Origin of the sequence: Pseudomonas fluorescens HK44, from assembly GCF_000217955.3 — a bacterium.
Taxonomy (GTDB): Bacteria; Pseudomonadota; Gammaproteobacteria; order Pseudomonadales; family Pseudomonadaceae; genus Aquipseudomonas; species Aquipseudomonas fluorescens_AQ.
This window is the reverse complement of record NZ_AFOY02000015.1, coordinates 287,979-1,210,724: the sequence shown is the minus strand read 5'-3', so window position 1 is coordinate 1,210,724 and position 922,746 is coordinate 287,979. Positions and strand designations below refer to the sequence as shown.

799 protein-coding genes, 2 tRNA genes and 54 pseudogenes (2 of these 855 running past the window's edge) are annotated in these 922,746 nt (G+C 58.9%); 450 read left to right on the top strand and 405 right to left on the bottom strand.

What is annotated here, in order from left to right; genetic code table 11:
- On the bottom strand, positions 1-254 hold the start of the coding sequence (locus HK44_RS18245; RefSeq protein ID WP_019690043.1) for a LysR family transcriptional regulator. The gene continues 619 nt to the left of window position 1, outside the view; the window shows 254 of its 873 coding nt (coding positions 1-254); the start codon lies at positions 252-254; its stop codon lies beyond the left edge, outside the window.
- Positions 255-332: 78 nt separating this feature from the next.
- On the opposite strand from HK44_RS18245, the gene HK44_RS18240 reads away from it, so the two are divergent.
- Together HK44_RS18240 and hppD are read left to right on the top strand one after the other, a co-directional pair.
- Positions 333-1,283: a DMT family transporter gene (locus HK44_RS18240; protein WP_019690044.1), complete on the top strand. Its 951-nt coding sequence runs from the start codon at positions 333-335 to the stop codon at positions 1,281-1,283.
- Positions 1,284-1,533: 250 nt separating this feature from the next.
- Positions 1,534-2,610 (top strand): 4-hydroxyphenylpyruvate dioxygenase, encoded by a 1,077-nt coding sequence (gene hppD / locus HK44_RS18235; RefSeq protein WP_019690045.1) that lies wholly within the window; start codon positions 1,534-1,536, stop codon positions 2,608-2,610.
- A gap of 124 nt (positions 2,611-2,734) precedes the next feature.
- On the opposite strand, the gene rarD is transcribed toward hppD, so the two are convergent.
- The 4 genes from rarD to HK44_RS18215 form a co-directional block, all read right to left on the bottom strand.
- Positions 2,735-3,616, bottom strand: a complete 882-nt coding sequence (rarD, locus tag HK44_RS18230; protein WP_024265050.1) for an EamA family transporter RarD — start codon at positions 3,614-3,616, stop codon at positions 2,735-2,737.
- A 200-nt stretch (positions 3,617-3,816) separates the two neighbouring features.
- A complete protein-coding gene (locus tag HK44_RS18225; RefSeq protein ID WP_019690047.1) occupies positions 3,817-4,830 on the bottom strand; it encodes an aldo/keto reductase in 1,014 nt (337 codons plus the stop codon).
- A 430-nt stretch (positions 4,831-5,260) separates the two neighbouring features.
- Positions 5,261-6,286, bottom strand: coding sequence for an IS110 family transposase (locus tag HK44_RS18220; protein WP_024264761.1), 1,026 nt, complete (start codon positions 6,284-6,286; stop codon positions 5,261-5,263).
- 95 nt (positions 6,287-6,381) lie between these two features.
- A complete protein-coding gene (locus HK44_RS18215) occupies positions 6,382-7,692 on the bottom strand; it encodes an MFS transporter (RefSeq protein ID WP_019690048.1) in 1,311 nt (436 codons plus the stop codon).
- 168 nt (positions 7,693-7,860) lie between these two features.
- On the opposite strand from HK44_RS18215, the gene HK44_RS18210 reads away from it, so the two are divergent.
- The 5 genes and pseudogenes from HK44_RS18210 (at position 7,861) to HK44_RS18195 (ending at position 13,533) form a co-directional block, all read left to right on the top strand.
- The gene (locus HK44_RS18210) at positions 7,861-8,982 is read left to right on the top strand and encodes a sugar diacid recognition domain-containing protein (protein ID WP_019690049.1); all 1,122 of its coding nucleotides are present in this window, start codon (positions 7,861-7,863) and stop codon (positions 8,980-8,982) included.
- Between the two features lie 210 nt (positions 8,983-9,192).
- Entirely contained in the window at positions 9,193-10,335 is a 1,143-nt protein-coding gene (locus HK44_RS18205; protein ID WP_019690050.1) for a glycerate kinase, read from the top strand.
- 308 nt (positions 10,336-10,643) lie between these two features.
- Positions 10,644-11,450: pseudogene (locus HK44_RS30605) on the top strand (MCP four helix bundle domain-containing protein); the annotation flags it as partial.
- Complete coding sequence (locus HK44_RS30600; RefSeq protein ID WP_431357337.1) at positions 11,445-12,308, top strand: methyl-accepting chemotaxis protein; 864 nt, start codon at positions 11,445-11,447, stop codon at positions 12,306-12,308. The pseudogene HK44_RS30605 and the gene HK44_RS30600, both read left to right, overlap by 6 nt.
- 40 nt (positions 12,309-12,348) lie before the next feature.
- Complete coding sequence (locus HK44_RS18195) at positions 12,349-13,533, top strand: pyridoxal phosphate-dependent aminotransferase (protein WP_019690052.1); 1,185 nt, start codon at positions 12,349-12,351, stop codon at positions 13,531-13,533.
- A gap of 86 nt (positions 13,534-13,619) precedes the next feature.
- Here the strand turns inward: HK44_RS18195 and HK44_RS18190 are convergent, their stop codons facing one another.
- Entirely contained in the window at positions 13,620-13,979 is a 360-nt protein-coding gene (locus tag HK44_RS18190) for a DUF6124 family protein (protein WP_024265049.1), read from the bottom strand.
- A 1,152-nt stretch (positions 13,980-15,131) separates the two neighbouring features.
- Between HK44_RS18190 and HK44_RS18185 the strand changes: the two genes are divergently transcribed.
- Entirely contained in the window at positions 15,132-16,448 is a 1,317-nt protein-coding gene (locus HK44_RS18185) for a hypothetical protein (protein WP_141651731.1), read from the top strand.
- On the opposite strand, the gene HK44_RS30185 is transcribed toward HK44_RS18185, so the two are convergent.
- From HK44_RS30185 to HK44_RS18155, 6 genes are all read right to left on the bottom strand, one after another.
- Entirely contained in the window at positions 16,436-16,720 is a 285-nt protein-coding gene (locus tag HK44_RS30185; protein WP_024265048.1) for a helix-turn-helix transcriptional regulator, read from the bottom strand. The two genes, HK44_RS18185 and HK44_RS30185, sit on opposite strands and share 13 nt — an antisense overlap.
- Positions 16,721-17,007: 287 nt before the next feature.
- Positions 17,008-17,994 (bottom strand): 2-hydroxyacid dehydrogenase, encoded by a 987-nt coding sequence (locus HK44_RS18175; protein WP_019690056.1) that lies wholly within the window; start codon positions 17,992-17,994, stop codon positions 17,008-17,010.
- Between the two features lie 21 nt (positions 17,995-18,015).
- On the bottom strand, positions 18,016-19,314 hold the full coding sequence (locus HK44_RS18170; protein ID WP_019690057.1) for an MFS transporter: 1,299 nt from the start codon (positions 19,312-19,314) through the stop codon (positions 18,016-18,018).
- A 104-nt stretch (positions 19,315-19,418) separates the two neighbouring features.
- Positions 19,419-20,393 (bottom strand): sugar kinase, encoded by a 975-nt coding sequence (locus HK44_RS18165; protein WP_019690058.1) that lies wholly within the window; start codon positions 20,391-20,393, stop codon positions 19,419-19,421.
- Positions 20,386-21,168 (bottom strand): sugar phosphate isomerase/epimerase family protein, encoded by a 783-nt coding sequence (locus HK44_RS18160; RefSeq protein ID WP_024265047.1) that lies wholly within the window; start codon positions 21,166-21,168, stop codon positions 20,386-20,388. Before HK44_RS18160 ends, HK44_RS18165 begins: the two co-directional genes overlap by 8 nt.
- A gap of 110 nt (positions 21,169-21,278) precedes the next feature.
- A complete protein-coding gene (locus HK44_RS18155; RefSeq protein WP_019690060.1) occupies positions 21,279-22,304 on the bottom strand; it encodes a LacI family DNA-binding transcriptional regulator in 1,026 nt (341 codons plus the stop codon).
- A gap of 352 nt (positions 22,305-22,656) precedes the next feature.
- Here HK44_RS18155 and HK44_RS18150 point away from each other — a divergent pair, with 352 nt between their 5' ends.
- Positions 22,657-23,766: a fibronectin type III domain-containing protein gene (locus HK44_RS18150; RefSeq protein WP_141651730.1), complete on the top strand. Its 1,110-nt coding sequence runs from the start codon at positions 22,657-22,659 to the stop codon at positions 23,764-23,766.
- A 19-nt stretch (positions 23,767-23,785) separates the two neighbouring features.
- On the opposite strand, the gene HK44_RS18145 is transcribed toward HK44_RS18150, so the two are convergent.
- From HK44_RS18145 to HK44_RS18135, 3 genes are all read right to left on the bottom strand, one after another.
- Entirely contained in the window at positions 23,786-24,427 is a 642-nt protein-coding gene (locus HK44_RS18145; RefSeq protein WP_019690062.1) for a DUF1345 domain-containing protein, read from the bottom strand.
- Between the two features lie 192 nt (positions 24,428-24,619).
- The gene (locus HK44_RS18140) at positions 24,620-27,718 is read right to left on the bottom strand and encodes an efflux RND transporter permease subunit (RefSeq protein ID WP_019690063.1); all 3,099 of its coding nucleotides are present in this window, start codon (positions 27,716-27,718) and stop codon (positions 24,620-24,622) included.
- Between the two features lie 16 nt (positions 27,719-27,734).
- Positions 27,735-28,892, bottom strand: coding sequence for an efflux RND transporter periplasmic adaptor subunit (locus tag HK44_RS18135; protein WP_019690064.1), 1,158 nt, complete (start codon positions 28,890-28,892; stop codon positions 27,735-27,737).
- Between the two features lie 295 nt (positions 28,893-29,187).
- On the opposite strand from HK44_RS18135, the gene HK44_RS18130 reads away from it, so the two are divergent.
- Positions 29,188-29,889, top strand: a complete 702-nt coding sequence (locus HK44_RS18130) for a response regulator transcription factor (RefSeq protein ID WP_019690065.1) — start codon at positions 29,188-29,190, stop codon at positions 29,887-29,889.
- Positions 29,890-29,891: 2 nt separating this feature from the next.
- Positions 29,892-31,193 (top strand): ATP-binding protein, encoded by a 1,302-nt coding sequence (locus HK44_RS18125; protein ID WP_024265046.1) that lies wholly within the window; start codon positions 29,892-29,894, stop codon positions 31,191-31,193.
- A gap of 26 nt (positions 31,194-31,219) precedes the next feature.
- Here HK44_RS18125 and HK44_RS30595 read toward each other — a convergent pair whose 3' ends face one another.
- From HK44_RS30595 to HK44_RS18115, 3 genes are read right to left on the bottom strand one after another with little or no spacing between them, the layout of a single operon-like run.
- The gene (locus HK44_RS30595) at positions 31,220-31,471 is read right to left on the bottom strand and encodes a hypothetical protein (protein ID WP_141651729.1); all 252 of its coding nucleotides are present in this window, start codon (positions 31,469-31,471) and stop codon (positions 31,220-31,222) included.
- Positions 31,472-31,487: 16 nt separating this feature from the next.
- Entirely contained in the window at positions 31,488-32,882 is a 1,395-nt protein-coding gene (locus HK44_RS18120) for a sensor histidine kinase (RefSeq protein ID WP_019690067.1), read from the bottom strand.
- Positions 32,860-33,543 carry a response regulator transcription factor gene (locus tag HK44_RS18115; protein WP_019690068.1) on the bottom strand — a complete coding sequence of 228 codons (684 nt, stop codon included), beginning with the start codon at positions 33,541-33,543 and terminating at the stop codon, positions 32,860-32,862. Before HK44_RS18115 ends, HK44_RS18120 begins: the two co-directional genes overlap by 23 nt.
- Before the next feature lie 327 nt (positions 33,544-33,870).
- Between HK44_RS18115 and glsB the strand changes: the two genes are divergently transcribed.
- Complete coding sequence (glsB, locus tag HK44_RS18110) at positions 33,871-34,779, top strand: glutaminase B (protein ID WP_019690069.1); 909 nt, start codon at positions 33,871-33,873, stop codon at positions 34,777-34,779.
- A 122-nt stretch (positions 34,780-34,901) separates the two neighbouring features.
- Here glsB and HK44_RS18105 read toward each other — a convergent pair whose 3' ends face one another.
- From HK44_RS18105 to HK44_RS18075, 7 genes are all read right to left on the bottom strand, one after another.
- Positions 34,902-36,845: a DNA topoisomerase III gene (locus HK44_RS18105; protein ID WP_019690070.1), complete on the bottom strand. Its 1,944-nt coding sequence runs from the start codon at positions 36,843-36,845 to the stop codon at positions 34,902-34,904.
- A gap of 216 nt (positions 36,846-37,061) precedes the next feature.
- Entirely contained in the window at positions 37,062-38,756 is a 1,695-nt protein-coding gene (locus HK44_RS18100) for a Na/Pi cotransporter family protein (RefSeq protein ID WP_019690071.1), read from the bottom strand.
- A gap of 143 nt (positions 38,757-38,899) precedes the next feature.
- Positions 38,900-41,614 (bottom strand): magnesium-translocating P-type ATPase, encoded by a 2,715-nt coding sequence (gene mgtA / locus HK44_RS18095; protein WP_019690072.1) that lies wholly within the window; start codon positions 41,612-41,614, stop codon positions 38,900-38,902.
- Positions 41,615-41,899: 285 nt separating this feature from the next.
- Complete coding sequence (locus HK44_RS18090) at positions 41,900-42,190, bottom strand: hypothetical protein (RefSeq protein WP_019690073.1); 291 nt, start codon at positions 42,188-42,190, stop codon at positions 41,900-41,902.
- Positions 42,191-42,584: 394 nt separating this feature from the next.
- Positions 42,585-42,938, bottom strand: coding sequence for a hypothetical protein (locus HK44_RS18085; RefSeq protein WP_024265045.1), 354 nt, complete (start codon positions 42,936-42,938; stop codon positions 42,585-42,587).
- Positions 42,939-43,380: 442 nt separating this feature from the next.
- Complete coding sequence (locus HK44_RS18080) at positions 43,381-45,003, bottom strand: MFS transporter (RefSeq protein WP_019690075.1); 1,623 nt, start codon at positions 45,001-45,003, stop codon at positions 43,381-43,383.
- Between the two features lie 178 nt (positions 45,004-45,181).
- Positions 45,182-46,834 carry a GMC family oxidoreductase gene (locus HK44_RS18075; protein ID WP_019690076.1) on the bottom strand — a complete coding sequence of 551 codons (1,653 nt, stop codon included), beginning with the start codon at positions 46,832-46,834 and terminating at the stop codon, positions 45,182-45,184.
- 134 nt (positions 46,835-46,968) lie between these two features.
- Here HK44_RS18075 and HK44_RS18070 point away from each other — a divergent pair, with 134 nt between their 5' ends.
- Entirely contained in the window at positions 46,969-47,868 is a 900-nt protein-coding gene (locus tag HK44_RS18070) for a LysR family transcriptional regulator (protein ID WP_019690077.1), read from the top strand.
- Positions 47,869-48,376: 508 nt separating this feature from the next.
- On the opposite strand, the gene HK44_RS18065 is transcribed toward HK44_RS18070, so the two are convergent.
- Both HK44_RS18065 and HK44_RS18060 read right to left on the bottom strand, forming a co-directional pair.
- Positions 48,377-49,480, bottom strand: coding sequence for a DNA alkylation repair protein (locus tag HK44_RS18065; RefSeq protein WP_019690078.1), 1,104 nt, complete (start codon positions 49,478-49,480; stop codon positions 48,377-48,379).
- Between the two features lie 139 nt (positions 49,481-49,619).
- Positions 49,620-51,428: a monovalent cation:proton antiporter-2 (CPA2) family protein gene (locus HK44_RS18060; RefSeq protein ID WP_019690079.1), complete on the bottom strand. Its 1,809-nt coding sequence runs from the start codon at positions 51,426-51,428 to the stop codon at positions 49,620-49,622.
- A 195-nt stretch (positions 51,429-51,623) separates the two neighbouring features.
- Between HK44_RS18060 and HK44_RS18055 the strand changes: the two genes are divergently transcribed.
- The gene (locus HK44_RS18055; protein ID WP_019690081.1) at positions 51,624-52,541 is read left to right on the top strand and encodes a LysR family transcriptional regulator; all 918 of its coding nucleotides are present in this window, start codon (positions 51,624-51,626) and stop codon (positions 52,539-52,541) included.
- A gap of 14 nt (positions 52,542-52,555) precedes the next feature.
- Here HK44_RS18055 and HK44_RS18050 read toward each other — a convergent pair whose 3' ends face one another.
- Both HK44_RS18050 and HK44_RS18045 read right to left on the bottom strand, forming a co-directional pair.
- Positions 52,556-53,332, bottom strand: a complete 777-nt coding sequence (locus HK44_RS18050) for a substrate-binding domain-containing protein (protein WP_019690082.1) — start codon at positions 53,330-53,332, stop codon at positions 52,556-52,558.
- Between the two features lie 22 nt (positions 53,333-53,354).
- Entirely contained in the window at positions 53,355-54,659 is a 1,305-nt protein-coding gene (locus tag HK44_RS18045) for an MFS transporter (protein ID WP_019690083.1), read from the bottom strand.
- A gap of 241 nt (positions 54,660-54,900) precedes the next feature.
- Here HK44_RS18045 and HK44_RS18040 point away from each other — a divergent pair, with 241 nt between their 5' ends.
- Positions 54,901-55,209 carry an RcnB family protein gene (locus tag HK44_RS18040; protein ID WP_019690084.1) on the top strand — a complete coding sequence of 103 codons (309 nt, stop codon included), beginning with the start codon at positions 54,901-54,903 and terminating at the stop codon, positions 55,207-55,209.
- Here the strand turns inward: HK44_RS18040 and HK44_RS18035 are convergent.
- Positions 55,206-56,210 carry a diguanylate cyclase domain-containing protein gene (locus HK44_RS18035; RefSeq protein ID WP_431357336.1) on the bottom strand — a complete coding sequence of 335 codons (1,005 nt, stop codon included), beginning with the start codon at positions 56,208-56,210 and terminating at the stop codon, positions 55,206-55,208. The two genes, HK44_RS18040 and HK44_RS18035, sit on opposite strands and share 4 nt — an antisense overlap.
- Before the next feature lie 262 nt (positions 56,211-56,472).
- Between HK44_RS18035 and HK44_RS18030 the strand changes: the two genes are divergently transcribed.
- Positions 56,473-56,811 (top strand): FKBP-type peptidyl-prolyl cis-trans isomerase, encoded by a 339-nt coding sequence (locus HK44_RS18030; protein ID WP_019690086.1) that lies wholly within the window; start codon positions 56,473-56,475, stop codon positions 56,809-56,811.
- A 6-nt stretch (positions 56,812-56,817) separates the two neighbouring features.
- Here HK44_RS18030 and HK44_RS30590 read toward each other — a convergent pair.
- Positions 56,818-57,052, bottom strand: a pseudogene (locus HK44_RS30590) (LysR substrate-binding domain-containing protein); the annotation flags it as partial.
- Positions 57,053-57,308: 256 nt separating this feature from the next.
- Between HK44_RS30590 and HK44_RS18025 the strand changes: the two are divergent.
- A complete protein-coding gene (locus tag HK44_RS18025) occupies positions 57,309-57,584 on the top strand; it encodes a metal/formaldehyde-sensitive transcriptional repressor (protein WP_024265044.1) in 276 nt (91 codons plus the stop codon).
- 13 nt (positions 57,585-57,597) lie between these two features.
- Positions 57,598-58,536 (top strand): CDF family Co(II)/Ni(II) efflux transporter DmeF, encoded by a 939-nt coding sequence (gene dmeF / locus HK44_RS18020; RefSeq protein ID WP_019690089.1) that lies wholly within the window; start codon positions 57,598-57,600, stop codon positions 58,534-58,536.
- 33 nt (positions 58,537-58,569) lie between these two features.
- On the opposite strand, the gene HK44_RS18015 is transcribed toward dmeF, so the two are convergent.
- The 3 genes from HK44_RS18015 to HK44_RS18005 all read right to left on the bottom strand — a co-directional run bounded on the left by HK44_RS18015 (position 58,570) and on the right by HK44_RS18005 (position 60,929).
- Positions 58,570-58,905, bottom strand: coding sequence for a hypothetical protein (locus tag HK44_RS18015; RefSeq protein ID WP_024265043.1), 336 nt, complete (start codon positions 58,903-58,905; stop codon positions 58,570-58,572).
- Positions 58,902-60,152 (bottom strand): S-type pyocin domain-containing protein, encoded by a 1,251-nt coding sequence (locus HK44_RS18010; RefSeq protein ID WP_019690091.1) that lies wholly within the window; start codon positions 60,150-60,152, stop codon positions 58,902-58,904. Before HK44_RS18010 ends, HK44_RS18015 begins: the two co-directional genes overlap by 4 nt.
- A gap of 168 nt (positions 60,153-60,320) precedes the next feature.
- Entirely contained in the window at positions 60,321-60,929 is a 609-nt protein-coding gene (locus tag HK44_RS18005) for a LysE family translocator (RefSeq protein ID WP_019690092.1), read from the bottom strand.
- Positions 60,930-61,034: 105 nt separating this feature from the next.
- Between HK44_RS18005 and HK44_RS18000 the strand changes: the two genes are divergently transcribed.
- A complete protein-coding gene (locus HK44_RS18000) occupies positions 61,035-61,928 on the top strand; it encodes a LysR substrate-binding domain-containing protein (RefSeq protein ID WP_019690093.1) in 894 nt (297 codons plus the stop codon).
- A gap of 56 nt (positions 61,929-61,984) precedes the next feature.
- Here HK44_RS18000 and HK44_RS17995 read toward each other — a convergent pair whose 3' ends face one another.
- From HK44_RS17995 to HK44_RS17975, 5 genes are all read right to left on the bottom strand, one after another.
- Positions 61,985-63,004 (bottom strand): branched-chain amino acid aminotransferase, encoded by a 1,020-nt coding sequence (locus HK44_RS17995; protein WP_019690094.1) that lies wholly within the window; start codon positions 63,002-63,004, stop codon positions 61,985-61,987.
- 316 nt (positions 63,005-63,320) lie between these two features.
- Positions 63,321-64,706, bottom strand: a complete 1,386-nt coding sequence (gene lpdA / locus HK44_RS17990) for a dihydrolipoyl dehydrogenase (protein WP_019690095.1) — start codon at positions 64,704-64,706, stop codon at positions 63,321-63,323.
- A gap of 18 nt (positions 64,707-64,724) precedes the next feature.
- Positions 64,725-65,996, bottom strand: coding sequence for a dihydrolipoamide acetyltransferase family protein (locus HK44_RS17985; RefSeq protein WP_019690096.1), 1,272 nt, complete (start codon positions 65,994-65,996; stop codon positions 64,725-64,727).
- On the bottom strand, positions 65,997-67,055 hold the full coding sequence (locus HK44_RS17980) for an alpha-ketoacid dehydrogenase subunit beta (protein ID WP_019690097.1): 1,059 nt from the start codon (positions 67,053-67,055) through the stop codon (positions 65,997-65,999). It abuts the gene before it with no gap.
- 1 nt (position 67,056) lies between these two features.
- Complete coding sequence (locus HK44_RS17975) at positions 67,057-68,292, bottom strand: 3-methyl-2-oxobutanoate dehydrogenase (2-methylpropanoyl-transferring) subunit alpha (RefSeq protein ID WP_019690098.1); 1,236 nt, start codon at positions 68,290-68,292, stop codon at positions 67,057-67,059.
- 187 nt (positions 68,293-68,479) lie between these two features.
- On the opposite strand from HK44_RS17975, the gene bkdR reads away from it, so the two are divergent.
- Positions 68,480-68,968 carry a Bkd operon transcriptional regulator BkdR gene (gene bkdR, locus HK44_RS17970; RefSeq protein ID WP_019690099.1) on the top strand — a complete coding sequence of 163 codons (489 nt, stop codon included), beginning with the start codon at positions 68,480-68,482 and terminating at the stop codon, positions 68,966-68,968.
- 69 nt (positions 68,969-69,037) lie between these two features.
- Here the strand turns inward: bkdR and HK44_RS17965 are convergent, their stop codons facing one another.
- On the bottom strand, positions 69,038-69,901 hold the full coding sequence (locus HK44_RS17965; protein ID WP_019690100.1) for an MBL fold metallo-hydrolase: 864 nt from the start codon (positions 69,899-69,901) through the stop codon (positions 69,038-69,040).
- Between the two features lie 103 nt (positions 69,902-70,004).
- On the opposite strand from HK44_RS17965, the gene HK44_RS17960 reads away from it, so the two are divergent.
- From HK44_RS17960 to HK44_RS17945, 4 genes are all read left to right on the top strand, one after another.
- Positions 70,005-70,340 (top strand): ArsR/SmtB family transcription factor, encoded by a 336-nt coding sequence (locus HK44_RS17960; RefSeq protein ID WP_024265042.1) that lies wholly within the window; start codon positions 70,005-70,007, stop codon positions 70,338-70,340.
- A 31-nt stretch (positions 70,341-70,371) separates the two neighbouring features.
- Positions 70,372-71,172, top strand: a complete 801-nt coding sequence (locus tag HK44_RS17955; protein ID WP_019690102.1) for a sulfite exporter TauE/SafE family protein — start codon at positions 70,372-70,374, stop codon at positions 71,170-71,172.
- Positions 71,173-71,255: 83 nt separating this feature from the next.
- A complete protein-coding gene (locus HK44_RS17950) occupies positions 71,256-72,923 on the top strand; it encodes an MFS transporter (protein WP_019690103.1) in 1,668 nt (555 codons plus the stop codon).
- The gene (locus tag HK44_RS17945) at positions 72,920-74,071 is read left to right on the top strand and encodes an HlyD family secretion protein (RefSeq protein ID WP_019690104.1); all 1,152 of its coding nucleotides are present in this window, start codon (positions 72,920-72,922) and stop codon (positions 74,069-74,071) included. Before HK44_RS17950 ends, HK44_RS17945 begins: the two co-directional genes overlap by 4 nt.
- 30 nt (positions 74,072-74,101) lie before the next feature.
- Here HK44_RS17945 and copD read toward each other — a convergent pair whose 3' ends face one another.
- Together copD and copC are read right to left on the bottom strand one after the other, a co-directional pair.
- A complete protein-coding gene (copD, locus tag HK44_RS17940; protein ID WP_019690105.1) occupies positions 74,102-74,980 on the bottom strand; it encodes a copper homeostasis membrane protein CopD in 879 nt (292 codons plus the stop codon).
- A gap of 3 nt (positions 74,981-74,983) precedes the next feature.
- Positions 74,984-75,349 (bottom strand): copper homeostasis periplasmic binding protein CopC, encoded by a 366-nt coding sequence (gene copC, locus HK44_RS17935; RefSeq protein ID WP_019690106.1) that lies wholly within the window; start codon positions 75,347-75,349, stop codon positions 74,984-74,986.
- A 125-nt stretch (positions 75,350-75,474) separates the two neighbouring features.
- Between copC and HK44_RS17930 the strand changes: the two genes are divergently transcribed.
- A complete protein-coding gene (locus tag HK44_RS17930; RefSeq protein WP_019690107.1) occupies positions 75,475-76,095 on the top strand; it encodes a TetR/AcrR family transcriptional regulator in 621 nt (206 codons plus the stop codon).
- A 120-nt stretch (positions 76,096-76,215) separates the two neighbouring features.
- Here the strand turns inward: HK44_RS17930 and preA are convergent, their stop codons facing one another.
- The 3 genes from preA to hydA all read right to left on the bottom strand — a co-directional run bounded on the left by preA (position 76,216) and on the right by hydA (position 80,530).
- Entirely contained in the window at positions 76,216-77,490 is a 1,275-nt protein-coding gene (gene preA / locus HK44_RS17925) for an NAD-dependent dihydropyrimidine dehydrogenase subunit PreA (protein ID WP_019690108.1), read from the bottom strand.
- Complete coding sequence (locus tag HK44_RS17920) at positions 77,491-78,858, bottom strand: NAD(P)-dependent oxidoreductase (RefSeq protein WP_024265041.1); 1,368 nt, start codon at positions 78,856-78,858, stop codon at positions 77,491-77,493.
- 232 nt (positions 78,859-79,090) lie between these two features.
- Entirely contained in the window at positions 79,091-80,530 is a 1,440-nt protein-coding gene (gene hydA / locus HK44_RS17915; protein WP_019690110.1) for a dihydropyrimidinase, read from the bottom strand.
- A 622-nt stretch (positions 80,531-81,152) separates the two neighbouring features.
- Here hydA and HK44_RS17910 point away from each other — a divergent pair.
- Together HK44_RS17910 and HK44_RS17905 are read left to right on the top strand one after the other, a co-directional pair.
- Positions 81,153-82,637 carry an NCS1 family nucleobase:cation symporter-1 gene (locus HK44_RS17910; protein ID WP_019690111.1) on the top strand — a complete coding sequence of 495 codons (1,485 nt, stop codon included), beginning with the start codon at positions 81,153-81,155 and terminating at the stop codon, positions 82,635-82,637.
- Positions 82,638-82,802: 165 nt separating this feature from the next.
- Entirely contained in the window at positions 82,803-84,086 is a 1,284-nt protein-coding gene (locus HK44_RS17905) for a Zn-dependent hydrolase (protein WP_019690112.1), read from the top strand.
- A 71-nt stretch (positions 84,087-84,157) separates the two neighbouring features.
- On the opposite strand, the gene HK44_RS17900 is transcribed toward HK44_RS17905, so the two are convergent.
- Both HK44_RS17900 and HK44_RS17895 read right to left on the bottom strand, forming a co-directional pair.
- On the bottom strand, positions 84,158-84,571 hold the full coding sequence (locus HK44_RS17900) for a DUF6691 family protein (RefSeq protein WP_019690113.1): 414 nt from the start codon (positions 84,569-84,571) through the stop codon (positions 84,158-84,160).
- Between the two features lie 2 nt (positions 84,572-84,573).
- Positions 84,574-85,008: a YeeE/YedE family protein gene (locus HK44_RS17895; RefSeq protein WP_019690114.1), complete on the bottom strand. Its 435-nt coding sequence runs from the start codon at positions 85,006-85,008 to the stop codon at positions 84,574-84,576.
- Between the two features lie 219 nt (positions 85,009-85,227).
- Between HK44_RS17895 and HK44_RS17890 the strand changes: the two genes are divergently transcribed.
- Together HK44_RS17890 and nudC are read left to right on the top strand one after the other, a co-directional pair.
- Complete coding sequence (locus HK44_RS17890) at positions 85,228-86,040, top strand: crotonase/enoyl-CoA hydratase family protein (protein ID WP_019690115.1); 813 nt, start codon at positions 85,228-85,230, stop codon at positions 86,038-86,040.
- A 6-nt stretch (positions 86,041-86,046) separates the two neighbouring features.
- Positions 86,047-86,877, top strand: a complete 831-nt coding sequence (gene nudC / locus HK44_RS17885; protein ID WP_019690116.1) for an NAD(+) diphosphatase — start codon at positions 86,047-86,049, stop codon at positions 86,875-86,877.
- On the opposite strand, the gene HK44_RS17880 is transcribed toward nudC, so the two are convergent.
- The 3 genes from HK44_RS17880 to HK44_RS17870 all read right to left on the bottom strand — a co-directional run bounded on the left by HK44_RS17880 (position 86,845) and on the right by HK44_RS17870 (position 88,855).
- Positions 86,845-87,624 carry a TSUP family transporter gene (locus HK44_RS17880; protein ID WP_019690117.1) on the bottom strand — a complete coding sequence of 260 codons (780 nt, stop codon included), beginning with the start codon at positions 87,622-87,624 and terminating at the stop codon, positions 86,845-86,847. The two genes, nudC and HK44_RS17880, sit on opposite strands and share 33 nt — an antisense overlap.
- A gap of 131 nt (positions 87,625-87,755) precedes the next feature.
- Positions 87,756-88,235: a DUF1348 family protein gene (locus HK44_RS17875; RefSeq protein WP_019690118.1), complete on the bottom strand. Its 480-nt coding sequence runs from the start codon at positions 88,233-88,235 to the stop codon at positions 87,756-87,758.
- A 56-nt stretch (positions 88,236-88,291) separates the two neighbouring features.
- Positions 88,292-88,855, bottom strand: coding sequence for a TetR/AcrR family transcriptional regulator (locus tag HK44_RS17870; RefSeq protein ID WP_019690119.1), 564 nt, complete (start codon positions 88,853-88,855; stop codon positions 88,292-88,294).
- A gap of 237 nt (positions 88,856-89,092) precedes the next feature.
- Between HK44_RS17870 and pssA the strand changes: the two genes are divergently transcribed.
- Positions 89,093-90,436: a CDP-diacylglycerol--serine O-phosphatidyltransferase gene (gene pssA / locus HK44_RS17865; RefSeq protein ID WP_019690120.1), complete on the top strand. Its 1,344-nt coding sequence runs from the start codon at positions 89,093-89,095 to the stop codon at positions 90,434-90,436.
- A gap of 65 nt (positions 90,437-90,501) precedes the next feature.
- On the opposite strand, the gene HK44_RS17860 is transcribed toward pssA, so the two are convergent.
- The 6 genes from HK44_RS17860 to HK44_RS17835 form a co-directional block, all read right to left on the bottom strand.
- Positions 90,502-92,091 carry an ABC-F family ATPase gene (locus HK44_RS17860; protein WP_024265040.1) on the bottom strand — a complete coding sequence of 530 codons (1,590 nt, stop codon included), beginning with the start codon at positions 92,089-92,091 and terminating at the stop codon, positions 90,502-90,504.
- A 20-nt stretch (positions 92,092-92,111) separates the two neighbouring features.
- Positions 92,112-93,305, bottom strand: a complete 1,194-nt coding sequence (locus HK44_RS17855) for a tyrosine-type recombinase/integrase (RefSeq protein WP_019690122.1) — start codon at positions 93,303-93,305, stop codon at positions 92,112-92,114.
- Complete coding sequence (locus HK44_RS17850) at positions 93,223-93,486, bottom strand: hypothetical protein (RefSeq protein ID WP_162174769.1); 264 nt, start codon at positions 93,484-93,486, stop codon at positions 93,223-93,225. The genes HK44_RS17855 and HK44_RS17850 overlap by 83 nt, the downstream gene beginning before the upstream one ends.
- Positions 93,487-93,558: 72 nt before the next feature.
- Entirely contained in the window at positions 93,559-94,050 is a 492-nt protein-coding gene (locus tag HK44_RS17845; RefSeq protein WP_019690123.1) for a methyltransferase, read from the bottom strand.
- A gap of 49 nt (positions 94,051-94,099) precedes the next feature.
- Positions 94,100-94,543, bottom strand: coding sequence for a hypothetical protein (locus HK44_RS17840; RefSeq protein ID WP_019690124.1), 444 nt, complete (start codon positions 94,541-94,543; stop codon positions 94,100-94,102).
- Between the two features lie 20 nt (positions 94,544-94,563).
- On the bottom strand, positions 94,564-95,064 hold the full coding sequence (locus HK44_RS17835; protein ID WP_019690125.1) for a hypothetical protein: 501 nt from the start codon (positions 95,062-95,064) through the stop codon (positions 94,564-94,566).
- A 116-nt stretch (positions 95,065-95,180) separates the two neighbouring features.
- On the opposite strand from HK44_RS17835, the pseudogene HK44_RS17830 reads away from it, so the two are divergent.
- Together HK44_RS17830 and HK44_RS17825 are read left to right on the top strand one after the other, a co-directional pair.
- A pseudogene (locus HK44_RS17830) lies at positions 95,181-96,734 on the top strand (IS3 family transposase).
- Positions 96,735-97,025: 291 nt separating this feature from the next.
- Positions 97,026-97,379, top strand: coding sequence for a hypothetical protein (locus tag HK44_RS17825; RefSeq protein ID WP_019690126.1), 354 nt, complete (start codon positions 97,026-97,028; stop codon positions 97,377-97,379).
- A 35-nt stretch (positions 97,380-97,414) separates the two neighbouring features.
- On the opposite strand, the pseudogene HK44_RS17820 reads toward HK44_RS17825, so the two are convergent.
- Positions 97,415-99,329: pseudogene (locus HK44_RS17820) on the bottom strand (DNA cytosine methyltransferase).
- 90 nt (positions 99,330-99,419) lie between these two features.
- Between HK44_RS17820 and HK44_RS17815 the strand changes: the two are divergent.
- A complete protein-coding gene (locus tag HK44_RS17815; protein ID WP_019690127.1) occupies positions 99,420-99,710 on the top strand; it encodes a hypothetical protein in 291 nt (96 codons plus the stop codon).
- 41 nt (positions 99,711-99,751) lie between these two features.
- Here HK44_RS17815 and HK44_RS30180 read toward each other — a convergent pair whose 3' ends face one another.
- Positions 99,752-99,880, bottom strand: coding sequence for a hypothetical protein (locus tag HK44_RS30180; protein WP_019690128.1), 129 nt, complete (start codon positions 99,878-99,880; stop codon positions 99,752-99,754).
- 121 nt (positions 99,881-100,001) lie between these two features.
- Here HK44_RS30180 and HK44_RS17810 point away from each other — a divergent pair, with 121 nt between their 5' ends.
- Positions 100,002-100,205: a hypothetical protein gene (locus HK44_RS17810; RefSeq protein ID WP_019690129.1), complete on the top strand. Its 204-nt coding sequence runs from the start codon at positions 100,002-100,004 to the stop codon at positions 100,203-100,205.
- A 15-nt stretch (positions 100,206-100,220) separates the two neighbouring features.
- Here HK44_RS17810 and HK44_RS30585 read toward each other — a convergent pair whose 3' ends face one another.
- From HK44_RS30585 to HK44_RS17780, 7 genes and pseudogenes are all read right to left on the bottom strand, one after another.
- Complete coding sequence (locus tag HK44_RS30585) at positions 100,221-100,421, bottom strand: hypothetical protein (RefSeq protein ID WP_019690130.1); 201 nt, start codon at positions 100,419-100,421, stop codon at positions 100,221-100,223.
- Positions 100,422-100,769: 348 nt separating this feature from the next.
- Positions 100,770-101,021, bottom strand: a complete 252-nt coding sequence (locus tag HK44_RS17800) for a DUF1654 domain-containing protein (protein ID WP_019690132.1) — start codon at positions 101,019-101,021, stop codon at positions 100,770-100,772.
- 168 nt (positions 101,022-101,189) lie between these two features.
- Positions 101,190-101,403: pseudogene (locus HK44_RS29855) on the bottom strand (hypothetical protein).
- A gap of 542 nt (positions 101,404-101,945) precedes the next feature.
- A complete protein-coding gene (locus HK44_RS17795; protein ID WP_019690135.1) occupies positions 101,946-102,149 on the bottom strand; it encodes a hypothetical protein in 204 nt (67 codons plus the stop codon).
- An 88-nt stretch (positions 102,150-102,237) separates the two neighbouring features.
- The gene (locus HK44_RS17790; RefSeq protein ID WP_019690136.1) at positions 102,238-102,465 is read right to left on the bottom strand and encodes a hypothetical protein; all 228 of its coding nucleotides are present in this window, start codon (positions 102,463-102,465) and stop codon (positions 102,238-102,240) included.
- 33 nt (positions 102,466-102,498) lie between these two features.
- Positions 102,499-102,756: a hypothetical protein gene (locus HK44_RS17785; protein ID WP_019690137.1), complete on the bottom strand. Its 258-nt coding sequence runs from the start codon at positions 102,754-102,756 to the stop codon at positions 102,499-102,501.
- Between the two features lie 40 nt (positions 102,757-102,796).
- Complete coding sequence (locus HK44_RS17780; RefSeq protein ID WP_019690138.1) at positions 102,797-103,468, bottom strand: helix-turn-helix domain-containing protein; 672 nt, start codon at positions 103,466-103,468, stop codon at positions 102,797-102,799.
- 87 nt (positions 103,469-103,555) lie between these two features.
- On the opposite strand from HK44_RS17780, the gene HK44_RS30175 reads away from it, so the two are divergent.
- Positions 103,556-103,690: a hypothetical protein gene (locus HK44_RS30175; protein ID WP_019690139.1), complete on the top strand. Its 135-nt coding sequence runs from the start codon at positions 103,556-103,558 to the stop codon at positions 103,688-103,690.
- Here the strand turns inward: HK44_RS30175 and HK44_RS17775 are convergent.
- On the bottom strand, positions 103,687-104,055 hold the full coding sequence (locus HK44_RS17775) for a hypothetical protein (protein ID WP_019690140.1): 369 nt from the start codon (positions 104,053-104,055) through the stop codon (positions 103,687-103,689). The genes HK44_RS30175 and HK44_RS17775 overlap by 4 nt on opposite strands.
- A gap of 732 nt (positions 104,056-104,787) precedes the next feature.
- On the opposite strand from HK44_RS17775, the pseudogene HK44_RS17770 reads away from it, so the two are divergent.
- Positions 104,788-105,556, top strand: a pseudogene (locus HK44_RS17770) (phage tail tape measure C-terminal domain-containing protein); the annotation flags it as partial.
- A gap of 17 nt (positions 105,557-105,573) precedes the next feature.
- Here HK44_RS17770 and HK44_RS17765 read toward each other — a convergent pair.
- Positions 105,574-105,774, bottom strand: a complete 201-nt coding sequence (locus HK44_RS17765) for a hypothetical protein (protein ID WP_019690144.1) — start codon at positions 105,772-105,774, stop codon at positions 105,574-105,576.
- A gap of 65 nt (positions 105,775-105,839) precedes the next feature.
- Between HK44_RS17765 and HK44_RS17760 the strand changes: the two genes are divergently transcribed.
- Together HK44_RS17760 and HK44_RS17755 are read left to right on the top strand one after the other, a co-directional pair.
- Positions 105,840-106,178, top strand: coding sequence for a phage tail protein (locus HK44_RS17760; protein WP_019690145.1), 339 nt, complete (start codon positions 105,840-105,842; stop codon positions 106,176-106,178).
- Positions 106,179-106,189: 11 nt separating this feature from the next.
- A pseudogene (locus tag HK44_RS17755) lies at positions 106,190-106,495 on the top strand (phage minor tail protein L); the annotation flags it as partial.
- Positions 106,496-106,742: 247 nt separating this feature from the next.
- Here the strand turns inward: HK44_RS17755 and HK44_RS17750 are convergent.
- A complete protein-coding gene (locus HK44_RS17750; RefSeq protein ID WP_019690147.1) occupies positions 106,743-107,417 on the bottom strand; it encodes a DUF3313 domain-containing protein in 675 nt (224 codons plus the stop codon).
- 773 nt (positions 107,418-108,190) lie between these two features.
- On the opposite strand from HK44_RS17750, the gene HK44_RS17745 reads away from it, so the two are divergent.
- From HK44_RS17745 to HK44_RS17735, 4 genes and pseudogenes are all read left to right on the top strand, one after another.
- Positions 108,191-109,171 (top strand): IS5 family transposase, encoded by a 981-nt coding sequence (locus tag HK44_RS17745; RefSeq protein WP_024265003.1) that lies wholly within the window; start codon positions 108,191-108,193, stop codon positions 109,169-109,171.
- A gap of 190 nt (positions 109,172-109,361) precedes the next feature.
- Positions 109,362-109,901, top strand: a complete 540-nt coding sequence (locus HK44_RS17740; protein ID WP_024265038.1) for a protein-tyrosine-phosphatase — start codon at positions 109,362-109,364, stop codon at positions 109,899-109,901.
- Positions 109,902-110,096: 195 nt separating this feature from the next.
- A pseudogene (locus HK44_RS29850) lies at positions 110,097-110,397 on the top strand (lysis protein); the annotation flags it as partial.
- A 980-nt stretch (positions 110,398-111,377) separates the two neighbouring features.
- On the top strand, positions 111,378-111,593 hold the full coding sequence (locus HK44_RS17735; RefSeq protein WP_019690150.1) for a hypothetical protein: 216 nt from the start codon (positions 111,378-111,380) through the stop codon (positions 111,591-111,593).
- A gap of 248 nt (positions 111,594-111,841) precedes the next feature.
- On the opposite strand, the gene HK44_RS17730 is transcribed toward HK44_RS17735, so the two are convergent.
- Positions 111,842-112,477 carry a LysE family translocator gene (locus HK44_RS17730; protein ID WP_019690151.1) on the bottom strand — a complete coding sequence of 212 codons (636 nt, stop codon included), beginning with the start codon at positions 112,475-112,477 and terminating at the stop codon, positions 111,842-111,844.
- 426 nt (positions 112,478-112,903) lie between these two features.
- Positions 112,904-114,334, bottom strand: coding sequence for a GGDEF domain-containing protein (locus HK44_RS17725; protein ID WP_019690152.1), 1,431 nt, complete (start codon positions 114,332-114,334; stop codon positions 112,904-112,906).
- Between the two features lie 664 nt (positions 114,335-114,998).
- Between HK44_RS17725 and lpxO the strand changes: the two genes are divergently transcribed.
- From lpxO to ilvA, 5 genes and pseudogenes are all read left to right on the top strand, one after another.
- On the top strand, positions 114,999-115,898 hold the full coding sequence (gene lpxO, locus HK44_RS17720; RefSeq protein WP_019690154.1) for a lipid A hydroxylase LpxO: 900 nt from the start codon (positions 114,999-115,001) through the stop codon (positions 115,896-115,898).
- A gap of 173 nt (positions 115,899-116,071) precedes the next feature.
- The gene (locus HK44_RS17715; protein ID WP_019690155.1) at positions 116,072-116,449 is read left to right on the top strand and encodes a hypothetical protein; all 378 of its coding nucleotides are present in this window, start codon (positions 116,072-116,074) and stop codon (positions 116,447-116,449) included.
- A gap of 60 nt (positions 116,450-116,509) precedes the next feature.
- Positions 116,510-116,728 (top strand): annotated as a pseudogene (locus HK44_RS17710) (RimK family alpha-L-glutamate ligase); the annotation flags it as partial.
- A 46-nt stretch (positions 116,729-116,774) separates the two neighbouring features.
- Positions 116,775-117,815 (top strand): asparaginase, encoded by a 1,041-nt coding sequence (locus HK44_RS17705; protein ID WP_019690157.1) that lies wholly within the window; start codon positions 116,775-116,777, stop codon positions 117,813-117,815.
- 216 nt (positions 117,816-118,031) lie between these two features.
- Positions 118,032-119,033, top strand: a pseudogene (gene ilvA, locus HK44_RS17700) (threonine ammonia-lyase, biosynthetic); the annotation flags it as partial.
- A gap of 33 nt (positions 119,034-119,066) precedes the next feature.
- Here the strand turns inward: ilvA and HK44_RS17695 are convergent.
- Together HK44_RS17695 and eco are read right to left on the bottom strand one after the other, a co-directional pair.
- Positions 119,067-119,372, bottom strand: coding sequence for an NIPSNAP family protein (locus HK44_RS17695; RefSeq protein ID WP_019690159.1), 306 nt, complete (start codon positions 119,370-119,372; stop codon positions 119,067-119,069).
- A 14-nt stretch (positions 119,373-119,386) separates the two neighbouring features.
- Positions 119,387-119,866: a serine protease inhibitor ecotin gene (eco, locus tag HK44_RS17690; RefSeq protein ID WP_019690160.1), complete on the bottom strand. Its 480-nt coding sequence runs from the start codon at positions 119,864-119,866 to the stop codon at positions 119,387-119,389.
- 317 nt (positions 119,867-120,183) lie between these two features.
- Between eco and HK44_RS17685 the strand changes: the two genes are divergently transcribed.
- Positions 120,184-120,456: a DUF1652 domain-containing protein gene (locus HK44_RS17685; protein WP_019690161.1), complete on the top strand. Its 273-nt coding sequence runs from the start codon at positions 120,184-120,186 to the stop codon at positions 120,454-120,456.
- On the opposite strand, the gene HK44_RS17680 is transcribed toward HK44_RS17685, so the two are convergent.
- From HK44_RS17680 to HK44_RS17665, 4 genes and pseudogenes are all read right to left on the bottom strand, one after another.
- Positions 120,453-120,851 (bottom strand): hypothetical protein, encoded by a 399-nt coding sequence (locus HK44_RS17680; protein WP_019690162.1) that lies wholly within the window; start codon positions 120,849-120,851, stop codon positions 120,453-120,455. The two genes, HK44_RS17685 and HK44_RS17680, sit on opposite strands and share 4 nt — an antisense overlap.
- Before the next feature lie 91 nt (positions 120,852-120,942).
- Positions 120,943-121,206 carry a DUF2790 domain-containing protein gene (locus HK44_RS17675; protein WP_019690163.1) on the bottom strand — a complete coding sequence of 88 codons (264 nt, stop codon included), beginning with the start codon at positions 121,204-121,206 and terminating at the stop codon, positions 120,943-120,945.
- 432 nt (positions 121,207-121,638) lie between these two features.
- Positions 121,639-122,112: pseudogene (locus HK44_RS17670) on the bottom strand (FGGY family carbohydrate kinase); the annotation flags it as partial.
- Between the two features lie 29 nt (positions 122,113-122,141).
- Positions 122,142-123,005 carry a hypothetical protein gene (locus HK44_RS17665; protein ID WP_019690164.1) on the bottom strand — a complete coding sequence of 288 codons (864 nt, stop codon included), beginning with the start codon at positions 123,003-123,005 and terminating at the stop codon, positions 122,142-122,144.
- A gap of 306 nt (positions 123,006-123,311) precedes the next feature.
- Here HK44_RS17665 and HK44_RS17660 point away from each other — a divergent pair, with 306 nt between their 5' ends.
- On the top strand, positions 123,312-124,187 hold the full coding sequence (locus HK44_RS17660; protein ID WP_019690165.1) for a hypothetical protein: 876 nt from the start codon (positions 123,312-123,314) through the stop codon (positions 124,185-124,187).
- 23 nt (positions 124,188-124,210) lie between these two features.
- Here HK44_RS17660 and HK44_RS17655 read toward each other — a convergent pair whose 3' ends face one another.
- A complete protein-coding gene (locus HK44_RS17655) occupies positions 124,211-125,506 on the bottom strand; it encodes a glycosyltransferase (protein ID WP_019690166.1) in 1,296 nt (431 codons plus the stop codon).
- A gap of 16 nt (positions 125,507-125,522) precedes the next feature.
- On the opposite strand from HK44_RS17655, the gene HK44_RS17650 reads away from it, so the two are divergent.
- On the top strand, positions 125,523-125,669 hold the full coding sequence (locus tag HK44_RS17650; RefSeq protein ID WP_020723513.1) for a hypothetical protein: 147 nt from the start codon (positions 125,523-125,525) through the stop codon (positions 125,667-125,669).
- 17 nt (positions 125,670-125,686) lie between these two features.
- Complete coding sequence (locus tag HK44_RS17645; RefSeq protein ID WP_019690167.1) at positions 125,687-126,565, top strand: GntR family transcriptional regulator; 879 nt, start codon at positions 125,687-125,689, stop codon at positions 126,563-126,565.
- A 2-nt stretch (positions 126,566-126,567) separates the two neighbouring features.
- Here HK44_RS17645 and HK44_RS17640 read toward each other — a convergent pair whose 3' ends face one another.
- Positions 126,568-126,930 carry a response regulator gene (locus HK44_RS17640; protein WP_019690168.1) on the bottom strand — a complete coding sequence of 121 codons (363 nt, stop codon included), beginning with the start codon at positions 126,928-126,930 and terminating at the stop codon, positions 126,568-126,570.
- Positions 126,931-127,124: 194 nt separating this feature from the next.
- Between HK44_RS17640 and HK44_RS17635 the strand changes: the two genes are divergently transcribed.
- The 4 genes from HK44_RS17635 to HK44_RS17620 all read left to right on the top strand — a co-directional run bounded on the left by HK44_RS17635 (position 127,125) and on the right by HK44_RS17620 (position 133,040).
- Entirely contained in the window at positions 127,125-130,592 is a 3,468-nt protein-coding gene (locus tag HK44_RS17635) for a response regulator (RefSeq protein WP_019690169.1), read from the top strand.
- The gene (locus tag HK44_RS17630) at positions 130,593-131,414 is read left to right on the top strand and encodes a CheR family methyltransferase (protein WP_019690170.1); all 822 of its coding nucleotides are present in this window, start codon (positions 130,593-130,595) and stop codon (positions 131,412-131,414) included. It abuts the gene before it with no gap.
- Positions 131,404-132,594 carry a hybrid sensor histidine kinase/response regulator gene (locus tag HK44_RS17625; protein ID WP_019690171.1) on the top strand — a complete coding sequence of 397 codons (1,191 nt, stop codon included), beginning with the start codon at positions 131,404-131,406 and terminating at the stop codon, positions 132,592-132,594. The genes HK44_RS17630 and HK44_RS17625 overlap by 11 nt, the downstream gene beginning before the upstream one ends.
- Before the next feature lie 68 nt (positions 132,595-132,662).
- Positions 132,663-133,040 (top strand): response regulator, encoded by a 378-nt coding sequence (locus tag HK44_RS17620; RefSeq protein ID WP_019690172.1) that lies wholly within the window; start codon positions 132,663-132,665, stop codon positions 133,038-133,040.
- 34 nt (positions 133,041-133,074) lie between these two features.
- Here HK44_RS17620 and HK44_RS17615 read toward each other — a convergent pair whose 3' ends face one another.
- Complete coding sequence (locus HK44_RS17615; protein ID WP_019690173.1) at positions 133,075-134,130, bottom strand: tetratricopeptide repeat protein; 1,056 nt, start codon at positions 134,128-134,130, stop codon at positions 133,075-133,077.
- Between the two features lie 174 nt (positions 134,131-134,304).
- Here HK44_RS17615 and HK44_RS17610 point away from each other — a divergent pair, with 174 nt between their 5' ends.
- From HK44_RS17610 to HK44_RS17600, 3 genes are read left to right on the top strand one after another with little or no spacing between them, the layout of a single operon-like run.
- On the top strand, positions 134,305-136,440 hold the full coding sequence (locus tag HK44_RS17610) for an FUSC family protein (protein ID WP_019690174.1): 2,136 nt from the start codon (positions 134,305-134,307) through the stop codon (positions 136,438-136,440).
- Positions 136,430-136,630 (top strand): DUF1656 domain-containing protein, encoded by a 201-nt coding sequence (locus HK44_RS17605; protein ID WP_019690175.1) that lies wholly within the window; start codon positions 136,430-136,432, stop codon positions 136,628-136,630. The genes HK44_RS17610 and HK44_RS17605 overlap by 11 nt, the downstream gene beginning before the upstream one ends.
- A gap of 4 nt (positions 136,631-136,634) precedes the next feature.
- On the top strand, positions 136,635-137,600 hold the full coding sequence (locus tag HK44_RS17600; RefSeq protein ID WP_019690176.1) for a biotin/lipoyl-binding protein: 966 nt from the start codon (positions 136,635-136,637) through the stop codon (positions 137,598-137,600).
- A 120-nt stretch (positions 137,601-137,720) separates the two neighbouring features.
- On the opposite strand, the gene HK44_RS17595 is transcribed toward HK44_RS17600, so the two are convergent.
- From HK44_RS17595 to HK44_RS17580, 4 genes are all read right to left on the bottom strand, one after another.
- Positions 137,721-139,142, bottom strand: coding sequence for an efflux transporter outer membrane subunit (locus tag HK44_RS17595; protein ID WP_019690177.1), 1,422 nt, complete (start codon positions 139,140-139,142; stop codon positions 137,721-137,723).
- Positions 139,139-142,318, bottom strand: coding sequence for an efflux RND transporter permease subunit (locus HK44_RS17590; RefSeq protein ID WP_019690178.1), 3,180 nt, complete (start codon positions 142,316-142,318; stop codon positions 139,139-139,141). The genes HK44_RS17595 and HK44_RS17590 overlap by 4 nt, the downstream gene beginning before the upstream one ends.
- A 15-nt stretch (positions 142,319-142,333) precedes the next feature.
- Complete coding sequence (gene mexE, locus HK44_RS17585) at positions 142,334-143,587, bottom strand: multidrug efflux RND transporter periplasmic adaptor subunit MexE (protein ID WP_019690179.1); 1,254 nt, start codon at positions 143,585-143,587, stop codon at positions 142,334-142,336.
- Positions 143,588-143,909: 322 nt separating this feature from the next.
- Positions 143,910-144,527, bottom strand: coding sequence for a DJ-1/PfpI family protein (locus HK44_RS17580; RefSeq protein ID WP_019690180.1), 618 nt, complete (start codon positions 144,525-144,527; stop codon positions 143,910-143,912).
- Between the two features lie 189 nt (positions 144,528-144,716).
- On the opposite strand from HK44_RS17580, the gene HK44_RS17575 reads away from it, so the two are divergent.
- The 5 genes from HK44_RS17575 to HK44_RS17555 all read left to right on the top strand — a co-directional run bounded on the left by HK44_RS17575 (position 144,717) and on the right by HK44_RS17555 (position 150,304).
- The gene (locus HK44_RS17575) at positions 144,717-146,051 is read left to right on the top strand and encodes a PLP-dependent aminotransferase family protein (protein ID WP_019690181.1); all 1,335 of its coding nucleotides are present in this window, start codon (positions 144,717-144,719) and stop codon (positions 146,049-146,051) included.
- A 263-nt stretch (positions 146,052-146,314) separates the two neighbouring features.
- Complete coding sequence (locus tag HK44_RS17570) at positions 146,315-147,166, top strand: aspartate/glutamate racemase family protein (RefSeq protein ID WP_242031580.1); 852 nt, start codon at positions 146,315-146,317, stop codon at positions 147,164-147,166.
- A 3-nt stretch (positions 147,167-147,169) separates the two neighbouring features.
- Positions 147,170-148,540 carry an FAD-dependent oxidoreductase gene (locus tag HK44_RS17565; RefSeq protein WP_019690183.1) on the top strand — a complete coding sequence of 457 codons (1,371 nt, stop codon included), beginning with the start codon at positions 147,170-147,172 and terminating at the stop codon, positions 148,538-148,540.
- A 13-nt stretch (positions 148,541-148,553) separates the two neighbouring features.
- Positions 148,554-149,342 carry an electron transfer flavoprotein subunit beta/FixA family protein gene (locus tag HK44_RS17560; RefSeq protein ID WP_019690184.1) on the top strand — a complete coding sequence of 263 codons (789 nt, stop codon included), beginning with the start codon at positions 148,554-148,556 and terminating at the stop codon, positions 149,340-149,342.
- Positions 149,339-150,304, top strand: a complete 966-nt coding sequence (locus tag HK44_RS17555) for an electron transfer flavoprotein subunit alpha/FixB family protein (RefSeq protein ID WP_019690185.1) — start codon at positions 149,339-149,341, stop codon at positions 150,302-150,304. Before HK44_RS17560 ends, HK44_RS17555 begins: the two co-directional genes overlap by 4 nt.
- 70 nt (positions 150,305-150,374) lie before the next feature.
- Here HK44_RS17555 and HK44_RS17550 read toward each other — a convergent pair whose 3' ends face one another.
- Positions 150,375-151,325 carry a LysR family transcriptional regulator gene (locus tag HK44_RS17550; protein WP_019690186.1) on the bottom strand — a complete coding sequence of 317 codons (951 nt, stop codon included), beginning with the start codon at positions 151,323-151,325 and terminating at the stop codon, positions 150,375-150,377.
- Between the two features lie 98 nt (positions 151,326-151,423).
- On the opposite strand from HK44_RS17550, the gene HK44_RS17545 reads away from it, so the two are divergent.
- Genes HK44_RS17545 through HK44_RS17535 form a run of 3 tightly spaced genes read left to right on the top strand, consistent with a single transcriptional unit; the run spans position 151,424 to position 154,223 of the window.
- A complete protein-coding gene (locus tag HK44_RS17545; RefSeq protein WP_019690187.1) occupies positions 151,424-152,878 on the top strand; it encodes an FAD-dependent oxidoreductase in 1,455 nt (484 codons plus the stop codon).
- Positions 152,875-153,606, top strand: a complete 732-nt coding sequence (locus tag HK44_RS17540; RefSeq protein ID WP_024265035.1) for an SDR family NAD(P)-dependent oxidoreductase — start codon at positions 152,875-152,877, stop codon at positions 153,604-153,606. Before HK44_RS17545 ends, HK44_RS17540 begins: the two co-directional genes overlap by 4 nt.
- A gap of 23 nt (positions 153,607-153,629) precedes the next feature.
- Positions 153,630-154,223, top strand: a complete 594-nt coding sequence (locus tag HK44_RS17535) for an isochorismatase family cysteine hydrolase (RefSeq protein ID WP_019690189.1) — start codon at positions 153,630-153,632, stop codon at positions 154,221-154,223.
- Between the two features lie 126 nt (positions 154,224-154,349).
- Here HK44_RS17535 and HK44_RS17530 read toward each other — a convergent pair whose 3' ends face one another.
- Positions 154,350-156,200, bottom strand: coding sequence for a sigma-54-dependent Fis family transcriptional regulator (locus HK44_RS17530; protein ID WP_019690190.1), 1,851 nt, complete (start codon positions 156,198-156,200; stop codon positions 154,350-154,352).
- Between the two features lie 422 nt (positions 156,201-156,622).
- On the opposite strand from HK44_RS17530, the gene HK44_RS17525 reads away from it, so the two are divergent.
- From HK44_RS17525 to tcuA, 13 genes are all read left to right on the top strand, one after another.
- Positions 156,623-157,513 (top strand): VOC family protein, encoded by an 891-nt coding sequence (locus HK44_RS17525; protein ID WP_019690191.1) that lies wholly within the window; start codon positions 156,623-156,625, stop codon positions 157,511-157,513.
- 84 nt (positions 157,514-157,597) lie between these two features.
- Positions 157,598-158,134, top strand: coding sequence for a flavin reductase family protein (locus HK44_RS17520; protein ID WP_031319533.1), 537 nt, complete (start codon positions 157,598-157,600; stop codon positions 158,132-158,134).
- A gap of 56 nt (positions 158,135-158,190) precedes the next feature.
- Positions 158,191-159,411, top strand: a complete 1,221-nt coding sequence (locus tag HK44_RS17515) for an acyl-CoA dehydrogenase family protein (protein ID WP_019690193.1) — start codon at positions 158,191-158,193, stop codon at positions 159,409-159,411.
- 106 nt (positions 159,412-159,517) lie between these two features.
- Positions 159,518-161,200 carry a DUF1302 domain-containing protein gene (locus HK44_RS17510; protein WP_031319532.1) on the top strand — a complete coding sequence of 561 codons (1,683 nt, stop codon included), beginning with the start codon at positions 159,518-159,520 and terminating at the stop codon, positions 161,198-161,200.
- A gap of 9 nt (positions 161,201-161,209) precedes the next feature.
- The gene (locus tag HK44_RS17505; protein WP_019690195.1) at positions 161,210-162,580 is read left to right on the top strand and encodes a DUF1329 domain-containing protein; all 1,371 of its coding nucleotides are present in this window, start codon (positions 161,210-161,212) and stop codon (positions 162,578-162,580) included.
- Positions 162,581-162,641: 61 nt separating this feature from the next.
- Positions 162,642-163,712 carry a WD40/YVTN/BNR-like repeat-containing protein gene (locus HK44_RS17500; protein ID WP_024265031.1) on the top strand — a complete coding sequence of 357 codons (1,071 nt, stop codon included), beginning with the start codon at positions 162,642-162,644 and terminating at the stop codon, positions 163,710-163,712.
- Between the two features lie 27 nt (positions 163,713-163,739).
- Positions 163,740-166,160 carry an efflux RND transporter permease subunit gene (locus tag HK44_RS17495; protein WP_019690197.1) on the top strand — a complete coding sequence of 807 codons (2,421 nt, stop codon included), beginning with the start codon at positions 163,740-163,742 and terminating at the stop codon, positions 166,158-166,160.
- On the top strand, positions 166,157-166,624 hold the full coding sequence (locus HK44_RS17490; protein ID WP_019690198.1) for a GlcG/HbpS family heme-binding protein: 468 nt from the start codon (positions 166,157-166,159) through the stop codon (positions 166,622-166,624). Before HK44_RS17495 ends, HK44_RS17490 begins: the two co-directional genes overlap by 4 nt.
- Before the next feature lie 60 nt (positions 166,625-166,684).
- The gene (gene dmpE / locus HK44_RS17485) at positions 166,685-167,443 is read left to right on the top strand and encodes a 2-oxopent-4-enoate hydratase (RefSeq protein WP_031319530.1); all 759 of its coding nucleotides are present in this window, start codon (positions 166,685-166,687) and stop codon (positions 167,441-167,443) included.
- A gap of 18 nt (positions 167,444-167,461) precedes the next feature.
- The gene (locus HK44_RS17480; RefSeq protein WP_019690200.1) at positions 167,462-168,400 is read left to right on the top strand and encodes an acetaldehyde dehydrogenase (acetylating); all 939 of its coding nucleotides are present in this window, start codon (positions 167,462-167,464) and stop codon (positions 168,398-168,400) included.
- 10 nt (positions 168,401-168,410) lie between these two features.
- On the top strand, positions 168,411-169,439 hold the full coding sequence (dmpG, locus tag HK44_RS17475) for a 4-hydroxy-2-oxovalerate aldolase (RefSeq protein ID WP_024265030.1): 1,029 nt from the start codon (positions 168,411-168,413) through the stop codon (positions 169,437-169,439).
- A gap of 28 nt (positions 169,440-169,467) precedes the next feature.
- Complete coding sequence (locus tag HK44_RS17470) at positions 169,468-170,313, top strand: alpha/beta fold hydrolase (RefSeq protein WP_019690202.1); 846 nt, start codon at positions 169,468-169,470, stop codon at positions 170,311-170,313.
- Positions 170,314-170,424: 111 nt separating this feature from the next.
- A complete protein-coding gene (gene tcuA / locus HK44_RS17465; RefSeq protein WP_019690203.1) occupies positions 170,425-171,891 on the top strand; it encodes an FAD-dependent tricarballylate dehydrogenase TcuA in 1,467 nt (488 codons plus the stop codon).
- Between the two features lie 558 nt (positions 171,892-172,449).
- Here the strand turns inward: tcuA and HK44_RS17460 are convergent.
- Both HK44_RS17460 and HK44_RS17455 read right to left on the bottom strand, forming a co-directional pair.
- Positions 172,450-173,994 carry a Fic family protein gene (locus HK44_RS17460; RefSeq protein ID WP_019690205.1) on the bottom strand — a complete coding sequence of 515 codons (1,545 nt, stop codon included), beginning with the start codon at positions 173,992-173,994 and terminating at the stop codon, positions 172,450-172,452.
- 399 nt (positions 173,995-174,393) lie between these two features.
- Entirely contained in the window at positions 174,394-175,308 is a 915-nt protein-coding gene (locus HK44_RS17455) for a LysR family transcriptional regulator (RefSeq protein ID WP_019690206.1), read from the bottom strand.
- A 267-nt stretch (positions 175,309-175,575) separates the two neighbouring features.
- Between HK44_RS17455 and HK44_RS17450 the strand changes: the two genes are divergently transcribed.
- The 4 genes from HK44_RS17450 to pgm all read left to right on the top strand — a co-directional run bounded on the left by HK44_RS17450 (position 175,576) and on the right by pgm (position 181,900).
- Positions 175,576-176,598 carry a zinc-dependent alcohol dehydrogenase family protein gene (locus HK44_RS17450; RefSeq protein ID WP_019690207.1) on the top strand — a complete coding sequence of 341 codons (1,023 nt, stop codon included), beginning with the start codon at positions 175,576-175,578 and terminating at the stop codon, positions 176,596-176,598.
- Positions 176,599-177,196: 598 nt separating this feature from the next.
- The gene (locus HK44_RS17445; protein WP_019690208.1) at positions 177,197-178,672 is read left to right on the top strand and encodes a hypothetical protein; all 1,476 of its coding nucleotides are present in this window, start codon (positions 177,197-177,199) and stop codon (positions 178,670-178,672) included.
- Positions 178,673-178,727: 55 nt separating this feature from the next.
- Positions 178,728-180,128 (top strand): PLP-dependent aminotransferase family protein, encoded by a 1,401-nt coding sequence (locus HK44_RS17440; RefSeq protein ID WP_024265029.1) that lies wholly within the window; start codon positions 178,728-178,730, stop codon positions 180,126-180,128.
- 125 nt (positions 180,129-180,253) lie between these two features.
- Entirely contained in the window at positions 180,254-181,900 is a 1,647-nt protein-coding gene (pgm, locus tag HK44_RS17435; protein ID WP_019690210.1) for a phosphoglucomutase (alpha-D-glucose-1,6-bisphosphate-dependent), read from the top strand.
- Positions 181,901-182,123: 223 nt separating this feature from the next.
- On the opposite strand, the gene HK44_RS17430 is transcribed toward pgm, so the two are convergent.
- Entirely contained in the window at positions 182,124-182,819 is a 696-nt protein-coding gene (locus HK44_RS17430) for a pirin family protein (protein ID WP_019690211.1), read from the bottom strand.
- A gap of 276 nt (positions 182,820-183,095) precedes the next feature.
- Here HK44_RS17430 and HK44_RS17425 point away from each other — a divergent pair, with 276 nt between their 5' ends.
- Positions 183,096-185,570, top strand: coding sequence for a UvrD-helicase domain-containing protein (locus tag HK44_RS17425; protein ID WP_019690212.1), 2,475 nt, complete (start codon positions 183,096-183,098; stop codon positions 185,568-185,570).
- An 83-nt stretch (positions 185,571-185,653) separates the two neighbouring features.
- Here HK44_RS17425 and HK44_RS17420 read toward each other — a convergent pair whose 3' ends face one another.
- Entirely contained in the window at positions 185,654-185,929 is a 276-nt protein-coding gene (locus tag HK44_RS17420; RefSeq protein ID WP_019690213.1) for a DUF1652 domain-containing protein, read from the bottom strand.
- Positions 185,930-186,105: 176 nt separating this feature from the next.
- On the opposite strand from HK44_RS17420, the pseudogene HK44_RS17415 reads away from it, so the two are divergent.
- Positions 186,106-186,531 (top strand): annotated as a pseudogene (locus HK44_RS17415) (calcium-binding protein); the annotation flags it as partial.
- 49 nt (positions 186,532-186,580) lie between these two features.
- Here the strand turns inward: HK44_RS17415 and HK44_RS17410 are convergent.
- Complete coding sequence (locus HK44_RS17410) at positions 186,581-187,003, bottom strand: hypothetical protein (protein ID WP_019690215.1); 423 nt, start codon at positions 187,001-187,003, stop codon at positions 186,581-186,583.
- Positions 187,004-187,309: 306 nt separating this feature from the next.
- Between HK44_RS17410 and HK44_RS17405 the strand changes: the two genes are divergently transcribed.
- Positions 187,310-187,696 carry a hypothetical protein gene (locus HK44_RS17405; RefSeq protein WP_019690216.1) on the top strand — a complete coding sequence of 129 codons (387 nt, stop codon included), beginning with the start codon at positions 187,310-187,312 and terminating at the stop codon, positions 187,694-187,696.
- Between the two features lie 9 nt (positions 187,697-187,705).
- Here the strand turns inward: HK44_RS17405 and HK44_RS17400 are convergent, their stop codons facing one another.
- The 4 genes and pseudogenes from HK44_RS17400 to HK44_RS17385 all read right to left on the bottom strand — a co-directional run.
- Positions 187,706-187,930: a YgdI/YgdR family lipoprotein gene (locus HK44_RS17400; RefSeq protein ID WP_019690217.1), complete on the bottom strand. Its 225-nt coding sequence runs from the start codon at positions 187,928-187,930 to the stop codon at positions 187,706-187,708.
- A gap of 426 nt (positions 187,931-188,356) precedes the next feature.
- Complete coding sequence (locus HK44_RS17395) at positions 188,357-189,334, bottom strand: IS5 family transposase (RefSeq protein WP_024264756.1); 978 nt, start codon at positions 189,332-189,334, stop codon at positions 188,357-188,359.
- A gap of 94 nt (positions 189,335-189,428) precedes the next feature.
- Positions 189,429-189,968 carry an adenylate kinase gene (locus tag HK44_RS17390; protein ID WP_024265028.1) on the bottom strand — a complete coding sequence of 180 codons (540 nt, stop codon included), beginning with the start codon at positions 189,966-189,968 and terminating at the stop codon, positions 189,429-189,431.
- A 20-nt stretch (positions 189,969-189,988) separates the two neighbouring features.
- Positions 189,989-190,179: pseudogene (locus tag HK44_RS17385) on the bottom strand (transposase domain-containing protein); the annotation flags it as partial.
- A 392-nt stretch (positions 190,180-190,571) separates the two neighbouring features.
- On the opposite strand from HK44_RS17385, the gene HK44_RS17380 reads away from it, so the two are divergent.
- Together HK44_RS17380 and HK44_RS17375 are read left to right on the top strand one after the other, a co-directional pair.
- Positions 190,572-192,224: a VRR-NUC domain-containing protein gene (locus HK44_RS17380; protein ID WP_019690219.1), complete on the top strand. Its 1,653-nt coding sequence runs from the start codon at positions 190,572-190,574 to the stop codon at positions 192,222-192,224.
- Positions 192,221-194,485, top strand: coding sequence for an ATP-dependent DNA helicase (locus HK44_RS17375; protein ID WP_024265027.1), 2,265 nt, complete (start codon positions 192,221-192,223; stop codon positions 194,483-194,485). The genes HK44_RS17380 and HK44_RS17375 overlap by 4 nt, the downstream gene beginning before the upstream one ends.
- A 15-nt stretch (positions 194,486-194,500) precedes the next feature.
- Here HK44_RS17375 and HK44_RS17370 read toward each other — a convergent pair whose 3' ends face one another.
- From HK44_RS17370 to HK44_RS17350, 5 genes are all read right to left on the bottom strand, one after another.
- A complete protein-coding gene (locus tag HK44_RS17370) occupies positions 194,501-195,298 on the bottom strand; it encodes a DJ-1/PfpI family protein (protein ID WP_019690221.1) in 798 nt (265 codons plus the stop codon).
- Positions 195,299-195,406: 108 nt separating this feature from the next.
- Positions 195,407-195,904: a GNAT family N-acetyltransferase gene (locus tag HK44_RS17365; RefSeq protein WP_019690222.1), complete on the bottom strand. Its 498-nt coding sequence runs from the start codon at positions 195,902-195,904 to the stop codon at positions 195,407-195,409.
- Between the two features lie 36 nt (positions 195,905-195,940).
- Positions 195,941-197,254, bottom strand: coding sequence for an NAD(P)/FAD-dependent oxidoreductase (locus HK44_RS17360; protein WP_019690223.1), 1,314 nt, complete (start codon positions 197,252-197,254; stop codon positions 195,941-195,943).
- Positions 197,251-198,339: a polyamine ABC transporter substrate-binding protein gene (locus tag HK44_RS17355; protein WP_019690224.1), complete on the bottom strand. Its 1,089-nt coding sequence runs from the start codon at positions 198,337-198,339 to the stop codon at positions 197,251-197,253. Before HK44_RS17355 ends, HK44_RS17360 begins: the two co-directional genes overlap by 4 nt.
- 217 nt (positions 198,340-198,556) lie before the next feature.
- A complete protein-coding gene (locus HK44_RS17350; protein ID WP_019690225.1) occupies positions 198,557-199,915 on the bottom strand; it encodes a glutamine synthetase family protein in 1,359 nt (452 codons plus the stop codon).
- 173 nt (positions 199,916-200,088) lie between these two features.
- Here HK44_RS17350 and HK44_RS17345 point away from each other — a divergent pair, with 173 nt between their 5' ends.
- Complete coding sequence (locus HK44_RS17345) at positions 200,089-201,021, top strand: helix-turn-helix domain-containing protein (protein ID WP_019690226.1); 933 nt, start codon at positions 200,089-200,091, stop codon at positions 201,019-201,021.
- Here the strand turns inward: HK44_RS17345 and HK44_RS17340 are convergent.
- Complete coding sequence (locus HK44_RS17340; protein ID WP_031319526.1) at positions 201,018-201,617, bottom strand: cupin domain-containing protein; 600 nt, start codon at positions 201,615-201,617, stop codon at positions 201,018-201,020. The two genes, HK44_RS17345 and HK44_RS17340, sit on opposite strands and share 4 nt — an antisense overlap.
- 157 nt (positions 201,618-201,774) lie before the next feature.
- Complete coding sequence (locus HK44_RS17335) at positions 201,775-203,736, bottom strand: FAD-dependent oxidoreductase (protein ID WP_019690228.1); 1,962 nt, start codon at positions 203,734-203,736, stop codon at positions 201,775-201,777.
- A gap of 327 nt (positions 203,737-204,063) precedes the next feature.
- Here HK44_RS17335 and HK44_RS17330 point away from each other — a divergent pair, with 327 nt between their 5' ends.
- The 13 genes from HK44_RS17330 to HK44_RS17270 all read left to right on the top strand — a co-directional run bounded on the left by HK44_RS17330 (position 204,064) and on the right by HK44_RS17270 (position 220,527).
- Entirely contained in the window at positions 204,064-204,711 is a 648-nt protein-coding gene (locus HK44_RS17330; protein ID WP_019690229.1) for a TetR family transcriptional regulator C-terminal domain-containing protein, read from the top strand.
- A gap of 92 nt (positions 204,712-204,803) precedes the next feature.
- A complete protein-coding gene (locus HK44_RS17325; protein WP_019690230.1) occupies positions 204,804-205,520 on the top strand; it encodes a response regulator in 717 nt (238 codons plus the stop codon).
- A gap of 5 nt (positions 205,521-205,525) precedes the next feature.
- Positions 205,526-206,299, top strand: coding sequence for a substrate-binding periplasmic protein (locus HK44_RS17320; protein ID WP_019690231.1), 774 nt, complete (start codon positions 205,526-205,528; stop codon positions 206,297-206,299).
- Positions 206,296-208,557, top strand: a complete 2,262-nt coding sequence (locus HK44_RS17315) for a hybrid sensor histidine kinase/response regulator (protein WP_019690232.1) — start codon at positions 206,296-206,298, stop codon at positions 208,555-208,557. Before HK44_RS17320 ends, HK44_RS17315 begins: the two co-directional genes overlap by 4 nt.
- Positions 208,558-208,766: 209 nt before the next feature.
- Complete coding sequence (locus HK44_RS17310; RefSeq protein ID WP_019690233.1) at positions 208,767-210,179, top strand: amino acid permease; 1,413 nt, start codon at positions 208,767-208,769, stop codon at positions 210,177-210,179.
- Positions 210,180-210,509: 330 nt separating this feature from the next.
- A complete protein-coding gene (locus tag HK44_RS17305) occupies positions 210,510-211,301 on the top strand; it encodes an enoyl-CoA hydratase/isomerase family protein (protein WP_019690234.1) in 792 nt (263 codons plus the stop codon).
- Positions 211,302-211,346: 45 nt separating this feature from the next.
- Positions 211,347-212,507 (top strand): acyl-CoA dehydrogenase family protein, encoded by a 1,161-nt coding sequence (locus HK44_RS17300; RefSeq protein WP_019690235.1) that lies wholly within the window; start codon positions 211,347-211,349, stop codon positions 212,505-212,507.
- Positions 212,508-212,525: 18 nt separating this feature from the next.
- Positions 212,526-214,625 (top strand): acetate--CoA ligase family protein, encoded by a 2,100-nt coding sequence (locus tag HK44_RS17295; protein WP_019690236.1) that lies wholly within the window; start codon positions 212,526-212,528, stop codon positions 214,623-214,625.
- Positions 214,626-214,635: 10 nt separating this feature from the next.
- Positions 214,636-216,243, top strand: coding sequence for a 5-guanidino-2-oxopentanoate decarboxylase (locus HK44_RS17290; RefSeq protein WP_019690237.1), 1,608 nt, complete (start codon positions 214,636-214,638; stop codon positions 216,241-216,243).
- A 44-nt stretch (positions 216,244-216,287) separates the two neighbouring features.
- Entirely contained in the window at positions 216,288-217,478 is a 1,191-nt protein-coding gene (locus HK44_RS17285; protein WP_019690238.1) for a pyridoxal phosphate-dependent aminotransferase, read from the top strand.
- Complete coding sequence (locus HK44_RS17280; protein WP_019690239.1) at positions 217,471-218,886, top strand: aldehyde dehydrogenase family protein; 1,416 nt, start codon at positions 217,471-217,473, stop codon at positions 218,884-218,886. Before HK44_RS17285 ends, HK44_RS17280 begins: the two co-directional genes overlap by 8 nt.
- A gap of 68 nt (positions 218,887-218,954) precedes the next feature.
- Positions 218,955-219,677 carry an NAD(P)H-dependent oxidoreductase gene (locus HK44_RS17275; protein WP_019690240.1) on the top strand — a complete coding sequence of 241 codons (723 nt, stop codon included), beginning with the start codon at positions 218,955-218,957 and terminating at the stop codon, positions 219,675-219,677.
- Between the two features lie 289 nt (positions 219,678-219,966).
- Positions 219,967-220,527, top strand: a complete 561-nt coding sequence (locus HK44_RS17270; protein WP_019690241.1) for a YSC84-related protein — start codon at positions 219,967-219,969, stop codon at positions 220,525-220,527.
- A 34-nt stretch (positions 220,528-220,561) separates the two neighbouring features.
- On the opposite strand, the gene HK44_RS17265 is transcribed toward HK44_RS17270, so the two are convergent.
- A complete protein-coding gene (locus HK44_RS17265; RefSeq protein ID WP_031319523.1) occupies positions 220,562-220,771 on the bottom strand; it encodes a hypothetical protein in 210 nt (69 codons plus the stop codon).
- A gap of 288 nt (positions 220,772-221,059) precedes the next feature.
- Here HK44_RS17265 and HK44_RS17260 point away from each other — a divergent pair, with 288 nt between their 5' ends.
- From HK44_RS17260 to HK44_RS17245, 4 genes are all read left to right on the top strand, one after another.
- Positions 221,060-221,218, top strand: a complete 159-nt coding sequence (locus HK44_RS17260) for a DUF3309 family protein (RefSeq protein ID WP_019690243.1) — start codon at positions 221,060-221,062, stop codon at positions 221,216-221,218.
- A 222-nt stretch (positions 221,219-221,440) separates the two neighbouring features.
- Positions 221,441-221,656: a glycine zipper 2TM domain-containing protein gene (locus HK44_RS17255; protein ID WP_019690244.1), complete on the top strand. Its 216-nt coding sequence runs from the start codon at positions 221,441-221,443 to the stop codon at positions 221,654-221,656.
- Between the two features lie 51 nt (positions 221,657-221,707).
- The gene (locus HK44_RS17250; RefSeq protein ID WP_019690245.1) at positions 221,708-222,157 is read left to right on the top strand and encodes a hypothetical protein; all 450 of its coding nucleotides are present in this window, start codon (positions 221,708-221,710) and stop codon (positions 222,155-222,157) included.
- 1 nt (position 222,158) lies between these two features.
- Positions 222,159-223,010, top strand: coding sequence for a sensor histidine kinase (locus HK44_RS17245; protein ID WP_019690246.1), 852 nt, complete (start codon positions 222,159-222,161; stop codon positions 223,008-223,010).
- Between the two features lie 5 nt (positions 223,011-223,015).
- Here the strand turns inward: HK44_RS17245 and HK44_RS17240 are convergent, their stop codons facing one another.
- Both HK44_RS17240 and HK44_RS17235 read right to left on the bottom strand, forming a co-directional pair.
- Positions 223,016-223,711, bottom strand: a complete 696-nt coding sequence (locus HK44_RS17240) for a Crp/Fnr family transcriptional regulator (RefSeq protein ID WP_019690247.1) — start codon at positions 223,709-223,711, stop codon at positions 223,016-223,018.
- A 123-nt stretch (positions 223,712-223,834) separates the two neighbouring features.
- On the bottom strand, positions 223,835-224,572 hold the full coding sequence (locus HK44_RS17235) for a helix-turn-helix domain-containing protein (RefSeq protein ID WP_019690248.1): 738 nt from the start codon (positions 224,570-224,572) through the stop codon (positions 223,835-223,837).
- 219 nt (positions 224,573-224,791) lie between these two features.
- On the opposite strand from HK44_RS17235, the gene cls reads away from it, so the two are divergent.
- Positions 224,792-226,186 (top strand): cardiolipin synthase, encoded by a 1,395-nt coding sequence (gene cls, locus HK44_RS17230; RefSeq protein ID WP_019690249.1) that lies wholly within the window; start codon positions 224,792-224,794, stop codon positions 226,184-226,186.
- A gap of 182 nt (positions 226,187-226,368) precedes the next feature.
- Here cls and HK44_RS17225 read toward each other — a convergent pair whose 3' ends face one another.
- From HK44_RS17225 to HK44_RS17215, 3 genes are read right to left on the bottom strand one after another with little or no spacing between them, the layout of a single operon-like run.
- The gene (locus HK44_RS17225; protein WP_019690250.1) at positions 226,369-227,529 is read right to left on the bottom strand and encodes an iron-containing alcohol dehydrogenase; all 1,161 of its coding nucleotides are present in this window, start codon (positions 227,527-227,529) and stop codon (positions 226,369-226,371) included.
- A gap of 3 nt (positions 227,530-227,532) precedes the next feature.
- Positions 227,533-228,924, bottom strand: coding sequence for an aldehyde dehydrogenase family protein (locus tag HK44_RS17220; RefSeq protein WP_019690251.1), 1,392 nt, complete (start codon positions 228,922-228,924; stop codon positions 227,533-227,535).
- Positions 228,925-228,931: 7 nt separating this feature from the next.
- Positions 228,932-230,305, bottom strand: coding sequence for a glutamine synthetase family protein (locus tag HK44_RS17215; RefSeq protein WP_019690252.1), 1,374 nt, complete (start codon positions 230,303-230,305; stop codon positions 228,932-228,934).
- 213 nt (positions 230,306-230,518) lie between these two features.
- On the opposite strand from HK44_RS17215, the gene HK44_RS17210 reads away from it, so the two are divergent.
- The 22 genes and pseudogenes from HK44_RS17210 to HK44_RS17110 form a co-directional block, all read left to right on the top strand.
- Positions 230,519-230,836 (top strand): Rieske (2Fe-2S) protein, encoded by a 318-nt coding sequence (locus HK44_RS17210; RefSeq protein ID WP_019690253.1) that lies wholly within the window; start codon positions 230,519-230,521, stop codon positions 230,834-230,836.
- An 89-nt stretch (positions 230,837-230,925) separates the two neighbouring features.
- Entirely contained in the window at positions 230,926-232,374 is a 1,449-nt protein-coding gene (gene sufB, locus HK44_RS17205) for a Fe-S cluster assembly protein SufB (protein ID WP_019690254.1), read from the top strand.
- A 16-nt stretch (positions 232,375-232,390) separates the two neighbouring features.
- Positions 232,391-233,155 carry a Fe-S cluster assembly ATPase SufC gene (sufC, locus tag HK44_RS17200; RefSeq protein ID WP_019690255.1) on the top strand — a complete coding sequence of 255 codons (765 nt, stop codon included), beginning with the start codon at positions 232,391-232,393 and terminating at the stop codon, positions 233,153-233,155.
- Complete coding sequence (gene sufD, locus HK44_RS17195; protein ID WP_019690256.1) at positions 233,152-234,462, top strand: Fe-S cluster assembly protein SufD; 1,311 nt, start codon at positions 233,152-233,154, stop codon at positions 234,460-234,462. The genes sufC and sufD overlap by 4 nt, the downstream gene beginning before the upstream one ends.
- Positions 234,459-235,733, top strand: a complete 1,275-nt coding sequence (locus HK44_RS17190) for a cysteine desulfurase (protein ID WP_019690257.1) — start codon at positions 234,459-234,461, stop codon at positions 235,731-235,733. Before sufD ends, HK44_RS17190 begins: the two co-directional genes overlap by 4 nt.
- The gene (sufU, locus tag HK44_RS17185) at positions 235,730-236,188 is read left to right on the top strand and encodes a Fe-S cluster assembly sulfur transfer protein SufU (protein WP_019690258.1); all 459 of its coding nucleotides are present in this window, start codon (positions 235,730-235,732) and stop codon (positions 236,186-236,188) included. Before HK44_RS17190 ends, sufU begins: the two co-directional genes overlap by 4 nt.
- 6 nt (positions 236,189-236,194) lie before the next feature.
- A complete protein-coding gene (gene sufT / locus HK44_RS17180) occupies positions 236,195-237,043 on the top strand; it encodes a putative Fe-S cluster assembly protein SufT (RefSeq protein WP_019690259.1) in 849 nt (282 codons plus the stop codon).
- A 24-nt stretch (positions 237,044-237,067) separates the two neighbouring features.
- Positions 237,068-237,541 carry a thioredoxin domain-containing protein gene (locus HK44_RS29435; RefSeq protein WP_019690260.1) on the top strand — a complete coding sequence of 158 codons (474 nt, stop codon included), beginning with the start codon at positions 237,068-237,070 and terminating at the stop codon, positions 237,539-237,541.
- 87 nt (positions 237,542-237,628) lie between these two features.
- Positions 237,629-239,056 carry a thioredoxin domain-containing protein gene (locus tag HK44_RS17175; protein WP_019690261.1) on the top strand — a complete coding sequence of 476 codons (1,428 nt, stop codon included), beginning with the start codon at positions 237,629-237,631 and terminating at the stop codon, positions 239,054-239,056.
- 42 nt (positions 239,057-239,098) lie between these two features.
- Positions 239,099-239,446, top strand: a complete 348-nt coding sequence (locus tag HK44_RS17170) for a carboxymuconolactone decarboxylase family protein (protein WP_019690262.1) — start codon at positions 239,099-239,101, stop codon at positions 239,444-239,446.
- Positions 239,447-239,590: 144 nt separating this feature from the next.
- Positions 239,591-242,656 (top strand): formate dehydrogenase-N subunit alpha, encoded by a 3,066-nt coding sequence (gene fdnG / locus HK44_RS17165; RefSeq protein WP_141651725.1) that lies wholly within the window; start codon positions 239,591-239,593, stop codon positions 242,654-242,656.
- Positions 242,656-243,606, top strand: a complete 951-nt coding sequence (gene fdxH, locus HK44_RS17160) for a formate dehydrogenase subunit beta (protein WP_019690265.1) — start codon at positions 242,656-242,658, stop codon at positions 243,604-243,606. Before fdnG ends, fdxH begins: the two co-directional genes overlap by 1 nt.
- Positions 243,603-244,256, top strand: coding sequence for a formate dehydrogenase subunit gamma (locus HK44_RS17155; protein WP_019690266.1), 654 nt, complete (start codon positions 243,603-243,605; stop codon positions 244,254-244,256). The genes fdxH and HK44_RS17155 overlap by 4 nt, the downstream gene beginning before the upstream one ends.
- 4 nt (positions 244,257-244,260) lie before the next feature.
- Positions 244,261-245,187 (top strand): formate dehydrogenase accessory protein FdhE, encoded by a 927-nt coding sequence (gene fdhE / locus HK44_RS17150; RefSeq protein WP_019690267.1) that lies wholly within the window; start codon positions 244,261-244,263, stop codon positions 245,185-245,187.
- Positions 245,188-245,273: 86 nt separating this feature from the next.
- The gene (selA, locus tag HK44_RS17145; protein ID WP_019690268.1) at positions 245,274-246,704 is read left to right on the top strand and encodes an L-seryl-tRNA(Sec) selenium transferase; all 1,431 of its coding nucleotides are present in this window, start codon (positions 245,274-245,276) and stop codon (positions 246,702-246,704) included.
- A complete protein-coding gene (selB, locus tag HK44_RS17140) occupies positions 246,701-248,620 on the top strand; it encodes a selenocysteine-specific translation elongation factor (protein ID WP_019690269.1) in 1,920 nt (639 codons plus the stop codon). Before selA ends, selB begins: the two co-directional genes overlap by 4 nt.
- A 6-nt stretch (positions 248,621-248,626) precedes the next feature.
- Positions 248,627-248,722, top strand: a tRNA-Sec gene (locus HK44_RS17135).
- 725 nt (positions 248,723-249,447) lie between these two features.
- Positions 249,448-249,624: a hypothetical protein gene (locus HK44_RS29845; protein ID WP_019690270.1), complete on the top strand. Its 177-nt coding sequence runs from the start codon at positions 249,448-249,450 to the stop codon at positions 249,622-249,624.
- A gap of 45 nt (positions 249,625-249,669) precedes the next feature.
- Positions 249,670-249,862, top strand: a pseudogene (locus HK44_RS17125) (L-serine ammonia-lyase, iron-sulfur-dependent, subunit beta); the annotation flags it as partial.
- Between the two features lie 9 nt (positions 249,863-249,871).
- A complete protein-coding gene (gene gcvT / locus HK44_RS17120) occupies positions 249,872-250,993 on the top strand; it encodes a glycine cleavage system aminomethyltransferase GcvT (RefSeq protein ID WP_019690272.1) in 1,122 nt (373 codons plus the stop codon).
- An 81-nt stretch (positions 250,994-251,074) separates the two neighbouring features.
- Positions 251,075-251,332 (top strand): annotated as a pseudogene (locus HK44_RS17115) (lipoyl synthase); the annotation flags it as partial.
- Positions 251,333-251,473: 141 nt separating this feature from the next.
- Positions 251,474-252,307 (top strand): annotated as a pseudogene (locus tag HK44_RS17110) (amino acid permease); the annotation flags it as partial.
- A 7-nt stretch (positions 252,308-252,314) separates the two neighbouring features.
- Here HK44_RS17110 and HK44_RS17105 read toward each other — a convergent pair.
- Positions 252,315-253,469, bottom strand: coding sequence for an ISL3 family transposase (locus HK44_RS17105; RefSeq protein WP_141651724.1), 1,155 nt, complete (start codon positions 253,467-253,469; stop codon positions 252,315-252,317).
- A 160-nt stretch (positions 253,470-253,629) separates the two neighbouring features.
- Here HK44_RS17105 and HK44_RS17100 point away from each other — a divergent pair.
- Together HK44_RS17100 and HK44_RS17095 are read left to right on the top strand one after the other, a co-directional pair.
- Positions 253,630-254,241, top strand: a pseudogene (locus HK44_RS17100) (amino acid permease); the annotation flags it as partial.
- A 489-nt stretch (positions 254,242-254,730) separates the two neighbouring features.
- Entirely contained in the window at positions 254,731-255,123 is a 393-nt protein-coding gene (locus HK44_RS17095; RefSeq protein WP_019690276.1) for a GYD domain-containing protein, read from the top strand.
- On the opposite strand, the gene HK44_RS17090 is transcribed toward HK44_RS17095, so the two are convergent.
- The 5 genes from HK44_RS17090 to HK44_RS17070 all read right to left on the bottom strand — a co-directional run bounded on the left by HK44_RS17090 (position 255,051) and on the right by HK44_RS17070 (position 261,776).
- Positions 255,051-256,325 carry a M20 family metallopeptidase gene (locus HK44_RS17090; protein WP_052014761.1) on the bottom strand — a complete coding sequence of 425 codons (1,275 nt, stop codon included), beginning with the start codon at positions 256,323-256,325 and terminating at the stop codon, positions 255,051-255,053. The genes HK44_RS17095 and HK44_RS17090 overlap by 73 nt on opposite strands.
- 98 nt (positions 256,326-256,423) lie before the next feature.
- Positions 256,424-257,041, bottom strand: coding sequence for a trimeric intracellular cation channel family protein (locus HK44_RS17085; RefSeq protein ID WP_019690278.1), 618 nt, complete (start codon positions 257,039-257,041; stop codon positions 256,424-256,426).
- A 504-nt stretch (positions 257,042-257,545) separates the two neighbouring features.
- The gene (locus HK44_RS17080; RefSeq protein ID WP_019690280.1) at positions 257,546-259,216 is read right to left on the bottom strand and encodes an FMN-binding glutamate synthase family protein; all 1,671 of its coding nucleotides are present in this window, start codon (positions 259,214-259,216) and stop codon (positions 257,546-257,548) included.
- 73 nt (positions 259,217-259,289) lie between these two features.
- Positions 259,290-259,775, bottom strand: coding sequence for an acyl-CoA thioesterase (locus HK44_RS17075; protein WP_019690281.1), 486 nt, complete (start codon positions 259,773-259,775; stop codon positions 259,290-259,292).
- 309 nt (positions 259,776-260,084) lie between these two features.
- Positions 260,085-261,776, bottom strand: coding sequence for an NAD-dependent malic enzyme (locus tag HK44_RS17070; RefSeq protein ID WP_019690282.1), 1,692 nt, complete (start codon positions 261,774-261,776; stop codon positions 260,085-260,087).
- A gap of 352 nt (positions 261,777-262,128) precedes the next feature.
- On the opposite strand from HK44_RS17070, the pseudogene HK44_RS17065 reads away from it, so the two are divergent.
- Both HK44_RS17065 and HK44_RS29840 read left to right on the top strand, forming a co-directional pair.
- A pseudogene (locus HK44_RS17065) lies at positions 262,129-262,362 on the top strand (IS3 family transposase); the annotation flags it as partial.
- Positions 262,313-262,543 carry a hypothetical protein gene (locus HK44_RS29840; protein WP_019690284.1) on the top strand — a complete coding sequence of 77 codons (231 nt, stop codon included), beginning with the start codon at positions 262,313-262,315 and terminating at the stop codon, positions 262,541-262,543. The pseudogene HK44_RS17065 and the gene HK44_RS29840, both read left to right, overlap by 50 nt.
- A 178-nt stretch (positions 262,544-262,721) precedes the next feature.
- Here the strand turns inward: HK44_RS29840 and HK44_RS17060 are convergent, their stop codons facing one another.
- Positions 262,722-263,060 carry a hypothetical protein gene (locus tag HK44_RS17060; protein WP_019690285.1) on the bottom strand — a complete coding sequence of 113 codons (339 nt, stop codon included), beginning with the start codon at positions 263,058-263,060 and terminating at the stop codon, positions 262,722-262,724.
- 348 nt (positions 263,061-263,408) lie between these two features.
- Between HK44_RS17060 and HK44_RS17055 the strand changes: the two genes are divergently transcribed.
- Positions 263,409-263,969, top strand: coding sequence for a hypothetical protein (locus tag HK44_RS17055; protein ID WP_019690286.1), 561 nt, complete (start codon positions 263,409-263,411; stop codon positions 263,967-263,969).
- Between the two features lie 45 nt (positions 263,970-264,014).
- Here the strand turns inward: HK44_RS17055 and HK44_RS17050 are convergent, their stop codons facing one another.
- From HK44_RS17050 to HK44_RS17020, 7 genes and pseudogenes are all read right to left on the bottom strand, one after another.
- Complete coding sequence (locus HK44_RS17050; RefSeq protein WP_024265020.1) at positions 264,015-264,332, bottom strand: cytochrome C oxidase subunit IV family protein; 318 nt, start codon at positions 264,330-264,332, stop codon at positions 264,015-264,017.
- A gap of 33 nt (positions 264,333-264,365) precedes the next feature.
- A complete protein-coding gene (locus tag HK44_RS17045) occupies positions 264,366-265,079 on the bottom strand; it encodes a heme-copper oxidase subunit III family protein (protein WP_024265019.1) in 714 nt (237 codons plus the stop codon).
- A gap of 6 nt (positions 265,080-265,085) precedes the next feature.
- Positions 265,086-265,778 (bottom strand): cytochrome c oxidase subunit 3, encoded by a 693-nt coding sequence (locus HK44_RS17040; protein WP_024265018.1) that lies wholly within the window; start codon positions 265,776-265,778, stop codon positions 265,086-265,088.
- Complete coding sequence (gene ctaD / locus HK44_RS17035) at positions 265,775-267,550, bottom strand: cytochrome c oxidase subunit I (RefSeq protein ID WP_019690290.1); 1,776 nt, start codon at positions 267,548-267,550, stop codon at positions 265,775-265,777. Before ctaD ends, HK44_RS17040 begins: the two co-directional genes overlap by 4 nt.
- 48 nt (positions 267,551-267,598) lie before the next feature.
- Positions 267,599-269,056 carry a cytochrome c oxidase subunit II gene (locus tag HK44_RS17030; protein WP_019690291.1) on the bottom strand — a complete coding sequence of 486 codons (1,458 nt, stop codon included), beginning with the start codon at positions 269,054-269,056 and terminating at the stop codon, positions 267,599-267,601.
- 474 nt (positions 269,057-269,530) lie between these two features.
- A pseudogene (locus HK44_RS29835) lies at positions 269,531-269,692 on the bottom strand (aldehyde dehydrogenase family protein); the annotation flags it as partial.
- 74 nt (positions 269,693-269,766) lie between these two features.
- Positions 269,767-270,669 carry a LysR family transcriptional regulator gene (locus tag HK44_RS17020; RefSeq protein ID WP_019690292.1) on the bottom strand — a complete coding sequence of 301 codons (903 nt, stop codon included), beginning with the start codon at positions 270,667-270,669 and terminating at the stop codon, positions 269,767-269,769.
- Positions 270,670-271,006: 337 nt separating this feature from the next.
- On the opposite strand from HK44_RS17020, the gene HK44_RS17015 reads away from it, so the two are divergent.
- Together HK44_RS17015 and salA are read left to right on the top strand one after the other, a co-directional pair.
- A complete protein-coding gene (locus HK44_RS17015; protein WP_019690293.1) occupies positions 271,007-271,279 on the top strand; it encodes a hypothetical protein in 273 nt (90 codons plus the stop codon).
- A 135-nt stretch (positions 271,280-271,414) separates the two neighbouring features.
- On the top strand, positions 271,415-272,698 hold the full coding sequence (gene salA / locus HK44_RS17010; protein WP_019690294.1) for a salicylate 1-monooxygenase: 1,284 nt from the start codon (positions 271,415-271,417) through the stop codon (positions 272,696-272,698).
- A gap of 161 nt (positions 272,699-272,859) precedes the next feature.
- Here salA and HK44_RS17005 read toward each other — a convergent pair whose 3' ends face one another.
- The 4 genes from HK44_RS17005 to HK44_RS16990 are packed head-to-tail and all read right to left on the bottom strand — an operon-like array spanning position 272,860 to position 275,434.
- Positions 272,860-273,261 (bottom strand): DoxX family protein, encoded by a 402-nt coding sequence (locus tag HK44_RS17005; RefSeq protein ID WP_019690295.1) that lies wholly within the window; start codon positions 273,259-273,261, stop codon positions 272,860-272,862.
- A 17-nt stretch (positions 273,262-273,278) separates the two neighbouring features.
- On the bottom strand, positions 273,279-273,950 hold the full coding sequence (locus HK44_RS17000) for an alpha/beta hydrolase (protein WP_019690296.1): 672 nt from the start codon (positions 273,948-273,950) through the stop codon (positions 273,279-273,281).
- Positions 273,943-274,785 carry a DODA-type extradiol aromatic ring-opening family dioxygenase gene (locus tag HK44_RS16995; RefSeq protein ID WP_019690297.1) on the bottom strand — a complete coding sequence of 281 codons (843 nt, stop codon included), beginning with the start codon at positions 274,783-274,785 and terminating at the stop codon, positions 273,943-273,945. The genes HK44_RS17000 and HK44_RS16995 overlap by 8 nt, the downstream gene beginning before the upstream one ends.
- Positions 274,786-274,804: 19 nt before the next feature.
- Positions 274,805-275,434 carry an NADPH-dependent F420 reductase gene (locus tag HK44_RS16990; RefSeq protein WP_019690298.1) on the bottom strand — a complete coding sequence of 210 codons (630 nt, stop codon included), beginning with the start codon at positions 275,432-275,434 and terminating at the stop codon, positions 274,805-274,807.
- A 109-nt stretch (positions 275,435-275,543) separates the two neighbouring features.
- Between HK44_RS16990 and HK44_RS16985 the strand changes: the two genes are divergently transcribed.
- Together HK44_RS16985 and HK44_RS30305 are read left to right on the top strand one after the other, a co-directional pair.
- Entirely contained in the window at positions 275,544-276,443 is a 900-nt protein-coding gene (locus tag HK44_RS16985; protein WP_019690299.1) for a LysR family transcriptional regulator, read from the top strand.
- Positions 276,444-276,478: 35 nt separating this feature from the next.
- Positions 276,479-276,577, top strand: a pseudogene (locus HK44_RS30305) (LysR family transcriptional regulator); the annotation flags it as partial.
- Positions 276,578-276,628: 51 nt separating this feature from the next.
- Here HK44_RS30305 and HK44_RS16980 read toward each other — a convergent pair.
- The 8 genes and pseudogenes from HK44_RS16980 to HK44_RS29830 form a co-directional block, all read right to left on the bottom strand.
- On the bottom strand, positions 276,629-278,149 hold the full coding sequence (locus HK44_RS16980; RefSeq protein ID WP_024265017.1) for an MFS transporter: 1,521 nt from the start codon (positions 278,147-278,149) through the stop codon (positions 276,629-276,631).
- A gap of 11 nt (positions 278,150-278,160) precedes the next feature.
- The gene (locus HK44_RS16975) at positions 278,161-279,351 is read right to left on the bottom strand and encodes an efflux RND transporter periplasmic adaptor subunit (protein WP_019690301.1); all 1,191 of its coding nucleotides are present in this window, start codon (positions 279,349-279,351) and stop codon (positions 278,161-278,163) included.
- Positions 279,348-280,856, bottom strand: a complete 1,509-nt coding sequence (locus HK44_RS16970) for an efflux transporter outer membrane subunit (RefSeq protein ID WP_024265016.1) — start codon at positions 280,854-280,856, stop codon at positions 279,348-279,350. Before HK44_RS16970 ends, HK44_RS16975 begins: the two co-directional genes overlap by 4 nt.
- A gap of 126 nt (positions 280,857-280,982) precedes the next feature.
- The gene (locus HK44_RS16965) at positions 280,983-281,603 is read right to left on the bottom strand and encodes a TetR/AcrR family transcriptional regulator (protein WP_019690303.1); all 621 of its coding nucleotides are present in this window, start codon (positions 281,601-281,603) and stop codon (positions 280,983-280,985) included.
- Positions 281,604-281,836: 233 nt separating this feature from the next.
- Positions 281,837-282,439: a protocatechuate 3,4-dioxygenase subunit alpha gene (pcaG, locus tag HK44_RS16960; RefSeq protein WP_019690304.1), complete on the bottom strand. Its 603-nt coding sequence runs from the start codon at positions 282,437-282,439 to the stop codon at positions 281,837-281,839.
- Between the two features lie 12 nt (positions 282,440-282,451).
- Complete coding sequence (gene pcaH / locus HK44_RS16955; protein ID WP_019690305.1) at positions 282,452-283,171, bottom strand: protocatechuate 3,4-dioxygenase subunit beta; 720 nt, start codon at positions 283,169-283,171, stop codon at positions 282,452-282,454.
- Between the two features lie 126 nt (positions 283,172-283,297).
- The gene (pcaQ, locus tag HK44_RS16950) at positions 283,298-284,227 is read right to left on the bottom strand and encodes a pca operon transcription factor PcaQ (protein ID WP_019690306.1); all 930 of its coding nucleotides are present in this window, start codon (positions 284,225-284,227) and stop codon (positions 283,298-283,300) included.
- A 124-nt stretch (positions 284,228-284,351) separates the two neighbouring features.
- A pseudogene (locus HK44_RS29830) lies at positions 284,352-284,771 on the bottom strand (LysR substrate-binding domain-containing protein); the annotation flags it as partial.
- Here HK44_RS29830 and HK44_RS16940 point away from each other — a divergent pair.
- Positions 284,772-284,945, top strand: a pseudogene (locus HK44_RS16940) (IS3 family transposase); the annotation flags it as partial.
- Positions 284,946-285,014: 69 nt separating this feature from the next.
- Here the strand turns inward: HK44_RS16940 and HK44_RS16935 are convergent.
- From HK44_RS16935 to HK44_RS16910, 6 genes are all read right to left on the bottom strand, one after another.
- Positions 285,015-286,355, bottom strand: a complete 1,341-nt coding sequence (locus HK44_RS16935) for a spinster family MFS transporter (RefSeq protein ID WP_019690308.1) — start codon at positions 286,353-286,355, stop codon at positions 285,015-285,017.
- Positions 286,356-286,437: 82 nt separating this feature from the next.
- Complete coding sequence (gene dmpG, locus HK44_RS16930; RefSeq protein ID WP_019690309.1) at positions 286,438-287,466, bottom strand: 4-hydroxy-2-oxovalerate aldolase; 1,029 nt, start codon at positions 287,464-287,466, stop codon at positions 286,438-286,440.
- Between the two features lie 10 nt (positions 287,467-287,476).
- Positions 287,477-288,406, bottom strand: a complete 930-nt coding sequence (locus HK44_RS16925) for an acetaldehyde dehydrogenase (acetylating) (RefSeq protein ID WP_019690310.1) — start codon at positions 288,404-288,406, stop codon at positions 287,477-287,479.
- Positions 288,407-288,443: 37 nt separating this feature from the next.
- Complete coding sequence (locus HK44_RS16920) at positions 288,444-289,235, bottom strand: fumarylacetoacetate hydrolase family protein (protein WP_019690311.1); 792 nt, start codon at positions 289,233-289,235, stop codon at positions 288,444-288,446.
- 58 nt (positions 289,236-289,293) lie between these two features.
- Positions 289,294-290,067, bottom strand: coding sequence for a glucose 1-dehydrogenase (locus HK44_RS16915; RefSeq protein ID WP_019690312.1), 774 nt, complete (start codon positions 290,065-290,067; stop codon positions 289,294-289,296).
- Between the two features lie 80 nt (positions 290,068-290,147).
- The gene (locus HK44_RS16910; protein WP_019690313.1) at positions 290,148-291,128 is read right to left on the bottom strand and encodes a flavin reductase; all 981 of its coding nucleotides are present in this window, start codon (positions 291,126-291,128) and stop codon (positions 290,148-290,150) included.
- A gap of 322 nt (positions 291,129-291,450) precedes the next feature.
- Between HK44_RS16910 and HK44_RS16905 the strand changes: the two genes are divergently transcribed.
- The 6 genes from HK44_RS16905 to HK44_RS16880 all read left to right on the top strand — a co-directional run bounded on the left by HK44_RS16905 (position 291,451) and on the right by HK44_RS16880 (position 300,518).
- A complete protein-coding gene (locus tag HK44_RS16905) occupies positions 291,451-292,887 on the top strand; it encodes a coniferyl aldehyde dehydrogenase (protein WP_019690314.1) in 1,437 nt (478 codons plus the stop codon).
- A 55-nt stretch (positions 292,888-292,942) separates the two neighbouring features.
- Complete coding sequence (locus HK44_RS16900; protein ID WP_019690315.1) at positions 292,943-294,526, top strand: amidase; 1,584 nt, start codon at positions 292,943-292,945, stop codon at positions 294,524-294,526.
- Between the two features lie 248 nt (positions 294,527-294,774).
- Positions 294,775-295,962: an acyl-CoA dehydrogenase family protein gene (locus HK44_RS16895; protein WP_019690316.1), complete on the top strand. Its 1,188-nt coding sequence runs from the start codon at positions 294,775-294,777 to the stop codon at positions 295,960-295,962.
- Positions 295,963-296,052: 90 nt separating this feature from the next.
- The gene (locus HK44_RS16890) at positions 296,053-297,762 is read left to right on the top strand and encodes an FAD-binding protein (RefSeq protein ID WP_019690317.1); all 1,710 of its coding nucleotides are present in this window, start codon (positions 296,053-296,055) and stop codon (positions 297,760-297,762) included.
- Between the two features lie 86 nt (positions 297,763-297,848).
- Positions 297,849-298,880 (top strand): ferredoxin--NADP reductase, encoded by a 1,032-nt coding sequence (locus HK44_RS16885; protein WP_019690318.1) that lies wholly within the window; start codon positions 297,849-297,851, stop codon positions 298,878-298,880.
- Positions 298,881-298,898: 18 nt separating this feature from the next.
- Complete coding sequence (locus HK44_RS16880; protein WP_033865472.1) at positions 298,899-300,518, top strand: FadD3 family acyl-CoA ligase; 1,620 nt, start codon at positions 298,899-298,901, stop codon at positions 300,516-300,518.
- A 155-nt stretch (positions 300,519-300,673) separates the two neighbouring features.
- On the opposite strand, the gene HK44_RS16875 is transcribed toward HK44_RS16880, so the two are convergent.
- Positions 300,674-301,459 carry an enoyl-CoA hydratase gene (locus HK44_RS16875; RefSeq protein ID WP_019690320.1) on the bottom strand — a complete coding sequence of 262 codons (786 nt, stop codon included), beginning with the start codon at positions 301,457-301,459 and terminating at the stop codon, positions 300,674-300,676.
- 147 nt (positions 301,460-301,606) lie between these two features.
- Here HK44_RS16875 and HK44_RS16870 point away from each other — a divergent pair, with 147 nt between their 5' ends.
- The 10 genes from HK44_RS16870 (at position 301,607) to HK44_RS16825 (ending at position 312,998) form a co-directional block, all read left to right on the top strand.
- Entirely contained in the window at positions 301,607-302,392 is a 786-nt protein-coding gene (locus HK44_RS16870) for an SDR family oxidoreductase (RefSeq protein WP_019690321.1), read from the top strand.
- Between the two features lie 55 nt (positions 302,393-302,447).
- Positions 302,448-303,440 (top strand): bifunctional MaoC family dehydratase N-terminal/OB-fold nucleic acid binding domain-containing protein, encoded by a 993-nt coding sequence (locus HK44_RS16865; RefSeq protein WP_019690322.1) that lies wholly within the window; start codon positions 302,448-302,450, stop codon positions 303,438-303,440.
- A gap of 9 nt (positions 303,441-303,449) precedes the next feature.
- Complete coding sequence (locus HK44_RS16860) at positions 303,450-304,583, top strand: acyl-CoA dehydrogenase family protein (RefSeq protein WP_019690323.1); 1,134 nt, start codon at positions 303,450-303,452, stop codon at positions 304,581-304,583.
- Positions 304,555-304,974 (top strand): MaoC family dehydratase, encoded by a 420-nt coding sequence (locus HK44_RS16855; protein WP_019690324.1) that lies wholly within the window; start codon positions 304,555-304,557, stop codon positions 304,972-304,974. The genes HK44_RS16860 and HK44_RS16855 overlap by 29 nt, the downstream gene beginning before the upstream one ends.
- A gap of 20 nt (positions 304,975-304,994) precedes the next feature.
- Entirely contained in the window at positions 304,995-306,173 is a 1,179-nt protein-coding gene (locus tag HK44_RS16850; protein ID WP_019690325.1) for a lipid-transfer protein, read from the top strand.
- A gap of 10 nt (positions 306,174-306,183) precedes the next feature.
- Complete coding sequence (locus HK44_RS16845) at positions 306,184-307,353, top strand: acyl-CoA dehydrogenase family protein (RefSeq protein WP_019690326.1); 1,170 nt, start codon at positions 306,184-306,186, stop codon at positions 307,351-307,353.
- Between the two features lie 84 nt (positions 307,354-307,437).
- Complete coding sequence (locus tag HK44_RS16840) at positions 307,438-308,628, top strand: acyl-CoA dehydrogenase family protein (protein ID WP_019690327.1); 1,191 nt, start codon at positions 307,438-307,440, stop codon at positions 308,626-308,628.
- Between the two features lie 11 nt (positions 308,629-308,639).
- On the top strand, positions 308,640-309,794 hold the full coding sequence (locus tag HK44_RS16835) for an acyl-CoA dehydrogenase family protein (RefSeq protein ID WP_019690328.1): 1,155 nt from the start codon (positions 308,640-308,642) through the stop codon (positions 309,792-309,794).
- A 50-nt stretch (positions 309,795-309,844) separates the two neighbouring features.
- Positions 309,845-311,533, top strand: coding sequence for a class I adenylate-forming enzyme family protein (locus HK44_RS16830; protein WP_019690329.1), 1,689 nt, complete (start codon positions 309,845-309,847; stop codon positions 311,531-311,533).
- A gap of 82 nt (positions 311,534-311,615) precedes the next feature.
- Complete coding sequence (locus tag HK44_RS16825; protein WP_024265013.1) at positions 311,616-312,998, top strand: DUF1329 domain-containing protein; 1,383 nt, start codon at positions 311,616-311,618, stop codon at positions 312,996-312,998.
- Positions 312,999-313,156: 158 nt separating this feature from the next.
- Here HK44_RS16825 and HK44_RS16820 read toward each other — a convergent pair whose 3' ends face one another.
- The 3 genes from HK44_RS16820 to HK44_RS16810 form a co-directional block, all read right to left on the bottom strand.
- A complete protein-coding gene (locus HK44_RS16820) occupies positions 313,157-315,286 on the bottom strand; it encodes an FAD-dependent oxidoreductase (RefSeq protein ID WP_019690331.1) in 2,130 nt (709 codons plus the stop codon).
- A gap of 66 nt (positions 315,287-315,352) precedes the next feature.
- The gene (locus HK44_RS16815; RefSeq protein WP_024265012.1) at positions 315,353-316,183 is read right to left on the bottom strand and encodes an alpha/beta fold hydrolase; all 831 of its coding nucleotides are present in this window, start codon (positions 316,181-316,183) and stop codon (positions 315,353-315,355) included.
- 17 nt (positions 316,184-316,200) lie between these two features.
- Positions 316,201-317,532 carry a spinster family MFS transporter gene (locus HK44_RS16810; RefSeq protein ID WP_019690333.1) on the bottom strand — a complete coding sequence of 444 codons (1,332 nt, stop codon included), beginning with the start codon at positions 317,530-317,532 and terminating at the stop codon, positions 316,201-316,203.
- A gap of 209 nt (positions 317,533-317,741) precedes the next feature.
- On the opposite strand from HK44_RS16810, the gene HK44_RS16805 reads away from it, so the two are divergent.
- The 31 genes and pseudogenes from HK44_RS16805 to HK44_RS30580 all read left to right on the top strand — a co-directional run bounded on the left by HK44_RS16805 (position 317,742) and on the right by HK44_RS30580 (position 350,854).
- Positions 317,742-318,476 (top strand): SDR family NAD(P)-dependent oxidoreductase, encoded by a 735-nt coding sequence (locus tag HK44_RS16805; RefSeq protein WP_019690334.1) that lies wholly within the window; start codon positions 317,742-317,744, stop codon positions 318,474-318,476.
- 29 nt (positions 318,477-318,505) lie between these two features.
- Positions 318,506-319,279, top strand: a complete 774-nt coding sequence (locus HK44_RS16800; protein ID WP_019690335.1) for an SDR family NAD(P)-dependent oxidoreductase — start codon at positions 318,506-318,508, stop codon at positions 319,277-319,279.
- 49 nt (positions 319,280-319,328) lie between these two features.
- On the top strand, positions 319,329-319,958 hold the full coding sequence (locus HK44_RS16795; protein ID WP_019690336.1) for a nuclear transport factor 2 family protein: 630 nt from the start codon (positions 319,329-319,331) through the stop codon (positions 319,956-319,958).
- 9 nt (positions 319,959-319,967) lie between these two features.
- Positions 319,968-321,041 carry an alkene reductase gene (locus HK44_RS16790; RefSeq protein ID WP_019690337.1) on the top strand — a complete coding sequence of 358 codons (1,074 nt, stop codon included), beginning with the start codon at positions 319,968-319,970 and terminating at the stop codon, positions 321,039-321,041.
- Positions 321,038-322,921, top strand: coding sequence for a long-chain-acyl-CoA synthetase (locus tag HK44_RS16785; protein WP_019690338.1), 1,884 nt, complete (start codon positions 321,038-321,040; stop codon positions 322,919-322,921). The genes HK44_RS16790 and HK44_RS16785 overlap by 4 nt, the downstream gene beginning before the upstream one ends.
- A complete protein-coding gene (locus tag HK44_RS16780; RefSeq protein ID WP_019690339.1) occupies positions 322,914-323,978 on the top strand; it encodes an MBL fold metallo-hydrolase in 1,065 nt (354 codons plus the stop codon). The genes HK44_RS16785 and HK44_RS16780 overlap by 8 nt, the downstream gene beginning before the upstream one ends.
- A gap of 102 nt (positions 323,979-324,080) precedes the next feature.
- Entirely contained in the window at positions 324,081-325,748 is a 1,668-nt protein-coding gene (locus HK44_RS16775) for a DUF1302 domain-containing protein (protein ID WP_019690340.1), read from the top strand.
- A gap of 91 nt (positions 325,749-325,839) precedes the next feature.
- The gene (locus HK44_RS16770) at positions 325,840-327,051 is read left to right on the top strand and encodes a thiolase family protein (RefSeq protein WP_019690341.1); all 1,212 of its coding nucleotides are present in this window, start codon (positions 325,840-325,842) and stop codon (positions 327,049-327,051) included.
- A gap of 5 nt (positions 327,052-327,056) precedes the next feature.
- Positions 327,057-328,004, top strand: coding sequence for an OB-fold domain-containing protein (locus HK44_RS16765; RefSeq protein WP_024265010.1), 948 nt, complete (start codon positions 327,057-327,059; stop codon positions 328,002-328,004).
- Positions 328,005-328,199: 195 nt separating this feature from the next.
- Positions 328,200-329,090: a VOC family protein gene (locus HK44_RS16760; protein ID WP_019690343.1), complete on the top strand. Its 891-nt coding sequence runs from the start codon at positions 328,200-328,202 to the stop codon at positions 329,088-329,090.
- An 11-nt stretch (positions 329,091-329,101) separates the two neighbouring features.
- Positions 329,102-329,977, top strand: a complete 876-nt coding sequence (locus HK44_RS16755) for a CoA transferase subunit A (RefSeq protein WP_019690344.1) — start codon at positions 329,102-329,104, stop codon at positions 329,975-329,977.
- Between the two features lie 12 nt (positions 329,978-329,989).
- Positions 329,990-330,787, top strand: a complete 798-nt coding sequence (locus HK44_RS16750; protein ID WP_019690345.1) for an acyl CoA--acetate/3-ketoacid CoA transferase subunit beta — start codon at positions 329,990-329,992, stop codon at positions 330,785-330,787.
- 15 nt (positions 330,788-330,802) lie between these two features.
- Positions 330,803-331,714 carry an enoyl-CoA hydratase gene (locus HK44_RS16745; RefSeq protein ID WP_019690346.1) on the top strand — a complete coding sequence of 304 codons (912 nt, stop codon included), beginning with the start codon at positions 330,803-330,805 and terminating at the stop codon, positions 331,712-331,714.
- Positions 331,711-332,835 carry an NAD(P)H-dependent flavin oxidoreductase gene (locus tag HK44_RS16740; protein ID WP_019690347.1) on the top strand — a complete coding sequence of 375 codons (1,125 nt, stop codon included), beginning with the start codon at positions 331,711-331,713 and terminating at the stop codon, positions 332,833-332,835. The genes HK44_RS16745 and HK44_RS16740 overlap by 4 nt, the downstream gene beginning before the upstream one ends.
- A 687-nt stretch (positions 332,836-333,522) precedes the next feature.
- The gene (locus tag HK44_RS16735; protein ID WP_019690349.1) at positions 333,523-334,275 is read left to right on the top strand and encodes an enoyl-CoA hydratase family protein; all 753 of its coding nucleotides are present in this window, start codon (positions 333,523-333,525) and stop codon (positions 334,273-334,275) included.
- Between the two features lie 9 nt (positions 334,276-334,284).
- Entirely contained in the window at positions 334,285-335,445 is a 1,161-nt protein-coding gene (locus tag HK44_RS16730; RefSeq protein ID WP_019690350.1) for an acyl-CoA dehydrogenase family protein, read from the top strand.
- A 9-nt stretch (positions 335,446-335,454) separates the two neighbouring features.
- Complete coding sequence (locus HK44_RS16725; protein WP_019690351.1) at positions 335,455-336,513, top strand: acyl-CoA dehydrogenase family protein; 1,059 nt, start codon at positions 335,455-335,457, stop codon at positions 336,511-336,513.
- A 3-nt stretch (positions 336,514-336,516) separates the two neighbouring features.
- Entirely contained in the window at positions 336,517-337,668 is a 1,152-nt protein-coding gene (locus HK44_RS16720; protein ID WP_019690352.1) for an acetyl-CoA C-acetyltransferase, read from the top strand.
- A 61-nt stretch (positions 337,669-337,729) separates the two neighbouring features.
- Entirely contained in the window at positions 337,730-338,608 is an 879-nt protein-coding gene (locus HK44_RS16715) for an SDR family oxidoreductase (protein WP_019690353.1), read from the top strand.
- Between the two features lie 82 nt (positions 338,609-338,690).
- Positions 338,691-339,476, top strand: a complete 786-nt coding sequence (locus tag HK44_RS16710; protein ID WP_024265009.1) for an SDR family oxidoreductase — start codon at positions 338,691-338,693, stop codon at positions 339,474-339,476.
- A gap of 10 nt (positions 339,477-339,486) precedes the next feature.
- Positions 339,487-339,957, top strand: coding sequence for a MaoC family dehydratase (locus tag HK44_RS16705; protein ID WP_019690355.1), 471 nt, complete (start codon positions 339,487-339,489; stop codon positions 339,955-339,957).
- 28 nt (positions 339,958-339,985) lie between these two features.
- Positions 339,986-341,188 carry an acetyl-CoA C-acyltransferase gene (locus HK44_RS16700; RefSeq protein WP_024265008.1) on the top strand — a complete coding sequence of 401 codons (1,203 nt, stop codon included), beginning with the start codon at positions 339,986-339,988 and terminating at the stop codon, positions 341,186-341,188.
- Between the two features lie 208 nt (positions 341,189-341,396).
- Positions 341,397-342,371, top strand: a complete 975-nt coding sequence (locus HK44_RS16695; protein ID WP_019690357.1) for a WD40/YVTN/BNR-like repeat-containing protein — start codon at positions 341,397-341,399, stop codon at positions 342,369-342,371.
- A 10-nt stretch (positions 342,372-342,381) separates the two neighbouring features.
- Entirely contained in the window at positions 342,382-344,811 is a 2,430-nt protein-coding gene (locus HK44_RS16690; protein ID WP_024265007.1) for an efflux RND transporter permease subunit, read from the top strand.
- A gap of 77 nt (positions 344,812-344,888) precedes the next feature.
- A complete protein-coding gene (locus HK44_RS16685; RefSeq protein WP_020723514.1) occupies positions 344,889-346,133 on the top strand; it encodes a helix-turn-helix transcriptional regulator in 1,245 nt (414 codons plus the stop codon).
- A gap of 269 nt (positions 346,134-346,402) precedes the next feature.
- Positions 346,403-347,170, top strand: coding sequence for an SDR family oxidoreductase (locus tag HK44_RS16680; protein WP_019690360.1), 768 nt, complete (start codon positions 346,403-346,405; stop codon positions 347,168-347,170).
- Positions 347,171-347,182: 12 nt separating this feature from the next.
- Positions 347,183-348,016 (top strand): SDR family NAD(P)-dependent oxidoreductase, encoded by an 834-nt coding sequence (locus HK44_RS16675; protein ID WP_019690361.1) that lies wholly within the window; start codon positions 347,183-347,185, stop codon positions 348,014-348,016.
- Between the two features lie 93 nt (positions 348,017-348,109).
- Positions 348,110-349,147: a Rieske 2Fe-2S domain-containing protein gene (locus HK44_RS16670; protein ID WP_019690362.1), complete on the top strand. Its 1,038-nt coding sequence runs from the start codon at positions 348,110-348,112 to the stop codon at positions 349,145-349,147.
- A 24-nt stretch (positions 349,148-349,171) separates the two neighbouring features.
- Complete coding sequence (locus HK44_RS16665) at positions 349,172-350,344, top strand: MFS transporter (protein ID WP_019690363.1); 1,173 nt, start codon at positions 349,172-349,174, stop codon at positions 350,342-350,344.
- Positions 350,345-350,379: 35 nt separating this feature from the next.
- A pseudogene (locus tag HK44_RS16660) lies at positions 350,380-350,535 on the top strand (IS5/IS1182 family transposase); the annotation flags it as partial.
- A gap of 130 nt (positions 350,536-350,665) precedes the next feature.
- Positions 350,666-350,854, top strand: a complete 189-nt coding sequence (locus tag HK44_RS30580; RefSeq protein WP_141651750.1) for a hypothetical protein — start codon at positions 350,666-350,668, stop codon at positions 350,852-350,854.
- Here the strand turns inward: HK44_RS30580 and HK44_RS16650 are convergent.
- The 5 genes and pseudogenes from HK44_RS16650 to HK44_RS29825 form a co-directional block, all read right to left on the bottom strand.
- Positions 350,817-352,181: a purine-cytosine permease family protein gene (locus HK44_RS16650; RefSeq protein ID WP_019690365.1), complete on the bottom strand. Its 1,365-nt coding sequence runs from the start codon at positions 352,179-352,181 to the stop codon at positions 350,817-350,819. The genes HK44_RS30580 and HK44_RS16650 overlap by 38 nt on opposite strands.
- A 5-nt stretch (positions 352,182-352,186) precedes the next feature.
- Positions 352,187-352,864 carry an isochorismatase family cysteine hydrolase gene (locus tag HK44_RS16645; protein ID WP_019690366.1) on the bottom strand — a complete coding sequence of 226 codons (678 nt, stop codon included), beginning with the start codon at positions 352,862-352,864 and terminating at the stop codon, positions 352,187-352,189.
- Between the two features lie 92 nt (positions 352,865-352,956).
- Positions 352,957-353,109, bottom strand: coding sequence for a hypothetical protein (locus HK44_RS16640; protein ID WP_019690367.1), 153 nt, complete (start codon positions 353,107-353,109; stop codon positions 352,957-352,959).
- A 63-nt stretch (positions 353,110-353,172) separates the two neighbouring features.
- Positions 353,173-353,397: pseudogene (locus tag HK44_RS16635) on the bottom strand (LLM class flavin-dependent oxidoreductase); the annotation flags it as partial.
- 312 nt (positions 353,398-353,709) lie between these two features.
- Positions 353,710-353,910, bottom strand: a pseudogene (locus tag HK44_RS29825) (aldehyde dehydrogenase family protein); the annotation flags it as partial.
- On the opposite strand from HK44_RS29825, the pseudogene HK44_RS29820 reads away from it, so the two are divergent.
- The 3 genes and pseudogenes from HK44_RS29820 to ltrA all read left to right on the top strand — a co-directional run.
- Positions 353,893-354,036 (top strand): annotated as a pseudogene (locus HK44_RS29820) (YkvA family protein); the annotation flags it as partial. The pseudogenes HK44_RS29825 and HK44_RS29820 sit on opposite strands and share 18 nt — an antisense overlap.
- Before the next feature lie 278 nt (positions 354,037-354,314).
- Positions 354,315-356,279, top strand: a complete 1,965-nt coding sequence (locus tag HK44_RS16625; protein ID WP_019690370.1) for a HAMP domain-containing methyl-accepting chemotaxis protein — start codon at positions 354,315-354,317, stop codon at positions 356,277-356,279.
- A 729-nt stretch (positions 356,280-357,008) separates the two neighbouring features.
- The gene (ltrA, locus tag HK44_RS16620; RefSeq protein ID WP_019690371.1) at positions 357,009-358,148 is read left to right on the top strand and encodes a group II intron reverse transcriptase/maturase; all 1,140 of its coding nucleotides are present in this window, start codon (positions 357,009-357,011) and stop codon (positions 358,146-358,148) included.
- On the opposite strand, the pseudogene HK44_RS16615 reads toward ltrA, so the two are convergent.
- The 9 genes and pseudogenes from HK44_RS16615 to HK44_RS16575 all read right to left on the bottom strand — a co-directional run.
- Positions 358,090-358,824: pseudogene (locus HK44_RS16615) on the bottom strand (MFS transporter); the annotation flags it as partial. The gene ltrA and the pseudogene HK44_RS16615 overlap by 59 nt on opposite strands.
- A 109-nt stretch (positions 358,825-358,933) precedes the next feature.
- Positions 358,934-359,821: an alpha/beta fold hydrolase gene (locus HK44_RS16610; protein WP_019690373.1), complete on the bottom strand. Its 888-nt coding sequence runs from the start codon at positions 359,819-359,821 to the stop codon at positions 358,934-358,936.
- A 27-nt stretch (positions 359,822-359,848) separates the two neighbouring features.
- Positions 359,849-360,613 (bottom strand): substrate-binding domain-containing protein, encoded by a 765-nt coding sequence (locus tag HK44_RS16605; protein ID WP_019690374.1) that lies wholly within the window; start codon positions 360,611-360,613, stop codon positions 359,849-359,851.
- A 74-nt stretch (positions 360,614-360,687) separates the two neighbouring features.
- Positions 360,688-361,629 carry an SMP-30/gluconolactonase/LRE family protein gene (locus tag HK44_RS16600; protein WP_019690375.1) on the bottom strand — a complete coding sequence of 314 codons (942 nt, stop codon included), beginning with the start codon at positions 361,627-361,629 and terminating at the stop codon, positions 360,688-360,690.
- A gap of 25 nt (positions 361,630-361,654) precedes the next feature.
- A complete protein-coding gene (locus HK44_RS16595) occupies positions 361,655-362,479 on the bottom strand; it encodes an amidohydrolase family protein (RefSeq protein WP_031319513.1) in 825 nt (274 codons plus the stop codon).
- Positions 362,480-362,532: 53 nt separating this feature from the next.
- The gene (locus HK44_RS16590) at positions 362,533-363,351 is read right to left on the bottom strand and encodes an SDR family NAD(P)-dependent oxidoreductase (RefSeq protein ID WP_019690377.1); all 819 of its coding nucleotides are present in this window, start codon (positions 363,349-363,351) and stop codon (positions 362,533-362,535) included.
- Positions 363,352-363,361: 10 nt separating this feature from the next.
- A complete protein-coding gene (locus tag HK44_RS16585) occupies positions 363,362-363,922 on the bottom strand; it encodes a carboxymuconolactone decarboxylase family protein (RefSeq protein WP_019690378.1) in 561 nt (186 codons plus the stop codon).
- Positions 363,923-363,936: 14 nt separating this feature from the next.
- Positions 363,937-365,262 (bottom strand): C4-dicarboxylate transporter DctA, encoded by a 1,326-nt coding sequence (locus HK44_RS16580; protein ID WP_019690379.1) that lies wholly within the window; start codon positions 365,260-365,262, stop codon positions 363,937-363,939.
- A gap of 74 nt (positions 365,263-365,336) precedes the next feature.
- Positions 365,337-365,981 (bottom strand): DUF4286 family protein, encoded by a 645-nt coding sequence (locus HK44_RS16575; RefSeq protein WP_019690380.1) that lies wholly within the window; start codon positions 365,979-365,981, stop codon positions 365,337-365,339.
- Between the two features lie 116 nt (positions 365,982-366,097).
- Between HK44_RS16575 and HK44_RS16570 the strand changes: the two genes are divergently transcribed.
- On the top strand, positions 366,098-367,030 hold the full coding sequence (locus HK44_RS16570; protein WP_033865468.1) for a LysR family transcriptional regulator: 933 nt from the start codon (positions 366,098-366,100) through the stop codon (positions 367,028-367,030).
- 54 nt (positions 367,031-367,084) lie between these two features.
- Here HK44_RS16570 and HK44_RS16565 read toward each other — a convergent pair whose 3' ends face one another.
- Both HK44_RS16565 and HK44_RS16560 read right to left on the bottom strand, forming a co-directional pair.
- The gene (locus tag HK44_RS16565; RefSeq protein ID WP_019690382.1) at positions 367,085-367,990 is read right to left on the bottom strand and encodes an alpha/beta fold hydrolase; all 906 of its coding nucleotides are present in this window, start codon (positions 367,988-367,990) and stop codon (positions 367,085-367,087) included.
- Positions 367,991-368,716: 726 nt separating this feature from the next.
- Entirely contained in the window at positions 368,717-369,697 is a 981-nt protein-coding gene (locus tag HK44_RS16560; protein WP_024265003.1) for an IS5 family transposase, read from the bottom strand.
- 552 nt (positions 369,698-370,249) lie between these two features.
- On the opposite strand from HK44_RS16560, the gene HK44_RS16555 reads away from it, so the two are divergent.
- On the top strand, positions 370,250-370,432 hold the full coding sequence (locus HK44_RS16555; protein WP_141651722.1) for a hypothetical protein: 183 nt from the start codon (positions 370,250-370,252) through the stop codon (positions 370,430-370,432).
- An 813-nt stretch (positions 370,433-371,245) separates the two neighbouring features.
- On the opposite strand, the gene HK44_RS29815 is transcribed toward HK44_RS16555, so the two are convergent.
- The 3 genes and pseudogenes from HK44_RS29815 to HK44_RS16545 all read right to left on the bottom strand — a co-directional run bounded on the left by HK44_RS29815 (position 371,246) and on the right by HK44_RS16545 (position 372,601).
- Complete coding sequence (locus HK44_RS29815) at positions 371,246-371,758, bottom strand: isopenicillin N synthase family dioxygenase (protein WP_242031576.1); 513 nt, start codon at positions 371,756-371,758, stop codon at positions 371,246-371,248.
- A gap of 123 nt (positions 371,759-371,881) precedes the next feature.
- A pseudogene (locus tag HK44_RS29810) lies at positions 371,882-372,120 on the bottom strand (2-oxoglutarate and iron-dependent oxygenase domain-containing protein); the annotation flags it as partial.
- A 244-nt stretch (positions 372,121-372,364) separates the two neighbouring features.
- Positions 372,365-372,601 carry a hypothetical protein gene (locus HK44_RS16545; RefSeq protein WP_019690385.1) on the bottom strand — a complete coding sequence of 79 codons (237 nt, stop codon included), beginning with the start codon at positions 372,599-372,601 and terminating at the stop codon, positions 372,365-372,367.
- Positions 372,602-373,081: 480 nt separating this feature from the next.
- Here HK44_RS16545 and HK44_RS16540 point away from each other — a divergent pair, with 480 nt between their 5' ends.
- Entirely contained in the window at positions 373,082-374,059 is a 978-nt protein-coding gene (locus tag HK44_RS16540) for an IS5 family transposase (RefSeq protein ID WP_024264756.1), read from the top strand.
- A gap of 98 nt (positions 374,060-374,157) precedes the next feature.
- Here HK44_RS16540 and HK44_RS16535 read toward each other — a convergent pair whose 3' ends face one another.
- From HK44_RS16535 to HK44_RS16525, 3 genes are all read right to left on the bottom strand, one after another.
- Positions 374,158-374,964, bottom strand: coding sequence for a glycine betaine ABC transporter substrate-binding protein (locus tag HK44_RS16535; protein ID WP_024265002.1), 807 nt, complete (start codon positions 374,962-374,964; stop codon positions 374,158-374,160).
- Between the two features lie 223 nt (positions 374,965-375,187).
- Positions 375,188-376,123, bottom strand: a complete 936-nt coding sequence (locus tag HK44_RS16530; protein ID WP_019690387.1) for an electron transfer flavoprotein subunit alpha/FixB family protein — start codon at positions 376,121-376,123, stop codon at positions 375,188-375,190.
- Positions 376,123-376,872, bottom strand: coding sequence for an electron transfer flavoprotein subunit beta/FixA family protein (locus tag HK44_RS16525; protein WP_019690388.1), 750 nt, complete (start codon positions 376,870-376,872; stop codon positions 376,123-376,125). Before HK44_RS16525 ends, HK44_RS16530 begins: the two co-directional genes overlap by 1 nt.
- A 204-nt stretch (positions 376,873-377,076) precedes the next feature.
- Between HK44_RS16525 and HK44_RS16520 the strand changes: the two genes are divergently transcribed.
- The 3 genes from HK44_RS16520 to HK44_RS16510 all read left to right on the top strand — a co-directional run bounded on the left by HK44_RS16520 (position 377,077) and on the right by HK44_RS16510 (position 380,740).
- The gene (locus HK44_RS16520) at positions 377,077-379,113 is read left to right on the top strand and encodes an NADH:flavin oxidoreductase (protein WP_019690389.1); all 2,037 of its coding nucleotides are present in this window, start codon (positions 377,077-377,079) and stop codon (positions 379,111-379,113) included.
- 55 nt (positions 379,114-379,168) lie between these two features.
- Positions 379,169-380,293 (top strand): S-(hydroxymethyl)glutathione dehydrogenase/class III alcohol dehydrogenase, encoded by a 1,125-nt coding sequence (locus HK44_RS16515; protein ID WP_031319510.1) that lies wholly within the window; start codon positions 379,169-379,171, stop codon positions 380,291-380,293.
- A gap of 63 nt (positions 380,294-380,356) precedes the next feature.
- A complete protein-coding gene (locus HK44_RS16510) occupies positions 380,357-380,740 on the top strand; it encodes a VOC family protein (protein ID WP_019690391.1) in 384 nt (127 codons plus the stop codon).
- A 70-nt stretch (positions 380,741-380,810) separates the two neighbouring features.
- On the opposite strand, the gene HK44_RS16505 is transcribed toward HK44_RS16510, so the two are convergent.
- Positions 380,811-381,587, bottom strand: a complete 777-nt coding sequence (locus HK44_RS16505) for a pyrroline-5-carboxylate reductase family protein (RefSeq protein WP_019690392.1) — start codon at positions 381,585-381,587, stop codon at positions 380,811-380,813.
- Positions 381,577-382,284 (bottom strand): TetR/AcrR family transcriptional regulator, encoded by a 708-nt coding sequence (locus HK44_RS16500; RefSeq protein WP_019690393.1) that lies wholly within the window; start codon positions 382,282-382,284, stop codon positions 381,577-381,579. Before HK44_RS16500 ends, HK44_RS16505 begins: the two co-directional genes overlap by 11 nt.
- 246 nt (positions 382,285-382,530) lie before the next feature.
- On the opposite strand from HK44_RS16500, the gene HK44_RS16495 reads away from it, so the two are divergent.
- Both HK44_RS16495 and HK44_RS16490 read left to right on the top strand, forming a co-directional pair.
- Positions 382,531-383,298 carry an SDR family NAD(P)-dependent oxidoreductase gene (locus HK44_RS16495; RefSeq protein WP_019690394.1) on the top strand — a complete coding sequence of 256 codons (768 nt, stop codon included), beginning with the start codon at positions 382,531-382,533 and terminating at the stop codon, positions 383,296-383,298.
- A 12-nt stretch (positions 383,299-383,310) separates the two neighbouring features.
- Positions 383,311-384,066 (top strand): SDR family NAD(P)-dependent oxidoreductase, encoded by a 756-nt coding sequence (locus HK44_RS16490; RefSeq protein WP_019690395.1) that lies wholly within the window; start codon positions 383,311-383,313, stop codon positions 384,064-384,066.
- On the opposite strand, the pseudogene HK44_RS30575 reads toward HK44_RS16490, so the two are convergent.
- Positions 383,992-384,189: pseudogene (locus tag HK44_RS30575) on the bottom strand (hypothetical protein); the annotation flags it as partial. The gene HK44_RS16490 and the pseudogene HK44_RS30575 overlap by 75 nt on opposite strands.
- A gap of 209 nt (positions 384,190-384,398) precedes the next feature.
- Between HK44_RS30575 and fdhA the strand changes: the two are divergent.
- Positions 384,399-385,598: a formaldehyde dehydrogenase, glutathione-independent gene (gene fdhA / locus HK44_RS16485; protein WP_019690396.1), complete on the top strand. Its 1,200-nt coding sequence runs from the start codon at positions 384,399-384,401 to the stop codon at positions 385,596-385,598.
- Between the two features lie 47 nt (positions 385,599-385,645).
- Here fdhA and HK44_RS29800 read toward each other — a convergent pair.
- The 5 genes and pseudogenes from HK44_RS29800 to HK44_RS16465 form a co-directional block, all read right to left on the bottom strand.
- Positions 385,646-385,797, bottom strand: a pseudogene (locus HK44_RS29800) (glycine betaine ABC transporter substrate-binding protein); the annotation flags it as partial.
- Positions 385,798-385,865: 68 nt separating this feature from the next.
- On the bottom strand, positions 385,866-387,212 hold the full coding sequence (locus HK44_RS16480; protein WP_019690397.1) for an NAD(P)/FAD-dependent oxidoreductase: 1,347 nt from the start codon (positions 387,210-387,212) through the stop codon (positions 385,866-385,868).
- Entirely contained in the window at positions 387,209-388,726 is a 1,518-nt protein-coding gene (locus HK44_RS16475) for an aldehyde dehydrogenase (protein ID WP_019690398.1), read from the bottom strand. The genes HK44_RS16480 and HK44_RS16475 overlap by 4 nt, the downstream gene beginning before the upstream one ends.
- Positions 388,719-389,630: a dihydrodipicolinate synthase family protein gene (locus HK44_RS16470; protein ID WP_019690399.1), complete on the bottom strand. Its 912-nt coding sequence runs from the start codon at positions 389,628-389,630 to the stop codon at positions 388,719-388,721. The genes HK44_RS16475 and HK44_RS16470 overlap by 8 nt, the downstream gene beginning before the upstream one ends.
- Entirely contained in the window at positions 389,627-390,340 is a 714-nt protein-coding gene (locus HK44_RS16465) for a GntR family transcriptional regulator (protein ID WP_019690400.1), read from the bottom strand. The genes HK44_RS16470 and HK44_RS16465 overlap by 4 nt, the downstream gene beginning before the upstream one ends.
- Before the next feature lie 647 nt (positions 390,341-390,987).
- Between HK44_RS16465 and HK44_RS16460 the strand changes: the two genes are divergently transcribed.
- On the top strand, positions 390,988-392,223 hold the full coding sequence (locus HK44_RS16460) for an aromatic ring-hydroxylating oxygenase subunit alpha (protein ID WP_019690401.1): 1,236 nt from the start codon (positions 390,988-390,990) through the stop codon (positions 392,221-392,223).
- A 176-nt stretch (positions 392,224-392,399) separates the two neighbouring features.
- Here the strand turns inward: HK44_RS16460 and HK44_RS16455 are convergent, their stop codons facing one another.
- The gene (locus tag HK44_RS16455; RefSeq protein ID WP_019690402.1) at positions 392,400-393,362 is read right to left on the bottom strand and encodes a LysR family transcriptional regulator; all 963 of its coding nucleotides are present in this window, start codon (positions 393,360-393,362) and stop codon (positions 392,400-392,402) included.
- A gap of 448 nt (positions 393,363-393,810) precedes the next feature.
- Here HK44_RS16455 and HK44_RS16450 point away from each other — a divergent pair, with 448 nt between their 5' ends.
- The 8 genes from HK44_RS16450 (at position 393,811) to HK44_RS16415 (ending at position 406,054) form a co-directional block, all read left to right on the top strand.
- A complete protein-coding gene (locus HK44_RS16450) occupies positions 393,811-394,848 on the top strand; it encodes a quaternary amine ABC transporter ATP-binding protein (protein ID WP_019690403.1) in 1,038 nt (345 codons plus the stop codon).
- An 8-nt stretch (positions 394,849-394,856) separates the two neighbouring features.
- Positions 394,857-395,861, top strand: a complete 1,005-nt coding sequence (gene proW, locus HK44_RS16445; RefSeq protein WP_277884168.1) for a glycine betaine/L-proline ABC transporter permease ProW — start codon at positions 394,857-394,859, stop codon at positions 395,859-395,861.
- 69 nt (positions 395,862-395,930) lie between these two features.
- Positions 395,931-396,974, top strand: coding sequence for a glycine betaine/L-proline ABC transporter substrate-binding protein ProX (gene proX, locus HK44_RS16440; protein WP_162174770.1), 1,044 nt, complete (start codon positions 395,931-395,933; stop codon positions 396,972-396,974).
- A gap of 87 nt (positions 396,975-397,061) precedes the next feature.
- Complete coding sequence (locus HK44_RS16435) at positions 397,062-398,411, top strand: MmgE/PrpD family protein (RefSeq protein ID WP_019690406.1); 1,350 nt, start codon at positions 397,062-397,064, stop codon at positions 398,409-398,411.
- A gap of 48 nt (positions 398,412-398,459) precedes the next feature.
- Entirely contained in the window at positions 398,460-399,494 is a 1,035-nt protein-coding gene (locus HK44_RS16430; protein ID WP_019690407.1) for a GlxA family transcriptional regulator, read from the top strand.
- 91 nt (positions 399,495-399,585) lie between these two features.
- Positions 399,586-400,737, top strand: coding sequence for an MFS transporter (locus HK44_RS16425; RefSeq protein ID WP_019690408.1), 1,152 nt, complete (start codon positions 399,586-399,588; stop codon positions 400,735-400,737).
- A gap of 701 nt (positions 400,738-401,438) precedes the next feature.
- Positions 401,439-404,888: an adenylate/guanylate cyclase domain-containing protein gene (locus tag HK44_RS16420; protein ID WP_024265000.1), complete on the top strand. Its 3,450-nt coding sequence runs from the start codon at positions 401,439-401,441 to the stop codon at positions 404,886-404,888.
- A 116-nt stretch (positions 404,889-405,004) separates the two neighbouring features.
- Complete coding sequence (locus HK44_RS16415; protein ID WP_019690410.1) at positions 405,005-406,054, top strand: patatin-like phospholipase family protein; 1,050 nt, start codon at positions 405,005-405,007, stop codon at positions 406,052-406,054.
- Between the two features lie 53 nt (positions 406,055-406,107).
- Here the strand turns inward: HK44_RS16415 and HK44_RS16410 are convergent.
- A pseudogene (locus tag HK44_RS16410) lies at positions 406,108-406,439 on the bottom strand (DUF4113 domain-containing protein); the annotation flags it as partial.
- Between the two features lie 208 nt (positions 406,440-406,647).
- Here HK44_RS16410 and HK44_RS16405 point away from each other — a divergent pair.
- On the top strand, positions 406,648-406,890 hold the full coding sequence (locus HK44_RS16405; protein WP_019690412.1) for a hypothetical protein: 243 nt from the start codon (positions 406,648-406,650) through the stop codon (positions 406,888-406,890).
- Positions 406,891-407,011: 121 nt separating this feature from the next.
- Here HK44_RS16405 and HK44_RS16400 read toward each other — a convergent pair whose 3' ends face one another.
- From HK44_RS16400 to HK44_RS16390, 3 genes are all read right to left on the bottom strand, one after another.
- Positions 407,012-407,245 carry a hypothetical protein gene (locus HK44_RS16400; RefSeq protein ID WP_052014759.1) on the bottom strand — a complete coding sequence of 78 codons (234 nt, stop codon included), beginning with the start codon at positions 407,243-407,245 and terminating at the stop codon, positions 407,012-407,014.
- 103 nt (positions 407,246-407,348) lie between these two features.
- On the bottom strand, positions 407,349-408,452 hold the full coding sequence (locus HK44_RS16395; protein WP_024264999.1) for a GlxA family transcriptional regulator: 1,104 nt from the start codon (positions 408,450-408,452) through the stop codon (positions 407,349-407,351).
- Positions 408,453-408,937: 485 nt separating this feature from the next.
- Positions 408,938-410,041, bottom strand: a complete 1,104-nt coding sequence (locus HK44_RS16390; RefSeq protein ID WP_019690415.1) for a GlxA family transcriptional regulator — start codon at positions 410,039-410,041, stop codon at positions 408,938-408,940.
- A gap of 665 nt (positions 410,042-410,706) precedes the next feature.
- On the opposite strand from HK44_RS16390, the pseudogene HK44_RS16385 reads away from it, so the two are divergent.
- From HK44_RS16385 to HK44_RS16375, 3 genes and pseudogenes are all read left to right on the top strand, one after another.
- Positions 410,707-411,829 (top strand): annotated as a pseudogene (locus HK44_RS16385) (Re/Si-specific NAD(P)(+) transhydrogenase subunit alpha).
- Positions 411,830-411,844: 15 nt separating this feature from the next.
- Positions 411,845-412,198, top strand: coding sequence for an NAD(P) transhydrogenase subunit alpha (locus tag HK44_RS16380; RefSeq protein WP_024264997.1), 354 nt, complete (start codon positions 411,845-411,847; stop codon positions 412,196-412,198).
- Positions 412,195-413,646: an NAD(P)(+) transhydrogenase (Re/Si-specific) subunit beta gene (locus HK44_RS16375; protein WP_024264996.1), complete on the top strand. Its 1,452-nt coding sequence runs from the start codon at positions 412,195-412,197 to the stop codon at positions 413,644-413,646. The genes HK44_RS16380 and HK44_RS16375 overlap by 4 nt, the downstream gene beginning before the upstream one ends.
- Positions 413,647-413,905: 259 nt before the next feature.
- On the opposite strand, the gene HK44_RS16370 is transcribed toward HK44_RS16375, so the two are convergent.
- Positions 413,906-414,874, bottom strand: a complete 969-nt coding sequence (locus tag HK44_RS16370) for a DNA-binding protein (protein ID WP_019690417.1) — start codon at positions 414,872-414,874, stop codon at positions 413,906-413,908.
- A 181-nt stretch (positions 414,875-415,055) separates the two neighbouring features.
- Here HK44_RS16370 and HK44_RS16365 point away from each other — a divergent pair, with 181 nt between their 5' ends.
- Together HK44_RS16365 and HK44_RS16360 are read left to right on the top strand one after the other, a co-directional pair.
- A complete protein-coding gene (locus HK44_RS16365; protein ID WP_019690418.1) occupies positions 415,056-416,003 on the top strand; it encodes a site-specific integrase in 948 nt (315 codons plus the stop codon).
- A 231-nt stretch (positions 416,004-416,234) separates the two neighbouring features.
- Entirely contained in the window at positions 416,235-417,662 is a 1,428-nt protein-coding gene (locus tag HK44_RS16360; RefSeq protein ID WP_019690419.1) for a sodium:solute symporter family protein, read from the top strand.
- Between the two features lie 151 nt (positions 417,663-417,813).
- On the opposite strand, the gene HK44_RS16355 is transcribed toward HK44_RS16360, so the two are convergent.
- From HK44_RS16355 to HK44_RS16340, 4 genes are read right to left on the bottom strand one after another with little or no spacing between them, the layout of a single operon-like run.
- Entirely contained in the window at positions 417,814-418,902 is a 1,089-nt protein-coding gene (locus tag HK44_RS16355; protein WP_019690420.1) for an ABC transporter ATP-binding protein, read from the bottom strand.
- A 40-nt stretch (positions 418,903-418,942) separates the two neighbouring features.
- A complete protein-coding gene (locus HK44_RS16350) occupies positions 418,943-419,740 on the bottom strand; it encodes an ABC transporter permease (RefSeq protein WP_019690421.1) in 798 nt (265 codons plus the stop codon).
- On the bottom strand, positions 419,737-420,666 hold the full coding sequence (locus tag HK44_RS16345; protein WP_019690422.1) for an ABC transporter permease: 930 nt from the start codon (positions 420,664-420,666) through the stop codon (positions 419,737-419,739). The genes HK44_RS16350 and HK44_RS16345 overlap by 4 nt, the downstream gene beginning before the upstream one ends.
- Before the next feature lie 23 nt (positions 420,667-420,689).
- The gene (locus tag HK44_RS16340; protein WP_019690423.1) at positions 420,690-421,817 is read right to left on the bottom strand and encodes an extracellular solute-binding protein; all 1,128 of its coding nucleotides are present in this window, start codon (positions 421,815-421,817) and stop codon (positions 420,690-420,692) included.
- A 397-nt stretch (positions 421,818-422,214) separates the two neighbouring features.
- Here HK44_RS16340 and HK44_RS16335 point away from each other — a divergent pair, with 397 nt between their 5' ends.
- The 3 genes from HK44_RS16335 (at position 422,215) to HK44_RS16325 (ending at position 425,816) form a co-directional block, all read left to right on the top strand.
- On the top strand, positions 422,215-422,997 hold the full coding sequence (locus HK44_RS16335; RefSeq protein ID WP_019690424.1) for a creatininase: 783 nt from the start codon (positions 422,215-422,217) through the stop codon (positions 422,995-422,997).
- Positions 422,998-423,076: 79 nt separating this feature from the next.
- On the top strand, positions 423,077-424,471 hold the full coding sequence (gabP, locus tag HK44_RS16330) for a GABA permease (protein ID WP_019690425.1): 1,395 nt from the start codon (positions 423,077-423,079) through the stop codon (positions 424,469-424,471).
- A gap of 328 nt (positions 424,472-424,799) precedes the next feature.
- Positions 424,800-425,816, top strand: coding sequence for a GlxA family transcriptional regulator (locus HK44_RS16325; RefSeq protein ID WP_019690426.1), 1,017 nt, complete (start codon positions 424,800-424,802; stop codon positions 425,814-425,816).
- Positions 425,817-425,903: 87 nt separating this feature from the next.
- On the opposite strand, the gene HK44_RS16320 is transcribed toward HK44_RS16325, so the two are convergent.
- The 4 genes from HK44_RS16320 to HK44_RS16305 form a co-directional block, all read right to left on the bottom strand.
- Complete coding sequence (locus HK44_RS16320; protein WP_019690427.1) at positions 425,904-427,244, bottom strand: MFS transporter; 1,341 nt, start codon at positions 427,242-427,244, stop codon at positions 425,904-425,906.
- A gap of 301 nt (positions 427,245-427,545) precedes the next feature.
- Positions 427,546-428,757, bottom strand: coding sequence for a M24 family metallopeptidase (locus HK44_RS16315; protein ID WP_019690428.1), 1,212 nt, complete (start codon positions 428,755-428,757; stop codon positions 427,546-427,548).
- Between the two features lie 235 nt (positions 428,758-428,992).
- Complete coding sequence (locus tag HK44_RS16310) at positions 428,993-429,940, bottom strand: GlxA family transcriptional regulator (RefSeq protein WP_019690429.1); 948 nt, start codon at positions 429,938-429,940, stop codon at positions 428,993-428,995.
- Between the two features lie 28 nt (positions 429,941-429,968).
- Positions 429,969-431,345: an L-serine ammonia-lyase gene (locus HK44_RS16305; protein WP_019690430.1), complete on the bottom strand. Its 1,377-nt coding sequence runs from the start codon at positions 431,343-431,345 to the stop codon at positions 429,969-429,971.
- A 718-nt stretch (positions 431,346-432,063) separates the two neighbouring features.
- Here HK44_RS16305 and HK44_RS16300 point away from each other — a divergent pair.
- From HK44_RS16300 to HK44_RS16275, 6 genes are all read left to right on the top strand, one after another.
- Positions 432,064-432,318 carry a hypothetical protein gene (locus tag HK44_RS16300; RefSeq protein WP_141651721.1) on the top strand — a complete coding sequence of 85 codons (255 nt, stop codon included), beginning with the start codon at positions 432,064-432,066 and terminating at the stop codon, positions 432,316-432,318.
- Between the two features lie 3 nt (positions 432,319-432,321).
- The gene (locus tag HK44_RS16295; protein ID WP_019690431.1) at positions 432,322-432,555 is read left to right on the top strand and encodes a hypothetical protein; all 234 of its coding nucleotides are present in this window, start codon (positions 432,322-432,324) and stop codon (positions 432,553-432,555) included.
- 518 nt (positions 432,556-433,073) lie between these two features.
- Positions 433,074-434,315, top strand: a complete 1,242-nt coding sequence (locus HK44_RS16290) for a carbohydrate porin (RefSeq protein WP_052014758.1) — start codon at positions 433,074-433,076, stop codon at positions 434,313-434,315.
- Positions 434,316-434,385: 70 nt separating this feature from the next.
- Positions 434,386-434,919 (top strand): sugar dehydrogenase complex small subunit, encoded by a 534-nt coding sequence (locus tag HK44_RS16285; protein ID WP_024264994.1) that lies wholly within the window; start codon positions 434,386-434,388, stop codon positions 434,917-434,919.
- A complete protein-coding gene (locus HK44_RS16280) occupies positions 434,912-436,558 on the top strand; it encodes a GMC family oxidoreductase (RefSeq protein ID WP_019690434.1) in 1,647 nt (548 codons plus the stop codon). The genes HK44_RS16285 and HK44_RS16280 overlap by 8 nt, the downstream gene beginning before the upstream one ends.
- A 3-nt stretch (positions 436,559-436,561) precedes the next feature.
- Positions 436,562-437,923, top strand: a complete 1,362-nt coding sequence (locus HK44_RS16275) for a c-type cytochrome (RefSeq protein WP_019690435.1) — start codon at positions 436,562-436,564, stop codon at positions 437,921-437,923.
- Positions 437,924-438,489: 566 nt separating this feature from the next.
- Here HK44_RS16275 and HK44_RS16265 read toward each other — a convergent pair.
- Complete coding sequence (locus HK44_RS16265; protein ID WP_019690437.1) at positions 438,490-439,158, bottom strand: hypothetical protein; 669 nt, start codon at positions 439,156-439,158, stop codon at positions 438,490-438,492.
- Positions 439,159-439,524: 366 nt separating this feature from the next.
- Between HK44_RS16265 and HK44_RS16260 the strand changes: the two genes are divergently transcribed.
- Complete coding sequence (locus HK44_RS16260; RefSeq protein WP_019690438.1) at positions 439,525-440,766, top strand: molybdopterin-dependent oxidoreductase; 1,242 nt, start codon at positions 439,525-439,527, stop codon at positions 440,764-440,766.
- Positions 440,767-440,777: 11 nt separating this feature from the next.
- On the top strand, positions 440,778-441,416 hold the full coding sequence (locus HK44_RS16255) for a c-type cytochrome (RefSeq protein WP_019690439.1): 639 nt from the start codon (positions 440,778-440,780) through the stop codon (positions 441,414-441,416).
- 68 nt (positions 441,417-441,484) lie between these two features.
- Here the strand turns inward: HK44_RS16255 and HK44_RS16250 are convergent, their stop codons facing one another.
- Positions 441,485-442,117 carry a response regulator gene (locus HK44_RS16250; RefSeq protein WP_019690440.1) on the bottom strand — a complete coding sequence of 211 codons (633 nt, stop codon included), beginning with the start codon at positions 442,115-442,117 and terminating at the stop codon, positions 441,485-441,487.
- Positions 442,118-442,150: 33 nt separating this feature from the next.
- A complete protein-coding gene (locus HK44_RS16245) occupies positions 442,151-443,512 on the bottom strand; it encodes a cache domain-containing protein (protein ID WP_019690441.1) in 1,362 nt (453 codons plus the stop codon).
- 389 nt (positions 443,513-443,901) lie between these two features.
- Between HK44_RS16245 and HK44_RS16240 the strand changes: the two genes are divergently transcribed.
- The 3 genes from HK44_RS16240 (at position 443,902) to HK44_RS16230 (ending at position 447,241) form a co-directional block, all read left to right on the top strand.
- Entirely contained in the window at positions 443,902-445,959 is a 2,058-nt protein-coding gene (locus HK44_RS16240; RefSeq protein WP_019690442.1) for a carbon starvation CstA family protein, read from the top strand.
- 15 nt (positions 445,960-445,974) lie between these two features.
- Positions 445,975-446,172 carry a YbdD/YjiX family protein gene (locus HK44_RS16235; protein WP_019690443.1) on the top strand — a complete coding sequence of 66 codons (198 nt, stop codon included), beginning with the start codon at positions 445,975-445,977 and terminating at the stop codon, positions 446,170-446,172.
- 250 nt (positions 446,173-446,422) lie between these two features.
- Entirely contained in the window at positions 446,423-447,241 is an 819-nt protein-coding gene (locus tag HK44_RS16230) for a DeoR/GlpR family DNA-binding transcription regulator (protein WP_019690444.1), read from the top strand.
- 146 nt (positions 447,242-447,387) lie between these two features.
- Here HK44_RS16230 and otnI read toward each other — a convergent pair whose 3' ends face one another.
- From otnI to HK44_RS16190, 9 genes and pseudogenes are all read right to left on the bottom strand, one after another.
- Complete coding sequence (gene otnI, locus HK44_RS16225) at positions 447,388-448,170, bottom strand: 2-oxo-tetronate isomerase (protein ID WP_019690445.1); 783 nt, start codon at positions 448,168-448,170, stop codon at positions 447,388-447,390.
- Positions 448,171-448,191: 21 nt separating this feature from the next.
- On the bottom strand, positions 448,192-449,652 hold the full coding sequence (locus HK44_RS16220) for a GntP family transporter (protein ID WP_019690446.1): 1,461 nt from the start codon (positions 449,650-449,652) through the stop codon (positions 448,192-448,194).
- 191 nt (positions 449,653-449,843) lie between these two features.
- Positions 449,844-450,482, bottom strand: coding sequence for an aldolase (locus HK44_RS16215; RefSeq protein ID WP_019690447.1), 639 nt, complete (start codon positions 450,480-450,482; stop codon positions 449,844-449,846).
- On the bottom strand, positions 450,479-451,768 hold the full coding sequence (gene otnK / locus HK44_RS16210) for a 3-oxo-tetronate kinase (RefSeq protein WP_019690448.1): 1,290 nt from the start codon (positions 451,766-451,768) through the stop codon (positions 450,479-450,481). Before otnK ends, HK44_RS16215 begins: the two co-directional genes overlap by 4 nt.
- Positions 451,769-451,778: 10 nt before the next feature.
- On the bottom strand, positions 451,779-452,684 hold the full coding sequence (ltnD, locus tag HK44_RS16205) for an L-threonate dehydrogenase (protein WP_019690449.1): 906 nt from the start codon (positions 452,682-452,684) through the stop codon (positions 451,779-451,781).
- A 41-nt stretch (positions 452,685-452,725) separates the two neighbouring features.
- Complete coding sequence (locus HK44_RS16200) at positions 452,726-453,430, bottom strand: FadR/GntR family transcriptional regulator (protein WP_019690450.1); 705 nt, start codon at positions 453,428-453,430, stop codon at positions 452,726-452,728.
- Positions 453,431-453,595: 165 nt separating this feature from the next.
- Positions 453,596-454,240: a methyl-accepting chemotaxis protein gene (locus HK44_RS30570; RefSeq protein ID WP_431357335.1), complete on the bottom strand. Its 645-nt coding sequence runs from the start codon at positions 454,238-454,240 to the stop codon at positions 453,596-453,598.
- A 486-nt stretch (positions 454,241-454,726) separates the two neighbouring features.
- Positions 454,727-455,236, bottom strand: a pseudogene (locus HK44_RS30565) (MCP four helix bundle domain-containing protein); the annotation flags it as partial.
- A gap of 74 nt (positions 455,237-455,310) precedes the next feature.
- A complete protein-coding gene (locus HK44_RS16190) occupies positions 455,311-455,751 on the bottom strand; it encodes a CBS domain-containing protein (RefSeq protein ID WP_019690452.1) in 441 nt (146 codons plus the stop codon).
- A 552-nt stretch (positions 455,752-456,303) separates the two neighbouring features.
- On the opposite strand from HK44_RS16190, the gene HK44_RS16185 reads away from it, so the two are divergent.
- Positions 456,304-456,963 (top strand): MliC family protein, encoded by a 660-nt coding sequence (locus tag HK44_RS16185; RefSeq protein WP_019690453.1) that lies wholly within the window; start codon positions 456,304-456,306, stop codon positions 456,961-456,963.
- 81 nt (positions 456,964-457,044) lie between these two features.
- Here HK44_RS16185 and HK44_RS16180 read toward each other — a convergent pair whose 3' ends face one another.
- From HK44_RS16180 to HK44_RS16170, 3 genes are read right to left on the bottom strand one after another with little or no spacing between them, the layout of a single operon-like run.
- The gene (locus HK44_RS16180; RefSeq protein WP_019690454.1) at positions 457,045-457,842 is read right to left on the bottom strand and encodes a transglutaminase family protein; all 798 of its coding nucleotides are present in this window, start codon (positions 457,840-457,842) and stop codon (positions 457,045-457,047) included.
- A complete protein-coding gene (locus HK44_RS16175) occupies positions 457,839-458,789 on the bottom strand; it encodes an alpha-E domain-containing protein (RefSeq protein WP_019690455.1) in 951 nt (316 codons plus the stop codon). The genes HK44_RS16180 and HK44_RS16175 overlap by 4 nt, the downstream gene beginning before the upstream one ends.
- 3 nt (positions 458,790-458,792) lie before the next feature.
- The gene (locus HK44_RS16170) at positions 458,793-460,202 is read right to left on the bottom strand and encodes a circularly permuted type 2 ATP-grasp protein (protein WP_019690456.1); all 1,410 of its coding nucleotides are present in this window, start codon (positions 460,200-460,202) and stop codon (positions 458,793-458,795) included.
- A gap of 922 nt (positions 460,203-461,124) precedes the next feature.
- Between HK44_RS16170 and HK44_RS16165 the strand changes: the two genes are divergently transcribed.
- From HK44_RS16165 to HK44_RS16130, 8 genes are all read left to right on the top strand, one after another.
- On the top strand, positions 461,125-461,715 hold the full coding sequence (locus HK44_RS16165) for an amino acid synthesis family protein (RefSeq protein WP_019690457.1): 591 nt from the start codon (positions 461,125-461,127) through the stop codon (positions 461,713-461,715).
- Positions 461,716-461,760: 45 nt separating this feature from the next.
- Positions 461,761-462,594: an alpha/beta fold hydrolase gene (locus HK44_RS16160; protein ID WP_019690458.1), complete on the top strand. Its 834-nt coding sequence runs from the start codon at positions 461,761-461,763 to the stop codon at positions 462,592-462,594.
- On the top strand, positions 462,591-464,072 hold the full coding sequence (locus HK44_RS16155) for an aldehyde dehydrogenase (protein WP_019690459.1): 1,482 nt from the start codon (positions 462,591-462,593) through the stop codon (positions 464,070-464,072). The genes HK44_RS16160 and HK44_RS16155 overlap by 4 nt, the downstream gene beginning before the upstream one ends.
- A gap of 12 nt (positions 464,073-464,084) precedes the next feature.
- Positions 464,085-464,570 carry a flavin reductase family protein gene (locus HK44_RS16150; RefSeq protein ID WP_019690460.1) on the top strand — a complete coding sequence of 162 codons (486 nt, stop codon included), beginning with the start codon at positions 464,085-464,087 and terminating at the stop codon, positions 464,568-464,570.
- Positions 464,571-464,631: 61 nt separating this feature from the next.
- Positions 464,632-466,107 carry an NAD-dependent succinate-semialdehyde dehydrogenase gene (locus tag HK44_RS16145; protein ID WP_019690461.1) on the top strand — a complete coding sequence of 492 codons (1,476 nt, stop codon included), beginning with the start codon at positions 464,632-464,634 and terminating at the stop codon, positions 466,105-466,107.
- Positions 466,104-466,493, top strand: a complete 390-nt coding sequence (locus HK44_RS16140) for a carboxymuconolactone decarboxylase family protein (protein WP_019690462.1) — start codon at positions 466,104-466,106, stop codon at positions 466,491-466,493. Before HK44_RS16145 ends, HK44_RS16140 begins: the two co-directional genes overlap by 4 nt.
- Before the next feature lie 88 nt (positions 466,494-466,581).
- Positions 466,582-467,334: a GntR family transcriptional regulator gene (locus tag HK44_RS16135; RefSeq protein WP_019690463.1), complete on the top strand. Its 753-nt coding sequence runs from the start codon at positions 466,582-466,584 to the stop codon at positions 467,332-467,334.
- Between the two features lie 2 nt (positions 467,335-467,336).
- Positions 467,337-467,900: an NUDIX hydrolase gene (locus tag HK44_RS16130; protein WP_019690464.1), complete on the top strand. Its 564-nt coding sequence runs from the start codon at positions 467,337-467,339 to the stop codon at positions 467,898-467,900.
- Positions 467,901-467,995: 95 nt separating this feature from the next.
- Here the strand turns inward: HK44_RS16130 and HK44_RS16125 are convergent, their stop codons facing one another.
- On the bottom strand, positions 467,996-468,289 hold the full coding sequence (locus tag HK44_RS16125) for a DUF1330 domain-containing protein (protein ID WP_019690465.1): 294 nt from the start codon (positions 468,287-468,289) through the stop codon (positions 467,996-467,998).
- A 71-nt stretch (positions 468,290-468,360) separates the two neighbouring features.
- On the opposite strand from HK44_RS16125, the gene ribBA reads away from it, so the two are divergent.
- The 8 genes from ribBA to HK44_RS16085 all read left to right on the top strand — a co-directional run bounded on the left by ribBA (position 468,361) and on the right by HK44_RS16085 (position 476,409).
- Entirely contained in the window at positions 468,361-469,470 is a 1,110-nt protein-coding gene (gene ribBA, locus HK44_RS16120; RefSeq protein ID WP_019690466.1) for a bifunctional 3,4-dihydroxy-2-butanone-4-phosphate synthase/GTP cyclohydrolase II, read from the top strand.
- 228 nt (positions 469,471-469,698) lie between these two features.
- The gene (locus HK44_RS16115; protein WP_019690467.1) at positions 469,699-470,724 is read left to right on the top strand and encodes an ABC transporter substrate-binding protein; all 1,026 of its coding nucleotides are present in this window, start codon (positions 469,699-469,701) and stop codon (positions 470,722-470,724) included.
- Positions 470,721-471,665 carry an ABC transporter permease gene (locus HK44_RS16110; protein ID WP_019690468.1) on the top strand — a complete coding sequence of 315 codons (945 nt, stop codon included), beginning with the start codon at positions 470,721-470,723 and terminating at the stop codon, positions 471,663-471,665. Before HK44_RS16115 ends, HK44_RS16110 begins: the two co-directional genes overlap by 4 nt.
- Before the next feature lie 6 nt (positions 471,666-471,671).
- Entirely contained in the window at positions 471,672-472,481 is an 810-nt protein-coding gene (locus HK44_RS16105) for an ABC transporter permease (RefSeq protein ID WP_024264991.1), read from the top strand.
- Positions 472,482-472,498: 17 nt separating this feature from the next.
- The gene (locus HK44_RS16100) at positions 472,499-473,653 is read left to right on the top strand and encodes an ABC transporter ATP-binding protein (RefSeq protein ID WP_019690470.1); all 1,155 of its coding nucleotides are present in this window, start codon (positions 472,499-472,501) and stop codon (positions 473,651-473,653) included.
- Positions 473,654-473,751: 98 nt separating this feature from the next.
- Positions 473,752-474,237, top strand: coding sequence for a flavin reductase family protein (locus HK44_RS16095; protein ID WP_019690471.1), 486 nt, complete (start codon positions 473,752-473,754; stop codon positions 474,235-474,237).
- A gap of 36 nt (positions 474,238-474,273) precedes the next feature.
- Entirely contained in the window at positions 474,274-475,317 is a 1,044-nt protein-coding gene (locus HK44_RS16090; protein ID WP_019690472.1) for an LLM class flavin-dependent oxidoreductase, read from the top strand.
- Positions 475,318-475,494: 177 nt separating this feature from the next.
- Positions 475,495-476,409: a LysR family transcriptional regulator gene (locus HK44_RS16085; RefSeq protein ID WP_019690473.1), complete on the top strand. Its 915-nt coding sequence runs from the start codon at positions 475,495-475,497 to the stop codon at positions 476,407-476,409.
- Positions 476,410-476,695: 286 nt separating this feature from the next.
- Here HK44_RS16085 and HK44_RS16080 read toward each other — a convergent pair whose 3' ends face one another.
- The 10 genes from HK44_RS16080 to mdcA all read right to left on the bottom strand — a co-directional run bounded on the left by HK44_RS16080 (position 476,696) and on the right by mdcA (position 485,135).
- A complete protein-coding gene (locus tag HK44_RS16080; RefSeq protein WP_024264761.1) occupies positions 476,696-477,721 on the bottom strand; it encodes an IS110 family transposase in 1,026 nt (341 codons plus the stop codon).
- A gap of 147 nt (positions 477,722-477,868) precedes the next feature.
- Positions 477,869-478,633 (bottom strand): malonate transporter subunit MadM, encoded by a 765-nt coding sequence (gene madM / locus HK44_RS16075; protein ID WP_019690474.1) that lies wholly within the window; start codon positions 478,631-478,633, stop codon positions 477,869-477,871.
- Between the two features lies 1 nt (position 478,634).
- Positions 478,635-479,051 (bottom strand): malonate transporter subunit MadL, encoded by a 417-nt coding sequence (gene madL, locus HK44_RS16070; protein ID WP_019690475.1) that lies wholly within the window; start codon positions 479,049-479,051, stop codon positions 478,635-478,637.
- A 64-nt stretch (positions 479,052-479,115) separates the two neighbouring features.
- Positions 479,116-480,036, bottom strand: coding sequence for a malonate decarboxylase subunit epsilon (gene mdcH, locus HK44_RS16065; RefSeq protein WP_019690476.1), 921 nt, complete (start codon positions 480,034-480,036; stop codon positions 479,116-479,118).
- A complete protein-coding gene (locus tag HK44_RS16060) occupies positions 480,033-480,653 on the bottom strand; it encodes a malonate decarboxylase holo-ACP synthase (RefSeq protein WP_019690477.1) in 621 nt (206 codons plus the stop codon). The genes mdcH and HK44_RS16060 overlap by 4 nt, the downstream gene beginning before the upstream one ends.
- Complete coding sequence (gene mdcE / locus HK44_RS16055; protein WP_019690478.1) at positions 480,647-481,450, bottom strand: biotin-independent malonate decarboxylase subunit gamma; 804 nt, start codon at positions 481,448-481,450, stop codon at positions 480,647-480,649. Before mdcE ends, HK44_RS16060 begins: the two co-directional genes overlap by 7 nt.
- The gene (locus tag HK44_RS16050; protein WP_019690479.1) at positions 481,447-482,298 is read right to left on the bottom strand and encodes a biotin-independent malonate decarboxylase subunit beta; all 852 of its coding nucleotides are present in this window, start codon (positions 482,296-482,298) and stop codon (positions 481,447-481,449) included. The genes mdcE and HK44_RS16050 overlap by 4 nt, the downstream gene beginning before the upstream one ends.
- Positions 482,291-482,590: a malonate decarboxylase subunit delta gene (locus tag HK44_RS16045; RefSeq protein ID WP_019690480.1), complete on the bottom strand. Its 300-nt coding sequence runs from the start codon at positions 482,588-482,590 to the stop codon at positions 482,291-482,293. The genes HK44_RS16050 and HK44_RS16045 overlap by 8 nt, the downstream gene beginning before the upstream one ends.
- Positions 482,590-483,465: a triphosphoribosyl-dephospho-CoA synthase gene (locus HK44_RS16040; protein ID WP_019690481.1), complete on the bottom strand. Its 876-nt coding sequence runs from the start codon at positions 483,463-483,465 to the stop codon at positions 482,590-482,592. Before HK44_RS16040 ends, HK44_RS16045 begins: the two co-directional genes overlap by 1 nt.
- The gene (gene mdcA / locus HK44_RS16035; protein ID WP_019690482.1) at positions 483,465-485,135 is read right to left on the bottom strand and encodes a malonate decarboxylase subunit alpha; all 1,671 of its coding nucleotides are present in this window, start codon (positions 485,133-485,135) and stop codon (positions 483,465-483,467) included. The genes HK44_RS16040 and mdcA overlap by 1 nt, the downstream gene beginning before the upstream one ends.
- Before the next feature lie 405 nt (positions 485,136-485,540).
- Here mdcA and HK44_RS16030 point away from each other — a divergent pair, with 405 nt between their 5' ends.
- The 3 genes from HK44_RS16030 (at position 485,541) to HK44_RS16020 (ending at position 487,009) form a co-directional block, all read left to right on the top strand.
- A complete protein-coding gene (locus tag HK44_RS16030; RefSeq protein WP_019690483.1) occupies positions 485,541-486,203 on the top strand; it encodes a carbonic anhydrase in 663 nt (220 codons plus the stop codon).
- A gap of 34 nt (positions 486,204-486,237) precedes the next feature.
- The gene (gene cynS / locus HK44_RS16025; protein ID WP_019690484.1) at positions 486,238-486,708 is read left to right on the top strand and encodes a cyanase; all 471 of its coding nucleotides are present in this window, start codon (positions 486,238-486,240) and stop codon (positions 486,706-486,708) included.
- A 109-nt stretch (positions 486,709-486,817) separates the two neighbouring features.
- Positions 486,818-487,009, top strand: coding sequence for a hypothetical protein (locus tag HK44_RS16020; protein ID WP_019690485.1), 192 nt, complete (start codon positions 486,818-486,820; stop codon positions 487,007-487,009).
- Positions 487,010-487,079: 70 nt separating this feature from the next.
- Here HK44_RS16020 and HK44_RS16015 read toward each other — a convergent pair whose 3' ends face one another.
- The 6 genes from HK44_RS16015 to HK44_RS15990 form a co-directional block, all read right to left on the bottom strand.
- Positions 487,080-487,433 (bottom strand): DUF1428 domain-containing protein, encoded by a 354-nt coding sequence (locus HK44_RS16015; RefSeq protein ID WP_019690486.1) that lies wholly within the window; start codon positions 487,431-487,433, stop codon positions 487,080-487,082.
- 328 nt (positions 487,434-487,761) lie between these two features.
- On the bottom strand, positions 487,762-489,054 hold the full coding sequence (locus tag HK44_RS16010; RefSeq protein ID WP_019690487.1) for a sensor histidine kinase: 1,293 nt from the start codon (positions 489,052-489,054) through the stop codon (positions 487,762-487,764).
- A gap of 27 nt (positions 489,055-489,081) precedes the next feature.
- Positions 489,082-492,159, bottom strand: coding sequence for an efflux RND transporter permease subunit (locus tag HK44_RS16005; RefSeq protein WP_019690488.1), 3,078 nt, complete (start codon positions 492,157-492,159; stop codon positions 489,082-489,084).
- Entirely contained in the window at positions 492,156-493,349 is a 1,194-nt protein-coding gene (locus HK44_RS16000; protein WP_019690489.1) for an efflux RND transporter periplasmic adaptor subunit, read from the bottom strand. Before HK44_RS16000 ends, HK44_RS16005 begins: the two co-directional genes overlap by 4 nt.
- Complete coding sequence (locus tag HK44_RS15995; protein ID WP_024264990.1) at positions 493,346-494,746, bottom strand: efflux transporter outer membrane subunit; 1,401 nt, start codon at positions 494,744-494,746, stop codon at positions 493,346-493,348. The genes HK44_RS16000 and HK44_RS15995 overlap by 4 nt, the downstream gene beginning before the upstream one ends.
- A 104-nt stretch (positions 494,747-494,850) precedes the next feature.
- Positions 494,851-495,540 carry a response regulator transcription factor gene (locus tag HK44_RS15990; RefSeq protein WP_019690491.1) on the bottom strand — a complete coding sequence of 230 codons (690 nt, stop codon included), beginning with the start codon at positions 495,538-495,540 and terminating at the stop codon, positions 494,851-494,853.
- A gap of 120 nt (positions 495,541-495,660) precedes the next feature.
- Between HK44_RS15990 and HK44_RS15985 the strand changes: the two genes are divergently transcribed.
- The 20 genes and pseudogenes from HK44_RS15985 to HK44_RS15890 all read left to right on the top strand — a co-directional run bounded on the left by HK44_RS15985 (position 495,661) and on the right by HK44_RS15890 (position 518,774).
- Positions 495,661-496,353 carry a response regulator transcription factor gene (locus tag HK44_RS15985; RefSeq protein ID WP_019690492.1) on the top strand — a complete coding sequence of 231 codons (693 nt, stop codon included), beginning with the start codon at positions 495,661-495,663 and terminating at the stop codon, positions 496,351-496,353.
- Positions 496,331-497,704: a sensor histidine kinase gene (locus HK44_RS15980; RefSeq protein WP_019690493.1), complete on the top strand. Its 1,374-nt coding sequence runs from the start codon at positions 496,331-496,333 to the stop codon at positions 497,702-497,704. Before HK44_RS15985 ends, HK44_RS15980 begins: the two co-directional genes overlap by 23 nt.
- 433 nt (positions 497,705-498,137) lie before the next feature.
- Entirely contained in the window at positions 498,138-498,680 is a 543-nt protein-coding gene (locus HK44_RS15975) for a histidine phosphatase family protein (RefSeq protein ID WP_019690494.1), read from the top strand.
- Between the two features lie 526 nt (positions 498,681-499,206).
- Positions 499,207-500,856, top strand: coding sequence for a lipid IV(A) 4-amino-4-deoxy-L-arabinosyltransferase (arnT, locus tag HK44_RS15970; protein WP_019690495.1), 1,650 nt, complete (start codon positions 499,207-499,209; stop codon positions 500,854-500,856).
- Between the two features lie 154 nt (positions 500,857-501,010).
- Complete coding sequence (locus HK44_RS15965; protein ID WP_019690496.1) at positions 501,011-502,546, top strand: ArnT family glycosyltransferase; 1,536 nt, start codon at positions 501,011-501,013, stop codon at positions 502,544-502,546.
- 316 nt (positions 502,547-502,862) lie between these two features.
- The gene (locus tag HK44_RS15960; protein WP_019690497.1) at positions 502,863-503,879 is read left to right on the top strand and encodes an iron ABC transporter substrate-binding protein; all 1,017 of its coding nucleotides are present in this window, start codon (positions 502,863-502,865) and stop codon (positions 503,877-503,879) included.
- A gap of 118 nt (positions 503,880-503,997) precedes the next feature.
- Complete coding sequence (locus HK44_RS15955) at positions 503,998-505,506, top strand: ABC transporter permease (protein WP_019690498.1); 1,509 nt, start codon at positions 503,998-504,000, stop codon at positions 505,504-505,506.
- Positions 505,503-506,609, top strand: a complete 1,107-nt coding sequence (locus tag HK44_RS15950; protein WP_019690499.1) for an ABC transporter ATP-binding protein — start codon at positions 505,503-505,505, stop codon at positions 506,607-506,609. The genes HK44_RS15955 and HK44_RS15950 overlap by 4 nt, the downstream gene beginning before the upstream one ends.
- 460 nt (positions 506,610-507,069) lie before the next feature.
- A complete protein-coding gene (arnB, locus tag HK44_RS15945; RefSeq protein WP_019690500.1) occupies positions 507,070-508,209 on the top strand; it encodes a UDP-4-amino-4-deoxy-L-arabinose aminotransferase in 1,140 nt (379 codons plus the stop codon).
- Positions 508,210-508,214: 5 nt separating this feature from the next.
- Positions 508,215-509,234: an undecaprenyl-phosphate 4-deoxy-4-formamido-L-arabinose transferase gene (gene arnC / locus HK44_RS15940; protein ID WP_019690501.1), complete on the top strand. Its 1,020-nt coding sequence runs from the start codon at positions 508,215-508,217 to the stop codon at positions 509,232-509,234.
- Positions 509,231-511,222, top strand: coding sequence for a bifunctional UDP-4-amino-4-deoxy-L-arabinose formyltransferase/UDP-glucuronic acid oxidase ArnA (arnA, locus tag HK44_RS15935; protein ID WP_019690502.1), 1,992 nt, complete (start codon positions 509,231-509,233; stop codon positions 511,220-511,222). The genes arnC and arnA overlap by 4 nt, the downstream gene beginning before the upstream one ends.
- Positions 511,222-512,106, top strand: coding sequence for a 4-deoxy-4-formamido-L-arabinose-phosphoundecaprenol deformylase (gene arnD / locus HK44_RS15930; RefSeq protein WP_019690503.1), 885 nt, complete (start codon positions 511,222-511,224; stop codon positions 512,104-512,106). Before arnA ends, arnD begins: the two co-directional genes overlap by 1 nt.
- Positions 512,103-513,752: a lipid IV(A) 4-amino-4-deoxy-L-arabinosyltransferase gene (gene arnT / locus HK44_RS15925; protein ID WP_019690504.1), complete on the top strand. Its 1,650-nt coding sequence runs from the start codon at positions 512,103-512,105 to the stop codon at positions 513,750-513,752. Before arnD ends, arnT (HK44_RS15925) begins: the two co-directional genes overlap by 4 nt.
- The gene (gene arnE / locus HK44_RS15920; protein ID WP_019690505.1) at positions 513,749-514,093 is read left to right on the top strand and encodes a 4-amino-4-deoxy-L-arabinose-phosphoundecaprenol flippase subunit ArnE; all 345 of its coding nucleotides are present in this window, start codon (positions 513,749-513,751) and stop codon (positions 514,091-514,093) included. Before arnT (HK44_RS15925) ends, arnE begins: the two co-directional genes overlap by 4 nt.
- The gene (arnF, locus tag HK44_RS15915; protein ID WP_019690506.1) at positions 514,090-514,503 is read left to right on the top strand and encodes a 4-amino-4-deoxy-L-arabinose-phosphoundecaprenol flippase subunit ArnF; all 414 of its coding nucleotides are present in this window, start codon (positions 514,090-514,092) and stop codon (positions 514,501-514,503) included. Before arnE ends, arnF begins: the two co-directional genes overlap by 4 nt.
- Positions 514,500-515,873: a UDP-glucose dehydrogenase family protein gene (locus HK44_RS15910; RefSeq protein ID WP_019690507.1), complete on the top strand. Its 1,374-nt coding sequence runs from the start codon at positions 514,500-514,502 to the stop codon at positions 515,871-515,873. The genes arnF and HK44_RS15910 overlap by 4 nt, the downstream gene beginning before the upstream one ends.
- 14 nt (positions 515,874-515,887) lie before the next feature.
- On the top strand, positions 515,888-517,495 hold the full coding sequence (locus HK44_RS15905; RefSeq protein ID WP_019690508.1) for an ArnT family glycosyltransferase: 1,608 nt from the start codon (positions 515,888-515,890) through the stop codon (positions 517,493-517,495).
- A gap of 123 nt (positions 517,496-517,618) precedes the next feature.
- Positions 517,619-517,768, top strand: a pseudogene (locus tag HK44_RS15900) (argininosuccinate lyase); the annotation flags it as partial.
- Positions 517,745-517,933 (top strand): annotated as a pseudogene (locus HK44_RS15895) (hypothetical protein); the annotation flags it as partial. The pseudogenes HK44_RS15900 and HK44_RS15895, both read left to right, overlap by 24 nt.
- Positions 517,934-518,066: 133 nt before the next feature.
- Positions 518,067-518,774 carry an HPP family protein gene (locus HK44_RS15890; protein ID WP_019690510.1) on the top strand — a complete coding sequence of 236 codons (708 nt, stop codon included), beginning with the start codon at positions 518,067-518,069 and terminating at the stop codon, positions 518,772-518,774.
- An 11-nt stretch (positions 518,775-518,785) separates the two neighbouring features.
- On the opposite strand, the gene astA is transcribed toward HK44_RS15890, so the two are convergent.
- The 7 genes from astA to HK44_RS15855 form a co-directional block, all read right to left on the bottom strand.
- Positions 518,786-519,820, bottom strand: coding sequence for an arginine N-succinyltransferase (gene astA / locus HK44_RS15885; protein WP_019690511.1), 1,035 nt, complete (start codon positions 519,818-519,820; stop codon positions 518,786-518,788).
- Positions 519,820-520,755, bottom strand: coding sequence for a citrulline utilization hydrolase CtlX (gene ctlX, locus HK44_RS15880; protein WP_019690512.1), 936 nt, complete (start codon positions 520,753-520,755; stop codon positions 519,820-519,822). Before ctlX ends, astA begins: the two co-directional genes overlap by 1 nt.
- A 240-nt stretch (positions 520,756-520,995) precedes the next feature.
- The gene (locus HK44_RS15875) at positions 520,996-521,472 is read right to left on the bottom strand and encodes an Lrp/AsnC family transcriptional regulator (RefSeq protein ID WP_019690513.1); all 477 of its coding nucleotides are present in this window, start codon (positions 521,470-521,472) and stop codon (positions 520,996-520,998) included.
- 12 nt (positions 521,473-521,484) lie between these two features.
- Positions 521,485-522,246: an ABC transporter ATP-binding protein gene (locus HK44_RS15870; RefSeq protein ID WP_019690514.1), complete on the bottom strand. Its 762-nt coding sequence runs from the start codon at positions 522,244-522,246 to the stop codon at positions 521,485-521,487.
- 76 nt (positions 522,247-522,322) lie between these two features.
- Positions 522,323-523,033, bottom strand: coding sequence for an ABC transporter permease (locus HK44_RS15865; RefSeq protein ID WP_019690515.1), 711 nt, complete (start codon positions 523,031-523,033; stop codon positions 522,323-522,325).
- Entirely contained in the window at positions 523,030-523,791 is a 762-nt protein-coding gene (locus HK44_RS15860; RefSeq protein WP_052014756.1) for an ABC transporter permease subunit, read from the bottom strand. Before HK44_RS15860 ends, HK44_RS15865 begins: the two co-directional genes overlap by 4 nt.
- A 39-nt stretch (positions 523,792-523,830) precedes the next feature.
- Positions 523,831-524,610, bottom strand: a complete 780-nt coding sequence (locus tag HK44_RS15855; RefSeq protein WP_019690517.1) for a transporter substrate-binding domain-containing protein — start codon at positions 524,608-524,610, stop codon at positions 523,831-523,833.
- A 458-nt stretch (positions 524,611-525,068) separates the two neighbouring features.
- Between HK44_RS15855 and HK44_RS15850 the strand changes: the two genes are divergently transcribed.
- Together HK44_RS15850 and HK44_RS15845 are read left to right on the top strand one after the other, a co-directional pair.
- Positions 525,069-526,175, top strand: coding sequence for an enoyl-CoA hydratase/isomerase family protein (locus HK44_RS15850; protein WP_019690518.1), 1,107 nt, complete (start codon positions 525,069-525,071; stop codon positions 526,173-526,175).
- A gap of 3 nt (positions 526,176-526,178) precedes the next feature.
- A complete protein-coding gene (locus HK44_RS15845) occupies positions 526,179-527,330 on the top strand; it encodes an acyl-CoA dehydrogenase family protein (protein WP_019690519.1) in 1,152 nt (383 codons plus the stop codon).
- Positions 527,331-527,426: 96 nt separating this feature from the next.
- Here the strand turns inward: HK44_RS15845 and HK44_RS15840 are convergent, their stop codons facing one another.
- The 6 genes from HK44_RS15840 to HK44_RS15815 all read right to left on the bottom strand — a co-directional run bounded on the left by HK44_RS15840 (position 527,427) and on the right by HK44_RS15815 (position 534,381).
- On the bottom strand, positions 527,427-528,200 hold the full coding sequence (locus tag HK44_RS15840) for an enoyl-CoA hydratase (RefSeq protein WP_019690520.1): 774 nt from the start codon (positions 528,198-528,200) through the stop codon (positions 527,427-527,429).
- A gap of 13 nt (positions 528,201-528,213) precedes the next feature.
- A complete protein-coding gene (locus HK44_RS15835; RefSeq protein ID WP_019690521.1) occupies positions 528,214-529,341 on the bottom strand; it encodes an acyl-CoA dehydrogenase in 1,128 nt (375 codons plus the stop codon).
- An 89-nt stretch (positions 529,342-529,430) separates the two neighbouring features.
- The gene (locus HK44_RS15830; RefSeq protein ID WP_019690522.1) at positions 529,431-530,624 is read right to left on the bottom strand and encodes an acetyl-CoA C-acyltransferase; all 1,194 of its coding nucleotides are present in this window, start codon (positions 530,622-530,624) and stop codon (positions 529,431-529,433) included.
- A gap of 12 nt (positions 530,625-530,636) precedes the next feature.
- The gene (locus HK44_RS15825) at positions 530,637-531,398 is read right to left on the bottom strand and encodes an SDR family NAD(P)-dependent oxidoreductase (protein WP_019690523.1); all 762 of its coding nucleotides are present in this window, start codon (positions 531,396-531,398) and stop codon (positions 530,637-530,639) included.
- A gap of 16 nt (positions 531,399-531,414) precedes the next feature.
- Positions 531,415-533,079: an AMP-binding protein gene (locus HK44_RS15820; protein WP_019690524.1), complete on the bottom strand. Its 1,665-nt coding sequence runs from the start codon at positions 533,077-533,079 to the stop codon at positions 531,415-531,417.
- Between the two features lie 282 nt (positions 533,080-533,361).
- On the bottom strand, positions 533,362-534,381 hold the full coding sequence (locus HK44_RS15815) for an AraC family transcriptional regulator (RefSeq protein ID WP_019690526.1): 1,020 nt from the start codon (positions 534,379-534,381) through the stop codon (positions 533,362-533,364).
- A 250-nt stretch (positions 534,382-534,631) separates the two neighbouring features.
- On the opposite strand from HK44_RS15815, the gene efeU reads away from it, so the two are divergent.
- From efeU to HK44_RS15790, 5 genes are all read left to right on the top strand, one after another.
- Positions 534,632-535,483, top strand: a complete 852-nt coding sequence (gene efeU, locus HK44_RS15810) for an iron uptake transporter permease EfeU (protein WP_019690527.1) — start codon at positions 534,632-534,634, stop codon at positions 535,481-535,483.
- A gap of 8 nt (positions 535,484-535,491) precedes the next feature.
- Complete coding sequence (gene efeO, locus HK44_RS15805) at positions 535,492-536,691, top strand: iron uptake system protein EfeO (protein WP_019690528.1); 1,200 nt, start codon at positions 535,492-535,494, stop codon at positions 536,689-536,691.
- A 17-nt stretch (positions 536,692-536,708) separates the two neighbouring features.
- A complete protein-coding gene (gene efeB, locus HK44_RS15800; protein ID WP_019690529.1) occupies positions 536,709-538,007 on the top strand; it encodes an iron uptake transporter deferrochelatase/peroxidase subunit in 1,299 nt (432 codons plus the stop codon).
- A 34-nt stretch (positions 538,008-538,041) separates the two neighbouring features.
- Positions 538,042-538,866: an iron uptake system protein EfeO gene (efeO, locus tag HK44_RS15795; RefSeq protein WP_019690530.1), complete on the top strand. Its 825-nt coding sequence runs from the start codon at positions 538,042-538,044 to the stop codon at positions 538,864-538,866.
- 279 nt (positions 538,867-539,145) lie between these two features.
- Positions 539,146-540,342, top strand: a complete 1,197-nt coding sequence (locus HK44_RS15790) for an MFS transporter (protein WP_019690531.1) — start codon at positions 539,146-539,148, stop codon at positions 540,340-540,342.
- An 11-nt stretch (positions 540,343-540,353) separates the two neighbouring features.
- Here HK44_RS15790 and HK44_RS15785 read toward each other — a convergent pair whose 3' ends face one another.
- Together HK44_RS15785 and HK44_RS15780 are read right to left on the bottom strand one after the other, a co-directional pair.
- Complete coding sequence (locus HK44_RS15785; protein ID WP_024264986.1) at positions 540,354-541,400, bottom strand: alpha/beta hydrolase family protein; 1,047 nt, start codon at positions 541,398-541,400, stop codon at positions 540,354-540,356.
- Positions 541,401-541,662: 262 nt separating this feature from the next.
- Positions 541,663-542,274, bottom strand: coding sequence for an FMN-dependent NADH-azoreductase (locus HK44_RS15780; RefSeq protein WP_019690533.1), 612 nt, complete (start codon positions 542,272-542,274; stop codon positions 541,663-541,665).
- A gap of 128 nt (positions 542,275-542,402) precedes the next feature.
- Between HK44_RS15780 and HK44_RS15775 the strand changes: the two genes are divergently transcribed.
- Entirely contained in the window at positions 542,403-543,311 is a 909-nt protein-coding gene (locus HK44_RS15775; RefSeq protein WP_019690534.1) for a LysR substrate-binding domain-containing protein, read from the top strand.
- Positions 543,308-543,667, top strand: a complete 360-nt coding sequence (locus HK44_RS15770) for an MmcQ/YjbR family DNA-binding protein (protein ID WP_019690535.1) — start codon at positions 543,308-543,310, stop codon at positions 543,665-543,667. Before HK44_RS15775 ends, HK44_RS15770 begins: the two co-directional genes overlap by 4 nt.
- On the opposite strand, the gene HK44_RS15765 is transcribed toward HK44_RS15770, so the two are convergent.
- Both HK44_RS15765 and HK44_RS15760 read right to left on the bottom strand, forming a co-directional pair.
- A complete protein-coding gene (locus tag HK44_RS15765; RefSeq protein WP_141651746.1) occupies positions 543,664-544,014 on the bottom strand; it encodes a DUF1294 domain-containing protein in 351 nt (116 codons plus the stop codon). The two genes, HK44_RS15770 and HK44_RS15765, sit on opposite strands and share 4 nt — an antisense overlap.
- A 50-nt stretch (positions 544,015-544,064) precedes the next feature.
- On the bottom strand, positions 544,065-544,895 hold the full coding sequence (locus HK44_RS15760) for an undecaprenyl-diphosphate phosphatase (RefSeq protein WP_019690537.1): 831 nt from the start codon (positions 544,893-544,895) through the stop codon (positions 544,065-544,067).
- A 296-nt stretch (positions 544,896-545,191) separates the two neighbouring features.
- Between HK44_RS15760 and pnuC the strand changes: the two genes are divergently transcribed.
- The 8 genes from pnuC (at position 545,192) to HK44_RS15720 (ending at position 551,811) form a co-directional block, all read left to right on the top strand.
- Positions 545,192-545,755, top strand: coding sequence for a nicotinamide riboside transporter PnuC (gene pnuC / locus HK44_RS15755; RefSeq protein ID WP_019690538.1), 564 nt, complete (start codon positions 545,192-545,194; stop codon positions 545,753-545,755).
- Positions 545,752-546,276, top strand: a complete 525-nt coding sequence (locus HK44_RS15750; RefSeq protein ID WP_024264984.1) for an AAA family ATPase — start codon at positions 545,752-545,754, stop codon at positions 546,274-546,276. Before pnuC ends, HK44_RS15750 begins: the two co-directional genes overlap by 4 nt.
- Positions 546,277-546,605: 329 nt before the next feature.
- Entirely contained in the window at positions 546,606-547,046 is a 441-nt protein-coding gene (locus HK44_RS15745; RefSeq protein WP_019690540.1) for a hypothetical protein, read from the top strand.
- Positions 547,043-547,615 carry a hypothetical protein gene (locus HK44_RS15740; RefSeq protein WP_019690541.1) on the top strand — a complete coding sequence of 191 codons (573 nt, stop codon included), beginning with the start codon at positions 547,043-547,045 and terminating at the stop codon, positions 547,613-547,615. Before HK44_RS15745 ends, HK44_RS15740 begins: the two co-directional genes overlap by 4 nt.
- 53 nt (positions 547,616-547,668) lie before the next feature.
- On the top strand, positions 547,669-548,964 hold the full coding sequence (locus HK44_RS15735) for a hypothetical protein (RefSeq protein WP_019690542.1): 1,296 nt from the start codon (positions 547,669-547,671) through the stop codon (positions 548,962-548,964).
- Between the two features lie 71 nt (positions 548,965-549,035).
- A complete protein-coding gene (locus HK44_RS15730) occupies positions 549,036-549,716 on the top strand; it encodes a C39 family peptidase (protein ID WP_019690543.1) in 681 nt (226 codons plus the stop codon).
- A gap of 33 nt (positions 549,717-549,749) precedes the next feature.
- A complete protein-coding gene (locus HK44_RS15725; RefSeq protein ID WP_019690544.1) occupies positions 549,750-550,490 on the top strand; it encodes a hypothetical protein in 741 nt (246 codons plus the stop codon).
- 46 nt (positions 550,491-550,536) lie between these two features.
- Positions 550,537-551,811, top strand: coding sequence for a hypothetical protein (locus HK44_RS15720; protein ID WP_019690545.1), 1,275 nt, complete (start codon positions 550,537-550,539; stop codon positions 551,809-551,811).
- Positions 551,812-551,876: 65 nt separating this feature from the next.
- Here HK44_RS15720 and HK44_RS15715 read toward each other — a convergent pair whose 3' ends face one another.
- Positions 551,877-553,202 (bottom strand): sigma-54 dependent transcriptional regulator, encoded by a 1,326-nt coding sequence (locus HK44_RS15715; RefSeq protein WP_019690546.1) that lies wholly within the window; start codon positions 553,200-553,202, stop codon positions 551,877-551,879.
- A 344-nt stretch (positions 553,203-553,546) separates the two neighbouring features.
- On the opposite strand from HK44_RS15715, the gene HK44_RS15710 reads away from it, so the two are divergent.
- From HK44_RS15710 to nhaB, 3 genes are all read left to right on the top strand, one after another.
- Positions 553,547-553,813 carry a hypothetical protein gene (locus HK44_RS15710; RefSeq protein WP_019690547.1) on the top strand — a complete coding sequence of 89 codons (267 nt, stop codon included), beginning with the start codon at positions 553,547-553,549 and terminating at the stop codon, positions 553,811-553,813.
- Positions 553,814-554,094: 281 nt separating this feature from the next.
- On the top strand, positions 554,095-555,384 hold the full coding sequence (locus tag HK44_RS15705; RefSeq protein WP_019690548.1) for a hypothetical protein: 1,290 nt from the start codon (positions 554,095-554,097) through the stop codon (positions 555,382-555,384).
- A gap of 117 nt (positions 555,385-555,501) precedes the next feature.
- Positions 555,502-557,004 carry a sodium/proton antiporter NhaB gene (gene nhaB, locus HK44_RS15700; RefSeq protein WP_019690549.1) on the top strand — a complete coding sequence of 501 codons (1,503 nt, stop codon included), beginning with the start codon at positions 555,502-555,504 and terminating at the stop codon, positions 557,002-557,004.
- Positions 557,005-557,019: 15 nt separating this feature from the next.
- Here nhaB and zwf read toward each other — a convergent pair whose 3' ends face one another.
- Positions 557,020-558,534, bottom strand: coding sequence for a glucose-6-phosphate dehydrogenase (gene zwf, locus HK44_RS15695; protein ID WP_019690550.1), 1,515 nt, complete (start codon positions 558,532-558,534; stop codon positions 557,020-557,022).
- The gene (gene gnd / locus HK44_RS15690; RefSeq protein ID WP_277884167.1) at positions 558,531-559,535 is read right to left on the bottom strand and encodes a phosphogluconate dehydrogenase (NAD(+)-dependent, decarboxylating); all 1,005 of its coding nucleotides are present in this window, start codon (positions 559,533-559,535) and stop codon (positions 558,531-558,533) included. The genes zwf and gnd overlap by 4 nt, the downstream gene beginning before the upstream one ends.
- 250 nt (positions 559,536-559,785) lie before the next feature.
- Between gnd and HK44_RS15685 the strand changes: the two genes are divergently transcribed.
- Positions 559,786-559,953, top strand: coding sequence for a DUF6026 family protein (locus HK44_RS15685; RefSeq protein WP_019690552.1), 168 nt, complete (start codon positions 559,786-559,788; stop codon positions 559,951-559,953).
- Between the two features lie 161 nt (positions 559,954-560,114).
- Here the strand turns inward: HK44_RS15685 and HK44_RS15680 are convergent, their stop codons facing one another.
- Positions 560,115-560,606, bottom strand: a complete 492-nt coding sequence (locus HK44_RS15680) for a GNAT family N-acetyltransferase (protein WP_019690553.1) — start codon at positions 560,604-560,606, stop codon at positions 560,115-560,117.
- A 417-nt stretch (positions 560,607-561,023) separates the two neighbouring features.
- Here HK44_RS15680 and HK44_RS15675 point away from each other — a divergent pair, with 417 nt between their 5' ends.
- The 6 genes and pseudogenes from HK44_RS15675 to HK44_RS15650 all read left to right on the top strand — a co-directional run bounded on the left by HK44_RS15675 (position 561,024) and on the right by HK44_RS15650 (position 568,669).
- Positions 561,024-562,148 carry a C45 family autoproteolytic acyltransferase/hydolase gene (locus HK44_RS15675; RefSeq protein ID WP_019690554.1) on the top strand — a complete coding sequence of 375 codons (1,125 nt, stop codon included), beginning with the start codon at positions 561,024-561,026 and terminating at the stop codon, positions 562,146-562,148.
- A gap of 118 nt (positions 562,149-562,266) precedes the next feature.
- The gene (locus HK44_RS15670) at positions 562,267-563,829 is read left to right on the top strand and encodes an ABC transporter substrate-binding protein (RefSeq protein WP_019690555.1); all 1,563 of its coding nucleotides are present in this window, start codon (positions 562,267-562,269) and stop codon (positions 563,827-563,829) included.
- Between the two features lie 10 nt (positions 563,830-563,839).
- Positions 563,840-564,781: pseudogene (locus HK44_RS15665) on the top strand (ABC transporter permease).
- Positions 564,778-565,638, top strand: coding sequence for an ABC transporter permease (locus tag HK44_RS15660; RefSeq protein WP_019690558.1), 861 nt, complete (start codon positions 564,778-564,780; stop codon positions 565,636-565,638). Before HK44_RS15665 ends, HK44_RS15660 begins: the two are co-directional and overlap by 4 nt.
- A 2-nt stretch (positions 565,639-565,640) precedes the next feature.
- A complete protein-coding gene (locus HK44_RS15655; RefSeq protein WP_019690559.1) occupies positions 565,641-567,290 on the top strand; it encodes an ABC transporter ATP-binding protein in 1,650 nt (549 codons plus the stop codon).
- A gap of 104 nt (positions 567,291-567,394) precedes the next feature.
- Positions 567,395-568,669, top strand: a complete 1,275-nt coding sequence (locus tag HK44_RS15650) for an OprD family porin (protein ID WP_019690560.1) — start codon at positions 567,395-567,397, stop codon at positions 568,667-568,669.
- Between the two features lie 44 nt (positions 568,670-568,713).
- Here the strand turns inward: HK44_RS15650 and zapE are convergent, their stop codons facing one another.
- From zapE to HK44_RS15635, 3 genes are all read right to left on the bottom strand, one after another.
- On the bottom strand, positions 568,714-569,832 hold the full coding sequence (gene zapE, locus HK44_RS15645; RefSeq protein ID WP_020723518.1) for a cell division protein ZapE: 1,119 nt from the start codon (positions 569,830-569,832) through the stop codon (positions 568,714-568,716).
- Between the two features lie 123 nt (positions 569,833-569,955).
- A complete protein-coding gene (locus tag HK44_RS15640) occupies positions 569,956-570,297 on the bottom strand; it encodes a nuclear transport factor 2 family protein (protein WP_019690562.1) in 342 nt (113 codons plus the stop codon).
- Between the two features lie 51 nt (positions 570,298-570,348).
- Entirely contained in the window at positions 570,349-571,065 is a 717-nt protein-coding gene (locus tag HK44_RS15635) for a helix-turn-helix transcriptional regulator (RefSeq protein WP_024264981.1), read from the bottom strand.
- 530 nt (positions 571,066-571,595) lie between these two features.
- On the opposite strand from HK44_RS15635, the gene HK44_RS15630 reads away from it, so the two are divergent.
- The 4 genes and pseudogenes from HK44_RS15630 to HK44_RS30560 all read left to right on the top strand — a co-directional run.
- The gene (locus HK44_RS15630) at positions 571,596-571,970 is read left to right on the top strand and encodes a DUF6124 family protein (RefSeq protein ID WP_019690564.1); all 375 of its coding nucleotides are present in this window, start codon (positions 571,596-571,598) and stop codon (positions 571,968-571,970) included.
- A gap of 300 nt (positions 571,971-572,270) precedes the next feature.
- Positions 572,271-572,444 (top strand): annotated as a pseudogene (locus tag HK44_RS15625) (xanthine permease XanP); the annotation flags it as partial.
- A gap of 35 nt (positions 572,445-572,479) precedes the next feature.
- A complete protein-coding gene (locus HK44_RS15620) occupies positions 572,480-572,953 on the top strand; it encodes an LEA type 2 family protein (protein WP_024264980.1) in 474 nt (157 codons plus the stop codon).
- Positions 572,932-573,121: pseudogene (locus tag HK44_RS30560) on the top strand (hypothetical protein); the annotation flags it as partial. The gene HK44_RS15620 and the pseudogene HK44_RS30560, both read left to right, overlap by 22 nt.
- On the opposite strand, the gene HK44_RS15615 reads toward HK44_RS30560, so the two are convergent.
- Entirely contained in the window at positions 573,096-573,347 is a 252-nt protein-coding gene (locus HK44_RS15615; RefSeq protein ID WP_019690567.1) for a hypothetical protein, read from the bottom strand. The pseudogene HK44_RS30560 and the gene HK44_RS15615 sit on opposite strands and share 26 nt — an antisense overlap.
- Before the next feature lie 165 nt (positions 573,348-573,512).
- Between HK44_RS15615 and HK44_RS15610 the strand changes: the two genes are divergently transcribed.
- Positions 573,513-573,830 (top strand): DUF883 family protein, encoded by a 318-nt coding sequence (locus HK44_RS15610; RefSeq protein WP_019690568.1) that lies wholly within the window; start codon positions 573,513-573,515, stop codon positions 573,828-573,830.
- Positions 573,831-573,975: 145 nt separating this feature from the next.
- Here the strand turns inward: HK44_RS15610 and HK44_RS15605 are convergent, their stop codons facing one another.
- Positions 573,976-575,016: an Ldh family oxidoreductase gene (locus tag HK44_RS15605; RefSeq protein WP_019690569.1), complete on the bottom strand. Its 1,041-nt coding sequence runs from the start codon at positions 575,014-575,016 to the stop codon at positions 573,976-573,978.
- Between the two features lie 252 nt (positions 575,017-575,268).
- Between HK44_RS15605 and HK44_RS15600 the strand changes: the two genes are divergently transcribed.
- The 4 genes and pseudogenes from HK44_RS15600 (at position 575,269) to HK44_RS15590 (ending at position 580,930) form a co-directional block, all read left to right on the top strand.
- Positions 575,269-577,266, top strand: a complete 1,998-nt coding sequence (locus tag HK44_RS15600; protein WP_141651720.1) for a hypothetical protein — start codon at positions 575,269-575,271, stop codon at positions 577,264-577,266.
- A 66-nt stretch (positions 577,267-577,332) separates the two neighbouring features.
- Positions 577,333-580,098, top strand: coding sequence for a dermonecrotic toxin domain-containing protein (locus HK44_RS15595; protein ID WP_242031565.1), 2,766 nt, complete (start codon positions 577,333-577,335; stop codon positions 580,096-580,098).
- A gap of 23 nt (positions 580,099-580,121) precedes the next feature.
- Positions 580,122-580,294 (top strand): annotated as a pseudogene (locus HK44_RS29785) (peptide ABC transporter substrate-binding protein); the annotation flags it as partial.
- Positions 580,295-580,552: 258 nt separating this feature from the next.
- Positions 580,553-580,930, top strand: a complete 378-nt coding sequence (locus tag HK44_RS15590; RefSeq protein WP_019690572.1) for a fe2+ zn2+ uptake regulation protein — start codon at positions 580,553-580,555, stop codon at positions 580,928-580,930.
- 15 nt (positions 580,931-580,945) lie between these two features.
- Here the strand turns inward: HK44_RS15590 and HK44_RS15585 are convergent, their stop codons facing one another.
- A complete protein-coding gene (locus HK44_RS15585; protein WP_019690573.1) occupies positions 580,946-581,134 on the bottom strand; it encodes a hypothetical protein in 189 nt (62 codons plus the stop codon).
- A 420-nt stretch (positions 581,135-581,554) separates the two neighbouring features.
- Positions 581,555-582,154: pseudogene (locus HK44_RS15580) on the bottom strand (LysR substrate-binding domain-containing protein); the annotation flags it as partial.
- On the opposite strand from HK44_RS15580, the pseudogene HK44_RS15575 reads away from it, so the two are divergent.
- The 24 genes and pseudogenes from HK44_RS15575 to HK44_RS15460 all read left to right on the top strand — a co-directional run.
- Positions 582,140-582,547: pseudogene (locus HK44_RS15575) on the top strand (aldo/keto reductase); the annotation flags it as partial. The pseudogenes HK44_RS15580 and HK44_RS15575 overlap by 15 nt on opposite strands.
- A gap of 243 nt (positions 582,548-582,790) precedes the next feature.
- On the top strand, positions 582,791-583,234 hold the full coding sequence (locus HK44_RS15570; RefSeq protein ID WP_019690577.1) for a DUF411 domain-containing protein: 444 nt from the start codon (positions 582,791-582,793) through the stop codon (positions 583,232-583,234).
- Positions 583,234-583,668 carry a YqaA family protein gene (locus tag HK44_RS15565; RefSeq protein WP_019690578.1) on the top strand — a complete coding sequence of 145 codons (435 nt, stop codon included), beginning with the start codon at positions 583,234-583,236 and terminating at the stop codon, positions 583,666-583,668. Before HK44_RS15570 ends, HK44_RS15565 begins: the two co-directional genes overlap by 1 nt.
- Positions 583,669-583,685: 17 nt before the next feature.
- A pseudogene (locus tag HK44_RS15560) lies at positions 583,686-584,054 on the top strand (NAD(P)-dependent oxidoreductase); the annotation flags it as partial.
- Between the two features lie 537 nt (positions 584,055-584,591).
- Positions 584,592-586,160, top strand: coding sequence for a glycogen synthase GlgA (glgA, locus tag HK44_RS15555; RefSeq protein WP_019690580.1), 1,569 nt, complete (start codon positions 584,592-584,594; stop codon positions 586,158-586,160).
- A 13-nt stretch (positions 586,161-586,173) separates the two neighbouring features.
- Positions 586,174-587,979: a malto-oligosyltrehalose trehalohydrolase gene (gene treZ, locus HK44_RS15550; RefSeq protein ID WP_019690581.1), complete on the top strand. Its 1,806-nt coding sequence runs from the start codon at positions 586,174-586,176 to the stop codon at positions 587,977-587,979.
- Entirely contained in the window at positions 587,976-590,057 is a 2,082-nt protein-coding gene (malQ, locus tag HK44_RS15545) for a 4-alpha-glucanotransferase (RefSeq protein ID WP_019690582.1), read from the top strand. Before treZ ends, malQ begins: the two co-directional genes overlap by 4 nt.
- Complete coding sequence (locus HK44_RS15540) at positions 590,054-592,840, top strand: malto-oligosyltrehalose synthase (RefSeq protein ID WP_019690583.1); 2,787 nt, start codon at positions 590,054-590,056, stop codon at positions 592,838-592,840. The genes malQ and HK44_RS15540 overlap by 4 nt, the downstream gene beginning before the upstream one ends.
- Positions 592,841-592,861: 21 nt before the next feature.
- A complete protein-coding gene (locus HK44_RS15535) occupies positions 592,862-593,188 on the top strand; it encodes a DUF2934 domain-containing protein (RefSeq protein ID WP_019690584.1) in 327 nt (108 codons plus the stop codon).
- Between the two features lie 116 nt (positions 593,189-593,304).
- Positions 593,305-595,464, top strand: a complete 2,160-nt coding sequence (gene glgX, locus HK44_RS15530) for a glycogen debranching protein GlgX (protein WP_019690585.1) — start codon at positions 593,305-593,307, stop codon at positions 595,462-595,464.
- Positions 595,465-595,695: 231 nt separating this feature from the next.
- Positions 595,696-596,454 (top strand): PIG-L deacetylase family protein, encoded by a 759-nt coding sequence (locus HK44_RS15525; RefSeq protein WP_019690586.1) that lies wholly within the window; start codon positions 595,696-595,698, stop codon positions 596,452-596,454.
- Positions 596,455-596,461: 7 nt separating this feature from the next.
- A pseudogene (locus HK44_RS15520) lies at positions 596,462-596,615 on the top strand (endonuclease/exonuclease/phosphatase family protein); the annotation flags it as partial.
- A gap of 140 nt (positions 596,616-596,755) precedes the next feature.
- Positions 596,756-598,309 (top strand): annotated as a pseudogene (locus HK44_RS15515) (IS3 family transposase).
- A 242-nt stretch (positions 598,310-598,551) separates the two neighbouring features.
- Positions 598,552-600,042 carry a proline--tRNA ligase gene (proS, locus tag HK44_RS15510; RefSeq protein WP_024264977.1) on the top strand — a complete coding sequence of 497 codons (1,491 nt, stop codon included), beginning with the start codon at positions 598,552-598,554 and terminating at the stop codon, positions 600,040-600,042.
- 664 nt (positions 600,043-600,706) lie between these two features.
- Positions 600,707-601,771, top strand: a complete 1,065-nt coding sequence (locus HK44_RS15505) for an autotransporter domain-containing protein (protein ID WP_019690590.1) — start codon at positions 600,707-600,709, stop codon at positions 601,769-601,771.
- Positions 601,772-602,051: 280 nt separating this feature from the next.
- Positions 602,052-603,011, top strand: coding sequence for an AAA family ATPase (locus HK44_RS15500; protein ID WP_019690591.1), 960 nt, complete (start codon positions 602,052-602,054; stop codon positions 603,009-603,011).
- A gap of 5 nt (positions 603,012-603,016) precedes the next feature.
- Positions 603,017-603,961 carry a DUF58 domain-containing protein gene (locus HK44_RS15495; RefSeq protein ID WP_019690592.1) on the top strand — a complete coding sequence of 315 codons (945 nt, stop codon included), beginning with the start codon at positions 603,017-603,019 and terminating at the stop codon, positions 603,959-603,961.
- Positions 603,958-604,452, top strand: coding sequence for a DUF4381 domain-containing protein (locus HK44_RS15490; RefSeq protein WP_019690593.1), 495 nt, complete (start codon positions 603,958-603,960; stop codon positions 604,450-604,452). Before HK44_RS15495 ends, HK44_RS15490 begins: the two co-directional genes overlap by 4 nt.
- A complete protein-coding gene (locus HK44_RS15485; RefSeq protein WP_019690594.1) occupies positions 604,445-605,521 on the top strand; it encodes a vWA domain-containing protein in 1,077 nt (358 codons plus the stop codon). Before HK44_RS15490 ends, HK44_RS15485 begins: the two co-directional genes overlap by 8 nt.
- The gene (locus HK44_RS15480) at positions 605,518-607,269 is read left to right on the top strand and encodes a tetratricopeptide repeat protein (RefSeq protein WP_019690595.1); all 1,752 of its coding nucleotides are present in this window, start codon (positions 605,518-605,520) and stop codon (positions 607,267-607,269) included. The genes HK44_RS15485 and HK44_RS15480 overlap by 4 nt, the downstream gene beginning before the upstream one ends.
- Complete coding sequence (locus tag HK44_RS15475; RefSeq protein WP_019690596.1) at positions 607,266-608,906, top strand: BatD family protein; 1,641 nt, start codon at positions 607,266-607,268, stop codon at positions 608,904-608,906. The genes HK44_RS15480 and HK44_RS15475 overlap by 4 nt, the downstream gene beginning before the upstream one ends.
- A gap of 181 nt (positions 608,907-609,087) precedes the next feature.
- Positions 609,088-610,332, top strand: a complete 1,245-nt coding sequence (locus tag HK44_RS15470; RefSeq protein ID WP_019690597.1) for an exonuclease SbcCD subunit D C-terminal domain-containing protein — start codon at positions 609,088-609,090, stop codon at positions 610,330-610,332.
- The gene (locus tag HK44_RS15465; protein ID WP_019690598.1) at positions 610,329-613,970 is read left to right on the top strand and encodes an AAA family ATPase; all 3,642 of its coding nucleotides are present in this window, start codon (positions 610,329-610,331) and stop codon (positions 613,968-613,970) included. Before HK44_RS15470 ends, HK44_RS15465 begins: the two co-directional genes overlap by 4 nt.
- Positions 613,967-614,572 carry a glutathione S-transferase gene (locus HK44_RS15460; RefSeq protein ID WP_019690599.1) on the top strand — a complete coding sequence of 202 codons (606 nt, stop codon included), beginning with the start codon at positions 613,967-613,969 and terminating at the stop codon, positions 614,570-614,572. Before HK44_RS15465 ends, HK44_RS15460 begins: the two co-directional genes overlap by 4 nt.
- A gap of 35 nt (positions 614,573-614,607) precedes the next feature.
- Here the strand turns inward: HK44_RS15460 and HK44_RS15455 are convergent, their stop codons facing one another.
- From HK44_RS15455 to HK44_RS15395, 14 genes are all read right to left on the bottom strand, one after another.
- Entirely contained in the window at positions 614,608-614,865 is a 258-nt protein-coding gene (locus tag HK44_RS15455; protein WP_019690600.1) for a hypothetical protein, read from the bottom strand.
- Positions 614,862-615,071, bottom strand: coding sequence for a hypothetical protein (locus tag HK44_RS15450; RefSeq protein WP_019690601.1), 210 nt, complete (start codon positions 615,069-615,071; stop codon positions 614,862-614,864). Before HK44_RS15450 ends, HK44_RS15455 begins: the two co-directional genes overlap by 4 nt.
- Before the next feature lie 115 nt (positions 615,072-615,186).
- Positions 615,187-615,312, bottom strand: coding sequence for a hypothetical protein (locus tag HK44_RS30170; protein ID WP_019690602.1), 126 nt, complete (start codon positions 615,310-615,312; stop codon positions 615,187-615,189).
- Between the two features lie 211 nt (positions 615,313-615,523).
- Entirely contained in the window at positions 615,524-615,703 is a 180-nt protein-coding gene (locus tag HK44_RS15445; RefSeq protein ID WP_019690603.1) for a hypothetical protein, read from the bottom strand.
- Positions 615,704-615,861: 158 nt separating this feature from the next.
- A complete protein-coding gene (locus tag HK44_RS15440) occupies positions 615,862-617,037 on the bottom strand; it encodes a lactonase family protein (protein ID WP_024264976.1) in 1,176 nt (391 codons plus the stop codon).
- Positions 617,024-617,314: a DUF5629 family protein gene (locus tag HK44_RS15435; RefSeq protein WP_024264975.1), complete on the bottom strand. Its 291-nt coding sequence runs from the start codon at positions 617,312-617,314 to the stop codon at positions 617,024-617,026. Before HK44_RS15435 ends, HK44_RS15440 begins: the two co-directional genes overlap by 14 nt.
- 217 nt (positions 617,315-617,531) lie before the next feature.
- Positions 617,532-619,907: an efflux RND transporter permease subunit gene (locus tag HK44_RS15430; protein WP_019690606.1), complete on the bottom strand. Its 2,376-nt coding sequence runs from the start codon at positions 619,905-619,907 to the stop codon at positions 617,532-617,534.
- A gap of 23 nt (positions 619,908-619,930) precedes the next feature.
- Complete coding sequence (locus tag HK44_RS15425; RefSeq protein ID WP_024264974.1) at positions 619,931-620,983, bottom strand: WD40/YVTN/BNR-like repeat-containing protein; 1,053 nt, start codon at positions 620,981-620,983, stop codon at positions 619,931-619,933.
- 397 nt (positions 620,984-621,380) lie between these two features.
- The gene (pepN, locus tag HK44_RS15420; protein ID WP_019690608.1) at positions 621,381-624,038 is read right to left on the bottom strand and encodes an aminopeptidase N; all 2,658 of its coding nucleotides are present in this window, start codon (positions 624,036-624,038) and stop codon (positions 621,381-621,383) included.
- Positions 624,039-624,050: 12 nt separating this feature from the next.
- Positions 624,051-624,881 carry a DUF2797 domain-containing protein gene (locus HK44_RS15415; RefSeq protein WP_019690609.1) on the bottom strand — a complete coding sequence of 277 codons (831 nt, stop codon included), beginning with the start codon at positions 624,879-624,881 and terminating at the stop codon, positions 624,051-624,053.
- Complete coding sequence (locus HK44_RS15410; RefSeq protein WP_019690610.1) at positions 624,878-625,138, bottom strand: YeaC family protein; 261 nt, start codon at positions 625,136-625,138, stop codon at positions 624,878-624,880. Before HK44_RS15410 ends, HK44_RS15415 begins: the two co-directional genes overlap by 4 nt.
- Before the next feature lie 44 nt (positions 625,139-625,182).
- Positions 625,183-626,058: a rhomboid family intramembrane serine protease gene (locus HK44_RS15405; RefSeq protein WP_019690611.1), complete on the bottom strand. Its 876-nt coding sequence runs from the start codon at positions 626,056-626,058 to the stop codon at positions 625,183-625,185.
- A complete protein-coding gene (locus HK44_RS15400) occupies positions 626,055-627,029 on the bottom strand; it encodes a metallophosphoesterase (RefSeq protein ID WP_187682499.1) in 975 nt (324 codons plus the stop codon). The genes HK44_RS15405 and HK44_RS15400 overlap by 4 nt, the downstream gene beginning before the upstream one ends.
- On the bottom strand, positions 627,026-627,916 hold the full coding sequence (locus HK44_RS15395) for an NAD(+) kinase (protein WP_019690613.1): 891 nt from the start codon (positions 627,914-627,916) through the stop codon (positions 627,026-627,028). The genes HK44_RS15400 and HK44_RS15395 overlap by 4 nt, the downstream gene beginning before the upstream one ends.
- 120 nt (positions 627,917-628,036) lie before the next feature.
- Here HK44_RS15395 and HK44_RS15390 point away from each other — a divergent pair, with 120 nt between their 5' ends.
- Positions 628,037-628,987 (top strand): DUF1853 family protein, encoded by a 951-nt coding sequence (locus HK44_RS15390; protein ID WP_024264973.1) that lies wholly within the window; start codon positions 628,037-628,039, stop codon positions 628,985-628,987.
- Between the two features lie 151 nt (positions 628,988-629,138).
- Here the strand turns inward: HK44_RS15390 and HK44_RS15385 are convergent, their stop codons facing one another.
- From HK44_RS15385 to HK44_RS15370, 4 genes are all read right to left on the bottom strand, one after another.
- Positions 629,139-630,422 (bottom strand): arsenic transporter, encoded by a 1,284-nt coding sequence (locus HK44_RS15385; protein ID WP_019690615.1) that lies wholly within the window; start codon positions 630,420-630,422, stop codon positions 629,139-629,141.
- 41 nt (positions 630,423-630,463) lie between these two features.
- Positions 630,464-630,811: a metalloregulator ArsR/SmtB family transcription factor gene (locus HK44_RS15380; protein ID WP_019690616.1), complete on the bottom strand. Its 348-nt coding sequence runs from the start codon at positions 630,809-630,811 to the stop codon at positions 630,464-630,466.
- Between the two features lie 96 nt (positions 630,812-630,907).
- Positions 630,908-632,008 (bottom strand): DUF2855 family protein, encoded by a 1,101-nt coding sequence (locus HK44_RS15375; protein ID WP_019690617.1) that lies wholly within the window; start codon positions 632,006-632,008, stop codon positions 630,908-630,910.
- A 99-nt stretch (positions 632,009-632,107) separates the two neighbouring features.
- Positions 632,108-632,665, bottom strand: coding sequence for an NADPH-dependent FMN reductase (locus HK44_RS15370; RefSeq protein ID WP_019690618.1), 558 nt, complete (start codon positions 632,663-632,665; stop codon positions 632,108-632,110).
- A gap of 184 nt (positions 632,666-632,849) precedes the next feature.
- Between HK44_RS15370 and HK44_RS15365 the strand changes: the two genes are divergently transcribed.
- Together HK44_RS15365 and HK44_RS15360 are read left to right on the top strand one after the other, a co-directional pair.
- Positions 632,850-633,086: a hypothetical protein gene (locus tag HK44_RS15365; RefSeq protein WP_019690619.1), complete on the top strand. Its 237-nt coding sequence runs from the start codon at positions 632,850-632,852 to the stop codon at positions 633,084-633,086.
- 87 nt (positions 633,087-633,173) lie between these two features.
- Positions 633,174-634,067, top strand: a complete 894-nt coding sequence (locus HK44_RS15360) for a LysR substrate-binding domain-containing protein (protein ID WP_019690620.1) — start codon at positions 633,174-633,176, stop codon at positions 634,065-634,067.
- Here the strand turns inward: HK44_RS15360 and HK44_RS15355 are convergent.
- The 11 genes from HK44_RS15355 to HK44_RS15305 form a co-directional block, all read right to left on the bottom strand.
- On the bottom strand, positions 634,033-634,647 hold the full coding sequence (locus HK44_RS15355) for a GNAT family N-acetyltransferase (RefSeq protein WP_019690621.1): 615 nt from the start codon (positions 634,645-634,647) through the stop codon (positions 634,033-634,035). The genes HK44_RS15360 and HK44_RS15355 overlap by 35 nt on opposite strands.
- A gap of 14 nt (positions 634,648-634,661) precedes the next feature.
- A complete protein-coding gene (locus HK44_RS15350; RefSeq protein ID WP_019690622.1) occupies positions 634,662-636,917 on the bottom strand; it encodes an Orn/Lys/Arg decarboxylase N-terminal domain-containing protein in 2,256 nt (751 codons plus the stop codon).
- 271 nt (positions 636,918-637,188) lie between these two features.
- On the bottom strand, positions 637,189-637,947 hold the full coding sequence (dnaQ, locus tag HK44_RS15345) for a DNA polymerase III subunit epsilon (RefSeq protein ID WP_019690623.1): 759 nt from the start codon (positions 637,945-637,947) through the stop codon (positions 637,189-637,191).
- 192 nt (positions 637,948-638,139) lie between these two features.
- Entirely contained in the window at positions 638,140-638,913 is a 774-nt protein-coding gene (locus HK44_RS15340; RefSeq protein ID WP_019690624.1) for a 1,6-dihydroxycyclohexa-2,4-diene-1-carboxylate dehydrogenase, read from the bottom strand.
- Between the two features lie 156 nt (positions 638,914-639,069).
- Positions 639,070-640,083, bottom strand: a complete 1,014-nt coding sequence (benC, locus tag HK44_RS15335) for a benzoate 1,2-dioxygenase electron transfer component BenC (RefSeq protein WP_019690625.1) — start codon at positions 640,081-640,083, stop codon at positions 639,070-639,072.
- 10 nt (positions 640,084-640,093) lie between these two features.
- Complete coding sequence (benB, locus tag HK44_RS15330; RefSeq protein WP_019690626.1) at positions 640,094-640,582, bottom strand: benzoate 1,2-dioxygenase small subunit; 489 nt, start codon at positions 640,580-640,582, stop codon at positions 640,094-640,096.
- On the bottom strand, positions 640,582-641,943 hold the full coding sequence (gene benA, locus HK44_RS15325) for a benzoate 1,2-dioxygenase large subunit (protein ID WP_019690627.1): 1,362 nt from the start codon (positions 641,941-641,943) through the stop codon (positions 640,582-640,584). Before benA ends, benB begins: the two co-directional genes overlap by 1 nt.
- A 151-nt stretch (positions 641,944-642,094) precedes the next feature.
- Positions 642,095-643,051: an AraC family transcriptional regulator gene (locus HK44_RS15320; RefSeq protein WP_019690628.1), complete on the bottom strand. Its 957-nt coding sequence runs from the start codon at positions 643,049-643,051 to the stop codon at positions 642,095-642,097.
- 155 nt (positions 643,052-643,206) lie between these two features.
- Positions 643,207-644,136 (bottom strand): catechol 1,2-dioxygenase, encoded by a 930-nt coding sequence (gene catA / locus HK44_RS15315; RefSeq protein ID WP_019690629.1) that lies wholly within the window; start codon positions 644,134-644,136, stop codon positions 643,207-643,209.
- 51 nt (positions 644,137-644,187) lie between these two features.
- Positions 644,188-644,478: a muconolactone Delta-isomerase gene (catC, locus tag HK44_RS15310; RefSeq protein ID WP_019690630.1), complete on the bottom strand. Its 291-nt coding sequence runs from the start codon at positions 644,476-644,478 to the stop codon at positions 644,188-644,190.
- A gap of 10 nt (positions 644,479-644,488) precedes the next feature.
- Positions 644,489-645,637 carry a muconate cycloisomerase family protein gene (locus HK44_RS15305; RefSeq protein WP_019690631.1) on the bottom strand — a complete coding sequence of 383 codons (1,149 nt, stop codon included), beginning with the start codon at positions 645,635-645,637 and terminating at the stop codon, positions 644,489-644,491.
- 127 nt (positions 645,638-645,764) lie between these two features.
- On the opposite strand from HK44_RS15305, the gene HK44_RS15300 reads away from it, so the two are divergent.
- Positions 645,765-646,655 carry a LysR family transcriptional regulator gene (locus HK44_RS15300; protein ID WP_019690632.1) on the top strand — a complete coding sequence of 297 codons (891 nt, stop codon included), beginning with the start codon at positions 645,765-645,767 and terminating at the stop codon, positions 646,653-646,655.
- A gap of 31 nt (positions 646,656-646,686) precedes the next feature.
- Here the strand turns inward: HK44_RS15300 and rnhA are convergent, their stop codons facing one another.
- On the bottom strand, positions 646,687-647,139 hold the full coding sequence (rnhA, locus tag HK44_RS15295) for a ribonuclease HI (protein WP_019690633.1): 453 nt from the start codon (positions 647,137-647,139) through the stop codon (positions 646,687-646,689).
- Positions 647,140-647,244: 105 nt separating this feature from the next.
- Positions 647,245-648,003 carry a class I SAM-dependent methyltransferase gene (locus HK44_RS15290; protein WP_019690634.1) on the bottom strand — a complete coding sequence of 253 codons (759 nt, stop codon included), beginning with the start codon at positions 648,001-648,003 and terminating at the stop codon, positions 647,245-647,247.
- Positions 648,004-648,068: 65 nt separating this feature from the next.
- On the opposite strand from HK44_RS15290, the gene gloB reads away from it, so the two are divergent.
- From gloB to fabI, 8 genes are all read left to right on the top strand, one after another.
- The gene (gene gloB / locus HK44_RS15285; RefSeq protein WP_019690635.1) at positions 648,069-648,836 is read left to right on the top strand and encodes a hydroxyacylglutathione hydrolase; all 768 of its coding nucleotides are present in this window, start codon (positions 648,069-648,071) and stop codon (positions 648,834-648,836) included.
- A gap of 99 nt (positions 648,837-648,935) precedes the next feature.
- Positions 648,936-650,363, top strand: a complete 1,428-nt coding sequence (locus tag HK44_RS15280; RefSeq protein WP_019690636.1) for a transglycosylase SLT domain-containing protein — start codon at positions 648,936-648,938, stop codon at positions 650,361-650,363.
- A 255-nt stretch (positions 650,364-650,618) separates the two neighbouring features.
- On the top strand, positions 650,619-652,445 hold the full coding sequence (locus HK44_RS15275; RefSeq protein ID WP_033865518.1) for an extracellular solute-binding protein: 1,827 nt from the start codon (positions 650,619-650,621) through the stop codon (positions 652,443-652,445).
- Positions 652,442-654,283 (top strand): extracellular solute-binding protein, encoded by a 1,842-nt coding sequence (locus HK44_RS15270; RefSeq protein ID WP_019690638.1) that lies wholly within the window; start codon positions 652,442-652,444, stop codon positions 654,281-654,283. Before HK44_RS15275 ends, HK44_RS15270 begins: the two co-directional genes overlap by 4 nt.
- Position 654,284: 1 nt before the next feature.
- On the top strand, positions 654,285-655,358 hold the full coding sequence (locus tag HK44_RS15265; protein ID WP_019690639.1) for a microcin C ABC transporter permease YejB: 1,074 nt from the start codon (positions 654,285-654,287) through the stop codon (positions 655,356-655,358).
- A 1-nt stretch (position 655,359) separates the two neighbouring features.
- A complete protein-coding gene (locus tag HK44_RS15260; RefSeq protein WP_019690640.1) occupies positions 655,360-656,379 on the top strand; it encodes an ABC transporter permease in 1,020 nt (339 codons plus the stop codon).
- A 1-nt stretch (position 656,380) separates the two neighbouring features.
- On the top strand, positions 656,381-657,991 hold the full coding sequence (locus tag HK44_RS15255) for an ABC transporter ATP-binding protein (RefSeq protein WP_019690641.1): 1,611 nt from the start codon (positions 656,381-656,383) through the stop codon (positions 657,989-657,991).
- Between the two features lie 19 nt (positions 657,992-658,010).
- A complete protein-coding gene (fabI, locus tag HK44_RS15250; protein WP_019690642.1) occupies positions 658,011-658,805 on the top strand; it encodes an enoyl-ACP reductase FabI in 795 nt (264 codons plus the stop codon).
- 232 nt (positions 658,806-659,037) lie between these two features.
- On the opposite strand, the gene HK44_RS15245 is transcribed toward fabI, so the two are convergent.
- On the bottom strand, positions 659,038-659,892 hold the full coding sequence (locus HK44_RS15245; protein WP_019690643.1) for a LysR family transcriptional regulator: 855 nt from the start codon (positions 659,890-659,892) through the stop codon (positions 659,038-659,040).
- Positions 659,893-660,006: 114 nt separating this feature from the next.
- On the opposite strand from HK44_RS15245, the gene HK44_RS15240 reads away from it, so the two are divergent.
- The gene (locus tag HK44_RS15240; protein WP_019690644.1) at positions 660,007-660,432 is read left to right on the top strand and encodes a VOC family protein; all 426 of its coding nucleotides are present in this window, start codon (positions 660,007-660,009) and stop codon (positions 660,430-660,432) included.
- Between the two features lie 19 nt (positions 660,433-660,451).
- On the opposite strand, the gene HK44_RS15235 is transcribed toward HK44_RS15240, so the two are convergent.
- Together HK44_RS15235 and HK44_RS15230 are read right to left on the bottom strand one after the other, a co-directional pair.
- On the bottom strand, positions 660,452-662,620 hold the full coding sequence (locus HK44_RS15235; RefSeq protein WP_019690645.1) for a xanthine dehydrogenase family protein molybdopterin-binding subunit: 2,169 nt from the start codon (positions 662,618-662,620) through the stop codon (positions 660,452-660,454).
- 2 nt (positions 662,621-662,622) lie between these two features.
- Positions 662,623-663,084, bottom strand: a complete 462-nt coding sequence (locus tag HK44_RS15230; RefSeq protein ID WP_024264972.1) for a (2Fe-2S)-binding protein — start codon at positions 663,082-663,084, stop codon at positions 662,623-662,625.
- Between the two features lie 282 nt (positions 663,085-663,366).
- Here HK44_RS15230 and HK44_RS15225 point away from each other — a divergent pair, with 282 nt between their 5' ends.
- Both HK44_RS15225 and HK44_RS15220 read left to right on the top strand, forming a co-directional pair.
- Complete coding sequence (locus HK44_RS15225) at positions 663,367-663,870, top strand: VOC family protein (RefSeq protein WP_019690647.1); 504 nt, start codon at positions 663,367-663,369, stop codon at positions 663,868-663,870.
- Positions 663,871-663,907: 37 nt separating this feature from the next.
- Positions 663,908-664,741 carry an AraC family transcriptional regulator gene (locus HK44_RS15220; RefSeq protein ID WP_019690648.1) on the top strand — a complete coding sequence of 278 codons (834 nt, stop codon included), beginning with the start codon at positions 663,908-663,910 and terminating at the stop codon, positions 664,739-664,741.
- A 10-nt stretch (positions 664,742-664,751) separates the two neighbouring features.
- Here the strand turns inward: HK44_RS15220 and HK44_RS15215 are convergent, their stop codons facing one another.
- The gene (locus tag HK44_RS15215) at positions 664,752-665,339 is read right to left on the bottom strand and encodes a LysE family translocator (RefSeq protein WP_019690649.1); all 588 of its coding nucleotides are present in this window, start codon (positions 665,337-665,339) and stop codon (positions 664,752-664,754) included.
- Positions 665,340-665,615: 276 nt separating this feature from the next.
- Between HK44_RS15215 and HK44_RS15210 the strand changes: the two genes are divergently transcribed.
- The gene (locus tag HK44_RS15210; RefSeq protein WP_031319492.1) at positions 665,616-665,900 is read left to right on the top strand and encodes a hypothetical protein; all 285 of its coding nucleotides are present in this window, start codon (positions 665,616-665,618) and stop codon (positions 665,898-665,900) included.
- 69 nt (positions 665,901-665,969) lie between these two features.
- Here the strand turns inward: HK44_RS15210 and HK44_RS15205 are convergent, their stop codons facing one another.
- Positions 665,970-666,170: a hypothetical protein gene (locus HK44_RS15205; protein WP_019690650.1), complete on the bottom strand. Its 201-nt coding sequence runs from the start codon at positions 666,168-666,170 to the stop codon at positions 665,970-665,972.
- A 194-nt stretch (positions 666,171-666,364) separates the two neighbouring features.
- Between HK44_RS15205 and HK44_RS15200 the strand changes: the two genes are divergently transcribed.
- The 3 genes from HK44_RS15200 to HK44_RS15190 all read left to right on the top strand — a co-directional run bounded on the left by HK44_RS15200 (position 666,365) and on the right by HK44_RS15190 (position 668,152).
- A complete protein-coding gene (locus tag HK44_RS15200; RefSeq protein ID WP_019690651.1) occupies positions 666,365-666,694 on the top strand; it encodes a DHCW motif cupin fold protein in 330 nt (109 codons plus the stop codon).
- A gap of 143 nt (positions 666,695-666,837) precedes the next feature.
- Positions 666,838-667,467: a hypothetical protein gene (locus HK44_RS15195; RefSeq protein WP_019690652.1), complete on the top strand. Its 630-nt coding sequence runs from the start codon at positions 666,838-666,840 to the stop codon at positions 667,465-667,467.
- 19 nt (positions 667,468-667,486) lie between these two features.
- Complete coding sequence (locus HK44_RS15190; protein ID WP_019690653.1) at positions 667,487-668,152, top strand: helix-turn-helix transcriptional regulator; 666 nt, start codon at positions 667,487-667,489, stop codon at positions 668,150-668,152.
- A 59-nt stretch (positions 668,153-668,211) separates the two neighbouring features.
- On the opposite strand, the gene fabV is transcribed toward HK44_RS15190, so the two are convergent.
- The 4 genes from fabV to HK44_RS15170 all read right to left on the bottom strand — a co-directional run bounded on the left by fabV (position 668,212) and on the right by HK44_RS15170 (position 671,596).
- Positions 668,212-669,408 carry an enoyl-ACP reductase FabV gene (gene fabV / locus HK44_RS15185; protein ID WP_019690654.1) on the bottom strand — a complete coding sequence of 399 codons (1,197 nt, stop codon included), beginning with the start codon at positions 669,406-669,408 and terminating at the stop codon, positions 668,212-668,214.
- 368 nt (positions 669,409-669,776) lie between these two features.
- Positions 669,777-670,112, bottom strand: coding sequence for a hypothetical protein (locus HK44_RS15180; RefSeq protein ID WP_019690655.1), 336 nt, complete (start codon positions 670,110-670,112; stop codon positions 669,777-669,779).
- Between the two features lie 111 nt (positions 670,113-670,223).
- Complete coding sequence (locus HK44_RS15175) at positions 670,224-670,613, bottom strand: c-type cytochrome (protein ID WP_019690656.1); 390 nt, start codon at positions 670,611-670,613, stop codon at positions 670,224-670,226.
- Positions 670,614-670,690: 77 nt separating this feature from the next.
- Positions 670,691-671,596, bottom strand: a complete 906-nt coding sequence (locus HK44_RS15170; protein ID WP_019690657.1) for a LysR family transcriptional regulator — start codon at positions 671,594-671,596, stop codon at positions 670,691-670,693.
- 217 nt (positions 671,597-671,813) lie between these two features.
- On the opposite strand from HK44_RS15170, the gene HK44_RS15165 reads away from it, so the two are divergent.
- Positions 671,814-672,611, top strand: a complete 798-nt coding sequence (locus HK44_RS15165; RefSeq protein ID WP_019690658.1) for a pirin family protein — start codon at positions 671,814-671,816, stop codon at positions 672,609-672,611.
- A gap of 49 nt (positions 672,612-672,660) precedes the next feature.
- Here the strand turns inward: HK44_RS15165 and HK44_RS15160 are convergent, their stop codons facing one another.
- Both HK44_RS15160 and HK44_RS15155 read right to left on the bottom strand, forming a co-directional pair.
- On the bottom strand, positions 672,661-673,431 hold the full coding sequence (locus HK44_RS15160) for a phytanoyl-CoA dioxygenase family protein (RefSeq protein ID WP_019690659.1): 771 nt from the start codon (positions 673,429-673,431) through the stop codon (positions 672,661-672,663).
- 98 nt (positions 673,432-673,529) lie between these two features.
- On the bottom strand, positions 673,530-674,150 hold the full coding sequence (locus HK44_RS15155) for a cell wall hydrolase (protein WP_019690660.1): 621 nt from the start codon (positions 674,148-674,150) through the stop codon (positions 673,530-673,532).
- 239 nt (positions 674,151-674,389) lie between these two features.
- Between HK44_RS15155 and HK44_RS15150 the strand changes: the two genes are divergently transcribed.
- From HK44_RS15150 to HK44_RS15140, 3 genes are all read left to right on the top strand, one after another.
- Positions 674,390-674,707 carry a DUF2388 domain-containing protein gene (locus HK44_RS15150; RefSeq protein ID WP_019690661.1) on the top strand — a complete coding sequence of 106 codons (318 nt, stop codon included), beginning with the start codon at positions 674,390-674,392 and terminating at the stop codon, positions 674,705-674,707.
- 179 nt (positions 674,708-674,886) lie between these two features.
- Positions 674,887-675,225 carry a DUF2388 domain-containing protein gene (locus HK44_RS15145; RefSeq protein WP_019690662.1) on the top strand — a complete coding sequence of 113 codons (339 nt, stop codon included), beginning with the start codon at positions 674,887-674,889 and terminating at the stop codon, positions 675,223-675,225.
- Positions 675,226-675,341: 116 nt separating this feature from the next.
- Positions 675,342-677,105 carry an L-lactate permease gene (locus HK44_RS15140; protein WP_019690663.1) on the top strand — a complete coding sequence of 588 codons (1,764 nt, stop codon included), beginning with the start codon at positions 675,342-675,344 and terminating at the stop codon, positions 677,103-677,105.
- A gap of 87 nt (positions 677,106-677,192) precedes the next feature.
- On the opposite strand, the gene HK44_RS15135 is transcribed toward HK44_RS15140, so the two are convergent.
- Positions 677,193-678,551 (bottom strand): MATE family efflux transporter, encoded by a 1,359-nt coding sequence (locus HK44_RS15135; protein ID WP_019690664.1) that lies wholly within the window; start codon positions 678,549-678,551, stop codon positions 677,193-677,195.
- 356 nt (positions 678,552-678,907) lie between these two features.
- Here HK44_RS15135 and HK44_RS15130 point away from each other — a divergent pair, with 356 nt between their 5' ends.
- Positions 678,908-679,807, top strand: coding sequence for a beta family protein (locus HK44_RS15130; RefSeq protein ID WP_024264967.1), 900 nt, complete (start codon positions 678,908-678,910; stop codon positions 679,805-679,807).
- On the opposite strand, the gene HK44_RS15125 is transcribed toward HK44_RS15130, so the two are convergent.
- On the bottom strand, positions 679,759-680,355 hold the full coding sequence (locus tag HK44_RS15125) for a sce7726 family protein (RefSeq protein ID WP_024264966.1): 597 nt from the start codon (positions 680,353-680,355) through the stop codon (positions 679,759-679,761). The genes HK44_RS15130 and HK44_RS15125 overlap by 49 nt on opposite strands.
- A 232-nt stretch (positions 680,356-680,587) precedes the next feature.
- Here HK44_RS15125 and HK44_RS15120 point away from each other — a divergent pair, with 232 nt between their 5' ends.
- Positions 680,588-680,860, top strand: coding sequence for a hypothetical protein (locus tag HK44_RS15120; protein ID WP_024264965.1), 273 nt, complete (start codon positions 680,588-680,590; stop codon positions 680,858-680,860).
- A 76-nt stretch (positions 680,861-680,936) separates the two neighbouring features.
- On the opposite strand, the gene HK44_RS15115 is transcribed toward HK44_RS15120, so the two are convergent.
- Positions 680,937-681,227, bottom strand: a complete 291-nt coding sequence (locus tag HK44_RS15115) for a hypothetical protein (RefSeq protein WP_019690667.1) — start codon at positions 681,225-681,227, stop codon at positions 680,937-680,939.
- 174 nt (positions 681,228-681,401) lie between these two features.
- Positions 681,402-681,785: a sulfite exporter TauE/SafE family protein gene (locus HK44_RS15110; protein WP_019690668.1), complete on the bottom strand. Its 384-nt coding sequence runs from the start codon at positions 681,783-681,785 to the stop codon at positions 681,402-681,404.
- A 337-nt stretch (positions 681,786-682,122) separates the two neighbouring features.
- Here HK44_RS15110 and pstS point away from each other — a divergent pair, with 337 nt between their 5' ends.
- The 4 genes from pstS (at position 682,123) to pstB (ending at position 685,861) form a co-directional block, all read left to right on the top strand.
- Positions 682,123-683,139 (top strand): phosphate ABC transporter substrate-binding protein PstS, encoded by a 1,017-nt coding sequence (gene pstS, locus HK44_RS15105; protein WP_019690669.1) that lies wholly within the window; start codon positions 682,123-682,125, stop codon positions 683,137-683,139.
- A 105-nt stretch (positions 683,140-683,244) separates the two neighbouring features.
- Positions 683,245-684,213 (top strand): phosphate ABC transporter permease subunit PstC, encoded by a 969-nt coding sequence (pstC, locus tag HK44_RS15100; RefSeq protein ID WP_031319488.1) that lies wholly within the window; start codon positions 683,245-683,247, stop codon positions 684,211-684,213.
- Positions 684,210-685,082: a phosphate ABC transporter permease PstA gene (pstA, locus tag HK44_RS15095; RefSeq protein ID WP_019690671.1), complete on the top strand. Its 873-nt coding sequence runs from the start codon at positions 684,210-684,212 to the stop codon at positions 685,080-685,082. Before pstC ends, pstA begins: the two co-directional genes overlap by 4 nt.
- Entirely contained in the window at positions 685,082-685,861 is a 780-nt protein-coding gene (pstB, locus tag HK44_RS15090) for a phosphate ABC transporter ATP-binding protein PstB (protein ID WP_019690672.1), read from the top strand. The genes pstA and pstB overlap by 1 nt, the downstream gene beginning before the upstream one ends.
- A gap of 87 nt (positions 685,862-685,948) precedes the next feature.
- Here pstB and HK44_RS15085 read toward each other — a convergent pair whose 3' ends face one another.
- Both HK44_RS15085 and HK44_RS15080 read right to left on the bottom strand, forming a co-directional pair.
- A complete protein-coding gene (locus HK44_RS15085; protein ID WP_019690673.1) occupies positions 685,949-687,127 on the bottom strand; it encodes a cystathionine gamma-synthase in 1,179 nt (392 codons plus the stop codon).
- The gene (locus HK44_RS15080; RefSeq protein ID WP_019690674.1) at positions 687,124-688,500 is read right to left on the bottom strand and encodes a pyridoxal-phosphate dependent enzyme; all 1,377 of its coding nucleotides are present in this window, start codon (positions 688,498-688,500) and stop codon (positions 687,124-687,126) included. The genes HK44_RS15085 and HK44_RS15080 overlap by 4 nt, the downstream gene beginning before the upstream one ends.
- Before the next feature lie 344 nt (positions 688,501-688,844).
- Between HK44_RS15080 and HK44_RS15075 the strand changes: the two genes are divergently transcribed.
- From HK44_RS15075 to HK44_RS15045, 7 genes are all read left to right on the top strand, one after another.
- Entirely contained in the window at positions 688,845-689,465 is a 621-nt protein-coding gene (locus HK44_RS15075; RefSeq protein ID WP_019690675.1) for a LysE family translocator, read from the top strand.
- A gap of 31 nt (positions 689,466-689,496) precedes the next feature.
- Positions 689,497-690,537: a DMT family transporter gene (locus tag HK44_RS15070; protein ID WP_019690676.1), complete on the top strand. Its 1,041-nt coding sequence runs from the start codon at positions 689,497-689,499 to the stop codon at positions 690,535-690,537.
- A gap of 106 nt (positions 690,538-690,643) precedes the next feature.
- On the top strand, positions 690,644-691,588 hold the full coding sequence (locus HK44_RS15065; RefSeq protein WP_024264962.1) for a chromate resistance protein ChrB domain-containing protein: 945 nt from the start codon (positions 690,644-690,646) through the stop codon (positions 691,586-691,588).
- A complete protein-coding gene (chrA, locus tag HK44_RS15060) occupies positions 691,581-692,939 on the top strand; it encodes a chromate efflux transporter (RefSeq protein WP_019690678.1) in 1,359 nt (452 codons plus the stop codon). The genes HK44_RS15065 and chrA overlap by 8 nt, the downstream gene beginning before the upstream one ends.
- An 84-nt stretch (positions 692,940-693,023) precedes the next feature.
- On the top strand, positions 693,024-693,476 hold the full coding sequence (locus HK44_RS15055; RefSeq protein ID WP_019690679.1) for a chromate resistance protein ChrB domain-containing protein: 453 nt from the start codon (positions 693,024-693,026) through the stop codon (positions 693,474-693,476).
- A gap of 181 nt (positions 693,477-693,657) precedes the next feature.
- Complete coding sequence (locus HK44_RS15050) at positions 693,658-694,269, top strand: DNA-3-methyladenine glycosylase family protein (RefSeq protein WP_019690680.1); 612 nt, start codon at positions 693,658-693,660, stop codon at positions 694,267-694,269.
- The gene (locus HK44_RS15045) at positions 694,266-694,520 is read left to right on the top strand and encodes an Ada metal-binding domain-containing protein (RefSeq protein ID WP_019690681.1); all 255 of its coding nucleotides are present in this window, start codon (positions 694,266-694,268) and stop codon (positions 694,518-694,520) included. Before HK44_RS15050 ends, HK44_RS15045 begins: the two co-directional genes overlap by 4 nt.
- A gap of 342 nt (positions 694,521-694,862) precedes the next feature.
- Here the strand turns inward: HK44_RS15045 and HK44_RS15040 are convergent, their stop codons facing one another.
- The 7 genes from HK44_RS15040 to HK44_RS15010 all read right to left on the bottom strand — a co-directional run bounded on the left by HK44_RS15040 (position 694,863) and on the right by HK44_RS15010 (position 703,647).
- Positions 694,863-696,182, bottom strand: a complete 1,320-nt coding sequence (locus HK44_RS15040; RefSeq protein WP_019690682.1) for an outer membrane protein transport protein — start codon at positions 696,180-696,182, stop codon at positions 694,863-694,865.
- 161 nt (positions 696,183-696,343) lie between these two features.
- The gene (locus HK44_RS15035) at positions 696,344-698,245 is read right to left on the bottom strand and encodes an acyl-CoA synthetase (RefSeq protein ID WP_019690683.1); all 1,902 of its coding nucleotides are present in this window, start codon (positions 698,243-698,245) and stop codon (positions 696,344-696,346) included.
- Positions 698,245-699,201 carry a fumarylacetoacetate hydrolase family protein gene (locus HK44_RS15030; RefSeq protein WP_019690684.1) on the bottom strand — a complete coding sequence of 319 codons (957 nt, stop codon included), beginning with the start codon at positions 699,199-699,201 and terminating at the stop codon, positions 698,245-698,247. Before HK44_RS15030 ends, HK44_RS15035 begins: the two co-directional genes overlap by 1 nt.
- Before the next feature lie 81 nt (positions 699,202-699,282).
- On the bottom strand, positions 699,283-700,374 hold the full coding sequence (locus HK44_RS15025) for a VOC family protein (protein WP_019690685.1): 1,092 nt from the start codon (positions 700,372-700,374) through the stop codon (positions 699,283-699,285).
- Positions 700,375-700,462: 88 nt separating this feature from the next.
- Entirely contained in the window at positions 700,463-701,077 is a 615-nt protein-coding gene (locus HK44_RS15020; protein ID WP_019690686.1) for a TetR/AcrR family transcriptional regulator, read from the bottom strand.
- Positions 701,078-701,341: 264 nt separating this feature from the next.
- On the bottom strand, positions 701,342-701,986 hold the full coding sequence (locus tag HK44_RS15015; RefSeq protein ID WP_019690687.1) for a TetR/AcrR family transcriptional regulator: 645 nt from the start codon (positions 701,984-701,986) through the stop codon (positions 701,342-701,344).
- A 2-nt stretch (positions 701,987-701,988) separates the two neighbouring features.
- Entirely contained in the window at positions 701,989-703,647 is a 1,659-nt protein-coding gene (locus tag HK44_RS15010; protein WP_019690688.1) for a bifunctional 3-(3-hydroxy-phenyl)propionate/3-hydroxycinnamic acid hydroxylase, read from the bottom strand.
- Positions 703,648-703,989: 342 nt separating this feature from the next.
- Here HK44_RS15010 and HK44_RS15005 point away from each other — a divergent pair, with 342 nt between their 5' ends.
- The 7 genes from HK44_RS15005 to HK44_RS14975 all read left to right on the top strand — a co-directional run bounded on the left by HK44_RS15005 (position 703,990) and on the right by HK44_RS14975 (position 715,478).
- Positions 703,990-706,887: an AAA family ATPase gene (locus tag HK44_RS15005; protein ID WP_019690689.1), complete on the top strand. Its 2,898-nt coding sequence runs from the start codon at positions 703,990-703,992 to the stop codon at positions 706,885-706,887.
- Positions 706,888-707,010: 123 nt separating this feature from the next.
- Positions 707,011-707,226 (top strand): hypothetical protein, encoded by a 216-nt coding sequence (locus tag HK44_RS15000; protein WP_019690690.1) that lies wholly within the window; start codon positions 707,011-707,013, stop codon positions 707,224-707,226.
- Positions 707,227-707,343: 117 nt separating this feature from the next.
- Positions 707,344-708,849, top strand: a complete 1,506-nt coding sequence (locus HK44_RS14995) for an efflux transporter outer membrane subunit (RefSeq protein WP_019690691.1) — start codon at positions 707,344-707,346, stop codon at positions 708,847-708,849.
- Between the two features lie 30 nt (positions 708,850-708,879).
- Entirely contained in the window at positions 708,880-709,992 is a 1,113-nt protein-coding gene (locus HK44_RS14990; protein WP_019690692.1) for an efflux RND transporter periplasmic adaptor subunit, read from the top strand.
- Positions 709,989-713,087 (top strand): efflux RND transporter permease subunit, encoded by a 3,099-nt coding sequence (locus HK44_RS14985; protein WP_019690693.1) that lies wholly within the window; start codon positions 709,989-709,991, stop codon positions 713,085-713,087. The genes HK44_RS14990 and HK44_RS14985 overlap by 4 nt, the downstream gene beginning before the upstream one ends.
- Positions 713,088-713,367: 280 nt before the next feature.
- Complete coding sequence (locus HK44_RS14980; protein WP_019690694.1) at positions 713,368-714,360, top strand: aldo/keto reductase; 993 nt, start codon at positions 713,368-713,370, stop codon at positions 714,358-714,360.
- 224 nt (positions 714,361-714,584) lie between these two features.
- Positions 714,585-715,478 (top strand): LysR family transcriptional regulator, encoded by an 894-nt coding sequence (locus tag HK44_RS14975; protein WP_019690695.1) that lies wholly within the window; start codon positions 714,585-714,587, stop codon positions 715,476-715,478.
- Between the two features lie 64 nt (positions 715,479-715,542).
- Here the strand turns inward: HK44_RS14975 and HK44_RS14970 are convergent, their stop codons facing one another.
- The 3 genes from HK44_RS14970 to HK44_RS14960 all read right to left on the bottom strand — a co-directional run bounded on the left by HK44_RS14970 (position 715,543) and on the right by HK44_RS14960 (position 718,090).
- Positions 715,543-716,238 (bottom strand): tRNA (adenine(22)-N(1))-methyltransferase, encoded by a 696-nt coding sequence (locus tag HK44_RS14970; protein WP_024264961.1) that lies wholly within the window; start codon positions 716,236-716,238, stop codon positions 715,543-715,545.
- Between the two features lie 252 nt (positions 716,239-716,490).
- Positions 716,491-716,874 (bottom strand): VOC family protein, encoded by a 384-nt coding sequence (locus HK44_RS14965; RefSeq protein ID WP_019690697.1) that lies wholly within the window; start codon positions 716,872-716,874, stop codon positions 716,491-716,493.
- A 97-nt stretch (positions 716,875-716,971) separates the two neighbouring features.
- A complete protein-coding gene (locus tag HK44_RS14960; protein WP_019690698.1) occupies positions 716,972-718,090 on the bottom strand; it encodes an S-(hydroxymethyl)glutathione dehydrogenase/class III alcohol dehydrogenase in 1,119 nt (372 codons plus the stop codon).
- Positions 718,091-718,159: 69 nt separating this feature from the next.
- On the opposite strand from HK44_RS14960, the gene HK44_RS14955 reads away from it, so the two are divergent.
- Positions 718,160-719,290 (top strand): LysR family transcriptional regulator, encoded by a 1,131-nt coding sequence (locus HK44_RS14955; RefSeq protein WP_242031563.1) that lies wholly within the window; start codon positions 718,160-718,162, stop codon positions 719,288-719,290.
- A gap of 107 nt (positions 719,291-719,397) precedes the next feature.
- On the opposite strand, the gene HK44_RS14950 is transcribed toward HK44_RS14955, so the two are convergent.
- Positions 719,398-720,294 carry a LysR substrate-binding domain-containing protein gene (locus HK44_RS14950; RefSeq protein WP_019690700.1) on the bottom strand — a complete coding sequence of 299 codons (897 nt, stop codon included), beginning with the start codon at positions 720,292-720,294 and terminating at the stop codon, positions 719,398-719,400.
- Between the two features lie 105 nt (positions 720,295-720,399).
- Here HK44_RS14950 and HK44_RS14945 point away from each other — a divergent pair, with 105 nt between their 5' ends.
- The 8 genes from HK44_RS14945 to HK44_RS14910 all read left to right on the top strand — a co-directional run bounded on the left by HK44_RS14945 (position 720,400) and on the right by HK44_RS14910 (position 727,265).
- A complete protein-coding gene (locus tag HK44_RS14945) occupies positions 720,400-721,188 on the top strand; it encodes a HalD/BesD family halogenase (protein WP_019690701.1) in 789 nt (262 codons plus the stop codon).
- A gap of 196 nt (positions 721,189-721,384) precedes the next feature.
- The gene (locus HK44_RS14940; protein WP_019690703.1) at positions 721,385-722,143 is read left to right on the top strand and encodes a transporter substrate-binding domain-containing protein; all 759 of its coding nucleotides are present in this window, start codon (positions 721,385-721,387) and stop codon (positions 722,141-722,143) included.
- Positions 722,144-722,297: 154 nt separating this feature from the next.
- Positions 722,298-723,020, top strand: a complete 723-nt coding sequence (locus tag HK44_RS14935) for an ABC transporter permease (RefSeq protein ID WP_019690704.1) — start codon at positions 722,298-722,300, stop codon at positions 723,018-723,020.
- Positions 723,021-723,036: 16 nt separating this feature from the next.
- Positions 723,037-723,795: an ABC transporter permease gene (locus tag HK44_RS14930; protein WP_019690705.1), complete on the top strand. Its 759-nt coding sequence runs from the start codon at positions 723,037-723,039 to the stop codon at positions 723,793-723,795.
- Positions 723,792-724,583 (top strand): ABC transporter ATP-binding protein, encoded by a 792-nt coding sequence (locus tag HK44_RS14925; protein WP_019690706.1) that lies wholly within the window; start codon positions 723,792-723,794, stop codon positions 724,581-724,583. The genes HK44_RS14930 and HK44_RS14925 overlap by 4 nt, the downstream gene beginning before the upstream one ends.
- Complete coding sequence (gene hutH / locus HK44_RS14920; RefSeq protein WP_019690707.1) at positions 724,580-726,187, top strand: histidine ammonia-lyase; 1,608 nt, start codon at positions 724,580-724,582, stop codon at positions 726,185-726,187. The genes HK44_RS14925 and hutH overlap by 4 nt, the downstream gene beginning before the upstream one ends.
- Before the next feature lie 312 nt (positions 726,188-726,499).
- Positions 726,500-726,799, top strand: coding sequence for a DUF4189 domain-containing protein (locus tag HK44_RS14915; RefSeq protein ID WP_080690659.1), 300 nt, complete (start codon positions 726,500-726,502; stop codon positions 726,797-726,799).
- A 40-nt stretch (positions 726,800-726,839) separates the two neighbouring features.
- Positions 726,840-727,265, top strand: coding sequence for a DUF1810 domain-containing protein (locus HK44_RS14910; protein ID WP_019690708.1), 426 nt, complete (start codon positions 726,840-726,842; stop codon positions 727,263-727,265).
- Between the two features lie 192 nt (positions 727,266-727,457).
- Here HK44_RS14910 and katG read toward each other — a convergent pair whose 3' ends face one another.
- A complete protein-coding gene (gene katG / locus HK44_RS14905; RefSeq protein ID WP_019690709.1) occupies positions 727,458-729,692 on the bottom strand; it encodes a catalase/peroxidase HPI in 2,235 nt (744 codons plus the stop codon).
- A gap of 358 nt (positions 729,693-730,050) precedes the next feature.
- Here katG and HK44_RS14900 point away from each other — a divergent pair, with 358 nt between their 5' ends.
- Entirely contained in the window at positions 730,051-730,710 is a 660-nt protein-coding gene (locus HK44_RS14900; RefSeq protein ID WP_019690710.1) for a hypothetical protein, read from the top strand.
- A gap of 9 nt (positions 730,711-730,719) precedes the next feature.
- On the opposite strand, the gene HK44_RS14895 is transcribed toward HK44_RS14900, so the two are convergent.
- Together HK44_RS14895 and HK44_RS14890 are read right to left on the bottom strand one after the other, a co-directional pair.
- Positions 730,720-731,298, bottom strand: coding sequence for an antibiotic biosynthesis monooxygenase (locus HK44_RS14895; protein ID WP_019690711.1), 579 nt, complete (start codon positions 731,296-731,298; stop codon positions 730,720-730,722).
- 76 nt (positions 731,299-731,374) lie between these two features.
- A complete protein-coding gene (locus HK44_RS14890) occupies positions 731,375-732,019 on the bottom strand; it encodes a hydrolase (protein WP_019690712.1) in 645 nt (214 codons plus the stop codon).
- A 176-nt stretch (positions 732,020-732,195) separates the two neighbouring features.
- Between HK44_RS14890 and HK44_RS14885 the strand changes: the two genes are divergently transcribed.
- Positions 732,196-733,089 (top strand): LysR family transcriptional regulator, encoded by an 894-nt coding sequence (locus HK44_RS14885; protein ID WP_020723520.1) that lies wholly within the window; start codon positions 732,196-732,198, stop codon positions 733,087-733,089.
- 373 nt (positions 733,090-733,462) lie between these two features.
- A complete protein-coding gene (locus HK44_RS14880; RefSeq protein ID WP_019690714.1) occupies positions 733,463-734,926 on the top strand; it encodes a M15 family metallopeptidase in 1,464 nt (487 codons plus the stop codon).
- A 40-nt stretch (positions 734,927-734,966) separates the two neighbouring features.
- On the opposite strand, the gene HK44_RS14875 is transcribed toward HK44_RS14880, so the two are convergent.
- The 7 genes from HK44_RS14875 to HK44_RS14845 form a co-directional block, all read right to left on the bottom strand.
- Positions 734,967-736,412, bottom strand: a complete 1,446-nt coding sequence (locus HK44_RS14875) for a SulP family inorganic anion transporter (protein WP_019690715.1) — start codon at positions 736,410-736,412, stop codon at positions 734,967-734,969.
- Positions 736,413-736,532: 120 nt separating this feature from the next.
- Positions 736,533-736,706, bottom strand: coding sequence for a DUF1289 domain-containing protein (locus tag HK44_RS14870; protein ID WP_019690716.1), 174 nt, complete (start codon positions 736,704-736,706; stop codon positions 736,533-736,535).
- A gap of 3 nt (positions 736,707-736,709) precedes the next feature.
- Entirely contained in the window at positions 736,710-737,081 is a 372-nt protein-coding gene (locus tag HK44_RS14865; RefSeq protein WP_019690717.1) for a hypothetical protein, read from the bottom strand.
- Positions 737,082-737,164: 83 nt separating this feature from the next.
- Complete coding sequence (locus HK44_RS14860; RefSeq protein ID WP_019690718.1) at positions 737,165-738,550, bottom strand: ATP-binding protein; 1,386 nt, start codon at positions 738,548-738,550, stop codon at positions 737,165-737,167.
- Positions 738,526-739,191 carry a response regulator transcription factor gene (locus tag HK44_RS14855; RefSeq protein WP_019690719.1) on the bottom strand — a complete coding sequence of 222 codons (666 nt, stop codon included), beginning with the start codon at positions 739,189-739,191 and terminating at the stop codon, positions 738,526-738,528. Before HK44_RS14855 ends, HK44_RS14860 begins: the two co-directional genes overlap by 25 nt.
- Before the next feature lie 123 nt (positions 739,192-739,314).
- Positions 739,315-739,752 (bottom strand): hypothetical protein, encoded by a 438-nt coding sequence (locus tag HK44_RS14850; protein ID WP_019690720.1) that lies wholly within the window; start codon positions 739,750-739,752, stop codon positions 739,315-739,317.
- A 29-nt stretch (positions 739,753-739,781) separates the two neighbouring features.
- Positions 739,782-740,549, bottom strand: coding sequence for a COG4705 family protein (locus HK44_RS14845; RefSeq protein WP_019690721.1), 768 nt, complete (start codon positions 740,547-740,549; stop codon positions 739,782-739,784).
- Positions 740,550-740,897: 348 nt separating this feature from the next.
- On the opposite strand from HK44_RS14845, the gene HK44_RS14840 reads away from it, so the two are divergent.
- Positions 740,898-741,770: an undecaprenyl-diphosphate phosphatase gene (locus tag HK44_RS14840; RefSeq protein WP_019690722.1), complete on the top strand. Its 873-nt coding sequence runs from the start codon at positions 740,898-740,900 to the stop codon at positions 741,768-741,770.
- A 128-nt stretch (positions 741,771-741,898) separates the two neighbouring features.
- Here the strand turns inward: HK44_RS14840 and bcsC are convergent, their stop codons facing one another.
- From bcsC to bcsE, 9 genes are read right to left on the bottom strand one after another with little or no spacing between them, the layout of a single operon-like run.
- Positions 741,899-745,372 (bottom strand): cellulose synthase complex outer membrane protein BcsC, encoded by a 3,474-nt coding sequence (gene bcsC / locus HK44_RS14835; protein WP_019690723.1) that lies wholly within the window; start codon positions 745,370-745,372, stop codon positions 741,899-741,901.
- Positions 745,360-746,475 carry a cellulose synthase complex periplasmic endoglucanase BcsZ gene (gene bcsZ / locus HK44_RS14830; protein ID WP_019690724.1) on the bottom strand — a complete coding sequence of 372 codons (1,116 nt, stop codon included), beginning with the start codon at positions 746,473-746,475 and terminating at the stop codon, positions 745,360-745,362. The genes bcsC and bcsZ overlap by 13 nt, the downstream gene beginning before the upstream one ends.
- Before the next feature lie 4 nt (positions 746,476-746,479).
- Entirely contained in the window at positions 746,480-748,762 is a 2,283-nt protein-coding gene (gene bcsB, locus HK44_RS14825) for a cellulose biosynthesis cyclic di-GMP-binding regulatory protein BcsB (RefSeq protein WP_019690725.1), read from the bottom strand.
- The gene (gene bcsA / locus HK44_RS14820; RefSeq protein WP_019690726.1) at positions 748,759-751,353 is read right to left on the bottom strand and encodes a UDP-forming cellulose synthase catalytic subunit; all 2,595 of its coding nucleotides are present in this window, start codon (positions 751,351-751,353) and stop codon (positions 748,759-748,761) included. Before bcsA ends, bcsB begins: the two co-directional genes overlap by 4 nt.
- Complete coding sequence (gene bcsQ, locus HK44_RS14815) at positions 751,350-752,072, bottom strand: cellulose biosynthesis protein BcsQ (RefSeq protein ID WP_019690727.1); 723 nt, start codon at positions 752,070-752,072, stop codon at positions 751,350-751,352. Before bcsQ ends, bcsA begins: the two co-directional genes overlap by 4 nt.
- The gene (bcsR, locus tag HK44_RS14810; RefSeq protein ID WP_019690728.1) at positions 752,069-752,311 is read right to left on the bottom strand and encodes a cellulose biosynthesis protein BcsR; all 243 of its coding nucleotides are present in this window, start codon (positions 752,309-752,311) and stop codon (positions 752,069-752,071) included. Before bcsR ends, bcsQ begins: the two co-directional genes overlap by 4 nt.
- Positions 752,281-753,909 carry a cellulose biosynthesis protein BcsG gene (gene bcsG, locus HK44_RS14805; protein ID WP_024264955.1) on the bottom strand — a complete coding sequence of 543 codons (1,629 nt, stop codon included), beginning with the start codon at positions 753,907-753,909 and terminating at the stop codon, positions 752,281-752,283. The genes bcsR and bcsG overlap by 31 nt, the downstream gene beginning before the upstream one ends.
- Positions 753,896-754,087, bottom strand: a complete 192-nt coding sequence (bcsF, locus tag HK44_RS14800) for a cellulose biosynthesis protein BcsF (protein WP_019690730.1) — start codon at positions 754,085-754,087, stop codon at positions 753,896-753,898. Before bcsF ends, bcsG begins: the two co-directional genes overlap by 14 nt.
- Positions 754,084-755,625: a cellulose biosynthesis protein BcsE gene (bcsE, locus tag HK44_RS14795; protein WP_031319483.1), complete on the bottom strand. Its 1,542-nt coding sequence runs from the start codon at positions 755,623-755,625 to the stop codon at positions 754,084-754,086. Before bcsE ends, bcsF begins: the two co-directional genes overlap by 4 nt.
- A 186-nt stretch (positions 755,626-755,811) precedes the next feature.
- Here bcsE and HK44_RS14790 point away from each other — a divergent pair, with 186 nt between their 5' ends.
- Both HK44_RS14790 and HK44_RS14785 read left to right on the top strand, forming a co-directional pair.
- Positions 755,812-756,021: a hypothetical protein gene (locus HK44_RS14790; protein ID WP_141651718.1), complete on the top strand. Its 210-nt coding sequence runs from the start codon at positions 755,812-755,814 to the stop codon at positions 756,019-756,021.
- A gap of 5 nt (positions 756,022-756,026) precedes the next feature.
- Positions 756,027-756,347 carry a peroxiredoxin family protein gene (locus tag HK44_RS14785; RefSeq protein WP_019690732.1) on the top strand — a complete coding sequence of 107 codons (321 nt, stop codon included), beginning with the start codon at positions 756,027-756,029 and terminating at the stop codon, positions 756,345-756,347.
- Positions 756,348-756,456: 109 nt separating this feature from the next.
- On the opposite strand, the gene HK44_RS14780 is transcribed toward HK44_RS14785, so the two are convergent.
- Positions 756,457-756,810, bottom strand: a complete 354-nt coding sequence (locus HK44_RS14780) for a BON domain-containing protein (protein WP_020723521.1) — start codon at positions 756,808-756,810, stop codon at positions 756,457-756,459.
- A gap of 757 nt (positions 756,811-757,567) precedes the next feature.
- On the opposite strand from HK44_RS14780, the gene HK44_RS14775 reads away from it, so the two are divergent.
- The gene (locus HK44_RS14775) at positions 757,568-758,062 is read left to right on the top strand and encodes a Spy/CpxP family protein refolding chaperone (RefSeq protein ID WP_019690735.1); all 495 of its coding nucleotides are present in this window, start codon (positions 757,568-757,570) and stop codon (positions 758,060-758,062) included.
- 151 nt (positions 758,063-758,213) lie between these two features.
- Positions 758,214-758,702 (top strand): GFA family protein, encoded by a 489-nt coding sequence (locus HK44_RS14770; protein WP_019690736.1) that lies wholly within the window; start codon positions 758,214-758,216, stop codon positions 758,700-758,702.
- Between the two features lie 10 nt (positions 758,703-758,712).
- Here the strand turns inward: HK44_RS14770 and HK44_RS14765 are convergent.
- Positions 758,713-759,216, bottom strand: a pseudogene (locus HK44_RS14765) (tRNA-(ms[2]io[6]A)-hydroxylase); the annotation flags it as partial.
- A gap of 211 nt (positions 759,217-759,427) precedes the next feature.
- Here HK44_RS14765 and HK44_RS14760 point away from each other — a divergent pair.
- The 4 genes and pseudogenes from HK44_RS14760 to HK44_RS14745 all read left to right on the top strand — a co-directional run bounded on the left by HK44_RS14760 (position 759,428) and on the right by HK44_RS14745 (position 764,372).
- The gene (locus HK44_RS14760; RefSeq protein ID WP_080690631.1) at positions 759,428-761,032 is read left to right on the top strand and encodes a recombinase family protein; all 1,605 of its coding nucleotides are present in this window, start codon (positions 759,428-759,430) and stop codon (positions 761,030-761,032) included.
- A gap of 207 nt (positions 761,033-761,239) precedes the next feature.
- Positions 761,240-761,890 carry a hypothetical protein gene (locus HK44_RS14755; protein ID WP_019690739.1) on the top strand — a complete coding sequence of 217 codons (651 nt, stop codon included), beginning with the start codon at positions 761,240-761,242 and terminating at the stop codon, positions 761,888-761,890.
- Between the two features lie 1,288 nt (positions 761,891-763,178).
- A pseudogene (locus tag HK44_RS29780) lies at positions 763,179-763,499 on the top strand (energy transducer TonB family protein); the annotation flags it as partial.
- Between the two features lie 255 nt (positions 763,500-763,754).
- Positions 763,755-764,372, top strand: coding sequence for a recombinase family protein (locus HK44_RS14745; RefSeq protein WP_019690741.1), 618 nt, complete (start codon positions 763,755-763,757; stop codon positions 764,370-764,372).
- Between the two features lie 63 nt (positions 764,373-764,435).
- Here HK44_RS14745 and HK44_RS14740 read toward each other — a convergent pair whose 3' ends face one another.
- From HK44_RS14740 to miaE, 4 genes are all read right to left on the bottom strand, one after another.
- Positions 764,436-765,845 carry a hypothetical protein gene (locus tag HK44_RS14740; protein WP_019690742.1) on the bottom strand — a complete coding sequence of 470 codons (1,410 nt, stop codon included), beginning with the start codon at positions 765,843-765,845 and terminating at the stop codon, positions 764,436-764,438.
- Entirely contained in the window at positions 765,842-767,098 is a 1,257-nt protein-coding gene (locus HK44_RS14735) for a reverse transcriptase domain-containing protein (RefSeq protein ID WP_019690743.1), read from the bottom strand. The genes HK44_RS14740 and HK44_RS14735 overlap by 4 nt, the downstream gene beginning before the upstream one ends.
- Before the next feature lie 1,031 nt (positions 767,099-768,129).
- Positions 768,130-768,735: a tRNA-(ms[2]io[6]A)-hydroxylase gene (locus HK44_RS14730; protein ID WP_019690745.1), complete on the bottom strand. Its 606-nt coding sequence runs from the start codon at positions 768,733-768,735 to the stop codon at positions 768,130-768,132.
- On the bottom strand, positions 768,725-768,886 hold the full coding sequence (miaE, locus tag HK44_RS14725; RefSeq protein WP_019690746.1) for a tRNA isopentenyl-2-thiomethyl-A-37 hydroxylase MiaE: 162 nt from the start codon (positions 768,884-768,886) through the stop codon (positions 768,725-768,727). The genes HK44_RS14730 and miaE overlap by 11 nt, the downstream gene beginning before the upstream one ends.
- Positions 768,887-769,113: 227 nt before the next feature.
- Here miaE and HK44_RS14720 point away from each other — a divergent pair, with 227 nt between their 5' ends.
- Positions 769,114-769,980 (top strand): universal stress protein, encoded by an 867-nt coding sequence (locus HK44_RS14720; protein WP_019690747.1) that lies wholly within the window; start codon positions 769,114-769,116, stop codon positions 769,978-769,980.
- A gap of 82 nt (positions 769,981-770,062) precedes the next feature.
- Here the strand turns inward: HK44_RS14720 and glgB are convergent, their stop codons facing one another.
- From glgB to HK44_RS14705, 3 genes are all read right to left on the bottom strand, one after another.
- Positions 770,063-772,294: a 1,4-alpha-glucan branching protein GlgB gene (gene glgB, locus HK44_RS14715; RefSeq protein ID WP_024264953.1), complete on the bottom strand. Its 2,232-nt coding sequence runs from the start codon at positions 772,292-772,294 to the stop codon at positions 770,063-770,065.
- Positions 772,294-775,635, bottom strand: coding sequence for a maltose alpha-D-glucosyltransferase (gene treS, locus HK44_RS14710; protein WP_019690749.1), 3,342 nt, complete (start codon positions 775,633-775,635; stop codon positions 772,294-772,296). The genes glgB and treS overlap by 1 nt, the downstream gene beginning before the upstream one ends.
- Before the next feature lie 177 nt (positions 775,636-775,812).
- Complete coding sequence (locus tag HK44_RS14705; RefSeq protein WP_019690750.1) at positions 775,813-777,810, bottom strand: alpha-1,4-glucan--maltose-1-phosphate maltosyltransferase; 1,998 nt, start codon at positions 777,808-777,810, stop codon at positions 775,813-775,815.
- A gap of 208 nt (positions 777,811-778,018) precedes the next feature.
- On the opposite strand from HK44_RS14705, the gene HK44_RS14700 reads away from it, so the two are divergent.
- From HK44_RS14700 to mapR, 3 genes are all read left to right on the top strand, one after another.
- Positions 778,019-778,252 (top strand): DUF3203 family protein, encoded by a 234-nt coding sequence (locus HK44_RS14700; RefSeq protein ID WP_019690751.1) that lies wholly within the window; start codon positions 778,019-778,021, stop codon positions 778,250-778,252.
- Between the two features lie 195 nt (positions 778,253-778,447).
- Positions 778,448-779,860, top strand: coding sequence for a cytochrome c oxidase accessory protein CcoG (gene ccoG, locus HK44_RS14695; protein WP_019690752.1), 1,413 nt, complete (start codon positions 778,448-778,450; stop codon positions 779,858-779,860).
- Between the two features lie 238 nt (positions 779,861-780,098).
- Entirely contained in the window at positions 780,099-781,508 is a 1,410-nt protein-coding gene (mapR, locus tag HK44_RS14690; RefSeq protein ID WP_019690753.1) for a GntR family transcriptional regulator MpaR, read from the top strand.
- Between the two features lie 122 nt (positions 781,509-781,630).
- Here the strand turns inward: mapR and HK44_RS14685 are convergent, their stop codons facing one another.
- From HK44_RS14685 to HK44_RS14650, 8 genes are all read right to left on the bottom strand, one after another.
- Positions 781,631-782,377, bottom strand: coding sequence for an SDR family oxidoreductase (locus HK44_RS14685; protein ID WP_019690754.1), 747 nt, complete (start codon positions 782,375-782,377; stop codon positions 781,631-781,633).
- A 121-nt stretch (positions 782,378-782,498) separates the two neighbouring features.
- Complete coding sequence (locus HK44_RS14680; protein ID WP_019690755.1) at positions 782,499-784,580, bottom strand: putative bifunctional diguanylate cyclase/phosphodiesterase; 2,082 nt, start codon at positions 784,578-784,580, stop codon at positions 782,499-782,501.
- 220 nt (positions 784,581-784,800) lie between these two features.
- Positions 784,801-786,294: an efflux transporter outer membrane subunit gene (locus tag HK44_RS14675; protein WP_019690756.1), complete on the bottom strand. Its 1,494-nt coding sequence runs from the start codon at positions 786,292-786,294 to the stop codon at positions 784,801-784,803.
- On the bottom strand, positions 786,291-789,398 hold the full coding sequence (locus HK44_RS14670; protein WP_019690757.1) for an efflux RND transporter permease subunit: 3,108 nt from the start codon (positions 789,396-789,398) through the stop codon (positions 786,291-786,293). The genes HK44_RS14675 and HK44_RS14670 overlap by 4 nt, the downstream gene beginning before the upstream one ends.
- Positions 789,395-792,499, bottom strand: coding sequence for an MdtB/MuxB family multidrug efflux RND transporter permease subunit (locus HK44_RS14665; protein WP_019690758.1), 3,105 nt, complete (start codon positions 792,497-792,499; stop codon positions 789,395-789,397). The genes HK44_RS14670 and HK44_RS14665 overlap by 4 nt, the downstream gene beginning before the upstream one ends.
- Positions 792,496-793,812, bottom strand: a complete 1,317-nt coding sequence (locus tag HK44_RS14660; protein WP_019690759.1) for an MdtA/MuxA family multidrug efflux RND transporter periplasmic adaptor subunit — start codon at positions 793,810-793,812, stop codon at positions 792,496-792,498. The genes HK44_RS14665 and HK44_RS14660 overlap by 4 nt, the downstream gene beginning before the upstream one ends.
- Before the next feature lie 179 nt (positions 793,813-793,991).
- Positions 793,992-794,492, bottom strand: a complete 501-nt coding sequence (gene tpx, locus HK44_RS14655) for a thiol peroxidase (RefSeq protein ID WP_019690760.1) — start codon at positions 794,490-794,492, stop codon at positions 793,992-793,994.
- A 231-nt stretch (positions 794,493-794,723) separates the two neighbouring features.
- Entirely contained in the window at positions 794,724-795,167 is a 444-nt protein-coding gene (locus tag HK44_RS14650) for an SRPBCC family protein (RefSeq protein WP_019690761.1), read from the bottom strand.
- A gap of 272 nt (positions 795,168-795,439) precedes the next feature.
- Here HK44_RS14650 and HK44_RS14645 point away from each other — a divergent pair, with 272 nt between their 5' ends.
- On the top strand, positions 795,440-796,846 hold the full coding sequence (locus HK44_RS14645) for a DUF1254 domain-containing protein (RefSeq protein WP_019690762.1): 1,407 nt from the start codon (positions 795,440-795,442) through the stop codon (positions 796,844-796,846).
- A 73-nt stretch (positions 796,847-796,919) separates the two neighbouring features.
- Here the strand turns inward: HK44_RS14645 and HK44_RS14640 are convergent, their stop codons facing one another.
- Both HK44_RS14640 and HK44_RS14635 read right to left on the bottom strand, forming a co-directional pair.
- Entirely contained in the window at positions 796,920-797,414 is a 495-nt protein-coding gene (locus HK44_RS14640; protein ID WP_019690763.1) for a DUF934 domain-containing protein, read from the bottom strand.
- Positions 797,411-799,084, bottom strand: a complete 1,674-nt coding sequence (locus HK44_RS14635; protein ID WP_019690764.1) for a nitrite/sulfite reductase — start codon at positions 799,082-799,084, stop codon at positions 797,411-797,413. The genes HK44_RS14640 and HK44_RS14635 overlap by 4 nt, the downstream gene beginning before the upstream one ends.
- A 265-nt stretch (positions 799,085-799,349) precedes the next feature.
- Between HK44_RS14635 and ccoN the strand changes: the two are divergent.
- Positions 799,350-800,774, top strand: a pseudogene (ccoN, locus tag HK44_RS14630) (cytochrome-c oxidase, cbb3-type subunit I).
- A 58-nt stretch (positions 800,775-800,832) separates the two neighbouring features.
- Complete coding sequence (locus HK44_RS14625) at positions 800,833-801,054, top strand: hypothetical protein (RefSeq protein WP_020723522.1); 222 nt, start codon at positions 800,833-800,835, stop codon at positions 801,052-801,054.
- A gap of 43 nt (positions 801,055-801,097) precedes the next feature.
- On the opposite strand, the gene HK44_RS14620 is transcribed toward HK44_RS14625, so the two are convergent.
- Positions 801,098-801,592: a hypothetical protein gene (locus tag HK44_RS14620; protein WP_019690766.1), complete on the bottom strand. Its 495-nt coding sequence runs from the start codon at positions 801,590-801,592 to the stop codon at positions 801,098-801,100.
- 243 nt (positions 801,593-801,835) lie between these two features.
- Positions 801,836-801,961: pseudogene (locus HK44_RS14615) on the bottom strand (GNAT family N-acetyltransferase); the annotation flags it as partial.
- A 101-nt stretch (positions 801,962-802,062) separates the two neighbouring features.
- On the opposite strand from HK44_RS14615, the gene HK44_RS14610 reads away from it, so the two are divergent.
- The 3 genes from HK44_RS14610 to HK44_RS14600 all read left to right on the top strand — a co-directional run bounded on the left by HK44_RS14610 (position 802,063) and on the right by HK44_RS14600 (position 804,894).
- Positions 802,063-803,496 carry a PLP-dependent aminotransferase family protein gene (locus HK44_RS14610; protein ID WP_019690767.1) on the top strand — a complete coding sequence of 478 codons (1,434 nt, stop codon included), beginning with the start codon at positions 802,063-802,065 and terminating at the stop codon, positions 803,494-803,496.
- 125 nt (positions 803,497-803,621) lie between these two features.
- Entirely contained in the window at positions 803,622-803,915 is a 294-nt protein-coding gene (locus tag HK44_RS14605) for a putative quinol monooxygenase (protein ID WP_019690768.1), read from the top strand.
- A 271-nt stretch (positions 803,916-804,186) separates the two neighbouring features.
- Positions 804,187-804,894 carry a hypothetical protein gene (locus HK44_RS14600; RefSeq protein ID WP_019690769.1) on the top strand — a complete coding sequence of 236 codons (708 nt, stop codon included), beginning with the start codon at positions 804,187-804,189 and terminating at the stop codon, positions 804,892-804,894.
- Between the two features lie 181 nt (positions 804,895-805,075).
- Here the strand turns inward: HK44_RS14600 and HK44_RS14595 are convergent, their stop codons facing one another.
- The gene (locus HK44_RS14595) at positions 805,076-809,977 is read right to left on the bottom strand and encodes an NAD-glutamate dehydrogenase (RefSeq protein WP_019690770.1); all 4,902 of its coding nucleotides are present in this window, start codon (positions 809,975-809,977) and stop codon (positions 805,076-805,078) included.
- Positions 809,978-810,482: 505 nt separating this feature from the next.
- Here HK44_RS14595 and HK44_RS14590 point away from each other — a divergent pair.
- On the top strand, positions 810,483-810,839 hold the full coding sequence (locus HK44_RS14590) for a hypothetical protein (RefSeq protein ID WP_019690771.1): 357 nt from the start codon (positions 810,483-810,485) through the stop codon (positions 810,837-810,839).
- Positions 810,840-810,921: 82 nt separating this feature from the next.
- On the top strand, positions 810,922-811,140 hold the full coding sequence (locus HK44_RS14585; protein WP_019690772.1) for a DUF2970 domain-containing protein: 219 nt from the start codon (positions 810,922-810,924) through the stop codon (positions 811,138-811,140).
- An 18-nt stretch (positions 811,141-811,158) separates the two neighbouring features.
- On the opposite strand, the gene HK44_RS14580 is transcribed toward HK44_RS14585, so the two are convergent.
- The gene (locus HK44_RS14580) at positions 811,159-812,244 is read right to left on the bottom strand and encodes an ABC transporter substrate-binding protein (protein WP_019690773.1); all 1,086 of its coding nucleotides are present in this window, start codon (positions 812,242-812,244) and stop codon (positions 811,159-811,161) included.
- A gap of 532 nt (positions 812,245-812,776) precedes the next feature.
- Here HK44_RS14580 and HK44_RS14575 point away from each other — a divergent pair.
- Together HK44_RS14575 and HK44_RS14570 are read left to right on the top strand one after the other, a co-directional pair.
- Positions 812,777-814,435, top strand: coding sequence for a nitrite/sulfite reductase (locus HK44_RS14575; protein WP_019690774.1), 1,659 nt, complete (start codon positions 812,777-812,779; stop codon positions 814,433-814,435).
- Entirely contained in the window at positions 814,419-814,913 is a 495-nt protein-coding gene (locus tag HK44_RS14570) for a DUF934 domain-containing protein (protein ID WP_019690775.1), read from the top strand. Before HK44_RS14575 ends, HK44_RS14570 begins: the two co-directional genes overlap by 17 nt.
- A 79-nt stretch (positions 814,914-814,992) precedes the next feature.
- On the opposite strand, the gene HK44_RS14565 is transcribed toward HK44_RS14570, so the two are convergent.
- Both HK44_RS14565 and sohB read right to left on the bottom strand, forming a co-directional pair.
- Positions 814,993-818,826, bottom strand: coding sequence for a dermonecrotic toxin domain-containing protein (locus tag HK44_RS14565; protein WP_019690776.1), 3,834 nt, complete (start codon positions 818,824-818,826; stop codon positions 814,993-814,995).
- A 211-nt stretch (positions 818,827-819,037) separates the two neighbouring features.
- On the bottom strand, positions 819,038-820,060 hold the full coding sequence (gene sohB, locus HK44_RS14560; protein WP_019690777.1) for a protease SohB: 1,023 nt from the start codon (positions 820,058-820,060) through the stop codon (positions 819,038-819,040).
- A gap of 205 nt (positions 820,061-820,265) precedes the next feature.
- Here sohB and HK44_RS14555 point away from each other — a divergent pair, with 205 nt between their 5' ends.
- From HK44_RS14555 to HK44_RS14545, 3 genes are all read left to right on the top strand, one after another.
- Positions 820,266-820,976 carry a histidine phosphatase family protein gene (locus tag HK44_RS14555; RefSeq protein ID WP_019690778.1) on the top strand — a complete coding sequence of 237 codons (711 nt, stop codon included), beginning with the start codon at positions 820,266-820,268 and terminating at the stop codon, positions 820,974-820,976.
- Between the two features lie 50 nt (positions 820,977-821,026).
- Positions 821,027-821,341, top strand: a complete 315-nt coding sequence (locus HK44_RS14550) for an SCP2 sterol-binding domain-containing protein (protein ID WP_019690779.1) — start codon at positions 821,027-821,029, stop codon at positions 821,339-821,341.
- A 306-nt stretch (positions 821,342-821,647) separates the two neighbouring features.
- Positions 821,648-823,495, top strand: a complete 1,848-nt coding sequence (locus tag HK44_RS14545; protein WP_031319478.1) for an amidohydrolase — start codon at positions 821,648-821,650, stop codon at positions 823,493-823,495.
- A 51-nt stretch (positions 823,496-823,546) separates the two neighbouring features.
- Here HK44_RS14545 and HK44_RS14540 read toward each other — a convergent pair whose 3' ends face one another.
- Positions 823,547-824,521, bottom strand: coding sequence for a zeta toxin family protein (locus HK44_RS14540; RefSeq protein WP_019690781.1), 975 nt, complete (start codon positions 824,519-824,521; stop codon positions 823,547-823,549).
- 350 nt (positions 824,522-824,871) lie between these two features.
- On the opposite strand from HK44_RS14540, the gene HK44_RS14535 reads away from it, so the two are divergent.
- Entirely contained in the window at positions 824,872-825,246 is a 375-nt protein-coding gene (locus HK44_RS14535) for a DUF6124 family protein (RefSeq protein WP_024264949.1), read from the top strand.
- 137 nt (positions 825,247-825,383) lie between these two features.
- A pseudogene (locus HK44_RS14530) lies at positions 825,384-825,641 on the top strand (hypothetical protein); the annotation flags it as partial.
- A gap of 123 nt (positions 825,642-825,764) precedes the next feature.
- Here HK44_RS14530 and HK44_RS14525 read toward each other — a convergent pair.
- Complete coding sequence (locus tag HK44_RS14525) at positions 825,765-828,389, bottom strand: MGH1-like glycoside hydrolase domain-containing protein (protein ID WP_019690784.1); 2,625 nt, start codon at positions 828,387-828,389, stop codon at positions 825,765-825,767.
- 141 nt (positions 828,390-828,530) lie between these two features.
- Between HK44_RS14525 and HK44_RS14520 the strand changes: the two genes are divergently transcribed.
- Both HK44_RS14520 and HK44_RS14515 read left to right on the top strand, forming a co-directional pair.
- Entirely contained in the window at positions 828,531-829,394 is an 864-nt protein-coding gene (locus tag HK44_RS14520; protein ID WP_019690785.1) for a LysR family transcriptional regulator, read from the top strand.
- Between the two features lie 112 nt (positions 829,395-829,506).
- Complete coding sequence (locus HK44_RS14515) at positions 829,507-830,661, top strand: sterol desaturase/SRPBCC family protein (protein WP_024264948.1); 1,155 nt, start codon at positions 829,507-829,509, stop codon at positions 830,659-830,661.
- Positions 830,662-830,738: 77 nt separating this feature from the next.
- On the opposite strand, the gene HK44_RS14510 is transcribed toward HK44_RS14515, so the two are convergent.
- The 6 genes from HK44_RS14510 to HK44_RS14485 form a co-directional block, all read right to left on the bottom strand.
- Positions 830,739-830,978, bottom strand: a complete 240-nt coding sequence (locus HK44_RS14510) for a YdcH family protein (protein WP_019690787.1) — start codon at positions 830,976-830,978, stop codon at positions 830,739-830,741.
- Positions 830,979-831,231: 253 nt separating this feature from the next.
- Positions 831,232-834,330, bottom strand: coding sequence for an error-prone DNA polymerase (locus HK44_RS14505; protein ID WP_198424419.1), 3,099 nt, complete (start codon positions 834,328-834,330; stop codon positions 831,232-831,234).
- Positions 834,306-835,721: a Y-family DNA polymerase gene (locus HK44_RS14500; protein ID WP_019690789.1), complete on the bottom strand. Its 1,416-nt coding sequence runs from the start codon at positions 835,719-835,721 to the stop codon at positions 834,306-834,308. Before HK44_RS14500 ends, HK44_RS14505 begins: the two co-directional genes overlap by 25 nt.
- Before the next feature lie 7 nt (positions 835,722-835,728).
- Positions 835,729-836,346 (bottom strand): translesion DNA synthesis-associated protein ImuA, encoded by a 618-nt coding sequence (gene imuA / locus HK44_RS14495; RefSeq protein WP_019690790.1) that lies wholly within the window; start codon positions 836,344-836,346, stop codon positions 835,729-835,731.
- Positions 836,346-836,963 carry a transcriptional repressor LexA gene (gene lexA / locus HK44_RS14490; protein ID WP_019690791.1) on the bottom strand — a complete coding sequence of 206 codons (618 nt, stop codon included), beginning with the start codon at positions 836,961-836,963 and terminating at the stop codon, positions 836,346-836,348. The genes imuA and lexA overlap by 1 nt, the downstream gene beginning before the upstream one ends.
- A 94-nt stretch (positions 836,964-837,057) precedes the next feature.
- On the bottom strand, positions 837,058-837,945 hold the full coding sequence (locus HK44_RS14485; RefSeq protein ID WP_019690792.1) for a Dyp-type peroxidase: 888 nt from the start codon (positions 837,943-837,945) through the stop codon (positions 837,058-837,060).
- A 319-nt stretch (positions 837,946-838,264) separates the two neighbouring features.
- Between HK44_RS14485 and HK44_RS14480 the strand changes: the two genes are divergently transcribed.
- Together HK44_RS14480 and HK44_RS14475 are read left to right on the top strand one after the other, a co-directional pair.
- On the top strand, positions 838,265-839,890 hold the full coding sequence (locus HK44_RS14480; RefSeq protein WP_019690793.1) for an NADP-dependent glyceraldehyde-3-phosphate dehydrogenase: 1,626 nt from the start codon (positions 838,265-838,267) through the stop codon (positions 839,888-839,890).
- A 355-nt stretch (positions 839,891-840,245) separates the two neighbouring features.
- A complete protein-coding gene (locus HK44_RS14475) occupies positions 840,246-840,824 on the top strand; it encodes a hypothetical protein (RefSeq protein ID WP_019690794.1) in 579 nt (192 codons plus the stop codon).
- Positions 840,825-840,838: 14 nt separating this feature from the next.
- Here the strand turns inward: HK44_RS14475 and HK44_RS14470 are convergent, their stop codons facing one another.
- Positions 840,839-841,732, bottom strand: a complete 894-nt coding sequence (locus tag HK44_RS14470) for a DMT family transporter (protein WP_019690795.1) — start codon at positions 841,730-841,732, stop codon at positions 840,839-840,841.
- 134 nt (positions 841,733-841,866) lie between these two features.
- Here HK44_RS14470 and HK44_RS14465 point away from each other — a divergent pair, with 134 nt between their 5' ends.
- Positions 841,867-842,304 (top strand): Lrp/AsnC family transcriptional regulator, encoded by a 438-nt coding sequence (locus HK44_RS14465; RefSeq protein WP_019690796.1) that lies wholly within the window; start codon positions 841,867-841,869, stop codon positions 842,302-842,304.
- A 57-nt stretch (positions 842,305-842,361) separates the two neighbouring features.
- Positions 842,362-842,691, top strand: a complete 330-nt coding sequence (locus HK44_RS14460) for a YceK/YidQ family lipoprotein (RefSeq protein ID WP_019690797.1) — start codon at positions 842,362-842,364, stop codon at positions 842,689-842,691.
- A gap of 64 nt (positions 842,692-842,755) precedes the next feature.
- Here the strand turns inward: HK44_RS14460 and HK44_RS14455 are convergent, their stop codons facing one another.
- On the bottom strand, positions 842,756-843,427 hold the full coding sequence (locus HK44_RS14455; protein ID WP_019690798.1) for a Bax inhibitor-1/YccA family protein: 672 nt from the start codon (positions 843,425-843,427) through the stop codon (positions 842,756-842,758).
- A gap of 124 nt (positions 843,428-843,551) precedes the next feature.
- Here HK44_RS14455 and HK44_RS14450 point away from each other — a divergent pair.
- The 3 genes from HK44_RS14450 to HK44_RS14440 all read left to right on the top strand — a co-directional run bounded on the left by HK44_RS14450 (position 843,552) and on the right by HK44_RS14440 (position 848,354).
- Positions 843,552-843,639: transfer RNA gene (locus HK44_RS14450), tRNA-Ser, on the top strand.
- A 687-nt stretch (positions 843,640-844,326) separates the two neighbouring features.
- Positions 844,327-845,346 (top strand): substrate-binding domain-containing protein, encoded by a 1,020-nt coding sequence (locus tag HK44_RS14445; RefSeq protein WP_031319476.1) that lies wholly within the window; start codon positions 844,327-844,329, stop codon positions 845,344-845,346.
- Positions 845,334-848,354, top strand: coding sequence for an EAL domain-containing protein (locus HK44_RS14440; RefSeq protein WP_019690800.1), 3,021 nt, complete (start codon positions 845,334-845,336; stop codon positions 848,352-848,354). Before HK44_RS14445 ends, HK44_RS14440 begins: the two co-directional genes overlap by 13 nt.
- Positions 848,355-848,624: 270 nt before the next feature.
- Here the strand turns inward: HK44_RS14440 and HK44_RS14435 are convergent, their stop codons facing one another.
- Together HK44_RS14435 and metC are read right to left on the bottom strand one after the other, a co-directional pair.
- Complete coding sequence (locus HK44_RS14435) at positions 848,625-848,969, bottom strand: DUF3088 domain-containing protein (protein ID WP_019690801.1); 345 nt, start codon at positions 848,967-848,969, stop codon at positions 848,625-848,627.
- A 63-nt stretch (positions 848,970-849,032) separates the two neighbouring features.
- Entirely contained in the window at positions 849,033-850,220 is a 1,188-nt protein-coding gene (metC, locus tag HK44_RS14430) for a cystathionine beta-lyase (RefSeq protein ID WP_019690802.1), read from the bottom strand.
- Positions 850,221-850,388: 168 nt separating this feature from the next.
- Between metC and HK44_RS14425 the strand changes: the two genes are divergently transcribed.
- From HK44_RS14425 to HK44_RS14365, 14 genes and pseudogenes are all read left to right on the top strand, one after another.
- Positions 850,389-850,856, top strand: coding sequence for an Lrp/AsnC family transcriptional regulator (locus HK44_RS14425; protein WP_019690803.1), 468 nt, complete (start codon positions 850,389-850,391; stop codon positions 850,854-850,856).
- Positions 850,857-851,515: 659 nt separating this feature from the next.
- On the top strand, positions 851,516-851,899 hold the full coding sequence (locus HK44_RS14420; protein ID WP_019690805.1) for a RidA family protein: 384 nt from the start codon (positions 851,516-851,518) through the stop codon (positions 851,897-851,899).
- Between the two features lie 14 nt (positions 851,900-851,913).
- Positions 851,914-852,957, top strand: a complete 1,044-nt coding sequence (locus tag HK44_RS14415; RefSeq protein WP_019690806.1) for a PLP-dependent cysteine synthase family protein — start codon at positions 851,914-851,916, stop codon at positions 852,955-852,957.
- 21 nt (positions 852,958-852,978) lie between these two features.
- Positions 852,979-854,157, top strand: a complete 1,179-nt coding sequence (locus HK44_RS14410) for a trans-sulfuration enzyme family protein (RefSeq protein ID WP_019690807.1) — start codon at positions 852,979-852,981, stop codon at positions 854,155-854,157.
- A gap of 94 nt (positions 854,158-854,251) precedes the next feature.
- On the top strand, positions 854,252-855,097 hold the full coding sequence (locus HK44_RS14405; protein ID WP_024264946.1) for an ABC transporter substrate-binding protein: 846 nt from the start codon (positions 854,252-854,254) through the stop codon (positions 855,095-855,097).
- Positions 855,098-855,139: 42 nt separating this feature from the next.
- Entirely contained in the window at positions 855,140-855,835 is a 696-nt protein-coding gene (locus HK44_RS14400) for an amino acid ABC transporter permease (RefSeq protein WP_019690809.1), read from the top strand.
- 1 nt (position 855,836) lies between these two features.
- Entirely contained in the window at positions 855,837-856,526 is a 690-nt protein-coding gene (locus HK44_RS14395) for an amino acid ABC transporter permease (RefSeq protein WP_019690810.1), read from the top strand.
- 4 nt (positions 856,527-856,530) lie between these two features.
- Positions 856,531-857,289 (top strand): amino acid ABC transporter ATP-binding protein, encoded by a 759-nt coding sequence (locus HK44_RS14390; protein WP_019690811.1) that lies wholly within the window; start codon positions 856,531-856,533, stop codon positions 857,287-857,289.
- A gap of 88 nt (positions 857,290-857,377) precedes the next feature.
- A complete protein-coding gene (locus HK44_RS14385; protein WP_019690812.1) occupies positions 857,378-858,241 on the top strand; it encodes an MBL fold metallo-hydrolase in 864 nt (287 codons plus the stop codon).
- A 60-nt stretch (positions 858,242-858,301) separates the two neighbouring features.
- Positions 858,302-858,583 (top strand): annotated as a pseudogene (locus HK44_RS30300) (beta-lactamase hydrolase domain-containing protein); the annotation flags it as partial.
- 72 nt (positions 858,584-858,655) lie between these two features.
- Positions 858,656-859,895: pseudogene (locus HK44_RS14380) on the top strand (FAD-dependent oxidoreductase).
- Between the two features lie 9 nt (positions 859,896-859,904).
- Entirely contained in the window at positions 859,905-860,711 is an 807-nt protein-coding gene (locus HK44_RS14375; protein WP_019690815.1) for a sulfite exporter TauE/SafE family protein, read from the top strand.
- A gap of 393 nt (positions 860,712-861,104) precedes the next feature.
- Positions 861,105-861,311: a hypothetical protein gene (locus tag HK44_RS14370; RefSeq protein WP_019690816.1), complete on the top strand. Its 207-nt coding sequence runs from the start codon at positions 861,105-861,107 to the stop codon at positions 861,309-861,311.
- A gap of 176 nt (positions 861,312-861,487) precedes the next feature.
- Positions 861,488-862,600: a CapA family protein gene (locus HK44_RS14365; protein ID WP_019690817.1), complete on the top strand. Its 1,113-nt coding sequence runs from the start codon at positions 861,488-861,490 to the stop codon at positions 862,598-862,600.
- A gap of 81 nt (positions 862,601-862,681) precedes the next feature.
- Here HK44_RS14365 and HK44_RS14360 read toward each other — a convergent pair whose 3' ends face one another.
- Positions 862,682-862,921: a hypothetical protein gene (locus HK44_RS14360; RefSeq protein WP_033865453.1), complete on the bottom strand. Its 240-nt coding sequence runs from the start codon at positions 862,919-862,921 to the stop codon at positions 862,682-862,684.
- Between the two features lie 355 nt (positions 862,922-863,276).
- On the opposite strand from HK44_RS14360, the gene HK44_RS14355 reads away from it, so the two are divergent.
- Entirely contained in the window at positions 863,277-863,633 is a 357-nt protein-coding gene (locus tag HK44_RS14355; protein WP_019690819.1) for a hypothetical protein, read from the top strand.
- 138 nt (positions 863,634-863,771) lie between these two features.
- Here HK44_RS14355 and HK44_RS14350 read toward each other — a convergent pair whose 3' ends face one another.
- Both HK44_RS14350 and HK44_RS30555 read right to left on the bottom strand, forming a co-directional pair.
- Positions 863,772-863,966, bottom strand: a complete 195-nt coding sequence (locus tag HK44_RS14350; protein ID WP_019690820.1) for a hypothetical protein — start codon at positions 863,964-863,966, stop codon at positions 863,772-863,774.
- Positions 863,967-864,151: 185 nt separating this feature from the next.
- A pseudogene (locus HK44_RS30555) lies at positions 864,152-864,349 on the bottom strand (carboxymuconolactone decarboxylase family protein); the annotation flags it as partial.
- A 265-nt stretch (positions 864,350-864,614) separates the two neighbouring features.
- Between HK44_RS30555 and HK44_RS14340 the strand changes: the two are divergent.
- A complete protein-coding gene (locus tag HK44_RS14340; protein WP_019690822.1) occupies positions 864,615-866,165 on the top strand; it encodes a sensor domain-containing diguanylate cyclase in 1,551 nt (516 codons plus the stop codon).
- A 582-nt stretch (positions 866,166-866,747) separates the two neighbouring features.
- On the opposite strand, the gene HK44_RS29770 is transcribed toward HK44_RS14340, so the two are convergent.
- Both HK44_RS29770 and HK44_RS14330 read right to left on the bottom strand, forming a co-directional pair.
- On the bottom strand, positions 866,748-867,308 hold the full coding sequence (locus HK44_RS29770) for a hypothetical protein (protein WP_033865452.1): 561 nt from the start codon (positions 867,306-867,308) through the stop codon (positions 866,748-866,750).
- A gap of 221 nt (positions 867,309-867,529) precedes the next feature.
- Positions 867,530-868,810, bottom strand: coding sequence for a haloacid dehalogenase-like hydrolase (locus HK44_RS14330; RefSeq protein WP_019690825.1), 1,281 nt, complete (start codon positions 868,808-868,810; stop codon positions 867,530-867,532).
- Positions 868,811-869,075: 265 nt separating this feature from the next.
- On the opposite strand from HK44_RS14330, the gene HK44_RS14325 reads away from it, so the two are divergent.
- Complete coding sequence (locus HK44_RS14325) at positions 869,076-869,846, top strand: DeoR/GlpR family DNA-binding transcription regulator (protein WP_019690826.1); 771 nt, start codon at positions 869,076-869,078, stop codon at positions 869,844-869,846.
- Between the two features lies 1 nt (position 869,847).
- Here the strand turns inward: HK44_RS14325 and HK44_RS14320 are convergent, their stop codons facing one another.
- Positions 869,848-870,732, bottom strand: coding sequence for an alpha/beta fold hydrolase (locus HK44_RS14320; protein ID WP_019690827.1), 885 nt, complete (start codon positions 870,730-870,732; stop codon positions 869,848-869,850).
- Between the two features lie 263 nt (positions 870,733-870,995).
- Here HK44_RS14320 and HK44_RS14315 point away from each other — a divergent pair.
- A pseudogene (locus tag HK44_RS14315) lies at positions 870,996-871,145 on the top strand (glycosyltransferase); the annotation flags it as partial.
- Between the two features lie 3 nt (positions 871,146-871,148).
- Positions 871,149-871,859 (top strand): class I SAM-dependent methyltransferase, encoded by a 711-nt coding sequence (locus HK44_RS14310; protein ID WP_019690829.1) that lies wholly within the window; start codon positions 871,149-871,151, stop codon positions 871,857-871,859.
- Between the two features lie 62 nt (positions 871,860-871,921).
- On the opposite strand, the gene HK44_RS14305 is transcribed toward HK44_RS14310, so the two are convergent.
- The 13 genes from HK44_RS14305 to HK44_RS30165 all read right to left on the bottom strand — a co-directional run bounded on the left by HK44_RS14305 (position 871,922) and on the right by HK44_RS30165 (position 885,000).
- A complete protein-coding gene (locus tag HK44_RS14305; protein ID WP_019690830.1) occupies positions 871,922-872,797 on the bottom strand; it encodes a DNA/RNA non-specific endonuclease in 876 nt (291 codons plus the stop codon).
- Between the two features lie 494 nt (positions 872,798-873,291).
- Positions 873,292-875,019, bottom strand: a complete 1,728-nt coding sequence (locus tag HK44_RS14300) for a PAS domain-containing hybrid sensor histidine kinase/response regulator (protein ID WP_019690831.1) — start codon at positions 875,017-875,019, stop codon at positions 873,292-873,294.
- The gene (gene ercA, locus HK44_RS14295; RefSeq protein ID WP_019690832.1) at positions 875,003-876,166 is read right to left on the bottom strand and encodes an alcohol dehydrogenase-like regulatory protein ErcA; all 1,164 of its coding nucleotides are present in this window, start codon (positions 876,164-876,166) and stop codon (positions 875,003-875,005) included. The genes HK44_RS14300 and ercA overlap by 17 nt, the downstream gene beginning before the upstream one ends.
- Positions 876,167-876,256: 90 nt before the next feature.
- Positions 876,257-877,399 carry a pyrroloquinoline quinone biosynthesis protein PqqE gene (gene pqqE, locus HK44_RS14290; RefSeq protein WP_019690833.1) on the bottom strand — a complete coding sequence of 381 codons (1,143 nt, stop codon included), beginning with the start codon at positions 877,397-877,399 and terminating at the stop codon, positions 876,257-876,259.
- A complete protein-coding gene (pqqD, locus tag HK44_RS14285) occupies positions 877,377-877,649 on the bottom strand; it encodes a pyrroloquinoline quinone biosynthesis peptide chaperone PqqD (protein ID WP_019690834.1) in 273 nt (90 codons plus the stop codon). The genes pqqE and pqqD overlap by 23 nt, the downstream gene beginning before the upstream one ends.
- Positions 877,646-878,398, bottom strand: coding sequence for a pyrroloquinoline-quinone synthase PqqC (gene pqqC, locus HK44_RS14280; RefSeq protein ID WP_019690835.1), 753 nt, complete (start codon positions 878,396-878,398; stop codon positions 877,646-877,648). Before pqqC ends, pqqD begins: the two co-directional genes overlap by 4 nt.
- 35 nt (positions 878,399-878,433) lie before the next feature.
- The gene (gene pqqB, locus HK44_RS14275; protein ID WP_019690836.1) at positions 878,434-879,348 is read right to left on the bottom strand and encodes a pyrroloquinoline quinone biosynthesis protein PqqB; all 915 of its coding nucleotides are present in this window, start codon (positions 879,346-879,348) and stop codon (positions 878,434-878,436) included.
- A 54-nt stretch (positions 879,349-879,402) separates the two neighbouring features.
- Positions 879,403-879,474, bottom strand: a complete 72-nt coding sequence (gene pqqA / locus HK44_RS14270; protein ID WP_003253598.1) for a pyrroloquinoline quinone precursor peptide PqqA — start codon at positions 879,472-879,474, stop codon at positions 879,403-879,405.
- Between the two features lie 256 nt (positions 879,475-879,730).
- Positions 879,731-881,251: an acetaldehyde dehydrogenase ExaC gene (exaC, locus tag HK44_RS14265; RefSeq protein ID WP_019690837.1), complete on the bottom strand. Its 1,521-nt coding sequence runs from the start codon at positions 881,249-881,251 to the stop codon at positions 879,731-879,733.
- A gap of 156 nt (positions 881,252-881,407) precedes the next feature.
- Positions 881,408-883,183 carry a PQQ-dependent methanol/ethanol family dehydrogenase gene (locus HK44_RS14260; RefSeq protein ID WP_019690838.1) on the bottom strand — a complete coding sequence of 592 codons (1,776 nt, stop codon included), beginning with the start codon at positions 883,181-883,183 and terminating at the stop codon, positions 881,408-881,410.
- A gap of 193 nt (positions 883,184-883,376) precedes the next feature.
- Positions 883,377-884,252 (bottom strand): substrate-binding periplasmic protein, encoded by an 876-nt coding sequence (locus tag HK44_RS14255; protein ID WP_019690839.1) that lies wholly within the window; start codon positions 884,250-884,252, stop codon positions 883,377-883,379.
- Positions 884,253-884,255: 3 nt separating this feature from the next.
- Complete coding sequence (gene pedF / locus HK44_RS14250; protein WP_019690840.1) at positions 884,256-884,717, bottom strand: cytochrome c-550 PedF; 462 nt, start codon at positions 884,715-884,717, stop codon at positions 884,256-884,258.
- Positions 884,718-884,877: 160 nt separating this feature from the next.
- Positions 884,878-885,000 (bottom strand): hypothetical protein, encoded by a 123-nt coding sequence (locus HK44_RS30165; RefSeq protein WP_019690841.1) that lies wholly within the window; start codon positions 884,998-885,000, stop codon positions 884,878-884,880.
- A gap of 154 nt (positions 885,001-885,154) precedes the next feature.
- On the opposite strand from HK44_RS30165, the gene HK44_RS14245 reads away from it, so the two are divergent.
- The 5 genes from HK44_RS14245 to HK44_RS14225 all read left to right on the top strand — a co-directional run bounded on the left by HK44_RS14245 (position 885,155) and on the right by HK44_RS14225 (position 889,731).
- Positions 885,155-886,339, top strand: a complete 1,185-nt coding sequence (locus tag HK44_RS14245; protein WP_019690842.1) for an ABC transporter substrate-binding protein — start codon at positions 885,155-885,157, stop codon at positions 886,337-886,339.
- Positions 886,340-886,369: 30 nt separating this feature from the next.
- Positions 886,370-887,329, top strand: coding sequence for a YVTN family beta-propeller repeat protein (locus HK44_RS14240; RefSeq protein WP_019690843.1), 960 nt, complete (start codon positions 886,370-886,372; stop codon positions 887,327-887,329).
- Positions 887,326-888,081: an ABC transporter ATP-binding protein gene (locus tag HK44_RS14235; protein WP_019690844.1), complete on the top strand. Its 756-nt coding sequence runs from the start codon at positions 887,326-887,328 to the stop codon at positions 888,079-888,081. Before HK44_RS14240 ends, HK44_RS14235 begins: the two co-directional genes overlap by 4 nt.
- On the top strand, positions 888,078-888,869 hold the full coding sequence (locus tag HK44_RS14230; protein ID WP_019690845.1) for an ABC transporter permease: 792 nt from the start codon (positions 888,078-888,080) through the stop codon (positions 888,867-888,869). Before HK44_RS14235 ends, HK44_RS14230 begins: the two co-directional genes overlap by 4 nt.
- Before the next feature lie 196 nt (positions 888,870-889,065).
- Positions 889,066-889,731, top strand: a complete 666-nt coding sequence (locus HK44_RS14225; RefSeq protein WP_019690846.1) for a response regulator transcription factor — start codon at positions 889,066-889,068, stop codon at positions 889,729-889,731.
- Positions 889,732-889,791: 60 nt separating this feature from the next.
- Here the strand turns inward: HK44_RS14225 and nahK are convergent, their stop codons facing one another.
- The 3 genes from nahK to HK44_RS14210 all read right to left on the bottom strand — a co-directional run bounded on the left by nahK (position 889,792) and on the right by HK44_RS14210 (position 894,961).
- The gene (nahK, locus tag HK44_RS14220) at positions 889,792-892,425 is read right to left on the bottom strand and encodes a hybrid sensor histidine kinase/response regulator NahK/ErcS' (protein ID WP_431357332.1); all 2,634 of its coding nucleotides are present in this window, start codon (positions 892,423-892,425) and stop codon (positions 889,792-889,794) included.
- Positions 892,355-893,518: a nitric oxide-sensing protein NosP gene (nosP, locus tag HK44_RS14215; RefSeq protein ID WP_019690848.1), complete on the bottom strand. Its 1,164-nt coding sequence runs from the start codon at positions 893,516-893,518 to the stop codon at positions 892,355-892,357. Before nosP ends, nahK begins: the two co-directional genes overlap by 71 nt.
- Before the next feature lie 258 nt (positions 893,519-893,776).
- Positions 893,777-894,961, bottom strand: coding sequence for a porin (locus tag HK44_RS14210; protein WP_019690849.1), 1,185 nt, complete (start codon positions 894,959-894,961; stop codon positions 893,777-893,779).
- A gap of 268 nt (positions 894,962-895,229) precedes the next feature.
- On the opposite strand from HK44_RS14210, the pseudogene HK44_RS30550 reads away from it, so the two are divergent.
- Positions 895,230-895,312: pseudogene (locus HK44_RS30550) on the top strand (helix-turn-helix transcriptional regulator); the annotation flags it as partial.
- A 159-nt stretch (positions 895,313-895,471) separates the two neighbouring features.
- Here the strand turns inward: HK44_RS30550 and HK44_RS14200 are convergent.
- From HK44_RS14200 to HK44_RS14185, 4 genes are all read right to left on the bottom strand, one after another.
- Positions 895,472-897,058: an MFS transporter gene (locus tag HK44_RS14200; protein ID WP_024264945.1), complete on the bottom strand. Its 1,587-nt coding sequence runs from the start codon at positions 897,056-897,058 to the stop codon at positions 895,472-895,474.
- A 19-nt stretch (positions 897,059-897,077) separates the two neighbouring features.
- Entirely contained in the window at positions 897,078-897,506 is a 429-nt protein-coding gene (locus HK44_RS14195; RefSeq protein ID WP_031319474.1) for a DoxX family protein, read from the bottom strand.
- 68 nt (positions 897,507-897,574) lie between these two features.
- The gene (locus HK44_RS14190; protein WP_019690853.1) at positions 897,575-898,228 is read right to left on the bottom strand and encodes a hydrolase; all 654 of its coding nucleotides are present in this window, start codon (positions 898,226-898,228) and stop codon (positions 897,575-897,577) included.
- A gap of 177 nt (positions 898,229-898,405) precedes the next feature.
- The gene (locus HK44_RS14185; RefSeq protein WP_019690854.1) at positions 898,406-899,302 is read right to left on the bottom strand and encodes a LysR family transcriptional regulator; all 897 of its coding nucleotides are present in this window, start codon (positions 899,300-899,302) and stop codon (positions 898,406-898,408) included.
- A 120-nt stretch (positions 899,303-899,422) separates the two neighbouring features.
- On the opposite strand from HK44_RS14185, the gene HK44_RS14180 reads away from it, so the two are divergent.
- On the top strand, positions 899,423-899,767 hold the full coding sequence (locus tag HK44_RS14180; protein ID WP_019690855.1) for an alpha/beta hydrolase fold domain-containing protein: 345 nt from the start codon (positions 899,423-899,425) through the stop codon (positions 899,765-899,767).
- 147 nt (positions 899,768-899,914) lie between these two features.
- Positions 899,915-900,211, top strand: a complete 297-nt coding sequence (locus tag HK44_RS30545) for a hypothetical protein (protein ID WP_019690856.1) — start codon at positions 899,915-899,917, stop codon at positions 900,209-900,211.
- Between the two features lie 43 nt (positions 900,212-900,254).
- On the opposite strand, the gene ycaC is transcribed toward HK44_RS30545, so the two are convergent.
- The 4 genes from ycaC to HK44_RS14155 all read right to left on the bottom strand — a co-directional run bounded on the left by ycaC (position 900,255) and on the right by HK44_RS14155 (position 904,712).
- Positions 900,255-900,881, bottom strand: coding sequence for an isochorismate family cysteine hydrolase YcaC (gene ycaC / locus HK44_RS14170; RefSeq protein WP_019690857.1), 627 nt, complete (start codon positions 900,879-900,881; stop codon positions 900,255-900,257).
- Between the two features lie 69 nt (positions 900,882-900,950).
- On the bottom strand, positions 900,951-902,789 hold the full coding sequence (locus HK44_RS14165) for an amidohydrolase (RefSeq protein WP_019690858.1): 1,839 nt from the start codon (positions 902,787-902,789) through the stop codon (positions 900,951-900,953).
- Positions 902,786-903,421, bottom strand: a complete 636-nt coding sequence (locus HK44_RS14160; protein WP_019690859.1) for an antibiotic biosynthesis monooxygenase — start codon at positions 903,419-903,421, stop codon at positions 902,786-902,788. Before HK44_RS14160 ends, HK44_RS14165 begins: the two co-directional genes overlap by 4 nt.
- Before the next feature lie 367 nt (positions 903,422-903,788).
- Positions 903,789-904,712: a LysR family transcriptional regulator gene (locus tag HK44_RS14155; protein ID WP_019690860.1), complete on the bottom strand. Its 924-nt coding sequence runs from the start codon at positions 904,710-904,712 to the stop codon at positions 903,789-903,791.
- 226 nt (positions 904,713-904,938) lie between these two features.
- On the opposite strand from HK44_RS14155, the gene HK44_RS14150 reads away from it, so the two are divergent.
- On the top strand, positions 904,939-905,403 hold the full coding sequence (locus HK44_RS14150; RefSeq protein ID WP_024264943.1) for a helix-turn-helix domain-containing protein: 465 nt from the start codon (positions 904,939-904,941) through the stop codon (positions 905,401-905,403).
- Positions 905,404-905,436: 33 nt separating this feature from the next.
- On the opposite strand, the gene HK44_RS14145 is transcribed toward HK44_RS14150, so the two are convergent.
- Together HK44_RS14145 and HK44_RS14140 are read right to left on the bottom strand one after the other, a co-directional pair.
- Positions 905,437-906,261, bottom strand: a complete 825-nt coding sequence (locus tag HK44_RS14145; RefSeq protein WP_019690862.1) for an alpha/beta fold hydrolase — start codon at positions 906,259-906,261, stop codon at positions 905,437-905,439.
- Between the two features lie 30 nt (positions 906,262-906,291).
- Positions 906,292-906,867, bottom strand: a complete 576-nt coding sequence (locus HK44_RS14140; RefSeq protein WP_019690863.1) for a flavodoxin family protein — start codon at positions 906,865-906,867, stop codon at positions 906,292-906,294.
- Positions 906,868-907,250: 383 nt separating this feature from the next.
- Here HK44_RS14140 and HK44_RS14135 point away from each other — a divergent pair, with 383 nt between their 5' ends.
- Positions 907,251-910,046, top strand: a complete 2,796-nt coding sequence (locus HK44_RS14135) for an ATP-binding protein (RefSeq protein ID WP_019690864.1) — start codon at positions 907,251-907,253, stop codon at positions 910,044-910,046.
- On the opposite strand, the gene HK44_RS14130 is transcribed toward HK44_RS14135, so the two are convergent.
- Together HK44_RS14130 and HK44_RS14125 are read right to left on the bottom strand one after the other, a co-directional pair.
- The gene (locus HK44_RS14130; protein ID WP_019690865.1) at positions 909,993-911,489 is read right to left on the bottom strand and encodes an ATP-binding protein; all 1,497 of its coding nucleotides are present in this window, start codon (positions 911,487-911,489) and stop codon (positions 909,993-909,995) included. The two genes, HK44_RS14135 and HK44_RS14130, sit on opposite strands and share 54 nt — an antisense overlap.
- 186 nt (positions 911,490-911,675) lie before the next feature.
- Positions 911,676-912,626 carry a GlxA family transcriptional regulator gene (locus HK44_RS14125; protein WP_019690866.1) on the bottom strand — a complete coding sequence of 317 codons (951 nt, stop codon included), beginning with the start codon at positions 912,624-912,626 and terminating at the stop codon, positions 911,676-911,678.
- 215 nt (positions 912,627-912,841) lie between these two features.
- Between HK44_RS14125 and HK44_RS14120 the strand changes: the two genes are divergently transcribed.
- A complete protein-coding gene (locus HK44_RS14120; RefSeq protein ID WP_019690867.1) occupies positions 912,842-913,564 on the top strand; it encodes a pirin family protein in 723 nt (240 codons plus the stop codon).
- 248 nt (positions 913,565-913,812) lie between these two features.
- Here the strand turns inward: HK44_RS14120 and HK44_RS14115 are convergent, their stop codons facing one another.
- Positions 913,813-914,025, bottom strand: coding sequence for a DUF3079 domain-containing protein (locus HK44_RS14115; RefSeq protein WP_019690868.1), 213 nt, complete (start codon positions 914,023-914,025; stop codon positions 913,813-913,815).
- 156 nt (positions 914,026-914,181) lie between these two features.
- On the opposite strand from HK44_RS14115, the gene HK44_RS14110 reads away from it, so the two are divergent.
- Entirely contained in the window at positions 914,182-914,541 is a 360-nt protein-coding gene (locus tag HK44_RS14110; RefSeq protein WP_019690869.1) for a hypothetical protein, read from the top strand.
- 181 nt (positions 914,542-914,722) lie between these two features.
- Here the strand turns inward: HK44_RS14110 and HK44_RS14105 are convergent, their stop codons facing one another.
- The 8 genes from HK44_RS14105 to narH form a co-directional block, all read right to left on the bottom strand.
- Complete coding sequence (locus HK44_RS14105) at positions 914,723-915,418, bottom strand: anaerobic ribonucleoside-triphosphate reductase activating protein (RefSeq protein WP_024264942.1); 696 nt, start codon at positions 915,416-915,418, stop codon at positions 914,723-914,725.
- The gene (gene nrdD / locus HK44_RS30160) at positions 915,415-915,582 is read right to left on the bottom strand and encodes an anaerobic ribonucleoside-triphosphate reductase (RefSeq protein ID WP_019690871.1); all 168 of its coding nucleotides are present in this window, start codon (positions 915,580-915,582) and stop codon (positions 915,415-915,417) included. Before nrdD ends, HK44_RS14105 begins: the two co-directional genes overlap by 4 nt.
- 32 nt (positions 915,583-915,614) lie before the next feature.
- Positions 915,615-917,630, bottom strand: coding sequence for a ribonucleoside triphosphate reductase (locus tag HK44_RS14095; protein WP_019690872.1), 2,016 nt, complete (start codon positions 917,628-917,630; stop codon positions 915,615-915,617).
- A gap of 328 nt (positions 917,631-917,958) precedes the next feature.
- Positions 917,959-918,951 carry a GTP 3',8-cyclase MoaA gene (gene moaA / locus HK44_RS14090; protein WP_019690873.1) on the bottom strand — a complete coding sequence of 331 codons (993 nt, stop codon included), beginning with the start codon at positions 918,949-918,951 and terminating at the stop codon, positions 917,959-917,961.
- 25 nt (positions 918,952-918,976) lie between these two features.
- A complete protein-coding gene (locus HK44_RS14085) occupies positions 918,977-919,936 on the bottom strand; it encodes a peptidylprolyl isomerase (RefSeq protein WP_024264941.1) in 960 nt (319 codons plus the stop codon).
- Positions 919,937-919,946: 10 nt separating this feature from the next.
- The gene (narI, locus tag HK44_RS14080; protein WP_019690875.1) at positions 919,947-920,627 is read right to left on the bottom strand and encodes a respiratory nitrate reductase subunit gamma; all 681 of its coding nucleotides are present in this window, start codon (positions 920,625-920,627) and stop codon (positions 919,947-919,949) included.
- A complete protein-coding gene (gene narJ, locus HK44_RS14075) occupies positions 920,620-921,375 on the bottom strand; it encodes a nitrate reductase molybdenum cofactor assembly chaperone (protein ID WP_019690876.1) in 756 nt (251 codons plus the stop codon). Before narJ ends, narI begins: the two co-directional genes overlap by 8 nt.
- A 2-nt stretch (positions 921,376-921,377) precedes the next feature.
- Positions 921,378-922,746 carry the 3' portion of a nitrate reductase subunit beta gene (gene narH / locus HK44_RS14070; protein ID WP_010460230.1) on the bottom strand. Its footprint extends 170 nt past the window's final position, so 1,369 of the gene's 1,539 nt are visible here — the last part of the coding sequence; the start codon falls outside the window, past its right edge; the stop codon is at positions 921,378-921,380.

Below are 922,746 nucleotides of genomic sequence, written 5' to 3'. Positions count from 1 at the left end.
GCATCCGCGGCTTCCTGGCGCAGGGTGCTGGCCAGTCCGAGCATGGCGCGGGCGCGCAACAGCAGTTGTTGACCGATATCGCTGAGCTCGATGTGGGACTGATGCCGTCTGAGCAACTCGACACCGAGTTCCTGCTCCAGCGATTTAATGGCATGGGACACCGCCGACTGGGTGATGCCCAGGCGGGTGGCCGCACTGGTGAAACCGTGCAGCTCGGCCACCAGCGAAAAGATCTCGAGTTGGGTCAAGGTCATGAGTATTTACTCATTTTACGATGATCAGGTATTACGCAAAGAATACGTCATCCGACTTGCTTCTTCGCGTGGAAAATTATGAAAAGCCTTGTCCAGAGCGGCTCCCGTGATTCAGATGTTCCGGTTTACCTGAAGCTCGCCACTGTCACGATGATCTGGGGTGGGACCTTCGTGGCTGGCCGGTTTCTCGCCGACTCGCTCAGCCCGTTATTTGCAGCGAGCCTGCGCTTTCTGTTGGCGAGCCTGGCCTTGCTGCTGTTTATGGCGCTGGCGCGCATCCCTTTGATGCGCCCGACCTTCAAGCAGTGGTTGCAGCTGGGGGGATTGGGTTTTTTCGGGATCTTCTTTTACAACCTGTGCTTCTTTTACGGCTTGCACTACATCAACGCCTCTCGTGCCTCACTGATCGTGGCATTGAATCCGGCGGTCATCGGGCTGGCGTCTTGGCTGCTGTTCAAGGAGCGCTTGAGTCGGGCCAAAATTGGCGGCATCGCAATCTGCATTGCCGGGGCAGGGGTGGTTATTGTCAGTCGCAGCCAGCCTGTGTTTGATGGCAGCGCCGCGAACAGCTGGATCGGTGATCTGCTGATATTCGGTTGCGTGTTGGGTTGGGGCATCTATTCGTTGTTTTCCAAAGGCCTGAACCAGGCGTTGGGCCCGCTGCATACCGTGACCTACTCGATTGTGCTGGGCACATTGATGTTGTGGGCGACCAGCGCCGCGCGCGGTGAGGTGAGCCTTCAGGTCCTGGGCGGATTGCAGGTGACGCAGTTGTCGAGTTTGTTGTACCTGGGTGTACTCGGCTCGGCGCTGGCCTACATTTGGTACTACGACGGTATTCGTAAAATCGGCGCCACCCGCTCGGGGGTGTTCATTGCGCTGAATCCGCTGACGGCAGTGATACTTGGCGCGCTGTTGCTGGGCGAGCAACCGAGCCTGGCGATGTGCCTGGGAGGCGGGGCGATTCTGCTGGGCATTTACCTGTGCAATAAACCCCTTGCACCGGCGTCAAAAAGGGGGATTTTATAGAGAAGGCGGACAAACATGGTTACGCTGTGTAGAATCCGGTTACGCATATAAGAATAACGTCTTCTGGCAGCAGAAGCCTCGCCCGCAAGAGCCTTGGGTCGACAATGAAGATATTCGGGTTCCAATTGATCTACGGTGATTTTCTCGCCCGCAGCGTGCGGGGTATCTCCTGTGCGCCACCCGCCGGCCTCGGCAGTGCTTGTAACTAACGTTCCGTTAATTCCAAAAGCATCATGATGAGGCGCCAACCATGGCAGATTTATACGAAAACCCAATGGGCCTGATGGGCTTTGAGTTCATCGAATTCGCATCGCCGACCCCGAACACCCTTGAGCCGATCTTCCAGATCATGGGTTTCACCAAGGTCGCGACCCACCGCTCCAAAGACGTGCACCTGTATCGTCAGGGCCAGATCAACCTGATCCTCAACAACGAACCCCACAGCGTCGCCTCGTACTTTGCGGCCGAACACGGTCCGTCGGTATGCGGCATGGCGTTCCGGGTCAAGGATTCGCAAAAGGCCTACAAGCGTGCACTGGAACTTGGCGCCCAGCCGATCCACATCGAAACCGGCCCGATGGAACTGCACCTGCCGGCGATCAAAGGCATCGGCGGCGCGCCGTTGTACCTGATCGACCGTTTCGGCGAAGGCAGCTCGATCTACGACATCGATTTCGTGTTCATCGAAGGCGTTGACCGTCACCCGGTCGGGGCCGGCCTGAAGATCATCGACCACCTGACTCATAACGTGTACCGCGGTCGTATGGCCTATTGGGCGAACTTCTACGAGAAGCTGTTCAACTTCCGCGAGATCCGTTACTTCGACATCAAGGGCGAATACACCGGCCTGACCTCCAAGGCCATGACCGCCCCGGATGGCATGATCCGCATCCCGCTGAATGAAGAATCGTCCAAGGGCGCCGGGCAGATCGAAGAGTTCCTGATGCAGTTCAACGGCGAGGGCATCCAGCACGTTGCCTTCCTATCCGATGACTTGATCAAGACCTGGGATCACCTGAAAAAGATCGGCATGCGCTTCATGACCGCGCCGCCGGACACCTACTACGAAATGCTCGAAGGCCGTTTGCCGAACCACGGCGAACCGGTCAACGAACTGCAAGCGCGGGGGATTCTGCTGGACGGTTCGTCCGAGGCGGGCGACAAGCGTCTGCTGCTGCAAATCTTCTCGGAAACCCTGATGGGCCCGGTGTTCTTCGAATTCATCCAGCGTAAAGGCGACGATGGTTTCGGCGAAGGCAACTTCAAGGCACTGTTCGAATCCATCGAGCGCGATCAGGTTCGCCGTGGTGTGCTCTCGACTGAATAATCTGCTTCAACTGTAATCCGGTGGGAGCGAGCCTGCTCGCGATGGCGTCTTCAGACTCAACATTGATGTTGGCTGACAGATCGCTATTGCGAGCAGGCTCGCTCCCACATTGTTTTGCGCAGCGTTAAGGGCGGCGATGCCGCATCAAATGCTTGAACCCCTCAAACATCAATACCAGCACCGCCAGCCAGATCGGAATGTAGGTCAGCCATTCTCCCGCCTTGATGCTTTCCCCCAGCAGCAACGCAACGCCCAGTAACAGCACCGGTTCGACATAGCTCAGCAGCCCGAACAGGCTGAATGGCAGCAAGCGGCTGGCAATGATGTACACCACCAGCGCCGAAGCACTGATCACTCCGAGCAGCGGGATCAGCAGCGACAGCCACGGGTGTTGATCGAACACTGCAAAGCCTTGTTCGCCGCTATGCACGAACCCGTACGCCACCGGCAACATCAGCGTCATGTCCAGCCACAAGCCACCGAGGTTGTCCGATGCCAAACGTCGGCGCAGCACGAAGTAGGTCGGGTAACCGATGGCCACCAACAAGGTCGCCCAGGAAAAACTGCCCACCTGATACAACTCGTTGAGCACGCCGAGGGTGGCGAAAAACGCGGCGACCTTTTGCAGGTACGAGAGCTGTTCGCCATAGGCGATGCGCCCGGTCAGCACCATGGTCAGTGGCAACAGGAAGTAACCCAGCGAAACGTCAAGGCTGTGGCCGTTCAGCGGCGCCCACATGAACAGCCAGAGTTGCACGCCGAGCAATGCCGAGGAAACCAGCAGACCACCGAACAATGCCGGTTTGCTGCCTACCCGATGGAGGATTTCGACCACGCGCCGCCATTCGCCGGAAACCACCATGAACACGGTCATGCACGGCACGGTCAGCAGCATTCGCCAGCCGAAGATTTCCACACCGCTCAGGGGTGACAGCAACGAGGTGTAGAAATACATGACGGCGAACAGCACCGAGGCTGACACCGATAGAGCAATACCTTTAGACAAACTGTCCTCGCGAGACATCGAGTGAGCGTGAAGCGGGTGCAAAGGATACGTGGTTTCAGAGCCGAATATTGTCCGAATGATCAACATAAACCAACTGTGGGAGCGAGCCTGCTCGCGATGGCGGTTTCACATTCAACATTGATGTTGGCTGGTAGACCGCTATCGCGAGCAGGCTCGCTCCCACAGGGGTATGTGTTTATTTAGTTGGAACGTGGTTTACGACCCGACACGAAATGGCCCATATCATTGAACCCCGGCGTCGAGGAGTGCCCCGGCGTCACCAGCGAGTCGATGAAGGCTTCGTCTTCGGCCGTGATCTTCACCGCCAGGGCCTTGGTGTAGGCATCCCATTGGGCTTCGGTGCGCGGGCCGACGATGGCCGAGCTGACGGCAGAGTTGTTCAGCACCCAGGCGATGGCGAACTCGACGATACCGACGCCGCGCTCTTGGGTGTATGCCTGAATCTGCTGGGCAATGCGCAGCGACTCGACCCGCCATTCGGTTTCCAGAATGCGCTTGTCCTGGCGACCGGCGCGGCTGTTCGCGTCCGGGGTGACGTCTGGCGCGTACTTGCCGCTCAACACGCCACGGGCCAACGGGCTATAAGGCACTACACCGAGGCCGTAGGCATTGGCGGCGGTGATTTGTTCGGTTTCAGCCTGGCGGTTGACGATGTTGTACAGCGGCTGGCTGATCACCGGTTTGTCGACGCCGAGTTTCTCGGCGACGCGGATCACTTCGCTGATACGCCAGCCGCGGTAGTTGGACAAGCCCCAGTAACGGATCTTGCCTTGGCGAATCAGGTCGCCGATGGCCGACACCGTGACCTCCAGCGGCGTGGTGTGGTCTTCGCGGTGCAGGTAATAGATGTCCAGGTAATCGGTGCCCAAACGGGTCAGGCTGGCCTCGATGCCATTGAACAGGTGCTTGCGGCTCAGCCCGCTGCGATTCGGCACACCGTCCACCGGGCCGAAACCGACCTTGGAAGCCACCACCCATTCGTGACGGTGACCGGCAATCGCTTCGCCGACGATCTCCTCGGAGCGGCCGCCGGTGTATACGTCTGCCGTGTCGATGAAGTTGACGCCCCGATCCCAGGCCTTCTCGATGATTCGCAGCGAATCTTCAGTGCTGGTCTGCTCGCCGAACATCATGGTGCCCAGGGTCAGGGTGGACACTTGCAGTCCGGAGTGGCCCAGTGTGCGGTAGCTCATGTGCGAAATCCTTTTACCGGTGGGAAAGGCTCAATCAAATACCAGAACAACCGCACGGGGCAAACGGAATTATCCGGCCAATGCTGAAATCAGTGTGGGAGTGAGCCTGCTCGCGATAGCTGCTTTACATTCACCATCAATGTTGACTGTCATGCCGCCATCGCGAGCAGGCTCGCTCCCACATCTATGGTTACCCCCTTTTCTGCAATACTGTTTTTGATGCGTGTTTGGCTTGCTTTCATCTATCCGGCGTCTGTGTGGGGTGGCAACCCCGCGCCTCGATGAGAATCGATGCCTAACGATCCTAATTATTCGAACGGCCTTTCAGCCGTGTGGGAGCTCAGGGTTGTCGTCAGGCCGGTTAGCCGTTCACGTCATCTGTTATCCAGCATCGCAAAACCAGGTGGGTGGTGCTCGGGTGACAGCAGGGTCAGGCGTTCATCGCGGTTGGCCCTGCATCAAATTCAGTGTGGTGGGCAGCAATCGCCCAGGCGATCCTTGCCAGCTTGTTGGCCAGCGCGCAGACCACATGGTTGGAGTGATGGTGGGCCAATAGCTGCCGGACCCAGTCCGCCAGCCAGCCTTTCTGTCGGTCCAGTTGCATCAGGTAAACACGGGCACATTGGACAAGCAGGCGCCGCTGGTTGCGATCACCTCGCTTGCTGATGCCCAGCAGGACGGTCTTGCCGCCCGTAGAATGCTGTTTGGGTATCAGCCCGATTGAGGCCGAATAGCCTCGGCCGCATTTGAACTGCTTGCCATCGCCCAATTCGGCAGCCAGGACGCTGGAGGTGATCGGGCCTACGCAGGGCATGGTCATCAAACGAGCCGCCAGATCATCTTCGGCGGCCTGGCATTCCACTTCCTTGTCCAGCGTCTTGATCTGCCCATCCAGATAGGTGAAGTGCTCCTGCAACCTCGTCAGAAGTTTTTTGATGGGCACAGGAATTGAACTCGCTTCAAGCCGAGCGGGCAGTTCTTTGATGGGCTTGAAGCCTGTGGCCAGACTGACGCCGACCTCCAAAAGCGCTGCGTGAATCCGATTGACGGTCGCGGTGCGCTCTTTGATGAACGAATCGCGTGTCGAGTTGAGCATGGCCAGCAGCTGCTGAGCCTGGGTTTTGGGGTGTACAAAGCGCATTGTTGGACGAGTCGCCGCCTCGCAGATCGCCTCGGCATCAGCGAAGTCGTTTTTGTTGCTTTTCACGTAAGGGCGTACGAGATGCGGGGCAATGAGCTTGGGCGTATGTCCCAGCTTCGCGACCTCCTGCGCCATGAAGTGGGCTCCGCCGCAGGCTTCCATCACAACGGTGCAGGGTTCGAGATTCATCAGGTGCTGCATGAGCGCCGCACGAGTAAACTTTTTGCGGTAAAGCTCATGACCACGATCATCTTGCGCGTGTAGATGGAAAGAGTGTTTTCCCAGATCGATGGCGGCAATAGCTACTTTGTTCATGGCAACGGTCTCCGATGAGCCCCCTGCGAAAGCTTAGTGGGCGATCACAGGGGGCGGCGGGGGTAGCCATTTCATTATTGGAAGATTGGCGGTGATCAAGCGCGCAAGGTGCGGGTCATGCGCAGAGCCAACAGGCTGCCGCTGACAATCACCCCGGCCAGCAGGTACAGCGCCGCATCGGTCGAGCCGGTGCTGTCCTTGACCCAGCCGACGAGGTACGGGCTGAGGAAACCGGCCATCTGGCCCATGGAGTTGATCAACGCCAGGCCACCGGCAGCAGCGCCGGCGCTGAGCATGGCGGTCGGCACCGGCCAGAACATCGGCAGGCCGGTGAGGGCGCCCATGGTGGCGATGGTCAGGCCAAGAATTGCAATGGCCGGGCTGGCCGCAAAGTTCACGGCGATCAGCAGACCCGCTGCGCCCATCAGCATCGGCACCACCAAATGCCAGCGGCGTTCTTTATGCAGGTCGGCCGAGCGACCTGCCATCAACATGAACACGGCCGCTAGCAGGTACGGAATCGCACTGAGCCAGCCGATCACCAGGTTATCGGCGAAACCGAGGTTCTTGATGATCGACGGCAACCAGAAGTTGATCGCGTAGACACCGCTTTGAATGCAGAAGTAGATCAGGCCGAACGCCCAGATCGCCGGGTTCTTGAACACCGCCAGCAGCGAGTCGGTGGCGGCTTTCGGTTTGTTGGCCCAATCGATGGCTTGGTCCGCCTCGAGCACGGCACGCTCTTGTGGCTTGAGCCATTTGGCACTGGCGAAGTTGTCGCTGAGCAGGAAGAACGCCAGCGCGCCGAGGGTGATGGTCGGAATGCCTTGCAGCAGGAACATCCACTGCCAGCCGGCGAGGCCACCCTGGCCGGCGGCGAAGTGGTTGAGAATCCAGCCAGAGAACGGGCTGCCGAGCAGGCCGGACACCGGGATCGCCGACATGAACAGCGCCATGATGCGGCCACGGCGGAACGTCGGGAACCACTGCGAGAGGTACAGCACCACGCCCGGGAAGAACCCGGCTTCGGCGGCACCGGTGAACAGGCGCAGGGTGTAGAACCCGGTTGGCGTAGTGACGAACAGCAGGCAGGTCGACAGCATGCCCCAGGTGACCATCATCAGCGCGATCCAGCGCCGTGGGCCAAATCGGGTCAGCGCAAGGTTGCTCGGTACGCCACACAACACGTAGCCGATGAAGAAAATCCCGGCCCCGAGGCCGTACACGGTTTCGCTGAATTTCAGCGCATCGAGCATCTGTAGCTTGGCAAATCCAACGTTGACCCGGTCGAGGTAGTTGAACAGGTAGCAGATGAAGATGAAGGGGATCAGGCGCAGGGTAACGCGCTTGTAGACGGCGTTTTTATCGTCATCGGTGGCCAGGGTGGCAGCGGCGCTCTGTGACATGGCGGGACTCTCTTTATTATGATTTTTGGCGAGGCAAGGGTAACGTTGGTCGCCTGGAGAGTCTCGGTCACCCCTGCGCGGATGTCTTTGTGCCTGAGCACAGGGTTTGCGCCAACAGCCTGTGCGGGTGAACAATCAATCGCCGCACGTTTTCAAGGATTACGCCGCATGTTCGAACTCGATCACGACCTGGCGCAGGATATCGTCGACCGGGCGATGGCCATTCTGCCGTACAACGTCAATGTCATGGACAGCCAAGGGCTGATCCTCGGCAGTGGCGAGCCGGAGCGGATCAATACCCGCCACGAAGGTGCGCAACTGGTGCTGGCGAATGGGCGCGTGGTGGAAATCGACGCGCAGACTGCCGTGCATCTCAAAGGCGTGCAGCCGGGGATCAATCTACCGTTGCTGCTCGATCAGCGTTTGATTGGCGTGTTGGGCATTACCGGCGAACCCGAGCAACTGCGTACCTACGCCGAACTGGTGCGCATGACGGCCGAGATGCTGGTCGGCCAGCGCAACCAGCAGGCCGAGCAGCAATGGCGTCGCCAGCGTTGCGATGACCTGTTGGCGTTGCTGCTCAGCGAGGCCGGGGATTCGCCACGGCTGATCGACGAAGCTCAGCAAATGGGCCTCAAGCCGCAGCTGTCGCGTACCCCTTATTTGTTCGAGTTGGGCCGGGAACATGGGGCGGGGCAAACCGCCGAGGCCTTGAGTGCCTGGTTGATCTCGCGCTATCCCGACAGTTGGTGCGTGAGTTCCGCCAAGTCATCGCTGCTGTGGTGCCGGCCGACCACGCAAGCAGTGGACAACGAGCGCTTGCTGGAAAAACTCGAAGGCCTGGGCTGGAACATTCTGCGCATCGCCGTGGGTGGCCAGGCCGACGGTTTACAAGGCTTGCGCCGTTGCTATCGACGGGTTGGCGACTTGCTGGCCTATGGGCGCGACGTGCTGCCGAAAACCCGTTTGCTGACACTGAACCGCTATCGATTGCCGGTCATGCTCTGGCGTCATCGCAACGACGATGCGCTGGACGAGTTGCTCACGCCTCTGCGCAAAGTCATCGCCAAGGACAGCAATGGCCAACTGTTGGCGACATTGCGCAGTTGGTGCGAACACGATGGCCAAAGCCAGGCCTGTGCCGATGCGTTGGGCATTCACCGCAACAGCTTGCGCTACCGCATGGAGCGCATTGCCGAACTCAGCGGCGTTGACCCGCTGCGCCTCGACGGCATGCTTGCGCTGTACCTGGGGGTGCAGCTGCTGCCCGAGACAGACGCCAAACCGTGAACGACATAAATCCCTGTGTGCGAGCCTGCTCGCGAAGAGGCCATCACATCCACTATCCAGGGTGACTGACGCATCGCCATCGCGAGCAGGCTCGCTCCCACAGGGTTTTGTGGAAATGAACAATAATCCTCATGGCCGCTTGTGCAGTTGACCGGCGTTATTGTTCATATCAACTGGCAGCATGGGCTCCATTGGAACTGGAGAATTCATATGAAAATCGTCATCGCCCCCGATTCGTTCAAGGACAGTCTGAGTGCCGAAGCCGTGGCCAATGCCATTGCGCTGGGCCTGGCCGAGGTCTGGCCGGACGCGACGCTGGTCAAGTGCCCGATGGCTGACGGCGGGGAAGGGACGGTCGAGTCGATTCTCGCTGCCTGCGAAGGTGAACTGCGCCGCGCCACAGTACAGGGGCCACTCGGCACCCAGGTCGACGCGCACTGGGGCTGGCTGCCCCACAATCACACCGCGATCATCGAAATGGCCGAAGCCAGCGGTTTGCAGTTGGTGCCGGTGGGCCAGCGCGATGCGTGCATCAGCAGCACTTTTGGTACGGGCGAACTGATCCGCGCGGCACTCGATGCAGGGGCGCAGCGGATCATCCTGGCCATCGGCGGTAGCGCCACCAACGACGCGGGTGCCGGGGCATTGCAGGCGCTGGGTGTACGACTGCTCGATGCCCAGGGCCAGACATTGAAACTGGGTGGCCTGGCGTTGGCGCAACTGGCGCAGATCGATCTGAGTGAAATGGACTCGCGTCTGGCCAGCGTGCGCTTCGAGATCGCCGCCGACGTCAACAACCCGTTGTGCGGTCCCCACGGTGCCTCAGCGATATTCGGCCCGCAGAAAGGCGCCTCGGTCGAGCAGGTTCAACAGCTGGATCAGGCCCTTGGGCATTTCGCCGGACTCTGCGCCCACGCTCTGGGAAAAGACCTGCGTGACGAACCGGGCAGTGGCGCCGCGGGCGGTCTGGGGTTTGCGGCCAAGGCGTTCCTGGGCGCGCAATTTCGTGCCGGGGTGGAAGTGGTTGCCGATCTGGTCGGCCTGGCAGAGGCGGTACGTGATGCGGACCTGGTGATCACCGGCGAGGGCCGCTTCGACGCCCAGACCTTGCGCGGCAAAACCCCGTTTGGGGTGGCGCGCATTGCCCGGCAGCATAGTGTGCCGGTGATCGTGATTGCCGGCACGCTCGGCGAGGGCTACCAGCAGATGTACGAACATGGCGTGGACGCGGCATTCGCTCTCGCGTCCGGGCCGATGCCCCTGGAGCAAGCCTGCGCCGACGCGCCGCGCCTGCTGCATGATCGCGCCCGGGACATCGCCCGCGTCTGGCGCATCGCAGTACATAAGAACTGAACACGGTCCATTGTGGCGAGGGAGCTTGCTCCCGCTCGGCGGCGAAGCCGCCGTAAGCTTTTGCTATATTTTTTTTCGCCATTTCGGGGCCGCTTCGCGCCCCAGCGGGAGCAAGCTCCCTCGCCACAGGACAGGTAAAGGCAGTGTTTCACTCTTGAAACACTTGTCCTGTCCAGAAATATATTTCGCTCAACCCTGCATAAAACCTAAAGCCCTGCCGATACAGGGTATAGGCGCACACACCCCCTTAAATCAAAGTCGCCTACCTGCACGCGCAGAGCGATCTTGCGCCTGCCAGCGTTCACTGCATGGATGCTCGAAGACATCACTACTCCGAGACTCATCCTATGTCCTTGCGAAACATGAATATCGCGCCTCGAGCTTTCCTGGGTTTTGCTTTCATTGCGTTGCTGGTGATCGTGCTCGGCGTTTTTGCCGTGAACCGCATGTCGATCATCCGCCAGGCCTCCATCGACATGGAAAGCAATCAGCTACCCAGCGTTGCCTTCCTTGGGAATATCACAGAAGACGTCCTGCGCTTGCGCATTCTGTCGTTCCGTGTGCTGGTCAACCGCGACGCCGCGGGACTGCAAGACGCTGAAACCCGAGTCAGCGTACTCACTGACAAGGCCAGACAAGCTCAAAAGGGCTACGCAGCTCTGCCAGCTGGTCCGGAAGAAGCGGCGCTGTACAAAACCTTTGCTGCCACCCTGGACAGTTATCTGCAAGCCCAAAGCCAGATGATGGAGCTGTCGCGACAGAACAAAGTCGAAGACATGCGCACTCTGATCAATACGCGTATCAAGGACGGTACCGATTTGATGGGTGAGCAGTTGAACAAGCTGATCGCCATTAACCAGGCAGGCGCAACCGAGGCCGACGCTGTCGCGGGCGACCAATACTCTTACGCCACCAACGGCATCATCGCGGTGTCGGTGTTCGCTGCACTGGTGACGGTGTTTCTGGCCTGGCTGCTGACCCGCAGTATCGTCACACCACTGAACCGCTCGATCGCCGCCGCTGAATCGATTGCCGGCGGTAACCTCACCAAGCCTATAGAAGTCGACGGCAAGGACGAACCGGCGCGTCTGCTCGGGGCCTTGTCGACCATGCAAGCCAACTTGCGCAAAACCATCGAGCAAATCGCCGGTTCCGCGAATCAGCTGGGGGCTGCCGCGGAAGAATTCAGCGCCGTGACCGAGGAAGCGTCACGCGGCCTGCAACAGCAAAACAACGAAATCGAACAGGCCGCGACCGCCGTCAATGAAATGACCGCCGCCGTGGAAGAGGTTGCACGCAACGCGGTGTCCACCTCCGAAGCGTCGAATCAATCGACCCAGGCCGCCCGTGAAGGTCGCGACCGCGTGGTGGAAACCGTCAACGCCATCCAGACCATGACCCATGACGTGCAAAACACCTCGCTGATGATCGAAGGGCTGGCCACTCAGGGCCGCGATATCGGCAAGGTGCTGGACGTGATTCGGGCGATTGCCGAGCAAACCAACCTGCTGGCGCTGAACGCCGCCATCGAAGCGGCACGTGCCGGTGAAGCCGGACGCGGTTTTGCGGTGGTGGCAGACGAGGTCCGCGCCTTGGCGCATCGCACCGCGCAATCGACCCAGGAAATCGAAAAAATGGTCGCCGGGATTCAAAACGGCACCGGCGAAGCGGTCGACTCCATGCAGCAAAGCAACCAGCGCACTCACACCACGTTGGAGCTGGCCCGTGCGGCTGGCGTGGCGCTGGAACAAATCACCCAGTCGATCCACCAGATCAACGAGCGCAACCTGGTGATCGCCAGTGCCTCGGAAGAACAGGCGCAGGTATCACGCGAAGTGGACCGTAACCTGGTGAACATCCGCGACCTGGCCACGCAATCGGCCGCCGGTGCCAACCAGACCAGCGCCGCCAGCCATGAGCTGTCGCGCCTGGCGGTTGATTTGAATGCCATGGTGGCGCGTTTCGTGATTTGAGATAGGGTTGACTATGGAGTTCGCGCGACAGGAGAAGTACATGCGCTATTCAGCCTTGACCCAACGAATCGCTGGCGACGGAGCCGATGCCTGGCAGATTCACTACCGAGCGCTGGAGTTGCGCGAGCAGGGCGTCGATGTACTGCTGCTGTCGGTCGGCGACCCGGATTTCGATACGCCGAAGCCGATCGTCCAGGCGGCCATCGACAGCTTGCTGGCCGGTGATACGCATTATTCCGAGGTGCGCGGCACGCGGTCGCTGCGCACCAGCATCGCCCGTCGCCACACCCGTCGCAGCGGTCAGGTGGTCGATGCCGATCATGTGCTGGTGCTGCCGGGCGCGCAGTGTGCGGTGTATTCGGTGGTGCAATGCCTGCTTGATCCGGGTGACGAAGTGTTGGTCGCAGAACCGATGTACGTGACCTATGAAGGCGTGTTCGGTGCCTGCGGGGCGAAGGTGGTGCCGATAGCGGTACGGTCGGAGAACGGCTTTCGCGTTGACCCGGCGGACGTCGCCGCACAAATCACCCCGAAAACCCGCGCCATTTTGCTCAACAGTCCGAACAATCCTTCCGGCGCCAGCCTGTCGCTGGCGATCTGGCAGGCGTTGGCGCGTTTGTGCGTCAAACATGATCTGTGGCTGATCAGCGATGAGGTCTACAGCGAACTGTTGTACGACGGCGAGCACATCAGTCCGGCCAGCCTGCCGGGGATGGCCGAGCGTACGGCGACCGTGAACAGTCTGTCGAAATCCCACGCCATGAGTGGCTGGCGAGTTGGTTGGGTGATCGGTCCGAAACGCTTGGCTGAACACCTGGAGAACCTTTCGCTGTGCATGCTCTTCGGCATTCCCGACTTCGTGCAGAACGCAGCGCGTGTGGCACTGGAGGCTGATTTGCCGGAGCTTGCGCTGATGCGCGACGAGTACCGTGCGCGGCGTGACCTGGTGTGCGCGCGATTGAGCGATTGCCCGGGCATTAATCCGGTCATTCCGGATGGCGGGATGTTCGTGATGGTCGATGTGCGCCAGACCGGGGTCGGTGCGCAAGCGTTCGCCGAGAAGCTGCTGGAAGGCTATGCCGTGTCGGTGCTCGCCGGTGAAGCGTTCGGGCCGAGTGCAGCGGGGCATATCCGCATTGGCCTGGTGCTCGACCAACAGCGGCTGGCCGAAGCCTGCCGCCGAATCGTACGCTGTGCGACGCAGTTGTTGGCAGCTCGTCGCTAGGAGCTGTTGACGTTGGATGACGACCGCCGAGGTTAGAGGAGCAGAGGGCGCCAATCATCGCGCGCCCTCACCCCGGCACATCACACCTACTCGGGCGGATCAATCTGATCCAGCATGCGGTTCGCAGTGATCTCCGCCAGCATCACTCTGTTTGAAATACCCAGCAGCGCATTGCGCGACTCGCCGTCCAGATGATTCACCAACTGGTGCACCATCACATCGACCGAGGCCAGCGTCTCGACCCAATACACCATCAGGGTTTCGGTATCAGCCTCGGGGTCCACGGTAAACAGCGTGCTGGGTGTGCGTGGCGTGGCTTTGATGTCGGCAATCGAGGGGAAGTGGAAGTCGAGGGCCCGTTCGGCGGCCTCGTTGAGTTTGTTCGAATCGGGTTCGTACGGGGAAACCGGATCGGTGTCCGGTGGGTTTGGCGTTACTTTGAACATAGATGCTTCCCTTTTGTAGTAGGGCCGCAACCATCTCGCGACTAAACGAAAGGGTGGCACCTGTGCGCAAGTTAGTCGACCGGTAAGGTAAGCAAAAACCGGCGCGCCCGAGGACGCCATGCGCACAGCTACCATCAAGCGCAGGCGAATAACGGTTCCACGTTGAAGGGCGGTAACGGCGTGCTGCTGGAACTGATCAATGATTCGTCGGCCAACTTCAAGGCCGATAACAGTCACCTGGTTGGCGATATCGTGGTGGCAGACGGCAGCCGTGCCGATGTCGTGCTCGACCATTCCGCGACACTGACCGGGCGCCTGGAAAATGTCGAAAACCTGGCAGTGAACAACGATGCCCGCTGGGTGATGGTCGGTGATCTGCAGCAACGCTTTGCCCTGGGCATCGCTGATGCTTTCCAGGCGCCGCCCCCCCCTGAAACCGACGTAATTGAGGTTGACGCTATGACCGGTGGGGGACTGGATCTTGCGCGGCAGGGCCACAGGGTCTTTGCTGCTGCTCCCCAGCTCGAGGGTTTCGACCAGTCCGGACTTGTGCAGTACGCGGTAAGTGCCGTCCTGGTTGTCTTCAAAATGAAAGCTGTCGAGTTTTTGTTCCTTGATGTCCGGTTTCTGGCCGCTGCCGGTCACTTTAAAGGTTTCCCCGGTGCTCAGGGCCAGGATGCGGGTGTCCGAATTGAACTCGGACAGATTGAAGTTAAAGCCCAGGCCGTAACCGGAATCCTCGTTGTTCAATGGATTGAAGTTCAGGCCCACGGGCACGGCAGGGCCGCTGAGTTCGTTGCACTGGAGTTCGGGCAAGTTAATGGACAAGGTATATTGCCCGGTACGCGGATCAACACCGCCTTGCAAGAAACTCATGAAACTGCATGCTTGGGAGTTGGTGGCGGAAGTGGTCATTTTACAGGCCTCATAAGCAAAAAGAGAGCGGCGGACGTTCAAGGCGCGGGGGAGGACGGCGGCACGGGTGGCTTGGTGGGGGTTTTAATGATCATGCATTTGATGCTGTCAGTAATGGGCCACCCAGGCTTAACCTGTCTGCTTTTAAGTTGAAGGCCTGGATCGACAATGCCATTAATGGCGTATGACCCGTCACTGGGAATGCCGGTATACATCCTTAACACAACGTTTAAAGACATGGATCAAGGCTGGGCCTTTTATTCCTACGCATTGGGCGATGATTCGGATCCAAATAAACGAGGAGACGAATCCCAACGGAAATTCCTCTACCTGGGCAAACGCCCACCGGCGCTTCTTCCTGTTGCACAGATCAAGGAATCCCATGATCTGGCTCTGGATCCCGAAGCTGTAGATACCGGGGGTGTGACGGCAGTTGTGCCGCCCTATCGGGCGATGAGTGTTGGCGACAAAGTGACATTTGAGTGGCAGGGCTACGACAAATTCGGGGTCCCGGAAGACGACGCGCACACTGTCAAGATAGACCTCATCGACAAGCACTTGGGGCAGCCATTGGAGTTCAACGTGCCGCGTAGCGAGTTCAACTTTATTCGCGGTGGGCATGCGCAATTCAGTTACAAAGTCGAGTATGCCAATGGGCAGGGCCCCAGCGATTCCGAGTTTCAATTGGTGAAAATCGTAGCGCCGACGTCCCCATTGTTGCCTGAGATAAAGATCAAGGGTCACAGCGGTGGTCCGATTGATCCAGGCCGTTTCCCCAAGGGGTTGACCCTGCAGATTCAGCCCGTGCCCCCAGGCATCCAGCACGGTGATGGGGTGCTTATGTACTGGATGGGGACAAAGAGTGTCATCCGGTCAATGCAGGTCGACCGTTCGACCCTCGACAGTGATGTGCTGGAGTTCCACCTGGAGCCTGAGTGGTTGCTGGGGAATGTCGGGGGGAAGGTGAAGGTGAGTTATCAGTACGCGAGCGTCGGTGCCAGTGAGTCCGGCACCCCATTGACGCTTGATGTGCGCGCCTCTCAGAAATTGCCGGCTCCGCTGGTAGAGGGGGTTACATCCGAAGGCCCAAATATGGGCTGGATTGCAGCAAGTACTAATGGTGCGTACGTCATCATTCCCGACGCAGTCACGATCGGTCCCGACGTCAGGGTCGAGGTGCACTGGATGGGACACCCTCACAACGGTCAAGTCGTTGTCAAAGAACCCGTCGCCGGTTCACCAAGGCGATTCAAGATTCCCAGTACTGCTATCCCCTCAAATATGGCGACACCGCTTCAGCCAGAAAAGCGGTTTGACGTGTTTTACAAATTGATTCCCTTGGGTGAAAGCGACGGGCAACCCTCGGATGAGGCCTTCAACTTGCGAATCGACCCTACACCTTCGTCCTTGTACCCCCTCGTAGAGTGCGAGGAGGCGACGGGCACTGGACAGGTTTCTCTATCGGCTTTGGGGCCCGCAGGAGCAGCCGTGCGTATCGGAGGAGGTGTATTTGATTTGTGTACGCCACGGCCAGCCCCGGTTCAAGGCAAATGAATCAAGCCTTGTTCCAGCGCCTTGACCACTGCGGTCCAGCGCGAACTCACGCCGAATTTTCGGCGGATGTTGCAGAAGTGGTAGTTCACACCGGCTTCGGTGCAGCGCACGATCTGGCCGATCTCCCAGGAGGACTTGCCAGCGGCGCTCCACTGCAAAACCTCTTGTTCCCTGGTTGTGAGTGTGATTGCTTTAGGTTTTTCGGGTTTCTGTGGCTGAAAATTGACCTGGGCTGGCGCTGACCGGACTGGGGCTGAGTTGGTTCGGTACATAACGGGCTCTCCCATTTATCATCAATGATGGCGTGGGCACGGCAGAATCTTCCTACTTCATAAAGGCGAGGTTCATGCGGCCAGCCTTCAGACACCTGAGTCAGGGCTGTAGGCTTGGTCCACTTATATCGCGAATCAACGGCCTTGGAACCTGTCACAAATTACAGGTGGGCGACTTTAGCGAGGAATGGTCGAAAAGGCTGTCAGTCACCGCAACTGTAGATATAGGAATTTTCTACGCGAAGCTGTAGGCGCTGCTGCAGGCTGGGACCTTTTGATCTCTGTATTTAGAGAGTGCGCTGATCCCACACCCCGCCATTCACCAGGTTCGGCGGCCGCTCACCGGCCAATGCCGCCAGCAGATTATCCACCGCACAGCGTGCCATGGCCTCGCGTGTTTCATGGGTGGCGGAACCGATATGCGGCGTCGCTACCACGTTGTCCAACTGCAGTAGCGGTGAATCTTGCCCCAGCGGTTCGCGCTCGAACACATCCAGTCCCGCCGCGCGAATTTGTCCTTTTTGCAGGGCCTCGATCAGCGCCGCCTCGTCGACCACCTTGCCCCGTGAAATGTTGATGAAGATGCTTTCCGGGCGCATCAGCGCAAATTCCCGGGCGCCGATCAGGCCTTCGGTTTCGGCGGTCAACGGCAAGGTAAGGCAGATGAAATCCGCTTGCTCCAGCAACTGCGGCAGGCTGCGGTACTGCGCATTGAAGCGCGTCTGCACCGCAGGTTTCTCCAAGTGACTGTGATAGATGACCGGCATGCCGAAGCCGAAATGCCCACGTTGTGCCAGCGCTTCGCCGATCCGTCCCATGCCTATGATGCCGAGGGTTTTGCCATGCACGTCGCTGCCGAAATGCATCGGCCCGATGTTTTGTTTCCATTGCCCGGAGCGCACCAGGTTGGCCAGTTCCACCACCCGCCGGGCCGTGGCCAGAATCAACGCAAAACCGGTGTCTGCGGTGGTTTCGGTCAGTACGTCAGGGGTGTTGCTCAGCAGGATGTTACGCTGGCTCAGGTAGTCGACATCATAGTTGTCGATGCCCACCGAAACGCTTGCGACGGCCTCAAGGTTTGGTGCCAGCTCGAGGAGCTCGGCATCCAGCCGCAGGCTTGCACCCAGCAGCCCCTGGGCGCCGGGCAAGGCATCGCGCAGGCGCCTCAGACCGTCGCTGTCGAGTTTGTCGATTAGCGTCACTTCGGCTTGTGCCTGTAATCGAGCCATCAACCCGGGCGAAAGTTTTTTGTAGAGGACGATGTGTTTTTTCATCGTGTTCACCTTTTGTTCAATTTAGGAGTGGGCTGCCACGGGACGTCCAGCTTCGACCTTGGACGGCTCTCGATCACTGGCCCCTGGCTTCAGGATCATTGTCAGCACCACCGACAGCAGCAACGCGCCACTCATCAACAGGTAGGACGCACCAGGTGAGCCGGTGGAGCTGTTGAGGTAACCCACCAGATAAGAACCGCCAAACGATCCCAGCGCCCCCATGCTGTTGATGAGCGCCATGGCGCCGCCGGCGACGTTGGCCGGGAGGATTTCCGGGATGATGGCGAAGAACGGTCCGTAAGGTGCGTACATGCAGGCACCCGCGATGACCAGCAAGGTGTACGACCACCAGAAGTGTTCGGCGCCCAGGGCGTACGAACCATAAAAGGCAATTGAAGCGATCAACAGCGGAGGCCAGACGAAGCGTTTGCGTTTTTGCAGTTTGTCCGAGCCCCAGGACACCAGCAGCATGCCGATGACTGCCGCCAGATAAGGCAGCGCCGATAACCAGCCGGCCTGCACCATGTCCATCTGCGCACCCGCCTTGAGGATCGATGGCAGCCACAGCACGAAACCGTAGACGCCGATGCTCCAGCAGAAGAATTGCAAGGCCAGGATGATCACTTTTGGCGAGCGGAAGGCTTCGGCGTAGTTCTTCACCGCCTTGATGCCGACCTGTTCGGCGGCCAAGGCGCTCTCCAGATCGCCTTTTTCCTCATCGCTGAGCCACGTCGCCTGGGCCGGACGATCATCGGCCAGTTTCCACCAGATAAAGGCCCAAAGCACCGCCGGCAAGCCTTCGACGATGAACATCCAGCGCCAGTTGTAGTGCTGCACCAGATAGCCCGAGACCACCGACATCCACAACATGGTCACCGGGTTGCCGAGGATCAGGAAGGTGTTGGCCCGCGAGCGTTCGGCGCGGGTGAACCAGTGGCACAGGTAAATCAGCATTGCCGGCATCACCGCGGCCTCGACCACGCCGAGCATGAAGCGGATGACGATCAGCCAGTAGGCGTTGGAGACGATCCCAGTGAGGGTCGCCAGGCTGCCCCAGAGGATCAGGCTGACGAAAATCAGCTTCTTCACGCTGTGCTTCTGCGCATAGATTGCCCCCGGCACCTGGAAGAAAAAGTAGCCGAGGAAAAACAGCGCGCCGAGCATCGACGACAGGCCCGGAGTGATCATCAGGTCTGCGGCCATGCCCGAGGCGGCGGCGAAGCCGTAGTTGGCGCGATCCAGATACGCCAGGCTGTAGGTGATGAAGACGATGGGCATGATGTACCACCAGCGGCGGGCGGCGAGGGTTGCGGTTTTCATGGGTGGTGCTCCTGAGCTTGTTGTTTTTGTCGCAGCAGGTGTTTAGATCTTCAGTGACTGTGCCGGACCCTTCGCGGGCAAGCCACGCTTCTACAGGTCCTGCGCTAGACCTGTAGGAGCGAAGCTTGCTCGCGAACGGCGGCCTCAAATTCAGCGATCAGTTCGACTCGGGTCGGCAACCCCTCCATATCCCCGCGACTTTGCACCGCCCGGCTGCCAATCCAATTGGCCCGCCGCACGGCGTCGGCAAAGCTGTGGTTTACGAGCAGGGCACTGATCAAGCCGACGGCAAATCCATCACCGGCACCGACGGTATCGACCACCGTTTGCACCCGCACGCCGTCGACAAAACCGGCATCCAGGTGCGTGCGGTAGTAAGCACCATGCGGGCCGAGTTTGATCGCAACGGCCTCGGCGCCCTGGTCGAGGTAAAACTGCGCGATGTCGGCCGGATCGTCGAAACCGGTGAGCAAGCGCCCCTCGCTGAGCCCCGGCAATACCCAATGGGCGAGAGCGGCGAGGCGATTGATCTCGGTGATCATCTGTTGTTCGCTGGCCCACAGGCTCGGGCGCAGGTTCGGATCGAACGACACGCTGCGCCCGGCCTCGCGCATGCGGGTCATCAATTCGTACGACATCTGCCGGGCAGTCTGCGAGAGCGCCGGGGGGATGCCGGTGGCGTGCAGGTGTCGGGCCTTGAGCAATTGGGGCACGATCGAGTGGGGCGACAGGTGACTGGCTGCCGAACCGCGGCGGAAATACTCGACGGCTGGGTCGCTGCCATCCTCGGTGCGGGACTTGAGCTGGAAACCGGTGGGGTGCGCGGTGTCGATGTCGACATGGCGGCAGTCCAGGCCTTCCTTCTCCAGGGTATCGATCACGAAGCGGCCCAGTGAATCGGCACCGACCCGGCTCAGCCATGCGACCTTGAAGCCCAAGCGCGACAGGCCGATGGCGACGTTGCTGTCCGCGCCGGCGATGCGTTTGTGGAACTGGCCGACGCTGGACAGATCACCGGCCTGCTCGGCGACGAACATCGCCATGGTTTCGCCGAACGACAGGATATCGATCTCAGACATGCGCATTCTCCCGCTGCGATTGGCCCAGGTGGGCGAGGGCGGCGACGTGTTCGCGGGTCAACTGCACCAGGTCATCGCCTTGCAGCGGGTATTCCGCCGCGCGCATGACGCCTTGGGTCATGTACCGCAGCAGCTCTTCCCACTGTTGCAAGTCGCTGGCGGCGGGCGGGATGGCGACCAGTTTGCCGTCGGCGCGACGGGTCACCGCCTTGCAGTGCACATAACCCACATGGCGACCGAACAATCGCGCGGCAATGGCAGGCGACTGGTCTTGCCAGTGCCAGTTGCCGATATCGAACGTCATCATGATCGGCAGATTGCGCTGCTCGACTTCATCGAAAAAGCGCTGGAAGGGTTCGATGCGACCGCCGTGCAGGGTCTGGTCGTTTTCCACCAGCAACTGCACGGCACTTTCGCTCAGCAGCCGGGCAAGGGTTTGCAGATCGCTGTTGTCGGTGAAATAGCCCAGGGACACTTTCAACCATTTGGCGCCGAAAGCCTGGGCTCGTTGCAGGGCGTGGATCAGCTCGGGATTGGGTTTGGATTGCCCGGCCAGCCAAAGCTCAATCGGCGAGGAATACACGCTCTCCAGGCCTTTAGCCTTTGTCGTTTCGGCCAGTTGCGCAGGATTTTCACAGGTCAGCAATTCTTCGCGCCATTCGATACGCGTGGCACCGGCGAGGGCCAGAATTTCGATAAAACTGCCTTGGCCACGTTGGCGCACAAGATCGGCACCGTAGCTGGAGAGGCTGATGGAAACGGCGGGAGTATTCATTGTTTTTCTACCTCTGAAACCGGTTTCATTTTTGTTCAAAAAAATAGTGATCTTCAGGGCGCCATCGCGAGCCTGCTCCGGGCGGCGTTCCGACGATGAGGCCGGAACAATCACCGAAGATCTCCAAGAGTCGATCCCCGCACAATCAACCGCGCCGAAAAATCCAGTTTCCGCATCGCCCCGTCATCCCCTCGCAAACGCCTGAGCAAACACTCAAACGCGCTGGCGCCAATTTCGGTGGTCGGTTGGGCGAGGGCGGTGATGCCGCTGCCCACCAGCGGGTACCAATCCAGGTCATCGAGGGCGATCAGGCCGACATCCGCGAACAGGTGGCAATTAAGTTCGCGCAAAGAATGGGTGCTGGCCAACGCCGCAATCCCGTTCGCGCAAAACAGCGCTTTGGGACCGGGGCCGGGTGTGTCGAGGAAGGTTTTCAGATTCGCCGTCAGCTCGCCGCCGGTTTCCGTGATTGCTCCGCGAAGCGCGGGCCGCTGCTCGATCTTCGCCTTGAAGCTGCTGACCCGTTCGATCCGCGAACTGGTGCCGTCAAAGGGCTCGGTCACCAGCATGACATCCCGGTAACCGCGTTCTTCAAAATGGGCGAGGGCCATTTCGACGGCTGCCGGGTTGTCCAGCCCGACCATGTCGCTTTCCAGGCGCTCGACCTTGCGATCCACCAGCACCAAGGGCATTTCCCGATGCAGTTCGTGCAATTCGTCGCGGTGATGGCCGAGGGTGTTAACGATCAGGCCTTCGATGTTGTACGAGCGCAGTAGCGCCAGGTGCTGACGTTCCTGCTCGTCGTCGCGGTCGGTGTTGCACACCACCAGGCTGTAGCCGTGCTGCCGGCAGGCAGTTTCCACCCCGTGCATCACGGCAATCGAATAAGGGTTGCGGATGTCGGCCACCAGCATGCCGATCAGGCGAGTACGCCCGCGTTTCAAGCCGCGGGCCATCTGGTTTGGGCGGTAGCCCAGTTCGGCAATGGCCTGCTCGATGCGCTGGGCAATGGCATCGGAGAGCAGGGCGCGATCCTCGCCGATGAACCGAGAAACGCTGGCCTTGGAGACCTTGGCGTGTTCGGCCACGTCGAGCATGGTCACGCGGCTGCGCTGGGCGGCGGAGAAATCGCTCACGGTCTGAAAACCTTGTTATTGGATTTATAAGGTTTGGCGCATGGCGCTGAAACCGGTTTCAGGAAACACCAGAAACCAATCTCTCGTCAAGAGTCGGGATGATCATCAAGTGAAAAATGTCGGCGGATGGAGGTCAGGCCAATGCACTCAACCAGGCCGACCCCGGCAAACAAAAGGCCCATGCAGCGATTGAAGCGTTGCAACGTCGTTATCGCCCCGGGAAAGGTCATTCTCTAGACGAAATGTGCCGGGATTAACATAGGGTAGAAGCAGATACAACTATCAGTTCTGTGAGGTGTCACCCTCACTGGTAGTGCGTAAAAATCCCGATACAAAATTTGGAGGGCCAGGCATGAGCAAATCTTCGGATAGTTCGTCGGGATCTACAGTTTCTGCCACGCAAATGTGCAGACCCGGAAATTTACAAGGTACTCGAATCAACTCGACGACTGCCGTCCTGACTTGGGATGAACCCTATTCAACCTGTCATTTGTGCCCAGACGCGGCGGGCTATGAGATTTCAGGTGGGGGCATTGCCACGATAGACGTTCTTCGACCACCTCATGAGCTGCGTCAGCTAAACCCGAACGTTCAGTACCGGATTTTCGTACGGGCGAAAGCCGCTGGCAACATCGTATCCGCCCCCAGTTATGTGAATATACGCAGCAGCCCCGGCATGCCGGGCAATTTACGCGCTACTGAATATACGCAAAACGGCTTCACATTGAGCTGGATCGCTCCCGTCGGTGGAGAGCCAGTGTTCGACTATCTGGTTGCATGCAATGGCCAGACTATCGCTTCGGTTCGTGGCCTCAATTACCCGATGAGAAGTCCGACCTCGTTAACGCCCAATGTCATTGAGGTCCGTGCCAGAAGTGCCCGCAGTAATCTTTCCGATCCTGCGGTTTTGGACATCACCCCACCTGAAAAACCAACCGGACTGGTTGCCTTGAATTTATCCAGCAGGGCTGCTGCTCTGGTATGGAATCGTGCAGTCGATAATGTCGGGGTTGTCGAATATGAAATACTCAAAGGCGATGTGGTTATCGATAAAACCAAAGATGATACACCCGCGTACCTCGCCATCGGGCTCACCCCCGAAACCCAATATAGATTTTCAGTACAAGCACTGGATGCAGCCGGCAATCGTTCTGAAGCAAGCGATGCAATCGCGGTGAAGACACCCTTTTTGGACCCGCCGAAAAATGTTCGAGTGGTGAGCGTTAGCCGCTCCAGCATTACACTTGTATGGGACAGGCCGAATGGGGCGATCGGGCTTATGGGTTATAAGTCTGAAGCGGATAACCATAAAGGCTCAACCAGAGAAATCCAGAGCCCAGTACAAGGGGTCATGTTTACTTTTTTGCGACCATCGAGCACCTACACCGTGAAAATCAGCGGTCACGATGTCTCGCAACGCTATTCCGAGCCCTTCACACTTGAGGTAACGACGAATTCATAGGCGGCTCACGCAGTGAACGTTACCCAAACAACCCGGCGGCGATATTGATCGAAAACCCCAATATCGCCGTGTTGAACAAAAATCCAATCAACGACTGCGCCAGCACGATCTTGCGCAATGTTCGCGTGGCCACGCCGACATCCGCAGTTTGCACTGCGACGCCGATGGTGAACGAGAAATACAGGAAGTCCCAATAGTTGGGGTTTTTCAAGCCTTCGGCAAAACGCAGCGCCGGCTCCTTGCCGTCCCAAGTGTAGAACAGCCGGGCGTAATGCACGCTGAAGATCACCCCGACCAACAACCACGAACCGATCACCGTCATCCCGGTGAAGCCGTAATGCAATAGCCGTCGGCTGGTCTCCAGGTCCTTGCTGCCGGCCAGTTCCAGGGTGATGGTGGCGAGGCTGGCAATCGCCGCGATACAGACGATGAGCAGTACCATGCCGGCGTTTTCATCCTCGACTTCGGCGATGCGTTTTACATCATCGGCCCGGGCGCGGATGGTCAGCCAGAGCATCAGTATCAGGTAGGTCCAGACACCGGCATTCCAGCCAATCAGGATTTTGCTGATGATCGAACTGGCCGGGGCCAGGAGGCCGACCGCTACCCCCAGCAGGGCGGCGGCAGTCAGGCGAGGGTGGGTGCGCAGGAGGTGTGGCATGCAGGCTCGATACGTCAGGGCTTTGCAACACCTTAGCCCAGGGCAGTCTGTTGTGACCACCGTCAACAGGTAGACGATAGCCCTTGTGGGAGCGAGCCTGCTCGCGATGAGGCCGTAACCTCCAACATCTATGTTGGCTTTTACTCCGCTATCGCGAGCAGGCTCGCTCCCACAGGTGAAAGGTGTTGATTGTTAGATGTCCTTATGTCGCTTGCGCACCAACTTCATCACCACCACAAAAAACACTGGCACAAACACTACCGCCATGGTCGCGGTGATCATTCCGCCGATCACCCCGGTGCCGATCGCTTGCTGACTCGCCGAGCTGGCGCCGGTGGCAATCGCCAGCGGCACCACGCCAAGGATGAACGCCAGCGAGGTCATGATGATCGGCCGCAGGCGCAAACGCGCGGCTTGCACCGTGGCGTCGATCAGGTCATGGCCTTCGTCGTACAGGCTCTTGGCGAATTCGATGATCAGGATCGCGTTTTTCGCCGACAGCCCGATGATGGTGATCAGCCCGACCTTGAAGAACACGTCGTTGGGCATCCCGCGCAAGGTCACCGCCAGCACTGCGCCGAGCACACCCAGCGGCACCACCAGCAGCACCGAGGTCGGAATCGACCAGCTCTCGTACAGCGCCGCCAGACACAGGAACACGATCAGCAACGACAAGCCGAGCAGTATCGGTGCCTGGCTGCCGGACAAGCGCTCCTGCAATGACAGACCGGTCCATTCCTGACCCAATCCCGCCGGACCTTGGGCGACCAGGCGCTCGATTTCCGCCATGGCTTCGCCGGTGCTGTGACCGGGTGCCGGCTCACCGGAAATGCTGATCGCCGGGTAACCGTTGTAGCGCGTCAGCTGCGCCGGGCCCTGGGTCCATGTGGCCTGGACGAACGATGACAGCGGGACCATTTTTTCGGCATTGTTGCGCACGTGGATCTTCAGCAAGTCGTTAACCTGACTGCGTTGATCGCCTTCAGCCTGAACCACCACCCGCTGCATCCGCCCCTGGTTTGGGAAGTCGTTGATGTACGCCGAACCGACAGCGGTGGACAGCACGTTGCCGATATCGGCGAAGGAAACGCCCAAGGCATTGGCCTGTTTGCGGTCCACGATCAGCTGCACTTGCGGCGCTTCCGCCAGGGCGCTTTCGCGCACGTTCATCAGGATCGGGCTTTTCTCGGCAGCCGCCAGCAAGGCACTGCGCGCTTGCATCAGCGCCGCATGGCCCAGGCCACCGCGGTCTTGCAGGCGGAACTCGAAACCGCTCGACGTACCGAGGCCGTCAACCGGAGGCGGCAGCACCGAGAAGGCCACGGCGTCCTTGATCTGGCTCAGGGCAATGTTGGCGCGGTCGGCAATCGAGGCTGCCGAGTCATCGCTGCCGCGCTCAGACCAATCCTTGAGCGTGGTAAACGCCAGGGCTGCGTTCTGGCCGCTACCGGAGAAGCTGAAACCGAGAATCACCGTGCTGTCGCCGACACCGGGCTCTGTGGCGTTGTGCGCTTCGATCTGCTCGACCACCTGCACCGTACGGTTCTTGCTGGCGCCCGGTGGCAGTTGAATGTCGGTGATGGTGTAACCCTGGTCTTCGACCGGGAGGAAGGACGAGGGCAGGCGGCTGAAGCAAAACACCAGGCCAATCAACAACACGCCATAGACCAGCAAATAACGACCACTGCGTTTCAGGGCGTAGACCACCCAGCGCTGATAACCCTCGGTCATCCGTTCGAAGCGCTGGTTGAACCAGCCGAAGAAGCCGCCCTTGGCATGATGTTCACCTTTGGCGATCGGTTTCAGCAACGTGGCGCAGAGTGCCGGGGTGAGTGTCAGGGCGAGGAACGCCGAAAAGAGAATCGAGGTGGCCATCGACAGCGAGAACTGCTGGTAGATCACCCCGACCGAGCCTGGCATGAACGCCATCGGGATAAACACCGCCACCAGCACCAGGGTGATGCCGATGATTGCCCCGGTGATCTGGCTCATGGCTTTGCGCGTTGCTTCTTTGGGCGACAGGCCTTCGTTGACCATGATCCGCTCGACGTTCTCGACCACGACGATAGCGTCATCGACCAGAATGCCGATCGCCAGCACCATGCCGAACATGGTCAACACGTTGATCGAGAAGCCCAGCGCCAACATGGTCGCAAAGGTGCCCATCAACGCCACGGGCACCACCAACGTCGGGATCAGCGTGTAGCGGATGTTCTGCAGGAACAGGAACATCACTGCGAACACCAGCAGCATCGCCTCGCCGAGGGTGTAAACCACTTTGGTGATCGAGACTTTGACGAACGGCGAGGTGTCGTACGGAATCTTGTATTCCACACCAGCCGGGAAGTAGCGCGCCAGTTCGTCCATCTTCTCGCGCACCAGCGTTGCGGTGCTCAAGGCGTTGGCGCCGGGTGACAGTTGCACGCCGACCGCCGTCGACGGCTTGCCGTTGAGGCGGGTGGAGAATTGGTATTCCTGGCTGCCGATTTCGACCCGCGCCACGTCACCCACGCGCACCGTGGAGCCGTCGGGATTGGCCCGCAGCACAATGTCGGCGAACTCTTCGGGGGTCGACAGTTGACCTTTCACCAGCACCGTCGCGGTGATTTCCTGGGTGGTGCGAGCCGGCAAGTCGCCGATGCTGCCGGCCGAGACCTGGGCGTTCTGCGCGACAATCGCCGCGTTGATGTCAGCTGGGGTCAGGTTGAATCCGACCAGTTTCTGCGGATCGATCCAGATCCGCATGGCCCGCTCGGCGCCATACAGCTGAGCCTTGCCGACGCCATCCAGGCGCTTGATCTCGTTCATCACGTTACGCGCCAGATAATCGCTGAGCGCCACGTCATTGAGCTTGCCGTCGCTGGAGGTGAGGGTGATCAGCAGCAGGAAGCCGGCCGAGACTTTCTCGACCTGCAAACCTTGTTGGGTCACCGCTTGCGGCAGGCGTGACTCGATCACCTTGAGGCGGTTTTGCACATCGACCTGAGCCATTTCCGGATCGGTGCCGGGCTGGAAGGTGGCGGTGATGGTCGCGGTGCCTAGGCTGCTCTGGGATTTGAAATACAGCAGGTGGTCGGCGCCGTTGAGCTCGCCCTCGATCAGGCTGACCACGCTTTCGTCGATGGTTTGCGCCGAGGCGCCCGGGTACACCGCGTAGATCTCGACCTTCGGCGGGGCAACGTTGGGGTACTGCGCGACGGGCAGCTGCGGGATGGCCAGGCTGCCTGCCAACAGGATGAACAGCGCGACCACCCAGGCGAACACCGGGCGGTCGATAAAGAATTGCGGCATAAAGTCTGCGTCCTGCCTATTGCCCGGTGACCTGGGCAAGTGGAAGAGGGGTGTTGTCGATCTGCACTTTTTCACCGGGGCGGGCGTGCTGCAGGCCTTCGATGACAATGCGGTCGCCGGGTTTGAGGCCGCCGGTGACGATCCAGCGATCCTTCTGCACCTGGCCGAGCTGCACCGGTTGCTGGCTGACACGGGCGTCGGCGTCGAGCAACAGCACCTGAGCGATGCCGGCGCTGTCACGCAGGATCGCTCGTTGCGGCACGCTGATGCCTTGCTGATTCACCGCTTGCTCCAGGCGCACGCGGATGAAACTGCCCGGCAGCAGGTCGAGGTCCGGGTTGGGGAACTCGCTGCGCAGAATGATCTGGCCGGTACTCGGGTCGACGCTGATGTCAGCGAACAGCAGCTTGCCCGGCAACGGATAGAGGCTGCCGTCGTCCTGAATCAGCGTGGCTTTGGCCTGGTCCTGGCCGACCTGCTGCAGTTGCCCGGTACGGAAGGCCCGGCGCAATGCGTTGAGTTCGCGGGTCGACTGGGTCAGGTCGGCGTGGATCGGGTCCAGCTGCTGGATCAGCGCCAAGGGCGTGCTTTCGTTCTGCCCGACCAGCGCGCCTTCGGTGACCAGCGCACGGCCAACCCGCCCGGAAATCGGTGCGGTAACGGTGGCGTAACCGAGGTTCAGTTTCGCCCGTTGCACAGCCGCCTGATTGGCCACGACATCGGCGGCAGTCTGCCGGACGGCGGCGCGGGCGTTGTCGTAATCCTGACCGCTGATGGCGTTGCCTTCGATCAACTGCGCGTAACGCTGTTCCTGCAAGCGTGCCTGAAAGGCATTGGCCTCGGCTTTGCGCAACGCCGCCTGGGCGCTGTCCAGATCAGCCTTGAACGGCGCCGGATCGATGCGAAACAGCACGTCGCCCTGTTTGACGTCGCTGCCTTCGCGGAAGGTCCGTTGCAGGACCACGCCGGCCACCCTGGCACGGACTTCGGCGATCCGCGGTGCGGCGATCCGCCCACTCAGCTCGCTGCTGATCGACAGTGGTCGGGCTTCGAGGGTTTCGATCCGCACCGTGGCCAGCGGCGGCGCCTCGATGGCAGTGGAGGACTTGTCGCACGCACTCAGCGTCATTGCCAAGGCAATCAGGCCGAGCTTCGCAAACAGGTTCTTTGACATGTAAATACCCCAATAATGACCCCCAGCATCCTACGGGGAGGGGACGAGCGTAGCGGTGAAGCTTTGTAGGTGCTGTGTGAAATTGTGTAAGGGTTTTACTCAGGTACGCGTGAGGGCGTATATCCTTGGATGCTTGATTTCTATTGCGACGGGTAGATTGCTATCGCGAGCAGGCTCGCTCCCACAGTAGGTCGGCGGTGTTCACAGAATCTGTGTCCACATCAGATCCCTTGTGGGAGCGAGCCTGCTCGCGATAGCGGTGTATCGGACGCCACTGCACTTTCTGGAAACACCCATGCCCAACATCCTCCTGGTCGAAGACGACTGCGCGCTCTCTGAATTGATTGCCAGCTACCTTGAACGCAATGGCTATCAGGTCAGTGTGATCAGCCGTGGCGATCATGTGCGCGAACGGGCGCGGGTCGATCCACCGGATCTGGTGATCCTCGACCTGATGCTGCCGGGCCTCGATGGCTTGCAGGTCTGTCGCTTGCTGCGCGCCGATTCGGCGACGCTGCCGATCTTGATGCTGACCGCCCGCGACGACAGTCACGACCAGGTGCTGGGCCTGGAAATGGGTGCCGACGATTACGTCACCAAGCCGTGCGAGCCTCGGGTATTGCTGGCGCGGGTGCGTACCTTGCTGCGGCGCAGCAGCCTGAACGAGCCGCAGACCGCCAGCGACCGAATCCTCATGGGCAACCTCTGCATCGATCTGTCGGAGCGCACCGTGACCTGGCGCGAGCAGTTGGTCGAACTGTCCAGCGGCGAATACAACCTGTTGGTGGTGCTGGCGCGCCATGCCGGTGAAGTGCTCAGCCGCGACCAGATTCTGCAACGCCTGCGCGGCATCGAATTCAACGGCACCGACCGCTCGGTGGACGTGGCGATTTCCAAGCTGCGACGCAAATTCGACGACCACGCCGGCGAAGCGCGCAAGATCAAAACCGTGTGGGGCAAGGGCTATCTGTTCAGCCGCTCCGAGTGGGAATGCTGAACATGCTGCGCATTCTGATCCGCCTCTACCTGATCACCATCGTCACTTTCAGCGCGGCGATTTATTTCATCCCGGATCTGGTGATCAAGGTGTTTCACGAGCGATTCGTGAACTACAACCTTGATCAGTCGCGAGGCTTGCAGAAGCTGATCACCCAACAGTTTCACGCAGTGCCGAGCGAGCAATGGACCCATCTGGCGGCGCAGCTGGACAAAGACTTCAGCCCGCTGCACGTGGCACTGGTGCGCAATGACGACGCGGATTTCACGCCCTATGAACGTGAGCGTCTGGAACGCGGTGAAAAGGTCATCCGCATGGGCGACTGGGGCTGGCGTACGCTGGCGGTGTCGCCGCTGGATCAGCAGATGTCGGTGAAACTGGTGGTGCCGCCGGATCCACTGGATGTCAATTTGTTGTACTGGAGCATCAACGTACTGATCGGTGGCGCGCTGCTGGCGTGTCTGTTGATCTGGCTGCGGCCACACTGGCGCGATCTGGAACGTCTGAAAAATACCGCCGAGCGCTTTGGCAAGGGCCACCTGAGCGAGCGCACACAGATCCCGCCGAGTTCGAACATCGGCAGCCTGGCCAATGTTTTCGACACCATGGCCGGTGACATCGAAAACCTCCTGAACCAGCAACGTGATTTGCTCAATGCAGTGTCTCACGAACTGCGCACGCCGCTGACCCGACTGGATTTCGGTCTGGCACTGGTATTGTCCGACGACTTGCCGGCCGCCAGCCGCGAACGTTTGCAGGGCCTGGTTGCACACATTCGTGAACTGGACGAGCTGGTGCTGGAGTTGCTCTCCTACAGTCGCCTGCAAAACCCGGCACGGGTGCCGGAGCAGGTGGACGTGTCGCTGGATGAGTTTATCGACAGCATTCTGGGCAGTGTCGATGAAGAACTGGAGTCACCGGACATCGTCATCGACGTCTTGCTGCACGGCCAGCTCGAACGCTTCAGCCTCGACCCGCGCCTGACCGCCCGAGCGATCCAGAACCTGCTGCGCAACGCCATGCGCTACTGCGAAAAACGCATTCAGATCGGCGTGCAGGTCTGCCCGAAAGGCTGTGAAATCTGCGTTGACGATGACGGCATCGGCATTCCGGAAGACGAGCGCGAGCGGATCTTCGAACCTTTCTATCGCCTGGACCGCAGCCGCGACCGCGCCACGGGCGGGTTTGGCCTGGGACTGGCAATCAGCCGCCGGGCCCTGGAAGCCCAGGCCGGCACACTGACGGCCGAAACCTCGCCGCTGGGCGGGGCACGGTTCCGGTTGTGGTTACCCACCCCGGCCTGAACCTGACGCTCAACTGAACCTTGAACTTACACCGACCTTGTGGTGAGGGGGCTTGCCCCCGCTGGGTTGCGAAGCGGCCCCAAAATCTGCAATCGGGTTTCGTTCGACACGCCGCGATTGCTGGATTTACGACTGCTTCGCAGCCGAACGGGGCGGTGCGGCGTTCCGACAAGCCCCCTCGCCACAATGCGGTGCCGCGGGGCCTCTGGTTGAGCGTAATTATCCAGCGCCCGATTCACCAGCAACTCCCTCAACGAAATCATCTGCTGAATCGCCAACGCTCGCTCGGTGGCATCAATCGGCGGGCAGCAACCGCTGGCGACAATCGAGTGTCAGGCGGGCGCCGCCGAGTTCGCTGCTGCCGACGTCCAGGGTGAACCCATGCAGGTTCACGATGGCCGCGACAATCGATAAGCCAAGACCGAAGCCACCGTTTTTAGCGTTGTCGTCGACGCGATAGAAACGTTGAAACACCGCCGTGCGTTTGTCCGTCGGGATGCCGGGGCCGGAGTCGAGTACTTCAATGCGTGTGCTGCCGGCGTTGTCGATTGCCCGCACGATGACCTGACCGCCCGCCGGGGTGAACTTGATCGAGTTGCTCAGCAAGTTCGACAGGGCTTCAAACAACAACGCCCGGTCGCCGGTCAGCGCCGGCAAGGTCTGCGGTGTTTGCAGGCTCAATGTCAGCTGACCTTCTTCGGCCAGCGGCAGGTAGAAATCGTGCAGTTCCTGCAGCAACGGCAACGGATCGAACAGCACAAAGCCCGAGCGCCGTTGTTGATCTTCCAGCTCGGAAATCCGCAGCAACCCGCGAAAGCGTGCCATCAGGGTGTCGGTTTCGGCGATTACCTGATCCAGCTGAAACGCCTCGGCAGAGCCTTCGACGGCCTGCTGTTGAATGCGGTAAAGCTGCGCGCGTAGTCGGGTGAGCGGGGTGCGCAGGTCGTGGGCGATGTTGTCGCAAACCCCCTTGACTTCGTTCACCAGGCGCTCGATGCGTTCGAGCATGGCATTGACGATGGCCGCGAGCATGTCCAGTTCATCGCGGCGGCTGGACAGCGGCAATCGGTGGTTCAGGTTGCCGGCGACGATGGCTTCGGCGCTCGCCTGCAAGGCGCGGATCCGTCGTAGCGGCCGACGGCGCAACAAGTGCCAACCGGCGATGCCGGGGATGATGGTCAGCGAGACTCCCCAGAACAGGGCATACAGGATGATCCGTGTGACCGCGAACAACGAGCCGTTGTCACGCACCAGAACCAGCCAGCGGCCATCCAGCGTGTGGGTCGCCACCGCGTCGCAACTGTCAGACGGCAGGCTGGCGTCATCCGGGTCGGCGCAGTCGCCCAGTTCATGGATCTTGCCGTCCAGCGGCAGGCCAGCGGGGATCTTGCGGATCAGCCCGTGCAGCGGCCGATGCTGTTCGTCGAACAGCCCGTAGGCGTCTATTCCACGCTGGTCGAAGGTAATGCTGGCGATCAGCGCCTCATCCAGCTGATCGCCGTGGAAGCGTGAAAACAGATGCTGGCGTTGCATCAGCGAATGTTTGGCGAGGTTCTCCAGGTAGCTGGAAACCTCGTAATACATCACTCCCATGAGCAGGCCGCTCCAGACCACGAACAGCGCACTGTAGAGCGCCAGCAAGCGGCTGCTGGAGGAGCGCCAGCCTTTAGACGGGTTCAGCAATGACATAACCCGAGCCTCGCACAGTCCGTATCAGCGGCAGTTGGCCCGGTGGGTCGATCTTTTTGCGCAGACGTCCGATGTGCACATCGATCAGGTTGGTGCCGGGGTCGAAGTGATAGCCCCAGACCTCTTCGAAAATCATCATCCGCGAGAGGATCTGCCCGGTATTGCGCAACAGAAACTCCAGCAGTTTGTATTCCGTCGGCAGCAGGCTCAGCAACTGTCCGCCGCGGCTGGCTTCGCGGCTGATCAGGTTGAGCTCCAGGTCAGCCACGCGCAGCGTCGTTGGGTAGTCCTTGACGGTGTTCTGGCGGCGCAGCAGGACTTCGACGCGGGCGGCCATTTCGTCGGTGGCGAAGGGTTTGGTCAGGTAATCGTCGCCGCCGGCGCGCAGGCCGCGAACACGTTCATCGACATCGGACAGGGCGCTGATCATCAGAATCGGCGTCGACACGCCCATGGTTCGCAAGGTGGTGACAATCGCCAGGCCGTCGAGCTCCGGCAGCATGCGGTCAAGGGTGATCAGGTCGTAGTCACCGCTGACCGCCCGCGCCAGGCCTTCTCGACCATTGGCGACCCAGTCCACCTGCAAGCCATGGCTGCTCAGCTCGGCAACGATCTCCCGTGCGGTGACGGCGTCGTCTTCAATGGTCAGGATTCGGGTCATGGGGCTTGCCTGAAAGTAAGTGAAATACACCGGCGCCAGTGTGCCAAGAAATGTCGACGAGGGTTCTAAAAAAACTTTCATACAGGGTAGATCACCTTCTGACAGGCACGGCTTTTCACCGGTGTGACAGAGGACATCACACCGTTCCGGGCGGATCGGTTTGACGTGCAGCAAGCGGTCGCAGTCAAACAGGCAGAATTGGCCGCAGACGGCTGTGGCTTGAGGGGGGCTCGGCAGCTGGGCGCAAAACTGTGATCTGGGGCGCGTCTGGGGCGTCTAGCGTTTGTGTCCCCGCAAGTGGTACGGGGCGTGAATTCGGAACCCGGCATGCAAGCGTTGTTGAACGAGATTCTTGACACGGTTCGCCCCCTGATCGGACAGGGCAAGGTGGCTGATTACATTCCTGCACTGGGCAGTGTGCCGGCCGATCAGTTGGGTATTGCGGTGTATGGCAATGACGGCGAGCTGTATTGTGCTGGCGACGCCCACACGCCGTTTTCGGTGCAGAGCATTTCCAAGGTGTTCAGCCTGGTGCAGGCCATTGAGCATTCCGGTGAAGCGATCTGGGAACGACTCGGTCACGAACCTTCCGGTCAGCCGTTCAACTCGCTGGTGCAGCTGGAATTCGAACGCGGTCGACCGCGCAATCCGTTCATCAATGCCGGGGCGCTGGTGATCTGCGATATCAACCAGTCACGCTTTGCCGCGCCAGCGCTGTCGATGCGCGATTTTGTGCGGCGGTTGTCCGGCAACCCGCAAGTGATGGTCGACAGCAAAGTCGCCGAGTCTGAGTACCAGCACCGTGCGCGCAACGCGGCCATGGCGTACCTGATGCAATCGTTCGGCAACTTTCATAACGATGTGGAAGCCGTTCTGCGCAGCTACTTCAGCCATTGTGCGCTGCGCATGAGTTGTGTCGATCTGGCTCGGGCCTTCTGTTTCCTGGCCAATGACGGGTTCTGCAAACACAGCGGCGAACAGATCCTCACTGCGCGCCAGACCAAACAAGTCAACTCGATCATGGCCACCAGCGGTCTGTATGACGAAGCCGGCAACTTTGCCTATCGCGTCGGTTTGCCGGGCAAGAGTGGCGTGGGCGGTGGCATCGTGGCCGTGGTGCCGGGGCGCTTTACCGTGTGCGTCTGGTCACCGGAGTTGAACCCGGCAGGTAACTCGCTGGCCGGCATGGCGGCGCTGGAGCTGCTGAGTCAGCGCATTGGCTGGTCGGTGTTCTAACCCCCAAAACCAATAAACCGCCCACCCACCACCTCCCCCGTAGGAGCAAAGCTTGCTCGCGATGGCCTCACCGCGGTGTATCTGAATGACCGCAGCGTGTCCATCGCGAGCAAGCTTTGCTCCTACAAGGTGGGTTTTGCTTTACGTTTGGTGGCAGGTGCGGTTTTGCGCTGGGTGGTTTTACGTTTGTTCTTCCAGGGCGCCGCCCCTTTTCCGGCCGGGCTTGCCGGTCCGCTGATGGTCAGGCGCAGGCCGGTGCAGCGGCCGACCTGTTTGCTCATCCAGGCGGCTTGTTTGGCGACGAATTCCTCAAGGCTCATTTCGCTGCTTTGCACCATGTCCAGGGCTTGTTCCCAGATCGCTGTGGTGCCGGGGTCGGCGATGGCCCGGGGCACGGCGTCGATCAGGCTGAAGGCCGGCGGTGTGGCGGCCAGGGCCTTGCCGTTCTTGATCAGATAGCCTCGATCCAGCAACCCCTGAATGATCCCGGCGCGGGTCGCCTCGGTGCCGATGCCGGTGGTGTCCTTGAGTTTTTGCTTGAGCAGCGGATCTTCCACCAGTTTGGCAACGTTTTTCATCGCCTTGATCAGGTCGCCTTCGGTAAACGGCTTGGGGGGCTGGGTCCAGAGGTCCTTCAGCGTCACGTTGGCGACGGCGTAATCCCGTCCTTCAGCCAGTGCCGGCAGCATTTGCGGCGCCGGTGCTTCCCGTCCTTTGGCCGGGGCCAAGGCTTCGGGCAGTGCGCGTTTCCAGCCTGGCTCGACGATCAGTTTGCCCACCGCACGCAAGGCTTGCCCGGCGCAGTCGAAATCCGCCTGGGTGCGGTCGTATTCGTGATTGGGCAGGAACTGCGCCAGATACCGCGCCCGGATCAAGGTGTAGACCGCACGGTGTTTGCCGGTCAGGCGTTCGAGGTTTTTCGCCGCCGCCGTGGGGATGATCCCGTGGTGGGCGCTGACCTTGGCGTCGTTCCAGGCCCGCGACCGGCGTTGTGGCTCAAGGTGCTTGAGCAACTCGCCAAGGCTGGGGTCGGCACGCCCAAGGGCGGCGAGAATGCCCGGCGCTTCGCTGTGCTGGCTCAGCGGCAAGTAGCCGCAGTCACTGCGCGGGTAGGTGATGACCTTGTGGGTTTCGTATAGCGCCTGGGCCACGTCCAGGGTTTCCTGGGCACCGAGGCCGAGTTTTTTCGAGCAGATTTCTTGCAGCGTGCCAAGGTCGAACGGCAGCGGGGCGGCTTCGCGGACCCGCTCGGTGCGCAGCTTGACCAGCCGCGCACTGGGGGCGTTGCGCATGGCCGTGGCCGCTTTCTGGGCCAGCGCCTGATTCAGGCAGCGGTCCTGCTCGTCGCAGACATCCGGTGCGGCGCGCCATTGGGCGGTGAACGGGATGTTGTCATGCAGCAGTTGTACGTCGATGGCCCAATACGGCACGGGCACGAAGTCGGCAATGCTGCGGTCGCGGTCGACCACCAGACGCAAGGTCGGGGTTTGCACCCGGCCTACCGGCAGCACGCCTTGATAACCGGACTGACGTCCGAGCAGGGTGAACAGGCGGCTCATGTTCATGCCGATCAGCCAGTCGGCACGCGAGCGCCCGAGTGCCGAGTGATAGAGGCTGAAGGTTTCGGCACCGGGTTTGAGCGCCGCCAGGGCCTTGCGAATCGAGGCATCGTCCAGCGCCGACAGCCACAAGCGCTTGATCGGCCCGCGATAGCGGCAATGCTCCACCAGCTCACGGGCAATCATCTCGCCCTCGCGGTCGGCGTCGGTGGCGATCACCAGTTCATCCGCTTCGCCGAGTAGCCGTTTGACCGCTTTGAACTGGCTGGCGGTCTTGGGTTTGACCAGCATTTTCCATTTTTCGGGAATGATCGGCAGGTCTTCCAGGACCCAGCGTTTATAGCGGGCGTCGTAGGCATCCGGCGGCGCGGTTTCCAGCAGGTGACCGATGCACCAGGTCACTGTGACGTCCGTTCCCAGCCAGCAGCCGTCGCCGCGCCGGCTGGCACCGAGCACGGCCGCAATGTCTTTGGCCTGGGAAGGTTTTTCACAGAGAAACAGCCGCATAACCACCATCAGTCATCAGGGTTTGAAGGTGCACAGCATGCGCGGTGAAGACGATCGGATCAATCTTTATCTGTATGGATGTACAGTTGAGGTGTTGCGATTCATTGTCTGGTTTTGAGGTTGGAAAACCTGGTGCTTGAGCCTGATGCCAGTCAGTTAAGCGTTGGGGCCCGAAAAGATCGCAGCCTGCGGCAGCTATGGGTTTGTGAACAAGGGCTACGTCCGTTCGTTCATTTGGAGGGCTTGAATGCCGGCCGCCCTGGCTTGGGCGAGCAGGTCATTGTTCTCGATATCGCGTTCCCCGGCGCGTTCGAGTACCGGGTAGGCCAGTGCCGCGATGTGGTGATGCACGCGTCGGTAGTCGCGCAGCAGCCGTTGAAAAATGTCACCGGACTCGGCCCAGGCGCTTTTGTCTTCGCGCAGGGCACGAAAGTGTGCCCGGCTGGCCGCAGCTTCCAGCCTTCTGACCGACTCCTTGCGGTTGACCAGATAGTGGGCGGTTGCAAGGTCTTCCCGTAGAAACACGGTAATCGCCAGGCTCAGGCTTTCCAGCAGTTCGTTGTGCAGCGGATAGAGCGTGCCCAGTTCGAAGGCCGAGAAATTTTCACCGCGCCGCAGTCGACGCGCCGCCAACTGCGCAAGGCTGCTGGAAAGGATGTCGGCGGCGTGCTCCAGGTTGATCACGAACATCAGGATTTCCTGCGAGCGGTCCGCATCGCTGTCACTGATGCCTTCCTGGCCGATGTCCGCCAGATAGGCACGGATCGCCGCGCTCAGCAGATCGAGGGACTGGTCGATCTGCCGCACCTCATCGGCGTTGCGCTGGTCCGAGGTCTGGAACAGTTGCAGCACGCGGTTGAGCATGATCGAGAGCATGTCGGCCAGCCGCAGGGCTTCGCGCGCCGCGTTGGACAAACCGATGTTCGCCACCGCGAGGCCAGCCTCATCCAGATAGAGCGGCATGCCGGGATCGACATCCCGCGCAGGTGACGGCAGCAGGCGGGTCAAGAGTTTCGCCAGCGGTTCTGTCACGCCGATGAACACCAGCGCCAGCAGCAGATTGAAGCTGGTGTGCAGGCAAACCACCCGCAGCGCAGGTGTCAGCTGCGCAATCGGGCTGCTCTGAGCCAGCATCGGCACGAACGGCAAGCACACCAGCGCACCGATGAACCGCACCAGCAGGTTGCCGACCGGCAAGCGCCGGGCCACGCTGGAGCTGGCGTTGAGCACCGAGGGCAGGGCGCCACCGATGTTCACTCCGAGCACCAGCGCCATGCTGGTCACGGGCGAGAGCAGACCGGTGGCCGCGAGCGAGGCGATCAGCAACACCACCGCGACGCTGGAATGGCAGATCCAGGTCAGCAGCATCGCCACCAGCACGGCAATGATCATGTCGCCATCCAGGCTGTGCATGAGCGCATGGAAGATCGGTGTGCCTTCGACCTCTCCCAGTGTCGAACCGAGCATGCGCAGCGCCAGCAGCATCAAGCCCAGGCCGATCATCGCGCAACCGACGCTCTCGTAGCGTGAGTCATCGCGCACGCGGAAGACGATGAACCCGGCCAGCAGGACGATGGGCGTAACGATCGAAATATCAACGCTGAGCAACTGCACCACCAGCGTCGAGCCGATATTGGCCCCGAGCATCACCGCCAATGCTGGCGCAAGGCCCAGGGCTCCGGCGGCGGTAAAGGAGGTGGCCATCAGGCTGACGGCGGTGCTGCTTTGCAAAATGCCGGTGATCCCAACGCCTGACAGCAAGGCCATCCAGCGGTTGTTCAGGTTCTGTCCCAGCCAGTGACGCAGTGGCGTGCCGAAGCCGCGCAACAGCGCCGAAGAAATCATATGGGTGCCCCAGAGCATCAGTGCGATGGAGCCGGCGAGGTTGATCAATAGAGTCGTTCCCGACATGAGGACTCTCCTTTTGCTGTTTCATTTATTGCCGGCCCGAAAGCCGAATCGCGGCGTAAAGAGGTGGCGAACACAAAAAAACTGTGGGAGCGAGCCGCCCGGAGCAGGCTCGCTCCCACAGGGGTTACGGTGTGTTCAGATGATCAGAACCATTGCTTGAAGCGGCGGATGTAGACGGTCTTCATCAACTGGGCGAACACGCAGTAGCTGAGCAAGGTGCCCACCAGCCAAGGGAAGTACTGCCATGGCAGTGGTTGCAGACCGACCAGGGTGCCGAGTGGCGAGAACGGGATGTAGATGCCCAGCACCATCACCAGCCCGGTCATCAGGATCACCGGCAATGCCGCGGTGCTCTGGAAGAACGGGATCTTCTGGGTGCGCAGCATGTGCACCACCAGCGTCTGCGACAGCAAGCCTTCGATGAACCAGCCGGACTGGAACAGCGTCTGCATTTCCACGCTGTTGGCCGAGAACACGTACCACATCAGGGCGAAGGTGGTGATGTCGAAGATCGACGAGGTCGGCCCGATCCACAGCATGAAGCGCCCGATGTTCTTGGCGTCCCACTTGCGCGGTTTACGCAGGTATTCCTTGTCCATCTTGTCCCACGGCAGTGCCAGCTGAGAGATGTCGTACATCAGGTTTTGCAGCAGCAGATGGATCGCCAGCATCGGCAGGAACGGGATGAAGGCACTGGCCACCAACACCGAGAAGACGTTGCCGAAGTTCGAGCTGGCGGTCATGTTCAGGTACTTCATGATGTTGCCGAAGGTCTCGCGGCCTTTGATCACACCTTCTTCGAGCACCATCAGGCTCTTTTCCAGCAGAATGATATCGGCCGATTCCTTGGCAATATCGGTGCCGCTGTCGACTGAAATACCGACGTCGGCGTCGCGCAGGGCAGGGGCGTCGTTGATGCCGTCGCCGAGGAAACCCACAGTGTGACCGTTCGACTGCAAGGCCTTGAGCACCCGGGATTTCTGTAGCGGCGTGAGCTTGGCAAACACCGTGCGTTCTTCAACCCGCAACTTGAGGGTCGACTCGTCCATCTTCTCGATGTCTTGGCCGAGCAGCGGCGTGCCAGGCTCCAGGCCAACTTCGCGGCAGATCTTGCAGGTGACCACGGCGTTGTCGCCGGTCAGCACCTTGACGGTCACGCCCATGTCCCGCAGCGCGGCAATCGCCGGGCCGGCGGTTTCCTTCGGTGGATCGAGGAAGGTCAGGAAGCCGCGAATCACCAGCTCGCGTTCGTCGCGGGTTGTGTACTGGTTTTTGCTCTGGGCTTTCGGGATCTCACGAGTCGCTACCAACAGCACCCGGAAACCGTCTTCGTTGTACTCAAAGGCCATCGCCAGCAGCGCTTTGCGACGCGGCTCATCGAGTGCAACCACCACGCCGTTCTCGTGGATGTGGCTGGAAATGTTCAGCATCTCCTCGACCGCGCCCTTGCAGACCAGCAGATGATCGTCGCGGCTGTCCTTGACGATGATCGACAGGCGCCGACGAATGAAGTCGAACGGCAGCTCATCGAGCTTGCTGTAGGCGAACGGGATCTTGAACGTCGGGTTGCGCTCGGCGAATTGCACCACCGCCTGGTCCATCAGGTTGCGCAGACCGCTCTGGTGATGACTGTTGAGCCACGCCAGTTGAAGGATCGACTCGTCGCGCTGGCCATTGATGTCGACGTGGTGCTCGAGGATGATTTTGTCCTGGGTCAGGGTGCCGGTCTTGTCGGTGCAGAGCACGTCCATCGAACCGAAGTTCTGGATTGCGTTGAGGCGCTTGACCACGACTTTGCGTTTGGCCATCGCCATCGCGCCCTTGGCGAGGTTGGCGCTGACGATCATCGGCAGCATTTCCGGGGTCAGGCCGACGGCCACTGCCAGGGCGAACATCAGTGCGTCAGCCCAATCGCCTTTGGAAAAACCGTTGAGCAGGAAGACGATCGGCACCATGACCAGCATGAAGCGGATCAGCAGCCAGCTGACGCTGTTCACCCCACGGTCGAAAGCGGTCTGCACACGCGAGCCGACAATGGCTTTGGCCAGCGATCCAAAGTAGGTGCGCGGGCCAGTCGCGACCACCACCGCCCGGGCGGTGCCGCTGACCACGTTGGTGCCCATGAAACAGATGTTCGACAGGTCCAGCAGATTGGCCTGATCGGCCGCCGTCGCTGAAGCGGACTTCTGCGCGACGTTGCCAAGAGTGTCGTATTTCTCGACCGGCAAGGCTTCGCCGGTCAGCACCGCCTGGCTGATGAACAGGTCGCGGGATTCGATCAGGCGGATGTCGGCGGGGATCATGTCGCCAGCGGACAACTGAACGATGTCGCCGGCCACCAGTTCACGCATCGGCACTTCGCGCAGTTTGGGCTTCATCCCCATTTGCTCGCGACGCAGCACGGTGGCGGTGGTGCGGACCATGGCCTTGAGCGCTTCAGCCGATTTGGCCGAGCGGTGCTCCTGCCAGAACCGCAGCAGGCTGCTGAGCGACACCATGGTCATGATAATGATGACTTTGGTGAGGTCGACTTCTTCGCCTGCCTGGAGCGGGAGCCAGTAATCGGTCACGAAGCTGATGCCGGCCAGTGCCAGCAGCACATAGATGAACGGATTGTTGAGGGCCTGGAGGAACTGGACGATGGCGTGAGGCGGCTTGTCATGGGCCACTTCGTTGAAGCCTTCGCGTTGCAGGCGGCCTTCGGCATCGAGCTCGGTCAGGCCATCGGCGCAAGTCTTGACGTTGGCGAGGGTGACAGCGAGGCCGTTTTGCGCCTCACGCGCTGCGCGCATCGACAGCTTGGTGTCGTCGTTCGTGGCGCCCCGGGCGTGTTTTTTCGGATCTTTTACAAGGGTCATTGCGTGTGCTCCTGCCGCAGTCTTGCGGCACGACACACTGCAAACTCAGCTAATTAAAGGCGAGCGAATGTAGGTCGAGTCGCAAGTAAGCGATCGATTCAAGTTGTTGTGTTTTTTTGTGTTTAACGTTCGCTGCACACCTGATAACAAACGGTATGCAGCGAACCTACTACTGGCCTCGTCCATAACGAACTCCACAAAGTCTGTGTTAAATGGGCAATAGAAAGTTGCCGAATTCCTTATTAAGGAAAACGCTGGTTATAAACCCTTGGAAGTACTTTCAGATCAACTGAAAGTGCGCGCACCGAGGTGCAGGCCGAGCCATACGCCGGCCTGCTGCAGGAGGTGCGCAAAGCACCGACTCGGTGGTTCCTGGCATTCGTCGACGCTCCAGCGTTGCTGCAGTTGACCGGTCGACGGGCAGACGCGCCACGTGGCACGCAGGTGAGCCTGAGTGCGCAAAGAAGGGGAGGAGAACGGCGAGTGAGTCGCCACAGGGCGCTCACGGCAAGGCTTTACGCGCATCGTCGAGGCGAAGGCGCGTACACCTGGCATTACAGTAGATTTGAAGTTCATAACATGCCTCGCAACCGGACTGACGCCGCAGAGGCAAGTTACGATGGAGCGTCAAGCCCTGGCGCAGCTCACCCGACCGAGGAGTCGAGTCCCGTCATTTTCTGGGTTAAGTGCCCAGCTCTGCGAAAACGCATCAGCCAGACAGCGTCTAGATACTGTGTCCATTGAATTCTTTTGTGAGTTGAAGAAAGCCGAAGTTACCGGCCCGGGCAATGTACTCAGGCAGGCCGCTGACGTCAACCTTAAATCCATGTTGTTAAGGGATTAGACAGATAAGGACAGTGCAGAGGGGACTATCAGAATAATCGCAGTCGATAGTGATCGATGTTAAAGCGCGAAGTGCTCATGACATTCAGTCGTCATGTCATGAGCACAAGGGATTAATGAATAAAGCTTAATGACTCATGTGCCGGGAAATATCCTGGTAAGTATCACTGTCCGTTGCCGCCAACAGCTTGCGACCATCCTTGAGCGTGGCGATGAACGTAATCTCGGTCTCCTTGCCCGCCATCAGGTAGCCGGCGATTGCCCCGATGGGGCCGAGCAGCATGGCGCCGGCGATGCTGTAGCCAATCGCATCCTTGTTGGTCACGCTGTCCTCGGTTGCCACTTCCAGGGTTTTGAATACCGAGGGTAGCACTTTGATTTCCTGGTTAGGGTTGAAAAGGGTTTTCAGTTGCAACGCCCCTTCACGGTACTCGCTATCGCCTTGTAGAAAATCTCCCGCCAAAACGGTGACATTGACCATGTTGAACGCCCCTTGTTCGAACATTACTGAACCTGTTATCTCGCGCTTGCAGGGGGGAGACGTCAATAAGCTCACGATGAAGGGGCGTACCATCAGTCCGGTCAAAAAAGGAGCCATGACGCTTAATGCCAGTCAGTTAAGGCGCACACCTGTGGGAGCGAGCCTTAACTGACAGGCATTAAGCATGACGCTTGGTCCTTGAGCGGACCGCTCTCTAAAAATTCAATAGCCCCGCCGCTTCAAACGGTGTCAGTTTCGTTACGCCTTCAACAGGGCGAATGATAGGACGATCCCGCGGGTGCGGTGGATATTGCCGTGGGAACGGTCGGTCAGGCCGCAACCACGGATATTGTCGCCTAAACTCTGCTGACAGGAACCGCAGACGCAGTTCTGTGCAGTGAAAGTCCGCCCAGGGCCAACATGGGCGGACTTTTTTATGCCGTCAGTTTTTCTCCAGGTCCACGTCCTTGGTTTCGCGTAAGCAGAGCATGCCCACCACCAGGCTTACCCCGGTGATCAGTATCGGGTACCACAGCCCGTAGAAAATATCCCCGGTGTAGACCACCAACGCGAACGACACGGTCGGCAGGAAACCGCCAAACCAGCCGTTGCCGATGTGGTACGGCAGGGACATCGAGGTGTAGCGGATGCGCGTCGGGAACAGTTCGACCATCAGCGCCGCCAGCGGCCCGTAGCACATCGCCGAAATAACGATCAGCGCCACGATCAGCACGATGATCATCGGTTTGTTGATCTGCTGGGTGTCTGCCTGTTGCGGGTAGCCGGCCAGGGTCACGGCACCGCGCAGGGCGGCTTCGTCGTAACCGTCGAGGGTGACATCGCCAACGCTGACCTGCACGGTGCTGCCGGCGGGGGCGGCTTTGCTGCTGTAAGGCAGGCCTTGTTTGACCAGGAAGGTTTTGACCTTGTCGCAGGGGCTGTCAAAACGCGCCTTGCCGACCGGGTCGAACTGGAAGGTGCAGGTGGCCGGATCGGCCAGTACGCTGATCGGCGCTTGTTGACTGGCGCGGTCGATGGCCGGGTTGGCGTAATGGGCCAGGGTTTTGAAGATCGGGAAGTACAACACGGTGGCCAGCAACAGGCCAATCATCAGGATCGGTTTGCGCCCGACCCGGTCAGACAGCCAGCCGAAGAAAATGAAGAACGGCGCGCCGATCACCACGCTGACAATCAGCAAGGTGTTGGCCAGGGCCGGGTCCATTTTCAGGAACTGGGTGAGGAAGAACAGCACATAGAACTGTGCGGCATAGAAAGTCACCGCTTGCCCGGCATTGATGCTGAACAGCGCAATCAGCACGACTTTGAGGTTTCCCCAGTTACCGAAGGATTCGCGGATCGGCGCTTTGCAGGACTTGCCTTCTTCTTTCATTTTCAAGAAGGCCGGCGACTCGTGCAGGCTCAGGCGAATCCAGGTCGAAATGCCCAGCAGCACGATCGACAGCAGGAACGGAATGCGCCAGCCCCAGACTTCGAACTGATCACCGGTGAAGTAGCGGCAGCCGAGGACCACCAGCAGTGACAGCAGCAATCCAAGGGTCGCAGTGGACTGAATCCAGCTGGTGTGGAAACCGCGTTTGCCGACCGGCGCGTGTTCTGCCACGTAGGTCGCGGCACCACCGTACTCGCCGCCGAGTGCCAGGCCCTGGAGCATGCGCAGCACCACCAGGATGATCGGCGCGGCAATGCCGATGCTGGCGTAGGTCGGCAGCAGGCCGACGGAGAAGGTTGCCAGACCCATCAGGATGATCGTGGCGAGGAAGGTGTATTTGCGCCCGATCATGTCCCCCAGTCGACCGAACACCAGCGCGCCGAACGGCCGCACGATGAAACCGGCGGCGAAGGCCATCAACGCGAAGATGAAGGCGGTGGTGTCGTTGACTCCGGCGAAAAACTGTTTGCTGATCACCGCCGCGAGGGCGCCGTAGAGGAAGAAGTCATACCACTCGAACACCGTCCCGAGGGACGAGGCGAAGATGACTGTCCGGGTTTCCTTGCTGGTGCCGGCGCTGAGCGCTGTGGCTATGGCTTGAGCCTGTTCTGACATGTCGGTATCCCTCACAGTGTTTATTTATTGTTGTTCCACTGTCAGCGCCGACCTTGTGGGCGGGCGCCGCTCCTGCTGGTATTGCGCGGCCCTTGTAGGAGCAAAGCTTGCTCGCGATGCAGGCGATGCGGTGTATCCGGTAATCCGCGTTATCGTTCATCGCGAGCAAGCTTTGCTCCTACGAGTGCAGCTCGGTGACCCGTTCTATTTCCGAGGTAGCGTTCCAAGCCGATGCGGCGAGAATCAGCTGCGCCGCTTTTTCGGCGATCATCAGTGTCGGTGAGCAGGTATTGCCCGAGGTGATGTGCGGCATGATCGACGCATCGGCGATGCGCAGGCCGGGAATGCCGTGGACCCGCAACTGGGCATCGACCACGGCATCGGCATCGTTGCCCATGCGGCAGGTGCCGACCGGGTGGAAAATTGTCGTGCCGATGCGCGCGGCGGCTTCGTGCAGCTGTTCTTCGCTTTGCAAGGCCGCACCCGGCAGGTATTCGACCGGGTTGAACGGTTGCAAGGCCGGTGCGGCAACGATGCGCCGGGTCAGGCGAATGGCCTCGGCGGCCACGCGCAGGTCTTCGGGATGGCTCAGGTAATTGGGCTGAATCAGCGGCGCTTGCTGCGGGTCGGCCGAGCGAATCTCGACGCGGCCACGGCTTTGCGGGCGCAGGTCGCACACCGAGGCGGTGAACGCCGGGAACGCATGCAAGGGTTCGCCAAAGCGCTCAAGCGAGAGTGGCTGGACGTGGTATTCGAGGTTCGCCGAGGTTTGTTCAGGTCCGGAGCGGGCAAAAGCGCCGAGTTGGCTGGGGGCCATCGACAACGGACCACTGCGGTCGTACAGATAACGCAGGCCCATGCCGATTTTGCCCCAGAGGCTGCCGGCGATCTGGTTCAAGGTCCGGGCATTTTCCAGCTTATAGATCAGCCGCAACTGCAAGTGATCCTGCAGGTTGCCGCCCACGCCATTGAGCTCATGGGCGATGCCGATACCCAGGCGTTTGAGCAGACTGCTCGGGCCAATGCCGGAACGTTGCAGGATGCTCGGCGAACCGACTGAACCGGCGCTGAGGATGATCTCCTGGCGGGCGAGGAAGGTTCTTGTCTGGCTTTGCCAACGCGCACTGACCTTTGATGCCCGGCCGTTTTCCAGCAACACGCGGTCGACGTCGACGTCGGTCAGCACGGTGAGGTTCGGTCGATGGCGAACCGGTTTGAGAAAGGCCTTGGCAGCATTCCAGCGCACCCCGGCTTTCTGATTCACCTGGAAGTAGCCGCAACCTTCGTTGTCGCCTTGGTTGAAGTCATCGACGCTGGCAATGCCGCTTTGTTCGGCGGCGCTGCGGAAGGCGTCGAGAATCGGCCACGACAGCCGCTGGCGCTCGACGCGCCATTCCCCGGCGGCGCCGTGAAACGCCGAGTCACCGGCAAAATGGTTTTCGCTCTGCTTGAACAGCGGCAGTACATCATTCCAGTTCCAGCCGGGGTTGCCTTCGGCAGCCCAGCGGTCGTAATCGCCGGCCTGGCCGCGCAGGTAGATCATGCCGTTGATCGATGAGCTGCCGCCCAGCACCTTGCCGCGCGGGTAGCTCAGGCTGCGGCCTTGCAGGCCGGTTTGCGCTTCGGTCTTGAAGCACCAGTCGGTACGCGGGTTGCCGATGCAGTACAGGTAACCGACGGGTATGTGAATCCACGGGTAGTTATCGCGCCCGCCGGCTTCAAGCAGCAACACCCGATGCTGCGGGTTGGCGGAGAGTCGATTGGCCAGCAGGCAGCCGGCCGGACCGGCGCCGACCACGATGTAATCGTATGCATCAACGGCAGGTTGCATCCATGACCTCGCAGCGTGTTGTTCTTATCAGGATCCATCCTAGTTGTTAGTTTTCGGCAAAAGAATGTTAGTTTTTGCTCAGCTGCTGTGCGTTTTTAAACAGCGATTGATTCCCACGCATGCAAGGAAGGCTGATGTTCGACTGGAATGACCTGCGGTTTTTTCTCGAGTTGCAACGCGGCGGCCGCTTGCTGACCGCCGCCCGGCGTTTGAAAACCACCCACGCTACGGTGGCGCGGCACATCGAGGCGATTGAAGCGAGCCTCGGTACCGCGCTGTTTGTCCAGCAAGCCCAGGGCTACCAGCTGACCCCGGCTGGGGAGGCGCTGCTCAAACATGCTGAAGCCATGGAGAACGTCGCCTTGCTGGCACAGGAGGAGATCACCCAGTCCAGTGCGCCGCTGGGCAAGATTCGGGTCGGCGTGACCGAAGGTTTGGGGATCATGTTTCTCGCCAGTCGCATGCAGGGTTTGTTTGATCGTTATCCGGGGTTGGAAGTGGAGTTGGTGGCGGTGCCGCGTTTCGTCAGTATCCTCAACCGCGAAGCCGAGATCAGTATTCATCTGGAGCGCCCGGCGGCTGACATGCTGGTCACTCGCAAGCTCACTGATTACCGTTTGGCGCTTTATGCCAGTCAGTCCTACCTCGACCGTTCGCCGCCGTTGCGCAGCCGGGAAGATCTGGCTCGGCATGCGTGGATCGGTTATGTCGACGATCTGTTGTTCAGTCAGGAATTGATGTTTCTCAACAGTTTTTGCCGCAGCCCTCAGGTGGTGTTTCACAGCACCAGTGTGATTGCCCAGCAGCAGGCGGCGCGCTCGGGGTTGGGGATTGCGGTGTTGCCGTGTTACATGGCCAGCCATGATCCGGAGCTGGTGCCGTTGCTGCCGGCTGAAAGTATTCAGCGTAGTTACTGGATCAGTACTCGTCGTGAGTTGCACAAGTCGGTGCGCTTGCGGGTGTTGTGGGATTATGTGGTGGGGTTGTGTGATCGCGAGCAGGCGCTGCTGCTGGGCCTGAATCCCGACGCGTAGGAGCTGCCGCAGGCTGCGATCTTTTGATCCTGGCGGCCTGACAGCCGACCAATCTCTTGCAGGTGTACATATCCATTCCTGCGGTAACGGCCACTTAGGATTTCGCCTGACGGCGACTTACTTTTTTTACAAGCGCCTAAAAAAAGTAAGCAAAAAAACGCTCGCCCCAAGCGTCCGGCACCTCGCCTAGGCTCGGCGTCCCCTCGCTGCGGTGTCCATCAGGGGGCATCGCCTACGGTCTGCTGCGCGACGACCTCCTCTCGATGTGTCCGGCTGCGCCGTACGGCGCTGCGCGCCCACCCCCTGATGAACACCTCCACTCGGCCTCCCGACGGGGCGGGTGGATCAAGATCAACGGCGGCAGGCGAGCTAACGCTCGGCCTGTTGAGTGGTTGGGGGGGTATGCGCTGCTTTGCCTTTTGCCTTTTTTGTGGGAGCCGAGCTTGCTCGCGATGGCGATTTTACCGACGACATCGCTGGCAAGGGCTAGGCGCGCGCCTGCTCGGAGTTACGGGGCGATTTCGAACGCGGTGCTTCCCAGTCGCTCGCCATTGACCATGATGTGTACCGCATGCGTGCCCGCGTAATGTTTGCGGGTGGTCAGCTCGCGAATCTGCTGGGTGCGGCTGAGGGTTTGTCGGGCGTGGGCGGGCAGGGTGAGGCCCTTGAGTTTGAAGACTTTCGCCGAGGTTGCACCTGAAGCTTTGACGTAGTCGATGGCGTAATCGACCACCAGTTGTTGGTGGTCACTAGCGGTTGAATGAAGATCAAACGAGAGCTTTATGGTCTCGCCGAGACGGATCACCGCCGGTTCAACCTTGAGGTGATGGATCTGGACCTCGGGTTGACCGCCAGCGCCGATGATCGCCAGTGCCCGTTGGTTGCCCTGTTTGATCAGGCTGCGCAGTGCGTGTTTGGCGATCCACGCGGTATGCGGGTCTTCCAGCGACCAGCCTTCGATCAGGCTGAGCACCCACTCGGGGTGGTCTTTGGTGATGTCGTTGAGGTGATTGGCCACCGACTTGCGCACGTAAAGGCTGCTGTCAGCCTTGAGGTTATCGAGGATTGCTGCTGCCAGTGTCGGATCGGCTTGTACCGGTTCGAGGCGAAACGACCACGGCAGGCGCGGGCGACTGCCTTCGCTGGCCAGGCGGCGGACGTGTTCGTTGTCATCCAGCGACCAGTCGTGCATCAGTGCCAGTGAGCGTTCGAAGTCGCTGCGCAGGAAATGCCGGATCGCGAACTCCGAGGAACCGAACGTGGTGAAGTACTTGAGCGCGTCCATCGACAGCTCGAACGCGTGAGCACCATAAGTGGCGACATAGTGGGGCAGGAACATGCTGACGAATCCGCTGTTCAGGCGTGGTGCAAGCGGGCGCAGGATCTCCAGTGTCTGCTCATAGCTCAGCGGCAACACCGCGTGCAGGCATTCACCGACCCGTGCCATGCGCTGCATCACCGACAACTCGGCCAGGCCGTCATTGGCCAGTTTCAGGAACGCCTTGGCGTTGAACGCCGGGTACACCGCGCGCATTTCGGTGGCGATGTGTTGCAAGCGCTCGGCGTTGAAGATTTCCTTCAGGGCGGGGGAGGACTGCTCGGCGTTGCTCATTGTGGGAACCTTATGATCGTTCCCGCGCTCTGCGTGGGAATGCCGCCATGGACGCTCTGCGTCCGCCGTTTGATGTGATGCAGAGCGTCACGGGATGCATTCCCACGCGCAAGCATGGGGGCAATCAACACTGACATCCTTAATTTTTTACCGTCTCTTCCTCAATCCGATCCGCCTCGAACAACCGCGCCAGTTCGGCTCGGGCTTCCTGGGCGCTTTGCATGACTTTCGCGGCATCGTCATAGATCGCGTGCTGGGCTTCGAGCACTTGTTCGTCGTGATGCTTGAAACGCTCAATGCGGGCGTCGGCCTGGGTCTGGCTCAGGCCCAGGCCGAGCAGGGTCCGGCGACTCATTTCCAGGCTTGAATAATAGGTTTCGCGGATCGCCTCGGCGCCCAGGTCGACCAAGCGGTGCACGTGTTGACGGTTGCGCGCACGAGCGATGATTTTCATGTGCGGGTAGAGCTTGCGCACCAGTTCGGCGGTCTTGATGTTGGTGTCCGGGTCATCGGTGGCAATCACAAAGAATTCCGCCTGCCCGACCTTGGCCGCGTGGAGTATTTCCGGGCGCATCGGGTCGCCATAGAACACCGGCGCGCCGCCAAAACTGCGCGACAGCTCGATGGTTTCCACTGAGGTGTCGAGGGCGACGAACTGGATTTTTTGTGCCCGCAGAATCCGCGCCACGATCTGTCCCATACGGCCCATGCCAGCGATCACTACGCGGGGGGCGTCGGTGTCGATTTCACGCAGGTGCGGCGGCACGGCGACGGGCTGGACTTTCGATTTCACCAGTCGGCCGCACATCAGCAGCAACAGCGGGGTCACGGCCATCGACAGGGTGATGGTCAGCACCTGAAGGTCGTACATCCGTGGGTCGAACAGGCCTTGATCGCGGCCGATCTTGAACACCACGAATGCGAACTCACCACCCGCCGCCAGTACGATACCCAGGCGCAACGCACTCAGCCGGTTCAAACCTCCGGCCAGCCGTCCGACGACAAACAGCATCGGCAGCTTGAGCATGATCAGCAGCAGGGTCAGGCCCAGCACCGTTGCCGGGGCGCTGAACAGCAGGCTGATGTTGGCGCCCATGCCGACACTGATGAAAAACAGCCCGAGCAGCAGGCCCTTGAACGGTTCGATTTGCGCTTCCAGTTCATGGCGGTATTCCGAGTCGGCCAGCAGCAAACCGGCGAGGAATGCGCCCAGCGCCATCGACACGCCGACCAGGTCCATCAGCCACGCAGTGCCGATCACCACCAGCAGCGCGGTGGCGGTCGAGACTTCCGGCAGGCCGGTTTTGGCGACCACACGAAACACCGGCCGCAACAGGTAACGTCCACCGATCACCACCACCGCGATGCTGCCCAGCACGCGCAGCACATGGTTCAAGTCTTCAGCGGCGGACGTGGTGTGATCACCACCCGCGAGCAGCGGCACCATGGCGATCAACGGGATCGCGGCGATGTCCTGAAACAGCAGAATCGCAAACGCCAGCCGCCCGTGCGGGCTGGTCAGTTCCTTGCGCTCAGCCAGGCTTTGCAGGCCGAATGCGGTGGACGACAACGCCAATCCCAGGCCGAGCACGATCGCGCTGTTGAGTGCCTGGCCGAACACGTAGAACGCCAGCACGCCGATCACCGAACCGGTCAGCAGCACCTGCGCCAGACCGACGCCGAACACCGCTTTGCGCATCACCCACAGCCGTCGTGGCGACAACTCAAGGCCGATGATGAACAGCAGCAACACCACGCCGAGCTCGGAAATATGGCTGACGCTTTGCGGGTTGCCAATCAACCCCAGCACCGACGGCCCGATGATGACGCCGGCCAGCAGATAGCCCAACACCGCGCCCAGTTGCAGGCGTTTGGCCAAAGGCACGGTGAGCACCGCCGCGAACAGAAAGACTACAGCGGCTTGCAACAGGTTGCCTTCATGGGGCATGGCTGACTCCTGGGAAAACGTCGAACGACAAAAATTGCAGACAATCGTGGGTTGCAAAGGCGACAAGGATAAAGGCTGGGCCGGCGTCAGTCAGGCATGAGTGCCGTCTATTGCGGATTTTTGCGTTACATTTTGCATCAATTTGTTACATTCATAGGATAAGCTGATCAAATCGTTTGCCGCTGAGTGCGCTTCATGGCCATCAACTTCGACCTGAATGACTTGCAGGCTTTTCGCGCCGTGGTCGAGCAGGGCAGCTTTCGCAAGGCCGCCGACGCGGTGCGCATCTCCCAGCCGGCGCTGAGTCGACGGATTGAAAAGCTCGAAGACGCACTAGGCGTCAAACTCTTCGAGCGCACCACTCGCCGCGTTAGCCTGACCCAGGCAGGGCGCGCGTTTGCGCCCAGTGTCGACCGGTTGCTGGATGACCTGGATGTGGCGTTGCTGGGGATCAGCGACGTGGCGTCGACCCGTTTGGGTTATGTCACCGTGGCCTGCGTACCGTCGGCGGCCTATTACTTCATGCCGCGGGTAGTCGCCCAATACCATCAGCGTTTTCCACGAATCAAGGTCAAGGTGCTCGACTCCAGCGCCCATGACGTGTTGAGTGCGGTGGTCAATGGCGAAGCGGATTTCGGCTTGAGTTTCATGGGCACGCTGGAGGCTGATGTCGAGTTCGAACCGCTGGTGCAGGAGCGCTATGTGGTCGCTTGCCGACGTGATCACGCCTTGGCCAACCGCGCCGGCGTGAGCTGGAGCGAGCTGTACCAGCAGGATTACATCTCCCTCGACAAGACGTCGGGCAATCGCTTCCTGCTGGATCAGGCGTTGAGCGGGATTGTGCCGGCGCGTCAGAGTATCTGCGAAACCCGACACGTCACCACCATGATCGGTCTGGTTGAAGCCGGGCTGGGTATCGCTGCGGTGCCGTTGATGGCGATGCCCGGCAGTGACCACCCGATTCTGACTCACGTACCGCTGACTGATCCGCAAGTGATGCGCAGCGTCGGCCTGCTCAAGCGTCGGGGGCGGACGCTGACGCCGGCGGCGCTGGAGCTGGAACGGCTGATTATTGAAATGAAGGTCAAGCCGGCCTCAGCCTGGATCGGCTGAGGCCGGCGCCAGGCTTATCGGCTGACCGAGTCCAGGCCGGTCGCCACGACCTCTGGCTGGGCGGCCGGGGAGGCGAGGTAGTCGAGCAAGGCTTTGGCCTGCATCGGATGTTGCGCACCCACCGGAATGCCAGCGGCGAAGCGTGTCACTGACTGCACCGATTCCGGAAGCTTGCCGACGAAGGTCACGCCGGGCACCGGGAGCAATTCACTGACTTGTTGGAAACCCAGTTGGTAGTCGCCCGTGGCAACCACCGAAGCCACCGGAATTTTCGGAACCATGGTCGATTTGGCTTTGAGCTGCGGCTCGATGCCCAGGCGCTTGAACAGCTGATCCTCGATGTACACGCCGCTGGCGCTGTCGGAATAGGCCACGGATTTGGCATTGAGCAATGTCGCTTTCAACCCCTCGACCGAGCTGATATCCGGCTTCACCGCACCCTCGTGCACCACCAGGCCAATCCTCGAATCGGCCAGTTCAACCCGTGACCCGGGCAAGATCTTGCCTTGCTTGATCAGCTCATCCAGGGCGTAGCCGACCATGATCACCACGTCGGCGTGCTCGCCACGGGCCAGCCGGTTGGGGATCGCTTCAGGCGCCTTGCCCATCGACGGACCGAGCGCTGTGTCGAGGGTGTTGCCGGTGGCGGCGGCGAACGTTGGACCGAGCACTTTATAGGCGGCGGTGAAGCCACCGGAGGTCATCACGCGTAGCTCTTCAGCCTGGGCAATGCTGCTCAGACCCAGGGCGCCGATCAGGGTCAGCGCCGCGAGGTTCAGTAAATTCTTCATCGATACCTCTCTGTCGGGGGGCTTATTGCACGGCGGCTTGTAGACGGCCGGTCGAGCGCCGGTACAGGTACAGCGTTGCGCACAACGCACACAGCGCGGCGAAACTCATCCAGTAACCGGGGGCGGCCTTGTCGCCGGAGTACTGAATCAGGAAGGTCGAAATCGCTGGGGTGAAGCCGCCGAATACTGCAGTCGCCAGGCTGTAGGCCAGGGAGAAACCGGCCACGCGGACTTCCACCGGCATGATTTCAGTCAGCGCTGCAACCATGGCGCCGTTGTACAAACCGTAGATAAACGACAGCCACAGCAACACCAGCAGCATGTTGATGAAGCTCGGCGCCTGGACCAGATACGACAATGCCGGGTAGGCCGTGGCCAAGGTCAGCAGGGTCATCGCCACCAGCACCGGACGCCGACCGATGCGGTCCGACAGTGCGCCGCCCAATGGCAGCCAGCAGAAGTTCGACACGCCGACCAGCAAGGTCACCAGCAACGCATCGGCGGTGCTCAGGTGCAACACGGTTTTACCGAAGGTCGGCGCGTACACGGTAATCAGGTAAAACGCGGTGGTGGTCAGCGCCACCATCAGCATCCCGGCGATTACGATCTGCCAGTTTTGCAGCAAGGTGCCGAACACCTGACGCATGCTTGGGCGGTGGCGGCGGGCGGTGAACTCTGCGGTTTCTTCAAGGTTGCGCCGCAGCAGGAAGATGAACGGCACGATCATGCAACCGACAAAAAACGGAATGCGCCAGCCCCAGTCGGCAATCACTGTCGCCGGCATCCATTGGTTCAGCGCATAGCCCAGCGCGGCAGCAATGACGATCGCCACTTGCTGGCTGGCCGACTGCCAACTGGTGAAAAAGCCCTTGCGGCCCGGCGTGGCGATTTCCGCCAGGTACACCGACACGCCGCCCAGTTCCGCGCCTGCGGAGAAGCCTTGAAGCAGGCGCCCGATCAACACCAGCGCCGGAGCGAACAGACCGATGGTCTCGTAGCCGGGCACCAGCACAATCAGAATCGTGCCGCTGGCCATGATCGACAGGGTGACGATCAAGCCTTTGCGGCGGCCGACATCATCGATGTACGCACCGAGAATCACCGCGCCCAACGGGCGCATCAAGAACCCCGCGCCAAACACTGCGAAGGTCATCATCAGCGAGGCGAATTCGCTGCTGGCAGGGAAGAACGCCGCCGCAATATAGGTGGCGTAGAAACCGAAGAGGAAGAAGTCGAACTGTTCCAGGAAGTTGCCCGAGGTGACCCGGAAAATTGCACTGGCCTTGCTGCGAGCGGATGTCGCTGGCGGATGGGTTGTAGCCTGCATGTTGTGTCTCCCGCGCTTTTATGACATGCGCAACGTGGCGCATGGATCTTATTGAGGCGGGATACTGGGGCAGGTCGATCGATATGATAAGTGCATATTTAGCATCTATTGATGCGTGTGGATTATCACTGCGGTGAGGTCAATCGCAGAATCATCGCTACAGTGAGGTGTGAGCGTTTCGAATGAGCGGACGCAATCGCGGTCCCAGAGCAGGTGCCACACATTCACAGGAGCAATACCGATGCTGCATCAAAGGAAACTGACGGCCATGGCGTTGTTTGTGAGTCTTGTCGTTGTCTGCCCGATGGTCCTGGCCGCCGATACCCTGCAAACCATCGTCCGGTCGGCGCCAATCAACGCCCGCAACCTGCACGTCGGCGACCAGGCGCCGGACGTCTACACACGCAGCGAAAAAACCCTGGTCGACTGGAAAAGACGCGGTTTGAACACCCCGCAAAGCCAGAGCCAGTGGGTGCAAATCAACGACAAATACATGCTGGTGCATACCGGCAACGGGAAGATTCTGGCGGTCATGCCGATCGAGCGCTAAAGCGATGTCGTTTGCTTGCCCATCCGGTACTGGTTGTTGCCGCTGCGCTTGGCTTCATACATCGCGAGGTCGGCAATGTGAATCAAGGTGTCCATGCTCGGCGCGTGGTCCGGGAAAACCGCGACGCCAAGACTGGTGCCGATGTGCCATTGGTGTTTGCCGAAGTTGATCGGGGGCGAGAGTTCGATAAAGATTTTCTGGCAAATGCCGCGTGCTTCTTCTGAGAGGCTTTTGCCTTGGGGCAGACCTTCGAGGATGACCACAAACTCGTCGCCACCGATCCGTGCAACCGTGTCGCAGGCGCGGAGGACATTTTTCAGGCGGCTGGCAATGGTGATCAGGACCCGGTCGCCAGCGGCGTGGCCGTAGTCGTCGTTGATGACCTTGAACCCGTTCAGGTCGATAAACACCAGCATCACCCGCGTGGTACTGAGTCGTGCTTGCTCCAGTGCGCTGGCCAGGCGTTTCTCCAGGACCAGACGGTTGGGTAAACCCGTCAGCGAGTCATAGTGAGCCAGTTGTTGCAACTGACTGGCCGACGCTCTTTCCTCGGTGATGTCACGGACCACACCCATCATTTTGATCGTTGACCGGTCGTGATTTTTCACCACGTTGCCGGTTTCGCGCAGCCAGTGAATGCTGCCGTCTGGCCAGATCACTCGGTACTCTTCGTCGTGATTTTCACCGGTTTCCAGGCAACGCAATTCACCGGCACGTACCTGCTCCCGGTCGTCGGGGTGTACACAGGAACAAAACAGCGCATAAGTGGGCGTCACTTCGCCAACCTTAAACCCGAACATGCCATAGATGGCGTCCGACCAGTAAAGCGTCTCGGTATCGACATCCCAATCCCAGGTGCCGATGCGGGCGAAGTACTGGCTGCGTTTGAAACGTTCGACATCCTCTGGTGCAGCGCCCTGGATGAGGCCTGCCGGCAGACCGTCGATCAAGGCACGACATTCGGCCAATTGTTTTCGCAATGCTCGCTCACGACGCAACATCACGCAAATCAGGGTAACAATGAGCAGTGCGGCGCCGAGGCCGAGCCAGATCAGGGTCATTGAAAGGATGCCGTCATGGCTTGTTGAATCCGTGCAGATAGTGGCGGATAGCTATTTTAATTCAGACCTTTGATGAGACTACAGGTTTTTACAGAAAGCGCGGGTGTGTTTTCAGTGAATGAGAAGGTTGCCAAGTGGCCGGCTTTCTGGGAAAACCCTGCCCTTGAAGCCCGGCAGGGCCAGCGAACAGACGAGAGCAGTAATGAACGAAGAATTGCAGGTCATCGACCTTGAAGTGGGCGACGGCAAAGCCGCTGTTAAGGGTGCCTTGATTACCACCCAGTACCGCGGTTTTCTGGAGGACGGTACGTCGTTCGATTCTTCCTGGGAGCGCGGCAAACCCTTCCAATGCGTGATCGGCACCGGCCGAGTGATCAAGGGCTGGGATCAGGGCCTGATGGGCATGAAGGTCGGCGGCAAGCGCAAGTTGCTGGTGCCGGCGCACCTGGCGTATGGCGAGCGCTCGATGGGCGCCATCCCGCCTAATTCCAATCTGGTTTTCGAGATTGAATTGCTCGAAGTGCTCACGCGCGACGACTGATCGCTGTTACGCCTCGAACCCTGGCAACTGGCCGATTCGCTCGCAGAGAAACTCTGTGAGCAACCGCGCGCGCAACGGTCGGTAGCGGCGTTCCGGGTAGAGCAGGAACGCTTCATTGTCCGGCCCGTTCCACTGCGGCAGCACGCGTTACCAGATCGCCGTTTTCCAGCAAGTCGCTGACCAGCCAGGCCGGCGTGATGCAGAGTCCTGTGCCGAGCAGCAGGCCGTCGCGGATCGCAGCAGCGAGGCCTTCGATGCTTCGACCACATCATGCGCGACCCACAGCACCCGACACGTTTTCTGCCGGCGTACGACTCCGGCGATCACCTGCACCGGGGGATCTTGGGAATCGGGCGATGGCCGAGGCAGTTGATCCGAGCGCATTGTTCTAGTGCCGTTTTGCGGCGTGTCCGATGACCATTGGGTGAATGCAGAGTTGCCAATATTGACGTGATCGACGACTATCCTTTTCATGGATAGGTATAGGGGGTATGGGTATGTCGCACATTCACGAACACAAAGACGATTTGCTGAAGCGGGTTCGTCGGATTGCCGGCCAGGTTCAAGCCGTCGAGCGGGCATTGGAGTCGGAGGCTGACTGCGCCAAGACCCTGCATTTGGTTGCGGCGATCCGTGGCGCGGTCAACGGTCTTCTGGATCAGTTCATCGAAGCTCATGCGCGTGAACACGTGGCCAGCCCGGAGCTCAGCGACCAAGAACGCGCCGAAGGCCTTGAAGACTTGCTGCAAGCCATTCGTCGTTACTCAAATTGAAGGTCATGCAACCATGAGCAGTTCACCTCAGGTTTCACGTTATTCCCACGATCACATGTTCCTGGGGGCCACCCACGATGAGAACGCCAGACGCACGCTGTGGGTCGTTGCGCTGACGTTCGTCATGATGGTTGGCGAGATCGCTGCCGGTTATATCACCGGGTCCATGGCACTGTTGGCGGACGGTTTCCATATGGCCACCCATGTCGGTGCGCTGGGTATTACCGCAATCGCCTACGGGTTTGCCAGACGAAACGCCGGTAATGCGCGCTACAGTTTTGGTACGGGCAAAGTAGGGGATCTGGCGGGTTTCGCCTCGGCCATGGTGCTGGGGCTGGTCTCGATCGTCATTGCTGCAGAGTCCATCATGCGGCTGTTTCAACCGACTACGGTGGCCTTCACCGAAGCGACGCTGATCGCCGTGGTGGGCCTGGCCGTGAACATCGCCAGCGCGCTTTTACTGGCCGGCAACTCTGGGCATCATGACCACGGTCACGGTCACGGTCACGGTCACGGTCATGATCATGGTCATCATCACGACAACAATCTGCGTTCGGCCTATGTCCATGTGCTGGCCGATGCGATGACTTCCGTGCTGGCAATCGCTGCGTTGTTGGCCGGTCGCTATCTGGGCTGGGTCTGGCTGGACCCGGTGATGGGTATCGTCGGTGCAATCGTGATCGCCAATTGGGCCTATGGCTTGATGCGAGACAGCGCCGCAGTGCTGCTGGACACGACCGATGAACACGTTGCCGCCGAGGTTCGTGAACTGCTTGAGTCGACAGGCGATGTCAGCATCACCGACCTGCATGTCTGGCGCGTAGGCCCACAGGCCCGGGCAGCGATTGTCAGCGTCGTGACTTCGGCAGCCGTCACGGCCGATGCCATCCGCGAACGGTTGGCCCCGGTCCATGAACTGTCACACCTGACGGTTGAATATCGCAACGCTTGAGGACACCGCTACGGGCATTTGCCTGGCAGTACGTCAGGTAAATAGCTCGATGTCTTCAAGGGTGTCCGAAATGACAGGTTCAAGAGAGGGGAATCGCGCCTTTGCACGCTCAAAGGCTGCGAGTACCTTCTCTATCTCCAGTTGACCGTGCCGGCGTGCCACATGACCAAGGGCTGTGATGGCCGCAGATGCAACATTTTCATTCTCACTGTTCAGATAGTGCAGGCAAGTGTTCTGAGCCCACGCTCCATCTGTCTCGTTAAGACCGATGGAGATCAGGGCGGCGATGACATCCGTTTCCTTTCCTTCAGCAAGAAGAGTGCTCGCTTTGTCATGGTTCATCGATGGATCTTGATAGAGCAGGCTCACTTTTTAACTCCCTGAATGTTGCCTTTGTTGTCGACCGTTCCGGCTTTGATCAGAGCATTTTTCATGTCCTGGTGGAGTTTATCCCACGACCTTACGTGACCGTGATAGACGTCTCCTCCTGTTCGGTCGAAGACCACAAACTCCTTGGTGCCCGGATCAACGCCAATTCGGCGTGGTGATGTCGGTTTTACCTGCACAGAATTGTCTAGCGCTTCCTGCCCATTGACCGGCCCTTTGCTCTTTACCGGGTTGTCCGTTTTCCCGTGGTAATTAGCCGCGTCGAACTCCATGTTCATGACGATATAAAGCGATTGAATACCGGAATCCGCCGGGAAAACAAGAATGAAGTCTTTGTATTCAGGCGGATAAACAGGGTTCACGATGATGTTGTCGGCCGCCTGCGTAGCCGGGTAAATCCAGATTTGTGGAGCTTGCGGTGCTCCCTCCAGTGCAGGGATTGTCAAGGTATTGTCCGGAGTGACCGCCGGTGTCCAGGTCAAGGTAATGCCATCACCCAAATCGGCCACTTGCCGGGAGCCTTGGGCCCTAAACGTGACAACAGGGATGAGCTCCCATTCACGGCGACTCTGGGTGTTGTAGCCGTAACCTTTTAGGGTTCCGTCGGCGTTTTCTTCGACACGCAATCGAACACGCGTACGGGCTTGTTTGAGTGTTCTGAGTTGCTCTTCCGTGTATAGAGCGCTGTCACCCAGGCTTGATGGAACCAGCATCGCGATCAGACCGAGAAGCGCCCCTGTAACAACGCCAGCACTCGTCACGCTGCCCACGCTAATTGCCGAAGTTGCCGGGCCGGTTGCGCCTGCTGAGGCGATAGCTGCTGCGCCTAACGTCAAAGAGCCAATGTTGGCGGGCACAGTTCCACTGATTTTCTTGAGTGGTACTTGGCCATGTTCGTCCACGTCCCGGCCGCCAAGCAGAACGTAATGACCATAATCTTTCAGGCTGGTAACAGGCACGAATCCGGTCGGGTTGTCGTGATTTATGATTCCATCCGGCAAGTTGCAGGATTTTGCGAACACACAGCCAACGCGTGGTTGTACCTGCTTCTTGTTTTGTTCCCTAAAACTCCTTTCGATGTTTTGTTGTCTGGCGAGCATGTCTTCATATGCCTGCTGTCGAGACTCACGCTCTGCAAGCTCGGTTGGTGTCATGTATCTAGAGGTGCGGTGATGACCGTCACCCGACGGAGGGTTCCAGACTTTTGGTATGTCCTTATTACGAGCCATGCGCGTCCTTGTTTCGCACTGTTAAGTGCGACGAGACGCTATCTCAAGCAGAGGGTCATGGCTGTAGGACGGGTCTGAAAACGCTGCTCATTTAGGCACAGTGCCAATGCTGGATGGCTTTTTCGCCGTGCCAGAGTGGACTTGGCACGCCGTTGTGCGCCAGGTTCGCTATCGACTGGCCGAGGCCATCAGCACGCCGAAGCCGGCGAACGTAACGCCTGACACCTTCGCCGCCAGCCAGGAACCTTTTTGGCTCGACAGCCAGCCTTTGGCCGCGTTGGCGAGCAGGGCATAGCTGCCGTGGATCAGGATCACCAGCACGCTGTAAGAGCTGACCAGGGTAAAAAACTGGCTGTAGTAGTGCGTCGAGGTGTCGATGAATTGCGGGAACACCGCGAGAAAGAAGAACACCGCTTTTGGGTTCAACAGCTGGAGCGATGCCGCTTCGACGAAGCGATAGCCAGGACCCGACGAGTTCACTTCACGTTCAGGGATGAAACGATCAGTGCGCCAGCTTTTGTAACCCAGGTACAAGAGGTACGCGGCACCGGCATACTTCAGCACGGTGAACGCGCTCGCGGAGGTCGCGAGTATCAGGCCCACGCTGGTCGCGCTGATCCCGGCGACGACAAACGCCCCCAGGGCGATGCCCAGGATACCCGGCAGCGCGCCGGTCCAGCCATGGCGCAGGGCATTGGTAAGCGTGAGCACCACGCCGGGCCCAGGACTCAGAATGGTCAGGGCGGCGAACAGTAAAAACAATCCGTAGCTATTCATCTCTCACTCCATCAGGTGGCATCGGCTGTGTGCCCGCAGATTGGCGTGACGAGGAAGGCGTGACAAACGCTTTAATTGCACGGCATATGTGACTAAATTAGACGCATGATTAATCAACTCCCTCCCTTGAACGCGGTTCGCGCCTTTGCCGCTGCCGCTCGTCATCAGAGCTTCAGCCTCGCGGCCGAGGAACTGCATGTCAGCCACAGTGCGGTCAGCCGTCACATCAAACGGCTTGAGGAGCACCTGGGCGTGCTGCTGTTCGAGCGGCGCATCCGGCAATCGGTGCTGACCCCGGCGGGACAGAGCTTCTATGAACAGGTCAGCGCGGGCCTGTCACAGATTGCCAACGCTGCCGCGGCGCTCAAGCAACACGCCTCGCTGCGCACCGTGAAGATCAACGTTCGTCCGACCTTTGCCCAGCGCTGGCTGACGCCCAGGCTGGCGGATTTCGTGGCGCTGCACCCGGAGATCAAACCCGAGGTGGTCACGTCCACGCTGGCGCCCGATCATGCACGAGACGGGTTCGACGTTGTTATTCGACGGGGTCGCGACGGCTGGGCGCCGGATATTCACGCTCAGGTACTGTTTGAAGACGAATTGCTGCTGGTCGCGGCGCCTGCGCTGATCAAGCGTCTGCCGCTCGACGACTTGAGCGCCCTCAGCCAACATACCTTGCTGACCGCCAAGACCCGCCGTGAGGACTGGCACAACTGGGCCCTGCTGTTCGGCGAAACGCAGTCAGCGACTCAGATGACGCTGCAGTTCGATCACATGCAACCAGTACTTGAGGCCGCTGTGGAAGGACAGGGCATTGCTTTGTGTCCGGCCTCCTTGCTGGGCAGCGACTTGGCGAACGGCCGCCTGATTTGCCCATTGCCCGACCTGCGCATGCCGTTACCGCGTTATTACTACGGTGTTGCGCCGGACGTGACAGAGCAGACCCAGGTGTTTCTGGAATGGTTGTTTGCCAGGCTCGATGTAGATGCCAACCAATAAAAAGCCCACCCACCGCGTGAGCGATGGGTGGGCTTTTCAGTGCCACAAGCGCTGGATCAGACCTTGACGATCCAGCCCTCTGGCGCTTCGATGTCGCCGGTCTGCACACCGGTCAGCTCTTTGTAGAGCTTCTGGGTGACCGGGCCGACTTCGGTTTCGCTGTGGAACACGTGCAGTTTGCCGTTGTACTCGATGCCGCCGATTGGCGTGATCACCGCAGCAGTACCGCAGGCGCCGGCTTCCTTGAAGTCGCTGATCTTGTCGATGAACACGTCACCTTCAATGACTTCCATACCCAGACGCGATTTTGCCAGCTCGATCAACGACAGGCGGGTGATGCCTGGCAACACCGAAGGGGACTTCGGCGTGACGAAGGTGTTGTCCTGGGTGATACCAAAGAAGTTGGCCGAGCCGACTTCTTCGATTTTCGTGTGGGTCATCGGGTCCAGGTAGATGCAGTCGGCGAAGTGCGCTTTCTTGGCCTGGGAGCCAGGCATCAGGCTGGCGGCGTAGTTGCCGCCGACCTTGGCAGCGCCGGTGCCTTGTGGGGCCGCGCGGTCGTAGCTGGAGATCAGGAAGTTGTGCGGGGTCAGGCCACCCTTGAAATAGGCGCCAACCGGGATGCAGAAGATCGAGAAGATGAACTCCGGAGCGGTACGCACGCCGATGTTATCACCCACGCCGATCACGAACGGACGCAGGTACAGCGCGCCGCCAGTGCCGTACGGTGGGATGAAACGCTCGTTGGCACGAACCACGGCCTTGCAGGCCTCGACGAATTGTTCGGTGTCTACCTGTGGCATCAGCAGGCGAGCGCAGCTGCGCTGCATGCGCAGGGCGTTCTGGTCCGGGCGGAACAGGTTGATCGAACCATCCTTGCAGCGGTAGGCCTTCAGGCCCTCGAAGCATTGCTGGCCATAGTGAAGGGCAGTGGAACCTTCGCTGATGTGCAGCACGTTATCGGAGGTTAAGGTGCCTTTGTCCCAGGCGCCATCGCGCCAGTGCGACAAATAGCGCTTGTCTGTCTTGATGTAGTCAAAACCCAGCTTGTCCCAATTGATGCTTTCGTTACCCATGACACCCTCTATCACTTAACAATCGCCTGAATGGTTCAAGGCTTCTGACGTTTTTCTGGATGGGGACAACAATACTTCATTCCGGACCGAAATCGCAGCCCGGACTATCGGGTGATTGGCAGATTTCTTAGCCTGCTCATGAAACTTGCCGCCGATCCTTCATTATTCGAAACCCTGTGGCGAGGGAGCTTGCTCCCGTTCCAGTGCGCAGCACTGGTAAAACCGGACACTGCGGTGTATCAGGCAGATCGCAGTGACGCGATTGGGGCCGCTTCGCAGCCCAGCGGGAGCAAGCTCCCTCGCCACAGTTGAGCGGTTACAAATGCAACGCGTGCCCCAATGCTCGTAACGCCGCTTCCTGCACCGCTTCACCCAACGTCGGGTGGGCGTGGATGGTGCCGGCGATGTCTTCCAGGCGTGCGCCCATTTCCAGCGACTGGCCGAATGCCGTCGACAATTCGGACACGCCAACACCGACAGCTTGCCAGCCGACAATCAGATGATTATCACGTCGCGCGACCACCCGTACGAAACCGTTTTTCGATTCCAGGGTCATCGCCCGGCCGTTGGCGGCGAACGGGAAGTTCGACACGATGCAATCCAGGCCAGCGGCCCTGGCTTCGTCCGGGGTCTTGCCGACTACCACCAGTTCCGGGTCGGTAAAGCACACGGCGGCGATGGCGGTGGGGTTGAACTCGCGGTGTTTGCCCGAGATCAGCTCCGCGACCATTTCACCCTGCGCCATGGCGCGGTGGGCGAGCATCGGCTCGCCGCTCAGGTCGCCGATGGCCCAGACGTTACGCATGCTGGTCGCACAGCGGTTGTCGATCTTGATCGCCGAGCCGTTCATGTCCAGGTTCAACGCTTCAAGGTTCCAGCCCTGGGTGTTGGGTTTACGCCCGACCGCCACCAGCACCTGATCGGTGGCCAGGTTCAGGGTTTCACCGTTCGGGTCGCGCACTTGCAAGGTATAGGCTTGTGAATCAAAGCCTTCGACGCTGTGCTTCAAGTAAAGCTTCACGCCAAGTTGTTTGAGTGCTTCGTTGACCGGTTGGGTCAGTTCGGCGTCGTAGGCCGGCAGAATGCGATCCTGCGCCTCGACCACGCTGACCTCGGCCCCGAGCTTGCGGTAGGCAATGCCCAGCTCAAGCCCGATGTAGCCGCCACCCACCACGATCAACCGTTTCGGTACGCTTTTCGGCGCCAGGGCTTCGGTGGAAGAAATGATCGGCCCGCCAATCGGCAGCATCGGCAAGTTGACGCTTGTCGAACCGGTGGCCAGCAGCAGGTGCTCGCACTGGATGCGGGTGTCGCCAACTTCGACGGTTTTACCGTCGATAACCTTGGCCCAGCCTTGAATGACCTGGACTTTGTGCTTTTTCAGCAGCGCCGCGACGCCGGTGGTCAGGCGATCAACGATACCGTCCTTCCACTCGACGCTTTTGCCGATGTCCAGCGTCGGCGCCGAGACGTTGATCCCGAGGGCCGAATGCTGGCTGTGGTGCTGAGTCTGATGGAACTGCTCGGCCACATGGATCAGCGCTTTCGACGGAATGCAGCCGATGTTCAGGCAGGTGCCGCCGAGCGCCTGGCCTTCGACCAGAATGGTGCTGATGCCCAACTGGCCCGCGCGGATCGCCGCCACGTAACCGCCGGGGCCGCCGCCGATGATCAGCAGCGTGGTGTTCAGAGTCTGTTGCATGCCTTACTCCACAAATGCCTATTCAACGAACAGCGTCGCGGGTTGTTCGAGCAAGCCGCGAATGGCCTGGATGAATTGCGCTGCGTCCATGCCATCGACCACCCGGTGATCGAAGGAGCTGGAGAGGTTCATCATCTTGCGGATCACGATCTGGCCTTTGATCACCATTGGCCGCTCGACGATCTTGTTGACGCCGACGATCGCCACTTCCGGCAGGTTCAGCACCGGGGTGCTGACGATGCCGCCCAAGGCGCCGAGGCTGGTCAGGGTGATGGTCGAGCCGGACAGTTCATCGCGGCTGGCTTTGCCATTGCGTGCAGCGGTGGCCAGGCGGGAGATCTCTGCGGCGCTGTCCCACAGGCTGCGAGCCTCGGCGTGACGCACCACCGGCACCATCAAGCCAATGTCGCTTTGGGTCGCGACGCCGACATGCACTGCGCCGAGGCGGGTGATGACCTGAGCTTCGTCGTCGTAACGGGCGTTGATCTGCGGGAAGTCGCGCAGGGCGACGACCATGGCGCGGACCAGGAACGGCAGCAGCGTCAGCTTGCCGCGAGTCGCGCCGTGCTTTTCATTCAGATGGGCACGCAGTTCTTCTACTGCAGTGACGTCGATTTCTTCGACGTAGCTGAAGTGAGCTGCACGCTGGGTGGCATCCTGCATGCGCTGGGCGATTTTGCGACGCATGCCGATCACCGGGATCTGCTGTTCGTCGTTGCGTTCGGCGTAAGCGGCCACCGTGCTCGATGCGTTCGACTGACCTTGCGCCAGATAGGCGTCGAGGTCTTCGTGCAGAATCCGTCCGGCAGGGCCGGTGCCACGGACCAGGCGCAGCTGGATACCGAGGTCCAGCGCATGTTTACGTACAGCAGGGGAGGCCAGCGGACGTTCATCCGCTTCACGCGCGACCATCGGGCCTTGGCAAACGGCAGCCGGACGCTGAGTTGCAGCCGGTTTGCTTGCAACAACGGTTTCAACTTTTGCTGGCGCTACCGGCGCTTCTTTCACGGCAGCAACGGGTTCAGCCGACTCTTTAACGTTGCCCGCGCCTTCGACTTCAATGCTGATCAACACACTGCCGACTGCCATGACTTCGCCCGGCTGACCGCCGAGGGCGATCACCTTGCCATGCACCGGAGACGGAATGTCGACCATCGCCTTGTCGGTCATTACATCAGCCAGCACCTGATCTTCGACGACCATGTCGCCGACTTTAACGTGCCACACCGACAGCTCAACTTCTGCAATGCCTTCGCCAATGTCCGGCATTTTAATAACGTGCGTGCCCATTCAGACCTCCATGACCCGTTTCAACGCCGCGCCCACACGGGACGGGCCAGGGAAATACGCCCACTCTTGTGCATGCGGGTAGGGGGTGTCCCAACCGGTCACACGCTCGATCGGCGCTTCCAGGTGGTGGAAGCAATGTTCCTGAACCAGCGCGACCAGTTCTGCGCCAAAGCCGCAGGTGCGGGTAGCTTCGTGGACGACCACGCAACGGCCGGTTTTCTTCACCGACTTGACGATGGTTTCCAGGTCCAGCGGCCACAGGCTGCGCAGGTCGATGACTTCGGCGTCGATGCCGGTCTCGATAGCGGCCACTTGCGAGACATACACGGTGGTGCCGTAAGTCAGGATGGTCACGTCCTTGCCCGGACGGGTGATGGCCGCGAGGTCCAGTGGAACGGTGTAGTAGCCGTCCGGCACTTGCGCGGCCGGGTGTTTCGACCACGGGGTTACCGGGCGGTCGTGATGGCCGTCGAACGGGCCGTTGTACAGGCGCTTTGGCTCAAGGAAGATCACCGGGTCATCGTTCTCGATGGAGGCGATCAACAGGCCTTTGGCGTCATAAGGGTTGGACGGCATAACCGTGCGCAAACCGCAGACCTGGGTGAACATCGCTTCGATGCTCTGGCTGTGGGTCTGGCCGCCATAGATGCCGCCGCCGCAAGGCATGCGCAGGGTCATCGGGGCGGTGAACTCGCCGGCCGAGCGATAGCGCAGGCGTGCCGCTTCGGAAATGATCTGGTCCGACGCCGGGTAGACGTAATCGGCGAACTGGATCTCGGCCACTGGCCGCAAACCGTAAGCGCCCATGCCGACCGCGACGCCGACGATGCCACTTTCGGAGATCGGCGCATCGAACACCCGCGAGGTGCCGTATTTGCTTTGCAGGCCTTCGGTGCAACGGAATACGCCGCCGAAGTACCCCACGTCCTGGCCGAACACCACGACGTTGTCATCACGCTCGAGCATCACGTCCATGGCCGAGCGCAGGGCCTGGATCATGGTCATGGTGGTTGTGGTCATGGCGGTTTCCAGCTCGATATTATTGTTGTGATCGTTCATGTCAGATCCCCAACTCTTGACGCTGGCGCTTCAAGTGCTCCGGCATCTCTTTATAGACGTCTTCGAACATGGTCGCAGCGCTCGGAATCTGGCCACCGGCCAGGGTGCCGTACTGTTCGGCTTCTTTTTGCGCGGCGATGATTTCGGCTTCCAGTTCAGCACTGACACTGACGTGCTCCTCTTCGGACCACTGGCCGATGCGGATCAGATGCTGCTTGAGGCGCGCAATCGGATCGCCCAACGGGAAGTGGCTCCAGTCGTCGGCAGGGCGGTATTTGGAAGGATCATCGGACGTCGAGTGCGGGCCGGCGCGGTAGGTGACCCATTCGATCATGGTCGGGCCAAGGTTGCGGCGGGCGCGTTCGGCGGCCCAGGCAGAGGCGGCGTACACCGCGACAAAATCGTTGCCATCGACCCGCAGGGAGGCGATGCCGCAGCCGACGCCGCGACCGGCGAATGTGGTGGCTTCACCGCCAGCAATCGCCTGGAACGTCGAGATCGCCCACTGGTTGTTGACCACGTTGAGGATCACTGGCGCACGGTAAACGTGAGCGAAGGTGAGGGCGGTGTGGAAGTCGGATTCGGCGGTGGCGCCGTCGCCGATCCAGGCCGAGGCGATCTTGGTATCGCCCTTGATCGCCGACGCCATGCCCCAGCCCACGCCTTGCACGAACTGAGTCGCAAGGTTGCCGGAGATGGTGAAGAAGCCGGCGTCTTTAACGGAGTACATGATCGGCAACTGACGGCCCTTGAGCGGATCGCGCTCGTTGGACAGCAGTTGGCAGATCAGGTCCACCAGCGGCACTTCGCGAGCCATCAGAATGCTTTGCTGACGGTAGGTGGGGAAGCACATGTCGTCGATGTTCAGGGCCAGGGCCTGGGCGCTGCCGATGGCTTCTTCGCCAAGGCTCTGCATGTAGAACGACATCTTTTTCTGACGTTGGGCGACCACCATGCGGTTGTCGAAAATCCGCGTCTTGAGCATGGCGCGCATGCCTTTACGCAGAATCTCCACGGGCACGCCTTCCGCCCACGGACCGAGGGCATTGCCCTGATCGTCGAGCACGCGAATCAGGCCCTTGGCCAGATCGGCAGTGTCGGCAGGTTCTACGTCGATTGGGGGTTTACGCACCGTACCGGCATCGGTCAGGCGCAGGTAGGAGAAGTCGGTTTTGCAGCCGGGGCGGCCCGAGGGTTCGGGAACGTGCAGGCGCAGGGGTTCGTACGCTTGATTCATGGCTTTCTACGCTCGATCTTGTGAATTTCTTGTAGTGAGCTGACCGTCATCCTTCGGGTAGAAGAAATCTTGTCCTACAACAATCATAGGCCGGGGCAAGAAGAATATTTATCTCTGTTTCGTTGCAGTTGAAGCCATTTGAGGATAAAAAATCTGCATAAACATAAAAAACAGGTTGTTTTGTCTCATGCGCAAACTGGACCGTACCGACATCGGCATTCTCAACAGTCTTCAGGAGAACGCCCGTATCACCAACGCCGACCTCGCACGCTCGGTGAATCTGTCACCGACACCGTGCTTCAATCGGGTCAAGGCCATGGAAGAATTGGGGCTGATTCGCGAGCAAGTCACGCTGCTGGATGCCGATCTGCTGGGGCTGCACGTCAACGTGTTCATTCACGTCAGCCTGGAGAAACAGGTGGAGGAGGCGCTGGCGCAATTCGAGGCAGCCATCGCCAACCGTCCGGAGGTGATGGAGTGTTACCTGATGGCCGGTGACCCGGACTATCTGATCCGCGTACTGGTGCCGACCATTCAGTCGCTGGAGCGCTTCATGATGGATTTTCTGACCAAAGTCCCGGGCGTCGCCAACATCCGCTCAAGTTTTGCGCTCAAGCAAGTACGCTACAAAACCGCACTGCCGCTACCGGCCAATGGCCTGACCCTGGCCAACTGAGTCCTTCCCCCCCACACACCCGTAGCAGCTGCTACGGGAGTAATGTGCGGAGTCAGTAATGTGTTGGGGTCAGAACTGGTTTATGGGGATTTTCAGGTAAACCACGCCATTGTCTTCCGCCGGCGGCAGGTTGCCGGCCCGCACATTCACCTGAATCGCCGGCAGCATCAGCGTCGGCATGCACAAGCCCTCATCGCGCCGGGTGCGCATTTCGACGAACGCCGTTTCGTCGATGCCGTCATGCACATGAATATTATTTTTGCGTTGCTCGCCGACGGTGGTCATGCACTGGGAAGTGCGGCCGGCTGGCGGGTAGTCGTGGCAGACGTAGAGACGGGTGTCAGCGGGGAGCGCCAGCAACCTGTGTATCGAGGCGAATAGTTGATTGGCGTTGCCACCGGGGAAGTCACAGCGGGCGGTGCCGACGTCGGGCATGAACAGCGTGTCGCCTACAAGAATCAATTCATCGTCGATCAGGTAGGCCATGTCTGCCGGAGTGTGTCCTGGGACATGCAGCGCCTTGGCCTTGAGGTTGCCGATGGCAAATTCCTCGTCCGGCGCAAACAAGTGGTCGAACTGCGAACCGTCGCTGCGGAATGCCGGCTCAAGGTTGAACAGGCTCTTGAAGACGTCCTGCACCTGGCTGATGGCCTGGCCGATGGCGATCTTGCCGCCCAACTCTCGGCGCAGGTAAGGCGCGGCGGACAGGTGGTCGGCGTGGGCGTGGGTTTCCAGCAGCCATTGGGTTTGCAACTGGTGCTCGCGCACGAAAGCAATCACCCGGTCAGCCTGGGTGGTGGCGGTTCGTCCGGACGCCGGGTGGTAATCGAGCACCGAATCGACAATGGCGCACGGGCCGCCGTCGTGTTCATAGATCACATAGGTGTAGGTCTTTGATGCGTCGTCAAGGAAGGCTTGGATCAACGCTGGCATGGCGGCGGGTCCTGGCTGGATGACAGAAAGACACAATGGCTTGCAACACTTTATGTTTAAACATAATGTCCGCAGCTTAAGTGACGACCAAGGTTATCTGCAAATGCAATCCAGTCTAAGCGAAGGTGAAGTGGCGCAATTACGCGCCTCGGCCTCCAAGGCCTGCGCGCTGCTCAAGACATTGGCCAATGAGGACCGCCTGCTGATCCTCTGCCAGTTGACCCAGGGCGAGCGCAACGTCGGCGAATTGGAAACCATGACCGGCGTGCGTCAGCCGACGTTGTCCCAGCAGTTGGGTATTTTACGCGACGAAGGGCTGGTGAGTACCCGGCGTGAAGGCAAATACATTTTTTACGGCCTGGCCAGCCACGAAGTGATTCAGGTGATGAAAACACTCTCGGGCCTCTATTGCGGCGCGGTGATAAAAAGCTGGGCGTGATGCCTTGTCCAAGGTCGATTGAGAAAACCCTATGCTGCTGGCGACATTGTTTGGTGTGGTGATGGGCCTGATCCTGGGGTTGACCGGGGCCGGCGGGGGCATTCTTGCAGTGCCGGCCCTGGTGCTCGGGCTGGGCTGGAGCATGACCCAGGCGGCCCCGGTGGCGCTGTTTGCGGTGGGCAGTGCGGCGGCCGTCGGCGCCATCGACGGCTTGCGCCATGGGTTGGTGCGTTACCGTGCGGCGTTGTTGATTGCGTTGCTGGGGGCGGTGTTTTCGCCGGTGGGCATCTACTTCGCCCATCAACTGCCGGAAAAAGTCCTGATGATCCTGTTCAGTCTGCTGATGATCATGATCGCCTGGCGGATGCTGCGGCGAGAAAAGCCGCAAGCGGGGCCGAGCGATCACGGCCACGCCAACTGGGGCCAGAAAAACTGCATGCTCGATCAACAAACCGGGCGCTTTTCCTGGACCGCCAAATGCACCGCAACCCTGGCTGCATTGGGGGCGGTGACCGGCGTGGTTTCAGGCTTGCTCGGGGTCGGTGGCGGTTTCCTGATCGTGCCGGCATTCAAGCAACTGACCGACGTACAGATGCGCGGCATCATCGCCACCTCTTTGATGGTGATCAGTTTGATCTCGGCAACCGGAGTGATCGGCGCCTTTCATGCCGGGGTGACCATCGATGCCCAGGGCGCGGCTTTTATCGCCGCCAGCATCGCCGGGATGGTTGTGGGGCGGCGATTGTGCGCCCGGGTTCCGGCCCGGACACTTCAAGTGGGGTTTGCCAGTGTGTGCCTGATGGTGGCCGGCTACATGCTGCTCAAGGCTTGAAAACGTTGGTTGCTGTGCAGCGAACTGGCAAGAAATCTCTGGCTCAGGTTTACTGCCTTCTATACCGATGACAAGGCCACGCAATGGATCACTACGCCCCGCGCAATTGGCAGCCCCACGAACGGCCAAGCTTGCCCGGTTCCCCCTCGACCCCTTTGCACCCGACGCCAAAGCGGTTGGCTTATGCGTTGGTCGGGTTGCTGGTGGCGTTGACCGGTGGTTTGGGCAATGCGTTGGTGGTCGCCAATCTGCCTTACCTGCAAGGGGCGCTGGGGGCGACAACAGCCGAGATGGCCTGGCTGCCGGCGGCTTACGTGATGACCAACGTCTCGATGAACCTGCTGCTGGTGAAGTTTCGTCAGCAGTACGGCCTGCGGGCGTTCACCGAAGTGTTCCTGGTGCTGTATGCGTTGGTGACCTTCGGCCATTTGTTCGTCAACGACCTGAGTTCGGCGATTGCGGTGCGCGCCGCCCACGGTATGGTCGGTGCGGCGCTGAGCTCGCTGGGTTTGTATTACATGGTTCAGGCTTTCCCGGCGAAGTGGCGCATGAAGGCGCTGGTGCTGGGCCTGGGCTCTTCGCAACTGGCGTTGCCACTGGCCCGGCTGTTTTCCGAAGACCTGCTGCAGATCGCCGAATGGCGCGGGCTCTATCTGTTTGAACTGGGCATGGCGTTGGCTTCATTGGGCTGTGTGTTCATGCTCAAGTTGCCGCCGGGCGACCGCTTCAAAACTTTCGAAAAACTCGACTTTTTGACCTTCGCCTTGCTGGCGGGTGGGGTGGCGCTGCTCTGCGCGGTGTTATCGTTGGGCCGTATCGATTGGTGGCTCGAAGCACCGTGGATCGGCGTCGCCTCGGCCGGCTCGATCGTGCTGATCATGGCCGGTCTGGCCATCGAACATAACCGCAGTAACCCGATGCTGATGACCCGCTGGCTCGGCAGCGGGGTGATGATTCGCCTGGCATTGGCGGTGATTCTCATCCGTATGGTGCTCACCGAGCAATCCACCGGGGCCGTGGGTTTGCTGCAAACCCTGAACCTGGGCAGCCAGCAGATGCACAGCCTTTACGTGGTGATGCTGTTGGGCAGCGTCGCTGGCCTTGCCACCAGCGCGCTGACGATCAATCCCTCGCACCTGTTGATGCCGTTGATCATTTCTCTGGCGCTGATGGCCACCGGTTCCGTGATGGACAGTTTCTCGACCAATCTGACACGCCCGGAGAACATGTACCTTAGCCAGTTTCTGCTGGCCTTTGGCGGGACGTTTTTCCTCGGGCCGACCATGGTGCTCGGCACGCGCAACGTGTTGACCAATCCGCGCAATCTGGTGAGTTTTTCAGTGCTGTTCGGGATCTGCCAGAGCCTCGGTGGCTTGATTGGCGCGGCGCTGTTGGGGACGTTCCAGATCGCCCGGGAAAAATTCCATTCCAGCCATATCGTCGAGCGCCTGACCCTGATCGACCCGCAAGTGGTCAGCCGTGTGCAAGGCAGCAGCGCGAGTTATGTGTCGAGTATCGCCGACCCGTCGGCCCGCACCACCCAGGGCATACGTAGCCTGGCAGCGGCTGCGACCCGGGAGGCGAATGTCATGGCCTATAACGACGTGTTCATGCTGATCGCGGTGATCGCGATGCTGACCATGCTCTGGATCTTCATTCGCAGCCTGTGGCTGCTGAGCACGACCAAGGCTGTCGCTCCCGCGCCGGCCAGCCCGACTTCCGTTCCTTCCAGCGGTGCCTCTTCTTCATGACCGATCCGATCACCACAACCACCAACGCCATCGCCTCGACGCCCGAGGGCGAGGCACCGCCTAAAACTTCCGGCACCGAGCCGCGTTCGCTGCCGGTGCGAATCATTTCGTCGCTGGGCTTTGCTGCCATTGCCATCGTCGGGGTGCTGATCGTGCTGTATGCCTGGCAGTTGCCACCGTTCGGCAGCGCCATTGAAAGCACTGAGAATGCGCTGGTTCGTGGCCAGGTGACGATCATCGGCCCGCAACTCAGCGGCTACGTGTTTGAAGTGCCGGTGCAGGACTTCCAGTTCGTCAAGACCGGCGACCTGCTGGTGCGGCTGGATGACCGGATCTACAAGCAACGTCTGGATCAATCGCTGGCACAACTGGCGGTGCAGAAAGCCGCGCTGGCCAATGCGGTGCAGCAACGCAACAGCGCCGAGGCGACGATCAAGCTGCGTCAGGCGGCGCTGACCGACAGCCAGGCCCAGGCGCAAAAAAGTGCGGCGGACTTGCGGCGAAACGAAGCGTTGATCAGCGACGGCTCGGTGTCAAAGCGCGAGCTGGACGTGACCCGTGCCGCTAATGCGCAAACGATCGCCGCGGTGGCGCAGGCCCAGGCGAGTCTGGAAATCGCCCGGCAGGACCTGCAAACGGTGATCGTCAATCGAGGTTCGCTGGAGGCCGCTGTGGCCAGTGCCGAGGCGGCGGTTGAGCTGGCGCGGATCGATCTGTCCAACACCCGCGTGGTTGCCCCGCAAGACGGTCAACTCGGGCAGATCGGCGTGCGCCTTGGTGCCTACGTCAACTCCGGTGCGCAGTTGATGGCACTGGTGCCGAGTCAGCTGTGGGTGATCGCCAACATGAAAGAAACCCAGATGAACAACATCCACATCGGCCAGCCGGTTACCTTCACTGTCGACGCGCTGAACCACCAGAAATTTCACGGTCGAGTGCAGCGTATTTCACCGGCCACCGGTTCTGAGTTCAGCCTGCTGCAGGCCGACAACGCCACCGGCAACTTCGTCAAAATTGCCCAACGCGTGCCGGTGCGCATCACCGTCGACGCGAACCAGGCGCAAAGCGAACGCCTGCGGCCTGGCATGTCGGTGGTGGTGAGTATCGATACGTCCGGGCAAGGCGATGCTGTCGCTGGCAATCCGTAGGTGCCGCTGATCGTTCCCATGCGGGAACGATCAGTTACCGGCCACCATCGGCGGTAATGTACCCAACAGGGAAACCGCCGCCACGGCCGCTATCCCCAGCAACCACTCCAGCATCACGCTGGTGCGCAGCGCCGAGAGGCGTTGCTCGCAGTGCTTGATTTTCAAGCGATTGAACAGCGCCAGGCCAAGCATAGCGCTGACCAACAGCACCTTGATCAACAGAATCAGCGCGAACCCGGACAGCAGCGGTGTCGGCCAGAAGGCCCCGGTCAACACCCGGACGTTGATCAGGCCGGTCACCAGCAAACCCGCCACCAACCCATAACCGATCCCGCTAAAGCGTTGCAGTATCGGCCCGACAGCGTGGGTCGTCGGTCTCCGCAGAATCATCAGCAGCAGCATGAGTCCGCCCAGCCAGGCACCGACGCAGATCAGGTGAATCACTTGATTGAGGATCAGCAACTGGCCACTCAGGCCATCGAGCATAGCGCCGTGGCCGACCGGGGCGAGGGTCATCAGCAGCAGGCTGCTCAGGAGCATACGCAGCGCAAACGAGTTGTTCAGCGGGCTCAGCAGGCAGACCACCAGCAGCCCGTTGAACAGCAGATGCCAACGCCAGACCTGTCCGAAGAAGGTGTTGTTCAACACCCGTTGCACGGTTGGCCAATCAAACGCCGCCGACAGCGAGCCGGCCATGCTGGCGGTGATCAACAGCAGCCAGCAAACCCCGGTGAACAAGGCGAACCCGGCGAGCAGCCGACTCAGCCCGGCGAGACTTTGATCGAGTGTCGCGAGCGCTTGGCTCAGTGGTTCATGGCGCAACAGCAGGGGCCTGAACAGACAGGCCCCGAACAGCATCAGCACGGCGGCGAAATGCAGGAAGCGGCACAGGACCAGCGTGCTCGACATCGATTACTGACTCACCTTGAAGCTGTAGTTGCCATCGCTTTTATGGGTGTCGACCGACACTGCATGCCATTCGACCTCGTAGTGACCGGCGCTCAGAGGCGCGGCAGGGGTGACGACCAGGGTCTTTTTATCGGCGCTTTCGGTGGCGATGCTTTTCACGGCAACGGCGACGCCATCCTTGCTGATATCGACTTTGCTGAAACTGGCTTCAACCCCTTCGGAGAACACCAGACGCAATTCGGCAGGTGCGGCAACGCTGCTGTCGGCGGCCGGCGTCGAGCTTTTCAGGTGGGCGTGAGCAAACACCGAAGAGGCGGCGAGCAGCGAGCCGAGCAGGGCAGTCACAGTCAGGGCTTTTTTGAAGAACATCGGTCAGCACCTTTCGGGCAGATTGGAAGATGCGACAGTTTACCTATGCCTCTCACCCTGTACGACGTTTCGTTTCGCAAGTGGCGAATGCTAGTCTTGACCCATGCCGCTGTCAGGGGGCCCTTATGGGCAATCACAAGATCGAGATCCGTCGCAGTAACGTCGAGAAAATCCTCCTGGCCGCCGAGAAGGTCTTCGCCGAGAAAGGTTTTGGCAGTACCGCGATGGCCGACATCGCTAAAGAAGTGCAACTGCCGCGCTCCAATCTGCATTACTACTTCAGCACCAAGGCTGAGCTGTACAGCGCTGTGCTGTTCGATTTGCTCGAAGTCTGGAAGCAGGACGCGCTGTGCTTCGAGATGTTCGATGACCCACGGGTGGTGCTCAGCAGTTACATCCGCGCCAAGATGAACCATTCCCGCAGCCGGCCTTACGGCTCGAAAGTCTGGGCCAATGAAATCATCCACGGTGCGCCGACATTGGGTGAGGCGCTGGATGTCAGCCTGTACGACTGGGCCAAGATGAAGGAAGCGAAAATTCGCCAATGGGTGGAGGACAAACGCATCCTGCCGGTGGAGCCTTCAAGCCTGCTGTACATGATCTGGGCCTCGACCCAGCATTACGCCGACTTCGATCATCAGATCAACATCCTCAACGACCATCAAGCGCTGTCGGACATGCAGTTCGAACGCGCAGTGCAGACAGTGACCAGCGTGATTTTGCGGGGGATCGGGTTGGAGCCGTGAGATTTGTTGCGCGGCTGATAGCCTCATCGCGAGCAGGCTCGCACATTGGATCTCAGCGTTCACCAGATCCCTGTGGGAGCGAGCCTGCTCGCGATGGCGTCTGATCAGGCGACGCGGACCTCAACCCGCGACATGATAGGGATTCCTCGGATCATGGTCCCAGTCCAGAAACGCTTTCCCGTTATCGACTGGTACCATCTCGATGCAGTCCTGCACCGGGCAGGTGATCTGGCACAGGTTGCAACCCACGCACTCGTCGTCGATCACTGCATATTTGTGGGTGCCGTCCGGCTGTTTCAGGCTGGCGATAGCCTGGTGCGAGGTGTCTTCGCAGGCGATGTGACAGCGGCCGCAACCAATGCAGGCTTGCTGGTCGATCTTGGCGATCACTTGATAGTTGATGTCCAGGTATTTCCAGTCCGTGGTATTGCCCACCGCACGCCCGGAAAAGTCCTGCACGCTTGAGTAGCCTTGGCTGTCCATCCAGCGGGACAATCCGTCCTTCATCTCCTCGACGATCCGAAAGCCATGCAGCATCGCCGCCGTGCACACCTGCACCGCGCCACTGCCCAGGGCCATGAATTCAGCTGCGTCACGCCAACTGCCAATGCCGCCGATGCCACAAATGGGCAGGCCCTGGGTCTGCGGGTCGCGGGCGATTTCGGCGACCATGTTCAACGCAATCGGTTTGACCGCCGAACCGCAGTAACCACCGTGGGTGCTTTGGCTGCCAACCATCGGATGCGCAACCATGCGATCCAGGTCGATGCTGGTGATCGAGTTGATGGTGTTGATCAGCGACACCGCATCGGCGCCGCCACGATGGGCTGCTCGGGCGGCGACGCGGATGTCGGTGATGTTCGGCGTGAGCTTGACGATCACCGGCAGCGAACAATAGGTCTTGCACCAGCGGGTGACTTGCTCGACGTATTCCGGCACCTGGCCCACTGCCGCGCCCATGCCACGTTCCGGCATGCCGTGGGGGCAACCGAAGTTCAGTTCGATGCCATCGGCGCCCGTAGCTTCTGCCAGCGGCAGGATGTTTTTCCAGGACTCTTCAACGCAAGGCACCATCAGCGACACGATCAGTGCGCGATCCGGCCAGTCTTTTTTGACCTGGGTGATTTCCCGCAGATTGATTTCCAGTGAGCGGTCAGTGATCAGCTCAATGTTGTTGATGCCGATGACTTCACGGTTGGCGCCAAAATGCGCGGAGTAACGCGACGAGACGTTGACCGCCGCCGGGTCTTCACCCAGGGTTTTCCAGACCACGCCACCCCAGCCGGCCTCGAACGCACGGACCACGTTGTAAGCCTTGTCGGTGGGTGGCGCGGAGGCCAGCCAGAACGGGTTAGGAGCTTTGATGCCGGCAAAGACAATCGAGAGATCGGCCATTTACGCAGCCTCCACGTTGAGCATGAGTTGGGCATGGATCGCTTCAGCGGCGAGTTTGCCGTGTTGCACGGCCTGCACGGTGAGGTCCTGATCGAGGCTGGTGCAATCGCCACCGGCATAGACGCCGGGAATGCTGGTACGCATCTGTTCATCCACCTGAATTCGTTCGCCCTGGCGTTTCAGCTCGCGGGCCAGCGGATCACTCAGCGCGCTGTCGTCGAATCGTTGGCCGATGGCTTTGAAGATCGCATCGGCGGCCAGCTCGAAGGTGTCCCCGGTGCTGATCAGCCGGCCATTGTCCATACGTGTACGGGCGAACCGCATGCCGCGCACCTGGCCTTTGTCGTCGAGCAAGACGTCCTGCGGTTGCGCCCAGGTCATCAGCCGTACCTGATTGGCCTTGGCGATGTCCTGCTCATGACCGGTCGCGCCCATGTCCTCAAGGCCACGGCGGTACACCAGATTCACGTCATGCGCACCGAGGCGGGCCATTTGCACGGCCATGTCGATTGCCGTGTTGCCGGCGCCGAGGACGATGCAATGATCGGCCAGCGGCAATTGGCTCAGGTCATCGGCCTGGCGCAGTTCGCGAATGTAATCGGTAGCGGCCAGCAGCCCTGGGGCGTCTTCGTCAGCCAGCCCCAGCTGTTTGCTGGCGGCCAGGCCAAGACCGAGGAAAACCGCGTCAAACTGCTGATGCAGTTCGCTGAGGCTCAGGTTCTCGCCGAGTTTTTGCCCGTGGCGGATTTCGATGCCGCCGATTTCCAGCAGGAAATCCAGCTCATGCTGGGCAAAGTCATCCACCAGTTTGTATTTGGCGATCCCGTATTCGTTGAGGCCACCGGCCTTTTCCCGCGCCTCGAAAATCACCACCTCGTGGCCATGCATGGCGCTGCGATGCGCACAGGACAAACCGGCAGGCCCGGCACCGACCACGGCAATCCGTTTGCCGCTGGCCGCTGCGCGTTGGAACGGGTGCTCGCGAAAGTGCGCGTTGTCGATGGCGTAGCGCTGCAACAGGCCGATCAGTACCGGCGCGCATTCCGGGGCGTTGTTGCGCACGCAGGCGTGCTGGCAAAGGATTTCTGTCGGACAGACCCGGGCGCAACTGCCGCCCAGGATGTTCTCCGAGAGAATTGTTTGCGCGGCGCCCTGGACGTTCTCTTGATGGATGTTGCGAATGAACGACGGGATATCGATGTCGCTCGGGCATGCGTTGACGCATGGCGCGTCATAGCAATACAGGCAGCGCGAGGCTTCCAGATGTGCTTGACGGTCGTTGAACGGTGGCGCCAGATCGGTGAAATGGCCGGCGAGGGTGGCCGCATCCTCGGCGGGATGGGGCAAGTGGCTCAGAGTCTTGATCACGGTGTTGGCCTCACGGTTATTTGAGGTACTGCCTCTGATGGGCATTGTTTTTTGTACATGACGCAAATAGGTGGTTGGCAACGCCGCATCCTGTGGCGAGGGAGCTTGCTCCCGCTGGAGTGCAAAGCGCTCCCAAACCGGTCGATTGCGTTCTATCTGCGTGACCGGGTTGTCTGGTTTACGGGCGCTACGCACCCGAGCGGGAGCAAGCTCCCTTGCCACAGGGGTAGCGTCAGCGTTTCACAGCCGTCGGCCTGCGCAACTCAGCCCGCTTGCTCAACAGGTCAAACACTGCCGGGTACGCCGGGCGTTCGATGTAGCGCCCGGCACCGCGTTCGGCACGCAGGTCGCCGTCGGCCCAGACCAGTCGCCCCTGGCTGATGGTGTGGCTGGGCACGCCGCGCACGGTCTTGCCTTCAAAGATGTTGAAGTCGACGTTTTGGTGATGCGTCTTGGCAGAAATGGTCCGCGTACCTTGCGGGTCCCACAGCACCAGGTCGGCATCGGCACCGACGCGGATCGAGCCTTTGCGCGGGTAGAGGTTGAAGATTTTTGCGGTGTTGGCAGAGGTCAGCGCAACGAAATCCTGCATCGACAGGCGCCCGGTGTTGACCCCTTCATCCCACAGCACCGCCATGCGATCTTCGATGCCGGCCGTACCGTTGGGGATTTTGCTGAAGTCGTCACGGCCCGCGGCTTTCTGTTCGGCACAGAAGCAGCAATGGTCAGTGGCGGTGGTGTGCAGGTTGCCCGATTGCAGGCCGTGCCAAAGCGCTTCCTGATGGCCGCGCGGACGGAAGGGCGGGCTCATCACGTAACCGGCGGCGGTTTGCCAGTCCGGGTGCCGATAGACGCTGTCATCCAGCAACAGATGCCCGGCCAGTACTTCGCCATAGACCGGTTGGCCCTTGCTGCGGGCGTAGGTGATTTCATCCAGCGCTTCCTTGGTCGAGACGTGGACCAGGTACAGCGGCGTGCCGAGGGTTTCAGCGATACGGATCGCCCGGCTCGCGGCTTCACCTTCAACCTGGGATGGCCGCGACAGCGGATGCGCTTCAGGCCCGGTGATGCCCTGGGCCATCAACTTGCGTTGCAGGTGGTAGACCAGTTCGCCGTTTTCCGCGTGCACGGTCGGTACGGCACCGAGCTCCAGGCAGCGCTCGAAACTCGCGACCAGTGTGTCGTCGGCCGCCATGATCGCGTTCTTGTACGCCATGAAATGCTTGAAGCTGTTGACCCCATGATGGCTGACCAGCTCGGCCATTTCTTCGCGAACCTGTTCGCTCCACCAGGTGATGGCGACGTGAAAGCCATAGTCGGAGGCTGATTTCTCGGCCCAGCCGCGCCATTGATGGAAGGCTTCCAGCAGCGATTGCTGCGGATTGGGAATGACGAAGTCGATGATCGAGGTGGTGCCGCCGGCCAGACCAGCCGCCGTGCCGCTGAAAAAATCTTCGCTGGCCACGGTGCCCATGAAGGGCAGTTGCATGTGCGTGTGCGGGTCGATGCCGCCGGGCATCAGGTATTGACCGCTGCCGTCGAGCACTTCGCAGCCGGTGGGAGTGTCGAGGTTATGACCGATGGCTTTGATCACGCCGTCGGCGCACAAGACATCGGCGCGATAACTTTCATCATGGGTAATAACAGTGGCGCCACGGATCAACAGAGACATTCCGAGTTCCTCGCAGGCTTGACTGGCTTATGCCGGTTCTAAGTGTTTTATATGTAGCAGGCTAAGGAAGTTGTATTCCTGTCAGCGCTGTCAGGAATAAACGCTAGCTGGAGATATCGGATTGGGCAAGAATATTTTTTATAAGCTTATAACTATATTAACTTATTGATATTAAACAATTAAATGCACAAATCACCAAAATGGTGAGGCGTCTCACCATTTTGACGCACTTGACAGGATCGAAATATGGTCAAGATTTCCTATGTGAAATCAGCTATTTGAGGAGTGCCTGTGGCTGACAGAAAAAATACAAAATAAATGTAACGCACCAGATTGAGTCCTGATGGTTCGGACAACTTGCCTGGCATTTTGCCTGAGTGCCCGGGCATGTATTCGCGGGCTCGCTTGTTGTTTGAATAAAACTGATGAACATCAGTTGTTTACATGGATTTTACCGACGTGCCCAGGTCGTCGGCAGAGTGTCCGGCATGCTTATTGATTGCTGCCGCTGACACCTTGGCCGGCCGGTAAAAGTCGTCAGTTCTCCGGCCATCGTCCGGCTCGTGGTTTAACCGCAGGCCAGCCCGATGAGCAAAATAATCAGAAAAACAGTGGAGCGGCCATGCAACAGAACAGATCGCACGTCACCGAGCGCCAAGGGTTGTACGAACTGGACGCCGGCAGCGACGTCCTCGACAGTCCCCGGTACAACCACGACATTGCGCCGACCAAGGTGCACGAACGAACCTGGAACAAATGGCACATCACCGCGTTGTGGATCGGCATGTCGGTGTGCGTGCCGACCTACACCCTCGGCGGGGTGCTTACTGCGTACTTTGGCCTGACGGTTGGCGAGGCGCTGCTGGCGATTCTGCTGGCCAACGTCATCGTGCTGATTCCACTGACCCTCAACGCCTTTGCGGGCACCAAGTACGGGATTCCGTTTCCGGTGTTGTTGCGTTCCTCGTTCGGGGTGATCGGCTCCAACATACCGTGTCTGATCCGTGCGCTGGTGGCCTGCGGCTGGTTCGGTATCCAGACGATGTTTGGCGGGCTGGCGATTCACCTGTTTCTCGGCTCGGTTTTCGAGGGCTGGAAATCCCTCGGGGGCACCGGCGAAGTGATCGGCTTCATGATGTTCTGGACGCTGAACCTGTGGGTGGTGCTGCGCGGTGCCGAGTCGATCAAATGGCTGGAAACGCTCTCGGCACCGCTGTTGGTGGCGGTGGGGCTGGGCCTGCTGGTCTGGGCCATGCCGAATGTGTCGCTGACCGAGTTGCTGGCCCAGCCACCGAAGCGTCCTGAAGGCGCCAGCGTGACCGGTTACTTCCTGGCCGGGCTGACCGCGATGGTCGGGTTCTGGGCGACCTTGTCGCTTAATATCCCGGACTTCAGCCGTTACGCCAAAAGCCAGAAAGACCAGATACTCGGGCAGATTTTCGGTTTGCCGCTGACCATGTTCCTGTTCGCCTCGCTCGGGGTGGTGATGACTGCCGCATCGGCGAAACTGGTGGGTGTGACCGTCTCTGATCCGGTCAGCCTGATCGGGCATATCCAGAGCCCGGTGTGGGTGGCGTTCGCCATGGCGCTGATCATTATCGCGACGCTGTCGACCAACACGGCCGCCAACATCGTTTCGCCGACCAACGACTTCCAGAACCTCGCGCCTAAACTCATCAACCGCACCAAAGCGGTGATGTTGACCGGTCTGGTAGGGCTGGCGCTGATGGGCCACGAACTGCTGAAGAAGCTTGGGCTGATCGTCTCTAATGTCAGTCTGGAAACGGTCTATTCCAACTGGTTGCTCGGGTATTCGAGTTTGCTCGGGCCGATTGCCGGGATCATGGTGGTGGACTATTTCCTGATCAAGAAGCAGCAACTGGACCTGGCTGGCCTGTACCGCGATGACGTGTACCCGGCGTGGAACTGGAACGGCTTCATCGCCTTCGGCGTGCCGGTGGTGTTGACCTTGCTGTCGTTGGGCAGCGATGCCTTCAGCTGGTTCTACAGCTACGGCTGGTTCACCGGCTCGGCCCTTGGCGGGCTGATGTATTACGGGTTGTGCGCAATGCGTACTAGCCCGTCTGTTGTGAAGTCTCCGGTGTGAGGGATGGCCTCATCGCGAGCAGACGGAACGCCGCCCGGCTGCTCCCACAGTGGATCTCCAGTGTTCACAAAACCCTTGTGGGAGCGAGCCCGCTCGCGATGACGACCTAAAATTCACCAACGATTTGCCTGATAGAACCTATAACAACTGTCTGAGGAGATCACCATGAACGCTGCCGTAGACGTTCTGCAGTCCAGCCATCAGCACATCAATCGCGACCGCCTCTGGCAGTCGCTCATGGAGCTGGCCAAACTCGGTGCCACGGTCAAGGGCGGCGTCTGTCGCCTGGCCCTGACCGACCTTGACCGCCAGGCCCGCGACATTTTTGTCAGCTGGTGCGAGGAGGCGGGCTGCACGGTGAGCATCGACGCCGTTGGCAACATCTTTGCCCGCCGCGCCGGGCGCAATCCGCAACTGCCACCGGTGATGACTGGCAGCCACATCGACACCCAACCTACCGGCGGCAAATTTGACGGCTGTTTCGGCGTGTTGGCCGGGGTCGAAGTGCTGCGCACTCTCAACGACTTGGGCGTGGAAACCGAGGCGCCGCTGGAAGTGGTGGTCTGGACCAACGAAGAAGGCTCGCGCTTCGCCCCGTGCATGATGGGCTCCGGGGTGTTTGCCGAAAAATTCACCCTCGAAGAAACCCTGGCCAAGACCGACGCCAGCGGCGTGACCGTGGGTGAGGCGCTGAATGCCATCGGCTATGCCGGTCCGCGCAAGGTCAGTGGCCACGCAGTCGGTGCCTACTTTGAAGCACACATTGAGCAAGGCCCGATTCTGGAAGACGAGCACAAGACCATTGGTGTGGTGATGGGCGCGTTGGGGCAGAAGTGGTTCGACCTCAAACTGCACGGCGTCGAGGCTCACGCCGGGCCGACGCCGATGCATTTGCGCAAGGATGCGTTGGTCGGTGCCGCCGCAATCGTCGCCGCCGTGAACCGTACCGCGCTTGGTCATCAACCCCACGCCTGTGGCACCGTCGGATGTCTGCAAGCTTATCCGGGTTCACGTAACGTCATCCCCGGCGAAGTGCGCATGACCCTGGATTTCCGTCATCTTGAACCGGCGCGGCTGGACTCGATGATCGCGCAAGTGCAGCAGGTGATCGACAGCACCTGCGATGAGCACGGTCTGACTTACGAACTGACCCCAACTGCCGACTTCCCGCCGCTGTATTTCGACAAGGGCTGCGTCGAGGCGGTGCGCAGTGCGGCGCAAGGTCTTGGGCTGTCACACATGGACATCGTCAGCGGGGCGGGGCATGACGCGATCTTCCTTGCGGAGCTGGGGCCGGCCGGGATGATCTTCGTGCCGTGCGAGGGAGGCATCAGCCACAACGAAATCGAAAACGCCGCACCGGACGACCTGGCGGCCGGTTGTGCGGTGTTACTGCGGGCGATGCTGGCGGCTTCGGCGGCGATTGCCAGTGGTGAGTTGGCAGCCTGAATGACCGACGTGCACTGTTGGGCTAAAGCAGTGCACGTCATACGCAAGCCCGACCTAAGCGTTTGATGTGTTCAACGACGGGTCTGCAGGACGTTGAACGTGAGCATGCCCGCCAGCATGGCAATCACAAACACCCAGGCCTGCCAGTGCCCAGTGGGCAGCAGCACCAGTGCCGGGCCCGGGCACATGCCGGCAATGCCCCAGCCGACGCCGAACAGCAGACTGCCACCGATCAGGCGTCGATCCAGTTCACGGCTTACCGGCAGTTGCATGGGTAAGCCCAGCAGGGATTTTTTCTGTTTCATGGCCCAGTGAAACGGTACCCACGCTACGGCAATGGCGCCGATCATGACCAGGGCCAGGGACGGGTCCCAAAGCCCGGCAATGTCCAGAAAGCCCAGCACTTTGGCCGGGTTGGCCATGCCTGCCAGTAGCAGGCCGATGCCGAACAGCAAACCGGCAACAAACGCAGTCAGTTTTTTCATGTTCAATTTCCCAGCAGATGACGCAAGACGAACACCGTCGTAAAGCCGGTGAACATGAAGCACAGTGTGGCGATGATCGAACGCGGAGAAAGCCGTGAAACACCGCACACGCCATGACCACTGGTGCAGCCTGCGCCATAGCGGGTGCCGATGCCCACCAGCAGCCCGGCCACGATCAGGCCCAGGGTGCCGGTCTTGAACTCGATACCCGGCTGTCCCACGAACAGCATCCACAGCACAGGTGCCGCCAGTAATCCCAGGAGGAACAGGGCTTTTTCTCCCGAGGCCGAATCTCTGGAGCCCAACAGGCTGCCCAACAACCCGCTGATGCCCGCCACGCGACCGCTGGCAACCACCCACAAACCGGCGGCGAGACCGATCAGCGCGCCGCCAGCCAATGCGGACCATGGGGTGAAGTGAAGCGAATCGAACGTCATGACAACTCTCCGGGTGGATAACGGGCGGCACTAAACCACTCTTTTTATCTTGAGCATAGGGTCGTTTGTGAGGATCAAGGGGAGGTAATCAACGGATGTAGGCGCCTGCATGGTCTGTGGGCGTTCAGTCCCGCTTTTGGCCGATGCACTGCCTACAGCCACGCGCGATGGCTTGTTATAGTTCTGAGCTTATTTCCAGCGCCAGCAAGGATCACTGCCATGTCCGAATACCAAGCCTTTCGCGTCGAACTGATCGACAACATCGCCCATGTGCAGATCAACCGCCCGGAAAAGATCAACGCGATGAATGCGGTGTTCTGGACTGAAATCATCGAGATTTTCCAGTGGATCGACGACACCGATGAAGTGCGTGCTGTGGTGATCAGCGGTGCCGGCAAGCATTTTTCTTCGGGCATCGATTTGATGATGCTGGCTTCGGTGGCCAACGAAATGGGCAAGGACGCGGGTCGCAATGCGCGCCTGTTGCGGCGCAAGATCCTCGCGTTGCAAGCTTCGTTCAACGCGGTCGATAACTGCCGTAAACCGGTGCTGGCGGCGATTCAGGGTTATTGCCTGGGCGGCGCCATCGATCTGATTTCTGCCTGTGACATGCGCTATGCGGCCGAAGACGCGCAATTTTCGATCAAGGAAATCGACATGGGCATGGCCGCCGATGTTGGCACTTTACAACGCTTGCCGCGGATCATCGGTGACGGCATGCTGCGCGAACTGGCATACACTGGTCGCACCTTCGGCGCGCAAGAGGCGCGCAGCATCGGTTTGGTCAACCGGGTTTACCCGGACACGACCAGCCTGCTGGACGGGGTGATGGGCATTGCCCGTGAAATTGCTGCCAAATCGCCGATTGCGATTGCCGGGACCAAAGAGATGATCAGCTACATGCGCGATCACAGCATCAACGATGGCCTGGAATACATCGCTACCTGGAACGCCGCGATGCTGCAATCCACAGACCTGCGGGTCGCCATGGCGGCGTCGATGAGCAAGCAGAAACCCGAATTTCTGGACTGAGCAGACATGACTTCACGCTGGACCACTGCAGTACTCGACACCGACTTGCCAGGCGGCTGGGCCGTGGCCCGCAGCCCTGAAGGTTTTTTGTTCGACGAAAATGGCGCACTGTTTCCGCGGGAATGGCTGAAACGACAGGACCTGTCGATTCTCGCCGAGCACGGTATCGGTCATCTCGACGGTGAGCCGGTGTATTTGCTGGAGCTCAAGGCTCACAGCGAGGTGCCGGGCTGCAACTGGAAAGGCCTTCGGGCGTTCATGCTGGATGGCGATCACACTGTCTACAAAATGCTGGGTTATGCCGCGCAAGTCGGCACCTGGGCGCGGGAGCACAGGTTTTGCGGCAACTGTGGCCAGCGCATGACGCAGATACCACGTGAGCGGGCGATGTACTGCGAACCCTGTGATTTGCGCTTTTATCCGCGGATTTCACCGAGCATGATCGTGTTGATCACCCGCGGCGACGAAATCCTGCTGGCGCGCTCGCCGCGCTTTGTCCCAGGTGTCTACAGCACCTTGGCGGGTTTTGCCGAGCCGGGTGAGTCGGCCGAGGATTGCCTGATTCGCGAAGTACGCGAAGAGGTGCAGATCGAGGTCAGGAACATCCAGTACCTGGGCAGCCAGTGCTGGCCGTTCCCGCATTCGATGATGCTCGGTTTTCATGCCGAATACGCCAGTGGCGAGATCGTGCCGCAAGCCGACGAGATTGAAGACGCCCAGTGGTTCAACATTCATGCGCTGCCGCCGTTGCCGGCGGGGCGCTCGATTGCCCGTTACCTGATCGACATCTATGTGGCGCGACGCTTAGGCCATGCTGAACCAGTGCTGCCAGGCTAGACGCACAGTCAAGCCCAGCACCACGGTGATGAATACCGGGCGAATGAACTTCGCCCCTCCGCTGATGGCGGTGCGTGCACCAAAGAACGCGCCGACCATCACTGACAGGCCCATGCTCAGGCCGATGATCCAGTCCACTTGCCCGGAAAAGATGAACACCGACAGCGCCGCGATGTTGCTGACGAAATTCATGCTGCGTGCCACGCCGCTGGCCTTGACCAGATCGATGGGGTAAAGCAGCAGACTGCTGACAGTCCAGAACGCACCAGTGCCGGGACCGGCCACGCCGTCGTAGAAACCGAGGCTGAAACCCTGGCTCGACTGCCACTTTTTCTTGATGGGCGCGTCGCTGTCCAGCGGTGCTTTCGGCGTGCCGCCAAACAGCAGATACACACCACAGGCGAAGACGATCACCGGGAGCATCTTGTTCAACCATTCAGCCGGCAGGTAGTGCGCAACGACAGCGCCGGTCAGTGCGCCGACCAGGGTTCCAATAATCGCGTGTACCCACTGTCGTGGGTGGAATAGCTTGCGTCGGTAGAAGGTGAAACTGGCGGTGGCCGAGCCGAAGGTCGAGCTGAGTTTGTTGGTGCCCAGCACCAGGTGCGGCGGCAAACCGGCAGTGAGCAGCGCCGGGGTGGTCAGCAGACCGCCACCGCCGGCAATGGCATCAATGAAACCGGCAATGAACGCGACGATGGCCAAAATGGCCAGAGTGGTGAGGTCTACGCTGAGTTCGAAAGGCATGAGGTCGACTTATTCGGCGGGGCAGAGGGCAAGGCGGGGCGCCATCTTACCCATAACCGCCGCCCCCTGCGACCGCTCTAATAACCGGCATTATCATTCCCACGCTCCCGTGGGAATGATCAACAGCCGGGTTACAAGCCCAGGTCCGACAGGCCCGGATGATCATCCGGGCGACGGCCCAGCGGCCAGTGGAACTTGCGCTCGTTTTCCTTGATCGGCAGGTCATTGATGCTGGCGTGACGGTTGGACATCAACCCATGCTCATCGAACTCCCAGTTTTCATTGCCGTACGAGCGATACCAGTTGCCTGAATCGTCGTGCCATTCATAGGCATATCGCACGGCGATACGGTTACCGGTGAAAGCCCAGAGTTCCTTGATCAGCCGGTAATCCAGTTCCTTGGCCCATTTGCGGGTCAGAAAAGCCTTGGCTTCCTCGCGGTTGTTGGCGAACTCGGCGCGGTTACGCCATTGGGTGTCCAGGGTGTAGGCCAGGGATACCCGTTGTGGATCGCGGGAGTTCCAGCCGTCTTCGGCCAGGCGAATCTTTTCAATGGCCGACTCACGCGTGAATGGCGGAAGTGGCGGACGAACTTCGGCATTAGATGACATTTAAAGTCTCCAGGGAAAGTGAGTGTTCAAACAGCCAGTTGATCTTGCTTGAACCGTTACAGGTCCAATAACTTTCGCGCCATGCATTGCGCATTATCGGCAGCACTGTGATCGCCCATGACAAGTGCAACGGTAATGGCGCCATCGATCAGGATCAGCAGCTGTTTGGCCAGCGCTTGCGGGTCGTGTACGCCCTGTTCGGTACAGAGCTCGCGCACGTAGTCGAGCAGTTTCTGTTTGTGTTCCTTCGCCACCAGGCGCACCGGGTCTTGCGGGTCGCCGGTTTCGCCGCTGGTGTTGATAAAGGCACAGCCGCGAAAGCCTTCGCTGGCGAACCAGTCCTTGAGCACGGTGAACAGGTTGAGCAGCCGCTCGGCGGGGGTCGGGGCCTTGTTCACTTCGGTTTTGAACCAGTTCATCCAGCGTACGTCGCGCCGCTGCAAGGCCGCGACGGTCAACTCCTCCTTGTTGGCAAAGTAGCGGTAAATACTTTTTCTGGAGACGCCAGCGGTTTTCACCAGCAGATCCATGCCCGTGGCAGCAATGCCACTTTTGTAGATCAACTTTTCGGTGACATCCAGAATGATGTCGCGTGTGTCGTTGCGAGTGATTTCGTTCATGTGGCAAAGAGTAGAACGATCATTCTTCTTGGTCAACTCGCTATTCAATAATTTTATTGTGGCGAGGGGGCTTGCCCCCGTTGGACCGCGAAGCGGGCCTGAAAAATAGTGGAAGCGGCAAATGGAAAACCACATTTTCGGCACTTTCGGCGGCTATGCAGTCCACGGGGGCAAGCCCCCTCGCCACACATGGTGTAAGCTCGTGAGTTCTTCGGATTCGACCTTTTTGCGAGCCCTATGCCGTCGCTTTTCAAACGCTCTCTACTGCCCAAGCTGCGCAGTTTTCCGCTGACCGCCGATGCGGTCTCCATCCTTTCTGGTGCTGCCGAGTTCCGTCGTTGCCTGCTGGAGAAAATTGCCCAGGCGACCCAGCGCATCTACATCGTCGCGCTTTACCTGCAACACGACGAAGCGGGACAGGAAATCCTCGATGCCTTGCACGCCGCCAAAGCTGCACGCCCGGAACTGGACGTGGTGGTGGTGGTTGACTGGCTACGGGCGCAGCGCGGTTTGATCGGTGCCGGCAAGCAACCGGGCAACTCGGCGTGGTATCAGCAGCAGACTCGCGAACACGCCAGCGAAGTGCCGGTGTATGGCGTGCCGGTGCAAACCCGCGAACTGTTCGGTGTGTTGCACCTTAAAGGCTTTGTGGTCGATGACTGCGTGATCTACAGCGGCGCCAGTCTGAATAACGTTTATCTGCACAAATTCGACAAATACCGTTACGACCGTTATCACGTGCTGCGCAACCGGGCGCTGGCCGACTCCATGCAGCATCTGGTGCAGCACGGGTTACTCGCCTCTAAAGCCGTGCACCGTCTTGACGTGCCAAATCTGCCGACCACCCGCAGTCTGCGCAGCGACATCGGCGACCTGCGTAGCCGCCTCAAGCACGCGGTGTATGACACCACGGCGGGTACGCTGGACAAGGGGGAGTTGTCAGTCAGCCCGCTGCTCGGGGTCGGTAAAAACAACCCGTTGAGCCGGGTGATCTGTGAGCTGATTGCCTGTACCCAGCATCAGTTGACCATCTGCACACCGTATTTCAACCTGCCGTTGCCGGTGACCCGTGAAATCAACCGGGCGCTGGCACGCGGGGTGAAGATCGACATCATCGTCGGCGACAAGACTGCCAACGACTTCTACATTCCGCCGAGCGAGCCGTTCAAGGTCATTGCCGCGTTACCGTATCTCTATGAAATCAGCCTGCGACGCTTCGCCAAGCGCCATCAGCGGGTGATCGACAGCGGTCAGTTGAACCTGCACCTGTGGCGCGACGGTGACAATACCTATCACCTCAAAGGCATGTGGGTCGACGAACGCTACACCTTGTTGACCGGCAACAACCTCAACCCGCGAGCCTTCCGCCTGGACCTGGAAAACGCTTTGCTGATCGACGACCCGAAAGGTGAGTTGCAGGAACCCCGTCGCAGTGAGCTGGCGGAGATTTTCCGCAACACCCGCCGCATTGAGCGCTATCAGCAGCTGGAGACCTTGCTCGAATACCCACCGGCAGTGAGCAAGTTTCTGCGTCGGGTCAGCCGGGTACGGATCGAACGCTTGCTCTACCGCATTCTGTAGCCAAAAACACAAAAGCCCCGTCACATGGACGGGGCTTTTACGTGAAACACGCAGCTGAAAACTGCTTAGAACACTACGCCCTGGCTACGCAGGTAGTCATCGTAAGTGCCGCTGAAGTCGATCACGCCGCTTGGGCTCAGCTCGATGATTCGAGTAGCCAGCGACGATACGAACTCACGGTCGTGGCTGACGAAGATCAGCGTGCCCGGGTAGTTTTCCAGCGCCAGGTTCAGCGCTTCGATGGACTCCATGTCCAAGTGGTTGGTTGGTTCGTCCATCACCAGCACGTTCGGCTTTTGCAGGATCAGCTTGCCGAACAGCATGCGACCTTGCTCGCCACCGGAGATGACCTTGACCGACTTGAGGATCTCGTCGTTGGAGAACAGCATCCGACCCAGGGTGCCACGGACCAGTTGCTCGCCACCTTGAGTCCAGCGACCCATCCAGTCGAACAGGTTGGATTCATCTTCGAAATCCGAAGCGTGGTCCTGTGCGTAGTAGCCGATTTCTGCGGCGTCGGTCCATTTCACGCTACCGGCATCCGGGCTCAATTCATTGACCAGGGTACGCAGCAGGGTGGTTTTACCGATGCCGTTCGGGCCGATGATCGCCACGCGCTCGCCTGCTTCAACGTTGAAGCTGAAGTCCTTGAACAGGGTCTTGCCATCGAAGCCCTTGGCCATGCGCTCGACGATGACCGCCTGGCGATGGAGCTTCTTGTTTTGCTCGAAACGGATGAACGGGCTCACGCGGCTCGAAGGTTTGACTTCGGCCAACTGGATCTTGTCGATCTGCTTGGCGCGGGAAGTGGCCTGCTTGGCTTTCGAGGCGTTGGCCGAGAAGCGGCTGACGAACGATTGCAGTTCCGAGATCTGCGCTTTCTTCTTGGCGTTGTCCGAGAGCAGTTGCTCGCGGGACTGGGTCGCCACGGTCATGTATTCGTCATAGTTGCCCGGGAACAGGCGCAGCTCGCCGTAGTCCAGGTCAGCCATGTGAGTGCAGACGCTGTTCAGGAAGTGCCTATCGTGGGAGATGATGATCATCAGGCTGCTGCGCTGGGTCAGAATGTTTTCCAGCCAGCGGATGGTGTTGATGTCCAGGTGGTTGGTTGGTTCGTCGAGCAGCAGCACTTCCGGATCGGAGAACAGTGCCTGAGCCAGCAGAACGCGTAGTTTCCAGCCTGGCGAAACTTCGCTCATCGGGCCGAAGTGTTGCTCGATGCCGATACCCAGGCCCAGCAGCAGTTCACCGGCGCGCGACTCTGCGGTGTAACCGTCCATCTCGGCGAATTCGGTTTCCAGCTCGGCGACGGCCATGCCGTCCTCTTCGGTCATTTCCGGCAGCGAGTAGATGCGGTCGCGCTCGGCCTTGACCTTCCACAGCTCTTCGTGACCCATGATCACGGTGTCGATCACGGTGAATTCTTCGTAGGCGAACTGGTCCTGGCGCAATTTACCCAGACGCACATTCGGCTCGAGCATGACCTGACCGCCGGACGGATCGAGGTCGCCACCGAGGATTTTCATGAAGGTCGACTTGCCGCAACCGTTGGCGCCGATCAGGCCATAGCGGTTGCCCGCACCAAATTTGACCGAAACGTTCTCGAACAACGGCTTGGCGCCGAACTGCATCGTGATATTTGCTGTGGAGATCAAAGAGCTTACCTATCAATAACTTAGCTGAGGCTGGGTTCTGCTGATACCGATTTGATACCAATTTTCAGTTTTTCCAGCTCGCTCCAATCGGAGCTTGAGTTTATCCAGCGGGCATAGGTCGACAGCAACATCTGCACGCTATGGCCGAGCTGCTGTGATATGAATGCGGGGTTCATGCCAGACATTATGCATATTGTCGCATACGTATGACGACAGTTATATGGCGGGCGGTAGCGGATACCCAGCTTTTCCAGGGCAGGGCGCCACTGGTGATGCAGGTCTGAGGTTTGTTTGATGTGCTCGCTCATCTTGGACGGCGCAAAGACATAAGGCAGCTCTGTCAGTGCACCAGCACCTTTTAGCCGGCGATCTGCGTATTTTTGAGCGAAGTCGAGCGCATGTAACGCTCGCTCATTGAGCAGAACGAAACGATCCTTCTTCGTTTTTGTGCGCTCTTTGATCTCCCGCTCAGCGCTGGCCCTGCAGATATGGACCTGGCGGTTCGGGATGTCGACAGCATCCCAGCGAAGAGCAATCGCCTCTTGTAACCGCAAGCCGGTGAAGAACGCGAACTCGAAAAACGCCGCAAAAATGCTGCTTGGCCAATGTTCGACCTGGTAAAGGTGATCAACGATCAGATTGGCTTCGGCAAGAGTGAAGGGGTCAGGCTCTTTTTTCTTACGTTTTGGTACGTCCAGCAGCTCAGCCGGTTTTTTGGCGATCAACCCCTCTTTTACTGCTGCTTCCAGAATCCTCCGCAGTCGCACCAGTGCATTGCGCTTCACGTCCGGCGAAAACCATTCGATATCACCGATGATCCGGCGCAGGCTCATGGTTGTAATCATATCGAGCCGAGTCAGTGCCAGGTAAGGCATCCAGTAGAGGTTAAGCGCACCCTTGTAGTTGATGCGCGTGCCTGCCTCGATCTCCCTCCCGTCCAGCCACAGCTGGGCGTATTCCCCGAAAGACACTACCCCTCCAGTGGACGCTGCCGAGCCAGGAAAAAGCTCGGCGTACTTCGCGTCATCCATCAGTCCTAGCTTGATCAAGCCAATTACTTGATCTCTAAGTTGGGATGCAGCTTTAACCTCTTTCTGCGTCGTGGGATAGGCGAGCGTTTCGCTCCGTCGCTCACCGTTCCAGGTGAAGCGAATTCGGAGTGATTTGCGGAAAATTTCCACTCCGGTGGGTAAATCCATTGGTTCTCGAGCCATTCGTCATACTTCCGTCTGCTGTAAATAATCCGGCGTTGATCTTGTTCCAGACCCCAAGAGGGATCTGTCCGCGACCGCGTTTCGCTCCAAGGGCGCGCTTTGTAATCCCGAGTAGTTCGGCCATCTTTTCCTCGGGGACTTTGTCCTCGTATTCCTGGGCATGGTTTTCTGCTGCACCCATGATGTTTTCCTCTACCCCGTTTCGGGGTGGTGATGGTTCTCCATGCCGCGCATGGCGGCAGAAGGTGGGGGGTTAGGGTTTAGAACTGGCAGGGCGTTTCATTAACGTGATCCAGTGCGTCTTTTCACGCTTGCCAGATTTGTGGCCAAACAGTGGCTTTTCGTCGGTGAGGGCGAGTAGTTCGCTGACCAGCACCTGGGTTTCGTTCCACTTGAAGATCAGGATGCCTTCAGGCTCCAGCACCCTGAAGCACTCGGCGAAACCCTGGCGGATATCCTCGCGCCAGTCGGCGGTGAGCATCCCGTACTTGGCACGCATCCAGCTGTCGACGCCGGCGCGGGTCAGGTGAGGCGGATCGAACACCACCAAGCGGAAGGTTTCGGCATCAAAGGGCAACTGCCGAAAGTCCATCAGCACATCAGGCTCGACCTTCAATACTCGGCCATCGCAAAGCAGGTGTTCTTCGTCGCGGATGTCGCCGAACAATGCGCGCTGGTCTTGCTTGTCGAACCACATCATTCGGCTGGCGCTGCAAGGGTCGAGGACTTTTGCCGCAGCGCTCATCACCGTGGCCCCGTGTAGATGAGCCAGGCCATGTAGGGGATGGCGATCATTAGTAATCCCCCCAGCCCATGCCTTGGATGTACTCGTTGGGGATGATCAGCTTTTCGGCGACGGGCGCCTCATTCACCACCGACAAGTCACCGAAGTAACCCAGTGCCGCACGGGCGCGCTCCAGGGTTAGCTCGGCATGTCCGAGTTGGCGCGATTTGCGCAATTTGTAGGAGTGCAGGGCGTGGACCTTGTCCGGGTAGGCAAATCGCTTGCTATGCGCATTGGTTTCCTTGAGCACGCGCTTGCGGCGCTTTTTCACGGCGTCTGTCGTCCAGCTGTGCTGGTAACCGTTAATCATGTTGACGGTGTATTCATCGGCTACATACCAGCACTGCGCCGTTTCACCGATCACTGTGTAGGTGATGCAATGCACTTCGAGGCCGTCAGGGCCGATTTCATTGACAAAGCGGTAATGATCCGGTCCAGCCTTTATCTTTTCCATGGGCACACTCGTCCTTGCCGCTATAGCGGCTGACTTTGAAGGGGGAGGGAGTTATATCGGGCAGGAGTACAAATGTGCTCCTGTCGGGCTGCGGCTGATGTTCTGGCTTTCATTTGCTGGCGTGCCTGAAAGCGATCGAATGGACCGTCTGGCAGGGTAGCGATCGCGTTCGCTGCCTTGATCAGCAGATCGCCCAGCCGCTGTTGTGCCTTCGGCGTGAAAAGTTTGAAGCGGGAGCCAGCCGGGTAGTAGGTTTCGTAGGCCATGCGACTGCACAGAGTCGATGCCTCATCGAGCCCGCAACTGCGGCCGTATGCGATCAGAGTCTGCCGCTCCTCCTGTTGAGACTGAGTCAGCTCATCAATCCGCTGATCCGCGGCGTTCAGGCGCTGCCACAGGGCGTCACGCTCGGCGGTCACCCGGTCGAAGTCCGCGACATAGACGTACTCGCCTGCCGCACCTTTGAAGTGGTAACGCTTCACTATGACTTTCGGTTGGGTGATTTGGTTTTCTGTGGGCATGGGGCGTCCTATGCCGGGGCGGTGGCGTGAGTCGTTAAATAGGCCCCGGTGTCAGGATAGTTGTCGCCTCTCCGGTTTTTCCTAAAAAGCATACCGGGGGCGGAAAGAGATTGGTTGTGCCGTACTATTCACCTGAACGCAGAGCCGCATTACTCAAGATGCTGCTTCCCCCACTGAACCTGTCGATGGCCGAGGTTTCCCGGCGCGAAGGGGTCAGCGAAATGTCTTTGTCCAACTGGCGCAAGCAGCTCAGTTCTGAAGGAAGTGCAGTGTCCGAAAACAAGTCACCGGCCGAGAGTTGGTCAGCCGAAACCAAGTTTGCTGTCGTCCTTGAAGCGGCCGGCTTGTCCGAGATCGACCTGGGCGAGTATTGCCGCCGCAAAGGCCTTTACCCCGAGCAAATCACTGCCTGGCGACAAGCCTTCATCACCGGCCAGAAATCGGAAAAGGCCCAGCAAAAAGAAGATCGGGAGCAGTCTCGCAAGGATAGAAACGCATCCAGGAACTTGAGCGCGAACTGCGTCGAAAAGACAAGGCACTTGCTGAAACAGCTGCGTTGTTGGTGCTGCGAAAAAAGCTCAACGACTACTGGGGGACCGACAACGAGGACAACTGACGACTTTGCCAGAACGGCAGTTACTCGTTGGCTGGCTGAGCAACGCGGTCGTGGCGGGAGCCAGAAAAATCAGGGCCTGCCGGGAAATCGGACTATCGCTGCGGACTTTGCAACGGTGGACTGAAACAAACGTTATCCGCACCGATGCCCGAACGACTGTCACACGGCCAACGCCGCGTAATGCGCTGAGTGAGGTCGAGCGCCAGGCGATTGTGACGCTGTGCAACGGCGCTGATTATGCTCACTTGCCGCCCAGCCAGATCGTGCCGCGCCTGGCCGATCAAGGGCGTTATCTAGCGTCGGAGGCCACGTTTTATCGCGTCTTGCGTGCGGCGGGTCAACAGCAACATCGAGGCCGTTGTCAGCGCCCCAGGCGGTACGCAGCACCGACGACTCATGCGGCCAAAGCGCCCAATCAGGTCTGGTCGTGGGACATCACGTATCTGCCGTCGCCGATACGCGGCAAGTACTACTATCTCTATCTGATCGAGGATATTTACAGCCGCAAGGCCGTGGGCTGGGAGGTCTACGACGCGGAAAGCGGCGAGAAAGCCGCCGCACTGCTGCAACGCAGCGTGATCGGCGAGCAGTGTTTACGCGAACCGCTGGTGCTGCACTCGGACAACGGAGCGCCGATGAAATCGGTGACGCTGTTGAGCAAGATGTACGAGCTGGGCATCACGCCCTCGCGGGGACGACCACGGGTGAGCAACGACAATCCCTACTCGGAGTCGCTGTTTAGAACGCTGAAGTACTGCCCGCAATGGCCACAGGATGGTTTTGCCAGTTTGGACGCCGCACGAGCTTGGGTGAGGGATTTTTAATGCGTTGGTATAACCACGAGCACCGGCATAGCCGGATCCGTTTTGTCACGCCAGTCGAGCGGCATCGAGGGCTGGATCATCAAGTCTTGGCCCTGCGACATGAGCTGTACGAACGAGCCAAGGGGAAAACCCCGGAGCGCTGGTCGGGTCAGACGCGTAACTGGGAGCCGATCGGTACCGTGTTTTTGAACCCGGATCGAGAGCAACAGGTCGAGAAAAGAGCGGCATAGTTAGACGGTTGACGCGACAACTACCTTGAAAAACGCCGTAGGGAAGAAATATGTTCTTTTTTTTGTTCGATTTAGTCGCATCGAAAAGATTTGGCTTTCTAGTAAGCCGAATGACGACAGAAAGAAAAAACTTGGATTGCCTCCAAAAATAAACTTTGGTGGTTCTAAGCCTTATAGATCTGATCGTTGGCGTCGGATTTCTTTACGCCGATGCGCTGACGGATCACCTGATCTGCTAAAGATGGCGGGAACTGTGAGAGTCTTTTGGTTAACAACTCTTGAGGAGCCGCTATGACTATTCAATCCACCAATCTTTTCGAAATGGATGCACTGAAAACGCAGCGAATGACGAAAGTCTTTTCACTGCTCGCACTTCTTACCACTCCAGTAGTGCTCTTGATCTGTTGGTATCTAGGAGTGCCGGAAAGTTGGGCGTCTAAGTCGGCGCCGCTCATGACAGTGTTCTCGATACTTGCGGTTCAACACGCACAAGCTATGGGGGATGGATTGAGGTCTGATGGCCAATTTGAGCCTAATGAATTTATTGAGGCTCAGAATAAGTACAAGCGCTCAGCAGGCAGGCACATGTTGGCAGCTACTTGGCTGGCGATAGTTGGTGCGCTGATCGGAGTTTTTGCCGGATAGAGCCTTTCGCCTTCAGCGCAATAGGTGAAGGCGAGTCAGGCCGCGAGGCGTTGGTATAGCTCGATGATGTCGGCGGCGTTGGCGCTGACTAGTGCTTCCGCTTCATCGGGACAGACGCTGTTGCCGATCAGTCGGACCTGATCCGTTTTGTTGATGTCGCGCCATTCTTCGGCACCGGTCACCGGGTCGACGAACAGCCCGCGGTCGATGATGTAGTCCTTGTCGAATCCCTGGGCTGCTTTCAGCTCTGGCGGTTGGAGCATGCGCAGGGTTATGTCCACCAGCGCATAGCCGCCGACCATGACCATTTCGGCCGGGTCTTTGAAGTGCTCCGGCAGATGCTCGTGCATAAAGGCGGCGCAACGGCGGGCGCCTTCCATTTGCTCTGGCGTCAGCGTGTTCGGCACCTGTATGACCTCAACCAGTGCCACCCGATCCTTTGTTGGCAAGGTGTGCATCGGCTCGGTCAGCGAAATGCCATCCTTCTCGTTGCCGTAGTACTTCACCAGATAGGCGCTCACCAGCCGCTGATTTGCGCCTGACTGGCAGATGGTTGAGAGCGGCGAGTCGGCGGCGCGGCCATCACCGCCGTAGAACCCGCCGTTCGCCTGCTCGAAGAACGCTGCAACGACGCCATGTCGGGCGGCCCCGGCCAGCACCGTCTGGGTAGGCTCATCTGGCGAGCTTCCCGACAGCGTTCTGGCCGAAAGTCGTCATGTGCGCGCTGACAATTGCTTGCTCGCCGCGGTTGGCACCGGTGACTGTTCGGAAAGCATCATCTGGGGAATACCCGCTGTGCTCGCCGTGATGCGTGAGGTGTGTCAGGTGGCAGGCCGCTAGCGCAAAGTGCCCACCCTTGACCTGGGCGACTTGCGTGCGCAGCGGCTCGACTGCGCTGAAGTTGCGCTGCGCTGAGCCGTTGGCGCACTCAGCGAGGAAGGGCGCTGCTACGGGCTGCACCAGGGCGTGACGCGTGCCGCCGGCGCTGATGGTCGAGAGCGATTCGTCCGTGCCGTGGGTGCTGGTGTGCGCCGCTGAGGTGCCTCGCATCGGGACAATGAACGGCTTCACACGGGTCAGTACATGGCGCCAGCAACCCTTGGCGACGCGGCGCATCGTGTTCACCGCCATCGGCTTGTCGCGGAAGATGGTGCGGCCCAGGTTGCTCCAGTCGATGCACTCGGCAGCGGTGCGCCATGGTTGCTGCTTCGCCGTCGGCGTTTTGTGGCGCTTCGCCGCGGGCCAGACGATTGGCTTGCCGTCACTGCGCGCTACCAGGTACAGGCGTTTGCGAATGGTCGGCGCCCCGGCATTGGCCGCGATGCGCTCGCGCCACTCGACGTTGTAGCCAAGGCCACGTACCAACGCTTCCGCCGGCACGAACTCACCGATTGACTCAAGAATCTCCGGCATGTCCGGGTGATCTGCGGCCAGCCCCGTGCTGAGCGCGGCGATGAACGACTTGAAGGTGCGGCCGCGCTCTGCCTTGATTGGCTGGCCTTCCTCATCGATCGGCCCCCAGTCGCAGAACTCTTCGACGTTCTCCAGGAACATCAGGCGCGGCCGGGTAGCGTGGGCCCAGCGCACAACCACCCAGGCCAGGCCGCGTACACCGTGATCGCGCGGCGCGCCTCCCTTGGCTTTGCTGTGGTGGCGACAGTCTGGCGACGCCCAGAGGATGCCGACTGGCTGGCCGCCGGTGGCAAGTACGGAGTCAACTTCGAACACATCGGCAACGTAATGCGCGGTCTGTGGGTGATTGGCGCGGTGCACTGCCAGGGCGATGGGGTTGTGGTTCACCGCGACATCCGGCCTCCGGTACGCCCGGGCGATGCCGGTGCTGGCGCCCCCGCCACCGGCGAACAGGTCAACCACCAGCTCTTTTTCGAACGGCAGACCCATGCTTGGCTGGCCATGGATTAACTGGGGTAACTTCTGATGTGCGGACATAGGGGATCCTCGCCGGCTGGCGTGAAAAAAAATGATTTCAGGAAATGAGGGCTAGGCTTAGCTTTGGGAGCATTCAATGAGGTAGGCGATATGGATACTTACATCGTTTCCACAGCTCGAAAGGACCACAGCGGCAAAATTGTTGAGTTCAGATGGGTGAAGGTCGACGGGCATATGCAGGCCATCGGAGCTAGTGAGGTCGTCAGCTTTGATGACGTCTGCGATGCACTCGCTCGAGGCGATGAAGTTTTTGCTCGGGATAAGCTAGGAGGAAATGGAGGACGGGTGTTCCTTGGCGTCAATTCCTCAGGTGAGACGATTATTGAGCTTGAAGCCAATGTATCTGAGCTTGAGCAAATCGGCGATCTACCGAGATTCTGAACCCCACGATCTTTTCTTTTGGCGCAATAGGTGAGGGTGTGTCAGGCCGCCACTTGAGCCTCCTGCTTCGGCGGCCACTCCGTAAATCCAACCTTCGGCGCCTTCGTTTTCGGGTTGATGATCGGCTCACCCTGGGCGTCGACCATCACTGCCTTGGCCCTGACGTGCATATCGTTACCTCGGGTAGGTGCCGCCCTCCGTGAGTGGATGCGACAGCGGAATGGGTGGTGTCTTCCTTGTTGGTCTACGCTTTGAGCTAAATCTCAATGGCCGCTGCTCGAAAGGACTCATATGAAATTCAATATCATTGCCTTGGGCCTGCTTGCTGTTTTGGCGGGCTGCACAACTGCTGGCCCATATGTCACCAACATCTCAAGTGACGGGCGTAACGGTCTGAATATCGAGAGGTGCGCTGTGAAGATGAATGCCTTCATGGGCACAGTGAGCACCACTGAATGTACGACTCAGAATCTGCAGCTCAGCCGAGGCAACTGATTGCAGGTATGGCGTTTAGGGCGCGAAGTGTTCGTCGCCCGGGTCTTTGCGCAGCTCCAGCAAACTCTCATTCCGAAACATTCGCGCCACGTTTTCGCTTATCTGCACTTTGTGGCGCGGACTCTCGATTGCCTTGTATGACAGGGTAGGCCCAAGCGCATGAGCATTCAGGTTCTGCACCGCCTCGCTCATTTCCTCGATGCCGTTCCAGGCCATCAGCTCATCAAGCTTCTGCCGGGTGCCGAGTCTGCATCGGTGCCGCAATTCCTTCTCGTCGTACTCGATCCGTTTCTGCGCTCGCCATGGCCTAGCTCTTTGATTCCGCTGGCCGGCAGGCCCAGCCAGGGCTGCCGGCGTCGTTGATTTACTACTCGCTTCATTTTGCTCATGCCGCGGCGTTCACCAGGGTTACGCCGGCCATGCTGAACAGCGAACCTTGCTGCGCAACCAGAGCGTCGAGCGCGTCCCAATTCACGGTCAGCACGCTCAGCGGCGCGAGACCTCCGGCAACGGCATGCACCAGGTTATCGAGCGATAAAAAGCCCGCTCGAAGGCGGGCTCATTTCACACCTCGTAGTACTCTCGCCACCCAATCCTGACGGCGCCGCTCTCCAGACGGTCTATACGAACACCACTGGTCTCTTCGATTTCCTGAAGGACCTGCTGCCCCGCTTCAACACTTTCGTCTTTCCGTCTGGAAACGGTAACTGCCTGAACCTTCTGGACATTGGGTGTAGCGATCAGGCGTTGAATGCGCCGACCAACAAGCTCATAACAATTTCTGGCTTGTGGCGTGGCTACTGCTATTTGTGGCATTTGGTGCTTCTTGCTTTACTGTATGCATGTACAGTATTTATTTTGTCATATTTCTACGGATTGGAGTGCGAATTTGGCTGGTGTACGGGGGAGAGTTACACGGCGACTGTTGAGCAAGCGCAAAAAAGCCCGCACTTGGCGGGCTTCGGACTGACCTGCTGGACCTGTTTATTTCTGCTGGGTGACTTTCAATCTGGCCAGCCCCTGCTTGATATGCCCGGCATTCTCGCCAATGGCATGCAGTGCCCCGCGAACGGTCTCCCCGACTTCTGCTGATCCGCGCTGCTAACCCACAGAGTGAACTCCATGAGGGCTGCCTCCAGGGCGAGCTGGTTGTCGTACATTCTTCGAGGATGTCGGGGAGGGTGTATTGATCAGGCATGAGGTCGATTCCGTTCGAGGAGTCAGCAGTTTAGCAGGCGAAAAAGCCATCGGCAGATGCTAGGAAAAGGTTAGTAGGTATTTCTAAAAAATCCTGAAATAACAATGAGTTGTATTAACTTGTCAGGATACAAGTCGGATCTAAATTTTTACTCTTGTAAATCTTTGAATACATTAGATAAACAGTCTTTCGAGGGCGGGGAGGCTTTACCTTGGGTAGCTTGGGAGCCCGTACGGAACAGTGCACTTTGGTTTCTTGCGGGGCGACGCAAGTCGAGGTGTACGATGACATTAGAAACGAAAAAGCCCGGCGCTGGCCGGGCTATCTGTAGATGGAGCCAAATCCCTTTGGCTGAACGCATTGTGCCTGGTAGATGTGACGATGGCGTGACAGGCACACCACAACGTCGAGCAGCCTTACGATCTCGACCTCAATGGCGCGAACGGATTCGCCTATATGGTATTGAAGTGAGTGCGCCATCTCAGTCAATCCTTAAGTCCGATCGCTTACAAATCCCCGCCGCAACGACTGACTGTCACGCTTTAATGAAGAACCCTGCGACTCTCTCCAATCCTGATCCGGTCCAGCGCGCGGTTTAGCGAATCCAATGCATCAAGGAGGGCTTTCGCCTCGGCCTCTCGACCATCTCCCCAAAGGCGTTCAGCCATTTTATTCAGGGCTTGGATAGAGCGCTCAATTTCAGTAGCGGTCGCTGCTGCTTTACTTTCCGGCTTTTTCTTCGGCATTCAGTAACCCTTCTGCAGGGCATTGCTCTGTCTTTCAATTGTTAGCGTGCAAACATTTCCCACCAAACACATGACTCAGGATCGTGAGCTATTCAGCTTTAGCCCGCGTAATCCTTGCCGCCTTTACCTCATCAGCATACGCAGTCAGTCGATCAGCTTGCTCATGCAGCTTCTCGATCGTCCTCATGGCCTCCAGAAGCTCTGTATCCCCGCGTTGTTTTGCCACTCTGAACATTTCCAGAGCGGCTTCTTCGAGGTCGAACGCGGCGGCGATCAAGTCACGGCGCAACTCTTGGTTGGGTTTGTTGAGTGCCATGGTGACCTCCTGAAAATCTCGTCGCGCCAGATTTCAACCGCCGGCGAACCATTTCTTGAGTGTTGAAAAAAGGGTGGTGCGGACAGGCTTGCGATCGCTCGTCAGGACATCAAGCGCACATGTGGCTTTCAGGGTTCGCTCTCTTAGAACGCTGAGCCGAGTATGCAGCTCTTTCTTCAGTCGCTTTTGCTCGCTGGCTGGAGATAGCTCTATAAGCTTACCGGCCATGAAGAAATTCAGTTCCATTTGCTGATCTAGTGCTTCAGTGATTTCTCTGATCGCGTCGTTCATGCCTGATTCCAAATCAATTCATGTGAGTCACGCCAGATGGCTACAGCTTCTGCAGCGCTCTAACCACAACACCGACGATCCGGCAATTTTCCGCACACATCTCAATAGGGTATGCAGGGTTCAGCGGTTTCAAGAAGCGCCGACCACCGTCATCAACTAGTTTTTTGAACGTGGCCTGGTCGCTGTCGGCCAGTTTGGCGACCACCAGCTTCCCGGACTGTGCATCAGCTTCGGTGTCGAGCAGGATCAAAGTCCCCTCAGTGATACTCATCCCGACTGGCGATGTCATCGAGTCGCCTTTGACTTCAAGCCAGAAGGCGGGACCTTTTGAGTTGTAGTCCGAGAGCTCGTAACGATCTGAGAATCCAGGAGGGAAGGGCTCAACTGCTTCGGCCCAGGCGCCGACGGCAACCCAACTGATTACCGGGTAGCGGAAGGACTCAATTGGTTGGCGAGTTGAACCGACGTTCGATTCAGACTGTTGGGACGACTCCGAGCGCACTGGTCCCGTCATCGGGCCGATCTCATCTGAAAGCCATTTGGCGTTCACACCACAGGCGTCCGCAATCTTTACGACGTGCGTAGATGCTTTTGATTTGCCGCGCTCAAGATCAGAAATTGATGTCTGAGTAATGCCTGCTCTGAGAGCAAGTTCTACTTGGTTGAGCTTAGCGTGCTGCCTTGCGGCTTTTAAACGGTCTTTAAATTCCATTCGATGAGTATTACGGGGGCTCCCATATCCTGGCAAACAGGTATTCCCATAATTTAGTATATGGGTATTCCCGTATGGAGGGTGTGCGTGACCACTATTTATAAGGACCTCGTTGCCTTCTTCGGCACTCAAGAGATCACAGCTGAAAAGCTCAAGGTTGATCAAAGCACCGTTTCTGGTTGGGTTCGGGAAAAGCACGGCATGTCTCCAGTGATTGCCTAACGGGCAGAGGCATTGACTGGAGGTGCTTTCAAAAAAGAGTTCCTTTGCCTGACCAATGGCATTGCGGGAAACCAAAGCCATTCACCATCCTGGAATGGAGCGCTAAAGTTTTTATTCACCTCGAGCAAGTGGTCACTGTCTCCCGCATTCGGATAGGACAACTCAATGCTATGGGTTGATTGCCAGCCTTCGAACTCTCCAGTTTGCAGGCCAAGCCATCCCGCTCGCTGCATAGTCTCGCCGGTGATATCGACCCCAGTGCAAAGCGATCGTCCGCCCACGCTGAAATGAAATGGAACGTCGAAAAGTCGAACCGGGCCGCCATTCCCTGTGTAAGCCGTGATTGCTGCTTTCTTATATTCCATTGGGCTTATCCATGCTCCAGCTGGCCCACCAATACCGACAGTAAGCCGCTATATCAATCCCTGCTTTAGGATCACCTGAGACAGTTTATGACAACCAAGCAATCCGACTGGGAGGAAATCGAACTCGCTTACCGGGGCGGGTTGCTTTGTTCTATTGCCTTCGCACCCAAAGCATCCGCACAGCGTTCAAGGTCACCGGAATCATCTATTACGATATCTCCTTTGGAGGAAGGTATTGGATGTATCCGAGCCTGGGGCTGGGTCGGCTCAGCGCTAGTCTGAATAACGAACTCCCCGGATTCTTTGCCGTTCTCATGTTGAGCTAGGTCTATCGGTGTCATGTGGGTCTCCCTGCCGAGTGTTCGATTCTCACTGATACCGGCAGCCAGTGGTTATTTCAAGCTCGGAGTTGTAATCATGAGGAGGCCAGTGCCACCGGCGCCACTCATCGACCTGTCCGAGTCTGCGGAGCTGGGTATCCGCCTGGAACCTGCACCAGAGGTGCGGGGTCTCTGGGAAAGAGGTTACAACCTCGTCGCCAAGGCCGCAGATGGTCTTAAAAACGCTGGGCGCGCTCAAACCAATGCGGAGCGCATTCAAACAGCTAAAGAAGCGCTTGATCGGCTTGAAACGCGTGGTGGCAGTGAAAGGATACCCGGCGAGGACCCTGTCTATATCGGTGAGAAGGGGAAGCAAAGCCTTAAGGATTACATCAAGGGGCTTGAGGTAAAGGACGCCGCCGAGGGCGCGACATCGGCCTGGGCCAATTATCTGGATTCGGCGCAGTACGTCGCTGGCCAGACCAAGAGCCTGTTCGGCAATGCCTTCAGTTCGATGGAAGACGCAGTCGTCAACTTCGCCATGACCGGGAAACTGTCGTTTGCTGATTTCACGAAGTCGATTTTGGTGGACATGGCGCGGATTGCTGCGCGGCAGGCCAGCTCTGTATTGCTGAGTAGCCTGGTCGGCGCTGGCATCAGTTACTTCACTGGCAGCGGTACCGGACCAACAGGTGCTGCAACGGCCGGCGGCGCAGAGGCTGGTGCTCAGAGCTTCGGCAGTCAGTTTGATGCGAGTTCGGGCAATGTCATGTTCCCTTAGGCCAATGGTGGTGCTTGGGGTTCCGGCGTACAGCTCTTCGCCAACGGCGGCGCCTTCACCAACAGTGTGGTCAGCAAGCCAACAGCCTTCGGGATGTCTGGCGGGCAGACCGGGGTAATGGGTGAAGCAGGTCCTGAGGCGATCATGCCGCTGACCAGAACCTCGGGCGGCCAACTGGGGGGGGCGTGCACTGGGTGGCGGTGACGGTTCATCGCAAATCAATGTGGTAGTCAATATCGCTAGCGACGGCTCGGTGGATGCTTCAACCGATTCACAGCGTGCGGCGGCAAACGATTTCGCCAAAACCATCGGGCCAATGATCGAGCAGGTCTACGAGCAGAAGATGCGCAAGGACCTTGGCCAGGGCGGGCGAATCCGGACAGCGATAAAAAATGGATAACGCCCGCGACCAGGTTCTTAGAGAACTCGCTTAGCCTCTGCTATGGCTTGCTGCTCAATTTGAGAGAAGGTCAGGTTCGAATCAAAAGGAATAGCGACGGTGACCTCGCCCATGAAAACACCATCATGTCCCTCATCTGCGTCTAGAAGAAGGCGAACCGCAAATACTTCTGCCTCAATTTCTGGGTTATGGCTGACTGATCGGATCTGTATTTTCATCTGATGCTCCTGCAAGTGAATGAGTGAGGCTACTCCTGAATCCGCTCACTCCGAAAGGATAAATAATGGCACTTGAAACATTCACCTGGCCGATCGAGAAGGGCGCTGCTGGCGAGATCAAGCAGCGCACACGCACCAAGCAATTTGGCGATGGCTATGACCAGACTATTTCAGATGGCATCAACAACAAAATGCAGTCCTGGCCCTATAGCCACACCGGCGGCGCAGCGCGGATCAAGGAAATCATGGCTTTGCTCGATCGCCACCGGGGCGCGAAAGCGTTTCTCTGGACGCCGCCACTCGGCGAGCTCGGGTTGTACAAGTGCAACGGCTACAAGCCAACCCATAAGGGCGGTTCGGTGAACACGCTGACCGCCACCTTCGAACAAACCTTTCACCCCTGAGGGACACCCTGATGGCATTAATCACGGACATCCAGAAGCTGGAGCCCGGCGGGGAAGTGCGCCTGTTTGAAATCGACGGTACCGAGTACGGCGCCGATGTGCTGCGCTTCCACGCTCATGCAATCCCGCATTCGCCGGAAGAGCTTTTAGCCTATGCCGGTTCGCCGGATGAGCTGCCGGCGAAGTCGATCTGGTGGCAAGGCAACGAGTACGCAGCCTGGCCGGTGCAGATCGAAGGCATTGGCGCGGACAGCAACGGCACCGCCACTCGCCCAACCTTCAGTGTTGGCAATGTCAACGGACGTATCACGGCGCTGACCAAGCATGAGCCTGGTCAATCTGAGCGGATAGTGCGGTCTTCTATTCTTCCGTCGCCCGGACTTCTATAGCGTCCAGCCGTTTGTTGATCAGGTCAGCCGCTCGCTGCTCCTGTGTGGCGCAGCTTCATCGGCGTAGGCGCGCGCCCGAGCTGCTGACGCCATTAGATTGGACGGCCCTCATCTTTGCCTATGGGGCTGAAATGAGAAATACGGTCATCCGCGGAAGCCGGCTGACACTTCATTGCTATTTGATGAATGCCTGCATATCGCTGTTCAGCTTTTTGATCGCCGCTTTGAAATCGTTGGCGGTTACCGGTTGGCTTGCATTTTTCACTTGCTCACCCATGACCTTGCGCACGACTGTGGCCACGGTTTGGCCGTTGCTCGCGTCGATCAGTTCGGCTTCGATGTACAACTCTGTGTTTTGGTCGCGGTGACCGGTGGCCGCCTGAGTCGCGCCTATCGCGGCCGTGACTGGCAGTACTTCATACCATTTCATGCCTTCGTTGGATGCGGTGACGCCAGTGATTGCGGCGCGCACAACCAGAACTCGCGAACCAGTAGGGGCCGACTGAACGTTCGGTACCACACGGTACTTCTGGCTCAGTACGCTCTTGGCATTGTCGGTCACGTAGGTTTGCAACTGATCCAGAGTCTGACGGTTGACCCGCTCATTGGGCTTGGGTGCCGGGTATAGGTCCAGCTGCTTGAAGGCCACCGTGTTGTAAGCGTTCGGGTTCCAGGACGGGGTCACCCAACGCATGGCTTTCTCGCCACTGAGTGTGGTGACTTCTTGCAGGTTGTTGTAGCTGGGAAGAAACCCTGAGTACTGTTCCTTCTCTGTGACTCTTGAGGTGCAACCGCCGAGCAGCAGGCTGGTCAAGGCAACGCCGACAAACAATTTCCTGGTCAGGCTCATATTTTTACTCCATGGGTAAAGTCATTTTATTCGGTTACAGGGCGTCAGAAGCGCCACGTCATGTTGCCGGTCACGGCTTGAATCCAGGCGCTATCGAACTGCCCGGATGTGGCCGTTTTCTGTCTATCGCTACTGACCGGTTTGGGTCGCCTGCCGTCCTTCTTGATTGAGCAGGGGGCGGTCAGAGATGGTCACTAGAGCTGTCGATTAAATACAGGCTGAGCACGGCGCAACCGCATCGAGTCGACGGCAGTGATAGGGTGTAGGGCTAATGCCTGCACGCTAGTTTCCTTAAGAGGGGGCCTGCATAGAGTGCCCTGCGTCCTTTGCTGGAAGATGTCCAGCTTATTTCTATACAGTAGAAATGTTATTCAATTGAAATATGTAGCCTGAAGAATTTCTGGCTTGGTGGGTACGTCAATGCCTGCGCCCCCCATAAGATTTGGCTGAGAGTTGTGGTGGTTTGAGATTCCGAACATTGTGACGTGAAAAAGCCCAGTCTAACGCTAGGTTTTATCGTTTCTGAGGCTCGGTCAGGTCTTATCCGCGCCGAATAAGTTGACGACTTTTTAGGACGCCTTGGCAGCGAATACATGGGGCGGAGCGCAATGCGTCATCAAATTCCTTTCGCGCGACATTGCTGTTGTTCAGGTATGTACGCGGTGCTACGTTGCCTCCGCAAACGAGATTTGCATCGACAACTTGCTTAGGGAATCTCCGAACAAGTCTTCAAATGTGCTGAAATGCGCCTGACAACCTGATCCGAGCCGTCCATGAGCCAGATGAGTTTTTCCGACTTTGAGTACGCCGGTAAGCGCAAGCAAACTCGCCGCGAACGCTTTCTCGCCGAGATGGATCAGGTCGTGCCCTGGACAGGCCTGCTGGGGCTGATCGAGCCGTTCTACCCCAAGGCTGGTGGCGGTAGAAAACCCTACCCTCTGGAAACCATGCTGCGCATCCATCTGTTGCAGAACTGGTTCTCCCTGAGCGATCCAGCCATGGAAGAAGCGCTGTATGAAATCACGCCCATGCGCCAGTTCGCACACCTGACGCTCAGCGCACCGATCCCCGAAGACACCACGATCATGAACTTCCGGCACTTGCTGGAGAAGCATCAGCTCGCACCTGCGATCCTCGCGGTCATCAACGGTTATTTGCAAGAAAAAGGCCTGTCGCTACGCCAGGGCACCATCGTTGATGCAACCATTATTCATGCCCCCAGTTCCACGAAGAACGAAGAAGGCAAGCGCGATCCCGAGATGCATCAGACGAAGAAAGGTAACCAGTATTTCTTTGGGATGAAGGCCCATATTGGCGCCGATGCCGAGTCGGGGCTGGTTCATCACGTCCATGGCACCGCCGCTAATGTGGCTGATGTCACGCAGGTCGCCGAACTGCTGCATGGCGAAGAAAACGCCGTGTATGCAGACGCCGGATACACCGGTGTCGATAAGCGCGAAGAGCATGAAAATCGTGAGGTGATCTGGCAAATCGCAGCGCGCCGCAGCACCTATGCCAAGTTGAATAAACGCAGCTTGCTCTACAAGGCCAAGCGCAAGATCGAGTACTGCAAAGCTCAGACACGAGCCAAGGTCGAGCATCCGTTTCGGGTGATCAAGCGGCAGTTTGGTTACGTGAAAGTGCGCTTTCGTGGACTGATGAAAAACACAGCTCAGCTGACCACGCTGTTCGCCCTGTCAAACCTATGGATGGCTCGAAAACAGCTGATGGGTATGGGCGAGTTGGGCGCTTAACACGGAAGACCGGGCGAAAAAGCCTTCAATACACGACGCATCGGCCGCGTTTTGGCAAATAGCGGTGCGGGTCGGGGGAGTTTTCGACTTGCCGCCGCCGTGCGGCAAGTTGATCGGAGCATCCTTAGGTGGCTAAGTTGCATTTCGCGGTTGTCGACTCCATAAGTCCAATAATAAAAAGGGGCAACAAATGTTCAAGAAACTTCGCCTTGCAGCCATGACTGGCGTACTGTGTGTAATTGGTCTATCTGGCCACGCCCTAGCCGAGGAGCCTAAAAAGCTTGCCTTCGTAGACACCGGAAACACTGGCCGAAGTGTGATGGCGGAAGCAATCGCCAACGCAGCTATCAGCAAAGACAATGCAAATATTGCGGTAATCTCGCGCGCAGTCGACGGGGACCCTTATGACGCCAAACCGGAAGTCCACGCAGCCAGCTTGATGTTGGAACGCGGCATTGATGTCACTGCACATCGATCGGCGCAGCTGACCGCGAACGACATCAAACACTCCGACGCATTGCTGACGATGACCGAAAAACACAAGAACAAATTGATCGAGCAGTTCCCCGAAGCAAAAGACAAGACTTTCACTTTGGCCGAATATGCGACGGGTAAGAATGTCGATGTGCCGGATGCCTGGGGCAAGCCGATGGAGGCTTATGTCGAGGTGGTGAAGCAGCTGGACACCTTCGTTCCGGCCGCGCTGAAAAAGATCGTCGTCTCCAAATAAGTCACAGGATTGTTCGGCGTATTTACACGGGGGCCTTCCTGACGATCCTCACAAGCGCTTAGCTGTACCTAAAAATCAGCGCTCAAGTTCTGTGCAGCGTTCATACAAAATCTGGAGTCCTTATCAGACTCCGGATTTTCCGGTTGCTCATGGATTAGTTAACAATCCTTGTCACGTCTTCTTCAAGGATGTTCCGTGATTGCCGTGCCGGGGCGCCTGATTGGCGTTGCAGTGTTGCTGGCTGTTGTGGCTGGCGGCGCGGCGGCGTTGACCTGGCAGCTTCAGGACTGGCGCTACGGCGGGCAACTGGCAGAGCAGGCGAGGGTTCACAACGAGACGCTGAATCAGCTGACCCTCGCCGCTGCAACCCAACAGCGCGGAACAAGACAAACGCCTCGCGCTCGAGCAGCGACTGGCAACCAGCGAGCAAACCCATTACGAGGCTTTGAGCAGTGCTCAAAAAGACCAGTCTCGCCTGCGCGATCGCCTTGCTACTTGAAGCTCGGCACCCGCCAGACGCAAGAAAACGCCATGCAACTGACGAATGCTTTGCAGTCTGGTGACTGGGGGAGCGGGGCAGGCGCAATTGCCCAATTGGGGGCTGGGGCCGGCTCGTCTGTGGCAAGACGACTGCTGCGCAGCCGAACGCAGCCTTCGGCAGCTGCTACAGATCGCATTACGGCTTAAAGGAACAGCATTACGCTCATTGACGAGGCTTAAATAATGGGTGGCCGATCATTCAGACCGGAGGTCAGAGCAATTTACCCGTACTAAAACTATGGTTAATGGCTGGTAGCCAATAGCCATGAGATCCGCCATGAAGCTCGCATACTTCATTGTCAGCTATAGCCTCAACGGGTATCGAGTCGCGTTCGCTTACCCCGCGAAGTCCATGACAGAGGCGGATGCTTGCTACCTTTCCTTTCTGCACTCCCAGTGCGAGCTGGCGGCTAACCCACCCTGTGGAGGGACAGTCCGAGCAATGCGAGAGTTTGTCAGATTGAGCGGCATCACCGAAGTCGAATGGTACCGGTCTGTATAGCTCCTGCCACAAACGAAAAAAACCCAGCAAATGCTTAGGCCCGAAATAGGTGCGAGGAGCTTTCCCCTCCTGTCTGCGAAAGACCTTCTCTGCGCCGTCTCTCAATGAATGTGGACGCTACTCGAGGATGGGCGAAGAGTTTGGTACCTGGACTGCATTTGACGACGCACGAAAGTGCGATATTGATCTTGCTGCCAAGTTGTTTGGGCGTTAATCCGACCCGGTCCTTTCAACGTCGAGGCGAAGCGCGTTGATGGGGTGGCGATTCCGGTTGTTGCGGGTGACCAGACTTACCCTGATCGTGGGCTGGCGCAGGTTGCTGGTCGGGAGTTGGGGGCGATATTGGTGACGGCGCTATCCGAATCTAAACGACTGAAATTAAAAAGAAACATTGCTGTTGTAGAGTGCAGGCCTGATTCATGAGGGCTACTGAAGTGAACCGATCAGCACGAAACCTGCGTAAAACACTGGACTTTGCAGCAGCCAATAACGAGGCCGCAGCAGTTGATGTCATGCGGGCGATTGATCAGCTGGGTGACGAATTGCTGCGCCAGCGGCTGCTGGGTGTCGTCCATCGCCTGAATCAGGATGCAAGCGAGTTGCGGCAAGCCAGAGATAATGTCTCTGGAGCACTGATGAAGCTGGCCTGATGCCGACCTCCGTAAGGCTCAGGGCGCTTTAAGCTGACCACCCACTTTTCCCTTAGTGTCCCAGCGCAGCCCATGCGCAAGGTCTGCATGTAGGTGATTGGCTGTTGCAACGAGGCGGCAGTCTGCAGACAGAGCACGGATGGCAAAAGATCATCTCGGCACGGCATCGTCCGCTGATGCTCATTGGTATCACCAGCGTATCGAATTCGATGAGCTACACGCGACTGGCTATTGCTAGTCGATTGGGTTTAGCGCTGCCCTTCGATGGCCATGCGAACGGCCAAGCCTGTGAGGACCGTCCCCATCAGCCAGCGTTGCACAATCTGCCACAGGGGCCTGCTTGCGAGAAATGTCGCGATGGAGCCAGCCATGACGGCAATCAGCGCGTTGACGCTAATGCTAATGACGATCTGCGTAAAGCCAAGCACGATGGATTGCGACAGCACGCTGCTGTGGTCGGTGGGGTCGATGAACTGGGGCAGCAGCGACAAATACATGACCGCGACTTTGGGATTCAGCAGGTTGGTGACAAAGCCCATCATGAACAACTTGCGCGGGCCGTCCCTGGGCAGGTCTCGCACCTGGAACGGGGAACGGCCACCGGGCTTGACCGCCTGCCAGGCCAGGTACAGCAGATAGAGCGCGCCGCCGAGGCGCAGGGCGTCATACGCATAGGGAACCGCCAGGACCAGGGCTGTGATGCCCAATGCGGCGCAAAACATATAAACGACGAAACCCAATGCCACGCCGCCCAGGGAAATCAGCCCGGCCATTCGTCCCTGGCAGATCGACCGCGAGATGAGGTAGATCATGTTCGGGCCGGGAGTCAGCACCATGCCGAGTGAGATCAGGCCGTAGGCGAGCAGGTTGGACAGTTCGGGCATCGTGTAACTCCTGATGGAAGAGATAACGAATCGGACGCTCCGCTAAATCAATACAAGCGGTTTTTCGCCATCTCTGAGGTATGTACCTGGATGGAGCAGACGATAGTAGGGCGGTCAACGGGAGAGTGTTAGATACAGATTGACTCACAACACGTCATACAGCGATCGCAGCACCTGGTATCCGCTCCCTGGGAGACATTGCAACGTCAACGTGAGTAATGGATTGCTCCGTTATTACAGCCAAGGTGCCTTATAGGCACCTTGGCTGTTGGTTACGAGAGAGGGTGAATAGGCTCGCCAGATCCGTCACTGCGTTATTGTCAACTGTCGGCCGCGCGGCGCTGCACGATCCAAATCGCGCGCTCCATGATGGCGGCCTCCGGGGGCGTTTCGGTTCCGACGCTTTCAGCGACTTCGAAATGATGGTCAGGGCATAGGTTGGAGACTGGTTTTGATGGCAGTGACCACACGGTTACGGCCTTGGTGTTTAGCGTGATACAGGCGTTGATCGGCTACGTTCAGAATCGCCTCGATGGCGTCGCCGTCGCGGCCGGATTGCGATATGCCGATGCTCACTGTGACCACCATTAACCGATGAAAGCCGCTACTAAAAGAAGTATTTGCAACGGTGGTTCGCAGACGCTCAGCGATTTCACGTGCGCCTTCGAGTGAAGTCTGAGGTAGCAGTATCATGAATTCTTCACCGCCTACTCGGGCTACGCCGTCATACGGCCGGATCGAATCGAGGCATTTCTGCACAAACCCTTTCAGGATGTCATCGCCAACCTGATGCCCAAAGCGATCATTGATGGACTTGAAATTGTCCAGATCAAGTGCCAGCACGGAGAACGGCGCACCACCGCGTTTGGTCCGGCCAATTTCGGCCTCGACCCGCTCCATGAATCGACGCCGATTATCAGCGCCTGTCAGTGGATCGGTCGCCGCAAGATGTCCGAGTTCCTGATTGGTGCGCTGGAGTTCCTGTAGAGCGTTCTCGGTGTACTCCATTGCCTCGGCAAGACGCACCATAAGCTCCTCTTGGGAATAAATAGTCGAGAAAGACCGCGTGGTGAGGAACGCTTGCACTACCCCGTAGCTCAACAGGAAGAATCCGGCGGCGAAGATCGCATGAGCGAGCCACCACATGTGGTTCCAGGGACGTGCAAGGATGAAGGCAAGAGATGACAACGCGAACGCCGTGACCGATATGACAAAAATCACCATCAGTTGCGAACGGATACGGCGCAGCAGGAGCATCGCCACGTTCAATGTGGAAAAAACGAGGGCGCCACCTTCCAGCGAGAGGCGCACCGCAAGTTCGCTGGCAATCGACGAATTCGCGACGTATGCCACCATCAGGTCAACCAGCAGGAACAGTCCTATCCAGGTTAACCACGGGCGGGGTTTCATTCGTTGGTCCGCAGCATCAGGCGGGCGGTGGTACGACAGCATTCCGACTAACAGCAGTATTGACATGACCAGCCGAGAGGCCGGTCCATAAAGCAGGAAGAGCCAGATATTGTGGTGCGCGAGCCCGGTGAAGGCACCATGCAACGCGTAGATCAGTACAAAACCGAGAAAACCTAGCGTCATCCACCGCAGCAGCGGCTCTCCCGATGACTGATAGCAGCGCCACGTCACGTAAGTAACAAACAAGCCTTCCAGGGTGGCTGCCGTGATCGCGATGATATGGAACGCGTGGTTCTCGAATAGAAGGGTGGGGTCCTGAAAGAAGTACAAGTAGCTGATCAGGTAGGCTGGAATAAACGCAAATCCTGCGAGCAGCAGGCAGGCATAGACCCTAATGATGAAGCGGATTGTTTCAGGTGGCTCGCCGGTGGCGATGATATTGCTCATGGTTCCCTCCAATGTTGGATCTATTTTGCCAACACCGGACCAGTATTGGATCCGAAGTCGTATACATGCTGCGTTGGATTTAGATAATCAGCGCGAAATAAACCGGATTTTTGTCTTCCATGACTTTGGCTCCTGTGGAGAGCTATAGCCTAGTCGAGCAATGGCTGAGCTGCAGAAGGAACTTTCTGAATTCGGCATCGCAATTCCTTTTGGAGGTTGCAGCGCAGCAGTGGGACATCTTGAGGCAGCAGGAAGGGTTTTCGTTCGGTCGGCAGCACGCCGGGGGAGGGATTACGCGTGTCCAGTGCGGTTCGGTTCGCGCCTGATTTGAGCCGGCTGGCATAAGCGCAGCATCAGTTGGATGGCAGAGGCCAAGGTAATTTCAGCAAGGGCTGAGACGATCGTCGGCAGCTCTCCATGATGTCTTGCGTTCAGTTGAGCCACACAGGCGCGCTTCTGGCACATCGCCTGCACCGTTTTTCACAAATGTAAGTTAACCTTTGATTACAAAGTATGACTAAAATGCGCACCACTGGCCATGAGCTAGCTTTCTGCTCAGGATCCCGTGCTTAACCGATTCACTTGATAGTTGGATCTCGGACGCTGCGTTCAAATCAGGCTTGTGGCGCGCGGCATGTACTCTTCTGAACTGTGACGAACTCCCGTGAAACTCATCATTGTCTCCCTCTACGTTTTATCCATTGCCTATGTGCATCTACGTGGTCGCATCCGGCACAAACTGAGTCGTCAGTTGAGTGACCATTCGACCTTCCTGGCACCGATTAACTGCTTCCTTTACCTGTTTTCGAAAATCCCCAACAAGCCTTACCTCGATCCGGCCGACTTCCCGGATCTGAGCCCTTTGCAGGCCAATTGGCAGGAAATCCGCGCCGAGGGCCAAAATCTGCTGAAGGCAGGGGAAATCAAGCGTTCGGATCAATACGACGATGTGGGCTTCAATTCGTTCTTCAAGACCGGCTGGAAGCGCTTCTACCTGAAGTGGTACGGCGACAGCCATCCATCGGCCACCAAGCTCTGCCCGCGTACCACGGAACTGGTGCAAAGCATCGGCTCGATCAAGGCGGCGATGTTCGCTGAATTGCCACCGGGCTCGAAACTGGTCCGTCACCGCGACCCGTATGCCGGCTCGTACCGTTACCACCTGGGTCTGGAAACGCCTAACGATGAAGGTTGCTACATCGACGTCGACGGTGAGCGCTATCACTGGCGTGATGGTGAGGCGGTGATGTTCGATGAGACTTACATTCACTACGCCGAGAACACCACCCAACAAAACCGCATCATCCTGTTCTGCGATATAGAGCGCCCGCTGAAGTACCGCTGGGCCACAGCGTTCAATCGCTGGTTCAGCCGCAACGTGATGTCCGCTGCTGGCGCGCCAAACGATGCAGGCGATAAAACCGGCGGCTTGAACCGGTTTTTCGGCAAGATCTACAAAGTGCGTTTGCGCGGTAAAGAACTGAAAAAGCGCAACCGTACGCGGTACTACCTGGAAAAGTGGGCGATTTTCGGCGGCTTACTGGCCATTATTGTATTGATCTGAGCACGATCCACGCGTCAGCAGCCTTTGCTGGCGCGCGGCGAGGTTTTCCGGCCGGTCTGCGGTGCGGTTCAATCGGTGTTAAATCTGCGCTGGAGTATTGTCTTCACAGGGGCGAATCCTGCGCGTAGCGTGTTATCGAAGACCCTATCTGCATGTACTGGAGGAACTCCACCATGAACAGGTTTGTGCTCGGTACCAGCGCGTTGGCGTTGAGTGGCTTGCTTGGCACTCTGACCCAGGCCGGCGCAGACATTGGCATGCTGGCTGCCACGGTGGAGCATCCGGTGCTTCTTGCCCAGAATCTCCCTGACAACTCCGATAACCCCTACAACAACCCGATTCGCCGGGTAAATCCCAACAGCATGCAGGGCACCCAGCCCAGCGCGCCGATCATTCGCGGGCCGAACACCGTGCCGGTTCCCCGTCCGCCGACCCTTGAGAACGGCGGGATCGGCAATGGCTATCCACGCAGCGGCACTGCGCCGGGCACGGTCAAACCGTATAGTGCGCCCAACGCGCCAGCCCGAGATTCGGACACCCGCAGTTATTGAGTGGCATTGACCGTAACGCAGGAGCGATCCTTCGGTGCGAACCATCTGCGCTGTACCCACATTGGCGTGCTCAATCGCAAACCGATTTTCGCCTGCCAGTACTTCATGTCCAAAGGACATTGGCAAATTTACAACCACAAAGCCAAGGGCCAGGCCATCAACGGCAAGTGCCGTACCCTGGCGGTTCATGAGGCGCCCAAGGCCGCGGTGGACCTTGCAGTGAAAACCGCCAACCTCATCGGCGACGGTCTGTACGGCGTCGACCTCAAGCAATCCGGGCGATGTCATCCGCACATGGCTTTCAAGCAATCAGCAGGAATACCGAATGAACAGGGAACAGGCGATTGCCGCGGTCGTCTACCGTGGCGATAGCGTTGAAAACACTCATATCGCCCATGTCGCGGTCGTCGATGCCGATGGTCGCATGCTCAGCGGCTTTGGTGACTCATCACGCATGACGCTGGCCCGGTCCGCCGCCAAACCTGCGCAAGCGTTGGCGGTCATGGAAACCGGTGCACTCGAACAATTCGGCCTGGACGATGCTGACCTGGCCTTGATGTGTGGCTCCCATAGCAGTGAAACACGACATATCCAGCGAGCGCTGAGCATGCTGGCCAAGGCCGGCGCCAGTGAAGCAGACATGCGCTGCGGCGGTCATCCGCCCATCTCGGATGAGGTCTATCGGGCCTGGCTCAAAAGCGATTTTGTACCCGGCCCGGTGTGCAGCAATTGTTCAGGCAAACACGCCGGAATGTTGGCGGCCGCCAAAGCGCTGGGTGCAACGCTGGAGGGCTATCACCTTCCAGCTCATCCGCTTCAGCAGCGGGTGATGCAGACGGTGGCTGAGGTTTGCGAGGTTTCTGGTGACGCCATTCAGTGGGCTACCGATGGCTGCAACCTGCCGACACCGGCCTTCGCGCTGGATCGGCTGGCGTTGCTCTTCGCCAAAATAGCCAGTGCTGCCGATACCGACGAAAATGCCCGGTCACCACGTGAAGCTGAATTGGCGCGGATTTATCGAGCCATGACGAGCTACCCTGAGCTGGTCGCCGGGGAGGGCCGTTTCTGTACGACGCTGATGAAGGCCTTCGACGGCCAACTGGTGGGCAAGGTCGGCGCCGATGCGAGCTATGCAATGGGTGTGCGTGGTGTGGCGGGCCAGCAGGCGCGGGGTATTGCGGTAAAAGTCGAGGACGGAAATCAGGCCGTCCTCTATGCGGTGGTCTGTGAAGTGCTGACACAGCTGAACATCGGTACGGCCGCGCAACGTGCACACCTCAGTGCCTGGCATCACCCGCCAATGCTCAACACGGTGAAGGTGCAGACAGGGCGTATCGAGCTGACGTTTTCACTGGAGCCCGTTTAGCGCTCAACTATCGCATTCGACAGAAAACTGGCCATTGACTTGCCTTTCGCGCACAGCTAATTTCGAGCCATGACTTCCACCGTATCGCGCCGCCAGCCGAGCATTATTACCGCCATTCCTTATTTGGCGGGCTAGCTGACGACTGCACCCAACCCGCCCTAGAGGCGGGTTTTCATTTTCTGTCTCCGGGGCCGTGAACAAAGCCAGGAGACGTTGATGGACACCAACACCGACACCGCCAAGCAGGCCCTGCTTGAGCACTACGTGAAAAAAATCCTCGCCGCGCCGGTTTATGAGCTGGCAGTACGCACGCCCTTGCAGGTGGCCCCGGCGTTATCCGAGGTGTTGGGCAACCAGATCCTGCTCAAGCGTGAAGACCTGCAACCGACCTTTTCCTTCAAGATTCGTGGTGCCTACAACAAACTGGCCCAACTGAGTGCCGCGCAAAAGGCCCGCGGGGTGATTACCGCCTCGGCCGGCAATCACGCCCAAGGCGTGGCACTGGCGGCGCGGGAGCTGGGGATCGAGGCGAGTATCGTCATGCCCACGTCAACACCGGAGCTGAAAGTGATTGGCGTGCGCAGTCGAGGCGCGAATGCGGTGTTGCATGGCGAGAGCTTTCCGTTCGCCCTGGAGTACGCATTGAGCCTGGCCCGTCAAACCGGCCGGACCTTTGTTTCGCCCTTCGACGATCCGGACGTGATCGCCGGGCAGGGCACGGTAGCCATGGAAATCCTGCGTCAGCATCAAGGCCCGTTGGACGCAATTTTCGTCCCGGTGGGTGGCGGCGGTTTGATCGCCGGCATCGCCGCCTACGTCAAATACCTGCGGCCTGACATCCGCATCGTCGGCGTCGAGTCGGAACACTCCGCGTGCCTGCAAGCGGCAATGTTGGCGGGCGAGCGAGTGGTGCTGCCGAACGTGGGTACCTTCGCCGATGGCGTAGCGGTCGCACAGATCGGTGCGTATGGCTTTGAGATCTGCCGCCATCATGTCGATGAAGTGCTGACCGTTAGCAACGACGAACTGTGCGCAGCGATCAAGAATATCTACGACGATACCCGCTCGATCACCGAGCCATCCGGCGCGTTGGCCGTAGCCGGAATCAAGAAGTACGTGGCGCAAACCGGTGTTCAAGGGCAGACCCTGGTGGCGATCGACTCGGGGGCCAATATCAATTTTGATAGCTTGCGGCATGTGGCCGAGCGCGCCGCATTGTGCGGCGTCCCGGTGTAAGTCGCTGAAAGGGATTCAGGCGAGCAGCGGACGCAGAAACGTCCGCTCGTAGCTGAGGATGAATTTCTTCTCCACCACCTGCGCCACCAACGCGGTGCTTTCGGAGTCGGTCAGGGCAACATGCCGATAGCTTTCGTAGTCTGCCAGCGAAGGAAAGCTGAACAGGCAATAAGCGATATTGTTCGCGCCTTCGGACGGTAGGAAGTACCCGTGGTGCGTACCGCCCAAGCGTTCGACAACACCAAGCCAGGCCTTGGCGTAGGCTTCGAACTCGGTGAGTTGGTAAGGGTCGATCACATATTTGACGTGGCAGGTAATCATCGAGTGCGCTCCGTTTATTCTTGACGGGCTTTATCGACCTCGACCGACGCCGACCAGATCCGGTAGCGCACTTCGACGTCTTTCGGCACGTAGACCACAATTGGCAGTTTGCTGTTGTAACGCAGCCGGAAACCCTCACCGACGACCGCCACGAAGTCCTGTTTGCTCTTGCCGTCCGGGCACGCCATCAGGGTGCTCATCGGGCCGATGACTTTCTCCAGTCGATAGAACGGATAACCCCAGCCTTCAAGGTTTTTTTCCTCCAGCGTGCCACCCAGACGCTGGTGATTGCAATCGACGGTCAGGGTTTTCCCGGCGAGGATTTCGACCAGGTAGTTGTCTTCCCGGGTTTGCGGAGCGAGGTGAATCACCTGGCGGGTAAAGCCGCTTTCAGCCTTGGGATAGGGGGCAACGTCTTCGAGTTTCGCAGCGCTGGCCAGAGTCGACAGACCGGACAGCAGCACCGCCGCGGCGGTGAGAATAGATGAGCGCATGATGCCTCCTTGCTCTTGGTTGAGTCAGTGAACGCGAGCATTCTCATTGTGCTGGCCGCTCAATGCAAACCACGACGGCGAAGCTGGCAACGTGCGGGATGATTAGTGGCAATCATGCGTTTTGCATAAGGCCATTCGGCAGTTCGTCGCAAATCGCTGATTTACCGACAGCCCGTCGTGCGAATTCCCGGGCATGCCTTATGCTTCATCCCAGTGCATGAAAAACACCCCAGGAAAGCCGCGAGATAAGGATGGGCAAGACTGACGGCGGTTAACCCGGCGACTGATCGATAGTCCTATAAAAAGGGAGGGTTGTAATGTTTCTTTCTGCCTTGGAACTTCGCAATATCATTGAACACAGCTTTTTGCCTAAACGGTGCCAGTGCACTTTGTCACCAGACCTGTCGATGACCGTCAAGGTCTACGACAACCACCAGACGGACCAACTGGATCTGGTAGTGACCGGCATCGACGCGACCGCCCTTAACGGTTGTCGTGAAATCAACGATCTGATCGCTGAATTGCGCCACGACCTGGAGGATCACACTCCCGGCAGCCATGTGCTCGCGTCAAAGGTCCGCGCGCATTAATCCACGGTTTCTGCACGTTCGACGGGCACACGCGGGGTCTGGAGAAATGCCAGGCCCAGCGCAATCTCCACTGTCACTGCCAGCAAGATGCCTGGGCCGGCGTGCCCATTGAGCCATTCGCCGACACCCAGCGTGGCCAGTCCGAAAACCCCCACCACGAAGCCGCTGCTCAGCGCGCTACGCGAAACGGACGGCGGCGCGTTGCGAGCCTGATAAAACATCACGCCCAGCGCCACAAACAACACCGCGCCGCGTCTGGCCACCAACCCTGTCGCGTCCGAGTACCCGATACTCCAGATCGACAGCATCACCTCAGGAATGAAGCCCCAGACCAGCGCCAGCGTAAAACTCAGACCAGCGGTAAACGTAGACAGCGTGCGAAACGACAACTGCATGGCGAATCCTTGCGGCAGTGAGGGGAGGCCAAAGCATAACCTTTGGCCTCGCTCACGCCCATCGCCAAATAACGCTGCGCAGCGTCATGACTCAGTTTTGATAGCTGCAGGCATCCGACAGCTTGAGGTAGCTGATGTCCTCCTGTTTACCCACGTTGTCGATGAACTTCATCTCTGCCGTCACCACCTTGCAGTCTTGCGTTGTGGGCTCGGTCATCGAAACCACTTTCTTGACGTGCAGCGACATTCCGTAGTGATACGGAACAGGCTGGGAAGGTGCGGAGTCGGCCAGCGCCAGCCCGGTAAACCCGGTGCAGGCGAGGGCAGAGGCCACCAGCAAAATACGCATGTTCATGAGAAATCTCCGGTGCAGACGTGAAGTCAGCGCGACACCTGACGATGTCGGCCCTGCCGCGCAGGGCGTCAGTAGATTCTGCGCGAACGCGGTCCATTTAATTTTAGACCGCAGGATTAACCGGGGGTTAAGTTCGGCGGGTGTTCAGGTGATGGGATGGGGGAGGATTTTTTGGACCTGACCCACTGCCCGAGGCACGGGCAGTGGTAGATTTTTGGTTGGAGACGAGGCAAACCTGACATCAGGTTATCGCGCGATAGCACAAGTTTCGGGTGATTCTTACGCCTCAGCCAACCTTATGGTTTGGCATGGCAGCTTGGGGGGCTTTCCCGGCTCCAGCATGCCTTTGATTCCGTCCTTTGAATAACCAGGTGGCGATGGTGCAGGACTAAACCTGGTGGTTCAAGGCGCAAATGCCCTGTGAGTGACAAACTCCCATTGGCGGCTTCGCACATTGAAGTAGCCGGTACCCGAAGCGTCGTCGAACTCGCTGCAGCTGCGTCCGGTCAGCCAATAATTGAGGTAGTCGTGGGGCAATAGAATGTGAGCGATGCGGGCGAAAATCTGCGGATGCGGATCCTGGGTCCACAACAGCTTGGACACGGTATAACCCGGTGCGATGGCCACGCCGAGACGTTCCAGCGAACCGCTTTCTCCGCCCGGATGGGCCAGCAACCGATTATTTTCCGCAGTGGTTTCGGTGTCGCACCAGAGTTTGGCCGGGCGCAGGACCTGGCCTTGTTCATCGAGCAGGACCAGGCCGTGTTGCTGGCCCGAGACGCCTATGCCGAGAATCTCCTGGCCGTTGACGAAGTTGTCTTCCAGCACCCATTGCACGAAGGGTTCGCAGACCACGGGCCATAAATCGTCGATGCCGTGCTCGTCGTGCAGGTGCAAGCGGTGAGCCGAGAGATACGCGCCTGGCGCGAGCGCTATCAGCGCATGCTGACGGCCTTCATGCTGTTGGCTATCCAGCAATAACGAACAATTTCGGATTCTTCGACAAAGTCAGTGTTGATAATGCAGCAGCGGCTCACCCAGTCCCGTGATTGATGAAACCAATCGTTGATAGCGTTCTTGATGTCCACGGGACCTCCAAAAAACGAATAGCTGGTGGCTGACAGGGACCATAGAAAATCGCCGGAGTGCTCAGCACTTAACGTATTGGCAATGTGGCTGCGCAAATCGTCGGTATCAGTGAATGCCTTGTCGCTCCACTTGTGAACGACTCTTGGCCAGAACGTAGTTTCATCAAGATCATCCGGCCCATGGGCGGCCAGCACTAGCCTGCGATGGGCGCTGGCTTGCTTCAGTTGCCCGATGGAGCGCCGCGAGTGTGAGAATGGAATGGCCTTGTGTCCTAGCCGCCTCAAGAGCAAGGCGTTGAACTTTTTATAGTCGAAGGCGTACTTGCCACCCGCCAGAACGTGAAAATCAAGCACCATGAACTCATTGGGATTGTGTTCAAGAAAAGCCAGAACAGCATCGATAAGTTCATCCAGTACACGATGAGATTCCAGGCCATTGTGGTGGAAATAAAAAATATCCTGATCGTGTCCCGGCTTATACCCCAGGCGTATATCGAACGCTCTGACACCCTGGGCCAGTTGCCAGGAAAACGTATCGTTCTGACAGCTTGTCCAATGGCCGATAACCACCTCGTAGTTAGGGGGCTTTTTATCCATTCCGCAATTGTGGGCGCCTGGCCAGATAATATCGGTTAGCGTCATCGTGTCAATATCCGGGACTTCGTTCATCCAAGCCTGCTTGTTTAAATATCTTACAATATTTCGTGGCATGTATGCTCCTGCGTTCTGTTGCACGCGTCGATCCATCGGCGCGCGGTATGTTTTTTTGCGGGTGGGAGTTCTGAGCCTTTGCAGGCACAGTCTGCGGGTAACAAGTTAAGTGCAATGTGCGCCGGAGGACAGCTTCTACGGTCCTGTTGTTACGTAGGAATACGCTGACGGCACAGTAATATATTGTCAATCTTGATGTTGTTGGGTGAGTGGTTGGCTGGCGTATCTGCGGATATAAAGGTGACGAAGTTTGCGACGTGCCAACTGTCATGCTGTGCGCAAAAAAACATACGTAATGGATGAAATATGACTAACGATTTTTATAAATGGATGACCCGCCTGCCGGCCATCGACACGTTGACACTGGGAGAGTTGGTATTGCCTGGTGCTCACAATTCGGGCGTCGATAAAAAAGCTTCTTATGCCGTTCCCGGCCTCAGCCACTGGGCCGCCTGCCAGAATAATAGTTTTTACTATCAACTGGTCAACGGTGCCCGCGCACTTGATCTCAGGCTTGAGTATGACGGCAAGGGCGGTTTCTGGTTTCAGCACAACGGATATCGATCTTCTCGGGCCTTGGAGGATCTGATCATGGCCGTGGACAGATTCCTTGAGCAACATCCCGATGAGTTCATTGTCCTGAACTTCCAGCAACTGAGATCCAATAGCAGCCCCTTCGACGTAAAAGAGTTTTCCCGACTGCTGACGCAACACTTGGGAGGCCGGGTGATACTCCCCGAACATCGTTATTTGACGTTGGGGGAATTAAAAGAATTCAGCCCGTTTCAACGGGTCATGCTGGCGTCTTATGGGGGCGTTGATCGCAGTTACTTCAATTGGGAACTCAGATGTGAATGGACGGGGATAGACTTCGCCAGTGTCGCTGACGTGAAGATGTTTATTGCCAGCGCAATAGAGTATCCAGACGGTTTGGGGATGCCCTGGTCAATGTCCGCCACGAGTTACGGTTTGGCACAAGGGCCTGTGAATATAACAACTCATTTGAACGAATGGTTTGACCCGGCGCGCGATGAGAGGGTGTTGAATTGCAGCGTGATCAGTGTTGATTTTTTTGAAGAGTCGGCGCTGGTTCTTCATTGCATGAAAGCCAATCTTATGAAGGCGAAAGCAAAACAGGAAAGACGTTCTTTTGTATCGGGCTCGACCGAAAGGCCGACCTGAACGACCCTCGGGGCAACAAAAATTTATCCGTTAGTACGATTTTTTTCTTCAATCCACTGCGACATATATTGAGTGCTCTTGTGCAGGTGGTGCCGCAACATACTGCCGATAAAGTTATCATTGCGCTGTTTCAACAGGTTCTCGCGGCAACTCATAAGCCGATCAATCAGTGCCGGACCATGGACGCGCTGTTGGTAACGATCGGCCAATAGTTTCATGCCGGCGTTTTGAGCAAGGGTCCACTGGGTCTTGTCTTGATATAGGCTCACGGCTGCATCGGCAAGGCTCTGGGCGCTTTCGGCGATTGCACCCGGCCAAGGCATGTCCCCGGACATGCCTTCGGCACCGACCGGCGTGGTGACATTCGGTGTGCCGCAAAGCATGGCGTCGACAATTTTGCCCTTGATGCCAGCGCCGAAACGCAGCGGAGCCAGGCAGATGCGTGCCGCGGACATGACCTGCAAGGCGTCTTCGGCCCAGTTCATCACGTGAAACCCCTGGCTCGGGTTGTGCAGTGCGGTGGCTTTGGGCGGTGTGTAAGCGCCATAAATGTGCAGTTGCGCGCCGGGCAGTTGTTGTCGGATCAGTGGCCAGAGAGTGGTTTTCATCCAGAGCACGGCGTCCCAGTTCGGCGCGTGGCGGAAATTGCCGATGCTGAGGAAGTGCGCACGGTCCTCAAAGGGGGGGAATGGCTGAGTGATCGGGTCGATCATCAGCGGGCACCAGTGCAGCAATTGGCGCGGCAGCTTGAACTGCTCGACCAACAGCTCGATTTCCACTTGCGAAATCATCAGGTTCAGGTCACAGCGCAACAGCGCGGCAATTTCACGCTTGGCCAGATCGGTATCGGCCATGAGTTCGAACTCTTCACGCAAGGCCGGGGCGAACAACTCGCTGAAGTCATTGGCGTCGTCACTGGCCTTCAGGCGGTCCTTGAGCCGCTGGTGGCGGGCATGTCGCAAGCTCTGCAGGTCTGAGGTCTCAAGCACACGCAAGGCGTCAGGGCAATGTTTCTCGACGCGCCAGCCGAACTGTTCTTCCATCATGAACTGATCGAACAGCACGATATCCGGAGCCAGATCGCTGACGAAGGCATCGAAACTGCTGTTGTTCAGCTCGATGGGGACTTCACGAATACCCAACCCCGCCAGATCGGCCTTGTGTTCGCCCGCACCGGCCGGGCTGCTGAACGTGATGTCCCAGCCTTGCTCTAAAAACGTTTCAAGGATTTGCATCACGTGTCCGCTGGCTGCGGATGAGCGCGGCTCGGGCCAGACGTAACCAATAACCAGGACTTTGGTTGCGCGGGGCTGACTCATGAACAGGATTTCCTTGATGCAGGCTGAAGACTGGGGAGAAACGAGGGGCGCAATTAAACCACAGCTGATGATGTTTATTGTGCCCGGCAATCGCCCAATGGTGCCTTATGCGCTTGTATTGACTGGAAGTTTGCCGATTCATGAGTTAGCGTCTGACAGCTGATTCATGGACGTTTTTCGATGACCCAACCCACCGCACTTCAGACCAAAGTCGCCTCGCAGATTCTCATGGCGATCCGGTCTGGCGAGTTAACCCCCGGCAGTCACCTCAAAGAGGTCGAACTGGCCGAGCGTTTTGGCGTGTCTCGCTCGCCGATACGCGGGGCGCTGGTCTATCTGGCGCAAGAGCAGGTGATCGGACGCTTGCCCCATCAGGGTTACTGCGTGCTGGATACGCCGCTCAGCGATGAGTTGGCCAAGGTCAGTCTGCCGGTCGCTGAGGATGAGGAGCTGTATCAGCGGCTGATCGATGATCGACTGGCTCAGGCGATTCCCGATCAGGTGATGGAGAGCGATCTGTTGCGTCGTTACGGTGCCAGTAAAGCGGTATTGCGCCGTTGCTTGCTGAGGTTGTCCGACGAAGGCGTCATGCAGCGCAAACACGGGCACGGCTGGATGTTTTTGCCCACCTTGGGTTCGGCCGAAAAGCGCTTCGAAAGCTATCGCTTCCGCATGCTCCTGGAACCTGCGGGTTTGCTCGAACCGACCTTCAATCTGCCGCGTGAACGTCTACAGCGTTGCCGTGAAAAGCAGCAGGCACTGCTTGAAGGCGCTCCCGACAGCCTGAGCTTTTTCGAAGCCAACGCCGAATTTCACGAGTTACTGGCTGCAGCGTCCGGCAATAGCTTCATCCTGCAAACCGTGCAGCAGCAAAACCGCCTGCGTCGGCTTACCGAGTTTCATACCGTGTCGAACCTGGAGCGGGTTCGCACCTCGTGCCGCGAACACCTGGAAATTATCGACGCGCTGGAGCAGGGCGATCGGGAATGGGCGTCGACCTTGCTGTACCGGCATTTGAAGGTGGTCAGCACATTGAATGAAGTGCGCAAGAAAAGCTGAACTCAAGGTGCGAGCATGCTCAGGACCTTATCGCGCAACTGCTCAATAGAGAACGGTTTGCCGATCACCGCCATGCCTTCAGGCGCGTCGATACTTTCCGCATAACCACTGGCAAACAGTATCGGTAACGCCGGGCGCAGCACACGTGTTTGAGCGGCCAGCTCGCGGCCATCCATCTCCGGCAATCCCACATCGGTCATCAGCAGATCGATGATTTGCGCGCTATCGTTGAGCAGGGCAAGCGCTGCTTTGCCACTGTCGGCCTCCAGCACCGTGAACTTAAGTTCTTCCAGCACGTCGACGATCAGCATGCGCACGATGGTATCGTCTTCGACTACAAGGATAGTGGGCACTGTGGCGGACATGGTGGTGGCTCTCGGAAGAAGGCGTTCGGTCACGGGTTTATTGTAGTTACCGGCGTACGTCGACAGGGTAACCGTTCTCTCTGAATCATGCTGAGCGATGCTGGTTATTGTCGGCAAGGCTGTCAGAAAAATGGATCCAGAATGTGTTTATGGGGCAAACTCCTTCACTTGCAACGGTTCACCAAGGCCATCCAATGACTTCTTCGTCTTCAGTTGATGAGCAAAGTTTTCGCAAACTGCTGAGCCGCAACATCAGTTTGCCGCTGGGTATGGGCGTGCTGAGTGCGGTGTTTTTTGTCTCTTTGATCACCTATCTGTTGTCGGTAATCCAATGGGTCGAGCACACGGATCGGGTGATCAATAACGCCAACGAAGCGTTAACGCTGACAGTCGACCTGGAAACCGGGATGCGTGGTTTTCTGTTGTCCGGTGACGAGCATTTTCTCGATCCCTACGAAACGGCCAAACCGAGGATCATTGCTGCGCTCAAGACCTTGCAGGAATTGACGGCCGATAACCCGCCGCAGGTTGATCGCCTGCGCAGGCTCGAGGCGTTGCAGATCGAGTGGAACGATTACGCGCAGACCATGATCGATTTGCAGCACAGCAGCGGTGATTACCGGGCTGCGGTGAAATCCGGCCGCGGTAAGCGACTGACTGATGAAATCCGCAGGCAATACGAAGATGTCATCGACATGGAGCAGCAGTTGCGTATCACGCGCAACGAAGAGGTTCGACGCACGACGATCTGGAGCATTTCCCTGTATTTGCTGTTGGTTGCCGGTATCAGTGGTTTGCTGGCCTACGTCGGCCGTCGCGATTTGTTCAGTCTGTCGAAAAATTACAGCGCCAATCTGGCGGCGCAACAGGGCAGCGCGCAACGTCTGGAACAACAAGCCTGGCTGCGTAATGGCCAGACCGAATTGGCGGAGCAGGTGCTTGGGCAACTGACGTTAAATCGGCTGGGCCGCAATATTCTGCAGTTTTGTGCGCAGTACCTCGGCACTGCGGTCGGCGCAATGTACGTCAAAGAAGAGCACGAAGGCCTCACGCGCATTGCCTCTTATGGTTTCTCCCGCGAGCAGGAAGAGCGCGATCAAGTGATCGACCGTGGCGAGGGCATTACCGGGCAGGTGGCACAGCAAGGTCGACTGATCCGTCTGGATGAAGTGCCCGCCGGCTATTTCAAAGTCAGCTCAGGGTTGGGTGAGGGTGTGCCGTGCAGTGTGCTGGTGGTGCCAACCCGTGATGACGATCGGGTCAACGGTGTCATCGAACTGGGTTTTCTGCGCGCCCTGACCGAGCGCGATGTCGAGTTGCTGGAGCTGATAGCCGGGAATATCGGCACCTCCATCGAAGCGGCGCGTTATCGCCAACGATTGCAGGAAGTACTTGCCCAAACCCAGCAACTCAATGAAGAGTTGCAGGTGCAGCAAGAAGAACTGAAGACTGCCAACGAAGAGCTGGAAGAACAGTCGCGGGTGCTCAAAGAGTCGCAGTGGCACCTGGAGACTCAGCAGGCCGAGCTTGAGCAGACCAACGAGCAGCTGGCCGAACAGCGCGATGCAATGGATCGCAAGAACGGTGAGTTGAACCAGGTCCAGGTACAACTTGAAGAGCGTGCGCAAGAGTTGCAACGCTCCAGCCAGTACAAATCAGAATTCCTCGCCAATATGTCCCACGAACTGCGCACGCCGCTGAACAGTTCGTTGATTCTCGCCAGGTTGCTGGCGGAGAACCCACAACAAAACCTCAGCGCCGAACAGGTGACGTTTGCCGAGTCGATCTACTCGGCCGGCAACGATCTGCTCAACCTGATCAACGACATTCTCGATATTTCCAAGGTCGAGGCCGGCAAGCTTGAAATACGCCCGGAGAACACCAGCGTCGCGCGGCTGGTCGATGGCTTGCGCGGCATGTTTGAACCGTTGGCAGCGCACAAGCATCTGGCGTTCAACGTCGAACTGCAAGCGGATGCGCCGTTGATGGTGTTCACTGATCGTCAGCGTCTGGAACAAGTGCTCAAGAACCTGTTGTCGAACGCTATCAAGTTTACCGAGAAGGGCAGCGTCAGCCTGACCGTCGCCAGGCAGCCGGGCGAGGGCATTGCTTTTATCATTCGTGACTCGGGCATCGGTATTGCCAGCGATCAGCAGGAAGGCATTTTCGAGGCCTTCCGTCAGGCCGATGGCAGCACCAACCGTCGTTACGGTGGCACGGGGCTGGGCTTGTCGATTTCGCGTGACCTGGCAGCGTTGCTCGGCGGCTCGATCAGCGTCATCAGCGAGCCGGGGCAGGGCAGTTCATTCACGCTGGTGTTGCCTGTGCAGTATGTCGAACCTGGCGATGAGCCGCGTGAGCTGCTGAAGATCGTACCGATCGTCGCAGCTCCCAAGGTGATTGCCGCGCCTGCGCCGCTGATCGTCGAAGCGAAGATTCCGCGCTTTGCGGATGACCGTGACAAAGCGCCGTTCACTCGCCGTTGCATGCTGGTGGTGGAAGATGAAGTGAACTTTGCACACATCCTCTTCGATCTGGCTCATGAACTGGGCTATCAATGCCTGGTGGCTCACGGCGCCGATGAAGGTTACGACCTGGCGACACGCTTCATGCCGGATGCGATCCTGCTGGACATGCGCCTGCCGGACCATTCCGGGCTGACGGTGTTGCAGCGCCTGAAAGAACATGCAGAAACCCGTCACATCCCGGTTCATGTGATTTCTGTCGAGGACCGCGTCGAGGCCGCCATGCACATGGGCGCCATCGGTTATGCGCTCAAGCCGACCACCCGCGAAGAGCTCAAGGACGTGTTCGCGCGACTTGAAGCCAAACTGACGCAAAAGGTCAAACGCGTGTTGCTGGTGGAAGACGATGACCTGCAACGCGACAGCATTGCCCGGCTGATCGGTGACGATGACATCGAAATCACCGCTGTCGGCCTGGCCCAGGAAGCACTGGACCTGCTGCGCGAGACGATCTATGACTGCATGATCATCGACCTGAAACTGCCGGACATGCTCGGCAATGACTTGCTCAAGCGCATGTCCACCGAAGATATCTGCTCGTTCCCGCCGGTGATCGTCTATACCGGGCGTAACCTGACCCGTGATGAAGAGGCGGATCTGCGCAAGTATTCACGTTCGATCATCATCAAGGGCGCACGCTCGCCAGAGCGTCTGCTCGACGAGGTGACACTCTTTCTGCACAAAGTCGAATCGCGGTTGTCCCATGAGCGGCAAACGATGCTCAAGACAGCCCGCAGCCGCGACAGGGTTTTTGAAGGCCGCAAGGTGCTGTTGGTGGATGATGATGTGCGCAATATTTTTGCCCTCACCAGCGCACTGGAGCACAAGGGCGCTATTGTGGTGATTGGCCGTAACGGTCGTGAAGCGATCGAAAAGCTCAATGAGGTGGATGACATCGATCTGGTGCTGATGGACGTGATGATGCCGGAGATGGACGGTTTTGAAGCCACCCTCGAGATCCGCAAGGACCCGCGCTGGCGCAAGCTGCCGATCATCGCGGTGACGGCCAAGGCCATGAAGGACGATCAGGAGCGCTGCCTGCAAGCGGGCTCCAACGATTACCTGGCCAAGCCCATCGATCTGGATCGGTTGTTTTCGCTGATACGCGTGTGGTTGCCGAAGATGGAACGTATTTAAGTGGAGAGAAATACTGACATCGAGCTGCGGTTGCTGGTCGAAGCGATCTACCTCAAATACAGCTACGACTTTCGTGATTACTCCGATGCTTCGATCAAGCGCCGGGTCAATCACGCCTTGCATCAGTTCGGGTGCAAGACCATTTCTGCGCTGCAGGAGCGGGTGCTGCACGACCCGACGGCGTTCATGCAGTTGCTGCAATTGCTGACGATTCCGGTCAGCGAGATGTTTCGCGACCCGGCGCACTTCCAGGCCATTCGTCAGGAAGTGGTGCCGCTGCTCAAGACCTATCCTTCGATCAAGATCTGGATTGCCGGGTGCAGCACGGGCGAAGAGGTTTATTCGATGGCCATTCTGCTGCGCGAAGAAGGCTTGCTGGAGCGCACCATCATTTACGCCACCGATATCAACCCACGCTCGCTGGAAAAGGCCAAACAAGGGATCTTCTCGCTGGCGAACATCCGTGCCTACACCCATAACTACCAGCAGGCCGGTGGTCAGTGCTCATTCGCCGACTACTATACGGCAGCGTATGACCACGCGATTTTCGACAAGACCCTGTGTGAGAACGTGACCTTCGCCGATCACAGCCTGGCGACTGACAGTGTCTTTTCAGAAACTCAATTAATTTCATGTCGTAATGTTTTGATTTATTTCAATAAAAAATTACAGGATCGCGCCTTCGGGCTGTTTCATGAATCGCTGTGTCATCGTGGTTTCCTGGTGCTGGGCAGTAAGGAAACCCTGGACTTCTCGACCTATGGCAAGCAGTTCGATCCATTGGTCAAACAAGAACGGATCTACCGTAAGCATGCTGAGTAATATCCAGGCCAAATTGCTGATCGTCGACGATCTGCCAGAGAACCTGCTGGCGCTCGAAGCGCTGATCACACGTGAAGACCGCACGGTGTACAAGGCGCTATCGGCGGACGAAGCCTTGTCATTACTGCTGCAACACGAGTTCGCCATCGCTATCCTCGATGTGCAGATGCCCGGCATGAACGGCTTCGAACTGGCCGAACTGATGCGCGGTACCGAGAAAACCCGGAGCATTCCGATTATTTTCGTCAGTGCGGCAGGGCGCGAGAGCAATTACGCGTTCAAGGGTTACGAAAGTGGCGCGGTGGACTTTTTGCATAAACCGCTGGATATCCACGCGGTGAAAAGCAAGGTCAACGTGTTTGTCGACCTGTACCGACAGCGCAAGGCGATGAAGCTGCAGGTCGAAGCCCTGGAGCAAAGCCGTCGTGAGCAGGAGGCGTTACTCAAGCAATTGCAGGCCACACAGAACGAACTGCAGCAGGCCGTGCGCATGCGCGATGACTTCATGTCGATCGTCGCTCACGAGGTTCGTACGCCGTTGAACGGGCTGATCCTCGAAACCCAGCTGCGCAAGATGCACCTGGCCCGGGACAATGCTGCGGCGTTTACCCTGGACAAGATGCACGCGATGGTCGACCGCGATGAGCGGCAGATCAAGAGCCTGATTCGCTTGATCGAGGACATGCTCGATGTGTCGCGGATTCGTACCGGCAAACTGTCTATTCGCCCCAGTCGTTTTGACCTGGCGCAGTTGACGGGTAACCTGTTGCAGAATTTTGCACCACAGGTGGAGTCTGCCGAGTCGTCGGTGACGTTTGTCGCTCCGCAACCGGTGGAAGGCAATTGGGATGAGTTTCGCATCGAGCAGGTGGTGTCCAACCTGCTGATCAACGCCCTGCGTTACGGTGCCAAACGTCCGATTGAGGTGCGCGTGTACAGGCAGGACGGCGAAGCGCGGATGGAGATCAGGGACCAGGGAATTGGCATCAGTGAGGAAAACCAGAAACGTATTTTTCAGCAGTTCGAGCGTGTGTCAGCAAAAACCGTGGTGGCCGGACTGGGCTTGGGGCTATTTATTTCCGAGCAAATCGTCGCCGCCCATGGCGGATCCATCACCGTTGAGAGCAAGATTAATCAAGGCTCGTTATTTCGTGTTTGCCTGCCGTTGCAGGAAAACTGACAAAGCAACGCAACCTCTGTGTGAGCGCAGGGTCGTATCAGCAGCTATTGACCGAACAAAGGCTTCCCATGAGTGAAGATGCACAAGACGTCGTATTGATCGTTGAAGATGACCCCTCGATCCGGATGGTGCTGGTCGCCTATCTGTCGGGTGAAGGTTATCGGGTTTTGCAGGCTGAAGATGGCGAGCAGGCCTTCGAAATTCTCGCGAGCAAACCGCACCTGGATATGATGATCACCGATTACCGTCTGCCCGGTGGCATCTCTGGTGTGCAGATTGCCGAACCCGCGGTGAAGCTACGACCTGAACTGAAGGTGATTTTCATCAGCGGTTACCCGCAGGAAATTCGTGAGTCCGGTAGCCCGATCGCGCAAAAAGCACCGATCCTGGCCAAGCCGTTCGATCTCGACGAATTGCAGGTCTTGATGCACGAAATGCTTTCGTAAGCCCCACGGTGCATCTATCGAACCTGGTGGTCTTTTAGAGTCCCTGCTGCAACGCCGGATCATCCGGATTCATCTGCTCAAGTTGTGCCAGCAGCACCTGAACGTTCTGCAGCTGGCCAGTTTCCTTCCAGTAGTTGATCAGTAGCACCCGGGCCTTGCGGTCGGCCGGGTGGCGCTGAACGATTTCCTGCAGCTGCTTTTGTGCGGCTTCGAGTTCTTCCTGGCTGTGCAACGTGGTGGCCAGATCGTAGCGGTATTCCTTATTGTCGGGCGCAAGTTCCACTGCTTTTGAAAGGCCGAGCAAGGCAAACTCGCTTTGCCCGTGATGCAGCAACCAAAGCCCCAAGGCATGTTGCAGATAGGCGGAGTCAGGTTGAGCCTTCAACTGTCTGGCGAGCATTTGTTGGGCCGCATCGGCCTGGCCCTGTTTATCCAGGACCTCGATCTGCATCACCAGCGCCGGCAAGTTGCCCGGGTCCAGGCGCAAGGTCTGATCGAGCGCTTGTTGTGCTTCTTTCAATTGGGCGTTGTGCAGGTGCAGGCGAGCCAGTTGGTATTGGGTTTCGGCGCTTTCGGGCTGGCTGTTAAGTGAGTGCTCATACTCATCGATGACCTGCTGCAATGGGCCGAAGTACAACCCCAGATCATCCGGCGAAAGCCCCAGCAATGCATTCGCGGCGGCAAAACGCACAACTTGCTCGTGGTCGTCGAGCAATGGCCCGAGCAACAGGCTGCGTTGGCCATTGGGCACCAGCCCGACGATGCTTATGATCGCCGCCTCGCGAACCTCGACCACAGGGTTTTGCAGGTCTGCGTCTGCCAGTTTAAGTGCCTGCGGGCTTGGGTAATTCGGCAGTTCGACATGCAACAGGACTCGGCGCGTATCCGACAGGTCAGGACGTGCCAGTTGCTGATAGAGCACTCGCGCCGCACCGGGTTGGCCGTTACGGGCCTTTTCCATGGCGTCGTGATAGCCCTGTTTGATCGCGGTGGGCACCTCGGGCGTCTTACTGCGCAGAGAAAACCAGGCAATGCCGACGGCAAACAGGACAAGCAGGCTGATGAACAGGAAGCGGCGAGGCATGGGCATGCAGGAATCCGGAATCTGACACGTTTGCAAAGCTGCCAGCATCGGTCAGCTGGGGCTGCGAGTCAAACCCGGGACGTGGTTAAACGCATACTTGATGGGCTCAAGCCGAGCTGAAACCTCTCACGTGGCGTCGCAGTGACTACGCTTGCTGGAGATGTCTCGACGAGCGTTTCCATGCAAGCGTTGCTGCAGTACTTCAAGGCGATCCTCCACCCCGGCCCCGGGGTGTTGCTGTTTGCCTTGAGAACGATAACCGCCGGGTTGTTGACACTGTACCTGGCCTTTGTGTTTGACCTCGACCAGCCCAAATGGTCGATCATGGCCGTGGTCATCGTCAGCCAGCCGCTGGCCGGCATGACGCTTGCCCGCAGTTTTGGCCAAGTCATCGGCACCACGCTGGGCGCGGTCGTGGCCGTGGTGATCATGGCGATCTTCCCTCAGGCGCCGGTGCCTTTCGTGATGACGTTGTCCCTGTGGCTGGCACTGTGCACCGCCGGTGGCACCTTGTTGCGCTACACCAGTTCTCAGGCGTTTGTGCTCAGCGGCTATACGGCGGTGGTGGTGGGGCTGTTGGCGGTCCCTGATCAGGACGGCACCTTCCTGCTGGCCGTGACCCGCGTGACCGAGACGTTGCTGGCGGTTGCCTGTGTCTGTGTGGTCAGCCTGCTGACCGCGCGTCCGGAGGCCGTGGCCAAGGATTACTTTGCCAGGATCGATCAGGTGATCAAGCTGCTGGCAACCCATGCCAGCGCCGTCATTCGGACCGAGGAAAGCGAGGCCGACTTCCACCGTCGGCAAATGCAACTGCTTGGACAGATCAGTGCGCTGGAGGGGGTACGCCGGCATTTGTATTACGACGCGCCGCGTTTGCGCAGCGCCGACGACCTGGTGCAATTGCTCGGCAATCAACTGCTGTTGCTGACCGCGCGGCTCACCGCATTGCGCCATCAGCGCGAGCTGTTGCTCGAGCGCTGGGAAGGCGAGATACCTGGCGAAATACAGCATTTGCTGACCGAAGAGCTGACCTTTCTCGATCAACTGGCCCGGCAGGGGCGCGCGCTGTCCAGCGAGCAGCGGCACCAGTTTGCGGCGTTGCAACAGCGTTTCGATGCACTGGCCTACCGTTCGGAGCAACTGACCGAGCCCTTGAAGGCAACCTTGCGCTCGCTGTCATGGTCACTGCGTTGGGAACAGGCGCGAATGCTGCAACAGCTAGAAACGATTCTGGAGTTGAGCGATGCGATACAGAGCGGACGCAAGGCCAGTAGCGTTTTTCGCGGTCAGGCCAATCCGCTGCACCTGGATTTCACTCTGGCGACGATGAACGCCATCCGCGCGTTCTGCGCACTGATGGTGGCTGGCCTGATATGGATCGAAACCGGCTGGGATGGCGCCCGTGGCGGGATGATTGTGGCGGGGATCCTCTGCTCGTTGATGGCGACGTTTCCCCGCCCCTTGTTGGCTGCCCAGAGCTATGCCCGGGGCCTGGGGCTGGCGCTGGTGGTGTCGGCGGTGCTTGAGTTTGCGCTGGTGCCGATGATCAGCAGCTTCGAACTGTTGGCCCTGTTGCTGGCGCCATTGCTCTATGCCGTCGCGGTGGGGTTGTCCAGCCCGCCGACCACGGGTACGGGGATCGGGCTGGGATTGTCGACGTTTCTGTTATTGGGCCCGCAGAACACCGGGTTGGGGCAGAACACCGCGATCCAGTGGTTTGAATTTGCTGGCGCTTACTCCTGCGCCGCCGTGCTGGCGTTGAGTGTGTATGCCTTGATCTTCCCCTTCAGGCCCGTTCTGCGTATTCGCCGGCTGCACCAGGAGAATTGCGAGCAGGTCTATGCCTTGCTGAAAAAACCGGCCACCGATGAAAACCAGTTTGCCTTCGAGAGTCGTCTGGTCGACCGTCTGACCATGATGCTGGGACTGTTGCCAGCCATTCAGGACAAGCCAGCGCGCGACCTGTTCGAGGTCAGCCTTGGCTGTCTGGCCCTGGGCATTGCCTTGAACCAGCTCAGGCAGCAGGGGCAGAACAACGTGCTACTGAGCCCGCAGACGCAAACCCGGTTGTTCGACGCCGTTCGGGAAACCGGGCGGCTGGTTGCCGGTCGGCCGAACATCGAAGTGGATCGTGTGATCGACAGCCTGCACGGCTTGGGTGATGAACTGGACGCGCTGCACTCCAGCGTCCATGAACACCTGTGGTCAGTGTTTCGCATGCGCGTGGCGTTGTTGATCGTGGTGTCGTTCCTGGAGCGCCACCGTGGCCACTTTGAGTCTGTCACCTTGCAAGGAGTACCCGCGCTTGACCATTGATCTGGAAATAGGCGGTGTCTATCTGCCGCCGATTGCCCAGGCGCTGCTGCTGGGCTTGCCGATTTTCCTGGTGCTGGACTGGATCCTGCGGCGCCTCGGCGTATTGCAATTCGTCTGGCATGAGGCCTTGTTCGAAGGCGCGTTGTACGCCTGCGTGTGCGCGATGTTGATTCTGGTGATGGGAGCCTGAAGCCTTGAAGAAGATCCTTGCCCAACTCTCGACACTGGCGGTGGTCGTGCTGGCTCTTGTGCTCGGTTGGTTTGCCTGGGAACACTACACCCGCGCACCCTGGACCCGGGACGCACGTGTGCGTGCCGATGTGGTGACCTTGTCCGCCGATGTTGCGGGACGCATCGTCCGCCTGGGTGTGCACGATAATCAGCATGTGGAGAAGGGGCAGTTGCTGCTGGAAATCGATCCCTCGCGTTACGCCCTGGCGGTGGAACATGCCAAGCGTTCGGTGGAAGTGGCGAAGGCCTCACTCGGGCAATCGCAAGCCACCATCGTCGCCAGCCAGGCGCTGCTCAAGCAGCGTCAAAGCGAGGAGCTGCGTCGACGGACCCTCAAGGAGCGCATGGCGGTCTCTGGCGAAGAGTGGGAAAAATCCAGTACCGAGGTGTCGGTGGCCCAGGCTGATTTGCTGCGCAACCAGGCCAACCTGGGTTTTGCCCAGGCCAATGTGCAACTGGCCATCGCCGCATTGGCCGAGGCTGAACACGATCTGGAGCGCACCCGGGTCGAATCGCCGGTCAGTGGCTACGTCACCAATCTGCTGACCCGGCAGGGCGATTACGCGATCGCGGGCGGTCCGCTGGTGGCGCTGGTGGACAGCGACTCGTTTTATGTCAGCGGCTACTTCGAAGAAACCAAACTGCCGCGAATCGCGGAGGGTGACCGGGTCGACATCGAGTTGATGAGTGGCGAACGTTTTGGCGGCGCCGTGCAAAGCATCGCCTTCGCCATCGCTGACCGGGAAAACCTGCCCGGCGGGCGTTTGCTGGCCAACATCAACCCTAGTTACACCTGGGTCAAACTGGCGCAGCGGGTGCCGGTACGGATTCAGATCGACGCCGACTACGCCGGAAAAAACACGCTGCGCGCCGGAACCACCGCTACGGTGACTGTCCAGGAAACCCGCAAATCCGACGATCACCGTTAACACCGGGGAATGCGGGGAGTCACGCAATGTTTTCGGGCAAAAAAAGCCCCGCGACCGAATGAGGTGCGGGGCAAAGAAATTGGTTGGTTGCGGCCAACCAAAGGAACTCTTGAAAAGGGGTTACCTGCTGGCGACCGTCTCGGGTTGCCAGCCTCCGCCGAGGGCCTTGTAGATGGCAACGATGCCACGGTAAAGATCAACTTCGGCCTGGGCCTGGGAGTCCTCGGCCGCCAGGCGTTCACGTTGCGCGTCGAGCAGCACCAGGAAGTCCACGGTGCCTTCGCGGTAGCGAATTTGCGCGAGATCGGCGGCAGCGCGGCTCGATTCGCTTTGGCGAATCAGTGAGATCAGGCGTTGCTGACGTTTACCGTAATCGGAGAAGGCGTTCTCCGACTCTTCCAGCGCTAACAACACTTGCTGCTCGTAGGTCGCCAGGGCGCCTTCGGCGTTAGCATCGGCTGCGCGCAAACGAGCGCGGACACTGCCCAGGTCGAAGGCTGCCCAGGTAATGCTTGGGCCGAGCGCCCAGGCGCTGGCTGCCGACGAGCCGATCTGCGAACCACGCCCGGCGGTGAAACCGAGGAAGCCGCTGAGGCTGACCCGTGGGAACAGATCGGCCTTGGCCACGCCGATTCGCGCGGTGGCGGCGGCCAGTTTGCGTTCGGCACTGCGGATATCCGGACGGCGTTGCAGCAGTTCACCCGGATCACCAATCGGCAGGGCCTTGGCAATCGCCGGCAAGTTGGCTGGGCTGAGGTCGACAGTCAGTTTGTCTGGCCGTTCACCCAGCAGGGTGGCGATGCGGTTGCGTTGGCGCACCTGCACTTCTTGCAGTTGCGGCACGCTGGCTTCGACGGAAGCGAGGCGGGCATCGGCGCGAACCACGTCGAGCTGATCACCGACGCCGGCATCACGCAGGCTCACGGTGATCTTGCTCGACTCTTGCTGGTTCTGCAGGTTGGCCAGCGCGATTTTCTCCCGCAGTTGCGCACCGCGCAGTTGACCGTAGGCGTCCACCAGTTCGGCAATCATGCTGACTTGCAGTTGGTGCAGATCGGCTTCGGCGACTTGCTGATCGGCATCGGCGGCTTCCAGGTTGCGCTGGATGCGCCCGAACAGATCCACTTCCCAGGCCATGTCCAGGCCCAGGTCATAGCGCTCGCTGTTGACGCGCTTAGTGGTCTGGCCGGGAATCTGGCCCTTGGCCAAATCGCTGCTGGCACGGCTGGTGACGTTGGGTGTGGTCTGGGTGGCCGCGTCATCACGAAACGCCCGAGACGCCTTCAAGCGGGCATACGCCACCCGCAGATCACGGTTGCCCTGCAACGACTGGGTCACCAACTGATTGAGGACCGGGTCGTCGAACTGCTGCCACCAGATACCTTCGAAGCGTGCGCGGTCGAAGTTCTTCTGACCGTTTGCGCCGTCGGTGGCGGCCGTGATGTTGGCCGCCTCCGTAGCTGGCGTCTTGTAGTCCGGGCCTACGGCACAAGCACTCAAGGCCAGTACCAGCAAGCTCGGCAGGAAGGCTTTCAGACTCATTGTTGCGCCTCCAGTTTCAGGGCCTTGGCCGCTTTGCGGGCGTCACTGCGCTCCACAAAACGACGGATCAATACGTAGAACACCGGTGTCAGCAACAGACCGAAGAAGGTCACCCCGAGCATCCCGGAGAACACCGCTACACCCATGGCGTGACGCATCTCTGCACCGGCACCGCTGGAGAACACCAAAGGCACCACGCCCATGATGAACGCGAAGGAGGTCATCAGGATCGGCCGCAGACGCAGACGGCAGGCTTCCAGTACCGCGCTGAGCGGGTCCAGGCCTTCCTCTTGCTTGTCCTTGGCGAACTCGACGATCAGGATCGCGTTCTTGCAGGCCAGTCCCACCAGAACGATCAAGCCGATCTGGGTGAAGATGTTGTTGTCGCCACCGGAGAGAATCACCCCGGTAATTGCCGACAGCAGGGTCATCGGTACGATCAGGATCACTGCCAGTGGCAGGCTCCAGCTCTCGTATTGCGCCGCCAGTACCAGGAACGCCAGCAGTACGCAGAGCGGGAACACGAACAACGCGGTGTTGCCGGACAGAATCTGCTGGTAGGTCAGGTCGGTCCACTCGTAGGTCATGCCGTTAGGCAGTTCGTCCTTGAGCAGTTTTTCGATGGCCTGTTGCGCCTGGCCGGAGCTGTAGCCTGGGGCCGCGGCACCGTTGATTTCAGCGGTGATAAAGCCGTTGTAGTGCATCACGCGGTCCGGACCCGAGGTGTCGCTGACCTTGATGAAGGTTGCCAGCGGGATCATCTCGCCTTTGTTGTTGCGCACTTTCAGCTGGCCGATCTGATCCGGCTCGAGACGGAACTGCTGCTCGGCCTGAACGTTGACCTGATAGGTGCGACCGAAGCGGTTGAAGTCGTTGGCATACAACGAACCCAGGTAGATCTGCAGGGTGTCGAAGATGTCGCTGACGGCCACGCCGTGGGTCTTGGCTTTTTCACGGTCGATGGCAGCATCGACCTGTGGCACGTTCACGGTGTAGCTGGTGAACAGCCCGGCCAGTTCCGGCACGCTGCGGCTCTTGGTGATGATGTTCATGGTTTCTTTGTACAGCTCGTCATATCCCAGGTTGCCCCGGTCTTCGATCTGCAGGCGGAAACCACCGATGGTGCCCAGGCCCTGTACAGGCGGCGGCGGGAAGATCGCCATGTAGGCTTCCTGAATCCCGGCGTACTGGCCATTCAAGGCACCGGCAATGGCACCGGCCGACTGGCTTGGGTCCTTGCGTTGGTCGAACGGTTTCAGGGTAACGAACACGATGCCGGCGTTAGGGCTGTTGGTGAAGCCGTTGATCGACAGGCCAGGGAAGGCCACCGCGCTTTCCACGCCGGGCTGTTTCAGGGCCAGGTCGGACATGCGCTTGATCACATCTTCAGTGCGGTCCAGGCTCGCCGCGTCCGGCAGTTGGGCGAAGGCCACCAGGTATTGCTTGTCCTGACCGGGTACAAAACCGGTTGGCGTGCTGGAGAAACCGAGGAACGTCAGCGCCATCAGGCCGGCGTACAACAGCAGGGCGATGCCGCTGCTGCGGATCACACGAGCCACAGTGCCGACATAACCATGGCTGGCACGATCAAAGAAACGGTTGAACGGACGGAACAGCCAGCCACCGAAGATCCCGTCGAGGACTTTCGAGAAGCGGTCCTTCGGCGCGTCATGGCCTTTGAGCAATACCGCCGCCAACGCTGGCGACAGGGTCAGCGAGTTGAAGGCCGAGATCACCGTGGAGATCGCAATGGTCAACGCGAACTGTTTGTAGAACTGCCCGGTCAACCCGGAGATAAAGGCCGCCGGGATAAACACTGCACACAGCACCAGCGCGGTGGCGATGATCGGTCCGGTTACTTCACGCATGGCGCGCTTGGTCGCTTCGACCGGTGTCAGCCCGAGGCCGATGTTCCGTTCGACGTTTTCCACCACCACAATCGCGTCGTCGACCACAATACCGATGGCCAATACCAATCCGAACAATGACAGCGCGTTCAGCGAGAAACCGAACAGGTGCATCACGGCGAACGTACCGATCAGCGATACTGGCACTGCCACCAACGGAATGATCGAGGCACGCCAGGTTTGCAGGAACAGGATCACCACCAGCACTACCAGAATCAGTGCTTCGAACAGCGTGTGCACCACAGCTTCGATGGAACCGCGAACGAAAATCGTCGGGTCATACACGATGCTGAAGTCCATGCCTTCGGGGAAGCTCTTCTTCAGCTCGGCCATTTTGGCGCGCACTTCGTTGGAGATCTCGATAGCGTTGGAGCCCGGACGCTGGAAGATCGGGATCGCCACGGCCGGTTGGTTGTTCAGCAGGGAGCGCAAGGCGTACTGACTCGAGCCCAGCTCGACGCGAGCAATGTCCTTGAGGCGAGTGATTTCACCATTTTCGCCCGAGCGAATAATGATGTTCTCGAACTCTTCTTCGGAGACCAGGCGACCTTGGGTGTTGACCGAGAGCTGGAACGCGGTGGCGTTCGGCGCAGGCGGCGCACCCAGGGCACCGGCAGCAACCTGGCGGTTCTGTTCACGAATCGCGTTGACCACATCGGTCGCGGTCAGGTTGCGCGAAGCGGTTTTGTTCGGATCGAGCCAGACCCGCAGCGAGTAGTCGCCCATACCGAACAGTTGCACGTCACCCACGCCACCCAACCGCGCCAGCTCATCCTTGATGTTGAGCAGGGCGTAGTTGGACAGGTAGAGCATGTCGTAGCGTTTGTCCGGCGAGGTCAAGTGCACAACCATGGTCAGGTCGGGCGAGGCCTTGTCCACCGTGATACCGATCCGGGTCACTTCTGCGGGCAGCTTGGGCTCGGAGCGGGTGACACGGTTCTGCACCTGTACCTGAGCATTGTCCAGGTCGGTGCCCAGCGCAAAAGTGATGGTCAGGGTGATCTTGCCGTCAGCGGTGGACTGCGAGGACATGTACAGCATGTTCTCGACGCCGGTGATGGCTTGCTCCAGCGGAGCAGCCACGGTTTCACCGATGACTTTAGGGTTGGCACCCGGGAAGTTGGCGCGGACCACCACGGTCGGTGGCACGACTTCCGGGTATTCGCTGATCGGTAGCTGGAACAGCGAGATGCTGCCGGCGATCAGGATCAGCAGCGAGAGCACCGCGGCGAAGATCGGCCGTGAAATGAAGAATTGGGAAAAATTCATCGGAGTTGTCGTCCCTTAACCGCGTGGAGTCGCAGCGGCGAGTTTCACAGCCGTACCCGGCGCAACCTTGGCAGGTGCGACTTGGGGCAGGTTGCTGGCTTCAAGCGCTTGGCGTTGTTGAGCGAGGGCCGCGAGGGTTTCCTGGCTGGCCATCGGAATCACCTCAGGCGTCACCGGGGAACCCGGGCGCACCCGTTGCAAACCCTTGACGATGATCGTGTCGTCCTTGTTCAGGCCGCTGCGCACAATGCGCAAACCTTCGATCTTCGGTCCCAGTTCGACGGCGCGATAAGCCGACTTGTTGTCGGCGTCCATCACCAGCACGAACTTTTTACCCAGGTCGGTACCGACGGCTTCGTCGTTGATCAGCACGGCGGAATAGGTCCCGCTGCCCACCAGTTTCAGGCGGGCGTAGAGGCCGGGGGTGTATTCGCCCTTGCTGTTGTCAAACACCGCGCGACCACGGATGGTGCCGGTTTTCGGGTTGACCTGGTTGTCGACGAAGTTCATCTGGCCCAGGTGTGGGTTGCCTTCTTCATTGGACAGGCCAAGGTAAACCGGAGTGGTTTGACCGCGTTGGCCCTGGCGGGCGAGCTGGGTGTACTTGAGGTACACACGCTCATCGGCGTCGAAGTAGGCGTAAATCCTGTCGGTGGAAACCACGCTGGTCAGCGCGGTGACATCCGCGGTGACCAGGTTGCCGGCCGTGATTTCCGCACGGCTGACGCGGCCGCTGATCGGTGCGGTGACGCGGGTGAAACTGAGGTTCAGTTTGGCCAGGTCCAATTGCGCCTGGAGGGCGCCGACAGCAGCTCGGGCTTCTTGGGCGGCGCTGCTGCGCGAGTCGGCAAGTTCTGCAGAAATCGCATTGCTGGTGCGCAGGCGTTCACCGCGTTGGGCTTCATTTTCGCTGCGCGTAGCATTGGCTCGGCCTTGGGCAACCAGGGCTTCAAGGCGGCGGACCTCGGCCTGGAACGGGCGGGGGTCGATCTGGAACAGCAAATCGCCCTTTTTCACAAGGGCGCCTTCGGTGAATGTGACTTCGTCGATCTGGCCTGACACCCGAGGACGAATCTCGACGGTTTCCGGTGCTTCGAGGCGGCCGGTGAAATCGTCCCACTCGTTGACCGGTTGTTCCAGCACCTTGGCCACGCTGACTTTGGCCGCAGGCATGGCGGCAGCGGTGCCCGGGGTCTTGCCGCAGGCGCTCATCACCAGCAAGGCCAACACGGCCAAGGGGAAGCGCAAATGTTTGAATGACTGTTCCATGGATGCATCCGCCACTGTATTGAGATGGGCGGATGATGCTCGGCGGGGCTGTATCAAACGAATCGAATGAGGCAAAGGTAACTATCATTCGGAATGATATAAGCGCGAAGTAAGCCCTCTAGCATGGGGCTTTTATTAGGTGGCTATCAATATGTCTGATGACAATTCACTGTTGCGGGAGCTGCAATGGACAGCCTTGAAACCGTCTCAGGTCATTCGAAGCTTCGCCCCGGGAAGACGAAATTTTATCCTCCAAACAGGAAAGCACATCCTGCGATGTGCTTTCGACAGGGCGCAAGCTTCTCAACTCGACAAGTCTGGATTAAACAGCGATTTTTTCGCGAGGCAAATACGCGGTGATATTGCGCATGGCGCGGGTCACGTAGTCTTCCTTCTCGCCGACAGGCGCGACGTAGTGCAGGGCGCTCTCCGCGGCTTCAATACCTTCCAGGCGAGCGATAATCCAGGCGGCCAGGTATTGGGAAGCCAGGCAGCCCCCCGCGGTGGCCACATTGCCGTTGGCAAAAAAAGCCTGGTTGAGAACGTCGACCCCGGTTTCCTGAACCCAGGGCTTCGTCGTCAGATCGGTGCAGGCTGGCACGTCTTTGAGCACCCCGAGTTTTGCCAGAATCAAGGTTCCGGAGCACTGAGCACCCAGTAGCTGCCTGGAAGGATCAAGCTGCAGCTGTGCCATGAGCGCGGGGTCAGCGACCACTTCTCGGGTCTGCATGCCACTGCCAATGATGACGGCGTCTGCCTCGCTCGCTTCTCGGAGCGAAACGTGGGATTCGATGACGACCCCGTTCATGGAGCGAACCCTGGCAGTTGGGCTGGCAATCGATACACGCCAGTCGGGCTTCTTGATTCGATTCAAAATGCCCAGTGCGATCAGGGAGTCGAGTTCGTTGTAGCCTTCAAAGGTCAGGATTGCGATGTGCATGCTGTCTTCATCCTATGCAAGTGGGGCGAATCAATAGGGCTTTCAGGGCAGGAACTTACCGCCAAGGGTGATGCGTAGCTGATAGATGGATGACTGAAACTGCGAGCTACCAGCCGTCCAGGTCGGTTGTGTGAACCCATGCTATGGGCGAAGATCAGCACAATCAAATTATTGTAATGGATACATTCCATGGCACGCGCCAGGTACAAACAGGTCGTCGATGCGTTCGCTGCCAATATCCGTGGAGGGCACTTGCCCCCGGGTACGCGGCTACCAACACACCGGGAACTTGCGGCCCGGGAGGGGATTGCGCTAGTCACTGCAACACGTGTGTATGCAGAGCTTGAAGTCATGGGGTTAGTCAGCGGGGAGGCCGGAAGAGGGACGTTTGTTCGAGAGACTTCGCTCCCCCCGGGGCTGGGTATTGATCAACATGCCGTCGCCTCAGGGTTCCTGGACCTCAACTTCAACTATCCCTCATTGCCGGGGCAGGCAGACTTGCTGCGAACCGCTTTACGCCAACTGGCGTCTGCTGGCGATCTGGAGGCGCTGCTCAGGTATCAGCCCCATGGCGGGCGCCAGCATGAGCGAGCTTCGGTGGCTCGACATCTGCAAAGTCGGGGGCTTGAAGTGAGTGATGAGCACGTGCTGATCGTGAGCGGAGCCCAGCACGGGCTGGCAGTTACGGTCATGGGGCTGCTTCAACCCGGTGATGTCGTCGCGACGGACGCATTAACCTATCCGGGATTCAAAGTCCTTGCGCAAACCCACCGAATCGAACTTGCCCCGATTCCTGCCGCGGGGCATGAACCTGACCTGGATGCTCTGGAGAGACTGTGTAAAAGCAGGCGTGTGCGAGCCGTCTACACCATGCCGACGCTGCACAATCCGATGGGGTGGGTAGCCAGCCTGGATTGGAGGCAACGCCTGGTCAGGATCGCCCGTGAGCACAATCTCCTGATCATTGAGGACGCCGCCTATGCCTTTCTGGCAGAGAATTCACCAGCGCCGCTGGTAACGCTTGCACCGGAGATCACCGTGTACGTGTCAGGCCTGTCCAAAAGCGTGGCCACGGGACTACGTGTAGGGTTTGTCTGCGCTCCAACCCACTGGGTCCCGGCAATCGAGAGAACCATCCGCGCCACGACCTGGAACACCCCAGGGGTGATGACATCGATTGCCTGTGGTTGGCTTGATGATGGAACGGTTGGCAGACTGGAGGTGGAAAAGCGGCAGGATGCAACACGTCGTCAGTTGATCGCCAGGAATGTGCTGTGCGGACTCCCGACCATCGGGCATCCGTCCTCGTATTTTATTTGGCTTGCGCTAGGCGAGGAGGTGCGAGCAGACCAGGTCGCGATGGCGCTGATGCGTCAGCAGGTTTCAGTCTCGACTGCCGAACCTTTTGCGACGTCTGCCAATGTTCCGCATGCAATCCGCCTGGCTCTTGGTTCTGTACCGCTGGAGGCACTTGAAGAAGCGCTGGAAACGGTCAGGCGAGTAGTCGAGTTGCACTCCTTTTGAAGAGCAGGAGAGGTTTCTTTTAGTGACTCGTTAAACAGAAACCTGGCCGCTCTGGCGGACGGCGGCCGACTTTAAACGGCCAGGTTGGAGACAATGCTCCGGGCAGGGGCCAGCCCATCTTGCGGCTTTGTTGAAAAGCCCCTTCAGGCCCATGACCTACTCATTGCGACGATGTCCTGCAAATAATCCCTCTCGAACCAGACACGCCAGCGGCCGAAGTCCCGTCACGCAGCCCACTTTTTTTGCGTGCTGCCCCAACAGTGATGACGTCGGCCTGGCTCTTCTTGAGGATGGATATGACTATTCGCATCTGGCATCAAAGCTTCACTGTGCTGAGCGATCTGGGCCCCTATGACGAGGCTCTACGCGCGCATTTTCGCAAGGTTGCACGCGCCGACACCGAAATCCATCTGCATGGCATGCGGCCGGGAACCTATCGCAGCAATTATCCCGGCGACGACATCAAGCACGCTGCGTTGCAGTATCTGCATAGCCTTCAATTTGTGGCCGCCGGGCTGAATGCCGAGGCGCAGGGTTTTGATGCCTATGCCCTCAGCACGCTTCCCGAGCCGGCGCTGCGCGACATTCGCAGTTTGTTGCAGATCCCGGTGGTGGGTTATGGCGAGTCGGCAATGCTCACTGCCTGCATGCTGGGTCGCCGTTTTGGCGTGTTGGTATTCATTGATGAGCTGGCCGAATTGGTCACTGAGAACGCAGCCCGTCACGGCCTGGCTCAGCGCTTGGCTGGCGTTCGGCATGTCGGCTTTCGCTTCGCGGATGTGCTGGCTGCTTTCAGCGATCCGGCGGCACTGATTGAACGCTTCCGTATAGCGGCCCGACGCCTGATCGAAGACGGCGCTGAGGTGATCATCCCTGGCGAGGCACCGCTCAATGTCCTGCTTGCCACCCATGGGGTGAGCGAGGTGGATGGCGTTCCGGTACTTGATTCTCTTGGCGCCTGGGTCAAACAGGCGGAGGCAATGGTCGATCTGCGCCGCGCCAACGGCATACAAGCCTGTAATCGTGGCTACTTCTCGGCACGTCCTGAGCGGAAAAGGGTTGAAGAGATTTTCGCTTTTTACGGCCTCGATCGCTTTCTGGAACAAGGAATTTAAGCCATGAACACGATTGAATGTGATCTCCTGGTGGTCGGTGGCGGCCTGGCGGGTTTCTGCGCCGCGCTCAGCGCTGCAGAGACGGGCCAACACGTTGTGCTGCTGGAGAAGACTGCACAGACCGGCGGTTCCTCGGCGATGAGTGGTGGCTGCCTGGCCTTTGCCGGTACCGATCTGCAACGCAAGTATGGCATCGCTGATTCATCCGAACTGTTGTTCACTGACCTGATCGAGGTTGGCAAAAGCGAGTGCGACGCGGACCTGGTCCGGCTCTATACGGATAATCAACTGGCTACCTACGAGTGGTTGCGCACCCATGGCGTAGTGTTCTCGGAGGTGATCGAAGCCGCCTCCGGGCAGTCGGTGCCACGCGTGCACAATGTCGATCCGGCAGACATGGTGCGTCTGCTGGAGCAGGCCGCCAGAGCCACCGGCAAGGTTGATGTTTTTATGGGGACCCGAGCCCGTCGTCTGCTCCGATCAGAGGCGGGCCGGGTAACAGGGGTACTTGCCGAGCAAGCTGGCGAGGTCATCACCTTCAGTGCGCGTAAGGCCGTGCTGCTGACCAGCGGTGGCTTCGTCCAGGACCGGGCGTTGATCCATCGTTTCGCACCCCAGTACGACAACGCGGTGTTCATCGGTGGCGAGGGCAACGAAGGGGATGGCTTGCGCATGGCCTGGGCGTTGGGTGCTGACGTGCGCGATCTGGCCTATATCAAAGGCACATTCGGCAAGCATCCGACCGACGATAACAATCACCATGCCTGCCTTGTCGTCTATAAGGGCGCTATTGCGGTCAACCAGGACGGCCATCGTTTCGTCGATGAATCGCAGTCCTACAAGCTACTTGGCGATGCGGTAATGCAGCAGGCCTATGGCGTGGCTTACCAGATTCTCGACCAGAGCATCATGGACAGCGGTGATAACCAGGTGCGCATACTTGATTTCACTCGCCGTCTGGAGGAAGGCCTGTTCGTCCAAGCGCAGAGCCTGGAGCAACTGGCGCGTTTGATCGAAGTCCCTGAGGACGTATTGCTGGCAGAGGTCTCGGCTTATAACCAGGCGGTACGCAATGGTGAGGCGCCCGCTTTCGGTCGCCGTCATCTGGTACACCAGCACGGCGAGCTGTGCCCGATTGAGCGTGCGCCGTTTTACGCCTATCCCTCCACGGCTGCGGTATTTGGTACCTACTGCGGTGTGGTGGTGGATACGCAGATGCGCGTCCAGGACGTATTTGGCGAGCCCATTGAGGGGTTGCTGGCGGCTGGCGAGATAATCGGTGGTTTTCATGGCGCTGCCTATATGACCGGTTCGGCGCTGGGCAAGGCGGCGGTCTTCGGTCGTATTGCAGCCGCAACCGCCCGTACCGAATGACAGGGGGACAGTCATGAACATTCTGGTTTTGCTGGCCGGGGTGGCGGATATCCGTTTCCCCCTGCATACCTTGAGCCTCGCTGGCGATGGTCAGATCGAAGAGCCTGCCAGCGCTCGTCGAGTGCTCAGCCCGTTCGATGAGGCAGCGCTGGAAGTGGCCCTGAAGTTACGCGACGCACGCCCCGAGACACAGATTGATGTCTTGCTGCTTGCCGGTGCGAACAGCGAAAACCTATTGCGCACGGTGGCGGCATTTCGTCCTCATTCGTTGCGCCAACTTGAGCTGGTGCCGACTTGTCTCTGGGATGCACGGCTGACGGCGCAGCAAATCGCTGCGCTGATCGATCGCGAGCGACTGGCGCCTGATTTGCTACTCATCGGTCGTGAGTTTGGTGATCTCGACGAGGGCAGCATCCCGGTGCTGCTGGCCTGTCGTCTTGACCGGGAGCAGTTCTCTTTGGCCCAGTACGCGCAATGGAGCGGTGACACCATACGACTGATTCGTGAGCGCGCTACCTGTGAGGAGTGGCTGGACGTCGATCGACCGCTGCTTGCCAGCGTCACCAACGACAAACGCAATAAGTTGCGCCATCCACTGCTGAAAAACGTGATGGAAGCCAGGCGCATGAACTTTGCCAAAGCGAGTGCCCCGTCCGCTAGGCCCGGTGCACTGTCGCTGGTCGGTCTGGTCGCTGCCCAGGCCGCCGAGCGCAGGGGGGCTTGTCGAATGCTGGAAGGCGATGCCATGCAGCAGGCCAAGGCATTGCTGATCTGGATGAAAGAACAGGGAGTGAATCTATGAGCCGGCTGTTGGCGTTGATTCCCCTGGCCTGGGGTGATGAAGCACTCGACGCCGCGCTGGCCGCGGTTCAGAGCGTGGCCATCAACGAAGAATTCGCCGTTGTTCTGCTGGGCGCTGAACCTGCTTCGCACGCAACAGAACGGGCCGCCAGGGCTGGCGCCAAGCAGGTTTACCACGCCTTACATGCAGAACTGGCTAATTGCGAGGAGCCTGCGGCATTGGCCGTGGCGGCGAGCGAAGCCCTGCGTACGATCCCGGTTTTTGCCAGCGGCGTATCACTCGTGTTGCTGCCGCCCGGTCCTGTTGGCGAAGAATTCTGTGCGCTGCTGGCCGATAAATTGAATGGCCGAGCCTTGGGACGCTGCATCGCGTTAAGCCGCGATGGTGAGAGGCTTCTGGCCGAGCGATCGTGCTGGGGAGGCCGCATGCGTGTGACATTGCAGGTGGCTGAGGGGCCGGCATTCGCGTGCTTGCGCGTAGGCCGCCCCCATTTGTCCGGTCCGGTTGCGACCGAAGTCCATACATTGACTCTGCATGCGGTATTGCCTCAAGTGCTGACGCTGGAGCGTCGAAAGAGTGGCCAACATCTACCACCGCTCGAAGGTGCCAAATTGATTGTGTCCGGGGGGCGAGGTGTCAACGAGACGGGGTTTAATCTGCTGGAAACGCTGGCCGTTGCGTGGGGCGGCACTCTCGGCGGCAGTTTGCCGGCGGTCGACGCAGGCATGGTGCCGGTGCTCCGTCAGGTCGGCATTTCTGGAAAGTACGTCAGCCCGGACATCTACGTGGCGGTGGGCATCTCTGGCACAGCACAGCATTTGGCCGGGGTCAGCCTGGAGAGTCGTATCGTGGCCATCAACAAGGATGCTCATGCGGATATTTTCAAGGTCGCTACGCTGGGGATGATCGGCGATTGGGAAACACTCTTGCCTGCGTTGCTGGCCGAGACGCGTAACGCTTGAGATCGGGGTAAACACTCATACCAGTCAGTCCTGCTGACTGGCATTTTTCGTTGTGCTGCAAGCCGCCTCGCTATACCAGACCACGTCGTCCCTGGCGCAGGACGATGCTGGCATCGGCTGGCGGTCGGCGCTGAGCGTCGAGAGTGGCGAGTATAAAGTCGATAAACGCCCGGGTGCGCGGCGCGACGAATCGTGCTTTGGGTGTAACGGTGTAAAAACTGCGGCTACTGGTGCCCCAGCCAGGGAATAATTCCACCAAGGCGCCGCGTGATATAAGGCCGTTGACGAACACATCGAGCACATAGATGTAGCCCTGATCGGCCAGGGCGGCCTCGATCAGTGCATCAGTGCTGTTGAAGTGCAGGCTGCCACGGGGAGTCAGCGTGTGGTTTTCGACTCCGCGCTGGAATGACCAATTGGATACGGCGTAGCGTCCGGGACCGAAAATACCCAGGCAGCATTGCGGGTCGAGTTCCTGCGGATGACTCGGGGTCTCTAGGCGGGCCAGAAAACCGGGAGAGGCGCAGGCCACATAGTGAGCCTGATAAAGCGGGCGGGCGACCAGGTCGGCATCGTTCACTGAGTCGATACGGATCGCGATATCGGTGCCGCTGGCGATCAAGTCTTCGGCATGATCGGTCAAGCGCAAGGCCACTGACAAACCAGGATGCTGAGCGGTGAACGCGGGTAGGGCGGGGCAGAGCAACGCTCGAGCGAAAGCGGCGGGTGATTCGATGCACAGCTGACCGCTGATTTCGCCTTTTTTCTGGCGCACCGAGGCTTCGGTTTCCTCTATTTGCCGCAACAGTCGGGTGCATTGTTCGAAATAACCCTCGCCTTCGTCGGTCAGGCGCAACGAACGCGTGTTGCGCGACAGCAGGGTCACCCCCAGGTAAGTTTCCAGGTTACGCACGCTAGAGGTCACCGTAGCATTGGCAATGTCCAGGGACTCGGCCGCGCGGCTGAAACTGCCGCACTCCACCACCCTTACGAACACCTGCATGGCCCAGAGTCTGTCCATCGGTTCTTCACCTTTTCCTAATAGCCCATTAGCCGTGCCTCGCTCGAACGCACTCACAGCGAATCCTATAGTACCAGCCACTAAGGGAGGTACTGGAAATGGCTGAGTTGAATTTCGATCTGATTGTAGTGGGGTGCGGCGTGGCCGGATTGTCGGCGGCGGTGGCGGGCGCCGAACGTGGACTGAAAGTGGCGGTGCTGGAGCGTGCGACGCGTGAGGAGCGCGGCGGGCAGAGTCGTTTCACTGAAGCCTATCTGCGCATGAAAGGACATGACGAAGTGACCGACGACTTCGACGCCTTTCTTGCTGAGCATTCGGGCTATTACCAGGATCCGGATTTTGTTGTCGAGAGCCTGCGTGATCGAGAGGGTTGGTCGGCACAGACCCGCTCACTGGCCTCTGTGGATGCGAGCGTTATCAGCACCTTTTCTTCCGAGGTCCCGGCCACCATCGATTGGCTGAAACGCAACGGCGTGAAGTTCGACTTTTTGCCGACCCAATTCCTGACCAGCACTCAGCCGCGCTTACTGCCAGTGGGTGGTGGCGAGGCGATTGTGGAAGCGCTCGCGACCCAGGCTGAAGCGCTGGGTGCACACTTTTTCTATGAAACCACTGGGCGTGATCTGGTAACCGAAGGTTATGACCGGGTGATAGGGCTGCGAGCTTTGTCCCGTGAGCGTGGTGAGTTGGTTTTTCGTGGCGCGGTGGTGCTCGCCAGTGGTGGCTTCGAAGGTAATACGGAGATGCTCACCCGCTATCTCGGGCCGCGTTCAGTTTACTTGCGCCCAGTGTGCAAGGGCGGTTACTACAATCGTGGCGAAGGCATCCAGATGGCGCTGGATGTCGGCGCGGCGCCCTGCGGAGAATATGGCAGCTATCACGCCGAGCCGGTGGATCCTCGCTCCGGGGTTTCCGAACCCTCAATCTTTATTTTTCCCTACGGCGTGCTGATCAACCAACAGGGCGAACGTTTCACCGACGAAGCGCCCGGTACGGTTGATGCCTGGTATGAGCGAGTGACTCGACAGATTTATCAGCAGAGCGAAGGCATCGCATGGGTGATCCTCGATCAGAAAGTCAAAAACATTCCCAACTATCGTTTGGGTATTCGTACTGACCAACCCGCCGTCGAAGCGCCGAGTCTGGCCGAACTGGCGGGTAAGATCGGCGTTCCAACGGTTGCCCTGCAAAACAGTATTGCGCGTTACAACACCGCTTGCCGACCGGGTAACTACAAGCCTTTGCAACTGGATGGTGTCGCCACTGAAGGTCTGGTACCGCCCAAAAGCAACTGGGCATTGCCGCTTGACGAGGGACCCTACATGGCTTATCCGATCATCTCCGCCAACGTCTTCACGTTTGGAGGTTTGAAAATCGACGAGCGTGCTCGTGTGGTCAATGCCGACGGTGCACCGATTGGTAACCTGTATGCCGCCGGCGAGACCGTCGGCCTGTATTTCGGTAATTACGCGGGCGGTACCTCAGTGCTCAAGGGGCTGGTGTTCGGACGTCTGGCCGGTTATTGCGCGGCGGATCAGCGGGGTGAACAATGAGTGTTGCAGTGGTGACTGGAGCCAGTGGGGCAATTGGCAGTGCGGTGTGTCGATACCTGGCCGCCGAAGGCTACAAAGTAGCAGCGCTGGATCTGGTAGAGCCTCTTGAACTGGGTGTCCGTATGCGCTTCTTCGCTTGCGATGTGGCGGCGCGCAATGCAGTGCGAAACGTGGTCGAAGAGGTTGAAGAGCAGTTGGGACCGATCACTGCGTTGGTTAACGTCGCCGGTATCGTCTCCAAGGGCAGCGCTCTGGATCTTGGCGTGACCGAGTTCGAACGGGTCATGCGGATCAATGTCCTGGGCACCTTGATTCCTTGTCAGGTGGTCGGACAGCTGATGGCCGAGCGTCAGCGGGGAGCCATCGTCAACATAGGCTCGGTGGTTGGGAAAAATGGTGGCAACGCCCGACCCTGGCTGGACCCGAGCGAGCAGAACAATGCGGGCAATGTGGCTTACGGCATGTCGAAGTCGGCGGTGCACACCCTGACTCTATTTCTGGCCAAAGAATTGGCGGGCCGTGGCGTGCGAGTCAACGCCGTGGCACCAGGACCGATAGCCACCGATATGACCACGACATTTCCAGACAACTTGCGTGCGCTGATTCCGCTGGGCCGGATGGGGCGCGCTCACGAAGTGGCGGCAGCAGTGGGCTTTCTGCTTTCAGACAAAGCGGGGTTTATCTGCGGGGAAATTCTCGACATCAACGGCGCACTCTGGTGCGACTGATTCAATCCAAGGAAAAAATGACAATGAAAAGTATCTACCTTGTCCTGGACATGCAGAACGATCTGGTGCACCCGGACGGCGCCAGCGGCAAATCCCCGTTGGGTGAACAAGTCCGTAGCCGTGAGGTGATCGCCCGCACGGCTGCCGCAATCGCCAAAGCGCGTGCCAAGGGCATTCCAGTGGCTTACGTACGTGTCGCCTTTTCTGACGATCATCGTGAGGCTAATCCGAACTCTCAGGTATTCGGCCCGATTGCCAAAAATGGCATTTTGAAAGCGTCCGCCTGGGGAGGCGCGGTGCACGAAGCATTGGCCCCGCAGCCGCAGGATTGGGACATTGTCAAACACCGCGTCTCGCCGTTCTACGCCACGCGCCTGGAACTGTTGTTGCGCCGCGAAGGTATCGAGCGCATCTATTGCAGCGGCGTGAGTACTCAGGCGGTTGTCCAAGCCACCGTCCGCGATGCCCACGACCGTGACTTCGACGTCGTGGTTCTGGAAGATTGCTGTGCCTCGCCTTCGGCGCAAGAGCACACCAATTCCATGGGCAGCATCGCGCGTTTTTGCACCAGCGTTAGCACCGAAGCAGCGTTCGAGGATTGTGCGGCGCTTTTATAGGTTGCAGCGCTGAGCTGTTGTGAGCTGGCTTGCCGGCGATAGCGATGGGAAACGTGCATCGCCATCGCTGCGGGACGCCGAGTTGCAAGCCCGCTCCAGTGTCCACAATGTCCTCATCCGGGCAGATCAGATTTTTTCTTCCTGAGCCGTTTTCTTCAGCCGGTAGTCCAACTGCGCCCGGCTCAGGCCCAGCAGCGTAGCGGCGCGCGCAACATTACGTTCGCTGAGCCGCATCGCCACTTCGATATACACGTCTTCGATCTCGTTCAGGCGCACCGAGCCACGTTGCAGTGTGCGTTGCGCTACAGCGAGCAACTGATCGTGGGTGGCTTTTTCCTGTTGGGCGATGCCGACGCTGGGGGACGTGGCGTCCGGCAGACGGATGCCGATGGTGGGGCCTGCGTCCCATCCGACAGTACCGATACGTTCGAGCTGGCCGCCCAACGCATCAAGTCCGGAAAGATGACGAATGTCGATGGCATCGCCATCATCGGAAAGGATGACCGCCCGCTCGATCACGTTTTCGAATTCACGAATGTTGCCCGGCCAATGGTAATCAAGAAGCATCTGCAAGGCTCGCGGGCTAATGCCGGTGAGGTGTCGGCCGTGCAACGTACAGAGCTTGCGCATGAAAGTATCGAGCAGCAAAGGCAGGTCATCCTTGCGTTCGCGCAGAGGGGCGATGGTGACGGGGAACACGTTCAACCGATAGAACAAATCACTGCGAAAACGCCCGGCCTTGACCGCACCAGCCAAGTCTTCGTTGGTGGCAGCGATGACCCGGACATCGACTTTTATGGTCTTGTTGCTGCCCAGGCGTTCCAGGTCCCCACTCTGCAATACGCGCAACAACTTGCCTTGCGCAGTCATGCTCAGGGTTGCGACTTCGTCGAGGAAGATGGTTCCGCCATGCGCAATTTCGAAGCGGCCGGGACGCGGTTCGGTGGCGCCGGAATAGGCGCCGCGCTGAACGCCGAACAGTTCGGACTCTATAAGCTGTTCAGGAATCGCAGCGCAGTTGATTTCGATAAAGGGCGTTGTGGCGCGTTGGCTGTTGGCATGCACTTCATGGGCAAACATGGTCTTGCCTACACCACTTTCTCCGAGCAACAGCACAGTAGCGTTGGTACCGGCGACGCGCAGGATCTTGTGTAGCGCGGAGTGATAAGCGGCTGAACCGCCAACGGGACGATCAAGCCCGGCGGCAAAGCTGGCGAGGTCCTCCAGACCAAATGGCGCAGGCTGGGGAGCGGTTGCTCGGAGTTTCGACGGCGAGACAGGTACCGTCCGACGGTGGTCGGTTGCTCGAGGCTGGAAATATTTAAGATCTTGCTCGGCATCGTCCCAGGCCTCCGCCGGCTTTGCGATGACACGACAGTGTTCGTGGCCGCACGCCTGGCATTCCACTTCCCGTACCAGAAAGCGTCGACCCATCAAACGTGTCATGAAGCCGGAGCTATAGCCCACTTCCATCCAGCAGATAGGGTCGGTACTGATCTTGTTGGCTGCGATATGCACTTCGCTTTCAACTGAGTGCTTCCAGGTGAACTCGCCGTAGAAATGGCCTTTGGCTTGATCGAACTCGATGCAGATCGGTGAGACCTCGACGATCCCGGAAAGCGCATGCAGTTGTCCGCCGGCTGCCAGGATTTCCAGCTCACTGCCAGTACCGCGTGCCTGGATCGCTAAATCGGCGTCGCGCAACCCGGTCAGATAACCGATTCGGGTAAACAAGCCTCGGGTGAACTCGACGCCATTGCTTTCCAGCAACTCTTGGCGCATCGCCCCAAAGGCTTCGACGTGCATCAGCATCATGCGTTTTTCGCCGAGCCAGATGCGTCCTTCTTTCGGATTGAAATAGAGGCGGTCAGTCAGGTCCTGCATGTCTGGAAAACGCAGGTCAGTAATGATGTTGATGCCGTGCTGATTCCGATAGTGATGATCGCCCTGGCCTGCGCCTTTCTCTTCAGGAGTCATGTAATTGGCCCGCCTTTATTATTGTCATTATTCCAACCTGAAACAGATGCCAAGTTTGTGCCAAAGGTCTCGCAGAACGGTAAATCTGCCTCGATCGTGCCTCCTCAGCCTGTTCGATACGACGCCGGGATTGTTTGCCAGTGAGAATGAGGGGGGCACGGATTGGGAATGTACGAATATTCCTTATCGAAATTCAAAGTTTTTCGAAAATTCGCAATAGCTGTTCCTCGCCGAGCGGTTAACAAATGTCAGGTTTTTCTCACAGTGACTTTTATTAACTCATTGAATTAAATAGCTAAATATTTTAATTACAACCTGTTCGCCAAGTTGGCATTGCGCTTGCTCTTGTCCTCTCGATTCTGTTTTTCCTTGAGCTCTCCGGGAATTTCAGTCGTCCAAAAACAAGAAGGGGTGCAGACAAAGTGTCAGAAATTCACTCGTTAGCCTACGTCGGTTTTGGCGTCAGCGACCTTGATCAGTGGCAATGGCTGGCGACCGACATCATCGGTATGCAGGTCAGTCGCCGTGATGAGCAGAGCATGAGCCTGCGCATGGACGAATACTGCCAGCGTGTCTTCCTCGAAAAGAATGCCATCGACGACATTCTGGTAGCGGGTTGGCAGTTTCGCACCGAGCAGCAGTTGGACAGTTACGTTGCCGAATTACGGGAAAAGGGCATTCAGGTCGAGGCGCTGTCCGACGAGCTCCTGTGCCGGCGGATGGTTGAAAAAGCCTACAGTTGCCAGGACCCGAATGGCTTCGCCCATGAGTTTTTCTTCGGTCACGCCGAGGCCGGGTTGAACGATGTGTTTCGTTCGAAGGTGCTCAAAGGCGGTTTCGTCACGGGTGATCTGGGTATCGGGCACATCCTGCCATTCGCCAAGAATGGCCCTGAGACGGTGACGTTCTACAAGGACGTGCTGAACCTGCGGGTCAGCGATTACATCCGCGAAGAGATCAAACCCGGCATCGTGGTGGACGCTACGTTCTTTCACACTGCCACGGGGCGCCACCACTCGATCGCCACCGCTCAGGCGCCGATGCCTAAGGTGCTCAACCACTTCATGGTCCAGGTCGAGCGGATGGACGATGTTGGTCTGGCCTACGATCGCTGCGTGAAAGCCGGTATCCCGATCATCCTCGAACTGGGCCACCACCCGAACGACCAGACCTTTTCTTTCTATGCCCAGAGCCCGTCGGGATTCAACTTCGAGATGGGTTGGGGCGGTCTGGTCATCGATGAAGACCATTGGGAGGTCAAGGCCTTCACCAAGATGAGCGACTGGGGTCACAAGCGAAACATTGTCCTCTGATCGCAACAGCGCTACCGCCAGTGGTCGCGCCATTGAACACCAACGAAGGGCCGTGTGCGCCCGCAGCAACGTGAGGGTCACCTGATGCTTAACGCCATCCAATCCAGCAGCACGCCCGTCAATATGCCCGTGGCGGTCGCAACCGCCGATTTTTGCAGTGCCATGCGCCAACTGGCCGGTACCTGCGTGGTGATCGCCACCGGTGATGACAAGGAACGGGCAGGGTTGACGGCCACTGCGGTCTGTTCGATCACCGCCGACCCGCCGCGCCTGTTGATTTGCGTCAACCGCAATGTCTGGGCCAACCCGGTCATCAAGCGTGCGGCCGCTTTCAGCATCAACGTACTGGCCCATGGGCAAGAGTCCATCGCCAAGCGCTTCGCCGGGATGGTGGAAGGCGTGTCCGGTGAGGCGCGCTTTGCCGAAGGTCACTGGGAGTCGGGTGTGACCGGTGTACCAGTACTCGAAGATGCCCTGGTCAGTTTTGAGTGTCGTTTGGCGGAAGTGATTCCGGCCAGCACCCACGACATGTTTATCGGGGAAGTGATTGGCGTCTGTGGCCTGCCGGAGCAGGACGGCCCGCTGATGTACTTCAACAGCAAGTTCGCCGCGCTCAAGTAAGGCCCGCAGGGGCATTCACTACGCCGGTATAACAAGAAACCAGAGAAGACAGGCCCATGAATAATTTCGTCAAGCAGACCGAAACCTTGAGCACTCACGAGGTGCCGAGCGAAGAAGACTTGTTGCAGCGCGCGCGCGCCCTTATTCCCATGCTGTGGGAGAAGGCGGACTCGGTGGAAAAGAACCGAATGGTTTCCGCGCAAACCATCGATGCTTTCGTTGAAGCCGGATTTTTCAAGATTCTACAGCCCATACAATATGGTGGCTGGGGGATGAACCCGGCGGTGTTCTACAAAGTACTGATGGAGCTTGGCCGTGGCTGCGGCAGCAGCGCCTGGAACATGATGATCCTTGGTATTCACCAATGGGAATACGGCTCGTTGAATGACCAGGCCTGTCAGGATGTCTGGGGCGAAGATAATACGGTCATTACCGCCTCGTCTTACCCGCCTTTCGGCAAGGTCGAAGAAGTCGATGGCGGCTACAACATCAGCGGGACGTGGAAAACCTCCAGCGGTTGCGACCATGGCAAGTGGGCCTTCCTGGGTGGTCTGCGGCGTGATGCCAGTGGTCGGGTCATTGACCGTCTTTCGATGCTGGTACCCAGTTCTGCATGGGAAATCGAAGATGACTGGTTCACGTTCGGCCTGGCCGGAACCGGTAGCAAAAGCTTGGTGATCAAGGAAGCCTTTGTTCCCCATCACCGGGCTCACAGTTTGATCCAGTACGAGTACAGCGATCGTCCGGCCCACTATCTCTATCCGTTCAGCCAAATCTTTTTCGGCGCTGTTTCGGCAATGATCGTCGGTATGGGGCAAGGGGCTATCGACGAGTACGTCCGGCAGATGCAGGTGCGTACTAACACCACCGACGGTGGCGAGGCCGCACTTAGTCCCTACGTCAAGGATCGTCTTGGCAATGCTGTCGTCCGCGTGCGATCGGCCCGGGCTCGGCTGTTGCAAATGATGGCTGAAAGCACTGCGGTAGTTGAACGGCGTCAGCTCGTACCGACGTTCGACCGCGTTCACTACATGCTGGATATCGCTCGCGTTGGCCGAGATTGCGAAGAGGCGGTGATGCTGCTGTTCAAGGCCACATCGGCACGTGGCATTTATTTGAACAACCCGCTGCAGCGAATCTTGCGTGACGTCATCGCAGCGTCCAACCACATCACTCAAAACGCCGATGACACGGCTGGAATGCTCGGTGCCTACCTACTGGGCCAACAACTGCCGCCGATGGTGTTCGGTCTGGAGCCGGTCTCGATCAACGATTGATCGCCCCTGGGGATATTTGCTCCCGCTTGACCTCCGCTGCCGATACCTCTGCTCGGCAGCGGCCATATAAAAATAAAAGACGGTTTACCGTTCCTTGAGGTTATTTATGTCCAGACATAAAGATCGGGCTGCTCTCTCAACTCGTGCGTTTGATAAAAGTTTTCGACTTGCCACTATTGCCACTGCAATAGTGGGTTGTTCGGTACTGCCTGCTCAGGCGTTTGAGTTTGATTCGGGTAATCCGGATGTTAAAGCGCGGCTTGATACTAACGTTAAATATTCAGCGGGTTGGAGGGTCAAGGGTCAGGATTCGAAGTTGTTGTCCAATCCTAATCTGGACGATGGGGACCGTAACTTTGATCGTGGTTTGATTTCCAATCGCCTCGATCTGTTTTCCGAGTTTGATATGTCGTACAAAAAAGTCGGCTTTCGTGTCAGCGGTGCGGCTTGGTATGACGATGTCTACAACAAGAGGAATGACAACAACTCGCCTGATACCGCCAACTCCTTCAGCGTCGCCAGTAACCAATTCACCAAGGACACCCGTGATCTGCACGGTCGTCAGGCAGAGTTCCGTGACGCCTTCGTCTACGGCAACTTCGATCTTGGCGAGGACATGTGGGGCGTGGCGCGTCTGGGTCAACATTCCTTGGTGTATGGCGAAAGTCTGTTCTATGGCAACAACGGTATTGCGGTCGGACAGCAACCCATTGATGCCGTCCGGGCGCTGACCGTGCCCAACTCGCAGTACAAAGAGTTGGGACTTCCCGTTAAACAATTCTCCACCCAACTGCAACTGACGCCGACGGTCTCGGTCGGTGGTTATTATCAGTTCGAATGGGAAGCCACACGTATTCCAGGCGCAGGCAGTTACTTCAGCCCGGCTGACTTGGTGGACGAGGGCGGTGAGCGGATTATCACCGCCTTGGCACCTGGTATCGGTCCAGTGGCGTCTTTCTATCGCGCCAAGGATATTGAGGCTCGCAACTCGGGGCAGTGGGGCCTTCAACTGCGCTATCGCTCGGAAGACCTGGACACCGACTTTGGCCTCTATGCGATCAACTACCACGCCAAGGACTTTCAGACTCAGGTGCGTCCTGGTGCCGGTATTACGCCAACGTCCCCGGCGGACAAGATCGGTGATTACATGCTGGTGTTCCCGGAGGACATCAGAGCGTATGGCTTCAGTGCAAACCGTGGCATTGGCGATGCCAACGTGGCATTCGAGGCGTCAATCCGGGAGAACGCGCCACTGGTCAGCCTTACGGTCACTGATCTGATCGGCAATGCGGACAACAATCACAATCCACTATATGCGGTGGGCAGAACGGCACACGCGCAGATCAACACCGTCTACGTCATGCCTGGCAATAGCTTGTGGGACAGTTCCAGTTTGCTTGCCGAGCTGGCCTGGAACCGCACTCTCAGCATCCAGAAAAACCGTGACAACCTCGACCCCAATACCACCCGTGATGCGACGGCTCTGCGCGTTGCGTTCATCCCCACTTACTACCAGGTCATGAATGGCATCGACCTGTCCGTGCCAATGGGCTTCAGCTATGGCATCGACGGGCGCTCTTCGGCCGTCGGTGGCTTCAGCCCGCAGAAGGCTGGCGACTACAACATCGGGCTGTCCGCCGAGTACCTCAAACAGGTCACGTTCACCCTGGCTTACACCGGTTACTACGGGTCATCGGGTCCGTTCGTCGACACCTCGGGAATCAAGACTTTCAAGCAGACATACGCTGACCGGGATTTCGTTTCCTTCAGCGCTTCCTACACCTTTTGAGGATTAGCCATGCATAACAATAAGATGACCCGGTTGCTGGCTTGCGTGTCCCTTTCGCTGTCGGTTTGCACCGCACACGCGCAGGTCAGTTCGGCTGATGCACAGGCCCTGAAGAGCACCCTGACGCCGATGGGCGCGGAACGTGCCGGCAATGCCGACGGCAGTATCCCGGCCTGGAAAGGTGGCTATACCCAGATACCTGCCGGCTATCAGCAGGGCCACCGTGCCTTCGATCCGTTCAAGGATGACAAGCCGCTGTACAGCATTACGGCCGCCAACATGGATAAGTACGCCGATAAGCTGGCCGATGGCGTCAAGCAGATGCTCAAGGACAATCCCAAGACTTTCCGCATTGACGTGTACCCGACACGCCGCACGGCGGCGGCGCCGCAGTGGGTCTATGACAACACCCTCAAGAACGCCACGCATGCGACGCTGGAAGGCGACGGCCTGATCGTAAAAGGGGCGTATGGCGGTGTGCCGTTTCCGATACCCAAGACTGGCATGGAAGTGCAGTGGAACCACCAAACCCTGTGGCGGGGCGAATCTACCCACGCCAAATACAAGGTCTGGACGACGACTGCCGATGGGCAGCGAGTGCTGGCTACCGCAGCGGAAGATGAGGCGCAGTACCCCTATTACTACAAAGAAGGGTCGGCCGAGACGGCGACGGATCCGAACTACATGCTCGCTATCCAATTGACCTATGCCCCGGCATTTCGCGCGGGTGAGGCGCTGATGGTGCACAACGTCACCGACTACGTGAAGGGTCGTACGCTCTGGCAATACCTGGCTGGACAGCGCCGTGTACGTCGCGCGCCGAGCATCAACTTCGATACGCCCAATATGGTCGCTTCGGGCGTTAACTTCGTTGATGAGAACTACGGCGGAACAGGTTCTCCGGAACGCTACGACTGGAAGCTGCTTGGCAAGAAGGAAATGATCATTCCTTACAACAGCAACGAGTTGTTGGTGCACGGTGATGAGGAGGTCATGGGTCAGCGGCACGTCAAACCGGAATTCATGCGCTGGGAGCTACACCGTGTCTGGGAAGTCGAAGCAACGCTCAAACCTGGCAAGCGTCATGCGGTGCCCAAGCGAATGTACTACTACGACGAAGACAACTGGGGTAACGCGATCATTGATGGTTGGGATGCCGAAGGCACTTTGTGGCGCACCTCGTTGAGCACCCCGTTTGCTGCCCCGGATATTCCGGCCACTGTGAACTTCTGTACCGGTTTCTTCCACGATCATCGTACCAAGGCCTGGATGTACAACTGCGCCATGGGCGACTCCGGTAACGATCAATTCTCAATCGTCGAGCGTCGTCGCGAAACGTACTTTTCCCCAGAGTCGCTGACGAAAATGAGCGCACGTTGATCTGATTGGACAGGCTCTCTTTTTCAGGAAAAGAGCCTGTCTGCTTTACCGGAGGTTTGCCTTGAATAATAAAAATCATGCGGCTGCGTGCGTGCTCTCCCTGTGTCTGGTCGGCTGGATCGGGCAGATGAGTTTTGCCCACACTGCGACGTCCAGGGATGTAGTGGACACGCTGGAACAGAAAGCACTGATCTCTGTACAAACGTCACGTGTGGCACTGAACACCGCCGCCTCGGCTGGCGAGCGACTGGTGGTGGCTGGTGTGCGTGGAACCATTCTGTATTCCGACGACCAGGGTCAACACTGGAATCAGGCCAACGTACCCGTATCGGTCAGCCTGACCAGCCTGTGCTTCAACGACAAGGCTGTCGGTTGGGCGGTCGGGCATCGCGGAGTGATTCTGAAGACCGTGGACGGTGGTCAGAACTGGGTGCGACAGCTGGATGGTTTTCGCGCCGCCCAAGCGATATTGCAGCAATACCACGACGATCCCGAACACGGGGATGACGCTCGCCGCCTGGTCGAAGAGGGGGCCGACAAACCATTCCTCGCTGTGCAATGCATGGGGGCAGGTCGCGCTCTGGCGGTTGGCGCCTATGGATTGGCGTTCGCTACCGGCGATGGCGAGCATTGGACGCCGGCGCTTTCGGTACTTGCTGGTAGCGATTCGCACCATATCAATGCCGTTCAACTGCTTGGCGGCCAGGTTTATCTGGCGGGCGAGCTGGGCGCACTGATGCGTATCGACACCGACTTACAACATTTCACCCGGCTTGATGAGCCTTACGACGGCAGCTTCTTTGGCCTGCTTGCCACCCCATCCAATGCCTTGCTGGCGTTGGGTCTGCGGGGGCACCTGTTCCGGTCGGATGACCGTGGATCGAGTTGGCACGCGGTGACGCTGGCGACCAGCAAAAGCCTCACCGGCGCGACCCTGTTGTCCGATGGCAGCGTATTGCTGGCGGATGAGTCTGGCGCCGGCTGGCTGAGTCGCGACGATGGTCGATCGTTCAGACAGGTCAGCCCTGAGCAACGCTTCCCCCTGGTCGCCCTGCTGGCCACCCGTGATGGTGGAAGCCTTGCGGTCGGCACTCAGGGCATCACTCGATTTTCGCCAGGCGCTTTGCGCTGAGCCCGCATATAGAGAAGGTTACTGACTATGGCTATCAGCTCTTCCGATGGCTTCACCACCATCGCCTCCCTGGCGGACTTCGACAAGTACTCTGGCAATCGCCTGGAGCGGTTGTTGTTCAATCATCGATTTTGGGTGATTGGATGTTGTCTGCTGCTGACCCTGCTGTTGAGCATTGCCGCCAGCCAGGTACGGCTCAACGCCAGTTTCCTCAAGACCATTCCCGAGCATCACCCGTTTACGCTCAATTACCTCAAGCACGCGAATGATCTAAAGGGCGCAGGCAATGCTGTGCGCGTATCCGTGGCGCTACGCGGTGAAGGCGATATCTTCAGTGCCGGGTACATGGAAACGTTGCGTCAGATCAACGATGACCTGTACCTGGTGGCAGGCGTGGACCGCGCGTTCATGCGTTCGCTCTGGACACCGGCGACCCGTTGGCAGGGCGTGACCGAAGAGGGTTTCGATGGTGGCCCGGTGGTACCTGACGGCTTCGACGGCAGCGCCAAGGGACTGGACTCTCTGCGCGTCAACGTTGAGCGCTCCGGCGAAATCGGCCAACTGGTGGCGCAGGACTTGCGCTCGACCATTGTTTATCTGCCGTTGCTTGAGGTCGATCCGAAGACCCATCAAACGCTGGACTACAAAGTGCTTTCCGACAGTCTTGAGCAACTGCGTCAGCGTTATCAGGCCAAGGGTGTAGACATCCACATCATCGGTTTCGCGAAAGTCATGGGTGACCTGATCGAAGGGCTCTATGCGGTTCTGGCGTTCTTTGCCGTGGCGGTGCTGATTACCTCGCTCATCCTGTATTTATTCACCCGTTGTGTACGCAGTACAGTGGTGGTTCAAGTCTGCACGTTAATCGGGGTCATCTGGCTACTCGGCTTGTTGCCGTTGCTCGGTTACGAACTCAATCCCTATTCAATTCTGGTGCCTTTTCTGGTCTACGCCATCGGCGTCAGTCATGGGGCGCAGAAGATGAACGGCATCATGCAGGACGTCGGGCGTGGCACCCACACACTGATCGCTGCGCGCTACACGTTCCGTCGCTTGTTCGCCGCAGGTATCACTGCACTACTGGCGGATGTGGTCGGCTTTGCTGTGCTGACAATCGTCGACGTACCCGTCATCAAAGAGCTGGCACTGATCGCAAGTCTGGGCGTGGGCATTCTGGTTTTCACCAACCTGGCCTTGCTGCCGATCATGCTGTCCTTCACCGGTGTTTCGCCTCGGGCCGCGGCACGCAGTCTGCAGCAGGAGTCGGTTGAGCAGGGTGCCCGGCCACGTCTGCTGGTGCGCCTGCTGGAACGCTTTACGCGACCGCGTCCTGCTGCTGTGGCCATTGCGCTGGCGCTGGCTGTTGCCGCGGGCGCTTTGTGGGTGGGCAAGGACCTCAAGGTCGGCGATCTTGACCCAGGGGCTCCGGAGTTACGCGCTGACTCGCGTTACAACCGCGACAACCAATTCATTATCGAGCATTACCAGGCGAGCAGCGATGTGTTCGTCATCATGGTTGAAACCCCACCGGGTCAGTGCGTCGACTACTCCACCTTGCGCAAAGTCGAGGAACTGGAGTGGCGTCTGCGGCAGTTACCGGGTGTTGAAACCACTAACTCAATTGCGGGTCTGGCACGCAAAATCAACGTGGGGATGAACGAGGGCAACTTTAAGTGGGACGAGTTGCCACCTAACCAGTCGATGATCAATGCGGCCGCCATGCGCTCGCCCCGTGAGCTGTTTAACGGCAATTGCGACCTGCTGTCGATCTACGCCTTTCTCAAAGACCACAAGGCCGACAATCTGGCGTCCGTGGTGCAGACCGCCGATCGCTTCGCCGGTGAGTACAGCGATGAACACGCACGCTTCGTGATGGCAGCGGGGAATGCGGGCGTCGAAAGCGCGACCAATATCGTGGTGAAAACGGCCAACGGACACATGCTCCTTGGCGTTTATCTGGTCGTGACGCTGCTGTGTTTCATCGCGTTTCGCTCCTGGCGGGCAGTCCTCTGCGCCGTGCTGCCGCTGATCCTTACCTCATTGTTGGCCGAAGCGCTGATGGTCAAGTTAGACATGGGCCTGAAGGTCGCGACCTTGCCGGTGGTGGCATTGGGTGTCGGCATTGGCGTGGACTACGCGTTGTACATCCTCAGCGTCACGCTGTTTTGGCTACGGCGCGGTGCCAGCCTGACTCAGGCCTACAGCCAGGCACTTCTATTCACCGGGCGAGTGGTGGTGTTTACCGGTTTGACCCTCTCTCTGGGCGTGGTCACCTGGGTGTTCTCCCCGATCAAATTTCAGGCCGACATGGGTGTTCTGCTGACCTTCATGTTCCTTTGCAACATGTTGGTCGCGCTGATTCTGGTGCCTGCACTGGCCTGCTACCTGTTGTCACCCGCCAAGCCCGCCGTTGAATCCGTCACGCTCATCAAGGAAGTCACTGTATGAACCAGGAACGTATTAATCAGGAAAGTCGGAATATCGAACTGCAAGCAGCCGACCCGTTGAGTCTCTGCGTCGCCCAACGGGCGCTGGATACGGCTCTGCAACACGCTGAAAAAAATGGCTGGCTGGTCAGCGTCGCGGTACTCGACGGCGGGGGGCACTTGCTGGCCTTCGGTCGGGGTGCCGGGGCGCCGTTGCACACCATCGACATTGCTCAGGACAAGGCGCTGACGGCGGTCTCGTTCGGCATGTCCACCGCAGACGTTGGCGAGCGCCTGCGTAATGCCCCGGATCACGTGCGCAGTTGTTTGATGTTGCGTCCGCGCCTGGTGCCGATGGGCGGAGCGCTGCCATTCAAGGTTGGAGAACGTCTGGTGGGGGCCATTGGTGTTTCCGGCGCCAGTGAAGAGCAAGACGACGAATGCGCCGCCGCTGGCTACCGGGCTGTCGTCCTGAATAAGCAATGAATTTTCGCCAGACATGGCAGGAGTAATCGAGTGAACGAATTAGACATAGAAATCGAGCGCATGGGCCGTCAACTGTTCACCGCGCTGAATCAGTCCGCGCCCATCTCGCCGCTGACTGAAGACTGTCCAGGCTTGACGATCGAACAGGCGTATCGCATCCAGCAGCATTTGATTGACCTTCGCCTTGCACGGGGTGAGCGGATCATCGGAAAGAAAATCGGGGTCACCAGCCAGCCCGTGATGGACATGCTGGGTGTCAACCAGCCGGATTTTGGTCAACTGACCGACGCCATGGTGGTCGAGCAGGGTACGTCGGTAGCAATGGGCACCTTGATTCAGCCCAAGGCCGAAGGGGAAATCGCCTTCATCCTCAAGCACGATCTGGCCGGCCCTGGCGTAACGGTTGCCGATGTACTGCGAGCGACCGAGGGGGTCATGGCGTGTTTCGAAATCGTCGATTCGCGGATTCGCGACTGGAAAATAAAAATACAAGACACCGTGGCCGACAACGCCTCCTGTGGCGTGATCGTGCTGGGTGATCGCCTGGTCGATCCACGCAAGCTTGACCTCTACACCACCGGCATGGTCCTGGAAAAAAACGGTCGGGTAGTCGGTTGTGGTGCCGGCGCTGCAAGCATGGGTTCGCCGGTGATTGCCGTGGCCTGGCTGGCCAACACACTCGGCCGCCTGGGCATGAGTCTGAAGGCCGGTGAAGTGATCCTGTCGGGAGCACTCTCGGCCATGGTGCCGGTTATCGCCGGTGACAACTTGCGCGTGAGCATCGCCGGAATCGGCGGCTGTTCTGTGCGTTTTGACTGATTTTTTCGGAGATTATCGATGAGTAAGAAACTCAAGGTCGCGATCATTGGTCCGGGCAATATCGGCACTGACCTGATGATCAAAGTGATGCGTAATGCCAAGTACCTGGAAATGGGCGCAATGGTCGGTATCGACCCCGCCTCGGATGGGCTGGCCCGCGCTGCCCGCATGGGCGTGGCGATTACCCATGACGGGGTTCAAGGGCTGGTCAACTTACCGATATTCGACGAAATCGACTTTGTCTTTGACGCCACCTCCGCCAGTGCCCACGTCAAGAACGACGCCTTCCTGCGGTCGATCAAGCCGAACATCCGCCTGATCGACCTGACCCCGGCGGCCATCGGCCCTTACTGCGTGCCGGTGGTTAACCTGGAAGAACACTTGGGTCAACTCAACGTCAACATGGTCACCTGCGGCGGCCAGGCCACCATTCCAATGGTGGCGGCAGTATCTCGGGTGGTCAAGGTTCACTACGCCGAAATCGTCGCCTCGATTGCGAGTAAATCGGCAGGCCCCGGCACCCGCGCCAACATCGATGAGTTCACCGAAACCACTTCCAAAGCTATCGAAGTGATCGGCGGTGCGGCCAAGGGTAAAGCGATCATCATCATGAACCCGGCCGAGCCGCCGCTGATCATGCGCGACACCGTGTATGTGCTGTCGGACGCAGCAGATCAGGCACAGATCGAAGCCTCAATCGAGGAATTGGTGTTAGCGGTTAACGCCTATGTACCGGGTTATCGCCTGAAGCAAAAGGTGCAGTTCGATGTGATTCCCGAGTCTGCGCCGCTGACGGTTCCGGGTCTGGGCACCTTCTCCGGGCTCAAGACTTCGGTGTTCCTCGAAGTCGAAGGCGCCGCCCATTACCTGCCGGCCTACGCCGGTAACCTCGACATCATGACCTCGGCAGCCCTGGCGACGGCCGAGCGCATGGCGCAGTCGATGATTCAAGCGTGAGGACTGCATGATGACTTTCAACCCTGGCAAGAAACTCTATATCTCCGACGTCACCCTGCGCGACGGCATGCATGCGATCCGTCACCAGTATTCGTTGCAGAACGTGCAGGATATCGCCCGTGCACTGGACAAGGCGAAAGTGGACAGCATCGAAATCGCCCACGGCGATGGGCTGCAAGGTTCCAGCTTCAACTACGGTTTCGGTGCCCACACCGATCTGCAGTGGATTGAAGCGGCGGCCGACGTGTTGACCCACGCCAAAATCGCCACGCTGCTGTTACCCGGCATCGGCACGGTGCATGACCTTAAGGCAGCCTACAACGCCGGTGCGCGGATCGTTCGTGTGGCCACTCATTGCACCGAGGCGGATGTCTCCCGGCAGCATATCGAGTGCGCCTGCGAACTGGGCATGGATACCGTCGGCTTCTTGATGATGAGTCACATGATCGCCCCCGAGCATTTGGCCAGGCAGGCCACGCTTATGGAGAGCTACGGCGCAACGTGCATTTATGTCGTCGACTCTGGCGGCGCGATGAGCATGCAGGATATCCGCGAACGCTTCCGTGCCTTGAAGGCAGTGCTTAAGCCTGAAACCCAAACCGGCATGCACGCCCATCACAACCTGAGCCTCGGCGTGGCGAACTCCATTGCCGCCGTTGAGGAGGGCTGTGACCGCATCGACGCCAGCCTTGCAGGCATGGGCGCCGGTGCCGGCAATGCCCCACTGGAGGTGTTTATTGCCGCTGCCGAGCGCCTGGGCTGGAACCACGGCACGGACCTTTACACCCTAATGGATGCGGCCGACGACATCGTCCGTCCGCTGCAGGACAGGCCGGTGCGCGTCGACCGCGAAACACTGGCGCTGGGCTACGCCGGCGTTTACTCAAGCTTTCTGCGCCACGCCGAAGTCGCCGCAGAAAAGTACGGCCTCAAGGCCGTGGACATTCTTGTCGAGCTGGGCCGGCGGCGCATGGTCGGCGGTCAGGAAGACATGATCGTTGACGTTGCTCTCGATCTACGCAACAGCGTTTCCCTCTGAATACCGCATCAATAACAGGAAAATAAAAATGAGCACATTTACTGAAGCCTCCACCAGCAAGTTCGTACAAACCCCCGAGTGGAACATCCACTACAACGAAGCCGGCGAGGGCGAAACCGTCATCATGATCCACGGCTCTGGCGCCGGGGCAACGGGGTGGGCCAACTTCCATCGCAACGTGGATGATTTTGTCGACGCCGGTTACCGGGTCATTCTCATGGACTGCCCCGGGTTTGGTAAATCCGACCCATTGGTCACTGCCGAGCCACGTTTCGTGATAAATGCCCGCGCGGTAAAAGCGCTGATGGATGGGTTGGATATCGATAAGGCACACCTGGTTGGCAACTCCATGGGCGGCGGCACCGCACTGGGCTTTGCCGTGGCCTCACCTGAGCGCCTGGACAAAATGATCCTTATGGGATCAGGAGGTGTGGGCCGCACCAGTATCTTCACGCCGCTACCCATGGAAGGCATCAAGCTGCTGTTCGGTGTTTACCGGGAACCGACCCTGGAAAACCTGAAAAAAATGCTCAATGTTTTTGTCTACGATTCGAGCGCTCTCACCGAAGAACTGATCGGTCTGCGCCTCAAGAGCATTCTGGACAAACCGCATCACCTGGAAAATTTCCTGAAGAGTGTCGACCTGAGCAAGTTCCAGATGGGTGACTTCACCGACAACTTGCCCGATATCAAGGCCAAAACCCTGATCACCTGGGGCCGCGACGACCGTTTTGTACCTATCGACTGGAGTCTGAAGCTGCTCAACGGGATTCCTGACTCGCGTCTGCACGTCTTCAGTAAATGCGGGCACTGGGCGCAGTGGGAACATGCCCCTGCGTTCAACCGTCTGGTCATCGATTTCCTCAAGCACTAAGCCCTCGCCTGAACAGTGCTGTTCAAGCCTCCCTGTGCGCTTGCGTGCAGGGGGGCATCGAACACGGATGACTTACCTCCTTCATCACAAGCAGATAGATCAGGAACGGATATGCACCACTACGACGTAATAGTGTTGGGCAGTGGCAACGCCGGACTTTGCGCGGCACTTTCCGCGCGCGAGCAAGGGGCTCGAGTGGCCCTGCTCGAACGAGCACCCCATGAGCATCGGGGGGGTAATTCAGCACACACGGGTGGCGCCTTTCGCGTCGCCTATCAAGGCGTGGATGACCTGCGCCAGTTGATGCCGGACCTGCTCGACAGCGAGATCGAAAACAGCGATTTCGGCAGTTACACCCAGGACGATTTTTTCGGTGAACTGGCGACGTTGAGTCAGTACCGCTCCGATCCGGAAGTCCTCGACACGGTCGTCTCCCAGAGCCTGCCAACCTTGCACTGGATGACCGGAAAGGGAGTGCGGTTCATGCCGATCTACGGTCGCCAGGCATTCAAAGTGGAGGGTAAGTACCGCTTCTGGGGAGGCCTGACTATCGAGGTCTCCGGCGGCGGACTGGGCTTGGTCGAGGCGCTGCTGCGACGCACCGAACAAGATGGCGTTGAGCTGCACTACGGCTGTCGAGCCCAGGGGCTGGCTCGCGACGAGTCGGGGAAGTGGATGATCCGTTGCGCCGATGGTCGACGCTTCCTGACCAAAGCCGTGGTGATCGCCACGGGTGGCTTCCATGCCAATTTGGCGTGGCGCGCAAAATACCTGGGACCAGGCTGGGATCTGGCCAAGGTGCGCGGGACGCGTTACAACACCGGCGACGGAATTCGCATGGCTCTGGAGAGCGGGGCTGTGGCACATGGCAACTGGTCCGGTTGCCATGCGGTGTTCTACGACGTCAATGCGCCGGAACATGGCGATATCAACCGGCTCAACCAGCAGAAAAACTATTTCCACCTTGGCGTGGTGGTCAACAGCGATGGCAAGCGTTTTATCGACGAAGGTCTGGATTTTCGCAACTACACGTATTCGGGGATGGGCGCCAAAGTGATGCAGCAGCCGGGTGGTGTCGCCTGGCAGATATTCGACCAACACAGCCACGACCTGTTGCCGGACGAATATCGCGTACGTCAGGCCACGCGTATTCAGGCCGACACCCTCGAAGAGTTGGCTGCGAAACTCGAAGGCGTCAATGCCAATGCACTGCTCGAAACCCTCCGTGAATACAACACGGCGGTGAACCAGGGTGTTCTTTTCAACCCGGCAGTGCGTGATGGTCGCTCGACTCAAGGGTTGGCGATGCCAAAATCCAACTGGGCAAACCCACTGGATCGACCGCCCTACGTCGCCTATGCGGTGACGTGTGGCATTACCTTCACATTCGGTGGGTTGAAGGTGAACAACCACGCGCAGGTCATTGATGAGGAAGACCAGCCGATTCCTGGCCTGTACGCCGCCGGTGAATTGGTCGGCAATCTCTACTACGTCAAATATGCTGGCGGCGCTGGCCTGACTTCTGGCTCGGTACTGGGACGTATCGCTGGTGCCGAAGCTGCCCGTTTGCAGATTTGACGGTTTCCTTAAGCTGACCAGAGGGATGTCTTGCCCAGGCCCTTAGTTAGCCGAATAAGACCTGACTTCCGGGCACTACAGGCTGGATATAAGGGATGAACATAAAAAAAATAATTCTGACGTTACTTGCCTTGGCATTGTTGGCGTTGCCATTCTGGCTGGGAAGTCTCGAACCTAAGCAAAACCTCGCAGGGCAGGTATATATATGCCAGGTTCTTAACGTCCCCTGCAGCCTGCCTGTTACGTTTAAGGGATGGCCGCAATAGAAAGAACGGCTCATGGCCTACGACAAATATCCAAGTGTTTAGTGGTGTTGAGCCCGCACGTTTTCGTTGAGGTCTGAGCCCTTCGAGCCTATCCATGCAATTGATACCGTCGACCTGATGACTGCTCCCCCGATTGGCTATAGATAGAACTCGATAGCGGCGTTTTTCAAGGTGGTTGACGCGTCAATCGTTCCACTATGCCGCTCTTTTCTCGGCCTGCTACTTTCACCTTCGATCTGTTTTCGGTCCAGGGAACCAGGTGTTGTGAAAGACAGAGACGTGAGGTTGAAGATCACTCTTCGCCACTCCCCACTTCTCGTTCTTCGAATGCGGAGCGCACGGCTTCCACAACACGTTCCGCCCGGTGAGCGTCGTCCAGCTGCGGATACGCTTTCTTCAATTTGCCGGATACCTGCCAGCCATTTTCCTTGAGAGAGCGAATGATGCGGTTCGCGTCCTGATCCGGCATTTCTACCACCTCTTTGAGCCGCTCCTGGGCGCGCTGGAATATGACCAGCACACGGGCCTCATCGGCCATCTCGGTACGGACCGTATGCGCCACGACCTGCGCCGTGTACAGGACGTGTTCAGTCAGATCGGGATAGCGCCATGCGAACTGCGCGTCATCGTAGTCATCGAAGACCAGGTTGCTCGGGGTGCCGTCCTCGTAGACGACAAGTTCGCCAAACCGATAGGACGCTGCGTAACGTTGCATGAATGGCCGCGAAAACACCTCCAGCGTACGATCGTAGCGCGCCCGAAAATCGATCGAGCTCGTGATGGTGGCCGACACCGGCAGGATCACGCCATCAGGCACCGCCTTATCGCGGATCAGGGTGTCGTTGATCAGGAAGCGATGGATCCGACCATTGCCGTCTCGCATGGGGTGGATATACACAAAGGCGAAGGCGATGGCCGCAGCTCGAGCCAGCGGCTCGGCGCCCCGTGTTGCCAGCTCGAATGCTTTCAGGCCATCGAGCAGTTGCGCTAGCACCTCAAACTGCGGCGCAATGTAGTGCACGATGTCCTCGCGCATGGTCGCCTGTCCTACGAAGACCGGCGAGTGCCGCAGGCCCAGTCCGAAGGCCTCATGACCCAAAATACCGGCTTGCAACGTGTGCAGACTATCGTTGCTCAACGGATCCTTGATATGACCACAGTACTTGGCGATTACGTGGGCAAATCGCTGGATCCTGTCGGCTTGGTCTGCCTCTTTCTCGATCAGAAAGCTCGCACGCGACTCTTTGAACGTCAGCCAACTGGCCGTGCGCATCAGGATGTCGGCGCCAAAGGTTTGGTTCAGCTCGCGCAGTGCCGCATCCAGGTCAAATTGCAGCGCTTGCTGTAGGGTGTCGGTACGGCGGACCAGGGGGCAGAACTCCGGCACGCCGGGCAGATTATCGTTGATGCGCCAGCGCCGTATCCGCAGTGGCTCAACGCGGGTCAGGTACTGCTGCGATGAAACGGCATCGACATAGCCGCCATTGGTCACATCTGGCACATCCAGATGCTGTCCGGTTAGCCACTCGTACAGGAATCCGGTGCGACGGGCATATTGGCCAAAGGGCGCTTGCCGGCACCAGGCTTCGATGGACTCTGGACCAACAGCCGCAAACAGACGGGCGAAAAACTCGAGGTGAATTTCTTCGTACTTGAGCCCAAACTCGAAATGCCCCGCGAAATTGTCCACCGGCTGGTAGCTGGCGGGATACTTGCTCTCGACATGTCCGTTGCTCTCGCGGCTCATCCGTGTCGTACCGATCACCGATTCGACACGCAGGGGTTGTGCAAGCGCGATAGCGTAGCGATCGGCGAGAGCCTTGAAGCCTACTTGCATTGTCGAATTCCCTAACCAGAGCTAAAAAATGATAAGCAGAAGGGGATGGTACGCGAAAACGATAATTTAGTAGGCGCAAAAACGCTAACGTTCACTTGAATTTATTAACGAATGAGCATTTGTCGCCGAAAACGATAAAATCCGGAGGCGCCTCGTTGGACACTCGCCCTTGAGTCAGTGTCAGGGAAGCCCACGCCCTGGTCGCCATTGGAGTGCTCGGCCTGCAACCGCCCAGCAGGGTGTTCAAGGGTTGACCGATGCCTGTAGATCCGCTTTTGGCGACAGATTCAGGCCCCCCAATATTCCCCCGGAATACAATGGCGCTGGGCGCAGACGGTGGAATGCAATAGGGCTTGAATCACGGTATTTACAGGGTTTTTAGCCTGTTTTATGCCCTGCTCAAAGGCTGTCCGGATCCCCGAAGAACATCTGAATCCGCGAGCGCAGCCAACGTTCACCGGGATCGTTGTCCTGCGAGCCGCGCCAGGCCATGTGCAGCTCGAAGGTTCGTGTCGGCAGCGGCGGGTCTTCGGCGCGTACGCCACCGGCGGCGGTCAGTGCATCGGCGGTGTAGTCCGGCACGGTGGCGAGAATATCGGTGCCGGCCAACAGCGTACCCAATCCATTGAACTGCGGAACCGCGAGTACTACGTGACGCTTGCGTCCGAGTTTTTCCAGTTCTTCATCGATGAAGCCGCTGAGGTCGCCGGCAAAGGACACCAGAGCATGGGGGCGAGCGCAGAAGTCGTCCAGGCTCAAGGCGCCAGGTACCGAGTCGGCGCGCAGCAGTTTCGGCATGCTGCGTCGCAGGACTTTGCGTTTGGCGTTGGCCGGCAAGTCTGTGGTGTAGCTGACGCCAATCGAGATTTCGCCTGACGCCAAAAGGCTCGGCATCAATAGATAGTTGACGCGTCGCACCACCAGCACGATGCCGGGGGCCTCGGCACGCAGGCGCTTCAACAGCATCGGCAGCAGGGCGAACTCGACGTCATCCGAGAGGCCGATGCGAAACACCGCGGTGCTGGTGGCTGGGTCGAATTCAGCGGCGCGACTGACTGCGGTAGAAATCGAATCCAGCGCCGGAGAGAGCAGGGCGAAGATTTCCACCGCACGGGCCGAAGGCTCCATGCTGCGGCCGGTACGTACAAACAGCGGGTCGTCGAACAGACTGCGCAGGCGCGATAACGCCGCACTGATGGCCGGCTGGCCGAGAAACAGCTTCTCCGCCGCGCGGGTCACGCTGCGTTCATGCATGAGGGTTTCGAACACGATCAACAGGTTCAGGTCGACACGACGCAGGTCATTACGATTCATCTGGAGTCCTGGCAGAGTCAGCAAACTTGACGAGAGCGGCCATATGAGAACAATGGCCCGCATGAATCTTACGGGGAAAGGCTGTTACTCTGCACCGAGTAATTCATTTTTCCCAAAATGCGGGTTCGGATTTCTACGTTGATGGACGTATTGCCGGGGCTGCGGAATCAATGACAGGCATGTCGACTATTAATAACCACTGATGGTCTTGGTCAGAAAGCCCAGATAGAGTTCAGGGCATTAGAGGTTACTTTGACGAGGTTTGCGATGTCCCGCACGATCCGTTTTCACAAGTTTGGTCCTGCCGAGGTGCTCAAATGCGAAGAGCATGCGGCAGCCCTGCCAGCGCCGGGCGAAGTGCAGGTGCGTGTCGAAGCGATCGGCATCAGTTGGTACGACATCCTCTGGCGCCAGAATCTGGCGTCTTCCCATGCCCGGTTGCCATCGGGTCTTGGTCATGAAATGGCCGGCGTGGTCACCGCCGTCGGCGAAGGTGTGGATGATCTGGCCGTGGGTGACAAGGTCGCCAGCTTCCCGGCAGAAAGTCCCAATGACTATCCCGTTTACGGCGAGCAGATCGTGCTGCCACGTTCGGCGCTGACGCGTTATCCGGATGTGCTCAGCCCGATTGAAGCGGCAGTGCATTACACGCCGCTGTTGGTTGCCTACTTTGCTTACGCCGATCTGGCACGGGTCAAGCCCGGCCAGTTTGCACTGGTGACCGATGCGAGCCATTGTGCCGGCCCTTCCTTCGTGCAACTGGGCAAGGCCTTGGGTGTGCGGGTCATTGCCGCGACCAAAACGGCCAGCGAGCGCGAGTACCTGTTATCCCTGGGTGCCGAGAAAGTGATTGTCACTGAAGAGCAGGATCTGCTCATGCAGATCAACAAGTTCACCGACAATCGCGGTGTCGATGTGGTATTCGATGGCCTCGGTGGTCCCCAGATGTCGATACTCGGTGACGTGCTGGCGCCTCGTGGCAGCCTGGTGCTGTATGGCTTGCAAGGTGGTAACCAGACTCCGTTCCCGGCTTGTGCAGCGTTTCAGAAAAACATTCAGTTCTTCGTGCACTGCATCGGCAACTTCACGGGCAAACCGGAACTCGGGATCATTCAGGACCAGGTCGCACTGCAACGGGCCTTGCGCGATATCAACCAGTTGACGGCTGACCGTGTACTGCTGCCACTCAAGACCCGGGTCTTCCCGTTTAGCGAGTTTGTCCAGGCACACCGTTACATGGATGAGTGTCCGTGTCGCGAACGCGTAGCGCTTCAAGTCGAACCTGCATGACGCTTGCGCAAGAGTCCGTGTTAACGGACTCTTGCGTGTTTGTTGGCCGGGCACACCTCTCCTGCCTCTTTGTTCTCTGCCGGTTCAGCAACTGAACTGGTTTTTGCTCCTGATCTGTATCTTCTAATCATCATATAAGCCCTGATAATTGAATGATTAATTTCATCTCAAGGAATGAGTCATGGCTGGGCCTATTTTTTTAACGGGCACGGGTTTGGGTGCTATGCATACGGACCACTGCTCACCTGCACCTCATGTTAAAACACGGCAAGTAAGCGGTTCGCTTGTTAGTTGCGGAAGTGTTGCCCTGTTCTGGTTTCTTTATTTCTTGTGCTCATTGTCTGTGGGACGTTGTCGGAATAGTCCTAGGCTGTCCTCTCGGTCCGTCGGGGCTCTTAATCTCGGGGGGTGTGGGCGATCGGCCCGGTCGTGAATGTTATTTCTTTAACAATCGTTTCAAATGGTTACCACAATCAAAGTGTTAGCATTTGACAGCGGATACTCACGATAAGCCGTAACCAGCCAGCACCGATTGCAGGTCGTACAAGCAAATGATTGTTTGTTCGAAGCCGACTTTTTGAATATCAGGTAAATGACAATGAGCACAACTCATGATCAAGCGATGAGCTATGTCTATCAGCAAGTTTTGCAGCGGTTGCTGAGTTTCTTTTCTCGCGCGGAACGTACTGCATTGCAGCTGTTGATCCAGCGTCTGGTGGTGGCTGCCGGGGGAATGGAGAGAATCGGTACTTACAAGGTGCTGATGATGCACTCGGGAACGCGCGACAGTTGCTACACATTGGCATTCCTGCGTGCCGCGCAGTTGAGTATCGCGGGCAGAGCGCCAGCGACCTTCCAGCTGCGAGTCGCCACGCTACGTCTGGGCGGGACGACACCGACGGTCATGGAGAATATTCATAGCAGCTACGGTGCTCTGTTCGTCTACGACGATCCTCGGGTCGAGGTGGTGATGGTCGATAACCGCGAAGTGTTGCCCTTCAGCCATTTGACACCGATGTCTGAGTCTGGCCGCGATTTGAATCGCACCAACATGCTGATGCTCGGCCATTTGCGAGGGGCTGACGGGGTGTTTGAAGCGTGTAGCGACGGCTATCTGGCGACAGGCGAGTTCTACTCGCAGATGGGGCGATGGGAGGGTGGTGTCGATGCGTTGATCAGCGGTGAAACCGTACGTCAGCAGAAGCGGTTTTTGGCCGGCCTTTTGCGCGAGGCGCAAAAGGCCGGTCTGCCGGCAATCACTTATCCGGCCTTCAGTTTTGAAGGATTATTTTCAACGCTCGATCAGTTGGGCGGCGATTGTTATCGCGAGCTTTATGCGGGCCATGAAACGGTCGAGTGGCGGCCACGCGAGAGTTTTGAGACGCGACGCGGCGCAGACTACATCGATATCCAGGACCTGGTGACCGGTAACATGGAAGAGCGCTGGCCATTGCTGAGCGACTTTATCGGGCTGCAACCGGATGAAATTGACGCTCACCTACGCGAAAACGAATTCGCCAGTCCTTTGCTCTCGGCCCATTTACGGGGCTTGCAGGCCTGCTTCGTGAACGGCCTGGCTTACGAAAGCGGATTCAGCGAGTACATACAACGGGCGTTGTTGAAGATGCGTAAACGACATCTGCCCGAGCGGCTTTGCGAGCAGGTGCTGGAGGTCTACGGCAATCCGCAGGCAATGGCTGAACTTCGGACCCTGGCGTCGGCCGAGGCTCAGCAAGCACTGGGACTCAATGAAACACAGCAGCTGTGCCTGCTGTTCGCCCCCTTTGTCGATGCCGGTGCCGGGCTCGAGCACTTTTTGCGCCGCTGCCATCCCGGCATGTTGGTGGCGATGCCTGAACTGCACAAAGCGATGCAGGGCAGTACCGCCCCTGAGCAAGTCATGCAATGGATGATCGACGTCAGTGGTTTGTCGGTCAGCCTGATCTGCAAGCTCTACGGCATGCGTTCGGTGTCCGGGATCGGACTCCAAGCGGGTGAATCGGGCTTGAGTGCTGAAGGCGCGGGAGAGTTCGAGGTGGGTGACGCGCTGAGTGAACGGTCAGCGAGACGTTGAAGGAGTCTGGTTTGACCGATTCAAAAAATACCTGCACAGCGATTGGCCAGTGTTCATGAAGGGGCAAAGGGAAACCGATTTTGCCTACCAGGCCGTGTACCGATACCTGACCAGCCTGATCAATGAAATGGCGACAGAAACACCGATCAAGCTGCCTTCGTTAAGGCAGCTGGCAGACCGCTTGAGCGTGTCGATTTCAACTATTCAGTACGCCTATTCGCTGCTGGAGAAAGAAGGGCGGGTGTATTCGGTAGCAAAGTCCGGCTACTACGCGTTGCCGGTTTCCTTGAACCCGTCGTTCAGCAGCGGCAACGACCTGCTTGAAACGGTCTATGTCAGTGCGAGGCGCCCGGGGATGCTGGTCCTGAGTATCGACGAGCCCGCGCTTGTGCAGTCGCTGGACAGTCCTCTGTTACTGCTGGAGCGGGAATTGGTGCGCCAGTATCCACGCCAACCGCAGCTTCACTCGCAGCCATGTGGCGAGCTGGAATTACGCACCGCGCTGGCAGCACGCTACACCACTTCACCGGCACGCTGCTGGCACGCCGATGATGTTTACATCGGTGCCGACTGGCGGGGAGTGCTGGAAATACTGATCGCAGTACTGGCACTCAAGGACGCGACCGTGCTCGTGGAGTCGCCCTGCGACTGGGGCATTTTGCGTTTGTTTCAGACTGCTGGCGTGCAGGTGATCGAGTTGCCGATAGACAGCAACGGCTGCCTTGACCTTGAGTTGCTTGAGCATTTGCTCCAGACCGAAGCGGTTCGCCTGGTGGTGCTGTCGTCAGGCGTAAGCATGCCGCGCGGCAGCCTGATGCCGTCGGACAACCGGCAGTCCACCGCCGAGCTGTTGGCACAACACGGCAGTTGGGTGCTGGAAAACGACGTGTACGGCGAACTCGCTCATGAGCCGAACGAACGTCGTTTTCGCGATGTGCTCGATCCTGATCGCCTGATCGTGTTTTCCACCTTCGAAAAGCTCATGGGACCTGAGGCGCCTTACGGGTATCTGCTTTCACGGCATTTGAGCGTGGAGTTGCAGCGGCATTTTTTGCTGCGCTCGTTTCGCCTGTCGCCGATTCGTCAGAAAGCCATCGCCCGCTTGTACAGCAGTGGCCGTATCGACCAGCACTTGCTGGTGATGCGCAGGCTGTTGAAAGAGCGTAAAAGCCGAATGACCCAGATGCTGCAGGACCGTCTGAGCGACTCGCTGGAGTTTGTCGAGCCGGCGGGCGGGGCGACCATCTGGGCGCGCTCGTTACGGCCGGTCGATGTGCGGCGGGTCTTCCAGCGCATGCTCAAGCAACAGGTAGTGATTGCCCCCGGCGAACTGTTCAGCCTGCATGGGCTGCATTCGCAGAACGTCAGGCTCAGCCACACGTTCAGCGGGCAGCACGACCTGGAGGCTGCGTTGACGATGCTGGCGGATGCGTTGAGGCTTGAACTCATCGATTGACCGGGCGTCAATATAGCCTGTGGATGTCTGGATAGATTTTGTCCGGATAGATATCGTCGCTCTCTGGTCAAACTGCCAGTAAACTGCCTCCCCATTCCTGAACCACTCTTTTTCAGAGGTTTTGCATGACACTCAGTCCTTTTGCGGGCAAACCGGCACCCGTAGAGTTGTTGGTCGACATCCCGCGACTGGTAACGGCTTATTACACCGGCCAGCCCGATGCCTCTGTTTCGACCCAGCGCGTTGCGTTTGGTACTTCAGGCCATCGTGGCAGTTCGTTCGAGCTGAGTTTCAACGAATGGCACGTTCTGGCCATCAGCCAGGCCATCTGCCTGTATCGCGAAGCGCAGGGCATCGACGGCCCGTTGTTTGTCGGCATCGACACCCACGCGCTATCGACGCCGGCCGGCGCCAGTGCGCTGGAAGTCCTCGCCGCCAATGGCGTGACCGTGATGATTGCCGAAGGCGACGAGTACACGCCGACGCCGGCTATTTCCCACGCGATTCTTTGCTACAACCGCGGCCGCACGTCGGGTCTGGCGGACGGCATCGTTATCACGCCGTCCCATAACCCACCGCAAAGCGGCGGTTACAAATACAACCCCACCAACGGTGGCCCGGCCGATACCCACATCACCAAGTGGATCGAGGCCAAGGCCAACGAGTTGCTGGCCAACAAGCTCGCCGGTGTCAAACGCATCAGTTACGAGCAGGCACTCAAGGCCAGCACCACCCATCGTCACGACTACCTCAATACCTACGTCGCCGATCTGGTCAACGTGATCGACTTCGACGCCATCCGTGGCGCCAACCTGCGCCTGGGTGTGGACCCGCTGGGCGGAGCAGGGGTGCGCTACTGGTCGGCCATTGCCGAGCATTACCGCCTGAACCTTGAGGTGGTGAACACCCAGGTCGATCCAACGTTCCGCTTCATGTCCGTCGACTGGGACGGCCAGATTCGCATGGACCCATCGTCGAGTTATGCCATGCAAGGCCTGATCGGTCTGAAAGAGCGTTTCGACGTGGCGTTCGCCTGCGACCCGGACCACGACCGTCATGGCATCGTCACCCCGTCCGGTGGCTTGCTGGCGCCGAACAACTATCTGGCCGTGTCCATCGACTATCTGTTCCAGAATCGCCCGCAATGGCGGGCCGATGCGGCGGTGGGTAAAACCGTGGTCAGCAGTGGCTTGATCGACCGCGTTGCCAAGCGTCTGAATCGTCGTCTGTACGAAGTGCCGGTCGGTTTCAAATGGTTTGCCGACGGGCTGTTCGACGGCTCGCTGGGTTTTGGCGGCGAAGAAAGTGCCGGTGCCTCGTTCCTGCGTAAGGATGGCGGCGTCTGGAGCACTGACAAGGATGGCCTGATTCCAGCCTTGCTGGCGGCTGAAATGACTGCTCGCACAGGGCGTGATCCAAGCCAGGCGTATCGCGCACTGACCGATGAACTGGGTGAGCCGTTCTCGGTACGCGTCGACGCCAAGGCCAACCCTGAGCAAAAAGCCTTGCTTGGCAAACTGTCGCCGGAGCAGGTCAAGTCGACACAACTGGCTGGCGAAGCGATCCAGAGCATTCTCAGCAAGGCGCCGGGTAACGACCAGGCGATCGGCGGGCTGAAAGTCATGACCGAAAACGGCTGGTTCGCAGCCCGTCCTTCGGGCACCGAGGACATCTACAAGATCTACGCCGAAAGCTTCATTGGCGACGATCACCTCAAGCAATTGGTCAGCGAAGCCCAGACACTGGTGGACAGCGCAATCAGCGTGAAGTAATTGAGGGCCTGTGGCGAGGGAGCTTGCTCCCGCTCGGCCGCGAAGCGGTCGTAATCCGGCAATCGTATTCCATCTGAATACTCGCGGTGGCTGATTTTAGGGTCGCTTCGCAACCCAACGGGGCGGTGCGCCGTTCCGACAAGCTCCCTCGCCACATTTACAGCCGAAAAAAAAAGGGGTGACCAAAACGGTCACCCCTTTTTTGCATCTGGCTTTCAGCGCATCAAGCCAGATCCACCAACACGATTTCACTGTCCTCGATGGCGGTCACCCGCAGCACCTGCTCCTGCGCAACCGCTACACCGTCTCGAGCTTGTGCTCGCAAGCCATTGACTTCAATGACTCCGGTGGCGGGCACCAGGTACGCCCGGCGACCGTTGTCCAGTCGATACTCGGCGGTTTCGCCAGCCTTCAGGTTTGCCGCCACCAACCGTGCATCGGCGCGGATCCGCAGGCTTTGGTCGTCGCCGGCCTTGCCGCTGGCCAAGGTCACGAAACCTTCGCGCTGACCTTTTGGAAACGGTTTGGCGCCCCAGGACGGTGCCAAACCGGTTTCATTCGGGATGATCCAGATCTGGAAAATCTTCGTCGCCGTCGACTCCAGGTTGTACTCGCTGTGAGCAATCCCGGTACCGGCGCTCATGACCTGTACATCACCCGCTTCGGTGCGGCCCTTGTTACCCAGGTTGTCTTCATGGCTGATCGCACCTTCGCGAACGTAGGTGATGATTTCCATGTCCCGATGCGGGTGTTTCGGGAATCCGGTACCCGGTGCAATCACATCGTCGTTCCACACCCGCAGGTTGCCCCAGTTCATGCGCTTGGGGTCGTGGTACTCGGCGAACGAAAAGTGGTGATGGGCATCCAACCAGCCATGATGGGCGCCGCCCAGGGAGTTGAAGGGTCTGAGTTCAAGCATGATCGTCTCCTGAAAAGGTTCGTCATGGGGCGGAACGCTTGAGCCGCAAAACGAGAACCGGTGGTTGATGGCAAGCATCATCTATCAGTCAACAATCGATAAAAAGCGTAAAAACTACCTTAATCTGATCAGTTTATTAGATGTTAATCGAAGGCCAAACTCTACGTCTCAGCATTCACTTCATCGCTTAAACCAATGATGGATAAGCATTTGACTAGAACTCGCCGGCAAATGAAGACACCATAGCCTGCAACAGCCTCACACCCTGGAGTCAGCGTGCCGCGTCACAATCCCGATCTTCCTTCCGAGCTTTTGCCCCTGGCCGAGATGCCGTTGCTCAAACGCCTGGCCGCGCGTTTTTTTGGCCACGGCCTCAATCGCCTGCGCGCGCAGCACCGGGCGTCCTGGCTGCATGGCCAGGCTGACGGTTTTCGCAGCGGTCATAGCGCAGGCGTCGACTACGGCTACAAGGAAGGCAAGCTTGAGGGAATAGAAGAAGGCCGCCAGGTGCTACTGATTCGCGACAGCCGATCCACCGAGCATCCGGCGCCGCGTATTGATGAAAACCTGTTCGACGACTGGCGGTTGCCGCTGAGTGCCGAGATCAAGAAGCGCATGAAGGCCGATGTCGCCCGCTTGTTGCCGGAGTCGGCGCAGCCGAGCGCCGCACAGTGGAAGATGATCTTCAGCGACACCCCTTCGACATCGGTGATCGCCGGGGCGGGCGCCGGGAAGTCGACGACCCTGGCGCTGCGCATTTTGCTGCTGACCCATTACCTGGGGTTTGAACTCGACTCGTTGACCGTGGTGACGTTCACCCGCGAATCGCGCAAGGACTTCATCAACAAGCTGATCGGGCTGTTTGCCGTGTGGGGCCGTGCGCTTTCTCAGAAAGACGCCCGCGACCTGGTGCGAACCTTCCACTCACGCATTCTGCCGATGGTCCGCAGCCTGCCGGGATTCGAGCGGTTGCAGGCCTTCGAAAATCTCAGCGGCCGTTCGCTGTTCGATGACGCAGAGGTCGACAGCAACCCGTTCGATCTGCGGATCAACGACACCCAGCGCCAACAACTCAATGCCTGTTTTCACCGGCTGTTTACTCAAAGTGAGCGCTTTCGTGAACTGATCACGCCGCTGTCCCGTCATGCCTTGCAGCTCAAGGAGCTGGAGCGCGATCACCCGGATGTGCAAAAACGCATGGCGGTGACCGAACTGGCGGCCAAGCGCGATGAAGAACTCTGCGATGTCGTCGAAGATCTATGGATTCGCGCCGGCGCCTGGCCGATCAAGGGCATTGAGCCGAGCCGCCAGACATTCGAGATCAACGGTTCGACCTTCCACAGTCACGGTTACATCCCGACGCTCGATGCTTGGGTGGTTCTAGGCTTCGACCCCCGTGAAAACCCGCAAATCAGCCGTCCCAATGCCAAACTGACGGTTCGCGCCGAATGGGCAGTCAAGCGCACCCTGTTTCAAGCTTTCTGTCGTAAGCCTTTGATTTGGTTAGATAATTATGAGTCTTCAAAGCGCGTATTGGCCACGCTGGCAGGGGATGCCAGCGCCGGGCCGGGGTTCGATTACAAGGTCAAGGGTGAACTGGGTTCCGCGCCGCTGCTCGATTGTTTTGTCGCGGCGGCCAGTTTTATCGAAAACCTTGGGCTGGATGTTCCGGCTGCCGTGGGCCAGATGAGTTTCGCCAAGGACGATCCGGACCGTTTGTTCTTTGAAGCGCTCAGCCTGTACTGGCGAGCCCTGGAGGATCACCTGCTGGATCAGTCGCCGCCGGTGATGACCTACAACCGGATGTTCGCTTTGTTCAGTGAGCATTCGCCAGAAAACCTCAAACTGCTGAGCGATGAGCTGCTGCGACCGATGTCGCATTTGATGATCGATGAATTTCAGGACGTTTCCCCGCAAATCGTCTCCTGGATTCGCGCAACCCTGATGGAGATCCGCAGCCGTGGTCCGGCCATGCACATCGGGCGCGGGGCGCAACGCTCGTCGCTGCTGTGCGTCGGCGATGACTGGCAGTCGATCTATGGCTGGCGCGGCAGTTCGCCGAAGTACTTCATGGAGTTCAACAAGGAATTTCCGTCGCCTTGTACCACGCGGGTAATGCTCAGCGAAAACTACCGCAGCCATCAGCACATCATCGACGCTGCCGAGCATATCGTGCGCGCAGCACCGGCGATTCCCGGCAAAAAAGCCAAGGCCAGTGGCGAGCCTGGGGAACTGCTGCCGGTCAACGTCCATGATCGGGATGATTCGGCCATGGCCAAGCGCCTGACGGAACACTATCGAAACGGTGATTCAATCTTGATGCTGTATCGAAAAAGTAGCGATAAGTTATTGATTGAAGAGCATATTTATCCTGTAGTTAATGCTGATTCCAGCTTGCCATTCGAGGCTCGACGGCTCAAGCAGCTGACCTATCACAGTGCCAAGGGGCTTCAGGCCGATGCGGTATTCCTGCTCGGCGATTGCCAGCACCTGACCAGCTCACCGTACAAGAATCAGGTCTATCGCATGGCCGGCTTGGGCAAGGATGGTGACGCGGAGCCTTATGACAGTGCGCAGAAAGACGAGATTCTGCGGTTGGCTTACGTTGGCATCACCCGGGCAGTGAAGCACTGCTATTGGTACGTCGATGGCCAGGACAATCAATCAGTCAATATGCCCAAGGCATCCGACAGGATCGCGCAGGGCAAGCCTTTCTTCGCCGATCAGCGAGTTGGCAAACAGTCGGTCTGAACAGGGCGATGCAGGAAATCAGGAATACCCTCGAACATAAAAAAGCCCACGCTGTGTGGGCTTTGATGTCAAAGGGTTGTGGTTCAAGAAGCACTTTTCAGGGCGAGCGGAGGAGCAAAGGCTTCAAGCTCATCCTCCACCGCTTCGATTATGCGCTCGACATCGGCGGCGTTCATCACGGTAGCGCAGGGAATTCCGGCAATGGCGATCATGGTCTCGCCACTGGCACGATCAAACAACCGGGCAATCATGCTGTCCGGGGCATCCATGCTCGCCTCGAATCCCATGGGATGAAAATACCAGCGCATCAGCTGGCAGGCGTTTGGAAACGTAACCTTGCTCAACGACACTCTATTCATGTGCTGCCCGCCTTGTTCATCGAGCGCGTCCGTTAGCCCGTGTTTAGGAGGGATGAGCCCTCATTGGCCCAACCGTTTGAATTTTAAAAATAGCACTCGTTCGTGAAAGAGCCGTGAAATCTTTAAGGCCGTTTGGCGATTGAAGTGCTGTCATTGATCTGGATCATGTTTTGTAGGACATCGGGCAGAGCGCCGAGACCCACAAGGGCAGCACCTTCATCATCGGCAGTAACAGCGATGACCTGATCCAGGGCGGCAACGGCAACGACACCTTCAGGGATGCCGGAAGCTACAACATCCTGCTGGGCGGCAAGGGCAATGACGTGTTTGTCGGCGGTGCCGGTAATGACCTGATGGAGTCGGGTGGCGGGAGCAATACCTTCCTGTTCAGCGGCGACTTCGGCAACGACCGGATTGTGGGCTACCAGAGCAGCGACAAACTGGTGTTCCTCGGCGTCGAAGGCGTTGGGCAAAACTACGACGTACGCGACCACGCCAAAGCCGTAGGCGCCGATACCGTGTTGAGCTTCGATAATGACTCGGTGACGCTGGTCGGGGTCGGGCTCGATCACCTGGCGAGTTCAGGCGTGGTGATCGCCTGACGTTAAAAAGCCCGGCGCGAACCTCGGTTCGCGTCGGGTTTTTCAGCGTTTATTCATAGTGAATCACGATGCCTTTGAGCTTGCGTCTCTGCTCGGTGTGGAAATCCCGATTCAGCGGAAGCGCAGCGCTGACGTAAGCCGATATGGGCAGCATCATGTCGTAGATCACCACCACCGCATCGCCGCCGATTTTTGCCGCTTCTTCACGCAGTCTCTGCTCGAACTCGTTGACGGGCGGAGCCGGTTGCGTGCTTGAGTGCAGAATCACTTCACCCAACCGCGTGTACGGTCGTGTGGGCGGGGTACGCAGTATTTGCACCGAGTTCGGGGACGTGGCGGTTGTGTGCTGGGCCCCGGCGTATTCGGTGGTGTGTGCATGGATACTGCTGCACGCACTGAGCCCGAATACTGCGAGGGCCAGTGCCAACACTTTGAAGCCGGGCAGGGGAAGCGCGAAGTCCTTATCGCTCATAGGGCGTTGTAGGGGCTGCACGCTGGTAATTCCTTCTGATCGAAAAAGGTGACCTGTCGCTACACGGCAGGCTCAAATATCAGACAAAAGCATTTCCCCCGGATCAGGAAAACGCCCGTCGATTCTGAAAAGCATAGCCACAATGTTCCGGTGAGCCAGGCGTAATACGGAGTTTTCCGCGTGTGCCCCGGTATTTTTTTTTGCCATGGCATTAAACCACCGGCCAGGCCATGCGTTTCCAGAGGGCACTACCTTCGCGCGACACAGACGTCAGGCGCGGTGAACCGAAACAGGAGATTGAACACAGTGAGTAACAGCAAGAGGCAAGCAGTCGCAGTCGCGCTGATGATTTTATCGGCGGGCGCGATCGCCGAGGAGTTGCCTCATGGCTCGATTTTGAACCGGTATGGCGTAACTGCCGATCAACTGCCAACACCCGCACAGGTCGAACAGACCGAGCCTGATCCCGAGAAAAGCCATTTCCAGATTCAGCCGGAACAACCCTGGGTGAAACTGAGCCTGGGTGATGGCAAGCAACCGCCCGTGACCGGCAATATCAGCATCGACAACGCGAATGCCCGGGAATACGAGCGCTGCCAAATGATAAGGGGGCAATTGCTGCAACGCGGCGGGCAGGTCATTTCCTGCGATAACAGCATCCGGCGGCAAGACCCTGCATTTCAGATGCCCTAAGGCTTTCGATCATTTTCCTGTGCGGATGGTGGCGACGTCGTCCGCCTTGACCTTGATCCTGGCGTCGGAAATGTCCTTGAACTCAATGAAACCGTCTGTGCCTTTGGTTTTCGGCGTGTCCTGGGTCAAATATTGGGTGCCGTTCTGCAACGTCACCACCGTTGGCGACGCGCAACCGCCTAATGCCAGCAAGCCTACGATAGCCAGGGGCATGCTCAGAATGCGGATACTCATAAATAAACCTCGCTTACAGAATTCTTTTGATCGTCTCGACGCGCAGGTGCGTCATTTCGGTACTGACCGTTGTTGGTGTCACTCACTCCAGGAAAGTTCGGTTGATGACGGAAAAAGTCGAAAGCCGAATGATGACGATCAGTTAAGCCATAACGCGGTCCGTAGATGGCGAAGCCTGCGTTCGGATCGGTCTGCGCTCGGGCGAAGTAGTCGTAAACCCTGATTGCGCGATTAATTTGATAGACCGAGCTACCTGATTTCACGGCTGGTGATTACATTTAGGGAAGTTCTGAAGTACCCACCGATTTTTGATGCCTTCTCTGCGTGAGGTTCAAAAAACGCTGATTTGGTCGAAAAGCAGACCTTTCCACTCTTTAATTCATGATTTTTCCTCTAATCGCGCTGTTTCAGGGCGATTAGCCCGCATTACAGGCGCACCTCTCCTGCATTCAACAATCGTTTTCGCACCATCCACAAGTTCGACAAGGCGAACAACGTCGTCTGTTGAGCGATGTTTTTCGTCAGACCACGAAAGCGCACTTTCGTATAGCCAAACTGGCGCTTGATCACTCGAAATGGGTGCTCAACCTTGGCTCTGACTTGCGCTTTCGCATACTCAATTCCGCGTAGCGCACTGCCGATCACCGTGTCTTTGCCATGCTCTTTGTACGAACTGGGCCGTGCAGAAATCGACCAGATCATCTTGCGATCCTGATGTTCCGGGCGCTTCTGCACCCCGGTGTAACCGGCATCGCCACAGACGTGAACCTCTTCCCCATGAAGCAGTTGATCCACTTGTGTCACGTCCGCCACGTTGGCAGGAGTACCGACCACGCTATGAACCAAGCCCGAATCCGCATCGACGCCAATGTGGGATTTCATTCCAAAATAGTACTGATTTCCTTTCTTGGTCTGATGCATCTCGGGATCGCGTTTCTTGTCTTTATTCTTGGTTGAGCTGGGGGCATGAATGATCGTCGCATCCACTATCGTTCCGTGGCGCAACATCAATCCACGCTCACCCAGATAACCGTTGATAACCTGCAAAATCCCGCCCGCCAGGTCATGCTTCTCCAGCAAGCGGCGGAAGTTGAGGATCGTGGTTTCGTCAGGAATTCGATCCAGATGCAGCCCTGCAAACTGACGCAGGATCATCGTTTCATACAGCGATTCCTCCATCGCCGGATCGCTGTAGCCGAACCAGTTCTGCATCAGATGAACCCGCAACATGGCCAGCAACGGATACGCCGGACGACCGCCTTCACCCTTTGGATAATGCGGTTCGATCAAGGCAATCAACCCCTTCCAGGGCACGACTTGATCCATCTCGATCAGGAAGCGCTCACGGCGGGTTTGCTTACGTTTGCCGGCATACTCGGCATCGGCGAAGGACATCTGTTTCATCGGGGCTCAACCGGTCGATTCGTGTGAGGGGGTATTTCACCAGAGTTGGAAGTCTTTTTCAGAGTTTCCTTAGATTGGAGGCGCGTGGAACTCCTCAATCCTGGATCGCAGCGATTACCTGTACAAGCAACTGCTCAGTTGGGAGCTCTCCATTTACCCTTAGTGAGGGCAAGTCCAACTGCTTGAGCCACCGCTCATGGCGTGGTCGGCTGCGGCCAGCCTTAGTGCCCTCTTCGTAACTTTCAGCCCACGCGACAAACTCCAAGTGATTCGCGTGCATGTCCCCTCCTAGGAGAATGCGCTCACCATAACGCTGTGATTCGCGTGCCTTTAGGCGCTCAATTCGGAGGTGTGTGGGCGTATCGATGAAGATGACCAGATCAGCGTGTTGAATCACTTCGTCTCCCCAGCCATCCAATGAACCGGAGAGTACCCACTGACCATCAGCCAAGCTATGGTTGAGTAGGTTAACTCTCTCTGCTGGAGGTCGTGATTGCTCGAATGGTGGCTCTGTCGGATACCAATAATAGTCATCGACATCAAAGTGGGGGACTCGAAGCCTTGCTGCCAGAGCGGCTCCCAGAGTGCTCACGCCGGCTCCAGATGCACCGCTTATGTAAACACGCCTGCTCACTTCATGGATCTCCTATATGTTCAGAACATGGCTATGGGGAGGCAGATAATATGAGGTGGCATCCAATTTTGTGGCAGTAGTTGCGCATACTGCCCATTTTCTTCATAGGCAAGTGTGTCAGAACGTCCTTCAGATAATCATACGGATCATGCCAATTGAGCTGCGCTGACTGGGTCAAGCTCATGATCGCCGCTGCACGTTTGCCCCGCCTAGTGCCAGCAAGCCCACGATGACCAGGGGCGGGCTCAGAATACGGATATTCGTGAATAAACCTCTCTTACAGAAATCTCTAGATCGTTTCGACACACACATGCGTCATTTCGATACTGACCGTCCTTGGTGTCACTCATTTCGGTAAAATTCGATTTATTGTGGAAAAAGCCACCCAACCGGCTGATGACGATCAGTCAAGCCGTAACGCGGTCCGTACCAGCTGGCGAAGCCTGCGTTCGGCTGCTACGGGTCATGCGTTGTGCCCGGACACTGTTGACTGACCTTCATTACGCAAAACCGGCCGCTGATCTTTTTCCATTTGCCAGCACCGGGGTTCAGCTGATATCTGTACGCATAACCAGTACCCGCTCGCCATGGCGCTTTCTATCTGTGACTGTCAATCCGCTCGAAGATCCGTTCTATTACCTGAACAACTTTCAACAAGTGCTCGCCTGGCTTGAACAGCGCTATGCCGATGTGCTCAGCCTGGAAGAGCAGCAATTCATCGTTGATTTTGGCCAGTTGCCGCGCGCCTCTCAGGCATTGCTGGTCAGAATGGTCATGCGCAAGGGCGAGCATTTTCGCCTCGGCAAGTTGCACTACGCCGAAATAGGCGAGAGTGCCCGCGCGGCAGAACCCTTGCTGAACCTTGGCTGGGTTGACGAACAGGCGCCACTGTCGATTGAGCAACTGTTCGACGTGCTGCTCAAACCGGAAATCCTTCAGTGTTTCAGTGCAACCATCGAACAACCCAAAGCGAAAAAGTCCGAGTGGCTGGCTGCACTGAGCGAGCAGTTCACCGAGACGCAGTCCTTCAAGAACTGGTGCCCGACGCTGGATGACCGGTTGTTGAGCCTGACCATCATGGGCCTGTGCGATCGGTTGCGGCTGATGTTCTTCGGCAATCTGTATCAGGACTGGTCGGAGTTCGTCCTGGCGGATCTTGGGATCTTTACCTACGAGAAAGTCGAGTTTTGCGCCGAATCCCGAGGCTTGCGCAGTCGTGACGACGTCGAGGCGTTTCTCTATCTGCACGATTGCCAGTTGCGTTTTGAAGCCGGGGAGGCGCTGGAACAGGTCGTCGAACTGATCCAGGCACTGCAAACCGCCAACCCCTGGCTTGAGCGGCGGCGCGCCAAGCTGCTGTTTCAGATCGGGCAACACTGCGAGCGCATCACCGATTTCCCGGCAGCGCTGACGATCTACCGCGAATGTGTCTACCCCGGCGCCAGGTTGCGCTTGATCCGGGTACTGGAACGTTGCGCCGAGTTTCAATTGGCGCTGGAGTTGGCGACCCACGCCGAACACGCGCCGCAGAGCGCCGCCGAGCAACAACAGCTGTTGCGGGTGCTGCCCCGGTTGCGGCGCAAACTCGGCGGGCCGCCGATGCCACGGGTCAAGGCCCGCGACGTTGAGCGGCTGGACCTGAGCCTGCCGCGAATCGACCCGACGCTGTCAGTCGAATTCCATGTTCAGGCTCATCTCGATGAACCCGCGGCGCCGGTGCATTACGTCGAAAACAGCCTGATCAACTCGTTGTTCGGGTTGCTCTGCTGGCCGGCGATCTTTGCACCGCTGCCGGAAGCGTTTTTTCACCCGTTCCAGCGCGGGCCGGTGGACCTGTTCAGCGCGGATTTTCATTCCCGGCGTGCCGAGCTGTTCCAGACGTGCCTCGCAGAACTGGACGATGGGCGTTATGCCGAGACCATCCGCCAGCGTTTTCGTGTCAAATCAGGCGTGCAGTCGCCCTTCGTGTTTTGGGGCGTGCTGACCGAGGAGCTACTTGAGCAGGCCCTGGACTGTCTGCCGGCCGAACACCTCAAGCACTGGTTCAATCGCCTGTTGCTGGACATCAAGGCCAATCGCGCCGGGATGCCGGACCTGATCCAGTTCTGGCCGCAGCACAAGACCTACCGGATGATCGAGGTCAAAGGCCCGGGCGATCGCCTGCAAGACAACCAACTGCGCTGGCTGGAGTTCTGTCACGAACACCAGATGCCGGTCGCGGTCTGCTATGTGCAATGGGCGCAGGCCGAGGCGTGAGCTATAGCGTTGCGGTGCGTGCGCTGTGTGAATTCACCGCCAAGGTTGGTGATCTCGACCTGCGTTTCACCCCGTCGCCGACAGCTCTGGAGGGCATCGTGGGCCACCGCACCGTCGCCTCGCGGCGCAGTGAGACCTATCAAAACGAAGTGGCCCTTGAAGGTGAATATCGGCAATTGACAGTCAGGGGCAGGGCGGACGGTTATGACCCTGGCCAGAATCGTCTTGAGGAAATCAAAACCTACCGTGGCGAACTGGAGCGGATGCCGGCCAATCACCGGCAGTTGCATTGGGCCCAGGCGAAAATCTACGGCTGGTTGATGTGCCAGAAATTGCAGCTGGCCGAGATCAAGCTGGCGTTGGTGTATTTCGATATCGTCAGCGAAAAGGAAACCAGCCTGGTCGAAACCTGGAGCGCGCTTGAGCTGGAGCGCTTCTTCACGCTGCAATGCGGGCTGTTTCTGCACTGGGCCGAGCAGGAAATGGCCCATCGCGAAGCGCGCAATCAGGCCGCGCAGGCGTTGGGCTTTGCGTACCCGGACTTCCGCCCGGGGCAACGTCACCTCGCCGAATCGGTGTTCAAAGCTGTCAGCACCGGTCGCTGCCTGATGGCCCAGGCCCCGACCGGCATCGGCAAAACGCTCGGCACACTGTTCCCGATGCTCAAGGCGCTGGCGCCGCAACAGCTGGACAAGGTGTTCTTCCTCACCGCCAAGACTCCCGGACGAAAATTGGCGCTGGATGCAGCACAGGTGATCGTCGACGGCAGCGACGGTTTACCGTTGCGAGTGCTTGAGATGATTGCTCGCGACAAAGCCTGCGAGCATCTGGACAAAGCCTGTCACGGCGAATCCTGCCCGTTGGCGAAAGGCTTTTACGATCGTTTGCCGGCGGCCCGTGAGGCGGCGAGTCAGGTGACCTTGCTCGATCAGGCGGCTCTGCGCGAGATTGCCCTCGAACATCAGGTGTGTCCGTATTTCCTGAGCCAGGAAATGGCCCGTTGGGCTGACGTGGTGGTTGCCGACTACAACTACTATTTCGACTTCAGTGCGTTGCTGTTCGGTTTGGCCCAGGCCAACCAGTGGAACGTCGCGGTACTGGTGGATGAGGCCCACAATCTGGTGGAGCGCGGTCGGCAGATGTACAGCGCCAGCCTCGATCAATTCACCTTGAATACCCTGCGCAAAAGCGCTCCCGAGGTGCTGAAGAAGAGCTTGCAACGGGTCAATCGTGAGTGGAATGCGCTGCACAAAACACAGGTCAGCCCTTATCAGGCCTACGCCAAGGCCCCGGAAAAACTGTTGCAGGCGCTGTCGCTCTGCACGACGGCCATCGGCGATTACCTCAACGATCACCCGCAGGGGCTGGATGCTGCGTTGCAGAGTTTCTATTTCGATGCGCTGCAATTCAGCCGGATCGCCGAGCTGTTCGATGAGCATTTCCTGTTCGACATCAGCAAGCGTGACCTCGGCAACACGCGCAGCCTTTCGCAGCTGTGCCTGCGCAACGTGGTGCCGGCCGGGTTTATCCGCCCGCGTCTGACGGCGGCGCGCAGCACGGTGCTGTTTTCTGCGACCTTGAGCCCGCAGCGCTATTACGCCGACTTGCTCGGGTTGCCGACGAGCACGGTATGGATCGACGTCGAGTCGCCGTTCAGTGCCGAGCAGCTCAAGGTGCAGATTGTCAGTCAGATCTCCACCCGATTCGCGCACCGGCAGGCCTCGCTTGCGCCGATTGTCGAGTTGATGGCTCGACAGTTCATGGAGCGTCCCGGCAATTACCTGGCGTTTTTCAGCAGCTTTGATTACCTGCAACAGGTGGCGCAGTTGTTCGCCGAGACTTGGCCGCAGATCAACCAGTGGTCACAGTCACGCGGCATGGACGAATCCCGGCGTCGGGCCTTTCTCGAACAGTTCACGGCCACCAGCCAGGGCATCGGCTTTGCGGTGTTGGGCGGGGCGTTCGGCGAGGGTATCGACTTGCCGGGCTCACGGTTGATCGGTGCGTTCATCGCGACGCTGGGGCTGGCGCAACTGAACCCGGTCAACGAGCAGCTGAAACAGCGCATGGCGGCGATCTTCGGTGCGGGTTACGACTACACCTACCTGTTTCCTGGTGTGCAGAAGGTGGTGCAAGCTGCCGGGCGGGTGATTCGTACCCAGCAGGATCAAGGTGTGGTGATGCTGATCGATGACCGCTTTGGCGAAAGCAAGGTTCAGCAGCTGCTGCCGCGTTGGTGGTCGGTCAGCGGGCGCCTGTGAAACGCGCCGACGCCGTCAATGCATGCCGACTTTCCAGTCGGCCCGGCGCGGGGCCTGAGCACCGCGTGCCTGGTGCACCATGCTGACCAGCTCCGCGGCAAAACGGTGGCAGTCACCTGGCCAGCGTGCGGTCAGCAGGTTGCCGTCGCGGACGATAAACCCGCTTTGCGGGTTTTCTGTCGAATCACGTTGCGCGAATCGTGGCCCCGGCAAGAAGTCATGGACGCTGGCCAATGCCGCGGTGACTTCGGCCTGCACTGTTTGCGAATAGGTGCGGTAGTAGCGGCCGAGCCACGGCGCAGTGATCCACCAGGCTGGCAGTTCCATGGTGTTGGCCAGCAACGCGGTCACCTTGCGCCCGTGGAGTACTGAAAGAACGTTGTCGGAATCCAGCGTGCGGGCCAGCAGCAAGACACCGTGGCAGACCGCTGCGACCGGTTTCTGTGCATCAAAGAAGTGCTGAACAATCCGCCGGGCGTCTTTGGATTCCAGCAAACTGCGCATGCCCTTGGCATGGCCGCCCGGGATCACCAGCCCCTCGAACTGCTCGGGGTCTACTTCGGCGTAGGGCATGGGTGATTTGAAACCCTCGTCGGCGGCCATGGCCGCGTAACACTGAAGATCTTCTTTTCGGGTCATCAGCAGCGAGTTCAGTGGCCCGAAACCGATGTCCACCAGTCGCGCGTCGGCATAGGCCGGCAACCCTTTTGGCGTCGCGAAGCGCACCGCGATTCCGGCGTCATGCAACGCCTGCCAGGGCACGCTGCTTTCAGTGGGGTCGTAGTCAGCCTGAGGTAGCAGGAAAAGCAGCATGCACAAAGCCTCGAGTCGTCAGTGCCGGGGAGCGTCTATTGCTCTGAGTCTGGACGCAGGGACTGGACTTCGCCAGCCTTTGCCTGCCGATTCGATGCAGTCAGCGGCTCAAGCTTCAGTGAATCGAAACTTGAACAATGTGCACGGGTAGCCGTCGATGGAGAGCTGATGACGCGTGAACTGACCCAGGGTCAACTCAGGGACAATTTTGGACCAAAACGCCTGCGCCGGTTGATTGGCGTCGATATGAAAAATTTGCCACTGACCCGCAAGCTGCTGGAGCAGGGCAGACACCACAAACTTTCCGACGCCGCGGCCTCGATAGCGGCGGCTGACGAAGAGATAACCGATGTTGTACTGCACGTCGTCGAAACGAACTGCGTCGTCAACCGTCACGAACCCGGCGATCTCCCCGTCAACCGTGATCAGGAACGGCTGCGTCGCCGGCTTTCGCCAGTAGTCGAGCATCGGCTGAAGAGGGAAGAAACCATGGGCGCCAATCTTCAGCGGCAGCCACTCGCTGAAGTCGTACAGATAGAACTGCATCAGGTTTTCGATGCAGTCCAGTTCATCCCGTTGTGCGCGGTGCAGTTCGATCGCGGCCATTGCACGAAGCTCCAGACGATTCGATGGCGATGACCATTAACCTAGCACCTCACGCAAACGATGCCACAACATGCCCAGTGCCAGGAGCGGTGTGCGCAATGCGCGCCCGCCTGGAAAGGTCATGTGTGGCACCGCACTGAAGACGTCCAGGCCCTGGCTGTGTCCGGCATGAATCGCCTCGGCCAGCAGGCGCGCGGTCCAGTGCGTGACGTTGAGGCCATGACCTGAGTAGCCTTGGGCGTAAAACACGTTCGGGCACTGCGACAACCGACCGACCTGAGGGAAACGATTGGCGGTGATGCCGATCCGGCCGCCCCATTCAAAGTCGATGCGCGCATCGGCCAGATGTGGGAACACCTTGAGCATTTTCGGGCGCATGTAGGCGGCGATGTCCGCCGGATCGCGCCCGGAATAATGGCAGGCGCCGCCGAACAGCAGGCGCCGGTCTGCCGAAAGCCGGTAGTAGTCGAGTCCGACTTTCTGGTCGCACAGCGCCAGGTTCTGCGGGATCAGTTCGGCGGCAGCCCGCGCCGATAAGGGCTCGGTCGCGATGATGTAACTGCCCGCTGGTAGCACCTTGCCGCTGAGCTTTGGTTCAAGCTCCTCCAGATGCGCGTTGCAGGCCAGCACCAGACTGCCGGCGCGCACCGTGCCGCCTGCGCAGCGAAGCTGCACGGTGCTGCCATGGATGATCTCCAGCACCGGGCTTTGCTCGAAAATCCGCACCCCCAGCGACTCGGCGACCCGAGCCTCGCCGAGTACCAGATTCAGCGGGTGCAGATGCCCGGAGCCCATGTCCACCAGTCCGCCTGCGTACACACCGGAGTTCACCACTTGGCGCATGTCTTCGGGTCTGACGAGGCGGGTTGCATGGGCATAACCCTGGGCGCTCAGGGTTTCCTGCTCCCGCTGAAACGCGGCGAATTGCGCGGGTGTGTTGGCCAGTTCGCAAAACCCCCAGCGCAGGTCGCAGTCGATGCCGTGCTCGCGGATGCGATTGCCCACCACCTCGACCGATTCGATGCCGGCGCGCTCCAGATAGCGCACGCCTTCCTGGCCAACGTAACGGGCAAAGCCCGAAACGTCGTGGCCAATACCACGGATCAACTGCCCGCCATTGCGGCCGCTGGCGCCCCAGCCGATCCTTCGGCCTTCCAGCACAATCACCGAGAGCCCGCGCTGGGCCAGCTCAATCGCGGTGTTGACGCCGGTAAAACCGCCGCCAATCACGCAGACGTCAGCTTGCAGATCCGACGTCAGCGTCGGGTGTTGCACCCTCGCATTGGCCGAGGCGTTGTAATAGGAGCGGGCGTGTTCCGCCGACCGGTTTATAGCGGTTGCCTGATTCATTTGTTGGACTTCACTTTGCTCCAGGAACGGGTCATCACGCGCATGATTTCCGCTGTCGGTGTGGTCGAGATGTACAGTTTGTCCAGCACCGCCTGGGAGGGGTAAACCTCTGGATTGTTCACCAGTTCCGCGTCCATGAACTGCTTGGCCGCGGGGTTGGGGTTGGCGTAACCGACCGTGGCGCTGACCTTGGCGATCACCTCCGGCTCCAGCAGGTAATTGATGAATTCGTGGGCTTGTTTGGTGTTGCCGGCGTCGCCGGGCACGGCCAGCAAGTCGAACCACAGGTTGCTGCCTTCCTTGGGGATCGCATAGGCGATGTTCACGCCGTTCTTGGCTTCCTTGGCACGGTTCGCCGCCTGGAACACGTCCCCCGAGTAACCGAAGGCAATGCAGATGTCGCCGTTGGCCAGGTCCGACACGTACTTGGAGGAGTGGAAATAGGTGATGTACGGGCGGATGGTCAGCAGCTTGGCTTCGGCTTTTTTGTAGTCTTCGATTTTCGAGCTGAGTGGGTCCATGCCCATATAGTTGAGGACCGCCGGGAACACTTCATCGGGCGAATCCATCATCGACACGCCACACTGGCTGAGTTTTTTCAGGTTTTCCGGTTCGAACAGCACGGCCCAGGAGTCGATGTGATCGACACCCAGCACTTGCTTGATCTTGTCGACGTTGTAGCCGATGCCGTTGGTGCCCCACAGGTACGGCACCGAGTGCTCGTTACCCGGGTCGTTCTTCTCCAGCAGTGTCAGCAATTTAGGGTCGAGGTTTTTCCAGTTCGGCAGCTGCGAGCGGTCCAGCTTGAGGAACGCGCCGGCTTTGACCTGACGGGACAGGAAATGGTTGGAAGGCACCACCACGTCATACCCGGTACGCCCGGCGAGCAGTTTGCCTTCCAGGGTTTCGTTGGAGTCGAATACGTCATAGATGACCTTGATACCGGTTTTCGCCTGGAAGTCGGCGAGGGTGGTCGTACCGATATAGTCGGTCCAGTTGTACACACTGACGCTCGGCTGCGCTTGCGCGCCGAGGCTGCAGAACAGCGCGAGCGCTGCGGGAACGACGGATTTCAATAGACGCATTTCGACACCTCTTTGAATGATTGTTTTCGATGTTTTGGATTTGCTTGTTGCCCCGGGCGCTACTACCGGTCAGTCAAGTGCAGTCCCTGTGGGAGCGAGCCGGCTCCGGGCGGCGTTCCGACGATGACGGTGCATCAGTCAATGTTGATGTGACTGTCATGTCCTCATCGCGAGCAGGCTCGCTCCCACAAGGTTTCATGCTTTATCTGACGTGCCGTCAGACGCTCAGCAACAGAAACTCGCGCTCCCAGGAACTGATCACGCGCTTGAAGTTTTCGTGTTCGGCGCGCTTGACCGCGACGTAGCCGCGGACGAACTTGGTCCCCAGATAACGCTCGATGGTCGGGCAGTCTTCCATGTGCGCCAGTGCATCCTCGATGGTGATCGGCAGGCGCAGGTTGCGTCGTTCATAGGCGCGGCCCTGTACCGGGGCGCTCGGTTCGATGCGTTCGATCATGCCCAGGTATCCGCACAACAGGCTGGCGGCGATGGCCAGGTACGGGTTGGCATCGGCGCCCGGCAAACGGTTTTCCACGCGCATGGCCTCGGGACCGGAGGTCGGTACGCGCAGCCCGACGGTGCGGTTTTCTTCGCCCCACTCGACGTTCACCGGTGCCGAGGTGTCCGGCAGGAAACGGCGGAACGAGTTGACGTTGGGCGCGAACATCGGCAGCAGTTTTGGAATGTACTTTTGCAGACCGCCGATGTGGTGCAGGAACAACTCGCTCATCTGCCCGTCGCTGTCGGCGAAGATCGGCTTGCCGGTGGCGATGTCGATCACGCTCTGATGCAGGTGCATGGCGCTGCCCGGTTCGTCGCCGATCGGCTTGGCCATGAAGGTCGCCGTAACGTTGTGCTTGAGCGCCGCTTCGCGCAGGGTGCGCTTGAACACGGTGATCTGGTCGGCCAGATCCAGCGCATCGCCGTGACGGAAGTTGATTTCCATCTGCGCCGGGCCGTCTTCGTGGATCAGCGTGTCGAGGTCCAGACCTTGCAGTTCGCACCAGTCGTAGACGTCTTCGAACAGCGGATCGAATTCGTTGGCCGCATCAATGGAAAACGACTGGCGACCGCTTTCGGCACGGCCCGAACGGCCCAGCGGTGCCTTGAGCGGCAAGTCCGGGTCTTCGCAGCGCTGGGTCAGGTAGAACTCCATTTCTGGCGCCACAATCGGCTGCCAGCCCTTGTCGGCGTAGAGCTTGAGGACTTTTTTGAGCACGTTGCGCGGCGACAGCTCGATCGGATTACCGAGCTTGTCGAAGGTGTCGTGAATCACGATGGCGGTCGGCTCGATCGCCCACGGCACCACGTAAATCGCCGAAGAATCCGGGCGGCAAACCATGTCGATGTCGGCCGGGTCGAGCAGGTCGTAATAAATGTCGTCGTCGACAAAGTCCCCGGTTACCGTTTGCAACAGCACACTTTCCGGCAGGCGCATGCCTCGCTCATGCAGGAACTTGTTGGTGGGCGCTATCTTGCCGCGAGCGATACCGGTCAGGTCACTGACCACGCATTCGACTTCGGTAATCTTGTGTTCTTTCAGCCATGAAGACAGCTGATCGAAAGGGGCATTCATAAAGACCTCGTGGTTGGTTTTATCAGCGCCAGAGTCGGTCTCTGCATTGCGTACAAGCAGCGAAAGACTTTCCCTGTAGCGCGTTGACGACTATCTTGGGCGAGGCGTTTCGTTCCATCTATCCACTTTAAGCAGAACCAAAACGCACCAGAAAAGTGCGTACAGGTCATTCCATGACAGAGTCAAACCCCTTGCACGTCCAGGCTTTCAACACCCTGGATGTCGCCGATCAGATCCGCGCGACCCCAGGCTGGGTGCAGCACTATCAGCAGATGTCGCCCGGGCATTTCGCAGGGCAAGTGCGTTATCTGGACCTGCAAGGCGTGCAGATTTACGAGGAGTGCATGAACACCCGCGTCGAGCAGAATTTCAGCGCGCCGCCGGGCTCGCTGGCGTTCTGTTTCGATCGCAGTGACAACGCGCTGTATGTGTTGAACGGCGAGAGCCGCAACATCTGGATCACCCCGCAGAACTACCAGGAAGTGGCCGTGGTGTTCGGCCCGGAATTCGTTCAGCGCCATGGATTGAACATAGAGCGGCTGGAAGGCTTGTTCATGGCGCCGCTCAATTCACAGCAGAACGCGTTGTTCAGCCGCTGGCTGAGCGGCACCCTGACCCGGCTGTCGAACACCATTGACCCGCCAAGCAAGGACGCGCTGACCCAACAGTTGCTGGACGACTGCCTGTTTATTCTCGACAACGCCTGCGTTTGCCTGGACCGAGGCGCGTTGCAGCGCCGGGCAGGGGAGCGAACGATCATGAAACGGATCGGTGAATGGGCAGTGGACACCCCGGAAGAGAACTTGAATTTGCTGGAGCTTTCCCAGGTCGCCGAAGTGTCACTGCGTCAGCTGCAACACGCGTTCAAGACCTACACCGGCATGGCACCGACGCAATGGCTGCGCTTGCGCCGGCTCAACAGCGCCCGTCGCGAATTGCTCAGCCGCACCGCGACCGACACCACGGTGGCCGAAGTGGCGATGAATTGGTCGTTCTGGCACCTGGGTCGGTTTTCCAGCAGTTACCGGGCGTTGTTCAAGGAGTTGCCGAGTGACACCTTGAAGCGCGCATGCGCCACTCAACCGAATGGGCGCCTGCGCCGTTAAAATGTTGGCGGGGTAATCACCCATATCACCACCGCATCGACGTCACCGGGGTTGCCATAACGGTGGGGCTCCTGGCTGGAAAAGCTGAAGCTGTCGCCTTCGTTGAGCTGGAAATGACGCTCTGCGACCCACAACTCGAAAGTGCCAGACAGCAGATAACCGGCTTCTTCGCCTTCGTGGCTGTAGCTGTGCTGGCTGTAGGTGCCTGGCGGGAAGCGTGAATGGAGCATTTCCAGCTGACGGTTGGGTTGCGGGGTCAGCAGTTGGTCGACGATACCGTCTTCGTAATGCACGCTCATGCGGCTGTTCTTGCGCACCACGTAACCGTGGTCTTCGGGTGCGGTATTGGCTTCGCTGGCGAAGAACCACTGGATGGTCACGCCCAGGCTTCGGGCGATGTTGAACAGCGCGGGGATCGACGGGTAGGCGAGGTTGCGTTCGAGCTGGCTGATGTAGCCTGCCGTCAGCTCACTCAGTTGCGCCAGTTCCGCCAGGGTCATGCCCCGACGCTTGCGCAGGCCGCGAATCCGCGTGCCGAGAAAGTGAGGCTCTGCCGCGCCGCTTTCTGGCGAAGGCGCGCTGCTGGCAGGCGGCATCTTGCTGCTATTGCTCATGGCGTGCTCCGAACGGTGAAGGGGGCCAGTCAGTTGCGCGCAGTCCATGTGGGAGCGAGCCGGCTCCGGGCGGCTCGCTCCCACAATGAGCTGTGCTTGACTCAGGGCCAGACGTAAAAGCCCCGGAGTATAAACAGCCTCAAAGTTCCCAGGCGACTTTCAAGCCCTCATAAATCGCTTCTTCGGCGGTGCGCGGTGCCAGGCAGTCGCCGATCCGCCGAAACTCCACCAGACCTTGCAGTTCTGAACCTAGCGTATCCACCGGTTGATGGCCTTGGCAGAGCACCAGCGTATCGACGTTTTCGAACAGCATCGGTTCGCCGCTGGCGGTGTGTTGCAAGTAGACGGTGTTGTCGTCGCAACCGTAAAGCCGCGCATAAGGCGTGATCGGGATGCCCAGCTTATGCAGTTCGCCAGCCAGATGGTCGCGCACGTACAGCGGCAGGTTTTCTCCGCAATGAGTGCCGTTGACCGCCAGTTGCACCTGATGCCCGGCGCGTACCAGGCGTTCGGCAATGCCGGGGCCGATCCAGTCACAGCGCCAGTCGACCACCACCACCGAACGGCCGATCTGCACCTCATCGCGCAGCACCTGCCAGGCGTCCACCACCTGCAACTCACCGCCGCGTTCGAACGTCGGCCAATAGGGCTCGGCGCCAGTGGCGACGATCACCAGGTCCGGCCGTTCGCGCTCCACCAACGCCCGATCGACCCGGGTATTGCGCACCACGCGCACCCCGGCCAGCTCCATCTCGCGTTGCAGGTTGGTGCTGGCACCGCCGAACTCGCTGCGCCGTGGCAACAGTTGCGCCAGCAGCACTTGCCCGCCGAGTTGTGAGCTGGCCTCGTAGAGCGTCACCTCATGCCCGCGTTGCGCAGCCACCGCCGCAGCTTTCATCCCGGCCGGACCACCGCCGGCAATCATGATGCGTTTGCGCTGGGTGGTCGCTTGCCGCTGGCCGAACAGCAGCTCGCGACCGGTTTCCGGGTGCTGGATGCAGGAAATCGGCAGACCTTTGTGGAAGTGCCCGATGCACGCCTGATTGCAAGCGATGCAGGCCCGCACATCTTCGGCGCGCCCGGCGTCGGTCTTGTTGGGCATTTGCGGGTCGCAAATCAGTGCGCGGGTCATGCCGCACACATCGGCCTGGCCACGCGCCAGAATCAGTTCGGCTTCCTGCGGCTGATTGATCCGGCCGGTGACGAACAACGGAATGCTCAGGCTGGCCTTGAAGGTTCCGGCTTCCTTGGCCAGGTAGGCGGCTTCAATCGCCATCGGCGGGACGATATGCACCGCACCACCCAATGACGCCGAGGTGCCGGCGACGATGTGCACGTAATCCAGCTGCGCTTGCAGTGACTTGACCGCTTGCAGCGACTCGTCTTCGGTGAGCCCCTCGGGGTCGCGCTCATCGGCACAAATGCGCAAGCCGATGATGAACTGCTCGTCGGTGTTGGCGCGCACGGCGGCGATCACTTCACGCAAAAAGCGCAGACGCTGTTCCATGTCACCGTTGTACTCGTCGGTGCGACGGTTGACGCGTGGATTGATGAATTGCGCCGGCAGGTAACCGTGGCTGGCGACCACTTCGACGCCGTCCAGACCGGCCTGATACAGGCGCCTTGCAGCGGCGCCATAACCGGCGACGATCTCGTCGATCATCGCCTGATCAAGCGCTCGCGGCATCACCCGAAAGCGCTCGTTGGGCACTGCCGAAGGCGAATAGGCGACCGCCAGTAATCCATCGCTGGACTCCATGATCTCGCGCCCCGGATGGAAGATCTGCGAGAGCACCACGGTGCCGTGGGCATGGCAGCTTTGCGCGAGTTTTCGATAGCCCTCGATGCAGGCGTCGTCGGTCGCCATCAGCACATGCGAGGTGTAGCGCGCACTGTCATGCACACCGGCCACTTGCAGCACGATCAGCCCGACACCGCCTTCGGCGCGAGCCTGGTGGTAGGCGATCAGTTGCTCGTTGACCAGGTTATCGGTGGGCATCGAGGTGTCGTGACCGCTGGACATGATGCGGTTTTTCAGGCGTTTGCCACGGATCTGCAAGGGTTGGAACAGATGCGCAAAAGCTGGGGTCGAGGTCGGCATGGTACGGGTACTCCAGACGGGCTGAAGCCGAAAGGCCGGGGTTTCGGCGTTGTTATTATTTCTCTATAGAAGTTTACCGGCAGTAAAAAATCAACTTGTATTTTTACTCTGCCTTGCAGTAGCTTATTTTGGCGCCCACTCTTGGGCATAGGTATCTACTCAACATTGAAATGCGATGCAGGACAGCTCCCGTGGCAGCTACCGAGCCTTGCGGGAAAACCTCGGATCTGACGCTGGAGACTTTTGCCGCTCTTGCTGTACAGTCGTTTAGCCCGCGGTCTTCCCGACCGTGGCCCCCTAACGATTGATCCACGGAGAGTGTCGCGCATGAGTCAGGAAGCCCGTTTTTCCCGCATGGAGCCGGAGTTGCGCAAGGCCAACCTGATCGAAGCGACGCTGGTGTGCCTCAAGCGCCACGGCTTCCAGGGCGCATCGATCCGCAAGATTTCCGCCGAGGCCGGGGTTTCGGTCGGGCTGATCAGCCATCACTATTCAGGCAAGGACGAACTGGTGGCCGAGGCTTACATGTCGATCACCGGGCGGGTCATGAGCCTGCTGCGCGAGGCCATGGAACAGGCTGCACCGAATGCACGCGAGCGTTTGTCGGCGTTCTTCCGCGGCTCGTTTTCCGCCGAGCTATTGGACCCGCAACTGCTGGATGCCTGGCTGGCATTCTGGGGTGCGGTCAAGACCGCAGAGGCGATCAACCAGGCGCACGATCATTCCTATGGCGAGTACCGCGGTGTACTGCGCAAGGTGCTGACCGAGTTGGCGCAGGAGGAGGGCTGGGAACACTTCGACGCCGACCTGGCCGCCATCAGCCTCAGTGCCTTGCTCGACGGCCTGTGGCTGGAGTCGGGCCTCAACCCCGGGACCTTTACCCCGGAGCAGGGCATGCAGATTTGCGAAGCCTGGGTCGACGGTTTGCAGGCCGGTGGACGCCAGCGTTTTTGCTTGCAGACGACGAGCTGTTGATCAGCCGTTCAGCAATGGATACTCTCTGGCGCCAGTGCAGGAAAAAACTCTAATAAGAAACACGCCTTCGGGCATACGCAGGATTCCAAGCGATGGCTCCTCGGGTACTGATCGTCGATGACGATCCGCTGATTCGCGAACTGCTGCACGACTACCTGTCCCAGGAAGGTTATGAGGTGCATTGCGCCGCCACCGCAGAGTTGGCCGAAACCTTTCTGGCGAGCCAGACGGTCGATCTGGTGATGCTCGACATTCGTCTGCCGGGCAAGGATGGCCTGACCCTGACCCGGGAGCTGCGGGTCCGTTCGGAGGTCGGGATCATTCTGATCACCGGCCGCAATGATGAAATCGACCGCATCGTCGGCCTTGAATGCGGCGCCGATGACTATGTGATCAAACCCCTTAATCCACGCGAGCTGGTGTCCCGGGCAAAAAACCTGGTGCGCCGGGTTCGTCATGCCCAGACGCCGCAACCGGTTGCAGCGATTTTTCGGCCGGTCAAGCAGTTCGCCGCCTGGGCGCTGGACACTGATCGCCGACGGCTGATCGATCACGCCGGCAGCGAGACCCTGCTGACCCACGGCGAGTACCAGTTGCTCAGTGTGTTCCTGCGTAACAGCGGCCACACCTTGAGTCGTGATCAGTTGATGGACCAGATCCGCAACCGCGAGTGGGTACCCAATGATCGTTCCATCGACGTATTGGTCGGACGCTTGCGACGCAAGTTGCATGATGATCCAGCCGAGCCGCAATTGATCATCACCATCCACGGCGCCGGTTACCTGTTCACCGCCAGCGTCGCGGCCTGAGCCGTATGTTGCGGCTGTTTTGGCTGATGTTGGCGCTGCTGTCCAACAGCGCGATGGCGGTCGAGAAGGTTCGTTATTGCGATTATCCGGTGTACCCGCCAATCTCCTGGAGCGACGGCAAACAGGTACGCGGCCTGGCTCCCAGCGTGGTGAAAAACCTGTTCGGGCAACTGGGCTACGAAGTCGAGATCGTCGTGCTGGGCAACTGGAAACGCTGCCTGCTGGACGCTGCCGAAGGCCGGGTCGACGTGGTGCTGGCCTACAGCACCGTGCAACGCGAGCAGAGCATGGTTTTTTCGACGGTGCCGGTGTTGCGCGAAGAGGTCGCGCTGTTCACCAATCGTCGGCATCCGGTGAAGTTCGAACGCCTGGAGGACCTGGCCAACTACCGTGGCGGGCTGTTGTTCGGTGAAAGCTATGGGGTGGATTTCGACCGATTGGTCGCCCAACACCAGAACATCGAATGGGTGTCCGACAGCCGCCAGAACTTCGGCAAGCTGATTCGCGGGCGCATCGACTTCATCACGTCTGAGCGGCGCACCGGGCAGCTTTACGTCGAAAACCTGCCTGGGGCGCAAGACATCGTGGCCTTGCCGAACGCCTTGAGCGTGGATTATCTGCGGGTTGCGGTGTCACGCCGTTCTCCGCTGGCCAGCCGCATGCCGGACATCGACGCGCAGTTGAAGCGGATGGTCGATGCCGGGGACATCGAGCGTTGGTTGAACGAAAGTGAAGTGACCTATCGCGACATGATCAACCTGCCGGCAGATGCGCAATGATTCGCGCACGGTCCGGTGGACTGTTGCGGCGCCTGTTGCTGTTCATTCTGTTGTTCAGCCTGTGCTTCACCGTGCTCGCCAGCACCGTGCAACTGTATTTCGAATACCGCCGCGAGATGCGTGACATCGACTCGCGCATGGAGCTGATTCGCGCCGGTTACCTGGCCAGCCTGGAACGCAGCCTCTGGGACCTGAACCAGGAACAGTTGAATGTGCAACTGCGCGGCCTGGTGGATTTCTCCGACGTGGCGCGGGTTCGTCTGACCAGCCCGGACTTCGATCTGCTGCAGGGCAACCAGGACCCGATCGGGCCGTTGCGCGTCGAGCGTTTTGAACTGGATTACCAACCGCCAACAGGTCCCGTGCGGCATTTGGGGCAATTGGAAGTCAGTACCGATCTGGGCGCGGTGCATCAGCGGCTGTTCGCCACCGGTTTGACCAGTCTGTTGTGGATGAGCGTATTTCTCTGCGGGTTGGCGGTGGCGCTATCAGGGTTGTTCTACCGTTTGGTCACGCGGCACCTGCAAGTCATGGCCGGGTTTGCCCGGCGCATCGCCGCCGGTGACTGGCATGAGCCTTTGCATCTGGACAAGAGCCGCCGCGCCCACGAAGACGAAATCGACACCGTGGCCCATGCGCTGGACGATATGCGCCGGGCGATCCTCAGTGACATTGATCGGCGCGAAACCGATCGCCTGGCGTTGCAGGACAACCGCGATGAACTGCTGAGGATGGTCGAGCGCCGCACGGCCAGCCTGATGCGCGCCAAGGATGAAGCCGAGGCGGCCAACCTCGCCAAGTCGCGGTTCCTGGCGACCATGAGCCACGAACTGCGCACGCCGCTGAATGGCATCCTCGGCATGGCCGAACTGCTGCGCGGAGCCAGCCTTGATGAGCGCGACGGCAAACGTCTGGATGCGCTGTACAAGGCCGGCGAAGGGTTGCTGACGATTCTCAACGAAGTGCTGTATTTCGCCCGATTGGAGGAGGGCGAAACCCACCCGGAGCCGGTCGACTTCTCGGTCCGGCACTTGCTCGACGAGGTGCTGACGTTGCTGGAGCCCCGCGCGCTGAGCAACGACACGACACTGCACTGCCGAGTCGATCCGCAGGTCGCCGACAGGTATCACGGTGCTGAGCAGTTCTTGCGTCAGGTGCTGAGCAACCTGCTGGCCAACGCGATCAAGTTCACCGAAGGCGGGCAGGTAAGCGTCGAGGTCACATTGCTGGGGCAAGATTCGGGGCAAGCCGGCCAACGACTGCGTCTGAGCGTGACCGACAACGGCATCGGTATTGCCCCGGCGATGCAGGCAAAGATTTTCGAACGCTTTACTCAGGCCAGCGAAGAGGTAGCACAACGCTTTGGCGGAACCGGGCTCGGCCTGGCCATCAGCAAACATTTGGTGGAGCAACTGGGCGGACGGATTGGCGTTGACAGTGAAATGGGGCGCGGCAGTTGTTTCTGGTTCGAGCTGACGTTGCCGCCGGCCACCGGCATGGCTGATGCGGTATTGAGCAGTGCACCCGGTCCGGCGTTGAAGATTCTGGTGGTCGAGGACGTGGCGCTGAACCGCGAAGTGGTCAGCGGCTTGCTGCAACGCGACGGACATGAGATCTGGCTTGCTGAAGAGGCCGAACAGGCACTGACGCAATGCGCGAGCCAGACTTTCGATTTGATCCTGCTCGATGTGCACCTGCCGGGTATCAGCGGTGTCGAGTTGTGCAAACTGATCCGCAGCAGCGCTGGGCTAAATTGTCACAGCCGGATTTTCGCCCTGACCGCCAGTGTGCAACCAGCCCTGGTGCGCGGCTATCTGGATGCCGGCATGGACGGCATTCTTGCCAAACCCTTGAAGCTCGAAAACCTGCGGCAGGCGCTGGCCGGGCAGTCGCCAATTCTGAAGCCACAGCATGATGACGAGGCGATGGATTGGCCGTTGTTAGAGACTCACCGGACCTTGCTCGGTGAACAGAAGGTTCAGGGCTTGCTGGCGGTATTGCGCCACTCGATCACCCAGCATCGAGACGCACTGACCGAGGCCATCGAGGCCGAGGATTGCACCGAAGTCGCTCACCTGGCGCACCGCTTGGCCGGCAGCAGCGACTCATTGGGCTTTCGCGCATTGGCCAATGTACTGCGCGCGCTGGAAGAGGCGGCGCTGATCAGCGATGCATCGGCGCTGCGGGCGTTGGCACCGCAGGTGCGTGAGCAATTGCAGCGTTCGCAACAGACGCTGGCGGACCTGTTGCACGCCTGACGTACAAGATCGTTACGACTTTTTACATCTTTGATCTTTACGTTCAACGCGAACTTACACGGGTTTCCAATAATCGACGCAACCGCCGTCAGCGCGGTCTTCGAAGCTTATTGGAGATAATAATAATGAACTGCCGTAAAGCTGATCCTTCCCAGCGCCATGACGTCCTGTCGTGCGCCGCGCACCTCGCCGACTACTGAGGTGCCGACATGAGCGAATCTATCGAACGCAAAGGCATCCAACTGACCCGCGCCCTGAAAAGCCGGCACATATTCATGCTCTCGCTGGGCGGCGTGATCGGCACCGGGCTGTTCATGGGCTCCGGCGTGACCATCAACCAGGGCGGCCCGGTGGGGGCGATTCTGGCCTATCTGGTTGCCGGTTTCCTGATGTACCTGGTGATGGTTTGCCTGGGTGAATTGTCGGTACAGATGCCGGTGTCCGGTTCGTTCCAGACCCACGCCACCCAGTTCATCGGGCCGGCCACCGGTTTCATGATCGGTTGGGTGTACTGGATGAGCTGGGCCTCCACCGTCGGCCTGGAGTTCACCGCGGCTGGCATGTTGATGGTGCGCTGGTTTCCCACGGTACCGATCTGGTATTGGTCGGCGCTGTTCGTGGTCGTGTTGTTCGGCCTGAACGCTCTGGCGACCCGCGCCTTCGGTGAAGCGGAATACTGGTTCTCCGGGATCAAGGTCGCCGCGATTCTTGGTTTCATTGTGGTCGGCGTCCTGGTGATCTTCGGCGCGATTCCGCTGACCAGCGGCGCACCCGCCCCGATGATGAGCAACCTGATCGGCGACTCGTTGTTCCCCAACGGCTTGCCTGCGGTGTTCGCGGTGATGATGACCGTGGTCTACGCCTTCCAGGGTTGCGAAATCATGGGCGTGGCTGCCGGCGAAACCGATCATCCGGAAAAAAGCATTCCACGCGCCGTACGTAACGTGGTGTTCCGCGTGCTGATCTTCTACGTGCTGGCGATCGTGGTGTTGTCGGCCATTGTGCCGTGGCAGCAGGCCGGGCTGATGGAAAGCCCGTTCGTGCAGGTGTTCGACATGGTCGGCATTCCTTATGCCGCCGACTTGATGAACTTCGTGATCCTTACGGCGATTCTGTCGGTCGGCAACTCCGGTCTGTACGCTTCGACGCGGATTCTGTGGGCGATGTCGAAGACCGGCATGGCGCCGAAAAGTCTGTCGCCATTGAGCAAACGCGGCGTGCCATTGCGGGCGCTGAGCATTACTTTGTGCTTCGCGCTGGTGTCGCTGATGACCAGTTTCATCGCTGCCGACACCTTGTTCATGGTGCTGATGGCGGTGAGTGGGATGTCGGGCACCGTGACCTGGATCGTTATCGCACTGGCGCAGTACAAGTTCCGCAAGGCTTATCTGCGCGATGGCGGCAAGCTCAGCGACCTGAAATACCGTGCGCCGTGGTTCCCGCTGCTACCAATCCTGTGCATCGCCTTGTGCTGCTCGCTGTTCGTGTTCCTGGCCATGGATGAAACCCAGCGTCCTTCGCTGTATTGGGGTTTTGGGTTCATGGCGCTGTGCTACGGCGCGTATTTCCTGATTCACCGCAAACGCCAAGGGGTGTTGGCACCGAGCCTGCCGACCGTTTGATTCCTTGATTTAGCGCATTCCCTGTGGGAGCGAGCCTGCTCGCGATAGCGGTCGATCAGTCAACAGAGATGTTGAATGTGGCGCCGCCATCGCGAGCAGGCTCGCTCCCACAGTGGTTTGCGGTGCCCTGTAGGCAGTTGTTCAAAGTTGTAACAGCTCAGCTGTCGCACGGCCGGGAATCAGATAAATACTCAATTAAAACAATCATTTAAATGATTTTTAAGGCTGTTACAGCCAATTCCCTCGCAGATTGCCGCCTTGCTGAACACTCGTTTAGTATGGCCTCAAGTCGCATCACCTCATGCCAAACACAATAATTCGAGGATTCGCATGACTACTCAATCTTCTCTGCTCAGTCAGGTCGAAGCAGGCGTTGCCTGGATCACCCTCAATCGCACCGCTCAGCGCAATGCGCTGGACATTCCAACCCTGAAAAATCTTCACGCCTTGCTCGATGGCTTCAATGCCGACCCGGCGGTTCGGGTCGTGGTGCTGACCGGCAGCGGCCGCAGTTTCTGCGCCGGTGCCGACCTTGCCGAGTGGGCCGAAGCCGAGGCCCGTGGCGCGCTGGAAAGCTACGGCTGGACCGAAACCGCCCACGCGCTGATGAGCCGGCTGTACAGCCTGGACAAGCCGACCATCGCGGCAATCAACGGCACTGCCGTCGGCGCCGGGATGGACCTGACGCTGTGCTGCGACCTGCGCATTGCCGCGCAATCGGCGCGGTTCAAGGCCGGCTACACCGGCATGGCGTATTCGCCGGACGCCGGTGCCAGCTGGCATCTGCCACGGCTGATCGGCACCGAACAAGCCAAGCGTCTGCTGTTTCTCGACGAGTTGTGGGGCGCCGATCGCGCCTTGGCAGCAGGGCTGGTCAGCGAAGTCTGCGCTGACGAACAACTGCTCGGCGCCGCCAACGAATTGGCCGCACGCCTGGCCGTAGGGCCGACCTTTGCGTTTGCCCAGACCAAGAAACTCATGCGCGAAGGCGCCCAGCGCAGCCTGCCGGAACAACTGCAAGCCGAACTGGCGGCGGGTTTGCTCTGCGGTCGCAGTGAAGACGGCGCCGAAGCGTTGCGCGCGACCATGGAAAAACGCCTGCCACAGTTTGTCGGCAAGTAGGCCCACGCCGCTCATCTATTCAGTGAACGAACAACAGGTAACACCATGAATTTCCAGCTGACCCAAGAACAAGAAATGTTGGTGGACGCGGTACGCAGCTTTGTCGCCAAGGAACTGCTACCCCATGAGGAAGCGGTCGATCGCGCCGACGAAGTCTCCCCGGAGCTGGCGGCACAGATTCGCGGCAAGGCCATCGCGGCGGGCTTCTATGCCTTCAACATGCCTGAAAAAGTCGGTGGTGGCGGCCTCGATTACCTGTCCCAGGCGCTGATCGAGCGGGAGCTGTCCAAGGTTTCCTGGGCGCTGCATGTGTTTGTCGCACGGCCGTCGAAAATCCTCATGGCCTGCACTGGCCAGCAGATCAACGATTACCTGCTGCCGTGTATCCAGGGCGAGAAGATCGACTGCTTCGCGCTGACCGAACCGGGCGCCGGTTCCGATGCCAACGCGATCAAGACCCGCGCCGTGCGTGATGGCGACGACTTTGTGCTGAACGGCAGCAAGCACTTCATCAGCCACGCCGGGCACGCCGATTTCGCCATCGTTTTCGCGGTCACCGACACCTACGAACACAACGGCCGCAAGCGCAACGCCGTGACTTCGTTTCTGGTGGATCGCAACACCCCGGGCATGACCATTCGCCGTGGGCCGAAGTGCGTGAGCAACCGCGGTTACCACACCTTCGAAATGTTCTTCGACGATTGCCGCGTACCGGCCTCCAAAGTGCTCGGCGAAGTCGGCAAGGGTTGGGAAGTGGCCAACGCCTGGCTGACGGCCGGGCGGGTGATGGTCGCCGCCAACTGTGTGGGTCAGGCTCAGCGCGCACTCGACGTGTCGCTGCAATGGGCGGCGGATCGCAAACAGTTCGGCCAGCCGATCGGCTCTTATCAGGGCGTGTCGTTCAAGTTGGCGGACATGGCCACGCAGATCCGCGCGGCTGAGCTGCTGACCTTGCACACCGCGTGGAAGATGGATCAAGGCACGATGACCGATGGAGAGGCCGGAATGGCCAAGCTGTTCGCCAGTGAAGTGCTCGGTCGGGCAGCTGATGAAGCGGTGCAGATTTTTGGTGGCATGGGCCTGATGGACGAAGGACCGGTGGAGCGTATCTGGCGTAACGCAAGGATCGAGCGGATCTGGGAAGGCACGTCGGAAATCCAGCGCCACATCATTTCCCGCGAGCTGCTGCGGCCGCTGTTGCGCTGATCGCCCCGGAGAATACCCATGTCCCAGACGATTCGTGACAACCTCAAACGCCTGCTCGCGCCTCGCCATCTGGCCTTTGTCGGTGGCCGCAGCATGGCTCGGGCGCTCAAGCGCTGTGCCGAAGGTGGCTACCTTGGGCAACTGTGGCTGGTCAACCCGCAGCATGAAAGCCTTGAAGGCGTGCCGTGTGTGCGCAGCATCGCCGAGCTGCCGTGCGGCCCGGACGCGGTGTTCGTCGCGACCAACCGTGACTTGACCCTGACCTGTGTGGCCGAACTGGCCGCCAAAGGTGCGGGCGGGGTGATTTGCTACGCCTCCGGTTTTGCCGAGACCGGTGCTGAAGGTCAGGCATTGCAACAACAGTTGCTCAAGGTCGCCGGCAACATGGCTTTGCTCGGGCCTAACTGCTACGGCTTGCTGGATTATCTGCACAGCTCGGCGTTGTGGCCGGTGGCCCACGGCGGCAAACCGGTGGAGCAGGGCGTTGCGGTGCTGACCCAGAGCGGCAACTTTGCCTACAACCTGTCGATGAGCGACCGCTCGTTGCCGGTGGCCTACATGGCCTCGGTCGGAAATCAGGCGCAACTTGGGATTGCCGAACTGATGGACGTGTTGCTCGACGAGCCTCGGGTCACCGCTATCGGCTTACATCTTGAAGGTCTGAAAAACGTTCCCGGTTTCGCTCGGGCGGCGCACAAGGCGCTGGAGAAGGGTATTCCGATCATCGCCTTGAAAGCCGGCGTGTCGCAGATCGGCGCCGAACTGGCCCTCAGTCACACCAGCTCGCTGTCGGGCTCCGATGCGCTGTACGACAGCCTGTTTGCGCGGCTTGGGGTGATTCGCGTCAGTGGTCCGGTGAGTTTCGTCGAAACCCTCAAGGCTGCGGCGTGCGGCAAGCTGCCGGCGGGCAACAGCCTGATTGCGCTGGCCTGTTCGGGCGGTGACGCCGGGCTGATTGCCGACTACGCCGAACGTAACGACCTGAGCCTGCCCAAGCTCGATGAGAGTCAAACCGATGAGCTGGCACAGGTACTGCCGAGTTACGCCAACCTGGTCAATCCGCTGGATTTCACCACCGCCATATGGGGCGACGGCGAGGCGTTGAACCGCATGCTCGACAGCGCCCTGCGCACCGAAGCCGATGCGGCGATGCTGGTGCTGGACTATCCGGCGGAGTTCACCGGCGAGCGCAATGAGTGCGACTTGCTGCTTGAGCTGTACTGCCAGGCGTTGGTCCGTCACGGCAAGACCGGTTTCGTCACGTCGGCCTTTCCCGAACTGCTGCCGGCCAGTGCCCGCGAGCGGTTGCACGCTCAAGGCGTGGCGGCGTTGCAAGGCGTGGAAGACGGGCTGGCCGCGTGGGGCCGAATCGCCGGCTATCAGCGCAACCGCCAGGCACTGCTCGCGCTCGGCGAATCGGCATTGGTGCCACTGTGTCCGCAGGCGCTGGATGGCGAAGGCCAGTTGCTCAGCGAGTGGGACTCCAAACAGGCCCTGCGTGCATTTGGTCTGCCGACTCCAAACGGCGTGTTAAGCACCCCGGACCAGGCGCTGAATGACGCCAATGCGCTGGGTTATCCCTTGGTGCTGAAGGCGCTCAGCGCACAATTGCCGCACAAAACCGAAGCCGGCGCCGTGGCGCTGAACCTGAAGGATGGCGCGGCCTTGAGTGCAGCGCTGGAAAAGATGCGCGTGAGCATTGCCGATTACGCGCCGGATGTACCGTTCGATCGGGTGCTGCTGGAGCCCATGGCCACAGCGCCATTGGCCGAACTGATCGTCGGCATCAAGCGTGAAAACGACTTTGGCTTGGCCTTGGTAATTGGGGCCGGCGGAATTCTGGTGGAGTTGCTCAAGGACAGCCGCAGTCTGCTGCTGCCGACCACCGATGGTGCGATTCGCGGGGCCTTGTTGAGCCTGCGCAGTGCCGCGTTGCTGCAAGGCTTTCGCGGTCGTGAAGCGGCAGATCTGGACGCATTGGTGGCGGCGATTCGTGCCGTGGCCGATTACGCCTGTGAGAACGCCGGGCAGTTGCTGGAACTCGATGTGAACCCATTGTTGGTCGGTGCCCACGGCACGACAGCGGTCGATGCGTTGATTCGCCTCGGCCACACGTGAGGATATGAACATGCAAACCACGACTTTGACCGGCGGCCAGGCCCTGGTACGCCTGCTGGCCAACTACGGCGTCGACACCGTATTCGGGATTCCCGGGGTGCACACCCTGGAGCTGTATCGCGGCCTGCCCGGCAGCGGCATTCGCCACGTGTTGACCCGCCACGAGCAAGGCGCCAGCTTCATGGCCGACGGCTATGCGCGGGTCAGCGGCAAGCCGGGCGTGTGCTTCATCATCACCGGCCCCGGCGTAACCAACGCTGCCACCGGTATCGGTCAGGCCTATGCCGACTCGATTCCGATGCTGGTGATTTCCAGCGTCAACCACACCGCCAGCCTCGGCAAGGGTTGGGGGTGCCTGCACGAAACCCAGGACCAGCGCGCCATGACCGCGCCGATCACCGCGTTCTCGGCGGTGGCGCTCAGCACCGAGGACCTGCCCGAACTGATCGCCCGTGCCTACGCGGTCTTCGACAGCGAACGGCCGCGCCCGGTGCACATTTCCGTGCCGCTGGATGTGCTGTCGGCGCAGGTCACTCGCGACTGGAGTCATGAAGTGGTGCGTCGCCCCGGACGCGGCGTACCGGCAGCGACTGCGCTGGATCAAGCCGCGGCCAAGCTGCAGGCGGCCAAGCGTCCGATGATCATTGCCGGTGGTGGCGCGCTGAACGCGGCGCCGGAACTTCAGAGCCTCAGCGCTCGGCTGGCGGCGCCGTTTTTCACCAGCGTCGCCGGCAAAGGCTTGTTGCCGCCAGAGGCACCGCTCAATGCCGGCTCGACCTTGTGCGTGGAACCGGGTTGGCAACTGATCGCCGAAGCCGACGTGGTGCTGGCAGTCGGCACCGAAATGGCCGACACCGATTTCTGGCGCGAGCGTCTGCCACTGAATGCCGAACTGCTGCGTGTGGACATCGACCCGCGTAAGTTCAACGACTTCTATCCGTGCGCGGTGGCGTTGCACGGCGATGCGCAACAAACCCTCGCCGCGTTGCTGGAACGCCTGTCGCCCGACACCCGCGATGCCAGTGCGCCGATTGCGGCAGTGGCTGCATTGCGAGCAGCAGTGAAGGCCGGCCACGGTCCGTTGCAGTCGATCCATCAGGCGATTCTTGAGCGTATCGCCGCCGAGCTGCCGGACAACGCGTTCATCAGCACCGACATGACCCAACTGGCCTACACCGGCAACTACGCCTTCAACAGCCTGGCGCCGCGCAGTTGGCTGCATCCGACCGGCTACGGCACCTTGGGCTATGGCTTGCCAGCGGGCATCGGTGCCAAGTTCGGTGCGCCGCAACGGCCCGGACTGGTATTGGTTGGCGATGGCGGTTTTCTCTACACCGCGCAGGAGCTGGCGACTGCCGTCGAGGAGCTGGACAGCCCGCTGGTGGTGCTGCTGTGGAACAACGACGCACTGGGGCAGATACGCGACGACATGCTCGGGCTGGATATCGAGCCGATTGGCGTGCTGCCGCGCAACCCGGATTTCGCCGCCCTTGGCCGGGCTTTCGGCTGCAGTGTGAACCAGCCACAGAGCCTGGCTGAGCTGCAAACCGATCTGCGCCATGGCTTCAAACGCAACGGCGTGACCCTGATTGAACTCAAGCATGCGTGCGCGCACTGACTTTCAACCGTTGTTGCGGGGCTATTTTTAAAGGGGATGGGGCCATGCGCTTTTCCGATCTGACTCAACGTATCGCCGGTGACGGCGCCGCCGCCTGGGACATTCATTACCGCGCACTGGCGCTGCAAGAACAGGGCGAAGACATTCTGCTGCTGTCGGTAGGCGACCCGGATTTTGATACGCCGATGCCGATCGTACAGGCGGCTATCGACAGTCTGTTGTCCGGCAACACCCACTACGCCGAAGTGCGTGGCAAACGCGCGCTGCGTGAAAGCATCGCCAAGCGCCATCAGCAACGCAGCGGCCAGCCGGTTTCGGCCGATCAGGTCACGGTGTTGGCCGGGGCGCAATGTGCGCTGTTCAGCGTCGCCCAGTGCGTGCTCAATCCAGGTGATGAAGTGATTGTCGCTGAACCGATGTACGTGACCTATGAAGCGGTGTTCGGTGCCTGCGGTGCGGTGGTGATTCCGGTGCCGGTGCGTTCGGAAAACGGCTTTCGGGTACTGCCCGAAGACGTTGCCGCCCGCATCACGCCGCGCACTCGGGCGCTGGCGCTGAACAGTCCGCACAACCCGTCAGGCGCCAGCCTGCCGCGAACCACCTGGCAGGCGCTGGCGGAACTGTGCATCGCCCATGACCTGTGGCTGATTTCCGATGAGGTCTACAGCGAGCTGCTGTTTGAGGGCGAACACATTAGCCCGGCCAGTTTGCCCGGCATGGCCGAGCGCACCGCGACGCTCAACAGCCTGTCGAAATCCCACGCCATGACTGGTTGGCGCGTCGGTTGGGTAGTGGCGCCGCCATCCCTCGCGGCGCATCTGGAAAACCTCGCGCTGTGCATGCTTTATGGCTCGCCGGACTTTGTTCAGGACGCTGCGGTAGTGGCGCTGGAAAGCAACTTGTCGGAGCTGGCAGCGATGCGCGATGCCTATCGCCAGCGCCGCGATCTGGTCTGTGAATCCCTCGCGGATTGCCCCGGCGTGCGCCCGTTGAAACCGGATGGCGGGATGTTCGTGATGGTCGATATTCGCGAAACCGGGCTCAGTGCCCAGGCGTTTGCCGATCGCCTGCTCGACCGGCATGGCGTGTCGGTGCTGGCCGGTGAAGCGTTCGGCCCGAGTGCCGCCGGGCATATTCGTTTGGGACTGGTGGTGGGGGCGGAACCGTTGCGCGATGCCTGCCAGCGGATCTCCCGGTGCGCCAGTGAACTGATGGAGGCCCAACTCCATGCGTAACCACACCGCGCTATTTATTGATGGCCGCTGGCAAATTCCGTCAGGGCGGGGCATCGCCGAGGTGATCAACCCGGCTACCGAGGAAGTGGCAGGTTCGGTGCCGCTGGGTGATGAGCGTGATGTCGAGAACGCGGTGGCCGCTGCCCGTAGGGCTTTCAATAGTTGGTCACGGACTCCGTCCAGCGTGCGCGCTGGCTACATTCGCGCACTTGCCGAGCAGTTGCGCTCGCGAGCCGACGAGATGGCGGCAGAGATCACCGCCGAACTGGGGATGCCAGTGCAATGGTGCCGTTCGGTTCAGGTGGACGGCCCTATCATCGGGCTGGAGCAATACGTCGAACTCGCAAGCTTGATGGATGAAGTGCGCGAGGTCGGCAACTCACTGGTGATTCGTGAACCGGTGGGCGTCTGCGCCTTTATCAACCCATGGAACTACCCGCTGCATCAACTGATCGGCAAGCTCGCACCGGCGCTGGCCGCCGGCTGCACGGTGGTGGTCAAGCCGAGTCAGGAAACCCCGCTGCACGCGTTTTTACTGGCGCAAATGATCGAGGCCATTGGCTTGCCTGCGGGCGTGTTCAACCTGGTCAGCGGGCCGGGTTCGAAGGTCGGTGAAGCACTGGCTAAACACCCGGACGTCGACATGGTGTCGTTCACCGGCTCCACCGGCGCCGGAGTGCGGGTAGCGCAAGCGGCGGCACCGTCGGTGAAACGCGTCTGCCTGGAACTGGGCGGCAAGTCGCCGCTGCTGATTGCCGAGGACGCGGATCTGGCCGCCGCGGTGCGCTATGGCGTGCAGGACGTGATGATCAACTCCGGGCAGACCTGCACCGCGTTGACCCGCATGTTGCTGCCGGCCAGTCGTTACGCCGAGGCGGTGGAGCTGGCGCTGGCAGAAACCTTGAGTGTGCGCATGGGCGATCCGCTCGATCCGCAGAGCTTTCTCGGGCCGATGTGCTCGGCGGCCCAACGGCGTACCGTGCGCGACTACATTCAGGTCGGTCAGCATGAAGGTGCGCGGTTGGTGTGTGGCGGCGATACGACGCAGGCGTTCGAGCGCGGTTACTACGTCAGCCCGACCCTGTTCGCCGATGTCGATAACCGGATGCGCATCGCTCAGGAAGAAATCTTCGGCCCGGTGCTGTGCCTGATTCCTTACACCGACGAGGCGCAGGCGATTCAGATCGCCAACGATTCGCCGTTTGGCCTGTCCAGTGGTGTCTGGGCCGGCAGCGCTGACCGCGCCTTGCAACTCGGTCGTCAATTGCGTGCGGGCCAGTGTTTCCTCAATGGCGCGGCGTTCAACTATCAGGCGCCGTTCGGTGGCTACAAACAGTCGGGCAACGGTCGCGAATGGGGGGAAGAAGGGCTCAACGAGTTCGTCGAAGTGAAGGCGATCCAGGTGTGATCGTTGATGACTCCACATGCCCATTACCGTCTTCAAACACACAGCGTGCAAATGTCTAAGGAATTGCCATGAAAGTACTGATCGTCCATGCCCATCCGGAGCCGAAATCCTTTACCGCTGCATTGCGTGACCAGGCTGTCACGACCCTTGAAGCCCAAGGGCATGAGGTCCAGGTCAGCGACCTGTACGCGATGAACTGGAACCCGGTGGCAAGCAGCAATGACTTTTCTTCGCGGGAAAATCCTGAGTATCTGGTCTATGCGCTGGAGCAACGTTTGGGTGTGAAGAGCCAGTCACTGGCAGCGGACATTCAGTCTGAACTCGACAAGCTGTTGTGGGCGGACTTGCTGATCCTAAACTTCCCGATTTTCTGGTTCTCCGCCCCGGCCATGCTCAAGGGTTGGATCGACCGGGTGCTGGTGTCCGGTGTCTGCTACGGCGGCAAGCGCTTTTACGATCAGGGCGGGTTGAGCGGCAAGAAGGCTCTGGTGAGCGTAACGTTGGGCGGTCGCGAGCATATGTTTGGCAAGGATGCAATTCACGGCCCGTTGCAGGACATGCTGCGGCCAATTTTGCGCGGCACGCTGGCCTACGTCGGGTTTGAGGTGCTGGAGCCGTTCGTGGCCTGGCATGTGCCATACATCAGCGATGAGGCGCGCCAGACATTCCTCGAAGATTATCGCCTGCGTCTGGAGCACCTTGGCGATGAGCAACCGCTGGAGTTCCCGCGGTTGTCGCAGTTCGATGAGCAGCTGTATCCGTTGCGCAACCCGGCAACCGCCGACGCCTGATCAACACCACACACCCTGCTCGCGATAGCGGACTGTCAGTCAGCATTGATGTTGAATGAAACACCGCATCGCGAGCAGGCTCGCTCCCACAGGTTCTGTGTCATGGGCAGCTTGAGGGTGGTTATCGAGTAGCTGCGCCACGATTGAAGCCTTTCAGCGGCTGGCAGTGTGCGCCACCGAACAGACACCGGCCGGTCGCTACTACACTTTAATGAACAGTCAGCGGCTGCCAATCCTGATGGATATCGGCTCGCCGCATTGTTTGCGTCACTCGCATCGGAGTACAGCCATGACAAGCTCACTACGCTCACTGTTGTTTATCGCTCTCACAACCCTGTCTCTGGCTTCAACAGGTTTGCTCAACACCGCAAGCGCCGCAACGGCCGCAGACCTGGAACAGGATTCGCGGCATGCCTTGCAAATGCTCTACAAAGCCAATCCGGTGGCCGAGACCATGTCGCGCACTGCCAAGGCCGTGCTCGTATTCCCTAAAGTTATCAAGGCGGGTCTGGTATTTGGTGGCAGTTATGGTGAGGGGGTCATGTTCAGCGGTTCAAAAGTAGACAATTACTACAACACAGTGACCGGTTCATGGGGCTTGCAGGCGGGTGCCCAGTCCTATGCTTATGCCGTGTTCCTGATGACTGACAAGGCGGTCAAGTATGTACGTGAGACCAAGGGCTGGGAAGTTGGTGTAGGTCCGACGGTTGTTCTGGTTGATGAAGGGCTGGCGAAAAATCTGTCGAGCTCGACATTGAAGGACGATGCTTATGCGTTTGTCTTTGGCCAGCAAGGCTTGATGGCAGGCGTCAGCATTGAAGGCACCAAGATTTCGCTGATCAAACGATAAATTCGACAACGTATATCCGGGTTAGAGAGGCTGCCTAAGGCAGTCTCTCCCAGACTTCCGTATTGGCTAATTCGCTGTCGGTCGCGTGTTTTGCGTGGCCGTTTATAGGGTTCAGTTCATAACTGCCGGCGGCGTCATAGGCGGCCAAATAGCGTACGCCACTTAATTTGTGGAGGTAGCGCAGCAATGGATGGCACTGTGCATTAATACGCTGTACCAGGGCGGATTCGGTCATTGTGTTCATGGTTTTACCTGCTGCAGCGAAGGCTGCTCTGTGGTTATTTTTATTCTGTGCCTGATCGTCGCAGCGTTCTGTACGCCATCACACACTGGGCACTCTAAATGACGCAAAAAAAATTGCATAAGCGGAATAACAACGACCGCGTCTCTGATCTATCAAACACTGACGATATGTGTGTTGCCGTACAGACCGCACCGGGTACTTGCGTCAAGTTGGTAGCCTGCAACGCGCAGATCAAGGTCTCACTGCCTGCACCCATTTCACCTACTTGAAGACCCAAGGAGAAAAGCCATGAGCTTGGGAACCATACTGTTGATCCTGTTGATTTTACTGCTGTTTGGCGCTATTCCGACATGGCCGCATAGCCGAAGCTGGGGCTATGCGCCGAGCGGTTTATTAGGCGTGGTCGTTATTGTCCTGGTTGTGTTGCTTTTATTGGGGAGAATATGACGTCGATCGACAAATAATCCGCCGCTCAATTAGTGGTTGCGGTGAATAGTAGGGAGGTATTCGCCGCGGGCGCGTGCGACAGCATTAACGTCGACTACTTTCTGTTATCAACCTGTTAATAAAACAAACAGCTATCCGTGCACTAGCGCACAGACTCAATCCGGCCACTACGCGCACTCTGAGTGTCAGGCAGATTGCTGCCAGTCATTTACCGGAGAAAACATGAAAATCTTGCAGAAGTTTACGCACGGTGCCTTAACGGTAGCCGTGCTCATCAGTTTGAGTGGTTGTCCCAGTATGTCGACACAAGGGCGTAACACGGCCATTGGTGCTGGCGTCGGTGCTGTCGGTGGGGCTGTTCTAACCGGAGGCAGCGCCTTGGGTACTGTCGGTGGTGCGGCCGTTGGCGGAATCGTTGGGCACGAAATCAAAAAGTAGTTCCCCCACGCCACCGTCATTCGTTTTAGTACGATTCAAGGAGTGTTTATCATGATGTTCAGTCATTCACTGACGCTTTCAAGACTCACCCTGGCCCTATTGCTGGGTGTGTCTCCCGTGGTGCTGCATGCAGCCACCGCAGAACCGGTTGACATGTCGGCCGTGCAGTTGGAGCCGCAGGAGCAGAATGGCATCCGCTATCTGACGGGAGGCATCGGCCTGGATGAGTCAAAGGCCTTGCTCCAGACCCAGGGCTACAACCTTCACATGACCTTTTCAACGGGGCCGGCCAATCAGTACGTCAGCAATGTCGACGTGGTCATCCAGAGCGAAAAAGGTAGCCCGCTGTTGTCGCTGAGTCAGGTGGGCCCCATCGTGTACGCGCAACTGCCGGTAAACAAATACGTGGTCATCGCCCGTTTGAATGGTCATGAAGAGCGCCACACCATTTCAGTCAATGGTAAATCCATCGAAACGCTGAACTTGCACTGGAGTGAATAGCGTGCAACCGAGTATTGCGTACCACGGCACGTTTCATGAGGTGAGGCCGTTCAAGACCGATGACCGGCCTCTCGCTGCACGCATGCTTGCCGAGCGGCATCTGGCGATGAACCTCAAGGCCCACTATGCAATGGACGTTGCACGGGACGTGTTATGGCGCAGTTACGCTGCGGCAGAAGACCGGGCGCTGTTCGCCGAACAGTTGATCGGGATTGTCAGTCACGACCTGCGCAACCCGTTGGCGGCGATAAAAATGGCTTCGCAATTGCTCGGTTGCCGTGACTTGCCTCCTAAACAAGCACAAATACTTGGCCACATCACGCACGCTGCAGAGCGCGCGCAGCGCCTGGTGGCAGACCTGCTGGACTTCACCCTGAGGCAAGTCGGGCGAAGCATTGCGGTGTCCCTCAGGCCGGTTGATTTGCACACATTGGTGGGCGAATGCCTGGACGAGCTGAGTCTGGTGTTCCCTGAGCACACGCTGGCCCATCTTTGTGTCGGCCAAGGTCATTTCATCGCCGACCGTGATCGGCTCTACCAGCTTATTGGCAATCTGGTTGCCAACGCGATTGCCTATGGCACGGCTGAGGGTGGGGTCACGGTGTCTTCGTGCTTCGAGGACCAGGTGATCATTGCCGTGCACAACCTTGGCACGCCGATACCCTCGGAGTTGCTCGACAACGTGTTCGAACCGATGATTCGCGGCAGTCACGATAACGCAAAACTGCGCAGTGTCGGGCTCGGCCTGTTCATTGTGAGAGAGATTGTCAGAGCGCATCACGGCGATGTACGGGTGACCTCCTCGATAGAAGGCGGTACCACGTTCACGGCGACCTTTCCCTTGGCACGATAGTCGTGTCATAGCGCAGGCGAGTGGGTGTCGCTATAGCACTCGCATGACGCCGCTTCCAATCCCTTGCGGTCAAGAATCGTGATTTCACCACGGGTGTAACGGATCAATCCACGCTGTTGCAGCGTGCCGGCGGCCAATGTCACGCCACTGCGCCGAACCCCGAGCATGTCCGCGAGGGACATGTGGGTCAGATGAAAGTGATTGGCGTGCGCGCGATCATGGGTCATCAGCAACCAGCGCGCCAGGCGTGGCTCGATCTCGTGAAAATGGGTACAGGCGGCGGTTTGAGCGAGCTGCATCATCTGCACATACAGGTACTGATTGAGCCTGCGCAACAATAACGGGCTCTCGCGCAGCGCGACCTGCAGCTGCAAGCCACTCATCCTCAGGCACGTACCGGCGCCTTGCACCACGGCGCGCATGGGGGCGGTATTAACCCCCAGAGCAAGCGTCGCCCCAAGTATCCCTTCATTGCCGATCAGGCTCATGTGCAGCGGAGGGTGGCGGTACAACGTCACCACTTCAGCGATGAGCGCTGTTTGAGGGAAATACACATGCAGGATCGGATGACCCGGTTCGCACAGGACAGTGCCAAAGGCCAGTTCGACGTTATCGCACTGTGCCTCCAGCCGGCCGTAGTCAGTCTTCGACAGCCCCTGGAGTAGCCGGTTTTCTATGGGTCGCCCAGACGTAATTGGCATGCGCAGATCCTGCGGCACAGTGGGCCCTGGATGGGCGGGACAGGTGCCGGGGCCGTCTCATGTTTTAAGTGTGGGTGACTCTGGCAGGCCGGTCTGTTCGCTAGAACACGCAGGCACTGGCAATCAGCGAGTCGGCTTTAGCGGAACGTAGGGCAGCAGGCGCTCGGTTTCTTTTCTGACCACCGCGTAGCACTCGCAACTCAGTTGCTCGAGTGCGGCCCTGTCCAGCACCTTGATGTGGCCACGGCTGTATTCGATAACGCCCAGGCGTTGCAGCTTGCCTGCGGCATCGGTCACGCCTTCGCGGCGTACGCCGAGCATGTTGGCGATCAACTCCTGGGTCATGATCAGTTGATTGTCTTGCAGGCGATCGAGAGACAGCAGCAACCAGCGGCACAATTGTTGATCAATCGAGTGATGGCGGTTGCACACCGCAGTCTGGGCCATCTGGGTAATCAACGCCTGGGTGTAGCGCAACATCAGCAGGAGCATCTCCCCGTGGCGGTTGAACTCATCCTTGAGTCGCTGGCCGGGTAACCGGAAGGCATGTCCGGCACTCTGGACGATTGCCCGGCTTGGCGTGCTTTCACCACCCATGAAGACGGCGATGCCGATCAAGCCTTCATTGCCGACCACTGAAATTTCCGCCGAGGCGCCGTTTTCCATCACGTACAGCAGGGACACGATGGAGTCGGTGGGGAAGTAGACGTGTCGCAGGGCATCCCCGGACTCGTAGAGCACCTTGCCGAGCGGCAGGGTGATCGGCACGAGGTAGGGCAGCAAGCGCTCCAGCGACTGTGTCGGCAGAGCCGCCAGCAGATGGTTCTGTTGTGGCTTGGGAGCATCAAGCATGTCAGCCATCGTCCGAAGTTGAGATTCCCTATCTCTACAGATTAATCCATGGCGCGCTGCGTACATGACTGTGCTTAACCGTCTGTCGGTATTGCTGCACGCATTCGAACCCGCTGTCAGCGATAAAAAATCCGCAGGGCTGCGGTGCAGAGTCTAGATTTAAGAGCGTTATCGCACCGAAACTGTGCTCATTTACTGCGCACCCCTTCAGTTTCGGGCGGAGGCTGCATGAACCTGTTTTCAATCCGGATTTTGCTGCGAACGCTGACAGTGCTGAGCCTGACACTGCTCGTGGCGTGTGGTTCGTTGCCCACTATCGTTCCCGATATGGCCTACACCAACCCGGCCTCTGTGAAGATCGACAGTACGCACGGACCGCTGTCAGCCGAACGCAGCAAGGCCGTTATTGACCGTTTGAAGGCCAATGGCGTCCAGACGAACATCTTCGACCTGCATATGGCGATCGAGGAGGCCATCGTCGGCAGCCCTTTGACGGACGGCAACAAGGTCGAACTGTTACAGAACGGTCCGACTACCTACCAATCAATGATCTCTGCGATTGGCAGCGCGCGTGATCACATCAATATCGAGAGTTACATTTTTGACGACGATGAAATCGGCGAGCGCTTTGCAGCAGCGCTGATTGCCAAACAGGCGGCTGGGGTGCAGGTCAATCTGATCCGGGACAGCGTCGGTACCCTCAGCACACCTTCGGCTTTTTTTACCCGCCTGACCAACGCTGGCATCAATGTGCTGGAATTCAATCCGGTCAATCCCGCGACCGCCAAGGCTGGGTGGCAAGTGAACCAGCGGGATCATCGTAAGCTACTGATCGTTGATGGCCGCATTGCCTTCCTCGGCGGTATCAACGTGAGCAGTGTCCATTCAGGCAACTCGTTCAGCCTGAACGCCAAAGTCAAACCTGGCGGCAAGTTACCTTGGCGCGACACTGACCTGCGGGTTGAAGGGCCGGCAGTGGCTGAATTGCAAAAGCTATTTATCGAAACGTGGCAAAAGCAGAAAGGCAAACCGCTTGCGGCACGTCATTACTTTCCGCAGACCGAACGCAAAGGTCACGAGGTCGTACGTGCCATCGGCAGCTCGCCAGACGAACCCTACAGCCTGATCTACGCCACGCTGATTTCGGCGCTGCGCAGTGCGCAAACTGAAATCTGGCTGACTAACGCCTACTTCGTACCCGATCCGCAGTTGCTGGCGGAGCTCAAGAATGCTGTGGCACGCGGCGTCGATGTGAAACTGGTGCTGCCCAGCAGCACTGATTCCTGGCTGGTATTCAACGCTGGCCGCAGGCACTACACCAAGCTGCTGGAGGCCGGCGTCAAGCTCTACGAACGCCGCGATGCCTTGCTGCACGTCAAAACTGCGGTGATCGATGGTGTCTGGTCCACGGTCGGCTCTACCAATCTTGACTGGCGGAGTTTTCTGCACAACCAGGAAGTCAACGTCGTGGTACTGGGCAGCGGATTCGGCGAGAAAATGCGTGCAGCGTTCCTCGCGGACCTGCTGAAGTCGAACGAAATTACGCTTGAAAAGTGGCAGCGGCGTTCCCTTGATGTAAGAGCCAAGGAGCAGTTTGCGCACCTCTGGGAGTACTGGCTGTGAGGCAAGCACAATCGATGCAGCTGGGGCTTTTGATCCGGGCGAAATCCATGTGGGAGCGAGCTTGCTCCGGGCGGCGTTCCGACGAAGGCGGTGTGCCAGGCTACATTAATGTCGACTGACACTCCCTCATCGCGAGCAAGCTCGCTCCCACAGATTCCTACCTTAACTGACAGGCATTGGCGCTAGAGCCGGCCGTGATACGCCGCGTCGAAAATCTCTGCCGCGCCATTGCGGGTCAAGGGCAGCGGGTTACCGCCAGCGCACGGATCGACAATCGCCATGTCGGCGATCAGGTCAGCCTGCCGATCATCCACTCCCAGCTCAATCAGCGTATGCGGCACGCCGATGTCCTTGCGCAACTTGAGGACGAAGGCCAGAAAGCTGTCAAAGCCAGGCGAGGGCAGTCGCAAGTAAGCGGCCAGGCGGGTGATGCGTTCCTCGATGGCCGGGCGATTGAATTTCAAGACATAGGGCATGAAGGTGGCGTTGGTCATGCCGTGGTGGGTGTCGTACAGCGCACCGACCGGATGTGCGAGTGCGTGCATCCCGCCCAGGCCTTTCTGGAAGGCGGTGGCTCCCATCGCGGCCGCCGCGAGCATTTCCGCACGCGCCTCAAGATCGGAGGGAGTGCGTACTGCCCGCACCAGCGCATTGGCCACCAGGCGCATGCCTTCTACTGCGATACCTTCGGCCATGGGGTGGAAACCGGGTGCGCAGTAGGATTCCAGGCAATGGGCAAAGGCATCCATACCGGTGCCGGCAGTAACTTTTGCCGGCATGCCGACGGTGAGCGCCGGGTCGCTGATGACCACCCGCGGCATCATTTTCGGGTGGAAGATGATGCGTTTGGTGTGCGTACTCTCATCAATGATCACCGCTGCACGGCCGACTTCGGACCCCGTACCTGCCGTGGTCGGCACCGCAATGACCGGGGCGATGCTGCTTTCGTCGGCGCGGGTCCAGTAATCGTCGATGTCTTCGAAATCCCACACCGGCCGGGTCTGGCCGCTCATGAAGGCGATCAGCTTGCCCATATCCAGACCGCTGCCGCCACCGAAGGCGACCACGCCGTCGTGCTTGCCGGCGCGCCAGGCGTCGAGCCCTCCCGCCAGGTTGGCCTCGACCGGATTCGGCTTGAGGTCGCAAAACAGCGCTACGCCGAGGCCGGCGGCGCGTAAGGATTCCAGCGCCGCGGTGGTGATCGGCGCGCGCGCCAGGCCACTGTCGGTGACCAGCAACGGTCGCTGGATACCTTGGCTGCGGCAGGTGTCGGCCAGTTCGGCGATGCGGCCAATACCGAAGTGGATGCTCGTGGGGTAGTTCCAGTTCGCAGTCAGGCTCATGGCTCAGATCTCATGGCGCAGATGGAAGGATTTGGCTCGGGTCAGGTGTTCGTAGCCGATGCGCGACAGCGTGACGCCGCGCCCGCTGTTTTTCACCCCGGTCCAGGCCAGCGCCGGGTCCAGGTAATCGCAGCGGTTCATGAATACGCTGCCGGTGGCGATCTCGTTGCCGATGCGTTCGGCGGCGGCGAGGTCGGTGGTCCAGATGGAAGCGCTGAGCCCGAATTCGCTGTCGTTCATCAAGGCGATGGCTTCGTCGTCGCTGGCAACCGGCATGATGCCGACCACTGGACCAAAGCTTTCCTCGCGCATCACCGACATTTGATGGCTGACGTCGACCAGCACCTGTGGCGCTAGGTAGGCGCTGCCCGGCACGTCCGCTGGAAAGGCTTTTGGATCGATCAGTGCTTTTGCGCCTTTTGCCAGCGCTTCGGCGATCTGCCCGCGCACGAACTCGGCAGCTCCCGGATTGACCAACGGGCCGAGGGTGGTGGCTTCGTCCAGTGGGTTGCCCAGCACATATTGGCGAGTCAGGGCGGCAAAGCGCTCGACAAACACCGGGTAAATTTTTTGATCGACATAAATGCGTTCGACGGCGCAGCAGCTTTGCCCGGAGTTGAAGAAGCTGCCGTCCACCAGGTTTTCCACGGCATGCTCAAGGTTGGCGTCTGCGCGGACGTAGGCCGGGTCTTTGCCGCCGAGCTCCAGCCCCAAGCCGAGGAAGAGTCCGGTGGCGGCGATTTCGATGGCTTTGCCGGCTTCGACCGAACCGGTGAAATTCACCTGCTGCACCCGTCCAGAGGCAATGATCGCAGCGGTATAGGTGTGATTGAGCAGCAGGTTCTGGAACAGACCTTCAGGCAGATTGGCCCGGCGAAAGGCTTCGGCAAACCGATCGCCGACCAGCAGCGTTTGCGAGGCGTGTTTGAGGATCACGCTGTTGCCAGCCATCAGCGCCGGAATAATCGTATTTACCGCCGTCAGGTAGGGGTAATTCCACGGAGCGATAACCAGCACCGTACCTAGCGGCTCGCGTTTTATCTGGCGTCGAAAACCTGCGACAGGCGTGGGCTCAACTGCTGCCAACGCTTCAGGCGCAATGGCAATCATGTGCCGGGCACGCTCTTCGAAACCGCGCAGCTCACCGGCGCCAAAACGCACCGGGCGGCCCATCTGCCAGGCCAGTTCCGGCACTATTTCGTCTTTCATTGCCAGCATCGCGTCCACGGCGGCACTGCATAAAGCGGCGCGTTCGCTCAGTGGCCGGCGCTTCCATGACGCCTGGACGGCTGCGGCAGCCGTCAGCGCCTGCTCGATCTGCACCGCATTGGCGCAGTGGCGTTCGGCGTAGACCCGGCCATCGACCGGGGAGATAAGTTGAATCGTCGAAGTCATGATGGTCTCAATAGCGCTCAAAGCCGCGCTGCAGTTCCCAGTCGGTTATCCGTCGGTCGTACTCTTTCTGCTCCCATTCGGCGGTGTGCACGTAGTGGTCGACCACTTCGTCACCGAAGGCCTCGCGCAACATGCTTGAGGCCTTGAGCGCGGCGCAGGCTTCGCGCAGGGTCTTCGAGACTTCCGGCAAGTGTTCGTCGAGGTAGGCATCGCCTTCAAAGGGTGGCGCCAGGTTGAGCTTTTCGTCGATACCGGCCAGGCCCGCGGCGATCAACGCGGCGAAGGCCAGATAAGGGTTGAGGTCGGCGCCGCCGATGCGACATTCGATGCGGATGGATTTGCTGCCTTCGGCGCACAAACGAAAACCTGCCGTGCGATTGTCCCGACTCCAGATCGCCCGGGTCGGCGCGAAAGTGCCAGCCTGGAAGCGCTTGTACGAATTGATATAGGGGGCGAGAAAACAGGTGATGTCGTTGGCGTACTTAAGCTGCCCGGCCACCCAGGAACGCATCAGCGCCGACATGCCGAACTCCGCCTTGGGGTCGAAAAACAACGGCTTTTTGCCATTCTTGTCCCACAATGAGTTGTGGATATGGCTGCTGGACCCGGCGGCGTCATAGCGCCACTTGGCCATGAACGTGATCGCCTTGCCCTGCAGCTGCGCGATCTCTTTGCAGGCGTGCTTGATGATCACGTGCTGGTCGGCCATGGTCAGGGCATCGGCATAACGGACGTTGATTTCTTCCTGGCCCGGGCCCCATTCACCCTTGGAGTTTTCCACGGGAATGCCGGATGCCTGCAGGTGTTTGCGAATCGCCCGCAGCACCGGCTCCTCGCGGGTGGTCTGGAGGATGTTGTAATCCTCGATGTAGTGGCCGGCGGTTTTCGGCTTGTGGTAGTTGCGCTCGTGGATGGCCTCGTAACTCTCGTCAAACAGATAGAACTCCAGTTCAGAGGCAAACATGCCGCTGTAACCGCGCTCATGCAGTCGCGCGATCTGCTTTTTCAGGATTGCCCGTGGGCTGTGGGGCAGGTCCCGCCGATGGTGGTGATCGAGCACGTCGCAGAGCACCAGCGCCGTGCATTCCAGCCACGGCACGCGACGCAAGGTGGCCATGTCGGGTTTCAGTACAAAATCGCCATAGCCTTTGCTCCAGCTGGCGGCGGCGTAACCCGGCACCGGCTCCATGTCGATGTCGTCGGCCAGCAGGTAATTGCAGCAGTGGGTTTCTTCATGGCCGCTGTCGATGAAAAACTCGACCTGGAATCGTTTGCCGACCAGTCGCCCCTGCATATCGACCATGCAGACCAGCACGGTATCGATATCACCTGCGGTAGCGGCGAGTTTCAGTTCTTCGAAGCTGAGAAGGGGCTCGGTCATCACGTCAGTCCTGCGTGAATGGTTTGGGCCTGTCTGAAATAGCTGTTGCAGACGCTCTTCAGAAAAACCCAAAACCTGCAGGCGCGAGCATCGTGAGCAATGAGCTGCTGAAAGCTTAGCCTACTGCTGCGGGGCGCAAGTCTCGGTGATCGGATCCCGACGAATCAGCAGCAGCTCCAGCAGCTAAAATGACACTCAAGAGGGAGTGGCACTATGAGTGAATTCGTCAAGGTCGCCTGCGTGGGGGATGTCGAACCGGGTAACGGCATAACCGTGAACCTTGGGGGCACGCCCGTTGCGTTGTTCAATGTCGATGGCCAGTATTTCGCCATCCACAACACCTGCCCGCACGAAGACGGTTCGCTGGGGGAGGGAATACTGTGCGACAACGTGGTGATTTGCCCGGTTCACGCCTACGAGTTCGACGTGACCAGCGGCGAGTGCCTCACAGAACCGGCTTATCAGGTCGAACAGTTCGAGGTCCGGGTGGACGGTAACGACATCCTGTTACGGCAATCGTCGGATGTTTGAACGCTACGGACGCGCTGGGGTCGCAAGGAACAGGTAAGGAGTATAGTTAAACGATCACATCATCCTGCCAACAGCAGGAGGCATCCGCGATGAGCACTGACAATGCCAGGATCCGCGAACTCAGCAACCGGGCCTACAAGTACGGCTTTGTCTCTGATTTTGAGAGCGATGCGGCCCCGCGCGGCCTCAACGAAGACCTCATCCGCCTGATCTCGACCAAGAAGAACGAGCCGCAGTGGCTGCTCGACTGGCGCCTGAAGGCCTATCGCCACTGGCTGACAATGCGCGAGCCCACCTGGCAGAACGTCCACTTCGATCCCATCGACTACCAGGACATCATCTATTACTCGGCGCCCAAGCCGAAAACGCCGGGGCCGACCAGTCTTGACGAGGTCGATCCCGAGCTGCGCGAGATGTTTGGCAAGCTTGGCATCTCGCTCGCCGAACAGGAACGGCTGACCGGCGTTGCGGTGGATGCCGTGGTCGACTCGGTCTCGGTCGCGACCACCTTCAAGCACAAACTCGCCGAAGTCGGAGTGATCTTCTGCTCGTTCTCCGAGGCCGTGCAAAACCATCCGGAACTGGTGCGCAAATACCTCGGTTCGGTCGTGCCCTACAGCGACAACTTCTTTGCCACATTGAACTCGGCGGTGTTTTCCGATGGTTCCTTCTGCTACGTGCCCAAGGGCGTGCGTTGCCCGATGGAGCTGTCGACCTACTTCCGCATCAATGCCGCGGACACCGGCCAGTTCGAACGTACGCTGATCGTCGCAGAGGAGGGCGCCTATGTGAGCTACCTCGAGGGCTGCACCGCGCCGATGCGCGACAATAACCAGTTGCACGCGGCGGTGGTCGAACTGGTTGCGCTGGATAACGCCCAGATCAAGTACGCCACAGTGCAGAATTGGTACCCCGGCGATGCCGAAGGGCGTGGGGGTATCTTCAATTTCGTCACCAAGCGCGGCAAATGTGCAGGCGCGCACTCGAAGATTTCCTGGACGCAGGTTGAAACCGGCTCCGCGATCACCTGGAAATACCCGGGAGTGATTCTCCAGGGCGATTATTCGGTCGGCGAGTTCTATTCAGTCGCCCTGACAGCCAATCACCAGCAGGCGGACACCGGCACCAAGATGATCCACATCGGCCGACACACCCGCAGCACCATTCTGTCCAAGGGGATTTCTGCCGGTCATGGACAGAACACCTACCGCGGTCTGGTGAAAATCCAGAAAGCCGCGACCGGTGCCCGCAACCACACGCAGTGTGACTCGCTGCTGCTGGGCAGCGAGTGTGGCGCGCACACGTTTCCTTATATCGACGTGAAGAACCCCAGCGCTCAGGTCGAGCATGAGGCCTCCACGTCGAAGATCAGCGACGAGCAGCTGTTTTACTGCCGACAGCGCGGCATCAGCGCGGAGGACGCGGTGTCGATGATCGTCAACGGCTTCTGCCGCGAGGTGCTCAAGGAGCTGCCGATGGAGTTCGCGGTGGAAGCCCAGAAACTGCTGGGTGTGAGCCTGGAGGGCTGCGTGGGCTAAGGCCCGGGGTGGGAGCATGCTCGAGATCAATGATCTGCACGCCAGCGTCGACGGCCGTGAAATCCTGCGGGGTATTACGCTGCGGGTGGAAGCGGGCGAGGTGCACGCGATCATGGGACCGAACGGCTCCGGCAAAAGCACGCTGGCCCAGGTCCTCGCGGGCCTTGAGACCTACGAGGTCAGCGGCGAGGTGCTATATGACGGCCAGGACCTGCTCGCCATGCCGCCGGAAGCACGGGCGGTCGCCGGGATTTTCCTCGCGTTCCAGTACCCGGTGGAAATCCCCGGCGTCGGCAACCTCTACTTTCTGCGCACGGCCCTCAATGCCGTGCGCAAGCAGCGCGGGCTTGAAGAGCTCGATGCGCTGGATTTCCTCGAGCTCGCCAAGGAGCGCATGGCGCTGGTCGAGATGGACCAGAGCTTCATGAACCGCTCGGTCAACGTCGACTTCTCGGGTGGCGAGAAGAAGCGCAACGAGATTTTCCAGATGGCGATTCTCGAACCCCGGCTGGCGATCCTCGACGAGACCGACTCGGGCCTCGATATCGACGCGCTACGGACAGTCGCAGCTGGCGTCAATGCGCTGCGCAGCAAAGACCGCGCACTGCTGGTGATCACCCACTATCAACGATTGCTCGACTACATCGTCCCGGATCGCGTGCATGTCATGGCCAACGGCCGGATTGTGCAGTCCGGCGGCAAGGAGCTGGCCGTCGAGCTGGAGAAATACGGCTATGCAAGCTATGAGCAGGACTCTGCAGCGCCCGGAGCCAGGCCATGAACAGCGCGGCGTTTCTCGCCAGGCTCGAGCCCCGGGCCGATGCCCGGCATCCTGTCTGGCTGCAGGCGTTACGCCTCGAGGCGTTCCAGCGGGTGGCCGAACTGGGCTTTCCCACGGCCAAGGACGAAGCCTGGAAGCACACGCGAGTTGCGTCCATCCTGGAGATCCCTTTCCAGCCTGCCGAACCGGGCGTGAGCCGGCACCCGTCTGCTGCCAGTGTCGAGCGGCTGGCCGGCGATTATCGTGGCCCGCGGCTGGTCTTCGTCAATGGCTATTTCGCTACTGAACTCTCGGCACTCAAGGGGCTACCTCCAGGCACCCAAGTGACCCATTTCGCGCCGCTGCTGCGCGCCGACAGTGGGACGCTCGAAACCCTGATTGCCCATACGTTCGGCGTGCAATCGCAAGCCTTTACGGCGCTGAATACGGCGCTCGCCGAGGATGGGGCGTTGGTGCAGATACCCGCCCACACGACGCTCGAAACACCGATCCATCTGGTGTTCCTCTCGGAGCCGGGCGCTACGCCACGGGTGACACATCCGCGTGTTTTGGTGCGGGTGGGGGCGGGGAGCCGGGCGATTCTGGTGGAAAGCCACGTCGGTAGCGAGGGCGAGGTCTACTTGAGTAACGCTGTCAGCGAGGTGGTGCTCGACGCGGACGCTGTACTTGAACATTACGCGCTGCAGAACCAGAGCACGGCGGCGTTCCATGTCGCGCTGCTCAGCGTGCGCCAGGCTTCGGGCAGTCACTTTGCTTCGCACTCTTTTGCATTGGGCGCCACTCTGGCACGGCAGGAGGTGCGTGTTGTGCTTGAGGGGCCCGGCGCGGAGGTCGCCCTGAATGGTTTGTACCTGCCGCGAGGCCAGCAGCACCTGGACAACCAGACAACCATCGAGCATCGGGCCCCGCGTTGCATCAGCCGCGAACGCTATAAAGGCGTGATCGATGAGCATGGGCATGGAATCTTTGACGGCCGGATCATCGTACGCCCGGGAGCGATGAAGACCGATGCCAGCCAGACCAACAAGAATCTTTTGTTGTCGACGTCGGCCCAGGTCAACTCTCAGCCACGACTGGAGATCTTCGCCGATGACGTCAAGTGTGCTCACGGTGCCGCCGTCGGCCAACTGGATGAGCAGGCTATTTTCTACCTGCGCTCACGGGGGATTCCGCTGGCGGCAGCGCGGTCGCTGCTGACCTTTGCGTTTGTCAGCGAGATGCTTGAGCTCATTGAGCTGGAGCCGTTGCGCGAGCATGTGCAGCGACTGGTCACCGCGCAATTGCGCGGGCGGGAGGTGTCGGCATGAGCGACCTCGAAAACCGCCTTCAAGGGCTATCGAAACCGCTCCACCTTACGCCAGGCTACGACGTCGAACGTGTGCGCCGGGCGTTCCCGATCCTTGCGGAGACGATCTACGGCAAGCCGCTGATTTACCTCGACAGTGCCGCGACCAGCCAGAAGCCGCAGGCGGTCATCGACGTCATGTCGCACTTCTTTTCAAAGGAGAACGCCAACGTGCACCGTGGCGTGCACTACCTCTCGGTGCGCGCCACCGAGGAGTACGAGAAGGCTCGGGCCAAGGTCCAGGGCTTCCTCAATGCCGAGTCCGTCGAAGAGATCGTTTTCGTCCGCGGCACGACCGAAGCGGTCAATCTCGTGGCGCAAACCTATGGCAAGACTCAGCTCCGTGCAGGCGACGAGGTGTTGATCACTGCCATGGAACACCATTCGAATATCGTGCCGTGGCAGATGCTCTGCGAGCAGACTGGCGCCCGGCTGCGGGTGGCGCCAATCAACGACGCTGGCGAACTGCTGCTCGATGAGCTGGAACGGTTGATCGGGCCCAGGACCCGGCTGGTGGCTGTCACTCATGTCTCAAATGTGCTCGGCACCATCAACCCGATCAGGCGCATCGTCGATCTCGCCCACGCGCGGGGCGTACGCGTGCTGGTCGACGGCGCCCAGGCAGCTCCGCACCTCAAAGTCGACGTGCGAGCACTGGGCTGCGATTTTTACGCCTTGTCCGGTCACAAGATGTACGGCCCCACCGGCATCGGCGTGCTCTACGGTCGTCACGAGCTGCTCGAAAGCATGCCGCCGTATCAGGGCGGCGGCGACATGATTCTTTCGGTCAGCTTCGAGAAAACCGTCTACAACAAGCCGCCGTACAAGTTTGAAGCGGGAACGCCGAACATGGCCGGCGCGATAGGCCTCGGCGCGGCGATCGATTTTCTCGCTGAACTGGGGCCAGAGGCGATTGCGGCTCACGAGCAAGCCGTGCAGGCCTACGCAACGAGGGCGCTGGCGACGGTGTCCGGCCTGCGGCTGATCGGTATGGCAGCAGATAAGGTCGGTGTGCTTTCGTTTGTCCTCGACGGCATCCACCCGCACGACATCGGCACCATCCTCGACCGCGAAGGGATCGCGATTCGCACCGGGCACCACTGCGCACAGCCCTTGATGAACCGTTTCGGTGTGGCCGCCACGGCTCGCGCGTCACTCGGCTGCTACAGCACCGAGCGTGATATCGATGCGCTGGTGGCGGGGCTGGCCAAGGTTCAGGAGGTGTTCCGATGAGTGGCGACGAACTGCGCGACCTCTACCAGGACGTGATCATCGACCACGGCAAGCGGCCGCGTAACTTTCACCCGCTTGAGGACGCGACCTGTACGGCGGAGGGTTTCAATCCGCTGTGCGGCGATCAACTGAAGATTTATCTCAAGCTTGCGAACGGGGTGATCGAGGACATCAGCTTTCAGGGGGTTGGCTGTGCCATCTCCCAAGCCTCGGCCTCCCTGATGACGCTGGCGGTGAAGGGGAAAAAGCCTGCGGAGGCGCAGGCACTTTTTGCCCGGGTGCATACGTTGCTCACCGAAGGGCCAAACGCCCGGGTGACACCCGCAGAGCTCGGTAAACTCGCGGTGCTTTCAGGCGTTTGGGAATTTCCGGTGCGGGTCAAGTGCGCCACTCTGGCCTGGCACACGCTGCGAAGCGCCCTCGAAGGCGGCGCCTCGCAGGTCACGACGGAGTAATCAGCCATGGCAGCCAAATTTGCAATCCCCAGTATTCACCTGCGCGAACCGGCGCGCAGGGTCTTGCTCGATGCTTTGGCGGACGGGCACGTGCGCGGTGTGCGGCTCAGGATCGACGAGCACTTCGCGCATGAGTTTTTCTTCGAGCGCGCTGCCGAAGGTGATATCACGGTTGAGGCAGACGGCATCAAGCTGTTGCTTGATCCCGCAAGCGCGGGGCGGGCCGATGGCTTGTCCGTCGATTTCGAGTATGACCTGCATGGCGCCGGCTTCCATTTCGATAACCCGAATAAACCGGGCTATCTGCAACCGATCGAACTCACGCGCGACTGCGCGGTGACTCTGATTCCAGGCGGGGAGCGACTGCAACTGGGCCGTGGCGAGCGGGTGGTGGTAACCCAGGCGCTCGGTGGCAGCTTCACGGTGCAAATCTCCAGGGGCCGGCTGGCACGGATCGCCGCCGCTGACGCCGATGCGTTGGGGCGGGATGCTCAGCAGCAAGGGCAGCCCCAGGTGAGCAGCCAACCAACGAGCAGAGGTGGCTTCGACATTCAGCAGGTGCTCGACATGCTGCGCACCGTCTACGACCCGGAGATTCCGGTCAATGTGGTCGATCTCGGGCTGATCTACCACTGTGAAACCCGCCTGCTCGCCGACGGCGGCCAGCGCGTCGAGATCAAGATGTCCATGACCGCGCCCGGTTGCGGAATGGGCGATGTGCTGCAGGAGGAGGCGCGCACTAAAGTCCAGACTATCCCTGGGGTCAGCGAGGTCGAGGTCGAGATCGTCTGGGACCCGCCTTGGGATCAAAGCCGCATGTCCGAGGCGGCGCGTTTGCAGTTGGGGCTGTTCTGAGGAACCCGGCGTGATGAGCCAGCCATGAGCAATCGACTCGCCAACGAGACTTCGCCCTATCTGCGCCAGCACGCAGAGAACCCCGTCGATTGGTATCCGTGGGGCGAGGAAGCGTTCCGCCGCGCGCGCGACGAGGACAAGCCCATCCACCTGTCGCTGGGCTATGCCGCCTGCCACTGGTGTCATGTGATGGCTCACGAGTCGTTCGAGAACCCCGAGACCGCGCGCCTGATGAACGAGCGCTTCATCAATATCAAAGTCGACCGCCAGGAACGGCCTGACCTCGACGACATCTATCAACACGTCGTACAAATGATGGGGCAGGGCGGTGGCTGGCCGTTAACGGTGTTCTTGACTGCGCAGCGCGAGCCGTTTTTCGGCGGCACTTACTTTCCGCCAGACGACGGTTATGGCCGGCCAGGCTTCTCTCAACTCCTGCTCGGTCTGAGCGACGCCTGGCAGAACAATCGCGCGGCGCTGCAACAGAACGTCAAGTAGTTCCTTCAGGGTTACCGCAAGCTGGAGGCGGCGGAGCTGGAGGGTGATACACCGCTGGAGCCAGACCAGCCGGCTGCCGCTGCCCGGTTGTTTGCCCGAAACACCGACCCGGTGAACGGCGGCCTGGGTAACGCTCCGAAATTTCCCAACCCGGCCTGCCATGATCTCGTCCTGCGCCTCTATCAGCGTCTGCACGAGCCGGATTTGCTGCATTCGGTGGAGCTGACCCTCGATCGCATGGCCGCCAGCGGGCTCTACGATCACCTGGGCGGCGGCTTTGCTCGTTATTGTGTGGATGAACGCTGGGCCGTCCCTCATTTCGAAAAGATGCTCTACGACAACGGCCAGCTCGTGAAGCTCTATGCCGACGCCTATCGCGAGACCGGCAAGCCTGCCTGGCGGCGTGTGTTCGAGGAAACCATCGACTACATCCTGCGTGACATGACCCATCCTGAAGGTGGTTTCTACGCCAGTGAAGACGCTGACAGCGAGGGCGAAGAGGGCAAGTTCTACGTGTGGACACCCGCTCAGGTGCAAGCCGCGCTCGGTGAGCCGGATGCTGCGCTGGCCTGCCGGGCTTACGGCGTCACCGCCACCGGCAACTTCGAGCATGGCAGCAGCGTGCTGCACCGTGCAGTCGAACTGGACGCGGCGCAGGAAGTACAGCTCAAGGGGCTGCGCGACAGGTTATTGCTGGCGCGTGCCCAGCGAATTCGTCCGGGGCGCGACGAGAACATCCTCACCAGCTGGAACGCGTTAATGATCCAGGGGCTCTGCGCGGCATACCAAGCGACCGGAACCACAACGTATCTGGACGCCGCGAGGCGCGCCGCCGATTTCATTCTGGACCGACTGTCGACACCAGAAGGTGGCCTGTACCGGGCCTGGCGAGAGGGCGTGGCGAAGGTCCCAGGCTTCCTCGAAGACTACGCCTTCCTCGCCAACGCCTTGATCGATCTCTACGAGTGCGACTTCGATAAACGCTATGTCGAACGCGCCACGCAACTGGTTGAGGTGATCCTCGACAAGTTCTGGGAGGACGGGCTCTACTTCACGCCCAGCGATGGCGAGCCCCTGGTGCACAGGCCTCGAGCGCCACACGACAGTGCCTGGCCGTCGGGAACCTCGGCCTGCGTGTTGGCTTTCCTGCGACTTTTTGAACTGACCGGCCGCGAGCTTTACCGCGAGCGTGCCGAGCAGGTACTGGCGATGTACCGCGCCGCAGCCGCACAGAATCCCTTCGGCTTCGCCCATCTGCTGGCGGCGCAGGACTGGGTACAGCGTGGCCCGATCAGCATCGTCATTGCCGGCGAACGTTCCGCCGCCAGCGCCTTGGTCGCGAGTTTGTTGCGCCGCTACCTGCCGGCGCGCGTCCTGGCCTTTGCCGAGGATGTGCCCATCGGCGCGGGCCGGCATACGCTCGCGGGACAAACCAGCGCCTATGTCTGCCGAAACCGCACGTGTGAACCCCCGGTAACCAGCGCCGAGGAGCTTGTAGAACGCTGTCTGAAGTAAAGGGCAAGACCTGAATCGAACCGTCAACGCGAGGAGACTACGATGGACAACAAAAGCGATCACAACCCGTACACGTACCAACGTCTCAAGCATCTATATCCTGATTACTTCAGTGCTTTGGAGGCCTTGGGTACAGCGGTGCATCATGCCGGGCCGCTGGACGCGAAAACCGTCCAGCTGATTCAGCTCGGTGCCGCGGCGGCGATCCGCTCGGAAGGCGCCGTGCACAGTCATACCCGACGAGCGCTGGCGGCGGGCGCCACGACAGAGGAGATCCATCACACACTGATCGCATTGACCAGCACGATCGGTTTCCCGACGGTCATTGCGGCCATGAGCTGGGTGGATGACGTGATCGGGAAAGGAGGCAATGACGCGCCGGAGCTCTGAGTACACCGCCGACGACCGGATTTCGTTACATCCCGGGCAATCTTGACTATAGTTTCAAGTGTCGGCGGCCGTCATTCAGTCACCGTGTTCGTCCAAGATTTCCCGGGCAAGTTCCGGGTAACTCCACCTGATCAGGAGCGCACGATGGACCTCAACCGTCGTCAGTTCTTCAAGGTCGCCGCTATCGGCCTTGGAGGCTCCAGCCTGGCCGCGCTGGGCATGGCCCCCGCGCCAGCCTTCGCCGAGCAAGTCCGCCACTTCAAGCTGGCTCATACCCGTGAAACCCGCAATACCTGCCCCTACTGTTCGGTGGGTTGCGGCTTGATCATGTACAGCCAGGGCGATGCGGCCAAGAACGTCAGCCAGAGCATCATCCATATCGAAGGGGATGCCGATCACCCGGTCAACCGCGGCACGCTGTGCCCCAAAGGCGCAGGCTTGCTGGACTTCGTCCATAGCCCCAGCCGGCTGCAATATCCGCAGGTACGTAAACCGGGCAGCAAGGAGTGGACGCGGGTGTCCTGGGATGAAGCACTGGATCGCATCGCCGACCTGATGAAGGCCGACCGTGACGCCAACTTCATCGAGAAGAACGCCCAGGGCCAGACGGTCAACCGTTGGCTGACGACGGGTTTTCTCGCTGCCTCGGCATCTTCCAACGAAGCCGGTTACATGACCCACAAGGTCGTTCGCAGTCTGGGCATGCTGGGGTTCGATAACCAGGCACGTGTCTGACATGGCCCGACGGTGGCAAGTCTTGCCCCAACGTATGGCCGAGGTGCGATGACCAACCACTGGACCGATATCGCCAACGCGAATCTGGTCCTGGTCATGGGCGGTAACGCCGCCGAAGCCCACCCCTGTGGCTTTAAATGGGTGACCGAAGCCAAAGCGCACAACCAGGCGCGACTGATTGTGGTCGACCCGCGCTTCACCCGTACCGCCTCGGTGGCCGACTATTACGCACCGATCCGCACTGGCACCGACATCGCCTTCATGGGCGGTCTGATCAACTATTTGCTCACTGAAAACAAGATCCAGCACGAGTACGTGCACGCCTATACGGACGTGGCGTTCATCGTCAAGGCTGACTTTGGTTTCGAGGACGGGCTGTTTACCGGCTACGACGCGACCAAGCGCACCTACAGCGACAAGTCCAGTTGGGGCTATGAAATCGGCGAGGACGGTTTTGCCAAAGTCGATCCGTCCCTGATGCACCCGCGTTGCGTCTACCAGTTGATGAAGCAGCATTACAGCCGCTACACCCTGGAGCTGACCAGTCAGATCTGCGGCATGCCGCAAGACGCCCTGCAGAAGATCTGGGAAGAGATCGCCACTTGCTCGCAACCGGGCAAGACCATGACGATTCTCTATGCGCTGGGCTGGACCCAGCATTCGACGGGCTCGCAGATGATTCGCAGCGCGGCCATGGTGCAGTTGCTGCTGGGCAACGTCGGCATGCCGGGCGGGGGCGTCAATGCCCTGCGCGGGCATTCCAACATCCAGGGCCTGACCGACCTCGGGTTGCTGTCGAACCTGCTGCCCGGCTACCTGACCCTGCCGGGCGACGCCGAACAGGACTACGACGCCTACATCGCCAAGCGTGCGCTCAAGCCACTTCGGCCCGGACAGCTGTCTTACTGGCAAAACTACGGCAAGTTCCACGTCAGCCTGATGAAGGCCTGGTACGGCGCCAATGCCACCGCCGACAACCACTGGGGCTACGACTGGTTGCCCAAGCTCGACATCCCCGGCTACGACATCCTGAAAGTGTTCGACATGATGTCCAAGGGGCAAATCAACGGCTACGTCTGCCAAGGCTTCAATCCTATCGCAGCCTTGCCCGACAAAAACCGGGTGATGGCCGCGCTGGCCAAACTCAAGTGGCTGGTGGTGATGGACCCCCTCGCCACCGAGACCTCGGAGTTCTGGCGCAATGTCGGGCCTTACAATGATGTCGAAACGGCCGGCATCCAGACCGAAGTCATCCGCCTGCCCACCACCTGCTTCGCCGAAGAGGACGGCTCGCTGGTCAACAGCGGCCGCTGGCTGCAATGGCACTGGAAGGGCGCCGACGGCCCGGGACAAGCACGCACCGACATCAAGATCATGAGCGAGCTGTTCATCCGTTTGCGTCAGCGCTACCAGGCCAACGGCGGTGCTTTCGCCGAGCCGATTCTCAAGCTCAGCTGGCCCTACAAGATGCCTGACGATCCGACACCGGAAGAGATTGCCAAGGAGTTCAATGGCTACGCCGTTGCCGACGTCACCGACGCCACGGGAGCGACGCTCAAGGCCGGGCAGCAGTTGTCCGGTTTCGCCCAGCTCAAGGACGACGGCAGCACGGCGTCGGGCTGCTGGATCTTCTGCGGCAGCTGGACCGAGCAGGGCAACCAGATGGCCCGCCGCGACAACAGCGACCCTTTCGGAATGAAGCAGAACCTGGGATGGGCCTGGGCCTGGCCGATGAACCGGCGCATTCTCTACAACCGCGCCTCGGCCGACCCGAAAGGACAACCCTGGGATCCGAAAAAGCGCCTGGTGTGGTGGAACGGCAAGACCTGGGGCGGCACCGACGTGCCCGACTACAAAGCCGACGTGGCGCCGGAAGCGGGCATGAACCCGTTCATCATGAACCCCGAAGGGGTGGCGCGTTTCTTCGCCCTCGACAAGATGAACGAAGGTCCCTTCCCGGAACATTACGAGCCGTTCGAAACGCCTATCGGCATCAACCCGCTGCACCCCACCAACAAGAAGGCGACCAGCAACCCGGCCGGGCGCATCTTCGATTCGGTCTGGGAGTCGCTCGGGACGGCGAAGGATTTCCCCTATGCCGCCACGAGCTACCGGCTCACCGAGCACTTCCATTTCTGGACCAAACACTGCCCGATCAATGCCATCACCCAGCCCGAGCAGTTCGTCGAGATTGGTGAAGCGCTGGCCAAGGAAAAGGGGATTGCCCCAGGCGACCGGGTAAGGGTCAGCTCCAAACGCGGGCATATCGAGGCGGTGGCGGTGGTGACCAAGCGGATTCGTCCGCTGCAGGTCAACAACCAGACCGTGCACCATATTGGCATCCCGTTGCACTGGGGTTTCACCGGGGCAACCCGGCATGGCTACCTGACAAACACCCTGGTGCCGTTCCTCGGTGACGGTAATACACAGACCCCGGAATCCAAGTCGTTCCTGGTCAATGTGGAGAAAATCTGATGGCCAACCAAGACATCATTGCCCGTTCGGCCACCACCACCTTGCCGCCTTCGGTACGCCAACAGGAGGAAGTCGCCAAACTCATCGATACCACCAAATGCATCGGTTGCAAGGCCTGTCAGGTGGCCTGTTCGGAATGGAACGAATTGCGCGACGAGGTCGGTCACAACCATGGAACTTACGACAACCCGCAGGACCTCAGCGCCGAGACCTGGACCCTGATGCGCTTCACCGAGCACGAAACCGACGCCGGCAACCTTGAATGGCTGATCCGCAAGGACGGCTGCATGCACTGCGCCGAGCCCGGCTGCCTCGCGGCCTGTCCAAGTCCGGGGGCGATCATCAAGCACGCCAATGGCATCGTCGACTTCGATCAGGACCATTGCATCGGCTGCGGCTATTGCATCACCGGCTGCCCGTTCAACATTCCGCGCATTTCGCGCAAAGACCACAAGGCCTACAAGTGCACGCTGTGTTCGGACCGGGTAGCGGTCGGGCTGGAACCGGCGTGCGTCAAGACCTGCCCGACCGGCGCCATTGTGTTTGGCAGCAAGGAGGACATGAAAGAACACGCCGCCGAACGCATCGTTGACCTCAAGTCACGGGGCTTCGACAACGCCGGTCTGTACGATCCTGCCGGCGTCGGCGGCACGCATGTGATGTACGTCCTGCACCACGCCGACCAGCCATCGTTGTACGCCGGTTTGCCAAATCAGCCAGCCATCAGTCCATTGGTCGGGCTGTGGAAAGGCGTGAGCAAACCACTGGCGTTGTTGGCCATGGGCGCCGCGGTGCTGGCGGGTTTCTTCCATTACGTGCGCATCGGCCCGCAGCGCGTCGAGGAAGACGAACACCCACCGGGCAAGGACTCCAGCGTGCATGAGGTCGACCCGACCGTGCATGTCTATGACCCGAAAACGCCAGGATCGCAGGAGGACAGGCGACCATGAAAGACAAAACGATCCTGCGCTATAACGTCAACGAGCGCACCAACCACTGGCTGGTGGCGATTCTGTTCTTCATGGCGGCCCTGTCGGGTCTGGCACTGTTCCACCCGTCGCTGTTCTGGCTCAGCGAGTTGTTTGGCGGCGGGCCCTGGACGCGCATCCTGCACCCCTTCATGGGCGTGCTGATGTTCGTGTTTTTCCTGGGGCTGGTGATCAGCTTCTGGCGGGCCAATGTCTTTATTGCCAACGACCGCCTGTGGCTGAAACGGGTCAACCGGGTGATGCGCAATGAGGAGGAAGGCGTACCGCCCATTGGCAAGTACAACCCGGGGCAGAAGCTGCTGTTCTGGACCCTGCTGGCCTGCATGCTGGTGCTTCTGTTTAGCGGGGTGGTGATCTGGCGAGTCTATTTCAGCCAATACTTCGGTATCACCTCGATTCGCCTGGCGATGCTGTTGCATGCCCTGGCGGCGTTCGTGCTGGTGCTGAGCATCATCGTGCACATCTACGCCGGCATCTGGATCAAGGGCTCGGTCAGCGCGATGCTGCATGGCGGGGTCAGCCGTGCCTGGGCGAAGAAACATCATGCACTCTGGTACCGCGAGGTAACGCGCGACGAGAACCCTGACAGCCAGATAAGCAAGAAAGGATGATGCCTTGAGCACGATACTCGAGCCCGGACAAATCGAGGCGGCGGCAAGCACGCCGCCATTCCTGCGCCTGCCGCCGCACAATCTGTTCACCTTGCGCGCGATGCGCCTGGAGCGACTGGCCAACGGGCATCCACTGGCCGACTTCCTGCGGCTGGTGGCCGACCTGTGTTACGTCCAGCAAAGCCTGTTGGACGAGCCACCGCTGGCCCCGGCGCCGGACCCTGAGCGTCTGTTGTTGTGCCAGGAACATGGCTTGCCGCCGCTCGCTGCCGACAGTCTGGTGCGCGAGGACGGCTGGCTGCCGTACCTGGAAACCTTGCTGCGGCGTTACCAGGCGCCGCCGCGTTCGGCCGTGAAAAGCGCCGTGGCAACCTTGCACACCGCCAGCGCCGGACAGCGCAAGGTCTGGGCGATTGCCTTGCTCAGCGGCCAGTATGCAGCGCTGCCAGCGGCACTGGTGCCGTTTCTCGGTGCGGCGTTGCAGGCGGCATGGAGCTATTGGCTGCTCAACATGCCGGCGGGCGAACTGAAGCCTTGCGCCAGCCTTGGCCAATGCCCGGCCTGTGGTTCGCCGGCCATGGCCGGGGTGATTCACCAGCGAGGAAAATACAACGGGTTGCGTTATCTGGTCTGTTCGCTGTGTGCCTGCGAATGGCATGTGGTGCGGGTCAAGTGCGTCTATTGCGAGCAGAGCAAGGGGCTCAAATACTTAAGTTTCGAGGATGATCGGCATACGGCCAGCCAGGCGCCACTGCGGGCTGAAATCTGTCCCGGCTGCAACAGCTACCTGAAACTGCTCTATCTGGAAAATGACGCTGACGCCGAAGCCCTCTCAGCGGACCTCGCGAGCTTGACGCTGGACATGCGCCTGGACCTGGAAGGTTACCAGCGGCTGGCACCGAACCTGATGCTGGCGCCAGGGGGAGATTGATCACAGCGGCTACACTCAGGTTTCCGGGACCGGAGCCTGTTTCATTCCACTCCCGCGACGGCCAACCGTTTCAGGGAGCCCCCTTGATGCCCGCAAAACTTGCCTGCGTCCCCGCGCGTTTACCTTCCATCGATAGTCTGTTGCGCAACGCTGCCTGCCAGCCACTGGCAGAACGTTATGGCCGTGATGCCTTGCTCGCGACCCTGCGACAGTTACTCGACGATGTACGTGAACCGGTGCAACGGGGTCAGCTTGACGCCATTGAGCTCACGGCTCAGGTATTGGCGGGGAGGGCAGGCGAACGTCTGGCGAACCAGTACCGCAGTCGGGTACGGCGAGTGTTCAACCTTACCGGCACGGTATTGCATACCAACCTCGGTCGGGCACTGTTGCCGGAGGAAGCGATCGAGGCGGTGCAACAGGCTGCCCGCTATCCGCTGAATCTGGAATTCGACCTGGCAAGTGGCAAGCGCGGTGATCGCGACGACCTGATTGAAGGCCTGCTACGCGAGCTGACCGGTGCCGAGGCGGTGACGGTGGTCAACAACAACGCCGCCGCCGTGTTGCTCGCACTCAATAGCCTGGGAGCGCGCAAAGAAGGCATCATCTCCCGCGGCGAACTGATCGAAATCGGCGGGGCGTTCCGCATCCCCGACATCATGGCGCGGGCCGGGGTCAGACTGCATGAAGTCGGCACCACCAACCGCACCCATCCCCAAGACTACGAAGCTGCCATCGGCCCGCGCAGCGGCTTGTTGATGCGCGTCCACGCGAGCAATTACAGCATTCAAGGCTTTACGGCCCAGGTACCGACCGCTGAACTGGCGCTACTGGCCCATCGGCACGGACTGCCATTGCTTGAAGATTTGGGCAGCGGCAGTCTGCTGGACCTGACCCGCTGGGGCCTGCCCGCCGAACCTACCGTGCGCCAGGCGCTGGCCGACGGGGCCGATATCGTCACCTTCAGCGGTGACAAGTTGCTCGGTGGTCCTCAGGCAGGGTTGATCGTCGGTCGCAAGGAGCTGATCGCCCGGATCAAGAAGAACCCGCTCAAACGGGCCCTGCGCGTGGATAAACTGACCCTGGCCGCCCTCGAAGCCGTGCTGGGCTTGTACCGTGATCCCGATCGATTGGCCGAGCGCTTGCCCAGCCTGCGCCTGCTCACCCGCCCGCAAGCCGATATCCTCGCTCAAGCCGAACGCCTGTGTCCGTTGCTGGCAGGTGTACTGGGCGACGGCTGGGCGGTAACCGCGCTGCCGGCGCTGGGCATGATCGGCAGCGGCAGCCAACCGATTGCGCGCTTGCCAAGCGCCGCCCTGTGCCTGCGTCCGCACGTGTCCAAACGCTTGCGTGGTCGGCAACTGCATGGCCTGGAAGCGGCTTTTCGAGCCTTGCCCATTCCGGTGCTCGGTCGTATTGACGACGATGCGCTCTGGCTGGACCTGCGCCAACTGGACGACGAAGCGGTCTGGCTCGCTCAGCTCGACTTGCTGCAAGGAGTGGGGGAGGCAAGGTGATCGTCGGCACCGCTGGACACATTGACCACGGTAAAACGGCCTTGCTCAAGGCCCTGACGGGACAGGCCGGCGATCGCCACCGGGAAGAACGCGAACGCGGCATCACCATCGACCTGGGCTTCCTTTATGCGCCGTTGGAACCTGGGGCAGAGTTGACCGGTTTTATCGACGTGCCGGGGCATGAGCGCTTCATCCACAACATGCTCGCCGGTGCTCAGGGCATTGACCTGGTGCTGCTGGTGGTGGCCGCCGATGACGGGGTCATGCCCCAGACCCGCGAGCACTTGGCGATTGTCGAACTACTGGGGATTCCACGGGCACTGGTGGTGATCAGCAAAATCGACCGGGTCGAGCCTGCACGGGTGCAGTCGGTACACGCCCAGGTCGCCGCGTTGCTGGCGCCGGGGCCCTATTGCGGCGCGCCGCAGTTCGCCGTGTCGAGCCTGACCGGGGAGGGCGTTGAAGCCCTGCGCCAGGCATTGTTGGCCGCCCAGCATGAGGTCCGGCAGCGTAGCGCCAGCGGAGGATTTCGTCTGGCAATCGACCGCGCTTTCAGCGTCGCCGGCGCCGGTATTGTGGTCACCGGCACAGCGCTGGCCGGGCAGGTGAGGGTGGGTGACACACTGCTGTTGGGCCAGACGGGCAAGCCTGTGCGAGTGCGGAATTTGCATGCGCAGAATCACGTCGTCGTCGAGGCGTGGGCCGGGCAGCGGGTGGCGTTGAACCTGAGTGCCGAACGCCTGGCCCTGGAACAGATTCACCGCGGTGACTGGTTGCTGGCCGAGTGGCTGTTCGCACCCACGCAGCGCCTCGACATCGAGATGCAGTTGCTGGCCAGCGAGCCACGCGCCTTCGAACATTTCAGCCCGGTGCACGTGCATCTGGGCACTCAGGACGTTACCGCCCGGGTCGCCTTGCTGGAGGGCACACGCCTGGCACCGGGTGCGCGGATGTTCGCGCAGTTGTTGCTGAACACGCCGTTGCAGGCGGTGCATGGCGACCGTCTGGTTCTGCGCGACCAGAGTGCGCGGCGTACCCTCGGCGGCGGGCGGGTGCTCGATCCGTTTGCACCGGCCCGCCAGCGCCGCAGTCCGGCCAGGCTGGCTCAGTTGCAAGCCCTGGCGACCCGCGAAAGTCTGGAGCAAATACTGCCAGTGCTGCTTGCCAATAGTGACGCCGGGCTTGACCCGGTGCGCCTGGAGCGCCAGTTCAATCGCCTGCGCAACACCTGGCATTTGCCGGCGGATGTCCGTGTCATTGCTACGCGCCAAGGCCCGTTATTGTTCAACACCGAACGCTGGGAGGCGCTGAAAGTTTTGTTGTTGGAACACCTGGCGCACTTTCATCAACTTGAACCGGATGAGCTAGGCCCGGACCGGGATCGCTTGCGCCGGTTTTCGGCCATGTCGCTGGACCGACCGACGTTCATCAGTCTGCTCGACGAACTGCTGTCCAGCGGTGCCATTGCAGTCAGTGGACCGTGGCTGCACTTACCCGAACACCGGGTGCGCCTGAGTGAAGAAGACGAGGCCATGTGGCAGCAGTTGCAGCCATTGTTCGAACAAGCTGGCTTCGATCCACCCTGGGTGCGCAACCTGGCCAGCGCCATTGGCCGTGACGAAGCTGTCGTGCGTTTGCTGTTGCGCAAGTTGGCGAGACTAGGACTGGTTCACCAGGTCGTCCGTGACTTGTTTTACCTCGACGCGTCGGTGCGCCAGCTGGCGGCTATGCTGATGCAACTGGTCGACGACAATCCGCTGATACAGGCGGCGGCGTTCCGCGACAAGGTAGGGATCGGCCGCAAGCGCAGCATCCAGATACTCGAGTTCTTCGACCGGATCGGCTTGACCCGGCGGCTTGGCGACCAGCGTCGCATCCGTGCGGACAATGCCCTGGCACAGCGACCCGAGAGCTGACGTCAAGGAAGGTAATCGCGTCCGGTGGCGCGGCCGGGCTTCAAACCCGGTTGGGGACGGCAGCCGTTCCCGGGCAGGTTCGACTCCTGCTGCCTTCCGCCATTTTTCACAGTCGAGGCGGCCCCGGAATCTGGCGATTCGGGGCTGCCTGGCGGGTGGCTCAAGCCGGCAGGTCGGTCATCACCCGTTTGGCGATGTTGAAATAGATCACCAGGCCGGTACCGTCGATCGCAGCCACACGATTTCGCGTGACTCGATGAGACGCAGCCTGATGCCCCCCTACAACGGCTCAACGGTCAGCACGCATTCGGCTTATGTCGGCAGTGCGTCCACTTTCTCATCGAAAAAGATCATGCACGCTGCGACCTGACCGGCGAGCCGCTGGCCAGGGAGCCCACTGTACGCCTCTGCCGGGAATGGACTGCACCGATACCTCAGCCTGTTCATGATGTTTGAGGCGCAGAGCGCCTATGACTTGAAGGCGATTTATGCGGAGCTAGTTATTTGCGCGAATAGGTACTTAATCGGGTCTTGAAAACATCTTGACCTTGTTCCGTTGTAACGATTTCCTTCCGTTGTAACGATTTCTTTCCGTTGGAGTTGTTTCGATCCAGTGCGGCACAAGCCACGCCGTTCGCTGGTTAAGCCGTCCAATGACAACTTAATCCTCCATCGGGCTGGAGCGATTTCACTACATCAGCATCGATAAAAATATCTGTTATTTACGTAACCATCTGAATATTAAGTAGTTTTAATAATTGGCATCGCCCTTGCTCTTGTTCAATCAGTCCTGCACCGGAACTTACCGAATAACAAGAGGAAGATCCATGAGCACTCTGTGTTTTACCTCCGAACATGAATGGCTGCGCCTGGAAGCGTCCGGTGAGCTGACCGGCCACGACTCGCTGGCCGCAATCAAGGCCATCGCTGCGAAGAACGAGCTGTTTCGCAACCACATTGGTCAAGGCTATTTCCCTTGCCAAACGGGTGTCGGAGCTCTGTGAGCTGTTCCCGGTTTACCGGGCCTGATCACGAAGCAGGGTTTGTTGTGCATAGAACGCAATGCCATGGGCTCGGTGAAGTTCATCGATGCCGCGCGCATGGCCTTGCGCGGCGACGGCCAGCACTTCGTTTCGCTCGACAAGGTCGATCCGCACCATGCGCTAGACCGGCGACGACATGAGAAGCAAATACACAGAGACTGCCCGTAGCGGCTTGGCCGTCAACATCATCAAATGCTAGGAATCCCCCATGTCTACCGAACAACTACAAAAAACCGCACTGCATGCCCTGCACCTGGAGCTTGGCGCACGCATGGTGCCCTTCGCCGGCTACGACATGCCGGTGCAATACCCGATGGGCGTGCTCAAGGAACACCTGCACACCCGCGAGCAGGCTGGCCTGTTTGACGTCTCGCACATGGGCCAGATCCGCCTGCACGGCGCCGGTGCGGCCAAGGCTCTGGAAGCCCTGGTGCCGGTCGATATCATCGACCTGCCGGTGGGCATGCAGCGCTACGCGCTGTTCACCAATGACGACGGTGGCATCCTCGATGATCTGATGGTGGCCAACGCTGGTGATCATCTGTTCCTGGTGGTCAACGCCGCCTGCAAGGACCAGGACCTGGCGCACCTCAAGCAGCACCTGGAAGGGCTGTGCGAGGTCGAGTCGCTGTTCGACAGCCGCGCTTTGCTTGCACTGCAAGGGCCGCTTGCAGCCCAGGTGCTGAGCCGCCTGGCGCCCGAGGTCAAGGCCATGACCTTCATGCAGTTTGCCAGTGTGAAGCTGCTAGGTGTCGAGTGTTACGTCAGCCGCTCGGGTTACACCGGTGAGGATGGCTACGAAATTTCCGTACCGGTGGCAGACGCGCAGATGCTCGCCCGTTCTCTGTTGGCCGAGCCCGAGGTCAAGGCGATCGGCTTGGGCGCCCGCGACTCGTTGCGCCTGGAAGCAGGCCTGTGTCTGTACGGGCATGACATGGAACAGCGCATCACGCCGATCGAGGCCAGTCTGGCCTGGGCGATCTCCAAGGCGCGGCGTGCCGAAGGCGTGCGCGCCGGTGGTTTCCCCGGCGCCGAGCGCATCCTCGCGCAGCAGCACGATGGTGTGCACAGCAAGCGCGTCGGGCTGTTGCCCACGGAGCGCGTGCCAGTGCGTGAAGGTGCGCTGATCGTCAACGCTCACGAGCAAGTGATCGGCCGGGTCACCAGTGGCGGCTTTGGTCCTAGCCTGGGCGGACCGCTGGCGATGGGTTATGTGGAGATCGCCTTCACCACGCTGGAGACCAAAGTCTTCGCCCAGGTACGCGGCAAGCTGGTGCCGATGCGGGTGGTCAAGACACCGTTCGTGGCACAGCGTTACTACCGTGGCTGAAGACACGATTACTGGAGCAAGGTCATGAGCGAAATCCTGCCTCAACCCACCCGTCCACTGCCATTGCAGGCCGGGGTGAAGTTGGGGGAGACGGACGATGAAGTGATCGAGGTGATGCAGCGCATGCGTGAGCATCAGGTCGACATGCTGACCCTGGGGCAATACCTGCAGCCATCGCGCAGCCACCTGCCGGTGCAGCGTTTCGTGCACCCGGACGCCTTTGTGTGGTTTGCCGAGCAAGGGTTGAAGATGGGGTTCAAGAATGTGGCTTCAGGTCCGTTGGTGCGTTCTTCGTACCATGCCGACAAACAAGTGCCTGCTGTTGTATCAACAAGGTAATAGGAGGGAACGATTACTTAAAAAAATACATACGAATAACAAGGGTTTTAACTACCTTTGGTGGTTAGCGCCATCGGTAAAAGTTATTGCGATAATGTAGCTCATAAAAATAATCATGATTCACCTAGTGGGGCTAAAAAAATGACAATTAATGCGCCAGCTTCAGAATCGACTGGGAAAAAAAGCGATCTAAAACGCAGTTTATCTAACCGTCATATACAATTGATCGCTATCGGGGGGGCCATTGGTACGGGCCTGTTCATGGGGTCAGGCAAAACCATAAGTCTGGCAGGCCCTTCAATAATATTTGTCTATATGATTATTGGTTTCATGCTGTTTTTTGTCATGCGCGCCATGGGTGAGTTGCTGCTGTCGAATCTCAATTACAAATCTTTTATCGACTTCTCTTCGGATCTGTTAGGCCCTTGGGCTGGCTATTTTACCGGATGGACCTATTGGTTCTGTTGGATCATAACCGGCATTGCGGATGTCATCGCTATCTCCGCATATTCGCAGTTCTGGTTCCCAGATATTCCTCAATGGGCTCCAGCCCTCACCTGTGTGGGGTTGTTGTTGTCACTCAACCTGATAACCGTGAAGATGTTCGGAGAAATGGAGTTCTGGTTTGCCATGATTAAAATCGTGGCTATTTGTGCTTTAGTTTGTACCGGCGCATATTTAGCATTTTCTGGTTATCAATCGCCAACTGGCAAGATACCCACTGTGGCCAATCTGTGGAATGACGGTGGCATGTTTCCGCACGGGCTCATGGGCTTTTTCGCAGGATTCCAGATCGCAGTCTTCGCGTTCGTCGGTATCGAACTGGTAGGCACAACGGCCGCTGAAGCAAAAAACCCGGAGCGCAATCTGCCACGCGCCATTAACTCCATACCGATCCGAATCATCATTTTCTACGTGTTTGCTTTGATCGCCATCATGACGGTGACCCCTTGGCGCGATGTGGTGGCTAATAAAAGGTTCATCACGGATTACCGGGAAAGACGCTCTTGATCTTCATGAAAAAGAACTCGCTATCCCGGTAACCGTACGCCATCCGCTTGATGACCTTTATTCGATTGTTTATTCCTTCCAACTGACCGGTGTGCATCGGCCAGCGAACCCGACTGACGATGCCCCGCCAGTAATCCTTTAGCCGTCTGGCGAACTGGATCAGGGCGGGTATCGCGCTTTCATGAGCATGGCGCAACCATTGCTTCCAGGCCGATCTCCAGCCCCAGGCGGTACTCGGCGTCCAGAGCGTTTTGAGTTCAGCCTTCATCAGATAGACCGTCATCAACGATTGGTTGGCCGCCAGTAAATCCTGTAAATGGACCTGTTGTTCCGGCGTTTTCAGGTTCTGCGGGTTACGCAGCAACAGCCATCGCGCCTGCTTGATGACCTTGCGAGCCGGCTTGTCATGACGCAGCCGGTTAGCCTCGTCGACGCGGACCCGATCAATCACCTCTCGGCCATATTTGGCTACCACATGAAAGAGGTCGTAGACCACTCGGGCTTTGGGGCAGTGCTGGCGAACCTCCAGATCAAAAGCGGTGTTCATGTCCATCGCTACCGCTTCGATTCGAGCACAACCCTCTGGTCCCAGTTCTTCGAAGAACGGTCTGACCGCCGCCCGGCTGCGGCCTTCGCCGATCCACAGCACTCGTCGTGTATCGGCATCCAGGACCACGCTGGCGTAGCGATGACCTTTGAACAGCGCGAACTCGTCCATTACCAGGCGTCGCGGTTGCGCCTTCGGCAGATTACTTAGCGCCGTTTGCAAGGCTCGACGCTCCAGCAACCGGACGGTGTCCCAATGCAGCCCAAACAGTTGAGCCACGTGTAGCGTGGGAAGGCGCTCACAGGCTTGAATGACCGCATCGGCCAAGCGGCGCGTCATGCGGGCATAGCGATCCAGCCAACTGACGGCTTCCATGCGTTTGCCACAGTCACGACAGCCAACCCGCCTGAGCAAAACGCTAAGGCGCACCGCGCGACCGAGAATGGGCAAATCACGAACGACTCGCTCGCAATACTCATGAGTGGTTGAACAGGGTTTTTGGCAGCCGCCACAGGAAGGGAATCGGGTAGCGTGGGGAGTCAGATCGATCTGTAGGCCGTCACCATCAGGGCCGTTGATGTTGACGACGAAAAGCCCTCCAAAAGGAAGGAAGTATTAATATCGCGGCATAAGAACGCGCCGGTTTGTGTAGATGTGTGTGTTTGCTCGCCACGAACATTCATCACATCAATCACCGACGGCGTTCTTGTTTCTGTGGTTTCCCGGATTCCGTGAAGAACCTAATAAAAGCCCCTTTGTTGAGCTTTTCCTTATTGCGGGCTTGCCTGCGGCCGCGAGCATCATCAACTTTGTGGTGCTGACGTCGGCAGCATCGTCTGCCAATAGTGGAGTGTTTTCGACCAGTCGTATGCTCTTCGGGTTGGCCCAGGAAGGCAATGCGTCACAAGGGTTCAAGAAATTATCGACGCGTTCAGTTCCGTCCAACGGGCTGCTTTTCTCTTGCATTTGTTTATTGTTAGGCGCAGTGCTGATGTACCTGATCCCGAACCTGATGACGGCCTTCACCTTGATCACTACGATCTCAGCCATTTTGTTCATGTTCGTCTGGTCGATCATTCTATTGTCTTATTTGTCTTACCGGAAAAGTCGGCCGGAACAGCATAAGGTCTCGAAGTACAAAATGCCCGGAGGCGTTTTTATGGCGTGGCTGTGCTTGGGCTTCTTTGCCTTCATTTTGGCCTTACTGACTTTGGAACCTGATACTCGCGAAGCTCTGGTCTACGCCCCGCTGTGGTTTATTATGCTGGGTGTGTCTTATCAGTTTGTACGTAAAAGTAAACTTCAAACAACACTTCTCCAATCTAGGGAGGAAGTAGGAAAGCCAGGTTAATTGAGTCGCATTAAGAGCGTCCGACTAAGTCATATGGTTGCCTTAAACTAATCCGGGCAGGGTGTGTACTTAAACTTGGTGTGCACTATTTTTTATTCTGTAAGTGAGTTTTTCATGCGGCGATAACGTTGTTATTCACTGCAAAACCTTCAGGGTGCCTCTAAGTAAACAATTGGATGGAGGCGCCCGTCCACAATCGCATCACTGTGCAAGACAACAAAAACGTAACGTAACCGTCCGGGCAACACACCTTCCTGACACCGTCGCGTGAGGCGATGGTGTCCACCTAATTTGATCTGCCTCCGAAATGTTGGACATCAACATCGGGGGGGCATGAAGAAGTACACAGAGCAGACTAAATTGTCGGTTGTTGAGGATTACTGCTCGGGCAGCGCAGGTCACAGAGAGGTCGCGCATCGTCCTCGCTGCTATAGTGAGTTGCTGCAGTAAATAGCAAGGCTTTCTGACGACCTGACTAAGGAGGATGAAGTGGCTAAGTACGTGCTGTTGGCGAATTGGACTGATCAGGGGGCGCGCAACGCGAAGGACACCGTCGAGCGGGGGAGAGCGGTACAGGAGCTGTTTGCAAGCTTGGGCGTGAATGCCCGAGAGTTCTTCTGGACGATGGGTCAGTACGATGCAGTGCTGATAATCGACGCTCCCGATGACGAGACTGTCATGAAGGCAGCTGTGGCTGTGGCGGCACAAGGAAATCTGCGCACAACGACGCTGCGCGCGCTCAGCGAGCAGGAAATGGCGCGCGTGTTGAGCGAGCTGCAAAGATGCTCAGGCCGCATAAACCATCCTGCTCAAGAAGGCGCATTCAGCCAGGCCAGTGCGCCAACCAGCATTGCTTCCAATCCGGTCTCCAGAGTTGGGTGAATTTGCGGATCAAACTTTGATGAATGGTTAGAGGGAATCTGGTTGATATTTGCGCTTGATACGGCCTGCTGCCATATCGATTTTTCGGTGCTACCCACGAACCAGAACACGTAGGGAACCTTCCACTCTCGCCCGAAAACACTAAAGTCTTCGCTGGCCGATGCCGGCGCGGTTTCATACGAACGATCGGCGAAATGATCATCAAAAGCCTGCGCCAGTCTGGCGGTGGCTACGGCGTCGTTTTCAGTGATAGGGTAACTGTCAATGGTGGTGAATTCCGGCGGATGGTCAGTATTGGAGGCTTGGCATTCCGCACAGCAGATTCTATGTACCGAGTCGAGCATCCGGCGGCGAACGTTTTCATCATACGTTCGCATGTTCAGTTTGATGACCGCGTCATCCGGAATGATATTTTCCTTCGTCCCGGCCTGCAGGGCGCCGATGGTCAGAACCCCATTCTCCAGTGGAGACAATTCGCGGGAAACGATAGTTTGCAGGCGCATGACAGTCGCCGCGGCCATAATCACCGGGTCAATTGCATTTTGCGGCATGGAACCGTGGGCGCCGCGGCCATACAGCTTGATATGCATGCTGTCACCAGCGGCCAGAATAGCGCCAGGGCGATGTCCAACCGTACCCGCCTCACCGACCATGACGTGCTGTCCCAGAATGATGTCTGGCTTTGGAAAGCGTTCGATCATCCCGTCGTCGATCATCGCCTTTGCTCCCTTCCCGATCTCTTCGCCGGGCTGAAAGACCAGCATCAAGGTGCCGCTCCATAAGTCACGATGATCCGCCATCAGTTGTGCAGTGCCCATCAACCACGTCACATGCAGATCGTGACCACACATATGAGCCACATCCACTGCCTCTCCGTCAGCGGTTTGTCCCTTCTTCTGACTGGCGTAAGGCAGGCCGGTCTTTTCGGCCATTGGCAAGGCGTCCATGTCAGCGCGCAGCATGACCGTTGGACCATCACCGTTTTTTAATAGACCGACTACACCGGTTACGCCAATCTGTTCGTGAACTTCATACCCCAGCTTCTTGATAAAGGAGGCCGCGATAGCAGCCGTGCGGGTTTCCTGCATTGAAAGTTCAGGATTGGCATGGAAATCTTTGTAAATTCTCTCTAAGGCAGGCAGCATCTTTTGGATGTCACCGGACATTTTTGACATTCTTTCATTACGAGCCAAGGTATCCATTTACCCCTCCAATTCAAGACAATAGTTATAAATCGGTCGGTATCTGTGACGCTCTGCGACGTTCCAAGCGCCGTTTACATGTGGGCATAGGACCGGGCTCACGAACTCTTTTTAATCGCGGGCAGGTTCCATTGATATTTCAATGACAGCATTCGTACCAAGGTACATAGCGCAATCGCAGCCCAAGGAGTGAAACGGTGATCAATCATCTGCAGTTCGCCGAGGAGTTGGATTGCTGCTCCCAACAGCGCTGCTGAGGCATAGATTTCCTTGGTCAATACCACGGGAACACGACCAAGCAGCACGTCCCTGATGATGCCGCCGCCCACCGCGGTAATGACACCCAACAGGAGGGCCAATTCGACATTCGGTATATGTGCATAGACCTTATGGACACCGAACGCAGCAAAAAAACCCAACCCTACCGCGTCGAAAAACAGCGTTGGCTGAGCCAGCCTCAGTAGTAAATGCTGGAAAAAAGCAGCCAAGGCCCCTGCCAGTGCAATGACTCCCAGGTACTCGATGTTGATGAGGCCGGCAGGAGGGAACGCGCCAATACACAGATCGCGAATCACACCGCCGCCGCAGGCTGTCACAAAGGCGACGACAAAAACGCCGAAAATATCCAGCTTACGATCAATGGCCGCCACAGCGCCGCTCAGGGCGAAGACAAACGTGCCCATGAGGTCAATGGCAGAAAACACCTCGAACTCCATCTTTGTTACCTGAAAGCATGGCCCACGGCGCAAGAAAAACTGTATGAGTTATAGCGCGAAAGAATAGTAATGTCGCGTAAGAAAAACCGCTTGAAGTGAAATACGTGCGCGCCTGACGGCAAAATCTTCTGACGTGTACGCTCTCCTTCCTCGGCAGTGTTTCTAGCCGGTTGAGTTATCCCGTATTGGCAAGGAAGGAGAGCCTATCATTCGCTCCATGCTTCGTTTGCATTCAATGAGAGCCGCTTCAAAACGATCGGCTCGAACATGAGTGCGAGCGTCCAGGGCGACGACTGAAATGGCATGGTCGGGTTTATAAAGTGGTCAGGTACCCTGTTGTTGTTTCAATCCTTCTGCATCATCCTGCCCGCGCCCTCGCAACCTATCTTCACCGCCTTGCATCACCGTACAGATCCGCAACACCATCTGGGCATCCGCTTCATTTTCTACCTGGCTCACGCGCTCGGTGATTCGAAGCCGACATCGGAACATTAACGGTAATACTCACGCGATAGCGGTATCTCGAGTCTCGGCTGAGATTTCCTCGACAACGGCCTTATCGCTTGAGTCACTGCGCTTGAATATATCGGCTTGGGCGCGGTTCCACATGCGCGAATAGAATTCGCTGGTGCAGCGGTTATCGAGCAATTCCCCGGGTTTGAGGAAGGTGTGTGTCTGGGAAAATAAACGGATCTGGGTGTCGCTGATCCTTCGGACCAAGTGCTCGGCGGTTAATTGCGAGGGATGTTCAAGGCCCGCAGAGGCGAGCATTTCGGCCAGTGTCAGAAGGGTGTTACGGTGGAAGTTGTAGACACGTGTGGCTTTGTCCTCGACCACCAGTGCGCGCTGGCGCAGAGGATCCTGAGTGGCAACGCCAGTCGGACATTGGTTGGTGTGGCATGACTGTGACTGGATACAACCGATGGCAAACATGAAGCCGCGCGCCGAGTTGACCCAGTCGGCACCAATAGCCAGCACACTGGCAATATCAAAGGCACTGACAATCTTGCCGCTGGCCCCCAGTCGGATGTCGTCTCGAAGGTTCAGGCCGACCAGCGTGTTGTGCACGAACAACAACCCTTCGCGCAGCGGCATGCCGATGTTGTCGCTGAACTCCCTCGGTGCGGCGCCAGTGCCACCCTCGGCACCGTCGACAACGATGAAGTCCGGCAGGATGCCGGTCTTTAGCATTGCCTTGGCGATCCCCATGAACTCCCATGGCTGACCGACGCACAGTTTGAAGCCTACCGGTTTGCCATTGGACAGCTCACGTAGCTTATGAACGAATTGCAGCAGTTCAATCGGTGTAGAAAAGGCGCTATGACGGGCGGGTGACACGCAATCTTGATCCATGCTCACGCCCCGGGTCGCGGCGATTTCCGCCGTAACCTTATGCTTGGGCAGAATACCCCCATGCCCAGGCTTGGCACCTTGGCTGAGTTTGAGCTCGATCATCCGCACCTGAGGGTTGCAGGCCTGCGCGCAAAAGCGCTCGGCGTCGAATCGGCCGTCCTCATCGCGACAGCCGAAATAGCCACTGCCCAGCTCCCAGATCAGGTCGCCTGCGTATTCACGATGATAGGGGCTGATGCTGCCTTCGCCGGTGTCATGGGCAAAGCCGCCCAGTTTTGCTCCTTTGTTCAGAGCGCGGATGGCATTGGCGCTCAAGGCGCCGAAACTCATGGCGGAGATGTTGAAGATCGAAGCGCTGTAAGGCTGACGACATTGCGGGCCGCCGACCATGATTCGGAATTCCTTGGGGTCGAGCACTTCGCTGGGCAACATTGAGTGCACAATGAATTCAAAGCCGGGTTTGTAGACGTCCTTCAGAGTGCCGAAAGCCTTTTCTGCGCTCTGATTCTTGGCGCGAGCATAGACCAGCGAGCGTTGGGTACGGGAGAAGGGCAGTTCCTCGTCATCACCTTCAAGCAGGTACTGGCGGATTTCCGGGCGGATATGCTCGATCAGATAACGAAGATTGCCGATTACAGGATAGTTGCGGCGTACCGAATGTCGGGTCTGACGCAGGTCGTTCAGACCGATCAACGTCATGAGCGCGGTGACCAGAGTGAGGGGCCAGAGCCACTCGAGGCGATCAAAGAGGCACAGTCCGACGAGGGTAAAGATCAAGCAAAAGGCGAAGCATGAATAACGACTCAATAATGACAGTTTCATGCATGTTGTTCCTTGTGGTATGGCATCGACAGCCATCGGCGGGGCGCTCGGTTTCACGTGGACACGGGTCCGTTCAAGCCTGGGCGACTTTTAGCGAGTCGTAGCGCGCTTGCAACTCCTGGCGTTGCAGGCGGCGCTGCTGAGCCTGGGCGTAGCGGCGTTGTTCGGCGCAGGTATCCGGAACCAGAGCACGCACGGCTACGGGCCGGTGATTGTGGTCGACAGCGACCATGGTGAAATAACAGCTATTGGTGTGGCGTACGCTGCGTTCATGAATGTTTTCAGTCATGACTTTTACGCCGATTTCCATCGAGGAACGACCGGTGTAGTTCACCGATGCCAGGAAGGTCACTAGCTCGCCGATGCGAATCGGCTCCTTGAAAATCACCTGGTCGACCGACAGGGTCACCACATAATTGCCGGCATAACGCTTGGCGCAAGCGAAGGCCACCTCATCAAGCATCTTCAGCAAGGCTCCACCATGCACATTGCCCGAGAAGTTGGCTTTGTCCGGGGTCATGAGCACACTCATGGTCAATTGATAGCTTCCAGGTTCCATTACTGCCTCATCAGGTCGATCAATCACGCGGGCTCAACTCATCCGCGTGATGTTGTGACCCAGGTGACTGGCACTTGATGACGTTGATACAACTGGAAAGGGTGGTTTGCAGCCGATCAGGACGTCAGGCACCAAGCGGATGAGCCAGGTTGACGGAAAGTTTAACAATCGGGAAAAATGATAGCTAGCTAACTAATAGGAGAATGTATTTTCCATATTTCGTAACAGTGTGACAGGGGGCGTGGGTGGGCTGGAATGGCCGGCGAGTATGGGAGCATGTGCAGCATGCTCCCACAGGTTGTTACAGCATCAGATCGAGGCGCGACGATAATCTCGATAACGCGCTTGCCAGAAGTTGCTTTCGATTGCCGAGCGCAGGCGTTCGTCACTGATCTGCAAGGCCTTGTCTTCTTCCTGAGCCTGTTTGGCGACGGCGAAGGCAATTTTCTTGCTCACAGTCTGTATATCGCTCAACGATGGCAATACCGCGTCGCTCTCACCGGTCAGTAGAGGCGAGCAATCGGCCAAGGCTCTGGAGGCAGCCATGATCATGCCATCGGTGATCCTGCTGGCCCTGACCGCCAGGACGCCCAAGCCAATCCCGGGGAAGATGTAGGAGTTATTGCATTGGGCGATGTGAATCTTTCGATCACCCAGGCTGACCGGAGGAAAAGGGCTGCCGGTGGCTACCAGCGCCTGGCCATTGGTCCAGGTGAGAATCTCCTGCGGTGTAGCCTCGATCTTGGAGGTCGGGTTGGACAGCGGCATGACTATCGGCTTGGAGCAACCTGCATGCAGAGCCCGGATGACCTGCTCGGTGAACAGTCCGCGCTGCGCCGAAACGCCAATCAGAACACTGGTGCTGGTGTGGCTGACGACATCCAGAAGGTTCAAGTCGCCTTCGCCCGCAGCCCATGCCGGCATGCTGCTGCGATGTTGAGCCAGTTTTTGCTGGAATGGCAGCAGGTTGGCCATGTTATCGGTTAGCAGACCCCAGCGGTCGATCATGAAGATGCGCTGGCGAGCCTCGCTATCGCTCAACCCCTCGATCAGCATCGCTGCGACGATTTGCTCGGCAATACCACAGCCGGCCGAACCTGCACCGACGAAGGTGACGACCTGATCGGACAGACGTTCACCCTTGGCCTTGCAGGCAGCGATCAAGGTGCCAACGACTACGGCAGCGGTGCCCTGGATATCATCGTTGAAGCAGCAGATCTGATCCTTGTAACGCTCCAGCAACGGGGTGGCGTTGGTCTGGGCGAAATCCTCAAACTGTAGAAGCACCTCAGGCCAGCGACGTTTGATGGCCTGGATGAAGGATTCGACAAACTCCTCGTACGCTTCGCCACTGATGCGCTCATGGCGCCAGCCCATGTACATCGGGTCGTTCAGCAGATCAGGGTTGTTAGTGCCGACATCCAGTACCACCGGTAAGGTGTAGGCCGGGCTGATGCCACCACAGGCAGTGTACAGCGACAGTTTACCGATCGGGATACCCATGCCGCCGATGCCCTGATCGCCTAGCCCGAGGATGCGCTCGCTGTCAGTGACGACGATGATTTTGACGTTGTCTTTGGTGGCGCTGTGGAGGATATCGTCAATGCGATGGAGGTCGGGGTAGGCAATGAACAGACCGCGATGGGTGCGGTAGATACTGGAAAATTCCTGGCAGGCCTGGCCGACGGTCGGGGTATAGATAATGGGTAGCATCTTCTCGAGATGATCCTCAAGCAGACGGAAAAACAGGGTCTCGTTATTGTCCTGCACGCCGCGCAGAAAGACATGTCGGTCGATATCACTGGTGCACAACTCATATTGCCGGTAAACCCGGCTTGCCTGCTCCTCGATGGTTTCAGTGGCCTGCGGGAGCAGGCCGAGCAAATTGAAGTCAATCCGTTCCTGCAAGGTGAAGGCACTGCCTTTGTTCAGCAAAGGCATTTCCAGAAGGGACGGACCGGAATAAGGAATGTAGAGCGACCGCCTTGGTTTTTCATTCATATTGTATTCACTCTTGTCTTTTGCAGAACCCTGAACCTAACAGGGCCATGAGCAGGTGGTACATTAAACGTTAGTCTGCTACCTATTTTTTACCGGTCCATCTCATGGCTGGGGGCTGAGTCCATGGGGCTACGCCTATCAGGAGCAGACTGCATCATTTGCATCATTTGCAGCAATGGGGCATATTCGGTATAGCTGACTGGAGCGATACCGGATTCGCGATGAGAGTCTGGGAGGCCGGCCAGCTTTTCCTGTTTTCGATCCGGCAACTCATGGCCGGGTCATGACATTGGTTCGGTAGGCGCGCTCGCAATTAACGGTTCGAATCAAGCAATCAGCCTAGCCCAACGTACGGCGAAGCAGGTCTATGGACGACGCTGAGCTGGTGGTTGAAATCCAGCAGCAGATCAGCGAACTGCCGAGTTATGGCTACCGTCGTGTCTGGGGATTACTGCGTCGCGCCCGTGAAACCCAGTTGCTGCCTGCGATCAACGTGAAGCGGGTTTACCGGGTCATGCGTGATCACAATTTGCTGCTTGAGCGTCGACTCAAACAGCCCTTCGTACCGGGTCGGCACGAAGGCCGTAGTCATTTTTGTTGCGAAGATTGCGCTCGGTCTTGTCGTGTTCGCCTACAAACCTTGGCTGGGTGTGCTTTTCCTGGCGGCCTATGCCGCGTATTTCTGGAAGGAAATGCGTAGTGAGCAGGATGAAGAGGAGTATGAACTTGAGCCCCTGAAACTTGCGCCAGGCAAAGCGACTCCGTAGATCGCCACTCCGGCAACAGAGTTGAGGACAATACAGTCCGTGGGTGTTAGGGATTGCGGCGGTGGAGATCTCGGTCGATATTGTCAGGCAAGCGTAAGCTCAGGCCCGACATCTAACACGCTCGGGCCTGACACTACCCCCGGAGGCGAGCAATCGACCGCCTGGAATCGCGTAGTCGCTACTCAAGCAACTGATCAATCAACACCGCATTGGTATAGATCAAGCTGCTATCGCTCGCTCGATGCCCGACCAGATGGAACTGACCGCGTTCATCGTGCAAATAGACACGCATTTGGCAGTCGGACAAGGGGCCGTATCCCTCTGGCAAGATCAAATCCATTGTTTCCATGTCGACATCGACCATGGCTTCGCGCTCATGGGTCTTCTGCAGGTGTTCTTCAGCTTGCTCCAGACGCACATGGAGGGGGCCATCGACGTTAAAATGGATGTCCCCCACTGGGGTAGACTTTTGGTTGCCGCTGATTTTGCACCAGCCTTCGATCGTCAAGGCACTCATGACGAAACCTCCGTTGTGGACTGCTGGACTCTTGTGAAAACGCATGCACTGTTATGAAGTATGCGTTGCTGCGTAAAATCTGCCAGCGCTGGATTAACGGCAGACCTGATATTTGCGCAGGCGCGCGATTTTCGTACCGATGCTGAATTCGTGGGGGGAGGGCGTCAGGCCCTAGTGCTTCCTTGGACCTTGACGTTGCCGGTCATGGGTGTTGGTGGGGTGCTATACTTTTTTGAGATTGCATGAAGTGTGCAACGTTCCCCGCGGGTACAGATACCGACTGCAAATCTCAGTTAACGGCTGCAGGACAGAGGAGGTCTACAGCAAACACGAGATGGGAGGTGTGGTATGAATCGACACTATTACATCAGTGACAATCTCGACGATCTTGAAACCGTTGAAAATGAATTGGAAGCCAACGGCATCAATACCGAACAAATTCATGTGCTCAGCGAAGAAGTTGCTGATGTTGAAGAACATCACCTCCACGAAGTTAACTCGTTAATGAAACAAGATACTGTTCACTCTGGCGAGATTGGTGCGGTGGTGGGTGTACCACTCGCGGCGCTGGTCCTGGGTGGCGCCTATTGGCTGGGTTGGACCCAATCCGCAGCAGGCTGGGTACCTTTTATCTTCCTGGCCATTGTCATAGCGGGCTTCTGTATCTGGGAAGGCGGTTTTTTTGGTATCCAGGTACCAAACACTCACTTCCGCAGTTTTAAACAGGTGGTAGACGAGGGCAAATACATCTTCTTCGTGGATGTTGAGCCGGATCAGGAATCGGTATTGGACCGGGTAATCGAACATCATCCAAGGCTGAAGATTGCCGGCACGGGAACGGCTGCCCCCCACTGGACAGTAGCCTGGCAGCACAAATGGCATCAGTTCAAGCGAGTGATATCGGGTTAGCCCCTGAAGGCTTGAGGCCATCCGGAAGTGCCATCCGGACGTCGCTTATTGGCCGAAGAAAATGACCCGGCTGAGGAAAACATAGTCCGCCTCGGTGGCCATCAGTCCGACGAGTACCAGTAAACACAAAGGCGGCACCAATATGGCGTAGACCATGGCCAACCGTTCCCAGGCCATATGCATAAAGATGGAGACGATTAAACCTGCCTTCAACAACATGAGCGTGACGATCAGGGACCACCGGAGGTAGCCCTGGAAGTGAAAATAGTCGACAAGATACGACAGCGTGCTGAGGACGAATAACAGCCCCCAGATTTTAAGGTACAAACTGATTGGATGTTGCTGACCCTGGGTATGCGCCATCATCCGTGCTCCTCTTCAGAACCTGTTCACGACCTACCATAAATAGAAGAAAGCAAAAATAAACACCCACACCAGGTCCACGAAGTGCCAGTAAAGCCCGGCTATCTCGACGATCTGATAGTTTCCGGAACGCTCATAATCGCCCCGCAATACTTTCATCGCCACAATACTGAGGTAGATGACGCCGACGGACACATGCAGCCCGTGGAAACCGGTAATCATGAAAAAGCTGGCACCAAATTGCGCCGCCCCCATGGGGTTCCCCCAAGGACGTACCCCTTCTGCGATGAGCTTGCTCCATTCAAATGCCTGCATGCTGACGAATGTCACACCGAAGGCTGCGGTCGCCAGCATCAAGGCAGCGGTTTTCGCGCGATCACGGCGATAGGCGAAATTGACTGCCATGGCCATGGTGCCGCTGCTACTGATCAGCACAAAGGTCATGATAGCGATCAGAATAAGCGGGATTTCTCTACCGCCGATCGTCAATGCGAACACTTCACTGGGGTTAGGCCAGGCGCTGGTGATCGTCATGCGTACCGACATGTAGCCGGTTAAAAAGCAGGTAAATACAAACGTATCGCTGAGCAGGAATATCCACATCATCGCCTTGCCCCAGGGGACCTGCCTGAAAGCCTCTCTGTCCGAGGCCCAGTCGTTGGCGATGCCCTGCCATCCCGTTGCAGGCGGCGAGCTGGGTGGATTGGATGAACTGGACTCGACTGGGGCTAGCGGGTGCGATGCCATGGCTTTTCACCTCAGGCCGCAAAATCTGGCAATGGCTTCATAGGTTGCCGGCGTACTGGTCAGCAGCGCGAATAGTACGAACCAAAGACCCAGTAAGTAATGCCAATAGATGGCACAGAGCTCTACGCTGGCGCTGAGTTGCGGCAACGGCACATGATGCAGGAATTTAGCGACGGTTCTGCTCCAGGCTATCAGCCCGCCCAGCAGGTGGAACCCGTGCAGGCCGGTCAACAGGTAGAAGAAACTGTTGGCCGGATTGCTGGCGACAAAGTAGCCCCAGGCGACAAACTGCTGCCAGACCCAGAGTTGTCCTGTCAGAAAGGCAACTGCAAATACGCCCCCCACTGCAAAGCCAATGACCGTTGCGTCCAGTCGAGCCTGTCGGGCGGCCATACGCGACCACTGCAGTGCGATGCAACTGAATACCAGAAAAGCCGAATTCAGCCATAGCTGCCATAGATTGGCTAACGGCGCCAAGGGCTCCGTCAGGGGTTGCCAGTCGGCCATTTGTGAGCGTTCGATAAAGGCAACCAGAAAGAGAAAGAATAACGAGCTCACTACGGCCAGAAACAAGCGCAGGCCTACTCTTGCATTTTGGATTCTATCGGCACCCTCGGCGGCCTGAATATCCTCAGGACCACCACTCCAACTACCGCCGGGGTCAGCGCTATCGGCGTTTCTCAATAGCAGCCTGTTCATGTTTTAACGTCCGCTATCCCAGTTTCGGCACTGAGTTGCCGCATCTGCTCCAGCTCCTCGTCGGAGACCGTTTGCGGAACGAAATCCTGTTCTATTCCCGGCATGCTGTAGTCATAGGCCCAGCGATGCACGACCGGCAGCTTCGCTCCCCAGTTACCGTGTACCGGCGGGGTGTCCGGCGTTTGCCATTCCAGACTGGCTGCGCCCCAGGGGTTACTGCCTGCGGGCTTGCCTTTGAAAGTACTCCAGGCCAGGTTGAACAGAAACAGTAGTTGGGAAACGCCGACGGTCAATGCGACCACCGTAATGAAGGCATTCAATTCTTGCGCCGACTGCGGGATGAACGCGTAGTTGTCATAGGCGTAGTAGCGGCGTGGCATGCCCTGGAAACCCAGGTAGTGCATGGGAAAGAAGATGGCGTAGGTGCCGAGAAAGGTAATCCAGAAATGCAGCTTGCCGAGGGTGTCGTTCGTCATGCGCCCGGTGACTTTCGGGAACCAATGATAAATGCCGCCGAACACCACCAGTACCGGTGCGACCCCCATGACCATATGGAAATGAGCTACGACGAAATAGGTGTCCGAGAGCGGGATATCCACGATCACATTACCGAGAAACAACCCGGTCAGACCGCCGACCAGAAAGGTGACGATAAAGGCCAGGGCAAACAGCATCGGTACGGTCAGATGGATGTCGCCCCGCCACAGGGTCAGAATCCAGTTGTAGACTTTCAGTGCAGTCGGCACCGCGATGATCAACGTGGTGGTGGCGAAGAAAAAGCCAAAGTAGGGGTTCATTCCGCTGACATACATATGGTGTGCCCAGACCACAAAACTGAGTACACCAATCGCAATAATGGCCCACACCATCATTCGGTAGCCGAAGATTCCTTTACGCGCATGGGTGCTGATCAAGTCGGAGACCAGACCAAACGCCGGGAGAGCAACGATGTAGACTTCCGGGTGGCCGAAGAACCAGAAGAGATGCTGGAATAATATCGGGCTGCCGCCTTGGTGATCGAGCTGCTGCCCCAGCGAGATGATCGCCGGCATAAAGAAGCTGGTGCCCAACAGCTTGTCAAACAGCGTCATGATCGCACTGACAAACAACGCCGGGAAGGCCAGCAAGGCCATAATCGAGGCCATGAAGATTCCCCATACGGAGAGCGGCATGCGAAACAATGTCATGCCGTGCGTACGCGCCTGTAACACCGTGGTGACGTAGTTCAATCCGCCCATGGTGGTGGCAACGATAAAGATCGCCAGTGAGACGAGCATCAGAATGATGCCCCACTCGGTCCCCGGTGTCCCCTTGGTAATGGACTGCGGCGGATAGAGCGTCCAGCCCGCACCGGTGGGGCCGCCAGGAACAAAGAAACTGGCGAGCAACACCAGTACCGCTAGCAGGTAGGTCCAGTAACTCAGCATGTTGACATAGGGGAAGACCATGTCGCGGGCGCCCACCATCAAGGGGATCAGATAGTTGCCGAAGCCCCCCAGAAACAAGGCTGTCAGCAAATAAATGACCATGATCATGCCGTGCATGGTCATCGCCTGATAGTAAGTACTGGCGTCCATGAACCCCAAACTACCAGGGAAGCCTATCTGCAAGCGCATCAAGTCCGACAACACCACGGCGATGAGGCCCACGAACATAGCCGTCAAGGAATACTGAATGGCGATGACCTTGTGGTCCTGACTCCAGATATATTTGGTCAGGAAACTTTTCGGTTCGTGCAGTGCTTCTGTTTCGGCTTGCTCCGCATAGGCCATCACGTCATCCTCCTACTGAAGTTTCGGTGTATTGCTGGCTGCTTACGGCTACTTTCCTGGCTCCGCCTTGCTCGCATCAGCGTCGGCATTCGCTTTGGATTTGATAAAAGCGATCAGTGCGCTCAACTCCTTATCACTCGGCGTAAAGGTAGGCATGATGGGTGCGTAGCCCTTGACGATTTTGGCGTTAGGCTTAAGAACTGATTCTTTTATATAGTCCTCATCGACCTTTATCCTCGTACCGTCCTCAAGGGTTTCTGTTTTGCCATACAGGCCCTGCCAACTGGGGCCGACACCCTTGCTGCCATCGACACTGTGGCAGGCCAGACAACCGAACGATTTGGCCAACTGCTGTCCCTGCGCCACCAAGTCGTCACCCGGGGCAGACAGCTCATCGCCTTGGCGCACAGTACCCTGTGATTTGATCAGGGTGACAAGAGCACCCAGTTCATCTTCATTGAGAGTATAGGCCACCATGACCGGCGGGTAGCCCTGCACCCGCCGGGCCTTTGGATCGAGAATCGCCGATTTAAGGTAGGCCTCATCGACCAGCACACTGGTGCCATCGGCAAGCTGTTCAGTGCGGCCGTACAGCCCTTTCCACCCTGGGCCGAGACTGGCACTGCCATCCTGGCTATGGCAGGCGTTGCAGCCGTATTTTTCGACCAACAGGCGGCCTTTTTCCAGCACGCTGTCGCGACTGGGTTTGGCAGCTGCCACTAATGTCTGCGCAAAAGTCGGTTGGCTGCTCAGCCATTGATCGAAGGCACCCTGTTCGTCGACGATCATATGGCCGCGCATGTTGTAATGCCCTACGCCACAATATTCAGCGCAAATAATTTCATATTGCCCGGTTTTAGTTGGCGTAAACCAAAAGTACGACACCATCCCCGGCACCATGTCCATCTTGCCGCGCATTTGCGGTACATCGAAATCGTGCAGCACATCTTTGGAGCGCAGTAAAACTTTTACGGGCTGATCGAGCGGAAGGTGAACTTCATTGTTTAGTATCAGTATATCGTCCTGCCCTGCAGGATCCTTGGGATCAAGACCGAAAGGGTTGATGGAATCAGCAAACTTGATATCCGACTTGCCCAACTTTCCGTCCCGACCGGGAAAACGAAAAGCCCACTGCCACTGCTGGGCGACCACTTCAAGTTCATAAGCTTTTTTCGGCACCCGGACGAAATCACTGTAAACAACCAGGCCTGGTGCCAACATCGCGGCAATACCGACCGAGGTAACGATAATTAACCATAACTCCAACTTTTTATTGCCTGGCTGGTAAGCCGCCTTGGCACCGTCCTTGTGACGATAACGCATCACGGCGACCGCCATAAATACCGTGATGGCGATGAAAAATATTCCGCTGATGATCAGGGTGATGAACTGGGTCGTGTCTATTGACCCCCAGTTGGAAGCGGCCGGTGTCGCATGCCAAGGCGCCAGGATGTTGAACAATACTGATGCAACAACGATTAGAATCAAGATAATTGCTATTGCCATTTTCTCTTCATCCTATTCCTGTCACGCCTGGATTATGCAAAAGCATCGCCACTTAACAGCATCGTCAGATTAATATTAATCTGACGTCCGATCAGACTGAATCATCAACATCCATCCTGATGGTAAAGTCAGCAAGAAGTATAGTGCATGAAGGGAGTAAGCGCTTTTTCTGAAAGGTCTGATGCCCGGATATTCCAAATCTAACATTAAGTTAATCGTTTAAATTCTATTCGCTACATGTGTTGTAAGCTTTTAGTATCACCTCTCCCTGAACTAAAACGGGCGTGGCGACTTGTTTGCGGTCAGTCAGGATGATTAGGCTCTGTACGAAATTCCTTGAAGTCTCACCGTGGGCTCTTGGGAGCTGAGATTCGGTAGAGTTCGCAGTCATCGAAGAAAAGGATTCCATGGATTTCGCGAATTCCGCACTTTAGGCCATGCTGTCGGGCCAGTGCTCTATAACGCTCTTGTTGCGCGTGTAAAAGCGCACGGTTTCCCAATTGCGCTCGCGAGATCAGGCACCCCGACAACCGACAGGACGGGCCCGAAAACCTCTTCCCGATAGATGCTCATCTCCGGCGTCACGTCGTCAAACAGCGAACCGCTGAGAAAGAAGCCCTCTTCGCGGCCGGCCACGGGTTTGGCGCTCTGCTGTGGCTGAGCACAAGAGCAATCTGCTTTGACGTCGCAGCCATACTCGCTCAGGTGACTTAATCCGAAAACAACTCAAACATCAGCTGGCGAAGCCAACAATTGGCTGGATCCTTGTTATAGCGAGCATGCCAGAACAGGTTTATTTCGATATTGGGCAGTTCCACTGGCGTCGGTAGAACCGCGAGCCCAAAGGGTTGTTCACAACTGCTGGCGAATCGTTCAGGCACTGTTGCCATTAAGTCGGTGCGTTGAAGTATGTGGCCTACTGCGACGAAATGGGGTACCTCCAGGCGTATATTTCGCTCGATGCCGGCCCGCGCCAGAAACGTATCGACTTCGCCGTGCCCCGTGTTCGCCGCTACGACGCGAACGTGGTCATAACTGCAAAAACGCTCAAGCGTTAGCGGTTCCCTGGTAGCCGGGTGGTCCTTACGGCACATGCAGACATAGCGATGGTGAAACAGGCGCTGCTGAAAAAAACCGGCTTGCAGGTGCGGCAGTAATCCCACTGCGAGGTCGATCGCACCGTTCTGTAATCCTTCGGCCAAGGTATCGGAGGTGTTGCGCAGTGTACTGATCGAGCAACCCGGAGCGCGCTCAGCCAGAGCGTCCATCAGCCGCGGCATGAAGTAGATTTCGCCAATATCGGTCATCGCCATCGTAAACCTGCGATTGCAGTTGAGCGGGTCAAATGTGTCCTGTCGGCTCAGTGCATCACGTAAGGTCTGAATGGCCAGTGCAACTGGCTCAGCCAATTGCCGGGCATAGGGCGTGGGCTCCATTCCTTGATAAGTACGAACGAAAAGCTCGTCGTTCAAAGCGACACGCAGTCGCTTTAACGCGTTGCTGACAGCGGGCTGGGTCAGATCGAGATTATCCGCCGCCGTCGATACCCGGCGGTCAATCAGCAGTTGGTTAAATACCAGAAGAAGATTGAGATCAAGTTCACGTAATTCCATAACGCCTCGTGCAGATTGCGCGCTCATAGGGGCGATAAATCTTTGCCCACCGTTGGGTCTGCACCGCTCTGAAATCGCCGCTGCAAGAGCCCAAGCCTAACAAGTGCCAGACCGTCGCGTCCATTGTGAGAACGATGGGACTTTTGCTCGTCCTCGATCTTTATTCACGTTCTAAATAATGCGTATTCACCTGGCTGTATTTATCACGGTTGATGGTTTGCCCATGATCGAAGCCATGCCCGGTTCTGAACGCTCTGCGTAACACCATTGGGCACCGCGCAATTCCCGGCGGCGTCAGATCCTCCGGCTCTATAACAATGACAAAAAGAGCGATGCCATGCGTACGATTGATGTATCAGCCCTGATTGACGGGGCACGTTTCAACGCCTTCCATGCGCGCGTGCTGTTCTGGTGCGCGCTAATCATCATTTTCGACGGTTATGATTTGGTCATCTATGGGGTCGTGCGCAGTACCAGGACTGGTAGGGGCCGTCGCTATTCTGGTCTTTCTGATTCAGAACGCTTCAAGCCGACAGGCCGTTTCATCCAAGCAATCTGTGCTGCAGTAACGATTGCAGAAAAAGGCGAGCTCAAGGAAGGGCTCGTTTGATCAATAACTGCTCGTCCTGAAAAGCAATATTCACACTCGTGATGGCATGTATGGGAGTTGCGGTATTTATCAATAGCGCTCAGATGGCGATGATTTGGTTACTCCAATAACAATCAGCCTCATGGGTAACTTGCTATGCAAACTTCTCAATCCAAATTGCACATCGGTATTGTTGGCGGCGGCATTGCCGGCGTGGCTCTGGCCCTGGACCTGTGCCGTCATTCCCATCTGAGCGTGCAGTTGTTCGAAGCGGCTCCAGCCTTTGGCGAGGTCGGAGCAGGTGTCTCCTTTGGCGCCAATGCCGTTCGTGCCATCGCGGGTCTGGGTATTGCCGAACCCTACCGCAAGATTGCCGACCAAACGCAGGACCCCTGGCAGGACATCTGGTTCGAATGGCGTCGTGGTGAAGATGCCGGCTATCTAGGCGCAAGCCTGGCCGAAGGGGTAGGGCAGTCTTCGGTACACCGTGCTGACTTCCTTGATGCTCTTGCCAGCCAGTTGCCCGAAGGGATCGCCCAATTCGGTAAGCGCGCCGTCAGCGTGGAGCAGGATGCCGAACAGGCTCGCGTAGTGTTTACCGATGGCACTGAGCATCGCTGCGATTTGTTGATCGCCGCGGACGGTATCAAGTCTTCAATTCGTGATCATGTCCTCAACGGTCTTGGCCAACCCCTTGTGGCGCCGCGTTTCAGTGGTACCTGCGCCTACCGTGGGATGATCGACAGCCAACAGTTGCGCGCGGCGTACAGAGCTCGGGGGGTCGATGAGCACTTGGTCGACGTACCGCAGATGTACCTGGGGCTTGATGCACATATCCTCACGTTCCCCGTCAAACAAGGCCGGCTTATCAACGTTGTGGCCTTCATTTCCGATCGCAGCCGCCCTGATCCAACCTGGCCGAGCGATGCTCAGTGGGTGCGCAATGCCAGCCAGGAAGAAATGCTCTCTGCCTTCAATCATTGGGGAGATGCTGCTCGGGTGCTGCTCGAATGCATTCCAGCCCCCACCCTTTGGGCGCTGCATGAACTCGATGAGTTACCAGGCTACGTGCACGGCCGCGTGGGCCTGATCGGCGATGCTGCGCATGCGATGTTGCCGCACCAGGGCGCTGGCGCAGGTCAGGGCCTGGAAGACGCCTGGCTTCTGGCGCGATTGCTGGCCGATCCGCAGGTCCTGGACAGCCAGCCACAAGCGGTGCTCGAAGCTTACGACGCCATCCGTCGTCCGCGTGCCTGTCGTGTGCAGCGCACCTCCTGGGAAGCCGGGGAGCTTTATGAGCTGCGTGATCCAGCTGTAGCCGATGACGAACAACTGCTGGGCAAAACCCTCGCCGAGCGTTTCGACTGGCTGTGGAATCACGACATGCAGTCCGACCTTCAAAAGGCTCGTGCCCTGTTGGGTTGGCGAGCACTCGCCTAATAATGTGAACCGACCTGCACGGAGGGAGCATCCAGCGGCTCTCTTCGTTCGTGAGTAGGCTGCACCCATGATTAGGAAAACCGTTACGGTTGCCTCAAACGCAAAACTGCCGATGCCCCGGAATGTCCCAGAGCGTCGGCAGGCTTTGAGTCTGCAGTGACTTACGCTTTGTTGGATGCCTTTGCCGCAAAGGCGCCGTCGCCCAGCAACGCGACGACCAATGCTGTTGCGCACAGGTAGACAGGATATTCCCAGCCGCCATTGGCGTTGGTGAAGCTCCAGCCATTGCCGAAGTGGACGGTCGCGGCAACGAACAGTTGAACCACTGCCAGAGCAGCCACCCAGCGCGCATAGACACCCAATACCAGCATCAAACCGCCGATGACTTCAAAGGCCATGACCGGGTAGGCCAGGAAGCCCGGGAAACCGATGGATTCAAAAAAGCCTGCGGTGCCTGCCGGGGTGAACACAAGCACTTTAGTCAGGCCGTGGGCAATAAACATGATGCCAAGCGCCAGGCGCATAACGAAGGCAGCGTATGGAGCGGTACGTGAGTCGATCATGGTGCAGTTCCTTTTGTTTACTTGGAGAGTGACAACGTTTTGGTCAGCCATTGCGAGAAATCCGCCAGTTCTTCAGCGACGATCTCGTGGGCCATGTCGTAGAAATGCGTTTCGTGGGCGACGCCGATTCGATCCAGCCAATCGTCCGCTTCTTTCGCCCAAGCTACTGGTAGAACGTTGTCCTGAAGACCATGGGCGATGAACGCGTTGACGGACATGAGCCGATCGGCTGAAGCGATCCGCGGATCAAGTTCGCGCAGCATCCGGCCGCTCAATATTGCGAAACCGGCAACCAACTCGGGCTCGGTGAGCCCAAGGCTCGCGCTCATGATGCCGCCCTGGCTGAAGCCGGCGATCACGGTCGGAAGTTTGGGCAGCGCTTCGATGAAGTGTTGCAACAGTTGCCGGCTGGACTCTGCCTGTTCTTGATTGAACGAAGGGCCGTTGCTGGTGAAGGTCACCTGATACCAGGCGAAGCCTTGTGGGCCAACCTGCAGCGGACCGCGGAGCAGAATCACTTCCAGTTCCTTGGGTAGCGATGCGGCTAATGAGGCGAGATTCGCTTCATTTGAACCGACGCCATGCAGCAGAAGCAGGCGGCCCTTGGGCGCCGAAGTACTGCTCCCTCTGCGGAAAAAAAGTCCTGTTTGCGGCTCGCGAACGGCTTTGGAAAAAGAGGTGTCACGCATGATCTGTAACGCCTTGGCTGGGTTGAGTGGAGTCGAATCCAACAGGGTTGTTCGAAGAAAACAGATAGCTGTCCATCGCCAGTACGCCGTAGCTCACGCCGCCTTCCAGGACACGAGTCTCATAGTGTTCGCCGGCCGCGCCGAGGGCGATGAGCAACGGTAAAAAATGCTCATCAGTCGGATGGGCACGTTCGGCTGAAGGTGCGTGCTGCTTATAGTCCAGCAGGAAATCGGTGTTGCCCGCCTGCAGGGTTTGGGCTGTCCAGGCCGCAAACTCTTTCACGTAATCGGCCCCATGGCCGGTCGCCCCCCGAAACTCATACAAGTTATGGGTCAGGCTTCCGGAAGCCACGATCAGCACATTCATATCCCGCAGTGGCTTGAGGGCTTGGCCCAATTTCCAGGCCTGGTGGGTATCGAGGCTGGCAGGCATCGATACTTGAACGACTGGAACGTCTGCCTCAGGGGCCAGATACAGCAGAGGCACCCAAGCGCCGTGGTCCAGGCCTCGGCGGGCATCAAGCCGAGACTTCCATCCTGCATTCTGCAGCAGACCCACGATATGAGCGGCCAGGGCCGGAGCGCCCGGTGCGGGGTAGCGCAACTGGTACAACGCGTCGGGAAAACCACCGAAGTCGTGAATGGTTTCAGGGGCGGTGCTCGCCGTAACGCCGACTTCGCCGCGCGTCATCCAGTGCGGGGAGAGGATGACGATGGCATCAGGTCGCGGCAGTTCGCGACCGAGTTCGGCCAGACGTTGACCCGCCAGACCAGGCTCGATGGCAAACATCGGAGCACCATGAGACACAAACAACAGGGGGAACGAAGTGTTCACGGTGAATGCTCCTCAATGATTACTTGTTAAGCCAGACAGGGGCGATGGACGTGCCCAGGCCGGCGCCATAGCCGAGGTAGATATTCAGGCCTGCCAACGGCTCCAGGTAACGAGCGTTGATCAGTCCACCAGCGTCCACTGTCTCCCAGCCCAGGCTGTGTGCCAGGGCTGTCGCGGTCTGCTTGGCGCGCTCACTGTCACTGGCGACGAACACGCTGCCGCGCTGGTCATTGGCGAATGTCGGGCCGTCGGCAAGCACTTGGGCGAACAGCGTGTTGAACGCTTTGACGACATGGGCTTGAGGCACTGCTGTGGCAATTTCCTCGCCCGCGCTCGTCACGTGACCGATGGTCAGCGACATGTAGTCGGCGCTCAGTGGGTTGGTGATGTCGATAACCACCTTGCCCGTCAGGTCGCCCAGGCTTTGCAGGGCTTTGGCGGCATCTTCGTAGGCGGTTGCAACGACAACGACGTCGCTGTCACCCAGAGCCTCGGCAGCCGGATAGGCGCTGACATTGTCAAACTGAGCGGCCAGGGCTTTGGCCTTGTCGATGTCGCGGCCCGTGATACGAACGATATGGCCGGCGCTGGACAGCTGTTTTGCGAACGCCGAACCCATGTTGCCGGTACCCACTATTGTAATTTTCATCGCGACCTCATTTGCGTTGATGTGCGTTTCGATGAGCTCAGTTTATAAGTTGTGAGTTTGAGATAAATAAGGCCAAATGCGATGAACTGTTCCACTTGGTGAGATAATTATGGACAGAGCGTTGGAGATGCAGGTCTTCTGCACCGTCGTCGATAAAGGCAGCTTCGTCGGCGCGGCCGAGCCGTTGGAGATGTCTAAGGCGGCCATCTCGCGCTACGTGAGCGGCCTTGAAGAACGACTGGGTGCGCGGCTTCTACACCGAACGACCCGACGTCTTTCTCTGACGGAGGAGGGGCGCCAGTTTTACCACCAGGCACGGGAGGTCCTGGCGCTCATGGATCAGGCCGAGGAGGCCGTATCGGCCACCGCACCGGAACCCAGTGGGGTTTTAAGGGTGAATGCACCGGTTAGTTTCGGTGTGCTGCACTTGGCGCCGATATGGGGCGACTTCATGAAGGCCTACCCCAACGTCGAGTTGGACATCAGCTTGAACGACCGGTTGGTGGATCTGGTGGAGGAGGGCTTCGATGCCGCTGTTCGTATTGCCCGCATGGAAAGCTCTTCCCTGATAGGGCGCCGTCTGGCGGGCACGCGGATGTGTCTGTGCGCTTCACCCAAGTACCTGGCGAGCCACCCTCAAGTACGCACACTGGCGGACCTGGCACAGCATGGTGTGATCGCGTATACCAACTTCGCCAGCGGCAATGAATGGCAATTCATGGGTCCTGATGGCAGCGAAAGTGTGCGCACCCGCTCGATTGTTCGCTGCAACAATGGCGATACCTGTCGCAGTATTGCTTTGGCAGGGGGCGGCATTGCCTTGCAGCCCAGTTTCATGGTGGCCGAGGATTTGCGGGCGGGTGACCTGGTCGAGATCCTGCCAGAGTACCAGTCGGTCGAACTGGGCATCTACGTGGTCTATCCCACCCGCAAGCACCTGGCGACCAAGGTCCGGGTGCTGATCAATTTTCTGGCTGAGCGATTTGCCCACCCGCAATGGGAGCGATAGTGGGTATTTCAAAGTGCAATCCCATTCAGTTGAAGATCGACGTGCATGCCGTGTGGCCAAAGGTGTCTCACCTTCGGCCGAAGGTCAGGTATGTGGTCGATGAACTGGTCAAGCTATGTGAACATTGGCAGTGATTCAGACTGACAAGTGGAGGCGCTGAGTGTCGGGCGTCGGCACTGCAGACCTCATTTGAAAGTCTTCTGCGTCATGGAAATGACCAGCGCAACACTGGCGACAACGATGACAGCCCAGAAATACTCCATGCTTGCGACCAGGGTTGACTGTTGGTGCAGGGATTGGGCGAGCGTCGATACCGAAATCTGACTGGCTGGGCCCACACCTACAGCAGGTGTTAGTGCCTGAGCCAGTATTTGAGTCTGTTCCAGATAGAGCGGATCGCCTGAGCTGAAGTGACTGTTGAGATTGTTGTATTGCAGGGTGGTGCGCCATTGCAGGAACAAGGTCGCGACGGCTGTGCCAAGTGCCATGGCTATCTGCCCCAGCATGCTTTTGATCTGATAGGCGTGGGCGAACAGCGTGTCATGGTGTGTCACATCGCGAAATGTCTGCATGGCCGCCGTGGCAAGTACCAACATCACGAAACAGCCGTTAAGCACCAGTGCAGGCAAGATGTTTGACCACATATTGGCGTCGGGGGCCAGGGAGGACAACAACACGCCAAAGCAGATCAAGGCACTGAAGCCCGCTACGAAGAACTTCTTCGGAGCCGGGTACCTTGGAATGACGATGGCCATGACGATCCATGTCAACAGCGCCCCGGCCAGCCCGAAGGCCTGAAACGTACCGATAGTGTCCCAGGAGTACCCCAGCGCGGTTTGCAGGAAATACGGCAAGATGTAGTTGTTGCTACCTAGCACAATGTAGGTAAAGCAGAACAACGCAACCCCGAGGATGTAGCGGGACTGCATCAGGTCCTTGACCTTGAGGAAGGGCACCTCTTTGCCGTGTTCGGCATGAAAGAAGATATACACGCCCAGGGCGGCCAGCAGCGCGAAGGCGAGGAAGATGAACGTCTCGTTGTAAAAGTCGTAGTAGGAACGCTGCAGCACATACAGCAGAAAGAAGGTGCTGACGGATAACAACAGGATATTCGCCGGGCTGGAGGGCGTGCGCTCATCTTCGTGAATAGGCGTATTGGGTAAGAATCGTGTGCAGAGCACAGCCGCCGACGACGCACCGGCAATCAGTAGCCAGAAGATCGCGTGCCAGGTGTCCTCGACCACTACCAGTGATGAAAGAAAGGGCGCCGCTGCCGTGCCACTGGCCAGCCCTGTGGCGAATACTTTTACCCCAACGAATCGCCCCGGCCCCGGCGGGAGCAGGTTGACCATCAGGCGCGCAGAGGTCATGAACGATGCGCCTCCCAGCGCCATGACCACACGTCCAGCGGTGAAGGTGGTCAGGTCAGTGCTGACGCCGCACACGAAGGCCCCCAGCACGTAAATGCTAATGGAGCCCAGCATGAAGTTGCGCCAACCGAGCCGCTCCACCAGCCAGCGCTGTTTTGAGATGACCACTAACGCGATACATGCATAAAGTGCTGCCACCAGAGTGAATTCTTCAGGGCTGGCGTCAATCTCTCCACGGATCGGGGCCGAGGCAAACGCGATCATGCCGGCCTGCAGATACTCCAATGCACACAGCAGCCCTACGGTGATCAACAAGGCGGCGTTTTTCCGGTACATGAAATGCCCCATCAAGGTTTCAGATACTTGGCATATTGGCCACGATCATCGTTGGCGCTGATCACTTGCTCCACAACGTCATTGGCGTCCTTAAGCTCGTTTTCAAAGATGTCGGTGCTATAGGCCGGATGCGCAGGGGGCTGCTTCTTGAGCACCTGCCCACTGGTGTCGGAGGTATCAACCGACACACGCATGGACAGGCCAAGACGCAGCGGATTGTCGGCGACTTCCTGCGGTTTCAGGGCGATTCGCACAGGCACGCGCTGGGTAACCTTGATCCAGTTACCTGTAGCGTTCTGGGCAGGCATCAACGAAAACGCGCTTCCGGTGCCAGCATCCAGGCCTACGATGGAACCGTGAAATATCACGTTGCGGCTGTAGGCATCGGCACGTAGAACGACAGGTTGACCGATGCGCAAATCCTGGATCTGCGATTCCTTGAAGTTGGCGTTCACCCATACCTGGTCGATTGGCACCACTGACATCAGGGCCACGCCCGGATTGATTCGCTGACCTACCTGCACACTGCGCTTTGTGATGACACCGGTCACCGGCGAATAGATTTGGCTGCGATGTAAAGAAATACAGGCATCGCGCAAATTGGCGGCAGCCACCAGCACATCGGGGTGGGTACGCAGAGTCGTGTTATCGACCATGGCCAGGCGAACCGCCAGTGCATGCCGGGTACCGTCCAGACCCGCCAAGGCATTTTTAAGCACCTCCTCGGCATGGCTGATCTCTTCGCGAGAAACGGCGCCGCTGGCAGCAAGCTGATCGCGTCGGCGTACATCATCCTGGGCCTTGTTTACGTCGTTTTGTCGTTGGCTGACTTCAGCCTGCAGTTGTTGCACCTGGTAATACTGGGTGCGGGCCTGGCGTACGGCGCGGGCAAGGTTGGATTTGGCGCGCTCGAACTGGATCTCGGCATCCACAGCATTGAGCGTGACCAGCAGCGTATTGGCATCGACATGATCGGTGTTGTCGCCACTGATCATCGTCACGGTGCCACTGACCTGGGAGGTCACCTGAACGATGTTACCGTCCACATAGGCATCGTCGGTAGATACGGTACCAAGTCCCAACAGGTACCAGATGCCCAGGGTTGCCATTAACAGCGCGATGCCCAGGATCAGCAACAACTGGGGACGATATGAGGCTTGGGGTTGAGCGGGATCGACGGGAGAGGACGTTTGGTTGGTCATGATTTATCAGCTACAGTTGGGAGTGCAGGGGCGTTGGCGGAGAACTCGGGGCGATAGCCACCGCCCAGCGCCCGGCTCAAATTGGCTTGCAGAGAAAGCGCACGGGACTGCAACGCGACCAATTGACTTTTTTGGGTCAGTGTCGCGTTCTCGGTGGCCAGCACTTGCAGGTACGTGGCCAGCCCCGCGCCATAGCGCAGGTTGACCAGATCGGACGCGGCCTGGGCGGTGTTGACAGCCTCGAGTTGTTGGGTCAGTCGCTCTTTCAACCAACGCAACGAAGACAATTGATCGGCGATGTCACGTAGCGCATCAATGACGGTCTGGTTGTAGTTTTCAACTGCCAGGTCGTAAGCCGCATCCTGAGCATCCAGATTGCCGCGCAATCGTCCACCCTCGAAAATCGGCAGGCTGATCGCCGGCGAAAAGCCTAAAATTCTGCTGCTGTGGTCGTTGAAGGTGTCGAACGCAAGGCTTTGCAGGCCAATAAAGGACGTGAGGTTCACGTTTGGGTAAAACCGGGCTTTGGCCACATCAATCTCATGCCCCGACGCCTCTACGCGCCAGCGTTGAGCGACCACGTCGGGACGATGCCCGACCAGCTCGGCAGGAATATGGCTGGGTAATGCGATGGTGTTACTTGCCTGCATGTGGGGGCGGGCAATCGAGCGTCCACGGTCAGGTCCCTTGCCCAGTAAAGAGGCGAGCTTGTTCTGGTTCAGCTCGATCACTTCTTTGAGGCCTGCAATGTTGGCCCGGCTGGCGGGCAGCGAGGCTTGGGATTGCTTGATATCGATTTGCGTGCCCAATTCGGCGGTAAAGCGTTGCTGCGTCAGCTTTTCGATGTGGACTTGCTGGTCGAGTAACGCTTGAGCAACGTCAAGTTGCTCATAAGTGTCCTGCAAGGCTATATAGGTTTGCACGATGGATGCCGATAGCATCAGCGCAGCCGCATGGCTGTCGACTTCAAGCGCATGTCGGCGTCCCACCGCGGCTTCAACGGCAGAACGATTTTTGCCCCAGAAATCCAGTTCGTACCCGACATTCAGCGTCGCCTGGTCGACATTTTGCCAGGTGCCTTTAGCGGGCGCAGGCGTAGTGCCGTTAGCACTGAAGCGTTCGCGGGTGGTACTTGCCGTAGCGTCAATACGTGGTAGCAGCGAGGCACTTTCGATGGCCTCCATGGCGCCTGCCTGGCGCACGCGAGCGGTGGCGGAGCGCAGTGTCGGACTATCTGCGAGCGCCTCTTCAACCAAGGAATTGAGCTGCGGATCGTTGAAGCTGGTCCACCAGGTTTCGGTTGGCCAACCGGCAGTCGATAACGTGATGCCGCTATTGGCCAGTGTTTCGCTGGCACCCCCGGGCGAGAGCATTCGGGACTGGGGCTTCAAGTCACTGAAAGAGCAACCGGCAAGCAGGACCAGCAAGACAGCGGCTGACACTCGGGCGGCAAAGGGACGCCTGGATCGCACGTCCGTAAACTCCTCATTTTTTCGACTGTTCATGAACGGTATTCTCTGGCGTAAAGACTGGCGGGCAGAAATGAAAAGGTGACAGGTTGTGAGTGCGATTCGGTTAATAAACACTGTCAGTGTCGTTATGGGCAAAAAAAGATCTGGGCCTTCTGACGACTATCGAACTCTCAGGCCCTTGACGATCACCGCGACTGAATTGTCGATGTCATCCAGATTTTCCAGGTTCGCGGTGATCAGATGCAGCCAGGACATGCCTGTGAGCATCGACACGGCGGCCTCTACGGCAGGACCGTCGACAATTTCTCCTGCGCTCACTGCTCTGGCGAATATCTTGCGCAAAGTACGTTCGCGGCGCGGTAGAAACTCCTCTCGGAATTCCGCAATGGCCTTTGAATCCATCTGAATTTCAATGAAGAAACTGCGGAGGGTTTCCCCGGCGCTAGACGACCGCCACCAAGTCCAAAGTGAGCGCAAATGCACAATCAAATCCTGTTCCAGATTGCCGGTGTCGGGGGAGGTGACAAAAGTCAACGCGGCGCGCTCGTAAACATCTCTCAACAAAGCGCCTTTGCTGCGCCACCAGCGATAGATGGTCGGCTTGCTTGACCCGGCACGCTCGACCAGTGCGTCCATGGTGAACGCCCGGTACCCTTGCTCTTCAAGAATAGCGGCGGCCGCTTCGAGGATGGCCTCGGTACTTTGTGGGCTGCGCACCGCGCCAATCGAGGATCGGCTACGCGGTTTGGCAGGCGTTGACTGGGTGGTCTTTTGGATCATGGGCTTGGCGATGCTCGGAATCGGCTGTTCAGTGCCTTGCGGATTCTATAGAAACTGTCAGTGTTTATACAATGGTATTTTTTCAGAGGCACATGGCTGGCTGATGGTCAGGGGGGCTTGCCTACCACGACATTCCATCACGCCCAGTGATTGAGGATACGTCAGAAGGGGCTTCACCTGTGCAGATAGCCTCCCGGAAAAGGGGAGGCCGTCTCGACACTGTGCCTGCGTCGTCAGAAGTCGAAAAACACGGTTTCCGCTTCACCTTGAACATGAATATCGAACCGGTAGGCCAACTTCCCGTCAACCGTGCAGCGCTTGGCAATCAAGGTTTCACGCCGATGGGGTTGTTCGATCAGATTCAATACGGGGTCCACTGCATTCGCCTGCGGTTCGTCGTCGAAGTACAGTCGGGTCTGCAAGTGGATGTTGATGCCACGAGCAAACAGAGCCACGTTGATATGCGCGGCCATGGCAACGCCTGCGGAGTTGTTCACGACGCCGGGCTTCACGGTTTTGATCGTCCATTCACCGACATCGGTCGTGGCGGTACGGCCAAAACAGTTGAACGGTTTTTCCAGGTCGTAAACGCTGTCGTAGACGCCGTCATGATTGGCCTGCCAGAACTCCAGAAACGCGTCACGAATCAAGTGGCCATTACCGTCATAAACGTGGCCCAGCAATAAAATGTGCTCTCCTGGTGCGCCAGGTTTGGCCATGTCGTTCCAGATTTCCTGCTCGCGCGGCAGGTTGCCGGCAGCCTCCAATGCCAAGCCGATATGCACATAGGGGCCGGCCGTTTGCGACGGGGTTTCAGGCAGAAGTTGAACGGGCATACGCAGGCCTCCTCAGCGGTTTTCGAAGTGGGTCTTGCGCTGGCCGCGCAAGACGATATCAAAACGATAAGCCAGGCAATCCATAGGATTGGCCATGCTCATATCAAGTCTGGCGATCAAACTCTGCACCGCTTCCTGATTCGTGATCGACTTGACGATCGGGCACATGGGGATCAGCGGATCACCTTCGAAATACAGCTGAGTAATCAACCGCGTAGCAATGGACGGGCCACTGATGGAGACATGGATATGGGCCGGTCGCCAATCGTTGGGACCGTTGCGCCAAGGGTAGGGGCCGGGTTTGACGGTACGGAAGCTGTAGTTGCCCTCGCGGTCAGTCAGGGCACGGCCAACGCCGCCGAAATTCGGGTCAAGCGGGGCCAGGTAGCTGTCCTTCTTGTGCCGGTAACGGCCACCGGCATTGGCCTGCCACATTTCCACCAGGGTATGGGGGATCGGCTTGCCGTGCTGATCACACACGCGACCCGCGACAATGATCCGTTCACCGATCGGCAGACCACCGTGATTGAAATTCAACAGCAGATCGTTATCGTGCTGACCCATCTTCAGATGGGAAAAGTCCGGGCCGCTGGTTTCGGACAGGGATTGGGGAATGCTCACCAATGCCTGGCGGGGGGAGCGCGGGATCGACGTCTTGTAGTCAGGTGTCAGGGCTTTGGGATGCCAATTACGGTCACGAATGACGAAGCGGCTGTCGTGCGCATCAGACATGTCGTTTTTCCTGTTGTTATGGTTGGACGGAGGCGGGCACTGCGTTGGCAGCGACTCGTGCCCCAGTTTCCTCCTGCGCGACCTGATGCAAAATTGAAAAAAACGACTCTATCCATATCCAAACGGTTATGGATATTTTCCTTCGCGATATTCTTGCCCGACCTCGCGCAGGGCTTCCACGCACCACTGCGCCGCCGGAGTCACCGGCAACGCAGGATTGCTGCACAGCCCCACCGAACCGCCGGGTTCGCGCATCCCCAGATCCAACTCGACCAACTCACCTTGCCTCAAGTCCTGTCTGACAGCGTCATAGGGCGCCACCCAGATTGCCTGACTGCATTGTACGTAGCGCCGACTCAGGGCGACCGACAGGGTTTCCAGGCGTTGGCGTGATGGCGTTATCCCGTGCTGCACAAACAGGCTGTCGGCAAATTTCCGGATCGTTGTCCCCGCCGACGGCAATACCAGCGGATAGTCTTTGAGGTTTGTATGCCCCTGTGGATCGGTGAGAGCCGGGTGGCCAGCACGAACCACCAGGGTCATCGACTCGCTGTAGAGATGCTCGAACGTCAATCCGGAAATCAACGGGCTATCGGTCATTCGACCCACCACCAGGTCCAGTTCGCCGACCCGCAGTTGCGATAGCAAATAGGCGCTTGGCCCAGTCATGACACTGACCACCAATGCGGGATGTCGGTCGTGCAAGCGGCAGACCACTTCAGGAACCAGCAGGCTTTCGACGGTGGACAGCACGCCGAGCTGCACGGTAATCGGTTCATGCACACCGGAGCGCAGACTGTTAACCCCTTCGCGCAGCGATTGCACGCTGGGCCCTGCATATCGCAGAAAGGCTGCTCCGGCCTCGGTCAGTGCCGAGCCCTTTTTGCCCCGTTCAAACAGGGTGGCCTCCAGCAGGGTTTCCAGTTCCTTCAGGTTTTTGGAAAGCGCCGGTTGGCTGATTGCCAACTTGTCGGCAGCACGTGTCAGGTTGCCCTGGCGCGCCACCTCAAGAAAACACACCAGATGACGAAATTTGATTCGGGTATCGATGTTCAATCCGGCGCTCTACCTTTGTGGAGTGGCATCCATTATTCCTGGTGCCCCGCTGCTGACAATGGGGCGGTTATTGGTCGACGTTGGGCAATTCGAAGCCCGGGATCACCTTTCCTGGTTTGACTGCTTAGCGACACGGCACCTGCATGAGCTGGGTGGCCGACTCGGAAAGCGGCTCGAACCGCGAGTAGACAAAGCTTATTCAAAATGAATCGCCTCGACCAACGGTACGATAATCAAACCACTGTCCTGGGCCACGAATTCATCGATGATGGTCAGGCCCTGGCGTCCGATCTCTTCGGCCAGCAATCGGCCAAAAGGCCTGTCGGGGCGAAACAGCAAAACGGCTGGTCGACCAACTCGTGCAGTGACAAGCAAGGCCGGTGGGCAAAAAGTGATCGGCCGGCATCACGCAGACCATGCGTGTGCGCATGAAGGCCCGTGAGTGCAGGTGGTCGTGGATCAGCGGCAGTGCCGAAATGGCCAGGTCGACCTTCTTTGACAGGGTCTGGTAGGGCATATCGCCTATCAATGTTGTTTGCCATTCTTGAAAACTGAATGGATACCGACCGTGGACTCCATGACGGCTTGAGAGGCGCACCGAGACATCAGCCATTACCTGATTCATCGGTACGACTGGATTGGGCCCCATCAATTCAACGGTGGGCTGGCGTCAGCTCAGGCCGAGAAAAAACTTAACGTCGTGTCCGGGATTAGTTGACCACTACAGTTGGAGCACACACGGTGATTGCAGGCCTACTCGCCGCTACGTTTGCCCGCGGGCAGGTATTCAGGAAATTTCCTGAGTTATGGGGTTGGCTTCGACTATATGGTCGTAAGACGTGGCTGCTGCGTGTCGTGATGAACGAAACAGCAGATACACCGCTGCAACCACAGGCAAGCTGATCAGCAAAAGCGCGTAGCGCAGTGACTCGACGCCGAAAGTCGGATGCAGCGCATCGCTCAACAGACCAGTGAGCAAAGGGCCTATTCCAACGCCCAACAGCGTGGTGATAATGGTTTGCAAGGCGATGGCGGTTCCACGTCGGTTGGAAGGCACCAGTTGGGTGACCAGGTTGAACGACGGTGCGACCCACCACACCGCGAAGAAGCTGTACAGCGCGCACCAGAGCATGGCGGTGGGCACTGGTACATTGCCGATAGTTGTCAGCACGGCGCTGGGCCACAACAGATAGGTGGTCAATGCACCGATGGTCGCCAGATGGCCGATGACCGGGATGCCGATCTGCCAGTGTCGATTGCGCCGGGTCAGGTGATCGCTTAGCCAGCCACTGAACAGTCCGCCTATGCCTGCGGCCGTGCCGCAAATCACGCCGGCCAGTAACCCCGCATGTTGCAGCGATAGCCCGTGTGAGCGCACCAGAAAGCTGGTGTTCCACATCCCCACCGCATAGGAGGTGAGGGTGGTCAGGCCGCTGGCGAGAATCAGGCAACGATAGGCGGGCAGGGCCCAGAGCTTGCTTGCCTCACTGACCAGGCTTTGCATCGGGTGTGCAGTATTAGATCCTGCGTGGCTCAGGTCCCAGCGGCCACGCGCAGGGTCCCGGACGACAAAGGCCAGCAGGCAGGAAAACAGCAGTCCTGGCATCCCGATGGCAATGAAAGCGGTGCGCCAGCCATAGTTGTCGACCACCCAGGCGCCGATGCTCAGACCGATGATGGCGGAAAAAGTCGGGGCCGCGGTGAAGCAACTGATGGCGAACGAGCGTCGGTGGGGCGGATAAAGGTCGGCGATGATAGACATCGACGCCGACGTGGTTGGTGATTCGCTCATGGCCACGGCCATACGGGCGATGGCCAGGACCAGAAAGCTTCCGGCCACGCCACAGACCATAGTCGCTGCGGCCCACAACAGGCAGGACATGGCCAGTAAGCGGGTTCGCGACATGCTATCGGCAAGGCGCCCGGCGTGGAGGCCGAGCATGGCGTAGACCGCCGCGAACGCCAGACCGGAGACCAGTCCCATGGCGGTGTCGCTGACCCCGAACTCGAGTTTGATCGGTTCGATCATGACCGCCAGTATCTGTCGCCCGACGAAGTTGTCGGCAAAAACGATGGCCAGTAGAAACAGCAAGCCGTGGCTGCGCCAGCCGACGTGGGCACTGGACATGGGAGATACTCCTGGACAATTGGCTCGGGAGAGCCCCGAACTGGTGGCCTGTACTAACCATCCAGGCCACTGGACACCGCTATCAGGCGCGGACGCGAAGCTTGGCGAGGGTCATGGCGGTGTCTTCGATCATGTCTTCCTGACCGCCGACCATGCCACGACGGCCCATCTCCACAAGAATTTCCCGCGCCGGGACGCCGTACTTTTTCTCGGCGCGTTTGGCAAACAACAGAAACGATCCGTAGACCCCGGCATAACCCATGGTCAGCGCATCGCGGTCGCTGCGGATCGGAAAGTCCATGATTGGCACGACCAGATCCTCGGCCACGTCTTGGATGCCGAACACGCTGACACCGGTCTCGATGCCCATGCGATCACAGACCGCCACCAGAATTTCCATCGGTGTATTGCCGGCCCCAGCGCCCAGGCCCGCTGCTGCAGCGTCGATGCGCGTAGCACCCGCCTCGATCGCGGCGATGGAGTTCGCCACGCCCATGGACAGATTGTGATGGCCGTGGAAGCCTATTTCGGTGTGCGGGTCGAGTGCTTCACGCAGTGCCGCCACACGCTGATGGACCTCGTTGGGCAGCAGGTAACCGGCGGAGTCAGTGATGTAGATGCAATTGGCGCCGTAGCTTTCCATCAACTTGCCTTGGGCGGCCAGACCTTGCGGGCTGTTCATATGGGCCATCATCAGGAAGCCGACGGTGTCCATTTCCAGGCTGCGGGCCATGGCAATGTGCTGTTCGCTGACATCCGCTTCGGTGCAATGGGTGGCGACGCGAATGGTGTTCACGCCCAGCTCGCGGGCCATGCGCAGATGGTCAACCGTGCCGATGCCAGGCAGCAGCAAGGCCGAGACCTTGGCGTGTTTCATCAGCGGAATCACCGCCGACAGGTATTGCTCATCGGTATGCGCGGGGAAGCCATAATTCACCGAGCTGCCACCGAGGCCATCGCCGTGGGTGACTTCAATCAGCGGAACACCTGCCGCGTCCAGACCACAGGCAATGTCCTTCATTTGTTGCAGGCTGATCTGGTGACGTTTGGGGTGCATGCCGTCACGCAGGCACATGTCATGGACGGTGATTTTCTTGCCGCGAAGATCCATGGTCGACTCCTTAGGCGATGGCAGGTTGTGGGGCAGTGGCGTTGAGCACGCACTCGCCGTTGAGGATTTGTTCTGCAAACATTTCAGCGGTGCGGGCCGCTGCGGCGGTCATGATGTCGAGATTGCCGGCGTACTTGGGCAGGTAATCGCCTAGGCCTTCGACTTCCATGAAGATCGACACGCGGTTGCCGTCGAATACCGGCCCGTTGACCAGCTTGTAGCCAGGTACGTACTCGCGTACCTGTTCGATCATCTCGGCGATGGCCGCGCTGATCGCCGCCTGGTCCGGCTCGGTTTCGGTCAGGCAGTGCACGGTGTCGCGCATGATCAACGGGGGCTCGGCCGGGTTGATGATGATGATCGCCTTGCCTTTTTTCGCGCCGCCTACTGTCTCGATTGCACGGGTGGTGGTGCGGGTGAACTCGTCGATGTTTTTGCGGGTGCCGGGGCCGACCGACTTGGAGGCGGCGGTGGCGATGATCTCGGCGTAGGCTACCGGTTGCACGCTGGCGACCGCAGCCACCAGGGGAATAGTCGCCTGACCACCACAGGTCACCATGTTGACGTTCATCACGCCCAGACCGAGGTTGGCCTTAAGGTTTACTGGCGGTACGCAATAAGGACCGATGGCGGCAGGGGTGAGGTCGATCATCAGCACGCCGAGTTCGTTGAGCTTGCGGCTGTTTTCGGCGTGGACATAGGCCGAGGTGGCGTCGAAGGCAATCTGGATATTGTCTGCGAGTACATGGGGCAACAGGCCGTCGACCCCGTCGCTGGTGGTCTTCAGGCCCATTTCACGGGCACGGGTCAGGCCTTCAGAGGTGGCGTCGATGCCGACCATCCATACCGGTTCCAGGACTTCGCTACGTAGCAATTTATAGAGCAGATCGGTGCCGATATTGCCCGGCCCGATCAGGGCACACTTGATTTTTTTGCTCATGACATGACTCTCGATCAGAGGAAGGTAGGCGCGTGGTTCAAGGCACAAAACGCAGGCGCGAATGGCCCAGACCGCTTAGGGTCAGGCTGATTTCATCACCGGGAAGTACCCGCACCAGAGGCGCCAGGGCGCCAGAAAGAATAATTTCGCCCTTGCGGAACGGGATGCCAAATTCACCCAGGGTGTTGGCCAGCCAGGCCACTGCGGTGCAAGGGTGGCCCTGAACGGCAGAGCCCAGGCCGGTGCCGGCCGGCTGACCGTTTTTCAGAACCTGCAATTGGACCTTGGCCAGATCCAGTTCGCGTGGGTTGACCCGTTGCTGACCGAGGGCGAAGACCCCGCAGGAGGCGTTGTCGGCCACGGTGTCCTGGATGCGGATCTTCCAGTCTTCGATCCGTGAATCGACGATCTCGAAGCAAGGCAATACCCACTCGCTGGCGGCCATGACGTCTTCTGCGGTAATGCCGGGGCCGTGCAGGTCTTCGCCGAGAATGAAGGCGATCTCGCCTTCGGCACGGGGCTGGACCAGGTTGTGGGCGGCAAAGCTGATATCGCTGTCGTCCGCTACTTGCATACGGTCAGTCAGAAAGCCGAAGTCGGGTTGATGGACATCGAGCATTTCTTGCACGGCGCGGCTGGTGACGCCGATTTTCTTGCCAATCACCCGTTCGCCCAGGGCTTCGCGGCGCTGCAGGAAGCACAGGGAAATCCGGTAGGCATCGTCCAGGCTCAGGGCCGGGTAGCGCGCGGTGAGCGGGGGCAGGCTGTAGCGGTCGTGCAGGGCGCGGAAGAGTTCGTCGCCCAGCGCTTCTATCAAATGTGCGTCCATGAAGGTTCACTCGGCAGATCAAAAAAATAGGGCTTGGTTTCGGTCGGGTTTTGCACGATCAGCCCGGCCAGACGCTGGACTCGGCGCCGCCATCGACTTCGATGATCTTGCCAGTGACCCAGCGTGAGGCCGGCGAGGCCAGGTACAGGGCTGCTGCGGCAATGTCTTCAGGCTCGCCAAGGCTGAGCAGCGGGGTGTTCTTGATCATCCCTTCGCGCATTTCCACCGGTAGAACCCGGTTCAGCGCATCGGTCAGGATCGGTCCGGGGGCGATGGCATTGACCCGTACAAGCGGCGCGAAGTCCTGGGCCAGCAGGCGTGTCAGGTGGGTCAGTGCGGCCTTGGCGCTGCCGTAGGCACTGAACTGGGTCTGGGCGTAACGGGCCGCGCCGGAGGTGATATTGATGACATTGCCGGTACGGGCGTCGCGCATGTGCGGGACACACAACTGGCACAGTGCGTAGGCGGAGGTGACGTTGAAACGCAGAATTTCTTCGAAACGTTCGGCAGAGAGTTTGAGGGGGTCGTTGGGGCCTGCCCCACCCGCATTGTTGACCAGGTGCGTGATGCGCCCCAGCTGTTCCCTTGCCTGGCTGATCATGGCTTCACGTTGAGCGGCATCGTTGACATCACAAGTGACCGCCAGAGCGCGCTGACCCCGGCTGCGCACCTGCTCGGCGACGGCCTCGACGTCAGCCAGTGTGCGCGCTGCCAGCACTACATCCGCTCCGGCTTCGGCGTAGGCGAGGGCGATGGCGCGGCCTATGCCCCGACCGCCGCCGGTGATCACAGCAACGCTGCCACTCATGTTGAAACGCTGAAGAATACTCATGATGGTCCTTGTTATTTAGCTGTTGTATGCATCAGAACGGTTGGCCCCAGAGGCTGGGCATGGCGATTGGGCAGCGAGACTCAACGCGGCGCCCATAGATCGGGCAGTCCTGGATCGCTGGCGGCGATCAGGCGCTTGAGCAGTACCTTGAGCGCTTGGGCATCGCCCGGCCCCAGCTTGGCGCAAATGTCCTCTTCCACGGCCTTGGCCAGTGCCAACTGTTGTAACGACGCCTCGCGTCCGGTGGCGGTGAGCACATAACGGAGGTCTTTGCCGTCGCCTTCCAGCGCCACCATGTTTTGCCGCTCGAGAAACCGCATGCTCGCGACAGTCACGGTATGGCCGGTGTAACTGACGAACGTATTGATTTCCTCCAGGCTCAGGTTGTCGCGGATGCACAGCACTGAAAGGATAAAGAAGGCGTGTTCGTCCAGTTGCTGGTTGCTCAGCAGCCTATGCAAGGCGTCGAGCATCTGGTAATGGCCACGGCCCAGCAAGTAGCCGAGCAAATCCTCGGTGTAGCTGCATTCAGGCGGTGGTGGGGTGGTTGCCAAGCGCAATTCGCTGCGCGGTTTGCGCGTCGCCAGTGCGTATTGACCACTCTGGAACGCCAGCGGAGCGCGGTCGGTGTGATCGAAGGCAAGGACTTCGCCGACGAAGATGACATGGTCACCCCCTTCGTACTGAAAGGCCGTCCTGCACTGAAACCGTGCCGTGCAATCCTGCAGCAGGGGGGCTTCGCTGATCCCGGTGTCGAGTTCGATTTCGGCGAACTTGTCTTCTCCCTGCATGGCGAAGCGTCCGGACAGTACTTCCTGCTCGGTCGATAGCACATGCACGTTCCAGTGCCGACCGGTACTGAACACGGGAAGACTGCGGGCGTTCTTTGCCAGGCTCCAGAGCACCAGCGGCGGATTGAGCGAAACCGAATTGAAACTGTTCGCGGTAATACCAATAGGCGAACCGTCTTCGGCCTGAGTGGTAATGATCGTCACGCCGGTGGTGAAGGTGCCGAGGGCTGCCCGGAATGCCTGGGGATTGAAGCTGTTTTGCACTGCCATGATAGGCCTCATGGATTGAATTTTCGTGTTGGCAGTATTCCCGGCGTCGGGCGGCGCTACATCGTCTTTATGGACTAACGATTTTGACCGGGCCTCGTCCGATTGGACGAGGCGTTGCGAGTATTGGTCGGACTAGTTTGGGACGCCGAGTGAAGTTCCTGCGGGTCGAACTCGGCCTCGGTTTATCGCAGCCTTCGGCAGCGCCCGCAAAAGACCACGCTCATCCTTGTGTAGGCGCTGTCGCAGGCTGCGATGGACCCTGTGCGGCACAGTGGATTTTGCGCTGGGCAGACAATCAGGCTTTACATCAGAGGAGGCACGTATGAGCGCAGTGATTTCATCCGCCGAGGGGCTGTCAGCCCTGTTGTCCGGGCAGAAGGCGGCTTTTGTCGCCGCAGGAGCGATTAGTGCGAGCGAGCGGCGGGCACGTATCCAGCGGGTGATTGACTTGCTGGTCAGTCATCACCGGCCGCTGGCTGAAGCGATGGATGCGGACTTCGGCGGTCGGCCGCTGGGCTTCTCATTGATGAATGATGTATTGGGGTCGCTGGCGTCGCTCAAGCATGCCCGTGACCATTTTGAAGACTGGATGCAGGATGACCCACGTCATGCCTTTGCGCCTTATGATCGACTTGGTGCCAAGGCCTGGGTCATGTATCAGCCCAAAGGCACGATTGGCATCATCGGCACCTGGAATGCGCCGCTGTTCACCTTATTCAGTCCCCTTGCTTATGCGCTGGCGGCGGGTAATCGGGCGATCCTGAAACCGTCCGAAGTGGTCCCGCGCACGGCCAGACTGGTGGCTGAAATATTTGCCGAGCTGTTCGACCCGCTGGAAGTTGGCGTGGTCACGGGGGACGCCGACCTGGCCCAGGCCTTCACCGCGCAACCGTTCGATCATCTGGTGTTCACCGGCAGCACCGAGGTGGCCCGGTCAGTGATGCGTAACGCTGCCGAAAACCTGGTGCCCTTGACGCTTGAACTGGGCGGCAAATCGCCGGTTGTGATATCGCGCAGTGCGAACCTTACCAAGGCTGCCTTCAGCATCGCTGCCGCCAAGGCCTGCAACGGCGGGCAAATTTGTATCAACCCCGATCTGGTCTATGTGCCCCGTGAACAACTCGAGGACTTTCTCGGCGCTTTGCGGGCTGCCTACAGTGAGTTCTTCCCATCGGTAACTGGTAATGCGGATATCGTCGCGGTGGTCAATGTGCGTCACGTGCAACGGATCGAGGGCTATCTCGACGATGCCCGAGCCCGTGGTGCGCGTATCGAAAGCCTGCCTGAGCCGATGCCTGTCGATGCCAACGACCGTCGTCGACCGCTGCAAGTGGTGATTGATCCTCCGCAGGGTAGCCAGATCCTGCAGCAGGAGATTTTTGGCCCGGCCATGGTCCTGTTGCCTTATGACGATATTGATAAGGTGTTGGCCGACATCAATGCTCGGGCACGTCCGCTGGCCCTGTATTACTTCGGCGAAGATCTGCGCGAGCAGCAGAAGGTGCTGGAACATACGGTGTCCGGCGGCGTGACCCTCAACGATGTGATGATGCATGCGGCGATGCACGATGCCCCGTTCGGCGGGGTGGGGGCTTCCGGCATGGGTCATTATCATGGGCGCGAAGGCTTTCTCGAGTTCAGCCACATGCGCACGGTGTTCAAGGCCCCGGCCCATGATCCCCGCAAAGAGTGGGGAGTATTGCCACCCTATGGGGCGCAATTTCTGGCGGCGATGGAGGCGATGGTCACTGCCGATTGATGTGAAAGAATCCTAAGCCACTTTGCGAACAATGATAAAAACTGGAGAACAACCTTTGGAAAATTCTGTATTGCCGGCCGCCGACACGCCAGCGCCTGAACAAGCGACTGGCTGGTCACGTCGCCATGTCCTCAAAGCGGGCGCTTTGACCCTCGGTGCTGGCTTGATTGGACGTTTTGCCGATGCCAAAAGTGCAGGGGTATCAGCCAGCGACTATGCCGGGATGGATGCCTGGGCCATGGCTCAGGCCGTGCGTGCCGGCGAGATCAGCGCCGAAGATTTGCTGGCCGCCGCCATGGGCCGTTGCGACGCGATCAATCCCAGGGTCAACGCTGTGATCATGCGCCATGACGCTTACGCTCAAGCTTTGCTGGTGGCCAGGCGCGCCGCTGGCGAATCGGCCAAAGGCCCATTGGCCGGGGTGCCGGTGCTGCTCAAGGACCTCAATACCTACCTGGAAGGCACCACCACGACCAATGGTAGTCGTTTGTTCAAGGACGCTCCGGCCGCGCTGCACACCAGCACCCTGATTGCCCGTTATCAGGCAGCGGGCGCGGTACCATTTGGCAAGACGGCGGCACCGGAGTTCGGCTTGACCACCACCACTGAATCCCAGCTCTGGGGCCAGACCCGCAACCCCTGGAACCTGGCCATGAGCGCAGGTGGATCTTCCGGTGGCGCGGCCTCGGCCGTGGCGGCGGGTATTCTGCCCGTCGCGCACGCCACCGATGGCGGCGGGTCGATTCGTATTCCTGCGTCTTATTGCGGTGTGGTGGGTTTGAAGCCGAGCCGTTATCGCACCCCAAGCGGTCCAGGGCGGTTCGAAGGCTGGTTTGGTGCCAGTGTTGGCAACGTGGTCTCACGCAGCGTGCGTGATACCGCCCTGTTTCTCGATGCCGGTCAGGGGCATGAACCGGGCAGTCCTTACTGGCTGGCGCCGTTAGTGCGACCGTTTGTCGACGAGGTGGGGCGTGACCCAGGCCGCCTGCGCGTTGCCCTGGTACGCGAGTCACTGACCGGTGCTGCGCTCGACCCGGCGGTTGCCAAAGTGCTGGATGACAGCGTCAAGCTGCTGCTGAGTCTGGGTCACGAAATCGAAGACCTGCGCCTGCCGATCCAGCCGCAGCAATTGTTTGGTGCCCATGGTTCGGTGACGGCCACGGCCTTGCTGAGCATGGTGCATGACCGCGAGCAGGTGTTGGGCCGGGCCCTGAACCCCGATGAGTTGGAGAACATCACTAAAGTGGTATTGAGTCGGGCGGAAAAGGTCACTGGCGAGGTGCTGTTCCGGGCTCGACAATCGTTTGAAACCATCAGCGCGAGCATGGAGCAGCAGTTTGAGCGCTTCGATGTAATTCTCTCCCCGGTCACCGCCAACCTGACCCCTGAGCTGGGCATGCTGGCCCTGAGTCAGCCGTGGGAAAGTTACGCCCAACGGGCCGCCGGCAGTGCCGGCTTCACGGTGCTGGCGAACGTCAGCGGCCAGCCGGCGATTTCACTGCCGCTGGGCATGAGCGACAACGGTTTACCGATCGGCATGATGTTCACCGCGCGCATCGGTGCTGAAGACGTGCTGCTGCGTCTTGCCGGGCAGTTGGAGCAAACCCGTCCCTGGGCGGCCCGTCGGGCTGCGGTGTAACGGATCGTTCCCACGCTCCGGCTTGGGAATGCCTCACGTCCGCTTTTGGGACGCAGAGCGTCCCTGGCTGCATTCCCACGCAGAGTGAGGGAACGATCACCAAAAGCCATCCTCCCGCCAAACCAAAAACCGTGTTCAAGGATTGTCTCTAGTCCGCTTTGACGATGATCAAGCGTGCGCCACACCGGATTATTCATCACATACCGCCCGCGCATCCGCGCAGCGCGAGTTTGACGGAGAACAGACGGATGGAGCACATGCGAGAGAAAAGTCCGCTAGAGCTTGAACTGATCGAACGCGCCCGACGTTTGATCCCGGCCTTGAAAGCCCGCTCGGCCCAGGCCGATCGTGACTGCAAGCTACCTGAAGAAACCATTCGCGATCTGCAGGAGGCGGGCCTGTTCCGTGTCTTGCAACCGCGCATGTGGGGCGGTCATGAAGTCGATTTGCGGACCTTCTTTGAAATTCAGATGACCCTGGCTGAAGGCTGCATGTCCACCGCCTGGGTCTATGGCGTGATGGGTGTGCACCCATGGCAACTGGCGCGCTACCCGGTCGAGGCACAACGCGATGTCTGGGCTCAGGACAGTTCGGCGTTGGTGGCATCGACCTATATGCCGGTGGCCAAGGTAACGCCGGTTGAAGGGGGCTATCGGATCAGCGGTCGCTGGGGCTTCTCCAGCGGCAGCCAGCACAGCCAATGGTGCTTGCTGGGCGGCATTCTGCCGGTAGACGGCGACTTGGCATCCGAGCACGGCACGTTCCTGGTGCCTTGCAGCGATTACCGCATCGAAACCAACTGGGAGGTGTTGGGCCTACGGGGCAGTGGCAGCCATGACATTGTCGTTGAAGATGCTTTTGTACCGGCCCATCGCGTGCAGCGCACCAACAATTACAGCATTGAGGCGACACCCGGGCGCCAGGTCAACACCAACCCGATGTACTCCATTCCGTTCGCCCAGGTCTTCGTTCGGGCGGTGTCGACATCTGCCATCGGTGCCTTGCAGGGCGCGATCAACGAGTTCAGTGAAGCGGCGGCAAAACACATCGGCAAGCACGGCGCCAAGACCGCCGAGGACCCGCTGGCGCAAACGGCGGTGGCCGAAGCCATCATTACCGTTGACTCGCTCAAGCTGGTCCTGGAGCGCAACTACACCCACCTGCTGAAGCTGGCAGCGGCTGGCGTATACCCGGATGTGGAAACACGTTTGCTGTATCGCTATCAATCGGCTCACGTGACCAATGTGTGCGCTGATCGGGTCAGCGATCTGCTGCGTTCGATGGCTGCTTCAGGCCTGTACAGCACCAACCCGGTGGCACGCCTGTTCCGCGACCTGCATCAGGCTCGCGGCCACATCGCCAACAATGTGGCGGCCTATGGGCGCAGCTTCGGCACGGTACAGCTGGGTTTGCCCAACCCCGACCCGTTCGTTTGACCGACTCCCTGGCACTGACGCTCGCTGCGGTGAGCGTCGGTGCAATCTGGCGCAGGGCATCTTCTGACCTCAGCTAATGGCATAACAATAATGACGGCTCAAGTTCAGTCTCAATCCAGCTACGACGTGATCGTCGTCGGCTCCGGCGCAGGTGCAATGACCTCGGCGATCTTCGCCGCCGATCAGGGTCTGTCAGTGCTGATCATCGAGAAGAGTGACAAGTACGGCGGTACTTCAGCGATTTCCGGTGGTGGTATCTGGATTCCGAACAATCACTACTTTGCCGCCAAGGGTGGCCGGGACAGCTTCGAGCTGGCGTTGCAGTACCTGAAGGCAGCCACTGGCGAGCAGGGCGATGAGCAGCGGTTGCGCGCCTACTTGAGCAACGCTGCACCGATGATTCAAAAACTGACGAAGGCCACCCGGGTGCGTTATGCGGTGGCCGAGAAATATCCGGATTATTACCCGCATCTGCCAGGTGCCTTGCCCGGTGGGCGGACCCTGGACCCGGAGTTGTTCGACACCAGCCAGCTTGGTGAGGAACTGGCGAATCTGCGCAAGCCATCGCCTTCCACCTTGCTCATGGGACGAATCGCCTGGACTGCCCGCCACGCGCACAAAGCCATGGCCCGTGGTTTCGGTTGGCAACTACTGATATTCGGCCTGATGGCGCGTTACAAACTGGACTTCAAATGGCGGCGCAAGAGTAAGTACGACCGTCGTGCGGCGCTCGGTAGTTCGTTGGTGGCATCGCTTCGCCGTTCGTTGATGGATCGCAATGTACCGCTGTGGCTGAACACTGATTTTCGCGAATTGCTGACCGAGGAGGGTCGCGTCACTGGCGTGCGTGTTCACAGCGCAGGACGCGACCTTGAGCTGAAGGCTCGCTGTGGCGTGATCTTTGGCTCCGGTGGTTTCGAGCAGAATCAGGCACTGCGCGAAAAATTCCTGCCGCAACCGACACGTACTACCTGGAGTGCTACGCCACCGGGCAACAACACCGGCGCGGCGCTGGAGGCCGGGATGAACCTGGGCGCGGCAACCGCCTTGATGGATTGGGCCTGGTGGGCGCCGACCATCGCCGTACCTGGTGAGGAAAAACCCCGAGGTGTGTTTGCCGAACGGGCGTTTCCGGGTGCCATCGTGGTCAATGGGTTGGGACGGCGTTTCGTCAATGAGGCGGCGCCGTACCTGGAGTTTGTCGATGCCATGTACCGCGACAACCAGGCCAACGGCGGCAAGACCATACCGGCCTGGGTGATTTTCGATGCCCATTTCCGCTTTCACTACGCCATGGGCCCTCTGATGCCGGCGCAAGTGATGCCCGATAGTCGTCTGCGCAAGGAATGGCGCGACGCCCTGTACTGGAAGGCTGACAGCCTTGCCGAGCTGGCCGACCGGATCGGTATTGACGCCGCGGGGCTGGAGAGCACCGTGCAGAAGGTCAACGCATACGCCCGCAGCGGGGATGACCTGGATTTCGCACGGGGCGGCAACGTTTTCGACCGTTATTACGGTGACAGCAACATCAAGCCCAATCCTTGCCTGGCTCCTTTGAGTAAAGGGCCTTATTACGCCATGCGCCTGGACGCTGGCGATATCGGCACCAAAGGCGGGTTGCTGACCAACGAGCATGCACAGGTGGTCCGCGAAGACGGGCAACCGATTCCCGGTTTGTATGCCATCGGTAATTGCTCGGCTTCGGTCATGGGCACCAGCTACCCCGGTGCCGGCGGCACGTTGGGGCCGGCGATGACCTTCGGTTACATCGCCGCCAATCACCTTGTAGACAATTCTTGAGGGGGTGCCATGCACGTATCCAGGCAAAACACCTGCACCGGTATTTTCCGGCCGCCGCGCCGGGCGCTCCGTCATGAGTATTTAATATGAGCCTTCAGCACTACGTTGCCTTGCGCGTGGCGCAAGTCGTGGAAGAAACCGACGATACCCGCTCACTGGTGTTTGACATACCTGCTGAGTGGGGCGAGCGGTTTCGCTACAAACCGGGGCAGTTCCTGACCCTGCGTGTGCCCTTCGAGGGTGGCTGGTTACCACGCTGTTATTCACTGTCCAGCACCCCGTTTGAAGACGAACCACTGCGCGTCACCATCAAGCGGGTCCGCGAGGGTCGTGCTTCGAACTGGTTGTGTCAGCAATTGCAGGTAGGCGACAGCGTGGAGGTCTTGCCGCCGGCCGGGGTCTTCGTACCTCGTCAACTGGACCGTGATTTTGTGCTGTTCGGCGGCGGCAGCGGTGTCACGCCGGTGCTGTCGATCCTGCGTTCGGCGTTGCTCGCAGGAAAGGGGCGGATCCTCCTGATCTACGCCAATCGTGATGAAGCTTCCGTGATTTTTCGCAATGAGCTCAAGGCGCTGGCCAGCGCTTATCCCCAGCGCCTGCAAGTGATCCATTGGCTGGATTCGGTGCAGGGCATTCCAGCGGTGGCGCAACTGGCCGAATTGGCGCGACCCTTTGTTCAGGCTGATGCCTTTATCTGCGGGCCTGGCCCATTTATGGACGCTGCGGTCAGTGCGCTGCACCTGCTTGGAATGGATACCGGGCGTATTCATGTAGAGCGCTTTGTCTCGCTGCCTGAAGAAGGGTCAGTCGCCGTTTCGCAAGCGCTCGACATCAGCGTGACGATCGCCCAATTGTCGGTGCGTCTGGACGGTGAGGAGCATGAAGTGCCCTGCGCCGACGGTGAAACCTTGCTCAGCGCCATGCAGCGTGCGGGTTTGCGCCCCCCTAGTTCGTGTCTGGTGGGTTCCTGTGCGACCTGTATGTGCACCCTTGAGCAGGGCTCTGTGGAATTACTGCGCAACGACGCCCTTGACCAGCAAGAACTCGACGAAGGCTGGACGCTTGCCTGCCAGGCCTTGGCCACTAGCGAACACCTGCGTGTGCGCTTCCCCGAATGATCCATTTGTGAGTCTGCCATGAGCCCGACCCGGTTATCTGCTTCGCCTTGTTCCTCCCTATCCAACGGGTCATTGCCGGCTTCCATTCCGGCATTGATATTCGCCGCGGCGATTCGTCATGCCGGGCGCACGGCCATCGAAGAAGGGGCGATCAGCACCGATTACAAAGCGCTGCCCCATCTGGCCCTGAGCGTCACCCGGAGTCTGATGACCTTGGGTATCGAAGCCGGAGATCGCGTAGCCATCTGGGCCCCGAATAGCCGGGACTGGATTATTGCCGCTCTGGGCATCCACTGTGCCGGTGCGGTGATGGTGCCGATCAATACCCGGATGAAGGGCGCCGAAGCGGCGGATATTCTCAAGCGCAGCGGCGCGCGGGTGCTGTTCGTGCAGGGCGAGTTTCTCGGGGTCGACTACCTGTCGCTGCTCCAGCCACATTGCCCGGTCGAACTTGAACACCGGGTGCTGTTTGGCAGCAGCCAGGCCCAGGCTGACGACGATTTCAGCTGGGACGAGTTTCTCGCTCAGGGTGCGTCAGTCAGTATGCTTCAGGCCCGCGAACGGGCCGCTGCGGTGGGTCCCGATGACCTCAGCGATTTGCTGTTTACCTCGGGTACCACCGGCAAGCCCAAAGGCGTGATGAGTGCCCACGGACAGAACCTGATGGCGTTCAACGAATTTGCAAAGGTCATCGGTTTGCAAGCCGGGGATCGTTACCTGGTGATCAATCCGTTCTTCCACGCTTTCGGCTACAAGGCCGGCTGGCTCACCTGTCTGTTGGCGGGGGCGACCATCCTGCCGCATCCGGTGTTCGATGCCGAAACGGTGTTCCAGCGCATAGCCGCCGAGCGCGTGACGGTACTGCCCGGGCCGCCGACGCTGTATCTGTCGATGCTCGCGCATCCGCGACTGGCTGAGACGGACCTGTCCAGCCTGCGCATTGCGGTGACGGGCGCCGCGACTATCCCGCCGGTTCTGATCGAACGCATGCGGCGTGAACTCGGATTTACCGTGGTCACCACAGCCTATGGCCTGACCGAGTGTGGTGGCCTGGCAACGATCTGTGATCCGCTGGATCCGGCAGAAACTATCGCGGGCACCAGTGGCCGCGCGATTCGCGGCTCTGAAGTGAGTATTCGCGACGCCGATAATCAACCTTTGGCCCAGGGCGAATCAGGGGAAATCTGCCTGCGCGGTTTCCATGTCATGCAGGGCTACTTTGAAGACCCGCAAGCGACTGCAGAAACCATCGACGCACAAGGCTGGCTGCACACAGGCGACGTTGGCAATCTGGATGGCCAGGGTAATCTGCGCATCACCGATCGACTCAAGGACATGTTCATCGTCGGTGGTTTTAACTGCTACCCGGCAGAGATCGAAGCCGGGTTGATCGAACACCCGGCGATTGCCCAAGTGGCGGTGATCGGCATTCCCGATGAGAGAATGGGCGAGGTGGGGTGTGCTTGCGTGGTGCTTCGCCATGACCAAAACCTTGATGAGGCGGGCTTGATCGGCTGGGCTCGCGAGCGCATGGCCAACTACAAAGTACCGCGCAAGGTGCGTTTCTATACGGCGCTGCCGGTCAATGCGTCGAACAAAGTGGCGAAGAATGAGCTGCGGGCGGCGTGGGTGGGCTGACTCAAATCTGTGAACGACGGCGAATCAATCTTTGCTCTGAATCGCGTTATGGCAATTTACGACTGCTGCGCAGCCGATCGCAGCCTGGCAGCAGCTGCTACGGGGATCTGCGTTGTGTGATCAGCAGATCCAGTGCGGGGCGGGCAAGCCGCCGATCAGTTCCCTTCAAACCTTGCCGGGCGCTTTTCGATAAAGGCTTGCATGCCTTCCTTTTGATCGCGGGAGGCGAACAGCAGGGCGTTGGCCTTGCGTTCCAGAGCCAGGCCGGTTTCGAGTGGCGCGTCCATGCCGGCGAGAATGACTTCCTTAATCTGTTCGGCCGCCAGCGGCGGCATGGCCGCAATCAGCTTGGCCATTTCCAGCGCATGGGCCTGCACGTCTTCGTCGGCCACCACTTCACTGACCAGACCCGAGATCCACGCTTCTTCGGCAGTGATTGGCTGGCCGGTCAAGGCCATGCGCATCGCCTTGGCCTTGCCCACGGCGCGTATCAGACGCTGGGTTCCCCCGATGCCGGGCATGATGCCGATGCGAATCTCCGGCTGGCAGAAGCGCGCGCTGCGCCCGGCAATGATGATGTCGGCAAGCATTGCCAGCTCGCAGCCGCCGCCATAGGCATAGCCACAGACCGCCGCGATCACCGGTTTCGGACAGTGCTGGATTGGCGCCCAGACCCGCTCGGTGTGGCGTTGATAGATGTCGATCGGGCCGACCCCGGCCATGCTGTTGATGTCGCCGCCAGCGGCAAACACCTTGTCGCCTCCGGTCAGCAGGATGCAACGCACATCGGGGGCGGCACCCAACTCGGTGAAATGATGGGACAGCAGCGCCTGCAGCTCCAGGCTCAGGGCATTGGTTGCCTGGGGTCGGTTGAGTCGTAGCAAGGCGACGCCCGGCGCCGGGAATTCGAGTAGTACCGATGAGGCAGATAGATCAGGCATAAGTGTTCTCTTTTGGCCAGCACCTGACAAAGGGTGTGCGCCTTGATTGTTGCTGTGTGCCCCTTGCGCTTCATCGTCCGTTCAGACGAAGAGCGGGTTTGGGTTTGTCCCTAGAGTGTGATCAATCAGCACACTCAGGAGCCTCTCATGGGCCAACATTCGCAGCTCGATTACAGTGGTAAGGTGGTGCTTGTCACCGGCGGTACCAAAGGTATCGGCGCCGGCATCGCCCGTAGTTTTCTGGCGGCCAATGCCCGAGTCATCGTGTGTGGCCGCAGCACGCCTGAAACCCTGCCGTCGGTAGGTGAAGCGCACGCTGCATTCATGGCTGCCGATGTGCGCGACCAGGACTCGCTCAAGGCTCTGTTCGATACGGTCCGTGCCAAGTACGGACGGCTCGATGTACTGATCAACAACGCTGGCGGCAGCCCGGCGACGGACGCTGCCAGCGCTTCGCCGCGTTTCCACGAAGGCATCATCCGGCTCAATCTGATTGCCCCCTTGAACGTCGCTCAACAGGCCAACCTGCTCATGCAGGAACAGCCGGACGGTGGCTGCATCGTGTTTATCGGCAGCATCAGTGCGTTGCGGGCTTCTCCCGGGACCGCCGCCTATGGCGCGGCCAAGGCCGGGGTGCTGGCATTGGTGCAATCGCTGGCCGTGGAATGGGCGCCGAAGGTTCGCGTGGTGGCGGTCAGCCCCGGTCTGGTTCAGACCGAACAATCCCATTTGCATTACGGCGCCGAGAGCGGCATTGCCGCTGTCAGTGCTGGCATTCCGGCCGGGCGCATGGCCCAGCCGGAAGACATCGGCAACGCCTGTCTGTTCATCGCCTCGCCGTTGGCCGGATACGCCAGCGGCTGCAATTTGCTGTTGCACGGTGGGGGTGAGCGCCCGGCTTTTCTCGGTGCGGCCCAGGCTGCGCCCAACTGATCGAACTCGGTGGCGCCTGAATTCGGTCGCCGCTCTCAACATGCAGGAGACGAACTTGGCTGATCCAGAATTGCTATCCAAAGTGCGCGCCCTAGTGGGGCGTGAATACGGTCGCGTCTATGCCTGGGACGAAGTCAATGCGCCGATGATCCGCCAGTGGTGCGAAATCATGGGCGTGGACAATCCGGCCTATACCGATGCTGCCTTCGCCACCAACAGTGTGCATGACGGGCGGGTTGCGCCGCCGGCGATGCTCCAAGTCTGGTGCATGGAAGGCTTCCATCTGAACAATTATGCACCGGGCTCGACCAGCGAAAACCCCTATGAGGTACTCAAGCTGATCGAGGCTCATGGCTACCCTTCGGTGGTCGCAGTGAATTCGGAGTTCAGCTTCAACCGCAACCTGCGCCCCGGTGAGCGCCTCTACTACACCACGCGGCTGGACTCGGTCGGGGATGAAAAAACCACCGGACTCGGTACCGGCTTCTTCGTCACGCTGGTGATGAGTTACTTCGTCGAACAAGCCAATGGCGGTCTTTCGGCTTGTGCCGATGAAGCGGTCGGCGAACTGTTGTTCCGGGTCTTCAAATTCCGCCCGGCAAACGTCCAGAAGCCTGAGGCCAAACCTAAGGTGGCAGAGGTGACCAAGGCCAAACGGCCCAAGCCCGGTACCAGCGATGACTCGCGTTTCTTCTGGGAAGGCTGCGATGCGGGCAAATTGCTCATTCAGCGTTGCACCGCCTGCGCCACCTTGCGTCATCCACCGGCGCCGGTGTGCATCGAGTGCCATTCCTTTGATTGGGACACAGTCGAGGCCAGTGGTCGCGCCAGTCTGTACTCCTTCGTCATCATGCATTACCCCGAAGTGGCGCCATTCGACCATCCGAATCCGATCGGTTTGATCGAGTTGGAGGAGGGCGTGCGTCTGGTTGCAGGTCTGGTGGGCGTCAAGCGCGAAGAGCTGAGCATCGGCCAGCGTCTGCAGGTCGAGTTCCAGACCTTCGACGACGAGCTGACCCTGCCGCTGTTCCGGCCAGTGGCCGAGTAGGGGGACACCATGGATTTCGAACTCACCGAAGATCAGCGGGCTATCGCACAGATGGCCGGCAGCGTGTTTACCGACTATTGCACCGATGAACGCCTGCGCTATGACGACATGAACGGTGAACCGTTCATGCAGTCGCTGTGGAGTCTGTGCGTGGAAACCGGCCTGCATGCGCTGGCGATTCCTGAAGCGCAGGACGGCAGCGGTCTGGGCATGACCGAGCTGATGCTGGTGCTTGAGGCTCAAGGGCGCGCCCTGGGACAGGTCCCGCTGTGGCGTCACCAACTGGCGGCCGCGACGCTGGCGCAGTTCGTCGACGAAGCCCTTATGCCTTGGGCAAGTAACGCCGCGAAAGCCCAGACACTGCTGACCCTTGCCATCGAGGCCCTGAGCAGCGCCCACGGCATTCAATTGAAAGCCCGGCGCACGGGCAACGGCTGGACTCTGAGCGGGCGGGTTGCCGCCGTGTCTCTGGCCGAGCAATCCCAGGCGGCCTTGCTGCCGGTGGTGGCGGAAGGCGAGTCACGGCTGTTGTTGGTTGAGCTGACGGCGGCGGGCATCTCTCACGTTCCTGGCGTGATGACCCACGGCGAAGCGATTGCTGACCTGCATTTCGCAGAGGTTGCTATCGAGGCCGAGCAGATGCTGCCTGCTGCGGCGCTGAGCTGGCTGGAGCCTCGGGCCACGGCAGCACTGGCATCGTTGCAACTGGGTGTCAGCGCCGAGCAGATCCGTCGCACGGTCGAATACGTCACCGAGCGCAAACAATTCGAACGCAGCATCGGCAGTTTCCAGGCCGTGCAGATGAGCATGGCCAATGCGCATGTCGCGCTGGAAGCCTTGCGCAGTGCGTTGTGGCAATTGTGCTACCGCCTGGATGCCGGATTGCCGGCACCGTCCGAAGCGCTGGCCACCGCTTGGCTGGCCTGTGAGGCCGGGCACTTGATCGGTCACAACGCACAGCATGTACACGGTGGCATTGGCGTCGATCTAACGTACCCGATGCACCGTTTTCTTTACTGGAGCCGCGCCCTGGGCAGTGCCCTCGGGGGCTCGGCGGCAAGCCTGGAACGCCTCGGCGATTGGCTGAGCGATAACGACAAGCTGGGATGGAAATATGACCTCGAAGAACACCAAGCGCTTTGAAGACGTGCGCCCCGGCGAAGTATTGCCGCAGCTGGCGATTCCAATCACGGTCGGCCTGATCACCGGCGGCGCAATCGCCACGCGTGATTACTTCCCCGGCCACCACGACCTCGAGGCTGCCCGCGAACTCGGCTCGCCGCACATCTTCATGAACATCCTCACCACCAACGGCCTGGTACAGCGATTCGTCGAAGGCTGGGTTGGACCTGAAGCGCGCTTTGCCTCGCTGAAGATCAAGCTCGGCGCGCCCAATTATCCGGGCGACACCATGACCTTCAGCGGCGCGGTCAGCCATCTGGATGCCGCCACTCGCACGGTGGAAATAACCTTCAGTGGGAAAAATTCGATGGGCAACCACGTGACCGGTACGGTCGCGTTGGTTTTGCCCTGATAGCGGGGGAGAAAAAACACATGACGAATTCGTCGATTTCCGGACGCGCCGCGATTGTCGGTTTGGGCGCGACCGAATTTTCCAAGAACTCCGGGCGCACCGAGCTGCGTCTCGCCCTTGAGGCCACCCTGGCGGCGCTCAAGGACGCTGGCATCGATCCGTCCGAGGTCGAGGGTTTCAGCTCGTACTCGGTCGACAAAGTGCCGGAGTATGAGATCGCCCGTCTGCTCGGCTGCAAGGACGTGAAGTTCTTCTCCCAAGTGCCCCACGGCGGGGGCGCGGCCTGCGCGCCGGTGATGCATGCGGCCATGGCGGTAGCCACCGGCGTGGCGAAAGTGGTAGTGGTCTACCGGGCGATGAACGAGCGTTCCTGGTATCGATTCGGCAGTGGCAGTTACGGTTTCGCCTCGACGCCAATCTTCGAGAACGTCAACTACGGCTGGTACATGCCCCACGGCCTGCACACCCCGGCAGCCTGGGTCGGGATGTTCGCTCAGCGCTACATGCATACCTATGGCGCGACCTCGGAAGACTTCGGTCGGGTGGCGGTGGCGGTGCGTGACTTTGCCGCGACCAACCCGGCGGCATTCTTCTACGGCAAACCGATCACTCTCGAAGAGCATCAGGCCTCGCGCTGGATCTGTGAGCCGCTGCACTTGCTCGACTGCTGCCAGGAGTCTGACGGCGCAGTGGCGATGATCATCACCTCGGCCGAACGGGCCAAGGACCTGCGGCAGAAGCCCGTGGTCATCAAGGCCGGTTCCCAAGGCATCACCGGTGGCCAGCAGATCATGACCTCGTTCTATCGCGATGACATCACCGGGCTGCCGGAAATGGGTGTGGTCGCCAAAGAGCTGTACCGCCAGTCCGGGCTTGGTCCCGAGGCGTTCCAGACCGCCGTGATCTACGACCACTTCACCCCGTTTGTGCTGCCGCAGTTGGAAGAGTTCGGTTTCGCCAAACGCGGCGAGGCCAAGGAGTTCATCCGCGCCGGCCACCATGCCCGTGGCGGCAAATTGCCGATTAACCCCCATGGCGGTCAACTCGGCGAGGCATACATCCATGGCATGAACGGCGTTGCTGAAGCGGTGCGTCAGGTGCGCGGCACTGCGGTGAACCAGGTGGATGACGTGGAAAACGTGCTGGTGACCGCCGGGACCGGCGTGCCGACCAGTGGCCTGATTCTCGGTTCGGCATAAGGAGCGGCTCATGTTTGTCGATCTCACCCCCGAACAGCGCGCCCTGCGCCATAAGGTACGGGATTATTTCCAGGACTTGATGACACCTGAGCTGCGCCTGCAATTGCGCGGCAAGGAAGGCGGCGAGCTGTATCGCGAAACGGTCCGCAAGATGGGCCGTGACGGCTGGCTGGCCGTCGGTTGGCCCAAGGCACATGGTGGCCAGGGTTATGCGGCCACCGAACAGCTGATTTTTTTCGAAGAAGCCAACATTGCCGGCGCGCCGCTGCCGTTCGTGACCATCAGTACGGTCGGTCCGGCCTTGATGGCCCATGGCTGCGAGCTGCAAAAGGCTCGATTCCTGCCCGGCATTGCGGCGGGTGAAATTATCTTCGCCATCGGTTACTCCGAGCCGGATGCCGGTAGCGATCTGGCCGTGCTGAAAACCACCGCACGACTGGACGGTGAGCACTTCGTGGTCAACGGCAACAAGCTCTGGACCTCCGGTGCCGAGTCTGCCGATTACATCTGGCTGGCGGCGCGCACCGACCCTGAGCGGCCACGGCATAAAGGTGTGTCGATCCTGATTCTGGACACTCAGGAACCGGGCTTCTCCAGCACGGTCATCCCGACCACCAGCAACCCGACTGCCGCCACCTACTACGACAACGTGCGGGTGCCGCGCGACATGCTGGTGGGTGAGTTGCACGGCGGCTGGAAGCTTATTACCTCCCAGCTCAATCACGAACGGTTGGGGTTGGGTGCCTGGTCGGACAAGGTCGTCGGACTGTTTCGCCGGGTTTATCTGTGGGCTCGCAGCGCCGATGAAAACGGCCGCAAGGCCACCGACAAGGCCTGGGTCCGCGCCAGCCTGGCCGAGTGCTATGCACGGCTGGAGGCCATGCGCCTGATCAACCTGCGCATCGCCGCCGACCTGGAACACGAGCGCATGGACATTGCCCTGGCCTCGACCACCAAGGTCTACGGCTCGGAATCGGCGATCGAGATTCTGCGCAAGCTTTGCAACATTGTCGGGGCCAACGGCCTGGTGCGTGGCGATTCGGCAGCGGCATTGCTGCAGGGCGAGCTGGAGTATGAGGTACGCGCCTCGGTGACCTTGACGTTCGGTGGCGGCACCAACGAAATCCAGCGCGAGCTGATCGCCCAGTTCGGCCTGGGCATGCCACGAACCCAACGCTGACAGCACTGTTCGCTGTACGGCCATAACAATAAATCAGGTTCCTGTCGCTCCGGCGCTGTCTGGGGCAGAGCAGAGGGTGAAGAAATGAGCGATATCGATCAATTCAGGCAGCAAACAAGAACCTGGCTAGAAGCCAATTGCCCAGAATCGCTACGCACGGCGACCCCGGAAGGTGAGTTGGTCTGGGGCGGCAGCACGGTCGATTTCCCGAGTGCCGATGCACAGCTGTGGTTTGAGCGCATGCGCGATAAGGGTTGGTTCTGCCCGCAATGGCCGGTCGAATACGGCGGCGGCGGGTTGAGCCCGGAATACAACGCGGTGCTGGAAAGTGAACTGCGCCGGCTCAAGTGCCGACCACCGCAGATCAACCTGGGCATCTGGATGCTCGGGCCAGTCTTGCTGGAGTTTGCCAGCGAGGAGCAGAAGCGTGCCTTGCTGCCACCCATGACCCGCGGCGCAATCCGTTGGTGCCAGGGTTTCTCCGAGCCTAACGCCGGCTCTGACCTGGCCAGCCTGAAGATGTCGGCCCGTGATGCCGGTGATCACTTCGTGGTTGATGGCACCAAAATCTGGACCTCCTATGGTGACAAGTCGGACTGGATGTACGCCTTGGTCCGTACCGATCTTTCGGCGTCAAAGCATCTGGGCATCAGCCTGATCGTGCTGGACATGCGCAGCCCCGGTGTGAGCGTTGCACCGATCGATCTGATCAGCGGCAAATCGGTGTTCTGCCAGGTATTTTTCGACGGGGTCAAGGTGCCCAAGAGCCAGCTGATCGGCCCGCTCAACGGCGGCTGGAACCTGGCCAAACGACTGTTGCAACACGAACGCAGCGCGATGTCGAAATTCGGCGAATTCAGCTTGCCGACGCACTTCCATCTGCTACCCCTGATCCGCCAATACCTGCCTGAACCGACCACGCCTGCCGAGCATGCCCTGTATGCCCGTGCCGTGGCCTGCGCTATGGATGAACACACCTACAACCTGACCGTGCAACGCATGGGTGAGGAGGCGCGGTCGGGCCAGGACATCAGTGGGTTGATGTCGATCATGAAGCTGGTGCACACCGAACAGGAGCGCGACAAGTTCGAAGTCCTGCTCGATGCCCTCGGCTATCGCGCACTGGGCTGGGATGACGAGGTCTTCAGCGCGCCGGAGCAGGCGATCACCCGCGCCTGGTTGAACAGCTTTGCCCTGACGATTTCCGGCGGTTCGTCGGAGGTCCAGCTCAATGTTATCGCCAAGCGGGTCCTCGGCCTGCCGGACGCGAAGTGAGGAATCTGACCATGAATCTGCTGTATAGCGAAGAACAGCGTCTATTGGCCGACAGCGCTCAGGACTTCCTGGCCGCGCGTAGCCCGGTAGCGCAGCAGCGTCGTCTGCGCGATGAAGCCTGTCCTGAGGGCTTCGATCAGCAATTGTGGCAGGACGCCGTGGCCTTGGGCTGGAGCGCGATTCCGTTTCCGGAGAGCCTCGGCGGTCTGGATTTCGGTTGCATGGGCCTGGGCCCGGTGTTCGAAGCCATGGGTCGCAACCTGTCGGCCTCACCCCTGCTGTCCAGTGTGGTGCTCAGCGGCTCGCTATTGCATCTGGCCGGTACGCCTGCGCATCAGGATCGCTGGTTGAGCACGCTGATCAGTGGGGAGCGGCGCATGGCCCTGGCATTGGACGAACACCCACGTCACGCGCCTTTGCAGACGGCACTCAAGGCCGAAGCGGACGGTGACGGTTTCAGGCTCACTGGTAACAAGTATTTCGTGATCGACGGCGTCGCTGCCGACACCTATGTGGTCGCCGCCCGCACCAGCGGCCAACCGGGGGAAGCGCAGGGCATCAGCCTGTTTGTGTTAGAGGCAGATGCGCCAGGATTGAGTGTCAGCGCATTGCCGTTGATTGACTCGCGCAATCATGCGCGGTTGTGCCTGGACCAGGTCCAGGTAGGTCCGCAGGACATGCTGGGAGAGGCCGGTGAAGCCTGGCCAGTGCTCGCCAAAGCACTCGATCGCGGTTGCACCTGCCTGGCAGCCGAGTTGCTCGGGGCGGCACAGATGCTCTTTGAAACCACCCTCGACTATCTGAAAACCCGCGTGCAATTCGATGCCCCAATCGGCTCGTTTCAGTCACTGCAACACCGCGCGGCCGGGCTTTACGTCGACTTGGCACTGGCCCGTAGCGCCGTCATGGCCGGCTTGGCAGCCCTCGACGATGAAGGCCTGAACGACGCCGAGCGTGGCCGTCTGGTCAGCCTGGCCAAGTGGAAGGCGGGTGAAGCCGCGGCCAGGGTCAGCAATGAGGCTGTGCAAATGCACGGCGGAATCGGCGTGACCGATGAGTTGGATGTGGGGTTGTTCCTCAAGCGGATTCGCGTGGCTCAAGCCTGTCTTGGCGACAGTGATTACCACTGCGAACGCTATTGGGCCCTCGACGAGACCCGTGGCTAGTGCCTAGTGCATGGGGCACGGGGAAGCTCGCTGTTTCGGAGAATAATAAGATGATGGTTGAACAGTGGCAGCGCGACTGGCAACAGTTGATCAGCGCAGGCTCGCCTTTTGAGGTAGTGACACCGGTCGACGGTGGCCCGAAGTATTTTCGTCATGCCGCAAAGAATCTGTTGGCGGCAATCGATGCGGGCCGGGTACATGGCGGGCGTGAGTTTCTGATCTGGGAGCAGCAACGCCTGACCTTTGATGACTTCTTCGAACAGGTCGATCGGCTCGCCGGGCAACTGGTGCACCGCTTTGATCTGCGTCCAGGCGCACGGGTGGCCATTGCCATGCGCAACCAGCCTGCCTGGCTGGTGGCGTTTGTGGCCGTCCAGCGCTGCGCGGCGGTGTGCGTCCCGCTCAATAGCTGGGGGCTGCGTGAGGAGCTGTTCCATGGGTTGGAGGACAGCGGCGCCAGTCTGCTGTTGTGTGATGAGCCGCGCCTGCAATTGCTTTCGCAGGACCTGGCTGAACAAGGGCTGGCGACCATCGTGGTCGGGCTGGCTGAAGAGTGGCCGGTCGGAGCGCATTGTCAGCGTTACGAAACCCTGCTGGCGGCGCCTGCACTGAGCGCGCCAGAGGTACAGATCGATGCCGATGATCCGGCGCTGATTCTCTACACCTCAGGCACTACCAGCCGGGCAAAGGGCGTGCTGTCGAGCCATCGCGCGGTCTGTCAGGCGCTGACGGCGCTGGAGTTTCAGGGGGCATTCTGCGCAGTGAGTTCGCCGGAACGCATCAATGTGGTGATCAACAGTGGCTATCCACCGACCAACCTGATGGCGGTGCCGTTGTTCCATGTCAGCGGTTTGCACGCGCAGTTCCTGTCGGCGTTGCGCCATGGCCGGCGGCTGCTGCTGATGTACAAATGGGATGTCAACAAGGCCTTCGAACTGATTCGCGCCGAGCGTTGCACCCAGTTCAATGGCGCGCCAGTGATGATGCAGCAATTGCTTGGATCGCCGCGTTTTGGCACCGAAGAGACCGCCAGCCTGTTTGGTCTGGGCCTGGGTGGCGCAGCACCTTCGAGCAGCCTGCTGGCCCACCTGACCCAGCGCAAACCCGAAGCCATCGGCGGCAGTGGTTATGGTTTGACCGAAAGCAATGGCATTGGCGCGGCCATCGGCGGCGACCAGTTCGTCTACAAGCCCACGGCGGTCGGCTGGCCGCTACCGATTGTCGAGGTGCGCATTGGCGACAGTCCTCATCAGCCTTTGCCGATTGGTGTCAGTGGGTTGATCTGGCTGCGTTCGCCGACCCTGATGAGCGCGTACTGGAACCAGCCGCAAGCCACCGCGCAAACGCTTCAGGATGGCTGGCTCGACACCGGTGATATCGGTCTGCTCGATGAAGAAGGCTTTCTTTACATCACCGATCGGGCCAAGGACCTGATCAACCGTGGTGGCGAGAAAATTTCAGCGGCCGAGGTCGAGTCCTGTGCCTGTGAAATGCCCGGCGTCATCGAAGCGGCGGCTTTTGCCATGGCTGACGAAGTGCTCGGTGAGGTCGTGGTCCTGGTGATTCGCAGTGACAGTGAGCCGGCGCCTTCGAGCGCTGCGGTTCAAGATTTTATCGCCACTCGTCTGGCCGCGTTCAAAGTTCCGGCGCAGGTCCACAGTCAGCGTCACCCCTTGCCCCGCAACGCTTCGGGCAAGTTGCTCAAGGCCACGCTGAAGGAATTATTGGTCACTTATTAGTCTTTCCGGACGATGTCCTCGACCACAGAAAGCGAAGAATGAACTCACACCCAGAAAGCCTTACCCGCGAAGGAGGCAATACATGAAAATAACAAAAACAAGCGTGATGCTCGTAGCCGCCGTGGCAGTCAATGCCGGGATGCTCGCCAGTGCATACGCCCAAGTGAGTCCTGACGAAGCCGCAAAGCTGGGCAAGGAATTGACCTGCGTCGGTGCCGAGAAAGCCGGTAATGCCGAAGGCACTATTCCGCCGTACACCGGCAAATACCTGGGTGAGGTGCCAGGCTGGAACCATGTGAAGTTTTCCGGGGATCAACCGGTCGACCCTTATGCCGCCGAAAAGCCAGTGGTGGTGATCACCGCACAAAACATGAGCCAGTACGAGGCCCATCTTACTGACGGCCAGAAGGCCTTGTTCAAGCGTTACCCGACTACCTATAAGATGAACATCTATCCGGGCCACCGTGATTACCGCTATCCGGACTATGTCTGTGCACGGGTGATGAAAAATGCCCTGAGCGCCAAGCTGGTGGATGACGGGATGGGTATCCAGGGGCTCGGTCAGGTTCCGTTCCCGATCCCGAAAACGGGTATGGAAGTGCTGTGGAACCATCAGTTGCCGGCCCGTGCCTACACCGAGGAAAAGATCAGCGATCTCGCCTCGATCTTGCCTAACGGCAGTATTGGTTGGGGGCGCGCCCAAGCGCGTGGCATGTCGCAGGCGAACTCGCCAACCGTGGAGCCGAAGACCGAAGACGGGCTGCAGGCCATGGGTTGGAACACCACCCTGAAGCCGGCGCGCGATAATGGTGTGATCAGTATCTCCCAGGAACCTTACAACTTCCTTACCCATCCGCGTCAGGCGTGGAGCTACAGTCCTTCGACCCGTCGCGTGCGCCAGTTACCGGGCTATGGTTACGACCAACCGATGATCGGCACCAACGGTACCATGACCGTCGACGAGGACCGTTTGTTCAACGGCTCGCCCGAGCGCTATACCTGGAAACTGCTTGGCAAGCGTGAGATCTACATCCCGGCGAATGCCTACAAGGCGAACTCGGCGAGTGTCACCTACGCGCAGATGCTGACCCCCAACCACCCCAACCCGGAGTTCATGCGCTATGAACTGCGTCGAGTCTGGGTGCTCGAGGCCGACCTGAAAGAAGGCTATCGTCATCTCTATGGCAAGCGTGTGCTGTTTCTCGACGAGGACACCTGGCATTCGGTCCTGGCTGACAACTACGATGCCCGTGGGCAGCTGTGGAAACACGCCATGATCAACTACTACTACCACCCGGACATGAGTGCCTGGCAAGCCGGTTCGCAGTTTTTCATGGACCTGAACTCCGGGCAGTACACCGGCTACGGCATGACCAACGAATCGAAGAAAGGCCCCATCCTCAACGAAGGCAAATTCACCGCAGACATGTACACCGCAGATGCGGCTCGGGCACTGGGACGCTAACCCCTAAGACTTGACCGTCGTACACAAGGCCCCGCCGGCAACGGCGGGGCCTTTTTTTGCATGTGGAGACACCGGTGGCGAGGGGTCTTGCCACAGGGTTTGCATCTGATCTGATAAGAAGAGTGGGACGGCCTGAGCCGTCCCGGGGGGGAGGGGGGTCAGGCTTCGCGGCCGGCGCGGTGGCCGGCGCTGATGGCGCCTTCGATGTAACCGATGTTCTGGCAATCGCCAATGCTGCTGGCGCTCAGGCCTGCGGTGTTCAGCGCGTCGCTGAGACGAGTATCGGGCTGGGCGCCGATGGCCAGGACGACTGAGTCAGCCAGGCTTTCCCCGATCTGGCCGTCATCGCGTTGATAGCAAACACGCTTGCCTTCGATGGCCGTGACGGTCACACCGGTCAGCAACTCGCCACCGTGCAGACGAATGCCGTGCAGCACTCGCCAGCGACGCACAATCGCCAGCTCGCGGCCCAAATGGCTGCCGCTTTCGAGCACACAGACCTGGCGTCCACGGGCGATCAGAAACTCGGCCAGTTCCAGTCCCACCAGGCCGCCACCGATGATCGTTACCCGTTTGCCCAAGGGCATCCAGACCCGCGACAGCTTTTGCATGGCCTCGGTACTGTCGGTCACACCCACCAGGCTACCGGCTTTCATCAGGGTGCGTTGGGTCAGGGACAGTTTGCGCCTGGCGATTTCATCGGCGCGGTCGCCGGTCATCAACCGGCGCAGTTCATCGCCACTCCAGACGTGGTCCTGATCGGCACCGGGAATGGCCGGCGCTTCACGTTGAGCACCGGTGGCGACTAGCACCTGGTCGGCGCCCAAATCACGCAGCAGGGTGATATTGGCTTCGGTGTTCAGGCAAATTTCGATCGGCAATGCCTGTACCTGGTACCTCAGGTTTTCCAGCAACCGGGCATTCTCGGCATAGGCTAAACCGGCAAAAAACAGCGTGCCGCCGAGCCGGTCACTGCGCTCAATCAGGGTCACCTGATGCCCGCGCAGGGAGGCGACCCGTGCGGCCTCCATACCCGCAGGCCCGGCACCGACCACCACCAGATGCTTTGGCGTGGCGGCGGGGGTCAGCACGTACTCGAACTCATGGCCGGTCATTGGGTTGACCGCACACTTGACCCGTTCATTGACGAAAATCTGGCTGACACAGACATAGCAGTAAATGCACGGACGGATCGCTTGTTGCTGATGGGTCAGCAGTTTGTTCGGCAAATCCGGGTCGGCGAGTAATTTGCGACCCATGGCGATAAAGTCGCAATCACCGCGGGCCAGGGCGGCTTCGCCCACCTCGGGCTCAATTCTGCCGACAGCAATAACCGGCACTTTCACGCTGCGTTTGATCGCTGTGGTCCATTGCAAAAAACCGCCGGGCTCGTGCACCAATGGCGCCTCGGTGAAAACGGTCCCGCTGGTGATTCGGGCGCTGGCCGACACACTGATTGCGGCTACGCCAGCGGCTTCAGCCATGCGCGCAACGGCCTGGGCGTCTTCCAGGCTGATACCGCCGGGGGTGTGCAGTTCTTCGGCATCCAGGCGCAACCAGAGCGCAAATTCGTTGCCGACCCGGGCGCGGACAGCGGCCACAATTTCCAGCAACAAGCGGGCGCGGTTTTCCAGAGTGCCGCCGTACTGGTCTTCACGCCGGTTGTAATAGGCCGACAGGAAGCCGGCGATGATGTAACCGTGGGCGGCATGCAGCTCGACGCCGTCGAAACCGGCCCGCTTGGCGCGCTCTGCGGCCGAGGCGAACCACTCGATCATTTGCGCGATGTCAGCCTGATCCATGACCCGGATCGGCGAGCCTTCAGCGCGGCGTTTCATGGAACTGACGAAGTTGGCCAGTTCTTCCGGGGTCAAGGCGGCCATCATGTCGCTTTGTAGCACCGGTGGCACCGACGGCACCCAGAGTTGACGGCCTTCAGCCATGTCGCGGACCGAGGTTTTACCCGCGTGCTGAAGCTGCATGGCGATTTTCGCGCCATGCTGGTGAACCCGTTCGGCCAGACGGCTGAGACCGGGAATGAATTCATCGGAGGACACGCCGACCTGAAACGGTTCGGCGGTGCCCGCCGGGAAGGCCACGGAGCACACGCCCATGATCAACAGTCCGGCACCGCCGCGAGCGCGGGCCTCGTAATAAGCCTGGATACGTTCGCCGCAATGGCCGTCGGCCTCGGCGAAATTGGAGCCCATGGGCGCCATGATGATCCGGTTGCGCATCTGGATTAAACCGATGCGCCCCGGTGAGAGCAAATGAGAGAAGTTGGTCATTGTTATTTCAGCCCGAGCGGGTGATCTGAGGGGGGCTGCGACCCAGGGGTCGCAGTCGGTACAGGTCTATCGAGTGCGCAAAAACTCCAGGCAGGACTGATTGAACAGTTCGCGGTGTTCCACCTGGACCCAGTGTCCGCAGCGGTTGAGCAGGATGAAGCGCGCATCGGGAGCGTGACTCAGAACTTTCAACGCGCCGCTGGGCGGATTGAAATTATCGTCGGTGCCCCAGAATCCGAGGATCGGTGCCCGCAGCTCTTCGAGGCGCTCCGTCATGTTCGGCACCATCATGGTGGTGAACAGATTACGAGGCTGATGCACGGCCACCGCCACTCGCTCAGCGAGCAATTTGTCGTCCAGCTGGGAGCTGTCGAACAGTTGCAGGCTCATGATCCGGCGCATTTGCTCGATGCCCAAGGGGCCTGCGTTATACAGCTCGACCATACGCTGGATGCCCACCATCTTGAAGTAGGTTTCGCGGTCCTCAACGCCACCGGGAGCCATCAGGATCAGCTTGTCTACGCGCTCCGGCTCGGCCAGGGCCAGGCCCAGGGCAATGGCCCCGCCCAGGGAGTTGCCGAGCAAGGTGCAACGCTTGATCCCGACAGCCTTGAGAAAACCGGACATGGCGTTGACGAAAAACTCAAGGTTGTACTGTGCATCTTCTGGTTTGTCAGAGCGGCCGAAACCCGGCAGGTCGACCACCAGGTTGCGAAAACCCGCCGCTGCGAATTGCGGGTAGTTGCCTTTGAAATTGCTGAAGCCACTGGCGCCGGGGCCGCTGCCGTGGAGCCAGAGCACCACCGGGCCGCTGCCTTCATCGAGAAAGTGCAGGCGCAGGCCGCTGTCCAGCGTGACGAAATGGCCGATGGGTAGGGGAAGGTCTTGCTCAGTCATCATTCAGTCTCCAGGAATCAGGCCGTAATGGGTTCAGCCACTGGCGCGGCGGGTTCGGCAGGGCGGGTCATTTGGGTGCGATAGCGCGGCAGGGCCAGGCTCAGGAATACCGAGGCCAGCACCAGCAGTGAAATCGACGAAGCCAATGCATAGCGCAGGGCTTCAGCGCCCAGGGTCGGGGCAAAGTAATCGCTGAGCATGCCGATCAGCAGCGGGCCGACGCCGACGCCGAGCAGGGTCATGGACATCACGAAAATCGACGTGGCCTGGGCCAGGCGGGTGGCCGGAAACAGGTGCGAGATTGCACCCAGGCACGGCGTTGCCCACCAGGTGCCAAAGAATGCGAACACGCTGTAGAAGATGAACGCCTGGGGGACCGGGATTGTGCCGATATGGAACGCGATCCCCGATGGCCAAAGGAAGTAAGCCAGGGCGAAAGGAATGCTGATCAATGTGCCTAGCAGTGGTACACCGATTTGCCAGCCGACATCACGGCGCGACAAGCGGTCAGAAAGGATGCCGCAGGTCAGGGTGCCAATGGCCGCGCCTGTGCCACCGACTACCCCGACCAGCAACCCGGCGTCCTGCAGGCTCAGGCCGTGGGAGCGAATCAGAAAGCTTGGGCTCCAGGTACCGATGGCGTAGCCGGCGATCGCCGCAGAACCGCCGGTGAGGACGATCCACAGGAAGGATGGGGTCTGGAGCAGCGAACTCATGGTGCTGCGCCAGTCCTCACGGCGCACTGAAGGCGTGGCGACCCGTTGCGCGGGTTTCGGCGCTCGGACCGTGAACATCAGCAGCAGGCCCAGCAGGATCCCCGGTGCGCCAATGACGACGAAGGCGAAGCGCCAGCCGTAGTGTTGGGCGATCCAGCCGCCCAACCCCAGACCAAAAACGGCGCCGAGGCTGGAGCCCAGCATCAGCACCGACAGCGCCGTCGAACGGCGTTCGGGCGGGTACAGGTCGGACACCATGGCCATTGAAGGGGCCGTGCCGCCAGCCTCACCAATGGCCACCCCGATCCGCGCCACCACCAGCATCAGGAAACTGCCTGCCAGCCCGCAGAACATGGTCATCAGGCTCCAGGCGATACAGCTCAGGGCGATAACCGGTTTACGCCCGATCCGGTCCGAGAGTCGCCCCAGCGGAAAGCCGAACAGGGTGTAGAACACGGCAAAGGTGACACCGGAAAGCAGGCCTATGCCTGTGTCGGAAATGCCGAACTCGGCCTTCACCGGCTCAATCAGAATCGCCATCAGCAGGCGGTCGATGTAATTGAAGATGTAGATGGCGGCCAGCACGAACAACGCGTAGTGGGTCCGCCAGGTGGGGCGTAGAGGTGAGTTCACAACGGGTACTCCCGGTCTTGTTCTAGTGGGCAGGATCATCGCCAGGTGCCGTACGACCGACATCGTCCATTCAGACCACCCCCGATGCCCGGGCCTTAGTCCCATCGGACGATGTTGTTCTTTTTTGCGCAGTCAATGATTGCTTCCGTACTCCACCGTCAGCCGTCCAGCTGCGGAGGGACTGGATTCTGGCATGCGGGAGAAGCTTCATGAAGTTGTTGAACAAAGTCGCATTCGTCACAGGTGCCGGGCAGGGCATGGGCCAGGCGATTGTCCGCTACTTTGCTGAGCAAGGCGCGCTGGTGGTGGCTGCCGATATCAACCTGGAGGCGGCTCGGCAGACGGTCGAAGGCTTTGCTGAGAAAGCCCTGGCGGTTGTCTGCAATGTGGCTGACAGCGACTCGGTGGCAACCGCCATGGCGACCGTCGAAGCACGCTTCGGGCGGCTCGACATTCTGGTCAACAACGCAGGCGTCGGTTCCATTGATGCGTTTGCCGAAACTCCGGATGAGCATTGGCACCGGGTGATCGGGGTCAACCTGACGGGGACGTTTTTCTGCAGCCGCGAAGCGGTCAAATTGATGCTTAAGGCCGGCACCCCTGGGTCGGTGATCAACATTTCCAGTACCGCCGCCCTGACCGGTGAAGGGCCGAGCCATTACTGCGCAGCCAAGGCCGGAGTGATGGGCCTGACCCGCAGCATGGCACGGGAACTGGCGGCCAGCGGCATTCGGGTTAACACCATCGTCCCGGGGCCGACCAATACCCCAATGATGGCCGGCATTGCGGACGACTGGATGCAGGCCATGCTCAAGGCCATCCCGTTGGGGCGCATGTGCGAAACCGACGAAATCGCTCGGGTTGCGGCGTTTCTGGCCAGTGAAGATGCCGGGTTCATTACCGGGCAGAACCTGGCAGTGAATGGCGGCATGGCCTTTATCTGAATGATTTGCACACCATCCGGGAGCGCGCAATGAGCACACGTCTGCAAGGAAAAATCGCCTTTATCAGTGGTGCCGGTTCGGGCATCGGCGCGGCCACGGCCCTGCGTTTTGCCGAGGAGGGCGCCACCGTGGTGCTCTGCGGTCGGCGGATTGAACCTTTGCAGGCGGTGGCTGCGCTGATTCGCGATGCCGGTGGCAACGCCGAGTGTGAAGTGGCGGACGTCAGCGATGAAGACGCCTATGTCGGCGCCATCGCTGCGGCTGCCAGGCGCCATGGCCGGTTGGACATCCTGGTGAATAACGCCATGGCCTATAGCTGGGGCGCGATCGACAACACCTCAACCCGTGACTGGCATTCGAATTTCACCACCACGGTCGACGGTACGTTCTGGGGCACCCGCACGGCAATGGGCCTGATGCGCGCTCAGGGCAGCGGCTCAATCATCAATATCGCGTCTATCTGTGGCCTGTTCGGCACGCCGTGGATGGCGGGCTACTCGGCAGCGAAAGCCGCGGTGATCAACTTCAGCCGGGCTGCTGCCTCCGAAGGTGCCAGTCACAACATCCGCTGCAACGTAGTGATCCCGGGAGTGGTGGATACCCCGGCCACCGCCGGCATGCTCGCCGACGAGAAGACCCGTCACAACACCGAAAAACTGATCCCGCTCAAGCGTGTCGGTTTGCCGCTGGAAGTGGCCAACGCGATTTTGTTTCTCGCCAGCGACGAAGCCTCTTACATCACCGGTGCCAGCCTGCCAGTCGATGGCGGCCGCAGCAGTGAGCTGTACACCGTACTCGAGTAACCCAGGCGCAGCGCATGCCCTCGGGATCATTGTTTTAAGGACACCGTTTATGGAACAGAACACCTTGCATAGCCGTCTTGATCGACTTGAGTCGATTGAAGAAATTCGCCAGTTGGCCGGTAAATATTCATTGTCGCTGGACATGCGCGACCTGGATGCCCACGTCAATCTGTTCGCTGAGGACATCCGCGTCGGTCGTGAAAAAACCGGTCGCGCCCATCTCAAGGCATGGGTCGACGACACCTTGCGCGACCAGTTCACCGGGACTTCGCACCATCTGGGCCAGCACATCATCGAATTCGTCGACGCCGACCATGCGGTGGGCGTGGTGTATTCCAAGAATGAGCATGAGACCGGCCCGGAGTGGGTGACCATGCAGATGCTGTATTGGGACGATTATCAGCGCATGAATGGCCGCTGGTATTTCCGTCGCCGCCTGCCGTGCTACTGGTACGCCAGCGACCTCAACAAACCGCCGATCGGCAGCCAGAAAATCCGCTGGCCCGGACGCGAACCCTATGCCGGGACCTTCCACGACCTGTTTCCCTCCTGGACCGAGTTCTGGGCCAGCCGACCGGACAAGGATCACTTGCCCGAGGTGGCGGCTGCCGCCCCCCTTGAACACTTTCTTTCTACCCTGCGACGCGGTGCCTGTGCACCGAAGATTCGCGTGCGCTGAGGATCACACATGAGCATTTTGTTCGAGCCTGTGCGGCTGGGTGAACTGGAACTGGCCAACCGCATCGTCATGGCGCCGATGACCCGCAGCCGTGCCGACGCCCGTGCGGTACCCACTGCCGAAATGGTCGACTATTACCGTCAGCGCGCCAGTGCCGGGCTGATCGTTGCCGAAGGCACTGCGCCGTCTGCCGATGGCCTTGGCTATTGCCGTACGCCGGCCATCTACAACGACGAGCAGATTGCCGGGTGGGCCCATGTGACCCACGCGGTGCATGAAGCCGGTGGCCGTATTGTTTTGCAATTGATGCATGTCGGGCGGGCCGCCAGCCATCACAACAAGCCAGCGAATTCGGCGACAGTAGCGCCCTCGGCCCTGCGTGCGCGGACCCAGCTATTCAGCGACGCCGTCGGACTGGTCGACACCGATGAGCCGCGCGCCCTGGAGCTGAGCGAAATTGCCAGCGTGGTCGAGGAGTACCGCCGTGCGGCAATGAATGCCCGTGAAGCGGGCTTCGACGGTGTCGAGTTGCATTGCACCAGCGGCTATCTGCCCATGCAGTTCATGGCGTCGGGCAGTAACTTGCGCGATGACCGGTATGGCGGCAGCACCGAAAATCGCGTGCGCTTCCCGGTCGAAGTGCTGGCGGCCATGGCCGCCAGCATCGGCGCTGGACGGGTCGGCTTCCGGCTGTGCCCGGGCAACTCGTACAACGACATCAGCGATGCCGACCCGGCCGCCACCGCGGCAGCGCTCTGCAGTGCTGCCGAGCCGCTGGGCCTGGCTTACCTGCACATTATGCGTTCGCCCCTGGAAGAGCTGGATGCGTTTGCCCTGGCTCAACGGCACAGTCAATGTGGCTTGATCCTCAATGACGGCTTCGATGCCGCTTCAGCCAGCGCAGCGCTGGAAGCCGGCCAGTGCGAGGCCGTTTCGTTCGCCCGGCATTTCATTGCTAACCCGGACCTGGTCGAGCGTCTGCGTCAGGGCTTGCCATTGACCCGTTTTGATCGCAAGACCCTGTATACGCCGGGTCCTCAGGGCTACTCGGATTATCCGACGGCGTCGGGGGTGGCGGTATGAGCGGGGCGCTGAGTGAAGCTGTGAACAGGCTGGTTCCAGAGGCCCTGTCCAACAGCCAAGGCAAGCCGGTACCCCGCGAGCAGACTCAGGCCGAGCTCGATCGTCGGGCCGTGGCCAGTGGGCAAATCAAGCCGGCTGACCGCTATACCCTCGCCGATCGCCTGGAAGAACAGGCCCGGCGTTTCGCCGACAAAACTTTCCTGATCTACCGTGGGCAGAACCTGAGTTATGCCGAGGTGGACGCCAGCGCCAACCAAATGGCTCATTTATTCCATGCCAAAGGGTTGCGAGCGGGTGACGTTTGCGCCATTGCCATGGAAAACCGGCCGGCGTTTTTCTTCAGCTGGTTTGGTCTGGTCAAGCTCGGTGTGGTGGTGGCGTTCATCAATACCCAAGTCAATGGGCGACCGTTGGTGCACGCCCTGGAATCCATCGGTGCCAAGGCTGTGGTGCTGGGCGAAGAGTGCCTGAACAATTTGCTGGCCACCGAAGGTTTACCGGATCTGCCCTGGTGGCTGATTCCCGATAGCGAAAACCCTCATCACGGGCCTTTGCCGGCTCATGTGGACAGCACCTTTGCCGCGCAACTGGCCGCTGCGCCACGTGGAGCTTTCCCGCGGGACCTGCGCGCGGAACTGCCGGCCGAGTCGACGACGTTGTTGATTTTCACCTCTGGCACCACCGGTCTGCCGAAAGCCGCGCGTTACAGCCATATGCGCTGGATGTCGTCGGGTGACGTGATGGAAGTGACGCTCAAGGCAACCGCCGAGGATGTTTTTTACTGCTGCCTGCCGCTCTATCACGGGGCGGCGGCAACCTCGGTGACCTCCACGGCATTGCGCGTCGGTGCCAGCATCGTGGTGCGGCGCAAATTCAGCGTCCGCGAGTTCTGGAGTGATGTTCGCAGTCACCGAATCAGCGTGTTCCAGTACATCGGCGAAATCTGTCGCTATCTGCTCAACCAGCCACCTGCTGCTGGTGAGCGCAATCACAGCCTGCGCTGCATGCTCGGTGCCGGCTTGACCGCCGAGTCCTGGCAGCGCTGGATCGAGCGGTTTGGTCCGCTGCAGGTGTTTGAGGGCTGGGGCGCTACTGAGGCCAATGCCAACCTGATCAACGTCGATAACCGTGTCGGCTCGTGCGGCCGGGTGCCGGACTGGAACAAGACCAACCTGCGACTGGTGCGCTATGACGTTGAGAGTGACAGCCATCCACGGGACGCCCAGGGCTTCTATCAACGGTGTGAGGTGGGAGAGATTGGCGAGGCCATGGGCTTTATCGTCGACCACCCGCAGATCGGCGGCGGGCGTTTCGAAGGCTATACCTCGGCGCAGGCCACCGAGAGCAAGATTCGCCGCGATGTGTTCCAGGTAGGCGATGCCTATTGGAGCTCCGGTGATCTGTTGCGCTATGACGAGGACGGCTATTTCTATTTTGTCGACCGTATCGGCGACACCTATCGCTGGAAGAGCGAAAACGTTTCCACTCAGGAAGTGGCCGATGCGCTGAGTGATCTGCCGGGGCTGGAACTGATTAACGTCTATGGCGTGCAGGTGCCTGAGCAAGAAGGGCGGGCCGGTATGGCGGCGGTGTTGATGCAACCGGGGCAGCGCTTTGATCCTGAAGCTTTCTACGCATTGACCCAGGCCCGTTTGCCACGTTATGCGGCACCGATCTTCGTTCGCGTTTCGGCTGCGGCGGACCTGACCAGTACCTTCAAGCTGCGCAAGGTCGACTTGCAGCGCCAGGGTTATGACCCACAGGCATTCGCAGACCCCTTGTACATTCGCGATGAGCAGTCGCGCAGCTACCTGCCGTATTCGGCGCAGGTGTTGGCCCGTATCGGCCTTTTGGCTTATGCAGGTGATACCCATGTCTGAGCTCGACAACCAGGGCCACGAATGGCGTACGGGCCTGCGCTACCCCTGGCCCCAGGCACCGGCCAATGGTCAGGTTCGCGAAGTGGCGCCGGGGGTGTTCTGGCTGCGAATGCCGATGCCGTTCAGCCTGGACCACATCAACCTTTACCTGTTACGCGATGGCGACGGCTGGGTGGTGGTCGACACAGGCCTGAACACCGAGCAGACCCGCGAAGTCTGGGAGCAGGTGTTCGTCCAGGTATTTGCCGGTTTGCCAGTGCACGCAGTGATCTGCACTCACTTCCACTCAGACCATACCGGTGTCGTCGGTTGGCTGAGCGAACGCTTTCGCTGCCCGGTGTACATGACGCTCGCCGAGTTCCAGTCGCTGCACCACGGTGCGCCGACTGACCCGATACCCGATTGGGGTTTTTTCGATTTCTATGAGAAGGCCGGGTTCAGCCATGACCAGGCGAGCGCCCTGCTGCCGATGATTCAGTCCGGGCACTTTCGTCCTGCCCTGGTGGCTGGCTTCAGGCGGCTGCGCGAAGGCAGTCAGCTCACTATTGGAAACCGGCGCTGGACAGTGGTGATTGGCCGTGGCCATTCCCCTGAGCATGCGTGTCTGTTATCGGAGGCCGACGGCCTGCTGATTTCCGGCGATCAGGTGCTGCCGCGAATCACCTCGGTTGTCTGTGTCCATGTCACTGAGCCTGAGGCCGATCCGTTGCGTGACTGGCTCGATTCCATTGAGCGGTTGCGCGAGGTACCGGCCGACGTACTGGTGCTTCCGGCTCACGAGCGGCCGTTCTTCAACCTGCATGAGCGCCTGGATCAGCTGCGTGATCACCATCGCGCGCACCTGGAAAAAATGCTCGATGCCTGTGAGCAACCGCGAACGGCGCTGGAGCTGATGGCAGTGTTGTTTGTGAAGTTGTCAGGTCGTTTCGACGAACTGATGGCTATCGGTGAAACGTTGGCCCATGCCAACTACCTCATCGCCGAGGGGAGGCTGGTGCGTGAGGAGCACGATGGACTTCATCGCTATCGACGGACCCCTCCGGGAATGTCGGTTTGAGACCCGCTCGGGGGAGCTGAGCGGTCCGAAGTTCAGGAACACATCATCGCTAACGCTTGAACATTCTATGGGGCCAGTCGGCCATCATTCAGGAGAGGCAGTGTGATCAATAAAAAAAACAATAAGTATCTTGAGCATGGTCCGCAGAGCTTTCAGGTCGCAAGCCTGGCAGTCGCCATCGCGCTGGTTTCTACCCCAGCCTGGTCGGGTGAAACAGTGGAATTCGACAATGGCGCGACCATCGACTGGACGGTCACCACCAGTTATGGCCTGGGGGTGCGGCTGGCAAAACCAAGTGGGCGGTTGTTGACCCCCAATGCCGATGATGGAGACCGCAACTTCGATGCTGGCAGCCTCACGACCAACCGGGTCGGTGCCCTGGGTGAAATGATCCTGCGCAAGGACAATTACGGGGCCGTGGTGCGCGCCAGTACCTTCTATGACGATGTCTATCACCACACCAACGACAACAACTCGCCGGCTACGGTGAACAAGGCCGGAGACAATGACGAATTCACCAGCGCCGCGCGCTACTACAGCGGTGGGCGCACGCGTTTGCTCGACGCCTATGTGTTCAGTGGCTGGCGCTTCGAGAACGACAGCATGCTCGACGTCAAGGCCGGTCGCCATGTCGAGTCCTGGGGTGAAAGCCTGTATTACCCAGGTGTCAACGGTGTGCAGAGCCCATCCGATGCGGTCAAGGCCTCGCAGCCAGGGGTTGAAGTCAAGGAAGTCCTGTTGCCAGTAGGACAGTTCTCGGCAGCCTACCGTATCAGCCCGAAGATCACCTTCGGTGCCTATGTGCAGTATGAGTGGAAGGGCACCGAACTGCCGCCAGTGGGTAGCTACCTGTCGACCACCGATGTGGTCGGTCCTGGCCGGGAATTCATCATCAGCTCACCCGCGAATATTCCATACCGTGGCACCGACGAGCCGCGTAATAGTGGTCAGTGGGGCGCGCAAGTGCGTTTCCGGCCAATCCCGGCCGTCGAACTGTCGCTGTTTCACGTCCACTATCACGACAAGAACCCGGCCACCGCGATGGTCGGCTATGACCCGGTCGCCGTGGGGGGCGGGCGGTATGCCTTGCGCAGCAATGGCTACAAGATCGAGTATTTCGAAGACATTAAACTCACCGGTATCAGTGCCTCGACCAAGCTCGGTGAATACCAGCTGGGTGCCGAATGGTCTTACCGCGATGGCGCACCGGTCATGGTCGACACTGGCCTGGGTCCAGTGCCTGCACGTGGTAAGGGCCAGCAGATGCAAATTTCGGCCATGCGCATTCTTGGCGACCGTCCGTGGGCCAACCAGACCGTGCTGACCGGGGAGATCGTCCGGGTCCAGGCCGACAGCGTCGACGACACCTCGGCAGCGCCCAATCTGCAGGGGCTTAATCTGATTCCTCAGGTCGCACCACTGGTGGCATCGTCCAATAATTTCTCCTACAGGACGGCCACGGCCTGGCGCACGAAAAGTGCGATGGCTTACACCGTCGGTGCGGCGTTCAGTTATCCGGGGGTGTTCGAAGGATGGGACCTTGATGTGCCCTTCACGTTCTCCGACGTATTTAGCGGTTCCGCGCCCATGTCGGGGACCATTTCCGGCGCTGCCGGGGATCGCCGTCTGAGTGCCGGCACCACGTTCAAATACCTCGGGAACCTTGAAGTGTCGCTCAAGTACATCGGCTATCTGGGGTCGCCGGACCCCGTCACGCGCCAGCTGGCCGACCGCGACTACGCGACCTTTTCGATGAAATACAGCTTCTGATGAGGCCGGGGCGAGACCTGTGGATTTCGCCCCACGCATCGTTTTTTACACACAGATAAGCCGAAGCGCTTAGCCTTGGAGTGAGGTATTCATGGGTCTCAAAGGTCATGCGGCGATTATCGGTGCCGCTCAGTACAAACCGGAAAAGTATGCCACTGCACCGAGGATGTTCCACCTGGAGCAGGTCGCCGATCTGGCGGCCAAGGCCTTGCAGGATGCCGGCCTGCGCGCCGAGGACCTGGATGGGTTGGTGATCAATGGTCCGCAATTTCATGAAGCCTCGGTATTTGTCCCGGCCATGGCGGCGGAATACCTGGGCCTGCGACTCAATTTCGCCGAAGTTGTCGACCTGGGCGGCTGCACCTCGGTAGGGATGGTCTGGCGTGCCGCGGCCGCTATCGAACTGGGGCTTTGCCAGGCGGTGCTCTGCGTGCTGCCTGCACGGCTGGCGCCGATGGGGCCGGATGAAGACCCAAGCTGGATGGCCCGTGCCATGCGGTTTGGCGGCCACAGTACGGTCTTTGGTGCGCCCGAAGCCGAGTTCGACCTGCCTTACGGGCACATGGGCCAGAACACGGGCTATGCAATGATTGCTCAGCGTTATGCGGCGCAGTATGGCTACGATCCAAGGGCCCTGGCGAAGATTGCCGTGGACCAGCGCACCAATGCCCAGGCTAACCCGCAGGCGATGTTCTACGGCCAGCCGTTGACCATCGAGCAGGTGCTGGCGAGCAAGCGAGTGGCCGACCCGCTGCACGTGCTGGAAATTGTCATGCCGGTGGCCGGTGGTGCCGCCCTGATCATCGCGTCCAAAGAAGTCGCCGCACGGGCACGCAAACGTCCGGCGTTCATCACCGGTTTTGGCGAGCACCTGGCGTTCAAATCGCCGTCCTATGCCGCAGACATGCTCCAGACCCCGATTGGCCCGGCTTCACGCCGCGCCTTCGAAATGGCCGGGCTCAAGCCCGCCGATGTCGATGCGGCGCAAATCTACGACTGTTACACCATCACCGCTTTGCTGACACTTGAAGACGCCGGCTTCTGCGCCAAGGGCGAGGGCATGAGTTTCGTCCGCGAGCACGACCTGACCTGGCGCGGCGACTTCCCGATGAACACCCACGGTGGTCAGCTCAGCTTTGGTCAGGCCGGCTCGGCCGGTGGCATGTCCCAGGTGATCGAAGCGGTGACACAGATTGCCGGTGAGGCCGGCGAGCGTCAGCTTGAGCACTGCGACACCGTCTACGTTTCCGGTACCGGTGGCGTGATGAGTGAGCAGGGCGCGTTGATACTTCAGGGAGCATGAGCAACATGTCGAACAACAAACCAATGCCGGTCCCGACCGAAATTTCTGCACCGTTCTGGGACGGCCTCAACGCCGAACGTCTGCTCATTCAGCAGTGCAATGCATGCACTCACTGGGTCTTTTACCCACGTCGGCACTGCCCCAGCTGCCTGGCCCATGACCTGGCCTGGCGTGAAGTCAGTGGGGGGGCCTCGCTGTACAGCTACACCGTGACGCGGATCGCCACGCTGCCGGACTTCGTCGATGAAATGCCACAGCTGCTGGCTGTCATCGAGCTGGACGAGGGGGTGCGGATCAACAGCAACCTGGTCGGCCTCGACGAGTCTGAAATCAGCATCGGCATGCGCCTGCAACCGGTGTTTGCCGAGGTCGATGGCAAGGGCAATCGCCTGCTGCGGTTCACCGGGCTGGACAAGGACGCCGTGAGCCTGCAAACGCTCAGGTCAGTCGAGCAAGCGCCTGTCGAAGCGGCGACACCTGCCAGTGCTGTACGCCAGATCGCCTTCGACGACGAGGTAGCGCTGCAGTCGCTGGTCAGCGACGAGTTCAGCCCATGGAGCAATTCGCTGGTGGTCGATCAGGCTTTGATCGATGCGTTTGCCGAACTCTCCGGCGATGACTACTGGATTCATATCAACCCGGAACGTGCGCGCAAGGAGAGTCCCTTCGGCGGCACCATCGCCCATGGCGCACTGGTTCAGGTGCTGCAATCGCGGATGAAGCTGGCGCTGGGTTTCGAGATCACCGGTTTCACCAACATGCTCAATTACGGTTCGGACCGCTTGCGCTTCCCGGCGCCGGTGCCTGCGGGAGCCAAGATCCACGCCCGGGCCAGAGTCAAAAGCGTCGAGCGCCTCAAGCGCGGGACCCAGTTGACCCTGGAATTGAACACCCATGTGGTCGGTAACGAGCGACCGTCGGTGATCAACGATCTGGTGATTCTCTACATGTAAGCCCGTGGTCCAGTAGGAGCGGGCTTGCTCGCGATGGCAATCTCAAGGACGCCATCGCCGGCAAGCCGTGCTTCCTGCAAAGCCCGTGCAATCCCGTGCAGCGCCAGCCTTAGTCTCAACGGACGATGAGGCTCTGACCCAAGCTTCCCATACTGCTCATCAGCCAATGAACCCGGCGATTGAGGAGCAGCAAACATGATCGACATCCGTGGCTTGAGCTACTTCGTGGCAGAGAGCGAAGACCTCACGCGCTGGCAAGATTACGCCCAGGACGTGCTCGGCATGATGGTGGCCCCCGCCCCCGGCGGTGCTGTGTACGTGAAGATGGATGAGCGGCCGTTTCGCATGCTGATCGTGCCTGGCGCGCAATCGCGCTACCTGGCTTCTGGTTGGGAACTGCCCAGCGAGGGCGCGTTCAAGGCGGCGCTGAAGGTTTTGGAGCAGGCCGACGTCTGTTGGCAAACGGGCTCGGCAGAACAGTGTGATCAGCGCGGTGTTCAGGCGCTGGTGCAGATCAAGGACCCCTCGGGTAATTGCCACGAATTGAGTTGGGGTCATCGTTCCGATTGCCAGCCATTCGTTTCACCTCAGGGCGTGCCGGGTTTTGTGACCGGGGACATGGGGCTTGGGCACACGGTGCTGCCTGCGCCGAACTTCGACGCAACGCTGACCTTCGTCAAGGATGTGCTGGGCTTCGAACTGTCGGACATCTTCAACTTCCGGCCTGACCCGGCTGTCGAGCCGATTCGTATTCACTTCCTGCATTGCCGCAACAGCCGTCATCACAGCCTGGCCTTGGCCGAGTTCCCGGTGGCGTCGGGCTGCGTCCACGTGATGGTGGAAGTGGAGTCGATGACCGAGGTGGGGCGCGCCCATGACCGCCGGATCGCCCATGCCGTGCCGTTGTCGGCCACGCTGGGGCAGCACCTGAATGACCAGATGACTTCCTTTTACATGAAAACCCCGTCCGGATTCGATCTGGAGTACGGCTTCGGCGGTCTGCAGGTCGACTGGCAGGAGCACAGTGCGTTCGAGTTCACCCGTGTGAGTTTGTGGGGGCACGACTTTTCCGTCGGTCAGCAGTGAGGAGTAGACAGATGAACAAGCAAATGACAGCGGCGGATGTCGTCGCACAATTACAAAACGGTATGACCATCGGCTTCGGCGGTTGGGGGCCACGGCGCAAACCGATGGCCATCGTGCGCGAGATCCTGCGCTCCGATGTCAAGGACCTGACGGTGGTCGCTTACGGTGGCCCGGAGGTCGGCATGTTGTGTGCCGCCGGCAAGGTCAAGAAGCTGGTGTTCGGTTTTGCCACCCTCGATGCGATTCCGCTGGAAGCTTATTTTCGCCGGGCCCGTGAGGCCGGGGAGCTGGAGTTGATGGAGCTCGATGAAGGCATGCTGCAATGGGGCCTGCGTGCCGCAGGCATGCGCCTGCCGTTTCTGCCGACCCGCTGTGGCCTGGCCACCGATGTCAGCCGGCTCAACCCGGAAATACGCCAGGTGCAGTCACCCTATGCCGACGGTGAAGTGCTGTTGGCCATGCCAGCCCTGAACCTGGACATGGCCTTCTTGCACGTGAATGTCGCCGACCGCTTGGGCAATACCCTGATCACCGGCACCGATGCCTATTTCGACCATTTGTTCGCCCGCGCCGCCAAACAGTGTTTCGTTTCTTGCGAGCACATTGAAGAGCGCCTGAGCCTCGACGCCACCCAGGCTCGCTTCAACACTTTCGAGCGTTACCTAGTCAGCGGCGTAGTGCATGCCCCCTTTGGTGCGCACCCGACGTCTTGCCCCTCCGATTACGGCTGGGACATGGCTCATCTGAAGCGCTACAGCGCCAGTGCCAGTGAAGAGGGTGGTTGGCAAGCCTACCTCGACGAATTCGTGACACCCGGTGAAACGGCCTATCAGGCCAACAATGGCGGTGCCGAACGCTTGGGTTCATTGCCGCTGCCGGTGTTTTAAGGAGAATCGAACATGACTGATACCGTTAATTTCACCCTGGCCGAGCTGTTGATTGTCGCCGCGTCCGAAGCCTGGCGCGGCAATGGCGAGATCGTCGCCTCGGGCCTGGGCGTTATCCCGCGTCTGGGTGCGAGCCTGGCCAAGCTGACCCACAGCCCGGAACTGTTGATGACCGACAGCGAGGCGTTTTTGGTGGAGGAGCCGATCCCGCTCGGCCCGCGTGGCGATTACGTCCCGCGTTACTCCGGTTACCTGTCCTTTGAGCGGGTATTCGAATGTGTCTGGGGTGGCCGTCGTCACGCGATGATCGGGCCGACCCAGGTCGACCGTTTTGGCCAGACCAACCTGTCGTGCATCGGCGACTACCACAAACCCAAGGTGGCGATGCTCGGCGTGCGCGGTCTGCCGGGCAACAGCATTAATCACATCAACTCGTTTTTCATTCCGGCACATAACACCCGGGCCTTTGTTGCAGGCGAGGTGGACATGGTCTCCGGTGTTGGTTTCAACCCCGAGCGCTGGCAAGAGGGTATGAATCGCGAGTTGATGGATATCCGCCTGATTGTCACTGATCTGTGCGTGATGGATTTCGGTGGTCCGCAGCGGGCGGTGCAAGTGCGTTCGCTGCACCCCGGCGTGAGTTTTGATGAAGTGCAGGAGAAAACCGGATTCGCGCTGCTGCGTGCGCCCGATCTCAAGGAAACCGCGCATCCCACCGCTGAGCAACTGGCGGTGATTCGTCGACTTGATCCTCACGATTACCGTGCAGCGGCGCTCAAGGGCAACCCTGCGGGCATCCGTTCGGTCTGAAGGCAAGGAGTGAGTATGAGCAGCAGCGACAGTGAATTCGTCGAGCGTATCGACACATCGGTCTATGAAACCGAGGACCCGGTGCTTTATAGCGTGGCAGACGGTATCGCCACGTTGACCCTGAACCGACCCGGCGTGAACAACGCGCAAAACTCGCAGATGACCTATGCCCTGGATGCGGCCCTGCGTGAAGCGGTGAATGATGATGCGGTCAAGGTCATCGTGCTGCGCGGCAACGGCAAACACTTCTCGGCGGGCCACGATATCGGTACGCCTGGACGCGACATCAACAAGCCATTCGAACGTGCCCACCTGTGGTGGGATCACACCAACAAGCCCGGCGGTGAGTTCCTCTACGCTCGTGAGCAGGAAGTGTATCTGGGCATGTGTCGGCGCTGGCGCGAACTGCCCAAGCCGACGATTGCCATGGTCCATGGCGCGTGTATCGCCGGTGGGCTGATGCTGGCGTGGGTGTGCGACCTGATTGTCGCCAGTGACGATGCGTTCTTCCAGGACCCGGTGGTGCGCATGGGGATTCCGGGTGTCGAATACTTCGCTCACCCGTATGAACTGAACCCGCGCATCGCCAAGGAGTTTCTGTTTACCGGCGATCGTATGAGCGCCGAGCGGGCCTATCAGATGGGCATGGTCAATCGCCTGTTTGCCCGCGATGAACTCGAAGCCGGCACCTATGCCCTGGCAGCGGCTATCGCCAAACAGCCGCGTATGGGGCTGGCACTGACCAAGCAGGCGATCAACCACGTCGAGGATCTGCAAGGCAAGCGTTCAGCCATGGACGCGGTCTTTGCCTGGCACCACTTCGCTCACAGTCACAACGAGCTGTTATCGGGTGACAAACTGGGCGGCTACGATGCCAAAGCGATGGTGCAGGCCAACAAAAAGGCTGCCGGGGGAGAGGGCGTATGAAGCATTGGCTTGAAACGCCGCTGACCGCTGCCTTGGGTTGTCGCTATCCGATCGTACAGACCGCCATGGGCTGGGTCGCCGATGCGAATCTGGTGATTGCCAGCAGCCGCGCCGGAGCGTTCGGCTTTCTTGCCGGAGCGACCATTCCAGCGCAGCAACTGGAAGCTGAACTTCAACGGGTGATCGACGCAATCGGCAACAGCAACTTCGGTCTGAACTTTCATATGTTCCAGGAAAACGCCGCCCAGTGCGTTGACCTTGCGATCAAGTACCGTCTGCGTGCCGTCAGCTATGGGCGCGGTCCGGACAAAAGGACCATCGGCCGCTTCAAAGACGCGGGCGTGCTGTGTATTCCCACCGTCGGTGCGCTCAAGCATGCGCTCAAGGCTGTCGAGCTGGGAGCCGACATGATCACCATTCAGGGCGGTGAGGGCGGCGGCCATACCGGCGGTGTGCCGAGCACCATTTTGCTGCCCCAGGTGCTGGATGCGGTGAAGGTGCCGGTGATTGCTGCCGGCGGCTATTCCACGGGGCGCGGGTTGGCGGGTGCGCTCGCCAGCGGCGCGGCAGGTATTGCCATGGGCACACGCTTTTTGATGACCCATGAATCGCCGACGCCTGCGGCCACACTCAAACACTATTTGACGGTCACCGACCCGCAGCAGATCCGCGTGACCACGGCGGTCGACGGCATGCGTCACCGAATGATCGAAAATGCCTTCATCAACCGCCTCGAACACGCCGGTTCATTGGGTCGTTTGCGGATTGCCCTGCGCAGTGCCTGGCAGTGGAAACAGCAGACCGGTATGAGCCTGGGCCATATGCTCAGCGTGTTCGTCCAGGCCGTGCGTGAAGATCCGGGCGCAGTCTCGCAGACGGTGATGGCGGCCAACCAGCCGGTCTTGTTGCAGCGCTCAATGGTCGACGGTTTCCCCGACGAGGGGATCCTGCCGAGTGGTCAAGTGGCGGCCGCGATCAGTGAACTCAAAAGCTGTGAACAGTTGATAGACGAAATTGTCAATGACGCCGAACGCAGCCTGCGCGCAGTCCTGATGCGCTCGGCAACGCTGTCTATCGATGCTGGACCGTTGCCCTTGATGACGTCCCCACTGCCCACGTGAAGAACGGAGGCACCCATAACCGGGGTGCACTTCAACAGCGACATATTGTAGCGCTCTGATGGGCAAGACCACGCCCATACGGACGCCACCTTAGTCCCAATCACATCCTTCGAGTGCATTGCGGCCCGTCACCCGACCGGGGCGGGTAAAGGAGCGTCGAGCTGTGTATTGATGGCGGCCAGTTCGTCATGAGTATCTGCCGCTGCCGACAGGTCATGGTCTACGGCTGTAGTCGATCAAGTGAAATGGGTGGCATAGCGCACGTTGCTGGAAGGGTGTTGCAGGTGTCCACCGCGACAAGTCGAGGGGCCTTGGGGAGTGATAGCAAGCCCAGGGACAGCGCACTGCTGATGAGTATAAAAGCCAGCATTGGTTTTGTTTTTATTATCATGGCGACCTCAAAGTCTGTACAGATTCAATGATCGTTATTCGCAGGAGTGGGGAAAGTTGGCCCACTCCCATTGCGTCACAATAAGTAAAGCGTTTGAAACTACATCGTCCGAACGGACTACTTCCCCCGCCCGACCTGTGAAACAAGGAACATTTTTTGTCCAGGACAGGCCCTGCTGATCAGCTCGGCACCTGTTTAGTCCCAACGGACGATGAGGCTCCAGCCTGCGCTTCTCATACTGAATTCCAGCCAATGAATTCGACCCTTGACGTGGCCATCGCCATCCGGGAGCAAACGTGAGCAGCGCATTTCACACCAACATCGAGGCGGGTATCGCGGAACTGGTAATCGACAAGCCACCGGTCAATGCCCTCGACAGCCAGCAGTGGATGGACCTGGCCACGTGTATCGACGCGCTGGGGGCCAACCCTGAAGTACGGGTCATCGTGATCCGTGCCGAAGGCCGTGGTTTCTGTGCGGGTGTCGATATCAAGGAGCTGGACACCCACCCGGAGCGCATCGTCGCGGTCAACGCCGGTAACTACGCCACGTTCAAGGCGGTGCACCGCAACCCGGTGCCCGTCATCGTCGCCGTGCACGGCTTCGTGCTGGGCGGCGGTATTGGTATCACCGGGGCAGCGGACATCGTGGTCGCTTCCGATTGCGCGACCTTTGCCTTGCCCGAAGTCGACCGGGGCGCCATGGGCGGGGGCGCGCACCTGCAGCGTTTGTTCCCGGTGCAGAAGGTTCGCTACCTGTTCTTTACCGGCGACAAGATCGGCGCGCCCGAGGCCCTGCAATACGGTTTCATCGAGCGCGTGGTGTCGCGTGAGCGGCTGCGTGAAACCGCGCTGGAAATCGCCGGGAAGATCGCCGCGAAAAGTCCGCCAATGATTCGTATCGCCAAAGAGGCGTTGAACGGCATTGAGGACGGCAACCTGGAAGACAAATACCGCTGGGAGCAGGGTTTTACCTTGCAGGCTTACACCTCGCCAGACTCGGCCGAGACCCGTCGGGCTTTCGTCGAAAAACGTGAAGCGAAGTTCTGAGGACCGATCATGGAACTTGCCTATACCCCGAAACAGAAGGCTTTCCGTCAGGAAGTCCGCACCTGGCTGGCCGCCAACCTGCCCGCCGAGCCGCTGGCCAGTTATGACACCCGTGAGGGTTTCGAACAGCACCGGCAATGGGAGGCGAAGTTGTTCGACAGCCGCCTGTCCATGGTCATGTGGCCAACCGAGTTGGGCGGGCGTGGTTGTGATCTGATCGAGTGGCTGATTTTCGAAGAAGAATATTACGGTGCCGGCGCGCCGATGCGGGTCAATCAGAACGGCCAGCTGTTGCTCGGACCGACGCTGATGGAATTTGGCACCGAGGCGCAGAAAAAACGCTTCCTGCCACGCATGGCCGCCAGCACCGACATGTGGGCACAAGGCTGGTCCGAACCAAATGCAGGGTCCGACATGGCTGCGATCAGCAGCAAGGCTATTCGCGACGGTGATTGCTATGTACTCAACGGCCAGAAAACCTGGTCGACTCGGGCCACTTTCGCCGACTGGTTGTTCGGTCTGTTTCGCAGCGATCCGAGCTCTTCACGGCATCACGGTCTGTCGTTTTTGATGGTGCCGCTGGATACACCGGGCGTGACAATTCGCCCGATCAAGGCACTCAACGGCAAGGATGCCTTTGCCGAAGTGTTTTTCGATGACGTGCGGGTGCCGGTGGAAAACCGCATTGGCGATGAAGGCCAGGGTTGGCACGTGGCAATGGCCACCGCCGGCTTCGAGCGCGGATTGCTGTTGCGTTCGCCGGCGCGCTTCCAGTACACGGCGCGCAAGCTGGTTGAGCTGTACAAGGCCAACCAGACCAGCGCTGACCGCGACCCGACCATTCGCGAGGCAGTCTCGCAGGCCTGGATGGGGGCTGAAGCCTATGCCTTGTCCGCTTATCACACCGTCGGCCGGCTGAGCCGTGGTGCGCAAATTGGTGCCGAATCGAGCACCAACAAAATCATCTGGTCGGAACTCGACCTGAGCATGCACGAAACCGCCATGCGGATTCTCGGTACGCGAGGCGAATTGCTCTGCGATGCCCCCGATGCCGACACCAACGGTTGGCTGGAAGGCTTCCTGTTTGCCCAGGCCGGTCCGATCTACGCCGGAACCAACGAGATCCAGCGCAACATCATCGCCGAGCGGATGCTCGGCCTGCCGAAGTGAGGGCGGGTTATGGACTTTACCTTTACCGATGACCATCTGACCTTCCGTGAAGCCATCAGCCGTTTCCTGATGACCGAGGCTGCGCCGGAGATGCTCCGCGAAATCTGGGAGACCGATGCCGGTCGCTCGCCGGACTTGCGCAACAAAATCGCCGAACAGGGCCTGACCGGGCTGTCGGTGCCGGAAGAGTTCGGTGGCCTGGGCATGGATGACGTGGCCTGGGCGTTGATGACTCAAGAGCTGGGTTACTACGCGATTCCCGACTCGCTGGCCGACACCGCTTATGTTGCCAGTGCCTTGATCGCCGCGTTGCCGGCACAAACAGCGGCCCGTGGGGAGTGGCTGGAACGGGTGGTGGAGGGCAGCATTCGCATCGCCATCGGGCACCCGGTCAATCCGCTGGTAGCCGATGCCAATGTTGCCGAGTTGCTGCTGCTCGCCCATGGCGACGAAGTGCATGCGGTGCCGCGGGCACAGTTCGATGTACAGGCTAATCCGAGTATCGATGCTTCGCGGCGTCTGGGCCGGGTCAGCTGGCAGCCGAGCGCCGCAACCCTGGTGTGCAGCGGCGAACAAGGCCGGGCCTTGTGGGCCGATGTGCTCAACCGTGGAGCCTTGTCGGTGGCCGGGCAGTTGCTTGGGTTGGCCCAGCGCATGCTCGACCTGACGGTCGACTACGCCGCCCAGCGCAAGCAGTTCGGCAAGCCGATTGGAAGCTTTCAGGCGGTCAAGCATCACTTGGCGGATGTCGCGACCAAGCTCGAATTTGCCAAGCCGGCGCTGTATCGCGCGGCTTATGCGCTGGCCAACAACGAAGCGAACGCCGGGGTCTGGGTGTCCCACGCGCGGCTGGCCTGCTGCGAAGCCAGCTGGCTGGCGGCGCGCCACGGCATCCAGGTACACGGGGCGATGGGTTACACCTGGGAAGTCGACCTGCAGATGTTCATGAAGCGTGCCTGGTCCCTGGACGCTACCTGGGGCGACCGCGCCTTCCACAAATCCCGTGTTGCCGAGTACGTACTTGGCGATGCCGTCCGGCTTGGGCCGGGCCATACCTTCGAGGAGTGACGCATGCCTGAAGCCTATATCGTCGACGCACTGCGCAGCCCGACCGGCAAGCGCAAGGGCGGGTTGTCCCATGTTCATGCGATCGACCTCGGCGCCCATGCACTCAAGGCGTTGGTGCAGCGCAACCTGATCCCGGACGATGAGTACGATGACGTGATCTTTGGTTGCGTCGACACCATCGGCTCCCAGGCAGGGGACATTGCCCGCACCAGTTGGCTGGCCGCGGGGCTGGCGCTGAATGTGCCGGGCACCACTATTGACCGGCAATGTGGTTCATCCCAGCAGGCGGTGCACTTTGCGGCCCAGGCAGTGATGAGCGGGACCCAGGATGTGATCGCCGTGGGCGGTGTGCAGACCATGACCCGGATTCCGATTTCCTCGGCCATGCTGGCCGGCCAGGCGCTGGGGTTCCCGGATCCGTTTTCCGGAAGTCGCGGCTGGAAAGCACGCTTCGGCGAGCAGTCGGTCAATCAGTTTTATGCCGCACAACGAATCGCTGATCACTGGAACATCAGCCGCGCACAGATGGAGATTTTCGCTCTGGAAAGCCACCGTCGCGCGCTGGAGGCTATCAGCAGCGGGCGCTTCGCTCAGGAGATCGTGCCCTGCGAAGGCGTGTGGGACGACGAAACCCCGCGGGTGACCAGCCTGGCGAAGATGGCCGAGCTGGAGCCGGTTTCCGCTGAGTTTCCGTCGGTCACTGCGGCTGTATCGAGCCAGACCTGCGACGCCTCGGCGGCCCTGTTAATCGTCTCCGAAGCCGCCCTCAAGCGTTACAACCTGACCCCGCGAGCGCGCATTCATCACCTTTCGGTGCTCGGTGACGATCCGATCTGGCACCTCACCGCGCCGATCGCCGCGACCCGGGCAGCGTTGAAAAAGACTGGCCTGAGCATGAATGACATCGACCGGGTAGAGATCAACGAAGCCTTCGCCTCGGTGGTCATGGCCTGGGCCAAGGAGCTCGATTACGACCCGGCGAAAACCAACGTCAACGGTGGTGCGATTGCGCTGGGTCATCCGCTGGGCGCCACGGGCGCCCGGTTGATGACCAGCCTGTTGCACCAGCTGGAGCAAAGCGGCGGCCGCTATGGTTTGCAAACCATGTGTGAAGGCGGCGGCCAAGCCAACGTGACCATTATCGAGCGCCTGTAACCCAGCGCGTTTATCGCCGCGCGCCATGGGGTTCGCGGTGCCACCGAACAGGAGAATTCATATGGCAATCTGCGAAGGGCGCACGGTCATCATTACCGGCGCGGGTGGCGGTCTGGGTCGCGCTTATGCGCTGGCATTCGCTGCCGAAGGCGCCAATGTGCTGGTCAACGACATCCGCCGTGACGCCGCCGAAGACGTCGCTGGTGAGATTCGCGAGCTGGGCGGCGAGGCGCTGGCCAACTCCGATGACATAACCAGCCTGGTCAGTGCCCAGCGCATTGTCGATGCTGCGCTGCAAGCCTTTGGTGAGGTGCATGTGCTGGTCAATAACGCCGGCATTCTGCGCGACCGGATGTTCATCAGCCTCACAGAAGAGGATTGGGACACGGTGATGCAGGTGCATCTCAAGGGCCACTTCTGCCTGGCGAACATTCTCGGCAAGCGCTGGCGCGATCAGGCCAAGGCCGGTCAGACGGTGGCTGCGCGGATCATCAACACCAGCTCCGGTGCCGGGCTGCAAGGCTCGGTCGGACAATCCAATTACAGCGCGGCCAAGGGCGGTATCGCCGCGTTGACGCTGGTGCAGGCGGCAGAGCTGGCGCGCTATGGCGTCACTGCGAATGCGCTGGCACCGGCGGCCCGTACGTCGATGACCGAAAGCGCCATGCCTGATGTGGTGAAAAAGCCCGAAGACGGTGCCTTCGATGCCTGGGCAGCGGAAAACGTTGCGCCATTGGTGGTGTGGCTGGGCAGCAGCTTGTCCGGCCAGGTGACCGGCCAGGTGATCGAGAGCCAGGGCGGTCGTCTGTCGCTGGGCGATGGCTGGAGAACTGGAGTGACTCGCGACAAGGGTGCGCAGTGGCGTCCCGAAGAGATTGGTGCAGTGCTCGAACAACTGTTGGCCGAGGCCCCCAAGGCGCAAAAAGTCTGGGGCAGCTGACACCCGTCGACTCACTGCAGTCTCGTTCGCCAAAGGGCAGCGAGCCGCAGCAATCACCTTCACCCGAACAGAGAATTCAACCATGAGACAAGCTCCCGCTTATGTGCCGGGTCACCAGTTGCTGGCTGGTAAATCGATTCTGATCACGGCTGCCGCCGGTGCCGGCATCGGTTATGCCGCCGCCAAACGCTGCGCCGAAGAAGGCTGCCGCGCCCTGATGATCTCCGATATTCACCCGCGTCGCCTGGAAGAAGCGGTCGAGCGTCTGAAGCAGGAAACCGGGCTACAGGCGGTCTATGGCCAGCTGTGCAACGTCACGGATGAAACCCAGGTACAGGCGCTGGTCGCCGCTGCCGAAGAGGCTCTGGGTGGCGTCGATGTGCTGATCAACAACGCCGGTCTCGGTGGCCAGGTACGGGTCACTGAAATGACCGACCAGCAGTGGCTGTCGGTGCTCGACATCACCCTGACCGGGACCTTCCGCATGACCCGGGCGATGTTGCCGCACATGGAGCGGCGCGGTGCCGGAGCCATTGTCAACAACGCCTCGGTATTGGGCTGGCGGGCGCAGAAGGAACAGGCTCATTACGCCGCGGCCAAGGCCGGGGTGATGGCGCTGACCCGCTGCAGTGCGCTGGAAGCCGCCGAGAGCGGGGTGCGGATCAATGCCGTGGCGCCGTCGATTGCCTTGCATGACTTCCTGAAGAAGGCCTCCAGCACCGAACTGCTGGAGCAACTGGCCAGTCGCGAAGCTTTTGGCCGGGCGGCGCAAGTCTGGGAAGTGGCGAACGTCATGGTCTTTCTGGCCAGCGACTACGCCTCCTACATGGTCGGTGAAGTGTTGCCGGTCAGTTCGCAACAAGCCTGAGGTCATCCCCATGATCACCGTATTTCGCAGCGCTGAAGCGTTGCTCGGCGCCCAAGGCCTCGACCTGGGTCGCAGCGACTGGTTGTTGCTGACTCAGGAACGCATCGACCTGTTTGCCGAGGCCACGGGTGACCACCAGTGGATTCATGTGGATCCCGAGCGAGCCGCCAGCGGCCCATTCGGTGGCTGCATCGCCCACGGCTACCTGACCCTGGCGCTGGCCAATCTGTTCATGCCGCAGTTGATGCGCATCGACAACCTGAGCATGGGCGTCAATTACGGCAGTGATCGCACGCGCTTCCCGGCGCCGGTCAAGGTCGGCTCGCGAGTGCGCGGGCATGGCCAGGTAGTGACCGTCGAAAACCTCGGCCAATCCTTGCAAGCGACGGTGCGCATCACCGTCGAGATCGAGGGCAGCGAGCGCCCAGGCTGTGTGGTCGACACCATCAGTCGTTACACCTTCAACCCTATTGATAAGTGAGTCTGCCGTGAACATGAACAGCCTGGACATGAATGAAGTGGTGATCGTTTCCACCGCCCGGACCGCCATGAGCAAGTCCTTTCGCGGTGCTTTCAACGACACCGAAGCACCGGTGCTCGGTGGCCATGTGGTACGTGCCGTGGTCGAGCGTGCGGGTATCGAGCCGGGCTCGGTGGAAGACGTGATTATGGGCGCGGCGGCGCAGCAGGGTACCCAGGCCTACAACATCGGCCGGTTGAGTGCCTACACCGCCGGGCTCCCGGACAGCGTGCCGGGAATGGCCCTGGATCGCATGTGTGCCTCGGGCCTGATGAGTATCGGCGTGGCGGCCAAGGGCATCATGACCGGTGAAATGGCGATTGCCGTGGCCGGTGGTGTCGAGTCGTTATCGTTGACCCAGAACAAGTACAAAAACACCTACCGGGCGCAGTCCGAAGCAGTGCTCGAATGCATGCCGACGGCCTACATACCGATGATCGAAACCGCCGAGCTGGTTTCCCGGCGCTATGGCATCTCCCGTGAGGTCCAGGACCAATACGCCCTGCAAAGTCAGCAGCGCACGGCGGCGGCACAGCTCGCAGGCTTGTTCAGCGAAGAAATCGTGCCCTTGGCGGCGCGCAAGCTGTGCTTCGACAAGGAAGGCAAACCCAGCGGCCATGAAGCCGTTATTGCCGAGCGTGACGAGTGCAACCGGCCTTCGACCCGTCTGGAGGATCTCTCGGCGCTCAAGCCGGTGTGGAAGGACGGTCAGTGGGTTGAGCAAGGCGAGTTCATTACTGCCGGCAACGCCTCGCAATTTTCCGACGGCGCTGCCGCGGTGTTGCTGATGAGCCGTGCCGAAGCCAGGCAGCGTGGCATCCAGCCGTTGGGCATCTACCGCGGCATTGCGGTCAGTGGTTGCGCGCCGGATGAAATGGGCATCGGCCCGGCCCTGGCCATTCCCAAGCTGTTGAAGCGTTTTGGCTTGACCGTTTCGGACATCGATCTGTGGGAAATCAACGAAGCCTTTGCCTGCCAGGTGGTGTATTGCCGCGACTTTCTCGAGATCCCCAATGATCGCCTGAACGTCAACGGCGGTGCCATTTCCATTGGTCATCCATTCGGCATGTCCGGTGCACGGATGGTCGGTCACAGCCTGCTGGAAGGCCGTAGGCGCGGCGCCCGCTTCGTCGTCGTGTCGATGTGTATTGGCGGCGGTATGGGCGCGGCGGGGTTATTCGAGCTCTGCTGATAGACGCTGATGCTCCGGGCTAGCCACGCAGGCTACTAGGCCATTTGGACGATGTGGCGAGTCCGGAGCAGTCCGATGATCGACGCCAGCGAAAGCCGATTCGTGCGTTGCGTGCAGGCTACGCAGTAAATAAAAAACAAGAAAAGAACAAGAGGAAAGGCCGCATGAAATTAGTCGAGCACCTGAATCTTGCGCGAGGTACTCGATCATGCGTTCAGTGATCGTGTATCTGGTTTGCCTGATCGTTGCGGCAACCATTGCGTTTACCTTCTCCCCCCATTCGCAGCCGCTGATCACACAAAGCGGGGGGCGCGCGGATCGGATGCAGATCAACGGGCTGCTGAACCTGCCCCATCGGGTCGTCGCCGTTGGCGAACGCGGCAGCATCCTGCTCAGTGACGATCAAGGAGTGTCCTGGCATCAGGCCGCTGTCAGCCCTCAACGAAACCTGTCGCTCACCGCATTGGTCGCATTGTCCGACACACAACTGCTTGCGGTCGGCCATGACGGCTGGATTCTGCGTTCAGACAATGCCGGCTCGGATTGGCAAGAGGTTCGCTACGACAGCGAACTGGCTGAACCGCTTCTGGGCATCTGGGCCGCAGGTGGTAATCAGGTGCTGGCCTTTGGCAGTTTCGGCAAGTTCTATCAATCCGATGATGCCGGTTTGAATTGGCACAAGATGCCCCTTGAGGTCGATAGTGCTCACCTCAACAGCATGGATGGCGGTGCCGATGGGCGACGCATGCTGGTGGGAGAGCGAGGCCTGGTCTTGCGTACCAGAGATGCGGGTCAGCATTGGCAAACCCTGGTGCCTTTTTATAAGGGCTCACTGTTCGGTGTCGTTCGTTTGAGCGCTGATCGTTGGGTGGCCTATGGCATGCGCGGGCATGTGTTTGTCAGCCAGGATTTCGGTCAGAACTGGGAACCGATCAAGGTCGGCAATCAGCTGCCGCTGTATGGGCATGTACTGCTGCCGGACAACGGTGGACTGTTGATTGTTGGGGCCGGTAGCTCACTGGTGCATCTGGACGGCAGTGGTCGGCTGGTTGGCGTCAGTCGTCTGGCCGGATTTGGCACGCTGACTTCGGCAGTGCTGATCAACGCCCACAAGCTGCTGGTTGGCGGTGAGCGCGGTGTATTTCAGAGTTCCGATGGCAGCGTTGCTGCACTTGGCAAGTGAGAGTCAGATCATGAATAAAGTGAAAAACCGGGTGACACGCACGGTCGAGCGATGTGCCGATTTATTGATGGTCTGGCGCAAGTCATTGCTGGTGGTGTTTGTCCTGGTAACACTGGGGTTGGGATACAGCGCCACCCACACCCAGCTGGATCCGGGCTTCAATAAGCAGATTCCGGTGCGTCATGAGTACATGGTCAATTTCCTTAAGTTCAGCCAATACTTCACCGGTGCCAACCGCTTCCTGGTCAGCGTGCGCTGGAAGGGCGAGGGGGATGTCTACAATCGGGAGTTCCTCGACACCTTGAGCAAGGTGACCGACGAAGTCTTCTTCATCTCCGGGGTCAGCCGCTCGAGCGTGACCTCGTTGTTCACCGCCAACGTGCGCTACATCGAAATCACCGAAGACGGATTTTTCGGCGATGTTGTGGTGCCGCCGCGCTTTACCGGCTCTGCCGAGGACCTGGCGCAGGTACGCAACAACGCCGCGCGCTCGGGGCAGGTCGGCCGCCTGGTGGCCAACGACCTGAAGTCGGCGATGGTGCGTGCCGATTTGCAGGACCTGGATCCGCAGACCGGTAAGTCAGTGTCTTATGCTGAAGTCGCTCAGCGTCTGGAAGATATTCGCGCCAAATACAGCAACGACAAGATTGAAATCAACATTGTCGGCTTCGCCAAGCTGGTGGGGGATGTGGTCGAAGGGCTGGGCACGGTGATCGGTTTCTTCGTCGTGGCGTTTCTGATTACCGGACTTTTGCTCTGGCTCTATTCGCGATCCCTGCGCTTGACCGTCGTCGCCCTGTTAGTTGCATTATTGCCGGTGGTCTGGCTGCTCGGGCTGTTGCCGTTGTTTGGGTTGGGCATCGATCCCATGTCGATTCTGGTGCCGTTCCTGATCTTCTCTATCGGGGTTTCCCATGCGGTGCAGATGACCAATGCCTGGAAGCAGGAGGTCATGGCTGGCAACGACTCGGTGCAGGCGGCACGGACCGCATTCTGCAGAATATTCATTCCGGGCTCCCTGGCGCTGTTGATGAATGCCCTGGGCTTTGCGGTGATTATGCTCATCGACATTCCCATCGTGCATGAGCTGGGTGTCACGGCCTGCATCGGTGTGATGCTGATGATCATCACCAACAAATTGATGCTGCCGATCATCATTTCGCACCTGCAGTTGGAGCGTAGTGCACTCAAGCGCGGCCAAAAGTCGGTGCAGGGCCGGCACCAACTGTGGTGGCGGCTGTCGGCCTTGGCCGAACCACGCCCGGCCCTGGCGGTGTTTGCCATCAGCCTTGTGTTGCTGGGGGTTGGCGCTTACAAGGCACGGGATCTGAAGGTGGGGGATATCGGCAGCGGCGCACCGGAACTGCGTGCCGACTCACGCTACAACCAGGACAACCAGAAAATCATTAGCAGCTATTCCATTGGCCTGGATGTGATGTCGGTCTTCGTTCAGGTCAAGGGCATCGAGGAGGCCTGCCTGTCGCCGAAGGTCATGCGCGCGGTCGAAGCTTTCGACTTCCAGATTCGTAGCGTGACCGGTGTGCAGTTTGTTCAGAGTGTGGCGGGGATGAGCAAGATTGTGATTGCCGGCAACAACGAAGGTAATCCGCGCTGGTCCGCCATACCCGGTTCGGCCCGTGGTTTGAGCCAGGGTGCCCGGGCCTATATGCCTGATGACGGTTTGGTGACCGAAGGCTGCCAACAGATGCAGATCCTGGTGTTCCTCACCGATCATGATGGGGCAACGGTGGCGCATGTGGTCAAGGAGGCCAAGCGGATCATCGCTCAGGTTCAGGCGCCGGATGTCCAGTTCCTGCTGGCGGGCGGCAATATCGGGGTGATGGCGGCGTCCAACGATGCGGTCAAACAGGCTGAAATTGTCATGTTGGCAGCGTTGTTCGGCTCCGTTGGTCTGTTTTGCTGGCTGACCTTTGGCTCTTTCCGGGCGGTGCTGTGCATTCTGGTGCCGTTGGCGATTGTGGCGATTCTGTGCAACGCCCTGATGGCCACGCTTGGCATCGGTCTGAAAGTCGCGACGCTGCCAGTGATGGCTCTGGGCGTGGGTGTTGGGGTCGACTACGGGATTTATCTGTACGAGCGGATCCAGCATGAAATGGCTGAAGGGGCAGACTTGCGTAACGCTTTTTACCAGGCGATGTGTCAACGCGGTACGGCGGCAGTCTTTACCGCGCTGACCATGTCCATCGGCGTGTGTACCTGGGCATTTGCCCCCTTGAAGTTTCAAGCCGACATGGGGGTATTGCTGTCGTTCATGTTCTTGGTCAATGTACTGGGGGCGATTTTCCTCTTGCCGGCACTCGCCGCCTGGTTCAACCAGGGACGTCGACTGGTCGTGGACACAACGGTGCGAGCCCAGGCGTCATCGGGTCACTACCCGCTCAAGCACAGTACCGCCGCCAAGGATCGTGGGGGACGCTGAAATACCGGTGGATGAGCCAGCTTCATAAAAATAAAAAGGGCCGGCCAACGCGCCGTGCCCCAAGCGAGGAAAAGGCTGTGGAAAAAGCTATCTTGAACCTTCAGACACTGGCGAGCATGGGCCTGGAATTGGCAGACTATGACCGAACGGTGTCTGACATCTACGATGGCGCGCTCAGCCCCAAGCTGATGGCGCAGACCTTGCGCAATCTGCGCACCCTTTATGATGCCAACTACGTGACCTTGATCCTGCGGGTGCCGGATCAACCCGATATGGGCTTGATGATCGTTGCCGGCGACATGGAAGGTGAAGGCGAAGTCAGCTACCTGGCCTACCCGCAAACCAATACTCCGTTTGCCGGTCAGGCGCTGGATCAGGTGTTCACGGTAGACGATGTGATGAGCGAATCGGAATGGGTTAGCTCGGCTTATTTCAAGGCCTTCTGCGGCCCGCAAGGGGTGTACCACGTGATGGGCGCGGACATCTCCACACCGGATGGCGGCAAGCTTCGTTTTCGTATCACCCGGCCTAAAACCTCGCCAAAATTTTCCGTTGCCGAACGTGCGCTATGCACCATGTTCTTGCCGCACATACGCCGGGCGTTACACGTCCACAATCTGCTTGATCGCAGCGAGTCGATGAGCGAACTGTTCGCTCAGGCCATCAGCCGGTTGTCAGTGGCGACCCTGGTGCTCGACGAAACCGGCCGGGTCTTGCAACTCAACCCGGTCGCCGAGGAGATGCTCGAAAGCGCCGATGGTTTGAAACTGGTGGGCGGGCGTCTGGAAGCGACCTATCCCAGTGACAACCGCGAACTGCAGCGCCTGGTCCGCAATGCCTTTGCCACTGAGGTCAAGGAAGGCGGCACGACAGCTGAAGCAATGTCAGTGACACGGCCTTCCGGACAAGTCAGCCTGGGCTTGGTGGTGGAAGCAATTTCGACCCTGCACTGGGCTGATGGCAAGGGCAAACCGGCGGCGGTGGTGTATATCCGCGACGCGGTGGGCAAATCCATTGCCAGTGAAGTGGTGACCAAGCAGCTGTTCAACCTGACCAAGGCGGAAACCGCACTGGCCATGGAGTTGGCCAATGGATTGTCTCTGGAGGAGGCCGCGGAACAGCTGAATATCCGCCGCAATACCGCTCGCGCCCATTTGCGTTCGATTTTTTCCAAGACCGGTGTACGGCGCCAGACGGAACTGGTACGGATTATTCTCAACAGCGTGGTCGCTCTGGGAAAGCCAAAACCCTCACTGCTCGTCCCTGAGAGGGTGGTTGTCCCTGCACCAAAATTAGCCCGCCCGGCGCTTCGCAGCGCCTGATACAGAACTGTAGGAGCAGAGCTTGCTTGCGATAGCGGTCTGACAGTCGACATCCATGTCGAATGTGAATCCGCGATGGCGGCTCTGCGGTCTCAGGCTCAAACCCTGATGGCATCCCACATTAGATTTTCTTTACGCCAAGCCTTTTTTCCCCACAAGCTCCGGCTGCCGCCTGGCAACCGGAGCGTGTTCGTTTGTAGTCCAAGCGGACGTAGTCGTTGGCCAGCTCGCCTGCCGATACTGGGCCTGAACCCTCAAGGAGAAACCCTATGCCAGTTACAGCCGTCAGTGGTTCCGCTTCTGGAATCGGCGCAGCAGTTTGCGCAACGTTGCGTGCCGCCGGGCACCGCATCATCGGGATCGATCGGGCCAACGCCGAGGTGATTGCCGACCTGTCCTCTTTCGCGGGGCGTCAGGCCGCTATCGCCGCGGTACTTGAACACAGTGACGGGATTCTTGACGGGCTGGTCTGCTGTGCGGGTGTGGGAGTGACCGCGCCGTCGAGTAGCGTCATTCTGGCGGTCAACTATTTTGGGGTGAGTGATTTGCTCGACGGTTTGCTCGATGCCCTCGCGAAGGGCCAGAACCCGGCGGCGCTGGTGATTGGTTCGGTCGCATCGACTCAGCCTGGCGTCGAGCAGCAGCCCATGGTCGCGGCCATGCTCGCAGGCGACGAGGACCTGGCGCTGGAGCTGGCCATTACCCTCGGCCAGCCACACATTGCCTACGCCTGCTCCAAGTACGCAGTCACCTGCAATGCCCGACAAAAGGCCGTGAGCTGGGCCAGCCTGGGAGTGCGCCTGAACGTAGTGGCTCCCGGTGCGGTGCAGACGCCGTTGCATCAGGCATCGCTGGACGATGCGCGCTTCGGCAAGGCCGTTCGCGAGTTCGTCGCACCATTGGGCCGATCGGGCTGCCCGGAAGAAATCGCCAAACTGGTGGCGTTTCTGCAGTCGCCTGACGTCGGCTTTATCCATGGCAGCGTGATGTTCATTGATGGCGGTATGGATGCAATGGTCCGCCCGCAAAAGTTTTGATAAGGAAGAATCATGAATAAGGTGGCATTCATTACTGGCGCCAGTCGTGGCATTGGCCGTGAAACGGCACTGGCGTTCGCCCGTGCCGGTTTCGATGTGGCTATCAGTGCTCGGACCCTGGATGAAGGCGAGAGCCATAACCATGCCTTGCGCAATTCCGATGGCTCGCCATTGTCCGGCAGTCTCAATGGCACTGCTGCGGCGATTCGTGCCCTTGGCCGCAAGGCATTGGTCGTGCCCATGGATTTGCTCGACAGCGCTTCCGTGCTGGGCGCAAGCGCAGCTGTTTTCGCGGAATTTGGCCGTGTCGATGTGTTGGTCAACAATGCTATCTACCAAGGCAGCGACCTCAACCTGCCGTTTATGCAACTGCAGCCTGAAACCCTGGAACGGGTATTTCAGGGCTATGTGATGACGCCTTTTCTACTGACCCGGGCGGTGGTGACAGGGATGGTCGAGCAGGGTGGCGGAGTCGTCATCAATGTAACCTCGGGTGCTGGAGAAACTGACCCGCCCGTGGCCGCGGGCAAGGGCGGCTGGGGCTATGCCTACGGTGCTGGCAAAGCAGCAGTGTCACGCCTCTCGGGAATCCTGGCGGTCGAGCTGGGGGATGCAGGTATTCGTGCCTACACGGTCAATCCGGGCGTGGTCACCACCGACGCGCTCAAGGCCACCATCGGTGATCGTGGTGTGATCGCTCTCCGTGCCGGCTCCGCGCCCCCTGAAGTGCCCGCTGCCGTGATGCTCTGGCTGGCGACGTCCGGGCAGGCCATCGACCATCAGCGTCGAACCATCGCCTGCCAGCCATTTGCGCTTGAGCACGGTATCGTTCCTGATTGGCGATAGGCGCCTAGTCCATGTAGAGGATGAGCGCGCGAGGATGCTCGGTGAAGATGAGTCGGGAAGGTAACAACGGCTCTCTTCTGAGGAATAATAAGAATGACCAAACTCGCGCAAATCAACGTCGAAAATGTACTTGCGCCGCGCTTCGGCCGTGGCTGGCATTGCCTGGGTGAAGCGCAGAACTACCGTGACGGCAAGCTGCACACATTGAATGTATTCGGCGGGCGTCTGCTGGCTTTCGCCACATCAAGCGGCCAGATCAGTGTGATCGATGCACATTGCTCGCACATGGGTGCCGACTTGTCCAAAGGCACCCTGGAAAATGATCGGGTGGTTTGCCCGTTTCACCATTGGCAATACGACGCCAGCGGCCGCTGCGTAGAGATTCCATACTGCAAGCGTATTCCGCCCAAGGCCAGGAACCGCGCATGGCAGACCTGCGAAGTCAATAATCTGCTGTTCGTCTGGAACAACCCCGAAGGCAAGGCGCCCGCCGCCAACGTGATCATCCCTCATCTGCCGGAAATGGACAGTGAGGAGTGGCTGCACTCTTGGCATATGGACCAACTGGTGATCGAGACCAACCCGCGCGAGTTGGTCGACAACCTGGCGGACGCTCAGCATTTCGGACCCGTCCATGGGACGCCGACCAAATATTTCTCCAATATTTTCGAAGGCCATATCGCCCAGCAGATCTTCCATGGCGATTCCGAGCGCCTCGGTGGGGATCTGGTGGCCGAGTCGGCCTACTACGGCCCGGCGACACACTTGACGCGGATGCGGGCGATGTTCGATGGAATGGAAATCCACTCGATCCTGCTCAATTGCCATGTGCCGATCACGGCCAACAGTTTCGAACTTCGTTTTGGCTGCATGGTGAAGAAGGTGCCGGGCTGGACGGATGAGCAAAACGAGGCACTGGCCATCGACTATGTGCTGCGTAACCGCGAGTCCTTCTATCAGGATGTCGATATCTGGACTCACAAAGTGCGGGTCAACAATCCGGTGCTGGCGGAGGGCGATGGCCCGGTTTACCAACTGCGCGAGTGGTATCAACAGTTCTTCACCGATGAAGCGAGCGTTCCGGCGAGCATGGCCGAGCGCCGTGAAATCATCACGGTCGACCAGCGCTGATAGAACCACGGACAGGAGAGGGTAATGACCATCAGTCGCCGCAAAACCTTGACCATCATGTTGGCAGCCAGCCTGGCTTCGACCATCGGCGGTTTGCCCTTCAACACATTACCCATCCTGCTCGGCGCACTGTCTGATAGTTTCGGCTTCGATGCCGGGGAAATCGGCCTGCTCGGTTCCACCTGTTTTACCGGGTACCTGTGCGGCACCCTGGTTGCGGTGGCGTTCATCGATCGTTTGAACTGGCGCTATCTGACCGTTGGCTGTGCGTTTGGCGCGGCGCTGGCCTTGCTGGCGTCCTCTCGCCTGCCCGCAGGGGCACAATTGCCGCTGTGGGCATTGATCGGTTTTTTTGCCGCGCTGATGACCTGCCTTGGGCTGCGCATCATGAGCGAAATGGCGGATAAAGAGCGCGCTTTGGGCATGCGACAGGGCATCGAGCTTGGCCTGGTTGCAGCGGTGCTGTTCGCCTTGCCGTCGTTGGTCGTTGTACGGTTTCACTATGCGGGAGCAGCGCTCTTGCTGGCTGCCATCATTCTGTTTTTGAGTCTGAGCGCACTGGCATTGCCACGGCGCACCGATTTCGCCAGTACGGTCGACGCAATTGACGAGCGTTCCCTTTGCGCCCGTTTCAGTTTTCCGTTACTGGCTTATTCCGCGCTGGCTTTTTTCTTTCTGTTCGGTGCCGGGCAGATTGGTCTTTGGGCGTTTCTGGAACGCCTGGGCCACGGCCTGGCGTTGCAGCCCACCGAGCTGGGCATCGTCTTTGCCGTATTGAAGCTGCTGGGAGGTGTTGCCGCGTTGACGCTGGCCGCCATCGGTGATCGTCTGGAGGCGCGTCTGCCGCATCTGCTGGTGTTGGCAGTGATCAGCCTGGGGCTGATCCTGCTGGGCTGCGCCGAGGGGTTCTTGATGTACGCCCTGGGTGCCTGGATCTGGGAAGTCGGCTTCACCTGGGGCTGCATCTTTCAAACAGCGGCGATTGCCCGCCTGGACCCCAGCGGACGCTCGATCATGCTGATTCCCGCCGCTTTCGCCTTGAGTTCCATGACCGGCCCCGCGCTGGCCGGCACGCTTGTCGGGCAAAGGTTCTCTCCACTGCTATGGCTAGCCTTTGCGACGGCGATACTACCGGTATTGGCCTTTGCCGGATTGCTGGCACGTCGTCTGGAGATCAAGCTACCGGGGTTGGTCTAATTTTCGACTCCTCAGTTGGCGGGAGGATACGCAGAATGATGGGACAGTTATCGAGTGGGCAGGAGCGGCTGTTTTACTCGTTTAACCTTGAAAATCACATCCCGGAAAATCACCTCCCACGTAGCATTGATCGATGTCTCGATCTGAGCGATCTGCACCATTACTTCGACGACTTTTACAGCCCGATAGGGTCCTTGTTCCCCAGGTGTCAGGCTATTTGTCGCAGTGCCTGCTGGAAAAACATGAACTGGCCGGTGGGATTTTGCAGGTCATCAATGCCTATTTGGGTGGTCGTGGTTTATCAGCTTGATCATTCTCAAAATGATCAACGCCTTGGTCGGCTTGCGCATCGATGAATGGATGGAGGACATTGAGATGGACCTGGCGGAGCACAACGAGAGTGCTACGACCATTAATGCGGTTGCTGACAGCACGACGCCGGCCTTGAGCCGGCGTCGTGCTTTTCAGTGTTTTATCGAGGTGCCGGGCTCACCTCCAGCGTGTGTTTAGTCAGTTTCATCAGCCAGTAATAGCTCAGCGCGGGCACCAATAGCCCGACGATCCAGGCCAGGTCCACGCCGTCCAGCGCCGTGGCCACTGGGCCGACGTACAATGTGGTGTTCATGAACGGAATTTCCAGGGCAATCGCCAGCAGGAAACTGCCGCAGGCGATTGTGTTGATGCGCCCGTAGATCCCGTTCAGATCGAAGATGTCGTCGATCTGGTACTGACCTTTGCGCAAGCAGTAGTAGTCCACCAGATTGATCGCCGTCCAGGGAATCAGGAAGTAGCTCATGAAGAAGATGAAGTTGAGGAAGAAGTTGATGAAATTGTCCTGACTGATGGTGCACAACGCCGTGGCCACCAGGCTGATCACCAACATGAACAGGCCGCGCACCCGAGGCGTTACCTTCAGTCGGGCAAAGGGTTCGATCACGGTTATGGTCGACATGAAGGCGCCGTACAGGTTGAAGACGTTGATCGATACCTGACCATAGAGAATGAAGGCGAACAACAGCACCGCGCCGCCGCCGAACAGTCCGGCGACATGGCCACCGACGTTGCTGGAAAAGTCGCCGATACCGACGCTGAGGATTGCGCCGAGAATCATCATCCACACGCCGCCGCTGACCGTGCCGGCGTAGCTGTACCAGAATACTTTGGCAGTTGGGGTGTTGCTTGGCAGGTAGCGCGAATAGTCGGCGACATAGGGCGCATAAGACAGCTGCCAGGTCACGGCAATGCTCACTGCCACCAGAAACTTCGACAACGAGAAGCCAGTTGGCAACCATTGTTCAGCCGGGATCGGCAGCTGCAAAGCAAGCACCGTGGCCGCGAAGAACACCAGTAACGAGAGCAGTGACAAAAGCTTCTGCAAGCGATGGATCAGCCGGTAGCCGTACAGCGCGACCACGAAGCACAACGCCCCGATCAGGTAGATATTGCCAGTCGCCGGCAGAGGGCTGACGGACTCCAGCGCCTGGGCGGCGAGCAAGGTGTTACTGACGAAAAACCCAAGGTAAATCAGCATCACAAACAGCAATGGCAACACCGCCCCCAGCACGCCAAATTGCGCCCGGCTCTGGATCATTTGCGGGATGCCCAGCTTTGGTCCCTGTGCAGAGTGTGAGGCCATGAAAATCGCCCCGAGCAACGAGCCGATCAGGATTGCCAAAGCACTCCAGAAAAGATCAAGCCCCATCACCACCGGCAATATGCCAGAAGCGATGGTGGTGATGTTCATGTTGGCGCCGAACCAGATGAAAAACAGAGAGCCTGGCTGACCATGGCGTTCAGATTCAGGGATGAAATCGATACTTCTTTTTTCGACTTGCATGGCGATTACTCCTGAGTCCCGGTGAGGTGAGTTTGCAAACGGGCGATGGTGCTTTCCAGTTCATGTGGCTGGTGGGCGAACAGGTCCGGATACTCGGGAATCAAACTCACGTAATCGCGTTTTTCCAGGGCGCGCCGGCATTGAGCGCAGGTCAGGATTTCCAGGGAATAAACCCAGTTGGCCATGATCAACAGCGCCGAATAATGGCCCGCGAGAGTGGTCGTGGTGCAGGCATCGCTGACCAGACGAATGTGATAACCCCGCGCGAAGGCATCGAACACGCTGCTGAGCACGCAGACGTCGGTCAGCACGCCGCTGACGATCAGCGTGTCGACTCCCAGCGTTTTGAGTCGGGCATCCAGATCTGTGCTGTGGAAGGCGCTGTAACGGCCCTTGTCCAGCACCTGATCATCTGACTGCGGCGCCAGATGTTCGATGATTTCAACCTGCCGGGTTCCGGCGCGGTAACTGCTCGGTCCACCGTCAGTTGCTCGCGGTTCGCCGCGCGGCATGTCACCGCCGTCGGCTTGATTGATATGGCGGGTATAGATAACAGGCACTCGCTGACGGCGAGCGGTTTCGATCAGTTCGGCAGTATTGGTCACCACCGTGTCGAAGTTTTCCAGGACGAAACCGTCCTCCTGTTGCATGTCGATGATCAACAGCGCGTTTTTATTGTTCATTGGGCAAACCTGATCATGAGCCGAAGCACAATGCACCGCACACGCCGCACGATGGCGCGACGTGGCGTGCGAGGATTTCTGTTCGGGTGGGCTCAGTGAATTATTTGCCAGAAGCCATTCTGCTTGGCTGAAACGCTGGCGCGCAGGCGCTTGAGATGGATATGCGAAGCGGTCCATTCACCGCGCAGGTAAGCCTGCTCGGCGCTGGGGGGAAGGGCGAGTGATTGGAGGTAGCCATTGATCATGGAAATCGACCCTACACATCAGTCAACCCCAAGGCTTCGCATCCGAGGGGTGGGGCAGCGGGCTCAGCGAAACGCTGGCACCACGTGTTTGATAAACAGCTCCAGGGATTTTTTCTTCTCCGCGTGGGGCAAGCTGTTATCGCACCAGAAGCTGAACTCGTCGACGCCCAGTTCCTGGTAATACTTGATGCGGGCGACGACTTCTTCCGGGGTACCAATCATGGTGTTCTTGCGGATGTTTTCCAGCTCGAATTCCGGGCGCTCGGCGAATTTTTCTTCCGGCCTCGGCCATCAGGCTCAGTTCGCTTAGGTCCTCGAACAGCTGCCGATGGCTGATGCTCTGGTCCCAACGTTCCATGTGCACGAACAAGGAAAATCTCATGACGCTACCTCGGATCTTTTGTTGTTAGCCTGTCCTGGGCGCTCCCGGATGTTCTAGCCGGTTGAAGCGCGTCACTGAGAATGGCTGGCTGGTTTGCGTGGTATACCATAATACGCAATATCTGCAAAATATTTCTCTCCGACGGTAACGTACTCTCCTCACAAGGAGGGCGAGCTAGATGAACATAAAACAAAAACTGATCCTGGCATTTACCTCTCACCGATCGGCTGCTTGAGCACCATCAGGCGCTTGTCGACTTGGTGACCGGGAATCATGTCGCCATAGAGGCGACTGGCTTCTTCGCCGAACCACTCCAGGAAGGTGGCGGCGTAAGCGATTCCGCCACGGGACTCGGTCAGCGGCTTGCCTTGCTCCAGGGTCATCAGGCGGGCCAGGTCTTCCTGGTTGGCCATCAGAAGAGCCTCATCGACTTAATCCCTTATTTCATTCCTGTCCTGGGCTATTTGGACGATGCCATCCTCCTGCCATTGGGTATTCTGCTTGTTATTCGCGTTATGCCTCTCAACGTGCTTGATGAGTGTAGAAAGCACGTTGAGATGGGAGGAAAGCAAGGCATCAAGGCCGGTTATTGAAATGGCGGAAGTATTTAATGAGCTGGTCTGGCTTGGATTTGGAGCCCTGGTGTGGTGGCTATTCGACAATGGCTGATCGGAAAATTCTCACATTGTCTATGCAGAGCGCTCTGCTGGCAGATGAAGGCAAATAGTGCGTCTAGCTAATTTTGCCGGCCGCCGTCCTGATTGCTGGTCTTCTGTATCGGCGCCTCACCAAAACTATAAATGTGTCCACAAAGGATCTGACCATGGCCTCTGCTTCCGCCACCTTTTTCCTTGATATGAGTGTGCGTAAAAAACTTCTCACAGGCTTCAGCGTGGTGCTGCTGATCAGTCTACTGGTAGCTCTGGTCAGCTTCAGTGCCCTTGAGAGCACGCTCAAGCGCATTGACACACTGCTCAAGGTCAACGACATCGACACCAAGCTCTACCAGGTGCGGCAAAACGAGAAGAACTTCATTATCAGCGGTGATGACAGTTACATCCAAAGCGCCGTAGCCACCATCCACGAGATCAAGCAGATCGCTGCTGAGAACCTGAAAATCATGCGTATCCCGGAGACCGTCACACTGATGAAACAGGTCAGTCAGGACGTCAACCGCTACCAGGATAAATTACTCGAGCTCAGCCGGGCATCAATACAAAATCGTGCAACACAAACAGCCATGGAAGATTCGGCGCAGGAGGCCGTGAAACAATTCGATGAGCTGGAGGCCAGCCTCGCGGCGACAGCGGTCAGCGAGATTCGCGAAAACGGTGATGAAAACAGTCTTCGCTCGCTGGAGTTTGCTCGCCAGGCCAGCGACCTGACCAAGGAAGTACTCAGTGCACGCCATCGTGAAAAAGACTTCATTCTGCGCGGTGAGCAGCAGTATGCCGACCTTTTACTGGCCCATTTCGAAAAACTGAACAAGTCCGGCAAGCAATTGCGCAATAGCCTGATCGACCCTGCCAGCCAAGGCAACATCGATGTCGCACTCCGCCAGCTCTTACGCTACCAGGCGGATTTCGGCGAGCTGCAGCAAAGCCTTTTCAAGCTGAAAACGACCGAAGCTGAAATGAATGAGCGGGCAACACAGGCCGCGGCTGCGTCTAATGACGCTGTGAATCTGCAACTGAAAATCCTCGAAACCGAAGCCAGCAAAGCCAAAACCATGTTGGGTGGTGCGACCTTGGCGGGCTTCATCGTTGGTCTGCTGGCAGCCATACTGATTGCCCAAATGATCGTCGTGCCGCTGCAACGAGTGGTGGGTCTGGCCCGTAAAGTGGCTGACGGCGACCTTTCTGAAGACATCCGCAGCGACCGTAAAGACGAGTTGGGTATGCTGATGCAAGCCATGCAGGCCATGACGCTGAGCCTGCGCACCTTGCTCACTGCCCTCAGAGGCAGCATTGAACAACTGGCGACCGCTGCCAAGGAAATGTCGGCAGTCACCCAACAGAGCAGTGCGGGTATTACCCAGCAGAAGCTGGAAACCGAACAGGTCGCCACGGCCATGAACGAAATGGCCGCCACCGTACAAGATGTGGCGCGCAGCGCCGAAACCGCGGTCTGCTCGGCCGATCAGGCTGACCGACAAGCGCAACAGGGCACTTTCGTGGTTCAGCAGACTATAGAACACATCGAAAGACTGGCAATGACCGTGGAGCATTCTGCTGAGTCTATTGAGCGCCTGAGCCACGACAGCGCCAACATCGGCACGGTATTGGATGTGATCAAAAGTATCGCCGACCAGACCAATCTGCTCGCCCTCAATGCTGCTATCGAAGCCGCGCGCGCTGGTGATGCCGGTCGAGGTTTTGCCGTCGTAGCTGACGAAGTTCGTGCGTTGGCCCGTCGAACCCAGGAATCAACTGCGCAAATTGAAGGCCTGATCGGTACCTTGCAAATTGGAGCGCAAGGTGCGGTAGAAATGATGGGCATGAGCCGTGTCGAAGCAGGCAATACGGTGGGGTCGGCCAAGGAAGCAGGTGCGGTACTGGAAACGATTAACACCGCTGTGTCGAGTATTCAGCAGATGAATCTGCAGATTGCTACAGCTGCCGAACAACAAAGTTCGGTGGCCGAAGAGATCAATCGTAGCGTTGCAAGTATACGTGATGTCGCTGAGCAATCTGCTGCAGCCGCCGAAGAATCTTATGCGGCCAGCAGTGATCTGGCCCGTTTGGGTGGCGAATTGCAAACCATGGTGAGCCGATTCAAGCTGGTATGACGTAGCAGCAAGCTGTCCTTGTCGCACTGATCCTAGGGGGCGTTCTCATTTGAATCGAGCAGGTTAACCCGCTTAAAAGGCTAGAACTGGTGCCCACTTAAATTTAAGTGCACTCCATGTCTTGGCATTTCAGGGCCGGGTAGATGACTTGGCCGGACGCATAGTGCGCCAGTTAAAGCTGGCGGAGGATAGTCGATGAAAGTTCGATACTGGTAAGAAATGGCGAATCAACCAGACCCTGAGTCATGCATGTTGCACCGTGAGGTGCAGGGTGAAGCGTTGACAGGGGAAACCGATGGGCCAGCCATTGAGCCGCGTAATCAGGAATCCGGGATGCCGATGCTGTTATGCGAAGCAGAAGGCAATACGGAGCATGGCGTTATACGCCAGTCATGCTCTGATCCCGCGCGGTCGGAGACCCTGTGCACGTCGGGAAGTCCTTCGCACAGAAACTGGGAGATCTCGGCAATGCCCGGTGCGCAAGCACCGGGCGGAGCAGGAAAGGCCAAAAGCCGTAACCCTGCTGTCTACGTTGTTGAGAAGTCGGATACGTCCGTAGTACCTGAGAAACCGTCGAACAAGGGGCCAAGCCCTGCGGAGAGGGTGGAGGAAAGGGACGTAGCCAAGGGAAACACCAACACTTCCCCCGCGCCCCGGACACAGAGCCGGATCAGTTGCGCGTCGATGGGACTTGACGGTGTACGTGAAGCAGCCCGAAGGAATAAGGGCATGCAGTTCACGGCTTTGCTGCACCACGTTACACCGCAATTACTGGCGCAGAGCTTTTATGCCCTGCGCCGGGATGCAGCGGTGGGCGTGGACGGCATGTCGTGGCGAGAGTACGAAGAAGGTCTTCTCCAGCGGGTAGGTGACTTGCACGCACGGCTTCATAGTGGTGCCTATCGGGCAACGCCGTCGCGACGGGTCTATATTCCCAAAGCCGACGGTAGGCTGCGCCCGCTGGGCATTGCCTCTCTGGAGGATAAGATCGTACAACAAGCAGTTGCCACTGTTCTGAATGCGATCTATGAAGAAGACTTTCTAGGATTCTCGTATGGGTTTCGGCCGGGACGTAGCCAGCACGATGCGCTGGATGCATTAACGGTCGCGCTCAAGGGCCAGAAGGTGAACTGGATATTGGATGCGGATATCACGTCGTTCTTTGATGAGATCGACCATGAATGGATGCTGATGTTTCTGGGACACCGAATTGCAGATCGGCGCCTGCTCGGACTTATCTGCAAATGGCTTCAGGCGGGAATAATGGAGGAAGGCCGTAGGGTGGCTGCGGCCAAGGGGACTCCCCAAGGCGCAGTGATATCTCCGTTACTGGCGAATATCTATCTCCACTACGTGCTGGATCTGTGGGCAAGGCAGTGGCGCGAGCGCCACGCCCGTGGCGATGTCATCGTTGTGCGCTACGCGGACGACAGTGTTGTGGGTTTCAGGTTGAAATCGCAGGCCCAGCAATTCTTGCAGCAATTACGAGAACGACTGGCCAGGTTCGGTTTATCGCTTAATGCTTCGAAGACACGGCTGATTCAGTTTGGTCGTTTCGCTGCGAGAAATCGTAGAGACCGAGGCTTGGGTAAACCGGAGACGTTTGACTTCCTAGGCTTCACACACTGTTGTAGTACCAACAGGATCGGTGGTTTTCAAATACTGCGTCTGACGGTCAAGAAGCGAATGCGTGCAACGCTGCTGGTCATCCGGGATGAGCTGAAACGTCGACGTCATGAGCCCATCCGGGTTCAAGGGCAATGGCTAAACCGAGTGGTCAGTGGGTATTTCAATTACCACGCGGTGCCGGGAAACCTAATTTGGCCAAAATGGGTAACAGGACGCTGTAGCAAGACGCTAGAAGATTGACCGTTACCACGCTGAGCAAAACCTGGCGAACACTGTGTGTGTTCCAGAGATATCCAAGACCCTCTCGGAAAATCTCCTGGGTCGATCCCAGAGCTCTTCGGGAGGAGGGGCTTTTGACTCTCAGTAAGCCGAGCAGAAGCGCAGCAAAGGCAAGGGAGTTGAGCAGGAAACAGCTGAACTCACCACTCCAATGTATCAGCCACCCAGCCAGCGGCGGGCCGACGAAGCGCGAAGCGTTGATCAGCGTTGAGTTCAAAACGAGTGCATTTGGCAGGTCGCTGCGGTCGTCGACAAAGTTGCCGATCAGGGCTTGGCGCAACGGCGTTTCAACTGCGTTCAACAGGCCCAGCAACAGAGCCATGAGCACGATGATTTCGCTGCTCATCCAGTGCAGCCAGGTCAGCGCTGCCATGCTCGCCGATTGCACAGATAAAAGGATCTGGACCAGCATCAACAGCTTTCGTTTGTCATGACGGTCCATCCAGGCACCGGCCACAGGTCCAAGGATCAATTGCGGCAGCAGGGCCAGAAAAGTGATGGTGCCCAGGAGCACTGCCGAACCGCTCAGGTGATAGGCTAGCCAGGCCAGGGCGACCTGTTGCATCCACTTGCCCAGTGTGGAGACGCCTTGACCGAGAAAATAGATTTGAAAGTTCTTGTGCGCCAGGGCTCTGATCGGCTCAGGCCATTTCTTGGGTTGCGGGCACGCGGATATTGTCACGGTAGTCCTGAAGGATGATCAGGCGCGCGCCTTGAACGGCGCCGCGCCTGGTTGTTGGTATGGGTTATTCGGTTTTCAGGTCGTAGGTCTTGCTGGCAAAGGAAGCGATTGCATCCGCCATGGCTTGAGGTTGTTCGGGAGCCATGGCGTGGCCGGCATTTTTCAGTACGACCACCGAAACCCGGTCCCCGAGCATGTTCTTCAGTACCTGCGAGAAGCGGCGAGGCGCAACAGCGTCGGCCTCGCCCTGCAGGTCAAGAATCGGCGCCTTGCCAGCGGCAAAATAGTCGTCCACCGGAGTGGTGTTGCGCGCATGGGATTCAGCTTCGTGCGTCGCTTCGTGCCAGCCGTCGAGCCAGCCAGTCGGATCATTGCCCAGCGCAAAGAACGCTTGCTTGAGGTAGATCAGGCGCTGCTCCTTGGGCAGGGACAGGTCGCCGGCACCATCGATGGCCTTGCGCATTTCCGGACCGATGGGCTTTTCTGTCGAACCTGGTGGTACCTTGCCAGCCGAAGCGGCAGCCAACACAACACCGCGTACCAGGTCTGGACGATCAGCGGCCAGCTGACGCGCCGGGAAGTTGCCCCAGGCATGACCGACTACCACCACAGGCCCAGACTTTTCATGCTCGACGACGGCGGCGACGTCCTTGGCAAAATCATGAACGGAGAGGTTTTCCATAGGACCGACGCTTTTGCCGATGCCGCGAGGTTCAGGGCGTACCACCCGGAAACCCTTAGCCTGCAGATCCGCCGCCACCTGGTCGTAGTCACGTCCCGAGCGACCGAGGGAGGGCAGCATGACAATGACGGGGCCCTTACCTTGGGACGTTACGTCGATCTGTACGTTGTCGTACTTGATCACGTCTTGTTGCAGGGCTGGGGTGGCAAATGCGCTGGCGCAGGCTGTCAGCATGGCCGCCGCGCAGAGGTTCAATGCGAATTTTTTCATTGTTATTCTCCGGTGTTGTTGAAAAAATCAAAGGGTCTTGCCGGGTTCCAGGCCGCTCTCTTCAAGCAACTGAATGGCCGGCTTACTGGTCAGGTATTCGATGAAGGATTTGGCTGCGGCCGATTGAGTCGATTGTTTGGCCACCACTGCCGTGAACAGGCTGATCTTTTGTACCTTGTCGGGTAGCGGGCCGACGAAGTCGACACCGGGGGTCACTTTCAACTCGCTGACTTGCTGCATACCCAGTTCGGCATCGCCGCGAGCCAAGGCTGTCCCTACCAGTTCCTTGCCTTCGATCACGACACTTTTCGATTTCATCTGTTCGCTGATGCCGAGCTCATTGAACAGGGTCGTCGAGATGTAGACGCCGCTGGCGCCTTGCGAATACGCGACCCGCTTGGCGTTCAGGAGCGACTGACGCAGAGCATCCACCGATGAAACATCAGGCTTTGGCTGGCCCTTGGGTACGCCAACTCCGATCCGAGAGGAGGCAATCTGGGTACGAGTGGCCATTTCGAATGAGCCAGTACCTGAGAGTTGGTCCAGTGTTTCGGCGGCCATGATCGCCAAATCCATGGGCTCTTTGTGCAACACCCGCTGAGGGATCGAATCTGGCGACTCGCCCATCGATGGGCCCCAACTGATCAGCAGCTTGTTGCCGCTGGCTTTCTCGTAGGCTGGCTGCAGGTGTTGCATGGCACCCCTGAGTGCGCCGGTGGCAATGATGTGCAACTCGGCTGCCTGCAGTTGGGAGCTGACGACAAGCAGACTGCTGAGGCCTGCGGATACCATAAGCGACGCTTTTGTTGTTTTTTTCACGACTGTACCTTTTTTTTGGGGGGTTGCAGATCAACGGTCGACACGTCTCAGGTGGCTCCGTGGGTATTCACGTAAAGCGAATAAAGTGAGGTCGTAGAAGCCATCAGCAGTCGGTTGCGCTTGGGGCCACCGAAGCACAAGTTGGCGCAGCGCTCCGGTAAGTCGATATGACCGATGGCGGTGCCGTCCGGGGCGAATATGCGCACACCGTCCAGGCCAGCCTCGCCGGTACCCCAGCCACACCAGAGGTTGCCATCTACATCGATACGAAAGCCGTCCGGCGTGCCGACGCCGGCATCGATCAGCACTTTTCCGGCATCGAGTACCTGGCCTTCGGTGACGTTGAAGGTCTTGATGGTGCGAGGCCGCGCGCGGGATTCGACGACGTACAGGATTTTTTCGTCCGGTGAAAATGCCAGTCCGTTGGGCCCTTGCACGTCTTCTGCGACACAGCTCAACTCGCCACTGAGCGGGTCGATGCGATAGATGTTGGCAGGGAGTTGCGCGCAACCCTTTTGCCCCATGTAATCGCTTGCCAACCCGAAAGGTGGGTCGGTGAACCAGATGGAGTCGTCGGACTTAACCACCACATCATTGGGGGAGTTGAGCGGCAGCCCCTTGAAATGGTTGGCTAGCACCGTCTGGCTGCCGTCGTATTCGGTACGGGTGACCCTGCGGCCTCCGTGTTCGCAGACGATCAGGCGGCCCTGGCGGTCGCGTGTCATGCCATTGGCCTGGTCCGAAGGGTAGCGGAACACACTGAGCGCGCCGCTTTGTTCGTCCCACTTGAGGATCCGGTCGTTGGGCAAGTCCGTGAACAGCACATGGCGAGCGTCACCGAACCACACCGGCCCTTCGGCCCAACGCAGGCCGCCCGCGACGCGCTCAACCTTGGCATGCGCCAGCCGATAATGGCTGAAACGCGGGTCGAGTTCGCGGACGGCGGGGTCGGGGGTTCGCAGGCTGGGTTGCCAGGGAAAGTCGGGCACGGGCAGTTTCTCCAGAAGGTGGGCTTCAGCGATACAGGGTGTTTGGATTGGTAACCAGAACCGCCTGCGCTACCGTTGGGTCGGCACAGGTCTGGAGCACGAAGTCCAGCAACAGGGCGTCGTCGGGTACATCGCCCTTGACGTTCGGATGTGGCCAGTCAGAACCCCAGATCGTCCTGTCCGGAGCGCATTCGAGGAAACGCCGAACCCAGGACAGGCCTTGTGGCCAAGGACCTGCTGCGCCTTGCATTGCGCGGTCGATGCCCGACACCTTGATCCAGCGGTCCGGTCGTTTCAGATGCTGTTCCAGTGCCTTGAGCGGAGCCTCTTCGACCGGCTTGCTCAGATCCAGGCGCGCCATATGGTCGATGATCAGTGGCGTGCGCAAGGTTTTCCAGGCGTCGAGCACGGGCAGCAGAACGTCAGTTTCACCGTGCAGGAGTACGTGCCAGCCCAAGGGGGCGACGCGTTCGGCAAGTCGGCGCAGATACTCCGGGTCACGGTTGCCGGGAAGATGTCCCATCAAGTTGAAACGGATGCCTCGCAGTCCACCCTCATGCAGCGCCTGGAGCTGATCATCGGTGGTGGTGTCGTCGATCAACCCAATGCCACGATACCGCCCTTTGCTGGCGGCAATGGCAGAGAGGATGGCGCAATGGTCGGTGCCATAAGGCGCGGCCTGTACCAGCACCCCGTGTTCGATGCCCAGGCTTCGATGCAGTTCAAGCAACGCCTCGAACGGCGCGGGCGCAGGGTGGTAGGCGGCGTTGGCCGGCAGCGGGAATTGATCCCACGGACCGTAGATGTGGGTATGGCAGTCCCACGCGCCTGCTGGAAGGAGTGTGTGCATGATCATCAGCTCGAATCAGGAAAAGCCCTGCCAATGAAGGCCGGGCGTGCAGGTCAGTCGCAGCGGGCGGTCATGCCGCCGTCGACGACGATTTCGGTACCGGTAACGAAACGGGATTCATCGCTGGCCAGAAATAGCGCCGCGTTGGCGGTATCCCGGCCATCGCCCATGAAGCCCAGGGGAATTCGTGCCAGGCGGCTATCGAGCAGCTTGTCGATGTCACCGCCGGTACGTTGTCCGGCCAGGCGTACTTCCACCATCGGGGTGTGCAATTGGCCGGGGACGACAGTGTTCACGCGGATGCCTTTCTTGGCGTATTCGACCGCTGTCACTCGCGATAGCTGAATCACACCGGCCTTGCTGGCGGCATAGGCCACCTGGGCCGAACCGGTCCAGCGGATGCCGGAAGTCGAGGCGGTGTTGATGATCGAGCCACTGCCCTGAGCTTCCATGATGGGCAGCACATGCTTGCAAGTCAGGTATACGCTCTTGAGGTTCAAGGCGATCTGCGCGTCCCACTTGTCCTCGTCCAGCGCCACGGCACCGCCGGCTGAAGAGCCACCAACGTTATTGACCAGAATATCCACCTGCCCGTAGGTCTCCTTGCAGGTAGCAACCATCGCGGCGACGGATTCACCGTTGGTGACATCGCAGGCGAACGACACGACGTCCCCTCCGATGTCCTTGATGCGGCGGATGGTTTCCTCCATGGCATCAAGGTTCTTGTCGACCGCAAAGATTTTGGCGCCGGCCTGGGCGAACAGTACCGCCACGGCGCGACCGTTGCCCCAGCCAGGCCCTACGCAGCCGGCGCCAGTGACTATGGCAACCTTACCTTGCAGGCGGGTGTTCGAAGTATTCAGTTCAGTCATGCTTGCATCCTCAGGAAAGACGGGTGGGAAGTTCAGGGGCCACACCAACCGGTGGCGGCACCTCGAACACCTTGATGGTCATGGAAATCAGCGTGTAGTAGCCGGCGATGCCTACCAGATCGACCACGGCGGTTTCGCCCAGTACGCGGCTGATGTCCTGGTACAGGTGGTCGTCGACCTGGCGTGTGTCATGCAACTGGCGGATGAAGGCGTACACCAGGGCTTCGTCTTCGTGCTCGAAAGCCGGTTGCCGGTCATCGCGAATAGCATCGATCACGGCAGGGGACAGGCCGGCCTCCAGGGCAAACGGCTTATGGGCGGCCCACTCGTACTCGGCCAGCCAGTGGCGGCCGAGCAGCAGGATGGCCAGCTCCGAAAGGCGGGGCTCCAGGCTACTGTCGTAACGGCAGTAACGACCAAGGCTTTGTGCGCACTGGGCCAGCTCCGGGCGGTGTAGCCAGATGGCGAGTGGCCCACGCACGCCTTTTCGCGGGCCGGTCGCGATGGCGTCGTAGATAACTCGCTGGGCTTGATTCAGATGGTCGGGGTCTATCGCTTTCAAACGATTCATGGTCGGATTCCTGATCAAAGATTCTGAGAATGGAGTTGGCGATCTGCGCAGGGTGGTACGGCAGTCTCGGACGGTGCACGTAGCAGGCACTTACCGGCGCTGCGTCCAGTCTCGCGTTTGAATGCGTCGACATCGAAGGCGCCTTCCCAGCGAGCGATGGCGTACACGGCAATGGTGTTGCCGACGATGTTCACCAGGGCGGTTGCCGTGGCCATCATCCGGTCAATACCAAACAACAGGCCCAAGCCACCCAAGGGCAGGCTTTGCACCGATTGCAGGGTAGCTGCCAGCTTGATGAAGGCGCCGCCGGCCACCGTGGTCCCGCCCTTTGAGGTCAGGCTGAGAATCGCCAGCAGTCCGATCTGCTGCCAGATCGAGAACGGCGTGTCGGTGGCCTGGGCAATGAAACCGATGGCGACGGCCATATAGATGGACGTGCCGTCCAGATTGAAGCTGTAGCCAGCAGGCAGTACGAAGCCCACTACCACCTCGTCGCAGCCGGTACGCTTTAGTTTTTCCAGCAGTCTCGGGAACGCGACTTCACCAGAGGCAGTGCCCAGCACCAACAGTACCTCTTCGCGGATTACTTTCAGGACAGTCCAGAACGGCAGGCCGATGGACCAACTGATGGTACCCAGCACCCCGAACACGAAAAACAGCGAGGCTGCGTAATAGACGGCAATCAACTTCAGCAGGTAGAGCAGCGTGGCGCCGCCGTAACTGCCCACCGCTGCGGCCATGGCACCGAATGCACCCAGCGGAGCCAGTTTCATGATGAAGCCCAGCATTTTGAACAACACGCTCTGGGCTTCTTCGATGCCTTTGACGATCAGCGAATCGGGCCCGGCAACTCGGTTGATCGCCAACCCAGCCAGCATCGAAATGATCAGCACCTGGATGATGTCACCCTTGGCAAAGGCGTCCACCAGAGTGTGTGGGATCAGACCTAGCAGATAATCGATCACCGAAATACTGCCGGCACTCGCTGTAGCCTTGATGGCTTCTGCCGATTCGTTGAGGTTGCCAGCATGCAACCCGGCACCGGGCTGAATCAGGTTGACCAACACCAGACCGACGACCATCCCCAAGGTACTGACCACTTCAAAGTACAGCAGGGATTTCATGCCCAGACGACCCAGCTTGCGCATGTCCTTGACGTGTGCGAGGCCGTGCACCAGTGTGAAAAACACGATGGGCGCAAGCATCATCTTCAGCAGAGCGATAAATGCCTGGCCGAGGGGTTTCATGGCGATCGCCCAAGTGGGTGCCAGTAGCCCCAGCAACACGGCCGCTACCAGCGCGACCAGTACTTGTACATGCAGCTTCTTCAAATGTTTCATAGATAATCCTCGCCCCGGTGGGCGTCATTATTTTTGTATGCAGGCACATGTTGTTCGGATGGCTCTCCAGGCGATCAACGGCAGTAGGGGAGGTAGAGATTGAAATGCGTACAACCGACATTGAGTGGTCGCCGCATGGCATCCAGAGCACTTGACTGAATGCAGTAGTCGAAGGTCGCAATCAGAAACAGGCTGCGTCCCCGGTCAACCGGGGGCGCCAGGTTTTCACCCCACTGCAGCGTTAATACGCCAGCTATCGTGTTGATCTGGGCGTCAACGGTGCTGATGAAGCTTTCCATGTCGACGTGAGCGGGCATGTTCCAACTCATCAACAGGAGGGAGGCGGCCTGGCCTGGCCGGCGCGCTTCGGCGCAGGTCCTGAGTACGATCCGCTGACGACCGACGGTTCTGGGCAAGATGCGACGGCTCCATGGTGTGGAGCGTGCGCCCGATACACTCAGGTACTGCGCAGTATTCAACACGTCTTCGTTCTCAAGCTCGTAGAGCGCCAGATAGCGTGGCCAGCCTTCGCTACACACCCAACGCTGGCCGTCGAGAAAGCCCGGCAGCACTAGGCGCTGTGGGAAGTGCTCGGTGTCGTACCAGTCGTTGAACTCCTCCTCCTGAGAGGAGGGGGGTTGCATCAGCGCAAGCAACAGCGCGCCGTTCATGATGCAATTGTCGAGAGTGGGCAGGGCGGTATGACTGAAATCAGGCATTTGGAGTTCTTCATTGTTGTTCTCCTATTTGTGCTCAGCATAGAGAACCCTAAAAAACTAGACAAAAACCTTTTATTGATAGCAATCTATGCTTTAAAAGCATGGGGTTTAGGGTCGTGGATATTCGAGAGTTGCGCACGTTCGTTCAGGTGGCACATGCGGGCAGCTTCAGCCGTGCAGCGCGCGATCTGTATATCGCCCAGCCTGCGCTTAGCCGGCAGATCGCCAAGCTTGAAGATCAACTCAATGTCACCTTGCTGACCCGTCATGGTCGAGGGGTCGAGTTGACGGCTGCCGGTGCGCGATTGTTGGAGCGTGCTGAAATGATGCTCCACTACCTGCAGGAAACCACCGATCACGTGCGCAACAGTGCACAGGAGGAACGTGGGCATCTGGCAATCGGTCTTCCCCCGGCAATCGGCGCTGTGATCGGCCCGCAACTGATCAGGAGCTTCCGCGAGCTATGGCCCAAGGCCTCGTTGCATGTCCGTGAAGGGCTCAGCAGCTCTCTGCAGGAGTGGATACTGGATGGGCGGGTGGACCTGGCAGTGGTCTACAACCAGCCGCTGCTTGAAGCCTTTGAAGTGCGACCGCTGTTCAGCGAGCCCATGGTGGTAGTCGGCCCCATCGGCGAGCCGGCCCGTGCGTTTCGCATCCATGAACTGGCGGATCTTCCGTTGATTATGCCGAGCCTGCCGCACAGTAACCGGCGGTTGGTCGAACAGACCGCAGTACAGAATGGCGTCAGGCTGAAAATCGAAGTGGAAGTGGACAGCGTGGATCTGACCAAGCGCCTGGTTCAGGCAGGGCTCGGCTACTCGATCCTGGCCAACGCGGCGGTGCAGGATGAAATCGCGCAGAAAAAGCTGGTCGCCCATTCCATCGAGCGTCCCGCCATTCGTTCCACTGTGACCTTGACGACGTTGCGTGGACGTCGCACCAGCCGGCTGGCCGCCAGCTGGGAGACGCTGCTGATCACCCACCTCAAGTTTCTGGTGACTCAGGGGGCCTGGAAGGATGCGGCTGTCTGGCTGGCGCCTGACGAGTGATCAGGGCAGGGCACGGCTCGATCTCTATAGTCGACCTTGCCAGTTGCTGATTGCTCAACCTCCTTTCACCTGACCGGTGACGGGTGTGTCGGCATACACACGCTTTGCAAACTCGGCAATGGCGTGTGCCATTTCTCGCGGCCGTTCGGGCGCCATGGCGTGTCCGGCTCCCGGTATGGTTTTGGCCTCGACCCGATCACCCAGCATCGACTTCAGAATGTTGGGTATAACCACTGCGTCATCGCCGCCCTGAAGGTCGAGGATCGGTACGGTGGAGCCCGCCGACCAATACAGGTCGATGGGCGTTGCATCACGTGCCTGTGCCTCTGCTTTGTGTGTGGCTTCATACCAGCCGGTCAACCAGGGATGAGGGTCATTGCCGGGTGCGAAAAAGGCTTGCTGCAGATACCTCAAGCGCTGTGCTTCGGGCAGGGCGTAATTACCCGAGCCGGTGATGGCCTCAACCATCCTGCCATAGGGCTTTTCCGAAAAACCTGGAGGGAGCTTCCCTACCGAGGCCGCCGCCATCACCACTCCTTTGACCAGGTCAGGGCGATCCACGGTGAGCACGCGTGCAGGTTGGCTGCCCCAGGCATGACCGACCACGATGGCCGGGCCGGTTTTTTCATGGTCCATCAACAGGGCGACATCAGCCGCAAAGTCATGGAGCGTCAGGTTGTTCAATGGGCCTTGGCTACCGTTCACTCCCCGTGGCTCTGGACGCAATACCCGGAATCCTTCCTTGGCCAGGTAGCCTGCGACTTCATCGTAATCCTGTGCTCCTCGCCCCAGGGACGGCAGGATGACGATGGCCTTGCCCGCTCCCTGTTCGTAAGCCTCTATCTTGATGGCCCCTTGGCTGATACTTATTCGATTGACAGGTGACGCTGCCGTCGCGAACAAGGGGACGCTGAGGCAGGCAGTCAGTGCCAGCAGGAGTCGAGTCTGTTTTGCTTTCATGGGCAGTCCTTATTGTTTTTGTTCAGTGCGCGATATGCAGTTGGCAGTTTCAGGACAGCCTGCGGCGAATGACAAATACTGTGTCAACATGGGCATCCATGCTTGATCGGCATCATCAGCAAGGATGATTGAGAGGACTTGTCACGCCTCAGGGTATGCTCAGTTGGCATGAGTACGTATGGCCTAAAGGTCTTGGCCGGGAGGGACGGCGCTGGCATATGCTCGGCCGCGTCGAATCTCAAAAAAACAATAGCGGACGACTCATGACAACAATGACCAGCCCACAGGACCGCCTGTGCAGCGACGTGGAGTCGAGTGCTTGCCGCAAGGCGGCAAGACGACTGATCCCACTGTTAGCCATCGCCTATTTCGTCAACTACCAAAGGTCGTTACGTTGCAATTGGTGGTGGACCACCTTCAAAAGTACATCTCTTTCGTTAAACACGCGGTGTCAGGGCGCTTTGGCGTGATCCACCCTAATCTCGCGGGATGCCAAAAACCGGAAGTCACGACTGACAGGGCAGCGCGAGCAATGATATGCGTAACCGTTCAAAGCGGCAAATCCCGGAGTTGGAACAGCATTACGGAGCGTTGAAACCCTAGGGATGCTCCGATCAACTTGCCGCACGGCGGCGGCAAGTCGAAAACTCCCCCGACCGCACCGCTATTTGCCAAAACGCGGCCGATGCGTCGTGTATTGAAGGCTTTTTCGCCCGGTCTTCCGTGTTAAGCGCCCAACTCGCCCATACCCATCAGCTGTTTTCGAGCCATCCATAGGTTTGACAGGGCGAACAGCGTGGTCAGCTGAGCTGTGTTTTTCATCAGTCCACGAAAGCGCACTTTCACGTAACCAAACTGCCGCTTGATCACCCGAAACGGATGCTCGACCTTGGCTCGTGTCTGAGCTTTGCAGTACTCGATCTTGCGCTTGGCCTTGTAGAGCAAGCTGCGTTTATTCAACTTGGCATAGGTGCTGCGGCGCGCTGCGATTTGCCAGATCACCTCACGATTTTCATGCTCTTCGCGCTTATCGACACCGGTGTATCCGGCGTCTGCATACACGGCGTTTTCTTCGCCATGCAGCAGTTCGGCGACCTGCGTGACATCAGCCACATTAGCGGCGGTGCCATGGACGTGATGAACCAGCCCCGACTCGGCATCGGCGCCAATATGGGCCTTCATCCCAAAGAAATACTGGTTACCTTTCTTCGTCTGATGCATCTCGGGATCGCGCTTGCCTTCTTCGTTCTTCGTGGAACTGGGGGCATGAATAATGGTTGCATCAACGATGGTGCCCTGGCGTAGCGACAGGCCTTTTTCTTGCAAATAACCGTTGATGACCGCGAGGATCGCAGGTGCGAGCTGATGCTTCTCCAGCAAGTGCCGGAAGTTCATGATCGTGGTGTCTTCGGGGATCGGTGCGCTGAGCGTCAGGTGTGCGAACTGGCGCATGGGCGTGATTTCATACAGCGCTTCTTCCATGGCTGGATCGCTCAGGGAGAACCAGTTCTGCAACAGATGGATGCGCAGCATGGTTTCCAGAGGGTAGGGTTTTCTACCGCCACCAGCCTTGGGGTAGAACGGCTCGATCAGCCCCAGCAGGCCTGTCCAGGGCACGACCTGATCCATCTCGGCGAGAAAGCGTTCGCGGCGAGTTTGCTTGCGCTTACCGGCGTACTCAAAGTCGGAAAAACTCATCTGGCTCATGGACGGCTCGGATCAGGTTGTCAGGCGCATTTCAGCACATTTGAAGACTTGTTCGGAGATTCCCTAGGCGCGCCAGGCAAATCATGGCGAACACGCAGGTTCAGAATTACTGTGTTAACTTGTTTTTTGACTTGTTAACCACCGTAGTTAACAAGTCAAAATTGTGGTTAACAACGGTACCGGATTGGCATTTTACTGAGCTATTAATCTGCCAGATTCAGGAGAGTTTCCAGAGTGTTGGCGGGATGAAAGCTAGAAAGCCTTCAAACGCAAGGTGTTCACCGCCAAACCGTCAGTATTTGCAAGTAAATCCGGCGGCGCTTTTGCATGTGTGGCAGCCCTTGAAATCTGCGCACCAACCCACGCTGAACGCTTCAGATTTCACACAGCGACGTGTTTTCGGATGGGCTTGCCGCGTAAGTAATGCCGTAAACGAGCGAACTGGCCCCAAAAAAGCTCCTTTAATCAAAGGAATAGTCGAATCCGCATACGGTGCGCAATCACGCTCAACAAGGACGACATTTCTGGATTCGCCGCTCAGGACGTAAAATCATGAACGATGATGGTCACAAAGGCTGCGCCAGAGCCTTCAGCGCGCTGATGATTGCCGGACAAGTGGTCTGTAAGCAAATCCGTGAACGTGAGGCGAAAGGCTCGATTTACACGATTACTTCCCATTTTTTTACACGATTACTTCTGAGAACTGTAGTGCATGGCTTGAGTCCAATGTACTGAGTGGAACAGCACTGATTACTTCATATGCTTAAACCACGAAGAATCATTTTCGTGACTTCCTAGGCCCATGAATTTTCGAGAATATTTTTTAAGATGATTTTTCTGATTTTTAAGTGACGACGACAAGTGGTCTGTAAGCAAATTCGTGCACGTGATGCGAAAGGCTCGATTTACACGATGATTTCTGAGAGCTGCGGTTGATAAATTTAGCAATTACTCGTACATGGTTGTTTTTTCACTCGATAAATCACTGTTTTTCTTACATATCCAGTGAACCGTTGAAAAGTCCAGATAACTGCTGACGACCACATGACAACGACACCCGAGCCCCCCAGTCCCGCATAGGACGGTACGCATAATGTATATTATGTTAAATTATGTGTCTGGAGGAAATTCTTGACAGCCGACTTCAAGCTGTCAGCGTCGCTAATTAAACGGGATGCCAGATACCCTTCTATACAACTGATTTTAAAGCGAAAATAAAATCTGTTGGCCAGCAGGCCTTCGAGTGGAAATTCTTGGGGGCTGCAACGCTGCTGACGAGATTTCGCTGAATTACTGACGATTTTCGGAGAAATAATAGCTCGTACTTGAATGTTAAATTCTCCTAAGTCCCAGCTTTACAAGGTCTAAGGCCACCTGGCCTAGCATTTGTGTTCCGGCCGTGCCCGCAACGAGAAATCTAATGGCCTTTAGACCGATCAACCACATTCAAGAGAGGCATTCCCTCGCACTCTCTTTGGAGATTCTCAACTATTACCGCCATACCCTCTTCAATCTGCACATCGCTTGCAATTGCACATTGAAAACTCCCTATTCGCCTTTCAGATGCGCATAGCTATCAACGAAACGCTTAAATTTGTGTTTACCACAAGTGTACGCTTCATACTTCGCGGGTAAAGCCTCACTCACGCAGGTTGGCACTGGCTTAACAACTGCATCGAAATCCAAATCAATAAAGAAAGGTATTGAATAACGCTCTAGACCGCTAGTATTTATGACGCGATGCATTGTCGATGTATAACGATCGTTGGTGAGGGTTTGAACCAAATCACCAATATTGACGATAAAAGTCCCTTCAACTGGTGGAGCGGTAACCCACTCCCCTGCACGATTCCTGACTTGCAAACCGCCAACTGCATCTTGGGATAGGACCGTCAAGAAGCCATAGTCCGTGTGTGCTCCAATACCGATTTCCTCTTGGGAAACCCTTCCGATCTGGGGCGGATAACGCAAAATTCGCTGAATAGTGATGGGCTTGCGCTGCAGATGCTCAAAGTAATCTTGTGGTAAACCCAAACTCAGCGCGATTCCGCCAATAAGCATTCGCGCAAGCGCCAATACAGCGGAATGATAATCTTCGGCAACCGTCTCGAATTGCGGAAGTCCAGACGGCATTTGATTAGGACCAAAAAATGGAGAAACCTCATCGTAATGGGCTCCGCAATCAAAACACTCTTTGAAATCACGTGTATTAGCAGGATCTACGTTTTCCGCGTACATCGGGATATAACCACGTAGCGTAAGCCCTGAATTCACGACATTAAGCTTGTTCTTCTCCTCATAAGGAAGCTTGAAAAAACGTTTGGTAAGCGCATACATGTCATCTATTAATTGCTGGTCAATGCCATGGTTTTTTATATAAAAAAACCAACTTTTTCGCATGCATCACCTATTTGGCTTGCCACCTGCAGCGGATTTTCGCCGTTTATGAGCAGCGATATATCTATGACTGGAATTTCAATGAAAGCTGTTTGTTTGCTAGCCAGACGAATATCAAATAACTCTGTCACGTATACTCTCCTTTCCAAAGATATCTATTAGGCAGAAGATTTAGAAAGCACGGCGGTGCCCTCTTTAATCTCACTGAGTCACATTATTCAACAGCGCGCCCGCATACGACTGTTCTTTTTATTCCCTTCGACCCAAAGCTCAAGAACCACTAACTACGTGAGGCCGCAACGCAATACTATGGCGCAATGAATCTTTTTCCAAAAGATCGATATCTACAACATCTTCAATTCTTGCCCCTGCTTCAACCTTTTCAACAAGCTCTAAAATCGCTTTCTTCATGAACCAGTGGGGTGTGCGATCAAACTTCGCTGACGCTGCCTTTAACCTGGCACGAGTCTCCCCATCCAGTTTTATACCTAATGTTGTAATCGACATATCTAATCCTTTAAATGACTGCCCGGTAGCGAACTAATGCTTTCAACGGCTTTATAATATTCCACTGAGCATTGTTTATAGATGCAGTGCGTGCCTCGATAGAATTTGGCGCAATGTCGGAAACGCTGCCGGATAAGATATCAAGAAATAATTTCTGAAGCATTTGACCGACTCTTATAAAATCCCGATCCAAAGATGAGTAATCAATACCCTTCACTCACCGTAAAGGGCATCGAACTGCAAAATAGCGACAGGAAATCGGCTGTCGTTACTGACCCGCGGTTGTTGCAGCGGTTGTGCCGTCAAACATTGCTGCAAAGCGGGGTTTGTTGGCTGAGTAGTATTCTGCAACTACCTTGTCTGCCGAGCTATCACGCGCAGTAGCCATCATTTTCTCAAGGTCAGCTTTAGGGAAACTCTGAAAAAGACTTCCAACTCTGGTGAAATACCCCCTCACACGAATCGACCGGTTGAGCCCCGATGAAACAGATGTCCTTCGCCGATGCCGAGTATGCCGGCAAACGTAAGCAAACCCGCCGTGAGCGCTTCCTGATCGAGATGGATCAAGTCGTGCCCTGGAAGGGGTTGATTGCCTTGATCGAACCGCATTATCCAAAGGGTGAAGGCGGTCGTCCGGCGTATCCGTTGCTGGCCATGTTGCGGGTTCATCTGATGCAGAACTGGTTCGGCTACAGCGATCCGGCGATGGAGGAATCGCTGTATGAAACGATGATCCTGCGTCAGTTTGCAGGGCTGCATCTGGATCGAATTCCTGACGAAACCACGATCCTCAACTTCCGCCGCTTGCTGGAGAAGCATGACCTGGCGGGCGGGATTTTGCAGGTTATCAACGGTTATCTGGGTGAGCGTGGATTGATGTTGCGCCACGGAACGATAGTGGATGCGACGATCATTCATGCCCCCAGCTCAACCAAGAATAAAGACAAGAAACGCGATCCCGAGATGCATCAGACCAAGAAAGGAAATCAGTACTATTTTGGAATGAAATCCCACATTGGCGTCGATGCGGATTCGGGCTTGGTTCATAGCGTGGTCGGTACTCCTGCCAACGTGGCGGACGTGACACAAGTGGATCAACTGCTTCATGGGGAAGAGGTTCACGTCTGTGGCGATGCCGGTTACACCGGGGTGCAGAAGCGCCCGGAACATCAGGATCGCAAGATGATCTGGTCGATTTCTGCACGGCCCAGTTCGTACAAAGAGCATGGCAAAGACACGGTGATCGGCAGTGCGCTACGCGGAATTGAGTATGCGAAAGCGCAAGTCAGAGCCAAGGTTGAGCACCCATTTCGAGTGATCAAGCGCCAGTTTGGCTATACGAAAGTGCGCTTTCGTGGTCTGACGAAAAACATCGCTCAACAGACGACGTTGTTCGCCTTGTCGAACTTGTGGATGGTGCGAAAACGATTGTTGAATGCAGGAGAGGTGCGCCTGTAATGCGGGCTAATCGCCCTGAAACAGCGCGATTAGAGGAAAAATCATGAATTAAAGAGTGGAAAGGTCTGCTTTTCGACCAAATCAGCGTTTTTTGAACCTCACGCAGAGAAGGCATCAAAAATCGGTGGGTACTTCAGAACTTCCTTAGGGATTTTGAAGTTGGCGAAGAATTGAGCAACATCGGGATGTTCCGCGCTAAAACCGATGCGTGCAACCGCGTGGATTTGCTCAGCGCCTCCGAAAATCTGCTTCGGATCATCCAAATATCGCAGTGACCACTTGGAGAACATCCAGTGCGGGCTCCATGCGTTAATCAAAGACCACTTGTCACGTTTCAGATTACGATCCAACTCGCTCAGCATTCCAGATTCTGAAGAAGCGACCATCTTATAGCCATCGAGACGATATTCTTTAATGGCCTTTTCCGTAAGTTTGTACTGACCATTACCCACTTCGGAAGTCAGGATCTTGCCGCCGAGCTTTTCTCTTACCTCTGGCTTGTTAAGGTCTTCGACACTGGCGATTTCACTGATAGGAATAGAAGTGGGCACCGCCATGCCAATCCGACCTTCATAAAGCACCCCCAAGTCTTCGAGCTTGTCGCGGTATTTCTCATAAAAGGACTTGTGAGTGCTCGGCAGCCAAACCATAGGAATCAGGTCGATATTACCGTTAGCCAGTGCCTGGAACTGAATACCAATATCGGCCAGAACCAATTTAACCGGTTGCTTCAGGTGATCTCGCAGCGCTGTGTCTGCCAGCTTTACAGCGATTTCCGTATCCGACCAGTTCACCCAGCCGATACGGATAGGCGCGGGTTCCTCGGCTTGAGCAATCAGGCTGCTGGAGGCCATAACCAAACCTGCAAGCCAGCCGGTACAAGTTTTACTGGATAACGTAATCATGTGCATCTCCGCGTACTGTACTAATAGTTATTGGCAGGACAGCAGAAGCATCAACTTCCATCATGAAAATAATATGTTGTATCTGGATAAGTTCTAGTTATGCAAAATCATTTATCATTATTTCTGTCGTTCGGCCCTCCTCCGCCCTCTGGCGAAGCCAATATTAAACTTTCAAATACGCAATTTCGCACATTGTTCTGCAATGGAATTGTTATTAACTCACTCACAATGCCTTTTCGAGCGCCGGTAATGCCTCAAATAAGTCCGCAACCAGCAAGTAATCTGCAACTTGTGCGATCGGCGCCTCAGCGTCTTGGTTGATCGCGACGATTACCTTTGATCCACTCATACCCGCCAGGTGTTGAATGGCGCCACTGATTCCAGCGGCGATATAGAGATCCGGTGCCACTATTTTCCCCGTCTGCCCGACTTGCAAGTCGTTGGGGGCAAAACCTGCGTCCACAGCAGCGCGTGATGCACCTACGGCGCCACCGAGCTTGTCTGCCACACGTTCGATCAATGCAAAATTCTCTTTGCTCTGCATCCCGCGGCCACCGGAAACGACGACACGAGCGCTCGATAGGTCAGGCCTTTCGCTAACCGTCAGTTGTTCGCTTACAAAGCGAACAGTGCTTGCGCTCTGCCCCCCATTAACGGCCATGACATCGCAGCGATCCTGATGGGACGAGGCTTGGGTAAAAGCCGAGGCACGGAGGGTGAGCAACTTGACTGAATCGATGGATTGAACGGTGGCGATCGCGTTGCCCGCATAAATGGGTCGCTCGAAGGTGTCTGCCGACACAATTTTGATGACATCCGAAAGCATGCCGACATCCAGGCTGGCCGCTACCCGTGGCAACACATCGCGCCCCATGCTGCTCGCATCGGCCAGTACATGGGTATAAATGTCGCCCACTAGCGAGGTGATCAGTGGTTGGACATTTTCGGCCAGAGTCTTCTCGAACATCTCATCCTGCGCGAGCAGCACCCGATGCAGGCCCTTGGTAAGCGCGGCTTGTTCCACAACGGCTGACGCCTCTGGCCCCCCCATCACAAGCAAATCCGTTTCAAGGCCCAGATCGATAGCAGCAGTAATTGCACTCAACGTACCTGCCGTGAGTTGACTCCCTTTGTGCTCGGCTATAACCAATGTGCGCATCAAACTAACCCCGCCACGTTTCTCAGTTTTTCCACCAGTTCAGATACCGAACTGACTTTGATACCTGCTTTTCGCACTGGAGGTGGCGCCACCTGGAGCAGCCGGGTGTGCTCCCTCACACTCGCGCCCAAGCCATCAGCGGCAATCACCTCGAGAGGTTTTTTCTTGGCTTTCATGATGTTCGGCAACGAGGCATAGCGCGGTTCATTAAGGCGCAGATCACAGGTAACAACTGCTGGTGCCGTAAGGGCCACAACCTGGCTGCCACCATCGACTTCACGCTCAACAACCCATCGGCCATCGGCATAGCTGATGGCCGAGGCAAAGGTGGCCTGACCGCTACCTATTAATTGCGCAACCATCTGCCCGGTCTGGTTGTTCTCCTGGTCAATAGCCTGTTTACCAAAAAGGATCAATTGCGGCTTTTCGTTATCGATCACTTTGCTTAGGTATTTGGCCACGTTGAGCGGCTCGAGCATCGCGCTCGTTTCGACCAGGAGTGCTCGATCCGCGCCAAGCGCTAATGCCGTGCGTAATTGTTCTTGCGCAGCAGAAGTACCGACGGAAACGACCACCACCTCGCAAACCACGCCTTTTTCCTTAAGGCGAATAGCTTCTTCCACTGCGATCTCGCAGAAAGGGTTCAAGGCCATTTTTACGCCATTCAGGTCGACGCCTGAACCATCACCTTTAACACGAACTTTCACGTTCGGGTCGATGGCGCGTTTTACCGCTACGAGCACTTTCATAATTCCCTCGGGCACTCAATCAATCGATGCAATGGATGACAGGCGCGGATGAGCCAGCTCAGTCCTTGTTTTGACGGATGTTAATCCTGGATTTTTTCACGCAAGCAAAATGTACACCTGTGTCATTCATCATTGACACAGGTGTACATTTATCCTAATTTCAAGTCACCAAGCCTGATGAAGCCCACTTTGGAGCGCACCACGATGTCCAGCGATCCCTTGCTGCAACCCTATAAAATCAAGAATCTGACCCTCAGAAACCGGATCATGACCACCTCCCATGAACCGGCCTACCCTGTGGATGGCATGCCCAAGGATCTCTATCGCGCCTACCACGTGGAGCGCGCAAAAGCCGGTGTCGCCCTGACCATGACTGCCGGGTCCGCGGCCGTGTCCCGGGATAGCCCGCCGGTGTTCAACAATGTGCTCGCCTACAAGGATGAAGTGGTCGGATGGTTGAAGGACCTGACCGATGAATGCCACGAACACGGTGCGGCGGTGATGATCCAGTTGACTCACCTGGGTCGCCGTACCCGCTGGGACAAGGCCGATTGGTTACCGGTGGTGTCGCCGTCACACCGCCGCGAGGCTTCCCACCGCTCCTTCCCAAAGAAAATGGAGGAATGGGACATCGAGCGGATCATCAAGGACTATGTGGACGCCGCGGAGCGCATGAAGGCGGCGGGTCTCGATGGTCTGGAGCTTCAGGCCTATGGGCATCTGATGGACCAATTCTGGTCGCCATTGACCAATGACCTCGACGGTCCTTACGGCGGCTCGCTGGAAAACCGCATGCGCTTTACCTTCGACATCCTGCGTGGCATCCGCCAGCGAGTCGGCGAAGATTTTCTGCTCGGGGTTCGCTACACCGGTGATGAAGAACTGCCCGGTGGCTTCAATGCCAGCGAGGGCATGCAGATTTCCCACATGCTCAAGGACAGCGGACTGGTCGACTTCCTGAACGTCGTGCGCGGTCACATCGATACGGACGCCGGCTTGACCGATGTCATCCCGATCCAGGGTATGCGCAACTCACCCCACCTCGACTTCGCTGGCGAGATCCGTTCGGCAACAGGCTTCCCGACCTTCCACGCCGCGAAGATTCCCGACGTGGCCACGGCGCGCTACGCGATTGCTTCAGGCAAAGTGGACATGGTGGGCATGACCCGTGCACACATGACCGATCCGCACATCGTGCGCAAGATCATCGAGAAGCGCGAAGAAGATATTCGCCCGTGTGTGGGTGCCAACTACTGTCTGGATCGTATCTACCAAGGCGGCGCGGCCTACTGTATTCACAACGCGGCGACGGGCCGGGAAACCACCATGCCCCATGACATCCCCAAAGCCGCCGTCAAGCGTAGAGTGCTGGTGGTCGGCACCGGCCCTGCGGGGCTGGAAGCGGCGAGGGTCGCCGGTGAGCGCGGCCATGACGTGACGGTGCTTGAGGCGGCTGACCAGCCCGGCGGGCAGATTCGTCTGACTGCGCTGAGCGAGCGTCGTCGCGAGATGATCAGCATCATTGATTGGCGCATGGCGCAATGCGAACGGCTGGGGGTGAAGTTTCACTTCAATACCTGGGCCGAGGCCGACACCGTACAAGCCTTCGAGCCAGACGTGGTCATCGTTGCGACCGGAGGCCTGCCGGATACCGAGGTGCTCCGCAAAGGTAACGAACTCGTGGTTTCAACCTGGGACATCATTTCCGGTGACATCAAGCCCGGACGCAACGTACTGATCTTCGACGATGCTGGGGATCATGCCGCCCTGCAGGCTGCCGAGGTCATCGCGCAAAGCGGTGCGACAGTCGAAATCGTTACCCCTGACCGCTCGTTTGCACCTGAAGTCATGGCCATGAACCTGGTGCCCTACATGCGCAGCCTGCAGGATCTGGACGTCACCTTCACCGTGACCTACCGGGTCGATACAGTGGAAAAATGTGATGGCGGGCTCGTTGCAACCTTTGGCAGCGATTACGGACAGGTTCACAAGCAGCGCGTGGTCGATCAGGTGGTCGTCAACCACGGCACCCTTCCCCTGGACGACTTGTACTTCGACCTGCGTCCTCTCTCCACCAATGGCGGCGCGGTAGAGCAGCATGACCTGATCGCCGGCACGGCACAGAACATCGTCACCAATCCCGAAGGACGCTTCCAGCTGTTCCGGATCGGCGACGCCGTGTCTGCTCGCAACACCCACGCGGCCATCTACGACGCTTTGCGCCTGGTGAAAGAAATCTGAATCCGAGCCTCCATTCTTGTTGGAACGGAGGCTCGCCATGAACAAGAGGGAAACCATGTCAGCAGTGACCATTAAATCAAAGGCGGCAGTCGCTTTCGGCCCAGGACAGCCGTTACAGCTGGTAGACATCGATGTCGCACCACCCAAGGCTGGCGAAGTACGGGTACGAATCGTGGCAACCGGTGTTTGCCACACGGATGCTTTTACCCTGTCGGGCGACGATCCCGAGGGAATCTTTCCTGCCGTCCTGGGCCATGAGGGCGGCGGGATCGTCGAGTCGATCGGCGAAGGCGTGACGTCATTGTCGGTCGGCGATCATGTGATTCCGCTGTACACGGCCGAGTGCCGGCAATGCAAATTCTGTCTGTCGGGCAAGACCAACCTGTGCCAGGCAGTCAGAGCGACACAGGGCAAGGGCCTGATGCCTGACGGAACATCGCGCTTCTCCTTTCAGGGCCAGCCGGTGTTCCACTACATGGGCTGCTCGACCTTCTCCGAGTACACGGTACTGCCGGAGATCTCCCTGGCCAAAATCCCCAAGGATGCACCGCTAGAACAGGTTTGCTTGCTGGGATGTGGCGTGACCACAGGCATTGGTGCCGTACTCAATACCGCCAAGGTTGAGGCCGGGGCGAGCGTAGCGATATTCGGGCTCGGTGGGATCGGGCTAGCGGCCATCATCGGCGCGAAAATGGCCAACGCCGGGCGGATCATCGCCATTGATATCAACCCGGCCAAGCGGGACGTCGCCCTATCGCTCGGCGCGACCGATTTCATAAATCCCAAGGACTATGACAAGCCCATCCAGGACGTGATTGTCGAGCTCACCGACGGTGGCGTGGACTATTCGTTTGAATGTGTCGGCAACGTCAAGTTGATGCGAGCTGCTCTGGAGTGCTGCCACAAGGGCTGGGGCGAATCGATCATCATTGGTGTCGCCGGTGCGGGCCAGGAAATCAGCACCCGCCCTTTCCAACTGGTGACTGGGCGAGTCTGGCGCGGCAGCGCGTTTGGTGGGGTCAAGGGCCGCACGGAGCTTCCCAGTTACGTCGAGAAAGCGAGCACTGGCGAAATTCCGCTGGAAACCTTCATCACTCATAACCTTGGCCTTGAGGACATCAACAAGGCTTTCGAATTGATGCATGCCGGGCAAAGCATTCGCACCGTCATTCATTTCTGACCAAGGCACTGCCGTGATATCGGCCAGCGCTCACACCAGCATCACAACCCAAAGGAAATCAAAATGTCTGTTTTTACTCATGTCACTGTCGGTACCAATGACCTTGCCAAAGCACGGACCTTCTATGATGGTGTTCTCAAAGAAATTGGTCTCAACCGTGTTGCCGACCTCGATGAATCCGGCTCCATCTGGGGCGTGGATAAACCGTCGTTCTTCGTGCTCAAACCCGCCAATGGCAATCCTGCCAACGTTGGCAATGGCGTGACTGTCAGCTTCGAAGCACCAAATCGCGCTGCGGTACATGCATTCCACGAAACCGCACTCGCCGCCGGTGGCATCTGTGAAGGCAAACCGGGGTCGCGTAACTGGGCTGAGAATGCCTATGCCGCTTACGCTCGGGACCTTGATGGCAACAAACTGGCTGTCTATTGCTTCAAGGCCGAATAATCGCAACCGTCTGACGCCTTCTGCAGTGAAGGCCCTTCAGCGGGCCTTCACTGTATATCCCCTGCCCTGGCTACATTCCTCGCCGCGCAACCTCAGCGCCTGCCTTTACTGCCCGCCCCACAATGGACTCGATGTTTTGATCGGCCATCGACTGCAGCGCTGCTGCCGTCACGCCACGGTAAGCCATCAACGACTCAATCATTTGCCGCGGATCGCGGCTGGCAAGCATCTGACCGCCCCCCACCACCACGCCTTGTGCAGCGCGCTGCGCGATGGCAAGGGGAATTCCCGCAGCCACCGCCTGATTAGTCAGTGCCATTTGCAACATTGCCGGGAAGGCCGGCCCAGTCCCGGACAACGCGCTGAGGTAATCAATACAGTCTTCATCAGGCACTTCGTCCGCCGAACCTACGCACTCGAACAGTCGCTGCACCCACTTGCGGTCGCGTTCAACAAGGTTTCCGACACTGTACCAGGGCGTGAACGACTGCCTGATTTCCACGGCCGCATTCGGCATGGCCCGCACCACTGTATCCGCATCGGTGGCCGCGCAGATGGCTGCCGCCGGAACTCCAGCCATTAGGGAAATCACCAGCTTGCCGCGGGCGTTGATCTGCAGTTCACGAAACTGCTCCGGCCGGATGGACAGCACGACAATATCGCTGAGCTCCACCAACTGCTGGTTGTCGGCCAGCAGCCTCACGCCTGGCTCGAAGGTACTGACGCCGGAGCGGTTCGAGATCAACAAACGGTCAGGCCCGATGAACCCGCTATCGAGCAGCGCCTCCGCGATTGCGCGCCCGAGCCAGCCCGTGCCCCCAATGATGCCCAGGGTTCTATTCTCCATCGGCAGTGGACTCCTCGAATGTTTCGACCAAGGGAACGAAGACGCCGGGCTCTTTTTCTGCGTAGCCGAACTTTCCATAAAAGCGGTCCAGCTCGCGCCGCTTCGGTACTTTGCCGGTAAACACGCTCACGTACTGAGGAATCCGTCGAAATCGAACGACAATATCCTCATTGGTTTTCATGGAGATGTAGCCGATCTGCGTGAGGTAGATCGTCCTGGCCCGAACATCGGCCCCCTCTGCGTCGTAGCCAAACCGTCGGAACATAGCGGCCAAGGCATTCATCCGTGCCTCATCGGCCAAAGCGATTTCAGCTTTGACCTCGTCCGATTGCAGCGCCCAACTGCGCACGGCAAATTCGAATTGCGAGTCGAACAGCTCAGGGTTCACCCAGCATTCGAAGACGTTGAGAATCGCTTCGGAAATACTTTCTGCGTAACTCTCGCATTGGCTGACCATACCGCCGGTGTTCTTGTCCCGCCATCGAGCCAGGAGTGCCGCGAGCAGCTGTTCCCGATCTTCATAGAACCAGTAGAAGCTGGTACGAGACAAATTCAAGCGTTTGGCCAGCGGCATCACCCGCACAGCATCCACACCCGACTCTTTAAGAGCATCGTAGGCGGCGTCCAGCCAACCATCTACGGAGCCTCGCCAGCCTGCGTCCTGCGCTTTGGTTTTCGCCCTTCCTGTCTGTGACATTTGGGTTGCACCTTTCTTTGAAAATTCCTCGTCACTGTACACCCCGGGATCTGTGGCGTACACGGCATGTACATGGGCGTACATTTTTTAGACATATGTTCGCAATGCCAAGAGGATGTTTGTTGCGCGCGCGATTTTTTGGATAACGCCACGTCATCTTTGGCCCGGTAAAAAAGTTGTTGGACGCTGCGATCCATTGAAATTAAATAATGGCTCCGCCAAAAAAACTACCAGGTAGGTTGCCCTATGAAATTCAATAATAAAGTGGTGGTCATTACCGGCGCTGCCGGCGGTGTCGGACAGGCGCTAGCACTATTGTTCGCCCGAGAAGGCGCAAAGCTTGTCTTGTCTGATCTTGATGAAGCCGGTTGCAAATCAATTTCCGCAAAAGTCCGTGACCTGGGTGCCGAAGTACACTACGTGGCAGGCGATTTACGCCGAAAAGAATATTGCGAAGCGATTGTCCAAACTGCTGTCGATATTTTTTCGGGGATCGATATTGTATTGAACAATGCGGGCATCATTCCCCGCGGCACGATTGAGGAAACCACTGACGACATGTGGTTCGACGCCATGGGCGTAAACCTGAATGCGGTGTTCTTCATCTGCCGTGCCGCGATACCGCACATGAAAAATCGCCCGGGCGCCGCAATCGTCAACACATCATCTGTCTGGGGAATTTATCCAGGCCCCGCCCACGTGGCGTATTGCACAAGCAAAGGGGCCGTTGCGGCTTTAACCAAGAATCTGGGCCGCGATTGCGCCCCTTTGGGCATCCGTGTCAACGCCGTATGCCCGCACGAAATCAATACCCCGATGATACGCAGCGGCTTTGAACGTCGCGGCCTCGATCCGGACAAAGCCGTGCAGGAACTGAACAAGAGCGTGCCATTAGGCCGTATCGCCGAGCCCGAAGACATTGCGGATGTCATCGCATTTCTGGCGTCCGACGAGGCCAGGTACATCGCCGGTGAAACGGTAGAAGTCACAGGCGCCAAGCCGGTATCCGGCTAAGAAGAAGTAGCGATGCTCAACGGTAAAAATGTAGTGGTGACCGGGGGCGGCAGAGGGATTGGCCGAGGCATCACCGAACAATTGCTGGAGGCGGGAGCTTCTGTGTTGATCGCTCAGCGCCAGGTACTGGACGCCGACTTGCAAAATCACCCTCAAGTCTATTTCGTCGAGGCTGATCTCGCCTCGATGGAGGCACCCCATTTGATTGCCCACTTCGCCCAGGAGCAGCTTGGCGGAATCGATGTATTGGTTAACAACGCCGGGTTCATGTTCGAGAAATCCATTGATGATATGACCGAACAGGACTGGGATCGCATGATGGCTGTCAATCTGCGGGCGCCAGCGTTCTTGTGCAAGGCGTTAGTACCCCAGATGCGTCAGCGAGGCGGTGGCAGCATCATCAACATCGGCTCGATCGAAGGAATAGGCGCCAACCCTGAACATGCCGCGTACTGTGCCTCCAAGGCCGGCATCCATGGGCTGACCCGAGCCTTGGCAGTCGATCTCGGCCGGGACGGCATCCGCTGCAATGCCATTGCTCCAGGGTGGATCAATTCCGAGTTGAGTGATGCGTACCTCGCCGCTCAAGCTGATCCCTGTGCAGCCCGCCAGGCACTCCTGCGCCTTCACCCGGTCGGACGTACCGGATTGCCGACGGATGTTGGCGGGACAGTCGTTTTCCTGGCCTGCGAATCATCGGCCTTCATCACCGGGCAGGTGCTGGTGGTGGATGGGGGTCGCACGGCGAAACTGCCACTGCCGTTTTGATCGAATTCGCCCAGCTAGCAACGGAGGGAGCCACTCACCCACCTCCGTTGCAGGACTCGGTGAGGCCAGAAACGTAACGGCAGCAGCCACTTCTTCCGGACGACCAGCCCTGCCAACCGGGATGATGATTGGGTGCTAAATGCTCTCGCCGGGTACTGATACCAGGCGTAGGATCGATACGTTGACTGCTAATCACGCGTCGTTGGAAGGTAACTTCCAACCAAGCTGCATTCACGCGCGAACGCAAGACATATATCGCCGCACTGTAAGGCCGCGCGACCCTTCGCAGTACAAGGGCCGTGTTCTCACAACTACAAAAGCGAGGTGAAAGCATGTCTGGTAATCGTGGTGTCGTGTATCTCGGCGCAGGCAAGGTCGAGGTGCAGACCATCCCCTATCCGAAAATGGAAGACCCGCGCGGCAAGCGCATTGACCATGGCGTGATCCTGCGCGTGGTTTCGACCAATATCTGCGGCTCCGACCAGCATATGGTGCGCGGTCGGACCACGGCCCAGGTAGGGCTGGTGCTTGGCCATGAAATTACTGGTGAGGTGATCGAAAAGGGCCGTGACGTGGAAAACGTGCAGATCGGTGATCTGGTCTCGGTGCCGTTCAACGTCGCCTGCGGCCGTTGTCGCAGTTGCAAGGAACAGCACACCGGCGTCTGCCTGACGGTCAACCCGGCGCGCCCCGGCGGTGCCTATGGCTATGTGGACATGGGCGACTGGGTTGGCGGGCAGGCCGAATACGTGCTGGTGCCGTATGCCGACTTCAACCTGTTGAAGCTGCCCGACCGCGACAAGGCGATGGAGAAAATCCGCGACCTGACCTGCCTCTCCGATATCCTGCCGACCGGCTACCACGGCGCGGTGACCGCCGGTGTCGGCCCTGGCAGCACAGTGTATATCGCAGGTGCCGGTCCGGTCGGACTGGCTGCTGCCGCTTCCGCCCGTCTGCTTGGTGCGGCGGTAGTGATCGTCGGCGACGTCAATCCGCTGCGTCTGGCGCATGCCAAGGCCCAGGGCTTCGAGATCGCCGACCTGACTCAGGACACTCCGCTGCACGAGCAAATCGCCAACCTGCTCGGTGAGCCGGAAGTCGATTGTGCGGTCGATGCGGTCGGCTTCGAAGCCCGTGGCCACGGCCATGACGGTGCGCAGCACGAGGCGCCGGCCGATGTGCTCAACGCGCTGATGGGTGTGGTGCGGGTCGCCGGCAATATCGGGATCCCCGGTCTATATGTCACCGAAGACCCGGGCGCGGTCAACAAAGCCGCCAAGCATGGCAGCCTGAACATCCGTTTCGGCCTCGGCTGGGCCAAGTCCCACAGCTTCCACACCGGCCAGACCCCGACGATGAAGTACAACCGTCAGCTGATGCAGGCGATCATGTGGGACCGGATCAACATTGCCGAGGTCGTCGGCGTGCAGGTGATCAGCCTGGACGACGCGCCGCGCGGTTACCACGAGTTCGATGCCGGAGTGCCGAAGAAATTCGTCATGGATCCGCACAAGCTGTTTAGCGCCGCCTAAGGAGTAGGTTGGGAAAAGGGCAGCTTTGAGCTGCCCCTTTTTATGGCCGTGTCCTCAAGTACTTTCTTGGTTATGCCAGTAATGGGCACCAAGTCCTCCCAGGACATGCTACCCATTACTATGTTTTTTCTTCTGCCTGTACCTGCACACTCATCATGCCCACAAGCGCGAGCGCGCAGTATGCCTTCCATATATTCATGGATTATTCCGTTCTTATGAGTGACTTATTAAATGGCCTTTATAGGAAAAGCCGACAATTTAAACTTACTAACCTTCTCGCCCGGCCCAAAACTCATGCCAACGAATGACCGAACTGACGCCCAGCTTCGTTATTATTTTGGGGGGTAGCCTGCTGGGTCCCGGCGCGTGACTGAAACTATCCAGAAACTCAGAACGTGTACCCGAAGCCAACTCCGCCGCCATTACACCTGCCAGGGTGCTCTTGACCGTTCCCAACCCATTTTCGCAGCAAGCCGAATACAGGTTTTCTTCGATCTCGCCAAATGCAGCGGCGTTGTTACGGCTCAAACACAGACGGCCGGCCCAACTGAACTCCAGCGGAGTGGATTTCAGTTCGGGAAAGCGTGCATCCAAGGAATGTCGCTGCTCTTTGGCAACCGCAGCTACACGCTCTGGAGTGACCTGGATACTCGGGTCGTAGGTGAACTTTGTCCGGATGACGATTCGCGAGAGACCGTCTGAAGAGATTTTGCGAACGGTCGCTCCCATTGGATCAGCCGGCAACAATGCCCACCTGGCTTTACCCGGCACGTCTTTCTTGAATGCATCATCACTGTACGCTGCCGTCATGGAAGCGTACGTAAAGACGTGCAGCAGACGTCCTTGATAATGACCAAAGTCTTCAATGTGGCCGTTAACCCCCAGAATGACCTTGGGTGCGTGCACCATCCCGTTATGAGATCGAGCGGTCCAGCCGCTACCCTGCTTCGACAATTCAATAATGGGAGAGCGCTCAAAGAGAGTGATTTTCCCTTCCAGCCCTGCTGCCAGGTCTCTGATGTATTGTGCGGGTTGAATCAACACTGCGCCGGGGGTATAGATCCCACCTTGGTAATAGGTGGACCCCGTGATTTCACGCATTTGCACTGCATCAAACATCTCGAACTTTTCGCCAATGCGCTCAAGGGATTCGGCGTAATTGACGTTCAGTTTTAATCCCCGCTCAGTGGCGGCCGCGTTGATCTTCCCTGATGGGTCGAACGTGTCTGCGGACATACCGTATTCGCGTGCCGCTTGCGCAGCGAAATCAATCGCAAAACGATTTTGCGTGATTTCCAGAGCCGTTGCAGACTCACTCGCCACGGAGTATTCCCCGGACGACAGACTGTGCGGCACATCGATCATGAAGCCAGAGTTTCTGCCCGCCGGCCCCTTGGCGACTTCATGAGCATCGACCACAACAATGCTGTCACCCGGGTGTAACTGTGAAAGCCTGCGTGCGGCGGAAAGGCCGGCAAAACCGGCACCGATAATCAGCCAATCCGCCGTCACATTTCCATCAAGCATGCGGACAGGCGCAGTGCGTGCGGAAATCGCCTCCCAACCTGAAACCCCGGTGTCTACCGGCAGGCGCTTGATGGTATGGGTGCTCATTTTTCGGTCTCTTCATCCGACCGATCAGAGACATCGATCCAGATGGTTTTGATTTCGGTGTATTGATCGTGAGCAAAAATCGATTTGTCTCGACCGCCGAACCCTGATTCCTTGTAGCCGCCGAAAGGTGTCGACGCATCGCCTTCGCCAAAGCAGTTCACGGTGACGATGCCGGCGCGGATTTCCCGCGACAACTTGATCGCCCGACGCAGGCTGCCGGTATAAACCGAGGCCGCCAGGCCGTATACCGTGTCATTGGCCAGAGCAATCGCTTCGGAGATTGTGTTGAAGGTGGTGACCGAAAGAATCGGGCCGAAGATCTCTTCCTGGAACAACCGACTGTCTCGATCCACACCGTCAATCACGGTCGGCTCTACGAAGGCACCGTCTTTGGTCGCGCCGCCATACACGACTGCGAGCTTCCCGGCGGTGGCGTGCTCAAGGTACGACTTCACTTTTGCGAAATGCTCTGGGCTGACCAGCGACCCTACGCGGTTTTGCGGATCCAGTGGGTCGCCCATCTTCCATTCGCGGATGTAGGCGCCCATGCGCTCCAGCAGTTCGTCTTTAACAGACGCGTGGACGATCAGGCGTGAAGTCGCGGAGCAGTTTTCGCCCATGTTCCAGAAGGCGCCGTTGACGACATGCTGAGCGACGAGATCCAGGTCTTGGGCATCGTCCATCACCACGGCCGGATTTTTCCCGCCGCATTCGAGCACGATGCGTTTGAGGTTCGAATCAGCTGCGTAATGCAGGAAACGGCGGCCAGTCGCGGTGGAGCCGGTAAAGCTCACCATGTCGACATCGTTGTGCAGGCCGATCGGCTCGCCGACGTCCTTCCCGGAGCCGGTCACGATGTTGAGTACACCGGCAGGCAAGCCCGCCTCTACCGCCAGCTCCGCCACTCGCAACGTCGTCAGCGTGGTCTGCTCGGCGGGTTTGACAATCACCGAGCAGCCAGCAGCGAGCGCCGGGCCGATTTTCCAGGCCAGCATCAGCAGTGGGAAGTTCCAGGGCAATACGCAGCCCACCACGCCGATCGGCTCCCGGACCACCATGGTCAGCGCGTCGCGGCCTACCGGGGCGGTGTTGTCATAAATCTTGTCGATCAGTTCCGCGTGCCAGCGTAGCGTGTGGATGGTGTCCGGCACATCGACCAACTGACACTCACTCACAGGCTTGCCGCTATCGAGGCTCTCGAGGACGGCCAGTTCGTGTGCATGGCTTTCAAGCAGGTTTGCAAACTTCAGCAAAACCGCTTTGCGCTCCCTGGGAGAAATCGATCTCCAGCGTCCATCCTCGAAGGCCTCTTTGGCGTTACTCACCGCAAAGTCGACATCCTCGGACGAACAGGCCGCGACATTTGTCAAAAACTCACCCGTCGCCGGATTGGTCGTGGCGAAGGTTTTTCCAGAGATCGCTGATCTGAACGCACCATTGATGAATGCGTTGGAAGGAAACGAAATGTTTTTCGCGATGACCGCGTATTCGGCCTTGCTCAGAAGATCACCCATGGCTGGCTCCCGAAGTGAGGTTGGCTACGTTGCGTTTAAGTTCGGCGATGACCGATGCAAGGCTTTGCTTTTCTTCGTCTTCAAGTGGCTGAAGCGGCAAGCGCACGTCACCCACTTTCAGTCCGGTAACCTCGCAACCGTACTTGATTGACTGCACGAACTTGCCGCCGTCCAGAGCATTCATCAGCGGCATCATCGCTGACATGATCTGACGGCCTTTGTCGAAGTTCTTTTCGATCACACAGGCTTCATAAAGCGCTACGTGCTCCTTGGGCAGGAAGTTGGAACCTGCACATACCCAGCTTCTGGCGCCCCAGGCAAAGAATTCGAGAGCTTGATCGTCCCAGCCGCATGACAGCGCGATATGTGGATATTCACGGGCAAGGAGATGCACACGGCCCATGTCACCGGAACTTTCCTTAATGGCCACGACGTTTTTCGATTCGCTCACGCGGGTGAGGTACTCCTCATCCATCGAAACGCACATGCGACCCGGATAGTTGTAGAGCATGATCGGCAGGTTGGCGGCGCGATCAATAGTCAGCGCATGAATCGCATTTTCCTGGGAAGTTGGCAGCGCATACGGCGGACTGGTGACGAGAATGGCGTCCGCCTTGATCGCTTTGGCATCCTTGGCGTACTGCACGGCATCTTCGGTGCGAATGGCCCCGGTACTGACGATCAGCTGCACCCGTGTACCGATGACATCCTTCGCATAAGCGGCGAGCTCAGTACGCTCTTCTGAAGTCTGCGCATAATATTCGCCGGTCGAGCCGCCGATAATAATGCCGTGTACCTTCGCCTCAATCAGCGACTCCAAAACTTCCGAATACACACTCCAGTCGATCTCCCCATCAGGTTTATGAGGAGTCACTGCTGGCGTATAAATACCTTCAAATTTCAAGATAATTTCTCCAAATGCGAGTTACGTGGAAGATCAACAAGCGCGTCAGCCTTGATGCCTTGAGGCGCGATAAACATTTCCATGTTTTCACGGGACAGTTCCCAGTGTTCAAACACGAGATCGACTACGGCACTTTCATCACACCGTTCAATAGCTTCAATAAAAGCGTCATGATGTCCGGCAGATTGCTCGAGACGTTTCTCCATGTCCCTGTTTTGAGGACGAAAAAACGTGTTGCCGATTCGAGCATGATCAATAAGCAGCCTTTCCAAACTGGGTTCGAGATACTGATTACCCGCCATTTCACCCATAATTGCGTGAAAGCGATTATTCTCAACGACCATCGAAAGCGCATCTTTTGAAGTAGTAGCTTTGCGAAAGCGTCGCTGGGTTTTTTTGAGATCAGTCAGTTGATGTGGCTTGAAGTTTTGTACCGCCAGGCGACCAATGGCCGCATAAATCATTGGCGCAACCAGAAAAAAATTTCGAAGAGTGGCGTAATTCATAGGAATTACCCGGGCGCCTCGATTTTCTTGAATATCGATATAACCCTCCCCCGCCAGACGTCTAAAAACTTCACGAACAGGCGTTCGGGAGAGGCCATAACGCTCACTAAGAACAACCTCATCCAGTGCTTCGCCAGGGTCCAACTCCATTGTCAAAATCTGACGTTTCAAGTCTTCGTAAAGATTGCTTTTGCCGCTTTTCACAAACGACCTCCAGAGGTTGTTTTACGGCTAAGCACCGCTAACTGTTGAATCCAGACTGGCATGGGGCAATAGAGTGGTCAATAGCGTGTATTCCTCGCGTATACATCTTTGAGGCGATATAGCACCGAAGAAGAAAAATTATTTTTTCTTTAATTTCAACGGGTTAAGTTTTTTCTCTTATGACTGAATTATCAATCGATAACATTTGTTTATGCATTGATAAGAGGAAAAGTTTCTTGTTGGTGTGTGATTGCCGACGTAGTCTTTAGAACAGCGATATTTTACCGGCGAAATGGCGTTTGAAGACTTTTGGGTGCTACGTGCACATTTGAGGCCCGGTTGTCTAAGCTCGACTTGTATGCTGTAGAAAATCGCGATTAATGCAAACAATGGTCTTTGCTAATTGTCTGCATCTGTAAGGACACCGAATCGAAACGAGTGCACGGAATGGCATCGCCATCCAAGAAGGCACATTTTTCGAGAGCCGCTTTCGGAACGTGGCAAGCCGTTTCGGTTGGCGGATACAAGCAGCACGGTTTGACGGGGTAAAACCCACAGACGGTGCGGCGAACTCAAGACCGTTTAGCCTCGCTTACCTGAACCGGCTGAACGTGTTGCCCCCCCCTGTTTTTTGGAGTGTGTTGACCGTGAGCACTAAATCGGCAGTTTCAAATCTTATTGCGCAGCGCAAACCTGACCATGCGCTGCCGGGTGCCCTTTATAGCGACCCAGACGTTTATCGGCAGGATCTGGAACAGATTTGGCATAAAAGCTGGATCTTCGCAGGGCATACATTTGAGCTGGAAAAGTCGGGGCAGTACCTGTCGCTGCAAGTCGGCGATTATCCCGTCGCAGTCGTCCGTGGCGCAGATAAACAGATTCGCGCATTCCACAACGCTTGTCGCCATCGCGGCTCCAAGGTCTGTCCGCAAGCAAGCGGCAAGGTCGCCAAGCTGGTATGCCCTTACCACAAATGGACATTCGAGCTGGATGGCAAACTGCTTTTCGCCGGAAACATGGGGGAGGATTTCGACAAGTCTCAGTATGGGTTGAAACCCGTCCATTGCGAGATCGTAGAGAGCTACATTTACGTGTGCGTAGCTGACGTCGCCCCTGACTTTTCGTCATTCAGAAAATCCGTAACCCCTTTCGTTGCACCTCATAATCTGGACGACTGCAAAGTCGCGTTTGAGTCGAACATTATCGAAAAAGGCAACTGGAAACTGGTTTTCGAGAACAACCGTGAGTGCTACCACTGTGATTGTACTCACCCGGAATTGATGCACTCATTCGTGGACAACCCATCAGTGGGCGGCGCTGGCGGCGATGAGGATCTCGAACTCAAGGAGCACTGGGATCGCTGCGAAGCGGCAGGCCTGCCTAGCCGACTGGTCATGGACGATGATGGTCGCTTCCGAATGACTCGCATACCACTGTTTTCCGGGGCCGTCAGCTACACAATGGATGGCAAGCCTGCGGTATCAGGCCGGCTGGATACAACGGGTGAAGCCAACATCGGTGCCCTGCTTTATTTCAATTACCCATCGACCTGGAACCACTTTCTGGGCGATCACGCGCTGAGCTTCCGTGTTCTGCCTATCGGTCCGAACGAGACGTTGGTCACTACGAAATGGATTGTTAAGAAGGACGCACAGGAAGGTGTCGACTACGACATCGATCGACTCACTAAAGTTTGGCTTGCAACCAATGACCAAGACCGCACCTTGGTGGAAGGCGCGCAGGTAGGGGTTAACTCTCCAGCTTACGAACCAGGCCCATTATCGGTCGCTAGCGAAATTGGTGTGTGTCAGTTTGATGATTGGTACTGCAAAACGATGCTTGAGCAACTCAATGACACGATCACGTTAAGATCTGTCGGTTAAGTGCAACTCTGCCGGTGGTGAGAACCACGAATTATCACCACCGGCCTACCTTTGTTTTTTCTTCGAAAAATTGTGGCCGGTGTCTTTCTTACATCCTCACCCTGTCGGCATTAAACTCCCGCCTCCAAACCTCCCCCTCCTCACCATTAAAGTCACTGTTTAACTGCTGCCCGTACTCAAACGACTTGTGAGAACTGTGCAAGAATCCAGTCACGTAGCCGGCAACACGCTTCATCATTCACTCGGTCTTCACGAAAAGTCAGATAGTGCTGGCTTTCATGGAGAACCACTTCCTGATCGACTGGACGAACCAGTGATCCGTTTTCGATTAGATTTGCAACCAGATGATTCCATCCAAGAGCTACACCCTGGTGGGTCAAAACCATGCTGATCACCAGGTTGTAGTCGTTTGCGTTGAAAACGTGAGGGCTATCGTGAGGCCGCTTTTCAATATCAACATCGTGATAGGCCAGCCAAACGCCCCAGTCGACATGCTCCGCTACCTGGGATCTGCCATAGGGGCTGAGATTTAGCAAAACCCCATCGCGCAACCCTTCCAGGCTGGACAGCTCAGGATGCTCCTCTTTATAGCGAGGTGTGCACACCGGGTAGATGACGTCATGAAACAACGGATAGCTACGATAACCATCCTGAACCTTGGCCATCTTGGTGATGAAGATGTCCGGCGTTACACCGGGTTCCATCGACAAAAAGTTTTGAGTGGTCACCAGGTTCAGATCAATGTCAGCGTTCTGAGTAAAAAAACCCGGCAGCTTGGCTGCTAACCAAAGGGCCGAAAAAGCGGGAGAACAGCAAAGCGTCAGAGTGCGCTTGCCTGCATTGTTGGTGCGGATGCGCTCTGCTGCCTGGGAGATGTTTACGAAGGATAGCTGCGCGGCATCGAAAAAAATGGAGCCGGCCTCAGTCAGTTCGACCGCTCGACCGACCCTCTTGAAGAGATCAACCCCAAGGTACGTCTCAAGCTCCCGAATCTGACGACTAATTGCCGCTTGAGTAACGCACAGTGCCTCTGCCGCTCGCGTGAAACTCTGGTATTTGGCAGCTGCTACGAATGACTTGACTGCTTTCAGAGACGGCATTTTCAGCAACGTCATGTCTGGATCGATGTGCTTAACCATAACCTAGAGTATTCAATGTCCGGTTCGGGGCCCCTGGGAGGGCCTTAAGGGATGAGATCGGCGGGAGGATTCCACCTAGAACGCATGCTTGAGAGTATCTGAAAGAGAGGGTCTACGACAGGGGGAACAGCGCTTTACTTAATAACAAGCACGTTCGGCGTCGAAATTGGATATCAATGCAGAATCGATAACATAGCGTTATTGATTGGTCAGAAGAAATGTTGTTAGACGTTGACTCTATTAGGTAATAACTTGGTTCTCAAGGAACTGCTCAATTCAGCGCCGATAAAACAAAAATAATAAACTTCACATAATAAAGAGGATGGTCACAATGACTAATTCCCAACCCTTCTCCCAGCTTGACTGCCCCCACAAGCACCGTCTTAACTGATCAAGACACGTACACCTAAGTTCTTGATCTTACGCCGTAATTACAGCAGGAGGGGTTATGAGTCTTGGTGACGAGATACTCTCGGTAAAAAACATTTACAAAGTCTTTGGCCCTCAGCCGAAGCTCGCGATGGAGATGCTGGCTCGCGGTGCTGATAAGAATGAAATTTTCAGCAAAACGGGTCAAGTCGTTGGCGTTTTCGATGCCAGTTTCTCCGTAAAACGCGGTGAGATTTTCGTCATCATGGGGCTTTCCGGTTCTGGAAAGTCGACGATGGTTCGGCTGTTCAACCGACTGATCGAACCGACCTCTGGCACAATCCATCTCAACGGCCAGGAAATCACCGGTCTGTCGGATGCTGATCTTCTCAGCGTTCGTCGCAAAGATATGAGCATGGTGTTTCAGTCGTTTGCCCTGATGCCCCACATGAGTGTGATCGACAACGTTGCTTTCGGCCTGGAAATTTCGGGTGTCGAGGAAAGTGAACGGCATAAACGTGCACTAGAGGCACTCAAACAGGTGGGACTCGATGGCCACGCCTACAGCTATCCGCACCAACTGTCCGGCGGTATGCAACAGCGGGTAGGCCTGGCCCGAGCGCTGGCCAACGACCCCGCCATCCTGCTGATGGACGAAGCCTTCTCGGCACTCGACCCGTTGATTCGCCACGAAATGCAGGGCGAACTGATCCGCCTGCAGGCAGAACAGCATCGCACCATCATCTTCATCTCCCATGACATTGACGAGGCGATTCGCATTGGGCATCGCATAGCGATCATGGAGGGTGGCCGGGTAGTGCAAATCGGTACCCCGCAAGAGCTGCTTTGCAACCCCGCGAACGATTACGTCAGAGCTTTCTTCAAAGGCTTTGATGCCTCGAAGATCCTCAAGGCTGGTGATGTTGCCAAAATCTGCGCAGAGCATCCGTACGCCATGGATCAATCCACTCCTACGCTGCGCGACGATGTACTCCTGCAGGACGTCTTTCACATCGTTGCTGATGCCGTTAATCCAGTTGCCGTGCTGGATCGCCAGGGTGTGTTCAAAGGCACGATCTCCAAGAGCCTACTGCTTCAGACAATGAGCCGACACTAATAGGCTCTATTTGCTGGCTTGCCAGGCTCGGACATTCAGGTGATTACATGAACGAATTCAATTTTCTAGACCCGTTTCAATCCATCAACGTCCCTTTGGGCCAATGGGTAGAAGTTGCCCTTAATTTTCTGGTTCATAATTTCCGCGAGGTATTCCGCTCGATAAGATGGCCAATCGACCAAGTACTTAATGGTATTCAGTTCGGATTGTTGGCTATTCCTCCGTCAATATTCATTATTATTGCAACGCTCTTCGGCTGGCAGGTAGGAGGGAAAAAGATAGGAATCCTTTGTTTCGTCACCCTCACCCTCTTAGGAGTGATCGGCGTATGGAATGACGCCATGATCACCCTCGCCCTGGTACTCACTTCACTGTTTTTTTGTGCAGTTATTGGCATTCCGCTGGGCGTCCTGTGTGCCCGGAGTGACCGACTGGAGATGCTTCTGCGGCCGGTACTCGATGCAATGCAAACACTGCCTGCATTTGTTTATCTGGTCCCCGTGGTGATGCTGTTTGGCATCGGCAACGTACCGGGAGTACTGGTCACGATCATCTTTTCAGTAGCACCACTGGTCAGGCTCACCAATCTGGGAATTCGCCAGGTACCGGAAGACAAGGTTGAAGCAGCCCGGGCTTTCGGATGCACCCCACGCCAAATGCTCAGGAAGGTTCAACTTCCTTTAGCTGCACCGACGATCATGGCGGGTCTGAATCAGGCATTGATGTTGTCACTTTCCATGGTAGTGATCGCATCAATGATTTCGGTTGGCGGGTTGGGGATGATGGTTCTTCGCGGGATCGGCCGCCTTGATATGGGCTTGGCAACCGTCGGTGGATTGGGGCTGGTATTGCTGGCGATTTTCCTCGACCGACTGACCCAGGCAATGGGCGAACGCAGTAACAGGGCAACCAAAGGTGAGCACTGGTACCAGACAGGCCCGGCGGGTGTCATTTATCGCCTGAAGAGAAAAAACGTTGTTACGAAAATAGAAGTCAGTCCCAAAGAGAGCTAACTCCGCTAAGCGGCGCGTCGTGAACCAAAAGAAATGCCAACTTCTTTAATCCAGCCAAGGCAAACGATAATGAACTTCACAACATTCGGAATAACACAGAAATTCATCCACTCTGTGGCGCTTTTAGTACTAGCAGTTTCCCCTGTTTTCGCATCAGCCGCCACGGCGCAGGAGCCCGGAAAAGGGGTATCGATCACCCCAATTTTCCCGTCAATTGCCGAAGAGCGATTTCGCGGAGAGATTGCAATGGCGGGCCTCAAGGAATTGGGCTACGACGTTCAGACTCCTAAGGAAACCGAGTACTCCACCATGATGATTGCAATTGCCAATGGTGACGCTGATTTCTCGGTTCATCTATGGGAGGAGCTACACAAATCTTTCTACGAGAAGGCAGGCGGCGATGAAACGATGGTGAAAACTGGCAGAATTATGCCGGGCGTATTACAGGGCTACATGATCGATAAGAAAACGGCTGACGAGTATCACATCACCTCCATTGATGATTTGAAAAAGCCAGAGATCGCCAAGCTGTTCGATAGTAATGGCGACGGTAAAGCGGACCTGACAGGTTGCAACCCCGGCTGGGGCTGCGAGCTGATCATTGCCCACCATATGAAAGCCTATGGCTTGGAAAAGACCGTTTCCAATAACCAGGGCTCCTATTTTGCCCTGATGGCCGACACCATTGCTCGTTACAAAGAAGGCAAGCCGATTCTCTATTATACTTGGGTACCTCAGTGGATCTCCGGTGTTCTGGTCGAAGGTAAAGATGTGGTTTGGTTAACCGTGCCGCGTACGGATCTCCCTGGTGGCAAGAACGATACCAACACCACCTTCAATGGTAAAAACCTTGGTTTCGCGGTAGACAGTGTCAGAGCGGTCATCAACAAAGAGTTTGCCGAGAAAAACCCGGCGGCCGTGAAGTACCTGTCTGAAATGCAGATCACTACCGACGATGAAAGCGCGCAAAATCTCAAAATGCACAATGGTGAAAAAAGTGCTGCTGACATTACTCGTCACGCTAAAGAATGGATCGCGGCCCATCGCGCGAAATACGACAGCTGGCTGACAGACGCACGAGCAGCAGCTAATACCGCCACCGCAAAAAATTAATCCCTTCATTTAAATCTGCATAAAAGGTTGCCCTTCCCCGGGCAACTTTTTCATCCGTTTCGGCGTTCATCATTCAGGAATCATGAAATGCAGTTGTATTCATTCGTCCAGAATTTCAGTTACAAGGACGCGCCCCTACATACACGCGAGCTGGTTAAAACTTGCCTGCTCGACATCATTGGTGTGGCCGCCGGTGCTCGCGACAATCAAACCAGCGTGATGCTCAAAACCTACGCTGACACCCACTACTCTGCCAACAAGCTGTCCAGCCGACTTTGGTTCGACGGCAGGGCCGTACATCCATTGGGCGCCGCGTATGCAGGCGGTTTCTGCGTTGATAGCCTGGATGCACATGAAGGTCACTTCACCTCCAAGGGGCATGCGGGTGCAACGGTTGTCCCGGCCATTGTTGCATTGGTAGACGCGTATCGCAGTCAGGGCAAAGACATCAGCGGCGAAGAATTCCTTAGCGCACTGTGCATTGGTTACGAGACCGCGTTGCGTGCGGGCCAGGCATTGATGGCCACAGCCCCGGAATATCATGCCTCAGGCGCCTTTTCCGGGATCGGGGTCGTTTGCGCCGGTGCCTGCTTGCTGAAGCTTGACGAAACGACGTTCCGTCATGCACTGGGTATCGCGGAATACTTTGGCCCGAGGTGCCCGATGATGCGCCTCGTGAGCTTTCCCACGATGTTGCGTGATGCCCACGGCGCCGGGGCGTATGCCGGACTGAACGCACTACTAATGGCACAGATGGGTGTAACTGGCGCTCCAGCTGCCACCGTTGAACCTTTGGAGATTTCCACTTTTTGGCAGGACATCGGAGCCCGCTGGGAAATTGATGAACAGTATTTCAAGCCATGGCCCGTATGTCGCTGGGCGCAACCGGCACTCACGGCCATGACCGATTTGATGCGAGCGCATCCAGTCATCACAGCTGAGTTGATCGAGACCATAGATGTCGAGACATTCCATGAGTCTGTGTGCTTGCAGGGGCATTTTCCGAAGAATGCGGACGAGGCCCAGTACGCACTGGCGTTCCCACTCGCCGCCTTGATCGTTCGTGGAAAGCTGGGCCCTAACGAGGTCACCGGCGATTCCATTCATGCACCAGACATCTTGAGCGTCAGCGAGAAGATAACCCTTCATGAAGCACCTGACCTGTCCGCCAGGTTCCCGGAGGAGATTCTCTCCCGAGTGACCGTTACCCTGAAAAACGGCACCCGTCTTGCGAGCCCTACGGCGACGGCCAAGGGCGACCCCGACAACCCTATGTCGAGTGACGAACTCACTGCTAAATACCATCTGCTGGCTGATGAAAGCTTGGGAACCACTCTCAGCAATGCGATTAAGAACAGTGTTGAAGCATTACCCGACAGTGATGACTGCCAATCATTCTTTGATTTGTTGTTGTCCGCTCCAAAAACCACCGTCTAGAGCCCGCAATGGTTTCTTAGTTATTCGTTCAGGTGTCAAAGAGGATTTATGCCATTCGTATTCGAGAGTGTGCTTAAAGACAAGAATATGGGGTACGCCTATACGGCTGAGAAACCATTGAAGCCGCAGGCGGTAACTCGTGTAGCTTTCGTGCTTTTGAACAATTTCTCGATGATGTCATTCACCGGCGCTATCGATGCGCTGGTGACCGCCAACCTGATTAGCGAGACACCGGCGTTTGAGGTGCTAACTGTCGGCATCAAGAGCCGTCTGGTAATGAGCGATCTGGGAATTGCAATTTCAGCAGACCTGGAGTTATCACAATTACCAGATCGTATCGACGTTCTCATCGTCGCCGGTGGTTTGCGAGTGAAGCTGATCAGCGACCCGCTATTACGGCGCAAGCTACGTAACGTCGCCTCTCTTGGAGCGACCATGGGTGGCTTGTGGAACGGTGCATTTTTCCTGGCGGAAGCTCAGCTAATGGACGGTGTCGAGTGTGCCTTCCATCCAGACGGGCGAGCGATGATGGAGGATGTTTTTCCCAAGGTGCTGGTCTCTTGTCGAACTCACGTAATAGACAAAAACCGTATCACGTGCGCCGGCGCCAGCAGCTCGTTACGAATGATGCTGGAACTCATTACCGCTAAACAAGGCGTGTCGCTGACCCATGCTGTCGAGGAAATACTCAGTTGCGATCAAACCTCTGAAGTGTCTGGGATATCGACTCTCATAGTTGACTCTGACCCCACCTTGCCACAAACCCTGAAGCTCGCTTTAGAACTGATGCAAAAGAACATCGAAGAACCGCTATCGATCGACGAGCTTGCTGAATGTGTAAAAATTTCCCGGCGACAATTGGAGCGTCGCTTCTGTCGTTTTGTGGGCGCCACGCCCACACGTTACTACCTTGAGCTGCGCTTGACTCGAGCGCGACAGCTTATTCTGCAAAGCAATCGGCCGATCACCGATATCGCGATTGCGACCGGCTTCTGTAGTTTCGCCAACTTCCATATGCGCTTTCGCGACTTTTTTGGCGTAGCGCCGAGTAGTTATAGAGCGACGTATGAGCGCAGGCGCTAAGTTTTCCGAAACCCGGGCACGCAAAAAAAATCCGCAATGTCTAAGCCGAGCAAATGATGGCTAGCATCATCGATAAGGATTACCGAGAATTATGAATGCTCCATCGTCAGTGTTGATACCCACGGCTAGCCATAGCGAGCGGATGTCTACACGCATTGCCTTCCTCATCGCGGGCTTACTCATGTCCGCTTGGGCGCCTCTGGTTCCATTGGTTAAAGCACGCACTGGCCTGGACGATGGTGGCTTGGGGTTACTGCTTCTCGGTCTTGGCGGTGGATCTATTGTGGCCATGCCCTTCGCTGGGTATCTCACTGCACACTATGGATGCCGACCGGTCGTAATCTGGGCGACTATAGCACTGTGTGCCGTTCTTCCGCTTTTGAGCACCGTGGTATGGCTGCCTGGCCTGGTCATAGCTGTCATTATCTTCGGTGCCAGCATGGGCATGCTTGATTGCGCCATGAACATTCAGTCCGTCATTGTTGAGAAAAACAGCGGGCAGGCGCTTCAGTCCGGCTTCCATGGCCTTTACAGCGTCGGAGGTATATTGGGCGCCGGGGCCATGACCGCTTTACTGACCTTCGGCCTGGATCCACTGATTGCTGCCCTCTGTATCGTTGCCACAGTTTTGGGAGCGCTTTACAAGGCTGCGCCTGCTTTGCTGACTTATGGCACTGAACGGGGTGGGCCATTGTTCGCGGTGCCCAGAGGTATCGTGCTGCTTTTAGGGACGCTCTGTTTCATCGTCTTCCTCACTGAAGGTGCAATGCTCGACTGGAGCGCGGTCTTCCTTGTTTCGAGCCGAGGGTTAGAGCCGAGCATCGCCGGTTTGGGCTACGCATCCTTCGCCGCTGCGATGACGGTGGGCCGCCTGACAGGGGATGCCATCGTAAGCAAACTAGGTGGCGTGCGCGTAGTTGCGCTTGGCGGACTCTGCGCAGCAGCAGGCATGATCGTGTCGCTCGGAATCGATGGCTGGCCCGCGTCCTTGGTCGGCTACGCCCTGGTTGGTGCTGGCTGCTCGAACATTGTCCCAGTGATCTTTACCGCTGTAGGCCGGCAGCAACGTATGCCACAGGCGGTAGCCATCCCCGCTATCATCTCGATGGGCTACGCGGGCATTCTGATCGGCCCCGTATTTATCGGTGCAGTCGCCCATCTAAGCACCTTGTCATTCGCTCTTGGCTGCGTGATTGTTCTGCTGTTTTTTGTCAGTGCGACAGCTCGATTACTTCGCAACTAACCCTATTTTTTCAGGCGTAATTTCAGCATTGGCCATTGCCATCGTCGAGTCTCTATTCGAAAACTGCCTCATTCAAGCTCGTTAACCAGTGATTGGCCATTTAGCTTTACCGGTAGAGCTCAAAAGGATCTGTCATTTTTTCCCAAGGTCGTTCTATGTGTAAGGCTTTCAGAGAAAAATTGTTCCTGACTACGCCAACCGCTAAGAGTTTGCGACCAACCTCTCGATTTATCAGCGCTTGCCACAAGCGGCGCTGCTTTCCCCCAATGCCCATGAGCCCCTAATATTTGCTCGGTTTATGCAGAAGGAATTCGGTTCCTTATGCTCCCCGAGACGCAGGTAGTCAGCTCGTAGGTCACCCGCGGCGTGACCAGGAAGACATATCCACTAGCAGTCGCAAGTTTTCAGAAGCCGAAGTAATGGTGTTCTGCTCGTATTTGCGGATTTCATCAGTGTTGAGCTGCGGCTCGGGTTGGTCGCCCCCATGTACCTAGCCCGCCTTCGGCCTTCCCGTCTTCCCTCCTCCAGTAAGCGAATTTTACTTCTCGATACCACGATACAAACTATCTTTGATACAGAGGGTTAAAAGGCTGTCCAAACGTACCGGCCCAATGACTTCAGCTTGTCCTTCGCCGGTTTGATGTCACGCTTCCCGTCTTTTGACAGGTCTTCTTGAACGACTGCAAAAGTGAAGAGATCACATGCGCTGCGCAATCTGCGAATTCGAGAATCCCTCCGGGGCCAGCTTCTGTGAAGCGTGCGGCGCCAGCCTGTCACGCAACTGTCCGCGCTGTGGTCACGAGGCAGGCCTGTCCGCCAAATTCTGCAGTGAATGCGGCGCGCAGCTGACCGATGCGCCTGCTGCGCCATCACCACACTCCAAGCCTGTTTCAGAGCCCTCTCTAGCGCCCATTCATTACACACCCCACCACCTTGCCGAGCGCATCCGCGCCGAACAGGCGGCCATGGAAGCCCGGGGCGAGACCGCCGGTGAGCGTAAGACCGTCACGGCACTATTTGCCGACATGGCCGGTTCCACGGCGTTGATCCACGACCTCGATCCGGAAGAGGCCCACCGCCTGATCGAGCCCGTCGTCGCGCTGATGATGGAAGCCGTCCACCACTACGAAGGCTATGTGGCCAAGACGCTGGGCGATGGCATACTCGCGCTGTTCGGAGCCCCCATCGCCCATGAGGATCATCCGCAGCGGGCGCTGTATGCGGCACTGCGCATGCAGCAGGCGATACGCCGACATGGCGACCGCATTCGACTGGAGAAAGGCATTTCGCTGCAAATCCGCGTCGGCATCCATACCGGAGAGGTCGTCGTGCGTTCGATCCGCACGGACAATTTGCACACCGATTACGATCCGGTCGGGAACACGATCCACATTGCATCCCGTATGGAGGGAATCGCCGCACCCTCGTCGATCCTGGTGAGCGAGCCCACCTACAAGCTGGCGGAAGGTTATTTCGAATTCAAAGCCCTGGGCGCCGCCCAGGTCAAAGGCATTCCCGAGCCCCTTGTTGTATACGAGGTGCAGGGGCTCGGCGCACTGCGCACACGCTTGCAACTGTCGGCACATCGCGGGCTAGCCAGGTTTGTCGGCCGCCAGGTCGAGCTCGACCACCTGCATCAGGCGCTCGAGCAGTCCAAAGCGGGCCGCAGTAAGGTCGTCGCGGTGGTAGGCGAGGCCGGAGTCGGGAAGTCACGGCTGTTTCATGAGTTCAAGGAGCGCTCGCGGTGCGGCTGTATGGTGCTGGAGACGTTCTCGGTGTCGCACGGCAAGGCCTTTGCCTATTTCCCGCTGATCGAGCTTCTGAACAACTATTTTCAGATCACCATCCAGGATGACGAGCGGCGATGCCGAGAAAAGGTCATGGGCAAGACCCTTACGCTCGAGCGAAACTTCGAGGATCTCGTGCCCTACCTGCTCTACCTGCTGGGTATCGGCGAACGCAGTTCAGCACTCGCGGAAATGGATCCTCAGATCCGGCGCGTTCGCACCTTCGACGCGATCACTCAACTACTGGCGCGTGAGAGCCGCAACCAACCGATCGAGCTGCTGTTCGAGGATTTGCAATGGCTGGACTGCGAGACCGAAGCATTCCTCGCGTACTTGATCGACCACTTGGCGAGCTCCCCAATCCTGCTCCTAGTGAACTACCGGCCCGAGTATCAGCCTGAGTGGATACGCGCAAGCCATTGCAGCCAATTGCGGCTCGAACCGTTGGGCCCGGCCGATGCACAGGCACTACTCGCGACCCTGCTTGGGGATGATCTCTCCCTCCCTCCCCTCAAACAGCTCATCCTCGATAAGACGGAGGGCAACCCTTTCTTCATGGAGGAAGTGATCCAAACACTGCTAGAGGAGAAATTGCTGCTTGGTGAACCCGGTCAATATCGGATAGAACAAACTCCGGCTTCGCTGCATATTCCCACTACAGTGCAGGGTGTACTCGCCGCCCGTATCGACCGGCTCCCGGTCGCGGAGAAGGAGTTGCTACAAACCCTCGCCGTTATCGGCAAAGAATTCCCGTTCAGTCTGATCCAGTGCATCTGTGATGGGCAGGACGCTCGGACAGACAACGACTTGTGCAATCTGCTCGCCCGCCTGGAGGCCGCAGAGTTCATTTACCAACGGCCTGCATTTCCGGAGGTGGAGTATTCGTTCAAGCATGCGCTGACGCAGGAGGTCGCGGGCCACTCGCTACTCACTGAGCGGCGTAGCGCGCTGCATGAGCGCACAGCGCAGGCCATCGAGGCGCTGTTCCCCACTCGCATTGCGGATTACTGCAGCGAACTGGCGCACCACTACAGGCTGAGCGGCAATGTCCCGAAAGCAGTGGAATACCTGCACCGTACCGGGCAACAGGCCCTCCAGCAATCAGCCCATCTCGATGCAATGCGTCACCTCGGCGCGGCGCTGGAATTGCTTAAGCATTTGCCCGACACGCCCGCGCGTGCTCATCAGGAACTGACGTTGCTACTCGCCCTGGGGCCGGCCTTGATGGCCGTGCGAGGCTATGGTGCGCCCGAGGTGGAGGCCACCTACACCCGTGCACTGGCGCTATGCGCGCAAGTAGGCGACGACTCGCTTTTCCCTGCACTGCTGGGGCTGTGGAGTTACTACACGTTGCGTGCGCAATACTCAACCGCATGCGAACTGGCTGAGCGATTGCTCAGTATTGCGCAAACCGCGCAGGATCCAGACTTGCTCGTGGAAGCCCATGCGGCACTTGGGCTGACATTGCTTTTCCAGGGTGATCTCAAAAATGCCCATGACCATCAGGAGCGGGCGCGTGTCCTCTACGACCCTGATCGCCATCACACACATTCCATTACGTACGGCATGGATCCGGGCTACGCCCTGACATTTTCGGCCTGGAGCCTTTGGTACTTGGGTTTTCCCAATCAGGCAAGCATGCGCAGCCAGGATGCCCTTGCTCTGGCCAAGAAGATTTCCCACCCATTGAGCCTGGCCTTCTCCCTGTCCGCTACGTCGATACTGGGACAGTTTCGGCACGACGTACAACTCGCCGAAGAGTGTGCAGATGCCGCCATCAAGCTTTCTCTAGAGCAAGGATTTCCGTTGTATTTGGCAAGGGGGAATATTCTTCAAGGTTGGGCTCGCGCCGAGCAGGGAAACATTGATGAGGGAATCGCTCAGATAACCAACGGTATCGCCACTTACCGCGCAGACGGAGCAGAGCTTGGATGTTCTTATTTTCTGGCTCTACTGGCCGCAGCGTACGGGCGCGCCGGTCAACCGCAGGCAGGATTGGAGGCCGTGACCGACGCTTTGGCTATGGTGAAAAAAACAGGTGAGCACTTTTACGAATCAGAGCTGTACCGCCTCAAGGGCGCTCTTACCCTGCAATGTCCAAGAGAAGACCGACAGGATTCTTCCGTGCGGCAAGAAGCGCAAGCATGCTTTCACACGGCGATCTCAATCGCTCGACAACAAGGGGCAAAGTCATTCGAGCTACGCGCCACAATGAGCCTTGCTCAGCTATGGGAAACACGAGACAAAGAGGCGGCCAGGCAAATGCTGGCCGACATTTACAGCTTTTTCACCGAAGGTTTCGACAGCGTTGATTTGCTACAAGCCAAGGCGCTGCTCGATGCATTGGCATCAAGCGGAGGGTGAACGACCGATGACGCATGGCGCTGAATGTAGCATCGGCATGCCGCCGCCAGTCACTTCACAAGGCGAAGCGCCACAGTAAGTTCCGATGCGGTTCAGCACCGATGAGGAAACCAAGAATGACCACGACGAACGCAAAACCTGGGGGCAGTGACCAGCGTAAACCGGTCGCGCTAGCTTTGCAGGGCGGCGGGATGCACGGTGCGTTCACCTGGGGCGTGCTCGATCGGTTGCTCGAGGATGGCAGGCTTGCCATTGAAGGGGTGAGCGCAACCAGTGCCGGCGCGATGAATGCCGCTGTGTTGGCCTACGGTATGCTGCAAGGTGGCGAAGCCGGCGCGCGCAAGGCGCTGCACGATTTCTGGTACGCAGTGGCGCAGTCCGCTGAACGTTATAACCCGTTGCGCTGGACGCCATGGCTGAAAGGGACGCATAGCTTCGGGCTGGACTATTCGCCCATGTATACGTTCGCGGACATGGCGCTTCGTATTTTCTCGCCTTACCAATTCAATCGACGCAACTTGAGTCCGCTGCGAGAGGTGCTGGAGAGGCAGGTAGATTTCGCCGCCTTGCGAAGCCAATGCCCCTTCCACCTCTATCTTTGCGCAACCAATGTCGAGACGGGGAAGATACGCATCTTCACGGGTGAGGATGTCTGCGCCGAAGCGGTGCTTGCTTCGGCGTGTGTGCCGACACTGTTCCAGGCGATCACGATCGACGGGCAGAACTACTGGGATGGCGGCTATATGGGCAACCCGGCCATTTTCCCGTTGATCTACCACTGCAATACACGCGATGTGGTGATCGTCCACATCAACCCCCTCGTCCGCCCGGGCGTGCCCATTACAGCTGCCGAGATCCTCAATCGCATCAGTGAAATCAGCTTCAACTCGTCGCTGATGCGTGAGCTGCGAACCATCGCCTTTGTCACCGATCTCATTCAGCAAGGCAAGGTCGATCGCAACGAGATGAAGGAGATGCTGATCCACTCCATTAAGTCCGACGATGCGATGTGCGCGCTCAGCGTGTCCAGCAAGTACAACGCGGACTGGGACTTCCTTTGCAGACTGCGCGACACCGGACGACGCGAGGCCGAGACGTGGCTCACGAAGAACTACCGGAATATTGGCGAACGGTCGAGCATCGACATTCGAAAAGAGTTTCTTTGAACGCTGAAATGAGACAGGAAAGTTGGTGTGACGGCGCCTTCGCATTACACGACTCACTTGCAGTACACCGTCCAAAGTTGATCGATCGTGGCCGTGAAGTGTTGACTCATCATCTCGCGACGCATCCCCCAGTCCGGATCGATCGGCACACTCGCAAGCCGCATTGTCCCCTGCCCCATCGACCATTGATAGCGTCTAACACACCCATGACTTTCTCTGTGGCAAGCGGCTACGAGATGGAGAAAAGGTCTTCGGTGTACTCACCCTTCTGGCATAGGTTAAGCAGGAGCACCTCGGCTTTGCTGTATTTGAATCCTGGCCGGTAGATCCGATCCACCGCTTCCAACGCAGCCTTTGTCATCAAACGAACGTCGTCAGTTGTGTAGTTGGGCACCCATCATTGGTCAGACGGTTGCCCACTACGGCGCTATGATTATGAACAAGCGATTGTGTCGTTCGATGAGGTCATGCAGGGCCGCACTAGGGGTTTGTACGTAACATTGCATAAGCATGCGGCGGCCAGAATAATCCGGGACGCGACCGTATTATCGTGACCAAGGCGGTGAGCAATACAACATATCAGGAGTCCCATCATGAGCTATGGCAAGAACAAAGCGCAGGCCCTGGATGACCTGGAGGAAGCGACAGATGACATACGCCGAACTGACAATCATGCCGAGCGCCTGGAAGCGTTGTACAAGGCTCAAGGCATGCTGTACATGCTATGGCGTATTGATTGGGTGAACAGCGAAGACTTCGAAAAACTGAAACTCAAGCTTCTCCGAGCTGATGCGGAGGCGGTGCGGCAGATAGAGGAGAAAGTGAAGCCCGCGTGAGCGCGAATGACGAATAGAAAGGTGTCCTGCCCGATAACAGTCGCCACGCCGTATACAGCCGACGACATAGCGGCGTTACGCCTGAAGATCTAAGCAGCCCGCTCTAGAGCATTGAACAGCTCTACATATTGCAACTCAATGTGTGGCGTGGCTCCAGCTGGATCAGAGGCGATGACGCCTGATCGGATTCCCGCATCGTCATGGAACGGCTCAGATAGGTCAGCAGCACCGGTAGCTCCTTAGCAACTAACTCATTGACCAGCGTCTGGTGCAAGCTCGTCCGACTCAAGAACTGATTGACCACGATTCCCTCGACCATGAGCGATTCATTGTGATCAACCTGCAGCTCGGCCACTTGGACGATCAAAAAGTGCCTATCGAGAGAAGCTGTCGCTATCAAACGGCAAGGGAAGCTCTGGGGTACTAACCGATACCCCAGAATTTTGCGTGATATAAATCTATACCCGGACGCTGGCAAAGGTTGATTCGTTGCGGGCCTGGCTGAGTGTAGACAATGCTCTAGACAACGGTGACAGCACCAAGGCTTGCGGCAACGGAATCAATGCCACTTGTTGCGCGGTGTTGGAGCCTACGCGCTCGTCGCGTGGTGGAATGCCGAAGTATTCGCGGTAGCACTTGGAGAAGTGTGGCGTGGATATGAACCCACAGATAGACGCCACTTCAATGATCGACATTGGTGTCTGTTTGAGCAGCTGCCGCGCACGCACCAAACGCAGTTTCAGGTAGTAACGCGACGGCGAGCAGTGCAGGTATTTCTGGAACAGCCGCTCCAGCTGACGACGTGACACTGCGACGTACACCGCCAGTTCATCGAGGTCGATCGGCTCTTCAAGGTTGGCCTCCATCAGCGCGACGATTTCCTGCAACTTCGGCTGATTGGTGCCCAGCATGTGCTTGAGCGGCACGCGCTGGTGATCCTGCTCGTTGCGGATGCGCTCGTAGACAAACATCTCCGAGATCGCTGCCGACAGTTCGCGGCCGTGGTCGCGGCTGATCAGGTGCAGCATCATGTCCAGTGGCGCGGTGCCGCCGGAGCTGGTGAACCGGTTACGGTCGAGGGTGAACAAGCGGGTGCTCATGGCCACCCGCGGGAAAGCTTCCTGCATCGACGCCAGACACTCCCAGTGCACGCTGCAATCGAAACCGTCCAGCAGACCGGCACACGCCAGGGCCCAACTGCCGGTGCAGACGGCGCCAAGACGGCGCGACTGACGGGCCTGGCTTTGCAGCCACGACACGTGTTCACGGGTCACGGTGCGTTGAATGCCGATGCCGCCACAGACAATCACGGTGTCCAGGGGCGGGGCTTTGTGCATCGACGCATCCGGTGTGATTTGCAGGCCGTCACTGGCCCAGACCTGACCGCCGTCAGCGGTGAGGGTGCTCCAGCGATACAACTCGCGACCGGACAATTGGTTGGCCATGCGCAGCGGCTCGACCGCCGAGGCCAGGGAAATCAGCGTGAAATTGTCCAGCAACAGAAAGCCGATGGATTGTGGGGTGCGGTTCTGGGGTTGGGCCCCGGAGTTTTGCGACATCATTGAGGTATCTCCTCACGCAGGACAGATCATGGCCCCAGACGCAGGCTCTTTTTATTACCTGTCCAGCAAATGGCGGGCTACTGGCAGTGACGTGGCAAGCATCATGCCAAGGTCAAATTGAGCTCCAATGACTTTTAGAAATTAACCCCACCATTTTTTGATTATAGAAGGTCGCAAGAGCAAATAGTTGCAAGCGGAAAGGTTGAGTTAGCACCATTGTTCATGAACAGTGAGCAATTCCGTACTATTAGGCACTACCATCCCTTGGCGTATTGCTGTGAGGGCGTCTTCAAGCACCCGGTAACGCGGGTCAGCAACTTATGCACCGCGCTCCAGGTGAGGTCCGACAAACTCATGCACCAAAACTTCCTTGAAGCGTACTGACTTGCGCGAGGCCAGTGCATGGCCGACAGGTACGACCAAAGTCAGTTCATCATTACGATTAGGCACCGTTTCCAGACCTTGGGGTGATGAAATCCTGACATCTATATCCGGACGCTGGCAAAGGTTGATTCGTTACGGGCCTGGCTGAGCGCCGACAGCGGTCTGGACAACTGCGACAGCACCAGTGCCTGCGGGATCGGCATCATCGTCACTTGTTGCGTGGTGTTGGAGCTTACACGCTCATCGCGTGGTGGAATGCCGTAGTACTCGCGGTAGCACTTGGAGAAGTGTGGCGTGGACACGAAGCCACACACCGAGGCCACTTCGATGATCGACATTGGCGTTTGCTTGAGCAACTGCCGAGCGCGGATCAGGCGCAGTTTCAGGTAGTAACGGGACGGCGAGCAGTGCAGGTATTTCTGGAACAGCCGCTCCAACTGACGCCGCGACACGGAGACGTACACCGCCAGTTCGCCGAGGTCGATCGGCTCTTCGAGGTTGGCGTCCATCAGCGCCACTATTTCCTGCAACTTCGGCTGATTGGTGCCGAGCATATGCTTGAGCGGCACGCGCTGGTGATCCTGTTCGTTGCGGATGCGCTCATAGACAAACATTTCCGAGATCGCCGCCGACAGCTCACGGCCATGATCACGGCTGATCAGGTGCAGCATCATGTCCAGTGGCGCGGTGCCACCGGAACTGGTGAAACGGTTACGGTCCAGGGTGAACAGACGCGTGCTCATGACCACTCGCGGGAAAGCTTCCTGCATGGCTGCCAGACACTCCCAGTGCACGCTGCAATCGAAGCCGTCGAGCAAACCGGCACCGGCGAGGGCCCAACTGCCGGTGCACACCGCACCCAGGCGTTTGGACTGACGCGCCTGACTCTGTAGCCATGACACGTGTGCGCGGGTCACCGTCTGCTGAATGCCTATACCACCACAGACGATCACCGTGTCCAGCGTCGGGGCTTTGTGCATGGCGGCGTCAGGGGTGATCTGCAAGCCATCGCTGGCCCAGACCTGGCCGCCGTCGCCGGTGAGGGTCGTCCAGCGATACAGCTCGCGACCGGACAATTGGTTGGCCATACGCAGGGGTTCGACGGCGGAAGCCAGAGAAATCAGCGTGAAATTGTCCAACAGTAAAAAACCGATGGATTGCGGCGCATGGTTCTGGGGTTTAGCTCCGGAGTTGAACGTCGTCATCGCGGTATCTCCTAACGCAAAGCGGGTGAATGGCCTCAGGCGGAGGCTCTTTTTATTGCCCATTCAAAGCAGGGTGGGCTATTTGTAATTACCTGCAAGAGTCACACCCAAGTTGACTGGACCTTTCCATACATTCAAAAAACGACACCACGATGCCTCTACAGGGAGGGTCGCAAGGGCTTGGGTTAAAAGCGGAAAAACCTGAGTCAGTACCTCTGCTGATAGGCGGTGGGCATTACGGTAGCAGTTGTGGGAAAGGACTCCCGGGAACGACAACGTGTTTGTCACCGACACGCAGCGGTCGGTTTTCAAGCAACACATCCGCCCATTCCTGATCCAACACGAACCGAGCAAAAAACGCTTGCTGATCCCCCAAATGCACTGACGAGCAAAAATGCTTTGAATGCGACCATCACCCCTACAGCCCGCGACTTGTAAAGGATTTATGGGCGTTAGTGCGACATTCTGTCACGGGGTTGCGTGTAGTTAATTTTCTGCTCCCTCCCATAATCGGTCCCTGAAGGGCGTTATGTTCGCTCGCAAAATGTCGCTCCCCGCCCTGAGTTGGCGGGATCGTGCTGATCGGCCGCCCCAGCCGCACCCTCCGCAGTGCGCTGGCCTTCCAAGAATGATCGAAAGCAATAAGATCAAGCAGGAGATTTGACGTGCACATTGGTGTTCCTCTCGAAACCCAGACCGGTGAAACGCGGGTTGCTGCAACCCCGGAAACCATCAAGAAGCTGATCGGCCAGGGTCATAAGGTCACTGTGCAAAGCGGCGCCGGCATTAATGCCAGCGTTGTCGACAGTGCTTATGAAGCGGCAGGCGCAATGATTGGCAGTGCCAACGATGCTTTTGGCGCAGAGCTGATTCTCAAGGTCGTCGCACCCAGCGACAGCGAACTGGCCCTGATCAAACGCGGCACCGTGCTGGTGGGCATGCTCAACCCGTTCAGCAATGAAACCATTGCCAAAGCTGGCCGAGTGCGGCATTACCGCGTTCTCCCTGGAAGCCGCCCCGCGCACCTCCCGCGCGCAGAGCCTGGATGTGCTGTCCTCGCAAGCCAACATCGCCGGCTATAAAGCCGTGTTGTTGGCCGCCCATTACTATCCGCGCTTCATGCCGATGCTGATGACCGCCGCGGGCACCGTGAAAGCCGCTCGCGTGCTGATTCTTGGCGCCGGCGTGGCAGGCCTGCAGGCGATCGCCACCGCCAAGCGTCTGGGCGCAGTGATTGAAGCATCCGATGTGCGCCCGGCTGTGAAGGAACAGATCGAATCCCTCGGCGCCAAGTTCGTCGACGTCCCTTACGAGACCGATGAAGAGCGCGAATGTGCCGTCGGTGTCGGCGGTTACGCACGCCCCATGCCGGCCAGCTGGATGCAGCGTCAGGCCCTGGCCGTGCACGAGCGCGCCAAACAAGCCGACATCGTCATCACCACGGCACTCATTCCTGGCCGCAAGGCGCCGGTATTGCTCAGCGCTGAAACAGTGGCGCAAATGAAACCCGGTTCGGTGGTCATCGACCTGGCTGCCGCACAAGGCGGCAACTGCCCGCTGACCGTGGCCGACCAGGTGGTGGTTGCGCACGGCGTGACCATTGCCGGCCCGACCAACCTGGCCGCGCAGGTGGGGGCAGACGCCTCGGCGCTGTATGCGCGCAATCTGCTGGACTTCCTGAAGCTGGTCTTCAACAAGGAAGGTCAGTTCGAAGTGAACCTAGAAGACGACATCGTCGCCGCGTGCCTGATGTGCCGCGACGGCCAAGTCATCCGCAAAAACGCCTAAGCAGGGATTCAGACGATGGAAGAGCTTATCTCCCCCGGTATCTACAACCTGATCATCTTCGTGCTGGCGATTTATGTCGGTTATCACGTGGTCTGGAACGTTACACCTGCACTGCATACCCCCTTGATGGCGGTGACCAACGCCATTTCGGCGATTGTCATCGTCGGCGCCATGCTTGCTGCTGCTTTGACCGTCACCCCGCTGGGCAAGACCATGGGCACCCTGGCCGTGGCGTTGGCCGCGGTGAACGTATTCGGTGGTTTCCTGGTGACTCGACGCATGCTGGAAATGTTCAAGAAGAAGACGGCCCCTGTGAAAGCTCCGGCAGTCAAGGCCGCAGCAGGCACTGTTGAGGTACAAAAATCATGAGCATGAACCTGGTTACCTCCCTGTATTTGTTCGCCTCGATCTGCTTCATCCAGGCCCTGAAAGGCCTGTCGCACCCGACCACATCGCGGCGCGGCAATGTGTACGGAATGCTCGGCATGGCCCTGGCAATCGTCACGACCATCGGCCTTATCTATAAACTGGGCGCGCTCTCTTTTGAGCAAGGCGGTGCCGCCGCCGGTATCGGCTACGTCATCGTCGGCTTGCTCGTCGGCGGCACCGCCGGTTCGATCATGGCCAAGCGCGTTGAAATGACCAAGATGCCGGAGCTGGTCGCGTTCATGCACAGCATGATCGGTCTGGCAGCGGTGTTCATCGCCATCGCCGCCGTGGTCGAGCCGCAGTCGCTGGGCATCGTCAAACAGCTCGGCGATTCGATTCCGGCGGGCAACCGTCTGGAGTTGTTCCTGGGCGCGGCCATCGGTGCAATTACCTTCTCCGGTTCGGTAATCGCGTTCGGCAAGCTGTCGGGCAAGTACAAGTTCCGTCTGTTCCAGGGCGCACCGGTACAGTTCAGCGGTCAACACAAACTGAACCTGCTGCTGGGCCTGGCGACGCTGGCACTGGGCGTCACCTTCGTGCTGACCGGCAACTTCAGCGCGTTTGCCCTGATGCTGGCTCTGGCCTTCGTGATGGGCGTGCTGATCATCATCCCGATCGGCGGCGCGGACATGCCGGTGGTGGTGTCGATGCTCAACAGCTACTCCGGTTGGGCCGCAGCGGGTATCGGCTTCTCGCTGAACAACTCGATGCTGATCATTGCCGGCTCCCTGGTCGGATCGTCCGGTGCGATTCTCTCGTACATCATGTGCAAGGCCATGAACCGTTCGTTCTTCAACGTACTGCTCGGTGGCTTCGGCAACAATGCAGACGCGGCCGGCCCGGCGGGCTCGAAAGAAGCCCGCCCGGTGAAATCCGGCTCGGCGGACGACGCCACGTTCCTGCTGACCAACGCCGACACCGTGATCATCGTTCCAGGCTACGGCCTGGCGGTAGCACGAGCACAGCACGCGCTTAAAGAGCTGACCGAGAAGCTGACTCACCGTGGCGTGACCGTGAAGTATGCGATCCACCCGGTTGCCGGTCGGATGCCCGGCCACATGAACGTATTGCTGGCCGAGGCCGAAGTGCCTTACGACCAGGTGTTCGAGATGGAAGACATCAACTCCGAGTTCGGCCAGGCCGACGTGGTGCTGGTACTCGGTGCCAACGACGTGGTCAACCCGGCGGCGAAGAACGACCCGAAATCGCCGATTGCCGGCATGCCGATTCTCGAAGCGTTCAAAGCCAAGACCATCATCGTCAACAAGCGCTCGATGGCCAGCGGCTATGCCGGCCTGGATAACGAATTGTTCTACCTGGACAAGACCATGATGGTCTTTGGTGATGCCAAGAAGGTCATCGAAGACATGGTCAAAGCCGTCGAGTAAATTCCAGCCCCCCTCAAACCTCGGCCTTATAGGCTGGGGTTAATGAGATGATCCTCCCCACATTCTGCGAGGGCTACGCTTTCGCAGAATGTAACGAATGTCTCTCAACCAGTGCTTTCGGGTGCCATTCGCAGTCTCGAACAGGTACCGGGTGTCTCGGTGGTGCAACGCAGCCGCCGCTTTGAAGGCTTTACTGCGGATGGCGAGCGAGTATTGGTCTGGGCACGGCGCATCCTTTCCGATTGCGGCTCGATGCGCCTTAGTCATCGACTTTTTTTGCGATGGTTTTTCGAGCAGCATCTAACGCTTCTGCCAGTCCGTTCGCCTCTAGCGATTTCTTCTCGAGAGCATCAGCAAGCTCATTCATGTTGCGCTGCAAGCTGCTGACCTGATCAAGCAACACCTGTTTGCCGCCTTCGCCCTGCGCGATCAGGGTTTTGAGCGAGTTTATTTCACCAGCTTGGCGTTCCTTAGCCGTTCCCTGATCCAAATACGCCTTCTGCTGCTGGCGAGCTTCTGTTAGCAGGCGCTCATTGTCGCGGTTTAGCGTTGTCAGCTCATCCTGCTTGATGATCAGCGTCTGCTGCTGATGACGCAGCTCCATTTGGATCTGCTGTAACTGCCCTTCATGGCGACGCTGTTCTTGCTCACGTTGTTCTTTAATTGCGCCTCGGTAGTGCTCTAGCGCATCACGAGCATGCAGGTGCTTCTCCTCCAGCGAGCGAATCTGCTGCTCCTTGTCCGTCAACCGCACTTCAAGATCCAGGTTGGACTGACTCAGCCGGGCATTACGGGTTTGTTCGGCCTGTAATGTCGTACGGCAGGTCTGCAGTTCAGCTGACTCCGTATCCAGGGCGATACGCTGGATATCGAACTGCTGCTGAAGCTGCCTTAGTGCAACCTGGCTGGCTTCTAGTTGCTCCTTCAACTCAGCCTTGTCAGCGTCAGAAGTCGCGAGCGCGCGTTGAATCTGCTCCTCGCCCTCCTCCGCCAAGCGCTGTGCCACCCGCGTGACCAACTCGGTCAATTCGTCGCTCAGCCCCTGCTGAGGCGCTTTTCGGCGCTGATCAACCTCATCAAGTTCCTTCAGATAGCGATGAATTGTAGTTTTCGAGCCGGTATTCCCGAGCTCGACCCGCACAGCATCAATGCTCGGATTCTCCCCGCGCGCCAGCAGCGCCTCACGCGCTTTCTGCACGATTGCCTTGTTGATGCCGCCACGGGCCATTTTTTGCTCCTACGATTTCGTACTGTTTTACATACTACGTATTTACGTTCTATTTTTTCGGAAAGTAAAGACTTATAAAACCGCACTCATCTGATAAAATAATTGAGCGTTATCGCATCTGATACGCAAAAATCGTCTTTTCCGCTGCCGGAAAAGGTACGTTTACGGTGGATGGGCTTAGATGAACAAGGCGGATCGCTACCTGCAGGCCGGCACCCGGGAAAACACCCGGCGCAGCTACCGCGCGGCGGTGGAGCACTTCGAAGTCACCTGGGGTGGGTTCCTGCCGGCGACCGGAGAGAGCATCGTGCGTTACCTCGCCGAGTACGCTGACAAGCACACCATCAACACGCTGAAGCAGCGCCTGGCCGCACTGGCTCAGTGGCACATCACTCAGGGATTCCCTGATCCCACCAAGACGCCCAACGTTAGGCAGATGATCAAGGGCATCCGAACATTGCATCCGGCCCAAGAGAAACAGGCTGCCCCTCTCCTTCTACTTCACTTGGAACAAGCGGTGGGCTGGCTTGAGCGCGAAGCGGCCCTTGCGGCGGAGCGTGACGATTTCCGGAGTGTGATGAAGCATCGACGCGACATCGCCTTGCTACTGATCGGATTCTGGCGGGGCTTTCGGGGTGACGAACTGGCACGTCTCCAGGTCGAACACACTCAGGCGGAGTCCGGCGTCGGCATCACTTTCTATCTGCCACACACCAAAGGCGATCGACAACACCTAGGGGCGACGTTCTACACCCCTGCCCTCAAGAAGCTTTGCCCTGTGCAGGCATATATCAACTGGATCACCGTGGCCGGCATTGCGCGCGGGCCGGTGTTCAGGAAAGTGGATCGCTGGGGCAATCTTGCCGAGGGCGGTATTAACGCCAACAGCCTGATCCCCATGCTTCGCCGCATCCTCAAACAGGCCGGTGTTTCGGCTGATCTCTATAGCAGTCACTCCATGCGTCGAGGCTTTGCGACCTGGGCCTCAGCGAACGGCTGGGATATAAAGGGACTGATGAGTTATGTGGGATGGAAGGATGTGAAGTCGGCGTTGCGATATGTCGATGCAAGCATTTCCTTTGGAGGCCTGACAATTCACTCGCAAGCAGCGAAGCTTCCCGCGCCCTGATTCTTTCTTCAAAACCCTCAGCAGGCCCCGACAACCTGATCGATACCAACACGCAAAAAAATACCTTTAAAGTATCAAGCAATACTTGTTCGATATTAGACCGCCTAAACAATAGAGAGGAAACTGAAATCAATCACAAAAATACCTAAAGAGCATAATCATGAGCCATGCCAGAGAAAACGCTCCAACAGTGTCCCCATCAACCTTCAACGCGTTGATCGGGTAACGAACATGCAGCCCTCCTCTTCCTGGATCGTCCTTTCCATCACCGGTTTCTACGTGCTCAGCCTCGCGCTGATCAGCTTCGGTGTTCGTCGGCATTCCCGTAGCGCCACTAACTACACCACCGGCGGCGGGCACTTCCCTGCGTTCTTGATCGGCTTCCTGATGCTGTCGGAATTCATTGGCACGGCTGTCAGTGTCGGTACCGCTCAAACTGGCTTCAAAACCGGAATCTCTGCCGCCTGGAACCTCTTCGCGCTGGCGTTGGGTTTTGTGTTGTTCGCGTGGCTGCTGGCGCGTAAATACAAAGAGCTGGGCGACAACACCATCTCCGGTGTACTGGCGCGCAACTACGGGCAAAAAACCCGTTTCGCCACATCGATCATCACCATCTTCGCCCTGGAGATCGTCGCGGTTTCGATCTATGCCAGCGGCGGTGCGGTTTTGGCCAGTGTGCTGCAAGTGGATCGCACTCTGGCGATCATCATTGTGGGTGTTGTGTCGGTAATGTATGTCAGCATCGGCGGTATGCGCTCGGTCATCTACACCAACTTCGTACACGCCAGCCTCAAATACCTCGGCGTCGGGTTAGCGTTGTGGTTCGGCCTGAAGCAGGTCGGCGGGATCAGCGCGCTACAGACTCAATTGCCGCAAAGCATGTTCGACTGGACCGCCATCGGCTGGGGGCAAATCATCGCCTGGATGATTGCCGGTATTGGCTCGATCTTCTCCACCCAATATGTCATTCAGGCGGTGAACACCGTCAGCGACGCAGGAAAGGCGCAGCGCGCGTGCTTCTATTGCGCAATCCTGATGATCCCATTCGGTATAGGGGCTGCATTGATCGGCATGTGCAGCGCGGCGTTATTCTCTCAGGTCGATTCGCTGCAGGCCTTCCCGCGACTGATCGCAAGCATGGACCAACTGACGGCCGGCCTGGTTGTCGCAGGTTTGGCAGGTTCGCTGTTCGGCACCATCTCGGCGGTCAGCATGGGCTCGGCCACATTGTTGCTGCGCGACTTCTACGAGCCATGGTTCAACCCGGAAAAAAGCGACGTGAAATCCCTGCGCTTTGTACGCCTGGCCACCATCGCCGTCGGCCTGCTGCCCATCGCGCTGGCCCTGACGTCTGACAAAGTGCTGATGATTGCGTTCCTCGGCAAGGCGCTGCGCGCCTCTCTGGCAGTGCTGGTACTGATGGTGTTCTACGCACCGAAATTCGGCACTGCGACAGCCGCGTTTCTGAGCATCATCGTCTCCCTGGTGGCTACCGTCGGCTGGTTCCTGGCAGGCAATCCGTGGGGCATCGACAATGCCTACATCGCCCTTTTCACGCCGCTGGTGATCATGAGCATCAGCCACGTTACACGACGCGGTGCACCGCCCGAGCCGGTTGAACCGATAGCCGTAGAACAGCTGAAACAACAGGGTGCCTGACCACTTTATTAACGCAGTCACCCCGCTCAAATCGACAATGCAGCTCAGGGACTAGTGACTCATCCTTGAACAGCGGGAAAATCCGGAACCTGATATGGGTTGCGGATTTTCCTGGCGCAGCGGTTGCCAAACAGCTTGGACGGCCCCGATATCAGTCGCCGCGTAGAATCAGCGCATACGCACCGTCCCACTCAGCGAAGATTTTTTGGCCGCAGTGCACGCCAAGCAGGTTGTAATCGGCATGCGGCTTCTGCACCTGCAGCTCGAGCCCACTGCTGGTTTCGAGGTAGATGTTTACCATCGAACCGATGAACTCTTCACCGACCACGGTGCAAACCAGCCGGTTGCGCCGGGCAGGCTGCGCGGTCAGGTCGATATGCTCGGCACTCACGCAGACAGTGACTCGCTCTGCGGGGACAACCGACTTACCCTCCGGCAGCCGCGCCTGGAACTCGCCGTGCTCCGAATCGATACGGACCAACCCTCCATCATCGAAGCCGGCGACAGTGCCGCAAAGGATGTTCTTGCCGCCAACAAACTCGGCGACAAAGCGGTTGTGCGGCTCGATGAAAACCGCCTGCGGCGATCCAATCTGTTCAACCCGCCCCCGACTCATGATCACAACGCGATCGGCCATCGCAAAGGCTTCGGATTGACTGTGGGTGACGTAGACAAAGGTGATACCAAGGTCTTTTTGCAGCCCGGTCAGCACGCCCTGCATTCGTACGCTCAGATGAGCATCGAGCGCGCTCAGCGGCTCGTCGAGTAGCAGGATCGGCGGTTCAGTGACCAACGAACGTGCCAGCGCCACACGTTGGCGCTGGCCACCAGAGAGCAGGCTGATATCGCGCGTGGCGAATTCCTCCAACCCAAGCCGCTCAAGCCAATGCAGCGCCTTCTTGCGCCGCTCGGCCTTGGCCATGCCTCGCATCCGCAGACCGAACTCAACGTTCTCGAGCACGTTGAGGAACGGAAACAGCGCCAGGTTTTGCCAGACCAGCGGCGTCTCCCGCTCCCAGGAATAGAGGTCATTAATCCGCTCGCCGTTCAGGCGAATCTCGCCTTCGCTCGGCTTGTCGAGGCCAGCGAGCATGCGTAGCGTTGTGGTCTTGCCGCAGCCGCTCGAACCCATGATCGCGACGAACTCGCCTTTGTAAATTTCCAGGTTCATACGCTCGACGGCCTGATAGCTGCCGAAATGCTTGACCACATTATCAAATACCACCAGCGGTTGAGTCATGGTTGAATTCCTTCGGGTTCAGGTGGTTGTCAGGGGAGCCTCAGGCGCTCGCCGGCTTCTTGCGCCGCATCAGCAGCAGCTGTGCGAGGATCACCAAGGTCATGGTCGTAATGAAGACGATCGTCCCGATCGCATTGATGGTCGGGCTCACCTGCCCTTGCAAGGTATTGAGGATGCGCACCGGCACCGTTTCGTTGAGCCCCGACACGAACCAGGCGACAGCGAACTCGTCGAAGGAAACGGCCATGGTCACAAACAGCGCGGCGAAAATGCTGGGCGCCGCGAACGGCAGGATCACATAGCGCATGCCCTTCCATTGACTGGCGCCGAGGTTCCACGCTGCAGCCTCAATGTTCGGATCCATCTGCGCCAGGCGCATCCGGATCACCGCCATCGCGAACGGCGCACACATCACGATATGGCTGATCATTACGGCGTATATCTCGCCGGAAAGCCCGACCCGCGACAGGAAAGCCAGCATTGCCAGCCCCATGATCACCACCGGAATGGTGGGCGGCAGCAGCGCGAGCGCCATGTATATCGACTTGCCGAAGAACTGGTAGCGCAAGTCTGTATAGGCTGCAGTGAAGCCGAGCAGGGTCGATACCAGCGACACCACCACACCCACCTCGAGACTGTTCCTGAATGCCTGCCAAACCGCCGGGTCGGCGGCGATCATCTCGTACCAGTGCAGGCTGAAGCCGCCCAGCGGCAAGGATGGAAAACGGTCGATGTTGAATGAGAAGACGAAGCTGCCGGCAATTGGCGTAAAGATGAAGATGAACACCAATACGACAAAGCTGCGCAGCAAGAAGTTAATCAGGCGATGCTCGTTCATGCGCGCCTCCGGTAAGCGAAGCGGACTGCACCGAAGGCCGCGATCAGTAGCGTCACGATCATCATCGTTGCGATCACCGCCGCGCGCGGCCATTGCTGGCCGGACTTGGTGGTATCGGTGATCAGCGTGCTCAAGGTCGGCGGCTGACCACCGCCCAGGTAGAGCGGACTGACAAAGTCGCCGAACGTCAGGATGAAGCAGAACAACGCCGCGACGACGATGCCGATCCGCGCGGACGGCACCACCACCTGGACGACCGTCTTCATCCGTCCGCAGCCGAGGTTGTGCGCCGCCTCGATAAGCGAGCGGTCGATGTACATCAGGCTGAACAGTTGCAACAACACCACCAGCGGCAGGCATAGCGTGAAGTAGCCGACATAGGTGCCGAACGCAGTGTTGAGCATGGGCAACGGCTGCAGCCCGAGCTGGCCTAACGCGGCGTTGAAAATGCCGTTATCGCTGAGGAACACCTGCCATGAATAGGTACGCACCAGGTAGCTGGTGAAGAACGGTGTGATGAGCAGCAGCACTAGCAACTGCTTAGCCGACTCGCGGAACTTGAAGGCGATCGCATAGGCGCAGGGGAAAGCCATCATGCTGACCAGCACCGTTGCCCCCGCGGCCATTGCTAGGGTGTGGACATAGGCGTCCCAGAAGAACCCGCGGCTAAGCATGTAGCTCCAGTTCACCCACTCGAACGTCGGCACCATCCGGAAGTTGCGCACGACCCAGAAACTGATCGCCATCAGGAACGCCAGCGGGAATATGAAGAAGATCAACTGCCAGATCAGGATTGGCATCGAGAAGCTGAGGCCGTACCAGGGTATGCGCAATGCCCTCTTGTTGCCGCGCTGCCGCGTCGGCGTCTCAGCGGCAGCGTTGCCGGCAAGTACCGGCGGTGAAGTCTTTAATTTGTCTGAAATCATTGCGACCACCTCCACGCGTCTCGTCAAGCGCCCTTGTATTGCGACCAGAAGTCGTTCCACTCCTCCAGGTTTTGCTGGACCGGGAGCTCGCGGTACTTGATGCGACCATCACGGATGTCATCCATGACGTTGCGCTGGCCAAGCACCATGCCTTGACGCTTCGCTTCGACAGGATCGGTCCGGTTCAGCAGTTCCCAGCCTCGCTTGCTGGGGATGAGGGCTGGATAGGCGGCCATCTTCGCCGACTTGACCTGGCCTTCTGGTGAGGTGATGTACTGGATGAACTTCTTCGCCAGCTCCGGGCTGTGAGCTTTTCTGGCGATGCAGTAAGACTCCGTCCATTGCAACCCACCCTCCTCCGGCAGAACGGTTTTTACCGGTGCGCCGGCGCGCTGCAAGACACCGGTGATCCAGTCGCCGATACCGCACATTGCATGGATCTGACCGTTCTTCAGCGAAGAAAAGGTTCCGCCGTAATCGAAGAAGCCACCGATCTGCGGGCGCAGACTCATCATCTTCTGCTGGACCGTCTGCCAGTGCGCGGTATCGATGTCATAGGGACGCGCATTGCCATTCATCAAACTGATCTGCCCAAGGTTCGGCAAGTGCCAGTCGAAGTGTCCAACTTTGCCTTTGAGGCTTTCGTCCCAGAACACGTCGTAGCTGCGCACTTTGGCTTCGGGAACAAGTTGGGTGTTGTAGGCGATGCCGAGAAAGCCAAACCGAATCAGGACCGAATAGAGCTTGCCCCCCTGCCAGTGGCCAGGGAAATGCTGGAACTCGGGGTAGAAGTCATCGAAGGGGTAGTCAGCGGGGTCGAGCTGCTCGATGTATTCGGCGGCATTGAGTTGTTGAACATATTCGGCGTCGGACAGGATCAGATCGAAGGTGCCGGGTGGCGATTGCGAGATCAGCCCCAGCATGTTGTCCCCTCCGGTGTAGTACTTGGCCCGGACCTTGACCCCGTACATGCGCTCGAAGTTGGCGACGATGTCCGGCTCTGCGTGTCCTGCCCATGCGAGGATGACCAGTTCTTTTTCCGCTGCGGCAAAACTTCTCAAGGGCAGCACACCACAAAGCGCTGCGGTACCCGCCAGGATACTGCTGGTCTTGAGGAATGTACGGCGCGAAAGGTCGATGCGATTTTTCATTATTGTCTCTCCCGGATGATGGAAGGTGCTCTTGTCTGCGGCCTGTTATCGCTGCCAACCCAACGCTTCATTGGCTGGCCCGATGCATTGCAGCAGTTCGCTACCATCCATTTTTGTGCGCGCCCGACCTGGACTTTGTCAGATACGACTTATCGCCGCTCTTGCTCAAAAGCGGCATCTGCGTAGCTCATTGCCTAGCCATAAATGCCAAGTTAGAGGGTGTTTTGTCATTTATGGGTCGGATTTAGACAAATCCGTGCCTTCCCTATCTGATCGAATTGCTCTGCGCAGCCCCTTCGATTCCTGCAATCCAACGGGTTGCTCGGACAACAGGCAAACGCCCCCAGCCACTGTTTAAAAATCACCAAGCGGTCAATCACTTTCTAAGGGTGTGTAGATGAACAACAGTGTCGTTATTGGAGAACTCACCTGGCCGGAGTATGCAGAGAAGGTTGCTACCGGCTGCCCTGTCTTTCTGCCGGTTGGTGCCCTGGAGCAGCATGGTCATCACATGTGTATGGAAGTCGATGTGCTACTGCCTACCGCCCTCTGCAAGGCGGTAGCGCAAAATGTCAGCGGCCTGGTTTTGCCTGCCCTGGCCTATGGCTACAAGTCTCAGCAGAAATCAGGCGGCGGCAACCACTTTCCTGGAACTACCAGCCTTGATGGCGCCACGCTGACCAGGACCGTGCAGGACATCATCAGAGAGCTTGCACGCCATGGGGCACGCAAACTGGTGATGATGAACGGTCACTACGAAAACTCGATGTTCATCGTCGAGGGCATTGATCTGGCCCTGCGAGAACTTCGCTACGCTGGCATCAGTGACTTCAAAGTTGTCGTGCTGTCTTATTGGGACTTCGTCAACGATCCCGCCGTCATCGAAAAGCTATACCCCGACGGATTCCTCGGTTGGGATATCGAGCATGGCGGTATTTTCGAAACGTCCTTGATGCTGGCCCTTCACCCCGACAAGGTTGATCTGAGTCGTGCGGTTGACCACCCTCCCGCCACTTTTGCGCCATACGACGTCTTCCCCATCATCCCGGAGCGCACGCCAGCCTGCGGAACGCTGTCCTCGCCTAAAGGATCCAGTCGCGAGAAAGGCGAACTGATTCTCGAAGTCTGTGTCTCGGGCATCAGCGCCGCGGTACGGGAAGCGTTTGAATTGGAGACTTGAAGAACACACGGACGTGCCGGAACACACGCCCACGGTTAACGCTTTCCCCTCCCCAAATAGAATAAAAAGGGTAAGTCTCATGTCCAGCAGCTCAAACCTGGCCCCAGGCCTCAAGCAGCGTCACGTCACCATGCTGTCCATTGCCGGTGCCATTGGCGCCGGCCTGTTCATCGGTTCAGGACACGCCATCGCCGCGGCAGGGCCTGCCGCCATCCTGGCGTACATTTTTTCCGGCACCCTGGTGGTGCTGGTCATGCGCATGCTGGGAGAGATGGCAGTTGCATCGCCGGATACAGGATCTTTTTCGACCTACGCCGAGCGGGCGATGGGACGAAGCGCCGGCTTCACCATCGGTTGGCTCTACTGGTGGTTCTGGGTGCTGGTCATTCCCATTGAGGCCATCGCCGCTGCCGCCATCCTGCACGCCTGGTTTCCCGCCATTCAAACCTGGGAGTTTGCGATAGCCGTCACCGGCCTGCTGACATTGACCAATCTGTTCAGCGTCGCCCGTTACGGGGAGTTTGAATTCTGGTTCGCCATGCTCAAAGTGATCGCCGTGTTGGGGTTTATCGCGCTTGGCGCACTGGCCCTGGCAGGTGCATTGCCGGATACGACGGTCAGCGGTGTCGTTCAATTGAGCCATGAGTTTGGTGGTTTCATGCCCCATGGCATGACAGCCGTTATCGGTGCGATGCTGACTACAGTGTTCAGCTTCATGGGCACAGAAATCGTCACCATTGCCGCTGCTGAATCTCAGAACCCCTCCAGACAGATAACCCGCGCGACAAACTCCGTCGTCTGGCGCATGGGGATTTTCTATATCGTATCGGTGTTCCTCATCATCTCCATCGTCCCTTGGAACGACCCCATGCTTATGGAAGTCGGCTCTTATCAGAGAGCGCTTGAGTTGATGAATATTCCACACGCGAAAATGATTGTAGATATCGTCGTGCTGATTGCTGTCGCCAGCTGCCTTAACTCAGCCATCTATACGGCGTCACGCATGGTCTACTCTCTGAGCAAGCGCGGGGATGGCCCTCAAGTACTTCAGAAGACTTCGTCTTCCGGGGTGCCCTATATTGCGGTGCTGGCCAGCACAGCGGTTGGTTTCCTGACCACGGCACTCAATTATTTTGCGCCCAACGAAGTGTTCTCCTTCCTGCTGGCCAGCTCTGGAGCTGTTGCGCTGCTGGTCTATCTGGCCATTGCTGTTTCTCAACTGGTACTTCGCAAAAAAATGAATGCTTCGGGACAGCCGATCGCATTCAAAATGTGGTTTTACCCTTGGCTCAGCTACCTGGTTATTTTCTGCATCCTGAGCATCCTGATTGTCATGCTGATTTTGCCAGAGCACCGCATGGAAGTTATTGCTACGGGTGCGCTCACACTGTCCATCGTTTGCATTGGCGCAATCTTCAACTCCAAGAAAACGACATTGCAAAACGTTGATATGGCTCAAACAGAAAACGCTTGACTCGATATCCACATAACGTCGTATACGAACATTCATCCTCGCTCACCTCTTTCCGGCCCGCTCTCCACCACGAGCTGGCCGGTTTTTTTCTTTATCCCTCCGGCCATTCTCCCCTGGTTTTGTACACTCCCCTTCGGCCATGTAGCCAGATCCAGTCCCAATCACATATTGCGTGCAAATTCATCTCGTTTTGGTCTATTGATCGGACACTCGGTGTAAGATCCAGAAACCCGAAACCAGGGTTAACAATCATAAAAACGAGAGGATGTCGCCAATGTCGGCAGCTTGCCGCAGCGCGCGTCCCTTATGCAGTTGAGGAGTAGTATTAATGGCGAAACTCCAGACGGCGCCCCCCGCCGCGAGACGTTCGGCCAGTGAACAACGGCCGGTGAAAACCGTGGGCTTTCTGGTCATCCCTAACTTCACCACCATCGGCTTCGCCTCCGCCGTGGAAACCCTGCGCATGGCCAATATAGCGGCTCGCCAACCGATGTTCCGCACGGTCATCATCGCAGCCAGCCTGGAGCCAGTCACTGCCAGCAACGGCATGCGTATCCTGCCCGACTACTCCATCACCGATGCACCCAAACTCGACATTCTGTTCGTTGTCGGATCAAACCCGATCGTCTCCAATCACAGCAGCCGACCGTTGCTCAATTGGCTACGTAAGCTGGCGCATGATCAGGTGTCACTCGGCGGGATTTGCACGGGGAGCCACTTGTTGGCACGCGCCGATTTGCTCAAGGGCTATCGCTGCACGATTCACTGGGAAGACATCGAGGCGCTGAAGGAACGTTTTCCAGGGATCATCATTTCCAACCAGCTGTTCGAGCTCGATCGCGATCGCTACACCTGTTCCGGTGGCGTGGCGTCCATGGACATGACGCTGCAATTGATTGCCCGCGAACCCGGTGGCCGGGACATCGCGGCTCATGCGGCCGAGCTGCTCCTGTGTGATCGGGTACGTGGCGCGCAGGAGCAACAGCGTGTGCCATTGCGGCAAAAACTGGGCACGTCCCAGCCCAAGCTCAGTCAGATGGTGGCGATCATGGAAGCCAATCTCGAGGAGCCGGTGGGCCTTGAGGAACTCGCGCGATTGAACGAGGTGTCGGTGCGGCAGCTGGAACGCCTGTTTCACAAGCATCTGCAACGCACGCCGAGTCAGTACTACCTGGAATTGCGCCTTTCACGGGCGCGGCAATTACTGTTACGTAGCGAGTCGCAAGTACGCGATATCGCCCTCGCCTGCGGCTTTGTTTCACCTGCGCATTTCTCCAAATGCTACAGCCGCTTCTTCGGGGTATCGCCCATCGGTGAGCGCAAGCAAGTGGCGTCCTTGCATTAATTCGCAGGAGCCGGCTTGCCGGCAATGGCGTCCATGAGGTCGCCATCGCCAGTAACCCGGCTTTCTACGGTATTGCGATGTTGCGGGTCAGTCCTGCAAGGCTTTATGCGCGGTTTCCCGGCTCATCAGCATGGCAATCAAAGCCACCGCCGCTGCCGCCAGCAGATACCAGGCCGGGGCCATTTTGTTGCCGGTCAGTTGAATCAGCCAGGTCGCGATAAATGGTGCGGTGCCGCCGAACACTGCATTGGCAATATTGAAGCTGAAGGCAAAACCACTGAAGCGCACACGGGTCGGGAATATCTCAGCGAGAAAGCACGGCAAGGTGCCGTCGTTCATCGCCAGGATTGCGCCGAAGGCAATCTGGATCATCAACACCACGATCAGTGGCTGGTTGTTGAGCATGCCAAACAGCGGAAACGTCATCGCCAAAAACAGTAACGAAGCAGTCACCAACATGGTCTTGCGCCCGAACCGGTCCGACAACTTGCCCATCAGAAAAATCAGCCCGATATAGGTCGCCAGCGAAACTGTCGAGGCCATGAACGAATCACTCTCGCTCATGCCCATTTCAGTGGACAGGTAGGTTGGCATGTAACTGAGCAACAGGTAGAACGCCACCGCATTCAGGCAGGTCACACCAATCCCGATCATCACGCTGCGCCGGTGTACGGTGAGCAATTCGCGAACGGGAGCATGGGTCTTGCACTCCTTGGCTTCAAGGCGCTTTTCCATCTCCAGGAACTTGGGCGTGTCTTGTAATCTCATGCGGATATAGCGCCCCACCAGTCCGAATGGTGCCGCTAACAAAAAGGGTAAGCGCCACCCCCAGCTGTGCAGATCCTCGACACTCATCCACGAATGCAAACCGGCCACAAACACCGCGCCAAACAACAAACCGGCTGCCGTACTCGCCGGGACGATACTGGTGTACAAACCGCGCTTACCCTCAGGCGCATATTCGGCGAGAAAGGCCGATGCCCCGGCATACTCGCCGGAAGCGGAAAACCCTTGAACCAGGCGGATCAGCAACAGCAAGGCAGGCGCCCAGAGGCCGATATGATTGTAAGTGGGAAGAACGCCGATAAAGAAGGTTGAGACGGACATGATCAGAATCGACCAGGACAACGCGCTACGCCGCCCATATTTGTCACCGAAGTGACCCCAGACCAATCCCCCTACCGGACGGACGATAAACGACAGCGCGAACACCGCGAAAGTCGCCAGCAAGCCTGTCGCCTTATCAGTTTGCGGAAAAAACGTCAGCGCGATGATCGTTGCCAGGTAGCCATAGGCCGCATAGTCGAACCACTCGACAAAATTACCCATGAAACTGGCACTGGCCGCACTGCGCAATGCCTTGCGCTCGGACGTCTGTTCAAGCAGCTGATCCAGGGGCGGTGTCAGACTTGCGCTTTGGGCGCTCATTGGGCACCTCCGGTGGTAGAAGTGCTGTTATCGAGATGAAGAGGCAACGCTTGATCGCTGCCTGAAGCAGGATTGAGGTGGCGATGCTTTGGGCCTGTGGCCGGAATCGAGACGTATAACATGACAAATACCCTCTATTGTTTTACTTGGCAGGGTTAAGGGTCAGTAAATGCTGCGCGTTCTCGGCACGCATGCGTTGGTTTTTTTTCGGTTGGATTCAATCGCCGGGACGGTTTTTTTCTACACCTTTGCCACTCATCAAAGAGAAACGCCGCACAGGTACTCTGTGCGGCGTCTGATATTATTTTTTGATGATGTTGTGTTCCGGGCCATACGGGAATTTGGTGATGTTTTCGCCACCCTGTTCGTTGACGATCAGGATGTCATGTTCACGATAGCCACCCGCTCCCGGAAGGCCTTCAGGCAGCATGATCATCGGTTCAATGGAAACCACCATGCCCGGTTCCAGTACGGTGTCGATGTCTTCGCGCAGTTCCAGCCCGGCTTCGCGGCCGTAGTAATGGCTCAGCGTGCCGAAGGAGTGACCGTAACCGAAGGTGCGGTATTGCAGCAGATCGTGTTCGAGGAATATCTCGTTCAACTGCAGGGCGATGTCGCAGCAGCGCATGCCCGGCTTGATCAGTTTCAGACCGGCCTCGTGCACTTTGACGTTAACTTCCCACAAACGCAGATGCTCGTCGGAACAGTGGTCCAGGAACAATGTACGTTCCAGCGCGGTGTAGTAACCGGCGATCATCGGGAAGCAATTGAGGCTGAGGATGTCGCCCTTGTTGACCTTGCGCGAGGTCACCGGGTTATGTGCGCCGTCTGTGTTGATGCCGGACTGGAACCAGGTCCAGGTGTCCATCAGTTCGGAGTCCGGGAAGGTGCGGGCAATTTCGCGGACCATCGCCTGAGTGGCGTGCAGGGCTACTTCATACTCAGGAACCTGATCACGCAAGGCCTCTATGATGGCCGCGCCGCCGATGTCCGCCACGCGGGCGCCGTGACGAATGATCGCGTGTTCTTCGGCAGACTTGATCATGCGCATACGCATGCACGGTGCGCCGATATCCACCAGTTCGGCCTGCGGGTAACGGCTGGCGAGTTTGTCGCGGTTGAGCAAATTCAGATGATCGAACTCAATGCCGATACGACCGGCCTTGGGCAAGGCTTGCTGGATCGCGACGAAATAGTTGTCGCGTTGCCAGTCGGTGTAGACGATGTTCTCAGTGCCCATGGTCCGGCGCCAAGGCTGGCCGCCATCGATGTTGGCACTGATGGTCACGGCGCTGTCCTGGGTCACAACCAGCGCGTACTGACGGCCGAACGAGCAATACAGGAAATCGCTGTAGTAGTTGATGTTGTGATAGGAAGTGAAAACGGCCGCGTCGATATCGTTCTGCGCCAGGTAAGCCCGCAATTTGGCCTGGCGATTGGCGTATTCCTGAGCCGAGAACGTCGGTGTCACTTTTTCGCCGTTCTTGATCTGGATGGTTTTCGGCATTTGCATGTCATTTATCCTTGTCAGTGATTGAGCGACAGATGGCGCCACTCTGGCTGGTCGCTGAAGATCATTCGAACAGATGCACAGTGAGGTTTTTTGCGCGAATCCGACCTGTAGTTGGTCAGATCCGCTCTTTTCAAAAGTGGCTTTCAGCACCCTCAGACAAAAACGACAATGCCCCCGGCAAGCGCGGTGAAAGCCGCTTGGCGGGGGCATTGGCAACGGGTCAGACAAGCGCGATCTAGCTCGCTCCCACATGTTCGCGCGGGTGCGCGCCGAAGTACTGGCGATAACAGCGGAAAAAATGTTGCAGCGAGACAAATCCGCACTCGCGAGCGACCTCCGCCATCGACCGTTTACCGGTCTGCAATAACTGACGTGCCTGTTGCAGGCGCAAGTCCAGATAGTGCCGTGATGGCGAACACCCCAGATTACGTTTGAACAGCCGCTCCAGGTGTCGACGAGAAATGCCCATGGCCTCAGCCAGTTCGTCGATACCCAATGTGCGGGTCAGGTGATTGTTCATCAATGCCAGTGTCGCCTGAAGTTTTGTCGGGGTGTTGTACATCGATTGCAGAGGCTTGGCCTGTCGGGCTACGTGTTGCTCCATGCGCAGTACCAGACCACGACCGTAGGTTCGGGCCAGCAGTTCATGCATCAGCCCTCGAACGGCCTGTGGGCCGACACAGGTCAGGCGTTGGCGGTCAACGCAGAACGGTGCAGCCACTGGCGTCAACTCATTGAAGGTACCGAAGGACAGCGATGGGTCGGGTTCCGGCAGGCTGCAGCGCAAACCGTCCAGCGCGCCTATCTGCGCCAGCAGCCAGCCGGCCTTGCCAAAGGCCCCCAGCCCGATCGGTTGCATGGCCCAGTGGCGCAGTTGCTGGCGAAGGTCTGGATTATCCGTTCGAGTGTGCAGGTTCTCGCCACCACAGAGGATCAACACATCCAGTGGCTGTGCCTGATCCAGTCGTGCGGTGGCGAAAGCCATGCCGTTACTGGCGCTCAGTTGCTGGCCTTCCAGGCTGAGAATCTGCCACTGGCAGACGCTACGCCCAGCCACCTGATTGGCCAGGCGCAAAGGTTCCAGCGCATTGGCCAAGGCATACAAATCGAAGGCTTCCGTCAACCAGAAACCAATACGCAATGCCGCCAGTGATTGCCGGCAAGATTCAGTCGGTTGCAGCATCTCCCACTCTCCTGTTGGTGATGGTGGCTCAACACTCGATGGAGCTGACGGCCAACCCGCCACGGGAGGTCTCTTTGTATTTGTCATGCATGTCGGCACCGGTATCACGCATGGTGCGGATGACCCGATCCAGAGAGATGAAATGCGTACCGTCACCGCGCAGGGCCATTTGCGCGGCATTGATCGCTTTCACCGCTGCGATTGCGTTTCGCTCGATACATGGCACCTGCACCAATCCCCCGACAGGGTCGCAGGTCAGCCCGAGGTTGTGCTCCAGGCCGATTTCCGCTGCGTTTTCCACTTGTTCTGGACTGGCTCCCAGGATTTCCGCAAGGCCGGCAGCAGCCATCGCGCAGGCTGAACCGACCTCGCCCTGACAACCGACCTCCGCCCCGGAGATCGACGCATTGCGTTTACACAAAATGCCTACGGCCGCCGCAGCGAGAAAATAGTCCACCACGTCGCTGTCCTTGGCCTCCGGGCAGAACTTCATGTAGTACTGCAATACCGCCGGAATAATCCCCGCAGCTCCGTTCGTGGGGGCGGTGACCATGCGCCCGCCGGCGGCATTTTCTTCGTTGACCGCCAGAGCGAACAGGTTGACCCATTCCATAGCGCTCAAGGTCGAACCGATGACATTCGGTTTGCCGATTTCCAGCAGGCTGCGGTGCAGCCTCGCCGCACGGCGCTGCACATTCAATCCACCAGGTAATACACCTTCGTGCTTGAGCCCGTTGTCGACACAGGTGCGCATGGCTTGCCAGATCTGCGCCAGCCCCTGGCGGATGTCTGCTTCGCTGCGCCATGCCCGTTCGTTCTCCAGCATCAACTGGGAAATGCGCAGCCCATGAGCACTGCACTGGCTCAACAACTGTGCCGCTGTATTGAAGTCATAGGGCAGTTCGGTCAGATCTTGATCGAGTTGGCCACTCGCCGCCTGTTGCTGATCAATGACAAAGCCACCTCCAATGGAGTAGTAGGTTTCGCACAGCAGCAGATGATCGTCGGCAAACGCGCTCAAGGTCATGGCGTTGGGATGGTAAGGCAGGTTCTCATCCAGCAGGCACATGTCCCGCGGCCAGACAAAAGGCACAGGGTATTGACCGGCCAGCAGCAGGCATTGCGTTTCACGCAAATCCATCATCCTTGGCTCGATCTGTAGCGGGTCGACCTTGTCTGGCCATTCCCCCATCAACCCCATGATCACTGCTTTATCGGTGCCGTGACCAATACCCGTGGCCGACAGCGAACCATACAAACGCACCTCGACGCGCTGCACCTGCGCGAGCATTTCCCGTACGCACAAGGCATCGACAAACAGAGCCCCGGCACGCATCGGGCCGACGGTATGAGAACTGGAGGGGCCGACTCCAATCTTGAACAAGTCAAAAACACTGATAGCCATCGTTGATCTCCGCACGCCGCTTTCAAGGTTATTAGGAACCAACCCAATTGTCGGGGTCAGGGATCATCCAGACGTGTCAGAAATCGACCCCAAAGTGTTCGCCACTACCCATTGCGGGTTGGAGGTCAACAAGTGGCCCCAGGGAGATGACACCAATGGTCCCCCGTTCGAGCGACCCAACATACCGCCACGCCGGCCGATCTTGCCTGGCAACAAATCCTTGATCCGCGCCCATTGATCATCGGGCAGAAGCGCCCGGCGACTCCTCTGTTGAAATAGGGATGAAAGGTAAAGGAAATCACCTGTTAAACCCAAACAAGAGAGCATTTCAAGCACTCGGAAGAATAACTTTTAAACGTCACAAATAGTCTTGTTTTTTAAAAGCCAGGATAAAATATTTATTGTTACGCATTGGGTAATGCAAAATTACGCATTAAGTAGACAATTGCTTTTTACTTACCTGCTAAGCTACCTATCTATTTTCGAAAAAGATAAATGTGTACAAAGTCAGCGCAGGAGTTCCGACCTTCGGGTTTTCAATTCGGATTTATCATCGGGGTGGCTTTTGCAAGTCAATTCATCTTGCAAAACCAGATTTAAAAAACAGCATGCCGCGCAAAAACTTTTATGTTTTCAGTAATGATTTACTCCGCAACACTCTAACTTTCATCCGTCCGGATGCTTGAAAAATGACCATCCTGGATACTGTGGAACCAGCATGACAACTCCAATGCGTGAAACATTCGAATCGACCCAGGCGCCGGACAGCCTTGAAAAACGTCAGGGCGGATATGCGAATCCATCCGTGAACCGTGAGTGGGAAGTATGGAAGCGCGCATGGGAGTCATGCCGTCAAAGCGAGTTGTCGGCACCGCTTGGCGTTCATCATGATCCTGCTCTAACACCTCACGAAGTAGAGTTTGTAAAGAGTTTGTTTAATACCAACCTTGGCTTGCAAGCGCACCTGAAGTAAATCATGAATAACATTCGGTTGATAGCAGCGCTACTTTCAAAAATCATAGCCAACCAAAACGCCCTTGGTGCCGCAATGGAAGAACTCACCCTATGGATTGAGAAAGGCGGATCTACCATAGTTGCTTCGAATATTCGTGGTGTTCTAGAAGCGCTGCATGATAACGACGCGATCATTAATGATGGCATTGAAAAAATGATGGCCAGTCAATTGATTAGGTCAAGAAACCCCGATTGAACACCTCCGACAATCAGTTCTGATTATCGGCAACGAACATATAAATCACTTGCCGTGAAATTTGCGTTTGCGGCGGCAGCAATGGACCTGAGAGGCAATCCGCCGCCCCGCGGCTGTGCCCTGCTCCCGCATTACGCTGGCACCCAGCGTGTGCAGGCGCTGCTCACAGTCCTTGGTTCTCAAGGGATTTACAGCACCGGATCAACAGAATCGGCGCGAAGTCGGTCAGCTACGGCTGTCGGCTAGCAGGCACTTCGATACATAGCCGGCAACCTTTCTATGCCTGAATACAGCCGGATTCCTCGGACAAGGGCTATACATAAAGAAGAGCTATCAGGTGTTCTGCGGCAAGGCCCACCACCGCTAGGCGGACGAAGCTCATCACTAGAAGAATATGTTGGAGAACACCTTGTATGAGAAAGACAACTATTACCAGTCTGACCGCAGGATTTGTCCTGAGCGGTTTGACAATGAGTGCCTGGTCGGATGAACCGATGTTTTCATCATCGTCTCGATGGATGACAGGTGACTGGGGCGGCCTTCGAACGGAATTGCTCGACAAGGGTTATGACTTCCAGTTCAGCTATCAGTCGGAAAGCGCTGCCAATATCAATGGTGGGTTTGATCACGACCATACTGCACGCTACACCGATCAGTTCAATCTGGGTGGCGCCATCGATCTTGAAAAAGTCCTGGGTTGGCATGAAGCCAGCCTGCAGCTCCTGATCACCGAGCGCAGTGGGCGAGATATCACCAATGACAGACTGACCGACCCTCGCACTGGAACCATCGGTTCTTCAGTTCAGGAGAACTTTGGGCGAGGTCAAACCTGGCGTATTAGCACGTTGGCGTATCAGCAAAAGTTCTTTGACGATGTGCTCGATATCAAAGTAGGTCGGTTGCCGATTGGCAGTGACTTCGATTCGACGGGCTGCGTGTTTCAGAACAACTCCTTGTGTGGCGGCCTGGCTGGCCATGGTGCAACGGTCTGGTTCAACTCTCCGGTCAGCCAGTGGGGCGGGCGGGTCAAAGTCAACTTCACCCCGACGGTCTATGCCCAGTTAGGCGTCTACGAGTACAACCCGACCCTGCTCGATAGCAATAACGGCTTCAAGCTCAATACCTCGGGCCAGACAGGCAACACTTATCTCGGGGAAGTTGGTTGGACGCCGCGGTTGGGGGATGCCGGGATGGCCGGTAAATACATGGTGGGCACCTATTGGAACAGCGCCACGGCCAAAGACGTGTTGGAGGACGTCAACGGTAATGACAAAGCGATCACTGGCGCCCCTGTCGATCAACATGATGGTCGCTATGGCATGTACGCCTACGCCCGCCAACAGATCACTACCGTGGGGGGGGATGCCAAGCGCGGCCTGAGCCTCTTCGCCCACTTTGCGCAGTACGACAAGAAAAGCTCCACCCTCGATTGGCAGGCGCAAATGGGCGCCATTTATGCCGGTCCATTCGATGCCCGCCCGAAGGATGCCCTCGCGTTCGGTCTCAGTGAGATGCACGTCAACCCGGCATTGACGAAAAACCAGGAACTGCAGAACCAGGCCAACAACCTGATTGACTACAACAATCCACGCTACCAACCAGTTCAGCACGCCGAGTACGTTGCCGAGATTCACTACGACTTCCAGTTGACGCCATGGCTGATGGTGCGCCCCAACATTCAATACCTCGCTCATCCGGGCGGTGTATACGAAGTCGATAACGCAACTGTTGCAGGCTTGACGATTAACACCGTGTTCTGACTTGTCAACCGGTACAAAACGATGGTGCAGGGACGCACCGCCCAGATCATCCGGCACTGCAGGAATCACCATGAATAGACTGAATGAATTAGAGAGCCCCAGCTTGCTGAAGACGACCCGGCGAATGCTGTTAAAAGGCCTGTTGACCGCCTATACCGCCTCCTTGATTCCTTTTGCACTGGCTGAGCCGATCGACAACGCAGAACAAGGCGCGTTTCTGGCACTTTCGGCGATTATTGCCGGTCGCCAGAGTCTGGACAAAGTCCTGGCAAATAACCTGTATCAGGCCCTTGTGGCCGATGACCCGGCCTTCGCCAAGGGCGTGAAGGACTTGCTTGCGCTGATCAACGAGCGTCACGTGGATCCGATGCAGTTGCAGAAAACCCTGGATGATGAAAAGTCACCCCTGGCCATCGTTCCGCGCAAGATCGCCATGGCCTGGTTCATGGGCGTGGTCGGCAGTGGTGCCAAGGCCCGTTGCCTGGCCTACGAGCATGCGCTTAATGCAGTGATGGTCGCCGATGTCCTGAAGCCACCTACCTACGCCTACGGTCCTTACGGAAGCTGGGCAAGCCATCCAATCGTCGAGGTGAAAAATGTCTGATCAATTGTCCGCGGACATCGTCATCATCGGTTCGGGGGTTTGCGGCTCCATGGCCGCGACCCATCTGCTCAAACAGGGCGCTTCGGTGCTGATTCTGGAAGCGGGCGGGCCTATCGAGCGAGGCCGTATTGTCGCGGCCTTCCGCAACTCCACGCGCAAGAGTGACTGGATGTCGCCCTATACCTGCAGTGACTGGGCACCTCATCCGGTCTACAAGCCGGTTGATAATGGCTACCTGATCCAGGGCGGCCCTTATCCGTACCCGGCAGAATACATCCGTGGCGTCGGTGGCACGACCTGGCACTGGGCGGCCCAGGCCTGGCGCGTGGTGCCGGGCGATATGCGGATCAAGACCCTGTACAACGTGGGCGTCGACTGGCCCATGACTTACGAAGAACTCGACCCTTTCTATCAGGAAGCGGAAGAGATCTGGGGCGTTTCGGGGGCCGACAACACCGGCTCGCCGCGCAGCAAGCCGTTTCCGATGGAGCCGGTGACCGAACCTTACGCCATGCGGCGCATTCGCGAGCGCCTGGCGCCGACTTACGCCGTGGTGGGCAACACCACCGGACGCAATAGTCGTCCGTACGATGGTCGTCCGGCCTGCTGTGGCAACAACAGTTGTCAGCCGATCTGCCCGATCGACGCGCAATACCATGGCGGCATTGCCATTCAGACCGCAATAGACGCGGGTGCCAAGCTGCAAATCAACGCCGTGGTCTATCGCATTGAACATGATGACAAGGGGCATATCGTCGCCGTGCATTACTATGACCCGGACAAGCAATCGCACCGGGTTACCGGCAAGACCTTCATCCTCGCGGCCAACGGCATTGAAAGCCCGAAACTGTTGCTGATGTCGGCCAGCGACAAATACCCCAATGGCCTGGCCAACAGCTCCGGCATGGTCGGTCGCAACCTGATGGACCACCCGAGCACGTCCATCACCTTCGATGCCGATGAAGAATTGTGGCTGGGCCGTGGGCCGCAAAGTCCAAGCTCGATCAATACCATGCGCGATGGCGCCTTCCGCTCGGAGCACGCACCTTATCGCCTGGACTTCACCAATATCTCCCGGGTGAATGGTGCCACGGACGCGCTTATTGCAGCCGGGGTGTATGGCACGGAATTCGAGAAGCAGCTTCGTCACCGCGCGGCATTTGAGATGAGCCTCAAGGATGTGCTGGAGGTGTTGCCCAACCCTGAGAACCGCGTCAGCCTGAGCGATCAGAAAGACAAGCTGGGGCTGCCCAAGCCCAAGGTCAACTACGCCATCGACGACTACACCCGCAAGGGCGCGGCGCAGTCGCACAAAGACTTCGCCCGCATCGCAGAGCTGATGGGCGGGACCAATCTGCGTTACAGCGCCGAAGGCAATTTTGCCAACAACCAGCACATCACCGGCACCATGAGCATGGGTAACGACCCTCGAACCTCGGTCTGCGACAGCTATGGTCGTACCCATGACCACGACAACCTGTTCATTTGCAGCACCGGCGTGATGCCAACGGCCGCCACCATGAACTCGACCCTGACCGCCGCGGCGCTGACTTTACGCACGGCGCACCACATCCTGCCGAATCGGGTCATTGCCCGAACTTCGCCGTCCGAGTCTGCCACTGAACAAGGGCGGGGCTGAACCATGAACTGGAAAATCACTTCGCTGGTTACCTTGATGCTGGCTGCGCTGAATGCCAGCGCTGCGGACGATGCGCAGATCCAACGTGGCAAGTACCTGTCGACCGTCGGTGACTGCGTCGCCTGTCACAGCGTACCCGGTGGCAAGCCGTTTGCCGGCGGCCTGGCGCTGCCCACGCCGATTGGCGAAATCATCGCCACCAACATCACCCCGTCGAAAACAGCGGGCATCGGCAACTACTCCCAGGAGCAATTCAGTGATGCCTTGCGCAAAGGCATTCGCGCAGATGGCAAACACTTGTACCCGGCCATGCCTTACACCTCGTATGCCAAAGTGAGCGATGAAGACATCAAGGCCATGTATGCCTACTTCATGAGCGCCGTGAACCCCGTGGATACCCCGGCCAAGCCGACTGCTCTGCCCTTCCCGTTCAACATTCGTTTCTCCATGGCTGCGTGGAACCTGCTCTTTCTCGACGATAAGGCCTTCATACCCAATACGTCGCGTGATGCCGAGTGGAACCGAGGCGCCTACCTGGCCCAAGGTTTGACCCACTGCAGCACGTGCCATTCACCCCGCAACTTGATGATGGCCGAAGTGTCGTCAAAAGAGCTGGCGGGCGGTGATGTCGGTACCTGGCATGCACCGAACATCACCTCGGACATCAACAGTGGCATTGGTGGCTGGGACAACGCCGAGCTGATCGCTTACCTGAAAACCGGTGAAGCGCCAGGCAAAGCCCAGGCGGCCGGGCCGATGGCCGAAGCAGTGGACCACAGTCTGCAGCACCTCAACGACAGCGACCTGAAAGCCATTGCTGTCTACCTGAAGACGGTGCCTGCGCAACAATCGGCGGCAGACAGCAAGCCGGTGTATGCCCTGGGGCAAAAGACCGACGAGCTGGCCAGCATCCGTGGCGTGGACTTACCGGCTGATGGCGACAAGATGAGCGGCGCCCAACTGTACGATGCCCATTGCGGCACGTGTCACCAAGCTCAGGGACAAGGCAGCTTCGAGGGCGGCTTGCCGTCGTTGTTGCACAACACTACGGTTGGGCGCAGCAACCCCAACAATCTGGTGATGGTGATTCTGGACGGCGTCAAGCGTGGCAGCGATGGCCAGGACGTCAGGATGCAGGGCTTCGCCAGCATTCTCAGCGATCAGCAGGTCGCGACGCTGGCTAGCTACCTGACCGGCCACTATGGCAACGCGGACGTCAAGGTCAGCGCCGCCCAGGTCAAGGAGCTGCGGGCCGGCGGGCCGGTGTCGCACCTGGCTGCGTTGGCTCAGGGAGCCATCGTGGCGGGCGTCATTGTGTTCATTCTGTTGGCGCTTTGGCTGGTACGGCGTAAACGTCAGCCATAGCGTCTGGCGTGTTTGTTGCCTCCCCAAGAGGGGAGGCAACGTTACGACTTGTCTTTCCACGCAGTGTCGTCCGTATTGTTCAATAGGGCTTCAAAAGTGTCTGGACGCGGGCCTGTCCGACTACATCGTCTCCTTCGCCTTTGGCGAGATCTATTCCCGAACTAGCCTGACCCTGCAGGAGCAGACGATGGTGACCATCTTCACGCTGGCCACCTGGATATTCCATCGTGAATTGCTTGCCTTATCACGTACCGAGGTCGTTTTGCTCAGCGAGCAGATGCTTGTTTAATCCATTTTTCAGCGAGACAACATCATGAGCGATCAGCCTTCACCGTATGGCAGCGCCCAACCGACGACACGAGTCCCTCGACCATAGAAGAGTATCGCAAGCATTTGGAGAGCTACGATCTGCCGATTTTTTTGATCCGGCACTTCCTTGCTGTGGCGATTGATTACCAGAACGGAGTTTTCTCAGGCGAGGATACGCCGTTTACTGCTGAGCCAAAAAGAACCGACGCTGGGCGTCGGTTCGTGTATTTCTCGGACGCGGCCCAGGGGCCGCACCATCAGTTATTTGCAACCTGAGCCACTGCACTGGATGAAACGAGCGCCTTCAGTGACGTATCAAACTGCTTCAGCGCGTTCACCTGCAGCTCGGTTTGCTGGTTGATCTGCGCAGCGATCGCTGGCGCTGCTTTGCCATGAACCCAGACCGAAGGCATTTGTTGTTCACGCGAGCCTTCGGCCTTGCCGATGTATTGCAGATTCGAGTCGTAGAACTTGGCCATGAATCGCGCTTCAACCTGGTTGTTGCGCTTGGACACCAGACGGCTGTAAGTGTCCAGCATCACCACCACGTCAGAATGGGCTTGCACCAGTTCGTCGAGGTTGTCGTAGACGGTCACCGAGGCGAACTCTTTCTGTAGCGAACCCATGAGCCAGTTGATCGCGAGCTTCGGATCGGAGCTGTTGACGAACGCGTTGCTAATGCGCGAATCGAGTGCAGGGTTCTTCGCGCCGTTCAGCGCTACCGTATGGTACTGCTCCAGGTATTCGAGGGTGTTGAGGGTGTTTTCACTGTAGAGCACTCCCACCGATTGGGCATGCTGCAGGCTAGTGGTGCTGTCGACCACCGGTAAAAAATGGCAGGACTGTTCGGCCGCATAGGCTGGTGCTGTGGCGGCTACACTGCCGGTCAAAACGGCGACAAGTGCCAGCAAGGTAGAAATTCTCATCGCGCAGTTCCTTCAGAAGCGCCTTTGGTATAGCGCCATCCTCCTCCTTTGCCGGCAAAACAGAACTTGCATTCCTTGATGATAACTATCAACTGAACGAATGGTGGGAAGCCTATGAGCTACAGTTGTGGTGAGCGTGGGCAGGCTATACCTCACATGTCGGCATTGCCTGTCATCAAATGCCAAGTCACTGACGCTCAATGAAAAGCAGTCGCTTTGCGCGTGACGATACTGGCTTGCTAATCGAAGTCGGTCAGTTAATTGAAAAAACACTTACGCATTACATCGGATACCTCTCCTCCCCCATCGGTGTATGTGGGGGGTGCTGTCAGATACATCTCAGTAAAAAAACAAAGAGAGAACAGCATGAAGTTCAGTCTTGTTGATAACGGCAACCCGAGTCGCCGGCGCGTTCTACGCGATGCCTTCGCCCTGGCTTTGGCAGCTTCGCCATTGGCTAACCTTGCCAAGGCAGCCGACGAAACACCGGAAGAAGTGACCTTTGCTGCCGGGCCGCGACCGCAGGTGCAATACCCGCAAAAACGTCCGTTGACCCTGGTGACCACCCGCCCGCCGCACCTTGAGACGCCATTCCCCGTCTTCAACGAGGGGCCCATCACACCGAATGACGCCTTTTTTGTGCGTTACCATCTGGCCAATATCCCTACCAGCATTGATCCGGACAGTTACCGCCTGACGATCAAGGGCTCGGTCAACACACCGCTGTCGCTTTCCCTTGCAGAACTCAAGGCTCTGGGCGAATCGGTAGAAGTGGTGGCCGTCAATCAATGTTCGGGTAACAGCCGTGGCTTCTCGATGCCACGCGTGTTCGGCGCTCAGTTGGGCAATGGTTCAATGGGTAATGCCCGCTGGGTGGGAATACCGCTCAAGGCGGTCCTGGAAAAGGCCGGGGTGAAAGCCGACGCCAGGCAAGTGACATTCCATGGGCTCGACAAGCCAGTGCTACCGAGCACGCCGGAGTACATCAAAGCCCTGGACATCAGCCATGCCATGGACGGTGAGCCCATGATCGCCTGGTCGATGAACGGTGCCGACCTGCCATTTCTCAACGGTTACCCGATACGCCTGGTGGTGCCAGGCTATTTCGGTACGTACTGGGTCAAGCACCTGAGTGAGATCGAAGTCGTCGACCATACCTACGATGGTTTCTTCATGGCTAAAGGTTACCGCGTTCCAGACAACGATTGTTTCTGTGTCGCCCCCGGCACCACTGCGGCGCAAACGGTGCCAATTTCCAGGTTGCCGGTACGCAGCTTCATCACCAGCGTTAAACACGGCGATGTGTTGCCGCTGAAAAAAAGCGTGGTGCTCAAGGGCATTGCGTTCGACGGTGGCGTTGGGGTCAACAAGGTGGAAGTGTCGATCGATGGCGGGAAAAGTTGGCGCGAAGCCAAGCTTGGGCAGGATCTTGGCCGTTTCTCCTTCCGCGAGTGGACGCTGCCGATCACCTTTACCAGCAAGGGCGCCACACAGTTGATGGTGCGGGCCAGTAACCGTGCGGGTGAGACGCAGCCATTGCGAGCCGACTGGAACCCCGGTGGCTACCGCCGCCACGTTGTAGAAACCAGCCACGTGACCGTCGCCTGAGGGGGCCCCGCATGAAACTCATGACCACCTTGCTCTGCGCAGTTCAGGTTTGTATGGTTACCATGGCTAACGCAGCGCCACTATCGATCACGTTGCCGCCCGAAACGGCTGTATTCAAACCCAATGCTCTGCCCGGCTACCCATTGGCTCAACAGAAGTGCTCCACCTGCCATTCTGCCGATTACATCAACTTCCAGCCTCCCGGCATAAGCCTGGCGCAGTGGACTGGGGAAGCGAGCAAGATGCAGCACGTGTATGGTGCTCCGATCAGCGATCAGGATGTGAGCATCATCGGCGCCTACCTTGCGGTGACCTACGGCAGTGCCCATGCGAGCGATGCCGATGTGCAGGCTGCCTCGAACCTATCGGCAGGCCAGACCCCGACGGCGCCTGCAACCAAAGTCGACGCCATGGCCTTGCTGCAGAGCAACTCCTGCCTGTCCTGTCACGCGATCGATCATAAGGTTGTAGGCCCGGCCTATCACGATGTGGCTGCAAAGTATGCCAATGACCCGCAGGCACTGGCCAAGGTAGCGTCCAGCATTCAGCATGGCGGTACCGGCAAATGGGGGAATATCCCGATGCCGCCTTTCACGCAGTTAAGCCCGGACGATCTGCAAACCCTGGCGACTTTCGTGCTGCGTCAGTGAGTTCACTTCAGGCTCGGCGAGGTATCAACGACGCATTAGCCTCACCAAACGATGGGGCCAGACGGGTCTTAATGTGAAATTATCCCGTGGTCCATCGCGTACTTTACCAAGGCCGCGGGCTTGTCGATGTTGAGTTTGCGACGGATGCTCAAACGATGGGTTTCCACCGTCCGAACGCTGATGTCCAGCTCGCGGGCCATTTCCTTGTTGTTCATTCCCAGAGCCATCTTGCACAGCACTTGACTCTCGCGTGGCGTCAGCTCGTTGTCGGTATTCTTGTCGGCGATGAGCCTCTGTGCGATCTCTGCACTGTAAAACGTTCCGCCGCTGGCAATCGCTTCAATGGCCGCAATGATTTCCCGCGAAGGTGCGTTCTTCAGCACATAGCCGCTGGCGCCAGAACGAACAGATTCACTCACGTACTCATAGTTGTCGTACATGCTGAGTACCAGAATCTTGAGCAACGGATACTGCTTGCTCAACACCCGGGTCAGCTCAAGTCCGTTCATGTCCTTCAAGCTGATGTCGACCAGTAACAGGTCCGGTTGACAGAGCCTTACCATCTCAATCGCTTCGGCACCGCTCTCGGCTTCTCCCACCACTTCCAGGGGAGGCATGACCGCCAGCAGCGCCTTGATCCCGTCACGGACCAGGGAATGATCGTCGACCAGGGCGACGCGGATTGGGTAGGACAGGTTCATCAGGGGTATTCACTCTTGTTGTTATTGGCTGACTCAGTGTTTCAGACCGGGCATTTTCATGGGCAGCAGAACGTCCAGGACACTTCTTCCCGGCGTCGATACAAGCTCGAATCGCCCGCCAAAATGCTCGACCCGTTCGCGGATGTTCCGCAGCCCTATACCGGAATGACGGCGTTCGACTTGAGCGACGTTGAAACCGACACCGTCATCGACCACCGTCAGCCGTATGGATTCTTCAGACCCGTGCAGGGTAATGGATATGTTCTGGGCCTGGGCATGTCGTTCGATGTTGGTCAGGCCTTCTTGCACAATGCGAAACAACGAGACCGCTGCCCCATCGACCAGATGGCACTCGAATTCGTTGTTGTTGTAGGTCACCACCAGTCCGCTACGTTGCTCGAACTCTGCGGCGAGTTGACCGATCGCTGCCGACAGACCCAGCGTGTCGAGCAGCGACGAGCGCAGGTTGTGTGAAAGGCTGCGAACCTCGCCAATCGCTTCTCCGAGACGCTCCGTGGCCTCTCTTAAAATGCTCAAGCCCGTGTCCTGTCCACTCTCCAGCACGTGGCTGGCCAGTTCGAACTGAAACTTGATGGACACCAGTACCTGGCTGATACCGTCGTGCAATTCACGGGAAACCCGTGATCGCTCTTCCTCTTGCAAACTGACGATACGCTGGGTCAACCGCTGAAGTTTTTTGTCGGCCAGACGATGTTCGCTGACGTTCAGCGTCATGCCGCTGGCAAAGACGAACAGCACTGCCACGAGGGCTACGATGGCAATGGCGAGCATCGTTTTGCGGATGCCCTGAGCCACCTCGTCACGCGCCTGCTGTGTTGCGCGCTCAACGTCCTCAAGGTAGATGCCGGTACCGAGCATCCAGCCCCAACGATCCAGCATCACCACATAGGCGAGCTTGTCGGTCACTTGACCGGAAGAGGGTTTGTTCCAGGCGTAGCGTTGAAAGCCTTCTCCTGACTCCGCGCTTTTCAGTAGCGCCTGGATCACCGGCAGACCGTGCGGGTCCTTCATGTCCCAGAGGTATTTGCCCACCAGCTCCGACTGCCGCGAGTGCATCAGGCTACGGCCCTGGCGGTCGTAGACGAAGAAGTAGCCATTGATACCAAAGCTGAGCTTACGCAGTTCTTCCAGCACTTGTTGCTGTGCGTGCTCGTCACCCTTGCCGTTGTCGTACAGCGGCGCGATCAGGCTTTGCGCCATTTCGACGTAGTTTTTCAGTTCTGCACGCTTGCTGGCCAGAATGCTGTCTTCGATCAGTTGCGTCTGTTGATCTCCCAATTGACGGTTCAGGGAAATCACCAGCGCGCAGATGACCGCAATCGCCAACACCAGCGGCAGAATCCCGAGCGCGACGATTTTATGTTTGAGCTGCATCTGTGCTCCTGGCCAGACCGAGGGAAAACGAAAGCCCGGCATCATATGCCAAAGATACGCGCGTTCAGTAGCGGCGCTGGACGGAATGACCTGTGGCTCAGTTGAAATGCAACATCTGTGGGAGCGAGCCTGCTCCGGGCGGGGCGGGGCGATCCGACGAATGCAATCTGTCATTCAACTTCGATATCGTCTGATAGACCGCCTTCGCGAGCAGGCTCGCTCCTACAAGGAGATCGGCGTCGTCTACGTAGAACTACGCAGACGCTGCGTACGTAGTAACGCGGATTTATTTGTAGACGGCATACGCGGATATTGGGCCAGCTCCGCATAGCGGACACAATTATAAAAATTACCGCCGCAGTCCACTGGCTGTCGGCAGGAGACACTCAATGACCCGTCTGGCTAAACACCTCGCCTGGTTTGCCGTGGCTGTCCTGGGAGCTTTTGCGCTGAGTGTCGTGGCCCTGCGCCGCGGCGAAGCCATCAACGCCCTCTGGATCGTAGTCGCAGCAGTCGCTATCTATCTTGTCGCATACCGCTATTACAGCCTGTTTATCGCCAATAAGGTGATGCAGCTCGATCCCGGTCGAGCCACCCCCGCCGTCGTCAACAACGACGGTCTGGACTACGTGCCGACCAACAAACACATTCTCTTCGGTCACCACTTCGCGGCCATCGCGGGTGCTGGTCCGTTAGTCGGTCCAGTGTTGGCGGCGCAGATGGGCTATTTGCCCGGCACGCTCTGGCTGATCGCCGGCGTGGTGCTGGCCGGTGCCGTTCAGGACTTCATGGTCCTGTTCATGTCGACCCGCCGCAACGGTCGCTCCCTGGGCGACATGGTCCGTGAAGAAATGGGCCGCATCCCCGGGACCATCGCGCTGTTCGGCTGCTTCCTGATCATGATCATCATCCTCGCGGTGCTGGCGCTGATCGTGGTCAAGGCCCTGGCCGATAGCCCGTGGGGCATGTTCACGGTGATGGCGACCATCCCGATCGCGATGTTCATGGGCGTGTACATGCGCTACATCCGCCCGGGCCGCATCGGTGAAATCTCCATCGTCGGCGTGCTGTTGTTGCTCGGTTCGATCTGGCTGGGCGGGCAGATTGCCGCTGATCCGGTCTGGGCCAAGGTCTTCTCCTTCACCGGAATCCAGATCACCTGGATGCTGATCGGCTACGGTTTCGTCGCGGCAGTGCTGCCGGTCTGGCTGATCCTGGCGCCGCGCGACTACCTGTCGACCTTCCTCAAGATCGGCACCATCATGGCCCTGGCGATCGGCATCCTGATTACCATGCCCGTGCTGAAAATGCCGGCGCTGACCCAGTTCATCGATGGCACCGGGCCGGTGTGGAAAGGCGGGCTGTTCCCGTTCCTGTTCATCACCATCGCTTGCGGTGCGGTCTCGGGTTTCCACGCGCTGATCGCTTCCGGGACCACCCCGAAACTGTTGGCCAGTGAAGGTCATGCCCGTTACATCGGTTACGGCGGCATGCTGATGGAGTCCTTCGTGGCCATCATGGCGATGGTGGCGGCGTCGGTGATCGAACCGGGCGTGTACTTCGCCATGAACAGCCCGGCGGCAATCGTCGGCGGTGATGTGGTACAGGTGGCTCAGACTGTCAGCAGCTGGGGCTTTATGATTACCCCGGAAGCCTTGCAAGCGGTAGCCAGGGACATCGGTGAAACCACCGTTCTGGCCCGTGCCGGCGGTGCGCCGACCCTGGCGGTCGGTATCGCGCAGATCCTGCACAGTGTTCTGCCGGGTGAAAACACCATGGCGTTCTGGTACCACTTCGCGATCCTGTTCGAAGCGCTGTTCATTCTGACGGCGGTCGACGCCGGTACACGTGCCGGGCGTTTCATGCTGCAGGATTTGCTCGGTTCCTTTGTTCCGGCGCTTAAACGCACCGAGTCCTGGACCGCCAACCTGATCGCGACCGCCGGTTGCGTGGCAATGTGGGGCTACCTGCTGTACCAAGGCGTGATCGACCCGTTGGGTGGCATCAACACCTTGTGGCCGCTGTTCGGTATCTCGAATCAGATGCTGGCCGGTATCGCGCTGATGCTCGGCACGGTCGTGCTGATCAAAATGAAACGCCAACGCTACATCTGGGTGACCTTGCTGCCAGCCGCCTGGCTGCTGATCTGTACCACCACCGCAGGCTTCATCAAGCTGTTCGACGCTAACCCGGCGATCGGCTTCCTGTCGCTGGCCAAGAAATACAGCGATGCCCTGGCCAACGGTCAGATCCTCGCCCCGGCCAAGGACATCACGCAGATGCAGCACGTGATCTACAACGCCTACACCAACGCAACGCTGACGGCGCTGTTCCTGTTCGTGGTCTTCAGTATCCTGTTCTATGCGATCAAGGTCGGTATTTCCGCCTGGGGCAGCAAAGAACGCACGGATAAAGAATCGCCATTCCAGGCGATTCCAGAAGCGTGATCGAGGGTTGCAAGCATGTTCAATGACCTGAGTCGCCTCGGTAAATACCTCGGTCAGGCCGCGCGCCTGATGGTCGGCATGCCCGACTACGACACCTACGTCGAGCATATGCATACCCAACACCCGGACAAACCGGTGATGAGCTACGAGGCGTTCTTTCGGGAACGCCAGGAGGCTCGTTACGGTAGTAAGGCTGGACCGAAGTGCTGTTGACCCGCTGACGGCGGGTTATCAGAGGTGATATGGGAGCAGTTTTTTGTGGGAGCGAGCCTGCTCGCGATGACGGCTTAACATTCAACATTGCAGTTGACTGTCAGATCGCTATCGCGAGCAGGCTCGCTCCCACATTGACCTGCTCCCATTTTTCGTTAGTGAGCCGCAACAACTCGTGCCTTTAACGCAGATTCGCTACTATGTTTGCCCCGCTTTCCTTGTCTGCGGATTTCTTCATTCTGGAGCCTGAATGCCTAGCCAAAAGGACATCGCCGCCGAAAGCGGCGCACCGATGATTCCTGAACAGCGTCGTGAATTGATGCTGCGACAGTTGCGCAAGCATCAGGTGCTGAGCGTTCATCAGTTGATGGAAATGTTCGAGTGCTCGCACATGACGGTGCGTCGCGACATTGCGCTGCTGGAGCAGGAAGGTCGTGCCTACTCGGTCACGGGAGGCGTTCGAATCGCCAGCCAACTCCACAGTGAGCCTAGCCATCAGCTCAAAGCCGTAGTCGAGTTGCCGCAGAAGCAGGCAATGGCGAAACTTGCCGCCCGACTGCTGCATGCCGATATGACGATTTACCTGGATGCGGGAACCAGTACCCTGGAGATCGTCCCGTACGTCAAGGCGCTTTCCGGCATGACCGTGGTGACCAACGACTTCGGTGTTGCCCAAGCCTTGATGGACGCACCGCATGTCACGGTCATTCATACCGGCGGACAGCTGGATCACTCCAACCATTCCTGCGTAGGTGGCTTGGCGGTCGCCACTTTGCGGCAAGTGGTCACCGATATCGCCTTCATCTCCACCAGCTCCTGGGATTTGCGGCGCGGTCTCACCACACCTTCGGCGCTGAAGGTGGAGGTCAAGCAGGTGGCGATGCAATCGGCCGCGCAAACGGTGCTGGTGGCCAGCAGTTCGAAGTACGGCACTTTCAGCATGTACCGGATCGCCGGGCTCGAGCAGTTCGACATCATCCTCAGCGACGACGCACTGACTGCTGCGGCGGCCGATGGCATCCGCAAGCAAGGTGTGGAACTGCTGTTACCCTCCGGGAGCGACGCGTAGAACCTTGCCGTGGGTCTTTACGAAAACTCGCCGAGCGGCGATCAGGCAAGGCAAAAACAGGCGAGCAAGCGGAGTGTAGGGACCTACATGAGCATTGCGAGCCTGTTTTTAACGCAGCATGATCGCCGCGCAGGCAGTTTTAGAGCCTAGCGGGCCTTCCAGTCGCGCAGCCATTGCAAGCCCGCCGAGGTATCGCCGCGTGGCCGGTATTCGCACCCTACCCAACCGTCATAACCCAACTGGTCGATCAACTCGAACAGATAGGGATAGTTGACTTCTCCCAAATCCGGCTCGTGCCGATCCGGCACACCAGCTATCTGGATATGGCCAATACCTTCGAAGTCCCGACGCAATTTGCTGGCCAGGTCGCCCTCGACGATCTGGCAGTGATAACAGTCGAACTGAACCTTGAGGTTGCTCGCACCCACTTCCTTGCAGATGGCCTGGGCCTGATCCTGTCGGTTGAGGAAAAAGCCCGGCATGTCTCGGGTATTGATCGGTTCCAGCAACACCGTGACGCCGACCTTGGCCGCCTGGGCGGTGGCGTAGGCAAGGTTCTCCAGATAAATGCCGTGATGCCGTGCGCGGTCGCTCTCGGAGGGCAGCAGGCCGGCCATCACATGGATGCGCGAGTTGCCCAGCACGGCGGCATATTCCAGGGCGCGATCGAAACCGCTACGAAATTCACCCTCCCGGCCGGGCAACGATACCGTGCCCCGCTCTCCCGCCGCCCAGTCACCAGGCGGCGCGTTGAACAGCGCCTGCACCAGACCGTTGTCGCTCAAGCGCTGCTTGAGTTCCTGTGCGCTGTAGTCGTAGGGAAACAGGTACTCCACCGCTTCGAAACCATCGGCGGCGGCAGCGGCGAAGCGATCCAGAAACGCATGTTCCGGGTAGAGCATGCTGAGGTTTGCAGCAAAACGAGGCATGGTAGCTCCCAGGGTAAAGGATTAGACAAACGGCCAGATCAGCAAGGTAATACCGAAACCCAACGTACCGAGCAAGGTGGTCAGTACCGTCCAGGTGCGCAAGCCGTCGGCCACATTCAGCCCGGCCAGCTTGGTGAAGATCCAGTAGCCGGCGTCATTGATATGGGACATGGCCAACCCGCCACCGCCCATGGCCAGGCACAGCAGGGCCATGTGGTTTGGGGTGAGGTTGAGGGTCGCGATCAGCGGACTGATAATCCCGGCGGTGGTCACCAGCGCCACCGTGGTCGAGCCCTGCACCGCACGCAACAGCATGGTCAGCAGAAAGCCCAGCGCGAGTACCGGCAGACCGGTGGTACGCAACATATCGGAAACCACTGCGCCGATTCCGGTATCCACCAGTACCTTGCCGAATACACCGCCGGCACCGGCAATCAGGATCACCATCGCCACACCGGGCAAGGCCGAGCCGATCACATCGGACACCTGAGTGCGACTCCAGCCCCGACGCGAACCCAGCAACCAGGCACACAGCAAGGTATCGATCAGCAGCGCTACCAGCGGCGCGCCGAGCACGGTCATGATCCCGCGCAGAAGCGATTCGGCCGGCAGCAGCGAGGTGGCCAGGGTACCCAGCAGAATCAGAATGATCGGCAACAGGATCAGGCTGACAATCAGGCCAAAACCTGGCGGCGGTGCCGGTGGCAATTTGGAGACGATGCTGCTGACGGCCTCTTCCAGGCCCATGTGCGACACGGCCTCGGCAGCTCGCTCAGTGCTCTTGCCGTTGCCATTGGACCAGGCAACCAGATCTTCATTGGTGACATGCGGGCCGTAGACCTCGGCACGAATATCGTCGGTCATCGGGTACACCCGACGAGTCATGCGCCCGGCCACGCGGTAACCGACGTAGCAAAGCAGCGCGGTCATCGGCAGACCAAACATCAGCACGCGGCCGAGGTCGGCGCCCAACTGGCTGGCAGCCGCCACTGCGCCCGGGTGTGGCGGCAGGAAGGCGTGTACGGTCAACAAGGCCGCGCACATCGGCAGCGCGAACACCAACAGCGGTTTGCGCGCACTGCGAGCGACGCTATAGGCCAGCGGCATCAGGATGATCACGCCAACTTCGAAGAACACCGGCACTCCGACCATGAAGCCGGCAATCGTCAGCGCCAGAGGCGTACGCCGGTTGCCGAAACGAGTGATCAGCGTCTTGGCCAGCGCCTCGGCACCGCCGGAGAGTTCGATGATCCGGCCGATCATCGCGCCCAGAGCAATGATGATCGCAATATGGCCCAGGGTCTTGCCCATGCCGCCTTCAATGGTGGCGACCAGTTCAGCCGGCTTCACCCCGGCCACCAGTGCCACCAGAATGCTCACCAGCATCAAGGCTACGAAGGGCTGGAATTTGTATTTGAGCACCAGGAACAGCAACAGCGCGATGCCCACCCCAGCGGTCACCATCAGGATTAACGGGCTCATTTCAGAAACCCTCCACGCCGGGTGAACGAAGCGGTTCTGCCACTGGATCTGAAAATACCGCGGTGAAGATAAGTCATGCCTGGATTTCCTGTTGTTATTGTTTTTTCAAGCAAGCCGGGACCATCGAGAGTCGCGCACGTCTCCCGGACAGGGCTTGCGTTATCAATCTGTCGTATTAGAAAGTCAGCGCTCTACCAGTGCGCACCGAAGGTCTCTCGCAGCTCGTCCAGCGCTGCCTGATCGAGCGGTTCGGGCTTGGGGTTGCTCATCAGCCAGAGCCGTGCAGTTTCCTCGAGCTCTTCCAGGGCGTAGCTGGCCTTGGACACCGAACTCTCCCAGACCACCGGGCCGAGCCGTTCGAGCATCACGCCACGAACGCTGTTGGCCAGCCGTGCGACCTGCTCGGCAACCTTCGGCGAGCCGGGGCGCTGATAGCCAATCAACGGGATATGCCCGACTTTCATCACCTGATACGGCGTCAGCGGTGGCAGGATGTCGTCTGGCTGCCAGACGCCCGCCAGGGTCAACGCCACCAAGTGGGTGGAATGGGTGTGAACCACGCCACCAACCCCAGGGTTACGGTCGTAGACCTGGCGATGCAGCGCCAGGGTCTTTGAAGGTTTGTCACCGGACACCCACTCGCCGGCCAGATTGACCTTGGCAATCGTCGCGGGGTCGAGGCGACCGAGGCAGACGTCGGTCGGTGTGATCAACCAGCCATCGTCCAGGCGCGCACTGATATTGCCGGCGCTGCCGACGGTATAACCGCGCTCGTAAAGGCTGCGGCCAACCTCGCAAATTTCTTTGCGCAGGGCGTTTTCATTGCTCATTTCGCATCTCCGACCTGGGCCAGCTGCTGCAAGGCTTTGCTGAAGAAATCACGGCCGCCGAAGTTGCCCGACTTCAGCGCCAATGCCAAAGGTTCATCCGTACTGCTGACCGTCGCCGGCACACCCGGATCGATCTGTGCGCCGATCCGCAGCAGTTGCACGCCCAACGCCTGAACCACAGCGCCTGAGGTTTCACCACCGGCAATCACGAAGCGCCGCACGCCGCTCTGGCGCAGGCCCCGGGCGATTTCGCCCAAGGCGTTTTCCACCAGGCTGCCAGCCCGTTCGACGCCCAATTGCTGTTGCACCACCTTGACCTCTTCTGGCGAACTGGTGGCATAGATCAATACGGTTTCCTTGTGATCACGGGCGAAGGCCAAGGCTTGCGCAACGACGGGCTCACCGGCGGCCAACGCCAGTGGATCGATACGCAGAGCCGGCCGACCGGCTTCGAGCCAGGCGGCCACTTGGCCGTTAGTCGCCACCGAGGCGCTACCGGCCAACACCACTTCGCCACCGGAGACCGGCGCCAGTTTCGACGCATCAAGGTCACGCAATTTTCCGGCGCGACGGAAGTTTTCCGGCAAACCCAGGGCCAGCCCCGAACCTCCGGTCAGCAACGGCAGGTCAGCGCAAGCCGTTCCCAGGGTGTACAAATCGCTGTCCGACAAGGCATCGGCGATCGCGATGCCGACACCTTGAGCCCGCAACTCAGCGATTCGTGCCCGCACCTGTTCGGCCCCTTGGGCAATAGTGTCGTAGCGTAACAAGCCGACATTCAGGTCTGTCTGCGATTGCAGAACCCGAACCAGATTGGCATCGCTCATCGGCGTCAGCGGGTGATGCTGCATGCCCGACTCGCTGAGCAGTTGATCCTGAACAAACAAGTGGCCACGAAAGATCGTCCGTCCATTCTCCGGGAACGCCGGGCATGCCAGGGTGAAGTCACTGCCCAGTGCCGCCAGCAGCGCTTCGCTGACCTGACCGATATTGCCGGCCGCCGTGGAATCGAACGTCGAACAGTACTTGAAGAAGATCTGCTCGCAGCCTTGTTCGCGCAGCCAGGCCAGCGCCGCAAGGGACTGTTCGGTCGCCTCGGCGACCGGTGTGGTACGCGATTTCAGGGCAATGACGATCGCATCGGCGTCGATCCCGGCAGCAACTTCGCTGCTCGGGATACCGATGCTTTGTACGGTGCGCATGCCACCACGCACCAGCATGTTGGCAAGGTCGGTGGCGCCGGTGAAATCGTCGGCGATGCAGCCCAGCAATGGACGTGTGCTCATTGTGCGTTCCTCAAACAGGCTCGGTCTTGGCAGTTGGCAAGGTGATGCCCGGGAAGATCTTGATCACTGCCGAGTCGTCCTCGCGGCCGAAACCTGCACTGGAAGCCTGCATGAACATCTGGTGGGCGGTGGCCGACAGTGGCAGCGGGAATTTGCTGGCGCGCGCGGTATCCAGCACCAGGCCCAGGTCCTTGACAAAAATATCCACTGCGGACAACGGCGTGTAGTCGGCCTTGAGAATGTGCGGCACGCGGTTCTCGAACATCCAGGAGTTACCGGCGCTATGCGTGATCACCTCGTAAAGCGCGTCGGCATCGACCCCTTCACGCAACCCCAACGCCATGGCTTCGGCGGAGGCTGCGATATGCACCCCGGCAAGGAGCTGGTTGATGATCTTGACCTTCGAGCCCAGGCCATGAACGTCACCGAGTCGATAGACCTTGCCAGCCATGCCCGCAAGAATCGCCTCGGCCTTGGCGTAAGCATCCGCCGGCCCCGAGGTCATCATGGTCATTTCGCCGGCAGCCGCCTTGGCCGCGCCACCGGAGATCGGTGCATCCAGATACAGCAGGCCTTTCTCGGCCAAGCGCTGGCCAAGATCGACGGCGTAGGTTGGGGCCACGGTGGCGCAGCCGATCACCAGGCTGCCAGGACGCAACGCCGCCACGGCACCGCCTTCGCCAAACAATACGGTCTCGGTTTGCTCGGCATTCACCACAACGGTAATGATCACGTCACACTCGCCGGCCATGTGCGCCGGGGATGCGCACGCCACCCCACCCTCGCTGGCAAACTGTTCCGTCACCGCCGCGCGCACATCACAGGCATGCACATTGAAACCGCTGCGCAACAGCGAGCGGGCAATGCCCAGGCCCATCGCGCCCAGACCGACAACACCGACATTCTTGTTATTCATGGGGTACTCCTTAGTGACCGGCTTGTGAAGAAAACAACGGCTTATTGCGCGCCAGCAAGGCGCAGACGGCGGGCCGCGTTGTAGATATGAGCGCGGGCGGCATGGCCGGCGGCGAGCGGATCGCCCAGCCGTATGGCCGCGACGATCGCCAGATGTTCTTCGTGGACCTGACGGGAGAAATCCGCCCTGCCCGCTTCATTGGTACGGGTGATGCGAGTCGCGGCCTCCAGGTACTGGCTGACGAATTCGAGGGTCTTGAGGAAGTAAGGGTTACCTGTCGCCTGAGCGATGGTCCGGTGAAACGCCACATCGGCGCGAACACCGTCCAGCCCTTCATCGACCTCTTCATCGATGCGCGCCAGCGCCTCGTCAATCAGCACCAGATCGGCTTCGCTGCGATTAAGCGCCGCCTCGGAGGCGATTTCCGCCTCGATGGCACGCCGCAGCGCCAACAAGTGAAAGACACTGCCGGGCAGATGGGCTTCGGCGTAATCGATACGCAGCGGACGGATATTGGCGTTGGCCGTGACGAAGATGCCGCGCCCTTGCCGGGGTTGCAGCACGCCTTCGTTTTTGAGACGGGAAATGGCTTCGCGGACCACGGTGCGACTGACACCGAAAGCGTCTGAAAGCATGGCTTCGCTGGGCAGCTTGCTACCGGCGCCGAAGACACCAGTCTCAATCTTCTCCAGCAGTTGCTGAGCGACGCTGTCGCTCAGCACGTGAGTCGGGACCTTGTCGAACATCGAGGCGATCCTGTTTTTGTCTTGTTATCAGGTTGTCATACAGGTTGAGCAGATAATCCTCCAATGAACAGAATATGTGAAGCTGTTTTTAATAAATAACATTTTTTAACATTCAACTTAAAAGGCAGCGCCGCTGCATTGACCCGCTACCTGCCTCACGCCCGTCTAGGTTTTGAAACGCGCCACCGTCTGGTGCAGTGCTCCTGCCATCTGCGCCAACTCCAGACCGGCGGTGTGAGTATGCTCGGCACCCAGCAGGACCTGCCCGGACACGTTACGAATGCTCACCAGATTGCGATCCACTTCACGCGCCACCAATGCCTGCTGCTCCGTGGCACTGGCGATCATCAGGTTGCGCTCATTGATCTGCGAGATTGACCGGGTGATCGCTTCCAGTGCCTCGCCGGAGCGTTGCGCGACTTCCAGGGTCATCTGCACCAGGTGACCGCTGTTTTGCATGGCGGTCACCGCGTGCCCGGTATCGAGCCGAATGTTGCCAATCATCTGCTCGATTTCCTGGGTCGACACCTGAGTTCGATGGGCCAGTGCCCGCACCTCGTCGGCGACCACCGCAAAACCACGTCCGGCATCACCGGCACGAGCCGCTTCAATCGCTGCGTTGAGGGCCAGCAAATTGGTTTGCTCGGCAATGCTGCGAATCACGTCCAGCACCGTACTGATGTCTTGCACACGCCCGGCCAATTGCTCGATACGCTGCGAGGTATCCGTCATGCCGTCCGCCAGCACACCGATCGAGGCCACTGTTTCCTGAACGTGTTCACGGCCGCGCTGCGCGGTTTGCTCGGACATCCGGGACGCCTCGCTGGTGCTGACAGCATTGCGTGCGACCTCGTCGACGGCCGCCGTCATTTGATTGATCGCCGCCGCAGCCTGCTCGATCTCCAGGCCCTGCAACTGCAAACTGTCACGGGTCTGGCTGCTGACCGCACTCAGCTCTTCGGACGAACTGGCCACCTGATCAACCGACGCCGCGATGTGTTTAACCATCGCGTTCAGGCTTTGTTGCATCTGGTGCATGTTCATCATCACGCTACCGTCGGCATTGGCCTTCACGGGCACTTGAATCGTCAGATCGCCCTGCGCGATTTGACTCAATACCCGCGCAGCAGCATCGGGCTCCCCACCCAAGGGCCGGGTGACACTGCGCGTCACGATGACCGCCGCGGCGATGACCGAGGCCAGGCAGAAAACCAGCAACCCCAGCATGTTCAAGCGCGCATCGCTGTACAGGGCCTGCGCCGACCTTTCACGATCGGCGAAAATACGCCCCTGCTGCGCCATCAGGGCGTCCAGGCTTTTATAAACCTGCTGTTCGGCGGGGATGACTTGCTGTTTCAACTGCGCCATTGCGGCATCAAAGGCGCTTTGCCTGATCAACGCCTGCACCTGGGTGAACGCGGCGACGTAAGCCTCGCGATTCTTTTTCAGGGTCACATAGGCAGCCTTGCCTTCCGGCAGATCGAACAATGGCTCAAGTGTTTCAAGTGCCAGGCTGATGCGCTTTTTGGTGGTATCGATGGCCTGTTGCGCTTGCTGATTGTCTTTGTCGATCAGCAAATCCCGGGTGTTCCTGGCGTTGTCCCGTACACCTGTGGCAATGACCATGATCGGATCGATTTTCGGCCAGTCCTGTTTGACGATCACCATCGCCTGCTCCTTGAGCGTTGCCAGATCGTGTAACGCATAAAACGCCAGGCCTGTCAGTACCAACGGCGCGATTGCAAAGCCGATGACAATACGTTGTGCCGTGCTTAACTTGGCCAAATCAAATGCTCCCTGATTCATACGTGCCCGACGGGCAGCACATTTGAAAACTTCATGTCCGCGTAAGCCCTGGTTCCACCTCATCCCTGGTCGCTTTAATGTCCGCGAATGTAGTGTTCCAGTTGCCGAATCAGGTCGGCCTGTTCGGCGATGGCTTCTTTAACCAGATCACCAATCGACAACAGGCCTATCAGTTGGTCGCCTTCCACCACCGGTAAATGGCGCAGATGACTGTCGGTCATGACCGCCATGCAACGCTCGATACTCTGCTGACTGTCTGCCGTCACGACGGGCGCGCTCATGATGGCCCTGACCGGCGTACCGACCGAAGAGCGCCCAAGCAGAACGACCTTGCGCGCATAGTCGCGTTCGCTGATAACGCCGACCACCTGCCCCTCCTCTATGACGGGTAGAGCACCCACATTCTTTTCAGCCATCAGCTTCAGCGCTTCAAGGACCATCTGGTCTGGCGCGATGGTATGCACCTGCTGGTTTTGCACGACCTTCAGCTTCAGCAATTGCGCGGCTGTTTTCATACGGACCTCCAAAGCCAATCACGGTTAAAAAGCAAAAAAAAACGCCTGAAACCTTTCGGTTCCAGGCGCCTTTGCCTGTTCTATTACGGTGTTGAAACCAGACATCCATGCCTGATGCACCGACGTTGCCCATGACCTGTTCGGTCAATCGATCATCGTTGACCGAGGGGGCTGTTCACAGGAATCCGTTCCAGATGAACCTGATAGAGCCTTGCAGCCTTTGTGCCAGTCGACAGCAGGAGACTTCATCCAGCGTGGGAACCCAGGCTCCCGAGCGATAGAGGATGGTCGCGGCGACTGCGATACAAGCGAGAGACGCCTGCGCGGATCGAGCCGAATGTTCATTGCGCTGTCCCCCACTGGTGCAACGTGTTGTGCATAGCGCTTTATAAAAGTGCATCCGAGTGGTCGACTCAGGTCCGCCGGGCGGTGTGGCAAGTTTTGAGCACTGACTTACACTGCGATACACCCACTGCGAACGAAGGACTGTTCATCGGATCGATAGGTCCCGGGGCAATCCGGGCATCACGTCATGATCTGGGTGAAACCAACATGAAAACGGTCACGGCCCTTTTCACCCGTCTGCTCGCTGCCAGCGTGTGCGTGGCGACAAGCCCCTGTGCGGATGCTGCCCCTCCTTCACCAACCTTCAAGACCAGTTTCGACTGTGCCCAGGCAAGGGCATCCATCGAAAAACTTATCTGTCGTGATCCGCAACTGGCACAGATGGATATCGAACTGACGCGTCTTTATCGCCTGGCGCTCACGGATGAACATTCAGTACCGCCTCCAGACACCGTCATGATCGACCAGCAGTTCTGGATCGAGGCCCGTAATCAATGTGCCTCCGCACCTGCGCCCAAGGTTTGCACGATCCGAAGTTATGCCGAACGCGCGCACCAGTTGCGCCAAGGCTCGGCAATTGTGAGAACCAAGGATCCAGACCGGCTCACCGAAGGTCCCCTGGCTTTTCGTTGTGCGGGGTTTGACGCGCTGATTACCGCCACCTTCTTCAGCACGCAACCGGGTGTCGTGTACCTGAAATGGGCGAATACTTCGATCACCCTGAGCCAGGTGCCGAGTGATTCGGGAATCCAATACACAGGCAAGGATTACCAGGGGAATTACCGCTTTTGGCAAAACGACAACGTGGTCCTTTTCCAAAAGCCGGGCTCAGAGGAAATGAGTTGTACAGCTGAGCCCGCCAGTTGATTTCCCTCTCGCAGTAACACGGGCAAGATGGAGAGCGGCCATACCGTCATGGAGACGGTATGGCCGGTTATGGTGTGAGCTTTACTGGTGCTGAACCTGCAACTGGGACGACACCTGGACCCGCGCGAGCATGTGCTCGGCCCCTCCCCCGCGACGCATACCGCGCACCGGGCAAGCGTCGAGGTACTCGAGGCCCACCGCCAGTTTCAGATGACGCTCGGGCCGCGCCAATCGGTTGGTGACGTCGAAGCTGTACCAACCATCGTCGAGCCAGGCTTCGGCCCAGGCATGGCTGGCCAGATGACTTTCATCTTCTGTGCACAGATAACCGGAGACATAACGCGCCGGAATTCCCAGGCTGCGAGCGCAGGCCAGGAAGGCATGGGTATGGTCCTGGCAGACCCCGACGCCGGCGGCAAAGGCTTGGGCTGCGGTGGTGTCCACCGCTGTAGCGCCGGGGCTGTAGAGCATGTGCTCGGCGAGGCCATTCATCAGGTCAATCAACGCCCCGCGATCACGCCGAGTGCCGCAACGCTGCAAGGCAAAGGCAGTGAGGGCGTCGTCAGCCTTGGTCAGATGGCTGGTACGCAAGAACGGCAACGGCGACTGACTGTCGTGCTCCACGTCCAGGGCCTGGTCGATTTCAACCTGACCATAGGCGGTCAGCACGAGGGCACCGTGGGGCTCGTCCATCGTCAATACATGCAGGATGTTGCCGTAAGGATCGAGTTGGCTGCGCACCAGGCGCGGCAGTTCCAGATGCCATTCCAGAATGTGCTGGCGCTCGGTGTTCTTGGGCGTCAAACGCAGGAACTGGATGCTGGTGCAGACATCGTCGGTGTAGCTGTAGGTGGTGTCGTGGCGTATGGACAGTTTCATACGACCTCCAGATAGGATTCGTGGACGGTCTGGCCGAGATGGCGAACCTGGGAGATGAAATCAGTCAGCCACTGGTGCAGACCGAAGCCAAGGATTTCGTCGATCCCGGTGTAGCGCAGCCGCGCATTCAATTCGGCGGCCAACCGCTGGGCCGGCCGCCCGTTACTGCCCGGCAGGCTGGCGAGGATCTGGTCCAGTTCCTCGATGCAGGCGTGCAGCGAACGCGGAACGGCGGCGCGCAACAACAGCATCTCGGAGACCTGCTCGGCGTTCGGTGCATTACGGTAGAGCTCGTTGAACGCCTCGAAAGATGACAAGGCACGCAGCAAGGCGCTCCATTGGTAGTAGCCGCGAGCCGAGTTGTCACTGACCTCCTCCGACTCCTCGCCATACATTTCGTAACGCGCATCCAGCAGGCGCAGGGTGTTATCGGCGCGTTCGAGGAAGGTGCCCAGTCGAATGAAGCAGTAGGCATCGTTGCGCATGATGGTGCCTGAGGTCGCCCCGCGGAACAGGTGCGAGCGCTCCTTGACCCATTCGCAGAAATGGCTGATGCCATAACGACCCAGGCCATTGCGGGCAATGTTGCGCATCTCCAGCCAGGTGGCGTTGATGTTCTCCCACATGTCGGCGGTGATCCGTCCGCGCACCGCGTGGGCATTGGCCCGCGCCGCCTGCAGGCAGCAATAGATACTGCCGGGGTTGGTTTCATCCAGCGCGAAGAAATGCAGCATTCGCTCGGTGTTGAGTTCGCCATAGCGCTGGTTGTAGTCGTCCAGCGTGCCGGCGGCCAGCAGTGACATCGCCAACTCGGCATGGCCATCGGTACGTCCGGCCTGGGGCATCAGCGACAATGAGTAACTGACTTCGAGCATGCGCGCCAGGTTTTCGGCGCGCTCCAGATAACGGGACATCCAGTAGAGGTCCGAAGCGGTTCTTGAAAGCATGTCTTAGTCCTCCACTACCCAAGTGTCTTTGGTGCCACCGCCCTGGGACGAGTTCACCACCAGCGAGCCTTCGCGCAATGCCACGCGAGTCAGGCCGCCGGGCACCAGGCGGGTTTCACGGCCCGACAGCACAAACGGGCGCAGGTCGATATGGCGTGGGGCGATGCCGCTTTCGACAAAGGTCGGGCACGTGGACAGACACAGCGTCGGCTGGGCGATATAGGCCTCAGGGCGTGCCTTGAGACGCGCGCGGAAGTCCTCGATTTCCGCCGCCGTGGCAGCCGGGCCGACCAGCATCCCGTAGCCACCGGAACCCTGGGTTTCCTTGACCACCAACTCAGGAAGATTGGCCAGCACATGGGACAGCTCTTCTGGTTTGCGACATTGCCAGGTGGGAACGTTCTTGAGGATCGGCTCCTCGTCGAGGTAGAAGCGAATCATGTCGCCCACATAGGGGTAGATCGACTTGTCATCCGCCACGCCCGTGCCAATGGCATTGGCGAGGATCACGTTCCCCGCGCGATAGACCGCCACCAGCCCGGGCACACCCAGCATGGAGTCCGGATTGAAAGACAGCGGGTCGAGAAACGCATCGTCTAGACGCCGATAAATCACATCCACCTGTTTCGGGCCGGCGGTAGTGCGCATGTAGACATGATCGTCGCGGACGAACAGATCAGCGCCTTCAACCAGTTCCACGCCCATTTCACGAGCCAGGAATGCGTGTTCGAAGTAAGCGCTGTTGAAGCGGCCCGGGGTTAGTACCACGGTCGTCGGGTTGTCCAGGGGGCTGGAAGTCTTGAGGGTGTCCAGCAGCAGGTTCGGGTAGTGGTCGATGGGCGCCACGCGCTGGGCGGCGAAGAGTTCGGGAAACAGGCGCATCATCATCTTGCGGTCTTCGAGCATGTAGCTGACGCCGCTGGGTGTGCGCAGATTGTCTTCGAGTACGTAGTAACTGCCGTCGCCATCGCGCACCAGGTCGACCCCGGAGATGTGGGCATAGATGCCGCGGTGCGGATTCAGGCCCTGCATGGCGACCTGATAACCCTCGTTGGCCAACACCTGTTCGGCCGGAATAATGCCCTCCTTGAGAATCCGTTGCCCGTGATAGATATCGGCCAGGAACATGTTCAAGGCCTGGACCCGCTGAATGCAGCCACGCTCGACCATCTGCCATTCGCTGGCCTTGATGCTGCGTGGAATGATGTCGAACGGAATCAACCGCTCGGTGCCCTGCTCGTCCCCATATAACGTGAAGGTGATGCCGGCTCGATGGAACAGCAGGTCGGCTTCGCGACGACGCTGTTCCAGCAGCTCCAGGGGCGTGTCCGCCAACCAGCGCGCAAACTCCTGGTAATGTGGGCGGCAGCCACCACTCGCATCATACATTTCATTAAAAAAAGCTCGGGACATACCCCACTCCTTGCCGCGATACAGCCGGCATTTTTTTATAACTTTGTCATTCCAATAGATGAAGCCTTACGTTGTTTTAGTGAGTACTGTTTCTGTAAAGCACCTCAGTGTGCACCGTGAACTTCCTGTCCCTTTATGAAGCTGGAAGCTCACGATTCCGACAGCGTCTTGACGCCTTCTGGCGCCAGAGATCTGGCCGTTTCCGGATTAGCTTACTGGCGCTCCTACTTGTAACGCCCCCAGTTTCTTTTTATCGCAAAAACCACACTTCCGGTGGTTTGAAAGTGCTTTTGCAAGGGCTGTGCCCACGCAACGCCGGGGCGGTTAAAAATCGAGAAAACCTTGAATAATGATACTGATGCGACATTTACGTTCATTTTTACGGTGTTTTTCTCGTAATAGGCTGAAACGTTTATTGCACTTACGGTTTGCACAACTCTGGCGCGGACAAAATCGGTGCATTGGGTAAATAAGTTGATTTTATTGCCCTGTAAACGGGAAATTTTTACCCACTCTTTTTTATGAGCTTTGTAATACCAATCCTTCAGACCCGCACATCGAATTGAATTCTTGCACCATTAATGCGCACGCAAACGCACTCCATGACTACACATGGAGCTGATGTGCCCGCTAGTGATGCACAACGCTATTCAGTTGAATGAGCGTTCTGGTGCCGTCGAACTCTCCGTCGTCAGGCAGGCCCAGCCTCCAACCATATCCCCCCGTTTCAAACCGACCGTTCGGTCCTGTCTACATGCGATCTCCACCGCACTCGCGGCACAGCGCATGACCCGCCCGCGAGATGCCCGTCCCTCTTTTTATCGCCTTCCGGCCGGAAACTCGTTTCAGCCTCTTGCGCTAGCGGTATTATGGTATACCATCATACGCACAGACGCCTCTCAACCCGAATACGGAGCAGCTCATGAGTTTCGAAATCCGCAAGATCGTCAGCTATGTCGAACAAACCTTTATTGAAGGCGGCAAGGCCACCGATAAGCCGGTGACCATGGTCGGGCTGGCCGTGGTGATGAAAAACCCCTGGCTGGGTCGCGGCTTCGTCGAAGACCTGAAGCCGGAAATTCGTGCCAACTGCTCCGACCTCGGCGCACTGATGGTCGAACGCCTGGTGGGCATCATCGGCGGTGCCGAAAAAATCGAAGCTTATGGCAAGGCGGCTGTAGTGGGCGCCGACGGCGAAATCGAGCACGCCTCTGCCGTGATCCATACCCTGCGCTTCGGCAATCACTACCGTGAAGCGGTCAAAGCCAAGAGCTACCTGAGTTTCACCAACAAACGCGGCGGTCCGGGCACCTCGATCCAGATTCCGATGATGCACAAGGACGACGAAGGCCTGCGTTCGCACTACATCACCCTGGAAATGCAGATCGAAGATGCGCCGCGCGCCGACGAAATCGTCGTGGTCCTGGGTTGCGCCGATGGCGGCCGTCTGCACCCACGCATCGGTAACCGTTACATCGATCTGGAAGAACTGGCGGCCGAGAAAGCCCAGTAATTCCAGTGAGAGCCACTACAACAAAAAGGCATGCAGGAGCGCTCCATGATTCGGCTCACCGCTGAACGCACCCCGGCTGGCACCAGTTACCTGGCGACCGGCCAAGGCCAGCCCGTGGTTTTGATCCACGGCGTGGGCCTGAACAAAGAAATGTGGGGCGGCCAGGTCGTTGGCCTGGCCACGAAGTACCGCGTGATTGCCTACGACATGCTCGGTCATGGCGCGAGCCCCCGCCCGGAAAGCGGCACTCCTCTGCTCGGCTATGCCGACCAGTTGCTGGAGGTGCTCGACCACCTGCAATTACCGCAGGCGACGGTCATCGGCTTTTCGATGGGCGGGCTGGTGGCCCGGGCTTTTGCCTTGCATTACCCGCAACGCCTGCAAGGCCTGGTGGTGCTCAACAGCGTGTTCAATCGCAGCCCCGAACAGCGTGCAGGGGTGATTGCCCGCACCGCCCAGGCTGCCGAACACGGACCGGACGCCAACGCCGAAGCCGCACTGTCGCGCTGGTTCAGCCGCGAATACCAGGCGGCTAATCCGGCACAGATTGCCGCCCTGCGCCAGACCTTGGCGGATAACGACCCACAGGGTTACCTGACCACCTATGAGCTGTTCGCGACCCAGGACATGTACCGCGCCGAGGATCTGGCCAATATTCAGGTGCCGACTCTGATCGCCACCGGTGAACTGGACCCTGGTTCGACACCGGAAATGGCCCGGCAATTGGCCGAACGAATTCCCGGCGCCACCGTTGCCGTGCTCGCCGAGCAACGGCATATGATGCCCGTAGAATCGCCGCGCCTGGTCAACCAGCTGTTACTGGAGTTTCTTGACACCGCGCACTCCCGACAAAACCAAATAAAGGGGATCGTTGCATGACACTCGCACGCTTCCAGATGTGCATCGGCGGTGAATGGGTCGATGCCCTGTCCGGCAAAACCTTTGAAAGCCTGAACCCGGCCCTGGCTCAAGCCTGGGCTGAACTGCCCGATGCCGACGAAGCTGACGTCGAGCGTGCCGTACAGGCGGCGCAGACGGCTTTCGACAACCCGGCCTGGCGCGGCCTCACCGCCACGGCTCGCGGTAAATTACTACGGCGTCTTGGCGACCTGATCGCCGAAAACAAAGAGCAACTGGCGCAGCTGGAAAGCCGCGACAACGGCAAGCTGATTCGCGAGACCCGTGGCCAGGTTGGCTACCTGCCGGAGTTCTTCCACTACACCGCAGGTCTGGCCGACAAACTCGAAGGCGGCACGCTCCCCCTCGACAAGCCGGACCTGTTTGCCTACACCGTGCATGAAGCCATGGGCGTGGTCGCGGCGATCATTCCCTGGAACAGCCCGCTGTACCTGACGGCGATCAAACTGGCCCCGGCCCTCGCGGCGGGCAACACCATCGTGATCAAACCGTCCGAGCACGCTTCGGCGACCATCCTGGAGCTGGCACGTCTGGCGCTGGAAGCCGGGATTCCGCCGGGCGTGGTCAACGTCGTCACCGGTTACGGCCCGAGCACCGGCGCCGCCCTCACCCGCCATCCGCTGGTACGCAAGATTGCGTTCACCGGCGGTGCCGCCACGGCGCGGCATGTGGTGCGCAGCAGCGCCGAGAACTTCGCCAAGCTGTCGCTGGAACTGGGCGGCAAATCGCCGAACATCATCTTCGCCGATGCCGACCTCGACAGCGCGATCAACGGTGCAATTGCCGGGATCTATGCGGCATCGGGTCAGAGCTGCGTCTCCGGCTCGCGCCTGCTGGTTCAGGACGAAATCTACGATGAGTTCGTTTCGCGTCTGGTCGAACGCGCCAAGCGCATCCGCATCGGCAACCCGCAGGAAGACAGCAGTGAAATGGGCCCGATGGCCACCGCGCAACAACTGGCGGTTGTCGAAGGTTTGGTGGCTGACGCCATCGCCGAAGGTGCGCGCCTGCGCCTGGGCGGCAAGCGTCCAGAAAATCTGGGCGACGGCTGGTTCTATGAACCGACCCTGTTCGAATGCGACCGCAATTCGATGAAGATCATGCAGGAAGAAGTCTTCGGTCCGGTGGCCTCGGTCATCCGTTTCAAGGACGAAGCCGAAGCCCTGGCGATCGCCAACGACTCGCAGTTCGGCCTCGCCGCCGGCATCTGGACCCGCGACCTGGGCCGCGCTCACCGCCTGGCTCGGGACGTGCGCTCCGGGATCATCTGGGTGAACACCTACCGCGCCGTATCGGCCATGGCGCCGATCGGCGGCTTCAAGAACAGCGGCTATGGACGCGAAAGCGGCATCGATTCGGTGCTGGCCTACACCGAGCTGAAAACGGTGTGGATCAACCTCTCTCAGGCACCGATGCCTGATCCCTTCGTGATGCGCTAGGAGACCGCCGACATGATCGAACCCGGCATTTACAAAGACGTCATGAGCTCGTTCCCTTCCGGAGTCACGGTGGTCACCACCCTGGACCCGGACGGCGGCATCGTCGGCATTACCGCCAGCGCTTTCAGTGCACTGTCGATCGATCCGGCGCTGGTGCTGTTCTGCCCCAACTATGCCTCTGACACCTACCCGATCCTGCGTGACAGCAAGCAGTTCGCGATTCATCTGCTGTCCGCCGACCAGACCGCCGAAGCCTATGCGTTTGCTGGCAAAGGCAAGGACAAGGCCAAAGGCATCGACTGGCACCTCAGTGAGCTGGGCAACCCGCTGCTGGGCAAAGCCACGGCGATTATCGAGTGCGAGTTGTGGCGCGAATACGACGGCGGCGATCACGCGATCATCGTCGGCGCGGTGAAGAACCTGATTCTGCCCGAGCAACCGGTGACGCCGATGATCTATCACAAAGGCAAGCTGGCCCCGCTGCCCGCGCTGGCCTGATATCTATCTTCAGGGGCGCAGGTCCATGTGGGAGCGCGTCCCCCATTTCTTAGGAGCCGGCATGAGCCCAGCAGCCTCGCAACTGTTCCGCCAGCAGGCCTTTATCGATGGCCAATGGCTGGATGCGCCGAATGGTGCCAGTCAAGACATTTTCAATCCAGCCTCCGGCGAACTGATCGGCCGGGTGCCCAACCTTGGCGCCAGCGACGCACGCCAAGCCATCGCCGCCGCCAACAAGGCCTGGCCGGCATGGCGTGCGTTGACGGCCAAGGAACGCAGCCAGACGCTCAAGCGCTGGCACGCACTGATGCTGGAACATGCCGACGCCCTGGCCGAAATCCTCACCCTCGAACAAGGCAAGCCACTGGCCGAAGCCAAGGGTGAAATCCTCTACGCCGCGAGCTTCATCGAGTGGTTCGCCGAAGAAGCCAAACGCATCTATGGCGACACCATTCCCAGCCACAAAGCTGATGCGCGCATTGTGGTCAGCAAAGAGTCGATTGGCGTGGTTGCGGCCATCACTCCGTGGAACTTCCCGGCGGCGATGATCACCCGCAAAGCCGGTCCGGCGCTGGCCGCCGGTTGCCCGTGCATCGTCAAACCGGCACCGGAAACCCCGTTCTCGGCCCTGGCCATGGCTGTGCTGGCCGAACAGGCCGGGATTCCACCGGGCATTTTCAACGTGATTACCGGCGACGCGGTTGCGATCGGCGCCGAGCTCACCGCCAGCCCCTTGGTGCGCAAACTGTCGTTCACCGGTTCCACCGCCATCGGCAAACTGTTGATGGCGCAGTGCGCGCCGACGCTGAAGAAGGTGTCGCTGGAGCTGGGGGGAAATGCGCCCTTCATCGTGTTCGACGACGCGGATCTGGAGCGCGCGGTGGACGGTGCGCTGATTGCCAAATTTCGCAACGCCGGGCAAACCTGTGTCTGCGTTAATCGCTTCCTGGTCCAGGGCGGTATTCACGACGCCTTTGTCGCTCGCTTGGCCGAGCGCGTAAAACAACTGCACGTTGGCAGCGGTTTCGACGCCAACGTGAATCAGGGTCCACTGATCAACGAGCGTGCCGTGGCCAAGGTCGAAGACCACGTGCAGGACGCGCTTGCCCAAGGCGCCCGATTGCTCTGCGGCGGTGAGCGTCACGCACTCGGGCACGGGTTCTTTCAGCCCACGGTACTGGCCGGCATCACCACGCAGATGAAGGTCGCCCGGGAAGAAACCTTCGGCCCACTCGCGGCGGTGTTCCGCTTCGACACGGAAGCCGAAGCCGTACACCTGGCCAACGACACCGAGTTCGGCCTCGCCGCTTATTGCTATACCCGTGATCTGGGCCGTGCCTGGCGCATGAGTGAGGCGCTGGAGTACGGCATGGTCGGGATCAACGAAGGGCTGATCTCCACCGAGGTCGCGCCGTTTGGCGGCATCAAATCCTCAGGCCTGGGCCGCGAAGGTTCCAAGTACGGCATCGAGGATTATCTGGAACTCAAATACACCCTGATGGGTGGGCTCGACGACTTCGGGAGCACACAACGATGAGCAACGAGAAATATGAACAAGGGCTGAAAATCCGCACCCAGGTGTTGGGCGAAGCCTATGTGAGCCGTTCGATCGAGAACGCCGACGACTTCACCCGACCGCTGCAGGAGCTGGTCACCGAATACTGCTGGGGCCACGTTTGGGGCCGTGAGGGTTTGTCGCTTAAAGAGCGCAGCATGATAAACTTGGCGATGATTTCGGCCCTCAACCGGCCCCACGAACTCAAGTTGCATGTGCGCGGTGCCTTGCGTAACGGGCTGACTCGTGAACAAATACGCGAAATTCTGCTTCAGGTCGGTATTTATTGCGGTGTCCCCGCTGCCGTAGACAGTTTCCGGCTCGCCCGTGAAGCCTTCGCCGAAGTCGATGCCGAGGCCTCCAGTTAACCCTTGGCTGTTTGATCTGACCGAGCACGGAGAATCTAGCGATCGACGTGTTCTTTTTGCATGGACAGCCACATTCAGAGCGGACCCCATGAAACGCCTGCCACTCGACGACAGCTTCAAGGTCAATCGCAACCCCGTTACCCTGCGCGAAATCGTGCTGGATAAATTGCGAAGCGCCATCATGAACTTCCAGCTTCTGCCGGGAGACCGTCTGGTCGAACGCGATCTGTGCGATCGCCTGGGGGTCAGCCGCACTTCCGTACGGGAAGCCTTGCGCCACCTGGAATCCGAAGGCCTGGTGGAGTTCGCCGACGCCAAGGGCCCACGGGTCGCGATCATCACCCTGGCCGATGCCGTCGATATCTATGAGCTGCGTTGCGTGCTTGAAGGCCTGATCGTCCAGCTGTTCACCCTGCGCGCCAAGGCCAAGGACATCAAGGCCCTGGAAAAAGCCCTCGAGGAAAACCGCAAGGCCCTCAAGGATGGTGAACTGCAACAGGTTATCGACTCGGTCCAGGGTTTTTACGACGTCCTGCTCGAAGGCTCCGGCAACCATGTCGCGGCCACCCAGCTGCGTCAGTTGCAGGCACGGATCAGCTACCTGCGGGCGACGTCGGTATCCCAGGAAAACCGTCGCAGCAGCAGTAACCAGGAAATGGAACGCATGGTCGAAGCGATCAAGAGCGGCGATCCGTTGGCCGCTCACCAGGCATGTGTCGACCACGTGCGCGCCGCCGCCAAGGTCGCCCTCGATTACCTCAAGCGCAAGCAGGAAGAAACCGGCGTGATTCCGGAGATCACCCTGCCCATCGCGCTCAAAGAACCGCGTATAGGTCGCTGAAAATGTTCAGCCCGAGCTTTTGTCCAAAGTGCGGTGGCAATGACCTCAGGTCTCAACTTCCGCCGGGCGATACGCACGAGCGCCTGATGTGCCGCGGTTGCGGCTACATCCATTACGTCAATCCGAAAATCATTGCCGGCTGCATCATCGAACAGGATGGCAAGTACCTGCTGTGTCAGCGCGCCATCCCGCCGCGTCCAGGCACCTGGACCTTGCCGGCGGGGTTTATGGAAGGTGGCGAGACCACCGAGCAGGCTGCGCTGCGCGAAGTCTGGGAAGAAAGCGGCGTGCGCGCGGAAATTCTCTCGCCCTACTCGATCTTCAGCGTGCCGAAGATCAGCGAGGTGTACATCATCTTCCGCGCCATCGCCCTGGAGATCACCGGCCAGTACGGGCCGGAAACCCTCGACTACAAATTCTTCGCACCCGAGGATATTCCTTGGGACAGCATCTACTACCCGGCTATCCGGCAGATCCTCGAACGCTACATCGAGGAACGCCAGGCCGGGGTCTACGGTATCTATATCGGTAACGACGACACCGGCAAGATCCACTTCATCCGCTGAGCCGCTGATCCGTGGGAGCAAAGCTTGCTCGTGATAGCGATCTCAGGGACGCCATCGCGAGCAAGCTTTGCTTCTACAGCGGTTAACGCGCAGGCTCAGGGCACTACGCCCTCGACAATGATCACTTCGGCCCGAGCTGCGCCCTCGCGGTGCCGTTTCGCCTCTTGATACTGCTCGCTGTGGTAACAGGCCAACGCTTGCTCGTAGGAATCGAACTCGATCACTACGCTGCGTTGCGGTGTGGGCCGTCCTTCCAGCGCTTCGCTGCGCCCTCCCCGGGCCAGCATCCGACCACCGTACAACGCGAAGGCCGCTGGTGCCCGCTGGGTGTAATGGAGGTATTGATCGGGGTCGGTAACATCCACATGTGCAATCCAGTACGCCTTCATAGTGACCTCTCGGCTTGTTTTGTATTATGGTATACCACAAAGTATTTCCATCAAACACTGAGAGTTCCAGCATGGCCTTCAACAGCATCGAAGAAATCATCGAAGATTATCGCCTCGGCAAAATGGTGCTGCTGGTTGATGACGAGGATCGGGAAAACGAAGGCGACCTGCTGCTCGCCGCCGACTGTTGCACGCCCGAGGCCATCAGCTTCATGGCCCGTGAAGCCCGTGGCCTGATCTGCCTGACCTTGACTGACGAGCACTGCCAACGCCTTGGGCTGGAGCAGATGGTGCCGAGCAACGGCAGCGTCTTCAGCACCGCCTTCACCGTGTCTATCGAGGCCGCCACCGGCGTGACCACCGGTATCTCCGCCGCCGACCGGGCGCGAACCGTCGCAGCTGCTGTCGCCGCCAGCGCCGGGCCTGCCGATCTTGTGCAACCCGGCCACATCTTTCCGTTGCGCGCCAAGGAAGGCGGCGTGCTGACCCGCGCCGGTCATACCGAGGCCGGTTGCGACCTGGCGCGCCTGGCCGGCTTCACTCCCGCCTCGGTGATTGTCGAAGTGATGAATGATGACGGCACCATGGCCCGCCGCCCGGACCTGGAAGTGTTCGCGCGCAAGCACGGGATCAGGATCGGCACCATCGCCGACCTGATTCACTATCGCCTCAGCACTGAGCATACCGTGGTGCGCATCGGCGAACGTGAGCTACCTACGGTGCATGGCACCTTCCGGCTGATCACCTTTGAGGACCGCATCGAAGGCGGCGTACACATGGCGATGGTCATGGGTGAGTTACGCCATGACAAACCGACCCTGGTGCGCGTGCATGTGATCGATCCGCTGCGCGACCTTGTGGGTGCCGAGTACAACGGTCCCTCCAACTGGACGTTGTGGGCCGCGTTACAGCGGGTGGCCGAAGAAGGTCGCGGCGTGGTGGTGGTGCTGGCCAACCATGAATCATCGCAGGCGCTGCTCGAGCGAGTCCCTCAACTCACCCAGCCGCCCCGGCAGTTCAGCCGTTCGCAGTCGCGCATCTATTCTGAAGTGGGTACCGGGGCGCAGATTCTGCAGGAACTCGGCGTGCGCAAGCTGCGTCATCTCGGCCCACCGTTGAAGTACGCCGGTTTGACCGGTTACGACCTGGAAGTGGTCGAGAGTATTCCTTTCACCGAATGATTACGGGCCTGCCGGGCTGCCTGAGAGACCGCTGTCCGGCGGTCTGACGGAACATAAATCGCACTTTTGGCGGATAGCCGGTAAAGCAAAGTGCTTGCACAAAGTTTGGAATACCATAATATGATATTCCATAGACCGGACAGTCGTGACTGACCAGATGGACCTACTGCTCCCGATAGGCGGGCACTCAAAAGCCCCGCTCATAAACACAACAATGAGGGCGTGAAAATGGTGTTGAACAAATCTGCAACCGCAATACTTTTTGCGGGACTGCTTAGCGTGACCAGCCAGGCGTTGATGGCGGCTGAAAGCGTCAACTTCGTCAGTTGGGGCGGTAGCACCCAGGATGCGCAGAAGCAGGCCTGGGCCGATCCGTTCAGCAAGGCCAGCGGTATCACCGTGGTCCAGGATGGCCCTACCGACTACGGCAAACTCAAAGCCATGGTCGAAAGCGGCAACGTGCAATGGGACGTGGTCGATGTCGAAGCCGACTTCGCCTTGCGCGCAGCCTCCGAAGGCTTGCTCGAGCCCCTCGATTTTTCCGTGATCCAGCGCGACAAAATCGACCCGCGGTTCGTCTCCGATCACGGCGTCGGTTCGTTCTTCTTCTCCTTCGTCCTCGGCTACAACGAGAGCAAGCTCGGCGCCAGCAAACCTCAGGACTGGACCGCGCTGTTCGACACCAAGACCTATCCCGGCAAACGTGCCCTCTACAAATGGCCGAGCCCAGGTGTGCTTGAACTGGCCCTGCTGGCCGATGGCGTAGCCGCGGACAAGCTCTATCCGCTGGACCTGGACCGTGCCTTCAAGAAACTCGACACCATCAAGAAAGATATCGTCTGGTGGGGTGGCGGTGCTCAATCGCAACAACTGCTGGCCTCTGGCGAAGCGAGCATGGGGCAGTTCTGGAACGGTCGGATCCACGCCCTGCAAGAAGATGGCGCACCGGTGGGCGTGAGCTGGAAACAGAACCTGGTCATGGCCGACATTCTGGTGGTGCCTAAAGGCACGAAGAACAAGGCAGCGGCCATGAAATTCCTGGCCAACGCCAGCGGCGCCAAAGGCCAGGCCGATTTCTCCAACCTGACCGCCTATGCGCCGGTCAACGTCGACAGCGTGGCGCGCCTGGATTCGGTGCTGGCCCCTAACCTGCCGACTGCCTACGCTAAAGATCAGATCACTCTTGATTTCGCGTACTGGGCCAAGAACGGTCCGGCCATCGCGACACGGTGGAACGAATGGCTAGTCAAATGAAGATGACGGCCACTGCGTCCAGTCACTCCATCGCGACCGGGGGCGTCTCTGACGCTGCCGGCTCGTCCCCAGGCAAGGCGGCTGTGATGAAGCAATCCCCGTCACTGGCACAGCGCTGGCGTGGCGCGAGTAATCTGCTCCCCGCCCTGCTGTTCCTTGGCCTGTTCTTTCTGGCGCCGTTGATCGGCCTGCTGTTGCGGGGCGTGCTGGAACCGGTCCCGGGGCTGGGCAACTACGAGCAGCTGTTCGCCAACTCGGCCTATGCACGGGTGCTGCTCAATACCTTCTCGGTGGCTGGACTGGTGACCCTGTTCAGCCTGCTGCTGGGCTTTCCTTTGGCCTGGGCGATCACGCTGGTGCCCCGTGGCTGGGGCCGCTGGGTCCTGAACATCGTGCTGCTGTCGATGTGGACCAGCCTGCTGGCACGGACTTACTCCTGGCTGGTGCTGTTGCAAGCGTCCGGGGTGATCAACAAGGCACTGATGGCGATGGGCATCATTGATCAGCCACTGGAGATGGTGCATAACCTGACCGGTGTGGTGATCGGCATGAGCTACATCATGATCCCGTTCATCGTGCTGCCGTTGCAGGCGACCATGCAGGCCATCGACCCGATGATCCTGCAAGCCGGCTCGATCTGCGGTGCCAGCCCCTGGACCAACTTCTTCCGGGTGTTCCTGCCGCTATGCCGGCCGGGGCTGTTTTCCGGTGGCCTGATGGTGTTCGTGATGTCCCTCGGTTACTACGTGACCCCGGCGCTGCTGGGTGGCGCACAAAACATGATGCTGCCGGAATTCATCATTCAGCAGGTGCAGTCGTTCCTCAACTGGGGCCTGGCCAGTGCCGGCGCCGCCTTGCTGATCGTGATTACGCTGGTGTTGTTCTACTTCTACCTGAAGCTCCAGCCGGAATCTCCGGTCGGCGCCAGCAACGCGAGGTAAGTCGTCATGCTCCTGACCCCCAATGCCATGAGCCGGCGCATGCGTTTCGGCCTGTATTTCACCACTGGGCTGATCGCGCTGTTTCTGCTGCTGCCGATCGTGTTCATCGTGTTGCTGTCCTTCGGCTCCTCCCAGTGGCTGGTGTTTCCGCCACCGGGCTGGACGCTGAAATGGTACGGCCAGTTCTTCTCCAACGCCGACTGGATGAACGCAGCGCTGGCCAGTCTCAAGGTCGCGGTGCTGACCACGATCTGCGCCGTAGCCCTGGGCCTGCCGACCGCGTTTGCGCTGGTGCGCGGGCGCTTCCCGGGACGGGAAATGCTTTATGGCCTGTTCACTTTGCCGATGATCGTGCCGCTGGTGATCATTGCGGTGGCGGTGTACGCGCTGTTTCTCAAGCTCGGCTACACCGGGACAATGTTCGCTTTCGTGGTCAGCCACGTCATCGTTGCGCTGCCGTTCACCATCATCTCGATCATCAACTCGCTGAAGCTGTTCGACCAGTCGATCGAGGACGCTGCGGTGATCTGTGGCGCCTCACGCCTGCAAGCGGTGTTCAAGGTGACCTTTCCGGCGATTCGTCCGGGCATGGTTGCCGGTGCGCTGTTTGCCTTCCTGGTGTCCTGGGATGAAGTGGTGCTGAGCGTAATGATGGCCAGCCCGACCCTGCAAACCCTTCCCGTGAAAATGTGGACCACCCTGCGCCAGGACCTGACGCCTGTGATCGCCGTCGCTTCGACGCTGCTGATCGGCCTCTCGGTATTGGTCATGGTCATCGCCACCGCCGTTCGCCGGCGCAATGAAATCAGCGCCTGAGCGCCCAGGAGTACGACATGAGTGCCGTGATCAAAAATTCCTCGCAGCAGAACGACCAGCCGCTGGTAAGCCTGTGCAACCTGAACAAGCACTACGGCGACTTTGCTGCCGTGGACAACATCTCGCTGGACATCAAGGACGGTGAATTCCTGACCTTCCTCGGCTCCAGTGGCTCCGGTAAAAGTACCACCCTGTCGATGCTCGCCGGTTTCGAAACCCCGAGCAGCGGCGAGATCCTGGTCAATGGCCAATCGCTGGTCAACGTGCCGCCGCACAAGCGCGACATCGGCATGGTGTTCCAGCGCTACTCGCTGTTCCCGCACCTGTCAGTGCGTGACAACATCGGCTTCCCCCTGGCCATCCGCAAGCTGGCCGCCAGCGAACGCGAACGGCGCGTCGATGCGATGCTCAAACTGGTGCAACTCGAACAGTTCGCCCATCGCCGCCCTTCGCAACTTTCAGGTGGCCAGCAGCAACGGGTCGCCATCGCTCGGGCGCTGGTCTATGAACCGCGCATTCTGCTGATGGACGAGCCTTTGGGGGCCCTGGACAAAAAGCTGCGTGAGGACCTTCAGGATGAACTGCGCCAACTGCATCGGCGTCTGGGTATCACCATCGTCTACGTGACCCACGACCAGGAAGAAGCCATGCGTTTGTCCCAACGTATCGCGATCTTCAGCCACGGCAAGATCGTCGGTCTGGGCAGCGGCTACGACCTCTACCAGAACCCGCCGAATGCCTTTGTCGCGTCGTTCCTCGGCAACTCGAACTTCCTCAAGCTCAAGGCCCAAGGCAATGCGGCCGCGAGTTTCGAAGGCCAATCACTGTCGATCCGCCTGACCGCCGGGCTGAAAACCGACCAGGCTGTACTGCTGATGGTGCGTCCGGAAAAGGCCCAGGCATTGAGCGTCCAGCAAGCCACTCAGGAACCCCTGGCCGCAGGCTGGAACGAAGTCTCGGCGACGGTCGGCGAAGTGCTGTTCCTCGGTGAAAGCCAGACCTGCACCGTGATGACCTTGGGCGGTACGTCCATGACCGTCAAGGCGCTCTCTGCCGCTGGGATGCCACTCAAGACCGGCGACCCGGTGCGCGTACGCTGGGCCACTGCGGATGCTTGCGTGTATACCGAATGGACCGAAAGCGACCTGAACAAAGCCGCTGGCGCCCACTGATCCGACCTCACAAAAAGCGCTTGCAAACGATGTATTACGGTATACCATCAGACCAATATAAACATAAAAACCGTCGTACAACGCCAGAGGACCGTCCAATGATCGATGCCGCCATCTACAAACAAGTCATGGGTTCGTTTCCGTCCGGGGTGACCGTGATCACCACGCTGGATGACGATGGGCAGGTCGTTGGCCTCACCGCCAGCGCCTTCAGCTCGCTGTCGATGGACCCGGCCCTGGTGCTGTTTTGCCCCAACTACAGCTCCGATTCCTACCCGGTACTGATCAAGAACAAACGCTTCGCCATCCATGTACTGTCCGGCGGCCAGCAAAACGAGGCTTATGCCTTCGCCCGTAAAGGCAAGGACAAGGCGCAAGGGATCGAATGGACGTTGAGCGCGCTGGGCAACCCGCTGCTGAACAACGCCACGGCGATCATCGAATGCGAACTGTGGCGCGAATATGAAGGTGGCGATCACGCGATCATGGTCGGTGCGGTGAAAAACCTGATCGTGCCGCACCACACGGCTGGCCCGCTGGTGTACTGCCACGGCAAGATGGGCGCGCTGCCCGTCCTCGCCTGAACCGACCGCCAATAACAAAGATTCGAGGTAAGCGTCATGAAATTTTCCCTGTTCGTGCACATGGAACGTTGGGACGAGAGCATCAGCCATCGGCAGCTGTTCGAGGACCTGAGCGAACTGACCCTGATGGCCGAGGCCGGTGGTTTCAGTACCGTGTGGATCGGCGAACACCACGCCATGGAATACACCATCTCGCCCAGCCCGATGCCGCTGTTGGCCTACCTGGCGGCCAAGACCACGACCATTCACCTTGGCGCCGGTACCATCATTGCGCCGTTCTGGCATCCATTGCGGGTTGCCGGCGAATGCGCGCTGCTGGACGTAATCAGTAATGGCCGCATGGAAGTCGGGCTGGCCCGTGGCGCCTATCAGGTAGAGTTCGACCGCATGGCCGGCGGCATGCCCGCCTCCTCCGGCGGTCAAGCGCTGCGGGAAATGGTCCCGGTGGTTCGTGCGCTGTGGCAAGGCGACTATGCCCATGACGGCGACATCTGGAAATTCCCGACCTCCACCAGTGTGCCCAAGCCGATCCAGAAGCCTAACCCGCCGATGTGGATCGCCGCCCGCGACCCGGACTCGCACAACTTCGCGGTCGCCAACGGCTGCAATGTCATGGTCACGCCGCTGATGAAGGGCGACGAAGAAGTCCTCGATCTGAAGAACAAGTTCCAGACCGCCCTGGATAACAATCCGGACGTACCGCGCCCGCAATTGATGGTGCTGCGCCACACGCACGTGCACGCGGTTGATGATCCCGAGGGTTGGAAAGTCGGCGCCAAGGCGATCTCGAAGTTCTACCGTACGTTCGATGCCTGGTTCGGCAACAAGGACGTGCCGGTCAACGGTTTCCTGGCGCCGAGCCCGGAAGAAAAATTCGCCGGGCGCCCGGAATTCGAGCTGGAAAACATCCGCAAGAACACCATGATTGGTACCCCGGAAGAAGTCGTCGCCCGCATCAAGTATTACCAGGAACTGGGCGTCGACGAGTTCAGCTTCTGGTGCGACAACAGCCTGCCCCATGCGGAGAAAAAGAAATCCCTGGAGCTGTTCATCAAACAGGTGGTACCAGCGTTTCGCTGAAATCTCCTCGCGCCTGCTCACTGCGTGACGGGCGCCACGCCTCAACAGACGCCAGCAATGGCGTCTTCCTCAGCGACGGTTGGCGCCTCTGCGAGTTAACAAAGGCGAACTCAACCGCACATCGGACAACACAACAGCGCATGGGCATAATCAACGGACTGAAAAAGAGTAATGTCCATGCTGATCGACGAAGAACTGACCCTGAAAAAGCTGGAAGTGTTCCTGGCGTTCATGCGCACCGGCAACCTGGCCCGTGCGGCAGCCGAACTGCAGACCAGCAACGTCAGCGTGCACCGGGCCATTCACTCGCTGGAAAGCGCCCTGCGCTGCCCGCTGTTCAAGCATGAAGGGCGTAACCTGACGCCACTGGAAAGCGCTTATGTGCTCGAAGAGCGGGCGCAGAAGCTGATTCAGGATGTGCTCGAAAGCGTGCGCCTGACCCGTGAAGCCGCAGGCTTCTCGGCTGAACGCTTCAAGCTCGGCTCGCTCTATTCGCTGACGGTCAAGACTGTGCCGCAGTTGATCATGGGCCTGAAAATCCGTCGCAGCGAACTCAACATCGACCTGATCCTCGGTTCGAATATCGACCTGCTGTACAAGCTCAAAAACATGGAAGTCGACGCGATCCTGGTGTCCCTGGACGACACCGTCAACGACCCGGACTGCGAGCAGATCCCGCTGTTTTCCGACGACATCTTCCTCGCCACACCGGCCGACTCACCGTTTGCCCAAAGGGCCGAAGTCGATCTCGCCGAAGTGCGCAACGAGACCTTCATTACCCTGACCCAGGGCTTCGCCACGCACCAGGACGGGATTCGGGTTTTCAAACAGGCGGGGTTCGAGCCCAAGGTGGCGATGCAGGTCAACGACATCTTCACCCTGCTGAGCATGGTCAGCTCCGGGGTCGGTTATGCGCTGCTGCCAGGGCGGATTGCAGCGGTCTACGAGAACCGGGTGAAGCTGATCCCGTTGCAGGAACGCTATCGGTTGCAGCAGCACATTGGGGTGGTGTTTCTGAAGGCCAAGGAACGCGACCCGAACCTGCTGGCGTTGTTGGCAGAGTGTCGGATGTATGCCAATCGACAAGTTTGAAACCGAGGCGCCCCCATCGCGAGCAGGCTCGCTCCCACATCTATGGTTACCCCCTTTTCTGCAATACTGTTTTTGATGCGTGTTTGGCTTGCTTTCATCTATCCGGCGTCTGTGTGGGGTGGCAACCCCGCGCCTCGATGAGAATCGATGCCTAACGATCCTAATTATTCGAACGGCCTTTCAGCCGTGTGGGAGCTCAGGGTTGTCGTCAGGCCGGTTAGCCGTTCACGTCATCTGTTATCCAGCATCGCAAAACCAGGTGGGTGGTGCTCGGGTGACAGCAGGGTCAGGCGTTCATCGCGGTTGGCCCTGCATCAAATTCAGTGTGGTGGGCAGCAATCGCCCAGGCGATCCTTGCCAGCTTGTTGGCCAGCGCGCAGACCACATGGTTGGAGTGATGGTGGGCCAATAGCTGCCGGACCCAGTCCGCCAGCCAGCCTTTCTGTCGGTCCAGTTGCATCAGGTAAACACGGGCACATTGGACAAGCAGGCGCCGCTGGTTGCGATCACCTCGCTTGCTGATGCCCAGCAGGACGGTCTTGCCGCCCGTAGAATGCTGTTTGGGTATCAGCCCGATTGAGGCCGAATAGCCTCGGCCGCATTTGAACTGCTTGCCATCGCCCAATTCGGCAGCCAGGACGCTGGAGGTGATCGGGCCTACGCAGGGCATGGTCATCAAACGAGCCGCCAGATCATCTTCGGCGGCCTGGCATTCCACTTCCTTGTCCAGCGTCTTGATCTGCCCATCCAGATAGGTGAAGTGCTCCTGCAACCTCGTCAGAAGTTTTTTGATGGGCACAGGAATTGAACTCGCTTCAAGCCGAGCGGGCAGTTCTTTGATGGGCTTGAAGCCTGTGGCCAGACTGACGCCGACCTCCAAAAGCGCTGCGTGAATCCGATTGACGGTCGCGGTGCGCTCTTTGATGAACGAATCGCGTGTCGAGTTGAGCATGGCCAGCAGCTGCTGAGCCTGGGTTTTGGGGTGTACAAAGCGCATTGTTGGACGAGTCGCCGCCTCGCAGATCGCCTCGGCATCAGCGAAGTCGTTTTTGTTGCTTTTCACGTAAGGGCGTACGAGATGCGGGGCAATGAGCTTGGGCGTATGTCCCAGCTTCGCGACCTCCTGCGCCATGAAGTGGGCTCCGCCGCAGGCTTCCATCACAACGGTGCAGGGTTCGAGATTCATCAGGTGCTGCATGAGCGCCGCACGAGTAAACTTTTTGCGGTAAAGCTCATGACCACGATCATCTTGCGCGTGTAGATGGAAAGAGTGTTTTCCCAGATCGATGGCGGCAATAGCTACTTTGTTCATGGCAACGGTCTCCGATGAGCCCCCTGCGAAAGCTTAGTGGGCGATCACAGGGGGCGGCGGGGGTAGCCATTTCATTATTGGAATGCGTTCCCCTGTGGGAGCGAGCCTGCTCGCGATGGCGTCAGAACAGATGAATCAAATCTGAACCTAGCCGACAATCCCGCGAACGATGAAGTACAGCAACGACGGCCCCAGCAGGCAGCCCAACCCGGTATGAAACGTCGCCGTCAGCGCACCATACGGCACCAACCGCCGATCCGTCGCCGCCAGGCCCGCCGTCACACCGCTGACGGTGCCGGCCAACCCACCGAAGACCATCGCCGAGCGCGGGTTATCAAGCCCCATCCAGCGCGCAGCCATCGGCGTGCCGACCATCACCAGAATGGCCTTGATCAGGCCGGTGGCAATCGACAACGCGACCACATCGGAACTGGCGCCAATCGCCGCGCCCGTCACTGGGCCAACGATGTAGGTCACCGCACCGGCGCCAATGGTGGTCATGCTCACCGCATCGCGATAACCGAACATCCAGGCGATGCTCGCCCCGACAATAAACGGCAGCACCGTGCCGAGCAGCAGCGCGAGCGCGCCGATCAAGCCGGCCTTGCGTGCTTCGGTGGCCTGCACTTCGAAGGCCGTGGCGACAATCGCAAAGTCGCGCAGCATGGCGCCGCCCATCAGGCCGATGCCGGAAAACACCGCGACGTCCGCCAGGCCTTTCTGCCCACCGGTGAGCGTGCCGCCGACCCAGGCCAGCACCAAGCCGATGACGATGGCAATCGCCGAACCATGAATCCGTCCGAACGTCAGGCGTTTGGAGAGCACGACGGAGATCCACATGATCACCCCGACGAACGCGAACGCCGTGACCAGATCGTTATGTTTCAGACCCGCTTCCATGAGATTCCACATATCAGCGACCTCCTGCTGGAGCTGCGATCGAGACACTGTCGACCGGTTCGTCCGGCAACGGCTCGCCTTTGTGGGTCCGGCTGATCAAGGCAATGGTGCAGCCGCAGATCACTACCGAACCGATGGCCGCCAACACCGCCACCGGGCCGCCGTGCAAGGCGGCGACGACGTTCTGTTGCGCGGCCATGGCCACCACCACCGGAATGTACATGGCGCCCCAGAAGCCGACACCCAACTCACAATCCTTGGTCATACCGCCGCGTTTGTGCATCCACAGTTTCGCGAAAATCAGCAGGATCATCGCGATACCGACCCCGCCGACGTTGGACTTGACGCCCAGCAACACGCCAAGCATGTCACCCATGATCACCCCTGCCAGCGTACAGATCGCCAACAGCGCCACACCGTAAATAATCATTGTTGTTATCCTCAAAGTGCATCGTCGAAGTTATTGTTTTTGTCCTTCGCAGCCTGAGCGGTGTCTAGAGTTGGCGACGTCCCTCCTCACGCAGCAGCGCTTGCAACGTGTCCAGGCGTGCGCCATCGAAGGCGATCACCGTGCCGTGTTCAAACACCCGTCGGGCCAATCCTGTGAGCACTGCACCGGGTGGCAGTTCGATGTGCAACCGCACGCCACGCTCGTAGGCACTTTGTACGGTGCCGCGCCAATCCACGACCCGGCACATGTTGAAGGCGAGGTCATCGCGCAATGCCTCGACCGAACGGATCGGCCGGGCGCGGCTGCCACTCAAGTAGCCGATTGTCGGTAGCTTCAATGGCACTTTGGTAAACGCCTCGGCCAGTACCTGCGCGGGCTCATCGAGCAGCGGGCAATGCGACGGCACGCTGACCGCCAACCGTTTGGCCAACCCTGCGCCACACCCTCGGGCCAATTCGGCGACGGCGTTCATCGCCGAGTCGCTGCCGGCAATCACCAGCTGGTTGTCGGCATTGATATTGGCCAGGTAGACCGGGGTCTCAATACTGTGAACCTGCGCCAGCAAGCCTTCCACGGTCGCGAGTTCCAGACCGATGATCGCGGTCATGCCGTAGCCCTGCGGACAGGCCTGTTGCATCAACTCTCCCCGCAGGCTGACCAGATGCAGCGCATCGCTGAAACGCAACGCACCCGCTACTACCGCCGCCGGGTACGCGCCGATGGACAGCCCGGCCACGTAATCCACTGTACTTCCCTGCTGCAACAACATACGTGCCGCAGCTGTTCCTGCAATCAACAGGCACAGCTGAACCGCACGGGTCGATTTCAGCGCCTCGGCGTAATCAAGTTGCAGAACATCCTCCCCCAGCACCTCGCTCGCCTCGATCACTGTCGCCTCGGGTAAACGATGGAGCATGCCCGGCTGCTGCGCGCCCTGGCCGGGAAACACCAACAGGCTGCTCACGCTGGTTGCTCCTGTGGATGCCAAGGGTCGATCACCAGCCGTGCTTCGTGGGCGTTTTTGAACAACACCCGTCTTGCCGGGCTGGCCCATTCGCGCAAGGCAACTGCGCCCAGCGGCGATTGCAATTGCATGTCCACCGGACACCCAACGGCGTCCAGCCGCTTCAGCAGTTGCTGTGCCTGAGCCCGATCCATGGGGTGCGGCGTACGCAGGATCAAGTCGAGATCGCTGCGCTCATGCAATGCCGTCACACCACTGGCCAACTCAAACCCGGCGCTGCCACTGACGCCCCAGACCCAACCGCAGGCATCGAGCATTGGTCGCAGTTGCTCCAGGGCCTGCAAGGCCGGCAGGTCGCGATCACCCTCGACATGACAAAGGTCTTCCGGCCGTACCCGACGCTGGATCGCCTCGACCGCCGTCCACGTGGCATAACGTTGTCCGCGCAACGGTCCACGCACGCCCACCGCAATCTGATTTTTGGCACTCAAGGCGCGTCGAACCACGACCGGTTGACCTTGGCTGATTGCCTCGACCACCCACGTCGGCGCATCCGCCGGCAACTGCTCCGGGGTCATCCCCCAGAGCAGGTCATGGGCCAGAAACGCGCTCACCATTGCTCACGCAGCCGTTGGCGAACCTTGCTTGACGCCGCACGATTGGTCGCACCCAGCCGCGAGCTCAAATCAGCCCCGGTGCTTTCAACGTCGCCAATGGCCTGGCGCAAACAGTCGCTGACCCGCGCCAGATCGCTCGCAGTCGGCTGCTCGATCTGCTCCACCGTCAGGGTTTCCCAGAGCAGGCCGAGGCTGGCATAGCTGTCGATGTCATAGGCCATCGGCGGCACGCTGGCGGCCAGGACTTCGAGCTCTTCAACGCTGCGCAGAGTGACCCGCGCGGCCGAGACCTTGCCCATGGCGTGAACCATCACCCCGGGATCACGCAGGGCAATCAGCCGGTTGGCCTGATAACCGTGGGCCAGAAACGCCCCGGACATCGCCTTGCCCACCAGCAAACCAATCACCGCATGCCCGGCCAGTCGTGCGCGGGCATAACTGTCCGCAGCAGCAGCCAGCGCCTGATGGATACCCAGGGCTTCTTCGCGGCGACCGTAGGCCTGGCTCGGCACATCGACGATGGCGATCAACGCGCGTTTTCGCGGTGTGGCGCGATCGGCTTCAATCACCTCATCCACCGCTTTGGCCAGACCCCAGCCCTCCAACAAACCGACCTCGCCGTGACGGGCACGGACAAAGCGGTTCTGCGGATCGGCCACCACGGCGATAAACCGCACAGGCTGCTCGCCCAACACGCCGTCGGCGACCTTTAACGAAGCGGGCAATCCGTCAACGAAGGTGGAGCCGGCACTCAAGGCTTGAAACCAGTGCAAACCTCTCAGGGAAAAAGGGCTCATGAGTGCTCTCCTTGGTACAGATCGCGAACCGTCGCCGGTTCGATTTGTGGCACCGCATCCAGACGGGCGAGGCGTTGCAGGAACCGATCCGCCTGGCGACTGCGCTGTTCAGCAGGCAGCCCTTGTTGCAGCAGTTCGCTGACGTGCTGCTGAATCTGCGCCACGTCATCGGCCACATACCGATCCACCAGCCCACTGGCGAACCGTTGCTCGCCGCCGGTCAGGCTCCAGATGAACGGACGATCGCGCGAATCGTATTCCTCGATCCCGGCTTCCTGTTCAATCACCTGCGGACCATTGAGGCCAAGTCGCGCTTCCTGAGTGACCAGCAAATAGCTGCACAACCCGGCGGCAATCGACATGCCGCCAAAGCAACCGACGCTGCCGGCCACCACACCGATCACCGGCTGGTACTGGCGCAAATCGACAATCGCCGCGTGAATATCGGCAATCGCCGCCAGCCCGAGGTTGGCTTCCTGCAAACGTACACCACCGGTTTCCAGCAACAGCACGGCACGGGTGGCGATGCCCTTGCGGTTGTCCTCGGCTGCCAGTTCCAGCGCGCCGGCAATTTTCGCCCCGCCGACCTCACCCAGGCTGCCACCCTGAAAGGCGCCTTCGATGGCGGCGATCACCACCGGCAAACCGCCGATGCTGCCCTTGGCGATGACCACACCGTCATCGGCTTGCGGCACCACGCCCTGACGCGACAGCCATGGCGACATGACGCGCTGGAACGGGTCGAGCAATTCACGGAAGGTCCCGGCGTCAAGCAAGGCCTTGGCGCGTTGCCGGGCACCGAGCTCGACGAAGCTGTGCTTATTCAACAAATGCGCGCTGTCAGTCATGGCCGATCTCCTCGAAGCCCTGTTCCAGACGCAAGCGCACCACGCCTGGCGTGGCCCCGAAATCATGAATATCAATGGTCATCGCTGGCGGTGTCTGTCCGTCAAACATCCGTGTAAACAAATGCTGCCAGCGCTGTTGACTGCCATTGACCGAGGTCTGCACCTGGATCGTCAGCGTGCCGGCCTGTCCCGGTTCGAGCAGCACTTCGAGATCGCCCGAGCCGACACAGCCGACCAGCGCCCGGCCCCGCGCCGGCTGCCCGGCGGGAAATTCAAAGGATAAGGTTTCCATCAAAAAGCTCCCAGGATGACGCCGTCGCAAGAGGAGATGCGGTCGATAAACAGACAGGCTGCGAGCAAATCCGCAGCACCGCCGGGCGAGGCATTCAACGCAATTAATTGTTGGTCCAACTCATGCAACCGGCGACGACCGGCCAGGCTGGCGCTGCCGCCTGCCTCCAGCACCGAGCAGGCACCGAGTTGCATCGTTTCCAGCCCTTGCTCGCCTGCGCGGTAAAGCACGCAGGTATCGGCGAGTGTGCTCATGATCGCCAGCAAGGCATCGAGCCGGGCGTTCTGTTCACCGCTGCCCGCAGCGCGGCTGCGTTGGAGTTGCGGCAGGCCGAATTGGATCACTGCCGGAAAACCCAGTTGTGCCTCTTCCCGAGCGCCCCGCGCCCCGTAACGTTGCGCTACTTGAGCGCCGTGGCTGAACGGCCGCGGCGCATGGCGATCCTCGAGTAAGGCCAGACGCGCGGCGCGCACAGTGACCGCGCTGGCGGAAGTGGATTCAGGTTCCAGCGCGGCGGCGGCGACCAACAGGCCCAAGGCCCAGATCGCTCCGCGATGGGTGTTCACGCCATCGGTGGTGGCCAGCATCGTTTGTTCACCGTCGCGACCGATTTGCCCGAGGGCCTCGCGCAGCGGCAGACCGACTTCGCCAAACGCGATGGCTGCTTCAGCCATGTCCTTGAAGGCCGGCCACAGCGACAGCGCCGATGCGTGCATCAGCCCCAGGTGCAAATCGCTGTGGGCACCGTTGCCGCGACGATCGACCAGCGCCGGTTTGGGTGAGAGGTCGGCTTCGTCGATCAGGGCCTCTACCGCCAGGTCCGCCAGCCGTTCGGCCAGGGTCAGGCGCTTGGGTTGCAGATTGAGTGCGTGCATTACCAGCTCCTGAATTTGGCGGGCGGGTTGTACAGGCCACCCGACCACTCCACCAGATCGGCGACGCTTTTCGCCGCCAGCAGTTCGCGGGTGGCGTCGGTGCGGCGGATGCCGAGGTCTTCGGGCAAGGCGATCAGGCCCTCGCGGCGCATCCGCGCAGTGTCTTTGGGGTTATGCCGCAGGCCGATGGCAGTGACCCCGGCCACGGCCGCGATCATGGCCTGGCGTTCCTCCAGGGAGCGCGCCTTGTACAAATAGGCGATGCCTTCTTCGGTAAGCAGGTGAGTGACGTCGTCGCCGTAGATCATGATCGGCGCCAGCGGCATGCCGCTTTTCTTCGCCACTTCAACCGCATCGAGGGTTTCAACGAAAGTCGGTTTGCCGCCCTCCTGAAAGGTCTCGACCATTTGCACCACCAGCTTCTTGCCACGTTCGAGCATCGCTTCTGGGGCATCGTCGTGGCGCATGTCGAGCCAGGCCGGGGTGCCGTGGCGGCGACCACGCGGGTCGTGGCCCATGTTCGGCGCGCCGCCAAAACCGGCCAGGCGTCCACGGGTCACGGTGGAAGAATGGCCGTCGCCGTCCACCTGCAAGGTTGCTCCGATAAACAGGTCCACCGCGTACTGCCCGGCCAGTTGGCAGAACATTCGATTGGAACGCAGGGAGCCGTCGCGACCGGTGAAAAACACGTCCGGGCGCGCGGCGATGTAGTTCTCCATCCCCAGTTCGGTGCCGAAGCAATGCACGCTTTCGACCCAGCCACTTTCGATGGCCGGAATCAGCGTCGGGTGCGGATTGAGGGTCCAGTTGCGGCAGATCTTGCCCTTGAGCCCAAGCGATTCGCCGTAGGTCGGCAGAATCAGTTCGATGGCCGCGGTGTTGAAACCGATACCGTGGTTGAGCGACTGAACATTGTGTTTTTCGTAGATCCCGCGGATCGCCATCATTGCCATCAGCACATGCACGGGCTTGATGTGCCGGGGGTCGCGGGTGAACAACGGTTCGATGTAGAACGGTTTGTCGGCCACCACCACGAAATCCACCCAGGACGCGGGAATGTCCACGCGGGGCAACTCGCTGACGTCGTCCACCAGTTGGTTGACCTGGACAATCACAATGCCGTCGCTGAAGGCTGCCGGTTCGATCAGCGCCGGCGTGTCTTCGGTGCTCGGTCCGGTATAAATATTGCCGGCACGGTCGGCCATGAAACCGGCCGAGAGCACCACGTTGGGAATCAGGTCCACCACCAGCCGGGCGTAGAGTTCGATGTAAGTGTGAATCGCGCCGATTTCCAGCAGACCATCTTCAAGCAGCTGGCTGATGCGCAGGCTCTGGGTGCCAGCGAACGAGAAATCGAGCTTGCGGGCGATGCCGCGCTCGAACAGGTCGAGGTGCTCCGAGCGGCCGACGCTGGGCATGATCATGTGCAGGTCATGCAGCCTGGCCGGATCGGCCTTGGCCAGGGATCGGGAAAGAAAGTCCGCCTGCTTCTGGTTGTTGCCCTCCAGCACCACGCGGTCGCCAGGCAGAATCAAGGCCTCCAGCGCCGCAACGATTTTGTCGGTGGGCAACACCACACCATCGGCGAGACCCCGCACCTGCTCCAGGCGGCGCTGTTTTTCACTGCGCCGCCGCGTCCAGCGCGAGTCGGGGGATATTGTTGTTGTCATGCTCACTCCACGGGTTCGCTTTCGTGGAGCTACCTTAGGAGCTAACGGAGGGTGGCATCAATCAAGATGAGCGGCGAACCGTTACGCTTAGGTTAATGTTTTCCCCGCTTTCATTGGACGCTCTGTCAGTTCAATTTCTTCAGCCGTGCTTCAATCGCTGAGTTCGCGTCCCAACTCGGTCTTCAGCCACTGGATAAACCACTCCACATCCGCCGACGGCGTCAGCACGCCCACGCCTACAAACAGGCGGGCCGCTGGTTCGAGCGCTGCCCTTCGCCGCTATTAAAATAAGCAAAACCTTCCAACTATAGGATCAGCCTATAAAAACCATAAGCCATCGATCTTGGACGCTATAGCTGTGCGCGTTCATTCTTTCAGCCAACCACAACGGCAAGGTACTTCACCATGAAAGAGTTGATCGATGGCTTCCTCAAGTTTCAGCGTGAAGCGTTTCCACAGCGCTCCAGCCTGTTCAAGCATCTGGCCTCTACCCAGTCGCCTAAAACACTGTTCATTGCCTGCTCCGACAGTCGTGTCGTGCCGGAGTTGCTGACCCAGCAAGAACCCGGCGAACTGTTCGTGATTCGCAATGCCGGCAACATCGTGCCGTCCTACGGCCCCGAGCCTGGCGGTGTCTCCGCCACGGTCGAGTACGCCGTTGCCGTACTGGGCGTCACCGATGTGGTGATCTGCGGGCACTCCGATTGCGGTGCGATGACCGCCATTGCCCAGTGCAAATGCCTGGACCACTTGCCCGCCGTCGCCAATTGGTTGCGCTACTCCGAAGGCGCCAAGGTGATCAATGCCGCCCGCCCTCACAACAGTGACGAAGCGCGCCTGACCTCACTGGTCAAAGAAAACGTCATTGCTCAACTGGCCAATCTGCAGACTCATCCCAGCGTTCGCCTGGCCCAGGAGCAAGGCGCGTTGAATCTGCACGGCTGGGTCTACGACATCGAAAGTGGCGGCATCGACGCGCTCGACGGTGTTTCCCGGCAGTTCGTCTCGATAGCCGATTTTCCGGACACCTGCGCCATGCCCGCCCGGGCTGTCGCCAACGTCGCTTGAATCACACACCCCATCAATCCGCAGGAGAAGCACCATGCAACAGTCCCATGCTTATCAAGACCCAACGCTGGCCCTGACCGGCAAAATCCTCGAAGCCAAGGCCAGCAAGGACCTGTCCTGGGAAAACCTGACTGAAGGCACCGGCCTGAGCCTGCTCTACGTCACAGCTGCCCTGCTCGGCCAACACCCACTGCCGGAAGCGGCTGCCAAAGTAGTGGTCCAGCACCTGGGCCTGGACAACGACGCCGTCGCCCAATTGCAAACCATCCCGCTTCGCGGCTCTCTCGCCAGCGGCGTACCGACAGACCCGACCATCTACCGCTTCTACGAGATGATCCAGGTGTACGGCACTGCCCTGAAGTCGATTGTTCACGAGCAGTTCGGTGACGGCATTATCAGCGCCATCAACTTCAAGATGGACATCAAGAAGGTCGAAGATCCCGAAGGTGGCTCCCGTGCGGTCATCACCCTGGACGGAAAATTCCTGCCTTACAAACCGTTTTAAGCTGACGAACGTGGGCCGGCACTAATCTGCCGGCCCACTCAAAACGCATTTCTGGCGCCTTCAGTCATCCACGTTATAGTTGAAAGAACCCAAACCACGTGGAGGGGGTATGCGCCAGATTGTCAGCAAGGAGCCCTGGTGGGCTACGCCGCCGAAACCCGGGCAAGGTGAGTCCGAGCTGGAGTGGGGTTGGCTGGTCACCTACAACGAGGGCGAGCCGCGTTTCGAGTTCGTGAAAGAGCGGCCAACGGATAACGAAATCCGTAATCGCAAGAGTTGCCGTATCACTCTTCCAGAATAACCGGCGCGCCATCCGGGGCGGGCCTGCATCCTTTTCAGGCCCGCCTGACATCCGGATGTTGCGACATACTTCAGACGTTTACGATCATCTCGAAACCGCCGAAGATCAACCGTTGCCCATCGAAAGGCATTGAATTGTCCAGGGATTGAAGCCTGGGATCTTCCATGAACTTCTGCATGCCGGTGTCACGCGTTTGACGGTCCGGCCAGATGATCCACGAGAACACCACGGTCTCGTCTTCCTTGAGTTTTACCGCCATCGGGAACGAGGTCAGTTTGCCTTGAGGCACATCGTCGCCCCAGCATTCGGTCACGCTCAGCGCGCCGTTTTCCTTGAAAATACCTGCCATGAACTCGGCGTGTTGCTTGAATTTATCGCGGTTGGCGGTGGGTACGGCTGCAACGAAGCCATCGACATAGGACATGATCACTCTCCTCTTTGAAATGCGTCATCGATTTACCGGTTAGTCGATCTGCAAGAACGCAAATCGACCGGCCTTTCAGGCGAACCGACCAACGGGCAAAAATATCCCCACCTCTTTTTGCTCCAACACCTGTAGCAGCTGCCGAGCCTGCGAGGCTGCGTTCGGCTCGGTCCGCGCTCGGGCGAAGCAATCGTGAAATCAGGCAGCGCGTTCTTCCAGGTTAACCGCGTATGTTGGATTTACGAGGACTTCGCCCGATCGCGGTCCGCCTCGAACGCAGCCTCGCAGGCTCGGCAGCTGCTACGGGATTGCCCTGCACCCTATCCCGTCAGAGCAGGAGTTGCTCCTGACGCTCTGCCAGGTCCACGGCGAAATGGCAGCCGTGAGGTTCGCGAGTGGTAAGTTCCACTCGCCAGTTCTGGTTGGCACAGATCCGCTGAACCAGCGACAGCCCCAATCCCAGCCCTTCGCCTCGGTGTTCGTCGCCCCTGACAAAGGGCTGGAACATCGCATGGCGTTTTTCCTCCGGAATGCCGATACCGCTGTCTTCCACACTGAAGCCATGGTCACGCAACGTCAGGCGAATGAAGCCATGATCAGTATAGTGCCAGGCATTGCGCAGCAGGTTGCCCATCACCGATTGCAGGAATGTCAGGTTGTAGCAGGTGTTTGTAGTCTGCTCATCGAGGTAGATGAACTCCAGGCCTTTTTCCCGGATCAGCCTGCCCCAGATCTCTGCCAACGCATCGGCGACTTCTTTCAAGGAGGCGCAGCCACCGTTACCGGAATCGTTGTCCCGGTCACGCGCCAGCATCAGGAATGTGTCGACCAGCTGGCGCATTTCATCGCTGGCCCTGGCAATACGGCTGACCTGGGCCATCGAGCGTTGATCCAGGGCACGATTGCTCAACAACAGCTCACATGAACTGGCGAGCACCATCAACGGCGTTCGCAACTCGTGGCTGACATCGCTGGTGAAGAGTTTTTCCCGGCCCAGTGCCTCGCGCAGTCGGCCCAGGGTTTGATCAAAGGAAACCGCCAGTTCGCCGACCTCGTCGACGGCATACTCGGGCGCCAGTGGTGGCGCGAGTTCCAGTAGCTGATCGCGGTGACGCACCTGACGCGCCAAACGGATCACCGGGGCCATGACGCGCCGGGCCAGCAACCACCCCAACAGAATCGCCAGCAGGATGCTCAACACGAACCCGACAATCACCACCGAGTACAGCACGCGTTCGCGTTGTTCATGGCTTTTCTGATCTTTCAGCAGGACGTATTGGCGACCTTCGACCACTTTCACCATGGCGTAGTAGTCCTCACCGCCATAGACGATTTCCTGAAACCCCGGCTGCAGCGCCTTGAGTTGTTCGTCCGGGGTCATTTCACCCAGTCCGCCCTCAAAGAAAAACTGCTCGTCTTTTTCCGGTCGATGGGTCCAGTCGTCGGTGTTGTCCATCAGTAGCAGGCGTTGCAGCCCGCCGCCCAGGCTGGCGGTGGTGAGCTTTCTTTCAACGATATGCACGGTCGCGACAATGCCAACCGCAAAGACCCCTGCCACGAACGCAGTCATCAGTGCGAAAACAATCACAATCCTCTTTGTCAGGCTTTGTTTGGAATCCATGTCTTTCCAGTGATTTGAATGCCGACCTCACACCTTGATGTCCTGCGCGACGGGCTTTTGGCTGCGACGCCGACGCTCAAACCAAAGGTAGACAACCGGGGTGGTGTACAACGTCAGGATCTGCGAGACCGCCAGGCCACCGACAATGGCAATGCCCAATGGCTGGCGAAGCTCCGAACCGGCACCGTGACCGAACGCCAATGGCACCGCACCGAGCAATGCCGCCAGCGAGGTCATCAGGATCGGCCGCAACCGCAACAGGCACCCTTCGCGCACGGCGTCTCGGGCAGACAGCCCACGTTGCTGGGCCGATAGCGTGAAGTCAACGATCATGATCGCGTTCTTCTTGACGATACCGATCAGCAAAATAATGCCGATCATCCCAAGGACCGACAGGTCCTGTCCACAGAGCATCAATGCCAGCAGCGCACCGAACCCGGCGGACGGCAGGGTCGAAATGATCGTCAACGGGTGAATCGCGTTCTCGTACAGCACGCCCAGCACAATGTAGACGGTCAGAATCGCCGCCAGAATCAGCCAGGGTTGTGATTTCAGCGAGTCCTGGAACGCCTGGGCGGTGCCCTGGAAACTGCCGACGACAGAGTCGGGCATCGCCACCGCCAAAGACGCCTGGTTGATTGCGCTGACTGCATCGCTCAGCGCCTGGCCAGGCGCCAGGTCAAACGACAGAGTAATGGCCGGAAATACCCCTTGGTGGTTGATGATGATCGGCACCTGCTCGGTCTTGATGCTCGCCAACAGATTCAATGGCACCAGGGTTCCGGAGCTAGCGCGCACGTACAAGTGTTCCAGCGTGGTAGTGGACGTCTGCCAGTGCGGGTCCAGTTCGAGAACCACGTGATTCTGGTCGAGTTGGGTGAACATCGTCGCGACCTGACGCTGCCCGAAGGCGTCATATAGCACGTCGTCGATGGCCTGCACCGTCACGCCCAGACGCGCCGCCGTGGCACGGTCGATCACCAGGGTTGCCTGCGCAATGGCCTGTTGCTGGTCAGAGGTGACGTGTTGCAACTGCGACAAGCTCTTGAGTTTTTCCAGCAGCACCCCGCTCCAGTGATCCAGCTCTGCGCTGTCCGGGTCCTGAAGGGTGTACTGGTACTGGGTTTTACTGGCGCGGCCACCGATCTGGATGTCCTGGTTAGCCTGCAAGTAGACCTTGACCCCGGACAGCTGATCGAGGGCCGGCTGCAAGCGGCTGATTACCTTTTGGGCACTGTCGGTGCGCTCGCTGAACGGTTTGAGGTTGATCATCACCTTGCCCTGGCTGACCGTCGGGTTCGGGCCGATCCAGAAATACACCTTGGCCACCGCCGGGTCATGACCGACGATTTCGGCGACACGGTTAACCTGTTCACGCATGGCCATCGGCGAGATATCCGCAGCGGCTTCGGCGACACCCTGGATCAGGCCGTTGTCCTGCTGCGGGAAGAAGCCCTTGGGAATGCTCACGTACAACACCGCGGTCGCCAGCAATGTGGCCAGTGCCACGCCGAGGGTCAGACGCTGATGGTCGAGTACCCAGTCGAGGCTGCGGCGATAACCATTGTGCAAGCCAGTGAACGCCCGCTCGCAAGCCTGGGCGAAACGCCCCTCCTCGCTCTCGGCATGCGGTTTGAGCAGCCAGGCACAAAGCATCGGGGTGATCGTCAGCGAGACGATGCAGGACATGATGATCGCCACGCTGACCGTGACCGCAAACTCGCGCATCAAGCGCCCGACGATCCCCGACATCAACAGGATCGGCAAGAACACCGCGATCAATGACACCGTCATCGAGACAATGGTGAACGCCACTTCGCGCAAACCATCGACCGCCGATTGCAGGCGCGACTTGCCCATCTCCAGATGGCGCACGATGTTTTCCATCACCACGATGGCATCGTCCACCACGAAGCCGACCGCAATGGCCAGGCCCATGATTGACAGGTTGTCGAGGCTGTAGCCGAGCAAATACATCACGCCGAAGGTCGACACCAGCGACAGCGGAATGGTCAGGCTGGGAATCAGCGTGGCGGTGGCCTTGCGCAGGAACACGAAGATCACCACGACCACCAGGGCAATCGACAGCAGCAAGGTGAACTGCATGTCATTGACCGAGGCTTCGATAGTCTGGGTACGGTCGCCGACCACCTGAACCTGCACGTCGCGCGGCAACGACGCGGTCAGTTCGGGCAACTTGGCCTTGATCGTGGCGATGGTCGACAGCAGGTTGAAACCCGGTTGTTTGTGAATGTCGACGATCACCGTCGGCTCGCTGCCCAACTGGGCGGCTTGCTGGGTATCTTCGGCACCGGCAATCACCCGACCGAGATCACCGAGCTTGATCGGCATACCGTTTTTATAAGCAATCACCTGATCCCGATAATGCTGCGGGTCAAGCATCTGGTCGGTCGCGCCAAGCGTGACGGAACGGGTCTGCCCGTCAAGGGTGCCCTTGGGCTGATCGACGGTACTGACGCCGATCACGCTGCGCACGTCTTCCAGGCTCAGGCCCCGTGCGGCCAGCGCATCCGGGTCGATCTGAATCCGCACCGCCGGTTTTTGCTCACCGTGGAAATCCACCAGGCCGACGCCCGGCATCTGCGACAAACGCTGGGCAATGTAGTTGTCCGCGTAACGATCGAGCTCCGGCAGCGTGCGTGTCGGCGATGTCACGGCCAGTGACAACACCGTCCCTTCCGCCGGATTGACCTTGTTGAAGGTCGGCGTACTGGTCATGGTTTTCGGCAAGTTCGGGGTCGCGGTGTTGATCGCGGTCTGCACATCCTGCGCAGCGCCGTCGATGTTCCGCGACAGGTCGAACTGCAACACAACCTGAGTCTTGCCGGCCGCACTCGACGAGGTCATCGAAGTGACTTGCGGAACAGCGGCAAAGGCTCTTTCCAGTGGCGTCGCAACCGACGAAGCCATGGTCTCGGCGCTGGCTCCGGAGAGTTTGGCGGTAACCTGAATGGTCGGAAAATCCACCGTAGGCAAAGGGGCCACCGGCAACTGGAAGTACGCGAAAGCGCCCAGCAACATCACCCCAAGCGCCAACAGGCTCAGGCCGACGCGTCGTTGAATCAGTCCGGCGAGCCCGTTCATCGTGCGCTCTCCACCGGCGTGGCAGCAGCCAGCGCTGCGGCTTCGTCAGCCTTGATCGGTGCGACTTTGACGCCCGGCGCAATACGTGACTGACCTTGCACGACGACCGTTTCGCCAGCGGCCAGCCCTTGGCGAATCCACTGCTTGCCATCGACCACGGCGGCCGCATCGACCTGACGCGGTTGCACCCGTTGATCAGCACCCACCACATAGACAAAATTGCCCTGACGGCCAAACTGCACGGCATTGGCCGGCACCACCGTGACGTCCTGGCGGGTGCTGACCAGCAAGCGTGCGCTGACCAATTCGCCAGGCCACAACTGGTTGGCACTGTTGTCGAACTCGGCCTTCAACTGGATCTGACCGCTCGCGGCGGCGACCTGGCTGTCAATGAAGCTCAGACGGCCGCGAGCGATTTCCTGATGGCCGTCGCGGGTCATGGCGACCACTTGCAAGGCGCCCTTGGCGTTTTCTTCAAGGATCTGCGGGAGTTCGTCCTGGGAGACGGCGAAAGCCACCGAGATCGGGTTCATCTGGGTAATGGTCACCAGCCCCGTGGCTTCCGCACCGTGGGCGATGGCGCCGACGTCCAGCAAGCGCTGGCCGGTACGCCCGGTCAGCGGCGCCTTGACCTGCGTGAACTCCAGTTGCAGGCGTGCGTTATCCAGTGCCGCCTGGTCAGCCTGCACCGTGGCCTGCTGTGCCGCCAATTCGGCGCGATAGGTGTCGACATCCTGAGTCGGACCGGCCTTGGCAGCCGCCAGTTTGCTGGCCCGGTCCAGGCTCACCCGCAGGTTGGCCAGTTGCGCCTGATCCTTGGCCACCAGCGCTTGCGCCTGAGCCACCTGAGCCTGGTAAACCCGTGGATCGATCACCGCCAGCAAACTGCCGGCGTTCACGGTCTGGCCTTCCTTGAACAGGACTTTCTGCAACTCGCCATCCACCCGAACCCGCACATTGACGCTATTGAGCGGCTGGACGTTGCCAATCGCACTGAGCCAGATCGGCAGGTCCTGCTGGCTGACTTGCGTCAGTTGCACCGGCACGGCGCTTGCCTCGGTTTTGGCCGGTGCGGCCTGAGCCCGCTTGACCCACTGAAATCCACCTGCACCTGCGCCCAACAGCAGAATCAATAGCGCCCAGGAGAGTGCTCGATGGCGAGGGTTCGCAACGCGTGGCTTAGCATTCATGGGTGAGACGCCTGAGAAGGAGAAAGGGAAGCAAGGGTGTCGGGGGTGAAATCACCACCCAGCGCCCGAAACAGACCGACGGCGGCCTGCAGGTGTTGCAGGCGCACCTGCAACAGCGTGTCTTCGGCCTGATACTGGGTGCGCTCGACGATCAACAAGGTCTGGAAATCGGTGGAACCCAGTCGATAACGCACCTGCGCTAACCTCGCGGCCTCGCGGGCGGAGTCCACCGCGGCCTGATTCAAGGCAAAGCTTTTATCCAGTTCGCGGGTGGCGCTCAGTTGGGTGTCGACGTCCTGCAGGGCCTCGATCACCGATTCACGGTAACTGGCGGTCAGTTCCTGCACGTGGGACTGATCAACGTGCAATTGACCGCTGAGCTGGCCGCCGGTGAACACCGGTTGGGCCAATGTGCCGACGACGCTCCAGATGTTGCCGCCGGCAATGGTGTCGATACCGCCGATCAGGTCCAGCGACAGGTTCGGCAAGAACGCCGCGCGGGCGACCCCGACATCGAAGTTGGCCGAGACCAGTCGCGCTTCGGCTGCTTGCACATCGGGCCGCTGACGCAGCAGGCCGATAGGCAGTCCAGCGGACGGACGCGGCATCTGCAAACCCTCAAGACCTGAGCTTTTCAGGTGAAAACCTTGCGGCGTCTCGCCCACCAGTACCGCCAATTGGTAGAGCGCCAGATCGCGTTGCTGACGTAAAGGTGGCATCGCCGCCTGGAAAGTTTGCAGGGCGTTGCGTTGCTGCGCCACTTCAAGATTGGACACGGCGCCCTGGCTGGCCTGGACTTCGACCAGGTCGAGTACCTGCCTGGCGTCGTCGGCAATCGACTGCGCCAGGCGCAGCCGTTCTTCCAGCGACAAGACCTGGAAGTAGCTGTCGGCGATGCTCGCCCCCAGGCTCATGCGCAGGGTTTGCGCGTCGAACACGCTGGCATTGGCCAACGCGTCGGCAGAGTCCGCGGCAGCGCGCTGTTTGCCCCAGAAGTCCAGCTCGTAGGTGGCTTGGGCGAACACGCTGCTTTTCTTGGTGGTGCCGTAATTGTTCTGACGCTGGACATTGCCGCCCAGTGCCAGCGTCGGATATTGCCCGGCGCCGACGACCTGAGCCGAAGCGCGTGCCTCTTCGATGCGGCTGGCCGCGGCTTTAAGGGTGTAATTGGCCGAGAGGCCGCGGGTGATCAGGTCATTCAGCTCAGCACTGTGGAATTCGCTCCACCACTGCCCTCCCCGTGCGGCAGACGTTTGCCCGGCGCCGTTCCAGTTTGCCGCCAGCGGCAATTCCGGTTGATGGTAAGCGGGCACCATCGAGCAGCCGCCGAGCATCAATACGCCCAGCAACACCGATAGGGATAAAAAGTTACGCCTCGGTGAGGTTGCAACTGACATTGGCACGCGATCTCCGGCTGAAACGTTTGTGGAGCACGTCCACGAATCAGCCGAAGATAGCCAACAGCGCCTAGCAGAGCGTTCGCCTGTAGGTAAACTTTTGTTTAATCGGGCTCGCGCCGGCCCTGAAAACTGTAACCCGCGCCCGGAATGGTCTTGATCAGCGAGTACTCGAAACCTTCATCGAGTTTGCGCCGCAGCCGATGGATATGTTTGTCGATGACATTGTCGTTGGGATCGAAGGTGTAATCCCAGGCGCTGTCGAGCAGCATGTCACGGGTGACCACCTGGCCGCTGTGGCGCATGAGTTTTTCCAGCAGCAGCGCTTCACGCTGTTGCAAGACAATACTGCGGCCCTGACGCACCGCCGTACGCGTCGCGCAGTCGAGTTCGAGTTCGCCGACTTCCAGCTTGCGCCCTGTTGCGCTCGGTTGATCGGCGCCGCGCAGCAAGGCGTCGAGACGCGCCAGCACCTCGGCGAACGCATAGGGTTTTGCCAGGTAATCGTCGCAACCGGCTTGCAAGCCTTCGACCTTTTGCGCGGTGGTCGACTGAGCGCTGAGCATCAACACCGGAATACGCGAACCGCGACTGCGTATCGCCCGCACCAGCGCGATACCGTCGAGCCCCGGCAGGCGCCGGTCGACAATCAACGCGTCGTGAATCCCTTCCAGGGCCATGGCCAGTCCATCGTTGCCGTCTTCGGCGACATCCACCACGTGCCCGCTTTCCGTCAGCCCACGCAACAGGTAGGTGGCGGTCTGGGCATCGTCTTCAACGACTAGAATGCGCAAGGAGCTTTCTCTCTCAAATGAAACCTAAACTTTTATTTATCCGGCGGCGACGTTGGCGTCTGCCTGGATTTGCCACACTATGCCATCTCTCCACTCGTTCAAGTGACCGGTTCAACTCCCATGACCCATGTTCTGGTCGTCGAAGACGACAACTCCACCGCTCGCGAAATTGAAGCAGCCCTGCAGGACCACGGGTTTACCGTCACTTGCGTGGACAATGGCCGCGACGGTTTGCTCAAAGCCCTCAGCGAGCCCTTTGATCTGATCGTGCTCGACCGGATGCTGCCGGGCGGCATCGATGGGCTGGGCGTATTGACCGCCTTGCGAGCAGCGAGCGTGAGCACGCCGGTGTTGATCCTCAGTGCCCTGAGCGCGCTGGATGAGCGTGTTCGAGGCTTGCGCGCCGGTGGCGATGACTACCTGACCAAGCCGTTCGAATTCATCGAGCTTACCGCACGGCTGGACGCCTTGAGCCGTCGCCGTGCCGAACCCGCCACCCGCGAACCGGACAACCAGCTGCGCGTCGGCAACCTGCACGTCGACCTGTTACGCCGCAGCGTGCGCCGTGGCGATCGAGCCATCGACCTGGTTCCGCGTGAATACGCGTTGCTGGAACACCTGATGCGCAACGCTGAACAAGTGGTCACGCGCACCATGTTGTTTGAAGCCGTGTGGAATTACAGCTACGACGAGCGCACCAATGTCATCGAGGTGCATATCGGCCGCCTGCGTCGCAAGATCGACGCCGAAGGTGAACCGCAGATGATCCACACCATTCGGGGGGCCGGTTATGTTCTCCGTTCACCTGAGTGAGATTCCGCGCACTATCAGTTTTCGCACGGGCCTGATGTTCCTCGGGCTCTTCGGTTGCTCGTTTCTGGCGCTGTTTGGCTACATTTACTGGCAGACCGCGTTTTACCTGAAGTCCGAAGCCGACACTGCACTCTATCGTCAGGTGGAAAATCGCAGCCAGCAAACCCCGCAACTGCGGGAAGAGGAAATCCGCAAACACACCATTTCGGACACAGAAGCTCGCCTGCCCCATAGTTTGTTCGATGAACACAACCAGTACGTTGTAGGCGCCATTCATCAACTGCCGGCGTTCAAAAAATATGATCGACCCGCCGAGTTCGACTGGCAGAAAAACAACGATCGCTCTCGTCCCGTGCGGTTTATCGTCCATAAACTGGAAGACGGCAAAACCCTGCTGGTCGCCCAGGACATGCATGACATCGGCGAGTTCGACGAACTGTTGGTCCATGCGCTGGTTTCCGGTGGCGTCCTGCTGCTGGTGGTCGGCCTGTTAGGTGCGATCGGGTTGGGCTACTCGGCGCGGCGCCGGCTCGACAAGTTGAGCGACTCGATCAAAGGCATCATCGAGGGCGACTTGAGCAGCCGCTTGCCCACCCTGGGCAACAACGATGACATCGACCGCCTCGCCAACGTCGTCAACAGCATGCTCGATGAGCTGGAGCGCCTGATGAGCGAGGTCAAGGGCGTCTGCGACGACATCGCCCACGACCTGCGCACGCCCCTGACCCGGCTGATTGCGGGCCTTGAGCGCGCGCAGCGCCGGGGTCTGCGCGAGGATGAATACGCGGCCAGCATTGACTCGGCGCTGAGCGAGGCCAAGGGCCTGCTGATGACATTCCGTGCCTTGCTGCGCATTTCCGAGATTGAGGACAGCGCACGACGCAGCCACTTTGCGCCGGTCGATCTGAACCTGATTGGCGCCGATGCCACCGAACTCTACGAACCGCTGGCCGAGGAGCGCGGCATCAGCCTGGTGTTCCATGCGTGCGCGCAATCGGCGCTGATCGCCGGCGATGCACAACTGCTGTTCGATGCCTGCTGCAACCTGCTGGACAACGCAATCAAGTTCTCTCCTGACCACAGCAGCGTCAGTCTCAGCGTCATCAGCGATGCAACGGGCATCGGCATTCGGGTAATCGATAATGGTCCGGGCATTCCGGAAGCCGAGCGCGAGGCGGTATTTCGCCGGCTCTACCGTTCAGAACTGAGCCGTCACACGCCCGGTAACGGGTTGGGTTTGAGCATGGTGTCGGCCGTGGCGCGGCTGCATGACATGAAGCTTGCGGTCTACGACGCGACCCCGGGTTGCCGAATCGATCTGTTGGGAAAACAGCCTCACGAAACAGCTTGAAACAATCGGGTTGGGGCGGCTCTTGCCCCTTCCGGACGCGTGCGCGCGAGGTCCTGGCGAAGGCGCCTCCGATTGATGGCAATGCAATTGAAATCAATTAATTAGCCTTGGTTAAGGGAAGGTTAAGAGCTCCAGCGAAATTTTCACATTCGTTTCACTTATCCCCCACTTGCGCATCTCTACATTGATCGTCCTAAATCGACCTTCAATGCTCGCGTTTTCCGTGAACTGTCTATGCTGCCTGCTTGAACGGAATCGAAATTCTTCGTCCCAATACGATTTACAGGTGAAAGGCGTGGTTAATACGGTACTACCCAAGGACTTGCCTAAACGAGCGGTCAAAAAACGGTTTCTGAACGTCACGCTAGCGGCGTCGGCGGTGATAGTGGCCGCCTTGGTGACGGGGTTCACCTTATGGCCCCGGTCTCCGGCGATGCTGGCCGAAAGTGATCACATGGCAACGGCTGGCGTATTCCAACACTGGCAATCAGGTGATGTGGTGGTGCTGGTTCGACATGCCGAACGCTGCGATCAGTCGAAAAATCCGTGCCTGGGCCCAGCCGATGGCATTACTCAGGTAGGCAGCGCGGCAGCGACTGACGTCGGCAAGGGCTTCAACGCCCTGGGCATGGACCATGCGGATGTGTTCAGCAGCCCGGCGACCCGCACGATGCAAACCGCGCAGTACATGTTTGGCAAAGAGGCATCGCATCAGGAATGGCTGGCCCAATGCGGCAAGACCATGCGTGACGAAGTGGTCGCACACAAAACGGCGCATCGAAATCTGGTCCTGGTCACGCACAGCGGCTGCATCAGCGACTTCGAGAAACAAACCGGCTTCAAGCATGCGCCTACCAGTCAGTACACCAGCGCCCTGTTCGTCTCGGTGACGGCTGACGGACAGCTGAAAGTGCTCGGCATTGTGAATTCCGGGGACTGGCCAGCAGTACTGGATAAGCGCTTCGCCAGCAAATAGTACGGTTTGCCAGGACACGCCAGCGTTGTTAACGAACTTAAATAAAGCCATTACGGCAGTTCGTCAGCGCTCGCGTGCATTTGAAACAAATTGAATAACTTTATTTTTTCAGCGAGTTGCTGGAAATCCGGGGATTTCACGCTTGAATGCCTGTCTGGGGAAAATCCTCAATGGAAGACTCGACGCTCCACTTGTAGCATGCGCTGCCCGTTCACAGCGGCTCACCCACCTACACCCGTCCAGTCCGCTGCCAGGAGGCCCAGGAATGTCATGCGTCGACTTTATCCTTTTGCCGAGTAATACGGCCGGCTCGCCACAGCGATCCCTGCGCCCCTGCACGCGTCTTTGTTGAAGAAGACCGGCGCAGCCTCGAACGTCGTAACCAAAAACACCAACAACCGAGCAACGTCTTCCGGTATCAAGGCCGTCCCATGAAGCGAAAAACAATACTCGTCACGCATCACTTTACTGATTGCTCGTACAGCAATCCGAACCGTCGCATGAAGTCGCAGGGAGCACGAGTCAAATGATCAAGCGCTGGGCTCTACCCTGCCTGTTGTTGGCCTTCGGCCTGTTCTACCTGTTGCCGATGGTTGGCCACGGGTTATGGATTCCTGACGAACCCCGCTACGCGCAGATCAGCCAGGAGATGTTGCTGAGCGGTGACTGGGTGTCTCCGCACTTCATGGGCTTTCGCTACTTCGAGAAGCCCATTGCCGGTTACTGGATGATTGCCATCGGTCAGGCGATTTTCGGCGAAAACCTGTTTGGCGTGCGTATTGCCTCGGCAGTCGCCACCGGGCTGAGTGTGTGGCTGGCGTATCTGATCGCCCGTCGCCTGTGGAACGATCCGCGCAAAAGTTTCGCGGCTGCCCTGCTCTACATGAGCTTCGGCCTGATCGCCGGCCAGGCTGGCTACTCCAACCTCGATCCGCAGTTCACCTTCTGGGTCAACCTGAGCCTGGTTGCCCTGTGGTTTGCCCTGGATAACAAAACCCCACGCAGCAAACTCGGTGCCTGGGCCCTGCTCGGCTTCGCCTGTGGCATGGGCTTCCTGACCAAGGGGTTCCTTGCGTGGCTGTTGCCGGTGTTGATCGCACTGCCTTACATGATCTGGCAAAAGCGCTTTGGTGAATTGCTGCGCTATGGCCTGGTAGCGATGGTCGTCGCCATCATCGTCAGCCTGCCGTGGGTGCTGGCGATCAATAGTCACGAACCCGACTTCTGGCGGTACTTCTTCTGGCAAGAGCACATCCGCCGGTTCGCCGCCGACGATGCCCAGCACACCCGGCCGTGGTGGTTCTTCCTGCCGATCATGGTGGTTTCGAGTCTGCCGTGGGCGGCCCTGTTGCCCTCGACACTGGTTCAGGCCTGGAAAAACAAGACTCAGAACACCACCGGTTTCCTGTTGCTGTGGATGCTCCTGCCGCTGGTATTTTTCAGTCTGAGCAAAGGCAAGCTGCCAACCTATATCATGCCGTGCCTGCTGCCGCTGGCCTTGCTGATGGCCAGCACCCTGATCGATCTGGTGAGCGAGGCCCGTGGCCGGGCGATTCGCATCAACGGCTTGCTCAACGTTGCGATCGCGACGATTGCCCTGATTGTCCTGATCTATCTGCAGATCACCAGGCCAATCTTTGAAAACACCGAAATGTTCACCCTGTCGCTGGGCTTCATCGTGTTGGCCGGCTGGATCATCGCCAACGCCCTGCAAGCCCTCCGGCCGCTGGTCTATTGGGCCACTCCGGCGCTGGGGATCTGGCTACTGGTCGCCCTGTTGCCAGCCGCCATGCCAGCGGTCGTCGTCAACAGCAAAATGCCTGACCAGTTCATCGCCGAGCATGTTCAGGAATTGAACGAGACCACTTCGCTGCTGAGTAACGATTTGGGTGCGGCTTCGGCATTGTCCTGGCGCCTGAAACGCCCGCAAGTCGACCTGTACAACACGGTGGGTGAGTTGAAGTACGGTACTGATTTCCCTGAGGCCGCACACCGCAAAGTCGACATGAACAGTGTCCAGCAGTGGATGTCCGAAGCCCGTAAAAAGGGTTCGGTGGGTGTGGTCATGCGCGTGAAAAATGCGTTGGAAGAGCAGGAAATCTTGCTGCTGCCGATCGATGGCAAGCACTACAAACGGGGCGAACTGGAGATCCTGATTTTCCCGCAACTGCCCTGAATATTCCTGCTACGCGGGTTTACCGGGTGACGATGTGCACCTCATCACCCGGCAAGTAGAGATCTGCATTTTCTGACCCCGGCGCGCAGGTTGCGGCGTTCAAAAGCACGGCGCAATCCTGCAGCTGGCGGTCGAGACCGAAGGGAAATACCACATGAAGTCGCGGGAAACGGAAACACGCGCGCTGCTGATCCTGCTGGGGGTTTCAGCGCTACTCCTGTTATTGGGACTGGGCACACGGGAACTTTGGGGCCCGGAAACCCGTTGGGCGAACATCGCTTTGCAAATGCTGCAAACCAATAACTACTTTGACCCTTACCTCATGGGCGGCCCCTATTATGACAAGCCGTTGCCCTCCTACTGGTTGATTACCGCCACCACCTGGTTTACGGGAGGGCTGGGCCACTGGTCATTGCGCCTGTCTTCGGTGATTGCGGCGTGGCTGAGTGTCTGGCTGGTCTACCTGACCGGCGAACAGCTGTTTCGCAAAGGCACCGGACTGATCGCTGGCTGGATGCTGGCAACCACCTTCTATTTCGTCTTTTGGGCCCGGGTCGCGACGGCTGACATTCTGACCGTATGCGGTGTGTTGGCGGCGATCTGGTGGTATTGGCGCGGCCCGGACGACACGCGACTCGGTCGCTACTGCGTGTTCTTCCTGCTGCTGTCCGTGACCTCGCTGTTCAAAGGCCTGATCGGGTTCATCCTGCCGGGCCTGGTGCTGTTGCCGCATCTGCTGCAAGAAGGCCGCTGGAAGCGCCACCTCAACGCGCGCCTGTGCGTTGCCCTGCTGGTTGGCGGCGTGGTTTACGCGGTGCCGTTCGTCTTGTCGCATTTTTTCGGCGCACCCACCTACGGCCAAAGCGGTCTGGGATTGGTGTTCCGGGAAAACGTGGTGCGGTTTTTCCAACCGTTCGACCAATTCGGGCCGATTTATACCTATTTGATCTACTTGCCGGTCTACACCCTGCCATGGGCACCATTCTGGGTGCTTGGGCTGTGGGTCGCCGCTCGCAACTGGCGCACGCTCGAACCCAATACCCGCTGGCTGATCTGGGGCCTGGGTTTGCTGTTCCTGTTCTTCACGGCCAGTGGTAGCCGACGCAGTTACTACGTGTTGCCGCTGGTGCCGTTTGCACAGTTGCTGGCAGCCTGGTGGGTCACCCGGCGCATGGAAGAACGGCGTGCTGCCGGCAAGACCGAAGGGCGTGGGCTGAAAATCGGCTTTGGCGTCACAACGGTCCTGCTGCTGCTGATCCTCGGAATTGTCGCGCCGTGGAGCAACGGTGGTGGCGGCGTCGTGCAGTTCGGCAAGGACGTCAAGGCTCAGGCCAGCCTGATCGCACCGTGGAATCAATGGCGGATGGTGATGGTCGAGGTCGACAACAAAGTCCCGATGTACCTGCAAAACGACGGCGCGCCTTTCTACTACGTTCCCGAAAGCAAGGACTTCCCTCGCGAAGGCACCACCGCACAGTTCATGGCGTGGCTGGAAAAGACCAGTGGTCAGCAGTGGGACCCACAGCGCACCATCATTGTCGCGCAATACAAACGTGGCGATCAGCTGCCGTTGAACTACCTGAGCGCCGACCATCAGGCCATCATCACGCAACCAGACAACGGTGAACGGCTGCTGCATCCGCGCTCGGACGCCAGCGTCGCCTTCATCCCCAACGCCCCCGCCCAATGAAAAAACATCGAGGGGCCCAACGGGCCTCTCGATGCTTTCCAGCACGGCTCACGTGAAATCAGTGAGCCTCATCGACGATAGTATTTGAATTCAAACCGCTCTGTCCTTCAAACTCCCTCCTCAGCGCCTCAATCTAAATACAAACGACATTGATTAACGACTTATTTGACGTTTTTTTCACATATCCCGCACTACATTGCCGCCACCAAATTTATGCGAATGATTCGCATTGTTCGGGGCAGGCAGCAGGGATTGCGGAACCGAACGACAGGCTTGCCCACCTGATTCTTAAAAAACTGCAGGAGCTGCTAACAAAATGAATCACCGTCGCCCTTCGTTTCTGAAAACCGCGCTGCTCGCCACCGCTCTTATGGGTGCTGGCCATGTCTTTGCTGCGCCAAGCAGCGACGGCATCGTCGTCTACAACGCTCAACATGAGACCCTGACCAAGGCCTGGGTCGAAGGTTTTACCCATGAAACAGGGATCAAGGTCACGCTGCGCAACGGCGATGACAGCGAGATGGGCAATCAGCTCGTGCAAGAAGGTGCGGCCTCCCCGGCAGACGTGTTCCTGACCGAGAACTCCCCGGCCATGGTGCTGGTGGACAACGCCGGACTGTTTACCCCTGTTGCGCCGTCGACCCTGGAACAAATCGGTTCGGCCTATCGTCCGGCCCACGGCAAATGGGTGGGCATCGCTGCTCGTTCGACCGTGTTTGTCTACAACAAAAGCAAACTGGCCGAAGCCGATCTGCCGAAGTCTCTGATGGACCTGGCGTCCCCAAGCTGGAAAGGTCGTTGGGCCGGTTCGCCTGCCGGCGCCGATTTCCAGGCCATCGTTGCTGCCGTACTGGAACTCAAAGGCGAAGCCGCCACCCTGGAATGGTTGAAAGGCATGAAAGCCAACGCCACCGCCTACCGTGGCAACAGCGCTGTGCTCAAGGCAGTGAATGCCGGCCAGATCGAAGGCGGCGTGATCTACCACTACTACAGCTTCGTCGACCAGAGCAAAACCGGCGAAAACAGCAAGAACACTTCGCTGCACTACTTCAAGCACAAAGACCCGGGCGCATTTGTCAGCCTCTCCGGTGGCGCTGTCCTGGCGTCAAGCAAACACCAGGAAGAAGCTCAGGCGTTCCTGAAGTGGATCACCGGCAAAGAAGGCCAGGCGATTCTGAAAAACGGCAAGTCGTTTGAATACGCCGTTGGCCAGAATGCCGAGTCGAACCCGAAATTGGTGCCGCTGGCGCAACTTGACGCGCCTGTGGTCGATGCCTCCAGACTCAACAGCAAAAAAGCTGTCGAGCTGATGACTCAGGCGGGGTTGTTGTAATCCGATGTCCAAGCCAGTCACGTTGCCAGAATCTGCTGAAGTAGCCGGGGTCGCCCTTGCGGTGACTCTGGCCAGCCCACGACCACACCCTCGCCGCGCTCGCAGAGGGCGCGGCGGTATGTGGGTGATCGCAATTTCCATTCTGGTGTCGTTGCTGGCGCTGCTGCCGCTGGCGTTTGTCATCGGCATTTCCATCAAGACCGGCTGGGCGACAATCGCCGAGCTGGTCTTGCGACCTCGGGTCGCCGAACTTTTGATCAACACCGTTCTACTGGTGGTGATCACGATTCCTTTATGTATCGCACTGGGCGTGGCACTCGCCTGGTTGACCGAACGCACCGACTTGCCAGGCCGCCGCCTCTGGTCGGTGCTGGCGACGGCACCGATTGCGGTGCCGGCCTTTGTCCACAGTTATGCCTGGGTCAGCCTGGTACCACCGATTCACGGATTGTTTGCCGGGGTACTGGTTTCGGTTATCGCCTACTTCCCGTTCCTCTATCTACCCATCGCCGCCACCCTGCGGCGTCTTGATCCGGCCATCGAAGATGTCTCCGAATCGTTGGGCCTGAAGCCCTGGGCGGTGTTTTTCCGGGTCGTGCTGCCGCAACTGCGCCTGGCCATCTGTGGTGGCGCCTTGCTGGTCGGGCTGCACTTGCTGGCCGAATATGGCCTGTACGCGATGATTCGCTTCGACACCTTCACCACAGCGATCTTCGACCAGTTCCAGTCGAGCTTCAACGGTCCGGCGGCGAACATGCTGGCCGGGGTTCTGGCGCTGTGCTGCCTGCTGATGCTGACCGCCGAGTCCGCCTCCCGTGGCCATGCCCGTTACGCACGGGTCGGCTCCGGCAGCGCACGCCTGCAACGGACCCAGCGGCTGACACGCAACACCAAAGTCGCGGCACTGTTACTGCCAATCATCACCAGCGTGCTGGCACTCGGCGTGCCGCTGATTACCCTGGCCCAATGGTTGATTGCCGGTGGCGCAGACGTCTGGCGCATGGCGGAAATCCTCCCGGCATTGAAGCAGACCCTCGTTCTGGCGAGTGTCGGCGCGATCATCACCACTTGCGCGGCCGTTCCGGTGGCCTGGTTGTCGATACGTTCGCCGGGGCGCCTGCATCGCATCCTGGAAAGCTGCAACTACATCACCAGTTCATTGCCGGGTATTGTCGTGGCACTGGCGCTGGTGACCGTCACCATCAGCTTTGCCCGGCCGATTTACCAGACCAGCATCACGGTGCTGTTGGCGTACCTGCTGATGTTCTTGCCACGGGCACTGGTCAGTTTGCGCGCCGGTATTGCCCAGGCACCGGTAGAGCTGGAAAATATCGCCCGCAGTCTGGGCCGTTCGCCGAGCCAGGCGCTCTGGCTGATTACCATGCGCCTGGCCGCACCGGGGGCCGCCGCCGGTGCAGCGCTGGTGTTTCTGGCGATCACCAATGAACTGACCGCGACCCTGTTGCTCTCGCCGAGTGGCACCCGCACCCTGGCCACCGGTTTTTGGGCCATGACCAGCGAAATCGACTACGCCGCAGCGGCACCTTACGCGCTGATCATGATTTTGCTTTCGCTTCCGTTGACCGCGCTTCTCTATCATCAATCCAAACGCACGGCAGGCCGATGAACGCTCTCGAACTGAACTCCATCTACAAAACCTTCGGCGCCCTGCCTGCCCTGGACAACGTCAGCCTGTCAGTGCCTGCGGGCAGCCGCACGGCCATCGTCGGCCCTTCCGGCTCCGGCAAGACCACCTTGCTGCGGATGATTGCAGGGTTCGAGTTTCCCGATTCGGGCAGTATCTCGCTCAACGGCCAGACGCTGGTCGACGGCTCGACCGAAGTCCCCGCGCATCAGCGCATGATTGGTTATGTACCGCAGGACGGTGCGTTGTTTCCACACATGACCGTTGCCGGCAACATTGCCTTTGGACTGTCGGGTGACGCCGCCTTGAAACAGGAACGCGTCGCCGAGTTGATGGACATGGTGTCGCTGGATGCACGCATGAGCCAGCGCTGGCCGCACGAGCTTTCCGGTGGTCAGCAGCAACGGGTCGCCCTGGCCCGAGCCTTGGCGCAACGACCTCGGCTGATGCTGCTGGATGAACCCTTCTCGGCACTGGACACCGGCCTGCGGGCGTCCATGCGCAAGATGGTTGCCAAGCTTCTGTCAGACACTGGCGTGACCACCATCCTGGTGACTCACGATCAGTCCGAAGCCTTGTCATTTGCTGATCAACTGGCCGTGATGCGTCAGGGCCGGCTGGTGCAGACCGGCCAACCGATGGACCTGTACCTGCATCCTCAAGATGAAGAAACGGCGCTGTTCCTCGGTGATGCCGTGGTCATGCCGGCGTGGGTCGAAAATGGCCACGCAACCTGCGACCTGGGCCGGGTTCAAGTCAGCAATACCTCACAAAACGGCGCGACGCAGATCATGTTGCGGCCCGAGCAATTGCAGATTTCCAGTCAGCCCGCCGATCTGGCGCAGGTGGACGGCTGCATCGGGGTGGTAACCGATCGCGACTTTGGCGGCAATACCTGCACCTTGACGGTGGAACTGAAGCGACCTTCACTTGCTGCGGATGGGCAGTCAGCGAGCCGCTCGTTACTGGTTCGCAGTTCCGGGGTGCATGCACCTGCCGCTGGCAGCCTGGTCCACATTTCGACTCTGGGTCTGGCGCATGTGTTGACTGAGCCTGTTCGCCGCCAAGCGGTTGCGACGTCATAGCTTGGAGCTTGACGCAGACTCGGGTTGAAGTAGTCTTAGCCACCTCTTAACTTTCATTTTTGGTGATGTGCGGGCTAAGTGGTGGTTTTCTTCGCAGCACCTGGAAGATGGCAATAGCGGTCAGAAAGGACTTTAAGCGTTGAAAAACCCTGAACATTTGCTGTAAAGGTTACAGTTAAACATTCTCGACACCGGTTTTTCATGTCCCTTTCACATTTTCGAGATTACCCTCTGCGCATCCGGAGCGATGCCTTTGGGTCACTCAAACTGCCGAGCGACAAAATAAAAGTCAATTAGTGCACTTTTTCCAAAAGATTGGTTAACTGCTTGATATACTTTTCGTTTTTTCGTCTACGCTGTCACCGATTTCGCTTCGAAGCACCGCTTCAAGCTGATTCGCAAGTTGTGCCACGACTTGCCGCCTACCAGGGCTGTTGACATATCCAAACCCGAGGTCCACATGAATCAGGCTTTTCTCCCCTTCTCTCGCCCAAGTATCGGTGATGAAGAAATCGCCGCCGTTGAACAGGTGTTGCGCTCCGGCTGGATCACTACCGGGCCGAAGAACCAGGAGCTGGAGGAGCAATTCGCACAGTACACAGGTTGCCAGCACGCCGTAGCCCTGTCTTCGGCCACCGGCGGCATGCACATCACGCTGCTGGCCCTGGGCATCGGGCCTGGCGATGAGGTGATCACGCCGTCGCAGACCTGGGTCTCGACCGCCAACATGATCTGCCTGTTGGGCGCTACCCCGGTATTTGTCGATGTCGACCGCGACACCCTGATGACCGACGTACAGGCCATCGAAGCCGCCATTACCCCGCGCACCAAAGCCATCATCCCGGTGCACTACGCCGGTGCCGCGTTTGATCTCGACCCGCTCTATGCGCTGGCAGACAAACATGGCATCGCCGTCATCGAAGACGCCGCCCATGCTGCCGGCACCCGTTACCGTGGCCGCGCCATTGGCGCTCAGGGCACCGCGATCTTCTCGTTCCACGCGATCAAGAACATGACCTGCGCCGAAGGTGCAATGTTCGTCAGCGACAATCAGGCGCTGGCGGATCGAGTGCGCATGCTCAAGTTTCACGGCCTCGGCGTAGACGCCTACGATCGCCTGACCCACGGCCGTAAACCGCAGGCCATGGTCATCGAGCCGGGCTTCAAGTACAACCTGGCCGACATCAACGCAGCCATTGCACTGGTGCAATTGCAGCGCCTGGACGAGATCAACGCCAAGCGCACAGCATTGGCGCAGACCTACCTGCAACGCCTCGAAGGCCTGCCGGTACAACCGCTGAGTGTGCCGACCTACCCGCAACAACACGCCTGGCACCTGTTTATCCTGCGTATCGACGCCGAGCGTTGCGGGATGGATCGCGAGGCGTTCATGAAGGCCTTGCAAGAACAGAATATCGGTACGGGTATTCACTTTGTGGCCACCCACCTGCACACTTACTACCGCCAGCGATTCCCGGGCATTCATTTGCCCAACACCGAATGGAACTCGGCACGACTGTGCTCGATCCCGCTGTTCCCCGACATGACTACCGACGATGTCGAACGCGTCGTTGGCGCCATTGAAAACATTCTGGACTGAAGCCTTTGAAGCCATATCCAATTAACTGCGTGTCGATCGTTATCCCGGTCTACAACGAAGAAGAAAGCTTGCCTGAATTGCTGCGCCGGACCGAAGCGGCCTGTCAGCTACTCAAACACGAGTACGAAATCGTCCTGGTCGACGACGGCAGCCGCGACAATTCGGCGCAAATTCTCGAAGAAGCCGCCGAGCGTGAAGGCAGCCAGGTCGTCGCGGTCATTCTCAATCGCAACTACGGCCAGCACGCGGCAATCATGGCCGGTTTCGAGCATTGCAAAGGCGATGTGGTCATTACCCTCGACGCCGACCTGCAGAACCCGCCGGAAGAAATCCCCCGTCTGGTGGAACAGGCCGAACTGGGCTACGACGTGGTTGCCACCGTGCGCAACAATCGCCAGGACTCGGCCCTGCGCCGCTGGCCGTCGAAACTGATCAACCTGGCCGTGCAACGTTCCACCGGTGTCGCCATGAGCGATTACGGCTGCATGCTGCGCGCCTACCGCCGCACCATCGTCGACGCCATGCTGGCCTGCCGTGAACGCAGCACCTTCATCCCGATCCTGGCCAACAGCTTTGCCCGCCACACCACCGAGATTCTGGTGCAGCACGCCGAGCGCGAGCATGGCGAGTCGAAGTACAGCCCGATGCGCCTGATCAGCCTGATGTTCGATCTGCTGACCTGCATGACCACTACCCCGCTGCGACTGCTGAGCATCATCGGTTTCAGTCTGGCGGCGCTGGGCATGTTGTTTGCCTTCCTGCTGATCTTCCTGCGCCTGATCTTCGGCGCCAGCTGGGCGGGTGGTGGCACCTTCGTACTGTTCGCCGTGCTCTTTGTGTTCACTGGTGGCCAATTCATCGGCATGGGCCTTCTGGGTGAATACCTGGGCCGCATGTACAGCGATGTCCGCGCCCGTCCGCGGTTCTTTATCGAAAAAATCCTACGTAACAAACCCGCTAGTCCTGCTCCCGTTGTCACTGTCGACGGTCTGCCTTCCACCACTACTGATCAGGTTTCGCCATGAGTTCAAAAGCTGTTGTTTTCGCCTATCACGACATTGGCTGTGCAGGTATCGAAGCACTGCTCAACGCAGGTTTCGAGATTGCTGCCGTGTTTACCCACGCCGACGATCCGAAGGAAAACACCTTCTACGGCTCGGTCGCTCAACTGTGCGCCCGTAAAGGCATTCCTGTGCATGCACCGGAAGACGTCAACCACCCACTGTGGATTGAGCGCATTGCCAAACTGAACCCGGACTACCTGTTCTCGTTCTACTACCGCAACCTGTTGGGCGAGCAACTGCTGGCTACCGCCCGCAAAGGCGCGTTCAACCTGCACGGCTCGTTGCTGCCGACCTACCGCGGCCGCGCTCCAGCGAACTGGGTGTTGGTCAACGGTGAAACCGAAACCGGCGTGACCCTGCACCGCATGGTCAAGCGTGCCGACGCTGGCGCAATCATTGCCCAGCAACGCGTCGCGATCGAGCGTGCCGACACCGCACTGACCCTGCACGGCAAGCTGCGCGAAGCCGCTTCCAACCTGCTGCGTGACACCCTGCCATTGCTGGCTCAGGGCAAAATCACCGAAACCGCCCAGGACGAATCCAAGGCCACTGTTTACGGTCGTCGTACCGCGGCGGACGGCAAACTGGTCTGGAAGAAGCCGGCTGAAGAGCTGTTCAACCTGGTTCGCGCCGTGACCCAACCTTACCCGGGTGCTTTCTGCGCCGTGGGCGAGCACAAACTGATTGTCTGGAGCGCTGAAGTCGTCAAGGGCAACGAAGGTCTGGCACCAGGTCGCGTGATCAGCGTTGATCCGCTGCGTATCGCTTGCGGTGAAGACTCCCTGGTTGTCACTTCCGGTCAGCGTAACGAAAACGGTCTGTACCTGAGCGGCCCGCAACTGGCCAACGAGCTGGGTCTGGTTGACGGTTCCGTACTGCGTGGCGCTGAGTCGGGCCGTGCCCCACGTCGTACACGCGTACTGATCCTCGGCGTCAACGGTTTCATCGGTAACCACCTGTCCGAGCGCCTGCTGCGTGACGACAAGTACGACGTCTATGGTCTGGATATCGGCTCCGACGCTATCGAGCGTCTGCGCAGCCATCCGAACTTCCACTTCGTCGAAGGCGATATCAGCATTCACTCCGAGTGGATCGAATATCACATCAAGAAGTGCGACGTGGTTCTGCCGCTGGTGGCCATCGCCACCCCGATCGAATACACCCGCAACCCGCTGCGCGTATTCGAACTGGACTTCGAAGAGAACTTGAAACTGGTTCGCTACTGCGTGAAGTACAACAAGCGCGTGATCTTCCCGTCGACCTCCGAAGTCTACGGCATGTGCCAGGACAAGAACTTCGACGAAGACACCTCGAACCTGATCGTTGGTCCGATCAACAAGCAACGCTGGATCTACTCGGTCTCCAAGCAACTGCTGGACCGCGTAATCTGGGCCTACGGCGCCAAAGGCCTGAACTTCACCCTGTTCCGTCCGTTCAACTGGATGGGTCCACGTCTGGACCGTCTGGACTCGGCCCGTATCGGCAGCTCTCGCGCCATCACCCAGCTGATCCTGAACCTGGTGGAAGGCACCCCGATCCGTCTGTTCGACGGCGGCGAGCAGAAGCGCTGCTTCACTGACATCGCCGACGGCATCGAAGCCCTGGCGCGCATCGTTGATAACGAAAACGATTCGTGCAACGGTCAGGTCATCAACATCGGTAACCCGGACAACGAAGCCAGCATCCGTCAACTGGGCGAAGAGCTGCTGCGTCAGTTCGAAGCTCACCCACTGCGCGCCAACTTCCCTCCGTTCGCCGGTTTCCGCGACGTAGAGAGCAAGGCGTTCTACGGCGCTGGCTACCAGGACGTGGAACACCGCAAGCCAAGCATCGAAAACGCCAAGCGCCTGCTGAACTGGGAGCCGACTGTCGAGATGAGCGAAACCATCGGTAACACGCTGGACTTCTTCCTGCGCGAAGCCATGCTCGAAATCGCGGACAAGCGCTGATGCAGGCAGGTCTTCGGATCGATGTCGACACCTACCGAGGTACCCGTGAGGGGGTACCTCGGTTGTTGGAGATGCTCGATGAAGCACAAGTCAAGGCGACGTTTTTCTTCAGCGTTGGTCCGGACAACATGGGGCGCCATTTATGGCGCCTCATCCGTCCGCAGTTTCTCTGGAAAATGCTCCGCTCCAATGCCGCAGGTCTGTACGGCTGGGACATCTTGCTGGCCGGCACCGCCTGGCCAGGCAAGCCCATCGGCCGTGATCTGGGGCACCTGATGCGCCAGACCCTCGCAGCTGGCCATGAAGTAGGTTTGCACGCCTGGGATCACCACGGCTGGCAAGCCAACGCTGGGCGCTGGAGCGACGCCGATCTGATCGAACAGATTCGCCGGGGCGTAGAGACCCTCAGCGATATTATCGGGCAGCGCGTCGACTGTTCGGCGGCCGCCGGTTGGCGTGCCGATGAACGGGTGATCGAAGCCAAGCAACGTTTTGGCTTTCGTTACAACAGCGACTGTCGTGGACAAAGCCTGTTCCAGCCCCTGCTGGCAGACGGCAGCCTCGGCACGCCACAAATTCCGGTCGACTTGCCAACCTTCGATGAAGTGGTGGGTCCCGTCGTAGCAGCCAATGAGTTCAACTCATACATTCTTGACCGATTCAGCCCCTCGAAGCTGAACGTATATACGATACACGCGGAGGTAGAAGGGATTCTGATGGCAAACGATTTCCGCCAGCTGCTGGTTGACGCGCGCCAACGCGACATCCAGTTCCAACCATTGGGTAACTTGTTACCCGCCCAACCGACAACCCTGCCTCAGGGGCGCGTACTACGTGGCGCCCTTGAAGGCCGAGAAGGATGGTTGGGAGTGCAAGGCGCATGAGCAAACGCTGGGCTTTGCCGTTACTGCTTATCGCTTTCGGTCTGGTCTATCTGTTGCCGCTGGGCACGCATGGTCTGTGGATTCCCGATGAAACCCGCTACGCCCAGGTCAGTCAGGAAATGCTCCTGAGTGGCAACTGGGTGTCGCCGCATTTCATGGGCCTGCGTTATTTCGAAAAACCGATTGCCGGTTACTGGATGATCGCGATTGGCCAGGCCGTGTTCGGCGAGAACCTGTTCGGGGTGCGCGTTGCGTCGGCACTCTCGACCGGTTTGAGCATCGTGCTGACCTACCTGATCGCACGCAGACTCTGGAACGATCCGCGTAAAAGCATCGCCAGCGCATTGCTCTACATGAGTTTCGCCGTGGTCGCCGGTCAAGGTGGCTATTCCAACCTCGACCCGCAATTCACCTTCTGGGTCAACCTGAGCCTGGTGGCCTTGTGGTTTGCGCTGGACAGCAGCCGTCGCAATGCGCGGCTGATGAGTTGGGCGACCCTGGGGCTGGCCTGCGGCATGGGCTTCCTGACCAAGGGTTTCCTGGCCTGGTTGCTGCCAGTATTGATCGCCCTGCCCTACATGATCTGGCAAAAACGCTGGCGTGAACTGTTGGCGTACGGCCCGGTGGCTATCGTGGTCGCGATTGTCGTCAGCCTGCCGTGGGTCCTGGCCGTGCATGCGCAGGAACCCGATTACTGGCGTTTCTTCTTCTGGCATGAGCACATTCGCCGCTTTGCCGGTGACGACGCGCAGCACGCAGCGCCGTGGTGGTTCTATCTGCCGATGCTGGTAGCATTCAGCTTGCCATGGGCGGCGTTCCTGCCTTCGGCGCTCAATCAAGCATGGCAAACCAGACGTCAGGCAAGCACCGGCTTCCTGCTGCTGTGGCTGGTCCTTCCGCTGGCGTTTTTCAGCCTGAGCAAAGGCAAATTGCCGACCTACATCCTGCCGTGCCTGTTGCCCCTGGCACTGTTGATGGGGAATGCGCTGATTGACCGACTGAACCTGGGGCAAAGCCGGCTGTTCAAGATCAACGGCCTGCTGAACCTGGTCATCGGTCTGACCACCTTGCTGGCGATGGTTTACCTGCAACTGAAAAACCCCGTGTATGTCGATGAAATGCACAGCCTGGTGCTGGTGTTCATCGTGCTCATGGGCTGGATCCTGTCCAACCTGTTGCTGGTGGTTCGACCGTTGAGCGCATGGGCTGCGCCGGCAATCGGCAGCTGGCTGCTGATCGCCATCCTGCCGGCCGCATTGCCGCACTCGGTGGTCTACAACAAGATGCCCGACCAGTTTGTCCTCCAGCACATTGAAGAACTCAGCCAGACCAAAAGCCTGCTGAGCAATGACCTGGGAGCTGCCTCCGCGCTGGCCTGGCGTCTGCAACGCCCTGAAGTGGCGTTGTACAACACCATCGGCGAAGTAAAATACGGCCTGGACTACCCGGACGCCGCGGCACGTCGGGTCGATACCGAACACGTGCAACAGTGGATGAGCGAAGCCCGCAAGACCGGCCCGGTCGGTGTGGTCATGCGCGTCAAGGGTGATGATGAACTCCACGAACTCGACCTGCTGCCCAAAGATGGCAAGCATTACGAGCAAGGCAACATGGTCATTCTGATCATTCCACAGAGCGCGCCATGACCCTTATTTTGCTATTGTCCGCCTGTCTGCTGACCTGCATGGGCCAGATCGCCCAGAAATACGCCGTGGAAAGCTGGCGCGGCAAGGACTCCGGCTGGAGCGAAAAACTGCTCTCGCCGTGGTTGTGGCTGGCGCTGGCGTGCCTGGGCTTTGGCTTGCTGGTGTGGCTGCTGGTGTTGCAGCGCCTGGAAGTCGGTATCGCCTACCCGATGCTCAGCCTCAACTTTGTGCTGATCACCCTGGCCGCCCACTTCGTCTTCCACGAAACCATTGATCGCCGTCACTGGATCGGCGTTGCGCTGATCATCGCCGGCGTCGTTCTGCTCGGGAGGCACGCATGAGCCTTCGTCGCGGAATCAGCTTTGCCATGGGCAGTGTCGCGCTGGTCAGCGCCGCCCAGTTGGGCATGCGCTGGAGCATGAGCCATTTGCCGCTGCCTGATCAGTGGCTGCAGGCCCTGAGCAACGGCAGCATCGACCTGCTCGCGATCGGCGTGGTACTGGCGTCGATCTGCGCTTACGCCCTGTCCATGCTGTGCTGGCTCGCCGCTCTGCGCGATCTGCCGCTGGGCCGGGCCTACTCGCTGTTGAGCATCAGCTATGCACTGGTGTATCTATTGGCCGCCAGCCTGCCGCTGTTCAACGAAAATTTCAGTCTTTCCAAAACACTCGGGGTGGCCTTGGTCATCCTCGGTGTCATCACTATCAACTCTCGAACTGCTCGCGCCACAGAAGTCAGGAATGCCTCATGAAAATCAGTGTAATTGGTAGCGGTTATGTCGGTCTGGTGCAGGCGACTGTCCTGGCTGAAGTCGGCCATGATGTCGTCTGCATGGACGTCGATCAGAACAAGATCAAAATGCTGCAGAAAGGCCACGTCACTATCTTTGAACCAGGGCTGGAGAGCATGGTCAAGGAGAACCTGGAGAGCGGGCGCCTGCACTTCACCAGCGACGAGAAGATGGCCATCGAGCACGGTCAGGTACTGTTCATCGCTGTCGGCACCCCGTCGGACGAGGACGGCTCGGCCGACCTGAAATATGTCTTGTCCGTGGGTGACGCGGTTGCGCGCCATCGGGTCGAGCCGCTGATCCTCGTGGAAAAATCCACTGTTCCAGTCGGCACCGGCGACACCCTGCGCGCGCACATTGAAAGCGTGCTGAAGAAAGCCGGGCGTACCCTGGAGTTCGATATCGTCTCCAACCCGGAATTCCTCAAGGAAGGCTCGGCCGTCAGTGACTGCCGCCGCCCTGACCGCATCGTCATCGGTTGCGAGCGTGAAGAAGTCCGCGAAGTGATGCGCGACCTCTACGCCCCCTTCAACCGCAACCATGACCGCATCATGTTCATGGACCTGCGCAGCGCCGAACTGACCAAGTACGCGGCCAACTGCATGCTCGCGACCAAAATCAGCTTTATCAACCAGATCGCCGAACTGGCCGAACACCTGGGTGCGGATATCGAAGCCGTGCGCATGGGCATCGGTGCAGACCAGCGCATTGGCTACCACTTCATCTACCCTGGCTGCGGCTATGGCGGTTCGTGTTTCCCGAAAGATATGCGCGCGTTGATCCACAGCGCCCAGGAAGCCAATTGCTCCAGCGACCTGCTGGAAGCGGTCGAGGCCATCAACCAGCGCCAGAAACACAAGCTGTTCGAACGCATCAACGCGTTCTACAAAGGCGAGCTGAAAGGCAAGACCTTCGCCCTCTGGGGCCTGGCGTTCAAACCCAACACCGACGACATGCGCGATGCACCAAGCCGTGTGCTGATGGAATCGTTGTGGGCTGCCGGTGCACACGTACGTGCGTTCGACCCTGAAGCCATGCAAGAAACCCAACGCCTGTATCCGGATCAACCGAACCTGTCGCTGATGGGCACACCGGAATCCGCGCTGGTTGGCGCAGACGCGTTGATCGTTTGCACCGAATGGCAACAGTTCAAGGCGCCGGACTTCAAATTGATCGAAGAGCGTCTCAAGGCCCCGGTGATTTTCGACGGTCGCAACCTGTACGACGCCGAGCGTCTGGCACGCAAAGGCGTCAAGTACTTCCCGATGGGTCGTGGCGAGTCGCGCAATCTGCCAATCCCTCAGCAACAGTGGCCAGCTTCGTCCGTCTAAGCCCAGGAGGCCGCGTGCACGCATATCCATCGACAGGGATCCGTCAACAATCGTTAGGTCTGGGGCTACTGGCGCTGCTGCTGTTCTGCGCCGGGGTCTACCAGCAATCGGCGATCGGATTCGACTCGCGGTTCGTACTGTTTGCCCAGGAAATGCTGCGCCATGGGCCGGGGTTCTTCCCGACCACCTATGGCCAGCCTTATGCTGATTACTGGGCCACCTCGACGTTTTTTACCTGGCTGCTTTCGCTGCCCTTTGGCCAGGTAAACGCGTTGACGGCCTGGTTACCCAGCGCCATTGCCTCGGCGACTGTTGTCACGCTGATGTACCGCTTGGTAGCGCCCTACTCCAGAACCTGGGCACTGATCAGCATTGCCTTGATGATGCTGAGCAACACCTTCATCACCGAAACCCGCGCCGTGTCCCTCGACCAGATGGTCGCGGCCGTGACCTTCTCCGTGTTCTACCTGGGCTATGCCGCCGACCACTTTCAGGCACCGCGACGGCTGCCGCTGATACTCGCATTGCTTGTGCTCGGTTTCGCCATTCGCGGGCCGATCGGTCTGGTGGTGCCTACCGGCGTTTTGTGCACTTATTACCTGCTCAACGGCCAATGGCGGCGGATGATCACGGTCGGCTTGCTGGCCGCGGTGCTGCTGGCCGCCGGTATTGGTTTGTTGCTGTGGCTGGCGAACGTCAGTGGTGGCCCGACCTTCGTGCAAGACGTGATCCGCATGCAGTTCATGGGGCGCATGGATGGCCGTGAAGGTGCGAGCGGTGTGCTGTATTACTTCAGCAGCTCGCTGGGCAACTATGCGCTGGCGTATCCGTTGGCGGTAGTGGTGCTGGCCGCTGTGTTGCTGGTCGGCCGCAAGGATCGCGGACCGGCGTTGCGTCTGCTGACCTTGTGCACCGCTGCCGGGCTGATCGTGATGATCGGCCTGTCGATTCCAATGGCGAAAAAAGCCCGTTACATGCTGCCGATGTTGCCAATGGCGGCGATCGTTGCGGCGTACCCGTTTCAGGGCGCGCAGGGCCGGGTGTTCCTGTGGCTACGTGGCCTGATGCAGGGCTTGTGGCTGCTGATTCCGGGTCTGCTGATTGTCGGATTGCTGGTCGCCAAGCGACGTTTTCCGGAGGCTCTCGCCTCTGGGACGGCGACGATGGTGGCTCTCGGCGTGTTGCAGGTGATCGCACTGGGGCTGTTGTTCAAACCGCGTCTGCGTGCAGTGGGCCTGGCGTTCTCTGCAGTACTGGCGCTGTGGTCGACCTACATCCTGGTGTTTGAACCGGTGGAGCGTACGCTCTACGACACCCGCACGTTCAGCCGCGCAGCCGTCGAGCTGATTCAGAAAGACCCGGCTCCCGTGGTGCTGCATGCCATGGGTAAAGACGCCAAGGCCATCAAATTCATGGTCAACGTCGAGCAAGACCTGCTCCCGGTGTTCACGTCTTCAGTGCAAGAGCTGGAGAACCTGACAGGCCCTGCCTGGCTGGTGATGGACAAAAGTGACTACGAAGCCCTGAAAGGCTCTCGGCTGGCGACATTGCAGCCAGTGCTGAGCGGGAACTTCGACAAGAACGATTACGTACTGCTGCATCTGGTACCCGTGCAGCCCTGAACGGCATAAATAATCCGTTCAAACTCTCGTAGCAGCTCAGGCAGACTTTCACACCCAATCTCAGACGCTCGCCTTCATATCCACCCTTAACACCTTGACCAAAGGACTGCGATAGACCGGCACGATGCACAGGCAACCCAAACCATGCTCGATGCGCTGGAGCGCATCGGCGAAGACTTCCGCGCAGGCAAAGTCAGCCCGACCCTCGATGACGAAGACGTCCACACCTTCATCGAGCGCCTGCTGACCGAACGCCTTGGGGCGCTGGGCGGTGCGGCGAGCCCGGTGATTTGCGGCTTTTTGCTGACCCATATGGCACCGGCGACGATGTTTTATGCCCTCAGCGCACTCACCGCCATGGGCGGATTGTTGTGTTTCCTTAGTGGTCGGCGCGTCGCCAAACTTCAAAATAAATGCACTGAAAGCTCATTAATATGAATTTGTCAGGAGTGAGATAGATCGGCACACTGTGCCGGTTCCTCCCCCAAATGTTGGAACACTTAAAGGGCTTTCTGGTGATCCAGACAAGCCCTTCTTTTTGCCCGTTCTTTGCCACTGGATCGTTTTCGTTATGCTCGCTCGCTGGATACCCGCTGCCGTCAACACCCGACCCTCTGAATGGAGCCGTGCCGCCATCGGCATGTCGCTGGGCACACTGCTGAGTGTCTGGCTTTGTGGCCAGGTGTTTGGCATGGACGTGGCCTTGCACTTGATCGGGCCGTTGGGCGCTTCGGCGGTGTTGCTGTTCGCCGTGTCTTCCGGCGCGCTGGCGCAGCCGTGGTCGATTCTCGGCGGCTATTTGTGTGCAGCGGTGGTGTCGCTGCTGGTGGCCCATGTGCTTGGGCGTACGCTGGGCAGCGCCTGTCTGGCAGCCGGCATGGCGCTGATTCTGATGTGCTGGCTGCGTTGCCTGCACCCGCCGGCGGGTGCGTTGGCATTGCTGCTGGTAGTGGCGGACCCGGCGACCATCGCGATGGACTGGCGCGAACTCGGGCCGGTGATGCTCGCCGCGACGTGCATGCTGCTCAGCGCCCTGGTCTATAACAACCTGACGCGGATCCGTTACCCCAAGGGCCACAGCGAACCGGTCGCAGTGGTGCCCGCCGATCATCCGCCCGCAGACGCGCTGGCAATTACCGCCGAAGACCTCAAGCTGGCCCTGGCCGACATGCAGGAGTTCTTCGACGTCACGCCCGAGGACCTTGAGCAGTTGATCCACGCCAGCGAGCTGCACGCCAAACGCCGCAGCATCGGCGAAGCGTTCGGCACTCGGCCTTAGCCACTAAACCACTAGGCCGCCGACTGCTGTCGCGCCGGCACGGCCAGGCTGACGGCCCGCACCGAAGCACCGGCAGTCAACCCCAGTGCCTTGGCGGTGTGGGCATCGACAATCAAGGTTCCGGCAGCGACCCGTGCTGGCGCGGCGGTGATCCGGCAATCGGCGAACTGGCGGTTGTGAATCAGATAGACCGCCGCCTGCTCTCCCGGCGTGCCGATGCTCAGCTGCAATACCTGGCTGTCACGCACCGCGCGAATGTCGCCGGTGGCGCATTCGATCAGCGGGCCGCCGTCAAAGATGTCGATGTAGTCCTTGTGCTCGAACCCTTCAGCCTTGAGCATCCCCAGCGCCGGCTCGGTGTTGGGATGAACCCGGCCGATCGTCGCCCGCGCAGCCTCGGGCAGCAGGCAGGTCGGCAGCGGGAACTTGGGCATCAGCTCGGCAATGAAGGTCTTGTTGCCCAGCCCGGTGAGGTAGTCGGCGTCGGCAAAATCCATCTTGAAGAAGTGCCGGCCCAGCCCTTCCCAGAACGGCGAGACGCCGTCTTCGTCCGAGTAACCACGCATTTCGGCGATCACCTTGTCGCCAAAGTACTGGCGAAATTCGGCGAGAAACAGAAACCGCGCCTTGGACAGCAAACGACCATTCAGGCCGCTGCGATGACCGGCGTGCAGGAACAACGAACACAACTCCGATTGCCCGGTCATGTCATTACCGAGAAACAGCGTGGGCAATTGCTGATTGATCCCGAGATTTTTCGAAGCGGCGACGAACAGCCCCATCCGGTAGTTGTACCAAGGCTCGCGCAGCCCGACCGCTCCGGCCAGGGCGCAGATACCGACGGCTTCGCCGTTGTCGGCCTCCAGCACAAACAGGTAATCGGCATCGCCACGTTCGGCTTCACCGGCGAAGGTTTTTTCAGCCCATTCCAGGCGCTGGCGCAAACGCCCGGCATCGGCCGGTAAGGTGGTCAAACCGGCGCCGGCGCTGTGGGCGAGTGCCAGCAACGCCGGCAGGTCATTCATTGTTGCAGGACGGACGATCATCAATGGTGCTCCTGTGGGCTCACGCGTTTAGGCAGATAGACTTCCGCGAGCATGCAGCGCGCACTGCCGCCGCCAATCCGCTCGATGGTGTCGATGTTCACGGGTAGAGGTTTGGCATACGCTTCGACCATCCGGCGCTGGTCGGCATGCAGCGACCGCCAGGCCGTGCGCGACATCACCAGCAACGGCTCGCCAGCGGCGTTGTGCACTTCAAGCATGTTGCCGGCGAACGACTCCAACTGATCGAAGCTCAGGGTCAAGACTTGCTTGCCGCTACGTTCAAGGCGCGAGCGCAGTGCATTGCGTTCGTCCAGGTCGCTGACCGATTCCAGGCAGACCACCGCCAATTGCGTGCCGACGCTCATCATCACGTTGGTGTGATAGATCGGCACTCCGTGACGGTCCACCGCGTTGAACGCGCACAACTCATAGCCGAGGTGCTCAACCACCTGATCCAACGCCTTGGCATGGGTACGGGTCGAGTAGCCGGCGTAGCAGATCCGCTGTTCGCGATCGAGGACCATGCTGCCGGTGCCCTCAAGGAACACTTCCTGCTGCTCAAGGCCGGAAAGGTCGAGCAATTGCTCGACACGGTAAGCATCGCGCAGACAGTCGAGTACGCCTTTGTCGCGCTCCAGACGGCGGTTGTGGCCTTGCATCGGGTACAGCACGAGTGTGCCGTCGGGATGGCTGCTCCACCAATTGTTCGGAAAGATCGAGTCCGGGGTGTGCGGCGCCTCGCTGTCGTTGTGCACCATGACTTCAACCCCGTGCTCACGCAGGGCTGCGACATAGCCGTCGAACTCTTGCAGGGCCTTGAGTTGCACGTCTTCAGCCGCAGCCGCCGGACGCTGGAAACGGTTGTTGGCGGCCGTGTCCTGGTTGAAGGAGAAACGTGTCGGGCGAATCATCAAAACGGTATTGGTGGTTTGCATGGGCACAGAATCAATGAGGGTTGAGAGGTGCTCATTGTCTGATTCGGCGTCGGAAAAACCCGGCTGATAAGGAGGGAGTTGGTGCTGGAAATGGCTGAAAACGGGGTGGCTTGCAGCCGATTTGGTGAGCGTGATAAATCGTCTGAAATCGCTGATTCCGTAGTAGCTGGCGCAGCCTGCGTTCGGCTGCGCCAGCTGCTACGGAATCAGCGGAATTTGGAACGGCGGTGCTTAGCCGTTCTAGGTGGAGGTTTTGACCATTGCCAGCTCGGGGTGGCTGACCAGTTTGTCGATGTGCAGGTCCGGGTCGTCGAACCAGACTTCGGTCAGTACCCGGTAGTGCTCCATGTCGCGACAGCGCATCCGCAGGCTGTAGTCGAAGGCGCCGCTGATCAATTGGCACTCCAGCACCTGCGGGCAGGCACGGACCTTGGATTCAAAGGCTTTCTGCGCGGCGCGCCCGCTCTGGTTCGACAGCGCCACCAGCACCAGCAGCGACAGACCGGGGGTCAGTTTTTTCTCGTCGAGAATCGCCCCGTAGCCACGAATGACGCCGAGCTGTTCAAGCTTGCGCACCCGCTCAAGGCAAGGCCTTGGTGTCAGGTGCACGCGCTCGGAAAGCTTCTGATAGGTGATGCGCCCTTCGTGGCGCAGCACCTCAATGATTGCCTGATCGATACGATCAAGCACGATCGACATATCGCGGATGTCCGCCATGTACGCCTTGCCTCACTTCAAACGGCCCGATAAAAATTGCTGTAAACGCTCGCTTTTGGGCTGGTCGAGAATTGTCGCATCGCCCTGCTCCTCGACCCGGCCTTGATGCAGGAACAGCACCTGGCTGGACACCTGCCGGGCAAAGCCCATTTCGTGGGTCACCATCAACATGGTCCGGCCTTCTTCAGCCAACGCCTGAATCACCTTCAATACTTCACCCACCAGCTCCGGGTCGAGGGCCGAGGTCGGCTCGTCGAACAACAGAATCTGCGGTTCCACCGCCAACGCCCGGGCAATCGCCACCCGTTGTTGCTGGCCGCCGGACAGGAATGCCGGGTACTGCTCGGCCACGCGTTGCGGCAGGCCGACCTTATCCAGGTAGGCCCGGGCGCTGACTTCAGCGTCCTTGCGGCTGACACCCAGGACTTTGCACGGCGCCAGCATGATGTTCTCCAACACCGTCAGATGACTCCACAGGTTGAAGTGCTGAAACACCATCGCCAGCCGCGTGCGCAAGCGTTGCAACTGTGCCGGGTTGGCAACCCGCATGCCACCGGCCGCCTGGCGGGTGACAATCCGCTCGCCGTCCAGCTCGATGGCACCTTCATCCGCCCGTTCAAGGAAGTTGATACACCGCAGCATAGTGCTTTTACCGGAGCCACTGGCGCCAATCATGCTCACGACATCACCGGCGCGGGCATTCAACGAGACGCCCTTGAGCACTTCGTTGTCACCAAAGCGTTTATACAGATTTTCAACGGTCAGTTTGTACATGCAACACTCCTGGAGCGCTGCCGTTGGCGACAGCGTTCTGGACAGAAAGAGGGAGGAAAAAAGCCGGCTCCAGATCTCAGTGAGCCGGCCCGAGGAAACTCAACCAGCGCCGCTCGGCCAGGCGGAATGCACCCACCAGGCCAAATGACAGCGCGAGGTACAGCAGGCCGGCGATACCGAAGGCCTGGAAGGTCATGAAGGTCGCGGCATTGGCGTCCCGGGCGACCTTGAGAATGTCCGGAATGGTCGCGGTGAAGGCCACCGACGTGGCGTGCAGCATCAGGATCACTTCGTTGCTGTAGTAAGGCAGCGCCCGACGCAACGCCGAGGGCAGAATCAACTTCACATACAAACGCCAGCCACTGAGGCCATAGGCATGGGCCGCCTCGATTTCACCGTAGGGAATGCTGCGAATCGCCCCGGCGAAGATCTCGACAGTGTAGGCGCAGGTGTTGAGGGTGAACGCCAGCAAGGTGCAATTCATCGCATCGCGAAAGAACGCTTCGAGCAGCGGCTGCGAACGGACCACCGCAATGCCGTAGATCCCGCTGTAGCAAATCAACAGCTGGATATACAGCGGCGTACCACGAAACACATAAGTGAACAGTTGCACCGGCCAGCGCAGCAGGCCCCAACGCGAAGTGCGCATGATCGCCAGGGGCAGCGACAGGCAGAACCCGAGCACGATGCTCACCACCAGCAGCCATAAGGTCATGGCCAAACCGGTGAAGTTATAGCCATCGCTGAACAGGAAAGGTTTCCAGTATTCGCAGATCAATTCGATCATCGCGTCATCCCCCGCACGCCCTGGTTGTAGCGCCGTTCAAGCACGCGCAAAACATAGTTCGAGGCGCTGGTGATCAGCAGGTACAGCGCTGCCGCCAGCAATAGAAAATCCAGCATGTTGAAAGTGCTTTTGCCGGCCTCCTGCGCGACCTTGACCAGGTCCGACAAGCCGATGATCGACACCAGCGCCGTAGCCTTGAGCAGCACCAGCCAGTTGTTGCCCAGGCTTGGCAAGGCAAAGCGCATCATCTGCGGGAACACCACGCAGTAAAAACGCTGCCAACGGCTCAGGCCAAACGAGGCACCGGCCTCCTGTTGCCCCCGAGGGACACTGAGGATCGCGCCACGAAAGGTCTCGGTGAAATACGCGCCGTAGATAAAGCCCAGGGTAATGACCCCGGCCACGAACGGATCGATTTCCATGTAGGCCCAACCCAGTGCTTGCGTCAGGCTGCTCAACCAGCCTTGCAGGCTGTAGAAGATCAGCAGCATCAACACCAGGTCCGGTACACCGCGAATCAGCGTGGTGTAAAAGGTTGCCGGCAGGTTCAGCAGCCGCAGCGGCGAGAGCTTGGCCGCCGCGCCGAGCAGCCCCAGCAGCATGCTGACCAGCAGCGACAGCGCCGAGAGTTTCAGGGTCACCCAGGTGCCGTGCAGCAGCAGTGGGCCATAGCCTTGCAGGGCCGAGAGATCCAGACCCAGAGCATTGAGGAAGGTATTCACGCAAATCACCTGTCTTGATGCACCACAGCAAGGCATTGGGACGTGAAACACGGCCCAATGCCTCAGGTGCGCTGATCAGTTGTTGTAGAGGTCCAGATCGCCGAAGTATTTCTTCTGGATCTGCGCGTAGATGCCCTTCTCGTGCAGGGCCTTGATGGCGGTATTGAGCATGCCTTTGAGCTCGTCGTTGTCCTTGCGCACACCGATGGCGATGTCCGCGGGCACCAGCGGATCACTGATGCCTTCGCTGTTCTTGAATGGGGCGCCTTGTGGCGATGTAAGGAAGCTCATCTGCGCTTGCAGTTTGTCCTGAATCGAGGCGTCGAGGCGGCCGTAAACCAGATCGGCGTAGACCTGATCCTGGTTCTGATAGGCGCGCAGTTTCACCCCGCCCGGCGCCAGTTTGGCCCTGGCATAGGTTTCCTGAATGGTGCCTTGCATAAAACCAATGGTCTTGCCCTTGAGCGACTCGGCGGTGGGCTCAAGCCCCGAATCCTTGCGGGTGACGATGGCCGTCGGGCCGGCATACAGACGGTCGGTAAAATCGATCTGTTTCCTGCGGGCGTCGGTGACAGTCATCGACGACTCGATGGCGTCGAACTTGCCGGCCTTGAGCGCAGGAATCAGCCCGTCGAAGTCATTGCTGACCCACACACACTTGAGCTTCAGTTCGGCGCAGATCGCGTTGCCCAGATCTACGCCAAAGCCTTGCACGCCACCGTCGGCGGTGGTCGACTCAAACGGCGGGTAGCTTGGGTTGGTGCCAAAGCGCAGTTCGGTCCACTCTTTGGCGCTAGCGCCGGCCGAGCAGAACAGCATCGCGAGTACAGGCAACGTCAGCCATTGGGTTTTCATCTTCATAAGTCCCGATTTGATTGGAGTTATCGCGACCGGGCACGAATGCCTGGGCGCCTTTATGGGCAGGAACAGAGAGTCGATGCGGCGTCTGCCGCAGCAGCGTTCTTATTGTTTGTGTTCGGTGCACCGCCAAAGGCCGGCCACACCCCACCCTGAAACCCTTGGCGCAGACGGCTTCGAATGGAAGGCCAGAATGCCAACAGACGATTGTGCCGAGGTGTCGAAAGGACCGTCGCAGACAGCTCGCTTGTGCTGATGTCGGCATTTACACAGCCGATTCTGTCGTGAATGCCCTATTAGGGCGTTTATGCGGTGAATCAGCGTGCAGGCATTACAAAAATGCAGACCTGACCTGCATCTATCACGGTTGTACATCGCAAATTTGCACTGTTACGATCCGGCATCGTTCGCGCGCGAACACTTCTATAAAGAACAATAAAAGCAGGGAGTTAGTGATGACTGCTCAGGTTTCATCCCAGGCGACACACGGCATTGATGCCAGCGAAAACGACGTGCTGGCCGAAGTCCGCAACCACATTGGCCACCTGACCCTCAATCGCCCCGCCGGCCTCAACGCCATTACCCTGGACATGGTCCGCAACCTGCACCGACAACTCGATGCCTGGTCGAAAGACCCGCACATCCATGCCGTGGTGTTGCGCGGGGCTGGCGAGAAAGCCTTCTGCGCCGGTGGCGATATCCGTTCGCTGTACGACAGTTTCAAAAGCGGCGACACCCTGCATGAAGACTTCTTCGTCGAGGAATACGCCCTCGACTTGGCGATCCACCATTACCGCAAACCGGTACTGGCATTGATGGACGGTTTCGTCCTCGGCGGCGGCATGGGCCTGGTGCAAGGCGCAGACCTGCGGGTGGTCACCGAACGCAGCCGCCTGGCAATGCCGGAAGTGGCGATCGGTTACTTCCCGGACGTTGGCGGCAGCTACTTCCTGCCACGGATTCCCGGCGAACTGGGCATCTACCTTGGCGTCAGTGGCGTGCAGATTCGCGCCGCCGATGCGCTGTATTGCGGGTTGGCCGACTGGTACCTGGATAGCCAGAAACTCGCTGAGCTGGATCAACGCCTCGACGGCCTCACGTGGCACGACACTCCGCTCAAGGACCTGCAAGGCCTGCTGGCAAAACTTGCGGTACAGCAGCTGCCCGACGCACCGTTGCAAACACTGCGGCCAGCCATCGACCACTTCTTCGCCCTGCCGGACGTGCCGAGCATTGTCGAGCAACTGCGCAGCGTTAAGGTTGCCGACAGCCACGACTGGGCAATCACCACTGCCGATTTACTCGACAGTCGTTCACCGCTGGCCATGGGTGTAACGTTAGAGATGCTGCGTCGCGGCCGTCAGCTGAGCCTGGAAAATTGCTTCGCCCTCGAATTGCACCTCGATCGCCAGTGGTTTGAACGCGGCGACCTGATCGAAGGCGTCCGCGCCTTGCTGATCGACAAAGACAAGAGCCCACGCTGGAACCCTCCGACCGTGCAGGCGCTGGACGCCAAACACGTTGCGAGCTTCTTCAGCGGTTTTGACCAGAGCGGGAGCTGAGCCATGCACGATATCGAATTGACCGAAGAACAAGTGATGATCCGCGACATGGCCCGGGATTTTGCCCGCGGCGAAATCGCCCCGCACGCCCAGGCCTGGGAAAAAGCCGGCTGGATCGATGATGCGCTGGTGGCCAAGATGGGCGAGCTGGGTTTGCTCGGCATGGTGGTTCCCGAGGAATGGGGCGGCACTTATGTCGACTACGTGGCCTACGCACTGGCGGTGGAAGAGATTTCTGCCGGCGACGGCGCCACCGGCGCCCTGATGAGCATCCACAACTCGGTGGGCTGCGGGCCGGTTCTCAACTATGGCACTGAAGAACAGAAACAGACCTGGCTGGCGGATCTGGCCAGCGGGCGGGCCATCGGCTGCTTCTGCCTGACCGAGCCGCAAGCCGGTTCCGAGGCGCACAACCTGCGCACCCGCGCCGAACTGCGCGACGGCCGGTGGGTGATCAATGGCGCCAAGCAGTTCGTCAGCAATGGTCGACGGGCAAAACTGGCGATTGTGTTTGCGGTGACCGATCCGGACCTGGGCAAGAAAGGTCTGTCGGCGTTCCTGGTGCCAACCGACACGCCGGGTTTTATCGTCGACCGCAGCGAACACAAGATGGGTATCCGCGCTTCCGACACCTGCGCGGTGACGCTGAACAACTGCACGATCCCCGAAGCCAATCTGCTGGGTGAGCGCGGCAAGGGTTTGGCGATTGCCTTGTCCAACCTTGAAGGCGGTCGCATCGGCATCGCCGCGCAGGCGCTGGGTATTGCGCGCGCAGCTTTCGAAGCGGCGCTGGCCTACGCCCGTGACCGGGTGCAGTTCGACAAGCCGATCATCGAGCACCAAAGCGTCGCCAATATGCTCGCCGACATGCACACCCGGCTGAACGCCGCACGCCTGCTGATCCTGCATGCCGCCCGGTTGCGCAGCGCCGGCAAGCCATGCCTGTCGGAAGCCTCACAGGCCAAGCTGTTTGCCTCGGAGATGGCTGAGAAGGTCTGCTCGTCTGCGATACAGATCCACGGCGGCTACGGCTATCTGGAGGATTATCCGGTGGAGCGCTACTACCGCGATGCGCGGATCACGCAGATTTACGAAGGCTCGAGCGAGATTCAGCGGATGGTGATTGCGCGGGAACTCAAGAACTATTTGCTGTGAGGCCCTAAAAGCATCGCGGGCAAGCCTTGCTCCTACAGATCACCTGAATCAGTAGGAGCAAGGCTTGCCCGCGATGACGTCAGTGAGGACGCTGCATTACTTACCTTGGAACTGCGCCTCACGCTTGGCAATAAACGCCGCCATGCCTTCTTTCTGATCCTGCGTAGCAAACGCCGCATGGAACACCCGGCGCTCAAAGCGCACGCCTTCGGACAGGCTGACTTCAAAGGCGCGGTTGACGCTTTCCTTGACCATCATTGCAATCGGCAAGGACTTCTTGGCGATCAGCGTTGCGACCTTCAACGCTTCATCCAGCAGCTCATCTACCGGCACAATGCGCGCAACGATACCGCAGCGTTCCGCTTCCACCGCGTCGATCAGACGGCCGCTGAGGCACATTTCCATGGCTTTGGCCTTGCCCACGGCGCGGGTCAGGCGCTGGGTGCCGCCCATGCCCGGCAGCACGCCGAGGTTGATTTCCGGCTGACCGAATTTGGCGTTGTCGCCGGCCAGAATGAAATCGCACATCAGCGCCAGCTCACAGCCACCGCCCAACGCAAAACCGGCGACCGCCGCAATGATCGGCTTGCGTCGGTTGGCCACCCGGTCACTGTCGCTGAACAGGTCGTCAAGGTAGATCTGCGGGTAGGTCAGCTCGGCCATTTCCTTGATGTCGGCACCGGCGGCAAAGGCTTTTTTCGAGCCGGTCAGCACGATGCAGCCAATTTCCGGATTGGCTTCCAGACCGTCCAGCGCGTGGTTCAGCTCGCTGACGATCTGCGCGTTCAAGGCATTCAGGGCTTGCGGGCGGTTGAGGGTGATCAGACCCACGCGACCCCGGACTTCCAACAAAATCGTGTCGTAGCTCATGCAACGTTCCTTCTCAAAGATTGCGCGAAATGACCATGCGCTGAATATCGCTGGTGCCTTCGTAGATCTGACAAACCCGCACGTCGCGGTAGATCCGCTCCAGCGGGAAGTCGTTCAGATAACCGTAACCGCCGAGAGTTTGCAACGCCATCGAGCAGACCTTCTCGGCCATTTCCGAGGCAAACAGCTTGGCCATCGAGGCTTCCACCAGCGCCGGTTTGCCGCTGTCACGCAGGGCCGCGGCGTAATGCACCATCTGCCGGGCGACGGCGATTTGCGTGGCCATGTCGGCCAAACGGAAGGCGACTGCCTGATGTTCGATGATCGCCTTGCCGAAACTCTCGCGCTCACGGGCGTAATCGCGGGCGGCTTCGAACGCGGCGCGGGCCATGCCGACCGACTGCGAAGCAATCCCGACACGTCCGCCTTCAAGGTTGGCCAAGGCAATTTTGTAGCCTTCGCCCTCCTCGCCCAGACGATTGGCCACCGGCACCTTCACGTCCTCAAAGAGGATTTGGCAGGTGTCCGAGGCGTGCTGGCCGAGCTTGTCTTCGATCCGTGCAACCTTGTAGCCCGGTGAGTTGGTCGGCACGATAAAGGCGCTGATCCCGCGTTTGCCGGCGCTCGGGTCAGTGACCGCGAAGACGATCACCACCCCCGCGTTTTGCCCGGAAGTAATGAACTGTTTGCAGCCGTTGAGCACGTAGTGATCGCCATTGAGGCGGGCACGGGTTTTCAGGCTGCTGGCGTCGGAACCGGCCTGCGGCTCGGTCAGCGCGAACGCCCCGAGCATGGCGCCACTGGCCAGAGGCTTGAGGAACTGTTCTTTCTGCTGGTCGTTGCCGAACTTGAGGATCGGTACGCAACCCACCGAGTTGTGCACGCTCATGATGGTCGAGCAGGCACCATCGCCGGCGGCGATTTCTTCCAGGGCCATGGCGTACGCCAGGTAACCGGTGTCGCAACCGCCCCACTGCTCCGGCACCAACATGCCGAAGAAGCCCAGTTCGGCCATCTCGCCGATGGCTTCCCTGGGAAAGCGGTGCTCGCGATCCCACTCGGCGGCGAACGGCTTGAGCCGTTCCTGGGCAAATTGTCGGGCCGCGTCGCTGATCTGTAGTTGTTCGTCATTGGGAATCATGCCAAGTCCTTAAAAATCAAACCTTGGTACTCAGTTAAAACGCAGGACCTGTGGGAGCAAGCTCGCTCCCACAGGGATTGGCGTTGGCCTTAGTACAGGCATTCAACGGCCATGGCCGTGGCTTCACCGCCGCCGATGCAAATCGCTGCGACGCCGCGTTTCAGGCCTTTCTGGCGCAATGCCGAAAGCAAGGTCACCAGAATCCGCGCACCCGAGGCGCCGATCGGGTGGCCCAGCGCACAGGCGCCGCCATGGACATTGACCTTGCTGTGGGGGATTTCCAGCTGGGTCATGGTCACCAGGCTGACCACCGCAAAGGCTTCGTTGACTTCGAACAGCTCGACTTCATCCAGCGACCAGCCGGTTTTCTTCAGCAGCTTCTTGATCGCGCCCACCGGTGCCACCGGGAACAGCCCCGGCGTATCAGCGAAGGCTGCGTGACCGTGGATCACCGCCAGCGGTTTCAGGCCACGTTTTTCAGCTTCTGAACGACGCATCAGCAGCAACGCCGCCGCGCCGTCGGAAATCGAACTGGAGTTGGCCGCCGTCACGGTGCCGCCGTCACGGAACGCCGGTTTCAGGCTGGCGATCTTGTCCAGTTTGGCTTTCGGCGGTTGTTCGTCATCGGTGATGAGCTTTTGCTCTTTGCCGACCATGACCTGCAGCGGAACGATTTCGGCGTTGAAGCTGCCGTCCTTGATCGCCTGTTGGGCGCGCGTGGTCGAAGCGATTGCGAACTCATCTTGCGCTTCACGCGTGAAGCCGTTCGCCTCAGCGCAGTCCTCGGCGAAGGTGCCCATCAGGCGGCCCTTGTCGTAGGCATCTTCCAGACCGTCGAGGAACATGTGGTCAAGCACTTTGCCATGGCCCATGCGGTAGCCGCTTCGAGCGCGGTCCAGCAAGTACGGTGCGTTGGACATGCTTTCCATCCCGCCGGCGACCACCACGTCGGCACTGCCGGCCAGCAGCATGTCGTGGGCCAGGATGGCAGCTTCCATGCCCGAACCGCACATTTTGTTCAGGGTGGTGCAACGGGTCGACTTGTCCAACCCCGCGCCCAGCGCTGCTTGACGAGCCGGGGCCTGGCCGAGGCCGGCGGACAGCACGCAACCGAACAGCACTTCTTCTACCGCGTCGGGGGCAACACCGGCACGCTCGACGGCGGCGCGGATCGCGGCAGCACCCAGTTGTGGCGCGGTGAGGCTTTTCAGATCACCTTGAAAGCCGCCCATCGGGGTGCGGACGGCGCTGACGATAACGATCGGATCGTGGGACATAGTCATGACAAATACTCCTTATTTGGCGGCCATACGCAAGGCACCGTCGAGACGGATCACCTCGCCGTTGAGCATGCTGTTTTCTATGATATGCCTGACCAGCGCGGCGTACTCAACCGGTTTGCCAAGGCGTGGCGGGAACGGCACACCAGCGGCCAGCGAGTCGCGCACTTCCTGGGTCATGCCGGCCATCATCGGGGTTTCGAAGATGCCTGGGGCAATGGTCATCACCCGGATGCCGAAGCGCGCCAGCTCACGGGCAGCGGGCAAGGTCAGGCTGGCAATCGCGCCTTTGGAGGCGGCGTAAGCAGCCTGGCCGATCTGGCCGTCGAAAGCCGCCACCGAAGCAGTGTTGATGATCACTCCGCGCTCGCCGTCTTCATTGGCTTCGGTTTCGGCAATCGCCGCAGCCGCCAGGCGCAGCATGTTAAAGCTGCCGATCAGGTTGACGTTGATCACCTGGCTGAAGCTGGCCAGCGCGTGCGGGCCATTCTTGCCGAGGATTTTCTCGCCACGGACCACACCGGCACAGTTGACCAGCCCGTGCAGGCCGCCAAAGGCTGCAACCGCTGCCTGCACCGCTGCCTCTGCCGCCGCTTCCTGGCTGATGTCCGCCACGACGCAGTGTGCGCCGAGCCGTTTTGCCTGAGCGGCGACGGCTTCGGCATTCAAGTCCACCAACATCACTTTGGCACCGGCACCCACCAGCATTTCAGCGGTGGCCGCGCCCAGGCCCGACGCACCGCCGGTGACGAGAAAAACCTTGTTTTCGATCTGCATCATTGTTTCCTTGGATTCAAGCTGAAACGTTCTTCGCCGTGGCCTCTTGAGCCTTGGCGATTTCCTGGTTGCGCAAGATAAAGCGCTGCAATTTACCGCTTGGGGTTTTCGGCAATTCGCTGACAAATTCGATTTCACGCGGGTATGAGTGCGCCGCCAATCGCTTGCGCACATGCTGGCGCAACTCCTCGACAAGCTCGGGTGAAGCACGGTATTGCGCGCTGAGGACGACGAAGGCTTTCACCAGTTCGGTGCGCTCCGGATCCGGTTTGCCGATCACCGCTGCTTCAACCACGGCGGGGTGTTCGATCAACGCACTCTCCACGTCGAACGGGCCGACCCGGTAGCCGGAGGTGGTGATCACGTCGTCACTGCGGCCGACGAAGCTGATGCTGCCGTCCGGGTTCAGCTCAACGGTATCGCCACTCAGGTAATAGTTGCCGACGAAAGCCTTGGTCGGCGCACCTTCGTAACCGGCAAACCAGCACATCGGCGATTGCGTGCGGTCGATGGCGAGAATCCCCGGCTGACCGACCGACAGTTCGTTACAGGCCTCATCCAGCACCACGATCCGGTGGCCGGGCGAGGCAAACCCTGCCGCACCGACGTGGACCGGATGCTCAAGGCCATGGTGGTTGCACAGCACCATGCCGAGTTCGGTCTGGCCGTAATGGTCGTGGATCACCACGCCAAGGTTGTCGGCGAACCAGCGGATCACTTCCGGGTTCAACGGTTCACCGGCGCTGCTGACAATGCGCAATTTGCCTTTGATCGAACGGGCGAACTCATCGCCGCCGGCGATCAGCAAACGGTACGCCGTCGGTGAACCGGTGAGGTTGGTGATGCCGTATTTGTTGATCACCCGGCAGGTGCTTTCGAGGGTGAACGGACCATCGTAAAAGGTGATCGGATGGCCCATGGACAATGGTCCGGTCACACCGAAATAGATACCGTAAGCCCAGCCCGGATCGGCGACGTTCCAGAACGCATCTTCAGGGCGAAGATCCACCGCGTCACGGGTGTAGCTCTGGAACGCGACGATCGCCTTGAGGGGCACCGACAGGGCTTTCGACGGGCCGGTGGTGCCGGAGGTGAACATCAGCAGGAACGGGTCTTCGCCGCTCAGCAGCAGCGGTTCGCATTGGGCGGAATAGTTGGGCAGTTCGGCCCAGAAACTGAAGTCGCCACGGACGATACCCTGACCTTTCGGGCCGCCGACGGTGACGATGGTCGGGCAGTCGGCAACGTCATTGAGCTTTGGACGATTGACCGCGTCGGTCACCACCACGGCGGCGCCGGAACTGTTGAGGCGGTGTTCGATGGCTTTCGGGCCGAAGGCGGTAAACAGCGGCTGGTAGACCGCGCCGATGCGCCAGGTGGCGAACACCACAATCAGCAATTCAACGTTGCGTGGCAACAGGCCGGCGACCTTGTCGCCCTTTTTCACGCCTTGCGCCAGCAGGAAATTGGCAAAGCGCGCGGCTTTGTCCTGCAGATCGCTGAAGGTGTACGTGGCGCTGGCACCGTCGCGGCCCTCCCAGAACAAGGCAATGCGCCCGGGTATCGCATGGCGGTCGCAGCATTCAACGCAGGCGTTGAGTGCGGTCAACGAGCCGCTGAGCGCAGCATCGACGGTGTGCTGATAGTTGAACTGTGAAGTCGCAGACAGGTAATCGCGCATTGCCAGAATCCCTCTGTATTTTTATTGGGTTGGGGGAACCGTAAAAATCCAGGAAATACTCGCCCCAAGGGCGACGCGGGACAATGGTCAAAGCTTTCAAGTTGCGTGACTGGTTTGGCCAAGACAAGGATGCAAAATCCACGTGGCGACGGAGCTTGCTCCCGCTGGGGTGCGTAGCAGCCCCAAAATCTGCAATCGCGCTCTATCAGAAGGTCACTATCAACGGGCTTTGCGACCGCTTCGCGATCGAACGGGAGCAAGCTCCCTCGCCACAGGAGTCAATTACTGTCCTGCTTCGTTGAGGATCAAACTACGGTAATGCCCGGGATTGGACCCCGACCATTTGCGAAACGCCTTGTAGAACGAACTGGCATCGGCAAACCCGAGCCGCGTGGCGATCTCGGTGAAGCTGATCGAAGGTTCGGCCAGCCAGACGATTGCCAACTCCTTGCGCACGCTGTCCTTCAAGCCTTGATAGGTTTGCCCCTCTTCCGCCAAGCGTCGACGCAGCGTCGAAGCGGACATACACAGGCGCTGCGCCAGGCTGTCGGTTTCCGGCCACTGTTCGGCGGGCAATTGCCGCAAATCGTGTTTGATCCGGCTGGCGAGGCTTTGCGGATCGCGATACTTGACCAGGATATTGGCCGGCGCATGGGCCAAAAAGCGCTTGAGCTCGTCGCTGCTGCGCTTGATCGGCAGATCCAGGCAATCAGCCGAGAAGATCATCCGTGTACGCGGTCGGTCGAAGCGCAGGTTCTCGGAGAACATCACCTTATAGTCATCGCAGAAGTCCGGTTCCGCGCAGCGCAGTTCGATCGCCAGAATCGGTATCCGCCGCCCCGCCAGCCAACAGGCAACACCATGGACGATCATCCAGTAGGTGAAATAAGTGAAGGCGCGACGCGGGTCCTGGTCGTCTTCGAGCAGGACGATTTCTGCCAGGCTTTGCTGATGAACCAGCTGCGCCGGCATGCACTCCAGCATCAACGAGAGAAACCCCAGCCCGGCCGTCAATCCCGCGGCCAACGTCGGCTGGGCCATGGCGCAACGACAGAGAAACTCCAGACTGCCGGATTTCAACCGGCGCGGGTCCATGCCAAAGAACTCATCGTCCATGCGCCGCGCCAACAGTCGCCACAGCCGCGCATAGGCCGTGGCTGGAACACGTGCATCAGCCACGCCAAGCAAACGCGGTTCGATCCCGACCTTGAGCAAGACTTCAATGCTGACCGCGCTCGACTCGCAGCTTTGCAGCAGTGCTTCGCGCACCAAATGAATGGAGATGGTGTCTTTTTCCGACATTGAACGTGGTGAACCCTGTTTTTTGTTTGTCGGCGCATCTTAGCGCAGGCGCAGACCCCGTAGGAGCAAGGCTTGCCCGCGAAATTGGCTATGAGGTTCATCAGGTACAGCGCGTTATCGTTTTTCGCGGGCAAGCCTTGCTCCTACTCTTGTTCAGCTACCGTTCAGGCAAATACTAATCATCTCTATTTAGAAATAAGTATCATTATGTTACAAATTCGCTTCCACTCTATAGCTGACGCGGTGCTGAATGCTGGTTCCCTTTCTGATCATGCTGCGCGAAGGCGTTGAAGCGGCGTTAATCGTCGGCATCATTGCCAGTTATCTCATGCAAACCGGACGCGGCCAATGGATGCCCGCCATGTGGATCGGGGTCTTCCTCGCCGTCGCGCTGGCCCTGCTGGTGGGCGGTGGCCTGGAGTTGGTCAGCGCTGAATTCCCGCAAAAACAACAGGAACTCTTCGAGGGCGTCATCGGCCTGATCGCCGTGGCGATTTTGAGCTCCATGGTGTTCTGGATGCGCAAGGTCGCGCGCTCGATCAAGCATTCGCTGCACGTTTCCCTCGATCATGCGATGGCCGGTTCCAGACACCAGGTCACTGCGCTGATCGCCATGGTGTTTTTCGCGGTTGCCCGCGAAGGCCTGGAAACCGTGTTCTTCCTGCTCGCGGTATTCCAGCAAAGCGAAGGCCCCGGGGCACCGATCGGTGCCCTGCTCGGCCTGCTGCTGTCGATGATCATCGGCTTCCTCATCTACAGCGGCAGCATGCGCCTGAACCTGTCGGCGTTCTTCCGCTGGACCGGGCTGTTCATTCTGGTGGTGGCAGCCGGCATTCTCGCCAGCTCAGTGCGCGCACTGCATGAAGCCGGGCTGTGGAATCACCTGCAAACCGTGCTCTTCGATTTCAGCGCGACGCTGCCGATGGATGGGCCGCTGGGTTCGGTGCTGGCCGGCATGTTCGGTTATCAGGATGCGCCGACTGTCAGCACCCTCGGCGCTTACCTGATTTATCTGCTGGCCGCGCTGGTGATGTTCTTCCTCCCCGCTGGCGCGCCGGCCAAACCAGCCGCCATGCCACCCTCTTCCGTCTCCAGCCATTAAGGGCATTCATGTCAAACCAGGCCCCTCTTCAGACCTCGCCTCCCCGCGCCCTGCGCTGGGCGGTGGCCGGTTCGGTGATCGTGATGATCGCCGCTGGCGGGTTGTTCTACTACGCGTCGCAAATGGCCGCGGCCAAGCGCCAGGTTAACCACGACGAGATTACCGTCACCATTAATCCGCATAGCTGCGAGCCAAATGCGCTGACCGTCCCGGCGGGCCACAGCAGTTTTCGCATCGTCAACCGCTCGGATCGCGCCGTTGAATGGGAAGTCCTCGACGGCGTGCTCGTGCTAGTAGAACGGGAAAACATCGCTCCCGGCTTGAGTCAGGTGGTCACCGCCAACCTGTTGCCGGGCGACTACGCGATTACCTGCGGTCTGCTCAGTAACCCGCGCGGCACATTGCACGTCACGCCCACCGCCGCCTCCGATGCGGCGGCCAAGGCACGTCCGTCGATGGTGGCGTTTATTGGCCCGTTGTCGGAGTTTCGGGTTTACCTGAGCAGTCAGGGCTCTGCGCTGATTAATGCGGTCGCCGCATTACAACAGGCTATCGACGCCGGTGACCTGAGCCAGGCCCAGGCGCTTTACGTGCCGGCCCGCGTTGCCTATCAACGCATCGCCCCGGCGGCTCAACGCCTGGCGGAGCTGGACAAGGTTATCAATGCTCGCGCCGATTACTTTGAACAGCACGAGCAGGATCCGGACTTCATCGGCTTCCACCGCCTCGAGTACGCGCTGTTTCAGCAACGAAACATCGACGGTCTGGCACCGGTCGCCCAGCGTCTGGTCGCCGATGTCACCGAACTCAAGCAGCAACTGCTGGCCCAGTCGCTGCCGCCGGAACAACTGGTAAGCATCGTCGCCCGCAACCTCCGCAACATGGCCGATGTCCGCGCCAGCAGCGGTGAAGAAGAACGCTACAGCCACATCGACCTCAACGGATTCGCCGCCAACCTGGACGTCACCCGCAAAGTGGTCGATCTGTTGCGTCCGTTACTGGCCAAGCCTGCCGCCGCATTGCTGAGCCGATTGGACACGGCCACCCACGCTCTCGACACCGAACTCAATGGCTTGCGAGTCAAAGACGGCTACAGCAGTTACGACAGTGTCGGCGCCGATCAACGCGCACAACTCGCCGACAAGGCCAAGGTTCTGGCCGATGCACTCGATGGAATCGATCCCGCCCTTGGCCTCTCCGGCCTATAAGCAGAAGAAAAATTCAGATGAATGATTTAGATCAGATCAATACCCAGCGTCGCCGCGTACTGTTGGGCATGGGCGCCGCCGGTGTCGCATTGGCGGGTAGCACGTTGAGCTGCCCGGCAATGGCCGCCAGCCCGGCGCAAGTCACTGAAGCACCGAACAGCGACAAAACCCAGGATCGCCATGACTTCCACGGCCAGCACCAGACCGGCATCGTCACCCCGCGCCCGGCGTGCGGCATGCTGGTGTCGTTCGACGTATTGGCCACCGACCGCGAAGACCTCGAGCGGCTGTTTCGCACACTGAACCAGCGCATTGCGTTCCTGATGACCGGTGGCCCGGTGGCTCAGGTCGACCCGAAGTTCCCACCCGTGGACTCGGGGATTCTTGGCCCGGTGGTGACACCCGACAACCTGACCATCACCGTCTCGGTGGGTGAATCGCTGTTCGACGAGCGTTTCGGCCTGGCCAGCGCCAAGCCCAAGCGATTGATCCGCATGGTCGGCTTCCCCAACGATGCGCTGCAACCCGAGCTCTGCCACGGCGACCTGAGCCTGCAGTTCTGCGCCAACACCGCCGACACCAATATTCACGCCTTGCGCGACATCGTAAAGAACCTGCCGGACCTGCTGCTGGTGCGCTGGAAGCAGGAAGGCAGCGTGCCGCCGCAAGCGCCGGCCAAGCCTGGAACACCTGCGCAGAGTGCACGCAACTTCCTCGGTTTCCGTGACGGCTCGGCCAACCCGGATTCCAACGACAAGAAAGCCATGGAGCAGATTGTCTGGGTCCAACCGGGCAGCGATGAGCCGGCCTGGACGGCTAATGGCAGCTATCAGGCGGTGCGGATTATCCGCAACCTCGTCGAGCGTTGGGACCGCACGCCACTGCAAGAACAGGAAGGCATTCTCGGTCGGGTCAAAAGTACCGGCGCGCCCATTGGCGGCAGCCATGAAAGCCAGGTGCCGGACTACGCCAAAGACCCTCACGGCAAGCTGACCAAAATGGACGCGCACATCCGCCTGGCCAACCCGCGCACTGCCGCGACCCAGGCCAACCTGATCCTGCGTCGGCCGTTCAACTACTCCAACGGCGTGAGCAAAAACGGTCAGCTGGAAATGGGCTTGCTGTTCATCTGCTACCAGGCCGATCTGCACAACGGTTTCATTACCGTGCAAACCCGACTCAACGGCGAGCCGCTGGAGGAATACCTCAAGCCCATCGGCGGCGGCTACTTCTTCACCTTGCCGGGCGTCACCGGCGACAAGGACTTCATCGGTCGCTCATTGCTCGATGCCACTCAACCGAAAACCACGGCTTAACCCCCTAAACACAACAAACTCACGGAAAAGTCCCATGAAAAAGTCGCCTCTCGCTTTGCTGGTTGCCCTTGGCTTGCTCCACGCCCCACTGTCGGCTTTCGCCGCCGCAGCGCCGCTGGATCTGGTGGGGCCGATTTCGGATTACAAAATCTACGTCAGCGAACAGCTCGAAGGGTTTGCCAGCCACACCCAGCAGTTCACCGACGCAGTGAAAAAAGGTGACCTGGCTACTGCTCAGAAGCTCTATGCACCTACCCGTGTCTACTACGAGTCGATCGAGCCGATGGCCGAGCTGTTCAGTGACCTCGATGCATCCATCGACTCGCGCGTCAACGACCACGAAAAAGGCGTCAAGGCTGAAGACTTCACCGGTTTCCACCGCATTGAATACACGCTGTTCTCCGAGAAAACCACTGAGGGTCTCGGTGAGCTGGCCGATGGCCTGAATAACAACGTCAAAGAACTGAAAACCCGTGTTGCCGGCATGACCCTCCCGCCAGAGAAGGTTGTCGGTGGCGCCGCTACCTTGCTCGAAGAAGTCGCTGCCACCAAGATCTCCGGTGAAGAAGACCGCTACAGCCACACCGACCTGTATGACTTCCAGGGCAACATTGACGGCGCGAAGAAAATCGTCGACCTGTTCCGTCCGCAACTCGAGAAACAGGACAAGGCCTTCGTCGCCAAAGTCGACAAGAACTTCGCCAGCGTGAACACGATCCTGGCCAAGTACAAAACCGCTGGCGGCGGTTTCGAGACCTACGACAAGGTCAAGGAAAACGACCGCAAGGCACTGGTCGGCCCGGTCAACACCCTGGCGGAAGACCTGTCGACCCTGCGTGGGAAACTGGGTCTGAACTAAGGCCGCGCAATCTCTGTGGCGAGGGGGCTTGCCCCCGTTCGGCCGGTCCGCGCTCGGGCGCAGCAGTCGTATATCCGTTGAACGCGGTGTTTCTGATCGACCGCGATCGCAGATTCAGGGCCGTTTCACGAGCCAACGGGGGCAAGCCCCCTCGCCACAGTCACCCTACAGCCTGAAAAGTCATGCTGTTGACCTCCATAAACCGTTAGCCTGCTTTCTTTTATTTCAGACCCACGCCATGATGCAGCTCTCTAACCGCCCGCCCGCGAACGAGCTCTCATGTCTGCGCAACAAACGCCTCCCGTCAGCTCCACGGCGATCACCTTGCAGATCGTCTCCATCGTTTTTTATACCTTTATCGCGTTCCTCTGCATCGGTCTGCCGATTGCGGTATTACCGGGGTATGTCCATGAGCAACTGGGGTTCAGCGCCATCGTCGCAGGGCTGACCATCGGCTCGCAGTACCTCGCCACCCTGCTCAGCCGTCCTATGGCGGGCCGTATGTCTGACAACATCGGTACCAAACGGGCGATTGTGTATGGGTTGCTGGGGATCGTGCTCAGTGGCGTCCTGACGTTGCTGTCGACCCTGTTGCAGAGCCTGCCGTTACTGAGCCTGATAATTCTGATCGTCGGTCGACTGTTGTTGGGGGTCGCCCAAGGCTTGATCGGCGTCGGCACCATCAGTTGGTGCATGGGCCAGGTGGGTGCCGAACACACCGCCCGCTCGATTTCCTGGAATGGCATCGCCTCGTATGGCGCGATTGCCATTGGTGCGCCACTGGGTGTGGTGATGGTCGGCCGGTTGGGTTTCGTGAGCCTTGGCATTGCGCTCTCGTTACTGGCGCTGATGGCGCTGCTGCTGATTCGCAACAAGCCCTCGGTGCCGGTCATTCGCGGTGAGCGGTTGCCATTTTGGGCGGTGTTCGGGCGCGTCGCGCCCTTCGGCGCCAGCCTGAGTCTGGCTTCGATTGGCTACGGTACGCTCACCACCTTTATTACCCTGTTCTATATCAGTCGCGGCTGGACCGGGGCGGCCTGGTGCCTGACGGTCTTTGGCATTTGTTTCATTCTCTCGCGCCTGCTGTTTATCTCCAGCATCAACCGCTTTGGCGGGTTCAACTCGGCCATCGCCTGCATGAGCATCGAAACCCTGGGGCTGGGCCTGCTCTGGTTGGCGCCTTCGACGGCAGTGGCGTTGATTGGCGCGGGGCTCACCGGGTTCGGTCTGTCACTGGTTTATCCGGCATTGGGTGTCGAGGCCATCAAACAAGTGCCAAGCAGCAGCCGTGGCGCCGGCTTGAGTGCCTATGCGGTGTTTTTCGATCTGGCGCTGGCGATTGCCGGGCCGTTGATGGGCGCGGTGGCGTTGAATCTGGGGTACTCGTGGATTTTCTTCTGTGCGGCGCTGCTGTCGATCTCCGGACTGGGGCTGACCTTGCTGCTGAAATGTCGCTCAGCACTCAGCCCGTCGTAAGGCCCTGGCGTCTACGGCAACGTTTGGTCAGCCGTCTGCATGCCGGCCCGGCTTGGTTTGCTCAGGGTTTGGGCAAAGAAACGCCCGGCTTCGGAGATCAGGTTGCGGTGAATATCCTCACGGTCAACGCCGTCAGCATCGGTGCACAAGGCTGGCATCGCCACGAGTTGTTCCTGGGTACACGGTGCCATGAACACGAAATGCCCGGCCCCGGCCAGCAATTTGAAATCTGGTGCAACAGGCAATTTGCGAGCAAGCGCAGCGGCATTTCTATCGAGGGCGACCAGTTTGTCGCCATCGCCGCTATAGAGCAGCACCGGCACATGCACACCAGCCAGGGTATGACGGCCGAACTTAAGGCTCAATGGCGCCATCAGCAACAGCGCGTGAACTCGTGGGTCAGCGACTGGTTGCAAGTCATCGCGGTCGACAATCAGCTCACCGTTGGTGCTGCAGGCGTCTCCGTCATCAGGACGCTCCTTGCAATAACGCCGCAAACGGTCCAGATCCGGTGTGGCGCCCGAGAGAATCAACGCGGTTTCGCCACCGGCCGAATAGCCGATCACCCCGACCTCGTCGGGATTGACGAACGGCGACAGCATCGGGTCGGCCAGGGTGGCGGTAATGGCTTCGGAAATCTGGATCGGTCGTCCATAGAGGTTGCTTAGCGTACCGAGGCGGCTGTGGTCCTTGGAGTTGTCACCGGGATGAATCACCGCCACCACCACAAAGCCTTTGCGTGCCAGCGATGTGGCAAGGTCATGCAACGCCAATGGGGTACCGATGTTGCCGTGGGAGAGCATCAACATCGGAAAGCGGCCAATCGCGACCCTTGCGTCTTCGGTTGCCTGGACCTGATAACCCTCAAGCTTGCTTGAGTGCTCGATGCCGGTCGACGGGTAAAAGGCAATGGCCCGCATGGGTTGTAAATCCAGCGGATCGAGAAACGTCAGCTCATGGTAGCCAACGCTCCAATGAGGGTGCGGCGCAGGCGCGGCTTGCACTGAATTCAGGCCGCTGAGCAGGCAAATCAGTAACATTGCACAAAGACGCATCATGGGATGCCCCACCTTGTTACCCGATTGGAATACCCGTTTTCCTCCAATCGCTTGGATTAAAGCCTTGCGCCGACAATTGCCGCTTTCAAGGTCTACGCAGAACGGGGCCGATAACCCGAGACTGCATAACCTGGGCCAACACCTGAAACGACAGCGCTTTTGAAACAGATACGAAAAGACTCCGTACCCTGATCGTTTTACGACGACCAGAATACAGAGTCTAGTGGGTATTGCCTGAGCTTTTTAACTCTTTACGCAAGCCTTACGCGGCAGCGAACAGTTGCTCGCTGATGCGTGCCTGAGCGTCGCTCATGGCTTTGTTGCGAACGTCGTCACCGTAAGCCAGACCATGGGCGCGGACGAACTCGATGTCGGTGATGCCCATGAAGCCCAGCATGACTTTCAAATACTCTTCGTGACCTACGCCAGTCGCTTGACCCACGTGCATCCCGCCTGAAGTCGACACCACGACGACTTTCTTGTTGCCGCACAGGCCTTCAGGGCCGGCTTCGGTGTAGCGGAAAGTCTGGCCGGCAACGGCAATGCGGTCGATCCAGGCCTTGAGCTGGGTCGGGATGGTGAAGTTGTACATCGGTGCTGCGATCACGACGGCATCGGCAGCGAGGAATTCGGCCAGGGTCGAAGCGCTCAGCTCGGCTTCGTGCTGTTGTGCGGCGTTACGCAACTCGGCGGTGGTGCCGGCAGCGACCAGCGTCGCGGCAGAGAAATGGCTGATGGCGTCGCTGGCCAGGTCGCGGTAGGTCACCACGGCAGCAGGCTCGGCGGCTTTCCAGGCCTGGACGACACTGTGGCTCAACTGACGGGAAGCAGAGTTGTCGCCAAGGATGCTCGAATCAATGTGCAAGAGTTTCATGTGGGATCTCCAAGTGAGGATCGCCACCGGGCGATCTGATGGGGACAATCCTACAGATGAAACCAATAGCTGATTAGTCAGCAACAATGCGATAGTTTGTCCCACTAATAGGACAGTCGAGTCATGCCATGCAAGACCTCAATGACCTTTACTACTTCGCCAAAGTGGTCGAAGCCGGCGGTTTCGCCGCTGCCGGGCGTGTGTTGGGCATCCCCAAGTCGCGGCTGTCGCGGCGTATCGCCGAACTTGAAGAGCGCCTGGGTGCCCGCCTCCTCCAGCGCACCACCCGCCAGCTCAAGCTGACCGCTGTCGGCGAGCGCTATTTGCGCCACTGCCAGGCAATGCTGCTGGAGGCCGAGATGGCTGACGAGGCCGTCGCCAGCATGTCCAGCGAACCCCGAGGGCGGTTGCGGGTTTCCTGCCCCGTCGGGCTGGCTCATGAATTTTTGCCAGCGGTCATCAGCTCGTTTCTGGAACGCTTCCCCCACGTGCAATTGGAGATGCAGTTGCTTAACCGCCGGGTCGACCTGGTGACCGAAGGCATCGATGTTGCCTTGAGAGTGCGCGAACTGGGTGATGAAGACCCGCTGCTGGTTACCCGGCGCCTGCGCCAGGCACAAATGGTGATGATCGCCAGCCCGGCCTTTCTAGGCGAGCACCCTATCAACAGCCCGGAAGACCTGAAACAGGTGCCGGTGCTCGGCGCTCTGGAAGCTGATCGCATGGTGCATCTGCGCATGCTCGATGCTCATGGCAAGAGTTATGACCTGTCGTTGGAAGCACGACTGGGGATCGATGATTTCATCGTCCGCAAAGCCTGCACGCTGGCGGGTCTTGGCTTCACCCTGCTGCCGATGATGTACTGCGAAGAGGAACTGGAAAACGGCTCGCTGGTGCAGTTGTTGCCCGAGTGGTCGCTGCCTGGCGGTTGGCTGCTGGCGGTCTACCCTCATCGGCGCGGCTTGCTGCCAGCGGTGCGCGCCTGGATCGACCATTTGACCGAATCATTCAAAGCCTGCGGGGATCGATTGTTATGAAGGCTAAACCGATGACCGAGGAAGACGTGGCGCGTTTCTGCCTGGCACTGCCCGGCGCGCAAGAGGATTACAAATGGGGTGGCGTGCGAGTGTTTTCAGTGGCTGGAAACAAGATGTTCGCGCTGCAAAACCTGCGGGGTGAGTCATTGGCGTTCAAGGTCGATAAAGAGCTGTTTCTGGGGCATGTCGACCGCCCCGGCATAGGACCTGCGCCCTATCTGGCAAGGGCGCAGTGGATCATCATGCAAACGCCCTACCCGCTTGGCGCCGAGGAGCTGCAAGGCTTGCTGCAACGTTCTCACCAACTGGTGGTGAGCAAGTTGCCCAAGCGCGTGCAGGTCGGGTTATTGATTTAGAACAGCTTGAAGAGGCCGGCGCCGAGGAACAACTGGTCGATCCAGAACACCTCATGCAACAACACGATGATCCAGAACACCAGTTGATAGGACACTTTGCGGGTCTTGTGCCGAAACACTTGCTGGGCGAGCAAGGCGCCCGGCCAGCCACCGGCCAGTTCGATTGCGTGCAACACGTTTTCCGGTGTGCGCCAGCTGTCTGCCCGGGCCTTGCGTTTGTCGCTCCAGTACAGGAAGAACGCCAACAGGCTGACAATCCCATAGGCCGCGAGCGGAATCAGCGAAATCCCGCGCCACCAAAGAAGCACCGAGCCAAATGCCGGCAAGGCGCACAGCGCCAGGAACATCAGGCCTTTGAGGCGCGGGTGTTGAATCGCGCGCCCATTGCGTGGCTCGATCACGATGTAGCCGCTGACCAGTCGACCCAACCGAACTGCCAGGTCGCCAGAATCAACAAGCCGAACGCGATCCGGTACCAGGCAAACGCAGCATAGCTGTGGCTGGCGATGAACTTGAGCAAGCCCTTGACCGCGATCATCGCGAAAATAAACGCAGTGACGAAGCCGATGGCGAACACCGGAAGGTCAGCAGCCTGAAACAGGTCGCGATACTTGTAGCCGGAGTACACCGCGGCACCGACCATGGTCGGCATGGCCAGGAAGAACGAAAACTCGGTGGCGGTTTTACGCGACAGGCCAAACAACAAGCCGCCGATGATCGTCGATCCCGAGCGCGAAGTGCCGGGAATCATTGCCAGGCACTGGGCAAAACCAACCTTCAGGGCGTCTTTCCAGTTGATCTCGTCGACGGTTTCGGCGTGCACGGTATGCACGCGGCGTTCAGCCCACAACATGATGATCCCGCCCACCACCAGCGCCGTCGCCACAGTGATCGGGTTGAACAGGTATTTGTGGATCATATTGGCGAAGATCACACCCAGCACCACGGCCGGCATGAACGCGATCAACAGGTTAACGGTAAACCGTTGAGCGTTGCGCTGTGTAGGCAGCCCCGTCACCACATCGAGTATCTTGCGGCGAAACTCCCAGACCACGGCCAGGATCGCGCCGAGCTGGATGATGATGTTGAATGCCTTCTCGCGCTCGCCACCGAAGTTGAGCAAATCGGCGACGATAATCTGGTGCCCGGTACTGGAAATAGGCAAAAACTCTGTCAGTCCTTCTACAACGCCAAGAATCAAAGCCTGAACGGCGGTCCAAAAATCCATTAATCCCCCAATGAAACGATGCCTCCAAGGCATGCCTCGCTAATAAAATTCAAGCGTCCACTGCGATCAGCATCACCGAATGACAATACGCACGATCCCCACGCGAAGCCGTAAAACCCCGTGAAAAATCAGCGCGATTTCAGGTTTTTGCTGACGCGGCCGAAATCCTATCAGACATGCCTGAATAACGCTGCGTCGTAATTGGACTCACTGGCCGGCATTCGGGCAAGTCCCCTCGTCACAATCCCCACCTGCGTTACAATCGGCGCCCTTTTCAACTTCACCAAGGAACCCTCATGTCCGGGCTTGAACTGTTTGCCGCAGCACTCGGCGTGATCGCCGTCTGGTTGACGGTCAAACAGAACCCCTGGTGCTGGCCGATCGGCCTGGTCATGGTGCTGCTCTATAGCTGGATCTTCTTCGAGGTAAAGCTGTATTCGGACATGCTGCTGCAGGTGATTTACGCCGGCTTGCAGCTCTTCGGCTGGTGGCAGTGGACCCGAGCCGGCGAAGCGCAACATGGACGGCAAGTCACGCAACTGGACGGCCGCGCGATGTGGGCGGGGTTGGCCGTCGGTGCCGTCGGCAGTTTGCTGCTGGGCGCGGCCATGGCTCATTGGACCGATGCCGCGCAGCCCTGGCTGGACGCGGCATTGACCGGCTTTAGCCTGGTGGCGCAAGTGTGGATGGCGCAAAAACGCCTGCAATGCTGGCCGTTGTGGATTGCCGTCGATGTGATTTTCGTCGGGTTGTTTATCTACAAAGGCCTGTACCTGACCGCAGCGCTCTATGGCCTGTTTACGTTGATCGCCGTGCAAGGCTGGCGGGAATGGCGCGCCGATCCGGCGTTGCGCGCATGAAAGTGCTGGTCTTGAGCGGTCCGGAGTCCAGCGGCAAGAGTTGGCTGGCGGCCGAGCTGCAAGCCCGTTTCGGCGGGTTGCTGGTGGGTGAGTATGTTCGGCGCTTTATCGAAAAAGAGGCCCGCGAAACCTGCTACGAAGATATTTCGGTGATTGCACTGGGTCAGCTACAGTGGGAGGACAAGTCTCGCGCCAGACAACCGTCACTGCTGATCCTCGATACGCATCTATTGAGCAATATGCTCTGGAGTCATGCGCTGTTCGGTGGCTGCCCGGCCTGGATCGAAGAAGCCTTGCTGGCGCGGCACTACGATCTGCACCTGCTGCTCAGCCCGCAGGCGGTTGTCTGGACTGACGACGGGCAACGCTGTCAGCCGGATCTTGCCGATCGCCAGGCATTTTTCCAGGCCAGTCGCGATTGGCTCGACCGGCACCAGCAGACTTACCAGATGTTGCATGGTGACTGGGCACAGCGCAGGCGCGATGCATTCGAGGCGGTCAATCGGCTGCTGGGCGCCTGACTCCAGCACGCCCCGCCCGGCAAAATGTCCATTCCTGAAACACCCTCCTCCCCACAAACCCGCCAAATGAAGCGGCTCAAGCCTCGCCGGGGCAACGTGTTAATCAACTGAAACAGTCGATCCACACAGTCCATGATGAGCTATTGCGGACAGATAAACGGCGCAATGCCCGGCCATCTGTCTCAGCGTAGTTACAACAAATTTTTGACGCCCGCCACAAATAATCACAACCCACTGTTTTAACTATAAAAATAAAAAGCGGCACACCTTCTGCTCGGTTCCTCGCAACGTTGATACGGGCCAGCGCACTTTAAGAAGGAATTGCCGTCGTGGGGAATATCGATAAAGGCATTTTTCGCCTCCTGCTGATTGGATATGCATTGGGTTCGAGTATCAGTCTGCCTGTCCAGGCCGCCGATGGGATCATTGTCATCCAGCGGGAAGTCCAAACGCGTAACGCGACTCGCCGCCCCATGGTTCCCGACCCTAGCCCCCTGACCGTCAATGCCAACCCGTCCAAACAAGTCATCAGTGCAACCAATGAACTGACGGACAGTGATATTTCCGGCATCAGCAGCGGTGCAAGCATCGCCGGCACGATCACTCAAGCCACCGGCACGCTGAGCGGCAACATCAACGGTCAGTCACAGCTGCCCGGCTTGTCCGCAGGACATTCCGCGGGCTCCGGCAACGGTGTTGCCAACAGGATCAACGGCACCATCCAGCAAGGCCTGGGCAGTCTGAATGCTATCGGGGGGACAATGAAATGAATCGCACTCTGCTGATTCTGGCCATGTTTTGCAGTGCGCCGACCTTTGCCCAACCTCCTGTCATCGATACGGCCACCATCGACAACTCCGGCAGTCAGTACCAGGGCAACTTCTCGGTCAACCAGGCTGCCGGTGATCAGCAACAACAGGCCAACGCCCGAGCCATCGCCATTGACACCGACGCCAGTGCCACCACGCAGATTCGCCAACGGTTGCGTACTCAGGTCGATCCCAGGATCGATGCCCAGTCAGCCATTAAAGGCAACGCCTTCAGTAACGGCAATGGCGTACTGGGGGTCAATCAGAGTTCGGGCGCCAGCAACCAGCAAGCCAACGCCCTGCGGATAAGCATCAGTGCTACGCCGCAAAGTATCGACGACAGCGTCCTCAAGCAACAGAACGTGGCGCTGCTCAACAGCTCCGATTCAACGGATCTTACTCCTGGCCATCGCCAGGTCGCTACCAGCGACCAGGCCTTCACCGGTAGCCGTGGGGTGATCCAGTTGAATCAGAGCGCCGGGGTGGGAAACCGAACGGCCAACACCCTGAGCGTACGGGTCGCGGATTGACCCAAAAGGTAAAAAACAACACTTAACCTAAAAATAAAGTACGGAGAATCAGCATGAAACCCTCAATGGCACTCAAGCCTCTGGTTTTCGCGATCGCTGCGGTAATGGCTATTGCTGTACAAGCTGGCCAGCGTGATGACGAGCATCATCATCGTCATCACGTGAATCCAAAAGACACCACCAATGCTGGCGCCACTGCCAACGCTACAGATAAACAAACCAGCACTAACAACTACATCAGCAATGAAGGGACCAAAAATAGCGCCAACATGAACAACTCGGCCACGGGTGCCTCGGGTAATGTGGGCGTCAACGTTGCAGCAGGCGACGGCAACCAGCAAGACAACGCTGCCGCCATTGCCAGCGGCGATGGCTCGTTTGTCTTTGGGTCTGTGGTAGCAACCGCCAAGGTCACGCAAACCCAAAACAACAACGAGGTCGACAACCAATCCACCAACAACAGCGCCAATATGAATGGTTCGGCTAACGGCGGTAGCGGCAACCTGGGCATCAACATGGCTGCTGGCGACCTTAACCAACAGAAAAACACCATGGCGATCGCTGTGTCTGGCGGCAAGCACGCTACCGCAACCGCGAGTGCCGATCAGTCAGGCCCAGGCCTGAGGGTGTATAACGACGCCGATCGGACGTACCGCGTGGATACGCTGTCGCGTACCGTCTCAGCCAGCGGTCATGAGTCTTTCAAAGAGGCATCCGATTCGAAGTCTGCTTCGGACTATGCCAAGTACTCTGCTTCGGCCTTTGCTACGCAATTTGCTACGAAGTCTGCTTCGAAATCTGCCAGCGACTCTACTTCGAACTCTGCTTGGAACTCTGCCAGCAACTCTGCTTCGAACGCTGCTTTGAAAGCTAAACTGGACGCTTCTGTGGACGTGGACGTTAGCGCTTCCAGGAATAGTGGCCATCATCATAGCAGCAGCAGTGCGGATTTCGACGCATCGCTCAACGCATCGCTCAACGCATCGCTCAACACATCGAACAGCGCATCGAACAGCGGGTCGAACAGCAAATCGAACAGCGCATCGAACAGCAAATCGAGCAGCGCTTCGGGCAGTGCATCGGGCAGCGAATCGTACGGCGCAGCTGGCTACGCAGCGAGCGACAAATCGCAAAGCTTCAGCGAGTCCAGCTCCTTTGACTTGAGCAACACCGTGTCCTGGCAAGTGCTGACCCCAACTGGCTGGGCAAACCCTGTGACCAACACTGCTAACCTGAACGGTTCGGTGAATGGTGGCAGTGGCAACCTCGGCGTCAACGTGGCTGCCGGTAATGGCAACCAACAAAGCAACTCGCTGTCCATTGCATCCGGTTGCAAAACCTGCCTGTAAACCAAGCTCCAGAGTCTGGAGAGCCCCCTTCGGGGGGCTTTTTTTCACTCTTGCACGGAAGGCTTACGATCATGCGCATTTTCGCCCTGATGTTCCTGGTTTTTCTGGCTGGCCTGAGCGAAGCGGGACAAATGCCGCTTTCCGTCTTGCCCGGCGGAGCGGTCGTTTTCAAACCGGTCCAGAGCATGCGTGAGCGCAAATTTGCCGACCTGGTCCAACAAAAAACCGACTTCAGCTGCGGTGCAGCTTCCCTGGCGACCGTATTGCGCCAGGCCTATTGGCTGGACGTAACCGAGGCACAAATCATCGAAGGCATGCTGGCTCACTCTGACCAGAATCTGGTCCGCGTCCAGGGCTTCTCCATGCTCGACATGAAGCGTTACGTGGAAAGTATCGGCATGCGGGCCCGTGGTTATCGGGTAACGCCGGAAACTCTGACCAGCGTCGCCATTCCAGTCATCGTGCTCATGGACATCCGTGGCTACAAGCACTTCGTGGTCATGCAAAAAGCGGAGAAAGACTGGGTGTATATCGGTGATCCGGTACTCGGTCACAGACGCTTCAAGTTCGACGACTTTGTCAAAGGCTGGAACGGCATCATCTTCGCTGTGATAGGCCAGGGCTACGACAAGGCCAACGTCTTGCGCGATCCACCTTTGCCACTGACCGCCAAGAACCGCATCAACACCTTCAGCCCGGTGCGGGACGCAGAATTGATGGATTTCGGATTTATCCAGAGCGACTTTTTCTAATGACAAAGGAGCACGAAGCTCCGGGAGTATCCAATGAAGACTCCATACTGGCTCGCCGTCGTTTGCCTGGCCGCCAGCCTGCCAACACAAGCACTCACGTTCAAACCGATTGAACTCAAGGATCAGGAGTTGGCGACCCTTCGCGGCCGGTATGTCATGCCGGGCCGGATCATCAGTTTCGGGATTGTCATGACCAGTACCTGGCAGAACGCCAGCGGCGAAGTGATCGGGGCAACCTCCTCGATGCAGATTCAGGAATCGACCATCAAGCCACAGTTCTATGTGTCGATGATCGACAAGAAAGGTGATGGTTCACCGGTCTCCCAGGGTTCCGGCAATGTCAGCGGCGGCGCCGGCCTCAGCAGCACCCAGGGTGTAACCCAGGTCGTGCGCGCCGCCGGCGACTACAACAGCGCCTACAACAATGTCGCCATCAACGTCAAAGAAGCCAACCAGGCACCACAAATGGATACCCAGGGCCAGCCATTGGCCGCCGGCACGACTTTGTCCGCGTCCAACGGTGCCGGGACCTTCAGTATGTCGTCAAGTAACACTGGCGTGCAGTTGAACATTCAGGCCAACAACAATCAGGGCAGTACCGTGCAACGCCTTGCCCAAGGCGGCCTGATGCAGAACGCGACCTTGCTCGGCGGAAGAAACCAGGTGAACAACCTGACGTCCCTCAATGTTGTCCTGCGCAACAACCTGCCGACCGCCGGGGCGCTGGACTGCAGTCTGGACCAACTAAAAGGCCTACGCACTCTCGGATACTGATCTACGCTGAGTCTCATCGAATGTAGTCAGAAGGGACGACAAACCCATGCACAGATCTTTGACGTTCAGAGCTGTCGTTTGTTTGAGTACCCTGGTCCCGGCCACTTTGCTGCAAGCAGCACCGGACCCCCAGGTTGAAGCCTTAAAACAAGAACTCATGGAGCTGAAACAGCGTTACGAAGCACAACAGAACGCGCTGATGGTACTTGAGCAGCGCGTTAAACAAGTCGAAGAAACACCAACAACACCTGCTCCCAAGCGCCTGACCCGCTCCCCTGCCGAGAAGACCACAGGCGCCAAGACCGTGGCCACGGGTGCCCCAGGGACCAGTTCGTATGGGCAGTCGCTCAAGGACGACTCGGGACCGGCGCAAAGCGTCTCCAACCTGTATGACGAAGCCAGCGGCTTCTTCGGTGGTGGTAAGTTCAGTTTCGAAACGGGCATGACTTATACCCACTATGACACCCGTGCATTGGTGCTCAATGGCTTTCTGGCGCTTGACTCGATTTTTCTCGGTAACATCAACATTGACCGCATCAAGGCCGACAACTGGACCCTGGACCTGACAGGCCGCTACAACGTGGCGCAACGCTGGCAGTTCGACATCAACGTCCCGATCGTCTATCGAGATTCGACGTACTCCTCTGGTGGTGCAGGAGGCGCAGCCCCGGTCTCATCCGACGCCTCCGTCAAGCGCGATCCGACCATCGGCGATGTCAACTTTGGTGTTGCCTACAAGTTCCTGGATGAATCGGAAAACCTGCCCGACGCGGTCGTCACTCTGCGAGTCAAGGCGCCGACCGGCAAAAATCCGTACGGAATCAAGCTGATCAAGGACCCAGGCAACGACAATTTGTCAGTACCTCAGTCACTCCCTACCGGCAACGGTGTCTGGTCGATTACCCCGGGTATCTCACTGGTCAAGACCTTCGACCCTGCCGTGCTCTTCGGCAGCCTGTCCTATACCTACAACATGCAGGACTCCTTCAGCGATATCAGCCCCACGGTAAATTCCACGGTCCCGGGAGACGTGAAACTGGGCGATTCCTGGCAGGTCGGCGCCGGCATTGCGTTTGCCTTGAACGAGAAGATGAGTATGTCGTTTTCGTTTTCCGACCAATTCGCCCGCAAAAGCAAAGTCAAACCAAGCGGCCAGGACTGGCAATCAATCCCGGACAGCGACTACAACGCTGCCAACTTCAACATCGGCCTGACCATGGCGGCAACCGACAAACTGACGATAGTCCCCAACCTCGCCATCGGCTTGACCCAGGACGCACCAGCCTTCTCCTTCAGCCTGAAATTCCCGTACTACTTCTAAACACCACACAAGGAAAAGGCCCGCTGCGACGTAAATCGCAGCGGGCCTTTTCGTTTCTCCGCGCCCTAGCGGATCTGGTGCTTGTGCAGCAATCGGTAAAAAGTCGGCCGGGAAACGCCCAGTACTCGAGCGGCCACACTGAGGTTGTCACTGTGGCGGTTCAATACGTCGCACAATGCCTGGCGTTCGGCGCGGGTCTTGTAGTCTTCGAGGGTGCCCATCGGCGCGGTAATCGCCTGTTGGCCAATCAACCCCAGGTCCCGTGCCTCGATCTGCCGGCCTTCAGCCAGCACCAACCCTCGACGCACCCGGTTCGCCAGCTCACGGACATTGCCCGGCCAGTCGTGCTTGCCCATGGCAATCAGCGCGTCTTCGCTGAAACTGCGCGGCCGACGCCCGGTTTCCTGGCTGTAAAAGTGGGAAAAATGGTTGGCCAGCAGCGCCAGGTCGCCGTGACGCTCGCGTAGCGGCACAGTGACCACCTGCAGGACGTTGAGCCGGTAGTACAAATCCTCGCGAAAACACTTGGCCTCGATCGCGGCTTCCAGGTCCACGTGAGTGGCCGCCAAGACCCGGACATCCACGGGAATCGGTTGACTGCCGCCAACCCGTTCGATGTGTTTTTCCTGCAGGAAACGCAACAGGTTAGCTTGCAGTTCAAGGGGCAGATCACCTATTTCATCCAGAAACAGGGTGCCACCATTGGCTGCTTCAATGCGTCCGACTTTACGTTGGTGTGCACCGGTAAAAGCGCCCTTTTCGTGACCAAACAGCTCGGACTGAATCAGATGCTCGGGAATCGCCCCGCAATTGATCGCGACAAACGGTTTACTGTGGCGTTGCGACTGACGGTGCAAGGTTCTGGCGACCAGCTCTTTACCGGTACCGCTTTCCCCTCGGATCAACACTGGCGACTCGGTAGGCGCCAATTTGCTCAGCAATTTACGCAGTTCACGGATCGGCCGGCTGTCACCCAGCAGTTCATGTTCGGGTTGGTGGACGTGAATCGTGCCCTGACCGCGCAAACGCGCCATGCCGAATGCCCGCCCAAGGGTCACTTGAACCCTGGAGACGTCAAACGGCAGGGTATGAAAATCGAAAAACCATTCGCAGACAAAATCGCCGGCATTCTGCAACCGCAAGACTTCCTGGTTGAGAACAGCGATCCATTCAGTGCCGCTACGGCTGATCAGTTCCTTGACGGCTTCAGGACGTTCAAAATGAACAGGTTGAAGGCGCAGCAGGCCGACATCACAGGAACGATGGGAAGCGTTCTCCAGGGTACAACTGTCGACATCCCAGCCGATCGTACGCAGGCCGGGTAATAAGCGATGGCAGTCGTCACACGGATCAACCACTAGCAAACGTCGCAATGCGGGCGTTTCGATCATGACTGTTCCTTGGCGCCAAAAATTAGAAAATTTATTAGAAACAGTCGTTTGGCGCCCGTGAATGTAACGTTAGCAAGATCTTGACGCTGCCTTGTATCGTTTAATAATAAGGTCAACGTCGTTTACGTTATAAAACGTGCCCATATTAGCTACCTGACACGTTTGAACCTTTCATCCAGCTTTCAACGCGCCCCTTGTCATTGCCGTTATAAAAGAAAGTGGAAATTTCTTTTGATTGTGTGTGACCCGCCCCCCCCTTGCGCGCATCAGTACAAGTAACCAGCCGAACGGTAAGCCCAACCGACGGCACATCACTTGATTGGGCACAGACGAGAGAAGACCCCATGAACGCCCCGCTGCGTATCAACGAAGCTCTTTTGATTGCCGACCGCGCATTTAAGCCATTCCAATGCGTGGCCTGGGCTCCACAGGACGGTACTGGCGAACTCAGCCTGACCGTCATCGACCGCACCAGCACCCGTATCGGGCGCAAACAGATTCCCAGCAGCGCCTATACCGACCCGGCCCAACTTGAAGATTTGCTGAAAAAAGCTCGCGCCGAGTTGAGCGAGGAAGGTTATCAGCTGCAATCCTGGACAATGCCACAGTAAAAGAAATGTGCGGATCACGGCGACGTGATCCGCACTTTTTTATCGAAACATCTCAAGAGTTCCCCTCCTCTTCGACCCTCTCTGTTTTTGCCCTATTGCGATAGACGGTCGTATATGTCAGGCCAACTTGTCAGCGGTTCGCAAAGACATTGTTCTGGCACAGAACGACGCTCCGTCTGTTATTTCTGACCGTTGTACATTGCATCAATCAGGGATTGAATACTTCTTTCAAAGTCTGCCTCCGCAGTTCTGGATCCGGTCGACTCGCAAGGAGATGCGACATGCCCATCCATAACGCTTTTGCCCTCGCAGCCCCTCGCGGCACAGCGGGAAAACTCGACTCAAGCTTTGCATCATCCGGCAGGGCCTGGGTGCAGTTCGCGGGCAGCCTTTCGAGCATGGCCAACGATGTCGTGGTCGATTCGATGGGCCGCTTGCTGGTCGTGGCCAAGGTCGGAACCAGGCACGGTTACTGTTATGGGCTGGCCCGATTACTTGAGGATGGCTCAGCGGATCCGGGCTTCGGCACTGAGGGCAGCATTACCGGACAGTTTGAAAGCGGCTTCGAGGCGACAGGAGGCAAGGTTCAAGAGCTGCCCGACGGAAAAATCCTGTTATCCGGTCTGCATTACGAAAGCGCCCACCGTACACTCCCGGCACTGGCAATGTTTGACTCACATGGCCGCCCGGTTCTGCAATTTGGTGACCGGGGTGTACAGATTGTGCGTTTGCCTGGCGATCTGTCCCGAGGCCTGCGTGACGACTGGTTACCGCCAGGAGTTCCGGGGGCTGAAGCTTGCGACTTCCAGGTGCAGGCCGATGGTCGAATCTTGCTGCTGGCCAACCATCACTACGAATTCGCGGATCACGTCGGCATCCTGATACGGCTCAATCCGGATGGGACGCTGGACGAGACGTTCAACGGTCATGGATTTGTCATGGTCAGACACTTGCTGAAAAATACCTGGCTGAGCAGCCTCCTGGTGTTGGCAGATGGTCAGATCGTGGTCGCCGGCTCCATCAATCTGCCGCAGGAAGGTTTGCTGGCACGCTTCGACAGCACCGGCCGACTGGACGAAGACTTCGCTGAAGACGGTTTTTTAAGCTTCAAGGTTCAGGGGCGCAGCGCCCAGGTGAGTCAGGTGATCGAGCAAACGGATGGGCGCCTGCAGTGTTTCGGTAGCAGTCGCGACCCGATGCAATGCCTGTCGCTGACTGTGCGCAAAAACGGTCGGCCGGACATTCATTGCAACGGAGGTCACGCGCGGCTCACTGAAATAGGTAGCAGTGGCTGCCAATGGACAGCGGCCCAGGTTCTCGCCGATGGCCGGGTGCTAAGCGTCGGTGCAACCATTGGCGGTATCGCAGCGGATTTCCTTTTGGCCCGGCATCTCCCGGACGGATGCCTGGATCGCCACTTTGCCAATGGCCAAGGCTGGGTGCGTACCCGTCTGGGGCGTAGCCTGGACACGGCAACCTCGTTGGCCGTGCAGGCTGATGAGCGAATTGTGGTCAGCGGCTACTCGCTGGATGGCCACTACCGGGCAGTACTGGCGCGCTATCTGGGGTAGTGCTTTGCCGTTGTTCCGCTGCTGGTGCGCCATCACCTATTGATAATGAAACTCAAGAGCTTGATCTTCCGGGACTGTTACGGCAAGTTGCGCGCTTCTTGATAGAAGGAGCAACTGATGTCCGGTTCAATGGCCCAGGCGTTTGCGCACAATTTCCTCGGGCATTCACCGCGCGGGTACAAGGCGAGCATTCTCGCCTTCCTGATTCTCAACCCGCTGGTGCTGTGGACAGCAGGTCCGGTGGCCGCGGGCTGGTTGCTGGTGGCGGAGTTCATTTTCACCCTGGCCATGGCGCTCAAATGCTACCCGCTGATGCCCGGTGGCCTGTTGATGGTCGAAGCGCTGCTGCTGCGCATGACCACACCTGAAGCGTTGTATGACGAGTTGCTGCATAACTTTCCCGTGATCCTGCTGCTGATGTTCATGGTGGCGGGCATTTACTTCATGAAAGACCTGCTGCTGTTCCTGTTTTCGCGGCTGTTGCTTGGGGTTCGTTCCAAGGCACTGCTGGGGCTGATGTTCTGTTTTCTGTCGGCGTTTTTGTCGGCATTTCTCGATGCCTTGACGGTGACCGCCGTGATCATCAGTGCAGCCGTAGGGTTTTACTCGGTCTATCACCGCGTGGCGTCGGGCAACGATCCACGACAGGACAGCGAATTCAGCAGCGACCACAACCTGCCCGTCCTGCATCACGAAGACCTGGAGCAATTCCGTTCATTCCTGCGCAGCCTGTTGATGCACGGCGCAGTGGGTACAGCGCTCGGTGGGGTCTGCACCTTGGTGGGCGAGCCACAGAACCTGCTGATCGGTCATGAAATGGGCTGGCACTTTGCAGACTTCTTCCTGAAGGTCGCCCCAGTCTCGTTGCCAGTATTGGTGGCGGGCCTGGTGACCTGTGTGCTGCTGGAGAAACTGCGCTGGTTTGGTTATGGCACCTTGCTGCCAGACAATGTCCGCGCGGTGCTGGCAAACTATGCGGCACAGGACAACGCCGAACGCACCGCCCGCCAACGCGCTGCACTGTTGGTACAAGGCGCGGCCGCGCTGATTCTGATTGTCGGGTTGGCGTTTCACATTGCCGAGGTCGGGCTGATCGGCTTGATGGTGATCGTCTTGATCACGGCGTTCACCGGTATTACCGAAGAGCACCGGATCGGCAACGCCTTCAAGGATGCGATGCCGTTTACTGCCTTGCTGGTGGTGTTCTTCGCCGTTGTGGCAGTGATTCACGATCAGCAACTGTTCACGCCGTTGATCCAGTGGGTGCTGTCCCTGCCGGCGGATCAGCAACCGGGCATGTTGTTTATCGCTAATGGCGTGTTGTCGGCCATCAGCGATAACGTGTTCGTGGCGACGATCTACATCACCGAGGTGAAACAGGCATTCATCTCCGGCCATATGAGCCGTGAGCATTTCGAAACGCTGGCGATCGCCATCAATACCGGCACTAACCTGCCCAGCGTGGCAACACCCAACGGTCAGGCAGCGTTTTTGTTTTTGCTGACCTCGGCAATTGCCCCGCTGATTCGGTTGTCGTACGGGCGCATGGTCTGGATGGCCCTGCCGTACACCGTGGTGATGGGCGTGCTGGGCTGGTATGCGGTGAGCTACTGGCTGTAACACTTACCCTGTGGCTTATCCGAGGCCGTGCCAGACGCGGCCGTCGCGGGTCAGTAGCTCATCGGCAACCGTTGGGCCATTTTCGCCCGCAGCGTAGGTTTGCACGCTGGCGTCCTCTTTCCAGGCATCGAGGAACGGCTGCACCGCACGCCAGCCATTTTCGATATTGTCAGCGCGCTGAAACAGCGTTTGATCACCGGTCAGGCAGTCGTAGATCAAGGTTTCATAACCGGTGGACGGCTGCATCTCGAAGTAATCCTTGTAGGCAAAGCCCAGCTCGATGTTAGCCATGTTCAGCGCAGGTCCAGGACGCTTGGCCAGCAGGTCGAACCACATCCCTTCGTTCGGCTGAATCTTGATCCTGAGGTAAGTCGGTTGCAGCTCATCGACTTCGGTGTCACGAAACTGCGCGTAGGGCGCAGGCTTGAAGCAGATGGCGATTTCGGTGTCACGTACGCTCATCCGTTTACCGGTGCGCAAGTAGAACGGCACGCCGACCCAACGCCAGTTGTCGATCATCACCTTGAGCGCGACGAAGGTTTCCGTCGTGCTGTCTGGCGCGACATTGGGTTCTTCACGGTAACCGGCCAACGGCTTGCCGGCAATCTCACCGGCGACATACTGACCGCGTACCGAGTTGGCTCGCGCCTCTTCGGTGGACCAGGGACGAATCGCCCCGACCACCTTGGCTTTTTCACCGCGCACCGCGTCGGCACCGAAGGCCGCCGGTGGTTCCATCGCGACCATCGCCAGTAGCTGGAACAGGTGATTGGGCACCATATCGCGCAGCGCACCTGTGTGCTCATAAAAACTGCCGCGGGTTTCGACGCCAACGGTTTCGGCGGCGGTGATTTGTACGTGGTCGATGTAATGATTGTTCCAGAACGCTTCAAACAGGCTGTTGGAGAACCGGCTGACCAAAATGTTCTGCACGGTCTCCTTACCCAGGTAATGGTCGATCCGGTAAATCTGTTTCTCCGTCATGACCTTGAGCAAGCACGCGTTCAAGGCTTCGGCGGTGTGCAGGTCGGAACCGAAGGGTTTTTCGATCACGACCCGGCGGAAGGCGTCGTCGCCTTCCACCAGCAGCCCGGACGAGCCCAGACGGCGCACCACTTCACTGAAAAAGCGCGGCGCGGTGGCCAGATAGAACACCGCGTTGCCAGTACCGCTCTCGGCGATTTTTGCGGCGAGCGCCTGATAGGTGCTGTCGTCGAGAAAATCGCCCTGGACATAGCTGATGCCCTTGGCCAGTTTGGCCCAGAGCACCGGATCCAGAGGGTCATGGCCGACTTTGTTGGTCGCCTCGGTTCGAATGAAATCTTCAAGCTTTTTGGCGAAGTCCACGTCGCTGATCGCATTGTGGTCGACACCGATGATCCGCAGTCCATCGCCGAGCAAACCGTCACGACTGAGGTTGTACAGCGCCGGCATCAGCAAGCGCTTGACCAGATCGCCGTGAGCACCGAACAGAAACAGCGTGGTGGGTGGTGCGGGGTGTGCCTTGGATTTCTTGCGGATCGAAGTCATTTTTTCGGCGTCTCGATATGGCCGCCAAAGCCGAAGCGCATGGCCGACAGCAGCTTGTCGCCATAAGTGCTTTGCTGGCGCGAACGGAAACGGGCAAACAGCGAGTTGGACAATACCGGCACCGGAACCGATTGCTCCATGGCTGCTTCGATGGTCCAGCGACCTTCGCCGCTGTCAGCCACGGCACCGGAGTAGCCGTCGAGTTTCGGATCGCTGGCCAAGGCATCGGCCGTCAGGTCCAGCAACCAGGACGAGACGACGCTGCCGCGACGCCAGACTTCGGCAATATCGGCCACGTTCAGATCAAAACGCTGATCTTCCGGCAGGTTCTCCGAGGCTTTGGTCTTGAGGATGTCAAAACCTTCGGCAAACGCCTGCATCATCCCGTATTCGATGCCGTTGTGAATCATCTTCACGAAGTGCCCGGAACCTGCAGGGCCGGCATGAATGTAGCCACGTTCGGCACGATCATCTTCGGCAACCCGGTCCTTGGTCCGCGGAATATCGCCCAGGCCTGGCGCCAGTGCGTCGAACAGCGGATCGAGACGATCAACCACGTCAGCGTCACCGCCGATCATCATGCAGTAGCCGCGCTCCAGCCCCCACACACCGCCGGAGGTGCCGACGTCGATGTACTTCAGGCCTTTTTCCGACAAGGTTTTCGCCCGGCGGATATCGTCCTTATAGAAGGTGTTGCCGCCATCGATGATCACATCGCCGGCATCCAGCAACTGGCTCAAGGTGTCGATGGTTTCTTCGGTCGGCGCACCTGCTGGCAGCATGACCCAGACCGCTCGGGGTTTATCCAGTGCCGCGACCAGTGCCGGCAAGTCCGCTACGCCAGTGGCGCCCTCTTGACTCAGGGTGTCAACGAACGCGGTGTTGCGGTCATAGACCACAGTGGTGTGCCCATTGAGCATCAGGCGCCGCGCAATGTTGCCACCCATGCGGCCCAGTCCGATAATCCCCAGTTGCATGTGCTGATGCTCCTTACTACAAATAAAGGTGTGCCAAAGGTTATAGCGCAATGAGCCTGATTAAGGTTAGTCCAGAGCGCTGCAACATAGTTTTCGGACGATTTGTCCGAGCTATAGGGATAACGTCCCAAACGTTGGCGAAGACACAGGGACCACGAAAAATAAAAAAGTTCCATAAATAACAAAAAAAACCGGAATCGGCGCCGACAGTGATTCGGGCATCGCTCCAGAGCAGCCCGACCACAGATGTGACACGCCATTTGCGAGGTGAGCAATGGGCACCGTAGTAAACGCACTGCCTCCACAGACCCTCTACGTGACGATTCGTCGTGACGAATTGCGCCAGCTCAAAACCGAACGCGAACAACTGCTCGATCAGGTCGCGCAATTGCGCCTGTTGCTTGCCCAGGCGCAATTGTCTGCACAGCCGGTAACGCGCTGAAATCGACGGGTGCCTGACTGACCATCGAGGCACCGCGTTCGCTGCCGCAACTGCGACTGTCAGTGCTTCAACCACCCAGCCATGATCTCTTCGGAGACTGGTTCCAGCCCGCATTTCCTTCACAGCATTGATGTGCACTCCGCCCAGAGGCGCCCCTCTTTTTAAAGCGCCTTGGTCCAAAACAGCATGCGGCCATGAGCCGGATCGAACATCCCCGCCGAAAACCCGAACTTGCTATAGGAACCCTGCGCGACGGCGTTGCCTTCCAGCACCTCCAAAGTAATTTTGCAGCAGCCGCGCTGACGGGCAATGTCCTCGACCTTTTGCAGCATTTTTTGGCTCAGGCCCAACCCGCGAAATTTTCCGACCACCGCGACGTCGTGGACATTGACCAGTGGACGGCAAGCGAAGGTCGAGAAACCTTCGAAGCAATTCACCAGCCCCGCTGGCTCCCCGCCAACAAACGCCAGGACACTGAACGCATGGGGTCGCTTGGCCAGCTCGCCGGGCAATTGCCGCAAGACATCGGCCGATAACGACGTGCCTACGCCCATCGGGTCTTCAGCGTAGTGATTCAGAACCAGACTGATCGCTTCGGCGTGTACCGGGTTGGTGTAGCTGGCCTGGAGTACCAGGATTTCTGCGGATTCCATTTCCATCCTCGATCAAACAATGAGTGTGCATCCCTGCGCGCATCGTCTGTCAGCGCTGGGTTAGCCGACATTAGCGTGCCGGGAACACTGCGGACAACCGCCAAATCATCACAGCCCGGTGTTTTTACCGCTATGCGCTACAGAGCAACGTCCTTCGTCCCTCACGCGCACCAAAAGCAGGACCTTTCCGATTTTTATGAAAGCTAAATACACAGAACATAAACAACAAAGCAGCCGACCCATCTTAAACATCGCTACACCACCGATAAACAGGGCCTTTGCGCGTATAACTCACTTAATAGCCCGCTGTAGGACTCCTACAGCAAGGTTTTATCGGTCAACCAAAAGCATTGACAGGGCGTTTATATCCGGCAACTCTTGTACCCAACACAAACAAAAAACATGAGATTGCCAACTATGAGTCACTCCCCTTTCCCTCTCGTCGAGATCAGCGGCCCCCCCTTCGAGCGCGGCATCCAATACGGTCAAGCGGTCAGTCAACGCATTCACAACAGCATCGAGATCTACTCTGTCCAACTGCTGAAGATGGGTTACACCTGGGCCGACATCCGCGCCTTTGCCAACGAGTTCGTGCCCAGCATCGAAGCATTCGAGCCGGAATACGCTCAGGAAATGCGCGGTATCGCCGAGGGTGCTGGCTGCGATTTCGAAGCCATCGTGCTGATCAACGCCCGCACGGAGATCATCCAGCTGGGCCGGCGCAAGGCGCGTCTGCCCGATCCCGACGGCTGCACCGGGGCGGTGATTCTGCCGACAGCATCGGCCGCCAACGAAGTGATTCACGGACAAAACTGGGACTGGCGCGCGGAATGTGCCGAGAGCGCCATTGTGCTGAAGGTCCTGCGCGAAGACGGTCCGGATGTTCTGACGTTCACCGAAGCCGGCGGTCTGGCCCGCAACGGCTTGAACTCGATCGGCACCGCAATCACCGCCAACTACCTGGAGTCCGAACGCGACTACACCCAGGTCGGCGTGCCACTGCCATTCATTCGACGCAAGGCGCTGGAGGCCGCGCACTTCGCGCTGTCGATCAAGGTGGTCGCCACCACGGCCAAATCCACGTCCAACAACATGATGCTCAGCCACGCCGGTGGGTACGCGATCAACTTTGAATGCGCCCCGGACGAAGTCTTTCCGATTCAGGCCGAACAGGGGTTGCTCGTACACGCCAACCATTGGCAGAGCCCGGTGGCATTGGGCAAGTTGCGTGAAGCCGGCTTGAACAGCGTGCCGGAAAGCCTCTATCGCGACGTGCGTGTGCGGCAAATCCTCAGTGAAACGCCTGGACAGTTGACAGCCGAACACCTGAAACAAGCTTTCTTCGATGACTTCGGCACACCCTGGGCGGTGTGTCGTCCGCCGCTTTCCAACATGGCCGGCAACCTGTCGGCCACCGTGGCCATGGTGGTGATGCGTCCGGCCAAGGGATTGATGGAAGTCGCACCGCTGCCAGCCGTGAACCGCGAATTCACCACCTATTCGCTGGCCATGGAGGGCGACATCAACCGCTACCTCAAGTAACTCACGCGACACCCGCGCCCTCCGGGCGGCACGACAAGAACAATGACAATAAACAACTAACGGTTTGCGACGCCTGCCGACTCCCGTCGTCGCAAACCGCCTATGGAGAATCACTCCCGTGCAAACATTCACACGTATCGCCCTGACGCTAGGGTTCAGCAGTCTCGTTCTTGGCAGTCTCAGCGCCGAAGCCGCCAGCACCCTGCGTGTAGCACTCAATGCGGACATCCGCAGCACCGATCCCGGCGTCAATCGCGACGAAAACACCGACGCAGTGATTCTGCACATTGTCGAAGGCCTGGTGGCGTACCGCGAAGACGCCTCGGTCGGCCTGCTGCTGGCCAGCAAGGTCGAGGTGTCAGCCGATGGCCTGGAGTACCGCTTCACCCTGCGTGACGGGGTGAAGTTTCATAACGGCGCCGCCCTCACCTCCGCCGACGTGCTGTGGACCTGGAAACGTTATCTCGACCCGCAAACCCAATGGCGCTGTCTCGCAGACTTCGATGGCCGGGGCGTGGCGAAAGTCGCCGACATCAGCGCGCCGGATCCGTTGACCGTGGTCTTCACCCTGGACAAACCCAATGGCTTGTTCCTCGCACAAATGGCCCGCTCCGATTGCGGCGGCACCGGCATCCTGCACCCCTCCTCCGTCGATGCGAATGGCAAGTGGCAAGCACCGATCGGCACCGGCCCGTTCAAGCTCGCCGAATGGAAGCCGGGGCAATACGTCGACCTGCAACGCTTTGCCGACTACCGCGCCCGCCCGGAGACAGGCACCGACGGCTACACCGGCAACAAGCAGGCGTTTATCGACAACCTGCGCTTCATGGTCATCCCCGATGCCGCTGCCGCCAAAGCCGCGCTGCAATCGAAAGGCGTCGACGTGCTGCCCGATGTCACGGTGATGGACGCCCGCGAACTCGGCGCCTTGCCAGGCATCAAGACCTCCAGCAGCTCCAACATGTCGCTCAATGCCCTGCTGTTCCAGACCCGCGACCCACTGCTCAAGGACGTGCGTATTCGGCGTGCCATTGCGCTGTCGCTGGACAGTGGGCAAATGGTCCAGGCACTCACCGAAGGCACTTCCCACGCCAACAATTCGGTGGTGCCAGACACCAGCCCCTACTACAACGCCGTTCAGAAACAGGGCTACAAAGCCAACATCGAAGAAGCCAAGCGCCTGCTCAAGGAAGCCGGTTACAACGGCCAGCCGCTGAAAATCATCACCAACAAACGCTACCAGAGCGTGTTCGACATGGCGGTGCTGAGCCAGGCCATGGCCCAGGCAGCCGGGTTGAACATCGATATCGAAACCCTCGAATGGGGCACGCAACTGGAGCGCTACCAGAGCGGCGCGTACCAGATCATGGCGTTCTCCTATTCGGCGCGATTCGACGCGGCGCTGAACTTCGAGTCGGTGATGGGCGACAAAAACCAGCAACCCCGCAAGGTCTGGGACAACCCCCAGGCGCAGGGCTGGATGCTTGAGTCCATGCGCGAAATCGTACCGGTCAAACGTCAGGCGCTGTTCGATCAGCTGCACCAACAGATGCTCGCCGATGTGCCGATGGTGGTGATGTACAACGGCAGCACCGTCGGTGCCTTTCAGAATCGGGTCGAAGGTTACCGCTCCTGGCCCATCGCCAAACCGCGCCTGTGGGGCGTGAAACTGGCCGACTAGGAGATCGATCATGTTGCGATTTATCGCTCAACGCCTGGCACTGTCCGTGCCGACCTTGCTGCTGATCTCCGTGGTGGTGTTCGCGCTGATCCGCTTCATCCCCGGCGACCCGGCGCTGCTGATGCTCGGCGATATGGCCGACCCGTAAAGCCTGGCCAGCACCCGCGCGGCATTGGGGCTGGATCACTCGATCGGCGTGCAGTTCGTGTATTGGTTGCAGTCGGTGCTCAGCGGTGACCTCGGCGTGTCGATCACCAGCAAACAACCGGTGCTCGAACTGATCCTCGACCGTTTCTCGGTCAGTGCCAACATCGTGCTGGTGGCGGTTCTGCTGGCGGCGTTGATTGCCGTTCCAGCAGGCCTGTTCGCGGCCTGGAAACAGGACAGCGCGCTGGACCTGGGGCTGGTCACCGGCGCAACCCTGCTGCTGTCGATTCCCAGCTTCTGGCTCGGTTTGCTATTGCTCTACGCGTTCGGGATCAAGCTCAACTGGCTGCCGGTGGTGGGTTATGTGCCGTTCGCCCAGAACCCCGGTGAAGCCGTGACCTATCTGGTGCTGCCGATTGTCACCCTGACGCTGGTGGAACTCGGAGCCATTACCCGGATGGCCCGGGCCAGCACCATCGAGGTGCTGCGGCTGGAATACATTGCCCACGCCAGAGCCAAGGGCTTGTCGGAACGCGCGGTGCTGTGGCGCCACGCTTTGCCGAATGCTTTTGCGCCAACCTGGACCTTGATCGGCCTGATCCTCGGCAATTTGCTCGGCGGCATCGCGGTGCTGGAAACGGTGTTCACCCTGCCTGGCATCGGTCGCTTGATGGTCGACGCCATCTACGCTCGCGACTACCCCGTGCTGCAGGGCTGCCTGCTGCTGATCACTTTCATTTACGTGGCGGTCAACCTGCTGGTCGACCTGTTCTATCCACTCTTCGACCCAAGGGTGAAATTATGACCGTCTCCCTGCCTTACGTGAGCGCTACACCCGCGCGTCGCCCACTGCGCTGGCCACCGGCGAACGCCTTGATGGGCGGCACCTTGCTGGCTGTGCTGATCAGCATGGCCCTGCTCGGTGTGTTCTGGACACCTTACGACCCGCTGAAAATCGATCTGCTGTCACGCCTCAAGGCACCCTCGGCGCTGCATTGGCTAGGCACCGACGAGTTTGGCCGTGACGTGCTCAGCCGCTTGATCATTGGTGCGCGCACCAGTTTGTGGATCAGCTTGCTGACCGTGTGCCTGGCGCTGTTTTTCGGCAGTGTGATCGGCATGCTCGCCGGTTACCTGCGGGGCTGGACCGATCGCCTGCTGATGATGATCAACGATGCATTGCTGGCGTTCCCCGGCATCCTGATGGCGTTGGGCTTGATGGCGATCATCGGGGCCAGCCAGTACGGCATCGTTTTGGCCTTGAGCATCGCCTACACGCCATCGGTGGTTCGGGTGGTGCGCGGCAGTGTGCTGTCGCTGCGAGAACGCGAGTTCATTGAAGCCTCACGGGTCATCGGCAATTCGGAGTTCTACACACTGTACCGCCACGTTGCCCCCAACTGTGTTGCGCCGCTGTGCGTGCTCGCCACCAGCATGTTCGGCTGGACATTGCTGTCGGAAAGCGCCTTGAGTTTCCTCGGCCTGGGTGTTCCGCCACCCGCAGCGACCTGGGGCAACATGCTCGCCGCCAGCCGCCCATACATTGCCAACGCTACCTGGCTCGGCCTGTTCCCGGGGTTGTTCATCGCCCTGGCGCTGGTCGCCATCAACCTGTTCGGCGACGCCTTGCGCGACCGCCTCGACCCTCGAATGAGCCGTTGATCATGCCCAGTCCAAAACCGTTGCTTGAAGTCGACCACCTGCTGATCCGCGCTGGCGCCGAAGGCCCGTTGGCGGTCAACGACCTGAGTTTCACCGTCGCACCTGGCGAGATTGTCGCGCTGGTGGGCGAATCCGGGAGCGGCAAGACCATGGCCGCTCGCGCAGCGATTGGCCTGCTGCCACTGCCGATGGAAGTCTGTGGCGGTGCGATCCGCTTCGAAGGCCTGGACCTCAATCAGCTGAGTTGTGCGCAACTGCGTGGCATCCGCGGTGCGCGAATCGGCATGGTGTTCCAGGAGCCGATGGTTTCACTCAACCCGGCGATCCGCATTGGCGAGCAAATGGCCGAAGGTCTGCGCCTTCACACCGACCTGAGCAAGGCGCAGATTCGCCAACGCTGCATCGACATGCTAACGCGCATTGGCATCACCGACCCCGAACGCTGCCTGGGCGCCTATCCCCACGAGTTCTCCGGCGGTATGCGCCAGCGGATCATGCTCGCCTCGGTGATGCTGCTGCGTCCGGCGCTGCTGATTGCCGACGAACCCACCACCGCCCTTGATTGTCTGGCGCAGCTGGACGTAATCGAGCTGATGCTGGAGCTGACCCGCGAGCAAGGCACGGCGATCCTGTTCATCAGCCACGATCTGTCGCTGGTGGCGCGTTACGCCCACAAAGTCGTGGTCATGCGCCACGGTCAGGCCGTGGAGCAAGGTTCAATCAATCACATTCTGCTGGCCCCGCAACACGCCTACACCCGCCAATTGCTCGAAGCGCTGCCCAAGCGCGGCGAACTGGCCGCGTTGCCAGCGACCGACAACCCCCTGGTGGAAATTACCGGCGTCAGCATCGAGCATCCGGGTCATGCGCGCTTCTGGGGTCAATCACCCCCCAAGCGCGCGGTACACAGTGCCAACCTGAGCATCGCACCCGGTGAAACCCTGGCACTGGTCGGCGGCAGCGGCTCGGGCAAAACCACGCTGGGTCGTGCGCTGGTGGGACTGGTCAAACCCTGTGCCGGCGAGATTCGCTTCAAGGGCATCGATATCCTCAAGGCCGGTCAGCGCGATCATCGGCTGCAATGCCAGATGATCTTTCAAGACCCTTACTCGTCCCTCGATCCGCGGATGCGCATTGGCGAAACCCTCGCCGAACCGTTGCGCCATCTGCCGGAGCTGAGCGAGGAACAAAAACGTCAGCGTGTCGCCACCACCCTGGTGGATATCGGTTTGTCGGAAGCGTTCATGGAGCGCTTTCCCCATCAACTGTCGGGCGGTCAACGCCAGCGGGTGGCCATCGGCCGAGCGCTGGTGCGGCACCCGCAACTGGTAATCGCCGACGAACCGATTTCGGCGCTGGACATGACCATCCAGAAACAGATCCTTGAACTGTTCGAACGCTTGCAGGCGCAGTACGGCTTTGCCTGCCTGTTCATTTCCCATGACCTGGCGGCCGTCGAACGCATCGCCCACCGAGTGGCAGTCATGCACCAGGGCCATATCGTGGAAATCGGCAACCGCGAAGCGGTCTTCGATAAACCCTTGCACCCCTACACCCGCCAATTGCTGGCAGCGGCCAGTCCATTGGAACAACTGGCAAGCGGCGGCTACCGACTGCGACCAAAACCCGAAAACCTGCAGCCCACACCTTAGTTCTCACTGACTTCACCCCGGGCGCCTTCAGGCACCACTGAATGCGCCCATGGCGAAGCCATGCCCAAGCAAAACAACAAAAAGCCCTCACAGGAGCCAACACCATGAACACCCGACTCATGCAGCACTTGACCTTGATCGGCGGCACCAGCCTGTTGCCGATGGCCGCTGAAGCGGAATTCCTCAAGGACAGCAAGGCCACGCTGGACTCGAAAAACTACTACTTCAACCGCGACTACCGCGAAGGCAATGGCCAATCCAAGCGGGATGAATGGGCCCAGGGGTTTCTGCTGAACCTGCAATCGGGCTACACCGAAGGCACGGTCGGTTTTGGTCTGGACGCACTCGGTATGCTCGGGCTGAAGCTCGACTCCAGCCCGGATCGCTCCGGCAGCGGCTTGTTGTCCCGAGAAAGCACTGCCGAACCGGGCAAGCCGAGCTACGCCAGGCGTGCCCACGACAGCTATTCCAAGGTCGGCCTGACCGCCAAGGCCCGTGTTGCCAAGAGCGAACTGCGGGTCGGCCATTTGCTGCCCGACCTGCCGCTGCTGCAACCGAACACCAGCCGAGTGCTGCCGCAGAGCTTCGAAGGCGCCCTGCTCAGCTCAAACGACATCAAGGGCCTGACCTTACGCGGCGGGCAGATCGATCAGGTCAAACAGCGGGAATCGACCAACTACGAAAAGATGGGGCTGACCAGCCAGAACGGTGCTTACAAGAGTTCGGCAAAAAGCGATGAATTCCGTTTCGGCGGTGCTGATTACCGGTTCAACCCAACGCTGACGGGCAGCTATTACTACGCGCAGCTTGAGGATATTTATCAGCAGCACTATGTCGGTCTCAAGCACAGCCTGGCGCTGGGCGGCGGCACCCTGAAAAGCGATATCCGCTATTTCAGCGCCGACACTGCGGGGGCAGGCCTGGCCGGCACCGTCGACAACCGCGCCTTAAGCACGCGCTTCATGTACGCGATTGACGGACACTCCATCGGTGGCGGCTTCCAGCAGCAGTACGGCGAAACGCCGTTTGCCTATGTCGACGGCAGCAACACCTACCTGTTCACCGAATACCAACTGAGCAACTTCTCGCAAACCAGGGAACGTGCCTGGCACGCGCGCTACGACTTTGACTTTGCTGCGGTCGGCATTCCAGGGCTGCTGTTCTCCACGCGCTACGCCAAGGGCGATCAGGCGCAGATCAAAAAATTTGCCGGCGAAGGCCGGGAGTGGGAACGTGACATCGACCTGGGCTACACCATCCAGAGCGGCCCGCTGAAGAACCTCAGCGCCCGCTGGCGCAACGGTATGAGCAAAAGCAACTACCAACGCGACACCAACGAAAACCGCTTGGTCCTCAGTTACAGCGTGAAGCTTTGGTAAGACGAAGTTGAGATCGCAGAATGCATAGCGCACCCTGCGATCTTTCACGCCTCGGCAAAGCGCCGCAATTGCATTTCCTTCAGCCGGCTGTGGGTCCGGCGAAACGGGAACTCCAGGTACCCCTCGGTGTACAGTTCATCCATCGGCACCTGCGCGTCGAGGTACAGCGGCACTTTGCGGTCGTAGCACTCGTCGACCAGTGCGATGAAGCGCCGCACGCTGTCGTCGTGCACCGACAATTGCGGGAGTTCACGGTCGCCGGCCTCGACACGCTCGGCGCCATCCTCAGTGCCGCGGGCTATGCGACCGGGGCGCTGATGGGCGCTGAGATTGGGCACATCGCTCAACAGAATAGCGTTGAAGCGATCACACAGCGCCATGAAGTCCATCGCCGCGAACGGTTGCTCGCACAGGTCCGCGTAACGGCACCAGAGCACGGTTTCACTGGCCTTGACGGCAGTGACCGAGCGGTAGCCAATGATCACCGGATCGCGGGATACCGGCTGTCCTTCGGTCAGTTGTTTGAACACCTCACTCATCGGATCGGGCTGACCGGGTGCGCTGACCCAATACCGTTGCAGAGCTGCGCCAGGGTGCAATCGGTGATCTTCACCACCGTCCACCGCCACCACCTGCATGTGGCTTTTGATCGCGGTAATCCCCGGCAAAAACCGGTCGCGGTTGAAACCGTCTGCGTAGAGCTGATCCGGTGGTTGGTTAGAGGTACAGACCATCACCACACCTTCGTCGAACATCACCTGGAACAATCGCCCGAGGATGATCGCGTCACCGATGTCATTGACGAACAATTCGTCAAAACACAGCACCCGCACATCCCGGGCCAACTCACGGGCCAGAGCCCGCAGCGGGTCGGCCGTGCCGGTCAGTTGAAACGAGCGCTGATGCACCCAGCCCATAAAATGGTGAAAGTGCTGTCGCCGCGCCGGCACCCGCAGGCTTTGGTAGAACTGATCCATCAACCAGGTCTTGCCCCGCCCGACCGGCCCCCAGAGGTAAACCCCGGTGATCGGCGATCGGCTCTGATGCAAGGCCTCGTGACACTGCTGCAACGCCATAACGGCATGTTCTTGCGCGGCATCCGGCACGAAGCCTTTTTGCGAGAGGGCGTACTGGTAAGCGCTGAGGGGCGAATCGAAGGTCATACCGGTCTGTTTCGCAGCGGGAAACGCGAAGTATGGCACGCTCAACGTGGGAGCACGGCTTGCTGGCGATGGCGATTTCACCGACGCCATCGCTGGCAAGCCAGGCTCCCACAGAGTATGTGGTTAGAGGGATATATCGAGTCGGGCGATCTTGCCTTGCTCGTTCAGACGGAACACATAGCGCAATTCCAGCGGGCTGCCAGGGAATGTCCCGGAAATCAGATTGCTGACCAATACTTTGCCGGTGCGTTGCTGCACATCCAGCACCTCGACCCTAGGCTGGTAACGGCGAGCGGTGTCTTCCATCCATTGGGCGATGGCGTGGGTGCCGACCTGGTGGGCGCCTTCATCGAAAACGTTGGCATCCTCGGCAAAAAAACTGGCGACCGCCGAACTGTCACGGGCATTGGCGGCAGCGATATAGGCGGCAATGGCAGGTGCGAGTGAAACGGCTGGGTTCGGCATGGTACGGCTCCTTGTTGATTGATTCTGGAGCCATTTTAAAACAGCGCTGTGTCAATTCTTGTCAGGAGTGAATCGCCCTGCTTCATCCTGTTGCATCGCCTTGCGCCAGGCCCGCAACAAGTCGCTGCGACGCCCCGGATAGCGTTCACCCAGCTCTCGGGCGGCGGCAATCCGGTCGGTACGAAAGGTTCGATAATCCCCGCGCAACTCGCACCAGGCAACGATCACCCGCGCCTCATTCAAAAAACCCAGCGCCAACGGCCAGATCAACCGCTGGCTGGGGGTTTTGTTCACGTCTGCGTAATCGATATGCAACTTGGCCTGCGCGCGGATCGCCTGGCGAAACACGTTCAATTCCACGGTATTTTGCGGATAACCGTAGCCCGGCGGCCCCGGCAAGACCGTCGGGTTGCGCAAGGCCTCCCGAGCGTCCGGCGCCAATACAGCAGCAATCTTCGCCAACGCATCGGCGGCGGCTTTGCTCAACACCTCATCGCCACGCTGATCGACATAACGCAGACCCAGCACCACCGCTTCGGTCTCGTCAGCATTGAGCATCAGCGGCGGCAGAAACAAACCGCTGCGCAGCACATAACCGATACCCGCCTCGCCGAAGATCGGCGCGCCGAGGGCCGTCAGCTCAGCGATATCGCGATACAGCGTGCGCTCCGAGATCTCCAGTTCGCTGGCCAATGTCGCCGCCGTCACCGGACGACTTTTACCGCGCAGCATTTGCAACAAGGTCAACAACCGACTGGTACGCGACACGATCAGCCTGCTCTGTGGAATGAAGATCGGCAAAGCTTAGCAGAGGCCACTGCCAGAAACTGTCAGCAGAAAAGGCCCCTTGTGGGAGCGAGCCTGCTCGCGATGACGGTTTTACATTCGGCAGTAATGTTGACTGTCACACCGCTATCGCGAGCAGGCTCGCTGCCACAGGGTTAACGATCAAAGTGTTTATTCGTGTCGCGCAACATCTGTCGCAGGCTACAACGCCTTGCGTCGCGGCCTACACCTGCGCCAGAATCCGCCGGCTTGTGCGCTTTGGTCCTCGCCTCTATCGTTTCCGTGTCGCTGAATATCAGCGATCGGGTTTGGTAGCCCGGGTAAGGCGCACAGCTCCGACATTTCCATTCAGTGACGATTTTTTGTCGTCTGCTGTTTGTTATGGCGACTGTGCGCAGGGCGCCTACGGGTGCGCCGGTTTCCTTACCCGGTCTACCAACCTGCGTTCAGTCGCCACCCTATCGTTTGGTAGCAATAGGTTGCGACTCCACTTTAAGGTAAGGAGTTTCACCATGTTCAAAGCCACGCCCAATCCCCCCGAAACCGATCCGGTTTCCCCCTACGCTTCCCTCAATTCAAAAGAACTCCATGCGGCCGCGCACCGTGCGCTCGATCATTACCTGGTGCTGCCGGAAACCAAGACATTGCTAGCCGACCGCCGTCCCGGCTGCATTTTCGTCATTGCCCCCGACGTCGACAGCGAAACCCTGCTGGCCCACGCCTGCGAAACCCTCGCCTCGGCCAATGTCATGGCCAGCGATCTGGCGTTTGAGCTCGAAGGCCCCAAACGCAATACCGCGCTGGCGATTCAGCAAATGATCTCGTTGGCCGAATTGGCGGTGAATCGCGCACTCGACCACCTTGATCCACCAGACTCACCGGAGTAACCAATCCGGCGCCAATCATTGTGGCGAGGGGGCTTGCCCCCCCGCTGGGGCGCGAAGCGACCCTAAAACAGGTGTCCGCGGTCTATCTGGAAGTTCCCGTTGGCCAGGGGAGCGGCTGCTTTACCCGAACGCGGACCGGCCAACGGGGGCAAGCCCCCTCGCCACAGGTTCTCGGTCGTGTCTGCGAACAACACAAAACCCGCCACCTTTTCACAAGGCTGGCGAGACTCTTAGTGCGGGCTTCATGGTCAAGGCGCGTGGCGGTGGCCGGGATCAAGATCCTCGCCGAGGACGGGCTATATCGGCGCATTGTGCGCTATCGTGCTGAATATCTTTCTGCCCGAAGAGTTCATCGAGTTGGAAGAAGACGATTTCGATCCGCAAGCTTCGACCCTCACGGTCATCGAGAACCCGGATGTCACGCCCCACGGCGAACCACTCAAGCCTTCCGTGGTCGCACAGGTGAACCGCTAATGCGGTTCGACCCTTATCTTTTCGAGAGCTCGTTCATGCGCAGATTCCTCGCTTTAAGCCTTTCCCTGCTGTTGCTCAGCCTGAGCGCCTGCGCGCTGTTCCCCAACCGTGATCCGCTGAACATCAACGTGGTTGGCATCGAACCGTTGCAAAACCAGGACCTGGAAGTGCGCTTTGCAGTGAAACTGCGCCTGCAAAACCCCAACGAAACGCCCATTAATTACAACGGCGTGGCCCTGAGCCTGGAGGTCAACGGTCAACCCCTCGCCACTGGCGTGAGCGATCAAACGGGATCGATCCCGCGTTACTCGGAAGCGATCATCACCGTACCCGTGAGTATTTCGGCGTTCTCCGTGCTACGCCAAACCCTTGGCCTGAGCCAGACGCAATCCCTCAACAACCTGCCTTTTGTATTACGCGGCAAGCTGTCTGGCGGCGTGTCAGGCACCATCCGTTTTGTCGACAAAGGCACACTCAACCTGCCGGGCTCGACAGCCGGTATTTGGTAAATCAGCCGCACATTCTGGTGTCGTCTGGAGGGTTTATCGGCATTACCGATGAGGGTTTGGCGGGGCTGGCGGACCAACAGCCAGCTGGATCCGCTGTTGCTGAAAGTGCGTGAAGCGATCGTAGCGAGCTTTTTACAAGCGCCTACTTGGCGGCCATCAAGCGATTGACTTCGCTGCGGACCATGTTCGCGTATTCCGGCGGTGACATGGCGTCCAGTTCGGAGCGCACCCACTCGGCCCATTTACCTTTGCGCTTGGAGCGCTCGCCGAACAAGCGTGCCGCTTCGCCTTTGGATTTGCCCAGGTTGCTCTGCCAGAGATCGAACAGACGGGACTTTTCATCTTCAAGCGCAGCGCGCTCGGCAAGGGGCTTGTCGGCCAGATTGAAGCTCATGGGAGTTACCTGCTGCATAAAATAGGCAACATCTTACACTGTAGGTGGAAATCTCCAGAGGCAGATTTTCCATTGGCGTTGAGTTTCACGGCAAAAAGCCCGCAACTTTTTCGCCGCGCCTACACTCCATTGATCACTGTCCCTTTACCTGCAAGGAATCACCTGATGGCCCGAAAAACCCCGGTGCACGCAAACGACGAGCAAATCAAGGATCAGGTCTTCAGCGAGCTGCAAGCGCTGATCGAAGAGTCAGAGAAACTGCTCAAAAGCAGTGCCTCGCTAGTCGGTGAGGAAGCTGACAACCTGCGCGAACAAGTGGCGCTGAAACTGCGGCAGGCACGCGATTCGGTCTCCAGCGTGCGTGAGCGGACCCGGCCGGTGGTCGAGGCGACCGAAATCTACATCGGCGGTCACCCTTGGCAAACCGTTGCGATTTCAGCCGGTTTCGGCCTGGTGGTGGGGTTGCTGCTGGGGCGTCGCTGAAGAAACAACGGCGCCCGCCCCCATCGAACAGCAACGATCTAATGTGGGAGATTCTATGTTGCAGGGTTGTCCTGCAACATAGAATCTCCCACAGGTTCTGCGTCCTAACAAATTGGCAATAAACCCATAGCTCGCCTTTTTCAGCTCAATTACCGGCCAGTTCGCGCAATTGCGCCAGGGTCTGCGCATCGAGCGCTATGCCTTCAGATTGTGACTTGGCCCGCTCGCGGTGACGGCGGTCACCCGGCAGGCGTCGCAGCCCCACGCCGTGCATCTGCCTGACCAGTTCTTCACTGCGTTCGGCGAAGCTCTGCCCGGCGGCTTTGCTCGGGTCGATCACAATCAGTAACTGGCCGGTCCAAGGGGTTTTCGCCCCGGGATGATTCGACCAGTCGAACTCGAACGAGAAGTTGCCTCCGGTCAATGCCGCCGCCAGCAGTTCGACCATCATCGACAAAGCCGAACCTTTGTGCCCGCCAAATGGCAGCAATGCACCGCCCTCCAGAATCGCTTTCGGGTCCTGCGTGGGCTGGCCCAGGCTGTCGACACCCATACCCGGTGGCAGACGCTCGCCCTTGCGCGCAGCGATCTGCACGTCGCCATGGGCGATGGCACTGGTGGCCAGGTCGAACACGATCGGGTCCGCACCCGCACGGGGTGCAGCGAAAGCAATCGGGTTGGTGCCAAACAGCGGGCGATCAGCGCCGTGCGGCACCACGCAGGTCATGCTATTGACCACGCTCAGCGCCACCAGACCTTCATAGGCGAAGGGTTCGACGTCCGGCCACAGTGCAGCGAAATGATGGGAATTGCGGATCGCCATGACCGCGATGCCGGCGCTGCGGGCTTTCGCCACCAACAGTTCGCGGCCTGCGGCCAACGCCGGTTGGGCGAAGCCGTTGCCAGCGTCCACCCGGACGAAACCCGAGGCCACATCCTCGACCACTGGAACGGCCTTGCCATTGACCCAGCCGCTGTTCAGCGTCGAGACATAGCCGGGCATCCGGAACACTCCATGGCTGTGGGCACCATCGCGTTCGGCGCCCGCACAGTTTTGCGCCAGCACCCGGGCAACCTCGGGGCTGGTGCCATGCCTCAGAAATATCGATTCCAGTAGGCCAACCAACTCTTCGTACGACAAGTGTTGCGAGACTGCATTGACGGCATGATCGTGTGGCACAGACATCTGAAGCTCCAGGTTTTTTATTGGAGGGGGCAACAGCGTACGGGGACCTTACGGGCTGATTAAACACCGTTTTGCGAGCCCTCTGTCAACCTTCGTCGTTCAACGACGCCAAGACCTGCCACGGGCCTGATCATCAACGATGCAAACACCGCACATGCCCTAACTATCTACCACCGTTTGAGGCTGCCTCGACTCTAGCCTTGCGCTTTCTTCCTGCGACGTAGAACCGTCGCTTCAGCTGAGGCAAATACAATGACTGACGATTCGTTACCGCTTTTTTTTCCGGAAGCATTGCACGACACCAGACTATTGAGCCCACGCATCAGGGCCATGGGTTTCACACTCGCGGACCTATCCTGGCTGCGTACCGTTGAACTGGCGACCCACGCGCTTCGTTCGGCGCAAACCTCGCCGATGACCGTAGAGAACATCATGCTGAAGGCCGCAGGTTCAGACGCCGAGCCCCTTGCGGGCAGCTTCATGATGCACCCGGCGCCCAACGGCACACAGGCAATCCTCTACACACCCTATGGAGGGCTGCAAAAGTTCGACGATCCACAGGCGCTTTTAAAGGCTCTGGCCGAAGACTTGAAAAAAACTACGGAACGCGTGGATTTATTGCGTTTTCTCCCCATATCCCGACGCAATGCGCTGGGTATCAACGACGCTTTCACAGTGGCAGGCCAAGTCATCGACGGTCTGGTATTCGAAGATCAGACCCGTATTCTGAAACAGTGCCATCGTAAAAATGTCGAGCTCATGCTCCAAGAGCTGAGTGCAATACCGACACTGACGGCCATGCTCAATCAATTGCTCAACAACGCGCTGCGCAAGTCCTTTCCCAGGCTCGATCAAAGCGCCACCCATGTCAGCTTTTTCGTTGAAAGCCGGGCCGCTGGAACGACGAACACAACCACCGCTCGACACCAGGTGGACTCCATGCCCCTGAGTGATGCGCTACTGCGTCTTTACCTGCATCAGACATGGCCTTCGGGACAGGTTCGCGAGTTCACCCATCCTCTACAACCCTCCTCCCCCGTTAACCCGGTCCAACAGTATCAGTGGGAGCAGGCCACAAAGGAGCTCGCCGCAAGTTTGACGCCCATGCTGGCAAGTCTGCTGCGGGTCTATTGGGCAACAGACACTCGTACGGGTGTTTCTCGCCGGGACTTCTTTGCTCAAGCCATGAGCGACAAGGCCCGAACGGATCTGTTGTTGAAGCGCCAGGACGCAATCATCAGCCCTGAGCAAAGCCTGGCATTAACCGCACTCCTCGACCACGAAAGCGCTATACGCAGCAACGCTGCCAGCGACCTGAAGCCGGAAAAAATCCGCATATGGGAACACCGCGAGCATTTCGTCGAACTTGCTGGCGCCATGATGCTGAACAGCGACTCCATGGCTTATCTGTATACCCAGTCCAATGGCTTGCAGGTCCTGAAAGATTACGCGGACCTTAAAGCGATCATACAAACCATGGTCAGGTCAGCCGGACACGAGGACGAACTGTACAGCTTGCTGACACGGCAACAGCGTGACGTGTTTCTGGGCTTCGACAAGCCTGAGGTGTCGGGAGTACCAATGTTCGGTCCGGTCTTTCACGACATGGTCGACGACATCATCGCCAAGCAACAAGACAGCATCACGAATGCACTGGACACCTGCCGACACAGCGATGACGCCATTGATGTCCAGGCCTTGTTCGACCAGGCACTGGATGTGCGTGGCATGCTCGACCATCAATTGCTGGAGACGGCAACCACGGAGCGCTGGAGCACGCGCCCGCTGATTTCCGGCGACAATCGCCCTTCGGTCTTGCTGGCTGAAAAGGCCGCCCTGTCGCTAAAAACATTTCAAAGCGTTCAATCGTCACTTGATCTGAAAACAGCGGCCCAACCTTCAGGCAGCGTTGAACAACAAGGCACCTTTCTGGAGACCATCAAGGCCGATCTCGCCCATGCAATGTCGGTGGGAATCCGCGGTGAAGCCACACTGAGAGTGAGCACCAAGACACTCCGTGCAGACGAAAAGGCCATGCTCGATACACTGCTAAACCCCGACAAACCGACACGAAATCAAAGGGAAGCGCTGCACGGGTTTCGGCCGGATGCCTGGTCGTTGACGCTTGAGTGCTCGACTGAGCCGGATCTGATGCCGCTGGCCAACTGCTTTTTGCTGACCGAGCGTGGCGGGCTTGACCCGTTACACTCCGGTCGGGCGATCCTGTGGACACCCGGGCGCGGGCTCTAAACCTTCAGTTCCGTCACCAGCGTCAAGGTCGAGCTGGGCAGGCGCCTCCTGGATGACGAGCAACGAATGTTGCTCCTGGAAAATCTCCCTCGCACGCCATATCGCCCACACCGAACCTACACGCTTGGGCCTTTTCGATTGATTGAAAGCAATATGCTTCAGGAGCGTCAACAGTCAGCCATCGAACAGTACCTGAACGCCCGAAGGCACACCCACTCACTTGAATTGCCCACTTCGGTGGTGCGAGCTGATTTTGAACAACACAAACAGACTCCCACCCAACTCAACCTTCAGCGTGCGATGCAGATTGCCGAGGGAATCGTCACGCAACAGTCACTTCCCGTCTGGCTAGGGGCGGCGCCTGAGCGTGAAGTGCTGCGACACGTAGAGATACTGGAGCAATTACGCCACAGCATAGAGAGCGGCAAAGACTACCTGCATGGCTTTAAGCCGCTGACCGACTATGCCCGCGAACAGCTGAAAACGCTGTTGACCATGCAATATCCGGGAGCCAATCTCGATCCGGATCAGCTGTGGGTGACGCCCAATCTGGCGCTGGCCGGTCCTGCGCGAACATTGACCGATTTTGCGCTGGACCCTACCAATACATTGCAAAACACCGGATTCAGCATTGCCTCGAAAATCGCTCAGACGCTGCCGACGGACCTTGATGCCAGCGCAGTCAAAAGGCTTTTGCTGCAGCTGGGCATCAAGGCGACCTATCGTCAATTTCTTTCAGACGCATTGGCGATCGACGCGCCAGATATCGCGACCCGCCAGCTCCGATTCATCAAGCAACTGCCCTGGCAACTGCTGTTGCATGCCCACGCGCTGAAGCTTCAGGGAAAACTTTCCGAACGCGGCTTCGGCTTGGTTCAGCAAGTTCTGGACATGCCGGATGCCCTGGCACGTGCAGCGGTAACGGGCGCCAACGCAATCGTGCGTCCCTTGGAGCTGATCGCGACGGAAGGCGCCGCGGCCGTCAAGACACTAGGGCTCTACCTGATCGGGGAGTCCGCTACGACACCGCAGATTCTGTACGCGCCATACGACAGGCATCTGGGGATCACCGAGTATGAAAATGAAGCCAGCGTCCTGAGCGCAATCAACCTTCCGGGGGCATTGCAGGATCTGCTGATCAGGCGCCTGCCGGATCCGCATAAGGCCACCTACAAAAATTTGCTGGCAGGCAGCCACGATACTGACATTCGACTGGCGTCCAGTCCTATCGATGGAAATCTGTTGCATCAACTGTTCATCGATAACAAAACGCTGTTGTCACACATGCTTGACAGTCAATCGCAACCTGCCGGGCAGTCTGACTGGGAGGCGCTCAAGGCGTTGTTTAGCAAAGGCTTCAGGTACGGCATAGAGTTTCTGCCAGGCAAACTGGCGATCCCGCGCCTTCTGTGGGAAAGTTATACGTCATTCAAACAGTCGGCCGAGGCCCTGCAGGACCATCATTGGAAGACTGCGCTCAAGACTTTTATCAATGGTGTGTCGCAAATGGCGACACTGGGCAAGTTGTTGCATCAACCAGGCGCTTCGACCGCTGAGCCGGTTGTGCACAGCGGACCTGTCGTCGAAAAGCCTTTCGTTGCCACCGACATTGCCAAGGTCGATCTCACCTCGCCTTCTCGCACTCTGCTGCAATCCTTTGAAGCCACTGCCATCGAGTTGAAAAAACTGGGTGCCAAGGCTGTCGACGGCACTTACCTCGATTCAAAAACCAGGCACAAATATGCCCCGGTCGACGGAAAGGTTTTCCGGATCGAAAAATTCGGTGTGGCACCACGAATCGTCGATGATCAACGACAAGGCCCTTATCTGCAGAACAGCGGCACGCAGTGGGTGCTGGATCCGGACGTGCATACCGTTCATTTCGGTAAAACCATGTCTCAAATGTACAACCAGTACCAGTCCCGCTTCAGGGCGCGAAAACACATCAACATAGAGGCTCAAGGCATGGAGGCCATCCGTCAGCTCTACCCGCAAAGGGCCCGGATGATTGTCCAGTCGCTGGATCTGGCCCGTTCATATGCATTCAACAGCCTGCACAATCTGGTTCAATTAAGAACCGTCACGCCCGGAACACGGCTGGATGGCTTTCTCAAAGCGTTTTTTGATGTGCCGACGATCGATCAATCCCTTCTGGATAAAATCAAGGCAACCATTGTTCCACTGTGCAAGGCACTGGTAGATCCGACACTGGACAAACTCGATCACAAGCGTTTTGTCGTCGGTTCAAACCGTTATCCCTGGGAAGGCTTGATCGCCTTCGTGTTCGACGATGATCAACAACAGAAAGTGCACTTTACAGAGACTTTCTTCAATCAAGGCCTGGAACGATACGAGCATTCGCTGACGGCGCCTTTCGACATCAATGGCCATGCCCGGGCGGCGACGCTTATCCACGAGTTCTCGCACCTGTTTTCCAATACGCTGGATATCGCTTCCCTGGAATCGCGAAGACCCTTCAGCGACCTGATCTCGCCACTCACCGCTCAAGCAAGCGAGTTGAAACGGCATCTGGAGCAATTTCAGCGCGAGGCATTGTCAATGCAGACCCCCGTCAATGAATTGTTCGCCTACTGGAACAGCGCGCAGAAAACCTGGCAGGACCTCGATGACATTCCTGCCGCCAAAAATCTGAGTGATCAGATCAAGACCATCACCGGCACCCGCAATCTGAACGACGCCCGCAGAGTGTTTCGCGACCGGGCTTCAGCGGATCGGCGGATCGACACCATCCTTCGCAATGCCGACTCTGTCGCACGTCTGGTCTGTGAAATGGGACGTCAACTCGACCCGGTGCCTTTGGCTGAAAATTGATGCCCGTGAATCAAACGTGAAGGGTAATGCTCGCGGACACGGCCACCGGCATGCTTCGCGTTGGCGGCATTTACAACATCAGCGAGCTGAAAACGCTGGGCCCTCTCTGGCCCAGGTACTGCCCGTATACCTGAGCCAAAACGCCGATGGAAATCCGGTGATCAATTCCCTGCCGCAACTGCCGCTAAAACGCTGAAGGCCGCAACCCTGATGAGGGTCGCGGCCTTCATTTGGCCTGGCTGCACGTTAATGTGCCTTGGCAAAGTAACGAATCAACATGAAAAAAATTTAATGGCGCAGACCCCGATAAAACAGCGCATCTCACCTTGTGCTGACGTGGTTCCGACAAATTTTCTACATACCAGCCCTCATGATTTGCGCAGCTCATTCGTTATAAATCAATGAGAGCACCCATCACTTTTTTCCTGATCAGGCTCTGAAAAGGAGTTTTTGCATGTACAACTCGCAACTGCCAACGGATGGCAACCCTGCGGCAAACGGTTCGCCGAGCCTGGACGCTCGCGCGTTCACCAAAAATGCTGAACGCCACAACAACGAGCGCATCAGGCAGTTGCTCAAGAGCTTCGGCCTGCGAACCAGCCTGATTCGCCTGAAAGTGATCGACGCGCTACTGACCGCCGTGGAAAACGATCGTCCGCTGGGAGTGCGCAGCGTGCACAGCCACTTGCTGGACCTGGGTATTCCCCTGTCCTTTCTCAGCGTTCGCGAAGTATTGAAGCGGTTGTGCAGCGAAGGTGTGATTGTCTTGAACGAAGACAAGAGCTTCAGCCTGCACCCGCAAGCCGCAGCCGTGCTCTACGGCAACCAGTAACGCGTACCGCGTCGCTTAAGGTTTGACCTTGCGACGCATCACACCGTTGATCACTACGACGATCACCGCAACGCCAATGGCGATGTACTGGAACAGTTTTTCGCTGATCATTCCAGCGTTCTGCATGTACGACAGACCAAGCATGATCCCCAGTACGACAAGGGAGATCAGAATCGAATATTTCAAACGTTGCGACTGGGTCATTGCGGGTTCCTGAACCTGAAAATATGTATCCGGTTTGTATCGTGATGCATGCCAAGCTCATACGTTTCTTCGGGGATGAGCGGCTGCAAGCGGGGTCTCATGTTACAGCCCATGAAGCATTTTGGCTGCATGCGGTTCAAACGATGAGGATTGAGAAATGTTCCGTCGAATCACACTGCTGATTCCCCTGCTGATTATCCTGACCATGAGCGGTTGTGTATGTTTCCCATGTGGAGGTGGCTGGCATGGCGACCACCGCTACCACCATGATGGCTACTACCGCCGTTGACCTGAATCAAGCGGGGCACTCTCCTCATTAAGTGCTCCCCTGCTCTCAATAGTTGACGACAATTGAGAGCGTCACGATATAAGCCCGCCATAATTACCACCAGCCAAACAATAATTTGGCTTGGCTTATTACTATCTACCTGAATCTCTGCGCACCAGCCCGTTACCCGGCTGAAGGCAGAGCTGCACCAGCCAGTCGACAAACACTCGCACCCGCAGAGACAACTGGCGGTGTGGAGGATAGAGCGCCGTCAAGGGTAACCCTGGCGGCGGCAGATGCTCTAACACCTCGCACAACGTTCCCTCGCGCAGCTGCCGTGCAACGTGATAGTACGGCGTCTGGACCAGCCCATAACCCGCTTCACAGCAGGCCAGGTATCCATCAGCGCTGTTGACCGCCACCTGTTTGGGCAGGTTCACCGGGTGCACGTGTCCGTCTATTTCAAATTCCAGCCCGAAACGCTTGCCAGTGGTGCTGGAGAAATACTCGATCATCTGATGCCCCGCCAGGTCCTCCAGGCAATGCGCAATACCCCGGCGTTGCAAGTAGCCGGGGCTGGCGCAGGTGACCTGATCGAGCAACGCCAGAGGTCGCGCTACCAGCGAATCATCCAGAGACGAGCCACCGCGCAGCACACAATCGACACCCTCGCGAATCAGGTCGACCGGGCGATCGTTCAAGCCAATTTCCAACTCGATCATCGGGCGTTTGCTGGTGATCCGGCCAACCCCACCGCACGTGGAGTCAACGGCCGACCGGAGTACATCCGTGCCGCCATCGACGGCACGCTGAAACGTCTGGGCGTGGATACTCTGGACGTATTACCAGCATCGCGTCGATCCGGATGTGGCCATCGTTTGCAGTTGGTCCAGCAGGTGCAAGCGCTGGCGGCAGAAAAAGGTGTGACCGCAGGGCAACTGGCCTTGGCCTGGGTATTGGCGCAGGGTGATTACCTGATCCCTATTCCGGGCACCAAGCAACGCAAGTACCTGGAGGAGAATGTCGCCGCGCTGGAGGTTGTATTAAGTCCGCAAGACTTGTCGGCACTGGAGGCGATATTTCCGGATGACGCGGTGAACGGCTTACGTTACCCGCAGGCGGTCATGCAGATGCTCGATCGATAACACCGGCATCAACAGGCCCGTTCACGCCTTCGCTGACGGACCTGTTGCCTCGGGTCAGTTCGATCATGGGACGCTTCAGGGTCAAGTGAGCCAGGCCATGATGCCCGCGCGTTTCGCGCGGGCATCAACGTCAAGACCTGTCGTCAAGAGATATCCATGTATAACTTTGAAACATAAGCGCCCTATTTCATCGGGAGAAATGGTCAAAATACGCTGCGAGAAATGATCAACGAGAGATGACCAATGAAAACCACACTGCGTCTGGCCGCCCTTGGCGCCCTGCTCATCAGCTCCCTCGCCCAGGCGGCCGAGCTGATTCCGATCGATGTCCACCGCGATGCCAATTGCGGTTGCTGCAAAAAGTGGATCGCACACCTGGAAGCCAATGGCTTCAAGGTCAACGATCATGTTGAAACCAACATGAGCGAAGTCAAGCAGCGCCTCGGCGTCCCGCCGCGACTGGCTTCGTGCCACACCGCGGTGATCAACGGAAAGTTCGTCGAAGGCCATGTTCCCGCCGAACAGGTACTGGCCTTGAGTCACTCCGACCTGCTCGGCGTGGCCGCTCCAGGTATGCCCATGGGCTCGCCAGGCATGGAAATGGACGGTATGGCCGATGCTTATCAGGTCATTGGGTTGACTAAAAATGGCACCGATAAAGTGATCGCCGACTACCCGGCCCGGTAATGCTCTTTGGCTATCTCGGGATGTTCTTCGCGGCATTCGGTGCCGCGACATTGTTACCGTTGCAGTCCGAGGCGGTGTTGGTGGGGTTGCTGCTCAACAGCGAGCATGGGTTGTGGTTACTGCTCGCCGTCGCCACGTTCGGCAACGTGCTGGGTTCGTTGCTGAACGGGTGGCTGGGACGCGGCATCGAGCGTTTCAGGGAGCGTCGCTGGTTTCCGGTCAGCCCTGATCATCTGGAAAAGGCCCGCACTCACTATCAACGCTATGGCCATTGGTCATTGCTGCTGAGCTGGGTGCCGATCGTTGGCGACCCACTGACACTGGTGGCCGGCGTGATGCGAGAACCCCTGGGGCGTTTTTTGCTGATCGTGACCTTCGCCAAAGGTGCGCGTTATGGTGTGCTGGCATTGGCGACACTGGGCTGGATGCCTTGAACGTTGGGTGCGCCCCCTTCGAGCAAGCCGATGTGCTGTCGATCCACCTGGTGCTCAGCGAGCGCAGCCGGGGCCTGGTCGATGAACAGGCACTCGGCTGGATGAAACCCTCCGCGCTGCTGATCAATACCGCGCGCGGACCGATCGTCGATGAAGCCGCATTATTGATCCACGCCCTTGAACAGAACCGCCTGAAGGGCGCAGCGCTGGATGTCTTCGAGCGCGAGCCATTAGCCGCCGACCATCCGTTTCGGACATTGCCCAACGTACTGGCCACACCGCATGTCGGCTATGTCAGTGAGCAGAACTACCGGCTGTTTTTTTCACAGATGATTGAAGATATTCAAGCCTGGACAACCGGCCATTCGATTCGGATGTTGAATTAGGCCACACCGCCAATCCCGTAACCGCTGTCCCGACACACAATTCGTAGCAGCTGTTGGTGTCTTCTTCTGCAAGTTGTTCGCACCAATAGGGTGCGGACAGCGCTTTGCCTCGCCCCACTCTCTGGCAACCCTCTCCCCCTTTTTGTGCCACGGCGGCAAAAAAAACTGCACTTCGTCGGTGCAGGTGCGGCTCATGGGGCCCGAAAATCGCGATGTCAGACCGATTGTCGAACAATTTCAAATCGTCACACACTCCGCTCTAAGTTCTGACCTAGACTCCATTTCGTGACTGGAAACCGGCCGGTCATTTTGTGGGGAAAAGCCCGAAACTTTCTGCCGAAGCAACGGGTCAGGTTAAAGGTGGGGCCGCAGCGACTGGTGCAATCCTTGCAACGACCACTACAGCCTTTGAGATTCGGCGCATCGATCAGCGCTTGCTGTTCCTTGCGTGGCGCTTTTGCGCCCGGCCACAGTCACTGGCCACTTGCATCACGGGTGAGATATGCCTGAAACAGATCAATAAAACGGGAGAAACACATGAACAGTGCCGCTTTAGAAATCCAGGGAGAGCGTTCTCACCCGCAAATCGGCGAACCGACTTCGATGTCGGTTCTTGCCCCGGGTGCGAAAACGGTACTGCCCGCACCACGTCAGAATCCAAACAAGAAGAAAGTGTTGTTTGTGACCTCGGAAATCGCCGATCTGGTGAAGACCGGTGGCCTGGGTGACGTTTCTGCCGCATTGCCCCGAGCCATGGCCCAATTGCACGATGTTCGGGTATTGATCCCCGGTTATCCGCAAGTGATGCACAGCGAAAACCCGATCCACATCATCGGCGAACTGGGCGGACACGCCGCCTTGCCACCCTGCAAAATCGGCCGCATGGACATGCCCGACGGGCTGGTCATCTACGTCCTGATCTGCCCCGAACTATACGAACGCGAGGGCTCGCCCTACGGCGCCAATAATGGCCGCGACTGGCCGGACAACCATATTCGTTTTGCCCGTCTGGGCCTGGCTGCCGCCGACATCGCCGCCAACCTGGCACACATTCACTGGTGCCCGGAACTGGTGCACGCCCATGACTGGCCAGCAGGCTTGGCCCCGGCCTACATGCACTGGCGTGGTCAGCGCACTCCGACCCTGTTCACCATTCATAACCTGGCTTATCAAGGCGTGGTCAGCCTCGCCTCTTGCCCCGAACTGGGTATTCCCGAACATGCCCTGCAACAGGAAGGCATGGAGTTCTACGGCAAACTGTCGTTTCTCAAGGCAGGCATGGCCTATTCGAGCCATATCACCACCGTCAGCGCGACCTACGCCCAGGAAATCACTACCCCGGCCTTCGGCTGCGGTCTCGACGGTTTCCTCGCCAGCAAGACCCAGCAAGGCCTGCTCAGCGGCATCCCGAATGGCATCGACGAAAGCTGGGACGCAGCGACCGATCCCCACCTGTTTTGCCCGTTCAGCATCGGCGATTGGGACGGTAAAGCAGTGAACGCTGCCCACGTGCGCAAACTGTTCGACCTGAAGGACTCCAAGGGTCCGCTGTTCGCCGTGGTTTCGCGCCTGGTCTACCAAAAAGGCCTGGACCTGACTGAAGCCGTGTCCGAGTTCATCGTCTCTTCGGGCGGGCAGATCGCGATCATCGGCCGTGGCGAGCCGGAAGAAGAACAAGCCATGCGCGCCCTCGCGCTGCGTTTCCCAGGGCAGATCGGTGTGCGCATCGGCTTTAACGAAACCGATGCGCGGCGGATGTTCGCCGGCAGTGATTTCCTGTTGATGCCTTCACGCTATGAACCATGCGGCTTGAGCCAGATGTATGCGCAGCGTTTCGGCTCGTTGCCGGTCGCGCGCAACACCGGCGGTCTGGCCGACACCATCGACAATGGCGTAACCGGTTTTCTCTTCGATGAGTCGACTGTTGCCAGCTACGAAGAAGCCTTGAGCCGGGCGTTCAAGGTGTTCGCCCACCCGCCCCTGTTGAACGCGATGCGTTGCCGGGCCATGGCCGCACCGTTCAATTGGTGCAAAGCGGTCGAACCCTACGCTGAACTCTATGAACAACTGGTCGCCAAGGCGTTGGGTCAGTCGGTCAAGCAGTGAGAGGGATTCTTGAATGCCGTTACGGACTCTGGAAACCTGGCCCCACGGCGCCGTCATGCTGGATGCCGAACACACCCGTTTCGCCCTGTGGGCCCCAGATGCGTTTTATGTAAGTGTCGAGCTTGAAGACGGGCAATCACTGCCGATGCCGCCCCAGGAGGACGGCTGGTTCGTGCTTGAGACCCGTTGCCCGGCCGGCACTCGCTATCGCTACAACATCGACGGCGAACGGGACGTGCCGGACCCCGCGTCCCGGGCGCAAGCCGGCAGCCTTGCATCACCCAGCGTGGTGGTTGACCCGCACGCTTACCATTGGCGGCACTGTTTCTGGCAAGGTCGCCCCTGGCATGAAGCGGTGATCTACGAACTGCATGTGGGTGTGCTGGGCGGTTTTGCCGAGGTCGAAAAGCACCTGCCGCGGCTGGCCGAACTGGGCGTTACCGCGATCGAACTGATGCCCCTTGCACAGTTTCCCGGCGAGCGTAACTGGGGCTACGACGGCGTACTGCCCTATGCGCCCCAGTCGTCATATGGCACGCCTGATGCGCTCAAGCACCTGATCGATAGCGCCCACGGTCTGGGGCTGGCGGTGATCATCGACGTGGTTTACAACCATTTCGGCCCCGACGGCAATGACCTGCATCACTATGCCAGGGGCTTTTTCCGCGAAGACCTGCACACGCCTTGGGGCGCGGCCATCGACTTCCGCCGTCGCGAGGTGCGCGACTTCTTTATCGACAACGCCCTGATGTGGCTCCTTGAGTACCGTTTCGACGGTTTGCGTCTGGATGCGGTACACGCCATCGAAGACCCGGATTTCCTTCAGGAGCTGGCGGCAACCGTGCGCGAGCACATCGATCCACCCCGCCATGTCTGGCTCACCCTGGAAAACGAGCACAACCAGGCCAGCCTGCTGGAGCAAGGCTTCGATGCGCAGTGGAACGACGATGGGCACAACGCGCTGCACGTACTGCTGACCGGAGAAACCGAGGCTTATTACGCTGACTTTGCCGAGGGCCCCAGCGAAAAACTGGCACGCTGCCTGAGCCAGGGCTTCGCCTATCAGGGCCATACCAATCGCCATGGCCGTGCCCGAGGCGAACTCAGTGGGCATTTGCCGCCCAGCGCCTTCGTGCTGTTTCTGCAAAACCATGACCAGATCGGCAACCGTGCCTTCGGCGAGCGTCTTCACCAGTTGACTGCACCTCAGGCGTTGCATGCGGCGACGGTTCTTCTGTTGTTGTCACCGATGATCCCGTTGCTGTTCATGGGCGACGAATACGCCGCTGACGAGCCGTTTCTGTTTTTTACCAGCCACCATGGAATGTTGGCCAGGCAGGTGCGAGAAGGTCGACGCAATGAGTTCGCGGCGTTCAGCGCCTTTGCCGATCCGCACACCCGCGAGCGGATTCCCGACCCGAATGCTTTGCACACGTTCACGGCATCGCGTCCGACACTGACGTCATCCGGGCCGGTAACACAGCACGCGACCCTGACGCTCTATCGACAATTGCTGCTGATCCGCCATCGAGAAATCATCCCGCGCCTGCCGGGCGCTCACGCGCTGGGCGCCACGGTGCTGGCGACAGGCGCGGTGAGTGCACGTTGGCACATGGGCGATGGCAGCCTGCTGTGCATCGACCTCAACCTCAGCGCGGAGCCTGTGTCCCATGTACCACAACCCCACTCCCGGCTGTTGTTCGAGTACCCGCAGCAGTCTTTCGAACACCTGCAACAAGGCACCCTTGCCCCCTGCTGCGCGCTGGTCAGCCTGACGGCAGCCACACCCTTGCCACCCGCCACTGGAGAGCGCCCATGAGCGATACGCAACTGGAAATCCTCGCCAGCCGGGCCGGCCTGGCGGTTGACTGGATCGACGCCAACGACCGGCCACAAAAAGTTGCTCCGGCGGCATTGCGAGCGATCCTCGCCGGGCTCGGCCACCCGGCCGGTAGCACTCAGGAAATCGACGCCAGCCTGCAGGAACTGCAACAGAACCAACAAAACAAACGCTTGCCGCCATTGATGACGGTTGACGTTGGTGCCGGGCTTGACCTCTCGCGTCACTTTGCCCCTGAAACACCCTGCGAGATTCACTTGGAAGACGGCGCGATCCTCCACTTGAAACTCGATGACGAAGCGATTCTGCCGGGGTTGATCCCGGTCGGCTATCAGGACGTTCGCATCGCCGGCCAACGCTTCACACTCGCCGTCGCCCCCTTGCAGTGCCATAGCGTGGCCGCCGCCGTTGACAACCCGATACCCCGGGCCTGGGGCCTGAGTGTCCAGTTGTATTCACTGCGGCGCCCCGGCGACGGCGGCTTCGGTGACCTGCAGGCGCTGGAAAACCTCGCCCGGGTTGCCGGTGAACGCGGCGCCGATGCGTTAGCGATCAGCCCGTTGCACGCGATGTTCAGCAACGACACGCAACGCTACAGCCCTTACTCGCCTTCCAGCCGTTTGTTTCTCAACAGCCTGTACGCCTCACCCGGGGAAATTCTCGGTGAACGCGCCCTGCGCCTGGCCATCGATGCCACTGAATTGGCCGACGAACTCAAACACCTGGAAGCGCAACCGCTGACTGACTGGCCAGCCGCTGCCAAAGCCAAACAGCAATTGTTGCAAGCGCTGTATGAGGGGTTCTCCCAGGGTGATCATCCCTTGCACGCGGACTTCAGCAGCTATCGCCAAAGCGGTGGCGAGGCCCTGGAAAACCACTGCCGTTTCGAGGCGCTTCAGGAAGCCTGTGCCGCCCTTGGCGAAAGCCTCGACTGGCGCCAGTGGCCTGAACACTGGCGCGACCCGCGCAGTGCCGAACTGGCGATATTTGCCGAGAAAAATGCCCACCGCATCGGCTTCTATGCCTTTTGCCAATGGTTGATCGCTCGCAGCTTGCAACGCGCACAAACCGTTGCGCGTAGCAGTGGCATGGGCATCGGTTTGATCGCCGACCTGGCTGTCGGGGCAGATGGCGGTGGCAGCCAGGCCTGGAGTCGTCAGGACGAATTGCTCGCGGCCCTCACCGTCGGCGCCCCCCCGGACATTCTCAACCGCACGGGTCAAGGCTGGGGGATTTCTGCGTTTTCCCCCGAAGGGCTGATACGCAACGGTTTTCGCGCGTTCATTGAAATGCTGCGGGCCAATTTTGCCCATACCGGTGGTTTGCGCATCGACCATGTCATGGGTCTGCAGCGATTGTGGGTGATTCCCCTTGGTGCACCGCCGAGTGACGGCGCGTATCTGTATTACCCGGTGGACGACCTGCTGCGTTTGGTAACGCTGGAGTCCCATCGACATCAGGCGATCGTGCTCGGCGAAGACCTCGGCACCGTGCCCGATGGCCTGCGCGACAAACTCATCGCCCGCTCGATCCTGGGTATGCGCGTACTGCTGTTCGAGCAGGACCACGGGGCACACTTCAAACCGATTCTCGACTGGCCGGACAACGCACTGGCTACCACCAGCACTCATGACCTGCCGACGCTCAACGGTTGGTGGCATGGTCGCGACATCGAATGGAGCGTCCGGTTGGGGCTGGTCGACAGCCACGGTGAACAACAATGGCGCGAACACCGTCAGCGCGAACGCGAAGGTTTGCGTCGGGCCTTGAGTCAGGACCCGCAAAATTTCCGCGAAGAGACCCACGAAACCGACCAGGTGCTCGACGCCAGCGTGCGTTTCCTGGGTCACACCCGCGCCCCCTTGGTGTTGCTGCCACTGGAAGATGCGCTGGGCATTGACGAGCAGGCCAACCTCCCCGGCACCACCGACAGTCATCCGAACTGGCGTCGACGCCTGTCCGCTGCAAGCGAAGCGCTGCTCGACGATGTGGATGCCGCGCGGCGCCTGGAGATGCTCGCCTGCGCGCGCCTTCAGGCGGCCGAGCGTGATCGATGAGCGAGATGCAAAGCTCGCCGGTACGGGCGACGTTACGCATACAGTTTCATCAGGGGTTCACCCTGGATGACGCCGTGCCGCTGGTGCCGTATTTCTGCGGTTTAGGCGTCAGCCACCTCTATGCCTCGCCGCTGTTGAGTGCGCGGGCCGGGTCGATGCACGGCTACGACGTGGTCGACCCGAGCCGGGTCAACCCCGAGCTGGGCGGCGAGGCAGCCCTGCGGCGACTGGTCAGTGCGCTGCGGGCACATAACATGGGGCTGATTCTGGACATCGTGTCCAACCACATGGCCGTGGGTGGCGCCGACAATCCCTGGTGGCTGGATTTGCTGGAATGGGGGCGACTGAGTCCCTACGGTGAATTTTTCGACATTCAATGGCATTCGCCTGACCCACTGCTCGAAGGCCAGCTGTTGCTGCCGTTTCTGGGCAGCGATTACGGCAGCGCCCTGCAGGACGGCACGCTGACGCTGCACTTCGATCCGAGGCGGGGCAGTTTCCATGTCGAACACCATGCGCACCACTTCCCGATCTGCCCCACCGATTACGCTGAACTGCTCAAGCCTGACGACTCGCTCGACGTCGAACGGGCACTGCAACTCAAGGCGTTGGCCGATCAATTCACCACCCTGCACTACCAGACCGATGCCCATTCCCTCACACGCCCCTTGCAGCAAGCGCTGATCACACTGGCGTCCGATCCGGCGATCCGGCGCTGCATCGAGCATAACCTCAGCCTCCATGACTCCCGCCAGCCCGAAGGTTTCAGCCGGCTGCACGCGTTGCTCGAACGCCAAAGCTATCGCCTGGCCAGTTGGCGCACGGCGGCCGATGACATCAACTGGCGGCGCTTCTTCGACGTCAATGAACTGGCCGGGCTGCGGGTCGAACGGCCGGCCGTGTTCGAAGCCACCCACGCAAAGATTTTCGAATTGATGGCCGACGGGCTGGTCGATGGATTGCGTATCGACCACATCGACGGACTCGCCGACCCGCGGGGTTACTGTCGCAAACTCAGACGTCGGGTGAACGCCCTGTCGCCGTTGCGACACGTACCGATCTATGTCGAAAAAATCCTTGGCGACGGTGAAACGCTACGTCGCGACTGGCAGGTCGATGGCACCACAGGCTATGAGTTCATGAATCAGCTGTCCTTGCTGCAACACGCTCCGCAAGGCGAGCAGGTCCTTGGCGAACTGTGGAACCGGCACACCGAACGGCCCGCGGCGTTCATCGAGGAAGCACAACTGGCGCGCCAGCAAATTCTCAACGGTTCGCTGGCCGGCGACTTCGAAAGTGTCGCGCAGGCCTTGCTGCAAGTAGCCCGCGATGACCTGATGAGCCGAGACATGACCCTCGGTGCGATTCGTCGGGCATTGCAGGAACTGGTCGTGCATTTCCCGGTGTACCGAACCTACATCGGCCCGTGCGGGCGCTCGGCACAAGACGAGGTGTTTTTTCAGCATGCCATGAACGGCGCGCGCCAGACCTTGAGCGAAGCCGACTGGCCGGTGCTCGACTATCTGGGGCAGTGGCTGGGCGGGCAGCCCTGGCGCAAGCGCCCGGCAGGTCGTCAACGCAAGATGCTCAAGCACGCCTGCGTGCGCTTTCAGCAACTGACTTCGCCAGCTGCCGCCAAAGCCGTGGAAGACACCGCGCTCTATCGCTCAGGCGTGCTGTTGTCGCGTAACGATGTCGGCTTCAACACCGAGCAGTTCAGCGCCCCACTCGCCGACTTCCACGCGGCGTGCAGCCGACGCCTCAGCGAATTCCCGGATACGCTGCTGACCACCGCCACCCATGACCACAAACGCGGTGAAGACAGCCGCGCACGTCTGGCGCTGCTCAGCGAGTGCAGTGCCTGGTATGCCGAACAGGTCGAAGACTGGCGGGTACGGGCCAGCGCCCTGCGCGGCGATCCGTCGACACCCTCGGCTGCCGATGAACTGTTGCTCTACCAGACCTTGCTCGCCAGTTGGCCGCTGGAGCTTCGCTGCGATGATCAACAGTCGCTGACAAGCTACGCCGAACGCTTGTGGCAGTGGCAGCAAAAAGCCTTGCGCGAAGCCAAACTCCAGAGCAGCTGGAGCGCACCGAACGAACCTTATGAACAGGCCACGCGGGCCTTCCTCGAGCGCCTTTTGCTCAGCCCCGAAGGCCTGCCATTACGCAGCGAAATCGCCAGCGCGGTGCAAGCGATTGCCTGCGGCGGCGCGCTCAATGGATTGGCGCAAACCTTGCTGCGCATGACGGTGCCGGGGGTTGCGGATCTGTATCAGGGTAATGAGTTCTGGGACTTCAGCCTGGTGGATCCGGACAATCGGCGACCGGTTGATTTCACCGTCCGCCAGCAAGCATTGCACACGCCGGTGGACACTCGACAGTTGCTCTACAACTGGCGTGACGGGCACATCAAACAAGCGTTGATCGCCCGCACGTTAGCGGTACGTGCGCGCTACCCGCAGTTGTTTCGGCGGGGCCGTTATCAAGCGTTGCAGGTGGTGGGCAGCCAGGCTGGGCGGGTATTGGCTTTCGCCCGTGAACTCAACGGTCAACGGGCGATTGTGCTGGTGCCGGTGCGGGTTGCGCCGCTGCTGGAAAGCAGTGCCACACCGCAGGTGCCTGCCCTGCTCTGGGGCGACACTCGAGTCAAACTGCCGTTCACCGCCGCCGAAGAAAAGCTGAAGGGACTTTTTACAACAGGTGCAGTCACACCCCACAAGGAATTGCTGATCAGCGCCGCACTGGGAGATTTCCCGGTCAATCTGTTTATCCAGACTTGAGTTCAACTCAGGAGCATAGTGATGAGTACCGATGACAAACGCATTCGTGAATTTGCCTATCTGATCTGGGAGTCCGAAGGGAAACCCGAAGGCCAGGAGACGCGCCACTGGGAGATGGCGTGCAAGCTGGCAGAAGCCGAAGCCCTGGCCCCGACCAAGCCTGCCCGGCCCGCCAAAACCCATAGCGGCAAAACCAACAGCAGCAAAACAGCGGCCAGCAAGCCCTCAGCGGCCACGCCCAAAACCAAAGCCGCCACAACCGCCACAACCGCCAAGGTCGTAACACCACCGGGTGAAAAGCCTGTGACCGCGAAAAAGCCTCGAGCGCCACGCAAGCCCGCCAGTTGAGGGTGCCCGATCCTGATTGACCGCGTGGCGAGCAGGCTCGCCACTTCGGGGTTGGCTCGACGTTGAGAAACCAGCAATGCCGGCGCCAACACCCAAGCCCGATTGCAGGAGCAATGATGACCACGCCAAAAAAAACCGCGCCAGAACCTCACGTTGAGGCCTCGCGAATCCGTGAAGGCTTGCCCTTCCCGCTCGGTGCGACCTGGGATGGTCTGGGGGTCAACTTCGCGATATTTTCGGCTAACGCCACCAAGGTCGAACTGTGTTTGTTCGACGATGCCGGCGAAGTCGAACTCGAACGTATCGAATTGCCGGAATACACCGACGAAATCTTTCACGGCTATTTGCCGGACGCTCATCCCGGACTGATCTACGGCTACCGGGTGTATGGGCCTTACGACCCGCAAAACGGTCACCGCTTCAACCACCACAAATTGCTGATCGACCCCTATGCCAAGCAATTGGTCGGGCAATTGAAGTGGTCCGAAGCCTTGTTTGGCTACACCATCGGCCACCCCGACGCCGACCTCAGTTTCGATGAGCGTGACAGTGCGCCCTTCGTGCCCAAGTGCAAGGTCATCGACCCGGCACACACCTGGGGTCACGACCATCGGGTCAATGTGCCGTGGGATCGAACGATCATTTATGAGGCTCACGTACGTGGCATCAGCATGCGTCACCCATCCGTCCCGCAAGCGCTGCGCGGAACCTTCGCCGGGTTGATGGTCGATGACCTGCTGGAACATATCCGCAAACTTGGCGTGTCGTCGGTGGAGTTGCTGCCGATTCACGCTTTCGTCAACGACCAGCACCTGCTGCACAAGGGCATGACCAATTACTGGGGCTACAACAGCATCGCGTTCTTCGCCCCTGATCCGCGTTACCTGGCCAGTGGCAAGATCGCCGAATTCAAGGAAATGGTTGCACACCTGCACGAAGCCAATCTTGAAGTGATTCTGGACGTGGTCTACAACCACACCGCCGAGGGCAACGAACAAGGCCCGACCCTGTCGATGCGCGGCATCGACAATGTGTCCTACTACCGCTTGATACCGGACGACAAGCGCTTCTACATCAACGATTCCGGCACCGGCAACACGCTGGACCTGAGCCACCCCTGTGTGCTGCAAATGGTCACCGATTCGCTGCGTTACTGGGCCTCGGAAATGCACGTCGACGGTTTCCGCTTCGACCTGGCAACCATCCTTGGACGTTATCACGATGGTTTCGACGAGCGTCACAGCTTCCTTGTCGCCTGCCGCCAGGACCCGATTCTGCGTCAGGTAAAATTGATCGCCGAGCCTTGGGACATCGGCCCCGGTGGCTATCAGGTTGGCCATTTTCCGCCGGGCTGGGTCGAGTGGAACGACCGATTCCGCGACACCGTACGCGCCTTCTGGAAAGGCGATGACGGCCAGCTCGCCGACTTCGCCGCGCGCATGACGGCATCGGGCGAGATGTTCAATCAACGCGGTCGCCGTCCCTACGCTTCCATGAACTTCGTCACCGCCCATGACGGCTTCACCTTGAATGACCTGGTCTCCTACAACGACAAGCACAACGAAGCCAACGACGAGAACAATCAGGACGGTACTCATTACAACCTGTCCTGGAATCACGGCGTTGAAGGCCCCACTGACGATCCCGAGATCAATGCGCTACGCCAGCGGCAGATGCGCAATTTCTTCGCCACCCTGCTGCTGGCCCAAGGTACACCGATGCTGGTGGCCGGTGACGAATTTGCCCGGACCCAGTACGGCAATAACAACGCCTACTGTCAGGACAGCGAAATTGGCTGGGTCAACTGGGACCTGAGCGAAGACGGCAAGGCCTTGCTGAAGTTCGTCAAGCGCCTGATCAAGTTGCGGCTGGCCTATCCGATTCTGCGGCGCGGACGTTTTCTGGTGGGCAATTACAACGAGGACATTGGCGTCAAGGACGTCACCTGGCTGGCACCCGACGGCAGCGAAATGTCCACCGAACAATGGCAGGACGGCCATGGGCGATGCCTGGGCATGTTGCTCGATGGCCGCGCCCAGGAAACCGGAATCCGTCGCAAAGGCGCCGACGCTACCTTGCTGTTGGTGGTTAACGCGCATCACGACATTGTCAACTTTCAGCTGCCGGAAGTGCCTGACGGCGGATTCTGGACCTGCATGATTGACACCAACCAACCTTCGATTCAGGGCCAGGAGCGGTTCGATTTCCATCACCCATATTCGGTAACCGGACGCTCGTTGCTGTTGTTCGAGTTGCAGCATGAGGAGCAAGACTGATAGGCAATTGCGCCCCTCATCGGCAGCGCTTGAGCAAGCCACTTCATAAAAAAATGCTCATCGGGGAGGTGACGGGGCGACGAATGGTGATCCATGAGCAATACTCTGCTCGCAGCAATCCAGGGTTTGGAGCGCTGTGCCCTGCGATCATCCGACCGCAAGGGGTCTGCGCCGGCGTGTTCAGCCAGCAGCAATACGTGTGACGGCACACCAGAACAAGGACGTATCGCCATGAAATCCACTACCCTCGTCAACAGTAGTTTGCCTGTGCAGATCTGGAACACTGCCCGGCAACTGGACAATATTCCCGTCATCAGCACCTCTACCCTTATCCCCGCAGGCGCTCGCGCGGTGGTGATCGCACCGCATCCGGGTGATGAAGTCATGACCTGCGGTGGCCTGCTGCAGTTGTTCGCCACCCTCGGCCACCCTCTGCAATTGATCTCGATCACCGATGGCAGCGCCAGTCATCCAGGTTCGAACCTGTGGTCGGAAAAGCGCCTGAGTGTGTTCCGCCCCCAGGAAAGCGTCGAAGCCCTGCGTCGCCTCGGTTTACCCATGCATAGCCTGAAATGGATTCGCGGTGGTTTTACCGACAACGGGCTGGCCGAGCGAGAACTCCAACTGACGCAATTCATCGCGCGCTACCTGCGCCCGGGTGATGTGGTGTTCAGCACCTGGAGCGAGGACGGCATCATCGACCATGACACGGTAGGTCGGGCCACCGCAAAAGCCGCCCTCATGGTGGGAGCGAGTTTTAATGAAGTGCCGGTCTGGGCCTGGCACTGGCCCGCGCGCGATCATGGACTGATTCCCTGGCACCGCGCCCGCAAGGTTCGCCTCGACACCTGGACCGTCGCGCGCAAATGTCACGCCACCCATGCGTACGCCAGCCAGCTGAACGGTGAACCGGAGATCGGCATCGCGCCGAAGCTGCCCAAGGTTATCCTGGAGCGGATGCGTCAACCCTATGAAATAGTTTTTGTGTGAATGCGAGCTGCATTGCGTGCTCGATGTTCCGGGGCACACCGAAGTACACGCGATCTGTGTCCACCTGTGCCTGTTGGAAAACCATCGCCAATTGCAAGTTTGCCCTGCTCTATCAATTGATCGAGTCGCTGCCGGATGACGCCCCCGGGATCATCGCTGGCGGTTGAAGTGTATGTTTAATGTTTCTCCTTGGGCTTGCAGGTGAATCCCTCGGTTTCTTCTTGTTACCCCCGGTGTCAGGATAGTTGTCGCCTCTCCGGTTTTTCCTAAAAAGCATACCGGGGGCGGAAAGAGATTGGTTGTGCCGTACTATTCACCTGAACGCAGAGCCGCATTACTCAAGATGCTGCTTCCCCCACTGAACCTGTCGATGGCCGAGGTTTCCCGGCGCGAAGGGGTCAGCGAAATGTCTTTGTCCAACTGGCGCAAGCAGCTCAGTTCTGAAGGAAGTGCAGTGTCCGAAAACAAGTCACCGGCCGAGAGTTGGTCAGCCGAAACCAAGTTTGCTGTCGTCCTTGAAGCGGCCGGCTTGTCCGAGATCGACCTGGGCGAGTATTGCCGCCGCAAAGGCCTTTACCCCGAGCAAATCACTGCCTGGCGACAAGCCTTCATCACCGGCCAGAAATCGGAAAAGGCCCAGCAAAAAGAAGATCGGGAGCAGTCTCGCAAGGATAGAAACGCATCCAGGAACTTGAGCGCGAACTGCGTCGAAAAGACAAGGCACTTGCTGAAACAGCTGCGTTGTTGGTGCTGCGAAAAAAGCTCAACGACTACTGGGGGACCGACAACGAGGACAACTGACGACTTTGCCAGAACGGCAGTTACTCGTTGGCTGGCTGAGCAACGCGGTCGTGGCGGGAGCCAGAAAAATCAGGGCCTGCCGGGAAATCGGACTATCGCTGCGGACTTTGCAACGGTGGACTGAAACAAACGTTATCCGCACCGATGCCCGAACGACTGTCACACGGCCAACGCCGCGTAATGCGCTGAGTGAGGTCGAGCGCCAGGCGATTGTGACGCTGTGCAACGGCGCTGATTATGCTCACTTGCCGCCCAGCCAGATCGTGCCGCGCCTGGCCGATCAAGGGCGTTATCTAGCGTCGGAGGCCACGTTTTATCGCGTCTTGCGTGCGGCGGGTCAACAGCAACATCGAGGCCGTTGTCAGCGCCCCAGGCGGTACGCAGCACCGACGACTCATGCGGCCAAAGCGCCCAATCAGGTCTGGTCGTGGGACATCACGTATCTGCCGTCGCCGATACGCGGCAAGTACTACTATCTCTATCTGATCGAGGATATTTACAGCCGCAAGGCCGTGGGCTGGGAGGTCTACGACGCGGAAAGCGGCGAGAAAGCCGCCGCACTGCTGCAACGCAGCGTGATCGGCGAGCAGTGTTTACGCGAACCGCTGGTGCTGCACTCGGACAACGGAGCGCCGATGAAATCGGTGACGCTGTTGAGCAAGATGTACGAGCTGGGCATCACGCCCTCGCGGGGACGACCACGGGTGAGCAACGACAATCCCTACTCGGAGTCGCTGTTTAGAACGCTGAAGTACTGCCCGCAATGGCCACAGGATGGTTTTGCCAGTTTGGACGCCGCACGAGCTTGGGTGAGGGATTTTTAATGCGTTGGTATAACCACGAGCACCGGCATAGCCGGATCCGTTTTGTCACGCCAGTCGAGCGGCATCGAGGGCTGGATCATCAAGTCTTGGCCCTGCGACATGAGCTGTACGAACGAGCCAAGGGGAAAACCCCGGAGCGCTGGTCGGGTCAGACGCGTAACTGGGAGCCGATCGGTACCGTGTTTTTGAACCCGGATCGAGAGCAACAGGTCGAGAAAAGAGCGGCATAGTTAGACGGTTGACGCGACAACTACCTTGAAAAACGCCGTTACTGCAAACGATCCTGATTGCAGAATGAACCACATCTTTAAGCGCGCCCCTCCCGTCAAAAAGCAGATTTGTCTGAAAGAAATTTCCGAAATCACCAAACAAAAACATGAACACTTGAAATTCTAACCTCCAAAAAATATACATACGTCTACACAACACGAGATCCAAAATCACACGCAACCTTTTCTAGGCCCGAGGCATTATGAAAAACGCGATATCGCCTACAAGAAATGAAAACTTTTCGGAATGGTATCAACAAGTCGTCAGCCAAGCTGAACTTGCTGAAAATTCTCCCGTTAGAGGCTGTATGGTCATTCGCCCTTGGGGCTATGGAATCTGGGAACAGATTCAGCGAGAACTTGATCAGAAATTCAAAAAATCAGGGCATGCGAACGCATATTTTCCACTTTTAATCCCATTATCCTTCCTTCAAAAAGAAGCAGAGCATGTAGATGGTTTTGCCAAAGAGTGTGCAGTTGTAACCCATCATCGACTCGAACAATCAGCCAATGGAAAATTAATCCCTGCCGGTGAACTGGAAGAACCACTCATCATAAGACCCACCAGCGAAACAGTTATCGGCGCCTCGTTTTCAAGGTGGGTGCAAAGCTACCGAGACTTACCCTTGCTTATCAATCAGTGGGCCAATGTGCTCCGCTGGGAAATGCGTCCAAGGATCTTCCTCAGAACGTCGGAGTTCCTGTGGCAGGAAGGCCATACCGCTCATGCGTCCAAATCAGAGGCCCTGGACGAGACATTAAAGATGCTCGATATCTATGAGCGTTTCACCGTCGACCATCTGGCCATACCGGTTATCAAGGGTGAAAAGTGTTCATGGGAAAGATTTCCGGGTGCCGTCAGTACCTACACCATTGAAGCGATGATGCAGGACGGCAAGGCTTTGCAGGCCGGGACCTCGCATTTTTTAGGTCAAAACTTCGCCGAGGCCTCGGACATTCGTTTCGTCAACAAGGAAGGGATCAAGGAACTTGCCTGGACAACCTCATGGGGCGTTTCCACGCGATTGATTGGTGCCATGATCATGGCCCACGGAGACGACGATGGACTGGTGATACCGCCGTTGGTAGCACCAACGCAGATCATCATCGTTCCGATAGTTGGCAATGAGCAGGATGCCGAAGCTATCCATGCTTACTGCGATGATTTGAAAAAGAAGATCTCACGCAAGAAAATCAAGGGACAGAACCTCAGAGTTAGTGTCGATAAACGCGAGATGAATGGTAGCGAGAAAAAGTGGTATCACATAAAGCGCGGCGTGCCTGTTCGTGTGGAAATCGGGACAAAGGAACTCGAACAAAACATGGTCTCTTATTCTTGCAGAGACAACGCCAAGAGCATTATGAAAATTAACTACGATACCTTTTCAAAAGAAATTACTAGCACACTACTTACCATTCAGAAGTCTATGCTGGACCGTGCAAAATCAAAACTTTCCGAACACACCAAAACAGTGACCAGCCTTGAAGACTTCAAGAAAGCCTTCAAACAAAAAGACAATTCGAATGCTTTCGTTCTAGCGCCGTTCATTGAGGACGAAGAAGTTGAAAAGGCCATTGGAGAGTTCGGCGTAACAGTCCGCTGCATCCCCTTGGTTCAACCCAAGGCTACAGCAACCTGTTTATTCACTGGAAAGCCAACCAATACGTGGGCTCTTTACGCGAAATCGTATTAATCCTTGATCATGACCAGCCCCTCCTGAAAGGGGCTGTTTTTTAAATAACTATTCGAAACTAGTACAGATAAAAAATTCTCGCAAAGAAAATATCTAAATTTCAGAACTTACGCACAGCCAACGAACTACCAATCCTGATTCAACTTAAGACTCTTCTCGAAATTACGTAATTTTCTTCCTACAGCCACATCAACACATGAACATTGATGTATTAGCTGCTTGCACGACTCGGCATTCACTGAAACATAGCGAGCGGGTAGATTTCTTATTATTAATGTCAAGCCGTTCGGAGGATGCCCCCCAAGAAAAGCCTCTCGCAGCACGACTCATGCCTTGGCATCAAAACCTTTTTGACGTAAAAAACACCGCTGATTTGACGTCAAAAATACGATTCCCCAGATAAACAACAACTTAGATAATTACCAAAAATCAGTCAGTTGCAACGCCTAAATTAGCCATACCACTCATCGTTCAATTTCTTGACGCAACGCCAACGGTCTTCTTAGCTAAACGTTACTACCCCCGGAATTACCTTCTGGGGCAAGCCCCGGAAACCCGTTAAAACGGGCCGGCGGGGTTTGCCTCAATGAAATCGGTCGCCCCTCATTCGGGGTAGGAGAGACGCCAAACAGAGTCATGGCATGCGATTGCAAGGTAGACCTCCATGAACACCTCCCTCATCCAACACGAGATCAAAATTACTCTGTACACCGTTTCCACCTCACTGGTGCTGTGCACTTCCATGAAGGTACAGGCGTCGTCAGTCGAGGACGAGGTCACCCCCTGGTATCAGCAAGATGTCCCCACGCTCACCCTGCCGACGCCTGATACGAGTAACAGCATCCGCTTCATCCACAATCCCGGTCTTGATAACCAGTTGCTGACAGTCGAGCAAGCCGCTCCTTCTGCCTGGGATCGGGTCTACGGCCAGCCCGCTAGGAGCGCGGAGCGCGACATCCTTGGCTCACCGTTTTCCGGCACGACCGACTCCGAACTCAGAGGCCCGGCATTGATTACCCTGCAAAGCAGCGGCGGCAGCACCCAACGCGTTGGTCTGGTGGGCGGTACCAACCAGTTTCAGGGCAATGGCAATGGCCTGTTGATCAGCTCTGCCATTGTTGACCCGAACAACACCCTAAACGTGCAAGGCCCTAATCTTGGCGCCTATTGGAGCCTGACCGGCGCACGCGGCTGGCATTTGGACTTGACCGCCAGTGGTGGTCGGATCAATGGCTACAACGTCAATGATCGGGGCCAGCGACAGACCGCCGAAGGCAGCGCCATGACCCTCTCGGTGGAAGGCGGGTTCCCCATCGGCATCAGCGAAAACTGGGTCATCGAACCCCAGGCGGAGTTGATCAACCAGCGTATTTCCCTGGACACCCCCTATGCCGGTAGCGGCAATGCCTCATCCAGCGACCTGACGTCCTGGAGCGGCAGGGTCGGTGCCAGCTTGAAAGGCAGTTATGACATCAAGGGCCTGCCGATCGAACCCTATGTCCGTACCAACTTCTGGCACACGGTCAATACCAGCGACACCGTGACCCTCGGTCAGGTCGACAAACTCAGCAGCAGCCGGAACTCGTCCTCGATAGAACTGGGACTGGGGCTGGTGGCCAGGGTCACGCCCTCCGTCAGCCTGTATGTCAGCGGCGATTACAACAGCGCGACCACCAACAACGACTTGAATGGGTTGATCGGCAGCCTCGGGATACGGATGCGTTGGTGACCATCAGGAAGATCTGCGAACCGTAGGCGCACGGTTTGCCAGCGATGACACCCGTCAGATCGCCATCGCCGGCAAACCATGCGCCAACAGGCCGTGTGCAAAACAGCGCTGATTCAGGCTCTACACAGCAAAAAACCCGAATATCCCCCAAACCGGCCCACAAAACCCAAAAATTCCCTGATCGCCGTTAGTCTCCACCCCCCGTGATGGATTAAAGTATCGCCCCCAGCCCTGGCGTTATTCGGACGCCTTTGCTCACCCTCTCCAGGAACAGTCATCGATGGAACATCGTGAAGCGCTGCTTGCGCTGCGAACCTTTCTTTCAACGCAGATTCTCGGCCAGGAAAAACTCATCGAGCGGTTGCTCATCGCTCTGCTCGCTGACGGCCACATGCTGGTCGAAGGCGCCCCTGGCCTGGCCAAGACCAAGGCCATCAAAGAGCTTGCCGAAGGTATCGAAGCACAATTCCATCGCATCCAGTTCACACCCGACCTGCTGCCTGCCGACATCACCGGCACCGAGATCTACCGCCCGGAAACCGGCAGTTTCGTGTTCCAGCAGGGGCCGATTTTCCATAACCTGGTGCTGGCCGACGAAATCAACCGGGCGCCGGCCAAGGTCCAGTCGGCCTTGCTCGAAGCCATGGGCGAACGGCAGGTCAGCGTGGGCCGCAGCACGTATGAGCTGTCGCCGCTGTTTCTGGTCATGGCGACCCAGAACCCGATCGAGCAGGAAGGCACCTACCCGCTGCCTGAAGCCCAGCTCGACCGTTTCCTGATGCACGTCAAAATCGGTTTCCCGGACGCCGCCGTCGAGCGACGCATCCTGCAACAGGCCCGCGGTGAAGCGCTGCACGGCGAAACCAAGCCCGAGCGCCGTATCAGCCAACAAGCGATTTTTGCCGCGCGCAAGGAAATCCTCGGTTTGTACATGGCCGACGCCGTGGAGGAATACCTGGTGCAGTTGGTCATGGCGACCCGCACGCCGGGCAAGTTCGACCCGGAAATGTCCGAGTGGATTGCCTATGGCGCCAGCCCGCGCGGCTCCATCGCCCTCGACCGCTGCGCCCGCGCTCACGCCTGGCTGGCCGGTCGTGATTTCGTCAGCCCCGAAGACATTCAAGCGGTGCTGTTCGACGTGTTGCGCCATCGCATCATTCTTTCCTTCGAAGCCGAAGCCGCTGGCATTGACCAGGACCGTGTGGTCCAGCGGATTCTCGACGTCGTTGCCGTCGCTTGACCCCGATGAACAAGCCGCTTGCGCCCGAACCGGGTATCCGTGTCAGCCTCTCCGAGCTGATCGAGATGCGCCATCGCGTGCGCGAGGTGCAGTTGTTTTCCACGCCGAGCCAACGCAGCCCGCTGATTGGCCTGCACCACTCCAAGCTGCGCGGGCGTGGCGTGGACTTCGATCAGGTGCGGGTCTATCAGGCTGGCGACGATGTGCGAACCATCGACTGGCGCGTCACCGCACGCACCCAGGAACCGCACACCAAGCTGTTTCACGAAGAGCGCGAGCGGCCGATTTTCATCATGGTCGAGCAAAGTCGCCGGCTGTTTTTCGGCTCGGGGCTGATGTTCAAATCGGTGTTGGCCGCGCAAGCCGCGAGCCTGATCGGTTGGGCTGCACTGGGACATAACGACCGTGTTGGCGGGCTGGTGTACGGCGACAACGAGCACTACGAAATCAAACCCCGGCGCAGCAAGCAAAGCCTGCTGCAATTGCTCAACCGCATGGTGCGGGTCAACCAGTCCCTCACGACCGAAAGCGAGCCGGATCGCGACAGCCTCGGAATGGCCCTGCGCCGCGCGCGCGAAGTGCTGCGCCCCGGGAGCCTGGTGATCGTGATCTGCGACGAGCGCGCCTTGTCCGAGGGCGCCGAGCAGCAACTGAGCCTGCTGTCGCGGCACTGTGATTTGCTGTTATTGCCAGTCTCCGACCCTCTGGACCATGCCCTGCCCGCTGCCGGTTTGCTGCGTTTCGCCGAGCGTGGGGCTCAACTTGAACTCGACACGCTGAACTTCGACCTGCGCCAAAGTTATCGCGCCCAGGCCGAAGCCCGCATCGCCCGCTGGGAATTGCTCGCGCAGAAACTGCGCGTGCTGTTAATGCCCCTGAGCACTCAAAGCGAGATGGTCGAACAATTGCGTGAATACCTGAACCCGCAGCGTCCGGGTAAAAGCCAATGAACAGCCTCGATCAACTGCAACCGCTGATGACTCCACCGCCCATCGAGTTCTGGCCGCCGGCGCCGGGCTGGTGGCTGCTATTGGTGCTGCTGCCACTGATCGGCTTTGGCCTGTGGCAGCTACGCCGCTTTATTCCCGTCAAGCGTTCTACCGTGCGCGCCGAACAGCCGCTGGACCCGGTGCGACTGGCGGCTCTGGCGGAACTGGCGCAAATGCCCAAACCCTATGACGGCGCGCCCGCCGGCGCCTGGTTGCAGCAACTCAACGGGCTGCTCAAGCGTCTGTGCCGCAACCATTACCCCTACAGCCAGAGCCACACCCTTAACGGTCGTAAATGGCTGGCGTTTCTCGATAACCGTTGCCCGGCTGCCGGCCTGACCCGTTGGATGATCCTGGTTGAAGGTGCCTACAAACCGGAATGCAAACTCGACGACAAGGCCATCGCCGGCCTGACACAAGCCGTCGACACCTGGATTCGCAAACATGTTTGAGTTCGCCTGGCCATGGATCTTCGCCCTGCTGCCACTGCCGTGGCTGATGCGGATTGTGCTGCCGGTCGCCGACAGCGGCGAACCGGCACTCAAGGTCAGCTTTCTCAGCGACCTTGAAGGCCTGGCCCGACGTCGCGCCCGTGCCAACCTGCCGGCCTGGCGCCAGCAAGCACCGTTCATCCTGCTCTGGCTGCTGCTGTTGATTGCCGCCGCACGCCCGCAGTGGCTCGGCGAACCGCTGCCGATAGCCGCCAGCGGACGCGACCTGCTGGTGGCCGTCGACGTTTCCGGCTCCATGGATTTCCCCGACATGGAGTGGCAAGACGAAGACGTCAGCCGCCTGACACTGGTCAAACACTTGCTTGGCGACTTCCTTGAAGGGCGCGACGGTGATCGCGTCGGCCTGATCCTGTTCGGCAGCCAGGCGTTTCTGCAAGCACCGCTGACGTTCGACCGGCGCACCGTGCGCATCTGGCTTGACGAAGCGCGGATCGGCATCGCCGGCAAGAACACCGCTATTGGCGATGCCATCGGCCTGGCCTTGAAGCGCTTGCGCCAACGCCCGGCGCAAAGCCGCGTGCTGATTCTGGTCACCGATGGCGCCAACAATGGCGGTGAAATCGATCCGCTGACCGCGGCAAGACTGGCTGCCGAAGAAGGCGTGAAAATCTACCCGATCGGCATTGGCGCCGATCCGGAGCAAGCTGGCTCCCTGGCTTTTCTGGCGGGCAATCCGACCATGGACCTTGATGAACCCGCCTTGAAAGCTATCGCCGAGGCTACTGGCGGGCGCTACTTCCGTGCGCGTGATGGCAAGGAATTGCTGGAGATCAAGAAGACCCTCGATCAACTGGAACCCGTGACCCAACAGCCGACCCAGGCGCGCCCGGCGCAAGCGCTGTACAACTGGCCGCTGGCTGGCGCGTTGCTGATGAGCCTGTTGCTGGTGATCCGCGAACGCTGGCCCGACAATCCGCTGCAACGTTTTTTCACCAAGGAACATTTTCTGCAACAGCACCCTGACTGGCATCAGCGGCTTAAACGCCTGCGTCTGCGGAGGCGCCGATGATCGCGCTCTGGCCGTATTGGTTCCGCCCCTGGTGGCTGCTGCTGTTGCCGCTATTGGGCTGGTTGCTGTGGCAACTCTGGCACCGGAAAAAACGCGCGGGTCGCTGGCAGATGATCCTGCCGCCGGCCTTCCATGCCGCCCTGCTCAGCGGTGGCAACGGCCGTGAAAGCAAGTTGCCGTGGGTCGCCCTGGGCCTGGCCTGGATTCTGGCGGTATTGGCACTGCTGGGTCCCAGCTGGGAGCGGGTCGAACAAGCCGCGCAGAAACCTGCCGACCCCTTGGTGGTTCTGCTTGAACTGACCCCGGAAATGCTCGCCACCGACGTGCCGTCCACGCGCCTTGAACAGGCCCGGCGCAAGCTGCTCGACCTGTTGCAAGCCCGCAGCGACGCACAGACCGCCATCGTCGTCTATGCCGGCAGCGCGCACACGCTGGTGCCGCTCTCGGACGACCTGGCCACCAGTCGCAACCTGCTGGAAGCGCTGAAGCCGTCGATCATGCCCGAGGCCGGTCATCGCGCCGATCTGGCCGTGGTCAAGGCGCTGGCATTGCTCAACCGCGGCGCCCTCGGCCAGGGCCGGATTCTGCTGATAGGCTCATCCCTGACCGAACAGGAACGCCAGGGTATTCGTCAGGCCCTGCGCGGTCAGGAACCGCAATGGTTGATGCTCGGCATCGGCACCCCGCAAGGTGCACCGATCGCTGACGAACACGGCAGTTTCCTCAAGGATGCGCAAGGCGCGATCCTCGTACCGCATCTCGACGGGCCGAGCCTGAAAGCCTTTGCTGGCGAAATGGAGGGGCGTTACCGGCAAGCGCAACTGGACGACAGCGACCTGCGCGGTCTCGGGCTGCTCGATAGCCCGCATAGCGTGCGTAACGATGGCCAGACCCTGCGCCTCGATACCTGGGCCGATCAGGGCTATTGGCTGTTATTGCCGCTGTTGCTGCTGACGGCCTGCGCGGGACGCCGAGGCTGGCTGTTCTGCCTGCCATTGCTGTTCATGCTGCCGCAACCGAGTTACGCCTTCGAGTTCAACGATCTCTGGCTGCGCCCGGACCAACAGGGCCTGCATTTGCTCAAGCAACACCAGCCCGCGGAGGCCGCGCAGCGTTTTCAGGACCGGCAATGGCAAGGCGTTGCGCTGTATGAGGCCGGTGAATATGCTGCTGCCGCCGAGCGTTTCGCCGAAGGCAACGACGCCCGTGCGCACTACAATCGCGGCAACGCCCTGGCTAAAAGCGGTGAACTGGAAGCTGCCGTCGATGCCTATGAACAAGCCCTTGAGCTGCAACCTGATTTACGCCCGGCGCAGACCAACAAAGCGCTGGTAGAAGCGTTGATCAAACAGAAAGCCCCCACATCATCCAACGAGCCGGATAAAACCGACGGCGAAGAGCACCCGCAACCCCAGCAACCCCCGCCACCGGGTGCGTCGACACAGCCCTCGACCGGTGACGAGCAAAAGACCGACACGCAAACCGCGCAATCGCACAACGACGCCAACAGCGAAAACCAGACCGACAGCCCGCCACAACCGGGCAATAATGAAGTGCCGGGCAGTGAGTCGGGCAACGAACAACGCACCACACCGACGATCCGCACCGCCGACGCCAACTTCGACGCCGAGCACCGCCAGGCTCTGGAGCAATGGCTGCGTAAAATCCCGGATGAGCCGGGCGAACTGCTTAAACGTAAATTCTGGTACGAACAGCAACAACATCAGGATCAGGGAAAAACTCGATGACCCGCTTCACCGTTCTATTGCTCAGCCTTTCGCTCTGGACCGTGGGTGCCCAGGCTGCGGGTCTGGCTGCCAGCATCGATCGCAGCCGCGTGAATTCCGGCGAAACGGTCGAACTGACCCTCGAATCCAGTGATGTCACGCAGTTCGGCAAACCTGACCTGAGCGCACTTGATCCATTGTTCGAGGTCCGTGGCACCCGCCAGGTCAACCAGCTCACCACCCTGGGCGACGACAGCCGCGCCACCACCCGCTGGATCATCACCCTCCTGCCCAAGCACAACGGCACACTGGTCATCCCGCCCCTGCCGCTCGGCGAGTACAAAAGCCAGCCGATCAACTTGCAGGTGGTCGAAAGCGAGAAGCAGGACAGCGCCGACAAACTGGCGCCCGTGTTCATCGAGACCAGCCTCGATCAGGACACCGTGTACGTGCAGGCCCAGGCGATTCTGACCTTGCGCATCTATCATTCGGTGTCGCTGTATGACGACAGCAGCCTGACCCCGCTGCAAATCCCCGATGCGCGCGTCGAACAACTCGGTGAGTCGCGCACTTACGAAAAAGTCATCAATGACCTGCGCCACGGCGTGATCGAACGGCAGTACGCAATTTACCCGCAACACAGCGGCCTGCTGACGATTCCCGCACAGATGTTCAGCGCCACCCTGGTGGAGACGCAACCCGTTCAGGAGGCGGCCCCGCAAGGGCCAAAAGCGGGCAAACTGATTCGCGTGAGTTCCACTGGGCTCAACCTGACCGTCAAGCCCAAACCGGCCGATTATCCCGCCGACGCCCCTTGGCTGCCTGCGCACAGCCTGAGTCTCAGTGAAAGCTGGAACCCTACGCCTGATCACGTTCAAGTGGGCGAGTCCATGACCCGCAGCCTGACCCTGAAAGCCGAAGGCCTGGCCAGCTCGCAACTGCCGCCCTTGCCCGCCACCGAAACCAGCGGATTACGGCGATATCCCGATCAACCACTACTGAGCAATCAACCCGGTGACCGGGGGTTGATCGGTATCCGCGAAGACCGCGAAGCACTGGTGCCCACTCGCGTCGGACAGATCGAATTGCCGCCCGTGGACGTGGTCTGGTGGAACACCCTTCAAGATCATCTGGAGCGCAGCAGCCTGCCCGCCCGCACTCTGAACGCCGTAAACAACCCGAGCCTGATGGCCGACACTCCAGCGGGTAACGTGCTGGCTACCGTAGCGGTCGGCAGTGAAGCACTCTGGTACTGGAAACTCAGCACCTTGATCCTCGCCTGCACCACCCTGCTTGGCTTCGGCCTCTGGTGGCGTGCGCGCTGGCAACCGGCCATTCTGCGCGCCGCACAAACGGGCCCGAGCCCGCGCACGCTACTCGACGACCTCAAGCGTGCGTGCCAGGCCAACGACCCTCAAGCCACCCGTCAGGCGCTCGACGCCTGGGCCCGCCAACAGCCGGAAACCCTGGCCGACATGGCCGCACGCTTCGTACCGCTGTCCGATGCACTGGACGGCTTGAATGGCGCGCTCTACAGCGAAACCGGGCATTACTGGCAAGGCGAAGAACTCTGGCGCGCGATCCGCGCCATTCCGATTGCCGAACGGGTCCATGATCCGGTCGGCGACAGTGGATTGCCGCCGTTGTATCCGAAGTAGACCAAAAGATCGCAGCCTTCGGCAGCGCCTACAGTGGAATGGTGTACATCCCGTAGGAACTGCCGAAGGCTGCGATCTTTTCTGCCTTTCTGCATTCCCGACTTTTTGCCAGTAAACTCCCACCCCTTTAGCCGCCATCATTTTTCCCGCGGCCATCACCTTATTTCCTACGGAGTTTGCCTTGCGTCTGTTCCACACCTCCGACTGGCACCTTGGGCAGAACCTGCACGGCCAGGAGCGCGACTTTGAACACGGCTGTTTCCTCGACTGGCTGCTGCGTCAGCTGGCGCTGGAAAAGCCCGATGTGCTGCTGATCGCTGGCGACATCTTCGACACGGTCAATCCGCCGGTCAAAGCCCAGGAGCGTCTCTACGACTTCATCGTCAGCGCGCACGAGCAGCAGCCATCGCTGACCATCGTGATGATCGCTGGCAACCATGACTCCGGCTCGCGGATCGAATTGCCCGCGCCGCTGATGCGCCGGTTGCGCACTCACGCGCTGGGCCGGGTGTTGTGGCTCGATGACGGGCAACTGGACGCCGAGCGCTTGCTGATTCCGCTGCCCGATGCCTCGGGTGAAATCGCCGGCTGGTGCCTGGCGCTGCCGTTTCTGCGCCCCGCCGAAGTTACCGGTGCACATCTGGGCGACAACTACCTGCGCGGCATCGGTCAGGTGCATGAATGGCTGATCGAAGCCGCCAATGCCAAGCGTCAACCCGGTCAGGCATTGATCGCCATCAGCCATGCGCACATGGCCGGTGGTTCGGTGTCCGAGGACTCCGAGCGCAGCCTGATCATCGGCAACGCCGAAGCCCTGCCCGCCAGCCTGTTCGGGCCGAGTATCAGCTACGTTGCCCTTGGCCATTTGCACAAGCCGCAGAAGGTCAACGGCGAGGAGCGCATTCGCTACAGCGGCTCGCCGATTCCGTTGTCGTTTTCCGAAATCGGCTATCAGCATCAAATTCTCGACATCACGCTCGACGGCGAGACGCTGCTCAGCGTCGAACCCCGGTTGATCCCCCGTGCGGTCAACCTGCAACGCCTGGGCCCTGCTCCGCTCAGTGAAATCCTGATTCAGCTCGCGGATTTACCGAACATCGACCTGTTGGCCGATCTCCAGCGCCAACCGTGGCTTGAAGTCCGCGTACGCCTCGATGAACCGCAGCCGGACCTGCGCCAACAGATCGAAACCGCGCTGCAAGGCAAAGCCGTGCGGCTGGTGCGAATCGCTGCCGAATACGCCGGCAATGGCGGTCGAGATGGCGCGGATGACACGGGGCAGTTGGTCGAACTGGACCAGCTCACGCCACAGGAATTATTCAGCCGTGCCTGGCTCGATAACTACGGCAGCGCGGTCGACGAACAGACACTCAAAGACTTTGCGGTGCTGCTGCAAGACGTTCAGCAGGAGAGCGAACAGCCATGAAAATTCTCGCGATCCGCCTGAAAAACCTCGCCTCGCTGGCAGGCCCCTTTGAAATCGATTTCACTGCCGAACCCCTGGCCAGTTCCGGTCTGTTTGCGATTACCGGGCCGACGGGTGCCGGTAAAAGTACCTTGCTCGATGCGTTGTGCCTGGCACTGTTTGGCGCAGTGCCACGCCTCAACAATACCGGACGAGACGCCAAAGTACCGGATGCGGACGGCGAGATCGCCACGGGCGACCCGCGCACCCTGCTGCGCCGTGGCACCGGTGACGGCTATGCCGAAGTCGACTTTGTCGGCATCGACGGTCGTCGCTACCGGGCGCGCTGGGAAGCCAATCGCGCCCGCGAAAAAGCCAACGGCAAGCTGCAAGCCAGCCGCCAAAGCTTGCGCGACCTCGACACCGATCAACTGCTGGCGAGCCAGAAAGGTGAATACAAGACTCAGCTTGAAGCCGTGCTGGGCCTGAATTTCGAACAATTCACCCGCGCGGTGATGCTCGCTCAAAGCGAGTTCAGCGCGTTTCTCAAGGCCGATGACAACGACCGTAGCGAACTGCTGGAAAAGCTCACCGACACCGCGCTCTACACGCGCCTGGGCAAGCGCGCTTTCGACAAAAGCAAGGAAACCCGTGAAGCCCACAAGTTGCTGCAAGATCAGGCCACTGGCGTAACGCCCCTTGAACCCTTGGCCCGCGCCGAACTCGATCAGCGCTTCAACGACGCCCAGCAACAACTCAAAAACCAGCAAGCACAGCTCAAGCAACTTGAACTGCAGAACACCTGGCTCAAGGAATTGCACCAGTTGCAGGACCAGCAACGGGCCGCTGCTGAACAACGGCAACAGGCTCAACAGTCGTGGGACGCCCAGGCAGGCGAACGGCTGAACCTGGCGCGCCTGGAACAACTGGCGCCACAGCGGCATCAGTTTGCCCGGCAAACCGAGCTGAGCGCGCAACTGAGCCCGTTGGCCGCGCTGATTCAGCAACACAGCCAACAGCAAAGCGAGCTGCAAACCCGTCAGGTTCAACTCGAACACAGCCTGGAGTCCGCAAAAGCCGCGTTGACCCAGGCCCAAAGCGAGCACAGCAATAACGCCCCGCTGCTGCGTCAGGCGTTCGAAGAGCAAAGCAACCTGGCGCGCCTGACCCAGTCCATCAACACTTCAGCCGAACTCAAGCACAACGCCGAACAGGCCAGTAGCGAAGGCCAACAGGCCATCGCGCAAATGCTCGAACAGCAACAACGGGTTGCCGAACGCCTGGCGACGATTGCAACGCAATTGGAACAGAGCGTCCAACTGGCTCCCGTCAGTGACGCCTGGAACGCTTACCGCGAACGATTGCAGCAGTTGATGCTGGTGGGCAATCGCCTGAAAAAAGGCCAGGCCGAACTGCTCGAGCTGGAGCAGCGTGCGGCCGACACCGCGAGCCAACTCAGCGCACAACGCCAAAGCCTGGCGCTGCTCTTCAACGAAGCCGGGGCAGAACCACAAGCCGTTGCCGAGCAGATTCAGATCCTCGGCAGCCTGCTGCAAGACAACCGCAAACAGCAACGCGCCATCGAAGAGCTCGCGCGGCTGTGGGCCCGTCAGCAGGAGCTGGACACGCGCACGCAGGAACTGCAACAACGCCTGCTGACCGTCCAGACAGAACGCGAACGCCTGACCCGCGAAGGCGTCCAGGCCAAGGCCGAACTGACGGTCGCCGAGCAAACCCTGAAGGTCACCCAGGAACTGCTGGAGCGTCAGCGCCTGGCGCGCAGTGCCAGCGTCGAAGAATTGCGCGGACAGTTGCAGGACGATCAACCGTGCCCGGTCTGCGGCAGCGTCGAGCATCCTTATCATCAGCCTGAAGCGTTGCTGCAAAGCCTCGGCCGGCACGATGAAAGCGAACAGGCCAACGCGCAAAAAGCCGTTGACGCGCTGAAGGAAAAACTCGCAGACCTGCGCACCGAAGTCGGCGGATTGATTGCCCAGCAAAAAGAACTGCTGCAACAACAGGAACAGCTGGCGACCCAGCAGCAGAGCCTGACACCGAGCCTTGAAGCGCATCCACTGGCCGCCCAGTTGCTGACCCAGGAAGCCGGCAAACGCGATGCCTGGCTGAATCAGCAAAGCACTCAGTTGAATCAGAGCATTGCCCAGGACGAACAACGACAAAGCGCCCTGCTCACCTTGCAGCAAGACGCCGCACGTCTTCAGCAACAATTGCAAGCCGCCGACCAGGCCAGCCAACAGGCTGCCCAGCAACTGGCGATCCAGCAGCGCGAGTTGAGCAATGACAGCCAGCGCCTTGAAGAAGAACTGGCAGCGTTCGGCGCCCTGCTTCCGGCTGCGACCCTTGACGGTTTGCGCAACGAACCCGCTGCGACCTTCATGCAACTCGATCAGCAGGTTGCCCAGCGTCTGGAACAGCTGGAACTGCAACGCGAAGAACTCAGCGAACAACAACAGCGTCAGCAAAACCTGGAGAAAGAACAGGACCGGCAACTGACACGCGTGCAGCAACTGGAAGCCGCACAGCTGCAATTCAGCGCACTCGCCGAGCAGCAACACGCCGCCCAACAGAAACTCGCCGAACTGCTGGGCGACCAGCCGAGCGCCGAGCAGTGGCAACAGCAACTGGATCAGGCCGTCGAACAGGCTCGACAGGCCGAAGCGATGGCCAATCAGCACTTGCAGGAAGTCCGCAGCCAGCAGATTCAACTGGCCGCCGAACTCAAAGCCGAGCAACAACGCCAGCACGCACTGGAAGCCGAAAGTCATGAGCTGCGCGGCAAGATCGCCGAATGGCGTGCCCTTCATCCGGAACTGGACGATGGCGGTCTGGAGCAGTTACTGGCGCTCAGCGACGAGCACGTCAGCCAGCTGCGCCAACAGCTTCAGCTCGGCGAAAAAGCCATCGAGCAAGCCAAGGTGCTGCTGCATGAACGCGAACAGCGTCTGCACAGCCATCAGGCGCAGCACAACGGCAACCTTGATGCCGAACAACTGGCCAGCGCCCTCGGCGAGCTGCAAGAGCAGTTCGGCATCAGCGAGCAGCTCTGCGCCGAACTGCGTGCGCAACAAGCCGAAGATCAACGCCGTCAGGACGCCAATCAGGCACTGGCCCAACGCATCAGCGATGCCTACAACGAGTGGCAGCGCTGGGCACGGCTCAATGCCCTGATCGGCTCGGCCACCGGCGACACCTTCCGCAAGATCGCCCAGGCCTATAACCTCGATTTGCTGGTGCATCACGCCAACGCCCAATTGCGCCAACTGGTGCGTCGCTACCGGCTCAAGCGCGGTGGCAGCATGCTTGGTTTGCTGGTGATGGACACGGAGATGGGCGATGAACTGCGCTCGGTGCATTCGCTGTCGGGCGGCGAAACCTTCCTGGTGTCGCTGGCACTGGCGCTGGGCCTGGCCTCGATGGCGTCGAGCACGCTGAAAATCGAATCGCTGTTCATCGACGAAGGCTTCGGCAGCCTCGATCCCGAGTCTCTGCAATTGGCGATGGACGCCCTGGACGGCTTGCAGGCGCAGGGGCGCAAGGTCGGGGTGATCTCCCACGTACAGGAAATGCACGAGCGAATCCCGGTGCAGATCCAGGTTCGTCGCCAAGGCAATGGCCTGAGCACGCTGGAGGTCAAATGAGCACGCCGACGCTCTATTCCTTCCGCCGCTGCCCCTACGCCATGCGCGCACGCATGGCGCTGCGTTACAGTTCAGTGGCGGTGGAGATTGTCGAGGTCAGCCTGAAAGCCAAGCCGCCGGAGCTGCTCGCGCTGTCGAGCAAGGGCACCGTGCCGGTGCTCAGCCTTGACGGTCGGGTGATAGAGCAAAGCCTGGAGATCATGCAGTGGGCGCTGGAACAGAACGACCCGCAGGATTGGTTGCTCAAGGACGATCCTGCGGCGCAACAACTGAGCGCTGCGCTGATCGAAGCAAACGATCAGACATTCAAGCTGCACCTCAATCGCTACAAATACGCTGAACGCTACCCGGAACATCCCATGGAGCATTACCGCGCAGAAGGCGAAGTGTTTTTGCGTGAGCTGGATGAGTTGCTGCAACAGCGAGCTTATCTGCTGGCCTATCATCTGAGCCTGGCGGACATTGCACTGGCGCCGTTCATACGCCAGTTTGCGCACGTCGACCGCGAGTGGTTTGCGCAGACGCCGTATCGACATTTGCAGGCGTGGCTTCGAGGGATTCTTGAGTCAGATCTTTTTGCCGCAGTCATGGCAAAGATCTAATGTGGGAAGCGTCGCCCGGCTCTTCCCACATTCGATTAAGCCAACACGCTGCACATTTGCAGCGCCGAACAATCAACTTCAAACGGCCCCAGAACCACTGCTTTGGGTTTGACTGGCGGATTACCCGCCAATAACCCCAGCGCCTTGGCAGTCTGGATGTTGTGGGCGATGTTGTGATTGCACTCGATGGCCCGTGCCAGCGAGCCCGCCGAACCTTGGCCGATGCCGAGCAGTGAAGATCCATTGGTCAGGAATGCCAGGAAGGCGACGACCATCAGCTTGCGCCCTTTCATACCCCCACCGCTCCCGCAACATCGGAATGCCCAGCGCTGACGTGCTGCGCGTGTTCAAACTGGATGGCGGGATAAGCGACCTGAATCGGCGCTTGCATGAGGCGCTGCGACTGGGCCGAGAGGCTGACCACCAGAACCATCGCCACGTATAAACCAATGGCGACATACGCGCCGTGTTTGGCAGAAGAAAGGATTGCGCTGGCCATGGGATTCTCCGTGGGCATGTTTCAGTGCCCACAGAATCAATCAAATAACCGGTTTTTAATAGCGGCCTTTATGCATAGTAGCTATCAGTTTAATTGATCGAAAATCCGACGACGTTCAGTCCTGCAACACGCTCATCAAACGCTCGCGTGCGGCTTCAGGCTCGCCGTCGACCGGCCGGGCAGCCGATAGAATCGGGGTGGAATAGAGAAACAGCAGCACCACAGCCAGACGCATCGCCATGTCGTCGATCCTTGGAAAAGATTGAGTCAATAAATTAGCGTCAAATTTAAACACATGGCTATGTGATATTACACGAGGAATTTGTGCTGAATGGGGTGCGGAGTCGCAAATGTTTTATGCAGGAGCGACATCACTCTGGCCTTTCCAGCGAAAGGATCGCCGATCGGATCAAGTGACTTCGCGCCTGCATAAAGTCGGCAGGGTTTGAATCTCAGTGTTGAATCTTGTGATCCAGCGCGGCGTAGAAGTTGGCGCTTTGTTGCAGGTATTTCTGGGTGTAGCTGTGGGTGCCGGATTTTTTCAAGCTGATCTCAGTGTTGGCACTGGCTGGCAGAGCAACAGTGGCTGAGATGGCGGAAGCGGCGATCACGGAGAAGAGATTGAAGTTCATGGCGGTAACCCTCGTAGATTCAGTTGGCTTGCTTGCCTGTGCAGGCTGTGAAGCAAACTTACGCCCGAGGGTTGGCGCTCTTGAAATCTTTTGCAGCAGTAGCGGATATCACTCAGATTAATAGAACCACGCAGGCCCCGGCTTACGGGGCCTGCGGCTTATTGACGCAGGAAGAACCTGATATCGCTGGGTGAGTCGAACGGCAGTTTTTGCACGGTTTTGCCCAGCAGACCGGTCTTCACATCACGCGCGATGATGACGATCTGGTTGCTCTTCTGGTTGGCGACCAGCACGAACTTGCCGCTCGGATCGAGGCTGAATTCACGCGGGTGATCACCCTCCACCGAACGACGCTGAAGCTCCTTGAGCTCGCCACTGGCCGGGTCGATGGCGAACACCAGCAACTCGTTAGTGGTGCCTCGGTTGCTGACGTAGAGGAATTTGCCATCCGACGAGGCATGCAGCGCAGCGGCGGCTTTCTGCGACGGGGGTTTACCGGCGGCCAGGTCGACCATCTGCCGCTGCGTCAGTTTGCCCGCCTGATAATCGAACACCGCAACTTGCGCGCTCATTTCCAGGGTCAGGTACGCGTGCTTGCCGTCGGCACTGAACAGCAAATGCCGCGGTCCGCTGCCGGGCGGCAACTGAACCGAGGCCGGCGTGGCAGCGGTCAGCGGCCGTTGCGGATTGGCCTTGGGGTCATAGCGATAGACAAAGACCTTGTCGGCACCCAGGTCATTGGCAAACACGTACTGGCCGTCCGGCGAGGACACCGTCGAATGCACATGCGCCGACAGCTGCCGCTCGGGATTGACCCGGCTCGGCTGATGGCTGCTTAGTTGCACCGGCGGTGCCAGCTTGCCATCGGCGCTCACCGGCAATGCCGCGAGGCTGCCACCCGGGTCTTCGGCCACCGAGTAATTACTGACAAACAGGTATTTGCCATCAGTGCTCAGGCTGGAATGGGTCGGTTCGTTGCCCAGGCTCTGCACCTGACTGATCAGGCTCAACGCATGGGTGTTCGGCTCGACGGCGAAGCTGCTGACACGCCCTACCGGGTCAACTTGACCCGGACCATTCTCGTTGACCGCAAACAGTCGACGCTGGTCGCTGGACAAGGTCAGCCACGACGGGTTGGCGCTCTTGACCACCTGCAACGGCGTCGCGTCGAGTTGACCGCTCCGGCTGTCGAATTTGAGTCGGTAGATCCCCTGGCTCTGGCCTTGGGTGTAGGTGCCGATCAGCAGTTCATGGACGTCGGCGGGTGCGGCCTGCACCCCCATCGCGCCGAAACTGCCGGCCATCAACAGTGGCCAGACGTTACGCATCCTCATGCTCGTCGTCCTCTTCGTCATCACCACCGAACGCTTCCATGCACACCAGGCGGTGCTCGCCGGAATCACCGGTGATGGTCCAGCTCTGCAGGGTTTGATCGAATACCGCCGCCTGCACCTGAGCCGGGCTGAACTCCCAGTGTTTGGCCGCTCGGCCGTCCATGCATTCGATGTGCAGATTGTCGTCTTCGTCGAGAGCGAATTCGAAGGCGTGCAAGCCGTCGATTTCGACCATGGCGCAGTGTTCGAGGGCGTTGAGAAGGGTTACGGCAGTCATGGCAATCATGTCTTTCAGGGGAAAACAGCAATGATAGCGCATTGTTGCCGCAAACCCTGTGGGAGCGAGCCTGCTCGCGAATGCGGTGTGTCAGGCAATGGAAATGTCGACTGGTAAACCGCAATCGCGAGCAGGCTCGCTCCCACAAGGGGGATGAAATTCGAGAAATAAAAAAGCCGCAACCCGAAGGTTGCGGCTTTGTTATTTTCGGCCTCGATCAGTGAGCAAACAACGAGTTACCCTTCTGCCCGGCGAGGCTTGAAGGTTTGATCAGGAAACGCGCCAGCGCCGGCAACAGCCACAGCGCACCGAACATGTTCCAGAGCAGCATGAAGGTCAGCATCAGCCCCATGTCGGCCTGGAACTTGATTGCCGAGAAAATCCAGGTGCACACGCCGATGGCCAGGCACAGACCGGTGAACAGCACCGCTTTACCGGTGGACTTCAGCGTCTGGTAATACGCCTCTTGCAGCGGCAAGCCAGCACGCAGGAAGCTTTCCAGGCGACTGTAAATGTAGATGCCGTAATCCACGCCAATCCCCACCCCGAGCGCCACCACCGGCAAGGTCGCGACTTTCACGCCGATACCCATGAACGCCATCAGCGCGTTGCCCAGCACCGAGGTCAGCACCAGTGGCAAGACGATGCACAAGGTCGCCGCCCAGGAACGGAAGGTGATCATGCACATGGTGGCCACGCAGATGTACACCAGCACCAGGATGGTCAGTTCCGATTCCTTGATCACCTCGTTGGTGGCCGCTTCGATCCCGGCGTTACCGGCAGCCAGGATGAATTCCAGGCCCTCCTTGTTGTTCTCCTTGGCGAAGTCCTGCACCGCATGCACCGCACGGTCGAGAGTTTCGGCCTTGTGGTCGTTGAGGAACACCAGCACCGGCGCCAGCGAGCAGCTGTTGTTGTACAGGCCGTCGGCACGGGCGATGGAGTTGTTCAGCACGTCCGGGTTACGCGACAGGGTTTCCCACTTCAGGTTGCCCTCGTTCATGCCCTTGATCATCTGCTTGGAGACGGTCACCAGGGAAATCGCCGACTGCACGCCCTCGGTGTTCTGCATCTTCCACATCAGTTCATCGATTGGCGCCATGGCTTCGTAACGCGAACAGCCTTCCGCCTTGGTCTTGACCATCACTACCAGCACATCGGAGCTGGTGGAGTAGTTCTTGATGATGAAATTGTTGTCCTGGTTGTAGCGCGAATCCGGACGCAGCTCCGGCGCACCCTGGTCGAGGTCACCGATTTTCAGGTTCTGGCTGTACCAGAGGCCGCCACCGAAGGCGATCAGCGCCAGGAGAATCGAAACCGGGGCGACTTTCGAGCTGGCAAAGTTCGACAGCAGACGCCAGAACCTATGCTCGCGGATTGCATCTTTCTTGCTGCGCTCGACCGCACGTTTGCTGATGCCAACATAGGAAATCGCTACCGGCAGCAGGATCAGGTTGGTGAACACAATCACCGCCACGCCAATGGATGCGCCGATGGCCAGTTCGCGAATCACCCCGATATCGATGATCAGCAAGGTAATGAAGCCCACCGCATCCGCGAGGATCGCAATCATCCCCGGCAGAAACAGCTGCCGGAACGTGCGCCGGGCGGCGGTCAAGGCGTTGTCCGCATCGCTGGACTGCAGGGCGATCCCGTTGATCTTCTGCACGCCGTGGGAAATACCGATGGCGAAGATCAGGAACGGCACCAGCATCGAATACGGGTCCAGACCAAAGCCAAAGGCGTGCATCAACCCGAGTTGCCAGACCACCGCCACCAGGGTGGTGCTCAACACCGCCACGGTGCTGCGCAGGCAGTTGGTGAACCACAACAGCAGAATCAGGGTGATGACGAACGCCACGCCGAAGAACATGACCACCATGATCAAGCCGTCAATCAGGTCACCGACCTTCTTGGCAAAACCGACGATGTGGATCTGTACGTTGGGGTTCTGTTTTTCGAACTTGTCGCGGATCTTGCCTTCAAGTTCGTGGGAGAACTTCTGGTAGTCCAGTGCCAGCAGCTTGCCCTGGTCCTGCGGGTCCGGGTAGGACTCCAGCAGCGGAATATCGACGATGCTCGACTTGAAATCGTTGGCCACCAACCGACCGACCTGGCCGGATTTGAGTACGTTGTTGCGCAACTGATCGAGGCTGTCGACCGAGCCGTTGTAGCTCTGCGGGATGACTTCACCGCCGGCGAAACCCTCCTCGGTCACTTCGGTCCAGCGCACGCTCGGACTCCACAGCGACTTGAGGCCGGAACGGTCGACACCGGAGATGTAGAACACCTCGTCGTTGATCTGGCGCAGGGTCTCCATGTACTCCTTGGAGAAAATGTCGCCATCGGTGGCTTCCACGGAGATACGCACGGTATTGCCGAGGTTGGCCAGGTCATTGCGGTGTTCAAGCATCTTCTCGATGAAAGGATGCTTGAGCGGGATCATTTTTTCGAAGCTGGTGGACGGCCGGATCAGCGTCGCCTGCCAGAACAGGAACATGCTGACCAGCAGGCAGATGACGATCACTGCCGGGCGGTTGTTGAAAATCAGGCGCTCGAGTAGCGTCGCCTTGTCTTGATGATGACTGCTCATGGATGTCATATCTGCGCCTCTCATTATTTGCCCAGCTCGGCGCCGATTGGCGAAGTAGCGCGAACGCCGCCCTGTCCTACCAGAATCAGGTTGCCATTGCCCGCCCCCGTGACCGCCGAAACGGAAAGGCGGTCGGGACGGTTGAATACGCTGAAGGTCACGCCGTCGTCACTGCTGCGCACCACGCTGCCGCCATTACCGACGATCACGATGTTGCCGTCGTCAAGCAAGGTCGCACCGGACAGACCGAACTCCAGCGCGCCGCGCGCCGCCTTGAGCTCGACCTGCTCCCAGGTGCTGCCAAAATCAGTGGAGCGGAACAGATTGCCGCGCAGACCGTAGGCCAGCAACGTCGCCGGCTTGGCAGTGCCAATCACCCCGAACAGCGACCCCTGGTATGGACCTTGAAGGCGTTCCCAGGTTTGCCCCCAGTCAGGGGAACGGAACATGCTGCCTTGCTCGCCCACGATGAACAGCCCGGAATCCTTTACCGCTGCGATAGCGTTGAGGTGGTACTGATCCGGGTTATCGAGGCGATCGCCGACGTCTGCCCAGCTCTTTCCACCGTCAGTGGTTTCCAGCAGAGCGCCGTAAGCACCCACGGCAAAACCGCTACTAAGGTCCTTGAACCAGACAGCCAGCAGTGGCGCTTCGCGCTTCAGGTCTTCGAATTGTTTGATCCAGGTGACGCCGCCGTCTTCACTGGCGAGGATTTGCGCGTCATGACCGACAGCCCAGCCATGCTTGTCATCGACGAAATAGACCGCGGTCAGCAGTTGCCGACTGGGCACTTTGGCCTGGGTCCAGGTCTGGCCCTGGTCATCGGAATACAGAATGTGGCCACGATCGCCGACGGCCACCAGGCGCTTTCCTGCATGCGCAACATCAAGCATCAACCCCTTGGCGGACTTCGCGGACTCAATCGAATAGACCGTATCGGACGCCGGTGCATCTGCGGCCAAAACGGGTGCCGACAGCACGGCAGAGCCCAACAGCGAGAGCGCTGTAGCCAGCAACGCGAATCTGCGTAACGCCGGCGGGCGGCAAAAACCCACACCCATGACAGGCTCACTCATAGACCTTTCCCCCATTATTATTGTTAGGTCGTTCAACCTTTCAGGGCGCCGCGGGGGTGCTCGTAGCGATTGATCGTTTTTGGAGCATAGTCCTGAAACGCGCAATCTAGAGCCCCTTCGGAAGCTGGCCTATCCTATCCAGCTTTCGAAAGGTCTGACAATCAACGCCACGTTATCTTTTGTTAACCCGCAGGTTATGGGCAGGCGCTGAATGAGGGAGTATTCGGTGGGGTGATGTACGAATGTGGCGAGGGAGCTTGCTCCCGCTGGAGGCCGAAGGACTCCCAATCTCAGCCTCCCTGCCATACAGGACGAGGTGACTGAGAATTGGGCCCGCTTCGCAGCCCAGCGGGAGCAAGCTCCCTCGCCACAGTTGCTACAGATGAAAGCCCGAGGTTCAGGCCAGACTTTTGCTGACCACTTCAAACACATCGCTGGACAGCTGACCCGAAGCGCGAATGCGCTCCAGCTCCGCCTTCATCAACGCCTGACGGGCGCTGTCGTATTTGCGCCAGCGCGTCAGCGGCGCCAATTGGCGGGAAGCGATCTGCGGGTTGAAGCCATTCAGCTCGATCACCAGATCCGCAAGGAATCGATACCCCGAACCATCAGCCGCATGGAAGTTGATCAGGTTCTGCCCGGCAAACGCACCGACCAGCGCCCGCACCTTGTTCGGGTTCTTGATGTTGAACGCCGGGTGCTTCATCAACTGCCGAACCCGCTGCAAGCCTCCCGGCAACGTGCTGCCGGCCTGCACGCTGAACCATTGGTCCATGACCAGCGGGTTGTCCTTGAAATGCTCGGCAAAACTGGCCAGCGCCTTGGCCTTCTCGGCTTCGAACGGCGAATTCACCAGCACCGCCAACGACGTCAGACGCTCGGTCATGTTGTCGCAGGCATCGAACTGCTCAAGGGTCGATGCCAGTACTTCGGGCTTGCCACTGAGCATCAGATAGGACAACGCAATGTTTTGCAGGCTACGGCGGGCGAAGTGCTCGGCTTCGGCAACGTAAGCGGTTTGCTTCGACAGCTCGCGGTTGGCCTGATAATGCAGCCACAGCGCATCGAACAGGCTGTCCGCCAGTTGCTTGCGGGCGAACTCACGCGCGGCGTGAATCGCATCGACGTCCGCCACTTCGCTGATTTCGGTCAGGTAGGCCTCGCTTGGCAGCGAGAGCATTTCGGCGACCATGGCCTGATCCAGGGATTCATCCGCCAGCACCGTGCGCAATGCACTGATCAATCGCTGATCCAGCACCAACGCCTGACCCGCTTGATGTTGAGCGATCAGTTCCTGCAACACCTGCACCGACAATTGCTGGCCGGCTTCCCAACGGTTGAAGCCGTCACTGTCGTGTTGCATCAGGAACATCAGTTGATCACGGTTGTACGGGAAACTCAGTTTCACCGGCGCCGAGAAGCCGCGCAGCAGCGAGGGCAACGGTTGTTCCGCGATGTCGACGAAAGTGAAGGTCTGCTCGGCGTCAGTCACCGACAGCACGCGGGAGGCCCCGTCAGCGGCCGCTTCACCGGCCAGACGCAGTGCGATCGCCGCGCCCTTGATATCCAGCAGGCCCAGTTCGACCGGAATCACGAACGGCAGTTTTTCAACCTTGTCCGGGGTTGCCGGGCAGCTCTGACGGAAGGTCAGGCTGTAGGTTTTGGCCGCTGCGTCGTAAGACTCGCTCACCGCCAGACGCGGCGTACCGGCCTGGCTGTACCAGCGTTTGAACTGGGTCAGGTCGACGCCGTTGGCATCTTCCATGGCCTTGATGAAATCGTCGCAGGTGACTGCCTGGCCATCGTGACGCTCGAAATACAGGTCGCTGCCTTTGCGAAAACCTTCGGCGCCAAGCAAGGTGCGGATCATGCGCACCACTTCCGAACCTTTCTCGTAGACGGTCAAGGTGTAGAAGTTGGAAATCTCGATGAATGCATCCGGGCGCACCGCATGGGCCATGGGACCGGCATCTTCGGCAAACTGGTGAGTGCGCAGGTACGCCACGTCCTCGATGCGCTTGACGGTGCGCGAGTGCATGTCGGCGGAGAACTCGGCATCACGGAACACTGTGAAACCTTCCTTGAGCGACAGCTGGAACCAGTCGCGGCAGGTCACGCGGTTACCCGACCAGTTGTGGAAGTATTCGTGGGCCACCACCGCTTCAACCCGCTGGTGCGCGGCGTCGGTCGCGGTTTCGGCACGGGCCAGCACGCAGCTGGAGTTGAAGATATTGAGGCCCTTGTTCTCCATGGCGCCCATGTTGAAGTCATTGACCGCGACGATCATGAAAATGTCCAGGTCGTACTCGCGGCCATAGACTTCTTCGTCCCAGCGCATGGACTTCTTCAGGCTGTTCATGGCGTGCTGGCACTTGTCGATGTTTTCCGGCTCGACGTAAATGCGCAGCGCCACACTGCGCTGGGTCATGGTGGTGAAGGTGTCTTCGACGCACCACAAGTCACCGGCCACCAGCGCGAACAGGTAGGCCGGTTTCATGAACGGGTCTTCCCAGGTCGCCCAGTGCCGGCCATCTTCACCGGGACCTGAGGCAATCGGGTTGCCGTTGGACAGCAGCACAGGATAGCTGTGCTGCTCGGCGACCACCGTGGTGGTGAACTTGCTCATCACATCCGGGCGGTCGAGGTAATAGGTGATCTTGCGAAAGCCCTCGGCCTCGCACTGGGTGCAGAACATGCCGCTGGACTTGTACAGGCCTTCCAGCGCGGTGTTGGTTTCCGGGTGAATCCGCACGCTGGTGTCGACCGTGAAGCTGGCGCTGGTCGGGTGCAGGGTCAGATGGTTTTCCGTCAACTGATAGTCACCGGCAGTGAGATCGCTGTCGCCCAAGGCTACTGACAGCAGCTCGAGTTGCTGGCCATCCAGTACAAGCGGCGGCAGGCCCGGGCCACGGGCAGGATTGCGGCGCATCACCAGTTGCGCATGGACCAGGCTGTGGTCCTCGTACAACTCGAAGGTCAGGTGCGTCTCGTCGATCAGGTACTCGGGCGCCTGATAGTCCTTCAGGTAGATCATCTTCGGTTGTTCGGTGCGCATGCTGGAGTCCTTTTACTGATGCACGGCGAGCTGGTAGGCCGTGTATTTACGAATATTGATCACGCCGGTATCGAAGATCAGGTATTGGCCCTTGATCCCCAACAGCGTGCCTTCGGCAATCGGGTTCTTGTCCAGATTGAAGCTGACGATCTTGGCCGGGTACTGCTCGACCGGGTAACGGATTTCAATCGGTTCGACATCAAATACCGGTTGAATCGCTTGCAGACCGAAGCGCTCCTGCAGTCCTTGCACGCCCTCGGCACAGCTTGCGAACAGTTGATCACGAATCTGTTTCAGGTCAACCGGAGCCGCATCGCCCTTGAGCAAGGCGCGCCAGTTGGTCTTGTCGGCCACCTGACTGCGGAACAGGTCTTCGACGAAGCCGGATTGCTGACGGGTCGACACACGCATGATCGGCAATGCCTGGCTCGCGCCCTGATCGAGCCAGCGGGTTGGCAGCTGGGTGGCGCGGGTGATCCCGACTTTGACGCCCGACGAATTGGCCAGATACACCACATGGTCGGTCATGCAGAACTGCTCGCCCCAGGCCGGTTCACGGCAGGTCCCGGCATCGTAATGGCAACGCTCCGGGCTCATGATGCAGACATCGCACTGCGCCAGTTTGGTCATGCACGGGTAGCAGTAACCCTGACTGAAGCTGGTTTTGGTTTTGCGTGCGCAATGGATGCAGTGGATCGCACCCAGGTATTCCAGGCGAACCGTGCTGCCGATCATGGGATTGACCGGCACCTCGGTATCGCCCAGGCGAAAAGCATATTGCACGGTCGACGCGTCGAGGCGCGCCGACATCTTGCTGATTGCACCGCGGCCAATCTCGATCAATGGATGGCATCCGACTTGAACAGGATATTCGGCACAGTGATCGACTTCGAACTGCATTCCTGCGGGCCCATGTAGCCGGTGCGTTGTTCCTCGGGCAGGTTCTGCACTTCCCAGGCGATCATCGCCTGCAACGACAGTTCGCGCTGCTCGGCAGTCAGCTTGCCGCCGTCGGACCACTTGCCGATCTCTACCGCCAGTTTCAGGCTCTGGTAGATCTCAGGCGTGATGTTTTTGATCATTTCGTTAAAAGAGGACATCAGGTCTCCGCGCTCGTTATTCACAGCACAATTTAGACGGCAGTTTATTGGACAGAGAGTCTACGGCGACTGTACAAGCCGCCCAACAAACCGGTGAGGCATCCGACGAGTAACCCGCCGACGTGCGCCGCATTGGCAATTTCGCCGAAGCCGATCATCGAGATCAGCCCCGACATACACAGCAGCAGCCACACCAGCATCATCACCAATACCCCGCGAGGCAGGCGATACGCCGGGTTCGGCGACAGCAGCTGGTAGATCCAGCAATGCCCGAGCAGGCCGTAAAGCACCCCGGACAGGCCGCCGAACAAAGTCGGGCCGCCGTAATAATATTGGGCGTAGTTCGACACCAGGCTGAACAGCAACGTCAGCCCCAGCAGGTTGATACTGCCCTGACGCGACTCGATACGCCGCCCCAGCTCCCAGTACCACATGCCGTTCATGGCCAGGTGGAGAACGCCGAAGTGGATCAGCATCGGTGTCACCAGACGCCACCACTGCCCAGCGGCCAGACTGTCGGCCAACGGCGTGAAGTGGATGTATTCGCCCACCACGCGAAATTCGAGGAATGTCAGCCAGCGCATCGTATCGAGGTTCTCGCCAAGCATGGTCACCGCGCCGACGATCATGCTCAACAGCAGAATCAGCGCCGTCACCGGGCTGTGGCGCAGTTGCTCGACGAACCCCGGACGCTGGATGTTCGCTTGTGCAGCCGGGATATCCAGTTGATGCTCGGGGTCGCCCGCAGGATACCGCTCGTACAGCGAGCGCACGTCTTCGCTGATCGCGTCCGGCACCCACAGCACCTGTTCCCCGGCTTCTTCGCTGACCCGATGCGGCACGTGCATGCGTTGCAGCAATTTGACGAAACCACTGAGGTCCACCGCCAGCGGCAGACGTAAAACAGCCACAACACTCATCGCAATACCTCTGGCCGTTCAACATCGACCCAGACAAACTTGTGTGGATCGAGACGGGTTTCCTGGTCCAGCCGATAGGCAACCAGCTTGCCGTACAACACCGCGCTGTAATCCAGGCAGGCCAGGTTCGGGCGGATCGGCGCCGGTTTGCCGCTGCGCCAGTAGTGCCCGACAAACAACGGCGGTTCGTCGATGCCGTAGCGCAACAGGTTATCTTTTTCTACCGGCGACAGCGGCGTGCGAGCCACGGACTCGGGCAAGGCATCTGGCTGGAACACAATGTCGCCGTAGGTTTGCGGGTTGTCTTCCCAGAATTTGGTGCGGAAGAACGAACGCGTCAGACCATCGCCACTGGTCATGGTCAAACCGTGCGGCAGGCGCATGTCGGTACCCCGCAGCAAGCGGTCGAAGGCCATGCAGGCGAAACTGCCGGAAACCGCCGCCGCCTGGACGAAGTGTTCGTCGATGCAGCCATCGGAAAACTGCGCACGCAGCACCTCGATCAGACCACCGTCCCAGCAGGCGTGGACGACCCGGAAGCGCCCGGCGTCGACGAACAGTGGCATCTCGTAGAACCAGGCTAGAAAGTCGTGCCAGTCCGCTGGGTGATCGGCAAATTGAGTCAGGGTTTCTTCGAGCAGGCGCGCATGCCGAGGCGTGTGTTCACGCACATACTGTTTACCACTGCCAGGCGGTGCCGGCGTGCTCCAGCCCAGCGCGTTGAATTCATGGTTGCCCATGATGCACAGCGCCTGACCGGCCTCGACCATATCGTGAACGATGTGCAGCGCTTCACGAATCCGCGGGCCGCGGTCGATGACATCACCGAGAAACACGGCCATGCGTGACGGATGGCGCCAGACGCCGGCTTGCTTTTGATACCCGAGTCGGTCCAGCAAATGCTCAAGGGTATGAGCGCAACCGTGCACGTCACCGATCAGGTCGTAGCTACGCGCGGGATCGAGCATCAGTCGCCTCCACCGCCCAACCGGCTGCCCCAGCCCAGCTTGGTCCGGCAGACTTCGTAGTAGTTGTGGTCCAACGGATGAATCAACCGCAGTTTCTGCGCCTTCTTGCTCACGGTAATGGTGTCGCCGGGGGCGCAGGTGAAGTGGTTCTGCCCGTCACAGGAGACTTGCGGGTAAATCTGCATATCCTTCGACACGACGATTTTCAGCTCGCTATTGCCATCGACCACAATCGGCCTTCCTGACAAGGTATGGGGGTACATTGGCACAATCACAATGGCATCGAGCTTGGGATGCATGATCGGGCCACCCGCCGAGAGCGCATAGGCTGTGGAACCGGTGGGTGTGGCGACGATCAGGCCGTCGGCCTTTTGGCTGCAAACGAACTGGCCGTCGATATACAGCTCGAACTCGATCATCCGCGTCGACTTGCCAGGGTGCAACACCACGTCGTTCAGCGCATCGCCCTGGCCGATGGCCTCGGCGTGACGGCGAACTTCGGCCTGCAACAGGAAGCGGTTTTCGACCAGATAGTGCCCGTCGAGCACTTCGGCGACCTTGACTTCCAGTTCATCCGGGCGGATGTCGGTCAGAAAGCCCAGGTTGCCGCGGTTGATCCCCAGCACCGGAATGTTGTGCCGTGCCAATGCCCGAGCGGCGCCCAGCAGGCTGCCGTCACCGCCCACTACAATCACCATGTCACAGACTTCGCCGAGCATCTTGCGCGATGAGGTTTGCAGGCCATGGCCGGGCAGGACTTCGGCGATAGTGTCCTCCAGAATCACATGCAAGTGCCGGTCAAGCAGGAATCTTTTCAGTCGGCGAACGGTATCCAGCACCTGTGAGCTGCCCAGGCGACCGATGATGCCGATATTGCGAAATTGCTCCATGGGGCTCCTAGTCAGGATCTGTTGACGCGTGGTCTGCGACGGCGAAAAACACGATTATGGGCGAAAGCGGGCCGTAGACAAAATCCTTTCAGCCGCGAGCCAAAGCGCTATGCTCGCAAGATGACCTTATTTCCTGGCTTGCTCACCCTGCCCCGCCAGTTGCGCCATCCCGAAGTGCGCGACCTGGCCTGGGTCATCCTCGCGCCACCGATGCTCAGCGAAACACCCTGGCCACAACGCCATCCACTGGCCGGCAGCGACTGGGTACAAGCCCCTGAACGACTGGAGCACTGGTTGCTTCAGCTCGACCAGGACAGCCGTGAACTGCAGCGTTGGCTGGCGCTCGGCCCGACTCGTCGCCTGGGCCTGTATTACGAACGCCTCTGGCAGTTTGCCGTGCAGCATGCGCCGGGGGTCGAGCTGATTGCCGCCAACCTGCCGATCCGCCGCGATGGCCACACGCTGGGCGAGCTGGACATGCTGCTGCGTGACCGCGACGGCGTGCATCACCTGGAACTGGCGATCAAGTTGTATCTGGGACCCCAGAACGGCGAAGGCCACGACACTGCCCAGTGGCTTGGCCCGGGCTGCCATGACCGACTGGACCGCAAGCTGGCGCACCTGACCCACCATCAACTACCGATCTCCGCGCGCTCCGAAAGCCGAGATGCGTTGGCCGCGCTGGACATCCTGCGATTCAGCGCACACTTGTGGCTGGGCGGTTATCTGCTGTACCCATGGCCCGGCAAAACCCAGTCACCCGACTGTGCCCATCCGCAGCACCTCAAAGGACGCTGGCTGCATCAGCGAGACTGGGCACACTTTATCGCCCAGAGCCCGCCCGGCCGCTGGCAACCCTTGCCACGGCACGCCTGGCTCGCGCCCGCCCACTATCTTGCCGAGCACACCTGGGACCGCACGCAACTGGAGACCTGGCTGAGCGAGCTCGACCCTCAGGCACCCGCGCAGTTGCTGGTACGCCTGACTGAAAACAACGACGGTGACTGGGAAGAAGCCGAGCGGTTGTTTCTGGTGGCGGATCTGTGGCCGAACGTGCCGGGCCAGAGTTGAGTCTTGTGGCGCCTGGACCGGCCCTTTTGCGAGCAGGCTCCCACACACGGGACCCTCAATCCTACGAAGAACCCTGTAGGAGCAAAGCTTGCTCGCGATGGCGGTCTCAAGGACACCATCGCCGGCAAGCCGTGCTCCTACAGGAAGCTATTTAGATGGACAGGCGCAACGCCAACGCTGCCAGGGTCGCCAGCAACACCGGCACTGTCAGCACGATCCCGACCTTGAAGTAATACCCCCAGCCAATCTGAATATTCTTGCGCGCCAGCACGTGCAGCCAAAGCAAGGTCGCGAGGCTACCGATCGGGGTGATTTTCGGTCCCAGATCGCTGCCGATCACGTTGGCGTAGATCATTGCCTCTTTCACGACCCCGGTGGCCTGGCTGGCATCGATCGACAACGCCCCGATCAACACCGTCGGCAGGTTGTTCATCATCGACGACAACAGCGCTGTCAACAGCCCGGTGCCCATGGCCGCGCCCCACACGCCGTAGTCCGCGAACACGTCCAGCCAACCGGCCAGGTACGTGGTCAACCCGGCATTACGCAAGCCGTAAACCACCAGGTACATGCCCAAGGAGAAAATCACGATATGCCACGGTGCTTCTTTCATCACCTTGCGCGTGGAAATCCTGTGCCCACGGGCGGCAATGGCCAACAGCAATGCCGCGCACACCGCCGAGATCGCGCTAATGGGAATCCCCAACGGCTCCAGGGCAAAACAGCCGAGCAGCAAAATCACCAGCACACACCAACCGGCAACGAAGGTTGCCTTGTCGTGAATCGCGGTCTTCGGGTCTTCCAGTTGTTCCAGGTCGTAATTGGCAGGAACATCCCGTCGGAAGAACCACAGCAACACAGCCAGCGTCGCCGCAACGGCCACCAGATTGACCGGTATCATGACTGCTGCATAACGGTTGAACCCAATGTGGAAGAAGTCCGCGGAGACGATGTTCACCAGGTTCGACACCACCAGCGGCAGGCTCGCGGTATCGGCGATAAACCCGGCGCCCATCACGAACGCCAGCGTCGCCGCCGGAGAAAACCGCAAGGCCAGCAGCATCGATATCACGATGGGCGTGAGGATCAACGCCGCGCCATCATTGGCGAACAACGCCGATACCAGCGCCCCGAGCAATACCATGTAAGCAAATAGCTTGCGCCCGTTACCGTGCCCCCAGCGAGCCACGTGCAATGCCGCCCAGGCAAAGAAACCCGCTTCATCGAGCAGCAGGCTGATGATGATCAGCGCCACAAACGTCCCGGTAGCGTTCCAGATGATCTCCCATACCAGCGGAATGTCGCTGACCTGCACCACCCCGCAGAGCAACGCCAGCACGGCCCCCAGCACCGCACTCCAGCCGACGCCGAGGCCTTTGGGTTGCCAGATCACCAGGGTAATGGTCTGGAGGAATATCAACGACGCGATCAGCATGCGAAACAGCCTTGAACAAGGGTTAAAAAATGCAGGGAGAATCAGCAGCAACGTACCGGACGGTCATCCATCGCCTGTAGTCGCGCGACATCAGTGCCAAGCCATGCACCGTTGGCTGCCAGCGCCCCGTGCAACAACGTCACGACCCACGGGGATAATTGCGGGTGCAGGCGATAAAAAACCCATTGCCCCTGACGACGGTCCGCCAGCAAACCATGACTGCGCAATTGCGCCAGGTGACGGGAGATTTTTGGCTGGCTCAGGTCCAGCGCCGCCGTCAGCTCGCACACGCACAGCTCACCCTCTTTGGCGATGAGTAAAGCGATACGGCTGCGGGTGTCATCGGCCAATGCCTTGAACACATCGACGGGATTGCAGGAATCGGACATGAAAGTGCAAGCGCCTGAACAAACGAAGCGCGAATATATGGAATTTCGAATATAGGGTAAAGCGAATAAACCGCATTGCACGCAACCCGTAGAGCCTCACAAACGGATCACATGCCCCTCGATCGGCGCGATCTGCCCATGAAACAGCTGCGAAATCACCGCTTGCGCCGCTTCAAGCCCATCACTCTCCACCACCCTGAGCAATGGATTGGCCGGCGCCATCACTCGCCGATGAAACTTCTGCTCGCCCTCACCGATGTACTTGATAAGCCGCTGCGCTCCCCATTCGGCGTTGCGTTTGCGAATCTGGATCGGTGCGAAGAAAAACGCCGGCTGCGGCCCTGTTATAGCGCTCAGCTGCGCCTCATCCATGCTCTGGGAACCCACAGCGCAGCTGTAAACCAATTGCCCGGCGAAATGCTGATGCACCTGATCGCGTAAATCCAGACGGCCAGAGAAATCCACGTACAAGGTCGGACGGTCAGCGGGTAACAACGCCAACTCGGCGTACGCAAGCGTGCGTTCGTAACACCCAAGATGCTCAACAAACGCCTTGTTCCCGGCCGCTGTCAGTGCCACTCGCTCCAGATTCGACTCGTCCGCCAGGCAAATAGCCGTGCCGAAAGCGGTTTTGCTCGAAGCGCTGGAGAACACCACACGCGTGGCACCGAAGAACTGATTGTCCTGCAGGAAGTCCGCCAACATCAACGACGTCAAAAACAGCGGGTTCAGCAGGATCTGCAGGTTTTCGTTCGCCGGCTTGTAGTACCGATCCCAGCTGCAACGGGTGTATTGGTTGTAAACCGAGTTCAGTGTTTGACGGTGCGGGGCGGCGTCATAAAAGCCGCGTTCAGTCACCCGTTCAGGACGCACCCAGAGATGGCTGGCCAGTGGAAAGAACCCGTAAAAGCGCTCCCCTGCCGCAATGCCATCGACTCCCGAGGCAAGCACATCGGCAAAGCCCCAAGCCGGGATGTGGCCCCACTCCGATTGCCCCGTCGGGAAAAACTCCCAGTAATGCATCGTGTTGCCATAGGCTGCATAGGTGACGTTATTGGCGGTCAGAGCGCAGCGATCAATTTTCACGATCACTTCACCAACCGCTGGAATCAGGCTGCGCAGCTCACGCTCGACACGACTCTGGTCGATGGCGTTTTTACGGGTGATCAGCCGTGTGACCGCGCCCAGGCTTTGCATGGTTCAGACTCCTTGTCGCGCGCCGGCCCAAAATCGAATGGTTCGATCAACAGTTGACTGGCCAGCGCTTCGTGAGCGTAAGCACTGGCCGACGAGCGATCAATCTTTTTTAAATTGCTCGACCCACTCAGCGTAGGCATTGATGAAGTTCTGTAAAAACGGCCGGACCGACTCGGACACTTTGCCCGACTCATCGAACGCCGTACCGGCGTTGCTCAGATAGGCTTCCGGCTGCTGCATGCAAGGCACATTGAGAAACACCATGGATTGACGCAAGTGATGGTTTGCACCGAAACCACCGATAGCGCCGGGCGAAGCGCTGATCACCGCCCCCGGTTTACCGCCCCAGACACTCTTGCCATAAGGCCTTGAACCGACATCAATGGCGTTCTTCAGGGGGGCAGGCACCGAGCGGTTATATTCCGGTGTCACAAACAGCACCGCGTCGGATGAGCTCACCTGATCACGGAAAGTGCTGTAGGCTGCCGGCGGTGTTACGTCGATGTCTTCGTTGTAGAGCGGCAGGTCGCCAATCTCGACGATGTTCAGCCTGAGGTTTGCCGGAGCCAGTTCAGCCAGCGCCAGCGCGACTTTGCGGTTGATCGACTGTTTTCTCAAGCTGCCAACCAGGACAGCAATCGTATAGACCTTGCTCATTGGGAGTTCCCGACTATCTGGCTAAAGGAGTCTGTAGTTATAGATGATTCGGCAGCACTTCATGTGTTCCTTGTCGCGGAATGGCAGTTAAATACTATTTTTTTCCTGTAGGAAAACTTACCAAGCTTATCGACGGTCTACAGAACCGCAAATTGAGTGACTTATCTCCAGAGGTTCTAAGCAGATGGCAGCAGTACTCGTCGGACAATTCCATGCAAGAGATGCGGAAGGCCGTGTTTATTCAGTGCATGAGTTCCAGGAATCTACCCCGTCGCCGGACGGTATCGCCGGCCCTGCGCCTGTCACCACCTATAAGCTGGCGATTGGCGATCGCCTCAACAAACTCGATGACAACGAATTTGTCTTGGTGCAATCGGGCGTCACCATCACCCGCGAGCCTGAATCAAACATCGCCTCATAAACCACTGTTATGAGCTGGAGTCATAGGCACGGACTTGGGTTAGGATTCAGTCACTGACCCCTCACCTGCTGAACATGGACTTCACGCATGCGTTTACGTCATATCGAAGTGATCCAGGCGCTGCTGCAAACCGCTCATCTGGGCACCGCTGCCGAGATGCTGCAATTGCCGGTGGCCGAGGTCGAGGGCATTTTGCGCGAAGCTGAGCAACAGCTCGGCTTCATGCTGTTTGCCAGCGTACGCGGGCGTTTGCAGGCTACCCGTGAGGCGCGGGAGTTGCAGGTCGAGATTGCCCACGTCTTTGACGCGCTCGAACCGGTGCAGCGGTTGGCCAACAGCCTCAAACAGTACCTGGCGCCGCCGTTGCGGATCATTTGCACGCCCCCCTTGGCGCAACAGTTGTTGCCCCACGGCATCGCTACCCTGCGTCGGCGCTTCCCGGATGCGCCCTGCTCGCTGCTCAGCCAACCCACGCGTGACATCGTCAGAAGCCTGCTGCTGCGTGAAAGCGATCTCGGTTTGAGCCTGCACGACCCCGACCACCCCGACATTCAGTGTCAGATCATTGCCCAAGGCAAACTCCAGCTCCTGGCGCCTCATGGCTGGCTGCAACCCAAGCAAAAATACATTTCCGTGCAGGACCTGGCCGGCCAGTCGATGGTCGGGCTGGAAGGTCACGACCCACTCAGCGTGATGTTCGAGAGCAAACTACAGGCCTTGCGCCCGGCACCGGTGGTGCAAACCCGGGTTCAGACCCATCAGATGATGCGCAGCATGGTCGAGGCCGGCGAAGGCCTGGCCGTTGTCGATCCGTTTACCGCGATCGGCGCCAAGGCCAGCGGTCTGGACGTTTGCCCCGTCTCGCCGGCCGTTCCGATAAGCCTTTACGCCTTGACCCTGAACAATGCCGCGATAGCGCCTGCGGCCCAGGCGTTACTGGAGATCATCAAGGAACAAGCCGAGGCGATGCTGGCGAGCTGATGGTTTTTTCCAACGGATTATCAAACAATCGATACCAGAACAACGCCACCTCGGCCGTCTGCGGGTCAATGCCGCGATAACGCAGGTGATCGATGCCACCGATCACATAACCGCATCGCTCATACAACCGGCAGGCGCCCAGGTTGTTATTCTGGGTTTCCAGCATGATGCCCGGCAGTTTCTTCTTGCGACTCCAGAACTGCGCGACATCCAGCAGCGCCTTGGCCACCCCGTGGCGCCGCGCCGGGGCGTGCACCGCCAGCTCATCGATATGGGCAAAACCGTTCCAGTTAGTGCTGATCACGATATGCCCCACCGGGTGATCATCGAGAAATGCCATGAAAATCGCACTGTCAGACGCGTTCCGGTAACTGGCGAACTCCTCCGGGTCGATGCCATAGCACTTTCGGTAGGGCGTGATGGTTTCCAGCGGCCACTGATCCACCGGCTTATTGATCTCTGCGGCCGCGTAGGCCCGAACTTCAAAACTGAAGTCACTGCCCCAGATATACGCCGCGAATCCCTGATCGGCGACACGTACCGCCAAACCCGGATACTTGGGGTTGATGACCGGCTGCATACTTGGAAAAGTCCTCAAATTTTTATGCAATCGACGGTGTAACACCGCCCATTGCCCTCGTCTTCATGCTGCAGGCCGTGCACATCGGCGACGAAGCCCGGGAAGCTGCTGTTGAACGTGCGGGCAAACGCCAGGTAATCGATGATCGAGCGCGTCGACTCGGTAAAGCGTTCTCCGGGCATGATCAGCGGAATCCCCGGCGGGTACGGCACCAGCATTACCGCAGCGATTCGCCCCTGCAAATTGTCGATTGACACCGCCTCGACCTCGCCACGTACCAATTGATCATAGGCATCAGCTGGTTTCATGACGATCTCCGGAAGTACCGTGTACATCCGCTTGAGGTGCTTGGCGGTGGCATTACTGCGGTAGCAGGCGTGCAGTTGATCACACAGGTCGCGCAGCCCCATGCCCTGATAACGTGCCACGTCTCGTTGCGCGACACACGGCAGACACGCCGCCAGGCTGACGTTGGCGTCGTAGTTGCGTTTGAATTCGAGCAACTCGGTGAGCAAGGTGCTCCATTTACCCTTGGTAATGCCCATGGAAAACAGCACCAGGAATGAATACAGACCGGTTTTCTCCACCACCAGCCCGCGTTCCCAGAGGAACTTGCTGACCACTGCCGCCGGAATCCCCCGCTCGCTCAGCGCGCCACCGGCCGTCAGCCCCGGCATCACCAGCGTCACTTTGATCGGATCCAGCAGCACGTAATCTTCGGCGATGTCGCCAAAACCGTGCCAGTCCGCTTCAGGCTGTAACAGCCAGTCCGAGGTCGTCACTTTGTCGATCCCCTCCACCAGCGGTGGCTGCCAGATCGAGAACCACCAGTCGTCGGTGGCGATGTGCTGGCGCAGGTTGGCCAGCGCCCGGCGAAAACTCAGGGCTTCATCGAACATTTCCTGTAGCAGCGAACGGCCGGCCGGACCTTCCATCATCGCCGAGGCGACATCCAGCGACGCAATGATGCTGTACTGCGGCGAGGTGGAGATGTGCATCATGAACGCTTCATTGAAACGGTCGCGGTCCAGTTGCCGAGCGCCGCCATCCTGCACGTGAATCATCGACGCCTGGCTGAAGGCCGCCAGCAGTTTGTGGGTGGAATGGGTGGTGAACACCAGCGGGCTGTCGTCAGTGCGCGAAGTGCCCATGCCATAACGCCCGGCAAAGAACTCGTGAAACGCCGCATACGCGTACCAGGCTTCGTCGAAGTGCAAGACTTCGACGCTGTTGCCCAACGTTTGCTTGATCAGTTCGGCGTTGTAGCAGAGACCGTCGTAAGTCGAATTGGTCACCACCGCCAATTTGACCTTGGGCCCTCGGCCCTGGGTCAGCGGGCTCGCGTCAATCTTGGCCTGGATCGATTCGCGGCTGAACTCGCTCAGCGGAATCGGTCCGATGATCCCCAGCTCATTGCGTTCCGGACACAGGTACAACGGGATCGCCCCGGTCATGATGATCGAGTGCAACACCGATTTGTGGCAGTTGCGGTCCACCAGCACCAGATCGTCACGCGCGACCATGGCTTGCCAGACAATCTTGTTGGCCGTCGAGGTGCCATTGATCACGAAAAACGTGTGATCGGCACCGAAATTACGCGCCGCACGGGCCTCGGCTTCCGCCAGTGGCCCGGTGTGGTCCAGCAACGAACCGAGTTCCGGCACCGAGACCGACAGGTCCGAACGCAGGGTATTTTCCCCAAAAAACTGGTGGAACGCCTGGCCTACCGGGCTTTTGTGATAAGCCACACCCCCGCCATGCCCCGGTGTATGCCAGGAATAGTTGGAGTCGGCGGTGTGTTGCACCAAGGCCTTGAAAAATGGTGGCAGCAAGCCATCGAGGTAGCTGCGCGCCGCCCGGGCGACCTGGCGCGCCAGAAACGGCACAGTGTCTTCGAACAAATAAAGAATGCCGCGCAACTGGTTCAGTTCGCTCATGGCGTCGGCCGGGGCGTTTTCCAGGGTGACTTGCTCGCCCAGGGCGAAGATCGGCAAATTCGGCGCACGGGCGCGGGCCACACGAATCAATTCGGCCATATTCTGTAAAAGGTGGGTGTTTTCCCCGGCGCCTTCGGCGGCAATCAACATGCACGCAAGGCCGTGGTGAGTCGAAGCGACCAACCGCCCTTCGGTGTAATCCACCGCCGAAAGGACACTGAAACCTTCCTGTGCAAGCTCCGTGGCGATGCCGCGCACGCGATCACCGGCGACTGTGTCGGCCTTGATGTCGCGGTGGACAATTAGGACCGGGAACTTCAAGTCTTTATACATGGGGCTCGGCGTCCTGAGGCAGCAGACCGTGGTCTGCCAATACACTCAGGGTAGAGGGTTGCGGCTGTTGTGGCGAGAGGATGCCCCAAAACAGGTCACGCCCACCCGATACTGTGGCGAGAGAGCTTGCTCCCGCTCGGCCGCGAAGCGGTCGTAATCCGGCAATCGCGCTCCATCTGGATATTCGCGGTGCCTGATTTTGGGGTCGCTTCGCAACCCAGCGGGAGCAAGCTCCCTCACCACAGGAGCGCGGGCTATTCACGTTCGGTGGTTAAGCTTGTGCCTCGGCCTCGGCCAGTTGGGTCCAGAGCGCCGGGGCACCGGCAGACTTGGCGATCACTTCAAGGCGCGAGGCGTGCTCGGCCAGGTCTGCTTCGCTGGCGCGGATGATCCGCGTCGGCGTGCGATCAGCCGGAAGACGACGGATCTCGCTCGCCGGATTGCCCGAACCTTCGCCCGAACCATTGCCGTCAGATGCGTTACCGGCCAGTGACAGACTGGTCTGGCCGCCGGTCATGGTCAGGTAAACGTCAGCGAGAATCTCGGAGTCGAGCAAGGCGCCGTGCAGTTCACGGCCGGAGTTGTCGACGCCATAGCGTTTGCACAAGGCATCGAGGCTGTTGCGCTGCCCGGGGTGACGCTCACGGGCCATCATCAGGGTGTCGAGGATCGAACAATGCTGGGTGATATCCGCCCGATCCTGCTGGCCCATCAGCGCGAATTCGTTGTTGATGAAGCCAACGTCGAACGCCGCGTTATGGATGATCAGCTGCGCGCCCTTGATGAACTCGAAGAACTCATCGGCCACTTCAGCGAAACGCGGCTTGCCCACCAGAAACTCGTTGGTGATGCCGTGGACGCCAATCGCACCCTCGTCACTTTCCCGGTCGGGTTGCAAGTAAACGTGGAAATGCCGGCCCGTCAGGCGTCGACCGATCAACTCGACGCAACCGATCTCGATAATCCGGTGGCCGTCGGTCACCGGCATGCCGGTGGTTTCGGTATCGAGCACCACCATCCTCTGAGCCATCGTTGTTCACCCCTTCTGTGTAGCGTTTACATAAGGGCGCGATGTTAACACAGAGCTTGAAAGGGCTCAGCCCAACCCTTGTGGGAGTGAGCTGGCTACGGGCGGCGTTCCGACGATGACAGAGTCACATCCAACATCATTGTTGACTGACCCTGCGCTATCGCGAGCAGGCTCGCTCCCACAAGGGATACCTCAGCCTTGATCACCGCCGCCAACCGGCATCACCAGCCCGGTGATGTAAGCCGCATCGTCAGAGGCCAGAAACAGGATCGCCCCAACCTGCTCGTCAATCGTGCCGTAGCGTTTCATCAGGCTGCTGTCGACGGTTTGATCGACAATCTGCTGATACCAGACCTTCTCCTGCGGGCTTTGCTCAGCACTGTTGCGCGGAATCCGCCGTGGTGGTGCTTCGGTGCCGCCCGGTGCAGTGGCATTGACCCGCACGCCCCGCTCGGCAGTTTCGAACGCCAGGCACGCGGTGAGCGCATTGACCCCGCCCTTGGCCGCGCCGTAAGGCACACGGTTGACCCCGCGCGTGGCAACCGATGACACGTTGACGATGGCCCCGCTGCCCTGCTCCAGCATAAACGGCAATGCGGCATGGCAGCACCACAGCGTCGGAAACAGCGAACGGCGGACTTCCGCTTCGATCTGTTGCTCTTCGTAATGCTCGAAAGGCTTGGCCCAGATGGTCCCGCCGACATTGTTGACCAATATATCCAGACGACCGAAACGCTCGATCGCCGCCGTCATCACGCGCTGGCACTCGGCGTACTGTTCAAGGTCGGCAGTGAGGGTCAGCACGTCACTGGTTTTCCCCAGTTGCTCTTGCAGCTCAAACACCAGTTCGGAGCGGTCGACCAGAATCAGCCGAGCCCCCTCGGCGGCCATACGCTCGGCAACACGGCGGCCAATCCCTTGGGCCGCCCCGGTAATCAGCGCGACTTTCTCATGGAATCTGTTCATTTCAACCCCTCAATGTCCCTGTAACGGCACGGCAATCCTTGTGGGAGCGAGCTTGCTCCGGGCGGCGTTCCGACGATGACGGCAGTGAATTCAGCATCAATGTTGACTGACCCATCGCTATCGCGAGCAGGCTCGCTCCCACAGGGTTTACGCATTTCAAGCCGCACTCGCAGCGAATTTTTCGTAGTAGAAGTTTTTCGGTACGACGCCCTGCTCGCGGATGAACTGGCTGACGGCTTCGACCATCGGCGGTGGACCGCAGAGGTAGACGTCAACATCGCCGTCGTTCAAGTGCTTGGGCTCAATGTGCTGGGTAACGTAGCCTTTCAACGGGTACGCACTTTGCGGGTTGGCCACACAAGCGCTGAAACTGAAGTTCGGGATCCGTGCGGCCAAGGCTTGCAGCCGGTCCAGTTCCACCAGGTCAAAGTCGTTGGTCACGCCGTAGATCAAGTGCAACGGGTATTCGCTGCCTTGCTCGGCAATTTTTTCCAGCATGGCGGTGAACGGCGCCAGCCCCGTGCCGCCCGCCAGCAACAGCAACGGACGCTGAATATCGCGCAGGTAAAAACTGCCCAAAGGCCCGGCCAGGCTCATGCTGTCGCCGGCCTTGGCGATACCGGTGAGAAAGCTGCTCATCAACCCGCCCGGCACATTACGGATCAGGAAACTGACTTCGCCGTCACGTTGCAACGAGCTGAACGAATACGCGCGGGTCTGCTCGCTGCCGGGAATGCCAAGGTTGACGTATTGCCCCGGCAGGAACGCCAGTTTGCTCAGGGCTTCGCCCTTGATCGACAGCGCAATCGTGCTGTCCGACAGCTGACGCACCTGGCTGATGGCCGCGCTGTAGTGGGCCTTTTGAGTACGGCAGACGTCCGAGGACACCGGCACGCGTACCACACAATCGCTGAGAGCACGCATCTGGCAGGTCAGCACAAAGCCTTTTTCGGCCTCGTCGCTGCTGAGGGCGTCTTCAATGTACTCCTCGCCCAGATCGTAACGCCCGGCCTCGGCGAAGCATTTGCAGGTGCCACAGGCGCCGTCGCGGCAGTCCAGCGGGATGTTGATGCCCTGGCGATACGCGGCGTCGGCCACGGTTTCGCCGGGATTGGCGTCAACGAAACGGGTGACGCCGTCTTCAAAATTGAATGCGATGGAATGAGTCATGACGGCGACCTCACAAGTGGTAGACATCGATGACCTGACGAACGTAATCGTTCTTCAGGATCACTTTCTTGGCCTTGATCAGCGGGCTGTCGCCACGCATGTCGAGGGTGTAGAAGCTGCTGCCGAAATAGCTGTCGACGGTCTTGTAGCGAAAGCTCAGGGTGTGCCAGTTAAAGCGCACCTTGCACAGCCCGTCGGCCTGTTCGAGCAGCTCGATGTTGCTGATGTTGTGCGAGGTCCGGGTGTCCGGCACGCTGGCGCTGGAACGCTCGGTCTTGATCCGGAAGATGCGGTCTTCCAGGCCCGTGCGGTTGCCGTACCAGATCAGCGAGATTTCCCGTTGCGGGTCCTCGGTCAACTCGTCGTTGTCGTCCCAGGATGGCATCCAGAAGGACGCGTCGGCGGCGTACAGCTCCAGCCAGCTGTCCCATTCCTTGTCATCGAGGTAGCGCGCCTCGCGGTAGAGGAAATCGCGCACGGCGTCGTAAGTCATGCTCATCACAGCTCCTCCACCTTGATCAGGGCCGATTGCTCTTCGCTCAATGCCTTGAGCATGGTTTCCTGCCAGTACTTGTGTTGCAGCACGAACAGGCCTTCGTCTTCGGTACGCACACCGCTGAGCAACGGGTGCAGGTCGATCTCCCTGGCCGCCTCATCGGCACCTTCAACCCAGTGCTCGGCGCCACGGGACATGTCGTTCCAGGTGGTGACGCTGCCTTGGTAGCCGGTCTGGCAGGAGCGGAATTCTTCGAGGTCATCCGGAGTCGCCATGCCACTGACGTTGAAAAAGTCTTCGTACTGACGAATCCGGCTCGAACGCGCGCTGTTGCTTTCGCCTTTGGGGGCGATGCAGTAAATGGTGATTTCAGTGCGGTTGACCGAGATCGGTCGGGCAATACGGATCTGCGAACTGAACTGGTCCATCAGGTACACGTTGGGGTACAGGCAGAGGTTGCGCGAGTTCTCGATCATCCAGTCGGCGCGGGCCTGGCCAAAGTCCTTGGCCAGTTCGTCGCGGCGCTCGTACAGCGGCCGGTCTTCCGGGTTCGACCAACGGGTCCAGAGCAGCATGTGGCCCTTGTCGAAGGAGTAGAAACCGCCGCCCTGCTTGGCCCAGGTGCCGGCGCTCATGGTTGGGTTCTCGTCACCGCATTCGCGCTGTTTGCGCTGGTTCTGCGTGGCCGCATAGTTCCAGTGCACGGAGCTGACGTGATAGCCATCAGCGCCGTTCTCGGCGGTGAGTTTCCAGTTGCCTTCGTAGATGTAGCTGCTGGATCCACGCAGTACTTCAAGGCCATCGGCGGACTGGTCGACGATCATGTCGATGATCTTCGCCGACTCGCCCAGGTGCTCGACCAGCGGCACCACATCGGCCTTGAGGCTGCCGAACAGGAAGCCACGATAGGATTCGAAGCGCGCGACTTTGGTCAGGTCGTGGGAGCCTTCGCAGTTGAAGCTCGCCGGGTAGCCGGCCGATGCCGGGTCCTTGACCTTGAGCAGCTTGCCGGAGTTGTTGAAGGTCCAGCCATGGAACGGGCAGGTGTAGGAAGACTTGTTGCCGGTCTTGTGCCGGCAGAGCATCGCGCCACGGTGGCTACAGGCGTTGATGAACGCGTTGAGCTCGCCGTCCTTGTTGCGCGCAATGAAGATCGACTGACGGCCCATAGTGGTGGTGTAGAAATCATTCTTGTTCGGAATCTGGCTCTCGTGAGCGAGGTACAGCCAGTTGCCTTCGAAGATGTGTTGCATCTCGAGATCGAACAAGCGTGGGTCGGTAAACATCTCCCGCTTGCAGCGGTAGATGCCCTGCTCTTTGTCTTCTTCGAGCAGGGAGTGAAGGTATTCGGGTCGCAGGGACATGGCCGCCGCCTCCATTGTTTTTGTTCAGGCAGGCTCATGCTAGGGCGGGCGGTTACCGGACAATATCCGCTGGGTGCAGACCTTTATCCATTTTGCGCAAAGGGAACGATCAATCCATGTGGGAGCCGGCTCGCTCCCACAGGGTTTTGCTTCAATGACGGCGCTTGAGGGTGTCCGACGGCAATTCGCCGAACTGTTTGCGGTAGCTTTCGGAGAATCGTCCCAGGTGCAGGAAACCGTAATCCATGGCCAGTTCGGTTACGTTGCGCACCGTGCAGGTCGGGTCGCTCAGGCAAGCGTTGACCCGCTCGAGCTTCTTCTGCCGGATGTAGCTTTTCGGGGTGGTGGCCGCATTACGCTCAAACAACCCATACAGCGAACGCAGGCTCATCTGTGCCTGACGCGCCAGTTCTTCGCTGCAGATATCCTGCTTGAGGTTGCGTTCGATGTAGTCGGCGATCAACTCGAAGTTCGCAGACTGCGAGCTGAGACCGAGGCGCCTGACGTTGGTTTTCATCAGGCTGAGCATCTTGCTCACGATAATTTGCGCGTAATGCTCCTGAACACGCGGCATGCGCTCGGTCGCTTCAGCCTCCTGGCAAACCATGCCCAGCAGGTTGACGAAACCTTCAAGCTCATCCAGTTGGTAGCGGTTCTCGAGAAACCGCACGCCCTGCCCCGGGTGCAACCAGCGTTGCTCCTGGCACACCGACTCCAGCAGGCTGGCGGGCATTTTCACGATGAATTTTTCACAGTCGTCGGAGTACGTCAGGTCCACCGGATCGTCCGGGTTGATCAGCAGCAACTCACCGGGCGCAAAGTAGTGCTCCTGCCGATGGCCACGCCACAGGCAGTTCCCGCGTAACAGCACTTGCAAGTGGTAGATGGTTTCCAGCGCTGGCGAGGTCACCCGCACGCTGCCGCCATAGCTGATACGGCACAGGTCGAGGCTGGCGAATTTACGGTGATTGAGACTGGCCTGAGGGCTGCCGCTTCTGGGCAAGCGGATGCAATGGCTGCCCACGTGCTGATTGACATAGCCCGACACCGCATAGGGATCGGCCTGCTCAAACACTCTGCTGCGCTCACTCAATAGCTGCGCTTGCATAACCGCTCACTCTAATTGTCATTATCGGCTGCGGTGCGGGTGCCATCAGGCACCCACCCCGGAAAAATCAGGCCTGACCATTCTATGCCAGTTGCCGCAAAGCGGAAGGCCACGAGATAAACGGTCAGTTATCCCGTGGCCTGGGCCAGCGCTGATCAGTCTTCCAGTGCGCGCACTCGCTCGTGACGGTGTTGCTCTTCGGGTTGCGCCGACGACTGCAGGGTGAAATCGAATTCGATCTCGGCAAAGCGGCCGCTGACGCCATGCTCACGTGCACGCTGCTGATCGTCACTGAAGGTGATTTTGGCGATCAGTTCGTCACGCGTGGCGTAGGCGAAATCGTCGTGCAGGTACTTGTCACCGTCCAGGTTGATCTGGGTGGTCAGGTGGCGATGATCATCCGCCGAGATGAAGAAGTGGATATGCGCCGGGCGCTGGCCATGGCGGCCCAGTTGATCAAGCAGCTGTTGGGTCGGACCGTCCGGTGGGCAGCCGTAGCCCGACGGCACGATGCTGCGCAAGCGATAGCGACCCTCGGCATCGGTGACGATCCGGCGACGCAGGTTGAACTCCGACTGGCTGCCATCGAAGTACGAATAGGTGCCGCTCGTGTTGGCGTGCCAGACATCCACCACGGCGCCTGCCAGTGGCTTGCCTTCGGTGTTCTTGACCTGGCCCTGCATGAACAGCACCACGCCCGGATCAACGCCGTCGTCAAGCCGTGCTTCGCCGTTGGACAGCGGTGCGCCGGCGACATACAGCGGGCCTTCGATGGTGCGCGGGGTGCCACCGGTTTTACCGGCCTGCTCGTCTTCGGCATCCATCAGCAGGTCCAGGTAGTGTTCCAGGCCCAAGCCTGCAACCAACAGGCCCGCCTCTTGGCGCGCACCCAGTTCGTTCAGGTAGTTGACGGCTTTCCAGAACTCCTCCGGGGTCACCTCGAGGTCTTCGATAATGTTCACCGTATCACGCAGGATGCGGTAGATCAGCGCTTTGGCGCGCGGGTTGCCAGCGTCGTTGAGCAGACCGCTGGCATCTTCGAGAAACTTCTGTGCGCTGGCAGTGTGGGAAATTTTGGCGTTCATGATTAATCCTCATCTTGTATTTATTAGAGTACAAAACTGGCAGACAACGGCTCAGCGATCATCTTCATGAATAGAGGAAGGATGTCTGCACATCGCGTTCACTTCGATAGCCATGTAGGGGTAAAGCGGCAGTTGCATCAGCAAGTCGTGCAGTTCCTGCACGCTGTCGACGTCGAACACACTGTAATTGGCGTAAAGCCCGGCAATGCGCCACAGATGGCGCCATTTGCCCTGCTGTTGCAGGCGCTGGGCCAGGGCCTTTTCGTTGGACTTGAGCTGAGCGGCGCGCTCCGGGTCCATATCGACCGGCAGGTTCACGGTCATCTTTACGTGGAACAACATGCTGTTCTCCTCAGACGGACTGAATGGCAGTGGAGGTTTTGTCGCGGCGGAAAAACGCCAGCCGCTCTTCGTCCAGGCTCAGGCCAAGGCCGGGCGCCTGCGAAACATGCAAATGGAAGTCGCGGTAAACCGGCGGCTCGCTGAGGATGTCCTCGGTCAGCAACAGCGGCCCGAACAGTTCGGTGTCCCAACTCAGCTCGTTCAGCGTGAGGAAGGCATGGGCCGACGCCAGCGTGCCGATCCCGCCCTCAAGCATCGTGCCGCCGTACAGACCGATGCCTGCCGCTTCGGCAATTGCCGCGGTGCGCAGCACTGCACGGGGACCGCCATTCTTGGCGATCTTCAGCGCGAACACTGAGGCCGCGCCTTCACGCGCCAGGTTGAACGCATCTTCCACGCACTCAATCGACTCGTCCGCCATGATCGGCGCCGGGCTCATGGCATTGAGGCGCACCATGCCGGCACGGTTGTTGCGAGAAATCGGCTGCTCGATCAGGTCGATGCCATTGCCGCCGAGAATCCGGCAAGCCCGCAGTGCGACTGCTTCGTCCCACGCCTGATTAACGTCGACGCGCACGCTGGCGCGGTCGCCCAAGGCTTTTTTGATCGCAATCACGTGAGCCAGGTCGCGGTCGACTTCACCGGCACCGATCTTCAGCTTGAAGATCCGGTGACGACGCACATCAAGCATCTGTTCGGCTTCGGCGATGTCCTTGGCGGTATCGCCGCTGGCCAGCGTCCAGGCCACCGGCAACGAGTCGCGTACACGGCCACCGAGCAACTCACTGACCGGCAGGCCAAGGCGCTTGCCGTGAGCGTCGAGCAAAGCGGTTTCGATGCCGGATTTGGCGAAGGTATTGCCGCGAATACTGCGCTCCAGGCGCAACATCACCGCGTTGATATTGCAAGCATTCTGCCCCAGCAGCAGCGGCGCAAAGTGCTTGTCGATATTGGTCTTGATGCTGTCCGGGCTTTCATTGCCGTAAGCCAGGCCACCGATGGTGGTCGATTCGCCGATACCTTCGATGCCGTCGGCACAACGTACGCGGATGATCACCAGCGTCTGATTCTGCATGGTGTGCATCGCCAGCTTGTGCGGGCGGATGGTCGGTAGATCGACGATGATCGTCTCGATCGATTCAATGGCAGAAGAAAGCATGTCGATACCCGTCAGGTTCTTGAAGTTCTGTGACGGATTCTCGTACGGCTTTTTTCACGGTTCCAATATAGAATTGGTCTGGATCGATACCTTAAAGGTATTCACTATCGTCGACTGTGGAGGGCTCATGGAGCTGCGTCATCTGCGTTACTTCCAGGTGCTGGGTCAAACCCTGAATTTCACCCGCGCCGCCGAACGCCTGCACATCGCCCAACCACCGTTGAGCCGGCAGATTCAGCAACTGGAAGATGAGCTCGGGGTGGTGTTGCTGGAACGTGGCAGGCCATTGCGTCTGACCGAAGCCGGACGGTTTTTCCTTGAGCACTCCAGCGCCCTGCTTGAGCAACTGAGCAAGGTCTGCGACAACACCCGACGTATCGGCCTGGGCGAAAAGACCTGGCTGGGTATCGGTTTTGCCCCTTCGACCCTCTATGGTGTGTTGCCCGAACTGATTCGCCGCCTGCGCAGCAACGAGTCGCTGGAACTGGAGCTCGGCCTGTCGGAAATGACCACGCTGCAACAGGTGCAGGCGCTCAAGGCCGGACGCATCGACGTCGGCTTCGGGCGGATTCGCATCGATGATCCGGCGATTATCCAGACGGTATTGAAAGAAGACCGACTGGTGGCGGCCCTGCCCGCCGGGCACCCGTTGCTGGACAGGCCCATCAGCCTCACCGAGTTGGCCAATGAGCCGTTTGTGCTGTATCCCGGCAATCCCCGCCCCAGCTATGCCGACCATGTGATCGCGCTGTTCGAGTCCTACGGTGTGAGCATCAAGGTCGCGCAGTGGACCAACGAGCTGCAAACCGCCATTGGCCTGGTGGGCGCCGGCATCGGCGTCACACTGGTGCCGGCCTCGGTGCAGTTGCTGCATCGCGACGACATTGGTTTCACGCCGGTACTGGAAACCAATGCCACCTCGCCGATCATCCTGAGCCGACGTGTCGGCGATGTCTCACCGGGATTGAATCATTGCCTGAAAATAATCGAAGCGTTGCGTATGCGCGATCCGAAATGACCGCCCTGCGCGTTCATGGTGATCCGGCGCGTCAGTCCTGCTTGTAACCCCGGACGTCGTCGACGCCACGGTTGGCCAACTGGTCGGCGCGTTCGTTACCAGGATGCCCGACGTGGCCGCGCACCCACTTCCAGGTGACGTTGTGACGATTGACCTGCTCGTCGAGCTGCTTCCACAGATCAGCGTTCTTCACTGGCTCTTTCGCCGCAGTTTTCCAGCCGCGCTTCTTCCAGTTGACCATCCATTCGTTGATGCCTTTCATCACGTATTGTGAGTCAGTGACCAGTAATACGTCACAGGAACGCTTGAGCTCTTCAAGGCCGCGAATCGCGCCCATCAGTTCCATGCGGTTATTGGTGGTATTGGCTTCACCGCCCCAGAGTTCCTTTTCAACGCCCTTGCACACCAGCAGTGCGCCCCAGCCGCCAGGGCCAGGGTTGCCCTTGCAGGCACCGTCGGTGAAGAGTTCTACGCTATCGCTCATGCCAACCTATCCAGAAAATGTCTGTGGCTTGCCGACCAATGATCGACAACGCCCAAGGCCGGGCAAGCCCGGCCGGCCAATATAATAATAAAGAGAAGGAGTGTTTTACGGTTCCAGGTGACGACGATTGACCTTGGCCATCGGTAACGGGATCAACTTGCCCATAGGCTCGCGGCGCACTTGACGGACCGGTCGCAAGCCAACGACGATCTTGCGCGCCACCAATAAATAGAAACCGCCACCAGACAGCTGCCAGTCACCGGCCTTGCGTTCCCAACCGGCCATGCGGGCTTGCCACGCCGGGGAAGCAAGCGGCGGACGATAGCACCCGAAGCGGCGTTTCTCCAGTGCAAACCCCAGCAGGTTGAGCCAGTCGGCGACCCGCGACGGCGAAATGCAGCGCGCCTTGCGCATGGCGTCGCTCGCAAACACGTGGCGCAGCCCCCAACTGCTCCAGGGGTTGATCCCGACAATCAACAGGTGCCCGCCGGGACGCACCGCGCTGGCGGCTTCACGCAGCAAGCCATGCGGCGACAGACAGAAATCCAGCCCGTGTTGCATCACCACCACGTCGGCGGCGTGCTCACTGATCGGCCAGGCCTGTTCTTCGCAGACAATTTCCACACCCGGCAGCGGCGCTCCCAGACGGACATTGCGCTGCACCTGTTTTGCCGTCGGCGGCGTTTCGGCCGAAGGGCCGTAATGCACCAGATACCCGCCAAAGAAACGCCCCAGTTCGTCTTCGAGCATCCGGCGTTCTTCATTCAACAAAAATTGCCCGATGGGCCCTGACAGCCACTCGCGAGCGGCACTGATCAATGCCAGCCAGTCAGGATCAGCCTGAGCGAACGCTTTATCGGTCATTGCATTCTCCAACTCGCCAAGAAGCTCTAAGATGCACCATTGTTTTCCGCTTGGCGAATCCCGCGATGATACAGATCAGTGCCCTTCCCGCCTTCACCGACAACTACATCTGGTTGTTACAGGATCACCACCGCCAGCGCTGCGCCGTGGTCGATCCGGGTGATGCCGCCCCCGTGCAGGCCTGGTTGGCCATGCATCCGGGGTGGCAGCTCAGTGACATTCTGGTCACCCATCACCACCATGATCACGTCGGCGGCGTCGAGAAACTCAAAAAAGCGACGGGCGCCACCGTCTACGGCCCGGCGAGCGAAAACATCCCCGGACGTGACATCGCCCTGAACGATAATGATCGCGTCAGCGTACTCGGCTGGGAGTTCGACGTGTATGCGGTGCCGGGCCACACACTGGGCCATATCGCTTACTACCATGATGGTCTGCTGTTCTGCGGCGACACCCTGTTTGCCGCCGGTTGCGGGCGCCTGTTCGAAGGCACGCCGGCACAAATGCACCACTCCCTCAGCCGTCTGGCCGCGCTGCCCCAAGACACGCTGGTGTACTGCACCCACGAGTACACCCTGAGCAACCTGCGCTTTGCCGCCGCTGTCGAGCCGAATAACCCGGACATTGCCGAGCGTCTCGAGAACGTCTCTCGGTTACGCGAGTCCGGCGGCATATCGCTGCCGTCGACCCTGGCGCTGGAGAAGCTGACCAACCCTTTTCTGCGTACTGGCGAAACATCTGTTAAAGAAAAAGTAGACGAACGGAATGGCCGGGATAACCGGGCTCCGAGTGAGGTTTTTGCGGCCCTTAGGGCTTGGAAAGATACGTTCTAAACGGGGCCACTATTGGTCCGAAAATTCTGAATGGTTGACCGCACCCCGTGCGCTTTCTAGAATCGCCCGACATTTTCGCCCGGAACTAACTTCCAGCCAATGTCGTCATCTATTCGTAAATCCATCAATTCAGACGCATTGACCCGCTTGGCTCAAGCCATCGCGGTGGCTGTGTCCGCCACCCTGGCGGGCTGCCAAAGCACCAGTCATGTGCCACAAACCGACGTGGCACATACGCTTTCCACCCGGACCAAACAAAAACCTGTCTGGCTCACCGAGAAGCCAAGCCCACAAGCCGCGCAGGACGTCTGGGAGCGCATGCGCCAGGGCTTCCAGTTGCAGGATGGGCTGGGCGTCAACCCGCGCATCGAGCAACAGCGCCTGTGGTTCGCCAGCAATCCATCGTTTCTGCAAGGCGCCAGCGAACGTGGCAGCCTGTACATTCACTACATCGTCGAACGCCTTGAAGAACGCAACATGCCGCTGGAACTGGCGCTGTTGCCGGTGATTGAAAGCGCCTACAACCCGATGGCCTACTCACGCTCCGATGCGGTCGGCCTATGGCAGTTCATCCCGTCCACCGGGCGTTATTTCAACCTGCGTCAAACCCGCTTCTACGACGGCCGTCGCGACATTACCGCGTCGACCATTGCGGCGATGGACTACCTGACCCGTCTGCATGACATGTTCAACGGTGACTGGCTGCTGGCCCTGGCGGCCTACAACGCCGGTGAAGGCACGGTCAGCCGGGCCATCGAGCGTAACGAAAAGCTTGGCCTGCCAACCGACTACTGGAACCTGCCGCTGCCGGCAGAAACCCAGGCGTATGTGCCCAAGCTGCTGGCCTTGTCACAAGTGGTGTTGTCGCCAGAAGCCTATGGCGTGAACCTCAACCCGATCGCTAACCAACCGTACTTCGAAGTCGTCGAAATCAACCAGCGCATGGACCTGTCCAAGGTTGCCGCGGTGGCCAACATCGACGAAGACGAGCTGTTCCAGCTCAACCCGGCCTTCAAGCAACGCACCACCATCGACGGTCCCCAGCACTTGCTGGTGCCGACGTCCAAGGCGCAGTTGCTGACCGCCAGCCTGTCGACCATGAAACCCGAAGAGCTGATCAGTCAGCGTCCACTCAAACCGGTTTTCGAAGGTGCCGACGACAGCGAGCTGGCAACGCTCAAGCGCAGCTACCGGGTCAAACGCGGCGACAACCTGACACAGATCGCCAAGGCGAACAAAGTCGAGGTCAAGGACCTGCAACACTGGAACAAGCTGAACGGCAAGGACCTCAAGGTTGGCCAGACCCTGGTGATGCGAGACACCCGCAAGCGCAGCGGTGGACGCATCAGCACGGTGGTTGCGGCCAACACCAGGAAGCAGACCCAATACAAGGTCAAGCAGGGCGACTCGCTGTACATCGTCGCCAAGCGCTTCAACGTTGAGATGCAACACCTCAAGCGCTGGAATCCACGTGTTGGCCAGGCCCTCAAGCCTGGGCAGATGCTGACGGTTTCTTCCCCGCGTTAAGTCGCGCCTTGGGTATTAGGGCTTTTGTGGCGAGGGAGCTTGCTCCCGCTGGGCTGCGAAGCGGCCCCAAAACGTGTCATCCGGTTCATTCAGGCACATCACATACACGGGGTTCACGCCTGCTGCGCAGGCGAGCGGGAGCAAGCTCCCTCGCCACTAAAAGCCCTGCCTTAGCCCCTACCTTTTTCCTGTCGATACAAGCTGTTACTGTACGGTCCACAAAGCCCAAGCCGCCTGGACCGGATCTCTGCCTTGATACGTCCCCTCCTGCTCCTAATCAGTCTGGCCTTGAGCTTCCCCGCAAGCGCAACGATCAGCGAAAGCCATGGTTATGCGCAGTTCGGCACACTCAAGTACCCGGCCAAATTCACCCACTTCGACTGGGTCAATCCGCAAGCGCCCAAGGGCGGTACATTGCGGGTCATGGCGTTTGGCACCTTCGATACGCTCAACCCCTACACCTTCAAGGGCACCAGCCCGGTCGCGACCCCGAACTTTCTGCAGTACGGCATCAACGAACTGAATGAACCGTTGATGGTCGGTACCGGTCAGTACGCGCCGTCCGGCGATGAACCCGCCTCCAGTTACGGGCTGATCGCCGAGTCTGTCGAATACAGCGAAGACCGTAGCTGGGTAGTGTTCAACCTGCGCCCGCAAGCACGCTTTCACGACGGCACGCCGATCACGGCCTACGACGTCGCGTTTTCCTATCGCTTGCTGCTCAAGGAAGGTCATCCGCAATTCCGCACCAACCTTCAGGAAGTACAGCGGGTCGACATCCTCAACCCGCAGCGCATCCGTTTCGTGTTCAAGCGTGCCGGTAATCCGTTGCTGATCCAGCGCCTGGGCGAGTTGCCGGTGCTGGCGCAGCACTACTGGGAAGGTCGCGACTTCAAGGCCACCACCTTCGAACCACCGCTGGGCAGTGGCCCCTATCGCATCACCGAGGTTCAGCCGGGGCGACAGCTGGTGTTCGAGCGGGTCAAGGATTACTGGGGCAAGGACCTGCCGGTCAATCGCGGCAAGTACAACTATGATCGCGTTGAAGTCGAGTTTTATCGCGACAGCGACGTAGCGTTCGAGGCATTCAAGGCCGGCGAGTTCGACATCTACATCGAGCACCAGGCCAAGAACTGGGCCAATGGCTACAGCTTCCCGGCCGTACGCCGTGGCGAGGTGATCAAGGCGCAGATCGACCACCGGATTCCGACCCAGACCCAGGGCCTGTTCATGAACACCCGGCGCGGTACGTTCGCCGACGACAAGGTGCGTGAAGCCCTGGGCTTGATGTTCGACTTCGAATGGACCAACCGCGCCCTGTTCAGCGGTGCCTACAAACGGGCCATGAGTTATTACCCCAACAGCGAGTTCACAGCCACAGGCTTACCGGTCGGTCACGAATGGCTGATGCTCTCGCCCTACCGCGATCAGCTCCCTGCCAAGCTGTTTACCGAGCCCTTCAGCCTGCCGCAGACCGACGGCCGCGGCATCCCCCGGGAAACCCTGCGCCGGGCGCTGGGTTTGCTCGCCGAGGCTGGCTGGAAACTCAATGGCCAGCGCCTGCAGAATGCGGCCGGGCAGCCACTGCGTTTCGAGATCCTGCTGGTCAATCCGAACCTGGAGCGCATTCTCCAGCCCTACGCCGAGAACCTCGCCAGTATCGGCATTGACGCGCACCTGCGCACCGTCGACCGTGCCCAATACAAGCAGCGTCTGGACCAGTTCGATTTCGACATGATCCTGATGACCCTCGACCAAACCCTCAGCCCCGGACTTGAACAGTGGCAGTACTTCCACTCGAGCCAGGCCTCGGTCAAGGGCAGCAAGAATTACGCGGGCGTTGCCAACCCGGTGGTCGATCATTTGCTGGAACAGCTGCTCGCGGCAAAATCCCGTGACGAGCAACTGGCGGCCGGCAGAGCACTGGACCGGGTGCTGCTGTGGCAGCACTACTGCATCCCCAACTGGTATATCAATTATCATCGCCTGGCGTACCGCAACCGGTTCGCCTTCGTCACCACGCCGCCCTACACCCTGGGGCTGAATGCGTGGTGGCTGAAGACTTCGGAGAAAGCCCAATGATGCGTTTGCGTACCCTGCTGGGTCTGGTCTTTGCAGGACTTGCCTGCACGGCCCACGCTGCCCCGCAGCACGCCTTGACCCTGTACAACGAGCCGCCGAAATACCCGGCCGATTTCAAGCATTTCGACTACGTGAACCCGGACGCGCCCAAGGGCGGGACCTTCCGCCAGGCCGGCTTTGGTGGCTTTGACAGCCTCAACCCGTTCATCAGCAAGGGCGTGCCCGCCGATGATATTGGCCTGATTTACGACACCCTGGGCAAACAGGGGCTCGATGAGCCGTTTACCGAATATGGCTTGCTCGCCGGCAAAATCGAAAAGGCTCCGGACAACAGCTGGGTGCGCTTCTACCTGCGCCCCGAAGCGCGTTTTCATGACGGTCACCCGGTGCGTGCCGAAGACGTGGTGTTCAGCTTCCAGACCCTGATGAAAAGCGGCTCGCCGCTCTTTCGCGGTTACTACAGCGACGTCGACAACGTGATCGCCGAAGACCCGTTGCGGGTGCTGTTCACGTTCAAGCACACCAGCAACCGTGAGCTGCCGCTGATCCTTGGACAACTCGCAGTATTGCCCAAGCACTGGTGGGAACACCGCGACTTCAGCAAGGGCAATCTGGAGATTCCGCTGGGCAGCGGCCCGTACAAGGTCAGTGAGGTCAAGGCGGGGCGCTCGATCCGCTATGAGCGGGTCAAGGACTACTGGGGCAAGGACCTGCCGGTCAATCGGGGTTTTTACAACTTCGATACCATGACCACCGATTACTACCGCGACAACACCGTCGCGCTGGAAGCGCTGAAGGCCGGGCAGTTCGATTACTGGCTGGAGATGAGCGCGAAAAACTGGGCCAATGCCTACAACACCCCGTCCGTCACCGAGGGTCGCCTGATCAAGGAACAGATCCCCAACGGCAACCCCACCGGCATGCAGGGCTTTGTCTTCAACCTGCGCCGCCCGGTGTTCCAGGACGTGCGCGTGCGTCAGGCCCTGAGCCTGTTGCTGGACTTCGAATGGACCAACAAGCAGCTGTTCAACGGGGCCTACGTGCGCACCCGAAGCTACTTCGAAAACTCGGAAATGGCCGCCACCGGCCTGCCGGATCAGGATCAACTGGCGATCCTCGATCCGTTCAGAGGCAAAATCCCCGATCAGGTCTTCAGCGAAGCGTTCCAGAACTCCGTCTGTGACGGCAGCGGAATGATCCGTGCCCAACAACGCAAGGCCTATCAACTGTTGCAGGAGGCCGGCTGGCGGATCGTCGACGACAAGATGGTCGACACCACCGGCAAACCGGTGAGCATCGAATTTTTGCTGGCGCAGACCGAGTTCGAGCGGGTGCTGTTGCCGTTCAAACGCAACATGAGTGACCTGGGGATTGACCTGGTGATTCGTCGGGTCGACGTGTCGCAGTACATCAATCGCGTGCGCTCGCGTGACTTCGACATGGTGGTTGGCAGCTTCCCGCAGTCCAGCTCACCGGGCAACGAACAGCGCGAATTCTGGAAATCCGAAAGCGCCGACAAACCCGGCAGCCGCAATTACATGGGCCTGAAAGACCCGGTAGTCGATGAACTGGTCGAAGAGCTGATCAACGCCGACTCGCGCAAAAGTCTGGTCGCCCATGCCCGGGCGCTCGACAGGGTGTTGCAATGGGGCTATTACGTGATCCCCAACTGGCACATCAAGACCTGGCGCGTGGCGTACTGGAATCACATTGGCCACCCGAAAGTCTCACCGACCAATGACGTGGGCATTTCAACCTGGTGGATCAAGCCCGACGCAAAACCTGCGATCGAAGTGCTGACCAAAGAACAAGCCGATCCTGCGGGCATGGAGCAATAAGATGCTGGCGTATATTTTTCGGCGACTGTTGCTGATCATTCCAACCCTGTTCGGCATTCTGCTGATCAACTTCGTGATCATCCAGGCCGCGCCCGGCGGCCCGGTAGAACAGATGATCGCCAAACTCGAAGGCTTCGAAGGTGCTACCAGCCGCATTGCCGGCGGTGGTGCCGAAGTGTCGGTGGCCGGCTCCAGTTATCGCGGCGCCCAAGGCCTGGACCCGGCGCTGGTCAAGGAAATCGAGCACATGTACGGCTTCGACAAGTCGGCGCCGGAACGCTTGTGGATCATGATCAAGAACTACGCCACCCTGGATTTCGGCGACAGCTTCTTCCGTGACGCCAAGGTCATCGACCTGATCAAGGAAAAGATGCCGGTGTCGATCTCCCTCGGACTCTGGAGCACGCTGATCATGTACCTGGTGTCGATCCCGCTGGGGATCGCCAAGGCCACCCGACACGGCAGCCACTTCGATGTCTGGACCAGTTCGGCGATCATCGTCGGTTACGCGATCCCGGCGTTCCTGTTTGCGATCCTGCTGATCGTGGTGTTTGCCGGCGGCAGCTACCTGGACTGGTTCCCCTTGCGCGGCCTGACCTCGAACAACTTCAGTGAATTGAGCTGGGCCGGCAAGGTCCGCGATTACTTCTGGCACATAGCGCTACCCGTGACGGCACTGGTGATCGGTAACTTCGCGACCATGACCCTGCTGACCAAAAACAGCTTCCTCGACGAGATCAACAAACAGTACGTCGTCACCGCCAAGGCCAAGGGCCTGACCCGGCATCGCGTGCTGTATGGCCATGTGTTTCGCAACGCCATGCTGCTGGTGATTGCCGGCTTCCCTTCGGCCTTCATCGGGATTTTCTTCACCGGTTCGTTGCTGGTGGAAGTGATCTTCTCGCTCGACGGCATGGGCCTGATGAGTTTCGAAGCGGCGATCAACCGCGACTACCCGGTGGTGTTCGGCACCCTGTTTATCTTCACCCTGCTGGGGCTGGTGGTGAAACTGATCGGCGACCTCACCTACACCCTGGTCGATCCACGGATCGACTTCGAACACCGGGAGCATTGAGATGAACCTGTCCCCGCTCAATCGCCGACGTTTCGAACGGTTCAAGGCCAACAAGCGCGGCTGGTGGTCGCTGTGGCTGTTTTTGATCCTGTTTGGCGCGAGCCTCGGTGCCGAGCTGATCGCCAACGACAAGCCGCTGGCGGTGCATTACGACGGTCAATGGTATTTCCCGGCACTCAAGCGTTACCCGGAAACCACCTTCGGCGGCGAATTCCCGCTGGAAGCCAACTACAAGAGCCCGTACATCCGCGAACTGCTCAAGGCCAAGGACGCCTGGACCTTGTGGGCACCGATCCCGTTCAGCTACCAAAGCATCAACTACGACCTGAAAGTCCCGGCACCGGCACCGCCCTCGGCAGACAATCTGCTGGGCACCGACGACCAGGGCCGCGACGTGCTGGCGCGGGTGATTTACGGCTTCCGGGTGTCGGTGCTGTTTGCGCTGACGCTGACCATTCTGAGTTCGATCATCGGTGTGATTGCCGGCGCCTTGCAGGGTTTCTATGGCGGCTGGGTCGATTTGGCCGGGCAGCGCTTCCTGGAAATCTGGTCGGGTTTGCCCGTGTTGTATCTGCTGATCATCCTCGCCAGTTTCGTGCAGCCAAACTTCTGGTGGCTGCTGGGGATCATGCTGCTGTTTTCCTGGATGAGCCTGGTCGACGTGGTCCGCGCCGAGTTCCTGCGTGGGCGTAACCTGGAATATGTACGCGCCGCCCGCGCGCTGGGCATGCAGAACGGCGCAATCATGTTTCAACACATCCTGCCCAACGCCATGGTCTCGACCATGACCTTCATGCCGTTCATCCTCACAGGCGCCATCGGCACCCTGACCGCGCTGGACTTCCTCGGCTTCGGCCTGCCGGCAGGCAGCGCATCGCTGGGTGAACTGGTGGCCCAGGGCAAATCCAACCTGCAAGCGCCGTGGCTGGGCATGAGCGCCTTTGCGGTGCTGGCGGTGATGTTGAGTTTGCTGGTGTTTATCGGCGAGTCTGCTCGCGATGCCTTCGACCCGAGGAAGTGAAATGAATCAGGACAATCTGATCGAAGTGCGCAACCTCTCTGTCGAGTTTGTGGTCGGTGAGCGCGTGCAACGGGTGGTGGAAGGCGTCAGCTTCGACATCAAGCGCGGTGAAACCCTGGCACTGGTCGGTGAAAGCGGCTCGGGCAAATCGGTAACGGCGCACTCGATCCTGCGCCTGCTGCCCTACCCCTTGGCGCGGCACCCCACTGGCACCATCAACTACTCCGGGCATGACCTGCTGACGCTGAAAGAGAAAACCATCCGGCACATTCGTGGCAACCGGATTGCGATGATCTTTCAGGAGCCGATGACCTCGCTGAACCCGCTGCACTCGATCGAGAAACAGATCAACGAGGTGCTCGGCATTCACAAAGGCCTGACCGGCAAAGTCGCTACCCAGCGCACCCTGGAGCTGCTGGAACTGGTGGGCATTCCCGAACCGCACAAACGGCTCAAGGCCCTGCCCCATGAATTGTCCGGTGGCCAGCGCCAGCGCGTGATGATCGCCATGGCCCTGGCCAACGAACCGGAACTGCTGATCGCCGACGAACCGACCACCGCGCTGGACGTGACGGTTCAGCTGAAAATCCTCGAATTGCTCAAGGAGTTGCAGGCCCGCCTGGGCATGGCCCTGCTGCTGATCAGCCACGATTTGAACCTGGTCCAAAGAGTCGCGCATCGCGTATGTGTCATGCAAAAGGGTTGCATCGTCGAACAGGCGTCGTGCGAAGAGTTGTTCCGCGCGCCGCAGCATCCTTACACCCGGGAGCTGTTGGCAGCGGAGCCTCGTGGCAACCCGGCAACCAATCTCATCGGCCCGCCATTGCTGCAAGTCAAGGACCTGAAAGTCTGGTTCCCGATCAAAAAAGGTTTTTTGCGCAACACCGTCGACTACGTCAAAGCCGTGGACGGAATCAACTTCAGCCTGCCTCAGGGACAGACCCTGGGCATCGTCGGCGAGAGCGGTTCGGGCAAGTCCACGCTGGGTCTGGCGATTTTGCGATTGATTGCCAGCAAAGGCGCGATCCGTTTTGAAGGCCAGCAGTTGGACTGCCTGTCACAGCAACAGGTAAGGCCGCTACGGCGGGAAATGCAGGTGGTTTTCCAGGACCCCTTCGGTAGCCTGAGCCCGCGGATGAGCGTGAGCCAGATCGTCGGCGAAGGCCTGCGGATACACCGGATCGGTACAGAGACCGAGCAGGAACTGGCGATTATCGCGGTACTCAAGGAAGTCGGTCTGGACCCGGCAACCCGGCACCGCTATCCCCACGAGTTTTCCGGCGGACAACGGCAGAGAATCGCCATTGCCCGGGCCCTGGTGCTGAAACCGGCGTTGATCTTGCTGGACGAGCCGACTTCGGCCCTCGACCGCACCGTGCAACGCCAAGTGGTTGAACTGCTGCGCTCACTGCAAAGCAAGTACAACCTGACGTATCTGTTCATCAGCCATGACCTGGCGGTGGTTAAAGCGCTGAGTCACCAGTTGATGGTGATCAAGCACGGCCAAGTGGTCGAACAAGGTGATGCGCAAGGTATCTTTGCCGCACCGCAACATCCCTATACACAGCAGTTGCTGGAGGCCGCTTTCCTGGCACCAGCCACTGCGCAATAACCTGAAAGAGGAGCAACACATGGGTTTTCTCGCCGGTAAGCGCGTACTGATCGTCGGTGTCGCCAGCAAGCTGTCCATCGCATCCGGCATCGCGGCCGCCATGCATCGCGAGGGCGCTGAGCTTGCCTTCACTTATCAGAACGACAAACTCAAGGGGCGTGTCGAAGAGTTCGCACAAGGCTGGGGTTCGAGCCCTGAGCTGTGCTTCCCGTGCGACGTGGCCAGCGATGAAGAAATCGCCAGGGTTTTCGAAGAGCTGAGCAAAAAATGGGACGGCCTGGACTGCATCGTGCACTCCGTTGGCTTCGCGCCGGGCGACCAACTGGACGGCGACTTCACCGAAGCCACCACCCGTGAAGGTTTCCGCATCGCTCACGACATCAGCGCCTACAGCTTCGTGGCCTTGGCCAAAGCTGGCCGCGACATGATGAAAGGCCGCAATGGCAGCCTGCTGACCCTGTCGTACCTGGGCGCCGAGCGCACCATGCCGAACTACAACGTGATGGGCATGGCCAAGGCTTCCCTGGAAGCTGGCGTACGTTACCTGGCCGGCTCCCTGGGCCCGGAAGGCACCCGCGTCAACGCCGTATCGGCTGGCCCGATCCGCACCCTGGCCGCTTCCGGCATCAAGAACTTCCGTAAAATGCTGGCCGCCAACGAAGCGCAAACACCGCTGCGTCGCAACGTCACCATCGACGAAGTCGGCAACGCCGGCGCCTTCCTGTGCTCGGACCTGGCGTCCGGCATCAGCGGCGAAATCATGTACGTGGACGGCGGCTTCAACACCACCGCCATGGGCAACATCGAAGAGTGATCTTCACGCGTTAACAAGAAACCCGCCGATTTAGGCTGTGTGAAAACTATGCGAGCGCCAAGCTTCGATCAATAAACGATCAAATTTGGCGCTCTCTCGCTCTTTCTGAGCGATTCAGCTCGTAAAAGCTTTAAGGATTTTGCGTAGCAACGCGAACCTTAAAGCTGAGCCGGAGTTTTCACACAGTCTGGATTGGCGGGTTTTTTGTACCTTGTGCAAATCCTGTAGGAGCCTAAACCAGGCATCGCGCAAACAACTGCTGGATCGGTTGTGTACGCTGGCTGTAGCGCTGCAACAACACGATCTCCCGATAGAACGTCAGTTCGCCCAGCGAGATGATCCTGACTTTCGCCCCGTACTCAAGCCAGAGCCCTGCCTGGGGAATCAACGCCACGCCCAGCCCGCATTCGACCATTTTCACAATCGCCTCCAGCTCATCCAGCTCCAGCGCGACTTTTACCTCAATCTGCTGCTCGCGCAGAAAGCGTGTCACCAGCCGACCACCGAACGAGTTGCGGTCATAGCGCACCTGCGGATGCGTGCCGAGCACCTGCAATGGATCCTCGCCTTCAAGGTCCGGCGGCACGATCAACACAAAAGGCTCCTGCCGGATCACTTGGGCGGACAGTTCCTTGGGCAACTCAAAAGGTGGCTTGATCAGGATCGCCAGATCAAGCTCACCGGCGTCGACCTGACTCAACAGGTTGAGTGACACGCCAGGCACCAGTTTCGGCTCGAGCAACGGTGCCTGCTGTCGCAAGCGCAGCAATGCCTGGGGCAGCAAACCGGTCTGGGCCGTCGCCACAGCGCCAACTCTCAATTCGCCGCGAAACTCGCTGACATCGTCACTGATAGCCATGCGCTGAAAGGTATCGAGGATGTCCCGGGCCATCGGCAACGCTCGCTGCCCGGCCGCGTTGAGGATCGCCTGACGCCCGGTGCGGTCAAACAGGCGAATACCCAACGCCTGCTCCAGGTTGCGCATTTGCGCGCTGACGGCCGATTGCGTGAGGCCAATGTGCATGCCGGCTGCGGCGAACGTGCCATAGCGAGTCACTGCGATGAAGGTTTTCAGTTCACGCAGCATGAGCGCCTCGATTGATCGATATTATTTGAGCTGGAGGCAAAAATTATCGTCTTTTAATCAAAAATCACAAGACTAGAATCAGCTCAACTTCCCTGTCATCGAGGCTTGAACATCATGCGTCTCTCCCCTTTTCATCTGGCCATCCCGGTGTATGACCTTGCAGCCGCGCGGCTTTTCTACGGCCAGGTGTTCGGTCTGGAGGAAGGACGCTCCAGCGAGCACTGGGTGGACTTCAACTTTTTCGGCCATCAATTGGTCATCCACGAACACCCGAAAACCGCCACGCAAGAATCCGCCCACACCAATGCCGTGGACGGTCACGACGTGCCGGTCCCGCATTTCGGCGTGGTGCTGTCGATGGACGAATGGGAGTCCCTGGCCGAACGACTCACGTCGCTGGGCACGCGCTTCGTGATCGAGCCCGGTATTCGCTTCAAAGGACTGGTGGGCGAACAGGCGACAATGTTTCTGTTCGACCCGTGCGGCAACGCGCTGGAGTTCAAGGCGTTCAAGGACATCGACCAGTTGTTCGCCAAGTAACTTTCAGCGTCGTCGCACCTCACACTCCCGCCAGCTGAAGCGGCAGTTCGCGCAAGCGTTGCCCGGTCAGGGCGAACACCGCATTGGCCACCGCCGGCGCTGTCGGTGGCACCCCGGTCTCGCCGATGCCGCCCGGTTTTTCGGTGCTGGGGACGATGTGCACCTCGACCACCGGCATCTCATTCAGGCGCAGCACTTGAAAGTCATGGTAGTTGGACTGCACCACTTTCCCGTCCTTGAAGGTCAGCTTGCTGTGCAAGGTGAACCCCAGGCCAAAGGTGATGCCCGATTCCATCTGCGCGGCGATGCTCGCCGGGTTCACCACAACGCCGCAATCGACTGCACAGACCACGCGGTGCACGCGGATCTTCAGGTTGTCCTGGGACACCTCGGCCACCTGCGCGACGTAACTGCCAAAAGACTCATGCACCGCCACGCCCAACGCATGCCCGGCTGGCAGCGGCGCCTTCCAGTTGGCCTTCTCCACCGCCAGGTTCAGCACCCCGAGATGTCGCGGATGCTTCTTGAGCAAGGTCCGTCGGTACTCCACCGGGTCCTTGCCGGCCGCCGTGGCCAGTTCATCGATCAGTGACTCGACGACAAACGCCGTGTGCGTGTGCCCCACGGAACGCATCCACAGCACACTGATGCCGGTTTTCGGCGAATGCAGATCGACCAGATGGTTGGCCAGGCCCTTGATATAGGGGCTGTCGGCCACGCCTTCGACCGAGGTCGCATCGACGCCATTCTTGACCATCGTCGCTTCGAATGGGGTGCCGTCCATGATCGACTGCCCGACCAGTACATGCTGCCAGGCCTGGGGCATGCCCTTGGCGTCCAGGCCAATGCGCGCATGATGGAGGAATGCCGAGCGGTAGTAGCCACCGCGTATGTCATCTTCCCGCGACCAAACAGTTTTCACCGGCGCACCGGCCGCCTTGGCGACGTGCACCGCCTCGCTGACAAAGTCCGAGGTCGGATTGGCTCGACGGCCAAAACCGCCTCCAAGGAATTCGGTATGAATCTCGACCTGCTCGGGTTTGAGCCCGGTGATTTTCGCCGCGATCATTTGGTCCAGCGTCTGGAATTGGGTGCCGGTCCAGATCTCGCATTTTTCCGGGGTGATTTTTACCGTGCAGTTGAGCGGTTCCATCGGTGCATGGGCCAGGTAGGGAACGCTGTATTCAACGTCTACCGTCTTCACCGCCTTGCTCAACGCGGCGCTGATGTCGCCCGCCTGGCTGGCCGGGGTACCGGGGATCGCGGCCAGTTTGCGGAAGTTTTGCAGCAAGGTGTCGCTGTCCAGAGCGGCGTTGGGCCCCAGGTCCCAGTCGATTTTCAGCGCATCACGGCCGAGTTTGGCGGCCCAATAATGATCGGCCACCACGGCTATGCCCGTCGGCACCTGCACGACTTTATGCACGCCCGGCAGTGCCAGTGCCGCTGCGCCGTCGAATGATTTGACGCTGCCGCCGAATACCGGCGGGCGTGCAACCATGGCCGTCAGCAATCCATCGAACTGCACATCCATGCCGAATTTTGCCTGACCGGTGATTTTTTCCGGGGTATCCAGGCGCTTGGTCGGTTTGCCGATGATCTTCCAGTCTTTGGCCTCCTTGAGTTTGATCGACGCCGGATCGGGCACCGGCAGTTGGCCGGCGTCATTGGCCAGCTCACCGTAAGTGGCGCGCTGATCGCCGGCGATCACCACGCCCGGTTCGGTTCGGATCTTCGAGGGTGCGACGTTGAATCGCTTGGCGGCGGCCTCGATCAACATCAAGCGTGCAGCCGCGCCGGCCTGGCGGTAGCGGTCGAACTCCATCCAGGTCGAGGTCGAGCCGCCGGTGATCTGCATGCCACCAAAGGCCGGCAAACCATAATCGGCCGCCGATGCCGGCGCATGCTCGACGCGGATCTTCGTCCAGTCGGCGTCCAGTTCTTCGGCTATCAACATGGTCAGGCCGGTCCAGATCCCCTGCCCCATCTCGGAGTGGCCCAAGAGCACAGTCACGTTGCCATCCGGGGCGATGCGCAAAAAAGCGTTGGGGGCGAACACCGCGTCCGGCGGAGAGGCCGCGTGCGCAAAGCGATTGCCCCCCGCAATGACAAACCCCACCACCAGCCCTGCACCGAGCACGGCACTGCTTTTCAAAAAATCCCGTCGAGAAGTCTCGATCCTCGCGCTCATCGTCATGCCTCCCTGATTTGCGCAGCACGTTTGACCGCCGCACGAATGCGCGGGTAGGTCCCGCATCGACAGATATTGCCCGACAACGCCTGATCGATATCGCTGTCGCTTGGCGACGGGATTTTCGCCAATAAAGCCGCCGCTGACATGATCTGCCCCGACTGACAGTAACCGCATTGCACCACATCGATCTCGGCCCAGGCGCGCTGCACCGGGTGCGAACCGTCGCTCGACAGTCCTTCGATGGTGATGATTTTCTGGCCATTGGCGACGGCCGCCGCCGGAGTGATGCAGGAGCGTAACGGCGCGCCGTCGACATGCACCGTGCAGGCGCCGCACTGGGCCATGCCGCAGCCGAACTTGGTGCCGGTCAAGTGCGCGACATCGCGCAATACCCACAACAGCGGCATGTCGCCGGGCACGTCCAGGGATTGGTCTTTGCCATTGATATTGAGCGTCAGCACGGCGGTCTCCTCAGTCACTCACGATGTCCTTTCATGGCGTCACTGTGGCAACGACTGCCTACGCGCGCCTCGGTTTATTCATTGAGCTAAGCGCAATTTTCCCGAAGTCTTGATTGGCGCGACCACCGGTCACAAAAAAAGGGCCACTTCCAAGGAAGCAGCCCTGTGTTTCAAACCATCAACCGACCTACATCCTCGGCTTGTCGATTGACGGTTACGCCTGACGACCATCGGCTGACTACGCTAACAGTCCAGCCGGATCATTCCTGGAGGAGAACCTTCATGTCGCGCATTCAGAAACTCACGCCCTGCCTGTGGTTCGACGATCAGGCCGAAGCTGCTGCACAGTTCTACTGTTCGGTGTTCGAACACTCGACCATTACCGCCATCACTCACTATGGCAAAGCCGGTTTCGAGCTCCATGGCCGGCCCGAGGGTTCGGTGATGACCGTCAGCTTCATGCTCGATGGCCAGACCTTTACCGCACTCAATGGCGGCCCGGTGTTTCGCTTCAGCGAGGCCATCTCGTTCCAGGTCAACTGCCATACCCAATATGAAATCGACCACTTCTGGAATGCGCTGTCTGCCGGCGGTGACAAACAGGCCCAGCAATGCGGCTGGCTCAAGGACAAGTTCGGCCTGTCCTGGCAAATCGTGCCCGTGGTGATGATGGACATGATGACCGACAGGGACACCGCCAAATCCCAGCGCGTCATGCAGGCGATGTTGCAGATGAAGAAACTCGACATCGCTACACTCGAGCGAGCCTTTAATGGCGAGAGCTAATACACTCCCCAACTGAACTGCCAAAGGACGCTCGCGGATGAAACACGCCATCGCCAAAAATGCCGACAAAGCCCCTCGCTTCTGGCGCGATGACGCACTGCCTTTCATCGAAGCACGCTCCATCGCTGATGGCCGCGAAGTCTGTTACGCCCGACATTCCCACGAGTTTTTTTCCATCGGTGCGATCACCGCCGGGCGCAGCACCTATCTCCATGAACGCGCCGCGTTTGAAGTCGGCAGCGGCACCGTGGTGCTGATGAACCCCGGCGATGTCCATGCCTGTAATCCGATCGACAATCAGCCCTGGTCTTATCGCATGCTGTATGTCGATACGCCGTGGTTGAACGACCTTCAGCATCAACTGGGGTTCAGCAAAGAGCTGGACTTTCGGCGCTTTTCAACCACCCACTGCGACGACGCCGGGCTGTTTAGCGGGCTCAATCAGCTATATGACGTACTGCTCGACGAACAACTGGAGACGCTGCAAAAACACAGTGCCGCCGTAGCGTTTTTTACTGAAGTGCAGCAAACGCTCAATCCGGCTGAATTGAGCGTTCGCGAACCCAACCTCAAGCTGGAGCGAGCGGCCGAGTACATCCGCGACAACTGCACCCAGTCGCTGAAACTCGAAGACATCTGCGAGGCGGCAGATCTGTCGGCGTCGTACCTGATCCGTGCTTTCAAGCAGCATTACGGCATGACGCCCCACGCGTTTCTGGTCAACCATCGCATCCAGTTCGCCCGCAGCCAACTGCGTCGGGGCAAGTTGATTGCCGACGTGGCGCTGGAAGCCGGGTTCTCTGATCAGGCACATTTTCAGCGAGCGTTCAAACAGCATTTGGCCGCGACGCCGGGGCAGTATCGCGGTTGAAGCCCGAGATTTATGGCAACAGCAAGTAACCCGCACTCACCGCCAGCAACGACGCCATGAGCCGGTTAAACAACCGCATACCGCCGGCATTGCTCAGGTACTGTCGCAGAAAGGTCCCGGCATAAGCCCAGCAGGCCACCGACAGGTAGCAGACCACCAGATACACCGCCGCAAACTGCCAGACCAGTTGCGCCTCGCCATCGGCAACAAAAGCCCCCATCCCCGCGACACAGGCCAGCCAGGCTTTCGGGTTCAGCCATTGCATCAGCGCGCCGTAGAACATCGTCGGCGCTTGCCCTGAATCACCCGCACTGAGCCGCCCATCGTCAGTGGCGAGCTTCCAGGCCATGAACAACAGGAACGCCACCCCGAACAACTGCACCGCCCGTGTCAGCGATGGCCAGAGTTTTAGCAGTTCATGCAGACCCAACCCCATCAACACCAGTAACAGCACAAACCCCAGCGTTGCACCCGCTACATGCCGTTGGCTGGCGCGAAAGCCGTACTGCGCGCCAGAGCTCAGTGCAACGATGTTCACCGGCCCAGGGGTGATCGACGACGCCAGCGCAAACGCGGCCATGGAAATGATCAGACTCATTGCACACCTTCTTCAATAACTACGGGACATCCCGGCGCTCAAAGTAGGAGAACGCTGATAGGCCTGTATTGAAGAAAAACACCCCCGTGCAGTCCTCGACATTTCACATCGAACGCGTCGGTCACCCAGGTGTCATTAATAGTAATGGGGTCGCAGCCTCTGCCACCTCACACCGTTGAGCGGGCAGCGAGTCCAGACAGAAGAGCAGAGTCACCGACAGGGATGTGGCAAGTGACCCGTGCGCTACGCCGTAATCCTTGCAAAGGAGATCCACTGATGGTGACTCACTATAAGACTGCCGGGCACCTGGCCTGCGGCCGCCATGGCAGCAACCTCGCCTCTACGACTGAATTTTCCCGGGTCAAATGCCGCAGCTGCCGCAATACCGACGCGTTCAAGGACGCCCGAAAAGACGCTCGCAACGCTGCACGTCGAGCGGCGCGTAGAGCCAAAGTAGCCCACGCCTCGATTGATTGGCGCGCGTCCTGGATTAAAAGACTCAGCGATATGCCGGGCCAGCAACGACTCCCACGGGGATTCAGCGGTCAGCCGTACGTTTAGGATTGTGGAAACACAGAGATCAATACGCCGATGATTGCCATCGGCGTATCCAGTTTGCAAATGCCCCAATCAGTCGTGCTGCAACAGCCCCGAACTGTATTGATTAAAGCTGTTGCCGATCGGGCTACCACCAAAACTCATCTTGTTGGCACTACGGCCGTCGAATTGATGGCAATCCTCTGAAAAACAGCTGCTGGTTGTCACGCCAGAGCACGCGCTCAATAACAACGTGCCGGTGATCAAAAAGACTTTGACGAGGTTCAACTTCATTGTTCAGTTCCCCTTGGCTGGAAACGAGGCGATGCACGATCCGAGTCAAGCATCCTACGCCGCCAGATCAGCTGAAACATAATGAAACATTGCAGGCTGACAGCCTGGGTTCAGCTTCTGGAGAAATCCCGTCAATTGACAGCCTGCCGCCAGCTGCGTAAATCGGTTCTCTCTCCCGACTTCAAGAGATCGCCATGGATATCGCAGCCATCCCGTTCGGCACCACCGACTGGTCGACCGTCGAACCCTCCGTCCACGCTGGCGAAATCGGCAGCGCCTATTGGCGCACCCAGCAGTTCGGCGCAATTCGTGTGCGAATGATCGAATACACCGCCGGTTATCTGGCAGACCACTGGTGCTCGAAGGGCCACATCCTGCTGTGCCTTGAAGGCGAACTGCACACCGAACTCGAAGATGGCCGCCAATTCGTACTGAAACCCGGCATGAGCTATCAGGTGGCAGATAATGCGGAGTCTCACCGGTCGTCGACGGAGACGGGGGCGAAACTGTTTGTGGTCGATTGACCTCCCCTCGCTGGGCCGTAAATGCAGTGATAACTACGCACAGGACGACCGTTGATCTGCGATTTCGGCCCACACCCAATAAAAACATATTTATATGCTTCAATTGATATTGTTGGACAATCCCACAACAAGAGGGTGTCGTCATGAATATCAAAACCTTGGCCTTACTGCTGCTGGCGCTCTGCGCCCAGCCCGCCTGGAGTCAAACTCCCCCCGCCTCGCCTGCACCAGCCGAAAGCGCTGCGCTCACCACGCGTCTGTCGCTACGCGGCCTTTGGATCGAGCATATTTTCTGGACCAGAAATTACGCGATAGCCAACCAGAGCGCTAACCATCAACAAGCCCAGGTCGCCGCCGCTCAGGTCGTCGACAACGCAACCCGTATCGCCAACAGCCTTGCTCCGCTTTATGGCCAGCCCGCTGCCGATCAACTGCTCAAGCTGCTTGCCGGTCACTGGGGTGCGGTGAAACATTACAGCGACGCCACTGTCGCCAAAGACAAGAAGGGCCAGCAGGCCGCTGTCGCAGAACTGACGAGCAATGCCAAGGCCATTGCGGCATTTCTCGCCAAAGCCAACCCCAACCTGCCTGAAAGCACACTGGTGACGATGCTGGCAGCTCACGGCGGCCACCATGTCTCCCAGATCGACCAACTCGCCGCGCACGACTATGCCGGTGAAGCGAAGACCTGGCAGATGATGCGCGCCCACATACTGGCGCTGGCCGACACGCTGACGGCGGCACTGGTCAAACAGTTCCCGGACAAGTTCTGATACCGAGCGAGCGCAGACCATGCTTGAAGGATTAGGCCGTACACAGCAGGACCTGCTCAATGCGCTGCTGCACCACGCGGGTGGTATGAGCATTGACGAGTTGGCTGATCACCTGGCTGTCACACGTACCGCGATTCGCCAGCATCTGGCGGCTCTGGAGCGTGACGGACTGGTGCTGCGCGGCGAAACCCGTCCGACAGGCCGGCGACCGGAGCAGCTGTATCAACTCACAGACCATGCGCGGGAGCAGTTCCCTCGCCATTATCAGTTGCTGGCCAGTGTGCTGATTGAAGAAGTGGCCGATATCATCGGCCCCGTCGAACTGGCTTCGCTGATGCGCCGTATGGGCCGCAAACTGGCCTTGGACCGTGAACGTCAGGTCGTTGACGAAACAAAGATCGTGCAGCACATGAACCAGGCGGGATACGAAGCGCAGGTGTTCTTTCGCTCATCCGACGACAAGGAAATCGTCGCGCACAACTGCGTCTTCCACCGCTTGGCCGCGGCCTATCCGGTGGTGTGTGAGCTGGATCTGGCGTTGATCGGGACATTGGGGGGGGGCGAAGTCGACCATACGGAGTGCATGGTACGGGGCGGCAATGTCTGCCGATTCAAACTTCGACCGATCGAGCATCAAGCAGAGGCTGAAAAGGATGCAGCACCCGATCCAGCAACGGCTCGATGATCAGCAAACAGCAGCTGCCTCGCGTTCACGACGTCGAGGCAGCTGTTTACCCTTGAGACTTAAGCCTGGACCAGGTTGGAGATCTTGACGTCCGGATCGACGTCAGCCTCGTAGTCCACCCCTTCGATCCCGAAGCCGAACAGGCGCAGGAACTCCGCCTTGTAACCGGCAAAGTCGGTGAGTTCGTAAAGGTTTTCATTGCTGACCTGATCCCAGAGTAGCTTGACGCGCTCCTGGACTTCAGGCGCCAGCTCCTTGTAATCCGCGCGCAGACGCCCTTCTTCATCCATGACCGGAGGATGACCGAACAAGCTGTCTTTGTAGAGCGCGTAGACCTGCTCGATGCAGCCTTCGTGTGTGCCCTGCTCTTTCATGACCTTGAACAACAAGGACAGATACAGCGGCATGATCGGGATTGCCGAGCTTGCCTGGGTCACTACCGCTTTCAATACCGAAACCCGCGCATCGCCGCCCAGGTCTGCCAGTCGCTCGCGAATGCTCAGGACCTTCTGGTCCAGGTCTTTCTTCGCCGCGCCGATGGAGCCATTCCAGTAAATGTCGTGGGTCAGCTTTTCGCCCAGGTACGTGAAGGCAGTGGTTTTCGCCCCCTCGGCCAGAACGCCCGCTTCGTGCAGGGCATCGATCCACATCTGCCAGTCTTCGCCACCCATGACCTTGACGGTACCGTCGATTTCTTCCTGGGTCGCTTCGGCCAAGGTGGTCACGTTGACCTCTTCCTTGTCGGTGTTCAGGCCGCGCTGGGTAACCGACTTGCCGACCGGCTTGAGCGTCGAGCTGTAGACTTCACCGGTTTTCGGATCGGTACGACGCGGTGCAGCGAGGCTGTAGACCACCAGGTCGATCTTGCCCAGGTCGCGCTTGATGGTCTCGATGGTCAGGCGCTTGACTTCATCGGAGAACGCATCACCGTTGATGCTCTTGGCGTAGAGGCCTTCCGATTCGGCGAACGAGTGGAAGGCCGCGGTGTTGTACCAGCCGGCGGTGCCGAGTTTGCCCTCGACGCTTTCACGTTCGAAGAACACACCCAGCGTCTTGGCGCCACAACCAAAGGCCGCGGTGATGCGTGCAGCCAGTCCGTAGCCGGTCGATGCACCCAGCACCAGGACATTCTTTGGCCCATCGGTGATCTGTCCTTGCGCACGGACGTAGTCGATCTGATTCTTGACGTTGGCTTTGCAGCCAGTGGGGTGGGTAGTCACACAAACAAAACCACGAACGCGCGGTTTAACGATCATAAATATCTCCCTCTTCCAAGATGCCGAGAGCCAACACTGGCTATAAAAGTCATAGACGCTGGGAAAACCGAAGCGTCACGGTGGCAGGCCTATTCATTGACCTCATTGTCCGGACCTGTCACGAATCCGGCGCATACCCTCGATGATTTGAGCCGCTGTTTCCAGTCCGAGAGTAGCGTTATTCAAAAACAACCTAACAGGCGGTGATGACATTCTGGACGAACCCGTTTCCATTGCTAGCGTTATCCGTAGAACACCTCAGGTCGTCAGGAGCGGTCCGGTCAATAAGCCCATGGAAGAGCCTTATGGCGGTAGGCGCAGGCACGGATAACGCCACCCGATACCGGGTTGTAACTGCCGGGCGAGCGTCATTTACGCGCCAATTTATACCTGACGCACTCTTCATAGAAGCTTTGCCGGACAGCCTCGGGCTTGAACCTGGATTTACTGTCGTAGGTTTGCTCGGTAATGCCCATGGCCATCATTCGCATCCAGCCCTTGCTGAACTTGTAAGCCTGGATCTTCTGGCGAGCGGCATACAGCGAGACCCCGGACAGCTTGAGTTCCTGGGCCCTTGCCGCCGTGCCAGCCCCCCAACTGCACATAAACCGATCATTGGGCATCAACTCTCTTGCCTGGACAGAGACCGCAATGCTCGCCAGTACCAGCGAGATCGGCACGATCAATACATTGCGCATTTGCATTCCGCCTAACCACCTGAAAATAAAGTGATTTTGGCGGTGATTTTGAGGCTTCGGGGCCAGCAAAATGCCTTCTGTCCGGCTTTACGGGGACGACGTTTGCCGAGCTACGGATTATTGCGGCTGAAATGTCTGAAGGTAGGCCAACAGGTTTTCGATCTTTTCCGGATCGCTGATACCCCAGAAAATCATGCGCGTCCCGGGGACTACTTTTTTTGGCGCTTCGATGTAGGCGGCCAGCGTTTCGCGGGTCCAGACCACGCCTGATGATTTCATCGCGCTAGAGTACTGGTAGTCCGTCGTGCTGCCGGCATGGCGCCCAAAAATGGCATTGAGCTGCGGACCAAAAGAACCCCGGGCTGAACCGCCTACTTGATGGCAGCCACCGCAAATTCGGTTAAAGAGTTTCCCACCCGCTTCAGCATCGCCGGCCGCTTCTGCCGGCGTGCTGAATACGCCTGAATTGAGCATCAAGGCGACGGTTAGTACTGCGACTTTCTTCATGTTCTGCTCCCCATCAGGTGTGGCCTACAACAAAAGCCGGCGGTTATTTCATCATGGATGGCTGCAATGCGGCCAGGTCAATTGCCGTCAGCCAGCGCGTCCTCCCGTAGATGTTTGATGAGCTGCTCGACGAAAACGCTGACCGCACGCGGCACCTGCCGACGGCTGGGATAGACGATGTACAAGTCGTTATTGAAACGCCCGTGCTCGGGCAAAACCTGAATCAGCCGCCCGGCCTGCAAACTCTCGCGCAAGATAGCCATCGGTAACAGGCAAATGCCCAGGCCAGCAACCGCCGCCTTCAACTGGGCCTGCGCGGTGTTGGCACTAAACCGGCCCGTCACCTCGACACTGACGAAACCTTGTGGCCCGTCGAGATTCCAGGCGGTGCGCGGTGCCTGCCTGGAGCGTCGAATACACTCGTGCATCGACAGCGCCTGCACCGTGTCCGGCGTGCCGTGAGCCTGTAAATAACCGGGGCTGGCCGCCAACACCTGACTTCCGCTGCCAACTCTACGCGCGACCAGGCTGGAATCCGGCAAATCACCGGCTCTGATGGCGACATCGATCCCTTTGTCGATCAGGTCGTCCCGGCTATCGCTGAGCAGAAAGTCCAACTGCACACCCGGATACTGTTGAAAGAATTCCGCTACCCAGCCCATCAGATAAACGTCGAAAAAATCGGCGGGGGCCGCAACCCGTACGGCGCCGGTCGGCTCCTGGCTCTCCCCTGCCAAATGGCGAGCCGCCTCGATCACCTCATTGACCTGCGTTGCACTGCGATCGTGCAAGGATCGTCCCGCCTCGGTCAGCACCAGCTTACGCGTGGAACGCTGCAACAAACGCACCCCCAAATGCGCCTCCAACTGACTGACCCGGCGACTGAGGGTATTGGCCGGCATGCCCATGCGTCGCGCCGCGCTGGCAAAACTGCCCGCCTGCACCACCTGGACAAACATCGCAACTTCATTGAGATCCAGCACCGTATTACTTCCAAAATTGGACAAGTCAAAGCCGATTATAAGCACTTATCAACGTATCACCGGCTGGATACGCTGGAATCCACGTCAAACCATTCAAGGGTGCTACATGACACTTTCAACAACGACATTGAGTCCCCTCGCCTCTGCTCAAGTTCCTGCCTCGCGCGCCATCAACCTGCGCACCCGTGGTCATGGGCACGGCCCCATTGTTCGGCTCATGAGTCCCTCGGACCTGGGTCAGTTACTCAAGCCGTTTGTGTTTCTCGACCTGTTCGCCGCGGATACCTCGTTCATTGGCAACATGCCGCTGCATCCCCATTCGGGGATCGCGACCATTACCGTGATCACTGAAGGCAACCTGCGCTTTGACGATCCGGACTCAGGTTCCGGATTCATTGGCTACGGCGGAGTCGAATGGATGCGCGCAGGCGCGGGTGTCTGGCACGGTAAAGAAATGTCTGCCGGCACATCAAAGCGGATCCAGGGGTTTCAGCTGTGGATCGCGCTGCCCGCTGACCTGGAAAACGCACCTGTCGACAGTCAGTACCTGGAGGCACCTGCCATCCCACAGGTTGGGCCGGCGCGTGTCATCGTCGGAAACTACCAGGGTGTCCAAAGCCCCGTACGTGCCCCTTCGGGCCTGAACTATTTGTTGGTGACACTGGCCGCAGGCCAACGCTGGGAGTACCAGCCACCGTCCGGGCACGAGGTCCTTTGGCTCAGCGTCAGTCGGGGTGCGGTTCATTCGCCGGAGCTTATTCAGACGGGAGAACTCGTCGCCTTCACGCCAGGTAACGGTACGCTGATACTCGAGGCCGGGGATCAGCAAGACGCGGTGTTTGTGCTGGGGTCGGCGATTCCTCACCCGCATGACCTGAAGATGGGCAACTACTCCGTGCACACCAGCCTGGACGCATTGAAAGCCGGGGAGGCAAAGATTGCCGAGTTGGGCAAACGTCTACGAGCAGAGTCCGAACAGAGATCCGGGGCGGGTTCAGTACCGATCTACAAATGACCCCACCCCAAGCGTGACAAACCTGCTGTGTACGCTGTCGCAAAACGGGTCAGTCGTATTCCGCTTCCCGATGCTCTCCCAGCAGGCGCCGTTGACGGGGCGTCGCGGCGGCCAGCACGTCGGGGTTGAAGCGCCAGTGCAGGTAAGGCGAGAACTTCTGCGCCACCATTCGCCGGCCGTAGTGTACCTGCAACAGGTAGCGCACGCGGTCGGGGGTTCGGTTGTCGCTACCGGCGTGCCACAGCTCACTGCGAAACATCAGAGCGTCCCCGGCCCGACACAGCACTGGCTTCGCGATACAGCCATGCCACTGGTTTTCGCCGCGAGCAGGCGCGCGCCCGGCTCGGTGGCTACCGGGGATCACCCGGGTGGGACTGAGGTCGGCATCGATATCGTCGAGGTAGAACTGTGCGGTGCAGATCTGCATCGGCAACTCGAAGGCCGGGTCGGCCAGCAGGCTTCGTGGCAGTTCCATCACCAGGTAATCGAGGTGCAATGGAGCGCCGATAAAGCCGGGATGGCAGCGCCAGGCGGTCTGGCCAATGATGTGACAATCCTCTCCCAGGGCTGCTTCGGCCAGTTCGATGACCCCGTACAGGTCGAGATACGGCAGCCAAAACGGGTCGCGGTTGAACACGCACTTGTAATGGTCAAGCAAGCCGCTGTAGTCCCAGTGCTCGGGCTTCAGGCCATCTATTGCATGGCGCAGCGCGCTGATTTGGGCGCTATCCAGCACACGAGGCAACACCACGAAACCGTCCTGATGCAAGGCTTGAAGGCGGTTGGCAGTCAGTGATGACAAGCGCTCGGTGGTGTCCATGTTGCGCACCCGGAAAATGCCGACAACTCCCACTCATACTGGCACTGCGCGGGGCGCTTCGCCACGTTTGCATCCTGACGGAATCTGAGCGAACGCCCCTATCGCGCGGTACCGTCGTGAGGCTTATAGAAGAGAAATTTTCGGGTCTCGGCGGTCTTGATGTATTCCCTGGCCCATTCGGGTTTCACGTGTTTACTGTGGAAATACATGGCGCCATGGGTTCGGTCGGGGATTTGATGATTGAGCGCTTTTCGCGCTATTTCCGTGGCAACCGCGTAGGGAGCATCTTCGTCGGCATGTTCCGAACGTCGATCACACCACCACGAAAACTGGCAGGCATGCTTTTTCGAACCTTGCTTGACCACCTCGCACACCGTACCTGGAAAACCTTCATGGCCTAGCCGGTTCAACACCACATTGGCAACCGCTTCCATGTCGGCCAATTCCCCGCCTTTGGCCTCCCAGAAAATGGTGCGTGAAAGGCAGGTAATTGCATTCTTCAAAGGTGCCTTGCCTGCCGGATCGACTGCCTGCGCTTCAGAGGGCGTAATCACCTCGGCTTTGGGGACGGGCGCCACACTGCCCTTCTCTGCAGTCTTCTGCTCCAGGACCTGCGCCTTGTCCACCGCCACCGCCTTGTTTTGCGCTTGGTCAGCCGCGCTCACCTGCCCCCCGAGAAGGGTTATTGCGAGGCAGGTGGCTATCCAGATCAGGCGCATGACAAACCTTATGACCGAGTCATGTTGGCGACTCCGCTTATTGCGGTCGACACCGTGGCAGCCCAATCATTCCAACAGACTGACAGCAGGTAACCATTGCGGCTACGCACCAACCTGACCGTCCACTTCTCCCTCTGCTTTGCGTGCACAGATGCTGATAACGGGGAACTCCTGACTGCCGTCACACCTCCAAATTCATGTAGCACATCCGTTGCTTCATCCATTCGGAGGACGCCGTCATGCGTCGCACACTTGTCATCTCTTCGCTAATCCTTTGTCTGCCCTTTGGTTCGGCCTTTGCCCGTGTGGATGCACGCGATGTCGCCACCTCGGCAGGTGTTTCCGCATCCCTTTACTCAACGTTCAAGGACCACAAACTGGTCGTTTCCGCCCGCGATGACGCTTCCAGCTTCGTGGCGAGTGGAGGCGCGATTCGCGGTGCCTATCTGGAGTCGGAGTTGAAACGGATTCGACTTGAACACCCGGACCTCAAGGCAAGCGACGAAGACCTGGCCCAAGCGATCCTCATTCAAGCCGAGGCACCTGCAGATCACTAGAGGTGTACGCACGTCAGTGACAGGCATTGGAGGTTCACCGGGGTGATTGCGTTGGCCGATCATCCAGGCCCTTGGCCTCTGTACTGACAGGCACAACCGAAAAGGAACTCCTGTCCGACACCACGTATCAAAAAACATAAGGCCGGTCATTCAGGCCTCATGCATACGGAGGACTCGCCATGCGACGTATATTCCTCATTCCTTTGCTGGTGCTGCTTTGCCTGCCCTTTGGTTCGGCCATGGCCCACAGGCACCACATGCCCGATATTGATGCGCGCGATGTGGCGACGTCGGCGGGGATTTCCGTGTCGCTGTACTCGACGTTCAGAGACGACAAAATCGTCACGCCAGCCCGCGAAGACCTCTCCAGCTTCGTCGCGAGCGGCGGCGCCATCCGCGACGCCAATCTGGAGTTGATGTTGATGCAGGCTCGACACGATCATCCAGGCCTGAAGGCCAGTGACGAAGAGCTGGCTCAAGCGCTGCTCGTTCAAGATCAACTGCCAGCCGGTCAATAAGAGGTCAATGAACGTCAGCGGTGGGCCCGCCAGCCCGCCGCGCATTGCCACCTATACTCAATTTCACCTCCCCCCTCGGGGCCTGCACTGCCAACAATAAGTAGCAGAGGTGGAACATGGTCTGGCAGCAAGTCTACGATCCCTTCGGCAACCCGCTGGTCTCGACTCTCATGGCGGCGTTACCGGTGGTGGTGATGCTCACGTCCCTGGCGTTTTTCCATCTCAAGGCGCATATCGCGGCCTTGCTGGCGCTGAGCACAGCCTTGCTGATCGCCATCTTCGCCTTCGGCATGCCGGCGAACATGGCCGGTTCCGCCGCGCTGTTAGGCGCCGCCACCGGCCTGCTGCCGATTGGCTGGATCGTGCTCAACATCATCTTCCTGCATCGGCTGACCACCGAGAATGGCTCGTTCAAGGTCCTGCAGGATTCCCTCGCACGCATCACCGACGATCGCCGTTTGCAATTGCTGCTGATCGCCTTTTGCTTCGGTGCATTCTTCGAAGGCGCGGCGGGGTTCGGCACACCGGTGGCGGTGACCGGGGCCATTCTGATCGGGCTGGGCTTCTCGCCTCTGGCCGCGTCCGGCCTGGCGTTGATCGCCAACACAGCGCCGGTGGCGTTCGGTGCCTTGGGCACGCCCATCATCACCTTGGCCAAGGTCACCGGGCTGGATGAAATGGAACTGTCGATGATGGTCGGTCGGCAGTTGCCGTTCTTCTCGGTGCTCGTGCCGTTCTGGTTGATCTGGGCCTTCGCCGGTTGGCGCAAGATGCTGGAAATCTGGCCGGCGATTCTGGTGGCCGGGGTCAGCTTCGCGGTGCCGCAGTTCTTCGTGTCCAACTACCACGGGCCAATGCTGGTGGACGTGATTGCCGCATTGATCTCCATGGCCTGCCTGACTGCTTTTCTCAAGGTCTGGAAACCCGCCCGTGTGCACACCTCTGCCGCCTTGTCGGGGCGAGTCGACGACTCAAAAATAGATGAATCCCAGGACGAAAAACCGCTGGCCAGCCCAACCTTTGCCAGCGATGCCCGGCCCGCCGTCATGCGCGCATGGATGCCCTGGATCATCCTTACAGTCTTCGTTTTCGCCTGGGGCACCCAAGGCTTCAAAAACATGTTCGACACCCGTCCGGCCATGGACCCGCAAACCCACTCGGCCAAGCTCGATCCCCAGGGTAAGCCGGTGAGCGAGGCGAACCCGATCTTCGCGCCGGCCCTGACCTTCACCACCCTGCACTTGCAGGTCGAGAAAGTTCCGCCGGTGGTGCCGCAACCGAAGCCTGAGGAAGCGATCTACAAATTCACCTGGTTCACCAGCACCGGCAGCGGCATCTTGCTGGCGGCGATTTTCGGCGGGCTGCTGATGGGCTATTCCATCCCGCAACTGGTGAGCCAATACCTGCGAACGCTGTGGGTGGTGCGTTATTCGCTGACCACCATCGCGGCCATGCTTGCCCTCGGCTTCATCACCCGCTATTCCGGCCTGGACGCGACCATGGGCCTGGCGTTCGCCGCCACCGGGATCTTCTACCCGATGTTCGGCACTTTGCTCGGCTGGCTCGGCGTTGCTTTGACCGGGTCGGACACGGCGTCCAACGTGCTGTTCGGCGGCTTGCAACGGGTGACCTCGGAACAACTGGGCATCAGCCCGATATTGATGGCCGCGGCCAACAGTTCCGGCGGGGTCATGGGCAAGATGGTCGACGCCCAATCTATCGTGGTCGCCTCCACCGCCACCCGCTGGTACGGGCATGAAGGGGAAATCCTGCGCTATGTGTTTTTCCACTCCATCGTGCTGGCGATACTGGTCGGTGGGCTGGTCACATTGCAGGCGTATGTGGTGCCGTTCAGCCATTTGGTGGTCGGCGGACATTGATCGACACCAGGCGGGTTGTTTTCCTTTAGCTCCACGCCCGGGATCTTCAACCGGGCATGAAGCCTGGCGGCCAGCATCGCCCTCCTCTTACACCAGCCGCTCGATCTTCTGGTGCTGCCAGATCATGGTGTAATACGCCGTCTGCAACGCCAGCATGCTCAGGTAAGCCAGCGGAAACGCCATCCACACCCCTTGCAATCCGAACCGCGCATCCAATAAATACGCCATTGGCAACTGCACCCCGACCACGCACATGATCGCAATCGCTACCGGCACCATCACCGTGCCGCTGGCGCGCATGATGCCGCCGATGACCGCCTGGAAGCCAAACACCAGCAGGCTCCAGAGCATGATGTGCAACAGGTGTTCGGCCATAGCCTGGGTGGACGGATCGGTGAGGAACAACCCCAGCAACCAGTGCGACAGCAAATAACCCAGCACCACCAGGCCCCCGGTCAGCCACACATTGATCAACAGCCCGGTGCGCAGGATCGGCCCGATGCGTTCGATGCGCCCTGCCCCGATGGCCTGGGCGCCGAGGATCGACGCCGTGATCGCAATCGACAGCGCCGGGAATTGCACGTAATTGACGATCTGCGTCACCGCCCCGTACGCCGCCGTCGCCTGGGAACCGTGCTGGTTGACCAGCGCCAGAATCACCAGCTCCGACAGCGACAGCACCACCATCTGCAACCCGGTGGGCAGGCCGATGCGCAGCACTTTGCCAAGGATCTCCAGGTCCAGCCGCATCGCCGCAAAAAACGCCCGATCCGGCGCCAACGGATGCCCCTTGCGAAGCAACCGCCACGCCAACAGCCCCATAGCCGACAGGTTACCCGCCAACCCGGCATACGCCGCACTCTGAATGCCCATCGGCGGCAAGCCGAACCAACCGCGAATCAACGCCGGCGTCAGCGCCAGCCCGATACACGTCGACACCAGCAACGCCACCAGTGGCGACAGCGTATCGCTGACCCCACGCAACAACTGGGTAAACAGCACATAGACCAACAGCGACGGCAGGGTCCACATCATCACCTGCGCATACGCCACCGCATCGTCCAGCACATCCGCCGGCGTCCCCAACCCCTGCAACGCCGGCCGCGCCAACACACTCCCCACCACCGCCGCCACCAAGCCGATCATCGCCCCCAACAGCAACGTCGTCCCGGCAATCGCCTTGACCATCTGCGGCTCCCGCGCCCCCCACGCCTGACCAATCAACACCCCTGCCCCCGCACCAAGGCCGATGACCAGCGCGATGAAGAAAAACACAATCGGGAACATTCCGGACACAGCCGCCAGGGCTTGAGTGCCGAGCATTTGGCCGATGTAGATGCTGTTGATCGTGCCTGACATGGACTGGAGGAAGTTCGACAGGACCATGGGGGCCAGGAACAGGAGGTAGGTTTGCCAGAGGGGGCGTTGGGTTGTTGGGGTTTGCATGGAGGTTCCGTCTCGGATGGGGATGCCGTGACGGGATTCTACGGAGGGTGGAATGAGTAATAAACACAATTAATCGAAACCAACTGTTTACACCTCGGCCGGATAAACCAATCAGAAATACGCAGATACATCACTGAGAGTTCGTTAGGAAAAAGAGATCTACGCTCAATCCACACCCACCAAAGGAAGGTACGCATGCTTTACATACCGTGTATGAAAGTTGGCCAGAACGATGTAAAAGCACTGATCAATCTGGAAGATGCTCGTAAGGAATTAGTGTCCCCTCTGCTCAACATGAGAGGCATAGAACGCCACCTTAATGATTTTCTCGCAGACTGGGTGACTACGCTTATTTGATGGACATATCCAGATCTGCGCTAGACATTGCCAATGACGTGATAGGTGAAAGAGATCTACACAACCCCAACAATCACTTCGAAAACAAACGCAATTGGTTTGTAGAGGTAAAAGCTAAAAACAGTTCATTGATACCGGTCGTCTCCTGGTTAGACACCGACAACGCCCGAGACATCATACAACAGGCAAGGCTACTGCTAGCTGAGTTTGACACCATCGCAATCAGGGTTGCTTGCCCCTCTGAAATCGCGGGCCCAAGCTGGGACAGAGCCATGAGCATTCTGGATGCCATACCCGATCCAGAAAATATACTTGTGATTCTGGACTTTGGAGATAGATCTCCAATATCCACCATAAATGGCGGCACACTCGACCACAGTTTATCCGCCCTGGATAACTACGAGGTGTATGGCGTGGCGCTTGTCAGCTCATCTTTTCCAAGTCAAAAGCCTCAATCCGGCAGCTCCAGCACCGCCCTATGTCACGACATTGTCTGGCAAGCTGAAGCCAGACAACTCAACGACTCAATAAACCTCATTTATGGCGATTATGCGGGCACCAACCCTGGCGCCGCAGTCGAGTACATTCAAGGCATGGCCGTCATACCCTTCGCCAGTTATTACGTACCTAACGAATGGTGGTTGAAGCGATTGGGAAGAGATAAAGAATTTGAAAACTACGTCCAGCTAGCCAGAGAAATCCGTCAACTACCCGATTACCATGGTGACGATTTTTGCTGGGCAACCAGGGAATATAGTCGGATAAGCCAAACCAATGAACGATATGGCAACAATGGAGTATGGAACGGCTTTAGAGCCAACCAGCACATTTGCGCAACGCTACAGTTTCTTCAATACGAAAATGATGGCGACATACTTTCCATTGACGACATGCTCTGACCTACTGAGTAACGAGTTTTAAGCCTGCTTAAAACCTTATCTCGGATCAACTCCCACTCCAGCGCCTCTGCGACTTCGAGGCGTACTTCTTTTATTTTCATCGCGCTTTTCGTTTCTACTTGAAATTCTTTACAGATCTCATCTAACTCGGACCGCCACAAAAGACCCGTCAGCGTGAACTTATCGCGCAATTTATTGTGCGTGGCCTTCCTGACCACGGCGATAGATCCAAGGTCGTCAACCACCAGAATCCCAACGCTTTTATGAGTGACGCCAAAGGCTTTTTCCAGGTGCTTGGAATGACAGCAAAGCCATACCTGATCAAAGCACGTGAGATAAGCTTCCTGCTGCCCTTCCCACCTGGACAGGCTATCTGATGCGGACTTTATTTCGAATGCCGTTAGCTGGCCGTTAGCGTGTACAAGATCTGCACGCCTCGCTTTGTTGATGAAGCAAAGCTCGCCGATGAAAACATCGTCTTCAGCATGAGGCATGGTCTTGGCGACCCATGTTTTGAGCAATTCGCGGATATGATCTGGAGTGTGCATGGCGCAGGAGTATAGCTTCTCTGCCCTGCGAAACCTATGCGCGATGTGGCTCTATCTGTGGACATGAAAGGTCCGGGGCCGCGTCAATACAGATCCTACAGCAGCCTCGGAATCCCTCACCTTGCCCCCTGATTGGATGAAGCTTATAGTCCGCCCCGTCGCCCATATGGCGAACGGGTTTGGCGACCTATTGATCGGATCAGCCCTTTAAATCTGATTCGGAGTTTCACCCATGGATAGATACATGCCCCTCACCGGAATCGACCTGATCCCGGCCTCCCTGCTCATCGACACCCAAGCCCCACTCGACGTGCTGCAAGCCACCGCCGACTACCGCATCCGCACCGTCACTCAGGTGCTGGAAAATATCGCCTTTCGTGCCGACATCGAGAGCGACACGGTGGTGCTGGCCGACTTTGCCAAGCTGTTGGCCATTCCGTTGCGCGATGGGTGCGATTTGATGGATGTGATCGGCAGACGCTTGCGGGCGCAGGCGGCGAAGTGAATGAAAACGGGCGCCTTGAAGGCGCCCGCTTTGTGTGCCGGGGAGCGATAGTGTCGTGACATCAACCGGAACGGCGCTATTTGATCTGCACAATGACCGGGCCTTCCGTGACGATCGGCGGGCTCGCGTGGATATGTGAGGCATTTTTTTGAATCCACTCGCGCGCGACTTTCAAGCTCGCATCGCTGCCGGCCTTGTCCGTGCAAACAGTCACCGCCGTAACACCATCACCCGTATTCAGCAGCGTGTAGCTGACGAGGCCAGGCACTGTCCGCAGGGCGGCTTCGACATCGGCCTTGCGCTCTTCCAAGAGTTTGAAAAGCTGCTGTGCTCCAGTACCCAGGTAGGTTCTTATCACCGCATACATAGTCGTCTCCTTTGGGAGTCCCGTCTTGATGCCAAGCCAGATCCGATGATCGCCGCTATCACTCAGGTTTCAGTTCACTCCCGATTTTTTAAGTTTAGCCAAACGCTGGTGACAAACGAGATGCAACGACTACCGGCCGTGCCCTGCCATCCGACACACATCGCTTAGCGACATTCAAAACCAGCCAAGGCGTTCGCCAGCGCCGTAAACCAGGTAGACGCCCAGGCCACAGACAAAAAGGCCAAACATGAGGCGAAGGTGCGGCCCCTGCATATGATTGGCAAATCTGGCCCCCAGCCATGAACCCAGGAACATGGTTGCAGCAATGATGATTGCCGCACGCACATCCACGTTTCCAAACCGGTAATACTCAACCGCTGCGGCGAGCCCGATGGGCGGTAACAGCACGGCCAGGGAGGTTCCGGTTGCCATGTGTTGAGAGAACCCCGCCCAGTAAATGAGTGCCGGCACGATGACAATGCCCCCACCAATACCAAAAAAACCGGCAGCAACCCCTCCCAAAGTTCCGATGACTGCGAACAAGAGCCACGCTGGCATGGGAATCTCCTCTTGATGGAACGACCCATTTCGAGTCTCAAGCAATAAGGTTTAGACAGTATCTGAACGGTAGCAGGTACGCTGGGGAGTCGCGGCATCAATCGCCAACTGCCCCAGTGCCTGGCTTGGGTCGAATCGGCCGCTCCGTTGATGTCAATCCGTACGGTCGTCCATTTCACGGCGTACAAGCGAGTGAATGTGAATAATTAACATTATTTCAGAATATTACTGAGCTCACCCTGATTGTCATCAGACAGAAATATTTCAGGAATTAAATCGTCACTTCTTTGATAGGTGGGTCATTCCACTTAGCCCCTTCCATTGAGGTCTTGCCGTGATGTTGCTGACTAAAAAAAGCCTGTCTGTCTTGCTGGCTTCCCTCTGCCTGAGTAGCGTTGCTCATGCAACCGATGTTACCGGTGCAGGCTCCAGCTTTGTTTATCCGGTTTTGTCCAAGTGGTCGCAGGACTACAGTAAAAGCTCTAGCAACCGCATCAATTACCAGTCGATTGGGTCGGGTGGAGGTATCGCCCAGATTAAGGCGGCAACAGTAGACTTTGGTGCCTCCGATGCCCCATTGTCAGTTGATGAACTCAAGGCCGGTGGCCTGGGCCAGTTTCCCAGTGTCATTGGCGGCATCGTGCCGGTGATGAACATCGATGGTATCGCGGCGGGCCAATTGAAGCTCGACGGTGAGACCTTGGCAAAAATCTTCCTTGGCGAGATTACTGTTTGGAACGACCCGGCTATCGCCGCACTGAACCCGAACATGAAACTGCCCGGCAGTAAAATCACCGTCGTCCACCGTTCTGACGGCTCAGGCACCTCCTATAACTTCACCAACTACCTCTCTAAAGTGAGTGATGGCTGGAAATCGAAAATCGGTTTCGGCACCACTGTGCCTTGGCCGGTCGGTGTGGGTGGCAAAGGCAACGAAGGTGTCTCTGCCTACGTCAAGCAGATCAAAAACTCAATCGGTTATGTTGAGTACGCCTATGCCCTGCAAAACAAGATGACTCACGCGCAGCTGAAGAACGCTGCCGGGAAATTCATTCAACCCGATTCCAAAGCTTTCCAAGCGGCTGCCGACACTGCGGACTGGGCTAACGCCAAGGATTTCAACCTGATCATGACCAACGCCCCTGGCGATAGCGCATGGCCGATCACGGCGACGACTTGGATCATCATGTACAAACAGCCAAAGAATGCCGAGCAAAGCCAAGCCGCCTTCAACTTCTTCAAATGGTCGTTGGAGAACGGTCAACAACAGGCCTCGGCGCTGGACTATGTAGCCTTGCCTGACTCTCTTGTGAAGCGGATCGAAGGTTATTGGAAGTCCGACTTCGCCCATTGATCCAGCAACACCTAAAACACCCCTTCCCCAGCGTGTTTTTTTGCCTGGCGGAGGGGTTTGTTTGTGAGCAGATTTATAATGAATGACACAGTCCAACCTCTGGTCATGACCCATTACACTAGTGACGTTACGAGTGATATGCGTGCTGCTCGTGATCAGCGTCATGATCTATGGTTCAAGCGTTCGATGCTGGGAGCAGCGATGCTGGTGCTGGTGCTTCTGGCGAGCATCGCAATATCAACACTTTGGGGCGGCAGTCTTGCGCTCAAGACCTTTGGTCTCGATTTTCTAACAAGCACTGAGTGGGATGCCGTTAATAACCACTTTGGAGCCTTGGTGCCGATTTACGGCACCCTCGTGACGTCTTTTCTGGCGTTGCTGATTGCGGTTCCCGTCAGTTTTGGCATTGCGATTTTTCTGACTGAAGTAGCACCGCCTTGGCTGCGGATGCCCGTTGCTTCGGCGGTTGAATTGCTCGCAGGGATTCCATCGATTATCTATGGCATGTGGGGTTTGTTCGTTTTCGGCCCGTTCATGGCGGAATATCTGTCGCCCTGGATCAATGACTATCTGGGTGCGCTTCCTTTGGTCGGTTCGCTGTTTCAAGGCCCTCCATTAGGAATCGGCATGCTGACAGCGGGCATCGTCTTGGCAATCATGATCATGCCCTTCATTACCTCAGTCATGCATGAGGTGTTTCGTAGCGTTCCCACAACCCTCAAAGAGTCTGCTTACGCGCTTGGCAGTACCACTTGGGAAGTGGTCTGGGACATCGTTCTGCCTTACACACGGTCTGCGGTGGTCGGAGGTATATTTCTGGGACTTGGACGCGCGCTGGGCGAGACCATGGCGGTGACTTTCGTGCTGGGTAATGCTCAACAGTTCTCTGCTTCGTTGCTGATGCCGAGCAGCTCCATTGCTTCGGTAATCGCCAACGAGTTCAGCGAAGCCTATACAGACCTGCATCGTTCGGCGCTCATCGCACTGGGTTTCTTGCTGTTTATCGTCACATTTATCGTATTGGCGTTAGCACGACTCCTGCTTGTGCGGCTTTCACGCAAGGAGGGTCTATGACCGGCAATGAACGTCTCTACCAACGCCGGGCCTTAAAGAATCGGGTTGCAATGGTGCTCAGTTGTGGCGCCACTGCTTTCGGCCTCATTTGGCTGGTCTGGATTCTGATGACCACGGTAATCAACGGACTTCAGGCGCTCAATCTTCGCCTCTTTACTCAGATGACACCGCCGCCTGGTACGGAAGGTGGTCTGGCAAATGCGTTCTATGGCAGTGCTCTGATGTCAGCTATCGCCCTGTTGATCGGCACGCCAATTGGTTTGATGGCGGGAGTCTGGTTAGCAGAGTTTGCGCGACATTCGCGTCTGGGCAACACCGTCCGTTTTATTAACGACATTCTGCTTTCGGCACCGTCCATTGTGTTGGGTTTGTTCATTTACACCGGCGTTATCCTGCCATTGAACATACTGACGAACCATCAGGTCGGTTTCTCTGCTATCGCCGGTGCTCTGGCATTGGCGCTATTGGTGATTCCGGTGGTGGTGAGGACAACTGACGAGATGCTTCAGTTGCAACCCTCAACACTGCGGGAAGCCGCGCTGGCATTAGGCGTTCCACAATGGAAGTTGACGTTGCAAATCGTATTGCGAGCGGCGAAAGCGGGTGTGGTGACCGGGGTACTTCTCGCGCTGGCCAGAATCACCGGTGAAACAGCGCCGCTACTGTTTACCGCATTTGGTAACCAGTTCTGGAGCAGCAATCTTCTCAAACCGATTGCCAGCGTTCCTGTGGTGATTTTTCAGTACGCCATGAGCCCGTTCGATGACTGGCACTCGCTAGCCTGGGCCGGTGCATTAGTGCTGACATTGTTTGTACTGATACTCAGTTTACTGTCCCGTTTGATCCTTTTGCGCAATAGGTTGACCTGATGAATAGTCGTGACCTTGCCAACGAAAGAACTAAAATTCGAGTTCGTGGCCTGGAATTTTTTTACAATAACCAGCGTTCTCTGAAGTCGATCGATATGGATATTCCAGAGAAACGCATCACGGCGATCATTGGGCCATCAGGTTGCGGGAAGTCGACGCTGCTGCGAGTGTTCAACCGTATCTACGCCATGTACCCGAAGCAGGAAGCGCGCGGCGAAGTGCTGCTCAACGGAGAGAATATTCTCGCTCCCGGTTACTCAATGAATCGCCTGCGTAGCCATATCGGCATGGTGTTCCAAAAACCGGTACCGTTTCCAATGTCAATCTACGACAACATTGCCTACGCCGTGCGCCACCATGAACAGCTCTCCCGTCATGAGATGGATGCACGCGTCGAGCAAGCCTTGAATGGGGCCGCGCTTTGGGACGAGGTAAAGGATAAGCTCAAACAGAGCGCACAGAGTCTGTCTGGCGGCCAACAGCAGCGCCTGTGTATAGCGCGCACCATCGCTTTGCGGCCACAAGTATTACTCCTGGATGAGCCAACTTCCGCTCTTGACCCGATTTCCACCGGACGGATAGAGCAGTTAATTACTGAATTGAAAGAGCAATACACCGTCATCATCGTCACCCACAACATGCAGCAAGCCGCACGGGTATCGGACTACACCGCTTTTATGTTTATGGGCGAATTGATTGAGCATGACGTAACCGACACGATCTTCACCATGCCAAAAATGAAGCAGACGGAAGACTACATCACCGGTCGATTCGGATAGCCGGACCGCCGAACAATGGCGTGCAATGCAACGTGCTGGTGGTGTCGTTACCCGCCGTCGAAACAGGCAGCTAACGACCCCCATTGCTCAGATCTGCGCCAGCGCCTGGGCCAGGTCGGCGCGCAGGTCTTCGACATCCTCGACCCCCACTGACAACCGAATCAGCGCATCGCCGATGCCAAGCTCTGCGCGGGTTTCGGCGGGGATGCTGGCGTGCGTCATGATCGCCGGGTGCTCGATCAGGCTTTCGACCCCGCCCAGGCTCTCGGCCAGGGCGAAGATCCGTACACTCTCGAGGAAGCGCTTGGCACCGGCCAGGTCGCTGTCCAGGTCGAGGGAAATCATCCCGCCGAAACCGTGCATCTGCCGTTGCGCCAGTTCGTGCTGCGGGTGCGACGGCAGGCCCGGATAATAGACGCGCGCCACCTGCGGCTGATGCGAAAGCCAGCGTGCCAGTTCCAGCGCGTTGCTACAGTGGCGCTCCATGCGCAGCGCCAGGGTCTTCACTCCGCGCAGGGTGAGAAAAGCGTCGAACGGCCCGGCGATAGCCCCCACTGCGTTTTGCAGAAAGCCCAGGCGCTCGCGCAGTTCTGCATTCTGCCCGACCACCGCAATGCCACCGATCACATCGGAGTGGCCGTTCAGGTACTTGGTCGTCGAGTGCAGCACGATATCGAAGCCCAACTCCAGCGGCCGCTGTATCCACGGGCTGGCGAAGGTGTTGTCGGCCACACAGATGATGCCCCGCTCGCGGCAGGTACGCGCGACAGCGGCAAGGTCGGTGATGCGCAGCAAGGGATTGCTCGGCGTCTCGACCCAGACCATTCGCGTGTCGTCCTGCAGCGCCGCTTCGAATGCCGTCAGGTCGGTCAGATCGACGAAGCTGAAGCGATGCCCGGCGCTGCGCCGACGCACCTTGTCGAACAATCGGAAGGTACCGCCATACAGGTCGTTACCGGAGACGATGTGCGCGCCGGTGTCGAGCAGTTCGAGCACGGTGGAGATCGCCGCCAGCCCGGAGGCGAAGGCAAATGCCTGGGTGCCGCCCTCGAGGTCTGCCACACAACGCTCCAGCGCAAAACGCGTCGGGTTGTGCGAGCGCCCATAGTCGAAGCCCTTGTGTACTCCGGGGCTCTGCTGCAAGTAGGTAGAGTTCGCGTAAATCGGCGGCATCAACGCCCCGGTGGTCGGATCCGGCGCCTGTCCGGCATGGATCACACGGGTGGCGAAGGCCCGTGGCGTGGCGTTTTCATCGTGCTGACTCATGTGAGGGATCTCCGCAAGTGATTGAGCATGTCGACTCGAGTGATCAGACCGTGGAAGCCCGAGGCGTCGGCGATGATCGCCACCAGCCCACGGTCGAGTTCCGCCTGCAACTCAGCCAGGCTGGCGCCGGGAGGTAGCGTTTCCAGCTTGTCGGTCATCGCGCTGGCCACGGTCGCACGGAAGTGCGAAGCGTCTTTGTGCACGTCCAGCAGAATATCCGATTCGTCGATCACCCCGACCAGCCGCTTTCCGCCCACCAGCACCGGCAGTTGCGACACATCCGCCAGGCGCATGCGCTGGAAGGCGGTCAGCAAAGTGTCGTCCGGACCGACGCTGATCACCCGGCCATCCTCGAAGCGCCGTGCGATCAGGTCGCGCAAGTCGTCGTAGCGCTTGCGCGCAAGCAGGCCCTGATCGGTCATCCACTGGTCGTTGTAGATCTTCGACAGGTAACGGGTGCCGGTGTCGCAAACGAAGCTGACCACCCGCTTCGGCTCGGTTTGCTCGCGGCAGTAGCGCAATGCTGCCGCCAGTAATGTCCCGGTCGAAGAGCCGCCGAGAATGCCTTCGGCGCGCAGCAGTTGGCGCGCATGATCGAAACTTTCCTCGTCGCTGATCGAATAGGCCTGGCGCACGCTGGAAAGGTCGGCAATCGATGGAATGAAGTCTTCGCCGATGCCTTCCACCGCCCACGAACCGGGTGTGCCGAGGGTGCCGCTGCGGCTGTATTCGGCCATCACTGAGCCGACCGGGTCGGCCAGCACCATTTCCAGGTTCGGCTGCACGCGGCGAAAGAAACGGGTCAGCCCGGTCAACGTGCCGGCCGAACCGACACCGACGACGATGGCATCCAGATCATGTTCGGTCTGCGCCCAGATCTCCGGAGCGGTGCTGCACTCGTGGGCCAGCGGGTTGGCCGGATTGTTGAACTGATCGGCGAAGAACGCGTCGGGAATCTCCTGCGCCAGCCGCGCGGCAACGTCCTGGTAATACTCGGGATGGCCCTTGCCGACGTCGGAGCGGGTGATGTGTACCTCGGCGCCCATCGCCTTGAGGTGCAGGACTTTCTCGGTGGACATCTTGTCCGGCACCACCAGCACCACCCGGTATCCCTTGGCACGACCGACCAGCGCCAGGCCGAGGCCGGTGTTGCCGGCGGTGGCCTCGACGATGGTGCCGCCCGGTTGCAGGCGGCCATCGCGCTCGGCGGCGTCGATCATCGCCAGGCCGATGCGGTCCTTGATCGACCCACCGGGGTTCTGCGACTCAAGCTTGAGGAACAACGTGCACGGGCCGGTATCGAAGCGGCTGACGCGCACCAGCGGCGTATTGCCGATCAGCCCGAGCACAGCCGGGCGAGAGTTGTTCGGCATGTCTTCACCTCCTTGCGGACTATCACATTGGATGGACTGCAACCGACGGTGAGTCAACGTGCGCCCATCGCAGGGAATATCTCGCTTGGACCATAGGCCGGGATTGTGCTGCTCGCAACTTTACGCCGCCATTTGCGTTCGACTGAGAAGCAGTCGTAGACCCTGCTTCCTCGGTCGTTCTGGAAGACCGCATGGCATGATTTTACGCCTGCTTCGCCCGAGCGCGGACCGATCCGAACACAGGCTTCGCCAGGAGGCGATTTCAAAAAAGGTATCAACCACAAAATCCGTTAAACCGCCCGACACCTGTGATAAAAATATTGGTCCTGCTTTTGGAGGCTGCCATGGATCTCGCCACGCTTACGTTGTTTCTTCCCGCCTGTTTCGCCCTGAACATGGCGCCTGGCCCGAACAATCTGCTCTCGGTCAGCAACTCGACCCGCTACGGTTACCGCATGTCCTGTGTCGCCGGGCTCGGGCGTTTGCTGGCGTTCGCCGGCATGATTGCCTTGGCCTCAGCCGGGCTGGCGGTAGTACTGCAAACGTCGGAACTGCTGTTTTACGGGATCAAGATTCTGGGGGCGGCCTATCTGTTCTACCTTGCGGTTCAGCTCTGGCGAGCCAATCCGCAGGCTGAAAGCGCAGTTGCGAGCGCGCCGATTGGCATCATGGCATTGGCCCGGCAGGAGTTTCTTGTCGCGGCTGGCAACCCGAAAGCAATTTTGATCTTCACCGCGTTTCTCCCACAGTTCGTCGACCCGACGAAAGCCGTGACGCCGCAGTTTGCGGTGCTGGGAGCGTTGTTTCTGGGGCTTGAATGGATCGCCATCAGTGCCTACGCCTATATGGGTTTGCACATGCGTCGCTGGTTTGCCGAGCCACGTGGCAAGCGAATTTTCAATCGGTGCTGCGCCGGGTTGTTGTCAGCAGCAGCGTCGGTGCTGCTAATGGCCCGCAGGGCCTGAATCCCCTTTAACGTTAAGGTACTGATCCCCCATGAACCTGAGTATTTTCTACGCCTTGAGCGCGGCCGCACTGTTTGGCGCCAGCACCCCGCTGGCCAAACTGCTGGGTGTGGAGGTCTCGCCAATTTTACTGGCGGGGCTGCTGTACCTGGGCAGTGGCCTCGGCTTGACCCTGGTCAGGTTTATCCGCGACCGCGGCTGGCAGGCAACCGGCCTGACAGCCGGCGAGTGGCCGTGGCTGATCGGTGCCATCGCCTTCGGCGGTGTGCTTGGGCCGGTGGCATTGATGTTCGGCTTGACCCTGACTTCAGGGGCGGCGGCCTCGCTGATGCTCAATCTGGAATCGGTACTGACGGCGCTGCTGGCCTGGCTGGTGTTCAAGGAGAACGCTGATCGGCGAATCGTTGCGGGGATGTTGGCCATCGTCGCTGGCGGAGTGTTCCTGGCCTGGCCGCAGGACTCGACACAGGCGCAAGGCTGGATCGGCCCGCTGGCCGTCGCGCTGGCCTGTGCCTGCTGGGCCATCGATAACAACCTGACCCGCAAGATCTCGGCGTCCGATGCCCTGTTCATTGCCGGTATCAAGGGACTGGTTGCGGGAGCGGTCAACTGTACGCTGGCGCTGTCGTTGGGGGCCAAACTGCCGAACATCGCCACGCTTGCGCCAATACTCCTGGTCGGTTTTCTCGGTTACGGCATTAGCCTGGTGCTGTTCGTGCTCGCCCTTCGCGGCCTCGGCACGGCACGCACCGGCGCGTACTTTTCGACCGCGCCGTTTCTGGGGGCGGCGATTGCAATCCTGATCCTCGGCGAACCGGCTTCACTGACGTTCTGGATCGCGGCCCTGCTGATGGGCATTGGCGTCTGGATTCACCTCACTGAAAGCCATGCGCACGACCACCAGCACGAGCCGCTCATTCATGGTCACCGGCATGTTCACGATGAACACCATCAGCATGAGCATGACTTTGAATGGGATGGCAGCGAACCCCACAGCCACGTTCACCAGCATCAGGCGATCCGGCACAGCCACCCGCACTTCCCGGACATCCATCACCGGCACAAGCACTGAAGGCGGTTCAGGCAAACCGACAAAATGCTTTGCCGCGCGAGGGCTTTTCAATCGGCCCGGAGAGGAATACTGTAGAGATACAAACTTTTTTTGAATGTATCTCTACATGAAAAACTGGCTCGCGTTAATCCTTGGTCTACCGACCGCCAATGCCACCGAGCGCATGCGAGCCTGGCGGGCCCTGAAAGCCTCTGGGGCAGCGGTGTTACGCGATGGCGCCTATCTGTTGCCGGACTCCGACGCCTGTCGTGAAGCGCTGGCCTCGGTCGAGCGCGATATTCTGGCCATCAATGGCACCGCCTATGTCCTGCCTGTCGTCGACCCCCATGGCGAACGCTTCGTAGCGTTGTTCGACCGTAGCGATGAGTACAGCAAGCTAGGCGCCGAGATCGACGCCTGCCGTGCACAGCTCAATACCGAGAATGCACTGGCGACCACCAAGCAGATTCGCAAGCTGCGCAAAGCCTACGAACAGCTGACCACTATTGATTATTTTCCTGGCAAGCCGAAGCTGCAGATCGACGCGGTTTTGCAGGAACTTGAGACCGCTGTCAGTCGCGCATTGTCGGCGGACGAACCCCATAGCCGCGACCAGCCAATCGTGCCGCTGAGTCTCGCGGACTTTCAGGGTCGCGTATGGGCAACACGCAAACGGCCCTGGGTTGATCGACTGGCCTGTGCCTGGCTGATTCGACGCTTCATCGATCCACACGCTCGGATCCTCTGGTTGAACAGTCCGCAGGACTGCCCAGCCGGTGCCCTGGGTTTTGATTTCGATGAGGCGACCTTCAGTCATGTCGGCAACCGTGTGACCTTCGAAACCCTGCAAGCCAGCTTTGAAGTCCAGGCGCCCGGTTTGGAGCGCATTGCAGCCCTCGTGCACTACCTCGACATCGGGGGCATTCAGCCAGTGGAGGCTGCCGGCATCGAACGAGTGCTGGCCGGACTACGCGAAACCATGACGGATGACGACCACTTGCTGGCTGCTGCGAGCGCCATCTTCGACGGCCTGCTTGCCGCGTTTGTGAAAGAGGAACACCCCAATGAGTAAGGTTTCTCCATCGCTCGTTGAAGCCGAACTGCCAAGGCCTGAAGCGATCAGTTTGCGTGAGGCATTCTGGTTCTGGCTCAAGCTTGGTTTCATCAGTTTCGGCGGGCCGGCAGGACAGATCTCGATCATGCACCAGGAGCTGGTCGAACGACGGCGCTGGATTTCCGAGCGGCGATTTCTGCACGCCCTCAACTACTGCATGTTGCTGCCAGGGCCGGAAGCCCAGCAGCTGGCAACCTACATCGGCTGGCTGATGCATCGAACCTGGGGCGGTGTCATCGCAGGCGGGCTGTTTGTGCTGCCCTCGCTGTTCATCCTGATTGCCTTGTCCTGGATGTATATCGCCTTCGGCGACGTACCGATAGTCGCCGGGCTTTTCTATGGCATCAAACCGGCCGTGACCGCCATCGTCGTTCAGGCGGCTCACCGAATCGGTTCGCGAGCGCTGAAGAACAATTGGCTGTGGGCCATCGCGGCGGCGTCGTTCGCGGCGATCTTTGCATTTGATGTCCCCTTTCCGCTGATCGTGCTCAGTGCGGCCTTGATCGGCTACCTGGGTGGCCGTTTTGCTCCCGAGAAGTTCAGGATCGGCGGCCACAGCGCTGCCCAAAAATCCTACGGCCCGGCATTGATCGATGACGACACCCCCTCTCCCGAACATGCCCGGTTCAGTTGGTTGAAACTGGCGCTGCTGACACTTATCGGGGCGGTGTTATGGGCGTTGCCAATGGCAGTCTTGACCACACTTTTTGGTTGGGAAGGTACCTTGACCCAGATGGCCTGGTTCTTTACCAAGGCGGCACTGCTGACATTTGGCGGCGCCTACGCGGTGCTCCCGTATGTCTACCAGGGCGCAGTCGGACACTATGGCTGGCTGACACCGACACAAATGATCGACGGCTTGGCGCTGGGGGAAACCACGCCGGGGCCGCTGATCATGGTGGTGGCTTTCGTCGGCTTTGTCGGGGCCTATGTTTCGCAGGTGTTCGGCGCCGACCAGGTGTTTCTCGGCGGCGCCGTCGCGGCGACGCTGGTGACCTGGTTTACCTTCCTGCCTTCGTTCCTGTTCATCCTCGCCGGTGGCCCGCTGGTGGAGACGACGCACAACGAACTCAAGTTCACCGCGCCGCTCACCGGGATCACTGCCGCTGTGGTTGGGGTGATTCTTAATCTGGCGGTGTTCTTCGGCTATCACGTGCTGTGGCCCAAAGGGTTCAGCGGCACCCTCGACTGGCCCTCTGCGCTGATCGCCATTGCCGCAGCGATTGCCTTGTTTCGCTTCAAGCGTGGCGTCATTCAAGTACTGATGGCCTGTGCGCTCATGGGGTTGGCAGTGCATCTGTTGCGCTAGAGAGCGTGCGGCGATCAAACGTTTCCTGGCAGGCATCGGGCCTGCCGGATCATCCAGCCTGTCGAACCAGGCAGGAGGTGTTCCATGAGGTGGATTACCCGTGAACGACCCAAGATTGATCGCATCGCTTGTCCTTGGTTGATCACTCGTTTTATTGATCCACAGGCTGAGTTCCTGTACGTCCCCAGCAGAGAGGTTCTGCGGCTTGCCGCTGAGAAAGATGCAACGCCTTACGATATTCCGGGCGTTGAGCTTTCCCACGTAGGTGAGCTGTGCAGCTTTGATGCGTTCCTGAAGAAGTACCAGCTCAGTGATCCAGCCTTGCAGCATTTGGCCAAAATCGTGCGCGGGGCGGATACCTCCCGCCTTGATCTGACGCCGCAATCGGCTGGGCTGTACGCGATTTCGCTGGGATTGTCGCAACGCTTTGCCGATGACCAGGAAATGCTTTCGCACGGATTGATCATGTATGACGCGCTGTACGCTTGGTGTAAGGAGTGCCAAGGCGAGACACATAACTGGCCTCCGCAGATGTGAAGACGCCTGTTCACACCGAAGCCCGACCCAGAGCCGGGCTCATGATCAGTGAAACCATGATGGCCGAATGCGTTAATGGCGCCGCAACCTGCGCGAAAATTCGAGCGCAAGAGACCGGGTGCGATCCTGCGGGCAGACCTTTAATCTGCCTGCAGTACCTGAACTTCTGCCTGGAATTTCCATGCCCTATCACCCCGCCAGCCACTACCTGTCCGCCATCGACCCGGACTGGGCGCGACACATCGCCGCCATCGGCCCGTGCCTGCATCAGCCAAAACCGGCTCGCGATCCCTATGAAGCGCTGGTTCGGGCCATTGCTTATCAGCAACTCCATGCCAAGGCCGGCGATGCCATTCTCGGGCGTTTGATAGCCCTGTTTCCCGACTCGCCGTTCCCGACGCCCGAGCAATTGCTGGCCTGCGAATTCGAGGTGCTGCGCGGCTGTGGTTTCTCCGGCAGCAAGATCGCCACGCTTCAGGGTATCGCCCAAGGCGCGCTGGAGGGGCTGGTGCCGGATCGTTCAAAGGCGCTGTCGATGAGCGACGACGCACTGATCGAACGCCTGACCCGATTACGCGGGGTCGGCCGCTGGACAGTCGAGATGCTGCTGATCTACACCCTCGAACGCATGGACATCCTGCCCGCCGACGACTTTGGCGTGCGCGACGGCTACCGCCGCCTCAAAGGTCTGGAGCAACAGCCAAGCCGCAAGCAGATGGTCGATATCGGTCAGGCTTGGAGCCCGTATAGAACCGTCGCGGCCTGGTATTTGTGGCGAGTACCGAACCCATGAAACGCTTTGTGCTGATCAATGCTCAGGGCGAAGCGCTAGACAGCGCCGAACCCGGACAAGTGGGCGGTCATCGACGATCACGAATCTACGGTCGACTCGACTGCCCTGCTGCACTGCGTGCCATTGCCCGTGGCGGCTATGTCGCGCACCGGGTGTTTTTCGCCGATGAAACCACAGCCCGTGATGCGGGTTATCGACCGTGCGCGGTGTGTTTACCGCTGGCTTATGCGCAGTGGAAAAAAGCAGATTGATTGAATTTCAGACCTGACTGGCTGTTTTTGGTTGCGGATTCAACCGGTGGGCGGATTGACAACGCCGGGCCAACAACCGTCTCTTACCCTTGAGTATCTTTCGCAGCGCTAATCATGAAGCGAGTCAATGAAGGTGACCGTACGTGCAAATCGAACAGCACATTTTCGAATGGGTTATGACCGACAACCCACCCACTACCGCGAAAGTGTTCGCGACAGTAAGTGCTGATTGACAGGCGAAACTGCGTCACGCCCCCGTAGGGATAGTTGCCTGTCAATTAAAGGTGAACCTTCAGGAGGGCTTGCGAAAATGGGTTCCCCTGAAATGGGCTGTCGTGTCGATCAGTACCGATAGGTTGCCTGCACTGAAATTCCATTTGCACTGTTTTCGTAATTGGCACTGTAGGCCGGTTGAAGACCGGAGGTGTTCGGCTGATTTACCGAGACTTTGGAATCCCAGAGATAACCATAAGCAAAGTCTATCGTCAGATCGGGAGTCGGCAAATAAGCGCCGCCCAAGGTCACGACTTGGCGGTTACCAACCGGAACGCGCACGCTGCGATCGGCATTTCCAATTGGCGACGGATCATAGGCGTAACCTGCGCGCATCAGCCATTGCGGGGTCAATTGATAGGATGCGCCAACTGCGGTGGACCACGTGTCGTGCCAGTTCAATGGTTCTCCCACACGCTCCAGACCCGCACTCTGGCCAAGGGCGGAAACATCGCTGTTGATTGCCTCGAACTTTTCGAGCCGGCTCCAACGTTTCCAAGTGGTCCCCAGGTATCCCGTCCAGCGACTATTGAAATGATGGGTGATGGACGTATCCACCGATTCGGGCATAGTAAGATCTATCTTGGCGGGATATTTTCCGTCCAGCGGGATAACGCTCGGGGAGCCGGAAACCTCAGTATGCCCTTTGAGGTGATAGTTCACCTTCGAGTGATAGTTAATCCCCCAACTCGTTGCCTCACTCAAGTCAAACAAGAGGCCGACGTTGTAGCCAATTGCCGTGTCATCGCCTTTGATGGTGACCCGTGTGTCCTGGCCGTTGTTCAGGGCACCGGTGGCCAAGTAATTCTGAAGGTTTGCATCGAAACGGTTTATGGTCGGTCCGCCACCAATGGACACGTAATCATTGATCCGATAGGCAATGGTGGGCTGCAGGGTTACCTCCTTGGTCGAGCTATAGGAACCATGGTAGCGGCCCTGAAAACTGCTTTCGTAGTCATTGATCAGACCACTCGGAGCATAGAGGCCCAGACCAATCGAAAGACGATCATCAAGCGGCGTCGACATATAGGCGAAAGGCACGACCGCCAAAGGTACCGAGTCCCCCTTATTCGTTCCTGAGACACTGCTCCGCGCATCACTAATTTCGTCGCTCCCCGAGATGATCCCGGCCCCTCCGGAAATCTCACTGCGCTGCAACTTGGTCAAGCCTGCCGGGTTTCCGTAGATGGTGCTGGCGTCCAGCGCGGAGGACGACCTTCCCGCATAAGCCGTTCCCGCACTGCTGGCGCTTTGTTCGTTAAGGGCAATGCCATTCGCGCTTGCCAGTGTAGAGGCGCTGAGCAGTGCCATGGCGCTGGTGAACTTGATCCACGCAGCACACTTGCGCTGAGCTGAGAGACACAGGACCGCACGGCTATTGAGTTTCATATTCCACCTCTTGTTTATTGTTTTTGTTGATTGCACGCAGGCAAGGCTTCGCCTTCCTGTGCACTTGTCAGTGCCAGTTGGAGTGGATCGAAGTTGTGTAAAAGGCCCTGACTGATGAGTGCCAGGACCTGTTTGCTGGACTTACGAAAGCGAATTCGGGCTCATTCAAGCCACTCGACTTGAAAGCTGTAGTGTCCGAGGAGAGGAGCCAGGACTTGCTGGTCAGTTCCGGCCCTGATGCAGGCGACAGTCCCTCGGCGATTATCCTGCACGACCTCCACTGCAATATCCGAAAGCCCCAGGCGTTCCACTGCCTGATGGACCACTCTGGCAATTTCCCGCTGCTGCAAGGCCGGCTTGAATATCTTGCCCACGGCAGTCAGTGGCAGCGCTTCGAGGATTTCAATGCGCTTGGGAACTGCTGCCCGCTCGCTGATGTGGAGATGAGCGAACGCCTCAAGTTCTTCGACGTTGCAGGCTTGCCCGGGGCGCAGTTGAACGTAGGCGACCGGCACCTCACCCGAGTAGACATCGGGGCTGCCGATTGCAGCGGCCAGGGCGACAGCAGGATGCGCCTGCAGAGCCTCCTCGATTTGCTTGGGATCGATGTTGTGGCCGCCGCGGATGATCAACTCCTTCTTGCGCCCGGTCAGCCAGAAGTAACCCTGCGCATCCTGGCGACCCAAATCACCCGTATTCAGCCAGCGCTGACCGTCGATATCGATCCAGAGGCCGCGGTTATGGCTCTCCTCCAGATAGCCACCGAAGAGGTTCGGACCACTGATCGTGATGAGGCCGGTCTCATCCACATTGGCATCACGCACGTACTCTCCAGAATCATTGAGCAAGACTGCACGCATATTCTGGTAGGCGATCCGTATCCCGATGGAGCCTATATGACGCTCGCCATGAGGCGGATTGATCGAGGAAACGCAGGCGCCCTCAGTCAGGCCATAACCTTCAAGGATCTTTACTCCGGTCCGGCGCTCGAACTCCCGGAAAAGCTCAGCTGGCATAGGGGCGGCGCCACACATGGCATAGCGAAGACTGGATAGGTCGCGGCCCTGCCATTCATTTTGCAACAGTGCAGCGTAGACAGTGGGTACGCCGGAAAAGAAGTTGATACCGAAGTGCTCGACCATCTCCCAGAATCGTTGGATCACCCCCTCGCCACGATACCCATGAGGCGTCCCGAGGATCACATGGTCGCCTTGAGTCCAAGGCATCAGTCCCGTCACCAGTTGTCCATTGACATGAAACAGCGGCAGGCCACAAAAGATAACCTGGCCACTGCTGCGTGGCTGCATGTGAGCAGCCATGGCCCATGCATTGAACACTTCCGAGCCATGGGTACGCGTGGCGATCTTGGGGAGCCCGGTGGTACCGCCAGTACAGATGTAGGAGGAGCACTCATCCTGGCGAATTTGCCGACCGCTCTTCAGGTGTGTGTGCGGCTGCGTATTCATCAGCGATCGCCAATCATGGATCGCGATTGCGCTGTGCACGGCTCGCTCCTTCAGTGCCACGGCTTTCAGGATCCCGCGCACAGGTTCGGCGACATAGGGTTCCATGCTGATCCAAACGACAGACCTGACTGCGGGTAACTGATCCAGCTGCGAAGCCAGTTTGGGCCACAGATCGCTACCCGGAGTCGGCGCGAGTGTCACCACCACGGAGGCCTTCGCGGCATTCAGCAAGCCGGCCATCTGCTTGGCTTCGAGCAGAGGATTGATTGCCATGACGATACCTGCCGCCTCCCCGCCCCAAATAGTGAAATGGGTTTCCGGCAGGTTGGGCAGGATGAACGCAAGCACTTCGCCCGGTTTTATGCCCAGGTCATGGAAGGCATTCGCCGCACGGGTGATATCCGCGAAGAGCTCGGAATAGCTCCAGTCGTGGGTGTTTTTGAAGTCAGTGGCGTCGGCGAAGAAACTCAATGCGGGCGCGTCGGGAGTACGCCCGGCCGCACGTCTCAACGCTTCATAAGTGCTGGAAGACAGGCCACGCTCCGGCAAGGGGACTCGTTCGAGATTTTCAATGTCGCTCAACGTCTGCACGACCATCAGACTTCCTCCACGACACGGTTGCGTTGCACGCCGAGGTCAATCACACCATCGGCACTGCGAATGCGCGCCTCGACCACGTCACCCGCCTGGAGATACTGCGTCCGACCTTCCTGCGCCTTGAGGAAAAACTTCCACTTGGTGGCTTCCGGCATCAGCGCCGCAATGCGTTGTTTGGCAGGCGAAGGTACCGTTAGCGCACAGCCCGCAGGGGTACCGGTGGCGATCAGGTCTCCAGTGGCGAGATCTTGCAGGGAGGAGAGCTCGGTCAGGGTTTCTGCGGGGCCGTAAACCAGATTCGCCGTGCTGTCGTTCTGTCGCACCTGGTCGTTGACCGTCAGGCGCAGCTGCAGTGCTTTGAGGTAATGCATGTCCTTGGCATCCAGAAGGCAGAGGTAGGGACCGACCGGACCAAACGTGCGGAAGCTCTTGCCCTTGTAGAACTGCATCTGGGGAATCTGAATGTCGCGAGCCGAGTAGTCATTGACGATGACGACGCCGGCGATGAACTCATGCAGGTTAGCGTCGGTGACAGTCACGGCGCCGGTGATCGCGCGTTTCATCACCAGCCCCAGTTCGATCTCGTAATCAAGGAAGCGCACGCTGCGCGGCTTGATCAGGTCGCTGTCAGCCGCCACCAGGCAACTCGTCGCCTTGGTGAAGATCATGTTGAATTTCTTCGCATCCGGGTCCATGCCCGACTCGATCATGTGCTGACGGTAGTTGGCGCCCTGGCAGACGAACTGTTGGTTACGGGTCACGGGCGACAGCAGTTTCACTTCGCCTTCATCCAACTCCGTACCGTTTATTCGAGCGAGGTCGTCGATACTGTTCTGGCGAATGAAGTCACCGGTGGTTTCAAAAACACCGGGAACAATAGTGATACGGCTTTGGCGAAGCACGCCCCAGTGGATACCGTTCTGAAACTCAAAGCGGACGACGTGTACAGCAGACATTGAAGGTACTCCTGGAGCGTGTTTGTCCCGCGCGCGACAGCACGAGAACGGTGGTGTTGTTCTGAGGAAGGGCTGGCGGATCTACCCGAACATCCGCATCAGCGTTATCAACTTGCGAATGGTCAGGTCCGGGCTGCGTCGCAGGTTGCGAATCAGCACACGCAGATTGGTCAAGTTCATCTTGGGTTTGGTAAAACTCTTGGGCATGCGCTGCCCCCACTGCGCCATCGCCTCGGGGCTCACAGGATGAATGCCCGTAGGCTGTGCATCCGTGAAGATATCCCCGTCGCAGTAATGCTCGTGCTTATCGCCCCAAGGGTCTTGCCAGTAGTCGAAGATCTGACTGCCCAGGATGTGCCGGCCGATTCCCCATGAGTGTTCCCAGCCCCGCTCCCGCAGGACACGCTGCCCCATGCCCACCGCATCTGCATCGACGACCTCATAGGCGCTATGGCTATAAGTAGCCATGAACCCTTGCGCTATCGCGAGCGTATGGTGAGCCGTTGGAATCTCACCGAGGTCAAGGCGCATGAAGGCGACGATAGGTGTGCCGTCGGGGAGTACCTGCACGTCGCTGGGAATAAACCCGAAATGCTGCGTATACCAGGCACAAGTCGCCTGGTAATCGGCCACTTCAATCACAATGTGGCCCAGTTTGAGTATTTCAGGCGGTGCAATCGGTGGGCGCTGCGTGGCGTTGATGCGTGGCTGCTCTTGCGTCAGATTCCAGGAAAGTGGAGCTCTGTGCACCAGGGTTTTACCTGGAGCCAGGTCGCACACAGCTTCCACAATGAACCCGGAAGGATCAGTCAGCCTGACGTAATGCCCGCCGCCAGGATGCGCCGATTTCTCGACCGATGACGCGCCCGGGACTCGAGCCAGCTTTTGCAGATCCTCGAGCGACTGGACTGCCAGTCCGAACCCGATAAAGCGTGCATGGTCTGCACGATGGACACGGTAACAATAGGGAGCCGCTCCAGTGGCGCGCAGATAAAGCGTATCGGAGCTCTGATGACTGACCGTCAAGCCGAAGTCGGTCAGGAAACGCGCCGCCTCGTTCAAGTCCGGCCTTTGAAAGATCAGGTGAGTCAGATCCTGGGCCTTCACCGTCGGCTGCGGATGCCGGGCAGGATGTTGTGTCGTCAACTGGGGCAGTGCATTTTTGTTGTTCATTATTCTTGTTTTCCGTTTTTTCAGGCCAAAACGTTCCCCGCACCTCTGAAAATGCCAGAGGTGTTTTTTGTCGGGTCGGTTACCGCGCTTAGTCGAGTGGGGGAAGTGCCGGCAACTCTGTGGTCGCCAGCGCTCTAGCCTCCTCGTGAGGCACACCCAATGCCCGCAGCACTAGCTCGGCCGTGTCAGAGCCCGATTCGCGCCAGGTTTTGTGCCCTTCCAGCACCAGGAAAATCGAGCCAAGGACGCTGCTTGATATCAGCGTCAGTACTGAGAGCAATTGCTCCTGCGCAAACGTGTACCGTCCACTGGAAAGTCCGCCCAGAAGATCAGTCGTTGCTTGGCTGCTGAACATTTCGCGCAACGAAGAATTGCTCATGGCGAACTTTTGTATGAAGGCCCCCCACAGGGAGTCCTCGTGAGCGCGACGAATGAAGAAGCGAATGCCATTGGCAAGGCGCTGAGCCGGATCGCAGAGGGAATCGAAACTCTTGTTGACACGCTCATGCATCTCCCTCGCGAGATAGCTGGCGACCTCCTCGAACAGGCTTTCCATGCTGTCGATATTGCTATAGATCGTTCCGCGCGCCACTCCTGCCTCTTGCGCAAGGTCGAGGATGTTCACCTGAGCGCTGCCTTTTTCAGCAAACAGGCGAAAGGCGGCTTGATGAATACGGCGCTGTATCGGATTCAGGGATTCCACGCTCTCTCTCCAGAATTACCATATGGACCAATTGAACACTCGTGTTCATCTGGCGTCAACAAGGTTTTTTGAATTAAGAACGTATTCCATAATAAATACCGTTACACCCCTCATTATCATGGACGTAATGAGCGATATGGCTAGACCAACGAGGGGACTATGGATTTCTACAAATCGAATACAATGAACACTAGTGTTCATATCGGTAGGACTTCTGGCTCGCCTTCCTGGCAAGGCCTAGCGGGCCGAAGATGACATCAGGACTTAGGGGAGCGGCTTACCAGCGATTCGCTTGGCTCTGGCAGGTGTTGCGCCCAGAGCCTTGAGAATCATCTCGGCGACCAGCAGATCGTGCTCCGGCGCCGCACGCCCCTCGACCACCGAACGCATGGCTCCGGTTGTGCACGATACGACCATGTCCAGGGCGATCCCTTCGTCCTCGTAAGCCAAAGTGCCCGCGCGCAGGCCATCACGCAGGTCGCCCAGCACGTGGGCAGCCAAGCGCGAACGCATGGTCCGATCGGAATGGATGATGCGCAGCAGCGCGTTGGCCCATTGATGGTCGTACGCAGCCCGGCATACGAACATGCGCACACCAATCGACAGCCGGTGTGCACCGCAGTGCACGTCCGAACTCAGGGTGGAAATGGCATCGGAGAACTCGGTCGCCATGGCGATGCCAACCGCCTCGAGTACTTCGTCGCGTGTTCGAAAATAGTTGTAGATGGTGCCGTTGGATACCTCGGCCTCCGCAGCGACATCGAGCAGCGCAATCTCCCCCACCTCCTTACGTGCGACAAGACGCAATGCCGCGTCCACCAGGCCGCGACGGGTGCGTTCACGCTTTTTGTGGCCTCGGGTGAGAGGCTCTTGCGCAGTTGCTTCTGAAGGACAAGTGGGGGACGGCATCTTCAGGCTCTTAATCGAGGGGGTTCGTTGATGGTAATGGAAACGCTATCGGCAGTGGAATCGGTGCAAGCCATCAGGATCTGGCAGTCTCGAATGAGACTGCCAGCATCGAAGCCGGGAGCGTGGTGCATGATGATGCGGTCAGGGCGAATCGCGACGAGCGTGCCTTTAGCCGCCAGCGGCAGGATGTCATGGTTCAGGTCTTCAATGAAGTCGCAACGGCCGCCGGAGCGTTGGCCGCGCGTTCTGATTTCCAGGAAGTGACCGCCCATTTTTTCCCAGGAAACGACTTGAGCAGTGGTCAGCAGTGACAATGGGTCTACGCCGAAACCAACCAGGGTCAGGTTGTCCCCAAGTGCATCGTCGCTCAGTTGAACCTGCTTTTGCGTGTTGCGAACCCAGGCCTGCGGAAACAGGCTGCCACGTACCAGCTTGTCGCCCCGACGATGCTTCACGAACAGACCGTGCTTGAAGATGTTCTTCGGCTTGATGTCCAACTGTTCGAAGTACCTCCGGGTAGCGGGAGTCAATGTCAGCATGCGCATCAGGCCGTGGATGAAGAAAGCTGCGAGCTTGTTCTTGGGCATCACCAGGCGACCCATGAGTTTCGCTAGATTGATCATCGCCTGGGCATGGGGGCGGCGCTCTACGTCATAGGTATCGAGTACCGCCGGCGCGGCATAACCGCGAAGGACCCAGGCCAGTTTCCAGGCCAGGTTGGCGCCATCTCGAAGTCCCGCTACGAGCCCCTGCCCGACAAAAGGCGGAGTGATGTGCGCGGCGTCACCGGCGAGGAAGATGCGGCCCTTGCTGAATCTGTTGCAGCAGCGCGCATGGAATCGATACACCGCCTTGCGTTCGATTTCCAGCTCCTGCGGTTTGATCCATGGCGCAATCAGCCGGGCGATGCTTTCCGGGCTTTCCAGCTCTTCGCGCGATTCGCCTGGTTGCAGCATGAACTCCCAGCGCTCCCTGCCACCGGGTGCGGGCATGTGCGGCGTTGGGCGCCGTGGATCACAGAGAAACTCAATGTGATCAATCGCTGACTTATGCCGGTTCATGACATCGACAATCAGCCAATCCTCCGCATAGGTCTGCCCTTCAAACTCCTGGCCAATCAGGGTTCTGACCCTGGAGCTTGCGCCATCCGCACCGATCACGTACTGGGCGTGAACGGAATGCAAGTGACCCTCCTGATCCCGTACGGAGGCGACGACGCCATCCGCCTCCTCGACCAGGTTCTCGAGTTCGAAGCCGCCGAGGCTGGTCACTGACTTCAGCCGGGAAACCTGGCTGCGCATCGCCCGCTCGAGGTCGGGCTGGTAGAAGGTCACAAGCTTGGGATGGCCGTCGATACACCCAGCGGTGTTGGCGCGACCGAATTGCCCGAGAACCGGAGAGTGCATCCTCACTTCAGGGATAGCGATCTTCTCGAATGAGTCCTCCGACAATCCGGCGAGTTGCAGGATACGCAGCGCCTCGTTGTCCAGGGCAATGGCGCGGGGCATTAGAACGATCTCATGGATCTTGTCCAGCACCAGTGTCTTGACCCCATAGCGGCCGAGCAGCGCCGCGATTGTCGCACCGACCGGACCGTTACCGACGACCAGCACATCGACGGCGGCGGGCGGCAATTCGGATACTTTCTTGTTGTTGTTCATATCGAGCCCTTGTTGTGATTGAAGTCGTGAGACGCGCCGGTCTCATCGTCAGGCAATGTGAAGGTATGCAATATTGAGAGATATTTCAATATTGATGTTTTAGTCATTATTTTTTTGAGATCATTACTACACCCAAATGAGGCCACTTGGGTTGTGCTGAAGGTGTCAGGGGGCTGGCCAATCGAGTCTGGTCCGAAGAGATGAATCCCGGATGCCTGAGGAGTGAAGTCACGCCCGCGTCAGTTTCCGACCGGTGAGGCTTGGCTTCTAAGCCGATCAGCGTTGTCATGGAAGCCATGCTTCACAGCGCACAACTATGTTTTTAGTCTTCAGGAATCAAACGTGGCGCGTCCGCAGCTCCATCCGAACCCCGTCCAACTCTGCTTCGTCGAGTTCGAGCTCGACGAGGCCAACGCCTGCTTGTTACGTAATGGAGAAGCCGTGGCGTTGGCGCCGACACCCTTCACTCTGCTGTGCGTACTTGCACGCCAGCCGGGATCGCTGGTGACCAAGGATGCCTTGCTTGATGCCGTGTGGGGGCATCGGTTTGTCAGCGATTCAGTGCTGAAGACGGCCATCAGCGATCTGCGCAAAGTGTTGGGCGACGACCCCAGGCAGCCCCGCTTTATCGAGACGGTGTCGCGGCGCGGCTATCGCTTCATCGCTGCGCCGTCCCCTGCCCCGTCGATGTCGCCTGCATCCACGACGTTACCCCCGGCTGGTGCGCAACCGTCGCCGCCATTCATCGGTCGCACCGACGAGGTTTCAAGACTGCAACGGGCGTGGGAGCGGGCTTACGGCGGCCAACGTGCGGTGGTCTGGCTCGCTGGAGAACCGGGGATTGGCAAGACCACGTTGATCGAACATTTCCTCGCCAGCCTTGGCGGCATCGCCTGCGCACGCGGCCATTGCGTGGAACACTACGGCAGCGGTGAGCCGTACCTGCCGGTGCTGGAGGCATTGGCCGATCTGTGCCGCAGCGACCCCACCCTGCCGGCGCTGTTGCGCGCCGTGGCGCCGACCTGGCTGCTGCAACTGCCGTGGCTAAGCACTACAGAGGAGCGCGACGCATTGCGGCGCGAGCTTGCCGGCATCGGTCCGGACCGCATGCTGCGGGAAATGGGCGAACTGCTGGACCGCTACACGGAGCAGCGCCCGCTGTTGCTGGTGACCGAAGACCTGCACTGGAGCGATCGGGCGACGGTCCAGCTCATCGACTATCTGGCGCGGCGACGTAGCCGCATGCGGTTTATGTGGCTGTCGAGCTTTCGCCTCGCCGAGGTGGTAGCGCTCGATCATCCGCTCAGCTCGTTGCGCCACGAACTGCGCCTGCAACGTCTGTGCGAGGAAGTGGTGCTCGATCCGTTCTCGGAAACCGAGGTCGCTGACTATGTTGCGCTGCATTCCCTCTCGTTGGCGCGAGATGAAACTTTCGTGCGGGCCCTGCACGAGCGCACTGACGGTGTGCCGTTGTTTGTATCGTCTGTCATCAGTGAGGTGATAGCCCCAACGGACGACGATGCCACCATTGAGGCCCGGCTGGCAGGATTGGCGGTCCCCGAGAACCTCGCGGCCATCATCGATCACTACATTTCCAAGCTCGGACAGGAGCAGCGTGCGCTGCTCTCGGCGGCAGCGGTGTGCGGAGTCGAATTCCGGGTCGAGACAGTTTCGCTGGCCCTCGAGCGCGACCTCGCTTCTGTGGCCGACACCTGCGAGGAACTGGTGCGCGAGCAGTTATGGCTCACACGGTCGCGGGCCACCGAAGTTGAAGAGACGGTAGAGCTACCCTACTCGTTCCGGCATGCTCTCTTCCGCCAGGTGCTGTACGACCGCACGCCCCGTTCATTGCGCACTCACCTCCATCGCCAGGTGGGCGCGGCCCTCGAACGCGAGCGCACGGCCGGTGTACCGATTGCTGCCTCGGAGCTGGCAATGCACTTTGACCGGGCCCGGCAGCCGATGATTGCGCTGCGCTACTACGCCGAGGCCGCAGAAGCCGCGCTGCTGCACTTCAGCCCGGCCTTGTGCATCGCCCTCACTGAGCGCGCGTTGGCCCTGCTGACGCAGGCTCCGGGCGGGACCGAGCGCGCTACGCTAGAAATTACCTTGGCCACGCTGCAGGGCGTGTCGGCGTTTCACACGTTCGGTGTCGGCAACGAAGCCAGGAACGCGTTCGAACGCGCGTACACACTGCTAGCGGATGTACCCGAGCATCCAATGCGCGGTCGACTGCTGCACGGATTCGGCTATCTGCTGGGTCTGCGCGGCGACTATGCGCTGGCGCTGGAGGTGGCGGAACGTGCCGAAACCCTCTCCTCCGAGACGAACGATCCAGCGCTCATGCTGGCGGCGTGCATCGTGCAGGGCGAAGTGCATCACCTTCAGGGTCACACACAAACAACCCGCAGTTGGCTGGAGCGCGCCTTCGCGATTGCCGAGCCGCTGGACATCGAGGCGGACGAGATTTTTGCAGCTGATCCTCAGGTCATGCTGCACGGAATGCTGGCCATAGAGCTCGTACGTTCCGGGCTAATAGAGCAAGGCCGAACCCACATGCAGCAGGCGCGGACCCGCGCGCAGATGCTTCGCCAACCTATGACCTGGCTGGTCGCCACCTGGCAGGAGGTGTTGATCGAGGTGCGGATGGGCAACCCTGTGCGCGTAGCAGCGCTGGCTGACGACATGCAGACGCTGGTCGATAAGTATTCGCTCGCATTGGGACGTACGGCTTGCCGCTGGTGGCGCGGCTGGGCCGACGCGCGCAATGGCGCGCCGCGCGACGGCTACCGACGCATCCGCGAGGCCTACGAAGAACACACCGGGCTCGGCATGCGCGCCGGCGCCAGTGAGGTGCTCGGCTACGCCGCCGAGGCGTTGCTGCTGGCGGGAGATTACGACGCCGCCCGCGTCGAGCTGGAGCAAGCACTACGGGTCGGGGAAGAACTGGGCGAGCGCGTATACCTGCCGCAACTGTTGCTACTGGAGGCAGCGATTGCGCGAATGCAGGGCCGGCTCGACGCTGGCAACACTGCCGTTCGGCATGCGATTGAGGAGGCTCGTGCTCAGGAAGCACCGTGGCTGGAACTGCTCGCGCTGGTCGAACTGTGCGAGCACCACGGCGCCACCGCCGAGGACCACCAGGCATTGGCGACGCTGATTGACCAGTCACCCGAAACTGACGGAACCGAGTTGGTGAAACGTGCACGCTCACTGCTTCAGGCTGCCAAGCCTGCTTGAAGCGCCAAGGGCGCAACCCTGTGGGAGCGGCGCAGTCCCGACCGAAGTCTGACCTTTCGCTTACGACTCGACCCAGGGGGCGGCCTACGCTGTGGTCGAACTTTCTTGAGCCCCTGGTCTGCGATGATCCTGAACCCTGAATCCAAGTACCCGAGCCGCCGCTCGTACGTAGTGAAACTGCGTGGCGATGCTGCGCCGGGGGCCCTCGTCGGCCGCCTCGAAAACCTCGTCACCGGGCGTCAGCGCGAGTTCTCGTCCGCCGAAGAGCTGCTGGAGTCGATTGCCTCGGACCTCGTGTCGGCGACCGGCGAGCACACGACAGATACCGACGGCGAGTGACGTCTGCAACATCAATGAACGTTCGATATGGCGACCGAACGGCGACGCTTCGCTGACGACTTCGCGCATACCTGACCCTACGCTGTTGCCATCTCGAATCCACACGAGTCCAATGCGATGCCGCGACTTCCAGTTTCCTTTCCACTGCCCCTCCACACCGGTCGGGCGACCTTGCAACGGGCCGGGCTCGCCGTTGCAGCCGCCCTTGCCACTTCAATCGCCCTCGCCCTGGGCGGCTGCTCCACCCCGGTCGTCAAGCCGTCGGTCGAACTGCCGAGCAACTTCGCCGCGAGCACATCCTCCGAGATGGAACCCGAGGCGGCATGGTGGGAGGTTTACCACGACCCGGTGCTGACGGATCTGGTGCGCCGAGCAGCGCGCGAGAACCGCGACGTCAAGATTGCCGCCGAGCGCCTGCGCGCCGCGCGTGCCGGCGAAACGGTCAGCCGTTCCTGGCTGTTCCCGAGCGTCGGCGCATCCGTCTCCGGCAGCGATAGCAGCACCGGCTACAACTCGGCCGCGAAACAGGCTGTTCCGGATACCAAGACCACCGGTGTGGGCCTGGACGTCTCTTGGGAACTCGACCTGAGCGGTCGCCTGCGCGCTGGTGCAGCGGCGGCCAACGCCGATGCGCTGGCCGCGCAGGACAGCATGCGCGGCGTACGCCTGCTGGTGATGAGCGACGTTGTCAGCAACTACTTCTCACTGGTCGGCGCGCAGCGCCAGGTCGCGACGCTGCGCGCCATCTCGGCGATGCAGGACGAGACGCTGCGCCTGATCACCGCGCGCCAGCAGGCGGGGCTGGCATCCGCCTTCGACGTCGAGCGCGCGCAGACCGACGCCTTATCGGCGCGGGCGCAGATTCCGCCGCTGGAAACGCTGGCGGCTGTGTCGCGCCATCGTATCGCGGTGCTGATCGCCGACCAGTCCTTCAATAACGCGAACATCCAGCCCTCAAGTAGCGATGTGGCAACGGTGCCCGAGGCCAAGCCGGGGCAGCCCGCCGCGCTGCTGCAACGCCGACCTGACGTGCTGGCGCTGATGGCACAGCTCGACGCAGCCAATGCGCGCCGCCAGCAGGCCGCCGCCGAGTGGTTCCCGCAACTTTTCCTCGGCGCGTCCTTCGGTCGCCAGGGCCTTAATGTGAACGGCGCCGACCTCGGCGTTGCACGCTTCACCAACGTGGCGGGCCTGCTGGCGATGCCGATCTTCAACGCCGGGCGTACACAAGCGATCAACGAGGCTGCCGAAAGTGCTCAACACGAGGCACTGCTGCGCGCCGAAGACGGCATCGTACGGGCACTTGAGGATGTGGAGAACGCCCTCGTCACGCTGTCGCAGGAACGCCGCCGCACCGGGTCGCTGCAATTGGCCGCCGCGTCCGCGGAGTCCGCGCAGAACCGCGCACAGTCACTCTATAACCGCGGCCAGATCGACCTGTTGCCGCTGCTGGATTCGCAGCGGGCGCGCCTGGCAGCACGCCTGAACGCCAACGACAGTAACACCCGCCTGCTGCTCGATAGCGTGCAGCTCTACAAAGCACTGGGCGGGGGCTGGCAGGTGTTCGAACAACCCGCCACCCCCAGCGCAGCCACCGACGCCGACCGGCCACCACTGTCCTGAGAACCTGTCGCTTTTCAAAGAGGAACCGCCTTGAAGAATTCCCTTACTGCGGCCGGCGCCCTGGCCGTCGCCGTCATGCTGTCCGCGTGTAGCCCGGACCAGCCCGCCGTGCAGGCACCACGGCCAGTACGCACCGTTGTAATCAACTATGACAATGCCCGCGAAGCCAGCCGCTACGTGGGCACCGTACAGTCGCGGCATGAAGTCGAACAGGCCTTCCGCGTTGACGGCAAGGTCGCCCAGCGCAAGGTCGATGTAGGCCAGTTTGTGCACGAAGGCGACATACTGGCTGTGCTGGATGACAGCGACTACCGACTCGCTGAAGAAGCGTCGCAGCAACAGTGGGCGGTTGCCGTCGAGCAGACGCATCAGGCCGACTCGGATCGCCAGCGCCTGACCGCGCTGAAGGTTGACGGCTCGGTCAGTGCGGCCGACGACGAGCGTGCCCATACCAATGCCCAGACCGCGCATGCGACCGCCGAAGCCGAGGCGCGCAAGCTTGAGCTCGCGCGCAACCGCCTCAAGTACACCGTGCTGCGCGCCTCTCGAAGCGGCGTCGTCACGGCTGTGCGCTTTGAGGCGGGGCAAATCGTGGCGCAGGGCCAGCCGGTTGTCTCAGTGGCAAATCCGGATGAATCCGAGATCGTCGTCGATGTGCCCGAGAATCAGCTGTCTGCCTTCAAGGAGGCGCGTTTCAAGGCCTCGCTAGCCAGCGCGCCAAACGAGACCTTCGATGTCACGCTGCGCGAGCTGTCGCCGCAGGCTGCAGCGCAGACGCGCACCTATCGCGCGCGACTCAAACCAGTGAACGCGCTGCCACTGGGCGCCACCGCCACGGTGATGGCCGAGCGCAAGATGACAAATGTCTCGGTGGCAGCAGTACCCGCCACGGCACTGACGCAAAGCGGCGGTCAGCCGGCGCTGTGGGTAGTCACGCCCGCGGGCAAGGATCCGGTCGGCACCGTCGAACTGGAGCGAGTGGCCGTTTGGGGCTATCGCAACGACGAAGTGCTCGTCTCCGGGCCGCAGGCTGGCGTATTGGTCGTCACCGCCGGGGTCCAGAAAATGACGTCCGGACTGAAGGTCGCGCTTCCCGGCGCGGCAATTGTTGACGCGAATACCACGCAGCAGGCCGCCCGATGAACAACTTCAACCTCACCGACTGGGCGCTGCGTCACCGCGCCATCGTCCTGTTCATGCTCCTCATTGTCGCGGTGGCCGGTGTCTTCAGCTTCACCCGGCTCGGTCAGCTCGAGGATCCGAGCTTTTCCGTGCCTTCCATGACCACGATCGTCATCTGGCCGGGCGCTACCGCCCAGCAGATGCAAGACCAGGTCCTCAATCGCATGGAGAAGAAATTCGAGCAGATCGACAACTTCGAGAAGGTGGTCACCTACGCGCGGCAAGGCTACGCCGGCATGACGCTGACCGTGCGCGGTGGCACCTCCAAGGCCGACCAGCGCGAGGCCTGGTATCAGGCGCGCAAGAAACTCAACGACCTGAGCCGAGAGCTGCCTGACGGCGTGATCGGCCCAATCGTAAACGACGAGTACGGCAACGTGTATGGCCTGATGTACGCAGTCAAGGGCGACGGTGTCGGTCACGCCGAGTTGTCGGACGCGGCCGAGGACATCAAGCGCAGCCTGCTGAAAGTGCCGATGGTCAAGAAGATCGATGTCATCGGCAAGCAGGCCAAGCGTGTCTACGTCGAGTTCTCGCATGAGCGCCTGGCAGCGCTGGGCATTACACCGCTGGCCATCGCCGAAAGCCTGAAGAGCCAGAACGCCCTGTTGCCCGCCGGCCAGATCGACACCAACGGCGACCGCGTCATGGTCCGCATGAGCGGCCAGTTCGCCAGCGAAGACGCTATCCGCAACGTGCCCATCACCGCGGGTGGGCGGTTGATCAAGCTCGGCGACATTGCGACCGTCTCGCGTGGCTTTGAGGACCCGCCAACCTACACGGTCCGCCACAATGGCCAGCCGGTGCTGATGCTTGGCATCACGATGACCAGCGACGGCAATATCGTAGACCTCGGCAAGGCGATGGAGACGGCGGTCGACAAGATCCAGTCCGAACTGCCGCACGGCGTCGAACTGGAGCGCGTGGCCGACCAACCCTCCACGGTGAAGGACGCGATCTGGGACTTCGAGCGGTCGCTGATGGAAGCGCTGATCATCGTGATCGCGGTGAGCCTGGCCAGTCTCGGCTGGCGCACCGGCCTTGTGGTCGCGACCTCGGTGCCGCTGGTGTTGGGTGGCGTGGCGTTGGTGATGCTGGCGATGGGCTGGAACCTGGAGCGCATCTCGCTCGGCTCGCTGATCATCGCACTCGGGCTGTTGGTCGATGACGCGATCATCGCTATCGAAATGATGGTGGTGAAGATGGAGGCCGGCATGGACCGCGTGAAGGCGGCCGCCTTCTCCTACCAGTCCACCGCCATGCCACGCCTGACCGGCGCGCTAATCACCGTCGTGGGCTTCTTGCCCATCGGCCTCTCGAAGTCCACCACCGGCGAGTACGCGGGTGGCATTTTCTGGATCGTCGGTGCCGCGGTGCTGTTCTCGTGGATCTGCTCGGGTATCTTCACGCCGTACCTGGCGGTCAAGATGCTGCCCAAGGATTTCGGCAAGCACCAGCATGCCGGCGATCCATATGACTCGAAGTTCTACCGCAAGCTGCGCGGCCTGATCGACACCGCCATCGAGCGCCGCTGGGTGGTCATCGGTGCAACGTTTGGCTCCCTGGCGCTGGCGCTGGCCGGCATGAAGTTTGTGCCGCAGCAGTTCTTCCCCAACAGTTCACGCCCTGAGCTGGTCGTTGACTTGCGCATGAAAGAAGGTTCGTCCTTCGCGGCGACCACCGAGCAGGTCAAGCGGATGGAAGCACAGCTGTCGAAGGATCAGGAGGTCAAGTACTTCACCGCCTACACCGGCGCCGGCGCACCGCGTTTCTATCTCTCGCTCAATCCCGAGCTGCCAAATCCGGGCTTTGCCCAGTTCGTCGTAATGACCAAGGATCTGGATGCGCGCGAGCGGGTACGCACCCGGCTGATGGCCACCGCCGACCAGCAGTTCCCGCAGGCGTGGGTGCGCGTAACCCGGCTTGAACTGGGGCCGCCCGTCGGTTACCCGGTGCAGTTCCGCGTTGTCGGCCCCGATACCCAAGTGGTGCGTCGGATCGCCCGCGATGTGGAGAAGGTGGTCGGGGCCAGTCCGAAGGTGCGCGACCTCCAGCTCGACTGGAACGACCCGGTTCGCACGCTGAAAGTGCAGCTTGATCAGGACAAGGCAAGCGCGCTGGGCCTCACGCCGGCCGACGTGTCGCTGGCGACCCAGACCGTGATGAATGGCGCCACCTTGTCGCAGCTGCGTGAGCACGAGGACCTGATCGACATCGTGGCCCGTGCCGTGCCTGAGGAACGCTTGAACCTCGACACGCTGAAAGACATCAACCTGTACACGCGCCAGGGCACGGTGGTGCCGCTGTCGCAAATCGCACGGGTGCACTCTGAACTGGAAGAGCCGGTGCTGTGGCGCCGCAACCGCGACATGGCGATCACGGTGCGTGCCGACGTGAAGGATGGCGAGCAAGGTGTATCGGTGACACAGGAAATCCAGCCGTTGCTCAAGGACATCGAAGCCAAACTGCCGACGGGCTATCGCATCGACGTGGGTGGCGCGGTGGAGGAAAGTGACAAGGCCAACAAGGCGCTGCTCGCCGTGGCTCCACTGATGCTGATCACCATCCTGCTGCTACTGATGCTGCAACTGCAGAACTTTTCCCGCATGTGGATGGTGATACTGACTGCACCGCTGGGCCTGATCGGTGTGGTGCCGGCGCTGTTGGTGTTCCAGTCGCCGTTGGGCTTCGTCGCGATCCTGGGCATCATCGCACTGGGCGGCATGATCATGCGCAACTCGGTGATCCTGATCGACCAGGTGCAAACCGAGATTGCTGAAGGGCGTGCCCCGTGGAATGCCGTGCTGGATGCCGCTATTCACCGAGCCCGTCCGGTGATGCTGACGGCACTGGCCACCGTACTTGCCATGATCCCGCTGACGCGCAGTGTGTTCTGGGGGCCGATGGCCATTGCGATCATGGGCGGCCTGACCGTGGCGACGCTACTGACGATCTTCTTCGTCCCGGCGCTGTACGCCGCATGGTTCAAGGTGGGTCGCCAGACGGTCGTTGGCACTCAACCGATGAAGGGCGATGCCACGCTTGCTTCTGAATGATGAGTGCCGTGGCGTTGTGCGACCGGCCTCACCGCTATCAGGAAGGATTGCTCAGCGCCGCTTCTGAACAAAATTGAGGTCTCTGCTTCGTCTGCAACACGCCTCCTGCCTACACAGGATTGGGTGTGTTGCAGACTGGACTGATGAATCTCCCTCATAAGTCCATGCCAATTTACCCATCTAGTCCCCCTCCGTTAGCTCGCTTAATGTTTCTACAGCGGCATTCAGGCTCGTGTAATTGATCGGATGCGCCTCTAGATTTCTGTATGGGAGTAGACCAATGAACACTCGCAAACTGGGTAACACTCTGCAAGTGTCCGCACTGGGCCTTGGATGCATGAGTATGACGTCGGCGTACGGGCCGGCCGCCGACAAGCAGGGCATGATAAAACTGATCCGCACGGCTCATGATCGCGGCATCACCTTCTTCGACACCGCAGAGGCGTACGGCCCTTTCAGCAACGAAGCGCTATTGGGTGAAGCCCTGCAGCCGATTCGCGATCAGGTGATCGTGGCCACCAAGTTCGGTTTTGACATCAATCTGATTACCGGCGAACGGGGCAGCGGCACCAACAGCCGGCCGGAGCATATCCGGGCGGTGGCAGAGGCCTCGTTGAAGCGCCTGCGCACTGACCGCATCGACTTGTTCTACCAGCATCGTGTGGATCCCGAGGTGCCGATCGAAGATGTCGCCGGCACCCTCAAGGACCTGATCGCCGAAGGCAAGGTCAAGCACTTCGGCTTGTCGGAAGCCGGTATCGAGACGATTCGCCGTGCCCATGCGGTTCAGCCAGTGACTGCGGTTCAAAGCGAATACTCGCTGTTCTGGCGAGGCCCGGAAGACGGACTCCTGGCTGTGCTGGAGGAACTGGGCATCGGCTTCGTGCCGTTCAGCCCGCTCGGCGCCGGCTTCCTCACCGGCAAGATCGACGAAAACACGCAGTTCGACGCTTGCGACTTCCGCAACATCGTCCCCCGCTTTTCCCCTGAGGCACGCAAGGCCAACCTGGCGCTGGTCGAAGTGGTAAAGGCCGTCGCACAGCGCAAAGAGGCGACGCCCGCGCAGGTGGCCTTGGCCTGGTTGCTGGCCCAGAAACCCTGGATTGTCCCGATACCGGGCACGACGAAGCAGCACCGCCTGGAGGAGAACCTCGGGGCCGTAGAACTGGAGCTGACCGGCGAGGATCTGCGCTTTATCGATGAGCAGATTTCCCGAATCCAGGTGCAAGGTGATCGCCTGCCCGAGCCTGCGCTGAAGATGACCGGGCTCTGAATTCCCCCTGGAAGCTAACGGGAACACTACCGACCCGAACGCAGTGATGAACAATGCATGGGGCACTTTTACCGATGACTGCTAAAACACCCGTGTGGCCAATCAGCCCCATATCGCGGGCGGCCCGGTCAAGGGCCTGTGCCGTTAATACAAATAATGCACGCATCCAGGCGGGACATGATTACATGGGATAATCCCGTGCCCTTCATGAGAGTTTCTCATCAATGTCCCGAGCCAATCTCAATGACCTCCAAGCCTTCGTGGTCATAACCCGCGAGGGCAGCTTCACCCGCGCCGCCGCCCAACTGGGCGTCTCGCAGTCCGCCCTGAGCCACACAATGCGTGCCCTTGAGGCTCGACTGGGCGTTCGACTGTTGACCCGAACCACACGCAGCGTGTCTCCCACCGAGGCGGGTCAACGGCTGTATCTCTCGATGGCGCCGCGGTTCGAAGAAATCGAACTTGAATTGGCTGCCGTCAGCGAGTTTCGGGACACCCCGGCAGGCAACGTGCGGATTTCAGCCTCGGAACACGCGGCGAACAATATTCTATGGCCCAAGCTGTTGAAGGTGCTTCCCGACTACCCGGACATCAAGGTCGAAATCACGGTCGACTACGCCCTCTCCGACATTGTCGCGCAACGCTACGACGCAGGCGTACGCCTTGGCGATCAAGTCGCCAAGGACATGATTGCCGTTCCGGTCGGCCCTCAGTTACGCATGACGGTAGTGGGCTCCCCTGAGTACTTCAAGCGGCGGCTCCCGCCGAAAGTGCCAGGCGACCTTGCAGAACATAGTTGCATCAATCTGCGTCTGCCTACCCATGGGAGCCTCCTGCAATGGGATTTTGAAAAGGACGGTCACGAGCTCAAAGCGCGTGTCGAAGGTCAGTGGACGTTCAACAGCAGCCTGCCCATCCTGCGCGCCGCAGTCGCGGGCTGCGGGTTAGGTTTCCTGCCAGAAGATATGGTAGCGAAGGAGCTTGCCGACGGGAGCCTGGTGCGGGTACTGGAGGATTGGTGCCAACCCTTTCCTGGCTACCATCTCTATTACCCTAACCGCCGTGAGCATTCGTCAGCGTTTGGCATAGTGGTTGACGCACTGCGCCATACGCGCTGAGTGGTCGATTATTGAGGCGCGTTGGCGTGCAACGCTCATCTTTTCGTAGAACCCCGAACCGGGTTCAAGCCAGCAGCTCGGTGATCCACCGGGCCTGCCGGGCGATGTCTTGCACCTTCTCCTCTGGCACGGCCTGCCGCGCTCGGGCGAAGTTGCTCAGGGTCTTCTGTTTCTCGCGCAGCATGCGCTGCCACTTGGCCAGGAACGCCGGACTGCGTGCCTGCATCTGCAGAGGGCCGAAGTACAGCTCCTCGGCGGTGTACATCACCGGCCCGACGCGCTCGGCGACGATGATTTCGTAGTCGAAGCGGTTTTCCCGCAGCACTTCCTCGCAGAGGATGCGGTAGCCATTTTCCATCAGCCATTGGCGCAGTGGCTGCTCGCCGCCGTTGGGCTGCAGGATCAGGCGCTCCTGGCCGCTCAGGCGCGCCTTGCCGCTGTCGAGAATGTCGCGGATCGTCTCACCGCCCATGCCGCAGATACTGACCGCCGTGATTCCGTCTCCCGGCTCGATCGCCGCCAGGCCGTTGGCCAGGCGCACGGTGATCTGCTGGTCCAGGTCGTTCTCGCGCACGGTGCGTTCGACCGAACGAAACGGCGTCAATGCCACCTCGCCGGCCACCGCCGCCGCGATAGCGCCACGGCGCATCAACGCCACCGGCAGGTAGCCGTGATCCGAGCCGATATCGGCCAGACGCGCCTCTGCCGGCACATGCCCCGCCACGCGTTCCAGGCGCATGGACAATGTCTGTTCGTTCAACTGCAGCCCCTTTTCACCACAAACATCCAGCACCTTTGGCCGGATCGGGGCGCGATTCTGTCGGGCAATGCCGTGCATTTCAACTTTATGCGACCAGGACCATGGCTCGCCTCGAACCTGGCGCTTGCGCATCGGCCCAAAGCGAACCCTGGTTACGGGCCGCTTTGGGCCGACCTTTGCAGAGCCTGAGAGACCGTGACTGATTCAACCTTGGCCTCCCTGAATGTGGAGGACAAGGCCTTACCTTCAGGCCTAGGCTGGATTGAAGCAGTAAGCGGCCAGCTTGTTGCCGTCCAGGTCGCGTGCGTAGGCGGCATAGGCGTTCGGTGCCCAGCCCCGCGGGCCCGGAGCGCCTTCGTCTGTACCACCGGCAGCTATGGCGGCAGCATGGAAAGCATCGATTGCAGCGCGGTTCTGCGCCTCGAAGCTGACAGTGACGCCGTTACCGACGCTGGCGGGTGCACCATTGGCCGGTTTAAGGACGAAGAACGATGGTGCACTCTCGCCCCAGATCGAGCCATTGTCGGCCAGATCGGCGATACGCTTGTGGCCCAGCTTACCCAATACACTGTCATAGAAAGCACGGGCTTTGTTCAGGTCGTTGGTGCCGACTGTAACGTGGGTGAAGATACTCATTTATTATCTCTCCAAGGTAAAACGAGGTGGGTTAGGGTTGGTGTTGCAGCGCCGTCAGGGAGGATTGACCCCGACCGCTATCGCTGTGCTTTTTGACTCAACGATCGAAGTGAATAACGGTGCGGATACTCTTGCCTTCGTGCATCAACTCGAAGGCCTTATTGATCTCTTCCAACGGCAAATTGTGGGTGATAAAAGTATCCAGCGGGATCTCTCCCTTCTGCGCCTTTTCCACATAGCTCGGCAGCTCGGTACGACCTTTTACGCCACCGAATGCCGAGCCACGCCATACGCGACCGGTCACCAACTGGAATGGGCGCGTACTGATTTCCTGACCGGCACCGGCGACGCCGATGATTACAGACTCACCCCAGCCCTTGTGGCAACTTTCCAGGGCGGCGCGCATCAACTGTACGTTGCCGACGCACTCGAAGGAGTAGTCGACGCCGCCATCGGTTAGCTCGACTATGATTTCCTGAACCGGCTTGTCGTAATCCTTCGGATTGACGAAGTCGGTAGCGCCCAGTTGCCTGGCGATCTCGAATTTGGCCGGATTGATATCGACCGCGATGATCCGTCCGGCCTTGGCCATGCTCGCGCCGATGATCGCTGCCAGACCGATGCCGCCCAAACCGAAGATCGCCACCGTGGCCCCCTCCTCGACTTTGGCGGTATTGAGTACCGCACCGATGCCGGTGGTGACTCCGCAGCCGAGCAGGCAGACCTTGTCCAGCGGGGCATCCTTGGGAATTTTGGCCAGGGAAATTTCTGGCAGCACGGTGTATTCGGAAAAAGTCGAGCAGCCCATGTAGTGATAGATTGGCTGTCCCTGATAGGAGAAGCGGCTAGTACCATCCGGCATCACGCCGCGCCCCTGTGTACTGCGAACCGCCTGACAGAGATTGGTCTTGCCGGACTTACAAAACTTGCACTCACCGCATTCGGCTGTGTACAGCGGAATGACATGGTCACCGACCTCGAGCGACGTGACGCCAAAACCTACAGCGACGACTATGCCGCCCCCCTCGTGACCGAGAATGCTCGGAAATATGCCTTCCGGGTCGCTCCCCGACAGGGTATAGGCATCGGTATGACAAACCCCAGTGGCGACGATACGCACCAGCACCTCACCGGCCTGTGGCGGTGCAACATCCACCTCAACAATTTGTAAAGGTTCGTTGGCGGCGAAGGCTACAGCGGCGCGCGATTTGATCATGGTCCAGGTTCCTGTTTTTTCTGCGGATTGATTTAAGCGGTGTGCATCTCGCTGGAGCGAATCATTCGCGTGCTCCACCAAGACGGTGCTGCCACGCGCGGTTACCGGGTCACACTGCCGGTCAACCAGTCCGCTGAACGTTCAGGTGCCCGCAGAGCAAGCGCGGTCATCTGTAGCTCTCCAGTCGTTGTTGCTGAAAACAGATTGCGCCCGGCAGAATTCCAAGTCACGCTCATTATTCTTGGCTTTTTTGTGAATTTTTTTCAGGTCGCTTCCATGAAACTCAGTTTGGATCATCTGGTAATGCTGCAGTGCCTGTCGGAAGTCGATTCGATAACAGCGGTTGCCGAACGTTTATGGGTGACGCCATCGGCGGTCAGTCACCGTCTCCGCGAGGCGGAGCGGCGCTTGGGAGTGAAGCTGACTGAACGCGCGGGAGGCAAGTTGCGACTGAGCCCCGCCGGCGTACGACTGGAACGGGCGGCAAGAGATATCGCGACGATTCTGAACGAGGCAGAAGCAGATGCCGGTTCCATGGCTGGCGGCGTCTGCGCCTTCGTGCGTCTGGGCGTCACGTCCTATGGACCGTTCCGCTGGATTCCAAAATTTATCAAGCATTACGCCGAGTTGCGTCCCGATATCGAAATCACGCTGGTCTCGGTGCACCGCGACGAGATTTACTCCAGCTTGGTCCAAGGCAAACTGGATGTCTCGATCATTGACGATGGGATGGTGCCAAGTGGCGTCGCTAAATGCCCACTGTTTCGTGATGAGCTGATCGCCATCATGGCAACAGATCATCCCCTGGCCGGGAGGCACAATGTTCACGCTGAAGATTTCAAGACCTATAACCTGGTTACCTATTCGACCGAACGATCCAAAGGCTGGGAATACGACCGCTTCTTTGCACCGGGCGGTGTTCTGCCGCGTCGCATGATCACGGTGGAGGTGATCGAAGCCATTGTCGAACTGGTACGCTCCGGCTACGGCCTCAGCATCTTGCAGCGCGACCTGGTGACACCAAGCCTGGAACGAGGTGAGCTTGCCTGGGCAGCCCTTGATGACGGGCTCGATATTGCCTGGAATGCGATTGTCAGGCCTGCGGAGCCGGAGGGCAGCGAGGTGCAGAAGATGGTGACAGAACTGACTGACTGGATGACGGCGCAAAGTCATTCTGAAAGCTTTCGGGATTTTTCCTGACCCAGCCTGAAGATTGCACCCGCCCAACCAACAGCTCTGGCTGGACTCAACCTGAGCACACGTGGCGTCACCTCGCGCAACCGTCAAAAACCATGTGGCCGCAGCGGTTATTTCCTCAACAGCGCCAGCATCCGCTTGATATCGGCACGACCGGTCTTGGCGGTAGGCACAAAGGCACAATAGGGGTGACCGAGTCGCAGTGAGACCGATGACAAGGTAATCAGGCGCCCCGACTCCAGGTCACTGCGCGCCATGAGCTTTTGCCCCAGCGCGATGCCCAGACCCAAGCGCGCCAGTGAAATCGACAGACTGGATAATCCGCTACGTCGACCTAATTTCGGGTCTGGATAATGGCTGATGGATGCCTGGGAAAACCAATCGTGCCAGGTCGGATGGGACGCATAGTTGATACCCCAGTGAGTATGGATGAACAGGTTCTGCTGCACCTGCGCGAGGTCGAATTCCTGGTTGCCATGGACGTCCCAGAACTCAGGTGTGCACATGGGTATCACTTCGTCATGCACCAGAGGTATCACCTCAAGCCCCGGATAGTGGTAATCCCCATAACTGACCCTTAGATCAATGTCATGGCGCACAAGATCCACCGGGTCATCTTCCACGCGGATATCGATCGACAGTTGCGGGTGAAATTCCAGCAACTCCGACAACTTCGGTGCAAGCCAGGATTCGGCCAAGGAAAACGGCACGCTGACCACCAACCGCCGCGAATGCAAATCCCCCTCGAGAATCCGTGTTGTCATGGCGGCAATATCGTTAAGCGCACGTGAAGTCTGCGGGTAGATGGCATGCCCGGCATCCGTCAGGGTGATGCGATTGCCTGCTCGCACGAAGAGTTTGCGCCCGAGGAACTCTTCAAGATGCCGTACTTGCTGGCTAACGGCCGCCGAGGAAACGCCCAACTCCGAGGCTGCCAATACGAAGCTGCCCATCCGGGCAGCAACTTCAAAAACCTTGACAGCATTGAGCGGTGGAAGTCGGTTCATATTGTACTCATTCGAAAGTTTTTCTAGGGGGACGCTAACAATTTATGCCGTTGTTGGAAAGTTTTCCTCAAGGTAATTTCAGGTCTCACTCACTGGGAGGTACCCATGAAAGATATTCTGGATCTCGAGCGCTATCCACTGGACCAGGAAGGCAGCCCGCAATGGCAGGCCGCGGTCGACCTTGCTGCTATCGAGTTGCAAACCACTGGCATGTTCAATCTGAAACAGCTTATGAAACCGCTGGCCATGACAAAGGCTGTAGCGGAAATCAAACCCATCATGGACAGCCAGTCGCATACTCATAAACGCCGACACAATATTTACTTCAAGCCCGACGTCCAGGGAATCGATCCCAAGCACCCGGCGCTGCGCGAGGTCGAATCAACCAACCACACTCTGTGCGCTGATCAAATAGCTAAGAGCACCGTGCTGGCCATCTATGAATACCCTCCTTTGCTTCGCTTTATCGCGGCAGTCATGGGCAAGCCGGCCCTTCATGTAATGAAGGACCCTCTGGCGCGCGCCAATGTCATGAGCTATCGCGAAGGTGAAGCGTTGAACTGGCATTTCGATCGTAGTGAGTTCACCACCACCTTGCTGTTGCAGGAGCCACTTGAAGGTGGCCAGTTCCAATACCGCAGCAATCTGCGCACGGCTGACAACCCCAACTACGAAGGCATTGCGGCCGTGCTTGACGGGCGCGATCCCGACGTCAAAACCCTAACACTTGAGGCTGGCACCTTAAACGTATTTCGTGGCGTGAACTCCTTGCATCGCGTGACGCCAGTGCAGGGGTCGAAGGAGCGCATGATTGCCATATTCTCTTATTACGAAAACACAGGCGTAATGTTCAGTGATGAGGAAAGCATCGGATTTTACGGGCGTGCGTCCTGATTGACGTTTCTGAGTAAGCAAAACGGCTTTGCGGTCTACGCCGCAAGCCATTACCCATGCCATCAATCGCTCACTGCAATGCGGAGCAGTTATGAAAACAACAAAAATAAGGCATTCAGCAAAACTGGCGAAGTATGCCCTGATCGGCGCAGCTTGGCTCTGCGCATCAGCATCCCAGGCTAAAGAGTGGACTGCTGTGACTATCGCCACCGAAGCCGCTTACCAGCCTTGGAACATGACGCTTCCAGGTGGCGCCATTGGCGGCTTCGAACCTGAGTTGATGGCAGATCTATGTGCACGCATCAAGCTTCAATGCACCCTGCTCGCCCAGGATTGGGACGGGATGATCCCTAGTCTGCAAGCCGGCAAATTCGACCTCATCATGGATGCCGTCGTAATCACCCCCGAGCGAGAGAAAATCATTGCCTTCTCTCGGCCCTATGCTGCAACCCAAGGTGTACTGGCTGCGAGCGATCCGAAACTGATTGCCCAAGCGGGTATTGCCGCGGAGGTGGTCAAGCTAACCGGGGATGCGAAGGTGGACAAACCTTACATCGACAAGATGCGGACCTTACTCAAGGGTAAAACCATCGGCATTGCCTCCGGCACGGCGTATACCGAATTCGTCGAAACCAACTTCAAGGACATCGCGACCATTCGTGAGTACAAAAAATCCGATGAGCATGTGCTGGATCTGCAGGCTGGGCGTATCGATTTTTCCTTCGATGACGTGACCTTCTTCAGCTCGATACTCGACCAACCCGAGAACAAATCGCTATCCATGGTCGGCCCCAAGATCGGCGGCACTATCTGGGGTCCGGGCGAGGCCCTTGGCTTTCGTAAGGACACGCCTGAGTTGAAAGCAAAATTCGACGAGGCGCTGAGTGCGGCGTTGGCGGACGGCACGGTGAAGAAACTCACTGAAAAATGGTTCAGGGCTGACATCACGCCATAAAAAGACTGACCACGGGCCGGAAATAGAAAGCTGCCCCGCGCTTGCGGCTTTCCAGCAATCCAATGCCGGCCCGGCAACTCCCTCGACGCTTCGTTGCGAGCCCAGTTCATGGGCTATCAGCCAACGAAGGGCGTTTCGATAGAAGGATACATTTATGGATACCTTGCAGATGCTCAGTTTCGGTAACGCCGGCTGGGGCTTGGCGTTGTTGAAAGCCGCAGGCATGACGCTGTCACTGACTCTGGTGTCGTTGTTGATCGGTGCCGTGTTCGGCAGCCTGGTGGCAGCGGCCAAACTGTCACATCGACGTAGCCTGCGTTGGTTAGGTGACTCGTACTCGGTGCTGTTCAGAGGCGTTCCCGAGCTATTGGTGATTTACCTGTTCTACTTTGGCGGTGCCACGGTAGTGTCCGCCGTTGGCCACTGGTTCGGCGCCACAGGGTATATCGACATGCCGCCTTTTGCGGTGGGCGCGCTCGCAGTCGGGCTGCTTTCGGGCTCTTATCAAGCCGAAGTCTATCGTGGTGCATTCCTCGCAGTCCCCCGCGGTGAACTGGAAGCGGCACTGGCCATTGGCATGGGCCGCGCAATGCGTTTCAGGCGTGTGTTGATCCCCCAGGTATTGCGCTATGCGCTCCCAGGCTTGGGTAACGTCTGGCAGATGACGCTGAAAGACTCAGCACTGATATCCGTGATCGGTTTGATTGAACTGATGCGCGCCAGCCTGATGGCCGCCGGCTCTACTCGCCAATATTTCACCTTTTACATCATCGGCGGCATCGGCTATCTGCTGCTGACTGGGTTGTCAGGGCGAATATTCGGTATCGCCGAGGCTCGCGTGCATCGTACGCAGCGCCGCAGTCCAATCCAACACTGAGACAGGTGAGCCTCAAATGATCGACTTCGCATTTTTGCTCGATACGTTACTCAAGTTGCTGGCGGCGCTGCCCACCACGCTGACTTTATTCTTCAGTTCGCTGTCACTGGGGCTGTTGTTGTCATTCATCATTGTCAGCATGCGCGTTTGCCGTTGGCCACTGCTGAGCTATCCGGCGCGCTGCTACATCATGATTTTCCGCGGCACGCCGCTGATCATTCAGATGTACCTGATCTATTACGGATTGGGTCAATTCCCCGCGGTCCGCGATAGCGTCGCCTGGGTTGTTCTGCGTTCGTCCTACGGCTGCGCGGTCGTCTCGCTGGCGCTGTGCACTGCAGGCTATACCGCCGAGATCATCCGCGGCGGCCTGCTTAGCATCCCCTATGGCCAAATTGAGGCCGGGCAAGCCATTGGTATGTCGCGCTGGGCGTTATTGCACCGGATCATCGCCCCGATCACCTTGCGCCAGATACTGCCGGCCTACTCCACAGAAGCAATCCTGATGCTCAAGGCCACGGCACTTGCAAGCTTGATAACCGTCTGGGATGTCACCGGTATCGCTCAACAGATCATCCAGCGGACCTACCGCACCATGGAAGTGTTCGCCTGTGCCGCACTGATCTACCTGGTGCTCAACTACATCATCGTTCGCGCCATCGGTTGGTTTGAGCATCGCTTGACACCGCATTTGCGTGAGCGGCCAGTGCATGTGCCGACGAAAGCCAACCTCGATGCCAGCAGCAATCCGAATTCCCTGCGGAGCTCACTATGAACAGTCAGTCAACGGCCGCTCTGTCGGTCACCAATATCCAGAAATCCTATGGGCAAGCGCATGTACTCAAGGGAATATCCCTGAAAGCGCACAAAGGCGACGTCGTATCGATTCTCGGTGCTAGCGGCTCAGGAAAAAGTACATTTTTACGCTGCATCAACCTGCTCGAAACACCCGATGAGGGCAGCATCTGCCTCAATGGTGAAACCATCGAAATGAAGCGCCTGCGTGACGGACGCCAAGTACCGGGCAATACGCGCCAGGTTGAGCAGATACGCAGTCGCCTCGGCATGGTGTTTCAAAGCTTCAACCTGTGGTCGCACAGGACCGTGATAGAGAACGTTATGGAAGGTCCAATGCGGGTTCTCAAACGCTCGTATACCGAATGTCTTGAAGAGGCCGAACAATTATTGCAGAAGGTCGGGCTGTACGATCGACGCGATTACTACCCTGCCCACCTGTCCGGAGGCCAGCAACAACGGGTTGCGATTGCCCGGGCCCTGGCGATGAATCCGCAGGTCATGCTATTCGATGAACCGACTTCGGCGCTGGATCCGGAGTTGGTCGGTGAGGTCCTCAAAGTCATGCGCGCGCTGGCTGAAGAAGGTCGCACCATGTTGGTAGTGACCCACGAGATGGGTTTTGCCCGGCACGTATCCAATCGAGTGGTCTTCATGCAGGGCGGTCGCATCGACGCCCAAGGCACGCCAGCAGAGCTGTTCGAAGGTTTGCCCACCGAGCGTTTTCGTCAATTCGTGGCCAGCCATCAAATGAGGAGCGCAGAATGAGCAGCACCGCCCCCGCATGTGGCATCGACATGAATCCGATGCCTGCAGACGACCTGATACCTCAGCAGGTGATAGCCAACGTCACAACTGAAGACAGCCATAGCGTTACCCTTGGCGACAAGTCGTTGACGTGGCGCGAGATCGTCAAGGTCGCACGACATGGCGCCAAGCTGCACCTCTGTGATTCGGCCTGGGCAAGAATTGACAACGCTCGCGCCATCGTCGACCACATTGTGGTACGGGGTGAGCGGGCTTATGGCATCAATACCGGCTTGGGTGCTCTCAGCAACGTAATGTTGCAAGGGCCGCAACTGGCGCAGCTGTCTCGGAACACTCTACTGAGCCACGCGTGTGGTGTCGGCGCGCCATTAACGGTCGAGCAAACACGGGCCATCATGTGCGCCGCTGTTAACAACTATGCCCACGGTCACTCAGGTATCAGCCGCAGCGTGGTAGAAGCGCTGATTGAACTGTTGAATCTGGACATCACACCAAGCGTGCCGTCACAAGGCTCTGTTGGCTATCTGACGCACATGGCGCACATTGGTGTTGCCTTGCTGGGCTTTGGCGAGGTGATTTGGCAAGACCGGCCAATGCCGGCTGCACAAGCATTGCGCGAAGCGGGCATGACGCCGCTGGAACTGTGCGCCAAAGATGGCCTGAGCCTGGTCAACGGCACGCCCTGTATGACCGGTCTGGCCTGCCTGGGACTGGCCGACGCCTTCAATCTGGCCGAATGGGCAGACATCATCGGCGCAATGAGCTTCGAGGCACTAAAAGGACAGATCGATGCCTTCGATGAAGTCGTCCTGGCGCTCAAACCTCACCCTGGTATCCAGCGCGTGGGGGGTAACCTGCGCGCGTTACTGGCGGGAAGCGAAGTCATCGCCAGTAGCCGCGGAATTCGAACCCAGGATGCCATGAGTATTCGCTCGATTCCCCAGATTCATGGTGCTTGCCGCGATCAGATGATTCACGCCGAACTGCAGATCAATGCTGAACTGGCTTCGGCCACCGATAATCCCCTGGTCGTGGGCACACCTGAGAATTATCGCGTGCTGTCTCAATCCAACCCCCACGGCGAGTCCCTGGCAATGGCTGCCGATCTGCTCTGTATTGCAGTCGCTGAACTCGCGGGAGTTGCCGAACGCCGCCTCGATCGCTTGATCAATCCCTTGGTAAGCGGATTGCCAGCATTCCTGGTCAGTCAACCCGGCGTGAACTCGGGAATGATGATCGCGCAATACGTGGCAGCCTCCTTGGTCGGAGAAAATCGCCATCTGGCGCAACCGGCAGTGGTCGATAACTTTGTGACCTCTGCGCTGCAGGAAGACCACCTGAGTCTCGGCACAGGGGCCACCCTTAAACTGCTCAAAGTCATCGACAATACGACCCAGGTGCTGGCTATCGAATACCTTCTTGCAGCCCAGGCATTCGAATTTCTCAAGGAGCAGCGCTTCGGGGTCGGCACCGGCTCTGCCTGGCGCCTCCTGCGCGAACAGGTCCCCCCTTATGACGAGGACCGCTGGCTAGCGCCTGATATCGAAAGTGCGGCTCGTCTGCTTCGAAAAAAAAACCTGGCCGATAGTCTACGCAGTGGCTGACTGTCCCAATTGTGTGCGCAATCACCGAAACTCCCGGTGATTGATACGGATCACCTTTGAGGCCGATCCGACATCCGTGCCCTTCTCCCGATAAACACGTTCACAACAACGGCTCGTTTTATCTGACGAGCCGTTGTTCTTTGCGCAGCTCTTTTGGACAAACACGGAGTGAAAAGAGCCAGCCCGGCAAAAACGCCCCCAAATGCCCTCGGCCCGCTGAACCGACCCGAGGGCAGGCGCAACAGCGTCTAATCTGAATAGAGCACAACCACAAACACGCCTCCAGCCTCTTGATACAGGGGAAATGGGATGATGACCGGAATAACAGCGCGTCAACACTCGTCATGGGCCCTACTCTCCCTGCTCGCCATCAACCTCGCGCTGACCGCAGGATGTTCAGGCAAACCTGCCGCACATCGCTATTCGACCTCAAGCATAGGCTCGAACTGCTACGCAAAAGCGCTACCCTCTGCCGGCGAAGGCGGGCTGGCCTGGGGCTCCACTTTGGATACGGCTCGGCAAAAATCCCTGGATAATTGCAAACGCTATGCCAGCCGATCCGGTGGCACGCCGAGTACCTGCCATGTGGTGACAGCGGAGTGCAAAAAGTAATAGCGCGTTTGCAGTGTTTGCCAATTGAGGGATTACAAACATGCACGACCCCTTCAATCTTCTTCGTTTCGTCGAGGCCCAGCGCTCGGTTTTTAGCCGAGCCATGGATGAGTTGCGCGCCGGGCGCAAGACCAGCCACTGGATGTGGTTCATCTTCCCGCAACTGCAGGGCCTCGGACACAGCGAGATGGCCCGGCACTTTGCCATTTCCGGTGCTGCCGAAGCCCGGGCCTATCTGCTGCATGATGTGTTGGGGCCACGACTGGAGGAAAGTGTCAGTACCCTCCTGCAACACCGCGACAAGAGTGCGCTGGCCATCCTTGGCCACCCCGATGACTTGAAGTTGCGCTCCTGTCTCACGCTATTCGCCAGCATCACGCCCGAACAGCCCCTGTTCCAGCGGGCCCTCGACCAGTTTTTCGCCGGTGAGCCAGACGCCAGGACCCTGTCCCTTCTTGGAGAATAAGGTCGACACGAGCTACATCGCGACGGAACGCCGTGATCGGTGCACAGAGCAACCGATGTCTCGCGCCGGCTGATTGTCACATCGTGTAGACGATGCTTCTCATTTTGTCTGATTGTTCCCGGAGCCCCCCCCCCCGACCTGAACGATCAGGTCAAGGTGGCCCACTCCAGGACCCAGGGGTCAATACTCGCGTTACCTGAGGTCGAAACGGTCGAGATTCATCACCTTGGTCCAGGCTGCCACGAAGTCTTTCACGAACTTCTCCTTCGCGTCGGCACTGGCATAGACTTCGGCCAAGGCCCGCAGTTGCGAGTTTGAGCCGAAGACAAGATCGACACGAGTGCCTGTCCATTTGAGGTCGCCGGTTTTGCGATCACGTCCTTCAAACTCTTCATTGGCGTCCGAGACCGGCTTCCATTCCACGCCCATGTCGAGCAGGTTGGTGAAGAAGTCGTTGGTCAACGCTTCAGTTCGCTGGGTGAAGACCCCGTGCGGGGTTTGTCCGACGTTGGTGTTCAACACGCGCAGGCCGCCAATGAGCACCGTCATTTCTGGCGCGGTGAGTGTCAGCAGTTGCGCCTTGTCGATCAGTAACGCCTCGGCCGGTACGCGGTATCGGGTCTTGAGGTAATTGCGGAAGCCATCGGCGATGGGTTCGAGAAACCCGAAAGACTCAACATCCGTCTGCTCTTGGCTCGCGTCCATCCGCCCCGGAGTGAAAGGCACCGTGACGGTGTGACCGGCATTTTTCGCCGCCTGTTCGACACCAGCGCTACCGGCCAGCACGATCAGGTCCGCCAGCGAGATTTTCTTGCCGCCAGTCTGTGCGCTGTTGAACTCGCTCTGGATTTTCTCAAGGGTCGCCAGCACGTTCGCCAGTTTCGCAGGCTCGTTGGCCGGCCAGTCCTTCTGCGGGGCCAGGCGCAGGCGCCCACCGTTGGCGCCACCACGTTTGTCGGAGCCACGGAAGGTGGAAGCCGCGGCCCAAGCAGTTGATACAAGCTGCGAGACTGTCAGGCCACAGGACAGAAGCTTGCTCTTGAGTGAGGCGATGTCGCTGTCGTTGACCAAGGCATGGTCAACCGCCGGGATGGGGTCTTGCCACAGGAGTACTTCACTCGGCATTTCCGGGCCCAGGTAGCGCGAAAGCGGCCCCATGTCGCGGTGGATCAGCTTGAACCAGGCGCGGGCGAACGCGTCGGCCAACTGATCCGGATTTGCCAGGAAGCGCCATGAAATCGGTTCATAGATCGGGTCGAATCGCAGGGACAGGTCCGTGGTCAGCATGGTTGGATTACGCCGCTTGGACGGGTCGTGAGCATCGGGAATGATGCCCGCGCCAGCGCCGTTTTTCGCTGTCCACTGGTTCGCACCGGCCGGGCTCTTGGTCAGTTCCCACTCGAAACCGAACAGGTTCTCCAGGTAGTTGTTGCTCCACTTCGTGGGCGTAGTGGTCCAGGTCACTTCCAGGCCGCTGGCGATGGTGTCGCCACCTTTGCCGGTGCCAAAGCTGCTCTTCCAGCCCAGGCCCTGCTGTTCGAGGCCAGCGGCTTCGGGGGCGGCGCCCACATCGGTTGCAGGCCCGGCGCCGTGGGCCTTGCCGAAGGCGTGGCCGCCGGCGATCAATGCCACGGTTTCTTCGTCATTCATCGCCATGCGAGCGAATGTTTCGCGGATATCCACCGCAGCAGCGACCGGGTCCGGGTTGCCCTCAGGGCCTTCCGGGTTCACGTAGATCAGGCCCATTTGCACCGCAGCGAGCGGTTTCTCCAGGTTGCGCTCCTGGACAGCAGGGCTCTCATCTTTGCCATAGCGCACGTCGCCCCCCAGCCAGGTTTTTTCGGAGCCCCAGTAGACGTCCTCATCCGGTCCCCAGACATCCGGACGGCCTCCGGAAAAACCAAAGGTCTTGAAGCCCATGGACTCCAGCGCGACGTTGCCGGTGAGGACGATCAGGTCGGCCCAGGAGATGTTACGACCATACTTTTGCTTGATCGGCCAGAGCAGTCGGCGTGCCTTGTCGAGGCTGACGTTATCCGGCCAACTGTTGAGCGGCGCGAAGCGTTGCTGACCGGAGCCGGCCCCCCCACGCCCGTCACCCGTGCGGTAGGTGCCTGCGGCGTGCCAGGCCATGCGAATAAAGAACGGTCCATAGTGTCCGAAGTCCGCAGGCCACCAGTCTTGCGAATCGGTCATCAGCGCATGCAGGTCTTTCTTGAGCGCCGCAAAGTCCAGTTTTTTGAACGCTTGGGCGTAGTTGAAGCCCTCGTCCATGGGGTCGGTCAGGGACGAGTGCTGGTGCAGGATCTTCAGATTGAGTTGGTTCGGCCACCAGTCGCGGTTCGACGGGCCACCGCCCGCGGCGGCGTGATTGAACGGGCATTTCGATTCAGTTGCCATGTGTGAGCTACCTTTGGTCGTGTTCATCCGGCTATCCGGCCCCGCGTGGGCGCGCGATAGCGACGAGCGAAATCAATGACATAAGCTGCAGGGCCAACAATCCGATCCATTGATCGTCGTGGTCACACGGGCAATCCGGATAGCGGCAATCGAGTTACCAGCACGGTGGCCCACGGCAAGCCTAGTACGCTTCTGACTTATTCGTATCTCTTATCAGGTCTCAACCGGCCAGTTTTCACCAGCGCTCCGTTAAGGTTAGCCCCCTATAAAGCACTCAGCTAATAGGTGGCGTATTCGGTCCTGATAGGCCTAGTCTTTTACCTGACACCTAAGGATGGAATAGACCTGTTACGCGACGTACGCCTGTACGGGAGAGGACCAGACCATGAATAAGTGCCAGCGCCGCACGGCCGTCCACGAAGCTGGCCACGCCCTGGCTTTTTGGTGGAATGGTCAGCACATCGAGCGCATCACTGTGCGCACCAGGACAGAAGCCTGCACCGGCCCAATGATTGATCTGCGCGGCAACCCGCAAAACGTAGAGGGGTTGGTCGAGGCTGATTACCTGGTCCCGCACCCCTCCTTCGACGCGCCCGGGATTGCTGAATACCTACCCTCCATGGTCGATTCTATTGAGCGCGACCTTCTCGACTGCTTCGCCGGCCCCGTGGCCGAAGCGGTCTACAGGCGCACCAAATCGGACACATTCATCTGGGGCAGCGGTAGTGGGGACCGGCGCCGGGGTTACGAATTGATCAGTTTGCTGCCTGCACGAAAGCTACTCGACGCCGAGTCCCTGGCAATCGCCCGCTCCTGCTGTCTGGTGCGTCGTTACTGGCCCGCTGTCACCGCTGTGGCAGATTTTCTACAAGAGCACGGCACGGTTAACGGGGAAGCTATAACAGCGCTGCTGTGCGAAGTCACCGGGGAGTCACCTACGCGGCTCACTAATGACCTGGCAACCCTCGACACGCGACGCAACAGGCGCTGGACTGCAGCCCACTCGACGCTACTTTTCAGCAAGGGCCACCTACCGCTCGCTTGATGTCCTCACTCATGAGCCGGATTGCAGCTGCAGCCACTTTGCAAACAAGCGCGTCACCCGAGGCATGAACACGTAGACCACCAACAGCACAATGCTGGCCGTGATCAGCACATTGCCTTGCACATAGCCGCCCAGCCAGGGCACCCAGCCAAACAGCGGCTTGAACAGCATCGGCACCAGAAAGCTCAGGGGCAGGATAACCAAAAAAGTCACGCAGGCCTGCTTCCAGCGCGGCGGCGGGGACGGCGCGGCGGCATCGACCGGGGTAAACCAGAACTCACGGTCGGCATTGACCTCGGTCTGGTCGCCATCGGCGAGCAATGGCCGTGCCTCTTCGAGCAGCGTGCGGCGATCCTCGGAATCGAGCCAATGCTGCAACTGTTCGGTCGTGGCGAAGCGCAGCACGCTGGTGAACTGAGCCAGCCCCTGGCTTTGTCCGCGCATCACATCAATGCCCAGATGCCCTGGATAGGTGCGCGCCGTGGCGATGGTGCGACGCAACCAGTTTTCGTACGCCTCATCCCCGCCCTGCTTGACCCGATGGCGCACCAGCAGTGTGACTACGCCTTCCGACAATTCGATGTTCATGACTGACTCTCCGAGCATGCCCCCTGACAGTGACGGCGCAGCGAACTGCGCCGTTGAGCAACGGTATATTCGCGGCTTACTTGACCTGACGTTGCGGCGCCTTGTGCACCATGGTGTAGGCGTAATCCACGCCCATGCCGTAGGCACCACTGTGCTCGCGCACCAGGTCCATCACTGCGTCGTAAGTCTCTTTGTGTGCCCAGTCGCGTTGGTACTCGAGCAACACTTGTTGCCAGGTCACCGGCACCGCACCGGCCTGGATCATCCGCTGCACCGACATGTCGTGAGCTTCTTTGGTCGTCCCACCCGATGCGTCGGTGACGATGTACACCTCGTAGCCTTCGGCCAGCGCTTCCAGAGCCGGGAAGTTCAAGCACACTTCAGTCCAGAGTGCGGCCATGATCAGTTTCTTGCGACCGGTGGCCTTCACCGCCTCCACCAGTTTTTTATCTTCCCAGGAGTTCATCGAGGTGCGCTCGATGGGCTGCTGCCCCGGGAACACACTGAGCAATTCCGGCCAGATGTAGCCGCTGAAGCTTTCGGTTTCGACCGACGTAAAAATGGTCGGCACGTTGAAAATCTTCGCGGCTTTGGCCAATGCAACGGTGTTGTTCTTCAAGGTCTGACGGTCGATCGATTGCACGCCGAAGGACATTTGCGGCTGGTGATCGATCAGGATCAGCGCGGAGTTGGTTGGGTTGAGCAATTCACGAATAGACATGGCGTGTTCCTTTTGATGTCGCTGTGCTGGATGGATGAGTTCGTTTGGCTGCAAGGCTCGGTGCGTACTCCGGTTGGAGGCTGTGTGCTACCGGCTTGGAACCTAATGTAGTTTCTGGATAAAACCGAAACAATTACCTAAAATGCATAATCATTATTTCCAAAATAGGGACAGTCTTGGACCGGATCGAATGCATGCGTGCTTTTGTCGCCACCGTCGGAGCAAACGGCTTTGCTGCCGCAGCCCGAGCGATGGATGTGCCACGTTCAAAAGTCAGCAAACAGATTCAGGCGCTGGAAGAGGCCATCGGTGTGCAGTTGCTGCAGCGCACGACGCGCAGCCTGCACCTGACCGAGGCCGGCGCGGAGTACTACGAAGCGGCCCGTGAAGTGATCGCGTCCGTGGACGAAGCCGAGCAACGGGCGCGTAACGGCATTGGCGAACTACGCGGCGTGCTGCGGGTCAACGCGCCGATGTCGTTCGGTCTGCGGCGACTCGGGCCGTTGATCCCGTTGTTTCATGAACAGCATCCGAACATCGAGCTGCAACTGGTCCTGAGCGACCAGCAGGTCGACCCGGTACGCGGCGGCTTCGATGTGACCATCCGCATCGCGAGCCTGCCGGACTCCTCCCTGGTGGCCCGACTGTTGGCGCCTGCTCCGCGGATCATGGTCGCCTCCCCGGCCTATCTTGAGCGCGCGGGTACACCGCAATCGCCAAAGGACCTGAGCGCCCACCAATGCCTGAATTATGGCTATCTGCAGAGCGGCGTCAGCCTGCAATTGAGCAACGGCAACGAGACGCAGCGCGTGCATGTCACCGGCCCGCTGCATGCCAACAATGGCGACCTGCTGGCCCAGGCCGCAGAAGCCGGCATGGGGATCGCCTTGCTGCCGAACTTCATTGTCGAAGAGGCTTTGGCGGCCGGCAGGCTGGTCGCCGTGTTGTGCGAATGGCAGGCTCCGCCGATCACCATCAACGCGGTCTACTCGTCTGCACGTCGGGTTCCGCAGAAGACTCGGGCGTTTATCGAATTTTTGGTGACGCAGCTTGCGCAAGAGCGCAGTTGAATTGCGCATCCTCGAAGACCTGCAACCAATGCCCGTCCAGGCAATGGAACAGATCGCAGAACTGCGTCGACAGGCCTGAGAGAGCAGCGACTTTGATGAGGGGCTGGCGGCGTTTGCAGAGCGCAGGCCGGCGGCATTTGGCGGTCGCCAGGACCGCTGAAGCAGACGACCCGATCCGGCAATAAACGCCTGTCTCGCAGTTGAATCCAAATCCGGCCTGCATAAAAAACGCTGACCGTTACCGGTTCAGCGTTTTTTATTGAGCAGCAGTTTCGCCAGTCCTTTCTATTCTTTCTATTCCCACGTTGATACTGTCACCGCCCCGTTCCATTACCCGCTCTGCTTTGAAAACCGGCATCTTTGGAGGCATCGCATGCGCCTGCTGTGCAAAATCGAACCGCTGTGCTTCTCGATGCTGGCCATTATCGCGCCCTGCATGGCGAGCGCCGAGCCAAGACCCGAGCATATGGTCTATCTGCGGGCGATTGATCCGGGCATCGAGCAGGACATCCGCTATGCCAGCGCCCACAACTTCACCGGGCACCCGCTTGACGGCTACGGCGCTGCGGAGTGTCTGTTGTCGCTGGACGCCGCCAAGGCCCTTGCCCGGGTACAAACGGCGCTGCGCGCGCAAGGCTACGGTTTGAAGGTATTTGACTGCTATCGACCCAGCCGTGCTGTTGCCGATATGGGGCGCTTTGCGACGCAACCGGGTGACCCGCGCAAGGCCGAGTTCTATCCGCGCGTGGACAAGCAAGACTTCTGGCGTCTGGGCTATGTGGCCCGCGTTTCGAATCACTCCAAGGGCGGCACGGTGGATTTGACGCTGACGGGGCCAGCGGCTCTGCCCGCACAGACATGGAACCCCTCGGCCGCGCAAGTCGACTGCGCCGCGCCCTATGAGCAGCGTTGGCATGATGGTGCTGTCGACATGGGAACAGGTTTTGACTGCTTTGATGAGCGAGCGCATACCGACAGTTCGACGATCAACGCGACCGCCAGAGAGAATCGCCAGCGGCTCGGCAACGCCATGCAAAAAGAGGGATTTTCCGGGTACTCGAAAGAGTGGTGGCACTTCACCTACACCGGGAATGATGCGTTGAAGAACGTCATGGATTTCCCCATTACTCCGCTGGAGTCCAGCGACACCGATCCGCAGCCTCACGCAGCACAGGCGCAGGTGCCAGACACCAGCAACCAACTCATTGTGGTCACGACAAAAAACTGGACTGATATCCAGGGGACCGCCCAACGCTATGAGCGGCAAGGCAAAACGTTTCAGAAATATGGAGCGTCGTTTCCGGTGGTTGTCGGCAAAAGCGGGCTGGCCTGGGGCAAGGGTCTCAGTGTCGTTGACCAACGCGAGGGGCCGATCAAACGTGAAGGCGACGGGAAAGCGCCTGCTGGCCTGTTCAAACTGGGAACAGCCTTTGGCTACGACAGCACGGCCGATACCAGACTGCCTTACCTTGCGCTGACATCGACCACCGAATGCGTGGATGACAGCCACTCCAAACGCTATAACGAGCTCGTCGACGGATCGAAGATTGCCAAGGACTGGAACAGCTCCGAACACATGCGTCGCGATGACGACATGTATCGACAAGGCATTGTCATCGAGCACAACACGCCAGCGTCCGCCGACTCCGGTTCGTGCATTTTCTTCCACATCTGGCGTGCCCCCACCTCCCCGACGCTTGGCTGCACAGCCATGGACCCAGCGGACATTGCTCGCTTGTTCAGCTGGCTGGATCCGCGTCAGTCCCCTCTACTGGTTCAACTGCCCGAAGCGGAGTACGAGCACTTTCGCGAACGCTGGAACCTTCCCCAGCATTGATATCGCTGACTCAAACTCGACCTGTTCCCATGCACCGACCTCAGTCGTGAGCTACGCCAGCGCGTTTGAGCATTTTCTTGCAGCGTTCGGACAAGTGAAACACCCGCAACTGTTTGCCGGTCTTGACGTAGCGCTCACGCAGCGTCTTTAGCGCAGCGATGGCCGAGTAGTCGACAAAGCTCAGGTGGCGACAATCGAGGGTTACCTGATGCGGGTCGTTGGCGGGGTCGAACTGGTTGAGGAACGGTGCAGTAGAGGCGAAGAACAGCGTGCCATGCAGGCGGTAGAGCTTGCTACCGTCGGCTTCCAGGTAACTGTCGGCGTATAGCTCGCGGGCCTGCTGCCAGGCGAAGTTCAGCGCAGCAATGACAATCCCGCAGAGCACAGCGATAGCCAGATCGGTGAACACTGTGATGATCGTTACGGCAATGATCACCAATACGTCGTTCAACGGCACCTTGTTGAGCACCCGCAGCGAGGCCCAGGCGAAGGTCTGCTGCGCCACTACGAACATCACCCCGACCAGAGCCGCCAGCGGAATGCGCTCGATCAGCGGCGAAAGAAACAGCACGAACAGCAGGATCATCCCCCCCGCGACCACGCCAGAAAGGCGGCCGCGGCCGCTGGAACTGAGGTTGATCACCGTTTGACCGATCATGGCACAGCCACCCATCCCGCCAAACAGGCCGGAAACCATATTGGCCGCGCCCAATGCCACGCATTCGCGATCCGGGTAACCACGACTCTCGGTGATCTCGTCAGTGAGGTTCAGCGTCAGGAGCGTTTCCAGAAGGCCGACCAGCGCCATCAATACCGCATAAGGGGCGACGATGCGCAGGGTCTCCAGGTTCCAGGGCACCTGAGGCAGGGCCAGGCCAGGTAAACCGCCGGCGATGTGCGCCATGTCGCCAAGGGTGCGAGTCGGCAGGCCGAGCAGGTAGACCGCCAGACCGACGCCGAGGATCGCCACCAACGCCGGTGGCACGGCTCGGGTCAGGCGCGGCAACACGTAGACGATGGCCATCGTCAGCGCCACCAGCCCAATCATCAGATACAGCGCTGTACCGCTCAGCCAGGTCCCGCCACTCTTGAAATGCTCCAGTTGGGCCAGGGCAATGACAATCGCCAGGCCATTGACGAAACCGAGCATCACCGGGTACGGCACCATGCGCACCAGTTTGCCCAGCCGTAGCAGACCGAAAGCCATCATCAACAGCCCGCCCATCAATACGGTGGCAAGCAGATACTGCACGCCGTGCTGCACCACCAGCGCGACAATCACCACGGCCATTGATCCGGCAGCACCGGAAATCATCCCCGGCCGGCCTCCGAACAGGGCGGTCAGGGTGCAGATGATGAAGGCTCCGTATAAGCCCATCAGCGGATTCAGGTGGGCAACCAGAGCGAAGGCGATGCATTCGGGCAGCAGAGCAAAAGAGGTGGTGAGTCCGGCCAGGGCATCAGCGCGCAGACGTTTGGGTTTCATGGCTTACCTAAAATACAGGCCGACGGAACAATCCGCAGGGCGTGGCGGGAAAAGACGGCTGCGGATGTTACGGAATTGAAGGTGGACCGGCCAGTTATCGGTCGACCGGTGGCTCACGCGTTATTTTTTCAGGCTTTGCAGGCGCAGGTTCGCGCGTTGCACGGCGGCCATTTTTTCGGGGCGCTTCATGCGCTTCCATTTCCTGATGTCCTCCTTGATGCGCCCACAACTCACACACAGCTCACCGCGTAGCTGGCAAACGGAAATACACGGGTTTTCGATATCCTTGGCCATGGTTCAATCCCGAGTCGAGCGCTGGCGCGCCAAACGTTGCTGCCAGTTTCCGCCATTGACGCGCTGACACTGTTCTTCAGTGTCAAATTGCACGTGAGCCGAAACCGGACTGACGAGAATGTCCGCTTCACTCAACGCCACGGCCGTCAGTTCTACCATGCGTTCAGCTTGCCCGATGGCCAGGGCCTCGCGCTTGTTGGCCAGCGTGTCGAAAACCCAGGTCACCCTCAGGCTTGCGGGGAATGCCGTGTAATCCACCTCGTGGGTCAACCAGGCAAACCCGACGATTTGCGCTTTGGCCGTCTCACAGGCCTCGGTCAGGGTAACCACCAGGCGACGCTCGATTTGCGCCTGATCGCGCTTGCTTAAAAGCATGGATTGATCCTTGAGTGAGTATCCAGGGCCGGCTGAGAGATGCATCAGCCGGCTATGTGTTCTTTTCGCACATGATGCCGCGCCTACAAATGGGCGGCAGGGGGAACGCTGCGGGAAATCAATGACGGCAACCATACCGAAACACACAACCCGCGTCTTGCCACCTCATCGCCCAACCCCAGACGGATCTGTGCCCCGTTGCGATCGGCTACCGCCTTGACGATCGACAGCCCCAGCCCGGACCCGACCTCATGGTTCCCGAGGCTGCGATAAAACGGGTCGAACACACGCTCCCGTTCCTCGGCCGCAATCCCCGGGCCGGAGTCCTTGACCTGCAACAGCGCTCCGCCCTCCTCCATGCCCACCGAGAGATCTACCCGTCCGCCCGCCGGCGTATAGCGAATGGCGTTATCGACCAGGTTCTTGACCATGGCCAGCAGGTCGAGCTCGTTGATCAGCACCTGCACGTCCTGTTCGTCCTCGACACCGATGTCGATATGCTTGGCCTCGGCCAGCGGCATCAGGTCCTCCAACACGCGACGATAGACGCCATGCACGGAAACCGGCGTTGCAGGCAGCGTCGAGTTCGATTGTGCGGTGGCCAGCGCCAACAGTTGATCAATCAGATTCTTGCCGCGCTCGATCCCCCGCCGCAACGCAAACAGACGCTCCCGCGCCAACGTCGACATGTCTGCGACGGCCAGGCGCTCGGCTTGCAGCGACAGGGCCGTCAACGGCGATCGGAGTTCGTGGGCGGCGTCGGCGACGAAGCGCCGCTGGGTCTCCATCGATTGCGCCACACGGTTGAGCAATCGATTGATGGCCAGCACGAAGGGACGGATCTCGGCGGGCAAATGGTTTTCGTCGATGGGGTGCAGTTCCTGCTCGCCGCGCTGGTCGATTTCAGACGCCAGTGCCGCGATAGGTCGAAACAGCTTGCGCACCAGATCGGCAACCACCAGCAAGAGCACGGGAAACAGGATGAGAAACGGCAGCAGGCCGCGCCAGGCGCTCTCACGGGCGTCCTTGTCGCGAGTGCCGGTTTCCTGCGCAACGGCGATGCGTGCGCCACTGGTCAGGGTCTTGACCAGCACACGAAACGGCTCGCCACCGACCACCAGGGTCGACAGGCCGTCGGTCAGCGTCGTCGGCAGTGGCAGCGGTGCACCAGCCTCCACGTTGCCCGACGCCTGGTTGCCATCGTTCAGGTACTGAACGGTGACCCTGGACTCTTCATCGTCGCCCTCGATGCCTTTGCCTTGTGTCGGATAGGTCAGCGTCATCTGCTGACGCTCGAACAACACGGCCACCTGGTGCAGGGTATTGTCCTGCATTTCCAGGGCTTCATCGAATGCCGAGACGAAGGCAAAAATGCCGGCCACGATAGCGACGATCAGAATGGCCAGCGACAGGGAAACGGACAGCCTGACCTGGACCGACTCGCTCAGTCGCCTTTTGAAACCATCCATCCCATACCCCTGACATTCTTGATGACGTGGCTGCCCAGCTTGCGACGCAGTGCATGGATCAGAAACTCCACCGCATTGCTTTCCACTTCATTGCCCCAGCCATAGATACGGTCTTCAAGCTCGCTGCGCGAGAGAATCGCCCCCGGCCTGATCAACAGCGCCTGCAGCAGCGAAAACTCGCGGCTGGAGAGCTGGACCTCGGGGTTTTCTGCAGTGCTGGCTTGTTTCGAGATCGGGTCCAGCGACACCACGCCGTTGCTGAACACCGGCAGCGCGCTGCCGCCTTTGCGGCGCAGAACGGCCCGCATGCGGGCCAGCAGCTCTGCCATATCAAACGGTTTGAGCAGGTAATCGTCAGCGCCGCCATCGAGGCCGCGCAAGCGATCATCGAGGCTGTCGCGGGCCGTGATGATCAGCAGTGGCACGCCGTTGTTGCGAGCCCGAATGCTGCTCAATACCGCAAGGCCGTCCTTGCCGGGCAAGCCGAGGTCAAGCAACACCAGGTCATAATGTTGAGTGTCCAGCGCCGTCAGGGCGGTGAGGCCATTGTTGACCCAGTCGGCGGCGTAACTGGCATCTTTGAGTGCGTCCTGGATCGCCTCCCCGATCATGGGGTCGTCTTCGACCAGTAATATCCGCATGTCCCTCTCCGGTGATAAGTGAGGCTCGACACTCACGCGGATATACCTGCGCAATGACTGTCGAGCCTGCATTGAATCACCTGTTCAAGCGCGCGCGAAGCGATTTATTGATATTGAAAGCAGTCAGCTTTTTCCTTGCAGCGAATTGAAGGTTTTCAGCAAATCATCCATTGCCGCCTTGCAGTCGCTCTGTTTCGGGGTGCTGGCGCGCAAGGCCTCAAGTGCAGTGTCGATGGACTTGTCCAGGACATGCCAGTCGCTGGCAGCACGCGGTTTGATGCCGGCTTCCGCGGAGTCCCAGGACAACTCCAGGTCCTTGATTCGCGTTTTCGCGCCCGGCAGGTCGTTTTTATTCACCAGATCGGCAACGTTGGCCGCAATGCCCTGGAATGCCGACAGGTCGCCCAGTTTCGAGACCGTGCTCTGCTGAACGCTGGCTGCGCCCGAAGTAGCACCCGTTTTTGGCGCATCGGCAGGTTTCGAACACCCGGCGGCCAGGCCAAACACGACGATGGCTGAAAGAACGGCGGCTTTACGAATGGCGGTTTTAACGTAGACCATGATGATTCCTTGATAGGCTTTTGAACGGGTTATTCAGTGACGAGTTTGCGATTGCCGACGCTCATCTGTGCGACGGCCACCAGAATCAGGATGACGCTGAGGAAAATCGCGCTGGTCCACATGGCGCCCATGCCGAGTCCGCCATAGGTCTTGGCTTGGGTCAGCAAGTCGCCCAGGGAGGCGCCAAAAGGCCGGGTCAGGATGTAGGCGATCCAGAAGGTCAGGACCGTATTGCCGCCCAGGCGCCAGGCGGCGAACGTCAGGCCGATCAACGCGCCGAATATCACCGCGCCCAGTGTGAAACCAAGACCCAGCGCCTCGGTGGCGAGGTCGCCAGCCGCCGTGCCCAGCGCAAAGGTGCAGAGCACCGTCGCCCAATAGAACAGCTCCCGGCGCGGTGTGACGATTTCAGTGATCGAAAGACTGCCCTCCAACCCGTACCAGATCATGAAATTGATCGCCAGCAGCACGGAAAATACCGCTGTGCTGGCATACAGGCTGATGCCCATCTTGTCGGTTAGCACATCGGTAATCTGTGTCCCGACGATGCTCACCAGCACCACCGTCAGCCAATAAATCCAAGGGGTGTAGGCGCGTGTACGAAGTTGGCCGAACAGTGCGATCGCCAACAGCACGGCCATGCCGATACTGGTCACACTCTGCCCCAACCCGGCATCGACGGCGAGAAAGTCGGCGCCGGTTTCACCCACAGTGGTGGACATGATCTTGATGACCCAGAACGACAGGGTCACCTCGGGGACTTTATTGAGCCAGTCAGCTTTCGTAAGCGGCTTCATGTGGATGCTTCTCCTTGACAGCGCTGCAATTGGCGCGAGGGCGAGACTACGCAGGCAAACTTAGCTGGAACTGAGCAACCTCGATTGTCGGTCATGAAGCGAACATAAAATCCCGGACAGGCCTGTACACATGGGCTTCGCGGGCGTTCCTGGCTAAAAAAATCATCTCAACAGCCAGTAGCAAACAGTTACAAATAAGGCCATTATTCCGCTCGCAGTCACCTTGAGCGACCCTCTGACAGAGCGGTTCAGTCCAGGATCATTTGCCCACTGCCGAGACTTTCCGAGCGTCGTACCGTGTTTTCGGGGGGGGGTAGTGGGAAAGCCTTACTTTTTAAGGAACGTATTTTGACAAACGTTTGTACCAGCGGCCTTGATATCGGCTTTGCTTCTCTGGATTACCTGCAAATTGGCATCCTGGGCATCATTCAAGGCATCACCGAGCTATTACCCATTTCATCCACTGCGCACATGCGTATCGTACCCGCCCTGCTCGGCTGGCCCGATCCTGGCTCGGCGTTTTCCGCCGCGATGCAATTGGCTGCACTGGCCGCGGTCGTCAGCTATTTCTGGCGTGATGTACGGGAAGTCGTCACCGGAAGCATCGGCGCCGTGCGGCAGCGTGATTACAGCAACCAGTCGTTCAAGCTGGCCGTTGCCATTGTGCTGGCGACCATCCCGATCGGCATTGCGGGCCTGGCCTTGTCCTCACTGCTCAATACGTGCAACTCACCGTTAAGAGGCCTGATGGTGATTGGTATCTCATGCCTGGTGATGGCCGTTCTGCTGGCTGCAGCCGAACTCAGCTGCCGCCATCAACGTGTCGTGGGACAGATGCGTCTGCGGGATGCATTGATCGTCGGTATTGCACAGATTGGCGCGCTGATTCCCGGTGTTTCCCGCTCCGGTTCAACACTCACCGCCGCGCTCTTTCTGAACTTCAAACGCGAAGAAGCCGCGCGCTTCTCATTCCTGCTTGGGCTACCCGCTATCGCACTGGCCGGTTTGAAAGAGCTGTGGGTGCTGTATCACGCACATATCCCGGTCGAAGCGTGGTCGCACCTGATTTTCGGATTGGTGATCGCCAGCGTGTCGGCGTTTTGCGCCATCTGGGGCCTGATGAAATTCCTTGAAAGGTTTTCCACCTGGCCCTTCGTTATCTACCGGGCGGTGCTGGGTATTTTCCTGATTGTCGCGGTCAGTACCGGGCTGTTGAGCTAAACAACGTTCAAACGCTGATAGAGCCCGGCCCGGTTGCCGGGCTTTTTATTGTCCGGGATTAGTTGACCACAACCGCCATACCGAATGCGCAGAGCGATAATTCGGGCCAGTCCGCCTGCTGTGGCGCTCTAGCGCATATCCGCATAAGGCGAGATCGGCTCCACCGGTAGCGGCAGGTTTCCTTGCCAAGGGTCAAACGTGTAGCGCAGGTAAAGCAAGGCGCGACTTGGGGCGTAGCCTTCGCTGTGCTGCCAGGTGATACCGGTACCCAGGACCAGGTTATCCGAAAGGCGACGTTCCACGAGGCCCTGGACACGGAAATTGAAGCCGTTGCTGCTACTGCCACTCTTGGTCAGGGACGGGTTGTCCACCATCTTGTGATCCGACTGCGCCAGCAGGTTTTGCAGATCGGTTTCGCTGTCTTTGGGGTAGAGATCAGAGCCATCGATTTTCGCGAACGACCAACCCACCGAGCTTTCGAGCAAGGCCGACCAGTCAGCGTTACGCCAGGCGTAGTTCACCGGCACGCTGACCGAGTAGTACTGCTGCGGGCTGTAGTAGCCGCCCTGGCCGAGTGTGTCTTCGCTCAAGTCCTTGTCGTAGCCCATGTACATCAGGGTCAGGCCAGTGCGCAGACGTTCGTCGGCGCGTTCCACCAGGCGATAGTAATAACCGCCCATCGCTGTGCGTCGCTGATTGTTCTCAACGTTCTGGCCCACTAACCAATGACTGCTCAGGCTTGCCCACACGCCATCCTTGCCGCCTTGGTCATGGCTCAGGCCCAGAGTGAAGCCGTTGGCCGTAACGCCGCCCCACTTGGTTCCGGTAACCGGATCGACCGCACCGGCATACGACACCAGTGAGTTGGTCAGGGGCCGCCGCGATGCCGTGAGGCGGTAACCCACACTGCTCCAGTCACCGCTGTAGGTGACACCGCCCACCCAGTTCGACACGGTGAATTCTTGTGGCGTATGGCCAAGGTCGAAGGCCCAGCGATCATCATGCCAGCCCATGCCCAGCAGGGTGCCGCGCACGCTCTGCGAAGCGCTGGTACAGCCATTCACCACCACCGCGCACAAGCCGAACCGGTCGGTGCTGGAAAAGTTGCTGACATCCAGATTGATGTCTTCGGCCTGGACAAAGCCCTGCCCTTGCGCCACCGGCGCGTCGATGCGCAGGATGGTGGTTTGGGTGGTCAGGTCCGAGACCCCTGATGAGCTGTTGTCGGTGCGCCAGGCGAGGTCATGGTACAGGTTCACCGTCGGGTTCTGCTTTTGGTACAGCTCGTCGACGTCGCTGCGGATGCTGCGCTTCAACCAGTCATCGCTGTCCCTGGCACGGCTGGCCAAGGTCATGGCACGGTTGTCGCGCGGCTCAGCCTGTTGTGGTTCGATCATCCTTGCCGCGCCCATGCTGCGCGCATAGTCATCCAGAGCCCACTGCGGCTCTTCTCGGGACAACAGACGCGCCGCATCCCGATAGACCAACGGATCACTTTGCGGGGTCTTGAGCAACTGCGCGAACAGCGCGTTCGCACGCGTCTTGTCGCCCAGCGACGCCCAGGCATTGGCCAGGCGGCGCTGAAACGACACATCGGCCGGTACCGGCGCCGCCACTGCCATAAGGCTGACCTTGGCGGCGTTCGGTTGACCGCGGGCGATCAGCACTTCGCTCAGGCCCAGTTGGGCCTCGGCATTTTTCGGCGCGCTGGCCAGCACCTTGCGGTAGCGGCTTTCGGCCTGTACCAGGTCGCCACGCTGCTGAGCCCAGTCGGCCAGGGTCAGGTAGTCATCAGTGGTCGGCGCACGCATCAACAGCGCTTCGGCTTGGACCTCATGGCCACCGTCGCGCAGTGCCCGGGCCTTCGCGAGCAACTGGCGACGCTGCAGACGTGCCCACAGCTCGTTCATGTTGTCGCTCCAGGCGGCACGCGGGATCTGTTGCAGACTGCCCATGGCCTCGCCGTCACGCTCACCATTGGCCAGAAACAGGCCGTGGGCATAGCGCGCCTCGGTGTTCTGGCCCTGACGTTGTAACAGCCCGTGGAAGCTTTGATCGGCCTCGGTATTGCGACCAAGTTCGCGCTGGGCGTTGGCCAAGCGGTACACCAGCCAGGGATTGTCCGGGTCCAGCACGCGAGCCTTGCTCAAGGCTACCGTCACCTGCGCCCAATCGCTGCGCCGGGTAGCGTCATCGGCTTGCGCGTTGAGGCGATCCAGCGTCAGCCCCCGACGCACGCCTTGAAACTCTTGCTGCTCCTTGGGCGTCAGGCTGTCGAGGTAGTGCTCGGCCTTTTCCGGTGATTGCGACAGGTACAGGCGGACCATCGCACGCACCACGCTTGCGTTGTTCGGATCGAGCTTGCGCGCCCGCACCAGCAGGGCTTCTGCGGTGATGTCATCGGATTCGCCCCGGGCAACGTAGGACAAGCCGATCAGCGGCGCTGGATCGCTCGGATTGGCATTAGCCGTCTGCCGGTACCATTTTTTCGCGACGGGGTAATCCTTTCGCTCAAGGGCTTCATCACCCTTTTGCATCAGCATCCACTGATAGTTGACAGCCTTGAGATCCTGCCATTTGGCTATCCAGGTGGTGTCTTGCTCGATGGCCGAAGCTTGGGCAAAAGTGTTGTATGCCGCTTCGTGCTTGTTCTGGCGCATCAGCGAAAGACCCAGCGAACCGAGCAGGCTGGAGTCTTGCGGGTAACGCTTGATCGCCCGAAGCAAACTGGCTTCAGCGCCGACGTTGTCGCCGGCCTCAAGCAATGCCTTGCCTTTGACTCCGGCCTGCCAGGCCGGATCAGCCAGGTATTGCTCCTGCTCTTGCAACTGTTTAGTCGCGTCAGCGCGAAAGCTGGTGTAGGGGTAGAACTTCAGAAACGTTCGCCAGCCCTGCGCGGTTTCGTGCCCTACCGGTTGTTTGAGCCAGTAGTTGTATTCGCGTTCGGCAGCGTTGTTGCTGGCGTTCGGATCGCCAGCCAATTGATGCAAGACGTCCAGCGCCTCGGGATCACGTTTTTCGGCAAACAGCAGGCCGGCCAAGGTCTGGCGCAGCGAAGCATTGCCGGGGTACTGGCGGTCCAGCTCGCGCAACTGATCTATCACGACCGGGCGCTCGGCCTTGATGCCGCTACGCACATTCAGATATTCCAGAGCCGTGGCAAAGTCCGGCATGTCATCACCGAACAATTGCCGATAGGCGTTGACCGCGTCTTCGGAACGACCGGCGACGGCCAGCAGGCGCGCCTCCTGCAGAGCCCTCTGACCGTCGGCGCCGTGCATTTTCAGCAAGTTCTCGGCCTGATGCAGGGCCGCCGTGCCTGGCACCTGCTGGCGCAGTTGGGCGACCAGGCGTTCGGCTTCCGGTTGATTCTTTTGCAACAGTGCCTGGCGGACTTCAAAGACTTTCACCAGCGGATTGTCCGGGGCGATAAGCTCCAGACGAGCCAGCGAGTCATGCACCAGGTCTTCGCGGTACAGAGCCTCACCAATGCGGACCTGCTCCAGCAGCCATTGCTGCTGGTCGGGCGGGCTGAGAGGCTGGCCCAGGGCGACCCCATAAACGCTGCTCAACAGCAGCCCGAAACCGGTCAATTTGTGCATGCGGCAGTCCAGTTCGGCACGAGGCGTCCGTTTTTATCGAAGCGATAACGTTGTTGGTCCCAGCCCTGCCCGAACAGCGTCAGCGACTGGTTGTAATAGGCATCTGCCAAGGGCGGCTGTTGTTGCAGGCGTTGACGCTGGGCCTTTAGGGCATCCACGCTGTCCGGGCTGGCGGCCAGCAAGGGCAACAATGCAGCACCGAAGCCGACCGGGCCGGTGCCATTGTCGAGACCGGTGATTGTGTCGACTGTTTCCGGAACATGGCCCAGCCGTGCAGTCAGGTCCAGCATGGGTTTGAAGTGTTCGATCAACCTGGTGCGCCCGGGCGCATCCTTGTCCAGCATGCCCAGCCAGAGGTAGACACGAATGGCGTCATAGCTACCAGCAGTGCCCTTCTGACTGTCCACGGCCCAACCCTGCCCGGGTTTCCACAGTTGCCAGTCGGGTGCCAGGCCCTTGGGCGAACTTTCGATCAATAGACGTTCGGTGTTGCTGGCCAGCTCCGTCCAAATCGGTGCTTCCTGGGCGAAGCGTGCCAGCAATTGCGGCGGCAGATAACTGGCATTCAAACGCCACCCCTCGGCATTGTCGAATCCGGCGTCGCCAGGCAGCAACATCAGGCCCAGACCCGGTAGCTTGCGCAGGCTTTGCGCAGCACTGCGCCAAAGCAGATTGCGACCCAATGCCAGGTAAGTCGGTTGATGCCATAGACGCCCGGCTTCCAGCAAGCTATAGGCGATCCACAAATCGGCGTCGGTGGCGTTGTTGCTATCAAGTACCTGCCAGCGACCAGCGTTGTCGCGCCCCCACTGCCACGCCGGAAGCTGCCGGTTCAGGTCTCCGCCGGCCAGGTTGTCCTGGGTCCAGCGCAGCACCTTGGCGAAGCTTTCGCGATCATTGCCCAGCAGGGCGAAAAACAGCCCGTAGCTCTGTCCTTCCGATGTGGAGATCAGTTGCTCCGAGGAGTGGTCGATTACCCGTCCGTCCGGGCTGAGCATCGCCTGGCGATAATTCTGCCAGGCCGGCCAGGCGCAATCAGCAGCACCGGCAACACCAGGCACTACGATGAACGCGGCCAAAGCCAGCGCGAAGAAAGCTTTCACCCGACTACTCCTGACCAGCCAGGCGACGACGGGCAGCCCAACGTAGTGCGCGCCACAGCAGGAACGCCGTCAGCAGCACACTGATGGTGGCGAAGACGGCCAGCAGGATCGGGTGCTCGGACAATTGGTACCAAAGCAGCAGCCACCACGGAAGATGGCCGACAAAATACTGCTGGCCCACCCAACTGCTGTCTACGCCACTGCTGCGGATCAACGCTACAGAACCGGTAACGGCGTCAATTTTTCCCGTGTCGCCCAAGGTATTGCGCAGCAGTTGGTAATCGGCGTCATCGCTCGCCAGCAAGGCCACAATACTGCGCTGTTGGTGATACGGCGACTGCAAGCCGACGATGGCGGCGATCGGCGCCTGGGCGCTGACGTCAACGCGGTTGGCCCCCATGTCGCGCTCATCGCTGAACTGGCCGGCGCGGGCCGACTTGCCGATCTGCTCGTTGGACGGTTTGAGTAGCCAGGCACGCGTCTTGTCCAACACCAGATTGGCATCGGCACCATCGCCCACGCCCGGCGCCATGGCGCCGAATACCAGCAGATCGGTATCCGCCTTGGCGTCGTCCCAGTTGTCCGAAAGTCGCAGACCAAACGCTGGCAAGCCTGAGCGCGCAGAAATTCCAGCAATGGTCTCGAACACCGTACTCAGTTGCACAGCGCGACTGTGGGTCGGGACCATCACCAGGGTTTCCGACAGGTCAGCCATGCGGCTGTATGGAAAACCGCCTCGGGCAAAGGCGCGCAGGTCGGGCATGGCGATGTAGTGATAGTAGCCGGACAGGTCAATGGTCGACTCTTCATCGATCACGGCCTGGTTGTTCACCGGCAGCGAAGTCTGGCAACGGTCGCGCTGGGCACTGCTAAAGGCGCTGGCGAAGTTGAAGTCGAAACGCAGGGTATTACGGTCGCCAATCTTCAGCGCTGGTACCAGCAGCTTGTCGCTGAGGTTCGCCGACTCGTTGGACAACACCGCCAGGCGCAGCTCCTCCAGACGGCTGTCGGTCTTGCTGAGCAACGGCAGGCTGGTGATGAACTGGTTGTTCAGGCTGATGGTCAAGCGCGACTCGTCGTTGACCAACGGAGGCGTATAACGAAACTTGGTTTGCAGCGGGATTCCCTGGTTACGCCAGACGAACAGGTCAGGCGGCAGATTCACGTCCACCGTGATGGACCGTGGCTGCAGCCCGTTGGCCTGAAGCTGCTCGGGGTACTTGATCAACTCGGCGAAGCGTACCGAGCGGTCCGTGCGCATCCAGTTCGGCGCGTCATAAGGCACCCGAGGTTTGAGCTGCTCGACCTTGTTGACGGTCACGCGCGACCCGCGGAACGCGCCTGCGCCCAATGCCAGGGCACGGGCAGCCACAGCCAGGTCATCGTCGTTGCGCCCCATCACCAGCAACATCTTGCTGTAGGGATCCTGCGGGTTGTCGATCATCTGTACAACGGGCGCATCCACGACCGGGAACAACGTTGTGTCAGCCAGGAAGGATGGACGATGATCGTTGGTGGCGAAGACAATGACCGACTTGGCGCGATGGCGCTCATCGGCGGGTGGCAGCTGGTTGAACAGCACGGGAAACTGTGCACCACGCCAAGCGGCCTGGCTGCCGAAATAGGACGCCAGAATACCGGCTGCACGCTGCTCGCCCAGGGTCGGCGCATCAGCGAAGACCAAATTGATGACCGGCTTGTCCTGACCTCGGGTGTCGAAGAAAGGCATCGGGAAATAGGCCAGGTCGTTCTTGAGCGTTAGCGCCTGCTCCTGCAATTGGATCTGACTGCTGCGCCCCACGTTCAACCATAGCGTGCTGTTGGCCGGATCTTCGCAGACATCGGTGTAGTGGCCGACGAACTCCAGGCGTACGCGGTTGAAGTCCGAAATCAGACGCGGGTCAAGTGCTACCGATTGGTTGACCCTCTTACCCAACTGGTCCTTCTCGATCGGCACAACGCTCATCAGCACGTCGTTGAGGTACACGCGTAAATGCGAGATCTGTGGCAGCAGAGACGGCGACGGTGTGTACTCCAGCTGCAGTTTCGCGTCACTGGCGATGCGATCTCGGCGCAGGCTGAATTCGATCTGGTCGCTATTGTGGATACCCAGCAATAGGCTGTCGGCGGGACGGCCCAGCTGTTCGAAGCTGTACGCGGTGCTCCAGCTCGGTGTGTTGCTGACCACGACCGGTGCGACAGGCACAGGTGCGGTGGTGGCCTGGGCGTAACCGACGACCAGGAGCGCCAGACTGGCAACAAGGGATTTGCTGAAGTAGCGGCTCATGGTGCGCTCACTGATCGGGAGTTGGGAGTTGGGGCAGCCGCTGGCATGCGCGGCAGGAAACTGACCAACCAGCGCAACATTCGCAAAGGCGGGCCGGCGATGCGGCGGATCCAGGCAGGCAGGTATTCGTAGAGGCGGTAGTAACCGGTGCAGCCAAGTTTGAGAATGTCCACAAAGCTGTGCAGCGGGCGATCCGGGGTGTAATTCTCGCCCCAGTTGAGCCAAGCGTCGGCGCGGGCAAACGTGCACTGCACAAAGTCGATTTTCTGTTGGGTATTGAGGCCGGTGAAGCTGATGCCGACGAAGTTCTTGTGGCTGCGGCTGATATAGCCCGGGAACAGAAATTCACGAGTGCCGCGCTGCATCATCAGCGAGATGCTCCCGCCCACCGCCAACGACAGCGAGGTGTCGAGCTGGATGCCTGCGCCACCGTCGGAATAGTCCTGCAACATGCCTGGGTAACAGTGACCACTTTCAAGGCGCACTGAAGCGGGTAACTTGACGGTTACACGGTGGGTCTGGCGAACCTGGCGCGCTTCTGCGGCGACCGCCATGGCGCCTCCGATGATCACCAGGTTGTAGACCACCCAGAGAACGCTCACCACAACGGTGACGATCTCGTCGCGGGGCCCGCAGATCAGACGCCAGATGGCAAAACCCAGGCCGGTAATGTTCAGCAGCGACAGTAGCAAGTACGGCTGGGCGATTTTCCAGTCAAACTGGTTGTGCTCCATCAGGCCGCCCTTGGCGGTGACGTTGAACTTGCCCTTTTTGGGGTTGAACAATGCCACGGTGGTGGGGCGCGCGATGTACCAGGCCAGTACGGTCTCGTACACCTCCCCCCAGAACGTCCGACGATAGGCACCCTGCATCCGCGAGTTGGTGAGGCTTGCGTGGATCATGTGCGGCAGCACGTACAGCAGGATCATCAGCGCCGGGGCGTAAATGATGTAGGCATGCAGGAACAAAAACGCCAGCGGCGCCATCAGAAACACCAGGCGCGGCAAGCCGGCCAAAAAGTGCATCATCGCGTTGGCGTAGCAAATGCGCTGGAAGACGCTCAGGCCTTTTCCGAGCAAGGGGTTGTCGGTGCGGAAGATCTGCGCCATGCCACGGGCCCAGCGAATGCGCTGGCCGATGTGCGCTGACAGGCTTTCGGTTGCCAGGCCGGCCGCTTGCGGCAACTTGATATAGGCCGAGTTCCAGCCGCTGCGGTGCAGGCGTAGCGCCGTGTGGGCGTCTTCGGTAACCGTCTCGACGGCAAAGCCGCCGATCGCATCCAGCGCGGCGCGCCGCAGCACCGCGCATGAGCCGCAGAAAAACGCCGCGTTCCACATGTCGTTGCCGTCCTGAATCAACCCGTAGAACAGCTCGCCTTCGTTGGGGTGCTCGCGGAATACATCCAGGTTGCGCTCGAAGGGGTCCGGTGACAGGAAATGGTGCGGGGTCTGCACCAGCGCCAGTTTCGGATCACGTAAAAAGCCCCCGGTGGTCATTTGCAGGAATGAGCGCACCGGTATGTGGTCACAGTCGAAAATGGCGACCAGTTCGCCGCTCAGTTGTTTCAGCGCATGGTTGAGGTTACCGGCCTTGGCATGACGATTGTCACTGCGCGTGATGTAACCCACCCCTACTTCGGCGGCGAACTGGCGGAAACTCTCGCGTCGGCCGTCATCGAGAATGTAGATGTTCAGCTTGTCGGCCGGCCAGTCGATGCCCATGGCCGCATACACCGTCCCCCGCACGATTGACAGGTCTTCGTTGTAGGTCGGGATCAACAGGTCGACGCTGGGCCACAGGCGCGTGTCGCGTGGCAGCAACGCCGGTTTGCGGCCCAAGGGCCAGCAAGTCTGGATGTACCCCAGGATCAGCACTACCCAGGAATAAGTTTCGGCCACCAGCAGGATCATCCCGCACACCAGGTCCAGGGGCTGGTTCCAGTTCAGGGTCGACGTGTAGCGCCACCACAGGTAACGGCACGAGACGATGACCGACAGCACCACCATCAACAACGTCGGAAAGCGTCCCGGAACCCGCCGCACCAGCATGGCCAGGCCCCACAGCAGCAAAACGAATACCAGTTGGGCGACGTAGCCGAAGGGCTCGGTGATGCACAGCAACGTAAAAATGAAGGCGACGACACCGATGGCCGCGTTGACCAATCGTTGATTGTGACGGTCCAGACCTTTCCACCAATGGCTGCTCTGGCGAATCTGCTGGCTGGCCTCGGCGCGCTGGGGCAACTCTTCCAGCACCTTGCCAATCCGCGTCCACAGCCGCAGGTACAGCGCGCCGACGACCTTGAGCCAGGCTGGAGTCGACAATGTCCGCGCCCGCGGCGTGGCCGGACGAACCAGCAGTAGCCAGAAGCTTTGCACCGCATAGCGCAACGGGTCACCCAGGCTCGGTGCCTTGTTGGTCAGTTGCGGATACCAGCGCTTTGGCTGATCGAGCACTGCTCGCCAGTTCGGTGACTCCAGACGCAACAGCAACCACGCCAAGGCGCTCAATGTCGCCAGCAGCAGCGCAACTGGCGGCGCACAGTCATAGCGTCGACGCAAGTGAACATAAGGGAAAACGCGGGCGATCATACCGCCCCCAAGCGTCGAGTCAGGCACCAGGTGGCCAGGCTCAGCACATCCTGGGCAACCAGACTGGCCTCGGCATAAGCCCCCACCGGCATCTTGAACGCCTGGGCTTCGCGCATTGCTTCATCCTGATGCACGTTGAGAGGCAGCAGGCGGGCACCATATTGTTTGCGCCAGATCAGCAACAGGTCGCGCTGCAATTGGCTGACCGGGTCGAAGCGGTTGATCAGCAGATGCTCGCTGGGGGTTTCTTCCTGTTGCAACAGCACATGGCAGGCAGCGTCCGCCTCGACAATCTGCAGGCGCAACGCACAGGGGCCGACACGAGCATGACCGGGCAGTCGCAAAGGCACATCGAACAGGATCCAGTCAACGTGTTCGGCAAGGCTGGCCTGTCGGCGGTGCCATAGATTCGGCTCGTTTAGCAGGCGCTGCTCGATTTGATCCTGCTCTTCCAGTTTCAGGCGACCGTAAGGCAACACGCTCAATCCTGGCTCCACGGTCCAGGCCTGGGTGTTCCAGCCCACCCCTTCGATCATGGCGCGCGCCCAGCCACCGGGTTCGCTGACGCTGACGTTGAAGTGCAGGCGAAGCAGGTTTTCCGGGCACATGTCGACCAGCAGCACGCGCTCGCCCAGACTATGCAGTGCATAGCCGGTGGCCGCCAGCAGCGAGCTGGTGCCGACACCGCCGCGCAGACCACGCAGACTGAGTGCGGTCACGACAGCGTCTCCAGTTCGCACTGATGCATCTTCGGCTGGACCGCCACCTGCAGCCGCTCCATCTCCGCCAACAGCGGCCAGCGATGCAGGGCCTTTTGCAATTCGATCTGCGCAGACGTGTCCACATAGTCCAGTTCGGGCAGCTCAAGCTCCAGTTTCAGGCGGGCGATGTCATCGGCACGATCCGCACGTGACTGCACCCTGGTCTTCACTTGAAGCGCTGTGGGTAAGGCAGCCATCCTGCTTTCTCCTTGATGCGTATGTAAGGTTTTCCGGCGTAGTCAACGACCACCGTGCCAGCATTTTCGGAGACTGCCGCCGTCTGCGGCAGGTTGCTTAGCAGGACCGACCAGTTGAGCCCCTGGCCATCCGCCTGGGGTTGGGCGCTATACAAGCGACTGATGATTTCCGACAGGGCCAGGAAACTGCTCGGTTCGGTGATGTGCAGTGGTGCAGCACCGGGGTTATGACCCATGCCCACCAGCTTGATGCCGACTGGCACGTGGGTGATGGACTGGCTCGGGATCTCGCGCATGCCGGCTATCTGCATGCGGTCGCCATGCAGGGCCGCGCCATGCTCCGGCACGATCACCACGACCACCCGACGGCCACTGAGTTCCAGTTGTTTAATGAAGCCATTGAGGTCATCGATCAGCCCCTGGGCAAGCGGTTTGTAATCGCTGCTCCTGGTGCCGCCATCAGCGGTCAGCACACGGTTGCCGTCATGCAGTGTGGTGGTGTTGTAGAACAGCGCCACGCGATCGCTCTTTTCTTCTTCGCGGTGCTTCCACCAAGTGTCCAATACCTGAGCATCGCGCAGGATCGGCGAACCGTCGAAGCCCACCAGGGCACGCGGCAATTTACTGGTACTGACAGCGGGGCCCGGCAATGAACCTTGGGCGCGGACTTCGTCAATAAAACCTTCGAACTTCCCAGTGTGGTTGAGCATGACTTCGCTGGAAAAGCCCAGTTTGCTCAAGTCGTCCATCAACATGCACTGCTCCGGGGCCGTGCCATAGAGCTGACTGTGCGGAACCTGCCCACAACTGGCGCGCAGCAGGCGGATGGCCGCCGGACCGCTGTAGGAAGTGGCCGAGTTGAAGCTGTCGAAAATAACGTCCATCTGCTGGAACAGCGTGTTATCGCGCAAGCCCACGGTTTCCAGGTCATCCCAGGCCATGGAGCAGATATTGATCAGCAACAGGTCGAAAGGCTGTGCTGCAGAAGTCGCAGGCTTGAACTCCACCTGACGTCCAGCCTCGGTGCTATAGAACTTCTGCAGGTAGGCTTCCAGTGTCGCGCTGTCCGGGGCGGCCGTACTCACCGCAGCGATGGGAGCGCCGCTGGCCGGCGCCGCGACCGGCTCGTTACTGGGGCGCAGGGCCAGCACATTGGCGCTGGCCAGCCAGGCTAAACCCAGCACACTCAGAGTGGTCAGGCGCAGCCAGTGCCGGACGAAGGCATAGACCACCACCAACACAGCCAGCAGCGCACACAGGTTCCAGTCAATGAAACGACCCGCCAGTTCGACAGCGTACGCACCAGTGAAATCCAGCACGCCTGGCTGGTTCAGCAGGCGGCTGAAGGGGGGCAGCCAGGTGTCCTGATAAAACAGCGCAACACCCACGGGGATCGCAATGACTGTGCGCAGGATGCGCAGATAACGATGCGGCAACGGCAGCAGCAACGCCGCCGCGAATACCAGGTTAGGCAATACCTGCAGGTTCAGGTAACCCGCCCACAGCAGTACGAACTTGAGGATGAAATACAGATTCCAGGGACCCAGGCCCGGCCAGACGCGCACTGACATCGGATTTATGACTTCATACCGGCTCATGGGGCTCGCTCTGGACAGGAGCGCGACGACGCACGCCACGGGATTTCAGGTAACGCGGGGGCAAGAGGCCCTGCACGACGGACAGAAAATGGCGACCGAACCTGATCAGTACCACGATCAGTATCAGGGTCAGCAGGCTGCTGAGGCCAATCACCTGGATCAGCTCGGAATAACTCATGAACAAGGGTCCGTAATGGGCAGTGTGGTGCGTTTAGGTGAATAGGCAGCACGGCCGGCAGCTTCAGCGGAGCTACCCGCCATGCGTTCTTCTGCCAGAACGAAGGTGGGAGGCATCAAGGGCGCCGCGAGGAAGTCCTCGCGCGGCAACGCTTCAACGCCTTGGAGAATCTGGAAGCTGCTGAACAGATCGCGCCAGGCCAGCCGGCAGATATTCCCCAATGCCGGTTCCAGCCCGTCCGCGCGACAGGCAAACAGGAACAGATAAAAGGCACCGTTGACCACGCAGGCGACGTCACCGAAACGACGCAAGCCGATTTGACTCAAGTACTGCTCGATTTCCAGGCCACCGCGCGGCATCAGTTTGAGCAGTTGGTGGCTGATTTCGCCAGAGGCGCCATTATAGACGCGCTCCACCATGCTGATGAATTCCTGGGGCGTTAACAGACCGCGCTCGGAGGGCGGCCGCAGACGTTCAAATAGCGATTGGACGTCGGTGGTGCGGCTCCGGCGCCAGGTCTGGCCCTGGGCACTGTCGATGATGCTGAAGAAGTGCGCCAGCGTCGTCCCATAGGGCACGGTGATGTTGGCACCGCAGGACACCAGCAAACGCTCGTCCCGATAACGCAGGCAGGGCTCCATCTCGCGTACGATGATCTTCAGCGCGATGCCGCAGCGCTCGCGCAAGGCGTGAATCTGGCGGGCCAGCTCTTCGACCTGCAGGTTGTTGTCGATGGCCACGATGATGCTGGCAGCACGAGCGTGGCTGGCTTGCTGGAGCAAATCCTCGCGGTTCTCGAACAGCCGCCACTGATCCGACAGTGGTGGCGAGCCCTCAAGCACAGAACGCTGGGTCAGGTAGATGCGCTGGTCATCGGTATGGGTCAGTTGCACATTGGTCCGCTCATAGACCGAGAGCGCAAAACCGTCCACCTGCAATTCGAGCTCGAACTCCTGCCCGCTGCACACGCCCCGTTCGCTGTGCCAGTAGTGCAATTGATAGCGAATACCACCATCACGGCGATAGAGCTGAGCGAGCCCGGAGATCGTATCGTTGAGCCTCAACAAACCTTCATGCAGCTGAGGCGCCTGGCCATGGCTGATCACCAGCAGGGAGCATTGGCTTGCGCCCAGCCATTGCCTCAGGGACAGGCAGCAATGCCGCAGGTCTGGCGCAACGTCGCTCTGCCATGCGCTGTCCGGTAGCATCAGCACGATGGTAGTGCCGGCAACCGGTGCAGCACGGGTCAGCTCGCCGACCAGTGATTTGAGGGTCAGGCCGATGTCGTCTTTTTTGATGTCAAACAGCTTCAACTGACCAGGACCGGTATCTGCCGCCAACTTCTGGGCCAGGTCCTGGCTGGAATGCCCGCAGCACACCAACATCCCTTGCGCATTGGCCGGCATCGCTGCCAGGCACTGGACCGCCAGCGCGGCAGAATCGCTCTGCTGATCCACTGCCACCCAATAAAGCCCGCCATCGCGCAACAATATTTGCTCATCTCGTAGATGACCGATGCCCAACGTGACCTGACTCAAATGTAGTTCCCTTCCGTTTGAACCGGACGTGATGCGATGAGCACTGTCTCTCCGACACAGCGTTGCAAGGGAGTCATCTTTCTGACAACCCGCATCAGCGCTCCGAGCAAAGCTCAGTATCGGACTTAGTCAGCAAATAGGATGTGGCACTGCCAAGCAGCTCCCAATGATGCTCAGGGAGCGAGCTTGCAAGGCAATATGGAGTCGCTAGAAGAAAATGAAACGTCGCACTCTCTACCGATCACCATCCCCAAACTCTCTTATTACTTCGGCGATGGACGCAATTGTGATGATGCCGGACTGCCACTGTCAATAAATTGTAACAAGCAAGATCAAATATTACGAGAAAACGGTGAAACCCCACTTTTCGCCATTTTATTGGCGAAAAAAGGATAAGCCTAATGTCAACAAAATGTTCCAAACCATTTTTAGGAGAAACCTATTACCAGCAGCACAAAGGCGAAGGACTGAAGATTATCGCAATCAGCATGGATGAACCGGAGGACGACCCGATGGTGCACAAAGTCATGGCCCATTACAGCTATCCTGCGGCGTTCCAGCGCGATGCCGACTTCAAGGGGTTTGGTCGAATCTGGCGCCTGCCGATGACCTACATCATCGACAGGCAAGGTGTGGTACTCAAGGACGGCAGCGTGGGAGACCCGAAAATCGATCGGCCTTTGCTGGATAAACTCGTCACGCCGTTACTGACGGCGCATTGAGTCTCTGCTCAGGTTATTGCTTAAGGATCTCTGGTCGAAAAACACCCGACGCTTCTGCCCTGCGCCGCGCTTCCAAGCCGGGAGCGCGGCGCTCACACGGTCGCCAGCATTATTTGTCATCCATCTTTTTTGCCGACGATTGCGGCCGGTACTCGGTGCTTTCTTCAGCGTTGGGTGCTTCGGGGAGATGCCCCGGAGTGAACACATGAGTCAGCAAGTCTTTGGCATCGATTTCGTTGACACCACTCACCGAACGGCAGAGCTCTATCACCCGCTCGCACTCCTTATGGGTGTTGACGCGGCCGCTCAACGCTACCGTACCTGCATGGGTTTTGACATTGACATGCATGCCTAGAGTCGGCTCTGCAAATGCCAGCGCCGATTTCACCCGGGTAGTAATCCACGCGTCGTGAACGGCCATTCCCAGATTATGAGAGTAATGCTGGAAGGAGTGAGTTTTCATAGCTGGACCCTCTCTCGTGTCATCGACAGATTAATTATAGTGCGGTCGCTGCGGTCCGGGCGCTGTCCCCCAGCGCATCCGCTTTGGTCGCTCTGTACCGGGGCGCAAGAGTGCGCTACCGAACAGACCCGCACCGGTCGCTGAGTCAATCTGGCGTGAGGTAGATCGCTGCCAGGTCAGAACGGTCACGATCCTCCTGCACATCAGTGGACGGTGAGGTTCAGTGATTCCCTCATCCAAAGAGGCACGACTCATGACTCAGTATTCGCAAATACCTTTATTCCGCCGACTGGCAGTGATGCTCGTCACAGTGACGGTGGCAGCTGCCGCGCTACCGGCACAAGCGCAGCACGACTATCAGCGCCAGGGCGACGGGCGGCAGGTTTACCATCGCGATTATCGTGATGGTCATGATAACCATCGCAACTATCGTGACTACCGCGGCGGTGGTGGTGACTATCGCAGTGGTGGCGACGGCGATTTGGGCGCGCTACTCATTGGCGCCGTAGTGGGGGCAGTGGCCGCGGGTGCGGTACGAGCGCCGCCTGCCGTGATTTACCGGCAACCCCCTCCGCCACCACCACCGGGGGTCCGGTACTACCCAAGGCCGTACTATCCCGACTCGTACAATTCCAATGGATATCCTCCACCCGGCTATTAAGCTCCCTGGCCGCATGAAACCCGAGCGACCGCCGCTCACACTGATGTATCCCAGGCAACGGTCGTCAGTCCGACAACTCAATCCGGATATAAAGACATGAAAAATTTCGTACTGAAAGCCGCTATGCCAGCAGCGTTGATGCTGGCATTGCTCACCACTCCTGTCTCGGCACAGACGACGGCAGCGAGCAGTCCTGCCGCACCGTCACAGACGGCTGCCACTCACACCAAAAAGCACATGGACGTTGTAGAGAAGAGGATCAGCGAACTGCACGCCAAGCTGAAAATCACCGACAAGCAGTCAGCTCAATGGGAGGCCTATGCGCAAACCATCCGCGACAACGCGCACAACGCCGATACAGCCTTTCTGGAGCGAGCGCAAAAACTGCCATCGTTGAATGCCGATGACGCAATGGCGTCCTATGCCAAATTAGCCCAATTGCACGCGGACAATATGCAAAAGCTTGCAACGACGTTTAGCGCTCTGTATGGCACGTTTTCCGATGTTCAGAAAAAAAATGCCGACAAGCTGTACCGCAATGAAGAGGAGAAGCGGGAGGACCGGCACGAGGCAGCGAAAAAAACTCAGTGATATGCCACGATCTTCAACCAGGTGAACCGGCCGCTGCGGGCTCGGTTCGCACTGGAGCGCAGCGACCCGCAGAGGCTGATGCCACGGGCTGAAGTATTGCTGAACTGTTAGGCTGTTCCAGGAAGTCCGCGCGACCTGTTGGAGGTTTGCCATGCAGCTTGAAGGTTCCTGCCATTGCGGCGCGGTATCGTTCAGTCTGAACAGTGCCCACCCCTACCCGTATCAACGTTGTTACTGCTCGATCTGCCGCAAGACCCAAGGTTCGGGTGGCTATGCGATCAACCTCGGCGGCGAAGCGAAAAGCCTGAAAGTCCGCGGCCGCAAACACATCTCGATCTATCACGCGCATCTCAAGGATGACGGTGCCCGGCGTGCCCACAGCAGCAGCGCCGAACGGCACTTCTGTTCACTCTGCGGCAGTGGTTTGTGGTTGTTCAGCCCTGAATGGCCCGAGCTGATTCACCCCTTTGCTTCAGCCATCGACACCCCGCTGCCGGTGCCGCCAGAACACACCCACTTGATGCTCGGTTCAAAAGCCCCGTGGGTCGAAGTCGAGCTACATCCCAACGACCAACAGTTCGAGGTCTACCCGCAAGAATCCATCGCCGAGTGGCACGCGCGGCTGGGCTTGAGTCGTTAACAGTCTTCTTTCACAGACTTGCCCCAGGCACGCCACTGTGGAAGCGGAACTCGACGTCCGGAGACTCGATCAGTTCCTGCTCGGCGGCGCGAACCTTGTCGATCACCTGTGCAATATCCTTGGCGTCGCCGTACTGGTAGGCCAGCTTCAGATACCCCTGGAAATGCCGCGCTTCGCTTTTCAGCAGGCCGAAGTAGAACGTGCCCAGTTCTTCGTCGAGGTGCGGCACCAACGCTTCGAAACGCTCGCAGCTACGCGCCTCGATAAACGCCCCGACCACCAGCGTGTCGACCAGTTTGACCGGCTCGTGGCTGCGCACCACTTTGCGCAAACCCGAGGCGTAACGACCGGCGGACAGCTGGCGCAGTTCGATCTTGCGCTTTTTCATCAGGCGCATGACTTGCTCGTGATGCACCAGCTCTTCCCGGGCCAGGCGTGACATCAAATTGATCAGGTCGACATGCGAATGGTACTTGGCAATCAGGCTGAGCGCGGTACTGGCAGCCTTGAACTCACTATAATCTGCAATATCACTACGAATCTAATTACATCAAATACAACATAAAAAATAACCAGTAAAAATTTTGCATTCTGTTTAGAAATACGATTTCTAGTGGTATAACTTCTTCATCGCAAAACACAGAACACCCGATAGGGGCGGATCCAATCGCGTCTCCAGAATGTGAATTTGCATCATACTTTTATAATACCCAAGGTCAAAAATAATGCCCTACGCAGTCGGCTATGCGCGTTTTTCGAGCATAAAACAAGGTTCAGGCAGTAGCCTGGAAAGACAGCAAGCCATGATAGGTAAATGGATTGGCGAAAATCCAGAATACACAATATACCCAAAAAGCTTCGAAGACCTAGGACGCTCCGCCTCTAAAGGCGACCATCTAAAGCATGGACTTGGAAAATTGCTACAGGCTATTGAGCTTAAAGAAATCGGCAAAGGTGATGTGATTCTGGTTGAAGCAATTGACCGAATTGGGCGCCTAACTGAAACAAAAATGTTTTCATTGATTAATGAAATCATCGAGGCCGGCGTGCAAATTATAACGCTACAAGATGGCACGGTATATGGCCCAATCATCAAGACAGACCAAGTTTGGCTGCTTTTAGGAAAAATACAACAAGCCTACTTATATAGCAAAGACCTTGGCGGACGCATAAAAGAAAGCTATACAATACGTGCAAAGATGGCAAAAAAAGGAATCGTACCAAAAAGAAGAACACCAATCTGGCTAAACACGGATGGAACTTTAAAAGACAATATCGCAGTTGCAATGAAAACTGCTTTTGAAGATGCATTGTCTGGTCTAGGAGAGCGTAGAATCCTGAAAAGACTGAAAGAAAAGGATTCGGCATTTGAAAAAAGTCATCCAGCCAGTGTCCGAAAATGGCTAACAAATAAAACCGCAATTGGGTTTTGGCGAGAGACCTTAATTTATCCACCAATTGTCAGCCAAGATTTATTTTACCAAGTTCAAAAACGTTTTGAAGAAACTTACGTCCCAGCTTCAGCACCAACCAAGCACTTTTTGTCCGGACTCGTAAAATGCGGAGATTGCGGATCATCTTTTCAAGTAAAAGTAAACAAATCGAGCCCAAACACTATGCACTGTTCGGCACGTAGCATACATGGTATCGAGAGGTGCAAAAACGGCACATCTTTTCCGGTTCCAGTATTATTGCATGTATGCCACGATACAGCGACACGAGCAATGGAAAACGCTTTGCAACATATAGAGCTTTCTCAGGCCAAGAAAAAAACCATAATTCTAGATGGCCAATTAAACGACATAGCAAAAAAAATCAGCAATCTAATAGGATCTCTAGAAAAATATGGCGCTGTGCCAGAGATCGACGCCCAAATTACAGCTCTGATCACCGAAAGAAAAAAGCTGGAAAACGAAAAACTCTATTTAGCAATAGACGATCCAGACAACACAACTAGTTACGAAGATGCATGGGATTACCAGTACGAACTTATTGAAGATGACCCTATGCGTTTAAACGCACTGCTTCAAACTGTAAACTATCAACTCAAATGCCATGCCAATCGATCGATATTAGCCAACACAACCGGAAATCAATTCAGCAAATGTACCTACCTTAACTATGACAGAAAAAAACAAGCATATCGAATACAAGCAAATGGAAATATCCATCATATCGCTAACAGAGACGGAACACTGACAAAGCGACGCTTAGAGCTTTTCAAAGAAATGCTACAAGCACAAAGAGATGGAACCACCGCCTATAAAGAAATTAAAACATCACCAGTAGAGTTGGAAATATTGGAATTTTTAGCAGAAATTGATGACTGATTTATCGCCCTCTGTTATCGATTGACTTACAAACCCCTCGACCCCATTGAAACCGTTATCCATCATGGCCTTGGTGTCCACCCATAGGCCGGATATTTAATTCTCTGCTCCTCTGCTCTGTTCCTCTGTTCTATCTCTACCCTGCCGAATGTCCGATCATTTACGCACGAACAAAGGAAACAAATTTATATAGACATCAAAACTGACATGACCAATTTATCTAAAGCACATTACACCGAAAACCGATATATGGATGCATCGATCAATTGCAACCTAAAAAATCCGACACTTGAAAATATCCTGCAAGCGCTGTACGTCCTGATATACGGAGTGACAGAAACCTTAAAATACCCGCGCGGCTATCATGTAAGAACCCGTTTCACCGACCATATGACCAGCTCAGAATATAGCGCCCACATCAACAACTTCTATAAGAACAAATCGAAATACACCCCACAGAGAATGACGATTATCGAAAATGACGACACAGGCGTTCATCATCACCACGCCATCATTTTGAATGACAAGCTGGATAGAAAATCCAGCCTTCAATACTTACATGCAAAACTTAAAAAAAACGGAAAACTGAATGACTATTCAATTATTTGCCCAAAACATGATAGATACGGTCACAGCTTGGCTTCAGCGGAAGACCTAGACAGTTACTTCAAATGGATGACATACCTTGCCAAAACTAGGTCAAAGCCGGATAGACATCAGCTTTGGAGTGGAAGCCGCCTACTTACATCCATGCTGAAAGATTGGCGTCGCAGTGGAAAACCGGACCTACGCATTATTAAATCAACCTACGATGCGGCAAACTCCGCAGAATTCGATTTAAGCACATACTTAGTATAACCCTGTGGGTCAGCATTAATTCAGCATTGAAACCCCTTGTGCGACACCCCGGGAGACCCCAGGGGGTGCCAACAGATTAAACGTGACCTTACATTGCAAACTCATATTAACATACAACTAAAGCACGACCTTTTAGCAGCATGCCTTGCGCCCGATTAAACTGCCGCTCAACAGGCTTGTGAACCCACCACACCTAACCAGCAAATAAAAATAAAAATAAAATCAAATCCTATACTCAATAACACCTATTATTACATAACACCAAACATGGCAACCCACCCTTGACGCGCCTAAAAAACCTCACACATTAATTTAGGAAACTCAGCATTTTCGGAACAAACAAAGACATAGCGGTGACCGGATGCTCAATCCACCACCATTGAAGAATAATTCCAAAACCTTCGATAACCTTATCTAACTTTTGCTTCGCCGTTACGGATAAAACCGCATCTTCACCATCCAACCTACTAGCCTTTAAATTTAAAAATTGAATTGCAAACGGATCTTCCTTCAAAGGCCGGCAGGGTACTACCTCCCTGACAAAAGGGCTAAAGGGTCATGGGACCCAGTGAATATCAATTCAAGCCTTTTAAAAAAATTGAACCGCAAAAATTTCGTCAAAAAAAATTTAGCCGACTTCAAAAAGTGGTTGTTTTTAGGTAAATATTTTGCACTATGTCAATTTCACACTTCCAATGCGACGAAGCAAAAACTGTCACTAATAAATATCGTTTTTTAATTTACAGGCACTATGCCATTACAGCATAATAGATTTTTACCTAAACATAAAAATAGGAAGCGAACCATGTTCAGAAGTATGTTAATTGGATGTATCACCAGCATGGCGCTAGCAACAAGCGCACTCGCGCAAGTCACCAATAAGTCTGGTGACTTCGATGCAGGCCCTCTTCGGGAGATGGTGAATGGAAGCTTCATGTGTAAGAGCGCTGACACTTTGTTTGAATTTTATGAAAAAGTGCCTCCCGTGGATGAAGGACGCGCGAAATGGGGCGAATCTTTCTTGAACTCACATTATCGCAGCGGGGAATGTTGGGATATTCCACCATCCAGTGCATATCTCACGGGCTTTCGCTATGCCGAAGTAAAACGAGCAGATAAAAAGCTCCCATCGGTGGTGATAATCCCTCGTATCGTTATCAGCGGTCGGGTTGGGTATGTCTTACCAATTGCACTCCGGATGAATCTCCCTGATATGGTGCAGGCGATAAAACAAAAAAATGAAGAACGCGGATGGCCTGCAATTCAAATAGGTGACGATCCCGTCGAGGACTCAAATAGCGATAAGGCAGGCTTTAGCTTTGATGATGTGGTCAATGCCATCAAGGAGCATGCTGCTATGCGGTGGGCTCGCCCTCCTTCTGCCCGAAGCAATATGACCGTAGTACTGCAAGTTGGCATGAATCCTGACGGAAAAATCTCGTCGGTCAATGTCGCGAAGTCTAGTGGTGATGCGCCGTTCGATAACTCGGCAGTTGCGGCAATTAAAAGCGTTCCTGGGTTTACAGAAATACGCGATATGAAACCAAGTGATTTCGCACCCTATCGTTCATTTAAGATGGTGGTCACGCCTGCTGATCTAGCCTTGTAACATCGTGGTTGGGTTCGACCAATCCTCGAAATACCGAGGATTGGCTACTCATGTGTAGGAGTCGCGATAGCTGATTCGCCGCTGGCGCCCCACCGTCGTTGCTTTTCTATCGAATCAGATCCTCGACTATCAATTAACTCTAGTTGTTTGGTAGTACGATTACCGCCCATCACCCACTCTCAAATATCTATGTACGATAGCTATCTGATCGTATTATCATAAACGTATCAAACAAATAGCTAAAGGATAGCCAGCATGAATACTCATTTGTATCTCCGAGCCTCGACTAAGGATCAAGACGCCAATCGGGCCAAGATTGCTTTAGAAGCTTTTGCCATCGAGAAGAAACTAACCATTATTGGCGTATATGCCGAAAACATCTCGGGCACCAAACTCAATCGCCCCGAATTGATGCGTCTGCTGGATGTCGCTGAAAAGGGTGATGTCTTCCTGTGTGAATCCGTTGACCGGCTTAGTCGCTTGTCACAGGCAGACTGGGAGACACTGAAAGCCACCATTAAGGCAAAGGGGCTTCGCCTTGTGATCGCTGACCTACCCACCAGCCACATGATGGTTGAAGACAAGGGCATCACAGGCCAGATCATGGAAGTCATCAACAACATGTTACTTGACCTCATGGCAACCATGGCCCGCCTAGATCAGGAAAAGCGCGTTGAACGCATCAACCAAGGACTGGCAAACAAACGCGCTGTAGATCCTAATTGGAGGCCAAAGGGTAAAAGCAAGAATGTAGAGAAATGGACAAAGGTGCAGATGTTAATTGTGAAACACCCTAATATGTCAGCCGAGGACGTTGCCAAGCTTGCGGATGTCGGCGTGGCAACCGTTTATCGAATCAAGCGCGCTCCGTAATTCCGTGTACCCCTAGGTGGCGAATTACGACAATGTCGTATAATCGTTGGTAATTTCTACCACCTACTCTCCCTTGTGGCGCTCGATCAACAAATCCATTTCAGCCCACATTTTTTCAGATTCGGACTCTTCGAACCTTATCATCTGCGTTATAGATGAGATCATAAAATTCGGCGGCAAGTACTCAGTAAAGCCGTTCTCAGACTGGAAACAATGTATCACTTGCGGAAATAGCTCAGGGTCTAATGGATTTATTGCATTTGGATTGTGAAATATTGTTATTCCGTCATGCCATGCTTCGGAATATGCCGGGTGTTCAACCACGGCTTTGAATGGATATGGATTACCATTAAAATCGGTCCGAACGCCGTCCACTACTGCGAATGATGTCGGGCTTCTAATTCCAGCGACACGCCCCATTCTGTTAAACTTTGGCAAGGTTGCCCCAGTAACCAACATCACTGCCGCAACATGCTTGTTAACCTCTTTACCAAAGAAGTTTGATGGAATTGTTCGGCCCTCGAACTCGTGACGCTCAATGGGATATACTTTCCCATCCATCACCTCCATACCATATAGATACTTCTGCAAGGCACCGGCAGACATAGCCATAGACATATTTCGTGAGTAGTCGTGTATCGCGATAACGAACGGATGCCCCTTTGTATGCTCCAACTCCCAATACGCGAGTTTCGCCGGCTCAGGCCGATGCCTTACCTTTTTGATCAGCGTCCTATGAAATTTGAATGGCATTTCATGTTCAATGTGACTTATCAGCGACTTCAATGCAGACTCATCGAGATTCTTATAGCTGCCGTCCGGCGCTTCTAATTCTGCAACAGTCACGGCTTCAACTGCAATACACATTCCCCGCTTCATTAGCAAGTAATCCGGCTGGGGGTAAGAATGATCTATTTCGAAATCTTGCTCGTAAAATGCGGCATGCAGATACAATTCAAATAGGCGCGAGTTGAATTCATTCCCTTGCAACCCACGAATGAATATTCCGTCTGGATCTTCAAACCAGTGAGCCAACTCCTCCATTACGACTCTTGCAGGAAAGTAGACCGGATCGTTAATTAACAATTTCAGATAATGATTTTGTTTGCGGGGTGGAACCTTTGACGCAAAAATAGCGAATGGGCTTGGAGCCTCATCACCCTGCGGAAACATACCTTCAACATGAGCATCGACTAACTTTGCAATACAGCCATCAAGGGCAGTAATTAGCGCATCCGGTGTTGGCAAAGATGATTCAACATGGACAGCCCTGAACTTACGATTGAGATCGCGACCTAGGATAACTGCATTATAGTCATTGTCGATTCGACATAACAGCATCACTGCCAACAAGGTTACATCGTCGGACTGGAATGAGAACCACATTGACTCTGACGTAAAGTCCTGGACATACGGTGATCGACCGTAGAAGTAAGCTTCGAACTTCTCTCGGGTAATAGATTGAAATTTCATTCACCGGCATCCTTATTGTTATCATTTAGTCCCTCAAGCATTTTAACGCCCATAATCATTCTTTTGGTTCTCTGATCGCCTCGATTAATTCGCTTTTGAATTTCACAGTGAAAGTATTCAAGTTTTTGCGTCAGTTTCACATCTAGCGCCTCGAACACCTGATTGCCGTTGCAGAATGAAAAAGCCTTACCCCAACCAAGTATTATGTTGTTAATACGACTGAGCGTTTGTGCATAACAGCCAGCACTACCAAATTCGTTTGTATCCAAGATAGTATCAGCAATGGCAAGTCCCCTTCTAATTTCAGCATCTACCTTTTCCGCCAAGCTTTTTCTTGCTGACATAGCCGGAAGTGTCAATGTAGGATTTATAAAACACCCTAAAAACTCGAAACCTTTTATTACTTCCCCTTGGCTAGCTTTTTTAGGATGTGTAACCGGTGAGTATGCCGAAAGCCCAATTTTATTAAGAATGGCTTTTGCCACTTTGAACCCCTTACATGTTGCCTTTTCTGTTCGACTCACAATCACAAAGTCATCAATATACCGTATGCATACCAAATCATTTAAGTTCATTTCGCGATCAAAATCAGACATGTAGATGTTGGCTATTAATGGCGACAACGGTGAACCTTGTGCTACGCCCTCCGGACCAAGGGGAAATAGATCTTTCAGATTCTTACGTTGAAGATCTGTCAAATTATCTAAAGTGGTAGTAATAGACATTTCAAATAAGTTAATGAATTTTTCGTCATTAGTCTGCGCCCGCATATAATCCATGATTGCGTTTCGATTGACCAATGTAAAAAAATTTGGAATATCAGATCGCAAATAAAACTGACCACCCTCATTAAAACTACTCTTCAATGCATCAATGGCCATTGACACTCTTCGCTTTTTAATCCCACCAAAACTTGTAGGAGTGTCAAGAACCGCTTGAATTCCTGGCACATCTCTCTGAAGTATGTCCAAAATTGCCCTTTGAACTATCCTGTTTTCAATGGGAGCAATAACCAATGGACGAGGGGATTTTCCGGCGCGCAACTTCGCGATGCCCATTTGGGGCTTAAATTTGAAAGTTTGCTTCTGCAAGCGAGTTTGAATAGACCTCAAATACCGATGCGATTCCGCATCAAACTCTGAGGCCTCGTTACGAATATCAACGGAAGATGATTGCATTGCACTTGCTTTAACAATCCGCCATGCATTTGCTAATGTCTGAATTTTGCGAACGTTTGAATATAGGTCGACCATCCGTGTCATTCCTTGTTTGTCGGGACTCGTCGGCGAACCAATCCCAACTGCTACAGAGGACTTTCAACCTTCGGGGGGACGTTGCTGCATCAAATGCAATCGCGCGACACGACCGCGGACAGCGCCACTCGAAATTGACGCACCTCGACGCTCGGCACACTGGGTTCGAACACCGCCACACGGTTCGATCAGCACGCCGGACCAGCAACGACCAGAAATCCCTGATCGCACCGGCCTGTGCAGCATGGCACGTTTTGCATGGCGGACGCTTTGACGCCGTTTTGGTCCATCATGATCTCAATGTTCCTGTCATGGCTTTAGCACCTTTCATGGTTTCATGTCTGACTTCCCGTCCATACGCGCGCCAACGGTCCAACCCGAACCCCACCCTGAATTTATAAGCTAATTACCGTCCGACGAATCAGCCCTAACCTGAAGAAAAAAGTTCTCAACGCGCGAATCACAACACAGCCAACAGGAAGACGGCCGCAAGACCTACGGGGACGATGCTGCAACAAATACCAATCACGACACGACCCGGACAGCGCCATCGAAATCGACGCAGATCCCTCGACGCTCGGCAACTGGGTTCGAACACCGCCACAAGGTTCGATCAGCACGCCGGCCAAGTGGTCCGATGTTAACACCGCACTAAAGAAGAAAAGAAGAGTGGCGCTCGGGTCGATGAAAAGCGCCCATAGTATTGCCAAGAAAAGCTGAAAATCGGTCTGGTCGCAGGAATTGGTGAAGTCCTCTTGGTACAGACAGAAAAGGATCTGTACGTCATGGTGAGGTTATGACGGAGAAAGACGGAGAACGGACGGGGGGACCACTACGTGCTTCCACAGCGGCGCTAAAGGGCCTATGGGTCCCTTTTTATGGGCATGGTCGATTTCAAAAATTGGAGCACCCGGAAATTTCCAGCTCAAAATTTTTTTTTGGTACGTTTTTTCGACGAAGAACAAATGCCCTGTAGGGCAAATCTACGGGGCATTCACCGCTGTGACGGGAGATAACGGTAGGAACTCACATCACGCCAGCGTCGGAACGCCACTATGGAATCTGAATTCGCTATCCGGGCTATCAATCAAACCAGCCTCAACCACCCTCACCTTTTCGATCACTCGATCCACATCCGCCGCATCACCATATTGGTAGGCCAGCTTCAGATACCCCTGAAAGTGCCGTGCTTCGCTTTTCAGTAACCCGTGATAAAACCGACCCAGTTCCTCATCCAAATGCGGCACAAGCGCTTCGAAGCGTTCACAGCTACGTGCCTCGATAATGGCCCCCACTACCAACGTATCAACGAGCTTCACTGGCTCGTGACTGCGTACAACCGCTCGTAGCCCAGACGCATACCGACTAGCTGACAAAGGCCGCCATTCGATTTTGCGCTTCTTCATCAACCGCAAAACCTGCTCATGATGCACAAGCTCTTCACGGGCCAGCCGAGACATCATGATCACCAGATCAGAATACGCACCGTACTTGGCAATCATGCTTAGCGCAGTGCTAGCGGCTTTGAATTCACAGTTCTTGTGGTCAATCAGCATCACGTCTTGCTGACTCAAAGCCGCTTCAACCCATGCATCGGGGGTCCGGCACCCTAGGAATTCATGGACTTCAGGCAGCATGGAAAATTCTCACAATTCGTAGTTGCATTGCCGACTTCTTCTCGCAGTTCTTGTGGTCGATCAGCAGGGTTTCCTGGTCGGCCAGTGCGGCCTGAACCCAGCCATCGGGCGTGCGGCAGCCAAGGAATTCGTGAATTTCAGGAAGGATCATCGGCTCACTTCCGACAGTTCAACAGGACCATTGGGCAGGACGGCGACGATTTCAGGGTTCAGTAACATGAGGCTCACGGGCAATAGGTTCACAGCGAAGGGGGCCGATTATACGTGCCTGTCGGCAGACCACCAGTCGCGGCACTTGATATGCATCAAGACCCGAGTTCACGACCAGCAACTATAGTTGTGCAACGACGTGTTTTTCATTCATCGGAGATTCCGACCATGCAAGCCATCCGCAGCATCCTGGTGGTCATCGAACCCTTGCCCGACGAGAGCCTGGCCCTCAAACGCGCCAAGATGATTGCCGGGGTGACTCAGGCGCATCTGCACTTGCTGATCTGCGATAAAGAGCATGATCACTCGGCGCTGTTGAGTGTGCTCAAGGCCAGCCTGCAGGAAGACGGCCATAGTGTCACCACCGAGCAAGCCTGGAACAAAAGCCTGCATGAAACCATCATCGATGTGCAGCAGGCAGAGGGTTGCGGACTGGTGATCAAGCAACACTTCCCGGACAACCCGCTGAAGAAAGCCCTGTTGACCCCGGCGGACTGGAAACTGCTGCGCCAGTGTCCGAGCCCGGTATTACTGGTAAAAACCTCGAAACCCTGGACCGGCGGGACGATTCTGGCGGCCATCGACGTGGGCAACAACGACCCTGAGCACCGCGTGCTGCATGCGACCATCGTCGATCATGGCTTCGACATCGCTCACCTGGCCAAGGCCCATCTGCACGTCATCAGCGCCCATCCGTCGCCCATGCTCTCGGCGGCCGACCCGGTGTTCCAGCTCAAGGAAACCATCGAGGCCCGTTACCGCGAAGCGTGCAAGGCGTTCCAGGCCGAGTTCGACATCGACGATGAGCACCTGCATATCGAAGAAGGTCCGGCCGATGTGCTGATTCCCCACGTCGCGCATAAATTGCAGGCGTCGGTGACCGTCATCGGCACCGTGGCGCGTACCGGGTTCTCGGGGGCCTTGATCGGAAACACCGCGGAAGTGGTGCTCGATTCGCTGGAAAGCGATGTGCTGGTGCTCAAGCCACAGGAAATCATGGATCACCTGGAAGAATTGGTGACCAGCGGCAAGTAAGCTCAAGCGATTGCGGCTCCTGCGCAGGATCTCAATCCCCGCAGGAGCCGCAATCAATGCAGCTCCGTGCTTCAGTTCAACATCAACCCTGCGGCCGTAACATCAACACCGCCAACGGCGGCAGATTCAGTACCAGCGACAAGGGCTGGCCGTGGCTGCCCTCCTCTTCGGTCATCACACCGCCGCCGTTGCCATAGTTGGAGCCGGCATAGATGCCCGCATCGCTGTTGAACACTTCTTCCCAGCGCCCTGCGACTGGCACCCCAACCCGATAGGCGGCACGCGGCACCGGCGTGAAGTTCGCCACTACCAATACCGGCCGCCCTTCCTTGCTCCAGCGCAGCCAGGCATAGACGCTGTTCATCGCGTCATCGCCGATCAGCCATTGGAAACCCTGCGGCACATCGTCCTGATCGTGCAGTGCCGGCTCTTCGCGGTAGAGCTGGTTGAGGTCAGTCACCAGTTTTTGCACGCCGCGGTGTTCCGGGTATTGCAGCAAGTACCAATCCAGCTGCTGATCGTGATTCCATTCGCGCCACTGGCCGAACTCGCAGCCCATGAACAGCAGTTTTTTACCCGGATGAGCCCACATGAAACTCAGGTACGCGCGCAAGTTGGCGAACTTCTGCCAGCGATCGCCGGGCATCTTGTCGATCAGCGAATGCTTGCCGTGGACCACTTCGTCGTGGGAAATCGGCAGGATGAAGCGCTCGGACCAGGCGTAAACCAGACCAAAGCTCAGTTCGTTGTGATGATGGGCGCGGTAGACCGGGTCCTGCTGAATGTAATGCAGCGAATCGTGCATCCAGCCCATGTTCCATTTGTAGTCGAACCCTAACCCGCCATGCTGCGTGCCCTGGCTGACGCCCGGCCAGGCCGTGGACTCCTCGGCAATCACCAGTGCACCGGGCGCTTCGAGGTCGATCACATCGTTGAGATGGCGGACAAAATCGATGGCTTCGAGGTTCTCCCGACCGCCATGGCGATTGGGTACCCACTCGCCGGCCTTGCGTGAATAGTCGCGATACAGCATCGAGGCCACCGCATCGACCCGCAGCCCATCGACATGAAAATGCTTGAGCCAGTGCAATGCCGACGCCAGCATGAAGCCATGCACTTCGGTGCGTCCGAGGTTGTAAATCAGCGTGTCCCAGTCCTGGTGAAAACCTTCCAGCGGGTTGCCGTACTCGTACAGCGCGGTGCCGTCGAACTGCGCCAGGCCATGGGTATCGGTGGGAAAATGCGCCGGCACCCAATCGAGGATCACCCCGATATCGGCCAGGTGGCAGGCGTTGACGAACGCGGCAAAGTCACTGGGCGAGCCGTAACGGGCGCTCGGGGCGAATTGCGATAATGGCTGATAACCCCAGGAGCCGCCGAACGGGTGCTCCATGATCGGCATCAGTTCGATATGGGTGAAACCGAGTTTCTGCACATAAGGGATCAGATGCTCGGCCAACTCGCCCCAATGGTATTGGCGCGCCACTTCACCGACGTCATCCACTTCGCACTGCCATGACCCGGCATGTAGCTCATAGATCGACAGCGGCGCGCTCGGCCGGTGGCGCTCGCCGCGCGTCTGCATCCAGTCCTGATCCTGCCAATCGATACGCAACGGTGAGGCGACTTTCGAGGCCGTGTCCGGCGGTAGTTGTGTCGCCAGTGCCATCGGGTCAGCCTTGAGCGGCAGAATTCCGTGGGCACCGAGAATTTCGTACTTGTACGCCTCCCCCGCCTGCAAGCGTGGAATGAACAGCTCCCAGACTCCGGACGGATGACGCAACCGCATCGGGTGACGACGACCATCCCAGACGTTGAAATCGCCGACCACCGAGACCCGTCGGGCATTCGGCGCCCACACGGCAAAACGCACGCCGTCGACACCCTCGACGTTCTTCAGCTGCGCCCCCAGACACGCACTGAGATCCCGGTGATTGCCCTCGGCGAACAAATACAAATCCATCTCGCCCAACAACGGACCGAAGCTGTAAGGGTCCTCTGTGGTTTGCTCGCCGCCAGCCCAACGGGTGCGCAACAGGTAAGCCTGTGCCCGGTTGAAATGCCCGACGAACAATCCCGGCACTTCGGTGGGGTTCAAGCTGCCGAGCACTTCGCCGGAGTCGCGGGCAATCACCTGCACACCCATGGCGTCCGGCAGGTAAGCGCGAACAAACTGACCGCCGGCCCCATCTGCATGGGGTCCGAGTATCGCAAAGGGATCCTGATGCTCGGCACGCACCAGCGCCTCGATGTCTCGCGCCGCCGGCAGTAGCGCATCTTTCACCTGTCCCTGCTCCCTCAATGATGGCTCCATCATGACTGCTCTCCACTCACATAGGAAAAGGGTTTGAGCCCACTCAACAACCCGTATAAACCGTGCAATGGCACGGGCAACCAGGCGGGACGATTTTCGGCTTCATACCCCACTTCATAGGCCGCCTTCTCCAGGCAGAACAACGCCAGTGCGGCGTCTTCGGCCGCAGGATCCTGCCAGGCATGAGCAAGACTAGCTGTTGCCTGCCGATACGCCTGAACAAACGCTACCGTTGCCTCACGCAAATAACGTTCCGTCACCCGTTGACGTGCCGCCAGCGTCTGCGCGGTGCCATCAACCCCTTGTCCGTCCAGGGCCATTGCCGCCGCATAATCGAACGAACGCAGCACGCCGCTCACATCCTTGTACGGACTGTGTTTGCCCCTTCGCTCATGCAACGGTCGCGCCGGTTCCCCCTCGAAATCGATCAGGTAGGCATCGCCCTTGATCACCAGCACCTGGCCCAGGTGTAAATCACCGTGGACACGCATCTGCAAACCGCCCACCGTTTTTTCCGCCAGCGCCTGAATATGCCTGAGGATGGCTTTTTTCTGCTCCAGCAAACGCACCACCAACACCTGGTCCTCCGGGCTCAGCCGGGGCTGATGCTGTTTGAGCAACTGCAAGGCGTGCTCCAGCTGTGCAGCAATCGCTTTCGCCAATGCCTGTTGATCCTTGTGTGTGCTGAGCCGCGAACCAAACGCCGGATTGTCACCGGGTACCGCCAATAGCTGGTGCATTTCCCCAAGGCGTTGACCGAGCATGCCAGCGAAATCTTTCAATTCACCAAGCGCGTTGTAGTGTTGTTCCTGCTCGGACATGGCCTCGGCCAACTCATCGCGAATTGCCCGTTCAAGGTTGTTCTGGGTCCATTCCCAGGCATCGCCCTGATTGCTCAGATACCCTTGGGCGATCATCAACAGAGTATCTTCGCCTTGCCGATCACGGCGAATCACCGAGCCGACCAGCGGGGAAATATGCTTGAACCCGGCGGCGGTCAGGTAAGCGCCCATCTCCAGTTCCGGGTGGACGCCGCTGGCGAGCTTGCGGATCAGCTTGAGTACGACGCTGCCGCCAATCACCGCGGAGCTGTTGGATTGCTCGGCCGACAAATAGCGCACGTCGCAGTCAGCCTCCAGATTGAGGTTCACCAGCCCGGCGGTCGGTTCGAAACGAATTTCGCCGTCACTGGCGTCCAGCACCGTGTGCGCCTGCATCGCCTGGATCACCGCACGAATGAAACTGTCGAGGCTGAACGCGTCCGTCACCAACCCCACCTGCCGCCCGCGCCGCACTCGTGCCAACGCCAGTTGCTGCGGCAATGCGGCGCCCACCGGGTCTTCGGCCAGAAACCCGAACGGCAGTTGGTAGCGACTGGTCTGACCGTCGCTGACCACCTCGATTTCGCTGAACAGCACCGGATGCAGCGGATCGCCAAAACGCACACCGTAAGCGATGTGCACCGTTTCGATACTGGAGTCCTTGCCGGCGAACCAACGTCGATTGTGCAACCAGCTCGGCAACACACTTTGCTCCAGAATGGTGCGCGATGGCGCCTCGAGCAGCTCTTCCATGCGCTTTTTTAGGACCAGGGTGGTGAAGTCCGGCAAGCTTTGCGCGGGTTCGACGTGCCAGCTCGGCATCTGGTTTTCCGCCGCCAGTACAAACCAGTAAAAGCCGTACGGCGCCAGGGTCAGCAGAAAGTTGAGCTGGCCAATCGGCGGGAACGCATTACCGCCGAGCATTTCCACCGGGACCATGCCAGCGAACGCCGAAAGGTCCAGCTCGGCCGCCTGGGCACTGCGCGAGACGTTGGCCACGCAAAGGATGATTTCGTGTTTACCGTCATCACCGGTGTACTCACGGGTATACGCAAGAATCCGTCGGTTGCTCGGCGAGAGCATTTTCAAGCTGCCCCGACCAAAGGCCTTGGACTGCTTGCGGATCGCCAGCATGCGCCGGGTCCAGTTCAGCAATGAATGCGGGTCGACAGCCTGGGTTTCGACATTCACCGACAGGTAGCCGTAGAGCGGGTCCATGATCGGCGGCAGCACCAGACTTGCCGGATCGGCGCGGGAGAACCCGCCATTACGGTCGATCGACCACTGCATCGGCGTGCGCACGCCATCGCGGTCGCCGAGATAGATATTGTCGCCCATGCCGATTTCGTCGCCGTAGTACAGCGTCGGCGTCCCGGGCATCGACAGCAGCAGGCTGTTGAGCAACTCGACGCGGCGCCGGTCGCGCTCCATCAGCGGTGCCAGACGCCGGCGAATGCCAAGATTGATCCGCGCACGACGGTCGGCCGCGTAGTAGTTCCACAGGTAATCGCGCTCCTTGTCGGTGACCATCTCCAGGGTCAGCTCATCATGGTTGCGCAGAAAAATCGCCCATTGGCAGTTAGCCGGAATCTCCGGTGTCTGGCGCAAGATATCGGTGATCGGAAAGCGGTCTTCCTGGGCCAGCGCCATGTACATGCGCGGCATCAGCGGGAAGTGAAAGGCCATGTGGCATTCGTCGCCGTCATCGCCATGAACCTCACCGAAATACATCTGAGTGTCTTCCGGCCACTGGTTGGCCTCGGCCAGCAGCATACGGTCCGGGTAATGGGCGTCGATCTCGGCGCGAATCTGCTTGAGCACCGCATGGGTCTCAGGCAGGTTCTCGTTGTTGGTGCCGTCACGCTCGATCAAATAGGGAATCGCATCCAGACGCAGGCCGTCGATACCCAGGTCCAGCCAATAGCGCATCACCGAGAGCACGGCTTTCATGACCTGCGGGTTGCCGAAGTTCAGGTCCGGCTGGTGCGAATAGAAACGGTGCCAGAAGTACTGGCCGGCCACCGGGTCCCAGGTCCAGTTGGACTTCTCGGTGTCGAGAAAAATGATCCGCGTGCCGTCGTACTTTTGATCGTCATCGGACCAGACATAAAAGTCCCGCGCCTTTGAGCCTGGCTTGGCCTTGCGCGCCCGTTGAAACCAGGGATGTTGATCGGAGGTGTGGTTGATGACCAGCTCGGTGATCACCCGCAATCCGCGTTGGTGGGCCTCGGCAATAAAGCGCCTGACATCGGCGAGGGTCCCGTAATCGCGGTGTACGCCACGGTATTCGGCAATGTCGTAGCCATCGTCGCGGCGTGGCGAGGGGTAAAACGGCAGCAACCAGAGGGTGTTGACGCCCAGATCGGCGATGTAATCCAGTTTGGCGATCAAACCGGGAAAGTCGCCGATGCCGTCGTTGTTGGAGTCGAAATAAGACTTTACGTGAACCTGATAAATCACCGCATCCTTGTACCAGAGCGGGTCGTTACTGAAGGTGGCTGACCTGGGTTTCTTCGCCATTGGAAACTCCTGCTGAAATAGGTTAACCGCAGTGGGCCTGGCGTGCCTTTGTGGCGAGGGAGCTTGCTCCCGTCGGGTTGCGCAGCGACCCCACGCGCTGCAGATCGGCGACTGCTTCGCCCGAGCGCGGACCGGCCGGCGGGAGCAAGCTCCCTCGCCACAAAAGCTGATCCGGTTTCAGCCTTTCGATATCCGCCAAATCCCGAACGGCTGGTTCCACGGCTCAATGCGCATCCATTGGGTCTTGCCGTGCCAGTCCCAGCGGTGGCCGTTCATCAGGTCTTCACCCTGGGTCACCGCGTCGTCGGGCAAGCCCATCTCCCACAGCGGCAATTCGAAGTGCGCCTCCTGGGCGTTGAACGGGTCGAGGCTGACCGCCACCAGAATAAAATTACTGCCATCGGCCGTGCGTTTACCGAAATACAGAATGTTGTCGTTCCACACGTTGTAGACCTGCAGACCCAAATGGCTGTGCAAGGCCGGGTTTTGCCGACGAATGCGGTTGAGCTGGGCGATCTCGGCGATGATGTTGCCCGGTGCGGTGAAGTCCCGGACACGGATTTCATACTTCTCGGAGTCAAGGTATTCCTCCTTGCCCGGCACCGGGGCCGACTCGCACAGTTCAAACCCCGAATACGTGCCCCACAGGCCCGAGCCCATGGTCGCCAGCGCTGCCCGGATCAGAAAGCCAGCGCGGCCCGACTCGTGGAGAAAGCCCGGATTGATGTCGGGTGTATTGACGAAAAAGTTGGGCCGAAAGCACTCGCGCCAGGGCGACTGGTTCAACTCGGTGAGGTACGTCGCCAATTCGTGTTTGGTGTTACGCCAGGTGAAGTAGGTGTAGCTCTGGGAGTAACCGACCTTGCCCAGGCGCGCCATCATCGCCGGGGTGGTAAAGGCCTCGGCCAGGAAGATCACCTCGGGATACAACGCCCGTACATCACCGATCAGCCACTGCCAGAACGGCAAGGGTTTGGTGTGTGGATTGTCGACCCGAAAGATCTTCACGCCCTCCTCGACCCAGCCGACCACGATGTCCCGCAGCTCCAGCCACAGGCTGGGAATCGCCTCGCTGGCGTAGAAGTCGACGTTGACGATGTCCTGGTATTTCTTCGGCGGGTTCTCGGCGTATTTGATGGTGCCGTCCGGTCGCCAGTTGAACCAGCCCGGATGCTGCTTCAGCCACGGATGGTCCTGAGAGCATTGAATCGCGAAATCCAGCGCGATCTCCAGCCCGTGTGCGGCGGCGGCCTTGACCAGACGACGGAAATCCTCGCGACTGCCCAACTGCGGGTGAATCGCCTCGTGCCCCCCCTCGATACCGCCGATGGCATACGGGCTACCGTGGTCATCGGGGCCCGCGGTTAGAGCGTTGTTGGGGCCTTTGCGATAGCTGCGGCCAATCGGGTGGATCGGCGGGAAGTACAGCACGTCAAAGCCCATGTCCTGGATCATCGCCAGACGTGAGTGCACATCGTCGAATGTACCGTGGCGCGCCGGATCATCGGTGATCGAGCGCGGAAACAACTCATACCAACTGGCGAACTGCGCCCGTTCGCGCTCGACGTCCAGCGGGTACTCCGGACTCAAGCTGAGATAGGGACGCAGATCGGACTCGGCCATCAACCGGGCACTGCGCGGGTGCAGAAACAGCGCGACTTGCTCGGTTTCAAGCAGCCCGGCCAGCTCATGGTGCAGCGCCGTAAGCTTGTTGCTCAACGGACCGTCACTGCGCTCCGCCGCCTGCAGCACCTGGATGCGCCCTTCTTGCAGCTCCAGGCTGACCGGCACACCCGCTGTGTGTTTCTTTTCCAGTTCATGACAGAAACTGGCGAACTGATCGATCCAGGCCTCGATACAAAACCGATACCTACCCGGCGTTGCGACGCTGAACTGCCCCTGCCAGGTGTTATTACCGAGATCGGTCATGACTTCGCTCTGCCAGATCGAGTCGGCCTCGGCACGCCAACGCACACGCACCGCAAGCACGTCGTGACCGTCAGCAAAAACCTTACTCGTCACCTTTACAGCCTGCCGTTCGATAGCCTTGGCCGCGAACTGGCCGCCATCGATCACAGGCATGGTGTTTTCGATAATAATCCGCGGCAGCAGCAAAGCCTGCGACAGTGGCAGTTGCGGGTTGTACTGCAGCTCCGTCGGTTTTTCAGTCGTCATCGAGCCTCGCCCCTTACGCCCCATGGACGCTCTTGTGCTTGATCGTGTGCTGCTTGCATGACGCTACTTAGGTTCCGAGCGCCGGGCGCTGCCAAAAGTTCAGATCCTTTCACTTTAGCCACGCTCCATGACCACTAATCGGTTACACAGAACGATGAGCAAGACCTGTGCCCTAACCTTTTAGATCCCGCAGAAAAGGGTGACCCTCATGACCGTGCGAATCGAAAACCAGGTCTGCTTCTTCATTACCGAGAACGGCGAAGAGATTCGCCTTGCTGCCGATGTCACCATCATCACCGACGCGGAAAAAGCCATGTCGGCGGTGGACCTCGATGGCCAGCGCTTCTACATCACCGAAGCAGAAGCCGACGCATTAACCGTAGCAGGCGCCACCGATGGTCGCCGGCACCTGATGGTCACCTGCAGTGATTCGGTGATTTGACTGACGCAGATCAGAGACCGCCGCAGACGCCTGTGACAGGTGCTGTCGCCGCGCCTGCCGGGGTGCATCAAGTTGTCGCAGGGGCGGTTCAAGGACTCATCTGATCCGCTTTTTAATCCAATACCTGAGTCTGTTATGCAAACAGTTCGGTGGTCATAGTTCATCTGCCTGATGGAGGCTGATGAGCGAAAGACCATGAGCGATAGAATCCCCGTCCGATTAGTAGAGACATTCGAGCCTTCGCGTCCAAAGATGAAGGCTAAATCCAGCGACAACCAGATTCACACCCGCAGCTTCACCGGTTTGTTCCGCACCTTGCGCCTGAGCGGTGCGGGATTTCTGTTCCTGGCGTTTTTCGGCACTGTGTGGCTGAACTGGGGCGGCCGGCAGGCGGTGCTCTGGGACTTGTCGGAAAGCAAATTCCACATCTTCGGCGCGACCTTCTGGCCGCAGGACTTCATCCTGCTCTCGGCGCTGCTGATCATCTGCGCCTTCGGCCTGTTCGCGATCACCGTGTTCGCCGGGCGAGTGTGGTGTGGCTACACCTGCCCGCAGAGTTCCTTCACCTGGCTGTTCATGTGGTGCGAAAAGGTCACCGAGGGCGAGCGCAATCAGCGGATCAAGCTGCAAGCCGCCCCCTGGGACCTGAACAAACTGCTGCGTCGCTCGGCCAAACACACGATGTGGCTGGCCATCAGTGTGCTGACGGGGCTGACGTTTGTCGGTTACTTCACGCCGATTCGTCCACTGGCCAATGAGTTGCTGACCCTGCAAATGGGCGGCGTCAGTCTGTTCTGGGTGCTGTTCTTCACCGGCGCGACCTACATCAACGCCGGTTGGCTGCGCGAAGCGGTGTGCATGCACATGTGTCCGTATGCACGGTTCCAGAGCGTGATGTTCGACAAAGACACGTTGACCATTTCCTACGACGTCGCCCGTGGCGAAAGCCGTGGCCCGCGCAAACGCGAGGTGAAGCCTGCCGACGTGGGTCTGGGCGATTGCATCGACTGTCACCTGTGCGTGCAGGTCTGCCCGACCGGCATCGACATTCGCGACGGCTTGCAGATGGAGTGCATTGGTTGCGCAGCCTGTATCGACGCCTGCGATTCGATCATGGACAAAATGGGCTATGCCCGTGGCCTGATCAGCTATACCTCCGAGCATGAGTTGCAAGGTGGCAAGACACACTTGCTGCGGCCGCGGTTGATCGGCTACACGGCGGTGCTGGTGGTAATGATCGGTGCACTGGCGCTAGCGCTGATGGAGCGGTCGATGGTGTCGCTGGACGTCAGCAAGGACCGTGGCCTGTTTCGCGAAAACAGCCAGGGCCAGATTGAAAACATCTACAGCCTCAAAATCATTAACAAGACCCAGCAGCGGCAGGACTATCGTTTGTCCCTGGTGGACGGCGACGGCTTCCAGTTGCAGGGCAAGACCGAGTTGAGCCTGGCGCCGGGAGAAATTGTTGATGTGCCTGTTTCAGTGGCCATGACCACCGACAAACCCAGCAGCAGCTCGCAGACGATCAGCTTCAAGATCACTGACAGCGATGAACCTTCGGTCAACAGCGTGGCGCAAAGCCGTTTTGTTGCACCGTTGAATCGTTGAGCCTTTAAACTCTGTGCCATCAGGTTGAGCACAGTCATTGTGGCGAGGGGGCTTGTCGGAACGCCGCACCACCCCGTTCGACTGCGAAGCAGTCGTAACACTTGCATGTCATATCCATCTGTATGAACAAATTAAGGGGCTGCTGCGCGGCCCAACGGGGGCAAGCCCCCTCGCCACAAAGAGCGCCACTCGCCACAGAAGTATGTGTCGCCTGTTTTCCGTCAAATCCGGGTCCTAGATGAAACGCTACGAAAAATTCGCTGACGACATTGCTGAACTGATTCGCTCCGGGGTGCTCGGCCCTGGCCAGCGCGTACCCTCGGTGCGTTACGCCAGCCAGACTTATGGGGTCAGCCCGTCCACGGTGTTCCAGGCTTATTACCTGCTGGAGCGTCGCGGGCTGATCCGCGCCCGGCCGCGCTCCGGCTACTTCGTCAACACCCACGCGCCGAGCCCGTTCTCGGAGCCGGTGATCAGCAGCCAGGTCAACGAATCCACCGAAGTCGACGTCAGTGAGCTGGTGTTCTCGGTGCTCGATTCGATCAAGGACCCCAACACCGTGCCCTTCGGCTCGGCCTTCCCGAGCCCGACGCTGTTTCCACTGCAACGCCTGTCACGCTCGCTGGCCAGCGCCGCCAGGGACATGGACCCGCGCATGGTGGTGACCGACATGTCGCCGGGCAATCCGCAATTGCGTCGGCAAATCGCCCTGCGCTACATGGTCGCCGGCCTGATGCTGCCCATGGAAGAACTGTTGATCACCAACGGCGCACTGGAAGCACTGAACCTGTGCCTGCAAGCGGTCACCGAACCCGGCGACCTGGTGGCCATTGAAGCCCCGGCGTTCTATGCCAGCCTGCAGGTGCTTGAGCGACTCAAACTCAAAGCCGTGGAAATCCCCGTGCACCCGCGCGACGGCATCGACCTCGGCGTGCTGGCGCAAACCCTTGAACGCCATCCGATCAAAGCCTGCTGGTGCATGACCAGTTTTCAGAATCCCATGGGCGCAACCATGCCCGAGACCAAGAAACAGGAGCTGGTCGAGTTGTTGCGCAGCCATCAGGTGCCGCTGATCGAGGACGATGTCTACGCCGAGCTCTATTACGGCCAGCAAGCGCCGAAACCGGCCAAAGCCTTCGACACCGAAGGGCTGGTGATGCACTGCGGTTCCTTCGCCAAGAGCCTCGCGCCCGGTTACCGCATCGGTTGGGTTGCCGCCGGGCGCTACGCGCAGAAAATCGAACGCCTGAAGCTGATGACCTCGCTCTGCGCCTCGATGCCGGCCCAGGCGGCGATCGCCGATTACCTGCAACACGGCGGCTACGACCGTCACCTGCGCAAACTGCGCTACGCCCTCGAAGAACAGCAAAGCGCCATGCTCGCGGCCATCGCCCGCTACTTCCCGGCCCAGACCCGCGTCAGCCAACCGGCCGGCGGCTACTTCCTGTGGCTGGAGCTGCCGGCGCAGATGGACTCTTTGAAATTGTTCCAGATGGCATTGGCCCAAGGCATCAGCATTGCGCCGGGGCCGATCTTTTCACCGACCCAGCGCTTTCGAAATTGTATCCGTTTGAATTATGGCAGCCCGTGGACCGAGGATGCCGAAAAGGCCATGGAAACGTTGGGCAGGATTGTGCGGTCGTTTTGAGACTTGAGTCGCCCCGACCGTTGCTATCGCGAGCAGGCTCGCTCCCACAGGTGAAACGCATTCCCCTGTGGGAGCGAGCCTGCTCGCGATGAGGGTGGCACTGACAACGCAAAACCTGAGGTTTAACGCCCGCCCCCCAAGTCAACAAAGGTCCCGGTCGCATAAGAAGCCTTATCCGACAGCAACCAGATAATCGCCTCGGCCACTTCATCCGGGCGGCCGCCGCGGGCCATGGGAATGCCCGATTCAAGCTTGCTGACCCGATCCGGATCGCCGCTCAGGGCATGGAAGTCGGTGTAGATGTAGCCGGGGCGTACGGCGTTGACGCGGATGCCTTCGCCGGCGACTTCCTTGGACAGGCCGATGGTGAACGTATCCAGCGCGCCCTTGGAAGCTGCGTAGTCGACGTATTCGCCCGGCGAGCCGAGGCGCGAGGCGACCGAGGATACGTTGACGATGCTGCCGCCCTGCCCGCCATGTTTGGGTGACATGCGCAGCAGCGCGTGCTTGGCGCACAGGATTGGCGCCAGGACGTTGGTTTTGAGGATTTTCAGAATGCGGAATTCGGACATTTCATCGACCCGCGACTTTTGCCCGACGGTGCCGGCGTTGTTCACCAGCGCAGTGACTCGACCCAGCTCGCTGTCGACGCGGTGGAACAGGCTGATCACTTCGTCTTCGATGCTGACATCAGCACGGACCGCAATCGCCTGGGCACCGAGCGCGCGGACTTGCTCGAGGACCTGTTGCGCAGCTTGCTCATCGGCCTGGTAGTTGATGCAGATTCGATAGCCCTGCTCAGCCGCCAGGAGCGCCGTAGCGGCGCCGATACCGCGACTGCCGCCGGTGATAACGATGACTTTGTCCATGCTGATTCCCCCATTCAGACCCGAAGCCTTGCGCCGCAAGAATACCTGCCGGCGCCGGGTTTTGCATGGCATCAATACCCTGGGCCTGCGCTCAACCTGTAGCAGCTGCCGAAGGCTGCGTTCAGCCCGTCACCAACTGCTCGGCCCGGCGGATGTCGACCATGAACCTGTCAGCAGGTAACGGGTGGCCCAGCAGGTAGCCTTGCAACGAATCACAGCCCAACTGGGTCAGGAAGTCCTGTTGCACATCGGTTTCCACGCCTTCGGCGACGATGCGCAAACCCAGCGCCTGCCCAAGGGCGACGATGGCCGAGACGATCGCCGCGTCATCGCTGTCGCGCTCAAGATCACGGACAAAACCACGGTCGATCTTCAGCTCATTGGCCGGCAGGCGCTTGAGGTACATCAAGCTCGAATAACCTGTACCAAAGTCGTCGATGGACAGGTCGATGCCCATTTCCGAGAGCTGCGCAAGCACCGTCATGCTCGCATCAGCATCGCTCATGGCGGTGGTTTCGGTAATTTCCAGGGTCAGGCTATTGGCGGGCAAACGGTGAGTGGCCAGGGCTTTGCCGACGCTTTGAACCAGCCCGACATGACAGAACTGCAACGCCGAGAGATTCACCGCAATGCGCCAGTGCGTGTACCCCTGGACATGCCAGAGGCTCATTTGCCGGCACGCTTCGTTGAGCACCCAGTCGCCGATCGGGATGATCAACCCGGTTTTCTCCGCCAGTTCGATGAATTTGTCCGGCAGCAGCATGCCCTGGGTCGGGTGCTCCCATCGCAGCAAGGCTTCCGCACCGACAGGCAGACCATTGCTGGCGTCAAACTTGGGTTGGTAGTGCAGGCTGAATTGCTGGTGCTCGAGCGCATTACGCAAATCCTGAAGCATTTGCAGTTGTTTGCGGGCGTTGGTGTTCATCGAGGCATCGAAGAAGCTGTAGCCGTTCTTGCCCGCGCCCTTGGCGTGATACATCGCCGCGTCGGCGTTCATCAGCAGTTCTTGCGGGGTTTGTCCGTTGCCAGGGTATACGGCAATGCCAACGCTGGCAGAGATCTGCAAATCGTGCTCGGCCACCCGGAACGCGCGCGCGATCAACCCCACCTGACGCGCCGCCAGGCGCAAGGCATCGTCAGGTTCGGCGAGTTGCACCAGTAACACGAATTCGTCACCGCCAATCCGCGCCAGCGTGTCCTGGCTACGCAAGTCCTCGCGCAAACGTACGCCGACTTCGCGCAGCAACTGGTCGCCTATATGGTGACCAAAGGCATCGTTGACCGGTTTGAAACCGTCAAGATCGATGAACATCAACGCGAAACAACCGCCCTGCTCCTGCACCACATTCATGGCTTGATCGATACGATCGGCCAGCAGCACACGGTTCGGCAACCCGGTCAGGGGGTCGTGCAACGCCAGTTGGGTGAGTTCACGATTGGCCAGGGTCAGGGAGTTGGCCAACTCGGCGGTGCGTGCTTCCAGGCGTGCATCGAGGATCGACGTCAGCAGCGCGACGCTCAACACTGCCAGAGTGGTAACCAGCACCAGGTTGTCCAGGCCCTTGCCACTCAAACCGTCGACTGTCGCGCCACAATAGCTGCCATCGGCAAATCGCGCTGCCGCCATCCCCGTGTAGTGCATGCCGACAATCGCGATGCCCATGATCACCGCGGCACCGCCTCGAACGAGGCGTACATACGGGGTGTTCTGGCGCAAACGAAAGGCAATCCATAATGCCGCAGCCGAAGCGCCGACCGCGATCGCCAGCGAGGCACCAAACAATGTCGGATCGTAATCGATACCCGGCTGCATGCGCATGGCGGCCATGCCGGTGTAGTGCATGCCGCTGATGCCCGCACCCATGATCAATGCACCAAACGCCAGTTGCCAGCCCGGCAAGCGCGGCTGGCTGACCAGCCACAACGCAAACCCGCAGGACAGAATGGCGATCACCAGCGACAACGCGGTGATGCCGATATCGTACCCGAGGCTGAGCGGCAACCTGAACGCCAGCATGCCAATGAAGTGCATCGACCAGACGCCAATGCCCATGGCCAACGCGCCACCCGCCGTCCAACAGTGAACTGCCCGGCCTTTGGCGGTTGCGATGCGACCGGTCAGGTCCAGGGCGGTATAGGAGGCAAGAATCGCCACGCAAAGGGAGATCAGAACCAGGGCGGGGGAATAGCTACCGATGAGCATCAGAACTTCTCGTGGCCGCCCCGCTGGACTGCATCCATGCTCGTGGGGGCAAAGTGCGCGATTGTACTGATTCCATCAACGAACGCACTCACAAACTAACCAATAGGCCATTAGCGCGGCGGACAGTCTGAAACAAGGCAGAACATACCCTTACAATGAGTAAGGCTGAGCGCACGTTGTGGTGAGTGAGCCTGCTCCCTCGCCACAAAAGCGCTCTACCCTAGTTTTTTTCGCTGATCTGCAACTGACCATCCCAGCCACCGCCCAATGCAGCGATCAAATTTACACTGGCGATCAGTCGACTTTGCTGCAAACTCAGCACGCTACGCTCGTTGCTCAGCGCTGTAGCCTGGACCACCACCACATCAAGGTAGGCGATCAACCCGGCCTTGTACTGGTTCAGGGTCAGGCGCAACGACTCGCGGGCCGCGTCCAGCGCTTCCTGACGCACCGCCGCTTCGTCTTCCATGACCTTGAGCTGCACCAGGTAGTTTTCGACTTCGCGGAACCCGTCGAGCACGGTTTGCCGATACTTGGCCACGGTCTGGTCGTAGGCCGCCTCGCTGCGGTCGACTTCCGCCGAGCGCTGGCCGCCATCGAACAGGGTCATGGCGAGTTTCGGCCCTACCGACCAGAAGCGGTTCGGCAAGCTGATCAGGTTAGAGTACGTGCTACTGCTGTAGCCGCCACTCATGCTCAAGGTCAGGTCCGGGTAGTAAGCAGCCTTGGCCACGCCGATGTTGGCGTTGGCGGCGATGACCGAACGCTCGGCGGAGGCGATGTCCGGGCGCCGCTCCAGCAGTTGCGAGGGCAAGCTTAGCGGTACCTGCGGCAGTGTTGGAATGTTCTGGGTTTCTGCCAGGTTGAAGTCAGCCGGCGGTGAGCCAATCAGCACGGCAATCGCGTTCTCGAACTGCGCACGCTGCCAGATCAGGTCGACCATGTCGGCCTGCGTGCTTTTCAGCTGGGTTTGCGCCTGGGCGACCGCGTCCTTGCCGGACACTCCCGCGCGGTACTGGTTTTCGGTCATTTGCAGCGAGCGCTGATAGTTTTCGACCGTCGCTTGCAGCAGGCGCTTTTGCTGGTCGATCACTCGCAATTGCAGGTAGTTTTGCACCAGCTCCGATTGCTGGCTCAGGCGCATCGCGGCCAGGTCGGCAAAACTCGCTTCGGCACTGGCCTTGTTGGCTTCCAGGCCGCGACGCAATTTGCCCCAGACGTCCGCTTCCCAACTCACCCCAAGCTGAGTGTTATAGGTGTCGCGAATGCCGCTGCTGGTACTGCTCAGGCTTGAACTGCTGCTACCAGTGCCCTGGCTGGAACGGGTTTTCCCGGCGCTCAGATCAACCGTCGGAAAAAACGCGCCTCGGGCACTGCGTACCAAGGCCTGAGCCTGACGGTATTGGGCTTCGGACTGGGCAACGGTCTGGTTGGCACTGTTGAGTTTTTCGACCAGCTCGTTGAGCTGCTGATCACCGTACAGTTCCCACCAGGCACCACGTGCCAATGAATCACTCGGCGTCGCCTGACGCCAGCCGTCGGCCTGCTTGTACTGTGCCGGCTCGGCCACTGGCGGACGCTGATAGTCCGGGCCAATAGCACAGGCACTGAGCATCAAGACGCTGAGCGAAAGACTCAGCAAGCGCGAGCCGCGGGCCGAAACCAGGCGCCGGGCCATCGGTGCGTCGAGGTTGAGTGGGCAACGGTCAGTCATAGCGGAGTTTCCAGAGAAGCATCGGTACGAACCCCACGCCAGCGGTTGACCCGATGGCGCAAACGGTCGAGATAGAGGTAAACCACCGGGGTGGTAAAAAGCGTCAGCACCTGGCTGAAAATCAACCCGCCGATAATGGTCAGGCCCAGTGGCTGGCGCATTTCCGCGCCTTCGGCGGTGCTGAGCAATAAGGGCAACGCACCCAGGATCGCCGCCAGGGTAGTCATCAGAATCGGACGCAGACGCAACAGACACGCACTGCGAATCGACTCCAGCGGTTCCATGCCCTGATGGCGTTCAAGCTGTAGCGCGAGGTCGATCATCAGAATGGCGTTTTTCTTCACCACGCCGATCAGCAGAAACAGCCCGAGCAGTGAAATCAGGCTGAACTCGCCGCCCAGCACATAGATCGACAGCAACGCACCGACGCCCGCCGAAGGCAATGTCGAGAGGATGGTCAACGGGTGCACGTAACTTTCGTACAGCACGCCCAGCACCAGATACACCGCCACCAGCGCGCCGAGAATCATCCACGGCTGACTCTTCTGAGTCGCCGCGAAAGCGTCGGCGGTGCCGGCCATCTTGGCAATCACTTCTTCTGGCAGCCCCAGCTTGGCAATCGCCCGTTCGATGGCGGCCGAACCTTGCTCAACGGTGACGCCTTCGGCCATATCAAAGGAGACGCTCTCGGAAGCGAACTGCCCTTCATGGCTGACCCGGTCGTTTTCCAGGCTGTTTTCATAGTGGGCAATTGCCGACAGCGGAATCCGCGCGCCGGCGGCGGTAATCACTTGCACCTGATTGAGGGTGATCGGGTCCTGGGCGTATTTCGGATTGACCTCCATCACCACCTGATACTGGTTGAGGCTGTCGTAAATGGTCGAGATCTGGCGCTGGCTATAGGCGTTGTTCAACACTGCGGTGACCATCGACATGTCGACCCCCAGGCGTTTGGCCTGGTCACGATCGACCACCAGTGTCACCTGCGCGGCACCTCGCCCTTCGCGGGCGTCGATGGCCGTCAGTTCAGGCAGCGCCTTGAGCGCTGCGACGACTTTCGGGTACCACTGGCGCAACGCCGATAAATCGCCGCTTTGCAGGATGTAGGTGTATTGCGAGGTGGTCTGTTCGCGGCCACCGCCAAACTGCAAGTCCTGGTCGGCCATCAGCATCAACTGGGCACCGGCGACCTTGGGCATTTCCTTGCGCAGGCGCTCGATGACCTTCTGCGCAGAAATATTGCGCTCTTTGATCGGCTTCAGGCGCACCAGCATGAAAGCGTTATTGGTGCCGTTGGTCCCGCCGATAAAACCGGCGACACTTTCCACCGCAGCGTCTTTCAACACCGCACGGCGGAAGGTTTCCATTTTCGGCTGCATGACATTGAACGACAGGCCATTGTCGCCGCGGACAAAACCGATCAGTTGACCGGTGTCCTGCTGCGGCAGGAAGGTCTTTGGCACCACCACGTACAAGGCGATGTTGACGCCAATAGTGACAAACAGGCTGAGCAGCGTCAGCCGTTTATGCCGCAGTACCCAATCCAGGCCGCTGGCATAGTGCTTGACCATCCAGTCGTTGGCGCGCCGACTGGCGCGCTGCAAACGGTTTTCTTCGCCTGGCGTGTGGGGTTTCAGCCAGCGGGCACAGAGCATCGGCGTCAGGGTCAGCGAGACCACCAACGACACCACGATGGACGCTGCCAGGGTTATCGAAAACTCGCGGAACAGGCTCTCGATGATCCCGCCCATGAACAGAATCGACAGAAACACCGCCACCAGCGAGACGTTCATCGACAGCAAGGTAAAACCGACTTCCTTGGCGCCCAGGTACGCCGCCTTCATCGGCGCGATCCCTTCGTCGATGTGCCGCGAAATGTTTTCGAGCACCACGATGGCATCGTCCACCACCAGCCCCGTCGCCAGAATCAGCGCCATCAGCGACAGGTTGTTCAGCGAAAAGCCATAGAGGTACATCACCGCGAACGTACCGACCAGCGACACCGGCACCGCCAGCGTCGGGATCAATGAAGCGCGGAAGTTACCGAGAAACAGGTAGACCACCAGAATCACCAGCGCCACGGCAATCAGCAGGGTCATTTCCGCTTCGTGCAGGGTGGCCTTGATCACCGGTGAGCGGTCCATCGCCAGGTTCAGCTTGACGCTGGCCGGCAATACCGCCTGCAACGCCGGCAACTGCGCCTTGATATCGTTGACCGTTTTAATGATGTTGGCGCCGGCCTGACGGTTGATCACCAGCAGCACTGCCGCGTCATCGTTGAAGAAACCGCTGTTGTAGCGGTCTTCGACGCTGTCGCGGACCTTGGCCACATCACTCAGGCGCAACGCCGAGCCATTCTGGTAGCGAATGATCAGCGGTTCATAATCCTTGGCCTTCTCCAACTGGTCGTTGGCCTGGACCTGCCACATCCGCTGGTCGTCTTCGATCGAGCCTTTGGGCCGGCGCACGTTGGCGTTGGCGATGGTGTTGCGCACGTCATCCAGCGCTACGCCGTACTGGTTCAACAGTTGTGGCTCAAGTTCGATACGTACCGCCGGCAACGAACTACCGCCGATTTGCACTTCGCCGACACCCGGCACCTGGGACAGGCTTTGCGAGAGGATCGTCGAGGCCAGGTCGTAGAGTTGACCTTTTTCCAGCACATCCGAAGTCAGCGACAGCACCATGATCGGCGCCTGGGACGGGTTGACCTTCTTGTAGGTCGGCATGCTGCGCATGCCACTGGGCAGCAGGTTGCGCGAGGCGTTGATCGCCGCTTGCACTTCTCGTGCCGCGCCATTGATGTCGCGGTCCATGTCAAATTGCAGGATCACCCGGGTCGACCCCTGGCTGGATCGGCTGCTCATGGTGTTGACCCCGGCAATGGCGCCGAAAGATCGTTCCAGCGGCGTTGCCACGGTGGAGGCCATGACCTCGGGGCTCGCGCCCGGCAGGCTCGCCGACACCACGATCACCGGGAAATCCATTTGCGGCAGCGGCGACACGGGCAGCAAGCCGAAACTCACACCGCCCAGCAACATGATCGCCAGGCTCAGCAGCATCGTCGCTACCGGCCGGCGAATGAAAGGTCCGGACAGGTTCATGGCTGTTCTACCGGCTCCAAACGCTCAGGCACACGCCGCCAGCGCCGACCGAGGCGGTCGAAGTACAGGTAGATCACCGGCGTGGTAAACAGCGTCAGTACCTGGCTCACCAGCAGGCCACCGACCATCACCAGACCTAATGGTTGTCGCAGTTCGGCCCCCGAACCGGTGGCGAGCATCAGCGGCACCGCGCCAAACAACGCGGCCAGGGTGGTCATCAGGATTGGCCGGAAACGCAGCAGCGCCGCCTGATAAATCGCGGTTGCCGGGTCCATGCCCTGATTGCGCTCGGCGTCGAGGGCGAAGTCGATCATCATGATCGCGTTCTTCTTGACGATGCCGATCAGCAGGATGATGCCGATGATCGCGATCATGCCCAGGTCATTGCCGCTGAGGATCAACGCCAGCAAGGCACCGACCGCCGCCGATGGCAGCGTCGATAGAATGGTGATTGGGTGAATGTAGCTCTCGTACAGCACGCCGAGCACGATGTACATGGTCACCACCGCCGCCAGAATCAGCAGCAAGGTGCTCGACAGCGAGGCCTCGAACGCCTGGGCCGCCCCCTGGAACCGAGTCTGCACGCCAAGCGGCATGCCGATGTCCTGCTGCACCTTGTTGATCAGCTCGACTGCCTGGCCCAGCGCCACGCCGGGCGCAAGGTTGAAGGACATCATTACCGCCGGGAACTGGCCGATATGCGCAATCGCCAATTGCGCCTGGCGCTCTTCGACGTGGGCCAGGCTGGACAGCCGCACCTGGCCGCCATTGGTGGTCTTGACGTGAATCTGCTCCAGCGCCTGCCGGCCGATCTTCTCGCCGTCCTGCGCCTGCATCACCACGCGGTACTGGCTGGCCTGGGTGTAAATGGTCGAAATCTGTCGCTGGCCAAAAGCGTCGTACAGCGCGTCGGTGATGTTCGACACCGAAACGCCGATTCGCGAAGCTGCGTCACGGTCGATCACCAGATAGACCTGCAAGCCCTTGTCCTGCAAATCACTGGCAACGTCGGTCAGCTCGGGTTGCTTGCGCAGCGCCTCGACCAGTCGCCCGCTCCACAGGCTGAGCATCTCGGCATCCGGCGACGACATGCTGAATTGGTACTGTGTGCGGCTGACCCGGTCTTCGATGGTCAGGTCCTGCACCGGCTGCATGAACAGACGAATGCCCACCAGTTTGTCCAGCTGCGGCTGCAACCGGCTGATCACCTGGGCCGCGCTCAGATCACGTTCTTTGTGCGGCTTGAGATTGATCAACAAGCGCCCGCTGTTCAGGGTCGCGTTGTCGCCGTCGACACCGATATAGGACGACAGGCTTTGCACCGCCGGATCGGCCAGGATGACCTTGGCCAATTCCTGCTGACGCTGGCTCATGGCGGCAAAGGAAATCGACTGCGGCGCCTCGGAAATACCCTGGATCACCCCGGTGTCCTGCACCGGGAAAAAGCCCTTTGGCACCACGATGTACAGGAACACCGTCAGGCCCAGGGTGGCGATGGCCACCAGCAAGGTCAGCGGCTGATGCTTGAGCACCCATTGCAACTTGCGCCCGTAGGCGGCGATCAGCCAGTCGATCCACGCACCGCTGGCCCGGTAGAAACGGCCCTGCGCTTCTGGCTTGGGTTCACGCTTGAGCAACCGTGCGCACATCATTGGTGTCAGGGTCAGCGAAACCACCAGGGAAATCAGGATCGCCACCGCCAGGGTAATCGCAAACTCGCGGAACAGGCGGCCGACAACATCGGCCATGAACAACAGCGGAATCAATACCGCGATCAGCGACAACGTCAGCGAGATCAGGGTGAAACCGATCTGCTTGGCGCCCTTGAGCGCTGCCTGTAACGGGCTGTCGCCCTCCTCGATAAAGCGCGAAATGTTTTCCAGCATGACGATCGCGTCGTCCACCACAAAACCGGTGGCAATGGTCAACGCCATCAAGGTCAGGTTATTGACCGAGAAACCGGCCAGGTACATCACGCCAAAGGTGCCGATCAACGACAACGGCACCGCAATCGACGGAATGATCGTGGCGCTGGCCCGGCGCAGGAACAGGAACGTCACCATCACCACCAGGGCGATGGCGATCAGCAGCTCGTGTTGCACGTCGGTGACGGAAGCGCGGATGGTCTGGGTACGGTCGGTCAGCACGGTAACGTCGAGGCCGGCCGGCAGGTTATCGGTGATGCTCGGCAACAGGGCCTTGATCCGGTCGACCACCTCGATCACGTTGGCACCCGGTTGACGCTGGATGTTCAACAGCACGGCCTGGTTTTCATTGGCCCATGCGGCGAGGCGTTCATTTTCGGCGCCATCGACAATCTGCGCGACATCCTTGAGCCGCAACGGCGCACCGTTCTTGTAGGCCAGAATCAGTTCGGCGTAGTCCTTGGGCGAGGTCAACTGATCGTTGGCATCGAGCATCGAGACCCGCGTCGGGCCGTCGAAGTTGCCTTTGGGCTGGTTGACGTTGGACGCAGCAATCAAGGTGCGCACGTCCGACAGGTTCAAGCCGTTGGCCGCCAAGGCTTGCGGGTTGACCTTGATCCGCACGGCCTGACGCTGGCCGCCGGCAATGCTGACCATGCCGACGCCACTGATCTGGGCGATTTTCTGCGCCATGCGCGTGTCGACCAAATCATTGAGTTTGGGCAGCAGCATGGTTTTGGAGGTGATCGCCAGGGTCAGCACCGGGGTGTCCGCCGGGTTGACCTTGTTGTACACCGGCGGTGCCGGCAAGTCCTTGGGCAACAGATTGGTCGCCGCGTTAATCGCCGCCTGCACCTGCTGCTCGGCGACGTCCATGTTGATGTCGAGGCTGAAGCGCAGGGTCAGTACCGAGGCGCCGCCGGAACTGGTCGAGGCCATTTGGGTCAGGCCGGGCATTTGCCCGAACTGGCGCTCAAGTGGCGCAGTGACCGCACTGGTCATCACATCCGGACTGGCGCCCGGGTACAGGGTCATGACCCGAATCGTCGGGTAGTCGACCTGGGGCAGTGCCGAGACCGGCAGCAACTTGTAGGCAATCATGCCGGCCAAAACAATGGCCAGCATGCTCAGGGTGGTGGCTACCGGGCGAAGGATAAACAGCCGCGAGATGTTCATGCGCGGCCCTTGTGCGCCTTGCCGGTGGCTTTCGGGTCGGTGGCGGCGTTTGTCGATGGGGCCTGGTTATCCGTCGGGGTCGCGGGTGCGGCATTACTGCTGTCGTTGACCACCTCGACTTCACTGCCTTCCTTGAGACGGTCAGTGCCCTCCAGAACCACGCGATCACCGGCTTTCAAGCCTTCCTTGATCACCGTGTTGTCACCATCGCTGGCGCCGATCTTCAACGGGCGAATGGTGACTTTTTTATCACCGTCCAGAGCGTAGACAAAGGTCCCGTTGGTGCCGAACTGAATGGCTGCCGAAGGCGCCAGCACCACGCCTTTGAGGGTGTCGGCCAGCAGTCGGACGTTGACGAACTGATTCGGGAACAGCGCCAGATCGCGGTTTTCGTAGCGCGCCTTGAACTTCAGTGTGCCGGTGGTGGTGTCGATCTGGTTGTCGAGGCTTTGCAAGACGCCGCTGGCCTGCATTTTGGTATCGCCACGATCCCAGGCTTCAGCTGGCAGTTTGGCGCCGGAGTGGTAGCGGGTCAGCACGGTATCGAGCGTGTTTTCCGGCAAGGTAAAGACCACGCTGATCGGCTGGGTCTGGGTGATGACCGCCAGGAACGTGGTGTCATTGGCGGACACCAGGTTACCGACGTCCAGCTGCCGCAGACCGACGCGCCCGGTAATCGGCGCACGGATCCTGGTGAATTCCAGATTGAGTTTGGCGTCGTTGACCGCCGCCTGATTGGTCTTGACCGTGCCCTGATACTGCCCCACCAGCGCGGCTGCAGTGTCGAGGGTCTGCTTGGCGATACTGTCTTGCGCATACAAACCGCGATAGCGCTCCAGATCCACCTGCGCGTTTTTCAACTGTGCCTGGTTCTGCAACAACGTGCCTTCGGCCTGGAGCAAGGCGTTCTGGTAAGGGCGCGGGTCGATCTCGGCGAGCAGGTCGCCAGCTTTGACCATCTGCCCTTCTTCAAACGCAATCTTCACCAGTTCGCCGCCCACACGGCTGCGCACATTGATGGTGTTCAGTGCAGTGACCGTGCCCAGGGCTTTGTAATACAGCGGGAAATCACCCACCACGGCGGGCGCCACCCGAACCGGAACCGGTCCTGTCGCGCCACCGAACCCGGGACGCATCCCGCCAGACTTACCGACATGCCCAGCCGCCGCTTTTGCTGTCGGGGCGGTTTTCTGAGCCGCGCCGCCTGGCCAGAACTTCCAGCACAGGCCGACAATGACCAACAGAACCAGCAGGCCGAATAGCCAGCGACGGGAATGACGGGAAGCAGAGGATTGCATGGAGTGATCAACCATTGGGCGCGTGTGGGCATCTTTATACGGGAGAGTGAACGATAAGCACTGACGGCATCGAAGCAAAGCGCCTTTACCGGCAATTTACCTTCAGCCTGCTTTTGCGAATTTTTGCTAAAACACTGAAGCACAAATGAAAACGGCCTGGACAGAGCCAGGCCGTTAACAATTGTAAGAGGCGGTTACTTCAAAACGGCCAGCGCCGCTTCGTAGTTTGGTTCTTCAGCGATTTCTTTAACCAGCTCGCTGTGCAGCACGGTGTCGTTTTCGTCGAGTACAACCACTGCGCGAGCGGTCAGGCCTTTGAGTGGGCCGTCGGCAATGGCAACGCCATAGTTTTCGATGAACTCACGGCCGCGCAGGGTCGACAGGTTCTGAACGTTTTCCAGGCCTTCCGCGCCGCAGAAGCGCGCCTGGGCGAACGGCAGGTCAGCCGAGATGCACAGGACAACGGTGTTGGCCACGTCGTTGGCCTGAGCGTTGAACTTGCGTACCGACGTGGCGCAGGTCGGAGTGTCGATGCTTGGGAAGATGTTCAGCACTTTGCGTTTGCCGGCGAAGCTTGCCAGGGTCACGTCGGACAGATTGCCGGCAACCAGGGAAAAGGCTGGCGCCTTGGAACCGGCTTGTGGCAGTTGGCCGTTGACTTGAACCGGATTGCCTTTGAGGGTGACTTGAGCCATGAACGGAGTCCTTCTGAACGTTGTTTGGAAAATATCGAAGAGGTCGAAGTTAACCACGAAATTGTCCGACGACCTATCGCCAGATACAAATTGTGATAGGTCGTTGCGTACATTGGATATACGCCGTTTTCTGTAGGAGCAAGGCTTGCCCGCGAAGAACGATAACGCGGTCAGGCTGTTGCACCGCGGTGTTCCAATCGCGGGCAAGCCTTGCTCCTACGGGGGGGCGGTTCAACCCAATAATTGAAGCATATTGCGGTGCCGCGCCTCGAAAATCCGCCGCATGTAGGCATTGACCATCAACCACTCGAAAAGTGCACCGCCAATGGCCGCATAGGTGACGCGATCGGTGTACAGCGTCCCGCCCTCCACCGCCGCGACCCTGTGTTCATGACGAAATGCCGCCATTGGCCCCTTGAGCATTTCGTCGATGAAATGGCTGTCGCTGACCTCGCGGATCGTCACGGTCCAGGTCGCCGGAATACAACCGAACATCCAGTGACGAAAACTGAACTCGCGACCGGCAGCGATACGCAAGTCGTTCACGTCGATGTTGCCCAATGGCGTCACCCGTTCCGGGAAGATTTTCGGGAAATTGCTGCCTTCAAGGCAAAAATCGAGAACCTGTACGGGCGTATGCCCTCTGATCAGTGTGGAGAGTTCCAGAACAGGCATTGACTGTGTCCTTCCTTTGAGCACGAATACCGGCAGATTAGCACTCACCTTTTAACGCATTACAGCGTTTTTCACATGCAAGCCTGTGAATAGGCTTATTATTTTGGCGCACGGAATTTAGGGGACTTTATGTACAAAGTGACCGGGTAACGACCCGCAATGACGTGCAGCTTTGTTTGGTGATGGAAACTTGTTTCGACAAAAACCGCAAACTCGACGACATTACCGCCGTGCAATGACACCTGAATCGCGCTTATCCATAGGACTGTGCAATGACCATCGAAAAACCGACCCGCCTGTTGCTCGCCGGCCTCTCTTTGCTACTGAGCGCCAGCGCCTGGGCAGATTTCAGCGCCAGCCCCGAAGAAGCCCGGGGGATCGCCAAAGACGCGTATCTCTACGGCTTCCCGGTGGTGGAGATGTACAAGACCCTGTACACCCAGGCGGTGGACAAGAGCGGCCCGAATTTCAAGGCACCGTTCAACCATATCGGCAACACGGCAAGGGCGTTCACCCCTAAGGATACTGCGTTCGTTACCCCCAACCCGGACACTTCCAGCTCGGTCCTCTGGATGGACCTGCGCGCGGAGCCTGTGGTTGTGACCCTGCCGCAAATCGCCGAAGAGCGTTATTACTCGGTACAACTGGTCGACCTCTACACCCAGAACTTTGCTTACCTGGGCACCCGCAGCACGGGCAACAAGGGCGGGACCTTCATGATTGCCGGTCCTGAATGGCAAGGTCAGCAACCGCTCAAGATCGATCGCCTGGTACGCAGCGAAAGCAATATTGCCTATGCGCTGTACCGCACGCAGTTGTTTGATGAAAAGGACCTGGAGAAGGTCAAGAAAATCCAGCACGGCTACAAGGTTCAGACGCTGAGCCAGTACCTGGGGCAACCGGCTCCGGCCGCGGCGCCGAAAATCGACTGGCCAAAGCCAACCCCGACCATGAGCGACAGCCCGGAGCTGTTCCGCTACCTGAACTTCATGCTCGGCTTCGCCCCGGCGCAAGACGTTGAAAAAGACCAGCTGGCACGCTTCGCGAAAATCGGCATTGTCGCCGGCCAGCCGTACGACCTGAAAACCCTCACCGCCGAACAGCGCAAAGCCCTCGATGACGGGATTGCCGATGCCAAGGCCGAGTACGCGGCGTTCAAGAAAGACAAGATCGATACCCATCAGGTCAGCAACGGTGACTTGTTCGGTACCCGCGACCACTTGAACAACAATTATCTGTACCGCTACGCCGGCGCCAACCTGGGGATCTTTGGCAGTTCGGCCGATGAAGCAGCCAGATTCAGTTATCTCGTCGACAGCCTGGGCAAACCGGCCAACGGCGCGAGACACAGCTACACCGTGCACTTTGACAAGGATCAGTTGCCTCCGGCCGACGCGTTCTGGTCGCTGACCATGTACGACGGCAAGACCAAGCTGCTGGTGCCCAACCACAAGAAACGCTACCTGCTCAACTCGCGCATGCTGTCCACCTTCAAGCGCGACCCTGACGGCGGCCTGACTCTTTATCTGCAACACTCCGAACCGCTCAAGGATCAGCGCAGCAACTGGCTGCCGGCACCGCATGGTCCGTTCTACGCCGTATTGCGCCTGTACCTGCCACAGCCTCAAGTTGGCAACGGTCAATGGAAACTGCCCCCGTTGACGCCGATCAACCCGTAGAAGTGGTACGCAAACCGTGTGCACCCACGCAACCGTGGGTGCACACGTCAACCGGAGCTGTCAGACATCATGATCAGCGCCGGCGAAACAACGGTCGTGGCTCGATCACCGAGCGGCCGTAATGCACACTCATCCCCACCAGCCCCTTCAGGGCATCTTCGGCGCATTTGTCTTCACGCACCGCAAAAGCATCGAAGCCGCATTGGCGCATGTGGCTGAGCTGATCGCGCAGCACATCGCCAATCGCCCGCAACTCACCCGCCCAGCCCAAACGCGTGCGCAACAGGTAAGCCTGGCTGTAAGCCCGGCCATCGCGAAAACTTGGAAACTCCAGCGCGATCATCGGTAACAGCGTGAGCCACGGCTTGAGACTTTCGACCTCATCATCCGGCCCCAGCCACACTGCTTCACGCGAGGGCGGATGGTCAATACGGCGCTTCAGCCACAGGGCCAGCGGCAAGATCAGCGGCCCTGTTGGCAGTTTGCTTTCCAGGTCCCTGACCAGCGTCCAGGGATCGTCGTCGACCTTAAGCGCAACACCCTCCTCCAACCGCAGCAGATTATTCATGCGACGACCTCCAGGCCCTTGGGGTAAATGCGCTCCTTGAACGGTTCCAGACCGATGCGCTGCAAGGTATCGACAAACAGTTCTTCATTCTCGCGGTAACGGACAAAGGTCGCGATGATCCGCTCGATCACCTGCGGTACTTCGGCGGCACTGAACGACGGGCCGATGACCTTGCCCAGCGCGCTGTTCTTGCCCTGTGATCCGCCGAGGGTGATCTGGTACCACTCGCTGCCATTTTTATCGACGCCGAGGATGCCGATATTGCCGATGTGGTGATGACCACAGGCATTCATGCAGCCGGAAATGTTGAGGCTGATGTCACCCAGGTCGTGAAGGTAATCCAGGTCATCGAAACGTGCCTGGATCGCTTGGGCGATGGGGATCGACTTGGCATTGGCCAGCGCGCAGAAATCGCCACCGGGGCAGGCGATGATGTCGGTCAGCAAGCCGATGTTGGCGCAGCCCAGTCCGTGCTCGCAAGCCAGGCGCCACAATGCGTATAAATCAGCCTTGGGTACATCCGGCAGGACAATGTTCTGTTCATGGGCAATACGGATTTCACCGAAACCGAACTGCTCGGACCAGTCGGCTAGCGCATTCATCTGCGCGTCTGTGACGTCGCCGGGCGGCGAGGCCATGCCGGGTTTGGTCGACAGCACCACGCTGGTGTAGCCAGGCACTTTGTGCGGCTGCACGTTACGCGCGACCCAACGTGCGAACGCCGGGTTCTCGGTCAGCCGAGTGCCGAAGTCCAGGTCGGTGTCGGCCAGTGGCTCATAGGTGGGCGGCACGAACGCGCTGGCAACGCGCTGGTATTCGACGTCGGTCAATTGCGCCGGGCCATCCATGAGGTGTTGCCACTCCTGTTCGACTTCCTGGGCGAAGGCCTCGATGCCCAGCGCCTTGACCAGAATCTTGATCCGCGCCTTGTACTTGTTGTCACGCCGACCGTAGCGGTTGTACACCCGCAACACCGCCTCGACGTAGGACAGCAAATGCTGCCACGGCAACCCTTCACGGATCTGCAAGCCGAGGATCGGCGTGCGCCCCAGACCGCCGCCAACGATCACCCGCAGCAGCATCTGCCCCGCCGCGTCGCGGTAAAGGTAGAGACCAATGTCATGCATCATGATTGCTGCACGGTCGTGTTCCGCCGAGCAGATGGCGATCTTGAATTTGCGCGGCAAAAACAGGAATTCGGGGTTGATAGTCGACCACTGCCGGAGAATTTCCGCCAGGGGCCGTGGGTCGATCAACTCATCGGCCGCCACCCCGGCAAAGGCTTCGGTGGTGATGTTGCGCACGCAGTTGCCGGAGGTCTGGATCGCGTGCATTTCAACCTGGGCCAGGCGCTCGAGGATGTCCGGCACCTGGGCCAGTTCGATCCAGTTGAATTGCATGTTCTGTCGGGTGGTGAAGTGCCCGTAACCCCGATCGTAATCCCGGGCGATGCTCGCCAGCGTACGCATCTGCCGGGCACTGAGGGTGCCGTAAGGAATGGCCACCCGCAGCATGTAAGCGTGTTTTTGCATGTACAGGCCGTTCTGCAGGCGCAACGGCAAGAACTCTTCCTCACTCAAGGCTCCGCCCATGAACCGCTCGACCTGATCGCGAAACTGCGCAACCCGTTCAAAGACCAGGGCCCGGTCATAGTCATCGTACTGATACATGTCGCTACCTCATCAGGGTTGATCGGGCTCTGCGGCTCGTTTCTGGGGGAAGTGACTATGCAGTAGCGGCTCAGGTGGTTACAGATTCAGCTAAAGACTAAAAAACCATATCAGGGCGCGGCAGATCACCGCAGGCAGGCCTTACATCTGATCCGTATTAATGCAGTTTTTCTGAGTCTGTTTTGTTTCGACAAGGGTTTCTACAGTTGACCGCATGCCAGACCGGGTGGCCTGGCAAGACTTTGCAACCGTGGAAGCATTGACCATGAGCACAGCAGCAATCGGACAGGCCTATAACTACAAGGTCGTCCGCCAATTCGTCGTGGCAACAGTGGTTTGGGGGGTTATCGGGATGGCGATGGGCGTGTGGATCGCCTCGCAGCTGGTGTGGCCGGAGGCGAACCTCGATTTGCCCTGGACCACCTTTGGTCGCTTGCGCCCGCTGCACACCAGCCTGGTGATTTTCGGTTTTGCCGGCAGCGCACAATTTGCCGCCAGTTACTACGCAGTGCAGCGCACCTGCCAGGTACGACTGTACAGCGACTAACTCGCCGCCTTCACCTTCTGGGGCTGGCAATCGGTGATCGTCAGCATGCTGATCACCCTGCCACTGGGCTACACCACCAAGGAATACGCCGAGATCGAATTCTCCGGCGCGGTGTGGATGACGGTGGTCTGGGTCGCCTACGCCATTGTGTTCTTCACCACCGTGGTGCAGCGCAAGACCAGGCACATCTACGTCGGCAACTGGTTCTTCGGGGCGTTCATTGTGGTGATCGCCATGCTGCACGTGGTCAATCACCTGTCGATTCCGGTGGGCTGGTTCAAGTCCTATCCGGTGTATTCCGGGGCCACCGATGCGATGGTCCAGTGGTGGTATGGGCACAACGCGGTGGGCTTCTTCCTGACCACCGGTTTCCTCGGGATGATGTATTACTTCGTGCCGAAACAGGTCGGTCGGCCGGTGTATTCCTATCGGTTGTCGATCGTGCATTTCTGGGCGCTGATCACCCTGTACATCTGGGCCGGCCCGCACCACTTGCACTACACCGCGCTGCCGGACTGGGCTCAGTCGCTGGGCATGGCGATGTCGCTGATCCTGCTGGCACCGAGCTGGGGCGGGATGATCAACGGCATGATGACGCTCTCCGGCGCCTGGCATAAGTTGCGCACCGACCCGATCCTGCGGTTTTTGGTGCTGTCGCTGGCGTTCTACGGCATGTCGACCTTTGAAGGGCCGATGATGGCGATCAAAACCGTCAACGCCCTCTCCCACTACACCGACTGGACCATTGGCCATGTCCACGCCGGCGCCTTGGGCTGGGTGGCGATGATCACCTTCGGTTCGCTGTACCACATGATCCCGAAAGTCTTCGGCCGCGAGCAGATGTACAGCCTCGGCCTGATCAATACGCACTTTTGGCTCGCCACCATCGGCACCGTGCTGTACATCGCCTCGATGTGGGTCAACGGCATCACCCAGGGCCTGATGTGGCGCGCCATCAACGACGACGGCACGCTGACCTATTCCTTCGTCGAAACCCTGGTGGCCAGCCATCCGGGCTTCATCGTGCGTTTCGTCGGCGGTGTGTTCTTCCTCAGCGGCATGCTGCTGATGGCTTACAACACCTGGCGCACCGTGCGGATCGCCGACCTGAAAATCGCCGAGAGCGAAGCACGGATCGCTTGATCCGGCCCACGACGCAAGCCGCCCCGGCTTGCGTTTCTCACCTCAGGAAATGTTCGTCATGATCGAAGTCATGTTGGATCTGTTGGGCGTGGCGTGCCTGTATTGTTCGGTGGAGTACTGCTTGCGGAATCAGTCGACCGAGAGCCTGGACGATGCCAGCCTGATCCCGTTTGCCGATGACCCGGAAGTGGCGCGGCGGGTGGAGCTGGCGACAGGCAAGACCGTCAAGGCCGTTGCACCTGAAGAGGCCAGACCAGGCTGGGGGAATCTGGAAATCTGAAGTCCCCCCTCGCCACAAAAGTTCACACCTGCCAGAACTCGATTCAACCCCGATCGCGCGGTATCAGGCTCTGCAATTGCTGGGCGAGAAAATTCGCGTCGAAGGCAAAGGTGTCCGGGTCTTTCAGACCGTTGGTCTTGCGCCACTGCCAGTCAGTCGAAGGGGGCTGGCACACCAGCGACACACTGCCGTAACGCGCTGCGGTCAGGCCCATGACTGCCAGTGAAATCAGCCCACCGGCACCCATCACTTCCGGCACGATTTCCACCGGTTTGCCGGCAATCAGAATGCTCAGTTTTTCGGTCTTGAAGGTCGAGTTCTCGACCGGCACGTTCGCCCCGAACGCCACATAGGCTTCACGGCTCACCTCCAGCAAATGCGGGGCCTTGACCGGGGCCAGCCACTGTTCGATCTGCCCGAACAACTCGCCAATTCGTGTTGCCCACACTGCCGATTGGGCTTCAAACAGCTGTTTCTTGTGCGCTTCGCTTTCTGCGTAGTGGCGAAGCATCTCACCCAGTTGCTGTACGTCGTCCATTGCGGTGTTCCTTGGATAAACCGGTGTTACGGATACTGAGCATGGCAGATGCCCGCCACCGGCGTACGACTAAAACCGGGCATGCATACCCTGCTGACACTTCAGCGCCGCGCCAAGGGTTTACTCCGCAGCCGGATCGCGGACATTGTAGGCCGCACTCAGTCATCAATAGGAGCGTATTGGTCCCGGATGCCGCCGAACGGTATGCGCAAGCTGCGGTGGCGTTCGCCTTGGGCGACTGACTCAGCGAGCCTTGAGCAGACGGCGCAAACGCGCCATGCTCAGGGCGTCCACCAGCAGGCCATCGCGCACCGCATACTCACGAAACACCCCTTCAGTATCGAAACCAAACTTGCGGTACAGCGCAATAATATGGATGCAGTGCAACTTCTTCCCGACACCGCAATACGGGTAATCTGGCGCCATGCACGTCAACCCGAAACGCCAACTGCCGCAGGAGCCACGCGGGTATGGAACTTCATGTTGTGATCAACGGCCGCAAGGACCTCGCAGGTCAGCTGTATCAGCAACTGCGCAGCGCCATCGAGTCGGGTCGCCTGGCCGCCGGGACACAGCTACCGCCGAGCCGCTTGCTCGCCGAACAATTGGGTATTTCACGCAAGACCATTTCCGATACCTACGCGCAGTTAACCTACGAGAACTTCCTCACCGGGAGGATCGGCAAAGGCACCTACGTCAATGCCCGCCCCTCGGCAATCGTCCGCAAACAGAGCCATTGCGAACTGGCGAGCGCCGACACCCTCGAGCGTTGGCGCAACATGCCGTCGTTCTTGCGCCACCCTACCCTGGAGGGTTCGCTGCGTTACGAGTTCATTGGCGGCGCCACCAGCAAGGGCCAGTTTCCTCAGGACGACTGGCGCCGCTGCACCGCCCATGCGCTGCGACAGATTGCCGGTTCCAAGGGTTTTTACAGCCAGCCGGAAGGCCTGCCCGCGCTGCGCAACGCGATTGCCCGGCACATTGCCTTTTCTCGTGGGGTCAATTGCCAGGACGACGACGTGGTGGTGTGCAACGGCGCGCAGCAAGCGCTGGACCTGATCTCCCGCGTATTGACCGAGCCCGGTAGCCTCGTGGCCATGGAAGACCCCGGCTACCCGCCGGCACGCCTGTTGTTCGCCTCTCACGGCGCCAAAGTGGTCGGGGTGCCGGTGGATGAGCAAGGCATTCAGGTCGAGCTGATTCCCGATGGAACCCGGCTGATCTATGTCACGCCCTCTCACCAGTTTCCGCTCGGCATGCCGATGAGCCAGGCACGGCGCGAAGCCTTGCTGGCAAGGGCGCATGAGCTGGGCGCGATCATTATCGAGGACGACTACGACAGTGAATTCCGCTACGAGGGCCGACCCACCGACTCCCTGCAAAGCATGGATGAGCGCGGTATCGTCGCCTACGTCGGAACCTTTTCGAAAACCCTGCTACCAGAATTGCGCCTGGGTTACGCGATTCTGCCGCCGGCCATTCTCGAAGCAGTGATCCGCGCCAAGCAACTGACCGACCTGCACACCTCGACCCTGCCGCAATGGGCACTGGCCAAGTTCATCGCTGAAGGCTGCCTGCTAAAGCACATCCGCCGCTGCCATACGGTCTATGCCGGGCGGCGCGAGCGAATCCTCGCACGCGTTGCCGGGGACCTGTCGCCCTGGCTCGAAGCGGTGCCAACCACTGCCGGTTTTCACATGGTATTGCTGTGCAAAGTCGAGGTGGATGTCCCGTTGGTCATCGCACTGGCGAAAAAACTCGACGTCGGGCTGTATGGCCTGGACGGTTTTTACTATCAGCAACCCCCGCGGGCCGGGTTGTTCATGGGCTTCGGCGCCATCGAAACCCTGGACATCGATGTAGCCCTGGACCGCGTGCGCGAGATTTTTCAGCAAGTCTGTTGAGGTCTATTGGTATGGCGCTTTTACTGCCAATTGGCTGTTGGCCGCTACCCGACACAGGCCTATCCTGCACAAGCGTTACCCCACCATGAGCGAGCCTCGTCCGGCTTGATACAGGAGCGTGTGCGATGCCCAACGAAATAATCAATACGGTCCAGGTACAGGCCGCCGCTGGCCGCTCGGATGAACTGGGCAAGCAATTGCAGAAGATCGTCGAAACACTGCGTGAGCTCCCGGGTTGCGATTCCTACATGGTCGACCGCTGCCCGGAGGACGACAATCGATGGACGGTCAGTGCCCGCTGGCAGTCCGAAACCGCCATGCAATCACACTTCTACTGCCCGCAAGTTCAAGGCTTCATCAGCCTGATCGACAGCCGACTGGCCAGCAGCGTCGACTTCAACAGTTTCCCCATCGTTTAACGCGTCATCAATACGATTAACTACTGACGCTATTGAAAAACTAATACCCGCGCTTCCAGCCATAAGTAACAGGGCCTGAATTGTATATTCAGGCCCTGTTTATTTCTTTAGGAAATCAACTACGCACTTTTAAATCCCTAATAAATCAGCCCTCCGACCAGTGGAACTATTGGCTCTTTAATTTCCAGCCCACAGGTTTAGTCTGGAACTACGTCGACCCTGTTCGACCCCTTAAACTTCCCGACTGAACGTGTTTCACTGGAGACACACCATGAAACTGATTCTGGCAACCAGCGTAAGCCTCACCGCCTTATTAACCGGCTGTTCGGTGCCCACCGCTCCGCAAGAGCAAGCCGCGCTGAGCAACTATTTCACTGCACCGGTCATGCACTCCAGCGCCACCCATGTCACCAGCGGTCCGAACGTGTCACTGGGCATTGTCTACAGTCAAAACACCCAGAACAGCCGTGCCTACCTCAAGGACTACCAGGCCAACGCCGGCACCGGTTTCGGCCAGAGCCTGCTGGTGCAGCCGATCCACGACGCCTATGTTTCCACCTCCCAACCGGACTTGGCGGTGGATTGGGTCAAGGCCTCCCTGCAACGACAGTTCGGCTCGGTGACGGTTTACCCGGACATGCAAAGTCTTAAAGCCGCGAAACCGGATGTTGTGGCGGTTATCGATACCCATAGTCAGCTCATCACCTCGCGCAGTTCCGATGTACAGGCCGACGTCACGGCGAACTTCTATGACGTCAGGCTCAATTACATCGGAACCGCTCAAGGCCATGAGGCAAAAAGTCTGAGCCCGGTGTGGGCCGATTTCAAACCGACCAGCGAGATAGTTGCCGATATCAATGAGCAACAGAACATTCAAGTTCGTGCCCTGCAAAAGTTTGACCAGTCGCTCAGCATTTTACTAAGCAGACCATCAGATAAACTTTCGATGAACAACCACACGACCGTCATCGTTCGGTAGGCACTACCGCAAGCGGCGATCATTTGATCTTGATATTTCAACTTATGTTGCAAAGCCGTTGACGCTGAAAGATCGCAGGCTCCTACATCGACCTCCCCTGTCGGAGCCCGCAATCTTTAACGTTTAAATTGAAAAAGCCCCGTCTCTCTCGAGACGGGGCTTTTTATTCAGCGCCTGATGATCAGGCCGCAGGCTCCAGTTCAGCGATTGCAGCGGCCGTGACAGGCACCACCGCTTGACCGCTCAACGCCAGGTCCAGCAGTTCGCGGTTGGCGACCGCGTACATGGCGTAGTCGGTGCCGCTGGCGGCACGGATGTCCACCAGCATGGTGCGCCAGCGCTCGACCATGGTCTGGTTCTGGTCCATCCACAAAGCCAGACGCGTTTCCACGTCCTGCTCGCCGTTGCCCATTTGCAGGACCGAGATGGTGATCGCCCGTTGCTGCCAGTCGATGTCATCGCGGAATGCTTCACGGGCCAGCGCTTGCCAGTTGTTTTCCACCGGCAGAGCGCTGATCTGTTGCAGGTACCAGGTCAGGTCCAGCGCGCTGCCCACGGCGAAGTAGGCCTTGGCCACGTCCGCTGCGTTCTGGCCGGTCACGTCCGCAGCTTCGATGATCGGCAGCAAGGTGTACAGGTGAGTGGTGCCTGCAACCATGCGTGCCAGCAACTCAGGTACGCCAGCTGCGACGTAGGCCTGATAGCGGGTCTGCCAGCCTTCACGGGTCGGGCCTTCCAGCAGTTCGTCGAGCTTGAGGCCCAGCGCTGCCAGATGTGGACCGAAGTGTGCGACGTCTCGCGCTGCATTCTGCTCGTTGCGACGGCTGCGCAGGAACCAGCGAGTGGCACGACGGCCCAGACGCATCAGCTCATCCATCAGCTCCAGTTGTACGTCGGCCGAAACCTGGTAATCCAGCGCTTCGATCTGACGGAACCAGTGCGGGAGATGGAAGATATCCCTCACTATTACATAAGCCCCGGCAACATTCGCCGGGCTCATGCCGGTCGACTCTTTGAGTCGCTGAACGAAGGTGATGCCCATGTGGTTGACCAGGTCGTTGGCGATCTGGGTGCTGACGATCTCGCGCTTCAGACGGTGACGACGCATGGCCTCGGAGAACTTGCTGACCAGCATCGGCGGGAAAGCGGTTTCCATGTCGCGGGTCAGGTAGTCATCATCCGGCACCAGGGAGTTGAGCAACTGCTCCTTGAGGTCGATCTTGCTGTAGGAGATCAGTACCGACAGCTCGGCACGGGTCAGGCCCTGGCCTGCCGCAACGCGCTCGTTCAATTGATCTTCCGTCGGCAGGAACTCGATGGCACGGTCCAGCTTGCCACGGCCTTCGAGGTCGTTCATCAGGCGCTTGTACTCGGCAATCCGCACGTAGGCACGACGGGCCGCCAGGGACAGGGCCTGGGTCTGCTTGTAGTTGTTGCCGAGGACCAGACCGCCGACTTCATCCGTCATGCTGCCAAGCAACTGGTTACGTTGCTTCTCGGTCATGTCGCCAGCCTGCACCACTTCGTTGAGCAGGATCTTGATGTTTACTTCGTGGTCGGAGCAGTCCACGCCACCGGCGTTGTCGATGAAGTCGGTGTTGGAGCCGCCGCCATTGAGACCGAATTCGACACGACCCAGTTGGGTCATACCGAGGTTACCGCCCTCGCCCACGACTTTGCAGCGCAGTTCGTTGCCGTTCACACGCAGTGCATCGTTGGCCTTGTCGCCGACATCGGCGTGGCTTTCGCTGCTGGCTTTGACGTACGTACCGATACCGCCGTTCCACAGCAGATCCACTGGCGCCTTGAGCAAGGCGTTCAGCAGTTCGGTCGGGGTCAGCTTGTCGGCCTGAATGTCGAAGCGCTCTTTCATCTGCGGGGAAATCGCGATGCTTTTCGCGCTACGGGAGAAGATCCCGCCGCCTTCAGACATGATGCTGGTGTCGTAATCCGACCACGCCGAACGCGGCAGGTCGAACAGACGCTGACGCTCGGCGAAGCTGTTGGCAGGCTCAGGGTTCGGGTCGATGAAAATGTGCAGGTGGTTGAACGCTGCGACCAGTTGCAGCTTGTCGGACATCAGCAAGCCGTTACCGAACACGTCACCGGCCATGTCGCCGACGCCCACGACAGTGATGCTGTCTTCCTGGACGTTGATGCCGCGCTCGCGGAAGTGACGTTGAACGCCAACCCACGCGCCTTTGGCGGTGATGCCCATTTTCTTGTGGTCGTAACCGGCCGAGCCGCCCGACGCGAAGGCGTCACCGAGCCAGAAGCCGTAGTCGATCGCAATACCGTTGGCGATGTCGGAGAAGGTCGCAGTGCCCTTGTCCGCTGCCACCACCAGGTACGGGTCATCGTCGTCATGACGCACGACGTTGGCCGGCGGTACCAGCACGCCGTCTTTCAGGTTGTCGGTGATGTCCAACAGACCGGAAATGAAGATGCGGTAGCAGGCAATGCCTTCTGCTGCGATTTCATCACGGCTGCCACCCAGCGGCAGACGACGCGGCAGGAAGCCACCTTTAGCGCCCACTGGCACGATGACCGAGTTCTTCACTTGCTGGGCTTTTACCAGGCCCAAGACTTCGGTACGGAAGTCTTCTTCACGGTCGGACCAGCGCAGACCACCACGCGCAACGTTGCCGAAGCGCAGGTGCACGCCTTCGACGCGTGGCGAGTAAACGAAGATTTCGAACTTCGGTACTGGCTTCGGCAGCTCAGGAATGGCGTGAGGGTTGAACTTGAAGCTGAAGTAGGACTTGTTCTGACCGTTGGCGTCGGTCTGGTAGAAGTTGGTCCGCAGGGTTGCCTTGATCAGGTCCAGGTAGCGACGCAGGATGCGGTCTTCGTTCAGTACTTGAACGTCGTCCAGCGCAGCCAGGATCGCGTGTTCCAGACGCAGTTGCTTGTCGTCGAGGTCGTCGCCGGTCAGCTTGCGGGCCAGGTAGAAACGGGTTTTGAACAACCGGGTCAACTCGCGAGCGATGTCGGTGTGGTTGTTCAGGGTGCTGGCGATGTAGCCCAGGTCGAAGCCCAGACGAATCTGCTTCAGGTAACGGGCGTAAGCACGCAGCAGCGCCACGTCGCGCCATGGCAGGCCGGCGGTCAGTACCAGACGGTTGAACGCATCGTTTTCGGCGTCGCCGCGAACGATGTGGACGAACGCGTCCTGCAGGGTGTCGTTGAGCTGCTGGATGTCGAGGTTCAGGCCTTCAGCGGCGGTGAACGCAAAGTCGTGAATCCAGAACTCGCGGCCGTTGCTGTGGCGCAGGCGATACGGGAACTCGCCGAGCACGCGCAGGCCAAGGTTTTCGAGAATCGGCAGTACGTCGGACAGCGCCAGCGGAGTGTCGGCGTGATACAGCTTGCAGTGCAGCAATTGCTGGCCGGTGGACTGGGCCAGTGGCTGATAGAAGCTCATGACCAGCGGATTTTTTTCGCTCAGGCTCAGCAGGTGCTGCATGTCGACCACAGCCGAATGCGCGGCGAAACGCTCGCGGTAGCCGGCCGGGAAGCCTTTCGGGAAGTCGGACAGCACATTGGTGCCCTGGGCTTCGCCGAAGCTTTCCACTACCAGGCTTGCGTAGTCGTCCTGCCAGCTGCGGCAGGCCTGAACCACTTCTTTTTCCAGCAGCAGCGGATCGATGTCCAGACGATTCTTCGGGTCGACCCGCAGAATCAGTTGCACACGGGCCAGTACGGACTCGGAGAAGAAGGTCCAGAACTCACAGTCGGTCGCTTTCAGGCGATCCATCAGCACTTGCTGGATCTTCTGACGCACTTCAGTGGAATAGATGTCGCGCGGCACGTAGGCCAGGCAGTAGCAGAAACGCCCGTATGGGTCTTTGCGCAGGAACACGCGAATCTTGTTGCGTTCCTGGATCTGCACAATCGACATCACGGTGCTGAACAGCTCGTCGACCGGAGTCTGGAACAGATCGTCACGCGGCAGCACTTCGAGTACCTGGGCCAGTTCCTTGCCCAGGTGCGCCTTGGCCTGGAAGCCGGAGCGCTGCTCGATGACATCGACCTTGCGGCGGATGTACGGAATGACCCGTACGCTTTCGCCATACACCGACGAGGTGTACAGGCCCATGAAGCGGCATTCCTTGATGACTTTACCGCTGGCATCGATCTGGCGGATCGACACGTAGTCAGGGTAAGCCGGACGGTGCACGCGGCTCGGGTGCGCAGCCTTGGCGAACGACAGCGGCGTCGGTTCGCGCAGGTAGTTCACGGCGTAGTCTTCGATACGCAGGTCGTCAGCCGTCAGGCCGGCACGCAGCAATCGGGTCAGGCCCAGGAACGAGTTCTGGTCATACTCGATATGGCCGCCATCCGTGTCGTCGCGAACCACGAACTCTTCGTAACCGAGGAACGTGAAGTGGTTGCCCACCAGCCACTCGAGGAAGCCCTTGATCTCGCTCTTTTCTTCGGCATCAACGGCAAATTTGCTCTTGTCGATGCCTTCGATCAGCTCCTGGACCTTGGCTTTCATCGGTTCGAAATCGGCGACCGCAACGCGGACTTCACCGAGAACCTGCTCCAGCTCCCTGCTCAACACATTGAGTTCGGCGGTATGGGCGCAACGGTCGATCTCAAGGTACATCAGCGATTCTTGCTGAATGCCCTCGCCCTGGGTGCCTTTAGGCAGGATTTCCAGCAGCTCGCCCTTGGCGCCGCGACGCACGCTCAGCACCGTGGTTTGCAAGGTATGGATGCTGTAACCGCGACGGTTCAGTTCGGTGCGCACCGAGTCCACGAGAAATGGCAAGTCGTGGTGCAGCACTTCGACTGCCGTGTGGGTCGACTGCCAGCCGTGACGTTCGTAATCCGGGTTGTAAACGCGCACTTGTGGTTGCGCGTGATCAAAGCGCTCAAGCAGGCGCCAGGCAGAAAGGGTGCAGCCGGCGAGGTCGGACAACCGGCGCTGGGTCAGCTCATCGAGGGAAATAATGCCAAAGAATTGTTCAGCGAACAGCGCCACTTGTGGCAGTGCCTGTTCACTGATGTGCTGCGCCAGTGCCGCTTGCAGTTGTTGCTGGAAGTCGGCTTTGCTGGCTGCGGTGAAGAACGCCATCTGTGGTACTCCGCTTGGGCTTGTTATTGATGGAAGCGTCGCGTGCAAAACCCCTGTCGGGGCGATCCGTCACCCTGTTCCTGAATCTCGGGCAGAGGTTAACAGGGTGACAGGTGGGTGAAGCTGGACGAGACACTCAGGTCACATTCACCTTCCAATGAATGGGCATCTGTAAAAACGACGACCGACAGAACAGGTAATGCCTTTACAGGTGTCCATCCGTTGCGCAGCTTAACGAGTGCGGCAAGTCCCATGCTTGCGATGCTGCGACATATTCGGTCATCGGCACGTATCTCATCGACAGCGCATCGAATAACACTAGCAGTTGCGTGAGAAAAAGACGGTTTTATGCCCGGATTTACGGCACCTGCGTACCAAAAATGACCGACAACCCCTCCGGTGTTCACAACACACTTTTTGACACGCAGCCGAGCAGAAATTCCCTCGGGCTGGCAGAATCGGGTTTTGTTGTCTTTATAACGCTCGTTGAGCCAGGAATCGCCCCATGCAACTGACTACCGCCCACCTGATCGCCAACCCGTGCGATGACGAAGAAGACAACATGGCCATGCTCTGCTGCCACAGCAATCAGGGCGAGATGTTTCTGATGACTCGCTACCCGGACGAAGATGAGCTGGAGATCACCCTTGATGGTGAGCCGTCGACCCTTGATGGCGTGAAAGTCACCCTCAGCCCTACCCGCCTGCTGATTGAAATAGCCGCCGCTGACGCCGATGCGCTCAATGGCGATGATCATTTGGAAATCCACCACAGCACTGCGCCGGCGGACTTGGCTGAAGTGGAAGAAACGTTGCAGAACATTCTCAAGGGCACGGGCACGTATGTGAGCCAGTTGACCTGACCCGCGATGGTGGCCCCACGGCCGCCACACTCCCGGAAAGATTGACTATGCTTGCCTCATACACTCCGGTGACGAGGGATTTATGGACGATCCAGTCGACAACAAACCACCCAGCTTCTGGCAAATGCTGCACAGCGTGATAGCGGCGGCGTTCGGCGTGCAGAGCGGGAAGAACCGCGCCCGCGACTTCACGCACGGCAAGCCCAGTCATTTCGTGGTGCTCGGCATTCTGTTCACGGCAGTCTTTGCACTGACGCTGTTCGGCATCGTGAAACTGGTCCTGCATCTGGCCGGGGTTTAATAGTCGACCGTCAGTGCATCAGTGCATGAGGGTTTGCAGGCTGAACGGATAGCGATAACCCGGGGGTCGCCCCTTGGCCGACAGGCTGCGGAAGTTCACGCCGTAGTTCTGCGTGGCGCCCATGACCAGCAATTGCCTGGCTTGCTCGCGATCAATCAACTGCAACAGAGGAATCTGTCGATCACGGCCGCCATATCGTTCGACATGAACACCCTGATCATAGTCATGCAACTGCACCAGCGCCCAACCGCCCAGACTGAAGTGCCCGCCCAGCAATACGCTAAGACGACCATCCAGCAGCGCCTGCAAGGCTGACGGCGAGGTATTGACGGCGCTGAACAGCGCGCCCTTGCCCGGTGTGCCACCCGCTTCTTCATAGGCCTGCATCGCTCCGAACGCCATTTCATCGTTGGCCGCCCAGATCAGCGACGTCTTCGGATAGCGCTTGAACAGCAACGTCGCCTGCTCATGAACGCGCTGACGGTTCCAGCCGCCGTACACCAGTTGCCGCAGATGCACCTCGGGGTGCTCGCGCAACGCCCGCATCATGCCCTTTTCACGCAACTGCGAAGCGGGCGTGATTTTCAAACCGGCAAACGCCAGCAACTCAAGTTTCTGGCCGGGTGCAACGGGAGGATGCAGGCGGATCAACTCCTTGAGCATCAGGTAACCGCCCTCCTCATCGTTGGGCACCAGGCTACCAAGCCAATCGGGATATTTTTTCTCGCGATTGCCGAGCAAAGCCAGTTGATCGGCGTTTAGCGCGCTATTGACGATAAACAGCTTCACGCCGCTGCCCTCGGACAGCCGCAAGATTTCCGGGGCGACATATTGCTCGTTGGCGAACACCAGATAGTCCGGACGCTTTGGCCCTTGCAGGGCTTCACGGGCCTGTTTGATCGTGGTTTCAGGCACGCGCTCGGAATACTGTATTTGCAGGTCCATGCCCAGGTCCCGGGCGGCGGCCTGCATGAATTGCGAATAGCTGAGCCAAAAGGTTTCCGCAGAGGTGCCGGGGCTCAGGAACAGCACCGACGCCGCTTGCGTACCCGATCCATAGGCCGAGCAAACCGCCAGCAATACCCCACAGAGAACCTTGAACATTGAATATCCGAGCCCCGGAAATTAGCCGCGCATTATAGCCGGCAAAATGCTGGCAAAATGCTGGCAAATCGCAATTAATCGCCGTTTTGTCCGACAATTGTCAGAACTGGGCCCGGACACGCTTACCTATTGATGGCTGACCCAGAACACCGCAGTGCCCACTACCAGGATAATCAGAAACAGAATGGCCCATGCATCGACGGTGCTATCGCTTTTCCGTGCTTTGGTTGGGTTGCTCATTGCATCGCCTCTTGTCGGTTTTATCGGTGATTGCAGAAAGACTCGAGCACAGTTAAGTAGAGGATTGCCCGCACCACAAATGTGGGCAAGACAATAACCAGCCCCATTAGTCGATTTGGTTCTTTACATATATTCAAACATCACTTTTGCGCATAAACGCAAACTGGTATCTTGCCTCGGCTCCGTGGGGAGTGCGCGGCCGTGCGCGCAGAATTGCCAAGGCAGTATCGGAATCAAGCGAGCGAAAAGCGCAGCTGTTCCTGATTGGCCCAAGCCTGAGAACAGGACCTATATGTACGTATACGACGAGTACGATCAGCGGATCATCGAGGACCGCGTCAAGCAGTTCCGTGATCAGACCCGACGCTATCTGGCAGGCGAGCTGAGCGAAGAAGAATTCCGCCCCCTGCGCCTGCAAAATGGCCTTTACATCCAGCGCTTCGCCCCGATGCTGCGGGTTGCCGTGCCGTATGGCCAACTGACTTCGCGCCAGACGCGAATGATGGCCAAGATCGCCCGCGACTACGACAAGGGCTACGCCCACATCAGTACCCGGCAGAACGTACAGTTCAACTGGCCGGCGCTGGAAGACATCCCGGACATCCTGGCTGAGCTTGCGACCGTGCAGATGCACGCGATCCAGACCAGCGGCAACTGCCTGCGCAACGTCACCACCGATCAGTTCGCCGGTGTCGCTGCCGACGAGTTGATCGATCCGCGTCCATGGTGCGAAATAGTCCGTCAGTGGACCACCTTCCACCCGGAATTCGCCTACCTGCCGCGCAAGTTCAAGATCGCCATCAACGGTTCGACGTCGGACCGCGCAGCCATTGAAGTCCATGACATCGGCCTTGAGCCGGTGCACAACGCCGCAGGCGAACTGGGTTTCCGCGTGCTGGTCGGTGGTGGTCTCGGTCGTACGCCTGTGGTTGGCGCGTTCATCAATGAATTCCTGCCGTGGCAAGACCTGTTGAGCTACCTCGACGCCATCCTGCGCGTGTACAACCGCTATGGCCGTCGCGACAACAAGTACAAGGCGCGGATCAAGATTCTGGTCAAGGCCCTGACGCCTGAAGTCTTCGCACAAAAAGTCGACGCGGAAATGGAATACCTTCGCGGTGGCCAGACCACGCTGACCGAGGCCGAAGTGCATCGCGTCGCCAAGCACTTCGTCGATCCGGACTACAAAACCCTGAACGATCAGACGGCAGAGCTGGCTGAACTCGACAAGCAATACCCGGGCTTCGCTCGCTGGCGCACCCGCAACACGCTGGCTCACAAGAAGCCGGGTTATGTCGCCGTGACCCTGTCGCTCAAGCCGACCGGCGTTGCGCCGGGCGACCTGACCGACAAGCAGCTCGATGGCGTTGCCGACCTCGCCGATCGCTACAGCTTTGGCCAACTGCGCACCTCCCACGAGCAGAACATCATTCTGGCTGACGTCGAGCAGAGCCAATTGTTCACCCTGTGGGGTGAGTTGCGCGAACAAGGTTTCGCTACGCCGAACATCGGCCTGCTGACCGACATCATCTGCTGCCCGGGTGGCGACTTCTGCTCCCTGGCCAACGCCAAGTCGATCCCGATCGCCGAAGCCATCCAGCGCCGTTTCGATGACCTGGACTACCTGTTCGACATTGGCGAACTGGATCTGAACATTTCCGGCTGCATGAACGCCTGTGGTCACCACCACGTCGGTCACATCGGCATCCTCGGAGTGGACAAGAAAGGTGAAGAGTTCTACCAGGTTTCCCTCGGCGGCAGCGCCAGCCGTGACGCCAGCCTGGGCAAGATCCTCGGCCCGTCCTTTGCCCAGGACGACATGCCTGACGTGATCTCGAAGCTGATCGACGTGTACGTGGAACAACGTACCGAAGACGAACGCTTCATCGACACCTATCAACGTATCGGCATCGACCTCTTCAAGGAACGCGTCTATGCAGCGAATAATTAAGAACAACGAAGTCATCGACGAAACCTGGCACTTGTTGCCCAAGGACGCGACCTTCGACGGCATTTCCAACTGCGACGACCTGATCGTCCCGCTGGCCCTGTGGCGCGATCACGCTCATGCCCTCAAGGCTCGTGATGGCGGTTTGGGCGTGTGGCTGGATGCCGATGAAGAAGCCGAGGAAATCGGTGACGACGTCGATCAGTTCCAGGTCATTGCCTTGAACTTCCCGGCCTTCACTGACGGGCGCAACTACTCCAACGCGCGCCTGCTGCGTGACCGCTACGGCTACAAGGGCGAACTGCGGGCAATCGGCGACGTGCTGCGCGACCAGTTGTTCTACCTGCACCGCTGCGGTTTCGACGCGTATGCATTGCGCGCCGACAAGGACCCGTACGAAGCCCTTGAAAGCCTCAAGGACTTCTCGGTGACCTACCAGGCCGCCACCGACGAACCGCTGCCGCTGTTCCGTCGCCGCTGATCGACAAAAAAACCTTGAGCCCGGCGCATGTGCCGGGACTCAAGGGTTTTCATTGTGGCTACAGACTCCCCCGCTCCACCTATGACGCTTGAAAACTCCCGCCATCGAGACTGGATTTTTCCACCGGCGGTTCCTTGAATAAAGTGATTCTGTCTTCCAGTCGCACAATACTTGCAAACGGGTCATTCCCAACGAGAGGCGACCATTCCACACCTTCGAACAGGTGCTGGCGAAGCTCCTGCGAAGCATCCATCTCATCAACCATCCGCCACACTCGCTGCTGTAAAGGTGCATAGTCCACCAGGAAATCAGCCGTGCGCGTCAGCACGTCCAAAGTGTCGAAGAACCTAGCACTCCCCTCTTTTGCAAAAACACGCTCCCAACGTGCGGTCTGTTGTGCCGCCTGCTCGGGGAGAAGTCCGGTCAACCAGGCGTCTGGCCTGGCAACATCGTATACCGCTGACCCCATCCATAAATTGATCCCGGTCTGCTTACGATGGGCCACAACCCATTGCAGACTGTCTACGTCGGTTAGCGGATTGCCTGAAAGCAAGACCTTGCCCACGGCCACCGACTGCTTACGAACCGGATCAGGCACTCGGACAAGCTGGTTATCACGAAGATCCAAGCGCTCCAGGCCAGGAAAATCCAGAGCAAAAGTCGGGCAAGACTTAAGCTCCGCCCTTCTCAACTTGAGTTGGCGCAATTCGGTCATTTGAAACACCGGCGGCGCGAGACCGAGTGGATTTTCGCTTAGATCGAGCTCTTGCAATCGGGTGAGCCCGGCGAGCTGGCCTACGGTTCCCTCCGTCAGGACCAGCCGGGTCGCTTTCAGATTAAGGACCTCCAGCCGAGACAGCTGACCAATGGCAGGCGGCAATCGACCCACCTCGATACCATTCTGATCAAAGAGACGTAGATCAACGCCCTGCATATTCAATGTGCGAAGGTTGGGGAAACACTCAAGGAATCCGTTAAGGCTACCGCGCTGCGTTAACGTGAAATTCGGCATGGTGAGAGCGACCACGTCATTCAACTTTACATTGAGCTGCGGGAGGTAATGCATCTGCTCGAAGTCCATGTCCAGATGAAAGCCGATGAACTGCCCATCCCGATAAACCCTGCTGTCTGGCCCGCTACGTTTTTGCCAAATGGCGATCAACTCCTCGGCCAGCTCATACCGGGTATCACGTTCGAGTTCCATCCACTCTTCCACGCGTGCGTCGTTCTCCGCCTTGATTTCGGCGTCGCTCATCCCCTCCGTGCCCTCATCACCCGCGAGCAGAATCTCGATATCCATCTCTTCGATATCATCGGTGACGTCTTCTATCCAACTGGTGATATCGACACGTAGTTGCTCCGCCTGCAACCTCAGCCGATAAAGATCGGCCTGAGCCTGCGCGCCCGCATTCAACAAAAACTCATCCACTTGCTCAGTCGTAAAAGCAGGATAAATCTCTTTGACCTGAAGCCTCATTATCTCTGCGGACAGCTCACCGGACTGCGCAGTGGTCGGGAATCCGCCACCTAGCAACCCGAGACGCTGAAAGGTCAACCCGGAGTCCATCCTGTGCAGCCCGAGCATCAGTTCGGAACGCGGCAGGGCGTTCTCCCGAATGCTGAGCTGCAAGTCCTGCCATTCATGGCCTGGACGCAAACCGAGGGCCGTGCGTTGTTCTTGCGGCAGAAGCCCGAGCAGCGCCTGGTCAAAGTCAGCCGTACCGACCCGCTCGTAGAGTGCCTCGACTCGAGTCGCGCGCGACCAGCCCGGCAGCCGTTCCAGCGTCTGCAAAACGAGCACATCGCTGTCGGCGTTTTCGACCGACTTCAAATAAAGCCCCTCATAGGCGCGGCACAGGCGTACATGCTGCTCGTACTGCTGCGCCTTGCCGCTCAACTGCCCCAGCACTCGCTTGATGTCAGCCAGTGTATGGGGCGCAGCAATGTCCACTCCCGATCTGTCGAGCATTTGCTCCACCGCACTTTTTGGTAAACCCGGGTATTGATGCCGAAACAACCGGACCCATTGATTATCCGAATGCTGTAGCGCGTCGTAGCGCTGCCTGAACTGTTCGACTCGTGTGCTCTTTAGCTGCTCGGCCTGCACCGAGCCTTCGGGGAACGCGTCGATGGCACGCTGCAGATCCTGATTGAGCGTGAAACGGCTGATGGTATCCGCCAGCACCGGAGCCGGTGGCCGCTGCCCGGCGTGCATCAGGCGCAAGACATCATCGTCCATCGGGCTGACATGAGCTATCCGGGCCAGAACCTCATCGCTGAATGACTGGACACTCGGCCCAATACCTCGCATCAGCTGTACCCGTTCAGCGCCAGCGGCGGAAGGTGCAACATTTCCGGCCACCAGCGAGGACTCGCCGGACAAGGGTTCGCTCGCCACCGCGCGGGCTGGACCGGGATCAGACCCGATGCCGACGGAGTGCTCTTCGGCCTTGATGGCTGCCCCTTCCACCGCCAATGGCAAGGCATTGAGCAAACCGAATACGGTGCGTGTGATACCTGCCGAGCGCTCTTCAGAGGTCTTGCCATCAACCGCCTGAGCCAGCCCATAACCGGCATCGATCAACCCGGCCAACGCCAACAAACCTTCGCCACCCGGAACGAACAACGCCAAGGGGCCAAATGTGTTGATCCACTGCACAATGGGCTCGACCACCGCACTCAAGTCATCACGATTGACCTGGGCATCGTCACGAATCGTTTCAATACTGGCCTGGGCCGCTTGCTTCATCACCAATATCCACTGCGCGAAGGGATCGATTGGAGACGTTGCAACCTCGAAGTGAATGTACTCGGCAGGATTCCAATAACCATCGTCGTTGAAGAAACCATGGCCTTTTTGCAAGTGGTGTTGTCGAGGGTAAATCGCCATACCGTCCAACGCGGTCGACACGCCCGCGTGGAACGTGCCGTCCTGCCGGTCATCTTCGGAAAAATGCGCTGCCAGAGCTTCCTTCCCGGCAACGTCCCCGCCCACCTCGGCCACCCATTTATGCAAAGCCTTTTGATCGGCAAACTCGTGGAACGGAGATGAGTTACTCGGGATATAAAGCAAAATCCGCTCACTGGTTTTATCCCGAAAGCTCCAGATATCGCTCGATACATAACGGTAAATGATCAGACGCGCAGCCTCTATGGAAGGCTCGATAGTCGCCCAGGCCTGCAATTGCTGAACCGTCAGTTGCTCCCACGTTTGCAGAGGGTCAAACCCGGCAGCTCGCAGTGCCAGTTTGAGTCCATCCTGGGTCAGGCTGTTTTCCTGGTGCTGTAAATAAGCCGCCATGACAAAGGCTGTCTTGACCGAAGTGCGCAACGGATAGCCTTGCGGTGCGCGACAGACCTCGTCGGAAGGCCACGCAGCGTGCACATGAGCGGTGTATTTGTCCTTGAACTCCAGCTCCCACACCCACTTCTTGAACTCTGCCGGTTGCAGCTTCAGTTGAGTGCTCGGGCCGTAGCACTGAGGGACGGTTTGACGATAGATGCCCTCGTAGTCCTGGAACCCGCCGTCTGGCTTGATAGACTCATCGATCTCGACGATTCGGACTTCCGGGCCCACGGCAGGAGGCGTGTACAGGCCGAATGCCGCTTCCCCGAAACGACCCGCGCCCACGGTCTGATAGTTGGACAGTAAAGCCTGTACCAGGCTTTGTGATTTTCTGACCCGGCCTTGCTGCACGTCCTGCTGCGCAGGGTAACCATAGAAACTGTAATTCAGATCGACCAGGCGAGCGGCCAACGGCGCTGCCCCCCAACGCTCCTCGATCAGCTTCGCGGCATATTGGGTCGGGGTCGAGGGCAGTACAGCGTCCAGTGCAAGGCTCGACAGTGGTTGTTTTTTCTCAGCAGATAACCGGCTGGTGACAGGGTGGTGTTGACTCTCTGGTGCCATCATTTGCAATCCTTTGCAGTTGATTCGGGAGCCTGGAGCTTATGCATCGCCTGCCGCAAAAAAAGCAGGAAATGTCTTCAATCCGGTGGGAAAACGCGACGGTCTCAAAAGACCTGAAATACGGAGGGTAAACACCCTCGACTGAGCCTGTACAGCGCCGAGCATTGCACTCGACGCCGTAATAACGGGCCCGCACTGGCGAGCCCCGTGTTCCTTACCAAAAGCGCTGCTGGGTGAGACGGCTCCACCACGTCAACAAGACCCGATCAATCGAGCCGCTGGCCGCCAGGCCGACGCGCTCTTGCAAACTCTTGCGTTCGGCATAATGCAGGTGAAACAGCTCTGCGCCCTTGGCCCGTTCGGCAAGGTATTCATCACTGGTTTTCAGCTCATCGACCAGTCGTTTTTCAAGTGCGGCCACACCCAGCCAGATTTCACCGGTGGCCACTTCATTGATGGCCAGTTGCGGTCGGTAGCGTGAGACGAAGTTCTTGAACAGTTCGTGAGTCACATCCAGGTCTTCCTGGAACTTCTCCCGGCCCTTCTCGGTGTTTTCGCCAAACACTGTCAGCGTGCGTTTGTACTCACCCGCCGTCAGGACTTCAAAGTCGATGTCGTGCTTTTTCAGCAGGCGATTGACGTTAGGCAACTGCGCCACCACCCCGATCGAACCCAGAATGGCAAACGGCGCACTGATGATCTTCTCGCCGATGCACGCCATCATGTAACCGCCACTGGCCGCAACCTTGTCGATACACACAGTCAATGGCACACCGGCCTGACGAATGCGCGCCAGTTGCGAGGATGCCAGACCATAACTGTGAACCATGCCACCGCCGCTTTCCAGGCGCAGCACGACTTCGTCCTTTGGTGTGGCCAACGACAACAGCGCAGTGATTTCGTGGCGCAGGCTTTCAGTCGCCGAAGCCCTGATGTCGCCATCGAAATCCAGCACGAACACCCGGGGTTTGGCCTCCGGCTTTTTCTTCTGCTTTTTCTCGGACTTGGCTTCGGATTTACGCAGGGCCTTGAGCTGGTCCTTGTCGAGCAGTGTCTGCTCCAGGCGCTCACGCAGCTCCTTGTAGAAATCATTGAGTTTACTGACCTGCAGCTGGCCCGCGAACTTGCGCCGGCCTTTGCTGCGCAACGCCGCAAAGCTGGCCAGGACCACCAGAATGGCGATCACCAGGGTAACGGTTTTAGCCAGAAAACTTGCGTACTCGGCAAGAAAATCCACATTGACTCCTTAACGACAGTGCGCCGCAGAACACGCAGGCGCGTATACCTTCAGCATACCCATGCGACCGCGTTGCGACCAGTCGTGAAACCTTCTGTAACGAGCCTCCAACGAGCATTTCAAACAAGCGTATGTTTTTTCATTGACAGCTCATCGGCATCCTCATAACCTCGCAAAACCTTCAACGTACCGGGATGACGCGGACGTGGGCAGCATCTATTTGATTCGACATGGCCAGGCCTCTTTCGGTGCAGACGACTACGACGTGCTGTCGCCGACCGGTATTCGCCAGGCCGAAATACTCGGCAGCCACCTGGCTGAACTGGGATTGAGTTTCGATCGCTGCCTGTCGGGCGACCTGCGTCGCCAGCAACATACTGCCAGCAGCGCCCTGGCACAATTCGGCGCTGTCGGCCTGCCCGTGCCGCCCCTGGAAATCGATTCGGCCTTCAACGAGTTCGACGCCGACGCAGTGATCCGTGCACTGCTTCCAGACCTGCTGCCCGAAGAGCCCGAAGCCCTGAATATTCTGCGCAATGCCGCGCAGAATCGCGGCGAGTTTCAGCGAATCTTTGCCTTGATCATCGAGCGTTGGCTCGCCGGCACTTACGACCCACCGGGGCTGGAAAGCTGGCCAGGCTTCGTCGAGCGGGTCCAGGCCGGTTTGCAGCGTATTCTCGAACAGGCCGATAACACCCATAAAGTCGCCGTGTTCACCTCCGGCGGGACCATCACCGCCCTGCTCCACCTGATTACTCAAATGCCGGCGAAGCAGGCCTTTGAACTGAATTGGCAAATCGTTAACACCTCGCTCAACCAACTGAAGTTCCGTGGTCGCGAGGTGACACTGGCTTCCTTCAACAGTCATGCACATCTGCAGCTGCTGAAGGCCCCGGAACTCATCACTTTCCGTTGAGTCCGGATCACTGTGACCCTTGTTGTAACACTTCATGAAAGGATCGAACCATGACCTCCGTAGCTGACGCCGTACAAGCCATGAAAGCCAAGTTCAACCCAGCCGCTGCTGCCGGTCTGGACCTGGTTTTCGGTTTCCGCATCGACGACACCAAGAACTTCTCGCTGATCGTCAAAGACAGCACGTGCGAGCTCAAAGAAGGCGAAAACCCGGACGCTCAAGTGACTCTGGTCATGGACGGCGAAACCCTGGAAGGCATCGTCGACGGTTCGACCGACGGCATGCAAGCATTCATGGGCGGCAAACTGCGCGCTGAAGGCGACATGATGCTGGCCATGAAACTGTCCGAGCTGTTCCCAAGCTAAGACGACGGCTCCCGTCCTCGGGAGCCCTCTGGTTGCCCACGAATCCCGCCTTTATGGCGGGATTCGTCGTTTCTGCCGGTCGTAAATGTTTCCGCCCGGCACATCGACTGCGACTTTGCCGTCTATATTCTTTGCTGGCCATATCGGTCACGCATCCGACTGCCCGCTCGACCGAACACTGCGGAGAACGGCGCCATGAGCCCACCTGACGAACACGACGACTTCAACCGCCGCCGCGTGCTGCAAGGCCTTTCGGAGGGCACCATCGGTGCCTGGACCAGTCCTCTATTTGCGCAGAGCTCCAGCATGACCAACACTCCAGCCGATCTCATCCTGTTCAACGGTCGCGTGCACACGATTGACCGGGAGAAGCCCCAGGCCAGCGCGGTCGCCATCAAGGACGGGCGGTTTATTGCCGTCGGCAATGATGCGCACGTCATGCCCCTGCGCGGCGCCAGCACACAAGTCATCGACCTGCAAAAGCGTACGGTGATCCCCGGTCTCAACGACTCGCACCTGCACCTGATCCGTGGCGGCCTGAACTACAACCTCGAACTGCGCTGGGAAGGCGTGCCGTCATTGATCGACGCCTTGCGCCTGCTCAAGGACCAGGCCGATCGCACGCCCGCACCGCAGTGGGTGCGCGTGGTCGGTGGCTGGACAGAGTTCCAGTTCGCCGAAAAGCGTCTGCCGACAATTGAAGAGCTGAACAAAGCCGCGCCCGACACCCCGGTGTTCGTCCTGCACCTGTATGACCGCGCCCTGCTCAACCGCGCGGCGCTGAAAGTGGTTGGCTACGACCGCAATACCCCGAACCCGCCGGGTGGTGAGATTGTGCGCGATGCCAACGGCGACCCCACAGGCATGCTGATCGCCCGTCCGAACGCGATGATTCTGTATTCGACCCTGGCCAAGGGACCGAAGCTGGCGCTGGAGTATCAGCTCAACTCGACCCGACAGTTCATGCGCGAACTCAATCGCCTCGGCGTCACCAGCGCCATCGATGCCGGTGGCGGCTTTCAGAATTACCCGGACGACTATCAGGTCATCCAGCAGTTGGCGAAGGACCAGCAACTGAGCGTGCGCATCGCCTACAACCTGTTCACCCAAAAACCCAAGGAAGAGCTGACCGACTTCAAGAACTGGACCAGTACCTCACACTATGGCCAGGGTGACGATTTCCTGCGGCACAACGGCGCTGGCGAAATGCTGGTGTTCTCTGCCGCCGACTTTGAAGACTTCCTCGAACCACGCCCCGATCTGCCGCAGACCATGGAGCAGGAACTGGAGCCCGTCGTCCGTCATCTGGTCGAGCAGCGCTGGCCATTTCGCTTGCACGCCACCTACAACGAGTCGATCACGCGGATGCTCGACGTGTTCGAAAAGGTCAACCGCGATATCCCGTTCGACGGGCTGCCGTGGTTCTTCGATCACGCCGAAACCATCACCCCGCAGAACATCGAACGGGTTCGCGCACTGGGCGGCGGCATCGCGATTCAGGACCGCATGGCCTTTCAGGGCGAATACTTTATCGACCGTTACGGCGCCAAAGCCGCCGAACACACCCCACCGATCCAGCGCATGCTCGCCGAAGGCATTCCGGTCGGTGCCGGCACCGATGCCACACGGGTTTCCAGCTACAACCCGTGGACGTCACTCTACTGGCTGGTCAGCGGCCGCACCGTCGGCGGCCTGGAGTTGTACCCGCAAGGTCTGAGCCGCGACACGGCGCTGGAACTCTTCACCCATGGCAGCGCCTGGTTCTCCTCCGAGCAAGGCTCAAAGGGCCAAATCAAGGTCGGGCAACTGGCCGATCTGGTGGCGTTGTCTGCCGACTACTTCAGCGTCGACGACGAAGCGATCAAATGGATTGAATCGGTGTTGACCGTCGTCGGTGGCAAGGTGGTGTACGGCAACCTCGAATTCGAAAAACTTGGCCCGCCGCGTTTACCGGTAATGCCCGACTGGTCGCCGGTGGTGAACGTGCCTGGGCACTGGAAACCCTTGGCACCGCTCACCGCCCAGATGCATCAATGCGCAGGCGCCTGCGCCGTGCATGCCCACAGCCATGAGCGGGCGCGCTCGTCGAACGCCCCCGTCAGTGACTTCCAGGGGTTCTGGGGCGCGTTTGGCTGTTCGTGTTTTGCGTTTTGACCCAAGGCATTTGGCAGAGAGCCCGCCAATGGCGGGCTACTTGTCGGTTGATCAGTGATGCAAATGCTTGAACACGTAACCCACCAGGTCGGTGTTGACGAATGCAGGGACCTGATTATTCAGGCGTAGCGCCTCTAGCAGCGCGAGTTGGCAATCCCACACCATTTCCCTTCGATCACGCCTGAGACTGACCTCGGCGCTCACGATGTTGTTGTAGGCCGCATAGCAGGAGCGCGAGGTTTTGCCGGGTGCTCGCTCGATTGCGACCGGGTTGTCAGTGACAGCCACTGTCGCCCCCTTATGATCGACCACCGATTGCGGGGTTAACTGAGCGACTGTGTCGCACTGGCTGCGACAAACAACTTTTCGGTTTTTCAATTCACCGAACCCGCGCTCGTACAGGGTGATTTCGGAGCCAACTTTTTGCGCACACGCCTCTTCGAAGGCATTCAGCACCGACTGTGCATTGCCCAGACTCGCCTCAAGCTCCGAGAGTTTCAGAAAGCGCTCCAGTTGCTTGTCCTGAAGACTCTTCAGGCCACGGGTGATCGTCGACAAATGGGTGAACTCTTTTTTACAGGCCACCACGTGAACTTCAAACTGATAGCCGGCTGACACGGCCATCGGCGAGAGTGTCGCAAAATCTGCCGAGTCCATCGCCGACTCCATGATGATGTTGTACTTCTCGTCGAAAGCCTTTTTGAAGATCTTCGCGCACACCGCCCGCACAAAGGCTTCGGTGTGCTGGTACACGTGCAATACCCCGTGGGCTTCCATCTGTGAATACTGCGGATGCTTTTTGCGGTACTCAGGCAGATACAACCTGATGTAGTTCGAGTACTTGCCTGTTTTAAGTAATGACTCTTCCAGCAACCAGGTTTTCCCTGAACCCTGGATACCCGCCACGATCAGCATTTTCGGGTGGGTGGGACTGATGACCTTGTCTTTGAACAAACTCGCGCTTATGTCTGAAAACGCCGCGTTCACCTGTTCGTCTGTGTATGTGTATTCATTGCTGTTTGGCACGTTGATTAATTCCCTTAAGTGGATGTCCGATCTTCTTGCCTGAAGATCAGGGGTCACTTTATGCCTTGGCGATCCACGTAAGGCCCTACATAGATAACACCTGCGTGTGTACCGGAACTGCCTTGCTGCCTGCTTCGAAACATAAGCAGCTGCGGGCGTTTACTTTTTGCCGACTGAGCCCCTGTCAGAGGCTACAACGCCTTGCGTCACGGCCTACACCTGCGCCAGAATCCGCCGGCTTGTGCGTATTGGCCCTCGCCCCTATCGTTTCCGTGTCGCTGACCATTCAGCGACACGGGCTTGGCGGCCCCGAATTCAAGGTGTTTGCCGATGACAAAGTGAGGTTCACCATGTTCAAAGCCACCCCCAATCCCTCTGAAACCGATCCCGTTTCACCCTACGCCTCCCTCGATTCAAAAGAACTCCACGCCGCCGCGCACCGTGCACTCGATCATTACCTGGTACTGCCCGAAACCAAGCAATTGTTAGCCGACCGACGCCCCGGCTGCATTTTCGTCATCGCCCCCGACGTCGACTCTGAAACTCTGTTGGCCCACGCCTGCGATACCCTCGCCTCGGCCAATGTCATGGCCAGCGATCTGGCCTTTGAACTCGAAGGCCCCAAGCGCAATACCGCGCTGGCGATTCAGCAGATGATTTCCCTGGCCGAGTTGGCGGTGAATCGCGCACTCGACCACCTCGATCCACCCGACTCACTGGAGTAACCAATCCGGCTCCAATCATTGTGGTGAGGGGGCTTGCCACAGGTTCTCGGCGGTGTCCGCGAACAACGCAAAACCCGCCACCTTTCACAAGGCTGGCGGGTTTGTCGTATGAGGCAAGACGAAATCGAAGCGGCATCGGTCGCCTGTGGCCGAACATAAAACAGGCCGACCGAACCTACAGCTGGCACGATTGCGCTCGGTTCATCAAACGCACCCTCGATGCCGCCGACAGCCAGCCGGGCGTGCTGGCCCAGATACAACTGGACATGGTGCACAATCGCCAGCAGTTCGCTGAAAGGTGCCGCAACTTCGTGTTCAAGCGCAAAACTTGCCAGACCCCGCAGCGCTTGATCGCGCCGTGGGCACTGGAGCGCGAGGCAACACTGATCGCTTGATCGACAGGGCTTTGGTGATCGTTCCCACGCTCTGCGTGGTAATGCCTCTAGGGACGCTCCGCGTCCAGTGACGCGGAGCGTCCCGGGCTGCGTTTCCCACGCGCGAGCGTGGGAACGATCTCGTCAGAGCAGCAAGGCGACCAGCGCGCTCCAGCCGGTTTGATGGCTGGCACCCAAGCCACGGCCGGTTTCGCCGTGGAAATACTCGTGAAACAGCACCAGGTCGCGGCTCAACGGGTCGGCCTGGAGCTGCGCGTAGCCGACCATCGACGGTCGGCTACCGTTTTCGTCCTGCAAAAACAGCCGAGTCAGGCGCTGACTCAAACTGTCGGCCACTTCCGCAAGCGATGCCAGATAACCTGAACCGCTGGGGTATTCGACCGAAAAATTTTCGCCGTAGTAGCGATGAAACTCCCGCAACGACTCGATCAGCATGTAGTTGATCGGCATCCACAACGGCCCGCGCCAGTTGGAATTGCCACCGTACAGCCGCGAACCGGATTCCGCCGGTTCATAGTCGGCACACAGTTTGTTGCCATTGATCTGCATACCAAACGGATGCTCGGCGAAGGCTTTGGACAAGGAGCGGACGCCGAATTCGGAGAGAAACTCGGCCTCATCGAGCATGCGCTTGAGCAGGTTTTTGGTGCGCTCGCCACGCAACAGCGCGAGCAGTATCCGATTGCCTTTTCCAGGCTCGGTCCAGCGTGAAATCAGACTCGCCAGGTCCGGTCGATGATGCAGGAAGCCCAATAAGCGCTCACGCAAACCGGGCAACCCTTCGTGCTCGTGCTGTTCCAGTACCTGCACCGCAAACAGCGGCATCAAGCCGACGATGGAGCGCAGGCGCAGTGGCTCGCTGACCCCGTCGGGACGGTGCAGAACATCGTAGAAAAACTGATCCTGCTCATCCCACAAACCTTCGGCAGTATCGTCCACGCGGTTGATGGCGCCAGCGATATAGAGGAAGTGCTCGAAGAACTTCACCGCGATGTCGACGTACACCGGGTTGCGCTTGGCCAGTTCCAGCGCGATGCGCATCAAGTCCAGCGCATACGCCGCCACCCACGCCGTGCCGTCGGCCTGATCCAGGTGAAAACCGGGGGGTAACACGGCCGAACGGTCGAACAGCGCAATGTTGTCCAGCCCGAGAAAGCCGCCCTGGAACAGGTTGCGACCTTCGGCATCCTTGCGGTTGACCCACCAGGAAAAATTCAGCAGCAGCTTGTGGAAAATCCGCTCGAGAAAATCCATATCGCCGACACCGGTCAAGGCCTTGTCGCGCTGATACACCCGCCAACTGGCCCAGGCATGCACCGGCGGGTTGGCATCGTCGAAACGCCATTCGTAGGCCGGCAGTTGGCCGTTGGGGTGCATGAAGCGGTCTTTGACCAACAGCAGCAGTTGGTGCTTGGCAAACCCCGGATCGATCAGCGCATAAGCAACGGCCTGAAAGCCCAGGTCCCACGACGCGTACCACGGATATTCCCAGGTGTCGGGCATGGCGACGATGTCGGCGTTCGACAAATGTCGCCAGTGAGTGTTGCGGATGTGCAGCCGCCCGGGCGGTGGCGAGGGTTGTCCGGGGTCGCCGTCGAGCCAGCGATTGACGTCGAAGTAATACAACTGCTTGGACCAGAGCAACCCGGCCAGCGCCTGACGCTGAACGTTACGTGCGTCCGGGTCCGTCATCTGTGCTTGCAGCACCGCGTAATAATCATCGGCCTCCAAGCGGCGACGCTCGAACAGCGCCTTGGCGTTGACCTTGGGCGCGACGGTCGGCGCAAAGCGCAGGTAGATGCATTTGTGCGCCAGCCCGTCCACTTCGAGAACGAAATGCGCCGCGACCCGAGTACCGGCGTCACGTCGAATCGCCCCCGCCACACCGTCCACCAGATAATCGTTGATGCCATCCTTGAACGGGCCATTGGCAGGCACGCCGTCGAGTTTCGGATGGTTGGTCTGGTTGTCGCAGAACAGCCACTCACAGCCCTCCTCGCCCCAGGCAGTGAGTTGCCGGTCCGCCAGCGTTGGGTGCTGCGCCAGGACCGAGTCGCCGGCCAGCGTCAGGCTGGGCATGTGCCGGTCACCGCCCCAACTCCAGGTGTTGCGCGCCCACACCTGGGGCAAGACCCGCAGACGCGCCGGCAGATCCGAACGGTTGTGCACGGTGACCCGCATCAACAGGTCGTCCGGGCTGTGCTTGGCGTATTCCACCGTTATGTCGAAATAGCGGTCGTCTTCAAACACCCCGGTATCGAGGATTTCGTACTCGGTATCGGAAAGGCCCCGACGGGCGTTCTCGGCTACCAGGTCGGCATAGGGAAACGCAGCCTGCGGGTATTTATAGAGCATGCGCATGTAGGCATGGCTCGGCACGCCGTCGACATAAAAATACAGCTCTTTGACGTCTTCGCCGTGATTGCCTTCGGCATTGTTCAGGCCAAACAGACGCTCCTTGAGAATCGGATCGCGCTCGTTCCATAGCCCCAACCCGATGCACCAGTGCTGGGCCCGGTCGCAGAACCCGGCCAGCCCGTCCTCGCCCCAACGATAGGCCCGGCTGCGCGCGTGCTCATGCGGGAAATAGGTCCAGGCATCGCCATCGGCGCTGTAGTCCTCGCGCACGGTGCCCCATTGTCGTTCACTCAAGTACGGGCCCCATTCGCGCCAGCACTCCGCCTCATCGCCAGCCAAACGCTGGCCTTCGACGGTGTCGAGAATGTTCGTGACCGACTGCACTGTCATGGGAACGTCCGTTGTTGTCCGGGATGGTTTGCAGTGTAGAGCGAGGATTCGCTCCGGTGCATGCCACTTCCTGTTCATTCAACTCGAGTTCAGGCGCACGCTTGCTCTACACTGCGGGGCTCTTCACCTCAGCGACTGCTTATGGACATCGATCTCGCCCGTACCTTTCTGGAAATCGTTCGCTGCGGCAGTCTTGCGGCCGCCGCCGATAAGCTGCACGTCACCCAGACCGCGATCACCGCTCGGGTACAGAAGCTCGAAAGCCAGCTCGCCAGCACCTTGTTCGTGCGCAACCGCGCCGGCGCTCGCCTGACCGCAGACGGTGAAGCCTTTGTGGTGTACGCCAATCAACTGGTGCAGACATGGGAAGCCGCGCGCCGGGATTTGCCGTTGCCGGAAGGCTACCGCAATGTGTTGCACATCGGCGGCGAGGTCAGTTTGTGCAATCCGTTGATGCTCAGTTGGGCCCGTGAACTGCGCGAGAAAATCCCCAGCCACGCCTTGCGCACGGAAATCCGCGACGGCGAAAACCTGCTGCGCCAGCTGGAATTGGGCGTGCTGGATGCCGCGCTGGTGTTTCAACCCGAGTACTGGCCACAGCTGCAAGTGGAGCAACTGCTGGAGGAGAAACTCATCCTGGTACGCCTGCCATCCAGTCCCGAACCTTACGTCTATATCGACTGGGGCAAGGAGTTCCGGCGCCAGCACGACGCGGCGCTGCCGGACAAGGCAAAAGCCGCGGTGAGCTTCAATCTCGGCCCGCTGGCGCTGCAATACATCCTGCAGAACGGCGGCACCGGTTATTTCCGTACGCGGGTGGTTCAGACCTACCTCGACAGCGGCGTGCTGGAACGGGTGCCCAAAGCCCCGGAATTCAGTTACCCGACCTTTCTGGTGTACTCGCGGGATCGCGACTCGGCGGTGCTGCAACAGGCGTTCGAGTTGTTACGGGAACTGGTCAAGACCGACAGCGACTGGTCGCAGCGCTGGGATCCGCTGATCTGAGCAATATTCACACCCATTCGGCGTGAATACCCACCCATTCCCGACATCCATTGGCTGAATAATTTCTCCGCGACTAGTCTTTTGTTGATAACAACGACAACAGGTGATCGCGGTGAGGCAAACCACGCAGGCGTTTCGTGCCCGTTACCGGGCCGATATTCATCGGCTCTACAACCCGTGGCTGCACGGCGGTTTTGTATTGGCCTTCGGTGTGCTGGGCATCACGCTGTTCTGGAGCACCGTGCATCAGGTGCAACCGCTGGAGTGGCTGGCGGTGCCGCTGACGCTGTTGTTTTTCAATGTCGCGGTCTACGTGGTGCACCGGCACCTGGGCCATCACAAAAAGGCCTTTGCGCGGTTGTTCTATGCCCGACACGCGGGCGATCACCATAGCTTTTTCGCCCCTGGCTACATGACCTACGACACGGCGCGCGACTGGCGGGTGATTCTGTTTCCGGCGTGGCTGATCGTGCTGCACAGCCTGGCGATCACCCTGCCCGCCTGGTGGCTGCTCAAACACCTCAATGGCAACGTCGCCGGACTGTTCGCAGGCTGCATGATCCTCGGCTACCTGGCCTATGAGGTGTTTCACGCCTGCGAGCATCTGCCGCCGAGCAATCCCCTCACCCGCCTGCCATGGATTCGCCAGATGCGCCGCCTGCACGCACTGCATCACCGTCGCGAGTTGATGCAGGAGCGCAATTTCAACATCGTTTTTCCGCTGATGGATTACCTGTTCGGCACGTTGTATTGGGAAGCCGAACCCGATCATTCGCACCTTCAAACAAAGCGTGCACCCATGACCCGCCTGCAACACCGGATCGACATCGCGCACGAGCCGATCGCCGTGCTCGCCTACGCCAGCGCCGCGACGCGTTGGCCTGAGTGGCACCCTTCATCGCTGAAAGTCGACGGCCAGCCAGGACCGCTGCACGCCGGGTCACGTTTTGAAGAGGACATTCAAGCGGGTGGGCGGGCCGGGCATTTGAGCTGGGAGGTCGACGAGTATTTGCCGGGGCGCCGCTGGAGCGCTCGCGCTCAGGGTGATAGTGGTCTGGAACTGCTGCTGACTTATGAATGCGCCAGCGAGGGTGGCGGTACGCGCTTCGTTCGCACCCTGGAATACCGCTTCAGCGGACGGTTGATGCGCCTGGCCAATCGACTGCTGCTGAAGCGGCGTATCGAGCGCGAATCGGCAGCCTCGATGCTGGCCCTTCGCGACATGGCACAACGGACGATCCCGGCCCAGACAGGGGCAATCGCCTGATGCGCAATACACCACGTCGAATCAACGCTTGCAAGCAGGCTGCCGAACAGGGGGCGACACAGCGCCCCCCACGTTTGTCACGTTGTGGCAGAACCGTTCAAACTCCGGGATATTTCGTCTTTGATCGAAAGGCGCTTTGCCTTGAGCTTCGTCACTTCGTCATCTGCCAGAGCCTGGGCTTCTGCCTTCAGGACCCGCTTGTCGATTTCCGAATACTTATCCAGCAGCGCGTTCAGGTGAGGATCATTGGCACGCTTTTGCTGAATGACTTCCTTTGAGCAGCTCAGGTCCTGATACAGGTCATGATTAACCGGCATGGAACACCTCCGTTTGTTGATCGGTGGCGAACGCCTTTGCGTGCGCTCGCCAGTTATCAGAATGGCCTCGCTCGGCGGTTGCTGTCGACTATCAATCAGACCAGCGGTGCCCATTGGTCGGACGTGTCGTTATCGTCGCCGCATTGCGTCGTCCCTACCCACCAGAATAGTCTCGTGCCCGCCACTGTGTTGAGCACCGTGTGTCGACAACTGACGGGAAATCATCTTTGGCGGGCTGTAAGCCTCAATGATCTCAATGAAAATCCCGGCTGTGCACGCTGATGCCGTTGAGTAACGGGCTCAGGTCGCTCAAGCGTCCGGCGATCAGGTGCCGGACTTCACCGACCTTCTCCCAGCGGCCGTCGATCTTGAGCAATTGCGAGCCGATCAGGGCTTTGCGTTGACGCTCGGCGAGGTCGCGCCAGACCACGACGTTAATGTTGCCAAACTCGTCTTCGAGGGTCACGAAGGTCACGCCACTGGCCGTGCCCGGGCGTTGACGGCCGGTGACCAGACCGGCGACGCTGACGTTGCGCCCATGCTCGACCTCCAGTAATTCCCGTGAACTGCGGCAACGTCGGGCACGCAACTCATTACGCAACAACGCCAGCGGATGCGGGCCGAGGGTCGTGCCGACGCTGCTGTAGTCAGCTTGCAGGTCTTCGCTCACGGTCGGTTTGGGCAACACCACGCAAGGCTCTTCCTGGCTCGGCAACCCGGCGAACAACCCAAGTTGTTTCTGCACCCCCGCCACTTCCCAGCGGGCCCGATGGCGATCACCGGCCAACCTGCGCAACGCTCCGGCGTCGGCCAGTTGCTCTTGCGCACGAGCATCGAGTCGGGCACGTTCGCCCAGGTCGGCAATGTCAATGAATTCACCCTGCAAACGCGCTGCTTCGATACGACGCGCGTCGTCCTCGCGAAAGCCCTTGATCATCCGCATCCCCAGGCGAATCGCCGGTTGTTCGCCGTCAATCGGCTCCAGGCTGCAATCCCAATCGCTGGCGGCCACGTCCACCGGACGGATCTGCAACTGATGCCGGCGCGCATCCTGGAGAATCTGGTCCGGGCTGTAGAAGCCCATCGGCCAACTGTTGATCAGCGCACAGGCAAACGCCGCCGGCTCATGGCATTTCAACCAGCAACTGGCGTAGGTCAGCAAGGCGAAACTGGCGGCATGGGACTCGGGAAAACCGTAGCTGCCAAAGCCCTTGATCTGCTCGAAGATCTGCGCGGCGAATTCCTCCGTGTAACCGTTTTTCAGCATGCCTTCGCGAAGGCGCTTCTGGTGCGGTTCAAGACCGCCATGACGCTTCCAGGCCGCCATGGAACGGCGCAATTGATCGGCCTCGCCGGGACTGTAGTCAGCGGCCACAATCGCGATCTGCATGACCTGTTCCTGAAACAACGGCACGCCGAGGGTGCGCTTGAGCACGGCCTCCAGCGGTGCCGAGGGATAGGTTTCAGGCTCTTCCTTGTTACGTCGCCGCAGGTACGGGTGCACCATTCCGCCCTGGATCGGGCCGGGACGGACGATGGCCACTTCAATCACCAAGTCATAGAAATTTTGGGGTTTGAGCCGGGGCAACATCGACATCTGCGCCCGGGACTCGATCTGGAACACCCCGATAGTGTCGGCGCGGCTGATCATCTCGTAGGTTTGCCGATCCTCTGACGGTATCGTTGCCAGGCTCAGGTCCCGCCCACGGTGGTAGCGCAGCAAGTCGAAACAGCGGCGAATGGCGCTGAGCATGCCGAGGGCAAGAATGTCGACCTTGAGCAGGCCGACCATGTCCAGGTCGTCCTTGTCCCACTGGATAATCGTGCGCTCGGCCATGGCCGCGTTTTCCACCGGCACCAGGCTGTCCAGCGGCTGCTCGGAAATCACGAAACCGCCCGGATGCTGGGACAGGTGCCGGGGGAAGCCGATCAACTGCCGGGTCAGGCTCAGCACCTGGCGCAGTACCGGGCTGTCCGGGTCGAAGCCACCTTCGCGCAGACGCTCCAGCGGTGGGACATCATCACTCCAATGGCCGCAGCAATCGGCCAGCGCGTTGACCTGATCCGGCGGTAAACCAAGGACCTTGGCCACGTCACGGATCGCACCGGCACCGTGATAAGTGCTGACCACCGCCGTCAGCGCGGCCCGGGTTCGGCCATAACGCTGGAACACGTACTGCAAGACTTCTTCACGACGCTCATGCTCGAAATCGACGTCGATATCCGGCGGCTCGTTGCGCTCTTTGGAGAGGAACCTCTCGAACAGCATGCTCGTCCGGCTCGGGTCGATTTCGGTGATGCCCAAGGCGTAACACACCGCCGAGTTGGCGGCCGAACCGCGCCCCTGACACAGAATGCGCTGGCTGCGGGCGAAGCTGACGATGTCTTCGACGGTGAGAAAATAGCTCTCGTAACCGAGCTCGGCGATCAGCGTCAGTTCCTTTTCGATCAGCGCCATGACCGTGCTGTCCGGCCCGTCAGGCCAACGCCGGCACAGGCCTTGTTCGGTCAGCCGACGCAGCCAGGAGGTCGGCGTCTGCCCTTGCGGCACCAACTCACGCGGGTATTGGTAGCGCAACTGACCGAGATCGAAGGTGCAACGTTGGGCGATGACCAGCGTTTCTTCCAGCAGCGATGCCGGATACAGCTCGCGCAACGCCTCAAGGCTGCGCAAGTGCCGTTCGCCATTGGGGTGCAAGCGCTGCCCGGCGTCGGTGACCCGCACATGCAGGCGAATCGCCGTCATGGTGTCCTGCAATGCACGCCGTCCACGGGCATGCATGTGTACGTCACCGCTGGCCACGGCAGGAATCTGCAAGCGGGCAGCCAAGGCCTGCCAATCAGCCAGACGGCGGACATCGTTCTGCCCGCAGTGCAGCTCGACCGCCAGCCACAGCCGCTCGCCGAAAATATTTTTTAGCCAGGTGCCGTGTTCCAGAGCGTCGATCACATCCGGCACCCACAACGCCAACAGTCCGGGCAATGGTTCGCTGAAGTCTTCGCGCAGCACCCGGTACTGGCCCTTTTCCGTGCGCCGTCGGGCGTGGGTGATCAGCCGGCACAGGGCCTGATAACCCTCAAGGCTTTCCACCAGCAGCACCAGTTTCGGACCGTTTTCGATGCGCATTTCACTGCCGATGATCAACGGCAATTCCAGCGCCTTGGCCGCTTGCCAGGCGCGGACGATACCGGCCAGGGTGCACTCGTCGGTGATCGCCAGGGCCTGGTAGCCCTGGCGCTTGGCCCGTTCGAACAGCTCGTGGGCACTCGATGCCCCGCGCTGGAAACTGAAGTTCGACAGGCAGTGCAGTTCGGCGTAGTCGGCGCTCATGCGAACCAGCCTTGCAACCACATCGGCCCGGCCTCGCCCACCGTCCGATAGGCCCAGGCCTTCGAGCCTGCGCGGGTTTCGATCAGGTAGTAATCGCGGCGCACGTCGGCGCCATCCCACCAGCCGGACTCGATGCGCTCCGGCCCCATGAGGATGCGCGCCGAGCCTTCGTGCACGGGCAATGGCTCAGTCAGCAACCAGCCGGGGCGCTGTACATCAGGCAGCGCCGGACAGGCCTGAGGCTGTGCATTTGGCAGCCAGGCACACTCCGGTCGATGATCGGACTGAAAACCCAGGCCCTGCACCGCCTCATCCCCGAGCCGCGCACGCAAGCGTTCGCGCAGTTGCTCCCAGGGCAAGGACTGTTGCGGGCGTTCGTCAAACAGCTCCCGGCGCTGCGGGACGAAGCTTGGCAAGTCCTGCGCCGACAACCGAAAACCGCGCACCGGCGCCTCGACCTGCACCTGCTCCAGCCTTCCGCGGGCCAGTTCGAAGAGCATCGCCGGGTCGCGCTCGGCGCTCAGCAGGCCGACCTTGATCAGCGTGTCCGGCAACCCGACATGTTCCAGGTGCAGGTCAAAGCGCTGTACGCCGCTGTCCCGGCCACAGAGGAACGCCGAAAGATCGCCGGTCAGCCGGCGTAAGGGGAAGAGCAATGCCTGATGGGATTGCACATCGAAATTCAGCTCGATCCGCACATCGAAACGGTCCGGCGGCAGATAAAATCCCAGGGCCAGCGGTCGCTCACCCAGCACGGTATCAAGGTGCTTGAGCACTTGCGCTTCAAAGCGTCGGGCCAGGGTTTGACGCGGCAGCGCCTGAACCTGGCTCAAGGTGCGCAAGCCCATGCGCGACAGTGCGGTGGCGACCGTTTGCTCAAGCCCGATCCGGTCGACTGGCATCTGCCCGAGCAATTGCCGTAGCGCGTCGTTGTCCGGCACCGCCAGACCGTCGTAGGCATTGGCCAGGACCCGTGCGGCCAGCGGGTTGGGCGCCGCGACCAGTCGATGGCGAAACCCCAGCGCCGTGAGTTCTGCGCGCAACTGCGCCTCGAACTGCGGCCAGGGTCCGAACAGCCCCAGGCTCGACTCGATTTCAAACAGCACCGCTCGCGGATAATGCACGCTGACCTGAGAGCTGAAGCGGTAGGCCCAAGCGGCGAGAAACTGCTGCCAATGCTCGATTTCAGCCACGTCATAGTCGGCGCTGACAAAGGCCTTGCTCAAGGCCTGGGCGGCGGTCATCGACTGGCCCGGACGCAGCCCCAATGCTCGCGCCGGCGCATTGACCGCTTGCAACACCCGACGCTGCGCCGGGCCGCTCAGCAGCACCAGCGGTTCGTCAGGATCGCTGCGCTGACGCAACACTGCGTCCAGCGCCAGTTGCGGGAAAAGAATACAGACCCAGCGCATGCCAACCTCACTGCCCGGTGGCGAAGGCAATCGGTGCCGAACGGGCCAGCCCGCCACGGCACTTGAGCACCCTTAACTGCGCAGGCCTTGAATCGATGGCGATGCGCAGGGCTGCCGGCGAAGGGTTGATGGCATCCTTGATCGAGCGATAGGCAAACGCCAGGGCCTGCCCGGTTTCCGCCGCCACCTGCAAACGGCGCAAGGCGCGGTCATCCGCCTGTTGCGGCCAGCACAACACCGCACCGCAACTGCCTGAACGCAGGCATTGTTCCGCCGCCCACAGGGCCTCGCGGTCACTGGCCTGGATAATCGACAACTGCCGCAGATCCACCCCGGCGTTCTGCCAGGCCTGGGGATACGGCACATACGGTGGCGCTACCAGCACCACTCGCTCACCGGCGGTCGTCAGCCGGGCCAAGGTTGGCCATACCAGTTGCAACTCACCCACGCCCTGCCCGGCAATAAGGATTTCCGTCAGCGCAGCTTCCGGCCAGCCGCCGCTGGGCAAGGCCGCGTCCAGTGCTGCATGCCCGGTCGGCTGTGGGCTGACGCTGGGTGGCGCAGGCCGACCTTTCCAGACCTGGCCGCCATTGAACAGCGTATCCAGCGCAACGACGGCGCCCATCACCCTTGCCTCACCAAGCCACAGAACACCCCTTCGATCGCCAGGTCCTGATCGGCGGTGACCACAATGGGACTGTAAGCCGGGTTGCGCGGCAGCAACCGCACGCTGTCCCCTGCCCGCTCAAAGCGCTTGATGGTGACTTCACCCTCAAGCCGCGCGACGACGATCTGGCCGTTCTGCACCTCGGCGCTGCGACGCACACCCACCAGATCACCATCAAGGATGCCGTCGCCGATCATCGAGTCGCCCTGAACCCGCAGCAGGTAGTCCGGCGTGCGCGAGAACATCGACGGATCCAGCCACAAGCGGCTGTGCACCTCGGCATCGACGCCCATCGGGGCACCGGCGGCCACCCGCCCGAGTACCGGGATGTCCAGCAACTCGGGGCGACACGGCTGATTGAGCAAGCGAATACCGCGGGCCTGATGCGGATTGACCTCGATAAAACCGGCCTCGGTCAACGCCACCACATGCTTGCGCGCCACACTGCGTGAGGCAAAACCGAACGCCTCGCTGATTTCAGCGAGGCTCGGTGGCTGACCTTGTTGCGCGATACGCTCGCGGATGAAGGTCAGGATGGCGGTACGGCGGGGAGTTAAAGTCGTCATGGAGTACATTTGTACTCCTCTCGGGTTTTCCTGACAATAACCGCCAGTCGTGACGCTTAGCCCAGGCCGTGCAGTAAAAAGAGTGCGTGCGTAGTGGCTGTCTTCAGCCGATGTTCAGCGCACGCAGATCCAGCTGACCGTCCTTGAGCGGCGGACACCAGTAGTAGCCGCCGGTGATCGGCCGGCTCATGCGGTACAGACCGTCAACGACACCGTCTTCCAGGCCACTCATGCGGCGCAGTTGGGCTTCGAAGGCGTTGAAGGAATGGCCGAAGGCCAGGAACATCAGGCCGGCACGATCGCCTTCGATCCATGGCATCGAACGACGCACGATGAAGGCTTCAGGGGTGAAGCTTTCCTGGGCCGTGCGTTTGACATGGGCGGAGATCGGCGCGTCGTCGAGTTCTTCGTTGTCGCTCTTGCGGCGGCCAATGATGTTGTCCTGCTCATGGGACGGCATCGCATTAAAACCGTTCAGGTCATGCTGCCACTGCTGGATCGCGGCGAAGCTGCCACCCACCAGGCCATCCTCACCCTCAGCCACCAGCGCTGCGGCAACCGCGGCTTGGTCGTGGGGGTTTTCGGTGCCGTCTTCATAGCCCGTCAGGTCGTGGCCACTCATGTGACGGAAAGCTTCGTTCATCTGCACCAGGCGCAGCGCTGGAGCCAGCGCGACTTCAAGGGCACGGCTGCGGTTAAGCAACTCGCCGCGATCCTCACCGTGCAGCCAGCACCACAGCGCGTGCTGGGTCGAAGGGTTATCGACGCCAACGCCGATCATCGCCGGGAACGGTCGCAGCCCCGCTACTTTCGCGCCCAGTGCATTGACCAGCGACTTGCCAAAACCGACCACCGCCGACTTGCCGTCCACCAGTCTCATCAAGTTGTCGAGCGCAGCCGGCAAAGCTTCGGCGGATTCGAGAGCGAAAAACAAATGACGTGCCTGAGGCGGAACGGGGGTGGCAAGGATGCCCGGCTGGTAGTAACTCATGAGAACTCCTCTGGAAAGGCATGAAGTTTACCCGGCACTCGGCGATGTGTGTGTGTTGAAAGGTGCAAGAGCGGTGCAGACACGAAACTGTACTGATATCGCTCAAATCCCCCGTAGCCGCTGCCGAAACAATCTGATAAAACGATTCAGCAATGCTGATCATGGTGCGCATCCCATGTCGGGCCAAAAGCGGCACGAGAATGATTTGTAGCCATAGCCGTCATTCCTGAAAAAGGCACTGTTGACAGGTCTTGACCTCGCGGCAGTGTCTGGCGATAAAAACCTTTTCCGCATCACCCAATCCAGACGGGGTAGCGACATGAGCACAGAAAACATCCTTGGCAACCTGTTCCCGACCGCTCGCGACATCCCGGAGCAATACCGCCTCGACGGGCAGACCGAGCAACGCGAATACCTTGTCGATGGCGTCCTGAAAATCTGGAACGGCCCTCTGGCAATCGTCCGCAGCCCGGTCTACCTGACCGGCGAAAATGGCGATGAGCAAGTCATTCTCGGCAGCACGCCACTGCTCGACGCTGACACCGCACTAACTGCCCTTGACGCCGCCGTCCGCGCCTATGACCGTGGTCAGGGCAACTGGCCAACGATGCGGGTGGCCGAGCGGATTCAGCATGTCGAAGCGTTCCTCGCCCGCATGCGCGAACAGCGTGAGGCAGTGGTCAAGCTGCTGATGTGGGAGATCGGCAAAAACCTCAAGGACTCGGAAAAAGAGTTCGACCGCACCTGCGATTACATCGTCGACACCATCAACGCCCTCAAGGAACTCGACCGTCGCTCCAGCCGATTTGAACTGGAACAGGACACGCTCGGCCAGATCCGCCGCGTACCGCTCGGCGTCGCCTTGTGCATGGGGCCTTACAACTACCCGCTGAACGAGACCTTCACCACGCTGATTCCGGCGCTGATCATGGGCAACACCGTGGTGTTCAAACCGGCCAAGCTCGGCGTCCTGCTGATTCGTCCATTGCTGGAAGCGTTCCGCGACAGCTTCCCGGCCGGGGTGATCAACGTGATCTACGGCAGCGGCCGCGAGACCGTCAGCGCGCTGATGGCCAGCGGCAAGATCGACATCTTTGCCTTCATCGGCACCAACAAGGCCGCCAGCGACCTGAAGAAACTTCACCCAAAACCGCACCGCTTGCGCGCAGCGTTAGGGCTGGACGCGAAGAACCCCGGCATCGTGCTGCCCGAAGTGGATCTGGACAACGCGGTCAACGAAGCCGTCACCGGTTCGCTGTCGTTCAATGGCCAGCGCTGCACTGCGCTGAAAATCCTCTTCGTTCACGAGCAAGTGGTCGACCGTTTCATCGAGAAATTCAACCACAAGCTGGCCTCCCTCAAACCCGGCATGCCATGGGAAAGCGGTGTATCTCTGACGCCGTTGCCGGAGTCGGGCAAGGTCGATTACCTGCACGGGCTGATGGACGATGCCGTGAGAAAAGGCGCCAAGGTGGTGAACGAGAATGGCGGCCAGGCACGCGGTTCGTTCTTCTATCCGGCGGTGCTGTACCCGGTGACCACCGACATGCGCGTCTATCATGAAGAGCAGTTCGGCCCAGTGGTGCCGATCGTCCCTTATCGTGACCTGGACACGGTGATCGACTACGTCCTCGAATCAGACTTCGGACAGCAACTGAGCCTGTTCGGCACCAATCCCGCCGAGGTTGGGCGGCTGGTGGATATCTTTGCCAATCAGGTCGGGCGGATCAACATCAACGCCCAGTGCCAGCGCGGCCCGGACACCTTCCCGTTCAACGGGCGCAAGAACTCGGCCGAAGGCACACTGTCGGTGCACGACGCGTTGCGGACTTTCTCGATCCGCACGCTGGTGGCGACCAAGTTCCAGGAGAGCAACAAGGAACTGATCAGCGACATCATCCGCGGACGGGAGTCGAGTTTCCTGACTACCGATTACATTTTCTAGGAACACGAATTTAAACATCCTCAGAGGAGTTTTCGTCGAATCCAGCATTCAGCCGACCTTGACAGCATCATTAATATCCATCAAGGCTGAATGCGGGATCACGAAGCGTTTATCGCAACTGGCAACAATGAGCCCTTTTTTATAGACAGAACGACGCGCCTTATTAAAATGACGCGCTCAATCGACATATAACTCTAAAAAAGGATTTTATAATGCCAAACACCAGCATCATTCGGCACTCCCCACTGCAACTTATATACACAGAGTACTTTTCGACAGTGCCCCGATCAAGCAACTGCAAGAATACAACAAGGACATATACTTAACGGAGTCCAGCTTACGCACAGACGGCAAAATGCTAAACAAAGCAGAATACTTCATCGAAATGGTGGAATATTTAGCCACAAGAGGGCAACCCAACGACTTCATAGTGCAAAACTCATTAGAGAGTAGCACCGATAAAAACACTCCCCATTTCCAATATATTCCAAACAACGTCCCCCTCCCCGTTTTCTCCCATACGCCTGAGCGTAGCGACAATCTAAATGTGCAAATACTTGACTGGCACCTGCCGACCGTATGGAAGACCCTTGATCTACAACAAGCTGATTGGCAGGAAAGTACTAAGAAACTACAGGATCAATGCCAGGAACTTCTGGATCGCGATCACATCAGCACTACACCAGCTTTTAGACGACTGGAGGATGGCAAAATCGACATCTATCTGGTTCTCAAAAAAAATGGCTCGGACATATGGAATATGACACAAGAAGATATTCAGCATGCTCCTGGGTGGCTGGAGGCCTGCGGCATATTTATTGCTAATAGCCCCAAGGCCGAATCATTCACCAATAAAGGAGCGCAGGTCTATTACGCGACTTACGGCGTTACTACTGAAAACATGGATATCATTAAACGTTTTTTTGAGACCTGACTTTTCATTACCACCTATTGCGCAATCGTCCGACGAAACTTCAGACTCCAGCTCTGTTGCATACCGGCAGCGGCCAGCAGAATCGCGACCACACCGATCCACTGCAACAGTTCGAGGCGATGGCCGAAGGCGAACCAGTCAACGAAAATCGCCGCAATCGGGTAGATAAACGACAATGCGCCGGTCAGTGCCGTCGGCAGTTTCTGTATCGCGCCGTACAGCAACACATACATCACGCCGGTGTGCACGATGCCCAGCGTGAGCAAACTGGCCCAGGCACCGGGTTGTTGCGGCAATGCGGAAAAATTCGCCCAAGGCGCAAGCAACAGCACGCCGGTGCAGACCTGAATCAACGCGATCAAATGCGGCGGAGTGCCGGTCAGGCGTTTGATGATCAGCGCGGCAAAGGCATACAGCAGTGCGGCGCCCAAGGCCAAAGCAATCCCCATCAGGTATTCACCGCCCCCCGCGCCCTGCTCGCCATGCGCACTGACGATTGCCAGCATTCCGAGAAACGAAACCCCGAGCCAGAACAGCTTTTGCGCGGTGATCTTTTCGCCTAGAAACAGCGCTGCCAGACCGACCAGCATGAACGGTTGCACGTTATAGACCGCAGTGCCAATGGCAATCGACGCTCGTGAGTAGGAGGCAAACAACAGCACCCAGTTACCGACAATCGCGACCCCGCTGAGCACCGCCAGCAAAAATGTGGTGCGGCTCAGAATGCCCGGGCGCAGAAAACCGAACACTGCGCAAATCAGCAGCAAGGTCGCAGCGCCGAACACGCAGCGCCAGAACACCACGTCCAGCACAGGCTGGCCGGAAATCAGCACGAACCATCCGATGGTCCCGGAAATAAGCATGGCGGCGGTCATTTCCAACGAACCACGGCGCAGTGTTGTATCCATGATCAGGCTCCTCGATATGAGCCCAAAGTATGTCAATCCAGCGCCACGCCACTCCAGCGTCAAATGCAGGCTAAACTGCCAGTTCACCTTTTTTATCAAGGCAGATTCCCGTATTTGCCTAATCGGGGGGTTGCATGACTGACGACATTGACCAACTGCTGATCGCAGCCCTCATGGAGGACTCCCGACGCTCGCTCAAGGCCCTGGCACAGATCAGCGGCCTGTCATCGCCCAGTGTCGCCGAGCGCCTGCGTCGACTCGAAGAGCGTGGCGTGCTCAAGGGTTATACCGTCGACATCGATCCCAAATGCTTCGGTTATCAACTGCAGGCCATCGTGCGTATTCGCCCGTTGCCTGGCCAGTTGCAGAACGTCGAACGGCAGATCCAGGCCATTCCCGAGTTCACCGAATGCGACAAGGTCACCGGCGATGACTGCTTCATCGCACGCCTGCACGTGCGTTCGATGGAACAGCTGGACACCCTGCTCGACCGCCTCAATAGCTATGCCGAAACCAATACTGCAATCGTCAAGAAGACCCCGGTGAAGCGGCGGCTGCCGCCGATGGCGTGAGTGCTGTTTTGTTCCGAACAGTGTAGTTTTAGGGTTTTCCGGCGAAGGATTGGCGGTATGAAAACTCAGGCAATGTTATTGGCGGCACTGATGCTCGCGGGGTGCGGCACCATCCAGACAGTGGTGCGCCACGACGATGCGGCCATAAAGAGCCTCAAGGAACAGAAAAGCTACTGCGGCGCCGTCCCTCGAATCTACAGCGGCGTGACCTACGATTTCTGCACACTGAATGCTCCCCTGCGCTCAGGCGTCGACGCGCAAAAATACGACAACGCCACGATTATCGTCTTGATAGACGCCGTTATTTCCGGTGCTCTCGACACTGTGTTGCTGCCCTACACCATTTACCGACAACAGGCCGACGGCAGCATCATCGTCACCGAGTGAGCCCGGCCCGAATGCCAGACAACAAAAAACCCGCCGTAGCGGGTTTTTTGCTCAAGGCTGGCGATCAGTCATCGCGGCCCATGATGCCGAACAGCTGCAACAAGCTGATGAACAGGTTGTAAATCGATACATACAGGCTGATGGTCGCCATGATGTAGTTACGCTCGCCGCCATGAATGATGGCGCTGGTCTGGAACAGGATGCAAACCGAAGAAAACAGCACGAAGCCCGCGCTGATCGCCAGTTGCAGACCGCTGATCTTGAAGAACATGCCCGCCAGCGTCGCGCCCAGCAGGACGAAGAAACCAGCGGTGATGAAACCACCGAGGAAGCTCATGTCCTTGCGGGTGATCAGCACGTAGGCCGACAGGCCACCGAATACCAGGGCGGTCATCGCGAAAGCCGAGCTGACTACTTCAGCGCCGCCTTGCATGCCCAGATAACGGTTCAGGATCGGGCCCAGCAGGAACCCCATGAAACCGGTCAGGGCAAACGCTGACACCAGGCCCCAGGCCGAATCACGGAGCTTGTTGGTCAGGAAGAAAAGCCCATAGAAGCCGATCAGCACCACAAACACGTTCGGGTAGCCGACACGCATCTGCTGAGCGACGAACGCCATCACACCGCTGAATGCGAGCGTAAGGGCGAGTAAGCCGTAAGTGTTGCGCAGGACGCGGCTAACCTCTAGCTGCTCAGCCTGCACGCTGTTATTAACTGCGTAATCCTGTTCGCGCATGGCGACACTCCTGTTGGTTTGAAACGTTCAGTCGCAAAGATCATAACAGACGCCCTGTAACAAGCTATGCAGAGAGTTTGACAGTGTGTTTCATTCAGGTATTATGGCGCCCGCAACGCAATACGGAGGTGTGGCCGAGTGGTTTAAGGCAACGGTCTTGAAAACCGTCGACTGTAACAGGTCCATGAGTTCGAATCCCATCGCCTCCGCCATATTTGTACGACAAAGCCCTGATTATTCAGGGCTTTGTCGTTTCTGGCTTTCGGCAAAACCTCACAGCCCACACCCCAGCCCATACCGCTGGTGAAGTCTTGCTTTTCGACAGGCGGATAGTTTTTTGAACGGCCTGTTACCTGCACCTACATTCCTGAGAAACGGGCTCAGGGATAGTTTTCGCAGAAAGCGGCGGAACGGATGTAGGGATCGCATCTTTTCCTCGGCACAGCCAAACAAATCACACACAAACAAAAATGCCGCTCAGTACGGGGGCCGTTTTTTTGCCTGGTGTTTATGCAAAGTCGAAGCCTTGTAATACCACTCTACGTAGTCAACGATGCAATTGGCCTTCGTCCCTTGTTTTGTGCCATGGACCCTGTCCCATTTCCTGAATGTTCAGGACTAAAGTTCACGCACTTTACCCACAAAAGACCTGATGACAGCAGAACCGACTATCCTTCCGGATAGTGAACGCTGCATTCTTGGCAAAAAGGGACGCCATGCCAGACTATGATCGCGCCATCGGCTTCAGACCCGGCATCACATGCGGTGATCGAACCTGCCTGATCAGGCGCTGGTTACTCCGGATGGCGTCGATTACGGTTTTCTGTCTTTTCACGGCAACGCCCGGATACGGCCAGAACCTGCCAACCGCAGCGGGTGTCGAAAACGCCACGGTTACGGTGATTCAAGCGCAGGAAATCGTTTCCACGGCCACGCTCGAAGCCGCTCGCTGGAGCGGCCCTGAATCCGGCCCGCAAGCCCTGCAGGGCAAAAGCATCGCCCTTGTCGCAGAAGACTTGCGCAACGGAGGAATTCTCGGTGTCGCACAGGGCGCTCGCGAGGCAGCCAAGGCGATGGGCTGGACGTTGAAGATATTCGATGGCGCAGGATCATCGGCCGGGCGCGCAAAGGCCTTTTCCGATGCCCTGGCAGTGAAACCCGACGGCCTCATTCTGTGCGGCTCCGATGCTCTTGAGAACAATGCGGCGTTGATCCTCTTCGCCGACAGGGATGTGCCGGTGGTTGGCTGGCACGCCGGGGCACGACCCGGGCCGATTGAAGGCACGCCGGTGGCCATGAACGTCACGACCGACCCGCTCGAAGTGGCTCGCCTCACGGCCATGGCGGCAGTGGCACAGTCAAACGGACACGCCGGCGTGATCATACTGACCGACTCCAGATATAGCATCGCCATGGCGAAAGCCAAGGCCATGGAAAACGTCATTCGGGCCTGTCGGGAATGTACGTTGTTGGAAGTGCGCGATGTCGCGATCTCCGACAGTGCCGAGAAGATGCCGGCGATCACCAAGGAGCTGCTTCAGCGCTATGGCAAGCGCTGGACCCACACGCTGGCCATCAACGATATCTATTTCGACTACTCGATTGCCTCATTGACCAACGCCGCAATACCCAGTGACGGCATCAGTCTGTTGTCTGCCGGTGATGGCAGCGCTTCGGCTTTCTTGCGCATACAGGCAAAAACCTACCAGACCGTCACCGTGGCCGAGCCGCTCAACCTGCATGGCTGGCAAGTGATGGATGAATTGAACCGGCTGTTTGCAGGTCAGCCGGTGAGCGGCTTCGTAGCGCCAATTCACCTGGTCAATGCCGACAATATCGCCTTCGACGGCGGGAAGAAATTCCAGTACGACCCTGACAATGGCTATCGAGACATCTATCGCCACCAATGGAATCCCTGACATTGGACGTTACTTCCCGGCTCGGACGCCAGCTATTGCCGCAAACGCTACGCGCACAGTTCACACTGGCGTTTCTGACGCTGGCGCTGCTGATCCTGGCGGGTGGTGCAACTGCGGTCTACGCGTTGCGCACGTCAAACAGCGCCACCCGCCAGCTGACGGATGAACGACTGGTCCGCATGCAAAATGGGCAAGACATGCTGCTGCGTACCTTGCTGATCGAACGCCAGACCGATCAGTTTCTCACAACCCGTTCCCCCGATACCCTGCGTTCAAGCTATGCGGCGACCGTCGAACAGCTTGAAGCCCTTGATCAGTTGGTGCAGCAGTTGACTGCCGCGAACAGTGGCGTGGCGATACTCGACATGCATCAGTCGAGTCAGATGTTTCGCAATACCGCCAACATCGTTGCGCAGCTGCGAGAAAGCCTGCTGCAAACCGAAGTCACCTTCGAGCAAACCCTGGCGGATCACACCTCCCGGTTAACCGCGACCCAGACCCGGGCCAGCCTGGAACTGGCGGTGTTACTTTTCGATCTGCCGCAGGCTGTTGACAGTGATGCCGTGCAACGCCTGCGGATCCGATATGAGCGTCTGTCACGCACCGCAGACAAGTTACCCGACGCTGATGTGGAGACGCCCGATCTCTTCTCCCTGCGTCTGAGGCTCATCAATCAGCACAACGTCACACAGCGCTTCAATGAGGAACTGAAGAATGAGGCCGGGGTTCTGGTCGCGGTGGCCCGTGCGCAATCCAGTGCTTACACCGAAGACTATCGCGAAGCCGTGCAGCGCTTGGTCGAGGCCTCAAGTCGTAGCCAGCAATGGGTGCTGATCATGTTGGGCGCCAGCCTGGTGTTTGCCTGGTTTGTGACCCGGGTCTTCATGGGCCGTCATGTGCTGGTGCGCCTCAATGAAATAAGCCGGCAATTGCGTCAGGAACACGCTGACAACACGCATTTGACGATGGTGGAACATGGGCAGGACGAGATCGGCAACATGGCTCGCGCGGTGAATCAATTCCTCAAAGACCGACTTCAGCTGGAAAAAAGAACGGTCCAATTGAGTATCGCCACAGAACGGCTCGCCGTGCAAAACAGCCGATTAGAGCAAGAAGCCGTCATCCGTACCGGACAAGGTCATGTCCTGGAGCTGATCGCCAGAAGCACCGAGCTTGCTGAAGTCCTCGACAGCCTGGCTCACCTGGTCGAATCCCAACTGGCGGGGATGATGGTGTCCATCCTGGTGCTGGATGAGGATGGCAAGCACCTGCTGCACGGGGCTGCTCCCAGTTTGCCGAAAGCCTATAACCAGCTCATTGACGGGATTGCGATCGGTCCGAACGTCGGTTCATGCGGCACCGCGGTGTATCGACGAGAACCGGTCATCGTCACGGATATCGAGCTGGATCCGCTGTGGGAGGAGTACCGTTCAGTCGCTGCGCCCTATGGATTTCGCGCCTGCTGGTCGACGCCGATTCTGTCCCATGAGCGAAAGGTATTGGGTACGTTTGCCTTGTATTCCAACACCGTACGCAGCCCTGGCTCGACCGAGACGCGACTGATCGACATGGCGACACCTCTTGCCGGCATTGCGATAGAACGCCAACTTACCGAAAAGCGCATTCGCTATATGGGCGACCATGACGCACTGACCGGGCTGCCGAATCGCACACTGCTCGAAGACCGTCTCAAGCAGGCAATACTTTATTCTCAGCGCTACAACCGCCAGGTGACGGTGGTGTTTCTCGATCTGGACAAATTCAAACTGGTGAATGACAGCCTTGGGCACAGTGCTGGAGACGAACTGCTGAAAACCGTCGCCCAGCGCATGCTGGAGTGTGTACGCCGCACCGACACCGTCGTGCGACTGGGTGGCGACGAGTTTGTGATCATCCTGTTCGACCAGCCCTCAGAGCTCGACGGCGTTACTCCAGCCCTGCACAAAATCCAGGAAGCCATCCTGCGGCCGACTCAGCTCAGCGGACATACACTCCACGTCACCTGCAGCATGGGGTTGGCCACCTACCCTGCCGACGGCAGCGATACCGACACTTTGCTCAGCAATGCGGACGCCGCCATGTACCGGGCCAAGGAGTTGGGTCGCAACAGTTACCAGTTCTATACGAGCGAGATGAGTAACAAGGTTCAGGGCAAGCTCGCCATGCAAGACGGGCTTCGGAACGCACTCAACCATGACGAGTTCCTGCTGCTGTACCAACCACAGGTGGATTTGCAGTCAGGTCAGATTATCGGCGTAGAGGCACTGATTCGCTGGCAGCACCCCGAGCTCGGTATGGTGTCTCCAATCAAATTCATTCCCCAGGCCGAGGAGACCGGGTTGATCGTGCCCATCGGCGACTGGGTGATTCATACCGCGTGCAGACAGAACAAGGACTGGCAGGATGCGGGCTGGCCGCCGATCACCATGTCGGTGAATATTTCAGCACGCCAGTTCATCGAAAGGGACCTGATCGACCGGGTGATGCATGCCTTGAAAGAAACCGGACTGGACCCGATGTACCTTGAGCTGGAGCTGACCGAAAGTCTGATCATGCAAGACCTTCAGCAAGCCATCAGCAAAATGAAAGAACTGCAATCAATGGGGATCAGTCTCTCGATCGACGACTTCGGCACGGGCTACTCCAGCCTTGCAGCATTGAAAAGCTTCCCGATCGGTCGACTCAAGATCGACCAGTCTTTCGTACATGATCTGCCCGACAACGAGAACGATAAAGCCATCGCCACCGCGGTGATTTCGTTGGGGCACAAACTGAACCTCAAGGTCATTGCCGAAGGTGTCGAAACCGAAGAGCAGCAAACCTTTCTGCGTGAAAACGGCTGCGATGAAATTCAGGGCCACTTTTTCAGCAGAGCGGTCAGCGCAGAGGAAATCAGTCTGTTATTGCGCACGCCCCGGTTGCCTCAACCGAGCCACATTGCGAGCCCTGACTCGGCAAGGCGAAAACGCGATGAAAAACACCCAAGCAGTCCAATGTCCGGGCATTGATGATTCAACGTACGGTAGCGTGGGAACGATCTGTAATGATCGAGTTGATGGGCTGAAAGCCTTTTTTCCTCTATGTCCCCCCGTGTCAGCCGAACTGTCGGTGCCCTTGGGGAAATACCGCAGTAGCAGGCCATTAGCATTCAAGTTTGCCCCACGTTGCGGTCGCGCCAAAGGAATAGGCCGGCGGCTCGCAAGCGAACCGTCGGCCCGCGGCCTGCCATCACGAAGTGCGGCGGGCCGTTTTTGGTGCGTGTACCTGATTGCTACCGATTACGACGCATGCGCGACGCTGTACTGTGACGACAGGTAGCGCCGGATATCGTCGGGCGCGTTGATGAAGCGTGTGCCGTTGTACTCCTGAACCGCAACGGACACGTCCTTCGGCTCCTGCCCTTTGCCGAGCACGATCACCGGCGCAGACTGGTTGTCTTCGCCGATCAGCGCGACGATTGCGTTGCGCGGACGCGGTGCGTCGATGTACTCGACGTCGACCATGTCCCGAAGCTGCGGGCAGAAGCTCAGCAAGCCTTCGACAGAGACCGAGTCCCCGCAATAGAACGGGCCTTCGGTGCCGCTGAAGAAACCTGGACGAAGAATGAGCAGTTTGTCTTTCATGGTTGTCTCTCTGTGGGTGGGTATTGAACGTTGAGGTGATGGGTGGGCGACGCGCGCGGCGGGTCAGGCGTCCATTGGGGTCAGCGCGGCGGCGCGAAGCCTGGAGAATGCGACTTCGAGATCGGCGATCATGTCGTCCGGGTGCTCGAGGCCTGCGTGAATTCGCAGCAGCGGGCCTTTCCACGGCCATTGCGTCGCCGTGCGGGAGCTCGCCGGATTCGACCGGAGAATCAGGCTCTCGAACCCGCCCCAGCTATAGCCCATGCCGAAGCAGGTCATGCCGTCGAGCATCGCGCGCAGCGCTTCATCTGATTGCGGGTTGAGCACCACGCCGAACAAGCCACTTGCCCCCGTGAAATCGCGCCTCCACAACGCATGCCCAGGTGAATCCGGCCGTGCCGGATACAGGATCTGAGCGACTTCCGGCTGCTGCGCGAACCATTCCGTGAGTGCGTGCGCGTTACGCTGGTGCCGCTCGAGTCGCAACGACAGCGTGCGCAAGCCGCGCAGTGCGAGATACGCGTCGTCGCCGCTCACGGTCATGCCGAGCTGCCGATAGAAGCGGTTGATTGTCGCAAAGAGCGCCTCGGTCGTGAGGATCGCGCCCATTAGCACGTCAGAGTGCCCGGAGATGTATTTCGTCGCGGCGTGAATCGACACGTCGACACCATGCTCGAACGAACGGAAATACAGCGGCGTAGCCCAGGTGTTGTCCATCAGCACGATTGCGCCGTGCTGATGCGCGATCCGGCTGATTGCCGGAATGTCCTGCACCTCGAATGTCAGCGAGCCGGGCGACTCGACAAACACAGCCCGCGTGTTCGGACGCATCAGCGCTGCGATGTCCGAACCGATCGACGGGTTGTAGTACGTCGTTTCGATGCCGAGACGCGCAAGCGTCTCCGCGCAGAACGCACGAGTCGGATCGTAGACCGAGTCTGTCATCAGCAAATGATCGCCGGGACCGAGCACCGCGAGCAGCGATGTGGTGATCGCACTGAGCCCGCTCGGCGTCAACATTGCACGATGCGCACCTTCGAGACGGGCGAGCGCGTTTTCGAGTGCACGGGTGGTCGGACTACCGCCGCGGCCGTATGCGTTCGGCGTGCCGCTCGCAGCCTTCAGCGCCTCGAGGCTGTTAAAGAGCAACGTCGATTGCCGGTAGACTGGCGGGTTCACCGGCGCACCGAGCTGGTTGTGCGTGCGGCCCTCGTGGACCAGAACAGTGTCGGTCGAATACGTGGTGTTCAAGGCGTGATCCTTTTTCGTCAGTTCAATCGAGGCGAATCAAGCGGCGCCGCATCGTCATGGGTAGTCGCTGTGCTTGAGGTCATATTAATTGCGTCAATACGAAAATTGTTTCCAAAGAATGGCGCCAACCAAGATAGGATTAGAAAAAATTTCTACTTCGGAGGCGATATGGATAAACGCGACGCACAGATACTCACGATGCTTCAGGCAGATGCGACGATTGGCCTGAACAACCTGGCAAAGGCGGTGAATCTGTCGCCGACGCCATGCTGGCGAAGGTTGCAAAAGCTACGGGAGGAGGGAGTGATCTGCCGGGAGGTCGTGCTATGCGATCCGGCCAAACTGAACCTGGGGCTCGTTGCCTTCGTGACAGTGCGCTCGAATCAGCACGGTGATGAGTGGACGAAGCATTTCGTCGAGGCTGTGTGTGCGATTCCGGAGATCATCGAGATCTACCGGATGAGCGGCGACGTCGATTACCTGCTCAAGGTCGTCGTGCCAAATATCGCCGGATACGACAAGGTCTACAAACGGCTGATCAAGAGCGTCGAGCTGATGGACGTCAGTTCGGCGTTCGCAATGGAGGTGATCAAGCGCACGACCGCGTTGCCGACTGATTACATTGTGACGACATGATGCGAGCGCGCCGCCCGCCGAGGGACGGCGCGTTCTGCCTTATTGGAGCAAGGAGACGGCGTTGCGCATCAATCAGCGCGGCACACATCGCGATACGCGAACAGCGCAGGCGCCCCCCTATATCCAGTGTGTTTGGTTATCTCATGCAGCACGAGCTTGTCGCAAAAGTACATCCGCCGAATGTTGCCATCATTTCCATCCCGATCACTGTGTGTGCTCCTGCTCAAACATCAAACCGGAGCGGCTGAACACTTAAGTCCGTTTTCGGACAGCGGTAACACTCCACCCCCTCTTCAAGCCCCTCCTCGCTCTTGGCAATTGCTTCCAGGGTCTGTCACGACGCTGTGTCTTGAGTTGCCCCCCCGTGGCCCAGCAGGTCTGCCTTGGCTTCTGACACAGCCCCCTTTCCTCGAGCTTCGTTACCTGCTTCCAGCAGGGGTTGTTAAAAGGTTGACGGCCTCGGCGAGACCCTCGAGGGAAATGGAGGCATCGCGTTGCAAGAGAGGGAATATGGCACTCGAGAATATAAATTTTTCCAAAAGCGGAAATCTGTAGAAATTTTTTCTAAAAAACAGCGCAACTAATAGGAATATTAAAACTCTTTTCCCGAAGGGTGACGGTAAGATTTGTCCCATGAAACGTGCCTGGAGACACCCGAGATGAACAAGAAGATCATCGTCAGCCCCGCCGCTCCCAAGGCGATTGGCCCTTATTCGCAAGCAGTGAAGTGCGCAGATACCCTTTATGTTTCCGGCCAGATTGCCCTCGACCCGCAGAGCATGCAAATGGTCGAAGGCATTGAAGCGCAAACCCGGCAAGCCTTCGCCAACCTCAAGGCGATTCTCGAAGAGGCCTCGATGAGCTTCGCCGATATCGTCAAACTGAACATCTACCTGACTGACCTGAGCCACTTCGCCTTGATCAATGGGGTGATGGAGGAGCTATTCGCCAAGCCCTATCCGGCGCGCGCGGCGATCGGCGTCAGCAGCTTGCCGCGAGCAGCGCTGGTGGAAGTGGACGCTATCGCGGTGGCCGCATGCTGAGCCGGAGTCAGACCATGATGAATGACTGGATCCGCACGGTCATCGGCAGTATTTCCTGCGACCTGCTACGTTCCGCCGACACCCACATCCACAAGCTGGACATTCCCGGCTTGAAGGGCGTCGATATCTACCTCAAGGACGAGAGCACCCATCCCACCGGCAGTCTCAAGCACCGGCTGGCACGCTCGCTGTTCCTGCACGCCATCTGCAGCGGCAAGATCCGCGAGGGTACCCATGTGGTCGAGGCCTCCTCGGGTAGCACAGCCGTGTCCGAAGCCTATTTCGCCAAACTGCTGGGCCTGCGTTTCACCGCAGTCATGCCGCGCAACACCGCCAGTAAGAAAATCGAACAGGTCGAGCAACTAGGCGGACACTGCTACTTCGTCGATCACTCGTCCCATGTCTATGCCGAGGCCGAGCGTCTGGCACGCGAGAGCGACGGCCACTACATGGACCAGTTCACCTACGCCGAGCGGGCGACGGACTGGCGCGGCAACAACAATATCGCCGACAGCATCTTCCAGCAGATGGCCGGCGAGCCGCACCCCGTTCCCCACGTGATTGTCATGAGCGCCGGCACTGGTGGAACCTCCTCGACCCTCGGCCGCTACATTCGCTACAAGGGCCACGACACCCGCCTGATTGTCGTCGATCCCGAAAACTCGGTGTTCTATGAAAGCTACCGTACAGGCAACTTGAGCCTCACCAGCCCCCATGGCAGCCGTATCGAAGGCATCGGGCGCCCTCAGGTAGAGCCGTCTTTCCTGCCGGACGTGATCGACGACATGCTCAAGGTGCCCGACGCGGCCAGCATCGCCACCCTCTATTGGCTGGAAAAGCTGCTTGGCAAGAAACCCGGCGGCTCCACCGGAACCAATATGTGGGGGGCGCTGAATGTTGCCTTGCAGATGCAGGAACAGGGTATAGAGGGCTCTATCGTGACCCTGATGTGCGATAGCGGCGAACGCTATCTGGACACCTATTACGACCGTGATTGGGTCGCGCGCAATATCGGCGACATCACCCCGTATACCAAACAACTCGATCGCTTTCTTTAGCCCGCGCAAGGTATTCCCGACATGAGCCAGAACAAGAATAATTTCTCGACCCGAGTGATCCACGCCGGCGAACAGTCGACCTACGCTGACAATACGCTGTTTCCGGCAATCGTCACCTCCAGCTCATTCAGCAAGCGCAGCCTGGACGACAGCCCGGACTACGCCTACGGACGGGTCGGCAACCCCACCCGCCATGCCTACGAGACCTGCATTGCCCAGCTGGAGCACGGATGTGGTGCGGTAGCCTGCGCTTCAGGTATGGCCGCCACCGCCACCGTACTTGAACTCCTGCCGAAGGACTCCCACGTGATCGTGATGTCTGGCGTCTACGGTGGCACCTTCCGCCTGATGCAGGACTATCGCAGCAAGACCTCCGGGTTGAGCGCCAGCTACATCGACCTCAACGACCTCGAGGCGCTGGCTGCCAGCCGTCGCGACAACACCCAACTGATCTGGATCGAGACGCCAACCAACCCACTGCTGCAACTGGTGGACATACAGCGCGTCACCGATTTTGCCCGTGCCCACGGCATCCTGACCTGCGTCGACAACACCTTCTGCTCGCCCTGGAACCAGCGCCCCATCGAGTTCGGCGTCGACCTGGTCATGCACTCGGCGAGCAAATACATCGGCGGGCACTCCGACCTGATCGGTGGTGTGGTGGTGGCGGCCGATGAGCAAGTGTTCAACCGCCTGCGCGCCATCAGCATGGCCATTGGTGCCGTCCAGGGCCCATTCGACTGCTACCTGGCGCTGCGAGGGCTGAAAACCCTCGACGTGCGCATGGAGCGCCAGTGCAGCAATGCCGCGCAGATTGCCCACTTTCTCAGCACCCACCCGCAGGTCGAGGAAGTGTTCTACCCGGGGCTGGAAAGCCATCCGCAGCACGCACTGTGCAAAAGCCAGATGCGCACCGGCGGCGCGGTGGTCTCGTTGAAGCTCAAAGCCGACCGCAAGGCAATGACTCCGTTCATCGAGCAGCTATCGATTTTTGTGCTGGCCGACTCCCTGGGCGGGGTGGAGAGCATGATCAACCACTCCTACAGCATGTCGCACAACTCCTTGAGTCATGAACAGAAAATCAGCCTCGGCATCAGCGAGAACCTGATTCGGCTGTCCATTGGACTTGAGCACGTCGACGATCTGATCACCGACTTGAGCGCGGGCTTTGCCCGGCTGCAAACGGCTTCGGCCGAATAACCGATCCCCCTGCCAACAAGAGGTCCCACGACGCTCGCTCTACCCAATGCAGAATAAAACCGGAATGCTTTTTCACAATAATAAGGTCAAGAAAATGCAAACGAACCGTGCACTCAGAAACCATTGGAAAACCGCAGTACTGGCCCTGACGCTGGCAACCAGCGCCTCGGCCTGGGCTGATCAACTCAGCGATATCAAGGCAAAGGGCGAGCTAGTCTGCGGTGTGCTCGGCACCGACGAGCCATTCAGCTTCATCATGAACCCTGCCACGCGCGAAATCGTGGGTTACGATGTGGATCTCTGCAAGGCCGTCGCCGCAGACCTCGGGGTCAAGCCGGTGGTGAAGCAATTGGCGAACACCGCCCGCATCCCCGAACTGCAACAAGGTCGTATCGACCTCCTCGCCGCCTCCCTGACCCATAGCAAGGAGCGTGAGGCCTTGATCAACTTCTCGCTCTCGACCTTTATCACCGGGCAGAAGGTGATGGTCAAGGCGGACAGTGGCATTGATCAACTGGACCAACTTGCCGGCAAGAAGATCCTGACGATCAAAGGCACCACGATGGAGCAGGCCGTCAGATCGAAGCTCCCCACTGCCCAGATTGTTTCGTTCGACACCAACCCTCAGGCCTTGCTCGCTCTGCAACAGGGCAAAGGTATGGCTTACGCCAATGACGAAACATCACTGGCTGGCAATTTCGCCAAGCTCGCAGATGCGGCAAAAGATTACCGGATCCTCCCGCAAAACTTGTCGACCGAACACTTGGCGTTGGGACTGAGGAAAGGCGAGCCCGCCTTCCAGGAGCAGGTGAACAAGACCCTGCGTGATCTGGAGTCTTCCGGAGAGGCCCAGAAACTGTTCACCAAATGGTTTGGTCCAGACTCCAACATGAAGTTCGCCAGCCGGTCGTTCAAGATCGAAACCGACAACATCAACTGACTTGTTGGAGGCCCGGCTTCGGCCGGGCCACGGGCCCCTGTTATGAATACGTTTGATTTGTCGATTGTGCTGTCCGGGCAGTATCACGAATGGCTGGTCAGTGGTTTCCTGCTGTCCATCCAACTCGCCCTGATCACCTTGGTCATCGCGCTACCTCTGGCGATCATCCTGGCGGTTTTGCGGCTAGCCCCTTACGCGCCGCTACGCGGCATCTCGATCACCTACGTGGAAGCGATCCGCAACGTGCCGTTGCTGGCGCACATGCTGTTCTGGTATTTCGGCGCACCGGAGCTGCTGCCGCCCCCTATCAAGTCCTGGATTTACCAACACAACATCGAGGCGGTCAGTGCGGTCATCGCCTTGGTGCTCTATACCGCGGCCTATATGGCCGAGGACATCCGCAGCGGTTTGCGCGCCATCCCCAAGGAGCAAATGGAGGCCGGCCGCACCCTGGGCTTTGGTTTTATCAGCACCATGCGCCTGGTGATCCTCCCGCAGTCGCTGCGGGTGACCGTGCCACCGCTGATCAGCCAGACGTTGAACCTGTGGAAGAACACCAGTATCGCCATGGTGATCGGGGTCGGCGAAATGATGTATCAGGCCCAGCAGGTGGAAAGCGCCACCTTCCGGGGCTTCGAGTCGTTTGCCGTAACCACGGCAGGTTATATCAGCGTCTCGATCGTCATCACCCTGCTGTCCAGTTGGTACCAGCAACGCTATCCCGTACGGAGTGCCTGAGATGCTCGATATCATCCAAACCTATGGGCTGTACTACTTGATCGGCCAGTATCCGAACGGCCCCCTGGGTGGCCTGTTGATGACCCTGATCCTGGCAGCGTCGGCCCTGGTGCTGGCCTTTCCCGTCGGGGTGCTGCTCGCGCTGTGCCGCATCAGTCCGTTCGCGATTTTACGCGTGCCGGTCACCGGGATCGTGTATGTGCTGCGGGGCACGCCGTTGTTGATGGTGATCTTCTGGGCCTATTTCCTCCTGCCGACCCTGACCGGTCAACGCACCGATCAATTCGGCACCATGCTCGCCGCCCTGGTGATTTTCGATGGGGTGTACCTGGCCGAAATCATCCGTGCCGGGATTCTCGGACTGCCCCGTGGGCAAATGGAAAGCTCCCGTTCACTCGGCTTTTCGTACCTGTCTTCGATGCTGCTGGTGATCCTGCCCCAGGCCTTTCGCAACATGCTGCCCTCGCTGGTGAATCAGTTCGTATCGACCATCAAGGAGACCTCGCTGGGCTACATCATCAGCCTCTCCGAAGTGTCGTTCGTCGCCTCGCAGATCAGCGCTCAGTTGCCGACCAAACCGCTCCAGATCTACGCCCTGCTCGGCCTCACTTACTTCGTCATGTGCTTCAGCCTGTCGCGCTTCGCCTACTGGCTGGAAAAACATCTCGCCGTCCGTTCTGCAAAGGTCTAATCCCATGATCGAACTGAAAAATGTCAACAAGTGGTACGGCAGCTATCATGCGCTGGCCGACATCAACGAAACCGTCGCCAAGGGCGAGGTGGTGGTTGTCTGCGGTCCGTCGGGTTCAGGCAAGTCGACGATGATTCGCACCCTTAACCGGTTGGAAGCTATCCAGGGTGGCAATATTTTCATCGATGGCGTCGACATCCACGCGCGCTCCGTCAGTGTCAATGCACTGCGTAGCCGGATCGGTTTCGTGTTCCAGCAGTTCAATCTGTTTCCCCACCTCACCGTGCTGCAAAACTGCACCCTGGCACCGCGCCGCCTGCGCAAGCTACCCGCCAAGGAAGCCAGCGACCTGGCCATGAGCCTGCTGGAGCGCGTCGGCCTGGCCCACAAGGCCGGCGCTTACCCCGGCGAACTCTCGGGCGGCCAGCAACAGCGCGTGGCCATCGCCCGGGCGCTGGCCATGAACCCGCCGGTGATGCTGTTCGATGAGCCCACCTCCGCGCTGGACCCGGAAATGGTCGGCGAGGTTTTACAGGCGATGAAAGGCCTGGCCAAAGAGGGCATGACCATGGTCTGCGTCACTCACGAGATGGGCTTCGCCCGCGAAGTGGCTGATCGGGTGATTTTCATGGATCAGGGTCGGGTACTCGAACGCGCGACGCCCGAGTCGTTCTTCAAGACCCCGGAACACCCTCGCGCGCAGCGATTCCTGTCCGATATTCGCTCGCCCATGGCAGGGGGCGGGATGTCGCTGGCGTCCTGAATGACCTGCAGCAATACGACTCAACCGCCGCGCTGCTGTACGTTGCCGGCGGTACTGACCCAGACGATCTGTGCGCGGAAAAATGACGATGCCGTTTAACGTTGAACCTGTCTTCGACCCCGAGAGCTGCACCTACAGCTATCTGCTCAGCGACTCGCTGACTCAGCGCTGCGCAATCATCGACCCGGTGCTTGACTACGACGCCGCTGCCGCGTGCATCTCGTACGCGAGTGCCGACCGCCTGATCGAGCATGTGCGCTCCAACGGGCTTACGCTCGAATGGATACTGGAAACCCACGTGCATGCCGACCACCTCTCGGCCGCCCGCTATCTGCAAGAACACCTGGGCGGACAAATCGGCATTGGCGATAGTATTCCCCTGGTGCAGGACACCTTTGCCAAGCTGTTCGACGCCGAAGACGGGTTCAAGGTCGACGGCAGTCAGTTCGACCGCCTGTTCGCCGACGGCGAAACATTTCACATCGGCGCGCTGTCCGTCGTTGTACTGCACACCCCCGGCCATACGCCGGCTTGCGTGAGCTACCTGATCGAAGATGCAGCGTTCGTTGGCGACACCCTATTCATGCCCGACTGCGGCACCGCCCGCTGCGACTTTCCCGGTGGCGACGCTCACCAGTTGTACCGCTCGATTGGCCGGTTGTTCGAGCTCCCAGGCAGCACTCGCCTGTTCATGTGCCACGACTACAAATCCCCCGGCCGCGACCACTACTGTTACCAGACCACCGTAGATGAAGAACGCGCACACAACATCCATGTCGGCCAAGGCATCGGCGAGGCTGACTTTGTTGCCCTGCGCGCAGCGCGCGACAAAACCCTGGGCCAGCCCAGGCTGCTGCTGCCGTCGGTACAGATCAACATGCGGGCCGGCGAGGCACCTGCGGCGAAGGCCAACGGCATCCGCTACCTGAAGATTCCGCTCAATGTGTTCTGAACAGCTTTATTGAGTTCAGGCATAGCGACATGGACAACCTCTTTCAAGAGTCGAGCTGGCATGCAAGTCACTCCCCATAGCAACGATTTTTCAACAACCGGTCAAATAACTCCGGAAGACCTGAACGAAGCCGCCAAGCTCGGGTTTCGCTCAATTATCTGTAACCGCCCCGATCATGAAGGTGGAGCGGATCAACCTGCCAGGGCGACCCTGCAAGCTGAAGCTAAACAACTGGGCCTTGAGTTTGCCTATCTCCCGGTTCAGCCCAATGCCATCAACGACAGTGATGTACAAGGTTTTGGCCAACTGCTGGACAGCTTGCCAGCACCCGTATTGGCGTTCTGTCGCACCGGTAATCGCTCAACCCTGCTCTACCAAAAGGCATCTGCGAGCGCCGCTCGGACAAAAGCCGCCATCGGCCTCCCGGACATCACTGCCGACATCCTGGTCATTGGGGCCGGGTCGGCGGGCATCGGTGTCGTGGCCAGCCTGCTCAAGCGGGTTCCGGACCTACGGATCACGCTAATTGAGCCCAATGACCAGCATTACTACCAACCGGCCTGGACGCTGGTCGGTGGTCGGTGGTGGAGCGTATGACGTGCGCAAGACCGTCAGGCCCATGTCGCAAGTCATTTCGCGCGACGCCACCTGGATCAAGGCCGCGGTGGTCGAGGTCCTGCCGGACAGCAAGCGTCTGACGCTGAGCAACGGTCAAAGCGTCGCCTATCAAAACCTTATTGTCTGCCCGGGACTGAGGCTGGCCTGGGAGAACATCGAAGGGCTGGAAGAAACCCTGGGCAAGCATGGGGTGACGTCCAACTATCGCTATGATCTTTGCGCCTACACCTGGCAACTGGTGCAGGGGTTGCGCCGCGGCAAGGCGCTGTTTTCCCAGCCCGCCATGCCGATCAAATGTGCCGGTGCCCCGCAAAAGGCGCTGTACCTGTCCTGTGATCACTGGCAAAAGTCGGGCGTCCTGCAGGACGTGGATGCCGAGTTCAATCTCGCTGGCGAAACCCTGTTCGGGGTGGCGGCCTTCGTCCCGCCACTGATGAAGTACATCGACAAGTACCAGGCGCAGCTAATCTTCGGCTCGAACCTGGTCAAAGTCGACGGTCCGGGCAAAACCGCCTGGTTCGAAAGCCGAGACGTGCACGGCACCCTCACTCGGCAGGCAAAACGCTTCGACATGCTCCATGTGGTCCCGCCACAGGTAGCTCCCGACTTCATTCGCTCAAGCCCCCTGGCAGACTCCGCCGGCTGGTGCGAGGTAGACCCGGGGACACTGCAACACAGCCGCTATCCGGACGTATTCGCGCTGGGTGATATCTGCTCCACCAGCAACGCCAAAACCGCTGCCGCCGCCCGCAAGCAAGTCGTCGTGGTGGCCGAGAACCTCCTGGCGTTGCGCCGCCATCAGCCCATGCCGCTGCGCTACGATGGATACGGGTCGTGCCCACTCACAGTCGAAAAAGGCAAGGTGGTGCTGGCCGAGTTCGGTTATGGCGGGAAGCTGCTGCCCTCCTTCCCCCTGGACCCTACGGTCGCGCGACAATCCGCCTGGTTCCTGAAAGCCAGGTTCCTGCCTTGGTTTTACTGGAACGGCATGCTCAAAGGCCGTGAGTGGCTGACCGGCCTCTCACGGCCTGAGTGAGGAACGAGCATGCTACTGGGTGGAATGTTCGGAATAATCATCGGGATCATCCTTGGCCTTACCGGTGCAGGGGGTGGCATTCTGGCCATACCGGCGCTGGTAATCGGTTTGGGCTGGACCATGACGCAATCGGCTCCCGTTGCGCTGTTTGCCGTCAGCGCTGCAGCCACTGTCGGGGCCATGGATGGTCTCAGAAAAGACCTGGTCCGTTATCGTGCTGCCCTGCTGATGGCGCTATTGGGGGCCGTTTTCTCGCCTGTGGGCGTATACCTTGCCCATTTGCTACCCAACGCCGCGCTGATATCACTGTTCAGCGGGGTGATGATCATCGTGGCGATACGCATGGCCCGGCAGGCGTACCGCAGCCAGGCTAGAACCACAGACGATGAACGGCCCCGGGAACACAAAAACTGCATGCTCAACCCGGAAACCGGCCGGCTGCGCTGGAATCCAAGATGCTCAACCACCCTGGCCGTCATCGGCTCAGTCTCCGGGCTACTGACGGGGATGCTTGGTGTAGGCGGAGGATTCTTGATCGTACCGGCGTTTCAACAGTTCTCGGACATCAGGACGCATGGCATCGTCGCTACCTCACTTATGGCCATTGCCCTGATCTCAGCCACCGCGGTGATGGGCGCAATTCACGCTGGCGCGCACATCACGACTACCGGTGGTGTGTTTATCGCTGCCAGCGTCTGCGGGATGCTGTTGGGCAGAATGCTCTCGCCAAGGATTCCCGCCAAAGCGATACAACTCGGTTTTTCTGCGGTGTGCATTGTGGTTGCAGGCTACCTGATGCTCAAAACCTGGATGTAGAAAATATAATCAGAAAAGCACTGGTCATAGGGTCTTCGCCGAGTTAGAGCGAGCCCTCATTCACGGTGCTGCCTCCGTAGGTACGTAACTTTTGCAGAAAGGGAGGTATCGCCTCGGATTCGGTCTCGGCAAAAGTCCTTTAGAAACCCGTTAAAGGTTCGCCCCTTACTCACCGGCAACTCGTGGAGGATGGGTTTACGTTGCTCATGGATAACTCTGCGACACCATTCGTCGCCTACAAAACGTGGCGCAGGATACGCGACCATGCCTGGCTCAAGGATTGCTAAGTACGCCGGTAGCGGCCCCGGAACGACGTAATTCTGACGCGGCGGCAATCAACATAAACGCTTAAGGACTCCAGCGATACGCTTGGTCAGTCACCGGAGATGTAACGTGTCAACTCTCAATGAAATCGCAGCGAACCACGCGAGAATGGCTAAGGCAAACGAAGAAGAGTCGACCGGACAGAGTGAGCGACACCTTCAAATAGTGGGTAGCTTTGAAATCCTCTCCATCGATGCGCAACAGGACATTCCACTGCACCTGATCGCCGGAGTGCAGGACAACCACTTCGAACAAGCAACTGGCTACTTGCTCTGACTGCGTTTGATCTCAATACCGGTTTGGTTCGTCACCGGCTTGTCGCAGGCCATGCAGTGCCCGCCGTTCAGCGTGCCGCAGAGACTACCCCTGCCGACGGGAGTAAATATTGATATTTTGAACAGTGCGGGAGCAAAACTTGCCGTGAACTAAATCGGGATATCCGGGAGGGTGTCATGGCCGCCGTTACCGATACGCTGAAGCTGTTTCTCGCGGGCGACGTCATGACCGCCCGCGGCATCGACTCAGTATTGCCGCATCCTGGCGATCCGCGGCTTTACGAAGCTTACGTCAAGAATGCCGGCGATTACGTCCGGCTGGCGGAAAGACTCAATGGCTCGATTCCCCGCCCAGTCGAGTTCACCTATGTCTGGGGCGCTGCGCTGGATGAGTTCGAACTTCGTCAGCCACACGCACGCATCATCAATCTGGAAACAGCGGTGTCCCGCCGCGGACGACCGGAGCCAAAAGGCATCAATTACCGCATGAGTCCGGAGAACTTCCCGGTCATCAGCGTAGCCGGCATCGACTGCTGCATGCTGGCCAACAACCATGTGCTGGACTGGGGGGCTGCCGGCCTGGCCGATACGCTGGATACCCTATCGAGCAACGGCATGTGCAGCGTCGGCGCCGGGCATAACCGGCAATCTGCCGAAGCGCCTGCCGTACTGCCGCAGCCTGGCGGGCGGCGCTTGCTGGTGTTTGGCCTCGGTGCACCCGACAGCGGCATTCCGCCGGACTGGGCCGCTACGGACAGACGCGCGGGCGTCGCGCGGCTGGAGGACCTGTCGATGCAAAGCCTGCACCCTGTGGCCAAACGGATTCTTGCGGGCAAAAAAGTGGGAGATCGGGTGGTTGCTTCCATTCACTGGGGCGGTAACTGGGGGTTCGATATCCCGCGGGAGCAGGTCCGGTTCGCCCATGCCTTGATCGACGAGGCTGGAGTTGACGTGGTGCACGGGCATTCCTCGCATCACATCAAGGGCATCGAGGTCTACCGCGAGCGCCTGATTCTCTATGGCTGCGGTGATCTCCTGAACGATTACGAAGGTATTGAGGACCACACTGCCTTTCGCGGCGATCTGGGACTTCTATACTTTGTCTCGCTGGCACCAGATGGGTGCCTGCAATCGCTGGACCTGATCCCCATCCACCTCCAGCGCTTTCGCATCTGTCACGCCGAAGGGGATGACCGTCAATGGCTACACGACACCCTTTCTCGTGAGTGCGCACGCTTGGGTAGCAGCATCCAGCCGGGCGCGAAAAATGCCTTCACGCTGTGTTGGTAGGCATTGAGATTGGCGAGACGTTGTCAGCAACGCGCTTCCCTATACGAATCTCCGGTAACGCCCTGCCGCACTTCAATACCGTCAGGGCTCCGACGCCCAGATAACGTTCGAGCTATTGATAACCGGACACCGGTCAGGGTTGATCTCGCGCTCGCGATGAAGCCAGACCTTGGTTCGCTCGACATCAAATTTTCGCTCGTTCTTTTCCCTCATAACAATGCCGGATACGCCGAAATGCCCGCACTCAGGACAAATCAGTTCAACGCCATCCATTGCGGATTCAATACGTCGCGCCTCTTCCGAGCAGATCAAACACCACATGAGCTACTCCCAAGTACCTGTCATTTTCAACGACACAGCAATCTAGCCGCCAACTCATGCCCCACCGCTGGGTATCGTCGAACGTCTTCCAGGCGCTGACTTCTCGCCTACTTTCACGATGCAGGTCGTCAATTAATAGACCATTTCCAACCGTCACGCTACTTCGACAAAAAATTCCTTATGCCCACAGAAAAACCGGCAGCCCTGATCTCGATCAGACGGTTGTTAATGCCCTCGACGGGGGGGGCGATCAAGTGACCGCCGGCCTCGCCTTTTGTCGCAAGTCGATTGACTGAAGGGAGCCTTTGGAGCCCAGTACTCAACGGGCCAGGCCAGATCACACGAAGAAGAAGTCATGTCGAAAATAACGGTGATATCCGGTGACTTTCTGGCAGGCGATGCCGAATTTCAAGCTGGATTTTTCACTCTGAAATCCGCATTGAAACCTTCTCTCGAATTAAAGATCCCCCTGTCAAATCTGGAAACCCTGGAAACGGCAACCGAAGAAGTCGTCAACAAGAAAGGCAGCGTTATTCGATGGAGTCTGGCGGGAGCATTGCTTCTAGGGCCGATTGGGCTAGTGGCGGGCTGGTTACTATGTGATACCGAAAGGGAAATAACTTTCTACGCAAAATTCAAGGATGGCCGCTGCTTACTCGCCACCACTGATATCGGCACTTACTCAAAAATCTCTGCCGCTCCCCTCAAGTAACGCCACCCCCCTCCTCTCAACGTCGGCCTCTATAGCGGCAAGTGTTCGCCCTGACCAGCAGCCAGTTCCGCAGACGTGAATCCCAAGACCAACAAAGCCCAGCACTGGGCTGGGCTGGGCTTTTTCATTCCATTGAGCTTATCTTTTCGGAGGTTTTTTGAAGCTATCCAATCGACCGCTCTCCAGTAAATCCTTGTACTTCAACGCTTCTGCTTCACTGTGATAGACGCCGACCAGAACATCTCCTTGAAAGACATCCCACATCCTGATTCCCGCGCTACTTGATTCATGAGACATATGATGCTCATCGCGCTCTTTGATGGTAATGACCATTTGCACATCCTCTGGATTGAGGCCGGTAAGGTATTTTTTACTCCAGTAATCTCCAAGATTCCATACCGAAAGCCTTCATATCCCTCCCTCCGCCTGTACAAATCCTCGGCTGCGCAAGCGTCAAGGCTCGACAAATGGAAGTGGTGCATCAGCATCACGCCGCACCGCAAAGACGTTCAGCGTCATCGCCACCAGGCGGTAAACAGGATGGCCAATTCCGTCAGGCGCACTTCCAAACGCGTGCCGTACCGACAAAACGCACCGAGTCGTTGTGCATGATTCGCCAGTTCAGGGCTATGAATCCAGGCCAGGAATGGACCGTCCAGGTTGCCCCGGGACCTGCTGAGGATTTCCTTGAAAACGGTGCGCAGAGCGTCATCCATCTGGGCGAAGCATCGGTCTCGGCACTCAAGTACCGCGAAACGCTGATCAGCGAGCTCAATGCCTCTCTCTGACGCGTCTGCGTGGAACTGAGGGGTGGGAGTGATTCAGGGTCAATAGCGCTGTCGTCACTTGACCGCCTGCACATTTGGCAATAAGCAAGATGAACATAGGGCGAAAACGAATACCCACGCTGAAAATATTTCAACGGTATAAAAAAAATAGAATACCCTAAGCATTGATACCCACGTTTAATGGCAGGATTTCATGTTGACAAGGAAGGCTTCATTTTTTTCCGCTGGGTGGACCGATGCCAAGCTTAAAGTCGGACATGTCATCCTCTTTGTTGCCGTCGTATGCATCTCGCTGATAGCAATAAGCACATGGGGAATCTTCAACTCCCTGGAGTACCATTTGCACGACAAGGAAACCGAGATGTCAAATCTCTCGAAGACTTTGTCGTCCAATATCGAGGCCACCCTTACTCAGGCCGACACCGTACTTATAGGGGTCAAAGAACGACTGGAAACGGAAGGCAGCAACGCAGAAAACTTAAAAAAACTCGAAGAACTACTTAAAATACAACAAAAACGCCTGCCTCAAATACACGGATTTTTTATCTATGATGAACAGGGTCGCTGGCTGCTGAATTCAAACGGTGTCATACCCGCTGGCGCCAACAACTCAGACCGTGACTATTTCATTTATCATCGCGATCATACGGACCCGGGACCTTATCTGGGCCCCTCCATACGCAGTCGTTCAACAAATGAATGGATCATGACGGTATCGCGCCGAGTCAACCATCCAGACGGGAGTTTTGCCGGCGTCACAATCGCTACCATTTACCTCAACTACTTCCTCAGTCTATACGAGGGTGTAGACACCGGGGCGAACGGCCTCATCAATCTGGTGAGTTCCAGCGGCAACATCGTGGTGCGAAAACCATTTCGCGACCAGGACATCGGGCTTAACATATCAAAAGGCGAAGTGTTCGCTCTATTAAAGCCTGACGTAAACTCAGGCACCGCGACCATAAAATCGTTTATAGACGGCGTAGAGCGGGTTATAGGCTTTCGACGAATTAATGGATACCCTCTTATTGTCGTCGCCGAATTTGACAGGAATGAAGTACTGGCTGACTGGCGGAGCGAATCCCTTGCCAGCCTGATCATATCCTCCATCTTATTAATAATCCTCAGCATTATTGGCTATCGACTCATCAAGCTAATGAGTCAGCAAATTCAAGCACAAAGGGAACTGCAAGCCTCCCAGAAAGACTACATTGAAGCCAATAAGATTCTTGGTTTAATGGCCCTCGAAGATGGACTGACAAAGCTGGCCAACCGACGCCATTTCGATTTTTTTATAGAAGCTGAAGTTGCTAGAAAAAAACGCAAGAAACTCGACGGCACGGCACTGATCATGATCGACGTTGACCTCTTCAAGAGCTACAACGATCTCTACGGCCACGTACAGGGTGATGAATGCCTGAAGACCGTGGGTGCAATAATCAGAAAGTATGTAAACCGAACCGGCGATCTTGCCGCCCGGTACGGCGGTGAAGAATTTGCCGTTGTCCTGTCAAACACTGATTATGTTGGGGCTTTCCTGATGGCCGAAAAAATCCGACTCGATTTGGAGCAAACTGGAATACAACACGGCGACGCTCCACTAGGAGTGGTCACTATCAGTATTGGCATTAGTTCACTCTCCGAACAGGAAGTCGATACGGTAGAGAGTTTGGTGGATATCGCCGACAAAGCGCTATACATCGCCAAGTCCAGCGGGAGAAATAGGACCGTCATTTCAAATTAACAAGCATGGCACGCGACAGCAAAAAAGCAGCCAAGCGCTGATTGCACGGTATCGGCGTCACATCGCCGCGGTGCAGCTGGCTGCTTCGTTACAGCTCGAAGCCAGAACGGCCATCTAATCCGACATTGCCGATTCCCTGGAACGATTTGGCCGGCCGGCCGATTTCTCTTCGGCGTCGCGATGCAATAAGGAAACGTTGTAATCGTAGGTCGATATCAAAGGCGCGGGTTCATCATTCCGAGCCATCTCAAGCCATCGCCTTGTGCGTTCAAGGTCAAAGGATTCGTGCTTCAACGTCATTTTCGCAACAAGATTGGCCGAGACCCTGAAATGTCCACAACCGGCTGAGCATTTGACCTCTGACCAGTCTCCCGGCGCGTGAACAGTCTTGGCGGCAGCCTGACAAATTAAGCACTTCATATGAGATCTCCCTATCGATGACTTCTCAACTGTAGCCGATCCCCGGCCGAAAACGAGAAAAGCCCTGCACGCGTCAACCTGCAGGGCTTCTTCTCGGTCAGACTGACCGTCTCATTAAGCCGGGCAACCAATGGTTTTCCCGGCTTTTTGAAGGCGTTGTGCTTATCGGATTTTGTCAGTGGTCGAGGTCACTGCCTTACTCAAACCCTTTGTATTGTGATCTCCAGGCGTTGTCGCCGAGATAGCCGTCGCTTTCGTCACCCCTCGCGTTGCTTTCGAGTGCGCAATACCCGAAGTGACCGCCCCATGACCACGATGGCCATCGCGGTCACGTCCAAGATGGTCATCGCGGTCACGTCCAAGGTGGGCATCGCGATCACGTCCAAGGTGTTTACCGCTCAATCCATGGTCTCGAACAGCCCGGCCGTCATGATCGGTTTCCTGGCCTTCAGCGCGACCATTGCTCTTGGCACCCGCCGAATGACCTTCACCCGCGTGAGCGCCACCACCGCTGCCGCCGCCATTTCCGCCGCTACCGCCGCTACCGCCGCTACCGCCACCATTTCCGCCACCATTTCCGCCACCATTACCACCGCCGTGACCACCACCTTCTTTGGCATAGGCCGTACCCATGACAGACAACCCGGCGGGGAGCAGAGGCGCGGCAGCAAGCATCAATACACACGACATAACTGCGGCTAGCTTCTTGTTTTTCAAAGGCATGATAGATTCCATAATGGTTCGTTTTTTACAAATTGTCTGACAAAAGCACTTGCTTGTAGTTCAGAACAAACGACGAACGGATCCATGCCCCTGCGCGGATGAAATCGGCTGCACTGGTAGCCGATTCCTTCTTGCTAGCCAGCCGCAGTGAACTGGCACCGAGGTTGGCCACGGTCACTGCGGCTCGCGGGTGGCCGTCGACCACCCGCGAGCCAGCACCATCAGGCCAGCAACTTACGTTCGTCTTTACCGTACTTGAGCGATTTCTCGTCCGGGATCATCAGACCGGTGTGCTCGTCGCGCCCTTGCAGGATGAAACGGGCGTCCGGCTTGCCCAACTGGGCGGCAGCCTGCTGGCTGTCGGCACCAATCTCGCCCTTCTTCATGCGGTTGACGATCACGCCCACCGCCGTGTCGTTGAAGTCGCGCAGCATCCACGCATCACCGTCGCTGTCACCGGCCACCAGCACCGGGCCGTAGCCCTTCTGTTTCACCAGTACATTCTTGATGCCGACGGTCTTGCCCGGCCCGTAATTGAAGTGCCAGTCCGGTTGATAGCGACTGGTGTACTTACCGTCTTCCATCGCCATGCGCAGGCCGATCACGTTCTCGGGCGGTACGCCATAGCCGTAATTGGAGTGGCCGGCGAACACGCGCACCACGTCGTCGATCGAGGCGGTGCTGACGTAGACGTCGATGCCGTTGGCGCGCAACGTGTGCATCAGGCCACGGATTTCCTCATGGATACGGATGCCATGAAAATGCGTGTCCGCCACCACCCCAGCCTTGCCCGGCAACGTGCGTGAACTCTCGTACTTGACCTTGCGCAGCGCGTCGCCCATGGCGTAGTTGTTGGAGGCCTCGGCCATCGCCTGCAACTCGGCCGTGGTCATGTTCTTGTAGAAGTACAGAATCCACTTGTAGCCGATCTCCACCGGGTAGCTGTCGCAGATCGCGTCGTACATGAAGTAGAGCTTGGCGAGAAAATCCTTGTACTGCTCGCTGGCCTGGATCTCTTCCAGGCTTTTGTCGCCGGCAAGCCCTTTGTAGTTGGCGTGCAACCAGCGGTAGTCAGCTTCCACGTCGCTGGCGATGTCCTCCATGGTGACCGGCTTGCCGTCCACCGTGGTGTAGTCCTTCATGAACGCGCCGTTCGGCACGTCCTGGCGCAGCACGGTAGCGAACTCATCGGGCGTCAGCTTGTACTGCAAATGATTGATCTGGTAGACCAGCAGCGCTTCTTCACAGTCATTCATGATGCAGGTGTTGTCCCAGTCGAACACCGCGTACGGGCGCTGATCAGGACGATAGGACGCGCTTTTGACGCCGTGCTGGTCGATCACCGCCTGCAGGCGCTGGGTGTTCAGTGGCGACCAGCGCGCCGGATCCAGCGCATTCGGTGTGGCCGAGGGCGTGGCGGCTTGCGTTATACGGGAGGACAACAACAGCGGGGTTACGACGGAAACAGTAGCGAGGGTGTTCAGAAACTGGCGACGCTGCATGGTATAGCTCCTACTTCTAGACGATAGGTTACAACCGAGGCGATGGCGAAAGCGTGTTTCGAAATGCGGACGAGGGGGGAAAACCGTCCCGCGATGAGGCTAACTTCAAATACACATAAATACAATATTGCCACAATATTACATTTTAATGATTCGCAGACCGCGCCTGTCCCATGCTGATGCGGACCGGGGCGAACTTGACAGTGACCCACGCCCCTCCACAATGCGTGCTCGGACAGCAACTCAAACAGCAGGGACACCCGGCATGTGGCAAGAAGAGCGTTACCAGCGAATCCGCGCACTGCTTTCGACCTTGCAGCGCGTCACCACCGACCGCATCGTTACGGAGCTGAATGTTTCACGCGAGACCGTGCGGCGCGATCTGGTCGCTCTGGAAGACCTCGGGGAGTTGAAGCGGATACACGGCGGAGCCATTCGCGTCGAAGACGAAGCCCCCATCGCCGAGCGGGCGCACAGTAACGTCAAATTCAAGCGTGACCTCGCGCGTGCAGCGGTCGGCCTGCTGTCGCACGGACAGACCGTGTTTATCGACGCGGGCACCACCACTGTCATTCTTGCCGAAGAGCTGGCCAAACTGGGCGGGCTGACCGTGATCACCAACTCGTTCAACGTGGCGCTGCAATTGCGTAACCCCGCTGCGTCGGGCGCTCAGCACAACGAGGTAATCGTATTGGGCGGTTCACTCGACGACCGTGCTCCCGCCACGGTTGGCGGCACCACGGTGGCGGAGATTGGCCGCTATCGGGCCGACCTCGCGCTGTTGTCGCCCGTCGGCATCGACGCCCAGCGCGGTGCCAGCAACTACGACCACCGTGAAGCCGAAGTGGCCCGCGCCATGGCCGAGCATGCCGAGCGCGTGGTTATCCTGGCCGACTACAGCAAGATCGGTGTGGAGAGCCGCGTAGCCTTCTGTCCACCAGAGCGTATTGACGTGCTCATCACCAACCACAAGGCCAGCACTGAAGCGGCGTTCGCTGCACTGAACGCCAAACTGAAACACATTGTCCTCGCGTAGCTCAAATCGGTGATGTTTCTCTACTGCAAGAGTGATGACGGACCTGGCTCAGTGTCCCGCCAGCCGGCTGCAGAAAACCGAGCAAGGCCTGCCGTGTGTCATGCCAGGCCGCCGGATGCTCCATATCGAGGAAGTGCCCGGTGTTCCTGATCGTGTGGAACCGGGCCTGACGGGCATGAGCGGCAAAAAGCCGGGCATCTTCCACCGAGGTGTACTCATCCCATTCGCCGTTGACGAACAACAACGGGACTTCGATCGCGTCGGCACAGACAGCGTAGCAATGGATGTCCTGAGTCAGGATCTCGTTGACGTGAAAATGCATTTGCCGGTATTCATGCTCGGCCAGGCTGCTGACATGCCGGTGATTAAAACGTTTGAACAACGATGGCAGGTGCTTGCCGATGGTGCTGTTGATCAAGTGCCCGACATTGAGCCGATCACAGGCCTGGAGAAAATTCAGGCCGCTCTCCAGGTAATCGCGCATCGGCGTATTGATCCGCGCTGCAAATGAATTGATCACTGCCTTCTCGATTCGTCGCGGCCGCTGGGCCAGTGCCAGCAAGGTAACCGCACCGCCCCAGGAAAAGGACAGCACGTGGTGCACGGAAAAATGTTCGATCAATTCCAGCAGTATCTGCGCCTCGTCTTCCTTTCGGATCGGTTGGCCATGGAGGTTGTGTTGTCTCGACTGACCGGCGTAAGGCTGGTCGTAGAGCACCACATTGAATCGCGGCTGCAGGTAACGCACCGTTTGCGCAAAGGATGCGGTAGTTGCCAGCGAGCCGTTGACTAGAATGATGGTCTTGTCAGCGGCGGCGTTGAGATAGTGCTCGGTATAAACCTTGTACTTCTTGCAAATCTCGACGATGGCAGTTTTCGGCATCATGTCATTTTCTTCCCTGGACAAATTGAACTAAGCGCACAGCGTGAGCGACTGCCCGAACGGTCTTTGTGACTGATAAGTCACTGACTGACCAGAGGTTCAGAGTTAAGCAGGGATTTTCCCGTCTGCAAGAGCCCGAACGAGTTATTTCGTCGATCTGCAGCAAGACAATCCCGGACGCTCAAGCCCGACGCAGAAGCCTCGCTCGGGTTCACCGCCATCGCATCCCGCCCTAGGCCCATGGGAAGATGTTTGCCGCCTTGAGCTACGCTTCGCTGATGGTCGCCGTCGCCTTTGCCGGTGGTCTGCAACTGATCGGCATCGGAGTGTTGGGTAAATATCCGTGCAGAACCTGCATCGATTCAAAGCGCCTAGCGGTTTTTCTGGTGCGCCGGGTCTACACCACCAAGGACTGAACCATGGATCTCAAGGAAATCGACATTCTCGGTTCAAGCATCGGCCAGCATTGGTATTACCGTTCGAAAGCCACGGCGATGACTCGTCTGTTGGGTGATACCCCCGTCAAAAGGATTCTCGACATCGGCGCCGGCTCCGGCTTTTTCACCCATCATCTGCTGACCCGGACAACCGCCACCGAAGCCTGGTGCGTGGATATCAGCTATGAGACAGACTCGGACACCACAACCGCCGGTAAACCGCTGCACTACCGTCGTTCGATTGATTCAGTGGATGCCGATCTGGTGCTGTTGATGGACGTGCTGGAGCATGTCGATGACGACCTCGGATTACTCAAGGCCTATGTCGATAAAGTCCCGTCCGGCAGCCGTTTCCTGATGACGGTGCCGGCGTTCCAGCTGCTCTGGAGCGGGCACGATGAGTTTCTTGAACACAAGCGTCGCTACACGTTGCCACAACTGGAAGCGGTGGCCAGGAGCGCCGGTTTGACGGTGATGCAAGGGGCCTATTACTTCGCTCTGGTGTTCCCGATTGCGGCGATCCTGCGGTTGCTGCCCATAGGCGCACAACCGCCGACGCCACGCTCGCAACTCAAGCGCCATCATCCGCTGGTCAATACGCTGCTGAAGACGCTGTGCAGCATCGAACTTCCGTTCATGGGCGTAAACCGCCTGGCCGGTCTGCCTGTGTTTTGTCTGGCTCGCAAGCCGTGACCTCGGCTGAACAGTCAGCGTTGGTCAACGGCGTGGCGTTCAGCAAAGTGACCCCTTGAAGATCAGGAGCGAACCACCGAACCCGAGACCGGCAGATTGCCCAGCAGGTTGAGTCCCGTGATCTTCACAAAAGTCTCGTAGTCCACCGGCTTCTCAATGCGGGTTTGCGCGTTAGGCAGCACATAAGCCCAGGCACGTTTGGACGAAGCATCGTAAACCAGTTTGAACAGACGGTCAGGCACCCAGACCTTGTTGTCGCCAATGGTGGTATGACCTGCATCAAAGAGCGGACCGGTGAAGACAAAGACATTGCCATCGGCGCGCTTCGCGAACTTTCTGACATCAGACTCGACCTTGCTCCAGATCTTCCGGTTATTGGTCGGGTCTTGCGGCACCATGTTCGACAGTGCAAAGGACTGGGCCATTGCATGCGGATTCGGTGCATCGGCTGCCGGGGACTGATGGCCACGATCCACTGCCGGATGTTGGCCACGGTAGTCGCTCAACTCCGCCCGCCCGTCCTTGGGAATGCGTGGGTCCGGATAGAACTGATTGGTTCGCTCCTCTCCCTTGGCATCCGCCAGCTGGGCCGAATTCAGACGCTCAACCACAACCAACGGAGTCTTGCTGGTTTGCGAATACAGCACCGCAAAGTTGTCGGAACACAGGGCCAAGGGCTTCATCGTTGCCGGCACACTGGCCATGCTGATCGGCCTGGCTGCCGGGAACAGGTCTGCGCACCCATCAAACGATGCCTGTTGCTGCTTGCTGGAATACAGGTCAATCGCCGCGTTCTGGCTGATGGAGCCTGAACGGTGCCCTTGTTCCTCATGCTGGCTGGGCGGCTTGAGGAAATCCAGCAGGTTGCGAGCTTCTGCCGTGCCGGTCGAGAACAAAACAAGGGCCGACAGCCCCACTGCCATTTTGCGTAGGTTCATGCTTGGAATCTTTGAGTTGGATTGAGGGAGGATACTGGCGGCAAAGCCCGGAAATCGTCGGCACGAAAAAAGAGGCCAATGGCTCTTTTTTCAATGCGGACAACATAATAACGAGACTCGCAGCTAGCGTCTGACCCATTGAAATCAAAGGAGTTTCTTTTACTCCAAAAACAGCAATGGACATGACCCGCAAAGACGTGACCGACGACACTGAAAGCCCGGGAAACCTTCCCCGGGCTTTTTCGTTTGTGCGTCGCAAGCCCCTTTTCCTGAACAGCAGAACGAGATCCATCGCCTGCTTGGCATTTATGCGCGGGTGAAGTACCGCAACGCTACCACCGAGACCCTGCGCGAACTGCTGGCAATCCCGACCTTTACACCGACCACACCGACAACGAGTTCAAGACTCTCGGGCAGTTGCCGAAGCGCTGATCCACCTTTCGGACCCGCTATTGTGGCGGGTCCACCTTTTCGATGGTCTTGACATCCGGGTGCTACCCGAGCAACTGACTCAACACCGCGCGCAACTTTCCGGGTTTGACCGGTTTGTTCAGCAGCGGCGTGCCGAGTCGTTGCAAGGCGCGGCGGCACTGATCACTGCGGTCTGCGGTGATGATCACTGCGGGAATGGCGGCGGCGAAATGCTCGCGCAGGTGGCGAATCACGTCGCAGCCGATGACCCCATGGTCCAGGTGGAAATCCGCCAGAATCAATTCCGGCGCCCGCCCCTGCAAGGCCAGCAGCGCAGCGTTCTCGTCGGTTGCCGTCACCACCTCGCAGCCCCACTGGCCGAGCAATGCGCTCATGCTGTCGAGGATGCTCACTTCGTTGTCCAGCACCAGCAGACGACGGCCCGGCAACGGGTTGCCGGTACTCGGCTGCGGCACCGCCTGATGGATGGGCAGCGGCACTTGCTCGCCGATCGGCACCTGGATGCTGAACATCGAACCGCGTCCTGGCAACGAGTGGACCTCGACCTTGTGCTCGAGAATTCTCGCGATACGCTCGACAATTGCCAGTCCCAACCCCACGCCCTTGCGGTCGGCGGCACGTCCGACGTCCAGTTGGTTGAACTCCAGGAAGATCGAGTCCAGGCGGTCGGCGGGAATACCGCGACCGGTGTCCCAGACTTCCAGGCGCAGGCTCTTGCCCCGTCGCCGGGCGCCCAACAGGATGCTGCCCCGCTCGGTATAGCGACAGGCATTGCTGAGCAAGTTGCGCATGATCCGCGACATCAGCCGCAGGTCGGTGTGGATGGCGAAATTGCCCATGTGTACCCGCAGGTTCAACCCGGCCGCTCCGGCCACCGACTGGAACTCCGAGACCAACGGGCCCAGCAGTTCATCGAGGCGATACAGGGCGATGTCCGGCTTGACCGCGGCCTGATCGAGACGGGATATATCCAACAGATCGGTGAGCAGGTCTTCGGCACCTTCCAGCGCTTGATGGGTGCGCTCGACCAGCACCTGCTCAACGCTGGGCAACGGGCGCTCGCGTAAGGTGGAGATCAACAAGCGGGCTGCGTTCAACGGTTGTAGCAAGTCGTGGCTGGCGGCGGCCAGGTATTTGTCCTTGCTGCTGTTGGCCGCCTGCGCCGCATCCCGTGCATCGCGCAAGGCCTGCTCGACCTGCTCGCGCTGGGCGATCTGCTGTTGCAGGTTGCGGTTGGCTTCGAGCAATTCATCGGTGCGTGCGGTGACCCGTTGTTCCAGCTCATCGTTGAGTGTCTGCAAGCGTTGCTGGGCCAGTTTGCGCTCGGTGATATCGGCGACGAAACCTTCCACCAGGCCCTCCTGATCCGGCTTGAGCAGCAGGTTCATCAACACATCGATATGGCTGCCGTCCTTGCGTCGCAGTTGGGTTTCATAACCCAGCAGGCTGCGTTGAGCTTGCAGGGTCTCAGCGATGTCCTGCACTTCCTGCGCATCGCCGACGAACAACTGGCTTGCCAGATCGGCTCGGGAGAACAGCACTTCCTGAGGTGTCTCGTAACCCAGCATGTGCGCCAGCGCCGGGTTGGCGGCGAGCATGCCCTGTTGCAGGCTGGCCTGGAAAATTCCATGGACTGCGTTTTCGAACAACCATTTGTAGCGGTTGCGTTCGGCTTCCAGATCGTCGAGACGGGCCGCGAGCTCCGGGTAATGACTCTTGCGCGCCGAATGATTGCCCAGCCCCAGCAATCCGGTCAGCGCCCGTTGTTGCTCGTCAGAGTGCTTCGCCATAGACGACCTCGACATCACGCTGGCTCGACTCGCGGGGGTTGGTGAGAATGCACGGGTCATCCATTGCATGCTGGGACAGGAACGGAATGTCAGACGTGCCGACTCCGTGCAGACCCAGGGTTTCATGGAAGCCAATGGCGTGTTTCAGAGCGATCAGGTGCTCCACCAGGCGCCCACAGATCTGCCGATGATTGAGGCCCCGGCAGTCGATGCCGAAGGTCTCGGCGATCACTTTGAAACGCTCCGGTGCCGAGCTGTAATTGAACGCCACGACATGTTCCACCAGCACCGCGTTGCACAAGCCATGAGGCAGGTCGAGGAAACCGCCCAGGCTGTGGGACATGGCGTGCACCGCGCCGAGAATCGCGTTGGAGAACGCCAGGCCGGCCTGCATGCTGCCCAGCATGATTTTTTCACGCAGGGCGATATCCGTCGGGTTGGCGATCATCTGTACCAGATTGCCGTTGATCAGCCGCATGGCCTCCAGCGCATGGGGGTCGGTCAACGGGCCATGACCGGTGGAGACAAAGGCCTCGATAGCGTGCACCAAGGCATCGATGCCGGTACAGGCCGACAGAAACGGGTCCATGCTCAGGGTGGTTTCCGGGTCGATCAGCGACACGTCCGGCACCACGGCCTTGCTGACGATGGAGAACTTCATCCGTTCCTGCTGGTTGGAAATGATCACGAACTGTGAAACATCCGCCGAGGTGCCGGCGGTGGTGGGGATCAGGATCAGCGGCGGACTCGGTACGCGGATCATGTCCACGCCCTCGAACTCGAGAATGCTGCGACCGTGGGCGACGACGATGCCGATACCCTTGCCGCAATCCATGGGGCTGCCGCCACCTACGGCGACGATCACATCGCAGTGGTTTTCACGGTAGATTTCGGCCCCCCGCATGACCTCTTCGACCCTGGGGTTGGGCGACACGGCGCTGTACAGGCAATAGTCGATGCCAAGGGCCTGCAGGCTGGCCTCGACATCGGCAACCCAGCCGGCGGCGATCACGCCGGGGTCGCTGACCACCAACACCTTGCGCGCGCCGAAGGTCTTGGCATAGTTGCCGACGTTATGCCGACAGCCGGAACCGAAAATGATTTCAGGTGAAACGAATTTACGCAGCTGGCTGAGACTCTGGCTCATTGGAAAGCCTGTTTTTATTGTTTTGGAAGGTAACGGCCAGCCTAAAGCATCCCGCTGCGAATGCAATCAGACCAAAGGGTAGCCCGCGCCTCAGCCGCGAAAGATCAACTGCGATGCCTTCTCGTTGCGCAAGGTCAGCTGCTCGATCCCCTGCCCCGGCGCTTCGGCTTGACGGCGGGCCTCGAGGATCTTGCCATGGTGCGGTGACTTGCTGCACACGGGGTCCGCATTGGCGGCATCGCCGGTGAGCATGAACGCCTGGCAACGGCAGCCACCCAGGTCCTGGTGTTTTTCATCGCAGGAACGACAGGGCTCGGTCATCCACTCATCGCCGCGAAAGCGATTGAAACCGAAGGAGTCGTTCCAGATGTGCTCGATGCTGTGGTCACGCACATTGGGAAACTGCACCGGCAACTGACGGGCGCTATGGCACGGCAACGCGGTGCCGTCAGGGGTGATATCGAGAAACAGGTTGGCCCAGCCGTTCATACAGGTCTTGGGGCGTTCTTCGTAGTAGTCCGGGGTGACGAAGATCAGCTTGCAGGGGTGGCCCTGCTGCTCCAGGCGCTGGCGATACTCGTTGGTGATGCGTTCGGCACGCTGCAACTGCTCACGGGTCGGTAACAGGCCGACGCGGTTAAGTTCGGCCCAACCGTAGAACTGGCAGGTGGCCAATTCGACGAAATCCGCCTCCAGCTCCAGGCACAGCTCGATGATCTGTCCGATCTGATCGATGTTGTGCCGATGGGTGACGAAGTTCAGCACCATCGGATAGCCCTGGGCCTTCACCGCCCGGGCCATCGCCAGCTTCTGGGCAAATGCCTTGCGCGAGCCGGCGAGCATGTTGTTGACTGCCTCGTCGGCGGCCTGGAAGCTGATCTGGATATGGTCCAGTCCGGCCTCCTTGAACTGCCGGACCTTGCGCGCGGTCAGGCCGATCCCCGAGGTGATGAGGTTGGTGTAATAGCCCATGTCCCGGGCGGCCTTGATCAGCTCAGCCAGGTCCTGTCGTACCAACGGTTCGCCACCGGAAAACCCCAGTTGCGCAGCGCCCATGTCCCGGGCCTCGCGGAACACGCGGATCCACTCGGCAGTGCTCAATTCCTCGCCGTGCCCGGCAAAGTCCAAGGGGTTGGAACAATACGGGCATTGCAACGGGCAGCGATAAGTCAGTTCCGCCAGCAGCCACAGCGGCGGGCCCGGACGCAGGTCATTCAATCCAGAATTGAGCATGGGCCACCTCCAGAAACGCCAGCACATCTTCATCGATCCCCGGCACCCCGGGGAAACGCGCCGCCAGTTGCTCGATGATCGACGTCACATTGCGCTGACCGTCCACCAGGCTGAGGATCTCGCCGGCACTGCGGTTGAGTTTGATCATGCCTTCCGGGTAGAGCAGCACATGGCAATCCTGACGTGCTTCCCACTGCAGGCGAAAGCCACGGCGCAGTGCCGGTGACAGTTGACGTTCGATGCCGCTCACAGAACGATCCCCCGATGCCAGACCGCTTCGCGGGTGACGCTGTGGTACGGCGGGCGCTCCAGTTCATAGGCCATGCTCATGGCATCGAGCATGCTCCACAGCACGTCGAGCTTGAATTGCAGAATCTCCAGCATCCGCTGCTGCCCCTCACGCGTGACGTAATGCGCCAGGGTAATGCGCAAGCCATGCTCGACATCACGCCGCGCCTGGCTCAAGCGTGTGCGGAAGTACTCGTAGCCGGCAGGGTCGATCCACGGGTAGTGCTGCGGCCAGGCGTCGAGTCGGGATTGATGGATCTGCGGTGCAAAGAGTTCAGTGAGCGAGCTGCTGGCCGCCTCCTGCCAACAGGCGCGACGGGCAAAATTGACGTAGGCATCCACCGCAAAGCGCACCCCCGGCAGGACCATTTCCTGGGACAGCATCTGCTCACGCGCCAGTCCCACCGCCTCCCCCAGCCGCAGCCAGGCCTCGATTCCGCCCTCGCTGCCGGGAACGCCGTCGTGGTCGACAAGGCGCTGCAGCCATTCCCGACGCACGTCGCGATCCGGGCAATTGGCCAGAATCGCCGCATCCTTGAGCGGAATGTTGACCTGATAATAGAAGCGATTGGCGACCCAGCCCTGGATCTGCTCACGCGTGGCACGCCCGGCGTACATCGCCTGATGGAACGGATGGTGAATATGGTAATAGGCGCCCTTGGCGCGCAGTGCCTGTTCGAACTCGGCGGGGGCCAGTGGGGTATCAGTCATCTCGGTTCTCCGGGGGAACGGTGGGAGCAACGCTTTCACAACTCGATGCTCATGCCGTCATAGGCCACTTCAACGTTGCGCCGTGCCAGTTCGGCGCGTTCGGCCGAGTCTTCGTCGAGGATCGGGTTGGTGTTATTGATATGGATGAGAATCTTGCGTTGACGGGCAAACCCCTCCAGCACGTCGAGCATGCCGCCGGGGCCGCTTTGTGACAGGTGGCCCATCTCGCTGCCCAGGCTCTGGCCGACTTCGCACAGGCGCATTTCATCGTCGCGCCACAGCGTGCCGTCGAGCAGCAGGCAGTCGGCGCGCTGCATCCAGCCCAGTACCTCGGCATCGACTTCGCCCAGGCCCGGGGCATAGAACAGGCTGGCGCCACTGCGCAGGTCCTCGATGAACAGGCCGATGGTGTCGCCCGGTTGCGGGTTGCCGCGATTGGGCGAATACGGGGGTGCGTTGCTGCGCAACGGAATCGCCCGCCAGGACAGATGCCGGCAGGCAGCAATGTGAAAAGGTGTGCTGTCCAGCCCGACGGGCTGCCACTGCAAACCGCCATTCCAATGGCTGAGCATGTTGAACAAAGGGAAACCGCTGCTCAGGTCCTGATGAACCCGCTCGGTGCACCAGACCTGATGCGGGCAGCCTTCGCGCAGGCTGAGCAAACCGGTGCAATGGTCGATCTGGCTGTCCAGCAGCACGACCCCGGCAATCGCCGTATCACGCAAGCGGCGCGCCGGTTGCAGGGGGGCGAAGCTCTCGAGCTGGGTGCGGATGTCCGGTGAGGCATTGCACAAAACCCAGTCCACGCCATCGTCACTCAAGGCAATCGACGACTGGGTACGAGGCTGCGCCCTCAGGCGGCCATTACGCATGCCGCTGCACTGGCGACAGTTGCAGTTCCATTGCGGAAAACCACCGCCAGCGGCGGAACCAAGAATGCGGATATGCATGGACAGTGCTCCCGACAAGAGGCCCGGCCACCGCGCGGATGGCCGGACGAAACATCAACGATTGGCGAAATACATCGTCACTTCGAAGCCAATACGCAGGTCGGTAAACGCGGGTTTAGTCCACATGGGTCAATCCTCTTCTTGTGCCGGTGCATTCCGGTAGAGGCATTAATACACGCGAGGACTGGCGTCCGAATGCTACTTTCGAAGGAGGCGGTGGGGTGCCTTGGTAGGGGGTGTCGCGCAGATACTGGAACCCTACAAAACCAATGTGGGAGCGAGCCTGCTCGCGATAGCGGACTAACAGTCAACATCAATATCGACTGTACTGGCCTCATCGCGAGCAGGCTCGCTCCCACAGGGTTTGTGGCGTTTTTGCGGGTCAGAAGAAGCCCAGCGGGTTGATGTCGTAGCTCACCAGCAGGTTTTTGGTCTGTTGGTAGTGGTCGAGCATCATTTTGTGGGTTTCACGGCCAACGCCGGACTTCTTGTAGCCACCAAACGCGGCGTGGGCCGGGTACAGGTGGTAGCAGTTGGTCCAGACGCGACCGGCCTTGATCGCCCGACCCATGCGGTAGGCGCGGTTGATGTCGCGGGTCCACAGGCCGGCACCGAGGCCGAACTCGCTGTCGTTGGCAATCGCCAGGGCTTCGGCTTCGTCCTTGAACGTGGTAACACCCACCACCGGACCAAAGATTTCTTCCTGGAACACGCGCATTTTGTTGTGGCCCTTGAGCAGGGTCGGCTGAATGTAATACCCGCTCGACAGATCGCCTTCAAGACGTTCAGCCGCACCGCCGGTCAGCAGCTCGGCGCCCTCCTCCTGAGCGATTTTCAGGTACGAGAGGATCTTGTCGTATTGCTGCTCGGACGCCTGGGCGCCGACCATGGTGTCGGTGTCCAGCGGGTTGCCGCGTTTGATCTTGACGATCTTCTTCATGACCTCGGCCATGAACGGTTCGTAGATCGACTCCTGCACCAGCGCGCGGGATGGGCAAGTGCAGACTTCGCCCTGGTTGAAGAACGCCAGCACCAGGCCTTCAGCAGCTTTTTCGATGAACTCGGGCTCTGCCTGCATGATGTCGGCGAAGAAAATGTTCGGCGACTTGCCGCCCAGTTCCACAGTGGACGGGATGATGTTCTCGGCGGCGCACTTCATGATGTGCGAACCCACCGGGGTGGACCCGGTGAAGGCAATCTTGGCGATACGCTTACTGGTGGCCAGGGCCTCGCCGGCTTCGCGGCCAAAGCCCTGGACGATGTTCAGCACGCCCGGTGGCAGCAAATCAGCGATCAACTCGGCGAAGACCATGATCGACAGCGGCGTCTGCTCGGCCGGCTTGAGGACGATGCAGTTACCGGCGGCCAGGGCCGGAGCGAGTTTCCAGGCGGCCATCAGCAGCGGGAAGTTCCACGGGATGATCTGCCCGACCACGCCCAGCGGTTCGTGAAAATGGTAAGCGGTGGTCAGTTCGTTGATCTCGGCGGCGCCACCTTCCTGGGCACGGATGCAGCCGGCGAAGTAGCGGAAATGGTCTGCCGCCAGCGGTACATCGGCGTTGAGGGTTTCGCGCACAGCCTTGCCGTTGTCCCAGGTTTCGGTCACCGCGAGCACTTCGAGGTTCTGTTCGATGCGGTCGGCGATTTTCAGCAGCACCAGCGAGCGATCCTGAGCCGAGGTCTTGCCCCAGGCGTCGGCAGCGGCATGGGCGGCGTCCAGGGCCTTGTCGATGTCTTCAGCGGTGGAACGCGGGAACTCGGCAATCGGCTGGCCATTGACCGGTGAAGTCGTGGTGAAGTACTGGCCTTTGACCGGGGCGACAAACTCACCGCCGATGAAATTGCCGTAGCGGGCCTTGAAGGAAACGACGGCGCCGGGTGTTCCGGGTTGAGCGTAGATCATGATGAACCTCTGCTGGGTCGAGGCCTGTCGGTCAACAGGCGATAGACCGATAGTAGAGAGCCCCACAGCCCGGACGAATGCGCCGTTGGCAGGGGGACTCTCGTCATTTGGTCGTAGTTTTGCCCTTGGGGTATTCAGCCTTCCCCTCGGTTCAGATCAATGCTTGGCAACCAGGTCCTTGGGCAGTTTGAAGGTCCAGAGCATGCCGCCCTGGTTGAAGTCCTTGACCCGCTTGGCCACTTCGCCCCCCCACAACGGGACAGCACCGCCCCAGCCGGACAGTACCGAGACGTACTGCTCGCCATCCATCTCCCAGGTAATCGGCGAGCCGAGCACGCCGGAGCCGGTCTGGAACTCCCAGACTTTTTCCCCGGTCTTGGCGTTGAAGGCCTGCAGGAAGCCTTCCGGCGTACCGGTAAACACCAGGTTGCCCTTGGTGGTCAGCACCCCGCCCCAGAGCGGCGCGTAGTTCTTGTGCCGCCAGACTTCCTTGCCGGTTTTCGGGTCAATGGCGCGCAGCACGCCGATGTAGTCTTCATTCAACGGCTTGATAGTGAAACCGGCGCCCAGAAACGCCGCACCTTTCTTGTAGGCGATGCCTTCGTTCCAGATATCCATGCCCCATTCGTTGGACGGCACATAGAACAGCCCGGTGTCCTGGTTGTAGGCCATGGGCATCCAGTTTTTTGCACCGAGGAAAGCCGGCGCGACAAACACCGAACTGCCTTTTTCTTCACTACCCGGCGCGCCCGGGCGGCTGGCTTCGTTGTAAATAGGCCGACCGTCCTTGTCCAGCCCGCTGGCCCAGGTGATTTTGTCGACAAACGGGAAGCCTCGGATGAACTTGCCGTTGGTGCGGTCCAGTACGTAGAAGAAGCCGTTGCGGTCAGCGGTGGCCGCTGCCTTGATCTCTTTGCCGCCGTCCTTGTAGTTGAACGAGATCAGCTCGTTGACGCCGTCAAAGTCCCAGCCATCGTGCGGAGTGCTCTGGAAGTGCCACTTGATGGTGCCGTCGTCCGGGTTCAGCGCCAGACGCGATGAGGAATAGAGGTTGTCGCCAGGGCGCAGGTGGGAGTTCCACGGTGCCGGGTTGCCGGTACCGAACAGCAGCAGATTGGTTTCCGGATCGTAGTAGCCGCCGAGCCAGGGCGCGGCACCGCCGGTTTTCCAGAGGTCACCCGGCCAGGTCTTGCCGGCTTCTCCCCCGGAGATGCCGTTCTCGACGGCCTTGCCGTCCTTGTAGACGTACCCCATATGTCCTTCGACCGTTGGCCGGGTCCACAGCAGGTCACCGTTTTTCGGGTTATAGGCTTCGATCTTGCCCACCACCCCGAACTCGCCGCCGGCCACGCCGGTGATCAGCTTGCCGTTGACTACCAGCGGTGCGGCGCTGATGGAGTAGCCTTCCTTGTGGTCGGCCACTTTCTTGCTCCAGACCACTTTGCCGGTGTCCTTGTTCAGGGCCACGAGCTTGGCGTCCAGGGTGCCGAAAATCACCAGGTCGTCGTACAGCGCCACACCTCGGTTGATCACATCGCAGCACGGGCGGATGTCGTCCGGCAGGCGTGCATCGTACTGCCAGAGTTTCTTGCCGGTGTGGGCATCCACCGCAAACACCCGCGAGTAGGATCCGGTCATGTACATCACGCCATCCTTGATCATCGGCTGCGCCTGCTGACCGCGCTGCTTTTCACCGCCGAACGAAAAGGCCCAGACCGGGCGCAGTTCCTTCACGTTATTGACATTGAGGATATCCAGCGGACTGTAGCGCTGCCCCTGGACGCCGAGGCCGTTGGTGACGACCTGCCCGGGGTTTTTCGGGTCCTGGAGAATGTCCTGATCGGTGACGGCGGCCAGGGCCGAGCCAGACAGCAACATGGCACTGAGCAGCACACTGAGGGCGAAGGGTTGACGACGTACGGGGTGGGTCATGACGGCTACCTCTGCGGTTATTGTTGTACCCGGAAATTTCTCCGGTCTGACGCAGATTCTTGGGCGCCGCCGCTGGCGCAACAATTGCTCGCAGTGCGGAGATTGCTAGTTCCTTAGTACATATCGAGGATGAGGGGAGCATCAGTGCCGGTACTGCCAGCGCTCGCCAGCAGCGCAACAGCCGGCACAATAGCTATTGGTACATGTCGGGCACGTCATAGCGCAGGCCATAGCTGGCATAGATTGCCTTGAGCGTGCCGTCGTGGATCAAGCCTTCCAGCGCTTCCTCTACCGCATAGGCCAGTTGACGGTTGCTTTCATGCACCGCCATGCCGATCTCCCAGAGCTGTTTGCCCATGTTCGGGTAGGCGTTTTCTGCCAGCGCCAATTGAGGATCGGCCGCCTCGTGCACCTGCCAGTCGATCTCGCCGCGCATCGCCATCACCGCATCGACCTCGCCGGCCTTCATGGCAGCAAAGGCCTGGGGTACGCCCGGATAGTGGTGAGTACTGGCCCTGAGCATGCCGTTGAACACCGAGGTCAGGTAGAACGACGGCACACTGTCGACCTCAACCCCGATGGGGTGATGCTCGAACACCGCAACGCTGCCTACCGACTCCAGTCGACGGCGGTCGTAAGCGACTTGCCACTGCTCGTTCTGGTAAGGCCCGAACATCACCACATGGCCGTTCTCCAGCTCACCGAGTTCGTTGCGCTTTTGCGAGTAGTCACGGTCATACGGTACGCGCATCATCAGGTCGGCCAACTGCTGGTTGCGCAGTTGGCTGCCGCGCCAGATGTAGTCGCGCAAATCGTCGTCGAGCTTTTCTCCCGGCGGTGCCCAGATCAGCGTGAGACGGACACCGAGCGCCTTGGCCAGCGCCCGGGCCAGTTCAACATCGACCCCTCGTGGCGTGCCCGCGTCTTCGAAGCTGTAGGGGGCGAAATCCTTGTAGACCGCGACCTTGAGCTCCCCTTCGGCGATCATTTGGTCAAAGGTGCGGACCTGCGCCTGCACCGCCTGGCAACACAACAACACTGCACTGATGAACACCGCGAGCAGGCGCATGGGTCATTGCTCGACATGCACGCTGTCGAGGTAGGTGCGCACCGCCCACAGCGCTTCCTGGCTCAGGTAGTCGGCCATCTTCGGCATGTAGACCCGACCGTCGCGCACCGCGCCATTACGGACACGCTGAACGAACCATTCGTCACCCGCTTCACCGACATCCAGCAGGCGCAGGTCGGGGGCAATACCGCCGGACTTGGCTTCCAGGCCATGGCAGGCGGCGCAGTTCTGGTTGTAGGCCGAAGAACCGATTTCCAGAGCCTTGTCATGTTCAGGGGAGGACCGATAGGGATTCGCCGCAGCCCAGCCATCGGCATCGACCTGCACGCCGGCATCCTTGATCGAGGTCAGGCCCTTGGTTTCCACGGCCTGGGGGACCACGTTGCCATGGGCCCAGGTCGCACCGGCACCGAACAGGCCGGTCAGCAGCCCTGCAACCAGCAAGGCGTTGCGTTTTGTTGTCATTGTTTTGCCCTCAAGATTGCACGCACTACCTCTCTACAGAGGCTACGGGCTCATCTTAGGAACAGCGCTGCACGATCCGAATGCTGCTTTGGTGGCCGCCCGCTCATCCCTTGGTAGTAGGGCTTGTGGCGAAGCGACGGTCAATCGGTGGCGTACGCGACTAATACCCTGGGCTCACGGGGACCACCAGCACGGCGACAGGGCGGGCTCCGTGCAATTTGTCGACGCCGATCAGGCTCAGGATCAGCAGCAACGGCAGGAGCAATGCTTTAAGAATTCGCATGATCGTTGTGCTCCGGATGGTTGGCTGTTGCCCAAGCTAAAACCGCGCCGCACGCGGCAAGTTACGACCTTGGTACTGGCTCACTGGTACTTTCTGCATATTTCGCTGCCCTCCCGGACTTCCTATGCTGGCGCCATACGAAGTGGAGTGCCCTATGCGCCAGCTTATTGGTTACGCCCTGTTCTATTTGTTGGCGATTGCCTGCTCCGCGTTGCTGGCCACCCAGAGCCAGGCGGACGACGACCCGTTGCAAGTGCGCATCGGCTACCTCGGTTATCGTCCCGACCCAGGGCCATTGCTCTCCACTGTCATCCCCGAACCCACCGATGCGGGGCTGCGAGGTGCCGAGTTGGCAATCATCGACAGCAACAGCACCGGACGCTTTCTCAAACACGACTATCACCTGCAAAGCACCGTCGTCGACAGCCCCGAAGCGTTACTGGAAGCCGCCAAAGCCCAGCACGCTCAAGGCCTGCGATTGTTCGTGGTGAATGTGCCGCAGGACAGCCTGCGCCAGCTCAGCGCCGCCCTGCCCGACAGCCTGCTGTTCAATGCCGGCAGTGCCGATGACAGCCTGCGCAGCACCGACTGCCTGGCCAACGTGCTGCACAGTCTGCCCAGCCGCGCCATGCTGGCCGATGCACTGGTGCAGTTCATGGTGGTGCGCAAATGGCAGCGGGCGTTGCTGATCGTCGGTCAGACGCCAGAAGACCAGGCCTATGCCGCCGCTCTGCGACGGGCCATGAAGCGCTTCGGGCTGAAGATCGTCGCCGAGAAACCCTGGACGTTCGACAATGACCAGCGCCGCAGCGCCCAGGCCGACATGCCGCTGTTCACCCAGACCGCCGAATACGACGTGGTGCTGGTGGCGGATGAGCGCGGCGACTTCGGTGAATACGTCCCCTATCAGACCTGGTACCCGCGCCCCGTGGCCGGCACCCAGGGCCTGACCCCCACCGGCTGGCACCACACCGTGGAAACCTACGGGGCCGCCCAGTTGCAGAAGCGCTTCGAAGCCCTGGCCGGACGCTGGATGAACGACCGCGACTTCGCCGCCTGGGTCGCCGTGCGCAGCATCGCCAGCGCAGTCAGCAAACTGCGCCAGACCGACCCGGTCGCCATTCGCCAACTGGAACTCAGTGACCAGTTGCCACTGGACGGTTTCAAGGGCCGCAAACTCAGCTATCGCCCATGGAACGGCCAGTTGCGCCAGCCGATCCCCATCGTCCAGCCGCGAGCGCTGGTCAGCACCGCGCCCGAGGACGGCTTTTTACACCCCAGCAATGAAATGGACAGCCTGGGTTTCGACAAACCTGAAGTGAGTTGCCGCTACCCCTGATCACACCACCACAACAATAAGGAATCCGCCATGCGCCGCACCCTGCTCACTTGCGCCCTCCTGCTCGCCGCCGGGCAAGCCGTGGCGAGCACTGCCTGGGTCTCCAACGAGAAAGACAACAGCCTGAGCCTGATCGACATGCAGACGCTGCAAGTCACCGAGACCCTGCCCGTGGGCCAGCGTCCGCGCGGGCTGTTGCTGTCCCACGACAACAAATTGCTGTACATCTGCGCCAGCGACTCGGACCGGGTCCAGGTGATGGATGTGGCCACCCGCAAGATCATCAAGGAGCTGCCCTCCGGCAAGGACCCGGAGCAATTTGCCCTGCACCCCAACAACCGCTGGTTGTATGTCTCCAACGAGGACGATGCACTGGTGACGGTGATCGACACCGAAACCGCCAAGGTCCTGGGCCAGGTCAATGTTGGCGTCGAACCCGAAGGCATGGCGGTCAGCCCCGATGGCAAGTGGGCGGTCAACACCAGTGAAACCACGAACATGCTGCACTGGATCGACACCAGCACCCAGACCCTGACCGACAGCACCCTGGTGGATCAGCGGCCGCGTTTCGTCGAGTTCAATCAGGACGGTTCGCAACTCTGGGCTTCCGCCGAGATCGGCGGCACGGTGACCATTCTCGACGTGGCGACACGCAAGATCCTCAAGACCCTGAAGTTCCAGATCAAGGGCGTGCACCCGGACAAAGTACAGCCGGTGGGCGTCAAGCTCAGCGCCGACGGCAAGTACGCCTTCGTCGCACTGGGCCCGGCCAACCATGTAGCCGTCATCGATGCAAAAACCTTCGAAATCCTCGACTACCTGTTGGTGGGTCGACGCGTCTGGCAGATGTCGTTTACCCCGGACCAGCGCCAGCTGCTGGCCACCAACGGGGTCAGCGGCGATGTATCGGTGATTGATGTCAACAGCCTCAAGGTCATCAAATCGGTGAAGGTCGGACGCTACCCATGGGGCGTGGTGGTCACGCCATGAACGCCCTCGATGTCTGCGACGTGAGCTTCGCCTATGGCCCGCGCGAAGCACTGAAACAGGTCAGTTTCAGCCTGGCACCGGGGCGTTTCGCGGCACTGCTGGGGCCCAACGGCGCGGGCAAGTCAACGCTGATCGCCCTGCTCACCCGGCTCTATGACCTGCAACGCGGGGATATTCGAGTCGGCGGCTGCTCCTTGCGCAACGCCGCGCGCCCGGCCCTGCGCCAATTGGGGGTGGTGTTCCAGCAAAGCACTCTGGACCTGGACCTGAGCATTGAACAAAACCTGCGCTATCACGCGGCGCTGCAGGGTTTGTCGCGCTGCCAGAGCCAGCGGCGGGTCGATGCCGAACTGGCGCGCCAGGGCCTGAGCGAGCGCCGGCACGAACGGGTTCGTGAACTCAATGGCGGGCATCGTCGGCGAGTGGAAATTGCCCGCGCCCTGCTCCACGAACCGCGCTTGCTGCTACTGGATGAAGCCAGTGCCGGCCTCGACCCGGCCAGCCGCCTGGCGCTCAATCGGCACATTCGCACGCTGTGTCACGAACAACAGATCAGTGCGCTCTGGACCACCCACCTGCTGGACGAAGTACACCCCAACGATGACCTGCTGATCCTCCATCAGGGCCGGCTGGTCGCCAGCGGACAGGCGGACGTGCTGAGCCGGGAGCACGGCGGCGACCTTGATGCCGCTTTCGCCCGCCTCACCCCTTCACCTGGCCTCGCGGCCACTACAGGAGTCAGCACCCGATGAACGCATACTGGCGGTGTTTCAGCGGTATCGTGCTGCGCGAATGGCTGCGCTTCGTGTTGCAGCGCACGCGTTTTCTCAGCGCCCTGGTGCGCCCGCTACTGTGGCTGCTGGTGTTCGCCGCAGGTTTTCGCGCCGCCCTGGGTATCGCGATTATCGAACCCTACGACACCTACATTCCCTATGAGGTGTACATCATCCCGGGTCTGGCCTGCATGATCCTGCTGTTCAACGGCATGCAGGGCTCGCTGTCGATGGTCTACGACCGGGAGATGGGCAGCATGCGGGTGCTGCTGACCAGCCCTCTGCCGCGAGCCTTTCTGCTAGGCAGCAAACTAGTGGCCACCTCGTTGATTTCCCTGTTGCAGGTTTACGCTTTCCTCGCCATCGCCTGGCTGTACGGCGTGCAACCACCGGCGGCGGGACTGCTGCTGGCGTTACCGGTGTTGCTGCTGGTGGCCCTGATGCTCAGTGCCCTGGGGCTGCTGCTGTCCAACGCGATTCGCCAGTTGGAGAACTTTGCCGGGGTGATGAATTTCGTGATCTTCCCGCTGTTCTTCCTGTCATCGGCCCTGTACCCGTTGTGGAAGATGCTCGAGGCCAGTCAGTGGCTATACTGGCTCTGTGCCCTGAACCCGTTCACCCACGCGGTGGAGCTGGTGCGTTTTGCCCTGTACGAACGCCTCAATCCGCTGGCATTGGCGGTGTGCCTGGGGCTGACCCTGCTGTTCAGCTCGCTTGCGGTACTGACCTTCAATCCCCAGCATGCGGCATTACGCAAGGCCGGATAACCCGACTCCTACTTTAGTACTGGTTTTCTTATCTATGGTCGCATTCACAAAGCACCGTCCCTGGCATGTAATGGGCCCATGACATACAGGATGAGAGCCTGTGCCGAGTGCCTTGCGTTGCCGGCAGCCCCATTCCCTGACGCCATAGCCTGAGAACCCTTGCCCCACCCTAATCACAATAACGAGGTGAAAGGCCATGTATAAAATTCTGATTGCCGACGATCACCCGCTGTTCCGCGAAGCCATTCACAACGTTATCAGCGACGGCTTTCCGGACAGCGAGGTGATGGAGACCGCCGACCTGGACAGCGCCCTCACGCTGACCCAGCAGCACGACGACCTGGACCTGATCCTGCTGGATTTGAACATGCCCGGCATGCACGGCCTCAATGGCCTGATCAATCTGCGAAACGAAGCGCCGACCATTCCGGTGGTGATCGTCTCTGCCGAGCAGGACAAGCAGGTGGTGCTGCAAGCCATCACCTATGGCGCCGTGGGCTTTATCACCAAGTCTTCGCCACGCTCGCAAATGACCGAGGCGATCGAGCAGATCCTCAACGGCAACGTCTACCTGCCGCCGGACATCATTCGCACGCAAAAAAGCGCCTTCACTCGACGCATGAGCGAAACCCCGAGCTTTCCTCCCGAATTGCTCCAGGCCCTGACCCGCAAGCAACTGCTGGTGCTTGAACGCATGACCAAGGGCGAATCGAACAAGCAGATCGCCTACACCCTGGACATCGCCGAAACCACGGTCAAGGCCCACGTCTCGGCGATCCTGCGCAAGCTCAACGTGCACAACCGGGTGCAGGCGATCCTCAGTGCCGGGGACATCGACTTCGGCGCTTATCTGCGGCGCTAGGTGCTTCTGGCGCGGGAGCGAAAGATCGCAGGCTGCGATCTTTTGCTCTTCGATCACACCTCAAGGCTGTCCGAGCAGATGGCTCATCGCAGTCTTGAGTTTCATCGGCCGCACCGGCTTGTGCATCAAGGTGTGGCCACGTTCGCGGATCTGTTGCTTGAGTTCGTTGCTGTAGTTGGCAGTGATCATCATCGCCGGTATCGGCAAGGCCCGACGAGCGTTGATCCGCGCCACGGCATCGACACCGTTGCAGTCGTTATCCAGGTGGTAGTCAGCAATCAGCAGGTCGGCTTCGGCATGGTAATTGTCCACCTGACGCGCCAGGTCTTCTTCCGATAATGCAGTGACCACCAGGCAGCCCCAGCCTTCGAGCAAGGTGCGCATGCCGGCACAAATCGCAGCATCGTTGTCCAGCACCCACACCCGCGCACCACGCAGGCGTTCGAGCATCGGCTCGCTGATCGCCGGGCTCGGCTGAGCCTTGGGCGCGGTGGCGCTGAGGGGAACTTCGACGGCAAACATCGAGCCCTTGCCCGGCCACGAACGCACCCGAATCCGGTGGCCGAGGATACCGGATATTTTCTCGACGATAGCCAAGCCCAGGCCCAACCCGCGGTCCTGGTTCGGACGCTGCACATCACCGCGTTTGAATTCCTGGAAAATCTCTTCCAGACGCTCCTCGGCGATCCCGATGCCGCTGTCCCAGACTTCGATCGACAGGTGCCGGCGATGCCGCCGGCAACCCAGCACCACCCGGCCGCCAGGGGTGTAGCGAATTGCATTGCTCAACAGGTTACGCAGGATCCGCGCCAATAGCTGGATGTCACTGCGCACCAGCGCCGAGCAGGCCACGAAGTGCAACTCAAGCCCTTCGCTGCGCGCTACCTGGGCATACTCGGTGGCCAGGTTGTCCATCAATTCGCTGAGGGCGAACGGCGCGATATCGGCCTTGATCACCCCGGCATCGAGCTTGGAAATATCAACCAGTGTGCCCAGCAGGTTCTCCACATCCTCCAGGGAGTTGCTGACATTGCGCACCAGTGTCGCATTGGCTACCGGCTCGCGGCGCTCAAGCAGCGCACTGGTAAACAGCCGCGCCGCGTTCAACGGTTGCAGCAGGTCGTGACTGACGGCAGCCAGGAATTTGGTTTTCGACAGGTTGGCCTGTTCGGCCTCCAGCTTGGCCTCGCGCAAGCGCAATTCGACCCGACTGCGTTCGTCGATCTCGCGCAGCAACTGGTCATTGAGGGTAGTCAGTTCAGCCGTGCGTTCGCGCACCCGCAGCTCCAGGCTCTGGTAGGCCTGGTGCAGCGCTTGCGCCGTTCTGCGACGCTCGGTGATGTCGCGGATCAGCACAAAAATCCCCACCACCTCGCCACTGGCCAGGCGATTCGGGACATAGGAGCGCAGCATGTAGCGCTCCTGATTATTGATGTTGGTTTCGGCAACTTCAAAGGTCACGCTTTCGCCCGCCAAGGCCCGCGCCACATAGCTCTCCAGCCGCTGATAGTGCTGTTCGCTGTGCACCTCGCGCAGACTCTGGCCGAGCATCACGCCCCGTGGCCAGCAGTACCACTCTTCATAGACCTTGTTGGTGAACTCGTAGACCAGGTCGGCATTCAGATAGGCGATCAGCGCCGGCACATGGTCGGTGATCAGGCGAATCCAGCGCTCGCTCTCACTGAGGGCCTCGGCATGCTGATAGCGTTCAGTGATGTCGGTGAAGGTATTGACGAAGCCGCCGGTGGGCAGCGGATGGGTGCGGATTTCCAGTACCCGTCCGTCGTAGAGGCGCTGCTCGCACTCGTGGATGATCCTCCCGTTGGCGTCGCGACTGTCCGGGGTCAGCAGGCGCAACTCACTGTCGCCGATCACCTCGGCAAAGGGCCGGTGAGCGGCCACCGGTGCCAGGCCGCTGAGTTCGAGGAAGCGCCGGTTCCACAACTCCAGGATGCCCTCGGCGCTGACCATGGCCACCCCTTGGGACAGGTTGTCCACCGCTCGCTGCAAAAGACGGGATTTTTGCGCGACAGCCTGTTCGCGGCGCACGGTTTCGCTGAGCTTGACCTCGGTGATGTCGGTAAACAGCATCACCCGCCCGCCTTCCCGGGTGGACCGCTCGCTGACTTGCAGCCAACAACCACTCTGCAACCGATAGAGCAGTTGCTCGTCGGCATGGCCTCGCGGTTCTTCGTTGAACAGCCCGGTGGCGGTCATCAGTCGCTTGACCTCGGCCAGGCGCATGCCGGCAATGATCCGTACCTGGCTGTTGGCCCAGAATGCCTTGAATCGGCTGTTGAACAGCACAATGCGCTGCTCTTCGTCGAACAGCACGAAGGCATCGGAGATGCTCTCGATAGCGTCGATCAGATACCGGTGAGCGGTTTCGGCCCGCAACCGGGCTTCGCTGAGCAAGTGATTGCCGGCCTTGAGTTCGGCCATCGCCTGGTTCAATGCATCGGTGCGCTCGCGGACCTGCTCGGCCAGCACCACCGAATGCTGAAATGCCGAATAAGGGTCGTTGCCCCGGGTCACCCCGGACTCGATCCTCTCGATCAGCGCGTCGTTGATGCGCTGTAACTTGCGGTTTTCATGCTGCAGTCGGGCGACCTGCTGCTGCAGTTCAACGGCTGACAGGGGTTCGGTTCCGGGCAATGGCAACCCCGGTGAAGGTTTGGTTGATGTGCATGCCATTGAACTGTTCTCCATAGGTGTTGAAACCCATCACCCGCTGCTCGCGCAAGAACGCGCCGATCTGTTCCAGGCCATCACCGTCTTCCAGCTCCAGGCGCCGGAGAAAACAATCGCAACCAATGGTCAGCAACAGCGCGCCGAGACGTGCCTGCAAACCGTCGAACAGATGTTGCAGATTCGGCAGCATGGGCCCGGGGGTCATGGCGGTAAGAACGATGCCGTTCTCCACCGCACAATAAAAACTCAGGCTCAAGTCCGGATGAACCTGCTGGATCGCCCGGACGTAATACTGGTCATGGATCCGCACCGCCAGCGGGTGGGCGGCGAATACCCGGTGATCGAGCTCGGCCACCGGCACACCGATGTGGCGCGCGTACTCTTCGGCGGCGGGCTCGGCGTTAAGCTCGAAGACCCGACGCTGGGCGCTGTCAGCGCCAGTCACCACCAGTTTCTCTTCGCGGGGCAGGATGTGATGGGTGGTGAACACTTCGAAATCCAGCCAGGTGTTGACCAGCACCACCACCGCCGCACCGCAGTGGAACTCACCATCGAAATAGACGTGAGTGTGGGTCAGGTAGTTGTCGTCGCCAGCTGAGCCACCAAAATGCGGAATGTCCCCCAATGCCGCACTGAGGGCAGCCAGGACCATCTCTTCACGACTGGACAGGCCATCGAGCAGGGTCAGGGCGAAGCTGTTGCCCTTGATCGGTGCCAGGGTGTTACTGCGACAGTCGCTGACCAGCCGCTCGACCATCCGCTGGGCGTCGATCAGGCTGAAGCGTTCCATTTCATCGATCCGTTCGGTGGCGATGGAAAAGTGCCGGTGATCGAAACCGACCGCTGTCACGCAATTGCGGCCATAGCCAAGAGGAGTGATTTCGCCGGCGCTGGTGCAACCCACCAGGCGGATACCGCCAAAGCTATGCTCCAGGGCTTCGCCCAGCGCCTGCAAATCGTATTCGGCGGAACAGAAAAACAGCACGAACCCCAAGTGCGGATGTAACAGCTGCCGTGCCAGTTCCTGGGCCACCAGCCGGGCATCGGTCGCCTGCGACATTGCACTGACGACACCCTCATTTTGGGTTTGCTGCATCTTCGCCTCCTGCCGGTGTGCGGTATGAGACCTGAGTGTACGAAGCCGGCCGGGCGCCACGAATGCTACTTGGGTAGGGGGTAGCTGCTTCCATGGGATGAAAAGACCGGTCGATCGGGCATTGCCACCGAAGGATCGCAGCCTTCGGCAGCGCCAACAGAATGTGTGTGTGTGTGTGCAGCAATCGGTGCAGGCGCGGCAGCAGGCGGCGATCCTGGCGATCGCGCCTGCAAAGACAGCCGGGCGGAGGATTGGGGTTTACCAGGTCAGCACGGCCCCGACGGCGAAGGTATCGGTGTTCTCGTTCTGGGCACTGGTTTGATGGCCATTGATTTCGAACTGGTTGTATTCGGCAACCAGCTTGAGGTTGTCATTGACCTCATGGAACAGTGCCACACCGCGGGTTTGGTAATCCGCACCGCTGCCGACCACGCCGTTACCATCGTCCTTGGTTTTGCCATAAGACAGCGCCAGGCGATTCTTGCCGAGCGTGTAGGAGCCCTGCAACAAGTAGCCGTCGCTGTCGACATTTCTCAGGGTCGGCTGGCCGGCGTTGTTGGTAAAGAACGGATTGATACCCTTGGCCTGAAAGCCGGAACCGGTAAGCGACAGCCCGCCCATCTTCGCCTGCACGCCGTAACCGACGCCTTTGGAGGTGATCGAGTTGACGGAAGAGTCGGTGTTGTCCGAGGTCTGATAGCTGCCGTTGACCCAACTGTAAATCTTCGCCCCAGCTACATCGAACTGGTAGGTGATCTCGCTCTCGGTACGGGGGTTCTGCTGATAGGCCTTGCCGGTCGGGCTGCTGTCGTTGGTGCTCACCGGATCCATGATGCCCACCGCGATTCGCAAGCCGTCCATGACCGGCGTGCGGTAGGTGATCTGCGAGGTGGGGAATGGGTACGGGTAACCGCTGCCGATATTGCCGAACGACACCCCGCCGCCATCGACCAGGCCCAGGCTGTCGCTGACCTGACCATACCCGGAGAGCAGTTCATCGAGCAGGATGTTGGAGCGCGCAAACAGGCCGAAATCCTTACCGATCAGCACCTCGCCCCATTCCGGATTGGCCACGGTGCCATAGAACTGACGCACGTCGATGGCGGTGTCGGTGCCCTTGGTCTGACTGTCGTTGATGGTCACCCAGAAGGAGGCCCGGGCCCCGAGTTTCAGGTCATCTACCTGCTTGCCCATGTTGAAGCCCAGATAGTTGGGCAAAAAACCCATCTTGACCCGGGCCTGGCGACGGTCGAACTGCTCGCCCGCGCGATCGACCTTGCTGTTCACGTAAAAGGCATTGATGTAGCCATCGGTGGAGAACGTGGTCTGGTCCTTGTCGTACAGCATGATATCGGCCTCGGCGATGGCGCTCAGGCCAAGCATCGACAGGCCGACAATGACCGATGGTAGAAGATGGGGCAAATTCTTATTGTTGTTGTGCATGGCGCGCTCCGAAATCGGGGGACGAGATGTCGGAGGCGATTATCGAAAGCTGGCGAACAGCCTTATACAGTGCCTTGGAGGGGGTTGGCAGATGCTTTGGGCCAGTGGGTATAGCGCGATGATTTGAGCCCTGACCGGGTCACGCCACGGAGCAATACTTAAGGGGCAAGCCTTATGAGCGGTCGCGGATCAATACCGCACGTTGATGATGACCACCGAAATCAAGACGGTTATTGAGCTGATAAGCTTTGCCGTGACTGATTGAAACGTGCTCGACCCCTTCTACCAAGCCTGCGGCGAGGGCCTGCCCGCGGGCTCTACCGGTTGGAAGAGATCGCCCCTGAGCAATTTCCTGTCAGGCCTGGCAGCCCAAAGCGTGACATTCCTGATCCTGATGGCGGCGTTTTACAACCACTCGCTGATGCTCGAGGCTGTGGGGCTGGTTGTCGGTGGCGACGCCTACGGGGCAACGGGATGGGCCTGATTTTACTCTTGAACAGGACTAACCCGTCAGCCTTTGAGCAGGTGCCGAATACGTACAGGCTTTCCAGCGATTTGAAAGCGCCGGGCGGCTGATTCGATTTTCAATTCGGCGCGAGTGACTCTACCGTGATGGCGTAGATGATCGTACCAGGACTCGTCAAAAAACAGCTCTATCCACCGTTGCGGATTTTCGGTGTCCTGCATCAGTTGCCAGGAAAAAGAACCATTGCGGTGGCGCATTCTGCGCACTTCTTCCATGGCCTCTTTGAAGGCATCGGCGTGCGCCATGTCAATCTCATACTCGACCGTGATCATGACTGGCCCACGTTCACCATCAGCGTCGACACTCATCAACGGTTGAGGCCAATGCAGCGAAGGGGCCAGGTCTTCTGCGCTCAGCGCAGGCAGTTTGACCCACCAGCCCACCGCGACTCCCGCCACCATGATTACGGCGGCAAAACTCAGCGATATCGAGATCGACAGCCAGCTGGCGATCAGCCCCCACACCACCCCGCCGATGGCCATGCTGCCAAAGAACGTCAGAATGTAGACCGCCAACGCCCTGGCCCTTACCCACGCCGGTACCGATGTTTGCGCAGACACCTGAAGACTGGACAATACCGCGATCCAGGCAGCACCACTGATGAGCATCACAGGGACAAGCAGATAGAAATCCCGAACCCATGCCAAAGCCAGCAAGACTGCCGCATAGATAAGGCTGGCCGATGCCACCAGCAGATTGACCGCAATATGACGACGAATTACGGGCAGAAACATTGCGCCCGCGACCGCCCCGATCCCGACGCAACCGAGCAAGATCCCGAATTGCTCAGCACTGCCCTTCAGCTCACCTCGCACAATCAGTGGAAGCAATGACATACCGGCGCTTGCGCCGAGAAAGAAAGCCAGGGCACGCGCCATGACTCGCTGTAGTTCGCGTGAACTACGGGCATAGCGCCAACCCACACGGATAGCGCCAAACAGCCGTTCTGCCGGCAATACGGACGGTTGTGGCGTACGACGCCACAAGGCGAGCACCGCGATAACACCAAAGAAAGACAGGGCGTTGACGGCAAATGTCGCCCATGGCCCTACCAGGCTGATGATGATGCCAGCGATGGCCGGTCCGAGTGCTCGGGCAACGTTGACCCCCACGCTGCTAAGCGATATCGCGGCGGGCAGATCACTCGCGGGAACCAACTCGGGTGTCAACGCTGACCATGCGGGCATGGTCAGCGCTGTTCCGATCCCCATGGCCAGCGTAAAGAGGAGTAAAAGCGTAGCGCTCATCAGGTTCGCAAAGGTGATCAAGGCGAGCGCAAGCGCAATGACGGCCATCCCTGCCTGGACAACCAACAGGTAACGTCGTTTGTCGATGATGTCGGCCAGCGCGCCAGCGGGTAGCGCGAGTAGAAACATGGGAGCGGCACCCGCTACTTGTACCAGAGACACCATAAAAGGACTGGCCGACAAGGAGGTCATCAGCCAGCCAGCACCGACTTCATGCATCCACGTCCCTATGCTGGATGCAATGCTGGCAAGCCATAGACTGCGAAACAATCCATAACGAAGCGGCTGCCAAGCCGAAGTTGTCGGTGGCTGCTCATTAGTCATCGTACTCACCCTTCTCTCCCTACAGTTTGCTCAGGAGTGGCCAACGATGCGACAGACTCCTGCCCAATGCCAATCTTCCAGACCCGCCGACAAGAATCGTCGAGAAGATGATCAGCAGCAGCCAGGCGAACTGGCCCTCAGCCAGGCTCCACTCAGGATGAACCCGGATAACCGATACAACCAGCAAAAAGAGAACAGGCAGTGTCGCAAGGCGCGTCAGCAGTCCCACTGCGATGAATATCGGACAAAACACTTCTGCGAAAATTGCCAGAGACAAGGTCAACCGGGCTCCCATGCCAAACGGGTCTTCGATCAACCCCAATTCGTGCTCAAAATTGAAAAGCTTAGGCAATCCGTGCACCAGCAACAGCATCAGTACACCGGTGATGCGTAGCCAACACAGCGCCACATCCGGTGCAGTCGTCGTATTCATATCAGATGTGGACATGTTCCATTGTCTCCCAACGCTCACCTGAGTGCGCCTCTTCCTCCATTAAGGAAGAGGCGCAATACGGATCAGTGACCTTCCGATGCGTTAAACATGGTTTTGGCATAAATCAAACCAAGACCATAAGCGCCGCCGTGAGCGATAGAGGTTTTCACCGTCTCGTTATAGGTGTCGCTGCGAGCCCAGTCACGTTGCAGTTCCAGCAGGTACTGGAGTGAGGTCATCGGACGCGCACCGGCTTGAATCATGCGCTCGATAGCGCGCTCATGAGCCTCATCCGAAACGTCACCGCACGCATCGCAAATGATGTAGACCTCAAAGCCTTGTTCAAGCGCCGAGATCGCCGGTCCAACAATGCAGACCGAGGTCCAGAGACCGGCAAGAACGATTCGGTCGCGACCGATCTTGTTCACGGCGACGGCTATGCGCTCGTCTTCCCAGGTATTCATGCTGGTCCGGTCAATCAGTTCCTGACCGGCAAAGACCGAGGTAATTTCTTCAAACATAGGGCCCGAAAAACTTTTTTCGGCGACGGTGGTAAGAATGGAAGGAACGCCAAACTCCTTCGCTGCCTTGGAGATCAGTGCAGCGTTATTGCGGAGTGAAACAGCGTCGATGGATTTGGTCGCAAATGACATCTGCGACTGAAAGTCGATCAGGATCAGAGCGTGGTTGCTCGGATTGATCAGACCTTTACCTGGTGCTGCTTTTGCGGTTGCCATAACACTTCTCCGGATACGTTTGAGAGGCGCCATTTTCGGCTTCGTTGCAGCAGAGCGATTGTATGGATGTGCGACTCTGGAAAATTTTTGCCGAGAACACTTCTTTCACCAGGCATCTGGAGGCTGAACCACCTACCAGCGTCAGGCTCCCGCTTCGACTGCGGGGTGCCGCTGTATTTAAAGCCCGTCCTCAGTCCGATCCAGCCGTTCACGCAAGAATTCGATCAGCGCCTGCACCGGTCGCGAGCCCTGACGATGCTGCGGATAGACCGCCGATAACGTCAACGGCTCGGGGCGGAAGTTGTCCAGTACCGGCACCAGCCGCCCATCCTTCAAGGCCGAACCGACAATGAAGGTCGGCAAATAAGTAATGCCCATGCCGGCGATGGCCGCGTCCTTGAGCAATTCTCCGTTGTTGACCCGCATCCTTCCGGTGACGTTCACGGTCAGTGGTTTGCCCTGCCCTTCGAACCGCCATTGCACCTGGCGACCGTGGCCGTAGGGCAGACAGTCATGGCGGTGCAAGTCTTCGGGGTGACCCGGCGTACCGCGCTCGGCCAGGTAAGCCGGGCTCGCGCAGTACACCCGCTGGATGGAGGCGAGGCGTCGGGCGATCAGCGTCGAGTCCTCCAGCACGCCGATGCGCAATGCCAGGTCGAAGCCCTCATTGAGCAAGTCCACCGGACGATCACTCAAGTCCACTTCCACCGTGACGTCGCGATAGCGCTGCAAAAACACCGGCAGCAGACAACCCAAGTGCGCCACCGCGAACGACAGCGGCGCGCTCAAGCGAATGGTGCCGCGAGGTTCGCTGGTCTGGCCGGCGATGCCCTGCTCCACGTGTTCGACTTCGCTGAGCAGGCGCAAGGCCGACTCGTAATAACTCTGCCCCAGGGGCGTGACGTCCAGCCGCCGGGTCGATCGATTGAGCAGCCGCACACCGAGGCGCTCCTCCAATTGCATCAGCCGGCGGCTGACGAACTGCTTGGACAGCCCCAACTGATCGGCCGCCGCCGTGAAGCTGCCGGAGTCCATGACCTGGCAAAAAATACGCATGTCTTCGAACGGGTTCATTGTCACTTCCTGGTTGACAGTTAAACGCTTTATAGCCGCTTTTTCACTTTCAGGCACCTCATTAATCTGTGCTCACGGTGTTGCTGAGACCTGAACCCCAGCGCCACAGCAGCCCGCGCGGTGCTGACCGGTGCCCAGGCCTCGGTGAAGGTCGATCTGTCCGGTGTTGAAGTCAGCGACAAGGCGATCAAGGTCGACGGCCAGACGATCAACCTGAAAGTGGTGCGCCCGACCAGGGCCAAGGGCCTGCCCACCGCGCTGGTGCAGACCGCCGAATTCGACGTGCTGCGTGACGAAGGCGAAGGCTACGCCCGCCACCTCGATGCGGCCGGCGTACCGGTGACCGCGGTGCGCTACAACGGGATGATTCATGACTTTGGCCTGCTCAATCCGCTGAGTCAGATACCTGAAGTGAAGGCAGCAGTGCGGCAAGCGGCGGCCGAGCTCAAGCCCCATCTGAACTGAGTCCACATTGTGGCGAGGGAGCTTGCTCCCGCTGGGCTGCGCAGCGGCCCCAAAATCCTCAAGACACCGACGATTTTGTGAGTGCTGCGCACTCAAGCGGGAGCAAGCTCCCTCGCCACAAATGTCATCCAGACTTTGGAGTTCCTCATGTCCTTTCTCCTCACCCACCTACTGTCCTGGAGCGCCCTGCTTCTGGTGCTCGACGCTCTGCTCTGGCACCTAGCCCCGTACAAGCACCGCGCCCCGCGGGTCGGCGTGCGTCTAGTGTTGTTTCTGGCGTTCAGTGCGCTGGTCATCAACGCCGACGTCAGCCCGTTGAGCGAAGTGGGCCAGGCGTTGAACAAGTTGCAAGCGGTACGGCAACAGAACAGTCGGCTGGCGTTGATGGCCAAGCCTGTGCCGGTCAGGAAAGCTGGATTTCTGGGGTGGTTGCAAAAACGTTGAGCAGAAAAATGCCCGCACATCGGCGGGCATTTTTTTCAGCGAATTACTTGGCCGTGAACTTGGTATAGCTATTAATCAAATTGCGATAGTTCGGCAGACGCTGCGACAGCAGATTCGCCAGACCTTCCATGTCATTGCGCCAGTCGACTTGCAGCTCGCAGGCCACCGCGAACCAGTTCATCAGATGCGCACCGGCGGCCGACATCCGCGCCCACGCCGCTTGTTGCACAGTGGTGTTAAAGGTGCCGGAAGCATCGGTGACCACGAACACTTCAAAACCTTCAGCAAGCGCCGACAGAGTCGGGAACGCCACGCACACGTCAGTCACCACACCGGCGATGATCAGTTGCTTGCGACCGGTGGCCTTGATGGCTTTGACGAAGTCTGCGTTGTCCCAGGCGTTGATCTGGCCAGGGCGGGCAATGAACGGCGCGTCCGGGAATTGCTCTTTGAGTTCCGGCACGATCGGGCCGTTCGGGCCGCTGTCGAAACTGGTGGTCAGGATGGTCGGCAGGTTGAAGAACTTGGCGATGTCGCCCAGCGCCAGGACGTTGTTCTTGAACTCGTTCGGGCTGAAATCCTGCACCAGCGAGATCAGGCCGGTCTGGTGGTCGACCAACAGCACAACGGCATCGTCTTTGTTCAGACGCGAGTAAGGAACGTTGCTCATGTGAAACTCCTCGATGGATGGTTGTTGCGGGGGAGCGCCGGTCACGAAGACCGGCGCTTTGTTTCGGAATCAGAAGGCGAAGCAGGAACAGCCGAATGCGCCCCAGAAACCGGCGAAATCGCTGACCGGCGCATTCGACTGGCGCGCCTTTTCATGGCTGTGCGTATGCACCGCGCACGGGCCGCTGCAATGGTGGACCTGAGCCTGCATCGGCGAATTCGGGCGCCAGTGGCCGGGGACTTTCATCACCGGCGACCAGTCCGGCAGTACCGGTACGCTGGCCGGACCGAGTTTTTCGAAGTCGCCGGCGGCGTACACCACCTTGCCGCCGACCACGGTCAACACCGACTCGATCCACTTGATCGCTTCTTCCTCGACGCTGAAGAAGTCCGCGCTCAATGCTGCCAGGTCCGCCAGTTGCCCGACCTTGATCTGGCCCTTCTTGCCCTGTTCGGACGAGAACCAGGCGCTGCCGTGGGTGAACAGTTCCAGCGCAGTGGTGCGCGGCAAGCCTTCCTCGTACAACGCCAGACCACCGACAGTGCGGCCGCTGACCATCCAGTACAGCGAGGTCCACGGGTTGTAGCTGGACACTCGTGTGGCGTCGGTGCCCGCGCCGACGGGTACACCCTCGGCGAGCATGCGTTTGATCGGCGGCGTGGCTTCGGCGGCTTTGCTGCCGTAACGGTCGACGAAGTATTCCCCCTGGAACGCCATGCGGTCCTGAATCGCGATGCCGCCACCCAGCGCCCTCACCCGCTCGATGTTTTTCGGGGTGATGGTTTCGGCGTGGTCGAAGAACCACGGCAAACCGTTGAACGGAATGTCGCGATTGACCTTCTCGAACACATCGAGCATACGGCTGATGGATTCGTTGTAAGTGGCGTGCAGACGGAACGGCCAGCGGTGCTCGACCAAGTGGCGAACCACCGGCTCCAGTTCCTCTTCCATGGTCTGCGGCAGGTCCGGGCGCGGTTCGAGGAAGTCCTCGAAATCCGCCGCCGAAAACACCAGCATTTCCCCGGCGCCGTTGTGGCGCAGGAAGTCATCGCCTTGATGCAGGGTGACGCTACTGGTCCAGTTCTTGAAATCGGTCAGCTCTTCCTTGGGCTTCTGGGTGAACAGGTTATAAGCAATGCGAATCGTCAGTTGCTGGTCTTTGGCCAACTGCTCGATCACCGCGTAATCGTCCGGGTAATTCTGGAAACCACCGCCCGCATCGATGGCGCTGGTCAGGCCCAGACGATTGAGTTCACGCATGAACTGACGAGTCGAGTTGACCTGATACTCCAGCGGCAACTTCGGCCCTTTGGCCAAGGTCGAGTAAAGAATCATCGCGTTCGGACGCGCCACCAGCATGCCGGTCGGATCGCCGTTGGCGTCGCGCACAATCTCGCCACCCGGTGGGTTCGGCGTGTTGCGCGTGTAACCGACAACCTTGAGCGCTGCGCGGTTGAGCAAGGCGCGGTCGTACAAGTGCAAAACGAACACCGGCGTATCCGGCGCAGCCTGGTTGAGTTCTTCAATCGTCGGCATGCGCTTTTCGGCAAACTGGAATTCGTTCCAGCCACCGACCACCCGCACCCATTGCGGCGTCGGCGTGCGATCGGCCTGATCCTTGAGCATGCGCAGGGCATCGGCCAGGGACGGCACGCCTTCCCAGCGCAGTTCGAGGTTGTAGTTCAAACCACCCCGAATCAGGTGCAAGTGCGAGTCGTTGAGCCCAGGGATGACGCAGCGGCCCTTGAGGTCAATAACCTGAGTGCCCGAACCACGCAAGGCCATGGCCTCGGCATCGGTACCTACCGTGACGAAGCGGCCGTTGGTGATCGCGACCGCACTGGCAAGGGGTTTTTCACGGTCAACGGTATGAAATTGGCCATTGAATAGAATCAGATCGGCGTTCATTGGTTTTCCTCAGGCAGAGTGGAATGAGGCTGTCCGGCTTCCAGCCAGGGCGCAAACAGGCGCGTCGCCCTGGGCATGAACAGGTACACCACCGAAACCACAATGGTCACGGTGATCAGAAAAGTGGCAACCACGTAATTGGACAGAAAGGCGTTGAGCTTGAGCAGCGGGCCCCAGATCAGCGGCACCAGCAAGGTATGCGGCAGGATCACCAGCAGCGTCACCACGGCCTGCTTCCAGCGCGGCGGTGGCGAAACGGTATCGGCCTGTGGCGCGAACCAGAACTCCTTGACTGGATTGACCTCGGTCTGGTCCCCATCCGCCAGCATCGGCGCGGCTTCGTTGACCAGCTCCAGCCGTTGCGGCGAATCGAGCCAGCGCTGCATCGCCTCGGTGGAGCAAAAACGCAGCACGCAGGTAAACATGTCCAGGCCGGCGCTCTTGCCGCGAATCACATCCACCCCCAAATGCCCCTCGCTCTGCCCGGCAATACCGACAATCCGCCGCAGCCAGGCTTCATAGGGCACTTCAAAACCGGCCTTGACCCGGTGTTTGACGACCAGGGTCACGACTTCCTCGAAGCCGCGCACCGGGTGGGTGGTTGCAGGGTCGAGTCGATTGGAATCAGGCATGACGAAAGGCTCCGGCGAAACGGAAATGCGCGCAAGCGCAAATGAAAAACCAGCGACGTTGATGCGCCAGGACTTGATTCGATAATGCCGGTGCGGGGGGAGGGGAAAATTGAACGTATGTGCTCTCTTTACGAGCGGACTTGAGCCCAATACTTTCCTGTGGCGAGCGAGCTTGCTCGCGCCGGCCGGTCCGCGCTCGGGCGCAGCAGTCGTAGAACCGGCTGATGTGTTCTATCTGAATAACCGCAATTGCCGGTTTTAGGGCCGCTTCGCGACCCAGCGGGGGCAAGCCCCCTCGCCACAGCAAGCTCCCCCACCACAGCAAGCTCCCTCGCCACAAAAGCGGCATCTGACAGAAGTTTTTCCCCTATGAAGCTGGAGTATTCAGAGGCTCGGACATGAACTGAGTAATCCGCGACCGCAACCATCGCTCCGCCGGATCATTGTCGTGCACCCCGCTCCAGGCCATCGACAACTGTGCCTCATCGATGGGAAACGGCGGATCTTCAGCCCTCAAGGCACAGCCTTCGACCAGCGCGCGGGCGGCATAGTCGGGAACGGTAGCGATCATTTCAGTCCCCGCGAGCAACGCCCGCAACCCACTGAACTGCGGCACCCCCAACACCACCCGTCGGGTGCGGCCCACCTTGGCCAGATCAAGATCAATGTTGCCGCTCAAATCCCCCGAAAACGACACCATCGCATGGGGCCGCTCACAGTACTCATCCAGCGTCAGTGCTCCAGGCCGGTTGTCTGCGCGCAGCACTTTGCAGGGGATATCCCGCAGTTTCTTGCGCTTGGCATTGGCCGGCAGTTCGGTGGTGTAACTGACCCCGACTGAAATCTCCCCGGACGCCAGCAACGTCGGCATCAGCAGGTAGTTAGCCCGGCGCACCACCACAATGATCCCTGGTGCCTCCTCCCGCAGATGGCTCAACAGCGACGGAAACAAGCCAAACTCGGCGTCATCCGACAGACCAATGCGAAACACATCACAACGGGTAGCCGGATCAAACTCCCTGGCCCGGCTAACCGCCCCGCAGATGGTGTCCATTGCCGGTTGCAGCTCCTTGAGAATCGCCAGCGCCCGCGCCGTCGGCTCCATGCCGCGACCGTTGCGCAGCAACAGCGGATCGTCGAACAGATCACGCAACCGCCCCAACGCAGCGCTCACGGCCGGCTGACCCATAAAGAGTTTTTCGGCGACCCGGGTCAGATTCTTTTCGAACATCAGAGCCTCGAAAATCACCAGCAGGTTCATATCGACGCGGCGTAGATCGTTACGGTTCATAGGTACGGTTCCATGGTGTTTTTTCAGCCAGGCAATGTCTTTTGGACTTTACTCAATCAAAGGTTTTCGCCTGCTGTTAACCGGAGGAATTAACAACGTTTAACTCGCAAGCAAATGTCCTGCGACCAACAATCAAGCTCTCAACGCAAACCTGTTATTCCAAAAGGGATGGTGCTGACCCACCGTGCAGTGCGCCAGCGCATTCCCACCGACACGGACATTTGCCATGGCCCACGTTCAGCACAACGCCGCCCGCGCATCAGCCACGCAAACGCGAAAAGCCACCACTGGCGGCCTCAGCCCCTGGCGGGAAAGCCTGGTCAAGCAATTGATCCTCGAACGCCTCAGCGAAACCCTGGAAGTCACCGAACTGGCCCGGGCCTGCGCGATGTCGCGCAGTCATTTCTCCCGCACCTTCAAGTGCAGCACGGGCCTGTCACCCCAGGACTGGATTCGTTGCCAGCGCATCGCCCGGGCCAAGCAACTGATCCAGAACACCGACCTGACCCTGACGCAAATCAGCCTGGAATGCGGCTTCTGCGATCAGGCGCACTTCTGCCACATGTTCACCCGCAGCGAAGGCATCAATCCGTTTGCCTGGCGTTGTCAGGCGGTGCGTGCCCTGCCCTCTCTCAACAGCAAAAGATCGCAGCCTGCGCCAGCTTCTACGGGTGTACACATGTCCGTGTAGGAGCTGGCGCAGTCTGCGATCTTTTGATTTTGATCAGGCCTTGAGGAACGCCAGCAGATCGGCGTTGAGCTGATCCTTGTGGGTGTCGGTCAGGCCATGAGGCGCGCCTGGATAGACCAGCAGCTTCGAACCTTTGACGAGTTTGGCCGAGGCGATACCGGCGGCTTCGATCGGCACGATCTGGTCAGCGTCGCCATGCACCACCAGGGTCGGCACGTCGAACTTTTTCAGGTCTTCGGTGAAATCGGTTTCGGAAAACGCCTTGATGCAGTCATAGGCGCTCTTGTGACCAGCCGTCATGCCCTGCATCCAGAACCAGTCGATCATGCCCTGGGAAGGCTTGGCGCCAGGCTGGTTGAAGCCAAAAAATGGCCCGCTGGCGACGTCTTTGTACAGCTGCGAACGGTCCGCCAGGGACGCCTGACGCAGACCGTCGAACACTTCCATCGGCAGGCCGCCTGGATTGGCTTCGGTCTTGAGCATCAACGGCGGCACCGCGGAAATCAGCCCGGCCTTGGCGATTCGCCCAGTGCCATGACGACCGATGTAACGCGCCACTTCACCACCGCCGGTGGAGAACCCGAACAGCACCGCGTTTTGCAGATCCAGCCGCTCGATCAACTGCGCGAGGTCGTCGGCGTAGGTGTCCATTTCATTGCCGAACCAGGGCTGGCTGGAGCGGCCGTGACCACGGCGGTCATGGGCGATGACCCGGTAACCCTTGGACGCCAGGAAGATCATCTGTGATTCCCAGCTGTCGGCATTCAGCGGCCAGCCGTGGCTGAAAACGATGGGTTGGCCGGTGCCCCAGTCCTTGTAATAGATCTCGGTACCATCGCGGGTAGTAAATGTACTCATGGCATTTGCTCCTTCAGGGGGTTGGGTGATTCAAATCGATGGATGGCCCATGCGCTCGGCCAGGCGCGCCACCCGCTCGCCCAAGTGCGCGGCGGTGCGGCGATCTTCAAGAGGTGGCGCTTGTTCGGGAGACTGTTCGACATTCGACTGGGCCATGGCGCCCAGGGAGCTGCCCAGACGATTCAATTGCCCATCGAACACCCCGCTGCTGGAACGCGCCGGCAGCAGGTCAAGGCCGACCCAGATCATCGAATGCTGGGCAGCGAAGACCGCCATCTGCAATAAGGTGTTGAGCTTGTCGCCACACAGGCAACCGGAATTGGTGAAGCCGGCGGCGAGCTTGTCGCGCCAGGGCTGAGCCAGATAGAACGACGCGGTGGCGTCCATAAAGCTCTTGAAGGGCGCCGAGGCGCTGCCCATGTAGGTCGGGGCGCCGAAGATGATGGCGTCGGCCTGGTGCAGGCGCTCCCACTGGTCGTGCACGTCCTCGACCGGAATCAGCCGGCAGGCGCTGCCAAGGTGCCGCTCCACACCCTGGGCCACGGCCTCGGCCATGACCCGGGTATGGCCATAGCCACTGTGATAGACCACCACCACGTTGCTCATTCCGGCATCCTCCAGACGTGTTCATCCCTTTTGCTGCACACAGCACGCACAACCGTCCCTTCGGTTGGCGCACTTGAAGGACTGGAGTTTTGGGCGTAGACCGGACGCAGGGCGAGTTAAACGTTGTTAATTTTCAATGGCACAGGCAAACACCCGAACCACTCGTCGCCAATGCCGCAGCCAATAAATACGGCACTCGACGCTGGCAAGGAGATTGCTGCGGGTAGCACACTCGATGCACGCCCGCCCGAGCCACGTTGCGTTGATCAGGAAACCTGAGGAATATGCTCGAAAACCGCGTGACAGAAGACTGCGCCCTTCGTCCGCCCTCCCCGCACAGGTGCAACGGGGCGGACTAAAAGAACAGCAGCAGGAGTGAGCCGTTGACCCTTCCACCCGAACAGGCTGTGCATTTCGGCCCCTACCGGATCTACCCCGGACAACGCCTGATACTGGAAGCCGACCGGCCCTTGCGCCTGGGCCGACGTTCCATGGACATTCTGTTGATCCTGCTGGAGCACGCCGGACATGTGGTCAGCAAGCATCAACTGATCTCTCGGGTCTGGCCCAAAAGCGTCGTCGAAGACATCAATTTGCGAGTGCACATCGCGGCGCTGCGCAAAGCCCTCGGCGACGGTCAAGCCGGGCAGCGCTACATCGTTACCGTGGCCCAGCGTGGTTACAGCTTTGTCGCGCCGTGCTCGCTGGAGCACATCGAGCAACGTCCGCCGAGCAGCGGCCACGAGCAGAGCGGCCATAACCTGCCCATTCGTCGGACTCGCATGATCGGTCGCCAGGCCTTGGTTGACAGTCTGGTGACGCACTTGCCACACCAACGCTTCATCACCCTCGTCGGCCCTGGCGGTATCGGCAAGACCACAGTGGCACTGCGCGTCGCCGAACAACTGATCGGTCGCTACCGGGACGGCATTCGCCTGCTGGACTTGGCCCCGATCAGCGACCCGTTGATGATCGCCACCCACCTGGCGACGCTGCTGGACCTGTCGTTGCACGACGCTGAACCGATGAACTGTCTCGCGACCTTCCTGCGCGAGCGGCAGATGCTGCTGGTCATCGACAACTGCGAGCATCTGATCGACGCCATTGCGTTGCTCAGCGAAAGCATCCTGCGTGGCGCGCCCGATGTGCACATTCTGGCCACCAGTCGCGAGAGCCTGCGGGCCGAAGGCGAATACGTTCAGCGCCTGGAGTCCCTGGACTGCCCACCGCCCATCGCCGCGCTGGACCGCTCCCAGGCCTTGAGCTTTTCGGCTGTGCAATTGTTCGTCGAGCGGGCAATGGCCAGCCATGACAGTTTCGAACTGACCGATGACGAGCTGCCTCTGGCGATCGAGATTTGCCGCCGTCTGGACGGCATTCCTTTGGCGATCGAACTGGCCGCAGCGCAAGTGAACAGCCTTGGCCTGAGTGGATTGCTGACGCAACTGCAAGGCAGTTTTCGTCTGCTCGCACAGGGCTGTCAGACGACGCTGGGACGGCATCAGACCCTGCGCGCGACACTCGACTGGAGCTTCGAGCTGCTGAGTGCCTGCGAACAAACCTGCCTGCGCCGATTGGGTGTGTTCAGGGGCGGTTTCACGCTGGAATCGGCGGCCGCGGTGATTGTCGGCGAACACATCGAACCCCGCGAGGTGTTTGGCGCGATTACGCAACTGGTGGCCAAGTCACTGCTGAACGTGGAGGTCGGTGACGAGCAGGTGTTCTACCGTCTGCTCGACACCACCCGCAGCTATGCCCTGGAAAAACTCGACCAGGCCAATGATTTGCCAGACACCCTGGAACGCCACGCCGAGCGCTGCCTGGCATTGATGCATCAGGCCCAGAACGACTGGGAGCACATCCAGACCGATGTATGGATCGAGCGTTACGCCCGTAGTCTGGAAGACATCCGCTCGGCCCTCGACTGGGGCTTGAACGCTCAAGGGCCGCAGGCTGTGGCGATCCGACTGGCTTCGGTTTCAACGCCACTCTGGCAGGAACTGTCGCTGCTCAAGGAACATGGCGTGTACGTGCGCAAGGCCCTGGCACTGCTCGAATTGACGCCCGAGCCCTGCCCTCGCCTGAAAATGGCCCTCAAGCTCGCCCTCGGCAGTTCCTGCTACCACACCCAAGGTGGCACCGCCGAAACCGTCGAAGCCTTTGTCAGCGCCAGAACCCTGGCCGAACGCTGCAACGACGTGGCCGGTCAGCTCAGAGCCGTGTCCGGGCACATGGCGGTCAACCTCAGTTGCGGCAACTATCAAACGGCCCTGGAACAGAGCCTGCAATTCGATCGCCTGGGTGTGCAAGGCAACGCTGCTGTATCGCTGAGTACACACCGTTTGCAGGTGCTGGCCCTGCACTTTGCCGGGGATCAGCAACAGGCACGGGAGAGTGCTGAACAGGTCATTCAGCGCATGGCCCAGAGCGGACACCTCAATCGCTTCACCCACGGCTTTGGCGTCCAGTACGACCAGAGCGTCGCCGCCCTGACTATTCTCGCGCGGATCCTCTGGTTGCAGGGCCTTCCCGAAAAGGCCTGGCGCACTGCCCGTCAGGCATTGGACATTGCGATCGAAATCGACCATGGCACGTCCATCTGCTACACACTGGCACTCTCCGGTTGCCTGATCGCCCACTACAACGGCGACACTCAAACTGCCCGCGAACTCTTGCGCCTGCTGCTCGAACAAACACAAAAACATTCGGTGCCACTGTTCTACAACTGGGCCCGGCACTATGCGCAGGTGATCGATGGCGATAACGCACATTCGAACCCGCAACCCGGCGCAGGGCTGATCAAGGAAATCATGGTCACCCTGGATAGCGGTTTCGTCGATGACGCATTGCTGGCACGGGCCGAAAACGGCGCTGCGGGTTGGAGCACGGCGGAAATCCTTCGGGCCAGAGCGAATGCTCTGCTTGCAGAAAACAGCCAGAGTGCAGCCGAGACCGTGCTGCTCAAAGCGCTGGGAGTGGCAAAAGCCCAGGGTGCTTTGGCATGGGAACTGCGCACTGCCACATCACTGGCCGAGCTTTGGCAGCGTCAAGGCCGCCTCCAACAAGCCCATGACCTGCTGGCGCCGATCTACAACCGCTTCACTGAAGGCTTTGCCACCCCAGACCTAAGCAAAGTCCGCCGTTTGCTCGACGAGTTGCAACGATACCGGCCGGCCTGAAACCCAGCGTGCCCGGCTGATGTAGCGGGCATAACGCATTTCAAACACTCGCCGCAATCCGCTCAGTTCAAGCTTTTCCAGTACGTAAGTGCGGGTCGTGTTGAGCAACCGATAACGTGTCATGCCATTGCCCTGTTCAACCGACAACAGCGATTTCAGCACCAGCCGTTCTATCACCTCTGCCAGACTGGTGGGCCGCAGCACCGCACAACTGATGACGCCGATGGCTGCGTCCAAAGTAAAAGCTATTTTAAACACCGCCAGCCCCTGCAGCACGGTCTGCTCCAGCGGGCTCAGCCGCTGATAGCTCCAGTCCAGCGCGGCCTTGAGCGTCTGATGCCGTGGCACGGCGGTGCGCCGGCCTTGGGTCAGCAGCTGAAAACAGTTGCCCAGTTGAGCTCGCAGACCAACCAGTGCCAGCGCATCGATCTGCGCCGCTGCCAGTTCGATGGCCAGGGGTAAACCGTCGAGGCGCCGACAGATCTCCCGCACAGCCTTGAGGTCCTGTTCACGCAGAGCAAACCCTTGTTGGCGGGCACGAGCACGGTTGACAAACAGTTGCACCGCCGAATAGCTCATCGCCTCGCTAACACGATGCAGCGCCGACATCGGCGGCACCGCCAGGGCTGGCAAACGCTGAACCACTTCCCTCGCCGCCCGCAGCGGTTCGCGGCTGGTGACCAGGATCGATAACCGTGGCGCCGAAACCAATAGGTCCTCCACCAGCGATCGGCAACGTTCGAGCACGTGCTCGCAATTGTCGAGCACCAGCAATGCATGCCGCTGCGCCAGCGCATCCACGCCAACGTCCAGTTCAAGAGTCTGGCTCAGATAATCGACGAGCCGCGCAGGGTCATCGATTGCCGCCAGATCAACGATCCAGACGCCATCGCTATAGTGCTGCAACAGCAGTTCGGCCACGCACAAGGCCACCGTGCTCTTGCCGATGCCGGCAGGGCCGACCAGGGTCATGAAGCGGAAAACCGGCAACTGCCGGACCACACTACCAACGATCGAATCTCGACCGGTCACTGGCGTGATCCGTGTCGGCAGGTTGTGCCGGGGCTGCTGAACGGTTTCGATCGAAGCCTGCATCCCGTCCGACTCGCGCTGCACTGGGGCGATGAAGCTATAACCGCACTGGGGAATATTAACGATGTAGCACCGCCCGTTCTGACCGTCGCCGAGGGCCCGACGCAGGGCAGCGATGTGCACGCGCAGGTTGATTTCCTCGACCACCGAAGTCGGCCACACGTGGGCAATCAGTTCTTCCTTGCTGACCACGTTGCCCGCGCGCTCGACCAGTACCTGGAGGATATCCAGTGCCCGCCCCCCCACGTGCAGAGGCCGATCACCTTCCAGGACCAACCGTTGACGCGGATGGAACGTGTAGGGGCCGAACCGCAGTACCGTATCGCTGTTTAAATCTCTGAGGCTGTTCATACATGTTCACGCGCTCAAAACCTGACCCGACTCAAGCTACGGAATCATCCGTTGCGCAAGTTCGCCCAGGTTCCCGCACCTCCGCTGCCAAGAGTCCACGAGTATCTTGGCAGGCATGGGTGACGGTACAACGGCGATGGAGGGAGCGTCACGGCCATTGCGGTGCGCAGGACGGACAAGAACGCTCTAACTGAACTGTTCGCGGTACTGGGCGGGAGTCAGACCCAGTTTTTCACCGAACAGAAAACGCATGTGCCGCACGCTGCCGAAGCCGCTCTTGTAGGCAACGGTCTTGAGCGGCAGGTCACTGGTTTCCAGCAGGTTCCTGGCGCAATCGATGCGCGCACTTTGCAGAAACTCCATGGGCGTCATGTTCACTTCCCGGGCAAACACCCGGGCGAAATGCCGCGCACTCATGTTCGCCAGGCTGGCCATGCGTTCGACGCTGAAGGCTTCATCAAGGTGTTCGAGCACATGGTTCTGCACCCGGGTCACCGGCGTTTCCTGAGGGGCCACCGCAGCCATCAACGGGCTGAATTGCGCCTGTCCGCCCTGGCGTTTCATCACCACCAGCAAGACCTTGGCCACGTCCTGAGCGATTTTCTTGCCGTGATCCTGAGCGACCACCGCCAGTGCCAGGTCGATGCCGGCGGTGACCCCGCCAGAGCTGATCAGGTTGCGATCCTGGACGTAAATCTGATCGGTCTTCACCGTCGCCTTGGGGAAGGCTCGAATCAACCGCTCCGTGTAATGCCAGTGAGTCGTCACCCGATAACCGTCCAGCAAACCGGCATGCCCCAATATGAACGCCCCCGTGCAGATCGAGCCATAACCGGCCGACCGACTGACGGCGCCCCGCAGCCAGTCGAGCAACGGTGGATGTTTTTCGTTGTAGGCCCCCGGACCGCCCGGCACCAGCAGCAAGTCATAGCTGTCGCAGGCCTGGTCTATATGCACATCGGCCTGAACACTGACGCCGTTGGATGCGCGCAACGCGCCATGTTCGGTGCCGATCATCGACAGCTGATAACGGTCGCCCGACTCCAGATAACGGTTGGCGATGGAAAACACCTCCATGGGCCCGGCCATATCAAGCAGGAGAAAGTCTGGAAACAGCACCATTGCCACGGTTTTCATGGGTTGGAAATCACTGATATCAAAGAAATAGGAAACGTAGCGTCAGCACTGAACATTATGGGCATTTGTAACAATAAGAATACATGAACCCGCTCACATAACTGTCAACCTGATCGAGACAGTATTTCAATTTTCATCTACTTATTGCACTCACCGATAAACATTAACCTTCTCCTCACTCGGACGAACTCTCGTCCCAAACAGGAGATTTCATCATGCTGACCCTTCGCAAAGCCTCTGATCGCGGCGCGGCCAATCACGGTTGGTTGAAGTCGTTCCATACCTTTTCGTTTGCCAACTACCGCAACCCGCGGGAGCAGGGTTTTTCCTACCTGCTGGTGATCAACGATGACCGCGTGGCCGCCGGTAAAGGCTTCGGCCAACACCCGCACCAGGACATGGAGATTTTCTCCTATGTGCTCGAAGGTGCCCTGGAACACAAGGACACTTTAGGCACGGGTTCGGTGATCCGCCCCGGCGACGTGCAATTGATGAGCGCCGGCAGCGGCGTGGCCCACAGTGAATACAATCACTCGGCAACCCGCCCGGTGCACTTCCTGCAAATCTGGATCGTACCGGACGTCAGCGGCGCCAAACCGCGTTATCAGCAAGAGCACTTCAGCACGCAGAAGAAACGCGGTCGCCTGCAACTGATCATCTCCCCCGATGGGGCCAACGGTTCGTTACGGGTGCGTCAGGATGCCCGGGTCTATGCCGGCCTCATCGACGGCAAGGAAAGCGCCAGCCTCACGCTCGCCGCCAATCGCTACGCCTATGTGCATGTGGCCCGGGGCAAGGTCGAACTCAACGGCGTGCAATTGCAGGAAGGCGATGGCGTGCGGGTCCGGGATGAGCAGGCGCTGACCTTGAGCAACGGTGTGAATGCCGAAGTGCTGGTGTTTGATTTGCGTCCGCAAGAGCTGCCGCAAATGCCTTGACCGTAACTTGCCTGGGGGACTCTGTGCCCCCGGGCTTCACGGATTGGAATGCGTTATCAAACTGAAAGCGCCCATTACGCAGCTTACGCACAAACAAAAACGCCGCTCGATAAGCAGCGTTTTTTGACTTCCGGACGGACAACCAGATGAATTGGGACGAGTATCAAGTTGACCATTGAAAAAACATTCACTGGGAAAGAGAGGCGAATCCTTGGCAACAGCGCCTGTACGACCATTCTGGGCTTGCGCTAGACGCCATCATTCTCTGTCTTGTCTGTGACGATGAGGGACTCGATACCCCAGTCGCCAGGCAGATGCCAATCTTCCCCGAACAGCTCGGCCGGATGCATCGTACGGTCGGAGCCATTGCCGCACGCCAGGGACTTGGCTGGACAATACCGGTCGCATCCCCAACAGATCCGCTCGGGGTGCTTGGGGTTGACGGGGAAGTTCTTGGCCATGTCGATCTCCGATCATTGAGAGACGTTTTTACAACCTACAGCCTTTGTGCAAAACCATCCTTGATCGATATCAAGAATCGACATCGAGCGACTGCCCTCCTATCGCGATCCTGGAGCTAAGCTTCTAACGGCTGAACAGACTTGGAGACATCGCTCATGCTCAATAAAAATCCTTTGCCAAACGTTGGGACACCAGACCATCCAACCCTGTCGACATGGGACGATCAAAACGCAGCAACATCCATCGATGGCGACGCGTTTACCGCCCCGCCCGCCTTGACCAACGCCGAACTGGTTCACTTGCGTGTCCGAGTGATTGCCTTGGAAAACCTGGTCATCGCGCTGCTGGCAGAAGGCTCGGAACGTCAGCTCGCCAATGCCCGGAAAATGGCCGACTACATTTCCCCCAGACCCGGTTTTACCCAGCATCCCTTGACCGTTCATGCGGCGGCACAGATGACCCACAGCCTTGAGCGAGCCCAGCGCTTTCACCAACGTGACGAGCCTTCGGTTTAAGTACTCGAAACTTGATAACAACCATTATTGTAAGCAGAAAGGCTTCCTAGACTCGGGTTCCTACTCGTTAGTGCCCAGCAAGACATTATGCGCATCCACCTCTCACTCGCCCTGGCAAGGGCGCAGATTTTTCGCGCCCGGCATCAGTTCTGGGGCTGGGCTTGAGCTCCCCCAACCCCCGTTACCCCCGTAGCACGAAGACTGGGAACAACTCGCGCATGGCCTCCCACAACTCTGGCAGCAAGGCTTGTGCCGAAACGCTCGGCAACAGCGGATCGAACATCCGCGCGGTGCGAACCAGTTGCACGGCGAAGCGTTTGACGCCAAGTGCATTCAAGCGTTTGGCCAGGATCAGCAGACGCGCTGGCTCGAACAGATGCCAATGCACGGTGGTGCGACATTCGTAGTCCACACCACTGGCCAACAGATACTCAAGGCTGCGCCAGTTTGCCGTTCCACTGCCCTCGACCCGGGTGATGGCCTGGCAATCCTCGGGCAATGCCTTGACATCGAAGCCGACCCAATCAGCACCGGTCAGTGCCTTGGCGAAGGCGGCAGGCTTGATGCCAGCGCTGTGCAAGCCAATGTGAAATCCCATTTCCCGCACTTCATCCATGGCGCCGAGCAAGCCGTCCTGCAGAGTCGGCTCACCGCCGCTGAACACCACGGCATTGAGCAGGTCCTGACGGCGTTGCAGAAACGCCAACACCCGCCGCCAATCCACTTCCTCGGTGCCACGAGGGGGAATCAGCTGCGGGTTATGACAATAACGACAACGCCAGGCGCAACCCTGGCAAAACAACACGCAGGCGAGCTGTCCCGGATAGTCGATAGTGGTCAGGGGCACCATGCCCCCAACCCGAAGCGTTCGACTCATTGGCGCCCGACCAGCGCCGCGCTTTCAGTGAAGTGCACCCGCTCGCGGTGCTCGGACTGTTTGCCTGGATTGAACGCCGATACCGGCCGATGATAGCCCATCACCCGAGTCCAGACTTCACAGCGTTGACGTTGAGCCTGGGGCAGTATTTGCGAAGCAGTCATGATGAAGCTCCTTGCGGTTGAGTGAATCGAAATCAATGAACAGCGCCGGTTTTCTGTTCTTGTAGCAACAGGGCCTCGTCGCATTTGGGGCAGAACTCATGCTCGCCATCGAGGTAGCCGTGCACCGGGCAGATGGAGAACGTCGGGGTCACGGTCAGGTACGGCAGGCGGAAACGCCCAAGAGCTTTGCGCACCAGTTGCTTGCAGGCTTGGGTCGAGGAAATCCGCTCGGCCATGTACAGGTGCAGGACCGTGCCGCCGGTGTATTTGCATTGCAGTTCGTCTTGCAGCTCCAGGGCTTCGAAAGGGTCATCGGTGTAGTCCACCGGCAGTTGCGAGGAGTTGGTGTAATACGGAGCTTGCGTCGTGCCTGCCTGGAGAATGTCGGAGTAGCGCTTGAGGTCTTCCTTGGCGAAGCGATAGGTAGTGCCTTCCGCCGGTGTCGCTTCCAGGTTGTAGAGATGACCGGTTTCTTCCTGAAAACGCAGCAAGGTGGTGCGCACATGGTCCAGCAGTTTCAGGGCAAACTGGCGGCCCTGCTCGGTGTGCATGCCCTCTTTGTCGCCGGTGAAATTGCGCAGCATTTCATGCAGGCCATTGAGGCCGATGGTGGAAAAATGGTTGCGCAAGGTGCCCAGATACCGCTTGGTGTAAGGGTACAAACCGGCATCCATGTGGTGCTCAATGACCTTGCGCTTGACCTCCAGGCTCTCCATCGCCAGCTCCATCAGCGTGTCCAGACGCTTCAGCAAACCGCCGGTATCGCCCTTGAACACATAGCCCAGGCGTGCGCAGTTGATGGTCACTACGCCGAGCGATCCGGTCTGTTCCGCCGAGCCAAACAAGCCACCGCCACGCTTGAGCAACTCGCGCACATCCAGCTGCAACCGGCAGCACATCGAACGCACCTGATTGGGCTGCAGATCCGAATTGAGGAAGTTCTGGAAGTAAGGCAAACCGTAACGCGCCGTCATCTCGAACAGACGGTCGGCGTTTTCACTGTCCCATGGAAAGTCATGGGTGATGTTGTAGGTCGGAATCGGAAAGGTGAACACTCGCCCTTTCGCATCGCCAGCCTGCATCACCTCGATGTAGGCGCGGTTGAGCACATCCATTTCGACTTGCAGGTCGCCGTAGGCAAACGGCATTTCCTCCCCGCCGATGACGGGTATCTGCTCGCGCAGATCCTGCGGGCACACCCAGTCGAAGGTCAGATTGGTGAAAGGCGTCTGGGTGCCCCAGCGTGACGGCACATTGAGGTTGTAGATGAACTCCTGGATCGCCTGGCGGACCTCCGGATAGCTCAGTTGGTCCTTGCGCACATACGGCGCCAGGTAGGTATCGAACGAACTGAAGGCCTGGGCGCCGGCCCATTCGTTTTGCAGGGTACCGAGGAAATTCACCATTTGCCCCAGGGCACTGCTCAAGTGCTTCGGCGGCCCGGCTTCAACACGTCCGGGCACACCATTAAGGCCCTCATGCAACAAGGTGCGCAGCGACCAGCCAGCGCAGTAACCGGCCAGCATGTCCAGGTCATGTACATGCAAATCCGCCTCTCGATGAGCGTGGCCGATCGCCTCGCTGTACACCTCGTCCAGCCAGTAGTTGGCGGTGACCTTGCCCGACACGTTCAACACCAGCCCGCCCAGCGAGTAGCCCTGATTGGCGTTGGCCTGGACCCGCCAGTCTTCACGGTCCAGGTACTCGTTCATCGACGTCGCCACTTCGACCAGGGTCCGGCGGTCGCGACGCAAACGCCCGTGCTGTTCGCGATAAACGATATAGGCGCGCATGGCGAGGAAAAAACCGGCGTCCATCAGCACCCGCTCAACACGATCCTGGATCTGCTCGACATGCAGCCTTGGCAGCCTCTCCAATCGGGCGAGTACCGCTTCGAGCAGGCCTTCGACTTCAACGTCGGTGTACTCCCCGGTTGCCTTGCCGGCAGCGATCAACGCCTGACGGATCTTGTCGGCATCGAAGGCAACCAGACTGCCATCGCGCTTGTGCAAGCGGTTACATCCAACTGAGATCAGCGTGCTCTGCATTTGGCCTCCAGATACTACATATAGATGTTTATGTACAAACAAACACAACATGCAGTGAAGACTACGGACAAAGCGCTGTTCTGCAATTGATCGACGTCAAGATTTGCCGGTGAAAAAAACCGCCCGATGACGGTGAAGGGAGAATCCGCTGCGAACACTGTGGCGAGGGAGCTTGCTCGCGCTGGGTTGCGAAGCAACCCTAAATGAGGCAACACGATTATTCAGACAAATCGAGCTTGCAGGATTACGACCGCTTCGCGGCCGAGCGGGAGCAAGCTCCCTCGCCACAAGGATTGTGTTTAGCAAACTCTTTCCTTAACAGATCAGTTCAACCGCCGCTCATGTTCATGAACCGCACAATCTGCACCTCCCCTTTGGGGCCGAAGTCGTGGCGCAGCGGCTTGCCGCGCAAGGCCTTCTGCACCGCGTTGATCAGGGGTTGGTCATCCAGCGGGTAACGCCGCAGTAATCCGCGTAAATCCAGGGCATCGTCCTGCCCCAGACAGAGCAACAGCTTCCCCTCAACGGTCATCCGCACCCGGTTGCAGCTGCCACAGAAGTTGTGGCTGTTGGGTGAAATGAAACCGATCCGGGTATCGGCATGGCGTTCCAGGCGAACGTAGCGTGCCGGCCCGCCACTGTTTTCGGTGCTGTCGAGCAACCGATGACGACTGGCGATCAACGCCCGCACTTCGTCGCTGGAGCAAAACGACTCGCCACGCGCGCGGCCGACATCGCCCAAGGGCATTTCTTCGATAAAACTGATATCGATGTGTTGATCAATGGCGTATTGCACCAACGCCGGGACTTCATCGAAGTTGCGCCCCTTCATCACCACGCAGTTCAGTTTGATCCGCTCGAACCCCGCGCCCCGCGCTGCTTCAATGCCGCCCAGCACCTGATCGAGGTCGCCGTTGCGGGTAATCGCGCGAAACTTCTGCCCGTCCAGGCTATCGAGGCTGATGTTCATCCGCTTGACCCCTGCCTCCGCCAACGGCCGGGCCAAACGGCCCAGTTGCGAGCCGTTGCTGGTCAGCACCAGCTCGCGCAAACCGGGTAAGGCGGCGATGTTGCGGCACAGCCCGACAATACCGGGACGGATCAGCGGTTCGCCGCCGGTGAGTCGGATTTTGCGAACACCTTGGCCGACGAACAGCGCCGCCAGACGCTGCAGCTCCTCCAGCGTCAGGACCTGCTGACGCGGCAGAAAAGTCATGTTTTTCGCCATGCAATACACACAGCGAAAATCACAACGGTCCGTCACCGACATCCGCAGATAGTCGATCTGCCGTCCAAAACCATCCTGCATGACAGCGTTCATCACATCTCCCCGTTTACCCCAAGGCTCACTGCACTAGCGGTGAGTCGGCGCCCTGCAAGTGGATCCCGCGAATATCCGCTGCACCGATCAGGGTTTGCAGGTATTGCACCAGGGCTTTTTGCCAGACGCCTTGCTGCAACTGCGTGCGGATCGCCGTCGACACCACTTCATAGGGCAACGGCATGCCTTCGATCCGCTGATCGACACTGACCACATGCCAACCGTAACGGCTTTCCAGCGGTTTACTCGCCAGCCCCGGCGTGAGGGTGAACAGTTGACGTTCCAGTTCAGGCACGGTCTGACCCTTGCTGATCTGCCCCAAAGAACCGCCCTGGGCCTTCGACGGGCAGGCCGAATATTTCACCGCCATCTCGGCGAAACTGCCGGGAAAATCCTCCAGCCGCTGCAACAGAATTTCAGCTTGAACATGCGCAAGCGCCCGGGCCTCGGCATCGTCCGGCGCACATTCGAGCAGGATGTGCCGCACCGCCAGCAACGGCGCGCTGTGAAAGCGCCCGCGATTGTTTTCGTAGTAGCGAAGGCTGGTTTCCTCATCGCACTGAGGGACCTGCACCTCACGCTCAAGCAACAAGCGCGTGGCCGCTTCTTCTTCGTTCTCACCGGAGCCGATTTCCAGCGACACGCCGAGATCGGCAATGCGTTGCTGCAACAACTCGCGGATCACCAGCGCCCTGGCGGCCAGATAGACCGCCTCCTCGCGGCTTTCCGCCGGATGATATTGAAGCTCCTGAGCCATCGCTTCCGGGGTGATCGACACCTCGTTGACGCTGATGATCGGCCACTCCTGCTCACTGCTGGCGATCAACTGCGCCGGGGCGTCATGGGCCGCCGGCTCAACCGGGCGTGCGTCAAACTGCACCGCCCCGGTCGGCGCGATATCCACAACATCGGGCTCCGCTTGTTTGGAAGAACCGCAGCCACCGCTGCCCCCGTTACCGCCACCACATCCACATCCACCTGACATGATTGTCTCCTCAGAACTTCTGACGAACGATTTGATAACGACGCCCCAAGTACCAGACCGGTGCACTGATCATGTGTACGAGACGGGTGAAGGGGAACAGCACGAACAGGGTCAAACCGAGAAATACATGCAGCTTGTAGGTCAAGCCAACCGGCGCGATGGACGCCGCCGCTTCCATCGGCCGCAACAGCACGGTGTTCTGCGCCCAATCGGCGAGCATCACCATCACCGAGCCGTCCATGTGTTCGGTGGACGCCACAATCGTCAGCAGACCGAGCAGCAACTGCGCCAGCAGTACCAGCAACACCAGAATGTCCGAAGTGCTGGAAGTGGCGCGTACCCGTGGATCGCTCAGCCGCCGATTGACCAGCATCAGTAGGCCAACCAGGCACAACAGACCGAAAAGCCCGCCGGAGACCATTGCCAGCAGTTGCTTGTTCTCAGTGCTGATCACATGGTGGTAAACCGACGCCGGGGTCAGCAGGCCGACGAAGTGCCCGGCCAGTATGAACAACACGCCGATGTGGAAAAAGTTGCTCGCCACGCGCATGCCGCGCTGGTTAAGCATCTGACTGGAGCCTGCCTTCCAGGTGTACTGCGACAGATCGAAGCGTGCCCAACTGCCAATCAGGCAAATAGCCAGGGCGACGTAGGGATAGATCCCGAACAACAACAGATTCCATTTAGACATTACCTGCCTCCTTCACCGGCATGGCGGCCAGCCCTTCATGCTGAAAATCCACCCAGTGCAGCGGCACCGCGCTTTCTTCCCGGACCTTGCCCGGTGCACTTGGCAGCGAACTGCAACGGTCCTGCTGTTCGGCCTGGAGAAAGTCCACGGCCTCCTCTTCCCAGATCTTGTCGAGGGCTTCGAGGGAGTCGTCACGCGGCTCAGCAGCCACCTGCGCCCGCAGGTCGGCCACCGCCTGATGCGGCTCGGCCCCGGCAATTTGCAGCAGCGCGCGGAAGCAACTGGCGTACGCGCTTTCACGCTCATCCAGACGCGCCGCGAGCAAGGCCAGCAGGTGCGACACATCTGCCAGGCCCTCGCGGGCCTCGATGTCTTCGCGAGTAGAAAGGAACTCCAGATACAGCGGGATATAGTCCGGAAGTTCTTTGACGCCGATGGCAAACCCGGCGGCTTCGTATTGCGCCATCATGTCGACCATCGCCTGACCTCGGTCACGGGACTCACCGTGCACATGCTCGAACAGCAGCAGCGACAGCGAACGCCCCCTGCCGAACAGCGCACCGTAGTGCTCCTGTCCGTCCATCAGGTCATTGGCGCAGATCAGCTCCAGCAACTCGAACAACGCACCGCGCTGCTTGGGGCTGATTTCCCGGGACTCAATGATCGCCTGCTCCAGTTCGTCGCGACCACCAATCAATGCCTCGGTCGGGTAGTCGAGCAGCAGCGAAATCACTTTGAGAATTTGCATGCTCATTCCTCCCACAACTGGACGGTTTTGAGGATGTCGCGGCGGTTGGCTTTCTTGGCGCCGAACATGTTGGTGTCGGAGCTGCCGCTACAGCCGCTGCCGAAACTGAAACCGCAACCGGAGCGCTCGGCGAAGGCGTCGCTCATGGCGTCTTCACGGTGCGCACTCGGTACAACAAATCGGTCTTCATAGTTGGCAATCGCCAGGTAGCGATACATCTCTTCGACCTGGGCCACGCTCAAGCCGACATCCGCCAGCACTTGCAGGTCCTGAACGCCATCGACCTGCTCGGAGCGTTTATAGGCGCGCATCGCCAGCAAGCGTTTAAGCGCACGCTTGACCGGTTTTTCATCGCCCGCTGTCAGCAGGTTCGCCAGGTACTTCAGTGGAATACGCAGGCTGTCGACATCCGGGATCACCCCGTTCATGCCTACGGTGCCGGCGGTAGCGGCGTTCTGGATCGGCGACAGCGGCGGCACGTACCAAACCATCGGCAAGGTGCGGTACTCCGGATGCAGCGGCAGTGCCAGCTTCCAGTCCACGGCCATTTTGTAGACCGGCGAACGTTGCGCAGAGTCGATCACCGACTGCGGCACACCATCGGCCAAGGCCTGACGGATCACCGCTGGGTCATTCGGGTCGAGGAAGATCTCCAGTTGTTTCTCGTACAGATCCTGCTCGTTGGCGGTGCTCGCCACTTCGCTGATGCGATCAGCGTCATACAGCAGCACGCCGAGGTAGCGGATACGGCCGACACAGGTTTCGGCGCAAACGGTCGGCATCCCGGCTTCGATACGCGGGTAGCAGAAGATGCACTTCTCGGACTTGCCGCTTTTCCAGTTGAAATAGATCTTCTTGTACGGGCAACCGCTGATGCACATCCGCCAGCCACGGCATTTTTCCTGGTCGATCAGGACGATGCCATCCTCTTCGCGCTTGTAGATCGCCCCGCTCGGGCACGAGGCCGCGCACGTCGGATTGAGACAGTGCTCGCACAGGCGCGGCAGATACATCATGAAGGTGTTTTCGTATTCGCCGTAAATGTCCGCCTGGATCTTGTCGAAGTTCTTGTCCTTGCGGCGCTTGGCGAATTCGGTGCCGAGAATTTCCTCCCAGTTCGGGCCCCACTCGATTTTCTCCATGCGCTTGCCGGAGATCAGCGAACGCGGTCGCGCTGTTGGCTGGTGCTCGCCCAGTGGCGCGGTGTGCAGGTGCTGGTAATCGAAGTCGAAGGGTTCGTAATAGTCGTCGAGGCTCGGCAGGTCAGGGTTGGCGAAAATGTTCGCCAACACCCGGAATTTCCCGCCGATGCGCGGGTTGATCGTGCCGTTGGCGTTGCGAATCCAGCCGCCCTTCCACTTGTCCTGGTTC

Coding starts and splice junctions, on each gene's coding strand:
- HK44_RS18240 (WP_019690044.1), top strand. CDS start 333: ATGAAAAGCCTTGTCCAGAGCGGCTCCCGTGATTCAGATGTTCCGGTT.
- hppD (WP_019690045.1), top strand. CDS start 1,534: ATGGCAGATTTATACGAAAACCCAATGGGCCTGATGGGCTTTGAGTTC.
- HK44_RS18225 (WP_019690047.1), bottom strand. CDS start 4,830: ATGAGCTACCGCACACTGGGCCACTCCGGACTGCAAGTGTCCACCCTG.
- HK44_RS18220 (WP_024264761.1), bottom strand. CDS start 6,286: ATGAACAAAGTAGCTATTGCCGCCATCGATCTGGGAAAACACTCTTTC.
- HK44_RS18215 (WP_019690048.1), bottom strand. CDS start 7,692: ATGTCACAGAGCGCCGCTGCCACCCTGGCCACCGATGACGATAAAAAC.
- HK44_RS18210 (WP_019690049.1), top strand. CDS start 7,861: ATGTTCGAACTCGATCACGACCTGGCGCAGGATATCGTCGACCGGGCG.
- HK44_RS18205 (WP_019690050.1), top strand. CDS start 9,193: ATGAAAATCGTCATCGCCCCCGATTCGTTCAAGGACAGTCTGAGTGCC.
- HK44_RS30600 (WP_431357337.1), top strand. CDS start 11,445: ATGCAAGCCAACTTGCGCAAAACCATCGAGCAAATCGCCGGTTCCGCG.
- HK44_RS18195 (WP_019690052.1), top strand. CDS start 12,349: ATGCGCTATTCAGCCTTGACCCAACGAATCGCTGGCGACGGAGCCGAT.
- HK44_RS18190 (WP_024265049.1), bottom strand. CDS start 13,979: ATGTTCAAAGTAACGCCAAACCCACCGGACACCGATCCGGTTTCCCCG.
- HK44_RS18185 (WP_141651731.1), top strand. CDS start 15,132: ATGGATCAAGGCTGGGCCTTTTATTCCTACGCATTGGGCGATGATTCG.
- HK44_RS30185 (WP_024265048.1), bottom strand. CDS start 16,720: ATGTACCGAACCAACTCAGCCCCAGTCCGGTCAGCGCCAGCCCAGGTC.
- HK44_RS18175 (WP_019690056.1), bottom strand. CDS start 17,994: ATGAAAAAACACATCGTCCTCTACAAAAAACTTTCGCCCGGGTTGATG.
- HK44_RS18170 (WP_019690057.1), bottom strand. CDS start 19,314: ATGAAAACCGCAACCCTCGCCGCCCGCCGCTGGTGGTACATCATGCCC.
- HK44_RS18165 (WP_019690058.1), bottom strand. CDS start 20,393: ATGTCTGAGATCGATATCCTGTCGTTCGGCGAAACCATGGCGATGTTC.
- HK44_RS18160 (WP_024265047.1), bottom strand. CDS start 21,168: ATGAATACTCCCGCCGTTTCCATCAGCCTCTCCAGCTACGGTGCCGAT.
- HK44_RS18150 (WP_141651730.1), top strand. CDS start 22,657: ATGAGCAAATCTTCGGATAGTTCGTCGGGATCTACAGTTTCTGCCACG.
- HK44_RS18145 (WP_019690062.1), bottom strand. CDS start 24,427: ATGCCACACCTCCTGCGCACCCACCCTCGCCTGACTGCCGCCGCCCTG.
- HK44_RS18140 (WP_019690063.1), bottom strand. CDS start 27,718: ATGCCGCAATTCTTTATCGACCGCCCGGTGTTCGCCTGGGTGGTCGCG.
- HK44_RS18135 (WP_019690064.1), bottom strand. CDS start 28,892: ATGTCAAAGAACCTGTTTGCGAAGCTCGGCCTGATTGCCTTGGCAATG.
- HK44_RS18130 (WP_019690065.1), top strand. CDS start 29,188: ATGCCCAACATCCTCCTGGTCGAAGACGACTGCGCGCTCTCTGAATTG.
- HK44_RS18125 (WP_024265046.1), top strand. CDS start 29,892: ATGCTGCGCATTCTGATCCGCCTCTACCTGATCACCATCGTCACTTTC.
- HK44_RS18120 (WP_019690067.1), bottom strand. CDS start 32,882: ATGTCATTGCTGAACCCGTCTAAAGGCTGGCGCTCCTCCAGCAGCCGC.
- HK44_RS18115 (WP_019690068.1), bottom strand. CDS start 33,543: ATGACCCGAATCCTGACCATTGAAGACGACGCCGTCACCGCACGGGAG.
- glsB (WP_019690069.1), top strand. CDS start 33,871: ATGCAAGCGTTGTTGAACGAGATTCTTGACACGGTTCGCCCCCTGATC.
- HK44_RS18105 (WP_019690070.1), bottom strand. CDS start 36,845: ATGCGGCTGTTTCTCTGTGAAAAACCTTCCCAGGCCAAAGACATTGCG.
- HK44_RS18100 (WP_019690071.1), bottom strand. CDS start 38,756: ATGTCGGGAACGACTCTATTGATCAACCTCGCCGGCTCCATCGCACTG.
- mgtA (WP_019690072.1), bottom strand. CDS start 41,614: ATGACCCTTGTAAAAGATCCGAAAAAACACGCCCGGGGCGCCACGAAC.
- HK44_RS18090 (WP_019690073.1), bottom strand. CDS start 42,190: ATGAACTTCAAATCTACTGTAATGCCAGGTGTACGCGCCTTCGCCTCG.
- HK44_RS18085 (WP_024265045.1), bottom strand. CDS start 42,938: ATGGTCAATGTCACCGTTTTGGCGGGAGATTTTCTACAAGGCGATAGC.
- HK44_RS18080 (WP_019690075.1), bottom strand. CDS start 45,003: ATGTCAGAACAGGCTCAAGCCATAGCCACAGCGCTCAGCGCCGGCACC.
- HK44_RS18075 (WP_019690076.1), bottom strand. CDS start 46,834: ATGCAACCTGCCGTTGATGCATACGATTACATCGTGGTCGGCGCCGGT.
- HK44_RS18070 (WP_019690077.1), top strand. CDS start 46,969: ATGTTCGACTGGAATGACCTGCGGTTTTTTCTCGAGTTGCAACGCGGC.
- HK44_RS18065 (WP_019690078.1), bottom strand. CDS start 49,480: ATGAGCAACGCCGAGCAGTCCTCCCCCGCCCTGAAGGAAATCTTCAAC.
- HK44_RS18060 (WP_019690079.1), bottom strand. CDS start 51,428: ATGCCCCATGAAGGCAACCTGTTGCAAGCCGCTGTAGTCTTTCTGTTC.
- HK44_RS18055 (WP_019690081.1), top strand. CDS start 51,624: ATGGCCATCAACTTCGACCTGAATGACTTGCAGGCTTTTCGCGCCGTG.
- HK44_RS18050 (WP_019690082.1), bottom strand. CDS start 53,332: ATGAAGAATTTACTGAACCTCGCGGCGCTGACCCTGATCGGCGCCCTG.
- HK44_RS18045 (WP_019690083.1), bottom strand. CDS start 54,659: ATGCAGGCTACAACCCATCCGCCAGCGACATCCGCTCGCAGCAAGGCC.
- HK44_RS18040 (WP_019690084.1), top strand. CDS start 54,901: ATGCTGCATCAAAGGAAACTGACGGCCATGGCGTTGTTTGTGAGTCTT.
- HK44_RS18035 (WP_431357336.1), bottom strand. CDS start 56,210: ATGTTGCGTCGTGAGCGAGCATTGCGAAAACAATTGGCCGAATGTCGT.
- HK44_RS18030 (WP_019690086.1), top strand. CDS start 56,473: ATGAACGAAGAATTGCAGGTCATCGACCTTGAAGTGGGCGACGGCAAA.
- HK44_RS18025 (WP_024265044.1), top strand. CDS start 57,309: ATGTCGCACATTCACGAACACAAAGACGATTTGCTGAAGCGGGTTCGT.
- dmeF (WP_019690089.1), top strand. CDS start 57,598: ATGAGCAGTTCACCTCAGGTTTCACGTTATTCCCACGATCACATGTTC.
- HK44_RS18010 (WP_019690091.1), bottom strand. CDS start 60,152: ATGGCTCGTAATAAGGACATACCAAAAGTCTGGAACCCTCCGTCGGGT.
- HK44_RS18005 (WP_019690092.1), bottom strand. CDS start 60,929: ATGAATAGCTACGGATTGTTTTTACTGTTCGCCGCCCTGACCATTCTG.
- HK44_RS18000 (WP_019690093.1), top strand. CDS start 61,035: ATGATTAATCAACTCCCTCCCTTGAACGCGGTTCGCGCCTTTGCCGCT.
- HK44_RS17995 (WP_019690094.1), bottom strand. CDS start 63,004: ATGGGTAACGAAAGCATCAATTGGGACAAGCTGGGTTTTGACTACATC.
- lpdA (WP_019690095.1), bottom strand. CDS start 64,706: ATGCAACAGACTCTGAACACCACGCTGCTGATCATCGGCGGCGGCCCC.
- HK44_RS17985 (WP_019690096.1), bottom strand. CDS start 65,996: ATGGGCACGCACGTTATTAAAATGCCGGACATTGGCGAAGGCATTGCA.
- HK44_RS17980 (WP_019690097.1), bottom strand. CDS start 67,055: ATGAACGATCACAACAATAATATCGAGCTGGAAACCGCCATGACCACA.
- HK44_RS17975 (WP_019690098.1), bottom strand. CDS start 68,292: ATGAATCAAGCGTACGAACCCCTGCGCCTGCACGTTCCCGAACCCTCG.
- bkdR (WP_019690099.1), top strand. CDS start 68,480: ATGCGCAAACTGGACCGTACCGACATCGGCATTCTCAACAGTCTTCAG.
- HK44_RS17965 (WP_019690100.1), bottom strand. CDS start 69,901: ATGCCAGCGTTGATCCAAGCCTTCCTTGACGACGCATCAAAGACCTAC.
- HK44_RS17960 (WP_024265042.1), top strand. CDS start 70,005: ATGCAATCCAGTCTAAGCGAAGGTGAAGTGGCGCAATTACGCGCCTCG.
- HK44_RS17955 (WP_019690102.1), top strand. CDS start 70,372: ATGCTGCTGGCGACATTGTTTGGTGTGGTGATGGGCCTGATCCTGGGG.
- HK44_RS17950 (WP_019690103.1), top strand. CDS start 71,256: ATGGATCACTACGCCCCGCGCAATTGGCAGCCCCACGAACGGCCAAGC.
- HK44_RS17945 (WP_019690104.1), top strand. CDS start 72,920: ATGACCGATCCGATCACCACAACCACCAACGCCATCGCCTCGACGCCC.
- copD (WP_019690105.1), bottom strand. CDS start 74,980: ATGTCGAGCACGCTGGTCCTGTGCCGCTTCCTGCATTTCGCCGCCGTG.
- copC (WP_019690106.1), bottom strand. CDS start 75,349: ATGTTCTTCAAAAAAGCCCTGACTGTGACTGCCCTGCTCGGCTCGCTG.
- HK44_RS17930 (WP_019690107.1), top strand. CDS start 75,475: ATGGGCAATCACAAGATCGAGATCCGTCGCAGTAACGTCGAGAAAATC.
- preA (WP_019690108.1), bottom strand. CDS start 77,490: ATGGCCGATCTCTCGATTGTCTTTGCCGGCATCAAAGCTCCTAACCCG.
- hydA (WP_019690110.1), bottom strand. CDS start 80,530: ATGTCTCTGTTGATCCGTGGCGCCACTGTTATTACCCATGATGAAAGT.
- HK44_RS17910 (WP_019690111.1), top strand. CDS start 81,153: ATGCAACAGAACAGATCGCACGTCACCGAGCGCCAAGGGTTGTACGAA.
- HK44_RS17905 (WP_019690112.1), top strand. CDS start 82,803: ATGAACGCTGCCGTAGACGTTCTGCAGTCCAGCCATCAGCACATCAAT.
- HK44_RS17900 (WP_019690113.1), bottom strand. CDS start 84,571: ATGAAAAAACTGACTGCGTTTGTTGCCGGTTTGCTGTTCGGCATCGGC.
- HK44_RS17895 (WP_019690114.1), bottom strand. CDS start 85,008: ATGACGTTCGATTCGCTTCACTTCACCCCATGGTCCGCATTGGCTGGC.
- HK44_RS17890 (WP_019690115.1), top strand. CDS start 85,228: ATGTCCGAATACCAAGCCTTTCGCGTCGAACTGATCGACAACATCGCC.
- nudC (WP_019690116.1), top strand. CDS start 86,047: ATGACTTCACGCTGGACCACTGCAGTACTCGACACCGACTTGCCAGGC.
- HK44_RS17880 (WP_019690117.1), bottom strand. CDS start 87,624: ATGCCTTTCGAACTCAGCGTAGACCTCACCACTCTGGCCATTTTGGCC.
- HK44_RS17875 (WP_019690118.1), bottom strand. CDS start 88,235: ATGTCATCTAATGCCGAAGTTCGTCCGCCACTTCCGCCATTCACGCGT.
- HK44_RS17870 (WP_019690119.1), bottom strand. CDS start 88,855: ATGAACGAAATCACTCGCAACGACACACGCGACATCATTCTGGATGTC.
- pssA (WP_019690120.1), top strand. CDS start 89,093: ATGCCGTCGCTTTTCAAACGCTCTCTACTGCCCAAGCTGCGCAGTTTT.
- HK44_RS17855 (WP_019690122.1), bottom strand. CDS start 93,305: ATGGCTCGAGAACCAATGGATTTACCCACCGGAGTGGAAATTTTCCGC.
- HK44_RS17850 (WP_162174769.1), bottom strand. CDS start 93,486: ATGGGTGCAGCAGAAAACCATGCCCAGGAATACGAGGACAAAGTCCCC.
- HK44_RS17845 (WP_019690123.1), bottom strand. CDS start 94,050: ATGAGCGCTGCGGCAAAAGTCCTCGACCCTTGCAGCGCCAGCCGAATG.
- HK44_RS17840 (WP_019690124.1), bottom strand. CDS start 94,543: ATGGAAAAGATAAAGGCTGGACCGGATCATTACCGCTTTGTCAATGAA.
- HK44_RS17835 (WP_019690125.1), bottom strand. CDS start 95,064: ATGCCCACAGAAAACCAAATCACCCAACCGAAAGTCATAGTGAAGCGT.
- HK44_RS17825 (WP_019690126.1), top strand. CDS start 97,026: ATGACTATTCAATCCACCAATCTTTTCGAAATGGATGCACTGAAAACG.
- HK44_RS17815 (WP_019690127.1), top strand. CDS start 99,420: ATGGATACTTACATCGTTTCCACAGCTCGAAAGGACCACAGCGGCAAA.
- HK44_RS30180 (WP_019690128.1), bottom strand. CDS start 99,880: ATGCACGTCAGGGCCAAGGCAGTGATGGTCGACGCCCAGGGTGAGCCG.
- HK44_RS17810 (WP_019690129.1), top strand. CDS start 100,002: ATGAAATTCAATATCATTGCCTTGGGCCTGCTTGCTGTTTTGGCGGGC.
- HK44_RS30585 (WP_019690130.1), bottom strand. CDS start 100,421: ATGGCCTGGAACGGCATCGAGGAAATGAGCGAGGCGGTGCAGAACCTG.
- HK44_RS17800 (WP_019690132.1), bottom strand. CDS start 101,021: ATGCCACAAATAGCAGTAGCCACGCCACAAGCCAGAAATTGTTATGAG.
- HK44_RS17795 (WP_019690135.1), bottom strand. CDS start 102,149: ATGCCGAAGAAAAAGCCGGAAAGTAAAGCAGCAGCGACCGCTACTGAA.
- HK44_RS17790 (WP_019690136.1), bottom strand. CDS start 102,465: ATGGCACTCAACAAACCCAACCAAGAGTTGCGCCGTGACTTGATCGCC.
- HK44_RS17785 (WP_019690137.1), bottom strand. CDS start 102,756: ATGAACGACGCGATCAGAGAAATCACTGAAGCACTAGATCAGCAAATG.
- HK44_RS17780 (WP_019690138.1), bottom strand. CDS start 103,468: ATGGAATTTAAAGACCGTTTAAAAGCCGCAAGGCAGCACGCTAAGCTC.
- HK44_RS17775 (WP_019690140.1), bottom strand. CDS start 104,055: ATGGAATATAAGAAAGCAGCAATCACGGCTTACACAGGGAATGGCGGC.
- HK44_RS17765 (WP_019690144.1), bottom strand. CDS start 105,774: ATGAAAATACAGATCCGATCAGTCAGCCATAACCCAGAAATTGAGGCA.
- HK44_RS17760 (WP_019690145.1), top strand. CDS start 105,840: ATGGCACTTGAAACATTCACCTGGCCGATCGAGAAGGGCGCTGCTGGC.
- HK44_RS17750 (WP_019690147.1), bottom strand. CDS start 107,417: ATGAGCCTGACCAGGAAATTGTTTGTCGGCGTTGCCTTGACCAGCCTG.
- HK44_RS17745 (WP_024265003.1), top strand. CDS start 108,191: ATGAGCCAGATGAGTTTTTCCGACTTTGAGTACGCCGGTAAGCGCAAG.
- HK44_RS17740 (WP_024265038.1), top strand. CDS start 109,362: ATGTTCAAGAAACTTCGCCTTGCAGCCATGACTGGCGTACTGTGTGTA.
- HK44_RS17730 (WP_019690151.1), bottom strand. CDS start 112,477: ATGCCCGAACTGTCCAACCTGCTCGCCTACGGCCTGATCTCACTCGGC.
- HK44_RS17725 (WP_019690152.1), bottom strand. CDS start 114,334: ATGAGCAATATCATCGCCACCGGCGAGCCACCTGAAACAATCCGCTTC.
- HK44_RS17715 (WP_019690155.1), top strand. CDS start 116,072: ATGAACAGGTTTGTGCTCGGTACCAGCGCGTTGGCGTTGAGTGGCTTG.
- HK44_RS17705 (WP_019690157.1), top strand. CDS start 116,775: ATGAACAGGGAACAGGCGATTGCCGCGGTCGTCTACCGTGGCGATAGC.
- HK44_RS17695 (WP_019690159.1), bottom strand. CDS start 119,372: ATGATTACCTGCCACGTCAAATATGTGATCGACCCTTACCAACTCACC.
- eco (WP_019690160.1), bottom strand. CDS start 119,866: ATGCGCTCATCTATTCTCACCGCCGCGGCGGTGCTGCTGTCCGGTCTG.
- HK44_RS17685 (WP_019690161.1), top strand. CDS start 120,184: ATGTTTCTTTCTGCCTTGGAACTTCGCAATATCATTGAACACAGCTTT.
- HK44_RS17680 (WP_019690162.1), bottom strand. CDS start 120,851: ATGCAGTTGTCGTTTCGCACGCTGTCTACGTTTACCGCTGGTCTGAGT.
- HK44_RS17675 (WP_019690163.1), bottom strand. CDS start 121,206: ATGAACATGCGTATTTTGCTGGTGGCCTCTGCCCTCGCCTGCACCGGG.
- HK44_RS17665 (WP_019690164.1), bottom strand. CDS start 123,005: ATGCCACGAAATATTGTAAGATATTTAAACAAGCAGGCTTGGATGAAC.
- HK44_RS17660 (WP_019690165.1), top strand. CDS start 123,312: ATGACTAACGATTTTTATAAATGGATGACCCGCCTGCCGGCCATCGAC.
- HK44_RS17655 (WP_019690166.1), bottom strand. CDS start 125,506: ATGAGTCAGCCCCGCGCAACCAAAGTCCTGGTTATTGGTTACGTCTGG.
- HK44_RS17650 (WP_020723513.1), top strand. CDS start 125,523: ATGCAGGCTGAAGACTGGGGAGAAACGAGGGGCGCAATTAAACCACAG.
- HK44_RS17645 (WP_019690167.1), top strand. CDS start 125,687: ATGACCCAACCCACCGCACTTCAGACCAAAGTCGCCTCGCAGATTCTC.
- HK44_RS17640 (WP_019690168.1), bottom strand. CDS start 126,930: ATGTCCGCCACAGTGCCCACTATCCTTGTAGTCGAAGACGATACCATC.
- HK44_RS17635 (WP_019690169.1), top strand. CDS start 127,125: ATGACTTCTTCGTCTTCAGTTGATGAGCAAAGTTTTCGCAAACTGCTG.
- HK44_RS17625 (WP_019690171.1), top strand. CDS start 131,404: ATGCTGAGTAATATCCAGGCCAAATTGCTGATCGTCGACGATCTGCCA.
- HK44_RS17620 (WP_019690172.1), top strand. CDS start 132,663: ATGAGTGAAGATGCACAAGACGTCGTATTGATCGTTGAAGATGACCCC.
- HK44_RS17615 (WP_019690173.1), bottom strand. CDS start 134,130: ATGCCCATGCCTCGCCGCTTCCTGTTCATCAGCCTGCTTGTCCTGTTT.
- HK44_RS17610 (WP_019690174.1), top strand. CDS start 134,305: ATGCAAGCGTTGCTGCAGTACTTCAAGGCGATCCTCCACCCCGGCCCC.
- HK44_RS17595 (WP_019690177.1), bottom strand. CDS start 139,142: ATGAGTCTGAAAGCCTTCCTGCCGAGCTTGCTGGTACTGGCCTTGAGT.
- HK44_RS17590 (WP_019690178.1), bottom strand. CDS start 142,318: ATGAATTTTTCCCAATTCTTCATTTCACGGCCGATCTTCGCCGCGGTG.
- mexE (WP_019690179.1), bottom strand. CDS start 143,587: ATGGAACAGTCATTCAAACATTTGCGCTTCCCCTTGGCCGTGTTGGCC.
- HK44_RS17580 (WP_019690180.1), bottom strand. CDS start 144,527: ATGCACATCGCAATCCTGACCTTTGAAGGCTACAACGAACTCGACTCC.
- HK44_RS17575 (WP_019690181.1), top strand. CDS start 144,717: ATGGCACGCGCCAGGTACAAACAGGTCGTCGATGCGTTCGCTGCCAAT.
- HK44_RS17570 (WP_242031580.1), top strand. CDS start 146,315: ATGACGTCGGCCTGGCTCTTCTTGAGGATGGATATGACTATTCGCATC.
- HK44_RS17565 (WP_019690183.1), top strand. CDS start 147,170: ATGAACACGATTGAATGTGATCTCCTGGTGGTCGGTGGCGGCCTGGCG.
- HK44_RS17560 (WP_019690184.1), top strand. CDS start 148,554: ATGAACATTCTGGTTTTGCTGGCCGGGGTGGCGGATATCCGTTTCCCC.
- HK44_RS17555 (WP_019690185.1), top strand. CDS start 149,339: ATGAGCCGGCTGTTGGCGTTGATTCCCCTGGCCTGGGGTGATGAAGCA.
- HK44_RS17550 (WP_019690186.1), bottom strand. CDS start 151,325: ATGGACAGACTCTGGGCCATGCAGGTGTTCGTAAGGGTGGTGGAGTGC.
- HK44_RS17545 (WP_019690187.1), top strand. CDS start 151,424: ATGGCTGAGTTGAATTTCGATCTGATTGTAGTGGGGTGCGGCGTGGCC.
- HK44_RS17540 (WP_024265035.1), top strand. CDS start 152,875: ATGAGTGTTGCAGTGGTGACTGGAGCCAGTGGGGCAATTGGCAGTGCG.
- HK44_RS17535 (WP_019690189.1), top strand. CDS start 153,630: ATGAAAAGTATCTACCTTGTCCTGGACATGCAGAACGATCTGGTGCAC.
- HK44_RS17530 (WP_019690190.1), bottom strand. CDS start 156,200: ATGACTCCTGAAGAGAAAGGCGCAGGCCAGGGCGATCATCACTATCGG.
- HK44_RS17520 (WP_031319533.1), top strand. CDS start 157,598: ATGCTTAACGCCATCCAATCCAGCAGCACGCCCGTCAATATGCCCGTG.
- HK44_RS17515 (WP_019690193.1), top strand. CDS start 158,191: ATGAATAATTTCGTCAAGCAGACCGAAACCTTGAGCACTCACGAGGTG.
- HK44_RS17510 (WP_031319532.1), top strand. CDS start 159,518: ATGTCCAGACATAAAGATCGGGCTGCTCTCTCAACTCGTGCGTTTGAT.
- HK44_RS17505 (WP_019690195.1), top strand. CDS start 161,210: ATGCATAACAATAAGATGACCCGGTTGCTGGCTTGCGTGTCCCTTTCG.
- HK44_RS17495 (WP_019690197.1), top strand. CDS start 163,740: ATGGCTATCAGCTCTTCCGATGGCTTCACCACCATCGCCTCCCTGGCG.
- HK44_RS17490 (WP_019690198.1), top strand. CDS start 166,157: ATGAACCAGGAACGTATTAATCAGGAAAGTCGGAATATCGAACTGCAA.
- dmpE (WP_031319530.1), top strand. CDS start 166,685: ATGGGCCGTCAACTGTTCACCGCGCTGAATCAGTCCGCGCCCATCTCG.
- HK44_RS17480 (WP_019690200.1), top strand. CDS start 167,462: ATGAGTAAGAAACTCAAGGTCGCGATCATTGGTCCGGGCAATATCGGC.
- dmpG (WP_024265030.1), top strand. CDS start 168,411: ATGACTTTCAACCCTGGCAAGAAACTCTATATCTCCGACGTCACCCTG.
- HK44_RS17470 (WP_019690202.1), top strand. CDS start 169,468: ATGAGCACATTTACTGAAGCCTCCACCAGCAAGTTCGTACAAACCCCC.
- tcuA (WP_019690203.1), top strand. CDS start 170,425: ATGCACCACTACGACGTAATAGTGTTGGGCAGTGGCAACGCCGGACTT.
- HK44_RS17460 (WP_019690205.1), bottom strand. CDS start 173,994: ATGCAAGTAGGCTTCAAGGCTCTCGCCGATCGCTACGCTATCGCGCTT.
- HK44_RS17455 (WP_019690206.1), bottom strand. CDS start 175,308: ATGAATCGTAATGACCTGCGTCGTGTCGACCTGAACCTGTTGATCGTG.
- HK44_RS17450 (WP_019690207.1), top strand. CDS start 175,576: ATGTCCCGCACGATCCGTTTTCACAAGTTTGGTCCTGCCGAGGTGCTC.
- HK44_RS17445 (WP_019690208.1), top strand. CDS start 177,197: ATGAGCACAACTCATGATCAAGCGATGAGCTATGTCTATCAGCAAGTT.
- HK44_RS17440 (WP_024265029.1), top strand. CDS start 178,728: ATGAAGGGGCAAAGGGAAACCGATTTTGCCTACCAGGCCGTGTACCGA.
- pgm (WP_019690210.1), top strand. CDS start 180,254: ATGACACTCAGTCCTTTTGCGGGCAAACCGGCACCCGTAGAGTTGTTG.
- HK44_RS17430 (WP_019690211.1), bottom strand. CDS start 182,819: ATGCTTGAACTCAGACCCTTCAACTCCCTGGGCGGCGCCCATCATGGC.
- HK44_RS17420 (WP_019690213.1), bottom strand. CDS start 185,929: ATGAATAGAGTGTCGTTGAGCAAGGTTACGTTTCCAAACGCCTGCCAG.
- HK44_RS17410 (WP_019690215.1), bottom strand. CDS start 187,003: ATGAGCGATAAGGACTTCGCGCTTCCCCTGCCCGGCTTCAAAGTGTTG.
- HK44_RS17400 (WP_019690217.1), bottom strand. CDS start 187,930: ATGAGTATCCGCATTCTGAGCATGCCCCTGGCTATCGTAGGCTTGCTG.
- HK44_RS17395 (WP_024264756.1), bottom strand. CDS start 189,334: ATGAAACAGATGTCCTTCGCCGATGCCGAGTATGCCGGCAAACGTAAG.
- HK44_RS17370 (WP_019690221.1), bottom strand. CDS start 195,298: ATGCTGCTTTTCCTGCTACCTCAGGCTGACTACGACCCCACTGAAAGC.
- HK44_RS17365 (WP_019690222.1), bottom strand. CDS start 195,904: ATGGCCGCGATCGAACTGCACCGCGCACAACGGGATGAACTGGACTGC.
- HK44_RS17360 (WP_019690223.1), bottom strand. CDS start 197,254: ATGAATCAGGCAACCGCTATAAACCGGTCGGCGGAACACGCCCGCTCC.
- HK44_RS17355 (WP_019690224.1), bottom strand. CDS start 198,339: ATGCGTCTATTGAAATCCGTCGTTCCCGCAGCGCTCGCGCTGTTCTGC.
- HK44_RS17350 (WP_019690225.1), bottom strand. CDS start 199,915: ATGAATGCCCCTTTCGATCAGCTGTCTTCATGGCTGAAAGAACACAAG.
- HK44_RS17345 (WP_019690226.1), top strand. CDS start 200,089: ATGACAGAGTCAAACCCCTTGCACGTCCAGGCTTTCAACACCCTGGAT.
- HK44_RS17340 (WP_031319526.1), bottom strand. CDS start 201,617: ATGCCGCCTGCCAGCAGCGCGCCTTCGCCAGAAAGCGGCGCGGCAGAG.
- HK44_RS17335 (WP_019690228.1), bottom strand. CDS start 203,736: ATGCCGACCTCGACCCCAGCTTTTGCGCATCTGTTCCAACCCTTGCAG.
- HK44_RS17330 (WP_019690229.1), top strand. CDS start 204,064: ATGAGTCAGGAAGCCCGTTTTTCCCGCATGGAGCCGGAGTTGCGCAAG.
- HK44_RS17325 (WP_019690230.1), top strand. CDS start 204,804: ATGGCTCCTCGGGTACTGATCGTCGATGACGATCCGCTGATTCGCGAA.
- HK44_RS17320 (WP_019690231.1), top strand. CDS start 205,526: ATGTTGCGGCTGTTTTGGCTGATGTTGGCGCTGCTGTCCAACAGCGCG.
- HK44_RS17315 (WP_019690232.1), top strand. CDS start 206,296: ATGATTCGCGCACGGTCCGGTGGACTGTTGCGGCGCCTGTTGCTGTTC.
- HK44_RS17310 (WP_019690233.1), top strand. CDS start 208,767: ATGAGCGAATCTATCGAACGCAAAGGCATCCAACTGACCCGCGCCCTG.
- HK44_RS17305 (WP_019690234.1), top strand. CDS start 210,510: ATGACTACTCAATCTTCTCTGCTCAGTCAGGTCGAAGCAGGCGTTGCC.
- HK44_RS17300 (WP_019690235.1), top strand. CDS start 211,347: ATGAATTTCCAGCTGACCCAAGAACAAGAAATGTTGGTGGACGCGGTA.
- HK44_RS17295 (WP_019690236.1), top strand. CDS start 212,526: ATGTCCCAGACGATTCGTGACAACCTCAAACGCCTGCTCGCGCCTCGC.
- HK44_RS17290 (WP_019690237.1), top strand. CDS start 214,636: ATGCAAACCACGACTTTGACCGGCGGCCAGGCCCTGGTACGCCTGCTG.
- HK44_RS17285 (WP_019690238.1), top strand. CDS start 216,288: ATGCGCTTTTCCGATCTGACTCAACGTATCGCCGGTGACGGCGCCGCC.
- HK44_RS17280 (WP_019690239.1), top strand. CDS start 217,471: ATGCGTAACCACACCGCGCTATTTATTGATGGCCGCTGGCAAATTCCG.
- HK44_RS17275 (WP_019690240.1), top strand. CDS start 218,955: ATGAAAGTACTGATCGTCCATGCCCATCCGGAGCCGAAATCCTTTACC.
- HK44_RS17270 (WP_019690241.1), top strand. CDS start 219,967: ATGACAAGCTCACTACGCTCACTGTTGTTTATCGCTCTCACAACCCTG.
- HK44_RS17265 (WP_031319523.1), bottom strand. CDS start 220,771: ATGAACACAATGACCGAATCCGCCCTGGTACAGCGTATTAATGCACAG.
- HK44_RS17260 (WP_019690243.1), top strand. CDS start 221,060: ATGAGCTTGGGAACCATACTGTTGATCCTGTTGATTTTACTGCTGTTT.
- HK44_RS17255 (WP_019690244.1), top strand. CDS start 221,441: ATGAAAATCTTGCAGAAGTTTACGCACGGTGCCTTAACGGTAGCCGTG.
- HK44_RS17250 (WP_019690245.1), top strand. CDS start 221,708: ATGATGTTCAGTCATTCACTGACGCTTTCAAGACTCACCCTGGCCCTA.
- HK44_RS17240 (WP_019690247.1), bottom strand. CDS start 223,711: ATGCCAATTACGTCTGGGCGACCCATAGAAAACCGGCTACTCCAGGGG.
- HK44_RS17235 (WP_019690248.1), bottom strand. CDS start 224,572: ATGGCTGACATGCTTGATGCTCCCAAGCCACAACAGAACCATCTGCTG.
- cls (WP_019690249.1), top strand. CDS start 224,792: ATGAACCTGTTTTCAATCCGGATTTTGCTGCGAACGCTGACAGTGCTG.
- HK44_RS17225 (WP_019690250.1), bottom strand. CDS start 227,529: ATGAGCCTGACTGCGAACTGGAACTACCCCACGAGCATCCACTTCGGT.
- HK44_RS17220 (WP_019690251.1), bottom strand. CDS start 228,924: ATGACTTCGACGATTCAACTTATCTCCCCGGTCGATGGCCGGGTCTAC.
- HK44_RS17215 (WP_019690252.1), bottom strand. CDS start 230,305: ATGACCGAGCCCCTTCTCAGCTTCGAAGAACTGAAACTCGCCGCTACC.
- HK44_RS17210 (WP_019690253.1), top strand. CDS start 230,519: ATGAGTGAATTCGTCAAGGTCGCCTGCGTGGGGGATGTCGAACCGGGT.
- sufB (WP_019690254.1), top strand. CDS start 230,926: ATGAGCACTGACAATGCCAGGATCCGCGAACTCAGCAACCGGGCCTAC.
- sufC (WP_019690255.1), top strand. CDS start 232,391: ATGCTCGAGATCAATGATCTGCACGCCAGCGTCGACGGCCGTGAAATC.
- sufD (WP_019690256.1), top strand. CDS start 233,152: ATGAACAGCGCGGCGTTTCTCGCCAGGCTCGAGCCCCGGGCCGATGCC.
- HK44_RS17190 (WP_019690257.1), top strand. CDS start 234,459: ATGAGCGACCTCGAAAACCGCCTTCAAGGGCTATCGAAACCGCTCCAC.
- sufU (WP_019690258.1), top strand. CDS start 235,730: ATGAGTGGCGACGAACTGCGCGACCTCTACCAGGACGTGATCATCGAC.
- sufT (WP_019690259.1), top strand. CDS start 236,195: ATGGCAGCCAAATTTGCAATCCCCAGTATTCACCTGCGCGAACCGGCG.
- HK44_RS29435 (WP_019690260.1), top strand. CDS start 237,068: ATGAGCAATCGACTCGCCAACGAGACTTCGCCCTATCTGCGCCAGCAC.
- HK44_RS17170 (WP_019690262.1), top strand. CDS start 239,099: ATGGACAACAAAAGCGATCACAACCCGTACACGTACCAACGTCTCAAG.
- fdxH (WP_019690265.1), top strand. CDS start 242,656: ATGGCCAACCAAGACATCATTGCCCGTTCGGCCACCACCACCTTGCCG.
- HK44_RS17155 (WP_019690266.1), top strand. CDS start 243,603: ATGAAAGACAAAACGATCCTGCGCTATAACGTCAACGAGCGCACCAAC.
- selA (WP_019690268.1), top strand. CDS start 245,274: ATGCCCGCAAAACTTGCCTGCGTCCCCGCGCGTTTACCTTCCATCGAT.
- HK44_RS29845 (WP_019690270.1), top strand. CDS start 249,448: ATGAGCACTCTGTGTTTTACCTCCGAACATGAATGGCTGCGCCTGGAA.
- gcvT (WP_019690272.1), top strand. CDS start 249,872: ATGTCTACCGAACAACTACAAAAAACCGCACTGCATGCCCTGCACCTG.
- HK44_RS17090 (WP_052014761.1), bottom strand. CDS start 256,325: ATGGATACCTTGGCTCGTAATGAAAGAATGTCAAAAATGTCCGGTGAC.
- HK44_RS17085 (WP_019690278.1), bottom strand. CDS start 257,041: ATGGAGTTCGAGGTGTTTTCTGCCATTGACCTCATGGGCACGTTTGTC.
- HK44_RS17080 (WP_019690280.1), bottom strand. CDS start 259,216: ATGAAACTGTCATTATTGAGTCGTTATTCATGCTTCGCCTTTTGCTTG.
- HK44_RS17075 (WP_019690281.1), bottom strand. CDS start 259,775: ATGGAACCTGGAAGCTATCAATTGACCATGAGTGTGCTCATGACCCCG.
- HK44_RS17070 (WP_019690282.1), bottom strand. CDS start 261,776: ATGAATGAAAAACCAAGGCGGTCGCTCTACATTCCTTATTCCGGTCCG.
- HK44_RS17060 (WP_019690285.1), bottom strand. CDS start 263,060: ATGAGTGCCTTGACGATCGAAGGCTGGTGCAAAATCAGCGGCAACCAA.
- HK44_RS17055 (WP_019690286.1), top strand. CDS start 263,409: ATGAATCGACACTATTACATCAGTGACAATCTCGACGATCTTGAAACC.
- HK44_RS17050 (WP_024265020.1), bottom strand. CDS start 264,332: ATGGCGCATACCCAGGGTCAGCAACATCCAATCAGTTTGTACCTTAAA.
- HK44_RS17045 (WP_024265019.1), bottom strand. CDS start 265,079: ATGGCATCGCACCCGCTAGCCCCAGTCGAGTCCAGTTCATCCAATCCA.
- HK44_RS17040 (WP_024265018.1), bottom strand. CDS start 265,778: ATGAACAGGCTGCTATTGAGAAACGCCGATAGCGCTGACCCCGGCGGT.
- ctaD (WP_019690290.1), bottom strand. CDS start 267,550: ATGGCCTATGCGGAGCAAGCCGAAACAGAAGCACTGCACGAACCGAAA.
- HK44_RS17030 (WP_019690291.1), bottom strand. CDS start 269,056: ATGGCAATAGCAATTATCTTGATTCTAATCGTTGTTGCATCAGTATTG.
- HK44_RS17020 (WP_019690292.1), bottom strand. CDS start 270,669: ATGGAATTACGTGAACTTGATCTCAATCTTCTTCTGGTATTTAACCAA.
- HK44_RS17015 (WP_019690293.1), top strand. CDS start 271,007: ATGCGTACGATTGATGTATCAGCCCTGATTGACGGGGCACGTTTCAAC.
- salA (WP_019690294.1), top strand. CDS start 271,415: ATGCAAACTTCTCAATCCAAATTGCACATCGGTATTGTTGGCGGCGGC.
- HK44_RS17005 (WP_019690295.1), bottom strand. CDS start 273,261: ATGATCGACTCACGTACCGCTCCATACGCTGCCTTCGTTATGCGCCTG.
- HK44_RS17000 (WP_019690296.1), bottom strand. CDS start 273,950: ATGCGTGACACCTCTTTTTCCAAAGCCGTTCGCGAGCCGCAAACAGGA.
- HK44_RS16990 (WP_019690298.1), bottom strand. CDS start 275,434: ATGAAAATTACAATAGTGGGTACCGGCAACATGGGTTCGGCGTTCGCA.
- HK44_RS16985 (WP_019690299.1), top strand. CDS start 275,544: ATGGACAGAGCGTTGGAGATGCAGGTCTTCTGCACCGTCGTCGATAAA.
- HK44_RS16980 (WP_024265017.1), bottom strand. CDS start 278,149: ATGTACCGGAAAAACGCCGCCTTGTTGATCACCGTAGGGCTGCTGTGT.
- HK44_RS16975 (WP_019690301.1), bottom strand. CDS start 279,351: ATGACCAACCAAACGTCCTCTCCCGTCGATCCCGCTCAACCCCAAGCC.
- HK44_RS16970 (WP_024265016.1), bottom strand. CDS start 280,856: ATGAACAGTCGAAAAAATGAGGAGTTTACGGACGTGCGATCCAGGCGT.
- HK44_RS16965 (WP_019690303.1), bottom strand. CDS start 281,603: ATGATCCAAAAGACCACCCAGTCAACGCCTGCCAAACCGCGTAGCCGA.
- pcaG (WP_019690304.1), bottom strand. CDS start 282,439: ATGCCCGTTCAACTTCTGCCTGAAACCCCGTCGCAAACGGCCGGCCCC.
- pcaH (WP_019690305.1), bottom strand. CDS start 283,171: ATGTCTGATGCGCACGACAGCCGCTTCGTCATTCGTGACCGTAATTGG.
- HK44_RS16935 (WP_019690308.1), bottom strand. CDS start 286,355: ATGTCCAGTGCCCACGTCGGCTGGCGCAGCCACGGCTTGCTGTTTCTA.
- dmpG (WP_019690309.1), bottom strand. CDS start 287,466: ATGGATCTTCGCGGCAAGAAAATCACCGTCCATGACATGTGCCTGCGT.
- HK44_RS16925 (WP_019690310.1), bottom strand. CDS start 288,406: ATGAGCAAAAAAATCAAGTGTGCCCTGATCGGGCCGGGCAATATCGGC.
- HK44_RS16920 (WP_019690311.1), bottom strand. CDS start 289,235: ATGGACGCACATTTGATAGAAGCGCTGGGCGACGAACTCTTCCGCGCC.
- HK44_RS16915 (WP_019690312.1), bottom strand. CDS start 290,067: ATGAGTATTCTTCAGCGTTTCAACATGAGTGGCAGCGTTGCTGTGATC.
- HK44_RS16910 (WP_019690313.1), bottom strand. CDS start 291,128: ATGGCAGTGCAAAACAGCTTCAATCCCCAGGCATTCCGGGCAGCCCTC.
- HK44_RS16905 (WP_019690314.1), top strand. CDS start 291,451: ATGAGCGCAGTGATTTCATCCGCCGAGGGGCTGTCAGCCCTGTTGTCC.
- HK44_RS16895 (WP_019690316.1), top strand. CDS start 294,775: ATGGAGCACATGCGAGAGAAAAGTCCGCTAGAGCTTGAACTGATCGAA.
- HK44_RS16890 (WP_019690317.1), top strand. CDS start 296,053: ATGACGGCTCAAGTTCAGTCTCAATCCAGCTACGACGTGATCGTCGTC.
- HK44_RS16885 (WP_019690318.1), top strand. CDS start 297,849: ATGAGCCTTCAGCACTACGTTGCCTTGCGCGTGGCGCAAGTCGTGGAA.
- HK44_RS16880 (WP_033865472.1), top strand. CDS start 298,899: ATGAGCCCGACCCGGTTATCTGCTTCGCCTTGTTCCTCCCTATCCAAC.
- HK44_RS16875 (WP_019690320.1), bottom strand. CDS start 301,459: ATGCCTGATCTATCTGCCTCATCGGTACTACTCGAATTCCCGGCGCCG.
- HK44_RS16870 (WP_019690321.1), top strand. CDS start 301,607: ATGGGCCAACATTCGCAGCTCGATTACAGTGGTAAGGTGGTGCTTGTC.
- HK44_RS16860 (WP_019690323.1), top strand. CDS start 303,450: ATGGATTTCGAACTCACCGAAGATCAGCGGGCTATCGCACAGATGGCC.
- HK44_RS16855 (WP_019690324.1), top strand. CDS start 304,555: ATGACCTCGAAGAACACCAAGCGCTTTGAAGACGTGCGCCCCGGCGAA.
- HK44_RS16850 (WP_019690325.1), top strand. CDS start 304,995: ATGACGAATTCGTCGATTTCCGGACGCGCCGCGATTGTCGGTTTGGGC.
- HK44_RS16845 (WP_019690326.1), top strand. CDS start 306,184: ATGTTTGTCGATCTCACCCCCGAACAGCGCGCCCTGCGCCATAAGGTA.
- HK44_RS16840 (WP_019690327.1), top strand. CDS start 307,438: ATGAGCGATATCGATCAATTCAGGCAGCAAACAAGAACCTGGCTAGAA.
- HK44_RS16835 (WP_019690328.1), top strand. CDS start 308,640: ATGAATCTGCTGTATAGCGAAGAACAGCGTCTATTGGCCGACAGCGCT.
- HK44_RS16830 (WP_019690329.1), top strand. CDS start 309,845: ATGATGGTTGAACAGTGGCAGCGCGACTGGCAACAGTTGATCAGCGCA.
- HK44_RS16825 (WP_024265013.1), top strand. CDS start 311,616: ATGAAAATAACAAAAACAAGCGTGATGCTCGTAGCCGCCGTGGCAGTC.
- HK44_RS16820 (WP_019690331.1), bottom strand. CDS start 315,286: ATGACCAACTTCTCTCATTTGCTCTCACCGGGGCGCATCGGTTTAATC.
- HK44_RS16815 (WP_024265012.1), bottom strand. CDS start 316,183: ATGACTGAGCAAGACCTTCCCCTACCCATCGGCCATTTCGTCACGCTG.
- HK44_RS16805 (WP_019690334.1), top strand. CDS start 317,742: ATGAAGTTGTTGAACAAAGTCGCATTCGTCACAGGTGCCGGGCAGGGC.
- HK44_RS16800 (WP_019690335.1), top strand. CDS start 318,506: ATGAGCACACGTCTGCAAGGAAAAATCGCCTTTATCAGTGGTGCCGGT.
- HK44_RS16795 (WP_019690336.1), top strand. CDS start 319,329: ATGGAACAGAACACCTTGCATAGCCGTCTTGATCGACTTGAGTCGATT.
- HK44_RS16790 (WP_019690337.1), top strand. CDS start 319,968: ATGAGCATTTTGTTCGAGCCTGTGCGGCTGGGTGAACTGGAACTGGCC.
- HK44_RS16785 (WP_019690338.1), top strand. CDS start 321,038: ATGAGCGGGGCGCTGAGTGAAGCTGTGAACAGGCTGGTTCCAGAGGCC.
- HK44_RS16780 (WP_019690339.1), top strand. CDS start 322,914: ATGTCTGAGCTCGACAACCAGGGCCACGAATGGCGTACGGGCCTGCGC.
- HK44_RS16770 (WP_019690341.1), top strand. CDS start 325,840: ATGGGTCTCAAAGGTCATGCGGCGATTATCGGTGCCGCTCAGTACAAA.
- HK44_RS16765 (WP_024265010.1), top strand. CDS start 327,057: ATGTCGAACAACAAACCAATGCCGGTCCCGACCGAAATTTCTGCACCG.
- HK44_RS16760 (WP_019690343.1), top strand. CDS start 328,200: ATGATCGACATCCGTGGCTTGAGCTACTTCGTGGCAGAGAGCGAAGAC.
- HK44_RS16755 (WP_019690344.1), top strand. CDS start 329,102: ATGAACAAGCAAATGACAGCGGCGGATGTCGTCGCACAATTACAAAAC.
- HK44_RS16750 (WP_019690345.1), top strand. CDS start 329,990: ATGACTGATACCGTTAATTTCACCCTGGCCGAGCTGTTGATTGTCGCC.
- HK44_RS16745 (WP_019690346.1), top strand. CDS start 330,803: ATGAGCAGCAGCGACAGTGAATTCGTCGAGCGTATCGACACATCGGTC.
- HK44_RS16740 (WP_019690347.1), top strand. CDS start 331,711: ATGAAGCATTGGCTTGAAACGCCGCTGACCGCTGCCTTGGGTTGTCGC.
- HK44_RS16730 (WP_019690350.1), top strand. CDS start 334,285: ATGGAACTTGCCTATACCCCGAAACAGAAGGCTTTCCGTCAGGAAGTC.
- HK44_RS16725 (WP_019690351.1), top strand. CDS start 335,455: ATGGACTTTACCTTTACCGATGACCATCTGACCTTCCGTGAAGCCATC.
- HK44_RS16720 (WP_019690352.1), top strand. CDS start 336,517: ATGCCTGAAGCCTATATCGTCGACGCACTGCGCAGCCCGACCGGCAAG.
- HK44_RS16715 (WP_019690353.1), top strand. CDS start 337,730: ATGGCAATCTGCGAAGGGCGCACGGTCATCATTACCGGCGCGGGTGGC.
- HK44_RS16710 (WP_024265009.1), top strand. CDS start 338,691: ATGAGACAAGCTCCCGCTTATGTGCCGGGTCACCAGTTGCTGGCTGGT.
- HK44_RS16705 (WP_019690355.1), top strand. CDS start 339,487: ATGATCACCGTATTTCGCAGCGCTGAAGCGTTGCTCGGCGCCCAAGGC.
- HK44_RS16700 (WP_024265008.1), top strand. CDS start 339,986: ATGAATGAAGTGGTGATCGTTTCCACCGCCCGGACCGCCATGAGCAAG.
- HK44_RS16695 (WP_019690357.1), top strand. CDS start 341,397: ATGCGTTCAGTGATCGTGTATCTGGTTTGCCTGATCGTTGCGGCAACC.
- HK44_RS16690 (WP_024265007.1), top strand. CDS start 342,382: ATGAATAAAGTGAAAAACCGGGTGACACGCACGGTCGAGCGATGTGCC.
- HK44_RS16680 (WP_019690360.1), top strand. CDS start 346,403: ATGCCAGTTACAGCCGTCAGTGGTTCCGCTTCTGGAATCGGCGCAGCA.
- HK44_RS16675 (WP_019690361.1), top strand. CDS start 347,183: ATGAATAAGGTGGCATTCATTACTGGCGCCAGTCGTGGCATTGGCCGT.
- HK44_RS16670 (WP_019690362.1), top strand. CDS start 348,110: ATGACCAAACTCGCGCAAATCAACGTCGAAAATGTACTTGCGCCGCGC.
- HK44_RS16665 (WP_019690363.1), top strand. CDS start 349,172: ATGACCATCAGTCGCCGCAAAACCTTGACCATCATGTTGGCAGCCAGC.
- HK44_RS30580 (WP_141651750.1), top strand. CDS start 350,666: ATGATCAACGCCTTGGTCGGCTTGCGCATCGATGAATGGATGGAGGAC.
- HK44_RS16650 (WP_019690365.1), bottom strand. CDS start 352,181: ATGCAAGTCGAAAAAAGAAGTATCGATTTCATCCCTGAATCTGAACGC.
- HK44_RS16645 (WP_019690366.1), bottom strand. CDS start 352,864: ATGAACAATAAAAACGCGCTGTTGATCATCGACATGCAACAGGAGGAC.
- HK44_RS16640 (WP_019690367.1), bottom strand. CDS start 353,109: ATGATCAATGGCTACCTCCAATCACTCGCCCTTCCCCCCAGCGCCGAG.
- HK44_RS16625 (WP_019690370.1), top strand. CDS start 354,315: ATGGCCTCTGCTTCCGCCACCTTTTTCCTTGATATGAGTGTGCGTAAA.
- ltrA (WP_019690371.1), top strand. CDS start 357,009: ATGCAGTTCACGGCTTTGCTGCACCACGTTACACCGCAATTACTGGCG.
- HK44_RS16610 (WP_019690373.1), bottom strand. CDS start 359,821: ATGAAAAAATTCGCATTGAACCTCTGCGCGGCGGCCATGCTGACAGCC.
- HK44_RS16605 (WP_019690374.1), bottom strand. CDS start 360,613: ATGGTATCCGCAGGCCTCAGCAGTCTGCTTGTCGTCAGCTCCCAACTG.
- HK44_RS16595 (WP_031319513.1), bottom strand. CDS start 362,479: ATGCACACACTCCTTCCAGCAGGCGCGTGGGACTGCCATACCCACATC.
- HK44_RS16590 (WP_019690377.1), bottom strand. CDS start 363,351: ATGACTGAACTGAATACTTCGAACACCCGCCTGCAAGGTAAGGTTGCC.
- HK44_RS16585 (WP_019690378.1), bottom strand. CDS start 363,922: ATGAATCGTTTGAAAGCGATAGACCCCGACCATCTGAATCAAGCCCAG.
- HK44_RS16580 (WP_019690379.1), bottom strand. CDS start 365,262: ATGAAACATTTGAAGAAGCTGCATGTACAAGTACTGGTCGCGCTGGTA.
- HK44_RS16575 (WP_019690380.1), bottom strand. CDS start 365,981: ATGCCTGATTTCAGTCATACCGCCCTGCCCACTCTCGACAATTGCATC.
- HK44_RS16565 (WP_019690382.1), bottom strand. CDS start 367,990: ATGAAAGCAAAACAGACTCGACTCCTGCTGGCACTGACTGCCTGCCTC.
- HK44_RS16560 (WP_024265003.1), bottom strand. CDS start 369,697: ATGAGCCAGATGAGTTTTTCCGACTTTGAGTACGCCGGTAAGCGCAAG.
- HK44_RS16555 (WP_141651722.1), top strand. CDS start 370,250: ATGAACGATGATGGTCACAAAGGCTGCGCCAGAGCCTTCAGCGCGCTG.
- HK44_RS29815 (WP_242031576.1), bottom strand. CDS start 371,758: ATGCTTATTGGCGGAATCGCGCTGAGTTTGGGTTTACCACAAGATTAC.
- HK44_RS16545 (WP_019690385.1), bottom strand. CDS start 372,601: ATGTCGATTACAACATTAGGTATAAAACTGGATGGGGAGACTCGTGCC.
- HK44_RS16540 (WP_024264756.1), top strand. CDS start 373,082: ATGAAACAGATGTCCTTCGCCGATGCCGAGTATGCCGGCAAACGTAAG.
- HK44_RS16535 (WP_024265002.1), bottom strand. CDS start 374,964: ATGATTACGTTATCCAGTAAAACTTGTACCGGCTGGCTTGCAGGTTTG.
- HK44_RS16530 (WP_019690387.1), bottom strand. CDS start 376,123: ATGCGCACATTGGTTATAGCCGAGCACAAAGGGAGTCAACTCACGGCA.
- HK44_RS16525 (WP_019690388.1), bottom strand. CDS start 376,872: ATGAAAGTGCTCGTAGCGGTAAAACGCGCCATCGACCCGAACGTGAAA.
- HK44_RS16520 (WP_019690389.1), top strand. CDS start 377,077: ATGTCCAGCGATCCCTTGCTGCAACCCTATAAAATCAAGAATCTGACC.
- HK44_RS16515 (WP_031319510.1), top strand. CDS start 379,169: ATGTCAGCAGTGACCATTAAATCAAAGGCGGCAGTCGCTTTCGGCCCA.
- HK44_RS16510 (WP_019690391.1), top strand. CDS start 380,357: ATGTCTGTTTTTACTCATGTCACTGTCGGTACCAATGACCTTGCCAAA.
- HK44_RS16505 (WP_019690392.1), bottom strand. CDS start 381,587: ATGGAGAATAGAACCCTGGGCATCATTGGGGGCACGGGCTGGCTCGGG.
- HK44_RS16500 (WP_019690393.1), bottom strand. CDS start 382,284: ATGTCACAGACAGGAAGGGCGAAAACCAAAGCGCAGGACGCAGGCTGG.
- HK44_RS16495 (WP_019690394.1), top strand. CDS start 382,531: ATGAAATTCAATAATAAAGTGGTGGTCATTACCGGCGCTGCCGGCGGT.
- HK44_RS16490 (WP_019690395.1), top strand. CDS start 383,311: ATGCTCAACGGTAAAAATGTAGTGGTGACCGGGGGCGGCAGAGGGATT.
- fdhA (WP_019690396.1), top strand. CDS start 384,399: ATGTCTGGTAATCGTGGTGTCGTGTATCTCGGCGCAGGCAAGGTCGAG.
- HK44_RS16480 (WP_019690397.1), bottom strand. CDS start 387,212: ATGAGCACCCATACCATCAAGCGCCTGCCGGTAGACACCGGGGTTTCA.
- HK44_RS16475 (WP_019690398.1), bottom strand. CDS start 388,726: ATGGGTGATCTTCTGAGCAAGGCCGAATACGCGGTCATCGCGAAAAAC.
- HK44_RS16455 (WP_019690402.1), bottom strand. CDS start 393,362: ATGGTTAAGCACATCGATCCAGACATGACGTTGCTGAAAATGCCGTCT.
- HK44_RS16450 (WP_019690403.1), top strand. CDS start 393,811: ATGAGTCTTGGTGACGAGATACTCTCGGTAAAAAACATTTACAAAGTC.
- proX (WP_162174770.1), top strand. CDS start 395,931: ATGAACTTCACAACATTCGGAATAACACAGAAATTCATCCACTCTGTG.
- HK44_RS16435 (WP_019690406.1), top strand. CDS start 397,062: ATGCAGTTGTATTCATTCGTCCAGAATTTCAGTTACAAGGACGCGCCC.
- HK44_RS16430 (WP_019690407.1), top strand. CDS start 398,460: ATGCCATTCGTATTCGAGAGTGTGCTTAAAGACAAGAATATGGGGTAC.
- HK44_RS16425 (WP_019690408.1), top strand. CDS start 399,586: ATGAATGCTCCATCGTCAGTGTTGATACCCACGGCTAGCCATAGCGAG.
- HK44_RS16420 (WP_024265000.1), top strand. CDS start 401,439: ATGCGCTGCGCAATCTGCGAATTCGAGAATCCCTCCGGGGCCAGCTTC.
- HK44_RS16415 (WP_019690410.1), top strand. CDS start 405,005: ATGACCACGACGAACGCAAAACCTGGGGGCAGTGACCAGCGTAAACCG.
- HK44_RS16405 (WP_019690412.1), top strand. CDS start 406,648: ATGAGCTATGGCAAGAACAAAGCGCAGGCCCTGGATGACCTGGAGGAA.
- HK44_RS16395 (WP_024264999.1), bottom strand. CDS start 408,452: ATGATGTCGCAAAACTCCGGGGCCCAACCCCAGAACCGCACCCCACAA.
- HK44_RS16390 (WP_019690415.1), bottom strand. CDS start 410,041: ATGACGACGTTCAACTCCGGAGCTAAACCCCAGAACCATGCGCCGCAA.
- HK44_RS16380 (WP_024264997.1), top strand. CDS start 411,845: ATGGAAGAGCTTATCTCCCCCGGTATCTACAACCTGATCATCTTCGTG.
- HK44_RS16375 (WP_024264996.1), top strand. CDS start 412,195: ATGAGCATGAACCTGGTTACCTCCCTGTATTTGTTCGCCTCGATCTGC.
- HK44_RS16370 (WP_019690417.1), bottom strand. CDS start 414,874: ATGGCCCGTGGCGGCATCAACAAGGCAATCGTGCAGAAAGCGCGTGAG.
- HK44_RS16365 (WP_019690418.1), top strand. CDS start 415,056: ATGAACAAGGCGGATCGCTACCTGCAGGCCGGCACCCGGGAAAACACC.
- HK44_RS16360 (WP_019690419.1), top strand. CDS start 416,235: ATGCAGCCCTCCTCTTCCTGGATCGTCCTTTCCATCACCGGTTTCTAC.
- HK44_RS16355 (WP_019690420.1), bottom strand. CDS start 418,902: ATGACTCAACCGCTGGTGGTATTTGATAATGTGGTCAAGCATTTCGGC.
- HK44_RS16350 (WP_019690421.1), bottom strand. CDS start 419,740: ATGAACGAGCATCGCCTGATTAACTTCTTGCTGCGCAGCTTTGTCGTA.
- HK44_RS16345 (WP_019690422.1), bottom strand. CDS start 420,666: ATGATTTCAGACAAATTAAAGACTTCACCGCCGGTACTTGCCGGCAAC.
- HK44_RS16340 (WP_019690423.1), bottom strand. CDS start 421,817: ATGAAAAATCGCATCGACCTTTCGCGCCGTACATTCCTCAAGACCAGC.
- HK44_RS16335 (WP_019690424.1), top strand. CDS start 422,215: ATGAACAACAGTGTCGTTATTGGAGAACTCACCTGGCCGGAGTATGCA.
- gabP (WP_019690425.1), top strand. CDS start 423,077: ATGTCCAGCAGCTCAAACCTGGCCCCAGGCCTCAAGCAGCGTCACGTC.
- HK44_RS16325 (WP_019690426.1), top strand. CDS start 424,800: ATGGCGAAACTCCAGACGGCGCCCCCCGCCGCGAGACGTTCGGCCAGT.
- HK44_RS16320 (WP_019690427.1), bottom strand. CDS start 427,244: ATGAGCGCCCAAAGCGCAAGTCTGACACCGCCCCTGGATCAGCTGCTT.
- HK44_RS16315 (WP_019690428.1), bottom strand. CDS start 428,757: ATGCAAATGCCGAAAACCATCCAGATCAAGAACGGCGAAAAAGTGACA.
- HK44_RS16310 (WP_019690429.1), bottom strand. CDS start 429,940: ATGCTGCAACCGACTGAATCTTGCCGGCAATCACTGGCGGCATTGCGT.
- HK44_RS16305 (WP_019690430.1), bottom strand. CDS start 431,345: ATGGCTATCAGTGTTTTTGACTTGTTCAAGATTGGAGTCGGCCCCTCC.
- HK44_RS16300 (WP_141651721.1), top strand. CDS start 432,064: ATGACAACTCCAATGCGTGAAACATTCGAATCGACCCAGGCGCCGGAC.
- HK44_RS16295 (WP_019690431.1), top strand. CDS start 432,322: ATGAATAACATTCGGTTGATAGCAGCGCTACTTTCAAAAATCATAGCC.
- HK44_RS16290 (WP_052014758.1), top strand. CDS start 433,074: ATGACAGGTGACTGGGGCGGCCTTCGAACGGAATTGCTCGACAAGGGT.
- HK44_RS16285 (WP_024264994.1), top strand. CDS start 434,386: ATGAATAGACTGAATGAATTAGAGAGCCCCAGCTTGCTGAAGACGACC.
- HK44_RS16280 (WP_019690434.1), top strand. CDS start 434,912: ATGTCTGATCAATTGTCCGCGGACATCGTCATCATCGGTTCGGGGGTT.
- HK44_RS16275 (WP_019690435.1), top strand. CDS start 436,562: ATGAACTGGAAAATCACTTCGCTGGTTACCTTGATGCTGGCTGCGCTG.
- HK44_RS16265 (WP_019690437.1), bottom strand. CDS start 439,158: ATGAGAATTTCTACCTTGCTGGCACTTGTCGCCGTTTTGACCGGCAGT.
- HK44_RS16260 (WP_019690438.1), top strand. CDS start 439,525: ATGAAGTTCAGTCTTGTTGATAACGGCAACCCGAGTCGCCGGCGCGTT.
- HK44_RS16255 (WP_019690439.1), top strand. CDS start 440,778: ATGAAACTCATGACCACCTTGCTCTGCGCAGTTCAGGTTTGTATGGTT.
- HK44_RS16250 (WP_019690440.1), bottom strand. CDS start 442,117: ATGAACCTGTCCTACCCAATCCGCGTCGCCCTGGTCGACGATCATTCC.
- HK44_RS16245 (WP_019690441.1), bottom strand. CDS start 443,512: ATGCAGCTCAAACATAAAATCGTCGCGCTCGGGATTCTGCCGCTGGTG.
- HK44_RS16240 (WP_019690442.1), top strand. CDS start 443,902: ATGACCCGTCTGGCTAAACACCTCGCCTGGTTTGCCGTGGCTGTCCTG.
- HK44_RS16235 (WP_019690443.1), top strand. CDS start 445,975: ATGTTCAATGACCTGAGTCGCCTCGGTAAATACCTCGGTCAGGCCGCG.
- HK44_RS16230 (WP_019690444.1), top strand. CDS start 446,423: ATGCCTAGCCAAAAGGACATCGCCGCCGAAAGCGGCGCACCGATGATT.
- otnI (WP_019690445.1), bottom strand. CDS start 448,170: ATGCCTCGTTTTGCTGCAAACCTCAGCATGCTCTACCCGGAACATGCG.
- HK44_RS16220 (WP_019690446.1), bottom strand. CDS start 449,652: ATGAGCCCGTTAATCCTGATGGTGACCGCTGGGGTGGGCATCGCGCTG.
- HK44_RS16215 (WP_019690447.1), bottom strand. CDS start 450,482: ATGAGCAATGAAAACGCCCTGCGCAAAGAAATTTGCGAGGTTGGCCGC.
- otnK (WP_019690448.1), bottom strand. CDS start 451,768: ATGAGCACACGTCCATTGCTGGGCTGCATCGCCGACGATTTCACCGGC.
- ltnD (WP_019690449.1), bottom strand. CDS start 452,684: ATGAATAACAAGAATGTCGGTGTTGTCGGTCTGGGCGCGATGGGCCTG.
- HK44_RS16200 (WP_019690450.1), bottom strand. CDS start 453,430: ATGTTCGACAAGGTCCCGACTCACGTGCTGAGCGACAGCGTCGCTCAG.
- HK44_RS30570 (WP_431357335.1), bottom strand. CDS start 454,240: ATGTCCGAGCAAACCGCGCAGCGCGGCCGTGAACACGTTCAGGAAACA.
- HK44_RS16190 (WP_019690452.1), bottom strand. CDS start 455,751: ATGAAAACAGCCGCGCAATTGCTGAAGCTGAAGGTCGTGCAAAACCAG.
- HK44_RS16185 (WP_019690453.1), top strand. CDS start 456,304: ATGAAAACGGTCACGGCCCTTTTCACCCGTCTGCTCGCTGCCAGCGTG.
- HK44_RS16180 (WP_019690454.1), bottom strand. CDS start 457,842: ATGAAACTGTCCATACGCCACGACACCACCTACAGCTACACCGACGAT.
- HK44_RS16175 (WP_019690455.1), bottom strand. CDS start 458,789: ATGCTTTCAAGAACCGCTTCGGACCTCTACTGGATGTCCCGTTATCTG.
- HK44_RS16170 (WP_019690456.1), bottom strand. CDS start 460,202: ATGTCCCGAGCTTTTTTTAATGAAATGTATGATGCGAGTGGTGGCTGC.
- HK44_RS16165 (WP_019690457.1), top strand. CDS start 461,125: ATGAGTTTCGAAATCCGCAAGATCGTCAGCTATGTCGAACAAACCTTT.
- HK44_RS16160 (WP_019690458.1), top strand. CDS start 461,761: ATGATTCGGCTCACCGCTGAACGCACCCCGGCTGGCACCAGTTACCTG.
- HK44_RS16155 (WP_019690459.1), top strand. CDS start 462,591: ATGACACTCGCACGCTTCCAGATGTGCATCGGCGGTGAATGGGTCGAT.
- HK44_RS16150 (WP_019690460.1), top strand. CDS start 464,085: ATGATCGAACCCGGCATTTACAAAGACGTCATGAGCTCGTTCCCTTCC.
- HK44_RS16145 (WP_019690461.1), top strand. CDS start 464,632: ATGAGCCCAGCAGCCTCGCAACTGTTCCGCCAGCAGGCCTTTATCGAT.
- HK44_RS16140 (WP_019690462.1), top strand. CDS start 466,104: ATGAGCAACGAGAAATATGAACAAGGGCTGAAAATCCGCACCCAGGTG.
- HK44_RS16135 (WP_019690463.1), top strand. CDS start 466,582: ATGAAACGCCTGCCACTCGACGACAGCTTCAAGGTCAATCGCAACCCC.
- HK44_RS16130 (WP_019690464.1), top strand. CDS start 467,337: ATGTTCAGCCCGAGCTTTTGTCCAAAGTGCGGTGGCAATGACCTCAGG.
- HK44_RS16125 (WP_019690465.1), bottom strand. CDS start 468,289: ATGAAGGCGTACTGGATTGCACATGTGGATGTTACCGACCCCGATCAA.
- ribBA (WP_019690466.1), top strand. CDS start 468,361: ATGGCCTTCAACAGCATCGAAGAAATCATCGAAGATTATCGCCTCGGC.
- HK44_RS16115 (WP_019690467.1), top strand. CDS start 469,699: ATGGTGTTGAACAAATCTGCAACCGCAATACTTTTTGCGGGACTGCTT.
- HK44_RS16110 (WP_019690468.1), top strand. CDS start 470,721: ATGAAGATGACGGCCACTGCGTCCAGTCACTCCATCGCGACCGGGGGC.
- HK44_RS16105 (WP_024264991.1), top strand. CDS start 471,672: ATGCTCCTGACCCCCAATGCCATGAGCCGGCGCATGCGTTTCGGCCTG.
- HK44_RS16100 (WP_019690470.1), top strand. CDS start 472,499: ATGAGTGCCGTGATCAAAAATTCCTCGCAGCAGAACGACCAGCCGCTG.
- HK44_RS16095 (WP_019690471.1), top strand. CDS start 473,752: ATGATCGATGCCGCCATCTACAAACAAGTCATGGGTTCGTTTCCGTCC.
- HK44_RS16090 (WP_019690472.1), top strand. CDS start 474,274: ATGAAATTTTCCCTGTTCGTGCACATGGAACGTTGGGACGAGAGCATC.
- HK44_RS16085 (WP_019690473.1), top strand. CDS start 475,495: ATGCTGATCGACGAAGAACTGACCCTGAAAAAGCTGGAAGTGTTCCTG.
- HK44_RS16080 (WP_024264761.1), bottom strand. CDS start 477,721: ATGAACAAAGTAGCTATTGCCGCCATCGATCTGGGAAAACACTCTTTC.
- madM (WP_019690474.1), bottom strand. CDS start 478,633: ATGTGGAATCTCATGGAAGCGGGTCTGAAACATAACGATCTGGTCACG.
- madL (WP_019690475.1), bottom strand. CDS start 479,051: ATGATTATTTACGGTGTGGCGCTGTTGGCGATCTGTACGCTGGCAGGG.
- HK44_RS16060 (WP_019690477.1), bottom strand. CDS start 480,653: ATGGTGAGCGCGTTTCTGGCCCATGACCTGCTCTGGGGGATGACCCCG.
- mdcE (WP_019690478.1), bottom strand. CDS start 481,450: ATGAGCCCTTTTTCCCTGAGAGGTTTGCACTGGTTTCAAGCCTTGAGT.
- HK44_RS16050 (WP_019690479.1), bottom strand. CDS start 482,298: ATGACTGACAGCGCGCATTTGTTGAATAAGCACAGCTTCGTCGAGCTC.
- HK44_RS16045 (WP_019690480.1), bottom strand. CDS start 482,590: ATGGAAACCTTATCCTTTGAATTTCCCGCCGGGCAGCCGGCGCGGGGC.
- HK44_RS16040 (WP_019690481.1), bottom strand. CDS start 483,465: ATGCACGCACTCAATCTGCAACCCAAGCGCCTGACCCTGGCCGAACGG.
- mdcA (WP_019690482.1), bottom strand. CDS start 485,135: ATGACAACAACAATATCCCCCGACTCGCGCTGGACGCGGCGGCGCAGT.
- HK44_RS16030 (WP_019690483.1), top strand. CDS start 485,541: ATGAAAGAGTTGATCGATGGCTTCCTCAAGTTTCAGCGTGAAGCGTTT.
- cynS (WP_019690484.1), top strand. CDS start 486,238: ATGCAACAGTCCCATGCTTATCAAGACCCAACGCTGGCCCTGACCGGC.
- HK44_RS16020 (WP_019690485.1), top strand. CDS start 486,818: ATGCGCCAGATTGTCAGCAAGGAGCCCTGGTGGGCTACGCCGCCGAAA.
- HK44_RS16015 (WP_019690486.1), bottom strand. CDS start 487,433: ATGTCCTATGTCGATGGCTTCGTTGCAGCCGTACCCACCGCCAACCGC.
- HK44_RS16010 (WP_019690487.1), bottom strand. CDS start 489,054: ATGGATTCCAAACAAAGCCTGACAAAGAGGATTGTGATTGTTTTCGCA.
- HK44_RS16005 (WP_019690488.1), bottom strand. CDS start 492,159: ATGAACGGGCTCGCCGGACTGATTCAACGACGCGTCGGCCTGAGCCTG.
- HK44_RS16000 (WP_019690489.1), bottom strand. CDS start 493,349: ATGAATGCTAAGCCACGCGTTGCGAACCCTCGCCATCGAGCACTCTCC.
- HK44_RS15995 (WP_024264990.1), bottom strand. CDS start 494,746: ATGTCAGTTGCAACCTCACCGAGGCGTAACTTTTTATCCCTATCGGTG.
- HK44_RS15985 (WP_019690492.1), top strand. CDS start 495,661: ATGACCCATGTTCTGGTCGTCGAAGACGACAACTCCACCGCTCGCGAA.
- HK44_RS15980 (WP_019690493.1), top strand. CDS start 496,331: ATGTTCTCCGTTCACCTGAGTGAGATTCCGCGCACTATCAGTTTTCGC.
- HK44_RS15975 (WP_019690494.1), top strand. CDS start 498,138: ATGCTGGCCGAAAGTGATCACATGGCAACGGCTGGCGTATTCCAACAC.
- arnT (WP_019690495.1), top strand. CDS start 499,207: ATGATCAAGCGCTGGGCTCTACCCTGCCTGTTGTTGGCCTTCGGCCTG.
- HK44_RS15965 (WP_019690496.1), top strand. CDS start 501,011: ATGAAGTCGCGGGAAACGGAAACACGCGCGCTGCTGATCCTGCTGGGG.
- HK44_RS15960 (WP_019690497.1), top strand. CDS start 502,863: ATGAATCACCGTCGCCCTTCGTTTCTGAAAACCGCGCTGCTCGCCACC.
- HK44_RS15955 (WP_019690498.1), top strand. CDS start 503,998: ATGTGGGTGATCGCAATTTCCATTCTGGTGTCGTTGCTGGCGCTGCTG.
- HK44_RS15950 (WP_019690499.1), top strand. CDS start 505,503: ATGAACGCTCTCGAACTGAACTCCATCTACAAAACCTTCGGCGCCCTG.
- arnB (WP_019690500.1), top strand. CDS start 507,070: ATGAATCAGGCTTTTCTCCCCTTCTCTCGCCCAAGTATCGGTGATGAA.
- arnA (WP_019690502.1), top strand. CDS start 509,231: ATGAGTTCAAAAGCTGTTGTTTTCGCCTATCACGACATTGGCTGTGCA.
- arnD (WP_019690503.1), top strand. CDS start 511,222: ATGCAGGCAGGTCTTCGGATCGATGTCGACACCTACCGAGGTACCCGT.
- arnT (WP_019690504.1), top strand. CDS start 512,103: ATGAGCAAACGCTGGGCTTTGCCGTTACTGCTTATCGCTTTCGGTCTG.
- arnE (WP_019690505.1), top strand. CDS start 513,749: ATGACCCTTATTTTGCTATTGTCCGCCTGTCTGCTGACCTGCATGGGC.
- arnF (WP_019690506.1), top strand. CDS start 514,090: ATGAGCCTTCGTCGCGGAATCAGCTTTGCCATGGGCAGTGTCGCGCTG.
- HK44_RS15910 (WP_019690507.1), top strand. CDS start 514,500: ATGAAAATCAGTGTAATTGGTAGCGGTTATGTCGGTCTGGTGCAGGCG.
- HK44_RS15890 (WP_019690510.1), top strand. CDS start 518,067: ATGCTCGCTCGCTGGATACCCGCTGCCGTCAACACCCGACCCTCTGAA.
- astA (WP_019690511.1), bottom strand. CDS start 519,820: ATGATCGTCCGTCCTGCAACAATGAATGACCTGCCGGCGTTGCTGGCA.
- ctlX (WP_019690512.1), bottom strand. CDS start 520,755: ATGCAAACCACCAATACCGTTTTGATGATTCGCCCGACACGTTTCTCC.
- HK44_RS15875 (WP_019690513.1), bottom strand. CDS start 521,472: ATGGCGGACATCCGCGATATGTCGATCGTGCTTGATCGTATCGATCAG.
- HK44_RS15870 (WP_019690514.1), bottom strand. CDS start 522,246: ATGTACAAACTGACCGTTGAAAATCTGTATAAACGCTTTGGTGACAAC.
- HK44_RS15865 (WP_019690515.1), bottom strand. CDS start 523,033: ATGATCGAATTGATCTGCGAATACTGGAAACCTTTCCTGTTCAGCGAT.
- HK44_RS15860 (WP_052014756.1), bottom strand. CDS start 523,791: ATGCCTTGCTGTGGTGCATCAAGACAGGTGATTTGCGTGAATACCTTC.
- HK44_RS15855 (WP_019690517.1), bottom strand. CDS start 524,610: ATGAAAACCCAATGGCTGACGTTGCCTGTACTCGCGATGCTGTTCTGC.
- HK44_RS15850 (WP_019690518.1), top strand. CDS start 525,069: ATGACTGCTCAGGTTTCATCCCAGGCGACACACGGCATTGATGCCAGC.
- HK44_RS15845 (WP_019690519.1), top strand. CDS start 526,179: ATGCACGATATCGAATTGACCGAAGAACAAGTGATGATCCGCGACATG.
- HK44_RS15840 (WP_019690520.1), bottom strand. CDS start 528,200: ATGAGCTACGACACGATTTTGTTGGAAGTCCGGGGTCGCGTGGGTCTG.
- HK44_RS15835 (WP_019690521.1), bottom strand. CDS start 529,341: ATGATTCCCAATGACGAACAACTACAGATCAGCGACGCGGCCCGACAA.
- HK44_RS15830 (WP_019690522.1), bottom strand. CDS start 530,624: ATGACTATGTCCCACGATCCGATCGTTATCGTCAGCGCCGTCCGCACC.
- HK44_RS15825 (WP_019690523.1), bottom strand. CDS start 531,398: ATGCAGATCGAAAACAAGGTTTTTCTCGTCACCGGCGGTGCGTCGGGC.
- HK44_RS15820 (WP_019690524.1), bottom strand. CDS start 533,079: ATGCGCGATTACCTGTCTGCGACTTCACAGTTCAACTATCAGCACACC.
- HK44_RS15815 (WP_019690526.1), bottom strand. CDS start 534,381: ATGTCGGAAAAAGACACCATCTCCATTCATTTGGTGCGCGAAGCACTG.
- efeU (WP_019690527.1), top strand. CDS start 534,632: ATGCTGGTTCCCTTTCTGATCATGCTGCGCGAAGGCGTTGAAGCGGCG.
- efeO (WP_019690528.1), top strand. CDS start 535,492: ATGTCAAACCAGGCCCCTCTTCAGACCTCGCCTCCCCGCGCCCTGCGC.
- efeB (WP_019690529.1), top strand. CDS start 536,709: ATGAATGATTTAGATCAGATCAATACCCAGCGTCGCCGCGTACTGTTG.
- efeO (WP_019690530.1), top strand. CDS start 538,042: ATGAAAAAGTCGCCTCTCGCTTTGCTGGTTGCCCTTGGCTTGCTCCAC.
- HK44_RS15790 (WP_019690531.1), top strand. CDS start 539,146: ATGTCTGCGCAACAAACGCCTCCCGTCAGCTCCACGGCGATCACCTTG.
- HK44_RS15785 (WP_024264986.1), bottom strand. CDS start 541,400: ATGATGCGTCTTTGTGCAATGTTACTGATTTGCCTGCTCAGCGGCCTG.
- HK44_RS15780 (WP_019690533.1), bottom strand. CDS start 542,274: ATGAAACTCTTGCACATTGATTCGAGCATCCTTGGCGACAACTCTGCT.
- HK44_RS15775 (WP_019690534.1), top strand. CDS start 542,403: ATGCAAGACCTCAATGACCTTTACTACTTCGCCAAAGTGGTCGAAGCC.
- HK44_RS15770 (WP_019690535.1), top strand. CDS start 543,308: ATGAAGGCTAAACCGATGACCGAGGAAGACGTGGCGCGTTTCTGCCTG.
- HK44_RS15765 (WP_141651746.1), bottom strand. CDS start 544,014: ATGTTCCTGGCGCTGTGCGCCTTGCCGGCATTTGGCTCGGTGCTTCTT.
- HK44_RS15760 (WP_019690537.1), bottom strand. CDS start 544,895: ATGGATTTTTGGACCGCCGTTCAGGCTTTGATTCTTGGCGTTGTAGAA.
- pnuC (WP_019690538.1), top strand. CDS start 545,192: ATGTCCGGGCTTGAACTGTTTGCCGCAGCACTCGGCGTGATCGCCGTC.
- HK44_RS15750 (WP_024264984.1), top strand. CDS start 545,752: ATGAAAGTGCTGGTCTTGAGCGGTCCGGAGTCCAGCGGCAAGAGTTGG.
- HK44_RS15740 (WP_019690541.1), top strand. CDS start 547,043: ATGAATCGCACTCTGCTGATTCTGGCCATGTTTTGCAGTGCGCCGACC.
- HK44_RS15735 (WP_019690542.1), top strand. CDS start 547,669: ATGAAACCCTCAATGGCACTCAAGCCTCTGGTTTTCGCGATCGCTGCG.
- HK44_RS15730 (WP_019690543.1), top strand. CDS start 549,036: ATGCGCATTTTCGCCCTGATGTTCCTGGTTTTTCTGGCTGGCCTGAGC.
- HK44_RS15725 (WP_019690544.1), top strand. CDS start 549,750: ATGAAGACTCCATACTGGCTCGCCGTCGTTTGCCTGGCCGCCAGCCTG.
- HK44_RS15720 (WP_019690545.1), top strand. CDS start 550,537: ATGCACAGATCTTTGACGTTCAGAGCTGTCGTTTGTTTGAGTACCCTG.
- HK44_RS15715 (WP_019690546.1), bottom strand. CDS start 553,202: ATGATCGAAACGCCCGCATTGCGACGTTTGCTAGTGGTTGATCCGTGT.
- HK44_RS15710 (WP_019690547.1), top strand. CDS start 553,547: ATGAACGCCCCGCTGCGTATCAACGAAGCTCTTTTGATTGCCGACCGC.
- HK44_RS15705 (WP_019690548.1), top strand. CDS start 554,095: ATGCCCATCCATAACGCTTTTGCCCTCGCAGCCCCTCGCGGCACAGCG.
- nhaB (WP_019690549.1), top strand. CDS start 555,502: ATGTCCGGTTCAATGGCCCAGGCGTTTGCGCACAATTTCCTCGGGCAT.
- zwf (WP_019690550.1), bottom strand. CDS start 558,534: ATGACTTCGATCCGCAAGAAATCCAAGGCACACCCCGCACCACCCACC.
- HK44_RS15685 (WP_019690552.1), top strand. CDS start 559,786: ATGGGCACCGTAGTAAACGCACTGCCTCCACAGACCCTCTACGTGACG.
- HK44_RS15680 (WP_019690553.1), bottom strand. CDS start 560,606: ATGGAATCCGCAGAAATCCTGGTACTCCAGGCCAGCTACACCAACCCG.
- HK44_RS15675 (WP_019690554.1), top strand. CDS start 561,024: ATGAGTCACTCCCCTTTCCCTCTCGTCGAGATCAGCGGCCCCCCCTTC.
- HK44_RS15660 (WP_019690558.1), top strand. CDS start 564,778: ATGACCGTCTCCCTGCCTTACGTGAGCGCTACACCCGCGCGTCGCCCA.
- HK44_RS15655 (WP_019690559.1), top strand. CDS start 565,641: ATGCCCAGTCCAAAACCGTTGCTTGAAGTCGACCACCTGCTGATCCGC.
- HK44_RS15650 (WP_019690560.1), top strand. CDS start 567,395: ATGAACACCCGACTCATGCAGCACTTGACCTTGATCGGCGGCACCAGC.
- zapE (WP_020723518.1), bottom strand. CDS start 569,832: ATGACCTTCGATTCGCCCCTCAGCGCTTACCAGTACGCCCTCTCGCAA.
- HK44_RS15640 (WP_019690562.1), bottom strand. CDS start 570,297: ATGCCGAACCCAGCCGTTTCACTCGCACCTGCCATTGCCGCCTATATC.
- HK44_RS15630 (WP_019690564.1), top strand. CDS start 571,596: ATGTTCAAAGCCACGCCCAATCCCCCCGAAACCGATCCGGTTTCCCCC.
- HK44_RS15620 (WP_024264980.1), top strand. CDS start 572,480: ATGCGCAGATTCCTCGCTTTAAGCCTTTCCCTGCTGTTGCTCAGCCTG.
- HK44_RS15615 (WP_019690567.1), bottom strand. CDS start 573,347: ATGAGCTTCAATCTGGCCGACAAGCCCCTTGCCGAGCGCGCTGCGCTT.
- HK44_RS15610 (WP_019690568.1), top strand. CDS start 573,513: ATGGCCCGAAAAACCCCGGTGCACGCAAACGACGAGCAAATCAAGGAT.
- HK44_RS15605 (WP_019690569.1), bottom strand. CDS start 575,016: ATGTCTGTGCCACACGATCATGCCGTCAATGCAGTCTCGCAACACTTG.
- HK44_RS15600 (WP_141651720.1), top strand. CDS start 575,269: ATGACTGACGATTCGTTACCGCTTTTTTTTCCGGAAGCATTGCACGAC.
- HK44_RS15595 (WP_242031565.1), top strand. CDS start 577,333: ATGTTGCTCCTGGAAAATCTCCCTCGCACGCCATATCGCCCACACCGA.
- HK44_RS15590 (WP_019690572.1), top strand. CDS start 580,553: ATGTACAACTCGCAACTGCCAACGGATGGCAACCCTGCGGCAAACGGT.
- HK44_RS15585 (WP_019690573.1), bottom strand. CDS start 581,134: ATGACCCAGTCGCAACGTTTGAAATATTCGATTCTGATCTCCCTTGTC.
- HK44_RS15570 (WP_019690577.1), top strand. CDS start 582,791: ATGAAAACCACACTGCGTCTGGCCGCCCTTGGCGCCCTGCTCATCAGC.
- HK44_RS15565 (WP_019690578.1), top strand. CDS start 583,234: ATGCTCTTTGGCTATCTCGGGATGTTCTTCGCGGCATTCGGTGCCGCG.
- glgA (WP_019690580.1), top strand. CDS start 584,592: ATGAACAGTGCCGCTTTAGAAATCCAGGGAGAGCGTTCTCACCCGCAA.
- treZ (WP_019690581.1), top strand. CDS start 586,174: ATGCCGTTACGGACTCTGGAAACCTGGCCCCACGGCGCCGTCATGCTG.
- malQ (WP_019690582.1), top strand. CDS start 587,976: ATGAGCGATACGCAACTGGAAATCCTCGCCAGCCGGGCCGGCCTGGCG.
- HK44_RS15540 (WP_019690583.1), top strand. CDS start 590,054: ATGAGCGAGATGCAAAGCTCGCCGGTACGGGCGACGTTACGCATACAG.
- HK44_RS15535 (WP_019690584.1), top strand. CDS start 592,862: ATGAGTACCGATGACAAACGCATTCGTGAATTTGCCTATCTGATCTGG.
- glgX (WP_019690585.1), top strand. CDS start 593,305: ATGACCACGCCAAAAAAAACCGCGCCAGAACCTCACGTTGAGGCCTCG.
- HK44_RS15525 (WP_019690586.1), top strand. CDS start 595,696: ATGAAATCCACTACCCTCGTCAACAGTAGTTTGCCTGTGCAGATCTGG.
- proS (WP_024264977.1), top strand. CDS start 598,552: ATGAAAAACGCGATATCGCCTACAAGAAATGAAAACTTTTCGGAATGG.
- HK44_RS15505 (WP_019690590.1), top strand. CDS start 600,707: ATGAACACCTCCCTCATCCAACACGAGATCAAAATTACTCTGTACACC.
- HK44_RS15500 (WP_019690591.1), top strand. CDS start 602,052: ATGGAACATCGTGAAGCGCTGCTTGCGCTGCGAACCTTTCTTTCAACG.
- HK44_RS15495 (WP_019690592.1), top strand. CDS start 603,017: ATGAACAAGCCGCTTGCGCCCGAACCGGGTATCCGTGTCAGCCTCTCC.
- HK44_RS15490 (WP_019690593.1), top strand. CDS start 603,958: ATGAACAGCCTCGATCAACTGCAACCGCTGATGACTCCACCGCCCATC.
- HK44_RS15485 (WP_019690594.1), top strand. CDS start 604,445: ATGTTTGAGTTCGCCTGGCCATGGATCTTCGCCCTGCTGCCACTGCCG.
- HK44_RS15480 (WP_019690595.1), top strand. CDS start 605,518: ATGATCGCGCTCTGGCCGTATTGGTTCCGCCCCTGGTGGCTGCTGCTG.
- HK44_RS15475 (WP_019690596.1), top strand. CDS start 607,266: ATGACCCGCTTCACCGTTCTATTGCTCAGCCTTTCGCTCTGGACCGTG.
- HK44_RS15465 (WP_019690598.1), top strand. CDS start 610,329: ATGAAAATTCTCGCGATCCGCCTGAAAAACCTCGCCTCGCTGGCAGGC.
- HK44_RS15460 (WP_019690599.1), top strand. CDS start 613,967: ATGAGCACGCCGACGCTCTATTCCTTCCGCCGCTGCCCCTACGCCATG.
- HK44_RS15455 (WP_019690600.1), bottom strand. CDS start 614,865: ATGAAAGGGCGCAAGCTGATGGTCGTCGCCTTCCTGGCATTCCTGACC.
- HK44_RS15450 (WP_019690601.1), bottom strand. CDS start 615,071: ATGGCCAGCGCAATCCTTTCTTCTGCCAAACACGGCGCGTATGTCGCC.
- HK44_RS30170 (WP_019690602.1), bottom strand. CDS start 615,312: ATGGCGATGCGTCTGGCTGTGGTGCTGCTGTTTCTCTATTCCACCCCG.
- HK44_RS15445 (WP_019690603.1), bottom strand. CDS start 615,703: ATGAACTTCAATCTCTTCTCCGTGATCGCCGCTTCCGCCATCTCAGCC.
- HK44_RS15440 (WP_024264976.1), bottom strand. CDS start 617,037: ATGAGGATGCGTAACGTCTGGCCACTGTTGATGGCCGGCAGTTTCGGC.
- HK44_RS15435 (WP_024264975.1), bottom strand. CDS start 617,314: ATGACTGCCGTAACCCTTCTCAACGCCCTCGAACACTGCGCCATGGTC.
- HK44_RS15430 (WP_019690606.1), bottom strand. CDS start 619,907: ATGAGCAGTCATCATCAAGACAAGGCGACGCTACTCGAGCGCCTGATT.
- HK44_RS15425 (WP_024264974.1), bottom strand. CDS start 620,983: ATGAGTGAGCCTGTCATGGGTGTGGGTTTTTGCCGCCCGCCGGCGTTA.
- pepN (WP_019690608.1), bottom strand. CDS start 624,038: ATGCGCACCGAACAACCGAAGATGATCTACCTGAAGGACTATCAGGCG.
- HK44_RS15410 (WP_019690610.1), bottom strand. CDS start 625,138: ATGTCCTCTTTTAACGAAATGATCAAAAACATCACGCCTGAGATCTAC.
- HK44_RS15405 (WP_019690611.1), bottom strand. CDS start 626,058: ATGAGTGTTGTGGCTGTTTTACGTCTGCCGCTGGCGGTGGACCTCAGT.
- HK44_RS15395 (WP_019690613.1), bottom strand. CDS start 627,916: ATGGAGCAATTTCGCAATATCGGCATCATCGGTCGCCTGGGCAGCTCA.
- HK44_RS15390 (WP_024264973.1), top strand. CDS start 628,037: ATGACCTTATTTCCTGGCTTGCTCACCCTGCCCCGCCAGTTGCGCCAT.
- HK44_RS15385 (WP_019690615.1), bottom strand. CDS start 630,422: ATGCTGATCGCGTCGTTGATATTCCTCCAGACCATTACCCTGGTGATC.
- HK44_RS15380 (WP_019690616.1), bottom strand. CDS start 630,811: ATGTCCGATTCCTGCAATCCCGTCGATGTGTTCAAGGCATTGGCCGAT.
- HK44_RS15375 (WP_019690617.1), bottom strand. CDS start 632,008: ATGCAAAGCCTGGGCGCGGTCACACGGCTGATCACCCGTAAAAACGCC.
- HK44_RS15370 (WP_019690618.1), bottom strand. CDS start 632,665: ATGAGCAAGGTCTATACGATTGCTGTCCTGGTTGGCAGCTTGAGAAAA.
- HK44_RS15365 (WP_019690619.1), top strand. CDS start 632,850: ATGGCAGCAGTACTCGTCGGACAATTCCATGCAAGAGATGCGGAAGGC.
- HK44_RS15360 (WP_019690620.1), top strand. CDS start 633,174: ATGCGTTTACGTCATATCGAAGTGATCCAGGCGCTGCTGCAAACCGCT.
- HK44_RS15355 (WP_019690621.1), bottom strand. CDS start 634,647: ATGCAGCCGGTCATCAACCCCAAGTATCCGGGTTTGGCGGTACGTGTC.
- HK44_RS15350 (WP_019690622.1), bottom strand. CDS start 636,917: ATGTATAAAGACTTGAAGTTCCCGGTCCTAATTGTCCACCGCGACATC.
- dnaQ (WP_019690623.1), bottom strand. CDS start 637,947: ATGGCTCAGAGGATGGTGGTGCTCGATACCGAAACCACCGGCATGCCG.
- HK44_RS15340 (WP_019690624.1), bottom strand. CDS start 638,913: ATGAACAGATTCCATGAGAAAGTCGCGCTGATTACCGGGGCGGCCCAA.
- benC (WP_019690625.1), bottom strand. CDS start 640,083: ATGACTCATTCCATCGCATTCAATTTTGAAGACGGCGTCACCCGTTTC.
- benB (WP_019690626.1), bottom strand. CDS start 640,582: ATGAGCATGACTTACGACGCCGTGCGCGATTTCCTCTACCGCGAGGCG.
- benA (WP_019690627.1), bottom strand. CDS start 641,943: ATGTCCCTGCGACCCGAATACCTTCACTCCCTGCTCGAAGAAGACAAA.
- HK44_RS15320 (WP_019690628.1), bottom strand. CDS start 643,051: ATGCAAGCGCAGCTATTGAGTGAGCGCAGCAGAGTGTTTGAGCAGGCC.
- catA (WP_019690629.1), bottom strand. CDS start 644,136: ATGAACGCCAAAATTTCCCACACTGCCAGCGCACAGAAGTTTCTCGAA.
- catC (WP_019690630.1), bottom strand. CDS start 644,478: ATGTTGTTCCACGTAAAGATGACCGTGAACCTGCCGGTCGATATGGAC.
- HK44_RS15305 (WP_019690631.1), bottom strand. CDS start 645,637: ATGCTTTCTTCTGCCATTGAATCGATCGAGACGATCATCGTCGATCTA.
- HK44_RS15300 (WP_019690632.1), top strand. CDS start 645,765: ATGGAGCTGCGTCATCTGCGTTACTTCCAGGTGCTGGGTCAAACCCTG.
- rnhA (WP_019690633.1), bottom strand. CDS start 647,139: ATGAGCGATAGCGTAGAACTCTTCACCGACGGTGCCTGCAAGGGCAAC.
- HK44_RS15290 (WP_019690634.1), bottom strand. CDS start 648,003: ATGACCGATAAAGCGTTCGCTCAGGCTGATCCTGACTGGCTGGCATTG.
- gloB (WP_019690635.1), top strand. CDS start 648,069: ATGATACAGATCAGTGCCCTTCCCGCCTTCACCGACAACTACATCTGG.
- HK44_RS15280 (WP_019690636.1), top strand. CDS start 648,936: ATGTCGTCATCTATTCGTAAATCCATCAATTCAGACGCATTGACCCGC.
- HK44_RS15270 (WP_019690638.1), top strand. CDS start 652,442: ATGATGCGTTTGCGTACCCTGCTGGGTCTGGTCTTTGCAGGACTTGCC.
- HK44_RS15265 (WP_019690639.1), top strand. CDS start 654,285: ATGCTGGCGTATATTTTTCGGCGACTGTTGCTGATCATTCCAACCCTG.
- HK44_RS15260 (WP_019690640.1), top strand. CDS start 655,360: ATGAACCTGTCCCCGCTCAATCGCCGACGTTTCGAACGGTTCAAGGCC.
- HK44_RS15255 (WP_019690641.1), top strand. CDS start 656,381: ATGAATCAGGACAATCTGATCGAAGTGCGCAACCTCTCTGTCGAGTTT.
- fabI (WP_019690642.1), top strand. CDS start 658,011: ATGGGTTTTCTCGCCGGTAAGCGCGTACTGATCGTCGGTGTCGCCAGC.
- HK44_RS15245 (WP_019690643.1), bottom strand. CDS start 659,892: ATGCTGCGTGAACTGAAAACCTTCATCGCAGTGACTCGCTATGGCACG.
- HK44_RS15240 (WP_019690644.1), top strand. CDS start 660,007: ATGCGTCTCTCCCCTTTTCATCTGGCCATCCCGGTGTATGACCTTGCA.
- HK44_RS15235 (WP_019690645.1), bottom strand. CDS start 662,620: ATGAGCGCGAGGATCGAGACTTCTCGACGGGATTTTTTGAAAAGCAGT.
- HK44_RS15225 (WP_019690647.1), top strand. CDS start 663,367: ATGTCGCGCATTCAGAAACTCACGCCCTGCCTGTGGTTCGACGATCAG.
- HK44_RS15220 (WP_019690648.1), top strand. CDS start 663,908: ATGAAACACGCCATCGCCAAAAATGCCGACAAAGCCCCTCGCTTCTGG.
- HK44_RS15215 (WP_019690649.1), bottom strand. CDS start 665,339: ATGAGTCTGATCATTTCCATGGCCGCGTTTGCGCTGGCGTCGTCGATC.
- HK44_RS15210 (WP_031319492.1), top strand. CDS start 665,616: ATGGTGACTCACTATAAGACTGCCGGGCACCTGGCCTGCGGCCGCCAT.
- HK44_RS15205 (WP_019690650.1), bottom strand. CDS start 666,170: ATGAAGTTGAACCTCGTCAAAGTCTTTTTGATCACCGGCACGTTGTTA.
- HK44_RS15200 (WP_019690651.1), top strand. CDS start 666,365: ATGGATATCGCAGCCATCCCGTTCGGCACCACCGACTGGTCGACCGTC.
- HK44_RS15195 (WP_019690652.1), top strand. CDS start 666,838: ATGAATATCAAAACCTTGGCCTTACTGCTGCTGGCGCTCTGCGCCCAG.
- HK44_RS15190 (WP_019690653.1), top strand. CDS start 667,487: ATGCTTGAAGGATTAGGCCGTACACAGCAGGACCTGCTCAATGCGCTG.
- fabV (WP_019690654.1), bottom strand. CDS start 669,408: ATGATCGTTAAACCGCGCGTTCGTGGTTTTGTTTGTGTGACTACCCAC.
- HK44_RS15180 (WP_019690655.1), bottom strand. CDS start 670,112: ATGCAAATGCGCAATGTATTGATCGTGCCGATCTCGCTGGTACTGGCG.
- HK44_RS15175 (WP_019690656.1), bottom strand. CDS start 670,613: ATGAAGAAAGTCGCAGTACTAACCGTCGCCTTGATGCTCAATTCAGGC.
- HK44_RS15165 (WP_019690658.1), top strand. CDS start 671,814: ATGAGTCCCTCGGACCTGGGTCAGTTACTCAAGCCGTTTGTGTTTCTC.
- HK44_RS15160 (WP_019690659.1), bottom strand. CDS start 673,431: ATGGACACCACCGAGCGCTTGTCATCACTGACTGCCAACCGCCTTCAA.
- HK44_RS15155 (WP_019690660.1), bottom strand. CDS start 674,150: ATGCGCCTGATCTGGATAGCCACCTGCCTCGCAATAACCCTTCTCGGG.
- HK44_RS15150 (WP_019690661.1), top strand. CDS start 674,390: ATGCGTCGCACACTTGTCATCTCTTCGCTAATCCTTTGTCTGCCCTTT.
- HK44_RS15145 (WP_019690662.1), top strand. CDS start 674,887: ATGCGACGTATATTCCTCATTCCTTTGCTGGTGCTGCTTTGCCTGCCC.
- HK44_RS15140 (WP_019690663.1), top strand. CDS start 675,342: ATGGTCTGGCAGCAAGTCTACGATCCCTTCGGCAACCCGCTGGTCTCG.
- HK44_RS15135 (WP_019690664.1), bottom strand. CDS start 678,551: ATGCAAACCCCAACAACCCAACGCCCCCTCTGGCAAACCTACCTCCTG.
- HK44_RS15130 (WP_024264967.1), top strand. CDS start 678,908: ATGGACATATCCAGATCTGCGCTAGACATTGCCAATGACGTGATAGGT.
- HK44_RS15125 (WP_024264966.1), bottom strand. CDS start 680,355: ATGCACACTCCAGATCATATCCGCGAATTGCTCAAAACATGGGTCGCC.
- HK44_RS15120 (WP_024264965.1), top strand. CDS start 680,588: ATGGATAGATACATGCCCCTCACCGGAATCGACCTGATCCCGGCCTCC.
- HK44_RS15115 (WP_019690667.1), bottom strand. CDS start 681,227: ATGTATGCGGTGATAAGAACCTACCTGGGTACTGGAGCACAGCAGCTT.
- HK44_RS15110 (WP_019690668.1), bottom strand. CDS start 681,785: ATGCCAGCGTGGCTCTTGTTCGCAGTCATCGGAACTTTGGGAGGGGTT.
- pstS (WP_019690669.1), top strand. CDS start 682,123: ATGTTGCTGACTAAAAAAAGCCTGTCTGTCTTGCTGGCTTCCCTCTGC.
- pstC (WP_031319488.1), top strand. CDS start 683,245: ATGACCCATTACACTAGTGACGTTACGAGTGATATGCGTGCTGCTCGT.
- pstA (WP_019690671.1), top strand. CDS start 684,210: ATGACCGGCAATGAACGTCTCTACCAACGCCGGGCCTTAAAGAATCGG.
- pstB (WP_019690672.1), top strand. CDS start 685,082: ATGAATAGTCGTGACCTTGCCAACGAAAGAACTAAAATTCGAGTTCGT.
- HK44_RS15085 (WP_019690673.1), bottom strand. CDS start 687,127: ATGAGTCAGCACGATGAAAACGCCACGCCACGGGCCTTCGCCACCCGT.
- HK44_RS15080 (WP_019690674.1), bottom strand. CDS start 688,500: ATGCCGAACAACTCTCGCCCGGCTGTGCTCGGGCTGATCGGCAATACG.
- HK44_RS15075 (WP_019690675.1), top strand. CDS start 688,845: ATGGATCTCGCCACGCTTACGTTGTTTCTTCCCGCCTGTTTCGCCCTG.
- HK44_RS15070 (WP_019690676.1), top strand. CDS start 689,497: ATGAACCTGAGTATTTTCTACGCCTTGAGCGCGGCCGCACTGTTTGGC.
- HK44_RS15065 (WP_024264962.1), top strand. CDS start 690,644: ATGAAAAACTGGCTCGCGTTAATCCTTGGTCTACCGACCGCCAATGCC.
- chrA (WP_019690678.1), top strand. CDS start 691,581: ATGAGTAAGGTTTCTCCATCGCTCGTTGAAGCCGAACTGCCAAGGCCT.
- HK44_RS15055 (WP_019690679.1), top strand. CDS start 693,024: ATGAGGTGGATTACCCGTGAACGACCCAAGATTGATCGCATCGCTTGT.
- HK44_RS15050 (WP_019690680.1), top strand. CDS start 693,658: ATGCCCTATCACCCCGCCAGCCACTACCTGTCCGCCATCGACCCGGAC.
- HK44_RS15045 (WP_019690681.1), top strand. CDS start 694,266: ATGAAACGCTTTGTGCTGATCAATGCTCAGGGCGAAGCGCTAGACAGC.
- HK44_RS15040 (WP_019690682.1), bottom strand. CDS start 696,182: ATGAAACTCAATAGCCGTGCGGTCCTGTGTCTCTCAGCTCAGCGCAAG.
- HK44_RS15035 (WP_019690683.1), bottom strand. CDS start 698,245: ATGGTCGTGCAGACGTTGAGCGACATTGAAAATCTCGAACGAGTCCCC.
- HK44_RS15030 (WP_019690684.1), bottom strand. CDS start 699,201: ATGTCTGCTGTACACGTCGTCCGCTTTGAGTTTCAGAACGGTATCCAC.
- HK44_RS15025 (WP_019690685.1), bottom strand. CDS start 700,374: ATGAACAACAAAAATGCACTGCCCCAGTTGACGACACAACATCCTGCC.
- HK44_RS15015 (WP_019690687.1), bottom strand. CDS start 701,986: ATGCCGTCCCCCACTTGTCCTTCAGAAGCAACTGCGCAAGAGCCTCTC.
- HK44_RS15010 (WP_019690688.1), bottom strand. CDS start 703,647: ATGAACAACAACAAGAAAGTATCCGAATTGCCGCCCGCCGCCGTCGAT.
- HK44_RS15000 (WP_019690690.1), top strand. CDS start 707,011: ATGATCCTGAACCCTGAATCCAAGTACCCGAGCCGCCGCTCGTACGTA.
- HK44_RS14995 (WP_019690691.1), top strand. CDS start 707,344: ATGCCGCGACTTCCAGTTTCCTTTCCACTGCCCCTCCACACCGGTCGG.
- HK44_RS14985 (WP_019690693.1), top strand. CDS start 709,989: ATGAACAACTTCAACCTCACCGACTGGGCGCTGCGTCACCGCGCCATC.
- HK44_RS14980 (WP_019690694.1), top strand. CDS start 713,368: ATGAACACTCGCAAACTGGGTAACACTCTGCAAGTGTCCGCACTGGGC.
- HK44_RS14975 (WP_019690695.1), top strand. CDS start 714,585: ATGTCCCGAGCCAATCTCAATGACCTCCAAGCCTTCGTGGTCATAACC.
- HK44_RS14965 (WP_019690697.1), bottom strand. CDS start 716,874: ATGAGTATCTTCACCCACGTTACAGTCGGCACCAACGACCTGAACAAA.
- HK44_RS14960 (WP_019690698.1), bottom strand. CDS start 718,090: ATGATCAAATCGCGCGCCGCTGTAGCCTTCGCCGCCAACGAACCTTTA.
- HK44_RS14950 (WP_019690700.1), bottom strand. CDS start 720,294: ATGAACCGACTTCCACCGCTCAATGCTGTCAAGGTTTTTGAAGTTGCT.
- HK44_RS14945 (WP_019690701.1), top strand. CDS start 720,400: ATGAAAGATATTCTGGATCTCGAGCGCTATCCACTGGACCAGGAAGGC.
- HK44_RS14935 (WP_019690704.1), top strand. CDS start 722,298: ATGGATACCTTGCAGATGCTCAGTTTCGGTAACGCCGGCTGGGGCTTG.
- HK44_RS14930 (WP_019690705.1), top strand. CDS start 723,037: ATGATCGACTTCGCATTTTTGCTCGATACGTTACTCAAGTTGCTGGCG.
- HK44_RS14925 (WP_019690706.1), top strand. CDS start 723,792: ATGAACAGTCAGTCAACGGCCGCTCTGTCGGTCACCAATATCCAGAAA.
- hutH (WP_019690707.1), top strand. CDS start 724,580: ATGAGCAGCACCGCCCCCGCATGTGGCATCGACATGAATCCGATGCCT.
- HK44_RS14915 (WP_080690659.1), top strand. CDS start 726,500: ATGACCGGAATAACAGCGCGTCAACACTCGTCATGGGCCCTACTCTCC.
- HK44_RS14910 (WP_019690708.1), top strand. CDS start 726,840: ATGCACGACCCCTTCAATCTTCTTCGTTTCGTCGAGGCCCAGCGCTCG.
- katG (WP_019690709.1), bottom strand. CDS start 729,692: ATGAACACGACCAAAGGTAGCTCACACATGGCAACTGAATCGAAATGC.
- HK44_RS14900 (WP_019690710.1), top strand. CDS start 730,051: ATGAATAAGTGCCAGCGCCGCACGGCCGTCCACGAAGCTGGCCACGCC.
- HK44_RS14895 (WP_019690711.1), bottom strand. CDS start 731,298: ATGAACATCGAATTGTCGGAAGGCGTAGTCACACTGCTGGTGCGCCAT.
- HK44_RS14890 (WP_019690712.1), bottom strand. CDS start 732,019: ATGTCTATTCGTGAATTGCTCAACCCAACCAACTCCGCGCTGATCCTG.
- HK44_RS14880 (WP_019690714.1), top strand. CDS start 733,463: ATGCGCCTGCTGTGCAAAATCGAACCGCTGTGCTTCTCGATGCTGGCC.
- HK44_RS14875 (WP_019690715.1), bottom strand. CDS start 736,412: ATGAAACCCAAACGTCTGCGCGCTGATGCCCTGGCCGGACTCACCACC.
- HK44_RS14870 (WP_019690716.1), bottom strand. CDS start 736,706: ATGGCCAAGGATATCGAAAACCCGTGTATTTCCGTTTGCCAGCTACGC.
- HK44_RS14865 (WP_019690717.1), bottom strand. CDS start 737,081: ATGCTTTTAAGCAAGCGCGATCAGGCGCAAATCGAGCGTCGCCTGGTG.
- HK44_RS14860 (WP_019690718.1), bottom strand. CDS start 738,550: ATGGATGGTTTCAAAAGGCGACTGAGCGAGTCGGTCCAGGTCAGGCTG.
- HK44_RS14855 (WP_019690719.1), bottom strand. CDS start 739,191: ATGCGGATATTACTGGTCGAAGACGACCCCATGATCGGGGAGGCGATC.
- HK44_RS14850 (WP_019690720.1), bottom strand. CDS start 739,752: ATGGTCTACGTTAAAACCGCCATTCGTAAAGCCGCCGTTCTTTCAGCC.
- HK44_RS14845 (WP_019690721.1), bottom strand. CDS start 740,549: ATGAAGCCGCTTACGAAAGCTGACTGGCTCAATAAAGTCCCCGAGGTG.
- bcsC (WP_019690723.1), bottom strand. CDS start 745,372: ATGCACAAATTGACCGGTTTCGGGCTGCTGTTGAGCAGCGTTTATGGG.
- bcsB (WP_019690725.1), bottom strand. CDS start 748,762: ATGAGCCGCTACTTCAGCAAATCCCTTGTTGCCAGTCTGGCGCTCCTG.
- bcsA (WP_019690726.1), bottom strand. CDS start 751,353: ATGATCGCCCGCGTTTTCCCTTATGTTCACTTGCGTCGACGCTATGAC.
- bcsR (WP_019690728.1), bottom strand. CDS start 752,311: ATGGCTGCCTTACCCACAGCGCTTCAAGTGAAGACCAGGGTGCAGTCA.
- bcsG (WP_024264955.1), bottom strand. CDS start 753,909: ATGAGCCGGTATGAAGTCATAAATCCGATGTCAGTGCGCGTCTGGCCG.
- bcsF (WP_019690730.1), bottom strand. CDS start 754,087: ATGAGTTATTCCGAGCTGATCCAGGTGATTGGCCTCAGCAGCCTGCTG.
- HK44_RS14785 (WP_019690732.1), top strand. CDS start 756,027: ATGTCAACAAAATGTTCCAAACCATTTTTAGGAGAAACCTATTACCAG.
- HK44_RS14780 (WP_020723521.1), bottom strand. CDS start 756,810: ATGAAAACTCACTCCTTCCAGCATTACTCTCATAATCTGGGAATGGCC.
- HK44_RS14775 (WP_019690735.1), top strand. CDS start 757,568: ATGAAAAATTTCGTACTGAAAGCCGCTATGCCAGCAGCGTTGATGCTG.
- HK44_RS14770 (WP_019690736.1), top strand. CDS start 758,214: ATGCAGCTTGAAGGTTCCTGCCATTGCGGCGCGGTATCGTTCAGTCTG.
- HK44_RS14760 (WP_080690631.1), top strand. CDS start 759,428: ATGCCCTACGCAGTCGGCTATGCGCGTTTTTCGAGCATAAAACAAGGT.
- HK44_RS14755 (WP_019690739.1), top strand. CDS start 761,240: ATGACCAATTTATCTAAAGCACATTACACCGAAAACCGATATATGGAT.
- HK44_RS14745 (WP_019690741.1), top strand. CDS start 763,755: ATGAATACTCATTTGTATCTCCGAGCCTCGACTAAGGATCAAGACGCC.
- HK44_RS14740 (WP_019690742.1), bottom strand. CDS start 765,845: ATGAAATTTCAATCTATTACCCGAGAGAAGTTCGAAGCTTACTTCTAC.
- HK44_RS14735 (WP_019690743.1), bottom strand. CDS start 767,098: ATGGTCGACCTATATTCAAACGTTCGCAAAATTCAGACATTAGCAAAT.
- HK44_RS14730 (WP_019690745.1), bottom strand. CDS start 768,735: ATGCTGCCTGAAGTCCATGAATTCCTAGGGTGCCGGACCCCCGATGCA.
- miaE (WP_019690746.1), bottom strand. CDS start 768,886: ATGATCCTTCCTGAAATTCACGAATTCCTTGGCTGCCGCACGCCCGAT.
- HK44_RS14720 (WP_019690747.1), top strand. CDS start 769,114: ATGCAAGCCATCCGCAGCATCCTGGTGGTCATCGAACCCTTGCCCGAC.
- glgB (WP_024264953.1), bottom strand. CDS start 772,294: ATGGAGCCATCATTGAGGGAGCAGGGACAGGTGAAAGATGCGCTACTG.
- treS (WP_019690749.1), bottom strand. CDS start 775,635: ATGGCGAAGAAACCCAGGTCAGCCACCTTCAGTAACGACCCGCTCTGG.
- HK44_RS14705 (WP_019690750.1), bottom strand. CDS start 777,810: ATGACGACTGAAAAACCGACGGAGCTGCAGTACAACCCGCAACTGCCA.
- HK44_RS14700 (WP_019690751.1), top strand. CDS start 778,019: ATGACCGTGCGAATCGAAAACCAGGTCTGCTTCTTCATTACCGAGAAC.
- ccoG (WP_019690752.1), top strand. CDS start 778,448: ATGAGCGATAGAATCCCCGTCCGATTAGTAGAGACATTCGAGCCTTCG.
- mapR (WP_019690753.1), top strand. CDS start 780,099: ATGAAACGCTACGAAAAATTCGCTGACGACATTGCTGAACTGATTCGC.
- HK44_RS14685 (WP_019690754.1), bottom strand. CDS start 782,377: ATGGACAAAGTCATCGTTATCACCGGCGGCAGTCGCGGTATCGGCGCC.
- HK44_RS14680 (WP_019690755.1), bottom strand. CDS start 784,580: ATGCTCATCGGTAGCTATTCCCCCGCCCTGGTTCTGATCTCCCTTTGC.
- HK44_RS14675 (WP_019690756.1), bottom strand. CDS start 786,294: ATGACTGACCGTTGCCCACTCAACCTCGACGCACCGATGGCCCGGCGC.
- HK44_RS14670 (WP_019690757.1), bottom strand. CDS start 789,398: ATGAACCTGTCCGGACCTTTCATTCGCCGGCCGGTAGCGACGATGCTG.
- HK44_RS14665 (WP_019690758.1), bottom strand. CDS start 792,499: ATGAACATCTCGCGGCTGTTTATCCTTCGCCCGGTAGCCACCACCCTG.
- HK44_RS14660 (WP_019690759.1), bottom strand. CDS start 793,812: ATGGTTGATCACTCCATGCAATCCTCTGCTTCCCGTCATTCCCGTCGC.
- tpx (WP_019690760.1), bottom strand. CDS start 794,492: ATGGCTCAAGTCACCCTCAAAGGCAATCCGGTTCAAGTCAACGGCCAA.
- HK44_RS14650 (WP_019690761.1), bottom strand. CDS start 795,167: ATGCCTGTTCTGGAACTCTCCACACTGATCAGAGGGCATACGCCCGTA.
- HK44_RS14645 (WP_019690762.1), top strand. CDS start 795,440: ATGACCATCGAAAAACCGACCCGCCTGTTGCTCGCCGGCCTCTCTTTG.
- HK44_RS14640 (WP_019690763.1), bottom strand. CDS start 797,414: ATGAATAATCTGCTGCGGTTGGAGGAGGGTGTTGCGCTTAAGGTCGAC.
- HK44_RS14635 (WP_019690764.1), bottom strand. CDS start 799,084: ATGTATCAGTACGATGACTATGACCGGGCCCTGGTCTTTGAACGGGTT.
- HK44_RS14625 (WP_020723522.1), top strand. CDS start 800,833: ATGATCGAAGTCATGTTGGATCTGTTGGGCGTGGCGTGCCTGTATTGT.
- HK44_RS14620 (WP_019690766.1), bottom strand. CDS start 801,592: ATGGACGACGTACAGCAACTGGGTGAGATGCTTCGCCACTACGCAGAA.
- HK44_RS14610 (WP_019690767.1), top strand. CDS start 802,063: ATGGAACTTCATGTTGTGATCAACGGCCGCAAGGACCTCGCAGGTCAG.
- HK44_RS14605 (WP_019690768.1), top strand. CDS start 803,622: ATGCCCAACGAAATAATCAATACGGTCCAGGTACAGGCCGCCGCTGGC.
- HK44_RS14600 (WP_019690769.1), top strand. CDS start 804,187: ATGAAACTGATTCTGGCAACCAGCGTAAGCCTCACCGCCTTATTAACC.
- HK44_RS14595 (WP_019690770.1), bottom strand. CDS start 809,977: ATGGCGTTCTTCACCGCAGCCAGCAAAGCCGACTTCCAGCAACAACTG.
- HK44_RS14590 (WP_019690771.1), top strand. CDS start 810,483: ATGCAACTGACTACCGCCCACCTGATCGCCAACCCGTGCGATGACGAA.
- HK44_RS14585 (WP_019690772.1), top strand. CDS start 810,922: ATGGACGATCCAGTCGACAACAAACCACCCAGCTTCTGGCAAATGCTG.
- HK44_RS14580 (WP_019690773.1), bottom strand. CDS start 812,244: ATGTTCAAGGTTCTCTGTGGGGTATTGCTGGCGGTTTGCTCGGCCTAT.
- HK44_RS14575 (WP_019690774.1), top strand. CDS start 812,777: ATGTACGTATACGACGAGTACGATCAGCGGATCATCGAGGACCGCGTC.
- HK44_RS14570 (WP_019690775.1), top strand. CDS start 814,419: ATGCAGCGAATAATTAAGAACAACGAAGTCATCGACGAAACCTGGCAC.
- HK44_RS14565 (WP_019690776.1), bottom strand. CDS start 818,826: ATGATGGCACCAGAGAGTCAACACCACCCTGTCACCAGCCGGTTATCT.
- HK44_RS14550 (WP_019690779.1), top strand. CDS start 821,027: ATGACCTCCGTAGCTGACGCCGTACAAGCCATGAAAGCCAAGTTCAAC.
- HK44_RS14545 (WP_031319478.1), top strand. CDS start 821,648: ATGACCAACACTCCAGCCGATCTCATCCTGTTCAACGGTCGCGTGCAC.
- HK44_RS14535 (WP_024264949.1), top strand. CDS start 824,872: ATGTTCAAAGCCACCCCCAATCCCTCTGAAACCGATCCCGTTTCACCC.
- HK44_RS14525 (WP_019690784.1), bottom strand. CDS start 828,389: ATGACAGTGCAGTCGGTCACGAACATTCTCGACACCGTCGAAGGCCAG.
- HK44_RS14520 (WP_019690785.1), top strand. CDS start 828,531: ATGGACATCGATCTCGCCCGTACCTTTCTGGAAATCGTTCGCTGCGGC.
- HK44_RS14510 (WP_019690787.1), bottom strand. CDS start 830,978: ATGCCGGTTAATCATGACCTGTATCAGGACCTGAGCTGCTCAAAGGAA.
- HK44_RS14500 (WP_019690789.1), bottom strand. CDS start 835,721: ATGCGCTGGGTCTGTATTCTTTTCCCGCAACTGGCGCTGGACGCAGTG.
- imuA (WP_019690790.1), bottom strand. CDS start 836,346: ATGGGCGCCGTCGTTGCGCTGGATACGCTGTTCAATGGCGGCCAGGTC.
- lexA (WP_019690791.1), bottom strand. CDS start 836,963: ATGTACTCCATGACGACTTTAACTCCCCGCCGTACCGCCATCCTGACC.
- HK44_RS14485 (WP_019690792.1), bottom strand. CDS start 837,945: ATGAGTTACTACCAGCCGGGCATCCTTGCCACCCCCGTTCCGCCTCAG.
- HK44_RS14480 (WP_019690793.1), top strand. CDS start 838,265: ATGAGCACAGAAAACATCCTTGGCAACCTGTTCCCGACCGCTCGCGAC.
- HK44_RS14475 (WP_019690794.1), top strand. CDS start 840,246: ATGCTAAACAAAGCAGAATACTTCATCGAAATGGTGGAATATTTAGCC.
- HK44_RS14470 (WP_019690795.1), bottom strand. CDS start 841,732: ATGGATACAACACTGCGCCGTGGTTCGTTGGAAATGACCGCCGCCATG.
- HK44_RS14465 (WP_019690796.1), top strand. CDS start 841,867: ATGACTGACGACATTGACCAACTGCTGATCGCAGCCCTCATGGAGGAC.
- HK44_RS14460 (WP_019690797.1), top strand. CDS start 842,362: ATGAAAACTCAGGCAATGTTATTGGCGGCACTGATGCTCGCGGGGTGC.
- HK44_RS14455 (WP_019690798.1), bottom strand. CDS start 843,427: ATGCGCGAACAGGATTACGCAGTTAATAACAGCGTGCAGGCTGAGCAG.
- HK44_RS14440 (WP_019690800.1), top strand. CDS start 845,334: ATGGAATCCCTGACATTGGACGTTACTTCCCGGCTCGGACGCCAGCTA.
- HK44_RS14435 (WP_019690801.1), bottom strand. CDS start 848,969: ATGAAAGACAAACTGCTCATTCTTCGTCCAGGTTTCTTCAGCGGCACC.
- HK44_RS14425 (WP_019690803.1), top strand. CDS start 850,389: ATGGATAAACGCGACGCACAGATACTCACGATGCTTCAGGCAGATGCG.
- HK44_RS14420 (WP_019690805.1), top strand. CDS start 851,516: ATGAACAAGAAGATCATCGTCAGCCCCGCCGCTCCCAAGGCGATTGGC.
- HK44_RS14415 (WP_019690806.1), top strand. CDS start 851,914: ATGATGAATGACTGGATCCGCACGGTCATCGGCAGTATTTCCTGCGAC.
- HK44_RS14410 (WP_019690807.1), top strand. CDS start 852,979: ATGAGCCAGAACAAGAATAATTTCTCGACCCGAGTGATCCACGCCGGC.
- HK44_RS14405 (WP_024264946.1), top strand. CDS start 854,252: ATGCAAACGAACCGTGCACTCAGAAACCATTGGAAAACCGCAGTACTG.
- HK44_RS14400 (WP_019690809.1), top strand. CDS start 855,140: ATGAATACGTTTGATTTGTCGATTGTGCTGTCCGGGCAGTATCACGAA.
- HK44_RS14395 (WP_019690810.1), top strand. CDS start 855,837: ATGCTCGATATCATCCAAACCTATGGGCTGTACTACTTGATCGGCCAG.
- HK44_RS14390 (WP_019690811.1), top strand. CDS start 856,531: ATGATCGAACTGAAAAATGTCAACAAGTGGTACGGCAGCTATCATGCG.
- HK44_RS14385 (WP_019690812.1), top strand. CDS start 857,378: ATGCCGTTTAACGTTGAACCTGTCTTCGACCCCGAGAGCTGCACCTAC.
- HK44_RS14375 (WP_019690815.1), top strand. CDS start 859,905: ATGCTACTGGGTGGAATGTTCGGAATAATCATCGGGATCATCCTTGGC.
- HK44_RS14365 (WP_019690817.1), top strand. CDS start 861,488: ATGGCCGCCGTTACCGATACGCTGAAGCTGTTTCTCGCGGGCGACGTC.
- HK44_RS14360 (WP_033865453.1), bottom strand. CDS start 862,921: ATGTGGTGTTTGATCTGCTCGGAAGAGGCGCGACGTATTGAATCCGCA.
- HK44_RS14355 (WP_019690819.1), top strand. CDS start 863,277: ATGTCGAAAATAACGGTGATATCCGGTGACTTTCTGGCAGGCGATGCC.
- HK44_RS14350 (WP_019690820.1), bottom strand. CDS start 863,966: ATGGTCATTACCATCAAAGAGCGCGATGAGCATCATATGTCTCATGAA.
- HK44_RS14340 (WP_019690822.1), top strand. CDS start 864,615: ATGTTGACAAGGAAGGCTTCATTTTTTTCCGCTGGGTGGACCGATGCC.
- HK44_RS29770 (WP_033865452.1), bottom strand. CDS start 867,308: ATGCCTTTGAAAAACAAGAAGCTAGCCGCAGTTATGTCGTGTGTATTG.
- HK44_RS14330 (WP_019690825.1), bottom strand. CDS start 868,810: ATGCAGCGTCGCCAGTTTCTGAACACCCTCGCTACTGTTTCCGTCGTA.
- HK44_RS14325 (WP_019690826.1), top strand. CDS start 869,076: ATGTGGCAAGAAGAGCGTTACCAGCGAATCCGCGCACTGCTTTCGACC.
- HK44_RS14320 (WP_019690827.1), bottom strand. CDS start 870,732: ATGATGCCGAAAACTGCCATCGTCGAGATTTGCAAGAAGTACAAGGTT.
- HK44_RS14310 (WP_019690829.1), top strand. CDS start 871,149: ATGGATCTCAAGGAAATCGACATTCTCGGTTCAAGCATCGGCCAGCAT.
- HK44_RS14305 (WP_019690830.1), bottom strand. CDS start 872,797: ATGAACCTACGCAAAATGGCAGTGGGGCTGTCGGCCCTTGTTTTGTTC.
- HK44_RS14300 (WP_019690831.1), bottom strand. CDS start 875,019: ATGGCGAAGCACTCTGACGAGCAACAACGGGCGCTGACCGGATTGCTG.
- ercA (WP_019690832.1), bottom strand. CDS start 876,166: ATGAGCCAGAGTCTCAGCCAGCTGCGTAAATTCGTTTCACCTGAAATC.
- pqqE (WP_019690833.1), bottom strand. CDS start 877,399: ATGCTCAATTCTGGATTGAATGACCTGCGTCCGGGCCCGCCGCTGTGG.
- pqqC (WP_019690835.1), bottom strand. CDS start 878,398: ATGACTGATACCCCACTGGCCCCCGCCGAGTTCGAACAGGCACTGCGC.
- pqqB (WP_019690836.1), bottom strand. CDS start 879,348: ATGCATATCCGCATTCTTGGTTCCGCCGCTGGCGGTGGTTTTCCGCAA.
- exaC (WP_019690837.1), bottom strand. CDS start 881,251: ATGATCTACGCTCAACCCGGAACACCCGGCGCCGTCGTTTCCTTCAAG.
- HK44_RS14260 (WP_019690838.1), bottom strand. CDS start 883,183: ATGACCCACCCCGTACGTCGTCAACCCTTCGCCCTCAGTGTGCTGCTC.
- HK44_RS14255 (WP_019690839.1), bottom strand. CDS start 884,252: ATGCGCCTGCTCGCGGTGTTCATCAGTGCAGTGTTGTTGTGTTGCCAG.
- pedF (WP_019690840.1), bottom strand. CDS start 884,717: ATGACAACAAAACGCAACGCCTTGCTGGTTGCAGGGCTGCTGACCGGC.
- HK44_RS30165 (WP_019690841.1), bottom strand. CDS start 885,000: ATGCGAATTCTTAAAGCATTGCTCCTGCCGTTGCTGCTGATCCTGAGC.
- HK44_RS14245 (WP_019690842.1), top strand. CDS start 885,155: ATGCGCCAGCTTATTGGTTACGCCCTGTTCTATTTGTTGGCGATTGCC.
- HK44_RS14240 (WP_019690843.1), top strand. CDS start 886,370: ATGCGCCGCACCCTGCTCACTTGCGCCCTCCTGCTCGCCGCCGGGCAA.
- HK44_RS14235 (WP_019690844.1), top strand. CDS start 887,326: ATGAACGCCCTCGATGTCTGCGACGTGAGCTTCGCCTATGGCCCGCGC.
- HK44_RS14230 (WP_019690845.1), top strand. CDS start 888,078: ATGAACGCATACTGGCGGTGTTTCAGCGGTATCGTGCTGCGCGAATGG.
- HK44_RS14225 (WP_019690846.1), top strand. CDS start 889,066: ATGTATAAAATTCTGATTGCCGACGATCACCCGCTGTTCCGCGAAGCC.
- nahK (WP_431357332.1), bottom strand. CDS start 892,425: ATGGCATGCACATCAACCAAACCTTCACCGGGGTTGCCATTGCCCGGA.
- nosP (WP_019690848.1), bottom strand. CDS start 893,518: ATGCAGCAAACCCAAAATGAGGGTGTCGTCAGTGCAATGTCGCAGGCG.
- HK44_RS14210 (WP_019690849.1), bottom strand. CDS start 894,961: ATGCACAACAACAATAAGAATTTGCCCCATCTTCTACCATCGGTCATT.
- HK44_RS14200 (WP_024264945.1), bottom strand. CDS start 897,058: ATGACTAATGAGCAGCCACCGACAACTTCGGCTTGGCAGCCGCTTCGT.
- HK44_RS14195 (WP_031319474.1), bottom strand. CDS start 897,506: ATGTCCACATCTGATATGAATACGACGACTGCACCGGATGTGGCGCTG.
- HK44_RS14190 (WP_019690853.1), bottom strand. CDS start 898,228: ATGGCAACCGCAAAAGCAGCACCAGGTAAAGGTCTGATCAATCCGAGC.
- HK44_RS14185 (WP_019690854.1), bottom strand. CDS start 899,302: ATGAACCCGTTCGAAGACATGCGTATTTTTTGCCAGGTCATGGACTCC.
- HK44_RS30545 (WP_019690856.1), top strand. CDS start 899,915: ATGTCCTTTCTCCTCACCCACCTACTGTCCTGGAGCGCCCTGCTTCTG.
- ycaC (WP_019690857.1), bottom strand. CDS start 900,881: ATGAGCAACGTTCCTTACTCGCGTCTGAACAAAGACGATGCCGTTGTG.
- HK44_RS14165 (WP_019690858.1), bottom strand. CDS start 902,789: ATGAACGCCGATCTGATTCTATTCAATGGCCAATTTCATACCGTTGAC.
- HK44_RS14160 (WP_019690859.1), bottom strand. CDS start 903,421: ATGCCTGATTCCAATCGACTCGACCCTGCAACCACCCACCCGGTGCGC.
- HK44_RS14155 (WP_019690860.1), bottom strand. CDS start 904,712: ATGAACCGTAACGATCTACGCCGCGTCGATATGAACCTGCTGGTGATT.
- HK44_RS14150 (WP_024264943.1), top strand. CDS start 904,939: ATGGCCCACGTTCAGCACAACGCCGCCCGCGCATCAGCCACGCAAACG.
- HK44_RS14145 (WP_019690862.1), bottom strand. CDS start 906,261: ATGAGTACATTTACTACCCGCGATGGTACCGAGATCTATTACAAGGAC.
- HK44_RS14140 (WP_019690863.1), bottom strand. CDS start 906,867: ATGAGCAACGTGGTGGTGGTCTATCACAGTGGCTATGGCCATACCCGG.
- HK44_RS14130 (WP_019690865.1), bottom strand. CDS start 911,489: ATGAACAGCCTCAGAGATTTAAACAGCGATACGGTACTGCGGTTCGGC.
- HK44_RS14125 (WP_019690866.1), bottom strand. CDS start 912,626: ATGAAAACCGTGGCAATGGTGCTGTTTCCAGACTTTCTCCTGCTTGAT.
- HK44_RS14120 (WP_019690867.1), top strand. CDS start 912,842: ATGCTGACCCTTCGCAAAGCCTCTGATCGCGGCGCGGCCAATCACGGT.
- HK44_RS14115 (WP_019690868.1), bottom strand. CDS start 914,025: ATGGCCAAGAACTTCCCCGTCAACCCCAAGCACCCCGAGCGGATCTGT.
- HK44_RS14110 (WP_019690869.1), top strand. CDS start 914,182: ATGCTCAATAAAAATCCTTTGCCAAACGTTGGGACACCAGACCATCCA.
- HK44_RS14105 (WP_024264942.1), bottom strand. CDS start 915,418: ATGAGTCGAACGCTTCGGGTTGGGGGCATGGTGCCCCTGACCACTATC.
- nrdD (WP_019690871.1), bottom strand. CDS start 915,582: ATGACTGCTTCGCAAATACTGCCCCAGGCTCAACGTCAACGCTGTGAA.
- HK44_RS14095 (WP_019690872.1), bottom strand. CDS start 917,630: ATGCAGAGCACGCTGATCTCAGTTGGATGTAACCGCTTGCACAAGCGC.
- moaA (WP_019690873.1), bottom strand. CDS start 918,951: ATGAACGCTGTCATGCAGGATGGTTTTGGACGGCAGATCGACTATCTG.
- HK44_RS14085 (WP_024264941.1), bottom strand. CDS start 919,936: ATGTCAGGTGGATGTGGATGTGGTGGCGGTAACGGGGGCAGCGGTGGC.
- narI (WP_019690875.1), bottom strand. CDS start 920,627: ATGTCTAAATGGAATCTGTTGTTGTTCGGGATCTATCCCTACGTCGCC.
- narJ (WP_019690876.1), bottom strand. CDS start 921,375: ATGCAAATTCTCAAAGTGATTTCGCTGCTGCTCGACTACCCGACCGAG.